800 protein-coding genes, 14 tRNA genes, 1 other RNA gene, 14 pseudogenes and 2 riboswitches (1 of these 831 cut by a window edge) are annotated in these 907,843 nt (G+C 71.3%); of the genes and pseudogenes, 393 read left to right on the top strand and 436 right to left on the bottom strand.

The genetic code is table 11. The annotated features are described in order from the left end of the window. Positions 1 to 1,234: the 5' portion of a type I glutamate--ammonia ligase gene (gene glnA / locus ACFZDE_RS09435; RefSeq protein ID WP_030837357.1), read on the bottom strand. 128 nt of this gene lie to the left of the window's left edge; the window shows 1,234 of its 1,362 coding nt (coding positions 1-1,234); the start codon lies at positions 1,232 to 1,234; its stop codon lies beyond the left edge, outside the window. A 300-nt stretch (positions 1,235 to 1,534) separates the two neighbouring features. Here glnA and ACFZDE_RS09430 point away from each other — a divergent pair, with 300 nt between their 5' ends. Beyond that, the gene (locus ACFZDE_RS09430) at positions 1,535 to 2,722 is read left to right on the top strand and encodes a globin domain-containing protein (RefSeq protein ID WP_391198842.1); all 1,188 of its coding nucleotides are present in this window, start codon (positions 1,535 to 1,537) and stop codon (positions 2,720 to 2,722) included. On the opposite strand, the gene ACFZDE_RS09425 is transcribed toward ACFZDE_RS09430, so the two are convergent. Continuing rightward, entirely contained in the window at positions 2,713 to 3,195 is a 483-nt protein-coding gene (locus ACFZDE_RS09425) for an Rrf2 family transcriptional regulator (RefSeq protein ID WP_391198839.1), read from the bottom strand. The two genes, ACFZDE_RS09430 and ACFZDE_RS09425, sit on opposite strands and share 10 nt — an antisense overlap. Positions 3,196 to 3,410: 215 nt before the next feature. Here ACFZDE_RS09425 and ACFZDE_RS09420 point away from each other — a divergent pair, with 215 nt between their 5' ends. The 8 genes from ACFZDE_RS09420 (at position 3,411) to ACFZDE_RS09385 (ending at position 11,463) form a co-directional block, all read left to right on the top strand. After that, on the top strand, positions 3,411 to 4,793 hold the full coding sequence (locus ACFZDE_RS09420; protein ID WP_391198836.1) for an RNA-guided endonuclease TnpB family protein: 1,383 nt from the start codon (positions 3,411 to 3,413) through the stop codon (positions 4,791 to 4,793). Further along, positions 4,717 to 5,385: a DUF3105 domain-containing protein gene (locus ACFZDE_RS09415; protein WP_391198833.1), complete on the top strand. Its 669-nt coding sequence runs from the start codon at positions 4,717 to 4,719 to the stop codon at positions 5,383 to 5,385. The genes ACFZDE_RS09420 and ACFZDE_RS09415 overlap by 77 nt, the downstream gene beginning before the upstream one ends. Then, positions 5,382 to 6,002: a DUF305 domain-containing protein gene (locus ACFZDE_RS09410; RefSeq protein ID WP_390997763.1), complete on the top strand. Its 621-nt coding sequence runs from the start codon at positions 5,382 to 5,384 to the stop codon at positions 6,000 to 6,002. The genes ACFZDE_RS09415 and ACFZDE_RS09410 overlap by 4 nt, the downstream gene beginning before the upstream one ends. A gap of 175 nt (positions 6,003 to 6,177) precedes the next feature. Beyond that, entirely contained in the window at positions 6,178 to 8,118 is a 1,941-nt protein-coding gene (locus ACFZDE_RS09405; protein ID WP_391198831.1) for a protease pro-enzyme activation domain-containing protein, read from the top strand. A 110-nt stretch (positions 8,119 to 8,228) separates the two neighbouring features. Next, a complete protein-coding gene (locus ACFZDE_RS09400; protein ID WP_391198828.1) occupies positions 8,229 to 9,983 on the top strand; it encodes an NAD+ synthase in 1,755 nt (584 codons plus the stop codon). Positions 9,984 to 10,039: 56 nt separating this feature from the next. Further along, positions 10,040 to 10,342, top strand: a complete 303-nt coding sequence (locus tag ACFZDE_RS09395; protein ID WP_391198825.1) for a metalloregulator ArsR/SmtB family transcription factor — start codon at positions 10,040 to 10,042, stop codon at positions 10,340 to 10,342. Next, complete coding sequence (locus ACFZDE_RS09390) at positions 10,339 to 10,737, top strand: VOC family protein (RefSeq protein ID WP_391198822.1); 399 nt, start codon at positions 10,339 to 10,341, stop codon at positions 10,735 to 10,737. Before ACFZDE_RS09395 ends, ACFZDE_RS09390 begins: the two co-directional genes overlap by 4 nt. Positions 10,738 to 10,890: 153 nt before the next feature. Next, positions 10,891 to 11,463 (top strand): class I SAM-dependent methyltransferase, encoded by a 573-nt coding sequence (locus ACFZDE_RS09385; RefSeq protein WP_391198946.1) that lies wholly within the window; start codon positions 10,891 to 10,893, stop codon positions 11,461 to 11,463. Positions 11,464 to 11,515: 52 nt separating this feature from the next. Here the strand turns inward: ACFZDE_RS09385 and ACFZDE_RS09380 are convergent, their stop codons facing one another. From ACFZDE_RS09380 to ACFZDE_RS09365, 4 genes are all read right to left on the bottom strand, one after another. After that, positions 11,516 to 12,733: an MFS transporter gene (locus ACFZDE_RS09380; protein WP_391198819.1), complete on the bottom strand. Its 1,218-nt coding sequence runs from the start codon at positions 12,731 to 12,733 to the stop codon at positions 11,516 to 11,518. Positions 12,734 to 12,869: 136 nt separating this feature from the next. Then, entirely contained in the window at positions 12,870 to 13,922 is a 1,053-nt protein-coding gene (locus ACFZDE_RS09375) for an endonuclease/exonuclease/phosphatase family protein (RefSeq protein ID WP_390997747.1), read from the bottom strand. Positions 13,923 to 14,101: 179 nt separating this feature from the next. Then, positions 14,102 to 14,740, bottom strand: coding sequence for a TetR/AcrR family transcriptional regulator C-terminal ligand-binding domain-containing protein (locus tag ACFZDE_RS09370; protein ID WP_390997744.1), 639 nt, complete (start codon positions 14,738 to 14,740; stop codon positions 14,102 to 14,104). Between the two features lie 70 nt (positions 14,741 to 14,810). Further along, the gene (locus ACFZDE_RS09365; protein ID WP_391198816.1) at positions 14,811 to 16,412 is read right to left on the bottom strand and encodes a DHA2 family efflux MFS transporter permease subunit; all 1,602 of its coding nucleotides are present in this window, start codon (positions 16,410 to 16,412) and stop codon (positions 14,811 to 14,813) included. 201 nt (positions 16,413 to 16,613) lie between these two features. Here ACFZDE_RS09365 and panB point away from each other — a divergent pair, with 201 nt between their 5' ends. From panB to ACFZDE_RS09350, 3 genes are all read left to right on the top strand, one after another. Further along, positions 16,614 to 17,489 carry a 3-methyl-2-oxobutanoate hydroxymethyltransferase gene (gene panB, locus ACFZDE_RS09360; RefSeq protein ID WP_391198813.1) on the top strand — a complete coding sequence of 292 codons (876 nt, stop codon included), beginning with the start codon at positions 16,614 to 16,616 and terminating at the stop codon, positions 17,487 to 17,489. A gap of 176 nt (positions 17,490 to 17,665) precedes the next feature. Further along, positions 17,666 to 18,685: an ATP-binding cassette domain-containing protein gene (locus ACFZDE_RS09355; protein WP_390997735.1), complete on the top strand. Its 1,020-nt coding sequence runs from the start codon at positions 17,666 to 17,668 to the stop codon at positions 18,683 to 18,685. After that, positions 18,682 to 19,503, top strand: a complete 822-nt coding sequence (locus ACFZDE_RS09350; protein WP_391198811.1) for an ABC transporter permease — start codon at positions 18,682 to 18,684, stop codon at positions 19,501 to 19,503. Before ACFZDE_RS09355 ends, ACFZDE_RS09350 begins: the two co-directional genes overlap by 4 nt. 20 nt (positions 19,504 to 19,523) lie before the next feature. On the opposite strand, the gene ACFZDE_RS09345 is transcribed toward ACFZDE_RS09350, so the two are convergent. Both ACFZDE_RS09345 and ACFZDE_RS09340 read right to left on the bottom strand, forming a co-directional pair. Then, positions 19,524 to 22,799, bottom strand: a complete 3,276-nt coding sequence (locus ACFZDE_RS09345) for a BTAD domain-containing putative transcriptional regulator (protein ID WP_391198808.1) — start codon at positions 22,797 to 22,799, stop codon at positions 19,524 to 19,526. Between the two features lie 95 nt (positions 22,800 to 22,894). Then, positions 22,895 to 23,623 (bottom strand): DUF6578 domain-containing protein, encoded by a 729-nt coding sequence (locus ACFZDE_RS09340; protein ID WP_391198805.1) that lies wholly within the window; start codon positions 23,621 to 23,623, stop codon positions 22,895 to 22,897. Positions 23,624 to 23,727: 104 nt separating this feature from the next. On the opposite strand from ACFZDE_RS09340, the gene ACFZDE_RS09335 reads away from it, so the two are divergent. Continuing rightward, complete coding sequence (locus tag ACFZDE_RS09335) at positions 23,728 to 24,540, top strand: site-2 protease family protein (protein WP_391198802.1); 813 nt, start codon at positions 23,728 to 23,730, stop codon at positions 24,538 to 24,540. A 224-nt stretch (positions 24,541 to 24,764) separates the two neighbouring features. Here ACFZDE_RS09335 and ACFZDE_RS09330 read toward each other — a convergent pair whose 3' ends face one another. From ACFZDE_RS09330 to ACFZDE_RS09310, 5 genes are all read right to left on the bottom strand, one after another. Then, positions 24,765 to 25,010, bottom strand: a complete 246-nt coding sequence (locus tag ACFZDE_RS09330) for a hypothetical protein (RefSeq protein WP_391198799.1) — start codon at positions 25,008 to 25,010, stop codon at positions 24,765 to 24,767. A 309-nt stretch (positions 25,011 to 25,319) separates the two neighbouring features. Continuing rightward, on the bottom strand, positions 25,320 to 26,174 hold the full coding sequence (locus tag ACFZDE_RS09325; RefSeq protein ID WP_391198797.1) for a Scr1 family TA system antitoxin-like transcriptional regulator: 855 nt from the start codon (positions 26,172 to 26,174) through the stop codon (positions 25,320 to 25,322). Between the two features lie 10 nt (positions 26,175 to 26,184). Continuing rightward, positions 26,185 to 26,709: a DUF6879 family protein gene (locus ACFZDE_RS09320; RefSeq protein ID WP_391198794.1), complete on the bottom strand. Its 525-nt coding sequence runs from the start codon at positions 26,707 to 26,709 to the stop codon at positions 26,185 to 26,187. A gap of 558 nt (positions 26,710 to 27,267) precedes the next feature. Continuing rightward, complete coding sequence (locus ACFZDE_RS09315) at positions 27,268 to 27,963, bottom strand: transglycosylase SLT domain-containing protein (RefSeq protein ID WP_391198791.1); 696 nt, start codon at positions 27,961 to 27,963, stop codon at positions 27,268 to 27,270. Between the two features lie 20 nt (positions 27,964 to 27,983). Beyond that, complete coding sequence (locus tag ACFZDE_RS09310; protein WP_391198789.1) at positions 27,984 to 28,556, bottom strand: hypothetical protein; 573 nt, start codon at positions 28,554 to 28,556, stop codon at positions 27,984 to 27,986. 1,060 nt (positions 28,557 to 29,616) lie between these two features. On the opposite strand from ACFZDE_RS09310, the gene ACFZDE_RS09305 reads away from it, so the two are divergent. Further along, a complete protein-coding gene (locus tag ACFZDE_RS09305; protein ID WP_391198787.1) occupies positions 29,617 to 29,799 on the top strand; it encodes a hypothetical protein in 183 nt (60 codons plus the stop codon). A 46-nt stretch (positions 29,800 to 29,845) separates the two neighbouring features. Here ACFZDE_RS09305 and ACFZDE_RS09300 read toward each other — a convergent pair whose 3' ends face one another. From ACFZDE_RS09300 to npdG, 3 genes are all read right to left on the bottom strand, one after another. Further along, positions 29,846 to 31,510, bottom strand: coding sequence for a recombinase family protein (locus ACFZDE_RS09300; protein WP_391198784.1), 1,665 nt, complete (start codon positions 31,508 to 31,510; stop codon positions 29,846 to 29,848). A 124-nt stretch (positions 31,511 to 31,634) separates the two neighbouring features. Beyond that, positions 31,635 to 31,814, bottom strand: coding sequence for a hypothetical protein (locus tag ACFZDE_RS09295; RefSeq protein ID WP_390997721.1), 180 nt, complete (start codon positions 31,812 to 31,814; stop codon positions 31,635 to 31,637). Between the two features lie 71 nt (positions 31,815 to 31,885). Then, positions 31,886 to 32,605 (bottom strand): NADPH-dependent F420 reductase, encoded by a 720-nt coding sequence (gene npdG / locus ACFZDE_RS09290; protein ID WP_390997718.1) that lies wholly within the window; start codon positions 32,603 to 32,605, stop codon positions 31,886 to 31,888. A gap of 145 nt (positions 32,606 to 32,750) precedes the next feature. Here npdG and ACFZDE_RS09285 point away from each other — a divergent pair, with 145 nt between their 5' ends. Continuing rightward, complete coding sequence (locus ACFZDE_RS09285) at positions 32,751 to 33,359, top strand: hypothetical protein (RefSeq protein ID WP_390997716.1); 609 nt, start codon at positions 32,751 to 32,753, stop codon at positions 33,357 to 33,359. A 782-nt stretch (positions 33,360 to 34,141) separates the two neighbouring features. On the opposite strand, the gene ACFZDE_RS09280 is transcribed toward ACFZDE_RS09285, so the two are convergent. Then, positions 34,142 to 34,375: a hypothetical protein gene (locus tag ACFZDE_RS09280; RefSeq protein ID WP_390997713.1), complete on the bottom strand. Its 234-nt coding sequence runs from the start codon at positions 34,373 to 34,375 to the stop codon at positions 34,142 to 34,144. Positions 34,376 to 34,432: 57 nt separating this feature from the next. Between ACFZDE_RS09280 and map the strand changes: the two genes are divergently transcribed. Then, the gene (map, locus tag ACFZDE_RS09275; protein ID WP_142164330.1) at positions 34,433 to 35,290 is read left to right on the top strand and encodes a type I methionyl aminopeptidase; all 858 of its coding nucleotides are present in this window, start codon (positions 34,433 to 34,435) and stop codon (positions 35,288 to 35,290) included. Positions 35,291 to 35,395: 105 nt separating this feature from the next. Further along, a complete protein-coding gene (locus ACFZDE_RS09270; protein WP_391198782.1) occupies positions 35,396 to 36,043 on the top strand; it encodes a biliverdin-producing heme oxygenase in 648 nt (215 codons plus the stop codon). Positions 36,044 to 36,128: 85 nt separating this feature from the next. Here the strand turns inward: ACFZDE_RS09270 and ACFZDE_RS09265 are convergent, their stop codons facing one another. Together ACFZDE_RS09265 and ACFZDE_RS09260 are read right to left on the bottom strand one after the other, a co-directional pair. Continuing rightward, positions 36,129 to 36,335 carry a hypothetical protein gene (locus ACFZDE_RS09265; RefSeq protein WP_390997707.1) on the bottom strand — a complete coding sequence of 69 codons (207 nt, stop codon included), beginning with the start codon at positions 36,333 to 36,335 and terminating at the stop codon, positions 36,129 to 36,131. A 98-nt stretch (positions 36,336 to 36,433) separates the two neighbouring features. Continuing rightward, positions 36,434 to 37,078, bottom strand: a complete 645-nt coding sequence (locus ACFZDE_RS09260) for a PhzF family phenazine biosynthesis protein (protein WP_391198779.1) — start codon at positions 37,076 to 37,078, stop codon at positions 36,434 to 36,436. Positions 37,079 to 37,241: 163 nt separating this feature from the next. On the opposite strand from ACFZDE_RS09260, the gene efeO reads away from it, so the two are divergent. The 4 genes from efeO to ACFZDE_RS09240 all read left to right on the top strand — a co-directional run bounded on the left by efeO (position 37,242) and on the right by ACFZDE_RS09240 (position 41,913). Next, positions 37,242 to 38,390: an iron uptake system protein EfeO gene (efeO, locus tag ACFZDE_RS09255; protein WP_391198776.1), complete on the top strand. Its 1,149-nt coding sequence runs from the start codon at positions 37,242 to 37,244 to the stop codon at positions 38,388 to 38,390. Between the two features lie 2 nt (positions 38,391 to 38,392). Continuing rightward, entirely contained in the window at positions 38,393 to 39,631 is a 1,239-nt protein-coding gene (gene efeB, locus ACFZDE_RS09250; RefSeq protein ID WP_391198773.1) for an iron uptake transporter deferrochelatase/peroxidase subunit, read from the top strand. Positions 39,632 to 39,635: 4 nt separating this feature from the next. Further along, entirely contained in the window at positions 39,636 to 40,469 is an 834-nt protein-coding gene (gene efeU / locus ACFZDE_RS09245) for an iron uptake transporter permease EfeU (protein WP_391198770.1), read from the top strand. A 451-nt stretch (positions 40,470 to 40,920) separates the two neighbouring features. Continuing rightward, the gene (locus ACFZDE_RS09240; protein WP_391198767.1) at positions 40,921 to 41,913 is read left to right on the top strand and encodes a hypothetical protein; all 993 of its coding nucleotides are present in this window, start codon (positions 40,921 to 40,923) and stop codon (positions 41,911 to 41,913) included. A 21-nt stretch (positions 41,914 to 41,934) separates the two neighbouring features. Here the strand turns inward: ACFZDE_RS09240 and ACFZDE_RS09235 are convergent, their stop codons facing one another. Next, positions 41,935 to 42,681 carry a bifunctional DNA primase/polymerase gene (locus ACFZDE_RS09235; protein ID WP_390997684.1) on the bottom strand — a complete coding sequence of 249 codons (747 nt, stop codon included), beginning with the start codon at positions 42,679 to 42,681 and terminating at the stop codon, positions 41,935 to 41,937. 207 nt (positions 42,682 to 42,888) lie between these two features. On the opposite strand from ACFZDE_RS09235, the gene ACFZDE_RS09230 reads away from it, so the two are divergent. Beyond that, positions 42,889 to 43,746, top strand: a complete 858-nt coding sequence (locus tag ACFZDE_RS09230; RefSeq protein WP_391198764.1) for a glycerophosphodiester phosphodiesterase family protein — start codon at positions 42,889 to 42,891, stop codon at positions 43,744 to 43,746. Here the strand turns inward: ACFZDE_RS09230 and ACFZDE_RS09225 are convergent. Further along, positions 43,725 to 44,366 (bottom strand): TetR/AcrR family transcriptional regulator C-terminal ligand-binding domain-containing protein, encoded by a 642-nt coding sequence (locus ACFZDE_RS09225; RefSeq protein WP_391198762.1) that lies wholly within the window; start codon positions 44,364 to 44,366, stop codon positions 43,725 to 43,727. The genes ACFZDE_RS09230 and ACFZDE_RS09225 overlap by 22 nt on opposite strands. 117 nt (positions 44,367 to 44,483) lie before the next feature. On the opposite strand from ACFZDE_RS09225, the gene ACFZDE_RS09220 reads away from it, so the two are divergent. Further along, on the top strand, positions 44,484 to 44,693 hold the full coding sequence (locus ACFZDE_RS09220) for a DUF6243 family protein (protein WP_390997677.1): 210 nt from the start codon (positions 44,484 to 44,486) through the stop codon (positions 44,691 to 44,693). A 131-nt stretch (positions 44,694 to 44,824) separates the two neighbouring features. Then, positions 44,825 to 46,201: a S28 family serine protease gene (locus ACFZDE_RS09215; protein WP_391198759.1), complete on the top strand. Its 1,377-nt coding sequence runs from the start codon at positions 44,825 to 44,827 to the stop codon at positions 46,199 to 46,201. On the opposite strand, the gene ACFZDE_RS09210 is transcribed toward ACFZDE_RS09215, so the two are convergent. The 4 genes from ACFZDE_RS09210 to ACFZDE_RS09195 all read right to left on the bottom strand — a co-directional run bounded on the left by ACFZDE_RS09210 (position 46,168) and on the right by ACFZDE_RS09195 (position 50,094). After that, positions 46,168 to 46,521: a hypothetical protein gene (locus ACFZDE_RS09210; RefSeq protein ID WP_390997671.1), complete on the bottom strand. Its 354-nt coding sequence runs from the start codon at positions 46,519 to 46,521 to the stop codon at positions 46,168 to 46,170. The genes ACFZDE_RS09215 and ACFZDE_RS09210 overlap by 34 nt on opposite strands. 78 nt (positions 46,522 to 46,599) lie before the next feature. Beyond that, complete coding sequence (locus ACFZDE_RS09205) at positions 46,600 to 47,583, bottom strand: small ribosomal subunit Rsm22 family protein (RefSeq protein WP_391198757.1); 984 nt, start codon at positions 47,581 to 47,583, stop codon at positions 46,600 to 46,602. Between the two features lie 46 nt (positions 47,584 to 47,629). Further along, entirely contained in the window at positions 47,630 to 48,808 is a 1,179-nt protein-coding gene (locus ACFZDE_RS09200; RefSeq protein WP_390997667.1) for a serine hydrolase, read from the bottom strand. Beyond that, on the bottom strand, positions 48,751 to 50,094 hold the full coding sequence (locus ACFZDE_RS09195; RefSeq protein WP_391198754.1) for a Bcr/CflA family efflux MFS transporter: 1,344 nt from the start codon (positions 50,092 to 50,094) through the stop codon (positions 48,751 to 48,753). Before ACFZDE_RS09195 ends, ACFZDE_RS09200 begins: the two co-directional genes overlap by 58 nt. Before the next feature lie 122 nt (positions 50,095 to 50,216). Between ACFZDE_RS09195 and ACFZDE_RS09190 the strand changes: the two genes are divergently transcribed. Further along, the gene (locus ACFZDE_RS09190) at positions 50,217 to 51,239 is read left to right on the top strand and encodes a Gfo/Idh/MocA family oxidoreductase (protein ID WP_391198751.1); all 1,023 of its coding nucleotides are present in this window, start codon (positions 50,217 to 50,219) and stop codon (positions 51,237 to 51,239) included. 75 nt (positions 51,240 to 51,314) lie between these two features. Beyond that, the gene (locus ACFZDE_RS09185; protein WP_390997660.1) at positions 51,315 to 52,073 is read left to right on the top strand and encodes an SDR family NAD(P)-dependent oxidoreductase; all 759 of its coding nucleotides are present in this window, start codon (positions 51,315 to 51,317) and stop codon (positions 52,071 to 52,073) included. Between the two features lie 271 nt (positions 52,074 to 52,344). Here ACFZDE_RS09185 and ACFZDE_RS09180 read toward each other — a convergent pair whose 3' ends face one another. Next, entirely contained in the window at positions 52,345 to 52,671 is a 327-nt protein-coding gene (locus tag ACFZDE_RS09180) for a hypothetical protein (protein ID WP_031105251.1), read from the bottom strand. 150 nt (positions 52,672 to 52,821) lie between these two features. Here ACFZDE_RS09180 and ACFZDE_RS09175 point away from each other — a divergent pair, with 150 nt between their 5' ends. Together ACFZDE_RS09175 and ACFZDE_RS09170 are read left to right on the top strand one after the other, a co-directional pair. Further along, positions 52,822 to 53,379: a DoxX family membrane protein gene (locus tag ACFZDE_RS09175; RefSeq protein WP_391198747.1), complete on the top strand. Its 558-nt coding sequence runs from the start codon at positions 52,822 to 52,824 to the stop codon at positions 53,377 to 53,379. A 40-nt stretch (positions 53,380 to 53,419) separates the two neighbouring features. Then, the gene (locus ACFZDE_RS09170) at positions 53,420 to 53,761 is read left to right on the top strand and encodes a MazG-like family protein (protein ID WP_390997650.1); all 342 of its coding nucleotides are present in this window, start codon (positions 53,420 to 53,422) and stop codon (positions 53,759 to 53,761) included. Between the two features lie 119 nt (positions 53,762 to 53,880). Here the strand turns inward: ACFZDE_RS09170 and ACFZDE_RS09165 are convergent, their stop codons facing one another. From ACFZDE_RS09165 to rfbA, 5 genes are all read right to left on the bottom strand, one after another. Next, entirely contained in the window at positions 53,881 to 55,401 is a 1,521-nt protein-coding gene (locus ACFZDE_RS09165) for an oligopeptide:H+ symporter (protein WP_391198745.1), read from the bottom strand. 38 nt (positions 55,402 to 55,439) lie between these two features. Next, positions 55,440 to 56,441 carry a Gfo/Idh/MocA family oxidoreductase gene (locus ACFZDE_RS09160; protein WP_391198742.1) on the bottom strand — a complete coding sequence of 334 codons (1,002 nt, stop codon included), beginning with the start codon at positions 56,439 to 56,441 and terminating at the stop codon, positions 55,440 to 55,442. Continuing rightward, positions 56,438 to 57,028, bottom strand: a complete 591-nt coding sequence (locus ACFZDE_RS09155; RefSeq protein ID WP_390997642.1) for a dTDP-4-dehydrorhamnose 3,5-epimerase family protein — start codon at positions 57,026 to 57,028, stop codon at positions 56,438 to 56,440. The genes ACFZDE_RS09160 and ACFZDE_RS09155 overlap by 4 nt, the downstream gene beginning before the upstream one ends. 100 nt (positions 57,029 to 57,128) lie before the next feature. Beyond that, complete coding sequence (locus ACFZDE_RS09150; RefSeq protein ID WP_391198740.1) at positions 57,129 to 58,466, bottom strand: NDP-hexose 2,3-dehydratase family protein; 1,338 nt, start codon at positions 58,464 to 58,466, stop codon at positions 57,129 to 57,131. Positions 58,467 to 58,475: 9 nt separating this feature from the next. After that, entirely contained in the window at positions 58,476 to 59,366 is an 891-nt protein-coding gene (rfbA, locus tag ACFZDE_RS09145) for a glucose-1-phosphate thymidylyltransferase RfbA (RefSeq protein ID WP_391198737.1), read from the bottom strand. 167 nt (positions 59,367 to 59,533) lie between these two features. Here rfbA and ACFZDE_RS09140 point away from each other — a divergent pair, with 167 nt between their 5' ends. After that, positions 59,534 to 60,790, top strand: a complete 1,257-nt coding sequence (locus ACFZDE_RS09140; RefSeq protein ID WP_391198734.1) for a nucleotide disphospho-sugar-binding domain-containing protein — start codon at positions 59,534 to 59,536, stop codon at positions 60,788 to 60,790. A gap of 79 nt (positions 60,791 to 60,869) precedes the next feature. Here the strand turns inward: ACFZDE_RS09140 and ACFZDE_RS09135 are convergent, their stop codons facing one another. The 15 genes and pseudogenes from ACFZDE_RS09135 to ACFZDE_RS09065 all read right to left on the bottom strand — a co-directional run bounded on the left by ACFZDE_RS09135 (position 60,870) and on the right by ACFZDE_RS09065 (position 73,551). After that, entirely contained in the window at positions 60,870 to 61,706 is an 837-nt protein-coding gene (locus tag ACFZDE_RS09135) for an NAD(P)H-binding protein (RefSeq protein ID WP_391198732.1), read from the bottom strand. Positions 61,707 to 61,749: 43 nt separating this feature from the next. Next, entirely contained in the window at positions 61,750 to 63,339 is a 1,590-nt protein-coding gene (locus ACFZDE_RS09130) for an MFS transporter (RefSeq protein ID WP_391198728.1), read from the bottom strand. 86 nt (positions 63,340 to 63,425) lie between these two features. Beyond that, positions 63,426 to 64,388: a dTDP-glucose 4,6-dehydratase gene (gene rfbB, locus ACFZDE_RS09125; RefSeq protein WP_391198725.1), complete on the bottom strand. Its 963-nt coding sequence runs from the start codon at positions 64,386 to 64,388 to the stop codon at positions 63,426 to 63,428. Positions 64,389 to 64,523: 135 nt separating this feature from the next. Beyond that, positions 64,524 to 64,832 (bottom strand): antibiotic biosynthesis monooxygenase, encoded by a 309-nt coding sequence (locus ACFZDE_RS09120; RefSeq protein WP_390997624.1) that lies wholly within the window; start codon positions 64,830 to 64,832, stop codon positions 64,524 to 64,526. Beyond that, entirely contained in the window at positions 64,829 to 65,152 is a 324-nt protein-coding gene (locus ACFZDE_RS09115) for an antibiotic biosynthesis monooxygenase (RefSeq protein WP_391198722.1), read from the bottom strand. The genes ACFZDE_RS09120 and ACFZDE_RS09115 overlap by 4 nt, the downstream gene beginning before the upstream one ends. 2 nt (positions 65,153 to 65,154) lie before the next feature. After that, complete coding sequence (locus tag ACFZDE_RS09110; protein ID WP_391198719.1) at positions 65,155 to 65,904, bottom strand: SDR family oxidoreductase; 750 nt, start codon at positions 65,902 to 65,904, stop codon at positions 65,155 to 65,157. A 32-nt stretch (positions 65,905 to 65,936) separates the two neighbouring features. Continuing rightward, a pseudogene (locus tag ACFZDE_RS09105) lies at positions 65,937 to 66,653 on the bottom strand (SDR family NAD(P)-dependent oxidoreductase); the annotation flags it as partial. A gap of 30 nt (positions 66,654 to 66,683) precedes the next feature. Continuing rightward, positions 66,684 to 67,145, bottom strand: a pseudogene (locus ACFZDE_RS09100) (SRPBCC family protein); the annotation flags it as partial. Between the two features lie 71 nt (positions 67,146 to 67,216). Beyond that, positions 67,217 to 68,476 carry a beta-ketoacyl synthase N-terminal-like domain-containing protein gene (locus ACFZDE_RS09095; RefSeq protein ID WP_391198716.1) on the bottom strand — a complete coding sequence of 420 codons (1,260 nt, stop codon included), beginning with the start codon at positions 68,474 to 68,476 and terminating at the stop codon, positions 67,217 to 67,219. Next, the gene (locus tag ACFZDE_RS09090) at positions 68,473 to 69,756 is read right to left on the bottom strand and encodes a beta-ketoacyl synthase N-terminal-like domain-containing protein (RefSeq protein WP_391198713.1); all 1,284 of its coding nucleotides are present in this window, start codon (positions 69,754 to 69,756) and stop codon (positions 68,473 to 68,475) included. Before ACFZDE_RS09090 ends, ACFZDE_RS09095 begins: the two co-directional genes overlap by 4 nt. Next, positions 69,753 to 70,184 carry a cupin domain-containing protein gene (locus ACFZDE_RS09085; RefSeq protein ID WP_391198712.1) on the bottom strand — a complete coding sequence of 144 codons (432 nt, stop codon included), beginning with the start codon at positions 70,182 to 70,184 and terminating at the stop codon, positions 69,753 to 69,755. Before ACFZDE_RS09085 ends, ACFZDE_RS09090 begins: the two co-directional genes overlap by 4 nt. Then, positions 70,181 to 70,552 (bottom strand): TcmI family type II polyketide cyclase, encoded by a 372-nt coding sequence (locus ACFZDE_RS09080; RefSeq protein WP_390997607.1) that lies wholly within the window; start codon positions 70,550 to 70,552, stop codon positions 70,181 to 70,183. Before ACFZDE_RS09080 ends, ACFZDE_RS09085 begins: the two co-directional genes overlap by 4 nt. 91 nt (positions 70,553 to 70,643) lie before the next feature. Continuing rightward, positions 70,644 to 72,521 carry an asparagine synthase (glutamine-hydrolyzing) gene (gene asnB, locus ACFZDE_RS09075; RefSeq protein WP_391198710.1) on the bottom strand — a complete coding sequence of 626 codons (1,878 nt, stop codon included), beginning with the start codon at positions 72,519 to 72,521 and terminating at the stop codon, positions 70,644 to 70,646. After that, the gene (locus tag ACFZDE_RS09070) at positions 72,518 to 73,069 is read right to left on the bottom strand and encodes a hypothetical protein (RefSeq protein WP_391198707.1); all 552 of its coding nucleotides are present in this window, start codon (positions 73,067 to 73,069) and stop codon (positions 72,518 to 72,520) included. Before ACFZDE_RS09070 ends, asnB begins: the two co-directional genes overlap by 4 nt. After that, positions 73,066 to 73,551, bottom strand: coding sequence for an anthrone oxygenase family protein (locus ACFZDE_RS09065; RefSeq protein WP_391198705.1), 486 nt, complete (start codon positions 73,549 to 73,551; stop codon positions 73,066 to 73,068). The genes ACFZDE_RS09070 and ACFZDE_RS09065 overlap by 4 nt, the downstream gene beginning before the upstream one ends. A gap of 194 nt (positions 73,552 to 73,745) precedes the next feature. On the opposite strand from ACFZDE_RS09065, the gene ACFZDE_RS09060 reads away from it, so the two are divergent. Further along, positions 73,746 to 75,335, top strand: coding sequence for an FAD-dependent monooxygenase (locus ACFZDE_RS09060; protein WP_391198702.1), 1,590 nt, complete (start codon positions 73,746 to 73,748; stop codon positions 75,333 to 75,335). 72 nt (positions 75,336 to 75,407) lie between these two features. Here the strand turns inward: ACFZDE_RS09060 and ACFZDE_RS09055 are convergent, their stop codons facing one another. The 5 genes from ACFZDE_RS09055 to ACFZDE_RS09035 all read right to left on the bottom strand — a co-directional run bounded on the left by ACFZDE_RS09055 (position 75,408) and on the right by ACFZDE_RS09035 (position 82,706). Continuing rightward, on the bottom strand, positions 75,408 to 77,012 hold the full coding sequence (locus ACFZDE_RS09055) for an FAD-dependent oxidoreductase (RefSeq protein WP_391198700.1): 1,605 nt from the start codon (positions 77,010 to 77,012) through the stop codon (positions 75,408 to 75,410). A 44-nt stretch (positions 77,013 to 77,056) separates the two neighbouring features. Continuing rightward, complete coding sequence (locus ACFZDE_RS09050; protein ID WP_391198698.1) at positions 77,057 to 78,088, bottom strand: methyltransferase; 1,032 nt, start codon at positions 78,086 to 78,088, stop codon at positions 77,057 to 77,059. Positions 78,089 to 78,273: 185 nt separating this feature from the next. Continuing rightward, the gene (locus tag ACFZDE_RS09045; protein ID WP_391198695.1) at positions 78,274 to 79,857 is read right to left on the bottom strand and encodes an MFS transporter; all 1,584 of its coding nucleotides are present in this window, start codon (positions 79,855 to 79,857) and stop codon (positions 78,274 to 78,276) included. Positions 79,858 to 80,023: 166 nt separating this feature from the next. Next, positions 80,024 to 81,001 (bottom strand): zinc-binding dehydrogenase, encoded by a 978-nt coding sequence (locus ACFZDE_RS09040; RefSeq protein WP_391198693.1) that lies wholly within the window; start codon positions 80,999 to 81,001, stop codon positions 80,024 to 80,026. A gap of 169 nt (positions 81,002 to 81,170) precedes the next feature. Further along, positions 81,171 to 82,706 carry an FAD-dependent monooxygenase gene (locus ACFZDE_RS09035; protein ID WP_390997580.1) on the bottom strand — a complete coding sequence of 512 codons (1,536 nt, stop codon included), beginning with the start codon at positions 82,704 to 82,706 and terminating at the stop codon, positions 81,171 to 81,173. A gap of 138 nt (positions 82,707 to 82,844) precedes the next feature. Here ACFZDE_RS09035 and ACFZDE_RS09030 point away from each other — a divergent pair, with 138 nt between their 5' ends. Further along, on the top strand, positions 82,845 to 83,366 hold the full coding sequence (locus ACFZDE_RS09030) for a MarR family transcriptional regulator (RefSeq protein ID WP_391198690.1): 522 nt from the start codon (positions 82,845 to 82,847) through the stop codon (positions 83,364 to 83,366). A gap of 21 nt (positions 83,367 to 83,387) precedes the next feature. On the opposite strand, the gene ACFZDE_RS09025 is transcribed toward ACFZDE_RS09030, so the two are convergent. The 16 genes from ACFZDE_RS09025 to ACFZDE_RS08950 all read right to left on the bottom strand — a co-directional run bounded on the left by ACFZDE_RS09025 (position 83,388) and on the right by ACFZDE_RS08950 (position 98,581). After that, entirely contained in the window at positions 83,388 to 84,995 is a 1,608-nt protein-coding gene (locus tag ACFZDE_RS09025) for an FAD-dependent monooxygenase (protein ID WP_391198687.1), read from the bottom strand. An 81-nt stretch (positions 84,996 to 85,076) separates the two neighbouring features. After that, positions 85,077 to 86,039, bottom strand: coding sequence for a GNAT family N-acetyltransferase (locus ACFZDE_RS09020; RefSeq protein WP_391198684.1), 963 nt, complete (start codon positions 86,037 to 86,039; stop codon positions 85,077 to 85,079). A gap of 116 nt (positions 86,040 to 86,155) precedes the next feature. Further along, positions 86,156 to 86,362 carry a ferredoxin gene (locus ACFZDE_RS09015; protein ID WP_391198682.1) on the bottom strand — a complete coding sequence of 69 codons (207 nt, stop codon included), beginning with the start codon at positions 86,360 to 86,362 and terminating at the stop codon, positions 86,156 to 86,158. 6 nt (positions 86,363 to 86,368) lie between these two features. Continuing rightward, the gene (locus tag ACFZDE_RS09010; RefSeq protein ID WP_391198679.1) at positions 86,369 to 87,622 is read right to left on the bottom strand and encodes a cytochrome P450; all 1,254 of its coding nucleotides are present in this window, start codon (positions 87,620 to 87,622) and stop codon (positions 86,369 to 86,371) included. Positions 87,623 to 87,686: 64 nt separating this feature from the next. After that, entirely contained in the window at positions 87,687 to 88,460 is a 774-nt protein-coding gene (locus tag ACFZDE_RS09005) for an SDR family oxidoreductase (RefSeq protein WP_391198677.1), read from the bottom strand. After that, the gene (locus ACFZDE_RS09000) at positions 88,457 to 89,899 is read right to left on the bottom strand and encodes an FAD-binding protein (protein WP_391198674.1); all 1,443 of its coding nucleotides are present in this window, start codon (positions 89,897 to 89,899) and stop codon (positions 88,457 to 88,459) included. Before ACFZDE_RS09000 ends, ACFZDE_RS09005 begins: the two co-directional genes overlap by 4 nt. Before the next feature lie 61 nt (positions 89,900 to 89,960). Beyond that, positions 89,961 to 90,329 carry a hypothetical protein gene (locus ACFZDE_RS08995; protein ID WP_390997559.1) on the bottom strand — a complete coding sequence of 123 codons (369 nt, stop codon included), beginning with the start codon at positions 90,327 to 90,329 and terminating at the stop codon, positions 89,961 to 89,963. Between the two features lie 122 nt (positions 90,330 to 90,451). Then, a complete protein-coding gene (locus tag ACFZDE_RS08990) occupies positions 90,452 to 90,646 on the bottom strand; it encodes an acyl-CoA carboxylase epsilon subunit (protein WP_391198671.1) in 195 nt (64 codons plus the stop codon). Between the two features lie 20 nt (positions 90,647 to 90,666). Next, a complete protein-coding gene (locus ACFZDE_RS08985) occupies positions 90,667 to 92,235 on the bottom strand; it encodes a carboxyl transferase domain-containing protein (RefSeq protein WP_391198670.1) in 1,569 nt (522 codons plus the stop codon). Beyond that, positions 92,232 to 92,390 (bottom strand): DUF6059 family protein, encoded by a 159-nt coding sequence (locus ACFZDE_RS08980; protein ID WP_391198943.1) that lies wholly within the window; start codon positions 92,388 to 92,390, stop codon positions 92,232 to 92,234. The genes ACFZDE_RS08985 and ACFZDE_RS08980 overlap by 4 nt, the downstream gene beginning before the upstream one ends. A gap of 203 nt (positions 92,391 to 92,593) precedes the next feature. Further along, positions 92,594 to 93,499: a 4'-phosphopantetheinyl transferase superfamily protein gene (locus ACFZDE_RS08975; RefSeq protein WP_391198667.1), complete on the bottom strand. Its 906-nt coding sequence runs from the start codon at positions 93,497 to 93,499 to the stop codon at positions 92,594 to 92,596. Then, positions 93,496 to 95,406, bottom strand: coding sequence for an acyl-CoA dehydrogenase (locus ACFZDE_RS08970; protein WP_391198664.1), 1,911 nt, complete (start codon positions 95,404 to 95,406; stop codon positions 93,496 to 93,498). The genes ACFZDE_RS08975 and ACFZDE_RS08970 overlap by 4 nt, the downstream gene beginning before the upstream one ends. Continuing rightward, positions 95,403 to 96,359 (bottom strand): SRPBCC family protein, encoded by a 957-nt coding sequence (locus ACFZDE_RS08965; protein ID WP_391198663.1) that lies wholly within the window; start codon positions 96,357 to 96,359, stop codon positions 95,403 to 95,405. The genes ACFZDE_RS08970 and ACFZDE_RS08965 overlap by 4 nt, the downstream gene beginning before the upstream one ends. A 167-nt stretch (positions 96,360 to 96,526) precedes the next feature. Then, positions 96,527 to 96,793 carry a phosphopantetheine-binding protein gene (locus tag ACFZDE_RS08960; RefSeq protein WP_127359016.1) on the bottom strand — a complete coding sequence of 89 codons (267 nt, stop codon included), beginning with the start codon at positions 96,791 to 96,793 and terminating at the stop codon, positions 96,527 to 96,529. A gap of 98 nt (positions 96,794 to 96,891) precedes the next feature. Further along, entirely contained in the window at positions 96,892 to 97,632 is a 741-nt protein-coding gene (locus ACFZDE_RS08955; protein WP_391198660.1) for an alpha/beta fold hydrolase, read from the bottom strand. 127 nt (positions 97,633 to 97,759) lie between these two features. Beyond that, positions 97,760 to 98,581, bottom strand: coding sequence for a BTAD domain-containing putative transcriptional regulator (locus ACFZDE_RS08950; protein WP_391198658.1), 822 nt, complete (start codon positions 98,579 to 98,581; stop codon positions 97,760 to 97,762). A gap of 654 nt (positions 98,582 to 99,235) precedes the next feature. Between ACFZDE_RS08950 and ACFZDE_RS08945 the strand changes: the two genes are divergently transcribed. Next, positions 99,236 to 100,219: a ScbA/BarX family gamma-butyrolactone biosynthesis protein gene (locus ACFZDE_RS08945; RefSeq protein WP_391198656.1), complete on the top strand. Its 984-nt coding sequence runs from the start codon at positions 99,236 to 99,238 to the stop codon at positions 100,217 to 100,219. Between the two features lie 200 nt (positions 100,220 to 100,419). Here ACFZDE_RS08945 and ACFZDE_RS08940 read toward each other — a convergent pair whose 3' ends face one another. From ACFZDE_RS08940 to ACFZDE_RS08920, 5 genes are all read right to left on the bottom strand, one after another. Beyond that, on the bottom strand, positions 100,420 to 101,283 hold the full coding sequence (locus ACFZDE_RS08940) for a BTAD domain-containing putative transcriptional regulator (protein ID WP_391198655.1): 864 nt from the start codon (positions 101,281 to 101,283) through the stop codon (positions 100,420 to 100,422). Positions 101,284 to 101,545: 262 nt separating this feature from the next. Further along, on the bottom strand, positions 101,546 to 102,136 hold the full coding sequence (locus ACFZDE_RS08935) for a ScbR family autoregulator-binding transcription factor (RefSeq protein WP_391198652.1): 591 nt from the start codon (positions 102,134 to 102,136) through the stop codon (positions 101,546 to 101,548). A gap of 199 nt (positions 102,137 to 102,335) precedes the next feature. Beyond that, entirely contained in the window at positions 102,336 to 103,004 is a 669-nt protein-coding gene (locus ACFZDE_RS08930) for a ScbR family autoregulator-binding transcription factor (protein ID WP_390997528.1), read from the bottom strand. 190 nt (positions 103,005 to 103,194) lie between these two features. Continuing rightward, positions 103,195 to 103,965, bottom strand: coding sequence for a glucose 1-dehydrogenase (locus ACFZDE_RS08925; protein WP_391198649.1), 771 nt, complete (start codon positions 103,963 to 103,965; stop codon positions 103,195 to 103,197). Beyond that, on the bottom strand, positions 103,955 to 104,704 hold the full coding sequence (locus ACFZDE_RS08920; protein WP_391198646.1) for an HAD family phosphatase: 750 nt from the start codon (positions 104,702 to 104,704) through the stop codon (positions 103,955 to 103,957). Before ACFZDE_RS08920 ends, ACFZDE_RS08925 begins: the two co-directional genes overlap by 11 nt. 430 nt (positions 104,705 to 105,134) lie before the next feature. On the opposite strand from ACFZDE_RS08920, the gene ACFZDE_RS08915 reads away from it, so the two are divergent. From ACFZDE_RS08915 to ACFZDE_RS08870, 10 genes are all read left to right on the top strand, one after another. Then, on the top strand, positions 105,135 to 105,704 hold the full coding sequence (locus ACFZDE_RS08915) for a hypothetical protein (RefSeq protein WP_391198644.1): 570 nt from the start codon (positions 105,135 to 105,137) through the stop codon (positions 105,702 to 105,704). Continuing rightward, positions 105,701 to 106,717: a hypothetical protein gene (locus tag ACFZDE_RS08910; RefSeq protein ID WP_391198643.1), complete on the top strand. Its 1,017-nt coding sequence runs from the start codon at positions 105,701 to 105,703 to the stop codon at positions 106,715 to 106,717. The genes ACFZDE_RS08915 and ACFZDE_RS08910 overlap by 4 nt, the downstream gene beginning before the upstream one ends. Before the next feature lie 62 nt (positions 106,718 to 106,779). Then, a complete protein-coding gene (locus ACFZDE_RS08905; RefSeq protein WP_391198640.1) occupies positions 106,780 to 107,436 on the top strand; it encodes a pentapeptide repeat-containing protein in 657 nt (218 codons plus the stop codon). Then, positions 107,433 to 110,021 (top strand): hypothetical protein, encoded by a 2,589-nt coding sequence (locus tag ACFZDE_RS08900; protein ID WP_391198639.1) that lies wholly within the window; start codon positions 107,433 to 107,435, stop codon positions 110,019 to 110,021. The genes ACFZDE_RS08905 and ACFZDE_RS08900 overlap by 4 nt, the downstream gene beginning before the upstream one ends. Positions 110,022 to 110,033: 12 nt before the next feature. Continuing rightward, on the top strand, positions 110,034 to 110,894 hold the full coding sequence (locus tag ACFZDE_RS08895; protein WP_390997511.1) for an Imm49 family immunity protein: 861 nt from the start codon (positions 110,034 to 110,036) through the stop codon (positions 110,892 to 110,894). Positions 110,895 to 110,948: 54 nt separating this feature from the next. After that, positions 110,949 to 111,239, top strand: a complete 291-nt coding sequence (locus tag ACFZDE_RS08890) for a hypothetical protein (protein ID WP_391198637.1) — start codon at positions 110,949 to 110,951, stop codon at positions 111,237 to 111,239. 16 nt (positions 111,240 to 111,255) lie between these two features. Continuing rightward, positions 111,256 to 112,638, top strand: a complete 1,383-nt coding sequence (gene eccD / locus ACFZDE_RS08885; protein WP_391198941.1) for a type VII secretion integral membrane protein EccD — start codon at positions 111,256 to 111,258, stop codon at positions 112,636 to 112,638. A gap of 15 nt (positions 112,639 to 112,653) precedes the next feature. Next, a complete protein-coding gene (locus tag ACFZDE_RS08880; RefSeq protein WP_391198634.1) occupies positions 112,654 to 113,745 on the top strand; it encodes a hypothetical protein in 1,092 nt (363 codons plus the stop codon). Continuing rightward, a complete protein-coding gene (gene eccCa / locus ACFZDE_RS08875; RefSeq protein WP_391198631.1) occupies positions 113,742 to 117,713 on the top strand; it encodes a type VII secretion protein EccCa in 3,972 nt (1,323 codons plus the stop codon). The genes ACFZDE_RS08880 and eccCa overlap by 4 nt, the downstream gene beginning before the upstream one ends. Next, positions 117,710 to 119,128 (top strand): DUF6177 family protein, encoded by a 1,419-nt coding sequence (locus ACFZDE_RS08870; RefSeq protein WP_391198628.1) that lies wholly within the window; start codon positions 117,710 to 117,712, stop codon positions 119,126 to 119,128. Before eccCa ends, ACFZDE_RS08870 begins: the two co-directional genes overlap by 4 nt. A 128-nt stretch (positions 119,129 to 119,256) precedes the next feature. Here the strand turns inward: ACFZDE_RS08870 and ACFZDE_RS08865 are convergent, their stop codons facing one another. Continuing rightward, positions 119,257 to 120,516: a tyrosine-type recombinase/integrase gene (locus ACFZDE_RS08865; RefSeq protein ID WP_391198625.1), complete on the bottom strand. Its 1,260-nt coding sequence runs from the start codon at positions 120,514 to 120,516 to the stop codon at positions 119,257 to 119,259. A 303-nt stretch (positions 120,517 to 120,819) separates the two neighbouring features. Between ACFZDE_RS08865 and ACFZDE_RS08860 the strand changes: the two genes are divergently transcribed. The 3 genes and pseudogenes from ACFZDE_RS08860 to ACFZDE_RS08850 form a co-directional block, all read left to right on the top strand. Further along, positions 120,820 to 121,698: an Imm49 family immunity protein gene (locus ACFZDE_RS08860; protein WP_391198623.1), complete on the top strand. Its 879-nt coding sequence runs from the start codon at positions 120,820 to 120,822 to the stop codon at positions 121,696 to 121,698. A 34-nt stretch (positions 121,699 to 121,732) separates the two neighbouring features. Next, positions 121,733 to 122,026, top strand: a complete 294-nt coding sequence (locus ACFZDE_RS08855) for a hypothetical protein (RefSeq protein WP_391198621.1) — start codon at positions 121,733 to 121,735, stop codon at positions 122,024 to 122,026. 12 nt (positions 122,027 to 122,038) lie between these two features. After that, a pseudogene (locus tag ACFZDE_RS08850) lies at positions 122,039 to 122,257 on the top strand (EsaB/YukD family protein); the annotation flags it as partial. Here the strand turns inward: ACFZDE_RS08850 and ACFZDE_RS08845 are convergent. Further along, positions 122,232 to 122,507, bottom strand: coding sequence for a hypothetical protein (locus tag ACFZDE_RS08845; protein WP_391198952.1), 276 nt, complete (start codon positions 122,505 to 122,507; stop codon positions 122,232 to 122,234). The pseudogene ACFZDE_RS08850 and the gene ACFZDE_RS08845 sit on opposite strands and share 26 nt — an antisense overlap. A gap of 72 nt (positions 122,508 to 122,579) precedes the next feature. Between ACFZDE_RS08845 and eccCb the strand changes: the two genes are divergently transcribed. Next, entirely contained in the window at positions 122,580 to 124,472 is a 1,893-nt protein-coding gene (eccCb, locus tag ACFZDE_RS08840) for a type VII secretion protein EccCb (protein WP_391198619.1), read from the top strand. Then, a pseudogene (locus ACFZDE_RS08835) lies at positions 124,469 to 125,810 on the top strand (DUF6177 family protein). The gene eccCb and the pseudogene ACFZDE_RS08835 overlap by 4 nt, the downstream one beginning before the upstream one ends. Positions 125,811 to 126,119: 309 nt before the next feature. Here the strand turns inward: ACFZDE_RS08835 and ACFZDE_RS08830 are convergent. Then, positions 126,120 to 126,371, bottom strand: coding sequence for a hypothetical protein (locus ACFZDE_RS08830; RefSeq protein ID WP_391198616.1), 252 nt, complete (start codon positions 126,369 to 126,371; stop codon positions 126,120 to 126,122). A 147-nt stretch (positions 126,372 to 126,518) separates the two neighbouring features. Between ACFZDE_RS08830 and ACFZDE_RS08825 the strand changes: the two genes are divergently transcribed. Next, on the top strand, positions 126,519 to 130,184 hold the full coding sequence (locus ACFZDE_RS08825) for a hypothetical protein (RefSeq protein ID WP_391198614.1): 3,666 nt from the start codon (positions 126,519 to 126,521) through the stop codon (positions 130,182 to 130,184). A gap of 170 nt (positions 130,185 to 130,354) precedes the next feature. On the opposite strand, the gene rnpB is transcribed toward ACFZDE_RS08825, so the two are convergent. From rnpB to ACFZDE_RS08805, 4 genes and pseudogenes are all read right to left on the bottom strand, one after another. Continuing rightward, positions 130,355 to 130,759: RNase P RNA component class A (gene rnpB / locus ACFZDE_RS08820), an RNA gene on the bottom strand. 124 nt (positions 130,760 to 130,883) lie between these two features. Further along, positions 130,884 to 131,600: pseudogene (locus ACFZDE_RS08815) on the bottom strand (DMT family transporter); the annotation flags it as partial. 81 nt (positions 131,601 to 131,681) lie between these two features. Beyond that, on the bottom strand, positions 131,682 to 132,503 hold the full coding sequence (locus ACFZDE_RS08810; RefSeq protein WP_391198612.1) for an AraC family ligand binding domain-containing protein: 822 nt from the start codon (positions 132,501 to 132,503) through the stop codon (positions 131,682 to 131,684). A gap of 29 nt (positions 132,504 to 132,532) precedes the next feature. Continuing rightward, a complete protein-coding gene (locus ACFZDE_RS08805) occupies positions 132,533 to 133,102 on the bottom strand; it encodes a Uma2 family endonuclease (protein WP_391198938.1) in 570 nt (189 codons plus the stop codon). Positions 133,103 to 133,274: 172 nt separating this feature from the next. On the opposite strand from ACFZDE_RS08805, the gene ACFZDE_RS08800 reads away from it, so the two are divergent. From ACFZDE_RS08800 to ACFZDE_RS08785, 4 genes are all read left to right on the top strand, one after another. Next, entirely contained in the window at positions 133,275 to 134,033 is a 759-nt protein-coding gene (locus ACFZDE_RS08800; protein WP_391198610.1) for a MerR family transcriptional regulator, read from the top strand. Continuing rightward, positions 134,030 to 134,620 carry a hypothetical protein gene (locus tag ACFZDE_RS08795; protein WP_391198607.1) on the top strand — a complete coding sequence of 197 codons (591 nt, stop codon included), beginning with the start codon at positions 134,030 to 134,032 and terminating at the stop codon, positions 134,618 to 134,620. Before ACFZDE_RS08800 ends, ACFZDE_RS08795 begins: the two co-directional genes overlap by 4 nt. 53 nt (positions 134,621 to 134,673) lie before the next feature. Next, on the top strand, positions 134,674 to 135,456 hold the full coding sequence (yaaA, locus tag ACFZDE_RS08790; RefSeq protein ID WP_391198604.1) for a peroxide stress protein YaaA: 783 nt from the start codon (positions 134,674 to 134,676) through the stop codon (positions 135,454 to 135,456). A gap of 61 nt (positions 135,457 to 135,517) precedes the next feature. After that, positions 135,518 to 136,168 carry a bifunctional 4-hydroxy-2-oxoglutarate aldolase/2-dehydro-3-deoxy-phosphogluconate aldolase gene (locus ACFZDE_RS08785; protein WP_391198602.1) on the top strand — a complete coding sequence of 217 codons (651 nt, stop codon included), beginning with the start codon at positions 135,518 to 135,520 and terminating at the stop codon, positions 136,166 to 136,168. Here ACFZDE_RS08785 and ACFZDE_RS08780 read toward each other — a convergent pair. The 4 genes and pseudogenes from ACFZDE_RS08780 to ACFZDE_RS08765 all read right to left on the bottom strand — a co-directional run bounded on the left by ACFZDE_RS08780 (position 136,143) and on the right by ACFZDE_RS08765 (position 139,746). After that, the gene (locus tag ACFZDE_RS08780; protein ID WP_391198936.1) at positions 136,143 to 137,546 is read right to left on the bottom strand and encodes a histidine phosphatase family protein; all 1,404 of its coding nucleotides are present in this window, start codon (positions 137,544 to 137,546) and stop codon (positions 136,143 to 136,145) included. The two genes, ACFZDE_RS08785 and ACFZDE_RS08780, sit on opposite strands and share 26 nt — an antisense overlap. Before the next feature lie 57 nt (positions 137,547 to 137,603). Continuing rightward, a pseudogene (locus tag ACFZDE_RS08775) lies at positions 137,604 to 137,867 on the bottom strand (reverse transcriptase-like protein); the annotation flags it as partial. A 275-nt stretch (positions 137,868 to 138,142) separates the two neighbouring features. Further along, positions 138,143 to 138,886: a C4-type zinc ribbon domain-containing protein gene (locus tag ACFZDE_RS08770; RefSeq protein ID WP_391198933.1), complete on the bottom strand. Its 744-nt coding sequence runs from the start codon at positions 138,884 to 138,886 to the stop codon at positions 138,143 to 138,145. After that, a complete protein-coding gene (locus ACFZDE_RS08765; RefSeq protein WP_391198599.1) occupies positions 138,883 to 139,746 on the bottom strand; it encodes a Nif3-like dinuclear metal center hexameric protein in 864 nt (287 codons plus the stop codon). Before ACFZDE_RS08765 ends, ACFZDE_RS08770 begins: the two co-directional genes overlap by 4 nt. A gap of 200 nt (positions 139,747 to 139,946) precedes the next feature. Here ACFZDE_RS08765 and ACFZDE_RS08760 point away from each other — a divergent pair, with 200 nt between their 5' ends. Beyond that, a complete protein-coding gene (locus ACFZDE_RS08760) occupies positions 139,947 to 141,272 on the top strand; it encodes a hypothetical protein (protein WP_391198596.1) in 1,326 nt (441 codons plus the stop codon). A 97-nt stretch (positions 141,273 to 141,369) separates the two neighbouring features. Beyond that, positions 141,370 to 141,537, top strand: a complete 168-nt coding sequence (locus ACFZDE_RS08755) for a hypothetical protein (protein ID WP_390997484.1) — start codon at positions 141,370 to 141,372, stop codon at positions 141,535 to 141,537. A 96-nt stretch (positions 141,538 to 141,633) separates the two neighbouring features. On the opposite strand, the gene ACFZDE_RS08750 is transcribed toward ACFZDE_RS08755, so the two are convergent. Genes ACFZDE_RS08750 through ACFZDE_RS08740 form a run of 3 tightly spaced genes read right to left on the bottom strand, consistent with a single transcriptional unit; the run spans position 141,634 to position 144,550 of the window. After that, the gene (locus tag ACFZDE_RS08750) at positions 141,634 to 142,572 is read right to left on the bottom strand and encodes a 3-oxoacyl-ACP reductase (protein ID WP_391198594.1); all 939 of its coding nucleotides are present in this window, start codon (positions 142,570 to 142,572) and stop codon (positions 141,634 to 141,636) included. An 11-nt stretch (positions 142,573 to 142,583) separates the two neighbouring features. Beyond that, a complete protein-coding gene (locus ACFZDE_RS08745) occupies positions 142,584 to 143,660 on the bottom strand; it encodes an alcohol dehydrogenase catalytic domain-containing protein (RefSeq protein ID WP_391198592.1) in 1,077 nt (358 codons plus the stop codon). Between the two features lie 32 nt (positions 143,661 to 143,692). Further along, positions 143,693 to 144,550 (bottom strand): MaoC/PaaZ C-terminal domain-containing protein, encoded by an 858-nt coding sequence (locus ACFZDE_RS08740; RefSeq protein WP_391198589.1) that lies wholly within the window; start codon positions 144,548 to 144,550, stop codon positions 143,693 to 143,695. Positions 144,551 to 144,854: 304 nt separating this feature from the next. Here ACFZDE_RS08740 and ACFZDE_RS08735 point away from each other — a divergent pair, with 304 nt between their 5' ends. After that, on the top strand, positions 144,855 to 146,072 hold the full coding sequence (locus ACFZDE_RS08735; protein WP_391198585.1) for a polysaccharide pyruvyl transferase family protein: 1,218 nt from the start codon (positions 144,855 to 144,857) through the stop codon (positions 146,070 to 146,072). A gap of 108 nt (positions 146,073 to 146,180) precedes the next feature. On the opposite strand, the gene ACFZDE_RS08730 is transcribed toward ACFZDE_RS08735, so the two are convergent. Both ACFZDE_RS08730 and ACFZDE_RS08725 read right to left on the bottom strand, forming a co-directional pair. Further along, the gene (locus ACFZDE_RS08730; RefSeq protein WP_391198583.1) at positions 146,181 to 146,921 is read right to left on the bottom strand and encodes a methyltransferase domain-containing protein; all 741 of its coding nucleotides are present in this window, start codon (positions 146,919 to 146,921) and stop codon (positions 146,181 to 146,183) included. Between the two features lie 316 nt (positions 146,922 to 147,237). After that, positions 147,238 to 148,674 (bottom strand): DHA2 family efflux MFS transporter permease subunit, encoded by a 1,437-nt coding sequence (locus ACFZDE_RS08725; RefSeq protein WP_391198580.1) that lies wholly within the window; start codon positions 148,672 to 148,674, stop codon positions 147,238 to 147,240. Between the two features lie 195 nt (positions 148,675 to 148,869). On the opposite strand from ACFZDE_RS08725, the gene ACFZDE_RS08720 reads away from it, so the two are divergent. The 7 genes from ACFZDE_RS08720 to ACFZDE_RS08690 all read left to right on the top strand — a co-directional run bounded on the left by ACFZDE_RS08720 (position 148,870) and on the right by ACFZDE_RS08690 (position 155,306). Further along, positions 148,870 to 150,609 carry an MFS transporter gene (locus ACFZDE_RS08720; RefSeq protein WP_390997467.1) on the top strand — a complete coding sequence of 580 codons (1,740 nt, stop codon included), beginning with the start codon at positions 148,870 to 148,872 and terminating at the stop codon, positions 150,607 to 150,609. 138 nt (positions 150,610 to 150,747) lie between these two features. After that, positions 150,748 to 151,398 carry a class I SAM-dependent methyltransferase gene (locus ACFZDE_RS08715; protein WP_391198579.1) on the top strand — a complete coding sequence of 217 codons (651 nt, stop codon included), beginning with the start codon at positions 150,748 to 150,750 and terminating at the stop codon, positions 151,396 to 151,398. Positions 151,399 to 151,518: 120 nt separating this feature from the next. Next, positions 151,519 to 151,806, top strand: a complete 288-nt coding sequence (locus ACFZDE_RS08710) for a hypothetical protein (RefSeq protein ID WP_390997461.1) — start codon at positions 151,519 to 151,521, stop codon at positions 151,804 to 151,806. A 96-nt stretch (positions 151,807 to 151,902) separates the two neighbouring features. Further along, positions 151,903 to 152,859, top strand: a complete 957-nt coding sequence (locus ACFZDE_RS08705) for an N-acetylmuramoyl-L-alanine amidase (protein WP_391198576.1) — start codon at positions 151,903 to 151,905, stop codon at positions 152,857 to 152,859. Positions 152,860 to 153,017: 158 nt separating this feature from the next. Beyond that, the gene (locus tag ACFZDE_RS08700) at positions 153,018 to 153,857 is read left to right on the top strand and encodes a hypothetical protein (RefSeq protein WP_391198573.1); all 840 of its coding nucleotides are present in this window, start codon (positions 153,018 to 153,020) and stop codon (positions 153,855 to 153,857) included. 98 nt (positions 153,858 to 153,955) lie between these two features. After that, positions 153,956 to 154,966 carry an LLM class F420-dependent oxidoreductase gene (locus ACFZDE_RS08695; RefSeq protein WP_390997453.1) on the top strand — a complete coding sequence of 337 codons (1,011 nt, stop codon included), beginning with the start codon at positions 153,956 to 153,958 and terminating at the stop codon, positions 154,964 to 154,966. 46 nt (positions 154,967 to 155,012) lie between these two features. Continuing rightward, the gene (locus tag ACFZDE_RS08690) at positions 155,013 to 155,306 is read left to right on the top strand and encodes a hypothetical protein (protein WP_391198570.1); all 294 of its coding nucleotides are present in this window, start codon (positions 155,013 to 155,015) and stop codon (positions 155,304 to 155,306) included. 97 nt (positions 155,307 to 155,403) lie between these two features. Here ACFZDE_RS08690 and ACFZDE_RS08685 read toward each other — a convergent pair whose 3' ends face one another. From ACFZDE_RS08685 to ACFZDE_RS08675, 3 genes are read right to left on the bottom strand one after another with little or no spacing between them, the layout of a single operon-like run. Beyond that, on the bottom strand, positions 155,404 to 156,474 hold the full coding sequence (locus ACFZDE_RS08685; RefSeq protein ID WP_391198567.1) for a prenyltransferase: 1,071 nt from the start codon (positions 156,472 to 156,474) through the stop codon (positions 155,404 to 155,406). Beyond that, positions 156,471 to 157,205: a methyltransferase domain-containing protein gene (locus ACFZDE_RS08680; protein ID WP_391198566.1), complete on the bottom strand. Its 735-nt coding sequence runs from the start codon at positions 157,203 to 157,205 to the stop codon at positions 156,471 to 156,473. Before ACFZDE_RS08680 ends, ACFZDE_RS08685 begins: the two co-directional genes overlap by 4 nt. After that, complete coding sequence (locus tag ACFZDE_RS08675) at positions 157,199 to 158,692, bottom strand: glycosyltransferase (RefSeq protein WP_391198564.1); 1,494 nt, start codon at positions 158,690 to 158,692, stop codon at positions 157,199 to 157,201. The genes ACFZDE_RS08680 and ACFZDE_RS08675 overlap by 7 nt, the downstream gene beginning before the upstream one ends. Positions 158,693 to 158,920: 228 nt before the next feature. Here ACFZDE_RS08675 and ACFZDE_RS08670 point away from each other — a divergent pair, with 228 nt between their 5' ends. After that, positions 158,921 to 159,565, top strand: a complete 645-nt coding sequence (locus tag ACFZDE_RS08670) for a TetR family transcriptional regulator (RefSeq protein ID WP_391198562.1) — start codon at positions 158,921 to 158,923, stop codon at positions 159,563 to 159,565. A 314-nt stretch (positions 159,566 to 159,879) separates the two neighbouring features. Here the strand turns inward: ACFZDE_RS08670 and ACFZDE_RS08665 are convergent, their stop codons facing one another. Then, entirely contained in the window at positions 159,880 to 160,113 is a 234-nt protein-coding gene (locus ACFZDE_RS08665; protein WP_390997437.1) for a 4Fe-4S domain-containing protein, read from the bottom strand. Positions 160,114 to 160,115: 2 nt separating this feature from the next. Continuing rightward, positions 160,116 to 161,567, bottom strand: a complete 1,452-nt coding sequence (locus ACFZDE_RS08660; RefSeq protein WP_391198559.1) for an aldehyde dehydrogenase family protein — start codon at positions 161,565 to 161,567, stop codon at positions 160,116 to 160,118. Positions 161,568 to 161,653: 86 nt separating this feature from the next. Here ACFZDE_RS08660 and ACFZDE_RS08655 point away from each other — a divergent pair, with 86 nt between their 5' ends. After that, entirely contained in the window at positions 161,654 to 162,745 is a 1,092-nt protein-coding gene (locus ACFZDE_RS08655) for an MBL fold metallo-hydrolase (RefSeq protein WP_391198556.1), read from the top strand. A 131-nt stretch (positions 162,746 to 162,876) separates the two neighbouring features. Next, the gene (locus ACFZDE_RS08650) at positions 162,877 to 163,782 is read left to right on the top strand and encodes a Scr1 family TA system antitoxin-like transcriptional regulator (protein ID WP_391198554.1); all 906 of its coding nucleotides are present in this window, start codon (positions 162,877 to 162,879) and stop codon (positions 163,780 to 163,782) included. Positions 163,783 to 163,785: 3 nt separating this feature from the next. Here the strand turns inward: ACFZDE_RS08650 and ACFZDE_RS08645 are convergent, their stop codons facing one another. Then, entirely contained in the window at positions 163,786 to 164,583 is a 798-nt protein-coding gene (locus tag ACFZDE_RS08645; protein ID WP_390997426.1) for an SAM-dependent methyltransferase, read from the bottom strand. Positions 164,584 to 164,796: 213 nt separating this feature from the next. Continuing rightward, positions 164,797 to 164,864, top strand: a riboswitch (cobalamin riboswitch). 137 nt (positions 164,865 to 165,001) lie between these two features. Between ACFZDE_RS08645 and ACFZDE_RS08640 the strand changes: the two genes are divergently transcribed. The 6 genes from ACFZDE_RS08640 to ACFZDE_RS08615 all read left to right on the top strand — a co-directional run bounded on the left by ACFZDE_RS08640 (position 165,002) and on the right by ACFZDE_RS08615 (position 171,053). Then, positions 165,002 to 166,213, top strand: coding sequence for a prenyltransferase/squalene oxidase repeat-containing protein (locus ACFZDE_RS08640; protein WP_391198553.1), 1,212 nt, complete (start codon positions 165,002 to 165,004; stop codon positions 166,211 to 166,213). Then, complete coding sequence (locus ACFZDE_RS08635; RefSeq protein ID WP_390997420.1) at positions 166,210 to 166,842, top strand: SCO2322 family protein; 633 nt, start codon at positions 166,210 to 166,212, stop codon at positions 166,840 to 166,842. The genes ACFZDE_RS08640 and ACFZDE_RS08635 overlap by 4 nt, the downstream gene beginning before the upstream one ends. Then, positions 166,835 to 167,953, top strand: a complete 1,119-nt coding sequence (locus ACFZDE_RS08630) for a CbiQ family ECF transporter T component (protein WP_391198551.1) — start codon at positions 166,835 to 166,837, stop codon at positions 167,951 to 167,953. Before ACFZDE_RS08635 ends, ACFZDE_RS08630 begins: the two co-directional genes overlap by 8 nt. Then, the gene (locus ACFZDE_RS08625) at positions 167,950 to 169,602 is read left to right on the top strand and encodes an ATP-binding cassette domain-containing protein (protein WP_391198549.1); all 1,653 of its coding nucleotides are present in this window, start codon (positions 167,950 to 167,952) and stop codon (positions 169,600 to 169,602) included. The genes ACFZDE_RS08630 and ACFZDE_RS08625 overlap by 4 nt, the downstream gene beginning before the upstream one ends. After that, positions 169,599 to 170,450: an ECF transporter S component gene (locus tag ACFZDE_RS08620; protein WP_391198547.1), complete on the top strand. Its 852-nt coding sequence runs from the start codon at positions 169,599 to 169,601 to the stop codon at positions 170,448 to 170,450. The genes ACFZDE_RS08625 and ACFZDE_RS08620 overlap by 4 nt, the downstream gene beginning before the upstream one ends. A gap of 171 nt (positions 170,451 to 170,621) precedes the next feature. Continuing rightward, positions 170,622 to 171,053, top strand: coding sequence for a transglycosylase SLT domain-containing protein (locus tag ACFZDE_RS08615; RefSeq protein WP_391198545.1), 432 nt, complete (start codon positions 170,622 to 170,624; stop codon positions 171,051 to 171,053). 102 nt (positions 171,054 to 171,155) lie between these two features. Here the strand turns inward: ACFZDE_RS08615 and ACFZDE_RS08610 are convergent, their stop codons facing one another. Next, positions 171,156 to 172,391 (bottom strand): cytochrome P450, encoded by a 1,236-nt coding sequence (locus ACFZDE_RS08610; protein WP_391198542.1) that lies wholly within the window; start codon positions 172,389 to 172,391, stop codon positions 171,156 to 171,158. A 218-nt stretch (positions 172,392 to 172,609) separates the two neighbouring features. Between ACFZDE_RS08610 and ACFZDE_RS08605 the strand changes: the two genes are divergently transcribed. Further along, entirely contained in the window at positions 172,610 to 173,779 is a 1,170-nt protein-coding gene (locus ACFZDE_RS08605; protein WP_391198539.1) for a steroid 3-ketoacyl-CoA thiolase, read from the top strand. Here ACFZDE_RS08605 and ACFZDE_RS08600 read toward each other — a convergent pair. Continuing rightward, positions 173,763 to 173,948: a DUF397 domain-containing protein gene (locus ACFZDE_RS08600; RefSeq protein ID WP_391198537.1), complete on the bottom strand. Its 186-nt coding sequence runs from the start codon at positions 173,946 to 173,948 to the stop codon at positions 173,763 to 173,765. The genes ACFZDE_RS08605 and ACFZDE_RS08600 overlap by 17 nt on opposite strands. Further along, positions 173,929 to 174,756, bottom strand: a complete 828-nt coding sequence (locus ACFZDE_RS08595; RefSeq protein ID WP_391198534.1) for a Scr1 family TA system antitoxin-like transcriptional regulator — start codon at positions 174,754 to 174,756, stop codon at positions 173,929 to 173,931. The genes ACFZDE_RS08600 and ACFZDE_RS08595 overlap by 20 nt, the downstream gene beginning before the upstream one ends. 93 nt (positions 174,757 to 174,849) lie before the next feature. Here ACFZDE_RS08595 and ACFZDE_RS08590 point away from each other — a divergent pair, with 93 nt between their 5' ends. Then, complete coding sequence (locus tag ACFZDE_RS08590; protein ID WP_391198532.1) at positions 174,850 to 175,245, top strand: ATP-binding protein; 396 nt, start codon at positions 174,850 to 174,852, stop codon at positions 175,243 to 175,245. Here ACFZDE_RS08590 and ACFZDE_RS08585 read toward each other — a convergent pair. Beyond that, positions 175,242 to 175,442, bottom strand: a complete 201-nt coding sequence (locus tag ACFZDE_RS08585; RefSeq protein WP_390997391.1) for a peptidoglycan-binding protein — start codon at positions 175,440 to 175,442, stop codon at positions 175,242 to 175,244. The genes ACFZDE_RS08590 and ACFZDE_RS08585 overlap by 4 nt on opposite strands. Before the next feature lie 304 nt (positions 175,443 to 175,746). Then, the gene (locus tag ACFZDE_RS08580; RefSeq protein ID WP_391198530.1) at positions 175,747 to 177,795 is read right to left on the bottom strand and encodes a phosphatase PAP2 family protein; all 2,049 of its coding nucleotides are present in this window, start codon (positions 177,793 to 177,795) and stop codon (positions 175,747 to 175,749) included. Between the two features lie 296 nt (positions 177,796 to 178,091). Between ACFZDE_RS08580 and proP the strand changes: the two genes are divergently transcribed. Both proP and ACFZDE_RS08570 read left to right on the top strand, forming a co-directional pair. After that, a complete protein-coding gene (gene proP, locus ACFZDE_RS08575) occupies positions 178,092 to 179,477 on the top strand; it encodes a glycine betaine/L-proline transporter ProP (RefSeq protein ID WP_391198527.1) in 1,386 nt (461 codons plus the stop codon). Between the two features lie 88 nt (positions 179,478 to 179,565). After that, the gene (locus tag ACFZDE_RS08570) at positions 179,566 to 180,237 is read left to right on the top strand and encodes a class I SAM-dependent methyltransferase (RefSeq protein ID WP_390997384.1); all 672 of its coding nucleotides are present in this window, start codon (positions 179,566 to 179,568) and stop codon (positions 180,235 to 180,237) included. 10 nt (positions 180,238 to 180,247) lie between these two features. Here ACFZDE_RS08570 and ACFZDE_RS08565 read toward each other — a convergent pair whose 3' ends face one another. Next, the gene (locus ACFZDE_RS08565) at positions 180,248 to 180,640 is read right to left on the bottom strand and encodes a hypothetical protein (protein WP_390997381.1); all 393 of its coding nucleotides are present in this window, start codon (positions 180,638 to 180,640) and stop codon (positions 180,248 to 180,250) included. Positions 180,641 to 180,731: 91 nt separating this feature from the next. Here ACFZDE_RS08565 and ACFZDE_RS08560 point away from each other — a divergent pair, with 91 nt between their 5' ends. Further along, complete coding sequence (locus ACFZDE_RS08560) at positions 180,732 to 181,139, top strand: DnaJ family domain-containing protein (protein WP_390997378.1); 408 nt, start codon at positions 180,732 to 180,734, stop codon at positions 181,137 to 181,139. Positions 181,140 to 181,161: 22 nt separating this feature from the next. Here ACFZDE_RS08560 and ACFZDE_RS08555 read toward each other — a convergent pair whose 3' ends face one another. Both ACFZDE_RS08555 and ACFZDE_RS08550 read right to left on the bottom strand, forming a co-directional pair. Then, positions 181,162 to 181,782 carry a hypothetical protein gene (locus tag ACFZDE_RS08555; protein WP_391198524.1) on the bottom strand — a complete coding sequence of 207 codons (621 nt, stop codon included), beginning with the start codon at positions 181,780 to 181,782 and terminating at the stop codon, positions 181,162 to 181,164. 4 nt (positions 181,783 to 181,786) lie between these two features. Next, on the bottom strand, positions 181,787 to 182,482 hold the full coding sequence (locus ACFZDE_RS08550) for a hypothetical protein (protein ID WP_391198521.1): 696 nt from the start codon (positions 182,480 to 182,482) through the stop codon (positions 181,787 to 181,789). A gap of 169 nt (positions 182,483 to 182,651) precedes the next feature. On the opposite strand from ACFZDE_RS08550, the gene ACFZDE_RS08545 reads away from it, so the two are divergent. Next, on the top strand, positions 182,652 to 183,179 hold the full coding sequence (locus ACFZDE_RS08545; RefSeq protein WP_391198518.1) for a GNAT family N-acetyltransferase: 528 nt from the start codon (positions 182,652 to 182,654) through the stop codon (positions 183,177 to 183,179). A 4-nt stretch (positions 183,180 to 183,183) separates the two neighbouring features. On the opposite strand, the gene ACFZDE_RS08540 is transcribed toward ACFZDE_RS08545, so the two are convergent. Then, entirely contained in the window at positions 183,184 to 185,235 is a 2,052-nt protein-coding gene (locus ACFZDE_RS08540; protein ID WP_390997367.1) for a DHA2 family efflux MFS transporter permease subunit, read from the bottom strand. Positions 185,236 to 185,935: 700 nt separating this feature from the next. Here ACFZDE_RS08540 and ACFZDE_RS08535 point away from each other — a divergent pair. After that, a complete protein-coding gene (locus ACFZDE_RS08535) occupies positions 185,936 to 186,778 on the top strand; it encodes a peptidoglycan-binding protein (RefSeq protein ID WP_391198515.1) in 843 nt (280 codons plus the stop codon). 97 nt (positions 186,779 to 186,875) lie between these two features. Here the strand turns inward: ACFZDE_RS08535 and ACFZDE_RS08530 are convergent, their stop codons facing one another. Both ACFZDE_RS08530 and ACFZDE_RS08525 read right to left on the bottom strand, forming a co-directional pair. Continuing rightward, on the bottom strand, positions 186,876 to 187,535 hold the full coding sequence (locus ACFZDE_RS08530; RefSeq protein ID WP_390997362.1) for an HAD-IA family hydrolase: 660 nt from the start codon (positions 187,533 to 187,535) through the stop codon (positions 186,876 to 186,878). Between the two features lie 248 nt (positions 187,536 to 187,783). Beyond that, positions 187,784 to 188,365 (bottom strand): TMEM165/GDT1 family protein, encoded by a 582-nt coding sequence (locus tag ACFZDE_RS08525; RefSeq protein ID WP_390997359.1) that lies wholly within the window; start codon positions 188,363 to 188,365, stop codon positions 187,784 to 187,786. Between the two features lie 394 nt (positions 188,366 to 188,759). Here ACFZDE_RS08525 and ACFZDE_RS08520 point away from each other — a divergent pair, with 394 nt between their 5' ends. From ACFZDE_RS08520 to ACFZDE_RS08500, 5 genes are all read left to right on the top strand, one after another. Then, on the top strand, positions 188,760 to 189,404 hold the full coding sequence (locus ACFZDE_RS08520; RefSeq protein WP_390997357.1) for a DUF1524 domain-containing protein: 645 nt from the start codon (positions 188,760 to 188,762) through the stop codon (positions 189,402 to 189,404). Positions 189,405 to 189,482: 78 nt separating this feature from the next. Further along, on the top strand, positions 189,483 to 191,120 hold the full coding sequence (locus ACFZDE_RS08515) for an alkaline phosphatase D family protein (RefSeq protein ID WP_391198512.1): 1,638 nt from the start codon (positions 189,483 to 189,485) through the stop codon (positions 191,118 to 191,120). 306 nt (positions 191,121 to 191,426) lie between these two features. After that, complete coding sequence (locus ACFZDE_RS08510) at positions 191,427 to 191,879, top strand: DoxX family membrane protein (RefSeq protein WP_391198509.1); 453 nt, start codon at positions 191,427 to 191,429, stop codon at positions 191,877 to 191,879. A 306-nt stretch (positions 191,880 to 192,185) separates the two neighbouring features. Further along, entirely contained in the window at positions 192,186 to 192,779 is a 594-nt protein-coding gene (locus ACFZDE_RS08505) for a VTT domain-containing protein (protein WP_391198506.1), read from the top strand. Between the two features lie 127 nt (positions 192,780 to 192,906). Beyond that, entirely contained in the window at positions 192,907 to 194,196 is a 1,290-nt protein-coding gene (locus ACFZDE_RS08500) for a DUF5933 domain-containing protein (protein WP_391198931.1), read from the top strand. Between the two features lie 28 nt (positions 194,197 to 194,224). Here ACFZDE_RS08500 and ACFZDE_RS08495 read toward each other — a convergent pair whose 3' ends face one another. Next, positions 194,225 to 194,455 carry a DUF2277 domain-containing protein gene (locus tag ACFZDE_RS08495; RefSeq protein ID WP_030836998.1) on the bottom strand — a complete coding sequence of 77 codons (231 nt, stop codon included), beginning with the start codon at positions 194,453 to 194,455 and terminating at the stop codon, positions 194,225 to 194,227. Between the two features lie 101 nt (positions 194,456 to 194,556). Here ACFZDE_RS08495 and ACFZDE_RS08490 point away from each other — a divergent pair, with 101 nt between their 5' ends. The 5 genes and pseudogenes from ACFZDE_RS08490 to ACFZDE_RS08470 all read left to right on the top strand — a co-directional run bounded on the left by ACFZDE_RS08490 (position 194,557) and on the right by ACFZDE_RS08470 (position 197,503). Beyond that, positions 194,557 to 195,504, top strand: a complete 948-nt coding sequence (locus ACFZDE_RS08490; RefSeq protein ID WP_391198503.1) for a 2-dehydropantoate 2-reductase — start codon at positions 194,557 to 194,559, stop codon at positions 195,502 to 195,504. Between the two features lie 51 nt (positions 195,505 to 195,555). Then, positions 195,556 to 195,879, top strand: a complete 324-nt coding sequence (locus ACFZDE_RS08485; RefSeq protein WP_390997344.1) for a hypothetical protein — start codon at positions 195,556 to 195,558, stop codon at positions 195,877 to 195,879. Between the two features lie 148 nt (positions 195,880 to 196,027). After that, positions 196,028 to 196,582, top strand: coding sequence for a hypothetical protein (locus ACFZDE_RS08480; protein ID WP_391198501.1), 555 nt, complete (start codon positions 196,028 to 196,030; stop codon positions 196,580 to 196,582). Positions 196,583 to 196,689: 107 nt separating this feature from the next. Further along, a pseudogene (locus tag ACFZDE_RS08475) lies at positions 196,690 to 196,803 on the top strand (HAD family hydrolase); the annotation flags it as partial. Between the two features lie 31 nt (positions 196,804 to 196,834). Then, positions 196,835 to 197,503, top strand: a complete 669-nt coding sequence (locus ACFZDE_RS08470) for a methyltransferase domain-containing protein (RefSeq protein ID WP_391198498.1) — start codon at positions 196,835 to 196,837, stop codon at positions 197,501 to 197,503. A 173-nt stretch (positions 197,504 to 197,676) separates the two neighbouring features. Here the strand turns inward: ACFZDE_RS08470 and ACFZDE_RS08465 are convergent. Next, positions 197,677 to 197,748 (bottom strand) — tRNA-Val (locus tag ACFZDE_RS08465). Positions 197,749 to 197,967: 219 nt separating this feature from the next. Between ACFZDE_RS08465 and ACFZDE_RS08460 the strand changes: the two genes are divergently transcribed. After that, entirely contained in the window at positions 197,968 to 198,753 is a 786-nt protein-coding gene (locus ACFZDE_RS08460; RefSeq protein ID WP_391198495.1) for a DUF4097 family beta strand repeat-containing protein, read from the top strand. Between the two features lie 140 nt (positions 198,754 to 198,893). Then, complete coding sequence (locus ACFZDE_RS08455) at positions 198,894 to 200,264, top strand: hypothetical protein (protein WP_391198928.1); 1,371 nt, start codon at positions 198,894 to 198,896, stop codon at positions 200,262 to 200,264. A gap of 19 nt (positions 200,265 to 200,283) precedes the next feature. Here ACFZDE_RS08455 and ACFZDE_RS08450 read toward each other — a convergent pair whose 3' ends face one another. The 3 genes from ACFZDE_RS08450 to ACFZDE_RS08440 all read right to left on the bottom strand — a co-directional run bounded on the left by ACFZDE_RS08450 (position 200,284) and on the right by ACFZDE_RS08440 (position 205,076). Next, a complete protein-coding gene (locus tag ACFZDE_RS08450; RefSeq protein WP_390997331.1) occupies positions 200,284 to 201,441 on the bottom strand; it encodes an amidase domain-containing protein in 1,158 nt (385 codons plus the stop codon). Between the two features lie 122 nt (positions 201,442 to 201,563). Then, positions 201,564 to 202,844: a hypothetical protein gene (locus ACFZDE_RS08445; RefSeq protein ID WP_391198492.1), complete on the bottom strand. Its 1,281-nt coding sequence runs from the start codon at positions 202,842 to 202,844 to the stop codon at positions 201,564 to 201,566. Positions 202,845 to 202,910: 66 nt separating this feature from the next. Continuing rightward, complete coding sequence (locus ACFZDE_RS08440; RefSeq protein WP_391198925.1) at positions 202,911 to 205,076, bottom strand: transglycosylase domain-containing protein; 2,166 nt, start codon at positions 205,074 to 205,076, stop codon at positions 202,911 to 202,913. Between the two features lie 251 nt (positions 205,077 to 205,327). Between ACFZDE_RS08440 and ACFZDE_RS08435 the strand changes: the two genes are divergently transcribed. Further along, a complete protein-coding gene (locus ACFZDE_RS08435) occupies positions 205,328 to 205,552 on the top strand; it encodes a zinc ribbon domain-containing protein (RefSeq protein ID WP_356661707.1) in 225 nt (74 codons plus the stop codon). 58 nt (positions 205,553 to 205,610) lie between these two features. Beyond that, the gene (locus tag ACFZDE_RS08430) at positions 205,611 to 206,366 is read left to right on the top strand and encodes a VTT domain-containing protein (protein WP_391198489.1); all 756 of its coding nucleotides are present in this window, start codon (positions 205,611 to 205,613) and stop codon (positions 206,364 to 206,366) included. On the opposite strand, the gene ACFZDE_RS08425 is transcribed toward ACFZDE_RS08430, so the two are convergent. Genes ACFZDE_RS08425 through ACFZDE_RS08415 form a run of 3 tightly spaced genes read right to left on the bottom strand, consistent with a single transcriptional unit; the run spans position 206,287 to position 210,856 of the window. After that, on the bottom strand, positions 206,287 to 207,096 hold the full coding sequence (locus tag ACFZDE_RS08425; RefSeq protein ID WP_390997321.1) for an HAD family hydrolase: 810 nt from the start codon (positions 207,094 to 207,096) through the stop codon (positions 206,287 to 206,289). The two genes, ACFZDE_RS08430 and ACFZDE_RS08425, sit on opposite strands and share 80 nt — an antisense overlap. Beyond that, on the bottom strand, positions 207,096 to 209,669 hold the full coding sequence (locus ACFZDE_RS08420; RefSeq protein ID WP_391198486.1) for a phosphoribosyltransferase domain-containing protein: 2,574 nt from the start codon (positions 209,667 to 209,669) through the stop codon (positions 207,096 to 207,098). Before ACFZDE_RS08420 ends, ACFZDE_RS08425 begins: the two co-directional genes overlap by 1 nt. Positions 209,670 to 209,689: 20 nt before the next feature. Then, positions 209,690 to 210,856: an HpcH/HpaI aldolase/citrate lyase family protein gene (locus ACFZDE_RS08415; RefSeq protein ID WP_390997315.1), complete on the bottom strand. Its 1,167-nt coding sequence runs from the start codon at positions 210,854 to 210,856 to the stop codon at positions 209,690 to 209,692. A gap of 228 nt (positions 210,857 to 211,084) precedes the next feature. Between ACFZDE_RS08415 and ACFZDE_RS08410 the strand changes: the two genes are divergently transcribed. Beyond that, positions 211,085 to 211,990, top strand: a complete 906-nt coding sequence (locus tag ACFZDE_RS08410) for a TerD family protein (RefSeq protein WP_390997313.1) — start codon at positions 211,085 to 211,087, stop codon at positions 211,988 to 211,990. Positions 211,991 to 212,018: 28 nt separating this feature from the next. Here the strand turns inward: ACFZDE_RS08410 and ACFZDE_RS08405 are convergent, their stop codons facing one another. The 6 genes from ACFZDE_RS08405 to ACFZDE_RS08380 form a co-directional block, all read right to left on the bottom strand. Beyond that, positions 212,019 to 212,753 (bottom strand): Tellurium resistance, encoded by a 735-nt coding sequence (locus tag ACFZDE_RS08405; protein ID WP_031104111.1) that lies wholly within the window; start codon positions 212,751 to 212,753, stop codon positions 212,019 to 212,021. A 130-nt stretch (positions 212,754 to 212,883) separates the two neighbouring features. Continuing rightward, positions 212,884 to 214,029 (bottom strand): DUF475 domain-containing protein, encoded by a 1,146-nt coding sequence (locus ACFZDE_RS08400; RefSeq protein WP_391198483.1) that lies wholly within the window; start codon positions 214,027 to 214,029, stop codon positions 212,884 to 212,886. Between the two features lie 125 nt (positions 214,030 to 214,154). Further along, positions 214,155 to 214,730 (bottom strand): TerD family protein, encoded by a 576-nt coding sequence (locus tag ACFZDE_RS08395; protein ID WP_390997306.1) that lies wholly within the window; start codon positions 214,728 to 214,730, stop codon positions 214,155 to 214,157. A gap of 137 nt (positions 214,731 to 214,867) precedes the next feature. After that, a complete protein-coding gene (locus ACFZDE_RS08390) occupies positions 214,868 to 215,443 on the bottom strand; it encodes a TerD family protein (protein ID WP_248500862.1) in 576 nt (191 codons plus the stop codon). 146 nt (positions 215,444 to 215,589) lie between these two features. Then, complete coding sequence (locus ACFZDE_RS08385) at positions 215,590 to 216,048, bottom strand: redoxin domain-containing protein (RefSeq protein WP_390997303.1); 459 nt, start codon at positions 216,046 to 216,048, stop codon at positions 215,590 to 215,592. Between the two features lie 292 nt (positions 216,049 to 216,340). Further along, positions 216,341 to 216,778, bottom strand: coding sequence for a DUF3052 domain-containing protein (locus ACFZDE_RS08380; RefSeq protein WP_031104104.1), 438 nt, complete (start codon positions 216,776 to 216,778; stop codon positions 216,341 to 216,343). Between the two features lie 428 nt (positions 216,779 to 217,206). Between ACFZDE_RS08380 and aceE the strand changes: the two genes are divergently transcribed. Further along, on the top strand, positions 217,207 to 219,954 hold the full coding sequence (aceE, locus tag ACFZDE_RS08375) for a pyruvate dehydrogenase (acetyl-transferring), homodimeric type (protein WP_390997299.1): 2,748 nt from the start codon (positions 217,207 to 217,209) through the stop codon (positions 219,952 to 219,954). A 99-nt stretch (positions 219,955 to 220,053) separates the two neighbouring features. Here the strand turns inward: aceE and ACFZDE_RS08370 are convergent, their stop codons facing one another. Both ACFZDE_RS08370 and ACFZDE_RS08365 read right to left on the bottom strand, forming a co-directional pair. Beyond that, positions 220,054 to 220,362 (bottom strand): small hydrophobic protein, encoded by a 309-nt coding sequence (locus ACFZDE_RS08370; protein WP_391198480.1) that lies wholly within the window; start codon positions 220,360 to 220,362, stop codon positions 220,054 to 220,056. A gap of 235 nt (positions 220,363 to 220,597) precedes the next feature. Then, positions 220,598 to 222,217: a DHA2 family efflux MFS transporter permease subunit gene (locus ACFZDE_RS08365; RefSeq protein WP_390997293.1), complete on the bottom strand. Its 1,620-nt coding sequence runs from the start codon at positions 222,215 to 222,217 to the stop codon at positions 220,598 to 220,600. Positions 222,218 to 222,332: 115 nt separating this feature from the next. Between ACFZDE_RS08365 and ACFZDE_RS08360 the strand changes: the two genes are divergently transcribed. The 3 genes from ACFZDE_RS08360 to ACFZDE_RS08350 all read left to right on the top strand — a co-directional run bounded on the left by ACFZDE_RS08360 (position 222,333) and on the right by ACFZDE_RS08350 (position 225,171). After that, complete coding sequence (locus ACFZDE_RS08360) at positions 222,333 to 222,965, top strand: TetR family transcriptional regulator (protein ID WP_390997290.1); 633 nt, start codon at positions 222,333 to 222,335, stop codon at positions 222,963 to 222,965. A 73-nt stretch (positions 222,966 to 223,038) separates the two neighbouring features. Further along, positions 223,039 to 224,247 (top strand): alpha/beta hydrolase, encoded by a 1,209-nt coding sequence (locus tag ACFZDE_RS08355; RefSeq protein ID WP_391198478.1) that lies wholly within the window; start codon positions 223,039 to 223,041, stop codon positions 224,245 to 224,247. 66 nt (positions 224,248 to 224,313) lie between these two features. Further along, positions 224,314 to 225,171 carry a DUF4429 domain-containing protein gene (locus ACFZDE_RS08350; RefSeq protein WP_390997980.1) on the top strand — a complete coding sequence of 286 codons (858 nt, stop codon included), beginning with the start codon at positions 224,314 to 224,316 and terminating at the stop codon, positions 225,169 to 225,171. 120 nt (positions 225,172 to 225,291) lie between these two features. Here ACFZDE_RS08350 and ACFZDE_RS08345 read toward each other — a convergent pair whose 3' ends face one another. Next, positions 225,292 to 226,308, bottom strand: coding sequence for an aldo/keto reductase (locus ACFZDE_RS08345; protein ID WP_391198475.1), 1,017 nt, complete (start codon positions 226,306 to 226,308; stop codon positions 225,292 to 225,294). Continuing rightward, positions 226,305 to 226,775 carry a MerR family transcriptional regulator gene (locus ACFZDE_RS08340; protein ID WP_390997282.1) on the bottom strand — a complete coding sequence of 157 codons (471 nt, stop codon included), beginning with the start codon at positions 226,773 to 226,775 and terminating at the stop codon, positions 226,305 to 226,307. Before ACFZDE_RS08340 ends, ACFZDE_RS08345 begins: the two co-directional genes overlap by 4 nt. A 98-nt stretch (positions 226,776 to 226,873) precedes the next feature. On the opposite strand from ACFZDE_RS08340, the gene ACFZDE_RS08335 reads away from it, so the two are divergent. Then, positions 226,874 to 227,344, top strand: a complete 471-nt coding sequence (locus ACFZDE_RS08335; protein WP_390997279.1) for a GNAT family N-acetyltransferase — start codon at positions 226,874 to 226,876, stop codon at positions 227,342 to 227,344. Between the two features lie 18 nt (positions 227,345 to 227,362). Beyond that, complete coding sequence (locus tag ACFZDE_RS08330; protein ID WP_391198473.1) at positions 227,363 to 228,178, top strand: serine hydrolase; 816 nt, start codon at positions 227,363 to 227,365, stop codon at positions 228,176 to 228,178. On the opposite strand, the gene ACFZDE_RS08325 is transcribed toward ACFZDE_RS08330, so the two are convergent. Continuing rightward, on the bottom strand, positions 228,175 to 228,828 hold the full coding sequence (locus ACFZDE_RS08325) for a pirin family protein (RefSeq protein WP_390997273.1): 654 nt from the start codon (positions 228,826 to 228,828) through the stop codon (positions 228,175 to 228,177). The genes ACFZDE_RS08330 and ACFZDE_RS08325 overlap by 4 nt on opposite strands. Before the next feature lie 59 nt (positions 228,829 to 228,887). On the opposite strand from ACFZDE_RS08325, the gene fasR reads away from it, so the two are divergent. The 5 genes from fasR to fabF all read left to right on the top strand — a co-directional run bounded on the left by fasR (position 228,888) and on the right by fabF (position 233,824). Beyond that, positions 228,888 to 230,093 carry a fatty acid biosynthesis transcriptional regulator FasR gene (gene fasR / locus ACFZDE_RS08320; RefSeq protein WP_390997271.1) on the top strand — a complete coding sequence of 402 codons (1,206 nt, stop codon included), beginning with the start codon at positions 228,888 to 228,890 and terminating at the stop codon, positions 230,091 to 230,093. Positions 230,094 to 230,182: 89 nt separating this feature from the next. Further along, on the top strand, positions 230,183 to 231,112 hold the full coding sequence (locus ACFZDE_RS08315; RefSeq protein ID WP_390997269.1) for an acyltransferase domain-containing protein: 930 nt from the start codon (positions 230,183 to 230,185) through the stop codon (positions 231,110 to 231,112). A gap of 24 nt (positions 231,113 to 231,136) precedes the next feature. Continuing rightward, positions 231,137 to 232,138: a beta-ketoacyl-ACP synthase 3 gene (locus ACFZDE_RS08310; RefSeq protein ID WP_390997267.1), complete on the top strand. Its 1,002-nt coding sequence runs from the start codon at positions 231,137 to 231,139 to the stop codon at positions 232,136 to 232,138. Positions 232,139 to 232,219: 81 nt separating this feature from the next. After that, positions 232,220 to 232,468 carry an acyl carrier protein gene (locus tag ACFZDE_RS08305; protein WP_103543242.1) on the top strand — a complete coding sequence of 83 codons (249 nt, stop codon included), beginning with the start codon at positions 232,220 to 232,222 and terminating at the stop codon, positions 232,466 to 232,468. A gap of 84 nt (positions 232,469 to 232,552) precedes the next feature. Beyond that, positions 232,553 to 233,824, top strand: a complete 1,272-nt coding sequence (gene fabF, locus ACFZDE_RS08300) for a beta-ketoacyl-ACP synthase II (protein WP_390997264.1) — start codon at positions 232,553 to 232,555, stop codon at positions 233,822 to 233,824. 166 nt (positions 233,825 to 233,990) lie between these two features. Here the strand turns inward: fabF and ACFZDE_RS08295 are convergent, their stop codons facing one another. Further along, positions 233,991 to 234,485 (bottom strand): DUF3145 domain-containing protein, encoded by a 495-nt coding sequence (locus ACFZDE_RS08295; protein ID WP_031131293.1) that lies wholly within the window; start codon positions 234,483 to 234,485, stop codon positions 233,991 to 233,993. A 256-nt stretch (positions 234,486 to 234,741) separates the two neighbouring features. On the opposite strand from ACFZDE_RS08295, the gene ACFZDE_RS08290 reads away from it, so the two are divergent. Together ACFZDE_RS08290 and ACFZDE_RS08285 are read left to right on the top strand one after the other, a co-directional pair. Continuing rightward, positions 234,742 to 235,635, top strand: a complete 894-nt coding sequence (locus ACFZDE_RS08290; protein WP_391198471.1) for an SGNH/GDSL hydrolase family protein — start codon at positions 234,742 to 234,744, stop codon at positions 235,633 to 235,635. Positions 235,636 to 235,645: 10 nt separating this feature from the next. After that, complete coding sequence (locus ACFZDE_RS08285) at positions 235,646 to 236,617, top strand: galactose-1-epimerase (RefSeq protein WP_391198469.1); 972 nt, start codon at positions 235,646 to 235,648, stop codon at positions 236,615 to 236,617. An 84-nt stretch (positions 236,618 to 236,701) separates the two neighbouring features. On the opposite strand, the pseudogene ACFZDE_RS08280 reads toward ACFZDE_RS08285, so the two are convergent. Beyond that, a pseudogene (locus ACFZDE_RS08280) lies at positions 236,702 to 236,845 on the bottom strand (fibronectin type III-like domain-contianing protein); the annotation flags it as partial. Positions 236,846 to 236,950: 105 nt separating this feature from the next. On the opposite strand from ACFZDE_RS08280, the gene ACFZDE_RS08275 reads away from it, so the two are divergent. Further along, positions 236,951 to 238,183: a pyroglutamyl peptidase gene (locus ACFZDE_RS08275; protein ID WP_391198468.1), complete on the top strand. Its 1,233-nt coding sequence runs from the start codon at positions 236,951 to 236,953 to the stop codon at positions 238,181 to 238,183. Here ACFZDE_RS08275 and ACFZDE_RS08270 read toward each other — a convergent pair. Next, the gene (locus tag ACFZDE_RS08270; protein ID WP_391198465.1) at positions 238,134 to 238,970 is read right to left on the bottom strand and encodes an EI24 domain-containing protein; all 837 of its coding nucleotides are present in this window, start codon (positions 238,968 to 238,970) and stop codon (positions 238,134 to 238,136) included. The two genes, ACFZDE_RS08275 and ACFZDE_RS08270, sit on opposite strands and share 50 nt — an antisense overlap. 389 nt (positions 238,971 to 239,359) lie before the next feature. On the opposite strand from ACFZDE_RS08270, the gene ACFZDE_RS08265 reads away from it, so the two are divergent. Beyond that, positions 239,360 to 240,505 carry a serine hydrolase gene (locus ACFZDE_RS08265; protein WP_390997248.1) on the top strand — a complete coding sequence of 382 codons (1,146 nt, stop codon included), beginning with the start codon at positions 239,360 to 239,362 and terminating at the stop codon, positions 240,503 to 240,505. 89 nt (positions 240,506 to 240,594) lie between these two features. On the opposite strand, the gene ACFZDE_RS08260 is transcribed toward ACFZDE_RS08265, so the two are convergent. Further along, positions 240,595 to 241,014 (bottom strand): Ohr family peroxiredoxin, encoded by a 420-nt coding sequence (locus tag ACFZDE_RS08260; RefSeq protein WP_390997245.1) that lies wholly within the window; start codon positions 241,012 to 241,014, stop codon positions 240,595 to 240,597. A gap of 111 nt (positions 241,015 to 241,125) precedes the next feature. Then, the gene (locus tag ACFZDE_RS08255; protein WP_391198464.1) at positions 241,126 to 242,148 is read right to left on the bottom strand and encodes a zinc-binding dehydrogenase; all 1,023 of its coding nucleotides are present in this window, start codon (positions 242,146 to 242,148) and stop codon (positions 241,126 to 241,128) included. Positions 242,149 to 242,250: 102 nt separating this feature from the next. Here ACFZDE_RS08255 and ACFZDE_RS08250 point away from each other — a divergent pair, with 102 nt between their 5' ends. Beyond that, on the top strand, positions 242,251 to 242,700 hold the full coding sequence (locus ACFZDE_RS08250) for a MarR family transcriptional regulator (protein ID WP_391198463.1): 450 nt from the start codon (positions 242,251 to 242,253) through the stop codon (positions 242,698 to 242,700). Between the two features lie 747 nt (positions 242,701 to 243,447). On the opposite strand, the gene ACFZDE_RS08245 is transcribed toward ACFZDE_RS08250, so the two are convergent. After that, on the bottom strand, positions 243,448 to 244,257 hold the full coding sequence (locus ACFZDE_RS08245) for a hypothetical protein (protein WP_391198461.1): 810 nt from the start codon (positions 244,255 to 244,257) through the stop codon (positions 243,448 to 243,450). Positions 244,258 to 244,525: 268 nt separating this feature from the next. Between ACFZDE_RS08245 and ACFZDE_RS08240 the strand changes: the two genes are divergently transcribed. The 8 genes from ACFZDE_RS08240 (at position 244,526) to ACFZDE_RS08205 (ending at position 255,038) form a co-directional block, all read left to right on the top strand. After that, complete coding sequence (locus ACFZDE_RS08240) at positions 244,526 to 245,689, top strand: enolase C-terminal domain-like protein (protein ID WP_390997233.1); 1,164 nt, start codon at positions 244,526 to 244,528, stop codon at positions 245,687 to 245,689. Further along, on the top strand, positions 245,686 to 246,690 hold the full coding sequence (locus ACFZDE_RS08235) for an alcohol dehydrogenase catalytic domain-containing protein (protein ID WP_390997231.1): 1,005 nt from the start codon (positions 245,686 to 245,688) through the stop codon (positions 246,688 to 246,690). Before ACFZDE_RS08240 ends, ACFZDE_RS08235 begins: the two co-directional genes overlap by 4 nt. Positions 246,691 to 246,801: 111 nt before the next feature. Continuing rightward, positions 246,802 to 247,770 carry a hypothetical protein gene (locus ACFZDE_RS08230; RefSeq protein ID WP_391198459.1) on the top strand — a complete coding sequence of 323 codons (969 nt, stop codon included), beginning with the start codon at positions 246,802 to 246,804 and terminating at the stop codon, positions 247,768 to 247,770. A 139-nt stretch (positions 247,771 to 247,909) separates the two neighbouring features. Further along, positions 247,910 to 249,022, top strand: coding sequence for a multiple monosaccharide ABC transporter substrate-binding protein (chvE, locus tag ACFZDE_RS08225; RefSeq protein ID WP_391198457.1), 1,113 nt, complete (start codon positions 247,910 to 247,912; stop codon positions 249,020 to 249,022). A 46-nt stretch (positions 249,023 to 249,068) separates the two neighbouring features. Then, positions 249,069 to 250,619: a multiple monosaccharide ABC transporter ATP-binding protein gene (gene mmsA / locus ACFZDE_RS08220; protein WP_390997222.1), complete on the top strand. Its 1,551-nt coding sequence runs from the start codon at positions 249,069 to 249,071 to the stop codon at positions 250,617 to 250,619. Next, positions 250,616 to 251,860 carry a multiple monosaccharide ABC transporter permease gene (gene mmsB / locus ACFZDE_RS08215; protein WP_391198454.1) on the top strand — a complete coding sequence of 415 codons (1,245 nt, stop codon included), beginning with the start codon at positions 250,616 to 250,618 and terminating at the stop codon, positions 251,858 to 251,860. The genes mmsA (ACFZDE_RS08220) and mmsB overlap by 4 nt, the downstream gene beginning before the upstream one ends. Before the next feature lie 58 nt (positions 251,861 to 251,918). Continuing rightward, positions 251,919 to 253,067, top strand: coding sequence for a galactose-1-epimerase (locus ACFZDE_RS08210; protein ID WP_391198452.1), 1,149 nt, complete (start codon positions 251,919 to 251,921; stop codon positions 253,065 to 253,067). A 171-nt stretch (positions 253,068 to 253,238) separates the two neighbouring features. Continuing rightward, positions 253,239 to 255,038, top strand: coding sequence for an aminotransferase class I/II-fold pyridoxal phosphate-dependent enzyme (locus tag ACFZDE_RS08205; protein ID WP_391198449.1), 1,800 nt, complete (start codon positions 253,239 to 253,241; stop codon positions 255,036 to 255,038). A gap of 12 nt (positions 255,039 to 255,050) precedes the next feature. Here ACFZDE_RS08205 and ACFZDE_RS08200 read toward each other — a convergent pair whose 3' ends face one another. The 3 genes from ACFZDE_RS08200 to ACFZDE_RS08190 form a co-directional block, all read right to left on the bottom strand. After that, positions 255,051 to 256,055 carry a family 43 glycosylhydrolase gene (locus ACFZDE_RS08200; RefSeq protein WP_391198447.1) on the bottom strand — a complete coding sequence of 335 codons (1,005 nt, stop codon included), beginning with the start codon at positions 256,053 to 256,055 and terminating at the stop codon, positions 255,051 to 255,053. A 178-nt stretch (positions 256,056 to 256,233) separates the two neighbouring features. Beyond that, positions 256,234 to 257,325, bottom strand: coding sequence for a hypothetical protein (locus ACFZDE_RS08195; protein WP_391198445.1), 1,092 nt, complete (start codon positions 257,323 to 257,325; stop codon positions 256,234 to 256,236). Positions 257,326 to 257,348: 23 nt separating this feature from the next. Then, entirely contained in the window at positions 257,349 to 257,819 is a 471-nt protein-coding gene (locus ACFZDE_RS08190; RefSeq protein WP_391198442.1) for an ATP-binding protein, read from the bottom strand. Between the two features lie 130 nt (positions 257,820 to 257,949). Between ACFZDE_RS08190 and ACFZDE_RS08185 the strand changes: the two genes are divergently transcribed. Together ACFZDE_RS08185 and ACFZDE_RS08180 are read left to right on the top strand one after the other, a co-directional pair. Further along, on the top strand, positions 257,950 to 258,792 hold the full coding sequence (locus ACFZDE_RS08185) for a Scr1 family TA system antitoxin-like transcriptional regulator (protein WP_391198440.1): 843 nt from the start codon (positions 257,950 to 257,952) through the stop codon (positions 258,790 to 258,792). Next, a complete protein-coding gene (locus tag ACFZDE_RS08180) occupies positions 258,789 to 258,977 on the top strand; it encodes a DUF397 domain-containing protein (RefSeq protein WP_390997202.1) in 189 nt (62 codons plus the stop codon). The genes ACFZDE_RS08185 and ACFZDE_RS08180 overlap by 4 nt, the downstream gene beginning before the upstream one ends. 45 nt (positions 258,978 to 259,022) lie before the next feature. On the opposite strand, the gene ACFZDE_RS08175 is transcribed toward ACFZDE_RS08180, so the two are convergent. After that, positions 259,023 to 259,574, bottom strand: coding sequence for a YciI family protein (locus ACFZDE_RS08175; RefSeq protein ID WP_391198437.1), 552 nt, complete (start codon positions 259,572 to 259,574; stop codon positions 259,023 to 259,025). Positions 259,575 to 259,638: 64 nt separating this feature from the next. On the opposite strand from ACFZDE_RS08175, the gene ACFZDE_RS08170 reads away from it, so the two are divergent. Next, a complete protein-coding gene (locus tag ACFZDE_RS08170; protein ID WP_391198923.1) occupies positions 259,639 to 260,415 on the top strand; it encodes an alpha/beta fold hydrolase in 777 nt (258 codons plus the stop codon). Positions 260,416 to 260,471: 56 nt separating this feature from the next. On the opposite strand, the gene ACFZDE_RS08165 is transcribed toward ACFZDE_RS08170, so the two are convergent. Beyond that, positions 260,472 to 261,128: a DUF4360 domain-containing protein gene (locus tag ACFZDE_RS08165; RefSeq protein WP_391198435.1), complete on the bottom strand. Its 657-nt coding sequence runs from the start codon at positions 261,126 to 261,128 to the stop codon at positions 260,472 to 260,474. 316 nt (positions 261,129 to 261,444) lie between these two features. Continuing rightward, positions 261,445 to 261,903: an Rrf2 family transcriptional regulator gene (locus ACFZDE_RS08160; protein WP_390997193.1), complete on the bottom strand. Its 459-nt coding sequence runs from the start codon at positions 261,901 to 261,903 to the stop codon at positions 261,445 to 261,447. A gap of 90 nt (positions 261,904 to 261,993) precedes the next feature. Here ACFZDE_RS08160 and ACFZDE_RS08155 point away from each other — a divergent pair, with 90 nt between their 5' ends. After that, positions 261,994 to 264,999, top strand: coding sequence for a beta-galactosidase (locus tag ACFZDE_RS08155; RefSeq protein ID WP_391198432.1), 3,006 nt, complete (start codon positions 261,994 to 261,996; stop codon positions 264,997 to 264,999). Between the two features lie 151 nt (positions 265,000 to 265,150). Next, positions 265,151 to 266,203 (top strand): hypothetical protein, encoded by a 1,053-nt coding sequence (locus ACFZDE_RS08150; protein ID WP_391198429.1) that lies wholly within the window; start codon positions 265,151 to 265,153, stop codon positions 266,201 to 266,203. Between the two features lie 9 nt (positions 266,204 to 266,212). Here the strand turns inward: ACFZDE_RS08150 and ACFZDE_RS08145 are convergent, their stop codons facing one another. The 4 genes from ACFZDE_RS08145 to ACFZDE_RS08130 form a co-directional block, all read right to left on the bottom strand. After that, the gene (locus ACFZDE_RS08145) at positions 266,213 to 267,724 is read right to left on the bottom strand and encodes an alpha-L-arabinofuranosidase C-terminal domain-containing protein (protein ID WP_391198427.1); all 1,512 of its coding nucleotides are present in this window, start codon (positions 267,722 to 267,724) and stop codon (positions 266,213 to 266,215) included. A gap of 117 nt (positions 267,725 to 267,841) precedes the next feature. Then, positions 267,842 to 268,675 (bottom strand): ABC transporter permease subunit, encoded by an 834-nt coding sequence (locus tag ACFZDE_RS08140; protein ID WP_391198425.1) that lies wholly within the window; start codon positions 268,673 to 268,675, stop codon positions 267,842 to 267,844. Further along, positions 268,672 to 269,610 carry an ABC transporter permease subunit gene (locus tag ACFZDE_RS08135; RefSeq protein WP_390997178.1) on the bottom strand — a complete coding sequence of 313 codons (939 nt, stop codon included), beginning with the start codon at positions 269,608 to 269,610 and terminating at the stop codon, positions 268,672 to 268,674. Before ACFZDE_RS08135 ends, ACFZDE_RS08140 begins: the two co-directional genes overlap by 4 nt. Further along, positions 269,610 to 270,965 (bottom strand): extracellular solute-binding protein, encoded by a 1,356-nt coding sequence (locus ACFZDE_RS08130; protein WP_391198422.1) that lies wholly within the window; start codon positions 270,963 to 270,965, stop codon positions 269,610 to 269,612. The genes ACFZDE_RS08135 and ACFZDE_RS08130 overlap by 1 nt, the downstream gene beginning before the upstream one ends. A 273-nt stretch (positions 270,966 to 271,238) precedes the next feature. On the opposite strand from ACFZDE_RS08130, the gene ACFZDE_RS08125 reads away from it, so the two are divergent. The 3 genes from ACFZDE_RS08125 to ACFZDE_RS08115 are packed head-to-tail and all read left to right on the top strand — an operon-like array spanning position 271,239 to position 274,472. Continuing rightward, positions 271,239 to 271,859, top strand: coding sequence for a toxin-antitoxin system, toxin component family protein (locus tag ACFZDE_RS08125; RefSeq protein WP_391198420.1), 621 nt, complete (start codon positions 271,239 to 271,241; stop codon positions 271,857 to 271,859). Beyond that, on the top strand, positions 271,856 to 273,076 hold the full coding sequence (locus tag ACFZDE_RS08120) for an MAB_1171c family putative transporter (protein ID WP_391198417.1): 1,221 nt from the start codon (positions 271,856 to 271,858) through the stop codon (positions 273,074 to 273,076). Before ACFZDE_RS08125 ends, ACFZDE_RS08120 begins: the two co-directional genes overlap by 4 nt. Continuing rightward, entirely contained in the window at positions 273,069 to 274,472 is a 1,404-nt protein-coding gene (locus ACFZDE_RS08115) for an NAD(P)/FAD-dependent oxidoreductase (RefSeq protein ID WP_391198415.1), read from the top strand. Before ACFZDE_RS08120 ends, ACFZDE_RS08115 begins: the two co-directional genes overlap by 8 nt. Before the next feature lie 53 nt (positions 274,473 to 274,525). Here the strand turns inward: ACFZDE_RS08115 and ACFZDE_RS08110 are convergent, their stop codons facing one another. Continuing rightward, positions 274,526 to 275,374, bottom strand: a complete 849-nt coding sequence (locus ACFZDE_RS08110; RefSeq protein ID WP_391198412.1) for an SMP-30/gluconolactonase/LRE family protein — start codon at positions 275,372 to 275,374, stop codon at positions 274,526 to 274,528. Beyond that, a complete protein-coding gene (locus tag ACFZDE_RS08105) occupies positions 275,371 to 276,144 on the bottom strand; it encodes an IclR family transcriptional regulator C-terminal domain-containing protein (protein WP_391198410.1) in 774 nt (257 codons plus the stop codon). The genes ACFZDE_RS08110 and ACFZDE_RS08105 overlap by 4 nt, the downstream gene beginning before the upstream one ends. A 224-nt stretch (positions 276,145 to 276,368) precedes the next feature. On the opposite strand from ACFZDE_RS08105, the gene ACFZDE_RS08100 reads away from it, so the two are divergent. Continuing rightward, positions 276,369 to 278,450, top strand: coding sequence for a TerD family protein (locus ACFZDE_RS08100; RefSeq protein ID WP_391198920.1), 2,082 nt, complete (start codon positions 276,369 to 276,371; stop codon positions 278,448 to 278,450). 60 nt (positions 278,451 to 278,510) lie between these two features. Here the strand turns inward: ACFZDE_RS08100 and ACFZDE_RS08095 are convergent, their stop codons facing one another. Both ACFZDE_RS08095 and ACFZDE_RS08090 read right to left on the bottom strand, forming a co-directional pair. Beyond that, positions 278,511 to 279,764 (bottom strand): helix-turn-helix domain-containing protein, encoded by a 1,254-nt coding sequence (locus ACFZDE_RS08095; RefSeq protein WP_390997160.1) that lies wholly within the window; start codon positions 279,762 to 279,764, stop codon positions 278,511 to 278,513. Positions 279,765 to 279,766: 2 nt separating this feature from the next. Beyond that, positions 279,767 to 279,919: a hypothetical protein gene (locus ACFZDE_RS08090; RefSeq protein ID WP_390997157.1), complete on the bottom strand. Its 153-nt coding sequence runs from the start codon at positions 279,917 to 279,919 to the stop codon at positions 279,767 to 279,769. A gap of 214 nt (positions 279,920 to 280,133) precedes the next feature. On the opposite strand from ACFZDE_RS08090, the gene ACFZDE_RS08085 reads away from it, so the two are divergent. The 10 genes from ACFZDE_RS08085 (at position 280,134) to ACFZDE_RS08040 (ending at position 292,046) form a co-directional block, all read left to right on the top strand. Then, positions 280,134 to 281,129 carry a porin PorA family protein gene (locus tag ACFZDE_RS08085; RefSeq protein ID WP_391198408.1) on the top strand — a complete coding sequence of 332 codons (996 nt, stop codon included), beginning with the start codon at positions 280,134 to 280,136 and terminating at the stop codon, positions 281,127 to 281,129. A 218-nt stretch (positions 281,130 to 281,347) separates the two neighbouring features. Then, a complete protein-coding gene (locus ACFZDE_RS08080) occupies positions 281,348 to 282,496 on the top strand; it encodes a glycosyltransferase (protein WP_391198405.1) in 1,149 nt (382 codons plus the stop codon). Positions 282,497 to 282,609: 113 nt separating this feature from the next. Continuing rightward, the gene (locus tag ACFZDE_RS08075; RefSeq protein WP_391198402.1) at positions 282,610 to 283,335 is read left to right on the top strand and encodes a methyltransferase domain-containing protein; all 726 of its coding nucleotides are present in this window, start codon (positions 282,610 to 282,612) and stop codon (positions 283,333 to 283,335) included. Beyond that, entirely contained in the window at positions 283,332 to 287,522 is a 4,191-nt protein-coding gene (locus ACFZDE_RS08070; RefSeq protein ID WP_391198400.1) for an alpha-(1->3)-arabinofuranosyltransferase family protein, read from the top strand. The genes ACFZDE_RS08075 and ACFZDE_RS08070 overlap by 4 nt, the downstream gene beginning before the upstream one ends. Next, entirely contained in the window at positions 287,519 to 288,766 is a 1,248-nt protein-coding gene (locus ACFZDE_RS08065) for a condensation protein (RefSeq protein WP_391198397.1), read from the top strand. Before ACFZDE_RS08070 ends, ACFZDE_RS08065 begins: the two co-directional genes overlap by 4 nt. Beyond that, complete coding sequence (locus ACFZDE_RS08060; RefSeq protein ID WP_391198394.1) at positions 288,763 to 289,509, top strand: methyltransferase domain-containing protein; 747 nt, start codon at positions 288,763 to 288,765, stop codon at positions 289,507 to 289,509. The genes ACFZDE_RS08065 and ACFZDE_RS08060 overlap by 4 nt, the downstream gene beginning before the upstream one ends. Positions 289,510 to 289,524: 15 nt before the next feature. Then, on the top strand, positions 289,525 to 290,430 hold the full coding sequence (locus ACFZDE_RS08055) for a hypothetical protein (protein WP_390997975.1): 906 nt from the start codon (positions 289,525 to 289,527) through the stop codon (positions 290,428 to 290,430). Then, positions 290,427 to 290,648, top strand: coding sequence for a Trm112 family protein (locus ACFZDE_RS08050; protein ID WP_175432374.1), 222 nt, complete (start codon positions 290,427 to 290,429; stop codon positions 290,646 to 290,648). Before ACFZDE_RS08055 ends, ACFZDE_RS08050 begins: the two co-directional genes overlap by 4 nt. Then, the gene (locus ACFZDE_RS08045) at positions 290,645 to 291,472 is read left to right on the top strand and encodes an FkbM family methyltransferase (RefSeq protein WP_391198393.1); all 828 of its coding nucleotides are present in this window, start codon (positions 290,645 to 290,647) and stop codon (positions 291,470 to 291,472) included. The genes ACFZDE_RS08050 and ACFZDE_RS08045 overlap by 4 nt, the downstream gene beginning before the upstream one ends. Continuing rightward, positions 291,438 to 292,046, top strand: coding sequence for a hypothetical protein (locus ACFZDE_RS08040; protein WP_391198391.1), 609 nt, complete (start codon positions 291,438 to 291,440; stop codon positions 292,044 to 292,046). The genes ACFZDE_RS08045 and ACFZDE_RS08040 overlap by 35 nt, the downstream gene beginning before the upstream one ends. Here the strand turns inward: ACFZDE_RS08040 and ACFZDE_RS08035 are convergent. Continuing rightward, positions 292,027 to 293,400 carry a DHA2 family efflux MFS transporter permease subunit gene (locus ACFZDE_RS08035; protein WP_391198389.1) on the bottom strand — a complete coding sequence of 458 codons (1,374 nt, stop codon included), beginning with the start codon at positions 293,398 to 293,400 and terminating at the stop codon, positions 292,027 to 292,029. The genes ACFZDE_RS08040 and ACFZDE_RS08035 overlap by 20 nt on opposite strands. A 56-nt stretch (positions 293,401 to 293,456) precedes the next feature. Next, positions 293,457 to 294,335 carry a RimK family alpha-L-glutamate ligase gene (locus ACFZDE_RS08030; protein WP_391198386.1) on the bottom strand — a complete coding sequence of 293 codons (879 nt, stop codon included), beginning with the start codon at positions 294,333 to 294,335 and terminating at the stop codon, positions 293,457 to 293,459. A gap of 263 nt (positions 294,336 to 294,598) precedes the next feature. Between ACFZDE_RS08030 and ACFZDE_RS08025 the strand changes: the two genes are divergently transcribed. From ACFZDE_RS08025 to ACFZDE_RS08000, 6 genes are all read left to right on the top strand, one after another. Then, positions 294,599 to 296,344 (top strand): AMP-binding protein, encoded by a 1,746-nt coding sequence (locus ACFZDE_RS08025; RefSeq protein ID WP_391198383.1) that lies wholly within the window; start codon positions 294,599 to 294,601, stop codon positions 296,342 to 296,344. 80 nt (positions 296,345 to 296,424) lie between these two features. Beyond that, positions 296,425 to 296,850 (top strand): CU044_2847 family protein, encoded by a 426-nt coding sequence (locus ACFZDE_RS08020; RefSeq protein ID WP_391198381.1) that lies wholly within the window; start codon positions 296,425 to 296,427, stop codon positions 296,848 to 296,850. Continuing rightward, positions 296,847 to 298,571, top strand: coding sequence for a trypsin-like peptidase domain-containing protein (locus ACFZDE_RS08015; RefSeq protein WP_390997121.1), 1,725 nt, complete (start codon positions 296,847 to 296,849; stop codon positions 298,569 to 298,571). The genes ACFZDE_RS08020 and ACFZDE_RS08015 overlap by 4 nt, the downstream gene beginning before the upstream one ends. A 129-nt stretch (positions 298,572 to 298,700) precedes the next feature. Further along, complete coding sequence (locus ACFZDE_RS08010) at positions 298,701 to 299,708, top strand: AAA family ATPase (RefSeq protein ID WP_391198918.1); 1,008 nt, start codon at positions 298,701 to 298,703, stop codon at positions 299,706 to 299,708. After that, complete coding sequence (locus tag ACFZDE_RS08005; RefSeq protein ID WP_391198378.1) at positions 299,698 to 303,135, top strand: SAV_2336 N-terminal domain-related protein; 3,438 nt, start codon at positions 299,698 to 299,700, stop codon at positions 303,133 to 303,135. The genes ACFZDE_RS08010 and ACFZDE_RS08005 overlap by 11 nt, the downstream gene beginning before the upstream one ends. A gap of 170 nt (positions 303,136 to 303,305) precedes the next feature. Next, complete coding sequence (locus ACFZDE_RS08000) at positions 303,306 to 304,343, top strand: rod shape-determining protein (RefSeq protein WP_390997113.1); 1,038 nt, start codon at positions 303,306 to 303,308, stop codon at positions 304,341 to 304,343. A gap of 29 nt (positions 304,344 to 304,372) precedes the next feature. Here ACFZDE_RS08000 and ACFZDE_RS07995 read toward each other — a convergent pair whose 3' ends face one another. Continuing rightward, positions 304,373 to 305,326 (bottom strand): anti-sigma factor RsbA family regulatory protein, encoded by a 954-nt coding sequence (locus ACFZDE_RS07995; protein WP_391198376.1) that lies wholly within the window; start codon positions 305,324 to 305,326, stop codon positions 304,373 to 304,375. Next, the gene (locus tag ACFZDE_RS07990; RefSeq protein WP_390997108.1) at positions 305,323 to 305,679 is read right to left on the bottom strand and encodes an STAS domain-containing protein; all 357 of its coding nucleotides are present in this window, start codon (positions 305,677 to 305,679) and stop codon (positions 305,323 to 305,325) included. The genes ACFZDE_RS07995 and ACFZDE_RS07990 overlap by 4 nt, the downstream gene beginning before the upstream one ends. 188 nt (positions 305,680 to 305,867) lie before the next feature. Here ACFZDE_RS07990 and ACFZDE_RS07985 point away from each other — a divergent pair, with 188 nt between their 5' ends. The 6 genes from ACFZDE_RS07985 (at position 305,868) to ACFZDE_RS07960 (ending at position 311,826) form a co-directional block, all read left to right on the top strand. Then, complete coding sequence (locus ACFZDE_RS07985; RefSeq protein ID WP_391198375.1) at positions 305,868 to 306,566, top strand: ANTAR domain-containing protein; 699 nt, start codon at positions 305,868 to 305,870, stop codon at positions 306,564 to 306,566. Positions 306,567 to 306,660: 94 nt separating this feature from the next. Next, positions 306,661 to 306,903 carry a DUF6411 family protein gene (locus ACFZDE_RS07980; RefSeq protein WP_184911576.1) on the top strand — a complete coding sequence of 81 codons (243 nt, stop codon included), beginning with the start codon at positions 306,661 to 306,663 and terminating at the stop codon, positions 306,901 to 306,903. A 69-nt stretch (positions 306,904 to 306,972) separates the two neighbouring features. Continuing rightward, positions 306,973 to 307,938, top strand: coding sequence for a YhjD/YihY/BrkB family envelope integrity protein (locus ACFZDE_RS07975; protein WP_391198372.1), 966 nt, complete (start codon positions 306,973 to 306,975; stop codon positions 307,936 to 307,938). Positions 307,939 to 308,005: 67 nt separating this feature from the next. Next, complete coding sequence (gene uppS / locus ACFZDE_RS07970) at positions 308,006 to 309,880, top strand: polyprenyl diphosphate synthase (RefSeq protein WP_391198371.1); 1,875 nt, start codon at positions 308,006 to 308,008, stop codon at positions 309,878 to 309,880. Between the two features lie 168 nt (positions 309,881 to 310,048). Then, complete coding sequence (locus tag ACFZDE_RS07965) at positions 310,049 to 310,720, top strand: response regulator (protein WP_391198368.1); 672 nt, start codon at positions 310,049 to 310,051, stop codon at positions 310,718 to 310,720. Further along, positions 310,717 to 311,826: a histidine kinase gene (locus ACFZDE_RS07960; protein ID WP_391198367.1), complete on the top strand. Its 1,110-nt coding sequence runs from the start codon at positions 310,717 to 310,719 to the stop codon at positions 311,824 to 311,826. The genes ACFZDE_RS07965 and ACFZDE_RS07960 overlap by 4 nt, the downstream gene beginning before the upstream one ends. A 60-nt stretch (positions 311,827 to 311,886) precedes the next feature. Here the strand turns inward: ACFZDE_RS07960 and ACFZDE_RS07955 are convergent, their stop codons facing one another. Further along, on the bottom strand, positions 311,887 to 313,683 hold the full coding sequence (locus ACFZDE_RS07955; protein ID WP_391198365.1) for an ABC transporter transmembrane domain-containing protein: 1,797 nt from the start codon (positions 313,681 to 313,683) through the stop codon (positions 311,887 to 311,889). Between the two features lie 197 nt (positions 313,684 to 313,880). Between ACFZDE_RS07955 and ACFZDE_RS07950 the strand changes: the two genes are divergently transcribed. Continuing rightward, the gene (locus ACFZDE_RS07950) at positions 313,881 to 315,149 is read left to right on the top strand and encodes a DUF418 domain-containing protein (RefSeq protein WP_391198363.1); all 1,269 of its coding nucleotides are present in this window, start codon (positions 313,881 to 313,883) and stop codon (positions 315,147 to 315,149) included. A gap of 69 nt (positions 315,150 to 315,218) precedes the next feature. On the opposite strand, the gene ACFZDE_RS07945 is transcribed toward ACFZDE_RS07950, so the two are convergent. From ACFZDE_RS07945 to ACFZDE_RS07935, 3 genes are all read right to left on the bottom strand, one after another. Further along, positions 315,219 to 315,292, bottom strand: a tRNA-Ile gene (locus ACFZDE_RS07945). A gap of 190 nt (positions 315,293 to 315,482) precedes the next feature. Further along, a tRNA-Asn gene (locus ACFZDE_RS07940) sits at positions 315,483 to 315,555 on the bottom strand. Positions 315,556 to 315,560: 5 nt separating this feature from the next. Further along, positions 315,561 to 315,633: transfer RNA gene (locus ACFZDE_RS07935), tRNA-Asn, on the bottom strand. A gap of 159 nt (positions 315,634 to 315,792) precedes the next feature. Between ACFZDE_RS07935 and ACFZDE_RS07930 the strand changes: the two genes are divergently transcribed. From ACFZDE_RS07930 to ACFZDE_RS07915, 4 genes are all read left to right on the top strand, one after another. Then, positions 315,793 to 316,098, top strand: a complete 306-nt coding sequence (locus tag ACFZDE_RS07930) for a YtxH domain-containing protein (protein ID WP_298567284.1) — start codon at positions 315,793 to 315,795, stop codon at positions 316,096 to 316,098. Positions 316,099 to 316,245: 147 nt separating this feature from the next. After that, the gene (locus ACFZDE_RS07925; protein ID WP_390997086.1) at positions 316,246 to 317,694 is read left to right on the top strand and encodes an FGGY family carbohydrate kinase; all 1,449 of its coding nucleotides are present in this window, start codon (positions 316,246 to 316,248) and stop codon (positions 317,692 to 317,694) included. A 110-nt stretch (positions 317,695 to 317,804) separates the two neighbouring features. Continuing rightward, positions 317,805 to 319,538 carry an ABC transporter transmembrane domain-containing protein gene (locus ACFZDE_RS07920; RefSeq protein WP_391198360.1) on the top strand — a complete coding sequence of 578 codons (1,734 nt, stop codon included), beginning with the start codon at positions 317,805 to 317,807 and terminating at the stop codon, positions 319,536 to 319,538. After that, positions 319,538 to 321,466 carry an ABC transporter transmembrane domain-containing protein gene (locus tag ACFZDE_RS07915; RefSeq protein ID WP_391198358.1) on the top strand — a complete coding sequence of 643 codons (1,929 nt, stop codon included), beginning with the start codon at positions 319,538 to 319,540 and terminating at the stop codon, positions 321,464 to 321,466. The genes ACFZDE_RS07920 and ACFZDE_RS07915 overlap by 1 nt, the downstream gene beginning before the upstream one ends. Before the next feature lie 90 nt (positions 321,467 to 321,556). On the opposite strand, the gene ACFZDE_RS07910 is transcribed toward ACFZDE_RS07915, so the two are convergent. The 5 genes from ACFZDE_RS07910 to ACFZDE_RS07890 form a co-directional block, all read right to left on the bottom strand. After that, positions 321,557 to 322,852: a sigma-70 family RNA polymerase sigma factor gene (locus ACFZDE_RS07910; protein ID WP_391198357.1), complete on the bottom strand. Its 1,296-nt coding sequence runs from the start codon at positions 322,850 to 322,852 to the stop codon at positions 321,557 to 321,559. A gap of 86 nt (positions 322,853 to 322,938) precedes the next feature. Continuing rightward, positions 322,939 to 324,858, bottom strand: coding sequence for a DNA primase (gene dnaG, locus ACFZDE_RS07905; protein ID WP_391198355.1), 1,920 nt, complete (start codon positions 324,856 to 324,858; stop codon positions 322,939 to 322,941). A gap of 47 nt (positions 324,859 to 324,905) precedes the next feature. Further along, a complete protein-coding gene (locus ACFZDE_RS07900; RefSeq protein ID WP_391198354.1) occupies positions 324,906 to 326,171 on the bottom strand; it encodes an FAD-dependent oxidoreductase in 1,266 nt (421 codons plus the stop codon). Positions 326,172 to 326,304: 133 nt separating this feature from the next. Next, complete coding sequence (locus ACFZDE_RS07895) at positions 326,305 to 327,582, bottom strand: deoxyguanosinetriphosphate triphosphohydrolase (protein WP_391198351.1); 1,278 nt, start codon at positions 327,580 to 327,582, stop codon at positions 326,305 to 326,307. Between the two features lie 133 nt (positions 327,583 to 327,715). Beyond that, positions 327,716 to 328,483: a CbiX/SirB N-terminal domain-containing protein gene (locus ACFZDE_RS07890; RefSeq protein ID WP_391198348.1), complete on the bottom strand. Its 768-nt coding sequence runs from the start codon at positions 328,481 to 328,483 to the stop codon at positions 327,716 to 327,718. 214 nt (positions 328,484 to 328,697) lie between these two features. On the opposite strand from ACFZDE_RS07890, the gene ACFZDE_RS07885 reads away from it, so the two are divergent. Continuing rightward, a complete protein-coding gene (locus ACFZDE_RS07885; protein ID WP_390997060.1) occupies positions 328,698 to 329,396 on the top strand; it encodes an ElyC/SanA/YdcF family protein in 699 nt (232 codons plus the stop codon). A 9-nt stretch (positions 329,397 to 329,405) separates the two neighbouring features. Here the strand turns inward: ACFZDE_RS07885 and ACFZDE_RS07880 are convergent, their stop codons facing one another. Genes ACFZDE_RS07880 through ACFZDE_RS07870 form a run of 3 tightly spaced genes read right to left on the bottom strand, consistent with a single transcriptional unit; the run spans position 329,406 to position 332,978 of the window. Next, positions 329,406 to 330,173 carry an enoyl-CoA hydratase-related protein gene (locus tag ACFZDE_RS07880; RefSeq protein WP_391198346.1) on the bottom strand — a complete coding sequence of 256 codons (768 nt, stop codon included), beginning with the start codon at positions 330,171 to 330,173 and terminating at the stop codon, positions 329,406 to 329,408. Between the two features lie 31 nt (positions 330,174 to 330,204). Then, a complete protein-coding gene (locus ACFZDE_RS07875; RefSeq protein ID WP_390997056.1) occupies positions 330,205 to 331,461 on the bottom strand; it encodes a hypothetical protein in 1,257 nt (418 codons plus the stop codon). Further along, the gene (locus ACFZDE_RS07870; RefSeq protein ID WP_391198344.1) at positions 331,458 to 332,978 is read right to left on the bottom strand and encodes an amino acid adenylation domain-containing protein; all 1,521 of its coding nucleotides are present in this window, start codon (positions 332,976 to 332,978) and stop codon (positions 331,458 to 331,460) included. Before ACFZDE_RS07870 ends, ACFZDE_RS07875 begins: the two co-directional genes overlap by 4 nt. Positions 332,979 to 333,373: 395 nt before the next feature. On the opposite strand from ACFZDE_RS07870, the gene ACFZDE_RS07865 reads away from it, so the two are divergent. After that, a complete protein-coding gene (locus tag ACFZDE_RS07865; protein WP_391198342.1) occupies positions 333,374 to 335,974 on the top strand; it encodes a molybdopterin-dependent oxidoreductase in 2,601 nt (866 codons plus the stop codon). A 3-nt stretch (positions 335,975 to 335,977) separates the two neighbouring features. Here ACFZDE_RS07865 and ACFZDE_RS07860 read toward each other — a convergent pair. Further along, positions 335,978 to 337,389 (bottom strand): annotated as a pseudogene (locus ACFZDE_RS07860) (M4 family metallopeptidase). A 139-nt stretch (positions 337,390 to 337,528) separates the two neighbouring features. Between ACFZDE_RS07860 and ACFZDE_RS07855 the strand changes: the two are divergent. Beyond that, positions 337,529 to 337,957 carry a gamma-glutamylcyclotransferase gene (locus ACFZDE_RS07855; protein ID WP_391198339.1) on the top strand — a complete coding sequence of 143 codons (429 nt, stop codon included), beginning with the start codon at positions 337,529 to 337,531 and terminating at the stop codon, positions 337,955 to 337,957. 66 nt (positions 337,958 to 338,023) lie between these two features. Here the strand turns inward: ACFZDE_RS07855 and ACFZDE_RS07850 are convergent, their stop codons facing one another. Continuing rightward, on the bottom strand, positions 338,024 to 338,626 hold the full coding sequence (locus ACFZDE_RS07850) for an NAD(P)H-dependent oxidoreductase (protein WP_391198336.1): 603 nt from the start codon (positions 338,624 to 338,626) through the stop codon (positions 338,024 to 338,026). 283 nt (positions 338,627 to 338,909) lie between these two features. Between ACFZDE_RS07850 and ACFZDE_RS07845 the strand changes: the two genes are divergently transcribed. Further along, on the top strand, positions 338,910 to 339,431 hold the full coding sequence (locus ACFZDE_RS07845) for a hypothetical protein (protein WP_391198333.1): 522 nt from the start codon (positions 338,910 to 338,912) through the stop codon (positions 339,429 to 339,431). A 170-nt stretch (positions 339,432 to 339,601) separates the two neighbouring features. Then, entirely contained in the window at positions 339,602 to 340,207 is a 606-nt protein-coding gene (locus tag ACFZDE_RS07840) for a class F sortase (protein WP_390997973.1), read from the top strand. 6 nt (positions 340,208 to 340,213) lie between these two features. Here ACFZDE_RS07840 and ACFZDE_RS07835 read toward each other — a convergent pair whose 3' ends face one another. Next, positions 340,214 to 340,996 carry a TSUP family transporter gene (locus ACFZDE_RS07835; RefSeq protein WP_390997041.1) on the bottom strand — a complete coding sequence of 261 codons (783 nt, stop codon included), beginning with the start codon at positions 340,994 to 340,996 and terminating at the stop codon, positions 340,214 to 340,216. A 594-nt stretch (positions 340,997 to 341,590) separates the two neighbouring features. On the opposite strand from ACFZDE_RS07835, the gene ACFZDE_RS07830 reads away from it, so the two are divergent. The 3 genes from ACFZDE_RS07830 to nirD are packed head-to-tail and all read left to right on the top strand — an operon-like array spanning position 341,591 to position 345,773. Next, the gene (locus tag ACFZDE_RS07830; RefSeq protein WP_391198332.1) at positions 341,591 to 342,808 is read left to right on the top strand and encodes an FAD-dependent oxidoreductase; all 1,218 of its coding nucleotides are present in this window, start codon (positions 341,591 to 341,593) and stop codon (positions 342,806 to 342,808) included. Further along, positions 342,808 to 345,426, top strand: coding sequence for a nitrite reductase large subunit NirB (gene nirB / locus ACFZDE_RS07825; protein WP_391198330.1), 2,619 nt, complete (start codon positions 342,808 to 342,810; stop codon positions 345,424 to 345,426). Before ACFZDE_RS07830 ends, nirB begins: the two co-directional genes overlap by 1 nt. Further along, positions 345,423 to 345,773, top strand: coding sequence for a nitrite reductase small subunit NirD (gene nirD / locus ACFZDE_RS07820; RefSeq protein ID WP_390997032.1), 351 nt, complete (start codon positions 345,423 to 345,425; stop codon positions 345,771 to 345,773). The genes nirB and nirD overlap by 4 nt, the downstream gene beginning before the upstream one ends. A 76-nt stretch (positions 345,774 to 345,849) precedes the next feature. On the opposite strand, the gene ACFZDE_RS07815 is transcribed toward nirD, so the two are convergent. Both ACFZDE_RS07815 and ACFZDE_RS07810 read right to left on the bottom strand, forming a co-directional pair. After that, entirely contained in the window at positions 345,850 to 347,661 is a 1,812-nt protein-coding gene (locus ACFZDE_RS07815; protein ID WP_391198328.1) for a SulP family inorganic anion transporter, read from the bottom strand. 473 nt (positions 347,662 to 348,134) lie between these two features. Further along, positions 348,135 to 348,740 carry a carbonic anhydrase gene (locus ACFZDE_RS07810; protein WP_390997027.1) on the bottom strand — a complete coding sequence of 202 codons (606 nt, stop codon included), beginning with the start codon at positions 348,738 to 348,740 and terminating at the stop codon, positions 348,135 to 348,137. A 218-nt stretch (positions 348,741 to 348,958) separates the two neighbouring features. On the opposite strand from ACFZDE_RS07810, the gene ACFZDE_RS07805 reads away from it, so the two are divergent. The 4 genes from ACFZDE_RS07805 to ACFZDE_RS07790 all read left to right on the top strand — a co-directional run bounded on the left by ACFZDE_RS07805 (position 348,959) and on the right by ACFZDE_RS07790 (position 352,652). Then, the gene (locus ACFZDE_RS07805) at positions 348,959 to 349,879 is read left to right on the top strand and encodes a winged helix-turn-helix domain-containing protein (RefSeq protein WP_391198325.1); all 921 of its coding nucleotides are present in this window, start codon (positions 348,959 to 348,961) and stop codon (positions 349,877 to 349,879) included. Further along, complete coding sequence (locus ACFZDE_RS07800) at positions 349,876 to 351,363, top strand: ATP-binding protein (RefSeq protein ID WP_391198322.1); 1,488 nt, start codon at positions 349,876 to 349,878, stop codon at positions 351,361 to 351,363. The genes ACFZDE_RS07805 and ACFZDE_RS07800 overlap by 4 nt, the downstream gene beginning before the upstream one ends. Positions 351,364 to 351,539: 176 nt before the next feature. Next, positions 351,540 to 352,040 carry an excalibur calcium-binding domain-containing protein gene (locus ACFZDE_RS07795; RefSeq protein WP_390997019.1) on the top strand — a complete coding sequence of 167 codons (501 nt, stop codon included), beginning with the start codon at positions 351,540 to 351,542 and terminating at the stop codon, positions 352,038 to 352,040. Positions 352,041 to 352,133: 93 nt separating this feature from the next. Then, complete coding sequence (locus tag ACFZDE_RS07790; RefSeq protein WP_390997017.1) at positions 352,134 to 352,652, top strand: NUDIX domain-containing protein; 519 nt, start codon at positions 352,134 to 352,136, stop codon at positions 352,650 to 352,652. A 125-nt stretch (positions 352,653 to 352,777) separates the two neighbouring features. Here ACFZDE_RS07790 and ppdK read toward each other — a convergent pair whose 3' ends face one another. Beyond that, positions 352,778 to 355,525 (bottom strand): pyruvate, phosphate dikinase, encoded by a 2,748-nt coding sequence (gene ppdK, locus ACFZDE_RS07785; RefSeq protein WP_390997014.1) that lies wholly within the window; start codon positions 355,523 to 355,525, stop codon positions 352,778 to 352,780. Positions 355,526 to 355,933: 408 nt separating this feature from the next. Beyond that, a complete protein-coding gene (locus ACFZDE_RS07780) occupies positions 355,934 to 357,160 on the bottom strand; it encodes an ROK family protein (RefSeq protein ID WP_391198321.1) in 1,227 nt (408 codons plus the stop codon). Between the two features lie 121 nt (positions 357,161 to 357,281). On the opposite strand from ACFZDE_RS07780, the gene ACFZDE_RS07775 reads away from it, so the two are divergent. From ACFZDE_RS07775 to ACFZDE_RS07765, 3 genes are all read left to right on the top strand, one after another. Beyond that, on the top strand, positions 357,282 to 358,694 hold the full coding sequence (locus tag ACFZDE_RS07775; protein ID WP_391198318.1) for a hypothetical protein: 1,413 nt from the start codon (positions 357,282 to 357,284) through the stop codon (positions 358,692 to 358,694). Beyond that, entirely contained in the window at positions 358,691 to 360,628 is a 1,938-nt protein-coding gene (locus ACFZDE_RS07770; protein WP_391198316.1) for a glycogen debranching N-terminal domain-containing protein, read from the top strand. The genes ACFZDE_RS07775 and ACFZDE_RS07770 overlap by 4 nt, the downstream gene beginning before the upstream one ends. 154 nt (positions 360,629 to 360,782) lie before the next feature. Next, positions 360,783 to 362,486 carry a sulfatase-like hydrolase/transferase gene (locus ACFZDE_RS07765; protein WP_391198314.1) on the top strand — a complete coding sequence of 568 codons (1,704 nt, stop codon included), beginning with the start codon at positions 360,783 to 360,785 and terminating at the stop codon, positions 362,484 to 362,486. Here the strand turns inward: ACFZDE_RS07765 and dusB are convergent, their stop codons facing one another. Continuing rightward, positions 362,487 to 363,647, bottom strand: coding sequence for a tRNA dihydrouridine synthase DusB (gene dusB / locus ACFZDE_RS07760; protein WP_391198311.1), 1,161 nt, complete (start codon positions 363,645 to 363,647; stop codon positions 362,487 to 362,489). It abuts the gene before it with no gap. 78 nt (positions 363,648 to 363,725) lie between these two features. Here dusB and ACFZDE_RS07755 point away from each other — a divergent pair, with 78 nt between their 5' ends. Beyond that, entirely contained in the window at positions 363,726 to 365,174 is a 1,449-nt protein-coding gene (locus ACFZDE_RS07755; RefSeq protein ID WP_391198309.1) for a DHA2 family efflux MFS transporter permease subunit, read from the top strand. Between the two features lie 23 nt (positions 365,175 to 365,197). Here the strand turns inward: ACFZDE_RS07755 and ACFZDE_RS07750 are convergent, their stop codons facing one another. Then, complete coding sequence (locus ACFZDE_RS07750; RefSeq protein WP_391198307.1) at positions 365,198 to 366,109, bottom strand: helix-turn-helix domain-containing protein; 912 nt, start codon at positions 366,107 to 366,109, stop codon at positions 365,198 to 365,200. Between the two features lie 102 nt (positions 366,110 to 366,211). Between ACFZDE_RS07750 and ACFZDE_RS07745 the strand changes: the two genes are divergently transcribed. Both ACFZDE_RS07745 and ACFZDE_RS07740 read left to right on the top strand, forming a co-directional pair. Further along, entirely contained in the window at positions 366,212 to 367,645 is a 1,434-nt protein-coding gene (locus ACFZDE_RS07745) for an MFS transporter (protein ID WP_391198304.1), read from the top strand. Between the two features lie 115 nt (positions 367,646 to 367,760). Beyond that, on the top strand, positions 367,761 to 367,967 hold the full coding sequence (locus ACFZDE_RS07740; RefSeq protein ID WP_390996993.1) for a hypothetical protein: 207 nt from the start codon (positions 367,761 to 367,763) through the stop codon (positions 367,965 to 367,967). Between the two features lie 186 nt (positions 367,968 to 368,153). Here ACFZDE_RS07740 and ACFZDE_RS07735 read toward each other — a convergent pair whose 3' ends face one another. Further along, the gene (locus ACFZDE_RS07735) at positions 368,154 to 369,536 is read right to left on the bottom strand and encodes a glycine--tRNA ligase (protein ID WP_390996990.1); all 1,383 of its coding nucleotides are present in this window, start codon (positions 369,534 to 369,536) and stop codon (positions 368,154 to 368,156) included. A 169-nt stretch (positions 369,537 to 369,705) separates the two neighbouring features. Here ACFZDE_RS07735 and ACFZDE_RS07730 point away from each other — a divergent pair, with 169 nt between their 5' ends. Genes ACFZDE_RS07730 through ACFZDE_RS07715 form a run of 4 tightly spaced genes read left to right on the top strand, consistent with a single transcriptional unit; the run spans position 369,706 to position 372,845 of the window. Continuing rightward, positions 369,706 to 370,668, top strand: a complete 963-nt coding sequence (locus ACFZDE_RS07730) for a metal ABC transporter solute-binding protein, Zn/Mn family (protein ID WP_391198301.1) — start codon at positions 369,706 to 369,708, stop codon at positions 370,666 to 370,668. Between the two features lie 20 nt (positions 370,669 to 370,688). Next, on the top strand, positions 370,689 to 371,456 hold the full coding sequence (locus tag ACFZDE_RS07725; RefSeq protein WP_391198299.1) for an ATP-binding cassette domain-containing protein: 768 nt from the start codon (positions 370,689 to 370,691) through the stop codon (positions 371,454 to 371,456). Further along, the gene (locus ACFZDE_RS07720) at positions 371,456 to 372,358 is read left to right on the top strand and encodes an iron chelate uptake ABC transporter family permease subunit (protein WP_390996981.1); all 903 of its coding nucleotides are present in this window, start codon (positions 371,456 to 371,458) and stop codon (positions 372,356 to 372,358) included. Before ACFZDE_RS07725 ends, ACFZDE_RS07720 begins: the two co-directional genes overlap by 1 nt. 58 nt (positions 372,359 to 372,416) lie before the next feature. Then, entirely contained in the window at positions 372,417 to 372,845 is a 429-nt protein-coding gene (locus ACFZDE_RS07715) for a transcriptional repressor (RefSeq protein ID WP_390996978.1), read from the top strand. Between the two features lie 86 nt (positions 372,846 to 372,931). On the opposite strand, the gene ACFZDE_RS07710 is transcribed toward ACFZDE_RS07715, so the two are convergent. The 4 genes from ACFZDE_RS07710 to ACFZDE_RS07695 form a co-directional block, all read right to left on the bottom strand. Then, complete coding sequence (locus ACFZDE_RS07710) at positions 372,932 to 374,314, bottom strand: MFS transporter (protein WP_391198296.1); 1,383 nt, start codon at positions 374,312 to 374,314, stop codon at positions 372,932 to 372,934. Between the two features lie 765 nt (positions 374,315 to 375,079). Beyond that, on the bottom strand, positions 375,080 to 375,913 hold the full coding sequence (locus ACFZDE_RS07705) for an isoprenyl transferase (protein ID WP_390996973.1): 834 nt from the start codon (positions 375,911 to 375,913) through the stop codon (positions 375,080 to 375,082). A gap of 66 nt (positions 375,914 to 375,979) precedes the next feature. Beyond that, entirely contained in the window at positions 375,980 to 376,726 is a 747-nt protein-coding gene (gene recO, locus ACFZDE_RS07700; RefSeq protein WP_031107514.1) for a DNA repair protein RecO, read from the bottom strand. A 26-nt stretch (positions 376,727 to 376,752) separates the two neighbouring features. Next, positions 376,753 to 376,968, bottom strand: coding sequence for a hypothetical protein (locus ACFZDE_RS07695; protein WP_030836519.1), 216 nt, complete (start codon positions 376,966 to 376,968; stop codon positions 376,753 to 376,755). Between the two features lie 427 nt (positions 376,969 to 377,395). Here ACFZDE_RS07695 and ACFZDE_RS07690 point away from each other — a divergent pair, with 427 nt between their 5' ends. Further along, entirely contained in the window at positions 377,396 to 378,613 is a 1,218-nt protein-coding gene (locus tag ACFZDE_RS07690) for a GNAT family N-acetyltransferase (protein WP_391198293.1), read from the top strand. Here the strand turns inward: ACFZDE_RS07690 and ACFZDE_RS07685 are convergent. Then, positions 378,603 to 379,565, bottom strand: a complete 963-nt coding sequence (locus tag ACFZDE_RS07685; RefSeq protein ID WP_391198290.1) for an FAD-dependent oxidoreductase — start codon at positions 379,563 to 379,565, stop codon at positions 378,603 to 378,605. The two genes, ACFZDE_RS07690 and ACFZDE_RS07685, sit on opposite strands and share 11 nt — an antisense overlap. A 145-nt stretch (positions 379,566 to 379,710) precedes the next feature. Here ACFZDE_RS07685 and ACFZDE_RS07680 point away from each other — a divergent pair, with 145 nt between their 5' ends. From ACFZDE_RS07680 to ACFZDE_RS07670, 3 genes and pseudogenes are all read left to right on the top strand, one after another. Next, complete coding sequence (locus ACFZDE_RS07680) at positions 379,711 to 380,193, top strand: GNAT family N-acetyltransferase (RefSeq protein ID WP_391198916.1); 483 nt, start codon at positions 379,711 to 379,713, stop codon at positions 380,191 to 380,193. Between the two features lie 92 nt (positions 380,194 to 380,285). Beyond that, positions 380,286 to 380,796: pseudogene (locus ACFZDE_RS07675) on the top strand (cupin domain-containing protein). A 66-nt stretch (positions 380,797 to 380,862) separates the two neighbouring features. After that, positions 380,863 to 382,338, top strand: a complete 1,476-nt coding sequence (locus ACFZDE_RS07670; RefSeq protein ID WP_391198288.1) for an alpha/beta fold hydrolase — start codon at positions 380,863 to 380,865, stop codon at positions 382,336 to 382,338. Positions 382,339 to 382,359: 21 nt separating this feature from the next. Here the strand turns inward: ACFZDE_RS07670 and ACFZDE_RS07665 are convergent, their stop codons facing one another. From ACFZDE_RS07665 to leuA, 6 genes are all read right to left on the bottom strand, one after another. Then, positions 382,360 to 382,797, bottom strand: a complete 438-nt coding sequence (locus tag ACFZDE_RS07665) for a protein-tyrosine phosphatase family protein (protein ID WP_390996957.1) — start codon at positions 382,795 to 382,797, stop codon at positions 382,360 to 382,362. A 15-nt stretch (positions 382,798 to 382,812) separates the two neighbouring features. Beyond that, on the bottom strand, positions 382,813 to 383,475 hold the full coding sequence (locus tag ACFZDE_RS07660) for a response regulator (RefSeq protein WP_391198286.1): 663 nt from the start codon (positions 383,473 to 383,475) through the stop codon (positions 382,813 to 382,815). Further along, the gene (locus tag ACFZDE_RS07655) at positions 383,472 to 384,710 is read right to left on the bottom strand and encodes a histidine kinase (protein WP_390996952.1); all 1,239 of its coding nucleotides are present in this window, start codon (positions 384,708 to 384,710) and stop codon (positions 383,472 to 383,474) included. Before ACFZDE_RS07655 ends, ACFZDE_RS07660 begins: the two co-directional genes overlap by 4 nt. A gap of 51 nt (positions 384,711 to 384,761) precedes the next feature. Next, on the bottom strand, positions 384,762 to 386,909 hold the full coding sequence (locus ACFZDE_RS07650; RefSeq protein ID WP_391198285.1) for an MMPL family transporter: 2,148 nt from the start codon (positions 386,907 to 386,909) through the stop codon (positions 384,762 to 384,764). 151 nt (positions 386,910 to 387,060) lie between these two features. Continuing rightward, positions 387,061 to 387,759, bottom strand: coding sequence for a TerB family tellurite resistance protein (locus ACFZDE_RS07645; protein ID WP_391198282.1), 699 nt, complete (start codon positions 387,757 to 387,759; stop codon positions 387,061 to 387,063). A gap of 211 nt (positions 387,760 to 387,970) precedes the next feature. Continuing rightward, complete coding sequence (leuA, locus tag ACFZDE_RS07640) at positions 387,971 to 389,692, bottom strand: 2-isopropylmalate synthase (protein WP_390996945.1); 1,722 nt, start codon at positions 389,690 to 389,692, stop codon at positions 387,971 to 387,973. Positions 389,693 to 390,025: 333 nt separating this feature from the next. On the opposite strand from leuA, the gene ACFZDE_RS07635 reads away from it, so the two are divergent. The 4 genes from ACFZDE_RS07635 (at position 390,026) to ACFZDE_RS07620 (ending at position 393,442) form a co-directional block, all read left to right on the top strand. Next, on the top strand, positions 390,026 to 391,087 hold the full coding sequence (locus ACFZDE_RS07635) for a M4 family metallopeptidase (protein WP_390996943.1): 1,062 nt from the start codon (positions 390,026 to 390,028) through the stop codon (positions 391,085 to 391,087). A gap of 20 nt (positions 391,088 to 391,107) precedes the next feature. After that, complete coding sequence (locus tag ACFZDE_RS07630; protein WP_390996941.1) at positions 391,108 to 391,374, top strand: protealysin inhibitor emfourin; 267 nt, start codon at positions 391,108 to 391,110, stop codon at positions 391,372 to 391,374. An 83-nt stretch (positions 391,375 to 391,457) separates the two neighbouring features. Beyond that, complete coding sequence (locus tag ACFZDE_RS07625) at positions 391,458 to 392,780, top strand: GH1 family beta-glucosidase (protein ID WP_391198279.1); 1,323 nt, start codon at positions 391,458 to 391,460, stop codon at positions 392,778 to 392,780. 212 nt (positions 392,781 to 392,992) lie between these two features. Continuing rightward, positions 392,993 to 393,442 (top strand): ATP-binding protein, encoded by a 450-nt coding sequence (locus ACFZDE_RS07620; RefSeq protein WP_390996937.1) that lies wholly within the window; start codon positions 392,993 to 392,995, stop codon positions 393,440 to 393,442. Between the two features lie 41 nt (positions 393,443 to 393,483). Here ACFZDE_RS07620 and era read toward each other — a convergent pair whose 3' ends face one another. Continuing rightward, on the bottom strand, positions 393,484 to 394,446 hold the full coding sequence (gene era, locus ACFZDE_RS07615) for a GTPase Era (RefSeq protein WP_097216527.1): 963 nt from the start codon (positions 394,444 to 394,446) through the stop codon (positions 393,484 to 393,486). A 153-nt stretch (positions 394,447 to 394,599) separates the two neighbouring features. Here era and ACFZDE_RS07610 point away from each other — a divergent pair, with 153 nt between their 5' ends. Both ACFZDE_RS07610 and ACFZDE_RS07605 read left to right on the top strand, forming a co-directional pair. Continuing rightward, the gene (locus tag ACFZDE_RS07610) at positions 394,600 to 395,910 is read left to right on the top strand and encodes an ammonium transporter (RefSeq protein ID WP_390996933.1); all 1,311 of its coding nucleotides are present in this window, start codon (positions 394,600 to 394,602) and stop codon (positions 395,908 to 395,910) included. After that, the gene (locus tag ACFZDE_RS07605) at positions 395,907 to 396,245 is read left to right on the top strand and encodes a P-II family nitrogen regulator (protein ID WP_391198276.1); all 339 of its coding nucleotides are present in this window, start codon (positions 395,907 to 395,909) and stop codon (positions 396,243 to 396,245) included. The genes ACFZDE_RS07610 and ACFZDE_RS07605 overlap by 4 nt, the downstream gene beginning before the upstream one ends. Before the next feature lie 23 nt (positions 396,246 to 396,268). Here ACFZDE_RS07605 and ACFZDE_RS07600 read toward each other — a convergent pair whose 3' ends face one another. The 9 genes from ACFZDE_RS07600 to ACFZDE_RS07560 form a co-directional block, all read right to left on the bottom strand. Next, a complete protein-coding gene (locus ACFZDE_RS07600; RefSeq protein WP_391198274.1) occupies positions 396,269 to 396,745 on the bottom strand; it encodes a hypothetical protein in 477 nt (158 codons plus the stop codon). A 171-nt stretch (positions 396,746 to 396,916) separates the two neighbouring features. Next, the gene (locus tag ACFZDE_RS07595) at positions 396,917 to 397,270 is read right to left on the bottom strand and encodes a cytidine deaminase (RefSeq protein WP_391198271.1); all 354 of its coding nucleotides are present in this window, start codon (positions 397,268 to 397,270) and stop codon (positions 396,917 to 396,919) included. Between the two features lie 36 nt (positions 397,271 to 397,306). Then, positions 397,307 to 397,666 carry an MmcQ/YjbR family DNA-binding protein gene (locus ACFZDE_RS07590; RefSeq protein ID WP_391198269.1) on the bottom strand — a complete coding sequence of 120 codons (360 nt, stop codon included), beginning with the start codon at positions 397,664 to 397,666 and terminating at the stop codon, positions 397,307 to 397,309. Then, positions 397,663 to 398,970 carry a CNNM domain-containing protein gene (locus tag ACFZDE_RS07585; protein ID WP_390996920.1) on the bottom strand — a complete coding sequence of 436 codons (1,308 nt, stop codon included), beginning with the start codon at positions 398,968 to 398,970 and terminating at the stop codon, positions 397,663 to 397,665. The genes ACFZDE_RS07590 and ACFZDE_RS07585 overlap by 4 nt, the downstream gene beginning before the upstream one ends. An 8-nt stretch (positions 398,971 to 398,978) precedes the next feature. Then, a complete protein-coding gene (gene ybeY / locus ACFZDE_RS07580; protein ID WP_190898580.1) occupies positions 398,979 to 399,476 on the bottom strand; it encodes an rRNA maturation RNase YbeY in 498 nt (165 codons plus the stop codon). Between the two features lie 14 nt (positions 399,477 to 399,490). Beyond that, on the bottom strand, positions 399,491 to 401,638 hold the full coding sequence (locus ACFZDE_RS07575; protein ID WP_391198267.1) for a PhoH family protein: 2,148 nt from the start codon (positions 401,636 to 401,638) through the stop codon (positions 399,491 to 399,493). 143 nt (positions 401,639 to 401,781) lie between these two features. Then, complete coding sequence (locus ACFZDE_RS07570; RefSeq protein WP_390996914.1) at positions 401,782 to 402,918, bottom strand: PfkB family carbohydrate kinase; 1,137 nt, start codon at positions 402,916 to 402,918, stop codon at positions 401,782 to 401,784. Positions 402,919 to 403,057: 139 nt separating this feature from the next. Continuing rightward, positions 403,058 to 404,347, bottom strand: a complete 1,290-nt coding sequence (locus ACFZDE_RS07565) for an enolase C-terminal domain-like protein (RefSeq protein ID WP_391198264.1) — start codon at positions 404,345 to 404,347, stop codon at positions 403,058 to 403,060. After that, positions 404,344 to 405,291 (bottom strand): 5-dehydro-4-deoxyglucarate dehydratase, encoded by a 948-nt coding sequence (locus ACFZDE_RS07560; protein WP_391198262.1) that lies wholly within the window; start codon positions 405,289 to 405,291, stop codon positions 404,344 to 404,346. Before ACFZDE_RS07560 ends, ACFZDE_RS07565 begins: the two co-directional genes overlap by 4 nt. A 99-nt stretch (positions 405,292 to 405,390) precedes the next feature. Between ACFZDE_RS07560 and ACFZDE_RS07555 the strand changes: the two genes are divergently transcribed. Both ACFZDE_RS07555 and ACFZDE_RS07550 read left to right on the top strand, forming a co-directional pair. Beyond that, positions 405,391 to 406,173 (top strand): IclR family transcriptional regulator C-terminal domain-containing protein, encoded by a 783-nt coding sequence (locus ACFZDE_RS07555; RefSeq protein ID WP_391198261.1) that lies wholly within the window; start codon positions 405,391 to 405,393, stop codon positions 406,171 to 406,173. Positions 406,174 to 406,376: 203 nt separating this feature from the next. Beyond that, positions 406,377 to 407,693: an MFS transporter gene (locus tag ACFZDE_RS07550; protein WP_391198260.1), complete on the top strand. Its 1,317-nt coding sequence runs from the start codon at positions 406,377 to 406,379 to the stop codon at positions 407,691 to 407,693. On the opposite strand, the gene ACFZDE_RS07545 is transcribed toward ACFZDE_RS07550, so the two are convergent. The 9 genes from ACFZDE_RS07545 to hrcA all read right to left on the bottom strand — a co-directional run bounded on the left by ACFZDE_RS07545 (position 407,663) and on the right by hrcA (position 418,236). Beyond that, positions 407,663 to 408,697: an adenosine deaminase gene (locus ACFZDE_RS07545; protein ID WP_391198258.1), complete on the bottom strand. Its 1,035-nt coding sequence runs from the start codon at positions 408,695 to 408,697 to the stop codon at positions 407,663 to 407,665. The two genes, ACFZDE_RS07550 and ACFZDE_RS07545, sit on opposite strands and share 31 nt — an antisense overlap. A 20-nt stretch (positions 408,698 to 408,717) precedes the next feature. Continuing rightward, positions 408,718 to 409,623, bottom strand: a complete 906-nt coding sequence (locus ACFZDE_RS07540; protein ID WP_391198255.1) for a ribonuclease Z — start codon at positions 409,621 to 409,623, stop codon at positions 408,718 to 408,720. Between the two features lie 6 nt (positions 409,624 to 409,629). Further along, positions 409,630 to 409,983, bottom strand: coding sequence for an HIT domain-containing protein (locus tag ACFZDE_RS07535; protein WP_390996895.1), 354 nt, complete (start codon positions 409,981 to 409,983; stop codon positions 409,630 to 409,632). Positions 409,984 to 410,107: 124 nt separating this feature from the next. Beyond that, positions 410,108 to 413,257, bottom strand: coding sequence for a S41 family peptidase (locus ACFZDE_RS07530; protein WP_391198914.1), 3,150 nt, complete (start codon positions 413,255 to 413,257; stop codon positions 410,108 to 410,110). A 90-nt stretch (positions 413,258 to 413,347) separates the two neighbouring features. Next, positions 413,348 to 413,893, bottom strand: a complete 546-nt coding sequence (locus ACFZDE_RS07525) for a hypothetical protein (RefSeq protein WP_391198253.1) — start codon at positions 413,891 to 413,893, stop codon at positions 413,348 to 413,350. Between the two features lie 143 nt (positions 413,894 to 414,036). Further along, positions 414,037 to 414,777 (bottom strand): 16S rRNA (uracil(1498)-N(3))-methyltransferase, encoded by a 741-nt coding sequence (locus ACFZDE_RS07520; protein ID WP_391198251.1) that lies wholly within the window; start codon positions 414,775 to 414,777, stop codon positions 414,037 to 414,039. Beyond that, entirely contained in the window at positions 414,774 to 415,892 is a 1,119-nt protein-coding gene (locus tag ACFZDE_RS07515) for a nitronate monooxygenase (protein WP_390996886.1), read from the bottom strand. Before ACFZDE_RS07515 ends, ACFZDE_RS07520 begins: the two co-directional genes overlap by 4 nt. Before the next feature lie 191 nt (positions 415,893 to 416,083). After that, the gene (dnaJ, locus tag ACFZDE_RS07510; protein ID WP_031103804.1) at positions 416,084 to 417,220 is read right to left on the bottom strand and encodes a molecular chaperone DnaJ; all 1,137 of its coding nucleotides are present in this window, start codon (positions 417,218 to 417,220) and stop codon (positions 416,084 to 416,086) included. Continuing rightward, entirely contained in the window at positions 417,220 to 418,236 is a 1,017-nt protein-coding gene (gene hrcA, locus ACFZDE_RS07505) for a heat-inducible transcriptional repressor HrcA (RefSeq protein WP_390996883.1), read from the bottom strand. Before hrcA ends, dnaJ begins: the two co-directional genes overlap by 1 nt. A gap of 171 nt (positions 418,237 to 418,407) precedes the next feature. Between hrcA and ACFZDE_RS07500 the strand changes: the two genes are divergently transcribed. Both ACFZDE_RS07500 and ACFZDE_RS07495 read left to right on the top strand, forming a co-directional pair. Next, a complete protein-coding gene (locus ACFZDE_RS07500; RefSeq protein WP_391198249.1) occupies positions 418,408 to 419,139 on the top strand; it encodes an MBL fold metallo-hydrolase in 732 nt (243 codons plus the stop codon). A 31-nt stretch (positions 419,140 to 419,170) separates the two neighbouring features. Further along, on the top strand, positions 419,171 to 419,971 hold the full coding sequence (locus ACFZDE_RS07495) for a DUF3097 family protein (RefSeq protein ID WP_390996877.1): 801 nt from the start codon (positions 419,171 to 419,173) through the stop codon (positions 419,969 to 419,971). A gap of 135 nt (positions 419,972 to 420,106) precedes the next feature. Here the strand turns inward: ACFZDE_RS07495 and hemW are convergent, their stop codons facing one another. Together hemW and ACFZDE_RS07485 are read right to left on the bottom strand one after the other, a co-directional pair. Then, positions 420,107 to 421,339, bottom strand: coding sequence for a radical SAM family heme chaperone HemW (hemW, locus tag ACFZDE_RS07490; protein WP_391198246.1), 1,233 nt, complete (start codon positions 421,337 to 421,339; stop codon positions 420,107 to 420,109). Between the two features lie 90 nt (positions 421,340 to 421,429). Then, positions 421,430 to 424,030: a SpoIIE family protein phosphatase gene (locus ACFZDE_RS07485; protein WP_391198243.1), complete on the bottom strand. Its 2,601-nt coding sequence runs from the start codon at positions 424,028 to 424,030 to the stop codon at positions 421,430 to 421,432. A 177-nt stretch (positions 424,031 to 424,207) separates the two neighbouring features. Here ACFZDE_RS07485 and ACFZDE_RS07480 point away from each other — a divergent pair, with 177 nt between their 5' ends. Further along, a complete protein-coding gene (locus ACFZDE_RS07480; protein WP_391198950.1) occupies positions 424,208 to 424,378 on the top strand; it encodes a hypothetical protein in 171 nt (56 codons plus the stop codon). A 52-nt stretch (positions 424,379 to 424,430) separates the two neighbouring features. Next, complete coding sequence (locus tag ACFZDE_RS07475; RefSeq protein WP_391198240.1) at positions 424,431 to 424,886, top strand: response regulator; 456 nt, start codon at positions 424,431 to 424,433, stop codon at positions 424,884 to 424,886. Positions 424,887 to 424,889: 3 nt separating this feature from the next. On the opposite strand, the gene ACFZDE_RS07470 is transcribed toward ACFZDE_RS07475, so the two are convergent. Beyond that, on the bottom strand, positions 424,890 to 426,764 hold the full coding sequence (locus ACFZDE_RS07470) for an AMP-binding protein (RefSeq protein WP_390996867.1): 1,875 nt from the start codon (positions 426,762 to 426,764) through the stop codon (positions 424,890 to 424,892). A 263-nt stretch (positions 426,765 to 427,027) separates the two neighbouring features. Continuing rightward, positions 427,028 to 428,896, bottom strand: a complete 1,869-nt coding sequence (lepA, locus tag ACFZDE_RS07465) for a translation elongation factor 4 (RefSeq protein WP_390996864.1) — start codon at positions 428,894 to 428,896, stop codon at positions 427,028 to 427,030. A gap of 240 nt (positions 428,897 to 429,136) precedes the next feature. Here lepA and rpsT point away from each other — a divergent pair, with 240 nt between their 5' ends. Beyond that, positions 429,137 to 429,403 carry a 30S ribosomal protein S20 gene (rpsT, locus tag ACFZDE_RS07460; protein ID WP_033306356.1) on the top strand — a complete coding sequence of 89 codons (267 nt, stop codon included), beginning with the start codon at positions 429,137 to 429,139 and terminating at the stop codon, positions 429,401 to 429,403. Positions 429,404 to 429,603: 200 nt separating this feature from the next. Here rpsT and ACFZDE_RS07455 read toward each other — a convergent pair whose 3' ends face one another. Then, entirely contained in the window at positions 429,604 to 429,999 is a 396-nt protein-coding gene (locus tag ACFZDE_RS07455; RefSeq protein ID WP_390996861.1) for a nuclear transport factor 2 family protein, read from the bottom strand. Positions 430,000 to 430,101: 102 nt separating this feature from the next. On the opposite strand from ACFZDE_RS07455, the gene ACFZDE_RS07450 reads away from it, so the two are divergent. Beyond that, positions 430,102 to 430,527: a VOC family protein gene (locus ACFZDE_RS07450; protein WP_391198237.1), complete on the top strand. Its 426-nt coding sequence runs from the start codon at positions 430,102 to 430,104 to the stop codon at positions 430,525 to 430,527. Positions 430,528 to 430,905: 378 nt separating this feature from the next. Here ACFZDE_RS07450 and holA read toward each other — a convergent pair whose 3' ends face one another. From holA to leuS, 9 genes are all read right to left on the bottom strand, one after another. Further along, entirely contained in the window at positions 430,906 to 431,895 is a 990-nt protein-coding gene (gene holA, locus ACFZDE_RS07445; protein ID WP_190898619.1) for a DNA polymerase III subunit delta, read from the bottom strand. A 77-nt stretch (positions 431,896 to 431,972) separates the two neighbouring features. After that, positions 431,973 to 432,218: a hypothetical protein gene (locus ACFZDE_RS07440; RefSeq protein ID WP_097222973.1), complete on the bottom strand. Its 246-nt coding sequence runs from the start codon at positions 432,216 to 432,218 to the stop codon at positions 431,973 to 431,975. Positions 432,219 to 432,256: 38 nt separating this feature from the next. Next, positions 432,257 to 433,138 carry a YceI family protein gene (locus ACFZDE_RS07435; protein ID WP_390996856.1) on the bottom strand — a complete coding sequence of 294 codons (882 nt, stop codon included), beginning with the start codon at positions 433,136 to 433,138 and terminating at the stop codon, positions 432,257 to 432,259. A 173-nt stretch (positions 433,139 to 433,311) separates the two neighbouring features. Further along, positions 433,312 to 434,142 (bottom strand): arylamine N-acetyltransferase, encoded by an 831-nt coding sequence (locus ACFZDE_RS07430; protein ID WP_391198234.1) that lies wholly within the window; start codon positions 434,140 to 434,142, stop codon positions 433,312 to 433,314. A gap of 4 nt (positions 434,143 to 434,146) precedes the next feature. Then, on the bottom strand, positions 434,147 to 436,816 hold the full coding sequence (locus ACFZDE_RS07425) for a ComEC/Rec2 family competence protein (RefSeq protein WP_391198231.1): 2,670 nt from the start codon (positions 436,814 to 436,816) through the stop codon (positions 434,147 to 434,149). Between the two features lie 176 nt (positions 436,817 to 436,992). Then, the gene (locus ACFZDE_RS07420; RefSeq protein ID WP_391198229.1) at positions 436,993 to 438,141 is read right to left on the bottom strand and encodes a helix-hairpin-helix domain-containing protein; all 1,149 of its coding nucleotides are present in this window, start codon (positions 438,139 to 438,141) and stop codon (positions 436,993 to 436,995) included. Positions 438,142 to 438,260: 119 nt separating this feature from the next. Further along, positions 438,261 to 439,106 (bottom strand): DegV family protein, encoded by an 846-nt coding sequence (locus ACFZDE_RS07415; protein WP_390996795.1) that lies wholly within the window; start codon positions 439,104 to 439,106, stop codon positions 438,261 to 438,263. A gap of 72 nt (positions 439,107 to 439,178) precedes the next feature. Then, positions 439,179 to 439,988, bottom strand: coding sequence for a hypothetical protein (locus tag ACFZDE_RS07410; protein ID WP_391198226.1), 810 nt, complete (start codon positions 439,986 to 439,988; stop codon positions 439,179 to 439,181). A 268-nt stretch (positions 439,989 to 440,256) separates the two neighbouring features. Further along, positions 440,257 to 443,130, bottom strand: a complete 2,874-nt coding sequence (gene leuS, locus ACFZDE_RS07405; RefSeq protein WP_391198223.1) for a leucine--tRNA ligase — start codon at positions 443,128 to 443,130, stop codon at positions 440,257 to 440,259. Positions 443,131 to 443,633: 503 nt separating this feature from the next. Between leuS and ACFZDE_RS07400 the strand changes: the two genes are divergently transcribed. Both ACFZDE_RS07400 and ACFZDE_RS07395 read left to right on the top strand, forming a co-directional pair. Beyond that, positions 443,634 to 444,908, top strand: a complete 1,275-nt coding sequence (locus tag ACFZDE_RS07400; RefSeq protein ID WP_391198220.1) for a cytochrome b/b6 domain-containing protein — start codon at positions 443,634 to 443,636, stop codon at positions 444,906 to 444,908. After that, the gene (locus ACFZDE_RS07395; RefSeq protein ID WP_390996785.1) at positions 444,905 to 446,512 is read left to right on the top strand and encodes an NADH-ubiquinone oxidoreductase-F iron-sulfur binding region domain-containing protein; all 1,608 of its coding nucleotides are present in this window, start codon (positions 444,905 to 444,907) and stop codon (positions 446,510 to 446,512) included. Before ACFZDE_RS07400 ends, ACFZDE_RS07395 begins: the two co-directional genes overlap by 4 nt. Positions 446,513 to 446,654: 142 nt before the next feature. On the opposite strand, the gene ACFZDE_RS07390 is transcribed toward ACFZDE_RS07395, so the two are convergent. From ACFZDE_RS07390 to ACFZDE_RS07345, 10 genes are all read right to left on the bottom strand, one after another. Continuing rightward, positions 446,655 to 446,727 (bottom strand) — tRNA-Ala (locus ACFZDE_RS07390). A gap of 97 nt (positions 446,728 to 446,824) precedes the next feature. Continuing rightward, complete coding sequence (locus tag ACFZDE_RS07385; protein ID WP_006136074.1) at positions 446,825 to 447,058, bottom strand: hypothetical protein; 234 nt, start codon at positions 447,056 to 447,058, stop codon at positions 446,825 to 446,827. A gap of 3 nt (positions 447,059 to 447,061) precedes the next feature. After that, positions 447,062 to 447,235 (bottom strand): hypothetical protein, encoded by a 174-nt coding sequence (locus ACFZDE_RS07380; RefSeq protein ID WP_390996782.1) that lies wholly within the window; start codon positions 447,233 to 447,235, stop codon positions 447,062 to 447,064. Between the two features lie 200 nt (positions 447,236 to 447,435). Further along, positions 447,436 to 447,508: transfer RNA gene (locus tag ACFZDE_RS07375), tRNA-Ala, on the bottom strand. 74 nt (positions 447,509 to 447,582) lie between these two features. Beyond that, the gene (locus tag ACFZDE_RS07370; protein WP_391198913.1) at positions 447,583 to 448,254 is read right to left on the bottom strand and encodes a histidine phosphatase family protein; all 672 of its coding nucleotides are present in this window, start codon (positions 448,252 to 448,254) and stop codon (positions 447,583 to 447,585) included. After that, positions 448,245 to 448,691 (bottom strand): ribosome silencing factor, encoded by a 447-nt coding sequence (rsfS, locus tag ACFZDE_RS07365; RefSeq protein WP_390996779.1) that lies wholly within the window; start codon positions 448,689 to 448,691, stop codon positions 448,245 to 448,247. The genes ACFZDE_RS07370 and rsfS overlap by 10 nt, the downstream gene beginning before the upstream one ends. 102 nt (positions 448,692 to 448,793) lie before the next feature. Beyond that, positions 448,794 to 450,545 (bottom strand): LytR C-terminal domain-containing protein, encoded by a 1,752-nt coding sequence (locus ACFZDE_RS07360; protein WP_391198217.1) that lies wholly within the window; start codon positions 450,543 to 450,545, stop codon positions 448,794 to 448,796. A gap of 16 nt (positions 450,546 to 450,561) precedes the next feature. Beyond that, positions 450,562 to 451,305, bottom strand: a complete 744-nt coding sequence (nadD, locus tag ACFZDE_RS07355; RefSeq protein ID WP_391198214.1) for a nicotinate-nucleotide adenylyltransferase — start codon at positions 451,303 to 451,305, stop codon at positions 450,562 to 450,564. An 85-nt stretch (positions 451,306 to 451,390) separates the two neighbouring features. Then, positions 451,391 to 451,555, bottom strand: coding sequence for a hypothetical protein (locus ACFZDE_RS07350; protein ID WP_003990192.1), 165 nt, complete (start codon positions 451,553 to 451,555; stop codon positions 451,391 to 451,393). Between the two features lie 164 nt (positions 451,556 to 451,719). Continuing rightward, entirely contained in the window at positions 451,720 to 451,878 is a 159-nt protein-coding gene (locus ACFZDE_RS07345; RefSeq protein WP_030836317.1) for a hypothetical protein, read from the bottom strand. 123 nt (positions 451,879 to 452,001) lie between these two features. Here ACFZDE_RS07345 and ACFZDE_RS07340 point away from each other — a divergent pair, with 123 nt between their 5' ends. Then, entirely contained in the window at positions 452,002 to 453,123 is a 1,122-nt protein-coding gene (locus tag ACFZDE_RS07340) for a M48 family metalloprotease (RefSeq protein ID WP_391198211.1), read from the top strand. A 16-nt stretch (positions 453,124 to 453,139) separates the two neighbouring features. On the opposite strand, the gene ACFZDE_RS07335 is transcribed toward ACFZDE_RS07340, so the two are convergent. From ACFZDE_RS07335 to proB, 5 genes are all read right to left on the bottom strand, one after another. Beyond that, on the bottom strand, positions 453,140 to 454,216 hold the full coding sequence (locus tag ACFZDE_RS07335; protein ID WP_390996768.1) for a hypothetical protein: 1,077 nt from the start codon (positions 454,214 to 454,216) through the stop codon (positions 453,140 to 453,142). A gap of 89 nt (positions 454,217 to 454,305) precedes the next feature. Then, positions 454,306 to 454,908 (bottom strand): hypothetical protein, encoded by a 603-nt coding sequence (locus ACFZDE_RS07330; RefSeq protein ID WP_391198209.1) that lies wholly within the window; start codon positions 454,906 to 454,908, stop codon positions 454,306 to 454,308. Between the two features lie 168 nt (positions 454,909 to 455,076). After that, entirely contained in the window at positions 455,077 to 456,363 is a 1,287-nt protein-coding gene (locus tag ACFZDE_RS07325; protein WP_390996765.1) for a glutamate-5-semialdehyde dehydrogenase, read from the bottom strand. Between the two features lie 72 nt (positions 456,364 to 456,435). After that, a complete protein-coding gene (locus ACFZDE_RS07320) occupies positions 456,436 to 456,903 on the bottom strand; it encodes a hypothetical protein (RefSeq protein ID WP_174569427.1) in 468 nt (155 codons plus the stop codon). A 124-nt stretch (positions 456,904 to 457,027) separates the two neighbouring features. After that, on the bottom strand, positions 457,028 to 458,134 hold the full coding sequence (gene proB, locus ACFZDE_RS07315) for a glutamate 5-kinase (protein ID WP_391198910.1): 1,107 nt from the start codon (positions 458,132 to 458,134) through the stop codon (positions 457,028 to 457,030). Positions 458,135 to 459,365: 1,231 nt separating this feature from the next. Between proB and ACFZDE_RS07310 the strand changes: the two genes are divergently transcribed. Continuing rightward, on the top strand, positions 459,366 to 461,408 hold the full coding sequence (locus ACFZDE_RS07310; RefSeq protein ID WP_391198207.1) for a hypothetical protein: 2,043 nt from the start codon (positions 459,366 to 459,368) through the stop codon (positions 461,406 to 461,408). 52 nt (positions 461,409 to 461,460) lie between these two features. Here ACFZDE_RS07310 and ACFZDE_RS07305 read toward each other — a convergent pair whose 3' ends face one another. The 12 genes from ACFZDE_RS07305 to ACFZDE_RS07250 form a co-directional block, all read right to left on the bottom strand. Continuing rightward, a complete protein-coding gene (locus ACFZDE_RS07305; protein ID WP_391198205.1) occupies positions 461,461 to 462,669 on the bottom strand; it encodes a glycosyltransferase in 1,209 nt (402 codons plus the stop codon). Between the two features lie 202 nt (positions 462,670 to 462,871). Then, on the bottom strand, positions 462,872 to 465,010 hold the full coding sequence (locus ACFZDE_RS07300) for a hypothetical protein (protein ID WP_391198204.1): 2,139 nt from the start codon (positions 465,008 to 465,010) through the stop codon (positions 462,872 to 462,874). A gap of 176 nt (positions 465,011 to 465,186) precedes the next feature. Further along, positions 465,187 to 466,683 (bottom strand): D-ribitol-5-phosphate cytidylyltransferase, encoded by a 1,497-nt coding sequence (locus ACFZDE_RS07295; RefSeq protein WP_390996751.1) that lies wholly within the window; start codon positions 466,681 to 466,683, stop codon positions 465,187 to 465,189. 572 nt (positions 466,684 to 467,255) lie between these two features. Further along, positions 467,256 to 468,806, bottom strand: a complete 1,551-nt coding sequence (locus ACFZDE_RS07290) for an alkaline phosphatase D family protein (RefSeq protein ID WP_391198202.1) — start codon at positions 468,804 to 468,806, stop codon at positions 467,256 to 467,258. 387 nt (positions 468,807 to 469,193) lie between these two features. Next, positions 469,194 to 470,630, bottom strand: coding sequence for a GTPase ObgE (obgE, locus tag ACFZDE_RS07285; RefSeq protein ID WP_391198201.1), 1,437 nt, complete (start codon positions 470,628 to 470,630; stop codon positions 469,194 to 469,196). Between the two features lie 133 nt (positions 470,631 to 470,763). Beyond that, a complete protein-coding gene (rpmA, locus tag ACFZDE_RS07280) occupies positions 470,764 to 471,018 on the bottom strand; it encodes a 50S ribosomal protein L27 (RefSeq protein WP_031107501.1) in 255 nt (84 codons plus the stop codon). A gap of 14 nt (positions 471,019 to 471,032) precedes the next feature. Continuing rightward, a complete protein-coding gene (gene rplU / locus ACFZDE_RS07275; RefSeq protein ID WP_030836278.1) occupies positions 471,033 to 471,353 on the bottom strand; it encodes a 50S ribosomal protein L21 in 321 nt (106 codons plus the stop codon). A gap of 231 nt (positions 471,354 to 471,584) precedes the next feature. Continuing rightward, a complete protein-coding gene (locus ACFZDE_RS07270) occupies positions 471,585 to 475,730 on the bottom strand; it encodes an Rne/Rng family ribonuclease (protein ID WP_391198199.1) in 4,146 nt (1,381 codons plus the stop codon). 261 nt (positions 475,731 to 475,991) lie between these two features. Beyond that, positions 475,992 to 476,774, bottom strand: coding sequence for a TIGR03936 family radical SAM-associated protein (locus ACFZDE_RS07265; protein WP_390996739.1), 783 nt, complete (start codon positions 476,772 to 476,774; stop codon positions 475,992 to 475,994). Positions 476,775 to 476,822: 48 nt separating this feature from the next. Continuing rightward, positions 476,823 to 478,028 (bottom strand): hypothetical protein, encoded by a 1,206-nt coding sequence (locus ACFZDE_RS07260; protein WP_391198907.1) that lies wholly within the window; start codon positions 478,026 to 478,028, stop codon positions 476,823 to 476,825. Between the two features lie 120 nt (positions 478,029 to 478,148). Further along, positions 478,149 to 478,427 carry a helix-turn-helix domain-containing protein gene (locus ACFZDE_RS07255; RefSeq protein WP_391198197.1) on the bottom strand — a complete coding sequence of 93 codons (279 nt, stop codon included), beginning with the start codon at positions 478,425 to 478,427 and terminating at the stop codon, positions 478,149 to 478,151. After that, complete coding sequence (locus tag ACFZDE_RS07250; protein WP_390996734.1) at positions 478,427 to 478,924, bottom strand: DUF2975 domain-containing protein; 498 nt, start codon at positions 478,922 to 478,924, stop codon at positions 478,427 to 478,429. The genes ACFZDE_RS07255 and ACFZDE_RS07250 overlap by 1 nt, the downstream gene beginning before the upstream one ends. A gap of 148 nt (positions 478,925 to 479,072) precedes the next feature. Here ACFZDE_RS07250 and ACFZDE_RS07245 point away from each other — a divergent pair, with 148 nt between their 5' ends. Then, positions 479,073 to 479,762: an ANTAR domain-containing protein gene (locus tag ACFZDE_RS07245; RefSeq protein ID WP_391198194.1), complete on the top strand. Its 690-nt coding sequence runs from the start codon at positions 479,073 to 479,075 to the stop codon at positions 479,760 to 479,762. Between the two features lie 148 nt (positions 479,763 to 479,910). On the opposite strand, the gene ACFZDE_RS07240 is transcribed toward ACFZDE_RS07245, so the two are convergent. The 11 genes from ACFZDE_RS07240 to ACFZDE_RS07190 form a co-directional block, all read right to left on the bottom strand. After that, positions 479,911 to 481,875, bottom strand: a complete 1,965-nt coding sequence (locus ACFZDE_RS07240) for a TIGR03960 family B12-binding radical SAM protein (protein ID WP_391198192.1) — start codon at positions 481,873 to 481,875, stop codon at positions 479,911 to 479,913. Positions 481,876 to 481,962: 87 nt separating this feature from the next. Further along, entirely contained in the window at positions 481,963 to 483,468 is a 1,506-nt protein-coding gene (locus ACFZDE_RS07235) for a CHAD domain-containing protein (RefSeq protein ID WP_391198189.1), read from the bottom strand. An 80-nt stretch (positions 483,469 to 483,548) separates the two neighbouring features. Further along, positions 483,549 to 484,751 carry a rod shape-determining protein RodA gene (rodA, locus tag ACFZDE_RS07230; RefSeq protein ID WP_388317994.1) on the bottom strand — a complete coding sequence of 401 codons (1,203 nt, stop codon included), beginning with the start codon at positions 484,749 to 484,751 and terminating at the stop codon, positions 483,549 to 483,551. Then, positions 484,748 to 486,991 (bottom strand): penicillin-binding protein 2, encoded by a 2,244-nt coding sequence (gene mrdA, locus ACFZDE_RS07225; RefSeq protein WP_391198187.1) that lies wholly within the window; start codon positions 486,989 to 486,991, stop codon positions 484,748 to 484,750. Before mrdA ends, rodA begins: the two co-directional genes overlap by 4 nt. 148 nt (positions 486,992 to 487,139) lie before the next feature. Then, entirely contained in the window at positions 487,140 to 487,814 is a 675-nt protein-coding gene (mreD, locus tag ACFZDE_RS07220) for a rod shape-determining protein MreD (protein ID WP_391006108.1), read from the bottom strand. 13 nt (positions 487,815 to 487,827) lie between these two features. After that, positions 487,828 to 488,775, bottom strand: a complete 948-nt coding sequence (gene mreC, locus ACFZDE_RS07215) for a rod shape-determining protein MreC (RefSeq protein ID WP_391006105.1) — start codon at positions 488,773 to 488,775, stop codon at positions 487,828 to 487,830. A 144-nt stretch (positions 488,776 to 488,919) separates the two neighbouring features. Next, the gene (locus ACFZDE_RS07210; RefSeq protein ID WP_004001297.1) at positions 488,920 to 489,939 is read right to left on the bottom strand and encodes a rod shape-determining protein; all 1,020 of its coding nucleotides are present in this window, start codon (positions 489,937 to 489,939) and stop codon (positions 488,920 to 488,922) included. A 275-nt stretch (positions 489,940 to 490,214) separates the two neighbouring features. Next, positions 490,215 to 490,628: a nucleoside-diphosphate kinase gene (gene ndk / locus ACFZDE_RS07205; protein ID WP_030836243.1), complete on the bottom strand. Its 414-nt coding sequence runs from the start codon at positions 490,626 to 490,628 to the stop codon at positions 490,215 to 490,217. Between the two features lie 65 nt (positions 490,629 to 490,693). After that, a complete protein-coding gene (locus tag ACFZDE_RS07200; RefSeq protein ID WP_391006100.1) occupies positions 490,694 to 491,062 on the bottom strand; it encodes a DUF4233 domain-containing protein in 369 nt (122 codons plus the stop codon). A gap of 5 nt (positions 491,063 to 491,067) precedes the next feature. After that, a complete protein-coding gene (locus tag ACFZDE_RS07195) occupies positions 491,068 to 492,591 on the bottom strand; it encodes a glutamate ligase domain-containing protein (RefSeq protein ID WP_391006098.1) in 1,524 nt (507 codons plus the stop codon). A gap of 168 nt (positions 492,592 to 492,759) precedes the next feature. Further along, a complete protein-coding gene (locus tag ACFZDE_RS07190) occupies positions 492,760 to 495,384 on the bottom strand; it encodes a valine--tRNA ligase (protein WP_391198185.1) in 2,625 nt (874 codons plus the stop codon). 138 nt (positions 495,385 to 495,522) lie between these two features. Between ACFZDE_RS07190 and ACFZDE_RS07185 the strand changes: the two genes are divergently transcribed. Beyond that, positions 495,523 to 496,494, top strand: a complete 972-nt coding sequence (locus tag ACFZDE_RS07185) for a hypothetical protein (RefSeq protein WP_391198182.1) — start codon at positions 495,523 to 495,525, stop codon at positions 496,492 to 496,494. A 784-nt stretch (positions 496,495 to 497,278) separates the two neighbouring features. Here the strand turns inward: ACFZDE_RS07185 and clpX are convergent. The 5 genes from clpX to ACFZDE_RS07160 form a co-directional block, all read right to left on the bottom strand. Continuing rightward, positions 497,279 to 498,565, bottom strand: coding sequence for an ATP-dependent Clp protease ATP-binding subunit ClpX (gene clpX, locus ACFZDE_RS07180; protein WP_031114127.1), 1,287 nt, complete (start codon positions 498,563 to 498,565; stop codon positions 497,279 to 497,281). Positions 498,566 to 498,745: 180 nt separating this feature from the next. After that, positions 498,746 to 499,453 (bottom strand): ATP-dependent Clp protease proteolytic subunit, encoded by a 708-nt coding sequence (locus ACFZDE_RS07175; protein WP_031107154.1) that lies wholly within the window; start codon positions 499,451 to 499,453, stop codon positions 498,746 to 498,748. Between the two features lie 109 nt (positions 499,454 to 499,562). After that, the gene (locus ACFZDE_RS07170; protein WP_030818448.1) at positions 499,563 to 500,168 is read right to left on the bottom strand and encodes an ATP-dependent Clp protease proteolytic subunit; all 606 of its coding nucleotides are present in this window, start codon (positions 500,166 to 500,168) and stop codon (positions 499,563 to 499,565) included. Between the two features lie 353 nt (positions 500,169 to 500,521). Then, on the bottom strand, positions 500,522 to 501,916 hold the full coding sequence (gene tig, locus ACFZDE_RS07165; protein WP_391198179.1) for a trigger factor: 1,395 nt from the start codon (positions 501,914 to 501,916) through the stop codon (positions 500,522 to 500,524). Positions 501,917 to 502,108: 192 nt separating this feature from the next. Further along, positions 502,109 to 502,185: transfer RNA gene (locus ACFZDE_RS07160), tRNA-Pro, on the bottom strand. Positions 502,186 to 502,349: 164 nt separating this feature from the next. Between ACFZDE_RS07160 and ACFZDE_RS07155 the strand changes: the two genes are divergently transcribed. Beyond that, positions 502,350 to 502,420: transfer RNA gene (locus ACFZDE_RS07155), tRNA-Gly, on the top strand. A gap of 95 nt (positions 502,421 to 502,515) precedes the next feature. On the opposite strand, the gene ACFZDE_RS07150 is transcribed toward ACFZDE_RS07155, so the two are convergent. Both ACFZDE_RS07150 and ACFZDE_RS07145 read right to left on the bottom strand, forming a co-directional pair. Then, positions 502,516 to 505,065: a PQQ-binding-like beta-propeller repeat protein gene (locus ACFZDE_RS07150; protein WP_391198177.1), complete on the bottom strand. Its 2,550-nt coding sequence runs from the start codon at positions 505,063 to 505,065 to the stop codon at positions 502,516 to 502,518. Between the two features lie 107 nt (positions 505,066 to 505,172). Further along, the gene (locus ACFZDE_RS07145; RefSeq protein WP_003990237.1) at positions 505,173 to 505,367 is read right to left on the bottom strand and encodes a hypothetical protein; all 195 of its coding nucleotides are present in this window, start codon (positions 505,365 to 505,367) and stop codon (positions 505,173 to 505,175) included. 751 nt (positions 505,368 to 506,118) lie between these two features. Here ACFZDE_RS07145 and ACFZDE_RS07140 point away from each other — a divergent pair. After that, positions 506,119 to 507,231: an acyltransferase family protein gene (locus tag ACFZDE_RS07140; protein WP_391006139.1), complete on the top strand. Its 1,113-nt coding sequence runs from the start codon at positions 506,119 to 506,121 to the stop codon at positions 507,229 to 507,231. Between the two features lie 15 nt (positions 507,232 to 507,246). On the opposite strand, the gene ACFZDE_RS07135 is transcribed toward ACFZDE_RS07140, so the two are convergent. From ACFZDE_RS07135 to ACFZDE_RS07120, 4 genes are all read right to left on the bottom strand, one after another. After that, positions 507,247 to 507,684 carry an HD domain-containing protein gene (locus ACFZDE_RS07135; protein ID WP_391006136.1) on the bottom strand — a complete coding sequence of 146 codons (438 nt, stop codon included), beginning with the start codon at positions 507,682 to 507,684 and terminating at the stop codon, positions 507,247 to 507,249. Positions 507,685 to 507,698: 14 nt separating this feature from the next. Beyond that, positions 507,699 to 510,125, bottom strand: a complete 2,427-nt coding sequence (locus tag ACFZDE_RS07130) for an FtsX-like permease family protein (RefSeq protein WP_391198175.1) — start codon at positions 510,123 to 510,125, stop codon at positions 507,699 to 507,701. Further along, positions 510,125 to 510,931 carry an ATP-binding cassette domain-containing protein gene (locus tag ACFZDE_RS07125; protein ID WP_391198173.1) on the bottom strand — a complete coding sequence of 269 codons (807 nt, stop codon included), beginning with the start codon at positions 510,929 to 510,931 and terminating at the stop codon, positions 510,125 to 510,127. The genes ACFZDE_RS07130 and ACFZDE_RS07125 overlap by 1 nt, the downstream gene beginning before the upstream one ends. Before the next feature lie 120 nt (positions 510,932 to 511,051). Beyond that, positions 511,052 to 512,230 (bottom strand): SpoIIE family protein phosphatase, encoded by a 1,179-nt coding sequence (locus ACFZDE_RS07120; protein ID WP_391198171.1) that lies wholly within the window; start codon positions 512,228 to 512,230, stop codon positions 511,052 to 511,054. Between the two features lie 162 nt (positions 512,231 to 512,392). Here ACFZDE_RS07120 and ACFZDE_RS07115 point away from each other — a divergent pair, with 162 nt between their 5' ends. Then, a complete protein-coding gene (locus ACFZDE_RS07115) occupies positions 512,393 to 513,643 on the top strand; it encodes a GNAT family N-acetyltransferase (protein ID WP_391006072.1) in 1,251 nt (416 codons plus the stop codon). Between the two features lie 16 nt (positions 513,644 to 513,659). Here ACFZDE_RS07115 and ACFZDE_RS07110 read toward each other — a convergent pair whose 3' ends face one another. The 3 genes from ACFZDE_RS07110 to ACFZDE_RS07100 form a co-directional block, all read right to left on the bottom strand. Further along, positions 513,660 to 514,469, bottom strand: a complete 810-nt coding sequence (locus ACFZDE_RS07110) for a DNA-formamidopyrimidine glycosylase family protein (protein ID WP_391198168.1) — start codon at positions 514,467 to 514,469, stop codon at positions 513,660 to 513,662. A gap of 265 nt (positions 514,470 to 514,734) precedes the next feature. Further along, the gene (locus ACFZDE_RS07105) at positions 514,735 to 514,866 is read right to left on the bottom strand and encodes a hypothetical protein (RefSeq protein WP_391198165.1); all 132 of its coding nucleotides are present in this window, start codon (positions 514,864 to 514,866) and stop codon (positions 514,735 to 514,737) included. Positions 514,867 to 514,982: 116 nt separating this feature from the next. Next, positions 514,983 to 515,468, bottom strand: coding sequence for a ribose-5-phosphate isomerase (locus ACFZDE_RS07100; RefSeq protein WP_391006066.1), 486 nt, complete (start codon positions 515,466 to 515,468; stop codon positions 514,983 to 514,985). 277 nt (positions 515,469 to 515,745) lie between these two features. On the opposite strand from ACFZDE_RS07100, the gene ACFZDE_RS07095 reads away from it, so the two are divergent. Next, complete coding sequence (locus tag ACFZDE_RS07095) at positions 515,746 to 517,248, top strand: amino acid permease (RefSeq protein ID WP_391198163.1); 1,503 nt, start codon at positions 515,746 to 515,748, stop codon at positions 517,246 to 517,248. A gap of 93 nt (positions 517,249 to 517,341) precedes the next feature. On the opposite strand, the gene ACFZDE_RS07090 is transcribed toward ACFZDE_RS07095, so the two are convergent. Next, a complete protein-coding gene (locus tag ACFZDE_RS07090) occupies positions 517,342 to 519,288 on the bottom strand; it encodes a protein kinase (protein ID WP_391198160.1) in 1,947 nt (648 codons plus the stop codon). Between the two features lie 196 nt (positions 519,289 to 519,484). Here ACFZDE_RS07090 and ACFZDE_RS07085 point away from each other — a divergent pair, with 196 nt between their 5' ends. Then, entirely contained in the window at positions 519,485 to 520,210 is a 726-nt protein-coding gene (locus ACFZDE_RS07085) for an LPXTG cell wall anchor domain-containing protein (protein WP_391198157.1), read from the top strand. A gap of 301 nt (positions 520,211 to 520,511) precedes the next feature. Here the strand turns inward: ACFZDE_RS07085 and ACFZDE_RS07080 are convergent, their stop codons facing one another. Continuing rightward, a complete protein-coding gene (locus ACFZDE_RS07080) occupies positions 520,512 to 521,093 on the bottom strand; it encodes a biotin transporter BioY (protein WP_391006057.1) in 582 nt (193 codons plus the stop codon). Between the two features lie 381 nt (positions 521,094 to 521,474). On the opposite strand from ACFZDE_RS07080, the gene ACFZDE_RS07075 reads away from it, so the two are divergent. Together ACFZDE_RS07075 and ACFZDE_RS07070 are read left to right on the top strand one after the other, a co-directional pair. After that, positions 521,475 to 522,857 carry an amino acid permease gene (locus ACFZDE_RS07075; protein ID WP_391198154.1) on the top strand — a complete coding sequence of 461 codons (1,383 nt, stop codon included), beginning with the start codon at positions 521,475 to 521,477 and terminating at the stop codon, positions 522,855 to 522,857. A 134-nt stretch (positions 522,858 to 522,991) separates the two neighbouring features. Then, on the top strand, positions 522,992 to 523,639 hold the full coding sequence (locus ACFZDE_RS07070; RefSeq protein ID WP_030836147.1) for a superoxide dismutase: 648 nt from the start codon (positions 522,992 to 522,994) through the stop codon (positions 523,637 to 523,639). A 118-nt stretch (positions 523,640 to 523,757) separates the two neighbouring features. Here the strand turns inward: ACFZDE_RS07070 and ACFZDE_RS07065 are convergent, their stop codons facing one another. Genes ACFZDE_RS07065 through ACFZDE_RS07055 form a run of 3 tightly spaced genes read right to left on the bottom strand, consistent with a single transcriptional unit; the run spans position 523,758 to position 526,648 of the window. Beyond that, positions 523,758 to 524,534 carry an SAM-dependent methyltransferase gene (locus ACFZDE_RS07065; protein WP_391198152.1) on the bottom strand — a complete coding sequence of 259 codons (777 nt, stop codon included), beginning with the start codon at positions 524,532 to 524,534 and terminating at the stop codon, positions 523,758 to 523,760. Positions 524,535 to 524,546: 12 nt separating this feature from the next. Further along, positions 524,547 to 525,170 carry a histidine phosphatase family protein gene (locus ACFZDE_RS07060; protein ID WP_391006049.1) on the bottom strand — a complete coding sequence of 208 codons (624 nt, stop codon included), beginning with the start codon at positions 525,168 to 525,170 and terminating at the stop codon, positions 524,547 to 524,549. Further along, entirely contained in the window at positions 525,167 to 526,648 is a 1,482-nt protein-coding gene (locus ACFZDE_RS07055; RefSeq protein ID WP_391198149.1) for an FGGY-family carbohydrate kinase, read from the bottom strand. The genes ACFZDE_RS07060 and ACFZDE_RS07055 overlap by 4 nt, the downstream gene beginning before the upstream one ends. Positions 526,649 to 526,804: 156 nt before the next feature. Between ACFZDE_RS07055 and ACFZDE_RS07050 the strand changes: the two genes are divergently transcribed. The 10 genes from ACFZDE_RS07050 to ACFZDE_RS07005 are packed head-to-tail and all read left to right on the top strand — an operon-like array spanning position 526,805 to position 536,690. Continuing rightward, positions 526,805 to 528,226 carry an extracellular solute-binding protein gene (locus tag ACFZDE_RS07050; protein WP_391198145.1) on the top strand — a complete coding sequence of 474 codons (1,422 nt, stop codon included), beginning with the start codon at positions 526,805 to 526,807 and terminating at the stop codon, positions 528,224 to 528,226. Positions 528,227 to 528,228: 2 nt separating this feature from the next. Continuing rightward, the gene (locus ACFZDE_RS07045) at positions 528,229 to 529,107 is read left to right on the top strand and encodes an ABC transporter permease subunit (RefSeq protein WP_391198143.1); all 879 of its coding nucleotides are present in this window, start codon (positions 528,229 to 528,231) and stop codon (positions 529,105 to 529,107) included. Next, positions 529,104 to 529,928 carry a carbohydrate ABC transporter permease gene (locus tag ACFZDE_RS07040; protein WP_361879197.1) on the top strand — a complete coding sequence of 275 codons (825 nt, stop codon included), beginning with the start codon at positions 529,104 to 529,106 and terminating at the stop codon, positions 529,926 to 529,928. The genes ACFZDE_RS07045 and ACFZDE_RS07040 overlap by 4 nt, the downstream gene beginning before the upstream one ends. Continuing rightward, the gene (locus ACFZDE_RS07035; RefSeq protein ID WP_391198140.1) at positions 529,925 to 531,019 is read left to right on the top strand and encodes an ATP-binding cassette domain-containing protein; all 1,095 of its coding nucleotides are present in this window, start codon (positions 529,925 to 529,927) and stop codon (positions 531,017 to 531,019) included. The genes ACFZDE_RS07040 and ACFZDE_RS07035 overlap by 4 nt, the downstream gene beginning before the upstream one ends. Then, positions 531,016 to 531,843, top strand: a complete 828-nt coding sequence (locus tag ACFZDE_RS07030; protein ID WP_391006032.1) for a DeoR family transcriptional regulator — start codon at positions 531,016 to 531,018, stop codon at positions 531,841 to 531,843. The genes ACFZDE_RS07035 and ACFZDE_RS07030 overlap by 4 nt, the downstream gene beginning before the upstream one ends. Beyond that, entirely contained in the window at positions 531,821 to 532,906 is a 1,086-nt protein-coding gene (locus ACFZDE_RS07025) for an ATP-binding cassette domain-containing protein (protein ID WP_391198138.1), read from the top strand. The genes ACFZDE_RS07030 and ACFZDE_RS07025 overlap by 23 nt, the downstream gene beginning before the upstream one ends. Next, positions 532,903 to 533,934 (top strand): NAD(P)-dependent oxidoreductase, encoded by a 1,032-nt coding sequence (locus ACFZDE_RS07020; protein WP_391198136.1) that lies wholly within the window; start codon positions 532,903 to 532,905, stop codon positions 533,932 to 533,934. Before ACFZDE_RS07025 ends, ACFZDE_RS07020 begins: the two co-directional genes overlap by 4 nt. Before the next feature lie 12 nt (positions 533,935 to 533,946). Beyond that, the gene (locus ACFZDE_RS07015; RefSeq protein ID WP_391198134.1) at positions 533,947 to 535,371 is read left to right on the top strand and encodes an FGGY family carbohydrate kinase; all 1,425 of its coding nucleotides are present in this window, start codon (positions 533,947 to 533,949) and stop codon (positions 535,369 to 535,371) included. 42 nt (positions 535,372 to 535,413) lie between these two features. Beyond that, positions 535,414 to 536,463, top strand: coding sequence for a glycerophosphodiester phosphodiesterase family protein (locus ACFZDE_RS07010; protein ID WP_391198132.1), 1,050 nt, complete (start codon positions 535,414 to 535,416; stop codon positions 536,461 to 536,463). Further along, positions 536,463 to 536,690 carry a hypothetical protein gene (locus ACFZDE_RS07005; RefSeq protein ID WP_391006017.1) on the top strand — a complete coding sequence of 76 codons (228 nt, stop codon included), beginning with the start codon at positions 536,463 to 536,465 and terminating at the stop codon, positions 536,688 to 536,690. Before ACFZDE_RS07010 ends, ACFZDE_RS07005 begins: the two co-directional genes overlap by 1 nt. 3 nt (positions 536,691 to 536,693) lie before the next feature. On the opposite strand, the gene ACFZDE_RS07000 is transcribed toward ACFZDE_RS07005, so the two are convergent. Then, positions 536,694 to 537,332, bottom strand: coding sequence for a DsbA family protein (locus ACFZDE_RS07000; protein ID WP_391198131.1), 639 nt, complete (start codon positions 537,330 to 537,332; stop codon positions 536,694 to 536,696). A gap of 137 nt (positions 537,333 to 537,469) precedes the next feature. Here ACFZDE_RS07000 and pepN (ACFZDE_RS06995) point away from each other — a divergent pair, with 137 nt between their 5' ends. Continuing rightward, positions 537,470 to 540,049, top strand: a complete 2,580-nt coding sequence (gene pepN / locus ACFZDE_RS06995; RefSeq protein WP_391198128.1) for an aminopeptidase N — start codon at positions 537,470 to 537,472, stop codon at positions 540,047 to 540,049. A 196-nt stretch (positions 540,050 to 540,245) separates the two neighbouring features. Further along, complete coding sequence (locus ACFZDE_RS06990) at positions 540,246 to 541,286, top strand: hypothetical protein (RefSeq protein WP_391198126.1); 1,041 nt, start codon at positions 540,246 to 540,248, stop codon at positions 541,284 to 541,286. A gap of 271 nt (positions 541,287 to 541,557) precedes the next feature. Here the strand turns inward: ACFZDE_RS06990 and ACFZDE_RS06985 are convergent, their stop codons facing one another. The 3 genes from ACFZDE_RS06985 to ACFZDE_RS06975 form a co-directional block, all read right to left on the bottom strand. Next, on the bottom strand, positions 541,558 to 542,700 hold the full coding sequence (locus ACFZDE_RS06985; RefSeq protein WP_391198123.1) for a serine hydrolase: 1,143 nt from the start codon (positions 542,698 to 542,700) through the stop codon (positions 541,558 to 541,560). A 101-nt stretch (positions 542,701 to 542,801) separates the two neighbouring features. Beyond that, complete coding sequence (locus tag ACFZDE_RS06980) at positions 542,802 to 544,559, bottom strand: TIGR03767 family metallophosphoesterase (protein WP_391198121.1); 1,758 nt, start codon at positions 544,557 to 544,559, stop codon at positions 542,802 to 542,804. Positions 544,560 to 544,813: 254 nt separating this feature from the next. Next, positions 544,814 to 545,272, bottom strand: a complete 459-nt coding sequence (locus ACFZDE_RS06975) for an NUDIX domain-containing protein (RefSeq protein WP_391198118.1) — start codon at positions 545,270 to 545,272, stop codon at positions 544,814 to 544,816. A gap of 224 nt (positions 545,273 to 545,496) precedes the next feature. Here ACFZDE_RS06975 and ACFZDE_RS06970 point away from each other — a divergent pair, with 224 nt between their 5' ends. Further along, the gene (locus ACFZDE_RS06970) at positions 545,497 to 548,808 is read left to right on the top strand and encodes a S8 family serine peptidase (protein ID WP_391198115.1); all 3,312 of its coding nucleotides are present in this window, start codon (positions 545,497 to 545,499) and stop codon (positions 548,806 to 548,808) included. 86 nt (positions 548,809 to 548,894) lie between these two features. Here the strand turns inward: ACFZDE_RS06970 and ACFZDE_RS06965 are convergent, their stop codons facing one another. Beyond that, positions 548,895 to 549,659, bottom strand: coding sequence for a hypothetical protein (locus ACFZDE_RS06965; protein ID WP_391198113.1), 765 nt, complete (start codon positions 549,657 to 549,659; stop codon positions 548,895 to 548,897). A gap of 1 nt (position 549,660) precedes the next feature. After that, entirely contained in the window at positions 549,661 to 550,236 is a 576-nt protein-coding gene (locus ACFZDE_RS06960; RefSeq protein WP_391198905.1) for a sigma-70 family RNA polymerase sigma factor, read from the bottom strand. Between the two features lie 358 nt (positions 550,237 to 550,594). Here ACFZDE_RS06960 and ACFZDE_RS06955 point away from each other — a divergent pair, with 358 nt between their 5' ends. Then, positions 550,595 to 551,611, top strand: a complete 1,017-nt coding sequence (locus ACFZDE_RS06955; protein WP_391005990.1) for an aspartate-semialdehyde dehydrogenase — start codon at positions 550,595 to 550,597, stop codon at positions 551,609 to 551,611. Here ACFZDE_RS06955 and ACFZDE_RS06950 read toward each other — a convergent pair. Further along, a complete protein-coding gene (locus tag ACFZDE_RS06950) occupies positions 551,608 to 552,111 on the bottom strand; it encodes a DUF1203 domain-containing protein (RefSeq protein ID WP_391198110.1) in 504 nt (167 codons plus the stop codon). The two genes, ACFZDE_RS06955 and ACFZDE_RS06950, sit on opposite strands and share 4 nt — an antisense overlap. A 180-nt stretch (positions 552,112 to 552,291) precedes the next feature. On the opposite strand from ACFZDE_RS06950, the gene pepN (ACFZDE_RS06945) reads away from it, so the two are divergent. Beyond that, positions 552,292 to 554,871: an aminopeptidase N gene (pepN, locus tag ACFZDE_RS06945; RefSeq protein ID WP_391198109.1), complete on the top strand. Its 2,580-nt coding sequence runs from the start codon at positions 552,292 to 552,294 to the stop codon at positions 554,869 to 554,871. 378 nt (positions 554,872 to 555,249) lie between these two features. On the opposite strand, the gene ACFZDE_RS06940 is transcribed toward pepN (ACFZDE_RS06945), so the two are convergent. Then, positions 555,250 to 556,185, bottom strand: a complete 936-nt coding sequence (locus ACFZDE_RS06940) for an EamA family transporter (protein WP_391005981.1) — start codon at positions 556,183 to 556,185, stop codon at positions 555,250 to 555,252. A 108-nt stretch (positions 556,186 to 556,293) separates the two neighbouring features. Between ACFZDE_RS06940 and ACFZDE_RS06935 the strand changes: the two genes are divergently transcribed. Beyond that, positions 556,294 to 556,806, top strand: a complete 513-nt coding sequence (locus ACFZDE_RS06935) for a MarR family transcriptional regulator (protein WP_391005978.1) — start codon at positions 556,294 to 556,296, stop codon at positions 556,804 to 556,806. 64 nt (positions 556,807 to 556,870) lie between these two features. Here the strand turns inward: ACFZDE_RS06935 and ACFZDE_RS06930 are convergent, their stop codons facing one another. The 3 genes from ACFZDE_RS06930 to ACFZDE_RS06920 all read right to left on the bottom strand — a co-directional run bounded on the left by ACFZDE_RS06930 (position 556,871) and on the right by ACFZDE_RS06920 (position 559,564). Continuing rightward, complete coding sequence (locus tag ACFZDE_RS06930; RefSeq protein ID WP_358319840.1) at positions 556,871 to 557,158, bottom strand: hypothetical protein; 288 nt, start codon at positions 557,156 to 557,158, stop codon at positions 556,871 to 556,873. Positions 557,159 to 557,221: 63 nt separating this feature from the next. Further along, positions 557,222 to 559,303 (bottom strand): 4-alpha-glucanotransferase, encoded by a 2,082-nt coding sequence (malQ, locus tag ACFZDE_RS06925; protein WP_391198105.1) that lies wholly within the window; start codon positions 559,301 to 559,303, stop codon positions 557,222 to 557,224. Next, positions 559,304 to 559,564 carry a hypothetical protein gene (locus ACFZDE_RS06920; protein WP_391005969.1) on the bottom strand — a complete coding sequence of 87 codons (261 nt, stop codon included), beginning with the start codon at positions 559,562 to 559,564 and terminating at the stop codon, positions 559,304 to 559,306. 224 nt (positions 559,565 to 559,788) lie between these two features. On the opposite strand from ACFZDE_RS06920, the gene ACFZDE_RS06915 reads away from it, so the two are divergent. The 4 genes from ACFZDE_RS06915 (at position 559,789) to ACFZDE_RS06900 (ending at position 565,296) form a co-directional block, all read left to right on the top strand. After that, a complete protein-coding gene (locus ACFZDE_RS06915) occupies positions 559,789 to 562,644 on the top strand; it encodes a beta-N-acetylglucosaminidase domain-containing protein (RefSeq protein ID WP_391198103.1) in 2,856 nt (951 codons plus the stop codon). An 80-nt stretch (positions 562,645 to 562,724) separates the two neighbouring features. After that, positions 562,725 to 563,258: a helix-turn-helix transcriptional regulator gene (locus tag ACFZDE_RS06910; protein ID WP_391005963.1), complete on the top strand. Its 534-nt coding sequence runs from the start codon at positions 562,725 to 562,727 to the stop codon at positions 563,256 to 563,258. After that, positions 563,255 to 563,941, top strand: coding sequence for an ATP-binding cassette domain-containing protein (locus tag ACFZDE_RS06905; RefSeq protein WP_391198101.1), 687 nt, complete (start codon positions 563,255 to 563,257; stop codon positions 563,939 to 563,941). Before ACFZDE_RS06910 ends, ACFZDE_RS06905 begins: the two co-directional genes overlap by 4 nt. Continuing rightward, complete coding sequence (locus ACFZDE_RS06900) at positions 563,938 to 565,296, top strand: FtsX-like permease family protein (protein ID WP_391198098.1); 1,359 nt, start codon at positions 563,938 to 563,940, stop codon at positions 565,294 to 565,296. Before ACFZDE_RS06905 ends, ACFZDE_RS06900 begins: the two co-directional genes overlap by 4 nt. Before the next feature lie 89 nt (positions 565,297 to 565,385). Here the strand turns inward: ACFZDE_RS06900 and ACFZDE_RS06895 are convergent, their stop codons facing one another. Then, positions 565,386 to 565,922, bottom strand: coding sequence for an HNH endonuclease (locus ACFZDE_RS06895; RefSeq protein WP_030836042.1), 537 nt, complete (start codon positions 565,920 to 565,922; stop codon positions 565,386 to 565,388). Between the two features lie 319 nt (positions 565,923 to 566,241). Here ACFZDE_RS06895 and ACFZDE_RS06890 point away from each other — a divergent pair, with 319 nt between their 5' ends. Then, positions 566,242 to 567,336, top strand: a complete 1,095-nt coding sequence (locus ACFZDE_RS06890; protein ID WP_391006127.1) for a mechanosensitive ion channel domain-containing protein — start codon at positions 566,242 to 566,244, stop codon at positions 567,334 to 567,336. Between the two features lie 48 nt (positions 567,337 to 567,384). Here the strand turns inward: ACFZDE_RS06890 and ACFZDE_RS06885 are convergent, their stop codons facing one another. Beyond that, positions 567,385 to 567,720 (bottom strand): hypothetical protein, encoded by a 336-nt coding sequence (locus ACFZDE_RS06885; protein ID WP_388243039.1) that lies wholly within the window; start codon positions 567,718 to 567,720, stop codon positions 567,385 to 567,387. A 415-nt stretch (positions 567,721 to 568,135) separates the two neighbouring features. Between ACFZDE_RS06885 and ACFZDE_RS06880 the strand changes: the two genes are divergently transcribed. The 13 genes from ACFZDE_RS06880 (at position 568,136) to ACFZDE_RS06820 (ending at position 586,097) form a co-directional block, all read left to right on the top strand. Beyond that, a complete protein-coding gene (locus ACFZDE_RS06880; RefSeq protein WP_391198096.1) occupies positions 568,136 to 569,347 on the top strand; it encodes an ROK family protein in 1,212 nt (403 codons plus the stop codon). Between the two features lie 144 nt (positions 569,348 to 569,491). Further along, entirely contained in the window at positions 569,492 to 570,829 is a 1,338-nt protein-coding gene (locus tag ACFZDE_RS06875) for an extracellular solute-binding protein (protein WP_391198094.1), read from the top strand. A gap of 3 nt (positions 570,830 to 570,832) precedes the next feature. Next, the gene (locus ACFZDE_RS06870) at positions 570,833 to 571,777 is read left to right on the top strand and encodes an ABC transporter permease subunit (protein WP_391198093.1); all 945 of its coding nucleotides are present in this window, start codon (positions 570,833 to 570,835) and stop codon (positions 571,775 to 571,777) included. Next, a complete protein-coding gene (locus ACFZDE_RS06865; protein WP_391005946.1) occupies positions 571,774 to 572,667 on the top strand; it encodes an ABC transporter permease subunit in 894 nt (297 codons plus the stop codon). Before ACFZDE_RS06870 ends, ACFZDE_RS06865 begins: the two co-directional genes overlap by 4 nt. Before the next feature lie 6 nt (positions 572,668 to 572,673). Then, the gene (locus tag ACFZDE_RS06860) at positions 572,674 to 573,939 is read left to right on the top strand and encodes a 6-phospho-beta-glucosidase (RefSeq protein ID WP_391198090.1); all 1,266 of its coding nucleotides are present in this window, start codon (positions 572,674 to 572,676) and stop codon (positions 573,937 to 573,939) included. Then, positions 573,930 to 574,952 (top strand): BadF/BadG/BcrA/BcrD ATPase family protein, encoded by a 1,023-nt coding sequence (locus tag ACFZDE_RS06855; RefSeq protein ID WP_391198087.1) that lies wholly within the window; start codon positions 573,930 to 573,932, stop codon positions 574,950 to 574,952. Before ACFZDE_RS06860 ends, ACFZDE_RS06855 begins: the two co-directional genes overlap by 10 nt. 310 nt (positions 574,953 to 575,262) lie before the next feature. Then, the gene (locus ACFZDE_RS06850; protein WP_391198084.1) at positions 575,263 to 576,690 is read left to right on the top strand and encodes a hypothetical protein; all 1,428 of its coding nucleotides are present in this window, start codon (positions 575,263 to 575,265) and stop codon (positions 576,688 to 576,690) included. After that, on the top strand, positions 576,687 to 577,769 hold the full coding sequence (locus tag ACFZDE_RS06845; RefSeq protein ID WP_391198082.1) for a transporter substrate-binding domain-containing protein: 1,083 nt from the start codon (positions 576,687 to 576,689) through the stop codon (positions 577,767 to 577,769). The genes ACFZDE_RS06850 and ACFZDE_RS06845 overlap by 4 nt, the downstream gene beginning before the upstream one ends. Positions 577,770 to 577,848: 79 nt before the next feature. Continuing rightward, entirely contained in the window at positions 577,849 to 579,186 is a 1,338-nt protein-coding gene (locus ACFZDE_RS06840) for a hypothetical protein (protein WP_391198080.1), read from the top strand. A 17-nt stretch (positions 579,187 to 579,203) separates the two neighbouring features. Beyond that, positions 579,204 to 581,744: a tetratricopeptide repeat protein gene (locus tag ACFZDE_RS06835; RefSeq protein ID WP_391198077.1), complete on the top strand. Its 2,541-nt coding sequence runs from the start codon at positions 579,204 to 579,206 to the stop codon at positions 581,742 to 581,744. 3 nt (positions 581,745 to 581,747) lie between these two features. Next, positions 581,748 to 583,157: a protein phosphatase 2C domain-containing protein gene (locus tag ACFZDE_RS06830; RefSeq protein WP_391198074.1), complete on the top strand. Its 1,410-nt coding sequence runs from the start codon at positions 581,748 to 581,750 to the stop codon at positions 583,155 to 583,157. A gap of 100 nt (positions 583,158 to 583,257) precedes the next feature. Next, positions 583,258 to 584,604 carry a VWA domain-containing protein gene (locus ACFZDE_RS06825; RefSeq protein ID WP_391198072.1) on the top strand — a complete coding sequence of 449 codons (1,347 nt, stop codon included), beginning with the start codon at positions 583,258 to 583,260 and terminating at the stop codon, positions 584,602 to 584,604. A 32-nt stretch (positions 584,605 to 584,636) separates the two neighbouring features. Continuing rightward, entirely contained in the window at positions 584,637 to 586,097 is a 1,461-nt protein-coding gene (locus tag ACFZDE_RS06820; protein WP_391198070.1) for an FHA domain-containing protein, read from the top strand. A 52-nt stretch (positions 586,098 to 586,149) separates the two neighbouring features. On the opposite strand, the gene ACFZDE_RS06815 is transcribed toward ACFZDE_RS06820, so the two are convergent. Continuing rightward, the gene (locus ACFZDE_RS06815) at positions 586,150 to 587,133 is read right to left on the bottom strand and encodes a methyltransferase domain-containing protein (protein ID WP_391198068.1); all 984 of its coding nucleotides are present in this window, start codon (positions 587,131 to 587,133) and stop codon (positions 586,150 to 586,152) included. Between the two features lie 79 nt (positions 587,134 to 587,212). Between ACFZDE_RS06815 and ACFZDE_RS06810 the strand changes: the two genes are divergently transcribed. Further along, positions 587,213 to 587,626 (top strand): globin, encoded by a 414-nt coding sequence (locus ACFZDE_RS06810; protein ID WP_189588835.1) that lies wholly within the window; start codon positions 587,213 to 587,215, stop codon positions 587,624 to 587,626. An 18-nt stretch (positions 587,627 to 587,644) separates the two neighbouring features. On the opposite strand, the gene ACFZDE_RS06805 is transcribed toward ACFZDE_RS06810, so the two are convergent. The 4 genes from ACFZDE_RS06805 to ACFZDE_RS06790 all read right to left on the bottom strand — a co-directional run bounded on the left by ACFZDE_RS06805 (position 587,645) and on the right by ACFZDE_RS06790 (position 591,485). Continuing rightward, complete coding sequence (locus ACFZDE_RS06805) at positions 587,645 to 588,313, bottom strand: hypothetical protein (RefSeq protein WP_391005913.1); 669 nt, start codon at positions 588,311 to 588,313, stop codon at positions 587,645 to 587,647. Continuing rightward, a complete protein-coding gene (locus ACFZDE_RS06800; RefSeq protein ID WP_391005910.1) occupies positions 588,310 to 588,723 on the bottom strand; it encodes a thioesterase family protein in 414 nt (137 codons plus the stop codon). Before ACFZDE_RS06800 ends, ACFZDE_RS06805 begins: the two co-directional genes overlap by 4 nt. Positions 588,724 to 588,729: 6 nt before the next feature. Then, the gene (gene ettA / locus ACFZDE_RS06795; RefSeq protein ID WP_391005907.1) at positions 588,730 to 590,394 is read right to left on the bottom strand and encodes an energy-dependent translational throttle protein EttA; all 1,665 of its coding nucleotides are present in this window, start codon (positions 590,392 to 590,394) and stop codon (positions 588,730 to 588,732) included. 335 nt (positions 590,395 to 590,729) lie between these two features. Beyond that, positions 590,730 to 591,485: a UTRA domain-containing protein gene (locus tag ACFZDE_RS06790; RefSeq protein WP_391198065.1), complete on the bottom strand. Its 756-nt coding sequence runs from the start codon at positions 591,483 to 591,485 to the stop codon at positions 590,730 to 590,732. A gap of 79 nt (positions 591,486 to 591,564) precedes the next feature. Between ACFZDE_RS06790 and ACFZDE_RS06785 the strand changes: the two genes are divergently transcribed. The 4 genes from ACFZDE_RS06785 (at position 591,565) to ACFZDE_RS06770 (ending at position 595,907) form a co-directional block, all read left to right on the top strand. After that, positions 591,565 to 591,843, top strand: coding sequence for a hypothetical protein (locus ACFZDE_RS06785; RefSeq protein WP_391198064.1), 279 nt, complete (start codon positions 591,565 to 591,567; stop codon positions 591,841 to 591,843). Positions 591,844 to 592,435: 592 nt separating this feature from the next. Beyond that, a complete protein-coding gene (locus ACFZDE_RS06780) occupies positions 592,436 to 592,732 on the top strand; it encodes a hypothetical protein (protein ID WP_391198062.1) in 297 nt (98 codons plus the stop codon). Between the two features lie 1,031 nt (positions 592,733 to 593,763). Then, positions 593,764 to 594,309, top strand: a complete 546-nt coding sequence (locus ACFZDE_RS06775) for an RICIN domain-containing protein (RefSeq protein WP_391198059.1) — start codon at positions 593,764 to 593,766, stop codon at positions 594,307 to 594,309. Positions 594,310 to 594,731: 422 nt separating this feature from the next. Then, positions 594,732 to 595,907: an acyltransferase family protein gene (locus tag ACFZDE_RS06770; RefSeq protein WP_391198058.1), complete on the top strand. Its 1,176-nt coding sequence runs from the start codon at positions 594,732 to 594,734 to the stop codon at positions 595,905 to 595,907. A gap of 168 nt (positions 595,908 to 596,075) precedes the next feature. Here ACFZDE_RS06770 and ACFZDE_RS06765 read toward each other — a convergent pair whose 3' ends face one another. Next, entirely contained in the window at positions 596,076 to 596,201 is a 126-nt protein-coding gene (locus ACFZDE_RS06765; protein WP_391198057.1) for an RICIN domain-containing protein, read from the bottom strand. Between the two features lie 166 nt (positions 596,202 to 596,367). Here ACFZDE_RS06765 and ACFZDE_RS06760 point away from each other — a divergent pair, with 166 nt between their 5' ends. Beyond that, entirely contained in the window at positions 596,368 to 597,690 is a 1,323-nt protein-coding gene (locus ACFZDE_RS06760) for a tyrosine-type recombinase/integrase (RefSeq protein WP_391198055.1), read from the top strand. 267 nt (positions 597,691 to 597,957) lie between these two features. Here ACFZDE_RS06760 and ACFZDE_RS06755 read toward each other — a convergent pair whose 3' ends face one another. The 6 genes from ACFZDE_RS06755 to ACFZDE_RS06730 form a co-directional block, all read right to left on the bottom strand. Further along, entirely contained in the window at positions 597,958 to 598,974 is a 1,017-nt protein-coding gene (locus ACFZDE_RS06755) for a zinc-binding dehydrogenase (RefSeq protein ID WP_391198053.1), read from the bottom strand. 46 nt (positions 598,975 to 599,020) lie between these two features. Next, a complete protein-coding gene (locus ACFZDE_RS06750) occupies positions 599,021 to 599,386 on the bottom strand; it encodes a MerR family transcriptional regulator (protein WP_391198050.1) in 366 nt (121 codons plus the stop codon). 285 nt (positions 599,387 to 599,671) lie between these two features. Beyond that, a complete protein-coding gene (locus tag ACFZDE_RS06745) occupies positions 599,672 to 601,156 on the bottom strand; it encodes a Cys-Gln thioester bond-forming surface protein (protein WP_391198048.1) in 1,485 nt (494 codons plus the stop codon). 277 nt (positions 601,157 to 601,433) lie between these two features. Further along, positions 601,434 to 601,919, bottom strand: a complete 486-nt coding sequence (locus tag ACFZDE_RS06740) for a single-stranded DNA-binding protein (RefSeq protein WP_391198046.1) — start codon at positions 601,917 to 601,919, stop codon at positions 601,434 to 601,436. A gap of 187 nt (positions 601,920 to 602,106) precedes the next feature. Further along, positions 602,107 to 604,206: a GTP-binding protein gene (locus ACFZDE_RS06735; protein WP_391198043.1), complete on the bottom strand. Its 2,100-nt coding sequence runs from the start codon at positions 604,204 to 604,206 to the stop codon at positions 602,107 to 602,109. Between the two features lie 3 nt (positions 604,207 to 604,209). After that, the gene (locus ACFZDE_RS06730; RefSeq protein ID WP_391006187.1) at positions 604,210 to 605,817 is read right to left on the bottom strand and encodes a dynamin family protein; all 1,608 of its coding nucleotides are present in this window, start codon (positions 605,815 to 605,817) and stop codon (positions 604,210 to 604,212) included. A gap of 321 nt (positions 605,818 to 606,138) precedes the next feature. Between ACFZDE_RS06730 and ACFZDE_RS06725 the strand changes: the two genes are divergently transcribed. Next, positions 606,139 to 606,214: transfer RNA gene (locus ACFZDE_RS06725), tRNA-Arg, on the top strand. Between the two features lie 88 nt (positions 606,215 to 606,302). Here the strand turns inward: ACFZDE_RS06725 and ACFZDE_RS06720 are convergent. The 10 genes from ACFZDE_RS06720 to ACFZDE_RS06675 all read right to left on the bottom strand — a co-directional run bounded on the left by ACFZDE_RS06720 (position 606,303) and on the right by ACFZDE_RS06675 (position 612,550). After that, a complete protein-coding gene (locus ACFZDE_RS06720; protein WP_391198040.1) occupies positions 606,303 to 607,526 on the bottom strand; it encodes a tyrosine-type recombinase/integrase in 1,224 nt (407 codons plus the stop codon). After that, positions 607,526 to 607,714, bottom strand: coding sequence for a helix-turn-helix domain-containing protein (locus tag ACFZDE_RS06715; protein ID WP_391198037.1), 189 nt, complete (start codon positions 607,712 to 607,714; stop codon positions 607,526 to 607,528). Before ACFZDE_RS06715 ends, ACFZDE_RS06720 begins: the two co-directional genes overlap by 1 nt. Then, positions 607,711 to 609,087 (bottom strand): replication initiator protein RepSA, encoded by a 1,377-nt coding sequence (gene repSA, locus ACFZDE_RS06710; RefSeq protein WP_391198035.1) that lies wholly within the window; start codon positions 609,085 to 609,087, stop codon positions 607,711 to 607,713. The genes ACFZDE_RS06715 and repSA overlap by 4 nt, the downstream gene beginning before the upstream one ends. Then, positions 609,080 to 609,268 (bottom strand): hypothetical protein, encoded by a 189-nt coding sequence (locus ACFZDE_RS06705; RefSeq protein WP_391198032.1) that lies wholly within the window; start codon positions 609,266 to 609,268, stop codon positions 609,080 to 609,082. Before ACFZDE_RS06705 ends, repSA begins: the two co-directional genes overlap by 8 nt. Before the next feature lie 88 nt (positions 609,269 to 609,356). After that, complete coding sequence (locus ACFZDE_RS06700; RefSeq protein WP_391198030.1) at positions 609,357 to 609,680, bottom strand: SpdD-like protein; 324 nt, start codon at positions 609,678 to 609,680, stop codon at positions 609,357 to 609,359. A gap of 16 nt (positions 609,681 to 609,696) precedes the next feature. Continuing rightward, positions 609,697 to 609,852 (bottom strand): hypothetical protein, encoded by a 156-nt coding sequence (locus tag ACFZDE_RS06695; protein WP_193505093.1) that lies wholly within the window; start codon positions 609,850 to 609,852, stop codon positions 609,697 to 609,699. Between the two features lie 9 nt (positions 609,853 to 609,861). After that, positions 609,862 to 610,053 (bottom strand): mobile element transfer protein, encoded by a 192-nt coding sequence (locus tag ACFZDE_RS06690; protein WP_391198027.1) that lies wholly within the window; start codon positions 610,051 to 610,053, stop codon positions 609,862 to 609,864. Between the two features lie 21 nt (positions 610,054 to 610,074). Further along, positions 610,075 to 610,755, bottom strand: a complete 681-nt coding sequence (locus ACFZDE_RS06685; RefSeq protein ID WP_391198024.1) for a DUF2637 domain-containing protein — start codon at positions 610,753 to 610,755, stop codon at positions 610,075 to 610,077. 83 nt (positions 610,756 to 610,838) lie between these two features. Further along, positions 610,839 to 612,194 carry an FtsK/SpoIIIE domain-containing protein gene (locus ACFZDE_RS06680; protein ID WP_391198021.1) on the bottom strand — a complete coding sequence of 452 codons (1,356 nt, stop codon included), beginning with the start codon at positions 612,192 to 612,194 and terminating at the stop codon, positions 610,839 to 610,841. Positions 612,195 to 612,196: 2 nt separating this feature from the next. Continuing rightward, a complete protein-coding gene (locus tag ACFZDE_RS06675; RefSeq protein ID WP_391198019.1) occupies positions 612,197 to 612,550 on the bottom strand; it encodes a hypothetical protein in 354 nt (117 codons plus the stop codon). Positions 612,551 to 612,881: 331 nt separating this feature from the next. Here ACFZDE_RS06675 and ACFZDE_RS06670 point away from each other — a divergent pair, with 331 nt between their 5' ends. After that, on the top strand, positions 612,882 to 614,015 hold the full coding sequence (locus tag ACFZDE_RS06670; RefSeq protein WP_391198017.1) for an XRE family transcriptional regulator: 1,134 nt from the start codon (positions 612,882 to 612,884) through the stop codon (positions 614,013 to 614,015). Here the strand turns inward: ACFZDE_RS06670 and ACFZDE_RS06665 are convergent. Continuing rightward, positions 613,999 to 614,793, bottom strand: a complete 795-nt coding sequence (locus ACFZDE_RS06665) for an NUDIX domain-containing protein (protein ID WP_391198015.1) — start codon at positions 614,791 to 614,793, stop codon at positions 613,999 to 614,001. The two genes, ACFZDE_RS06670 and ACFZDE_RS06665, sit on opposite strands and share 17 nt — an antisense overlap. A gap of 558 nt (positions 614,794 to 615,351) precedes the next feature. Between ACFZDE_RS06665 and ACFZDE_RS06660 the strand changes: the two genes are divergently transcribed. Continuing rightward, on the top strand, positions 615,352 to 616,533 hold the full coding sequence (locus tag ACFZDE_RS06660; protein ID WP_391198012.1) for an AAA family ATPase: 1,182 nt from the start codon (positions 615,352 to 615,354) through the stop codon (positions 616,531 to 616,533). Next, positions 616,530 to 617,126, top strand: a complete 597-nt coding sequence (locus ACFZDE_RS06655) for a DUF4276 family protein (RefSeq protein WP_391198010.1) — start codon at positions 616,530 to 616,532, stop codon at positions 617,124 to 617,126. The genes ACFZDE_RS06660 and ACFZDE_RS06655 overlap by 4 nt, the downstream gene beginning before the upstream one ends. Positions 617,127 to 617,290: 164 nt before the next feature. Here the strand turns inward: ACFZDE_RS06655 and ACFZDE_RS06650 are convergent, their stop codons facing one another. Continuing rightward, complete coding sequence (locus ACFZDE_RS06650) at positions 617,291 to 617,875, bottom strand: hypothetical protein (RefSeq protein WP_391198007.1); 585 nt, start codon at positions 617,873 to 617,875, stop codon at positions 617,291 to 617,293. 753 nt (positions 617,876 to 618,628) lie between these two features. Here ACFZDE_RS06650 and ACFZDE_RS06645 point away from each other — a divergent pair. Both ACFZDE_RS06645 and ACFZDE_RS06640 read left to right on the top strand, forming a co-directional pair. Next, positions 618,629 to 619,735 carry a hypothetical protein gene (locus tag ACFZDE_RS06645; protein ID WP_391198903.1) on the top strand — a complete coding sequence of 369 codons (1,107 nt, stop codon included), beginning with the start codon at positions 618,629 to 618,631 and terminating at the stop codon, positions 619,733 to 619,735. A 136-nt stretch (positions 619,736 to 619,871) separates the two neighbouring features. After that, a complete protein-coding gene (locus ACFZDE_RS06640) occupies positions 619,872 to 621,782 on the top strand; it encodes a TerD family protein (protein ID WP_391198005.1) in 1,911 nt (636 codons plus the stop codon). Positions 621,783 to 621,827: 45 nt separating this feature from the next. On the opposite strand, the gene ACFZDE_RS06635 is transcribed toward ACFZDE_RS06640, so the two are convergent. Continuing rightward, positions 621,828 to 622,085, bottom strand: coding sequence for a hypothetical protein (locus tag ACFZDE_RS06635; protein ID WP_391198003.1), 258 nt, complete (start codon positions 622,083 to 622,085; stop codon positions 621,828 to 621,830). A 195-nt stretch (positions 622,086 to 622,280) separates the two neighbouring features. Further along, entirely contained in the window at positions 622,281 to 622,772 is a 492-nt protein-coding gene (locus tag ACFZDE_RS06630; protein WP_391198001.1) for a hypothetical protein, read from the bottom strand. Between the two features lie 475 nt (positions 622,773 to 623,247). On the opposite strand from ACFZDE_RS06630, the gene ACFZDE_RS06625 reads away from it, so the two are divergent. Then, positions 623,248 to 624,309, top strand: a complete 1,062-nt coding sequence (locus tag ACFZDE_RS06625) for a hypothetical protein (protein ID WP_391197998.1) — start codon at positions 623,248 to 623,250, stop codon at positions 624,307 to 624,309. A gap of 3 nt (positions 624,310 to 624,312) precedes the next feature. Next, on the top strand, positions 624,313 to 625,323 hold the full coding sequence (locus ACFZDE_RS06620; RefSeq protein WP_391197996.1) for a P-loop NTPase fold protein: 1,011 nt from the start codon (positions 624,313 to 624,315) through the stop codon (positions 625,321 to 625,323). A gap of 851 nt (positions 625,324 to 626,174) precedes the next feature. Here the strand turns inward: ACFZDE_RS06620 and ACFZDE_RS06615 are convergent. Next, entirely contained in the window at positions 626,175 to 626,450 is a 276-nt protein-coding gene (locus ACFZDE_RS06615) for a hypothetical protein (protein ID WP_361880148.1), read from the bottom strand. Positions 626,451 to 626,775: 325 nt separating this feature from the next. On the opposite strand from ACFZDE_RS06615, the gene ACFZDE_RS06610 reads away from it, so the two are divergent. Further along, a complete protein-coding gene (locus ACFZDE_RS06610; protein ID WP_391006382.1) occupies positions 626,776 to 627,102 on the top strand; it encodes a GYD domain-containing protein in 327 nt (108 codons plus the stop codon). A gap of 194 nt (positions 627,103 to 627,296) precedes the next feature. Here the strand turns inward: ACFZDE_RS06610 and ACFZDE_RS06605 are convergent, their stop codons facing one another. Continuing rightward, positions 627,297 to 627,932, bottom strand: coding sequence for an ankyrin repeat domain-containing protein (locus ACFZDE_RS06605; protein WP_391197993.1), 636 nt, complete (start codon positions 627,930 to 627,932; stop codon positions 627,297 to 627,299). 183 nt (positions 627,933 to 628,115) lie between these two features. Here ACFZDE_RS06605 and ACFZDE_RS06600 point away from each other — a divergent pair, with 183 nt between their 5' ends. Both ACFZDE_RS06600 and ACFZDE_RS06595 read left to right on the top strand, forming a co-directional pair. Beyond that, positions 628,116 to 628,685, top strand: coding sequence for a hypothetical protein (locus ACFZDE_RS06600; protein ID WP_391197991.1), 570 nt, complete (start codon positions 628,116 to 628,118; stop codon positions 628,683 to 628,685). Positions 628,686 to 628,874: 189 nt separating this feature from the next. Next, positions 628,875 to 629,525 (top strand): response regulator, encoded by a 651-nt coding sequence (locus ACFZDE_RS06595; protein ID WP_391197988.1) that lies wholly within the window; start codon positions 628,875 to 628,877, stop codon positions 629,523 to 629,525. Here ACFZDE_RS06595 and ACFZDE_RS06590 read toward each other — a convergent pair. From ACFZDE_RS06590 to lanKC, 4 genes are all read right to left on the bottom strand, one after another. Continuing rightward, positions 629,494 to 631,308, bottom strand: a complete 1,815-nt coding sequence (locus ACFZDE_RS06590; RefSeq protein ID WP_391197986.1) for an ATP-binding cassette domain-containing protein — start codon at positions 631,306 to 631,308, stop codon at positions 629,494 to 629,496. The genes ACFZDE_RS06595 and ACFZDE_RS06590 overlap by 32 nt on opposite strands. A gap of 257 nt (positions 631,309 to 631,565) precedes the next feature. After that, a complete protein-coding gene (locus ACFZDE_RS06585; protein WP_391198901.1) occupies positions 631,566 to 633,389 on the bottom strand; it encodes an ATP-binding cassette domain-containing protein in 1,824 nt (607 codons plus the stop codon). 361 nt (positions 633,390 to 633,750) lie between these two features. Continuing rightward, the gene (locus ACFZDE_RS06580; RefSeq protein ID WP_248500420.1) at positions 633,751 to 633,864 is read right to left on the bottom strand and encodes a SapB/AmfS family lanthipeptide; all 114 of its coding nucleotides are present in this window, start codon (positions 633,862 to 633,864) and stop codon (positions 633,751 to 633,753) included. 89 nt (positions 633,865 to 633,953) lie between these two features. Next, positions 633,954 to 636,683, bottom strand: a complete 2,730-nt coding sequence (gene lanKC, locus ACFZDE_RS06575) for a class III lanthionine synthetase LanKC (RefSeq protein ID WP_391197982.1) — start codon at positions 636,681 to 636,683, stop codon at positions 633,954 to 633,956. Positions 636,684 to 636,998: 315 nt separating this feature from the next. Between lanKC and ACFZDE_RS06570 the strand changes: the two genes are divergently transcribed. Next, the gene (locus ACFZDE_RS06570) at positions 636,999 to 639,473 is read left to right on the top strand and encodes an ABC transporter permease (RefSeq protein ID WP_391197979.1); all 2,475 of its coding nucleotides are present in this window, start codon (positions 636,999 to 637,001) and stop codon (positions 639,471 to 639,473) included. A 398-nt stretch (positions 639,474 to 639,871) separates the two neighbouring features. Here ACFZDE_RS06570 and ACFZDE_RS06565 read toward each other — a convergent pair whose 3' ends face one another. Continuing rightward, positions 639,872 to 641,050, bottom strand: a complete 1,179-nt coding sequence (locus tag ACFZDE_RS06565; protein ID WP_391197978.1) for a histidine kinase — start codon at positions 641,048 to 641,050, stop codon at positions 639,872 to 639,874. A 174-nt stretch (positions 641,051 to 641,224) separates the two neighbouring features. Here ACFZDE_RS06565 and ACFZDE_RS06560 point away from each other — a divergent pair, with 174 nt between their 5' ends. Further along, complete coding sequence (locus tag ACFZDE_RS06560; protein ID WP_391197975.1) at positions 641,225 to 642,184, top strand: NAD(P)-dependent oxidoreductase; 960 nt, start codon at positions 641,225 to 641,227, stop codon at positions 642,182 to 642,184. A 162-nt stretch (positions 642,185 to 642,346) separates the two neighbouring features. After that, a complete protein-coding gene (locus ACFZDE_RS06555) occupies positions 642,347 to 642,628 on the top strand; it encodes a chaplin family protein (RefSeq protein ID WP_391006213.1) in 282 nt (93 codons plus the stop codon). A gap of 76 nt (positions 642,629 to 642,704) precedes the next feature. On the opposite strand, the gene ACFZDE_RS06550 is transcribed toward ACFZDE_RS06555, so the two are convergent. From ACFZDE_RS06550 to chpG, 7 genes are all read right to left on the bottom strand, one after another. Continuing rightward, on the bottom strand, positions 642,705 to 643,571 hold the full coding sequence (locus ACFZDE_RS06550; RefSeq protein WP_391197973.1) for a tyrosinase family protein: 867 nt from the start codon (positions 643,569 to 643,571) through the stop codon (positions 642,705 to 642,707). Continuing rightward, on the bottom strand, positions 643,555 to 644,034 hold the full coding sequence (locus ACFZDE_RS06545; protein ID WP_391197971.1) for a tyrosinase family oxidase copper chaperone: 480 nt from the start codon (positions 644,032 to 644,034) through the stop codon (positions 643,555 to 643,557). The genes ACFZDE_RS06550 and ACFZDE_RS06545 overlap by 17 nt, the downstream gene beginning before the upstream one ends. A 107-nt stretch (positions 644,035 to 644,141) precedes the next feature. Then, positions 644,142 to 644,660, bottom strand: coding sequence for a hypothetical protein (locus tag ACFZDE_RS06540; protein WP_391006222.1), 519 nt, complete (start codon positions 644,658 to 644,660; stop codon positions 644,142 to 644,144). Positions 644,661 to 644,794: 134 nt separating this feature from the next. Beyond that, positions 644,795 to 645,400: a vitamin K epoxide reductase family protein gene (locus tag ACFZDE_RS06535; RefSeq protein WP_391197969.1), complete on the bottom strand. Its 606-nt coding sequence runs from the start codon at positions 645,398 to 645,400 to the stop codon at positions 644,795 to 644,797. Further along, positions 645,397 to 645,681, bottom strand: a complete 285-nt coding sequence (locus ACFZDE_RS06530; RefSeq protein WP_391006228.1) for a hypothetical protein — start codon at positions 645,679 to 645,681, stop codon at positions 645,397 to 645,399. The genes ACFZDE_RS06535 and ACFZDE_RS06530 overlap by 4 nt, the downstream gene beginning before the upstream one ends. Positions 645,682 to 645,808: 127 nt before the next feature. Next, complete coding sequence (locus ACFZDE_RS06525) at positions 645,809 to 646,438, bottom strand: hypothetical protein (RefSeq protein ID WP_391197966.1); 630 nt, start codon at positions 646,436 to 646,438, stop codon at positions 645,809 to 645,811. Positions 646,439 to 646,685: 247 nt separating this feature from the next. After that, positions 646,686 to 646,925, bottom strand: a complete 240-nt coding sequence (gene chpG / locus ACFZDE_RS06520) for a chaplin ChpG (RefSeq protein ID WP_391006234.1) — start codon at positions 646,923 to 646,925, stop codon at positions 646,686 to 646,688. A gap of 405 nt (positions 646,926 to 647,330) precedes the next feature. Between chpG and ACFZDE_RS06515 the strand changes: the two genes are divergently transcribed. Genes ACFZDE_RS06515 through ACFZDE_RS06480 form a run of 8 tightly spaced genes read left to right on the top strand, consistent with a single transcriptional unit; the run spans position 647,331 to position 656,870 of the window. Continuing rightward, a complete protein-coding gene (locus ACFZDE_RS06515; RefSeq protein ID WP_391197963.1) occupies positions 647,331 to 648,494 on the top strand; it encodes a glycosyltransferase in 1,164 nt (387 codons plus the stop codon). Continuing rightward, complete coding sequence (locus ACFZDE_RS06510; protein WP_391197961.1) at positions 648,491 to 649,915, top strand: exopolysaccharide biosynthesis polyprenyl glycosylphosphotransferase; 1,425 nt, start codon at positions 648,491 to 648,493, stop codon at positions 649,913 to 649,915. The genes ACFZDE_RS06515 and ACFZDE_RS06510 overlap by 4 nt, the downstream gene beginning before the upstream one ends. A 4-nt stretch (positions 649,916 to 649,919) precedes the next feature. Continuing rightward, the gene (locus ACFZDE_RS06505; protein ID WP_391197958.1) at positions 649,920 to 651,263 is read left to right on the top strand and encodes an O-antigen ligase family protein; all 1,344 of its coding nucleotides are present in this window, start codon (positions 649,920 to 649,922) and stop codon (positions 651,261 to 651,263) included. Further along, positions 651,260 to 653,242, top strand: a complete 1,983-nt coding sequence (locus ACFZDE_RS06500) for a lipid II flippase MurJ (RefSeq protein ID WP_391197955.1) — start codon at positions 651,260 to 651,262, stop codon at positions 653,240 to 653,242. The genes ACFZDE_RS06505 and ACFZDE_RS06500 overlap by 4 nt, the downstream gene beginning before the upstream one ends. Next, on the top strand, positions 653,226 to 653,987 hold the full coding sequence (locus tag ACFZDE_RS06495; RefSeq protein WP_391197953.1) for a polysaccharide deacetylase family protein: 762 nt from the start codon (positions 653,226 to 653,228) through the stop codon (positions 653,985 to 653,987). Before ACFZDE_RS06500 ends, ACFZDE_RS06495 begins: the two co-directional genes overlap by 17 nt. After that, entirely contained in the window at positions 653,984 to 655,135 is a 1,152-nt protein-coding gene (locus ACFZDE_RS06490; RefSeq protein WP_391197951.1) for a glycosyltransferase, read from the top strand. Before ACFZDE_RS06495 ends, ACFZDE_RS06490 begins: the two co-directional genes overlap by 4 nt. Then, positions 655,132 to 655,782: a lipopolysaccharide biosynthesis protein gene (locus ACFZDE_RS06485; RefSeq protein ID WP_391006255.1), complete on the top strand. Its 651-nt coding sequence runs from the start codon at positions 655,132 to 655,134 to the stop codon at positions 655,780 to 655,782. The genes ACFZDE_RS06490 and ACFZDE_RS06485 overlap by 4 nt, the downstream gene beginning before the upstream one ends. Then, entirely contained in the window at positions 655,779 to 656,870 is a 1,092-nt protein-coding gene (locus ACFZDE_RS06480) for a GNAT family N-acetyltransferase (protein WP_391197949.1), read from the top strand. Before ACFZDE_RS06485 ends, ACFZDE_RS06480 begins: the two co-directional genes overlap by 4 nt. 36 nt (positions 656,871 to 656,906) lie before the next feature. Here the strand turns inward: ACFZDE_RS06480 and ACFZDE_RS06475 are convergent, their stop codons facing one another. Beyond that, complete coding sequence (locus ACFZDE_RS06475; protein ID WP_391197946.1) at positions 656,907 to 658,247, bottom strand: glycosyl hydrolase; 1,341 nt, start codon at positions 658,245 to 658,247, stop codon at positions 656,907 to 656,909. A gap of 173 nt (positions 658,248 to 658,420) precedes the next feature. On the opposite strand from ACFZDE_RS06475, the gene ACFZDE_RS06470 reads away from it, so the two are divergent. Next, on the top strand, positions 658,421 to 658,630 hold the full coding sequence (locus ACFZDE_RS06470; protein WP_391006264.1) for a hypothetical protein: 210 nt from the start codon (positions 658,421 to 658,423) through the stop codon (positions 658,628 to 658,630). Positions 658,631 to 658,679: 49 nt separating this feature from the next. Here ACFZDE_RS06470 and ACFZDE_RS06465 read toward each other — a convergent pair whose 3' ends face one another. The 3 genes from ACFZDE_RS06465 to ACFZDE_RS06455 form a co-directional block, all read right to left on the bottom strand. Beyond that, positions 658,680 to 659,258 carry a chaplin family protein gene (locus ACFZDE_RS06465; RefSeq protein WP_391006267.1) on the bottom strand — a complete coding sequence of 193 codons (579 nt, stop codon included), beginning with the start codon at positions 659,256 to 659,258 and terminating at the stop codon, positions 658,680 to 658,682. A 106-nt stretch (positions 659,259 to 659,364) separates the two neighbouring features. Beyond that, positions 659,365 to 659,616 carry a chaplin family protein gene (locus tag ACFZDE_RS06460; protein ID WP_391006270.1) on the bottom strand — a complete coding sequence of 84 codons (252 nt, stop codon included), beginning with the start codon at positions 659,614 to 659,616 and terminating at the stop codon, positions 659,365 to 659,367. Positions 659,617 to 659,783: 167 nt separating this feature from the next. Further along, on the bottom strand, positions 659,784 to 660,179 hold the full coding sequence (locus ACFZDE_RS06455) for a rodlin (RefSeq protein ID WP_107455060.1): 396 nt from the start codon (positions 660,177 to 660,179) through the stop codon (positions 659,784 to 659,786). A 244-nt stretch (positions 660,180 to 660,423) separates the two neighbouring features. Here ACFZDE_RS06455 and ACFZDE_RS06450 point away from each other — a divergent pair, with 244 nt between their 5' ends. Further along, positions 660,424 to 660,819 carry a rodlin gene (locus ACFZDE_RS06450; protein ID WP_381441188.1) on the top strand — a complete coding sequence of 132 codons (396 nt, stop codon included), beginning with the start codon at positions 660,424 to 660,426 and terminating at the stop codon, positions 660,817 to 660,819. A 69-nt stretch (positions 660,820 to 660,888) separates the two neighbouring features. Here the strand turns inward: ACFZDE_RS06450 and ACFZDE_RS06445 are convergent, their stop codons facing one another. The 4 genes from ACFZDE_RS06445 to ACFZDE_RS06430 form a co-directional block, all read right to left on the bottom strand. Further along, positions 660,889 to 662,814, bottom strand: coding sequence for an AMP-binding protein (locus tag ACFZDE_RS06445; protein WP_391197943.1), 1,926 nt, complete (start codon positions 662,812 to 662,814; stop codon positions 660,889 to 660,891). A gap of 96 nt (positions 662,815 to 662,910) precedes the next feature. Next, positions 662,911 to 664,410, bottom strand: coding sequence for a von Willebrand factor type A domain-containing protein (locus ACFZDE_RS06440; RefSeq protein WP_391197940.1), 1,500 nt, complete (start codon positions 664,408 to 664,410; stop codon positions 662,911 to 662,913). Between the two features lie 148 nt (positions 664,411 to 664,558). Further along, complete coding sequence (locus tag ACFZDE_RS06435) at positions 664,559 to 665,425, bottom strand: ABC transporter permease (protein WP_391006279.1); 867 nt, start codon at positions 665,423 to 665,425, stop codon at positions 664,559 to 664,561. Then, entirely contained in the window at positions 665,422 to 668,079 is a 2,658-nt protein-coding gene (locus ACFZDE_RS06430; protein WP_391197937.1) for a CocE/NonD family hydrolase, read from the bottom strand. The genes ACFZDE_RS06435 and ACFZDE_RS06430 overlap by 4 nt, the downstream gene beginning before the upstream one ends. A 258-nt stretch (positions 668,080 to 668,337) precedes the next feature. On the opposite strand from ACFZDE_RS06430, the gene ACFZDE_RS06425 reads away from it, so the two are divergent. The 3 genes from ACFZDE_RS06425 to ACFZDE_RS06415 all read left to right on the top strand — a co-directional run bounded on the left by ACFZDE_RS06425 (position 668,338) and on the right by ACFZDE_RS06415 (position 671,164). Beyond that, positions 668,338 to 669,066, top strand: a complete 729-nt coding sequence (locus tag ACFZDE_RS06425; RefSeq protein ID WP_391197934.1) for a hypothetical protein — start codon at positions 668,338 to 668,340, stop codon at positions 669,064 to 669,066. A gap of 74 nt (positions 669,067 to 669,140) precedes the next feature. Further along, positions 669,141 to 670,343: an FxsB family cyclophane-forming radical SAM/SPASM peptide maturase gene (locus ACFZDE_RS06420; protein WP_391197931.1), complete on the top strand. Its 1,203-nt coding sequence runs from the start codon at positions 669,141 to 669,143 to the stop codon at positions 670,341 to 670,343. Next, entirely contained in the window at positions 670,340 to 671,164 is an 825-nt protein-coding gene (locus tag ACFZDE_RS06415) for an AAC(3) family N-acetyltransferase (RefSeq protein WP_391197929.1), read from the top strand. The genes ACFZDE_RS06420 and ACFZDE_RS06415 overlap by 4 nt, the downstream gene beginning before the upstream one ends. A 24-nt stretch (positions 671,165 to 671,188) precedes the next feature. Here the strand turns inward: ACFZDE_RS06415 and ACFZDE_RS06410 are convergent. Beyond that, positions 671,189 to 672,589: pseudogene (locus tag ACFZDE_RS06410) on the bottom strand (APC family permease). 299 nt (positions 672,590 to 672,888) lie between these two features. On the opposite strand from ACFZDE_RS06410, the gene cutA reads away from it, so the two are divergent. Beyond that, positions 672,889 to 673,215, top strand: a complete 327-nt coding sequence (cutA, locus tag ACFZDE_RS06405; protein ID WP_391197926.1) for a divalent cation tolerance protein CutA — start codon at positions 672,889 to 672,891, stop codon at positions 673,213 to 673,215. A gap of 1 nt (position 673,216) precedes the next feature. Here cutA and ACFZDE_RS06400 read toward each other — a convergent pair whose 3' ends face one another. Continuing rightward, the gene (locus ACFZDE_RS06400) at positions 673,217 to 674,191 is read right to left on the bottom strand and encodes an XRE family transcriptional regulator (protein ID WP_391197924.1); all 975 of its coding nucleotides are present in this window, start codon (positions 674,189 to 674,191) and stop codon (positions 673,217 to 673,219) included. A gap of 526 nt (positions 674,192 to 674,717) precedes the next feature. On the opposite strand from ACFZDE_RS06400, the gene ACFZDE_RS06395 reads away from it, so the two are divergent. The 4 genes from ACFZDE_RS06395 (at position 674,718) to ACFZDE_RS06380 (ending at position 677,222) form a co-directional block, all read left to right on the top strand. Continuing rightward, positions 674,718 to 675,308 carry a DUF6415 family natural product biosynthesis protein gene (locus ACFZDE_RS06395; RefSeq protein ID WP_391197920.1) on the top strand — a complete coding sequence of 197 codons (591 nt, stop codon included), beginning with the start codon at positions 674,718 to 674,720 and terminating at the stop codon, positions 675,306 to 675,308. An 18-nt stretch (positions 675,309 to 675,326) separates the two neighbouring features. Continuing rightward, entirely contained in the window at positions 675,327 to 675,467 is a 141-nt protein-coding gene (locus tag ACFZDE_RS06390) for a hypothetical protein (protein WP_391197917.1), read from the top strand. Between the two features lie 74 nt (positions 675,468 to 675,541). Beyond that, complete coding sequence (locus ACFZDE_RS06385) at positions 675,542 to 676,081, top strand: CYTH domain-containing protein (protein WP_391197914.1); 540 nt, start codon at positions 675,542 to 675,544, stop codon at positions 676,079 to 676,081. Positions 676,082 to 676,142: 61 nt separating this feature from the next. Beyond that, the gene (locus ACFZDE_RS06380; protein ID WP_391197911.1) at positions 676,143 to 677,222 is read left to right on the top strand and encodes a radical SAM protein; all 1,080 of its coding nucleotides are present in this window, start codon (positions 676,143 to 676,145) and stop codon (positions 677,220 to 677,222) included. Positions 677,223 to 677,379: 157 nt separating this feature from the next. On the opposite strand, the gene mmsA (ACFZDE_RS06375) is transcribed toward ACFZDE_RS06380, so the two are convergent. The 5 genes and pseudogenes from mmsA (ACFZDE_RS06375) to iolC form a co-directional block, all read right to left on the bottom strand. After that, a complete protein-coding gene (gene mmsA, locus ACFZDE_RS06375; protein ID WP_391006287.1) occupies positions 677,380 to 678,882 on the bottom strand; it encodes a CoA-acylating methylmalonate-semialdehyde dehydrogenase in 1,503 nt (500 codons plus the stop codon). A 14-nt stretch (positions 678,883 to 678,896) separates the two neighbouring features. Continuing rightward, on the bottom strand, positions 678,897 to 680,780 hold the full coding sequence (iolD, locus tag ACFZDE_RS06370; RefSeq protein ID WP_391197909.1) for a 3D-(3,5/4)-trihydroxycyclohexane-1,2-dione acylhydrolase (decyclizing): 1,884 nt from the start codon (positions 680,778 to 680,780) through the stop codon (positions 678,897 to 678,899). 71 nt (positions 680,781 to 680,851) lie between these two features. Then, positions 680,852 to 680,959 (bottom strand): annotated as a pseudogene (locus ACFZDE_RS06365) (5-deoxy-glucuronate isomerase); the annotation flags it as partial. Between the two features lie 49 nt (positions 680,960 to 681,008). Then, the gene (locus ACFZDE_RS06360; RefSeq protein WP_391006293.1) at positions 681,009 to 681,890 is read right to left on the bottom strand and encodes a deoxyribose-phosphate aldolase; all 882 of its coding nucleotides are present in this window, start codon (positions 681,888 to 681,890) and stop codon (positions 681,009 to 681,011) included. Beyond that, entirely contained in the window at positions 681,887 to 682,837 is a 951-nt protein-coding gene (gene iolC / locus ACFZDE_RS06355) for a 5-dehydro-2-deoxygluconokinase (protein ID WP_391197907.1), read from the bottom strand. Before iolC ends, ACFZDE_RS06360 begins: the two co-directional genes overlap by 4 nt. Positions 682,838 to 683,199: 362 nt before the next feature. On the opposite strand from iolC, the gene ACFZDE_RS06350 reads away from it, so the two are divergent. From ACFZDE_RS06350 to ACFZDE_RS06340, 3 genes are all read left to right on the top strand, one after another. Further along, the gene (locus tag ACFZDE_RS06350) at positions 683,200 to 683,397 is read left to right on the top strand and encodes a MerR family transcriptional regulator (RefSeq protein ID WP_391197905.1); all 198 of its coding nucleotides are present in this window, start codon (positions 683,200 to 683,202) and stop codon (positions 683,395 to 683,397) included. A gap of 185 nt (positions 683,398 to 683,582) precedes the next feature. Next, entirely contained in the window at positions 683,583 to 683,822 is a 240-nt protein-coding gene (locus ACFZDE_RS06345) for a cation transporter (protein WP_391006299.1), read from the top strand. Between the two features lie 110 nt (positions 683,823 to 683,932). Next, positions 683,933 to 686,173, top strand: a complete 2,241-nt coding sequence (locus ACFZDE_RS06340; RefSeq protein WP_391197902.1) for a heavy metal translocating P-type ATPase — start codon at positions 683,933 to 683,935, stop codon at positions 686,171 to 686,173. A 690-nt stretch (positions 686,174 to 686,863) separates the two neighbouring features. Here the strand turns inward: ACFZDE_RS06340 and ACFZDE_RS06335 are convergent. Both ACFZDE_RS06335 and ACFZDE_RS06330 read right to left on the bottom strand, forming a co-directional pair. After that, a complete protein-coding gene (locus tag ACFZDE_RS06335) occupies positions 686,864 to 688,153 on the bottom strand; it encodes a citrate synthase (protein ID WP_391006303.1) in 1,290 nt (429 codons plus the stop codon). Between the two features lie 179 nt (positions 688,154 to 688,332). Next, positions 688,333 to 690,612, bottom strand: coding sequence for an ATP-dependent RecD-like DNA helicase (locus ACFZDE_RS06330; protein WP_391197900.1), 2,280 nt, complete (start codon positions 690,610 to 690,612; stop codon positions 688,333 to 688,335). Between the two features lie 535 nt (positions 690,613 to 691,147). Here ACFZDE_RS06330 and ACFZDE_RS06325 point away from each other — a divergent pair. Then, positions 691,148 to 691,318, top strand: a complete 171-nt coding sequence (locus ACFZDE_RS06325) for a hypothetical protein (RefSeq protein ID WP_158761778.1) — start codon at positions 691,148 to 691,150, stop codon at positions 691,316 to 691,318. 223 nt (positions 691,319 to 691,541) lie between these two features. Here ACFZDE_RS06325 and rbsD read toward each other — a convergent pair whose 3' ends face one another. The 5 genes from rbsD to ACFZDE_RS06300 form a co-directional block, all read right to left on the bottom strand. Next, positions 691,542 to 691,931 (bottom strand): D-ribose pyranase, encoded by a 390-nt coding sequence (gene rbsD / locus ACFZDE_RS06320; protein ID WP_391197898.1) that lies wholly within the window; start codon positions 691,929 to 691,931, stop codon positions 691,542 to 691,544. After that, positions 691,928 to 692,830 (bottom strand): PfkB family carbohydrate kinase, encoded by a 903-nt coding sequence (locus ACFZDE_RS06315; protein WP_391197896.1) that lies wholly within the window; start codon positions 692,828 to 692,830, stop codon positions 691,928 to 691,930. Before ACFZDE_RS06315 ends, rbsD begins: the two co-directional genes overlap by 4 nt. Before the next feature lie 76 nt (positions 692,831 to 692,906). Further along, positions 692,907 to 694,856: a substrate-binding domain-containing protein gene (locus ACFZDE_RS06310; RefSeq protein ID WP_391197893.1), complete on the bottom strand. Its 1,950-nt coding sequence runs from the start codon at positions 694,854 to 694,856 to the stop codon at positions 692,907 to 692,909. Further along, positions 694,846 to 696,420, bottom strand: coding sequence for an ATP-binding cassette domain-containing protein (locus ACFZDE_RS06305; RefSeq protein ID WP_391006317.1), 1,575 nt, complete (start codon positions 696,418 to 696,420; stop codon positions 694,846 to 694,848). The genes ACFZDE_RS06310 and ACFZDE_RS06305 overlap by 11 nt, the downstream gene beginning before the upstream one ends. Continuing rightward, the gene (locus ACFZDE_RS06300; RefSeq protein ID WP_391197891.1) at positions 696,417 to 697,454 is read right to left on the bottom strand and encodes a substrate-binding domain-containing protein; all 1,038 of its coding nucleotides are present in this window, start codon (positions 697,452 to 697,454) and stop codon (positions 696,417 to 696,419) included. The genes ACFZDE_RS06305 and ACFZDE_RS06300 overlap by 4 nt, the downstream gene beginning before the upstream one ends. Positions 697,455 to 697,656: 202 nt before the next feature. On the opposite strand from ACFZDE_RS06300, the gene ACFZDE_RS06295 reads away from it, so the two are divergent. Next, positions 697,657 to 698,022: a hypothetical protein gene (locus tag ACFZDE_RS06295; RefSeq protein ID WP_391006323.1), complete on the top strand. Its 366-nt coding sequence runs from the start codon at positions 697,657 to 697,659 to the stop codon at positions 698,020 to 698,022. 95 nt (positions 698,023 to 698,117) lie between these two features. Continuing rightward, positions 698,118 to 698,765, top strand: a complete 648-nt coding sequence (locus ACFZDE_RS06290) for a dihydrofolate reductase family protein (RefSeq protein ID WP_391006326.1) — start codon at positions 698,118 to 698,120, stop codon at positions 698,763 to 698,765. A gap of 49 nt (positions 698,766 to 698,814) precedes the next feature. On the opposite strand, the gene ACFZDE_RS06285 is transcribed toward ACFZDE_RS06290, so the two are convergent. After that, a complete protein-coding gene (locus ACFZDE_RS06285) occupies positions 698,815 to 699,615 on the bottom strand; it encodes an MBL fold metallo-hydrolase (RefSeq protein ID WP_391197888.1) in 801 nt (266 codons plus the stop codon). Between the two features lie 86 nt (positions 699,616 to 699,701). Between ACFZDE_RS06285 and ACFZDE_RS06280 the strand changes: the two genes are divergently transcribed. Continuing rightward, on the top strand, positions 699,702 to 700,295 hold the full coding sequence (locus ACFZDE_RS06280; protein ID WP_391197884.1) for an ABATE domain-containing protein: 594 nt from the start codon (positions 699,702 to 699,704) through the stop codon (positions 700,293 to 700,295). Between the two features lie 11 nt (positions 700,296 to 700,306). On the opposite strand, the gene ACFZDE_RS06275 is transcribed toward ACFZDE_RS06280, so the two are convergent. Further along, positions 700,307 to 700,615 carry a hypothetical protein gene (locus tag ACFZDE_RS06275; RefSeq protein ID WP_391197881.1) on the bottom strand — a complete coding sequence of 103 codons (309 nt, stop codon included), beginning with the start codon at positions 700,613 to 700,615 and terminating at the stop codon, positions 700,307 to 700,309. A 329-nt stretch (positions 700,616 to 700,944) separates the two neighbouring features. Between ACFZDE_RS06275 and ACFZDE_RS06270 the strand changes: the two genes are divergently transcribed. After that, positions 700,945 to 701,769: a Scr1 family TA system antitoxin-like transcriptional regulator gene (locus ACFZDE_RS06270; protein WP_391198899.1), complete on the top strand. Its 825-nt coding sequence runs from the start codon at positions 700,945 to 700,947 to the stop codon at positions 701,767 to 701,769. Continuing rightward, a complete protein-coding gene (locus ACFZDE_RS06265; RefSeq protein WP_391197879.1) occupies positions 701,756 to 701,965 on the top strand; it encodes a DUF397 domain-containing protein in 210 nt (69 codons plus the stop codon). The genes ACFZDE_RS06270 and ACFZDE_RS06265 overlap by 14 nt, the downstream gene beginning before the upstream one ends. Before the next feature lie 282 nt (positions 701,966 to 702,247). Here ACFZDE_RS06265 and ACFZDE_RS06260 read toward each other — a convergent pair whose 3' ends face one another. The 5 genes from ACFZDE_RS06260 to ACFZDE_RS06240 form a co-directional block, all read right to left on the bottom strand. After that, on the bottom strand, positions 702,248 to 703,051 hold the full coding sequence (locus ACFZDE_RS06260) for a TIM barrel protein (protein WP_391006338.1): 804 nt from the start codon (positions 703,049 to 703,051) through the stop codon (positions 702,248 to 702,250). A 44-nt stretch (positions 703,052 to 703,095) separates the two neighbouring features. Then, positions 703,096 to 704,136, bottom strand: coding sequence for a GNAT family N-acetyltransferase (locus ACFZDE_RS06255; RefSeq protein ID WP_391197878.1), 1,041 nt, complete (start codon positions 704,134 to 704,136; stop codon positions 703,096 to 703,098). A 74-nt stretch (positions 704,137 to 704,210) separates the two neighbouring features. Then, positions 704,211 to 704,804, bottom strand: coding sequence for a dihydrofolate reductase family protein (locus ACFZDE_RS06250; RefSeq protein ID WP_391006344.1), 594 nt, complete (start codon positions 704,802 to 704,804; stop codon positions 704,211 to 704,213). 176 nt (positions 704,805 to 704,980) lie between these two features. After that, the gene (locus ACFZDE_RS06245) at positions 704,981 to 705,631 is read right to left on the bottom strand and encodes a hypothetical protein (protein WP_391197876.1); all 651 of its coding nucleotides are present in this window, start codon (positions 705,629 to 705,631) and stop codon (positions 704,981 to 704,983) included. Positions 705,632 to 705,879: 248 nt separating this feature from the next. Then, complete coding sequence (locus ACFZDE_RS06240) at positions 705,880 to 706,929, bottom strand: substrate-binding domain-containing protein (protein ID WP_391006350.1); 1,050 nt, start codon at positions 706,927 to 706,929, stop codon at positions 705,880 to 705,882. 337 nt (positions 706,930 to 707,266) lie between these two features. Here ACFZDE_RS06240 and ACFZDE_RS06235 point away from each other — a divergent pair, with 337 nt between their 5' ends. From ACFZDE_RS06235 to ACFZDE_RS06205, 7 genes and pseudogenes are all read left to right on the top strand, one after another. Further along, positions 707,267 to 708,418: a Gfo/Idh/MocA family oxidoreductase gene (locus tag ACFZDE_RS06235; protein WP_391197874.1), complete on the top strand. Its 1,152-nt coding sequence runs from the start codon at positions 707,267 to 707,269 to the stop codon at positions 708,416 to 708,418. Continuing rightward, on the top strand, positions 708,415 to 709,566 hold the full coding sequence (locus ACFZDE_RS06230) for a DUF993 family protein (protein WP_391197871.1): 1,152 nt from the start codon (positions 708,415 to 708,417) through the stop codon (positions 709,564 to 709,566). Before ACFZDE_RS06235 ends, ACFZDE_RS06230 begins: the two co-directional genes overlap by 4 nt. Positions 709,567 to 709,598: 32 nt before the next feature. After that, positions 709,599 to 710,396, top strand: a complete 798-nt coding sequence (locus tag ACFZDE_RS06225; RefSeq protein ID WP_391198897.1) for a TIM barrel protein — start codon at positions 709,599 to 709,601, stop codon at positions 710,394 to 710,396. Positions 710,397 to 710,568: 172 nt separating this feature from the next. Continuing rightward, positions 710,569 to 711,753, top strand: a complete 1,185-nt coding sequence (locus tag ACFZDE_RS06220) for a hypothetical protein (protein ID WP_391006359.1) — start codon at positions 710,569 to 710,571, stop codon at positions 711,751 to 711,753. A gap of 285 nt (positions 711,754 to 712,038) precedes the next feature. Beyond that, positions 712,039 to 712,250 (top strand): annotated as a pseudogene (locus ACFZDE_RS06215) (LysR family transcriptional regulator); the annotation flags it as partial. A 331-nt stretch (positions 712,251 to 712,581) separates the two neighbouring features. Beyond that, entirely contained in the window at positions 712,582 to 714,414 is a 1,833-nt protein-coding gene (locus ACFZDE_RS06210) for a glycoside hydrolase family 3 N-terminal domain-containing protein (RefSeq protein ID WP_391197869.1), read from the top strand. Between the two features lie 114 nt (positions 714,415 to 714,528). After that, positions 714,529 to 715,194, top strand: a complete 666-nt coding sequence (locus tag ACFZDE_RS06205) for a hypothetical protein (RefSeq protein ID WP_391006365.1) — start codon at positions 714,529 to 714,531, stop codon at positions 715,192 to 715,194. 25 nt (positions 715,195 to 715,219) lie between these two features. On the opposite strand, the gene ACFZDE_RS06200 is transcribed toward ACFZDE_RS06205, so the two are convergent. From ACFZDE_RS06200 to ACFZDE_RS06185, 4 genes are all read right to left on the bottom strand, one after another. Further along, on the bottom strand, positions 715,220 to 716,647 hold the full coding sequence (locus tag ACFZDE_RS06200; protein WP_391197867.1) for a S28 family serine protease: 1,428 nt from the start codon (positions 716,645 to 716,647) through the stop codon (positions 715,220 to 715,222). Between the two features lie 115 nt (positions 716,648 to 716,762). After that, the gene (locus tag ACFZDE_RS06195) at positions 716,763 to 717,152 is read right to left on the bottom strand and encodes a hypothetical protein (protein ID WP_391197864.1); all 390 of its coding nucleotides are present in this window, start codon (positions 717,150 to 717,152) and stop codon (positions 716,763 to 716,765) included. Between the two features lie 112 nt (positions 717,153 to 717,264). Continuing rightward, complete coding sequence (locus tag ACFZDE_RS06190; protein WP_391197862.1) at positions 717,265 to 720,993, bottom strand: ABC transporter transmembrane domain-containing protein; 3,729 nt, start codon at positions 720,991 to 720,993, stop codon at positions 717,265 to 717,267. A 299-nt stretch (positions 720,994 to 721,292) separates the two neighbouring features. Beyond that, complete coding sequence (locus ACFZDE_RS06185; RefSeq protein WP_391006376.1) at positions 721,293 to 722,144, bottom strand: serine hydrolase; 852 nt, start codon at positions 722,142 to 722,144, stop codon at positions 721,293 to 721,295. A gap of 357 nt (positions 722,145 to 722,501) precedes the next feature. On the opposite strand from ACFZDE_RS06185, the gene ACFZDE_RS06180 reads away from it, so the two are divergent. Then, the gene (locus ACFZDE_RS06180; RefSeq protein WP_391197860.1) at positions 722,502 to 723,104 is read left to right on the top strand and encodes a hypothetical protein; all 603 of its coding nucleotides are present in this window, start codon (positions 722,502 to 722,504) and stop codon (positions 723,102 to 723,104) included. Positions 723,105 to 723,291: 187 nt separating this feature from the next. Beyond that, positions 723,292 to 723,909 (top strand): hypothetical protein, encoded by a 618-nt coding sequence (locus ACFZDE_RS06175; protein ID WP_391197858.1) that lies wholly within the window; start codon positions 723,292 to 723,294, stop codon positions 723,907 to 723,909. Between the two features lie 18 nt (positions 723,910 to 723,927). Here ACFZDE_RS06175 and ACFZDE_RS06170 read toward each other — a convergent pair whose 3' ends face one another. After that, on the bottom strand, positions 723,928 to 725,613 hold the full coding sequence (locus tag ACFZDE_RS06170; protein WP_391197856.1) for a thiamine pyrophosphate-dependent enzyme: 1,686 nt from the start codon (positions 725,611 to 725,613) through the stop codon (positions 723,928 to 723,930). Continuing rightward, the gene (gene speB, locus ACFZDE_RS06165; RefSeq protein WP_030838119.1) at positions 725,610 to 726,590 is read right to left on the bottom strand and encodes an agmatinase; all 981 of its coding nucleotides are present in this window, start codon (positions 726,588 to 726,590) and stop codon (positions 725,610 to 725,612) included. Before speB ends, ACFZDE_RS06170 begins: the two co-directional genes overlap by 4 nt. A 259-nt stretch (positions 726,591 to 726,849) precedes the next feature. On the opposite strand from speB, the gene ACFZDE_RS06160 reads away from it, so the two are divergent. Together ACFZDE_RS06160 and ACFZDE_RS06155 are read left to right on the top strand one after the other, a co-directional pair. After that, on the top strand, positions 726,850 to 728,337 hold the full coding sequence (locus ACFZDE_RS06160; RefSeq protein WP_391197854.1) for a PucR family transcriptional regulator ligand-binding domain-containing protein: 1,488 nt from the start codon (positions 726,850 to 726,852) through the stop codon (positions 728,335 to 728,337). A 93-nt stretch (positions 728,338 to 728,430) separates the two neighbouring features. Continuing rightward, entirely contained in the window at positions 728,431 to 729,222 is a 792-nt protein-coding gene (locus ACFZDE_RS06155) for a phosphatase (RefSeq protein WP_391197851.1), read from the top strand. 7 nt (positions 729,223 to 729,229) lie between these two features. Here ACFZDE_RS06155 and ACFZDE_RS06150 read toward each other — a convergent pair whose 3' ends face one another. The 3 genes from ACFZDE_RS06150 to ACFZDE_RS06140 form a co-directional block, all read right to left on the bottom strand. Beyond that, positions 729,230 to 730,111, bottom strand: a complete 882-nt coding sequence (locus tag ACFZDE_RS06150) for an acyl-CoA thioesterase domain-containing protein (RefSeq protein WP_391197849.1) — start codon at positions 730,109 to 730,111, stop codon at positions 729,230 to 729,232. Between the two features lie 36 nt (positions 730,112 to 730,147). Next, entirely contained in the window at positions 730,148 to 731,305 is a 1,158-nt protein-coding gene (locus ACFZDE_RS06145; protein ID WP_365252846.1) for an acyl-CoA dehydrogenase family protein, read from the bottom strand. A 165-nt stretch (positions 731,306 to 731,470) separates the two neighbouring features. Beyond that, complete coding sequence (locus ACFZDE_RS06140) at positions 731,471 to 732,064, bottom strand: TetR family transcriptional regulator (protein WP_391003357.1); 594 nt, start codon at positions 732,062 to 732,064, stop codon at positions 731,471 to 731,473. 87 nt (positions 732,065 to 732,151) lie between these two features. Here ACFZDE_RS06140 and ACFZDE_RS06135 point away from each other — a divergent pair, with 87 nt between their 5' ends. The 10 genes from ACFZDE_RS06135 (at position 732,152) to ACFZDE_RS06090 (ending at position 745,218) form a co-directional block, all read left to right on the top strand. Then, positions 732,152 to 733,768, top strand: a complete 1,617-nt coding sequence (locus tag ACFZDE_RS06135; protein ID WP_391003355.1) for a carboxyl transferase domain-containing protein — start codon at positions 732,152 to 732,154, stop codon at positions 733,766 to 733,768. A 14-nt stretch (positions 733,769 to 733,782) separates the two neighbouring features. Then, positions 733,783 to 735,699 (top strand): biotin carboxylase N-terminal domain-containing protein, encoded by a 1,917-nt coding sequence (locus tag ACFZDE_RS06130; protein WP_391197847.1) that lies wholly within the window; start codon positions 733,783 to 733,785, stop codon positions 735,697 to 735,699. Then, positions 735,696 to 736,646 (top strand): hydroxymethylglutaryl-CoA lyase, encoded by a 951-nt coding sequence (locus ACFZDE_RS06125; protein ID WP_391197844.1) that lies wholly within the window; start codon positions 735,696 to 735,698, stop codon positions 736,644 to 736,646. Before ACFZDE_RS06130 ends, ACFZDE_RS06125 begins: the two co-directional genes overlap by 4 nt. A gap of 5 nt (positions 736,647 to 736,651) precedes the next feature. Continuing rightward, positions 736,652 to 737,812 carry an acyl-CoA dehydrogenase family protein gene (locus tag ACFZDE_RS06120; protein ID WP_391197842.1) on the top strand — a complete coding sequence of 387 codons (1,161 nt, stop codon included), beginning with the start codon at positions 736,652 to 736,654 and terminating at the stop codon, positions 737,810 to 737,812. Between the two features lie 208 nt (positions 737,813 to 738,020). Then, positions 738,021 to 739,064: an ABC transporter substrate-binding protein gene (locus ACFZDE_RS06115; protein ID WP_391197840.1), complete on the top strand. Its 1,044-nt coding sequence runs from the start codon at positions 738,021 to 738,023 to the stop codon at positions 739,062 to 739,064. A gap of 91 nt (positions 739,065 to 739,155) precedes the next feature. Next, positions 739,156 to 740,013, top strand: a complete 858-nt coding sequence (locus ACFZDE_RS06110; protein WP_391003345.1) for an SIP domain-containing protein — start codon at positions 739,156 to 739,158, stop codon at positions 740,011 to 740,013. Between the two features lie 193 nt (positions 740,014 to 740,206). Continuing rightward, entirely contained in the window at positions 740,207 to 741,649 is a 1,443-nt protein-coding gene (desA, locus tag ACFZDE_RS06105) for a lysine decarboxylase DesA (protein ID WP_391197837.1), read from the top strand. Next, on the top strand, positions 741,633 to 742,910 hold the full coding sequence (locus ACFZDE_RS06100; protein WP_391197836.1) for a SidA/IucD/PvdA family monooxygenase: 1,278 nt from the start codon (positions 741,633 to 741,635) through the stop codon (positions 742,908 to 742,910). Before desA ends, ACFZDE_RS06100 begins: the two co-directional genes overlap by 17 nt. Then, positions 742,907 to 743,452: a GNAT family N-acetyltransferase gene (locus ACFZDE_RS06095; protein ID WP_391197834.1), complete on the top strand. Its 546-nt coding sequence runs from the start codon at positions 742,907 to 742,909 to the stop codon at positions 743,450 to 743,452. The genes ACFZDE_RS06100 and ACFZDE_RS06095 overlap by 4 nt, the downstream gene beginning before the upstream one ends. After that, complete coding sequence (locus ACFZDE_RS06090) at positions 743,449 to 745,218, top strand: IucA/IucC family protein (protein ID WP_391197832.1); 1,770 nt, start codon at positions 743,449 to 743,451, stop codon at positions 745,216 to 745,218. The genes ACFZDE_RS06095 and ACFZDE_RS06090 overlap by 4 nt, the downstream gene beginning before the upstream one ends. A gap of 78 nt (positions 745,219 to 745,296) precedes the next feature. On the opposite strand, the gene ACFZDE_RS06085 is transcribed toward ACFZDE_RS06090, so the two are convergent. Further along, complete coding sequence (locus ACFZDE_RS06085) at positions 745,297 to 746,886, bottom strand: family 20 glycosylhydrolase (RefSeq protein WP_391197830.1); 1,590 nt, start codon at positions 746,884 to 746,886, stop codon at positions 745,297 to 745,299. A 95-nt stretch (positions 746,887 to 746,981) separates the two neighbouring features. Here ACFZDE_RS06085 and ACFZDE_RS06080 point away from each other — a divergent pair, with 95 nt between their 5' ends. Beyond that, complete coding sequence (locus tag ACFZDE_RS06080) at positions 746,982 to 747,866, top strand: DUF4429 domain-containing protein (protein ID WP_391197828.1); 885 nt, start codon at positions 746,982 to 746,984, stop codon at positions 747,864 to 747,866. 23 nt (positions 747,867 to 747,889) lie between these two features. On the opposite strand, the gene ACFZDE_RS06075 is transcribed toward ACFZDE_RS06080, so the two are convergent. Then, on the bottom strand, positions 747,890 to 749,449 hold the full coding sequence (locus tag ACFZDE_RS06075) for a fibronectin type III domain-containing protein (protein WP_391197826.1): 1,560 nt from the start codon (positions 749,447 to 749,449) through the stop codon (positions 747,890 to 747,892). 211 nt (positions 749,450 to 749,660) lie between these two features. Between ACFZDE_RS06075 and ACFZDE_RS06070 the strand changes: the two genes are divergently transcribed. Next, complete coding sequence (locus ACFZDE_RS06070; RefSeq protein WP_391003329.1) at positions 749,661 to 749,918, top strand: hypothetical protein; 258 nt, start codon at positions 749,661 to 749,663, stop codon at positions 749,916 to 749,918. Between the two features lie 12 nt (positions 749,919 to 749,930). After that, a complete protein-coding gene (gene glmS / locus ACFZDE_RS06065; protein ID WP_350703698.1) occupies positions 749,931 to 751,748 on the top strand; it encodes a glutamine--fructose-6-phosphate transaminase (isomerizing) in 1,818 nt (605 codons plus the stop codon). Positions 751,749 to 751,976: 228 nt separating this feature from the next. Here the strand turns inward: glmS and ACFZDE_RS06060 are convergent, their stop codons facing one another. Together ACFZDE_RS06060 and ACFZDE_RS06055 are read right to left on the bottom strand one after the other, a co-directional pair. Continuing rightward, positions 751,977 to 752,537 (bottom strand): GPR1/FUN34/YaaH family transporter, encoded by a 561-nt coding sequence (locus tag ACFZDE_RS06060; RefSeq protein ID WP_391003326.1) that lies wholly within the window; start codon positions 752,535 to 752,537, stop codon positions 751,977 to 751,979. Between the two features lie 158 nt (positions 752,538 to 752,695). Continuing rightward, a complete protein-coding gene (locus tag ACFZDE_RS06055; protein WP_391003324.1) occupies positions 752,696 to 753,223 on the bottom strand; it encodes a universal stress protein in 528 nt (175 codons plus the stop codon). 313 nt (positions 753,224 to 753,536) lie between these two features. Between ACFZDE_RS06055 and ACFZDE_RS06050 the strand changes: the two genes are divergently transcribed. The 4 genes from ACFZDE_RS06050 (at position 753,537) to ACFZDE_RS06035 (ending at position 756,403) form a co-directional block, all read left to right on the top strand. Beyond that, on the top strand, positions 753,537 to 753,869 hold the full coding sequence (locus tag ACFZDE_RS06050; RefSeq protein WP_031102628.1) for a hypothetical protein: 333 nt from the start codon (positions 753,537 to 753,539) through the stop codon (positions 753,867 to 753,869). Between the two features lie 377 nt (positions 753,870 to 754,246). Beyond that, a complete protein-coding gene (locus ACFZDE_RS06045; protein WP_391003321.1) occupies positions 754,247 to 755,494 on the top strand; it encodes a helix-turn-helix domain-containing protein in 1,248 nt (415 codons plus the stop codon). A 118-nt stretch (positions 755,495 to 755,612) separates the two neighbouring features. After that, positions 755,613 to 756,215 (top strand): oligoribonuclease, encoded by a 603-nt coding sequence (gene orn, locus ACFZDE_RS06040; protein WP_391197823.1) that lies wholly within the window; start codon positions 755,613 to 755,615, stop codon positions 756,213 to 756,215. 115 nt (positions 756,216 to 756,330) lie between these two features. Further along, positions 756,331 to 756,403 (top strand) — tRNA-His (locus ACFZDE_RS06035). Positions 756,404 to 756,468: 65 nt separating this feature from the next. Here ACFZDE_RS06035 and ACFZDE_RS06030 read toward each other — a convergent pair. Both ACFZDE_RS06030 and ACFZDE_RS06025 read right to left on the bottom strand, forming a co-directional pair. Further along, entirely contained in the window at positions 756,469 to 757,323 is an 855-nt protein-coding gene (locus ACFZDE_RS06030; RefSeq protein WP_391003317.1) for a Scr1 family TA system antitoxin-like transcriptional regulator, read from the bottom strand. Between the two features lie 10 nt (positions 757,324 to 757,333). Further along, positions 757,334 to 758,083: a DUF6879 family protein gene (locus ACFZDE_RS06025; protein ID WP_391197821.1), complete on the bottom strand. Its 750-nt coding sequence runs from the start codon at positions 758,081 to 758,083 to the stop codon at positions 757,334 to 757,336. Between the two features lie 416 nt (positions 758,084 to 758,499). On the opposite strand from ACFZDE_RS06025, the gene ACFZDE_RS06020 reads away from it, so the two are divergent. The 4 genes from ACFZDE_RS06020 to ACFZDE_RS06005 all read left to right on the top strand — a co-directional run bounded on the left by ACFZDE_RS06020 (position 758,500) and on the right by ACFZDE_RS06005 (position 760,916). After that, the gene (locus ACFZDE_RS06020) at positions 758,500 to 758,955 is read left to right on the top strand and encodes a glycine-rich domain-containing protein (RefSeq protein WP_391003391.1); all 456 of its coding nucleotides are present in this window, start codon (positions 758,500 to 758,502) and stop codon (positions 758,953 to 758,955) included. A 24-nt stretch (positions 758,956 to 758,979) separates the two neighbouring features. Next, the gene (locus ACFZDE_RS06015; RefSeq protein ID WP_391003313.1) at positions 758,980 to 759,114 is read left to right on the top strand and encodes a hypothetical protein; all 135 of its coding nucleotides are present in this window, start codon (positions 758,980 to 758,982) and stop codon (positions 759,112 to 759,114) included. A 96-nt stretch (positions 759,115 to 759,210) separates the two neighbouring features. Next, complete coding sequence (locus ACFZDE_RS06010) at positions 759,211 to 760,401, top strand: MFS transporter (protein WP_391003311.1); 1,191 nt, start codon at positions 759,211 to 759,213, stop codon at positions 760,399 to 760,401. 5 nt (positions 760,402 to 760,406) lie between these two features. Beyond that, a complete protein-coding gene (locus tag ACFZDE_RS06005) occupies positions 760,407 to 760,916 on the top strand; it encodes an NUDIX domain-containing protein (RefSeq protein WP_391197818.1) in 510 nt (169 codons plus the stop codon). Between the two features lie 30 nt (positions 760,917 to 760,946). On the opposite strand, the gene ACFZDE_RS06000 is transcribed toward ACFZDE_RS06005, so the two are convergent. Further along, complete coding sequence (locus ACFZDE_RS06000) at positions 760,947 to 762,002, bottom strand: substrate-binding domain-containing protein (RefSeq protein WP_391003307.1); 1,056 nt, start codon at positions 762,000 to 762,002, stop codon at positions 760,947 to 760,949. Between the two features lie 408 nt (positions 762,003 to 762,410). Here ACFZDE_RS06000 and ACFZDE_RS05995 point away from each other — a divergent pair, with 408 nt between their 5' ends. The 4 genes from ACFZDE_RS05995 (at position 762,411) to ACFZDE_RS05980 (ending at position 767,220) form a co-directional block, all read left to right on the top strand. After that, complete coding sequence (locus ACFZDE_RS05995) at positions 762,411 to 763,733, top strand: extracellular solute-binding protein (RefSeq protein ID WP_391197815.1); 1,323 nt, start codon at positions 762,411 to 762,413, stop codon at positions 763,731 to 763,733. Next, positions 763,730 to 764,758: an ABC transporter permease subunit gene (locus ACFZDE_RS05990; RefSeq protein ID WP_391197812.1), complete on the top strand. Its 1,029-nt coding sequence runs from the start codon at positions 763,730 to 763,732 to the stop codon at positions 764,756 to 764,758. The genes ACFZDE_RS05995 and ACFZDE_RS05990 overlap by 4 nt, the downstream gene beginning before the upstream one ends. Further along, positions 764,755 to 765,681 carry an ABC transporter permease subunit gene (locus ACFZDE_RS05985; RefSeq protein ID WP_391197811.1) on the top strand — a complete coding sequence of 309 codons (927 nt, stop codon included), beginning with the start codon at positions 764,755 to 764,757 and terminating at the stop codon, positions 765,679 to 765,681. Before ACFZDE_RS05990 ends, ACFZDE_RS05985 begins: the two co-directional genes overlap by 4 nt. A 102-nt stretch (positions 765,682 to 765,783) precedes the next feature. Next, a complete protein-coding gene (locus ACFZDE_RS05980; protein ID WP_391197808.1) occupies positions 765,784 to 767,220 on the top strand; it encodes a GH1 family beta-glucosidase in 1,437 nt (478 codons plus the stop codon). A gap of 69 nt (positions 767,221 to 767,289) precedes the next feature. On the opposite strand, the gene ACFZDE_RS05975 is transcribed toward ACFZDE_RS05980, so the two are convergent. From ACFZDE_RS05975 to ACFZDE_RS05945, 7 genes are all read right to left on the bottom strand, one after another. Then, complete coding sequence (locus ACFZDE_RS05975) at positions 767,290 to 767,709, bottom strand: PIN domain-containing protein (RefSeq protein WP_391197805.1); 420 nt, start codon at positions 767,707 to 767,709, stop codon at positions 767,290 to 767,292. Next, on the bottom strand, positions 767,706 to 767,915 hold the full coding sequence (locus ACFZDE_RS05970; RefSeq protein ID WP_391197802.1) for a type II toxin-antitoxin system VapB family antitoxin: 210 nt from the start codon (positions 767,913 to 767,915) through the stop codon (positions 767,706 to 767,708). Before ACFZDE_RS05970 ends, ACFZDE_RS05975 begins: the two co-directional genes overlap by 4 nt. Before the next feature lie 81 nt (positions 767,916 to 767,996). Then, positions 767,997 to 768,884 carry an ABC transporter permease subunit gene (locus ACFZDE_RS05965; RefSeq protein ID WP_391197799.1) on the bottom strand — a complete coding sequence of 296 codons (888 nt, stop codon included), beginning with the start codon at positions 768,882 to 768,884 and terminating at the stop codon, positions 767,997 to 767,999. Next, positions 768,881 to 769,864 (bottom strand): ABC transporter permease subunit, encoded by a 984-nt coding sequence (locus ACFZDE_RS05960; protein WP_391003293.1) that lies wholly within the window; start codon positions 769,862 to 769,864, stop codon positions 768,881 to 768,883. Before ACFZDE_RS05960 ends, ACFZDE_RS05965 begins: the two co-directional genes overlap by 4 nt. A 41-nt stretch (positions 769,865 to 769,905) precedes the next feature. Next, entirely contained in the window at positions 769,906 to 771,219 is a 1,314-nt protein-coding gene (locus ACFZDE_RS05955) for an extracellular solute-binding protein (RefSeq protein ID WP_391003291.1), read from the bottom strand. A gap of 186 nt (positions 771,220 to 771,405) precedes the next feature. Next, on the bottom strand, positions 771,406 to 772,803 hold the full coding sequence (locus ACFZDE_RS05950) for an ATP-binding protein (RefSeq protein ID WP_391197798.1): 1,398 nt from the start codon (positions 772,801 to 772,803) through the stop codon (positions 771,406 to 771,408). Next, positions 772,800 to 773,498, bottom strand: coding sequence for a response regulator (locus tag ACFZDE_RS05945; RefSeq protein ID WP_391003287.1), 699 nt, complete (start codon positions 773,496 to 773,498; stop codon positions 772,800 to 772,802). The genes ACFZDE_RS05950 and ACFZDE_RS05945 overlap by 4 nt, the downstream gene beginning before the upstream one ends. A 126-nt stretch (positions 773,499 to 773,624) precedes the next feature. On the opposite strand from ACFZDE_RS05945, the gene ACFZDE_RS05940 reads away from it, so the two are divergent. After that, a complete protein-coding gene (locus ACFZDE_RS05940) occupies positions 773,625 to 774,146 on the top strand; it encodes a hypothetical protein (RefSeq protein ID WP_391003285.1) in 522 nt (173 codons plus the stop codon). 167 nt (positions 774,147 to 774,313) lie between these two features. Here ACFZDE_RS05940 and ACFZDE_RS05935 read toward each other — a convergent pair whose 3' ends face one another. Together ACFZDE_RS05935 and ACFZDE_RS05930 are read right to left on the bottom strand one after the other, a co-directional pair. After that, positions 774,314 to 775,183, bottom strand: coding sequence for a fused MFS/spermidine synthase (locus tag ACFZDE_RS05935; protein ID WP_391197797.1), 870 nt, complete (start codon positions 775,181 to 775,183; stop codon positions 774,314 to 774,316). A 70-nt stretch (positions 775,184 to 775,253) separates the two neighbouring features. Beyond that, positions 775,254 to 775,649, bottom strand: coding sequence for a hypothetical protein (locus ACFZDE_RS05930; RefSeq protein ID WP_391003281.1), 396 nt, complete (start codon positions 775,647 to 775,649; stop codon positions 775,254 to 775,256). Between the two features lie 298 nt (positions 775,650 to 775,947). Between ACFZDE_RS05930 and ACFZDE_RS05925 the strand changes: the two genes are divergently transcribed. Continuing rightward, positions 775,948 to 777,399, top strand: coding sequence for a hypothetical protein (locus ACFZDE_RS05925; RefSeq protein ID WP_391197794.1), 1,452 nt, complete (start codon positions 775,948 to 775,950; stop codon positions 777,397 to 777,399). Between the two features lie 16 nt (positions 777,400 to 777,415). Here ACFZDE_RS05925 and ACFZDE_RS05920 read toward each other — a convergent pair whose 3' ends face one another. After that, positions 777,416 to 778,015, bottom strand: coding sequence for a histidine phosphatase family protein (locus ACFZDE_RS05920; RefSeq protein WP_391197791.1), 600 nt, complete (start codon positions 778,013 to 778,015; stop codon positions 777,416 to 777,418). Positions 778,016 to 778,217: 202 nt separating this feature from the next. Between ACFZDE_RS05920 and ACFZDE_RS05915 the strand changes: the two genes are divergently transcribed. The 7 genes from ACFZDE_RS05915 (at position 778,218) to ACFZDE_RS05885 (ending at position 784,620) form a co-directional block, all read left to right on the top strand. Further along, positions 778,218 to 779,210 (top strand): phosphatase PAP2 family protein, encoded by a 993-nt coding sequence (locus ACFZDE_RS05915; RefSeq protein WP_391197790.1) that lies wholly within the window; start codon positions 778,218 to 778,220, stop codon positions 779,208 to 779,210. Continuing rightward, positions 779,161 to 780,294 (top strand): hypothetical protein, encoded by a 1,134-nt coding sequence (locus tag ACFZDE_RS05910; protein ID WP_391197789.1) that lies wholly within the window; start codon positions 779,161 to 779,163, stop codon positions 780,292 to 780,294. Before ACFZDE_RS05915 ends, ACFZDE_RS05910 begins: the two co-directional genes overlap by 50 nt. Then, positions 780,285 to 781,877, top strand: a complete 1,593-nt coding sequence (locus ACFZDE_RS05905) for a hypothetical protein (RefSeq protein WP_391197787.1) — start codon at positions 780,285 to 780,287, stop codon at positions 781,875 to 781,877. Before ACFZDE_RS05910 ends, ACFZDE_RS05905 begins: the two co-directional genes overlap by 10 nt. Then, positions 781,874 to 783,208, top strand: coding sequence for an AAA domain-containing protein (locus tag ACFZDE_RS05900; RefSeq protein ID WP_391197784.1), 1,335 nt, complete (start codon positions 781,874 to 781,876; stop codon positions 783,206 to 783,208). Before ACFZDE_RS05905 ends, ACFZDE_RS05900 begins: the two co-directional genes overlap by 4 nt. Positions 783,209 to 783,365: 157 nt before the next feature. Next, positions 783,366 to 783,734: a hypothetical protein gene (locus tag ACFZDE_RS05895; RefSeq protein WP_391003267.1), complete on the top strand. Its 369-nt coding sequence runs from the start codon at positions 783,366 to 783,368 to the stop codon at positions 783,732 to 783,734. 132 nt (positions 783,735 to 783,866) lie between these two features. Next, the gene (locus tag ACFZDE_RS05890) at positions 783,867 to 784,556 is read left to right on the top strand and encodes a bifunctional DNA primase/polymerase (RefSeq protein WP_391197782.1); all 690 of its coding nucleotides are present in this window, start codon (positions 783,867 to 783,869) and stop codon (positions 784,554 to 784,556) included. Beyond that, positions 784,547 to 784,620: transfer RNA gene (locus tag ACFZDE_RS05885), tRNA-Lys, on the top strand. Before ACFZDE_RS05890 ends, ACFZDE_RS05885 begins: the two co-directional genes overlap by 10 nt. A gap of 74 nt (positions 784,621 to 784,694) precedes the next feature. Here the strand turns inward: ACFZDE_RS05885 and ACFZDE_RS05880 are convergent. Beyond that, on the bottom strand, positions 784,695 to 785,960 hold the full coding sequence (locus tag ACFZDE_RS05880; protein ID WP_391197779.1) for a M6 family metalloprotease domain-containing protein: 1,266 nt from the start codon (positions 785,958 to 785,960) through the stop codon (positions 784,695 to 784,697). Positions 785,961 to 786,267: 307 nt separating this feature from the next. Between ACFZDE_RS05880 and ACFZDE_RS05875 the strand changes: the two genes are divergently transcribed. Then, entirely contained in the window at positions 786,268 to 788,124 is a 1,857-nt protein-coding gene (locus ACFZDE_RS05875; RefSeq protein WP_391003261.1) for an EAL domain-containing protein, read from the top strand. Here the strand turns inward: ACFZDE_RS05875 and ACFZDE_RS05870 are convergent. The 4 genes from ACFZDE_RS05870 to ACFZDE_RS05855 form a co-directional block, all read right to left on the bottom strand. Beyond that, positions 788,100 to 789,176 (bottom strand): MsnO8 family LLM class oxidoreductase, encoded by a 1,077-nt coding sequence (locus ACFZDE_RS05870; protein WP_391198895.1) that lies wholly within the window; start codon positions 789,174 to 789,176, stop codon positions 788,100 to 788,102. The genes ACFZDE_RS05875 and ACFZDE_RS05870 overlap by 25 nt on opposite strands. Before the next feature lie 230 nt (positions 789,177 to 789,406). Next, positions 789,407 to 789,679 carry a hypothetical protein gene (locus tag ACFZDE_RS05865; RefSeq protein ID WP_391197777.1) on the bottom strand — a complete coding sequence of 91 codons (273 nt, stop codon included), beginning with the start codon at positions 789,677 to 789,679 and terminating at the stop codon, positions 789,407 to 789,409. Between the two features lie 248 nt (positions 789,680 to 789,927). Further along, complete coding sequence (locus ACFZDE_RS05860) at positions 789,928 to 790,659, bottom strand: decarboxylase (protein WP_391003255.1); 732 nt, start codon at positions 790,657 to 790,659, stop codon at positions 789,928 to 789,930. Then, on the bottom strand, positions 790,656 to 791,471 hold the full coding sequence (locus ACFZDE_RS05855) for an aspartate/glutamate racemase family protein (RefSeq protein ID WP_391197776.1): 816 nt from the start codon (positions 791,469 to 791,471) through the stop codon (positions 790,656 to 790,658). The genes ACFZDE_RS05860 and ACFZDE_RS05855 overlap by 4 nt, the downstream gene beginning before the upstream one ends. 197 nt (positions 791,472 to 791,668) lie before the next feature. Here ACFZDE_RS05855 and ACFZDE_RS05850 point away from each other — a divergent pair, with 197 nt between their 5' ends. Together ACFZDE_RS05850 and ACFZDE_RS05845 are read left to right on the top strand one after the other, a co-directional pair. Next, positions 791,669 to 792,616 (top strand): NAD(P)-dependent oxidoreductase, encoded by a 948-nt coding sequence (locus ACFZDE_RS05850; RefSeq protein WP_391197774.1) that lies wholly within the window; start codon positions 791,669 to 791,671, stop codon positions 792,614 to 792,616. Positions 792,617 to 792,633: 17 nt separating this feature from the next. After that, entirely contained in the window at positions 792,634 to 794,043 is a 1,410-nt protein-coding gene (locus ACFZDE_RS05845; RefSeq protein ID WP_391197771.1) for an amidase, read from the top strand. Here ACFZDE_RS05845 and ACFZDE_RS05840 read toward each other — a convergent pair. After that, positions 794,024 to 794,518, bottom strand: coding sequence for a DUF3830 family protein (locus ACFZDE_RS05840; protein WP_391003247.1), 495 nt, complete (start codon positions 794,516 to 794,518; stop codon positions 794,024 to 794,026). The genes ACFZDE_RS05845 and ACFZDE_RS05840 overlap by 20 nt on opposite strands. Before the next feature lie 106 nt (positions 794,519 to 794,624). On the opposite strand from ACFZDE_RS05840, the gene ehuB reads away from it, so the two are divergent. The 6 genes from ehuB (at position 794,625) to ACFZDE_RS05810 (ending at position 798,864) form a co-directional block, all read left to right on the top strand. Beyond that, positions 794,625 to 795,566 carry an ectoine/hydroxyectoine ABC transporter substrate-binding protein EhuB gene (ehuB, locus tag ACFZDE_RS05835; protein WP_391197768.1) on the top strand — a complete coding sequence of 314 codons (942 nt, stop codon included), beginning with the start codon at positions 794,625 to 794,627 and terminating at the stop codon, positions 795,564 to 795,566. Beyond that, positions 795,563 to 796,279, top strand: coding sequence for an ectoine/hydroxyectoine ABC transporter permease subunit EhuC (gene ehuC, locus ACFZDE_RS05830; protein ID WP_391003243.1), 717 nt, complete (start codon positions 795,563 to 795,565; stop codon positions 796,277 to 796,279). Before ehuB ends, ehuC begins: the two co-directional genes overlap by 4 nt. Further along, positions 796,276 to 796,926: an ectoine/hydroxyectoine ABC transporter permease subunit EhuD gene (gene ehuD, locus ACFZDE_RS05825; RefSeq protein ID WP_391003241.1), complete on the top strand. Its 651-nt coding sequence runs from the start codon at positions 796,276 to 796,278 to the stop codon at positions 796,924 to 796,926. The genes ehuC and ehuD overlap by 4 nt, the downstream gene beginning before the upstream one ends. Continuing rightward, positions 796,916 to 797,713, top strand: coding sequence for an ectoine/hydroxyectoine ABC transporter ATP-binding protein EhuA (ehuA, locus tag ACFZDE_RS05820; RefSeq protein WP_391003239.1), 798 nt, complete (start codon positions 796,916 to 796,918; stop codon positions 797,711 to 797,713). Before ehuD ends, ehuA begins: the two co-directional genes overlap by 11 nt. Positions 797,714 to 797,921: 208 nt before the next feature. After that, positions 797,922 to 798,680: an IclR family transcriptional regulator C-terminal domain-containing protein gene (locus ACFZDE_RS05815; protein ID WP_391197765.1), complete on the top strand. Its 759-nt coding sequence runs from the start codon at positions 797,922 to 797,924 to the stop codon at positions 798,678 to 798,680. 110 nt (positions 798,681 to 798,790) lie between these two features. After that, positions 798,791 to 798,864 (top strand) — tRNA-Lys (locus ACFZDE_RS05810). Here the strand turns inward: ACFZDE_RS05810 and ACFZDE_RS05805 are convergent. The 4 genes from ACFZDE_RS05805 to ACFZDE_RS05790 all read right to left on the bottom strand — a co-directional run bounded on the left by ACFZDE_RS05805 (position 798,830) and on the right by ACFZDE_RS05790 (position 803,780). Beyond that, positions 798,830 to 800,494: an AMP-binding protein gene (locus ACFZDE_RS05805; RefSeq protein WP_391197762.1), complete on the bottom strand. Its 1,665-nt coding sequence runs from the start codon at positions 800,492 to 800,494 to the stop codon at positions 798,830 to 798,832. The genes ACFZDE_RS05810 and ACFZDE_RS05805 overlap by 35 nt on opposite strands. A 56-nt stretch (positions 800,495 to 800,550) precedes the next feature. After that, positions 800,551 to 801,156: a lytic polysaccharide monooxygenase gene (locus ACFZDE_RS05800; RefSeq protein WP_391003233.1), complete on the bottom strand. Its 606-nt coding sequence runs from the start codon at positions 801,154 to 801,156 to the stop codon at positions 800,551 to 800,553. Positions 801,157 to 801,257: 101 nt separating this feature from the next. Next, entirely contained in the window at positions 801,258 to 802,382 is a 1,125-nt protein-coding gene (locus ACFZDE_RS05795) for an SPFH domain-containing protein (RefSeq protein ID WP_391003231.1), read from the bottom strand. Positions 802,383 to 802,466: 84 nt separating this feature from the next. Beyond that, entirely contained in the window at positions 802,467 to 803,780 is a 1,314-nt protein-coding gene (locus ACFZDE_RS05790) for a peptidoglycan-binding protein (protein ID WP_391197760.1), read from the bottom strand. Between the two features lie 199 nt (positions 803,781 to 803,979). Between ACFZDE_RS05790 and ACFZDE_RS05785 the strand changes: the two genes are divergently transcribed. The 3 genes from ACFZDE_RS05785 to ACFZDE_RS05775 all read left to right on the top strand — a co-directional run bounded on the left by ACFZDE_RS05785 (position 803,980) and on the right by ACFZDE_RS05775 (position 808,537). Beyond that, positions 803,980 to 804,053, top strand: a tRNA-Lys gene (locus ACFZDE_RS05785). 546 nt (positions 804,054 to 804,599) lie between these two features. Then, positions 804,600 to 806,600, top strand: a complete 2,001-nt coding sequence (locus tag ACFZDE_RS05780; RefSeq protein WP_391197758.1) for a glycosyltransferase family 2 protein — start codon at positions 804,600 to 804,602, stop codon at positions 806,598 to 806,600. Then, on the top strand, positions 806,597 to 808,537 hold the full coding sequence (locus tag ACFZDE_RS05775; RefSeq protein ID WP_391197755.1) for a galactose oxidase-like domain-containing protein: 1,941 nt from the start codon (positions 806,597 to 806,599) through the stop codon (positions 808,535 to 808,537). The genes ACFZDE_RS05780 and ACFZDE_RS05775 overlap by 4 nt, the downstream gene beginning before the upstream one ends. Before the next feature lie 63 nt (positions 808,538 to 808,600). On the opposite strand, the gene ACFZDE_RS05770 is transcribed toward ACFZDE_RS05775, so the two are convergent. From ACFZDE_RS05770 to ACFZDE_RS05745, 6 genes are all read right to left on the bottom strand, one after another. Beyond that, positions 808,601 to 809,638 carry a glycoside hydrolase family 6 protein gene (locus ACFZDE_RS05770; protein ID WP_391197752.1) on the bottom strand — a complete coding sequence of 346 codons (1,038 nt, stop codon included), beginning with the start codon at positions 809,636 to 809,638 and terminating at the stop codon, positions 808,601 to 808,603. Between the two features lie 198 nt (positions 809,639 to 809,836). Beyond that, entirely contained in the window at positions 809,837 to 810,520 is a 684-nt protein-coding gene (locus ACFZDE_RS05765) for a class F sortase (protein WP_391197749.1), read from the bottom strand. 2 nt (positions 810,521 to 810,522) lie between these two features. Next, complete coding sequence (locus ACFZDE_RS05760; protein WP_391197747.1) at positions 810,523 to 811,179, bottom strand: hypothetical protein; 657 nt, start codon at positions 811,177 to 811,179, stop codon at positions 810,523 to 810,525. Between the two features lie 151 nt (positions 811,180 to 811,330). Further along, positions 811,331 to 812,110 carry an HAD-IIA family hydrolase gene (locus ACFZDE_RS05755; RefSeq protein WP_184846782.1) on the bottom strand — a complete coding sequence of 260 codons (780 nt, stop codon included), beginning with the start codon at positions 812,108 to 812,110 and terminating at the stop codon, positions 811,331 to 811,333. 107 nt (positions 812,111 to 812,217) lie between these two features. Then, positions 812,218 to 813,027: an LPXTG cell wall anchor domain-containing protein gene (locus ACFZDE_RS05750; RefSeq protein WP_391197744.1), complete on the bottom strand. Its 810-nt coding sequence runs from the start codon at positions 813,025 to 813,027 to the stop codon at positions 812,218 to 812,220. Positions 813,028 to 813,291: 264 nt separating this feature from the next. Beyond that, positions 813,292 to 814,470 (bottom strand): ROK family protein, encoded by a 1,179-nt coding sequence (locus ACFZDE_RS05745; RefSeq protein WP_391198894.1) that lies wholly within the window; start codon positions 814,468 to 814,470, stop codon positions 813,292 to 813,294. Positions 814,471 to 814,565: 95 nt separating this feature from the next. Here ACFZDE_RS05745 and ACFZDE_RS05740 point away from each other — a divergent pair, with 95 nt between their 5' ends. The 3 genes from ACFZDE_RS05740 (at position 814,566) to ACFZDE_RS05730 (ending at position 817,107) form a co-directional block, all read left to right on the top strand. Beyond that, the gene (locus ACFZDE_RS05740; protein WP_391197742.1) at positions 814,566 to 815,633 is read left to right on the top strand and encodes a Gfo/Idh/MocA family oxidoreductase; all 1,068 of its coding nucleotides are present in this window, start codon (positions 814,566 to 814,568) and stop codon (positions 815,631 to 815,633) included. Next, positions 815,630 to 816,151: a heme-degrading domain-containing protein gene (locus tag ACFZDE_RS05735; RefSeq protein ID WP_391003211.1), complete on the top strand. Its 522-nt coding sequence runs from the start codon at positions 815,630 to 815,632 to the stop codon at positions 816,149 to 816,151. The genes ACFZDE_RS05740 and ACFZDE_RS05735 overlap by 4 nt, the downstream gene beginning before the upstream one ends. An 89-nt stretch (positions 816,152 to 816,240) precedes the next feature. Next, positions 816,241 to 817,107 carry a TIGR03620 family F420-dependent LLM class oxidoreductase gene (locus tag ACFZDE_RS05730; protein ID WP_391197740.1) on the top strand — a complete coding sequence of 289 codons (867 nt, stop codon included), beginning with the start codon at positions 816,241 to 816,243 and terminating at the stop codon, positions 817,105 to 817,107. A gap of 127 nt (positions 817,108 to 817,234) precedes the next feature. Here ACFZDE_RS05730 and ACFZDE_RS05725 read toward each other — a convergent pair whose 3' ends face one another. The 3 genes from ACFZDE_RS05725 to ACFZDE_RS05715 form a co-directional block, all read right to left on the bottom strand. Beyond that, positions 817,235 to 818,092, bottom strand: coding sequence for a fumarylacetoacetate hydrolase family protein (locus ACFZDE_RS05725; RefSeq protein WP_391197738.1), 858 nt, complete (start codon positions 818,090 to 818,092; stop codon positions 817,235 to 817,237). A 143-nt stretch (positions 818,093 to 818,235) separates the two neighbouring features. After that, on the bottom strand, positions 818,236 to 818,949 hold the full coding sequence (locus ACFZDE_RS05720) for a membrane protein insertase YidC (RefSeq protein ID WP_391197735.1): 714 nt from the start codon (positions 818,947 to 818,949) through the stop codon (positions 818,236 to 818,238). Between the two features lie 89 nt (positions 818,950 to 819,038). Next, positions 819,039 to 819,350: a DUF6412 domain-containing protein gene (locus tag ACFZDE_RS05715; protein WP_391003203.1), complete on the bottom strand. Its 312-nt coding sequence runs from the start codon at positions 819,348 to 819,350 to the stop codon at positions 819,039 to 819,041. 226 nt (positions 819,351 to 819,576) lie between these two features. Here ACFZDE_RS05715 and ACFZDE_RS05710 point away from each other — a divergent pair, with 226 nt between their 5' ends. The 5 genes from ACFZDE_RS05710 to ACFZDE_RS05690 all read left to right on the top strand — a co-directional run bounded on the left by ACFZDE_RS05710 (position 819,577) and on the right by ACFZDE_RS05690 (position 825,303). Then, entirely contained in the window at positions 819,577 to 821,052 is a 1,476-nt protein-coding gene (locus ACFZDE_RS05710) for a beta-1,6-galactanase (protein WP_391197732.1), read from the top strand. 137 nt (positions 821,053 to 821,189) lie between these two features. Beyond that, positions 821,190 to 822,206, top strand: coding sequence for an SEC-C metal-binding domain-containing protein (locus ACFZDE_RS05705; RefSeq protein ID WP_391197730.1), 1,017 nt, complete (start codon positions 821,190 to 821,192; stop codon positions 822,204 to 822,206). A gap of 330 nt (positions 822,207 to 822,536) precedes the next feature. After that, positions 822,537 to 822,938, top strand: coding sequence for a DNA mismatch endonuclease Vsr (locus tag ACFZDE_RS05700; protein WP_391198891.1), 402 nt, complete (start codon positions 822,537 to 822,539; stop codon positions 822,936 to 822,938). Then, positions 822,935 to 823,930 carry a DNA cytosine methyltransferase gene (locus ACFZDE_RS05695; RefSeq protein ID WP_391197727.1) on the top strand — a complete coding sequence of 332 codons (996 nt, stop codon included), beginning with the start codon at positions 822,935 to 822,937 and terminating at the stop codon, positions 823,928 to 823,930. Before ACFZDE_RS05700 ends, ACFZDE_RS05695 begins: the two co-directional genes overlap by 4 nt. 11 nt (positions 823,931 to 823,941) lie before the next feature. Next, positions 823,942 to 825,303, top strand: a complete 1,362-nt coding sequence (locus tag ACFZDE_RS05690; protein WP_391197725.1) for a DNA cytosine methyltransferase — start codon at positions 823,942 to 823,944, stop codon at positions 825,301 to 825,303. 33 nt (positions 825,304 to 825,336) lie between these two features. On the opposite strand, the gene ACFZDE_RS05685 is transcribed toward ACFZDE_RS05690, so the two are convergent. From ACFZDE_RS05685 to ACFZDE_RS05675, 3 genes are read right to left on the bottom strand one after another with little or no spacing between them, the layout of a single operon-like run. Then, a complete protein-coding gene (locus ACFZDE_RS05685) occupies positions 825,337 to 826,215 on the bottom strand; it encodes a DUF6339 family protein (RefSeq protein ID WP_391197722.1) in 879 nt (292 codons plus the stop codon). Next, entirely contained in the window at positions 826,212 to 827,207 is a 996-nt protein-coding gene (locus ACFZDE_RS05680) for a hypothetical protein (RefSeq protein WP_391197719.1), read from the bottom strand. The genes ACFZDE_RS05685 and ACFZDE_RS05680 overlap by 4 nt, the downstream gene beginning before the upstream one ends. A 2-nt stretch (positions 827,208 to 827,209) precedes the next feature. Continuing rightward, positions 827,210 to 829,351, bottom strand: coding sequence for a helix-turn-helix domain-containing protein (locus tag ACFZDE_RS05675; protein WP_391197716.1), 2,142 nt, complete (start codon positions 829,349 to 829,351; stop codon positions 827,210 to 827,212). Between the two features lie 490 nt (positions 829,352 to 829,841). On the opposite strand from ACFZDE_RS05675, the gene ACFZDE_RS05670 reads away from it, so the two are divergent. The 5 genes from ACFZDE_RS05670 (at position 829,842) to drmB (ending at position 841,930) form a co-directional block, all read left to right on the top strand. Continuing rightward, the gene (locus tag ACFZDE_RS05670) at positions 829,842 to 830,048 is read left to right on the top strand and encodes a hypothetical protein (protein ID WP_391197713.1); all 207 of its coding nucleotides are present in this window, start codon (positions 829,842 to 829,844) and stop codon (positions 830,046 to 830,048) included. Between the two features lie 107 nt (positions 830,049 to 830,155). Then, a complete protein-coding gene (locus ACFZDE_RS05665) occupies positions 830,156 to 834,919 on the top strand; it encodes a sacsin N-terminal ATP-binding-like domain-containing protein (protein ID WP_391197710.1) in 4,764 nt (1,587 codons plus the stop codon). Continuing rightward, complete coding sequence (locus tag ACFZDE_RS05660; RefSeq protein ID WP_391197707.1) at positions 834,916 to 836,817, top strand: UvrD-helicase domain-containing protein; 1,902 nt, start codon at positions 834,916 to 834,918, stop codon at positions 836,815 to 836,817. The genes ACFZDE_RS05665 and ACFZDE_RS05660 overlap by 4 nt, the downstream gene beginning before the upstream one ends. Then, entirely contained in the window at positions 836,814 to 840,071 is a 3,258-nt protein-coding gene (locus tag ACFZDE_RS05655) for a helicase-related protein (protein WP_391197704.1), read from the top strand. The genes ACFZDE_RS05660 and ACFZDE_RS05655 overlap by 4 nt, the downstream gene beginning before the upstream one ends. Continuing rightward, complete coding sequence (gene drmB, locus ACFZDE_RS05650; RefSeq protein ID WP_391197701.1) at positions 840,068 to 841,930, top strand: DrmB family protein; 1,863 nt, start codon at positions 840,068 to 840,070, stop codon at positions 841,928 to 841,930. Before ACFZDE_RS05655 ends, drmB begins: the two co-directional genes overlap by 4 nt. Positions 841,931 to 841,949: 19 nt before the next feature. Here the strand turns inward: drmB and ACFZDE_RS05645 are convergent, their stop codons facing one another. After that, complete coding sequence (locus ACFZDE_RS05645) at positions 841,950 to 842,597, bottom strand: ATP-binding protein (protein ID WP_391197698.1); 648 nt, start codon at positions 842,595 to 842,597, stop codon at positions 841,950 to 841,952. Between the two features lie 216 nt (positions 842,598 to 842,813). Between ACFZDE_RS05645 and ACFZDE_RS05640 the strand changes: the two genes are divergently transcribed. From ACFZDE_RS05640 to ACFZDE_RS05620, 5 genes and pseudogenes are all read left to right on the top strand, one after another. Next, positions 842,814 to 843,659: a Scr1 family TA system antitoxin-like transcriptional regulator gene (locus tag ACFZDE_RS05640; RefSeq protein ID WP_391197695.1), complete on the top strand. Its 846-nt coding sequence runs from the start codon at positions 842,814 to 842,816 to the stop codon at positions 843,657 to 843,659. Continuing rightward, positions 843,659 to 843,898: a DUF397 domain-containing protein gene (locus tag ACFZDE_RS05635; protein WP_391197693.1), complete on the top strand. Its 240-nt coding sequence runs from the start codon at positions 843,659 to 843,661 to the stop codon at positions 843,896 to 843,898. Before ACFZDE_RS05640 ends, ACFZDE_RS05635 begins: the two co-directional genes overlap by 1 nt. Before the next feature lie 14 nt (positions 843,899 to 843,912). Beyond that, positions 843,913 to 844,380 carry an NUDIX domain-containing protein gene (locus tag ACFZDE_RS05630; protein ID WP_391197690.1) on the top strand — a complete coding sequence of 156 codons (468 nt, stop codon included), beginning with the start codon at positions 843,913 to 843,915 and terminating at the stop codon, positions 844,378 to 844,380. A gap of 31 nt (positions 844,381 to 844,411) precedes the next feature. Further along, positions 844,412 to 844,740 (top strand): annotated as a pseudogene (locus ACFZDE_RS05625) (hypothetical protein); the annotation flags it as partial. Between the two features lie 205 nt (positions 844,741 to 844,945). Next, on the top strand, positions 844,946 to 845,086 hold the full coding sequence (locus tag ACFZDE_RS05620) for a hypothetical protein (protein WP_391197687.1): 141 nt from the start codon (positions 844,946 to 844,948) through the stop codon (positions 845,084 to 845,086). Positions 845,087 to 845,160: 74 nt separating this feature from the next. Here the strand turns inward: ACFZDE_RS05620 and ACFZDE_RS05615 are convergent, their stop codons facing one another. Continuing rightward, positions 845,161 to 845,643 (bottom strand): NUDIX domain-containing protein, encoded by a 483-nt coding sequence (locus tag ACFZDE_RS05615; RefSeq protein WP_391197685.1) that lies wholly within the window; start codon positions 845,641 to 845,643, stop codon positions 845,161 to 845,163. A 10-nt stretch (positions 845,644 to 845,653) separates the two neighbouring features. Further along, positions 845,654 to 846,874, bottom strand: a complete 1,221-nt coding sequence (locus ACFZDE_RS05610; RefSeq protein WP_391197682.1) for a helix-turn-helix domain-containing protein — start codon at positions 846,872 to 846,874, stop codon at positions 845,654 to 845,656. 215 nt (positions 846,875 to 847,089) lie between these two features. Here ACFZDE_RS05610 and ACFZDE_RS05605 point away from each other — a divergent pair, with 215 nt between their 5' ends. The 8 genes from ACFZDE_RS05605 (at position 847,090) to ACFZDE_RS05570 (ending at position 854,255) form a co-directional block, all read left to right on the top strand. After that, a complete protein-coding gene (locus tag ACFZDE_RS05605; RefSeq protein ID WP_391197679.1) occupies positions 847,090 to 847,983 on the top strand; it encodes a phosphotransferase in 894 nt (297 codons plus the stop codon). A gap of 81 nt (positions 847,984 to 848,064) precedes the next feature. Beyond that, on the top strand, positions 848,065 to 849,315 hold the full coding sequence (locus ACFZDE_RS05600) for a methionine adenosyltransferase (RefSeq protein WP_391197676.1): 1,251 nt from the start codon (positions 848,065 to 848,067) through the stop codon (positions 849,313 to 849,315). Next, complete coding sequence (locus ACFZDE_RS05595) at positions 849,315 to 850,241, top strand: phosphotransferase (RefSeq protein WP_391197673.1); 927 nt, start codon at positions 849,315 to 849,317, stop codon at positions 850,239 to 850,241. The genes ACFZDE_RS05600 and ACFZDE_RS05595 overlap by 1 nt, the downstream gene beginning before the upstream one ends. Continuing rightward, on the top strand, positions 850,238 to 850,537 hold the full coding sequence (locus ACFZDE_RS05590) for a histidine phosphatase family protein (RefSeq protein ID WP_391197672.1): 300 nt from the start codon (positions 850,238 to 850,240) through the stop codon (positions 850,535 to 850,537). Before ACFZDE_RS05595 ends, ACFZDE_RS05590 begins: the two co-directional genes overlap by 4 nt. Before the next feature lie 183 nt (positions 850,538 to 850,720). Beyond that, complete coding sequence (locus tag ACFZDE_RS05585) at positions 850,721 to 850,948, top strand: hypothetical protein (RefSeq protein WP_391197670.1); 228 nt, start codon at positions 850,721 to 850,723, stop codon at positions 850,946 to 850,948. Continuing rightward, positions 850,941 to 852,233, top strand: a complete 1,293-nt coding sequence (gene serS / locus ACFZDE_RS05580) for a serine--tRNA ligase (RefSeq protein WP_391197668.1) — start codon at positions 850,941 to 850,943, stop codon at positions 852,231 to 852,233. Before ACFZDE_RS05585 ends, serS begins: the two co-directional genes overlap by 8 nt. Position 852,234: 1 nt before the next feature. Continuing rightward, complete coding sequence (locus tag ACFZDE_RS05575; protein ID WP_391197666.1) at positions 852,235 to 853,257, top strand: glycosyltransferase; 1,023 nt, start codon at positions 852,235 to 852,237, stop codon at positions 853,255 to 853,257. A 188-nt stretch (positions 853,258 to 853,445) separates the two neighbouring features. Beyond that, positions 853,446 to 854,255 (top strand): hypothetical protein, encoded by an 810-nt coding sequence (locus ACFZDE_RS05570; RefSeq protein ID WP_391197664.1) that lies wholly within the window; start codon positions 853,446 to 853,448, stop codon positions 854,253 to 854,255. Between the two features lie 508 nt (positions 854,256 to 854,763). Here the strand turns inward: ACFZDE_RS05570 and ACFZDE_RS05565 are convergent. From ACFZDE_RS05565 to ACFZDE_RS05550, 4 genes are all read right to left on the bottom strand, one after another. Continuing rightward, positions 854,764 to 855,150, bottom strand: a complete 387-nt coding sequence (locus ACFZDE_RS05565; RefSeq protein WP_391197662.1) for a VOC family protein — start codon at positions 855,148 to 855,150, stop codon at positions 854,764 to 854,766. 81 nt (positions 855,151 to 855,231) lie between these two features. Next, positions 855,232 to 857,850, bottom strand: a complete 2,619-nt coding sequence (locus ACFZDE_RS05560) for a beta-galactosidase (RefSeq protein ID WP_391197659.1) — start codon at positions 857,848 to 857,850, stop codon at positions 855,232 to 855,234. A 215-nt stretch (positions 857,851 to 858,065) separates the two neighbouring features. Continuing rightward, positions 858,066 to 858,533: a DUF2267 domain-containing protein gene (locus ACFZDE_RS05555; RefSeq protein WP_391197656.1), complete on the bottom strand. Its 468-nt coding sequence runs from the start codon at positions 858,531 to 858,533 to the stop codon at positions 858,066 to 858,068. A gap of 97 nt (positions 858,534 to 858,630) precedes the next feature. Then, the gene (locus ACFZDE_RS05550) at positions 858,631 to 859,053 is read right to left on the bottom strand and encodes an Hsp20 family protein (RefSeq protein ID WP_391003169.1); all 423 of its coding nucleotides are present in this window, start codon (positions 859,051 to 859,053) and stop codon (positions 858,631 to 858,633) included. Positions 859,054 to 859,224: 171 nt separating this feature from the next. On the opposite strand from ACFZDE_RS05550, the gene ACFZDE_RS05545 reads away from it, so the two are divergent. Next, on the top strand, positions 859,225 to 859,527 hold the full coding sequence (locus ACFZDE_RS05545; RefSeq protein WP_104779710.1) for a hypothetical protein: 303 nt from the start codon (positions 859,225 to 859,227) through the stop codon (positions 859,525 to 859,527). A gap of 434 nt (positions 859,528 to 859,961) precedes the next feature. Next, positions 859,962 to 861,416, top strand: coding sequence for an alginate lyase family protein (locus ACFZDE_RS05540; protein ID WP_391198889.1), 1,455 nt, complete (start codon positions 859,962 to 859,964; stop codon positions 861,414 to 861,416). Positions 861,417 to 861,630: 214 nt separating this feature from the next. On the opposite strand, the gene ACFZDE_RS05535 is transcribed toward ACFZDE_RS05540, so the two are convergent. Together ACFZDE_RS05535 and ACFZDE_RS05530 are read right to left on the bottom strand one after the other, a co-directional pair. Continuing rightward, the gene (locus ACFZDE_RS05535; protein WP_391003161.1) at positions 861,631 to 863,133 is read right to left on the bottom strand and encodes an MFS transporter; all 1,503 of its coding nucleotides are present in this window, start codon (positions 863,131 to 863,133) and stop codon (positions 861,631 to 861,633) included. Between the two features lie 74 nt (positions 863,134 to 863,207). After that, positions 863,208 to 864,551 carry a DUF445 family protein gene (locus ACFZDE_RS05530; protein WP_391198886.1) on the bottom strand — a complete coding sequence of 448 codons (1,344 nt, stop codon included), beginning with the start codon at positions 864,549 to 864,551 and terminating at the stop codon, positions 863,208 to 863,210. A gap of 195 nt (positions 864,552 to 864,746) precedes the next feature. On the opposite strand from ACFZDE_RS05530, the gene ACFZDE_RS05525 reads away from it, so the two are divergent. After that, positions 864,747 to 866,135 carry a GDSL-type esterase/lipase family protein gene (locus ACFZDE_RS05525; RefSeq protein ID WP_391197654.1) on the top strand — a complete coding sequence of 463 codons (1,389 nt, stop codon included), beginning with the start codon at positions 864,747 to 864,749 and terminating at the stop codon, positions 866,133 to 866,135. 184 nt (positions 866,136 to 866,319) lie between these two features. Here ACFZDE_RS05525 and ACFZDE_RS05520 read toward each other — a convergent pair whose 3' ends face one another. From ACFZDE_RS05520 to ACFZDE_RS05505, 4 genes are read right to left on the bottom strand one after another with little or no spacing between them, the layout of a single operon-like run. Continuing rightward, positions 866,320 to 867,021 carry a DUF1707 domain-containing protein gene (locus ACFZDE_RS05520; protein WP_391003157.1) on the bottom strand — a complete coding sequence of 234 codons (702 nt, stop codon included), beginning with the start codon at positions 867,019 to 867,021 and terminating at the stop codon, positions 866,320 to 866,322. A gap of 33 nt (positions 867,022 to 867,054) precedes the next feature. Continuing rightward, positions 867,055 to 868,041 (bottom strand): ATP-binding cassette domain-containing protein, encoded by a 987-nt coding sequence (locus tag ACFZDE_RS05515; RefSeq protein WP_391003155.1) that lies wholly within the window; start codon positions 868,039 to 868,041, stop codon positions 867,055 to 867,057. Between the two features lies 1 nt (position 868,042). Then, positions 868,043 to 868,864: an ABC-2 family transporter protein gene (locus ACFZDE_RS05510; protein ID WP_391197652.1), complete on the bottom strand. Its 822-nt coding sequence runs from the start codon at positions 868,862 to 868,864 to the stop codon at positions 868,043 to 868,045. Next, positions 868,857 to 869,657, bottom strand: a complete 801-nt coding sequence (locus ACFZDE_RS05505; RefSeq protein ID WP_391003385.1) for an ABC-2 family transporter protein — start codon at positions 869,655 to 869,657, stop codon at positions 868,857 to 868,859. Before ACFZDE_RS05505 ends, ACFZDE_RS05510 begins: the two co-directional genes overlap by 8 nt. A gap of 503 nt (positions 869,658 to 870,160) precedes the next feature. Here ACFZDE_RS05505 and ACFZDE_RS05500 point away from each other — a divergent pair. Beyond that, the gene (locus tag ACFZDE_RS05500; RefSeq protein ID WP_391197650.1) at positions 870,161 to 872,578 is read left to right on the top strand and encodes a transglycosylase domain-containing protein; all 2,418 of its coding nucleotides are present in this window, start codon (positions 870,161 to 870,163) and stop codon (positions 872,576 to 872,578) included. A 12-nt stretch (positions 872,579 to 872,590) separates the two neighbouring features. Here ACFZDE_RS05500 and ACFZDE_RS05495 read toward each other — a convergent pair whose 3' ends face one another. The 3 genes from ACFZDE_RS05495 to ACFZDE_RS05485 all read right to left on the bottom strand — a co-directional run bounded on the left by ACFZDE_RS05495 (position 872,591) and on the right by ACFZDE_RS05485 (position 873,798). Next, positions 872,591 to 872,911, bottom strand: a complete 321-nt coding sequence (locus tag ACFZDE_RS05495; RefSeq protein WP_031140108.1) for a multidrug efflux SMR transporter — start codon at positions 872,909 to 872,911, stop codon at positions 872,591 to 872,593. Positions 872,912 to 872,945: 34 nt separating this feature from the next. Then, positions 872,946 to 873,013: riboswitch (guanidine-III (ykkC-III) riboswitch) on the bottom strand. Between the two features lie 54 nt (positions 873,014 to 873,067). Continuing rightward, positions 873,068 to 873,424 (bottom strand): GroES family chaperonin, encoded by a 357-nt coding sequence (locus ACFZDE_RS05490; RefSeq protein WP_387841428.1) that lies wholly within the window; start codon positions 873,422 to 873,424, stop codon positions 873,068 to 873,070. Between the two features lie 44 nt (positions 873,425 to 873,468). Beyond that, positions 873,469 to 873,798, bottom strand: a complete 330-nt coding sequence (locus ACFZDE_RS05485; protein WP_391003383.1) for a DUF3618 domain-containing protein — start codon at positions 873,796 to 873,798, stop codon at positions 873,469 to 873,471. A gap of 94 nt (positions 873,799 to 873,892) precedes the next feature. Here ACFZDE_RS05485 and bcp point away from each other — a divergent pair, with 94 nt between their 5' ends. The 4 genes from bcp to ACFZDE_RS05465 all read left to right on the top strand — a co-directional run bounded on the left by bcp (position 873,893) and on the right by ACFZDE_RS05465 (position 876,061). Beyond that, positions 873,893 to 874,360, top strand: coding sequence for a thioredoxin-dependent thiol peroxidase (bcp, locus tag ACFZDE_RS05480; protein WP_391003148.1), 468 nt, complete (start codon positions 873,893 to 873,895; stop codon positions 874,358 to 874,360). Positions 874,361 to 874,497: 137 nt separating this feature from the next. Then, the gene (locus tag ACFZDE_RS05475) at positions 874,498 to 875,121 is read left to right on the top strand and encodes an HNH endonuclease (protein WP_391197648.1); all 624 of its coding nucleotides are present in this window, start codon (positions 874,498 to 874,500) and stop codon (positions 875,119 to 875,121) included. 56 nt (positions 875,122 to 875,177) lie between these two features. Then, positions 875,178 to 875,978, top strand: coding sequence for an HNH endonuclease (locus tag ACFZDE_RS05470; protein ID WP_391198884.1), 801 nt, complete (start codon positions 875,178 to 875,180; stop codon positions 875,976 to 875,978). Between the two features lie 7 nt (positions 875,979 to 875,985). Continuing rightward, positions 875,986 to 876,061, top strand: a tRNA-Leu gene (locus ACFZDE_RS05465). 62 nt (positions 876,062 to 876,123) lie between these two features. On the opposite strand, the gene rdgB is transcribed toward ACFZDE_RS05465, so the two are convergent. The 4 genes from rdgB to ACFZDE_RS05445 all read right to left on the bottom strand — a co-directional run bounded on the left by rdgB (position 876,124) and on the right by ACFZDE_RS05445 (position 878,466). After that, positions 876,124 to 876,726, bottom strand: a complete 603-nt coding sequence (gene rdgB / locus ACFZDE_RS05460; protein WP_391197646.1) for an RdgB/HAM1 family non-canonical purine NTP pyrophosphatase — start codon at positions 876,724 to 876,726, stop codon at positions 876,124 to 876,126. A 110-nt stretch (positions 876,727 to 876,836) separates the two neighbouring features. Continuing rightward, complete coding sequence (locus ACFZDE_RS05455; protein ID WP_391197644.1) at positions 876,837 to 877,235, bottom strand: hypothetical protein; 399 nt, start codon at positions 877,233 to 877,235, stop codon at positions 876,837 to 876,839. A gap of 145 nt (positions 877,236 to 877,380) precedes the next feature. After that, positions 877,381 to 878,118, bottom strand: coding sequence for a ribonuclease PH (gene rph / locus ACFZDE_RS05450; protein WP_391003141.1), 738 nt, complete (start codon positions 878,116 to 878,118; stop codon positions 877,381 to 877,383). A gap of 114 nt (positions 878,119 to 878,232) precedes the next feature. Further along, positions 878,233 to 878,466 carry a glucose PTS transporter subunit EIIB gene (locus tag ACFZDE_RS05445; RefSeq protein ID WP_033308152.1) on the bottom strand — a complete coding sequence of 78 codons (234 nt, stop codon included), beginning with the start codon at positions 878,464 to 878,466 and terminating at the stop codon, positions 878,233 to 878,235. A 162-nt stretch (positions 878,467 to 878,628) separates the two neighbouring features. Here ACFZDE_RS05445 and ACFZDE_RS05440 point away from each other — a divergent pair, with 162 nt between their 5' ends. Both ACFZDE_RS05440 and ACFZDE_RS05435 read left to right on the top strand, forming a co-directional pair. Further along, positions 878,629 to 879,942, top strand: a complete 1,314-nt coding sequence (locus tag ACFZDE_RS05440; protein ID WP_391197641.1) for a PTS transporter subunit EIIC — start codon at positions 878,629 to 878,631, stop codon at positions 879,940 to 879,942. Positions 879,943 to 880,118: 176 nt separating this feature from the next. Further along, positions 880,119 to 881,381 (top strand): PTS transporter subunit EIIC, encoded by a 1,263-nt coding sequence (locus tag ACFZDE_RS05435; protein ID WP_391003136.1) that lies wholly within the window; start codon positions 880,119 to 880,121, stop codon positions 881,379 to 881,381. Between the two features lie 63 nt (positions 881,382 to 881,444). Here the strand turns inward: ACFZDE_RS05435 and ACFZDE_RS05430 are convergent, their stop codons facing one another. Next, on the bottom strand, positions 881,445 to 882,197 hold the full coding sequence (locus ACFZDE_RS05430; protein WP_391003134.1) for an MBL fold metallo-hydrolase: 753 nt from the start codon (positions 882,195 to 882,197) through the stop codon (positions 881,445 to 881,447). Between the two features lie 211 nt (positions 882,198 to 882,408). Here ACFZDE_RS05430 and ACFZDE_RS05425 point away from each other — a divergent pair, with 211 nt between their 5' ends. Next, positions 882,409 to 882,915, top strand: a complete 507-nt coding sequence (locus ACFZDE_RS05425; RefSeq protein WP_391197638.1) for a type II toxin-antitoxin system PemK/MazF family toxin — start codon at positions 882,409 to 882,411, stop codon at positions 882,913 to 882,915. 63 nt (positions 882,916 to 882,978) lie between these two features. Here ACFZDE_RS05425 and ACFZDE_RS05420 read toward each other — a convergent pair whose 3' ends face one another. The 7 genes from ACFZDE_RS05420 to clpS all read right to left on the bottom strand — a co-directional run bounded on the left by ACFZDE_RS05420 (position 882,979) and on the right by clpS (position 887,868). Beyond that, positions 882,979 to 883,929, bottom strand: a complete 951-nt coding sequence (locus ACFZDE_RS05420; RefSeq protein WP_391003130.1) for a cysteine synthase — start codon at positions 883,927 to 883,929, stop codon at positions 882,979 to 882,981. Positions 883,930 to 883,935: 6 nt separating this feature from the next. Further along, the gene (locus ACFZDE_RS05415) at positions 883,936 to 884,214 is read right to left on the bottom strand and encodes a MoaD/ThiS family protein (protein ID WP_030837819.1); all 279 of its coding nucleotides are present in this window, start codon (positions 884,212 to 884,214) and stop codon (positions 883,936 to 883,938) included. Positions 884,215 to 884,330: 116 nt separating this feature from the next. Further along, positions 884,331 to 884,426 (bottom strand): putative leader peptide, encoded by a 96-nt coding sequence (locus ACFZDE_RS05410; protein WP_311688247.1) that lies wholly within the window; start codon positions 884,424 to 884,426, stop codon positions 884,331 to 884,333. Positions 884,427 to 884,525: 99 nt separating this feature from the next. After that, positions 884,526 to 884,948, bottom strand: a complete 423-nt coding sequence (locus ACFZDE_RS05405; protein WP_190899287.1) for a Mov34/MPN/PAD-1 family protein — start codon at positions 884,946 to 884,948, stop codon at positions 884,526 to 884,528. Positions 884,949 to 885,117: 169 nt separating this feature from the next. Then, positions 885,118 to 886,545 (bottom strand): amino acid permease, encoded by a 1,428-nt coding sequence (locus tag ACFZDE_RS05400; RefSeq protein WP_391197637.1) that lies wholly within the window; start codon positions 886,543 to 886,545, stop codon positions 885,118 to 885,120. 364 nt (positions 886,546 to 886,909) lie between these two features. Then, positions 886,910 to 887,518: a DUF2017 family protein gene (locus ACFZDE_RS05395; RefSeq protein WP_391197635.1), complete on the bottom strand. Its 609-nt coding sequence runs from the start codon at positions 887,516 to 887,518 to the stop codon at positions 886,910 to 886,912. A gap of 32 nt (positions 887,519 to 887,550) precedes the next feature. Further along, positions 887,551 to 887,868: an ATP-dependent Clp protease adapter ClpS gene (gene clpS / locus ACFZDE_RS05390; protein WP_031102986.1), complete on the bottom strand. Its 318-nt coding sequence runs from the start codon at positions 887,866 to 887,868 to the stop codon at positions 887,551 to 887,553. A 107-nt stretch (positions 887,869 to 887,975) separates the two neighbouring features. On the opposite strand from clpS, the gene ACFZDE_RS05385 reads away from it, so the two are divergent. After that, positions 887,976 to 889,373: a nicotinate phosphoribosyltransferase gene (locus tag ACFZDE_RS05385; protein ID WP_391197632.1), complete on the top strand. Its 1,398-nt coding sequence runs from the start codon at positions 887,976 to 887,978 to the stop codon at positions 889,371 to 889,373. Between the two features lie 145 nt (positions 889,374 to 889,518). Next, on the top strand, positions 889,519 to 890,109 hold the full coding sequence (locus tag ACFZDE_RS05380) for an isochorismatase family protein (protein WP_391003120.1): 591 nt from the start codon (positions 889,519 to 889,521) through the stop codon (positions 890,107 to 890,109). Positions 890,110 to 890,143: 34 nt separating this feature from the next. Here ACFZDE_RS05380 and ACFZDE_RS05375 read toward each other — a convergent pair whose 3' ends face one another. Then, positions 890,144 to 890,488, bottom strand: a complete 345-nt coding sequence (locus ACFZDE_RS05375; RefSeq protein ID WP_391003118.1) for a hypothetical protein — start codon at positions 890,486 to 890,488, stop codon at positions 890,144 to 890,146. A gap of 122 nt (positions 890,489 to 890,610) precedes the next feature. Beyond that, entirely contained in the window at positions 890,611 to 892,959 is a 2,349-nt protein-coding gene (locus tag ACFZDE_RS05370) for an immune inhibitor A domain-containing protein (RefSeq protein ID WP_391003116.1), read from the bottom strand. A gap of 431 nt (positions 892,960 to 893,390) precedes the next feature. Here ACFZDE_RS05370 and ACFZDE_RS05365 point away from each other — a divergent pair, with 431 nt between their 5' ends. Next, positions 893,391 to 893,675 carry a hypothetical protein gene (locus tag ACFZDE_RS05365; RefSeq protein ID WP_391003114.1) on the top strand — a complete coding sequence of 95 codons (285 nt, stop codon included), beginning with the start codon at positions 893,391 to 893,393 and terminating at the stop codon, positions 893,673 to 893,675. Positions 893,676 to 893,729: 54 nt separating this feature from the next. Here ACFZDE_RS05365 and ACFZDE_RS05360 read toward each other — a convergent pair whose 3' ends face one another. Together ACFZDE_RS05360 and ACFZDE_RS05355 are read right to left on the bottom strand one after the other, a co-directional pair. Further along, a complete protein-coding gene (locus ACFZDE_RS05360) occupies positions 893,730 to 894,386 on the bottom strand; it encodes an RDD family protein (RefSeq protein WP_391197630.1) in 657 nt (218 codons plus the stop codon). Positions 894,387 to 894,514: 128 nt separating this feature from the next. Next, on the bottom strand, positions 894,515 to 896,344 hold the full coding sequence (locus tag ACFZDE_RS05355; RefSeq protein ID WP_391197628.1) for an RDD family protein: 1,830 nt from the start codon (positions 896,342 to 896,344) through the stop codon (positions 894,515 to 894,517). A gap of 245 nt (positions 896,345 to 896,589) precedes the next feature. On the opposite strand from ACFZDE_RS05355, the gene ACFZDE_RS05350 reads away from it, so the two are divergent. Continuing rightward, positions 896,590 to 897,000 (top strand): SsgA family sporulation/cell division regulator, encoded by a 411-nt coding sequence (locus ACFZDE_RS05350; RefSeq protein WP_391197626.1) that lies wholly within the window; start codon positions 896,590 to 896,592, stop codon positions 896,998 to 897,000. A gap of 176 nt (positions 897,001 to 897,176) precedes the next feature. Here ACFZDE_RS05350 and ACFZDE_RS05345 read toward each other — a convergent pair whose 3' ends face one another. Further along, positions 897,177 to 898,592: an FAD-linked oxidase C-terminal domain-containing protein gene (locus ACFZDE_RS05345; RefSeq protein ID WP_391003106.1), complete on the bottom strand. Its 1,416-nt coding sequence runs from the start codon at positions 898,590 to 898,592 to the stop codon at positions 897,177 to 897,179. A gap of 92 nt (positions 898,593 to 898,684) precedes the next feature. Between ACFZDE_RS05345 and ACFZDE_RS05340 the strand changes: the two genes are divergently transcribed. Further along, a complete protein-coding gene (locus tag ACFZDE_RS05340) occupies positions 898,685 to 900,109 on the top strand; it encodes a tetratricopeptide repeat protein (protein WP_391197624.1) in 1,425 nt (474 codons plus the stop codon). Positions 900,110 to 900,365: 256 nt separating this feature from the next. On the opposite strand, the gene hppD is transcribed toward ACFZDE_RS05340, so the two are convergent. Further along, the gene (gene hppD / locus ACFZDE_RS05335) at positions 900,366 to 901,511 is read right to left on the bottom strand and encodes a 4-hydroxyphenylpyruvate dioxygenase (RefSeq protein ID WP_391003102.1); all 1,146 of its coding nucleotides are present in this window, start codon (positions 901,509 to 901,511) and stop codon (positions 900,366 to 900,368) included. Positions 901,512 to 901,634: 123 nt separating this feature from the next. Between hppD and ACFZDE_RS05330 the strand changes: the two genes are divergently transcribed. Genes ACFZDE_RS05330 through ACFZDE_RS05300 form a run of 7 tightly spaced genes read left to right on the top strand, consistent with a single transcriptional unit; the run spans position 901,635 to position 906,600 of the window. Next, positions 901,635 to 902,105 carry an Lrp/AsnC family transcriptional regulator gene (locus ACFZDE_RS05330; RefSeq protein WP_031106719.1) on the top strand — a complete coding sequence of 157 codons (471 nt, stop codon included), beginning with the start codon at positions 901,635 to 901,637 and terminating at the stop codon, positions 902,103 to 902,105. Positions 902,106 to 902,124: 19 nt separating this feature from the next. After that, complete coding sequence (locus tag ACFZDE_RS05325) at positions 902,125 to 902,772, top strand: ABC transporter permease subunit (protein WP_391003099.1); 648 nt, start codon at positions 902,125 to 902,127, stop codon at positions 902,770 to 902,772. Further along, positions 902,765 to 904,024: a betaine/proline/choline family ABC transporter ATP-binding protein gene (locus ACFZDE_RS05320; RefSeq protein WP_391003097.1), complete on the top strand. Its 1,260-nt coding sequence runs from the start codon at positions 902,765 to 902,767 to the stop codon at positions 904,022 to 904,024. The genes ACFZDE_RS05325 and ACFZDE_RS05320 overlap by 8 nt, the downstream gene beginning before the upstream one ends. Further along, positions 904,021 to 904,827, top strand: coding sequence for an ABC transporter permease subunit (locus ACFZDE_RS05315; protein ID WP_391003094.1), 807 nt, complete (start codon positions 904,021 to 904,023; stop codon positions 904,825 to 904,827). The genes ACFZDE_RS05320 and ACFZDE_RS05315 overlap by 4 nt, the downstream gene beginning before the upstream one ends. After that, complete coding sequence (locus ACFZDE_RS05310; protein WP_391003092.1) at positions 904,824 to 905,786, top strand: glycine betaine ABC transporter substrate-binding protein; 963 nt, start codon at positions 904,824 to 904,826, stop codon at positions 905,784 to 905,786. The genes ACFZDE_RS05315 and ACFZDE_RS05310 overlap by 4 nt, the downstream gene beginning before the upstream one ends. A gap of 51 nt (positions 905,787 to 905,837) precedes the next feature. Beyond that, positions 905,838 to 906,413: a helix-turn-helix domain-containing protein gene (locus tag ACFZDE_RS05305; RefSeq protein ID WP_391197621.1), complete on the top strand. Its 576-nt coding sequence runs from the start codon at positions 905,838 to 905,840 to the stop codon at positions 906,411 to 906,413. A 13-nt stretch (positions 906,414 to 906,426) separates the two neighbouring features. Then, complete coding sequence (locus ACFZDE_RS05300; RefSeq protein ID WP_391197619.1) at positions 906,427 to 906,600, top strand: hypothetical protein; 174 nt, start codon at positions 906,427 to 906,429, stop codon at positions 906,598 to 906,600. Here the strand turns inward: ACFZDE_RS05300 and ACFZDE_RS05295 are convergent. After that, on the bottom strand, positions 906,597 to 907,388 hold the full coding sequence (locus ACFZDE_RS05295) for a S16 family serine protease (protein WP_391197616.1): 792 nt from the start codon (positions 907,386 to 907,388) through the stop codon (positions 906,597 to 906,599). The genes ACFZDE_RS05300 and ACFZDE_RS05295 overlap by 4 nt on opposite strands. Between the last annotated feature and the right edge of the window lie 455 nt (positions 907,389 to 907,843).

Below are 907,843 nucleotides of genomic sequence, written 5' to 3'. Positions count from 1 at the left end.
CGCTGCGTTCCATGAGGGTCAGGGCCTCGCCCAGGTTCTGGGGGAGCGGCTCGATGCCCATCGCGCGGCGTTCCGCGTCGGACAGGGCCCAGACGTCGTCCTCGGCGCCGGGCGGGAGCTCGTAGCCCTCCTCGATGCCCTTGAGGCCGGCGGCGAGGAGGAGCGCGTAGGCCAGGTACGGGTTCGCGCCCGAGTCCAGGGAGCGGACCTCGACCCTCGCCGAGCCCGTCTTGCCGGGCTTGTACATGGGGACGCGGACCAGGGCCGAGCGGTTGTTGTGGCCCCAGCAGATGTAGGAGGGGGCCTCGCCGCCCGCGCCGGCGGTGCGCTCCGCGCCGCCCCAGATGCGCTTGTAGGAGTTCACCCACTGGTTGGTGACCGCGGAGATCTCCGCCGCGTGCCGCAGCAGGCCCGCGATGAAGGAGCGGCCCACCTTGGACAGCTGGTACTCCGAGCCCGACTCGTAGAACGCGTTGCGGTCGCCCTCGAAGAGGGAGAGGTGGGTGTGCATGCCGCTGCCGGGGTGCTCGGAGAACGGCTTCGGCATGAACGTGGCGTGCACGCCCTGCTCCAGGGCCACCTGCTTCATGACGAGGCGGAACGTCATGATGTTGTCGGCGGTGGAGAGCGCGTCGGCGTAGCGGAGGTCGATCTCCTGCTGGCCGGGGGCGCCCTCGTGGTGGGAGAACTCCACCGAGATGCCCATCGACTCCAGCATGGTGATCGCCTGGCGGCGGAAGTCCATGCCGACGTTGGTCGGGGTGTGGTCGAAGTAGCCGGAGTTGTCGGCCGGGGTGGGCCGGGAGCCGTCCAGCGGGCGGTCCTTCAGCAGGAAGAACTCGATCTCCGGGTGGGTGTAGAAGGTGAAGCCCAGGTCGGAGGTGCGGGCGAGGGCGCGCTTCAGCACGTAGCGCGGGTCGGCGAAGGACGGGGAGCCGTCCGGCATGAGGATGTCGCAGAACATCCGGGCCGTGCCCGGGGCCTCCGCCCGCCAGGGCAGGATCTGGAAGGTCGACGGGTCCGGCTTGGCGATCATGTCGGACTCGTAGACCCGGGCGAAGCCCTCGATCGCGGAGCCGTCGAAGCCGATGCCCTCGTCGAAGGCCTGCTCCAGCTCGGCCGGGGCCACGGCGACCGACTTGAGGAAGCCCAGCACGTCGGTGAACCACAGGCGTACGAACCGGATGTCGCGCTCCTCCAACGTCCGGAGCACGAACTCCTGCTGCTTGTCCATCTTCCGCTTCCCCATCCTTGCTGGTCAGGCCGCCTTCTCTTCCGTACCACGGGAGGCGGTCGGGCACCTGAGCATCCCACCACACCACCATTTCGTACGCGTTGCGGACCATGATCGCCCGGGCGGCCCGGGGTCGAACGCCTCGCCTACGGCAGGTGAACTGCTCCTGCGCCCATAGTGCCTGCTCGCAGCGGCATCCGTAACGGCCGGTTCCTTTCGCCGCCCGGGCCTCTTAATTTGCATCTCATATGCAACTTTAAATAGCGTGCCCCCAGTCGAGCCCTGACCTGAGGAGCCCAGATGCTGTCCCAGCAGTCCGCCGCCACCGTCCGCGCCACACTCCCCGCCGTCGGCGCGGCCCTCGGCACGATCACCGAGCGCTTCTACGCCGGGCTGTTCGAAGCCCACCCGGAGCTGCTGCGGGACCTGTTCAACCGGGGCAACCAGGCCGCCGGCACCCAGCGCCAGGCCCTGGCCGGTTCCATCGCCGCGTTCGCGACGCACCTGCTGGACCGTCCGGAGCAGCGGCCCGACGCGATGCTGGAGCGCATCGCCCACAAGCACGCCTCCCTGGGCGTCACGCCGGAGCAGTACGGCGTCGTCCACGAGCACCTGTTCGCCGCCATCGCCGAGGTGCTCGGCGACGCGGTCACTCCGGAGGTCGCGGCCGCCTGGGACGAGGTGTACTGGCTGATGGCGAACGCGCTCATCGCCGTGGAGCGGCGGCTGCGCGAGGAGCGCGGCGGGCCGGCCTGGCGGTCCTGGGAGGTCGTGGAGCGGGTCACCGAGACCGAGGACGTCGCGACCTTCCGGCTGCGGCCCGTCGACGGCGGTCCGGTGCGGGAGTTCCTCGCGGGCCAGTACGTCTCCGTCCGCGTCGCCCTCGTTGACGGTGCCCGGCAGATACGGCAGTACAGCCTGTCCGGGGCGCCCGGCCCGGACCTGCGGCAGATCAGCGTGAAGCGCGTGCGTACGGCCGGCGCCCCCGACGGCGAGGTCTCGAACCACCTCCACGCGCGCGTGCGGGTCGGTGACGTCCTGGAGCTGTCCGAGCCGTACGGCGACCTGGTCCTCGACGCCGGCTCCGGCACGCCGCTGCTGCTGGCCTCGGCGGGCATCGGTGTGACCCCGATGACCGCGATGCTGGCGTACCTCGCCGACTCGGGGCACCACGCCCCGGTCACCGTCGTGCACGCCGACCGCTCCCCCGCGACGCACGCCCTGCGCACCGACCACGAGGCCTACGCGGCCAAGCTCCCGGACGTGGCCGTCCACCTCTGGTATGAGCAGGACGCCCCCGGGGGCACCCGCCAGGGCCTGGTCGACCTCACCGGAGTCCCGCTGGCCTCGGGCACGCGCGCGTACCTGTGCGGACCGCTGCCCTTCATGCGGGCGGTGCGGACCCAGCTGATCGCGAAGGGTGTGGCCCCCGCCGACATCCACTACGAGGTGTTCGGGCCGGACCTGTGGCTGGCGGGTCAGGCCTGATCGGGCCCGCGGGCGGAGCCCGGCTGGTCCTCACGGGGGTCGACGCCCCGCGAGATCCCCAGGAGCAGTACCCCGGTCGGCTCCGCCACGATGTCCTGGACCGTGAGCGGGTCCAGTGAGGCGAAGAACGCCTCCTGGGCCCGGCGCAGGGCGCCGCGCAGGCGGCAGGCGGAGTTGAGGGGGCAGGGGGTGGGGCCCTCGCAGTCGACGACGTCGCCGCCGCCCTCGAAGGCACGCACCACGGCGCCGACCGAGGCCGTGCGGCCCCGCTCGGTGAGGGTGAGGCCGCCGCCCCGGCCGCGGCGGGCCTCGATCAGGCCCATGTGCTGGAGCTCGGCGACGACCTTCGCCAGGTGGGTGTACGGCACGTCCATGCCGTCCGCGACGTCCCGGGTGGTCGGAGTCGCTCCACCCGCGACGGCGAGCCGCATCAGGACCCGCAGAGCGAGGTCGGTGAAACGCAGCAGCCGCATGCAGGCAGCGTAGGTAATAGGAATCCGCTGTTCAAATTATTCGGTACCCCCGAAGGTCAGCGGCTGACGGCCGCCTCTCAGACGTGATCGCGTTAGCCGCCCTCCTTCACCTGCACTTCCATCCAATCGAACGAAGTTGCCTACATCGTGCACAATTCCGATGAGATGTGATCTTTCGCAGCGAGCGACCGCGAAGCGTCTATACGGTGATCGTCATGCAGCTCCGCTACAACTACCGGGCCTATCCGGATGCCTCTCAGTGCGGTGCGCTGGCGCGGGCGTTCGGGTGTGCCCGTGTGGTGTGGAACGATTGCCTGCGTGATCGGAAAGAAGCGCACGCTGTGGGGTTGCCCTACGTGAAATCGGCGGATCTTTCCCGGCTACGGATCACCCAGGCCAAGCGCACTGAGGAGCGTGCCTGGCTCGCCGAGGTGTCGGCGGTGGTCCTGCAGCAGTCCCTGCGGGACCTGGACACCGCTTACAAGAACTTCTTCGACAGCGTCAACGGCAAGCGGAGGGGCCGGAGGCTGGGCCCGCCCCGCTACAAGTCGAAGAAGGACGCCCGGCAGTCGATCCGCCTCAACACCAATGCTTTCTCCTTGCGCAGCAACGGCACGGTGTACGTGGCGAAGGTCGGCAACCTCAGGGTCAAGTGGTCGCGCCGGCTTCCGGCCGCGCCGACGTCCCTGACGGTCACCAAGGACAGTTCTGGCCGGTACTTCCTGAGCTTCGTGGTGGACACCGAGCCCGAGATCCTCCCGCAGACGGAGGCGGAAGCCGGTATCGATCTGGGCCTGTCCGCCTTCGCGGTCCTGTCCGACGGCCGGAAGATCGACAGCCCCCGCTTCCTCCGCCGGGCGGAGAAGAAGCTCAAGCGTCTTGGCCGGGAGCTGTCCCGCAAGGTCAAGGGATCGAAGAACCGGGCCAAGGCCCGTATCAAGGTCGCACGCCAGCACGCCAAGGTGGCCGATCGGCGTCGGGACTTTCACCACAAGGCATCCACGCAGATCATCCGCGACAACCAAGCGGTGTACGTGGAAGACCTCGCGGTGGCCGGTCTCGGCCGGACCAGGCTCGCCAAGTCCGTGCACGACGCGGGATGGTCCGCGTTCATCGGCATGCTGGAGTACAAGGCGGACAGAGACGGCCGCACCTTCGCCAAAGTGGATCGTGCCTTCCCGTCCTCCCAGATCTGCTCCGCATGCGGATACCGGGACGGCCCCAAACCGCTGCACATCAGACAGTGGACGTGCCGCGGATGCGGCACCGTGCACGACCGCGACCACAACGCAACCCGCAACGTCCTGTTCGAAGGACGCCGTATCGTCGCCGCCGGACGGGTGGAGACGCAAAACGCCTGTGGAGCGCCGGTAAGACGGGCACACGTGCCCGCACAGCGCGGTGAAGCAGGAAGCCCCCGGAAGGGCTCAGACGGCCCAGGCCGGGCCCCCTGGACATCAGGCCGGGAAGCACGTCAAGATCAGCCCACCCGACTGTCACTTTTCCCACGAAGGACACCTCATGGGCTCCGCCAACAAGAGCAACACGGACCGCAGGGCGCGAATAGAGGAGATGCGGCGGGCCGAGCAGTCCCGTGAGCGTCGTAACCGGATCCTCACCATCGCGGCCAGTGTCGTGGTCGTCGCCGGACTCGTGGTCGGCGGCGTCGTGCTCGTGCGGTCCCAGGACGACAAGGGCAGTGACACCGCGGCGGCGAAGGACTCCTCGGGCAAGGGCAAGTTCGTGACGGGCGAGGACGGCGTGAAGACCTGGGAGGGGAAGCTGTCCCGCAACCACGTCGACAAGGCCGTGAAGTACGCGTCCGAGCCGCCGGTCGGCGGTGACCACAACCAGGTCTGGATGAACTGCGACGGCGACGTCTACACCGAGCAGCTGAACAACACCAACGCCGTGCACTCGCTGGAGCACGGGGCGGTGTGGGTGACGTACAACGCCGACGCGAAGAAGGCCGACGTCGACGCGCTCGCGGCGAAGGTGAAGAAGACGCCGTACACGCTGATGAGCCCGATGGACGACCAGAAGGACCCGATCATGCTCTCGGCGTGGGGCCACCAGCGCACGGTGACGGGCGCGAAGGACCCGAACGTGGACAAGTTCTTCGAGAAGTTCGTCCAGGGCGAGCAGACCCCCGAGCCGGGCGCCGCCTGCACGAACGGCCTGTCGAAGTGAGGCAGGCCGGACTGATCGCCGGGGCGGCGACCGCGGCGCTCGTCGCCGCCGGTGCGATCACCTACGCGGTCGCCGGGGACGACGGCGGCGGCCGGACACCGTCCGCCGAGTCCGCGGACGCCGGGTTCGCCCGGGACATGGCGGTGCACCACCAGCAGGCCGTGGAGATGTCGTACATCGTGCGCGACCGCACGAAGGACGAGGAGGTCCGGCGCCTGGCGTACGACATCGCCCAGACGCAGGCCAACCAGCGCGGCATGATGCTCGGCTGGCTCGACCTGTGGAGCCTGCCCAAGGTGTCCTCCGAGCCGCCGATGACCTGGATGGACATGGGCGGCATGGCCTCCGGCGAGGACGGCGCGCTGATGCCGGGCATGGCGACCGACTCCGAGATGAAGAAGCTCGGCGAGCTCGACGGCAAGCAGGCGGAGGTCTACTACCTCCAGCTGATGACGGACCATCACAAAGGCGGCGTCCACATGGCCGAGGGTTGTGTGGCCAAGTGTCAGGTCGGCGTGGAGAAGCGCCTCGCCCAGGGCATGGTCGACGCCCAGCAGTCGGAGATCTCCCTGATGGCCGACCTGCTCAAGGAGCGGGGCGCGAGGCCGCGGTCGTAAACAGCCCCAAATCGCCCTCGCAGACCGCCTCTTGGGCTTCTCTTGGTCCGCGTAGGGCTCTTCTTGGCCCGCACAGGGCGCTTCTTGGGCTGCGCCATTCCCTGGCATGAACGGTTCATCGCGAGAGTGGCGACCGTCGAGTGATCCACTCGCGTCGAACCGCACAGGGGGTTCCATGAGATCCAACCGCGCCAAGGTGCGCGCCGTGAGCGTGGCGGCGACACTGCCGATGCTCGCCGGTGCGCTGGCGCTCGGCATACCCGCGGCGCACGCCGCCGACCACCCGCTCCGCGACCTGCTGGCCGGGACCCGGCCCGCGTGGGCCACCGCCAAGGCGGACCAGGGCGCCACCTCCGACGGCGCCCGGGTCTCGGCCCGGGTCTATCTGGCCGGCCGGGACGCCGCGGGGCTCGCCGCCTACGCGAAGGCCGTCTCCGACCCGGACTCGGCCTCGTACGGCAGGTATCTGACGGCCGAGCAGGCGCAGGCCCGCTTCGGTGCCACGAAGGCCCAGGTGGCGGCCGTGAGGTCCTGGCTGACGGCGGCCGGTCTGAAGGTCACCGGCGTCACGCGGCACTATGTGTCCGTCAGCGGTGACGTGGCCGCCGCTGAGAAGGCTTTCGGCACGCAGCTGCACAACTTCGCCAAGGGCTCGAAGACCTATCGCGCCCCGGCGAGCGCCGCCTCCGTGCCGCAGGGCCTGGCCGACGCCGTCCTGACCGTGACCGGGCTGGACAACGCGCCGCACATGGCCACGCACGAGGACCAACTGCCGCCGCCGGACACCGTGTTCCGCAACGCCGGGCCGTTCTCCTCGTACTACGGCTCGAAGACCGCGAGCACCCTCCCGAGCGCGTACGGCAAGAAGATCCCGTACGCGGTGAAGGGCTACACGGGCAAGCAGCTGCGGGCCGCCTACGGCGCGGGCGAGCGCACCGGTAAGGGCGTCCGGGTCGCCATCACGGACGCCTACGCCTCCCCGACGATCGCCTACGACGCCGGCACCTACGCCAAGCGCAACGGTGACGCGGCGTGGAAGACGGGCCAGCTGCACCAGTCGCTGCCCGCGGGGTACACCGACACCGAGGACTGCGGGGCGGCCGGCTGGTACGGCGAGGAGACCCTGGACGTCGAGGCGGTGCACGCGGTCGCACCGGCCGCGGACGTCACCTACGTCGGCGCCGCCTCCTGCACGGACGGCGATCTGCTCGACGCGCTCGGCAAGGTCGTCGATCACCACCTGGCCGACATCGTCTCCAACTCCTGGGGCGAGGTGGAGGCCGCGCAGACGCCCGACCTCGCGGCCGCCTACGACCAGGTGTTCCAGCTGGGCGCGGTCGAGGGCATCGGCTTCTACTTCTCCTCCGGCGACGACGGCGACGAGGTCGCGAGTTCCGGCACGAAGCAGGTCGACTCCCCGGCCAACTCGGCGTGGGTGACCGCCGTCGGCGGCACCTCGCTGGCCGTCGGCAAGAACGACACCTACCTCTGGGAGACCGGCTGGGGCACCGACAAGGCGGACCTGTCGGCCGACGGCAAGAGCTGGACGGACTTCCCCGGCGCCTTCACCTCCGGCGCGGGCGGCGGCACCAGCAAGACGGTCACCGAGCCCGGCTACCAGCAGGGTGTCGTGCCGGACGCGCTGGCCAAGGCCAACAGCGCGGCCGGCAACCGGGTCGTCCCGGACATCGCGGCGATCGCCGACCCGAACACCGGCTTCCTGGTCGGGCAGACGCAGAGCTCGCCGGACGGGAAGAAGCAGGCGTACGGCGAGTACCGCATCGGCGGCACCTCGCTCGCCGCGCCGACCATCGCGGCGATCCAGGCCCTGGCCCAGGAGGCCCGCGGCGGCAAGGCGATCGGCTTCGCCAACCCGGCGATCTACGCGAAGTACGGCTCGAAGGTCTACCACGACGTGACCGACGACCCGACGGGCCAGGGGCTCGCCGTGGCCCGGGTCGACTTCGTGAACGGCTACGACGCCACCGGCGGTCTGGCCACGTCCGTGCGCAGCCTCGGCAAGGACAGCTCGCTGTCCGCCGTGAAGGGCTACGACGACGTCACCGGCGTGGGCACGCCCGCGAGCGGTTACGTCGAGTCGTACCGGCGGCACTGACCTCCGCAGTCGAGTCGTACCGGCGGCACTGACCTCCGCAAGGGGATCGGGGTGGTGTGGGATGACCCACACCACCCCATTGCGTCGCACTGACGATTACACTGGGCGGCGTGCCTCAACTACGTCTCGCCCTGAACCAGATCGACGCCGGCGTCGGCGACCTCGCCGGTAACACCGAGTCGATCGTCCGCTGGATCCGGCACTCCGCCGAACAGGGAGCGCATCTCGTGGCGTTCCCGGAGATGGTGCTGACCGGGTACCCCGTCGAGGACCTGGCGCTCAGGTCGTCCTTCGTGGAGGCCTCCCGGGCCGCGCTGCGCGCGCTCGCGGCGCGCCTGGCCGACGAGGGCTTCGGAGAGCTGCCGGTGATCGTCGGCTACCTCGACCGCTCCGCGACGGCCCAGCCGAAGTACGGCCAGCCGGCCGGCGCGCCGCAGAACGCGGGCGCGGTGCTGTACGGCGGCGAGGTGGTCCTGAACTACGCCAAGCACCACCTGCCGAACTACGGCGTCTTCGACGAGTTCCGCTACTTCGTGCCCGGCGACAGCATGCCGGTGCTGCGGGTGCACGGGGTGGACGTCGCCCTGGCCATCTGCGAGGACCTCTGGCAGGACGGCGGGCGGGTCCCCGCCGCCCGTTCGGCGCGGGCGGGCCTGCTGGTGTCGATCAACGCCTCGCCCTATGAGCGCAACAAGGACGACACGCGTCTGGAGCTGGTCCGCAAGCGGGCTCAGGAGGCCGGCTGCACCACGGCGTACCTGGCCATGATCGGCGGTCAGGACGAGCTGGTCTTCGACGGCGACTCGATCGTGGTCGACAAGGACGGCGAGGTGGTGGCGCGGGCGCCGCAGTTCTCCGAGGGCTGCGTGGTCCTGGACCTGGACCTGCCGGCCGCGGCGGCGGACGCGCCGACGGGCGTGGTCGACGACGGTCTGCGCATCGACCGGGTGGTCCTGTCGGAGGAGCCGCTCGCCCCGTACGAGCCCGAGCTCACCGGCGGCTACGCGGACCGTCTGGAGGACGACGAGGAGGTGTACTCGGCGCTGGTCGTGGGCCTGCGGGCGTACGTCGCGAAGAACGGCTTCTCCTCGGTCCTGATCGGCCTGTCGGGCGGTATCGACTCGGCGCTGGTCGCGGCGATCGCCTGTGACGCGGTGGGCGCGCAGAACGTGTACGGCGTGTCGATGCCGTCGAAGTACTCCTCGGACCACTCCAAGGACGACGCGGCCGAGCTGGCCCGCCGTACGGGGCTGAACTACCGCACGGTCGCGATCGAGCCGATGTTCGACGCCTACATGGGCTCGCTGGGACTCTCGGGCCTGGCGGAGGAGAACCTCCAGTCGCGCCTGCGCGGCACGATGCTCATGGCGATCTCCAACCAGGAGGGCCACATCGTGCTGGCGCCCGGCAACAAGTCGGAGCTGGCGGTCGGCTACTCGACGCTCTACGGCGACTCGGTCGGGGCGTACGGCCCCATCAAGGACGTCTACAAGACGTCGGTCTTCCGGCTCGCCGAGTGGCGCAACCGGGCCGCCCGGGAGCGTGGCCAGACCCCGCCGATCCCGGAGAACTCCATCAGCAAGCCCCCGAGCGCGGAGCTGCGCCCGGGCCAGGTGGACACGGACTCGCTGCCGGACTACCCGGTGCTGGACGCGATCCTGGAGCTGTACGTCGACCGGGACCGGGGCGCGGACGAGATCGTGGCGGCCGGGTTCGACGCGGCGCTGGTCGCGAAGACGCTGCGCATGGTGGACACGGCGGAGTACAAGCGCCGCCAGTACCCGCCGGGCACGAAGATCTCCCCGAAGGGCTTCGGCAAGGACCGTCGCCTGCCGATCACGAACGGGTGGCGGGAGTCGCTCTGAGGGACATGCCGGGAGGGACCTTGATAGGCAAGTGAACACTTGCCTATCCTGGGGTCGTGGCCGATGACCTTTTCAAAGCCTTGGCCGACCCCACCCGTCGCACCATCCTCGATGAACTCGCGGAGCAGTCCGGGCAGACGCTGTTCGAGATCTGCTCGCGGCTGAGCATGAAGCACCGGCTCGGCATCTCGCGCCAGGCGGTCTCCCAGCACCTCGCGGTGCTGGAGGCCGCCGGGCTCGTCGAGACCAGGCGGGAGGGGCGCTGCAAGTTCCACGACCTCAACACCGCCCCGCTGCGCCACATCACCGAGCGATGGCTCGTCCGCGAGGCACCTGGACCGGAAGAGAGCACCCCATGAAGATCCGTCTCACCAGCGTCTTCGTCGACGACCAGGCCAAGGCCCTGCGCTTCTACACCGAGGTCCTCGGCTTCGTGAAGAAGCACGACGTCCCCGTGGGCGAGACGGACCGGTGGCTGACGGTCGTCTCCCCCCAGGACCCCGACGGCCCGGAACTGCTCCTGGAGCCCTCCGGCCACCCGGCCGTCAAGCCCTACCGTGACGCCCTCACCGCCGACGGCATCCCGCTCGCCCAGTTCACCGTCGACGACGTCCGCGCCGAGCACGAGCGCCTGACCGCCCTCGGCGTCCGCTTCACCCAGGAGCCCCTGGACATGGGCCCGGTCACCGCTGCCGTCCTCGACGACACCTGCGGCAACCTGATCCAGATCGTGAGCCAGCCGCAGGACCAGTGACGTGAGCCGGAGATTCGTCGGCAGTAGCCCGTCGGACGCCGCCGACTTCGACGGGTGGGCCGCCGAACCCGGCCAACTGATCGGCGCGCCGCCGGACGGCCGGGTAGCGTCGGGCCCGTCCTGAAGGGGGGTCCGGTCGTGACGGGTCCGGTCATGCGTGAGCGCGCCGTTCCGGCGCGGGTTCTGGCCGCCGAACGCCTCGCCGCCGAGGCGGGCTTCGTGAAGAGCTGTATCCCGCAGGTCGGCAGGCTGCTGAGGACGGCCGCCGCCGCCAAGCCCGGTGGGGTCGTCGCCGAGAGCGGCACCGGGTCGGGGGTGGGAACCGCCTGGTTGCACAGCGGACTCGGCGACGGTGCGCGGCTCGTCACCGTGGAGCGGGACGAGGAGTTGGCCCGGCGGGCGGCCGGGGTCTTCGTCGACGACGGCCGCGTCAGCGTCCTCACCGACTGGCGACTGCTCGAAGAGCACGCCCCGTTCGACGTGTTCTTCTGCGACGGCGGCGGCAAGCGGGACGATCCGGAGAGGGTCGTCGAGTTGCTCGCTCCCGGGGGGATTCTCGTGCTGGACGACTTCACTCCGTCGGCCCAGTGGCCGCCCCGGTTCGACGGCGAGGTGGACGAACTGCGCCTGTTCTACCTGACCCATCCCGAGCTGGACGCCGCCGAAGTCCTCACCACGCCCACCAGTTCGGCGGTGGTCGCGGCGCGGCGCGGGACGCCCCGGTAGACGCGGCGGCCCGCGGGAGGTGATCCCACGGGCCGCCGCGTAAAGGAATCGGTCAGTGACGCACCGCTTCGGCCTCCTGCGGGACATGGCTCGCCACGATCCGCTCGCGCCCGGCGACCGGGGCCCGGCGCCGGTCCACCGCGTAGGCCAGGGACGCCACGGCCAGGCCGAGGACGGCGAGGGCCACGCCGGCCAGGGCCGGGGAGGTGACGCCGAAGCCCGCGGCCAGGGCGAGGCCGCCGATCCAGGCGCCGCCGGCGTTGGCCAGGTTGAAGGCGGCCTGGTTGGCGGAGGAGGCCAGGGACGGGGCCGAGGAGGCCTTCTCCATGACCATCAGCTGGAGCGGGGAGCCGGTGGCGAAGGCCGCCATGCCGAGCAGGATCACGGCCACGGCGGCCGTGAGCTCCGTGCGCATCAGCAGCGGGAACAGCGCCAGCACCGCCACCAGTGAGGTCAGGCCGCCGAACAGCGTGCCGCGCAGCGAGTGGTCGGCCAGCCGGCCGCCCAGCAGGTTGCCGGCGGTCGCGCCGACGCCGAACAGCGCCAGCAGCAGGGTGACGCTGGCGTCCGCGTAACCGGCGGCGTCCGTGAGCATCGGGGTGATGTAGCTGTAGGCCGCGAAGAGGGCACCGAAGCCCGCGACGGTGGTGCCGAGCGACAGCCAGACCGGGACGGAGCGCAGGGCGGCGAGTTCGCCGCGCAGGCCCTGGGCGGTGGTGTGCTCGTGGTCGTGCGGGATGAGGAAGGCGAGCGCGGCGATCGCCGCCAGGCCGATGGCGCTGACGCCGAGGAAGGTCGCCCTCCAGCCGAGGTGCTGCCCCATCAGGGTCGCGACCGGCACACCCGCGACGTTCGCGACCGTCAGGCCGAGGAACATCAGCGAGACCGAGCGCGCCTTGCGTTCCGGGGCGACCAGGTTCGTCGCGACGACGGCGCCCACGCCGAAGAAGGCGCCGTGCGGCAGACCGCTCAGGAAGCGGGCGGCCAGCAGCCAGCCGTTGTCCGGCGCGAGGGCGGAAAGGGCGTTGCCCACGACGAACAGTCCCATCAGGCCGATCAGGACCGTGCGCCGGGACATCCTGGCGGTGACGGCGGCCAGCAGCGGGGCGCCGATGACCACGCCCAGCGCGTACGCCGACACCAGGTGGCCGGCGCTGGGTATCGAGATGTTCAGGTCGTCCGCGACGTCGGGCAGCAGCCCCATCATCACGAACTCGGTCGTACCGATGCCGAAGGCGCCCACGGCGAGGGCGAGCAGGGCCAGTGGCATGAAGGAGCCTTTCGAGACTTGCTTGGAGATCCGTACGCGTATGTTCAAGTACGGAACAAAGTCTCTCAGGCGTGCTGTTCCACGCGGCGACGCCTCAGCTGCCGATTTCTGACGGAACTGCTCTGACCAGCGGGTTTCAGGAGCCGCTTGTGGTGACCCTCACACGGGCCGCGACCGGCAGATGGTCGCTGCCGGTCTCCGGAAGGGTCCACGAGCTCTCCGGCTTCAGGCCCCGGACCATGATCTGGTCGATACGCGCCATCGGGAACGACGCGGGCCAGCTGAAGCCGAACCCGCTGCCCGCCGCGCCCTGCGTCGAGCGCATCTGCGAGGTGACGGCGTTGAGCGCGCGGTCGTTCATCGTGCCGTTGAGGTCACCGAGCAGGACGACGTTCTTCAGCGGCTCGTCGGCGATGGCCTCGCCCAGGTAGTCGGCGCTGCGGTCACGCTGGCGGGCGGTGAAGCCGGCCTCCATCTTCACGCGCACGGACGGCAGATGGGCGACGTAGACGGCCAGTTGCCCGGACGGGGCGGTCACGGTGGCGCGCATCGCACGCGTCCAGCCCATGTCGAGGTCGACGTCCCGCACCCCGCTGAGCGGGTACTTGCTCCACACCCCGACCGTGCCCTGCACCGAGTGGTAGCGGTAGGCCGACGCCAGCGCCTTCTCGTACGTCGGGACGGCGGCCGGCGTCAGCTCCTCCAGGGCGAGCACGTCCGCGCCGGAGGCGGCCACGTCACGGGCGGTGCCGGCCGGGTCGGGGTTGTCGGCGTTGACGTTGTGCGTGACCACCGTGAGGTCGCCGCCGGTCGCGGTCTTGTCGCTGAGCTGGCCGCCGAAGAGGTTCAGCCAGACCACGGACGGCAGCACCAGCGCGATCAGCGCGGTCGCGGATTTACGGACCAGGGCGAGGACCAGCAGCACCGGGACGAGCAGCCCCAGCCAGGGCAGGAACGTCTCGGTGAGGCTGCCCAGGTTGCCGACGGCGTTCGGGATGCGCGAGTGCAGCACCATGACCAGGGCCAGCAGCACCGCGCACGCGGCGACGACCAGTCCGCGCCGCCAGATCCGAGGGTCGCCCCGCCAGGGCGCCGTCAGCCGGTCGAACAGGCGCCGAAGCCGGGTTCCCCGGTGCTCGGGCCCCGAGCCGCCGTTGTCCGTCTCCGTCATGTACGCCTGCTGCGCCATACCGTCGCCTCACTGCCTGCCGTGCACACCATCGCCCCCGTGTCCTTACGACCCTAGGGGATGATCCGTTCCGTTCCCGCCGTCCTGTGACGGCCGTACGGGGGCGATGACGTCCGAGTCCCCGCGGGGAGTTCCGGCCGGGCCGGGGGAAAGCGCGCACTGTGACAGAACGCGCACACTCAGCCGGGCTGGTGGGGGTCGGAACTGACGGGGCGTAGCCCTTCGAGCAGGGTGTCGACGACCTGCTCGGCGAGGTCGTCGGGCAGATCGGAGTCGGGCCGCAGCACGGCCCGCACGAGCACGGGGCCGACGAACAGGTCGTTGAGCAGTTCGAGGTCGAGGTCCGTGCGCAGCTCGCCGTTCTCCCGGCCGCGGCGCAGCACCTCCAGGCCGAGCCGGCGGCGCGGGGCGACGACGGTGGCCTGGTACGCCGCCCAGAGCTTGGGACTGCTCTTCATCTGGGCCTGCACGCTGTGCAGGATCGCCGAGGAGCGGTTGGCCAGGCCCCGCCGGCGCACCTGCTCCAGCAGGACCACGAGGTCGTCGCGCATGGAGGTGCCGGGCAGCGGCGGGTCCGGGGGCTCCGCGGCGCGCACGACGTCGACGAAGAGCTCCTCCTTGCCGCTCCAGCGGCGGTAGATGGTGGCCTTGCCGACGCCGGCGGTGCGGGCGATGCGCTCGATGGACAGCTCCGCGAGGGGCACGCCCTCCTCCAGGAGCTTCATCACGCCCTCGATGATGGCGCGCTCGACGGCCTCGCTTCTGGGGCGGCCCCTCGCGGGTGCGCCGTGCGGAGAGCGCCGTTCGGCGAGGCTCACGTCGCTGTGTCCTTTCCTGACCGGGTGGAGACCGTTCCTGTCGGTACGGACGGTGAATTCTCCCGCAGGCTTACGCCCGCGTGTGCGACAACTCCTTTTCCCCCTCGCCCTGCTGGGGCGCGGGAGGCTTGCCGGGCAGGAACAGCGCCACGACGACCGCGCCGATCAGGGCGACGCCCGCACCCCACAGGGCGGTGGTGTGCATGGCGTGCAGGAACGCGTCGTAGGCCGGGGCGACGAGTGCGTCGCCGCGCGGGCCGAGCTTGTCCGCGACGCCGAGCGTGGCCTCGATGGACTCCCCCGCGGTGTGCCGCAGGGCCGGGGGCAGCACGCCGAGCTTGTCCTCGATGCCCGTGCGGTACGCCGTGGACAGCACCGAGCCGAGGACGGCGATGCCGAGGGCGCCGCCGACCTGCCGGAAGGTGTTGCTGAGCGCGGAGGCGGAGCCGGCCTTCTCCCGGGGCAGGGCCTGCATGATGACGACGCTGACCGGCGTCATGATGTGCGCCATGCCGGCCCCCATGAGAAAGAAGATCACTTCCAGGATCCAGATGGGGGTGTCCGCGTCCAGGGTGGCGAAGGCGGCGAGCATGGCGGCGATGACGACCATGCCGGCCGTGGTCGTGACCCGGTTGCCGAAGCGGTCGACCACCAGCCGGGCGCGCGGCGCGAAGATCAGCTGGGCGGCGGCCAGCGGCAGCATCAGCAGACCGGTCTGCAGCGGCGAGTAGCCGCGCACGCTCTGGGTGTAGAAGACGGCGAAGAACGTCACGCCCATCAGCGCGAAGAAGACCAGCGCGATCGCGGCGATGGCGGACGAGAAGACCTTGTCCTTGAAGTAGGTGACGTCTATCGACGGGTGGTCGCTGCGCTTCTCGAACACCACGAAGGCGACGAGCACGGCGATCCCGGCGGCGATGGTCGCCAGCACGGTCGCGTCGGTGAAGTCGGCGAGCTGGCCGCCCTTGATGATGCCGTAGACGAGCAGCACCAGGCCGACGACGGAGAGCACGACGCCGACCGGGTCGATCCGGCCCGGGCGCGGATCGCGCGAGTCGGGCACCAGCCAGAGCATCAGCACGAGCCCGAGCACCACGATCGGCACGTTGACCAGGAAGACCGAGCCCCACCAGAAGTGGTCGAGCAGGAGACCGCCGGTGATCGGGCCGATGGCGACGGCGAGGCCGACGCCGCCCGCCCAGATGCCGATGGCCTTGGGCTGCTCCTCGCGCTCGAAGACGTTCATGAGGACGGCGAGGGTGGCGGGCATGACGAACGCCGCGCCCAGGCCCATCACGGCCCGGAAGGTGATCAGCTCGCCCGGCGAGCCGGAGAACGCGGCGAGCGCGGATCCCAGGCCGAACACGGCGAGCCCGCCGAGCAGCACCTTCTTGCGGCCCAGCCGGTCACCGAGCAGGCCGGCGGTGAACAGCAGGCCGGCGAAGACGAGGGTGTAGGCGTTGATCGCCCACTCCAGCTGGCTCTGGGTGGCACCCAGGCCGGTGGGGGGCGGGGTGGAGATGGTCTTGATGGCGACGTTCAGGATCGAGTTGTCGAGCACCACGATGAGCAGGCTGAGCATCAGCACGCCGAGGATCGCCCAGCGGCGCCGGTGCACCGCTTCCGGTACGCGTGGGCCGGTGGGGGCGGCCGGGTCGGCAGGAGTAGTCATGGGTCCGAGCCTAGAGCCATTTCGATACGAGACCGTCTCGTATTGGAATACTCTTACCCGGAATTTACGCAACTCCCGCATCCGGCCCCGGGGCGGAACTCACAGGGCCTCCCCTAGCCCTCGATGGCACGAGGTGCCACCATGGACGTGGTCCGGGGACGCCGTCAGGGCGCCTCGAGATGACGTGTTAGGAGCCGTGCCATGACGCAGCTTCCGGCTGCCCAGACTGCTCAGACCAGGCCCTCCGACAGCGGCAAGGCGCTGTACGGGGGCAAGGGCACCCGCCGTATCACCGTGCGGGACATCGCCGTCGCCAAGGAGCGCGGCGAGAAGTGGCCGATGCTCACCGCGTACGACGCGATGACCGCGTCCGTCTTCGACGAGGCCGGCATCCCGGTGATGCTCGTCGGCGACTCCGCGGGCAACTGCCACCTCGGGTACGAGACGACCGTGCCCGTCACCCTCGACGAGATGACGATGCTGTCGGCGGCGGTCGTACGGGGCACCTCCCGCGCGCTGATCGTCGGCGACCTGCCCTTCGGCTCCTACCAGGAGGGTCCGGTGCAGGCGCTGCGCTCGGCGACCCGGCTGGTGAAGGAGGCCGGGGTGCAGGCGGTGAAGCTGGAGGGAGGCGAGCGGTCGTACGACCAGATCCGGCTGCTCGTCGAGTCCGGCATCCCGGTCATGGCGCACATCGGCCTGACCCCGCAGTCGGTCAACGCGATGGGCTACCGCGTGCAGGGCCGGGGCGAGGAGGCGGCCCAGCAGCTGCTGCGGGACGCGAAGGCCGTGCAGGACGCGGGCGCGTTCGCGGTGGTGCTGGAGCTGGTCCCCGCGGAGCTGGCCGCCGAGGTGACGCGGGTGCTGCACATCCCGACGGTGGGGATCGGGGCGGGCCCCGAGACCGACGCGCAGGTGCTGGTGTGGACGGACATGCTGGGCCTGACCGGCGGGCGGGTGCCGAAGTTCGTCAAGCAGTACGCCAACCTGCGTGAGGTGATGGGCGACGCGGTGAAGGCGTTCGCCGACGAGGTCGTCGGCGGAACGTTCCCGCAGGAGGAGAACTCCGTCCACTAGGAAGCCACAGCGGTACCACGAACAGCCCGTCGGCCCTCCCCCAGCCGACGGGCTGTTCCCCTTCCGGCAGGAGCACCCACTTTTCCGGCAAGAGCACCCACTGCGTCGGGAGCGCCGACAAGGGGTGTCGGCGGCTTGTCGGTGATTTGTCGGTGGGCCCTGAGACCGTCTGTGCCATGACGCGAATCGACACACGAACCGGCGGCGCCGCTGTGACCGTGCGGGGGCTGGTGAAGCACTACGGGGAGACCAAGGCTCTGGACGGGGTCGACCTGGAGGTGCGGGAGGGCACCGTGATGGGGGTGCTCGGGCCGAACGGGGCCGGGAAGACCACCCTGGTGCGGATCCTGTCCACCCTGCTGAAGGCCGACTCGGGACAGGCGACCGTGGCCGGCTACGACGTGGCACGGCAGCCGCGGCAGCTGCGGCGGGTGATAGGCCTCACCGGCCAGTACGCGTCCGTCGACGAGAAGCTCCCCGGCTGGGAGAACCTGTACATGATCGGCCGGCTGCTCGACCTGCCGCGCAAGGAGGCCCGTGCCCGGGCGGACGAGCTGCTGGAGCGGTTCTCGCTGACCGAGGCGGCCAAGCGGCCCGCGAGCACCTACTCCGGCGGTATGCGGCGGCGGCTCGACCTGGCGGCCTCGATGATCGGCCGGCCCGCCGTCCTGTTCCTCGACGAACCGACCACCGGCCTCGACCCGCGCACCCGCAACGAGGTGTGGGACGAGGTCAAGACCATGGTCGGCGACGGGGTGACCGTGCTGCTGACCACGCAGTACATGGAGGAGGCCGAGCAGCTCGCCTCCGAGCTGACGGTCGTGGACAAGGGCCGGGTCGTCGCGGGCGGGGGCATCGAGGAGCTCAAGGCCAAGGTCGGCGGGCGGACCCTGCGGATCAGGCCGGCCGACGCCCTGCACCTGCGGCCGCTCGCCGCGCACCTGGACGGGCTCGGCATCACCGGACTCGCGACCACCACCGTGGACGCCGCCTCCGGGACCCTGCTGGTCCCGATCCTCAGCGACGAGCAGCTCACCGCCGTCGTGGGCGCCGTCACCTCCCGCGGCATCACACTCGCCGCCGTCACCACCGAACTGCCCAGCCTGGACGAGGTGTTCCTGTCCCTCACCGGCCACCGTGCCAGTGCCCCGCAGGACGCCCCGCCCGCCGAGGACCGCGAAGAGGTCGCCGTATGAGTGCCGCCACCCTGACCAGCCCCGCGTCGAAGGACGACGCCCGTATCTCGCTGCGCGGGCATGTGCGGCACACCAGTGCCCTCGTCCGCCGAAATCTGCTGTGGATCCGCCAGGACCCGGAGTCGATGGCCGACGCGCTGCTGATGCCGGTCATCTTCACCCTGCTGTTCGTGTTCGTGTTCGGCGGCTCGATCGGGCAGGCGCTCGGCGGCGGGCAGGACCAGTACGTGCAGTACGTGATCCCCGGCATGATCGCGATGATGAGCATGACGCTCTCCCAGGGCGTCGGCACCGGCTTCAGCCAGGACTTCAACTCCGGTGTCATGGACCGCTTCCGGTCACTGCCCATCGGGCGCGGCTCGGTGCTGTTCGCGAAGATCTCCGTGGAGCTGCTGCGGATGCTGTTCGCGACCGCCGTCCTCATGGTCGTCTCCGTGGCGGTCGGGTTCGAGATCACCAACTGGCCCGGGCTGTTCGCGGCGGTCGCGCTGTCGACAGCGTTCGCCTCGTCGATCATGTGGGTGTTCCTCACCCTGGGCGTGATCATGAAGAGTGCGCAGTCCGTGCAGGCGATGGGCTTCCTGGTGCTGTTCCCGCTCCAGTTCGGCTCGTCGATCTTCGCCCCGACCACGTCCATGCCGGGCTGGCTCCAGGCCTTCACCGACTACAACCCGCTGTCCACGCTCGCGGACGCCGCGCGCGGTCTGATGGTGGGCGGGCCGGTCGCCCACGACCTGTGGGTGACACTCGGCTGGTCGGTGCTGATCACGGCCGTGATGGCGCCCGTCGCGATCCACAAGTTCCGCACCAAGAGCTGACCGGGCGCGCCCGATGCGCGTCACAGCAGGGCGGCGGCCTCCTCCAGGGAGAGGCGGCCGCCTTCGGCGTACGCGCTCTCGTACGCCTGGTCCCCGAGCAGCGCCCTGGCCTGGCGCTCCGTTCGCTCGCGGGTCTCGCGCTCCTGCCGCTGGGCGACGTGCCGGGGCGGCAACAGGGCGTCGAAGGCACCCAGGCAGCGGGCCGCGTCCCCGGCGCGTCCTCCGCCGTCCATGGCGGCCAGGGCCCGGGCGCCGATGATCAGATACCCCGAGCGCAGATGGGGCGTGATGGCCTCGGACAGCGGATCGGCGGCCCGCTTCATCCCCTTGCGGATCAGGCGCAGGCACTCCTCGTACCTCCCCTCCGTGACGTCCAGCCACGCCTCCGCGCCGAGGATGTAGGCGTCGAAGACGATGAAGTGGGCGATACGGAAGTCCTGCCGCAGCCGCCGCAGCTGTTCGCGCGCCTCGGGAACGCGGTCCGTCATGCCCAGCCGGCCGGCCAGGAAGAGACGCGCGGCGGGCATGGCCTCGCTGTGCGAGTCCTCGTGCTGGGCGATCACCTCGCGCAGCAACCGCTCACCGCGTTCGTCCTCGCCCGCCTCCAGCAGCGCGTTGCCCAGCCGGGCGCTCAGGACCGCCGCCTGGGCCCGGGCGCCGAGGCGTTCGGCATGCCCGATGGCCGCTTCGTAGTCGGCGGCGGCCACAGCGTAGGCGCCCTTGCGTTCCTGGGCCTCGGCGCGGGCGGAGAGGGCCTCGGCGGTGCCCCAGTCGTCGCCCAGGCGGCGGAAGACCTCCAGTGCCTCGTCGGCGTCGCGGGCGGCGTCCCCGGCCCAGTCGGTGCGGTTGGCGCGGAAGTTGGCCCGCATCTGGAGGCCGGAGGCGAGCTCCCAGTCGAAGCCCGGGGTCTGCCGGCAGGTGCGGATGGAGGCGTCGATGATGACGCGCAGCCGGTCCATGTCTCCGGTCAGCATCACGGCGAAGAACCAGAGCAGGCCGGGCATACGGCAGTTCTGCGGAAGGCCGGGCTCGTAGGTGGCGGCGATGGCGCGCAGCTTCCGCTGGGAATCCGGGTTCTGCCAGGCGTCCAGCTCGGTGTCCATGCAGGCCAGATGGGCGAGGTGGATACCGCGCCGGGCCTCCGCGAGGACCTCGCCGGTCATCGGGGGCGGGGCGTCGGTGCAGCGCTCCCACACCGCGGCGGCCGGACGGACGGGCTCGGCGAAGGGGTCGGGGCCGAGCGCCATGACTTCGCGGCACCAGTTGCGCGCCTCGATGCGCAGGTCGCGCATCTGCCAGTACCAGACGAGGGACAGCGCCAGGCACAGCGCCTCCTGCTCGTCGCGCAGGGCGACGGCGTGGCGCAGCGCGGTGCGCAGGTTCTCGTACTCGCGCTCCAGCCGGTGGATGGCGGTGAGCTGCTCCCGGCCGCGCAGCAACGGGTCGGTACGGCGGGCCAGTTCACGGAAGTACGTCAGGTGGGCGCGCTCGGCCTCGGCGCGCTGCCCCGACTCGTCCAGCCGTTCGCCGGCGTACTCGGCGACCGTCTCCAGGAGCCGGTAGCGCATCTCCCCGTCGGCCGAGCCGTCCGGCGGGGCGGCCACGACCAGCGAGCGGTCGACGAGGGAGCCGAGCGCCTCCAGGGCGGCCGGTCCGCACACCGCCTCCGCGGCGGGCAGGTCGCAACCGCCGGCGAACACCGACAGCCGCCGCAGGACGTCACGTTCGTCCTCGTCGAGCAGGTCCCAGGACCAGTCGACGACGGCGCGCAGGGTCTGCTGGCGGGGCAGGACGGTACGGCTGCCGGAGGTGAGGAGACGGAAGCGGTCGTCGAGGCGGTCGGCGATCTGGCGGGGCGTGAGCATCCGCAGCCGGGCGGCGGCCAGTTCGATGGCCAGCGGCAGGCCGTCGAGACGCCGGCAGATCTCGGCGCACGCTTCGGGATCGTCCTCGATCCGGAAGCCGGGCCGGGCGGCCGCACCCCGGTCGGCGAGCAGCCGCAGCGCGACCGGCTCGGGCAGCGGCTCCACCGGCCGCAGCAACTCCCCCGGTACACCGAGGGGTTCGCGGCTGGTGGCGAGCACAGCGAGGTCGGGGCAGCGGGCCAGCAGCTCCTCGGTGAGCCGGGCGGCGGCGTCGGCGACGTGCTCGCAGTTGTCGAGGATGAGCAGCATGCGGGGCCGGGAGCAGTGTTCGGCGAGGCGCTCGACGGGGTCGTCCGGCCGCTCGGTGACGGCGCGGATGCCCTCGGCGCCGCCGCCGTACAGCACGGTCTCGCGGGCCCCGACGGCGGTGAGCACGGCCTCCGGTACGGCGTCGGGGTCGTCGACGGGGGCGAGTTCGGCGAACCACACCCCGCCGGGCATGGTCTCGCGCACGGCCTCGGCGGCCTCCTGCGACAGCCGGGTCTTCCCCGCGCCGCCCGGGCCGAGCAGGGTGACAAGACGGGCCGCCGCGAGGTCCCCGCGGATGGTGTCGATGTCGGATTCCCGGCCGATGAAGGAGGTGAGCCGGGCGCGCAGGTTGCCGACGGACGCGCCCTGCTCCCGTGCGGCGGGCGCGGCGCCGGGCAGCTCCCCGAGGCTCAGCAACTCGGCGTGCAGCGAGCGCAGTTCCGGTCCCGGGTCGGTACCGAGGCGGTCGGCGAGGAGGCGCCGGACGTCGTCGTAGGCGTCCAGGGCCTCCGCCGCGCGGCCGGCGTCCCGCAGGGCGCGCAGCCGCAGCGCCTGGAGGGGCTCGTCCAGGGGGTGGCCGTCGCAGAGGGCGGTCAGTTCCGGCAGCGACTGCTCGGCCTGGCCGAGGGCGAGGGCGGCGGTGTGGCGGGCGCGCAGCACGTCCAGGCGGCGGGTGTCCCGGCGGGCCGCCTCGGCGGTGCGGTCGGGCAGGTCGGCGAGGGCCGGGCCGCGCCACAGGGCGAGGGCGTCGTCGAGGACCACGAGGGCCTTGGCGGGGTCGCCGTCGGCCAGCGCCCGCAGCCCCTCACCGGCCAGCCGCTCGAACCGGTGCAGGTCGACGTCGTCAGGGGCGGCGGTGAGGCGGTACCCGCCCTCGACGGAGGCGATCGCGGCAGCGCCGAGCGCCCGCCGCAACCGCCCGACCAGCGCCTGGAGCGCGCCGGGCGCGTCGGCGGGCGGCTGCCCGCCCCACACCTCGTCGACGAGCAGCCCGGCGGGCACGGTCCGTCCGGCCCGCAGCGCGAGCACGGTCAGCAGCGCACGCAACCGCGCCCCGCCGACCGAAACGGTTGTCCCGTCACTGCGGAGCGCCTGTGTGGTGCCGAGGATGCGGTAGTGCACGGGCTCATTGTCTCCGGTGTACGGGGGGCGGGTCACGGCGATCGCCGGTGCGGCGGGCCGGTCGGGGGCGGGGGTGGGGGCGGGTGTGGGGGCGTTCACGTGCCCGCGTGGCGGCGTCGGGTGCGGTCGGCCGGTTGCCGTGGGGGTGTCGTCGTGCTCAGGGTCTCCAGCAGGGCCGTCAGGTCCGCCGCCCCGATGCCCCGGGTCTCCGCGCCGGGCTCGGTGTGCTGCTCGGGTAGGCCCCGGGCCCGGCGGACGGCGTGGGAGAGGCGGGAGTTCGTGCCCGGCACGTCCAGGGTCACGACCACGCCCGACTCCCGGGAACTGCGTGCCCGCCCGTCGGCGGCCCGGTCTCCGCCGGTCTCGGTGAACCGGCGCGGGCAGCGCTCCACCGTCCGTAACGCGCGCTTGCCCGCGACCGGCTCGTAGGAGCGGGAGCCGGGCGCGGTCTCGGTCCAGGTCTGGGTCAGGACCTGGACGGCCCGCACCCGCCCGCTGGCCTCGGGCCACCTCGCGCCGTGCCGTTCGACGCACAGCAGCCCCGCCGTCCGGGTCCGGCTCCCCGGCCGCGGGCGCCGGTCCTCCTCGGCGCCGGGGTCCGCCCCCAGCGCCACCGGCAGGCCCGTCGCCTCCCGGACCAGCCGCACCCCGCCCAGGTCCGTCACGGGCCCGGCGACCTCGGTGAGCTGGTCGCGCCAGCCGCCGCCCAGCACGGTGTCCGCGTCCAGGAGCAGCAGCGGCCAGCTCACCTCGTCCCCGACCGAGAACGGCGTGCCGCAGCACTCCATCTGCCAGTCCTCGTAGAACACGTGCCACAGCCCCATGGGCCCACCCTCCCCGGAACCGACCGCCCCGCGCGAGACGTTTTTCACCCGGGCCCGGTACCGTCGGGCCGTTCCACCCCGTGTCGACGAGTGCAGGGAGCCCCATGACCACCGCCACCACCCGCCACAGCGAGCGACGGATCAGTCCCGTGTTCGTCGGGATCGTCGCCGTGACGGCGGTCACGGGCTGGGCGACCTGGACCGGGTTCGCCGAGCAGCCCGGCGTCGCCGTGTTCCTGTTCGTGACGGCGGCGTGGATCGTCTCGCTGTGCCTGCACGAGTACGCGCACGCGCGCACCGCCCTGCACAGCGGCGACATCTCCATCGGCGCGAAGGGCTATCTGACCCTCAACCCGCTGAAGTACACCCACGCCCTGCTCAGCATCGTCCTGCCGGTGATCTTCGTGATCATGGGCGGCATCGGTCTGCCCGGCGGTGCCGTGTTCATCGAGCGGGGCCGGATCCAGGGGCGCTGGAAGCACAGCCTGATCTCGGCGGCGGGCCCGCTGACGAACGTGCTGTTCGCCGTCGTCTGCACCGCCCCGTTCTGGCTGGACGCGCTGGACGGCGTGCCGAGCGACTTCCGGTTCGCGCTGGCCTTCCTCGCGCTGCTCCAGGTGACGGCCGCGCTGCTGAACTTCCTGCCGGTGCCGGGCCTGGACGGCTACGGCGTGCTCGAACCGTGGCTGTCCTACGGCATCCGGCGTCAGGTGGAGCCGTTCGCGCCGTTCGGCCTGCTGTTCGTGTTCGCGCTGCTGTGGCTGCCGGCGGTCAACGGCGTCTTCTTCGACGTGATCGACACGATCCTGAAGTCGCTCGGGATCAGCGACTTCGAGACGTACTGCGGTCAATACCTATACGACTATGTATTCAGCTTCCTACGGGACACCGGGCCTAACGTGGGCTGTACAGCCTGACGACCGGCGGAAACACAAAAGCCCCGCTCACCTCCCCAGGGCTCGGGAGATGAACGGGGCTCGTCCGCCCCAGCGCCCGCCATGATCGGGCGCTGTCGTCGTCGAGCGGCACCTCGTCCCGCGAAGATCCAGAGGAACGGGACGAGGAGTCAGGACGCGGGCGGGGCCGGGTATGCCGGCCTCAGACCCCGCCGCGCCCTCCGCGGGACGTCTGCTCGGGGCAGTCAGCGCGCGGAGTCAGGTGTAGGCGACAGGACGGAAGCGATGCTGAAGTTCTTCAGGGTGACGACGCGGAATCGGTTGTGATGCGGCAGCATCGCCACGTGATCCCGGGCCCACCTGAGCGGGTCATCGCCGTCGCGCAACGTCCTGTTGTCTCCAAGACAGTCCGCGCACTCGACGAAAGCTCCGGTCGGTGCCTGCTCCAGCTCCTCTTTCGTCACCACCCACGGGAACGGCCCGTTGTTCATCGCGCCGTCTTCTTCCACTCGTGCGGGTGGCGCTTGATCTCGATCGCCAGATCCGTTGCGTGCGACGGATCGTAAGCAGTGCTCCGCGGGTTAGAGGCTTCTTGCCACTGCCCGAACCTCGATTCACACATGTCGCAACCCCTGACGGGGTGGGGCGGTTCCGCCGTAAGTGGGTCCGTCAGATGGATCGGTTCTCTGAGCGTTGTCTCAAGCGCCATCCCTGCACCTCCGCCGCGCGGGTTCTGTTCGTCGAAGGTAGGTGTGATGTGAATGGGAATTCCACGAGGTTCTATGAAGTTCTACGGCTCTTCAGTCGAGCGAATCAATCGCGGCTGAGATACGCGACCGCGCTTCCGCGCCGTACACAGCTAGACCCGCCATCTCCTCGAAGGCGTGGGCATACTGCGTGATCTCTCCGGGCGTCGTCACCGTTATGGCTGCCGTAAGCAGTTCAACATGGACACGGTTCTCGTCGAAGACCGTGAACGTCTCCAACGTCCACATCCCCCGGGGGCGCCCGGTGGGGACGATGCCGACGGAGACGGAGGGGAGCGCCATGGCGGACAGCAGGTAACCCAACTGACCGGCCATCGTCGCGGCGTCGCCCACGACGTGGCGAAGGACGGACTCCTCCAGGACGATGGCGAACCGATGCCCACCCTCACGGATGATGTGCGACCGCTCCACCCGGGCCTCTGCTGCGTCAGCGACGTCGCCAGGGGCTCCGTGGAAGTTCGCGATGGTGCCGAGCAGCGCGGCGGCGTACTCGTAGGTCTGGAGGAACCCGGGGATCACACTGGAGCTGTACACGCGGAAGGTTCGCGTGCGCTCGTACAGCGGGATGCGGGACTCTTGCAGCCGTCGCAGGCCGGTGCGCTGGACACGCTTCCACTCCAGATACATGGAGTCGGCCGTGCGGTTGGCTGCGAGGAGATCCGGGATCTTGTCCTCTGCGTCGCACGCGCGGCAGAAAACCCGGATGTCGTCGTCTGTCGGAGGGGTCGTTGCGCTCTGGAGCCGCGACACCTTCGAGGGCTGCCAACCTGCGCGGGCAGCGACCTCCCTACCCGTCAGACCCGCATCACGCCGGATCTCGCGGAGTTGTTCCGCGATGGCTCGACGTGCGGCGTCAAGGGCCGTTGAAGGGTAGGGAGGTTGCGTCACTGGGCGTCGCTCAGATCCGGTAGTCCTCGTGCGGGATGGCGCGCTCCCACACGGCTTCGAACGTTTCCGCATGGCGCTTCACGACGTCGGCCGCGTCGCACATGAAGTCCTCGACGAACCGTCCGTCGCCTGCGAACAGACTGAAGCGGATGAGCCGGTCATCGAAGATCCAGAGGTCGTTTCCGGGGAGGAGCAAGTCCGACGCGAGGCGGCGAGGCAGCCACCGGACGTCTTCGCCGGCCGCAAGGTTCTGCGGCGTGCATGAGTGCTCGTACCGGATGTACTCACTGACGGGCTCCGAGACGATCCGGGCTCGACGCAAGCTGACGCCACGACTCACAGCGTCGGCCACGGAGTCGTGAAAGCCGTTCCACCACGACGACCGGTCGTCGAGGTCGTACTCCCACCCGTCGCGCCATGCGGCAAAGTCGGCGTCCTCCTCCACAACTCCGTAGACGTCCCGCGTCTCCAGGTGGACCGCGGAGCGCTGACAGCCGGCGAGGAGCTCAGCGAACGGGGGCACGTTCTGCGGCATCGAGCGCCTCCCTGATCTGCTGCGCCATGCGGACGGGCAGTCGGACGACTGCCTCCGTGTCGGGGATAGGCCCCGTCTTCAGGCATTCTGCCTGGAGTGCCTCGTCCGCCTTCCATCCTTGGAAGACGAACTCCTGCCTCTCCTTGTCCAGGAACACCGTAGGGCAGTGATCCCCATTCGTTTCCGGGTCCTTGCCGAAGCTAGTGAGCGCCATAGTGGCCTCCGTCGTCACGCGGGTTGCGCAATGTTCTACGACCATCCCGCCGGAGGGTGGTGTTGCGCAAGAGCGCCTAGAGCCAACCCGCGTGGCGCATGCGACGTTGCCAGGCCCGGCCGTGCTCCGGCGCGCAGTAGAGCTTGACGCGTCCCGCGCCAGGCTGCTGCTCGACGTCTGCCTTGCAGTGCGGGCAAGTGATGCTCTGGTTCTTCGCCGACTGTCCAAGGATGGTGCTCCTCCTGAAGTCATAGGAACGCCCCACGGACCATGTCGGCCCGCGGGGTGTGGGTAGGGAGTGTGCGAACCGCCCCGTCCATGGCGGAGGGGCGGCTAGGTGTTCGTCAGACGTTGCGGCCGTAGTGCATGTCGCGCGCAAGGGCGTCGTCGTGGACGACCATGCGTTCGTCAACGATGTCAGTCAGCTCACGGGCGCCCACGTAAACGTGGTTTTCGATGACTGGGGAGAGCGTCGTCGCACCGCCGCTCTTCGCGCCGCGGATGTCCGCCCACTGCTGAGCAGTGAAGACTGGCTCCGGGCGTCCCGTCCCGTTCGCGACGAGGTGCAAGCCGGGGTCGATCATGCCCCCGTCGTCGAACCACGTTGGCTCGACACGGCCACCCATCGCGTAGCCGGCAGGCGGCATGTTCGCGTTGGCCTGCTGGACGTTCGTGATGTTGCCGTACCGGGCGACGATGTAGCGAATGGACGCCGCCACATTCGCCACCGGGTCCAGGATCCCGCGGGAGCGCAGGGACGCCGGGACGTAGGAGTTGAACGTGGGCGGGATCGTCTGGGCGAGCCCCTGAGACGGGACGCCGTTCTTGGCGTTGATGTCCCAGTTGTTGCGGGCGTTCGGATTCCAGCCGGACTCACGCATGATCAGCGTATTCATGCCGCGGAGCCACTGCTCGACAGTGCCCGGTGGGGGCACGTGCGCGGCAGCCATGGCAGCGCGGATGATGCCTGCCCGCTCACCCGTCGGGATCGTCCCGCCGATGTTGCCGCCTCCGCCTCCACTGCTGCCCAGGGAGGTCACGGCGTCGACGATCTTGTCCTTCAGCCACCGACCATCTTCACGGGGAACTTCGCGAGCGTGGCGCCCAGTCCCCCGACGTCGAGGTTCGACTTCACCTTGTCGAGGATCGGCTTTATGAGCTTCGCCCAAACCTTCGACGGATTGGCGATCAGATCAGCGCCCGTCTTCGCCCAGTCGATTCCCTTGGAGACTGCACCGCTGACCTTGTCGCGAGTCCAGTCCCAGGCGTCGCCCAGGGCTCCGACGATGCCTCCGTCGGCGAATCGCTGAACGCCCGGGATTTCACCCGTGGCGTTCATATAGGCGAGCTTATCGAACCCGATCTTCTCAGCGCTCTCACGGCGAATAATGAACTCGTTTTCCATCGCCAAGATCGGGATCGAGTCCACCCCAGGGATGCCGCCTCGCGTTCTTCCGCCCCGGGCAAACCTCTGCGGGGCTTCGAGGAGCTTCGGAGCATTCGAGAGCGGGTCAAGGCCGACGAAGTCAGCTACTTTGTCCCCCGGGAGATCCTGAGCTCCGTCACGGCGTCGACGAGGCGACCTCTTGAATGTGCCCGGTCGCTTGCACTCGGGCATGTCGCGATAAGGCATGTTGAATCCTCCTATGGAACGCAAAGAGCCCCGGGCAAGCCACTCCTCCACCAGGCGGGCAGGGCACGGGTAGTCGGGTAGCTGACCCGTGCGTGTGTCCACGCCTCGTGCCTCGTCGCGCATGCGCTGTGCGCGCTGCTCTCGACGTCCCATCAGTCGGGCCTCACTGTGTGGGGTGGCTCACCGATGACCCAGCGCATGCGCTCCATCGAAGCGGGTGTGAGACCCAGGTCGTTCATCAGGGCGCGTTGCTCGCCGATCAGTTGGGCACTCACGCGGCCCGACCCAAGGATGGTCGACGTCGCCACTACAAGGGCAGCGACGGCAGGGAAGACACCGTCGTCCCACGCGTGTGCGGCCGGCGTCCTCCACAGCTCCCGCCAGTGCTGCTCTTCGGCGCCCGTCCACGTCCGCCCTGGCGGCATCGGTGGCGGGTCGTCCTGACAACCGTCAGGCGGGAGGTAGGTGACGACGCGTTCGTCGGCACGGTGCCGCGAGTGGCGTGCGGCGGGGTTGGGCTTCGGCCCGGGCCTTCCGCGGGATGCGCACCCCGGGCACACCGACACGGTCCAGCCGTCGACGGACCGCACCGGAGCGGCCTCCGGGTCGTCCTCCCCACAGTGCCCGCAGGTGGTGTTGACGTCGTACTCGTAGACGTCATCCAATACGGCGTGCACATGTCGGCGAGGAGTGCCTCACAGCCCAGCGCGGCCGACTCGAACGTCTCCGACCACCCATCGGCGAGCACAACCGCCTCGTACTCCGTCGGGTCGTACTCGCGACCGGTGGCGACGACGGTGGGGAAGCGGAGACGGTCGCTGACGTCGCAGGCGAAGGCAGTGAGGTCGGCCAGAGCGTCAGCGGTGCTCGTGTTGCCGACGACGAGGACGAAGGGGGTCTTCTGCGTCAGATGGAAGCTCCTCTATAGAGGACGAGCGCCCCGTGTGTGATCTGCCAGGATGCCTCAGGGCCTTCGTCCGGATAGGTGGTTAACCACCTTCGACGCCTCGATAGCGGCATAGGGTCGACAGGTGGTCAACCACCCTGGCAGACTGCCGTTATGGCCAACGTCCACAAGCACAAGCTGCGCGGCATCCGCGGTATCGATGACGAGACATGGGACGCCTTCGACGAGGCGACCAAAGAGGCAGGAACGGACCGCTCAGCGGTCGTGCGCGCATGGGTGGACTACTACCTAGACCGCTCCGATAGGCTCCCTGAGCGACCGTCGGCCCGCGCATGATCAAAGCCCCTCCGGCCAGGCTGGAGGGGCTTTGTTGTGTGCTCCGTCAGTTGGCCAACTCAGCTGCTAGACCGTCGAGTTCCGCAGCAGCGTCAGCGAAGAACCCCGCCGTCACGTCGAACGACACCCGTGACTCGTCGAGCTTCCGCCACCCGCCCCGAGTGCCGCGCTTGACGCGGACCACGACACCACAGTCCAGCAGCAGCGCCCGGCGTTCAAGATCATCGCTCGCCTCCCACATCTGCGCGTAGGTGGCGGTTTGCTCCTTGACGATGGTCTGCGCCTCCGTCTTCGGGCGCGCCTCCAGCTCCGCCAGGCGGGCGTCTAGGGCGTCGTGGAGCTCCTGCCATGCCGCAATCGCCGCGCGGGACTTCTGCTTACCGCGCTCCGCCAAGTGCGCCTTAAAGTCTGCCTCCGTCTCCTCGATTTCCGGCGCAGGGTCGTAACCCGGAATCGTGACGTGCTCCAGCACGCGCACACCCCCGAGCTTCCGCAGGAACTCCCGCTCCGTGTACTCCTCCGCCCAAGACTGCTTGATGGATGACGGGGCGGGGCACTGGAAGCCGGGGCTGAAGGCCTGGCAGACGTAGTTCTGCACCTTCGTCCGGCGTTGGAGGTACATGCGTCCGCCGCATCCGTCACACGTGAGCACACCCAAGAGGGGTGCGTTCGTGTCCTTACGCTCGACGGGCTGACGAGCTCGTGACGCGAAGAGCGCCGACACGTGATCGAACTCCTCGCGGGTAAGGATCGGCTCGTCTGTGAACGGGACAGGTACCCCGGTCTGCGTCTTACGGACGACCTGACCGTTGTAGGTCTTCCACCCGAGCATGGCGTGATCGGTGAGCATCCCCTTGATGATCGCGCCAGTCCACCCGCGCCGACTCTGCGCCGGCTCCTCCGCTTCGGCCTCAGCCTCGACTTCGTCGCTCAGTTCCGCGTCGGCCGACGTGGCAGTCTGAGCCTGGCGGAGTTCCTGCCGCTTCTTCGCCCAATACCGCCGGGGAGTGAGAACACCTTCCGACGTGAGCTCGATAGCGATTGCAGTCGGGGACTTCCCCTTTCCCGTGACGCTGCCTTCGCCTTTCAGGTCGCGGATGATTCGCTGTATGACCGACACGGCGTACTCGTCGGGCTTCAGCGTCCACCCTCCGCTTTCTAGACGCTGAGGCTCGTAACCGTACGGCGGTCGCCCGCCTTTCCACCGGTTCTCCATCTGCCGAATGGCAGCGTGCGCGCCGGTGACCCGTTCCTTGGTGCTCACGCGCTCCACTTGGGCCGCAAAGGCGAAGAGCATCATCATGAGCTCTGCCATGGGGTCCATGGGGTTTCGGAAATCGAAGATGAGTCGGCCGGCGTTGCCTACGCCCTCGTCGAAGACGAGCATCTTCCGATGCTCTTTCGCCCACTTGGCTAGGTCATGCATGTCCGACATCGACGCGATGGCGCGGTCGAAGCGCCACCAGACGATGGCGTCGTACTCGTCAGGGCGCGCAAGCCACTTACCCAACTGTGGGCGGGCGAACGGGCTGAACTTCAGCGCGGAGACGTCGAGGTCGACGGCTTCACGGAGGCCGTCCCCCTCCCCGAAGTCGATGTTCAGCGCTGCCGCGGACTTGTCGCCCGCCTCTCTCTGGCGCTCCACGCTGGTGGAGGAGTCAGTGAGCACGGGCAGACGGATAGCGCGCAGGCCGCGCAGTGGCTTTGCCATGAGGCCCCCTCTTGAGGACAGCATGGTACTGCACAGAGTGCACAGTCGTGCGTGTACTGCGGTCAGGAGCTGTACCGCTTCTGGCAGGGCTCGAACGAGTTCTGCTCGGTGGCTCCGTGAGGGGTCAGCCGGTGGCGGACTTCTGCTGCTTGGCGCGCTTGACGTAGTACCAGCACATGTTGGACGACAGGCCCGCCAGCAGCACCCACACGATCCCCAGGAAGCTGCCCCGGGTGAAGGAGACGACGGCGGCGGCCACGGAGAGGACGCAGACGATCAGGGCGTAGAGGCCGAGGCGGGGCATGGGGTGACTCCTGTCGGGGGACACTGCGGTACTGCTGGTGCCGTCCAGTGTCCCCCATGCGCCCCGACGGCTCACACGTCGGTGACGCGGAGCCCGGCGTGCGCCTTGTAGCGGCGGTTGACGGAGATCAGGTTCGCGACCAGGGACTCCACCTGGTGGGCGTTGCGCAGCCGCCCGGCGAAGATGCCGCGCATGCCCGGGATGCGTCCGGCCAGGGCCTGGACGATCTCCACATCCGCGCGGGCCTCTCCGAGCACCATCACGTCGGTGTCGATCTCGTCGATCTCCGGGTCCTGGAGCAGTACGGCCGACAGGTGGTGGAAGGCGGCGGTGACCCGGGAGTCCGGGAGCAGGGCGGCGGCCTGCTCGGCGGCGCTGCCCTCCTCGGGCTTGAGGGCGTAGGCGCCCTTCTTGTCGAAGCCGAGCGGGTTGACGCAGTCGACGACGAGCTTGCCGGAGAGTTCCTCGCGCAGGGATTCCAGGGTCTTGCCGTGGCCGTCCCACGGCACGGCGACGATCACGATGTCGCTGCGGCGCGCGGTCTCGGCGTTGTCGGCGCCCTCGACGCCGTGGCCGAGTTCCCCGGCGGCCGCCTGGGCGCGATCGGCCGCCCGCGAGCCGATGATCACCTTCTGGCCGGCCTTGGCGAGCCGGTAGGCCAGGCCCTTGCCCTGCGGCCCGGTTCCGCCGAGCACGCCGACCACGAGTCCGGAGACGTCGGGCAGGTCCCAGGGGTCCTTGGCGGGCGCCTTCTGGGCGTTGTCGGCGGCAGCACTGTCGGTAGAGGTCATGGCCCCGACTCTACGGCCGCGCCGCCGCCCCGGACGGGCCAGGTCGTTCGAGGGCGGTACGGATGACCGGTACGCCTCCCCAGCCCGGGCGAATGCGGGGTGAACTCCACGTCACGGGCGACCACTCGGGGCAGGATGCGGTCCCATGGATGCGGTACGGGTCGCGCTGCTGCGGGAAGTGCTCGCCGGGACGGAGTGGCTGGGGGCCACCCGGCGGTTCGCCGGGGCGCTGCGCGGCTCGGTGGTGTCGCACGGCGGCGGGCTGCTGCTGGTCGGCACGCCGGAGTACGAGCCGTGGCACCTCGCCGCGCACCTGGTGGACGAGGCGGCCTGGTCGGGCACGCCGGAGCTGGCCCCGACGCTGGTACGGCACCACGCCCGCCCCTCGGATCCGGCGCACCTGGCGGTCGGGCCGGGGCGGCTGGAGGCGGCCCGGCGGGGTGAGACGCTGCTGGTGGTCGCGCCCGAGGGGCCCGGGCCCGCCGCACCGCTTCTGGAACGGGTGTCCGACGCCCGCCGCGCCGGAGTGACGATCCTGGCCCTCGGCCCCGGCCGGGGCGAGCTTCCGTCCCTGGCGCACGAGACGCTGGCCGTCCCGGACGGTTCGGAACTGGACCTCGACACGGTGCAGCACCTGGTCAGCGCGGCAGCCGGGGAGAACGCCCTGCCGACCCCACGGGGCCGACGCCGGCTACGCGACCGGGTGGCCCGCCTGGCAGAACACCTGACAGCCCCACCACCCGCCCGCTGGTGACACCGACCGCCCCACTACCGGCACCGGGGCGCCCCGGACATCACGCCACCGAGACCGCGCCCCCAACCGGCCGCCAGGGGACCTGACAGCTCGGACATCACACCGCCAAGGCCACGCACCCCGGCCCCACACCGCCGGGGCGAGGACACCCCGGCATCGCACCGCCGGGGCGGGGCACCCCGGGCATCGCACCGCCGGGGCGGGGGGCACCCAGGATGTGGCACCGCCGGGGCGGGGCACCCCGGGCATCGCACCGCCGGGACGGGGCACCCAGGACGTCGCACCGCCGGGGCGGGGCACCCCGGCATCGCACCGCCGGGGCCACACAGCCCGGGCTTCCCACCGCCGGAGCCGGGGCAGCCAGGACGTCGCACCGCTGGGACGGGACACCCCGGGCATCGCGCCGCCGAACCCGAAACAACCCGAGCCTCCCGCCGAGGCCCACGCACCCCGGGCCCACCGCAGCCGGGGCCGGGACACCCCCGGGCCCTGCCACCGAGGCCGGAACGCCCCGGGCCTTATGCCGCCGAGGCCGGCGCAGCCCGGGTCTCCCGGCCCGGAGGCCGCTGCAACCCGGGCACACCGCAGCTGGGGCCAATGCACCCCGGTATCACGCCGTCGAGGCCGCGGCGGCCCGGGTAGCGTGCCGACTGGGCCGGGTCAGCCCGAATCTCTTACCGTCGCAGCCGCAGCATCGCTCACATCGCGAACGTCCGAGGGCGGGGCGCGCCGGGGGCCGGGTGTCGTGAACGCCCGGGCCGTCGGGGCCCGGGCGTTGGGGGTCAGCTCTCGGCGTCCCTCGTGCCTGTCGGGGCGTCGTGCCAGTTGGGGTCGTTCTCCCACTGGAGGTTGCGCTCGCGGGCGGTCTCCATCGCGTGTTCGGCCTCCGTGCGGGAGGCGTACGGCCCGAACCGGTCCTTGCCGGGGCACTCCGGCCCCTCTTCGACCTTCTTGTGCTCCAGGCAGTAGTACCACTCGCCCGGCTTGCCGACCGTGCGCTTCTTGAACAGGGCCATGACCAGCTCCTCTCGCCATCGACATGTTCCCCCATCCCCGCTGGTTAGACTCGCTGCATGTCTGGCCAGTCGCTGCTCGTCCCGGGGGAGCTGTCCCCCACCCGTTCCGTGCCCGGAAACATCCGTCGCCCCGAGTACGTCGGCAAGCCCGCGCCGACGCCGTACACCGGACCGGAGGTGCAGACGCCCGAGACGATCGAGGCGATGCGCGTGGCCGGCCGGATCGCGGCCCGGGCGATGGCGGAGGCCGCGAAGCTGATCTCCCCAGGGGTGACCACGGACGAGTTGGACCGGGTCGCGCACGAGTACATGTGCGACCACGGCGCCTACCCCTCGACGCTGGGCTACCGCGGCTTCCCGAAGTCGCTGTGCACCAGCGTCAACGAGGTCATCTGCCACGGCATCCCGGACTCGACGGTCCTGCGCGACGGCGACATCGTCAACCTCGACGTGACGGCGTACATCGGCGGTGTGCACGGCGACAACAACGCCACCTATCTGGTGGGGGACGTCGACGAGGAGTCGCGGCTGCTGGTGGAGCGGACCCGGGAGTCCCTGGAGCGGGCGATCAAGGCGGTCAAGCCGGGTCGCCAGATCAACATCATCGGCCGGGTCATCGAGTCGTACGCCAAGCGCTTCGGCTACGGGGTGGTCCGGGACTTCACCGGGCACGGCATCAACTCGTCGTTCCACTCGGGCCTGATCATCCCGCACTACGACAGCCCGCACGCGACGACGGTCATCCAGCCCGGCATGACGTTCACGATCGAGCCGATGCTGACTCTCGGCACGCACGAGTACGACATGTGGGACGACGGCTGGACGGTCGTCACGAAGGACCGCAAGCGCACGGCCCAGTTCGAGCACACGCTGGTGGTGACGGACTCGGGCGCGGAGATCCTGACCCTGCCGTAACCCCGCCGCCCGCACGCCACCGCACGGCCCGTCCTCCCCCCGGGGGGCGGGCCGCGCCTTTCCGCACGCATGTTTTACCGACAGCACGTCGGGAAAAGTGTGCGCATGGAATCCTTCTCGACGCTCCTTCGGGCCGCTTCTCGCGAGCAGCACGAGGAGGCCAGGGGCTCGGCCTTCATCGGGGACCTGCTGGGGCACCGGCTGGAGGTCGAGGCGTTCGCGCGCTACACGGAGCAGCTGTGGTTCGTGTACGGCGCGCTGGAGTCCGGCGCCCGGCGGCTGGCCGCGGACCCGGTGGCCGGGCCCTTCATCCGTCCGGAGCTGTTCCGTCTGGCGGCGCTGGAGCGGGACCTGGAGCATCTGCGCGGCCCCGGATGGCGGAAGCAGGCCACCGCACTGCCGGCCACCCTGGAGTACGCGGAGCGGATCGCGGCGTGCGCCCGCACCTGGCCGGGCGGCTACATCGCCCACCACTACACCCGCTACCTGGGCGACCTCTCCGGCGGGCAGATCATCCGCGACACGGCCGAGAAGACATGGGGCTTTTCGAAGAGGGGCGACGGAGTCCGCTTCTACGTCTTCGAGGAGATCCCCAACCCGGCCGCCTTCAAGCGGACTTACTGCGAGCTGCTGGACGCGGTGCCCGGTGACGAGCTGGAGCGGCAGCGGATCGTGGCCGAGTGCAAGCGGGCGTACGGGCTGAACAACGCGATGTTCGAGGCGCTGAGCGAGGAGTTCCCGCTGACGGCGTGAACGGGCGGGGCCCCGCTCGCACGTGGCGAGGGGGCCCCGGTGCCGGCTCGGGAGAGAGCCGTGCCCGTCCTGCTCAGAGGTCGGATCAGATGTCGAACGGACCGTTGTGGCAGACGGCCCCGCCCCACTCGATCTCGGCGGTCTCGGCCTCGAGCTCACCGAAGTACGGGCTGCACGCGACGTGGTGGTCGTCGCGGTACTCCGCGTCGTCGTTGGCGAAGGCCGCGGCCGCGCCGGAGGCGGACAGGGCGGCGGTCAGGGCGACGACGGCCAGAGCGGATCGAATGCGCATGAGATTCCTCTCGCGGTGGTGCTTGGTCACGCCCACTGGTCCCCGTTCACCACCGCCCACACACGCTGTTCCACCCGTACGGGCGCGCTCCGTCCGGGTCAGCGTTCGAGGTGGACCCGGCCGCCGACCTCGGTCCATCCGCCCGGCTGGGGCGCGGTGAGGATCTGGGAGCCCGCGCCCTGGGTGATGTTGAGGGCCCGGCCCAGCCGGTCGGTGAGCAGCAGGGCCGCGGCCCCGGTCGCCTCGTCCTCGTCGATGCCGTCGTCCCGGCCGGGGAAGGCCCGGGCCCGGATCCGCCCGGCGGGCTCGTCCTCCCATGCCCAGGCGTACACCCACTCCCCCGGCGGCGGCACGACCAGGTCGTCGACCTCGGCGGCGCTGGCGTACCGGCGCAGGGTCCGTGGCGGCACCCACTCCGCCCGGGCCTCGATCCAGCAGAACTCCCCGTCCTGGCGGGCCCCGACCACTCCGGCGGGCGTGCGAAGCTCGGGCACGTCGAGCAGCCACGCCGTCCCGACGCAGGGGTGCCCGGCGAAGGGCAGCCGCAGCGTGGGCGTGTAGATGTCGATCACTCCGCGCTCGGGGTCGTCGACGAACACGGTCTCGCTGAACCCGGTCTTCGCGGCGAACGCCTGCCGCTCGTCCGGCTCGGGCATCACGGACCCCTCGCGCACGACCCCGAGCTCGTTGCCGTAGCCACCGTTCGGCCCGCAGAAGACGCGGAGCACGTCGTAGTCAGTCACGGGAGGCATTCTTGCCGGTCAGGGACGTGCGACGGTGCGGCAGGGGGCGTGATGCCACCTTTGACCCTCCCTTGACCCAACCATGACGGCGATTTTGAGCCACTTAAGCCATTCTTATGTGCTGCCTTAGGTGAGCCTCACCTACCTCTTCCCTGGAGCCCTCATGCGACCCGCTCGTCCCGCTTACGCCGTCATCGCCGCCGCGGCGGCCCTGGCCGCCGTCACCGGCTGCACCGAGAAGAGCGACGCCAAGGACGGCGACCACGTCATCAACGTGACGGCGACGGACGACAAGTGCCAGGTGTCGAAGAAGGAGTTCCCGGCCGGGCACGTCGAGCTGGCCATCGAGAACAAGGGCTCCAAGGTCACCGAGGTCTACGTCCTCTTCCCCGACGACCGGGTCGTCACCGAGCGGGAGAACATAGGCCCCGGCACCAAGCAGCGGGTCACCGCCGAGGTGAAGGCCGGCGACTACCAGATCGCGTGCAAGCCCGGCATGAAGGGCGACGGCATCCGGCAGGCCGTCAAGGCCACCGGCGGCAAGGCCGTCAAGCGCGACCCGCGCCTGGACAAGGCCGTCGCCGACTACCGCGCCTACGTCCAGCAGCAGGCCGACGAGACCCTGCCGCTCGCCGAGACCTTCGCCAAGGCCGTCAAGGCCGGTGACGTCGAGGCCGCGAAGAAGGCCTACGCCCCCTCCCGGATCGGCTGGGAGCGCACCGAGCCGGTCGCCGAGTCCTTCGGCGACATCGACCCCAAGGTCGACGTCCGCGAGGACGGTCTGGAGGACGGCCAGGACCCGGCCACCGACTGGACGGGCTGGCACCGCCTGGAGAAGGCCCTCTGGCAGGACAAGAAGATCGGCGCCCGCGAGAAGGACCTCGCCGACCTGCTGATCAAGGACCTGAAGGACTGGCAGAACCGGGTCGGCAAGGCGGAGATCACCCCCACCTCCATGGCCAACGGCGCCAAGGAACTCCTCGACGAGGTCGCCACCGGCAAGGTCACCGGCGAGGAGGAGCGCTACTCGCACACCGACCTGGTCGACTTCAAGGCCAACGTCGAGGGCGCGCAGAAGTCCTACGACCTGCTGAAGCCGGTCGCCAAGGAGAACGACGCGGCCCTCGTCACCGAACTCGACGAGCAGTTCGCGGCCCTGGACAAGCTGCTCGACCAGTACCGCCCGAGCACCACGTCGTACGACTTCACCTCCTACGACAAGGTCGGCAAGGCCGACCGCAAGGAGCTCTCGGACGCGGTCAACGCCCTGGCTGAGCCGCTGTCCCAGCTCGCCGCGGCCGTGGTGAAGTAACCATGACGGACACCAACTCCCCCTCCCCCAGCCGCCGTTCCCTGCTCGGCTGGGGCGGCGCGGGCCTGGCGCTCGGCGCGGCCGCGACAGGCGGAGCGGTGGCGATGGCCCGCACCGGGGACGACACCGCACCGGCGGCCGGCTCGGCGATCGCCTTCCACGGCCCCCACCAGGCGGGCATCGCCACCCCGGTCCAGGACCGTCTGCACTTCGCCGCGTTCGACGTGACGACCGACGACCGCGAGGCCTTCGTCCAGCTGCTGAAGGACTGGACGGCGGCGGCCCGGCGCATGACGGCCGGACACGCGGTCGGCGAGGGCGCGTTCGGCGGCCTGGCCGAGGCGCCCCCGGACGACACCGGCGAGGCGCTCGGCCTGAAGCCCTCCCGCCTGACCCTCACGATCGGCTTCGGCCCGTCCCTGTTCGGGAAGTTCGGCCTCGCGGACCGCCGCCCGGAGGCCCTGGTCGACCTGCCGAGGTTCGCGGGCGACAACCTCGACAAGAACCGCAGCGGCGGCGACCTGTGCGTCCAGGCCTGCGCCGACGACCCCCAGGTCGCGGTCCACGCCGTCCGCAACCTGGCCCGCATCGGCTTCGGCAAGGTCGTCGTCAAGTGGTCGCAGCTCGGCTTCGGCAAGACCTCCTCCACCACGCCCGAGGCCCAGACCCCGCGCAACCTGATGGGCTTCAAGGACGGCACCCGCAACATCGCGGGCACCGAGACGGACCGCCTGAAGAAGTTCGTCTGGGTGGACGGCACGGACGGCCCGCCCTGGATGGTGGGCGGCAGCTACCTGGTGGCCCGCCGCATCCGCATGCACATCGAGACCTGGGACCGCACCTCGCTGCAGGAGCAGGAGGACATCTTCGGCCGTGACAAGGGCGAGGGCGCCCCGGTCGGCAAGGCCAAGGAGCGCGACGAGCCGTTCCTGAAGGCGATGAAGCCCGACGCGCATGTGCGGCTGGCGCACCCCGACACCAACCACGGGGCGACGATCCTGCGCCGCGGCTACTCCTTCACCGACGGCACGGACGGCCTCGGCCGCCTGGACGCGGGCCTGTTCTTCCTGGCCTACCAGCGTGACGTGCGCGAGGGTTTCATCCCCATCCAGCGCAGCCTGGCCGCGGACGCGCTCAACGAGTACATCCAGCACGTGGGTTCGGCGCTGTTCGCCGTGCCGCCGGGCGTCCGCGACAAGGACGACTGGTGGGGCCGGACGCTGTTCTCGAAGGAGGCCTGAGCCGGTGTTCTCCAACTACCTGATCGGTCTGCGCGAGGGCCTGGAGGCGAGCCTCGTCGTCTGCATCCTCATCGCCTACCTGGTCAAGACGGGCCGCAGGGACGCCCTGAAGCCGATCTGGGCCGGGATCGCCGTCGCCGTCGCCCTCGCGTTCGGCTTCGGCTGCGCCCTCGAATTCGGCTCGCAGGAACTGACGTTCCAGGCGCAGGAGGCGCTGGGCGGATCTCTCTCCATCCTCGCGGTCGGCCTGGTGACGTGGATGGTGTTCTGGATGCGCCGTACGGCCCGCCACCTCAAGTCGGAACTGCACGGCCGGCTCGACGCGGCCCTCGCGATGGGCACCGGGGCGCTGGTCGCGACGGCGTTCCTCGCGGTGGGCCGGGAGGGGCTGGAGACGGCCCTGTTCGTCTGGGCGTCGGTCCACGCGGCGAGCGACGGCACGCCCCGCCCGCTGCTCGGCGTGGCCCTGGGCCTCCTCACGGCGGTCCTGCTGGGCTGGCTGTTCTACCGCGGCGCGCTGCGCATCAATCTGGCGAAGTTCTTCACGTGGACCGGCGGCATGCTGGTGGTCGTGGCGGCGGGTGTCCTCGCGTACGGCGTCCACGACCTCCAGGAGGCCGACTTCCTGCCGGGCCTGACGGCGAAGGCGTTCGACATCTCCGACACGATCCCCCCGGACAGCTGGTACGGCACCCTCCTCAAGGGCGTCCTCAACTTCCAGCCCGACCCCACGACCCTCCAAGTAGCGGTCTGGCTCCTGTACTTGATCCCCACCCTGGCCCTGTTCCTGGCCCCGACCAGGACCGCGACCCCAACCCCCGTACGCGACAAGGCGTAACAACGCACCGCCGCTGACACTGAGACCGGGTGAGTCCGCAGCCCGGCGGAGCGGGGTGCCGCTGCGCCCACCCGTGCCGCCCTTAGCGGCACGCATGCCCGCAGCTGGGCGGCTGCGCGCGCCCGCCGCCAGGCGCAGCCGGGGCCGCTGCGGACGACGCGCAGCGAAGCGCGCCCGCAGCCGCCGTCGGACGTAAGGGGTCGTGTCGGGGGGTGTCCGCCCGCAGCGGTTGGCGCGTCAACGGACAGTGAGTCGGTACGCAACCCCATCGCGCCGTTCCGAGGACGGACACCCCCCGGCGCGGCCCCGACCCACCACCGGCGTCAGGCACGGGGCGCGCCCCACCCAGCGCGTCAGCCGATGAGAACGCGCACCCCCACCCCACCCCCGCCCAACCGCCGGAGGCACCCGGTAGGGTTCGCCTCCGGAAAGGGGAAGGTGAAGGTACCCGATGAGCAGGGATCGCGACCCTCGAACGCTCCGCAGGCCCGCCCGGAGCGCCCTCATAGCGGCCTCGGCGACCGCTTTGTCGCTGGCGGCCAGTGGATGCGTCGTCGTGCACGGCGAACGGGAGATCCTCCCGTCCACGACCCGCGCCGAAGCCGCCAAGGCCCTGCAGGAGTTCACGGCCGCGTACAACGCGGCCGACAAGGCCTACGACGGCAGCCTGGACGCCGATCACACCACCGGCGCCCTCGCCGACATCGACTCGGCCCGTCTGAAGGCCGGCCGGGCCAACAACCCGGACGGCAACCCCAGCCACACCCCGCTGACGCTGACGGACGCGAAGTTCACCATCCCCAAGAAGGCCGGCTGGCCCCGCTGGTTCGTCGTGGACGCCGCCGGCAACAAGGGCGGCACCGCCCGCTGGCTCCTGGTGTTCACCCGCAGCAGCCTGGACGACCCGTTCCAGGTGGCGTACCTGACGCTCGTCGCCCCGGGCAAGGTCCCGCGGTTCAAGAAGGACGCCGACGGTTGGGCCGAGTCTGTCCCGGTCAAGTCGACCGACCTGGCCACCGACCCCGGCGACCTGAGCAGCTCGTACGCGACGTATCTGAAGAGCGGCGGCGAGACATTCGCGGACGGCGCTCACACCAGCCAGTGGCGTGCCCTGCGCGAGAAGAACGGCAAAAGGCCGGGCATGGTCACCCAGTACATCGACGAGCCGCTGACGAACGGCGACTACGCTCCGCTGGCGCTGCGCACGACCGACGGCGGGGCGCTGGTGTTCTTCACCACGCGCCACTACGAGAAGCAGACCGCCTACGCGGGTACGTCCGTGCCCACCCCGAACAAGGACGTCCTCGCCCTGACGAAGGGCGAGATCAAGCAGTCCCTCACGATGGAGTTCGTCTCCAACGAGGTGGCGCTGGACCCCAAGGGCCCGGGCAAGGTGACGATCCTGGGGCGGATCCAGGGCATGACCTCGGCGGAAGGCTCGTAACCCGGAGACCGCCTGCCGGCATCAGTGCCGCAGCGGCCAGCCCGCCCCCGCGGCGTGATCGTCGGCGCCGCCCTCGTCGACATACCGTCCGCACACCTCCGTGAGCACCTCCAGCAGGCTCAGCGGATCCGGCAGCGCGTGCTCCGGCCCCCGCACCCACCGCACGGCCTGGCCCTCACCGGGCAGCATCGCCGGCGGCACGAGGACGTAGGAGCCCCGGCAGTGCCAGCGCAGCCCGGGGTGCTCGTCCGCCGTCTCGGGGTGACAGTCCAGTTCGCACGGCCACCACTCGTCCTCGTCCTCGGGCGTACCGCGGGTGAGGGTGAAGAACAGCAGGCGCCCGTCGTCACTCTCGGCGACCGGTCCGACCTCGACACCGGCGGCGAGCAGCCGCTCCAACGCGTCGCGACCGGCGTCGAGGGGCACGTCGAGGACGTCGTGCACCATGCCGGTCGCGGTGATGAAGTTGGCCTGCGGCTGATGGCGGGCCCAGCGCTCGATCTGGGCGTGGTCGGTGGTCGACTGCGTCTGCCAGGCGAAGGACACCGGGTGCCGGGCGGGGGTGGGACAGCCGACCCGGTCGCAGGAGCAGCGGTACCCGGCCGCCGGGTGGGCCGCGGGCGCCAGCGGCAGTCCCGCGTCGGCGGCGGCGAGCAGCAGGGCCTCACGGCCGCCGTCCCCGGCGGTCTCCTTGGGCCGGCGCCCGGCGCGCAGCCACTGGGTGAGTCTGCCCTGCAGGCCGCTCCGGCCGCCGAACTCCGCGCTCATCTATCCCCTCGCCTCGCCGTCGTGCGCACCAGCATGCCTCATCGTCCCATCTTTGCGCGCACCGGGGGGCCAGTGCCCACATCCAGGACAGGAGGGACGCAACGTACAGGGGGCGCCCGATGGGAGGAGAAACGGCGATCCCCGCTGTCGGCATGATCGGGTGTCATTGCCCGCTTTGACATGACATGGCGTCCTACCGTGGTCGCCATGGTCACAAGGATCGCGCTGACGGGTCTGGCCTCCATGGCTTCCGTGGTCTCGCTGACCCTCACGGGCCCCGGCGGCCGCTCCCCGGCGCCGCTGGAGTGGGGCGCGGGCCCGCTGACGGTGGCGGCCCTGCCGAGGATCACGTACGTGGCGCACCGCGGCGGCGCCCGCGAGGTCCCCGAGAACAGCATGGCGGGGCTGACGACCGCCTATGAGCGGGGGACGGCGCAGGTGCTGGACTTCGACACCCGGCTGCTGCGCGACGGCACGCCGGTGGTGTTCCACGACGAGACCCTGAACCGCACCACCTACCTCGGCGGCGCGGTGGCGGGCCTGGACGCCCGGGAGTGGCAGGGCGTACGGCTGCGCCCGAAGGACCGGCTCCCGGGGAGCTGGCGCTCGGAGCGGCCGCCGACGGTCGCCGAGGTGCTGGATCGTTTCGGCGGGCGGATCGTGCTGATGCTGGAAGCCAAGGACCCGCGGAGCCTGGACCGGCTGGCCGAGCTGATCCGGGCCCGCGGCCTGACCCGCTCGGTGTTCGTGAACACCAACGACCCGGAGGTGGCCCGGCGCGTCCACCGCCTCGGGCTGCTGACGCAGTTGTGGCGCTCGGCGGAGCAGCTGCGCACCGACCGCCCGGAGCGCTGGCGGTCGTTCGTGGACCTGCTGGACGTGGACCACCGGGCGCACGACGCGGATCTGGTGCGGGCGGTGAACTCGGGGATCGCGCGGGTGTGGGCGCACACCGTGCTGACGGACGCGCAGCGGGACCGGGTGCTGGCGCTGGGCTGCGGCGGCGTGATCACGGACGCGCCGGGGCGGCTGGCCCGGGCCGCTCAGCGCGGGGCGAGGCCGTGAAGGGCGTAGTCGACGAGGGTGTCGGTGTACTCGTGGGAGATGGGGCCGGTGTGCTGGAGCCAGCGCTGGGCGAGCGGGGAGATGAAGAACTCCAGGGCGATGCGCGGGTCGATCTCGGGGCGCACCTGTCCGGCGGCCTGCGCGGCGCGCAGCCGGTCGATGTAGAGGTCGAGTGAGGGCTGCATCAGCTTGGCGACGAGCTCGCGCCCGAGCTGCTCGTTGACGACGCCTTCGGCGGCCAGCGCCCGCGAGGGCGCCTCGAACCTCGGGTCGCGCAGTTCGTCGACGGTGGCGCGCAGGACGGCCTTGATGTCGGCGGCGAGGTCGCCGGTGTCCGGGAAGGCGTACGGCACCGACCCCGCCTCCTCCACGGACTGCTCGGCCAGGTCGAGGAACGCCTCCATCAGGACGTCCGCCTTGGACGACCACCACCGGTAGATCGTCTGCTTGCCGACACCGGCGCGGGCGGCGATGCCCTCGATGGTGGTCTTGGGGTAGCCCACCTCGACGACGAGCGCGAGGGCAGCGTCGTAGATGGCTCGGCGGGACTTCTCGCTGCGCCGGGTGGAGTCGGGGGCGGGCTTGGCGGGGGCGGGCTGGGTGGATTTCTGGACGGCCATGGGCCGAATTTATCAGGTTGACAAGACGGAACGTCTCGCGGACAGTGGAGCGACAAGCACGAGACGAACCGTCTCGTTGCGATAAGCGGTAGCGAGTGACCACGGAAGGAGCCCGAGATGACCCGAGGCGGAGCCGGAAACATGCTGGGCGTCGGCGGATCGCGTAAGAACCTCGGCCGCAGGGAGTTGCGCGGCGGCGGCCGGGGCGGCCGGATCGGCGGCGGCCTCGACCCCCAGGCCCAGAAGCGCGAACTGCTGCGCAAGCTCCAGGAGAGCCGGCGGCAGCAGGACGTACGGGAGGAGGGCACGGCGGGCGAGACGTCGTGAGACTCCCCCGTGCGAGGGAGGGCCCACCCCCGCGCGCGGGATCCTCCCGGGCGGTGGGACGGATGTACTGAGGCGGTCGCGGCCCGCGACCGGCGGACATCCGCCCCACGGACACCCGGGAGGCTCGGCTCATGAGCGCATGGACCAGACGACGGCTGCTCAGCTCGGCGGCCACGGCCCTGCCGGCGGCCGGTCTCGCCGTCACGCCCGCGCCGCCCGCGCGGGCGGCGCGGGCGGCGGCGACGGGCCGTCCCGGTGCCGCCGATGTGGCGGACGCCCTGCGCGCGCTGCCCGGGCTGCGCCTGATCGAGGAGCGGCACGACGCCGAACCGGGCTACCGGCACTTCGTGTTGGGCCTGCGCCAGCCGGTCGACCACACCGATCCCGCCGCCGGTACCTTCGAGCAGCGCCTCACCCTGCTGCACAGCGCCGCCGACCGCCCCACCGTGCTGTTCAGCACCGGCTACCACGCGGTCCTCACCCCCCGGCGGAGCGAACCGGCGGTCCTGCTCGGCGCCAATCAACTCCAGGTCGAGCACCGCTACTTCGGGACCTCGCGCCCGGCGGGCTCCGGCTACGCGCACCTCACCGTCCGGCAGGCGGCCGACGACCACCACCGCGTCGTACGGCTCTTCCGGCGGCTCTACCCCGGCGCGTGGATCTCCACCGGCGGCAGCAAGGGCGGCATGGCGAGCGTCTACCACCGCCGGTTCCATCCGCGGGACGTGGCGGGCACGGTGGTCTACTCGGCGCCGAACAACGTCGACGACCGCGACGACTCGGCGTACTTGCGTTTCCTTCGGACGGTCGGCACCCCCGCCGCCCGGAAGGCCCTGGAAGCGGTCCAGCGGGCGATCCTGCTGCGCCGGGCCGGCCTGGTCGCCCGCTACGGGGCCTGGGCGGCCGCCACCGGCGACACCTTCCGGCTCGTGGGCAGCGCCGACAAGGCCCTCGAAATCGCCGTCCTGCGCGTGCCGTTCATGTTCTGGCAGCGCGGCACACCGGCCGACGTCGCCGCGATCCCCGGCCCGGAGGCCACGCCCGAGGAGTTGTACGCCTGGCTGGACGACACGGCGGGGCTGGCGCTGTACGCCGACACGACCGCCCGGAACTACATCCCGTACTGGTACCAGATCGGCACGCAGTTGGGGTACGTGGGCTTCCCCACCGCCCACCTCGCCGACCTGCTCCGCCACCCCGGCGCCGCCGAGCCGCGCAGTTTCGTGCCCCGGGACGTCCCGCTGCGCTTCGACCCGGAGGCCATGCCCGACATCGACCGCTGGGTCCGCCGCCGGGGCAGTGGGCTGCTGTTCGTCAACGGCACCCAGGACCCCGCCGTCGCCGAGCACTTCCGGCCCGGGGGCCGGGACTCACGTGTGCTGTGGGTGCCGGGCGGGAACCACGGGGTCGGCCTCGCGGACCTGTCCCCCGCCGACCGGGCGTCGGCGGAGGACGCGTTGGTCCGCTGGGCGGGTCAGGAGTACTTCACGCACACGTTGGGCACGTAGCCCACGGTGCCGCGGTAGTTGACCTTGCGCCAGTAGTGGTAGCTGGCTATGCCGCAGGTGTTCTTGTACGAGCCGCCGTCGACGCCCTTGATGTCACAGCCCTTGGTGCCCTTGTACCAGAGGCGCAGGCTGGTGGACTTGGTGGTGGCCGACTTGCGGACGTGAACGGTCGACAGGGCCGTGAGGCTCTTGCACTTCGCCGTCGCCGCGACGGTGGTGAGGTCGTCGTTCCCGGTCGTCGCCGTGCCGTTGGCGCTCGGCACGAGGCCGGTCAGGGCCAGGGCCGCCACCGCCAGCGGAGCGATCAGCAGTTTCTTCACAGGTTCCTCCCGTTTTCAGTGGTACGCGTGGTGCACGCCCGAGGGCGCGGGTTGATCTTATGCGTACCTGACAGAAGCTCAGGAGGGTGGCCAGGGGTCTCCCCAGTCGGCGTCCCGGGCGGCCTTGTACAGGTCGCCGTGGCGCTTGGTGACGGTGGTGCGGCGCAGGGACGGTTCACTCTCGCACAGGTCGAGCAGGACCTGGCCCTTGCGGATCTGGGGGCGCCGGACGACCCGGTTGGCGGCCGGATCGACGGGGAAGCGGGCGGCGGCGACGTAGGCGAACTTCTCGTCCTCGTAGGCGAGGGAGCCGCCCTTGACCTGACGGTGCAGGGAGGAGCGGCTGACCCGGGCGGAGAAGTGGCACCAGTCGGTGCCGGGGACGATCGGGCAGGCGGCGCTGTGCGGGCAGGGGGCGGCGATCCGGAAGCCGGCTTCGATCAGCCGGTCCCGGGCCTCGATGAGGCGGCTGTAGCCGTCAGGGGTGCCGGGTTCGACGATCACGACGGCCTGGGCCGCGGCCGCGGCGGCGTCGACGAGGGCGGTGCGGTCGGCGGCGGTCAGCTCGTTGAGGACGTAGGAGACGGTGACGAGGTCCGTGCTCTCCAGGGTGAGTGCCCCGGTGATGCGGGCGCGCTGCCAGCGGACGTCCCTCAGCCCGGGGTCGGCCGCGGCGATCTCGCGCCCCAGGGCGAGCGCGGGCTCGGCCCAGTCGAGCACGGTGACGGGCCGCCGTCCGCCCCAGACGGCGCTCACGGCCCAGGCCGCGGCGCCGGTGCCCCCGCCGAGGTCGGTGTGCCCGCCGGGCACCCACTCCGGGGCGGCGTCCGCGAACGCCTCCAGCGCGCCGCGCACGGCCTCGAAGGTCGCGGGCATCCGGTAGGCGGCGTACGCGACGACATCGGCCCGGTCCCGCAGGATGGGCGCGTCGGTGGGGGTGTCCCCCCGATAGCTGGCGATCAGCCGCTCCACGGCCCGCGAGGCCTGCCGAGGCGGCAGCCCGTCAAGCAGACCGGCAAGAGCGGCCCGGAGGTTCTCGGCCGGGGATGCGGGGTCGTTCACCCGGCGATTCTACGAGGCGCCCGGGGGGCGACAGCTCCCGGCAGCGTCACCGGACGGCTCGGGCCAGGCGGGAGGCCGCGGCTGCTCTCGGGGCGTTGTCGGGGTGGCGGCGGCGGGGGTGGACCGCGTTGGTGAGGAGGACGAGGAAGGTGTCCGTGGCCGGGTCGAGGACGAGGGACGTGCCGGTGAAGCCGGTGTGGCCCGCCGCGCCGCGACCCGCCAGGTCGCCCATGAACCACGGCTGGTCGAGGGAGAAGCCGAGGCCCGGTGGGGTGAAGAGGAGCTCGACGAAGTCGGGGCCGAGGATACGGGCGGGTCCGTGGGAGCCGCCGGCGAGGAGGGTGCGGCAGAACACCGCGAGGTCCCGGCCGGTGGAGAACAGGCCCGCGTGCCCGGCCACTCCCCCGAGCGCCCAGGCGTTCTCGTCGTGCACCTCGCCCCGCAGCATCCCCCGGTCCACCTTGGCCCACGGGCGGCGCTGGTCCTCCGTCGCCGCCGCGCCCGGGCACGGCCCGAAGTCCGTCGACGTCATGCCCAGCGGCCGGGTGATGCCGTCGTGGACGAGGACGTCGAGCGTGCGCCCGGTGACGCGCTCCAGGACATGCTGGAGGAGCAGCATGTTCAGGTCGGAGTAACAGTACGTGCCCGGCACCCCGACCGGCGCCTCCGCCTGGAGCGCCGCAAGCCGCGCCGCGTCGTCGGCGCAGTCGTACAGCGGGAGTTCGGGCCGCAGCCCGGAGGTGTGGGTGAGCAGCTGCCGCACGGTGATGCCGTGCCGGGCGGCGGCGGTGAAGTCGGGCAGGTACGCCCCGGCCCGCGCGTCGATGCCGAGCGTGCCGCGCTCGATCTGCTGCACGGCGGCCACGGACGTGAACAGTTTCGTCAGGGACGCCAGGTCGAACGGCGTCTCGACGGTCATCGGGACGCGGTCCTGCGGCGGCAGCTCCACCCCGGTGTCGGTCTCGGGGTCGTAGGCCGCGTAACGCACGGCCCAGCCCACCGCCTCCTCGACGGCGATCACCGGGCCGCGTCCGACGACCAGGACGGCGCCGGGCGCCCAGGGGCGCTGCCCGGTGGTGAGGACATGGACCTCCCGGACGAGCTGACGCAGCTCCGCCGGGTCGAGCCCGGCCCGTTCCGGCGTGCCGTCGCGCAGTCTGGGTGCGCTCAGCTGACTGCCTCCTCCACGCTCGCGCGGCCGCTCTCCTTCTTCCAGGGTCGGCACATTCCCATGAAGCAGCCCAGTGCCACCAGTGCGGCGGCCAGTTGGACGACGGCCATCGGGAGGGCGGTGTCCTCCCCGGCGACGCCGACCAGCGGGGAGGCGACCGCGCCGATGAGGAAGGACGTGGTGCCGAGCAGGGCGGAGGCGGAGCCAGCCGCGTGCTTGGTGCGCATCAGGGCGAGGGCCTGCGTGTTGGGCAGGGCGATGCCCATCGCGGACATGAGCACGAACAGCGCGGCGGCGACCGGCACCAGACCGACCTCGCCGAAGACGCCCAGGGACATCAGCAGCAGCGCGGTCGCGGCGGTGATGACGATCGCCAGGCCGATGCCCAGGACCCGGTCGAGACTGACCCGGCCGACGAGGATCCTGCCGTTGATCTGGCCGACGACGACCAGCCCGACGGAGTTGACGCCGAACAGCAGGCTGAACGTCTGCGGGGAGGCGCCGTAGATCTCCTGGATGACGAAGGGCGAGGCCGAGATGTAGGCGAAGAGGGCGGCGAACGCGAAGCCGCCGGTGAGCATGTAGCCGGTGAAGGAGCGGTCGGCGAGCAGGCCGCGCATCGAGCGCAGGGCCTCACCGACCCCGCCGCCGTGCCGCTCGGCGGGCGCCAGGGTCTCGGGCAGCCGCGTCCAGACCAGCACGCCGATCAGCACGCCGATGACGGTGAGGACCGCGAACACGCCCCGCCAGTCCGTGACGCGCAGGATCTGCCCGCCGATCAGCGGCGCCACGATCGGGGCGACCCCGGAGATCAGCATGAGGGTGGAGAAGAAGCGGGCCATGGCCATGCCGTCGTAGAGGTCGCGGACGACGGCCCGGGCGATGACGATGGCGGCGGCGCCGGCCAGGCCCTGGGCCAGCCGGAGGGCCACCAGCAGCTCGACGGTGGGCGCGAGCGCGCACAGCACGGTGGCGACGACGAAGACGGCGAGCCCGGCGAGCAGCGGGCGGCGGCGGCCCCACCGGTCGCTCATCGGCCCGACCACGAGCTGCCCGAGCGCCATGCCGGCCAGGCAGGCGGTGAGCGTGAGCTGGACGGTGGCGGCCGGCGCGTGCAGGGAGCGGGTGACCTCCGGCAGGGACGGGAGGTACATGTCCATCGCCAGCGGGGGCACGGCGGTCAGGCTTCCCAGGAGGAAGGTGACCAGGAGCCCGGTGCGGCGCTGCGCCGTGCGGTCGGGCCGCTCCGCCCCGGCCGCGGCCTCCCGCGCGGTGTCCGGTTCCCCCTGCGCCGGCCCCTCCGGCGCGCTCTTCGATATGGACGCCCCACCCTCGGGCATGAGTCCCTCCCTCTCAAAGTCGATCGCCACCTATGCTCTCAGCTCGTACGGAATGCTCGTACAGCGGCTCGTACGACTGTTCGTACGGACGGCTCGGGGTCACGAGGTGGAGGCGGGGCGCGATGACGGCGGACACGGTGCGGTGGGGGATCCTGGCGACCGGCGGGATAGCGGGCGCGTTCACCGCTGACCTGATCGACCTGCCGGACGCGGAGGTCGTGGCGGTGGCATCACGCTCCGAGGCGTCGGCGAAGGCGTTCGCGGAGCGGTTCGGGATCCCCCGGGCCTACGGCGACTGGAACACCCTCGCGCAGGACGCGGACATCGATGTCGTCTACGTCGCCACCCCGCACACCGCGCACCGGTCGGCCGCCGGGCTGTGTCTCGCGGCCGGGCGGCACGTGCTGTGCGAGAAGCCCTTCACGCTGAACGTGGGCGAGGCGGAGGAACTTCTCGCGCTGGCGCGGGAGCACGGGCGCTTCCTGATGGAGGCGATGTGGATGTACTGCAACCCGCTGGTCCGGCGGCTGAAGGCGCTGGTCGACGACGGGGCGATCGGCGAGGTGCGCAGCGTCCAGGCCGACTTCGGGCTGGCCGGTCCGTTCCCGCCCTCGCACCGGCTGCGCGACCCGGAGCTGGGCGGCGGCGCGCTGCTGGATCTGGGCGTGTACCCGGTGTCGTTCGCGCAGTTGCTGCTCGGTGAGCCGTCGGACGTCGCCGCGCGTGGGGTGCTCTCCGAGGAGGGCGTGGACCTCCAGACGGCGGCGGTGCTCTCCTACGACAGCGGCGCGCTCGCCTCGGTGCACTGCTCCATCGTGGGCGGTACGGCGACCTCGGCCTCGGTGACCGGCTCCAAGGGCCGGATCGACATTCCGCACGGGTTCTTCTTCCCGGACCGTTTCGTCCTGCACCGGGACGGCCGTGACGCCGAGGAGTTCACGGCCGACCCGGCGGACGGGCCGCGCAACAGCATGCGCCACGAGGCGCTGGAGGTGATGCGGGCGGTGCGCGCGGGTGAGACCGAGTCGCCGCTGGTGCCGCTCGACGGCACGCTCGCGGTGATGCGGACGCTCGACGCGATCCGCGGCCGGGTCGGCGTCCGCTATCCCCACGAGACGGGCGAGCCGGACCTCACGCCCGCCTGACGCCTGGTCCCGATCGGGCGCCGGGGGGCTCCGTACGCCGTCGGGCGCGGGGGCGCTCCCGTACGCTGCGGGCCCATGAATGCCAAGGACAATGCGATCGCGGTGGTGACCGGGGCGGGTTCCGGTATCGGCCGGGCGGTCGCCGTGGAACTGCTGCGTACGGGCTGGTCGGTGGCGCTGGCGGGCCGGCGCCCGGAGGCCCTGGAGGAGACGGCGGCCCTGGCGCCCGGAGCCGCGTCCCTGGCGGTACGGACGGACGTCTCACGTCCCGAGGACGTGAGCGCCCTGTTCGCCGCCACCGTCGAGCGCTTCGGCCGGGTCGACCTGCTGTTCAACAACGCGGGCACGTTCGGCCCCGGCGGGGTGCCGGTGGAGGAACTGCCCTACGAGGCCTGGCGGCACGTGGTGGACACCAACCTCAACGGGGCGTTCCTGTGCGCGCAGGCGGCGTACCGGCAGATGAAGGAGCAGGATCCGCAGGGCGGCCGGATCATCAACAACGGCTCGATCTCCGCGCACACGCCCCGCCCGCTGTCGGTGGCCTACACGGCGACCAAGCACGCGCTGACCGGCCTGACCAAGTCCCTGTCCCTGGACGGGCGGCCGTACCGGATCGCGGTGGGTCAGATCGACATCGGCAACGCGGCCACCGACATGACGTCCCGTATGCAGACGGGAGCCCTCCAGGCAAACGGGGAGGTCGCCCCGGAACCGGTGATGGACGTCGCGGACGTGGCCCGCACGGTGCGGCACATGGCGGAGTTGCCGCTGGAGGCGAATGTGCAGTTCGCGACCGTACTGGCCACGGCGATGCCGTACGTCGGACGCGGCTGAGCGGGCGGCCGAGTTCGTCAACTCGTCAACCTGCACAATCGGAATAGGAACGTCCGCCCCATTGCGGCCGGTAGGGAGCCTATGCTCAACTCTCCTACACCAAAGCTTCACAGTTGGAGCAGAGCGCTTCCGTAGACCACATCCAGGGGGGGGTGCGGCAGCCGTTCCACGGCACCGGGTGGGGGTGGACTCCGCCAGGACCCGCGAGGGACCGCGGAGTACGCACCGGTGCGCGTGGAACGGCTGCCGCACACATCGCCCGGCGCCGGGGTCAGGCCTGGCCGGTCTCGAAGCGCGTGATACGGCCGTCGTCGTCCACCTGGAAACTCCACCGGGTGCGCATCTCGCCCCAGGTGTCGTTGCTGTAGCGGGCGAGCAGGGAACGGCCGCCGTTGGACTCGTTGTCGACCTCCATGTGGCCGTGGGAGGAGAAGATCTCCCGGTCCACCCAGTCGTCGAGGTCGCGGTCCGAGCCGTCGTCGGTCATGGTCGCGCCCGGCGCGAGGACCTTCATGAAGCTCTCGCGGTCGTGGTTGTTCACGGCGGTCACGAAGGCCCGCACGGCCGGATCGCTCAGGCGCGTGGTCTGAATCGTCATGCTGGCCAGCCTCGTACCGGCCACGGCCCCCCGCCACCGGTGCCACCCGAACGGCGTCCCGGGGCGGTCGGTGGGGTGTCGCGATGCGACGGTGGAGTCGCGACGAGTGGTCCTGTTCCTTGTTGATTGCTGCCTGCTCCGGGAGACGACGTGAGGCGTAACGACCGACGTGATCTGGGTCTGCTGCTGCTCCGGCTGGGGGTGGGCGGCACGCTCGCCGCCCACGGCGCGCAGAAGCTGTTCGGCTGGTTCGGCGGGCACGGCATCGAGGGGACCGGCCAGTTCATGGAGTCCGTCGGCTACGTCCCCGGCAGGACGAGCGCGACGGCGGCGGGCCTCGCGGAGACCGGCGGCGGCACGCTGCTGGCCCTGGGCCTGGCCACCCCGGCGGCGGGCGCGGCGGCGGCCGGTGCGATGGCCGGAGCGGCTGCGGTGCACGCCCCGAACGGCTTCTTCAACCAGGGCGGCGGCTACGAGTACGCGGCGACGCTGGGTCTGACGGCCGCGGGCCTGGCCATCACCGGCCCGGGCCGCCTCTCGATCGACCACCTGCTCGGCCACGCGGTGAACCGCGGCTGGATGATCCCGGCGGCCTTCGCGGCGACGGCGGCGGGCACGGCGGCGGTGGTGGGGGCCCGGGCGAGGCGGCTGCGCAAGGCGAAGGAGGGGGAGCAGGAGGCGTTGTTCGAGGAGGAGTACATGGAGTAGAGGCGGGGGCGTTGTCACACCCTCGTGCCAGGCTGCGCACATGAGTGACCGGACAACGCCCGAGCCCGACCTGTGGACCACCGTCGACACCCTGACGCGGTGGCTCGACACCAACCGCCCCGCCGAGGGCCGCGAGGGCGTACTGCTGCGCATGATGAAACTGACCGAGGAGGTCGGCGAGGTCTCGCAGGCGGTGATCGGGGTGACGGGGCAGAACCCACGCAAGGGCGTCACGCACACGTGGGACGACGTGCAGGCGGAGTTGTGCGATGTCGTCATCACGGCGCTGGTGGCGCTGCGGACGCTGACGCCCCAGGCGCGGGAGGTGTTTGAGGGGCATATGGCGCGGGTGCGGGAACGGTCGCTGAGAACGCCGGGCTGACGCCCTCCAGGGGCTCCTGCTCAGGCGGGTGAGGGCTTTCGCGCGGGCGGGTGGGGGCTGTTGCGCGGGCAGGGGGGCTGTTTCGCGGGCAGGGGGGCTGTTACGCGGGCAAGGGGCTGTTACGCAGGCAGGTGGGGGCGCAGGCGGTGGGCGGCGGTGGCCACCGCCGCGCCGGCCGCCAGGGCGATCCCGGCCAGCGCCAGGAAGTAGCAGGGCAGCGGCAGGACGGCGGTCAGGCGGAAGAACTGGCCGCCGAGGACCACCCCGACGGCGGCGAACATGCCGTTCAGCGCAAGGAAGCGGTTGAGGTAGCCGGGTGGCGCGGTCGCCGCGGCCAGTGCCAGACCGGCCGGGGCGAGGACGACCTCCCCCAGGGAGTACAGCAGGTAGACCGCGATCAGCCAGGCCACCGAGACGTCGCCGGTACCGGCCAGCAGGGCTGCCGCCGCCATGACGACGAAGCTCAACCCGGCCGCGGTCAGGGCTCCGGCGAACTTGGTGGTCGTCCGGGCGCGCAGCCGGCCGGCGAAGGGCGCCAGGAGCAGGATGAACAGCGGGTGCACGGACTGCAGCCAGCTCGCCGGGACCGTGAAGCCGAGGATGTCGCGGTCGGTGTGGTGCGCGGCGAACAGGGACAGGACGGAACCGCTCTGCGCGAAGATCATCCAGAAGGCGGCCGAAGCGCCCATCATCGCGGCGAAGGCGGTCAGCCTGCCCCGGCCGACCGCACTGCGGCGGCCCAGGGCGCGCAGATAGAGGAACGGCAGGCACACCGTGGCCAGGCCCAGCAGGGCCAGCACCGCGAGCAGCGGCAGCAGGCCGAGGACGACGGCGGTCGCGGCGACGGTGCCGACGAGGGCGACCAGGGTGGCGCGCCGGGCGGCGGTACGTGTCTCCGCGCGGGTCAGGGGGGAGGTGGGGGCGCTGCCGACGCCGTCGAGGACGCGCAGGCCGAGGCGGAACTGGGCCAGGCCCGCCACCATGCCGAAGGCGGCCGCCGCGAAGCCCAGGTGCCAGGTGACCTTCTCGGCGAGCCATCCCGTGACGAGCGGGGCGAGCAGGGCGGAGATCTGGATGCACATGTAGAAGCGGGAGTAGGCCTCCTCCCGCCCGGCCGTGCCGCTGACCGCGGACACCATGGCGGCCAGGGACGGTTTGACCAGGCCGGTGCCGGCGACGACCAGTGCCAGACCGGTGTACAGGGCCGGGGCGGCCGCGATCGCGAGTACGGCATGGCCGCAGGCGATGAGCGCGCCGCCCGCCAGTACGGCCCGGCGGGCCCCGAGGACCCGGTCCGCGAGCCAGCCCCCGGGCAGTCCGGCCATGAAGTTGAGGGACATGTAGGTCGCGAAGAGGGCGGTGGCCGTCTGCTGGGACATGCCGAGGCCGCCGTCGGCGGGGGCGGCGGTGAGGTAGAGAACGAGGATCGCCGCCATACCGAAGAAGCTGAAGCGCTCCCACAGATCGACGCCGAGCAGCGTGAGGAAGCCACGGCGCTCCCCGGGGGCCGGGCCCGGGTCGCGCGGCACACCGAGGCCACGGGCCAACCCCGCACCCTGCGGCGGGCCCGACGAACCGCCGTCGGGCTCGGGGTGTGGTGGCGTGGGGTGGGTGAGGTGGTGCGGTCTGCTTCCGCTCACCGTGGGTGTCTCCTTCGTTCGGTCCTCGGACGAGGGCGTCAGATGTACTGGCGGTGAGCCCGGGAGTTCACCTCCTCGACCAGTTGCGCGTGCCGCTCGGCTGCCTGGGCCTGCTCGGAGAGGGGGTCACCGGTGAGGACCGCCGCGGCGAAGGCGCGCACCACGTTGCCGAACTGCCGGTCGGCGGGCAGGGTCAGCTCTTCGCGGTGGTCCTGCCGCTCCACGTACAGCACCGGCTGGTAGGAGTCCGGCGGGGTGAACACCCGGTCCAGCCACAGCCTGCCGAGTGATCCGGAGAGTTCGTAGTGCGTGCGGTAGGCGTGCTCCATGCCGAAGCGCAGCTGGGCGGTGACCCCGTCCTGCCGGAACAGCTGCACCGAGCCGGAGACGACGACGCCACGCTGCCGGTCCACGCGCAGCACCGCTCCCGACAGGCGCAGGTCGGGGCCGAGGAAACGCGCCGCGGCGCGCAGCGGGTAGACCCCGATGTCGAACAGGGCGCCGCCCCCGACGGCCGGGGCGTTGCGGATGTCGTCCGAGGGCTTGGGCGGGATGGTGAACACGCCGGAGAAGTGGCGCAGTTCGCCGATCGCGCCGTCGGCCAGCCGCCGGTCCACGGCGGCGTGCTGGGCGTGGTGGAGGAACATGAAGTTCTCCAGGAGGACCAGACCGCGCTGGGCCGCGAGGCCCAGCAGCCGCCGCGTCGCCCCGGCGTCGGTCGTCAGCGGCTTCTCCGCCAGGACGTGCTTGCCGGCGTCCAGGGCTCGTTCGATCCACTCGACGTGCAGCATCGCGGGCAGCGGGATGTACACGGCGTCCACGTCGTCGCGTTCGAGCAGGGCCCGGTAGCCCTCGACCGGCTCGCCGCCGAACCGGTCCGCGAACCGCTTCGCCCGCCGCCCGTCCCGGCTCGCTAGGGCGACGACGTCGATCGTCGGCTCGTCGAGCATCGCGGGCAGGGTCCGCCGCCAGGCGATGTCGGCGCAGCCGATGACGCCCGTCCGCACCACCGGAAGGCCGGTGTCCCCCCTGCCCGTCATCGCCGGGCCTCCCCCACGAGCTGGTCGTAGTGCGGCAGCAGTCCCCGCTCCGCGGCTTCGGCCAGGGTGGGTGCCGCGGCGTCCTTGTCCGACCGGATCGGTGGTTCGGTCAGGCCCCAGGGGATGGCCAGTTCCGGGTCGAGCGCCTGAATGTCGATCATGGTGCCGGGGACGTACTCCTCGGAGCACAGGTAGTTCATGCAGGTGTCGTCGGTCAGCGCGAGGAAGGCGTGGCCGAGTCCGTCGGCGAGGAAGACGCCGATGCCGGAGCCCGCTTCCTGAAGGGTGACGTCGTGCATGCCGAACGTGGGCGACCCGATCCGCAGATCGACCACCACGTCCAGCGCGGCACCGCGTACGCAGGTGACCAGCTTGGCCTGGCCGGGCGGGACTGTCGTGCCGTGGATGCCGCGCAGCGTGTTGCGCGCCGACACCGAGTAGTTCACCTGGGAGACGGTGAACTCGTGCCCCAGCGCCCGAGTCAGCGCACCGGCGCGCCACGCCTCGAAGAACAGGCCGCGCCGGTCGGGCAGTTGCTGCGGCGTGATCCGGTACGCGTCCCGCACCGCCATCTCGCTGATCTCCATCACTTTCGCTCCTGTTCGCCGTCGAGTGCCGTCGAGTGGTGCGGGTGGTGCGGGTGGTGCGGGAGACCGGGTCGTCGGCCGCCGCTGAGGGCCCGCGCCGTCATCCGACCGTCACCGGCGCGGTGACGGCCGCGAGGCAGGTGAGCAGGCAGCGGGCGGCGACGTCGACGTGGTTGCCGTACCTGAGCAGCGCGGTCAGCTGGCCGACCGTCATCCAGCGGAAGTCCTCCGGGACGTCCGGCGCGAAGTCCTCCCCGGCGTCGACCACGAGGTAGCGGTTCTCCGCGTGCAGGAACCGGCCTCCCTCCTCCGAGTGCACGACGTCGACCAGGGCCCCGGTGGCGGCGGCCCGTTCGAGGTCGTCCAGGTAGCGGGGCCGCAGTTCGGGCGACAGGGCGGCGTAGTTGGCCGCGTTGCAGCTCACCGTCGGTGCCAGTTCGAGCACGTCGTGGGTGCCGGCCTCGGTCTTCGCGCGGACCAGCAGATGGAAGACCCCGCCGATCGTCCGGCCCAGGAAGCCGATCACCCCGCGCCCGGCCGGTTTCAGCATCGGCTGCGACCACTGCGCCACCTCGCGGTTGGTCGCCTGTACGTCCACGCCGACCACGGAGAAGTAGCGGCTCTCCTCGTGCACGATCTCGCCACCCGTGCGTTTCCACCGCTCCAGCCGCGCCAGTGGCACGGTGCGCCGGTGCAGGACGTACGTCGACTTCATCTCGGAGAGCCAGCCCAGCAGTTCGCCGTACGTGTGGAGGGCCCCTGCCGGGTTCTCCTCGTGCCGTGGCGCGCGGCCGTGCCGCGCGAGGAGGAACGGCAGGCCGGACAGCACCGTACGGGTGTCCATGTTGACCAGGTTGGGCTCCTTGAGCAGCGCGGCGATCTGCTCCAGGTCGAGCCAGCAGTAGTCGTCGCGCACCGGGACGTCGCCCGTCACCTCGACGATCATGTTGCGGTTGCGTTTGCCGAGGAACCACGAGCCCTGCTCGGACTGCAGGGCGTCGAAGACGACCCTCCCGCCGCGCGGGGAGATGAAGTGCTCGAGGTACGGCACCGCGCTCCCCCGGTGCACCCGGGTGTAGTTGCTGCGGGTCGCCTGTACCGTCGGTGACAGCTGGAGCAGGTTGACGTTGCCCGGCTCCATCTTGGCCTGCAGCAGGCAGTGCGGCCGGCCGTCGATCATCTTGACGAGAATGCCCAGGACCCCGATCTCGGGCTGCACGATGATCGGCTGGGACCAGCTCGCCACCTCGCGGTGGTCGGTACGGACCTCCAGCCCGCGGACCGAGAAGAATCTGCCGCTGTCGTGGACGAGGTTCTCGGTGCCGGGTTCGAGGGCCCAGCCGGGCATCGACTCCAGCGGCGTCCTGGTGACGCGGTAGTCGTTGGCCCGGGTTCGCTCGGCCCACCAGGCGTGGAAGTCCGACAGTTCGCGGAACACTGCTCCCCCTCAGTCGATCGCGCGCAGCAGCGGGCGCGGCGCCGCCAGCTCGCGCACGTACTGTCCGTAGCGGGTGTTGCCCATCCCCTGTCCCAGCTCCCAGCACGCTTCGCGGTCGATGTAACCCATCCGCAGGGCGACCTCTTCGAGGCAGGCGATCCGCACGCCCTGGCGGTGTTCGAGGGTCTGGATGTACTGGCCGGCCGTGAGCAGCGCGTCATGGGTGCCGGTGTCCAGCCAGGCGAAGCCGCGGCCGAGGTCGACCATCCGGGCCGCGCCGCGCTCCAGGTAGACCCGGTTGACGTCGGTGATCTCCAGCTCGCCTCGGGGTGAGGGCCGGATGTCGCGCGCGATGTCGAGGACGTCGTTGTCGTAGAAGTAGAGCCCGGTGACGGCCCGGTTGGACCGGGGGCGCTGGGGCTTCTCCTCCAGCGAGACCAGCCTGCCCAGCTCGTCGACCTCGCCGATGCCGTAGCGGTGCGGGTCGGTCACCTCGTACCCGAACAGCACGCAGCCGTGCGGGTCGCGCGCGGTGCGCTGCAACAGGCGGGCGAAGCCGGGGCCGTGGAAGATGTTGTCCCCGAGCACCAGGGCGACGGAGTCCTTCCCCACGTGCTCGCCGCCGATCCGGAACGCCTCGGCGATGCCCCGTGGGCTCTTCTGCTCGGCGTAGCTGATGGACAGGCCGAGGGAGCTGCCGTCTCCGAAGAGCCGGCGGAATCCCGGCAGGTCCCTGGGTGTGGAGATGATCAGAATGTCCTGGATGCCTGCCAGCATCAGCACCGACATCGGGTAGTAGATCATCGGCTTGTCGTAGACCGGCAGGAGCTGCTTCGACACCCCGACGGTGATCGGATGCAGTCGGGTGCCGCTTCCACCCGCGAGAACGATCCCTTTCACTTTTCCCTCTTTCGACATGGGCGAGGGCGGACGGCCCCATGCTGGCGGTCCCTGCTCGAGCCCCGCTCGTGCGTTCACCCCGCTTCCAGCCGGGATCGAGTGGCCTGCCGGAGACTTCCGAGCGTTGCCCGCGCGTACGCGCCCCGTTCTCTCCGGGAGGAGATCCGTTGACGGACTTCCTGTTCTGCACCAAGCCCATCTCCGGTCACATCACACCGGGTCTGCCCGTCGCGTCCGAGCTGGTGCGGCGAGGTCACCGGGTGCGATGGATCGTCGAGGACGACTTCGCCGGGATGGTGGAGGGCGCGGGCGCGCGGCATGTGACGCCGGCGCACACGCCCACCCTGGCGAACCTGATCGAGGCGGGCAGCGACCCGCTCAACGCCCAGTTCGTCGACCTCATCCCCGGCCAGCTCGCCGACTACCGGGCCTGTCTGGAGGAGTTCGCGGCGTCGGCCGTCATCACCGACTCCACGTCCGGGCTGGGGGCGATGATCCTGCACGAACTGGGCGGGCCGCCCTGGGCGACGCTCGGCGTCAGCCCGCTGGCGCTGCCGAGTCCGGAGACGCCGCCGTGGCGGTCCGGACTGCCGCCGGCCATCACGGCCGAGGACCGTGAGCGCTACCGCGAGATGCACCGGGAGCACGCTCAGGTCCGGACGCCGGGGATGACGCGGGGGTTCAACGCGCTGCGGACCGGGCTCGGGCTCGCCCCCCTGGAGCCGGAGGTGTCGATCTGGGACATCCTGTGCTCGTCGTTCCTGCATCTGCAGTGCGGCACCCGGTCGCTGGACTATCCGCGTCCCGGGCTGACTCCGGCGATCCGCTATGTCGGTGCGACCGTGGCGACCGAGCCCGTCGCCGACGCCGATCTGCCGCCGTGGTGGGAGGAGTTGCGGGGCGACCGGCCGGTGGTCTTCGTCTCGCAGGGGACGCTGGCCACCGACCCCGGTGATCTCGTCCTGCCCACGATCGACGCCCTGGCCGGACAGGATGTCCTGCTGGTGGTCTCGACGCCCGACCCCCGGGGCCTGGGCCCGCTGCCGGAGAACGTACGGGCCGCGGCGTACGTCCCCTACCAGAACGTGCTGCCGCTCGCCCGGGTCATGGTCACCAACGGCGGCTTCAACGGGGTGCAGATCGCCCTGAGCCACGGTGTGCCGCTGGTCGTGGCCGGTGACACCGACGACAAGCCGGAGGTGGCCAACCGGGTCCGGCTGGCGGGTGTCGGGATCGACCTGCACACCGGTCGGCCGAAGCCCGATCAGCTGGGCCGGGCCGTCGCGGAGGTCCTCTCGGACCCCTCGTACCGGGACCGGGCGGCGCGGGTGCGGGCCGACTTCGCCGGTCACGGAGGGGCCGCCGAGGCCGCGGACCTGCTCGTCGAGCTGGCGGCCGGCCGCGTGCCCCGGCAGGGGGTGTAACGCGGCATCGGGTCCGGACCGTGTGGTCCGGACCCGATGGTCCTCCATGAGCGGCGCCGCCGGAGCGGGCGCCGCGGGCTCAGCGGAACGAGTCGGCGTTCTCCGCGACCCAGGTCGCGAACGGGAGCGGGGCCCGGCCGGTGATCCGCTCGACCGTGTCGAAGACCTCGGCGTCGTAGGGCGCGGACTGGCGCTTGAGTTCGAAGACGGCTGCCAGGTCCTCGGCGGAGACCCAGGCGGCGAACCGCTCGACGGTCTGCTCCTCGGTCTCCTCCACCAGCTTCAGGGGCCGTCCCAGGGCCTCGGCGAGGATCTGGAGGGACTCCGCGGGGGTGAGCGGCTCGGGGCCCGACAGCGGGTACGCCTTGCCCTGGTGTCCGTCGGTGGTGAGCACGACCGCCGCGACCGAGGCGATGTCACGCGGGTGGATGAGCGCCGACACCGGGTCGCCCACGGTCACGTACGCGATGCCCTCCGACGGCACCGACGCCCGCCAGGCGCCCCGGTTGGACATGAAGGTGCCCGGGCGCAGCATCGTCCACGGCACGCCGGACTCCATGACGGCCTGCTCACCGGCGCGGTGCATGCGGGTGATGGGGTCGTCCAGGCCGAAGTGGACGCCGTTGGTGGACAGTTTGACGAGGTGCCGGACTCCGGCCTCGGCGGCGGCGGTGGCGAGGTTGCGTTCCAGGACGCCGTCGTCGCTCGACGCGAGGGTGAAGACCCGGTCGGCTCCGGCGACGGCCGGCCGCAGGGTCTCCGGCTCGGAGAGGTCGCCCTTGACGACCTCGACGGCGGGGTCGAAGGCGGCCCGCTCCGGGTTCCGGGTGAGGGCCCGGACCTGCTCGCCCTTGGCGACCAGCAGACGCACGAGTTCGCTGCCGACGGTGCCGGTGGCGCCGGTTACCAGAATCATGATGCGGAGATCTCCGTTCGAGGGGGGGAGGGGCCGGTCCTGCTCAGGCCGGCTGGTCGTTCGTGGTGCCGGCGGCCGGTTCGCCGTCTTCCCGGGCGTCCTCGTCCCTGCCGCGCAGGGGGATGTCCTTGAGGAAGAGCGCGCAGACCAGTCCGCCGGTCAGCACGACGGCGGCGAGCAGGAAGACCGGGCTGAGGGAGTCGGCGTAGGCCTGGGCCAGTCCGTGCCGTACGTCGGCGGGCAGGTGCCGGACCTGGTCGGCGTCGGCGGCGCGGTCCAGGTCGAAGGTGCGCAGCGCGGCGGCCGGCAGGCGATCGGTCAGGTGGTCGTGCAGCGGGCCGTAGAAGACGGCCGCGAAGATCGAGATGCCCAGTGAGGTGCCGATCGCGCGGCTGAAGGTGATGGTCGCCGAGACCGCGCCGATGTCCTCGGGCGAGGCGGTGTTCTGCGCGGCCATGGTGAGGACCTGCATGTTCAGACCGGCGGCCACGCCCAGCACGAACATGTAGACGGCGGCGAGGGATCGCGAGGTGTCGGCGTTCATGGTGGCCATGGCGGCTGTGGCGAGGATGCCGAGGGCCATGCTGAGCACCGGGTACCAGCGGTAGGAGCCGGTCTGCGAGATGCGTTTGGAGCTGACGATCGACGAGGCGACCAGGCCGGCCATCATCGGCAGCAGCAGCAGACCCGAGACCATCGGGCCGGCGCCGGTGACCGCCTGGGTGAACAGGGCCAGGAAGTTCACCGCACCGAGGAAGACGAACCCGGCGGCGAAGCTGACCAGAGCGCACACCGTGAACGTGGGGTTGCGGAAGAGGTGGGGCGGGATGACCGGTTCCTCGGCCCTGCGCTGCACGGGTACGAAGGCCGCGGTGGCGAGCAGGGCGAGGGCGATCAGCGCGACGATGACCGGCGAGGACCACGCGTACGTGGTGCCCGCCCAGGTGGTGACGAGGGAGGCCGCCACGACGGCGGTGCTGAGCAGCAGCACGCCCGCGTAGTCGATGCGGACCGGGCGTACCGTCCGGGGCAGCTTGAGGTGGCGGCCGACCAGCAGCAGCGCGCCCACGCCGATGGGCACGTTGACCAGGAAGACCCAGCGCCAGCCCACGAGATCGGTGAGCAGCCCGCCGAGCGGCGGGCCCGCGAGCGCGGAGGCCGCGAAGGCGAGCGAGAAGTAGCCGTAGTACTTCGCCGCCGCACGCGGGCTCATCATGCCGCCGATGATCGACAGCACGGACACGAAGAGGCCGCCCGCGCCGATGCCCTGCACGACGCGGAAGGTGATGAACTGCCCCATGCTCTGGGCCGCGCCGCTGGCCGCCGAGCCCACGACGAAGAGCAGGATCGCCAGCAGGAAGACCTCTTTGCGGCCGAACAGGTCGCTGAGCTTGCCGTAGATGGGCGTCATGACCGTGGAGGAGATGACGTAGGCCGTGGTGATCCAGGCCAGCTGGTTCAGTCCGCCGAGGTCCGCGACGAGGCGCGGGATGGCGGTGGCGACGATCTGCGCGTCGAGCATGGCGAGGAACACGGACAGCAGCAGGCCGGTCATGACGAGGCCGATCCGCTGCGTGGGCCGTGGCGGATCGTCGGGTGAGACGCGGCTCGCGCGCGCCTTGGAGGGTTTCACGGCTCTCCTTGCGGACTGAGCGAGGACGAGTTGCATACTAGCACGCACTTAATTGCAGGACTGCATGCATTTGTGGAGCGACATGATTATGTCCAGTACGAGGGGTTGTCCCGGTACCAGGCCACGGTCTCGGCCAGGCCCTGGGCGAAGTCCCGGCTCGGGGCGTACCCCAGCTCCTCGTGCGCCTTGGACCAGTCCACGCGGTAGCGGCGGTCGTGCCCCTTGCGGTCCGTGACGTGACGGACCCGGCTCCACTCGGCGCCGCAGGCCGCCAGGAGCCGCCCGGTCAGCTCACGGTTCGTCAGTTCCATGCCGCCGCCGATGTTGTAGATCTCGCCGGGCCGGCCCAGGGCGCGCACCGCCTCGATGCCGCGCACATGGTCGTCCACGTGCAGCCAGTCCCGGACGTGCAGCCCGTCGCCGTAGAGCGGCACGTGCCCGCCCTCCATGAGCGTGGTGACGAACCGCGGGATCAGCTTCTCGGGCAGCTGGCGCGGCCCGTAGTTGTTGGAGCATCGGGTGATGCGCACATCCAGGCCGTGGGTGCGGTGCTGGGCCAGCGCCAGCAGGTCGGAGGCGGCCTTGGACGCGGCGTAGGGCGAGTTGGGGGCGAGCGGGGCGTCCTCCTTCGACGCGCCGTGCTCGACCGAGCCGTACACCTCGTCGGTGGAGATGTGCAGGAAGGTGCGCACCCCGGTGGCCAGGGCGGCGTCCAGCAGCGTCTGGGTGCCCAGGACATTGGTGCGTACGAACGCGTCGGCCGACTCGATGGAGCGGTCCACGTGCGTCTCCGCGGCGAAGTGCACGACCTGGTCGTGCCCGGGGAGCAACCGGCGAACCAGGGCGGCGTCCGCGATGTCGCCCCGCACCACCCGCAGCGAGGGGTGCCCGCGCACCGGATCGAGGTGGGCGGGGTGTCCCGCGTACGTGAACTTGTCGAGGACGGTCAGCAGCGGACCGCCGCCGCGCCCCCCGCCGAGCAGGTGCCGCACGTAGTGGGACCCGATGAATCCGGCTCCGCCGGTGACCAGGATGCGTTGCTGCGCCACGGGGTTGTCTCCTCCTGAACGTCACGGCTCCTGAACGGCACGGCGACCGGGGCCGCGGGTTTTGCACGTCACGGCGACCGGGGGCCGCGGGTCCTGCACGGCACGGCGCCCGCGGCGCCCCGGCTCCGTGTGATCTCAATAGCGGGCGAGGACCCGGTAGATCTCGAACGGGCGGGCCCGCTCGGTGTCGCGGAACTCGCGCAGCGGGGCCGTCTGGTCCTTGTGCGCCGCGCCGCGCTCCCAGGTCTCGAAGGACTCCCAGCTGTCCCAGTGGCTGACCACCACGTAACTGTCGGGGCGCCCCTGCTCGTTCATGAGCTGGTTGCCCAGCAGACCGGGGGTCCCGGCCATGCGGCGACTGGCCTCGTGGTAGGCCGCCAGGACGTCCTCGCCCCGGTCGGACAGGTGGTACAGCACCACCTCCACGGCTGGTGCGCTCGTCATGCCGCGGCCCCCGCCAGGCTCGCCACGATCCGCATCGTTGCCATGGACCCGCCGCTGCGGAAGGGGTGCAGCCTGGTGCGGTGCCGCAGGTGGGTGTCGCTCGTCTCGAACTGGCGGAACCGCGGCTCGTCGACCCAGTCGCTGACGATGTAGTAGACGCCCTCCTCGTCCTCGGTGGTGCTCTTGGCCAGCCACTGGCCGCGGTTGGCGGGATGGCCGGTGACCGAGTCGCCGACCTCCTGCCACACCCGCTCGAAGTCGGTTTCCATACCGGGCTTGATCTGCATGCGCAGCATGACCCGGAACGTCGCGTCGGTCATGGTCAGATGCCTCCGTCCACGTTGAGGGTCTCGCCGGTGACATAGGCCGACAGGTCGCTGAGGAGGAACAGCACCGGGGCGGCCAGTTCGTCGACGCGGCCGAGGCGGGCCAGGGCGGTCTTCTGCGAGTAGGTGGCGCGCAGCCCCTCGGCGCGTTCGGCCGGAAGGGTGTCGAACGCCTCCGTCTCGATGACGCCGGGGGCCACCACGTTGACCCGGATGCCCTTGCCGCCCAGCTCCTTGGAGAGCGAGCGGGTCAGGCCGATCATGGCCGCCTTGGCGGCGGTGTAGTGGGCGCGCAGCGGGATGCCGGCGGCGGCGCCGCGGGAGCCGATGTTGACGACGGAGGCGCCCTCGCCGAGCAGTGGCAGCGCCTGCTGGATGACGCGGTACGTCGCCGTCAGGTTGGTGTCCAGCACGCGCGACCACTCCTCCGCGGCCAGCTCCGCGAACGGGATGTGGCTGATGACACCGGCGTTGTTGACGATGCCGTCGAGCGTGCCGTACTTCTCCTTCACGGTCTCGACCAGCGCGTCGACCTGGGCCAGGTCGCCGACGTCGGCGCGTACGACGTGGTGGTCGCCGCCGGTCTCCTTGAGCTCGCGGCGCAGGCTCTCGACGTACTCGCTCTCCTGCACGTAGCAGGTGACGACGTCGGCGCCGGCCCGGGCGGCGGCGAGCACGATGCCCCGCCCTATCCCCCGGGAGCCGCCGGTGACCAGGATCTTCTTGCCCTGCAGTCCGAGTTCCACCTGGGATGTCCTTCCGTGGAGCGACGGGCGGTTCACACGCAACCGTCGACGTGGATGTTCTGTCCGGTGATGTAGGAGGCCTGGTCGCTGATGAGGAACAGCGCGACGGCGGCGATCTCCTGCGGGGTGCCGAGGCGGCCGAGGGCGGCGAACCTGGAGAAGATCGCGCGCTGCTGGGCCGCCGCCTCGGCCGGCAGCTCGTCCAGGGCCTCGGTGGCGATGCGGCCGGGCGAGAGGGTGTTGACGCGAATGCCCCGGGGGCCGAGCTCGCGGGCCAGGGAGCGGGTCAGACCGACCAGGCCCTGTTTGACGGCCGTGTAGTGGGCGCCACCGGCCATGCCGATACGGGCCACGGTCGAGCCGAGGTTGACGATGGCGGCGCCGTCGCCGAGCAGCGGCAGCGCGGCCTGGGTGACCTGGTGGGTGCCGGTCAGGTTGGACTGCACACTGACGGCCCAAGCGGCGTCGGTGAGTTCGGCGTACGGGGCGGGCGAGAAGTCGCCCGCGTTGTTGACGACCGCGTCGAGCCCGCCGAACAGGTCCCGGGCCCGCTCGGCCAGCAGGCGGGCGCCGTCGGCGTCGCTCGCGTCGGCGCGCACCAGGTGCCCGGTGCCGGGCAGCCCGGCGAGTTCCTTGCCGAGCGAGGCGACGTGGTCGTTCTCCTGCCGGTAGCAGGTGAGGACGTCGGCGCCGGCGCGGGCGGCGGCGAGCACGATGCCCCGCCCGATGCCCCGGGAGCCGCCGGTGACCAGGATGCGCTTGCCCGCCAGGTCGGCGAACGGGGTCCGCAGGGCCTGCGCCGCCGTCTCTAGCTTCCGCTTGATGATGCCCATCTGGACGACGCTGTTGCGGTTGATGCGGTCGGTCATGCCTGCGTCGTCCAGCGGGGCCCCTTCCTTCATGTGGAAGTCCTGGGTCCACCGCATGAGGACGCCGTTGTCCGTCTGGGTGTACTCCCAGGCGATGTTCATGTACTCGAAAGGCCCGGTCTCCACCCGCTGCGCGCGGACCGTCCGGGTGGCGGCGTCGGTGGTGCGCCGGGAGACCCAGCTCCACACCGTGCCGTTCTCGTCGGGGTGGAGGGCGAGCCGGAAGGTGACGGTCGGCCCGTCCTGTTCGAGGATCTCGGCGAGGGAGTACTCGTTGAACAGCTCCGGCCATGACGCCACGTCGTTGGTGCGTTCCCAGACGAAGTCCATGGGGGCGTCGATGACGACGGAGTTGCTGGTGTGCCCGGCCATCAGCGTCCGCCCTCCCCGATCCGTACGTTCAGTGGTGCGCGCATGACGTCCTGCCTTTCGGTCTCGGGGGGTCAGGTGAGGTGGTCGGTGCGGTCACCGGCGCCCAGCACGAGCGCGGAGGTGAAGCCGCCGTGGCCGCGGGCGAGCACCACGGCGGTGCGCAGCGGGAGGTGCCGGGGGCGTTCGACGACGAGGTCGAGGCCCAGGTGTCCGGCTCCGCCGCTGCCCGCGGTGTGCGGGACGACTCCGGCGGCCAGGCTCAGCAGCGCGGTCGCCACGTCCAGGGCCGCACCGCCCGCGTACAGCCGGCCGGTGAGGGTCTTGGGCGCGGTGACCGGCACCCGGCCCGCTCCGAACACCTCGTTGATCGCGGCGGCTTCGGCCCGGTCGAGGTCCACGACGCCGGCGGCGTCGGCGAAGACGACGTCCACGTCACCGGCGTCGGTCCCGGCGTCCGCGAGGGCGCGCCGGAGCACCGCGGCGAGCACGGGCGGGCGCCCGGATCCGGCGGGCGGGTCGAACCCGGCGGCGTGACCGAGGATCCGCCCGTAGTGGGGGGCGCCCCGCTCGCGGGCACCCTCCTCCGTCTCCACGACCAGGATGGCGCCGCCCTCGCCGGGTACGTAGCCGCGGGCGGCCTCGTCGAAGGGCAGGTAGGCGCGGGTCGGGTCGTCCTCGGTGGACAGGGCGCCGGTGGACAGCTGGGCGGTCAGGCCGTACGGGCACAGCGAGGCGTCCGTGCCGCCGGACAGGACCAGCCGGGAGCCGGTGTCCAGCAGCCGCCGGGACTGGCCCAGCGCGTCCAGTCCCCCGGCCTGCTCGGCGCAGATGACCCCGCAGGGGCCGCGCATGCCGTGCCGGATGGACACCTGGCCGGTGGTGGCCGCGTAGAACCAGGCGATCGACTGGTACGCGCCGACCCAGGCCGGTCCCCGCTGGTAGAGGTTCTTCATCTCGTGCTGGCCGAACTCGGTACCGCCGGACGAGCTCGCGGTGACCACGGCCATCTCGTACTCGGGCAGTTGCGCGGGGTCGGCGCCCGCGTCGGCGAGCGCGGCCTCCGCCGCCGCGAGGGCGACGTGCGTGTAGCGGTCGGTCTGCATGATGAGGCGGCTGGGCACGTGGTCGCGGGCGTCGAAGCCCGGTACCTCCCCCGCCACCTTCACCGGGTACGAGGACGGGTCGAAGCGGGTGATGCGCCCCAGTCCGCTCTTGCCGGACAGCACGGACTCCCAGTGCCGGCGGGCGCCGATGCCGGTGGGGGCGATGACGCCGAGGCCGGTGACGACCGCGGGACGGCGCCGCCCTTCGGGTATGCCGAGCGCGCTCATGCCGCCGCCTTTCCGGTCCCGGCGCCGGGGCGGCCGAGGATCATGGCGCTCTGGAAGCCGCCGAATCCGCTGCCGACGCTGAGCACGTGGTCCATCCGGTGCTCCCGGGCGGTCACCGGCACGTAGTCGAGGTCGCACTTGGGGTCCGGGACCGACAGGTTCGCCGTCGGCGGTACCACCTGGTGCCGCAGGGCCAGGGCGCAGGCGGCCACCTCCAGGGAGCCGATCGCGCCCAGGGAGTGCCCGATCATCGACTTGATGGAGCTGACCGGCACCTCGTACGCGCGCTGCCCGAGGCTCCGCTTGAACGCGGCGGTCTCGTGCCGGTCGTTCTGCTTGGTGCCGGAGCCGTGCGCGTTGATGTAGCCGATGTCCTCCGGGTCGAGGCGGGCGCGGTCCAGGGCGACGCGGATGGCCTCGGCCATCTCGCGCCCCTCGGGCTTGAGTCCGGTCATGTGGAAGGCGTTGGAGCGGCTGGCGAAGCCGGCCACCTCGGCGTAGCCGGTGACGCCGCGGCGGCGGGCCGACGCGGCGTCCTCGATGACCATGACCGCGGCGCCCTCACCGAGGACGAACCCGTCGCGGCGGCCGTCGAAGGGCCGGGAGGCCGCGGCGGCGTCTCCGCCGGTGTTGGGCGTGGTCGCCTTAATGGCGTCGAAGCAGGCGGAGGTGATGGGCGACAGCGGGGCGTCGGTGGCGCCCGCGATGACGATGTCGGCGGTGCCCTCCTCGATGAGCTGGACGCCGTGGGCGACCGCGTCCAGGCCGGAGGTGCAGCCGGTGGAGATCAGCGCGACCGGCCCCTCCGCCCCGGTCTGCCGGGCGACTTCGGCCGCCAGGGTGCTGGGGACCATGTAGCCGTACAGGTGCGGGACGCCGTAGGTGTGGTCGACGAGCCAGTTCCGGCCGCCGTCGGAGAGGACCGCGTACTCGTCCTCCAGGCCTATGGTGCAGCCGACGGCGCTGCCGATGCTGACGGCGATCCGGCCCGGGTCGCCGGCCGTGAGGTCGATGCCGCTGTCCTCGACGGCCTCGCGGGCGGCGACGACCGCGAACTGGGCGGCCCGGTCCATCCGGCGGACCTCCTGCTCGCTCAGGCCCGCGGCCACCGGGTCGAAGTCGCACTCGGCGGCGACCCGGGAGCGGAAGTCCGAGGCGTCGAACAGGGTGATGTCGCGGGTGGCCGTGCGGCCGTTGGACAGCAGGTCCCAGTAGGCGTCCCGGCCGATGCCGCCGGGGGCGACGGCTCCGACCCCGGTGATGACGGCACGACGGCTCATCGGGCGCCTCCGACGTCCGGGTTGGCGCCGCCCTCGACGAGCGGGGTCTCGGTGTCGACGTGACCGAGCTCCGGGCGCGGCGCCAGCGGCGACAGGTGGAACACCACGTGGGCCGGCTCCTGCCCGGCGTTGACCAGGCGGTGGCGCACCCCGATCGGGACGAGCAGGGAGTCGCCCGGGCCGATGCGCACGCGCTGTCCGTCGAGGCTGATCTCCAGGTCACCGGAGACGACGTGCAGGAACTCCTCGGAGTACGGGTGCAGGTGCTCGGTGACGTACTCCCCCGGGGCCAGCTTCAGTGTTCCGCCGAAGCCCGAGGTGCAGCCGACGGTGCGCGGGCTGAGGGTGATGCGGATGTCGCCGCCGCGCTTGCGGTTGGAGGCGACGTCCTCGACGTGGACCTTGGTGCGGTGCGCCGCTGTGGTCATCGGGCACCGCCCAGGGTCGGGCCGGACGGCCTGGTGGTGACGGGGCCGTCCTGCGGGGTCCAGGTGTAGAACGGCACGGCCATCGCGTCGCGCGGTTCACGCCAGTTCGGGTCGTAGGGGGAGATGAACTCCTGCAGCCGGGTGTTGATGTCGTCGTACAGCGGGTGGCTGCGCGCCTTGTACAGGTTCGGGCCGATGTCCTGCTCGGCCTCGACGAGGTGGAAGTACAGGTCGTGGAAGGCGAACAGGGTCCGCCTGGAGACGCCCACCATGTGCGGCAGGTCGGTGCTGTCCGAGTCCGCGAAGACCTTGGCGACGCCCTCGGCGTCGGCGAGATTCATCCGCGCCACGATCAGTGTGCGGTGCACGTTGCCCTCCTGGCTTCTTCGGTCGTGACCCCACCCTCGCGGGGGGCTCTCGAAGCTGTCTCGAACCGGTCTGGAACGGCCGACCGGGCGGTCAGAGCCGCAGGTCGATGCGGTATTCGGTCAGCCAGGTCTCGAGCTGGAGCACCATTTCCATGCCGGCCCGCTCGACCCAGGCGAAGGCGCCCCGCGGGGAGGCGCCGGCGGTCAGCACGCCGGCGGTCGCCGAGGTGTCGAGCAGCGGCGCGACGGCGGCGTCGCGGTCGGCGGCCAGTTCGGTGAACCGGCGTCGCACGAAGTCCCCGTAGGCCGCCTCCTGGGTGGTGGGGTAGGCGCTCTTCTTGCGCCGCAGTACGGCATCGGGCAGCAGGTCGGCCACCGCGGAGCGCAGCAGGCTCTTCTCGACCCCGTCCACGCGTTTCATGGCGGCGGGCACGTTGTACACGTACTCGACGAGTGCCCGGTCGCAGAACGGCGGCCGCAGTTGCACGCCGTGGGCCATGCTCATGCGGTCGGCGCGGTCGAGGTGGGTGGGTGCCCACCGGGTGAGGGCGAGGTAGGTGACCTCGCGGGCCCGGCGTTCGGCGGGGGTGTCCCCGTCGATGTGCGGGACCTCGGTGAGGGCGTCGCGGTAGTGCTGGTCGGCGTAGCCGATGAAGTCGAGGTCCTTGCGCAGCCGACGGTCGATCATGGAGGTGCCCAGGCCGCCGGCGGCGGCGTCGTGGCCGCGTTCGAAGGAGACCCAGGGGAACGTCCGGGAGTTGCTGTGCTGCGGGTCGTAGGCCCAGAAGTAGCCGTTGAAGACCTCGTCGGCGGTCTCGCCGGAGAGCACGGCGGCGAAGCCCTCCGCGCGCAGCCGGGCGAAGAACCGGATGAGGGAGACGTCCATGTCGCCGAGCGGGGAGGGGGCGTCCTGCACGCGCAGCGAGGCCGCGTGCACCTCGGGGTCGGTGAGCGCGGCCGTGTCGAGGAGGATCTCGGTGTGCCGCGAGCCGATGTGCCGCGAGGCGAGGGCCGCGAAGGGCGCGTCGGGTGTGGAGCGCATGGTGGGGTGCGGTTCGAAGTTCTCGGTGTAGCCGGTGAAGTTCACCGAGAAGCTGCGCAGCGGTCCGGCGCCCTCGGCGGTGAGTGTGCGGTGGGCGAGGGCGGTCAGGGCGCTGGAGTCGATGCCGCCGGAGAGCATCGCGCCGACCGGCACGTCGGCGCGCAGATGGGAGGCGACCGCGTCGGCGAGCAGGCCGCGGACGGTGGCGACGGTGTCGTCGAGGCTGTCGGTGTGCTCCCGTGCGGGCAGCGACCAGTAGCGCCTTTCGTGGCTGCCCGGCCGCCGTACGACCAGGACGTGGCCGGGGACGACCTCGCGCATGCCGCGGTAGACGGCCGTGCCGGGTTTGCGGCTGTGCGCGAACAGTTCGCGCAGGCCGTCGGCGTCCACGACCGGCTCGACGTCGGGGTGGGCGAGGATCGCCTTGGCCTCGGAGGCGAAGACGACGCCGTCGGGGGTCGGGTGGTAGCTGAGCGGCTTGACGCCGAGGCGGTCGCGGGCCAGCAGGAGCTCCTGGCTGCGCACGTCCCACACGGCGATCGCGAAGAGGCCCTCCAGGTGGGTGAGGAAGTCGGCGCCCCACTCCAGGTAGGCGCGCAGGGCGGTCTCGCCGTCGCCGCCGCCGGTGAACCGGTGTCCCTTGGCGGCCAGTTCGGCGCGCAGCTCGGTGTGGTTGGTGAGGGCCCCGTCGAGGGTGAGGACCGCGACGGTGGTGCCGCCCTCGGTGGTGTGGGCGACGGGCTGCGCCCCGGTCTCGCTCACGTCGAGCAGCGCCAGGCGGCGGTGGGCGAGGGCGGCGTGGCCCTCGGCCCAGGTGCCCCGGCCGTCCGGGCCGCGGTGGCTGAGGGTGGCGGCCATGGCTTCGACGACGTCGGCCCGCGGGGACAGGTCCCGCTCGAAGTCGACCCAGCCGGCGATTGCGCTCATCGGGAGGTCCTCTCGTTCACGGCGAGTTCGGTGGGGTCGCCGGGCTCGGTGGCGAGCGTGACGGCGACGAGGGTGAGCGGGATGCCGGTGACGGCGGCGCGGAAGTCGTCCAGGCCGGGCGCGGGCCCGTCGCTCACGCTGATGCCGAGGCGGCGCTGCGCGGCTTCGGCCCCGTAGCGCTCGTACAGCTCCAGGTATCCGCGGGCGGTCGCCTCGGGGTCGGTGACCAGTGCGAAGCGGGCCGCCGTGCGCTTGCCGTTCCAGGTGAGTTCACCGGCGGTCTCGGTCCGGAAGTTGTGGCGCCAGGCGCTGCCGGTGGCGATGTACAGGGCGCCGTCGACGCGGTGGACGCCGGCGGGCACGGTGTAGGCGCGTCCGGTGCGGCGGCCGGTGAAGTGCAGCAGCGCGAGGTGGGCGGCGACGGGCCCGGGGTCGGGGCCGGACAGCAGCGCGGTCATCCGGGCGTTGGCGGCGGCGCGGTCCTCGCCGCCGGTCGGCGGCCGGGTGATGCGGGCGCCGGGTGAGGCGGTCCGCGGGCTCGCCGTCATGACAGCACCACCGCCGCGGCGGTCAGGGCGCAGCCGGCGACGGCGAAGCAGGTGCGCAGCAGGTGCCAGTCGCGCCACTGGATCCGCGGATCGTCCCACTCGGGGCCGATGTCCTCGGGCCGGGTCTTCTTGACCCGGTTGTTGATGGGGACGTTCCTCGTCTGGGAGACGACGGCGACGCCGGTCATGGCGAGGGCCGCGGCGATGAACAGCCCGCGCGGCGCGGCCTGTTCGGCGCGCACGGCGAACGCCGCGTCGACGACGACGCTGCCGGACACGATGAACGGCATGATCCGGTCGTAGCGCCTACCGAGCAGCTTGTGCGTGTCGACATAGCGGTCGGGCGTCATCGCGATCAGGGCGGGCATGACGCTGATCGCCACGGCGAACAGCACCCCCGCCACCAGTCCGGTGCCCAGCAGCACCAGCACACTCAGGGTTTCCACCACGGCCCAGGGCCTCCCGTCCTCACGGATCGTCATCAGCGGTGAGGGCGACGGTTCCAGCGGGGTCTCGTGTGCCGCTCGAAGCGGTCTTGACGGGAGGGCGGGGGCCCGGCGGCGGCACGGGGCGCGTGCGCAGCCCGAGCGGCCCTCTAGCCGGGCCCTGTTCGCTGGCCGGGAGTCCCGAACCGCACGAGGACCTGAAACGGCATCGAGACAAGGGAGCACATCCGGTGGCGGAGCGAACCGACGTACTGATCGTGGGCGGCAGCATGGTGGGCCTCGCCCAGGCCCTGTTCCTCGCGCAGCAGGGCATCCGGCCGGTGCTCGTCGAGCGGCACACGCACATCTCGGCGCACCCGCGGGCGCAGGCGGCCAGTCCCCGCACGATGGAGCTGATGCGTGCGCTGGGCCTGGAGCGGAAGGTGCGCGCACAGGAGAACCCGCACGCGCAGTACGGCGACATCCTCCAGGTGGAGTCGCTCACGGGCGCCGAACTGGGCCGCTTCGACGGGCCGTTCCGGCACGACCCGAACGAGGTCAGCACCACCGGGTGGACGCTGATCGGCCAGGACCGGTTCGAGCCGGTCCTGCGCGCGAAGGCCGAGGAGCTGGGCGCGGACATCCTCTTCGGCACCGAGCTGGTGGGCTACGAGCAGGACGCCGACGGGGTCACCGCGGTGCTGCGGGACCTGCGGCACGACACCGAGACGACGGTGCGGGCGAAGTACCTCATCGCCGCGGACGGGTTCCGCAGCCCGATCCGTGAGGGCCTGGGCATCGGCACGCACGGCCAGGGCGTGTTCGGGCGCCAGATGAACGTCATCTTCCATGCCGCGCTCGACGAGTACGTCGCGGGCCGTGAGTTCTTCCTGTGCTTCGTCAGCAACGCCGAGGTCAAGGGGGTGCTGGGCCGGCTCGACGACGCGGACCGCTGGGTGCTGGCGCCGAGCCTGCCGCCGCAGGAGACCCACGCCGAGTACTCCGAGGAGGACTGTGTCGCCATGGTGCGGGCGGCGGTGGGTGTGCCGGACCTGGATGTGGCGGTGGAGTCGAGCAGCAGCTGGGAGATCGCGGCCCGGATCGCCGACCGCTTCCGCTCCGGGCGGGTGCTGCTCGCCGGTGACGCCGCCCATGTGATGCCGCCCACCGGCGGGTTCGGCGGCAACATGGGGGTGCAGGACGCCCACAACCTGGCGTGGAAGCTGGCGCTGGTGCTGCGCGGGCAGGCGGGCGAGGAACTCCTTGACTCCTACGAGGAGGAGCGTCTCCCGGTCGCCGAGTTCACGGTCGAGCAGGGGGTGATCCGCTATCTGCAGCGCAGTGGCCTGGACGAGGAGGTGGCGGCCCGGCACCGGCCGGAGACCACCGTGCTGTTCGGCCATGTCTACCGTTCGGGCGCGGTGGCGGCCGAGTCCGGCGGGGACGACGGCGCCCCGGTGGAGGACCCCACCCAGCCGTCGGGCCGGCCGGGCACCCGGGCCCCGCATCTCGTGCTGCGCACGGCCGGCGTGGACACGCCCCTGCACGACACGCTGACGGGCGGCTGGTCCCTGCTGACCGGGCCGGACGACGGGCTGTGGGAGCGGGCGGCGTCCGGAGTGTCCCGGCTGACGGGCGCCCTCATCACCGTCCACCGGGTGGGCGGTGAGGAACCGGCGCCGGTGGTGGAGGAGTTCCTCAAGAAGTACGGCATCACCGCCTCCGGCGCGGCGCTCGTCCGCCCGGACGGGTTCCTGGCCTGGCGGTCGGCCGAGCAGCCCGCGGACCCGGCGGCCGAACTGTCGTCGGTCGTGCACCGGTTGCTGTCCCGCACGCTCTGAACGACCCGCGCTCCCCGAAGACGACTGGGCGCGTCTCCCGTTCGGGAGACGCGCCCAGTCGCATGGGGCCGGTCAGTTCAGGCAGAGGATACGGCGCAGCACCGTGGTCAGGGTCTCGGCGACGTCCCCCTCGGGGCCGCCGGGCGAGCGCCAGGCGACGAAGCCGTCGGGGCGGACCAGTACGGCGCCGCCCGGGGCGATGCCGTAGCGGTCGGTGAAGGTGCCCTCGGTGTCGGTGTAGTCGCCGCCGTCGCCGATGCCGCGCACGGACAGCACCAGGCCGAGGTCCCGGCCGGCCCGGGCGGCGGCGGCCCACGGGCCGGTGGCCCCGGCGGTCAGCAGGGTGAAGCCGACCGGGAAGAGGTCCACGGTGGAGAACGGCCCGTGGGCTCCTTCGACACTCACGTGCGGGGCGCGGGTGCCGGGCCGGCCGCTGGGCTTGTCGGGGTTCTCGGTGACGGTCCACAGCTGGGGGTCCTCACCGGCGAACGCGCCGTCGGGGTAGGCGTATCCGAAGGTCATCGTGGTCTCGTCGACCAGGTCCGCGGCGACGTCCTGGAACTGCTTGCCCTCGCGGACGGCGAAGCGCAGCATCGCCTGGCGCACCGTCTCCTCGGCGACCGGGCGGCGCTCGGCGTCGTAGGTGGCCGGCAGGTCGCGCCCGGCCTTGCCGTCCAGTACCAGGGCCAGTTTCCAGGCCAGGTTGTAGGCGTCCTGGATGCCGGTGCTGGCGCCGAAGGCACCGGTGGGCGGCATCACGTGGGCGGCGTCGCCGGCGACGAGGAAACGGCCGGCGGTGAAGGTGTCGGCGACCCGGGCGGAGATGTCCCAGGCCGGCATGTCGACCGACTCTATGGTCAGCGGCAGGTCGGGGACACCGACGGCCGCCCGGACCAGTTCGACGCAGCGCTCCTCGGTGAAGTCCCCGGCGCTCTGCCCCCGCTCCGGGAAGAAGGAGACGTTGATGACCCACTTGCGGTCGTTGTCGAGCGGGATGATCGTGCCGCGCACGGCGGGATTGTTGACGTAGGCGGCGATGATCTTGCGGCCGCGCAGGGCCTCGGTCAGGTCGGCGTCGAAGAAGAAGCTGACGAGGTTGGTGAGGGTGCCGCGGCCGTGGGCCCCGATGCCCAGCAGTTCCCGCAGCGGGCTGCGGCTGCCGTCGGCGGCGACGACGTACGCGGCGCGCAGCCGGGAGCTCTCGCCGGTGCCGACGTCGGTGAGGGTGGCGGTGACCCCGTCGGCGTCCTCGGCGACGGCGTCGAGCCGGGTGTGGAAGCGCAGGTCGACGCCGACCTCCTCGGCGCGCTCGCGCAGGATCGGCTCAAGCTGGTTCTGGTCGATCAGCGTCCACTGGGTGGGGCTGATCCGGCTGATGTCCTCGATGGAGGCATTGGGCATACGGACCCGCTCGTTGCCGGCGAGGGTCTCGACGTGCACCAGGTCGGTGTTGCCGGAGATGGGCGAGCGGCCGGCCCTGACCCGCTCCTCCATGCCGACGGCGCGGTACAGCTCCATGGTGCGCGGGTTGATGGCCCGGGCCTTGGGGTGGACCGAGGTGCCCGGGTGGCGTTCGACCAGCGTGGCGCGCACGCCGTGGTGGGCGAGGAAGAGCGCGGCGGACAGTCCGGTGAGGCCGCCGCCGACGATGAGAACGGGCACCTGCTCCTGGCTCATGCTGACTCCTTGGGTGGTCGGGGCGGCCGTGCCGTCCGCGTCGGTCATCGGGTGGCCGTCACCAGCGTGTGGGTGCCGAGCAGCGGCTGGGCGACGGTGTCGGTGAATCCGGCCTCGCGCAGCCAGGCGTCCAGGTCCCCGACGCGGTACTCGGAGCCGTCGGGGCTGACCAGGCGCATGTGCAGGCTGGAGAGCAGGCGTTCGGCGTCGCGGCGCTCGTCGTCGATCATCCGGTCGTACACGAGGATCCGTCCGCCGGGGTTGACGGCCGCGTGGACCCGGCGCAGCAGCTCGCGGCGCCGGTCGGTGTCGAAGCCGTGCAGGATGTGGCCGAGCACCAGGACGTCGGCCCGGGGGATGTCGTCGGTGAAGAAGTCACCGCCGGTGAACTCGATGCGGTCGGCGTGTCCGAGGCGGCCGGTGTGCTCGGTGAACAGCGGCCGGGTGCGCTCCAGGTCGAAGACGCCCGCCTTGAGGTGGGGGTGCTCCTTGACCAGGACGGAGGCGAGGTTGCCGCGTGCGCCGCCGAGGTCGACGAAGGAGGAGTGGCGGGAGAAGTCGACGCGTGCGGCGATCTCCACGCCCATCCGGTCGCTGTAGGCGTCGAGACCGGCGAAGAAGCGCTTCATCTTCTCCGGGTCCTTGTGCTTGTCCCCGACGAATCCGCCCTTGTCGGGGTCGAGGTGCTGCGGGGTGCCGGTGGTCAGCGCCTCGGTGAGCCGCCCCCAGGTGCCGTACAGGGTCTCGTTGGTGAGCTCCACGAAACCGCCGAGGTAGGTGGAGGTGCCCGGTACGAGGTAGGCCTTGGCCAGCGGGCCGTTGGTGTACTGGTCGCCGGTCCGCTCCAGCAGGCTGAGGCCGGCGAGTGCGTCGAGGAAGTCGCCGGCCATCCGCGGGTGCAGACCGGTGGCGGCGGCGATCCGCTCGGCGTCGGCGGGCCCTTCGGCGAGCGCGCCGAATACACCGAGCGTCACGGCGCTGTGCAGCACCTTGGCCGCGCAGTCCGCGATGGTCAGCTTGATCAGCGGTCCGGGGTCGACCGCCGCGGCCGTCGTACGGTCATCGGTCGTTGTCACGCAAGCCTCCTAGCGAGCCATGGGGGCCGCCACGGCCCCGTTCCCGACAATGGCCGGTGGGCGTGGAGTCCCGCTCGAACCGCCCTGAAGCGGGCCCCGGGCGCGGCAAAGGGCTGTCCCCGCACCGTGGTTCGCGGTGGGAGGACAGCCCTTCGGCCATGGATCACACGTGGGGGAACGTGCGATCAGGCCGTTTCGGGGGACGTGCCGGCCGCTGCGCGGTCGTCGGCGGGTTCGGTCCGCTCGCTGTCGTGGTGGCCGGAGCGGAGCGTGACGTTCTTGAGGGACAGGGCGAGGACGAGGCCGAGCACCAGGACGGGCACGGCGGTGAGGAACACCGGGCTGAGCGCGGCGGCGTAGGACTCCTCTACGGCGTGCCGCACCGAGGGGGCCAGCGAGTTCAGGACCGTGTGCGAGGACAGCGCGTCCTGGTCGACGCCCCCCAGGGCACCGGCCGGGACGCGGGCGGCGAGTTCGTCGGTGAGCCGGCCGTAGAAGATCGCGGCGGACAGCGAGATGCCGATCGAGGTGCCGAAGGAGCGTCCGAAGGTCACGGTGCCGGAGACGGCGCCCATGTCCTGCCGGGGCGCGGTGTTCTGCGCGGCCTGGGTGAAGACCTGGGCGGACAGGCCCGAGGCGAGACCGAAGAGGGCCATGTAGAGGACGGCCACGGTGCGCGGGGTGCCGGCGTCCATGGTGGACAGCAGCAGGGCGCCGACGATACCGAGGGCCATGCTCAGCACGGTGAAGATCTTGTACTTGCCGGTCCGGCCGATGATCCTGCCGGTGACGACGGAGGAGAGCACGAGGCCGAGCATCATCGGCAGCAGCGCGAACCCGGAGGTGGTGGGCCCGGCCCCGGTGACCACCTGGATGTACAGGGCGAGGAAGTTGACGGACCCGACGAACGCGATGCCGCAGACCATGGTGGCGAGCACCGAGAGGGTCAGTGTGGAGTCCCTGAACAGGCGCAGCGGCACGATCGGCGCGGCGGCGCCGGACTCGGCCCTGATGAACAGGGCGAGGCACACCAGCGCGCCGAGGCCGAGCCCGAGGATCTGCGGGGAGGTCCAGGCGTACTCGACGCCGCCCCAGGAGGTGAGCAGCGTCAGCGCGACGATGCCGCCGGAGAGGGTGACGATGCCGGCGTAGTCGAGCTGGGACTCGCGGACGGTGTGCGGCAGATGCAGGTACCGGGCGAACAGCACGACGATGGCGCCGCCCAGGGGGAGGTTGACGAGGAAGACCCAGTGCCAGCTGAGCACGTCGGTGAGGACGCCGCCGATGGCGGGGCCGAGCAGCGAGGCACCGGCGAAGATCATGCTGAGCATGCCGTAGTACTTGGCGCCTTCGCGCGGCGGGTACAGCTCACCGATGACGGCGAGGACGGAGACGAAGATGCCTCCGGCGCCCAGGCCCTGGACGGCGCGGAAGGCGATCAGCTGCTCCATGGAGCCTGCCATGCCCGAGAGGGCGGAGCCGGCCAGGAAGAGGGCCAGCGCGGACAGGAGGGCGGCCTTGCGGCCGAAGAGGTCGCCGAGCTTGCCGTAGACGGGTGTGGTCACGCTGCTGGCGATGACGTAGGCGATGGTCACCCAGGCGAAGAGCCCGATGCCGTGGAGGTCGCCCGCGATACGGGGCAGGGCGGTGGTGACGATCTGCATGTCGAGCATGGCCAGGAACGCGGAGAGCATGCACGCGATCAGGACCGGAGTGGTTCTCAGGCCGGTGGAGGGAAGTCCTCCGGCCTGGGCGGTGGGAGCGGACACGGAGGGGCCGCCTTTCAGGGTCGGTGTGCGATCCCCCCTTGCACCGACCGCCGGCGGGCGGGCGATGGCACTCTTCTTCCGGGCCCGGACCGGGCTTAGGGGATGGTCACTTCTGGTGTGGGAGAGCGGCGGGCCCGGCCGGGCCCGCCGTCCGCTCAGCGGGCCGTCAGGGAACGAGGACGACCTTGCCGAGCTGGGCTCGCGCCTCCATCAACTCGTGCGCCTTGACGGCGTCCTCGAGCGCGAGACGCTGGTGGACGACCGGCTTGACCTGGCCGGAGTCGACGAGCTCCAGCAGGTGGCGCAGGCCCTCGGCCACGGCGTCCGGCTTGTTGTAGAGCATCGCGTAGAGGCTGAAGCCCGCGACGTTCTTCATACGGGCCAGGGCCAGGGTCGGGATCGGCGGGATGTCGCCGGAGGCCGAGCCGTAGAAGACGAGGGTGCCGAACGTGGCCGTGATGTCCAGGGACTTGAGCAGCACCTCGCCGCCGACGGTCTCCAGGACCACGTCGGCGCCGCGGCCGTCGGTGGCGGCGAGGACCTGGTCGGTCCAGTCGTCGTCGGTGTAGTCGATGGCGACGTCGGCACCGAGCTCGCGCACGAAGTCGAGCTTGGCCCGGCTGCCGGCGGTCGCGATGACCTTCCCCGCGCCGAGCGCCTTGGCGATCTGGACGGCGAGGTGCCCGACGCCACCGGAGGCGGCGTCGATCACGATGGTCTGGCCGGGCTTCAGGCGGCCGGCCTCCCGGATCGCGTGGTAGGCGGTCTGGGCCGGACTGGGCAGGAGGGTCGCCTCGGCGGCGTCCAGGCCCTGCGGCAGCTTGATGAGCCAGTCGGTGCCGGTGACCACGTGGTCGGCGTAGGCGCTGTGGTCGATGTCGCCGACGACTCGGTCGCCGACGGCGAAGCCGGTGACCCCTTCGCCGACGGCCTCGATGGTGCCGGCGACGTCGCCGCCGGGGGCGCCGGGGAGAGCGGCGTGGCCGCCGATCGGGATGCCCTGGCGGCGCTGTACCTCGGCGAAGGTGACGCCGATGGCCTCGGCGCGGATCAGCACCTGGCCGGGGCCGGGTTGCGGCTTCTCCGCCTCTTCGAGGCGCAGTACCGAAGGATCGCCGTGCTCGTAGTGGCGGATGATGCGCATGGTTGTCTCCAAACAGGGGGTTCCGTCGAGCCGCCGGGTCGCCGTGGTGCCTTTACTCGTTCAGGTACTCGCTCGGGAGTATGCATGTTGTCATGTATTTGCATGCATGTCCACATGGAATGACGAGTGTTCGTTGCCTTCTTCACCGGGTGACGTGAAGACCGGCCCGTCACTTGAAGACCGGCCGGGCGGGGTCCCCGGTCCCGGCCCATGCGGCCAGCGCCGCACGCAGGCCGTCGGCTACCTCGGCGGGCGAGGCGTCCTTGTCGGCGGCCCATGCGACATAGCCGTCGGGGCGGACCAGCACACCGGCGAGGTCCGGCTCCTGCGCGCAGCGGGCGACGACGTGCCGCACCCGTCCGGCCCAGCCGAGCTTCGCCCCCCATTCCTCGTACACCTCGGTGATCTCCGGGCCGCCGCCCAGGTCCAGCAGGGCGAAGGTGCCGCGGCGCAGGAGCTTGGGGAGGGTGACGGTACCGTCGCCGGTCTCCAGCGTCAGGTCGCGGGCGAAGTCGCCGAGCAGCCGGTGCTCGGGGCCCTCCAGCTCGTAGCGGACCGCGACACCGCTGAGCATCTCCGCGACGTGCCGGTTGACCTGCTCCTTGGTCATGAGCGTCTCGAAGAGCTCGCGCAGCTGCGTGACGTACGGGTCGGGGTTCATCAGCGCGATCTGCGCACGGGTGTTGGCCAGCACGTTGCGGGCGGGCGCCTGGCGCTCCTTGTCGTACGTGTCGAGCAGGCCTTCCGGGGCCCAGCCGTTGATCTCCGCGGCCAGCTTCCAGCCGAGGTTGAGGGCGTCCTGGAGGCCGAGGTTGACGCCCTGGCCGCCGACGGGGAAGTGCGTGTGCGCGGCGTCGCCGGCCAGGAAGATCCGGCCCTCGCGGTACCGCTCGGCCTGGCAGGCGGAGTCGGTGAACCACGACAGCCAGCGCGGCTCGCTCGCGCCGAGGTCGTCGCCCCAGATCTCCCGCAGGCTCTCGGTGAACTCCTCCATCGTCAGCTCGGAGCCCGCCTCCTTGCCCTGCTGGAAGTCGAAGGTGGCGACGCGGTGGTACGTCTCGTCGAGCGGGACGCAGAAGAGCAGGCCGCGCTCGGTGCGCTCCATGCCCATCGGCGCCTTCTCGCCGTCGGCCAGGACGACGTCGGCCAGCCGGGCGGTGACGCGCCCGCCGGTGCCGGGGAAGCCGATGCCGGCGGACTTGCGGACCAGGCTGCGGCCCCCGTCGGTGCCGATGACATAGCGGCCGCGCAGCGTGTAGGCGCCCTCGGGGCCGGTGACGTCGACCTCGGCGCCGTCGGCGTCCTGCCGGACGGCGGTGACCTCGTGGCCGCGGCGGACCGGGACGCCGAGCTCCACCGCCCGCTCCTCCAGCAGCCGCTCGGTGCGGGTCTGCTCGGACAGCAGCGCGTAGTTGTGGGCGCTGTCGAGGAGGGAGAAGTCGACCCAGACGTCGAGTCCGGCGAAGTGGCCGTTGCTCCACGAGCGGGCGCCGTCCCGGAAGCGTTCGACCAGGCCGCGCCGGTCCAGCGACTCCAGTGAACGGGCGTGCAGGCCGAAGGCCTTGGAGTGGGGGGTCCGCTCGGTGAGGCGCTCCAGGACCACCGGCTTGACGCGGGAGATGCGGAGTTCGGAGGCGAGCAGCATGCCCACCGGGCCTCCTCCGACGATGAGGACGTCGAAGTCGAAGTCCTTGGTGTTCGGCATTGCGGTCCTTCCAGGGGAATGGGTCGTTGACGGGTGAGCGTGGCTTCATTGACCTGTCAGCATATGCATGTAATCATGCAACAAGTTGTAAGCATACACATGCCGCTTGCCGATAATCGCGCGCCTAGGATGTTTGCCATGAAGACTTCGACCACCGGGCAGAAGAGCGTGCCGCCGCCGTCCGAGCGGGGATCCCTCGACGCCGCGGACCCGCTGGACGCGGTGGGACCGGCGTTCTCGCGGCTGCGCCGCGCCTCCGCGCTGGCCGTGGGGAAGCCGGTGTCCCGCAAGGACATGAGCCGGACCCTGGTGCTCAACATCGTGGAAGAGGGACCGGAGCACGACGGCCAGGAGATCACCGTCGGAGTCGTCGCGGAGCGGCTGGCCGTGGACCCCTCCGTGGCCAGCCGCATGGTCACCGACTGCATCTCCGCCGGCTATCTGATCCGCGCCGCCTCCCAGCAGGACGGACGGCGCACCATCCTGCAGATGACCGACGAGGGACTGGAGATGCTGGCCGCCTTCCGGCGCCACCAGCGGGCCGCCTTCGAGTTCATCACCCGGGAGTGGCCCGAGGACGACCGCCTCCAGTTCGCCCGGCTGCTGATCAGGTACGTCGACTCCGTCGCCGAGGCGCGCGAGACGCCGACCGACGGCTGAGGGCCGGCGGCCGGCGGTCCCTCAGAGGTCCAGGATCCGGCGCAGCGCCGCGACGAGCGCCGCGCGCCGGCCCTCGGCCGGTCCACCGCCGGCGCTCCGCCAGGCGACGATCCCGTCCGGGCGCACCAGGACCGCGCCGTCGGCGCGCACCCCGTACGCGGCGGCCCAGCGGCCCCCGGAACCAGCCGGCGTGCCGGCCTCGGCGGTCGCGCCGACGTGGTGGAAGGCGAGTGCGACGCCGGCCTCCGTGGCCGCCTGCGCGGCCGCCTCGGCCCAGGCACCGCCGTCCGGCCCGGCCAACAGCACGAACCCGCGGCCGAACAGGTCGAGGGTGGCCACGCCGTCCGGCTCCAGCACCACGTACGGGGCGCGGGTGCCGGGCTCGCCGCGCAGCGCGCGCGGGTCGGAGGTCAGCGGCGGCCGTGCCGCCCCGGTGTCGGGGACGAACGCGCCCGAGCGATAGGCCTGACCCATCGTCACGGTCATCGCGTCGTCGGTGGCGGCCCGCTGCTCCTCGGTCGCGGTGCCCGAGCGCATGGCCAGTTGCAGTGAGCCCTGCCCGGCGGTGTACACGCCCACCGGCCGGCGCTCCTCGTCATAGGTCTTCAGCAGGCCGGGGCCCGCGCTCCCGTCGAGCACCAGGGCCAGCTTCCAGGCCAGGTTGAAGGCGTCCGCGATACCGGTGTTGGCCCCGTACCCGCCGGTGGGCGGGATCTGGTGGGCGGCGTCGCCGGCGATCAGCACCCGCCCCTGGACGAAGGTCCCGGCCACCAGCTCGGCCATGTCCCAGGGGAAGCGGGAGCGGACGGTGACCTCGACCTCGTCCGAGCCGATCGCCGCGGAGACCAGCTCGGCGCAGCGCGCGTCGGTGAAGTCCTCCAGGCTCTCGCCCTCGCCGGGGTCGTAGCCGACGATCAGGGTGCCCTCGGTGAGGGTGTCGTCGTGCACCAGGATGCCGGTGACCGTGTCGTTCTTGACGTGGACGACGCTGTAGCGGCGGTCGCCGAGCACCGCCCGGAAGTCTGCGCCGAAGGCGATGCTGACGTGCCGGGAGAGCACGCCCCGGCCCTCGCGCTCGATGCCGAGGGACTCGCGCACCGTGCTGCGCGGCCCGTCGGCGGCCACCAGATAGCGGGCCCGCAGGGTGCTCTCGGCGCCCTCGATGTCCCTGAGGACGGCGGTGACCCCGTCGCCGTCCTGCTCGAAGGAGACCAACTCGGTGCCGAACCGCAGATCGGCGCCGAGCTTCTCGGCCCGGGCGCGCAGGATCGGCTCCAGCCGGTCCTGCGGCAGCAGCAGCAACGAGGAGGGGGTCAGGTCGGACAGCTCGTCCCCGCCCTCCAGCTCCTCCTTGCTGAAGAGGACCTCGCCGGCGAGCGAGACGACCCCGGCGCGGGTCTTGTGCTTCTCGAATCCGGACGCGGCCTCCTTGGCGGCCCCCTCGACCCCGACCGTGCGCAGGAGTTCGGCGGTGCGCGGGTAGTAGCCGACCGCGCGGGGGTGGATCGAGGTGCCCGGGTGCCGCTCGACGACGGTGCAGGGCACGTTGTGATGTGCGAGGAACACCGCGGTGGACAGGCCGACGAGGCTGCCGCCGACGATCAGTACAGGTGTGTCGCTGGTAGTCACAAAGAACCCCTCTCGCGGTTGCCATCTGCCGCGGATCGTGGCAGTGGCCGGTGGATCCGAACTCGAACGCGGCTGGTGTGCTCAGACCTTCAGGGAGTACGTGGACCAGGAGCTGTCGGCCCTGAACCCCAGGCGCCGGTTGAGGGCGGTGGCGGCGTCGTCGCGCACGTCGTTCCAGGCCTGCACCAGAGCCAGTTCGCGGTTCTCGCGGGCGGCCCGGGCCAGCAGGTCCGCCTTGAGCCAGGTGCCCAGTCCCCGGCGGCGCCGGGAGGCGAGCACCAGCGTCTCGCCCGCGTCCGCCATCGGGCTGTCGCGGACGAAGAGCGTGGCGTACCCGGCGACCTCGCCGGAGTCGTCGTCCACGACGGCGGTCACGTACTGCCGGTGTCCGGCCCGCCCCGCCTCGGCCTCGCGCGCCCGTACGTCGTCGCCGGTGGGGGCCCGCATCCGTGCCTGGCCGTTGGCCGGGGTGTCGAGGGTGCTCCAGGCGCGGGCGTAGGAGGCGAGGAGCGCGTCCGGGCAGCGGTCGGTCCACCGCACCAGGTGGTGGCCGGGCACGGCGCGGGCGGCGAGTTCGTCGAGTGCGGTGCGGGCGGGGCCCCTGAGGAAGAGGCGGTTGCGCAGGCTGGTGCCGCGCAGCCGGGCACCGCGGGTGGCGGCGAACGCCTCGGCGGCGGGGGTGTGCGGGGCGTCGACCACGAGGTGGCTGCGTCCCCTGCCGCGCAGTTCGGCGCGGGCGGCGTCGACCAGGGCGGTGCCGGCGCCGCGGCCGCGGAACGAGGGGAAGACCCACAGCGAGCCGTGTCCGGGGCCGCCGGGGTCGCCGAGGTCGAGGCCCAGCTTGGCGCAGGCCACGGGCCGGTCGCCGTCGAAGACCGCCAGGACGATCCGGTCGGCGCCGTGCCGGCGCTGCATCAGCCGGGCCAGCAGGGCCTGTGACACCGGCGGGTCATCGGGCAGTGCGTGGCTCATCGTCTCCTGAAAGCCCGGAAGGAGCAGGGCGATCGTCGCCGGGTCGTCGCCGTCGAGGCTGCGAATGTCCATGGCTTCCTTCTGGTGGGGCCGGTGGATGAGAAAGGGCGGGTCCGGGCAGGGCGCCGCACCGCCTCTGCCCGGACCCGCCGGGGGCCCGGCGGGAGCGCGCGCTCCCGCCGGGGCGCTTACGCCTCTCCCGCCTCGGTGAGTGTGATGGCCTGCACCGGGCAGGCCCGTACGGCCTCGCGCAGACCCGGGGGCTCGCCGTCGGCGGTCTCGCTGCCCGGGATCACGGTGGAGAAGCCGTCCTCGTCCTGCTCGAACACGGAGGGCACGGCGACGGCGCACTGGGCGGAGCCGATGCACCGGCCGGTGTCGATGGAGATACGCACGGCGGACTACCAGGTGACGGGGAGTTCGGAGACTCCCTGAAGGACGAACGGGGCGTTGACGGGCACCTGGTCGGCGGGGATCGCCAGCCGCAGCGTGGGCACCCGGCGCAAGAGGGTGGCCAGGGCGATCTCCATCTCGGCGCGGGCCAGGTTCTGGCCGATGCACTGGTGGATGCCGTAGCCGAAGCCGACGTGGCGGCCGGCCGGCCGGAAGATGTCCAGGTCGTCGGGGCGGCCGAAGGACTCCGGGTCACGGTTCATCAGCATCGTCGACAGGATCACCCCGTCACCGGCCTCGATGAGGTGCCCCTCGATCTCGATGGGCTCCTTGGCCACCCGCATCAGCATGTCGCCGATGGAGGCGAAGCGCATCAGCTCGTCCACGGCCCGGGGCATCAGGGACTCGTCGGCGCGCAGCGCCGCCAACTGCTCCGGGTGGGCCAGCAGCGCCATCGTGGACAGCGCGATCATGTTCGACGTGGTCTCGTGCCCGGAGACCAGCAGGACGGTGGCGAGCATCGCCAGCTCCTGCCGGTCGACCTTGCCCTCCTCCATCTGACGTGCGATCAGCTCGTCGAGCAGGGTGTCGCCCGGCTCGGCCTGCTTGCGGCTGATCAGGTCGTCCAGATAGGCGAGGATCTCGGTGAACGCCTGCTGCGCCTGGGCGGCCTGCTCGGGGCCGGAGGAGGACAGCACGTGCCGGGAGCGCTCGTCGAAGTAGCTGTGGTCCTCGTAGGGGACGCCCAGCAGTTCGCAGATGACGGCGGACGGCATCGGCAGCGCGTACTCCGTCAGCAGGTCGACCGTGGTGCCCGGGCCCTTGGCCAGCATCGTGTCGAGGAGATCGTCGGCGTACCGCTGGATGGCCGGGCGCAGCGCGTTGATCTGCCGGACGCCGAAGCTGGGCAGCACCATGCGGCGCTGGCGGGCGTGCACCGGGTCGTCGACGCCGACCAGCGGGGGCGCGGCGGCCTGCCGGCGCTGGGCCTCGATCCGAGGCGCGAGCAGCGGGAAGTCGGGGTCCAGGACGTCCGAGGAGAGCCGGGGGTCCGGGAACAGCTTGCGGCCGAGTTCGTTGCCGGTCACCAGCCAGACGACCCGGCCGTTCCAGAGGGTGACCCGGGAGATCGGGCCCTTCTCCCGCAACTGCTCGTACCCGGGTGGCATCTGGTACGGGCAGCCCCGCTTGATCGGGTAGGCGGGGGCGTCCTCGTTCCCGTCCTTGAGCGTCTTCGGCGGCGTGTCGAGTGTGTCGGTCATGGGTTCTCCCGGGTCGGCGGCCGGTGGGCGGCGAGGGGGTGACGGTCGGAGGGTGGGGCGGCTCTCACAGGCCGCCGGTGACGCGCAGCGCCTCGCCGTGGACGTTGCCGTTGGCGGCGGAGCCCAGGAAGACGATGGTGCGCGCCACGTCGTCGGGGGTGTTCATCCGGCCCGACGGCAGGGACGCGGCCTTGTTCTCCAGGAAGGCGGGCGAGGCGTGGGCGAGGACGTTCTCGGTGAGGGACTGGCCCGGGACGACGAGGTTCACCAGGATCCCGGCGGGCCCCAGTTCCCAGGCGAGGCTGCGGACCAGCCCGTACAGACCGGCCTTGGCCGCGCCGTAGGCGCCCGCGCCGATCATGCCGGTGTCCGCGAGGCCGGCGCCGACCAGCACGACGCGACCCCAGTCACGGTCGCGCATATGAGGCAGGGCGGCCTGCACGGTGTGGAAGACGGCGTCCAGGCCGGTGCGCAGGACGCGCTGCCACTGCTGCGCCGGGACGTCCTCGAAGGCGGGCATCCGCCGGCCGGGGCGCGGGATCGCATCCCCCCACTCGACGGCGTTGGCGACCAGGACGTCGATGCCACCCCACTCGGCGACGACCGCGGCGACGGCAGTGCGGGCGGAGTCCTCGTCGGCGAGGTCGTAGCGCACCACGAGGGGGGTGCCCCCGGCGGCGGCGACCTGGTCGGCCGTCTCCTTCGCACCCGCCTCGTCGCGGTGGTAGGTGATCGCGGCGCGCGCTCCCTCCGCCGCGTACGCGAGGGCCGTGGCCCGGCCGATGCCCCGGGAGGCGCCGGTGACGAGCACTGCCTTGTCCGTGAGTCCGGTCTTCATCGTCCTGCCTTCGTCGTCCGGTGGGCACCGTCCGCTGCGGTGCCGATGCTCTGGCCGTGCCGGAAGAAGCCGTCGGGGTCGTAGGCCCGCTTGACGGTGCGCAGCCGGGCGGCGTTCTCCGCGTAGTGGTCGCTCTCCCACCGCTCCGGCACCCGGGAGCTGGGGAAGTTGATGTACGAGCCGGTGGCGAGCGGGGCGAGGGCGGCGCCGCACCGGTCGGCCCAGGCGTCGAGTTCAGCCGGGCGCCGGACCGCCGCATCCTCGTCGCGGCTGGCGATCTGGAAGCCCGTCAGGAACTGGGCGTCGCGGTGCGGGTACGCGGTCTCGGTGCGGTCCACGCGGTTGGCGGCGCCGCCGAGCGCGATGCACAGCAGATAGCGCTCGTGGTCCAGGTCCGGGTTCCAGGCCCGCAGCAGGCCGTCCGCCTCGGCACGGGTGGCGGGCCGGCCGGTGAGCCGGTAGGCCTGACGGGTGTAGGGGTGGCGGTGTCCGACGGCGTCGGGGTGGGTGCCGGTGCGGTGGCACTGCTGGACGGTCTTGGAGCCGCACAACGCCTCGTGCATGACGTCGGCGTACCGCCCGGGCCTGCCGACCTCGCGGTGCAGGGGTGTGCCGCCGGTGCGCTCGGTCAGCTCGTCCAGGGCCCGTTCGAGGTCCTCGGGCGCGCCGTGGTGCACGCCCCAGATCTTGATGACCGGCTTGCCCCCGGGGCCGAAGACGCCGGGCAGTACGACGAGGGAGGTGCCGAGGTCGTCGGACGCCTCGGCGGCCCAGGCCTGCCAGGCGACCAGCACGTCGGTGGCGTCCTCGTACGGCCACAGCGTCTCGAAGCCGGTCAGCCGCGGGGCGTCCACCGGGAGCAGCTCGAATTCGGTGACGATCCCGAAGTTGCCGCCGCCACCGCCGCGCAGCGCCCAGTACAGGTCGGGGTGCTCGTCCGCGGAGGCGCGTACGGTCCGGCCGTCGGCGAGCACGACGTGGGCGGAGACGATCCGGTCGCTGCCGACGCCGAACCTGCGGGTCTGCCAGCCGAGTCCGCCGCCCGTCAGGAAGCCGCCCTGGCTGACGGTGGGGAAGGTACCGGTGATGATCTGGCGGCCCAGCGGCGCCAGGATGTCGAGGGCGTCGAGCGACTGGACGCCGGCGCCGATGCGGACGGTGGGGCCGTCGGTGACGGCGTGGTTCATCCGGGACAGGTCGATGACCAGGCCGGTTCCGGTCGACCAGCCGTTGAAGCTGTGCCCGGCGCCGCGGATGTGCGCCGCGAGGCCGCTCTCCCGGGCGTGGCGTACGCAGGTGACGACGTCGTCGACGGACTCGCAGTAGGCGATGGCGTGCGGGGTGACGGTGTCGTACTCGGTGTTCTGGAGCTGTCGGGCGAGCGGGTACCCCGGATCCGACGGGAGAACGAGTTCACCCTTGAGTTCGACGCTTGGCATGGGGCTTCTTCCTCCGTGACGTCCCGATCCGGGGCACCGGCGTAGGCGCTCGACGGCCGGTCTACTTGTCGATGCCGAACTTGCGGGCGATGACGCGGTTGCCTTCGTGGCCGCGCAGCAACTCCCCCGTCGGCGAGTAGAAGTTGCCGCCGCCGACGCCCTCCCAGTGGTCGTCGGAGAGGAACTCGCCGGTCACGTGGACATGGGCCTCGCCGACGTGCTCGCCCTCGGGGCTCACGGCGAGGATGTGGAAGTTGTAGGTGAAGGAGTCCGGCCCGGTGGACTCCCAGTTGCCCAGGCCGATGTTCTTGGCGTTGACCTGGTAGCAGGTGACGCCGCCGTCACCCGAGAAGGACGCCAGTCCGAACACGGACCTGCCGTCGTCCACCAGCTCCGTGGTCCAGGTTCCGACAAGCCTTGCGTCGGTCATGGCGATACTCCAGACGTGGTTTTCGTGTGTGTCGTGTGTCGTCATCACGGTGCCGCCCCCTGCTGGAGCGGCGCTTGAACAGCCCTGCACCGCGCGTGGGGGCAGCACGGCATGGGCCCGGGTCATCTGGCGCGCCAAGTCCCGGCCGCGACATAGGGGTTGGGATGGTCACGACGCGGCCAGCCGGTGCCGGCGTTCGCCCGCTGCGCCGGTTCCCCGGCGTCGGCCTGCCGTGCCAGCAGGGCCGTCAGGACCACGGTGAGGGCGGCGGTCTCCTCGGCCGAGGGGCTGCCGCCGGTGATCTGCCAGGCGCTCATCTCTGTCGTCCCCCCGCCCGTCACACCGGCGGGTTGCCGTGCTTGCGGGCCGGGGTGTCCGCGTACTTGGTACGCAGCATCGCGAGCGCACCGATCAGAGCCGAGCGGGTCTCGGCGGGGGCGATGACGTCGTCCACCAGACCACGCTCGGCGGCGTAGTAGGGGTGCATCAGCTCGGACTGGTATTCCTTGATCTTCCGCGCCCGTACGGCGTCGGGGTCGTCCGCGGCGGCGATCTCCCTGCGGAAGATGACGTTGGCGGCGCCCTCGGCCCCCATGACGGCGATCTCATTGCCGGGCCAGGCCAGCGACACGTCCGCGCCGATGGACCGCGAGTCCATGACGATGTACGCGCCGCCGTACGCCTTGCGCAGGATCAGCTGGACCCGCGGAACCGTCGCGTTGCAGTAGGCGTACAGCAGTTTGGCGCCGTGCCGGATGATCCCGCCGTGCTCCTGGTCCACGCCCGGCAGGAAGCCGGGTACGTCCACCAGGGTCACCAGGGGGATGCAGAAGGCGTCGCAGAACTGCACGAAGCGCGCGGCCTTTTCGCTGGCGTGGATGTCGAGGACCCCGGCGAAGGCGGACGGCTGGTTGGCCACCACGCCCGTGACATGCCCGTCGAGACGCACCAGCGCGCACACCACGTTGGTCGCCCAGCCGGGCTGCACCTCGAAGTACTCCCCGTCGTCGACGATCTCCTCGATGACCGCGCGGATGTCGTACGCCTGGTTGGGGTTGGCCGGGACGATCTCACGCAGGCTCTCGGTCGGCCGGCCGGCCGGGTCCCGCGACGGGTGACTCGGCGCCGTCTCACGGTTGTTGGACGGCAGCAGGGACAGCAGATACCGCACGTCCTCCAGGCAGGCGGCCTCGTCGTCGTAGGCGAACGCCGCGACGCCGGAGACGGTGGCGTGGACGTCGGCACCGCCGAGCCCGTTCTGGGTGATCTCCTCGCCGGTGACGGCCTTGACCACGTCCGGCCCGGTGATGAACATCTGCGAGGTCTCGCGCACCATGAACACGAAGTCCGTCAGCGCCGGAGAGTAGGCGGCGCCGCCCGCGCAGGGGCCGAGCATCACGGAGATCTGCGGGATGACGCCCGAGGCCTTCGTGTTGCGCTGGAAGATGCCCCCGTAGCCGGCCAGTGCCGTGACGCCCTCCTGGATACGGGCACCGGCGCCGTCGTTGAGGGAGACCAGGGGGGCACCGGCCGCCAGCGCCAGATCCATCACCTTGTGGATCTTGGCCGCGTGGGCCTCGCCGAGGGCGCCGCCGAAGATACGGAAGTCGTGCGCGTAGACGAAGACGGTACGGCCGTGCACGGTGCCCCAGCCGGTGATCACACCGTCGGTGTAGGGCCGCTTGGCCTCCAGCCCGAACCCGGTCGCGCGGTGCCGCCGCAACGCCTCGATCTCCTGGAACGAGCCCTCGTCCAGCAGGAGGCCGACGCGTTCGCGGGCGGTCAGCTTGCCCTTGGCGTGCTGCCGTGCGGTGGCCTGTTCGCCGGGGCCGGCGGCCGCCCGCGCCTTGATCTCGGCGAGTTCGGTCAGCCGGTCAGGTACCGGACCCTCGGTGGCGATGCTCATTCGGTGTCCTCCGGGTGCGACAGCGAGCGTGCAAGGTTCCGTTCGACGGCGCTGAGCGGGATGTCGGGGCGCAGGCGCTCGGGGTGTCCCGGCGGGGGTGTATGCAGGGGCGCTTCCTGCCCCGGCTCCTCAGGAGGGGGGATGTGGACCCACATGGCGCCCGCCGCCACCAGCGACCGGAAGACGGCTCGCGCCAACGCGGTGGTTATCGACCAGGCATCCACGAGTCCCCCGTCACCGAGGACGTCCCTGTCAGCAACGGCATGACCGTCCTCCTCACTTCCCGATACGCGTGTCGAACTCGCCCACCTTCACAGGAGGGCCTCAACGGCACTTGGAGGTGCGCTCGAGAACCGGTTCACTCCCCGGGCAGCAACTGCGCGACGAGGTTCAGGGAGCTCTCGTACGCCATGGCCCGCTCGGCCTCCCCGGGCGTCGCGCCCCGGGGCCGGTCGTAGTGGGCGACGGCGACCCGATAGCGCTCCAGGGCCCGGTACGTGCCGAACGTCCAGGCTCCGGGTTCCGCGAGGCCGCCCTCCGGTGTGAGCAGCCCGTCGCCCGGGCCGGGGAACTCGCCCCCGGCGCCCGGGGGGAATCCGAACTCGTCGAACCTCAGCCGCAGTCCCTGCCCGAGCGCCTTGGTGTACGCCTCCTTCAGCGTCCACAGACGCAGCAGGGCCGCGGTCTGCCGCGGGACGTCCAGACCGTTCAGGAGGGCCCGTTCGGCGGGGGTGCACATCCGTCGGCGCAGCACGTCCACGCTCAGTGCGCGCGAGAGCGGTTCGGCGTCGACACCGATGCGCCCTTCGCGGCTGATGCCGACGACGATGAGCTCTCCGGTGTGGGACAGCCCCACGTCGACGTGCCCGAGCCCACGCAGATGGGGCCGCCCGCCGGTCTTGTAGGCGAGGTCGAATTCGGCGGGGTCGAGTTCGGTGGGGTCGAGTTCGGTGGGGTCGAGTTCGGTGGGGTCGAGTTCGGTGGGGTAGGTGCCCAGCGCGGCCGCCGCCGTGTGCTTGAGCACCAGCCGCGCGGCGGCGAACCGGTCGCGCGCCCGGGGGTCGGCGGTACGCCGGTATCGCGGCCAGTCACGGCCGAGCAGCAGGCACAGCCGGGCCCCGGTGCCGACGGCGTCCAGCCACGGCGCCCGGGTGGTGACCACCACCGCGTTGCCGCGGCGGCGCATCCCCTCCCGCACCTCGTCCCACGGTCCGGCCGGTCCCGCCACGTGCACGGGCGGGGTGATGCGCGGCCCCGGCGTCATCTGTACGGCTCCTGCCGGGCGCCCGGCGCGAGCGCGATGCCGTCCAGGTCGAGGCCACGCCCGGTGCGGTGGCGGCGCAGCAGTTCGTCGAGGACGCCGGTCACACAGTCCCGGGGCAGGTCCGGCAGCGCGAGCCCCAGCCGGTGGCCGAGCCGGGACAGGGCGAGAACGGCCCAGTCGTCGCCGGCGAGGAAGGGGTCGTCGCCCTCCTGCCCTTCCCGGACGGCGAGAACGGCGGCGGCCGCGACGACGAGCCCATACCGGTCACTCAGACCCCGGGCCACGGGCCCGGCCAGGAGTTGCCCGGGCTTGCGGGGCAGGGCTTCGCCGGGCCCGTGGGGCGGGGCTTGGCCGGGCGGGGCTTGGTCGGGGCCGTCAGGCGCGCCGGGGTCGTCGCCCGGCAGCCGGGCGCACTGGTCGCGCAGTAGTCGTAGTTCCGAGCTGAAGGCCTGTGCCATCCGTGCGAGCAGCGTGGTGCGGCCACCGCCGCGGCCCGGTCGGCTGAGCCTTTCGGCGGCCCCGGGCAGGGAGGCCGCGAGGAAGTCCCCACCGCCGGGGAACGTGAGCGCCCGGTGGTCCAGCGGCGGCAGTTGAGCGTGGGCGCGGAACAGCGCGGTGGGCGGTTCCTCCTCGGCGAACCAGGAGTGTCGTGCGAGGCCGCGCAGTTGAGGCACGATGACCGCCTGACAGGCGGCGGCGCCCTCGCGGCCGAGGCCCGCGGCCGGCAGGTCCCGCACCAGTTTCGCCAGGATGCCGTGCAGCGGGTCGTCAGCGGGCCGACGGTGCGAGCCGAGCACGGCGGACAGTTCCTCCAGGCCGTCCTGGAGCAGGGTGGACACCGCGTAGGTCGCGGCGGCCGTCGGCGCGGAGGCCCGGCCGGGCAGCGCTCCGGCCGCGCGCAGGCAGGTGGTGGTCACGGCGTCGCAGACGAGCAGGTCGGCGAAGACTCCGGCCAGCGGCCGGTGCCAGCGGTCGGCCGGGTGCCCGCGCCGTCCGTCGGTGGCCGCGTCCACCGCGGACCGCAGCACCGGGTCGAGGGCCGCCGTCATGGCACCGGCGACCAGGCAGCGGTTGACCTGGGTGACACGCAGCGCCAGGGCGGCCCCCTCCCCATGGGCGCCCACGAGGGTGTCGTCGGGGACCGGGCACTCCGCGAACGCGAGACCCGAGAAGAGTGCTCCGCGCATCCCCTCGGTCGCCACGCGCGGCAGCCGGTGGACCCGCCCGGCGGGCAGTCGCGCGGGGTCCACCAGCAGCGCGGAGTGGGTGCGGGCGCCGGTGTCGGCGGTGCGGGCGTGGACCAGGAAGACGTCCGCTCGGGCCGCGTCCGGGACGACGGCCTCGCCGCCGCCGAGGAGCAGACCCCGGCCGTCGGCGCGGCGCCGGGCGGTGATCTGCCCGCGTCGCGCCCCGCCCTCCGGGGCGAGCCCCGGACGCACCACGGTGGCGCGTCCGCCGCTCAACAACAACCGGGACATGGCGCGTTGCTGCTCGGCGCTTCCGGCGGCCCAGACCGCGGACGCGGCGAACAGCGAGGTGAGGCCGGCGGCGAAACCGAGCGCCACGTCGCGCCGGAACACCGGCCGCAGGACCTTCAGGAGCAGGTCGGCCCGGGTCAGGGTGCCGCCGTGCCCGGAGGGGACGAACTCGGCTGCGAACCCGGCCTCGGCGAGGAGCCGTTCGGTGGCCCACGCGGGCCTGCGATCCAGCGCGGCACCGACGAACGCCGCGAAGCCGTGCGCGTTGGCCGGGTCGTACGGGTCTCCGAGCAGGGCGTCCAGACGAGCGGCACGGCGCAGGGCGTCGGTGACCGCCGCGTCGACGTCAAGAGCGAGCGTGCTCCGGTCGGCGGCACGCGACTGGGCGGCACGCGAGTGGGCGGCATGCGGCTGGGCAGTAGTGGTCATGACATTCCTGGAACCGGCAGCCCCAGTGCGTCGGCCGCGTCCTCCGCGTGCCTACGGGCGAGTCCGAGCAGCGCGGCGCTGTCCCGGGCGATGGTCTCGCGGACATGGCGGCGGGCGTCGGACAGATCGGCGCCCTCCCCCAGGACCCGGGCCACATCCCGTTCGTCCAGCACCACTTGGTGCCGGACGCGCACGCTCACTCCCGTCGGGTCGGGCTCCACCGACCATTCGCCGGTCTGCCCGGCGATCAGAGCGGGCGACTCGGTCAGGCTGTAGACGATGAGACCGGCAGCGGGGAAGCACAGGCGTACGGCGAGGCCCCGCTCGGCGTCCGCGGCGGCGGTGCGCACCAGCTGGACGCCGGGCACCTCCTCGTCCAGCCGGACCTCCCTCAGCCCCGGAATGCCGCCGGGCCAGGCGCCTGCCCGGTGCAGAAAGCCGTAGACCAGTTCGGCGGGTCCGTCGACGCGTACGGCGTGCTCGACGGTCACGACCAGTTCGTCGAGGACGGTCCAGCTCTCCGCGAGGCGCTTCAGGCCGGCCAATTGCCCACGGATCAGGGCGTCGTCGAGAGGGTCCGCCGGGAGGGGACCGTCCACCGCCGCGAACTCGCGCACCAGCGTCAGCGCCGAGGAACCGCCGGGCAACTGCTCGACGCTCCAGACGCCGAGCATCCCGTCCACGGCCCCCGGGCCCGCCTCGACGCGGAACTCGACACGGCGCGAGGCCGGATCGAGGGTGCGCCGGGTGACCCAGGACGTCATGCCGTCACGGTGCAGTGCCCAGATGCGCAGGCGCTGTTCGAGGCCTTTCAGGTCGAGTTGCTCCACGTACACGTCCGGGGCGCAGAACAGCGGCCAGCGCTGGGCGTCGGCGAGGAACCCGTAGACGACCCCGGCGGGTGCGGCCACCTCGATCCGATGCGATGTGCGGTGCACGACCGGTGCGGGCATCGGCGGTCTCCCCTTCTCGTTGCGGGCGACGACCGTATGCGCCACCCCTCGAGCGCCGCTTGAGCGGGAGTCGAGAGCGGTGCGCCCGGTCCGTTCGCACGCGCGCGAGGGGGCGGCTCGGGGGACGCCCCCACGCGTGCGAACGGGTACCCGGGGCGCACCATCGCTCAGGCGGCGCGGGAAGCGTCCGCGAGCACCTGGTTGACGACGTCGAGGTACTGGCGCGGGGTCTCCGCCTCCTCCAGGGCCTCCTCGTCGAGGGCGACGCCGTTGTCGCGCTCGATGGCGCCCGTGACCTGGAGCAGGGCCAGCGAGTCATAGTTGAGGTCGGAGAACGGAACGTCCAGGACATCGCCGTCCAGGTCGTAGGTGTCGCTGTCACCGGCGTTGGTGCGCAGCAGGACGACCAGATCCTTGATGTCGAGCGGTTGCATGGGCGACTCTCCCTTTTCTCTCGTGTCTCTCGTGCTTCTCGGGGCTCTCGTGCTTCCCGTGGTTCCCGGGTCTCTCGTGGTCGTCAGCGGCGCCCCGCTCACCCGGCAAGGCGCCGCACGACACGGATCGCACGCCCCAACAGGCGGGGCAGCGCGTCGTCCCGTACGAAGAAGTGGTCGCCGGCGACCGTGCGGGTCACCACCGGACCGGCGTTCCATCGGCGCCAGCCGTCGACCACGGAGGCCGGGGCCAGCGGGTCGCGGTCCCCGGAGACCGCGAGCAGCGGCACCGGCACCCGGCCGTCGAGGGCCGCGGTGCGCCGGGCCGCCACGCGCAGCGCGTGCGCCAGGCGCAGATCGTCGCGCAGCACGGGCAGCGACGCCCGGTGCCAGTAGTCACCCGGCACCGCGCCCTCGGGCACGGCCCCCATGGTGCGGAGCCGGTCCATCAGCGTGGCGTCGACGGTGTGACAGTCGTCGGACAGTTCGCTGGCCTGGTCCGGTGGCGGGCAGGCCCCGACCGCCAGCAGGGCCGGGAGCGGCAGGCCCCGCTCCCGCAGGGCCTGGGTGAGGGTGTGGGCCACCATGGCGCCCAGGCTGTGCCCGTACAGCACATACGTCCGGTCCGGCTCGGGCCTGACGCGTTCCAGCAGGTCGGCGACGAGTGCCGCCCGGTCCGTCAGACGCGGTTCACGCCGTCGGCCCTCCCGGCCCGGCAGCAGCACCGGCACCGTCTCGACGCCGGGACCCAGTGGGCGCGTCCACCCGCGGAAGGCGGAGACTCCGGCCCCTGCGTGTGCGAAGCAGTACAGCCGTACGGGTGCCGCTCGGTCCGCCATTGTCCGCCCCTCCTCGGCCCTGGTTCAGCGGGCACCGTCAGCCTCGCCGACGGTGCTAGAGGCGAGCTCGAAGCGGTCAGGACGAGGGACGGAGCCGGGTCGGAGCGGGGTCGGAGTCAGGTCGGAGTCAGGTCGTGTAGAGGTCGAAGGTCGAGGCCCGGCGGGGTCCCGCGGGGACGTCCAGGGCGGGGTCCACGCTCAGCATGGCCTGGTGCAGGCGCTGCAGTTGAGGCGACGGTTCCACACCGAGTTCCTCTATGAGACGCACCCGCAGCCTCCGGTAGACGTCGAGCGCCGCCGCCTGCCGGCCCGACCGGTACAGCGCCAGCATGGCCTGCGAATGCAGCCCCTCGTGCTGAGGGTGACGCGCGATGAGGTCCCTGAGCTCGGCGATCAGTTCGGTGTGCCGACCCAGCCGCAGTTCCGCGTCGATCCGCCGTTCCAGCACACCGAGTCTGCTCTCCTCCAGGCGGACGGTCTCGATCGACAGCAGCGATCCGACGCGTACGTCGACCAGGGCCGGGCCCTGCCAGAGGTCCAGCGCCTGGCGGAGGGTGTCCGCAGCGCGCGCGTCGTCACCGGCCTCGAACGCCGCCCGCCCCCCGGCCACGAGCTGCTCGTAGGCGTGCACGTCCACGCTCTCGGGCGGGATCTGCAGCACGTAGCCACCGTGCCGGGTGGCCAGGACGTCCTTGGCGTTGCGCGGGGAGTCGGGCCCCATGGCCGTGCCGAGCCGCCGGCGCAGCTGGAGGATGTAGGTCTGCAAAGTGGTCAGGGCACTGACCGGTGATTCGCCGCCCCAGATCTCCTCCATCAGCGTCGGTACCGGCATCACACGGCCCGGGTACAGCGCGAGCAGCGCCAGGATCTGCCGTGGCTTGCTCGCTGTCGGCGCGATCGGCACCCCACCGATCTCGGCACTGAGTGGACCCAGTATCTGAATCCTCATGTATCCGATCCCCCTTCGCGTCTACGTCTCCCCGAGCAAGTGTTCGAAGAGCGGGCGTACTGCTGAACCGTAACGGCCGGGGGGCGGCCGGGCGCGGTTCCTTGAGCCCTCGTCAAGCGGACTTCCGGCCGCTTCGGAACCGGCGGCAGGGTGGCGGTATAGCGTCCCGCGAGCGGCGCCGCCGCCCGGGCTGCCATGCGGAGCGGGGGACGACCCCGGCGCGGCGGGGGTCCGGGAACCTGAATGCCCACCCCTATCCACCCGCCGCCACAGAGCCGGCCGTTCGAGTTCCTCGCCCTCACGGCAGGTGACGCCGATTACAAACGAACCGTGCGGTTTTTACTTGCCTCGCCGATCGACGTGTTCGCCCCCTTCACCCCCGGGATTCCCTGCGCCGCCTGTGACCGGTTGGCCCCCGCTTTCCCCCAGGCCTCGGGAGGATCCTCAACATCCAGTGCGCCGCGCGGACCAACTGGGCGCCGAATAAGCGCACTTCACTCGACGTCAGAGCCGTACCTCTGGAGGTGCCGCATACCGAACCCGGAAACCGAACGCTTGACCGTACTTTTGCCAGGCTGCAATTGAGAACCAAACCGGTAGGTCCGTAACTTATGCGTTCGGACACGCATTCAGCGCAACCAACGGGGGATCGAGATGGCTTCGCTGCATACCCATGTTCCGGCGTCCGACGTTCCGGCGTCCGACGCTTCGCCGGTCGTTCCGGCGTCCGACGTTTCCGGGCTGACGACCACGGTCCCGAAGGAGTACGTCCACCGCGCGAGCCTGGCCGAGGTGTTCCTGACCCGGTGCACGAGGCAGAGCGAGAGTCACTTCGCGCTCCTCGGCCAGTGGCCCCGGGCGCACACCTTCTTCCAGGCCGCGGGCGGCGGCCGACACGACCCGCTGCTGACGGCCGAGACGTTCCGCCAGGCGGGCCTGTTCCTGGCCCACGCCGAACTCGGGGTGCCGCTGGGCCATCACTTCGTCATGTCGGACCTCTGGTTCAGCACCGAGCCCGACCGGCTGCGCATCGGCTCCACACCCACCGACATCGAGCTGAGCGCCGTATGCACGGACGTCACCCTGCGGGGCGGCCGGGCCGGCGGATTCCGCATGGAGCTGTCCATACGTCGCGACGGCACCGTCGTCGCCGTCGGCGGCGGCCGGTTCACCTGCGTCTCGTCCGCCGTCTACCGGCGACTGCGCGGCGATCGCCTCGGTTGCGACCTGAACGGCCGGCGTGGCCTGCCGCGCGCCACGATGCCACCGGCCACGGTCGGACGCGACCGGCCGGAGGACGTGGTCCTCTCCCCCACCGACCGGCCCAACCGCTGGCTGCTGGAACCGGATCCGGACCATCCGGTCCTGTTCGACCACGAGGGCGACCACTACCCGGGGATGGTCCTCCTGGAAGCCGCCCGGCAGGCCGCGTGCGGGCTCATGCGCCCCTACACGATCACCCCGTCCGCGATCTCCACCGTGTTCCACCGCTACGCGGAATTCGACGAGGCCTGCGTCATCGAGGCGACACCCGCCGATTCTCAAGAACCGGGCCTGATCGCCGTAGAGGTGACAGGCCATCAGGAAGGAAGGCAGATCTTCACGTCCCTGCTGACCGGCCCACTCGACTGCGCGTGACACCCGGCCGGATACGGGGATGCGGGGATGCCCGTATGCGGGGATGCGGGGATGCGGGGATGTAGGTGGGCGGGGATGTAGGTGGGCGGGAATGTAGGTATGCGGGGATGCGGGAATGACGAAGGCCCCTGCCGACGGAGTCGTCCGGCAGGGGCCAAGGGCCACTCACCCGGCGCCAGCGCGCCGGGGTCCTCCACGGTCTAGCAGGCCGTGCTGAGCCGCACACTCTGGCGGTCCTCGGCCGGTATGGCCGGGTTGCCGTTCTCACCGGCCGACAGGATGGAACGCTGCAACTTGCGCAGCCAGGCGGAGGGCTCAAGTCCCTTGCTCCGCACCAGGGTGTTGCGCAGCCGCTGATAAGCGTCGAGCGCCTCACCCCGGCGGCCGGACCGGTGCAGGGCAAGCATGTACTGGCCGCAGAGCGTCTCGTGCGTGGGGTAGCGCCTGATCAGCACAGTCAGCTCGGCGAGCAGGGACCGGTGCTGCCCCAGGCGCAGTTCGGCTTCGATGCGCTGGTCGAGCGCACACAGCCGGGTCTCCTCCAGCCGCTTGATCTCCGTGTCCAGCTGCTTGCCGGCCTGTACGTCGACCAGTGCGGGGCCGCTCCACAGCGCGAGCGCCTCCCGCAGGTTCCGTGCCGCCTCGGTGAAGTCACCGGCCTCCATGGCCCGGTATCCCACCTCGGAGAGCCGCTCGAAGTCCCTGATGTCGCTGGTGCCTTCGCAGCCGCCGGCGCCGTCGCCGTCGCCGTCGCCGCTGCGCAGGAGATAGCCGCCCGGGAGGGTCACCAGCACGTCCTTGGCGGTGCGCCCCTCGCCCTCCCCCGGCTTCTCCAGTGCCGCCGTGATCAGCTCGCGCAGCTGGAGGACGTACGTCTGGACGGTGGTCCGGGCGCTGCGCGGGGGGACCGCGTCCCACAGCTCTTCGATCAACGCGTCCACGGGGACCACTTGGTCCGCACGCACGGCCAGGAGAGCGAGAACCTGCCGGGCCTTGGGTGCGGTTGGCGTGATCGAGACCCCGTTCACCGAAACCGTCAATGTCCCCAGAATTCCAATGTGCACCGCCATGTCCCCCTGTCGCTGCCGGCTGTGCGGTCACCCGTCGAACCACGGGTCCCCAGTGACCGGCTCATCAAAAAACATTCCGGACGGTTTGTCAACGGAAGATCACGGGGACCGCATTCACGGGGCGAAGCCAGGTGGATCGCGGCTCTGACCTACCTAAATACGGAGAAACACCCCCATGAATGAGGCCGAAGAACGGCAGCAATGACTTGGCAAAGATAAATTTGCCCACCCATTAAAAACCAAACGGATGGGTTTCTCAGGCACACGGACATGCTTCGAGCTGAGGCAGCAGTACTTCCCAGAGCAGATTCAAGTGTTCCGGAGCCATCCACTCCGCATTCTTCGACGCCAGCACTTCCATTCCGGCCACCGCGATCACGATCACCGCCCCCGCCGCGCTCCGCGAGACCCCGGGCGCGAGTTCGGCCGACTCCTCGGCCCGCGCCAGCATGGCGTGCACCCACGCCTGCCAGCGGCCCCACAGATCGACACCGCTCTCCCGGGCGACCTCCGTGCCCAGCCGGAATCCCGCGCGCACGACCGCGTCGGTCGCGACGCTCCTCATCAGGGCGTAGGTGGCGTCGACGACGGTCTGCAACGACGTCACGCCCTGCCGCTCCTGGAGGCGCCGCAGGATGAGTTCGACCCGCGCCTCGGCCTCTTCCTCGATCGCCGTGGCGAGGTCGTCCTTGCTGTGGAAGTGAAAGTAGAGGGCCCCCTTGCTCACCCCGGCCGCATGGCTGATCGAGGGCAGCGAGGCGCGCGGAAAGCCCTCTCGCGTGAAGATCTCCGCTGCGGCCTGCCGCAGTGCCTCCCGGGTCTGGATCGCCCGCTCCTGCTTGGTCATCCACGCCTCCCCTGACATCTGACGACGACGGCCGGCGCGACCACCTCGTCCACCCCTCAGCTCACCTGCTGCTCGCGGTCAAGTTAGCAAACCGTTGCGACGGTTTTGAAAGTGCTTCAGCGAAACTGGACAGGGGATTGAACAGAGATGAGTTGGTGAATGAGTTTGGTGAATGAGCTGGTGAATGAACCGGCGGACGTCAGACGCCGGCGCCGGTCTCCGCCGTCACCGACAGGGCCGCCTTGGCCTCCGCCATGACACGGGCCCCCCGGTCGGGGGCGGTGTCGAGCCGGACCAGCACGGCGGGGGCGGTGATGGCCGGAAGGATGTGGTCGAACAGCTCGGACATGCGCAGGCTCAGATCGGCCCAGTCGGAAGCGGCCTGCGAGACGAACTGGACGCCGATCCAGGCACCGAGGAAGACCCTGGCCGTATTCTCCGGGACCACGTGCGGGAGGACCTCGCCACGGGTCTTGGCCTCGGCGAGGAACTGCGTCGTGAGGTCGGTCCAGGCGGGCCAGGCACTGCCGAAGACGTCACGGCCCTGGAGGTCGGCGGAGAGCCTCACACCGGCGAGGAGCAGGGGCTCGCGCGGCAGCCGCGCGGCGAGCGTCAGCCCGGCGTCCACCCACTCCTGCAGCTTGAGCTCACGGGGCAGGTGGTACTCACTGCTGATCTGCGCCTCGAGCACGCCCTGGGCGAGAGCCGCCTTGGAATCGAAGTGGAAGTACAGGGCGCCCTTGGTCACGTTGGCACGACTGTGGATCTCATTGATCGTGGCCGCCGCGTAACCGCGCTCGGCGAAGACGGACGCTGCTGCCTCGAGGACGGCACGGCGGGTCCGTAGACCGCGCTCCTGCTGAGCCACGGAACCCTCCAGAGAGACCGAACCAACCGAGACAGAACCAAACCGAACGGCACGTACTTTAGCGCACGACTACTCTCTCCCGGGCGGGATCGCCCCAGCCCCTGCCGGTGCCCTGCGCGGCGGCCCCTGCGCGGCGCCTGTGGAGGCGCCGCCCGCCTCACCGGAGTACGAACGCGGGAGTACGGAACTTCTACCAAGCGGTGCGCCCGCCGTCCACAGGAAGGCAGGATCCGGTGACGAACGAGGCACGGTCGCTGCACAGCCACGCCGCCGCCTCGGCCACCTCCTCGGGATCCGCCGCGCGTTGCTGCGGAGCGGAGCGGAAGGCTCGCTGCTCGGCCTCGGGATGCAGCGTGAACCACTGGTCCACCAGCTCGGAGCGGGTCAGGCCCGGGGCGATCGCGTTGACCCGGATCCCGTGCTGCGCGTACTCGACGGCGGCGGCCTTGGTCAGCCCGACGACGGCGTGCTTCGAGGCGATGTACGGGGCCGCGACCGACGTGGCGACGAGCCCCCCGACACTGCTGGTGTTGACGATGGAGCCGCCCCCGGTGGGCAGCATGGCCGCGATCTCGTGCCGCAGACAGTTCCAGACACCGGTCACATTGACGTCCATGACCCGCTGGTAGGCCTCGTCGTCGGTGAGGTGCAGCGGGGTCTTCTCGATACCGGTGCCCGCGTTGTTGAAGGCGGCGTCCAGCCGGCCGTGCCTGGAGACCGCGAAATCGACCATGGCCCGGACCTCGCCGGGGTCCGCCACATCGGCGGTGCAGAAGCTCGCCGTGGCGCCCTTGTCCCGCAGCTCGTCGACGAGGTCGCGCAGGCGGGCTTCGCGGCGGGCCGCGAGGACCACACCGGCTCCCTGCCGGGTGAAGACACGGGCCGCCGCGGCGCCGATGCCGCTGCTGGCTCCGGTGATGAGGATGATCTTCCCGGCCAGCGGCTCCCGTTCATCGCTCATCGCCGGCTCCTTCCCGTCGGGTCCCGGTGTGCACGGGAGACTCGGTGGTGTCCCACACGGCGCCGGTCGATGCCTCGTGGTCCAGGGTGCGCAGGAGGTCCTCGTCGATGTCGCCCAGCGCGCGGACCATGTGCCGTACGCCCGCCCTGGTCATGAGGCTGCGCTGGTACTCGGCCTCGGTGTCGGGATGCCCGATGAACGGCACGCCCAGGGACCGGGCGACCTCGGCCACCTTCGCCACGTCGTCGATGAAGACCGCTTGGTCGTACGCGAGTCCGAAGACGTCGCGGATGATCTCGTGGACGCCCGGCCGGAAACCGTCCGTGCACACATACCCGGGAGGGTCGAAGAGGCCTTCGAACCGACCGAGATGGCGATCGAAGTGGGTTCGCTCCAGCCCGCCGTAGCACACCACTTGGAGGCCCAAACCGCGCAGGAGCCGCAGCAGATCGCCCGCGCCGTCCAACACCCGCACCGGATGCCGTGCCAGGTACGCGTCCCGCCGGGCGAGGTAGTCGGCCACCAGTTGACGGGGCGTCACCTCCGTACCGGTCGCCTCGGCGAAGACTGCCGCGGCGGCGAGTTGAGGCTGGGAGAAGAGGGAGTACTCAACTTCTGCGGTGTACTCACCGCCGTGCTCGATCACCATCTCGCGGATCACCGGGCTGAAGGTGTCGTTGAGCAGGACGCCGTCGATGTTGACGGCTGCGAGACGCAGGTGCTTCAAGGCGGTGGACACGTCCATCCCCCACTTTCATTCTGCTCGGCGGACTCGGGGAGTGGACGAACACGTCAGGAGCGAGGTCGTCGCTACGACTACGACTACGAGACCAAGCCTTCGAGCATCACGGGAGCGCCCGCAAGACGCATCACCATTTCCCCATATCCGGAATGCCGGACTCCAAGCATTTTGGCGTACTTTGACCCACCCTTGACCGGAAACAAAACCGGTAGGTACGTATTCTGCCCTACGGTATGGGACCCACCGTTGACGTCAAACGTCACGCCGGTGAGACAGCCGGGATTCAGGCAGGGCGGCATGGCGAGGTGGGGCCACGTACGCCTACCGCTGCTGCCTCTGCGGCTGCCGCTGCCGCGGCGAGGGTGCGCCGACACCCGAGGCGGCCGGAACCTCCGAGCCTGCGGCGGGTCGCACGCGGGGGGGCATCGTGACGACCGTGTTCACGGCCATCCACCCCGACGGTCAACGGATCGCCGAGATCATCGGCTCTGGGCAGTTCAATCTGAGCGACGAGTACGGGCAGGTCGTATCGTCTCTGGGGGCAAACAGGGCGCAGATGTTCCGGCCAGGGGCCGACCAGCTCATCTTCGCGGATGACCTGGTAAAGAGCGGCGTTCCTGCGCATACCATCGACTTCGAGCAGAAGTACCCGCCCGGCGCCGATATGGACATTCGCATCGCCGACGAGTCCGGGGACGTCTATGCCTATCAGATGAAGCGCCTGAACAACCCTCAGGATCCAGTGGGTGAAATCACCAGAAACAAGTACTTGCTACAACTGGCGAAATCCGAAGCCGACCATCAGATAATGCTCGTGGACGGAGCTCGGGGGACACGTGCGGACTGGATGTCCAACGGCTCCTACGATGCCCTCATGGACATCCACCGTGGCGGGCAGGGGCCGAAAGGCGAGGGCATCACGTTCGTCATTCGTCTTGAGGACGGAACCCTCGTCGTCCCGCCCGGAAGCAAACTCGACCCCAAGGACATGCTGTGATCACCTGCCAACCAATCGGCGACTGGACTTGGGAAGTCACACCGGAAACCGGCGTTCTCCGGCCCGTGCGCGCCGCGGAGACCGCTCTTTCGGTCTGGCATGTCCTGGCCGGGTACGAGCTGGCGACTCCCGTGGGCAGAATCGTCGTTTCGGTCCGGTCGCTGAAAGACACGCGGGACGTGCGTGTCCACTTCGATGGTCTGAACCTGGAACCCGAGCCGCTGTCCCCCGGAACGGCTTTGTCGCGTGCGATGGCAGAGGCCGATTCCGTCCAAGGAGATTCGGTTGTCGGGGTTCGGATCGAATGCCCCGGTTACTGGCTCGAAGCAGGAACCAAACTTCGAGCGGAGAAGATCTTCACCATCGAGGTGGACATCTGGAAGGGCAGTCTGCTCGTAGTGACCCTGGAAACCTACAGCGATGCGTGGTTGACGGTGGATACTCGTGATCGTGAGCAACCCTCGGTCCACGCGGAGAACGCACCCCGGCTCGCCGCCGCGCTGGACGGCATTTCAAGCCTGCTGGGCACTGCTCCGACCCCGGGTGATCCGAACCGCCACGCGACTCCCACGGAAACGGGCTTCGAGGATCCGAGGATCGAAGGTCCCGCTTACGACGATTCCTGGGGCACGTTCGAGGTCCCGGCACGGTCACGTCTGCTCCGGTCCAGGATCCCGGCCTCCGAGGACGAGTACCAGGAGATCACGGAACACCCGGTGCGCTACTTCTCGGTCCAACGCGACGGACGGACCATGGGATATGTCTGGGCCTCTGTGGGGGACGAGGCTGCTGGCTTCGAGCCGCGGACCGCTGCCGGAGACGGGGCATTCGAGGTGGGTGCCGAATGGCTGCTACGCCTGCGGGCCGCTCACGGGCAGGGGCTCAGCGCTCTCGCAGCGTTGACTTGGGTAGCGCGGCGCGGACCGCGTCCGGAGGTCGGACTTGTTCTTGAGGAAACCCCCCAAGTAGCACCGTCCTTGGACGCCCTCGAAGAACTCTCAGGCCGGTACTGACCCCATGCCGGTGACATCGCATGGTGCGGCCCACAAGTAGGGACATGAAACATCACTTGGACATGAAGCGAAACGTCCGCACGATGCCGCCCAATACGGAAGCCGCTGCCGTCCTGCGGGAGTGGGTCAAGGAAGAGGACTCCCTCCTTGACGCCTCGGCCCTCGATCTGTCCCGGGCGGATCTGTCAGGTGCGGACCTCGCCATGGCACTTCTGAGCCAAACGGTTTTCCGAAGCACCAGACTCGTCGGCACCGACTTCTATCGGGCCCATCTGGAGGGCGCTGTCCTTGATGAGGCCGATCTCTCCAGCGCTTCGCTGGTCAAGGCTGAACTCGATGACGCCTCCCTGCGCGGCGCCACCTTGGACGACGCCAACCTGGGAAGCAGCAGCCTCTACGGAGTCGATGCCCGGTCGGCTCGCTTCCGGGCGGCGAAGCTCCATGGCGCTTCTCTGGTCGACGTCAGGCTTGAAGGTGCTGATCTCACCGCCGCGTCGGTGCGTGAGACGTCTTTGAAGGCAGTACTCGACGAACGAACCGTCGTACGAGGGCTCTCCGGCACGATCTTCGGCCCTGTGGTCATCAACCACGCAGGCAGGCACCGCGAACTCAGCGGACCGGACCTCGGTCAATGGCTGAACAGCCGCGGAGCGAAGATACGGGTCCTCGACTCCCGCTCGGGTGACATCACCTCGCTACGAAAGGCGGGCCGCCTGTGATCAAGCCGGATTCCATTCCGCTGTTCACCGGTGATCTCGGTCAGCTGGAACAGCACACAGACGCTCTGCGCAAAGAAGCGGACGGCATCCGCCAGGCCGGTGGCGAGGCGCATCGGCAGTTCCAGGGCCTGTCGGCCTTCTACCAGGCACCGGAAGCGGAGGATCTCTTCGCGTCCACCAAACCGGTGAGCGATGCCGCCGACCGGTTCGGGGACAAGGTCGCCACGGTGGCCGACGCGCTGCGGACGTACGCGGCCGACGTCGCCCCGATCGCCAAACGGCTGGAGCAGCTGCAAAGCCAGGCGGCCACGTTCGTCGCGGGCCTGAGGACCGATGACGGCGCCTTCGACGAGAACTGGACCGACGACGCCGACAAGGTCTCGAAGCACCAGGCCCTGATGCATGACGTGCACGTCGCGCAGGAGCAGTTCGCCGCCGCCGAGATCGCCTGCAACAACAAAATCACCGCCCTGGTCGGCGGCACCCAGTACGTGATGAACACCGGCGCCAAGCAGCTCATCCCCCGCGGCGCGCAACTCTACGGCTACAGCGCGGAGGTGCTGGATCAGGCCAAACAACTCCCCTGGGGCACACCGGTCACCCAGACCCACGACTGGTGGGACCCGGACGACCTCGGCTACTACGCCAAGAGCTTCTTCTGGGACGGCATCATCGTCGACAACGTCTGGGGCACCATCGACGGCCTCGCGACCCTGGCCGGCTTCCACGGCTCGGACCGTGCCGGCCAGGCCTGGGAGGGCCTGGTCCGCGCCATCGTCGGAGCAGAGACCTACCTCATGGAATCCGGCGGCCAGAAACCCACCGGGATCTTCGCCACCGACTTCGCCCAGGACAGCAAGGGCTACGCCAAAGAGTTCGCCAAGGGCTTCGTCGCCTGGGACATGTGGGAGGAAAACCCCTCCCGCGCAGCAGCCACCGTCGTCTTCAACGGCCTCACCCTCGGCGTCGGCCCCCTCAAAGCCGCCTCAGCGGGCAAAGCAGGCGCGGCAGCCAAGGTCGCCACCACGGTCGCGAAGGTCGGCGACGTGATCGACCCGGTCAGCGCCGCAGTCAAGGTGACGGGCCACGCCATACCCAGGATCGCTCAGGTCACAGAGAACCTGCGGGGCGTGAACAACGTCCCCGACCTGCGCGCTCCACACAGCGTCCTGGAGTTCTCGGACGCCACGGGGCGCTCCGTGCTGATCGTCGAGGACGGCAGGTTCCTGGTCCTCAAGGACGGCAAAGTCGTCAGCGACACTCCACTGCGGGAACGTTCCCTCGCAGCAGATGCCAAGCCGGGCCAGGCGGCGATGCAGGACCGGGAACTCGCCGGTGTCGGTGCGGCGTCGCGGGCGCCGGAGGCCAGTGCCGGCTATGGGGACAGTCATCCGCCGGGGGCGCGGCACGAGCGCCCTGTCGGGGGCAGTGGCGGGAGTACGCCGCATGGGGCCGGGGAGGCTAGCCACAGTGGTGAAGTTCCGCATGCCGGCGATTCCGGAGCGTCCGCTCCGGAGGCAGGGACGGTCGGCACCGGCCACACCGGCGGTGGCCCCGGTGGACTCGCGGGCGTGGGCCCTGACGACCTTGCCCGGAGCGGAGGTTCAGGAGGTACGTCCGCCTCGGATAATGCCGTCTCGGCCCAGGGCCCGGATGTCCCAGCTCGCCCGAGCTTCATGCGAGACGGAGACAACCCGTACGGACCCAGGGGTTCACTCACTCCGAGGCAGATCATGGAGATCCAGGTCTACCGCGCCAACCATGAGCCCGGATACCTCAAGCAGTATTACTACGAAAAGGACGGGCGGCGCCTCGACGTCGACCTGCCTGACGAGAGCGGATTCCCGCCGCCCCAGTTGGTGAAGGATCCCAAAAATCCGAGAGTCTGGATTTCGAAGGGAGATTCCCCGGCTCCGCTTCCGCCAAAGTATGTGCCCGGCGGAGACGTGACGCGCGGGCCGGGAACGGTCACAACGCCTGAGGCTGCACGTACGCTGGCCGACGCCGCCCAAAGGCGCCACGGCTCGGTCACAGCCGACACTCCCTGGCACGATAGAATCAAAGAGGTCAAGGCACGTTACAAGCTGGCCGCAACTCCGGAGAACCTTGAGGCGCTGAACAAGGTCAAGGCCGATCACGCTCCATTCCACAACCGGATGAGGCTGGACGCCGAGGCATATGGCGAGGCCATAGCCAAGCATCACGTAATCCCGGAGCACTATCCGGGGGCCACGTGGGAGAAGCTCGACGGCCCCAAGAACGGCAATGACCAGTTCGATCAGCTCTGGCGAAGAAAAGACGGCGGATTTGTCGTGGTCGAGGCCAAGAGCAACGTGGGCACGGAAATAGGCAAGAGGGACTTGCCAAATGGGGTCAGTGTCGCACAAGGATCGAAGGAATACTTCCTTGACATCTTGAACGAAATGCAGAAGCGCGGGCTCAATGGAAACCGCAACGAGGCCAAGCTGTACAAGGAACTGAAGACCGCCCTCAAACAGGGGAAGGTCGACTACATCCTCGTCAAGGGGAGGTCCAACGGTGGCGAGTACGCTGGTTACTACATGCGCCGGTTCGATTTGGGGTGACGGGAGACTTTGGTGACCGTGACGGTGGAACGGCACAGCAGGCCGCAGCAGTTGGACGATGCCGCTGTGCAGGACCTCGCCGACGAGCTGAAGGACAGCATCCAGGACCTGGGTCAGTCGCCAGCGCTGTTCGGTATGGCTCTGAACGAGGCGCTCCTGCTGGTCCAAGCGCGGGCTGAGACCAACCCGCGGGCCAACCTCCTCGAGACGTGGGAGGCCACGGTCAGCGCCATGCAGGTCGGTGAAGCGGCATTCGCTGCGGCAGCAGCCACAGAGGGAACCATTGAGCGCCGCATCGTCGACGAGGTACGCACGATCCCGGCAACCGGACCTCAGCCCTACGCCAACGCGGGCAACTGGTTGACGTCGCTGTGGTTCGTGATCGTATGCCGCGACCAGGAACGCATGACACGGATGTGCCGGGTTCCCATTGAGGCCCTACGCGCTTCTGGCGCCCAGGGCGACGAGTTCGCCTACCACTGGGTCGACGCATTGCAGACCTACTGGCTCGAAGAGCCGGGGCTCCTCGAGAAGTTGACGGCCGCCATCGAGTCGTCCCACCCGGAAGTGGCGACGATCGCCGCCAGGGATCTGCTCCAGAACGTCCTCTACCCGCCGATGAACCTGTTCCACCTCTTCCTGCGTAAGGACCACGACGGATTCAATGCGGGGTTGGCCGAGGCTTTGGAGTTGCATAAGGCCTACTGGACCGCTACCGAGGATCGGGCGGCCGATCTCGCCGGTTCTCTCGCCCTCGGTCCGCTTGCCATGGCTTGCCTCGCCTACGATGCGGGCTTCCCCATCGAGGTCGAGTCCGAGTACCTGCCCCATCACCTGCTGCGGCGGACCTGGGTGGGCGAGTTCCCCGTCTGAGACGTAGGCGAGCTCGGATGCTGAATCCCCCGTAAGAACAGGTGACCGAAGACCGTGACAGCCCAGGACTACGACAGCCAGCTCCTCGAATCGGTCTCCGTCCGCCGCCGTCGCCTTCGCGACGCACTTCTTTTCGGGGCGCAGCGGCAACGGCGGTCTCTCGATGAGCGGGTGGGGAAGGTATTCGCCGGCCTGGTGATCGCAGCGGTGATGTGCGCCGGGTGTGTGGGCTGGTCGTTCGTGTCGCACAGGGTCATCGGGAAAAGCCCGTACGGGGCGTCTGTGCCGTCCTCGGGTCACAACTCCCCCAGCCCTGCCGCCCCCTCCGCCTCTTCTTCTCGGTGATAGGTTCGAACGCGTGATGTCCACGGGGTCCTTGAGTCGTTCGGCGGCCAACAGCCGTACGGCGCTCAGCCGGGTCACCCTGGTCGGGGAGCGGCGTCGGGTCGATCTCGTGCTGCCTTCGCGGGAGCCCGTCGGGGTTCTGCTGCCGGAGGTCATGCGGCTTCTGGACGACCGTGTCGGGGGCCGACCCGAGTTGCGGCATCTGGTCACACCGGACGGCTCCGCGCTCGCGCACGACAGCACCCTGGAGTCGGCGGGCGTGGCCGACGGGGCCGTGTTGCGGCTCGTGCGGGCGGAGGACGCCCCCTCCGCGCCCGTCGTCCATGACGTCACCGACGAAGTCGCCGACGACCTCGGCGTGCGGCCGTGGCGGTGGCAGCCCTCGGCGCGGCGTGTCGTCGCCGGGTGCGCGACGGTCCTGTGGGCCTTGGCCGCCGGGTTCCTGGCCCGCGGCTCCTTCGCCCTGTCCTCGGTAGGCACTGGGGCTCTCGTCATTGCCGCGGCATGTGCCTTGGCCGGTGCCCTCCTTGGGCGGGCCCGGCGGCAGGCGCTCGCTGCCACCCTCATCGTCACGGCCGCGTCCCTGGCCGTGCTGGGCGCCTGGAGCTGCGCCGACGCCCACCACTGGGGCGGCGCGGTGCGACTGGCCTGCGTCGCGGGTGCCGTCACGCTCGCCCTGCTGCTCGCCGGGTGGTTCACACCCCTCGGACGCGGGGCGCTGATCGGTGCCGGGGCCGTCGCCGGTTGTCTTGTCGCGTGGGAGGCAGCTCTCGGGCTGCAGGGCGGGGCAGGCACAGTAGCAGAGCAAACCCGGGTGGGCGCGCTCCTCGCCGTCGTCTCCGTCGTCACCCTCGGGGTGCTGCCGCGGCTCGCGCTGATGGCGTCGGGGCTGACCGGACTGGACGACCGGCGTACGGGCGGGGCGTCCGTCAGCCGATACCGAGTGGGCACCGCACTCGCGGCCACCCACCGCGGCCTGGTGCTGGCCACCGTTGCTCTCGCCGCCTCCGCCGGTGCGGCCGGTGTGCTCGTGCTGGGCACCGTGTCGGTGTGGAGCGTGCCGCTCGGCATCACCGTCATGGTGGTGCTCGCCTTGCGGGCTCGGGCCTATCCGCTCACCGCCGAGGTCGTGGTGCTGCTCGCCGCGGCGGCCGTGGTCGCTGTGCGGCTCGCCGTGGTGTGGGGTGACCATGCCTCGGCACCGGCAGGGCCTGTCGCCGTGCTCGGGTTGCTCGCCGTCGTGCCTCTGGGAGTGCTGGCCGTGGAGCCGGCCGAGCATGTGCGGGTGCGGCTGCGGCGCGCCGGTGACCTGCTGGAGTCCGTGGCCGTGATCGCCCTGTTCCCGTTGGTGATCGGTGTGTTCGGGGTGTACGGGCGGCTGCTCGGCACCTTCGCGTAGGACAGGGTGACCGGAGTGACAGGAGGCGGGGACTGGCAGCACGACGTGCTGCGCGAACTCACCGGCCCGGAGCCGATCTCCGTGCCCGAGCACCCGGCAGTCCAGGCTGCCGTCTCCGACACACCTGACTCCACGCCTCCCCCGGCACCGGCCTCCCCCCGGACGCCCGCTCCTCAACTCCCGGTCCCGGCCCCCGAATCCCACCCCACCGTCGACCCGCGCCTCGCCATCGCTCTCGGCAACCCGCAGCACGGTGACTCGGCTGCTCGCCGGGCCGGTGCGTCACTGCGACGCCTCACCGCCTCGGCCGGACAGGAGGTCGCCGAACAGACGCGGTTCGCCGAGGAGTTGCAGCACCCTGTCACCACCGGACGCGTCATCGCCGTCACCTCGATCCGCGGCGGCGTCGGCAAGTCCACCATCTCGGCGCTGCTGGGCCGGACCTTCAACCACTACCGGCACGATCCGGTGCTCACCCTCGAGGCCGACGCGGCCCTCGGCACGCTCCCGGTGCGGATGGGTGCGGACACGGTGCGCTGGTGCTGCGCCGACCTCGCCAGGATCCTGACGCCGTCGATGCAGCTCACGGACATCACGGGCTACCTGGTGCCGGTGGCCGACGGCGGCTGGCTGCTGCCCGCGAGTCAGGGACGGGTCGGCGCGCCCATGGACATGCGCACGTACCGGACGGTGACGCTGGCCCTGCGCCGGTACTTCGCGGTGACGGTGGTGGACTGCGAGACCTTGCCCGGCGAGGTGGCGCGCACGGCGATGGACACCGCCCACGCACGTGTCGTCGTCGCCCCCATGACCGCCGAGGGCATCCACGGCACCCGCCAGGTCCTGGACTGGCTGGGTCAGTTGCCGCACTCCGCGCTCGCCACCACCGTGGTCGCCCTCAGCGCGAGCTCTCCCGACACCACCCTCGACCCGAAGTCGGCCGCCGCGCACCTGCGCGAGCCCGGCGTTCCCGTCGTCCTGCTCCCCTACGACCGCCATCTCGCCCAAGGAGGCCCCATCCACACCGCCATGCTGGGCCGGAGCACCCGGGACGCGGCCGTCCGCCTGGCGGCCGAGGTGATGCGGCGGGCGGTGAGGGTGCGATGACCCAGCAGGTGATCCACCGGCCCGCCCGCAGCACCCGCCCCCTCGATCCCGCCGCACCCCGCACCATCGAGGCACCTCCGAACCTCCCGGAGGGCAAGGTCGGCAACGCCGCCACCGCTCTGCTGCCCATGGCCGGTGTCGTCAGTTCGGTCGTGCTGATGACCGTCATCCGCAACAGCCAGTTCGCGGCGATCGGCGCGCTCGTGCTGGTCGTCGCCCTGCTCGGAGCGGTGGCGCTGTTCCTGTCCCAGCGTGGCAAGGCGCAGCGCACCCGGCGCGTGCAGCGTGAACGCTATCTGGAGTACCTGGAGGAGCTGCGCGAGGAACTGGGCGCCGCGGAGCGGGAAAGGCGGCAGGCGGCACGCGAGCTGAACCCGCCGCCCGAGGCTCTGTACGACGTCGTCCGGGATCCCGCCAGGCTGTGGGAGCGGCGGCGGCCGGACGCCGACTTCCTCTCGGTCAGGGCCGGAACCGGTGACGTACCGGCGCATGAGCTGACCATCGCCCAGAACAGCACCGGCGGCGTCCTCACCCCACCGGACCCGTTCATGCTGAACGAGGCCCGCGCCCTGCAGGGTCGATTCGGAACGGCGACGGACTTCCCGCTCACCGTGCCGCTGGACCGGGCCGGGAACGTCAGCATCATCGGTGACCGGGACGGCGTCCTCCGGGTCGCCCGGGCGCTGCTTCTGCAGACGGTCGTGACGCACGCGCCGGAGGACCTGGCCGTCGCCCTCGGCACCGGCGACGAGCCGGAGTGGGCCTGGACCAAATGGCTGCCCCACGTTCTCGATCCACATACGTACGACGGCCCGGTCGCCGCCCGACGCATCGCCTCCGGCCTCGCGGAGTTGGCCCGGCTGTGCGGCCCCGACCTGCGGCAGCGCGCCGCCTACGCGGCCGAGGTACGCCGCGGACTCTCCGGCAGGACCAAGGACGCGTTGCGCCTGGCCTCCCGCATGCTCGTGATCAGCGACTCCTACGGCGGCAACGCGGCAGAACTCCCGCGCCCCGACTCGGCGATCGGGCTGCCGGCGATGGGTGTCACCGTGCTGCACCTGCTCCAGCAGCAGGTGCACGAGCCCGATCAGGTCAGCGTGCGCATCACCGTCGACGGCGACCGAGTCACCGTGGACGACCTGCGCGGGAACACCGGACGGGGAACGGTCGACGCGGTCACGACCGCGGGCGCGGAGGGGATCGCCCGCATGCTGGCGCCCCTGCGACTGTCGGCCGAGTCGGTGGCCGAGGGAACGCCGGTGTCCGGCCCGGTCGACTTCCCCGCGCTCCTCGGCATCGACGACCCGGCCGACCTCGACCTGCGCCGCCTGTGGGGGCCACGCGGCGAGCGGGACTTTCTGCGTGTCCCCCTCGGTCTCACCGACCGCCACGAGCCGGTGCTGCTGGACCTGAAGGAGTCCTCGCAGCTCGGCATGGGCCCGCACGGACTGTGCGTGGGCGCCACCGGCTCCGGCAAGAGCGAACTGCTGCGCACCCTCGTCCTCGCCCTCGCGGCCACGCATTCACCCGAGGACCTCTCGCTGGTGCTGGTCGACTACAAGGGCGGCGCGACCTTCGCCCCCTTCTCCGAGCTCCCCCATGTGGCCGGTGTGATCACCAACCTGGAGAACCAGGCCGGGCTCGTCGAACGCGTTCACTCCAGCCTGGCCGGCGAGGTCAAGCGCCGCCAGCAGGTCCTCAAGGACGCCGGGAACATCGCGGACATCGGTCACTACGCCGCTCTGCGCACCACAACCCGCCCCGACCTGGAACCTCTCCCCCACCTCTTCGTCGTGATCGACGAGTTCGGTGAACTCATCACCGCCAAGCCGGACTTCATCGACCTGTTCCTGTCCATCGGCCGCATCGGCCGCTCCATCGGCGTCCATCTGCTGCTGTCGAGTCAGCGGATCGAGGGCGGCAAGCTGAAGGGTCTGGACACCTACCTCTCCTACCGGCTCGGCCTGCGTACCTTCTCCGCCGACGAGTCCCGCACCGTCCTCGACACCACTGACGCCTTCCACCTCCCGCCCCTGCCTGGCTTCGGCTACCTCAAGGTCGACACCTCCACCTACGAGCGCTTCAAGGCCGGGTACGTCTCGGGCCCCTACCGCGGACCTGCCCAGCGCGATCAACAGGACGACAGGCCGCTCGCCCACCTCTACCCGGCGTACAACGCCCCTCGTGAGACCGAGGCGGTGGAGGAAGCCGTCGCCACCCGTCGGGAATCCGGCCCGACCGTCCTGTCCGTCATGGTCGGCCAACTGGCCACCGCGGCGCCGCCGGTACGGCGCATCTGGCTGCCCCCGCTGCCGGACGCCATCACTCTCGACAGGGCGGCCGGCCCCCTGCGAGCCGGCACCGACGGCGTGCGCCTCACCCGCACGAGCGGGCCGATGAACGTTCCGCTCGGCATCCTGGACGATCCCGCCCGGCAATGGCAGCAGCCGTGGCAGCTGGACCTGACCGTCGCCGGCGGGCACGCGGCCGTCATCGGCGGGCCGCAGTCCGGCAAGACCACTCTCCTGCGCACCCTCGCCCTCTCCCTGGCCCTCACTCACACCCCGTACGACGTCGTCGTGTACGGCCTCGACCTGTCCGGCGGCGGCCTGTCCGCCCTGGCCGGACTGCCGCACGTCGGCGGTATCGCCTCCCGCGCCGACCACGAACGGGCCGCCCGCACGGTTGCCGAAGTGCACGGCATGCTGGCGACACGCGAGGAGATCTTCCGCGAGCACGGCATCGACTCCGTCGACCACCTGCGCCATCTGCGCTCCGCGGGGCGATTGCCCGAGCTGGCCGCCACCGACATCGTGCTGGTCGTCGACGGCTTCGGGGCACTGCGCGAAGAGTTCGCCGACCTCGACGACGCGGTGGCCGATCTGCTCAAGCGCGGCGGCGGCTACGGTATCCACGTCGTCGCCGGGATGCTGCGCTGGAACGACGTCCGCATAGCGACCCAGTCGATGTTCGGCACCCGCGTCGAACTCCGTCTGAACGACCCGGCCGACTCCTCCATCGACCGCAAACTGTCCGAGACGCTCGCTCCCGACGCCCCCGGCCGCGTCCTCACCGACGGGAAGCTGTTCGCGCAGGTCGCACTGCCCCGCATCGACAACCGGCCGGAGACCGGCGGCCTGGGACCGGTTCTCGAACGCGCCGCCCGCACCATCCGCGCTTCCTGGCACGGCGAACTCGCCCCGCCCGTACGGGTGCTGCCCACCCGCCTGCCCGCGGCCAAGCTGCCGTCACCGGCCGCCGAACCGACGACGATCCCCGTGGGCGTCGACCAGGAGACCCTCGCACCGGTCCTGCTCGACCTGTTCGGAACGGACCAGCACCTGTTGGTCCTCGGCGACAACGAGTGCGGCAAGACCAACCTGCTCAAGCACATCGCCACCCAGCTCGTCGAACGGTACGGCGACAAGGAACTCGTCTTCGGCGTCTACGACCCCCGACGCGGCCTGCGCGGTGTGGTCCCCGAGCCCTACCGCGGCGGTTACGCCCACAACTCCAAGCTCGCCCACGCACTGTCCACGGGCATCGTCACAGAGCTGGAGAAGCGCCTGCCGGAGACGGCGGACCCCGACGCTCCCGAGACCGGCGAGCCCGCTTTCACCGGGCCTCGCATCGTCATCCTGGTCGACGACTACGACATCCTCACCACGGCGGGCCAGCAGCCCCTGGCACCCTTCCTGCCGTACGTCTCCTCCGCGCAGGACATCGGTCTGCACTTCGTCATCGCCCGCCGCACGGCCGGCTCCTCGCGCGCCCTCTACGAACCCCTCCTGACCACGCTGCGCGAAACCGGGACCACCGCCCTCGTCATGACCGGTGATCGCACCGAAGGCCAGCTCTTTCCCGGCCTGTACGCGTCCCAGCAGCCGCCCGGCCGGGGCACGCTCGTCCGCCGCGGACGCCCCCACCAGCTCATCCAGACCGCTCTCGCAGACGAAGAAGGCCCGTGACCAAGGACGTCATCGCTCTCACCCCCCAGATGCCGGACCTGCCCACCCTGCTCGCGGGCCTGTATGCCGGCGGCCCCGACCTCGGAGTGAACACCACGGCCGAGGGCGCGGTCGTACAGCTCTGCGCCCCCGACGGCCGCCCCCTGGTCTCGGTCGAGGCACCCGTCCTCGTCCAGGTCCCTGGCGAGACCACGCGTCTGCTGGACCACGTGGTCGCGGACGGGCCGGTGTGGTGGACCGAGGCCCGCGCCTCCACCGCCGTTGCCGAAGCCGAACGGCTCGCGGGTTCCTTCGCCGGACGACTGGCCACCGTGCTGGGCGGGACGGTATGGCCGCCGGAGGCCGCCACCACCGATGTCGTCCCCCTCACCACCGAGATCTCCGCGATCCCGGCCCCGGCCACCGGCAGCCCCGCCGTGGACGTGCTCACGGCCTCCACCGCCGTGGTCATCCAGGACCGCCCCCTGATCGCCATGACCAGCTGGCTCTCCGACGCCCTGCGCACCGCGGCCGGCACCGACCGCGCCCTGCAGATCGTCACCCCGCCCACAGCGCGCCTCACCCTCCCCACCCGCACAGCGCTACGCGGCCGGCCCAACCGCTGGGTCGTCCAGGACCCCGAGCAGGGCTACTACGACGGCTTGTCCGGCGCCGTACTCCACTGGAAGGACGGCACCTTCACCCCCGTACACGACGGGCAGGGCGCCACCAGAGTCGCCGAGGCCTTCGCGCCCCTTCCCGACACCGGTGAGCGCCAGCTGATCCTCACCCTGCGCACCCGCCATGCCGCCGACGAGACCCTGGTCCTCGGCCACGCCGTCGAGACCGCCTTTCGCCGGCTGACCGGCGCACCGCCCGCGGGCTGGAGCACCGCCGAACCGGTCAACCTTCCGTGGTCCACCCGCCAGTTGACCGACCTGGCCCGCTCGCGCGCTCCTCGACCCACCTGGCTCGTCGTCGTCGGTCAACCCGACCGGCCCGCCTTGGCAACCGTCCGCGTGCTGCGCACACCGGCCGGGGTCGAGGAGGACATCACCCTTGCCATCGGTTACGGCGAAGATGAGCAGCCGCCCTTGGACGCCGTCGAGGAACTCGCGACCGCACTCGGCACCGGGCACCGCCTCGTCACCCTGCTCACTTCACTGCGCGCGGCCCGCCGCGACCTCACGGTGCCGCCGGCCCTGGAGGCCCCGCCCGTACCTGTCGCATTCACGCTCGGCAGCGACGAGACCGAGGCCATCGATCGTGCCCGTACCGGGCATCGGCCTCGGTGCCCCACACCTACCCGCGTCGGCCTGGAGAGCAGGCCGGCTCTTCACTACTCATGGGGCGACGGAACCGACCCCGACGCCTGGAGCACGCTCCAGCGCCTCATCCGCCACCTGTTCACCCCACGGCAGACTGAACGGAAGTGACCGTCAGGCCTTCCTTCAGCAGCAGACGAGTCGGGCTGTACGCCGGGTTATGTTCCGCTCAGGGAGCGATCACGCCTGACCTGCGTGTTTGCGGGGATCCGGCGGCTGATCCAGCCCTCTGGGACTTCTCAGGGACTTTCGGCCGAGTCCGTGAACCACGCCTCGATGGCGGACAGTCCCCGGGCGCCGGCCTGCGGCATGAAGTGCGTGTACGTCCGGAGCGTAAACGCTGGGTCGGAGTGCCCCAGCCACTTCGCGAGCGAGACGATCGACTCACCGGCTTCGAGCATCACCGTGGCGTACGTATGGCGCAAGACGTGGAAGCCGTGCTCGCGACTCGGCTCCCACACACGCGACGGCTTCTCGCCCGGCTGCCGCTCAGGCAGCGGCGGGATTATTCCCACGGCCAGCGCGGGCTTCCACGCCTTGGTGTTCCGGGTGGTGCGGTTGATCGCGCCGCGCCGGCCGGTGTACACGAGCAACGGGACGGTGACCTTCCGCCGGTCCTCGCGCGCAAAGTCAGGCTCCTCGGGGTCTAGCCACGGCAGGGTGACGTCGATTGGTTCGAAGCGTTCTTGGTGAGTGAGGAGTCGCTTCGCGAGCGTCTTCGGCAGCGGCACATCGCGTTCCTTACCGCCTTTGGGCGGACCGAAATACAGCCGTGACTTGTACATGAGAATCCGCCGCTCCACGTGGACGAAATCGCCACGGATATCACCTGGGCTGAAGCCGAACGTCTCACCCTGTCGAAGTCCGCATCCGACGCCGAGGTCGAGCGCGATCTGGTAGCGGGCGGCCAACGCCTCCCGCACCCCGTCGACACGGTCCTGCTCCCAGGCACGAGCCTTGCGCTCCGGCTTCTTCGGCGGCTTGATCGAGCTGTTGCCCTTGCACGGGTTGAGGTACAGCCGCTTGTCCTCGACCGCGGCCTGCATGATCGCCTTGAGGTACACCCACGCAACATAGGCAGTGCTCGATGCCACCGCCCTCTGCACGTCGGCCGACCACTTGCGCAGCTCCGCGACGCCGGTGTCCCTGAGCGCCAGATCTCCAAGCTGCGGCAGCACCTGCCCCCAGATCCTGTGCCTCATGCTTTCCAGCGTCTGGGCGGGGTGCACCTGTGAGGGCCACCAGTGCTTATCGACGTACTCAGGAAGGCTGATCGCACCGTCGCGCGCGTCGACGAAATCCCCACGACGTGTGTCGGTCTGTACCTCGGCCAGCCACGCCTTGGCGTCCGCGACCGTATCGAAGGACCGGTCACGGACCCCCGGCATCCCTTTGACGCGGTAACGCGTGCACTTGCCCCAGAGCGCAGTGCGTTCGCGCTTGCCCGACTCCTTGTTCGGCCGCTTCTTGAGCCATCGGTCCTCGATGTAGCCCGCCATGCGCGTCTTCTCCTTGGCCTTCCCGGCGGTACATGACCCTCCCACCGGGCCCATCCTGAAACTGGGCGGCCCCTGCCGGCGGTGACGCCAAACGTAGAGGGTGTTCACCGAGATGCCCATGTACTTCGCAGTGTCCTGAAGATGTGGGCGCGAGGCGGGAAAGACACCGAGATCGCCAACGCGCTCGAAGACGCCCTGAAAGACGGAAAGCTGCAGTACGTCCTGGTGAAGGCGAATGAGAACGCAGCGTCCTACGCTGGTGCTGTGATGGAATACTTCAAGATCGGTTAGAGGAGGGGTTCAGTGGTCACGAGCGTTCCGCGCCATGGCTTCCGCACGGACAACACGGCCGAAGCCATGGCGCCGCTCATCGATGGGACGCATCGGGTTCTCGACCGAATGGAACGGTCGGAGATGTCCCGCCACCGGGCGCTGAGCAGCACGCTGACCATGGCGAAGTGGTACTGCCTGACGGATCCCGAAGCAGCGAAGCTTGAGACGTGGGAGGCCTGGGTCACAGCGATGCAGGTCGGCTGTGCTCTGTTCGACACGGCTACTGCCGCCGAGGGACCCGTACCATGCCGGATCGGGAGCACGGGCGGGGTGAAGAACCTGCCTGCGACGGGGCCGACGCCTTATACGCATGCAGGGGCATGGCTCACCTCGGTCTATCTGGCGACGATCTGCCGCGAGAACGACCGTCTCGATCGACTGATGCGGGTACCTGTGTCGTTTCTGCGTGAGTCTGTTCCCGAGGGCGCGGTGTTCGATGACTACGTCTACGACTGGGTAGAGGCTCTCCAGGGCTACTGGGCCGGTCGAGCGACGGAGATGTGGGACAAGCTGGTAGCAGCGGTCAAAGGCACCGACCCCGAGCGGGAGGGCGTCGTTGACAAGGAAATGATGCTGAAGGTCCTTTATCCGCCACTCGAACTCTTCCATCGCTTCGAGCTGCGGGAAACCGAGCAGTTCAACAGCGCACTGGTTGACGCCGTCACCGGGCACAAGCAGTACTGGGCCGGCGACGAGGCGCGTGCCTTGAGCGGTGACGGCCTAGTGGCCCTCGGTCCCCTCGCTTTGGCCTGTATGGCTTACGACAACGAATTCCCGATCGAGGTCGAGTCCGAGTACTTGCCCAAGCATCTGCTGAGGCGTTCATGGGTCGGCGAGTTCAAGACGTGATCCGCGTTCTCCGCGAAACAGGCGGCCGAAATCCGTGACAGCCCAGGACTACGACAAGCAGTTGCTGGAGTCGGTGTCAGTGCGCCGCCGTCGTTTGCGGGATGCCCTGTTGTTCGGTGCGCTGCGGCAACGGCGATCGCTCGATGAGCGGTTGGGGAAAGTGCTCGCCGGCGTGGTGATGGAGGCGGTGGTGTGCGCGGGGTGTGTGAGGTGGTCGTTCGTGTCGCATCGGGTCATCGGCAAGAGCCCGTACGGGGCTTCCGTACCGTCGTCCCAGCCCTCCGAATCGCCGTCGCCGTCGCCTTCCGTCGCCCCTTCTACCCGGTGATAGTTCGAACGCGTGATACCCACGGGGACTTTGAGCCGCTCAGCGACCGGCAACCGTACGGTGCTCAGCCGGGTCACCTTGATCGGCGAGCGGCGCCGGGTCGACTTGGTGCTGCCCTCTCAGGAGCCGATCGGCGTTCTCCTGCCCGAGATCATGCGGCTGCTGGACGACCGCGTGGGCTCGCGCCCCGAGTTGCGGCATCTGGTCACCGCGGACGGTTCCGCGCTGGCCCCTGCCCCACCTGTTTGTCGTCATCGACGAGTTCGGTGAACTCATCACCGCCAAGCCGGACTTCATCGACCTGTTCCTGTCCATCGGCCACATCGGCCGCTCCATCGGTGTACACCTGCTGCTGTCCAGCCAGCGCATCGAGGGCGGCAAACTGAAGGGCCTGGACACCTACCTGTCGTACCGGCTCGGCCTGCGCACGTTCTCCGCCGACGAGTCCCGCACCGTCCTGGACACCACCGACGCCTTCCACCTGCCACCGCTGCCCGGCTTCGGCTACCTCAAGGTCGACACCTCCACGTACGAGCGCTTCAAGGCCGGCTACGTGTCCGGCGCCTGCCGCGGCCCCACGCTGCGCGAAGAGCGGACCGACGAGCCGCTCGTACGCCCCTACCCTGCGTACAGCACCCCGCAGGAGCCCAGGGCCGACGCCGTGGAGGAACCGGCCACGACCAAGCGCGAGACGGGCCCGACCGTGCTGTCCGTCATGGTCGACCAGCTCGCCACCGCCGCACCCCCGGTACGGCGGATCTGGCTGCCCCCGCTGCCCGACGCCACCACCCTGGACACGGCCGCAGGCCCCCTCCAGGCCGGTACGGACGGTCTCCGACTCATCCACGGCGAGGGCCCGATGCGCGTCCCGCTCGGCATCCTCGACGACCCGGCACGCCAGTGGCAGCAGCCGTGGCTGCTGGACCTGACCGTCGCCGGAGGCCACGTGGCGGTCAGGTCCGGCCCGCAGTCCGGCAAGACCACCCTGCTGCGCACCCTCGCCCTGTCACTGGCCCTCACCCACACCCCGTACGACGTCGCCGTGTACGGCCTCGACCTAGTCGGCGGCGGCCTGTCCGCGCTGGCCGGCCTGCCGCACGTCGGTGGCATCGCCGGGCGCGCCGACCATGAACGCGCCGCCCGCACCGTCGCCGAGATGCGCGCCATGCTCGCCCAGCGCGAGCAGGCCTACCGCGAGTTGGGCATCGACTCCGTCGACCAGCTGCGCCACCTGCGCGCCCAGGGCAAGCTCCGGCATCTCGGCGCCACCGACATCGTGCTGCTCATCGACGGATTCGGCGCTCTGCGCGAGGAGTTCGCCGACCTCGACGACGCCATCGCCGACCTCTTCAAACGCGGCGGCGGCTACGGCATCCATGTCGTCGCCGGCATGCTGCGCTGGAACGACGTCCGCATCGCCACCCAGTCGATGTTCGGCACCCGCATCGAGCTGCGGCTGAACGACCCGGCCGACTCCTCCATCGACCGCAAGCTCTCCGAGACCCTCTTCCCCGACACGCCCGGCCGAGCGCTGACCGACGGCAAGCTGTTCGCCCAGGTGGCCCTGCCCCGTATCGACAACCATCCCGCCACGGACGACCTGGGCCCGGCCCTGGAACGCGCCGCCCGGACCATCCGCGCCTCCTGGCACGGTGAACTCGCCCCACCTGTACGGGTCCTGCCCACCCGTCTGTCGGCCGCCAAGCTGCCCACCCAGGCAGCGGAGCCGACGCGGATACCTGTCGGCGTCGACCAGGACACTCTCTCGCCCGTCATGCTCGATCTCTTCGGCACCGACCAGCACCTGCTGATCCTCGGCGACAACGAATGTGGCAAGACCAACCTGCTCAAGCTGATCGCCACCCAGCTCGTAGAGCGCCACACAGACAAGGAACTCGTCTTCGGCATCTACGACCCCCGCCGGGGCCTGCGCGGCGTGATCCCCGAGCCCTACCGCGGCGGCTACGCCCACAACGCCAAGCTAGCCGCCGCCCTGTCCACCGGTATCGCCACCGAACTGGAAAAGCGCCTCCCGGAGACCGCCGACCCCGACGCACCGCTGACCACCGGCCCCACCCTCACCGGGCCGCGGATCGTCATCCTGATCGACGACTACGACATCCTCACCACGGCCGGCCAGCAGCCGTTGACGCCCTTCCTGCCGTACCTCTCCTCCGCCCAGGACATCGGCCTGCACGTCGTCCTCGCCCGCCGCACCGCCGGCGCCTCCCGCGCCCTGTACGAACCGCTGCTGACCGCCCTACGCGAAACCGGCGCCACCACCCTCCTCATGACCGGCGAGCGCACCGAGGGCCAGCTCTTCCCCGGCCTGTACGCCTCCCAGCAGCCGCCCGGCCGCGGCACCCTCGTCCGCCGGGGCCGCCCCCACCAGCTCATCCAGACCGCCCTCACCGACGAATCCACCGAAGAGGCCCCTCAAGCGTGACCAAGGAGGTCATCGCCCTCACCCCCAAGATGCCGGACCTGCCCACCCTCCTTGCAGGCCTCTACGCCGGCGGCCCCGACCTCGGTATGAACACCACCGCCGACGGCGCCGTCGTCCAGCTCTGCACCCCCGACGGCCGCCCCCTGGTCTCGGTGGAGGCGCCCATCCTCATCCAGGTCCCGGGCGAGACCGCCCGCCTGCTGGGCCACGCGGCCGAGGAAGGGCCGGTGTGGTGGACCGAGGCCCGCGCCTCCACCGCCGTCGCCGAGGCCGGACGTCTGGCCGGCTCCTTCGCCGGACGGCTGGCGACTGTGCTGGGCGGCACGGTCTGGCCGCCGGAGGCCGCCACCACGGACGTGGTCCCCCTCACCACCGACATCTCGGCGATCCCCGTCCCTGCCACTGGCACCCCCGCCGTGGACGTCCTCACCGCCACGACGGCCGTAGTCCTCCAGGACCGCCCCCTGGTAGCCATGACCAGCTGGCTCTCCGATGCCCTGCGGACCGCGACCGCCTCCGACCGGGCCCTGCAGATCGTCACCCCGCCCACAGCCCGCCTCACCCTGCCCGACCCGCACCGCCCTACGCGGCGTACCCAATCGCTGGGTCGTCCAAGACCCCGAGCACGGCTACTACGACGGCCTGTCCGGCGCCGTACTCCACTGGAAGAACAGCACCTTCACCCCCGTACGCGACGAGAAAGGTGCTTCCCGGGTCGCCGAGGCATTTACCGCTACGAAGGACAATGGCGAGCGCCAGCTAATCCTCACCCTGCGTACCCGCCTCCCGGCCGACAACGACCTGGTCATCGGCCACGCTCTGGAAACCGCCTTCCAGCACCTCACCGGCGTCCCGCCTGCCGGCTGGAGCACCGCCGAACCGATCAACCTCCCCTGGTCCACCCGCCAGCTCACCGATCTCGCCCGCTCCCGCGCGCCGCAGCCCACCTGGCTGATCGCCGTCGGCAGCCCTGACCGCCCCGCCCTCTCACTCCGCACCGCCGGCCGCGACCTCACCGTGCCTCCGCGCCTCGAAGCCCCGCCCATCCCTGTCGCATTCACCCTCGGTCGCAATGAAGTCGAGCGTGTCGGCCGTGCCCGAGCCGAACGCCCACCTCTCGGCCCCACCCCCACCCGACTCGGCCACCCGGCCGAACCTGCCCTCCACTACACCCTGGGCGACGGAACCGACCCCCACGCCTGGACCGCGTTCCAGCAACTCACCCAGCACATGAAGCAGAGACAACCGTGGAGAGAAGCGGCTGAATCCCGACCCGCGAGCGGGTTCAAGGCGTCACACGTCCAGGATTCCGCGAACCCGCGCGCTTTTGTGTCGTAGTTACGGGCTTCGAGGAGCTGGCACAGCGGCATCTACGTCAGGTCCGTGCAATGCCCCGTTCTCCCAACAGATCACAGAGATACCGAAGGCGCCTTCGGCGGCACGACTAGCCCTTGATTGCGGCTCATGCCCAGGCCTCAAACCGTTACTGAGGCTTTCGGTTCAGGTGTGGTGTAGCAACGCTCTGGCCGTTGTGCTGGCCAGCGCGGGGGCTGGTAGACGTGGAGAGCAGTCAACTCGGCGGCGGAGCGCGATCGACTGCGTGCGAGGGGCCCGCAGGCGCGGAACCGCCTGCGGGCCCCTCCGCTTTCAGAGGAGGACGCGCAGTTGATCGAGCAGGAAGCGGACAAGGGCTGAGACGGCGGCGCCCAGAGCCAGGTTACGCACTTCGTTGAGGCGCGAATGCTGGCGTTTCGGTCGGTGGTTGCGCGACATGGTTGTGTCCTGACGTTGTAGGAGATTGGACAGCTGGCCGGCCTGCTCACCATGTTCAGCAGCGTTGGATGCCCTACGCTGAAGTGCGATGACGCCCACATCCTGGTTACAGATAGCCCAGTTCAAGGGCACGTCGTATTTGCTTCTGGACTCGATGCTGCGATGAAACGCGATGGGGTGAGGGCGGGGCACCGCCAGGAGAAGGCTGCAAGACCCGGGAGCGGCAAGCGGCTCATCTCACGGCCTGCTGTGGCACCCGGCCCCCTGCGCACCTTGAAGAACCTGATTTACGGGGCGTACGTGGCGGCTGGCGCACCCACCCTCGACGACATGGCGCTGAGCGTGGCCGAGGACGAAGCGTTGCGCGCCTGCCCGTCCCGAGACACGATCAACCGTCTGATCGGCGAGGCTACGACGGCCGGGAAGCAGGCGGACGTCATAGCACTCGTCACGGTGCTGACACAGATGGCCGGAGGCGACACGGAGCAAGCCGTCGGCGAAGCGGCCTCGTTGTGGACCCGAGCACAACTCGCCGAGCCGCTCGGCCGCCCCATCACCGACATCGACCCATACGATCTCGAAGTTCATCGAGCGATCACTCTGCGGGGCACCAGCGGCCTGACCACCTATGTCGAACGCGACCATGACACCGAGCTGCGCCGATTGGTCGCTGAAGCTGCTCAAGGTGTCAGTCGACTCGCCATGCTCGTGGGTACGTCGTCAGCGGGCAAGACCAGGGCGTGCTTCGAAGCCCTCCGACACCTGCCTCAGGACTGGAGGTTGTGGCACCCCATAGATCCGGAACGGCCCAAGGCCGCGCTGACCGCGCTCGACCAAGTGGGCCCCAAGACCGTGGTCTGGCTCAACGAAGCCCACCACTACTTGCTGCACCACGAGCACGGCGAGTCCATTGCCGCCGGCCTGCGCACACTCCTGTCGGATGCCACGAGGGCTCCGGTCCTTGTCCTTGGCACCATCTGGCCCGGTCCTGGCTACTTCAACGACTTGCGCACCACACCGTCTCCCGGGCTCCCGGACCCGCACACCCAAGCACGTGTCCTCCTCGCCGGACGAGCCATCCACGTCCCGTCGGCCTTCTCCCCTTCCGAGGTCGACGAACTCAGACAGTCACCTGACCCACGTCTTGCGGCGGCGGCTGCCTCAGCTCAAGACGGGATGATCACCCAGTATCTGGCTGCCGCGTTCGAACTGATCGACATCTACACCGCCGCACCCCCTGGCGCCAGGGCTCTCCTCGATGCCGCGATCGACGCTCGCAGGCTCGGCCACCCGATCAGCCTCCCGCTGCCCTTCCTCGCCGCCGCGGCCGAGGGATACCTGACCGACAGCGAGTGGGAGCTTCTGCCGGATAACTGGCTCGAGCAGGCACTGAACCAGCTCACCAATCCGATCAAGGGAGCACGCGGCCCCCTGCACCCGCAAAGGCGCCCGCGCGGCTCCACTAGGTCGATGAGTCCCGCGCACGGACAGACGTATCGACTCGCTGACTTTCTCGAAGACCACGGTCGAGCTGAACGCCGCCTGGAACGTGTGCCCCCGCTGTTCTGGCAAGCAGCCTTGCACCACTGCGACACCGAAGGCGCCCGCGCCCTCGGATCAGCTGCGGCGGCTCGAGGTTTCGCAGAGAGTGCTTGCCACTTGTGGGTCAAAGCCGGCGCCTACGGGGAATTGGCCCAGGCGCTGACAGAGATGGAGCGACTGGACGAGGCTTTGCCTTGGTACGAGCGTGCCACGGCTGAAGGGAACGCTTTTGCTCTCCGCGTCGCGGGCCACCGTCTGGCAGAGGCGGGGCGCCCCGACGAGGCCCTGAGCTGGTACGAACGTGCCGCTGCTGCCGGTGACGCAGAGGCTCTCCTGGATGCGGGCGACCAGCTTGCGGAGGCAGGGCGTCTGGACGAGGCACTGGTGCGGTTCGAAAGCGCGGCGGCAGGAGGAGTTGACTACGCACTCCTGACGGCTGGTGGCCACCTTCTGGCTGCGGGGCGTCCGGAGGAGGCACTGACGTGGTACGAGCGAGCTGCCGCAGATGGGCGTTCCAAGCCGCTTCGATGGGCGGCAACAGACCTGGCCAGGGCCGGGTATCGTGACGAAGCCGTGGTCTGGTACGCCCGGACCGCCGCAGCACAACGGACACCGAGCGCGTACCGCTGGGCGGCCGACCGCATGGTCGAAGCGGATCATCTGGATCAGGCTCTCGTCCGCTACCAGTGTGCGGCCGATGCTGGCGACAGCGATGCGCTGCTGGTGGCGGGCGACCGTCTAGTGGACGCCAACCGTCTGGACGAGGCTCTGCTGTGGTATGAGCGTGCAGCCCACGCCGGTGACTCAGGAGCTCTTCGCTGGGCAGCGCACCAATTGGTGACGACAGGCCGAGCAGACGAGGCCCTGGCCTGGCTGGAACGGGCAGCCGGTCTCGGCGATGAGGAGGCCATGCGTCGTGTGGGCGATCAACTCGCCGAGGCTGGACTCCTGGACGAGGCGCTGGTCTGGTACGAGCGGGCAGCCGACGCAGGTGATGTCGCGGCACTTCACGCAGCAGGTGATCGGCTGGCTGACGCTGGGCGTCTGAGTGACGCCCTTTCTTGGTATGACCGCGCCGCCACTCGATCGGGGCCGCGTCATCTCCGCCTGGCCGGAGACCGGCTGGCCGACGCGGCACGTTGGGATGAAGCGCTGGTGTGCTTCGAGCGGGCCGCCGAGTGCGGCGACGCGGAGGCTCTGCGCTGGGCCGGCAACCGGTTAGCGAGGGAGGGACGCCTGGAAGAGGCTCTGGTGTGGTTCCAACGCGCCGCCGATCACGGCGACGCACGGGCACTCCTTCCGGCGGGTGATCGACTGGCGGACGAGGGACGTCTTGATGAGGCCCTCGCCTGGTACGGGCGTGCAGCCGAAGCGGGCGAGACCCGCGCGAGCGATGGCCATGCCCTGTCCGCGCTCGCCGACCAGCTGGTCGACGATGGCCGTCTCGACGAAGCACTCCCCTGGTACGAGCGGGCAGCTGAATTCGGCGACGAAGATGCGCTTCTCATGGCGGGCGACCAACTGGTAGAGGCCGGTCGTCTGGACGAGGCGCTGCCGTGGTTCGAACGCGCAGCAGCAGCCGGAGACGCCGACGCTCTCCGCTGGGCAGCCGCCCGGCTGTTCGAGGCGGGCCATCTGAACCAGGCGTTGGCGTGGTTCGAACGCGCAACCGAGGGCGGTGACGACGCCGCGCTCCACTGGGCAGCCAGTGCGCTCGCGTCCGTGGGCCGTTGGAAGGCAGCTGAGAACTGGTTGGAGCGCGCATCCGCAACCTGCGGACCGGATGCATTGGAATCAGCGGCAAGACTGCTCGCCGCGGCCGGCCGTCTGGACGAGGCTCTTACCTGGGCGAATCTGGCAGCCGACAACGGGAACACCGCGGCGCTCCGTTGGGCGGCCGACCAGTTGGTGATGGCAGATCGTCTGGACGACGCCCTCCCCTGGTACGAACGAGCAGCCACCCATGGGGACAGCAATGCGGTACGGAAGGCCGCGCACGAACTATGGCACGCGGCACGCTTCCTCGAAGCGCAGCTGTGGTTCGAGCGTGCAGCAGCCGATGGGAGCGATGCGGTGCTTCGATGGGCGGCCGACCGGCTGGTGATGGCGGATCGTCTGGACGATGCGCTCCCCTGGTACGAACGAGCAGCCGTCAAGGGCGATACCGACGCGCTCCAGGTGGCAGCCGGTCAATTGGCCATCGCAGGTCGAAAGGAGGAAGCACTTGCCTGGTTCTGGCGTGCTGCCGATGCCGGCGTCAGCTTGCGCAGTGGTTGGTTCCCTGCCCTGAGGCTCGGACTCCTCGGCGATGAAGCCGACGTGCTCCTGCGCTACGGGCGGGACCCCGCCGGGCGCCTTGCCGATAAATGGCAGTTGGAACCTGAATCAGAGGAGTAGTGCCGAACGTGCGAGGCACATTGCCCGGACATCCGCTCCAGGGACTTTCAGCCCTGTCTGAGGGACTTCCGAGGGACTTTCCGCCGCGTAACGCGGCAAGCCCCCGAAGACCGGAAAGGGCCTCCGTCCCAGATCAGAGGCCCTTTCCCAGGCAAAGCCGCAGGTAGCGGCAGACGAGCCGAGCTGTACGCCGGGTTCTGTACCCCGGGACCTCGCGGTCGTCGGGGTGACGGCCATCCATCTAGGACCGGCGTTGCCACCGGCCTCGTGCGGTCTACCCGCGGACTCGGGCGGGCAGCCCTCGATCGTCCGCGCAGAGACACCGAGGTGTCTCCTCTTGACCTTGCTCCGGGTGGGGTTTACCTAGCTGCCTGAGTCACCTCAGGCACTGGTGGTCTCTTACACCACCGTTTCACCCTTACCGAAGACCGAGATCTTCGGCGGTTTGTTTTCTGTGGCACTGTCCCGCGGGTCACCCCGGGTGGCCGTTAGCCACCACCCTGCCCTGTGGAGCCCGGACGTTCCTCGGGAAGCTCCCCGTCAGGGGGACTCCACGCGGCCGTCCGCCCGGCTCGTCTGCCGTGTCGACCATGGTACCCGTACCCGGCGGACGTCCCGCTTCGGCGCCGCGGCCGCCGTGGCCAGCACCGAGCCCGCCAGGATCAGGGTGAAGGCGACGCCGATGCCGAGGGTCAGCTTCTCGTCCAGGAACAGCGCGCCCGCGGCGACCGCCACCGCCGGGTTGACGTACGTGATCACGCCGGCCCTGGTCGGGCCGACCTCCTTGATCAGCTCCAGGAAGGCCACGAACGCGATCGCCGTGCAGACGACGCCGAGGCCGGCGAGAGCGGCCAGGACCTCCCCCGACGGCATGGTGGCGGGCCTGGTCAGGAAGGCCGCGGGGGCGTAGACCACGGCGGCGAGCGTGAGGCACGGGGTGATCAGCTGCAGCGTCGGGACGTCCTTGAGGTACCGGGCCGCTATCAGCGGGGCCGTGGCATAGCCGACGACCGTCACCAGCACCTCGGCCATCGACAGGGCGTCGCCGCCGGTGAGGTGCGGCAGGGTCAGGACGGTGACTCCCGCGAGGCCGAGGGCCAGGCCCGCGACGCGGCGGGCGCCAACCCGCTCCTGCGCGCCGAAGAAGCGGGCCAGGAGTACGGCGACGATCGGCACTCCCGCGATCAAGAGTCCCGCGGTCGAGCTGGACAGACGGCGTTCGGCGTCGGTCAGCGTCCACCAGGGGCCGACGATCTCGATGACGGCGAAGGCCAGCATCGGCTTCCAGTGGGCCTGGACGGTACGGCCGAAACCGCCCTGGCGCAGGGCGAAGGGAAGCAGCAGCGCGGCGCCGAGCGCGCAGCGTGCGAACACCACCATGGACGGGGACAGTTCGTCCACCGCCACCTTGATCATCAAGTAGGGGACGCCCCAGATCACTCCCATGAGGGAGAACAGAAACCAGCCGCGTGCAGTCATGCGACGAGTCTGGCCGGGTCACCCCGTGGTGTCTTGAACGCTGTTGCGGTACGCCGCCGGGGTCACCCCCAGCACCCGGCGGAACCAGCGGGTGAGGTGCGCCTGGTCGGCGAAACCGACGAGCCCGGCGACCTCGGCGGGGCGCAGTCCGGCTTCCAGCAGGCCGCGGGCCCTGGCCACCCGGTGCTGGGCCAGCCAGGCGTACGGCGGTACGCCCATCGTCGTGCGGAAGGCGCGGAGCAGTTGGTAGCGGGACAGGCCCAGGTCCGTGGCGAGGGCGGCCAGGGACGGGGGGTCCAGCAGTTCGTCGGCGAGGCGGTCGCGTACGGACCTGGCGATGTGACCGGCGCCGGGGACGATGTCGTTCGCCGCCCGGGCCGTGGAGTGCCGGCGGGCCAGTGCCGTGAGCAGCCAGGGCAGCCGGGACTCGGCCTCCAGCGGGTCGGGGCAGGCACTGATGTCGGTGTGGGCGGCGCGCAGGGCCGCCGCCAGTTCCGGGTCGTCGAGGACGGGGTCGCGGAAGTGCGGGAGGCCGCCGAGGGTGCCGTCGGCGAGCAGGGCCGGGCCGGCGTAGAGGGCCTGGTAGGCGTAGCCGTCGCAGGCGGCCGGGCCGCCGGTGTGCATCTCGCCGGGCTCCAGGACGACGATCGAGCCCGGGTAGGAGTGGATGTGCCCGCCCCGGTAGGCGATGACCTCCGACCCGCCGACCGTGACGCCGACGGTGAACTCGTCATGGGCGTGGGGCGCGTAGACGTGGCTGTCGAAGTGAGCGGTGAGCAGATCCAGCTGCGGCCCGCAACGCCCCAGTCGCGCTCTGGTCCAGCTGGTCCGTTCTCTCATCCCCATATCGCACCCCCGCTCACAGGGGATCAGAGGAGGTCGGCCGTGTCCAGGTCGAAGGCGAACGGTTCCGGAAGAGCGATGGGCTTGCCGACGGGCCGGGCGCAGTGCTCGCGGTAGTCGTCGTCCTTCGGCTCGCTGAACACCGTGACCTGCGCCGTGTCCCGGTCGACGAGCAGGTAGAGCGGGATGCCCGCGCGGGCATAGCAACGGCGTTTGGCCTCGCGGTCGGCCTGAGGCTTGCTGGAGGTCACCTCCATGACCATGGCGACGCCGTCGCAGGGCATCCAGGGGTCGGCCCCCCGGTACAGGCGCAGTTCCATGGGAGCGAACGTGCCGTCAGGGATCACATGGTTCTTCGGGCAGCCGCCTCCGCTGCGCAGTTTCAACCCCTTGTTGCCTGAGAACTGCATGGCGGTCCGGGAACGTCTGATCACCTGGTTCACGATCAGTCCGATGTAGTCCTCGTGATCCCCGTCCGGCGGCGGCGTCACAACGATCTCCCCCTCGATCAGCTCTGCCCGGAAACCCTCCGGCGTGTCCAGGGCGAGGAAGCCCTCCAGCAGGACGTCTGCCTGCGAGAGCGGCTCGTGGGCCATGGCAGTCATGTCACGCCCCTCCTTCTGTCGCTCGCCAGATTGGGACATCGGCTGATCACCTGTCCGTGAGATCGGGATCGCTTCCCTCGATCGTGGCACACGATCAACGCCGCCGTCAGGCACCGAGCCGCTCGCTTGACCTTGCCGCAGCGTCAACGTCTTCACTGGTCGTATGCGGATCGGAGAACTCGCCGCCGTCGTGGGCGTCACCACGCGGGCCGTGCGGCATTACCACCATCTGGGGCTGTTGCCCGAGCCCGAGCGGCGGGCCAACGGGTATCGGGAGTACGGGTTGCGGCACGCCGTCGTGCTGGCGCGGATCCGGCGGCTGACCGAGCTGGGGCTGGGGCTCGCCGAGGTGCGGGACGTGCTCGCGGACGATGCGGGGAAGGACCTCGTCGAGGTGCTGACCGAGCTGGACGACGATCTGGCGCGTCAGGAGGCGGCGCTGCGCGAGCGGCGGGCGCGGCTGCGGGCCCTGCTGGACGCGGAGGGCGGGGTGCCCGCCGAGGGGCCGGTGTCGCCGGAGCTGGCCGCGTTGTTCGCCGGGACCTCGCATCTGTCGGACTCGCCCATGGCCGTGAAGGACCGCGAGATCATCGCCTTTCTGGAGACCGCCATGCCGGCCGGGGACCGGGAGCGGCTGGTGGCGTCGATGGGTGAGGCGCTGGGCAGTCCGGGGGCCGTGGCGCGGGCCGGGGAGGCGTACGCGCTGCTCGACGCGCTCATCGGTGCCGAGCCCGGTGACCCGCGCGTCGAGGAGGCCGCCGTGGCGCTCGCCGGCTGCATTCCGCCGGGGCTGTTCCCGGAGGCGGCCGGGGAGCTCGACCCGGACGACGGTTTCCTGCGGGCCTTCTACGACGATCTCGCCCCGGCCCAGGCGGAGGCCGTCCGCCGCGCGCTGCGGATCCTCGCCGAGGAGCGGCGATGAAGGGCGCGTGGCTGCCGATGTGGCTGCTGATCCGGCACGAGGTGCGGGTGCTGGTGAGTCTTGTTCTCTGGGTGGCGCGGCGGACGCACGGGACAAAAGGCGGACGGGCCTTCGGGTACGCGCGCGGGCAGGGCGCGATGATGGCCGGGTTCGCGTTCGTGTGTGTCGTCGAGACGGTCGCGCTGTCCGTGCTGCTGTGGAACTGGCCGGCCGTGCACGCGGTGTTCCTGTTTCTGGACGTGTACGGCGTCGTCATAGTCGTCGGGCTGCACGCCTCGTCCGTCGTGCGTCCGCATGTGCTGGATGCGGACGGCGGCTCGCTGCGGATACGGCGGTACGTCCACGTCGACCTGCTGGTGCCGCTGGAGCGGATCGCCTCGGTGCGGCGTGAGCTGCGGATGGCGCACGAGCGGGCCGACGGGGAGCTGGATGTGGAGGTCGGCTCGCAGACCAGCGTGACACTGGAGCTGTCGGAACCCGTCACGCACGTCGGCTTCCTCGGGCGGAGCCGGGAGGTGCGGGTCGTGCGCTTCCACGCCGACGACCCCGACGGTCTGGTCCGTGCTGTCGGTCGGGCGCGCTGCTGAGGGGCTTGGTCGGCGCCGTACGCTGTCGGCGGAGTTCGATCGAAGGAGTTCGCGTGCTTGTGCTGCTGCCGCCGTCCGAAGGCAAGGCCTCTTCCGGGCGCGGTGCCCCGCTGAAGGTGGAGTCGCTTTCGCTGCCGGGGCTGACCGCTGCCCGGGAGGCCGTTCTCAGCGAGTTGGCCGAGCTGTGCGCCGGGGACGAGGACAAGGCGCGTGAGGTGCTGGGGCTGAGCGAGGGGCTGCGGGGCGAGGTCGGGAAGAACGCGGAGCTGCGGACTGCGGGGGCGCGGCCGGCCGGGGAGATCTACACCGGTGTGCTCTACGACTCCCTGGGGCTGGCGTCGCTGGACACGGCCGCCAAGCGGCGGGCCGCGCGGTCGCTGCTGGTGTTCTCCGGGCTGTGGGGTGCCGTGCGGGTGACGGACCGGATTCCGTCCTACCGGTGCTCGATGGGTGTGAAGCTGCCGGGGCTCGGGGCGCTGGGCGCGCATTGGCGTACGCCGATGGCGGCGGTGCTGCCGGAGGTGGCCGGGAGGGGGCTGGTGCTGGATCTGCGGTCCGCCGCGTATGCCACCGCCTGGAAGCCGAAGGGTGAGGTCGCGGGGCGTACGGCGTCGGTGCGGGTGCTGCACGCGCCCACGCGGAAGGTGGTCAGCCACTTCAACAAGGCGACCAAGGGGCGGATCGTACGCAGCCTGCTGACCTCGGGGGCCGAGCCGAAGGGGCCGGCCGAGCTGGTGGAGGCGCTCGGGGATCTCGGATACGTCGTGGAGGCGCAGGCGCCCGCGAAGGCGGGGCAGAGCTGGTCGCTCGACGTGCTGGTGGACGAGGTTCACTAGCGGCGTTGCGGAGTGCGCAATGCCCTTTGCGCACTCCGCACGCCGACGGCAGGATGACGCCATGGTCTCCCCTGCCCCGCCCGCCTCCGTGCTGGACCTCGCGCCCGTCGTCCCGGTCGTCGTCATCGAGGATGCCGCCGACGCCGTACCGCTGGCGCGGGCGCTGGTCGCGGGCGGGCTGCCCGCGATCGAGGTGACGTTGCGGACGCCCGCGGCCCTGGAGGCGATCCGGGAGATCGCCCGGGAGGTGCCCGGGGCGGTGGTCGGGGCGGGGACGGTGATCCGTCCCGGGCAGGTCGCGGAGGCGGTGGCCGCGGGTTCCCGTTTCCTGGTCAGTCCGGGCTGGACGGACGTGCTGCTGGAGGCGATGCGGGGCTCCGGTGTGCCGTTCCTGCCGGGGGTGTCGACGGCGTCCGAGGTCGTGGCGCTGCTGGAGCGCGGGGTGCGGGAGATGAAGTTCTTCCCCGCGCAGGCGGCGGGCGGCACGGCGTATCTGAAGTCGCTGTCGGGGCCGTTGCCGCAGGCCCGTTTCTGCCCGACGGGCGGGATCGGCCCGGACTCCGCGCCGGACTATCTGGCCCTGCCCAACGTCGGTTGCGTGGGCGGGAGCTGGATGCTGCCGCCGGACGCGGTCGCCGCTCGCGACTGGGGGCGGGTCGAGGAGCTGGCCCGGGCGGCGGCGGGGCTCAGCGCAGGTGGGACGTGTCGTTGAGGAGGCGGACGCTGGCGTTGCCGTCGGCGTAGTACGCGACGACCGACAGGGACGCGGCCGACAGTTCCATGCGGAACAGAGACTCCGGCGGGGCGCCCAGGGCGAGCCGGACCAGCGTCTTGATCGGGGTCACGTGGGTGACGAGCAGGACCGTGCGACCGGCGTGGGCCGCGACCAGTTCGTCGCGGGTGGCGGCGAGCCGGGCGGCCGTCGCCGCGAAGCTCTCGCCGCCGCCGGTGGGTTCGGCGTCGGGTGAGGACAGCCAGGCGTTCAGGTCGTCGGGGTGGCGCTCGCGCACCTCGGCGAAGGTGAGTCCCTCCCAGGCGCCGAAGTCGGTCTCGCGCAGCCCGTCGTCGATGCCGACGTCCAGTCCGAGCCGGGCGGCGACGATCCCGGCGGTCTCGCGCGTACGGGCCAGCGGCGACGACACGACGGCCTGGATCGTCCCCCGCCGGGCCAGCATCACGGCGGCCCGCTCGGCCTGCTCCCGCCCCACGTCGGACAGCGAGGGGTCGGTGCCACCACTCCCCGAGAACCGCTTCTGCGGCGTCAACGGCGTCTCACCGTGCCGCAGCAACACGAAGGTGACGGGTGCGCCCATGTCGGCGGGGGCCCACCCGGGAGCGGAGACGGTTCTGGCGGCCCGGGCGTCGGAGTCGGCTTTGACGGTGAGGGCGTCGCCGTCGGCCTCCGCGGCTTGCGTGACATGGGCGTCGGCACCGCCCTTCGCAGCTTGAGCGGCACGAGTGTCCCCGCCGCCCTTCGCGGCTTGAGCGGCACGAGTGCCCCCGCTGCCCTTCGCGGCTTGAGCGGCACGAGTGCCCCCGCCGCCCTTCGCGGCTTGAGCGGCACGGGTGTCGGCTCCGACCTCGGCGGCCTGGGCATCGGTGTCAGCCCCGGCCTCGGCGGCCCGGGCATCGGTGTCAGCCCCGGCCTCGGCGGCCTGGGCGTCTGTGTTGGCCTTCGCGGCACGGGTGTCGTCATCGGCGTCGGTCTGCGTGACCTCCCGGCCCGAGCCGGCCGCCGCGGCACGCGTGTCGTCGTCGGCGTCGACCTGCGGGGCACGCGCACCCTCGACGGCCCGCGCGGCACGCGCATCGGCGGCGTCCGTCGCGGAGCCGGAGCCCGCCGCGGCCGGGACGCCCCGGCCGGATTCCGTCGAGGCCCGCGCTACATCCGGGCCCGAGCCAACCGCCGCCGCGGCCTGCGCGCGGCCTTCCGCCAGGGCTCCGCGCACCCGAGCCGCACCCGCCGCCGCGTCACCGGGCGGCTCCGGCGGGACAACACCCCCACCGCCCCCGACGCCCCCGGCCGACGCGTCCACCTCCGCCGTGGACTCCGCTTCCGACCACCGCTCGCCCCGGGCCCCCGCGTCCATCGCCTCGTTGGCCAGGCGGTCCGCGTGTTTGTTCTGGGCCCTCGGGATCCACTCGTAGGTGACGCGGCCGGGTGGGAAGATCCGGGTCGCCTCGGTGGCCAGGGGCTTCATGTCGGGGTGCTTGATCTTCCAGCGGCCCGACATCTGCTCGACGACGAGCTTGGAGTCCATCCGGACGTGGACCGTGGCGTCCGGGTCCAGTTCACGCGCGGCGCGCAGCCCGGCGAGCAGGCCGCGGTACTCGGCGACGTTGTTCGTGGCGACGCCGATGTACTCGGCGGTCTCCCGCAGCGTCTCCCCCGTCGCCGCGTCGCTGACCACGGCCCCGTAGCCGGCGGGCCCGGGGTTGCCCCGCGAGCCGCCGTCGGCCTCGACGATGAACTCCCGCACCGGATGGGCTCCTTGAAGGGCTAGGGCCTGTCGTTTGGATCAGCCCGCGGACGCGGGGCCTGGCACGCGCATCTGCCGCGTTGTCGTCACTCGCCGATGCTCCGCATCGACTCCCTCCTCCGCCTTGCAGCTACCCGCACCAGGCCCCGCTCACCGGCGTTGACCAGCACCGCCGACTCCCTGCGACCTGATCCAAACAACAGGCCCTAGAGGCCGGACTCGGACGTACGCACCAGGATGCGCCGGCAGTTCTCGCAGCGGATCACCGTGTCGGGCGCGGCCTTGCGGATCTCGGCCAGCTCGGTGATGGCCAGCTCCTGCCGGCAGCCCTGGCAGCTGCGCGCGTACAGCTTCGCCGCGCCGACGCCGCCCTGCTGCCCGCGCAGCTTGTCGTAGAGCTTCAGCAGGTCGGCCGGGATGGAGGCGGCGACGACCTCGCGCTCCTTGGTGACCGTGGCGACCTCACCGTCGATCTGCTCGAACGCGGCGTCGCGGCGCGCGGTCGCGTCGTCGATCTTCGACTGGACGGAGGTGACGCGCTCGGTCAGCTCGGCGACCCGCTCCTGCGCGGACTCGCGGCGCTCCATGACCTCCAGCACCACGTCCTCCAGATCGCCCTGCCGCTTGGCGAGGGAGGCGATCTCGCGCTGGAGGTTCTCCAGGTCCTTGGGGGAGGTGACGGCGCCGGAGTCGAGGCGCTGCTGGTCGCGGGTGGCGCGCTGGCGCACCTGGTCCACGTCCTGCTCGGCCTTGGTCTGCTCGCGGGCGGTGTCGCTCTCCTCGGTCTGCGCGGCCACGAGCAGGTCGCGCAGCTGGGTGTGGTCCTTGGTCAGCGACTCGATCTCGGCGTGCTCGGGCAGCGACTTGCGCTTGTGCGCGAGCTGCTGGAGGCGGACATCGAGATCCTGGACGTCGAGGAGTCGGATCTGGTCGGCGGGCGCGGCGTTCAGTTCGGGGCTCCAAGGGGTTCAGAAGGGGGCGAGGCCGCGTGCGCGGTCCAGGGGTCGGTGACCGTCTTCGAGACGTGGACGCGCAGGTCCCATCCGTGCCGGTCGGAGATCTCGTCGAGCTGGCTCGCGGCCAGCTCGCACCAGGGCCACTCGGTGGCCCAGTGCGCCGCGTCGAGCAGCGCGAGGGGGCGGGGGGCGACAGCCGCCGTGAACTCCGACGCCGGGTGGTGGCGCAGGTCGGCCGTGAGGAACGCGTCGACCCCGGCCGCGCGGACCTGGTCGAAGAGGCTGTCGCCGGAGCCGCCGCTGACGGCGACCGTGCGCACGAGCGCCTCGGGGTCGCCGGCGACGCGGATGCCCTGCGCGGTGGCGGGCAGCCGCTCGGCGGCGCGGGCGGCGAACTCGCGCACGGTCACCGGGTGGTCCAGCGCGCAGAGGCGGCCGAGGCCCCGGCGGCCCGCGGGGTCGGTGGGGTCGGGCACCAGCGGCCCGGTGACCCGCAGGTCCAGCGCGCCCGCGAGGGCGTCGGAGACACCCGGGTCGGCGGTGTCGGCGTTGGTGTGGGCGACGTGCAGGGCGATGTCGTTCTTGATGAGGGTGTGCACGACACGGCCCTTGAAGTGCGTCGCCGCGACCGTGGTCGTGCCGCGCAGGTAAAGCGGGTGGTGGGTGACGAGCAGGTCGGCGCCCAGTTTCACCGCCTCGTCGACGATCTCCTGGACCGGGTCGACGGCGAACAGGACCCGTGTGACCTGCTGGTCCGGGTCGCCCGCGACCGTGCCGACCGCGTCCCAGGACTCGGCCCGCTCGGCGGGCCACAGGGTCTCCAGCGCGGCGATGACTTCAGACAGACGGGGCACGGGAGCAAGGCTACCCGCCTGATCTGTGGCGTTGCACCGCCACCGCCCGCTCCCGGCACCCATGGCCCCGCTCAGCACAATCGCCCCCTTTTCCTCAGGCGAATCGTTCCTGGAACACCCTTATGTGTGAAGCCTGCGCCCAGGGAATTCCCCGTCCGCGCGTGCGATACCTAGCGTTCGTCACTGGAGGTGACCGAACGATGACGGCCTGTGTGATCGAACCGTCGACGGGACACGTCGAACCTTCGGCGGGACACGAGGACGAGGACGTGTCCGCGCCGACAGGCTGCACGCTCACCGCGGACGGTGCCTACGGTGCCCGCCTCGCGTCGGCCGGCGACTCCTGGTTCCCGGAGCGCTGGACCCTGGACGGCCCCGAGCCCTACGCGGTGCCGTTGCCCCGCAACCAGCCGGAGGAGCCCGGCACCGAGGTGCAGCCGATGGCCGACGGGCGGGTCCTCATCCACCGGGTGGTGGCCGGGCGGCACGCCTTCTCGCTGCTCTACCCGACCGGACCGGGCACCGGCGAACTGCCGCTGGGCGCGGTCGAGTGCCCGGACAGGGCCGCCCGGCTGCGGCTGCTGCCACCCGCCCCGGGCGGGGAGCGGGCCTACGCCCTGGCCGTCGGGCCGCGTACGACGTCGGTCTGGCTGGTGGCGGGCGGCGCCTTCGGCCCCGAGCGACTGGCGGAACTGCCCGGCCGCTGCTCGGGCGGGGTCTGGCTGGACCGGTCGGCGCGGCTGCTGGCCCTGGACCGGGAGGCCGGCGGTCGTACCAAGGCCGTCGTGGTGGACCTGGAGGGCGGTGGCGAGGTGTCGCCGCTGCTGCAGATCACCGCCGAGAGCGACGACCGGCTGCTGCTCGCCGACCACGACAGCGGGCTGCTGATCGTCCGCTCGGACGCGCCCTCGCCGGGGCGGGGCCGGCTGGGCTGGGGCGTCCTGGGCAGCTCGCTGCCGGTGCGCTTCCCGGAGTGCCTGCGGGTGCCGGACTGCTCGGTCACGCCGTTCGCGATCCAGCCGGGGCAGGTGCTGACGCCGGAGAGCTGTGCGGTGGCGCTGCGGGTGGACGGACCGGCGGGCAGCTGGGTCGGCGTCTGGCGGCCCGCCGAGCGGCGGGTGCACCATCTGCGGGCGCCGGAGGGGTGGTTGGCGGGTGCGGGGCTGTGGACGCCGGAGGGTGTGCTGCGGCTGCCGTACGCGACGGAGGCCGTGCCGTGCGGAGTGGCACAGGTGGCCCCACCACCGGCCGCCGAACCGGAGCCGACGACGGGGACGGCAACGGCGACGGCGACGGCAGCGACTTCGACGCTTACCGCTTCGGCTTCGGCTACGGCGACAGCGCCGCTCCCCCAGCCCGACCCCCAGACCGAGCCCGCGCCCCAGCCCGCGCCCGCACTCCCGGCCGCTGAACACCCCGTACACCCCGCGGAACCAACCGTTCAGCCCGCCGGGCCTCCGGCCCCTACCGCTCCCCGCCCCGTGCCCCTCCAGGAAGCGCCGTTGGGACGCCTTGTAACGAACTAGTGCCGGTCGGCGTGGCTGTCTGGATCCGGGGTCAGGGGTGCCGGTTAGACTCACCCGGCTGAAAAAAAGATCATGTTGACGGGGTGAATTCCATCCGATGAGCGACGCCAGCACGCACCAGCCGCGTACCGCCGACGTCCCGCAGTCCTCCACCGGCCATGGCCGGCACCGTGGTGAGGTCTCCACGCAGGACGGCGAGACGGCTCCGCGCGGACGTCACCGCAAGCCGGTGGCGGAGACCGAGCAGGCCGTGACCGCGGCCTGACGGCACGCCGGTCACCAGACGGCGAACGGCCCTTCCCGCCACAAGCGGGGAGGGCCGTTCCGTGCTTCCGGCGGCCCTCACCGTCCACGACATCGCTCACCCGCGTTTCAGGCCCAGCACCTCCGCCGCCGCGAACGTCTGTCCGCCCGGCCGCTCCGCGTAGTACGGGCCGAGGACGGCCTCCAGTTCGTCGTACGTGAAGGCGTCCTGCTTGCTGTCGAACTTGGCGGCGACCCGCGGGCGTTCGACGACGGCGACCATCCCGCCGTGCACCACGAGGAGCTGCCCGTTGACGTGGGCGGCCGCGGGGGAGGCCAGATAGCCGACGAGCGGGGCGACGTGCTCGGGGGCGAGCGGGTCGAGGCCGCTGCCGGGGGGCTGGACGCCCGCGAAGACGTCCTCGGTCATCCGGGTCCGGGCGCGGGGGCAGATGGCGTTGGCCGTGACGCCGTAGCGGGCCAGGGCGAGGGCGGTGGAGGTGGTGAGGCCGACGATCCCGCCCTTGGCGGCGGCGTAGTTGGGCTGCCCGGCGGAACCGGCGAGGAAGGCCTCCGAGGAGGTGTTCACGATCCGCCCGAACACCGGCTCCCCGGCCCGCTTGGACCGCTCCCGCCAGTGCGCGGCGGCGAACCGGGTGGTGTTGAAGTGGCCCTTCAGGTGCACGCGCAGGACGGAGTCCCACTCCTCCTCGGCCATGGAGAACACCATGCGGTCGCGCAGGATGCCCGCGTTGTTGACGAGGATGTCGAGCCTGCCGAACGCGTCGACGGCCGACTCCACGAGCGTGCGCGCCTGGTCGAAGCCGGAGACGTCGCCGGTGTGCGCGAGCGCGGTGCCGCCCGCGGCCCGGATCTCGGCGGCGACCTCCTCGGCGGGGCCCGCGGACGCCTCGCCGGAGCCGTCGCGGCCGGGCTGTCCGTAGTCGTTGACGACGACGGCGGCGCCGAGCCGGGCGAGTTCCAGCGCCTCGGCCCGGCCGAGCCCGCGGCCCGCGCCCGTGACGATCGCGGACAGCCCCTGGAGCGGCAGCGGCATGGCGGGTGTCCTCACAGCTCGATGCACGTGCGCAGGGCGGTCCCGGTGCGCATCTGGTCCAGGGCCTCGTTGATCTCGGTGAGCGGCACCCGGTGGGTGATCAGGCCCGCGAGGTCGATCCGGCCGGCCCGCCACAGGGCTATGGTCCGCTCGTAGGAGGTCAGCACGTCACCGCCGCCGTACATCGACGGCAGGACGCGCTTCTCGTCGAAGAACAGCTCGAACATGTTGAGCTGGAGGAAGTCGTCCATGGCGCCCGCACCGACGACGACGAGGGTGCCGCCGCGGCGGGTGCTGTCGTAGGCGGTGCGGGCGGTGGCGGACCTGCCGACGACCTCGAAGACGTAGTCGAAGCCCTCGCCGCCGGTCACCTGCTGCTTGGCGTCGGGCAGTTCCTCCGGGGAGACGGCGCGCGACGCGCCGAACCTCAGTGCCGCCTCGCGGCGCGAGGCCACCGGGTCGACGGCGACGATCTCCGCGGCGCCCTTCAGCCGGGCCCCCTGTATCGCGGAGATGCCGACGCCTCCGCAGCCGATGACGGCCACCGACGAACCGGCCCGCACATCGGCGGTGTTGAGCGCGGCACCGAGGCCGGTCGTCACCCCGCAGCCGATGAGGGCGGCGATGTCGAAGGGCACGTCGTCGGGTATCGGCACCGCGCAGCCGGCGTCGACGACGACCTCCTCGGTGAAGGTGCCGGTGCCGGCGAAGCCGAAGACGTCCCCGCCGGGGCGCTTGAAGTTGGGGGTGCCCGCGTTCATGAACCCGGCCAGGCACAGCTGGGTCTGGCCGCGTTTGCAGGCGGGGCAGGCGCCGCAGGCGGGCAGCCAGCACACCACGACCCGGTCCCCGGTCTTCACGTGGCGTACGCCCTCGCCGACTTCGAGGATCTCGCCCGCGCCCTCGTGCCCGGGCACGAACGGCGCGGGCTGCGGCAGCACCCCGCTCATCGCGGACAGGTCCGAGTGGCACAGCCCCGTGGCGCGCACCCGGATCCGCACCTTTCCGGGTCCGAACCCCACCGCCTCGACGTCGTCGAGGACCTCCAGCTTGTCCTGGCCGATCTCGTGCAGTACGGCTGCGCGCATGGTGCGGGCTCCCCTCGTACGGCGTTCGGGACTCAGGTGTGTTCGACGATGGTGTCGGCGAGGACGGGCGCGTCCGAGCGTTCGGCGGCGCTGACGGCGACCCGGGTGGACTCCGGCTCGTGCCACATGCGGATCCGCAGGGTCTCCCCCGGGTACACGACCCCGGCGAACCGGGTGGCGTAGGACCGCACGCGGGTGACGTCACCGCCGAGGAGCGTGTCGACGACCGCCTTGAGCGTGATGCCGTAGGTGCACAGGCCGTGCAGGATGGGCCGCTCGAATCCGGCGAGCTTGGCGAACTCCGGGTCGGCGTGCAGCGGGTTCCAGTCGCCGGAGAGGCGGTACAGCAGGGCCTGGTCGTCGCGGACCGGTCGCTCGACGGTGCGGTCGGGTTCGCCGGTGGGCGGTTCGAGGCGGGTGGAGGGGCCGCGGTCGCCGCCCCAGCCGCCCTCGCCGCGGATGAAGATCTGGGCGTCGTTGGTCCACAGCGGGCCGTCGGCGTCGGCGACGTCGGTGCGCAGTACGAGGACGGCGGCCGAGCCCTTGTCGTAGACGGCCGCGAGCCGGTTGGTCGCGGTGGCGGTGCCGGCCGCCGGGAGGGGCCGGTGGATGACGAGGCTCTGGCCGCCGTGCAGGACGCGGGCCAGTTCGACCTCGATGCCGGGCATGGACAGGCCGCTGGTCACGCCGGGCTTTCCGCCGCCCGCGACGGTGGCGAAGCTCGGCAGGACGTGCAGCCGGGACTCCAGGGTGTAGCGCAGTTCGTCGGGGTCGGTGGCGGGGCTGCCCGCGCCGATGCCGAGGTGGTAGAGCTGCACGTCCCTGTGGTCCCAGGAGATCTCGCCGGTCCGGGGTCCGGCGGCGAGCGCCGTGGCTGCGTCGATGGGCATGGGGCTCCTGATCGCCGGAGGAAGGACCTCGGTACGGCCGTCCGCACCGTCGGCCGCACCGAGGCCGTCTGCTGCCGGACCGGGACGCGAACTGAAACGCGTTCCAGTCCTGCGCCCTCTGTATAGCCGAGGCCCCGGCACTTGTGAAGGCTCCTGACACTGTGTCAGATCGGTTGTTCCCGATCGGCCCGGCGACCTCTTCCAGGGCCGCACGGCGAACCCTTGGACGCGGACGTGTACGTTGGCCGGTGATCCGCGCGACCTACACGTAGAGGACCGGCAACGGCCGGGGGAACGGGAGCACATGGGACGCGTCGCCGTCATCACCGCGCCGAACATCGGGTACCGCAACACGGGCATGCTGACCGTGGACCTGGCGTTCGAGTCCCTGCGGCGGCGGACGGACACCGCGTTCGACGCCACCTGGTACACCCTGCACACGCCGGACACCGTGCCGCTGCGCGAGGGTGCGCGCGGCATCGAGTTCCCGTTCCGCTTCCACCCGCTGGCCGAGCATCTCGACACGCTCCGGGACCATGACGCGGTCGTCTTCTGGGGCGACTTCCTGCACACCCGCCACTACCTCGCGCAGGACGCGACGAACCGCCTGCTCGACTTCGGCTTCGCCACGGACCGGGACGACGCCCGGGCGCAGCTGAACCGCGCCCTGCTGTTCGCGGACCAGCCGGACGAGCTGCTCGCGCGGACCGTCAGCTACGGCGGCACGATCCTGCACAACACCCAGTCCGACTACGAGGACAAGGAGTACGGCCCGCTGTTCTCCCGCCTGGTGACCCGCAGTCACCGGATGTGGGTGCGCGATCCGCTCTCGGCGGCGAAGATCGCGAATCTGCGCGGGGACCGTACGACCGACCACTTCGGTTCGGACGCGGCGCTGCTCTCCCGCCCCGGCGACCTCGACCACCTCCCGGTCACCGACTGGTCCCGGTCGGTCCCCGACGGCGGTGCGATCGGCGTCTTCCTGGGGGCCCGCACGCCGATCCCCGACTGGCTGCCCGGCTTCTGCCAGAGCCTGTCCGACCGTCTGGGCGTACCGCTGGAGTGGCTGCCGTGGTTCGACCGTGAGGTGCCCGAGGCGGTGCGGCACATCGCGGCCCGCCCGGGCAGCCCCACCGTCGGCGACCTGGTCGGGGTCCTGCCCCGCTACCGGCTGGTCGTCACGGACACCTACCACCTGGCGGTCAACTCCTGGGGCGCGGGCACCCCGGCGGTGTGCGTGGGTGCGCCCGAGCCGACGCCCAAGACGCACGACGACTACCTGACGCTGAGCGATGTGAAGAAGCACGTCTTCCACATGGCGTACGACGCGACGGACTTCTACCTGACCACCCAGGAGGGCCACGGGCAGGACCTCGACCGGCTGGTACGGCTCCTGGAGGGCGGCGGCGCCGAGACGGTCGCGGCGCGCATCCGCGACCACGCGGACCACTCGGCGGCGTCCTTCGTCCGGACCCTGACCTCGTTGCTGGACGACCCGGCCCGCCCCACCCCGGTCCCATGACCGCCCGCACCGTCCGCGTGCCGCTCGCGGAGGACCAGGGGATGATGCGCGGCGCGCCGGCGCTGCTGCTGGGGATGGAGGACGACATCCGCGAGAGCGATGTCCTCGTCACGCCCGCCGGAACAGCGCCGTCCAGAGGAAGGACTTCCCGAAGCGCTCGGAGTCTTCCGGCTCGTCGCGCATCCGTCGCAGCTCCAGTTCGGTCAGGCCGGAGAAGATCCCGCGCAACGCCTCGGGCGGGTAGGCGAGTCCGCCCCGCAGTCCGGCCCCCTCGCGGTAGAAGTCGGTGTCGGACAGCTCCGACCCCACGCCTCCGTCCCCGGCGGCGAAGCACGTGAGGCCGAAGTGGCCGCCAGATGCCAGGAGTTGCTCCAGGAGGGCGAGGTAGCTGACCCGGCGGTGCGGCGGCAGGTGGTGGAAGCAGCCGGAGTCGTAGACGAGGTCGTACGGGCCGGTGAGGGCGCTGCCGGCGAGCGCGAAGGCGTCCCCGCGAAGGAACCGCACGTTCTCGGTCCCCGTCGCGCGGGCCCGTTCCCGGGCCCAGTCGACGGCTGTCGCGGAGAGGTCGACCGCGTCGACGTCGAAGCCCCGCTCCGCCAGGTACAGCGCGTTGCGCCCGGGCCCGCAGCCCAGGTCGAGGGCCCGTCCGCCGCCGAGCAGCCCCCGCTCCACGGCGGACACGAGGTTTTCGTCCGGCCGTGCCACGAAGAACGGCACCGGCCGGGAGCGGTCGGTGTAGAAGTCGTCCCACCAGTCGGCACCGCGCCCGGTCCAGCGATCGGCCTCGGGTGCGAACAGGCCGTCGAGCAGGGTGAGTACGTCGTCGACGGTGCGTATGTCCCGGTCCATCCGGTCCCCCTTCCGCGTCCGTCGACGGTAGGCCGAGAGGGGCTGAAAGACCAGGTCAGGGCAGCTTTCCGGGGTTCGGCGAAGAGCCGCGGGCGGGCCGCCGCGGGACGGGTAGGCGCCCTGGTACGGGTGGACCCGTCCCCGGCCCGAAAGGACGGCGGAGCACCCCTGCCGGCCCGTCAGAACCCATTCCCGGGCCACGCGTACCGCACTTTCTCAGACGGCCCGCCGCTCCCGCCCACCCACCACGCCGCACCACCGTCAGACGGCCCGCCGTACCGACGCACGCTCAGGCGGCCCGCCCTGCCGAAGCCTCTCAGGCGGCCCGCCGCTCCCCCGCCGTCCTCGGCAGCCACACCCACATCAGCACCGCTCCGGCCACCAGCACCCCCGCACCCACCCGGAACGCGAGGGCGTAGCCCTCCGTCAGGGCCCGCGGTGTCGTGCTGCCCGCCGAGGCGGAGGCCGCGAGGGTGGACAGGACGGCGAGGCCGAGGGAACCGCCCATCGTGCGGGACGTGTTGACGAGGCCGGAGACCAGGCCCGCCTCCTCGGGGGCCGCCCCGGAGGTGGCCACGGAGGCCAGGGGGGTCGCCGCCAGGCCCGCGCCGAGCATCATGAGGACGCCGGGGACGAGGATCGCCATGGCGTAGGAGCCGTCGGCGGTCATCGTGGACTGCCAGGCGAAGCCGGTCACGGCGACCAGGGTGCCCAGCACGGCGACGCCCCGCGCGCCGACCGGTCGCATCAGGCGGGGTGCGAGCTTGGAGCCGAGGATGACGGCGAGGGAGCTCGGCACCAGGGCGAGGCCGGCGTCGAGCGGGGTGTAGCCGAGGACGTTCTGCGCGTAGAGGGTCATGAAGAACCACATGCAGAACATCGCCGACCCGCTCAGCAGCATCGAGACGTTGGCCGAGGAGACCGAGCGCACGCGCAGCAGGCCGAGCGGCATCAGCGGGCTGGCCGTGCGGGCCTCGACCGCGAGGAACGCCCCGAGCAGCACCAGCCCGGCGAGCAGCGGGAGCAGCGTGGCCCGTGCCGTCCAGCCCGCCGCCTCGGTCTGGGAGATGCCGTAGGCGAGCGTGCCGAGGCCGGAGGTCACGAGCAGCGCGCCCGGCAGGTCGAGGCGGCGGCCGTCCCCGGCCCGGCCCTCGGTGAGGTACCAGGCGGCGGCGCACAGCACCACGGCGCCGACGGGCACGTTGATGAGCAGCACCCAGCGCCAGGAGAGCGTCTCCACCAGCAGTCCGCCGACCAGGCCGCCCGCCGCACCGCCGCCGGCCCCGACGGCAGTCCAGGTCCCTATGGCCCGGGCTCTCGCGGCGCCCTCCGGCACCGACGCCGTGAGGATCGTCAGCGTCGAGGGCGCCAGCACCGCCGCGCCCAGTCCCTGCACGGCCCGCGCCACGAGCAGCTGCCAGTCGTCCTGTGCCAGCCCGCCGGCCGCCGAGGCCAGGGTGAACAGGCCGAGCCCGACGAGGAACATCCGCTTGCGGCCGTAGAGGTCCCCGGCGCGTCCGCCGAGCAGCATGAACCCGGCGAAGGCGATGGTGTAGGCGTTGACGACCCACTGGAGGCCCTGTTCGCCGAGTTCCAGCCCGGTCCGCATCGAGGGCAGCGCCACGTTGACGACGGAGACGTCCAGGACGACGAGGAACTGACCGGCGCAGGTGAGCGCCACGACGAGCCAGGTGGGAGGCGCGGTGCGGCGGGGTGTGCGGGTGGTTTCGGCGGCTTCGAGCATGGGTGTCATGCTCTCAACCACCCCGAGCTCCTGGCATCGGGATTTCGGCCTAGGGCTTCGGGGCCCTGCGCCGTGAGTCCGGGGCCCTTCACCAAGAGAAGGTCAAGTTTTCGTTAGGGTGCCAAAGCAACGGAATAGTTGCCTGGACGTACGAGGTTCAGGTCCCACGTAACCCGACGCACCCCGGCCCGGAGGCCTTCCTCAATGACGCAGACGACGACAGACCGCCCCGCCGGAAGAGCGAGCGGGGCCGTGGTCCCGGTGCTCGCCTTCGCGGGCATCGTTGTCGCGGTGATGCAGACCCTGCTCGTTCCGGTGATCAAGGATCTGCCGCAACTGCTGGACACCGCCCCCAGCAACGCCACCTGGGTCCTCACCTCGACCCTCCTCTCGGGCGCGGTGGCCACCCCGATCATGGGCCGCCTGGGCGACCTCTACGGCAAGCGCCGCATGCTGATCCTGAGCCTGGCCGTGATGGTCGTCGGCGCCCTGGTCAGCGCGCTCACCAGCGATCTGCTGCTGATGATCGCCGGTCGTACGCTCCAGGGTTTCGCGATGGGCGCCATCCCGCTCGGCATCGGCCTGATGCGCGACATGCTGCCCCGCGAGAAGCTCGGCTCGGCGATGGCCCTGATGAGCTCCTCCATAGGCGTCGGCGGCGGCCTGGCCCTGCCCGCCGCCGCCCTGGTCGCCCAGCACAGCGACTGGCACGCCCTCTACTACGGCGCCGCCGGCCTCGGACTGCTCGCGATCGCCCTCACCCTGCTCGTCGTGCCGGAGTCCCCGATGCGCGCCGAGGGCACCTTCGACCTGCCGGGCGCGATCGGCCTCTCCGCCGGGCTCGTGCTGTTCCTGCTGCCCATCACCAAGGGCAGCGACTGGGGCTGGGCCTCCGGCACCACCCTCGGCCTGTTCGCCGCCTCGGCGGTCGTGCTCGTGCTGTGGGGCGTGATGGAGCTGCGCGTGAAGGCCCCGCTGGTCGACCTGCGCACCACGGCCCGCCCGGCCGTCCTCTTCACCAACCTCGCCTCGATCATGGTCGGCGTCTCCTTCTACGTCGTCTCCCTGGTCCTGCCCCAGCTGCTCCAGCTGCCGACGTCCACCGGCTACGGCCTCGGCCAGTCGATGGTCGTCGCGGGTCTGCTCGTCGCACCGCTCGGCCTGACGATGATGTTCACGGCGCCCGTCTACGCCCGGCTGTCCGCGAAGTACGGCCCCAAGGTCACCCTGATCCTCGGCCTGCTGATCATCGCCATCGGCTACGGCGCCGGACTCGGCCTGATGAGCGCCGCCTGGCAGAGCCTGGTCATCTCGGTGCTGCTGGGCGCGGGCATCGGCCTGGCCTACTCCTCGCTGCCCGCGCTGATCGTGGGCGCGGTCCCGGCGTCGGAGACGGGCGCGGCCAACGGCCTCAACACCCTGATGCGCTCCATCGGCACCTCGGTCTCCAGCGCCGTGATCGGCATGGTGCTGGCGAACACCGCCGACAACGTCGGCGGCGTCGAGATCCCGACCATGCACGGCTTCCGGGTCTCCTTCCTGATCGCGACGGGCGCGGTGGCCGTGGGCCTGCTCCTGGCGCTGTTCCTGCCGGGACGGCGCCCCTCGGACAAGCCGCAACTGCGCGCGAGCAGCGAGGAGGACGCGGCGCTGGAGCGCGCCGAGCGGGTGCTGCGCGGCTTCCGCGGCCGGGTGCTGGGCGCCGACGGCTCCCCGGTCGCCCGCGCCAAGGTCACCCTGATCGACCGACGCGGTCGCCAGGCCGGTGCGACGCTCTCCGCCGAGGACGGCAGCTACGCGCTCACCGTCCCCGCCCGGGGCTCCTACGTCGTGGCCGCCCGGGCCCAGGGCCACGGACCGCTCGCCTCGTCCGCGACCCACACGGGCGACGAGCGCCCGGTCGACCTGGACCTGTCACTGCCGGGCGAGACGGTCCCCGCCTGATCGCCCGACCGCCCGACCGCCTGATCGCCCGACCGCCTGATCGCCCGACCCGGCTACTCACTGGTACCCCCTGTCGTCCGCGCGGCAGGGGGTGCGGCACGATGGCGCCCTGACCGTCGTACGACCGAGAGGAACCCCATGGCCGCGGCGCCGAAGCCCGAGATCCTGGCCGCGTTCGAGGCGGCGAAGGGGTTCATGCCCACCGGCGAGGGCCTGGCGCTGTACGCGGCGGCCGTGGAGGCCGGGCGGCTCGGGCTGCCGCTGCTGGAGGTCGGCACGTACTGCGGCCGCTCGACGATCCTGCTCGCCGACGCGGCCCGCGAGGCCGGGGTCGACGCGCTCACCGTCGACCACCACCGCGGCAGCGAGGAGCAGCAGCCGGGCTGGGAGTACCACGACCCGGAGACGGTCGACCCCGAGATCGGCCTGATGGACACACTGCCCACGTTCCGCCGCACCCTGCACCGGGCGGGCCTGGAGGAGCACGTGGTGGCGCTGGTCGGCCGCTCCCCGCGGATCGCCGCGTTCTGGCGGACGCCGCTGGGGTTCGTCTTCATCGACGGCGGCCACACCGACGAGCACGCCACGGCCGACTACGAGGGCTGGGCGCCGCACGTCGCCGAGGGCGGGCTGCTGCTCATCCACGACGTCTTCCCCGACCCGCAGGACGAGTTCACCGGCCAGGCCCCCTACCGGATCTACCTCCGGGCGCTCGCCTCCGGCGCGTTCACCGAGGTCTCGGCGACGGACTCGCTGCGGGTCCTGCGGCGCACCGGCCCGGGCATCTGACGCACCGGCACGCGCCGGGCGGCTGGCCGGGTGAAAGGCGCCCCGGCGCCCCTTCCCGGTCGGCCCACGGGCGGCGTGGCGAGTCGGCGGGCGCGAGCCACTGCCCAAGGATCCGGGCGCGTGGCCCACACCTTCGAAGAGCTCGTCGAGAAGCAGCGCGCGGCGGACGAGGCGTACGCCCGCGTGCGTCACCTCCAGGACACGTACGGACCGCCCACCCGCACCAAGTGGAGCGACCAGCAGACCACCACCTGGGAGACGGCCTGGCGCGCCTGGCGCGACCTCGCCCGGGACGTCCAGGCGGCGGTCACCGGCTACGCCAAGCAGGAGGGCACACCGCGCCAGGAGGTGGAGGCGCGCGTGAAGGAGGCGGTACGGCACGGGGACGGCGACGGGAACGCGTCTTAGCCCCCCGTGCCCCCGGGCCGTCCTCGGGGCGTAGTCGCCACCCGTAGGGCCGTCCTCGGGCCGCCGGGCTCGCGTGCGGCCGCTAGGGTGGCTGGCGTGTCGTACGTAGGCCCGGACTTCGAACCTCCCCAGCCCCGCCGCCGTCGCGGCCCCCTGACCGTCGCGCTCGCCGCGCTGGTGCCGGGGGCGCTGCTCGGCTGGCTCGTGTACGAGACGGTGGGCGGCTCCGGAGACGACGGGGGCTCGGGCCGGGCGGACGTGCGGTCCTCCTCGCCCGCCGTGTCGAGCGCGCCCTCCGACGACGCCAAGGAGCCGAGCGCCTCACCGAAACCGGAGCCGAAGCCGACGGCCACGCCCTCGGCCTCCGCGCCCGCCGCCTCCGGCCCGCTCAAGGGCAAGGTCGTCGTCATCGACCCGGGGCACAACCCGGGCAACTTCCAGCACGCCTCCGACATCAACCGCCAGGTGGACATCGGGACGAACCGGAAGGAGTGCGACACCACGGGCACCTCCACCAACGACGGTTACACCGAGGCGAAGTTCACCCTGGACGTCGCGCACCGGATGCGCGCTCTCCTCCAGGAGCAGGGCGCCACCGTGAAGCTGACGCAGGACGGCGACCGGCCGTTCGGGCCGTGCGTGGACGAGCGGGCCCGGATCGGCAACCAGGCGAAGGCCGATGCCGTGGTGTCGATCCACGCGGACGGCTCGGGCGCCGGCAACCGCGGCTTCCATGTGATCCTGCCCGGCGCGGTCCACGCGGGCGCCGCGGACACCCGGGCGATCGTCGGCCCCTCCCGCGACCTCGGCGAGCGCGTCGCGGGCCGCTTCGTGGCCGTGACCGGCAGCGCGCCCTCCAACTACATCGGCGACGGCGGACTCATCACGCGTAAGGACCTCGGCGGTCTCAATCTGTCAACGGTTCCCAAGGTGTTCATCGAGTGCGGCAACATGCGCGATAGCAAGGACGCGGCGTTGCTCACCAGCGGCGCGTGGCGACAGAAGGCGGCGCAAGGGATCTCTGAGGGAATCGTGAGTTTCCTGCGCGGGTAGGTGTGGACCGGCAGATCCCGGCGGACACCCTGACCTGGCGGACGATAGGGTCCTCCTTACGATGAGGGGCCACCCCCGCGCTTCACACCGAGTCCGGACGGCGGCATGGTGACAGCAACGCCTCTACCGACGATGAGACGACTTACGAAGGACCTGAAGTGAATATCCGCTCCCTCACTCGGGGCGACGGCGTGGTGATCGGAGCAGCGGTGTTGCTGTTGATCGCGTCGTTCCTCGACCTCTACTCGTTCGACAATGTCCCCGACAGCGTCGACCTCCCCATGCTGTGGGGCAGCGGCCCGGTCGTGTTCAGCGTCGTGCTGGCGGGGATCATCGGCGCCGCGCTCGTCGTCGTCTCCCGGGGCCTGCCGCAGGCCCCGAAGATCGCGGGGATCGAGCTGGGCCAGTTCGGTGCCGCCTTCACGGTGTTCGCCGCGTGGAGTGCGCTGGGCAACATCTTCGACGTGCCCGGCGGCTTCGACAACATCGGTGAGAACAGCAGCGAGGGCGCACCGAGCCCCGGCATCGGCATGATCCTCGCTCTTATCGCGACGCTGCTGATGGCCGCCGCCGCCATCGCCACCCCGCTCGTCCCGGCCCTCAAGGCCGCCCTCCTCCCGACACCCCGCCCGGCCGCCCCGCAGCCCTACGGCGCCCAGCCCCCCGGTGGTTACGGCTACCCGGGCGCGCAGCAGCCCGGCGGTTACGGCCAGCCGCAGCCGGGGCAGCCCGGGCAGCCGTACGGCGGTCAGCCGCAGCCCCAGCAGGCGCAGGCCCAGGCTCCGCAGCCGCCGGCCGGGGACTTCTCCCCGTTCTGGTTCGCGGTGCCGGTGCCGCGGCCGCTGTTCGCGGAGGACGGCTCGCCGACGCCGATCGCCGAACTCGCCCCGGGTACCTGGTACCTGGCGGTCGAGCAGCGTGGCGCGACCCTGGTCGCCCAGACGCAGGACGGCCGCCGCGGTGTCCTCCAGGACACGTCGGGCATCCAGCGCGGCTGAGCCCCACGGCCACCCACGGCCCCTCGCCCTTCCGGGTGGGGGGCCGTTGCCGTACAGTCGGCCCATCCCGTCAACTGACACACCGTCAGGAGTCAGGCATGCGGCTCGGTCTCGCGCTCGGCTACTGGGGCCGCGGCCCCTCCCCCGACCAGGTGCGCCTCGCGCGGGAGGCGGAGCGGCTCGGGTACGACTCGGTCTGGACGGCGGAGTCCTGGGGTTCGGACGCGTTCACCCCGCTCACCTGGATCGCGGCGCACACCTCCCGCATCCGGCTCGGCACCGCGGTCGCGCAGATGGCGGCCCGCTCACCGGCCACGACCGCGATGCACGCGCTCACCCTGGACCACCTCTCCGGCGGCCGGATGATGCTGGGCCTCGGCCTCTCCGGCCCACAGGTCGTCGAGGGCTGGTACGGCCGCCCGTTCCCCGCCTCGCCGCTCACCGCCACCCGCGAGTACGTCGACGTCGTACGGCAGGTGCTGCGCCGCGAAGCCCCCGTCGAACTGGCCGGCCGCTTCCACTCCCACCCCTACCGCGGCCCGGACGCCACGGGCCTCGGCAAACCCCTCAAGCCGATCACCCACCCGCTGCGCGCCGATCTGCCCGTGCTGCTGGGGGCGGAGGGGCCGAAGAACGTCGCCCAGACGACCCGGATCGCCGACGGCTGGCTGCCGCTGTACTGGTCGCCGACCCGGCCGGAGGTCTACGGCCCGGCCCTGGCGGAGCTGCCCGAGGGGTTCATGGTGGCGCCGATGACACAGGTCCGGGTCTGCGAGGACGTCGCCGAGGGCCTGCTGCCCGTCAAGGCGATGCTCGGCTTCTACATCGGCGGCATGGGCCACGCGGCCCGCAACTTCCACGCCGACCTGATGGCCCGCATGGGCTACGAGGAGGAGGCTCGCCGCATCCAGGAGTTGTTCCTGTCCGGCCGCCGGGAGGAGGCCGTGCTCGCCGTCCCCGACGCCTTCGCCGACGAGATCTCCCTGGTCGGGCCGCGTGAACGCATCGCCGAGCGGCTGGAGTCGTGGCGCAAGGGCCCGGTGACGGACCTCCTGGCCCTCAGCCCCGACCCGCACACCCTGCGGATACTCGCCGAGTTGAACTCCTGAGCGAATCCCCTGGTTTCATCCGGAGTTCAAGGGCAATCCGGAGAACATGTCCCCTCGATATCGCAACGGCGCGAGTCAGGCCGGCACGATCGTCGCGGTCGTGGCCGACATCATGGCCCTGATCCTGGGTCTCTGGATCCTGATGTACCTGCTGGATGCCAACCCCGGCAATTCGTTCGTCCAGTTCATCCACGACGCGGCCCGCTGGCTCGCCGGCTGGTCGCACGACCTGTTCACCTTCGACGAGGCATGGGCCCGAGTGGTCTGCGGCTACGGCCTGGCGGCGGTGGTCTACCTGTTCATAGGCCACGCGATAGCCAACCGCGCCCACCGGCACTGACAACGCCCTCAGGGGCCTCGCCTTCAGGGGCGCGGGGAACTGCGCGATCAACCACGCACGACCCGCGCCCGCACACCAGGCGAAACCCCCCGAGCTCCTAGGCGCAGCACTCCGACTCAAGCCCCACAGGCAACTCCGCCCCACCGAACACCTGGCACGTGGCCTCGTGTCCCCCGAGCGCGGCGACGGCCAGCAGCAACGACCCCGCGGTCCACGTCGTCAGCTCCCGAGGCCATATCGCCTGGTCGTCGAAGACGTACCCCGTCCAGTACAGCCCACTGTCCTCGTCCCGCAGATGCTGGATCGACTGCAGGATCTCCAGCGCCCGGTCGGACTCCCCCATCGCCCACAGCGCGAGGGCGAGTTCGGCCGATTCCCCACCCGTCACCCACGGGTTGGGCACGACACAGCGCACCCCCAGCCCGGGGACGACGAACCGGTCCCAGTCCTCCTCGATCCGGGCCTTGGCCTCCGCACCGGTCAGCGCACCGCCGAGCACCGGGTAGTACCAGTCCATCGAGTACCGGTTCTTGTCGAGGAACCGCTCCGGATGCCGCCGTATCGCATGCCGCAGCGCCCCGGTCGCCAACTCCCAGTCCGGTTGCGCCTCGTCCCGCTGCTCGGCGATGGCCAGGGCGCAGCGCAGGGCGTGGTGGATGGAGGAACTGCCGGTCAGCAGGGCGTCCGTCGTCTCCGTGCCGTCGTCGTCGCGGCGCCAGCCGATCTGCCCGCCGGGCTGCTGGAGGCGCAGCACGAACTCCACCGCCGCGTACACCGTCGGCCACATGCGGTCCAGGAACGCGTCGTCTCCGGTGGAGAGATGGTGGTGCCAGACGCCGACGGCCATGTAGGCGACGAAGTTGGTCTCGCGGCCCCGGTCGGTGACCGTGTCGGCCTCGCCGTCGGTGTACGCGGCGTACCAGGAGCCGTCCTCGTTCTGGTGCCGGGCCAGCCACAGGTAGGCCCGCTCGGCGGCCTCGTGCTCACCTGCCGTGTCCAGGGCCATGGCCGCCTCGACGTGGTCCCACGGGTCGAGGTGGTGTCCCCGGAACCACGGGATCGCGCCGTCCTCGCGCTGCACGGCGAGGATGCCGGCGACGGTCGCGGCGGCCTGCCCGGCGGTGAGGACCCCGGGCAGGACGAGGTGTTCCGTCCGGGGAGTGGTCACTTGGCGTCCACCCGGGGCAGGTGCGGCTTGGTCGCGTACGCCACGAAGCTCTTGCCGATCAGCGGGTTGAGCGCCTGCTCGGCGACCCGGGTGGCCAGCGGCTTCTTCATGATGTCCCAGACGAGCAGCTTGTGGTACGCCCGCACCGGCAGCGCCTTGTCGTTGTCGACGCCGAACGCGCACTTCAGCCACCAGTACGGCGAGTGCAGCGCGTGCGCGTGGTGGGTGCCGTACGGCCGCAGCCCCGCCTCGCGGATCTTCGCCAGCAGTTCGTCCGCCTTGTAGATGCGGATGTGGCCGCCCTCGACCTCGTGGTAGGCGTCGGACAGGCTCCAGCAGACCTTCTCGGGACCGTAGCGCGGGACGGTGACGGCGATGCGCCCGCCGGGCTTGAGCACCCGCACCATCTCGGCGAGGACGCCCTTGTCGTCGGGGATGTGCTCCATCACCTCGGAGATGATCACCACGTCGAAGGACTCGTCGGGGAAGGGCAGCGCGAGGGCGTCGCCCTCCATCGCCGTGGCGGTGGCGCCCTCGGGGGCCTCACCGGCTTCCTTCATCGCCGCGAACCACTTGGCGACCTCGCGGATTTCCTCGGCGTTCTGGTCCAGCGCCACGACCTGTGCGCCACGCCGGTAGCACTCGAAGGCGTGCCGTCCGGCGCCGCAGCCGAGGTCCAGGACACGATCACCCGGGGCGAGCTGGAACCGGGAGAAGTCGACGGTCAGCACGTGGCCCTGCTTTCGGAGTTGACGCCTTCTACATCTGCCGGCGCTGCGGAGACAGCACCCGCTGTGCCTGCGGGGGCAGCGCCTGCGGGGGCTACGGGGGCAGCGCCTGCCGTGCCCGTGAGGACGGTGGGTACGGCACCCGCCGAGGCGGCCGGACGGCCGGTACCGCGCGGCACGGCGTGCGCCCCGGCCCGGTCGATCTCCTCGCGGTAGCGGGCCACCGTGCCCTCCGCGGCCCTGGCCCAGGTGAAGTGGCGCAGCACCCGCTCGCGCCCGGCCGCGCCGAGGCGGGCGCGCAGGTCCGGGTCGGCCAGCAGGCGGCCCAGGCCGGCGGCCAGCGCGCCCGCGTCGCCGGGCGGTACCGCCAGGCACGTCTCGCCGTCGCGGCCGGCGACCTCGGGTATGGCGCCGCCGGTCGTGGCGAGCAGGGGCGTGCCCGTCGCCATGGCCTCGGCGGCCGGGAGCGAGAAGCCCTCGTAGAGCGACGGCACGCACGCGACCTGCGCCGAGCGCACGAGGTCGACGAGCTCCGCGTCGGAGATGCCCTTGACGAACTCGACGGCACCGGCGAGGCCGTAGCGCTCCATCGCCTGGGCGACGGGCCCTTCGGCGGGCCGTTTGCCGACGACGACGAGATGGGCGCCGGGGTGCTCGGTCCGGACCTTGGCGAGCGCCTCGACGAGGTGCACCAGGCCCTTCAGCGGCACGTCCGCGCTGGAGGTCGTCACGATCCGGCCCGGCACGACGGGCACGGACGGATCCGGCGAGAACAGGTCGGTGTCGGCGCCGATGTGGACCACGTGGATGCGGTCCCGCCGGACGCCGAGGTGGTCGACGATCTCCTGCTGCGAGGTGCCGGACACGGTGAGCACGGACGGCAGGCGGCGCGCGACGCGCTTCTGCATGCGGGTGAAGGCGTACCAGCGGCGCACCGAGGCGCGTCGCTTCCAGCCGTCCGCGGCGTCCAGCTCCAGCTGCCGGTCGACGGTGATGGGGTGGTGGATGGTCGTCACCAGGGGCGCGCCGACATCGCCCAGCAGGCCGTAGCCGAGGGTCTGGTTGTCGTGCACGACGTCGAACTCGCCGCGGCGGGCACGCAGATGACGGCGGGCGCGCAGCGAGAACGTCAGCGGTTCCGGGAAGCCGCCCGTCCACATCGTCGCGACCTCCAGCACGTCGATCCAGTCGCGGTACTCGGCGCGCCCGGGCGTGCGGAAGGGGTCCGGCTGGCGGTACAGGTCGAGGCTGGGCAGCTCGGTGAGGCTCAGCCCGTCGTAGCCCTCGTCGAGGACGGGATACGGCTGGGAACCGATGACCTCGACCCGGTGGCCGAGGCGGGCCAGTTCGCGCGAGAGGTGCCGGACGTAGACGCCCTGTCCGCCGCAGAACGGGTTCCCTTTGTAGGTGAGGAGCGCGATGTGGAGCGGTCGCAAGCCGTCGGCGGCGGGGCCCTCCGTAGCCCCGGCCTGACTGGCCTCAGCGGTCACTCTGGGCCCCCTTCTCCCTGCACGGTCCCGCGAGATTACGCCGGGACGCTAACCTAGAACAAGTTTCAGACTTGATCGTCCGGAGGCTCTGAATCTACCGGCAGGTAAGGGTGCTGTGAGCAGTGGATCAGGTGATTCACGCCACGACCGGCACCGTGCCATGCTGTGTGATCACCCGTCCTCACGGACGGTCACGGAACGGGACCGACCAGCCCCGCGGAAGCCAAGGTGAGCGCCAAGGTGAACAAGCCGGCCAAGGTGGAAGCCAGCGCGGCAGTGCCCGCCTCCCCGCCCCTCACGGAGCGGCAGGAGGCCCGCCGCCGCCGGATCCTGCACACGAGTGCCCAGCTGGCCAGCCGGGGCGGCTTCGACGCCGTGCAGATGCGCGAGGTCGCGGAGTCCTCCCAGGTGGCGCTCGGCACGCTGTACCGCTACTTCCCGTCCAAGATCCATCTGCTGGTCGCCACCATGCAGGACCAGCTGGAGCACATGCACGGCACGCTGCGGAAGAAGCCCCCGCAGGGCGAGACGGCCGCCGAGCGGGTCGCGGAGACGCTGATGCGGGCCTTCCGGGCGTTGCAGCGCGAGCCGCACCTGGCCGACGCGATGGTCAGGGCGCTGACGTTCGCCGACCGCAGTGTGAGCCCGGAGGTCGACCAGGTCTCCCGGCAGACGACGGCGATCATCCTGGACGCGATGGGCCAGGAGAACCCGACCCCGCAGCAGCTCTCGGCGGTCCGGGTCATCGAGCACACCTGGCACTCGGCGCTGATCACCTGGCTCTCGGGGCGCGCCTCGATCGCCCAGGTGAAGATCGACATCGAGACGGTCTGCCGCCTGATCGACCTGACGGCGCCGACCACCCCCGCATAGCCCCCGGGCACGAGAAGGACCTACGAGACGGGTTCCCTTCGCCGGTATGGTCCGGATCAGGTTCTGGGGGTCGCCTTCCGGTCGTCCGGCCTCTCGGCCTCGCGCCCTTCCGGCCTCTCAGCCCTACCGTCGCAGTCGGCACCAGCGGAAGCCGAACTTCACTTCCCGCCGACGTCGGCTACTCCGGTCGGACTCCCTCACTCGTCTCGTAGGCCGACTTCCAGCATAGAACGCCCAAAGCGGAATGAAACCCCCCTCATCGTGATTCTTCGGGCGCCACTCCTCGGATCGGGCGTCACTCCTCGGATCGGGCACTACTCCTCGGGCGGGAAGACCGCCTCCCCGCTGTCCGCCAGCGTGATGGTGATCGCCTCCGTCGGACAGCTCTCCGCCGCCTCCAGCACCCGCTCGTTGGCGTCCATGTCGGGAGCGGCGGGGCGGGACTGCCGGGCGGCGTCCAGACGGAAGCCGTCCGGCGCGTGGTGGAGGCACTGCGCGGAGCCGATGCACAGGGAGCGGTCGACCTCGACGTGCCAGCGGTCGCCCATGGCTACGCGTCCGCCGGGAGGTGGATCATCTTGTGCTCCAGGTACGCGCCGTACCCCTCGGGCCCGAACTCCCGCCCCAGACCCGAGTTCTTGTAGCCGCCGAAGGGGCCGAGCATGTCCAGGCTGAAGGTGTTGACGGAGTAGGTGCCGGTGCGGACCTGCCGGGCGATGTCGATGCCGTGCTCGACGTCCGCGGTCCAGACGCTGCCGCTCAGCCCGTAGTCGGAGTCGTTGGCGATCTTCACGGCGTCGGACTCGTCGTCGTAGGGCAGCAGGCAGATGACGGGGCCGAAGATCTCCTCGCGGGCGATGCGCATGGAGTTGTGGACGTGGCCGAAGAGGGTCGGTTCGACGTACCAGCCGCGTTCCAGACCGGCCGGGCGTCCACCGCCGGTCAGGATCTTGGCGCCCTCCTCCTGCCCGATGCGGATGTAGTCGAGGCTGCGCCGCTGCTGGCGCCGGGCGACCAGCGGGCCGACCTGGGTGGCCGAGTCCAGCGGGTCGCCGACCGTCAGGGCGCCCGCGGCGGCGGCGAGGGCGTCGGCGAACTCGTCGTAGCGGGAGCGCGGCAGGAGGACGCGGGTCTGGGCGACGCAGGCCTGGCCGTTGTTCATCCAGGCCGCGGGGGCGATGCCCGCGACGGCAGTCTCCAGGTCCGCGTCGGGCAGGACGACGGCCGCGGACTTGCCGCCCAGCTCCAGCGTCACGCGGGTGAGGTTGCGGGCGGCGACCTCCATCACGCGCTTGCCGGCCGCGACCGACCCGGTGAAGGAGACCTTGTCGACGCCGGGGTGCCCGACCAGGTACTCGCTGACCTCCCGGTCGGCGGGCAGGATCGACAGCACCCCCTCGGGCAGCCCGGCCTCGCGGGCGATCTCGCCGAGCAGGTAGGCGTCGAGCGGGGACTCGGGCGACGGCTTGAGGACGACCGTGCAGCCGGTGAGCAGCGCGGGGGCGAGTTTGGCGGCGGCGACGAACTGCGGGACGTTCCAGGGGACCACGGCGGCCACGACCCCGACGGGCTCGCGCCGCACCAGGATCCGGCCCAGGACGCCGTCGCGCCGCTCCTCGTGGGTGAAGTTCCGGGCGACGGTGATCGCCGAGTCCCAGACCATCACCGCGCCGAGGGCCTGGGCGAGGACGCTCCAGGAGTACGGCGAGCCGTTCTGGGCGGAGATCACACGGGCGATCTCGTCGTGCCGGACCGCGATGGCGTCCTTGATCCGGCTCACGACCTCGATGCGCTCGTCGAGGCTCATGCGCGGCCAGGGCCCCTCGTCGAACGCTCGGCGGGCCGCCGCCACGGCCCGGTCCACGTCCGCCGTCGAGGCGTGCGGGACGCGCCCGATGACCTCCTCGGTGTGCGGTGAGATCACCTCGATGACGTCCTGGCCCAGGGGATCCATCAACTCCCCGCCGATGAACAGCTGTCCGTGTTCCACGAGCTCGGTCATGGCCGACTGCCTTCGCATCTGACGGTGTTTCAGAAACTGATACCAGTTCTCGCTATAGTGGGCAATGGCCGTGGGACGGAGGGCAGATGACAGACAGCCAGGGCCGCGAGCCCGCACCGGCGGTGTGCGACCACGGCGGCGGCGTGCGCTCCCTGCGCGTACCCATCCCGGACAACCCGCTCGGCCACACCCTGGTCTATGTCGTCGACACCGACCGCGGCCCGGTGCTGGTCGACACCGGCTGGGACGACCCGGAGTCCTGGGACACCCTCACCGAGGGCCTCACCGCCTGCGGCACCTCCGTCGCCGAGATCCACGGCGTGGTCATCACCCACCACCATCCGGACCACCACGGCCTGTCCGGCCGGGTCCGGGAGGCGTCGGGCGCCTGGATCGCCATGCACGCGGCGGACACCGCGGTCGTACGGCGGACCCGGGAGGCCCGTCCCGAGCGCTGGTTCACGTACATGGCGGCCAAGCTCACCGCCGCCGGTGCGCCCGAGGAGCACCTCGCGCCCCTGCGGCAGCCCTCCCGCCGCACCCTGCCCGGCTTCTCCCCGGCCCTGCCCGACCGCGACATCGTCCCCGGCGACCTCCTGCCCCTGCCCGGCCGCAGACTGCGCGCGATCTGGACCCCGGGGCACACCCCGGGCCACGTCTGCCTGCACCTGGAGGAGGACCATCCGGCCGGGCTCCCCGGCCGGGGCCGTCTGTTCTCCGGCGACCACCTGCTGCCCGGGATCACCCCGCACATCGGCCTCTACGAGGACCCCGACGCCCATGGGGGTGCCCCCTATTCGGGCGAAGCCGAGAGCTCGGGGGAGGTCACCGACCCCCTCGGCGACTACCTCGACTCCCTGGAGCGCGTCGGCCGGCTGGCCCCCGCCGAGGTCCTCCCGGCCCACCAGCACCCCTTCTCCGGCACCGCCGCCCGCGTACGGGAGTTGCTCACCCACCACGAGTCCCGACTGACCGGCCTGCTGGCCCTGCTCGCCGAGCCCCTCACCCCCTGGCAGCTCGCCGAGCGCATGGAGTGGAACCGCCCCTGGGCCGAGATCCCCTACGGCTCGCGCACCATCGCCGTCTCGGAGGCCGAGGCGCATCTGCGGCGCCTGGTGAAGCTGGGCCGGGCGGAGGCGGTGCCGGGCAGCGAGCCGGTGACGTACCTGGCGGTGTGAGAGGACCACGGGTGCTGACCCGACCGGGCACTGCGAGGACCCGGCCGAATGTGCCCGCGGCATCGGGCTCTTGACGCCGCCGAGCGCCCCTAGGATGGTCGGAAGCAACGCTCGCACCGGGAGAGATGCCCATGGGCACCGAAGAGGCCGCACGCACGACGACCGGCAGCGGGGCCCTGGACGGCGGGTGCGCCGGGCCCATGGTGCCGCGCCTCGCCCTGGGGGCCCGGCTGCGCGCACTGCGGGAGGAACGGGGCATCACCCGGGCGGACGCGGGGCACGTCATCCGCGCCTCCTCCTCCAAGATCAGCCGCATGGAGGCCGGCCGCCACGGCTTCAAACTGCGCGACGTCGCCGATCTGCTCACCCTCTACGGCCTCACGGACGAGGCCGAGCGCGCCACCCTGATGGCGCTGGCCGCACAGGCCAACACCCCCGCCTGGTGGCGCTCCTACAACGATGTCGTGCCCGCCTGGACGCAGACGTATCTCGGCGCCGAGCAGGCGGCGAGCCTCATCCGCTGCTTCCGGGTGCAGCGCGTGCCCGGGCTGTTGCAGACCGCCGACTACGCCCGGGCCGCCGTGCGGCTCGTGCACCCGGACGCCGGTGCGGCCGAGCTCGACCGCCGGGTCGCCCTGCGGATGGCCCGCCAGCGGATCCTGCACCGGCAACCGGCGACCCGGTTGTGGGCGGTGATCGACGAGGCGGCGCTGCGCCGCCCGGTGGGCGGCATCGCCGTCATGCGGGACCAGCTCAGGCATCTCATCGAGGTCTGCGGGCTCCCGAACGTGACCGTGCAGATCCTGCCGTTCGCCGCCGGTGCGCACGCCGCGGAGGGCGGTCCGGTCACCATTCTGCGGCTGCCCGGCGGGCAGTTGCCCGACGTGGTCTACCTGGAGCAGCTCACCGGAGCCCTCTACCCCGACCGGCCTGCCGAGATCGAGTGCTACTGGGACGCCATGAACCGGCTGGTGGTCGAAGCCGAGTCGCCGGACGAGACTCCGACCATCCTGCACCGCATCCTTCAGGAGACCTGAGGGTCAGCTCTTGCGGGCGACGCCGCCGTACTGGTGCACCTCCGCGGGCAGGCCCAGGGCGGCGGCGTCGGGGCGCCAGCGCGAGCAGGAGGCCACGCCCGGGTCGAGCAGCTCCAGGCCGTCGAAGTAGCGCGCGAGCTGCTCGGGGCTGCGCAGGATGTACGGGACCGAGCCGCCGTCGTTGTACTGCTGGATGGCCCGGACGTAGTCCTCGCTGGTGTCGGTGGAGTCGTACTGCACGAGGTAGCTGCCCGAGGGCAGGGCGTCCACCAGCTGCCGCACGATCGAGCGGGCCTCGTCGTGGTCCTCGATGTGCCCGAGGATGCCCATCAGCATGAGGGCGACGGGCCGGTCGAAGTCGAGCGTCCTGCCGGCCTCCCGGACGATGGCGGCGGGGTCGCGCAGGTCGGCGTCGACGTAGTTGGTGACGCCCTCCGGGGTGCTGGTGAGCAGGGCGCGGGCGTGGGCCAGCACCAGCGGGTCGTTGTCGACGTAGACGATCCGGCTGTCCGGGGCCACCCGCTGGGCGATCTGGTGGGTGTTGTCCACGTTGGGCAGGCCGGTGCCGATGTCCAGGAACTGGCGGATGCCCTCCTCGGCGGCGAGGTGGCGCACGGCGCGGGCGAGGAAGTAGCGGGCGGCACGGGCACCGGTCTCGATCCCGGGGAAGGCCTCACGGAACGCGTCACCGGCCACCCGGTCGACCTCGTAGTTGTCCTTCCCGCCCAGCCAGTAGTTCCAGATCCGGGCCGAGTGCGGCACCGAGGTGTCGATCTTGGGGAACGGCTCCTGCTCGGTCATGGACACTCCTGCGGTGTGTGGTCGAGGAGACCCCACGTTAGCCGGTCGGCGCCCCGAAGAGGATCAACTCCGGTACGGCACCCGGGAGTTCCTCAGAACTGCCGCGGTCGCCTCTCTCGCCGGACCGGCGGCCTCGCACCGTGGGGCGCCGGTGCCCTCGGCCCGATTCCTACGGGCGGGTACAGTGAGCGGGTCGTCATCACACCGTACGGGGGGAAGCCGGTGCAATTCCGGCGCTGACCCGCAACCGTGAACCGTCCAGCGAGGCGGTGAGCCGGATCGCTTCGTACGGTTTCGTGACCGGCTCACGTGCCCGGCAGCCTGCCGGTGCGCGGCACCGTCGAGGTATACGGAGCCGAGCCGCCGGGGGGTGCCCCGTGCTGCCCGGCTCCCCCACAGGGAGAGGCACCCGCCGATCATGAACGTCCGCCGCAGCGCAGCGGTCCTGGCCGCCGTCGCCGTGATCGGCGCCGCCACCCCGGCCGCCGCCGACCCGTCCCCGTCGCCCTCCCAGGCGTTCCCGTCCGCCCTGTACGGCGACTCGGACCCGAAGTACGACGGCGTCTGGCGCCAGTCGCTCGCCCTGCTCGCCCAGGACACCGTGGGCGTGAAGCCGGCGGAGAAGTCCGTGCGGTGGCTGACGCGGCAGCAGTGCGCGGACGGCGGCTTCGCCTCCTACCGCGCCGACCCCACGGCCGCGTGCGACGCCAAGACCATGCTCGACACCAACGCCACGTCGGCCGCCGTGCAGGCGCTCAGCGCGCTCGGCGGGCACGACGACGTCACCGGCAAGGCCGTCGGCTGGCTGAAGTCCGTGCAGAACAAGGACGGCGGCTGGGGCTACTCGCCCGGCGGGGCCAGCGACACCAACTCGACGTCGGTCGTCGTGGGCGCGCTCGCCGCCGCGGGCGAGAAGCCGGACCAGGTCGTCAAGGACGGCAAGTCCCCCTACGACGCGCTGCTGAAGCTCGCCCTGCCCTGCGGCGGGGACGACGACGGCGCCTTCGCGTACCAGCCGGACAAGAAGGGCGAGCTCACCGCCAACGCGGACGCCACGGCGGCCGGTGTGCTGGGCTCCCTGGGCCGCGGCCTGGTCGTCGAGCCCGGCAAGACGTCCGACGCGACCTGCGCGAAGGCCCAGACGCCCGAGCAGGCCGCGGCCAACGGGGCCGCCTACCTCACCGCCGCGCTCGCCAAGGACGACGGGCATCTCATGTCCGCCCTGGCCGGTGCCGAGCCGCAGCCCGACTACGGCAACACCGCCGACGCGGTCGTCGCGCTCGCCGCGCAGGGCGCCACCGCGCAGGCGGAGAAGTCCGTGCGCTGGCTGGAGAAGAACTCCGCGGCCTGGGCCGAGCAGAACGGTCCGGCCGCCTACGCCCAGCTGATCTTCGCCGCCCACGCCACGGGCACGAACCCGCGCGACTTCGGCGGCGCGGACCTCGTCAAGCAGCTGGGCGCCACGGGCCCGGCCCCGCAGGCGGCGGAGAAGACCAAGGCCGCGGACGAGAAGAAGGAGGACTCCGGCTCGGACTTCTTCGGCGTCTGGTGGTACGTCGGCGTCTGCCTCGTCGCCGGTATCGGCATCGGCTTCCTGTTCACCGGCCGCAAGAGGAAGCAGCAGCCGTGATCCGCCGGGCCCTTCTCCTGCTCCTGGCCTCGCTCCTGCTGTGCGCGGGCGCGGGCCAGGCGCAGGCCGCCGGTTACCGGTACTGGTCGTTCTGGGAGCGCGACAGCGGACGCTGGGTCTACGCCACCCAGGGCCCGTCCCTGGTCCGCCCCTCGGACGGTGACGTCCAGGGCTTCCGTTTCGCGGTGAGCGAGGACTCCGGGGACGCGGCCCGGCCGCGCGGCGAGGCAGACTTCGCGGCGATCTGCGCGAAGACGCCGGCGCAGGACGGCCGCAAGCGGGTGGCCCTGGTCCTGGACTTCGGCACCGCCTCGGACGCCCCCGAGGGCGAGACCCCGCCCGCCGCCCGCACGGCCTGCGCCCGGGTCTCCCCCGACGCGACGACGGCCGAGGCCCTGGCAGCGGTGGCCAAGCCGCTGCGCTACGACACCAACGCCCTGCTGTGCGCGATCGCGGGCTATCCGCGGCAGGGCTGTGGCGAACAGATCTCCCGGAAGCAGCAGGAGAAGCCGGCGGCGGGGAAGAACTCCGCTTCGGACGACGGCCCGTCCCTGGGCCTGGTCACGGGCATCGCCGTGGTGGTGCTCCTGGGCGGCGCGGCGATCTGGCAGGTACGGCGGCGTGGCTAGGGCCACCCGACACGACGGCGTGGCCGGTCCCACCCGACGCGGCCGCCGGGCCCAACTGCACCCCGGGGCCTGGTGGCTCTGGGCGCTGGGGCTCGGCACGGCGGCCACCCGCACCACCAACCCCCTGCTCCTCGCCCTGCTCATCACGGTCTCCGCCTACGTCGTGGCCACCCGCCGCCCCGACACCCCGTGGTCCCGCTCCTACGGCGCCTTCGTGAAGCTCGCCCTCGCGGTGATCGTCATCCGGCTGCTCTTCGCGATCGTCCTGGGCTCCCCGATCCCGGGCACGCACACCCTGCTCACCCTGCCCGAAGTCCCGCTCCCCGCCTGGGCCCAGGGCATCCGGCTCGGCGGCGCGGTGACCGCGGAGGCCCTCACCTTCGCCCTGTACGACGGTCTGCGGCTGGCCACCCTGCTGATCTGCGTCGGCGCCGCGAACGCCCTCGCCAACCCCTCCCGTCTCCTGAAGTCCCTGCCGGGCGCCCTGTACGAGATGGGCGTCGCGGTTGTCGTCGCCCTCACCTTCGCCCCGAACCTCATCGCCGACGTCCAGCGGCTGCGCGCCGCCCGCAGGCTGCGCGGCCGTCCGGACAAGGGCCTGAGGGGCCTGCTGCAGGTGGGACTCCCGGTCCTGGAGGGCGCGCTGGAGCGTTCGGTGTCCCTCGCCGCCGCGATGGACGCCCGCGGCTACGGCCGTACCGCCGAGGTCCCGCCCGCCGTACGGCGGACCACCGCCGCGCTCACCCTCGGCGGTCTGCTCGGTGTCTGCGCGGGAACGTACGGCCTGCTCACGGCCGAGGGCGCCACCTACGGCTTTCCGCTGCTGCTCGCGGGTCTGGCCGCCGCCCTGGCGGGTCTCAAACTCGGCGGACGCCGCTCGCCGCGCACCCGGTACCGCCCGGACCGCTGGGACGTGCGCGCCTGGCTGGTCGTCGCCTCGGGCGTCGCGGTCGCGGCCCTGCTCGCCCTCGCCGCGGCCCGCGACCCCGCTGCCCTGCACCCCGGCGTGGTCCCCCTGGTCGCCCCCACCCTCCCCCTCTGGCCGGCCGCTGCCGTACTGCTCGGCCTGCTGCCCGCGTTCGTGGCCCCCGATCCCAAGGAGCCGTCGTGATCCGCTTCGAGGATGTCTCCGTGACGTACGACGGGGCTCCCGGACCCACCGTCCAGGGCATCGACTTCGAGGTCCCGGAGGGCGAACTCGTCCTGCTGGCCGGTCCGTCCGGTGTCGGCAAGTCCACGGTCCTGGGCGCGGTCAGCGGGCTCGTGCCGCACTTCACCGGCGGCACCCTGCGCGGCCGGGTCACGGTCGCGGGCCGCGACACCCGCACCCACAAGCCGCGCGAGCTGGCCGACGTGGTGGGCACGGTCGGCCAGGACCCGCTGTCCCACTTCGTCACCGACACCGTCGAGGACGAGCTGGCCTACGGCATGGAGTCGCTGGGCCTCGCCCCGGACGTGATGCGCCGCCGCGTCGAGGAGACGCTGGACCTGCTGGGTCTGGCCGGTCTGCGCGACCGGCCGATCGCCACGCTCTCCGGCGGCCAGCAGCAGCGCGTCGCGATCGGCTCGGTCCTCACCCCGCACCCGAGCGTGCTCGTCCTGGACGAGCCGACCTCGGCGCTCGACCCGGCAGCCGCCGAGGAGGTGCTGGCGGTCCTCCAGCGGCTCGTCCACGACCTCGGCACGACCGTCCTCATGGCCGAACACCGTCTGGAACGCGTCATCCAGTACGCCGACCAGGTCGTCCTGCTCCCGTCCCCGGGGGCGCCCCCGGTCCTGGGTGACCCGGCCGAGGTGATGGCCGTGTCCCCGGTGTACCCCCCGGTGGTGGCCCTGGGCCGCCTGGCGGGCTGGTCCCCCCTGCCCCTGACGGTCCGCGACGCCCGCCGCAGGGCAGCGCATCTCAAGCAACAGCTGGAGCACCCGCCTCAGGGGCGCGGGGAACCGCGCGATCAGCCACCGACAACCCGCACCCGCGAACGCCCCGCACAGCCCACCCCCGTAGGCGAAGTACAGACCCTCTCGGTCACCCGCGCCCGCGTCCAGGCCCTGCACGACGTCACCCTCACCATCACCCCCGGCGAGACGATCGCCCTCATGGGCAGAAACGGCGCCGGAAAGTCCACCCTCCTCAACTCCCTGGTAGGCCTGGTCAAACCCACCTCCGGAACCGTGCGAGCCGGCGGCGAGACCCCCCACCGCACCACCCCGAAAGACCTCGTCCGCAAGGTCGGCCTCGTCCCGCAGGAGCCCCGCGACCTGCTCTACGCCGACACCGTCGCCGCCGAGTGCGCCGCGGCCGACCAGGACGCCGGAGCCGACCCCGGCACCTGCCGGGCCCTGGTCACCGAGCTGCTGCCCGGCGTCACCGACGACACCCACCCCCGGGACCTGTCGGAGGGGCAGCGGCTCGCGCTCGCCCTGGCCGTGGTGCTGACGGCCCGCCCCCCGCTGCTCCTGCTGGACGAGCCGACCCGGGGCCTGGACTACGCGGCGAAGGCCCGGCTGGTGACGGTGCTGCGCGCGCTGGCCGCCGAGGGGCACGCCATCGTCCTGGCCACGCACGACGTGGAACTCGCCGCCGAGCTGGCGCACCGGGTGGTGCTGCTGGCCGAGGGCGAGGTGATCGCGGACGGCCCGACGGCGGACGTCGTCGTGTCCTCACCCTCCTTCGCCCCGCAGGTCACCAAGATCCTGGCGCCCCAGCACTGGCTCACGGTCGCCCAGGTCCGCGCGGCGCTGGAGGGGACCGGCCGATGAGTCTCCAGGCGACCACCACCCGCCCGACCGCGCAGCGCCAGGCCCGGGCCGTACGGCTCGGCCCCCGCTCCATCGCCGCGCTGGCCCTGGTCAGCGCGGTGGGCGTGGCGGGCTTCGGCTGGCCCTTCCTCGCCCCGCCCACCTCGCGGATCAGTGCGCACGCGCAGGACGCGCCCTGGCTCTTCGCGGGCGTGCTGGTGCTGCTGGTGGCGGTCGTGGCAGCGGCGATCTCGGAGTCCGGTCTGGGCCCGAAGGCGGTCGCGATGCTCGGCGTGCTGGCCGCGACCGGAGCGGCGCTGCGGCCGATCGGCGCCGGTACGGCCGGGATCGAGCCGATGTTCTTCCTGATGGTGCTGAGCGGCCGGGTGCTGGGCCCGGGCTTCGGGTTCGTGCTCGGCTCGGTGACGATGTTCGCGTCGGCGCTGCTCACGGGCGGGGTGGGGCCGTGGCTGCCGTTCCAGATGCTGGCGATGGGCTGGTTCGCGATGGGCGCGGGGCTGCTGCCGGGCCCGGACCGGCTGCGCGGCGGGGGCGAGCGCGTGCTGCTCGCCTGTTACGGCTTCCTCGCCGCGTTCGCCTACGGCACGGTGATGAACATGGCGGGCTGGCCGTTCATGAGCGCCCTCGCCTCGACCGTGGCCTTCGACCCGCAGGCCACGGTCGGCGCGAACCTGGCCCGCTTCGTCGCGTACTGCCTGGCCACGTCGCTGGGCTGGGACCTGGGCCGGGCCGTCGTCACGGTCGTCCTGACCCTCACCCTAGGTCCGGCGGTGCTCAGGGCGCTGCGCCGGGCCACGCGCCGGGCGGCCTTCGAGACGCCGGTCACGTTCGACGTCGCCGAGAAGTGAGGCCGCCCACGTGACTCAGGTCACATACGAAGCGGGGCCGTAGGGGCAAGCCCCCGGTCACCGCCGTCACCTCACCCCACACGTGCGGCCATACCTAGTAAAAGGGGGCATTGCACGCATCCGGTGTGCCTGTTTTCGTGGACGGCTGCTGCCCCCTACGAAAGGTCGCCTGTGCCCGCCGCTACCGTTCTCCGCCATGTCACCACCCCGCGGAAGGCCCTCGCCGGTGCCGCCCTGGCCGCGACTGCCTGCGGCACCGTGATCGCCGCCGGACCCGCGCAGGCCACCCCGGCACAGGCGCCCTCGGTGAAGGCCTCCTCCGCGCAGGCCGTCGCGAAGAAGATGATCGGCGACGACGCGCAGTACGAGTGCTTCTCCAAGATCGTCGAGCACGAGAGCGACTGGAACGTCAACGCGAAGAACAGCTCCAGCGGCGCCTACGGCCTGGTCCAGGCCCTGCCGGGCGAAAAGATGGCCTCGGCCGGCTCCGACTGGAAGACCAACGCGGCCACGCAGATCGAGTGGGGCCTGGACTACATGAAGGACCGCTACGGCAGTGCCTGCGGCGCCTGGGACTTCTGGCAGGCCAACGGCTCCTACTGAGCCGGTCGCGGTGGGCAGGCTCCACCCCCACAGACCGAAGGCGGCGGCCCCCTGATCCCCGGGGCCGTCGCCTTCGTCCTGCCGCTTTCCCTCGGGAGGGCTTCAGCCCGTGCTCACCGGAAGTTCCTTCACCCCGTTGATCCAGGCCGAGCGCAGCCGGCGCGGGTCCCCGACCAGCCTCAGCCCGGGCATGGCGTCGGCGATCGCGTGGAAGATGAGGTTGATCTCCAGCACGGCGAGGGACTTGCCCAGGCAGTAGTGCGGGCCGCCGCCGCCGAACCCGAGGTGCGGGTTGGGGTCGCGGGTGACGTCGAAGGTGTCCGGGTCGTCGAAGACCTCGGGGTCGTGGTTGGCGGAGGCGTAGAACAGGCCCAGCCGGTCGCCCTCGCGGATGCGCTTGCCGCCGAGTTCGGTGTCCTGGGTGGCGGTGCGCTGGAAGGCGGCGACCGGGGTGGCCCAGCGCACGATCTCCTCCGCCGCCGTCTGCGGGCGCTCGCTCTTGTACAGCTCCCACTGTTCCGGATGGGTGAGGAAGGCGTGCATGCCGTGGGTGATGGCGTTGCGGGTGGTCTCGTTGCCCGCGACGGCCAGCATCAGCACGAAGAAGCCGAACTCGTCGGAGCTGAGGTTGCCCTCGTCCTCCGCGGCGACGAGCTGCGTGACGATGTCGTGGGCCGGGCACTGCTTGCGGTCGGCGGCCATGTTCATCGCGTAGGCGATGATCTCCGTCGCCGACTCGGCACCGACCTCCTCGGTGATGGCGTACTCGGGATCGTCGTAGGCGATCATCTTGTTGGACCAGTCGAAGATCTTGTCCCGGTCCTCCTGGGGGACGCCCATCAGCTCGGCGATGGCCTGGAGGGGCAGTTCGCAGGCGACCTGGGTGACGAAGTCGAACGGCCCGGTGTGCGCGCGGGCGTTCTCGACGATGGAGTGGGCCCGGGCCCGCAGTCGGTCCTCCAATGCCCGGATCGACCGGGGCGTGAAGCCGCGCTGCACGATCTGCCGGACCCGGGTGTGCTCCGGCGGGTCCATGTTCAGCAGGATCAGCCGCTGTGCGTCGATGGCGTCGCGTTCGATGTGCTCGTTGAAGCGGATGATCGCCGTGTTGAGGGACGACGAGAACAACTCCGGGTGCGTGGAGACGTACTTGACGTCGGCGTGCCGGGTGACCGCCCAGTAGCCGTCGTCCTGGAAGCCGGCTAGACCGGTCGGCTGCGCCACCCAGCAGACCGGTTCGGCCCGGCGCAGCTCCGCGAACTCCGGCAGGGGCACTCGGTGGTGCAGCAGGTCGGGGTCGGTGAAGTCGAACCCGTCGGGCAGCGCGGGACAGGGCATGGGCGGCTCCCACCACTCGTACCGACTCATCGGCCTGACGGCCCATCAGCTGTGCGGAGTTGCGGTGACGGTAGTAACGGGTTCTACAAGTAGCAAGAGGCACGGACCCGCCAATTGCCCGCACGACCCTTGCGGTCACCGAGCGGCCCTCAGCACACTACCCACAGAACTAGAACGCGTACTAGTTCCGCTGAGCCTCCCGGAGAGGACCCGCACCCATGGCTGCCGAACCCGTGATCGTCGAAGCCGTACGCACCCCCATCGGCAAGCGCGGCGGCGCGCTCGCCCATCTGCACCCCGCCTACCTCCTGGGCGAGACCTACCGCGAACTCCTCGGCCGCACCGGCATCCCCGCCGACTGCGTCGAGCAGATCGTCGGCGGCACGGTCACCCACGCCGGCGAGCAGTCCATGAACCCCGCGCGCACGGCCTGGCTGACCATGGGCCTCCCCTACGAGACCGCCGCGACGACCGTGGACGCGCAGTGCGGGTCCTCCCAGCAGGCCTCGCACATGGTGGCCAACATGGTCGCGGCCGGGGTGATCGACGTCGGCATCTCCTGCGGGGTGGAGTCGATGTCGCGGGTGCCGCTGGGGTCGGGCTCGAAGCACGGGCCGGGCAAGCCGTTCCCCGACGAGTGGAACGTGGACCTGCCCAACCAGTTCGAGGCGGCCGAGCGCATCGCCCGCCACCGGGGCCTGACCCGCGAGGACGTCGACGCGCTGGGCCTGTCCTCCCAGCAGCGAGCCGCCCACGCCTGGGCGGAGGAGCGCTTCAAACGAGAGACGTTCGCGGTCCAGGTCCCCACGACCGAGGAGGAGCAGCACGCCGGGCAGGGCATGTGGCGCCTGGTCGACAAGGACGAGGGGCTGCGCGACACGACGGCGGAGGCGCTGGCCGCGCTGAAGCCGATCATGCCGACGGCCGTGCACACGGCCGGGAACTCGTCGCAGATCTCCGACGGGGCGTCGGCCGTCATGTGGGCGTCGAAACGAATGACCCGGGCGCTGAAGCTGCGCCCCCGGGCCCGGATCGTGGCCCAGGCCCTGGTGGGCTCCGACCCCCACTTCCACCTCGACGGCCCGATCGACGCGACGAAGGCGGTGCTGGGCAAGGCGGGGATGCCCCTGAAGGACATCGACGTGGTCGAGATCAACGAGGCGTTCGCGTCCGTGGTGCTGAGCTGGGCGCGGGTCTTCGACCAGGACCTGTCGAAGGTGAACGTCAACGGCGGCGCGATCGCGCTCGGGCACCCGGTGGGAGCGACCGGGGCCCGGCTCATCACGACGGCGCTTCACGAACTGGAGCGCACGGACAGGGAGTTCGCGCTGATCACCATGTGCGCGGGCGGCGGCTTGGCCACCGGCACGATCATTCAGCGGTTGTAGACGTCCAGTTGATGAAGCTGGCGAAGGCGGCGGGATCGAGGGTGAGCATCGGTCCCGCCGGGTTCTTGGAGTCGCGTATGGCGACGGTGGCGTGCGGGGTTTCGGCGACTTCGAGGCACTGGCCGCCTTGGTCACTGCTGTAGGACGACTTACGCCACTGCATCTCCATAGCGTTCCTCCATCGCGCGCCGGATGAGCCTTGCCGAGTCCTCGAGAGAGAGCGCGGCAGCTCGGAGATGATCGTAACGGAGCGAACAGTTCTTGACGGTTTCCGGATTGGCCGTCGTGAGTCCGCTGCCGTAACTCTCCGTGTAGACGATGGTGGGGTCGCTCGCAAAGTGGTAGACGTCGAATGAGCCTGTCAGCCCCGCATGCGCCCCTGCCGAGAGCGGCAAAACCTGAATGTTGATCCGAGGGTTGCCCTGGAACGACAACAGGTGAACGAGTTGCTCCCGCATCACGTCCGGACCGCCGATCTGTAGATACAGAGCAGCTTCGCTGAGGACAGCCCAAAAGACCGGCGGCTCCGTCCTCTCGAACACACGTCGACGGGCCAGGCGTACTGCCGTGCGGTCCTCCAGGTCGGTCTGGTCCAAGGCACCCAGCACCGCCCCCGCGTACCCCGACGTCTGAAGCAGTCCGAGCACCATGTGCGTCTGGAAGGAGCAGACCTCCGTGGCCCTCATCTCCAGCTCGGCCACCTGCTGGAACCACGCCGGAAGCCGACTGCGCAGCACCAGTTCCACGAGTCGCGAGAACATACCGTCCGTGCCCAGCGCCGCGTCGGCCCGTTCACTGAACTCCGGCGTCGGGATTTTGCGGGCCGTCTCGATCTGGCCCACCAAGGAGCCGGTGTAGTTGAGGATGTCCCCCAACTGCTTCTGCGTCAGCCCGGCGGCCTCCCGATGCCGGCGCAGCTCGAAGCCGTAGTAGTCGAGCGGGGACGCACCCGGGTCGAGGGCGTTGATGTGGGTCACGGCGAAAGCCCCTCTCACGCAACTCGGCCCACAACGGGACCGGTTGTATCCGTTCCGTAGCCGAGGGTAGTCACCGCACGTCAGCCTCGTCTCGTGAACGAATACATTCCCGCCCAGTACGCGATGCGCCTCACCGTCGGTGCGCACGCCCCTCGGCACATCCGCCGTATCGTCCGCTCGTTCCTCGGCGAGTGGGACATGCCCGAGCTGTCGGACGCCGTGGAGCTGGGCGTGACCGAACCGCTCGCCAACGTCGTACGGCACGTCCCGGACCGCCGCTGCGCGCTGCTGTTGCTGCGGCAGCGCACGGGCGTACGCGTGGAGGTCACGGACGGCAGCGATGAACTGCCGCGCCTGCCCGACACGCTGGACGCGGAGTCCGAGAGCGGCCGGGGGCTTCTCCTGCTGGACGCGATGACCGACAAGTGGGGCGTGTCACTGCGGTCCGGCGGCGGGAAGACCGTGTGGTTCGAATGCGGGGGCCGTTAACAGAAGGGCGCGTCCGGCGCGTTGGCCCAGAAAGACAGGAACGACCAGGTCTGCGCTCCGATGCGGCCGTCCACGACGATCCCGGCACACTCCTGGAAGTCCCTGGTCGCGGACTGCGTGAGTCGGCCGAAGTCCCCGTCCACGTCAAGGCCCGCCCCGATGGCCTGGTTCAGGTAGCACTGGGCTTGCTGGACCACCGCCCCGGATGATCCCAGACTGAGGTTCGGTCGGTTGATGGTGAAATCACATACGTCGTCCGGCCCCTGGGCCACAAGGGCTGTTGGACCGTTCAACTTGTCCGCGGCCGGGGCTTGTTTCACCACGGCGGTCGAGGGAGTTCCCGGTGATGCCGCTACAGCCGGTGCTCCCGCGAGGCAGACGGGGAGAGCCAGCGCCGCTACGGCGGTGAGCGCACGTCGCATGCCGATCACCTTCCAGAGAGGGTGCCCCCCTCTCATCGTGCGCGGCCGTGCACCGGCTTGCATCTCGGGCGCCAACCACTCACCTGCGTACGGGCTTTCGTGACGACGACGCGGGTTCGCGCCCGGCCGCCGCGGCCACGGCGGCCCGGGGACCGGACAGCAGGTACGTCAGGCCGAAACCGGCCGCGATCACCACCGCTCCCCCCGCCGCGTCCAGCACCCAGTGGTTCGCCGTCGCCACGATCGACGCCAGGGTGAGCAGTGGATGCAGCACGGCCAGTGCCTTCAGCCACCACCGGGACGCCAGGATCGCGATCACGACGCCGCACCACAGGGACCAGCCGAAGTGCAGGGACGGCATCGCCGCGTACTGGTTGGTGAGGGCCGTGAGCGTGCCGTAGTCCGGCTTGGAGAAGTCCTGGACGCCGTGCACGGTGTCGATGAAGCCGAGCCCCGGCATCAGGCGGGGCGGAGCCAGGGGGTAGAGCCAGAAGCCGGCCAGGGCCAGCAGTGTGGCGAAGCCCAGCGCGGAGCGGGACCAGCGGTAGTCGCCGGGGCGGCGCCAGTAGAGGATCGCGAGGACAGCCAGCGGGACCAGGAAGTGGAATGACGTGTAGTACTGGTCGAGGACGTCCCGCAGCCAGTCGATCCCGGCGACGGTGTGGTTGGCCCAGCGCTCGACGTCGAGGTGCAGGGCGCGTTCGAGGTCGTAGATCTGCCTGCCGTGCTCCTCCGCCTCCGCGCGCCCGGCGGAGTTGCTGCCGCCGCCCGCGGCGAGCCGGACCTGGGAGTAGGCGGCGTAGGTGACGCGCAGGAGGAGCAGTTCCAGCAGGAGGTTCGGCCGGGTGAGGGTCCGGCGCAGGTACGGCAGCAGCGGCACGTGCCGGAAGCGGGCCGGGGCGGCGGGGGCGTACACGGCCGGTTGCGGCGACCGGTAGAAGGGCGAGTCGCGGGACAGGAACGGCACGGCCACGGCGGCGGCGAGCGCGGCGGGCAGGACGATGTTGTCCCGCAGCGGGTGAAGGGCGGCCATGTCCGGCAGGAGCATGCCCGCGGGCAGCGTCATGACCAGGACCACGACGACCGGCCACACATAGCGGTCACCGGCGCGGGTCCCGGCCCGGCCGACGACCGCGAGCAGCACCCACAGCAGCTGGTGCTGCCAGGCGGTGGGCGACACGACGAGGGCGGCGCAGCCGGTGATCGCGACGGCGAGCAGCAGCTGGCCGTCGTCGAAGTACCGCACGGCCCGGCGCAGGGCCAGGACGGCGACGGCAGCGCCGAGTGTCAGGAAGAGCGCGATCTCCAGGGGGCCGCTCAGGCCGAGTCGGAGCAGGGCGCCGTGCAGGGACTGGTTGGCGAGGTCGTCGGCCGGTCCGCCGAGTCCGGCGCCCGCCATGTGGTGGACCCAGTAGCGGTGGGAGTCGTGCGGCATCGTCGCCCAGGCGAGCCCGGTGCCGGCTGCGAAGGTGACGCCGGTGGCGAGCGCGGCGCGTCTGCGGCCGGTGCACCACAGCAGGGGCGCGAACAGCAGCAGGGTCGGCTGGAGCGCCGCCGCGAGGCCGATGAGCAGGCCGCTGGTGCGCTGGCCGCGGGCGGTGAAGCAGCCGAGCAGGACGAGCAGGACCGGGATGATGCTGGTCTGGCCGAGCGAGAGGGTGCTGCGCACGGGCAGGGACAGCATCAGCAGGCTGACGGCGACCGGCGCGGCCAGCTGGGCGGTGCGGCGGCTGACCGGCTGGGGCAGGGCGCGGGCGGCGATCACCCCGAGGGCGACGACGAGCAGCAGCGTGCCGAAGGTCCAGCCCCAGCCGAGGGCCTGTTCGGCCGCACGGGTGAGGGGCTTGAGGACGAGGCCGCCGAAGGGTGTGCCCGTGAAGCGGGTCGAGTCGTACAGCGAGCCGTTCACATGCAGGACGCCGTTCGGCCCGACCCAGGTCTCCAGGTCGGTCAGCCGCTCACCGCGGGGGGCGGCGAGGACGACGGCCACCTGCCGGGCGGCGAGGACGGCGGCGATCAGCCACAGGCCGACGCGGGCGACGCGCAGACCTGCGCGGGCCTCACCGGCGGCCGTCGCTCCGGGGCCTTCCACCGGCCGTACGCCGCGCTCCGCATCCGCATCCGCCACGTGCCGTCGGCCTTCCGCAGTAGCTTTCACCCCACATGTCCAGAATGCGGGGATTCCTCCTGCGAACCCTATGGGGAGTGCGGCGAAAGCGAGAAGGGTCACATGAAGATCACGTGAGAACCGCCCGGGCGGGGGCAGAAGCGCCAGCACAGCGACGATTTACGTGCAGTATGCAGCCAACTCCGTACCGCCCGTAAGCGGAGCAAATCCGCCTATCGTCGCTCTTTCGGCCCGTACGACAGCGCCGCCGCGCGGGACCGCGCCCCTGTCCCCGTCGAAAGGTAGGCGAGCGAGTCTTGTCGACTGCCTCAGTCGTCGCCCCCGCGTCCCTCGTGAAGACCCGCAAGGCGAAGGCCCCCGACCCCACCGTCACCGACCCCGCGCTCGTCAAGCGCGCCGTGAAGGCGGCCGCGCTCGGCAACGCGATGGAGTGGTTCGACTTCGGCGTCTACAGCTACCTCGCGGTCACGCTGGGCAAGGTCTTCTTCCCCTCGGGCAACCCCACCGCCCAGTTGCTCTCCACCTTCGGCGCCTTCGCCGCGGCCTTCCTGGTCCGCCCCCTCGGCGGCATGGTCTTCGGCCCGCTCGGCGACCGCGTCGGCCGCCAGAAGGTCCTCGCCCTCACCATGATCATGATGGCCGCGGGCACCTTCGCGATCGGTCTGATCCCGTCGTACGCGACGATCGGTGTCGGCGCGCCGATCCTGCTCCTGGTGGCCCGGCTCGTGCAGGGCTTCTCCACCGGCGGCGAGTACGCGGGCGCCTCCACCTTCATCGCCGAGTACGCCCCCGACAAGCGGCGCGGATTCCTCGGCAGCTGGCTGGAGTTCGGCACACTGGCCGGCTACATCGGCGGCGCGGGCCTGGTCACGATCATGACCGCGCTGCTCTCCGCCGGCGACCTGACCTCCTGGGGCTGGCGCATCCCGTTCCTGATCGCGGGCCCGATGGGCATCATCGGCCTCTACCTGCGCATGCGCCTGGAGGAGACCCCGGCGTTCGCGGCCGAGGCGGCGAAGGCCGAGCACGACCGTCCCAAGACGCCGCTGCGCGAGATGGTCACCGGCCAGTGGCGCGCGCTGCTGCTCTGCGTCGGCCTGGTGCTGGTCTTCAACGTCACCGACTACATGCTGCTGTCGTACATGCCGAGCTACCTGACCGGCCAGCTCCACTACGACGAGACGCACGGCCTGCTGGTCGTCCTCGGGGTGATGGCCGCGATGATGATCGCCCAGCCGTTCGTCGGCGCCCTGACCGACCGCGTCGGCCGCCGCCCGGTGATCGCCACCGGCTGCGCGGGCTTCCTGCTGCTGTCCGTCCCGGCCCTGCTGCTGATCCGCGAGGGCAGCCTGCTCGCGGTCGCGCTCGGCATGGGCGCCCTCGGCCTGCTGCTGGTCTGCTTCACCGCGTCGATGCCCTCCGCGCTGCCCGCGCTGTTCCCGACAAAGGTCCGCTACGGCTCGCTGTCGATCGGCTTCAACGTCTCGGTGTCGCTGTTCGGCGGCACGACCCCGCTGGTGGTCACGGCCCTGATCGGCGCGACCGGGGACATGATGATGCCCGCGTACTACATGATGGCCGCGGCCGTGATCGGCGGCTTCGCCGTCTGGCGGATGGCGGAGTCGGCGGGACGTCCGCTGCCGGGCTCGGCCCCCTCGGTGGCGGGCCGACACGCCGAGTGAGATCCCGCTGACAGCGCCCCGCGCACCAACTATCTTCGTCAGCGCCAGTAGTTAGGGATGCTAACTATGCTGACGAAAGGTAGTGCGCATGAGCGAGTCGCACGTCTGGGACGAGGTCGACGCCTACTTCACCGCCCACCTCGCCCCGGACGACGAAGCCCTGGCGGCCGCCCTGCGCGACAGCGACGCCGCCGGGCTTCCGCACATCAACGTCGCGGGGAACCAGGGCAAGCTCCTCCAGCTCCTCGCCCAGATCCAGGGCGCCCGCCACATCCTGGAGATCGGCACGCTCGGCGGCTACAGCACCATCTGGCTGGGCCGCGCGCTGCCCGCCGACGGGCGGCTGGTCTCCCTGGAGTACGACCCGCTGCACGCCGAGGTCGCCGTCCGCAACCTCGCCCGCGCCGGCCTGGACAGGCAGGTCGAGGTGCGGGTGGGCCCGGCCCTGGAGTCGCTGCCCAAGCTGGCCGACGAGAACCCGCCCCCGTTCGACCTGGTCTTCATCGACGCCGACAAGGCCAACAACCCGCACTACGTGGAGTGGGCGATCCGGCTCACCAGCACGGGCAGCCTCATCGTCCTCGACAACGTCGTACGGGGCGGCCGGGTCGTCGACGCGGACAGCACCGCACCGGACGTCACAGGCACCCGCACCGCGATCGAGCTGATCGCCGCCCACCCGAGGCTGAGCGGCACGGCGATCCAGACGGTGGGAATGAAGGGCTACGACGGGTTCGCCCTGGCGCGCGTACTGGCGTGAGGCCTCTGGGTCACACCTCGTGGTAGAAGCCCACGTTGACGCTGCGCGGGGCGGTGCGGTCCTGGATGATGATCTCGCCACTGCCGCCCCGGGGCAGCGGGACGGTGCCGCCGTAGCCGAGGGGCTGGACGTACTCCCCCATGGTCAGCCGCACTTCGGAGGACGGGTCGGGCTGGGAGCCGCGCAGCCAGGTGAGCTGCCAGGTGCCCTCCGGCCCGCACAGGAACTCCAGGTGGACGCGGGAGACGAACAGCCAGTCGTCCGGCGTGCTCAGCCGGCACACGGACTTGTCGCGGCCCACCCGCAGCACCGCACCCGGCTCGCTCGGCGCGTCGGCCATGAGCATGCCGGCCGTGGCTCCCGCCTCCGCCTCCGCGACGGTGGCCATGGTGAGTTCGAGCACGTGCGCTCCTTGTCCGAGACGTCCTGGGTGGGCCTGCGGGCCCGCCGAATGATAGAACGCCTGGCCGCGCGGTGTCCGGCACAATGGCCTCATGACCGAGCGAAAGCCACCGGGCGTCGACTTCGAGTCCTGGGTCGACAAGCAGATCCGTGACGCGGAGCGGCGTGGGGAGTTCGAACGGCTGCCGGGCGCGGGCGAGCCCCTCCCCCACGACATCGAGAGCACCTACGACGAACTGTGGTGGGTCAAGCGGAAGATGGCCCGGGAGGGCTACTCCGTCCTCCCGCCCACGCTGGCGCTGCGCAAGGAGGCGGAGGACGCGCTGGAGGCCGCGCTCGCGGCCCCCTCGGAGCGGATCGTCCGGAAGATCATCGGCGAGATCAACGACAAGGTCCGCGAGATGATGTTCAAGCCGCCGCCCGGCCCCCCGCTGGGAAAGAAGCCGTACGACGTCGAGGACGTCGTACGGCAGTGGCGGGAGCGCCGGGCGGAGCACTGACGACCGGGGCAGGCGCCCCGGATCACACGTGCAGCAGCCGTTCGGCCAGCTCGCGGTAGTCCTTCAGGGCCAGTCGCAGCTGCTCGGTGTCGGCCGACGAGACGGACCTGGCGTCCCGGCCCTCCCCGCCCTCGACGGACTGCCAGGAGTGGCGCAGGGTGCGGCGGCGCTGCGTCACGGCCTCGGTGAAGCGGGCCGCGATCTCCTCCAGCACATGGTCGGCCTCCTCGACGGCGGCCCGGGGCCCGTCGACGAACCCGGCGACGGCGTGGTGCAACTGGGCACCGAGCTTGTCGAGATCGTCGTGGGCGAGCAGATGGGCCCGGTTCTTGGCGGGGCCGGCCTTGTCGGGGGTGGTGCGGTGGTCGTCGCGGGGTGCTTCGGCGGCGAGCCGGTCGGTGTCGTGCCGGTCCGTGCCGGGCAGATCGGTGCCGTGCGCCGCGGCGCGGTCCGCGTCGGTGCCGTGCGCGGCGCCGCGGTCGGTCTCGATGCCGTGCGTGGTGCCGCGGCCGGTGTCCGCGTCCCGGGCCGTGTCGTGGTCCGTGCCCTGTGTGGTGCGGTGGCCGGTGCCCAGGGCGCTCTCGCCGCGGGCGTCCGGCGCGGCCGGCGTGTGGTCGCCGGGCGGGCGGGTCATGTCGGTCATTGCCTCAACTCTCCTTCGCCTGACGTCGGTTCATCGCCCACGGCAGGTGGCCGCCGCGGCTCGGAGCCTTGCGGCCGCCGTTCAGAGCGGCGCGCTCGCGACCGCTGTCGTGGCGTCCGCCGGTGTGGCGGGCGCCGTCGTGGCGGACCGGCCGCACCAGCTCCTCGAACAGGGCGCGGGCCGCCACGAAGGCCTCACGCATGTCCTCCGTGCCCTGGCCGCCCTCCCGGGCGTCCTCCGCGCGCAGTTGCGCCGCGCGGTGCACACGCCGGTAGCCGTCCACGTGGTGGGCGTGGTGCACGGACAGCGCCGCCACCTGTTCCTCGTACTGCCCGCCGTCCGGGAAGCCCCGGGCACCGGCGACCTCGGCGAGCAGCCGGTCCGCCTCGGCGACGGCCTCGCGCGGCGAGTCGACGAACCGCTCCTGCGCGGCCGTCCAGCGCGCCTCGTACTGCTCGCGCCGCGCCGGGTCCAGCGACCGCTCGCGCAGGTCGCCGTGGCGCTGCACGCGCTCGGTCAGTTCACGCTCGGCGGCCTTGGTGTCGCCGTCGTGCCGGGCCACGGCCCGGTCGTACTCGGGTCCGAAGCGCCGCTTCAGGCTCGGGCCACGCCGAGGCCCGCGGGCGCGCAGGGTCATGACGGCCGCGATGATGACGACCGCCGCTATCACGATCAGAGCAATGATCAGGCCAGTGGACATGAATGCCTTCCGGGTTCTCGGCCCAACCGGCTCTCCTCGCGAGCCGGTTCGCCCGTCGGGTGTCCGCAAAGCCCGTACCCAAACGGCCCCGGGCGCGAAAGGGGCGTGAACCGGTGGCCGGGATTATTCGCTTGCGTGTCCGGTGTGGCGGCTGCGCACCATGCGTTCCATGACCTGGACCGTGACCCCGGAACCGTACGACTCCCCCGTCGCCGCCGCGCTGTGGCGGGCGTTCTACACCGAGGTCAGCGACCGCTGGTACCTGCTGCACGAGGGACGCCGGACCGACCCGGACGAGCTGGAGCGGGAGATCGCCGCGCAGTCGGGTGCCGATCTCGCCGCGCCCGGCGGGCAATTGCTCGTCGCCCGGTACGACGGTGAGCCGGCCGGCAGCGCGGGCGTACGGCTGCTGGACGGCGCGACCGCCGAGCTCACGCGGGTGTTCGTGCGCGAGCCGATGCGCGGCCGGGGCGGGGCCCCGCTCCTGGTCCGGGCCGCCGAGGACGCCGCCCGCGCGCTCGGTGCCGCCCGGATGATCCTCGACACCCGCGGCGACCTCGTCGAGGCCCGTGGCCTCTACGCCCGCCTCGGCTACACCGAGACCGCACCCCACAACGACGGCCCGTACGCGGAGCACTGGTTCAGCAAGGAACTGGGCACGGAGCTGGGCACGGAGCCGGGCAAGCAGCCGGGCTGAGGCGTCAGGGCTTCTCCCGCGCGGAGCGCACGCTGTACGGCCGCTCGCGCCGCGACCCGCACAGCTCGCCCGTCAGCTCGCGCACGAGATGCTGGAGGTCGGTCGGCCGGTCCGGCCCCCACCAGTCGCCGAGCAGCTCGGCGAGGGACTCCTCCCGGGCCTCGGCCAGCCGGTCGGCGACCTCGCGCCCCTGGTCGGTCAGGACCATGTCGACACCGCGCCGCACGGCGAGGCGGCGCTCCTCGGCCTGCCGCGCGGCCTCCATGACCACGGTCAGCGGCACGGGCATCGCGTCGGCGAGCACGCCCGGCTCCACCGAGCCGTGCCGCCGCATCCGCAGCAGCAGCCAACTCGTGGCGGGCAGCAGGTCGTAGCCCGCCCGGTCGGTGATCTTCCGGTAGATCTCGCGCCGGCCCTCGCGGGTGCCGAGCACCGACAGCGCCCGGCACACCTCGTCGTAGGAGGACCGCTCGACGGGGTTGCTGGCGAGGGTCTCGGTGCCGTCGGGCGCGGTGACCGAGCCGCGCAGCCGGTCCTCCTTCAGGAACCAGGCCAGGGCGAAGCCGAACAGCGCGACGGGGGCGGCGTACAGGAAGACGTCCGTGATGGAGACGGCGTAGGCGTGCAGGGCGGGCGGGCGCAGGCCGGACGGCAGGGCGGCGATGCCGCGCGGGTCGGCCTCCAGGCTGTCCACGGAGATGCCGGGCGGGAGCGGGACGCCCCGGAAGGCGTCGGTGAGCTGGTCGCCGAGCCGCCCCGCGAAGACGGTGCCGAAGACGGCGACGCCGAACGAGGCGCCGATGGAGCGGAAGAAGGTCGCGCCGGAGGTGGCGACGCCCAGGTCCTCGTAGGCGACGGCGTTCTGCACGATGAGCACCAGGACCTGCATCACCAGGCCGAGTCCGAGTCCGAAGAGGAAGAAGAAGCCGCTCAGCTCGGCGGTGGAGCTGTGCTCGTCGAGCTGGTGGAGCAGGAGGAGCCCGAGCGCGGTGATGCCGGTACCGGCGATCGGGAACACCTTCCAGCGGCCGGTGCGGCTGACGATCTGCCCGGAGGCGGTCGAGGCCAGCAGCAGGCCCAGCACCATCGGCAGCATGTGCACACCGGACATGGTCGGGCTGACGCCCTGCACGACCTGGAGGAACGTCGGCAGGTACGTCATGGCGCCGAACATGGCGAAGCCGACGACGAAACTGATCAGGGCGGCGAGCGTGAAGGTGCGGACGCGGAACAGCTTGAGCGGCAGCACGGGTTCGGCGGCCCGCCGTTCGACCGCCACGAAGGCGACAGCGAGGACGACGCCCAGGACCGCCAGGCCGACGATCTGCCAGGATCCCCACGCCCAGGTGGTACCGCCGAGCGAGGCGACCAGCACCAGGCAAGTGGCGACGGCGGCGATGAGGAAGGTTCCGAGGTAGTCGATGACGTGCCGTCGTGCCGTACGCGGGATGTGCAGGACGGCGGCGATCACGGCGAGCGCGACGACGCCGACGGGCAGGTTGACGTAGAACACCCAGCGCCAGCTCAGGTGCTCGGTGAACAGCCCGCCGAGCAGCGGTCCGAGCACGCTGGTCGCGCCGAACACCGCCCCGAACAGGCCCTGGTACCGGCCGCGTTCACGGGGCGGCACCAGATCCCCGACGATCGCCATCGACAGCACGATCAGCCCGCCGCCGCCGAGGCCCTGCAGTGCCCGGAACGCGATCAGCTGGGCCATGTCCTGCGCGGCGCCGCACAGCGCGGACCCGATCAGGAAGATCACGATCGCCGTCTGGAACAGCCGCTTGCGGCCGTACTGGTCGCCGAGCTTGCCCCACAGGGGGGTGGCCGCGGTCGCGGCCAGCAGATAGGCGGTGACCACCCAGGACAGGTGGTCCAGGCCGCCGAGGTCGCTGACGATCGTGGGCAGCGCGGTCGACACGATGGTCTGGTCGAGGGCGGCCAGCAGCATGCCGAGGAGCAGGGCGCCGATGGAGACCAGGACGTTTCCCGGCACCTGCTCCCGGGGGACCGCGCCGGGGGGCTTCAGCGTGCTGGCGTTCGCGTCCCCGGCCATACGACCTCCCGAGCTCCTGCGTTCCCAAGTCTCCTGTGACATTTTCCATCGTGACCGCTGTGACCGGTTATGGCCCGCCAGGCCCTTTTGGAAGCTGTGGTTCCGGGGGCTCCTCGACCGTGCTGTGGAGAAGATCTGGATAATCTCTGGAGTTCGCGAGGGGAGGGAGGAACGCGTGGAACCGCCCAACGGTCACCCGTGCCCGGAGTGCGGCGCGCCCAGACAGCGGGACAACACCCCCGCCTGCGCCTGCACGCACCGCGCCGCCGAGGCCCTCCGCGACACCCGCACGGCGGAGGCTGCGGCAGCGGAGGACTTCGACCCGCTGCGGATCCGCCCGTACGTGGAGATCGAGGGGGGTGCGCTCGGCGGTCCGGGTGGTGCTACGCCACCCTCGGCCGAGCCGACCCGGGCCCAGGACGACACGACCGACCTCACGGGGCTTGCCCCGGGCACGCAGGGGCCGGCCGCGACGGACAACAGCGCCGCACGCCCGTACGGAGACGAACCCAGACCGCCAGGAAACGGTTCTGCCCGAGCGCCGCAGGGCCCGAACCACCCGGCGGCGGCCCAAGGCACACAGGGCCCGGCTGTGACGAGCCACCCCGGAGCGCCGCGAAACGGTTCTGCGGAGGCGCCCCGGCCCGAAGACCCCCGGCCCGCGGCCGAAGGCGCGCCGGGCCGCCCCGCTGAGGCCACCATGCCTCTGCGCCCCGTCGACCCGGACGCGACCGCCGTACTGCCGACGACCCCGGCGGCCCAGGCGGCCCAGGCGACCCCGGCGACCTCCACCACCTCGGCGCTTCCGGCTCCACTGGCGCCCGCCGGGACCGAGCCGAGCGTCACCGACCTGCGCCTTTTCGACGGCTATGCGAGGGACGAGCGCGGTGCGGGGGACGTGGACGGGCCGGGTGCGCGCAGGTCCGGGCGACGGCGCCGTAGCCTCCTCGTCGCCGCGACCGGCGCCTGCGTGGCCGTCGTGGCGGCGGCCGGGTACGCGAGCGGGCTGTTCTCCTACGAGAGCCCCAGCCGGGACACCGCCCTGCCGGACGACATCCGCGCGAGCGTGCCGGACGCGCCGTCGAGCAGCCCGGCGTCCGCCTCCCCGCGGGGCAGCGCCTCGGCGGCTCCCGCGGCCCCGGCCGCACCGTCGCCGTCGCCGTCGCGCGACGGCAGCCCGTCCGCCTCGCCGTCGCCGTCCGCGCCGAGCGCGTCGGCGAGCCCGTCGCAGTCGCCCTCGCCGTCGGCCCCGCAGCCGTCCGGTTCGGTGACCAGCGCGGAGCAGGCACCTCCGGACAACGGCCGTCGGAAGGCGGGCCCCACCGTGCTGCGCCTCGGCGACCGCGGCCCGGAGGTCACCGAACTCCAGCTCCGCCTGCGCCAGTTGTACCTCTACGACGACGACACCGACGGCATCTATGACGACCGCGTGGCCGACGCGGTCCGCACCTACCAGTGGTCACGCGGCGTCCAGAGCGACGAGCTCGGCGTCTACGACCGGGCGACCCGGGAGAAGCTGGAGTCGGAAACCCGCGAGCCCTGATGGGCCCGCCGCGCGGCGCGCACGCCCGTCGCCCTGGTGACGGGCACCGTCGCGGCTGCCGCCGCGCCGAGCCGGGCGGCGAGGTGGCGGCCGTGCCTCAGCCGACGTGCAGGCGGAGCGTGCCGTCGCCCGCGGACTCCACCCGGATCTTCGTGAGGTCCTCCACCACCACGTCCGGCTCGTGGATCGCGGCGCGGGGGCCGATGCCGATGACCGTCATCCCGGCGGCGCGGCCCGCCGCTATCCCCGCTCCGGAGTCCTCGAACACCACGCAGTCCGCGGGGGCGACGCCCAGTTCCGCGGCGCCCTTCAGGAAGCCCTCCGGGTCGGGCTTGCTCGCGCCGACGGACTCCGCTGTCACCCGTACGTCGGGCAGGTCGAGACCGGCCGCCGCCATCCGTGCCGTGGAGAGCGGCACATCCGCGGAGGTCACCAGGGCGTGCGGCAACCCGCGCAGCGAGGCGAGGAACTCCGGTGCGCCGGGGATCGCGACGACGCCGTCCGTGTCGGCGGTCTCCTCGGCGAGCATCCGGGCGTTGTCGGCGTGGTTCTGCTCCATCGGCCGCTCGGGGAGCAGCAGGGCCATGGAGGCGTAGCCCTGCCGGCCGTGGACGACCTTCATGACCTCGTCCCCGTCGAGCCCGTGGCGCTCGGCCCAGCGCCGCCAGACGCGTTCGACGGAGGCGTCCGAGTTGACGAGGGTGCCGTCCATGTCCAGCAGGAGGGCGCGGGCGGTGAGCACGGCGGTGGCCGTCATGGGGCAGCTCCAAGGCTCGGGGCGCGTTCTGACGCGAGAGGGGGGCGCGGACGACGGATCGCGACCGGCACGCCCCGGAGGGACAAGGCGGCCCCGCCCGCCGGTCAGGGAAAACGAGCGGAGGCCACTTTGTTCCTCCACGGTACAAAACAGAACCGCCTTCGCGCCAGGGGCCCCCTCGAACGCTCACCCACCGCTCACCGCGGCCCGGGTCCGCCCCGGTCCACCCCGGTCCGCCCCGGCCGGGCTCAGCCGGTCACCGCCTCCCACAGGCTCCACAGCCCGAGCGCCAGCATGACCAGCGCCGCGATCTGCGTGATCAGCCGCAGCGGCACCTTCTTCATCAGCGCCTTGCCGCCGACGATGCCGAGCCCCGCCACGGCCCACAGCGCGAGCACCGCACCGAGGCCGACGGAGAGCGGGTCGTCGTAGCGGGCGGCCAGGTTGGCGGTCATGATCTGCGTCAGATCACCGAACTCGGCGACCAGAATGAGCATGAAACCGGCGCCGGAGACCTTCCAGAAGGACTGGTTCTCCGGCTTGCGGACCTCCTCCTCGTCCTCGCTCTTCTTCAGCAGCAGCACCGCGGCCCCGCCCAGGAACAGCACACCGGTGAGGGCCTGCACGATCTGCTGCGGCAACAGCGTCAGCACACTGCCGGCCGCGACGGCGAGCACGACGTGCAGCGCGAAGGCGGCGGCGACACCGGCGAAGACGTAGGAGGCGCGGTAGCGGGTGCCGAGGACGAGGCCGGCGAGCGCGGTCTTGTCCGGCAGTTCCGCGAGGAAGACGACGCCGAAGACGACGGCCGTCACGGTCAGGCTGATCAAGGGTTCCTCAATCGGTCGGGGCTGCCCCACCGAGAGTGCTGGACCTTCGCACACGACACCTCGGCACGACAGCACATCGGTACCCGTGCCGGGGAGCGGCACGGGAGTGCACTGCGTTGCCGAAGGTCTCGCTGGCAGGTCCTGGGATGAGGACCGGCCTCCGGGCGCCGGCTCAGACGAGCTGAGCAGTATGTCGACGGTCCGGCGAAGAGCTACTCCCCTTCTGCGCCGTCCATGGTACGGGACGCGCCCGAGGTGAAAAGTTCCGTCTCGAACCTTGTCATGTCATGGCCTCGTCACTAGCTTCTCACCGGGCGCACATCTGTGCGCAACACGGCACCGCGAGCATTCCCCTGCTCGCAAGCCAACGCCCCCACCTCCCCAGGGAGTTCGCATGCCCAGGTTCTACGCGCGTCGACGGCTCAGCGTGGCCGCGGCGGCCACCGCGCTCATATCCTCCGTGGCCCTCTTCAACGCCCCCACGGCCTCCGCCGCCCTCCCCACCCCGGTGAGCGCCTCCACCGCCCGCACCTACCTCGCCTCACTCACCGTGAAGACCGAGAACCGCACCGGCTACGACCGCGACCTCTTCCCGCACTGGATCACCCAGTCCGGCGCCTGCAACACCCGCGAGGTCGTCCTCGAGCGCGACGGCACCGACGTCGAGCAGAACTCCTCCTGCGCCGCCACCAGCGGCAGCTGGTACTCCGTCTACGACGGCGCCACCTGGACCGCCGCCTCCGACCTGGACATCGACCACCTGGTCCCGCTGGCCGAGGCCTGGGACTCCGGCGCCGGTTCCTGGACGACGTCCCGCCGCCAGTCGTTCGCCAACGACCTGACCCGCCCGCAGCTCATCGCGGTCACCGACAACGTCAACCAGTCCAAGGGCGACCAGGACCCCGCCACCTGGATGCCGTCGCGGACGGCATACCGCTGCACCTACGTCCGCGCCTGGGTGCAGGTGAAGTACTACTACGGCCTCTCCGTCGACTCGGCCGAGAAGTCCGCGCTGCAGAACTACCTCGCGAGCTGCTGACACGCTGATTTCGCGCCGGGTCCTCCCCGCCGCCCTCCGTCGCTGCGTACCGTACGGGGCGACGGAGAGGGGAACGCCATGAGCGCACTGCGCCTCGGACCGCTGCTGAGGTACACCGACGGCTCGTCCGCGACCGTGTGGGTCGAGACGAGCCGTCCGTGCTCCGCCGAGGTGCGCTGCGCCGACGGCTCCGGCGGCACGGCCCGCAGTTTCCAGATCGCGGGCCACCACTACGCGCTGGTCCCGGTGACGGGCCTGACGGCCGGTACGACCACGACGTACGAGGTGCTCCTCGACGGCACGCGCGTGTGGCCGCTGCCCGGCTCCCCCTTCCCGCCCTCGGCGATCCACGCCCCGGGCCCGGACGGCGAACTCGACGTCGCCTTCGGCTCCTGCCGCTGGGCCTCCCCGCCCGCGGGCGGCCACGACCCCGTCGGCCCGGACGCCCTGGACGCCCTCGCCACCCGCCTCGCCGCCGACCCGGAAGGCAAGCGGCCGCACGTCCTGCTGCTGCTCGGCGACCAGGTGTACGCCGACGAGACCTCCGATTCCACGCAGCGCTGGCTGGCGGCCCGCCGCGACATCGAGGAGGGCCCGGGCAGCGGCGTCGCGGACTACGAGGAATACACGCACCTCTACTACGAGTCCTGGCTCGACCCGCGCATCCGCTGGCTGCTGTCCACCGTGCCCAGTTTCATGATCTTCGACGACCATGACGTCATCGACGACTGGAACACCTCCGCCGCCTGGCTGGAGGACATGCGCGCCACCGGCTGGTGGCAGGAGAGGCTGCTGAGCGGCCTGATGTCGTACTGGGTCCACCAGCACCTCGGCAACCTGTCCCTGGAGGAACTCGCGGCCGACCCGGTGTACGAGGCGGTCCGCGCCACCCCCGACGGCACCGACGCGCTGCGCGCCTTCGCCGCCAAGGCCGACGCCGACGCGACCGCGGCCCGCTGGAGCTACCGGCGCGACTTCGGCCGGGTCCGTCTGGTGATGGTGGACAGCAGGGCCGCCCGGGTCCTCGCCGAGAACGAGCGCGCGATGCTCGACCCGGGCGAGGAGGCCTGGCTGCGCGAGCAGGTGCTGGACGGGCGCGAGAGCTACGACCACCTCCTCATCGGCACCTCGCTGCCCTGGCTGCTGCCGCACCTGGTGCACGACGCCGAGGGGTGGAACGCGGCCCTGTGCGGCGGTGAACGGGGCGAGCGCTGGGCGCGGTTCGGGGAGAAGGTGCGGCGCGCCGCCGATCTGGAGCACTGGTCGGCGTTCCCCGACTCCTTCGCGGGGCTGGCGGAGCTGATCGCCGAGGCGGGCTCGGGGCGGGACGCGCCGGCGACGGTGTGCGTGCTGTCCGGGGACGTGCACCACGCCTACATCGCCGAGCCCTCCTGGCCCGGTGCGGGCCCGGACGCCCGGGTACTGCAACTGGTCTGCTCCCCGGTCCACAACTCGGTGCCGCTGTCGATGCGGCTGGCCTTCCGCATCGGCTGGAGCGCGATGGCCCGGGGTATCGGCCGCGGCCTGGCCCGGCACGGCCGCCTCGCGCGTCCGCCGGTCGGCTGGCGCAAGACGGGCGGCCCGTGGTTCGGCAACCAGCTGATGACCCTGACCCTGCGCGGCCGTTCGGCCCGGCTGCGGCTGGAGCACGCCAAGACCCGCGAGGGGACGGGCCCACGCCTGACGACCCTGCTGGACTCCGACCTCACCCTGTGAGAACCGTCAAGGAGTTGTACACACACGGCGGTTGGCGTTCGGTATGCCGACAGAAGGCGAGCGCGGGACGAGGGCGGCGCGAGGCCGCCCAGGGGCGCTTTCGGTCACACTTTCGGTGGTGACAGCGGTGGCGAGAACCGCCCTACGTGCGACTGCGCCGGGAACAGGGCGCCAAAGGGTGGCAAAGGCGTGGCCAAATGTTGAACTTGCAAGCATCTATTAGGCACACCTAACGTGGACTACTCCGCGGTATCCGTCCCCGACCGGCCTCCCCAGGGCCGGCCAACCGAAGGAGTGACCCCCCACATGACCGCTCGCCTCAACGGCGCTCAGCCGTACGCGCTCGGCCTGTTCCGGATCGTCGTCGGCCTGCTGTTCGCCTGCCACGGCGCCGTCTCACTCTTCGGCGTCCTCGGCGGCGTGGACGGCAAGGGCGGCACCGCCTCGACCGGCGCCTGGCCGAACTGGTACGCGGCCGTCATCGAGCTCGTCGGCGGCACCCTGGTACTGCTCGGCCTCGGCACCCGCATAGCGGCGTTCATCTCCTCCGGGGCGATGGCGTACGCCTACTTCAAGGTCCACCAGCCACAGGCGCTGTGGCCGATCCAGAACAGCGGCGAGGGCGCGGCGATGTACTGCTGGGCCATGTTCCTGCTGATCTTCACGGGCTCCGGCGCGTTCGGCGTGGACCGGCTGCTGTCCAAGCGCACCTCGACCCAGGAGCGGCGCCCGGCGGAGCAGACACCGGTGGCCGCCTGAGCCGCCCGTACCGCCGCCCGTACCGCCGCCCGTACCGCCTGTAGCGCCTGTACCGCCGAAGACGGCGCCTTCCCCGCGGGGGAGGCGTCGTTCCGTCTGTCTGCGCATATACGACAGTGCCGGACGATTCATGACGAGGGCGGACGATCCGCTACGAGATGAACAGTCGGCACCGAACGTATGAGCCCCCGTGAACCGCCCGTCACACCCCCGGCGTACGCTCTATGGCTGTCATGGCCACCCCTGCCGCTCCCCCGCGCCACCGCGGCACGGTCTGGCCCACGGGGGAGTCCACGGGGAGTTGCGGTGCTGGAGCAAGTGGGGCTGCCGATCGGCAGCCCATGGATATACGCGGTGGTGGCCCTGTCCGTGCTGCTCGACGTGTTCCTGCCGGTGCTGCCCAGCGGCGTCCTGGTGATCACGGCGGCCACGGCGGCGGCAGCGGGCACGGCGACCGACGTGCCCGACATCCTCGCCCTGATCCTCTGCGCGGCCACCGCCTCCGTCCTGGGCGACCTGGCCGCCTACCGCCTCGCCTGGCGCGGCGGCGCCCGTCTGAACCGGGCGATCTCCCGCTCCCGGCGGCTGACCCGCGCCCAGCAGCGACTCGGGGCGGCCCTCGCGCGCGGCGGCGCCCTCGTCGTCCTGGCCCGTTTCGCTCCCGCCGGCCGCTCGGTGGTCTCCCTCGGCGCGGGCGCCGCGCACCGCCGCGCCCGTGACTTCCTGCCCTGGTCGGCCCTGGCCGGCTTCACCTGGGCCGTGTACAGCGTCGCCCTCGGCTACTTCGGCGCCCACTGGCTGGGCGCGACCTGGCTCGCGACGGCGGTGTCGGTGGGGGCGCTGTTCGCTGCCGGGGCGGGGGCGGCGTTCCTGATGCGGCGCGAGCCGCGGACGTCGTAGCCCGGGCTCCGGCTCCCCACCACGACCACCCCGACCTGGAAGCGGCACAGACATGACCACCACCGAGTCGCCGAAAGCCTCCCGGACGCGGCACCTCGCGCTCGCGGCACGGCGGCACCCCCGGGCCCTGCTGTGGGCCGTGGCGGGCGTGGTCACGCTCGGGTTCCTCGTCGCGCTCCAGATCGCCGCGCACCGCTTCGGCGCCCAGGGGCCGATCACCGCGCAGGCACGCGAGGTGGTGTACGCCCCCAAGTCCGGGTTCCTGCTCTACGCCAGCCTGGCGCTGACGATGGTGGTGCTCACCTGGCGGCAGCGGCTCATCGCCCTCGGCGCCGCGGTGGGGATAGACGTCGTGTTCCTGCTGGTGCGGTGGCTGGCGGGGGCCTACCCCGAGGAGGGCCACCCGTTCGGCAACGGCGCGCTGTGGGTGATCCTGGGGCTCGCGGTCGTCGCCCTGACGCGGCGCACCGGCGCGGAGCGCGTCCTGCTGCTGAAGGGCGTAGGACTGGGCCTGCTGCTGGTGGCCGGGCGCAAGACCGGTGACACCTGGCTGCTGATCACCTCGAAGACCCGCCCGACGGTGCTCGACCCGTACGTGGCGATGGCCGACCACGCGCTGGGCAACCCGTCGTGGCTTGCGGGCCGGCTCCTGCGGGCGAGCGGCCCGGTCGGCGAGCACGCCCTCGACTACGTCTACGCCCAGCTCGCCGTGGCCGCGGTCTGCGTGGCGCTGTACCAGCTGCGCAACGTGGCGGCCGAGCGCCGCTTCCCGCGCCACCACCTGGTGCGCACGTTCCTGCTGATCGGGCTGCTCGGACCGGCCTTCTACATGGTCTACCCCGTGGTCGGGCCGATGTTCGCCTACGGCCCCGAGGGCGGGCACTGGGCGACGGCCGACCTGTGGCCGGACACCCTGCCGCCGGTCATCACCCCGTACGCGATGCCGTTCGACGGGATCACCCCGCGCAACTGCATGCCCAGCCTGCACACGGCCTGGGCGACCACGATCTTCATCCACTCCCGCAAGGGGCCGCGCGCCCTGCGTTACGCCGGCACGTTCTGGCTGGTCGCCACGCTCGCCGCCACGCTGGGCTTCGGCTGGCACTACGGCGTGGACCTCATCGCCGGTGTGGTGTTCGCGTACACGGTGGAGGCGGGGCTGCGCACCTACGACCGCGGCTGGGACCGGGCGGGGCTGCGGCTGATCGGCTACGGGACGGTCGTCTTCGCCGTGCTGCTGGCGTCCTACCGCTTCGTGCCGCTGGAGATGGCCGCGTACCCGTGGATATCCGGGCCGCTCCTGCTGCTGGCGATGGGCTCGGTGGTGTACGGCTACCGGCGGACGACGAGGCTGTGGGACGAGGCGGAGCCGGTGCCGGCCGCAGGTCCCAAGACGCAGCCGGAACCGGCGGTCTGAGCGGCCTGGAGGGTGGGGCGCCGGTCCTCTAGCTCGCCTTCCGGGCCCCGGCCCCCCGCACCTCCAGACCGTCCAGCAACTCGGCCGTGGCCTGCGCGACGGCTTCCACGGCGCGGTCGAACACCTCCTGGTTGTGAGCGGCGGGGGCGCGGAACCCCGACACCTTCCGCACGTACTGCAGGGCGGCTGCGCGCACGTCGGCCTCGGTGGCCTCTTCGGGCATCGCGGGCGGACGCAACGTCTTGATACTCCGGCACATGCCCCCAGTCTCACCCGTACGGCCCCCGTACGACAGCGTCACCTGTCATGATCGCTGCGAGGCGGCCACCGTCCCGGGGCCGACCGACGAGAGGAAACCTCGTGGCGAACGAACTCAGCGTGGCCGTCCTGGGCCCCGGCGGTGTGGGCGGTCTGCTCGCCGCCCTGCTCTCCCGAGCCGGCCACCGTGTGATCTGCCTGTCCGGCGAGAAGACCGCCGAGGCGCTGCGCACCGACGGCATCCGGGTCCGCAGCGGCCGTTTCGGCGACTTCACGGCCCGCGTCGAGGCCGGCACCGAGCTGCGGGAGCCGGTCGACGCGTGCCTGGTGACCGTGAAGCACACCGCGCTCGACGCCGCCCTGGCGCGGGTTCCGGCCCGGGTGCTGTCCGACGGACTGCTGGTGCCGTTCCTGAACGGTGTCGAACATCCCGCGGCCCTGCGCGCCCGCTACCGGCCCGACCGGGTGGCCCCGGCCGTGATCCGCGTCGAGTCCACCCGGGTCGCGCCGGGCGTCGTCGAACACTGCAGCCCCTTCGCGGAGATCGACCTGACCGGCACGGATGTGCCCCGGCCCCGTCTGGACGCCCTCGCCGACGCCTTCGCGGCGGCCGGTCCGGCCACCCGCGTCCTGGAGGACGAGACGGCGGCCCTGTGGGCGAAGATGTCGTTCCTGGCGCCCTTCGCCCTGCTGACCACCCTCCCCCGAGCTCTCGACTTCGCTCGACCAGGGGGGACCCCCATCGGCCTCCCCCTCGGCGACGTCCGCACCCGCCACCGCGACGAGCTGACCGCCCTGGTGGAGGAGACGGCGGCGATCAGCCGCGCGTGCGGCGGCCCGGCGGACCCGGCCGAGGCCCTCGCCCGCTACGACGCGTTCCCGCCGTCGACGAAGTCCTCGATGCAGCGCGACGCCGAGGCCGGCCGGCCCCTCGAACTGGACGCCATCGGGGGCGCGTTGCTCCGCGCGGCCGAGCGGCACGGGGTGCCGGCTCCGGTGACGGCCCGGGTGGTGGCGGAGGTGGTGGCGGAGGTACACCCGTTCGACTGAACCACAGGAAGGAACTCGCCTGCCAAATTCGAACAGGCGTATCATTGGGGCGTGGCGACGACCTATGACTTTCCGAGTGACCTCCTGGCCGGTCAGGAGGAACTCCATCAGGTCCGGGCCGAGCTGTCGGCCCTGCTGAAGCGGCTGCCCTGGTCGGTGGAGCCACTGGACGGCTTCAGCGACGAGGGCGGCTGGCGCAAGGTGGAGCGCCCCGCCTCCCCCGGCTGGACCGCCGACGAACAGGCCGAGGTGGAGAAGCTCCGCCGGCGGGAGCACGAGCTCGCGGTGTTCGTGAGCACGCACCGCTACTGGTCCGAGCTGACCGGCTCCGAGCGGGTGGCGGCCCGCTCGGCGCTGAAGCACACGCGAGACTGACGACCGGCCCGGGGGGCACGCGCGTACGGATGCCCTCTGGGCGTGCGACGGGCGGTGCCCCCATCAGGTGAACTCGCTCGGCCCTCTACAACCGCAAGGCTCCCTCGGCAGGTCGTACGCACGACACGCAAGATCCCGAGGGGGACCCATGAGCCAGCAGTACCCGCAGCAGCCGCCCCAGCCCCACCCGCCGCAGCCCGGTTACGGCGCTCCGGCGCCCCAGCCGCCCAAGAAGCGCGGCGTGGGCAAGATCGCGGGCCTCGGCTGCGCGGGCATCCTCGCCCTCTTCGTCGTAGCCGCCGTGGCCACGGGCGGCGGGGGAGGCGAGGACAGCACCGACACCTCGAACAAGGACAAGGCCGTCGCGGCCGACGCCGGGCGCGGGGACGACAGCGCCGAAAAGCCGGGACCGGCCGAGGACAAGCCACAGGCCGAACAGTTCAAGGACTGCGTCGCCAAGAGCGGCACGGCGACGGAGAAGGCCGCGGTCGAGCACGTCACGAAGGTGACCGGCGCGGACAAACGCAACGACATCCTCGACGCGCCGGAGGTCTTCACCGACTACACCGGCGGCCTGATGGGCCCCCACCAGGGCGAAGGCAAACTCATCGCCTCCGCGTTCACCTCCTGCTACGAGTCGAAGAACGGCCTCGTCACGGTCTACGACAAGAACGGCGAACTCCTGGCCAACGCGAACTACTGACCGGGCCCAACAACCCCGACAACAAAGGCCCTCCAGAAACTCCTGGAGGGCCTCCGCGCCGGAACTCCGCGACGTAGGCACGGACGGCTCCGAACACTTGGGGGACCATGGCCGCCGACTGGCTCCACATCCCCCGGCACACCCCGTCCGCCCTCGTCGGTGCTGTCGTCGCCCAAGGCCGTGACAACGCCGACGCCCTGCGCCTCGCCCACCCGGAGATCACCGGCGGCCGGCCCGAAGAGCGGAGCTTGAGTGACGGACACGGCGATCGCTTGGGACACGTACTCGCGGCAGCGGCCCGAACGCAGGCCGGTGAACGCCCGCGGCGAGACCCCCTGGTTCAACTGGACCCAGTACCCCGACCACGGGCCTGGAGCTGAGCTCCTGCGTCTGCCGCCCGGGGGCCTCTCCTTGGACCTCGGCTGCGGCAAGGGCGGCAACGCTGCGCACTTGGCCGCGATCGGCATGCGCGCCGTCGGAATCGACGTCTCGCCGGCACAGCTGCACGCAGCCGATGAGCGCTGGGGGTACCTGCGCGGCCTGGACCTCCAGCAGGTCGACGCTGTCAGCTACCTACGGGAATCTGCGGAGACCTTCGACGCGGTGTACTCGGTGTACGGCGCGGTCTGGTTCACCGACCCGGCGCGGCTGCTGCCTGCTGTGCGTGAGCGGCTGCGCCCCGGCGGCCGACTGGTGTTCTCACAGCGGCCTCCCGTGGAGGGCTGCTACGGCTGCCAGGCCTCGTACATCCCGCGCGGCGACAACGAGGACCCGCTCGTCGTGAAGCGATGGGACTACGAGCCCGACACGTGGGAGCAGCTGCTGGCGGAGCAGGGCTACATGGACGTGCGCGCGACGGTCATGCCGGCACCTCCGGGGCCTCGAACACTGGGAACCCTCCTCGTTCAGGCCCGTGTGTGACTCAGTCCGGCGTGGCGGCGGACGACGTGCATCATGGCGGGATGTCTCGTCCCCCAAACGGGTGGTACAGGGAACATGATCGTTTGGCGTTGTGGATTCTACGTGGCCTTGCATCACGAGGAAGGCCCTCCAGGACCATCCCTGGAGGGCCTCTCACCTGCTGACCAATCCCGTGGGCGCGGACGGTTTCGAACCGCCGACATCCTGCTTGTAAGGCAGGCGCTCTACCCCTGAGCTACGCACCCGGTTCCCGGGCCTTGGACCCAGGTCGAGTCGACAGCCTACATGGCCCGGGGCGCCGTCCCGCAAACCCGTTTCGCGGGGCCCTGGCGGGTTCCGCGGCTGGGGATAACCCCACCACGGATCCGGGAGTGGCCCGGATCCCCCGGCGGGCCCCGGATCCATACGGTCGTAGAGCGCCCCAGGGCGCTCGCCGTCCGTCGTCCGTCCAGGGGGAGACCGTCATGACCGCACGCACCGCCACCGGCCGCGCCACCGCCCGCAGCGTCGCCCTCGCCGGTGCCGTCGTGGTGCTCGCCGCCGGGCTCAGCGCCTGTGGGGCGTCCGCCGGGGACGACACGGACCCCGACCACCGGTCCTTCGGCCTCCAGGGCCGCACCCTCACCGTCGACTCCGACGACTCCGCCCTGGAGATCGTCGCCGCCGACGGCAACCCGGCGGGCGAGATCGGGGTCACCCGGTGGTTCAAGGGGTCGGTCGTCGTCGGCAACGAACCCGAGGTCACCTGGGCCCTGCGGGACGACCGGCTGGTGCTGCGCCTGAAGTGCTCCGGCGTCATCGCCGACTGCTCGGCCAAGCACCGTATCGAGGTGCCCCGCGGCATCACCGTGAAGGTCGAGGACGGCGACGGCAGCGTCCACGCCCGGGGCTTCCGGGACCCCCTCAGCATCCGCACGGGCGACGGCTCCGTCCGCGTCAGCGACACCACCGGCCCCCTCCGGCTGCGCACCGGCGACGGATCCATCCGGGCGGACGTCTCCTCCCACGACGTCCGCACCCACACCGGCGACGGCTCCGTCCGCCTCGAATTCGGGGTCGTACCGGACCGGGTCGAGTCCCGCAGCGGCGACGGCTCCGTGACCATCGCGGTGCCCCGGGCCGGCTACCGCGTGACGGCCCGGACCGGCGACGGCGGCGTCGATGTGTCCGTGCCCCGCGACGAGACCAGCCCCCATGTGGTGTCCGCCCACACCGGCGACGGCAAAGTGACGGTCCGAACGGTGAACTGACCGGCCCGTGTGTTCGTCCTCTACCGGTGGGAGAATGACACCGGGCAGGGCGGACCACAGCACGGGAGAGGGATGTGACGGCGACACCAGGACAGCCGGACTCGCCGTCGGTGCCGCGCGCACATCATGCGCGCGGCCGTATCCCCAGCGCCCCCGGCCCGCTCCGGAGGCCCAGCCCACTCCGAAGGCCCAGCCCGCTCCGTGACACGCTCGCCCTCGTCGGGCTCCCGTTGCTCGCCGTGCTGGTGCTGCCCGCCGCCTTCGCGGGCGGCGGGACCCGGCGCTGGTTCGGCGGCCGGGCCGAGAATCAGCGGGCCGAGGCCCAGGCCGCCAAGGACGCCGCCGCCGCGGCCTTCTACGAGCTGGACACCGCCCAGCGCGACCTGCGTATCTCCATCGAGACGATCACCGCCGTCGACGACTCCCCCGCGGCCCGGCGCGCCGTCGCCGACTTCGACGCCCTCGGCCGGCGGATCGACGAGGCCAGTCACCGGTACATCAACGCCGTAGACGCCCACGACCTCGACCGTGACGATCTGGAGGCCTCCGCCGCCTCCCGCGCCCGCGGCGAGCTGACCGCCGCCAAGGAGGAACTCGGCCGGGTCAAGCAGGAGCTCGACCGGTTCACCGAGGGCCTCGGCCCGCTCCTCGGCAAGGCCGAGACCCAGCTGGCCCGGCTGGCCCCTGCGGTCGAGCGCGCCCGCCAGGCCCTGCTCGCCGCTTCCAACGCCCTCGACTCCGTGCGGGCGTCCGGGCTGAAGGCGGACGACCTCGCCGCCCGGCTCGCCGCGCTCTCCCCGGAGCTGACCAAGCTGAACCAGGGCGCCGGGCAGCACGGCGTCCCGCAGACCCTGGAGCGCGCCGAGCGGGTCACCCGCGAGGCGGAGGCGGTCCGGGTGGAGGCGGAGCGGCTGCCGGACCGCGCCGCCGAGATCGACCACCGTCTGGTCTCCCTGCGCACCCGCGCCCAGGCCCTCACCACCCGCTCCGAGCAGGTCGAACCGACCCTGAGCGAGCTGCGCCGCCGCTTCACCGCGGCCTGCTGGCAGGACCTCCAACACGTCCCCGACGCGGCCGCCGAGAACGTCCGCCAGGCCGAGGCGAAACTGGCCGAGGCCCGCACCGCCCGGGGCGAGCAGCGCTGGGCCGACGCCACGGCCCTGCTGTCGACCGTGCGGGCCCTGCTGAACAACACCGACGAGGCCGTCTCGGCCGCCGGTGACCGTCTGCACCGGCTGAACGCGGTGCAGAAGGACCCCGAGCAGGAGATCGAACGCACGCGCTTCGCCATCCGCGACGCCCAGCGCCTGGCGATGGCCGGGCGCAACACCCCCGACCCGCGCCACGCCCGTCCCCTGGACGACGCCGTGGCCCGTCTGGACCGTGCCGTGGCCGGCCTGGAGGGCCGCCACCCCGACTACTGGCACTTCCTCACGGAGACGGAAGCGGTCCGCCGGGCCGTGGCGGACGTGGTCTCGGGGATCCGCGAGGAGCGCGGGGCCGGACACTGAGCCCGGCCCCGGACCGTTCTCAGGTGCGGTAGGCGTAGTAGTACGCGTTCGGGTACGACGCGACGAGGCTCGCCACCGACCTGCGCAGGGTGTTGTTGGAGTGGTAGGTCACGTACGGCACACCGCGGCTCTTGTACGTGACGATCATGGTGTGGTCCTTGGACCCGTCCCGGTCGAAGTCCATCTGGAGGACGTCGCCGACCTCCAGCTGGTAGACGTTGGCGAGCGGCGTGGTCCGCTTGGAGTTCTGGGCATACCAGGACCACTCGTTGACGCCGATGAACGAGTGCGACTGGATCTCGGCGTTGCCGAACCACTTGGTGTAGTCGTACACGTAGCCGGGGGCGTGCTTCCAGCCGCCGGCCTTCAGGGCCTGGCTGACGAAGTTGGTGCAGTCGCCGCCGGCGCCGCGGCCGCTGAAGTCCGGGTAGTCCTTGTTGTAGACGTTCCAGTGCTTCTCGGCGTAGGCCGCCATGGCCTTGTAGTCGTACGTGGTGCCGGTCTTGGGGGCGGCGGCCGGGTTGCGGGTGGTCGCCGCGCGCGGGGCGTTCGGCGTGGTGTTGTCGGCGGCGGTGGTGGCCTTGACGGGGGCGGGCTTGGAGAGCGTGTTCACCGCGAGACCGCCCTGGTCGGTGTCGCGGATGCCGGTCAGCCGCCAGTCGCCCCGCCGGTCGGCCCTGAAGGTCAGCTCGTGCCGGGCCTGGAATCCGGTGGTCTTCGGCGCGTTGCCGCGGGCCCCGGCGTAGGTCAGGGTCGTGGTCTCGGTGACGTCCGCCTTGGCCGTACGGCCCGTCACCCGGGTGGCGTTCAGGGTGACCTTGGTGCTGGCCTTGCCGTACGTCTCGCCGGCCCTGGCCAGCCGCTCCTTGCGCTGCCCCAGTCCGGAGAGGGTGGCGTCCTCGGTGCGGGCGGTGCCGGCGGACAGGGCGACGTCGCCGGAGAAGCCGTCGGTCAGCGGCTTGCCCTTCGCGGTACGCCCGCCGTCCACCAGGGCGTTGGTGCGGTCGGTGAAGACCGCGTCTGCCAGCCGCTGGAAGGTGGCCTTGGTGCGCGCGTCCACCGTCGGGTCGTCGGTGACCGCGGCGCCCGCGCTCCAGTTGGGCAGCAGGGCCACTCCGGCGACGACCGAGGTCGCCGCGGCCCCGAGTATCGTGACGCGCCGTCGCGTCCCGCTCAATTTCCGTGATTTCACTGGTGTTTCCCCTCTTGCCCCGGCCAAAGGGTTGCCGGGGTAGGAGATCTTTGCATGGAATGTGTGGCCGTTGTGAAGGGTGTTGCGCCGGTTACTTTCGGACCTGATCACTTCACGACGGTGGACCAGTCCGGCGACTGCGCCGGGTCCAGTCCGCGCAGCCGCTGGAGGGTCGCGGGCTTCTGCACGTCGAGCCAGTCGGCCAGTTCTCGGAAGGACACGCACTTGACGTCCTTCTTCGTGCACATCGTCTTGACGACCTGGTCGACGGCCCGCATGTAGATGCCGCCGTTCCAGTCCTCGAAGTGGTTGCCGATGAACAGCGGGGCCCTGCTGCCGTAGTACACGCGGTTGAAGCCGGACATGTAGGAGGCGACGGTCTCCTGCTCCCATTCGGGATACTTCGCCGGGTCGCCCTCGGTCTCACCCTCGGACTGGTTGTAGAGGAAGTTGAAGTCCATCGACAGGCCCTGGTACTTGCCGCCCTCGTACGGGAGCATCTGGAGCGGGAAGTCCCAGATGCCGTCCTTCTTGACGGGCCATATCTGGAAGTCGCCGGCGGAGCTGGCGTCGTAGCGCCACTTGTAGTCCTTGGCGGCCTTCAGCAGGTTCTTCTGGCCCTCCAGGCAGGGCGCGCGGCCGCCGGTGACCTCCTTCCTGATGTCGAACGGCAGCGGGGCGATGTCCTGGAAGCCGGTGTTGGTCTTCCACTTCTCGGTGAAGGCGTAGAACTGGTCGATCTCGCTCTTCCACTCCGCGACGCTCCAGTCGCCGCCGCCCTTCTCGCCGCAGAAGTGGCCGTTGAAGTGGGTGCCGATCTCGTTGCCGCCCTGCCAGGCCTTGCCGAGTTGTTCCAGGGTGGTGCGGATGTGGTCGTCGGTGGCGAAGCTGATCGCCGCCGAGCCCTTGGCGTGCTGGGGCGGGGCGTAGAGCTCCTTCTTGCTCTTGGGCAGCAGGTAGATGCCGGTGAGGAAGAAGGTCATGTGGGCGTCGTACTGCGCGGCCAGTTCCCGGTAGTGCGAGAAGAGCGCGTCGTCGCCCTGCAACGCGCCGTCCCAGGAGAACACCACGAACTGGGGCGGCTTCTCGCCCGGCTTGAGCGGCACCGGCTTCAGCTGCCCCTTCTGGGGGCCGGTGTAGGAGGTGGAGCCGTCTCCGAGGACCTTCGTCCTGCCGTCCCACCGGGGCTCCTCCTGGTCCGGCTTCGGAGCGGCCGTTCTGCGGGCACCGGAGGAGGCGGTCGGGGTGGTGGGCTCCGAGCGGTTCAGGGCCAGATAGCCCCCGACCAGGGACGCGACGACGAGGAGCGCCGCGAGGGTCAGTATTCCGGGGGGCGGCGCGGTGCGGCGGGGTGCGCGGGCTCGGCGGCGGCCGGACGGTTGTTTCATGCGCGGCTCATTCTGCGAGGGAGTGGGGGGGGGACGAAGGCCCGGGTGCGGGCCCCTGGGCGGCGGTCAGCCGATGCCGCGGGCACCGGACCAGATGCGGTACGGGACGCTGTTCCCGGGGGATCCCGCGATCCCCTTCAGCGGCAGGGGTTCGAGGCTCTTGCCGAGGTCGATGCGGTAGGCGACCACGGCCGTCGACACCGAGTTGGCCGTGCCGACGTACCAGGCGGCGGTGTCGTTCTGCGTGGTGCCGGCCTTCCCGGCCACCGGGGCGTTCGTGACCGCCCCCGGATGGGCGGTGCGGAAGGCGTCCGTGAGGGCGGACTGGACCGTCTCGGCCACGCTCGTGCGCACCGCACGGCGGGTGGCGGGCTTGGCGAGGGCGACCCGGGAGCCGTTGCGGGTGATCCGGGCCACCGAGTACGGCTCGACGTGCTTGCCCCCGGCGGCGAACGTGGCGTATCCGCTCGCCATGCGGATCGCGCTGGGCGTGGCACTGCCCAGGGACATCGCGGGCACCTGCGGGCCGAAACTGGAGGAGAGCAGGCCCGCCCGCTGGGCGGTGTCGCGCACCGTGTCCAGGCCGGTGTCCATGCCGAGCTGCATGAACGGCGTGTTCACCGACAGGGCGAGCGCGCGGCCCAGGCCGATCCGCCCGTAGGACTTCCCGCCGTCGTTGTGGGAGGTGACCTGTTTGCCGCCGCGGTCCCAGTAGGGGCCCTCGGGGGTCCGGACGGCGATGCCGTCGTCCCCGTCGTACAGCGTCTGCGGGGTGACCTCGACCGCGGCGCCGCCGCGGGTCGTGTGCACACCGTGCTCCAGCGCGGCGGCGTAGACGAAGGGCAGGAAGGCCGAACCGGCGGGCACGGTGGTGGCGTTCGACTCGTTGTAGCCCTGCTTGCGGTGGTCGGGGCCGCCGTGGACGGCGAGGATGCGCCCGTCGGTGGCCACCGAGGAGGCGCCGAAGTGCAGGGACTTGGCCTTGGCCGGGTCGTCCTTGCGGGCCTGCTTGCGGGCCTTGCTCACGGCGTCGATGAGCGCGCTCTCCTGCTTGCGGTCGAAGGTCGTGTAGATCTGGTAGCCGCCGAGGTCGAACTCCCGGTCCGAGAGGCGCGCCGCCTTCTTGGTGTACTGGGCGGCCAGTTCGACGAGGTAGTCGCTCTGCCTGCCGGTGTCGAACCCGGGTGCCCGCTTCAGGGGCTCGGGGAACTGCGTGTAGCGGGCCCGCTCGGCCTTCGTCAGTGTGCCGGTGTCGACCATGCGGTCGAGGATCCAGGACCAGCGCTCCACGGCCCGGTCGTGGTTGGCCCCGCTCAGGGACGGGTCGTAGAGCGCGGCGCCCTTGAGGAGGGAGGCGAGGAAGGCGGCCTCCGAGGCGTCGAGTTCGCCGACGTCCTTGCCGTAGTAGGCCTGGGCGGCGCGCTGGATGCCGTAGGTGCCGCGGCCGAACCAGCTGGTGTTGAGGTAGCCCTGGAGGATGTCGTCCTTGCTCATCTGGTTGTCGAGCTTGAGGGCGAGCATCGCCTCGGTGAACTTGCGGCCGACCGAGCGGTCCTGGTTGAGGTAGACGTTCTTGACGTACTGCTGCGTGATGGTGGAGCCGCCCTGGGTCTCCCCCTGCCCGAGGGTGCGCCACACGGCGCGGCCGAGGCCGCTGAGGGATATGCCGGGGTCGCTGTAGAAGCTCGCGTTCTCCGCCGCCAGCACGGCACCGCGGACGTCCTCAGGTATGTCCTTCAGGGGCATCGCCTGCCGCCGCACCCAGCCGGTGCGGGCCATGGGCGTGCCGTCGGACCAGAAGTAGACGTTGTCCTGCTGGGTGGCGTACGAGTTGAGGTTCTCCGGTATGTCGGTGGCTGCGTAGGCGGAGCCCAGGAGGACGAAGGTCAGGCCGGTGAACGTCAGCGCGGCACCGAGCCATTGCCGCCCCGAGGGCACCCAGCGACGCCAGCCGGTGCGGTCGGCGTGCGGGTAGCGGGGCCGCAGGCGGCGGGCGCCGGAGGCGGCACGGGCGACGAGCCGGGCCGGTCCCGGGGCCACGGCGCCGAGACGGGCCAGTGGGGAGGGCCGGGGGGCTCTGCGTCTGCGGCGCGAACCACCGGGGCCGTCCTCGTCCGGGCCGCCCGGGGCGGTACCGGCGGATGAGGCCGCCTTACCGGTCGCGGCCACGTCGACGATGCGCAACAGCACGGTCTCGTCCGCCTTCATGGCATCGGGGACCTTCAACTGCATGGTCTCGTCCGGTTCCCGCCCAGCCTTGGACACGGCTGCGTCTCCCTCCGCTCACGGTGGTGCTCGCGCGGAAGGACAGGGCTGCCGTGGTCGACGGCAGCTGGCCCTCACGTTCCCCCGCCCTTACGGCTCCTCGCGACGCATCGAAACTATCAGCGGCTTTTACAGATCCTCCACACTGGGGACGGCAGGAGCGGTCAAAAGGAATGCAGAAAGGCGGTACTTCCTCCGATGCGCATTAATCTGTCCCCATGCCTCGCTACGAGTACCGCTGCCGGACCTGCGGCGACACCTTCGAACTGAGCCGTCCCATGGCCGAGTCGTCCGACCCCGCTGCCTGCCCCTCGGGTCATGACGACACGGTGAAGCTCCTCTCCACGGTCGCGGTCGGCGGCTCCGCCTCCGCCCCGGCCTCCGCGCCCCGCCCGAGCGGCGGCGGTGGGGGCGGCTGCTGCGGAGGCGGCTGCTGCGGCTGACGCCCTGCGCACGGGCTTCCTCAGGAACCCTTCAGGTTCGGTTTCCTAGCGTGGTGGCATGACAGCCATCGCAGCGGACGCCGGACCGCAGTGGGTCAACGACCTGATGGACGCGCTGGGCGCGCCGGGAGCCGGTCTCGCCATCGCCCTGGAGAACCTGTTCCCGCCGCTGCCCAGCGAGGTGATCCTGCCGCTGGCCGGGTTCGCCGCGAGCAGCGGCCGGATGAGCCTGCTCGCCGTCCTGCTGTGGACGACGGCCGGCTCGGTGATCGGCGCGCTCGCGCTGTACGGCGTCGGCGCGCTGCTCGGCCGTGACCGGACGGTGGCGATCGCGGCCCGGCTGCCGCTGGTGAAGGTCTCGGACATCGAGAAGACCGAGGCGTGGTTCCTCAAGCACGGCACCAAGGCGGTGTTCTTCGGCCGGATGATCCCGATCTTCCGCAGCCTGATCTCCGTCCCGGCGGGCGTCGAACGCATGCGCCTGCCGGTCTTCCTGGGCCTGACCACACTGGGCAGCGCGATCTGGAACACGGTGTTCGTCCTGGCGGGCTACTTCCTGGGCGCGAACTGGCACCAGGTCTCGGACATCGTGTCGACGTACTCGAAGGTGGTCCTGGCCGTGGCGGCGGTCGCGGTGGTGGCGTTCATCGCCGTACGACTGCTGCGACGCCCTGACGGGGCGCGAACGGCCACGACGGCGCCGCAGGCGCAGGACGACCAGGACACCCGAGTTCTCAGGCGCCCCGCACTGCCCCCAGAAACTCCCGCAGGATCCGCTCCCCGGCGAGGACACCCCGGTCGGGAAGCACTCTGAGCGAGGGAGCCGTGAAGCCGGTGTCGGCCAGCTCCCCGTGGCCCGGCCGCCAGCCCTGGTCCGCCGCGAGGAGCAGGTCGGTGTCGAGCAGCGAGTCACCCGCGGCGAGCGTGAGACCGGCCCCGGTCCGCCGCGCGACCTCCCGCATCGCCGCACTCTTCGTGAGCGGTTTCGGAACGGCGTAGATCTTGCGCCCCTGGAGGGACACGGTCCAGCCGCGGTTCTCCGCCCACACCGCGAGTTCCTTCACCCAGTCCTCGTCGAGCAGCTCGCGCTCGACGACGAGATAGGCGAAGAGGTCGTCGGCGACGCGGTGCTTGCGCACCCAGACCGGGTCGGCGGCCCTCAGCAGGTGCTCCCGCACCTCGGACAGCGGCGCGCACTCGTCGGCCAGCCGCGCGGTGACCCGCGCGTGCCAGTCGGGGTCGGAGACGCCGTCGACCAGGAGATGGCCGCCGTTGGCGCAGATCGCGTACGTGGGCTCCGGGCCCGGCAGGTTGATGCGCTGGTACTGCTTGCGCGTCCGGGTCGTCGTGGGCACGAACACCGCCTCGTCACCGAGTTCGGTGAGCAGCCGCGCGGCCGTCTCCGTCAGGTAGGACAGCGGCTTGCTCTCGTGCACCTCCACGCACAGCAGCCGGGGCGCCCGCGCGTCCGGCATGGTCAGCGCGAGGGCGGCGGCGGAGTAGATCAGGGTGCGGTCGAGGTCACTGGCGACGAGTACGGGCATCAGACCGACACCGCCTTGCCGTCGGCGCCGGTCGCGCCCCGGGTGTACTGGGGGTGGATCAGGCCGACGCAGGTGTAGGGCAGTGCGTCGACCTCCTCCACGGGCACGCCGCGTTGCTCGGCCAGCAGTCGTACATGGTCGAGGTCGCGGCCGGCCCCGGCGCGTGCCAGGACCTTCCAGGGCACGCGGCGCAGCATGACCCGGGTGGTCTCGCCGACGCCGGGCTTGACGAGGTTCACGTCGTGGATGCCGTACTCCTCGCTGATGCGCTCGACGGCGGCCCAGCCCTCCCAGGTGGGTGAGCGGTCGGTGGCGAGCAGTTCCTTGGCCTGGGCGCAGGCGGCGTCCGTGACCTCGGGGAAGCGGGCGGCGACGGTGTCCAGGAAGGCCACCGAGACGTCCGTGCCGGCGAGTTCGCGGTAGAACTTCGCGCCGTGGAAGTCGTCGGGGCCGACCAGGTCCGCGCGCAGCACGGTCCGTGAGATCAGGCCGGAGACGGTGGAGTTGAGGCAGGCGGAGGGGATGAGGAAGTCCTCGCGGGTGCCGTAGGTGCGGACGCAGGAGCCCGGGTCGGCCAGCACGGCGATCTCGGGGTCGAAGCCGGTGACGCCGTCGGACTTCTCGAACTCCTCCAGGGCCTGGGCGAGTTCGCGGGTGATGGCGCCCTTGCCGGTCCAGCCGTCGACGAAGACGACGTCCCGGGGGTCGTGGTGCCGGGCGAGCCAGCGCAGCGCGTTGGCGTCGATGCCCCGGCCGCGGACGATCGACACGGCGTAGTGCGGCAGGTCGAGGCCGTGCCGGTGCTGAGCCCAGCGGCGCATGAGGATGCCGACCGGAGTGCCCGCGCGGGCCAGGGAGACCAGCACGGGGCGCGGGGACCGCTCGGCGAGGACCGTCTCGGTGACGACGCCGACGGCCTGGGCGATACGGGCCGCCGAGTCCGTCAGCGCGGCGTGGAACAGCTCCTGGTACCGCTCGCTGGGCTGGTACTCCACGGGCAGCGACTCGGCGTAGTGGGCGCCGCCGCTCTGGATGGCCTCCTCGCGCTCCTCGGTCGGTGCCTCCAGCGTCACGTCCGAGAGGTCCTGGAGCAGCCAGCCGACCTCCTCGGGCGCGTACGAGGAGAAGGCGGGGCCGCGGAGGGGCTCGGGCAGCATGGAGGGCCTTTCGGGGGCGTACGACGGTATGACGGCGAGCAGGACCCTCGGGGTGTGCGCGGCGAGGCGGGCCAGCAGACCGTCGGGCGCGTGCAGGGCGGGGGTGTCCCCGGCCGAGTCGACCACCGCGACGACGGCGTCGAATCCGGCGCCGGCGACGTTGTAGGCGTAGCGCTCGCCGGGGCCGTCGGCGGGGTCGTCGTGGGCGGGGAAGGCGAGGCGGGTGCGTATCGCGTAGCCGGGGTCGTCGACGGCCAGGACGGGTGAGCGGGTGGTGGTGGAGTAGCGGACCTCGACGTCGGCGCTCCGCTCCAGCTCCCGGGCGAGCCGGAGCGGCGCGTACATCAGCTCCTCGAAGCCGAGGATGTGCACGCGGCGGGCGTTGTGCGGCAGGGCCTCGGCGATCCTGGCCGCCATCGCGGGGAGGGCGTCTTCCAGGAGCTTCCGATGCGCGGGGGTGAACCCGTGCCGGCCCCCGTCGGGCAGGCCGGCGGGCCAGTGCAGGTCTATCCGGCAGTCGTCCGGGTGGCCGGTGGGGGCTGATCGCGCAGTTCCCCGCGCCCCCAGGGGGGCGGTGCCGCCGTTTGGGGGCGCGGGGAACTGCGCGACCGGCCACGACGGCGCCGCACCCGCCGACGAACCCTCCGCCGCACTCTCGGACTCGTACCGCGCCACCAGCTCCTGCCCCTTCTCCAGCACCCCCTCGGGCAGCCGAACGGTCCCCGAAGCCGCCGCCACGAGATCCACCCGCGCACCGATCTCCCGCGCGAACTCCTCCAGCCGCCCCGCGTCGGCAGCGGACCGCATGTCCACCAGCGCCACCACGACATACCTCCGCCGCGGATACCGGGCATGAAGGTCGCGCACGGTGTTCAGCACCGTGTTCCCCGTGGAGAACTCGTCGTCGACCAGGACCAGCGGCCCGTCCCCCGCGAGCAGCGCCGGATCCTCCGGCAGCAGCAGATGCGACGTCGCGTGGGAGTGGGCCTCCTCGAAGCCGCCGGCCGTCGCGACACCGGCGACCGGGCGGCGGGTGGAGTGCAGGTAGGGGGCCAGACCCAGCCCGTCGGCTACGGAGTGACCGAGGCCCGTCGCGGTCTCCGCGTAGCCGAGCACGACGGCCCTGCCCGCCTCCTCGGCGCCCAGCAGCTCTCGCACCCGGCGGCCGAGCTCGACGCCGTAGCCGTAGACGACGGACGGCGACTGCGGCACATGCTTGCCGAGCACGTTCGACACCAGCAGATGGGCCCGCTTGGGGTTGCGGCGCAGCGCCAGCCCCAGCAGGCCGGTCAGCGGGTCGTCGCCGACGAGCTCGACGCCGAGCCGCTCGGCGACCCAGCTGCCGGACCAGACGCGGTCACCCTCGTCGCACACCTGATGCTCCCCCTCGTTCACTGCCTTCTCAGCCTTCTCCATGGGTCCCTTGCGTCGAGCCGTCAGCCCGGCAGACCCGCCGCCAGCAGTTCCACGAAGCCGATGTCCTGGTTGGCCACACCGAAAACCTCGGCGCGCAGCAGGGTCCGCTCGGCCCAGGCCCGGTGCGGTTTCACCTCGTTCATCTTGTTCGTGTACGCCGATCTCAGCACACCCCCGCCACCGCGCTCGGGCCGCAGGATGTCCTGGGCGTCGGTGAACTCCTCGTGACTGACGACCGACAGGGCGTGCACCGGCAGTACGTGCGAGGGGTGGATGCAGGTCTTGCCCAGCAGGCCGTTGGCATGGTCCAGGGAGATCTCCCTCAGCAGGCCGTCCATGGCGTGCTCAATCAGCTTCTCGCGCAGTTCGGCGGCCTGCACCTCAAGGAAGGGACTCTGCCGCAGCTGGGGCTTGAACATGCGCTCCTGGACCCGGAAGTACTCCCACACGGGCCCGGTCACGGTGAAGCCGGTGCCGTCGGCGCGGCCCAGCATGTTCACCACGTCGGCGATCACGGAGGCGACGATCTGCACGTCGTAGGCCGTCATGTCGGGGCCGCGGCGCAGCCCGTAGGAGGAGCAGAAGTCCGTCACGCCGAGCCGCAGGGCGAGGACGCGGTCGCGGTACTTGTCGATCGTGCGGGAGATGCCCTCCAGGGTCTCCACGCGGGACTCGCGGTAGAGCAGCTCCGGGGACTCCAGCACGGGCATGGCGAATAGGCGGCGTCCGCTTTCGGCCTCGGCGGTGGCCATGGCTTCCAGGAAGGGGATGCCGCGTTCCTCGGTGAACTTGGGCAGTACGAATCCGGACAGCTGCCGTACGGCGGGGCCGAGGCGGCGCACCAGGTCGGGTATCTGCTCGGGGGTGCGGACCCGGATGAACAGCAGTGGCAGATCGGCGTCCGGGAGGTCGTCGAGGGCCGTGAGCTGGCGGACGAGGTTCTCCTCGCCGGGGCCGACGTCCGCGTCGTCGATCGAGTCCTCCAGGCACAGCACCATCGACACCACACCGCGTCCGGCCTGCTTGAGGACGTCGTCGGCGAGGCGCTGCCTGGTGGCCGGGCTGTACAGCGTGGCGCCCAGGGCGACCGCGAGCAGCCGGGCCGGGGAGTCCGGGGTGAACACGCCCGGCTCGCGGTGGAAGAGACGCTTCCGCACCTCAGGGGCGACGTGCCCGAAATGACGCATGGAACTCCCCCGTGGTGGTGGTGCGGCCTGCGAATCGATGAAAGCTGGCCGGTAATAGTACGTAGAAGTCCATGTCTGAGGTTCCCGTCGGGCATGAATTTCAGGTAACGCGGGCAAGCACAGCGAGGCCCGGCCATGACGACGGTAGTCCCCGACGGCCGTCGGCGCCGCTCGTGACCGTGGCCCCCCGCGTTGTCGTGAGCAGGACCGAGCAGGCAGGATGACCGCATGACGCACGCGATGCTGAAGGGGTCGAACGTCCCGCTGGAAGCCACCACGGTGCGCGCCGTGCTGCGCTGGACGCCCGGGCAGGGGGTTCCGGACGTCGACGCCTCCGCGCTGCTCCTCGGCCCCGGCGGCCGCGTGCGCTCCGACGAGGACTTCGTCTTCTACAACCAGCCCCGGCACCCGGCCGGAAAGGTGTGGCGGCTCGGCAAGAAGCGGGTCGCCGAGGGCCTGACCGACACGATCCAGACAGAGCTCACCGGTGTCGAGTCGGAGGTCGGCCGTATTCTGCTCGTCGCGTCGGCGGACGGTGTGACGTTCGACCGTGTGCAGGACCTGCGCATCCTGCTGTACGACGCCGCGGACACGGGCGCGGAGGCGCTGGCGTACTTCGACGTCAAGCCGGAGACGGGCGAGGAGACCGCGCTGATCTGCGGCGAGCTGTACCGGCGCGGGGAGGGCTGGAAGTTCCGGGCGCTCGGCGAGGGCTACTCGAACGGGCTGAAGGGGCTGGCCACGGACTTCGGCATCTCGGTCGACGAGTCGGAGACGCTGGACGAGGCGGCGACCACCACGGTCCCCGCTCCTCCCACCACGAACACGCCCGCGCAGCCGACGACCGCCGGCCCCGCGCAGCAGTCCCCCGAGGTCTCCCTGCCGCTGCCCCCGGAGCAGCCCGCCACGGCGGCCCAGGCCGGGTACGGCTACCCGCAGCAGCCGCCGACGACGCAGCCGGCCTACGGCTACCCGCAGCCCACCGGACGGCCCGCGTACGGCTACCCGCAGGCACCGGCCGCTGCGGGCGCCGCGGGCGCGCAGAGCGGCTACGGCTACCCGCCGCCCCTCACGGCAGCCCCCGACTCCGACTTCCAGCTGCCCCCGCAGGGCCCGCAGTTCATCGGACGCTAGGCGCTGACCTTCACCCAGGGCGGCGTGATCAGCGGTCGACCTTGGACTTGTAGCCGCGCCCCCACTGCAGACCCCACCCGTACAGCCGGTCGAGCTCGGCCTGGAAGCCGTAGACGAACTTCGCCTCCCGGCGGACGACGATCTCGTCCTTCACCTTCTCGATCATGACGACGGCACAGGACCGGGCCTGCGGCTGGCGTTCGTCGAGGTGGACCTCGATACGAGGGCCGCTGCTCGGGTAGAGGGTGACGCTGGCGTGCGTGCGGTCGAAGGCGGGCGTCTGGTCGTAGATGTAGACGAAGACCAGCAGCCGCTTGATGCTGTCGCGGTGGTCGAGGTTGATGTACATCGTCTCGCCGGACCCGGAGCCGAACCGGTCGTCACCGCTGAGCTTGACGTACGGCGCGGCGTTGACGTCGCCGTAGTAGCCGCCCAGGGGCTGGACGACACCCTTGCTGCCGTCCTGGAGTTCGTAGAGGCAGCCGAGGTCGAGGTCGACGTTGACCATGCTCTGGCTGTGGCCGACGACCTCGGGTGGCTTCAGCGCCCGGAAGGGATGGCGCAGCAGGCTCTCGCGCTGGGAGCCGCCGATGTCGGAGGTGCGCATCCGCCAGCTCAGGTTGACGCGCAGGTGGCCGGTGGCCGCGCCCTGCTTGGTGAGTGATATCTGCGCCCGCCGCTTGGTCAGTTCGATCGCGTTGGTCGACGCGTCGCCCGAGTCGAACTGCACATCGCCGCGCCGGAGTCCGTCGAACAGGCCCATTCCGCCCCCACGTTCACTTGGAGACCGCGGGTCATCGCCCGTACCCACGGCCCATGACGACCGAACGGGGCGGCCGCCGAGGAGTCCTCGGTAACCGCCCCGCACAGAGCGTTCCTCACTGGGAGGGGTGTCACACCCCGGACGAGACCTCAGTCTTCTCGTCCGAGCCGGTCTTGCCCTCGGCCGCCGCCAGCGCCTTGTTGCGGCGGACGGAGGACCAGAAGGAGGCGGCGATCAGAACGACGCCGATGAGGCCGGTGATGATCTCGTTGATCTGGTACTGGATGGTGACCAGCAGGATCATGGCGAGGGCGCCGATGGCGTAGTGCGCGCCGTGCTCCAGGTAGACGTAGTCGTCCAGGGTGCCCTGGCGGACCAGGTAGACCGTCAGCGAACGGACGTACATGGCGCCGATACCGAGGCCGAGGGCCATCAGGACGATGTCGTTGGTGATGGCGAAGGCACCGATCACACCGTCGAAGGAGAACGACGCGTCCAGGACCTCTAGGTAGAGGAACATGAAGAACGCGGCCTTGCCGGCCAGCGCGACGGCGGAACGGGGCTTGCCGGTGCGCTCGGCCTCTTCCTCGGCCTCGTGCTCGCGCTCCTCCTCCTCTTCGAGCTTGTCCTCGAAGTAACCGGAGAGCCCCCCGACGATCATGTAGGTGATCAGACCGGCGATGCCGGCGAGCAGAACCGTCTCCGCCTTGTCGACGTGGGTGCCGCCGTGCTGGTGGGCGTGGGTGGCGAAGGTCATCGCCGAGATCAGCAGGATGATCAGCGCGATGCAGACCGACAGCATGTCGACCTTGCCGAGCTTGGCCAGCGGGCGCTCCAGCCAGCCGAGCCACTTGATGTCCCGGTCCTCGAAGATGAAGTCCAGGAAGATCATCAGCAGGAACATGCCACCGAAGGCGGCGATCGACGGGTGAGCGTCGGTCACCAGCTGCTGGTAGCGGTCCTTGTCGTTCAGGGCGAGCTCGACGGCCTTGATCGGGCCCAGCTGGGCGCTGACCGCGACGATCACGACGGGGAAGACCAGTCGCATACCGAAGACGGCGATCAGGATGCCGATGGTGAGGAAGATCTTCTGCCAGAAGGCATTCATCTTCTTCAGGATCCCGGCGTTGACCACCGCGTTGTCGAAGGACAGCGAGATCTCGAGGACGGAGAGGATCGCGACGATGCCGAGCGCGGTCCACCCGCCGAACAGGACCGCCGCGACCAGGCCGAGCGCGGTGACCGCGAACGACCACCCGAAGGTTTTCAGAACCACTGGCTACCCAATCGTGTGTGTACGGGGCTCCCCCGCGCCGTACCCGGCTTTACGAACTTTTGAAGCCGAAGTCTAGTCGTCCCCCCTGGGCACCCCACTGGGCCCCGGATTTTGCTCATAACGCGTTATGAGACGTTGACCCCGAAGTCCAGCGCGATGCCCCGCAGCCCCGACGCGTACCCCTGTCCCACGGCCCTGAACTTCCACTCGCCCTGGTAGCGATAGAGCTCGCCGAAGATCATCGCGGTCTCCGTGGAGGCGTCCTCGCTGAGGTCGTAGCGGGCGAGCTCCTGGCCGTCGGCCTGATTGACCACGCGGATGAAGGCGTTGCTGACCTGGCCGAACGTCTGGCCGCGCTCGTCGGCCATGTGGATCGAGACGGGGAAGACGATCTTGTCGCACTGCTGCGGCACCTTGGGGAGGTCGATCAGCAGCGACTCGTCGTCGCCGTCGCCCTCGCCGGTGAGGTTGTCGCCGGTGTGCTCGACCGAGCCGTCGGGGCTCGTGAGCTGGTTGTAGAAGACGAACCACTCGTCCCCGAGCACGCGCCCGCTGCTGCACATCAGGGCGCTGGCGTCGAGGTCGAAGGGTGCTCCGGTGGTGGAGCGCGCGTCCCAGCCGAGCCCGACCATCACCTGAGTGAGGTTCGGCGCGGCCTTGGACAAGGAGACATTGCCCCCTTTGGCGAGCGTGACGCCCATGATGCTGTCCCTCCCCTTGGGGCCACAGGCCCGGTGGTGTCACTGAGGTGGTCCTGCACGTCCGGCGCCGCACGTAAACCGTGCGGCGCCGGACGAGAAGACCTTTCGGGCCCCGTCGCCGGGGCCCTTCGGGTGGTTCAGACGTTCACGCCGAAGTCCTGCGCGATGCCGCGCAGGCCCGAGGCGTAGCCCTGGCCGATGGCGCGGAACTTCCACTCCGCGCCGTGCCGGTAGAGCTCACCGAAGACCATGGCGGTCTCGGTGGAGGCGTCCTCGCTCAGGTCGTACCGGGCGATCTCGGCGCCGCCCGCCTGGTTCACGACGCGGATGAACGCGTTGCGCACCTGGCCGAAGGACTGCTGGCGGGTCTCGGCGTCGTAGATCGAGACCGGGAAGACGATCTTTTCCACGTCGGCCGGGACGGTGGCGAGGTTGACCTTGATCTGCTCGTCGTCGCCCTCGCCCTCACCGGTGAGGTTGTCACCGGTGTGCTCCACGGAGCCGTCCGGGGTCTTGAGGTTGTTGAAGAAGATGAAGTGCTGGTCGTTGCCGACCTTGCCGGAGTTGTTCAGCAGCAGCGCGCTGGCGTCCAGGTCGAAGTCCGTGCCGGTCGTGGTGCGGACGTCCCACCCCAGACCGATGATGACCGCGGTCAGGCCCGGCGCCTCCTTGCTCAGCGATACGTTGCCGCCCTTGCTGAGGCTGACTCCCACGAGTCCTCCATTGGTGTCCAGGGGCGGATGCCCCGTTGTGCTCGGATGTCGGATCAACGAGTCGATCCTAGTAACGGGTTCCCGCCCCTCGCAGGCCCTGGAGCCCAGATTTCAGCGGGTGTCGGGCGTATGCCGCCCGACCGGCGTCACAGGGAGTCGAGCGCCTTCACGTAGTCGTTCAGGTCGCGCGCGTCCGGCAGGCCGTTGACGACGGTCCACCGCACGACGCCCTCCTTGTCGATGACGAAGGTGCCGCGCACGGCGCAGCCCTTGTCCTCGTCGAAGACGCCGTAGGCGCGCGAGACGTTGCCGTGCGGCCAGAAGTCGGACAGCAGCGGGTACTCCAGGCCCTCCTGCTCGCCGAAGACGCGCAGGGTGTGGATGGAGTCGTTGGAGACGGCGAGCAGCTCGGTGTCGCGGTCGGAGAACTGCGGCAGGTTGTCGCGCAGCTCGCACAGCTCGCCGGTGCACACGCCGGTGAAGGCGAAGGGGTAGAAGAGCAGCACCACGTTCTTGTGGCCCCGGAACTCGGACAGCCGTACGGTCCGGCCGTGATTGTCCTTGAGCTCGAAGTCGGGGGCCTTCTCGCCGACCTGGATCGCCATCGCTGTGGGTGTCCCTTCGTGGGGCTTTTCGGGTGGGACCACCCTACGCAGCCACCGGGGCAGGCCGATGGGCGGGCCGACGACGCCGGCCCGCCCGCCGTACGGCCAGGGCCTGCCGTTTGGATCATGTCGGCGTCGCGGGGCGTGGCACGCACATCTGCGGCGTTGTCGTCGGTTGTCAACGCTCCGCGTTGCCGCCCTCCTCCGCCTTGCAGCTGCACGCACCACGCCCCGCTCGGGGTCGGCCGACAGGCACAGTCACTCATGGCCGATCTGATCCAAACGACAGACCCTAGCGCTTGGACTTGGCGGCCTTCGGCGTCGCCAGCCGGCTGCCGCTCCAGTCCTTGCCGACGCTGACGCTCTTGGACGCCGTGAGGCCTGCCGTGGTGGCGGCTTCCGAGATGTCACTCGGCTCCACGTACCCCGAACGGCCGGTCTTCGGCGTGAGGAGCAGGATCGCGCCGCCCTCTTCGATGTACGTGGTGGCATCGACCAGCGAGTCCGTCAGGTCGCCGTCGTCGTCACGGAACCACAGCACAACGGCATCGGCCACGTCGTCGTAGTCCTCGTCCACCAGGTCGGCCTCGATGATGCCTTCGATGGCCTTGCGGAGCTCCTGGTCCACGTCGTCGTCGTAGCCGATCTCCTGGACCACCTGCCCGGGCTGGAACCCCAGCCTGGCGGCAGGGTTCGTCCGCTCCTCCGCGTGGTCCGCGGTCGCGCTCACGGGTTGCCTCCTGATCATGTCTTGGGAATAACTCAGCCACGCGCGTGCGCGAAGCATTGGCCGTAGTCCACACGGGCGGGACGGATCGCGCAAGTACCCGGCCGTTCAGACCGCCGAAACGGTGACGATCCTGGCGGTGTCACCGCAACTTCAGGCACACCATCATGGTCCGAGGTGACGCACACCACACCTTTCTGCCCTGTTTGGGCGTTTGGGAATCGTCTGTGGGTACGAGACTCGAAGGTATTCGCCCCGTACGTCCCCCACACGTCGAGGAGTCGATCTCACGTCTGGGTTACCGCCGGGTAGAGATGACGTTTCCCGGCCCCGAGGTGGACCATGGGAGCGGCGCGCCCCCCAGCGACGACGCCCCGGCGACGACAGCGAAACAGCGGCCCTCGCAGGCCCTCTGACAGGTAAGGAACAGCGTGGCTTCCGCATCCGATCGCAACCCGATCATCATTGGCGGCCTTCCGAGTCAGGTTCCTGACTTCGATCCCGAAGAGACGCAGGAGTGGCTCGACTCCCTGGACGCCGCCGTCGACGAGCGCGGCCGGGAGCGGGCCCGCTATCTGATGCTGCGGCTGATCGAGCGGGCCCGCGAGAAGCGCGTGGCCGTGCCGGAGATGCGCAGCACGGACTACGTCAACACCATCCCCACCAAGAGCGAGCCGTTCTTTCCGGGCAACGAGGAGATCGAGCGCAAGGTCCTCAACGCCACCCGCTGGAACGCGGCGGTGATGGTCTCCCGGGCCCAGCGCCCCGGCATCGGCGTCGGCGGCCACATCGCCACGTTCGCGTCCTCCGCCTCCCTCTACGACGTCGGCTTCAACCACTTCTTCCGCGGCAAGGACGACGGCCTGGGCGGTGACCAGGTCTTCTTCCAGGGGCACGCCTCGCCGGGCATCTACGCCCGCGCCTTTCTGCTGGACCGGCTCAGCGAGCAGCACCTGGACGGCTTCCGTCAGGAGAAGTCGAAGGCCCCGCACGCGCTGTCGTCGTACCCGCACCCGCGGTCGATGCCGGACTTCTGGGAGTTCCCGACGGTGTCGATGGGGCTCGGCCCGATCGGCGCGATCTACCAGGCGCGGATGAACCGCTACATGGAAGCGCGCGGGATCGCCGACACCTCGAAGTCGCAGGTCTGGGCGTTCCTGGGCGACGGCGAGATGGACGAGCCGGAGTCGCTGGGCCAGCTGTCCATCGCCGCCCGCGAGGGCCTGGACAACCTCACCTTCGTCGTCAACTGCAACCTCCAGCGCCTCGACGGCCCGGTGCGGGGCAACGGCAAGATCATCCAGGAGCTGGAGTCGATCTTCCGCGGGGCCGGCTGGAACGTGATCAAGCTGGTCTGGGACCGCAGCTGGGACCCGCTGCTCGCCCAGGACCGCGACGGCGTGCTGGTCAACCGGATGAACACCACGCCGGACGGACAGTTCCAGACGTACGCCACGGAGACCGGCGCGTACATCCGGGACCACTTCTTCGGCGACGACCACCGGCTGCGGGCGATGGTCGAGGGCATGACCGACGACCAGATCCTGCACCTGGGGCGCGGCGGCCACGACCACCGGAAGATCTTCGCGGCGTACAAGGCGGCCGTGGAGCACAAGGGCCAGCCGACGGTGATCCTCGCCAAGACGATCAAGGGCTGGACGCTGGGCCCGAACTTCGAGGGCCGCAACGCCACGCACCAGATGAAGAAGCTGACGGTCGACGACCTCAAGCGCTTCCGCGACCGTCTGCACCTGCCGATCCCGGACAAGGAGCTGGAGTCCGGTGTGCCGCCGTACTACCACCCGGGCCGGGACTCGGAGGAGATCCAGTACATGCACGACCGCCGCAAGGGGCTAGGCGGTTACGTCCCCACGCGCGTGGTCCGCTCCAAGCCGCTGGCGCTGCCCGAGGACAAGACGTACGCGACCGTGAAGAAGGGCTCGGGCCAGCAGTCCATCGCGACGACCATGGCCTTTGTGCGGCTCCTGAAGGACCTCATGCGGGACAAGGAGATCGGCAAGCGGTTCGTGCTGATCGCGCCGGACGAGTACCGCACGTTCGGCATGGACTCGTTCTTCCCGAGCGCGAAGATCTACAACCCGCTCGGCCAGCAGTACGAGTCCGTCGACCGGGACCTGCTGCTCGCCTACAAGGAGGCGCCGAACGGCCAGATGCTGCACGACGGCATCTCGGAGGCGGGCTGCACGGCGTCGCTGATCGCGGCCGGTTCCGCCTACGCGACCCACGGCGAGCCGCTCATCCCGGTCTACGTCTTCTACTCGATGTTCGGTTTCCAGCGCACCGGCGACCAGTTCTGGCAGATGGCCGACCAGCTGGCGCGCGGTTTCGTCCTGGGCGCGACCGCGGGCCGTACGACGCTGACCGGTGAGGGCCTCCAGCACGCCGACGGCCACTCGCAGCTGCTGGCGTCCACGAACCCGGGCTGCGTCGCCTACGACCCGGCGTTCGGCTTCGAGATCGCGCACATCGTGCAGGACGGCCTGCGCCGGATGTACGGCAGCTCCGAGGAGCACCCGCACGGCGAGGACGTCTTCTACTACCTGACCGTCTACAACGAGCCCATCCAGCACCCCGCCGAGCCGGACAACGTCGACGTCGACGGCATCCTCAAGGGCCTGCACCGGTTCAGCGAGGGCACGGCCGGCTCGATCCCGGCGCAGATCCTGGCGTCCGGTGTCGCGGTCCCCTGGGCGGTCGAGGCGCAGAAGATCCTGGCCGAGGAGTGGAACGTCAAGGCCGACGTCTGGTCTGCGACCTCCTGGAACGAGCTGCGGCGCGAGGCCGTGGCGTGCGAGGAGCACAACCTGCTGCACCCGGAGGAGGAGCAGCGGGTGCCGTACGTGACGCGGAAGCTGGCGGGTGCGCAGGGGCCGGTCGTGGCCGTGTCCGACTGGATGCGGGCCGTCCCGGACCAGATCGCGCGCTGGGTGCCGCAGACGTACCAGTCGCTCGGCGCGGACGGCTTCGGCTTCGCCGACACCCGAGGTGCGGCGCGGCGCTTCTTCCACATCGACGCGCAGTCGATCGTGGTGGGGGTGCTGACCGAGCTGGCCCGTGAGGGCAAGGTCGACCGGTCGGTGCTCAAGCAGGCCATCGACCGCTACCAGTTGCTCGACGTGTCGGCCGCCGACCCGGGGGCCGCGGGCGGCGACGCGTAGCGGCCGCTGTTCAGCGCTTCGTATCTCCGTACACAAAGGCCGTACACAAAGGTGGGCCTCCGGTCGTGGCGCCGGAGGCCCTTCCCTTGTCACGCCGGGTCAGAACATGCCCACGCCCGGGGTGGCCGCTCCGGACAGCCACAGGACGGCCAGGAGCGTGTCGATGGCGCCCAGGACCAGGGCGATCACGGCCGCGGTGGGGCGGGAGCCCGACCAGGTGCGGCCCATGGCGAGCCAGCCGCAGACCATCGCCGCGGGACCGAGCACGATCCCCAGCACGAAGAAGCCCGCTACGGCGCAGATGACTCCGATGAGTCCGAGTGTCGCGCGATCCGTCCCGGCCCGTGACCACGTCCGGCCACGTGAGCGGGGGTGCCTGCGCGTACCGTGTCCGAAGCTCGCCATCATCAACTCCCGTAAACCCTCGATCGGTTGGGGTTCTTTTCGGGTACGACATGGCGAGTACCCCGTCGGTACGCGGTCATTCCGCTGCCTGCGCGCCACCCCCCTCCGGCAGCGCGCCGCAGCGTCCTTCCTCCGTGCCCTGCGGAGGACTTGACTTACTGTGACCTGCGGTGGGTGCCGAAGGGGAGGGTTCGGCGGCCGCGTTCACCCTGATGAGCGAACGGGCCGCCGGGGACCGTCAGATGTGCGCCGCGCCCGCGCCGGCCTCGGCGTTCTCACCGCGCTTGGTGAGGAAGGCGACGAAGATGGCGACGGCCGCCACGCCCGCGGCGGTCAGGGAGGCCAGGCTCATACCGTCGATGAACGTGGTGTGCGCGACCTCGGCGATCTTCGCGGCGATCTGCTCGGGCGTGCCCTCGGGCACCGGGGCGGCGCCCTGCTGAACGGCCAGCGTGGCCTGCTCCGACTGGGCCGGGGTGAGTGGCGGCAGCCCCGCTTCCGCCCAGTTGCCGGCGAACTCGCTGTCGACCTTGGAGGCCATGACCGCGCCCAGCACGGCCGTACCGAGGCTGCCGCCGATCTGCATGGCGGCCTGCTGGAGACCGCCCGCGACGCCCGACAGCTCCATCGGGGCGTTGCCGACGATGACTTCGGTCGCGCCGACCATGACCGGTGCGAGGCCGAGGCCCAGCAGGGCGAACCAGACGGACATCACGCCGCTGCCCGTGTGCGCGTCCAGCGTGGACATGCCGTACATGGCGATCGCGGTGAACGCCATGCCTCCGGCCAGCGGGATACGGGGGCCGAACTTGGTGATCATCACGCCGGCGAGCGGGGAGCCGACGATCATCATGCCGGTCAGGGGCAGCAGGTGCAGGCCGGCGTCGATCGGGCTCATGCCGTGCACGTTCTGGAGGTAGAACGTCACGAAGAACAGACCGCCCATGAAGGCGATGGCCATCAGGACCATCAGGACGACGCCCGCCGACAGCGGGACGGAGCGGAACAGCGCCAGCGGGATCAGCGGCTCCTTCACCTTCGTCTCCCAGACGGCGAAGAGCCCGAAGCCGACCAGCGAGCCGACGATGAACGCCCAGGTCTTCAGGTCGCCCCAGCCCCACTCGGGGGCCTTGATCAGAGCCCAGACGAGACAGAACATCGCGCCGGACAGCAGGAAGATGCCGAGCAGGTCGAAGGAGCGCGGGGCGTTCTCGGCGCGGTGGTCGAGCAGGATGAGCCCGCCGAGGACCAACGCGAGGACACCGACCGGCACGTTGATGAAGAACACCGACTGCCAGTTGACGTGCTCGACGAGCACACCGCCGAGGATCGGGCCGCCCGCGGTGGACGCGCCGATGACCATGCCCCAGATGCCGATGGCCATGTTCAGCTTCTCGGCCGGGAAGGTGGCCCGCAGCAGGCCGAGCGCGGCCGGCATCAGCAGCGCGCCGAACAGGCCCTGGAAGACACGGAAGACGATGACCGCCGTGATGCCCTTCGACAGCCCGATGGCGGCCGAGGACGCGGCGAAGCCCGCGACGCCGATGAGGAACGTCTGCCGGTGACCGAAGCGGTCACCGAGCTTGCCGGCGGTGATCAGGGAGACGGCGAGGGCGAGGAAGTAGGCGTTGGTGATCCACTGGAGATCCGACCAGGAGGCGCCCAGGTCCTTGCCGATCGCCGGGTTGGCGATGGCCACGATGGTGCCGTCGAGGGCCACCATCATGACCCCCACTGCGACGGTGATGAGGGTGAGCCACGGGTGCCCGCGCAGCCCCTTGCCCGGCGTGGCGTCCGACGGATCCGCCGGTGCCCCGCCCCCCGGCCCCGTCGTGTCGATGGTGGTCTGACTAGTCATACCGCGAGGCTAATGACAGCCACTGACAATTGACAAACCAATTCACTAGCCGGTAACTGACACGACATCCCCGTATAGCCTGAACTGCGAGAACACTTCGGACGAGAGGCATGTCTTGAACCTGCGCGAACGCAAGAAGCGGCGCACCCGGGACGCACTGCTGCGGGCCGCGCTGGAACTGTTCGCCACGCGCGGGTACGAGGAAACGACCGTCGACGACATCGCCGCCGCCGTGGACGTCTCGCAGCGCACCTTCTTCCGCTACTTCGCCGGCAAGGAGGAGACGGCGTTCTTCGTGCCGCGGCTGGCGGAGACGCTCGTCGTCGAGGCCCTGCGCACCCGCCCGCCGCACGAGGTGCCGCTGGAGGCGCTGCGCCGGGCCGTGCTGGAGAGCTGGGACGCGATCAACGAGGCCGTCGAGGAGCTCGTGCCGATCGACCTCCACATGCGCGTCTACCGGGTGATCGAGTCCACGCCCGCACTGCTCGCCGCCCATCTGCGGCGGTCGGCGGAGCTGGAGGAGCAGCTCGCCGCGATCATCGCCGAGCGCGAGGGGCTCGACGTGGACGCGGACCCCCGGCCGAGGATCGTCGTGGCCCTCTTCGGCGGGGTGATTCGTGTCACCGAACGGTTGTGGTCCGCGGGAGACGACGTCACCCTCGACGGAATGCGTGAACTCACCACGACATACCTGGATCAAGTGGGACCCGCACTGGCCGGGAACTGGCGTGCGGAGCAGTCCCCTTAGCCCCTCCACCGAAACGTGATCCCGGTCACTTGGTTAACGCGAGACCCTCCCGTTCTCCTAGTGTGTCCTTTCAGTGACTTCCTTCGACACCTCCCCGCAACTGAACGTCTGGCGCGCACTGCTCGCTCTGGCCGTGGTGTTCGTGATGCTGGCGACCACCGGCTGGACGGCCCTGCGCAACCAGCGGGGCGCCTCGCCGCTCCAGGCCTCGCTCTCCGCCTGGGAGCACGGCCGCATCGGCGGGCACAAGCTGCCCGACCCGCAGTCGGAGCCGACGAAGCTCGCCCGGTTCTTCTCCTCGCTCTCCGAGCGGGACCGTTCGACGCTGATCCGCAAGTATTCGCTCGCGGTGGGCAATATGAACGGCGCGCCGGTCGAGGTGCGCTACCGCGCCAACCATCTCGCGCTCGCCAAGGCGCGCAAGGTCGAGCGGGAGCGCATGCACGACGAGCGCCTCACCCCCGCCGGGCAGCACGAGGCGAGCCGCAGGATGCACCGCTACGAGGACCTCATGGAGCCGGGCCGTCACATCCTGGCGTTCGACCCGGAGGGCTCGGGCCGGGTGGCGGAGGTGTTCGGCAACCTGCGCAAGGCGAAGCGGGTCTCGGTCGTCGTCCCCGGCGTCGACACGAACCTGCTCACCTTTCAGCGCACGAACCGCAAGTACTCCGCGCCCGTCGGCATGGCCAAGTCCCTGTACGCGGCCGAGCGGCAGGTGAGCCCCTCGACCCGGACGGCCGTGATCGCCTGGGCCGACTACACGGCACCCAGCGGGCTCGGCATCGACTCGGCCACCGCGATGCGCGCCGAGGAAGGTGCCGTACGGCTGAACAAGCTCGTGCGGGCCCTGCCGGGCGACAAGCCCGTCTCGCTGTTCTGCCACAGCTACGGCTCCGTGGTGTGCGGGGTCGCCGCGCACACGCTGCCCGAGAGGGTGTCCGACATCGCGGTGGCGGGCAGCCCCGGCATGCGGGTCGAGAAGGCCGCCCAGCTGAACACCGGTGCCCGGGTGTGGGCGATGCGGGACTCCGACGACTGGATCCAGGACGTGCCCTATCTGGAGGTCGGCGGGCTCGGTCACGGCGCCGACCCGGTGTCCGCCGGGTTCGGGGCGCGGGTGCTGTCGGCGGCGGGTGCGAAGGGCCACGCGGGCTACTTCGTGCCGGGCACGGCAAGTCTGTTCAATTTCGCAGAGATTGGCGTTGGCGCATACCGCTCGGTGCACTGCGCGCACGAAGACGGCGTCTGCCGTACCGGTTTGTCCGGCACGGCAGCGGCCTGACGCGCGTAGAGGCGAAGGAATTGCGGTCTGCTCGGAAGGGGGACGGAGGAGCTCGTGCCGCATACGATGAGCCGCATGGGTGACGTACTGGCCGGATTTCATGCCGCCTGGGAGTTCGAGTCCGACTCCGTGCTCATCCGCTACGAACGGGGGATTCGAGCACCCAAGCTCTTCCAGGCCCTCGGGGAGCGCCGTGTGCCCCTGGAGGCGGTCGCCGGGGTGACGCTGTCCCGCGGGAAACGCGGCACGGTCGTCCTGCGCCTGGAGACGCGCCCCGGCGCGGACCCCTTGATGGAGGCGGCCGCCGGGCAGCTGAAGGAGAGCGGCGACCCGTATCGGCTGGTGCTGCCCGCCGACCGGGAGGTCCTCGCGGAGTACTACGCCGACGAACTGCGGTCGCTGCTGACGGAGACGGAGTCCGGGCCCACGGACCGGTTCCTCGTGAAGCCGCCTGAGGGGCCACGGTCGTTCAAGGCCTACGACGGCAAGGCGACGTTCGACGGACGCACCGTGAACTTCCGGTGGTTCTGGACGGGGGCGTCGTCGGCGAAGTGGAAGGCCGGCGACCAGAGCTTCTCCGTCGGGGAGCTGAGCGGTGTGGAGTGGCGGTCACCGGAGGTCTTCGAGGGGCATTTGCGGCTTTTGCGCCGAGATGCGGAGGCGTCGGCCGCCCAGGCCGATCAGGATCCCGCGGCGGTGGTGTTCGGGCTGGGGTACGGGCCCGTGCATGAGTCACTGCCGTTCGCCGCGGCAGTGTTGGCGGCGGTGCGGACGTCCAGCCCGGTGGCTGCGGTGCCCGCGCCTCGGCGCGATCCCGCGGACATCGCCGAGCGGATTCGGCACCTGGGTGAGCTGCATCAGGCCGGGTTGGTGACGGATGAGGAGTTTTCGGTCAAAAAGGCCGAGTTGCTCTCTGAGCTTTAGCGTCTGCCGGGATCTCACCGTGGGCGGGCGCGGGTGCGTGCGTGGTTGTTCGCGCCCACGCGGCGGAGCCGCACATCGACACAGCCCCGCGCCCCCGAGGGCGCGCCCCTAAGGGCCTTGCTACTCGCGGCCCGCTGACGTGAACCGCATGTCCGCGTACCTCGGGCCCGCCACCTGGGCCGCTATGCCGTTCAGGAGGTCCAGTTGCTCGTCGGTGAGGGTGATCCCGGTCGCTGCCGCGTTCTCCTCGACCCTGGTGGGCTTGCGGGTGCCGGGGATCGGGATGACCGGGAGGTCGTGGACCGTCGCCTGCTGCTGGGCCCAGGCCAGGGCGATCTGGCCGAGGGTCGCGTCATGGGCCTTGGCCACCGAGCGGATCAACTCCAGCAGGGTCGCGTTCGCCATGGCGTTCTCGCCGGTGAAGCGAGGCTGCTGGCGGCGGAAGTCACCGGCGCTCAGGTCCTGGTCGGCGTCGGTGAAGGAGCCGGTGAGGAAGCCGCGGCCGAGGGGTGAGTACGCGACGAGGGCCACGCCCAGCTCGCGGGCCGCGGGCACGACGTGCGTCTCGATGTCCCGGCTGAACAGCGACCACTCCGACTGCACGGCGGCGATGGGGTGGACGGCGTGGGCGGCGCGCAGTTCGCCCGCCGTGACCTCGCTCAGGCCCAGATGCTTGACCTTGCCCTCGCGGACCAGGTCGGCCATGGTGCCGACGCTCTCCTCGATCGGCACGTTCACATCGCGCCGGTGCATGTAGTAGAGGTCGATGGCCTCGACGTCCAGGCGCTTCAGGCTCGCCTCGACGGCCTGGCGGATGTAGGGCGGGTCGTTGCGGATGATCCGGCGCGTCGGGTCGTCCGGGGGTATCGACAGGGCGAACTTGGTCGCGATGACGACCTCGTCGCGGTGGGCCTTGACGAAGGGCGCAAGGAACCGTTCGTTCTCGCCGGCGCCGTACGCGTCGGCCGTGTCGTAGAGCGTGACGCCCAGTTCGAGGGCCCGCTCCAGGGTGGCGCGGGAGGCATCCGCGTCCGAGGGGCCGTAGGCGAAGCTCATGCCCATGCAGCCGAGGCCCTGGACACCCACCTCGGGGCCGTTGTCGCCGAGCCTGGCCGTCGTGATCCTGCCGTCCGTCATCGGGACCTCTCCGACGCCAGGGCACGCCCGGCGTCCGCGTAGAAACTGATCTTGCGGTCGAGCACGGCGAGGGTGCCCCGGAGTTCGTCGATCCGGGCCAGGACGTCCTCACGGGTCGTCTTGAGCAGTTCGAAGCGCTCGCCGTAGGTGTGGTCGCCCTCGCGCACCAGTTCCGCGTACCGGACCATGTCCGCGACCGGCATGCCCGTCAGGCGGAGCTTGCCGACGAGGTCGAGCCAGTCGAGGTCGCGGTTGGTGTAGCGGCGCTGGCCGGTGTGGGACCGGTCGATGTGCGGCATCAGGCCGATGCGCTCATACCAGCGCAGGGTGTGTGCCGTCAGGCCGGTGAAGGCGACGACCTCACTGATCGTGTAGTGGTCCTCGCCGTCCGGGCGCCGGTCCTGGTGCCGCGTCGGGCCGGCGCAGGTGTCGGCGGTCCTGGTCCCCGTGGTCTCCATCACCGTCATGGCCCCAACGCTAGAACCTTGGAGTGCGCTCCAAGCAAGCGCTGACGGTAAGAAATCGGCAGGACGCGTCTTGATCCGGATGGTTAGCGTACGGACTCATGAGTGTTGTACGTCGCGCCCTGCCCGAGGACGCCGAGGAAGTCCTGCGGCTGCGCCAAGTCATGATCGACTCCATGTTCGCCGCCGATCCCTCCATCGCCTGGCACGGGGAGTCGCTCCCCACCCTGAGGGCCAAACTCGGCGATCCGGAAGGGGATTTCACGGCGTTCGTCGTCGACCACCCGGAGCGGCCGGGGGCGCTGGCCTGCCTGGTGGCCGGGACGATCGACTACCGCATCGGCAAGGCGGGCGATCCGCAGGGCATGGTGGGCTTCGTGTTCAGCGTCGCCACCGACCCGGACGCTCGGCGCCGCGGATATGCGCGGGCCTGCATGAACACGCTGCTGGAGTGGTTTCGCGAGCGCGGCGCCCGGCGGGTGCAGCTGACCGCCTCCTCGGAGGCGGAGCCGCTGTACGTCTCCCTCGGTTTCCGCCCCAAGCCCGACCCTTTGCTGGAGCTCGCGCTCTGAGCGCATAGGCTCGAACGCATGTCGATGAAGAGCCTCGCCCTGATCGAGAACTGGCCGGTTCCCGCCGCTGCGGCGGGTGTCGTACGGGCGGACGGCACCGTCCTCGGAACCCATGGACCGGCCGGGCAGCGGTTTCCGCTCGCGTCGGTGACCAAGCCTCTGGCCGCCTACGCGGTGCTCGTCGCGTACGAGGAGGGGGCCATCGAGTTCGATGAACCGGCGGGGCCCTCCGGGTCGACGGTCCGGCACCTGCTCGCGCACACCTCGGGCCTCGCCTTCGACGAGCACAGGGTCACGGCCCCGCCCGGGGAGCGGCGGCTGTACTCCAACGCCGGTTTCGAGCAGTTGGGCGACCATGTGGCGAAGGCCACCGACATCCCGTTCGGGGAGTACCTGCGGCAGGCCGTGCTGGAGCCGCTGGGCATGACCTCGACGACCCTGGAGGGCTCCCCGGCCAAGGACGGGGTGTCGACGGTGGAGGACCTGCTGCGGTTCGCGGCCGAGGTGCAGGCGCCGCGGCTGCTGGATCCGCGTACGGTCGCCTCGGCGATGACCGTGCACTACCCGGGCACCAAGGGCGTCCTGCCGGGGTACGGCCACCAGAACCCCAACGACTGGGGGCTCGGCTTCGAGATCCGCGACTCCAAGTCGCCGCACTGGACGGGCTCCTCGTCCTCACCGCGCACGTTCGGGCATTTCGGGCAGTCCGGTACGTTCCTGTGGATCGACCCGGACGTGGGCGCGGCCTGCGTGGCCCTGACGGACCGGGCGTTCGGGCCGTGGGCGGTCGAGGCGTGGCCGGCGTTCACGGACGCGGTCCTCGCAGAGCTCTAGGTCATCTCCCAGATCAGCAGCTCCGCGTCGGTGACGCCCTCGGCCTCCAGGCCCTTGGCGTCCGTGATCCGGGCGGCGTCCCCGGCGCCCAGTTCCTCGCCGTCCAGGCGGACGTCCCCGCGTACGACGTGCACGTACGCGTACGGCCCGTCCGGCACCGCCGTGCGCTCCCCCGCCGCCAGGCGCCGCACGTGCAGCATCGCGCCGGACTCCGGGACCGCGTAGGGCGTGGAGTCGGCGATGCCGCGGACGACCTCGTAGAAGGGGTCGCCGCCGGGCCGCAGGGGGGCCAGCCACATCTGGACGAAGGTCAGGGGCTGCGGGCCGTCGTTGCGCTCCACGTGCCGCACCCCGCCCGCCGAGCTGAGCCGCTGCACGTCCCCGGGGCGCACCACCGACTCGTGCCCGGTGGAGTCCCGGTGGGTCAGCTCGCCCTCCACCACCCACGTCACGATCTCGGTGTGGCTGTGCGGGTGCTCGTCGAACCCGGCGCCGGGCGCCAGCCGCTCCTCGTTGCAGGCGAGCACCGCGCCGAACCGGAGGTTGTCCGGGTCGTAGTGCGCACCGAAGGAGAAGGCGTGCCACGACTCGATCCCTGCGGCGGGATCCCCTCCCGGATAGCGCCCGTCCGCGCGCCTGACGTCCATCACACGGTCCACGGTAGACCCGGCGGACCACCTTCCCGTCCGGATAAGGCAGTCTTGTCCCCGTGCCCGAACCCGAAACCAGCAAGAACGAAGCCGCAGCCCGAGACGTCCATCCCCATGCCGCGACGCTGAAGCGGCTGGAGAAGTCGTCCGGATCGCTCGCCGCGCAGGCCATCGCGCGGATGGACGAGACGCTGCCCTGGTACCGGGCCATGCCCCCGGAGAACCGTTCCTGGATCGGTCTGGTCGCGCAGGCGGGCATCGCCGCGTTCACCGAGTGGTTCCGGCGTCCGGACGCCCCGCAGGCCATCTCCACCGACGTGTTCGGCACCGCGCCGCGCGAGCTGACCCGGGCGATCACCCTGCGCCAGACCGTGGAGATGGTGCGCACCACCATCGAGGTCATGGAGAGCGCGATCGACGAGGTCGCGGCGCCGGGCGACGAGCGGGTGCTGCGCGAGGCGCTGCTCGTCTACGCCCGGGAGATCGCCTTCGCCACGGCCCAGGTCTACGCCCAGGCCGCCGAGGCCCGCGGCGCCTGGGACGCCCGGCTGGAGTCCCTGGTCGTGAACGCCGTGCTCAGCGGCGAGGCCGACGAGGGTGCCGTGTCCCGGGCCGCCGCGCTGGGCTGGAACTCCCCCGAGCATGTGTGCGTGGTGCTCGGCACGGCGCCCGACGGGGACTCCGAACTGACCGTGGAGGCGATCCGGCGGGCCGCCCGGCACGCCAAGCTCCAGGTGCTCACCGGGGTGCTCGGCGACCGGCTGGTCGTCATCGCCGGCGGCAGCGACAACCCGCTGGCCGTCGCCAAGTCGCTCATCGGCCCGTTCGCCGCCGGGCCGGTCGTGGCGGGCCCGGTGGTGCCGGACCTGCTGGCCGCGACCCGGTCCGCGCAGGCCGCCGCGGCGGGGCTGAAGGCGTGTTCCGCCTGGCAGGACGCCCCGCGCCCGGTCCTGGCCGACGATCTGCTGCCGGAGCGCGCGATGGCCGGGGACCCCTCGGCCCGTGAGCAGTTGGTGGAGGAGATCTACAGACCGCTGGAGGAGGCCGGGGCCGCGCTCCTGGAGACCCTCAGTGTCTATCTCGAACAGGCGAGCAGCCTCGAGGGCGCCGCACGGATGCTGTTCGTCCATCCCAACACCGTCCGCTACCGGCTTCGACGTGTGACTGACGTCACCGGATGGTCACCCTCCGATGTACGCTCTGCGTTCACCCTGCGGATCGCGTTGATCCTGGGGCGTCTGGTCGATGGAGATCTCCAGCCCTAAGGTTTTGTCGGGGCCCGACAAAACCCCTCCGTGTTCTTCGTCCCTGTCCCCACGGGCGGCCGTGCCCGTACCCAAGAGAGAGTGTGAGAGTGCTCGTACTCGTCGCTCCCGGCCAGGGCGCTCAGACGCCCGGCTTCCTGACCGAATGGCTCGACTTCCCCGGTGTTCGCGGTGCCCTCGAGGCCTGGTCCGACGCCGCGGGACTCGACCTGATCCGCTACGGCACCGAGGCCGACGCGGAGGAGATCCGCGACACCGCGGTGGCGCAGCCGCTGCTGGTCGCGGCCGGACTGGCGTCCGCGTACCTGCTCTTCGACGACCCGGCCGAACTCCCGCAGAAGGTCGGCGCGATCGCCGGTCACAGCGTCGGTGAGTTCACCGCCGCCTCGCTCGCCGGGGTGCTCCCCCACGAGGAGGCGCTGCGCCTGGTCCGCACCCGCGGGCTCGGCATGGCGGAGGCCGCCGCCGTCACCGAGACCGGCATGGCCGCGCTGCTGGGCGGCGACCCGGCGGTGACGGTCCCGCACCTGGAGAAGCTGGGCCTGACCCCGGCGAACATCAACGGCGCGGGCCAGATCGTCGCGGCCGGCACCAAGGAGCAGCTCGCCGCGCTGGAGGCGGACAAGCCCGAGGGCGTGCGCAAGGTCGTCGCGCTGAAGGTCGCCGGCGCGTTCCACACGCACCACATGGCGCCGGCCGTCGACACGCTGGCCAAGGCCGCCGAGGCGCTCGCGCCCGGCGACCCGAAGGTCACCTACGTCTCGAACAAGGACGGGCGGACCGTCGCCGGCGGCGGCGAGGTGCTGGAGCGTCTGGTCGGCCAGGTCGCCAACCCGGTCCGCTGGGACCTGTGCATGGAGACCTTCAAGGAGCTCGGCGTCACGGCCCTGATCGAGGTGTGCCCCGGTGGCACCCTCACCGGCCTCGCCAAGCGGGCCCTGCCCGGCGTGCAGACGCTGGCCCTGAAGTCCCCCGCCGACCTCGACGCCGCTCGCGCGCTCATCGCCGAGCACGCCTGACCGCCGCCCCAAGGAGCCGACCGCATGGCGAAGATCAAGCCCAGCAAGGGCGCCCCGTACGCGCGCATCCTCGGCGTCGGTGGCTACCGCCCGACCCGGGTCGTGCCGAACGAGGTGATCCTCGAGACGATCGACTCGTCCGACGAGTGGATCCGCTCGCGCTCCGGGATCCAGACGCGGCACTGGGCGAACGACGAGGAGACCGTCGCCGCGATGTCGATCGAGGCGTCCGGCAAGGCGATCGCCGACGCGGGGATCTCCGCCGAGCAGATCGGCGGCGTGATCGTCTCGACCGTCTCGCACTTCAAGCAGACCCCGGCCGTCGCCACCGAGATCGCCGACAAGCTCGGCACGGGCAAGGCCGCCGCGTTCGACATCTCGGCGGGCTGCGCGGGCTTCGGCTACGGCCTGACCCTCGCCAAGGGCATGATCGTCGAGGGCTCGGCCGAGTACGTCCTGGTGATCGGTGTCGAGCGGCTGAGCGACCTGACCGACCTGGAGGACCGCGCGACGGCCTTCCTGTTCGGTGACGGGGCCGGCGCGGTAGTGGTCGGTCCGGCGAAGGAGCCCGCGATCGGCCCCACCGTGTGGGGCTCCGAGGGCGACAAGTCCGAGACCATCAAGCAGACCGTGCCGTGGACGGACTACCGTTCCGGCGAGGTCGCCAAGTTCCCGGCCATCACGCAGGAGGGCCAGGCGGTGTTCCGCTGGGCCGTCTTCGAGATGGCGAAGGTCGCCAAGGAGGCGCTGGACGCCGCCGGCATCACCGCGGACGACCTGGACGTCTTCATCCCGCACCAGGCCAACGAGCGGATCATCGACTCGATGGTGAAGACACTCAAGCTGCCGGAGTCCGTCACGGTCGCCCGTGACGTACGCACCACCGGCAACACCTCGGCCGCCTCGATCCCGCTCGCGATGGAGCGGCTCCTGGCGACCGGAGAGGCGAAGAGCGGCGACACCGCGCTCGTCATCGGCTTCGGGGCGGGTCTCGTCTACGCCGCGACTGTCGTTACCCTCCCCTAGGCACTCCGTGCCGGATCATGCGATCCGGCACGGGAGGAAACACCTGCCACACCCTCTGGATATCTACGAAGGAGCGCCAACATGGCCGCCACTCAGGAAGAGATCGTCGCCGGTCTCGCCGAGATCGTGAACGAGATCGCCGGCATCCCGGTTGAGGACGTCCAGCTGGACAAGTCCTTCACCGACGACCTGGACGTCGACTCGCTGTCCATGGTCGAGGTCGTCGTCGCCGCCGAAGAGCGCTTCGACGTCAAGATCCCGGACGACGACGTCAAGAACCTCAAGACGGTCGGCGACGCGACCGACTACATCCTCAAGCACCAGGGCTGATCGACCGATCACGCCTGGGCTGACTGCCCCGCCACCCGGCGGTGGCGCCGCTTAATCCTCGTAACCGTTGGAGAAAGAATTCCCGTGAGCCCGACCAATCGCACCGTGGTCGTCACCGGTATCGGCGCAACCACACCGCTGGGTGGCGACGCAGCCTCTACCTGGGAGGGCCTGATCGCCGGCAAGTCCGGCGTCAAGCCCCTGGAGCAGGACTGGGCGGCCGACCAGGCCGTCAAGATCGCGGCCCCGGTCGCCGTGGAGCCCAGCGAGGTCATCCCGCGGCCGCAGGCCCGCCGACTGGACCGCTCGGCGCAGTTCGCGCTGGTCGCGGCCAAGGAGGCCTGGGCCGACGCCGGTTTCGAAGCGAAGGCCGGTGAGGACCCGAGCATCGACCCCGACCGGCTGGGCGCGGTCATCGCCTCCGGCATCGGCGGCGTGACGACGCTGCTCGACCAGTACGACGTGCTGAAGGAGAAGGGCGTCCGCCGCGTCTCCCCGCACACCGTGCCCATGCTGATGCCCAACAGCCCCTCGGCCAACGTGGGTCTGGCCGTGGGCGCCCGCGCGGGTGTGCACACGCCGGTCTCCGCCTGCGCCTCGGGCGCCGAGGCCATCGGCTACGCCATCGAGATGATCCGCACCGGCCGCGCCGACGTCGTCGTCGCGGGTGGCACGGAGGCGGCGATCCACCCGCTGCCCATCGCCGCGTTCGGCAACATGATGGCGATGTCCAAGAACAACGACGACCCGCAGGGCGCGTCGCGTCCCTACGACACCGCCCGCGACGGGTTCGTCCTCGGTGAGGGCGCCGGTGTCGTGGTGCTGGAGTCCGCCGAGCACGCCGCCAAGCGCGGTGCCCGGGTGTACGCGGAGGCGGTCGGGCAGGGCATCTCCGCCGACGCGCACGACATCGTGCAGCCGGAGCCGGAGGGGCGGGGCATCTCGCACGCCCTGCAGAACCTGATGGACCGCAACGACCTGGACCCGGCGGAGATCGTGCACGTCAACGCGCACGCGACGTCCACGCCGGCGGGTGACATCGCCGAGCTGAAGGCGCTGCGGAAGGTGTTCGGTGACGACGCCGACCACTTCGCGGTGTCCGCGACGAAGTCGATGACCGGACATCTGCTGGGTGGTGCGGGGGGTGTCGAGACGGTGGCGACCGTGCTCGCGCTGTACCACCGGGTGGCTCCGCCGACGATCAACGTGGAGAACCTCGACCCCGAGGCCGAGGCGAACGCGGATGTTGTCCGGGGTGAGGCTCGGAAGCTTCCGGTCGAGGGGCGGATCGCCGCGTTGAACGACTCGTTCGGGTTCGGTGGGCACAACGTGGTGCTGGCGTTCCGGACGGTTTGATCCTGAGCGTTGAATGGCCCGAACTCCTTGGGTGGGGTTCGGGCCATCGCCGTTTTGTGTCGCGTTGCCTGCCGGGTGCGGGCGGGTGGGGGCTTGTCGCGCCCACGCGGCGGAGCCGCACATCGAAACAGCCCCGCGCCCCTGAGGCCGCCCCCCTCAAGTACGTCTACACCACCTGGTGCAACCAGCGGACCGGGGCGCCTTCGCCTGCGTAGCGGAAGGGTTCGAGTTCGTCGTCCCAGGGCTTGCCGAGCAGCTTGTTGAGTTCGGCCTCCAGGTCGGTCTCCCCCTGCCGGCTGCGCTGGAGGGCTGCTCTGAGGCGGTCCTCGGGGATGAGGATGTCGCCGTGGATGCCGGTGACGGCGTGGTAGATGCCCAGGTCGGGGGTGCAGCTGTAGCGCTCGCCCTCGGCCGTTGCGCAGGGCTCGGCGGTGACTTCGAAGCGCAGCAGGTGCCAGCCGCGGAGCGCGGAGGCGAGTTTGGACGCCGTACCGGCCTGGCCCTGCCAGGAGAACTCCGAGCGCCAGGTGCCCGGGGCGGCCGGCTGACGGATCCAGTCCAGGCTGACGCGTGTGCCGAGCACCCCGGCGACGGCCCACTCGACGTGCGGGCACAGCGCGCGCGGCGCGGAGTGCACGTACAGAACTCCACGTGTCGTCACCGGAACCTCCGGGCAGAGCGGGACATGGTGCAAGGGCGGAACGGCTGTGACCGGGCGGGTCACGTTGATGGCGAGGCTACCGTGCGGGGGCGCAAGGAGTGTGACGTACGGTCGGTCCAGGTGCCGGGAAACGCCTGCCATTCACCCAGGGGGACGCTTGTACGGGTGTGAGCCGTTGCACCTGATCGGGCGGGAACCCTCGTGCGTTGTTATGGGTTGGGGAGACAGACACGGCGTGGCGAGGGGATGGACCAGGATGCGGGAGCGAGGCCGTCGTACCCGGGGCGTTGTGGCCGTGGTCGCGGCGGCCGTGCTGGGGGTCGCGGGGTGTGATGCCGTGGGGGGTGATTCCGCGGCCCCGTCCGAGAGTGCGAAGCCGTCGCCGAAGCCGACGCCTCTGTGGGACCGCAGCCCGGGTTCCGTCGCGGCCGTCGGGGACTCCATCACGCGGGCGTTCGACGCCTGTGACGTGCTGTCGGACTGTCCGGAGGCGTCCTGGGCGACCGGTGCCAGCCCCGAGGTCGACTCGCTCGCGGTGCGGTTACTGGGCAGGGAGGGCGCCGCTCGGCGCAGCTGGAACTACGCGGTGACCGGGGCGCGGATGGCCGACCTGCCCGGGCAGATGGCGCAGGCGGTGCGGCGCGAGCCGCAGTTGGTGACGGTGATGGTGGGGGCCAACGACGCCTGCCGGCGTACGACGTCGACGATGACCCCGGTCTCCGCCTTCCGCGCCGACTTCGAGGACTCGCTGCGCTCCCTGCGCAAGGCCCTGCCGAAGGCACAGGTGTTCGTGGCGAGCGTGCCCAATCTGAAGCGGCTGTGGTCCGAGGGCCGCGGCAGCCCGATGGGCAAGCAGGTGTGGAAGCTGGGCATCTGCCCGTCGATGCTGGGCGACGCGGACGCCCTGGATGCGGCGGCGACCCTGCGGCGGAACACCGTGCAGCAGCGGGTGGAGGACTACAACAAGGTCCTGGAGGAGGTCTGCGCCGAGGACGAGCGGTGCCGCTACGACGGGGGCGCGGTGTACGACTACCGCTTCGGCACCGGCCAGTTGAGCCGCTGGGACTACTTCCACCCCAGCGTGAACGGACAGGCCCGGTTGGCGGAGATCGCGTACCGCACCGTCACCGCGAAGGAGCCCCTCACCTAGAGTTCCGCACATGAACGAACTCTTCGGAACACTTTCCGACGGGACCCCGGTGCACCGCTGGACCCTGGAGCGGGCGGGCGTACGCGTGCGGGTCCTGTCGTACGGCGGGATCGTGCAGTCCGTGGAGGTGCCGGACCGGGAAGGCCGGGCCGGGGGCGTGGTGCTGGGGTTCCCGGATCTCGACGGGTATCTCGCCCATCCGGAGCCCTACCTCGGTGCCCTGGTCGGGCGGTACGCCAACCGGATCGCCGGCGCCCGGTTCACCCTGGACGGCCGGACGTACGCGCTGGAGCCGAACAACGGGCCGAACTCACTGCACGGCGGGGCGCGCGGTTTCGACAAGCGGGTCTGGGACGCGGAACCGGCCGGGCACGGGGTGCGGCTGACGCGGATCAGCGCGCACGGCGAGGAGGGGTTCCCGGGGCGGCTGGAGGTGTCGGCGACGTACTCGCTCGACGGGTCGGGCGCGCTGCGGATCGCCTATGAGGCGGTCACGGACGCGCCGACCGTGGTGAATCCGACGAACCACAGCTACTTCAACCTGGCCGGTTCCGGGGACGCCGGTGGTCATGAACTGCGGCTGGCCGCCTCCCGGTACACACCGGTCGACGCCGATCTGATCCCGGACGGTGACCCGCAGGACGTGACCGGCACGCGCTTCGACTTCCGCGAGGCCCGCAAGACCGGCTCCGGCTACGACCACAACTTCGTGCTGGACAAGGGTGTGACGGACACTCCGGTGGAGGTCGCCGAGCTGCACGACCCGGCGTCCGGGCGGGTGCTGACGGTGGCGACGACCGAGCCCGGCCTCCAGCTGTACACCGCCGACCACCTGTCCGGCCCGTTCGCGCCCGGCGACGGCATCGCGCTGGAGACCCAGCACTTCCCCGACTCGCCGAACCGTCCGGACTTCCCGACGACCGTGCTGCGGCCGGGCGAGGTGTTCCGCTCGGAGACGGTGTACGGGTTCGGCGTGCGCTGACCGGCGGGCCCCTGACAGACCATGAGCCCCGGTCCGGAGGTCAGGTCCCGGACCGGGGCTGCTCGATGGGGAACTTGTCCCGGATCAGACGTTAATCGTCGCGGTGATCCTGCGGTCCGTGATCGAGCGTCCGAGCTGGATCTCGTACGAACCCTTCACATACGACCACGAGCCGGTCGCCTCGTCCCAGATTTCGAAAGCTCGGCGTGGCCTTTCGACGGCGGCCTCGACGATCCCCGTCTGAACCCCGCCCATGGCGTGGACCACACCCGTCACGCGATACTGCGGCCGTCCGGCACCGACCCCCCACCGCGACGGAAGGCCTGAACACCCTTGAACTCCATACGCGTTCGCCTCGGCGTCCTCGGTCTCGCCCTGCTGACCGGCTTCACCACCCCGACCGCGGCGAACGCCGCCCCGGCGGCCCCCTCCCCCACCGTCGAGGAGCAGCGGCTCGGCGGTGCCGCCCCCCAGGAGATCCTGCGCCGCTCCGGGTTCGACACCGCGGCCCCGCGGCTGGCCCGGGCGCTGGAGGGGGCCCGCGGCTACGGCGAGGCACGCCGGGCCGTCGCACGCGAGGGCGCGCGGCTGTGGCAGCGTGCGGTCGACCGGGCGCAGGGCCGCGGGCCGGCCGGCGGGGACCTCAGCCGGGATGACGACCGGCCGCTGTACTGGGCGCGGCTCGGCATGACGCGTGAGGTACGCACCTGGCAGCCGGAGTTCGGCCTGACGGACGGGCGACGGGCCGCGCTGCTCGACGAGCTGGAGCGCACCTCACGGGGCCAGGACGCCATCCGGTATCCGCACCGCAAGGGCCTGAAGCGGATCCTGCTCACCGGCTTCGACCCGTTCACGCTGGACCGCGACATCCGTATCTCCAACCCCTCCGGCGCCACCGCGCTGGCCCTGGACGGCACGGTGATCGAGACGGCGGACGGACCGGCCCGGGTCGAGACGGCCGTGTTCCCGGTGCGCTGGCAGGACTTCACGGAAGGCACGGTGGAGCGGACCCTGCGGCCGCAGCTGCCGAAGGTCGACCTGTTCACGACGGTGAGCCAGGGCCGGGTCGGGCGGTTCGACATCGAGCGGACCAACGGCGCCTGGCGGGGCGGCTTCGGGGACAACGAGAACATCGGCCGCACCGAGACCGTGCCGGTGAGCGACCCGGCCTCGCAGCCGCAGTGGACGACGACCACCCTGCCGTACGCGGCGATCAGCGCCGCGCAGACCGGCCGTTTCCCGGTGTACGACAACACGAGCGTCACCGAGATCCCGGCCGGCGGCACCGAGCCGGTGGTACGCCCGGCCGGGCCGACGCCCGGCTCGGTCGCACGCGCGGGCGGGGGCGGGGACTACCTGTCCAACGAGATCGCCTACCGGGCGACGCTGCTGCGGGACCGGCTGGGGCTGCACGGCACGCTGCCGGGCGGGCATGTGCACACGCCCGTGCTGCAGTTCGCCGCCGGGAACACCACCGAGGTCACCGACCCGGAGTTCGTGCGCAACCGGCTGGACATCATCGCCCAGGTGCGGGCGATCCTGACGGTGGCTGCGGAAACGTCGTAGCGGCCCGGTCGCCCGTCTCGCCGCCGTCGCCGTCCTCGTCGATCTCCTCGCCCAGGAGGTCACGCGCCATGAGGGTGGCGCCCGCGACCGCGCCCGGCATCAGGAACACCGCGACGAACGGCACCAGGAAGGACACGGCGAGCGGTGTGCCGAAGCCCCAGACGAGCGTCTTGCGGGAGCGCAGCAGCGCGAGGCGGTCGCGCAGTTCGACGCTGCGGCGCTGGAGGGCGACGGCGGTCAGTTCCTCGGCGAGGAAGAACCCGGTGACGAAGAACCCGATCACCGGGACGACCGTCTGCCCGACCACCGGGATGAAGCCGCACCCGAACAGCAGCACACCCCACAGGGCGGCCCGCACCACGATCCGCAGACTGTCCCGGGCGGAGATCCACAGCTCGCGCCAGAGCGGCAGCCCCGACTCGGGGGCGTGCCCGTCCGGGGACACGTCCCGGTCGACCTTCTCGGAGAGGTTCTCGTAGAAGGGCTGCCCGATCAGCAGGGTCACGGCGGTGAAGGTCACGACGGACAGGAGCAGTCCGAGGGCGAACAGCACGGCGGTCAGGAAGCCGCGGAAGAGCCCGAGCCAGGGGCTGGACCAGTCGTCCGCGAAGGGCGTCGCCCAGCCCACGAGGTCCTCGCCCCACAGCGCCAGCGCGACGAGCGCCCCCGCGTACAGGACGAGGGTGATCAGGCCGGGGAGCAGCCCGAAGCCGTACTGCCTGCCGTGCCGGGCCACCCATCGCTGGCCCTTCAGGAGGTACCGGAAACCCACCCCTAGATCGCGCATGGACAAACCCTATCCGGGCAGGCCCGGCCGCTGCCCTACGGGGCCGTACGGGGCTCCGGTGACACCAAGGCGACCTTGTCGCCGTTGAGTCGAAGCGGCACACCTCGCCGTACCGATCTCAGGAAGCCCCGGAGGAGGCACGCGTGCGCACCACGAGAAGCGTTCCCGCGAGACCTGTACGGATCGCCGCCCTGGCCCTGGCCACGGCGGGTGATCGGGTACGGCCTCTTCCTGAAGCCGGTGGAGGGCAAGGCCTCGGTCGTCAGCGGGGACGGCACGGTCCTCTTCGGCGCCGAACCACTCTTCCGGGACCACCCCGAGGGGGAATTCCCGCAGGTGGCGAGGGCATTGTTCACAGTGGCACACAGCGCTTCAGTCAAGGAGAGCGGATGACGCAAGAGATCCACGGCAGCGTGGCGGACGGCTTCGAGGCGGTGCGCGAGGAGTTCACTGCGTTCGTCGCCGGGGAGCGAGCCGACTACGAGGGGCAGCTGTGCGCCTATGTCCGCGGCCGGAAGGTCGTCGACCTGTGGGCGGGGACCGACGCCGACGCCCTCTACGGTGTGTTCTCGTCCACGAAGGGCGCCGCCTGCCTGGTCGTGGCTCTGCTCGTCCAGGACGGCACGCTCGAACTGGACCGCAAGGTGACGTACTACTGGCCGGAGTTCGCAGCCGAGGGCAAGGGCGCGCTGACCCTGCGGGACCTGCTGGCGCACCGGGCGGGCGTGGTCGGCACGGACACCGGCTTCACGCTCGCGGAGCTGGCCGACGACCGCCAGCTCGCCGAACGCCTCGCCGACCAGCGGCCGTTCTGGCGCCCCGGGACGGCGTTCGGCTATCACGCGCTGGTCGCCGGCGCCCTGGCCGGCGAGGTCGTACGCCGCGCGACGGGCCGCACGCTCCAGGACGTCTACCAGGAGCGGATCAGGACGCCGTACGGGCTGGACTTCCACCTGGGGCTGCCCGCGCCCGCGGAACCGCGCTTCCGCACCACCCAGCCGATGGATCCGACGCCCGAGCAGCAGGCCGTCCTCGACGCCGCGGCCACGGGCCCGCACTCACTGGCGTCGATCGCGTTCAACCGCAACGCGGCCGAGCCGACCGACCTCGTCTCCCTGCCGAACATGCCGCTGATCCGCGCCAAGGGCCCGGCGTCGGTGGGCGGGGTGGCGTCCGCGCGGGGTCTGGCGGGGCTGTACGCGGCGGCGATCAGCGAGGTGGGCGACCAGCCGGCGCTGCTGAAGCCGGACACGGTGGCGGAGTTCGGCCAGCTCCACTCGGCCGGTTACGACCTGGTGGCCCGGGATCACAAATCGTTCGGGCTCGGCTTCCAGACGACGGCTGACACGTGGCACCCGTTCCTCGGTGCCGGGACGATCGGGCACAGCGGGGCGGGCGGCTCCCAGGCGTTCGCGGACCCGTGGAGCGGTCTCGCGTACGGCTACACGCGCCGCCGGTTCGCCTTCCCGGGCGGGGCGGCCCCGGAGAACGACCGGCTGGCGCGGGCGGTGCACACGGCGGCGCTCGCCTCCTGAGCGCCTGCCCTACCGCCCCGGGCCCGGACACGGGCGGAGGCCGCACCCCACGTCCAAGGGTGCGGCCTCCGCCTACGCAACGACCGGAGTCAGACCAGCGTCACGGTGATGTTGCCGCGGGTCGCCTTCGAGTACGGGCAGACCTCGTGCGCCTTCTCGATCAGCGACCGCGCGGTGCCCCGGTCGGCCTTCGGGATGTCGGCCGAGATCTCGACGATGATCCCGAAGCCGTCCCCGTTCTTGCCGAGGCCGACCTTCGCGGTCACGGTCGAACCGGTGAGGTCGGCCCCCTCCTGGCGGGCGACGACACCGAGAGCGCCCTGGAAGCAGGCGCTGTACCCGGCGGCGAAGAGCTGCTCGGGGTTGGTGCCGGTGCCGCTCCCGCCCATCTCCTTCGGCGGGTTGACGACGACGTCGAGCCTGCCGTCGTCGGTGGCGACCCGGCCGTCGCGCCCGTTCTCTGCGGTGGCGACGGCGGTGTACAGGACGTCGGACTGCTGGATCGGCATGCGGTTGTGTTCCTTAGGTCGTCCGCCGCGGCTCGCGCCCGGGCCGGGACGGATTCGGAAACAAGTTACCGCATGCCGGAATCCTGAAGGAAGGTGTCGAAGCTCCCGGGGTCAGAGCTTGACGATCATCTTCCCGGTGTTGTCTCCGCGCAGCACGCCCAGGAACGCCTCCAGGTTGTTCTCGATGCCCTCGACGACGGTCTCGCGGTACTTCAGCTCGCCGGAGGCGACCCAGGGGGCGACCTCCCGCACGAACTCCGGCTGGAGGTCGTAGTGGTCACCGACCAGGAAGCCCTCGATGCGGCCGCGGGTCGCGATCAGCCGGGCGAGGTTCTTCGGGCCCGGGGCGGGCTCGGTGTTGTTGTAGACGGAGATCATGCCGCAGACGGCGATCCGGCCACCCTGGTTGAGGGAGCCGATGGCCGCTTCCAGGTGGTCACCGCCGACGTTGTCGAAGTAGACGTCGATCCCGTCCGGGGCGGCGGCGCGCAGCTGCTCGGCGACGGGCCCGTCCTTGTAGTTGAAGGCGGCGTCGAAGCCGTACTCCTCCTTGAGGAGCTTCACCTTCTCGTCCGACCCGGCGGAGCCGATGACCCGCGCGGCGCCCTTCAGCCGCGCGATCTGCCCGACCTGGCCGCCCACGGCTCCGGCGGCGCCGGACACGAAGACGGTGTCGCCCTCCTTGAAGGCGGCGGTGCGCAGCAGACCCGCGTAGGCGGTGAGGCCGGTCATGCCCAGCACACCGAGGTACGTCGACAGCGGCGCGGCGTCCGGGTCCACCTTGACGGCGTTCTTCGCGCCGACGACCGCGTACTCGCGCCACCCGAAGAAGTGCAGGACGTGGTCCCCGACGGACAGCCCCTCGGCGTTCGAGGCCACGACCTCGCCGACGGCGCCGCCCTGCATGACCTTGCCGAGCTCGAACGGGGCGACGTAGGACTTGGCGTCGCTCATCCGGCCACGCATGTACGGGTCCACGGAGAGGTACTTGTTCCGGACGAGGACCTCTCCCTCACCCGGCTGCGGGACCTCCACCTCGACGAAGGCGAAGTCCTCGGGCTTGGGCCAGCCGACGGGACGGCTCGCCAGGTGCCACTCGCGGCTCACGGCGGGGAGGGTGGGGGTGTCGGTCATGGTGCGTCGTACCTCACTGGCTCGATGCGAATACTTCAGTACCTGAAACAACCATGCTCCTGAAAATTTCAGGTTGTCAAATAAACGGGTACCCTCGATGGCATGGCCTCCACCACACCGACGCCCGAAGAGACGACCAACCGCCCCGATCCGCTGACCCTTGAGGTCGTCGAACTGATCGGGGAGGTCGTGGCGCGGTTCCACGAGGACTACGAGTCGGGGGCGGCCGAGCACGCCCTGACCGGTGCGCAGGCGCGACTGCTCAGCCTGCTGTGCCTCGAACCGCTGCCGATGCGCCGGCTGGCCCAGCAGCTGAAGTGCGAGCCGTCCAACGTCACGGGGATCGTGGACCGGCTGGAGGCACGGGGTCTGGTCGAACGCCGCCCGGACCCGGCGGACCGCCGCGTGAAGGTGGCGGCGGCGACGGAGGAGGGACGCCGGGTGGCCCGAAGCCTGCGCGAATCCCTCCGCTTCGCCCGGGAACCCCTGGCGGGGCTCTCCGAGGGTGAACGGGTGGCACTGCGGGACACGCTGCGGCGGATGCTGACCTGATCCACGACGACCCGCCCCACCCCACCGTGATCGGCCCCGGCCGCCGTGCCCCGAGCGGGGCCCGGGTGACGGCGGTGGGCGCAGGACCCGCACACGGGTCGCAGCGGAGGCGACGGGGCCTTCCGGCCGCTTGTTCCGGAACGACTCGTGCGGTCCGGCTCCTCGCCGGGGCGGGGCCGAGCAGCGCGAGGGCCCGGGCCAGGTCGACGGGATCAGCCCGGCTGTTGCTGGGCGCGGGGTGCAGGGTGCACACCACGGCTCGGCGGCATGAGGCCGATTTCGGGGCGGGGGCCGCCGGAGCGGCATCCTCGCCGGGGACACGGGCCGAACAGCGTGACGGCCCCGGACCAGGTCCGGGAGATCAGCCCGGCTGTTGCTGGGCTCAGGGCGCCGGGTGTACACCACGGCTCGGATGTAGCGGCGGGGGGCGGCCGCCGGAGCGCGCTCTTGCCGGGGCGGGGCCGGGCAGCGTGACGGACCCGGACCAGGTCCGTGTGATCGTCCGAGGTGTCGCCGTGTGTGCCACGGCTCGTACGGCCAGGGGGCCGATTTCGGGCGGGCGGGGGCGAGCGGCGCGACGTCCCGATGGAGTCCGTGGCATCGGCCGAGCCGCCGTTGTGCGCAACACAGCCATGGCGACGCCTCCGGGCCGAGTCGTCGCCGTGTGCGTCACGGTTCCGACGGGGGCGGGGGTGCCGCGTAGCGCGACGGCTCCGGGTCAAGTTCGGGACGTCGGCTGGGCCGAGGCTACGTGCACCACCACAGGAAGCGTTTGCACGGCTCCGACGGGGAGGGGTCCGGGTCCGGGGGTGGGGTGGTGGGGTTCGAGGTCGGGGCGGGGTCCGGGGCCGGTGGGGCTGCCGTGGGGGCGGACGACGGGCGTCCGGCGGTGTCTCCCGCTGTCGCCTCCTTCGTCGGTTCGTCGTCCTTCGGGGACTCCGACTTCTCGTCCTTCGGGGTCTTCGAAGCGGATGGGTCATCAGACACGCTGGGCGAGGCGGAGGTTGAGGTGCCGCCACTCTCCGGCGTCTTTCCGCGGTCCTTCTCGCCCGCCTCCACCGACGCGTCCCCGTCCGGCGACTCACCCCCGGCCGCGGCCGGCTTCGGCGTCGGCTTCGGGGCGTCCATCCCGAGTTCCGCGAGGCTCAGGCCACCGGCCGCCAGCACGAACCCGGCCGCCACGAACAGCGTCCGGCGCCGCCGTCGGCGGTGTGCCGCGGCCTTGCGGTCCCGTCGGCTCGACCCGCCCGGGCCGTCGGCGGCCGGACCGCTTCCGCGCCCGCGCCCACGCCGCCGGGCGGCCCGCCCGAGGTGCTCGCCGTCGCCATCACCGTCGCCATCACCGTAGTCATCACCGTCGTCAGCGGCGTCGGCATCGGCATCCGCATCGCTTCCGGCGTTCCCGGTGCCGTCGTCACCCGCACGGGGGGCGTCGTAGGTGCCGTCATACCCGGCGGGCTCCAGCCCGCGCCCGCGCAGTGTTTCGGCCGAGGTGCCGCACCCCGGGCAGGCAAGGGCGCCGTTGAGGTGCCGTCGGCACGGGTCGCAGTAGTCCATGACGCGGGAAGATTAAGTTCCGCGCAGGTCACGTTCCTAGAGGCCACTGTGAAGGTTCTGTAGGGACACGAGGCACCCGTGGTTTCGAAACTGTCGAAACCGTTATGCGCGCGACCCATTGACACTCCTACCGCCCGATCCTTACTGTCACGCCAGCATTTCGAACGTGTGACGAAATCTCGAACAGACCGAGACGCCGGAGCGCGAGCGGGACGCTGACGAAAGACAATGACGAACTGAGCCGACGAAGCTGCGAGGGACAACCGCCGTGCGCATCACCGGAATCAGCACACACGTGGTCGGGACGCCTTGGCGCAACCTGACGTACGTCCAGGTGCACACCGACGAAGGGATCACCGGAGTCGGCGAGACCCGGATGCTGGGACACACCGACGCCCTTCTCGGATACCTGAGGGAGGCCGAGGCCAATCACATTCTCGGTTCCGACCCCTTCGCCGTCGAGGACCTCGTCAAGCGCATGAAGTACGGCGACTACGGCCGTGCGGGCGAGATCGTCATGTCCGGTATCGCCGTGATCGAGATGGCCTGCTGGGACATCAAGGGCAAGGCCCTGGGCGTCCCCGTCTGGCAGCTGCTGGGCGGCAAGGTCACCGACAAGGTCAAGGCGTACGCCAACGGCTGGTACACCACCGAGCGCACCCCGGAGGCCTACCACAAGGCCGCCCAGGGCGTGATGGAGCGCGGTTATCGGGCGCTCAAGATCGACCCCTTCGGCACCGGCCACTTCGAACTGGACCACCAGCAGACCCTCTACGCGGTCTCCCTGATCGAGGCGGTCCGGGACGCCATCGGCCCCGAGGCCGAGCTGATGCTGGAGATGCACGGCCGCTTCTCCCCGGCCACGGCCGTGCGCCTGGCCAAGGAGCTGGCGCCGTTCAAGCCGGCGTGGCTGGAGGAGCCGGTCCCGCCGGAGAACCTCAAAGCGCTGGAGAAGGTCGCCGCCAAGGTCGACATGCCGGTCGCCACCGGTGAGCGCATCCACGACCGGATCGAGTTCCGGGAACTGTTCGAGAGCCAGGCCGTCGACATCATCCAGCCGGACGTCGGCCATATCGGTGGAATCTGGGAGACCAGGAAGCTCGCCGCGACCGCGGAGACCCACTACATGCTGGTGGCTCCCCACAACGTCGGCGGCCCGGTCCTGACCGCCGCCTCCCTCCAGGTCGGTTTCACCTCTCCGAACTTCAAGATCCTGGAGCACTTCAACGACTTCGCCGACGCGGAGATCAAGAAGGTGGTCAAGGGCGCCCCGCAGGTGAACCCGGAGGACGGCTGCTTCCACCTCTCCGACGCCCCGGGCCTGGGCGTGGAGCTGGACGTCGACGCCGCCGCCGAGTTCCCCCAGCAGCAGGCCCGTTTCGACCTCTGGGCGGAGGGCTGGGAACAGCGCAAGCCGAAGGGCGCGCAGTGAGCACCGCCGTCGTCATCGACGCCCCGGGCGAGCACCGCCTGGTGCCGCACGAGCCCCGGCGCCCCGAGGCCGGGGAGGCGCTGGTCCGGGTGCACGCCTCCGGGATCTGCGGCAGCGACCGCGAGGTCTACCAGGGCAACCGCCCCGAGGGCTACGTCCGTTACCCGCTCACCCCGGGCCACGAGTGGTCCGGGACCGTCCAGGCCGTGGGCGCCGGTGTTCCGGAGTCCCTCGTGGGCCGCAAGGTCGTCGGTGAGGGCTTTCGGAACTGCCAGGTCTGCGACCGCTGCCACGCGGGCGACACGACCCTGTGCACGGCCGGCTACGAGGAGACCGGGTTCACCCAGCCGGGCGCGATGGCGGCCACGCTGACCCTCCCGGCCCGTCTGCTGCACGCGCTCCCGGACGACTGCGACCTCACGGCCGCGGCCCTCCTGGAGCCCGCCGCGTGCATCGCGGCCGCCGCGCTGAAGGGCAACGCCCAGCCCGGCGAGCGCGTCGCCGTGGTCGGCACCGGCACCCTCGGCATGTTCGCCGTGCAGTTCCTCAAGGCGAACTCGCCGTCCGAGCTGCTGGTCGTCGGCACCCGCCGGGACCGTGAGGCGCTCTCGCGCCAGTACGGTGCGACCGACTTCAGGACGAAGGACCAGCAACTCCCGGACGACTTCGACGTGGTGATCGAGACGGCCGGGTCCGCGGACGCCGCCCGGATCTCGGCCGGCCTGCTCCGGCGGGGCGGCCGGCTGGTCCTGACCGGCATCCCGGCACCGGGCGCCGAGGGGCTCGACCCGACCGACCTCGTCGTGAAGCAGCTGGAGGTGCACACCGTCTTCGGTGCGCCGCCGGACGCCTGGGCCCACACGGTGCGGGTGTTCGCCGCCGGTCTGCTCGACCCGCTGCCGCTGGTGACGCACGAGCTGCCGCTCACCGAGTTCTCCCAGGCCATCGAGTTGGTCGGAGCCGGTGATCCGAAGGTGGGCAAGGTCCTGCTCCGCCCCTAGACGTACGCCGGTACGGGGGCAACCTGACGGCTCCCGTACCGGCGTACCCCAGCCTTGCGCTACCCAGAGCCGCGAACCTCGTCCGAAATTTCGAACCAGAAGGACATTGCCGTGACCGACGCTCCCGCCCCGGCCGCCCGCAGGCCCGGGGAACAGGCGCTCAGCGCACTGGGCCTGAGCGCGCCCGCCCCCGATCCCGCCGACGCCTCCGCGCACTCCTTCCCCGGCGGCGGCCGCTGGCGCACCGAGATCCCCTCCTGCGAGGGCCCCGAGGCGCTCGCGGTGGTGCTGAAGGAGGCCTCGCGGCTGGACGTGCCGATCCACCGGATCAGCCAGGGCAGCGGCGTGTGGATGCTGACCGACGCCGAGATCACCGAGATGGTCGAGTCGACGGCCGAGCGCGACATCGAGCTGTGCCTGTTCACCGGCCCGCGCGGCACCTGGGACATCGGCGGGTCCACGCGCACCGACTCGCGGGGGGCCGGGCTGCGCGCCCGCGGCCACGACGCCGTCGCCGGCTGCGTCGAAGACGCCGTCCGGGCCACGGAGTTGGGCGTCAAGTGCCTGCTGATCGCCGACGAGGGCGTGCTGTGGACGCTGCACCGGGCACGGGCCGCCGGGATCATCCCGGCCGACACCACGCTCAAGGTCTCCGCGCTCATCGGCCCGGTCAACCCGGCGGCGTACGCGGTCTACGAGCGTCTCGGCGCCGACTCGGTCAATGTGCCGAGCGACCTGACGCTCGATCACCTCACCGAGATCCGGCGGGTGTCGGGCGCCCCGATGGACATGTACATCGAGGCCCCGGACGACCTCGGCGGCTATGTGCGGATGTACGAGGTCGCCGAGCTGATCCGGCGCGGTGCCCCGCTGTATCTGAAGTTCGGCCTCTCCAAGGCGCCCGGGATCTACCCGTACGGGCACCACATGCGGGAGCTGACGCTGGCCACCGCCAAGGAACGCGTGCGGCGCGGCCGGCTCGCCCTGGACCTGCTGGCCCGCCATGGAGCGGACGGCGACATGGCGCCGCTCGGCTCCCGGCTGCCCGGCGATCTGCAACGGTTCGAAATCTCGTCATAACGTTCCGGCTACTCGCCTTACAAAAGAAGACACAGCCGCGCACAATCCCACACAACTCTTCTCGGTCTTTCCGGCACGACCAACCGGAGCGACTTCGCGCCCCAGACCGAGCCCTGCACACACATCAAGGATGATGATCATGCGTAACCGCAGAGCTGCCCTGACCGCCATAGCCGGAGCCGCTTCCCTCGCCCTCACCCTGTCCGCCTGCGGCCAGAGCGGTGAGGGGGGCAGCAAGGAGAGCGACGGCGACAGCAAGGGCGCCACGATCGGCATCGCGATGCCGACGAAGTCCTCCGAGCGCTGGATCGCCGACGGCAAGAACGTCGTGACGGAGCTGGAGTCCAAGGGCTACAAGACCAGGCTGGTCTACGGCGAGGACGACCCGGACCAGCAGGTCTCCCAGGTCGAGAACCTGATCACGCAGGGCGTCAAGGCGCTGATCATCGCCGCGATCGACAACAAGTCGATGAACAACGTGCTCCAGCAGGCCAAGGACGCCGACATCCCGGTCATCTCCTACGACCGCCTGATCCTCGGCTCGCAGAACGTCGACTACTACGCGTCGTTCGACAACGAGAAGGTCGGCGAGCTCCAGGGCACCTACATCGCCGAGAAGCTCGGCCTGAAGGACGGCTCCAAGAAGGGCCCCTTCAACATCGAGCTGTTCGCCGGCTCCAACGACGACAACAACACCCGCTACTTCTTCGGCGGCGCGATGAAGGTCCTCCAGCCCTACATCGACAAGAAGCAGCTCGTCGTCCGCTCCGGCCAGACCAAGCTCAACCAGGTCACCACCCTGCGCTGGGACGGCGGCACCGCCCAGAAGCGCATGGACGACATCCTGACGTCGGCCTACAAGAGCGAGCGCGTCGACGCCGTGCTCTCCCCCTACGACGGCATCTCCATCGGCATCCTGTCGGCGCTGAAGTCCGACGACTACGGCTCCAAGAGCAAGCCGCTGCCGATCGTCACCGGCCAGGACGCCGAGGTCGCCTCGGTGAAGTCGATCATCGCCGGCCAGCAGTCGATGACCGTCTACAAGGACCTCCGCAAGCTCGCCAAGGTGTCCTCGAACATGGTCGACGCGCTGCTGAACGACAAGAAGCCCGAGGTCAACGACACCAAGACCTACGACAACGGCTCGAAGGTCGTCCCGGCCTACCTGCTGGAGCCGGTCGCCGTCGACAAGAGCAACTACCAGAAGGAGCTCATCGACTCCGGCTACCTCAAGGAGAGCGACGTCAAGTAGTCCCCGCCGCCCACCGACGATTCACCACTGATTGGAAGGCACGACCATGGCGGGACCCGTCCTGGAAATGCGCTCGATCGTCAAGACCTTTCCCGGCGTCAAGGCGCTGTCGGACGTCACGCTGACCGTCCGGCAGGGCGAGGTCCACGCCATCTGCGGGGAGAACGGCGCCGGCAAGTCGACCTTGATGAAGGTCCTCTCCGGCGTCCACCCGCACGGCACGTACGAGGGCGACATCCTCTTCGAGGGAGAGGTCTGCCAGTTCAAGGACATCCGGGCCAGCGAAGAGCGCGGCATCGTGATCATCCACCAGGAACTGGCCCTGGTGCCCTACCTCTCCCTCGCGGAGAACATCTTCCTCGGCAACGAGCACGCCAGCCGGGGGATCATCAGCTGGACCGAGACGCTCCGGCACGCCACCGAACTGCTGCGCCGGGTCGGCCTGTCCGACCACCCGGACACCCGCGTCGCCGACATCGGCGTGGGCAAGCAGCAGCTCGTGGAGATCGCCAAGGCCCTGTCGAAGAAGGTCAAGCTGCTCATCCTGGATGAGCCGACCGCCGCGCTGAACGACGAGGACAGCGGCAAACTCCTGGATCTCATCCTGGAGTTGAAGAAGCAGGGCATCACCTCGATCATCATCTCCCACAAGCTCAACGAGATCCGCAAGGTCGCCGACTCGGTGACGATCCTGCGCGACGGCAAGACCATCGAGACCCTCGACGTGAAGGCCGCGGAGACCACCGAGGACCGGATCATCAGCGGGATGGTCGGCCGCGACCTGGAGAACCGCTTCCCGGAGCGCTCCCCGCACGAGCCCGAGGAGGGCGCGGCCCCGGCCCTGGAGATCCGGGGCTGGACCGTGCACCACCCGATCGACCAGCAGCGCAAGGTGTGCGACGACGTCTCGCTCCATGTGCGGCGCGGGGAGATCGTCGGCATCGCGGGCCTGATGGGCGCCGGCCGCACCGAACTCGCGATGAGCGTCTTCGGCCGGACCTACGGCCGGTACGCCGAGGGCACGGTCCTCAAGGACGGCAAGGAGATCCGTACGAAGTCCGTCCCCGAGGCGGTCAAGCACGGCATCGCGTACGTCACCGAGGACCGCAAGCACTACGGCCTCAACCTCATCGACACCATCAACCGCAACATCTCGCTGAGCGCCCTGGGCAAGGTCGCCAAGCGCGGTGTCGTCGACGAGCACGAGGAGCGGCAGGTCGCCGAGGGCTTCCGCAAGTCCATGAACATCAAGGCGCCGACGGTGTTCGAGCCGGTGGGCAAGCTGTCCGGCGGCAACCAGCAGAAGGTCGTCCTCAGCAAGTGGATCTTCTCGGGTCCGGACGTGCTGATCCTGGACGAGCCGACGCGCGGTATCGACGTCGGTGCCAAGTACGAGATCTACACGGTCATCGACCAGCTGGCCGCCCAGGGCAAGGCGGTCGTCTTCATCTCCTCCGAGCTGCCCGAGCTGCTCGGCATGTGCGACCGCATCTACACGATGGCCGCGGGGCGGCTGACGGGTGAGTTCTCGCGGGCCGAGGCCTCCCAGGAATCGCTGATGCGTCAGATGACGAAGGACAAAGAGGTAACCCGATGAGCACGGACGTGACCGCCAAGAGCCCGGCCCCCGCGCCGCCGGGCAAGAGCGGAGGGGCCGCGGGCGACGGCCTGTTGCAGCTGGTGATGGAGGGCCTGCGCCGCAACATGCGGCAGTACGGCATGCTCATCGCGCTGGGCCTGATCGTGGTCCTGTTCGCCGTCTGGACCGACGGCGACCTGCTGCTGCCGCGCAACGTCTCCAACCTGGTGCTGCAGAACAGCTACATCCTGATCCTCGCGATCGGCATGATGCTGGTCATCATCGCCGGCCACATCGACCTCTCGGTCGGCTCGCTGACGGCGTTCGTCGGGTCGATGGCCGCCGTGTTCATGGTCAAACACGACCTGCCGTGGCCGCTCGCCGTGGTGCTGTGCCTGGCCGTGGGCGCGGTCGCCGGTGCCGTCCAGGGCTTCTTCATCGCGTACGGCGGGATACCGTCGTTCATCGTGACCCTGGCGGGCATGCTGATCTTCCGCGGTCTGACGGAGATCTTCCTTGAGGGCCAGACCCTCGGCCCCTTCCCGAACGGGCTGCAGAAGGTCGCCAACGGGTTCCTGCCCGAGGTCGGCCCCAACACGAACTACCACAACCTCACACTGTTGCTCGGCTTCGCGATGATCGCCTTCGTGATCTTCCAGGAGGTCCGTGACCGCAAGCGGCAGCAGGAGTTCGACCTGGACGTCCCGCCCACCAAGCTGTTCCTGCTGAAGCTGGTCGCGATCGGCGCCGCGGTGCTGACCCTCACCATGCTGCTGGCCAGCTACAAGGGCGCCCCGATCGTGCTGCTCATCCTGGGCGTGCTGCTCGTCGGCTTCGGCTACGTGATGCGCAACGCGATCATCGGCCGCCACATCTACGCCATCGGCGGCAACCTCCCGGCGGCCAAGCTGTCGGGTGTGAAGGACAAGAAGGTCACCTTCCTGGTCTTCCTGAACATGGGCATGCTCGCGGCCCTGGCGGGTCTGGTCTTCGCCGCCCGCTTCAACGCGGCCTCTCCCAAGGCCGGCCTCAACTTCGAGCTGGAGGCGATCGCCGCCTCCTTCATCGGCGGCGCGTCGATGAGCGGCGGTGTCGGCACCGTCCTCGGCGCGATCATCGGTGGCCTGGTCCTGGGCGTGCTGAACAACGGTATGAACCTCGTCGGCATCGGCACCGACTGGCAGCAGGTCATCAAGGGCCTGGTGCTGCTGGCGGCGGTCGGGTTCGACGTGTGGAACAAGCGCAAGGTCGGTTCGTAAGTCAGATCGGGGCCCCGCCACCACGGCGGGGCCCTCTCCTTATACGGGAGCCGCACACATGGAACTGAACAGACGCACGGTCATCGCGGGAGCGGCGGCGGCGGGCATGGCCGCCACCACGCTCGGCGGCACGGCGCACGCCACGGGAGGCAGGAAGCCGGTGAAGACGCTCTTCGGCAAGCTGGCCGACGGCACCAAGGTCTACAGCTGGTCGCTGGAGAACGGCGGCACCCGGCTGAAGGTGCTCTCCTGGGGCGGAGTCGTCCAGTCCCTGGAGATCCCCGACCGGCGCGGCCGCTACGCCAACGTCTCGGCGGGCTTCGACAACCTCGCGGACTACGTCGCCAAGACGCCCTACTTCGGCGCCCTGATCGGCCGGTACGGCAACCGCATCGGCAAGGGCAAGTTCACCCTGGACGGCAAGGACTACCAGCTGTCCGTGAACGACGGTGAGCAGAGTCTGCACGGCGGCGCTCAGGGCTTCGACAAGCGCGTGTGGGACGTCGAGCCGTTCGTGAAGGGCTCCGACGTCGGTCTGCACCTGTACTACACGTCCGTCGACGGTGAGATGGGCTACCCGGGCACGCTCAAGACGAAGGTGACGTACACGCTCACCCGGCACGGCGACTGGCGCATCGACTACGAGGCCACCACGGACAAGGCCACCGTCGTCAACCTCACCAGCCACGTCTACTGGAACCTGGCCGGTGAGGGCAGCGGCACGATCGAGGACCACGAGCTGCACATCGCCGCGTCCCGCTACACGCCCACCGACGCGGGTCTGATCCCCACGGGCGAGCTGGCCAAGGTCGCGGGCACGCCGTTCGACTTCAGCCGGGCCAAGCCGATCGGCCGGGACATCCGCGTCTCGCACCCGCAGTTGGTCACCGCCAAGGGCTTCGACCACAACTGGGTGCTCGACAAGGGCATCACCGCCCGGCCCGAGCACGTCGCGACCCTGCGTGACCCGTCCTCCGGCCGCACCCTGAAGATCGCCACGAACGAGCCGGGCCTGCAGTTCTACTCCGGCAACTTCCTCGACGGCACGCTGACCGGCCCGTCCGGCCGCACCTACCGGCAGGGCGACGCGCTCTGCCTGGAGACGCAGCACTTCCCGGACTCGCCGAACAAGCCGAAGTTCCCGTCGACGGTGCTGCGCCCGGGGCAGACGTACCGGACGACGACGATCCACACGTTCGGCTGCTGAGGCCACTGACAGGCCTTCACGAAATGGGCACATGTTCTGACCGTTTTCCCGACGGTTGAACGGCGCCTCCGTGGTCTCCGTATGAAAGGGCGGCCCGCGCTCCCCCGCGCGGGCCGCCCTTAAACGTCGGGTCCGTCCGTCCCCAACGGACCCGCCCCATACGGAGGTTCCATGGCCGACAACGTCACGTCGCTGTTCCGCAGTACCGCGGCACACAGCCCGTCGATGGCGGCTCTGACACGTGAGGGCGGCGAGGGAGCCGGCCCCGTGGACTTCTGTATCCCCTGCAACCCGTACTTCCCGACCCCGGCCATGTTCGAGGACATGGCGAGCCGGCTGCGCGACATCATCACCTACTACCCGAGCAGCGCCGACACGATCACCGCCGAGCTGTGCAGCCTGCTCCAGCTGCCTCCGCAGTGCGTCGCCATGGGCAACGGCTCGACCGAGCTGATCACCTGGATCGACCACCTGCTGGTCCGTGAGTCCCTCGCCGTCCCCGTCCCCACCTTCGGCCGCTGGACCGACCAGCCCATGGAGACCGGCAAGCGGGTCGACATGTTCCCGCTCCAGGAGTCCAGCGGCTTCGCCCTCGACCTCGCGCAGTACGCCGAGTTCATACGGGCCCGGGGCACCCGTGTCGCGGTGATCTGCAACCCCAACAACCCCGACGGCGGCTTCCTGCACAAGCACGCCATCGTGCAGTTCATGGACGCCATGGCCGACCTCGACCTGATCGTCGTCGACGAGTCGTTCCTGGAGTTCGCGGACGCCGAGGCCGAACCGTCCGTCGTCCAGGAGGCGATGCTGCGGCCCAACGTCGTCGTGCTGCGCAGCCTCGGCAAGAACTTCGGCCTGCACGGCATCCGCTTCGGCTACCTCGTCGCCAACCCCGCGCTCGCGGGCCGGGTCCGCTCGATGCTCCCCAAGTGGAACCTCAACTCCTTCGCCGAGCACGTGGTCTTCATGCTCAAGGAGCACGGCGCCGAGTACGCCCAGAGCCTGACGCAGGTGCGCCGCGACCGCCTCGACATGGCCGGTCAGCTCTCCGCCCTGCCCGGGCTCACGGTCTACCCCTCACAGGGCAACTTCCTCTTCGTGCGCCTCCCTGTGGGCGCCGAGGGCACCGTGGTCAGGGACCGGATGCTCACCGAGCACCGGATCCTGGTCCGCGAGTGCGGCAACAAGATCGGTTCGTCCAGCCGCTTCCTGCGTCTCGTGGTGCGCCCCCAGGTGGACGTGCGTCGCCTGGTGTCCGGCCTGGAACAGGTGCTCTACGGGACGTCCAGGAGGGGAGCCGCCGTACCCGAGCTGGGCAACGGGACCAGCTACAGCTCGGGTACGGCGGCCGTGGACCGGCTGGTGAGCGAGACGAACGGGGCGGGCGTGCGGGGGCTCGCGGCGCAGGCGGTGGGGATGACCGCCGCGCCGGTCGCTCCCGCGGCCACGGGGGCCGGGGGGCCGGGGCTCGCCCCGGCGGCCGCGAGCACGGGAGGGGCGGGGTTCGCCCCCGCCGCGGCGGCCCCCGCCCCGGCTCCCGCTCCGGCCACCGGCATCGGCATGCCGCTCCCCGCCGCCGCGTCCGCCGTACCGGCGGGCACGAGCGGCGGGATGCCGATGCCGGCCGCGGCCCAGATGCCGCAGCCGCAGCCCCAGCCGCAACCGCAGATACCCCAGCCGCGGATGCCGCAGCCCCAGATGCAGCCGGTGCCCCAGCCCACGCCCCAGCCGGTCGCGGCGCAGGCGCCGCCGTTGGCACCCGTGGCACCGGTTCCCGCTCCGGCACCGGCCCCCGCGCCGTCCCCCATGGCCGCTCCCTTCTCCGGCCCCACACCGCCCGGCGTCCCGGCCCGTGGAGGCCTCACGGCGGCCCAGGTACGAGGCACGAACGGCCTGACCCCCGCACCGGCCACGGGCTGGCCCGCAGCCCAGAGCTGGCCCAACGCGGCGGGGATGGGGCAGGCGGGGTAGTCGTCGACGGGGTCAGTAGGCGACGGGCCAGCCGGTGTTCCAGTTCAGGAGGTTGATGCCGAGTTTGGGGGTGCCGTTGTCGTTGGCGTCGTAGTAGTGGTAGACGATCAGGTCCCCGTCGGTGTCCTTCAGGATCGACTGGCCGCCGGGGCCGATGACGTTGCCGTGCGACTCCAGGACGGGCGTGCCGCCGTTGTTCATGAGGTCGACGCCGTTCTTGTCCCGGTACGGCCCGGTGACGCTGGAGGCGCGTCCGACCTTCACCTTGTACGTGGAGCTGGTGCCGGCGCAGCAGGTGTCGTACGAGGCGAAGAGGTAGTAGTAGCCGCCCCGCTTGACGATGAAGGGCGCCTCGACGGCCTTGGTCCCGGTGGGGCGGGAGGCGAGCGAGTAGCGGGTGGTGTTGGAGGAGAGCTGTTTCCCGGTGGCGGGGTTGATCTGGATCATCTTGATCCCCGTCCACCAACTGCCGAACGACAGCCACCACTTGCCGTCGTCGTTCACGAAGAGGTTCGGGTCGATGGCGTTGAAGTCGGCGGAGGAGTTCGAGATGTAGACGGTGCCCTGGTCGGTCCAGCTGCCCGGCCGGCCAGTACTGGAGGTGGCGAGGCCGATGGCGGAGGTGTTCGAGCCGAACTTCGAGACGGAGTAGTACATCAGGTACTTGCCGCCGTGGTACGAGATGTCCGGCGCCCAGGCCTCCGGAACGGAGGAGTAGTTCCGCCACCAGCCGGGCCTGCTCGCGAAGGCGTCGCTTCCGTTGCGGAAGGCGGTGCGGTCGCCGGAGGTCTTGCTCGCGATGCCGCCGCCGGTGGCGTACAGCTGGTACTGCCCGGACGAGGTACGGATCATCGAGGGGTCGTGGGTGACGATGTCGCCGGTGACCCGGCCGGGGTTGGGGTAGGCGGACGCCGTGCTCGGGAGCAGTGCGAGGAGGGCGGCGGCGGGGAGGGCGAGCAGGGTGGTTCGCCTGCGGAGGGTGCGGGGGCTGCGGGAGGTACGGGGGCTGCGGCTCATGGGAGGCCTCTTCCTTGCGGTGGGGGTGGAGTGCTGCTCGACATTTCGAACGGCGATCGCAAGTTCGAACGGACCGTAGAATCGAACCCTTTGCGCGTCAATGGTCCGCGCAGCAACAACCGCGCGGACCATGGGAGACGGCAGTGAGCCGAGGGCTTCCGGCCGGGGCCGTGATGGGTCAGCCGGTGGGCAGGCCCAGGCCGTAGTACCTGACGTGGTAGGCGTCCACGTACTCGGCCTCGCCCCCGACGATCAGGCCGGTCGGCTCCCCGACTCCGACCGCCCTGGCCGTCGCCACGAGCATCTCCGCGAGGGCGCGGCCCTTGGGCTCGCCGGGGCCTCCGGCGTGCACGCGCCACACCGGGTCGTCGTCCCTCCAGACCGAGGCCGTGCCCGGGTGTTCGGCGACGGTGCCCCAGCCGAGCGCGGCCGCGTCGACGCCGTCCGGGACAAAACAGCCGATCGAGAGCCCGTCGCTGTCGCACGTCACGTCGAAGAGCAGGGGCGCTCCCTCGCTGGTCCTCCCGTAGAACGGCATCCCGAACCCGATGCCGAGGGCGACGGCCTCCGCAGGCAGGGTTTCCAGGAAGTCGCCCAGCGACCGGGTGACGGTCTCCCAGCTGCGGGCTCGCCAGCCACCGGGGAATCCGAGACCGGCGTTGGCGGGGTCGTTGCTGCTGCCGAAGAAGCCGCTGATCGCGTGTTCCTCGCCGCTGCCCTGCCGCCAGAACCAGTTCTCGGCCGGGTCGGTGGGTTGCAGGACCAGCTCGGGCCCCGACTTCCCGGCACGCAGTTCGAGCGTGTTCGGCATGCCCCGCCAGCGCACGAAGGGCGCGCCCCACAGGGGGCCGCTGTCGTAGAAGGGGCCCATGTCGCCGTGCGAGCCCAGCACCGAGGGGCGGCCCAGAGCCGACGTCAGTTCCTCACGCGCTGCCCGGAAGGCGGCGGCCTGCGCGGCGGCGTCGGGTGCGGCGGTCGCCACCGGCACCGAGAGCTCGACGTACGACTCGCCGCCGACGTACCGCTGCTCGTAGGTGCCGACGGGACGGAGCCGGGCGTCGCCCGAGGAATGGCCGGTGACGAGGACGGGCCGGTCCGCGCTGCCCCCCTGCTCCCAACCGAGCCCCCGCGAGAGGGCCTCGACGACGTCCGGCCTCCACCCACCGGTGTCCACGGCGAGAAGCCGCCTGGCGAGATCCGGGAGTGCGGGCAGGTCGGTGATCGGTGCTTCAGCCAACGGCTGGTCAGTGCTGCCCCGTTGTTCGTTCATGCGCTCATCGTGCCGCAGTTCCCTCAGCCGATGTCCAGCGCGGTCCACTCCGGCAGCTGGATCTCCGCACGCACGGTCTTGCCGGGCGGTTCGCGATCGATCACCTCCCAGCGGTCGGCGAGGGCGTCGACCAGGACGAACCCCCGGCCGTGCTCGTCGAAGGGCCGAGGCGGGCGTACGGCACCCGGGGCGGGCGGATACGGGGGCCCACTGCGGGTGTCGGTCACCTCCACCCGGACGCTGCCCGTGACGATCGCCAGCCGCAGTTCGAAGTCCCGGCCCGGAACGCGCCCGTGCGTCACGGCGTTGGCCGCCAACTCGGCCACGATCGCCCCGGCCGCGCAGGAGACGTCCGAGCCGTAGGGGATGCCCCAGGAGTGCAACTGGTTCAGCGTGAGGTTGCGGGCGAGGCGGGCACCGCGCGGGGTGGAGCTGAGGCGCTGCCTGAACACACGTACGGTAACCGGGTTCTGGGAGGTGGACTGTGGCGTCATGCCCCCAATCTGGCGGCCTAGAAGGGCGATTCTCCAGGCTGCCGCCGCGTACGCCGCGACAGCGTACGCGGTGACCGACTGGACAGTACCGGTGACTACGCGTGACGATCTCTCCGGGAGGTGACCGACGGTGGTCGATGGCGTGGTGGGGACGGGCACGGGTGGCGAGCCGGAGTCGTCCGACAGTCTGCGGACGTTCGGAGCGGTGGTCCAGGGCTTGCGTGAGCACGCGGGGCTGAGCCGGGAGGAGTTCGGGGAGCTGGTGCGGTTCTCCAAACACACGGTGGCTTCGGTGGAGTTGGGAAGAAGGATGCCGGACGCGGAATTCGTGCAGCGGGCGGAGGAGGTGTTCGGAAGAACGGGGGCGTTGCGGAGGGCGGCGGGTTGCCTGGAGCGACAGCCGGGGCTGGCGGCGTGGTTTCGGCGGTGGGCTGCGCTGGAACAGGCGGCGATCACGTTGTACACGTACGAGTGCCGCATGGTCCCAGGCCTGTTGCAGACCGAGGCATACGCGCGAGCGCTCTTCGCCAATCAGTTGCCGCCGCTGGACGACGGACAGATCGAGGAACGGTGGGCCGCTCGGGCCGAGCGGCAGAAGCTGCTGAAGGGGCGACCGAACACCGCGTTCAGCTTCATCCTGGAGGAGCACCTGTTCCTGCGAGGCCTGGGTGGGGCTGGAGTCACCCTGGAGCTCGTCGATCATCTGCGGGAGATCGCGGAACTGCGGAACGTCGAGGTCCAGATCATGCCGGTGGCGCAAGGGGCACACGCAGGGCTGGCGGGTCCCATGCAGTTGCTGGAAACACCCGAGAACCGGTGGCTCGCCTACAACGAAGGCCAGCGTGGAGGTCAGTTCATCTCTGACCCGAAAGAGATCAGCGTGCTTCACAGGCGGTATGCCAGGATGCGTTCGCAGGCTCTCTCCCTCGAAGACTCCTCGAGCCTGTTGCAGCGGATGCGAGGAAACCTATGAGCACCGTCGAACTGGCCTGGTTCACGTCCAGCTACAGCAGCAGTGGCGACGGCGATTGCGTCGAAGTAGCCGTAACCCCTCACCTCGACACCGTCCACATCCGGGACTCCAAGAACCGGCGGGGCCCCACCCTCCGTCTCTCCCCCACCGCCTGGACCGCCTTCCTCACGCACGCCGCTCGGTGACCGCCGGGGCCCGTCGGCGCGCTGCCGACGAACGTGCCCCGTGCCTCACCGTCGCCCGCCGAACTCCCAGTCATGCACCTCGATCGCGGCGTACCGCTGCGCTGTCAGCACCGCACGCGCCGCCTCCGCATCCGCGGCCCGCACCAGTGCCGCCGTGCCCACCCACACGGCACCGTCGTCGGACAGCAGCGGCCCGTAGGCGATCAGTTCGTCCTGCCGGGCGCCCGGCACGTCGAGGTCGGCGCCGTCCCCAGAGCCGAGCCCGAGAACGAGGTACCGCTTCCCGCCCGTCCGGCCACCGGGGAACTCCCACATGGTGCGGCGCAGCAGGTTCCGCCACCGTCGCACCAACACGTCCCGGTACGCACCGGCCTGGTAGTTGGGCTCCTCGAAGGCGAACGCCCGCGCGGCGGCGGCATCCGGCAGGTCGACGATGTGCACACTGCCGGTGGGCGTCTCCCCGTCCTCGGCGAAGGTCGGGCCCCGGGCGATCAACTCGGCCTCGTAGCCGTCCATGTAGGCCCAGTGCGCCTCCCCCAGCTCCTCCCGCAGCGGCAGGGAGCCGGGCCGGTCACGGTGGTAGCAGAAGAATTCCATGGCTCATCCAACCTCAGTGGCTACTCTCGTCTCTCCCACCGTCGTGACCACAGGAGAGCAGACCGTGCGCAGCGCCGCCGTAACGCCCGAGGGCGACCAGATCCGCTGGGTCGAACTGCCGGGGCAGGAGCCGCCGCGCGTCTATCTGCACGGGCTGGGCGCCACCTCGCCCGCCTACTTCACCGAGGTCGCGGTCCATCCGCTGCTCGCCGGGCATCGGTCGCTGCTGGTCGACCTGCTGGGTCACGGCCTCAGCGACCGTCCCACGGCCTTCGGCTACACCCTCGAATCGCACGCCGACGCGCTGGCCGGCGCCCTGTCCGCCGCCGGCGTGTCCGGTGCCGAGGTGATCGCGCACAGCATGGGCGGCTCGGTGGCGATCGTCCTGGCGGCCCGCCATCCCCGGTTGGTGTCCCGGCTGGTGCTCATCGACGCCAACCTCGACCCGATTCCGCGTACGCCCGGCTCCTTGGGCAGCAGCGGCATCGCCGCCTACTCCGAGGAGGAGTTCGTCACCGGCGGGGGGTGGGAGGAGGTGCGTGACCGGGTCGGCGCGCACTGGTGGTCCACGATGCGTCTGGCCGGACGCGAGGCCCTGCACCGCAGCGCGTTCCATCTGACGCGCGGCACCGTACCCACGATGCGGGAGCTGTTGCTGGACCTGAGGATTCCGCGCACCTTCCTGCTCCCCGAGGCGGACGGGCCGCTCCCCGGCTCCGGCGCCCTCGGCGAGGCGGGCGTGTCCGTCGTCGCGATTCCCGACTGCGGTCACAACATCATGCTGGACAACCCGGAGGCGTTCGTGCGGGCCACCGCCGCTGCGCTGACGCCCCGGGGCTGACCCGCGTGCGAGAGGGGCGGCTCGTCGGCGTGGTGAAGCCGCCCCCCGTCACACCGTCACGACTTCTTCGGGCACTCCTTCCACGCCAGGTGGTACACCGTGCTGATGTCCCCGTCCGTGGAGTCCATCGTCATGAAGCTGACCTTGTCGGCCGACTGGGAGCCGGCGTTGACGCGGAGCTCGGTGTTGATGTTGAAGTTGCGCTGGACTCCGCAGGGTGCGTAGACCAGCTGGGCCCAGTCGGTCTCGTCGGTGGCCTGCCAGTTGTCGTTGAGGGGGCCGCTGAAGGGGTGGTTCCTGTACACCGTGCTGGGTGAGCCCTGGAAGTAGTACGAGGCCCGCTGCGTGGCGCTCGCGCCGCGCTGGAGAGAGGCGAATCCACGGTAGTCCGCGCTCGCGATGGCGTAGGTGAAGCCGCCGGGGACGTGAACCTTGAGGTTGAGCTGGCAGTTCCTGCGGAACGCGGTCGGGTCGGAGTTTCCGCCGGCCTGGGCCAGATAGTCGCTGTAGGTCACCGTGAAGGCGGTGTTGTCCTCGGAGACGGCGACCGCTGCCGTGCCCTGCGGGCAGCCGGAGCCGTTCACCGTGGCGACCTGGATGATGATCTTGTCCGGGGGCGGGTCGTCGAACCCTCCGGAGGACGGGGTTTGTGCGGGAAGTGCGCTGGTGAGGAGCGCGGCTACCGCACCGCTCAGGAGCAGGCCACCGGCCATGGTTCTCCCATCCGTACGTGGGGGGTGGATCGTGACAGTGGTTGAACAAGTGATTGAACATGCACATGTCAAAATGACAGGCGCACGCGCCCCCGACCTGTGACCATTCCATGAAGGGGATGTGAAGAGCGGGAGCGGTCGCATCGTACGCAGCACGGCAGGGGTGGGCCAGGTCGCTCTCCGGCCATTCACACTGGCGGGAATTCAACAGGGACACCGGCAGGCGCATAGGGTGCGTTGCACCAGTGCGTCAGACCGAGGACATCCCGAGGACGGAATGAGGATCACGCACAGCGCCGCGCACGGCCGCAGCCCCTCAGGGGTTCTCCCAGGCCGCCGGTTCCGCCGCCAGCCGCTCCACCGGCTCCGGCAGCGCCCCCGCCGCGAGGTCGGCGATCGTCACGCCCTCCAGGATCCTGCGCACATTGGCCCGCAGGGCGATCCACAGCGGCAGCAGCGGCTCGGCGGTGCCGGAGTAGGCGAGACCGGTCGGCCGTTCACCGCGTACCGAGACGATCGGCCCGTCAACGGCCCGGATCACGTCCGCGACCGTGATCTGCGCGGCCTCCCGGGCCAGCCGGTAGCCGCCGCCCCCGCCGCGCCGGCTGTCGACGACCCCGCCGCGCCGCAGGTCCCCGAGGATCCCCTCCAGGAACTTGTGGGGGATGTCCTGCGCGGTGGCGACGACCTCCGCCTTGACCGGCCCCTCCCCCTGCCGGACGGCCAGCTCCACGACCGCTCGTACCGCGTAGTCCGCTCGTGCCGAGATCCTCATAGGACCATTGTCGCCGTGACCCTGTAGACATTGAGCACACGCACCACGGATCGCATGCACGTATCGCATGGCACAACAGGAGGCGCTCCCTTGGAGCTCAGCAGGCGTACCTTCCACGCTCTGGCCGGCACGGCGGCGCTCGGCTTCGCGCTGACCGGCAGCGGGTCGCCGACCTCCGCCAACCCGGCACGCACCGCGCCCACCGGCCCGCCGCCCCCGGTGCCGAGCGCGGACGGCAGACCGCACGAGATCGGCTTCGACCACTACTCGCTGCTGGTCGACGGCCGCCGCCTGGTGCTCTGGTCGGGCGAGATGCACCCCTTCCGGCTGCCGAGCCCGTCGCTGTGGCGGGACATGCTGGAGAAGATGCGGGCCCACGGCTACAACGCCGTCAGCGCGTACGTCGCCTGGAACCACCACTCCCCCGCCCCCGGCCGCTACGACTTCACCGGCGTGCGCGACCTGGACCTGTTCCTGCGGACGGCCGCCGAGGTGGGGCTGTACGTGATCCTGCGGCCCGGGCCCTACATCAACGCGGAGGTCGACGCGGGCGGCTTCCCCGGCTGGCTGACCGCCACCGAGGGCCGGGCCCGGACCTCCGACCCGACCTATCTGCGCTACGTCGACGAGTGGCTGACGGCCGTCAACGCCATCGTCGCGGGGCGCCTGTTCACCCGCGGCACGGGCACCGTCCTGCTCTACCAGATCGAGAACGAGTACGACGTGTACGCCGACGAGCCGTCCGGGCGCGCCTACATGTCGTACCTGTACGAGAAGGTCCGCGCCGACGGCATCGACGTACCGCTGTTCCACAACGACAAGGGGCCGGGCGGGCACTGGACCCCGGGGTCGTTCGGCACCGGCGGGGAGAAGGGTCGCTGGCTCTACGGGTTCGACGCGTACCCGGAGCCGGACCAGGAGCCGTCCGACTGGGGGCTGTTCGGAGCCGGCGGGGCGAAGGGCGGGGCGTCGGCCAGTCCGAGGACGCCCGGGTTCGTGCCCGAGTTCGGCGGGGGCTGGTTCGACCCGTGGGGCGGTTCGGCGTTCGACGGCAAGGGATACGCCGAGGCGCGCCGGACCCGGGACGCGGCGTACGAGCGGCGCTTCCACCTCACCAGCCTCGCCAACGGCATCACCCTGCACAACGTCTACATGACGTTCGGCGGCACCTCCTGGGGCTGGCTGCCCGCGCCGGTCGTCTACACCTCCTACGACTACGGCGCCGCCTTCGACGAGGCCCGCAACGCCACCCCGAAGCTCGCGCCGATGCACCAGACCGGGCAGTTGCTGCGGTTCGTGCCCGACCTGGCCAAGCTGCGCCGGGCGAAGACCGTGCGGGCCACCGACGAGCGGATCAAGGTCTACCACCTGACCAACCCCGACACCGGGGCCCACTTCTACGTCCTGCGCAACGACACCGGCGAGGCCGTCTCCGTGACGCTGCCGGACGCCGGGATCGGTGTGCCGGTCATGGTCCCCGCACGGGACGCCAAGCTGATCGCCGCCGATCTGAGGCTCGGGAAGCGGACGCTGGTGCACTCCACCGTGCAGCCGATGCTGAGCCTGACCGGGGGACGGCAGGACATCGCCGTGTTCGCGGGCCGGCGGGGCGATCTCGCGCAGGTCGTGCTGGAGTGCGTCGACGAGCCGACTCCGATGCGGCTGGACGCGGAGCCCGCCTGGTCCTGGAACCTCAACAAGCTGAACATCACCGCCCCGCTCGGCGCCGGCGGGCTGAGCCGGGTGCGGGTCGAGGGCGACGGGGTGGACCAGCCGATGCTGGTGCTGTTCGCGGACGACGCCACCGCGCTGCGGCTGTGGCCCTACGAGACGCCGTCCGGCCCACTCCTCGTCTACGGCCCCGCCCTGCTGCGCTCCGCGGAGCTGCGCGACTCCACGGTCCACCTCACCGGCGACACCATCGGGCAGACCGGTCTGGAGGTGTGGGGGCCGCGCGGGATCACCCACGTCACCTGGAACGGGCGCCCGGTCGCGACCCGGATCAGCGCCTCGGGCAGCCTGCTGGCGCTGCGGCCGCTGCCCGGGGTGACCCGGCCGGCGCTGCCCGCCCTGGAGGGCTGGCGGCGCCGGGCCGGGAACCCCGAGTCCGAGCCGGACTTCGACGACGCGGACTGGACGACGGCCGACAAGGAGACGACGTTCAGCACCACGCCCGTGCCGGACGGGCGGCCCGTCCTGTTCGCGGACGACTACGGCTTCCACTACGGCGACGTCTGGTACCGGGGCGAGTGGACCGGCGCGCCCGGCGTCGAGTCCGTCTCCCTCGCCTACAGCACGGGCACGCAGGGCCTGCTGATGGCCTGGCTGGACGGCGAGCCGCTGGGCACGCACCGTATGCCGGTCCCGGACAAGGAGCGGGCGCGGCAGGGGACGTGGACCGCGAAGGCCGCCTTCGACCTGCCCCAGGAGCTGCGCGAGAGGTTCCGCGAGGAGCGGGAGAAGCAGCGGGAGCAGGGTGAGAAGGGTGCGAAGGGTGAGCGGCATGTGCTGTCGGTGCTCGTGCGGCCGATGGGGCACGATCTGGACGGCGAGGCCCGCGACACGCACAAGGCCGCGCGGGGTCTGACCGCCGTCACCTTCGAGGGCGGTTCCCCCGAGGTGACGTGGCGGATCCAGGGCGCCGCCACGCCCGATCCGGTGCGCGGGCCGATGAACACCGGTGGGCTGCACGGGGAGCGCGAGGGCTGGCATCTGCCCGAGTTCGACGACGGGGACTGGAAGGACACCGAACTCCCCCGGTCCGAGCGGCGGCAGGGCGTCACCTGGTACCGGACGGACTTCCGGCTGGACGTCCCAGCGGGGGTCGACGCCTCGGTCGGGCTCGTCCTCGACGACGACCCGGGCCGGGCCTATCGCGTGCAGGTCTTCCTCAACGGCTGGAACATGGGCCAGTACATCAACGACGTGGGCCCGCAGCACACCTTCGTGCTGCCCAACGGGGTCCTGCGCACACGGGGTGCCAACACACTGGCGCTGGCGGTGTTGTCCGACGGGACCACACCGGCCGGGCCCGGAGAGGTGCGGCTGACGCTGCTGGGCGCGGCGGCCGGAGGCGTGCCGGTGAAGCCGGTGTGACCGGATCGGGCCGTCCGCGCGCCTTGCCTTCTTCGCCGGGCTGGTTCACCGTGTTGTGCCTTCGGGCCGCGACAGGGAGGGGACTTCTGTGCGAAGACGGCGATTCATCGGCGGATTAGCCGGTGCGGGGGCGGGTCTGGGACTTGCCCCGGTGGGCACCGGGCGGGCCGTGGCGGTGCCGGCCCGGGCCGCCGGGGCGCCCCGGGAGTGGCAGGCCGTGCCGGTGCCGGACGGCGCACCGGCCGCCCAGCTGCGGGACGTCGCCGCCGCGGGGCCCGGTCTGGCGTGGGCGGTGGGCGAGGAGGGCCGCGGCGCAGGCGCCCTCGGCTCGCCCCTGGCTCTGGTGTGGGACGGCACGGCATGGGCCCGCACGGACCTCGCCCACCTGGGCTTCCGTGGCTATCTGCACTCCGTCGCCGCGACGTGCGCCCGCTCGGCGTGGGCGATCGGCACCGACACCTCCGGTCTCACGCATCTGCTCGCGTGGGACGGCGGAACCTGGCGGGAGTCCGACTTCCCCGACCGAGGCGGGTCCGGCACCTCCCTCACCGGCGTCGCGGTCGACCCGGGCGGCGGATCCTGGTTCTCCGGGCGCACCTCCGACGGCCGATTGCTCCTGCACCACGAGCGGGGCGTCTGGACCTGGCTCCCCGCACCGCCGAGCGCGCCCACGGTCACGCCCTCGGGTGTCCGGCTCACCCCGCGCGGCGACGTCTGGCTGTACGGCGTCGGCATCGTGGCCCGCTGGAACGGCTCGGCCTGGACCGAGCTGCCCGGCTACCGGGGCCTGCGCGCGAGCATCACGGGGCTGTTGCCGGTCGCCGACGACGACCTGTGGCTCGTCGGCCACGACTACGGTGCGGGCGGCCCGGTCGGCAAGCCCCCGGGCGTGCTGCTCCTGCACGGCGACGGCAGCACCTGGCGGGGCGTGAGCGGGCCGTTCGGTGTCGGCATGCTGAGCGGGATCACCGCCGACGCGCGGGGGCGGCCCGACCGGATCGCAGGCTGGGACTTCTGGGACCAGACCCGGGCCCACTACCTGCGCTGGGACGGCACGGCCTGGGTGAGCGAGCGGGGGCCCGTGGCCACGACCCCCGTCGTCATGAACGCCCTGGCGAAGGTGCCGCGTTCGGGCGGCTACTGGGCGGTCGGGACGACCGCGACCTCGGTGTCGTCGGCCGCCCTGCCACGGGTCGAGCGCTGACCGGGGCCGTCACGCCAGCCGGATCACGTTCCAGGACAGCGGCTCCAGGACGGCGCTGAGCGTGCCGTCCCGGAGGGCCGTGCCGTCGGCCGGGTGCGGGGCGACCCGCTCGGGGTCGTCGAGGGTGTTGCGGGCGTCGGGGTCGGCGTCGGCGAGGACGCTGTGCTCGACGACGTCCGTCAGCTCCAGTCCGTTCAGCGCGACCTCGATCGGCAGCGCCTCGGTGCGGCTGCGGTTGACCGCGAACACCGTGACCGAGCCGTCCTCGGCGCGGACCGCGGTGGCGTGCAGCAGGTCGGCCTCGCCGTACTTCCGCGTCTCGTACGTCGGCGAGTCGACCCGGACGTCGAGGACCTCGCCGCGGCCGTACCGGGAGGCCTGGGCGAAGGGGAAGAACGTCGTCTGGCGCCAGGCCGGGCCGCCGGGCTCGGTCATGATCGGGGCGATGACGTTGACGAGCTGGGCGAGGCAGGCGACCGTGACGCGGTCGGCGTGCCGGAGGAGGGCGATGAGGAGCGAGCCGAAGACGACCGCGTCCATGACGCTGTAGTTGTCCTCCAGCAGGCGGGGGGCCTCCGCCCAGTCCCGCGCGCCGGAGTTCTCGATCTCGTGCCACTGCGAGATGTACCAGACGTTCCACTCGTCGAAGGAGAGGTTGATCTTCTTCTTGGACTTCAGCTTCGCGCCGATGTGGTCGGCGGTGGCGACCACGTTCTCGATGAAGGACTCCATGTCGACGGCGGAGGCCAGGAAGGAGTCGACGTCGCCGTTCTCGGGCTGGTAGTAGGCGTGCAGGGAGATGTGGTCGACGAGGTCGTACGTCTCCTCCAGGACCGTCGCCTCCCAGGCGGCGAAGGTCGGCATGGACTGGCTGGAGGAGCCGCAGGCGACGAGTTCGACGCCGGGGTCGATCTGGCGCATCGCGCGGGCCGTCTCGGCGGCGATCCGGCCGTACTCCGTCGCCGTCTTGTGGCCGGTCTGCCAGGGGCCGTCCATCTCGTTGCCCAGGCACCACAGCTTGATGCCGAAGGGGTCCTTGTCGCCGTGGGAGACGCGCAGGTCGGAGAGCGCGGTGCCCTCCGGGTGGTTGGCGTACTCCTGGAGTTCGAGGGCCTCGGCGACGCCGCGGGTGCCGAGGTTGAGGGCCATCATGGGCTCGGCCTGGGGGCCGACCTTCCTCAGGAAGGCGATGTACTCGGACAGGCCGAAGCGGTTGGTCTCGGTGGAGCGCCAGGCCAGGTCGAGGCGGCGGGGGCGGTCCTCGACGGGGCCGACGGAGTCCTCCCACTTGTAGCCGGAGACGAAGTTGCCGCCGGGGTAGCGGATGGCGGTGACGCCGAGTTCCCTGACGAGGTCCAGGACGTCCTGGCGGATGCCTTCGGCGTCCGCGGTGGGGTGGCCGGGTTCGAAGATGCCGGTGTAGACGCAGCGGCCGAGGTGTTCCACGAAGCTGCCGAAGAGGCGAGGGTTGACCTCGCCGACCGTGAAAGCGGGGTCGAGGGTGAAGCGGGCGGTGTGCATGTGCGCCTTTCGGGGTGGGTGGTTCTGTTCTGTGGCGGCTGCGGGTGGTGCGTGGCTTGTCGCGCCCACGCGGCGGAGCCGCACATCGAGCACAGCCCCGCGCCCCTTTCGGGGCCGTTACTGCCCTGCCAAGCCGGTGTGGGCCACACCCGCCACGATCTGCCTCTGGAAGAACACGAAGACGATGATCAGGGGCAGGCCCGCCATCAGGCCGCCGGCCATGAGCTGGGCCCACTGGATGCCGTAGGAGTTCATGACGGTCGCGATGCCGTTCGGCATGGTCATCAGGTCGGGGTTGTTGGTCACCATGTAGGGCCAGAGGAAGTTGTTCCACGACGCGATGAAGGTGAAGATGCCGACCGCGGCGAGGGAGGGGCGGGAGAGCGGGAGGACGATGGTGAAGAAGACCCGCCAGCGGCCCGCGCCGTCGATGAACGCGGCCTCCTCCAGTTCGCGCGGGATGCCCTGGAAGAACTTGTAGAGGATGTAGACCATCGCGGCGGGCGCGCACTGCGGCAGGATCATGCCCCAGTACGTGTCGACCATCCCCATCTGCTGGACCGTGGTGAACAGCGGCACGCCGAGGACGGCGGGCGAGATCATCAGGCCCGCCATGACCAGGCCCATCAGGACGTTCCTGCCGCGGAACTCGGTGCGGGCGAAGCCGTAGCCGGCGAGGGCGCTGACGAGGAGCACCACGGACGTCACACAGACCGAGACGACCAGGGAGTTCACGAACCAGTTGGTGATGTTGCCGGACTCGAACAGGGCCTTCCAGGCCTGGCCCGTCCAGTCCTTCGGGAGCCAGTGCGCCGGGACCTCCACCGCCTCGGTCTCGGACTTGAGGGAGGTGAACAGGCCCCAGGCGAAGGGGGCGAGGAAGACGACGGAGACGGCCGTGCCGAGGAGGGTGAGCAGGATCTGGCTGGGGGTCCACGCCTTGGTGGTCATCGGGCGGTCTCCTCTCGGGTGCGCAGCAGCCACATCCGCGCGAGGGCGACGGCCGCGATGATCACGAAGAAGACGACGGAGATCGCGGAGGCGTAGCCCACGCGGTAGCTGGTGAAGCCCTCTTCGAGGGTGTACTGCACGAAGGTGCGGGTCGATCCCTCGGGTCCGGGGAGGAAGTCCATCATCACCACGGCCTGGTCGAAGACCTGGAGCGAGGCGAGGACCTGGAGGGCGACGACCAGGCCGGTGATGTTGCGCAGCATCGGCAGGGTGATGTGGACCGTGCGGTGCCAGGCGTTCGCGCCGTCCAGCCGCGCGGCCTCGTAGAGGTGGTCCGGGATGCCCTGGAGGGCGGCGAGGTAGAGCAGGAAGCTGAAGCCGACGGTCCACCACAGGGTGGTGATGACGATGGCGAGCATCGCGTAGGACTTGTCGGTCAGCCAGGGCGTGTCGAGGCCGAAGACGTGGTCGATCATGCCGGTGCCGGGGTTGAACAGCCACTGCCACAGGTTGGCCGCGACGGTGGACGGCAGCAGGAACGGGGCGAAGAAGCAGAGCCGCCACAGCCACTTCCCGCGTTCGATGTGGTGGGCGAGCATCGCGAGGAGGAAGGCGAGGACGGTGATGCAGGGGACGACCAGGAGCGTGAAGTACGCGCTGTGGCCGAGGGAGTCCCACACCAGGGGGTCGTCGAGGGCCTCGCGGTAGTTGTCGAGGCCGACGAAGCTCGCGCCCTCGCCCGTGATGTTGGCGTCGGTGAAGCTGAGGTAGACGCCGCGCAGCAGCGGCCAGATCACGAACAGGGCGAAGAGGAGGAGGAACGGGGCGACGAACCAGCCGCCGTGCTGGAAGCCCTGTCCGCGGCGGAGGGTGGCGCCGCCGGTGGCGGTCCTCGCGCGTGCGGGTGCGGCGATGGGGTGGGCGCTGGTCGCCATCAGGCGGCACCTCCTTGCGCGGCGGTCTTCCCGTCCATGGGGTTCTTGGTGGCGAGGAGCTGGGTGAGTGCTCTCTTCATGCGGTTCGCCGCGGTACCGGGCTCGGCGGAGCCCATCGTGGAGGAGACGACGATCGGGCCGACGCGCTGGGCGAGGATGCCGGTGGAGCCCGCGAACCACACCTTGGGTTCGGTGGCCTGGTGGTCCATGGCGGAGACGTACTCGCTCTGCGGGTTCAGCTTCTTGTACGCCGCCGTGGACAGGGTGGGGGTGTACGCCGGGATGTGGCCGCCGGCCGCCCACTGCCGGGCGTGCCGGACGACGTAGGCGGCGAGCCGGTGGGCGGCCTCGTTGGTGGGGCCGCCGCGGTCGGACTGGTGCGGCAGGACGAAGGAGTGGGACTCGGCGTGGGTGGCCTGCCTGCCGAAGACGGGCGGCAGGGGCATCGCGCCGTAGTCGACTCCGGCTCCGGAGTAGACCGGGACGGACCAGTTGCCCTCCCAGACGAAGGGGGAGCCGTTGAGGAACTGCTCGGCGCTCGCGAGGCCGCCGAAGCCCGGGTCGGAGTATCCGTCGGTGACGTGCCGGCGCAGGAACTCCAGGACCTGGACGGCCTTGTCGGTGTCGAAGGTGACCTCGGTGTCGTCGCGGTCGAACCAGGTGCCGCCGAGCTGGGTGTAGAAGGCGACGAAGAACCACCACTGGAAGTTCTGGTCGGCGTTCCACATGCCGATGGTCTGGAGGCCCTTCTTCGTGGCCCGCTTGGCCTCCTTGAGGACGTCGAACCACTCGTCGGTGGAGGTGACGGGCACGATCCGGCCGTCGTCGCCGAGCAGCCCGGCCTTCTTCAGGACGTCCTTGCGGTAGAAGCAGAGCTGGACGTGGATGTCGAGCGGGAGGGCGTAGAGCTCGCCGTCGATGACGCCGCGTTTCCACAGGGTGGGGTTGTAGTCCTGTTCACGGACGCCGTACTCGGCGAGCAGGTCGATGTCCCAGGGGTCGAGGAGGCGGCCGGGTGCGAAGCCGGTGACGCGGCCGAGGTGCATGACGCCGAGGTCGGGGGCGCGGTTGCCCGCGGCGGCCATGGCGAGTTTGGTGTAGAAGGGGCTGCCCCACTGGAGGGTGGAGTCCTTGACGGCGATGTCCGGGTTGGCTGCCCGGAAGGCGTCCAGCATGGCGATCATGTTGGAGCCGTCGCCGCCGCTGAAGAGGTTCCAGTAGCGCACCCGGGTGTCGGCGCCGGAGGCGAGTGCGTCGGCGCCGGTGCCGAGGGCGGCGAAGCCGAAGCTGCTCGCGACGAAGAGGCCGCCGAGCCCGCCGAGGAGCTGCCTGCGGTTCAGGTCAGGTCGTCCCATGCCCTGCCCTTGCGGTCGGTGATCAGAAACCGTTCAGTATGTTCAGCATGCATACGTTCGACATTTCGGATGGCGCTCGTTACTTCGAACGGGACCGTAAGTTCGAAGCGCTTGCGCGTCAATGGTCCGACCGCATTTCGGCCGGGACCTTCCGGGCGGGAACGGTCGTTCTCGGTTGAACATCGGACGTCGGATCGCATGACGCGCACACTTTCGGGCGCGTAGTCTCGTCACGGTCGGCAGGCCGTACGCCGGCGGTGAGAAGGGGGAGCGATGGACATCGCGGGCGCGCGGACCAGGGCCGCCCGAGTCGCCGCCGCGCTGAGGCGCTCACGCAGTGGCTCCGCCATGCGCGGCCTGGCCGCCGAACTCGCCACCGCGGTCCGGGAAAGACCCCGATACCCCACCGACGTACGGTCGTTGTGCCGGGCGCTGTGCGAGGAGATGAGCACCCGGCGCGGCGGACGGCCCGTCGAGCTGCGCTTCGAGCGCTTCCCGGACGAGATCGAAGTGACCGGCCTGTGGGTGGAGTTCACGGACTTCGACCTGGTCATCGTCGAGGAACGGGCCGAGGCCGTACAGCAGTTGGTCATCCTCGGTCATGAACTGTGGCACCTGCACGCGGGGCACGGCCATCACCATGTCGTCGGCACGGCGGCGGCCCGGGCGCTGGACCACGAGCCCGGCTGGACTTCGGTGCCGCTGACCGTGGCGGCGCGGAACGGCTCGCGCCGGCGGGACGAGGCCGAGGCCGACGCGTTCGGGCACCGGCTGGCCGCCGCGTTCCGCTCGATCGCCGACGGCTCCGCCGCCGGTGGACACGAGAGGGAACCGGCCCTCGATCCCGTGCGGCGGTCGATGGGCTACCGGGGACGCGGAGACGGTGCGCGATGACCTCCGCACGGGAGGCCCTCGACTCCTTCTCCGTCTCCTTCTGGCTGCCCATCGGGGCACTGACCGTCGCCCTGGTCATCAAGCTGCCCAGCCTGGTGAAGATGTGGCGGGATCCGATGCTGCGGGCCGTCGGCGGGCTGCTGCTGTTCGCCTGCGCCGTGTTCGTCTTCGCGTCCCCCTCGGTCATCGGCTGGACCAACCGCGTCACCGGCGTGCCCAACATCGCGGCGCCGCTGGTGTACTCCCTGCTCACCGCGTTGTGCGCGTCATGGCTGCTGCTGATCGTCGCCTGGCGCAACGGCCTGTCCGACCGCTCGGCCTCGACCCGCCGCGCCGCGCGCCGGGTGGTCCTCGCCTACGCCGGTGTGGTCCTCGCCCTGTGGGTGCTCTTCTGGCTCGCGGACGTCCCCGTGGAACGCCGCCGGGACCTCGACACGTACTACGCGAACACGCCCTTCATGCGCGAGGAGATCCTGCTCTATCTGCTCGCGCACACCGTGGCCTGCTCGGTGACGGCCCGGCTGATCTGGAACTGGGTACGCACCGACGGCCTGGACGCCTGGCTGCGCTGGGGCCTGCGGTTCCTCGGTGTCGGCTACGCCACCAACCTGCTCTTCGACGCGGCCAAACTCACCGCCGTCACCGCCCGGCTGACCGGTCATGACCTGGACTGGCTCAGCACCTATCTGGCCCCGTCCGCCGCCTGTGTGTCGGCCACCTTGGTCGCGACGGGCTTCATCATCCCGCACGGCGGACAGTATCTGCACGAGCGCTGGCGCATCCGGCTCGCCCACTGGCGGCTGCGCCCCCTCTACCTCCTGCTGCGCAAGGTCAACGGCGGTGCTCCCTTCACCCCGCGCGCCACCGGCGAACTGCGCCTGATCCGCCGCGAGACCTACATCCGCGACGTGCTCCTCCAACTCGCCCGGCACCTCGACGAACAGCTGCGGGAACGGTCCTACGACGCTGCCCTGGCGCTCGGCTTCGAGCCCGGCCGGGCCAAGGCCCTGGCCGCGGCCGTGACGATCCTCGACGGTGTCGCCGCCCGGGAGCGGTCCCCGCAGAGCGACAGCGTCGCCTCCCCGTCCGGCCCCGACACCACCTATCTGCTGCAGGAGATCCAGGCCGTGTCCCTTGCCCTGCGCCACCGCCACCACATCGAGGCGGTACGCTCGCGCGCCGCCGCCCCCGGAGAGAGAACGCCCGCGCATGACTGACAGCACCACCCCCGCCAGAACCGCCGTCGTCCTGGGGGGATCCCACAGCGGCATGCTCGTGGCCCGCGCCCTGGCCGACGTCGCCGACCGGGTCGTCGTCGTCGAGCGCGACACCCTGCCCACCGCCCCCGTCCCGCGCAAGGGGCTGCCGCAGGCCCGGCACGCCCACATGCTCTGGTCGGGCGGGGTGCGCGCCATGGAGGACCTGCTGCCCGGCATCACCGGGCTGCTCCGGGAGGCCGGGGCGAACCGGCGGCCCGTCACGACCGACGTCGTCGCCCTGGGGACACGGGGCTGGTTCCGGCGCTGGGCCGAGTCCCACCACGTGATCCTGGCCGGGCGGGACCTGCTCGACGCGACGGTCCGCGCGCGGGTCCTGGCCGACGAGCGGATCGAACTCGCCGAACGGGCCGAGGCGGTGGGCCTGACCGGCTCGGGCACCGCGGTCACGGGCGTCCGGATCCGGCCGTACGACGGCCCGGAACGGGTCCTTGCGGCGGACCTGGTCGTCGACGCCTCGGGCCGGGGCTCCCAGGCCGCGCACTGGCTGACCGGCCTCGGACTGCCCCCCGTGGAGCGGCGCGAGGTGGACGCCGGCCTCGCCTACGCCAGCCGCCTCTACCTCGCACCACCCGCGGCCCGCGACGGCTTCCCCGTCGTCAACATCCAGCCGGACCGGCGCGAGGGCGGGCCCGGGCGGGCGGGCTTCCTGCTGCCCATCGAGGACGGCCGGTGGATCGTCACCCTGTGCGGCACACGCGGCGGCCGGCCGTCCCCGGAGAACGACGACTTCGTGCGCTTCGCCCGCGAGGACCTGCGCCACCCGCTCATCGGCGACCTGCTCGAACAGGCCGAGCCGCTCTCCGACGTGTCCTTCACCCGCACCACCGTAAACCGCCGGTACTTCTACGAACGCGTCCCCGCGTGGCCCTCCGGCTTCGCCGTCCTGGGCGACGCCCTCGCCGCGTTCAACCCGGTCTACGGGCACGGCCTGGCCGTCGCCGCACAGAGCGCCCTGCTCCTGCGCGACACGGTGCGGCGGCACGGCTGGGGCGCCCCCGGCCTGTCCCGGCGGATCCAGAAGGCGGTCTCCCGGCCGGTCGGCGCGGCCTGGGACCTGGCCATCGGCCAGGACGTGTTCTACCCCGGCGCGACGGAGCAGGGCCCGACACCGCGGGACCGGCTCGTGACGTCGTACGTGGACCGGCTGATGCACACGGCGACGGGCAACGGGCGGATCGCCCGCCGCGTGACGGATGTGACGTCGCTGGAGCGCGGGGCGGGGGTGCTGCTGACGCCGTCGGTGTTGCTGGCCGCGGCGGTGGGCCCGCTGAAGCCGGGCTTGAGCGGACCCCCGCTGACCCCCGGGGAACGGAAGGCGGCCGGGCTCGCCTAGGGTCTGTCGTTCGGATCAGGTCGCAGGGAATCGGCGGTGCTGGTCAACGCGGATCAGCCCGCGAACGGCGGCTGTGGCAGGCCCTTGCCCGCTCCCGGTACCACGAACAGGGAGCCCGCCAGGGCGGGTGGGTCGGTGAGGCCGACGCGGGCCGTGGTGATGTACAGGTCGCTCAGGTCGGGCCCGCCGAAGGCGCAGGCCGTGACCAGGGGGACCGGCAGCTCGACCACCCGGTCCAGGTCACCGTCGGGGGTGTACCGCCGTACCGCCGAGCCTTGCCACAGGGCGACCCACACGCACCCCTCGGCGTCCACGGTCAGCCCGTCCGGGAAGCCCGCGCCCTCCTCGATCTCGGTGAGGGTCCGCCGCCCGGTGATCCGCCCGTCCTCGTGGTCGAAGACGTCGACCCGCCGGGTCGGGGAGTCGATGTAGTACATGCGGCGCCCGTCGGGGCTCCACCCCGTGCCGTTGCTGACGGCCACGTCGTCGAGAACGACCACGACCGAGCCGTCCCCGGTGACACGGGACAGCGTGCCGCCCCCCGGCGCCTCGTCGTAGCGCATCGTGCCCGCCCACAGCGCGCCGTCGGGCGCTACGGCGGCGTCGTTGGCGCGGCGGCCGGGGACCGGCTCGTGGTGGAGCCAGCGGAACCCGCCGTCGGGGTCGAGGAGGCCGATCCCGTCGCGCAGGTTCAGCACCAGCCCGCCGCCGGCCCGGGGCTTGACGGCGCCGATGTGCTGTTCCGTGCGGCGCACGGTGCGGCGTCCGGTGGCCGGGTCGTAGGTGTGCAGCCGGGAGCCGAGGATGTCGATCCACAGCAGCCGGCCGTTCGCCGCGTCCCAGGTGGGCCCCTCGCCCAGCTCGGCCTCGGCCCGCACCGCGACCTCGTACGGCGCCGTCACGCCATGCCCCGGTGCCCGAGGTGCTCGGACAGCTCGGCGGCGCCCTTGGCGGCGAGCTGCTCCAGCTCGCCCCGGCGCTCCTCGCTCCAGCGGATCATCGGCACGGAGATCGACAGGGCGGCGACGACCTGCCCGGTGCGGTCGCGGACCGGTGCGGCGACGCAGGACACGTCCGGGTTGGACTCGCGGTTCTCCACGGCCAGGCCCCGCTCACGGATCTCGGCCAGGGCCTCGCGCAGGGCGGCCGGGTCGGTGATGCTGTTGGGGGTCATCGCGACCAGCTCGGCGCCGTCGGGGATGCGCGCGGTGAGCTCCGCCTCGGGGAGGGAGGCCAGCAGCATCTTGCCGACGGACGTGCAGTGCGCGGGCAGCCTGCGGCCGGCCGCCGACACCATGCGCACGGCGTGCGTGGAGTCGACCTTGGCGATGTAGATGACGTCCGTGTCCTCCAGGATCGCCACGTGCACGGTCTCGTCGCAGGTCTCGGCGACGGTCCGGGCGACCTGCTGGCCCTCGGCCGCGAGGTCGAGCTGCTCGGAGTAGCGCGCACCGAGCTGGTAGGGCCGCACGCCGAGCCGGTAGCGTCCGGGCTGGCCCGGCATCGGAACGATGTACTTCCGGGCGGCGAGCGTGGTCACCAGCTCGTGCACGGTGGTGCGCGGCAGCTGGAGCCGGCGCACGATGTCGGGGGCGGAGAGCGTCCCGTCCCCGTCGAGAAAGAGCTCGAGAATGTCGAGAGCCCGGGTCACAGCTGGTACGAGGCGTCCCACGACCGGCACCCTCCCTATCGGTCTCAGGCGCCTGTGTTCGATATTTCAACAGGCGATCGGCATGACGAACACAGGCTAGCCATAGAGGAATGCCCGGGCAATGGGCAGAGGCCCCGCACACGGAAACCCGCGAGCGGCCCCCGACCGCGTGGTGTGCCCATTAAAGTGCCCGGTGTGCGACACGTCACAGGTGTCGCAGAGGTGGGGGGATTTCTGTGCGTGACATGACCATGGGCTCGAACGTGTCCCTGACGGCCCTGAGCGAGAACATCGGCTCCGCGATCGTCAGCCTGGGCTGGTCCAGCCCGACCGGAGAGGGCGACGCCGACGTGTCCGTCCTGCTGCTGGACGGACACGGCAAGGTACGCAGCGATGCCGACTTCTACTTCTACAACAACCCCGTTGCCGCCGACGGCAGCGTGCAGCTGCTCGGCAAGGAGCCGGCGGGAGACGGCAGCGAGGACCGGATCAGCTTCGACCTGACCGCGGTCCCGGCCGAGGTGGAACGGATCGTCGTGGCCGCGAGCCGCTACGAGGGGGCCCGCTTCGGCGAACTGGACGATCTGCGGGTGACCCTGACCGACGCCGTGGGCGAGAGCCTCCTGCGGTTCGTCATCGAGGACGGCGGCCAGGTGAGCGCGATCATCTTCGGCGAGCTGTACCGGCGGGGCGAGGAGTGGAAGTTCCGGGCCGTCGGACAGGGGTACGAGAGCGGGCTGGCCGGGCTGGCGACGGACTTCGGCGTCGACATCGAGGACGACGAGGCGGAGCCCGAGGCCGACCCCGAGGCGGAGGCCGCGCGGGAGAACCCCGTGAGCAGCCCCGGTACCGCGCCGCAGACCATGCCGGAGACGGTGCCGGACGCGGTGCGTACGGCTGTGCCGGAGGCGGTGCTGGACGCGGTCCCCGCGCCGCGTACGCCGGCCGAGGAGGAGGCCGCGCCGAAGAAGCGGGCCGCTCGGCCCCGCACCGCGAAGAAGAAGGCCGCCCCGCCCAGGGCTCCCGTGAAGAGCCTGGCGGAGAACGAGTCCTGGCGGCAGGCCCGGCTCTTCCCGGTGTCGGCGCTCAAGAACGACCGGGACCGCGAGACGCGGGCCACCTCGGTGCTGCTGTCGGTGATGGCCCAGGTGCCGCGGTTCGGGCGGCGCATCACCGCTCCCTTCGGCGCACCGTCGGGCCGTATGGAGACGTTCACCGAGGTCTCCCTGCCGCACGGGGACACGCCCCGGCGCCCCGACGGAGTGATCCGCGTCGAGCGCGCGGGCAAGCTGTGGACCGCCCTGGTCGAGACCAAGACCAACGGCAACCCCCTGAAGTCCGACCAGGTGCAGGCCTACATGGACATCGCGGCCCGGCGCGGCTACGAGGCTGTGATCACCCTGTCGAACGACGTGGCACTGGAGGGCCGCCCGCTGGTCGACGTGAAGATCGACCGGCGCCGCAAGCACCAGGTGGCGCTCTGGCACCTGTCCTGGGCCGAAGTCGCCCACCAGGCCCAGATGCTGATCCGGCACGAGGGCGTCGGCAACGCGGCGCGCACCTGGCTGCTCCAGGATCTGCTCCACTACCTCCAGCACGACAACTCGGGCTGCCACGGCTTCCAGAACATGGGCGCGGCCTGGGTGCCGGTGCGCAACGGCATCAACGACGAGACCCTCTGCCAGGGCGATCCCCGTGCCCTGGAGGTCGTGGAGAACTGGGAGCGGCTCGTCCGGCAGGTGTGTCTGCGGCTCGGGGGCGAGCTCGGTCAGAAGGTGCTGCCCGCCCAGCGTTCCCGGCGCGGCACCGACCCCGGGGCCCGTCGCGCCCGTCTGGCGGACCAGTTGTGCCTGGAGGGCAGGCTCCAGGCGGAGTTGCGGGTGGAGGGGGCGCCCGGGCTGCTCACCCTCAGCGCCGATCTGCGCACCGCACGGCTGCGCACGTCCGTGGAGATCCCGGCGCCCGAGCAGGGCTATCCGCTGACCTGGGTCAAGCGGCTGCTCCGGCGGCTGGCCGAGGCCCCGGCGGACCTGCATGTGGAGACCCTGGTGGAGGGCGGGGCGGGCGGCCCACGGGGCACGCTGGAGCGGTTGCGTCCCGAACCGGGGGATCTGCTTCCGAAGGACGGCTCGGCCCGGATCACCGGTTTCCGGCTGTCCCTGTTCAAGGGCATGGGAAGCGGCCGCGGCAGCGCGGAGTCCGGATTCATCCGGAGCGTCGACGACGCCGTGCACCGCTTCCACACCTCGGTGATGGCCCACCTGGACGCTCCCACCACCGGGCGGACGGCGATGACGGTGGCAGCGCGGGAGCGGGCCGCGGTGTGACGCCGAGCGACGGCGCCGTTCGCCGCCGGGCCTCGCCGAGATGCCCTGGTACGGCGCCGTTCACCGCCTCTTCCGCTCCCGCATCACCCCCAGTTCCCCCCGCAACCGCTGGGCCCGCAGCACCAGTTCCAGTTCGAAGCGGCGGTCCGGGTCGTCGATCTCGTCGCCCCACAGTTCGCGGATCTGGCGCAGGCGGTAGCGGACGGTCTGGGGGTGGACGCCGAGGCGGGTGGCGACCTCGGGGGCGCCGCCGCGGGTCTCCAGCCAGGCCAGGAGGGTTTCGGCGAGGCGGCGGCCGTGGGTGGGGCCGCAGTGGGTGAGGGGGGCCAGGCACCTCAGGGCGAGGTCGTCGATGAGTTCCTCGGGCTGGAGGAGGACCAGGGCCTCGGTGTGCTCCGTGCAGTAGAGGACCTCACCCGACGGGAGGAGGCCGCGTTCCATCAGGCGCACCGCCGCCTCCGCCCAGCGCAGGGACTTCGCCGCGTCGGTGAGCGGCACCGGCGGGCCGATCGCGCCGGACCAGCCGGCCAGGGCCCGGTAGACGAGCTCGGGCCGGCCCGCCGCGTCCGGCTCGGGCACGACCATGCGGGGCTGCTCGTACTCCATGTCGAGCAGCACGCCCTGGCCGACCGCGGGGGCCATCGCCTCCCGGGCCGGGCGGAGCAGCACGCCCACCGCGACCTTCGCCGGTAAGGGCCAGCCGATGCGGGCGGCACGCTCGGTCAGGGCCTCGGCGGGGTCACCGCGGTGGTGCTCGGCGAGGAGCAGTTCCATCAGGCGGCGTTGCAGGCGCAGCCGCTCCCCGGCCTGGCGGGCGGCGGCCTCGGCGTAGCCGCGTACGGACTGGTCGACCAGGCCGTCCAGGTACTCGTAGCCCGCGTCGACGAGTTCGTACATCGCCGGGGGCGGGATCTCCACGCGCTGGCCGATGTCGGCGAAGCGGCGCCAGGCCAGGCGTACGCCCATGCGGTAGATGGCCTGGAGGGAGTCGAGGGAGCGGCCGTTGAGACCCTCGCCGCGGCCGAAGTCCTGGAAGACGCCGGGCGGGACGGTCGGGCGTCCCTCCGAGTGCTCCAGGTGCTGCACGAAGACCTCGATGGCACGGCGGATGCCGACCAGGGCCATCGGCTCGCCGGAGTCGTCGAGGACGACGGGCAGATGAGGGTATTCGCGCTGTATCTCGCGCAGGATCTCCTCGGCGAGCGCGGGCGCCTCCGCCATGGCGATCGCGGCGAACCGGCGCACCTGGAAGCGCGGTACGTCGTGCCAGGCCGAGCGCGTCGAGAGGGCGGCTGCGGTGCGGGCGGCCGTCACGCTCAACTCCCCTGGCCTTCTTGTTCGTACGTGATCAGGGGGGTGTTCGGCTGGTCGGGTGTGGCGTCGAGCAGCGCGACCACGCCGAGGGCGGCGCCCACGGCGAGGGCGGCGCCGAGCGCGACGGTCAGCGCGGCAGCGAGCAGTCTGGACATCGCAGGGTCAGCCTCTCTGTCCGGATTCGTCCGGAGAACAACCGGAGGTTTCCCCACCCCGGCTTCCCGTCCCTGCCTGTCGCGCCCAGTCTCGACAAGCATTGACACCCCGTCAAGAGCGGCCTACGGTTCCCGGCCCAACCGCACGCGCCGTTTCCCGAGCCGTGCCGGCCCTCTCGTACGTCGAGCCGCCCCAAGCCACTGGAGTGCCCGGATGCGCCGTACAACCTCCCCCTTTTCCCTGGTCCTGCTGGGTCTCGGCACGTTCCTGCTGGTGCTGGCGCCCCTGCTCGCCTGGTACGTGGAGCCGCGTGCCGCGGTGAACCCGATCGACATCGACACCACCGCCGTCTACACCGGCCGGGGCAGCGTCTTCGACACTGACCGGATCGAGACGGTGCCCGACCGGAAAATCACCGTGACCCAGCGGGTGCGGGGCAACGTCGAGGACAGCGAACGCAGTGGCAACGCCGTCTGGGACGTGACGACCACGGTCGACACCGACAAGTCGCTGCCGGCCGCCGATCCGCACGACGCGCTGGACTTCGTGCCGCACCGCTGGGTGATGGACCGCGAGACGACGCGGCCGGTGCACTGCTGCGGGGAGAAGCCGTACATCGAGGGCGAGGCGTATCTGAAGTTCCCCTTCGCTGTGCAGAAACGCTCCTACCAGTGGTGGGACAACACCCTCGGCGACACGGTGGTGCTGCGCTACCGGGGCACCGCGAAGGTCCAGGGTTACACCGGCTACAAGTTCACCGGCTCGGTGCCGCCGACCAGGACCGGTACGCGCATGGTCCCCGGCAGCCTCGTCGACCAGCCGGACCGGCCGCAGGTGCTGGCCGAGGAGTGGTACTCCAACCACGGCTTCGAGCTGGTCGTGGACCAGGCGACGGGTCGCGTGATCTACGCGCAGACGGGTCCGAAGCGGACCCTGCGGGCCCCCGGCGGGAAGGAGGACGCGGCGGTGCTGCTGGACAGCCGGAAGGTCTCGTTCACCACCGCGACCCAGAAGGAGGCCGTGCGGCAGGCGAAGCGGGACAGCGGGCAGCTGCGGATGGTGGGCACGACGCTGCCGATCGGGGCGGCGGTGGGCGGCTTCGTGCTCGCGCTGGTGGGCGCAGTTCTCGTGGCGCGCGGGCGGAAGGAGCCGGAGAGCAACGTTCCGGCCGATACGCCCGAAACGCCCCAGCCGACGCTTACGAAGTGATGTGGCGTCAGCTTCAACAAAGCCCGAAATTGTCACGCCGGTGAGTAGCCGTGGCGAACGTCCGGGCGAAAACTGTCCAACCCCACCCGAGCACATCCCGTCCACACTCCCCTCCCAGGAAGAGCTCAGGCTCCCCACGAGCCGACCCCTCCGTGACGACCACACCCCCCACGTTTCCCCACGCTGAGTTCCGCACCCCGAGACGAGTTGGAGCACCCATGCCCCAGCACGTACCGTCCAGGCTGCGCGCCTCGTCCCCCGGCGCGCAGCACCCCCCGGCGCTCCCCCCACATCCGCGCCGGATCGTCTTCCTCGCCCATCGTGATCTGGACAACCCGTCCGCCGGCGGCTCCGAGCTGCTGGTCGACAAGCTCGCCGACGGCCTGACCCGCCTGGGCCACCAGGTGACCCTGCTGTGCGGGGGGCCCGCGGCCTTCCGTGACTACCGGGTCGTGTCGGCGGGCGGCCCGTACGGGCACTACCTGCGCGCACGCTCGACGTTCACCCGCCAGGTCGGCGACTGCGACCTGCTGGTCGAGGTGTGCAACGGCATGCCGTACCTGGCGCCGCTGTGGCATCAGGGACCCACGCTGACGCTGGTCAACCATGTCCACACCGACCTGTGGCGGATGCGCTTCGGCGGACCGCTGGCACCGGCGGCCCGGATCGGCCGAAGACTGGAGCACTGGGCGCTGACCGGGGCGCAGCGGCGGAACCTGCTCGTCGCGGTGTCGTCCTCGACCGCCCACGCGTTACGGGCGATCGGAGTGGAGCGGGACCGGATCCGGGTCGTGCACAACGGGGTCGAGGAGCCGGGCCCGCGGGCCGACCGCTCGGCCGAGCCGCTGTTCGTCGCCGTCGGGCGGCTGGTGGAGTACAAGCGCATCGATCTGCTGCTGCGGCTGTGGGAGCGGGTGCGGCCGGTGACCGGCGGCCGGCTGGTGATCGTCGGTGACGGGCCCGAGCGGGAGCGTCTGGAGCGGCTCGCCGGGCCCGGTGTGGAGTTCACCGGGTATGTGACGGAGGCCGAGAAGCACCGGCTGCTGTGCGTGGCCTGGCTGTTGCTGCACCCTTCCGCGGTGGAGGGGTGGGGCCTGGTCGTGACGGAGGCCGCGGCCCGGGAGACGCCGAGTGTCGCCTTCGACGTGCCGGGACTGAAGGACTCCGTGGTGGACGGGGAGACCGGCGTGCTCGCGCGCGGTGAGTCGTCGTTCGCCGCGGCCTGGTGTGCGCTGGCCCTGGCCGGGCCGGAGCGGGAGTTGATGGGCAAGGCGGCGCGCGAGCGGGCGGCGCAGTTCCGGTGGGACCGGACGGTGCGGGCGTTCCGGGTGGTGGCCGCCGAGGCGGTGAGGGGCGGGGGGACGTGACGCTGCGCCTGCACCGTGTCGGTGCTGTCGTGTCGCGTGTGCGGGTGCCGCGTGGCTGGTCGCGCCCACGCGGCGCGGCCGCACCTGTCGCGGCCCCGCGTCCCCCGACCGCGTTGAAGGACCCCTCGTTCCGGCGCTCCCTCGCCCTGTTCCGTGCCTTCCTCCACGAGCAGGACGATCCCGAGGCCTGTTACTCGTTGCTGGCCCACGACGCCGTCGACCAGGTCGAGTCCTACGACGGGCCGGTGGCCGGGCGTACCGTCCTGGACGTCGGCGGTGGCAGCGGGTACTTCACCGAGGAGTTCCGGCGGCGCGGGGCGCACGCGTTCCTCTTCGAGCCGGACATGGCCGAACTCGGCGCGAAACCCCCCGACTCGGCCGTTGTCGCCGACGGGTATCTGCTGCCCCTGCGGGACGGCGTCGCCGACGTCACGTTCTCCTCCAACGTGCTGGAGCACGTGGCCGATCCGGAGACGTTCCTCAGTGAGCTGGCCCGGGTGACGCGGCCCGGCGGGCTGATCTACGTGTCGTTCACCAACTGGCTGTCGCCGTGGGGCGGGCACGAGTGGGCCCCCTGGCACTACTTCGGTGCGCGGCGGGCCCGGGCCCGCCATCAGCGGCGTACCGGCAGGCCCGCCAAGCACACGCTCGGCGAGAACCTGTTCGCGGTGCACATCGGCTCCACCCTGCGGCAGGTGCGTGCCCGGGACGACGTCACGGTCGTCTCGGCGCGCTCCCGCTACTGGCCCTTCCTCGCGGAGACCGTCGTCAAGGCGCCGGGCCTGCGCGAGTTCGCCACCTGGAACCTCCTTCTCATCTTGCGGCGGTGTCCCCCATGACGACCACGGTCCAGGCTCCTCCCCCGGCAGCCGTTCCCACCTCCGCGACCACCGCGGGCCCGCCCGACGGCCCGCGGTCGCGGCGCTGGCTGCTCGGCTTCTGGGCTGTGGTGTTCGTGTTGTTCCTCGCGGTGCGGCCGGGGCGGCAGACCTTCGACACCAAGCTCGGGGTCACGGTCGATCCGGGGCAGTTCCTCGCCGATCTGGGCCAGTTGTGGCACGACCGGGCCGGGTTCGGCGGGATCCAGGACCAGTACGTCGGCTATCTGTGGCCGATGCTGCCGTTCTACTGGGTGTGCGACCTGGTGCGGCTGCCGGTGTGGCTGGCGGAGCGGCTGTGGATGTCGCTGATCGTGTCCGTCGCCTTCTGGGGGGCGTTGCGGCTGGCGGAGCGGCTGCGGGTGGGCAGCGGGGCGTCCCGGCTGCTCGGCGCGGTGGCGTACGCGCTGTGGCCGGTGTTCACGACCGTCATCGGGTCGACGTCGGCCGCGGCGCTGCCGGGGGCGTTCCTGCCGTGGGTGCTGCTGCCGCTGACGAACGAGCGGTACGCCGCCCGGGTCGCGGCCCTGCGGTCGGCGCTGCTCGTGCCGTTCATGGGCGGGGTGAACGCGTCGGCGACGCTGGCCTCGCTGCTGCCGGTCGGGCTGTATCTGCTGTCCCGGCCGCCGGGGCCGCGGCAGCGCAAGCTGATCGCGTGGTGGGCCCCGGCCGTGCTCGTGGTGACGGCCTGGTGGTGGGTGCCGCTGCTGCTGCTCGGGATCTACGGCGAGAACTTCCTCCCTTATATAGAGACGGCGCGGACGACCACGGACACCATGTCGGCGACCGAGGCGCTGCGCGGCGCCGGGAACTGGGTGGCCTATCTGCACCTCGGTGAGGCGTGGCTGCCGGCCGGCTGGGCCGTGGCCTCCTCCGTGCTCGTGATCCTCTGCTCGGCCCTCGCGGCCGGACTGGGGCTCGCCGGACTGGCCCGGCGGGACATGCCCGAGCGGCGGTGGCTGGTGCTGACGGTGCTGGTGGCGGCGCTGGTGCTGCTCGCCGGGTACGGCGGGGCGTTCGGGGCGCCGTTCCACGGGGTGGTGCAGGGCTGGCTGGACGGGTGGCTGTCGCCGTTCCGGAACATCTACAAGTTCCAGACGGGTGTGGCGCTGGCGCTCGTGCTGGGGCTGGCGCATCTGGTGGGGGTGGCCGCCGAGCCGCGCGGGGCCCGGCGGGTGCGCGGGCGGCGCTTCGCCCCGCTGGTCGCGGCCGTGCTGATCGTGCCCGGACTGCTGTGGCCGTACCTCAACGGCTCGATCCTGAACCCGGGTTCGTTCCAGAAGCTCCCCACCTACTGGCAGGCCACGGCCGACTGGCTGGAGAAGTACTCGCCCGACTCGCGTGCCCTGGTCGTCCCGGCGACCGCGCACGGCGTCTACTCCTGGGGCTCCCCGATCGACCAGCCGCTCGATGTGCTGGCCGAGTCGCGGTGGGCGCAGCGCGACTACGTGCCGTTCGGCACGCCCGGCAACCGGCGCGCGATGGACGCCGTCGAGCAGGCGCTGCTGTCCGGCTCCCAAGTGCCGGGTCTGGCCGACTACTTGAGCCGGGCGGGGCTGTACTACGTCGTCGTCCGCAACGACCTCGACCCCGACCAGATCGGCTATGTGCCCACCGCCACCGTCAAGCGCACCCTGGAGCAGTCGGGGTACGAGCGGGTGACGGGCCTCGGGCCGGTGATGACCGGCGGCCGGATCGCGCAGGACGCGCCGCTCCAGGTGGAGGGGCTGTACCCGCGGCAGCGGGCCGTGGAGATCTACCGGCCGACCGGGCCGGACGTGGTACGGCCCGGGCAGGCCGGCCTCGCCCCGGTCGCCGACACGGCCGTGGTGTCGGGCGGTCCGGAGGCGCTGCTGCCGCTGGCGGAGCGGCTGCGCGGGCGGGCGAGTGTGCTGACCGGCGACCACCACCCGGGGCTCGGCACGCCCGCCGTGCAGGTGCTGGGCGACGGGCTGCGGCGGGCGGACACCCGCTTCGGGCTGGTCAACGCCGGTACGTCGTACACGTACACGCGCGACGAGCGCAACGCGCCGGACGCGCTCCAGGAGCCGGGCGAGAAGCCGCGCCAGATCCTGCCCACCGAGGGCACGGATCATCAGACGGTGGCCGAACTGCGCGGCGCCCGCTCGGTGTCGGCGTCCTCCTACGGCAACTGGCTGTTCCACCTGCCGCAGTACGACCCGGTGAACGCCTTCGACGGCAACCCGCACACCGCGTGGGCGGAGGGCGCACCGGACACACCGGACGGACAGTGGCTGCGCATCGGCTTCACCGGCTCCTACGACATGCCGTCCTCGTTCAAGGTCACGCCGCTGCCGCAGCAGAGCGTGCGCGCCGCCGCGACGAAGGTGCGGGTGGAGACCGAGAAGGGTACGAAGACCAGCTTCCTGCGGCCGAACGGCACGACCCAGCGGATCAAGGCGCCCGCGGGCGCGACAGGGTGGATGAAGCTGACGATCGTGGACTCCGTGGCGCGCCGGACCGGTCTCACCGGCGCCGGCTTCTCCGAGATCGACCTGCCGGACGTGCAGGTGACCCGTCTGCTGCGGCTCCCGTCGGACGCCGAGAACGCCACGTCGGACGCGACCGTCGTCTCCCTGCACCGCGCCTCCGACCCGACGGGCCTGTCCGCGACCGGCACCGAGGCCGGGCTGCACCGCCGCTTCACGACCCCGGCCGCCGGGACGTACGAGGTGACGGCGCGCGCGGTGCCGGTGCCGGGTGAGGAATTCGACGAGCTGCTGTACGAGGTGGCGCCCGAGCAGCAGGCCCGGATCGTCGCCACCGCCGACTCGACGGCACGTCTCGGCGCGGGCCTCACGGCACGCAACCTCACCGACGGCGACCTGACGACGGCGTGGGTCGCGGGCGACCGGCCGGTGATCCATCTGCGCTGGCAGGGCAAGCAGCCGGTCGGCGAACTGGTCCTGGCCCCGGCGGGCGGGCTGTCCGCCCGGGCCTCCGAGGTGCACATCAGCTCCCCGGACGGCGCGGCCATCGCCGGCGTCGACGAGAACGGCTGGGTCCGCTTCCCGCCGATCACCACCGACCGGCTCGACATCACGATCACCGAGACCGCGCCGCTGACCCTGCACAACCCGGTCGCCGACGAGGACCTGCGCCTGCCCGTGGGCCTCACGGAGGCGTACCTGCCCTCCCTCGACCAGTACCGCACCCCGCAGCCGGACGGCACCCGGACGTTCTCCCTGCCGTGCGGCAAGGGCCCGGACGTGGCGCTGGACGGGGAGCTGTACCAGACCAGCGCGAAGGGCACCGTGCGGGACCTGGTGGAGCGGCGGGGCGTTGAGGTGACGCTCTGTCAGGACGGCCGGAGCGACGCCGAGGTGCGGCTCTCCTCCGGCGACCACCGGCTGGAGGGCGGGGACGCCGGCCCGCTCGCGCTGACGGACGTGACCCTGACCCGCGGCTCGGTGCCCGAGGCCGCGGCGGCCGGACGGGACCTGCGGATCCGGGACTGGCTGGGCGACCGGCGCGCGGTGACGGTCGGCTCGGGCGCGGCCTCGTACCTGACGACGTACGAGAACTTCAACGACGGCTGGAAGGCCACCCTGAACGGCAAGGAGCTGAACCCGGTGCGGCTGGACGGCTGGCAGCAGGGCTGGCGGGTCCCGGCCGGGGCGGGCGGCGAGGTGAAGCTGTCCTACGAGCCGGCCACGACGTACGACGCCGCCCTGATCGGCAGCGGCGTCGGCTTCGCGGTCCTGCTGGGTCTGGCGCTGTGGCGCCGCCGCTCCCCCAACCCCGACGCGCCGCAGCCGGTCGCGCCGCTGCCCGGGCTGTGGCTGGGCACGGTGGCGCTGACCCTGGTCGGGGTGGTGATCGCGGGCTGGTTCGCGCTGCTGGTCCCGGCGCTGGCGCTGCTCGCCGCGCGACGGCACGCCCTGCTGGTGCCGATCGCCTTCGCCGCCCTGGCCGGTGCCGGGATCGTCGCGGCGTTCGGGGCCGGGGAGCCGGTGGGCGCGGGCGAGGGAGCGTACGGGCACCTGGCCCAGCTGCTGGCGCTGATCGGCCTGTTCGCGGGGCTGGTGAGCCTGCGTGAGGAGCCGCCGCCGTCGGAGGGACCGCCGCCGGAGGCGCCGACGCAACGGCTGCCGAGGACCGAGACGGGGGAGGGCAAACCCGTATGACCGCACCGGTACGGATCCCGTTCCCGGTGGTGGACGAGGTCTCCCGGCACTGCCTCCAGGAGGCGGAACCCGAGACGGTCCACATCGAGGTCCACCTCCCGGGCCCCCTCGACCACGCGCGGCTGCGCAAGGCGTTCCTGGCGGCCCTGCACCGGCATCCGCGGATCCTGATGCGGGAGGCGCGGGGGCCCTGGTACCGGCGCAGTTATGAGTGGGAGCTGACACCGGAGCCCGATGTGGAGGTGGTGAGCTTCGCCCCGCCGGGCCCGCGCGCCCTGCACGACGCCCGGACGCGGGCGCTGGCCGAGGCCCCGCCGCTGTCGACGTCCCCGCCGGTGCGGCTGGAGGTGGTGGACTCGGTGCTGCTGCTCACCATCAACCACACCGCCCTGGACGGCCCGGCGTGCCTGCGCGTGCTGGCCACGGCCGCCGAGCTGTACGGGGGCCGGGACAACGCCCCGGCGGCGCCCCCGACCCGCGCCGCCGAGCCCCGGCAGGACCCCCCGGACGCCCCGGCCGGCTGGACACCCCCCGCGCGGGTGGCGCACGGCACCCCCGAGCCCTCCCCCGGCAACGGCCTGCTCGTCACCGAACTGCCCCTGCCGCACCGCCCCAAGGGCTCCCCGTACACCGTCAACGACCAGCTCATGGTCACCACGGCCCTGACCATCGCCCACTGGAACCGGGAGCACGGCGCCCGCCCCCGCCCGCTGCGCATCACGATGCCGGTGGACGACCGCCCCCGCGACACCACGATGCCCATCGGCAACGGCACCCGCCTGGTGGAGGTCCCGTTCGCGCCGCGCGAGCTGGACGTCACCGGGATGCCGGCCCTGCTGCGCCGCACCGCGGAGCGCACCCGCGCCCTGAAGTCCCTGCCCCGACCCCAGCTCGGCCACGGCGCGGCCCTCCTGACCTCCCCCTGGGCACCGGTCGCCGCCCGCGCCGCCCTCACCCGCACCCTGCGCCGGGCCGCCGCGCCCTGGACGTCGACGACCCTGCTCAGCAACATCGGCCGCATCCCCTACCCCCTGGACTTCGGCGAGGAGGCGGGCCGCGCGCACGCGGTCTGGTTCTCGGCACCGGCCCGGATGCCCCGCGGCCTGACGGTCACCACCGCCTCCACCGCCGGGCGTCTGCATCTGGCCCTGCGCTGGTCGAAGTCCCTGCTCAGCCATGGTGACGGCGCCCACCTCCGCGACCTCTTCGAGCACTATCTGCACACCACGGAGGTGACGCCGTGACCGCGTCGACGACCACCGGGTCCCCGCCCCACGATCTGCGCGACTTCTACGAGAACCCGGCCGTGCCGGTCGCCTCCGGCACCCCGCGCAGCCTCCGCCAGGCCCGCATGCTGGCCCGCGCCCTGGGCGGCCCGGCGGGCGCGGGCCCGCGGACGATCATCGACATCGGCTGCGGGGACGGCACCGCCGCCGCCACCGCCGCCCCGCTCCTGCCCGGCCACCGCGTCATCGGCGTCGACTGGTCCCAGGACGCCCTGCGCCGCGCCCGCACCCGCATCCCCTACGCCGTACGCGGTGAACTCACCGGTGGCGGGCTGCCGTTCGCCTCCGGGTCGGCCGACGCCGTGCTGTTCAGCGAGGTCGTCGAGCATCTCGTCGACCCGGACGCCGCGCTCGACGAGATCCGGCGGATCCTGCGCCCCGGCGGCCATCTGATGCTGTCCACGCCGAACCTGGCCGCCTGGTACAACCGCGGTCTGCTGCTGGCCGGGGTGCAGCCGGTGTTCTCGGAGGTCAGCCTGCGCGGCATCCACGGCCGCCCGGGCTCGGAGGTCGTGGGGCATCTGCGGCTGTACACCGCACGCGCGCTGAAGGAGTTCGTCGCCGCGTCCGGGTTCACGGTCGTGGGGCTGGAGGGGGCTCCCTTCCACGGCGTGCCGCGTCCGCTGCGCCCGCTGGACCGGCTGGCCTGCGCCCGGCCGCAGCTCGCGTCGATCCTGCTGCTGCACGCCAGGAGGACGTAGCCCATGTGGTGGGGAGTGGCCGCGGCCCTGCTGGCGAACACCCTCTACAGCCTGGGCTTCGTCCTGGAGAAACGTGCCCTCACCTCGCTTCCCGAGGTGACGATCCGGCAACCGGCGCGGCTGCTGCGCCTCGTCATCGGCAGCCCTCTGTGGATCGGCGGGTCCCTCGCCCTCGCGGCCGGTTTCGCCGCACAGCTCGTCGTCTACCGCACCCTGCCGATCGCCGCCGCCCAGGGCATCTTCGTCTCCGGTCTCGTGCTGCTGGTGCTGCTGTCGGCGCGGCTGCTCGGGGAGGAGACCTCCGGCCGGGAGCGGTACGCGCTGGGCGCGATCCTGCTGGCCCTGCTGATGGTGGTGCTGTCGCTGCGGGAAGGTACGGACACCGTCGGCCGGGACGCGCCCTACCAGCTGATCCTGCTGGTGTGCGTGCCATCGCTGGCGGCCGGGGTGTGGCTGTACGTCTCTGCCGAGCGGCGCACCCGCAACCGGCACCGACGGCCGACGACCGGCGTCGAGTACGGCGTGGCCGTGGGCCTGCTGTACGGGGTCAGCTCGCTGGCCATCAAGGGCGTCTCCAGCCGCCTGACGACCGGCGGGATCGGCGGTGCGGTGCCGGCCCTGCTGGGCTCCCCCTATCCGTATCTGCTGCTGTTCACCGGCGCGTTCGGCCTGGTGATGTCGCAGGCGGCGCTGCAGCGCTGCCGGGCCTCGCTGATCGTGCCGGTGTGCACGACCGTGACGAGTCTGTTCACGGCGGTGCTCGGCACGCTGTCGTTCGGCGAGGCCCTGCCGGACGAACCGCTGCGGCTCGCGCTGCGGGTGGCGGGCACGGCCCTGGCGGTCGCCGTGCTGCTGACCATGCCCAAGCACGACACCGCTCCCCGACCCTCCCCACCCGCCAAGGAGCTGGCATCCCCATGAAGCCCGACGACCCGCTGCTGAAGATCCTGGCGTGCCCGCTCGACAAGGGGCCGCTCCATCTGCTGGCCGAGGAGGCCGGGCGGGAGGAGGCGCTGTACAACCCGCGTCTGCACCGCCGTTACCCGATCACCGACGGCATTCCGCAGCTGCTGCCGTCCTCGGGTGAGCAGGTGCCGGACGACGAGCACGAGGAACTCCTGAAGAGGATGGCGCCGTGACCAGCCTGGCGGCCCGGGTCGCCCCCCTGCTGCCGACCCGGCTGGTGGCCGCGACGGCCCGGGCGCTGTACCCCCGCTTCGAGCCGGAGCTGGCCCGGCTCGCCGAGCTGTGCCCGCCGGGCTGCGGTACGGCGGTGGACGTCGGCGGCTGGTACGGGCCGTGGACGCACCGCCTGTCCGGTCTCGCCGAGCGGGTCGTGACGGTGGAGCCGGTGCCCCATCTGGCCCGGCTGCTGCGCGCCGCCGCCCCGCCGAACGTCCGGGTGGTCCGGGCGGCGGCCTCGGACCGGCCGGGCATCGCCCGCCTGTGGCTGCCGCCGGACGACGCGGGCGACCGGGGCGTGTCCTCGCTGGTGCGGCGCGACATCCACGGCCGGGCGCTGGACGTCCCCTGTGTCACGCTGGACGAACTGGGCCTGCGCGACGTCGGCTTCGTCAAGATCGACGTGGACGGCAACGAGTCGGCGGTGCTGCGCGGGGCGACGGGCCTGCTGGCCCGTGACCGGCCCGCCCTGTTCGTGGAACTGGAGTCCCGCATCCAGCCGATCGCGCCGGTGGTGACCTACCTGTCGCTGCTGGGCTACGACGGCTGGGTGCTGCCCGGCGACACCTGGGTGCCGCTGGCGAAGTTCCCGCTGGCCGACCACCAGGCGCGCGCGTCCTACGTCGTCTCCCACGGCCTGCTCCGCCGCGTCCTGCCCGCCCCGCTCCGGCGCGGCCCGCGCTACGTCAACTCCGTGCTGTTCCTGCCCGACGGCCGCCGCCCCGGCAAGGACCCGGTGGGCGACCATGGGTCCCATGCCTTCCGCGAAGCACCCCGCTAGCCCCTTCACCCCGCTCGACTTCCAGCTGGTGCTGCTGCGCCGCATGGCCGACCACAACCCCGGGCTGGTGGAGGACGCCCGCCATGAGCTGGGGGTGTCGATCGCGGACCTGCGCGAGGCGAACCGGCGCTGGCAGGCGATGGTCCGCTCCCCGCGCTCCCGGGCGCCCCTCTCCCGCTATCGCCAGGTGCTGGGCGACCCGGAGTTCCGTACGCCGCGCCGGATCGGCGACCTGGACTGCGAGGCCTGGCTGTGGCCGGTGCCGCTGTGGCCCACCCTGCGCTTCGAGGTGCTGACCGCGCCGAACCGCGCGGTGTGGAACGAGTGGCTGGTGCGCGCCCCGGGCGCGAAGGGCCCCGCCTTGCGCACCCTGGACGACCTCACCCCCTGGTCCTGCACCGTCGACGAGGCGGCCCGGGCCTTCGCCCCGGCGCGTCCTCTGGAGGGCACGGCCCCGACCCGGTGGGGCCTTGCGTTCACTGCGCCGGACGCCGGGGGCGTGCGGCGGGAGGTCGTCGCGGAGTTCACCTGGGGGCTGTTGCAGCGGGTGTCGGTCACCGGCCGTCAGGACTGAGGGGGGTCTTCGCCGGGACGCACCACCACGCGAGGACCGCCGCCGTGAGATACGCGAGCGCGCCGATGCCCATGCTGATCCGGATCCCGGTGCCGTAGTTCGCGGCCGAGGCGAGCAGGCTGCCGCCGAGCGCGACGCCGGTGGCGCTGCCGACCTGGCGGGTGGTGTTGAACAGAGCGGAGGCGGCGCCCGAGTAGGCCGGGGGCGCGGCGCCCATCACGGTGGCGGTGGAGCCGGTGAGGGCGAAGGACGTGCCGAATCCAGCGGCCATCATCGGGAGCACCAGCAGCGCGTAGGCGGGGTCGGCGCCCGCCGCGGCCCAGCCGGCCAGCCCCAGGGCGGCCAGGAGCATGCCCGAGATCACCAGCGGCCGGTGGCCGGTGCGGCGGGACAGCCGGCCGGACAGCACCGAGGCGAACATGGTCATCGCCACCGCCGGGAACAGCGCGAGGCCGGTGCCGAGGGCGCTGTAGCCGCGCTGGTGCTGGAACTCCAGGCTGGCGGTGAACACCATGCCGTAGAAGCCGAAGTTGAACAGCAGGCCGATGACGGCGCCGCCGCCCATGGCGCGCGAGCGCAGCAGCTCCAGCGGGAGGGCCGGGGAGCGGGCCAGCCGCTCGCGCAGGGCGAAGGCGGCGGCGGACAGCACGGCCAGGCCCAGACCGGCGAGCACGGCCGGGTCGGACCAGCCGCGCCGCCCGGCCTCGTTGAGCGCCGCGGTCAGCAGGGCCACGGCGGCGACGACGGCGATCTGCGCGGGCACGTCCAGGGCCCGGTCGGCGCGCCGGGGCGAGCGGGCGACGTGCCGCAGGGTGAGCGCGAGGCAGACCGCGCCGACGGGCAGGTTGACGAGGAACACCCAGCGCCAGCCGACGGTGGAGACGAGCAGCCCGCCGAGCAGCGGCCCGGCGGAGGCGGCGATGCCCGCCATCGAACCCCACAGCCCGAAGGCCCGCGCGCGTGCCTCGGGCTCCGGGTAGGCCTGCTGGAGCAGGGCCAGCGAGCCGGGCACGATCAGTGCCGCACCGAGCCCCTCGACCAGCCGGGCCACGACGAGGAAGGCGGTGCCGGGCGCGAGTGCGCAGGCCGCGGAGGCCGCGGTGAACACCGACACGCCCGCGCAGAAGACCCGCCGGTTGCCCAGCCGGTCCCCCAGCGCCCCGCCCGTGAGCAGGAACCCGGCGAAGACCAGGGTGTAGCCGTCGGTGATCCACTGGATGCCGGTGAGCGAGGCCGACAGCTCCCGCCCGACGACCGGTACGGCGACGTTGATGACCGTGACGTCCAGGATCACCATGAAGTACCCGGCGCACACCGCCAGCAGCGGTGCCCAGGTCCGTTGTTCGGGGGGCATGCCGGTACCACTACACCAAAAGCCTCATCCGGTGGCGTATGCCCCGCGCGTGGGGCTCAGCGGGCGGCGGCCAGCACCGCCTCCACCACCCGGGGCAGGGAGTCCGGGTGCAGTCCGAGGAACAGGTTCGGCTCGATCAGCTCCAGCTCCATCACGCACGGCTCGCCGCCGGGCCCGGTCGCCAGGTCCACGCGCGCGTAGAGCAGCTCGGCGTCGCCGGGCACGGCGGCCAGCGCCCGCTCGGCGACGGCCAGTTCGGCGCGGGTCGGCTCCCAGCGGCGCAGGTCGGGGTGGGCGACCTTGTCGGCGTCGTACGGGGTGCCCGGGGCGAGGACGGCGCCCTTGACACTGGCGTGCAGCAGGCGTCCGCCGAAGAACTGCAAGGCCCGCTCGCCGTGCGTGTCGATGCCGCTCAGATAGGGCTGCACCATGGCGGTGAACCCCTCGGCGTGCATGCGCTCGACCTGCGCCACAGCGGCGTCCCGCTCCCCCGCCGGATACCGGGCGGCATACCGGGCACCGGCCCCCGAGGCGGGCTTGACGACGAACTCGCGGTCGGCGGGCAGCTCCACGACGTCGCCGGGCGCGAAGTACCGGGTGGGCACGGTGGGCACCCCGGCCTCGGCGAGCTGCCCGAGGTAGCGCTTGTCCGCGTTCCACCGCACGACCCCGACCGGGTTGGCCAGCCGCGTCGCCTTGCCGCACCGCTCGGCCCACGCCGTGAACTCCGCGGCGCGCCAGCTGTAGTCCCAGGTGGAGCGGATCAGGGCAAGGCCGAAGGCGGCCCAGTCGACGTCCGGGTCGTCCCAGGGGACGTCGACGGCATCGGCCCCGGCCTCCCGCAACGCCGACACCAGCACCGGCAGGTCCCGGTCCTTGTGCTCCTCGCCGCGGGGGTCGTAGGTGACGACGGCGATACGCGGGGTGCCGGCCACGGCGACTCCATCCTCGTACGGGCGATCGATTCGATATCCGTCGCAGGCTAACAATCGGGTCCGGAACGGCGACACCCTGCTCGATCTCCACCTCGCCGACCCGGACGTCGACCGCGAGCGTTTCTTCCGCCAGTTGATGGTGTACGGAGGGATTGTGGTCGCGGTCGTCCCCGCGGCGGCGTGGCCGGTGACGGCCGCCCCCGGCTGGGGGCAGCCCACCCGCCGACCAGTGGTGCAGGCGAACAGCTAAGGAGATACGACGCGTGACCTCCCTCTTCCCGACCCTGACCGGCGCCCCGGCCGACCGGCCCGCCCTGCGGTTCGGCGAGCGCTCACTGACGTACGGAGAACTCGCCGCCGCGGCCGGAGCGCTCACGGGCCGCATCGGCGGAGCCACGCGGGTCGCCGTCTGGGCCACCCCGACCATGGAGACGGCCGTCGCGGTGGTCGCCGCGCTGCTCGCCGGAGTCCCGGCGGTGCCGCTCAACCCCAGGTCCGGTGAGAAGGAACTCGGGCACATCCTGTCCGACAGCGCCCCCGCACTCGTCCTCACCGCTCCCGACGACGTCCTCCCCGCACCCCTGCGGGACCTGACCCGCGTGGACGTCGACGTGCACGCCACCGGCCCGGTCCCCGAGGACCGCGCCGCGGACGAGGACCCGGCCCTGGTCGTCTACACCTCCGGCACCACCGGCCCGCCCAAGGGCGCCGTCGTCCCGCGCCGGGCGATCGCCGGCACCCTCGACGCCCTGGCCGACGCCTGGCGGTGGACCGGCGACGACGTCCTCGTCCACGCACTGCCCCTGTTCCACGTGCACGGCCTGGTCCTGGGCACCCTCGGCCCGCTGCGGCGCGGCGGATCCGTGCGGCACCTGGGCCGCTTCAGCACCCAGGGCGTCGCCCGCGAGCTGAACGGCGGCGCGACCATGCTGTTCGGCGTGCCGACGATGTACCACCGCATCGCCGAGGCCGTGACGAGCGACCCGGACCTGGTGAAGGCGCTGACCGGGGCCCGGCTGCTGGTCTCCGGCTCGGCGGCGCTGCCCGTGCACGACCACGGCCGGATCGCGGCCGCGACCGGACGGCGGGTGATCGAGCGGTACGGCATGACGGAGACGCTGATGAACACCAGCGTCCGTGCCGACGGCGAGGCCCGCCCGGGCACGGTCGGCGTGCCCCTGCCCGGAGTGGAACTGCGGCTGGTCGAGGAGGACGACTCGGAGGTCACCGCGTACGACGGGGAGACGGTCGGCGAGATCCAGGTGCGCGGGACGAACCTGTTTGTCGTACGGCCCCAGGAGCTGCGGGAGACGCTCGGGCGCTGGCTGCGGCTGCTGACCTGCCCGTCCACCACGCCCGCCCCGCCGCCCGAGCCGCTCGGAGGGTCCGCGGTCCTGCCCGTCACCGGCTGGGACGCCGTCCGCCGGGCCCGCTCCCCGCAACGGCCGCGCGCCGCGGCCTACTTGGACGCCTACTTCACCGACCGGCTCGCGATCGGCGGCGACCGCTGCGGCGGCACCGACCCGGACGGCATGCTGTGCGGCTTCGGTACCCACGAGGGCCGTACGGTCGCGTACGCCGCGCAGACCGGGACCGCGACCCGCCCCGCCGGCTACCGCACCGCCGCCCGGCTGATCCGCCTCGCGGACCGGCTCGGCGTCCCGGTGCTGACCCTCGTGGACACGCCGGGCGCGGCCAACGACGCGCAGGCGGAACGGCAGGGCGCGGGCGCGGCGATCGCCGATCTGTTCGGCGCGGTCGCGAGCGCCCGCACCCCGGTGACGACGCTGGTGATCGGCGAGGGGGGCTCGGGCGGCGCCCTGGCCCTGGCCGCCCCCGGCAACACCTGGGCCACACCCGACAGCTACTTCTCGGTGATCGCGCCGGAACTGGCCGCGGCCATCCTCAAACGCCCCCCGCGCGAGGTCGAGTCGACGGCGGACCAACTGCGCATCAGACCACAGGATCTGGTGGAGCTGGGGGTGATCCGGGGGACCGTCGGTGGGTGAGTTCCGTGAATGCCCTCGGCGTCCTCGCGCACCTTCCGTCACAATGGTGCTGCCCAGCGCAATCGGACGACGGGGGTGTCGTGGACGGGTTGGTCGAGTTCAAGACCGGTGACGGGGCCGTGGTGGCGGTCGAGGCGGTTTCGGAGCGGTCCGGCTCCCGGCTGGTCTCCCGCGACGGCACGGTCCAGGCGGCCCGCACCTTCGAGGGCGCCCTGGACGGTGTGCGGGCGGCGGCCGAGTCCGCGCTGCGCGTCTTCCGGGACGGCACGCTCAGGCCCGACGGGGTGGAGATCGAGTTCGGGGTGAAACTGGCCGCCGAGACAGGGGCGTTCATCGCCAAGGGCACCGCCGAGGGGCACCTGGTGGTCAAGCTGACCTGGTCCCCGTCCGCGACGGACGCTCCGGCCACGCCGGGTGCCCCGCCCCTGCCGGAGGCCGCCTCAACTCCGCGGGTACCGCCCCCGTCGGATGCCGCCCGGGCCCCGGGGGCCGGCGCCGCCTCATGAACAGCGCCGTGGACGGCACAGCGACGAGCGCGCTGAACAGCGCCGAGTGGCACGCCCGGATCGAGTTACGGGGCCGGGTGGCCGGAGCGGGTTTCCTGGTCACCCCGAGCCTGGTGCTGACGTGCGCTCATGTCGTGGGCGACGGCGAGGATCTGGCGGTGACCTTCACCGAACGGCCCGGCACCCCGGCCGTTCCCGCCCGGGTCGTCGCGCACGGCGGCTGGAGCGGCGGTGTCACCGACCCGGGCGACCTGGCCGTGCTGGAGCTGGACCGGGAGATGCCGATGGCCCCGGCCGCCCTGGCCCCGGTCGACGCGGCGCACGGCCCGACGGCCCGACGGCTCGTCGTCTACGGCTTCCCGGCCGGCTGGGAGGAGGGCACGCTCGCCGAATGCCGGGTCACCGCACCCCAGTTGATCAGACGCGAGTGGTTCCAGCTGGAGGCCTGGCACCGCAGCGGGCAGCCCCTGGCCCCCGGCTTCAGCGGGGCCGCCGTCACCCTGGCCGACACCGGCGAGGTCGTCGGCATGGTCACGGCCGACTCCGGCAGCGGCGAGGTGCGCACCGGCCGGATGATGCCGACCCAGGTCATGGCCCGGTACTGGCCGGACCTGGAGAGCCTGGTCCCGACCTCGGACCACACCAGCGCCGACCGTGCCCGGCTGCGCGCCCTGGTCGAGAAGGCGGCCCGGGCCGGTGTCGACTGCGACCCGGCGCGGCTGTACACGGCGGCGGCCGGTCCGTTCGACCCCGCGCCGCCCGAGGAGGGGTTCGACTCGCTGTGGTCGGCGGCCCTGTTCGTGCTGTGCGAACTCGACGGCCCGGGCGCCGCGGCGACCGTCGCCCGGTTCGCCGACCGGCTCCAGGATCTGCTGCACACCCCGGCCGTGGAGCCGTCGGCGCCCGACTGGTCACCGATCCTGGTGGAGCTCGGGCACAGCGGGGCGGGCGACGGGTTGGTCCGGGTCGAGGTGTCGGCGTACAGCGGGGGGCGGCGGCATCCCGTCGAGTCCGGCACGGTCGAGCGGCACCGGCTGCACGCGTACGTGCAGGAGGGGATCGAGGCGGCCTTCCGCTATCTGACGCCCGGCGCCGACGAGTTGGTGGCGTTCGCGCTGCCCCGGGACTGGCTGGACTGGCCCGTCGACCGCTGGGAGAGCGCCCCGGACGACGACACTCCGCTCGGCTGTGTCTACCCGCTGGTGGTCACCGACCACTCCCGTCGCAAGGCCAGCACCCGGCATGTGCTGACCCGGGCGTGGAAGCGCCTGGACGCGCTGCCGGGAGCGCGGGTGCACCGGGTGGAGTGCGGCGGGCCGGAGGAGCCCGGGCGGCTGCGGTTGCGGCTGCGCCAGCGCGACGCGTGCCTCGCCGGGTTCGGCACCGCCCCGGCCGCCGCCCGTACCCGGCCGCAGTTCGACGTCTCGCTCGCCGCTCCGGCCCCGGTGATCGTGTGGTCGCGGGGTGGCTGCGGCTCCGGGCAGGAGGAGTGCGCCGGGACGGACGGCTGCACCGGCAAGGCGTTCCTCGACGCGCTCGACGCCCAGGTCAGGGCCGTACCGCCCGCCGAACTCCCGCGTCATGTCCTCGCCCTGCGCGAGGAGGCGCTCGCCGAGGAGGACCACTGGGCGCACGGCATCCAGCTGCTCTGGGACGACCCGCGGCTCTTCGCCGACCCGCATGCCGTCGCCGCGGCGCACGCGAGGTCGCCGGTGGCCTGACCCACCCGCACGCACCGGGCCTCGACCTTGAGCAGCACCGCACGCGACGCGCTCGACCTCAAGCAGTCCCCGCACGCGCCGCGCCCCGAGAACCACCCGCACGAAAACGGAGAGCGGAGACCACTCCCCATGCCGCACTGGTCCGTCTACACCGGCCGCGACGAGCCGCACGACGGCATCGACGACCTGCCCGCCCCGCCGCCCTGGCGTGCCTTCGACGGCGGGCCGGCCCTGCCGCCGCCGCACGACGGCGACGACGCGACGGCCGTCTCCCCCGACCGGGTGCACCGGGCGAAGTCGTACGTCGCCGGCGAGGAGAGCGTCCGGCTCGTCAACGCCGCGCTGTGCCTGCGCCGCCCCCTGCTCGTCACCGGCCCGCCCGGCACCGGCAAGTCGTCCCTCGCCTACGCGGTGGCGCGCGAGCTGCGGCTCGGCCCGGTGCTGCGCTGGAACATCACCAGCCGCAGCTCGCTGGCGGACGGCCTCTACCAGTACGACCCGCTGTCCCGGCTGTACGCGGCCCGGGAGGGGCAGCAGGGGCCCGGCGGCGTCGAGGACCATCTGCGGCTCGGCCCGCTCGGCACCGCCCTGCTCCCCTACGAACGGCCCCGCGCGCTGCTCGTCGACGAGATCGACAAGAGCGACCTCGACCTGCCGAACGACCTGCTGAACGTCCTGGAGGAGGGCCAGTACGAGATCCCGGAACTGGTCCGTGCCGCCCGGCACTCCGGCGACGGCACCGCCGAGGTCCTCGCCGACGGCACGGACACGCCGGTCTCCGTCCAGCGCGGCCGGGTCCGCTGCCGGGCCTTTCCGTTCGTGGTGCTGACCAGCAACGGGGAGCGCGAGTTCCCGCCCGCGTTCCTGCGCCGCTGCGTCCGGCTGAAGCTGCGCCGCCCCGACCGGGACCAGCTGACCCACATCGTCCGGGCCCATCTGGACCCGCCGGGCGGGGACGCGGACCGTCTGATCAGCCGCTTCCTGGAGCGTGCCGCCGGTGGCGAACTGGCCACCGACCAGCTGCTGAACGCCCTGTACCTCACGGGAGTGGCGGGCCTGGACGCCGAGTCCCGCGACGACCTCGCCGAGCAGTTGATGCCGTACCTCAGCGCGGCGGCGGACGGCGATGGCTTCTGAGGCCGGTTCCGGGCCGTCCCCGGTCGCCCGGCTGGCGGCGGCCCTCTCGGCGGCGGGCGCCGCGCCGACGCCCCGGGAGATCGCGGAACTGCTCTGGCTGGCCGCCCGGTTGGAGCAACCGGCAGCGGGTTCTCCCGTCGGGGAGGACCCGCCCGGACGGCCCGGGACCGGCCGCCCGGGCCACTCCGAAGCCCCCGGCGCTCCCGCCACCGCCGAAGACCCGTCCGGCCCCGCCGAGCAGACCCCCGCCTCGCCCCCACCCGCGCACACCACCACCGAGCCCCCGGCCCGGGCCGCCTCCGACCGGGTTCCCCTCCGCCTGCCCTCCCCGCGCTCCCCGGACGGCCCGCAGCACCAGCCCGGCGGCGGTGGATCGCCGCTCCTCGCGCCCGCGCCCCCGATGCTCCCCCACCCCCTCGCGCTCCAGCGCGCCCTGCGCCCGCTCCAGCGCAAGGTGCCCTCCCCGCACGCGCGCCTGCTGGACGAGCGCGCGACGGCCGACCGGATCGCGCGGCTCGGCGCCCACCCGGACGTATGGCTCCCGGTGCTGCGCCCGGCCCCCGACCGCTGGCTGCGCCTGAACCTCGTGCACGACACCGGCCCCACCATGCCGGTCTGGCGCCCCCTGGTGAGCGAACTGCACACGGCGCTCGCCCAGTCGGGCATCTTCCGCACGGTCACCCTGCACCCGGCCACGCCCGAGGGCCGGGCCCGCCAGGTCCCCGTCCTCGACGACGGCCGCACCGCCACCCTCGTCGTCAGCGACTGCATGGGCCCGCAGTGGCGCCCGGGCGAAGCGGGTGACCGCTGGTACCGCACCCTGCGGAAGTGGGCCCACCGCATGCCGCTCGCCGTGGTTCAGCCGCTCCCCGAACACCTGTGGCCGACCACGGCGTTGCCCGCCGAGCCGGGGCTGCTCACGGCCCCGGCCCCCGCGGCCCCCACGGCTACCGTCGCGTTCACCCCGTACGACGCCTCACCGCCGCCGGCCGGTGCCCTCCCGCTGCCGGTCCTGGAGCCGGGCGCCCCCTGGCTCGCCCACTGGGCCGCCCTGCTCGCCGACCCCGGCGGCGCCCGTACCCCCGGCGCGGCGGCCTGGCTGCCGCCCGCTCCCGCACCCCCCGCCGAGCCCGCCCCCGACCTCACCACGGCCTCCCCGGAGGAACTGGTCCTGCGCTTTCGCGCGACCGCGTCCCCCGAGGCCTTCCGGCTGGCCGGGCATCTCGCGCTGGCGGACCCCTCGGTCCCGGTGATGCGCCTGGTCCAGCGCACCCTGGACCGCGATCCGCGCCCCCAGCACCTGGCCGAGGTGATCCTCAGCGGCATGCTCACCTCCGTCCCCGGCCCACCCGGCTCCTACGCGTTCCGGCCCGGGGTACGGGAGTTGCTGCTGCGCTCCCTGCCCCGCACGGCCCGCGGCCGGACCCGGGAGTTCCTCGCCCGGGTCGGGGGCCTGATCGACGAGCGCGCGGGTCTCGCGGCAGGACAGTTCCGGGCCGAGGCGGGCGGGAGACACCACGAGGCGGGCCCGGCGTTCGCGACGGTCAGCGAGGAGACGGTGCGACGGCTGGCCGGGACGGAGCCGCTCCCCGGGGCGGACCCGCTCCCCGGGGCCGACCCGCACGCAGGCACGGACCAGCCCCCCGGGGCGGACCCGCACACAGGCACGGACCAGCCCCCCGGGCCCGACCCGCTTACCGCCACGAACCCGCACCCCCGCGCTGACCCGCACCCCGGCAATGACCCGCACCCCGGCGAGGAAGCCGACGCCCCCGCGATCCGGTTCGCGTCCGACGACCTCACCGGCCACCCCGAGGCCCGCATCACCCTCGAATACGCGGTGCACGAGATGCTCTCCCGCGGCGCGCTCGCCCCCCACCGGTTCGACGTGCGCGTCCGCGACAGCGGCTACGACGTCCACACCGAACCCGGCACCTACCTCCTGCCCGTACTGGTAGCCGTCCTGCGCGGCCTGCCCGAGGTGCTCACCGGGCTGGTGGACCCACCACCGCTGACCGTCACCTTCTGGGACCGGCCCGTCCCGCCGCCCGAGCCGCCACCCGTGCCCGCCGACATCCAGGTGATCGTCTCCCCGGCCGTCTACGAGCAGTTCGCCGCCAGCTCCGCCGCCCAGGGCCCCCAGCGCTTCCAGCCGCTCTACCAGGACGGCGCCACCGACACCCCGCCCGTCGCCTGGTACTGCCCGCTGTCCCCCGCCGCCACCCCCGAGCCCGAGGCCCGCGACCTCGTACAGGGCCCCTTCATCACGCGTGACCTGCGACTGCTCGGCATACCGGCCCCGGGCCGCACGGCCGTCGTCCACACCCGGCCCGACGGCCCGCTGACCCTCCTCAACCCCGCCCGGCCGCACGGCGACGGCCCGCCGCGGCTCGTGACGTACTACGAGGTCGACCTCACCACGCACCAGGCCCACCACCGGGTCTCCCTGCCGAGTTCCGGCAAGGGCGCCTTCGCCGCGGCGGTCGAGCTGTCCTGGCACGTGGAGGACCCGGTGGCCTTCGTACGGGCCGAGGTCTCCCGGGTGTCCGAACCCCTGCTCGGGCACCTGCTGGAGGAGGCGGCCCGCATCACCCGCCGGCATCCGCTGCGCCGGGCCGGTGCCGCCCAGCGCGCGGTCAACGCCGGGCTGCGCCGCTGGCCGGTGCCCGGTCTTTCGGTGACGGCATCGGTGCAGCTGGACCGGGAGAGCGCGGCCCTGCCCGAACCGCAGGGGGCCGCACCCGCACGGCTGCCGCTGCCGCGGCTGCTCGGCGAGACCGAGACGGTCCTGGTCGGCTTCGACGGTCCGATGGCCCGGCTGTTCTCGGCGAGCACCGCGCGCGAGGCCGTGCTCGGCCTGCTCGCCCTCGTCGACGAGCACCGCGACTCGCGGCACGCCCTGCCCGCTGCGGTGCGGGAGACGTTCGCGCATCCGCTGGACGTGCTCCGGGCCTTCGCGCAGGACCCGCTCGGGCCACTGCTGCGCGAACGCCTGGACGAGATCGAACTGCGGGCGGTGCCGCACGCCCCGGCCACGCACAACTCCGCGCCCCTGGTGCGCACCCTGTACGCCGCCGGCCGCCGCGTCTGCGTCGTCACGGACGTCTGCGCCGAGGCCGTACCCCGCTATCTGCGGCCCTACGGCACCCTGCCGCTGGCCGGGGTGCACGGACGCGCCGAGGACCTCACGCTGCTCACCCCGCACCCGGACTGCATGCTGCGCGCCCTCGACACCTGCGCCGGGTCGGCCGCGACGGGCCTGGTCATCGGGTCCACGGTCGCCGAGCTCGCCGCCGCCCAGCGGGCCGGGCTGCGCTTCGTCGGCCTCGCCCGCAACGCCACCTCCGACCGGGAGCTGCGCAAGGCCGGCTGCGAGACCACCGTGACCTCCCTCGCGCCGCTGCTGGAGGCCGCGCGCTCCCTGTGACCGGGCGGCGAACCCCCCGTTCGGCGGCACCCCGCCCGGCCCCCCACGAAAGGCGGCCCGGCCCCCTGCCGCGCACGATGCGAAAGAGGCCCGCCGATCCGGCGGACCCACGTCTGCGAGGCCCGCCACCTGGCGGCCCCCCACGGTCTGTGCTCTCGGGAGGACCTGCCATGACCGCCAGTCTGGAGCAGTTGCGCCGCTGCCACTTCGCCGTCGACCTGGGGGCGGCCCGCACACGCGTCTACGTCAAGGGCGCCGGGCTCGTCGTCGACCAGCCGTCCGCCGCCGCCGTGAACACCCGCACCGGCGCGCTGATCGCGGTTGGTGAGCTCGCCGAGAAGATGACGGGCCGCACCCCGCACTACATCCGGGTGGTGCGGCCGGTCTCCGGCGGCACGGTCGTCGACATCGAGATGGCGCAGCGCATGCTGCGGCACCTGCTCGGCGACAAGATGCGCCGCGGCCTGCGCCGCAAGCCGATCCTGCGCGCCGCCGCCTGCACCCCGCACGACGCCGACCCGCTGGCCCAGCGCGCCGCGATCGAGACGCTCGTCGGACTCGGCGCGCGCCGCGTGGAGCTGGTCGACACGCTCATCGCGGCCGCCGTCGGCTGCGGGCTGCCCGTGGAGCAGCCCGAGGCGACCATGATCATGGTGTGCGGTGCGGCGGCCACCCAGGTGGCCGTGCTCTCGCTCGGCTCGATCGTCACCGCCGAGCGCATCCCGGTGGGCGGCGAGGCCGTCGACCACGCGATCGTGCAGCACCTGCGCCACGAGCACGAGCTGATGCTGCCGAGCCAGTCGGTACGGCCGTTGCAGCTGGCCCTGTCCGGCAACGGCCTCACCGCGCAGGGCCCGGCCTCCACGGAGATCCACGGCCGGGACGTCGCCACCGGCCTGGCCCGCTCCGTCCAGGTCGACACCGCTGCCGTCCGGGACGCCATCCAGACACCGCTCACCGCGGTCCTGGACGGTATCGGCAAGGTGCTGCGGGTCTGCCCGCCCGACCTGGTCGCCGACCTGGCCGACCGGGGGATCATGATGGTCGGCGGCAGCGCCCTGCTGCCGGGCCTGGACCAGATGCTGCGGCAGGCCACGGGCATGCCGGTGCACATCGCGGAGCGGCCGGACGTGTGCGCCGTGCAGGGGCTCGGGGCGATGCTGGAGGGCCGTATCGCGCCGCTCGCGCTGGACCCGCTGAGCACCTGAGTACCTGACACCTGGCCGTCAGGCGACGGTCAGCGGGCGAACCAGCAGCGCACGGTCGTGCCGGTGTCGCCGCGGTGCACCCGCACCAGGTCGGCGATCAGGTTGACCAGCAGGATCCCGCGTCCGCCGCGCTGGTCGCGGGGCACGGGCCGGCGTCCGGCCAGCGGGTCCACGAGCCGCCCCTCGTCACGGACCTCGCACACCACGTACCCGTCCTCGGCCCACACCCGCAGCACGCCCGAACCCCCGCCGTGCACCACACTGTTGGTGGTGAGTTCGGCCGTGGCGAGGGCCAGGTCGTCCAGCTTCACACCGGTCAGGCCGAGCCGCGCGCCCTCCCCGACGGCCACGTGCCGGGCCTGGGAGAGCGACTCGGAGACGAAGGGGAACGTCAGCGCGCCGGGCACGGGCGCCAGCGGCTCGTTGTAGCGGCTGACGACGTCCTCGGGGGCGTACGCCTCGTTGCCCCGCGGCGTGCTGGAGCCGGGGTGGATGACGGTGGGGTGGGTGGCGTAGGCGTCGGTGACCATGTGCTCGGGCAGCCGCGCCACGTCGTACGGGCACATGATCGTCGCCGTACGGCCCTGGAAGACGGCGTTGATGAGCGCCTCGTGCTGGGCGCAGGCGGGGTACTCGATGTCGGAGCGGCCCGCCCAGACGGGCTCGCCGATGATCCGCACCCGGCGGCCCTCGGGCTGGGCGTCGGCGAAGGCGCGCAGCACGCCGGGGATGATCCGCCCGGGGTTGCGTCCGGCCTCGCGCATGTCCAGCAGCCGCACGGCGTCGGCGGCGGCGCCCAGCGCGTCCCTGATCAGGGCGAGGTTCTTGCCGGGCACGGCGACGGCGACCGGCTCCCCGGCGTCCAGGCCGTCGTGCACGAACGGCAGGGTGCCGGCCAGGTACTCCTGCTCGTCCCGGTAGAAGAGCGCCGGGTGGGCGAAGGGGTCGAGCGGCCCGACGGGCTCGGTGACGGCTGCGGTCATGACGTGGACACCTCGATTCCGCTCTGGCCCGGCCACAGCAGGTCCAGCGTGCGCCGCAGGGCGGGCGGCGGCCTGCGCACCACGAACCGCCGGCCGTCCCGGAGCCGCCCGGCGGCGGCCGCGAGCGCGCCCGCTCCCGCGACGTCCACGAACGTCACGCCGGACAGCTCCAGGTAGTACACGTCATCGTCCTCGCGAACAGCCTCTTCCAGTACGCCTTCCCAGATCGCACGGGTCGTCAGACCCACCTCACCGGCCGCCCGGACGCCCTGCTGCCCGGCCAGCGGGAAGACCGCCAGGCCCGGCACGGTACCGCGAGGGCCGGTCTGCGACATCTGTTGCCGAGTGTTCAAGGCCCTCTCCCGATGTTCCGGACCACAGCGCACGTACCCGTACGACAAGAGCTCATTCCCCCGAAGGGGGTGTAGTACGCCGTACGGCGGGCAGGCGCACCTCACATCGACGTCCACGGGGGCGAGTGACGTCGCGCAGTCCGGCGAGCGAGACGAACCCGACCGAAGAGGACCGACAAGGCGGTGACATGACCTCAGCGGCATCACCACATCTCACAGGAGGGCTGGACACCCTGGTCATCAGTGGCCGCGTCGACGCGGACCGCGCCCGGCTCACCCCTCGCGGTGAGCTCGTTCACGGCTGCGCGGACATCCTGGCCCGGGCCCTGGCCGGTCTGCCGGCCACCGTCACCCGGGTCGACCTGGACATGGCGGGCGTGCACTTCATGGACACGGCCGGTCTGCAGTTCCTGGACGTGCTGGCCGACCACGGCCGGCAGCGGTCGCTGACGGTGACGGCGACGAACTGGAACGGCCAGCCGCGCCGGATCCTGGAGCTGGCGGGCCTGGACACGACCGACCCGCTGACCGGTCTGGCCGCCGCGGGCCCGGTTCCCGCGGGGCCGCCGACCGCCCCCGTCTCCTCGGCGGTCGCCCTGGAGCGTGCGGAGTGCCTGCACGGGCTGCGCGAGGAGGTCGAGCAGCTGCGCCAGGCCATCGCCTCCCGCCCGGTCATCGACCAGGCCCGGGGCATCCTCATGGCCACGCACGGCTGCACCTCCGACGAGGCGTGGCACATCCTGCGGGAGACGTCCCAGCTGGCGAACACCAAGCTGCGCGAGGTCGCGGCGGCCGTGACGGCGAGCGCGGAGGCGGACGGCCCCCCGCCGCCCCCCGAGCTGCGCACGGCACTGCAACGGGCCGTCGCACGACGCCGCCGGGTCTGACGGACGGCCGAGGGGCCGGCCGGAGACGAACAGGCCACATGGAGGCGGCGCGACGGGGCACCTGTATCTCCCCGACCAGTCAGAGGAGTTACTCGTGATCGTCGCGGTCGTCATCGCCGGGTGCGTGCTCCTGGCCGTCCTCGCCTTCCTCGTCCCCCGCCTGTCGCGTCACCCCGAGCGCGGCACCCAGCGTTCGCTCGGCGCGGGCGCCCGCGCCGGCGGCAAGGCACCCGGAGTCCTGGGCAGGCTCTTCAGCAAGCCCTTCCACACGAGTTCCCGCGCGGTGAGCCGCAGCGGCTCGGCCGGTCGCCGCACGCGTGGCCGTATGCCCTTCTGACCCGTCGGCCGGACGGGGCGCCGGGCATGCTGGTCCGGTACACAGGGCGGGCAGAAGGAGACCTTCTCGATGGGTACCGCTGTGCATGTCCCGCAGACGCGGGACATGATCGGGGAGGAACTCTCCGGAGACGAGGCGTTCACCGCGCTGCGGCGCTACGGGGGCCGCCGGCTGCTCGTCGACGCCTTCACCCGCTTCCGCTACGCCGACGGCTTCAGCAACTCCCGCTCCCTGGCCTTCCAGGTGGTCCTGGGCATGGTGCCGTTCACCATCGCCCTGGTCGGCGTGGCCACCACGGTGCACACCGAGAGCGTGGGGCGGATCATCGAGCTGACCCTCGGCCGGATCGTGCCGGGCGCCAGCGCGGAGCTGATCGAGGACGCCCTCGACGGCACCGAGCGCAGTGCCGTCTCCGGCGTCTGGGGCGCTGTCGCGATGTGGACGGGCCTCGGCTTCGCCGTGCTCAACCTGGCCTCGGCGATGGCCCAGGTCGAGCGGGGCGCCAACCGTATCTACGGCATCGAGCGCGACCGGCCCTTCCTGGCCAAGTACGGCCGTTCCCTGCTTCTGGCCCTCGCCGCGGGCATGCCGATGGTCCTGGGGTTCGTCGTGCTCGTGGCGGGTGACGCGGTGGGCGACGCGGTGGTGGAGACCCTCGGCTGGTCCGGCACCTGGCTCGACTGGTGGGGCGCCCTCGACGTGCCCCTGGGCGTGCTGCTCGCCTGGGTCGCGTCGGCGGCGATCTTCCGCTGGGCGCCCCGCCGGGACCAACCGGGCTACACCTGGCTGGCGTTCGGCTCGGCGGTCCATCTGGTGCTGTGGGTCACGGCCACCTGGCTGCTGGCCCTCTACGTCGCCGAGAGCGGTTCCTTCGGCGCGGTGTACGGGCCGCTGACGGCGTTCGTCGCCCTGCTGCTGTGGGCCAACCTGACCGGGGTGGTGCTGTTCCTCGGCATCGCGTTCGCCGCCCAGCTGGAGGCGGCCCGGGCCGGTATCACCGAGGCGGTGCACCCGGACCCGGGGCCGGGCCCGTGACGCCCCCCGCTGACGCGCGCCCGGCCCCTGTGATCACCGCGCAGAACCAGGACGTATCGTCCTCGGTGTGAGCGACGTGCCCCCCGCGACCACAGCACCGGCAGCCCCCGAAGCGACCCCCGCACCCCCCGGACCTGACGGCCCCCCGCCGGCCGGCGACGACCCGGCCCTGCGGGCGGCCTACCGGTTGTGCCGGCGCCGGACGAAGGCCGAGGACCCGGCGGAGTACGCGCTGATCCAGCTGGTGCCCGCGGCCCTGCGCCCGGCGCTGCACGCCCTGTGGGCCGCCGCCAACGCCCTGGACGACCTCGGCGACGACCGCACCGCGCCCGCCGCCGAGCGGGCCGCCCGGGTCGGGGCGTGGATCACCGCCCTGCACCGTGAACTGCCCACCGGTTCCAGCCCGGACCCGGTCCGCCGCGCCCTGGTGGACACCGCGAACCGCTGGCGCCTGGACCTGTCGGAGCTGCGGGACGCCATGGCCCAGGTCCAGGAGGACACCGGCGGCAGGCACTTCGCCGACTGGGCGGAGTGGCGCACCTGGGGCCGGGACAACCTGCTGCCCTGGTTCGGCCTGGTCCGCACGGTCTTCGACCGGGCCGGAGTCCCGGTGGCCCTGCGTCTGGACACCCGGGAGGCCTACGAGGAGTTCCTCGACGGCGTCCGGCTCACCGACATCCTCACCGACCTGGCCGCCGACCTCGCCCAGGGCGACCTGCTGCTGCCCGCCGAGGCCCTCGACCTCCACCCCGGGTCGGCGGCCGACCTGGCGCGGCGCCGCTGGAGCCCCGCCGTCGCCGCCCTGGTCACACGGCTGACCGGGCTGGCCCGCCAGTGGGTGAGCCAGGAGTCCCTCACCCGCGGCATGCACCCCGGCCCCGCCACGGTCCTGCACACCATGGCCGCCCTGCTGCGCGCCCAGCTCGACGCGATCGACGCCGCCGGTCCGGCCCTGCTCCGCTCCCCGCCCCGGCCCGCGCTGCGCACCCGGGCCCGCATCCTCGCCCCGGCCCGGACCCGCGCGGCCCTGGCCTGGCGCCTGACCCCGCTGACGGTGCCGGCGCCGCAGCATCCCGACGCGCACCGGCCCCCGGCGCCGGTCCGGCCGGCCACCGCCCCCGGCACCTTCCGGCTGCCGCCGCCCCACCCGAGCGGCGCGCAGCCCCCCGGGATCCCGCCCGGGGATCTGCCCGCCCACGTCGCCGTGATCATGGACGGCAACGGCCGCTGGGCCCAGCAGCGCGGCCTGCCCCGGCACGAGGGCCACCGGGCCGGTGCCGCCGCGGTCCGCGAGGTGGTGCACGGCGCCCTGGACGTCGGACTGCGCCATCTGACGCTCTACACCTTCTCCACCGAGAACTGGCACCGGGACGCGGAGGAGGTCGACGCGATCCTCGACCTGCTGCGGCGCGAGATGACCGACAACCCCTTCCGGGACCTCGACGTCCGGCTGCGCTGGCACGGCCGCGCCGGCCGGCTGCCCCCCGACCTGGCCGACCTGCTGCACCTGAGGGAGCGCACCACGCGGGCCCGCACCGGTCTGACGCTGACGATGTGCATCGACTACGGCGGCCGGGACGAGCTCACCCGCGCGGCCGCCGCCCTGGCCCGCCGGGCCCGGGAGGGCCGTGTGGAGCCCGGCCTGATCGCCGAGGAGGACTTCGCGCGGCACCTGCCGCTGGCGGACCTGCCGGACGTGGACCTGCTCTGGCGCACGGGCGGCGAGCAGCGCGTCTCCAATTTCCTGCCCTGGCACGCGGCGTACGCGGAGCTGCACTTCACGCCCGGCCTCTGGCCCGACACCGACCGCCGCGACCTCTGGCAGGCGCTCACCGCGTACACCCACCGCCAGCGCCACCACGGCGCGACCCCGGACCCGGCGGGTGCGGACGGACCGTCAGCGGCCCACCGTTCGACGGCTGCCGCGAGACCCGGCGGGTGACCCGGATCTCACCGGATGCCGGGCGGCGGCCCGGTCGCCCTGCCGACCGGGGGGCGATACCCCGCCGTGTGGCGGGAGCTGCCGCCCGTCGGGCGGCAGGGGCTCCGGGCCGCTTTAGGGTCGAGGCGGCATGGGTGGCAGAGCCTGGGTGAAGGTGAGGCGTAGCGCGTGATCCGGGTAGTGGTGGTGGACGACGAGGCACTGGTCCGCTCGGGGTTCGGGCTCATCCTGGGCGCGGCCGAGGACATCGAGGTGGTGGCGACCGCGAACGGGGGCGACGCCGTCGAGACCGTCCGCCGGGAGCGGCCCGACGTGGTCCTGCTGGACATCCGGATGCCGGACGTCGACGGACTCACCGTCCTGCGCGAGCTGCGGACGAGGCCGGACGCTCCGGTGGTGGCGATGCTGACCACGTTCGACGCCGACGCGTACATCCTGACCGCGCTCCACTCCGGCGCGGCCGGTTTCCTGCTCAAGGACACCGAGCCGGAGCAGCTCGCCCACCTGGTGCGCACCCTCGCCGCGGGCGGTGTGGTGCTGTCGCCCAAGGCGTCGCGGGCCCTGCTGCACAGCCACCCGGGCACCGGGGCGGCCGTCGACGAGGAAGCGGCCCGCGTCCGGCTGCTCACCGCCCGCGAGCGCGACGTCCTCGTCCTGGTGGCCGAGGGGCTGACGAACGCCGACATCGGGACCCGCGTCCACCTGAGCGCCGGCACGGTCAAGGACCACGTCAGCGCGATCCTCACCAAGCTGCGGGTGTCCAGCCGGGTGCAGGCCGCACTGCTGGCGCAGCGGGCCGGTCTGCTCGACGAGCGCCCGCGGTCGGAGGCCGGCCGATGAGCCGTGCTCGCGCCGTGTGGCAGCGGGTCCCCGCACCGGTCGTCGACGTCGCCCTGGTGGCGGTGGCGGCCTTGGACGTGTGGCTGAGCACGTGGGAGAACACGGGCCTCGACATCGCGCCGGCAGCGGTCGGCTGCGCCGCGTTGCTGTTCCGTCGCAGGTTCCCGGTCTGCGTGTTCCTGCTCACCCTGCCCATCGCGTTGATACAGGACGTCGCCGTCGCCGTGCTCGTGGCGCTGTTCACCCTGGCAGCACACTCCCGCGACCGCCGTCTCCTCGCGGCGTGCGTCGCTCTGACCGCCGTCGCGGGCAGCATCCCCTCGCCCCTGACGGAGATCGACCGGACCATGACGCTGGTCTTCTTCGTCTACGGCCTGGCGACGGCCGCGGCGCCGGTCCTGTTCGGTCAGCTCCTCCAGGCGCAACGGGACCTGGCGCGACGGCTGGCCGAGATCGAGGAGGCCAGGGAGCACGAGCGGACCCTGCACGCCCAGGCGGTGCTGGCCCGCGAGCGCGCCCAGCTGGCCCGCGAGATGCACGACGTGGTGTCCCACCAGGTCAGCCTGATCGCCGTACGGGCCGGGGCCCTTCAGGTCGCCACCAAGGACGCGGACGCCGAGGAGGCCGCCCGCACGATCCGTTCGCTGAGCGTCACCACGCTCGACGAGCTGCGCACCATGGTCACGCTGCTGCGCGCCTCCGGCGGCCACGCCACCGAGCTGACGCCCCAGCCCACTCTGGCCGACCTGCACAGGCTCGTGGAATCGAGCGGCACGCACGCGGAGTTGTCGGGCGAGCTGCCGCCCGCCGTGGGCACCCCCGCCCAACGGGCCCTCTACCGCACGGTCCAGGAGGCGTTGACCAATGTCCGCAAGCACGCACCCGGCGCCCGGGCGCGCGTCGAGCTGTGGCAGGACCGTGATGACGTCGGAGTGACCGTCACCAACACCCCGCCCACCCGCCCCTCGCTGTCCCTGCCCGGTTCGCAGCAGGGTCTGGTCGGCCTGCGGGAACGGGCCGAGATCCTGCACGGCACGCTGGACGCGAGCCCGACCCCGGAGGGCGGTTACCGGGTGCGGCTGCGGATTCCCCTCGGCGCGGACTGACCGACCGGGCCGGAGCGGAGGGCAACGCGGTTGCCCTACCCCAGGCCCGCTGGGGGTGGGTCACCGGGCGGGGGTCAGGAGCTGGGTGGCCGCCAGCCGCGCGTACAGCCGGTCCTGGTCCACCAGTTCCTCGTGGGTGCCGACGGCCCGGACCTGGCCGCCGTCCATGACGACGATCCGGTCGGCGCCGGTCACCGTCGACAGGCGGTGGGCCACCACCAGGACGGTGGTCTCACGGGCCACCTCGGCGATGACGTCCCGCAGCGCCAGCTCGTTGACGGCGTCGAGCTGTGAGGTCGCCTCGTCCAGGAGCAGCAGTCGCGGTGCGCGGAGCAGGGCGCGGGCGATGGCGACGCGCTGCCGCTCGCCGCCCGACAGCTTCGAACCGCGGTGTCCGACGGGGGTGTCCAGGCCGTGGGGCAGGCGCTCGACGAGGGTGTCGAGCTTCGTCCGGGCCAGGACCTCGCGGACGTCGCCGTCCGTCGCGCCGGGGGCCGCGAACAACAGGTTCTCCCGCAGCGTGCCGGCCAGCACCGGAGCGTCCTGCTCCACGTACCCGACGGCGGAGCGCAGTGCGGACAGGGACCAGTCCTGTACGTCCTTGCCGTCGACCAGGATCCGGCCGCCGGTGACCTCGTGGAACCGCTCGACGAGCGCGAACACCGTCGACTTGCCCGCGCCCGAGGGACCGACGAAGGCCGTCATCCCGGTGCCCGGCACCTCGAAGGTCACCTGCCGGTGGACGTACGGCAGGCCCGGACGGTAGCGGAACGACACGTCCTCGAAGCGGACCGACGCCGGACCCGGCGCCGCTGCCCCGCGCCGCGGCAGGGAGTCGGTCTGCCGGTCGGCGGGCTCCGTCGCCAGCCGTTCCACCTGCGCGATCCGGGAGAGCGCGGCCGCCCCCTCCTGATAGGAGGTCACGGCGTCGATCAGCGTGGACACCGGCTCGATCAGGTAGAAGAGGTAGAGCAGGAAGGCGATGAGGGTGGACACGGGGATCTCCCCGGACGCCACGCGCGCCCCGCCGACCGCGAGGACGGCGAGGAAGGCCAGCTGGACGGCGAGTTCGTCGGCCGAGCCCGCCGCGGCCTCCCACTTCGCGCTCTTCACGCCGTGCCGCCAGGCCCGCCGCGCCGCCGCCTCCACCCGGGCGGTCTCCCGCGCCTCGGCACCGGAGGCCTTGACCGTGCGGAACGCCCCGAGGGACCGCTCCAGCGCGACGGAGATCTCCCCGACCGCCTCCTGCGCCCGCTCGGTGGCCCGAGCGATCCTCGGCATCACCAGCGCGACGGCCCCACCGACCAGCACGACCACCCCGAGCGTCACACCCAGCAGCACGACGTCGAGGAACGCCATCATCACGATCGCCGCGACGAAGGCCACCGCTCCGGAGGCCGCGGAGACGACCGCCTGGGTGCTGACCGCCCGCAGCATCGTCGTGTCCGACGTGACCCGGGACATCAGGTCACCCGGCGGGATCCGCTCCCACTCCGCGAGCCTCAGCCGCAACAGCCGCCCGACGAGGGTGCGCCGCGCGGCCAGGACCACCGACTCCGCCGTCCGCTCCAGCACGTACGCGCCGAACGCCTCGACCGCCGTGCCCACCACCACCAGGACGGTGAGGGCGGTCAGGATCCCGGTGACGGTCTCACCGGAGGCGAGCCGGTCCACCAGCGCCTTGGTGGCCAACGGCTGCAGGAGTCCCCCGGCGGCCCCGGCCAGGGCGCACAGCAGGCCCAGGGCGACGGCCCACCGGTGCGGCCGGACGTATGCGCAGAGGGCCTTGACCGTCTCTCGGGCGGGCAGGGACGCCTCGTGGGACTCATCCGTCGCCGGGGCGGATGCGGTGTTCACGGAATTCCTCTCTCGGACCAGGACGTGAGCCGGTGTCAGCTCAGTGCCTCAACCCTGGCCGCCCGGCCGCCCCGCGCCCATCCGGCAGCCGTCGGGAGCACCCCCGCCGATCGGCGGTGGACGGCCGCCGACCGGCGGGGCCGTCGCCGAAGACTGCCGGATGGTCCGCCCCCTGAGCTCCCGGCGAGGTTGGCCGTATGACACAGACACAGCCGCCACAGGAGACATCGGCGCCGCAGGAGAACTCGCCTCCGCCGCCCCGAACCTCCCCCGAGTCCGCCGTACCGGCCGCGCCCGGCCCCTCGATGGGACGCCTCGTCGGGGTGGACCTGGCCCGCGCGCTGGCGGTGTTCGGCATGTACGTCGTGCACATCGGCCCCCCGCTGTCCGCCACGACCGGTGTGGCGAGCTGGGTCCGCTACATGGCGGACGGCCACTCTTCGGTCCTGTTCGCCACTCTTGCCGGGTTCTCACTGATGCTGATCGCCGGCCGCCGCGAGCCCAGGACGGGCCTGGCCGGCCGGCAGGCGAGGGCCCGGATCGCGATCCGGGCCGTGGTCCTGCTGGTGCTGGGCACGGTGCTGGCGATGGAGTACGGAGGAGTGATCATCCTCGGCTTCTACGGGGTCTACTTCCTCCTCGCCCTGCCCCTGGTGCGACTGCGTGCCAGGACACTCGCGATCATCGCGGTCGCGTCCGCCCTCGTCACACCGCAGCTCGCGTTCGCCCTGAACGCACTGCTGAGCCCCGCCGTCCAGCAGAGCGTCAACGCCTACGACCCGCTTCGCCGCCTCAGCGAGGTGGGAGTGCTCGATCTGCTGCTCACCGGCTTCTACCCGGCGCTCACCTGGATGTCGTTCGTGATCGCGGGCATGGCGCTGGGGCGCCTCGACCTGAACTCCGGCACCGTCCAGCGGCGCCTGGCCGCGCTCGGCGCCGCCCTCACCGTGACCGCGTACGGCATGTCCCTGCTGCTCGCCGGGAGGGACGCGTTGAAGAGCCTCGCGGAAGGCGGATCGTCGTCCTCCGGCTCCGGCTCGATGCCTCCCGGCAGCGGGTCGATGCCCCCCGACGGCGGCTCGTTCCCCGATATGCCCGCGTCCTCGCTCCTGGCGGCCGGGCCGCACAGCGGCACCACGTTCGACATCATCGGCAGCGTCGGCGTCGCGATCCTGGTGATCGTGGGCGCGACGGTGGCGATGAACCGCCTGCCGCGACTGCGCCGCCTGGCGAAACCGGTCATCGCGGTGGGCACCATGTCCCTGACCGCCTACGTCGGTCACTTCCTCGCCCAGTCCGCGCTGTCCGTGTCCGCCGGGACCAGCAGCCAGACGTCCTGGGTGCCGCTGCTCATGTTCGTCCTCGGGGCGATCGTGTTCGCCGCGATCTGGTCCCGCTTCTTCCGCCGCGGACCGCTGGAACATCTCCTCAACGCCGCCACGAAACCGGCGAAGCGCATCCGCTGAACCGGAAGGGTGCCCCGGCGCTGAGATGCGGGAGCCTCGACTAATCGATTCTCCTCGCGTAGCGCAGAGTGGGGCGGGTGGGACTCGAACCCACGGCCGACGGATTATGAGTCCGCTGCTCTAACCGGCTGAGCTACCGCCCCATAGCGGCGTGTCGCGTACATGTGTGCGCGCCGTCTGCCGCAGCATAGCCGCTCATACGATCTCCTGCTTCGGCTGGGCGGCTACGCACGGCCTACGTGACCATGAGGACTGCGCCGGGTGCCGCGCGGTTCCCGGGACAGCGAATCGGACATGAAAAAGGACCCCTGAGAGGGGTCCTCGTTCGTCCTGCTCCCCCGACTGGACTCGAACCAGTAACCTGCCGGTTAACAGCCGGCTGCTCTGCCAATTGAGCTACGGAGGACCGAGCTCCCCGGACTGGACTCGAACCAGTAACCTGCCGGTTAACAGCCGGCTGCTCTGCCAATTGAGCTACCGAGGAAGGTCTCGTTTGCATCGAACGTACCTACCTGGGTATCCGCCAGGGGGCGCGCGTTCGCTGCGACACATACATTAGCGCAAGCAGGGGGGTGCTCCGCCAATCGGTACTCCCCGGCACCGACGCCGCACCGGAGACCTACGCAAGAGAAGGGTGGCCGCCATGCGTTACCGGCTCACGTTCGTCGCCGGAGTCGTCCTGGGTTACGTGCTGGGCACGAGGGCCGGACGCGAGCGCTACGAGCAGCTGAAGAAGTCAGCGAGGCAGTTCGCTCAGAATCCCGCCGTCCGCAACACCGCGGAGACGGCGGCCCACCAGGGCCGCGAGTTCGCGGGCAAGGCGTACCACGTGGTGAGCGACAAGGTCGGCGACCGGATGCCCGAGTCCGTCGCGGACCGAGTCCGTCACCTCCGCGACCGAGCCACCCACAACGGCGGCGAGGACGACTGGGGCACGAGCAACACGTGACCCTCTGATGTCGAGCATGGCAGCGCCCCGAAAGGGGCGCGGGGAACGGCGCGACCAGCCACGACGAAGCCTGAACTCGAAACCCGGCACAAGCCCCCACGGCGCCCACGGCTCCAGCCAGCGCAGCGGTACGGCAGAATTTTGGCCATGGGGATAGTCGCCGGGTTGGACAGTTCACCCGATTTCACTCGTATCGTCGTCTGTGACACGGACTCCGGAGCCGTGCTCAGGCAGGGATATGCACCGCATCCGGTGGAGAGCCCCGAGGGCGGCGGCCGGCCGTCGGACGTCGATCCGCAGGCCTGGCTGCTCTCCCTGGGCGAGGCCGCGGGCGGCGGGCTGCTGGAGGGCGTGCAGGCGATCGGCGTCTCGGCGCAGCAGAACGCCGTCGTGCCGCTGGACGCGCAGGGCAACACCGTGCGCCCGGCAATGGTCGGCGGCGACAAACGCACGCAGGTGGCCGCGGCCGATCTGGTCGACGCGCTCGGCGGGCGCGAGGCGTGGGCGCAGGCGGTGGGCTGTGTGCCGCAGGCCGCGCAGCCGATCACCAAGCTGCGCTGGCTGGCCCGGACCGAGCCGGAGAACGCCCAGCGCACCGCGATCCTCCTCCAGGCGCACGACTGGCTGGTGTGGCAGCTGCTGGGCCGGCCGGTGCGCAGGACCACCGACCGGGGCGGGGCGTCCGGCACCGGCTACTGGTCGGCGGCGAGCGGCGGCTACCGGCCCGACCTCGTGGAGCTGGCGCTCGGGCACCAGGTGATGCTGCCGGAGGTGATCGGTCCGGCGGACGCCGCCGGTACGACGCCGGAGGGGCTGCTGATCTCCGTGGGCACCGGCGAGACCATGGCGGCGGCGTTCGGGCTCGGCATCGGCCTCGGTGACGCGGTGGTGTCGCTGGGCGCGTCCGGGTCCGTGATGGCCGTACACCCCGAGGCGCTGGTCGACGGGTCCGGGATGATCACCGCGCTCGCGGACGCGACCGGCATGCACCTGCCCGTCGTCACCACGCTGAACGCCGTACGGACGCTGCGCGGGGCCGCCGAGCTGCTGGGGCTGCCCGATCTGGAGAGCCTGTCGGACCTCGCGATGAAGTCGACGCCCGGGTCGCACGGGCTGGTGCTGCTGCCCTATCTGGAGGGTGAGCGGACGCCGAACCTGCCGCACACCGCCGGGACGCTGGCCGGGCTGAGACGGGAGTCGATGAAGGCGGAGCATCTGGCGCGGGCGGCGTTCGAGGGGATGCTGTGCGGGCTCGCGGACGCGCTGGACGTGCTGCGCGGCCGGGGGGTGGAGGTGCGGCGGGTGTTCCTGCTCGGGCCGGCCGCCGAACTGCCCGCCGTGCAGGCCGCGGCGCCCGCGCTGTTCGGGACGCAGGTCGTGGTGCCGCAGCCCGCCGACTACGCGGCGATCGGCGCGGCCCGCCAGGCGGCCTGGGCGCTCGGGGCGTCGCAGGGCACGCTCGACGTGCGCAACCCGCCGGCCTGGCAGGGCCCGGTGGCGCAGGTGCTGGAGCCCGGGGACGAACTGGCCGTGGGGCAGGCGGTGCGGCAGCAGTTCGTGGCGGTACGGGAGCAGACGCACCCCGGGGCCCTCTGAGGGTTTGACCGCCTGTTGGGTTAATTCGCTTGAGGTAACGCCGGTGGAGTGTTCGACGATAGGGGCCAGGGGCAACCACTCGCCCCGTCGTCCACTCCGAGAGAAGCAGCGTGCTCATACGACTCCTGCGGACCTGCCTCAGGCCCTACAAGAGACCCATCGCCCTGCTGGTGCTGCTGCAGTTCCTGCAGACCTGCGCCACGCTCTACCTGCCCACGCTGAACGCGGACATCATCGACCAGGGTGTGGTGAACGGCGACACCGGCTACATCCTGGGCTACGGCGGCCTGATGATCGCCATCTCGCTGGTCCAGGTGGTGTGCAACATCGGCGCCGTGTACTACGGGGCCCGTACGGCGTCGGCGCTGGGGCGGGACCTGCGGGCGTCGGTGTTCGACCGGGTGCAGTCGTTCTCCGCGCGTGAGGTCGGTCACTTCGGGGCGCCGTCGCTGATCACGCGGACGACGAACGACGTCCAGCAGGTGCAGATGCTGGCGCTGATGACGTTCACGCTGCTGGTGTCGGCGCCGATCATGTGCGTGGGCGGCATCGTGCTCGCGCTCGGTCTCGATGTGCCGCTGTCCGGGGTGCTGGTGGCGGTCGTGCCGGTGCTGGGCATCTGCGTGACGCTGATCGTGCGGCGGCTGCGGCCGCTGTTCCGGTCGATGCAGGAGCGGCTGGACTCGGTGAACCGGGTGCTGCGCGAGCAGATCACCGGCAACCGCGTGATCCGCGCCTTCGTCCGCGACGAGTACGAGCAGCAGCGCTTCCGCAGGGCCAACACCGACCTCACCGACTTCGCGCTGGGCACCGGCAACCTGCTCGCGCTGATGTTCCCGATCGTCATGACGGTGGTGAACCTGTCGTCGATCGCCGTGGTGTGGTTCGGCGCGCACCGCATCGACAGCGGCGGGATGCAGATCGGTGATCTGACGGCGTTCCTGGCCTATCTGATGCAGATCGTGATGTCCGTGATGATGGCCACCTTCATGTTCATGATGGTGCCGCGCGCGGAGGTGTGCGCCGAGCGCATCCAGGAGGTGCTGGACACCTCCTCCAGCGTCGTGTCGCCGTCGGCGCCGGTGCGGGAGCTGCGCCGGCACGGGCATCTGGAGATCCGCGGGGCGGGCTTCCGCTACCCGGGCGCCGAGGAGCCGGTGCTGCGGGCGGTCGACCTGGTGGCCAGGCCCGGTGAGACGACCGCCGTCATCGGCTCGACCGGCAGCGGCAAGTCCACGCTGCTCGGGCTGGTCCCGCGGCTGTTCGACGCGACCGGGGGGCAGGTGCTCGTCGACGGGGTCGAGGTGACGGAGATCGATCCGCGGCTGCTCGCGAAGACCGTCGGGATGGTGCCGCAGAAGCCGTATCTGTTCGCGGGGACGGTGGCGACCAACCTGCGCTACGGCAATCCGGACGCCACCGACGAGGAGCTGTGGCACGCGCTGGAGGTGGCGCAGGCCAGGGACTTCGTGGAGGGACTGGAGGGCGGGCTCGACGCGCCGATCGCGCAGGGCGGCACGAACGTCTCCGGTGGTCAGCGGCAGCGGCTCGCGATCGCCCGGACGCTGGTGCAGCGGCCCGAGATCTACCTGTTCGACGACTCCTTCTCCGCGCTCGACTACGCCACCGACGCCGCGCTGCGGGCCGCGCTGGGGCGGGAGACCGCCGAGGCGACCGTGGTGATCGTCGCGCAGCGGGTGGCGACCATCCGGGACGCCGACCGGATCGTCGTCCTCGACGAGGGCCGGGTCGTCGGCGCCGGGCGGCACCACGAGCTGATGGCGGACAACGAGACCTACCGGGAGATCGTGCTCTCCCAGCTGACGGAAGCGGAGGCTGCCTGATGGCGGGGCCCATGGGGCGGATGATGGCCGGAGGCGGTCCCGACTCCCGCTCGCTCGACTTCAAGGGATCGGGCAAACGACTCGTCGCGCAGTTCCGGCCGGAGCGGGTCACCCTCTACGTGCTGCTGCTGTGCGTGGTGCTCAGCGTCGGCCTCAGCGTCGTCGGGCCGAAGATTCTCGGCAAGGCGACCGACCTGGTCTTCGCGGGCATCGTCGGGCGGGGCATGCCCGAGGGGGCGAGCAAGGAGCAGGTGCTCGACTCGATGCGGCAGCGCGGCGACGGCGAGGTCGCCGACATGCTGCGCAGCACCGACTTCACCCCGGGCGAGGGCATCGACTTCACCGCCGTCGGGCATGTGCTGGTGCTGGCGCTGGGTGTGTTCACGGTGGCCGGGCTGCTGATGGCGGTGGCGACGCGGCTGGTGAACCGGGCCGTGAACCGGACCATGTTCCGGATGCGCGAGGACGTCCAGACGAAGCTGTCGCGGCTGCCGCTGTCGTACTTCGACCAGCGTCAGCGCGGTGAGGTGCTGTCGCGGGCGACCAACGACATCGACAACATCGGGCAGACCCTCCAGCAGTCGATGGGGCAGCTGATCAACTCGGTGCTGACCATCATCGGCGTGCTCGCCATGATGTTCTGGGTCTCCTGGATCCTGGCGCTGGTCGCGCTGGTGACCGTGCCGCTGTCGTTCGTGGTGGCCACCCGTGTGGGCAAGCGGTCGCAGCCGCACTTCGTGCAGCAGTGGCGCTCGACGGGGCAGCTGAACGCGCACATCGAGGAGATGTACACCGGTCACACCCTGGTGAAGGTGTTCGGGCGGCAGGAGGAGTCGGCGCGGCAGTTCGCCGAGCAGAACGACGCGCTGTACGAGGCGGGGTTCAAGGCGCAGTTCAACAGCGGGGTCATGCAGCCGCTGATGATGTTCGTGTCGAACCTGAACTATGTGCTGGTGGCGGTGGTCGGGGGGCTGCGGGTCGCCTCGGGCTCGCTGTCGATCGGTGATGTGCAGGCGTTCATCCAGTACTCGCGGCAGTTCTCGATGCCGCTGACACAGGTCGCGTCGATGGCGAACCTGGTGCAGTCGGGTGTCGCCTCGGCCGAGCGGGTCTTCGAGCTGCTCGACGCGGAGGAGCAGAGCGCCGACCCGGTGCCCGCGCTGCGGCCCGAGGAGCTGCGCGGGCAGGTGGCGCTGGAGCACGTGTCGTTCCGCTACGACCCCGCCAAGCCGCTCATCGAGGACCTGTCGCTGAAGGTCGAGCCGGGGCACACGGTCGCCATCGTCGGCCCCACGGGTGCCGGCAAGACGACCCTGGTGAACCTGCTGATGCGGTTCTACGACGTCACCGGCGGGCGCATCACCCTCGACGGCGTCGACATCGCGCGGATGTCCCGGGACGAACTGCGGTCCGGGATCGGCATGGTGCTCCAGGACACCTGGCTGTTCGGCGGCACGATCGCGGAGAACATCGCGTACGGGGCGTCCCGGGAGGTCACCCGCGGGGAGATCGAGGAGGCGGCCCGGGCGGCGCACGCGGACCGGTTCGTGCGGACGCTGCCGGACGGGTACGACACGGTGATCGACGACGAGGGCACCGGGGTCAGCGCGGGTGAGAAGCAGCTGATCACGATCGCGCGGGCGTTCCTGTCCGACCCGGTGATCCTGGTGCTGGACGAGGCGACCAGCTCGGTCGACACCCGGACCGAGGTTCTCATTCAGAAGGCCATGGCGAAACTCGCGCACGGGCGGACCTCGTTCGTCATCGCGCACCGGTTGTCGACGATCCGGGACGCGGACGCGATCCTCGTCATGGAGAACGGGTCGATCGTCGAGCAGGGCACGCACGAGGAGCTGCTGGCCGGGGGTGGTGCCTATGCGCGGCTGTACAAGGCGCAGTTCGCGCAGGCGGTGGCGGAGGTCGACTGAGGGCCCGTCGTGGCTGGTCGCGCAGTTCCCCGCGCCCCTTCAGGGGCGCGGGGAACTGCGCGAATCACCCCCACCGGCCCGCAGCCGGAATCAGTCCAGATAGCCCCTCAGTTGGTCCGCGAAGGCGTGATCCCTCAGCTTGTTCAGCGTCTTGGACTCGATCTGCCGTATCCGTTCGCGCGTCACACCGAAGATCCTGCCGATCTCCTCCAGCGTGCGGGGGCGGCCGTCCGCGAGGCCGTAGCGGAGTTGGACCACCTTCCGCTCCCGCTCCCCCAGCGTCGACAGCACCGCTTCCAGGTGCTCCCGGAGCAGCAGGAACGCCGCCGACTCCACGGGGGACGTCGCGTCGCCGTCCTCGATCAGGTCGCCGAGGGCGACGTCGTCCTCCTCGCCCACCGGCGCGTGCAGCGACACCGGCTCCTGGGCGAGGCGCAGGACCTCGCTGACCCGCTCCGGAGCCAGCTCCAGGTGGGCCGCGACCTCCTCGGGCGTCGGCTCGTAGCCGCGCTCCTGGAGCATGCGGCGCTGGACGCGGACGACCCGGTTGATGAGCTCCACGACATGGACCGGGACCCTTATCGTGCGGGCCTGGTCGGCCAGGGCGCGGGACATGGCCTGCCGGATCCACCAGGTCGCGTACGTGGAGAACTTGTAGCCGCGGGCGTAGTCGAACTTCTCGACCGCCCTGATCAGGCCGAGGTTGCCCTCCTGGACGAGGTCGAGCATCGTCAGGCCGCGGCCGACGTAGCGTTTGGCGACCGAGACGACCAGGCGCAGGTTCGCCTCGATCAGGCGGCGCTTGGCCATGCGGCCCATGACGACGAGCCGGTCCAGGTCGAGTGCGAGCTGGCTGTCCAGGTCGGGGGTGAGCCGCAGCTTCTCCTCCGCGAACAGGCCGGCCTCGACGCGGCGGGCGAGTTCGACCTCCTCGGCGGCGGTCAGCAGGGGGATGCGGCCGATCTCCCGCAGGTACTGGCGGAACAGGTCCGAGGAGGGGCTGCCGGAGTCGGTGCGGGCCGGGGTCGGTACCACGACCTCAAGGGGCTCGGCCGTCTCGACGGCCTCGGCGGGCGGCTCCTCCGGCTCCGGTTCCGGCTCCGGGTGCTGCGGGGCGCGGCTCTGCGCCGGGACCGCGGAGAGGGCGTCGGCCTCCGCGTCCGGCGCGGTGCCGTCGGCACCGGGCGCGGCACCGGCGTCGGTCTGGGTGAGGGTCTGGGTCTGCACGGGGGCGACCTCCAGGATGATCGCTGCCGAGGAGGGCGGCAGCGGTACTTCGGGGGCGGAGTCGGCCTCGCCGCTTTCCGTCCCGTACGCGATGAGCGGAACCGCGGGGGTCTGGGACCCGTGGGTGACGGATCGGCCGCGCTCCGAGGACTCAGGCACCGGAACCCAGTGTGGGGTAAGACACATCGTCGCCACGAGGGGCGTGCGATGACTTTTTGCTTCCGGTCCGTGACCGCGTGGTGACCTCAGAGCGCGGCGGCGCCGTGTTCCCGGAGGGTCTGGTCGTACTGCTGGAGGACCCACAGTTCGTTCTGCACGGCGGCGAGCTCGGCCGGGTCGCCGTGGGTGCCGAGGCGGGTGAGCCGGCCGGTGATCTCGCGGATCCGGCGCTCGACGGCCCGGCGGCGGACCGTCACCAACTGGGCGCCCGCGTACACCTCGTCGGCGCCCTTGACGCCCTTGTGCAGCATGATCGCCTCGACGGCCAGCTCCGTGACCATCGCGCGGACCGCGTCGTCGGGGGCGGCCTCGCGGACCCTGACCAGGTAGTCCTGGGGGTCGGCGACGCCCGGTTCGGCGCCGCCCGCGTCGTGGATGGCCTGGCGGACGGCGGCGTAGGGCGGGGCGGTGAACTCGTCCACGCCGTACGCGTCGAAGGCCGGAGAGACCAACTCGGGGCGCTGGAGGGCGAGTTTGAGTAGTTCCCGTTCGGTGGCGAAGACCGGGTTGCGGAGGTTGAGGGCCGGGCCGCGGGGGGCGGCGTTCTGGGGTGGGCCGGAGTACTGCTGCCCCGGGTGGTGCCGCTGCGGGGCGGGGCCCTTGCCGCCGCGGTCGCGGGCCCAGCGGGCCAGCTGGGCGACGCGCTTGACCACGAACTGGGTGTCGAGGATGCCGAGCATGCCGGCGAGCTGGACGGCGACCTCGTGCTGGGCGCCGCTGTTCTTGATACGGGCGACGATCGGGGCGGCCTCGTCCAGGGCGGAGGCGCGGCCGGCCGGGGTGTCGAGGTCGTAGCGGCTCACGATCTGGCGCAGGGCGAACTCGAAGAGCGGGGTACGGGGTTCGACGAGGTCGGCGACGGCCTCGTCGCCCTTGGCGAGGCGCAGGTCGCAGGGGTCCATGCCGTCGGGCGCGATGGCGATGTAGGTCTCGGCGGCGAACTTCTGGTCGTCCTCGAAGGCGCGCAGGGCGGCCTTCTGCCCGGCGGCGTCGCCGTCGAAGGTGAAGATGACGCGGGCCGAGCCGTTGTCCATGAGCAGCCGGCGCAGGATCTTGATGTGGTCACCACCGAAGGCGGTGCCGCAGGTGGCGATGGCGGTCGTCACACCGGCGAGGTGGCAGGCCATGACGTCCGTGTAGCCCTCGACGACGACCGCGCGGGACGCCTTGGCGATGTCCTTCTTCGCCAGGTCGATGCCGTAGAGGACCTGGGACTTCTTGTAGATCGCGGTCTCGGGCGTGTTCAGGTACTTCGGGCCGTTGTCCGCCTCGTAGAGCTTGCGGGCGCCGAAGCCGACGACGTCGCCGCCGATGTCCCGGATGGGCCACATCAGACGGCCGCGGAAGCGGTCGATGGGGCCGCGGCGGCCCTCCTGGGAGAGGCCGGAGAGGATCAGCTCCTTGTCGGTGAAGCCCTTGCCGCGCAGGAAGCGGGTGAGATGGTCCCAGCCCTGAGGGCTGTAACCGACGGAGAAGTGCTGCGCGGCGGCCTGGTCGAAGCCGCGCTCGGCGAGGAACTGGCGGCCGGTGTCGGCCTCCGGGCTGATCGCGAGCTGCTCCATGTACCAGTCGGCGGCGATCTTGTGGGCCTCGACCAGGCGGATCCGCTCACCGCGCTGGTGGGAGGGGTTGTAGCCGCCCTCCTCATAGCGCAGGGTGATGCCCGCCTGACCGGCCAGGCGCTCGACCGCCTCCGAGAAGGTGAGGTGGTCGATCTTCATCACGAACGTGATGGTGTCGCCGCCCTCCTGGCAGCCGAAGCAGTGGAAGAACCCCTTGCTCGGGCTGACCTGGAAGGACGGCGACTTCTCGTCGTGGAACGGGCAGAGTCCCTTGAGGTTGCCACCGCCCGCGTTGCGCAGCTGGAGGTACTCGGACACCACGGCGTCGATCGGGACCGCGTCCCGTACCGCCTTCACGTCCTCGTCGTTGATCCTTCCGGCCACGCGTGAAGTCTACGGGGGCGGACCGACACTCCTGACAGCCCCGGCGGCTATGAGGCGAGGCTTTCCAGCGGGACGTGCGGGTCCGCCAGCGCCTCCGTGTTCACCCTCTCCTTGGAGCGGATCAGGCGCTGGATCTTGTCCGTGACGTCCCACACGTTCACGTTCATCCCGGCCAGCACCCGGCCGTCCTTCACCCAGAACGCGATGAACTCGCGCTTGCCCGCGTCCCCGCGGATCACCACCTGGTCGTAGGAGCCCGCGGGCGCCCAGCCGGAGTACTCCATGCCCAGGTCGTACTGGTCGGAGAAGAAGTACGGCACCCGGTCGTACGTCACCTCGCGGCCCAGCATGGCGCGTGCCGCCGCCGGGCCGCCGTTGAGGGCGTTGGCCCAGTGCTCGACGCGCAGCCGCGTGCCGAACAGGGGGTGCGGGAAGGAGACGACGTCGCCGGCCGCGTAGATGTCCGGGTCGGAGGTGCGCAGCCGCTCGTCGACGACGATGCCGCCGCCGTGGGCCCGGTCGGCGATCTCCAGGCCGGCCGCCTCCGCCAGGTGGGTGCGCGGGGCGGCGCCGATCGCCGCGAGCACGTCGTGCGCCGGGTGCTCCTCGCCGTCGTCGGTGCGGGCCGCGAGGACCATGCCGTCCTGGCCGACGATCTCGGTGAGCCGCCTGCCGAAGTGGAAGCGCACCCCGTGCTCGCGGTGCAGGTCGGCGAAGAGCCCGCCGAGCTCGGGGCCCAGCACGCCGTGCAGCGGGGTCGGGCCGTGTTCGACGACCGTGACCTCCGCGCCGTACTCGCGGGCCGCCGCGGCGACCTCCAGGCCGATCCAGCCGGCTCCGGCGATGACGAGGTGGCCGTTGTCCCGGCCGAGGTTGGTCAGGACGTGTTTGAGGCGCTCGGCGTGGGCGAGGCGGCGCAGGTGGTGCACACCGGCCAGGTCCGTGCCCGGGACGTCCAGGCGGCGGGGCTCGGCGCCGGTCGCCAGGAGCAGCTTGTCGTAGCGTACGAGGGTGCCGTCCTCGCCGAAGCGGACCGTCTTCGCCGCACGGTCGACGGCGTCGACGGTCTGGCCGAGGTGCAGCTCGATGTCGTGGGCCGCGTACCAGGCGGGTTCGTGCACGAAGACGCTGTCGCGCTCCTCCTTGCCGAGGAGGTAGCCCTTGGACAGCGGCGGGCGCTCGTAGGGGTGGTCGCGTTCGTCGCAGATCAGTATCACGCGGCCGGTGAAGCCCTCCGCGCGGAGCGTCTCGGCCGCCTTCGCGCCGGCCAGTCCGCCTCCGACGATGACGAATGTCTGATCCGCGTCGACCACTTGATGCCTCCTCGTCAGGATGTCGCCACTTGCGAGCGTCCCGCACGGAGCGTGATGCGGGAAGAGGGAGTGACCCGATCAGGCCACGGAGGGTCACATTCGGGGGTCTCGCGTCCCGCCCGTCGCGCCAGTCTCACCCCTGCCCCGTCAGACGGGCGTGAAGCGAACGGGCGGACGCGTCGGTGAGGGAGGCGATCTGGTCCACGATCACCCGCTTGCGTGCCCTGTCGTCCGCCGCCCGGTCGAACAGGGCGCGGAACTGCGGGTCCAGTCCGTCCGGGGCGCGGGCGGTGAGCGCCTCGGCCAGTTCGGCGACGACGATCCGCTGGTCGGCGCGGAGCCGCTCCTGCTCGGCGCGCTGCATGACGTAGAGGTCGGCGACGGCCTTGAGGACGGCGCACTCCAGCCGGGTCTCGCGCGGGACGACCAGCTCGGCGGCGTACCGGGTGAGCCGCCCGGCGCCGTAGGCGGTACGGGTCGCGCTCTCGGCGGCCAGGCAGAAGCGTCCGATGAGCTGGCTGGTGGCGTCCTTCAGGCGGGCCTGGGCGACGGCGGTGCCGTCGTAGCCGTGCGGCCACCACTCCTGGGCGAGGAGCCGGTCCAGGGCCTCGGCGAGCTCGGCGGGGTCGGTGTCGGCGGGCACGTACCGGCCGCGGGCGACCTCGAAGACGTCCCGGCGTTCGGGGTCGGCCTGGAGGCAGTTCGGGTCGATGTGACCGGCGTGCAGGCCGTCCTCCACGTCGTGCACCGAGTAGGCCACGTCGTCGGACCAGTCCATGACCTGCGCCTCGAAGCAGGTGCGGGTGCCGGGGGCGTCCTTGCGGAGCCAGTCGAAGACGGGGCGGTCGTCCTCGTAGACGCCGAACTTGTTCGAGGCCGGGTCGGTGGGGTGGGCGCCGCGGGGCCAGGGGTACTTGGTGGCGGCGTCGAGGGCGGCGCGGGTGAGGTTGAGGCCGACGGAGCCCTCCGGGGTGAACCGTTTGGGCTCGATGCGGGTGAGGAGTCTGAGGGACTGGGCGTTTCCCTCGAAGCCGCCGCAGTCCGCGGCGAACTCGTTGAGGGCCTGTTCGCCGTTGTGTCCGAAGGGCGGGTGGCCGAGGTCGTGGGAGAGGCAGGCGGCTTCCACGAGGTCGGGGTCGCAGCCGAGGGCCGCGCCCAGTTCGCGGCCGACCTGGGCGCATTCGAGGCTGTGGGTGAGGCGGGTGCGGGGGCTGGCGTCCCAGGCGGGGCCCATGGTGCCCGGCGTCACCACTTGGGTCTTGCCGGCGAGGCGTCGCAGGGCGGCGGAGTGCAGGACCCTTGCCCTGTCGCGTTGGAAGGCTGTGCGGCCGGGGCGTTTGTCGGGTTCCGGGGCCCAGCGGTCGACTGACGTCGGGTCGTAGGCCGGGGGGTTCTGTGCGGTGCCTGCCATGTGACGACAGTACGGGCACCGGTGCGCCGTGCGCCTTCGCGTGTGCCGAGTCCGGTGGTGTGGCGTCTGCGGGCTCGTCGTGGCTTGTCGCGCAGTTCCCCGCGCCCCTCAGGACGCGACCCCACGCCTGGTTTCAGGCCGAGGCCAGTGCCGGTTCGGCAGCCGTCGCAAGGGCTTCCTCGTAGCGGTGGAGGACGAGGTCGGCCATCGTCGGGTGGGTGCCGAGGGGGGCGGCCGCTATCCAGGGGGCCTGCTGGGCGCACTCCGTGGCGAAGCGGCCGGGGGCTGTGAAGTAGGACGCGAGGGCGATGTGGCGGCGCCCCCTCGCCAGGAGCGTGCGGACCGCGGTCGGGACCGTGGGGGTGGCGGCCGAGGCGTAGGCCGGGACGACCGGGACGCCGAGGCGGGCCGCGAGGAGGTGGGCCGTGCGGGCGGTGTCCGTCTTCGCGTCCGGGTCGCGGGAGCCCGCCGCGGCGAGGACCACCGCGCTGGTGCGGTGGGGTGTCCCGCCCCAGCCGGCTTCCGTGAGGCGGGCCTGGAGGGCGTCGACGAGGAGGGGGTGGGGGCCGAGGGGGGCCGCCAGGTGGGTGCGGGCTCGGGAGGCCGCCGCCATTTCGGGGATGTCCCGCTTGACGTGGTAGCCGCGGCTGAGGAGGAGGGGGACGAGGACCGCCTCGCTGTCTCCCAGGGCGGCGAGCGTGTCGGGGAGCAGGGGGGCGTTGAGCTCGATGTGGCCCAGGTGCACCGGCACGTCGGGGCGCAGGGCGCGGACCCGGTCGAGGAGTGCGCTCACGGTGCTCAGCGCGCGGGGGTCGCGGCTGCCGTGCGCCACGACCACGAGGGCGGGCGCGGTGGGGCGACGCGGGGCGGGCGGCGGGACGAGGCTGAGCTGACTGGGCATGCACCGATGGTCGCGGCGCCACGTTGCCTTCCCGTTGCCTGGGCGTCACGGGTGTTTTCCAGCGGTTCACGATGAAGGACAGGGGGAGTGTGAGGTGGTTTGAGCTGCGGTTTCCATGAAGTGAGTGAAGCTGGTCACGTGCGGGGGGATGAACCGGGCGGGCCGCCGGGACGTCCCTGACTGTCGAGGGGCCGACCTGGGGAGGGAGCGTCCGATGCGCCGTATGACGTTGCGCCGGCCGCGGCTGCCGCGTACCCGGCGGGGGCAGCGGCGGCTGGTGCAGGCCGTGATGGCCGGGTGCGTGCTCGCGCTGCTTCCGGCGACGTGGATGTACACCGTGGCGGGTGACCGGCTGCGTACGACGGCCGATGTGCCGCGTACCGATGTGGCCGTGGTGTTCGGTGCCGGGCTGTGGGACGGCGAGCCCTCGCCGTATCTCGCGCACCGGCTGGACGCGGCGGCGAAGCTGTACCGGCAGGGGCGGGTGGAGGTGGTGCTCGTCACCGGGGACAACAGCCGCGAGGACTACGACGAGCCGGACGCGATGCGCGCCTATCTGACCCGGCACGGGGTCCCCGACGGGCGGATCGTCAGCGACTACGCGGGGTTCGACACCTGGGACTCGTGCGTGCGTGCGAAGAAGATCTTCGGGGTGGACGAGGCCGTGCTGATCAGCCAGGGCTTCCACATCCGGCGGGCGGTGGCGCTGTGCGAGGCGGCGGGGGTCGCGTCGTACGGGGTCGGGGTGGACGCCGTGCACGACGCGACCTGGTACTACGGGGGCACCCGGGAGATCTTCGCCGCCGGGAAGGCCGCGCTGGACGCGGTGTTCCGGCCGGACCCGCGGTTCCTCGGGCCGCGGGAGCCGGGTGTGGAGAGGGCCCTGGCGGCGGCCGAGGGCCCTCTCCGTTAGGGCCTTCCGTCAGCGTCCGTCAAAGCGCGGGGGGCGCTTCTCCAGGAACGCCGTCATCCCCTCCTTCTGGTCGTCGGTGGCGAACAGGGCGTGGAAGACGCGGCGTTCGAAGCGGATGCCGTCGCGCAGGCCGGTTTCCAGGGCCCGGTCGACGCACTCGCGGGCGGCCCTGACCGCAGCGCGGCCGTAGGAGGCGATCGCCGCCGCCGCTTCGAGGGCCTCGGGCAGGACCCGGTCGTCCGGGACCACACGGGAGACGAGACCGCAGCGTCCAGCCTCCCGTGCGTCCATGGTGCGGCCGGTGAGGACCAGGTCCATGGCGGTGGCCCGGCCCACCAGCCGGGTCAGCCGCTGGGTGCCGCCGATGCCGGGGATCACACCCAGTTTGATCTCGGGCTGCCCGAAGACCGCCGACTCCCCCGCGACGACCAGGTCGCACATCATCGCGAGCTCGCAACCACCGCCGAGGGCATGGCCGTTGACGGCGGCGATCTTCGGGGTGCGGAGGTCGGCGAACTCCTCCCAGGCGCCGAAGTAGTCCTCGGCCGCCATGCCCGCGGCCGACTTCCCGGCCATCTCCTTGATGTCGGCGCCGGCCGCGAAGACCGTTTCCGAGCCGGTGACGACGAAGCATCCGACCTCGGGGTCCGCGTCCAACGGACGGAGTGCGTCGAGGAGTTCGGTCAGCAGCGCCGAGCTGAGCGCGTTGCGTACGTGCGGGCGGTGCAGGCGTACGGTCACGACCCGGCCGTCCCGCTCCAGCTTCAGGTGGTTCATCGGTATCCCTTCTACGAGTCCCAGATCGCGTCTACGAGTCCCAGATCGCGCCGTACGCCGGGACGCCCCGCCGTTCCAGGCCGTGGACCACCTGCCAGGTCAGCTTCTTGTTGGAGATGCAGATGACCGCCTCGGCGCCGAAGTCCCGGCAGGCCTGGTGGGCGAGGTGCACCATGTCGGGCTTGCCGTGCCGGGAGGTGTCCCAGATCAGGGCGTGCGGCTGGACGGCGAGGATCTCGTCGACCAGGGCGTCGCCGTAGGTCGCGCGGGGGTCGCGGGTCGCCCAGACGAGCCGGGAGGGCACCTGGGCGGCGAGCAGATGGGGCAGGCAGGGGCCGATGCCGCTGCCGGTGGCGACGTAGACCACCTTGGTGAACAGGACTTCGATGTTGGCGACGCCGGCGGTGGTGATGCCCTTGACCCACACCTGCCGGGGCAGGTCGTCGATGAAGGAGCCGGTCCAGTCGCCGGCCCGGGAGATCGTGAGCCGGAAGCCGGATTCGCCGGGGGCGGGGACGTTGGCGAAGGAGTGCCACTCCTTCAGCGGGCTGCGGCTGATCGCGGTGGAGGAGCCCGCGAAGGGGGTCTCACCGTGGTCGAAGCGGGCCAGGACGACATGCGAGGAGGGTCGTTCGAGGTGGACGTCGACCTTGCGCAGCCGCAGCCAGGGCAGGGCGACGCTGAAGGTGACCACGGCGAGGGTGCCGACCTCCCAGGGGCCCGGTGAGGCCAGCAGGGTGTGCGTCCAGAACAGGGCCAGCGCGCTCCAGCCGCCGAAGCGGTGGATCTTCTCGAACCGGTCGTGATGGCGGGAGCGGAAGGGCGGCAGGGCGGTGGCGATGATCAGGGCGAGGAGGCCGATCAGGGTCCAGCCGACGGCCCTGAGGGTGCCGCTGGGTGTCGTGATCGTCAGGGCCAGGAACCAGGCCGTGCCCGCCAGCGCCCCGCCGACGTGCAGGCCGCCGAAGTGGTACACCTTGCCCAGCGTCCAGCGGACCCGCAGCGGCCAGCTGGTGGGGGCCGAGGTCGCCAGCCGGAACAGCCAGTTGATGACGTACTGCTGGCGTACGACGACGGCGAGGGCGAGGTTGGCGAGGGCCGCGTGCCCGAGGGTGGCGGTGTCCAGCGGCCAACGGGCCCCGGCGAAGGCGACGTTGCCGAGGAGCACCAAGGCGGCCAGCCGGTTGTAGTGCATCAGACGGGGGTGTTTGAGCAGGCGGCGCGGGGCGGGCAGGAGTGGTGGGAGTCCGCCGTCGGTCTGCCGGTTCCGGGGTGGGGACGTGGTCATCGGGCCACCGCCACGCGCTGCTCGATCATGTGCAGCAGTGCCTGTTTGTCGACCTTGCCGCGGTCGGTCTCGGGGAGGAAGGCCAGCGGCACGACCTGCTCGGGGACGCAGTAGTAGGGCAGGGCGTCCCCGACCGCGCGGCGGGCCGCGTCCGGGTCGACGTCCGCCGGGCAGACGAAGGAGACGAGCGTCCGGGCGTCGCGTCTGAGGGTGACGGCCCGGGTGCAGCCGACGGCCGACTCCAGGACCGAGGAGACGGAGTCCAGCTCGACGCGGAAGCCGCGCACCTTGACCTGGTCGTCGGTGCGGCCCAGGTGCTCCAGTTCGCCTCCGGGGGTCCAGCGGCCGAGGTCGCGGGTGCGGAACATGCGGTTCCCGCCGCCGAGGAACGGGTCGGGGGCGTAGCGCTCGGCGTTGAGGGCGTCGTCGCCGAGGTAGCCGGCCGAGACGCAGGCGCCGCCGGCCCACATCTCGCCCACCTCGCCGATCGGCAGGGGGCGGCGGTCGGCGTCCAGGACGTAGACGGTGTTGTTGGGGGTGGGGCGGCCGATGGTGAGCAGCGGGGCGGCCGGGTCGTGGCGGCTCATGGTGTTGACGATGGTCGTCTCGGTCGGTCCGCAGCAGTTGAAGAAGGCGGCCTGCCGGGCCCATCGGTCGGCCAGTGGGCGCGGGCAGGGCTCCCCCGCGACGGCGACCGTGCGCACCCGGGGGCAGGCGGCCGGGTCGAGGCCGGACAGCACGGTCGGGGTCGCGATCAGCACGTCGGCGGTGCGGGCCGCGGCGGTGAGGTCCTTGCCCCGGACGACGAGGGTGCCGCCGTGGGTGAGGCAGCCGAGGATCTCCCAGGCGGCCATGTCGAAGGCGATGTTGAGGAGCTGGGCGACCCGGTCGCCGGGCCGGATGCCGAGGCCGCCGGGTTCGGTGAGCAGAAGGCTCGCGATGTTGTGGTGGGTGACCTTCACGCCGTTGGGGCGGCCGGTGGTGCCGGAGGTGAACAGGACGTAGGCGCCGTCGTCGCCGGTGACGCGGACGCTCGGGGCGGGGGCGTGGGGCAGCGGCTCGTCGAGCGGGAGCAGCAGATGGCCGTCCGGGAGGGGCACGCGGTGGGCGTGCTCGGTGACGGTGAGGACGACGCGGGTGCGGGCGGTGCGGATGACGTGGGTGAGCTGGGCCGGGGGCGCGAGGCCGATGTCCTGCGGGACGTAGGCGGCGCCGGCCTTCAGGACGCCGAGCAGGCCGACCAGCATCGGGATCGAGCGGCGGACGAACAGGCCGACGTGGTCGCCGGGGCGTACGCCCTCGCGGACCAGGCGGGCGGCGAGGGCACCGGCGTACCGGTCGAGCTCTCCGTAGGTGATGCGAGCGCCCTGGTGTTCGGCGGCCACGGCGTGCGGGGTGGCCCGGGCGTGCCGGGCGATGGCGTGGTGCAGGAGCGGGTCGGGGACGGGGACGGTCGGGCCGTGGCCGTACTGCCAAAAGAGTCGCTGGTCATGGGGGGTCAAGTGGCGCAGAGGCATGATCGGGTGGCCTCCTGGCTGTTTCGAGGTCGGATTGCCACCCGCGGGTCTGCCGCGGGTGGATGCAGCCGTGATCGGCGGGCATGCCCGGGTGTCGAACGCCGTGCGGAGTCGTGCGAGCGCTGCGCGTAGCGAGAGCGTAATGCGGCTGCTTCAACTCTCAACGAGGTCGGACCGGCCAAGAAAGGAACGCAATGAGCCACATGTGGCGTTTTTCGTCCCACAGGCAACGTCCGTGGCGGTCGGTGACGACCTCAAGGAGTGCGGGACTGTGTCCGGCCAGGGCGGCACGCCGTTGCCTCACGCGGCCGGGTCCGTGGCGGGGAGGTTGCCGTCCCGGCCGCGTAACAGGGGACCGGCCCCGGGCGTAACACGGCCGACGCAGGCTGAACGGTATGCAGAGCACCGTGACGCCCACGCACTGCCCGTACTGCGCCCTGCAGTGCGGGATGAACCTGACGCCCGTGCCGGACGGGACCGTCGAGGTGAGCGAGCGTGCGGACTTCCCGGTGAACCGGGGCGCGCTGTGCGGCAAGGGCCGGACGGCCGCGGCGGTGCTCGCGCCGGGCGTGCGGCTGACCTCGCCGCTGGTGCGGGACGAGGGCGGCACACTGGTGCCCGCCTCCTGGGAGGAGGCCCTGGACCGGATCGCGGCGGAGCTGGGCCGCACGCGCGCGCGGTACGGGCCGGACGCGCTCGGGGTGTTCGGCGGGGGCGGGCTGACGAACGAGAAGGCGTACGCGCTCGGCAAGTTCGCGCGGGTCGTGCTCGGCACCTCGCAGATCGACTACAACGGCCGGTTCTGCATGTCGTCGGCGGCGGCCGCCGGCATCAAGGCGTTCGGCCTGGACCGGGGGCTGCCGTTCCCGCTGGAGGACATCCCGAAGTCCGGCTGCGTGATCCTCGTCGGGTCGAACCTCGCGGAGACCATGCCGCCGTCGCTGCGGTTCTTCACCGAGCTGAAGGAGAACGGCGGCACGCTGATCGTCATCGACCCGCGCCGCACGAAGACCGCCGAGCAGGCGGACCTGCACCTCGCGCCCCGGCCGGGCACGGACCTGGCCCTCGCCCTGGGCCTGTTGCACCTGGTGATCGCCGAGGGGCGGGTGGACGAGGAGTACGTCGACGAGCGGACCGTGGGCTGGGAGGACGCCCGGGCCGCCGCGATGGCGCACTGGCCGGAGTACGTGGAGCGGATCACGGGGGTGTCCGTTCCGCAACTGCGGGAGACCGTACGGCTGTTCTGCGAGCCGGAGTCGGCGATGGTGCTCACCGCGCGCGGGCCCGAGCAGCAGTCCAAGGGCACGGACACGGTGGGCGCGTGGATCAACCTGTGCCTGGCGACCGGCCGGGCGGGCCGCCCGCTGTCCGGGTACGGCTGCCTGACCGGGCAGGGGAACGGACAGGGCGGACGCGAACACGGGCAGAAGGCCGACCAGTTGCCGGGCTACCGCAAGCTCGACGACCCGGCCGCGCGGGCGCATGTCGCCGAGGTGTGGGGCGTCGACCCGGACAGCCTGCCCGGGCCGGGGCGCAGCGCCTACGAGCTGCTGGACGCGCTCGGCACGGACATCAAGTCCCTGCTGCTGATGGCCTCCAACCCCGTGGTCTCGGCGCCGCGTGCCGCACACGTCGAGGAGCGCATCAGGTCCCTGGACTTCCTGGCGGTCTGCGACGTGGTGCTGTCCGAGACGGCGGCACTCGCGGACGTGGTCCTGCCGGTCACCCAGTGGGCCGAGGAAACCGGCACGACGACCAACCTGGAAGGCAGGGTGCTGCTGCGCCGCCGCGCGCTCACCCCACCGGACGGCATCCGCAGCGACCTGGAGGTGCTGCACGAACTGGCCGGCCGCCTGGGCGTGGAGAAGGGCTTCCCGACCGACCCGGAGGAGGTCTTCGAGGAACTGCGCCGGGCATCGGCGGGCGGGGCCGCGGACTACTCGGGGATCACCTACCGGAGGCTGGTGGAGGAGAACGGGGTGTTCTGGCCCTGTCCGGCGGAAGAGGCGGAAGAGCCGCGGGGCCCTGAGGACCGCCGTTCCTCCGTGAGGACAGGGTCGGGGATCCCCGCGCCCGGCCCGCACGGGCGGCCCGCGCCGAAAGAACCGGCCGGGTCCGACGACGTGACGGGCGGCCCCGACGCGGACGGTGCGGCGAGCGGCCCCGGCGCGGACGGTGCGGCGGGCAGCCCCGAGGCCGACAGTGCGGCGAGCGGCCCCGGCCCCGGCAGTGCGGCGGGCGGCCCCGGCGCCGACAGCGCGGCGAGCAGCCCCGGCGCGGACGGTGCGGCGGGCAGCCCCGACACCGACAGCGCGGCGAGCGGCCCCGGCAGTGCGGCGGGCAGCCCCGACGCCGACAGCGCGGCGAGCGGCCCCGGCAGTGCGGCGGGCAGCCCCGACGCCGACAGCGCGGCGAGCGGCCCCGGCAGTGCGGCGGGCGGCCCCGACGCCGACAGCGCGGCGGGCGGCCCCGGCGCGCAAGGGGGCGCGGCGGGCCGTCCGGCCGTCACGGGCGACGCACCGGTGCGGGTCCACCCCGGCACGCCCCGCCTCTTCCTCGACCGTTTCGCCACTCCCGACGGCCGGGCCCGGTTCGTGCCCGTGTCGCACCGGGCGATCGCCGAGGAGCCGGACGACGAGTACCCCGTACTGCTCACCACCGGGCGGGTCGTGGCGCAGTACCAGTCCGGGGCGCAGACGCGGCGGGTGGCGGAGCTGAACGCCGCCGCGCCCGGGCCGTTCGTGGAGCTGCACCCGAGGCTGGCCGCCCGGCTGGGGGCGGCCGAGGGGGACCCGGTGGCCGTCGTGTCGCGGCGGGGCCGGGCCGTGGCGCCCGCGAGGATCACGGACGCCATCCGGCCCGACACCGTCTTCATGCCGTTCCACTGGCCGGGCGAGGGCCGCGCCAACACCCTCACCAACCCCGCGCTCGACCCGACCTCCCGGATGCCGGAGTTCAAGGCGTGCGCGGTGCGGCTGGAGACCGTCGAGCGGTAGGGGTCAGCTCACCGCCACGGCCTTCCAGGCCGCGGCGACCGTCTTCTGCTCGGTGCTGTCGGCGCCGTAGAGGTCCTTCGCCGCGCTCAGGGTCGCCTTGCGGGCGTCCGCGTAGTCCGTCGAGGACGTCATGTAGACCGTCAGGGCGCGGTACCAGATCTTGCCGAGCTTGGCCCGGCCGATGCCGGTCACCGTGGAGCCGTCACAGGTCGGGGAGTTGTAGGTGACGCCGTTGAGGGACTTGGCGCCGCTGCCCTCCGCGAGGAGGTAGGCGAAGTGGTTGCCGACGCCGGAGGAGTAGTGCACGTCGAGGTCGCCGAGCTTGGCGTCCCAGCAGTCCGCCGACTTGCCGTCCTTGGACGGCTTGTCCATGAAGCGCAGGGCCTCGCGGCCGAGCCCGGAGCGGACGACCTTCTCGCCGATGAGCCAGTCGCCCCGGTCCTCGGCGTTGGCGGCGTGGAACTCCACCAGGGTCCCGAAGACGTCCGAGGTGGCCTCGTTCAGGCCGCCGGACTCGCCCGAGTAGGTCAGTGCCGCCGTCTTCGACGTCACGCCGTGGGACATCTCGTGCCCGGCGACGTCCAGCGACACCAGCGGGCCCATGAGCTTGCCGTCGCCGTCGCCGTACGTCATGCAGAAGCAGGTGTCGTCCCAGAAGGCGTTGTTGTAGTCCTTGCCGTAGTGGACGCGGTTGAAGGAGCCCTTGCCGTCGCCGGCGATGCCGTCACGGCCGTGGACCTTTGAAGCGGGACCGTGCCGCCGTAGAGGGACCTGCCCTCGCCCGACGCCGACTCCATGGTGTCCCAGGCGTCGATCCGGGCGCCGGTCGTCGCGTCGGTCAGGACCGTCCGCCCGACGGGGTTGCCCAGCTCGTCGTGGGCCACCGCGTCGGTCTGCCAGGCCAGCTTCGGGGCGCCGTGCAGGGCGTCGACGACCAGCCGCGGCTTGGCGGTCAGCCGCTTCAGGGTCTCGCCCAGATGGGCCGCGCGCAGCAGGTTCGCCGCGAGGTCGGCGGCCTTGGGCGCGGCCACCTTCGGCGTGACGCTCGCCAGGGACAGCGCGGACTTCGTCGCCCGGCTCGTGCCGCGGTACGTGCCGTCGGGGTTCAGATGAAGGACGAAGTCGCCGCCGAGGACCGGGAGCCGGTGGTAGGTGCGGTCGTAGCGGACGTGCCGGGTGCCGTCGTCGTCGACGACGACGTCCCGGACCTTCGTCTCCTGCGCCGAGGTGAGACCCAGGGCTCCGGCCCGGTCCGCGAGCACCGCCTCCGCGTCCTCGATCGCGGCCGACCTGGTCGGCCGGTCCGCCGCGCCGGCGGCCGGGGAGAGAACGGCGGCCAGCAGGGCGGTGGTGCCGGTGACGGCCACACCGGCGAGGGCGAGACGGGAACCGCGGACATGACGTATCCGACTCATCGGTCTCCTCATACGGGCGCACCCGGTCGCGTGGGGTCGACCGGGTGCGGCGTTGATGTTGACCGCGAGTTAAGGCGGCGCCGACATGGCATGTCCATAGCGCCGCTGTGGAGGTGTGTGAGGGTGCAGAATCGTTCCTGTGACCCTCCCCTCGCCCCTCCCCTTCTTCGTCTACGGCACCCTGCGCCCCGGGGAGGTCAACCACGCCCACTTCCTGCGCGGCCGCACCCGCTCCGAGGAGCCGGGCCGGCTCACGGACGCGGTGCTGTACGCGGGGCCGGGCTACCCGTACGCGGTCGAGGAGCCGGGCGGCGGCACGGTCGGCGGGGAGCTGGTCACCGCACTGCCGGAGGCGTACGAGGGGCTGCTCGCCGAGCTGGACCGGCTGGAGGAGTACGTGCCGGGGGATCCGCGCAGTCTCTACGTGCGCGTCGAGCGGCAGGTCGTACGGGAGGCCGACGGGGTGGCCGTGCCGGCCTGGGTGTACCTGGCCGCGCCCGCCGTCGCCGCCCGGCTGCGGGCCCGGGGGCGGGCGATCGCGGGCGGGGACTGGCGGGCGCGGGTGTGAGAGGCGAGGGGTGAGCCTCCGGCCGCTTCACGCGTGCCGAAGCGGGTTCAGACCCCGTACGTCGGGTCAGCCCCCGTACGGCCGGGTCGCCCGGGCCTCCCGCAACGCCCGGCCCCACCACACCAGTTGGTCCAGCATGGTCTTGGCCGCCGCGTCCGGGCCGGACGGGTCGCGCAGGGCGCCCCGGTCGTCGAAGGAGGCACCGGCGTTGTGGAAGGAGACGGTGTCGCGGACCGTCACGGCGTGGAGCTCCGCGAAGACCTGACGCAGGTGCTCCACCGCACGCAGGCCGCCGGCCAGACCGCCGTAGGAGACCAGGCCGACGGGCTTGGCCTGCCATTCGGTGAAGTGCCAGTCGACGAGGTTCTTCAGGCCCGCCGGGAACGAGTGGTTGTACTCGGGGGTGAGCACCACGAAGGCGTCCGCGCGAGCCAGCTTCGGGGTGACGCCGGACAGCGCGGCCGTCGCCTCCGGGGTCGGTTCGAGGGACATGGGCAGTGCGACCTCGGCGACGTCCACGACGTCGACGAGAAGGTCGTCACGGTCCCGGACGCGGCCGAGGAGCCAGTCCGCGACGACGGGGCCGAATCGGCCGTGCCGGTTGCTGCCCACGACGAGGGTCAGACGGAGGGGCGCGGCGGCGGAGGGTGCGGTGGTGGTTGTGGTCATGCCGCACAGCCTCATACCTCAACCTTCCTTTAGGTCAAGCGGAGGGCGGCGGCCATGGCGTACGCACCCGGGTCACCCGTTCACACGCGCACCCCGCGCATTTCCGCACCCCACCGCCCGAACGCCCGTGACCTGCCGAAACGGCAGCGAGCAGCCCCTGGCTCGCCTCCCCCTGACACCCATTCACCCCAATTCTGACGCTCCCTCAGGGGGCGCGGCCGCCCCGCTGCCCGTTACCTCGGAAGGGCAGCGCACGACCGACCCGCTCGAAGGGGGAGCACCGATGCGACGTACCGCCCGGCCGCTGACCGGCATCGCGCTCGCGGTCACCGCCGCGGCTCTCGCCGCCGCCCCCGCGTACGGCGCGTCCGACGGTGGTCTGGAGGTGTCCCCCGCCTCGGTCGTGCCGGGCGGTCAGGTCACGGTGCTCACGGCGGCCTGCGGCGACGGCGGCGCGGCGACGGGTGACGCGAGCGCGGTGGGGGCCGGCTCCCTGAGCCTGGCGCCGGACGCGCACGGGCAGGACGCGACCGGGCGGTTCCGGGTGCCGCCGAGTGCGCAGCCGGGGACGTACGAGATCACCGCGACCTGCGACGGCAGCGGCCGGCGGACCACCGGGGACCTGGTGGTCACACTGACGTCGATGCGCGGGCAGGTGCATCCACGGGGGAGCGTGAAGACGGGGGTCGGCGGCGCACTGGGCCCCGACCCCGTGCAGACCGCGGCCGGCGTGGCGGCTCTCGCCGTCGCCGCCGCGGGCGGTACCTGGCTCCTGCATCGCCGGGCGAGAGGCGACGGGATCTGACGGACACCCTCCGCTGTCCGTCGCCGGTACCGCATGTCCCCTCCCCCTCCGGGTCCGACGCCCCTCGCGGCCCGGAGGGGGGTACGGGGCCGAAGCCCGGAAAGGGGTGGGTGGGTGTGCGCGGCTCCACCAGGTTCGGCAGCGGCCCTCGCCGCCCCGCGAACGCGGCCATGGCGGCCGTCACGGTGTTCGCCCTGTGCTCCGGGGTGTGGCTGCTGCGCGACGGCGCCGTCACCCACGCACCGCCCCAGCCGTCCGCCGCGCAGGCCCGGGCCGGGCTGGACGGCCGTGCCGGGGAGCGGCCCGCCGTGCCCGCGCTTCCGCCCTCGCCGCCCGACCGCGTCCGCATCCCGGCGATCGGGGTCGACGCCCCGCTGACCGGGCTCGGTCTGACGAGGACCGGCAGCCTCGACGTACCGCCCGCGGCGGACGAGAACCTCGCCGGCTGGTACGAGGCCGGCACCACCCCCGGGGAGCTGGGCACGGCGATCGTCGCCGGGCACGTGGACAACGCCGACGGCCCCGCCGTCTTCTACGACCTCGGCGCCCTGGCCCGGGGCAGCGCCATCGAGGTGGACCGGCGGGACGGCGGTGTCGCGGTGTTCACCGTGGACGCCGTGGAGGTGTACGCCGCGAAGGACTTCCCCGACGAGAAGGTCTACGGCGCCGCCCACCGCCCCGAACTGCGGGTCATCACCTGCGGCGGCGGCTACTCACGCGACACCGGCTACCAGGGCAACGTCGTCGTCTTCGCCCACCTGACCGGCAGCCGGTGACCCGGCCTAGGCGATCCACTGCTCGTACGCCAGGTTCCCCACCAGGGCGAAGACGACCGTCAGCAGGACGACGCGGACGAAGCCGCTGCCCTGCTTGAGGGCGGTGTGGGCGCCGAGGGTGCCGCCCGCCAGGTTGAAGACGGCCATCAGCGCGGCCAGTTGCCACAGGACCGCGCCCTGCCAGGCGAAGGTGGCGAGGGCGCCCGCGTTGGTACAGCAGTTGACGATCTTGGCGGTGGCGGAGGCCGTGACGAGGTCGAGGTGGAGGATCGCGGTGAGCGCGAGGACCAGGAACGTGCCGGTGCCGGGGCCGATGAGTCCGTCGTAGAAGCCGATGCCGAGGCCCGCGAGGCCGATCGCGGCGAGGACGCGGCGGGGTCCGGCCGGGCCGGTCGCGGGGGCCGTGCCGAAGGTGGGCCGCAGGATCACGAAGGCGGCGACGCCGAGCAGCACCACCATGATCACCGGCTTGAGGACGTCAGTGCTCATCCCCGCCGCGAAGAACGCCCCGGCCGAGGACCCGGCGAGGGCGGCCAGCCCGATGCGGACGGCGGTGCGGACGTCCACGGGCGCCTTGCGGGCGTACGTCACGGCCGCGCCGGTGGTGCCGACGATGGCGACGGCCTTGTTGGTGCCGAGCGCGTGCGCGGCGGGCGTCCCGGCCGGCAGCCCCAGCAGCAGCACCGGCAGCAGGAGCAGCCCGCCGCCCCCGACCACGGCGTCGATCCACCCGGCGGCGAGGGCCGCGAGGCAGAGCAGGGCGATCATGGTCAGGGATATGTCGGGCATGATCGAGACCCTATGCGAGGCCGCTGCGAGCCCCTCGCATCCCGGCATCGCCGGGCTGCGACAACCGCCACGGACGCCCCTGGCCCCGGCAGCCCGCCGTACCCACGCCCCGCGAACCGCCGCGGCCGCGCCACGGACCGCCCGTGCCCGCGCTACGGCAACCGCCGCGGACCGCCATGGCCGCGTCGCGGGAACCGCCGCAGACCGGTGTCGCCGCGACACGAGAAGCGCCGCCGACCGGCGCCGCCGCGCCACGCGAACCGTCGCGGAGCGCCGGGGCCGCGCTACGGGTGTCGCAGTCCACCGTGGCCGCAACGACCGGCCTCGCAGCGCCACGGGACCGCCGCAGACGGCCGTGACCGCGTCGCGCGAACCGCCACCGACCACCGTGGCCGCGCCACGACACCCACCGCAGACCAGCCTCGAAGCGCGTCGCGGGGTGCGCGGAGTTTCGTGGCGCGGAACCTCTCACAACCCCGTTCCTCGCACCTCAGGAAGCCTCACACTCCGTGCCGTCGTCCGCTGAGGGCAGCGTTCCTCGGGGGAAACAGAGGTGATGCTGCCGGGTAACACCGGCACCGCACGCTCAAGGGCATGACCTCGAATGAGCGTGTGGTGGTGATCGGCACCGGCCTCGCGGGCGTACGGCTCGCCCGGCGGCTCGGTGAGCTCGGCACGCCCGCGCTGCTGATCGGCGAGGAGGAGCACCGGCCCTACAACCGCGTGCTGCTCGCCGAGGTGCTGGCCGGACGGTACAGCCCCGAGGTGATCGCCCTGCCGGCGCCCGCGGCGCTGACCCGCGGCCGGGTCACGGACATCGACCGCGCCGCGCGTACCGTGCGGTGCGCGGACGGCTCGGTGATCGCATACGACACACTCGTGCTGGCCACCGGATCCAACCCCGTGCTACCGCCCCTGCGCGGCCTGTTCACCGAGAACCGCCAACTCCCCGAGGGCGTACACGCGTTCCGCACCATGGACGACTGCCTGGGCCTGTCCAAGGCGGTCCGGCCGGGCACCAAGGCCGTCGTCATCGGCGGCGGGCTCCTCGGCGTCTCCGCCGCCCGCGCCCTCGCGCTGCGCGGCGCCCAGGTCGTACTCGCCCAGCAGTCCGAGCGGCTGATGGAGCGCCAGCTCGACCCGGCCGCCTCGACGCTGGTCCGGCGTCACCTCGCCGACCTCGGCGTCGAGGTGCACACCGACCTGCGCGTCCGCGACGTGCGCTGCGTCGGCGGCGCGGTCCGCTCGGTGGAAATGGCCGACGGATACGCCCTCGACGCCGACCTCGTGGTCCTGGCCTGCGGGGTCCACCCGCGAGTGGGCCTGGCACAGGCGGCCGGCCTGGAGGTGCGCAAGGGCATCGTCGTCGACGACGAGCTGCGCACCTCCGACCCGCGCATCCACGCCCTCGGGGACTGCGTCCAGCACCACGGCACGGTGTACGGCCTCGCCACCCCGGCGCTCGAACAGGCCGACGCGCTGGCCGAGTTGCTGGCCGGTGACGCCACCGCCCGCTACACCGGCACGCGTTCTCTGACCCGGCTCACGCTCAACGGGCACGACAGCCCCTTCGACCTCGCCGCGTTCGGCGAGACCGAGGCCCTCCCGGGCGACGACGTCGTCCAGCTCGCCGACGCCACCCGCGGCACCTACCGCAAGGTCGTCGTCCGCGACGACCGCCTGGTCGGCGGGGTCCTCGTCGGCGAACTCGGCACCGTCGGCGCGCTCGCCCGCGCCTGGGAGGGAGCAGAGCCGCTCCCCTCCGACGGCGGCCCGCTGCTCCACCTGCTCACCAACGATGGAGGCTCCTGATGACCGCCACCCCGGAGGCCACGGAGGCCACCCCCACGATCGTGCTCGTCGGCCACGGCATGGTCGGCCAGCGCTTCCTGGAAGCGCTCGCCGAGCGCGGCCTGACCGCCACGCACCGCGTGGTCGTGCTCTGCGAGGAGCCGCGCCCGGCCTACGACCGCGTGGCCCTCACCTCGTACTTCTCGGGCAGGACGGCCGAAGACCTGTCCATGACCGACCCCGAGTTCATCGCCGCGCACGGCATCGAGCTGCGCGTCGGCGACCCGGCGGTCTCCGTCGACCGTGCCGCGCGGAAGGTCACCGCCCGGTCCGGTGAGGTCTTCGAGTACGACACGCTCGTCCTCGCCACCGGCTCCTACCCCTTCGTCCCGCCGGTGCCGAACAAGGACGCCGAGGGCTGCTTCGTCTACCGCACGATCGAGGACCTGCTCGCGATCGAGGAGTACGCGAAGTCGAAGGCCACCACGGGTGCCGTGGTCGGCGGCGGGCTGCTGGGCCTGGAGGCCGCGGGCGCGCTGAAGGGCCTGGGTGTCGAGTCGCACATCGTGGAGTTCGCGCCCCGGCTGATGCCCGTCCAGGTGGACGACGGCGGCGGCGCCGCGCTGCTGCGCACCATCGAGGAGATGGGCCTGAGCGTCCACACGGGCGTGGGCACGCAGGAGATCCTGGTCGACGCCGAGGGCGCCGTCACCGGTATGAAGCTCTCCGACGGCTCCGAACTCGCCACCGACATGGTGGTGTTCTCCGCCGGTGTCCGCCCCCGTGACCAGCTGGCCCGCGACTGCGGTCTGACGGTCGGGGAGCGCGGCGGCATCACCGTCGACGAGCAGTGCCGTACGGTCGCCGACCCGCACGTCTTCGCGATCGGCGAGTGCGCCCTGGCCTCCGACGGCCGGGTGTACGGCCTGGTGGCCCCGGGTTACGAGCAGGCCGAGACAGCCGCGGCCACGATCGCCGCGGACGAGGCGTCCTTCACCGGCGCCGACCTCTCCACCAAGCTGAAGCTGCTCGGCGTGGACGTGGCGTCCTTCGGTGACGCGCACGGCACCGCCGAGGACTGCCTGGACGTCGTCTACTCCGACTCCCGCGCGGGCCTGTACAAGAAGCTGGTCATCGGCCGGGACGGCACGCTGCTCGGCGGCATCCTGGTCGGCGACGCGGAGGCCTACGGCACGCTGAAGGCCTTCACCGGCTCGGTCCCGCCGGTCTCGCCCGAGTCGCTGGTGCTGCCCGCCGGGGCCGGGGAGTCCGTGCAGCTCGGCCCGTCCGCGCTGCCCGACGAGGCGATCGTCTGCTCCTGCCACAACGTCTCCAAGGGCACGATCCGCGGCGCGGTCACCGACCACCGGTGCACGACGGTGCCCGAGGTGAAGAAGTGCACCAAGGCCGGCACCGGCTGCGGCTCCTGCGTCAAGGTCCTCGGCCAGCTCGTCAACGCCGAGCTGGAGGCGAGCGGCGTCGAGGTCGACAAGGGCCTGTGCGGCTGCTTCGGGCAGACCCGCGAGGAGCTCTACGAGATCGTCCACGCCCTGCGCATCACCACCTACCAGGACCTGCTGGACCGGCACGGCCGCGAGGAGGCCCGGGGCGGCGACGGCTGCGAGGTCTGCAAGCCGGCCGTCGGCTCGATCATCGCCTCCCTCGCCCCGGCGATCGGCGTGAGCGGCTACGTCCTGGACGGCGAGCAGGCCTCCCTCCAGGACACCAACGACCACTTCCTGGCCAACCTCCAGAAGAACGGCTCGTACTCGGTCGTACCGCGCATCCCCGGCGGCGAGATCGCCGCGGAGAAGCTGATCGTGATCGGCGAGATCGCCCGCGACTTCGGCCTCTACACGAAGATCACCGGCGGGCAGCGGATCGACATGTTCGGCGCACGCGTCGAGCAACTACCGCTGATCTGGGCCCGGCTGGTGGACGCCGGCTTCGAGTCCGGCCACGCCTACGGCAAGTCGCTGCGCACGGTGAAGTCCTGCGTCGGCCAGACCTGGTGCCGCTACGGCGTCCAGGACTCCGTGCGGATGGCGATCGACCTGGAGCTGCGCTACCGGGGGCTGCGCTCCCCGCACAAGCTGAAGTCGGCGGTCTCCGGCTGCCAGCGCGAGTGCGCCGAGGCCCAGTCGAAGGACTTCGGCGTGATCGCCACGGCCAACGGCTGGAACCTCTACGTCGGCGGCAACGGCGGGGCGACCCCGCGCCACGCGGACCTGCTCGCGCAGGACCTGTCGGACGCCGAACTGGTCCGCCTGATCGACCGGTTCCTGATGTTCTACATCCGCACCGCCGACCGGCTGGAGCGCACCTCCACCTGGCTGGAGCGGATCCCGGGCGGCCTCGACCACGTGCGGGACGTCGTCGTCCACGACTCGCTCGGCATCTGCGACGAGCTGGAGCAGCTGATGCGGGCGCATGTCGCGCACTACCGCGACGAGTGGGCCGAGACGGTCAACGACCCCGAGAAGCTCGCCCGGTTCGTGTCCTTCGTGAACGCGCCGGACACCCCGGACCCGGTCGTCGCCTTCGTGCCCGAGCGCGACCAGATGAAGCCCGACCTGCCGCTGCTGTCCATCGGCATGCGACCCGCCGCCGACGTACTGGAAGGAAGCGCCCAGCGATGACCCTGGCCCCCGAGACCACCGACCTCAAGATCGAAATCGCCCTGGACGACGAGTGGTTCACGGTCTGCGACCTGACGGCGCTGCTGCCGGGCCGTGGGGTGGCCGCGCTGCTGCCGGACGGCCGGCAGGCCGCGATCTTCCGCGACCGCTCCGGTGACCTGTTCGCCATCGACAACCGCGACCCCTTCACCGGCGCGGCGGTCCTCTCCCGAGGCCTCACGGGCACCCACCAGGGCCGCCCCTTCGTCGCCTCCCCCCTGCTGAAGCAGCGCTTCGACCTGACGACGGGCGAGTGCCTGGACGACGAGGCGGTCCGGGTGACGGCGTACAAGGTGCGCGTCGCATAGCCAGGTCCCTGACCGATCGCGGTGGCGTGCACGCCTGCTCGGGCGGGCACGCCACCGCGTCATGTCCCACCGGCGGTCAGCACACGAAGGGTGAGCGCGCGTGCTCCTCCGGGAGGGGCCGCGTGTCGAGGTAGAACCACTCGGCGTCCGCGGGCGGCCAGGGGCGCGGTTCCGCCATGGCCTCCTCGGGGGCGGCGACCGGACGCCTGGGCAGCGGCGCCGCGGCCGGAGCCTCGAAGGCGGACGGCGGCGCGGCGGCGGCCCGCTTCGCCTCCCCCGGCATCAGCAGCTCCACCCGCAGCCCCAGTTTCCGCTGCTGGGCGGTGAACTCCTCGACCTGCTGGCGGCAGGCGTGGTCCAGGTGGGTCACGCCGGTCAGGTCGAGCCGGATCCGGGGCTTCCCGGACGCGGCGGCCGCCTCCAGCGCGTCGATCACCTTGGGCAGCCGCAGGAACGTGGCGTTGCCCGCCATGACGACCTTCGCCGTGTCCTGCTCCACGTGCTGGCGGATCACGGTCTGCGACATGCGCAGCGCGGCCAGCACGATCCCCGCGGCGAGACCGAACAGCACGCCCTCCAGTAGCGCCGTCGCCACGATGACCAGCATCGTCAACGTCATCACCGCGAACTCGCCCCGGTCCTGCCGCCACATCTTCGGGAACTCGGCGGGCCCGAAGAGCTTCCAGCCGCTGTGCACGAGGACACCGGCGAGCACGGAGATCGGGATCAGCGCGAGCACCTGCGGCAGCAGCAGCGCGAACAGCAGCAGCCACAGGCCGTGCAGGGTGCGCGAGAGCCGGGTCTTGGCCCCGGCCTGGACGTTCGCCGAACTGCGCGCCACCACCGCGGTGATGGGCAGCGCGCCGACGAGGCCCGCGAGGGTGTTGCCCGCCCCCTGTGCGATCAGCTCGGTGTTGTAGCGGGTGCGCGGACCGCTGTGCATCCGGTCCACGGCGGCGGCCGTGAACAGGCTCTCCGCGGACGCGATGACCGTGAAGGTGAGGATCGCGGTGATGATCGTCCCGTCGGCGAGCCCGGCGAACTGCGTGGCTCCCGGCAGTTGCACGGAGTTGAGCAGGTTGCCCACCTGGAGCGTCTTCACGTCCACGCCGGGCAGCGCGGCGACCACCATGCCGATGGCGACCGCGACCAGGGCCGCGGGGATCTTCCCGGCCTGGCCGGGCACCTTCTTCCACACGAAGCTCAGCACGATCGTGACGACGCCGAGCAGGGTGGCGATCATCGCCTGCGGGTTCGTCACGATGTCGGCCAGCAGCCCGGGTATGCCGGCCATGTTCTCCAGCGCGGCGCCGGGGGCCTTGGCGTCGGCCATCGGATAGGCCTGGCTGAACATCAGCGGCACACCGATGCCCGCGAGCATGCCCTGCACCACCGCGACCGAGATGGCCTGGAACATCCGGCCCAGCCGGACCAGCCCCAGGACGATCTGGAGGATGCCGGAGAACAGCACGATCACGCCGAGCATGGCCACCCCGACCTCGGCGACGGTCTCCGCGACCAGCGCGGCGAGCCCGGCGGCCGGGCCGCTGACCTGGAGCGTGCTGCCCCGGACCGCGCCCACGACCAGACCGCCGATCACCCCGGAGATGATCCCCAGTTCGGCCGGCACGCCGGAGGCGACGGCGACACCGATGCACAGCGGCAGGGCGACGAGGAAGACGACGAAGGAGGCGGTGATGTCGGTGGCGAGATCTCCCCTGGCCCCCACGCCGCCGCCGAGTCCCTTGCCACCAGGTTCCTTGCCGCGGGTGCCCCTGCCGCCGGGCACCTCGTCACGGAGATCCGTGCCGCCGCCGACGCCCTTGCCTCCCAGGCCCTTGGCGCCGCCGACACCCTTGCCCCCCAGACGGCCCCTGGCGCCGCTCATCGCCCCGCGGATCAGCCCGCCCAGGGCGCCACCACCGCCGGGGGGAGGGTCACCGGCCGTCGCGCGGGTCGACCGCCCCCCTTCTGCCGACCCGCCCCTCCCCCAGGCGTCCGCCGACCCGCCGGTCCCCCAGCCGAGCCCCGACCCGCCGGTCCCCCGGCCGTCTCCCCCACCGGCCATGCCTCCCCCGAGGCCCCCCGGCGCACCCCCCGGCCCCCAGGCTCCCGCGCCCCCGATCCCGATGCCCCCGTTGCCCCCGTTGCCCCCGCTGCCTCCGGCTGTTCCGGCCGCTCCGGACGTCCCCCACCCCCCGGCCCCCTCCAAGGGCTCCGTCGGTGCCCAGCCCGCGGTGTCGCCGGCATCCCAGCCCGCGGCATCCCACCCCGCGCCGGCGTGGGTCCCCCGATCCGCCGCGCCCCCCGCCGGATGGGCGGCCCGGCCACCCCGTGCCCGCCCCCGCGCGTGCGCCCCGCTCACGCGGCGTGCACCCGGAAGTCGCCCTCGTCGCCGAGTTCGTAGACGAAACCGGTGTCGACCTCGTAGTACCAGCCGTGCAGCCGGAGCCGGCCCTCGTCGAGGCGCTGCCGCACCACGGGGTAACTCCGTAGCGCCGCCAGCTGGTTGACGACGTTGCCCTGGGAGACCTCCGGCAGGGACGGGTCGTCCGGCGCGGCCTCCAGTACGGAGGTCAGCTCCGGGCGGGCGAGGCGGAGCCAGGCGTCCACGCCGGGCAGGGACGAGAGGTCGTCGCCGGACTTCAGCGCGCCCATCGCACCGCAGTGTGAGTGACCGCACACCACGATGTCCTGAACCCCGAGCACCTCCAGCGCGTACTCGATGGTGGCCGCCTCGCCGCAGGCCCCGGGCCGTCCGTAGGGCGGCACGATATTGCCCGCGTTCCGTAGCTCGAATATCTCACCGGGCTGTGCACCCGTGATCATCGCGGGTATGACACGAGAGTCCGAGCAGGTAATGAACAGCGCCTCCGGATATTGCCCTTCGGCCAGTTTCCGGTAGGCGACGCTGTCGAAATCGACGCGCGTCCTGAATGTGCGGGCACGATCCAGCAAAGCCTTCAAGGCAACCTCCTGAGCTGGGGGTTCATCTTGTGCACCCCACCGTAGACCGCCGACCTACAGCAGAAGGTTAAGTAAACTCCAGAGCCCGGGCAGAAATTGAACATTCTTTGCCCTGATTCCCCAGACGCAGCGTCTTCTTGTAGCGTGTGAACTCCATGGCGGGGAATGCGAATTCGCCCTGTCCGGATTCATGCCGGTTTCACGGAGAGACGGGACGTATGGGCCTACGAGTGCTGCTCATCGAAGACGACGAGACGATCGCCGAGCCGCTCATGGAAGGGCTCGGCCACTTCGGACTGGCGGTCGACCACGTCGCCACCGGCACGGACGGCCTGAGAGGCCCGTACCACGACGTCGTCCTGCTCGACCTGGGCCTGCCGGACATGGACGGCATCGACGTCTGCCGCGGCATCCGGCAGGTCTCGGACGTGCCGATCGTCATCCTCAGCGCGCGCGGCGAGGAGGCCGACCGTGTGCTGGGCCTGGAACTGGGCGCCGACGACTACCTGGCGAAACCATTCAGCGTGCGGGAGCTGGTCGCCCGGGTCCGCGCGGTGACGCGCCGCACCCAACGCGCCCACCAGCCGTTCCCCGAGGCCCCGGGCGCCCGGAACCTGCCCGGGCCGCCGCCGTACGAACCGGCTGCGGCCCAGGCGTACGAGCCCCCTCCTGGCGTCCTCGCCCACGGCCCGGCTCCCGCTCCGGGCGTCTCAGTCCACGACCCGGCCCCCACTCCCGCTCACGCCCCCGCGTCCGAGCCGGCCCCGGCCCTGTCCTACGAGCCCCCCGTACCCGCCGCGCACGACCCCACCCCCGGGTCGCCGCCCGACCCGGGCCCGCTCGTCGTGGACCGCCGGACCCGCCAGGTCTGGGTCGGCGACACCCCCGTCCCGCTCACGCCCAAGGAGTTCGACCTGCTGGCGCTGCTCAGCGAGGACCCGGGCGCGGTCTACTCGCGGCAGCAGATCCTCGACCGGGTCTGGGACCCGCACTACGACGGCCCGACCAAGACCCTGGACGTCCATGTGGCCGCGCTGCGCCGCAAGTTGGGGCACCCGGCGTGGATCAGGACGCTGCGGGGCGTCGGGTTCCGGCTGGCGGTGCACACGGGGCCGACGGCGCAGGTGGCCGCTCCGTGACCCGCAGGCTGCTGCTCAGCTACCTCAGCCTCGCGGCGCTGGTGCTGCTCTGCCTGGAGATCCCGCTGGGGTTCGTGTACTCGCGCGGCGAGCGGGAGCGGGTCGTCAACGCGGCGAAGGACGAGGCCGAGTCGGTGGCCGCGTACGCCGCGCTGTCCCTCGCGGCGGGGCGGGCCGAGCGGGACCTGCCGGGGCGGGTGGCGCACTGTGCGCAGCGCATCGGGGGCAAGGTCGTGATCGTCGACGCGGCGGGCACGCTGCTGGCCGCCTCGCACCGGCTGGACCCCGGGATGTCCGGCACCCTGGCCGCCCGGCCGGGTATCGCGGCGGCGCTGCGCGGCACGTCGACGGTGGACGTCCGGACCTCCACGATCGGCGGGGTCGAGTATCTGTCGGTGGCCGCGCCGGTGGGCCAGGAGGCGCGGCCGGTGGGGGCGGTGTGGCTGACGGTGCCGACGAGGACGGTCCATGAGCGGGTGCACCACGTCTGGCTGCTGTTGGCGCTGGGCGGGTTCGCCGTGCTGACGGCGGTCGCCGTGGTCGGGTTCGCCTTCGCCCGCTGGGCGGGCCGTCCCATCCGCGAACTGGAGCAGGCCACGCACGATCTGGCCGACGGCGGCCGGTTCGCGCCGGTGACCATCACCAAGGGCCCGCCGGAAGTACGCAGTCTGGCCGCCGCGTTCAACCACACGGCGGCCCGGCTCGCCCATCTGCTGGCGTCCCAGCGGGCGTTCGCGGGCGAGGCCTCGCACCAGCTGAAGACCCCGCTGGCGGCGCTGCGGCTGCGCCTGGAGAACCTGGAGCCGGACATCGGTGCCCGGGCCCGGGGCAGCCTCACCGCCGCCGTCACCGAGACGGACCGGCTGGCCCGTATGGTCGAGCACCTGCTGGCCATGGCCCGGCTGGAGGAGCACGCGGCCACCCCCACCACCGTCGACCTGGGCGCGGTCTGCGCCGAGCGGCACCGCACCTGGCATCCCCTGTTCGCCCGGGAGGACGTCTCCCTGGTGCTCTTCGCGGGGAGCGTGGGCCCGGTGCTCGCGGTGCCGGGGGCTGTCGAGCAGATCGTGGACAACCTGCTGTCCAACGCCCTGCGGGCGTCCCCGCCGGGCAGCACCGTCACGATCGAACCGCGGTTGCAGGCCCCGTCCCGGCGGGCGTTGCGCGACAGCCGGCCGCGCTGGGTCGACCTGCACGTCACCGACGAGGGGCCGGGTATGACGGAGGAGCAGCGGGCCCGCGCCTTCGACCGCTTCTGGCGCGCCCCGGGTGCCCCCAAGGGCGGTACCGGTCTCGGCCTCGCCCTGGTGCAGCGTCTCGCCCACGCCAGCGGCGGCGAGGCGGCCCTGCGCGCGGCGGCGACCGGCGGCCTGGACGTGGTGATCCGCCTGCCGTCCGCCCGCCCTCCGGCCGAGAACACCCCCACCCCGCACGACGACCGCCCGAGGCGCCCGAGACGCCAGGCCCCGGCGCTCCCGGCGTAGTCAGCCGGCACCAGAAGCCCGGCACTTCTCGGCGCGGGCAGGCACAGGAAGCCCGTTCCGCTCGGAGCCGACGAGCCTGACTTCACACAACCATCACAACTTGGCCACTTCCCCCTCACCCCGCCCGACCCGGCCCTACGGTCATCCCCTCACGTATCAGCCCTGGGGGGATGACCATGACCAATCCGTACACCGGCCCGCACAACACCCCGTACCCCGCACCGCCCGTGCCCGGGCCCGGCCGGCCGGCGCCCCGCTGGGCCCGGAAGCGCTATGCGCTCCCCGCGCTGGGTCTGGCCCTGTTCATGGGCGCCGCCATCGGCGCGGCAGGCGGCGGGGAGAACACCGCGGACGCCAAGCCCGCCTCCGCCGAGCCGCGGCCGACGGTCACGGTCACCGCGACGACCACCGCCACCGCGACGCCGCCCGCGAAGAAGCCGGAGCCCGCTCCCACCGTCACCGCCACCAAGACCGTCAAGGTCACCACCACGGTCACCGCACAACCGGCCGCGGCGGGCGGCGGGTCCGACGACGGCGGCTCGGGAGGCGGCGGGGACGTGTACTACGCCAACTGCACCGCCGTCCGTGCCGCCGGGGCCGCCCCCATCCACCGGGGTGAGCCCGGCTACGCCTCCCACCTGGACCGAGACGGCGACGGGGTCGCCTGCGACACCTGAGCCGCACCTGCCGGTGACCATCCGCCGGTCCGGCCGTTCCACCGTTCGGGGCAGTTCGTTCCGGGCTGTCCAGACGACGGAAGGAACACCACCGTGGACACGACCGTGCCCGTCCCGAAGGCGCCAGGTGTGCTGCCCCGTGCCGAGTGGGTCAAGACACTGCCGCAGACCATCGTCGCGGCGTGCGTCCTGCTGCTCGACGCCGAGGACCGGATCCTGCTGCTGCGCTACGCCGCGGGCCAGCCCGCCGCGGGCCTGTGGGGGCTGCCGGGCGGCATGCTCGACCACGGTGAGGACCCGGTCGGCGCCGCACGCCGGGAGCTGCACGAGGAGACCGGCATCGTCCTGGCAGAGGACCCGCGGTTCATCGGCTACGACCACCGGGCCGATGTACTGGGTACGGGACCGGTGATCGACTTCTACTTCCACGGCGGCCGGCTTCCGGCCGCGCAGCCCGTCCGACGCAGCCCGGAGCACGACCACCACGGCCTGTTCGCCCTCTCCGAGTCGGAGTCCGTGCCGCTGGCGACCGGGCTTCCCATGCTCACGGCCCTGCTGACCGCGGCCCGCACCGGCACCGTCGTATGCCTGCGGGACGGCCTCCCCGGATAGGGACGGACGCCGACGGGGCGGCACCTCCGCACAGGTGCCGCCCCGCTCTTCTCCGTGCACCGGAGCCGCCGCGATCGGTGAGGGTCGGGGACCGCCGACGGCTCCGGATTCTCTGCGCGCTCCGGTCAGCGGTGGTCGCTGCCCGTGGAGCGGACCGCCGCCCGGCCCGCTTCCAGGCGGGCCACCGGGATGCGGAACGGGGAGCAGGAGACGTAGTCGAGTCCGACCTCGTGGAAGAAGTGGACCGACTCGGGGTCCCCGCCGTGCTCGCCGCAGACGCCGAGCTTGAGGTCGGGGCGGGTCTCGCGGCCGGCCTTGGCGGCCAGCTTCACCAGCGAGCCGACACCGTCCTTGTCGATCGTCTCGAACGGGGAGACACCGAAGATGCCCTTCTCCAGGTACGCCGTGAAGAAGCTCGCCTCCACGTCGTCCCGGGAGAAGCCCCACACCGTCTGGGTGAGGTCGTTCGTGCCGAAGGAGAAGAACTGCGCGGCCTCGGCGATCTGACCGGCGGTCAGCGCGGCGCGCGGCAGCTCGATCATCGTGCCGATGGACAGCTTCAGCTGCGTGCCCGAGGCGGCCTCGACCTCGGCGATGACCGCGTCGGCCTCCTCGCGCACGATCTCCAGCTCCTGGACCGTGCCCACCAGCGGGATCATGATCTCGGCGCGCGGGTCGCCCTTGGCGGCCTTGCGCTCGGCCGCGGCCTCGGCGATCGCCCGGACCTGCATGGTGAACAGGCCGGGGATGACCAGGCCGAGACGGACGCCGCGCAGACCCAGCATCGGGTTCTGCTCGTGCAGGCGGTGGACCGCCTGGAGCAGGCGCAGTTCGTTCTCGTGCGGCTCCTGGCGGGACTCGGCGAGGGCCACGCGGACCGAGAGTTCCGTGATGTCGGGCAGGAACTCGTGCAGCGGCGGGTCCAGCAGGCGGACGGTGACCGGCAGGCCGTCCATCGACTCGAAGAGCTGCACGAAGTCCTGCTTCTGGAGCGGGAGCAGCTGCTTGAGGGACTCCTCGCGCTCGGTGTCCGTGTCGGCCAGGATCAGCCGCTCCACCAGCTCGCGCCGGTCGCCGAGGAACATGTGCTCGGTGCGGCACAGGCCGATGCCCTGGGCGCCGAAGCGGCGGGCGCGCAGCGCGTCCTCGGCGTTGTCGGCGTTGGCGCGCACCCGCAGGCGGCGCTTGCGGTCGGCGAAGGCCATCATCCGGTGGACGGCCTCGACCAGCTCGTCGGCGTCGTCGGCGCCCGGGTGCATCCGGCCCTCGAAGTACTCCACGACCGGGGAGGGCACGACCGGTACCTCACCGAGGTAGACCTTGCCGGAGGAGCCGTCGATGGAGACGACGTCGCCCTCCTCGACGACGTGCCCGCCGGGCACGGTCATCCGGCGGCGCTTGGTGTCGACCTCCAGCTCCTCGGCGCCGCAGACACAGGTCTTGCCCATGCCGCGCGCGACGACGGCCGCGTGGGAGGTCTTGCCGCCGCGGGAGGTGAGGATGCCCTCGGCGGCGATCATGCCGTCCAGGTCGTCGGGGTTGGTCTCACGGCGGATCAGGATGACCTTCTCGCCGGAACGCGACCACTTGACGGCCGTGTAGGAGTCGAAGACGGCCTTGCCGACGGCGGCGCCCGGGGAGGCGGCGATGCCGCGCCCGACCTGGGAGACCTTCGCGTCCTCGTCGAAGCGCGGGAACATCAGCTGCGCGAGCTGGGCGCCGTTGACGCGGGTGAGCGCCTCGGCCTCGTCGATCAGGCCCTGGTCCACCAACTGGGTGGCGATACGGAAGGCCGCGCCCGCGGTGCGCTTGCCGACACGGGTCTGGAGCATCCACAGCACACCGCGCTCGATGGTGAACTCGATGTCGCAGAGGTCCTTGTAGTGGTTCTCCAGCGTCTCCATGATCTGCATCAGCTGGTCGTACGACTTCTTGTCGATCTGCTCCAGCTCGGCGAGCGGCACGGTGTTGCGGATGCCCGCGACGACGTCCTCGCCCTGCGCGTTCTGGAGGTAGTCGCCGTAGACGCCCTGGTGGCCGGAGGCGGGGTCACGGGTGAACGCCACGCCCGTACCCGAGTCGGGGCCGAGGTTGCCGAAGACCATGGAGCAGACGTTGACCGCGGTGCCCAGGTCGTGCGGGATGCGCTCCTGACGGCGGTAGAGCTTGGCCCGGTCGGTGTTCCAGGAGTCGAAGACCGCGTGGATGGCGAGGTCCATCTGCTCGCGCGGGTCCTGCGGGAAGTCCCGGCCGGCCTCGGTCTTGACGATCTTCTTGAACTTGGTGACGAGCTTCTTGAGGTCGGCGGCCTCCAGCTCGGTGTCGACCGTGACCTTCTTGGCCGCCTTGGCCGCGTCCAGCGCGTCCTCGAACAGCTCGCCGTCCACGCCCAGGACGGTCTTGCCGAACATCTGGATGAGGCGGCGGTAGGAGTCCCACGCGAACCGGTCGTCGCCGGCCTGCTTGGCCAGGCCCTGCACCGACTTGTCGGAGAGGCCGATGTTGAGGACGGTGTCCATCATGCCGGGCATGGAGAACTTGGCGCCCGAGCGTACGGACACGAGCAGCGGGTCGTCGGCCTGGCCGAGCTTCTTGCCCATGCGGGCCTGAAGCGCGTCGAGGTGTGCACTCACCTCGTCACGCAGTGCCGCGGGCTCCTCGCCGCTGTCCAGGTAGACCTTGCAGGCCTCGGTGGTGATGGTGAAGCCGGGAGGAACCGGCAGGCCCAGGTTGGTCATCTCCGCGAGGTTCGCGCCCTTGCCACCGAGGAGGTCCTTGAGGTCCTTGTTGCCCTCGGTGAAGTCGTAGACGAACTTCACGCCCTCAACGCTGGTGCCGTGCTCAGCTACCTGAAGATCTTTGTTTTCCGACACGGGTCTCGACTCCTCGAGGACGCGGTGGCTGCCCTGACGGGCAGGAACATACCCAGATCAAAGGCGTCTGGGTACGTCCACTCGTGCGTCATGCGCCCGCAACCGTTCCTCCGCCAGCGGATCGAAAGTCAAGGCTGAGCAAGCGATCTCGGCCGCATGTTTTCACTTCTTGAACGCAAGAGCCTTCCTGAGGCCCTCAGGTCGCTCATCTGAGCAGAGTTTCCGCACATTTGATTTCGCTCGATGAACGATCAAAGGGTGGCACTCAGTGCCACCCTTTGGAGAAGTGCAGTCGCTCAAGATCCGCTCATCTGAGCGCAACCCTTATCAGGGGTGGCGAGAATCACGCTGCCACAGCCGCCGGGATTTCACCATGCGGACGTCTCCCGGACCCGGAAAACGCCGCCGTCACACCCCGAGCGCGCGCAGCCGCTCCTCGACCCGTTCGGGCGCGTAGAGGTGCTCCACGACCATCGCACCGGCTCCCACCAGCGCGGCCCGCTCACCCAGCCGCGCGGTGACCACCTCCAGGTGGGCGGTGGAACGGGGCAGGGCGCGCTGGTACAGCAGTTCCCGCACCCCTGTCAGGAAGGGAGTTCCGGCCAGATCCCCGGCGATCATCAACACGCCGGGGTTCAGCAGCGTCACCACCGTCGCGAGGACGTCCCCGACCCGCCGCCCCGCCTCCCGGGCGAGTCCGACCGCCTCCGGGTGCCCGGACGCCAGCAGGTCCCGGACGTCCGAGCCGGACGCCGCCGGCACGCCGGTCTCCGCCAGCCGCCGCGCCACCGCGCCACCGCTCGCCACGGCGGCCAGACAGCCGTAGGAGCCGCACCGGCACAGCGCCCCGGCGCCCTCCGGCACCCGGATGTGCCCGATGTCGCCGGCGCCGCCGTCGATGCCCCGGAACAGCGCGCCGTCCACCACGACCCCGGCGCCGATGCCGGTGGAGACCTTCACCAGCACGAAGGCGGAGCAGCCCGGGTAGCCGGTGCGCTGCTCGCCGTAGGCCATCAGGTTGGCGTCGTTGTCCACCAGCACCGGCACCCCGGCGGCGCCCGCGTGCTCGGTGAGCGCCCGGGCCAGCCGGCTCCTTATGTCGTAGCCGTCCCAGCCGGGCATGATCGGCGGCTGGACCACGCGGCCGGTCCCGGTGTCGACCGGGCCGGGCACCGCCAGCCCGGCCCCGCAGACCACCTCGGCCCCGTGCCCGGTCTTGGTCAGCAACTCGGCGAACCAGCGGCCGAGTTCGCCGAGCACGGCGTCCGGCCCGTCCTCGATGACGAGGGTGCCCGCGTGCTCGGCGAGGAGCTCGCCGCTCAGCGACAGCACGGCCGCCCGGGCGTGCCGGGTGTCGAGGTCGGCGGCCAGGACCACCGCGTGCTCGTCGTCGAACTCCAGGGTGATGGAGGGCCGCCCGCCCAGCGGGGAGCCGACCGGCCCCCCGGCGCCCTCGCGCAGCCAGCCCGCGCGGAACAGCCGCTCCAGCCGCTGCCCGACGGTGGCCCGGGACAGTCCGGTCGCCTGTTGCAGGGCACCCCGGGTCACGGCGCGGCGACTGCGCACCAGTTCGAGCAGATCGCCGGCGCTCGCCTGGCCCGCGCCGCGTCCGGTTCTTCCGGGCTGTCCGGTCATGCACACCCCCTTGTGTTTCCCAACCTTGCCTTACATAGTGGGTTTTGCGTGTTAAATAGACGTAACCCCACGGTAGCCGCAGCCGAACCGGCCGGCCGGACGTCTTTTCGGAGAGCCCCGAGTGGACCGCACCGCCCAACGCGCCCCGCGTCCCCCAGGACGCACCACCGCATACGATCCGGCCCGCGCCGCGCCTCCCCTGCACGTGCGGGCCGCCGCCGTGCTGGAGGCCGGCTGGACGGGGACGTCGACGGTGCCCTCGCGCCGCCTGTACCCGCACCAGTGGTCGTGGGACTCGGCGTTCATCGCGATCGGCCTCAGGCACCTGTCACCGTTACGGGCCCAGACGGAGCTGGAGACGCTGCTGGCGGCCCAGTGGGCGGACGGGCGGATCCCGCACATCGTCTTCAACCCCTCCGTCCCCCTCGACGCCTACTTCCCGAGCCCCGACTTCTGGCGTTCGTCGACCGCCGGGCGCACCGCGGGGGCCCCGCGCACCGTACAGACCTCCGGGATCGTGCAGCCACCGGTGCACGCCCTGGCCGCGTGGCTGGTGCACCTCGCCGACCCGGGCCTGTCCAGGGCGCGCGGCTTCCTCGGCCGGGCGTACCCCCGGCTGGCCGCCTGGCACGGCTACCTCCTGCACCGGCGCGACCTCGGCGGGGGCGGGCTGGTGTCCGTGGTGCACCCCTGGGAACAGGGTATGGACAACAGCCCCTGCTGGGACCGCCCGTTGTCCCGGGTCACCCCCGCCCCGGCCCGCTCCTTCCGCCGCGCCGACCTCGACCACGGCGCCCCCGAGGACCGGCCGACGGATCTGGACTACGGGCGGTACGTACGGCTGGCGGCCGACTACCGGGACCGCGGTTACGCCGACGGCCCCGGCGAGTTCGCCGTGGAGGACCCGGCGTTCAACGCGCTGCTCGCCGCCTCCGAGGACGCCCTGGACCGGATCGCCCACGAGCTCGGCGAGACCGGCTCGGGCCGGCGGGACCGCGCCGAGCGGCTGACGGCGGCCCTGGTGGAGCGGCTGTGGGAACCGGCGGCGGGCATGTTCCTGTGCCGGGACGTGCGCGCCGGGGAACTGGTCCCCGAGCGCGGTGTCTCCGGGCTGATCCCCCTGTTGCTGCCTGACCTGCCCCGCGACCTCGCGGCCACCCTGGTCCGTACGATGTGCGGCCCGCACTTCGGCCTGGGCGGCAGCACCCGTCTGGTCCCGAGCTACGACCTGCTCGGCGCGGCCTTCGACCCGCACCGCTACTGGCGCGGCCCGGCCTGGTTCAACACCAACTGGCTGCTGGAGCGCGGACTGCGGCGGCACGGCGAGAGCGGCCGGGCCGACGCCCTGCGCAAGGGCATGCTGCACACCGCCGGTGCCTCCGGCTTCACGGAGTACGTCGACCCCTACACGGCACAGGCCTGCGGCGTCACCGGCTTCGGCTGGACCGCCGCGCTCACGCTCGACCTTCTGCACGACCGGCCCGCACGGGGCAGGAACGGCCTCACGGCGATCAAGGGAGAGGACCGGGCATGACCGACCGGCATCATCTGCTCGTGCACGGCCGGACGTTCGCCGCCGTCGGCGATCGCGGCGACATCAGCGGCTACCGCGGCGGCAGCGCCCCGGACGGCATGTTCGTACGGGACGCCCGGCACTTGAGCCGGTGGCAGCTCACCGTCGACGGGGCGGTGCCCGACACGCTGACCCCGGTGGCCGACGGCGACACCGCGCGCTGTGTACTCGTGCCGCGCGGCGGCCGGGACGAGCCGCCCGCGTACACGCTCTTCCGTGAACAGGCCGTCGGGGACTCCTCGTTCGTGGAGTCGCTGCGCGTCACCAGCAATCGCCCGGTGCCGACGACGGTCCACCTCGCGGTCACCGCCGACGCCGACTTCACCGACCAGTTCGAGCTGCGCTCCGACCACCGCACCTACACCAAGGCCGGAGCGGTCCGCTCCCGTCACACCCTCACCCACGGCGTGGAGTTCGCCTACCGGCGCGGCGACTGGCACTCCGTCACGACCGTGACGGCCGACCCCCGGCCCGACACCGTCGAGGAGACCGGCACCGGTGCCCGCCGCATGGCGTGGACCCTGGACCTCGCACCGCACGGCACCGCCGAGCTGACCCTGCGGGTCATGGCCCGCCCGCACGGCGACCGGCGCGCCCTGCGTGTGCCCCGCTCCCCCGCCGCCGTACGAGGTCAACTGCGCTCCCGGGAAGACGAGTTCGTCCAGGGGGTGGCCTTCCCCCAGGGGTGGCCCGAGCTGGCCGCCGCCTGTTCCCGGGGGCTCGCCGACCTCGCCGCCCTCCAGGTCCCGGCGACCGGGCCGGACGGCGAGGACCTGCGCGTCCCGGCCGCCGGTGCCCCCTGGTTCCTGACACTGCTGGGCCGGGACGCCCTGCTGACCTCGCTGTTCGCCCTGCCCTACCGGCCGGGGCTCGCCGCCGCCACCCTGCCCGCGCTCGCCGCGACCCAGGCCACCGGGACCGGCCCCGACGGGATCGCCCAGCCCGGCAAGATCGTCCACGAGGTGCGCCACGGCGAGCTGGCCCACTTCGGCCAGGTCCCCTACGGCCGCTACTACGGCTCGGTCGACGCCACCCCGCTGTTCCTCGTCCTGCTCGGCGCGTACACCGAGCACACCGGCGACACCGGCCCGGCCCGCCGCCTCGAACCGCACGCCCGGGCCGCCGTCACCTGGATGCTCGACCACGGCGGCCTCACCTCGCGCGGCTACCTCGTCTACCGCGCCGACCAGGGCGGCCTCGCCAACCAGAACTGGAAGGACTCCCCCGGCGCCATCTGCTCCGCCGACGGCACCCGCCCGCACGGCCCGGTGACGGCCGCGGGCGCCCAGGGCTACGCCTACGACGCCCTGCGCCGCACGGCGGGCCTCGCCCGCACGGTGTGGCAGGACACCACGTACGCCCATCTGCTGGAGCAGACGGCCGGTGACCTGCGCGACCGGTTCCAGCAGGACTTCTGGATGCCGGAGCGCTCCTTCCCCGCCCTCGCGCTGGACGGCCGGGGCCGGCAGGTCGACGCGCTGGCCTCCGACGCCGGGCACCTGCTCTGGTCGGGGCTGCTGGACAAGGAGTACGGCGAACTCGCCGGACGGCGGCTCCTCGAACCCGACTTCTTCTCCGGCTGGGGCGTGCGCACGCTGGCCGCCGGGCAGCCGGCCTACCATCCGCTCTCCTACCACCGCGGCTCGGTCTGGCCGCACGACAACGCGCTGATCGCGCTGGGCCTGGCCCGCTACGGGCTGCACGACGAGGCTCGCGCGATCGCCGGCGGCCTGGTCGACGCGGCGGGCGCGACCGGCCACCGGCTCCCGGAGGTCCTGGCGGGCTACGGCCGCGACACGCACCCGGAGCCGGTGCCGTACCCGTACGCGTGCGTGCGTGAATCCCGTTCCGCGTCCGCCCCGTTGGCGCTGCTCACGGCGGTCGGTGTGGGCTGAGGGGCCGGTTGGCCCGCCGTTTGCCGGGTGTTTGCCGAGCACTGGCCCGGCGGGCTGAACACACCTGGTGGACGCGCCGTAGGGAACAGTGGCGGACCCGTACCCCCACCCGGGTCCGCCACCTCAACGGTTCCGTACGGGAAAGGACCTCCGGGTGCCTGGCTTCACACGACCCCTGCTCGGGCACCGTTGGACCCACCTGCGCGCCTGGCGCACCCGCCATCCCCGTACCGCTCGCGCCCTCCGGCTGATCACCACCGCCGTCGCCGCCGCCCTGGTCCTCGGGGCGCTGCTCCTCCCCAACACGCTCCCCGCCCTCAGGGCCGTCAGCTTCGCGCGGATCCCGGCCGAGGCGGTCGCGGGGGCCGTGGTCGTACTGGCGCTTCCACGTCGGCCCCGGCTGGTGGCCGCGGTGCTGTACGGGCTCGGCCTCACCGCTCTGACCACGGTGAACCTGCTCGACATGGGGTTCAACGCATACCTCGGCCGGGGCTTCAACGCCGCGCTCGACTGGGACCTGCTGCCCGACGCGCAGGGTTATGTCCGGGACACGCTGGGCGGGGGCGTGGCGACGGCCGCCGCGGTCGGAGCGGTGGTGCTCGTGCTGCTGGTGGCGGCCGTGATGGTGGCGGCGGCGATCCGGCTCGCGTCCGTGCTGGCCCGCCATCGGGTGCGGGCGACCCAGGGCGCCCTGATCGCCGGCACGGTCTGGGTCACCTGTGCCGCCCTCGGCCTGACCCTGTTCGGCGGGCCGATCGCCTCCGAGCGCGGGGCCGGTGCCCTCCGGGTGCACGCGCAGCGGACGGTGGAGTCGCTGCGGGACGAGGCCGCGTTCGCGGAGCAGGCGAAGGCCGACACCTTCGGCAACACCCCGCCCGGCGAACTGCTCCCGGACCTGCGCGGCAAGGACGTGATCTTCACGTTCATCGAGAGCTACGGCCGCAGCGCCATCGAGGACCCGGTCATGGCACCCGGTGTCGAGCGCACCCTGGACACGAGCACCGAGGCGCTGCAGAAGGCCGGATTCGCCGCCCGCAGCGGCTGGCTGACCTCGGCGACGTACGGCGGCAGCAGCTGGCTCGGTCACTCCACGACCATGTCCGGCCTGTGGATCGACAACCAGCGGCGCTACCGCACGGTCAGCGCGGGCGACCACCTCACCCTCACCAAGGCCTTCCAGAAGACCGGCGCCTGGGACACGGTCGGCGTCATGCCGGGCGTGCAGAAGGGCTGGCCGGAGCAGAAGTGGTACGGCCTGGACAAGCTGTACGACGCGTTCGACCTGGGCTACCGGGGGCCGAAGTTCAGCTGGTCGACCATGCCCGACCAGTACGCGCTGGAGGAGTTCCAGCGGCGGGTGCACGGCAAGAAACGGGACAAGCCGCTGATGTCGTTCGTCATCCTGACCTCCAGCCACCAGCCCTGGGCGCCCATCCCGAAGATGGTCGGCTGGGACGAACTCGGCGACGGCTCGGTCTTCGAGGCGATCCAGAAGGCCGGCAACAAGGCCTCGGACGTCATCACCGACACCACCAAGTCCCGCGAGGAGTACGGCAGGTCCGTCCAGTACTCGGTGACCGCCCTCACCCAGTGGCTGGAGCGCTACGGCACCGACGACACCGTGCTGGTCTTCCTCGGCGACCACCAGCCGATCGCCCGGGTCAGCGGGAACCACGCCTCCCGGGACGTGCCGGTGTCGATCGTCGCGAAGGACCCGAAGGTCCTGGACAAGGTCGACGGCTGGAACTGGACGGAGGGCCTCAGGCCCGGCCGCGACGCGCCCGTGTGGAAGATGAGCTCCTTCCGGGACCGCTTCCTGACGGCGTTCGGCTCCACGCCCCGCCCCTCGAAGGGCTGATCAGCCGCCCGAGGTGTCGAGCTCGGCGTCCTCGCCGACCCCGGCGCAGTCGTAGGGGTCCTTCAGCCAGCCGTCCGGCAGCACCACGCGGTTGTTGCCGGACGTGCGGCCACGCGGCCCGTCGGCGCCGGTGGGCCAGGGCTGGTCGAGGTCCAGCTCGTCCAGGCCGGAGCGCAGTTCCTCCAGGGACGAGGTGATCGCGAGGCGCTTACGCATCTCGGAGCCGACCGCGAAGCCCTTGAGGTACCAGGCGACGTGCTTGCGGAAGTCGATCACACCCCGGGCCTCGTCGCCGATCCACTCCCCGAGGAGGGTGGCGTGCCGGACCATGACGTCGGCGACCTCGCGCAGGGCGGGGCGGGCGATGTCCTCGGTGCGGCCCTCGAAGGCGGCGACCAGGTCGGCGAAGAGCCAGGGCCGCCCCAGGCAGCCGCGGCCCACGACCACGCCGTCGCAGCCGGTCTCGCGCACCATCCGCAGGGCGTCCTCGGCCGACCAGATGTCGCCGTTGCCGAGCACCGGGATCTCCGGGACGTGCTCCTTGAGCCGGGCGATGGCGTCCCAGTCGGCGGTGCCGCCGTAGTGCTGGGCGGCGGTGCGGCCGTGCAGGGCGATGGCGGTGACGCCCTCCTCGACGGCGATCCGGCCGGCGTCGAGGAAGGTGATGTGGTCGTCGTCGATGCCCTTGCGCATCTTCATCGTCACGGGCAGGTCGCCGGCGCCCCTGACGGCCTCGCGCAGGATGGCCCGCAGCAGGTTCCGCTTGTACGGCAGCGCGGAGCCGCCGCCCTTGCGGGTGACCTTGGGCACGGGGCAGCCGAAGTTCAGGTCGATGTGGTCGGCGAGGTCCTCCTCCGCGATCATGCGGACGGCCTTGCCGACGGTCGCGGGGTCCACGCCGTACAGCTGGATGGAGCGGGGGCGCTCACTCGCGTCGAAGTGAATGAGCTGCATGGTCTTCTCGTTGCGCTCGACCAGCGCCCTGGTGGTGATCATCTCGCTGACGAACAGGCCCTTGCCGCCACTGACTCCACCCTCTGGTTCGCCTTCGGCGAAGTGCCTGCACAGGGTGCGGAAGGGCGCGTTGGTGATCCCGGCCATGGGGGCCAGGACGACGGGGGGCTGGACGCGGTGCGGGCCGATCAGGAGGGGCGTGGACATGCCTCCATTGTGCCGTGCAATGAGATGGCAAAATTCATTAGTTAGCCACACTATCGAAATGGGCGTACGATCGGGCGCATGCCCGAGCTCAGTCACCGCCGCCGCATGCTGGTGCTCGCGATCTGCTGTATGAGCCTGCTGATCGTGAGCCTGGACAACACGGTCCTGAACGTGGCCCTGCCGTCGATGCAGCAGGATCTGCACGCCAGTACGTCGGGCCTGCAGTGGACGATCGACGCGTACACCCTGGTCCTCGCCTCGCTGCTGATGCTCGCGGGCTCCACCGCCGACCGGATCGGCCGCAAGCGGGTCTTCATGGCGGGGCTGGTCGTCTTCACGATCGGCTCGGTGCTGTGCTCCCTCGCACCGAACCTGGAGGCGCTGATCGCGTTCCGGATGGTGCAGGCGGTGGGCGGCTCGATGCTGAACCCGGTCGCCATGTCGATCATCACCAACACCTTCACCGACCCCCGCGAGCGGGCCCGGGCGATCGGCGTCTGGGGCGCGGTCGTCGGCATATCGATGGCCGCCGGGCCGCTGGTCGGCGGACTGCTGGTCGACTCCGTCGGCTGGCGCTCCATCTTCTGGATCAACCTGCCGGTGGGCCTGGCGGCCCTGCTGCTCACCCTGCGCTTCGTCCCCGAGTCCCGCGCCCCGCACGCCCGCCGCCCCGACCCCGTCGGGCAGGTGCTGGTGATCGCGCTGTTCGGCTCGCTCACGTACGCGATCATCGAGGCGCCGAGCACCCCGTTCGGGTCGATCGCGCCGCTGGCCGCCGTCGTCCTCGCCGCCCTGGTGGGACTGCTCCTCCACGAGCCGCGCCGCGAGGAGCCGCTGATCGACCTGCGGTTCTTCCGGTCGGCGCCGTTCAGCGGGGCCACCGTCATCGCGATCAGCGCGTTCGCCGCGCTCGGCGGCTTCCTGTTCCTGTCGACGCTGTACCTCCAGAACGTCCGTGGTCTGACCGCCCTGGAGGCGGGCCTGTGGATGCTGCCGATGGCGGTCCCGACGTTCCTGTGCGCGCCGCTGTCGGGCCGCCTGGTGGGCTCGCGCGGCCCGCGCCTGCCGCTGCTGATCGCGGGCTTCGCGATGACGACCAGCGGTGTCCTGTTCGCCGCGTTCAAGGCCGAGACCTCCGACGTCACGCTCTTCGCCGGCTACGTCCTGTTCGGCGTCGGCTTCGGTTTCGTCAACGCGCCCATCACCAACACGGCCGTGTCCGGCATGCCGCGCGCCCAGGCGGGGGTGGCGGCGGCGGTCGCCTCCACGAGCCGGCAGCTCGGACAGACGCTGGGGGTGGCCGTGGTGGGCGCGGTCCTCGCCTCGGGCGTCGGCGCGTCCGCGTACCGGGAGGCGTTCGTGTCCGCGGCCCGGCCCGGGTGGTGGATCCTCGCCGCGTGCGGGTTCGCGGTGCTGGCGCTGGGGGCGGTCACGAACGGACGGTGGGCCCGGGGCACCGCCGAGCGGGCCGCACGGCGCCTGGAGTCGGCGCCGGTGCGGGAGGTGGCGGTGACGGCGGACCGCTGATCGCCGGTGCCGTGCTCCGTGACCTACCGCGACAGCGGCTGAGGGCTCGTCTCCCTGCTCAGTGCCATCGCCTGGAGCGTGTCCAGCCGCTCCCGGGACTCCTCGTCCGCCGGGACGTAGGTGACGATCCGCGGCCCCGTCCCCGGCGTCAGCCACAGGTCCGTGTGGTCGACGGTGATCCGGCCGACGTGGCGGTTGCGGAACTCCTTGCGCTTGGTGCGGTGGGCCACGACCTCGTGGCGGTCCCAGGCCGTTCGGAACGCGGGGGACTCCGCGTACAGCCGGTCCAGGAGCATCTTCCAGGCGGGCTCGGCGAGATGGCCGGCCATCGTGGCGCGGAAACGGGCGGCCATGAGGCGCTGGGTCTCCTCCAGGTGCACGATCGAGGACTGCCACTCGGCGTGGGTGTAGGACAGCAGGATGCAGTTGCGGTCCTCGGGCGGGACGGCGTCCAGGTCGCACAGCAGCAGCCCGTAGGTGCGGTTGTGGGCGAGGATGTCGTACCGGCTGTTCTGCAGGCACGCCGGGAACGGCTCGACCTGCTCCAGCACCGCGCGCATGGCCGGGGTGACCGACGGGCAGCTGGTCGCCGGTGTCGGGTCGGCGGCCCCGGCCAGCCGGAAGAGGTGGGCGCGCTCGCTGGGGTCGAGCAGCAGGGCGCGGGCGAGCGCGTCGAGGACCTGTACGGAGACCTGGATGTCGCGGGCCTGTTCCAGCCACGTGTACCAGGTGACGCCCACCGCCGAGAGCTGGGCGACCTCCTCGCGGCGCAGCCCCGGTGTGCGGCGCCGGCGGCCCCGGGGCAGGCCGACCTGCTCGGGGGTGATCCGCTCGCGGCGGCTGCGCAGGAACGCCGCCAGTTCGTGCCGGCGGACGTCCGCGTCACGGGGCGCCCCGGGGGTGCGCGGCGTCGTCTCTCGCGCCATGGTCGTCATGGTCTCCAGCCTGCCGCCGTCCGGACCCTGTTTCCAGGTGCTGCCACTACCAGGATAAGGACACTCTGGTACCAGCCTGAGTGACGTCGCAGGCTCGGGAGCGTGACCACCGAATCCCTCGCCCCCAGTCCCGTACGTTCCCCCGCCGCGCCGTCGCCCGCGCTCGGCGGTCTCGGGCTGTTCGCCGTGCTGCTGGCCGCGGCCCTGCCCCTCGTCGACTTCTTCATCGTCAACGTCGCCCTGCCCACCATCGGCACCGACCTCGCCGCGAGCGAGTCGGTCCTCGAACTCGTCGTCGCCGGGTACGGGGTGGCCTACGCCGTCCTGCTGGTCCTCGGGGGCCGGCTCGGCGACCTGTTCGGCCGGCGGCGGCTGTTCCTGGCCGGCATGGCCGCCTTCGGGCTGACGTCGCTGGCCTGCGGACTGGCGCCGGACGCCTGGTCGCTGGTCGCCGCCCGGGTCGCGCAGGGCGCGTCGGCCGCCGCGATGCTGCCGCAGGTGCTCGCCACGATCCAGGCGACCACGACCGGCCCCCGGCGTGCCACGGCCATGGGCCTCTACGGCGCGACCGCCGGGCTGTCGATGGTGGCCGGGCAGATCCTCGGCGGGGTGCTGGTGGCCGCCGACATCGCGGGGACCGGCTGGCGTTCGGTGTTCCTCGTCAATGTGCCGGTCGTGCTCGCCGGGCTGGTGCTGGCCTTCCGGGTGGTCCCCGAGACCCGGTCGGCGCGGCCCGAGCCGGTCGACGTCCCGGGCACGTTCCTCCTGGCGGCCTCGCTCCTGACCCTGCTCGTGCCGCTCACCGAGGGCCGGGCGGCGGGCTGGCCGCTGTGGACGTGGCTGTCGCTGGCGGCGTTCCCGTTCGTGGCGGCGGCGTTCTACGCGGTGGAGCGCCGGGCCGACCGCGAGGGCCGTACGCCGCTGGTGCCGCCGAGCCTGTTCGCGCTTCTCTCGCTGCGGCGCGGGCTGCTGCTGGTGCTGCCGTTCTCGATCGGCTTCAGCGGCTTCATGTTCGTGATCGCGGTGGCGTTGCAGCAGGGCGCCGGGCTCGGCCCGGTGGCGGCTGGGCTGGCGCTCCTGCCCCTGGCGGTGGTGTTCTTCGTGTTCTCGCTGCTGGGCCCGCGCCTTGTCGCCCGGTACGGCACCCGCGTGGTGACGGCCGGCGCCGCCCTCCAGGGTGTGGGGCTGGCCCTGATGGCGCTGGCCGCCTGGCGGTTCTGGCCGCACCTCGGCTTCGTCGAGCTGCTCCCGGGCGCGGCCGTCGCGGGCGCGGGCCAGGCGCTGCAACTCCCCGTCGTCTACCGGGTGATCCTCTCCGAGGTGCCGCCCGCCCGGGCCGGTGTCGGCAGCGGCGTGATGATCACCACCCAGCAGTCCGCGCTGGCCCTCGGGGTGGCGACCCTGGGCACGCTGTTCCTGTCCCTGGTTCCGGGGATGGGCATGCGGGACGCCCTGGTCACGACCCTGCTGGTGCAGCTGGGCGGCGTCGTGCTGACCGGCCTGCTGAGCCTGCGGCTGCCCCGCAGCGTCGACTGAGGTCCCTCACGGCCTGATAACTCATCTCCGGGGAAACCCTGTTGCTGTCGGTCTTGCTGCACACTCCTTGCTGCGAGCAGACCGGAACGCCGGATTTCTCTACGCGGGAGGGGCCATGACGCAGATCGACACGAGCAAGGTCAGCCGGTGGGACCAGCACGGCCGGGAGCACGTGGTGCGGGTACACCGCACGGGCGTCCAGCGCACGATCAGCTGCGACACCTGCGGCTGGCGCAGAGGCGCCCAGTTCCTGCCGTGGCTGAAGGCCCAGGAGCACCTGGCGGAGGCCCACCAGGCCACGGTGGACCCGACGGCGGCGTAGGGAGCGCGCGGCTGGCGTGCCGGCGCGGCCCGCGCGGAGTGCGGTTCCCCGGGGCTCACGAACTGCGGCAGGAACGCGAAGAGAGATCGCGGCGCTGGAGGCCACTCCCCCCGTGGGACACCGTGAACGCGGCGGTGCCGGGTCCCTCCGAGGAGGAACCCGGCACCGTGGCACGGCGACCGGCGGTCAGCAGCCGATCAGGCGGGAGGCCAGGTAGCCCTCGATCTGGTCGAGGGAGACGCGCTCCTGCTTCATCGTGTCGCGCTCGCGGACGGTCACCGCGTTGTCGTCGAGCGTGTCGAAGTCGACGGTCACGCAGAACGGCGTGCCGATCTCGTCCTGGCGGCGGTAGCGGCGGCCGATGGCGCCGGCGTCGTCGAACTCGATGTTCCAGTTCTGCCGGAGCGCCTGGGCGAGACCCTTGGCCTTCGGGGACAGCTCGGGGTTGCGGGACAGCGGCAGCACCGCGACCTTCACCGGGGCGAGGCGGTGGTCGAGGCGCAGCACGGTGCGCTTCTCCATCTTGCCCTTGGCGTTGGGGGCCTCGTCCTCGATGTAGGCGTCCAGCAGGAACGCCAGCATGGCGCGGCCGACACCGGCCGCGGGCTCGATGACGTACGGGGTCCAGCGCTCGCCGGCCTCCTGGTCGAAGTAGGTGAGGTCCTGGCCGGAGGCCTTGGAGTGGGCGCCGAGGTCGTAGTCGGTGCGGTTGGCCACACCCTCCAGCTCGCCCCACTCACTGCCGCCGAAGGAGAACCGGTACTCGATGTCGGCGGTGCGCTTGGAGTAGTGGGAGAGCTTCTCCTTCGGGTGCTCGTACCACCGCATGTTCTCCTCGCGCAGGCCCAGGCCGGTGTACCAGTTCCAGCGCTGCTCCATCCAGTACTCCTGCCACTTCTCGTCCTCGCCCGGCTTGACGAAGAACTCCATCTCCATCTGCTCGAACTCGCGGGTGCGGAAGATGAAGTTGCCGGGCGTGATCTCGTTGCGGAAGGACTTGCCCATCTGGGCGATGCCGAACGGCGGCTTGCGGCGCGAGGTGGTCTGCACCTGGGAGAAGTTGGTGAAGATGCCCTGCGCGGTCTCGGGCCGCAGGTAGGCGACGGAGCCGGAGTCCTGGGTCGGGCCGAGGTGCGTGGACAGCAGGCCCGAGAACTGCTTGGGCTCGGTGAACTGGCCCTTGTTGCCGCAGTTGGGGCAGTTGACGTCGAGGAGGCCGTTCTCCGGGGCGCGGCCCTTCTTCTCCTCGTAGGCCTCCTCCAGGTGGTCCGCGCGGAACCGCTTGTGGCAGGAGGTGCACTCGGTCAGCGGGTCCGTGAAGGTGGCGACGTGACCGGAGGCGACCCAGACCTCGGGGGCCAGGATCACGGACGAGTCGATACCCACGACGTCCTCGCGCGACGTCACCATGTAGCGCCACCACTGGCGCTTGAGGTTCTCCTTGAGCTCGACACCCAGGGGGCCGTAGTCCCAAGCGGCGCGCTGACCGCCGTAGATCTCACTGCAGGGGAATACGAAGCCACGGCGCTTGCTCAGGCTGACGATGGTGTCGATCTTGTCGGCGGCCACGGTGCTCTCTTCATTACGACGACGGGCGACGGGGGGTTGCTTCCAGCGAATGCTTCAGGTTACCGGCGGGGGCGCCCCCACAATCAAATCGCTCCCCCCGCGGCGCCCTCAAGGCCCCGGTCAGGACGTTTGTTGACAACGGTTTCCATATTTGTTGAAAATGAGTGTCATGAACGTACGACGACGCCTCATACCCGCCGCCGCGGCCGCCTCTCTCGGCCTCGGTGCCCTGACCGCCTGCTCCAGCGACAGCGTGGCCTCGGGCAACACGGACAAGTTCGACGTCGTCGCGTCGTTCTACCCGATGGCGTTCCTCGCCGAGCAGATCGGCGGCGCCCACGCGAACGTCACCACTCTGACCGAGCCCGGCCAGGAGCCGCACGACCTGGAGATCAGCACCAAGCAGCGCGCGCGGCTGGAGGAGGCCGACGCGGCGCTCTACCTCAAGGGCCTCCAGCCGGCCGTCGACGAGGCCGTCGGCCAGACCGGCATCAAGACCAAGATCGACGCGGCCACGCTGACCCACCTCGAGGACCACGGCACCGGCGGCCACAGCCACGAGGGCGAGGAGGGCCACTCCGAGGAAGGCCACTCCGAGGAGGACGAGCACGGCCGCGATCCGCACGTCTGGCTCGACCCGGTGAAGTACGCCGAGATCGCCCAGGGCGTCGGCAAGGCCTTCGAGAAGGCCGACCCGGACCACGCGGCCGACTACAAGAAGAACACCGAAGCCCTGGTCACCAAGCTCAAGGGTCTCGACGGCGAATTCGAGAACGGCCTGAAGAACACCCGGTCCAAGGTCTTCTTCACCAACCACGCCGCCTTCGGCTACCTCGCCGAGCGCTACGGCCTCACCCAGGAGGCCATCTCCGGCGTCGACCCCGAGAGCGAGCCCAGCGGCGCCCGCGTCCGGGAGCTCCAGCAGGAGGCGAAGGCCGACGGCGTCACCACCGTCTTCTACGAGACACTGGTCTCCGACAAGACCGCGAAGACCCTGGCCCGGGACGCGAATCTGAAGACCGACGTCCTCGACCCGATCGAGGGCATCACCGGCAAGTCCCGCGGCGACGACTACTTCCAGGTCATGGAAGCAAACCTCAAGGCCCTCAAGACGGCCCTGGGAGCCAAGTGATCGACCCATCGGAGGACGGCATGACCGAGCCCGTCGTATCCCTGCGCGGCGTCCGCGCGGACCTGGGCTCGCGCCCCGTGCTGCGCGGCATCGACCTCACCGTGCACCGCGGCGAGGTCGTCGCGCTGCTCGGCGCGAACGGCTCGGGCAAGTCCACGGCCGTGCGCAGCGTCATCGGCCAGGTGCAGACCGGCGCCGGGACCATCGAGCTGTTCGGCACACCCCGCGCGCGGTTCCGCGACTGGCACCGCGTGGGCTACGTCCCGCAGCGCACCACGGCCGCCGGCGGCGTGCCCGCCACGGTCACCGAGGTGGTCTCCTCCGGCCGCCTGTCCCGGGCCCGCTTCGGCGTCCTGCGCAAGGCCGACCACACGGCCGTACGGCGCGCCCTGGACCTCGTCGGCATGGCCGACCGGGCCAAGGACTCCGTCGACGCCCTCTCCGGCGGCCAGCACCAGCGCGTGCTGATCGCCCGCGCGCTCGCCTCCGAACCCGAGCTGCTGATCATGGACGAGCCGATGGCCGGTGTCGACCTGGCCAGCCAGGAGGTCCTCGCCCACACCCTCACCGAGCAGGTCTCCCAGGGCACCACCGTGCTGCTCGTGCTGCACGAACTGGGCCCCCTGGAGCCGCTGATCGACCGGGCGGTCGTGCTGCGCGACGGCTGCGTCGTCCACGACGGGCCGCCCCCGAAGGCCGTCGGCCAGCACGCCCTGCCCGGCCACGACCACGTACACCCGCACGCACCCGCAGGCGCCGAACCGATCCGCACGGGACTGCTGAGCTGATGGACTTCCTCGACTACGCCTTCATGCAGCGGGCCCTGCTCGCCGCCGTCCTGGTCGGCATCACCGCCCCCGCGGTCGGCATCTACCTGGTCCAGCGCCGCCAGGCCCTGATGGGCGACGGCATCGGCCACGTCGCCATGACCGGCGTCGGCCTCGGCTTCCTGCTGAGCTGGTCCCCGGTGTGGATGGCGACCCTGGTCTCCGTCCTCGGCGCGGTCCTCATGGAGCTGATCCGCTGGTACGGCAAGACCCGCGGCGACATCGCCCTCGCGATGCTGTTCTACGGCGGCATGGCCGGCGGTGTGATGTTCATCAACCTCGCGCCGACGGGCTCCAACGCCAGCCTGACGTCGTACCTGTTCGGCTCCCTGTCGACGGTGTCCCAGTCGGACGTCACCGCGATCTGCGTGCTGGCCGCGTTCGTCGTCCTGGTCACCCTCGGTCTGCGGCGGCAGCTGTTCGCGGTCAGCCAGGACGAGGAGTTCGCCCGGGTGACGGGTCTGCCGGTGCGGGTCCTGAACCTGCTGACGGCGGTCACCGCGGCCGTCACGGTGACGGTGGCGATGCGGGTGGTCGGGCTGCTGCTGGTCAGTGCGCTGATGGTGGTGCCGGTCGCGGCCGCCCAGCAGATCTCCCGCAGCTTCGCCGCCACCTTCGCTATCGCGGTGGCCATCGGGGTCAGCGTGACCATCGGCGGCACGGTCACCTCCTACTACCAGGACGTGCCGCCCGGCGCGACGATCGTGCTGCTGACCATCGGCGCGTTCATCGCCCTGACGGCGCTGGCGGCCCCGCTGGCCCGGCGCCGCGCCCGCGCGGCGGCCGCCTCGGACGCGGCGGGCGACCCCGCCGAGTGCGCGATCCCGGGCAGCCGGACGGCGTCCGACGAAGTCGGCGTCTGACCGCCCCCACCCCGGGCTGGCACAATGGCCCGGGCAAGGCAGACGTGAGGAGGCAACGGTGACGACCGCTGGACCGTCCGTGAAGGGCCGCGCCACCAAGCAGCGGGCCGCTGTGGCGGCGGCCCTGCAGGAGGTCGACGAGTTCCGCAGCGCGCAGGAACTGCACGACATGCTCAAGCACAAGGGCGACTCGGTCGGGCTCACCACGGTCTACCGCACCCTGCAGTCCCTCGCCGACGCCGGTGAGGTCGATGTCCTGCGCACGGCCGACGGTGAGTCGGTGTACCGGCGCTGCTCCACGGACGACCATCACCACCACCTGGTGTGCCGCGGGTGCGGCAAGGCCGTCGAGGTGGAGGGGCCGGCGGTGGAGAAGTGGGCGGAGTCCATCGCCGCGGAGCACGGGTATGTGAACGTGGCTCATACGGTGGAGATCTTCGGGACCTGTGCGGATTGCGCGGCTGCCTCGGGCGGTTCAGCGCCGTAGGGGTGACCGGGCGTTGCCGGGTGCGGGTGAGGTGTGGCTTGTCGGGCAGTTCCCCGCGCCCCTGAGGTCGGTGCCCCTGGGCCGGTCTAAGCGGCCCGGGCGCCCAGTGCGCGGCGGGCCAGCAGGGAGAGGGCCGAGGAGGCCAGGATGATGGCGCCGCCCACACGCAGGATGAGGTCGTAGGCGCGTTCCGGGCCGGTCTCGGGGGTCAGTGAGGTGATGGCCGCCGCTACGGCCGCCAGGCCGATGGCGCCGAGGATGACGAGCGCGGTGAGGACGACGCCCGAGGCCTCTCCGGCGCGGGCGGGCGACACGACCTGCTGGGTGGCGACGCTGGCGAAGGTCCAGCCGAGGCCCAGCCCCAGCGCACACCAGGTGAACACGGGCAGATAGGCCCACCAGGACCAGGCGAAGCTCAGCCCGATCATGCCGGTGCCGGCGATGGTCCCGGCCAGCGCCATCACACTGGTGGCCCGCATCCGGCCGGACAGCCAGGCGCCGATGGGCCCCGAGCAGGCCACCAGCACCGCCGGGGCGAGGAAGACCGTGCCGGACAGGATCGCCGACAGACCACGCACCTGCTGCAACTGGAGCGTGGCGAGGAACACGGTGACGGCGTAGCCCATGTTGGCGACCGAGCCCATCACGGTGACCAGGTCGAAGCGGACGTTGCGGAAGAGCCGGAAGTCGACCAGCGGATGCCGGCAGGTCCGCTCCCGCAGCACGAAGAGGGCGCCGGCCACCACGGCGATCCCGAACAGGGTGAGCGTGCGGGCGTGGTCCCAGCCCCAGGCGCTCCCCCGCTCCACGGCCAGGGTCAGTGCGGCCAGACTCGTCACGACGGCCAGGCAGCCCGGCAGGTCGATCTGACGCGGGGCGCTCTCGTCCCGGGAGTCGGGGACGTACCGCAGGGCGACCAGCAGGGAGAGGGCGCTGAGCGGGGCCAGCAGCCAGAAGATCCAGCGCCAGCCGGGCCCGTCGGTGAAGCCGCCGCCGACGAAGGGGCCGAGGGCGGTGCCGACGTTGGCGATCCCGAACATCGCCCCGAGCGCCCTGGCCCGGGTCTCCTCGGGAAAGGCGTTGGTGATGACGGAGACCGACATCGGGAAGATCAGCGCCGCGCCCGCGCCCTGCACGATCCGGGCCGTGACCAGCACACCGAGGCTCGGCGCGAGGGCGCAGCCGACGGATGCGGCGGCGAACAGCCCGGTCCCGGCCAGCAGGACGGGACGCCGGCCGAGAAGATCGCCCAGCCGCCCGCCGACGATGAACAGACAGCCGATGGCGAGCATGTACGCCGACAGCGTCCACTGCGCCGCGGAGACACTCGTGCCCAGTTCGTCGGCGATCCCGGGGATGGCGAGATTGAGCGCGAAGAAGTCCAGCTGAATACAGAGCAACGCCAGCGAGGCCGCGACGAACACCCCGGCCTGCCGCGCACTCCCCCGCGCCACACCAACAGCAGTCACACCCATCCCACCAGCACACCGCCGGTACAGCCGAACTGCCACCGGAGAGACGCCGGGACCCTGGTGACGACTGCGGGCCGGGGGGCGGGGGGGCCACGGGGGGGCGGCTGTGGGCCGGGGGTGCGGCGGGGCCACGGGGGCGGTTGCGGGCCGAGGGGGCGGTGGGGCCACGAGGGGGGCGGCTGCGGGCCGGGTACGGCGGAAACACGGACGCGGCTGCGGGCCGGGGGTGCGGTGGGGCCCACGAGGGTGGCTGCGGGCCGGGGGTGCGGCGGAACCACGGGGGGCGGCTGCGGGCCGAGGGTGCGGTGGGGCCCACGGGGACGGCTGCGAGCCGAGGGTATGGCGGAACCACAGGCGCGACGCGCGGCTACGAGCCGAGGGCCGACGGGGCCACAGGCGCGGCTGCGCGACCGAGGGTGCGGCGGGGCCGGGGGCCCGGGGCCCAGACGCCGCCCCGGCACGAGGGCCTGCCGAGCCGTGTGCGCGGCGGTGACGCCAGCCCACCGGGCCGCAGGGCCTGCGATGGCGCGAGGGCCCGCCGTGCCTCGGCGGCGGCTGCGATCGATCGGAGGCTGCCAGGCACCGCAGGCCCGGCAGCGACGACAGAGCCCACCGGGGCGCAGGCCCGGCAGCGACGGCAAGGTCCGCCGCGCCTCGGCGGTGGCTGCGACGGAGCAGGGGGTCGGACCGAAGACCCCGTGGCGACGCGACGACCCGCTGGGCCGCAGGCGCAGCGGTGGCCCGGCGGCCACGGGGCGACGGCTACTGCTGGTTGCCCTCTGTGGCCAGGAGCTGTTCGTTCGGGATGGCGCCGCCGAAGCGGCGGTCCCGGGAGGCGTACTCCAGGCAGGCACGCCAGAGGTCGCGGCGGTCGAAGTCCGGCCACAGGACGTCCTGGAAGACCATCTCGGCGTAGGCGCTCTGCCAGATCAGGTAGTTGGAGGTGCGCTGCTCGCCGCTGGGGCGCAGGAACAGGTCCACGTCCGGCATGTCCGGGTAGTACATGTACTTCGCGAAGGTCTTCTCGCTGACCTTGGCGGGGTCGAGCCTCCCGCTCTTGACGTCCTCCGCCAGCGCCTTGGCCGCGTCGGCGATCTCGGCCCGGCCCCCGTAGTTCATGCAGAAGTACAGGGTCAGCCGGTCGTTGTCCTTGGTCTGCTCCTGGGCGATCTGGAGCTCCTTGGCGACCGAGCGCCACAGCTTGGGCATCCGGCCGACCCAGCGCACCCGGATGCCCAGCTCGTCGAGCTGGTCACGGGTCTTGCGGATGAAGTCGCGGTTGAAGTTCATCAGGAAGCGGACCTCGTCCGGCGAGCGCTTCCAGTTCTCGGTGGAGAAGGCGTACAGCGAGATGGCGCCCACGCCCATCTCGACGGCGCCCTGGAGCACGTCCAGCACCCGCTCGGCGCCGACCTTGTGCCCCTCGGTGCGCGGCAGCCCCCGGTCCTTGGCCCACCGGCCGTTGCCGTCCATGACGATCGCCACATGCTGCGGTACGAACTCCCCGGGGATCTTCGGGGGCCGCGCGCCGGACGGGTGCGGCTCCGGCGTCCTGTACTCCCGGCGCTGGCGCCCCAGGATCCCGCGTACGGCCATGTGTCTCTCGTCTCCTCGTGCTCGCTTGCTCTGTACTTCCGCTGCTCGCGTTCTTCGCCGCTCGCGCTACTTCTCGACGTAGCGCAGGGAGCGCAGCCCGCGCTCCATGTGCCAGTGCAGATACGCGGACACCAGCCCGCTGCCCTCCCGGACGTAGCGCGCCTCGCACGCGTCCGCGGTCTCCCAGTCTCCCGTAAGCAGGGCGCCGAGGAGTTCCAGGGCCTGAGGCGAGGGTACGACGCTGCCGGGTACGCGGCAGTCCACGCAGACGGATCCGCCCGAGGCGACCGAGAAGAACCGGTTGGGCCCGGGCATCCCGCACTTCGCGCAGTCGGTGAAGCTCGGGGCGTACCCGTTGACGGCGAGGGAGCGGAGCAGGAACGCGTCGAGCACGAGGTGCGGCGCGTGCTCGCCCCGGGCGAGGGTCCGCAGCCCGCCGACCAGCAGCAGGTACTGCTGCACGGCCGGCTCCCCCTCGTGGTCGGTGAACCGCTCGGCGGTCTCCAGCATGACGGTGCCGGCCGTGTACCGGGCGTAGTCGGTGACGATCCCGCCGCCGTACGGCGCGATCGTCTCGCTCTGGGTGCACAGCGGCAGCCCGCGCCCGACCAGCTCGCTGCCCTTGGCGAAGAACTGCACGTCGACATGGGAGAACGGCTCAAGGCGCGCACCGAACTTCGACTTCGTCCGGCGCACGCCCCGGGCCACCGCGCGTACCCGTCCGTGACCGCGCGTGAGCAGCGTGATGATCCGGTCCGCCTCACCCAGCTTCTGGGTGCGCAGCACGATGCCGTCGTCGCGGAACAGACTCATGGAGCCATTCTGGCAGGGCCGTCACGTCAAGGGACCTCGCCCCTGCTGCGGGCGTTGGCGTACGCGGTGGCCGCGCGCAGCCGCTCGGCGGGGGTGGCGTGCCGGACGGCCCCGGGGTCGGCGTCCCACTCCCTGCCGCCCCCGTACGGCCGCAACTGCACGTAGGGCCCCTCATGCCCCATGACGATGCCGATGCGGCCGCTGCGGGTGTCCACGACGTAGGCGCCGACGGGAGGCTTCATCGCCGCACCGCCGCGAGGCGCCGGGCGGCCCCCGAGGGAAGCCGGGTCGATTCGACGAGCGGGCAGGGCGCTTCCCGCACAAGACTCACCGGGTCAAGTCCCGGTGAGGGCAGGATAATTCCGGCCTTGGCGAGTTCTGCCCGCAATTCTTTCACCGTGTCCTCCGCTTCTTCGACGCAGAGCGCCGAGTGTCGTGCCTCCACCGTGCTCCCCTTCCTTTCGCGTTTTCACTCTTCGCGTCCCCCTGGTGACGCTCCGCGACTACACTTCGGAGGGTTCTGTGTCCTACAACTGCGCGGTGACACAAAGGGGTTCGGCGCGCCATGCCGCAAATCAGGGGCATTTTCGGGCGGTTGAGCAGGCAACCGATTGACGGAATACGGTATCATGGCGAGGCCCTGCCAGGAACCGAGGGAAATGGACGCATATGGCTGCATGGTCCACCCGGACGGCACTCCTCTCCGACTTGGATCACCTCCGCTCACTTCTGGCCGATTCCTGCGATTCGGAGATCATTCCGCCCTCCGACGTCCTCGCGAGCAGCGTCGAGCGCGAGCTGGTCCGGGTTGCCGAGGCCGAAGGCGTGCTGGTGGGGTGCGTCGTCGCGGAACTGCCGTCACCGGCTCATGCGCGCCTGTCGTTGATAGCGGTCCGGGACGGCATGCGGCGCCGGGGAGTGGCCCGGCGGCTGCTGGACGAGACGGTGCGGGAACTGCCCGGGAGGTCGAGCGAGCCCCCGCTGATCTCCGCGGTGGCCCGGACGGCGGAACTGACCGTGGCGCGTCTCCTGCTGACCGGCGGCTTCCTTGGGACCCGGTTGATACGGACCGGCCCGTCGGGCCGCGCCGACCACCTCTACTTCCAGTACAAGTCGCGGGTCGAGTACATCGATCCGGACGCGCGGCATCTCGTCCCCGCCACCGCACGCGAGCAGCTCGCGGAGTCCCTCGGGCCGTCCGACCACGCGGTCACGGCGCTGCTGAGCCTGGGCGGTGAACCCGCCTTCGAGATCGCCCGGTTCGAGCAGGACGACCCCGCGACTCTCCAGTCGGGAGAGGCAGCGGCCGGAATCGCCTTCTCCGGTTCGATCCTGGCGGCCATCACCTTCCTGCTGGGTTTCGCCTTCTCGTCGAGCCGGTTTCCCGACGATGTGCGGCTGCTGCTCATCGGGGCGACGTTCAGCACCGTGCTGTCCCTGATCGTCTATGCGAGTGCCTCGGGCGAACTGGCCCGAATCCGCTCGAACTCGTTCGGACGGATAATGAAGTGGGGAAACGTGCTGTCCGAGTACGGGGGCGTGTTTCCCTTTCTCATTTCACTGCCCGTCACCTATGCACAGGTGAGCGACAATCCCTGGACGACCATGGTGCTGGCCGTGCTGCTCAGTTCCGCGGTGGCGTGGTACGAGCGGTCGGAATTCTCCATCGCGCACCGGTTCCGCAGAAGCAGGACCGAGATCACGCTGATGGCCCTCACGGCCGCCGCACCGACGATCGGCGCGGCACTGGTGGCGGCCAACGCCGTCAGCTGGCCCTGGACCACCGTCCTGACCTTCACCCTCGTGGCCCGGACCTGGCTGTATCTGTTCCGCAGAGGCCCGGAGGCCGACATCGCCGAGCGCCGGCAGTGGCAGATCAGGAACTAGTACCCACTGCCGCGCGGACTCGCTCGGCCACCTCGCGGGCGCACCCCCAGGACAGGGTGAGGCCGGCTCCGCCATGGCCGTAGTTGTGCATCAGCAGGGTGTCCGCGTGCCGTTCCCCGGCCAGGCGGACGCTGCTGCGGGCCGGTCGCAGTCCCACCCGGTGCGCGACGATCCGGGCCCCGGCGAGCGACGGTTCGACCGTGGCGCAGCGGCGGACGATCGCCTCGGCCTCGGCCCGGTCCGGGCTCAGGTCCCAGTTGCCACGCTCGGACGTCCCGCCCAGGACGACGACGTCGGGGTGCGGATAGATGTAGGTGAGGTCCACCGCGCCGGGGGTGTCGTCGCAGAAGAACCGCCGGACACCGGGGTTCTCCACGACGACGAGCTGACCGCGGACCGCCTCGACCTCGGCGTCGGCGGCCAGGGACCGGGCCCCGGACCCCGAGCAGTTCACGACCACCGGTGCCTCGGGCAGCGCGGCGTCGAGCGAGTCGTAGTGGTGTTCGCGGATGCGCCCGCCGGCCTCGGTGAGCCGGTCCACGAGGTACTGGAGGTAGCGGGGCATGTCCACGAGGGGGGCGCGATAGTGCCAGCCGGCCACGAAGCCGTCGCGGAGTTCGTCCGGCGGGCACGAGCGCGCTCCGACCAGGGGGCCCCAGGTGGGCAGCTCACACGGAACCCTGGATTCCTGCGTCCCGTCCAGCAGCCGGACACCGGTGCCGGCGACGCCGCTCAGCTCGGTCAGCACCGGCAGGGTCTCCCGGCTCCAGCGCTCCACCCGGTCGCGGGGCTCGACCAGATAGGGGTCCCACATGGCGCCCGCGGCCGCCGAGGTCGTCGCGCCGGGCGGCCGGTCGGTGTCCACCCGGACCTCCATCCCGGCCTCGGCCAGGCACACCGCCGTGGTGAGCCCCGACACTCCGGCGCCGATCACCACCGCACCGACCGACACAGCTCACTCGCCTCCTCGTCCGACGGCCCCGGACCCGCCGACGTCACCCGGCCCGGGCTGCCGAGCCTAGCCCGAGGTGTCCCGCAGCCGTTGAAACAATCCGTCCGTGGACACAGCAGAGGGTCACCCTGAACCGGAATGGGACATCCGCCCCGCGCGGCCGGCGGACGTCGAGGCGATAGCGGAGCTGCGGGCGGTGGTGATGCGCCCGGACCTGGAGCGGCTGGGCATCTACGACGAGCACCGGGTCAGGCAGCGCCTGCGGGACGGCTTCTCCCCGCGGCACACGTCGATCATCGTCTCCGACGGCACCTTCGCGGGCAGCGTCACCCTGCGCCCGTCCGACAACGGCCACTGGCTGGAGCACTTCTACCTCACCCCGGCGCTCCAGGGCCGGGGCCTGGGGTCGGCGGTCCTGCGGGCTCTGCTGACCGGGACGGACGCCTCCGGCGACCTCGTCCGGCTGAACGTCCTCGCGGGCAGCCCGGCCCGCCGGCTCTACGAGCGCCACGGCTTCACGGTGGAGGCGCGGGACGCGATCGACGTCTTCATGCTGCGCCGCCCGGAGACCGGCCGACCCACCGAGGCGACAGCGGCCCGATCCGCGTCCGTCCGCAGTACGCCCTAGGTCCACGGCCCCACCGGCCTCCGCTTCGAGCCCGATGTCCGGCGCGGGCCGGCGTGGCAGAGTCCCCGGTGTCGCCATGCGAAGGGATCACCATGTCGTACCCAGAACCCCGCTACCTCGGTGAGAACGGGGAGATCAACGCCGTCTTCAGGTCCGTCGAGACCCCGCCCGACCTCGTCTCCCCGGGCGGCACCCGGACCCACTACCTCGCCTCTCACGCCACCACCGGGGGCGAGTTCGGGCTGTACAAGGTGGACATGGGGCCGAAGGCACCGGGGCGCGACGACACACTTCCACCGGACCATCTCCGAGTCCTTCTACGTGCTGTCCGGCGAGCTCCGGCTCTTCGACGGGGAGAACTGGGTGACCGGGCGGCAGGGGGACTTCCTGTACGTGCCCGTGGGCGGACTGCACGCGTTCCGCAACGACAGCGACGACCCCGTGTCCATGCTGATGCTGTTCTCCCCGGGCGCGCCGCGCGAGGAGTACTTCGAGCGGGTCGCGGAGTTCGCGCAGCGCGGCGGCGAGGAGCTGCGGGAGTTCCAGGTGCGGCACGACAGTTACTTCACGCAGAGCCCCGAAGCGCCGGAGGGGCGGGGGTAATCCCCCTGCCGCACAAGGCAGTTACCCGGATGGGGTCCGCTCACCGAGTCGGTCACGCTGCTGGGTATGAAACGGATCACGAAATGTGCGGCGCTGGTCGCCGCTGTCGGTGCGGTGCTCGGGTTCGCCGGGCCCGGCGAGGCGTCCGGAACCGGGCCCGGCTCCCTCGACTGGGGCGAGTGCGCCGGGCCCGGTCTCGACCCCCGGCAGCAGTGCGCCACCCTCGACGTCCCCATGGACTACTCCCACCCCGGCAGCCGGACGATCCGGATCGCCGTGTCCCGGATCCCGAGCGAGAACCCGGACGCACGCCGGGGTGCGCTGTTACTGATCCCGGGCGGCCCCGGCGGGGACAGCCTCGCCGACCCCTCCGGCAAGGGGCAGAAGCTGCCGCAGAGCGTGCGCGACGCCTACGACCTCATCGGGTTCGCGCCGCGTGGCATGGCCCCGTCCACCGCCGTGGACTGCGCACTCGACCCCGCCGACCTCGGCATGACCAAGCGCCTGCCCTGGCCCGCCCCGGACGGTTCCCTCGACGAGAACATGGCCACCGCCCGGCGTACGGCCGCGGCCTGTGTCCGCAACGGCGGTGAGCTGATCCGGCACATCAGCACCGCCAACGAGGCCCGCGATCTGGACCGGCTGCGGGCCGCGCTCGGCGAGGAGAAGATCTCCGCGTGGGGCGTCTCCTACGGCACCTACGTCGGAGCGGTCTACAGCCAGCTGTTCCCGCACCGCACCGACCGCATCGTGCTGGACAGCAACAACAACCCCGACCACACCCGCGTGACCCGCAACTGGCTCGCCGCCTTCGAGGTCGGTGTCGAGGACAACTTCCCCGAGTTCGCCAAGTGGGCCGCACGCCCCGGCAATCCGTACCGGGTCGCCCGTACGCCCGCCGAGGTGCGGTCCGGGTTCCTGCGCCTGGCCGCCCGGCTGGACCGCGCGCCCCTGCCCTGGCCCGGCGCCAACCCACCGCGGCTCGACGGCAACGCGCTGCGTCAGACCATGCTGTCCAGCCTCTACGACCCCGACGACTACCCGACCCTGGCCAAGACCATCCGGGCCGCCCGCGAGGGCACCGCGCCACCGGCGCCCGAGTCCCCGCCCGAGTCGGTCCTGCAGAACGTCGCCGCGGTCGGCGTCGGCACCATCTGCAACGACGTCGACTGGCCCGACTCGGCCTCCGCGTACCAGAAGGGCGTCGCGGAGAGCCGGGCCGCGTACCCGCTGACCGCGGGCATGCCGCGCGGGCCGATGGTGTGCGCGGCCTGGCCGTACGCGCCGAGGGAACCTGCCGTGCGGATCACCGACCGCGGGCCCTCCACCCTCCTGCTCGTGCAGAACCGGCGGGACGTCGCCACCCCGCTCGCCGGAGCCCTGAAGCTGCGCCGGGCCCTGGGCGACCGGGCCGTCATGTTCACGGTCGATTCCACCGGCCATGACGCCTACCTGGCCAACGGCAACGCCTGCGGCGACCGGGCCGTCTCCCGTTTCCTGGCCACCGGCGAACGGCCCGCCTCCGACCTCCACTGCGGCTGAACGGTGCCGGCCGGAGGAGGCTCAGCCCTGCCCGAACCGGCGTACGTACCGTCGCTGCCAGGGCGTTTCCACGGCGTGTCGGTCGTAGTGCCGCCGGACGTACGCCACCGCCTCCTCCCCCGGCACCCCGTCCAGCACCGCCAGGCAGGCCAGTGCCGTGCCCGTACGGCCGCGCCCTCCGCCACAGGCGATCTCCACCCGCTCCCCGGCGGCCCGCTCCCGTACGGCGGCCAGCTGCGCGCGGGCGGCCGCCGGGTCCGCCGGGAGGCGGAAATCGGGCCAGCGGATCCAGCCCGACTCCCAGGGGACCTCGGGCGGTTGCCGGCCGAGCAGGTAGACACCGTAGGAGGGCAGGGGCGCGGCGGGGTCCAGGGGGTGGCGCAGCCCCCGGCCCCGGATCAGCAGTCCGGAGGGCAGCTTCAGGACACCGGTGTCGCTCTCACTCCACAGCTCGCTCACGCCCCCATCATGGGGTCAGGCGCTCCCGGGCGTCACCAGCCCCGACTCGTAGGCGACGATGACCAGTTGCGCCCGGTCGCGGGCTGACAGTTTGCCCATGATGCGGCTGACGTGGGTCTTCGCGGTGAGCGGGCTCAGGCCCAGCGCCTCGGCGATCTCCGTGTTGGTCAGGCCGCGCGCGACCAGCGCGAGCACCTCGCGCTCCCGGCCGGACAGGCACTCGGGCCCGCCGGTCGGGGGCGCGGAGGGGCTGCGCAGGAACCGCTCGATCAGCCGTGCCGTGGGACCGGGTGACAGCAGGGCCTCGCCGGCCGCGACCGTGCGGATGGCGTCGAGGAGTTCGGCCGGCCGGGTGTCCTTCACCAGGAACCCGGAGGCCCCGGCGCGCAGGGCCTGAACGATGTGCTCGTCGGTGTCGTACGTGGTGAGGACGAGCACCCGTACGTCCGCGAGGGCCTCATCGGACGCGATGAGCCGGGTCGCCTCGATGCCGTCCAGGTCGGGCATGCGGATGTCCATCACCACGAGGTCGGGGCGGGCGGCGCGGGACAGTTCGACGGCCTGCCGGCCGGTGGCGGCCCGGCCGACGACCTCCATGTCGCGGGCCGACTCCACGAGCATCGCGAACGCCTCCCGTACCAGCGTCTGGTCGTCCGCGAGCAGCACGCGTACGGTCATCCGGTCCTCTCCCCCGTCGTGGCCAGCGGCAGGACCGCGGTGACCTCGAAGCCGCCCCCGGTGCGCGGTCCGGCGTCGAGTGTGCCACCGACGCTGCGGGCCCGCTCGCGCATCCCCACGAGCCCGAAGCCCGGGGTGCCGCCCGGGGTCGGTCCGGTGCCGTCGTCGCGGACCGACACGTGCAGGGCGCCGTCCCTCTCGTCCAGTTCGACGTGGACTCCCGGTTCGGGTCCCGCGTGCCGTACCGCGTTGGTCAGGGCCTCCTGGACGATCCGGTAGGCGGCGGCGCCGACGGCGGGCGGTGCCTGCGCCACGCGTACGGTCTGCTCGACCCGGGCACCGGCCAGCCGCGCGGCCTGGGCCAGGTCGGGCAGCCCGTCGAGGCCGGGCAGCGGGCCGCGCACGTCCGGCGGGCCGTCGCGCAGCACCTCCAGGGTCGTACGGAGTTCGCCGCGGGCGCTGCGGCAGGTCCCGGCGATGTCGTCGAGGGCCTTGGCCACCGTCTCCCGGTCGAGCCGCTCGGGGTCGGCGGCCAGCACATGGGCGGCGACGGAGGTCTGCACGCCGATGAGGGTGATGCTGTGGGCGAGCAGGTCGTGCAGGTCCCGGGCGATGCGCAGCCGCTCCTCGGCGACCCGCCGCCGGGCCTCCTCCTCCCGGGTGCGTTCGGCCCGTTCCGCGCGTTCCACGATGGAGGCGACGTACTGGCGGTAGAACCGCACGTCGATGCCGCAGAAGAGGAACGCGAGGACCCAGCCGGAGATCCGCACGAGCTCCAGCGTCCCGCCGGGGTTGGTGAGGGCGTTGAGGAACAGGGTCACGCCGAGGACGGCGGCGCCGGTGAGCAGTGTGCGGCGCACCGTGCCGGTCGCCGCGACCGTGTACAGCACGACCATGGTCGCGAAGAGAGGCGCGGCGTGATTGTTCTCCAGGGCGTGGTACGGCGTGATGCAGGCCATCACGGCGAGCAGGACCAGCAGCGGGCGGTGGCGGCGCCAGGCCAGGGGGACATGGGCGGCGAGCAGCAGCGTCCAGCCCAGCGCGTCGGGCCGTGCCTCACGGTCGCCGAGCAGGGCCAGGGCGGTGGCGAGGGCGGCCCAGGCCACGGCCAGCAGCGCGTCGTTGCGGGTGCGGTGCGGGGCGGTCAGCGGGTCACGGTTGATCGCGGCCATGACCCGCTCGGCCGACCGCGACCAGGTTGTCCGGGGGGTGATGGGTGCCTGCACGATCCTCATCCTCGACCAGGAAGGCGCCCCTCCGTGAGGGAGGGGCACCACACAATGCCCTCAGCTGCGGGCACGCGTGCCGCCGGGGACGGCTCCCGTCCCACCGAGAGCGGCACCCCGCTCCGCCGGGTCGCGCAACCCCCCGCCCGCAGACTCAACGGGCGGTTCCGGTACCCGGGAGAGCCTTCCCGGCCACCACACCCACCGCCCCAGCAGCACACTCACCGTCGTCACCAGATACGTCCGCACCAGGAACGTGTCCAGCAACACCCCCACCGCGATGACGAACCCGAGCTCCACCAACCCCACGATCGGCAGCGTCGTCAGTACCGCGAACGTCGCCGCCAGCACCACCCCCGCCGAGGCGATCACGCCACCGGTGGTCCGCAGCGCGGTGAGCGCCGCCGCCCCCGGCTCGGCCCCCCGCACGGACTCCTCCCGCATCCGGTGCATCAGGAAGATCCCGTAGTCGACGCCGAGGGCGACCAGGAACACGAAGGACAGCAGCCCGAGCCCAGGATCACTCCCGGCGAACCCGAACACCGGCTCGAAGACCAGCCCGCCGATCCCGAGCGCGGCCCCCCAGACCGCCACCACCGCCGCCAGCAACAGCAGCGGCGCGACGAGAGAGCGCAACAGCCCGACCAGGATGACGAACACGGCGGCCAGGACCAGCGGCACGATGACCTTCCGGTCCCGTGACTCACTGTCGGCCAGGTCGATCTGCTGGGCGCTGGGCCCGCCGACGTACGCGCCGACCGGGTCGAGCCCGGCCCGCAGCGCCTCGATGGTCCGGGTCTCGCCCGGCGTCTCGGGCGCCGAGGTGGTGAACACGGCGATCTCGGTCCATCCCGACCCGCTGCGCCCGGGGGCCACCTCGGCGACGCCCTCGGTCGTCCGGGCCCGGTCGGCGACCGTCTCGGCCCGCTCCTCGGGCGCGATGACCGTCACGGGCCGGCTGCTGCGCTCGGGGTACTCCTGGGCGAGCGTCCGCATCGCCGTGATGGACTCGGGCCGCTCGGTGAAGGAGTCCTCCTGCTTGAGGCTGCCGGACAGGTTGAGCGTGCCGAGCGCGAGGGCGCCGAGCAGCGCGGCCCCGCCGACGAGGACGGTGACGGGCCGCCGGGTCGCCGAGGTGCCCATCGCGGCGATCAGCGACCGCCGGGCCTTCGGCTCGCTGCCGAAGGCGGGGATCAGCGGCCAGAAGACCCGCCGCCCCAGCAGCACCAGGACCGCCGGCAGCAGGGTCGTCATGGCGACCAGCGCCGCGAGCACCCCGACCATGCCGACCGGCCCCATGCCCCTGCTGCTGTTGAGGTCGGCGGCGAGCAGGCACAGCAGTCCGGCCGCGACGGTCCCCGAGGAGGCGAGGACGGCCGGGCCGCAGCCGCGCAGCGCGGCGCGCATGGCGTCGTACGGCCGCTCGTGGCGCCGCAGTTCCTCGCGGTAGCGGGAGACGATCAGCAGCGCGTAGTCGGTGCCGGCGCCAAGGACCAGCACGGTCATCACGCCGCCGCTCTGGCCGGTGACGGTGACGTCGAACAGTTCGTGCAGCCCGTACCCGGCGGCCATCGACACGGTGGCGGCGACGCCCGCCACGGCGAGCGGCACCAGCCACAGGAAGGGGCTGCGGTAGATGAGGATGAGCAGGACGGTGACGACGCCGAGCGTGGCGAGCAGCAAGGTGGCGTCGAGCGTGCCGAACACCTTGTTCATGTCGGTGTTGAGGGCGCCGGGCCCGCCGACCTCGGCGCTCAGCCCGCCGCCGCCCTCGACGATGTCGCGCACCCCGTCGACGAAGGCGTTGCGGGCCTCCTCGTCCTGGCCGGGCTGGGTGCTGGAGACCGGGTACATCAGAGTGGAGCCGTCCTTCGACGGGATGCCCTTGGGCTGCCCGGCCAGGTCGTAGGCGCCGCTCACCTCGGTGATCTGCCGGCCGGCGGTGCGCCGGTCGGCGTCGGTGAGTCCACCGCCGCGGTGGTAGACGAGCACCAGATCGGTCGCCTCACCACCCGGCAACTCGTCCTGGACGCGCGCCACCTGCGTCGAGTCGGCGCTGTCGGGCAGGTAGTCGACCGCGCGGTTCTGCTGGACGTCGGCGAACTTGCCGGCGAGCGGCCCGACCAGCACGAGCGCGGCGAGCCACAGCCCCACCACCACCCAGGGCACGGCCCGCCTGCGCCCGGTACGCGTCCTTACGGCCCCCATGGGTCCGGCTCCCTCCGGTCGGTGTCTGGATCGGTCTCCAGACTCCCGCCGGACGGGCGCCGGTTCGTCGGGCGTGAGGGCGAGCCGGGGGGTACTGCGAGGGGCGGTCCGGGCCGCGCGTTACTCCCCGGGGAGTACGCGAAGGCGGGTCCTACGAGGGGGTGCGGGCCGCCTCGGCCAGCAGGCGGGTCACGTCGTCGGAGCAGATCGTGAGCGCGGCGCCGACCGTGGCCAGCGCGTCGCGCTCGGCCGGGGTGTACGGCCCGTCCGCCAGGGCGATGCGGGCGCCCTGGAGCAGGATCGATTCGCGGCCGACGGTGGCGAGGTGCGGGGCGAGCGGATCCAGGGCCTCGTGCAGCTCTATGGCCAGCCCCGCGCCGCAGGGTTCGCCGGCGATCCGGCCGGTGTCGGCCTCCAGCGCCTCGACGAGGGCGGCCAGCTGCTCCTCGGTGCAGTCGTCGAAGCCGGCCGCGCGCACGGCGAGCACGGCGGACTCCAGGGCCGAACGGGAACCGGCGCCACCGGCGGCGAGCACCGCGAGGGCGACCGTGTGCACGGCGTCGCGGAGCATCGCGGAGAAGCGGGTGGTGGTCGGATGGTCGAGGACGTCCGTGCCGAAGTGGCGGCGGCAGGCGGCGCACTCCACGACCGGGCCGGTCTCGCCGCGCGGCAGCACGGGCAGGCCGAGCAGGGTGAAGCGGCGCTGTCCCGTCAGCCGCTGGTAGTTGCGGTCGCCACCGCAGCCGGGGCAGAAGAACTCCCCGTCACCGGCGGCCGTCCACGCCGTCCGGGTGCCCAGGACGCGAGAAAGCCTGGCGGCATGGCCGTTTCGTCCCCGTCCTGGCAGCACGTCGCACCTCCGTCACGCCGCACGGCAACGTCGCCGCGCTTGCGTGATGTTAGCCACATCCGAGACGAGGAGTCAGCACCCCGGAGGAGACCTTTCCGTGACCTCCACAGCAAATGGCCGGTAACCGACGGGGCTCCGCCCGCCGGACATCGGCGGACGGAGCCTCTGTGGCACCGGTGAGCGGCCGGTGGCCGCGAACCCGTACGGTCGATCAGCGAGCCGCGCGGTTGACGGCCGAGACGACCGCCTTCAGCGAGGCCCGCGTGGTGTTGGCGTCGATCCCGATGCCCCACAGGACCTTGTCGCCGATGGCGCATTCGATGTAGGAGGCGGCCTGGGCGGAGGCGCCCTCGCTCATCGTGTGCTCCTGGTAGTCCAGCAGGCGTACGTCGATGCCGACGGACTGCAGGGCGTCGAAGAAGGCCGAGATCGGACCGTTGCCCGTGCCGGTCAGGACGGTGTCCTGCCCGTCGACCGTGGCCTCCACCTTCAGGGTGTCCACGCCGTCGGTGTCGGTCGTCGACTGGTTGTTCTTGACCTGGATCCGGCCCCACGGGTTCTCGGGGTTCGGCAGGTACTCGTCCTGGAAGACCGCCCAGATGTCCTTCGGCGTGACCTCGCCGCCCTCGGCGTCCGTCTTGGCCTGGATGACCTTGGAGAACTCGACCTGCATACGGCGCGGCAGGTCCAGGCTGTGGCCGTCCTTCAGGACGTACGCGATACCGCCCTTGCCGGACTGCGAGTTGACCCGGATGACCGCCTCGTAGGAGCGGCCGACGTCCTTGGGGTCGATCGGCAGGTAGGGGACGGCCCACTCGATGTCGTCGACGGTGACGCCCTTGGCGGCGGCGTCGGCCTCCATGGCGTCGAAGCCCTTCTTGATGGCGTCCTGGTGGGAGCCGGAGAAGGACGTGTAGACCAGGTCGCCCACGTACGGGTGGCGCGGGTGGACCTCCATCTGGTTGCAGTACTCCCACGTGCGACGGATCTCGTCGATGTCGGAGAAGTCGATCTGCGGGTCGACGCCCTGGGAGAAGAGGTTCATGCCCAGGGTGACCAGGTCGACGTTGCCGGTGCGCTCGCCCTGCCCGAACAGACAGCCCTCGACGCGGTCGGCGCCGGCCATCAGGGCCAGCTCGGCGGCGGCGACGGCGGTGCCCCGGTCGTTGTGCGGGTGGATCGACAGGCAGACGTGCTCGCGGCGGGAGAGGTTGCGGCCCATCCACTCGAAGCGGTCGGCGTGCGTGGAGGGCGTGGAGCGCTCCACGGTGGCCGGCAGGTTCAGGATGATCTCGCGGCCCGGGCCGGGCTGCCAGACGTCCATGACCGCCTCGCAGACCTCCAGCGCGAAGTCCAGCTCGGTGTCGGTGAAGATCTCGGGGCTGTACTGGTACCCGAACTCGGTCTCGGGGCCCAGCAGCTTCTCCGCGTACTCCATGACCAGGCGGGTGCCGTCGACGGCGATCTGCTTGATGTCGTCCTTGGAGCCACGGAAGACGACCCGGCGGAAGACCGGCGCGGTGGCGTTGTACAGGTGGACCGTGGCGCGCTTGGCGCCCTTCAGGGACTCCACCGTGCGCTCGATCAGGTCCTCGCGGGCCTGGGTCAGTACGGAGATGGTGACGTCGTCGGGGATGGCCCCGGGCTCCTCGACGATGGAGCGCACGAAGTCGAAGTCGGTCTGGCCGGAGGCCGGGAAGCCGACCTCGATCTCCTTGTAGCCCATCTTGACCAGCAGGTCGAACATGGCGCGCTTGCGGGCCGGCGACATGGGGTCGATCAGGGCCTGGTTGCCGTCGCGCAGGTCGGTGGAGAGCCAGCGGGGGGCGGTGGTGATGCGCTGCTCCGGCCAGGTGCGGTCCGGGATGTCGACCTGCTCGTAGCGGCCGTACTTGTGGATCGGCATGGAACTGGGCTGCTGGCGGTTCGCCATGATGCTCTGGGCTCCTCAGAGGGTGTCCGGAAGGACGGCCGACGACGCAGCACCAAGCTCCGCGGGGAGGGGGTCGGCCTCGACTACAGGCCCTCGCCGCGGCAGCTAAGGAGAAGCAGCCCGAAACGCATGATGCGCAGCATGCTAGCCGAGCCTCTACCGGTGCGCGGGGTCGTATCAGTATGCGGGACCCGGCGCACATTCGGGACAAAAAGTGCGCTATCCCACTTCGCCATAGCACTCGCCACGGAGCGTGAGGGTCGTTGTCCCGGTATTTCACCAATCATGGTGGCGACTAGTGACAGTCTCGTCACGCAGTGCAAGGGTGCGGGCATGACGACTCACGGGGGCTTCGAGCCCGTCTTCTGCACCATCGTTCCGCCCCATGTCCTCGACAAGCTCGCCCAGGCCGAGGACTCCTCGCTCGCCCGTCCCGCCCGCCGCACCCTGCAGCGCGACGCCTACGAGCGCACCCAGCGCCGCCTGACCACGGTCATCGGCGCGAGCGCCGTCGCCGCGATCGCCGACGGCAAGCCGCAGCGCACGATCCACGACGCCCGGCACGGCACCGACCTGCCCGGCCACAAGGTCCGCGGCGAGGGCGACAAGCCCGGCAAGGACGCCACCGTCAACCGCGCCTTCGCCGGTCTCGGCGCCACCTTCGAGCTGTTCCTCCAGGCCTTCGGGCGCGACTCGATCGACGGCAACGGCCTCCCGCTGAACGCGACGGTGCACTACGACCGCGACTACAACAACGCGTTCTGGAACGGTGAGCAGATGGTCTTCGGTGACGGGGACGGGGAGATCTTCCTGGACTTCACCATCCCGATCGACGTCATCGGCCACGAACTCGCGCACGGCGTCACCCAGTACACGGCCAACCTCACCTACTTCGGCCAGCCGGGCGCGCTCAACGAGTCCCTGTCGGATGTCTTCGGCGCCCTGATCAAGCAGTACACACTCGGCCAGACCGCCGCCGAGGCCGACTGGCTGATCGGCGCGGGCCTGCTCGCCCCCCGGGTGACGGGTGTGGCGCTGCGCTCCATGAAGGAGCCGGGCACGGCGTACGACGACGACGTCCTCGGCAAGGACCCGCAGCCGGGCACGATGGACGACTTCGTGCGCACCGGCCGCGACAACGGCGGTGTCCACATCAACTCTGGCATCCCGAACCACGCCTTCTACCTCGCGGCCACGGCCCTGGGCGGCCACGCCTGGGAGCGGGCCGGACAGGTCTGGTACGACGTCCTGACCGGCGGCGAGCTGAAGCAGCAGGCCATGTTCGCCGACTTCGCGACACTCACCGTGAAGGCCGCCCGGGAGCGCTTCGGCGACGGGGAGGAACTGGACGCGGTGTCCAAGGCCTGGGAGCAGGTCGGGGTGCGGACCCTGTAGTTCCGTACTAGACAGGTGTCATGCGTATTCAGGTGCGGCGCACGGGTGGGTTCGCGGGCATCGAGCGGTTCGCCGAGGTGGACACCTCGGACCGGCCCGATGCCTCCGAGTGGCACGCCCTCGCCGATCAGGCCCTGGCCGCCGGCCGGAGCACACCGCCGGTCGGCGTCCCGGACGGGTTCACCTACCAGCTCACCGTGGACGGGAAGACCGTGTACTGCGCGGATCCCCGGCTGACGGACGAGCAGCGGAGGCTGATCTCGCGGGTGCTGAAGGAAGGGGCGTGACGGGTCCGCGTCACCGGCCGGGCAACAGCTCCTTCCCGCCCGGCCGTTGACTTCCGTTACCGCCGGTACGGATGATCCACCGCATGGCGACTGACGCAGGCAACCCGATCCCCCGTTTCCCGGCCGGCTTCCTCTGGGGCGTCTCCACCTCGGCGCACCAGATCGAGGGCGCCGCCGACGAACGCGAGCCGTCCGTGTGGGACGCCTTCACCGCCGAGCCGGGACGGGTGAAGGACGGCTCGACGGCGGCGACGGCCTGCGACCACGTCCACCGCCACCGCGAGGACGTGGCCCTCCTGGCCGGCCTGGGCGTGAACGCCTACCGCTTCTCCCTCTCCTGGCCGCGGGTGCGCTCCCCGAAGGGCCTGGACTTCTACGACCGGCTGGTCGACGACCTGTGCGCGGCGGGGATCCGCCCCGTCCCGACCCTGTTCCACTGGGACCTGCCCGTGGACCTGGACTGGCTGGAGCGGGACACGGCCGAGCGCTTCGCCGAGCACGTGGCGCTGGTCGCGGACCGCCTCGGCGACCGCGTGACGAAGTGGATCACCCTGAACGAGCCCGCCGAGCACACCCTGCTGGGCCACGCCCTGGGCGTGCACGCGCCGGGCAGGCGGCTGCTCTTCGACGCGCTGCCGGCCGCCCACCACCAGCTGCTCGCCCACGGCCTGGCCGTCCGGGCCCTGCGCGCCGCGGGCGCGGGGGACATCGGCATCGCCAACTCGCACGGCCCGACCTGGGCGGCGTCCACGGAGGCCGCGGACATGGAGGCGGCGGACTTCTACGACCTGCTGCTGAACCGCCTGTTCGCGGACCCGCTGCTGCTGGGCCGCTACCCGGACGGCATCGGCGAACTGATGCCGGGGGACGTGGACGCGGACCTGAAGGTGATCGCCGAGCCGATCGACTTCTACGGGATCAACTACTACGCCCCGACCCGGGTGGGAGCCCCGCAGGGCGCGGAGATCGAGTTCGGCGGGATCAGCATGCCCGCCGAACTGCCCTTCTCCGTGCGCGAGATCGAGGGCCACCCGGTCACCGACTTCGGCTGGCCCGTCGTCCCCGAGGGGCTCACCGAAGTCCTCACCACCTTCCGCGACCGCTACGGCGACCGGCTCCCGCCCGTCGTCATCACCGAGAACGGCTGCTCCTACCCGGGCGTCGACGACCAGGACCGCATCACCTACCTGGACGGCCACGTCCGGGCTCTGCACCGGGCGGTGGAGGCGGGCGTCGAGGTGCGCGGCTACTTCGTGTGGTCCCTGCTCGACAACTTCGAGTGGGCGGAGGGCTACGCGCGCCGCTTCGGCCTGGTCCACGTCGACTTCGACACCCAGGAGCGCACCCCCAAGGCGTCCTACGCCTGGTACCGGGAGCTGCTGAGGGCGCAGGCGCCTACGGCCTGATGCCCACCCCGGTCCACGGGCCGACCTCGGCGTCCGTCTTCCTCGCGAGATTCCGGTGAAATTGTCAGGCAGATAGTTGCAGCGTGAACTGCCCTACGAGCATGATTACTTGGCTGACCAGGGTTCCGGAAGCACCAACTCCACCGTCGGGCCGGTCCGTTGTCCGCTCGTCCCTTCCTTGACGCCCCCACCCCCCACGGAAGGCGATCGCCGTGTCCCCCCACACGACATCCACCCCCCGGTTCCTGGACGCGGTGCGCCCGGACCGCACCGACTGGCTGGAGCTGCCCCCACAACGGACCAGCGTCAGAGTCGCCCGCCATGCCATGCGCGCCCGGCTGGCCTCGTGGCAGGTGCCCGAGGAGGTGTGCGCGAACGCCGTGCTGCTCGTGTCCGAGCTGGTCACCAACGCCGTGCTGCACACACTGAGCGAACGGATCCTGTGCGGCGTGCAGCTGATGACGGACGCGCGTTTCCGGCTGGAGGTCCACGACGGCGACCTCACGGGCCGCGGCATCCCCGACCGCTGCCCCGGCCCCGACGACGAGGGCGGCCGCGGCCTGCTCCTCGTCCGCGAGATGGCCGACCACTGGGGCATCACCCGCTCGACCCTCACGGGCGGAAACGCGGTGTGGGCGAGCCTGGGAACGACGGCGCCATAGCGCGCGGCGGAAGCGTCACGAGGCGAAGGCCTCGCGCAACCTCAGAACCCCAGCTTGCGCAACTGCCGCGGATCCCGCTGCCAGTCCTTCGCGACCTTCACATGGAGGTCGAGGAAGACCGGTGTGCCGAGCAGCGCCTCGATCTGCTTGCGGGACTTGATGCCGACCTCCTTCAGGCGCTTGCCCTTGGGGCCGATGATGATGCCCTTCTGGCTGGGGCGCTCGATGTAGACGAAGGCGTGGATGTCGAGGAGGGGCTTGTCGGCGGGGCGGTCCTCGCGGGGGAGCATCTCCTCGACGACGACGGCGATGGAGTGCGGCAGCTCGTCGCGCACGCCCTCCAGCGCGGCCTCGCGGATCAGCTCCGCGATCATGACCTGCTCGGGCTCGTCGGTCAGGTCGCCCTCGGGGTAGAGCGCCGGGCCCTCGGGCAGCAGCGGCACGATCAGGTCGGCCAGCAGACCCACCTGCTGGTCACCGACCGCCGACACCGGCACGATCTCGGCCCACTCGAAGCCCAGCTCCTTGCCGAGCTGGTCGATGGCGATCAGCTGCTCGGCGAGCGTCTTGCTGTCCACGAGGTCGGTCTTGGTGACGATCGCGATCTTCGGCGTCTTCTTGATGGACGCCAGTTCCTTGGCGATGAAGCGGTCACCGGGGCCGAGCTTCTCGTTCGCCGGCAGACAGAAGCCGATCACGTCGACCTCGGCCCACGTCGTGCGCACGACGTCGTTGAGCCGCTCGCCCAGCAGCGTGCGCGGCTTGTGCAGCCCCGGGGTGTCGACCAGGATCAGCTGGGCGTCCGGGCGGTGCACGATGCCCCGCACGGTGTGCCGCGTGGTCTGCGGCTGGTTCGCCGTGATCGCCACCTTCTGGCCGACCAGAGCATTCGTGAGAGTGGACTTGCCCGCGTTGGGACGGCCCACGAAGCAGGCGAAACCGGCCCTGTGGACAGCTCCGGCCGGCTCTTCGGATGACTGGGTACGAACGCTCATGCCGCCCATTCTCCCTGATCCCCGGAGCCGCCCCGTACCGGACGCCCTCGGTGAGCCTCCAGAAACCCGCGCGCAACGAAACGTCACCGAAACACACCCGTACGCAACAGGAAACGAGGGGCGGTGAATCTCTGACGAGCCCCCGCACCGTTGGAGACGACCGTGACCCTCGCCGCCGCAAGCGCCGACACCGGTGACACCGCCTGGCTGCTCGCCGCCACCGCCCTCGTCCTGCTGATGACCCCGGGCCTGGCCCTCTTCTACGGCGGCATGGTCCGTACGAAGAGCGTGCTCAACATGCTGATGATGAGCTTCGTGTCGATCGCCCTGGTGACGGTGGTGTGGCTGGCGGCCGGCTACTCCCTGGTCTTCGGCGAGGACGCGGCGGGCGGGCTGATCGGCGGGCTCGAACACGCCGGTATGAGCGGCCTCGGCCCCGACAGCGTCCAGGGCACGGTCCCCACCGTCCTGTTCGCCACCTTCCAGCTCACCTTCGCGATCATCACGGCCGCGCTGGTCAGCGGCGCGGTCGCCGACCGGGCGAAGTTCGCCGCGTGGCTGGTCTTCGTGCCGGTGTGGGCGCTGCTCGTATACGTTCCGGTCGCGCACTGGGTGTGGGGGCCGGGTGGCTGGATCCTGGAGCGGCTGGGGGCCCTGGACTTCGCGGGCGGACTGACCGTGGAGATCGTCTCCGGCGCCTCGGGGCTGGCGTTGTGCCTGGTCCTCGGCCCGCGGATGGGCTTCAAGAAGGACGCCATGCGCCCGCACAACCTGCCCATGGTGATGCTGGGCGCCGGTCTGCTCTGGTTCGGCTGGTTCGGCTTCAACGCGGGCTCCGCGCTCGGCGCCAACGGCCTCGCGGCCGCCGCGTTCCTCAACACCCTGGCCGCGGGCTGCACGGGCCTGCTCGGCTGGCTCTTCGTGGAGCAGAAGCGCGACGGCCACCCCACGACCCTGGGCGCCGCGTCCGGCGCGGTAGCGGGCCTGGTCGCCATCACCCCGTCCTGCGGGTCGGTCTCCCTGCTCGGCGCCCTGGTCGTCGGCCTCGCCGCCGGCACGGTCTGCTCCTACGCCGTGAGCTGGAAGTTCAAGCTGAACTACGACGACTCCCTGGACGTCGTCGGAGTCCACCTGGTCGGCGGGGTCATCGGCACGCTCCTCATCGGCGTCTTCGCCGTGGAGTCGATGACGGGCGGCGCCGAGGGCCTGCTCTACGGCGGCGGCCTCGCCCAGCTCGGCAAGCAGCTGCTGGCCGTGGTCGTGGTGGCGGTGTACGCGTTCGGTGTGACGTACGGGATCGGCAGGCTGATCGACGCCACGATGGGCCTGCGCGCCACCGAGGAGCAGGAGCAGACCGGCCTGGACCTTACGGTGCACGCCGAGACGGCCTACGATCACGGGGTCCTGGGCCACGGCGCCCCGGTCTCCTCCTCCGTCGTCTCCCCCGCCCAGAAGGTCACCCCCCAGGCATGAAGCTCATCACCGCGATCGTCAAGCCGTACCGTCTCGACGAGGTCAAGACCGCCCTGCGGGAACTCGGCGTGCACGGCCTGACCGTGAGCGAGGCCAGCGGCTACGGCCGGCAGCGCGGTCACACCGAGGTGTACCGCGGCGCCGAGTACCAGGTCGATCTGGTGCCGAAGGTCCGTATCGAGGTGGTCGTCGAGGACGCGGTGGCCGAGGACGTCATCGACGCGGTCGTGAAGGCCGCGCACACCGGCAAGATCGGCGACGGCAAGGTGTGGGCGCTGCCCGTCGAGACGGTCGTGCGGGTGCGGACGGGCGAGCGCGGCCCCGACGCGCTCTGACACCGGGGCCGCGCCGCTCGTTCTCAGTCGAACACGAACGGGCCGGGTGACTGCGGGCCGCTCGCCGTGCAGGTGATGGTGATGCCGAAGACGGTCATCCTCAGCGAGCCGCCGAAGGCCTCCAGGCTGTCGCCGGAGGCCACGGTGCCGCTGAGCGGGCCGACCTCGACGGGGGCGCCGGCCGCCATCGCCGGGTTCTTCGTACCGGTGAAGTCGACGGTGCCGCCGCCGGCCTTCACCAGGGTGAGGGTGGACGAGATCGAGTCCTCTCCCAGCGCGATGGGCGCCGTGATCGCGGAGGACTTGACGGTGAGTGTGGCGGCGGTGCCGTCCTGCGTGGCCGTGAGGGTGGCCTCGCCACCGCCGAAGGTGCCGCAGTCGGCGCTGATCGTCGCGGTCTGTGGGGTGACGGCGAGGGCCGCGGGGGCGAAGGCCAGTCCGGTGACCGCGAGGGCCCCGGCCGCCAGTGCCGCGCCTGCTCCGATTCGCTTGCGTCTCATGGGATTCCGGCTCCGTTTCCGTGGGGGGCGGACCGCTCGGCGCAGGGATGCGGGCACTCTGCCGAGAGTCGAACCTGACGGTCCGTCGGAATGGACGGTTCCATTGATGCGTGTGGGGCAGGCGGCGGCAAGGTTGAAAACTGGCCTAATTACCGCCGGTTACACCGAAGTTCAGCCGGCGGTGACGATGGTCCGGACCGTTCCGTCGGGACCGGCCACCAGCACCGGCGTCTGCGCGCCGCCGAGGTCCCGTACGGCCGCCCGGTCCGCGTCGGAGACACCCTCCGCCTGCGTGACGACCGCCGCCGCCTCCAGGGACGTCGCGCCCGAGGCCACCGCCATCGCCACCGCCGTCCGCAGGGCACTGAGCTTCAGGGAGTCGAGGGCGACGGTGCCCGCGACATAGGTGCGTCCGGTCTCGTCGCGTACGGCCGCGCCCTCCGGCACGCCGTTGCGGGCCCGCGCGGAGCGGGCCAGGGTGACGATCTTGCGGTCCTCGGGGTCGAGCGCGCTGCTGTCGGTCATGATCCGAGCATACGGAGCGAGTGCCCCGGGCCCGTCTCAGGGCCGGTCGAAGCGGAGGCGGTCCGCTCGGGGCAGACCTGCGACGACCAGGTCGTAGGAGTCCTCGATGAGCTCGCGGACCAGCCGGTCGGGGAGGTCGCCGTCGGCCGTGACGGTGTTCCAGTGACGCTTGTTCATGTGCCAGCCGGGGACGACGAGCCCCTCGTGCTCGCGGCGCAGCCGGATCGCGTCGTCCGGGTCGCACTTGAGGTTGACCTTCAACGGGCGATCGTCGAGGTGCGACAGGGCGAAGAGCTTGCCCTGGACCTTGAAGACCGAGATCTCCGGGCTGAACGGGAAGTCCTCCACGGCCGCGTTGAAGGACAGGCAGAACGCGCGCAGTTCCTGCGGGGTCACTCCGGCTTCTCCTCCTGGGCAGGCGGGTCCGCCGGGCCCACCGGCTCCGCGAGCACCGTCACGATCTTGTTCCGGCGACCGGCCGCGGCCTCCGCGGTCAGCCGCAGGGTGCGGCCGTCGGGAAGCTCCACCACGGACGAGGCGCCCGCGATGGGGACCCGCCCCAGCGCCTTGGCGAGCAGGCCTCCGACCGTCTCGACGTCCTCGTCGTCGTACTCCTCAAGCCCGTACAGCTCGCCCAGGTCGCCGATGTCGAGGCGGGCGGTGACGCGGAAGCGGTCGTCGCCGAGCTCCTCGACGGGCGGCAGTTCACGGTCGTACTCGTCGGTGATCTCGCCGACGATCTCCTCCAGGATGTCCTCGATGGTGACGATGCCGGCGGTGCCGCCGTACTCGTCGATGACGACGGCGACGTGGTTGCGTTCCTTCTGCATCTCGCGCAGCAGGTCGCCGGCGTTCTTGGTGTCGGGGACGAAGAACGCCGGGCGCATCGCCGTGGACACCTGCTCGGACTCGGCGTCGCGGCTGATGTGCGTCTTGCGGACCAGGTCCTTCAGATACACGATGCCGACGATGTCGTCCTCGCTCTCCCCGGTCACCGGGATGCGCGAGAAGCCCGAGCGCAGGGCGAGGGTGAGGGCCTGGCGGATCGTCTTGAAGCGCTCGATGACGACCAGGTCCGTGCGCGGCACCATGACCTCGCGGACCAGGGTGTCGCCCAGTTCGAAGACGGAGTGCACCATGCGGCGCTCCTCGTCCTCGATGAGGGACTCCTTCTCGGCGAGGTCGACCAGGGCGCGCAGCTCCGCCTCGGAGGCGAAGGGGCCGCGGCGGAAGCCCTTGCCGGGGGTGAGCGCGTTGCCGATGAGGATCAGCAGCGACGGGATCGGGCCCATGATCCGGGCCAGCGGCACCAGGACGTACGCCGAGACCGTCGCCGTGTTCAGCGGGTGCTGGCGGCCGATGGTGCGCGGGGAGACGCCGACGGCGACGTACGACACGAGGACCATGACCGCGATGGCCACCAGCAGCGCCTCGGTGGTGCCGTCGAACGCCTTCAGGCAGCCGTAGGTGATCAGCGCGGCGGCGGCCATCTCGCAGGCGACGCGGACCAGCAGCGCCACGTTCAGGTAGCGGGTGGGGTCGGCGGCGACCTGGGAGAGCTTGGCGCTGCCGCGGCGGCCGGAGCGCACCGCCTCCTCGGCGCGGAAGCTGGAGACCCGGGCGAGGCCCGCCTCCGCGCAGGCGGCGAGCCAGGCCACGACGACCAGGGCGATGGCGCCCAGGGCGAGTTGCGGACTCATCGGCGGCGTTACGAGACGGTCGGCGCCGGGGACGGGCCGGTCAGGCCACGCTCCGCGCGCCAGCCGTCCACGATGGCCGCCTGGAGGCCGAACATCTCGGCCTTCTCGTCCGGTTCCTCGTGGTCGTAGCCCAGCAGGTGCAGCACCCCGTGGACGGTGAGCAGTTGGAGCTCCTCGTCCATGGAGTGCTGCGTCTCCGCGTCCTTGCCCTGCTTCTCGGCGACCTCGGGGCACAGCACGATGTCGCCGAGCAGGCCCTGCGGCGGCTCGTCGTCGTCCTTGGAGGGCGGGCGCAGCTCGTCCATCGGGAAGGACATGACATCCGTCGGGCCGGGGAGGTCCATCCACTGGATGTGGAGCTGCTCCATGGCGTCGGCGTCCACGACGATCACCGAGAGCTCGGAGAGCGGGTGGATGCGCATCCGCGCGAGTGCGTAGCGGGCGATGTCGAGGATCGCCTGCTCGTCGACCTCGGTTCCGGACTCGTTGTTGACGTCGATCGACATGGTGCTGTGTGTGTCTACTTCCCCTTGTGCCCGGACTTGCCGCGGCTCTTGTGCGCGCCGTTCTGGGTGCCGTGCGTGGTGTCGTACTTCTCGTACGCGTCGACGATACGGCCCACCAGCCGGTGCCGGACGACGTCCTGGGACGACAGCCGGGAGAAGTGGACGTCCTCGACGCCGTCCAGGATGTCCTGCACCTGGCGCAGGCCGCTCTTCGTGCCGTCCGGCAGGTCGACCTGGGTCACATCACCGGTGATCACGATCTTCGAGTCGAAGCCGAGGCGGGTGAGGAACATCTTCATCTGCTCGGGGCTCGTGTTCTGGGCCTCGTCCAGGATGATGAAGGCGTCGTTGAGGGTGTTGTGCGTCAGCAGGTAGTCCTGCGTGACGTACAGCGAGTCCTCGGCCGCCACCTGGATGCAGACGGTCTCCTCCCTGCCCGCGGGCTCGATGCTGTCGATGAAGCGCATCGGACGTCCGCCGCCTCCGGCCGCGTGGTACTTGTCGCGCTTGCGGGCGAGACGGAAGGGTTCGATGCCTTCGGGGAGGCGGATGTCGATGACGTGGGCGTCGTGACGGTAAGCGACCTCCCGCCCGTTCGCGAGGCCGGGCTTGCGGCCCTCCGCAGCCCTGCGGCGGGTGTAGGCGACGCCACCCAGCGACCGGACGAGAGCGATCACATCGTCACGGAGCAGGATCGACGTCGTCGTGTACTGGATCCGGCAGGTGCGGTCCTGCTGCGTGACCGGTCCGCCATCGGAGTCGAGGAGGCCCTGCAACAGGCTCAGCCGGACCTCAGCGGAGTTGTGCAGGTAATCGTCCGGGACGAACTTGGAGTGGGAGCGCGTGCGCAGGAGGTCCAGCTCTCGCAGGACGCGGGTGACAGGGTTCTCCAGCGTGATCACGTCGCCCGGCGACTTGACCCGGTTGAGCACGTAGTTCGGGCCACCGCGATGCCGTACCGCGATGCCGGGGAGAGCGGCCTCCAGCGCCTCGGCCAGCTCGGGGTCGTCCGAGGCGAAGGAGGGCGTGGTGGAACCGGTCAGGCATCCGTCACCGAGCAGCAGTCCCAGCGCATACGGGTCCATCGGGACCTCACGCTCGGGCATCTGCACAGGCGCTGTGAGTAGTGGCAGCTCGTACCGGCGAGCATGGGCTGCTCGCAGGTTGCCGATCATCTCCTGGGTCTCGAGGACCCGCCACGGCTTGTCGCGGCGCTTGTCGTCGCGTGTCCTGACCGTCCACAGGTGCTCACCACAGCACAGGGTCCAGGAGCCGTCCTGGGCTGTGACGCGGTAGATGTCCTTCTCGCCCTGCGGGTAGACGCCCAGGACCGGAGTCGGCTCGCCGTTGGAGCCGATGACGAGGTCACCGACCTGGAGGTCGCCGATGGGGCGCCAACCGTCGGGCGTCAGGACATTGGTGAAAACAGGCTGCGCCCGGCCCCTCATATATGCCAGCGGCGCCACCTCGATGGTGCCCGCCGCCATCAGCCGCGGGATGGAGTCCGGGTCGAGCATGTCGTGCAGCGCGTCGTAGAGCGGGCGCAGATACGGGTCGATCTTCTCGTAGAGCGTGCCCGGCAGGAAGCCGAGCCGCTCTCCGGCCTCGACCGCGGGGCGGGTCAGGATGATGCGGTTGACCTGCTTGGACTGCAGGGCCTGCACCGCCTTGGCCATCGCCAGGTAGGTCTTGCCGGTGCCCGCGGGGCCGATGCCGAAGACGATCGTGTGCTTGTCGATGGCGTCGACGTAGCGCTTCTGGTTGAGCGTCTTGGGGCGGATGGTGCGGCCGCGTGAGGACAGGATGTTCTGCGTGAGCACCTGGGCCGGGGTCTCCTGGCCGTCGCTCTCGCCGTTGTCGCTCGCCTTCAGCATGGCGATCGAGCGTTCCACTGCGTCCTCCGTCATCGGCTGCCCGGTGCGGAGCACCAGCATCATCTCGTCGAACACGCGCGAAATGAGGGCGACGTCCGTCGGGTCGCCGACCGCGCTGATCTCATTGCCCCGGACGTGGATGTCGGCCGCCGGGAAGGCCTTCTCGATCACGCGCAGGAGGGAATCGCCGGACCCCAGCACGGTCACCATGGGGTGCTGGGCGGGGACGGTGAGCTGCGCTCTCGCCTGCTCCTGCGCGGGGGTGTGAGCTGTCGATGATTGAGTCATGGGCCGGCGCTTAAGGCCTGCGGTTCCTCCTCGTCACGGCCGCACAGCTGAGGGCGGCCTCGCGATTCCCAGGGTACGACGGGGGAGTGACAACGCCGTAGGGGTTTTGGGGCCCGGGTTGTCACCCGGGCCCCGTGAGAGTCTCACGCCGAGCGCCGGAAGCCGATCGTCGGTACGGCCCTGCGCAGCGGCCAGGGCCGCACCAGCTCCTCCGAGACCAGCTCCGCGAGGAACCCGTACCTCTCCAGCGCCACCGGTGACTGCCCCTCGACCGACTGGACCCTGCGCCACCACGCCGCGATCTCCGACCAGCCCGGCGCCGACAGTGATCCGCCGAACTCCTGCACCGACAGCGCAGCGGTCAGCCCGGCGAAGGCCAGCCGGTCCGCGAGCGGCCAGTCCGCCAGCGTGCCGGCGACGAACCCGGCGACGAACACGTCACCGGCCCCGGTCGGATCGAGCGCCTCGACGGCGATGGCCGGCACCTCCGCCGTCTCCCCGGTGCGCCGGTCCACCGCGTAGGCCCCGTCGGCGCCGAGGGTGACCACCGCGATCGGCACGTACTCGGTCAGGGCGTGCGCGGCGGTCCGGGGGCAGTCCGTGCCCGTGTACCGCATCGCCTCCTGCGCGTTGGGCAGGAACGCCTCGCAGTGCCGCAGGTCGGGCAGCAGCGCCAGGTCCCACGCCCCGGTGTCGTCCCAGCCGACGTCGCCGAAGACCCGGGTGCCGTTGCTCGCGGCCTGGGCGATCCAGGGCGCGCTGACGCCAGGGGCGAGGGAGGCGACGGCGGCACGCGCGCGTGGGGGGCAGACGGGCGCGGGTTCCTCGGGGGGCGGCTCGTGGCCGTGCGAGACCATGGTGCGCTCGCCCTCGTAGGCCATGGAGACGGTCACCGGGGAGTGCCAGCCGGGCACCGTGCGCGACGGGGAGAGGTCGATGCCCTCGCCGTGCTCCAGGGCGTCCCAGCAGTAGTCGCCGTAGTGGTCGTCGCCGAAGGCCGCCGCGAGGGACGTGCGCAGACCGAGGCGGGCCAGGGCGGTGGCCATGTTGGCGACGCCGCCGGGGCTGGAGCCCATGCCCCGCGCCCAGGACTCGGTCCCGCGCACCGGGGCGGAGTCGAGGCCGGTGAAGATGATGTCCAGGAAGACCGTGCCCGTGAGGTAGACGTCCCAGGGCGGGTCGTCCGGTGTGCGCAGCGGGGCGAGGGGATCGACCTGGCTCTGGCGGTGCGATCCGTTTCCGGCCGGGCCCTTACCGGCCGGGGCGGTGGACGCGGTCACTGTGCGCTCCCTGACGTGGTGCGGATCAGGCCAGTCTGCACCACATCACCGCCGAGGTGACGCCGATCACGCCGGACCCACCCGCCCCGTCAGCTCGCGCCGGGCCCCCGCGCGCCCCCCGCCGCGGCCGCGGCGGGCCTCACCAGCGGGGCATCGCGGGCGTCACCCACTCCGGGTCGGTGATCCGCATCGCCGCCGCGTCGTCGCGGTCGCGCAGGGCTCCGTCGTCGTCCAGCCATCGCTGGTGCAGTGCGGCCAGCCGCGCGCGGTCGAGTTCCACGCCGAGCCCGGGTGTGTCGGACACGGCGACCTTGCCGCCCTCGAAGGTGAGCCGCTCGGTGAGGACGTCCTCGGACTGCCAGGGGTAGTGGGAGTCGCAGGCGTGGTGGAGGTCGGGGACGGTGGCCGCCACGTGGGTCATCGCGGCGAGCGAGATGCCGAGGTGGGTGTTGGAGTGCATCGACACGCCGACGCCGAAGGTGCGGCAGACGGCGGCGAGCTGCTGGGTGTTGCGCAGTCCGCCCCAGTAGTGGTGGTCGGAGAGCACGACCTGGACGGCGCCCTTCGTGAACGCCTCCTGGATCTCGGCGAACGTCGTCACGCACATGTTGGTGGCGAGCGGCACCCCGGTGCGCTCGGCGACCTCGGCCATGGCGGGTGTGCCGAGCGCCGGATCCTCCAGGTACTCCAGGACCTCGCCGAGCTCCTGGGCCACCTTCACCGACGTCTCCACCGACCAGGCGCCGTTGGGGTCGAGGCGCAGCGGGTGTCCCGGGAACGCCTCGGCCAGGGCCCTGATCGCGGCGATCTCCTCGTCGGGCGGGAAGACACCGCCCTTGAGCTTGAAGGAGGTGAAGCCGTACCGCTCCGTGAAGCGGCGGGCCTGCTCCACGACGCCCGCCGGGTCGACGGCGGCGCCCCAGTCGTCCTTCTCGGCGGGTACGCCCTCGGGGTGGGCGGCCCACTTGTAGAACAGGTAGGCGCTGTACTCGACGGCGTCGCGCACCTTGCCGCCGAGCAGCGCGTGTACGGGCAGTCCGAGCGCCTTGCCGAGGGCGTCCAGGCAGGCGACCTCGAAGCCGGAGACGACGGACAGCCGGAGTTTGCCGGCGGTCTGGACGCCGCGCAGCCCGCCGACGTCGACGGCGTTGTCGACGCGGGAGGCGTCCACGGCGACCTGGTCCGCGAGGGTGAACAGGCCGTTGAGGTCGCTGACCCGGCGTCCCTTGAGTCGTTCGGCGAAGGGCCGGGCCAGCTCCAGGTACTTGGCGTCGCCGTAGGTCTCCCCCACGCCGGTGATCCCGTCGGCGGTGACGACCTCGACGATCAGCCGGGGCGTGTACGGCTGGTGGACGCCCTGGGTGTTCAGCAGCGGCGGGTCCGCGACCAGGATCGGTGTGAGCGTCACGTCGGTGATGGTGAGGTTCACAGGGTTGCTCCCACGAGGTCGAGTCCGGTGGTGAGGAGGGCGGTGAGGGCGGCCAGGTCGGCGGGCGAGGGGTCGGTGAGCGGGGCGCGGACCGGGCCGACCCGGTGGCCGCGGATCCGGGCCGCGGCCTTCACCAGGGACACGGCGTATCCGGGGACGCGGTCGCGCAGTTCGACGAGCGGGACGTAGAAGTCGCGCAGCAGTGTGCCGACGGTGCCGTGGTCGTCGTCGCGCAGGGCGGTGAAGAAGGCGCCGGCGATCTCGGGGGCGAAGGCGTGGACGGCGGAGGAGTAGGCGGGGACGCCGACGGTGGCGTAGGCGCGGGCCTGGATCTCGGCGGTGGAGGCGCCGTTGAAGAACAGGAAGTCGTCGGGGGCGGCCAGGGTGAGGCGCTGGAGCCGGTCGAGGTCGCTGTGGCCGTCTTTCAGGCCGATGACGTTGGGCAGGGCGGCGATGCGCCGCAGGGTGTCGGCGGTGTAGACGACCTGGCCGCGCTGGTAGGCGATCAGGGGCAGCGGGGTGCGGGCGGTGATCTGCTCCAGCTGGGCGAGCAGGCCGTCCTGCGGGGCGGCGACCAGGTAGTGCGGCAGCACCAGGAGCGCGTCGGCTCCGGCGTCCTCGGCGATGCGCGCGAACCGGACGGCCTGCGCCCAGCCGTAGCCGGTGCCGGCGACGACGGGGACGCGGCCGGCGGCCTCCTCGACGGTGATGGTGACGACCTGCCGGTACTCGTCCTCGTCGAGCGAGAAGAACTCGCCGGTGCCGCAGGCCGGGAAGACGGCGCCGGGGGCGGCGGCGAGCCGCTCGGCGACGTAGGCGCGGTAGCCGTCCGGGTCGAGGGTGCCGTCGTCGTGGAAGGCGGTCAGCGGGAACGACAGCACGCCGCCCGCCATGCCCTCCCGCAGCCGCTGCGCGACCGCCACCGGTCCAGCGCTCACGGTCATCGCACAGTCATCTCCTCATATAGACACCATCCATGTATGAGAATGAGGGCTGTGTATGCGAACGTCAACCGCCCGGGCGGGTCCGTCTACCATCGGCACATGTCAGACACAGGGGGCGTCCGCGAGGTCAAGTCCGCGGCCCGCACGGTCGAGCTGCTGGAACTCCTCGCCGCACGCGGCGACCGCCCGGCCCGGCTCCAGGAGCTGGCCGACGAACTCGGCGTGCCGCGCAGCTCGATGTACGCGCTGCTCCAGACGCTGATCTCGCGCGGCTGGGTCCGCACCGACGTCACCGGCTCCCTGTACGGCATCGGCATCCACGCCCTGCTCACCGGCACCAGCTACCTCGACTCCGACCCCCGGGTCCGGGCGGTGCGGCCCTACCTCGACGAGGCGTCCGAGGCGCTCGGCGAGACCATCCACATGGGCCGGCTGGACGGCCTGGACGTGGCGTACCTGGCCACCCGGGAGTCCCACGAGTACCTGCGCACCATCAGCCGGGTCGGGCGGCGCCTGCCCGCGCACGCCGGAGCCCTGGGCAAGGCCCTGCTGGCCCAGCGCCCGGACGACGAGCTGCCCGAGGGCCCCTACGAGGCACTGACCCCGAACACCCACACCACCCGGGAATCCCTGCTGGCCGACCTCGCCGAGACCCGCTCGCGCGGCTGGTCCGTCGACCGCGAGGAGGGCGTGACGGGCATCGTCGGCTTCGGGTTCGCGCTGCGCTGCGACAGCCCGGCACTGGACGCGATCAGCTGCTCGGTGCCCGTCGCCCGGCTCACGCCCGCGCACGAGGAGCGGATCGTCGCGGTGATGCGGGAGATCCGGATCAAGGCCGAGGCGACCGTGCCGTCGGGGTCCGGATCGGTGCACTGGCGTTAGCGAGAACACCACCAGCACCTGACGAAAGGCGCTCGTCTACCCGGGCTTCACCACCCCAAACACAACGTGCCCCAGATCACACGCCCCGGGCTCCCGTGGGCGACTACGTGCTTGATACAAATTGCTCGCGCGTTCCTGTCCGTCGACGGTCGTCGCCCAATCCCCCCTTTCCCCCGCTCCTTTCGCATGCCCTGGGAACGCCCGTGTTCGCCCCCCGCACCACTCCCTGGCCCCTCGTCGCCCTTTTCACGGCCGGGTACCTCGCTCCGTATCTGCTGCCCACCACCGTCGGCAGGCTCGACTCGGACCTTCCGCTCTCCGCCACCCAGGCGGGCGCCGTCGGCAGTGCCCTGCTGCTGAGCTCGGCAGCCGCCGGATTCGCCCTGGCCTCCCGGGTCGAACGGATCGGGGCCCGCGCGCTCGCCCGGCTCGGCCTCGCCCTGGCCCTGCTCGGCTACGGCGGCGCTGCCCTGACCACCGCGATCCCCGCCGTCGTCGCCGGCGCGATCGTCGGCGGGTTCGGCTCCGGCACGGCCACCACCGTCGCCGCGACTCTCATCGCCGGTCAGCGGGATCCGCACCGGGCCTCGACGGCCGGACTGCTCACCGTCTCCGCCCTCGCGGGCGCCGTGTACCTGACGGTGCCGCACCTCGGCCCGGGGCACGGCCTGCCGCTGGCCGCCATCGCCCTCACGGCCCTGGCCGTATGGCCGCTCACCGGCGGCCTGCCCACCGGTGTACCCGCCACGCCCACCGCCCGGCACGACAACGCCCGGCTGCCGCACGCCCGTTCGGGGCTGCTGCTGGCCGCCGCCATGGTCTGCTGGTCGCTCGCCCAGAACTCCCTGTGGGGCGTGAGCGGACGCATCGGCCTGGAGCAGGCACACCTCGGCGAGGCCACCGTCGGTGCCGTCTTCGCCGTCGGCCTCGGCGCCGGACTGACCGGGGTCCTCGCGGCGGGCGCTCTCGGGGCCCGGCTCGGACGCGCGATACCCATCGGCGGCGGCACCGTCCTCATCGCCGTCTGCATCGCGCTCAGCGCCTCCGCGACCGGCCTCGGGAGCTTCGCGGCCGGCGAGATCGCCTGGAACACGCTCTACCCGGTGGTGCTGTCGTACCTCATCGGGCTCGCCGCCTCGCTCGATGCGCGCGGGCGCTGGGCGGTGCTGGTGGGCTCGGCGTCCTCGCTGGGCACCGCCGCCGGGCCGCTGACCGGCAGCGTGCTGTCGGCGCAGGCCGGGTTCCCGGCCATGGGCGCGGCCCTCGGCGCCGGGCTGCTGGTGATCGCCCTGCCGATGACCGCCGTCGCCCTGCACACCGGCGGACGCCCGCTGCTGCCCGGCGCGATCCGCCGTCGCGGCGGGCACCCGGCCGCCCTGGTCGCCGCCGCCACGGGCACGCCCAGCGGCGCGATCCCGGAGATCGGCGCCCCGGAGCAGCCGGTGGTGGAGATCCCGGTGGAGACCCCGGCCGTCCCCGCCCAGCGTGCCTACGGCAAGGCGGGGTCGGAGGTCTTCTGAGACCCCCGCGGCTGACCGAAGGTGTAGGCCTCCACCTCGGCGAGATACCGCGCCCGCAGCTCCTCGTCGTCCTCCAGGAAGGAGGCGAGGAAGGAGTTGCGGGCCAGCTCGCGCAGCCGCTCCTCGGTGAGATCGAGGGTGGCGCGCACGGCGTCGAAGTTGTCGCCCGCGTAGCCGCCGAAGTAGGCCGGGTCGTCGGAGTTGACCGTGCACATCAGGCCCGCGTCGAGCATGGCGGGCAGCGGGTGGTCGGCGAGGGTGTCGACCGTGCGCAGCCGGACGTTCGACAGCGGGCACAGCGTCAGCGGCACCCTCTCGCGCACCAGTCGCTCCACCAGCGCGGGGTCCTCCACACAGCGCAGCCCGTGGTCGACCCGCTCCACACCGAGGACGTCCAGCGCCTCGGTGATGTACTGCGGCGGGCCCTCCTCACCGGCGTGGGCGACCCGTCGCAGACCGAGCGCGGCGGCCCTGTCGTAGACCTCGCGGAACTTCACCGGCGGGTGCCCGACCTCCGCGGAGTCCAGGCCGACGCCGGTGATGCGGTCCAGGAACGGCTCGGCCGCCGCCAGGGTGGCCAGGGCCGACTCGGCGGACTCGTCGCGCAGGAAGCACAGGATCAGCCGGGTCGAGACACCGTGGTTGGCCTCGCTGCTCCCCAGCGCCCGCCACAGCCCCTCGACGACCGTGCCGATCTCCAGACCGCGGGCGGTGTGGGCCTGCGGGTCGAAGAAGATCTCCGCGTGCCGCACGCCCTGCGCGGCGGCCCGGGCGAGATAGGCGTTCGCCAGGTCCTCGAAGTCCCGCTCGGTGCGCAGGACGGCCATGAGCTCGTAGTACAGGTTCAGGAACGACTGCAGGTCCTCGAACCGGTAGGCCTCGCGCAGCGCGTCGGTGTCGGCGTACGGCAGGGTGACGCCGTTGCGCGCGGCGAGCTCGAAGGCCAGCTCCGGTTCCAGGGTGCCTTCGATGTGAAGGTGCAGTTCGGCTTTGGGGAGGGACATCAATTCATCGTACGGCCGTTTCACCGACGCTTCGGAACCGGTACCCGGAGTAGATCATGGGCCACGGTCAGCTCACCCTCGTACCCGGCGGCGCGGGCTTGGCGCTCGAACGCGTCCGGGTCGGTGTAGCGCTGGCTGAAGTGGGTCAGCACGAGGTGCCGCACGCCGCCGTCCCGGGCCACCCGGGCCGCCTGGCCCGCCGTCAGATGCCCGTGCTCGACGGCGAGTTCCTCGTCGTCGTCGAGGAACGTCGACTCGATGACGAGCATGTCGCAGCCCTCGGCGAGCGCGTGCACACCGTCGCAGAGCCGGGTGTCCATGACGAACGCGAAGCGCTGCCCGCGCCGCGTCTCGCTGACGTCGTCGAGTGAGACTCCGCCGAGCGAGCCCTCGCGCTGGAGCCGTCCGACGTCCGGGCCCTTGATGCCGTGCGCGGCGAGCCGCTCGGGCAGCATGCGGCGGCCGTCGGGCTCGACGATCCGGTACCCGTACGACTCCACCGGGTGCCACAGCTTCCGGGCCTCCAGGGTGTAGCCGCCCGTGCGGGCCAGCGGCCCGTCGGCGTCGACCGGGGCCTCGGTGATGCCGACGGTCTCACGGTAGGCGGTGGCGTACCGGAGCCGGTCGAAGAAGCGCTGCCCGGAGCGCGGGTAGTGGGCGGTGATCTGGTGCGGGACCCGGTCGAGGTTGATGCGCTGGATCACTCCGGCGAGACCGAGGGAGTGGTCACCGTGGAAGTGCGTGACGCAGATCCGGTTCAGGTCGTGCGCGGCGACCCCGGCACGCAGCATCTGGCGCTGCGTGCCCTCGCCGGGGTCGAAGAGAATGCCCTCGCCGTCCCAGCGGAGCAGATAGCCGTTGTGGTTGCGGTGCCGGGTGGGGACCTGGGAGGCGGTGCCGAGCACCACGAGTTCGCGTACGGACAAGGCGGATCACCCCGGGGGCCAGTCGAGGCCCCGGCCGCCGAGCACGTGGCCGTGCACGTGCCACACCGTCTGGCCGGCGCCGCTGCCGGTGTTGAAGACGAGGCGGTAGCTGTCGAGCTTCTCCTCGTCCGCGACGGCCTGGGCCTCGCGGACCACGTCGGCGGTGAGGGCCGGGTCGGCGGCGGCGAGGGCGGCGGCGTTCTCGTAGTGCGCCTTGGGGATGATCAGGACGTGAGTGGGGGCCTGGGGGTTGATGTCGCGGAACGCGATCGTCGTCTGTGTCTGGCGGACGATGGTCGCCGGGATGGTGCCTGCGACGATCTTGCAGAACAGGCAGTCTTCCTGGGGCTCCCCTGCCATTTTCCCTCCGGGGGTTGGCCGAATGTGGTCCGTCGTGGGCATCGTATCGTCGTCGGGTGCGGGGCCGGTCGTGGCTGGTCGCGCCCACGCGGCGGAGCCGCACATCGACCCAGCCCCGCGCCCCTTAAAGGGTCGGTACGGCGGGGGGCGTTTTCGCCGGACTGGTCTCCAGTGCCTCCAGTGCCAGCCTGATCGCCTCGTCCAGTTGGGTGTCCCTCCCCGCCGCGTAGTCCTGGGGGCGCTGGACGATCTCCACGTCCGGGTCCACCCCGTGGTTCTCCACGCCCCACTCGTAGCCCTCCAGCCAGAAGGCGTACTTGGGCTGGGTGACCAGGGTGCCGTCGACCAGGCGGTAGCGGCTGTCGATGCCGATGACGCCGCCCCAGGTGCGGGTGCCGACGACCGGGCCGAGACCGAGGGCCTTGATCGCCGCGTTGACGATGTCGCCGTCGGAGCCGGAGAACTCGTTGGCGACGGCGACGACGGGGCCGCGCGGGGCGTCCTCCGGGTAGCTGTAGGGGCGCATGCCCCGCGGGACGGCCCAGCCGACGATACGGCGGGCCAGCTTCTCGACGACCAGCTGCGAGGTGTGGCCGCCGCGGTTCTCGCGGACGTCGACGACCAGGCCCTCGCGGGCGACCTCGACGCGCAGGTCGCGGTGGATCTGCGCCCAGCCGGGGGCCTGCATGTCCGGGACGTGGAGGTAGCCGAGACGGCCGCCGGACTTCTCGTGGACGTAGGCGCGGCGGTCGGCGACCCAGGCGTGGTAGCGCAGGGGTTCCTCGTCGGCTACGGGCACGACGACGGCGTGCCTCGGGTCGCCGCCGCCGGACGGGGAGATGGTCAGCTCCACCGGCTTGTTCGCCGTGCCGATCAGCAGCGGGCCGGGGCCGAGCACGGGGTCGACCGGCTGACCGGCGATCGCGGCGATGGCGTCGCCGGGGCGCACCGCGACGCCGGGGGCGGCCAGCGGGGAGCGGGCGTCCGGGTCGGAGGTCTCGGAGGGCAGGATGCGGTCGACGCGCCAACTGCCGTCCTCGTGGCGGGAGATGTCGGCACCGAGCAGACCCTGGCGGGGCCCGCCGCCGGAGCCGCCGCGCGGGGTGACGTAGGCGTGCGAGGTGCCGAGTTCCCCCTGCACCTCCCACAGCAGGTCGACGAGGTCGTCGTGGGTGGCGCAGCGGTCCACGACGGGCCGGTAGCGGTCGAGGACGCCGTCCCAGTCGACGCCGCTCATGTCGGGCCGCCAGAAGTGGTCGCGCATGATGCGGCCGTTCTCGTCGAACATCTGGCGCCACTCGGCCGCCGGGTCGACGAACTGGCGTACCCGGCCCAGGTCGACGGTGATGTTGGAGTCGCTGTCGTCGTCGCCTGAGGCACGCCGGTCGCTGGGGACGACCTTCAGCCGCCCGTCGGTCCACAGCAGCACCCGCTTGCCGTCGCCGCTGACGGCGAAGTGGTCGGCGTCGACGGCGAGGTGCTCGACGCGCTGCTGGGCGAGGTCGTAGCGCTCCAGCTCGGACTTGGGCTCGGGGTCGTCCGGGGTGGCCCGGGACGCGCCGAGCACACCGGTGACCGGGTGGCGCAGCCACAGCACACCGTCCTTGGCGGCGCGCAGGTTGGTGTAGCGGGCGGCCTCGACCGGGAAGGGCACGATGCGGTCGGCGAGGCCTTCGAGGTCGATGCGGGTGGTGGGGGTGCCCTCGCTGTCGGGGGTCTCCTCCCGGTCGGGCGTCTCGAAGGACCTGCCGTGCCGCTGCGGCCCGAACGGGGAGGGCGTGGTGGCGGCGAGGGTGATCAGATGCGGCCGGGCGCCCACCACGAAGGCCAGGTCGAAGACATGCTCGTCGTAGACCGGGTCGAAGGAGCGGGTCGACAGGAACGCGAGGTGCTTGCCGTCCATGGTGAAGGCGGGCGCGTAGTCCTGGAAGCGCAGTGGGGTGGCCTCGGTGACCGACAGGTCGGTGGTGTTGGCGAGCTTCAGCTGGCACAGCGGCCGGGGGCCGGGGTGGGACCAGGCCAGCCAGGTCGAGTCGGGTGAGAAGACGAGGCCCGACACGTCGCCGTCCTCGCTGCGGTCGACCTCCCGCACCTCGCCCGTCTCCCGCTCCACGAGCAGCAGCCGCCCGTCGTGGCAGGACACGGCGGCCCGGCTGCCGTCGGGCGCCATGGCGAGGTCCAGCACCCGGCCGAGCTGACCGGCGGCGAGCCGGCGGGGTGTCACCCCGGGGGCGAGTCCGGTGGCGGGCGCGAACTCCAGGGCGTCGTCGCCCTCGGCGTCCGTCACCCACACCACCCACTGCTCGCCGTCCGCGCGGAAGGTGCGCGGCAGCCGGGCCCGCACGCCGGGGGCCGAGGCCAGCGCGCGGGCCGGTCCGGCGCGGTGGGTGACCCAGTGCACGGAGCCGCGTACGGCGACCGCGCTGCCGCGCGCGGTGTGGTCGGGGGAGGCCGAGCCGAACCACCGGGAGGCGTTCACCGGGAACGGCTGGAGATCGACGCGCTGCCCGCCCAGCCGCACCTCCAGCCGCCGCGGTTCGGCCCCGTCCAGGTCGTCCAGCACCCACAGTTCACCGGCGCTGGAGTAGACGACCCGGGTGCCGTCGGTCGCGGCGTGCCGGGCGTAGAAGCCGTCGAGGAGGGTGTGGCGGCGCAGGTCGGAGCCGTCGGCGAGGGAGGAGTAGAGCGCTCCGGTGCCCTCGTGGTCGGAGAGGAAGCCGATCCGGTCCCCCACCCAGAAGGGGTACTCGAGGTTGCCGTCGAGGTCCTCGTGCAGCCGCGTGAACTGGCCGTCGTCCTCGCGGTCGATCCACAACTTGCCCGCCGTACCGCCGCGGTAGCGCTTCCACCAGGCGGCCTCGCGGCCCATCGGCGCGGACAGCAGCACCGTGTGGGGGCCGTGGGCGACGTCGCCGACGGGGCCGTAGGGCAGGGTGGTGGCCGGGCCGCCGTCGAGCGGGACGGCGCGTGCCCAGGTGCGGCGCAGGCTCGCCTGCCCCTGGGTGCTGATCGCCAGCACCTCGCCGTCCGGGGTCCAGCCGCGCACCTGTGTCTTGAGGCTGCCCCAGTACGTCAGCCGCTTGGCCGGGCCGCCGTCGACCGGGGCGACGAACACCTCGGGGGCACCGTCGCGGGTGGAGGTCCAGGCGACGGTGGTGCCGTCGGGCGAGATGCGGGGCTGGGTCACCGGCATGTTGTCGGCGCTGACCCGCCAGGCCCGGCCGCCGTCGAGCGGGGCGAGCCACACGTCGTCCTCGGCGGTGAAGGCGACCAGGTCACCGTGCACATGGGGGAACCGGAGGTAAGCAGACGATGTCACCTGATCACCCTATGCAGGGACCACGCCGCGCGGACAGGGTTCGGATCACTTGCCCTCGACGGGACGGCAGTCCGGGTACCGGTCGCACCAGACGGTCTGGGTCACGGTCACGGTGACGGTCGGCCCGGGCCCGCCGCCGCCGGGCCCGCCGACGGGGGGCGGGGTGGTGGAGTCGCAGTCGCCGAGGCCGTCGACCTGGAACCACACCTTGCCGTCCACCTTGGCGGTGATGTTCCCGCGTACGCAGGCGCCGTTCACCGCGTGGGTGACCTTGCCGTCGACGGTGATGTCCTTGCCGTCCTTGGTCTCGCCCTGGCAGTCGACTTCTGCGACGGTCCGCTCACGCGCCGAGGGTGACGACTTCCCGCCGCTGTCCCCGTAGGAGGCGGTGCAGGTGAGCCAACGCACGCCCGCCTTCTGCCGGTTGAGCTCCTTGGTCACCGTCTCGTCGGTGGTGTACGCGACGGACGCGGAGCTGATGGCGCCGGGCTCACAGGCGACGGCGCCGCCCACCGCCAGCACGGCGAACGCCGCCGCGACCGCCACCCGCCGCCCGCGCCGCCCGGGTCGAATCCTCGTCGAAACCCCCATGGAGGGAGCCTGCCACTGACGGGGGTCGCGCGGTAGGGCGCAAAGGCGTCAGCGGCGCGACATCAGCCACTCCTGACGCCCCGGCAGGTCGCTCTCGGGGCCCTTGAGACGCGCCGGCCCTTCACGTCCACGGTCCGAGGGGGTCAGGACCAGCGTCCGGTGCGTGCCAGGAGTACGGCCGCGGCGGCCGTCCCGGCGGTCGAGGTGCGCAGCACACTGCGCCCGAGGCGGTACGGCTTGGCCCTCGCTTCCTCGAACAGCGCCAGTTCCTCCGGCGCGACGCCTCCCTCGGGCCCTACCACCAGCACGATGTCACCCGTGGCCGGCAGTTCGGCAGTGGCCAACGGCCTGTCCCCGCTCTCGTGCAGCACGGCGGCGAAGTCCGCCCCGGCCAGCAGGGCGGCTACCTGCTTGGTGGTCGCCGCCTGGGCGACCTCGGGGAAGCGCACCCGGCGGGACTGCTTGCCGGCCTCCCGGGCCGTCGCCCGCCACTTGCCCAGCGCCTTGACCCCGCGCTCGCCCTTCCACTGTGTGATGCAGCGCGCCGCCGCCCACGGCACGATCGCGTCGACGCCGACCTCGGTCATCGTCTCGACGGCGAGCTCGCCCCGGTCGCCCTTGGGCAGCGCCTGGACGACGGTGACCCGGGGCTGCTCCGCGGGCTCCTCGGACACCGAGTCCAGCTGGACGATCAGCCGGTCCTTGCCCTCCGTGTCGAGCACCACGCAGTCCGCCCAGCGGCCCGCCCCGTCCGTGAGGACGACGTCCTCACCGGCGCGCAGCCGCTTCACGGAGACGGCGTGCCGCCCCTCCGGCCCGTCGAGGACGTACCGGCCGCCGCCGCCCGCGTCGAAGTGCTCGACCACGAACACCGGCGCGGTCACAGCGCACCCCCGCCCGCCAACGCGGCGCGGGCTGCGGCCAGTTCCCCGGCCAGCACCTCGACCAGCTGCCCGGCGGGCAGCTCCCGCGCCATCCGGTGCCCCTGCCCGGCCCACAGCGCCATGCCCTGCGCGTCACCGGCCTTGGCGGCGGCCTTGCGCAGCGGCGCGGTGAGGTGGTGGATCTCCGGGTAGGCGGCGGGCGCGTACGGGCCGTGCTCGCGCAGGAACCGGTTGACGAGGCCGCGCGCGGGCCGCCCGGAGAACGCCCGGGTCAGTTCCGTGCGGACGAACAGCGGGTTGGTCAGCGCCTGCTTGTGCAGGGCGTTCGCGCCCGACTCGTGCGTGGCGAGGAAGGCGGTGCCCAACTGGGCCGCGCTCGCGCCCGCCGCGAGGACCCCGGCGATCTGCCCGCCGCGCATGATGCCCCCGGCGGCGACGATCGGGATGCCGACGGCCTCACGGACCTGGGCGACCAGCGACAGCAGCCCGATGCCGGACCCGTCCGTCTCGGGGATGTCCCGGTGGGTGCCCTGGTGGCCGCCCGCCTCGATGCCCTGGACGATGACCGCGTCCGCACCGGCCCCTTCGACGGCCCGCGCCTCGTCGGGGGTGGTCGCGGCGGCCAGGACGAAGGTGCCGACGCGGTGCAGGGTGTCGACGACCTCGCGGCCCGGGACGCCGAAGTGGAACGACACCACCGGCACGGGGTTGTCGCGCAGCACCACGAGTTTGGCCTCGAAGCCGTCGTCACGTCCGCTGTCCGGATCGCCCAGCTCGGCCTCGTACCAGGTGGCCTCGCCGGCCAGTTGGTGGGCGTAGACGTCGACGGCGGCCGCGGAGGGGAGCGCGGCGCCGGCCGCTCCGGTGGAGCCGCTGCTCGCAGCCGGGTACTCCGGCTGCGGCATGAAGACGTTGACGCCGAAGGGCCTGGTGGTGAGGCTCCGGAGCTGCTTGATCTCCTGGTACATCCCGTCGGCGGTCTTGTACCCGGCGGCGAGGAACCCGAGCCCGCCCGCCTCGCACACGGCCGCCGCGAGCTGCGGTACGGAGACGCCGCCCGCCATGGGGGCCTGCACGATCGGGAGGGGGAAGAGATCGGTCAGTGCGGAGGACATGACCGCATGTTGTCACGTCCTCCGAACAACCCCGAAACCGGCCTGCCGACTGGCATAGACCAGAAGCACGGGCGGTCTCAGCGCCCGTTGAAGGCATCCTTCAACCGAGAGAACAACCCTTGCTGCCCCGGCCGACTGTGCCCGCCCGGGGGACAACCCCCGGACCCCCGGCAACGACCCGACCGCTCGCGTCAGCGCCCGTTGAAGGCATCCTTCAACCGCGAGAACAACCCCTGCTGCCCCGGCTGGAACTGCCCCGTGGGGCGTTCCTCTCCGCGGAGTTTGGAGAGCTCTCGCAGGAGGCGCTCCTGCTCGGGGTCGAGCTTGGTCGGGGTCTGGACCTCGACGTGGACGATGAGGTCGCCGCGTCCGCCGCCGCGCAGGTGCGTGACGCCCCGGCCGTGCAGCGGGATCGACTGGCCGGACTGGGTGCCCGGGCGGATGTCGACCTCCTCCATGCCGTCGAGCGTCTCCAGCGGCACCTTCGTGCCGAGGGACGCCGCCGTCATGGGGATCGTCACCGTGCAGTGCAGATCGTCGCCGCGCCGCTGGAACGTGCTGTGCGGCAGCTCGTGGATCTCGACGTAGAGGTCACCGGCCGGACCACCGCCGGGGCCGACTTCGCCCTCACCGGCGAGCTGGATCCGCGTGCCGTTGTCGACACCGGCCGGGATCTTGACCGTGAGCGTACGGCGGGAGCGGACCCGGCCGTCGCCCGCGCACTCCGGGCACGGGGTCGGCACGACGGTGCCGAAGCCCTGGCACTGGGGGCAGGGGCGGGACGTCATGACCTGGCCCAGGAAGGACCGGGTGACCTGCGAGACCTCACCGCGGCCGCGGCACATGTCACAGGTCTGCGCGGAGGTGCCCGGGGCCGCGCCCTCGCCGTTGCAGGTGTTGCAGACGACGGCCGTGTCGACCTGGATGTCCTTCGTCGTGCCGAAGGCCGCCTCGTCGAGCTCGACCTCGATACGGATCATGGCGTCCTGGCCGCGGCGAGTGCGCGAGCGCGGTCCGCGCTGCGACGCCGTGCCGAAGAACGCGTCCATGATGTCCGAGAAGTTTCCGAAACCACCGGCTCCGAAGCCGCCCGCGCCGCCGCCACCGGCCTGCGAGAGCGGGTCGCCGCCGAGGTCGTAGACCTGCTTCTTCTGCGGGTCCGACAGCACCTCGTAAGCGGCGTTGATCTCCTTGAACCGCTCCTGGGTCTTCGGATCGGGGTTGACGTCCGGGTGCAGCTCGCGCGCGAGCCGCCGGAAGGCCTTCTTGATCTCTTCCTGCGACGCGTCGCGGCGCACGCCGAGTACGGCGTAGTAGTCCGTGGCCACTACGACTCCGCCAGGATCTGTCCGACGTACCGTGCCACTGCGCGTACCGCTCCCATCGTTCCCGGGTAGTCCATGCGGGTCGGTCCGACCACGCCGAGCTTGGCGACTGCCTCGCCGCCCGAACCGTAGCCGACCGACACGACGGACGTGGAGTTGAGTCCTTCGTGGGCGTTCTCATGACCGATCCGTACGGTCACGCCCGGATCCTGCGCCTCGCCGAGCAGCTTGAGGAGCACGACCTGCTCCTCCAGCGCCTCCAGCACCGGCCGGATCGTGAGAGGGAAGTCATGCCCGAAGCGGGTCAGATTGGCGGTGCCGCCGATCATCAGCCGCTCCTCGTTCTCCTCGACGAGCGTCTCCAGGAGTGTGGAGAGCACCGTGGAGACCGTACCCCGGTCCTCGTGCTCGAACGCCTCCGGGAGATCCTCCACCAGACCCGGCACATCCGCGAAACGGCGGTTCGCCACACGGCTGTTGAGCCGGGCGCGCAGATCCGCCAGCGAGGCCTCGCCGAAGGGCGCCGGGCAGTCGACCACCCGCTGCTCGACCCGCCCGGTGTCCGTGATCAGCACGAGCATCACCCGCGCGGGGGCGAGGGAGAGCAACTCCACATGCCGCACGGTCGAACGGGTCAGCGAGGGGTACTGCACGACGGCGACCTGACGCGTGAGCTGCGCGAGCAGCCGCACCGTGCGCGCCACGACGTCGTCGAGGTCGACCGCGCCTTCGAGGAAGTTCTGGATCGCACGCCGCTCGGGCGCGGTCATCGGCTTGACACCGGCGAGCTTGTCGACGAACAGCCGGTAGCCCTTGTCGGTGGGGATGCGCCCGGCACTGGTGTGCGGCTGGGCGATGTACCCCTCGTCCTCCAGGGCCGCCATGTCGTTGCGGACGGTCGCCGGGGAGACGCCGAGGCTGTGCCGCTCGGTGAGGGCCTTGGAACCCACCGGCTCCTCGGTGCCGACGTAGTCCTGGACGATGGCGCGCAGCACCTGGAGCCTGCGTTCACTGAGCATCGCGCACACCTCCAGAAGTCGTCCGCCCGTGGTCCTGCCCGTTGAGCCTGGCACTCTGCGCGTGCGAGTGCCAGCATTCCCCGGCCCAGTGTACGGCGGTGGGGTACACCCCCGGCAAGGCTGGTCGTGCGGCGCCGTGCCCCGAGCGGGGCGCACCGCTAGCGTCGCCGTATGACGGTGACTTGGGAAGACCTCGGATGGGAGCGCCTGGCCGCCGGTGTGGGGCGGTGCCGGCTGCCGGTGTGGGACTGCACGATCGGGCTGGTGGCCGGGGAGGGCGCGGTCCTCATGATCGACGCGGGGTCGAGCCTCGCCGAGGGCGCGAAACTGGGCGCGCAGGCGCGGGCGCTCACCGGTCACCGTGTGACACATCTCGCGCTGACCCACCCGCACTTCGATCATGTCCTCGGCGCCGCCGCCCTCCCGGACACCGAGGTGTTCGGAGCGGTGGGCGTGGACGCGGTGCTGTCGCGGGCGCGGGACCGCGAGGAGTTGCGCGAGGACGCGGTGCGCCAGGGCCTCGCGGCGCCCACGGCGCGGGAGGCGGCGGAGCGGCTGGCCCCGCCCGGCCACCTGGTCTCCGGCGAGTGGACCCTCGACCTGGGCGGCGGGCGGCAGGTGCTGCTGGCGAACGTCGGCCCCGGGCACACCGCGCACGATCTGGCGGTGCTGGTGCCGGGTGATCCGGAGGTGGTGTTCTGCGGCGACCTGGTCGAGGAGTCGGGCGAGCCGCAGGCGGGCCCCGACGCGGTGCCGTCGCGCTGGCCGGCCGCCCTGGACCGGCTGCTGGACCTGGGCGGTGAGGACGCGGTGTACGTGCCCGGTCACGGAGCGGTGGTGGACGCGGCGTTCGTACGGGCGCAACGGGACGCGCTGGCGGCGCGTTTCGGCGTGTCGCGGTGATCACCGGTCGCCTTCTCCTATCGTCATCCGAATGCGCCAGTACTCCGCCGATCTGACCCCGCCGTGGAAGAAGCCCCAGCCGGTGCCGGAGGTCGCGGCGGAGCCCGGCCTGGTGGTGGAGGAGCCGGGGACCGGCTTCTGCGGTGCGGTGATCCGCTGCGAGGCGGGCACGGTGACGCTGGAGGACCGCTTCGGCAAGCACCGGGTGTTCCCGATGGAGCCGCGCGGCTTCCTGCTGGAGGGCAGGGTGGTGACCCTGGTCCGCCCCGCGCCGGGCGGACCGGCACGTCCCACCCGCACGGCCTCGGGCTCGGTGGCCGTCCCCGGCGCCCGCGCACGGGTGGCCCGCGCCGGCCGCATCTACGTCGAGGGCCGGCACGACGCCGAGCTGGTCGAGAAGGTGTGGGGCGACGACCTGCGCATCGAGGGCGTGGTCGTGGAGTACCTGGAGGGCGTCGACGACCTGCCGTCGATCGTCTCCGAGTTCGCCCCAGGCCCGGACGCACGGCTGGGCGTCCTGGTGGACCACCTCGTGCCGGGCTCGAAGGAGTGGCGCATCGCCCAGTCGGTGACGAGCGAGCACGCGCTGGTCGTGGGCCACCCCTACATCGACATCTGGGAGGCGGTGAAACCGTCGTCCCTGGGCATCGAGGCGTGGCCCCGGGTCCCGCGCGGCCAGGACTGGAAGACCGGCGTGTGCCGGGCGCTGGGCTGGCCGGAGAACACGGGCGCGGCCTGGCAACGAATCCTGTCGGGCGTCCGCACGTACAAGGACCTGGAGCCGGAACTGCTGGGCAGGGTGGAAGAACTGATCGACTTCGTGACGACGTAGCACCCTCGCTGCGGGCATGCGTGCCGCCCCCGCTGCGGGCATGCGTGCCGCTAAGGGCGGCACGGGTGGGCGCAGCGGCACCTCGTCGCGCCGAGCCGCGCATCGCCCCGCCCCCAGCACCAACGCACCGGCACCTCAGTCAACGAGGTCCCGAACAACCCCGTCCGCCAGCAACCGCCCGCGCAAGGTCAGCACAGCCCGCCCCTCCCCGTACGGCTCTTCCTGAAGCAGCCCGTCGGACAAGGCCCTGCGTGCGGCGGCCAACCCCTGCGCCCGCAGCAGCGACAACGGCACACCCTCCCGCAGCCGCAACTCCAGCAGAACCCTCTCGACCCGCCGATCCTCCTCCGACAGCACCTCCCGCCCGGCCCCCGGCGACCTCCCCGAAGCCAGCGCCCCCGCGTACGCCCCCGGGTGCTTGACGTTCCACCACCGCACCCCGCCCACATGGCTGTGCGCCCCGGGCCCGGCCCCCCACCAGTCGGCTCCCCGCCAGTACAGCTCGTTGTGCAGACACCGCCCGGCCCGAGAGGTCGCCCAGTTCGACACCTCGTACCACTCGAACCCGGCGCCCGAGAGCACCTCGTCAGCGATCAGATAGCGGTCGGCATGCACGTCGTCGTCGGTCATCGGCACCTCACCGCGCCGGATCCGCCGCGCGAGCTGCGTCCCCTCCTCGACGATCAGGGCGTACGCGCTGACATGGTCCGGTCCGGCCCCCAGCACCGCGTCCAGCGACGCCCGCCAGTCGTCGTCGGACTCCCCCGGCGTGCCGTAGATCAGGTCGAGGTTCACATGCTCGAACCCGGCCGCCCGGGCCTCCGCCACACACGCCTCGGGCCGCCCGGGGGTGTGCGTGCGGTCCAGCACCTTCAGGACATGCTGCCGCGCACTCTGCATGCCGAAGGAGATCCGGTTGAAGCCCCCCTCGCGCAGGGCGGCCAGGTACCCGGGGTCCACCGACTCCGGGTTCGCCTCGGTCGTGACCTCGGCGTCCTCCGCCAGCCCGAACTCGTCCCGCACGGCCTTGAGCATCCGCACCAGGTCCCCGGCGTCCAGCAGCGTGGGCGTGCCCCCGCCCACGAACACCGTGCGCACGGGACGTGGATCGTCACCCAGCACCTTGCGCGCCAGGCGGATCTCGTCGGCCAGCGTCTCGGCGTAGTTGTCGCGGGACGCCAGCACCCCACCGGTGCCGCGCAGCTCGGTCGCGGTGTAGGTGTTGAAGTCGCAGTAGCCGCAGCGGGTCGCGCAGTACGGGACGTGCAGGTAGAACCCGAGCGGGCGGTCGGCGGCCCCGGCGAGCGCGGACGCGGGCAGCGCGCCGTCGTCGGGGACGGGCTCACCGTCGGGGAGTGCGGAAGGCATGCCTTCCATTGTCCAGCACCGGCGCGCGCCCCTGCGCCCGGAGGACCAGCAGAGCGCCGGTCGGTCCGCCGGGAGCCGGCAGAGCGCCGGTCAGTCCGCCTGGAGGACCAGCAGCGCGAGATCGTCCGCGGGCGGCCGGGCCCCGAAGTCGTGCACCAGCCGCTTGATCCGCTCGGCTATCAGATCCGCGTCCAGCCCGGCGCACCCGGCCAGGGCGGTCGCGAGCCCGTCCCCGTCGTCGAACTGGCGGGAGCCCGAGCGGCGCTCGGTCACGCCGTCGGTTACGCACAGCAGCGTGTCGCCGGAGCGCAGCTCGAAGGTCTCGCTGGTGTAGGTGGCGTCCTCCACGACCCCGAGGAGGGTCTGGGGCTGCGCGGCCGTGTGGACCTCGCCGCCCGCCCCGAGCAGCAGCGGCAGCGGGTGCCCGGCGGAGGCGACGGTGCAGCGGACGCCGCCGTCGAAGGGCACGAGTTCGCCGTACAGCAGGGACAGGAAGCGCGTCTGGGGCCCGTCACCGGGCGGGGTGGGACGCGCGCCCGCGGCCACCAGCGCCCGGGCCGCGGCGTCGGCGGCCTCCGTGGCGTCGTCGAGGAGCAGTTGGTTGAGACGGTCGAGGACGTCGGCGACCCGGTAGCCCTCGCGGGCCAGCAGCCGCAGCCAGGGCCGGGCCAGGCCGATCACGACGGCCGCCTCCGGCCCCTTGCCCTGGACGTCGCCGACGGCGAAGCACCAGCGGCCGGCACCGGCGGGGAACAGGTCGTAGAAGTCGCCGCTCGGGCCGCCCTTGTCGCACGGCTCGTAGACGAGGGCGCTGCGCATGCCGGGGATCTCGGCCACGGCGCCGGGCAGCAGGCCGCGCTGCAGGACGGCGCTGATGGTGGCCTGGCGGGCGTACTGGCGGGCGGCGCCGATGGCGAGGGCGACCCGGCGGCTGAGGTCCTCCGCGAGGCCGGTGATCTCGTCGGGGAAGCCGGCCTTCCCGGAGCGCCCGATGACCAGGGTGCCCAGCGGTCGTCCCCCGGCGACCAGCCGGTACGCCAGCGCCGAGCCGGACTCGCCCTCGCCGAGCGCCTCCCCGGGCCAGGGGTAGTCGACGGGCCCGGACCCGCCCCCCTCCCGGCCGCGTTCGAACGGGGACGACGACCCCGTCGGGTCGAGCGGCTGCGGCGGGTCCTTCTCCAGGACGCGGCGCAGTTCCTCGATGCGGTTCTCGCTGCCGTGCCAGACCCGGGCGAGGCGCGGTCCGCCCGCTCCCGCCCCGCCGCTCCAGCCGCCGCCGGTGGCCTCGTCCTCCAGCCACACCGCGCACCAGTCGGCCAGCCGGGGCACGATCAGCTGTCCGGCGAGCGCCGCGACCAGGTCCTCGTCGAGCTGCCCGGCAAGCAGGTCGGAGGCCTCGGCGAGGAAGGACAGGGCACCACGGCCGAGCCAGGCACCATCGGGGCCGTTGCGTCCGTCGCGGTTCTCGTGCCGGTCCCGCCAGTCCCGCAGGTCGTTCCAGTCACGCAGGTCATGAGCCTCCCGTGAGGCGGGCCGGACCCGTGACTCACCGCCCTCCCGCGAGTCCCACACCTCTCCGCCTCCCGGCGAGTCCCAGGCCTCTCCCCGCGAGTCCCACGCCCCTCCGCCGTCACGCAGGCCCCACGGGTCGCCTCCGGTACGCCGACCCCACTTCTCCCCTCCGTCACACGAGCCCCACAGGCCCCAGGCCTCTCCCCCTGCACGCAGATCCCACGCCTCTCCCTCGGCACGCAGATCCAACGTCTCTCCCTCGGCACGCCAGGCCCGCACGGCCTCGACCGCCTCGTCGCCCCGCGGCAGTGCAGCCGCGCAGCTCTCCCCCGCCCCCTCAGCCCGCGGCAGCTCAGCCGCCCGAACCTCCCCCACCCCGTCACCTTGACGCGGCTCGGACACCCGGGACGCCCGGTTCGCCCCTGCCCCGTCCCCCTGGCACGGCTCGGCCGCCCAGGCCTCCCGCGGCCCCTCACCCCGGCGTGGCTCGGACACCGGGTCCTCCGCCGGGTCTTCCGCCGGTGCCTCCGCCGGTTCCTCCGCCGCTTCCTCTGCCGGCTCCGCGCCCCGGCGCGGCTCGGGCGCAAGGATCTCCGCCACCCGGAGGCCGCGCGCCAGCGCGTGCTCCCCGGCGTACGCCTCGATCTGCTCCCCCGCCGCGCACCCCGCGGCGGGCAGCCGCGCCCAGACGGTCTTGCGGCCCGTGCGGTACGTGATCCCCCACGCCTCGGAGAGGGCACCGACGAGCCGCAGGCCGCGCCCGTACTCGGGGGTGTCGTGCGCCGTCTCCGGCTCGCTGCCGCGCGGGGCGCGTGAGGGGTGGTGGTCGCAAACCTCGACGACGACCGCGGCCGTGTCCGGGGTGTCGCCCTCCAGGCGGCACTCCGTCTCGACGTCGGTGCCCGCGTGCACGACGGCGTTGGTGACGAGTTCGCTGACGACGAGCGTGGCGTCGTCGGCGAGGCGGTCGGTGAGGTGCTCGGCGCCGGGCAGGCCGAGCGCGGTCCACTCGGCGAGCGCCGCGCGCACCAGGGCGCGTGCCGCGCCCGGCGCGAGGGAACTGTTGGACAGGGTCGCGTGCGCCCGCGTGCGCTCCGGTCCGGGCGCCGCGGCGGACGGTGTGATCACCTCCGCGGACGGTGCGGGCTCGTCGGCGACGGGCCCTTCCTGGACGGGCACGGGCGTCTCCCACGCGTGTGCAGGCGCCTCTGAGGCACGGGAGGCGGTCTCCCGTTGCGTCGGAATGGCCCCCATGGACAGCTCCCCGGGCAGTTCGTACGAATACGCCACAGTCGATGCCGACAGAGTGACAGACTGGCCCCGCCCATAAGCGCCGAGTTACCGAAGTGGGCCGCCATGAGTGAGAACAGTGCTACTCGTGTGGTCGAAGACCGTCACGAAGACGGTCAGATTCGTGCATCCGATCTGCACCGCATGGGCCGGGCCGCCACCACGATGGCGTCCCGGCTGATGACCCAGGTGCGGGACATCGCCGCGGTGACGACGGCGGCGGCCCGGGGTGGCTGACGGTCGTGTGCGAACTGCTGGCCCCCGAGGGCAACGAGGAGCCCCACCCGTCATGAGTACCGATCGCGCCGGCATACTCCTGGTCGACGACATGGAGGACAATCTGACGGCCCTGGAGGCCGTCCTGGCCTCCCTCAACGAACCGCTGGTCCGGGCCCGTTCCGGCGAGGAGGCCCTGCAGGCCCTCCTGCACCGTCCGATCGCCCTGGTCCTGCTGGACATCCGCATGCCGGGCATGGACGGCTTCGAGACGGCGTCCCAGATCAAACGCCTCGACCAGACCCGCGACGTCCCGATCATCTTCCTCACGGGCACCGACGACGACTCCGGCTACGCCTTCCGCGGCTACGCGACCGGCGCCGCGGACTACGTGACCAAGCCGTTCGACCCGTGGGTCCTGAGGGCGAAGGTCAGCGTCTTCCTGGACCTCTACCGAAAAGGCAGAGAGGTGGAACGCCTCAGGACGGAGGTCCAGGACTTGCGACGCCGGGTGGGTGATGCCCCTTAGGGCCTACGCCTCGCGAGAGCCCTCGTACATCTCCTCGATCAGATGCTTGTACTCCCGCTCCACCACCGGCCGCTTCAGCTTCAGGCTCGGCGTGATCTCCCCGTGCTCCACATCGAGGTCACGCGGCAGCAGCCGGAACTTCTTGATGGTCTGCCACCGCTGAAGCCCCTCGTTGAGCTGCTTCACATACCCGTCGACCATCTCGACGGTCACCGGCGAGGAGACGATCTCCGCGTACGGCTTGCCCTCCAGACCGTTCTCCTTGGCCCAGTCGGTGATCGCCGCCTCGTCGAGCGCGATCAGCGCCGTGCAGAAGTTCCGGTCGGCCCCGTGCACCAGGATGTTCGACACGTACGGGCACACCGCCTTGAACTGCCCCTCGACCTCCGCCGGGGCGATGTACTTGCCGCCCGAGGTCTTGATGAGGTCCTTCTTGCGGTCGGTGATCCGCAGGTAGCCGTCGGGAGACAGCTCCCCGATGTCCCCGGTGTGGAACCAGCCGTCCGGCTCCAGCACCTCGGCGGTCTTCTCGGGCAGCTTGTGGTAGCCCTCCATGATGCCCGGGCCGCGCAGCAGGATCTCCCCGTCGTCGGCGATCCGTACCTCCGTGCCGGGCAGCGGCTTGCCGACCGTGCCGGTGCGGTAGGCCTCGCCGGGGTTCACGAAGGACGCGGCCGAGGACTCGGTCAGGCCGTAGCCCTCCAGGATGTGGATGCCGGCGCCCGCGAAGAAGTAGCCGATCTCCGGCGACAGCGCGGCGGAACCCGAGACGCACGCCCGCAGGTTGCCGCCGAAGGCCTCGCGGATCTTGGCGAAGACCAGCGCGTCGGCGGCCTTGTGCTTGGCGCCCAGGCCGAACGGCACCGACGCGGTCCCGGTCCGCCGGAAGTTGTCCTGGGAGACCTTGGCGTACTCGCGGGCCACCTCGGCCGCCCACTGGAAGATCTTGTACTTGGCACCGCCGCCGGCCCGGGCCTTCGCGGCCACGCCGTTGTAGACCTTCTCGAAGATGCGCGGCACGGCCGCCATGTACGTCGGCTGCACCACCGGCAGATTCTCGATGATCTTGTCGACCCGGCCGTCCACGGCGGTGACGTGCCCGACCTCGATCTGCCCGGAGGTCAGCACCTTGCCGAAGACGTGCGCGAGCGGCAGCCAGAGGTACTGAACGTCCTCGGCGCCGACCAGCCCGGTCGCGGCGATCGCCTTCGCCATGTACGACCAGTTGTCGTGCGGCAGGCGCACGCCCTTGGGGCGGCCGGTCGTGCCGGAGGTGTAGATGAGGGTGGCCAGCTGGTCCTTGGTGATCGCGCCGACCCGCTCCTTGATCAGGTCGGGGTCCTTCTCCAGCCGGGCCGCGCCGCGCTTCTCCAGCTCGTCCAGGGTGAGGATCCAGTCGGCGGTCTCCACACCGGCCGCGTCGATCACCACGACGTGCGTCAGCTCGGGCAGCTCGGCGCGCTTCTCCACGGCCTTGGCCAGCTGCTCGGCGTTCTCCGCGATCAGCACCCGGCTCTCGGAGTCCGACAGGATGTACGCGGATTCCTCGGCGTTGGTCTGCGGGTACACCGTGGTCGTGGCCGCGCCGGCGCACATGATGCCGAGGTCGGCGAGGATCCACTCGAGCCGGGTGGAGGCGGCGAGGGCGACGCGCTGCTCGGCACGCACGCCCAGCTCGATGAGTCCCGCCGCGATGGCGTAGACCCGCTCGGCTGCCTTCGCCCAGGTCAGCGACTTCCACTCGTCCGGCCCCTGGCCCGCGGACGAGGGGACCGGATACCGATAGGCCTCGGCGTCCGGCGTGGCCGCGACGCGCTCCAGGAAGAGGCCCGCCACGGACGGCGGACGGTTCTCGATCAGGGTCTGTGTGTCGCTCACGACATCCTCCGGGCCCGCGACGATGCGGCTGGCTCAGGTGCGGCTGGGTGGCACTCACGAGGTGCAGGTCACGCCCGTTGTTTAACTCGTGAGTAACTAACGAGCAGGGATCAGAGTAAAGGGCGACCGGCCCCTGCGTAAGGGTCCGCGGCCTGTCACTTCGTACAGAGAGCTACCCCGCGCACGCACAGGGGCCCGCCGCACTTTCGCACGGCGAGCCCCTGTTCAACCCGGATTGCGGTGTAACCCACGGTAATCCGTGACTACTTCTTGCCCTTGCCCGACCCCGCGCTGTCATCACTGGACAGAACCGCGATGAAGGCCTCCTGCGGAACCTCTACGGAACCCACCATCTTCATTCGCTTCTTGCCCTCCTTCTGCTTCTCCAGCAGCTTGCGCTTACGCGAGATGTCACCGCCGTAGCACTTGGCGAGGACGTCCTTGCGGATGGCGCGGATGGTCTCGCGGGCGATGACCCGGGAGCCGATGGCGGCCTGGATGGGCACCTCGAAGGCCTGCCGCGGGATGAGTTCGCGCAGCTTGGCGACGAGCCGCACACCGTAGGCGTACGCGGCGTCCTTGTGGGTGATCGCCGAGAAGGCGTCGACCTTGTCGCCGTGCAGCAGGATGTCGACCTTGACCAGGCTGGAGGTCTGCTCGCCGGTGGGCTCGTAGTCGAGCGAGGCGTAGCCGCGGGTCTTGGACTTCAGCTGGTCGAAGAAGTCGAAGACGATCTCCGCGAGCGGCAGGGTGTAGCGGATCTCGACGCGGTCCTCGGAGAGGTAGTCCATGCCGAGCAGGGTGCCGCGCCGGGTCTGGCACAGCTCCATGATCGAGCCGATGAACTCGCTGGGCGCGAGGATGGTGGCCCGCACGACCGGCTCGTAGACCTCCGAGATCTTGCCCTCGGGGAACTCGCTGGGGTTGGTGACGGTGTGCTCGGTGCCGTCCTCCATGAGGACCCGGTAGACCACGTTCGGTGCGGTGGCGATGAGGTCGAGGCCGAACTCGCGCTCCAGCCGCTCGCGGATCACGTCGAGGTGCAGCAGGCCGAGGAAGCCGACGCGGAAGCCGAAGCCGAGCGCGGCGGAGGTCTCCGGCTCGTAGACCAGCGCGGCGTCGTTGAGCTGGAGCTTGTCCAGGGCCTCGCGCAGCTCCGGGTAGTCGGAGCCGTCCAGCGGATACAGACCCGAGAAGACCATGGGCTTGGGGTCTTTGTAACCGCCGAGCGCCTCCTCGGCGCCCTTGTGCTGGCTGGTGACGGTGTCACCGACCTTGGACTGGCGGACGTCCTTCACACCGGTGATGAGGTAGCCCACCTCGCCCACGCCGAGGCCGTCGGCCGACAGCATCTCCGGCGAGTTGGTGCCGATCTCCAGCAGCTCGTGCGTGGCGTTGGTGGACATCATCCGGATGCGCTCGCGCTTGTTGAGCTGGCCGTCGATGACACGGACGTACGTCACGACACCGCGGTAGGAGTCGTAGACCGAGTCGAAGATCATCGCGCGGGCGGGCGCGTCGGCGACACCGACCGGCGGGGGGATCTCGGCGACGACCTTGTCGAGCAGCGCCTCAACGCCCAGGCCGGTCTTGGCCGACACCTTGAGCACGTCGTCGGGGTCGCACCCGACCAGGTTGGCGAGCTCCTCGGAGAACTTCTCGGGCTGCGCGGCCGGCAGGTCGATCTTGTTCAGCACGGGGATGATCTTGAGGTCGTTCTCCATCGCCAGGTAGAGGTTGGCGAGGGTCTGCGCCTCGATGCCCTGGGCGGCGTCGACCAGGAGGATGGTCCCCTCGCACGCGGCGAGCGACCGGGAGACCTCGTAGGTGAAGTCGACGTGCCCGGGGGTGTCGATCATGTTCAGGATGTGCGTGTCGTTCTTGTCGTGGGTGGGAGCCCACGGCAGACGCACCGCCTGTGACTTGATCGTGATGCCACGCTCGCGCTCGATGTCCATACGGTCGAGGTACTGGGCGCGCATCTGCCGTTGCTCGACCACTCCGGTCAGCTGGAGCATCCGGTCGGCGAGCGTGGACTTGCCGTGGTCGATGTGCGCGATGATGCAGAAGTTGCGGATCAGAGCCGGGTCGGTACGGCTCGGCTCGGGCACGTGGCTGGGGATCGCGGGCACGCAGGGTCCTGATTCTTGAGGCGTCCGCAGTGTCTGCGGTCTCGGGTCGGATCGATACGTAGCCTCCATGGTCCCATGGGTGGGGACCACGGACGGGTTTGGGCCGCGGATGGGGCCGCTGGTAGCCTGGGTGGCTGTGCCTCATGCCCTCTCGCAGGAGGCGCGACCTCAAGAAATCACCCGGTGCGGGAATCGTGCGGTGTCGTGCGGCCTCGTGCCAGAACCTGAGAAGGCTCATTCGTGGCGAACATCAAGTCCCAGATCAAGCGGATCAAGACCAACGAGAAGGCGCGGCTGCGCAACAAGGCCGTCAAGTCCTCCCTCAAGACCGCGATCCGCAAGGCCCGTGAGGCTGCTGCCGCGGGTGACGTCGAGAAGGCCACCGAGTACCAGCGCGTCGCCGCGCGTCAGCTCGACAAGGCCGTCTCGAAGGGCGTCATCCACAAGAACCAGGCTGCCAACAAGAAGTCGGCGCTGGCTCAGAAGGTCGCCGCGCTCAAGGGCTGACATCTGATGTGACGCCGGAGGGAATCGAGCGGGCCCTCTCTCATCCGCTCCCGTCCGGCACCCCTGGATCCGCGCGCGGCCTGCGTTCGCCACGCGGGCGCGGATCCCGCAGCTTGAACCGAGGCCCCGCCTCCCGCCCTTCCCCAGGGCGGGCGGCGGGGCCTTCGGCCTGTTCAGGCCCGCCATTACCGTCAGGACCGTCAGGACCAGAACTCGTTGTTCTTGTCGATGTCCTCGACGCATTCGTCGAGGTCGGTGACCTTGTCGCCGACGATCCGGAAGACGATGCAGCCGGTGTCCTCCAGCCTCCGGCCCTGCCGTTCGGCGGTGAACTTGCAGATGCCGACCGCGTGCCCCCGGCCGTCGACCGCGACGCCGAGCAGATCCAGACGCATCGACCCGGCGGTCTCCTCGCCGAGTCGCCGGTACATGTCCATGATCGCGTCCTGGCCCTTGAAGTCACCCGAAAGCGGGTGGCTGCCGGGGACGTGATGCGTCGCGTCCTTGGCGATCAGCTCCCGCAGGGTGTCCAGGTCACCGCGCGAGAAGGCCTCGAATCCCTTGCGGACCAGCGTTGCGTGCGGGTGTTCAGCCATGACCCCTCGCCACCTCTCCGTTCGCTCGGCGACGTACGGCTGATACACCCGATTCTCCTCCTCGGCAGGTGGAGAGCGACTCGATCACCGCACAGTGGAGACATGGACACAGACGACAGGAGCGCGCCGGCCCTGGTCCGCGCGGCGACCCGGCTCCCCGCCCAGGACCTGGAACGGGCCCGGCGCTTCTACTCGGAGAAACTCGGTCTCGACCCCGCCGACGAACGCCCCGGCGGGCTGCTCTACCGCTGCGGCGGCGCGGAGTTCGTGCTGTTCCGCTCGACGGGGACCTCGCCCGGCACGTTCACGCAGATGGCGCTGGAGGTGGAGGACATCGAGGCGGCGGTGGCCGAGCTGAAGCGGCGCGGCGTGGTCTTCGAAGAGGTCGACACCCCCGGCTTCCGCACCCGCGGCGGTATCGCCGAGATCGAGGGCAACTACCCGAGCAAGGGCGCCCGTGGCGAACGCGGCGCCTGGTTCCACGACAGCGAGGGCAACTTGCTGGGGGTGGGGGAGCCGGTGTTCTGAGGCGCGTGCGCCCCGCCGCACGAGCGGGGTCGGACGGGCGTGGCACGAACGGGGTCGGACGGGTGCGGCACGAACGGGGTCGGGCGGGTGTGTGGGGCGCGTGGGGGGCGCGCCGTTGGGGCGGGCGGGCCGTGCGGAAGTGGGCCGCGAGGTCCGGGGCCCGAGGCCCGGGACACACCCCGAGGCCCGAGATGTGGACCGAGGCCGATGGGCCCCGGGCCCGCAGCCCCTGGCCTGTGGCCGAACAGCCCGGAGGTCCGCCGCCGCAGCCCCTGACCTGCGGCTGACTCGGCCCGGGGCCCGCAGCCCCTGGCCTGCGGCCGACTCGGCCCGGCGGTCCGCAGCCCCTGGCCTGTGGCCGACTCGGCAGGGATCCCGCTAGCCGCGGCCCCTGCTGCGGGCTGCCCTGGCGATGGTGACCACCGCCTTCTCCAAGGCGTACTCCGGGTCGTCGCCGCCGCCCTTCACTCCCGCGTCCGCCTCGGCGACGGCGCGCAGCGCGATCGACACTCCGTCGGGGGTCCAGCCGCGCATCTGCTGCCGCACCCGGTCGATCTTCCACGGCGGCATGCCCAGCTCCCGGGCGAGGTCGGCCGGGCGGCCCCCGCGGGCCGAGGACAGCTTGCCGATCGCCCGGACGCCCTGCGCGAGCGCGCTCGTGATCAGCACGGGCGCGACCCCGGTCGCCAGCGACCAGCGCAGCGCCTCCAGGGCCTCTGCCGCCCGCCCTTCGACCGCCCGGTCGGCGACGGTGAAGCTCGACGCCTCGGCACGCCCGGTGTAGTACCGCCCGACGACCGCCTCGTCGATCGTCCCCTCGACGTCCGCGACCAGCTGCGACACCGCCGAGGCCAGCTCCCGCAGATCGCTTCCGATCGCGTCGACGAGCGTCTGGCACGCCTCCGGTGTGGCGGATCTGCCCGTCGCCCTGAACTCGCCCCGCACGAACGCCAGCCGGTCCGCCGGCTTCGTCATCTTCGGGCAGGCCACCTCACGCGCCCCGGCCTTGCGCGCGGCGTCGAGCAGCCCCTTGCCCTTGGCCCCGCCGGCATGCAGCAGCACCAGCGTGATCTCCTCGGCGGGGGCCCCGAGGTACGCCTTCACGTCCTTGATCGTGTCGGCCGACAGATCCTGCGCGTTGCGTACGACCACGACCTTGCGCTCCGCGAAGAGCGACGGGCTCGTCAGCTCGGCGAGCGTGCCGGGCTGCAACTGGTCCGGGGTCAGGTCCCGTACGTCCGTGTCGGCGTCGGCGGCCTTCGCGGCGGCCACCACCTCCTGCACGGCACGGTCGAGGAGCAGGTCCTCCTGGCCCACGGCGAGCGTCACCGGGGCGAGGGGGTCGTCATTCGCAGTCTTCCTGGCCATCGCGCCAAGCATCCCACGCGCCACTGACAACGACTCCCGGCGGCCGGGGCCGTGCGCGCACACGGGACCGGGAGCCGCTACGGCTCCTCCCGCCAGCCCTCCCACTCGCCGGCCAGCCCGTCCAGCTCCGCGGGATCCAGCCGCTCGTCCTCGTCCCGCAGGACGACCAGCCACTGCGCGTCCTCGGCGTCGTCCTCACCGGCCAGCGCGTCCCGCACCAGCTGCGGCTCCTCGACGACCCCGAACCGCTCCCGCAGCGCCTCCACCACCTCTTCCGCGGCGTCACGGTCGGGCAGCACCAGCACATGTCGCACATCACTCACGCCGGACATTGTCCGACACCGCCTCGCGGCCCGGCCGCTCAGCCCTTGCGGACGACCTGCACATCGAGGTCGACCTTGATGCTCGGCCCGACCACCGCGATGCCCCGCGCCAGCATGGTCTGCCAGTTCACGGTGAAGTCGTCCCGGTGCAGCTCGGTCGTGGCCCGGCAGGCCGCCCGCACCTCGCCCTCCATGCCGTTGCCCAGCCCCAGGTACTCCGTGTCCAGCGTGACCGTCCGCGTCACGCCGTGCAGCGACAGCGCCCCGGTCACGGCCCAGCGGTTCCCGCCCTTGTGCACGAACCGTTCGCTGTAGAACTCCAGCGTCGGGAAGTTCGCCACGTCCAGGAAGTCCGCCGAGCGCAGATGGTCGTCACGCATCCTCATGTCGGTGTCGATGGACGCCGCGTCGATCACCACGTGCATCGCCGACCGCTCCACCGGATCGGCCACGCGGATGACCCCCGCGAACGACTTGAACCGCCCGTGGATCCGGGCCAGCCCGATGTGCCGCGCGGTGAAGCCGATCGAGGAGTGCGCCGACTCGATCTCCCAGTCCCCGGCGTCGGGAAGCTCCGGCGGCCTGGCCACCTGCAGTGTCACGTCCCCGAGCGACGCGAGCGCGTTCTCGGCGACCTGCGCGGTCGCACGGTACGGCGTGTACCCCTCCGCCGACACCGCGAGCCGGTACTCCCCGGCGGGCACGGTCGTCATGAACGACCCGTACGGATCCACTCCCCCGCTGACCACCGGCCGCCCGGCGGTGTCCGTGACCGCGAACTCCGCGTGTCTGACCGGCTCGTTGACCGGGTCCAGCACCCGGCAGACCAGCACCCCCGCGTCGGGCGGCGTCGGCACCGCCGCCAGGGGGCCCGTTCGTTGCACCCGGTCGGTGCGGCTTCCTCGCCGGCGGCCGATCATCCACGACTCCCTGAGTGGCCCGAAAGCGGCTGTTGATCACTGTTGATCACACCTTGCCGAAGAAGCATTCGACCATCGGTGAGGCTTTCGGGGCAACACGGGACCACATCACGGGAATCCAGCACATGTGCTGGTACTACGCATGAGTAGCACCATCTGGCCGGAATGGACGCCTATACGCCGTTTCGCAGTGTCGGCACCTGGTCGAGCACGATCCCGAACCGCTCCCGGTACACCCCAAGAACCTCCTCGTTCGTCTTCAGTTCCCGCTCCTCCCGCGCCCCGTCGGCCGCCGTCGTGGTGAGCCTGCGCCCGCTGAGCGTGATCCGCCCTCCCTCCTCCGTCACCCGCGAACAGACCAGCGACCGCGTGAAATGCGACACCGGCGAGGTGCTGTGCCACCACGCCCCGGCCACGAAGTCACCGAGCACCCGCGGTCGTGTGTCCAGGCGGTACTGCGCTCTGCCGTCCCGGAGCACGTCCAGGTCCGCCGCCTCCACCGTGCCGTGCCCGCCGCGCACCCCGGCCGCGTCCGGCCCCGCCTCGACGATCCGGAACGAGCCCCCGGGGTCCTTCTGCTCCCCCCGGTCCCCGAACGCCAGCGGCCAGTGGCTGTGCGCCCCGAACCCGACGTCCGCCAGCCAGTCGCCCCCGTCCACCGTCCGTACCCGCAGCGCGAGATGGTCGTACGGGATCCCGAGCCGCCCCTCCTCCCCGTACACCCGCCCCGCCAGCAGCGCCACGTCGTACCCCAGCGCGGCGAGCAACGCCCCGAAGGCGCCGTTGAGTTCGTAGCAGAACCCGCCCCGCCGCGCGGCCACCACCTTGTCCAGCAGCCGCTTCTCCTCCAGCACGATCTCCTCGCCCAGATGGATCGAGAGGTTCTCGAACGGCACGGTCCGCAGGTGACGCAGGTGCAGTTCGCGCAGGGCGTCGACGGTGGGCCACGCCGGGGGCTCGGCTCCCAGTCGGCGGAGATAGGCATCGACCTGTGCTGAGTTCATGCCCTCAGTTTCGCGCCACCCTCAGCTCTTCGCCCCCTCCCGCGACCGCGAGCGCGCCGTCCCGGTCGGTCCGCAGCACCGCCGCACCCCCGGCACGCAGCGCCGCCACCGTCCCGGGCGCCGGGTGCCCGTACGAGTTGCCCGCGCCGCAGGAGATGAGGGCCAGCCGCGGGGCCGCCCTGCGTATGAGCCCCGGGTCCTGGTAGGCCGAGCCGTGGTGGGCGACCTTCAGCACGTCCACGCCCTCCAGCGCCTCGGCCGCGGGCGATCTCGCCAGCGCCCGCTGCGCCGGGGGCTCCAGGTCTCCGAGGAGCAGCAGACGCAGTCCGGCCGTGCGGACCAGCATGGCGACACTGGCGTCGTTCGGCCCCTCCGGCTCCGGCGGGTGGAAGGGAACACCTCCTCGAGGCATCCCCGGCGGTGTCCAGGGAGGCGGGCTCGAGGGCGAGTGCGGCGGCGGGCTGGGAGGCCGGTCCGGCAGCCGGCTCGGGAGCCGGTCCGGCGGCGGGCTCGGGGGCGGCCACACCACCTGCCAGGACACCTCCCCCGTGCGCCGCCGCTCCCCGGTCGCCGCCCGCGTCACGGGGATCCGCCGCTGCGCCGCCAGCCTCCGCACGAACGCCGCCTGGTCGGCGGGCTCTTCGAACCCCGTCGTCTCGATCGCGCCCACGGCCCGGCCACGCAGCACCCCCGGCAGGCCAGCCACGTGATCGGCGTGGAAGTGGGTCAGCACGATCAGCGGGATCCTGCTGATGCCCAGTGAGCGCAGACAGCGGTCGACGAGCCGCGGATCGGGCCCGGCGTCCACCACCACACCGGTCCCCTCGCCCGCCGCGAGCACCAGGGCGTCGCCCTGCCCCACGTCACACATCACCAACCGCCAGCCGGGCGGCGGCCAGCCCGTGACTGCCCGGGTCAGCGGCGGCGGCTGCACCACCACCAGCGCGAGCAGCACCGCGAAGGCCGCGCACCACCAGGGATGCCCGAGCAGCCGCCGTCCGACGAGCACCACGACCAGGGTCGCGGCCAGCAGCAGCGCCGCGCCCGCCCAACTGCCGGGCCAGTCCACGCCCCCGCCCGGCAGCGCCGCCCCGGCCCGGGCGATCCGCGCGATCCACCCGGCGGGCCAGTGGGCGCACCACGCGAGGAACTCCGCCACCGGCATCGCCACCGGCGCCGTGGCCAGCGCCGCGAACCCCAGCACGGTCGCCGGAGCGATCGCGAACTCCGCGAGCAGATTGCACGGCACCGCCACCAGGCTCACCCGCGCCGACAGCACGGCGACGATCGGCGCGCACAGGGCCTGCGCGGCCGCCGCGGCCCCCAGCGCCTCGGCCAGTCGCGGCGGTACTCCGCGCCGCCGCAGCCCGGCACTCCAGCGCGGCGCGAGCGTGAGCAGGGCACCGGTCGCCACGACGGACAGCAGGAACCCGTAACTGCGCGCCAGCCACGGGTCGTACAGCACCAGCAGCAGGACCGCAGTCGCCAGCGCCGGGATCATCGATCGCCTGCGGCCGGTCGCCAGGGCGAGCAACGCCACGGCTCCACAGGCCGCCGCGCGCACCACACTCGGATCCGGTCGGCACACGATGACGAACCCGAGCGAGAGCACACCCCCGAGCACCGCCGTACCGCGCAGGGAGATACCGAGCCGGGGCGCGAGACCCCGCCGCTCGACGTGCTGCGCCAGGCCGGGCGGGCCGAGCAGCAGCGCGAGCAGGATCGTGAAGTTGGCCCCGGACACGGCCAGCGTGTGGGTGAGGTCGGTCTCCTTGAACGCCTCCTCCAGCTCCGGAGTGATCCGCGAGGCGTCCCCGACCACCAGGCCGGGCAGCAACGCCCGGGGGTCCGCCGGCAGCCCGTCGGTCGCCTCCCGCAGCCCGGCGCGCAGCCGCCCGGCCAGCCGCTGCGGCGCCGAGGGCTCCGCCACCACGTCCGGTGCACCCTGGTCCCGCACTCGCAGCACGGCCGCGACCCGGTCGCCGCCCGTCATCGCGGGCGCCAGCCCGGCATTGACCCGCAGCCGCGTGGACGGCAGCAGGCCGAGCCACGGTGACCGCAACCGCCCGCCGTCGACCCGGCCGGGTGGCTTCGCGTCCGCATCCACGATCAGCAGCACCGGCGCCCGGGTCGTCACCGCCGTGCCGCCCGCCACCTGGACGCGCCGCACATCGGCGTCGATGAGCACGGCCGTCGGAGCCACGTGGGCGCCCCGGACCCTCGGCCGGGTGAGCCGTGGGTCGGAGGTGAGCTCGACCTCCGCCGTCACCGTCGCGTACTCCCGTGCCAGGCCGGGCACGGGCCCCCGGCGCAGATCCGCCCCGTGCAACCCGGCCGAGGCGGCTGCCGCCGCGACGCACAGCAGCAGTGCGGCGGCCGAGGCACGCGGCCAGGATCCGCCCCGGCGCCGCCGGGCCAACGGCAGCAGTCCGACGGCCACCAGGCAGCCGATCACCAGGCCGGAGATCCACGCCGCGGACGCGTTCAGCATCAGCGCAGCCGTGCCCCAGGCGGCGAGGGCGGGTGGTACGAGCCGCAGGTCCGTCGGCCCCTCCTGGCGTGGCCGGGCGGTGCCGAGACGGGTGCCGGAGGAGGCGTGCACGGGCGACCGGGCGAGGTGGAGCCCCGACGGCCCCGGCTCCCCCGACGGCTCCATCGGCCCCGGCTGCCTCATCGGCCCGACCGACCCGACCGACCCGACGGGCTCGACCGGCCCGACCGGCCCAACCGGCCCAACCGGCCCAACCGGCCCAACCGGCCCAACCGGCCCAACCGGCCCCGAGGGTCCCGAGGGTCCCGAGGGTCCCGACTCGGCCTCGTCCCGCCGCGCCGGAGGGCCGGAGGGGCTCCTCATGGCCGTACGAGGTCGCGCAGGTCGGCGAAGCGGCGGTCGCCGATGCCGTTCACCTCGCGCAACTCGTCCACGGACCGGAAACCGCCGTGCTGCGTGCGGTAGTCGATGATGTGCTGCGCCAGCACCGGGCCGACCCCCGGCAGGGTGTCGAGCTGGTCCACGGTGGCCGTGTTCAGGGGGATGGGGGCCGTCGGCGCGGCGACCCCGCCGGCCGGGCCGCCCGGAGCCGCGCCACCGACCCCGGAAGCCGGGGCGGCAGCCGGTCCGCCGACGATCACCTGCTCTCCGTCGACGAGGAACCGGGCGCGGTTGAGCCCGTCGGTGTCGGTGCCGGGCTTCACCCCGCCCGCCGCGTGCAGCGCGTCCGCGACCCGCGAGCCGGCCGGCAGCCGGTGGATCCCCGGCTCGCGCACCTTGCCGCCCACATCGACGACGATCTCGGGCGCCCCCGCCTTCACGGACCCGGCGGAAACCCCCGAGGCGGCACCGGTGGGCACCTTCGCGGCGCCCGGGTCGTCCTTCCCCTCGGCCTGCCCGCTCTCCTGCCCCTCCCCGTACGGCACCGCCGCCCGCACCACCTCCGGCGGCCGCACGGACTGGGTCCGGCCGGCCCAGAAGTGCTGCACGGCGAAGGCCGCGGCGACGACGAGCACCACCGTCAGCGCCAGCACGCTCCGCCGCTCCAGACCGCACCTGGTCTGCAACCACAGCGGCATGCGCTCCCGCAGCGCCGCCCCGGCCCGCTCCCGCCAGGCTCCCTCACTCGGGCGAGCGCCCTCGCCCGCCAGGCCAGGTGAACCGCCCCTGGACTCCGCGACCGCCGGACGGGCACCGTGCCCTCGCGGCGTCTCCGTGAAGTCGACGGACCCCGGCGGCCCCTGCCCCGACTCCCGCCGCTCCCCGGCCGGTTCGACCGGCTCGGCCCACCCGGAAGGCCCGACCGACCCTGCGTGCCCTGCCCGCTCGCCCTCGCCGAACAACACCCCCGCCCGCCGCCGCAGTTCCTCCGCTGAGGCATGTCGCTGCCAGGCCCGCCCGCGCGCGGCAGGCCGACGTCGGTGATGACGGACGCGCCCGTCGGACGCCGGACGACGGCCCGGCCCACTGGTAGCGGTCGCTGTGCGTGAACGTGATCGAAGTGCCATGCGACGAGGATCGGCCACTCCGGCCCATCCGCGATGATCTTGGTCAATTCCCGGGGACAGTCCCCCGGTTGTGGACAACTCCGTCACTCACACGGGCGGCCGGAGTCGCACAGCAACGTTCACCGGGGCGAAACCACGACCCCCAGCAGCCCGGGGCCCGTGTGCGCCCCGATCACCGCCCCGACCTCGCTGACATGCAGATCGGCCAGCCCGGACACTCGGGTCCGCAACCGGTCGGCGAGCGCCGACGCGCGGTCCGGGGCGGCGAGATGATGGACGGCGACATCCACCTGGGCGCCGCCCGCACGGTCGGCCGCGATCTCCTCGAGGCGGGCGATGGCCTTGGACGCGGTCCGCACCTTCTCCAGTGGCTCGATGCGGCCGTCGGCCAGTTGCAGCAACGGCTTCACCGCCAGCGCCGAGCCCAGCAAGGCCTGCGCGGCGCCGATCCGCCCGCCGCGCCGCAGGTAGTCGAGGGTGTCGACGTAGAAATAGGCGGAGGTGCCCGCGGCCCTCTTCTCGGCGGCCGCGACAGCCTCGTCGACCGTCCCGCCCGACTCCGCGGCCTCCGCCGCGGCGAGCGCGCAGAAGCCGAGTGCCATCGCGATCATGCCGGTGTCCACCACCCGCACCGGCACCGGCGCCTGCCGTGCGGCCACGACGGCCGCGTCGTAGGTCCCGGAGAGCTCGGCGGAGAGATGGAGGGAGACGATGCCGGTCGCGCCGGACTCGGCGACCTTGCGGTAGGTCTCCTCGAAGACCGCGGGACCGGGCCGCGAGGTCGTCACGGGGCGCCGCTTCTGCAAAGCCTGGGCGAGGGCGCGCGTCGAGATCTCGGTGCCCTCCTCCAGCGCCCGGTCTCCCAGGACCACGGTCAGAGGGACCGCGGTGATGCCGTGACGCTCCATCGTCCGGGTCGGCAGGTAGGCCGTTGAATCGGTGACGATCGCGACATGGCGGGACATGAGCTGGAGGTTACCTGCCGTAGCGTCCGTGCGGCAGCCCGGCCCCCGCGCCCTGCGGGGCCACTGGCCGGATCAAGTGGTGCTCTCGGGGCGGGGCTTCTTCTGCCAGGGGTAGACCGGGCGCGCCGCGGGCGGTGTGATGGCGGGTCGCGTCGGCTCCTGCTCGGGGCTCGGCTGCTCGCTGTCCGGCCAGGTCTGCCCGACCCGGGTGGCATCGGCGGCGGGCGCCTCGGGCCAGGGCGGCGGCGCGGCGGACCGCGACGGCGAGCCCGGCGGCGAGGCCGACGTGGGCCGGCCGGAGGGCGCGGACTGCTGCGAGGAAGCGGGCTGCGGCTCGGGCGATGTCCAGTGCCGCAGGGCCCCGGACTCCAGGTCGATCTGGGCGCTGAGCGAGTCCAGGTCGTCGTCCGCGAAGCGCCGGGCCCGGTCGCGGGCCGCCCAGCGCAGCGAGTCCGCCGCGTGTGTGATGCGCTCGGCGCGCTCGCGCAGGCCGGGAAGCCGCTCGCCGAGCGCGCCGCGGTCCGGCTCGGACTCCAGCCGCTTGAGCTCGTCGTCCAGCTCATGGCCGTGCGCACTGAGCCGCTCGAAGAGGCCGAGGGACTCCTTCAGGGACTCGTCCTCGGCGACGGCCGCGTGCAGGGCCTCCTGCGTGGCCCGCATCGAGGTGCGCAGCTTCAGCCGGAGCTGGGCGAGTTCGCCCGCGGCGCCGGGCTGGGCGAAGGACTTGGCGCGCAGTGTGTGGTCCTCGACCGTGCGGCGGGCCTGGGTGATGCCGCGGTCCACGCCGCGCTTGGCGGCGCCGACCACCTTCACCGTGGCGTACACCCCGAGCGCGACGAAGAGCACGAAAAGCAGGGCGAAGACTGCGATCACTGCTTCCACAAGGGCTCCTCCTCAGGACGTCGCGGCGCCTCACGTCGCTCTTCAACGGTAAACGCAACGGGCAGGTCCGGAGTTCCAGAAAAACCCCGAACCTGCCCGTAGGGGACCACCCCGAGAGCGCCCGACCACCCCGCGCCCCCCGCGCCCCGCACCCCGCACCCCGCACCCCGCACCCAAAGCCGGAGCCGGAGCCGGACCCTGAGCCGAAACCGAAACCGAAACCGAAACCGAAGCCGGTGCGGTTGCGGAGCCGAGGGCGGCCGATGACCTACGCCGGAACGATGTTCACCAGCTTCGGCGCGCGCACGATCACCTTCCGGATCCCGGCACCACCCAGCGCGGCGACGACCTTCTCGTCGGCCAGGGCGACCTTCTCCAGCTCGTCGTCGGAGATCGACGGCGAGACCTCCAGGCGGGCCTTGACCTTGCCCTTGACCTGCACGACACAGGTCACGGTCTCGTCCACCACGTACGCCGGGTCGGCCACCGGGAAGTCCTGGTGCACCACCGAGTCCGTGTGCCCCAGCCTGCGCCACAGCTCCTCGGCGATGTGCGGGGCCAGCGGCGCGGCCATCAGCACCAGGGCCTCGGCGACTGGCCGGGCCACCGGGCCGCCCACCTTGGTCAGGTGGTTGTTCAGCTCGGTGACCTTGGCGATGGCGGTGTTGAACCGCATGCCCTCCAGGTCGCCGCGCACCCCGTCGATGGCCTTGTGCAGGGCGCGCAGCGTGTCCTCGTCCGGCTCGGCGTCCACCACCGTCACGGCGCCGGTCGCCTCGTCGACGATGTTGCGCCACAGCCGCTGCAGCAGCCTGAACTGCCCCACCACCGCGCGCGTGTCCCACGGCCGGGAGACGTCCAGCGGGCCCATCGCCATCTCGTACAGGCGCAGCGTGTCGGCCCCGTACTCGGCGCAGATCTCGTCCGGAGTGACCGCGTTCTTCAGGGACTTGCCCATCTTGCCGAGCAGCCGGGAGACCTTCTCGCCCTGGTACCAGTAGGCGCCGTCGCGCTCCTCCACCTCGGCGGCGGGCACCGCGATGCCACGGCTGTCGCGGTAGACGTAGGCCTGGATCATGCCCTGGTTGAACAGCTTGTGGAACGGCTCGGCGGAGGAGACGTGGCCCAGGTCGTACAGGACCTTGGACCAGAAGCGCGCGTACAGCAGGTGCAGCACGGCGTGCTCGGCGCCGCCGACGTACAGGTCGACACCGCCGTGCGGCTGCCCCTCGCGCGGGCCCATCCAGTACTGCTCGATCTCGGGATCGACCAGCTTCTCGGAGTTGTGCGGGTCCAGGTAGCGCAGCTCGTACCAGCAGGAACCGGCCCAGTTGGGCATGGTGTTGGTCTCGCGCCGGTAGCGCTTGGGGCCGTCGCCCAGGTCCAGCGTGACGTTGACCCAGTCCTCGTTGCGCGACAGCGGCGTCTCGGGCTGCGTGTCGGCGTCGTCCGGGTCGAAGGTGCGCGGCGAGTAGTCCTCGACCTCGGGCAGCTCCAGGGGCAGCATCGACTCGGGCAGCGCGTGGGCGATGCCGTCCTCGTCGTAGACGATCGGGAAGGGCTCGCCCCAGTAGCGCTGACGGCTGAACAGCCAGTCGCGCAGCCGGAAGTTGACGGTGCCCTCGCCGACGCCGGACCGCTCCAGCCACTCGGTGATGCGGGCCTTGGCCTCGGCGACGTCCAGGCCGTCCAGCGAGACCTCGCCGTTGGAGGAGTTGATGATCTTCGCGTCGTACGACGAGAAGGCGTTCTCCCAGGTGGAGGTGTCCGTGCCCCGCCCGTCCGTGGGCTCGACGATGCAGTGGATCGGCAGCTCGAAGGCGCGCGCGAACTCGAAGTCGCGCTGGTCGCCGGCCGGGACGGCCATGATCGCGCCGGTGCCGTAGCCCATCAGGACGTAGTCGGCGATGAAGACCGGGACCTGCTCGCCGTTGACCGGGTTGGTGGCGTACGCGCCGATGAAGACGCCGGTCTTGTCCTTGGCCTCGGCCTGGCGCTCCACGTCGGACTTCGAGGCGGCCTGGGCGCGGTAGGCGGCGACGGCCTCGGCGGGGGTGGCGTGACCGCCGGTCCACACCTGGTGGGTGCCCTCCGGCCAGGCGGCCGGGGTGAACTTCTCGACCAGCGGGTGCTCGGGCGCCAGCACCATGTAGGTGGCGCCGAACAGGGTGTCGGGGCGGGTGGTGAAGACGGTGATGCGCTCGCCGTCGATGGGGAAGTCGACTCGGGCGCCCTCGGAGCGGCCGATCCAGTTGCGCTGCTGCAGCTTGATGGCCTCGGGCCAGTCCAGCTCGGTCAGGTCGTCCAGCAGGCGGTCGGCGTAGGCCGTGATGCGCATGTTCCACTGGCGCAGCTTGGCCTTGAAGACAGGGAAGTTGCCGCGCTCGGAGCGGCCCTCGGCGGTGACCTCCTCGTTGGCCAGCACGGTGCCCAGCCCGGGGCACCAGTTGACCGGCGCGTCGGAGGCGTAGGCCAGCCGGAACCCGCCCAGGACGTCGGCCTTCTCGGCGGCGCTCAGTTCACTCCACGCGCGCGTGTGGCCCGGAACGGGACGCTCACCGGACTCGAACTCGGCGACCAGCTCGGCGATCGGGCGGGCTCGGCGGGCGTCGTGGTCATACCAGGAGTTGAAGATCTGCAGGAAGATCCACTGGGTCCACTTGTAGTAGTCCGGGTCGATCGTCGCGAACGAGCGGCGCTTGTCGTGGCCCAGGCCCAGCCGGCGCAGCTGGGACTTCATGTTCTCCATGTTGGCCTCGGTGGACACGCGCGGGTGCGTGCCGGTCTGCACCGCGTACTGCTCGGCGGGCAGTCCGAAGGCGTCGAAGCCCAGGGTGTGCAGGACGTTGTGGCCGGTCATCCGCTGGAAGCGCGCGAAGACGTCGGTGGCGATGTAGCCCAGGGGGTGGCCGACGTGCAGGCCCGCACCGGAGGGGTACGGGAACATGTCCATGATGAACTTCTTGGGGCGGGCGGCGAGCTGCGGGTCACCGGCCAGGTCGCCCTTGGGGTTGGGCGCGGCGTAGGTGCCCTCGGCGTCCCAGAAGTCCTGCCAGCGTGCCTCGATCTCGGCAGCCATGGCGGCCGTGTAGCGGTGCGGCGCCGCCACCTCGGAGGTGACGGCGGGGTTCGTCTCGCTCATGATCCTCAAAGCTCCATCGATCGTCTCTGCCTGCGGCTTCTGGTTCGAGAAACGAAAAATCCCCTCACACAGGAGGGGACGCCGCGCCGATGCCGGCCACTCGACTCGTCCGGTGGCCGGGACTGATCAGCGCGGCCCGCTAAGCAGAAGGCGTACGGCACGCATGGCGCTAGGGTACCGCAGGCCCTCAGCGCCCCGCGACGCACTTCCGCGGCGGTCCCGGCGACCCGCTCGGCGGCCGTTCCGGCGATCGGTTCGGCACCAAAAACCTGAACCAAGGTCAAAGGTTACTTCGCGTAACAGCAACTATGGGGACATCGCAACAAGCACATTGTCCTTTGATAACAACGCAATAACTCAAACCTCGTACTCATCGGTATGGCTCCGCTTAGAGTTCGGCAGCGGGACCGCTGCTTTCCCGAACCGCTCGGAGTTGCCCCCATGAACCCTCATCGCAGTAACACCTCCCTACCCCCGGCCGCCGGGACGCGGGGAGGCCGGCCGTGACCTACGACTCCACGGCCGACGACACGTTGGCCGATTTCCTCAACTTCGGCGCGGGCGTGCTGTCCCTGGTGTGCCTCACCTGCTCGGTGATCTGGGGCCTGGTCGCACAGGACCGGGTCCTGCTGGACACCCGCAGGCGCATCCTGGCGCAGGCCGTGCACCGGATCACGGCCGTCGCCTCGATCGTCTTCCTGCTGGTGCACATCGGGGTCAAGCTGGCGCTCGCCCACACCACGTGGGTCGCGGTGTTCATCCCCTTCGGGCTCCTCCTGACCGGCGGCAACGACGAGATCATGGGCCGCTCGTTCCTCGTCGGCCTGGGCACCCTGGCCAGCCTGCTCATGATCTTCGTGGGCGTCACCGGCGTGCTGCGCAACCGCTTCGCGTCCCCCGCGCCCGTCGCCGCCCGCTGGCGGGCGATGCACATGCTGGCCTACCCGGCCTGGTGCGCCGCCCTGGTCCACGGCCTCTACGCGGGTCGCTCGGCCAAGCCGATCTTCGTCATCCTGTACTGCCTGTCCCTGGTCGGCGTGGCCGGCGCGCTCGCCCTGCGCGCGGCTCCGCGCCCGGTCAAGCGCAAGATCTCCGACAAGATCGCCTCGCTGATCGGGCCCGGCGAGGGCCAGGGCCGCAGGGACGAGCTGGAGGAGAGCCGCTCCCGGGTCGCAAGCGGCGGCGGCTCCGCGCTGCCCGGCTACGAGGGCCGCGAGGCCCCCGCGCGCGCCGCGGGGTCCCCCTCGGGACCGCTGTACGAGAAGGCGGAACGCGCCTCGGCCAAGGAACCGGCGAACGGCTTCGCCGCCGCCTACCGGGCCGTCTCTGGCCCTCCCCAGGGCGGGCAGGCCTTCGCGCCCGGGCCGACGACCAGCATGCAGTTGCCGCTGGACTTGCAGCCCACCGAGACCATCCCGACCGTGGACGGCCCCTCCAGCACCTCGGGCAACTGGCCGATCCCGTCGCCGCCCCCGGTCGGCGAGGCGCCGCCGTCGGCCTACGACCCGCTCCAGGACACGGGCTTCAACATCCCGCCCTACGACCCCCTGCAGGACACCGGACAAAGCATCCCGACCTATGGCAATCCAGGCGCCGCCGGCTACGGATCGAGTGACGTGTACGACACGGGTGAGACGAATGCCGTCTACGACACGTACTACCCGAACGACACGTACAACAGCGGTCCCGCCAATGAAACAAACCCCGGTGCGTCCTACGACTTCGACGCTCCGGGCTCGGGCGAACCTTGGAACACGCCTTCCGGAGGCTTTAAGTGAACGAGGCCCTGCCCGACGTCCCCGAAGTCCGCGTGGTCGGCCTTCCCCAGCTCACGTCGGGCTTCGACCTTGTCGATCGGCTCGATCTGCCCATGCACCTCAAGGTGCACGGGCCGCTCGAGCCGATGGGCGGCGAGCAGCTCGCGCAACTCGCCGAACGCATCAACCTGAAGGGCCGCGGCGGCGCGGGCTTCCCCTTCCACAAGAAGCTGCGCTCGGTCGCCGACGCGGCGATCAAGCGCGGCGTCCGGCCGGTCGTCGTCGTGAACGGCAGCGAGGACGAGCCGGCCTGCCGCAAGGACACGGTGCTGATCAACCGTGCCCCGCACCTGATCCTGGACGGCGCGCTGCTGTGCGCCGAGGCCCTGGGTGCCCGCACGCTCGTGGTGGGGGTCACCCGTGAGTCGACCCAGCGCTCCATGGAGGCCGCACTCGCCGAACGCGGCCTGAGCAACGGCCGCCGGTCGGCGCTGCGCGCGCGTGTCCAGCGCAACCCGGTCCGCATGGTCACCGGCGCCGCCGCGTCGCTGATCCGCTCGATCGACGGCGGCCCGGCCGTCCCCCCCGGCCGCAAGGTCAGTGCCTCGCAGAACGGCGTCGGCGGCGCCCCCACCCTGCTCTCCAACGCCGAGACCTTCGCCCAGCTCGCGATCGCCGCGCGCATCGGCCCGGAGCGCTACGGCAACACCGGCCTGTACGACGAGCCCGGCACCGTCATGCTCACGGTCTCCGGCGCGGTCGCCCGCCCCATGGTGATCGAGGTCCCCACGGGTGTGCCGCTGCGGTACGTCCTGCAGCTCGCGGGCGCGCCGCCGGTGCCGCAGGGCGTGCTCACCGGCGGCTACCACGGCAAGTGGATCGACGCGGCGACGGTCAACGAGGCGGTCGTCTCCCGCAACTCCCTGGACGCGGTGGGCGGCGCGCTCGGCGCCGGCGCGATCCTGCCGATCACTCAGGAGACCTGCCCACTGGGCGAGTCGCTGCGGGTGGCGCAGTGGCTGGCCGAGGAGAGCGCGGGCCAGTGCGGCCCCTGCTACCTCGGTCTGCCGGCCGCCGCGCGCGGCCTTGAGGACATCCTCAACGGCGGCGGCCCTGCCGCCCTGGAGGCCCTCAAGCAGGTCGCCAAGAACGTGAAGCGGCGCGGCGCGTGCTCGCACCCGGACGGCTCCGCGATGTTCATCGAGTCGACCATCAAGGCCTTCACCGACGACCTGGCCGCCCATGTCCTCGGCAACGGCTGCGGACGGCCCGTGGAGGGCGTTCTGCCGCTCTTCGAGGGGGGCAGGGCCCCCACGGGCATCCCGGGCGGCGGAGAGTCCGAGAACGGCCCCAGCCGCCAGAAGATCTACGTGGACTGGACGCTGTGCCGGGGCCACGGGCTGTGCGCGGACATCCTCCCCGAGGTGTTCCAGCTGGGCGCCGACGGCTTCCCCACCGTGGCGCAGGCGCAGGTACCGCGGTACGCCGAGGCCAAGGCTCTACGCGCGGTGCGCCGCTGCCCCGCCCTGGCGCTGCGCCTGGAGGAGGCGAGCGAGCGGGGAGCGCCCTCCCGCAACCTCCCGGTCCTCTCCCAGGGCCGCGGGCGCCGCGCTCTCGGCCGCTGAGCACCTCCACGGCGGGCTCCACGGGGAGCCCGCCGTAAGCGCGCCCGGGCGACGCATTGCGGGATCACGGGCGACGCATTGCGGGATCACACACGAAGAAGGCGGGCCATCCGAATCGGATGGCCCGCCTTCTCATCTGCTGTGGAGCTAAGGAGAATTGAACTCCTGACCTCCTGCATGCCATGCAGGCGCTCTACCAACTGAGCTATAGCCCCTTGCCAGTGCTCCTCCGGGTTTCCCCGGCGGCGACGCCAACATTACTGGCCCATCAGGCCCAACACCAAATCCGTTTCACTATGCCCGAAATGCCCGTTATGCCGTGACGAACGAGTAGAACCTCTTGAGTGTGCAGTGCTCCTCCAGAAGCCGGCCGTAGATCGGCTCGCCCTCCAACTCGCGGTACGTCTCGATCGGGTCGCCCTTTATGATCAGCGCCCGCGCGCATTCCTCGCACCAGTACTGGTAGTCGGGATTGATCGGCTCCATGTCGCGGACGATCGGAGTCCCGCTGCCGCACCAGTCGCACTTCCGCCTGTGTGCACCCATCGATCAGCTCCAGCTGTGGCCGCAGGCCGTGCACACGTAGGAAATCCCGCCGTTGTCGCCGAGCATCTGGGCCACGTGCGCGGAACCACAGGAAGGGCAGCTGAGGCGGGTGGACATCTCCCGTGTGGCCGCTGCTTCGAGGAGGTGGTCGACCTCCTCGCGGATGCTCGCAGGCATCGCTACTCCTCCCGTCGGGCCGCGCCCCCTTCCGGCCGTTTGATTCTGCCACGGCCGGACCAATACGGTCAGCGACGCCTCAGTACCAGTCCGGACACGGCACCCGGCGGGGCCGTAGAGGTATACGCCTCAGCAAGCCCGAGTGACTCAAGCCGGAGCACGAAAAATCCCGCCCCCTGAGAGGGAACGGGATCTTGACGTGGAGCTAAGGAGAATTGAACTCCTGACCTCCTGCATGCCATGCAGGCGCTCTACCAACTGAGCTATAGCCCCTGGTGCTCCCCCCGCTCAGCGGGGCGAACAAGAAGAACTTTAGCCTGCGACCTGCCGGAAAGTGAAATCCGGGGTCAGTCGTCGTCGCCGAGCACCGGCTCCGGCAGGGTGCCGGCGTTGTGCTCCAGCAGACGCCAGCCGCGGGCGCCTTCGCCGAGCACGGACCAGCAGCAGTTGGAGAGTCCGCCGAGGCTCTCCCAGTGATGGGGATCGAGACCCAGCAGGCGGCCGATGGTGGTGCGGATCGTGCCGCCGTGGCTGACCACCACGAGCGTGCCGTCCTCGGGGAGCTTCTCGGCGTGCCGGAGCACCACGGGGGCGGCGCGGTCGGCGACCTCGGTCTCCAGTTCGCCACCACCGCGGCGGACGGGCTCACCGCGCTTCCACGCGGCGTACTCCTCGCCGTACCGGGCGATGATCTCCTCGTGCGTCAGGCCCTGCCAGACGCCCGCGTAGGTCTCACGCAGCCCCTCGTCGTGGGTGACGTCGAGACCGGTCAGGGCGGCCAGCTCGGCGGCCGTGGCCGCGGCGCGCCGGAGGTCGGAGGCGACCATCGCGTCCGGCTTCAGGGAGGCAAGCAGCCGGGCGGCGCGACGGGCCTGGGCGAGACCGGTCTCGGTCAGCTCGACGTCCGTGCTGCCCTGAAAGCGGCGCTCCACGTTCCACGAGGTCTGGCCGTGCCGCCACAGGATGACGCGACGGCCCCGGCCCCTGGCGGACGCCTCGGCGAAGGAGGTCACCGCCAGTCACCTTCCAGCTCCGCCGCCTCCTCCTCCGCCCGCAGCTTGGCGTGCTCCTCGGCCTTCCCACGGGTGGCCTTGGCCTCCTCGGGCAGCTCGACCTCGGGGCAGTCCTTCCACAGCCGCTCCAGGGCGTAGAAGACGCGCTCCTCGCTGTGCTGGACGTGGACGACGATGTCGACGTAGTCGAGCAGGACCCAGCGGGCCTCGCGGTCGCCCTCGCGGCGCACCGGCTTGGCGCCGAGCTCCTTGGAGAGGCGCTCCTCGATCTCGTCGACGATCGCCTTGACCTGGCGGTCGTTGGGTGCCGAGGCCAGCAGGAAGGCGTCCGTGATGGACAGCACGTCACTGACGTCGTAGGCGACGATGTCGTGTGCCAGCTTGTCGGCGGCCGCCTGGGCGGCGGTGTTGATCAGCTCGTGAGAGCGGTCGGTCAGGGTCACTGCATGGCTTTCGGTCGGCGGTCAGGTGACACCAAGGGTCTCACGGACCGCGCCGAGCCCCCCACGCGATTACGGGGATCACGTGGGGAGCCGGCCCGTCGTCTAGCCGGCGGACGGCTTGTAGTCCTGGCCGAGGACCACGGAGACGTCCGCGCTCCCCGAGGTCTTGCCCTTGGTGACCGAGCCCGCCGGCAGGCCGAGGGTCTTGGCGACCTCGGCGGCGTTCGCCTTGTCGGCGGCCTCGGCGTAGAGGACCTGGGAAGTGGCCAGGGCGGTGCCGGTGCCGGCCTCCAGGAAGGTGAAGCCGCCGTTGAGGAGTACGACGCGGGCCTTCTCGGTGTTGTCCTTGACGCCGGTGGCGTTCCGCACCGAGACGCTGACGGCGGCGTCCTTGTCGGGGCTCTTGGCGGTACCGCCGAGGACGTTCTTGACGACCCGCGCGCTCGCCTGGGCACTGAGCGTGCCGTCGTTCTGGACGGGTAGCAGATCGGTCTTGACGTCGCCGCCCTTGGCGAGGTCGGAGAGCCCGGCGAGGAAGGTGCCGAGGTCCTTGTCGGTGAGGGACGGGTCGAGGATCTGCGCGAGGGTCTGGATGGTGGTCGTCGCGGCCTGCGGGTCGGAGGACATCTTGCGCAGGACGCCCTGCATGACCTGGCCGAAGCGCTCCAGCTGGGCGTTCTGGGCCTCGCCGGGGGCGCGGTAGGTGGCGTAGGCGACCGCCATCTTGCCGCTCAGCGTCTGGTCCCGGCCCTTGTTGACCAGCGGCGCCTCGCCCTTCTTCTTGGCGGCGGGGTCGGGCACCTCGGCGTTGGTGTCGACGTCGATGTTGCCGACGAGGTCGACGAGGTTCTGCAGGTAGGGGGTGTCCAGGCGCCAGGTGCCCTCGATGTCGGTGCCGAGGACCGTGTCGAGCGCCTCGCGAGTGCCGTCGGAGCCGTCGTCCTCGACCGACTTGGCGAGCGTCGTCGTGGTGCCGTCGTCGCTGGTCAGGGCGAGGGAGTTGGGCACCAGGACGGTGGTGCCCCGCTCGGTGGTGGTGTTGTCGACGAGGAGGGCGGTGGAGGTGCCGCCGCCCTTGGTGTCGTGCAGGTGGACGACGATCACGTCGCGCTTCTGGGCGCCGGCGGCCGTCGCGGTGCCCGTCTTGGAGTCCTCCGGGGACAGACCGGGCAGCTTGCCCGCGTACCAGAGGTAGCCCACGCCGCCGGTCACGACGAGCGCGAGGACGACGACCAGGGCCACGATCCTGCCGCGGGCCCGGCGCCGGGCCTCCTCGCGGCGCTCGGTGCGGTTCTCGGTGAACTTCAGCCAGTCGATGACGTCTTCGGAGTTGCCGTCCGGTTCCTCGACGAAGGCGAACTGCTCGGTGTGGTACTCCCGTTGCGGCTCGGCGGGGGCTTCCCGGTCGTGGCCGGGACCGGCCTGCTGCGGGATGTGGGCCGTCTGTTCGGCGACCCGGGGCTGCCGGCCGGTGGTACCGGCGGCGGTCTGGCCGTACGGGTCGTACGGGGCGCCCGGTACGGCTCCGCCCTGCTGCGTGGCGGTGCCGTACGGGTCGTAGGAGCCGTGGTCGGGGGCGGGCTGGACGCCGGTGCCGTAGTCGTAGGCGGGCGGGGGCTGCTGGTGCTGCTGCTGCCCCTGCTGCTGCCCCTGCTGCGCGTACGGGTCGTAGCCGTAGCCCTGCTGGTGCTGCTGGTGCTGCTGGTGCTGCTGGGCATACGGGTCGTAGGTCTGCTGCTGGGTCTGCTGCGCCGGGACCTGCCGGTAGACAGGCCGGCCGTACTCGTCGTAGCCGACGATCTCGTACTGATCGGCGCCGTATCCCGCGGACCCCGCGTCGTATCGGTCGTTCACCGGTGCCCCTCTCGGCTCACTCGCCGCGGTACAGCTCGCGCTTGTCGATATAGCGCACGACGCCGTCCGGCACCAGGTACCAGATGGGATCGCCCTTGGCGACTCTCGCACGGCAGTCCGTGGAGGAGATGGCCAGAGCCGGGACCTCCACGAGCGAGACACCGCCCTCCGGGAGTCCGGAGTCGTCCAGGTGGTGGCCCGGCCGGGTGGCCCCGATGAAGTGCGCCAGGGAGAACAGCTCCTCGCTGTCGCGCCAGGTGAGGATCTGGGCGAGGGCGTCGGCGCCGGTGATGAAGAACAGGTCCGTGTCGGGATTGAGCGCGCGCAGGTCGCGCAGCGTGTCCACGGTGTAGGTGGGGCCGCCGCGGTCGATGTCGATGCGGCTCACGGAGAACTGCGGGTTCTCGGCGGTCGCGATGACCGTCATCAGATAGCGGTCCTCGGCCGGGGAGACGCTGCGGTGGGTCTTCTGCCAGGGCTGCCCGGTCGGCACGAAGACCACCTCGTCGAGGTGGAACGCCGCGGCGACCTCGCTGGCCGCCACCAGGTGGCCGTGGTGGATCGGGTCGAAGGTGCCGCCCATGACGCCGAGGCGGCGCTTGCCCGGCGTGGACGGGCTCTTTCCGGGGCCGTCGGTCCGGCCGGCCACCGCGGAGGCACGGCGGGGCTCCGAGGGTCGCTCGGTTCCGCTCGCCGTGTCCCGTGCCGGGTCGTGCGGCGTCTCGTTCGCCGGACCGGTAGGCATGTCCTGCTCTCCCATGCGTGCAGACCCTACCGGCCCTGCCTGAGGGCTCCGGCCGCCCCCGTGGTCCCCCGGGCATCCTTCGCGGGATGCCCTGCCGGTCTCAGCGGTCGCGGTTGAAGCGGGTGGTGATCCACAGCAGGAGCAGCAGGATGAAGAGGGCGCCGCCACCGGTGAGGTAGGGGCTGAGGCTCTCGTGGTTTCCGCCGTGCTCTTCGCCCTCGGCGGCGAGGGTGACCAACTGGGCAGCGGTGCTGTGGAAGCTCATCTTCGGCAGGACCTATCGCGTGAGGGCGGGTTAAAGACGTCGGCTCATCGTAAGCGGGCGCCCGTCGCGCGATCACCCCGACTCCGCCTGTGCGCGCCGCGGGAGCGCGGGCGGGCCGCCGCCGGGTCCGGTCCCAGGTCCCGGCGGGGAACCTTCGGGTGGCCTCAGTCGTCCTTCCGTCTGTAGCCACGCAGCAGGAACCACGCGGTCAGCGCACAGCCCAGGATCATCACGATCAGCACGATCCGCAGCATCCCCGGACCCTGCCCCTCGGCGGCGTTCGCGGCCCCGGCGAGCCAGGCGGATGCGGGGTGGTGCTCCATAGCGGTGGTCTCCTTCGCTGTACTGCCCGACCACCGTAACTCCGCCTAGGCTGGGCTCTGCCTCGGGGAAGCAAAAGGCCGCACAAAGGGCCGCAAAGGTCACACCAGACGCTGGGGGAAGACATGTCCGACGGCCACGAGCACACCGGGCACGAGCACGTGCCGAGCAGGCAGCGCAGGCGCTTCCCCGGGATCTCCTCGCGCACCTACGAGCACCCGGCCGACCGCTCCGCCCTGGTGGCGCTGCGCAAGCTGAGCGGTTTCGACACGGTGTTCAAGGCGCTCAGCGGCCTGCTGCCCGAGCGCAGTCTGCGGCTGCTGTTCCTGTCCGACTCGGTGCGGGTCTCGGACCAGCAGTTCGCCCATCTGAACGTGATGCTGAGGGACGCCTGCTACATCCTGGACCTGGAGAAGGTCCCACCGATGTACGTGAACCAGGACCCGGTGCCGAACGCGATGTGCATCGGTCTGGACGAGCCGATCATCGTCGTCACGACCGGCCTCGTGGAGCTTCTCGACGAGGAGGAGATGCGTGCGGTCGTCGGGCACGAGGTGGGGCACGCGCTGTCCGGTCACTCGGTCTACCGGACGATCCTGCTGTTCCTGACCAGCCTCGCCGTCCGGGTCGCCTGGATCCCCCTGGGCAACCTCGCGATCATGGCGATCGTGACCGGCCTGCGCGAGTGGTTCCGCAAGTCGGAGCTCTCCGCGGACCGGGCCGGGCTGCTGGTCGGGCAGGATCTCCAGGCCTCCATGCGGGGTCTGATGAAGATCGCGGGCGGCAACCACCTGCACGAGATGAACGTGGACGCCTTCCTCGCCCAGGCCGAGGAGTACGAGGCGGGCGGCGACCTGCGCGACTCGGTGCTGAAGATCCTCAACGTGCTGCCCCGCTCCCACCCCTTCACCACCGTGCGGGCGGCCGAGCTGAAGAAGTGGGCCGAGTCGCGGGACTACCAGCGGATCATGGACGGCCACTACCCGCGGCGCGACGAGGACAAGGACACCTCGGTCCGGGACTCCTGGCGCGAGTCAGCGAACCACTACAGCAGCCATGTGAAGAGCTCCAAGGACCCGCTGATGAAGCTGGTCACCGACCTCGCGGGCGGTGCGGGCGACCTGGGCGACCGGGTCCGCCGCGGCTTCGGCGGCTTCACGAACTCGCCCCCGAAGCCGCCCCAGGGGCCGGAGGCGGGCCCGTCGGACTCCTCCGACGACGACCGGCCGCCGCGCGACGACGGCTAGCCCCCCCGGTGGGCCTTCAGACCTTCGGCTGCGCGCTCGTCGCCAGCGTGCCGCACAGGGCCGTCGCGCTGCCCGTGGCGTAGGGGTCGGTGCCCGCGGGGCCGCCCTCCTTGGCCGTCTGGCCGGCCAGGAGGGGCCGCAGATGGTTCGTGGAGTCCTCGGCGCAGGACAGCGGTCCCGCCTGGACGTAGGAGACGACGAGCTGGGTCTGGTGCAGCCGCAGGTCGTCGCGGTCGAAGCGGAAGTGCAGCTCGCGGCGGAGGGTGAACAGGGACACCTCGTCCGGGTCACCCGAGCGGGACCCGGCCGCCCGCAGCGCGTACACGAACGTGTGGTCGGCGGTGACCTCAAGGGTGGAGGCGTCGGCCTCGGCGGCCTGCAGCGTGCCCTGGACCCGGACCTTGTGGTCGGCGAGCTGGGCGCGCGAGGGGTCGAAGCGGACCAGCCAGCCCGTCGGCGCGTGGCGTCCGTCGGCGGTGGGGCGGGTGAAGCTCTGGTCGAACTGGTCCAGTTGCTCGGGGTCGAGGAGCACCCGGACGGCCCTGACCTCTCCGCCCGTGAGCACCTCGGGGTCGAGCGCCGAGCGCACGATGTAGTCCTTGGCAGTGCTCAGGGCGCTCACGACCTGGCTGTCCGAGAAGTGCGCGGTGCGTCGCGAGGGGGGCAGCGGCACGCCCTCCGCGCCGGTGCGGAACTGGGCGGCGGGGCTGTGCTCGTACAGGTTGGCCAGGTCGGCCGTGCCGGGCACCTTGCCCTCGGGGGCGAGCGGGATGACGGTCATCCGCAGCGGCTCGATGGGCTCGCGGGCGGCGGGGGCCTGGTAGGGGTGCCGTACGCCCATGTAGATCGCGGTGCCGAAGGCGACGGCGATCAGCAGGACCAGGACCAGGGCCTGTCGCGACAGGCCCCGGCGCAGGGGCGGGCGGCGGCGCACGGCGGGCGCGTGGTCGGCGATGCGCTCCTGCGCGGAGAACTCCTGGAGGCGGGCAGCACGGACGAACGACTCGTCGAAGACGACGGATCGGTACTCGTCCTCTCCACCTCCGGGGCCGCCCTCGGGACTCCCCTCAGGTGGGTTTCCAGGCCCGCCCATATCTTCAGGGTAGGTCGCCGGAAGCCCGGGTAAACGCCCGGTTGCTCCACAAGTTCTGACAGGTTCTCACCACAATGGGCGGGTTCCGGTCAGGGGCTGCGGGGGATCACCGAGACGGCCGGCTGGGAGTAGTCCGCGGAGGCCGAGGGGGCGGCTCCGGGGGCCTGTTCCAGGCCGGTGGTGGCGGGCGGTGGCGCGGGCTCGTCCCGGTTGGAGGACGCGCCCCGGTAGACCGCCGTGAAGGCCAGGGCGACCATGCCGATGCCCATCACGAGGGCGAGCACCCAGGCGACGGGGCGGTGCCAGCGGACCTGTTTGGAGTACGGCCCGGTGCCGCCGTAGTGCCCTTCGACGACATCGGGGTCGTCGAAGTCGTCGAGGTCGGGATCATGGCCGAAATCTCCGCGCCCGTCCGGGCCGTACCGGTCGTCGAAGCGCTCGCCTCTGGTGTGGGCGCGGCGCGACTCCGCCTCGGAGGCCTCGGCTCTCGCCTGGGCGGCGGCCAGGAGGCGCTCCACCGCTGTCGGCTCGTGCACCACGGCCGCGCGTACGAAGGCCTCGTCGAAGACCACGGAGGCGAACTCTTCGTCCGACACCCCGCGGTCGTGGTCGTCGTCGGGCTCCCGGCCGTCCGGAAACGGCGTGCCCCCCACGTCCTCCGGCACGCATCCAGAGTAGACCTGGGGGGTCAATTTGGGCAGACGGTACGGAAATTCATCCACCGGTTGAGACGGCTCGCGCGGTGCCGCCACGGGCGCACGGCCGCCCGGGCACTCCGGTCGCGCGCGACTGCGCCATCCGGGTGACCTCGCACGGTCATGCGGCGGCCCGTATACCCCCGCACCGCGGTCGGGCGCGGTTCAGCGCCGTACGTGCCCGTCGCCGGTGACGATGTACTTCGTGCTGGTCAGCTCCGGCAGGCCCATGGGGCCGCGGGCGTGCAGCTTCTGCGTGGAGATGCCGATCTCGGCGCCGAAGCCGAACTGGCCGCCGTCGGTGAAGCGGGTGGAGGCGTTCACGGCGACGGTGGTGGAGTCGACCAGCTGGGTGAACCGGCGGGCGGCCTGCTGGGAGGTGGTCACGATGGCCTCGGTGTGGCCGGAGGTCCACAGCCGGATGTGCTCGACGGCCTTGTCCAGGGAGTCCACGACCGCGGCGGCGATGTCGTACGACAGGTACTCGGTCTCCCAGTCCTCGGCCGTCGCCTCGACGACGGTGGCCTTGGAGTCCGCGGCGTAGGCCTGCACCCGCTCATCGGCGTGCACGGTGACGCCGGCCTCCGCGAGGGCGTCCAGGGCGCGGGGCAGGAACGCGGCGGCGATGTCCTGGTGGACCAGGAGGGTCTCGGCGGCGTTGCAGACGCCGACCCGCTGGGCCTTGGAGTTGATCAGGATCTCGACGGCCATGTCGAGGTCGGCCTGCGCGTCGACGTAGACGTGGCAGTTGCCGGTGCCGGTCTCGATGACCGGGACGACGGACTCCTGGACGACCGTGTTGATCAGGGAGGCGCCGCCGCGCGGGATGAGCACGTCGACCAGGCCGCGGGCGCGCATCAGCTCGCGCACGCTGTCGCGGCTCTCGCCGGGGACGAGCTGGATGGCGTCGGCGGGCAGTCCGGCCCCGCCGACGGCGTCGCGCAGGACGCGCACCAGGGCGGTGTTCGACTGGTAGGCCGAGGAGGAGCCGCGCAGCAGAACCGCGTTGCCGGACTTCAGGCAGAGGGCGGCGGCGTCGACCGTGACGTTCGGGCGGCCCTCGTAGATGATGCCGACGACGCCGAGCGGCACCCGGACCTGGCGCAGGTCGATGCCGTTGGGCAGCGTGGAGCCGCGGACGACCTCGCCGACGGGGTCGGGCAGGGCGGCGACGTCGCGCACGTCGGAGGCGATGGCGCGGATCCGCTCGGGGGTGAGCGTGAGCCGGTCGATCATGCCCTCGCTGATGCCGGCCTCGCGGGCCTTGGCGACGTCCTTGGCGTTGGCCTCGACGATCTCGCTCGTACGGACCTCCAGGGCGTCCGCGATGGCGAGCAGCGCGTCGTCCTTCTCGGCCCGGGGCAGCGGCGCGAGGGTCGCGGCGGCGGCCTTGGCGCGGTAGGCGGCCTCGGTGACCGGGGACATGGAGTCGTACGGAGAGAGCGTGGTCATGAGGGAAGGGTAGTGCGCCGGGCCGATCCGTTCATCGCGCGTTTCACACCCCGAGACACTTCCCGGACCGGATCAAAACGGGTGAACTCCGACGGGCGAGGCCGGGGGCGGTCCGTAGCCCTCGGCGATCCGCTGGTGGTAGGTGGCCCGGTCGATGACTTCCAGGCCGACGATCTCCCAGGGCGGCAGGCCGGCGGTCTGCCGGTGCTCGCCCCACAGGCGCAGGGCGACGGCGGCCGCGTCGTGCAGGTCGCGGGCCTCCTCCCAGTAGCGGATCTCCGCGTGGTCGACGGCGTAGCGGCTGGTGAGGAAGAAGGGGTGGTCGTGGGCGAGCTGCTCCAGGGCGCGCCGGACCTCCGGGAGCGGGGCCTCCTTGCCGGAGACGCTGAGGGTGACGTGCCACAGGCGCGGGGTGTCGCCGGGTTCCTCGCCCTGGAACCGGTCCCCGGCCGCCACGCTGGTCAGGGCGCGCTCCTCACCGGCCGCACGGGAGCCGGCACCACCGCGGGACGCCTGAGTCCCAGGGCGCACTCGTCTCACGACGGCCTCCTTTGCCAGTGGCGCTGCTGCGGAACAGTTCCCTGGGTCAAAGTTGAGCAGGCCGCAAGGGATCGCGTGGCGGTTTTGCGGAACGTCCACCACCGGGGGCGGACGTTTCGACCCATTACGGGTGCAGGACCACCAGGTCGTCCCTGTGTACGACCTCGCGTTCGTACGCGGGCCCGAGATCGCGGGCCAGTTCCCGGGTGGAGCGGCCGATGAGCCGGGGGATCTCCTTGGCGTCGAAGTTGACCAGCCCGCGGGCCACCGCGCGCCCCGTGCCGTCCCGCAGTTCGACGGGGTCACCGGCGCTGAACTCGCCCTCGACGGCGGCGATCCCGGCCGGCAGCAGCGACTTGCGGCGGTCCACGACGGCCTGGACCGCGCCGTCGTCCAGGGTCAGCGCGCCCTGCGGGGTGGAGGCGTGCTGGAGCCACAGCAACCGGCCGGCGGAGCGCTTGCCGGTGGGGTGGAAGAACGTACCGGTGTCCTGGCCGGTCAGGGCGTCGGCGGCGTGGACGGCGCTGGTGAGGACGACGGGGACACCGGCGGCCGCGGCGATCCGGGCCGCTTCGACCTTGGTGACCATGCCGCCGGTGCCGACACCGGCCTTGCCGGTGCTGCCGATCTCCACGTCCGCGAGGTCGGCGGGGTCGCGGACCTCGCCGATGCGGGAGGTGCCGGGCTTGGCGGGGTCGCCGTCGTAGACGCCGTCCACGTCGGACAGCAGGACCAGCAGGTCGGCGTGGACGAGGTGGGCGACCAGGGCGGCCAGGCGGTCGTTGTCGCCGAAGCGGATCTCGTCCGTGGCGACGGTGTCGTTCTCGTTGACGATCGGGAAGGCGCCCATCGCGAGGAGCTTGTCGAGGGTGCGCGAGGCATTGCGGTGGTGCGCGCGGCGGCTCATGTCGTCGCTGGTCAGCAGCACCTGACCGACGCGGACGCCGTAGCGGGCGAACGAGGCGGCGTAGCGGGCGACCAGCAGGCCCTGGCCGACGCTGGCGGCGGCCTGCTGCCGGGCCAGGTCCCTGGGGCGGCGGCGCAGGCCCAGCGGGGCGAGACCGGCGGCGATGGCACCCGAGGAGACCAGGACGATCTCGCGTTCCCCGCCGCTGCGGACCTTGGCGAGGACGTCGACCAGCGCGTCCACGCGGTCCGCGTCCAGTCCGCCCGAGGCGGTGGTCAGCGAGGAGGACCCGACCTTGACGACGATCCTGCGGGCCTCGCCCACGGCCTGCCTTGCCCCTGCCACGTCGCCGTCCGTCCCCTCGCGTCGATTCGCTCGCTCACCAGGAAATCTACGGGACGCCAGGACGCGACGCGGCACGCGTCCACGCTGCGGACGGTGCCGCGGACGTCACGGGAACACCCCCACCCCTCTCCCACCCGCCGCCCTGCCGTGCGGGGGCGGGGCGGGCGTGGTCGTGGGGGGGTGGGGCTGTGGCCGCGAGGGGCGCTGGGGCTGCGGCCGCGAGAGGCGTGTGGCTGTGGCCGCGAGAGGCGTGTGGCTGTGGCCGCGAAGCCGCCGCTACGGGGCGCGGCGGTCGTCAAGGGGCGCGGGCGCTGTGGCTGCCCGCGAGAGGGCGGGGCTGTGGCCGCGGGCGCGAAGGCGCCGCTACGGGGCGCGGCCACCGTCACGGGGCGCGGGCGCTGCGGCTGTGGCTGTGGCCGCGAGGTGAGGCTGGGGCTGTGGCCGCAGGCGCGAAGCCGCCGCTATGGAGCGCGACCGCCGTCACGGGGCGCGGCCGCCGCCGTCCGGGGGCGGCCGCTGGCGCTGGGGCTGTGGCCGCGAGAGCCGCTGGCGCTGTGGCCGCAGGCGCGAAGGCGCCGCTACGGGGCGCGGCCACCGTCACGGGGCGCGGGCGCTGTGGCTGCGGCTGTGGCCGCGAGGTGAGGCTGGGGCTGTGGCGGCAGGCGCGAAGCCGCCGCTATGGAGCGCGGCGGTCGTCACGGGGCGCGGCCGCCGCCGTCACAGGAACGCCGCCGTCGTCGCCAGCGGCGCGAAGTCCCGCCGCCATGAGACTGCCGCCGCGTGATCGCGGAGGCCCTGTCGTCGTCGCCAGGTGACGTCGTCGTCACGGGCGCGAGGCTCCGTCGCCGCGGGAGCGCCGCGGCCGTCGCACCACAGGCGCGCGGCCACCCCCGCCACAGCGGCCTCAGAAGCGCCCCCGCCCCCACGGGGCGCGAAGCCACCGTCGCCCCAGGTCCGTCGCCGCAGGCGCGCAGCCACCCCGCCGCGGGAGCTCTGCCGCCCGCCCTGCCCACTCACCCGACCTTCCGCCCTTCTCGGGCATCACCACCACCATCCCCGACCCCACACGCGACAGGAACACGATGTTCCGCTACGGTCCGACGACACGTGAGACGGCACCGCCCCCACGCCCTGCGACACGCGCGTGTCGTAGAGAGGTCGCCGCGCGTTAACCCGGACGGCCGACCTGCGCCGACCCGACGCTCCTGGAGTGACCGCAGTGCCCGTACCTCTGCCCCGCCCGCAGGCCCTTCTCAAGGGGCTGGCCACCGTCGTCCTGGCCGCCGCGTTCGCCGCACAGGCGGTCGCGGCGCTGCTGCCCCATGTCCCGCTGCTGATCGCCGCGACGGCCCTCTCCCTGGCCACCGAGGGCGTGCTGTACCGGTGGCAGCGCGGGGTGCTGGCGCTGTTCGCCAAGTCGCACGCGGACATCACCGTGCGGCACGTCATGCGGGACCTGCTGCTGGTCGTGGCCCTGCTGCGGCTCGGCGAGCAGGACCGGGAGACGGTGTACGCCCCGCTGGTGGCCGGGCTGCTCGTCTTCTACGTGCTGCACTGCGCGATCCAGGCCGTCTCCGTGCTGGTCCGCCGCACCCGCACGCTGCCCGTGGTGACCCGGAACATCGACGCCTCCGCGCTGCGGCTGTCCCCGGCCCCGTCCGTGCTGCTGCGCCGTCCCGGCGACCGGCTGCTGGTGTTCGGCCTCCCGGCGACGGCCGGGCTGCTGGCCAGCGCGCCGGGCGACCGGCCGGTCTACGCGGCGGTGGGCATCGCGCTCTCCCTCGCCCTCGGGCTGGCCGGCCTCGGCGCGCTGCTGCTGCGGCTGCTGCCGGGGCGCCGTCCGGCGGGCGAGCAGGAGGTGCTCGACTGGTTCGACGCGTGGCTGGCCTCGTACCGGCCGACTGCGGGCCTGTACTTCTCCGGCGGCGCCGCCTCGGCCTACCAGGCGAACATGTGGCTGGAGCCGATCGCCGGGCTGGACGGCCGGCCAGTGATCATTCTGCGTGAGCGCTTCATGGTGCAGAAGATCGCGGCGACGGACATCCCGATCGTCTGCCTGCCGAAGGTGTCGACGCTGATGCGCCTGGAGCACTCCACGCTCCAGGTCCTCATCCACCCGTCGAACTCCGGCAAGACCTCCCAGGTGCTGCGCATCCCCACGATCAAGCACACCTTCGTCAACCACGGCGAGAGCGACAAGCTGTCCTCCTGCAACCCGTACGCGAAGGCGTACGACGAGGTCTGGGTCGCCGGGCCCGCCGCGCGCGAGCGCTACGCCCTGGCCGAGGTCGGGGTCGAGGACAAGGACGTGGTGGAGACGGGCCGCCCGCAGCTGGACGGCGTGCTGCCCTACGCGGGCCCCCCGGCCGGGCCGCGTACGACCGTGCTGTACGCGCCGACCTGGGAGGGCTGGGACGGCAACCCCGGCAACACCTCGGTGATCGCAGCCGGCGAGAACCTGGTGCGGGCGCTGCTCGCGGACCCGGGCGTACGGCTGCTGTACAAGCCGCACCCGCTGACGGGCTCGGTGGACCCGCGCGCGGGCGCGGCCGATCTGCGGATCCGGGAGCTGATCCGGGCGGCCAACCGGGAGCGGCCGGGCGCGCGCGCCTCGGACGACGCGGAACTCACCCTCCGTACCGCCGAGCTGGACCGGCTCACCACGTCGGTGTTCCGGGCGGGGGCCGACACCGTGGAGCGGATGCTGGTGCAGTCGGCGCCGGAGCCGGGCCGCGCCGAGGCGGTGGCGCAGGCGACGGCCGCGTGGGAGAAGGCGTACTGGGCCTCGCTGCCGGAGGGTGAGCACCAGATCATCACGGACGCCCGGCCCACGCTGTACTCCTGCTTCAACGTGGCCGACCTGCTGATCAGCGATGTGTCGAGCGTGATCAGCGACTTCCTCGCGAGTGCCAAGCCGTACGCCGTGGCCAACACCAGCGGACTGTCCGAGGACGCTTTCCGCGCCGCGTTCCCGACGGTGGTGGCGGCGACGGTGCTCACGCCGGACGCCGCCGGGGTGCCGGACCTGCTGGACACCGTCCGGCACCCGGAGCGCGACGAACTGGCCGAGGCACGGGCCGAGTTGAAGCTGCGGCTGCTCGGCCCGGCGGAGCCGTCGTCACAGGAGCGCTTCAACGACGCCGTCCGGGCGCTGTGCGGGGCGGCCCGGGACCACAGGGCACGGGTGGCGGAGCGGCTGGCCGCGGTACCCGGCCAGCGCACCCCGACCGAGATCCCGACCGCGCCCCGCTGAGCGACGGCACGCACGCCACGGGCGTACGTCGGCGCGGTCGGGAAGGGCGTGCTCACGCCGCGGGCCGCACCTCGCGGGACGTCAGCACCCGGCGCGCCTTGCGCACCGCCCGGCGCATGAACGTGTCGACTCCGCCCTCGCGGTAGCCCGGGAAGGCCCGGGCCTCCCGGGGCTCGGCGAGGTAGACCGCGTCGGGAACCCCGGCGGCGCGGTCCCGGAAGTGCGGGTAGGCCAGGTACACCCGGCGGCCCTTCCGCTCCAGGAGGGCCGCCGCCTGCTTCTTGGCCTTGACGAACTTGACCACCTCCGGCAGCAGTTCGGGACGCTGCTCGGCGACCAGGTGCAGCCGCAGCCGCTCGTGGACCTTCAGGCGCTGGGCGACGCCCTCGGTCCAGTAGGTGTCCATCAGCGGCTTGGCGAGCTCGAACTTGTGCCGGCGGATCTCCTCGCTGTCCGTCAGGTACTTGGGTCCGAACTGCGGCAGCAGGGTGACGACGAAGGGCCGGACCATCAGCTGGTCGCGCCGGCCGCCCGCGGGGACGAGTTCGGCGATGAGCTCCATCAGGGCCCGCGCGGAGTCGAACCGCAGCGTGTAACCGCCGCTCTTGGTCACGTGCTTGCCGTCGTCGCGGCCGACCAGGTAGTAGCAGGTGTGGTCGGCGACCACGGAGACGCCGTCCGCCCGCAGATACGCCTCCATGGTGAACAGCGCGTCCTCGCCGGTGAACAGCGACTCGTCGAACCGCATGCCGTGCCGGTCCAGCAGGGCGCGGCGGAACAGCTTCTGCGCGCTGAGCGTGAACTTGATGTTGGAGGAGAAGACGTCCGTCCGCTCCACCGTCCTGCCCCACATGGACTTCGGTGCCGAGCGGTTGACGCCCTCGACCTTGCCGAGCACCACGTCCGTGCCGGCGCGGTCGGCCATGCCGACCATCCGCTCCAGGGCCTCGGGGCCCAGCCGGTCGTCCGCGTCGAGAAAGAACACATAGCGCCCACTGGCCTTGCCCAGGCCCACGTTGCGCGGGCCGCTGGGGCCGCCGGAGTTCTCCTGCCGGATCACCGTCACGTGCATGGGAGCCCGCTCGGCGAACTCCTCCAGGTACTCCCCCGTCCCGTCCGTCGAACCGTCGTCCACCGCGATGACCTCGACGCGCATCGGATCGATGGTCTGTGCCTCGACGGACGAGAGGCACTCGATCAGATACGGCATCGCTTCGTACGCCCCGATGATCACACTCACATCAGGCTGCGCAACGGTCACGTTTCCCCCTAGTCAATGGGATATTCCCCCCGTATCGCCTCATTCGCTACCTAGAAGACGGGTGATCGAGGCAAGCGGTTGCCTCGGACACACGTGTTAGTGGTTCAGGTCACAAAGCGAACGAACAGGAAACGGGGAAACGAAAGGGTTCGGCCCCGAGGAATACTCCTCGGGGCCGAACCCTGTTCGGTGCGGGGGCAGTTCAGCCCGTGCCGACTCCGTCCGTGTCACCGGCGGCGGGTATCCGCTGCCCGGGCACGGCGTTCGCCAGCTCGGCCTCGGCCTCGGCCATGGCGGCCGCGTCCCGTGACTGCTGGCCGACGTTGCGGGTCTCGGCCTTGAGCGCGAGGTTCGCGACGGCGGTGTTGAACTGCTCCAGCGAGGTCGGCTCGTCCGGGCCCAGCAGATACTGCTTGAGCTCCTTGCGGTCCTCGGCCAGCCGGTCGGCCTTCGGGTCGCGGACCGCGCCGAGCAGCTCGCCCAGTTCGGCGGCGCTGTTGGAGAGGATCACCGCGGCGCGCACCGCAGTGTTGTTCCGCTTGAACTCCTCGACGCCCACCTCGGCGGAGTCGGTGACCGCGTACGGCTTGCCGCTCGCGATGAAGTCGGACACCACGCTGGAGATGTCGGAGACCATCGCGTCGGAGACGTTGAAGCAGTCGTACAGCCGCGGCTCGGGGCCGGTGATGACGCGGTGCTCCCAGGACGGGAAGGAGCGCCAGTAGGCGTCGTTCCACTCGGCGCGCAGCCGGGCGGCCTCCTCGTGGCGGGCGACGTCGACGAGCCCGTCACGGGTGGCCTCGGCCTCGTCGCCGCGGTCGCCGCCGGTGCCGGACAGCTGCGCGAGCCGGGCCTCGATCCGCTCCAGCTCGGCCTTGGCCTGCGCCTGGGCGGCGGTGTCGGCGATGAAGCGCGGGTTGATGGCCCGCTCCGCTGCGGCCTTCTGCACCAGGGCGGTGATCCGCCGGTGAGCGGCGCCGGCCTCCTTGCTGACGTTGCCGGTGAACGGGTGCGGCTTGTACAGGACGCGGACCGGCGGGTCGGCCTGCACGAGCCGCTTCACGATGTTCTCGCCAGCCAGCACGACCGAGGTGTTGCCCGGGTTGCCGTCCCAGCCCTCCCAGGTGGGGGCGTACAGCACGGTCGGGCAGCGTCCATCAGCGGCTCCGCCGCGGGCACCCTCGGGCACGCCCTGCCAGGTCTGGATCGGGGCCAGCTGCGGGCGGCCGACCTCGACGATGTCGTCGTCGCGGACGCCGACGTCGGCGATGGCGTAGCGGTCGCGGCCCGCGCGGCCGGCCGTCCACACCTCGTCGTAGACCTTGCTGTACGGGTTGACGCTGGCGAGCTTGTCGCTGTCGCCGTGGCCGATGAAGACGTGTTTGATGGTGGGCACGCGCAGCAGGTGGATGTTCTTGCCGACGTTGGCCGCGTAGAGCGCGACGCGCACCGTGGAGAGGTCCAGGTTCATCAGGTGCACCCCTCCGGGCACGCAGATGACGGGGACCGTGGTGGGCGCCAGATTGTTCAGGATGGCCCGCTCACGCAGGATGATCAGCGGCTTGGAGTCCAGCTTCTCCATGGTGTCGAGCCACATGTTGACCTGGTAGGCGGAGTCCTTCGAACCCGAGAAGTACAGGACCGTCTCCGGCTTGTACTCGGCCAGCCAGTCGTCGACGGCGGCCAGGACCTTCTCCGCGTTCGGCGGGATCTTCCGGCCGCGCACGTACGGCACGAGCCCGAGGACGTACAGGGTGGCCAGGGCCACGGTGACGCCGATGCCGATGAAGCCGATCAGGGCCGACTTGACCTGCGCGGCGACCAGGATGCCGACGACCGCGAAGAGGTCGAGGTGGAGCATCTTCTCGGCGGAGCGGTGCAGCAGCCCGCGCGGCGGGGCGTCCGGGATGCGGATGCGCGAGGCCAGGTCGACGTTGCGGGTGGCGACCGGCATGCGGCGGCGGTTGCGGATCAGCTGGACCAGCGCGCCGTGCGGGGCCTGGAGACCGTAGAAGGCGATGAAGCAGGCGATCGCCCCGTAGTAGATCAGGTTGTCCGCGAGGGACAGCCGGGCCAGCAGCAGGACGAGCAGCAGCTGCCTTATCAGGAAGCGGATCGACAGGCCGGCCCGCACCTTGCTGAGGCGGTTGATCAGGTAGCTGCCCTTGCGGTGCAGATAGTGGTCCGCCAGGTACGTCACGGCGGCCGCTGCCGCGAAGGCGGGAACGCTCGGGACGAGCGCGGCCAGCATGAGGGCGGGGAAGCCCGCCACCATGAGGATCGCCGCGGCCAGCTCGGCCGCGCTGCCCACCCGGGCGACGCGAATAGCGGTGGATATCACGGAGAAACCTGCTCTTGGGAGGGGTGTGCCGGTCTTGGTTCTAGAATGCGGCTGGTCTGTGAATATTCGCGGGACGGTATGGATTCAGGCCCCTGCGAACACTCCGGTCAACGACAAAAGCCGTTGACAGGAGGGCGCAGAGGCCTGAATTACCGAAGTCTATTTGGCGCCAATTATTACACGCCGTCCTGCCGGTCCAGCACCGTGGCCAGTGCCTGCTCGAAGCCGGAGGCCCGGGCCGCGCCGGCCGTCGGGTCCTGCTGGCGGACGTCGATGACGTGGCCGGTGAGCTCGGAGAGCAGCACGTCGAGCGAGGTGCGCGCCACGGCCTCGGAGGACAGCAGCGAGCCCGCGGGCTCCTGGCCGAAGGCCTTGGTGCGCATGGGCGTGGCGGTGCGCTCGGGGTTGATGCAGTTGACGCGGACACCGTCGCCGGCCCACTCGTCGGACAGGGCCTGGGTGAGGTTCACCATGGCGGCCTTGGTGGAGGAGTAGAGGCTGTACTCGGCGCGGCCGCGGGTGTAGCTGCTGGAGGTGTAGAGGAGCAGCTGGCCCTTGGTCTCGGACAGGTACTTGTACGAGGACCGGGCGATCTGCACCGGGGCCAGGTAGTTGACCTTCAGCGCCTCCTCGATGGTGGCGTTGTCGGTCTCGGCGAGCTTGCCTATGCGCAGCACGCCGGCGGTGTTGACCACGTAGTCGATGCGGCCGGTCTCGGCGTACGCCTTGGACAGGGCGTCGTCGACCTCCTCCGGGTTCTCCACGTGGGTGCCGGTGGTGGAGCGGCCGAGCGCGTAGACCTTGGCGCCGTAGGACTCGGCGAGCTCGGCGATGTCCTTGCCGATGCCGTAGCTGCCGCCGAAGACGACCATGGTCTTGCCGGTCAGCAGCTCGCGGTAGGCCTCCTCGGAGACCTGCTCGGGGGCGGCGGTGGAGGCCAGCTGGAAGAGCTTGTCGGCGATGAAGACGTCGACGGGCTGGGTGACCTTCATGTTGTACTCGTCACCCGCGACGACGTGGATCGGCACGTCCGGGAGGTACTTGAGCACGACGGAGCAGTCGTCGGTCGCCTGGAAGTTGGGGTCACCGGCGGCGACCTCGTAGGCCCGCCGAATCGTGGACAGCTTGAACGCCTGCGGCGTCTGGCCGCGGCGCAGCCGGGCGCGGTCCGGGATCTCGGTGATGAACTCGCCGTCCTCGCCGTGCGTGCGCGTGACGATGATGGTGTCGGCGGACGGGATGGCCACGTCGACGGCCTGGTAGCGCTCCAGGGCGACGACGCAGTCGTCGATGACGCGCTGCGAGAGCAGGGGGCGCACGGCGTCGTGGAAGAGGACGTTGGCGTCCTCGCCCTCGGCCAGGCCCTCGCCCAGCGCGGCGATGGCGCGCTCGGTGGTCTCGTTCCGCGTGGAGCCGCCCTCGATGACCTTCGAGACCTTCTTGAATCCGGCCTTCGCGACGATCTTCTCGATGTCGGGCACGTAACCCGGGGCCATCAGCACGATGATGTCGTCGATCGAGTCGGCGTTCTCGAACGTGGTCAACGTGTGCTCGATGACTGCCTTGCCGGCGATCTTCAGCAGCTGCTTGGGGATCGACAGACCCACGCGCTGACCGGTGCCACCGGCCAGGATCACTGCGGTGGTACGGGGCTTGGCTATGTGCTGGGACACAGGTGACCTACCTTGGGGCGACAGGGAACTTGGAAATGGTCCCACTTGTGGTTACCGCAATGCAAGGTGAGCGACCTCCACCCCATATGTGCGCGCAACCTCTCATTCACCTGGAGACGCCACCGATTGTGAGACGGCTGCGCGAACCCGGGGAAATGCGCTGTGAGTAACTGCACAGAAGCCCAGGGAGAGCGGAGCCGTTCGGGGCGGCGGTGACCGAGGGGCCCTCGTGGGCTCCTTGGGACGATGTCCTGTGCACGGTACGCGGTTTGCCGACGCCCCGTGCACCACGGCCGCCGCCCGCCGGGGCGGTCAGGGGGGCCGCGGTGTGCGGATCCGCACAGCCCGGGGCGCGCGGCGGAACGCGTTCTTCGTGCGGGCCGAGCGCGAATACCTCTCTCCCGGCCGTTCATTGCGGCGGAATTTCTTGTTGCGATGAGGTGGCATTTCGGTCTCGGTGAGACCGATACACCGGGAGACCGGGTCGGACTTCTCACACATCTCACACGTCCCGTACGGCGAAGAGCCCGGAACTGTAAGAAGTTCCGGGCTCGCGCGTCTCACGGGACGGGTCAGACGATCTCGACGCCCGGGCGGCCCGCCTCGACCCGCAGCCTCGCCAGTGTGCTCGGCGTCGCGGTCGGCCGCCGTACGGTGTCGACCACCCTCACCTGGGCGTCGATGCCGTCCCGGCGGACGTCGAAGAGGTGGTAGCCGCGGTGCGCGTCGAGCAGCTTCCAGTGCGGGTTGTCCGGGCGTCGCGGGTCCCACTCCCGGTGGAAGGCGTCCTGGTCCTGATCGCCGTTGCTGGAGATGGACGTGCCGACGAACTCTGCGCCGACGACATCGGAGTCCGGGTCGGCGTAGTCCTCCTTGAGGTCGCTGATCATCGTCAGATGCCGGTCGCCGGAGAGCACCACCGGGTTGCGGACCTGCTTGAACTCCTCCATGAACTGGTCGCGTTCGGCCTGGTAGCCGTCCCAGGCGTCGTAGAACCAGAGCTTGCCCTCGCCGACCTTGAGGTCCGTCTCGGCCATCATGATCTGGGAGGCGATGAGGTTCCAGCGGGTGGGCGAGTCCCGCAGCCCGTTCAGCAGCCACCGCTTCTGCCGGGGGCCGAGCATGGTCAGCGACGGGTCCTGGGCACCGGCCTGGCTGGTGGCCTGGTCGCTGCGGTACTGGCGGGTGTCCAGGACGTTGAGCCGGGCCAGGCGGCCGAAGTCCAGGCGGCGGTGCATGCGGATGTGCGGGCCGTCGGGGACGGCAGTGGCACGCACCGGCATGTGCTCGTAGAACGCCTGGTAGGCCGCGGTCAGCCGGGCCACGAACGCGTCGTGCGGCTGCTTGTCCGGGTCCTGCGGGATCTCCCCGGCGAAGTCGTTGTCCACCTCGTGGTCGTCGAAGGTCACCACGAAGGGCGCGTTCGCCTGCATCGCCGCGAGGTCCGGGTCGGTGCGGTACTGCGCGTAGCGGTTGCGGTACTGGACGAGGCTGAACGGCTCACCGGTGCCCTCGTGCCGCCGAACGCCGGTCGCCGAGGGCGTGGACTCGTAGATGTAGTCGCCGACGAACAATACGACGTCCGGGTCCTGGTCGAGCATGTCTGCGTATGGCGTGAAATAGCCGTGCTGCCAGTTCTGGCAGGAGGCGAGGGCCATGCGCAGGGTGCCACCGGAGCTGTGGGGGTGGGGCGCGGTACGGGTGCGGCCGACGGGAGAGAGCTGCCCGCCGGTGCGGAAGCGATACCAGTAGGTACGGTCCGGGCGCAGTCCGCGTACGTCCACGTGAACGCTGTGCCCGTACTCGGGCCGGGCCTGTGCGGTGCCCCCTCGGACGAGCTGTCTGAACCGCGCGTCCCGGGCGACCTGCCACTCGACCGGCACCGGCCGGTCGGGCATGCCGCCGCCGTTCAGCGGGTCGGGGGCGAGTCTGGTCCACAGCACGATGCCGTCGGGCAGCGGGTCGCCCGAGGAGACACCGAGGCTGAACACACCGTCGGGCAACGGCGTCTCGGTCGCTCGGGCGGCGGCCGGGAGCCACAGCTGGGTGGCTGCCGCGGCGCCGAGCACCGCGGCGCCCACGGTCAGAAAGCGGCGTCGGTCGGGGGATACTGCTCCGGTCATCGGCTGACTCCCTTACCTCGCTGGCCACTTGGACACGGGGAAGCTTCACGCTCGCGGGCGGTCCGCCCGCTGAACGCAGGGGTTCACGTACATGACAACTAAGAGACAAAGAGGGACTCGCCGCCAGCGTCGGAACAAGCCGTTGCCGGGGCGAGTCTGACAGGTGGTCAGATAGGGGTGAGCGAGCGAAACCCCTGCCGAGTCGTCGACGTCCCCGGCCGCCACGTCGTCGGTGACGTACGCGGGCTCGATGGCCAGGGTTGCCCGAACGACGACTACGGCGACGGTCTCGACGGCGACGGCTACGTCGGCATGGTCGTGTTACGGCCCGGTGGGGATCAGGATCCCCACCGGGCCGTAACGGCGTTGATTTGCGACGGCGTCGGCTCAGAACGGTTCGAAGTCGTCGAACTCCTGCTGCGCCTCGTCCCGCTCGGCCTGCCGGTCCTTGCGGCGCTGCGCGGCCGGGCGCTCCCCCTCGAAGCGGTGGTCCTCACCGCGCCGGCCGAGCATCTCGGCACCGGCCGTCATGGACGGCTCCCAGTCGAAGACGACCGCGTTGTCCTCGGGTCCGATGGCGACGCCGTCGCCGCCCCGGGCGCCCGCCTTCACCAGCTCCTGCTCGACACCGAGCCGGTTGAGCCGGTCGGCGAGGTAGCCGACGGCCTCGTCGTTGTTGAAGTCGGTCTGGCGCACCCAGCGTTCGGGCTTCTCACCCCGCACCCGGAACAGGCCGTCGGCCTCCTGCGTCACGGTGAAGCCGGTGTCGTCCACGGCCTTGGGCCGGATCACGATCCGGGTGGCCTCCTCCTTCGGCTTCGCGGCCCGCGACTGCGCGACGAGCTCGGCGAGCGCGAAGGACAGTTCCTTCAGGCCCATGTGCGCCACTGCCGAGACCTCGAACACGCGGTAGCCGCGCGCCTCCAGGTCGGGCCGCACCATCTCGGCCAGATCCTTGCCGTCGGGAACGTCGATCTTGTTCAGGACGACGATCCGCGGCCGGTTGTCCAGCCCGCCGTACTGCCGCAGCTCCTCCTCGATGATGTCGAGGTCGGAGACGGGGTCGCGCTCGGACTCCAGCGTCGCGGTGTCGAGGACGTGCACCAGCACACTGCACCGCTCCACGTGCCGCAGGAACTCAAGCCCCAGGCCCTTGCCCTGGCTGGCCCCGGGGATCAGCCCGGGCACGTCGGCGATCGTGTAGACCGTCGAACCGGCCGTGACGACACCGAGGTTGGGCACGAGGGTGGTGAAGGGGTAGTCGGCGATCTTCGGCTTGGCCGCGCTCAGCACCGAGATCAGCGACGACTTGCCGGCGCTCGGGTACCCGACCAGGGCCACGTCGGCGACGGTCTTCAGCTCCAGGACGACGTCCCGCAGATCTCCCGGCTCACCGAGCAGCGCGAACCCGGGCGCCTTGCGCCGCGCGGAGGCCAGCGCCGCGTTGCCGAGCCCGCCCCGGCCGCCCTGCGCGGCGACGTACGACGTGCCGTGCCCGACCAGGTCGGCGAGGACGTTGCCCGCCTTGTCCAGCACGACCGTGCCGTCCGGCACCGGCAGGACGAGGTCCTGGCCGTCCTTGCCGGAGCGGTTGCCGCCCTCGCCGGGCTTGCCGTTGGTGGCCTTGCGGTGCGGGGAGTGGTGGTAGTCGAGCAGCGTGGTGATCGACTGGTCGACGGTGAGGATCACGTCCCCGCCGCGCCCGCCGTTACCGCCGTCCGGCCCGCCGAGGGGCTTGAACTTCTCACGGTGGACGGAGGCACAGCCGTGGCCTCCGCTACCCGCGGCGACGTGCAGCTCGACGCGGTCCACGAAGGTGGTCATGGTGTGTGCCTCCAGGTGCGTACGTATGTGTACGGGGTTTTACGAGGTTGTACGGGTTGTTCTCTGCGTAACACGCGAAAGGCGGACCCGCTTCCCGTGAGGGAAGTGAGGTCCGCCTCGCGAAAGTTTCCGATCAGGCGACCGGAACGATGTTCACGACCTTGCGGCCACGGTGGGTGCCGAACTGCACCGAACCGGCCTCGAGGGCGAACAGCGTGTCGTCGCCGCCACGGCCGACGCCGGAGCCCGGGTGGAAGTGGGTGCCACGCTGACGGACCAGGATCTCACCCGCGTTGACGACCTGACCGCCGAAGCGCTTCACGCCGAGCCGCTGGGCATTGGAGTCGCGACCGTTCCGGGTGGACGATGCGCCCTTCTTGTGTGCCATTTCTCCTCAGTCCCTTACTTCGCAGCCGTGGGGATCTCAGTGACCTTGATCGCCGTGTACTGCTGGCGGTGGCCCTGGCGACGGCGGTAACCGGTCTTGTTCTTGTAGCGCAGAATGTCGATCTTCTGGCCCTTGTGGTGGTCCACGACCTCGGCCTGGACCTTGATGCCGGCCAGCACCCACGGGTCGCTGGTCACGGCGTCGCCGTCGACAACGAGCAGGGTCGAGAGCTCGACCGAGTCGCCAACCTTGGCAGTGGAAATCTTGTCAACCTCAACGATGTCGCCGACAGCAACCTTGTGCTGGCGACCACCGCTGCGCACGATGGCGTACACGCGGAACTCACTCTCTCGCTCGGGAAACGGCACCCCCGCAGGCCAGCCGCCCGACTCAGCGAGCAGCCTCTCCTGGCGCCCGGCGCCCGGAGGATGAGGTTTACGGGGATGTAGGCGTGTCAGTCGACACGCCGACGGTCAAGGTTACGGGCCCGCGGCCGAAGGGGTCAAACCGAGCCGGGCCCGCCGCCTGTGCGACCGGTCACCCCGGTCGCACAGGCGCAGTGGATCTCAGCCCTCGTCGGTGGAGGCCGTGACGGTGGGCGCGGACGAGGCCGACTGCTCCGCCGCCACGGTCTTCTTCGACGCGGTCTTCTTGGCGGCCGTCTTGGTGGTCTTCGCCGCCTTCTTGGCCGTCGTCTTCTTGGCGGCGGTCTTCTTGGCCGCCGTCTTCTTGGTGGTGGCGGCCTTCTTCGCCGTGGCCTTCTTGGCCGTCTTGCGGGCCGTCTTCTTGGCCGGCGCCGACTCCTCGGCGGCCTCCTCGGTGACGGCACCGTCGGAGGCGGGCGCCTCGGCGGCCTTCTCGGGCGCGGACGCCTCCGGAGCCTCCTCGGACACGGCCGACGGGACGACCACGACGGCCGTCTCCTCGGACGCCGTGGACGCCGTGGGCTTGCGCACGGCGCGGCGGCGCGGACGGGCCGGGGCGGCGCTCTCCGCGGGCGGCTCGGCGGCCTCGGCCTGCTCGGCGACCTCCGTGGCCGCGGGCGCGGTCTCGGCGACCGTCACCACGGCCGCCTCGGCCCCCGCCGGGGAACCGGCCGGAGCGGACACCTTGCGGGTGGCCCGCCGCCGGGTACGGCCCTTGGGCGCGGCCTCCTCGACCGGAGTGGCCTCGGCGACCGGCGCGGCCTGCGCGGCCTCGACCACCGGGTCCTCCATGGCCATCGGCTCGGCCTGCGCCTCGGCGGCCGGCTCCGGCTGCACCGGACGGGCGACCTCCTGCTCGGCGGTCACGTCCTGCGCCGTCGGCGCCTCGGCCTCGGCCTGCTCGGCCCGGCCCCTGCCGCGCCGGCCCTTGTCCCTGCCCTGCTCGGCCTTCGGCTCGGCGGCCTCACCGCGCGGGGCGCCCGCCGGAGCCGACGCCCGCCGGCTCGCCCGGCGACGCGACCGCCCACGACCCGCCGCGGCCTCCGCCTCGGCGGCGCTGCTGTACAGCTCCTCGTCGGGCTCGAAGGACGGCTCGGGCAGCGCGATCGGCTCGGCGGCCTCGGCGACGACCTCGGCCTCGGTCTCGGCCTCCTCCTCGGCGGTCTCGACGGCCGCCTCGTGCACATGCGGCTGCTCGGCGGCGCCGGCCCGGGCGCGCTTCTTGCGCTTGCCACCGCCACCGGAGGCCGTCGGCTGCTCCATGTGCACGATGACACCGCGTCCGTTGCAGTGGACGCAGGTCTCGGAGAAGGACTCCAGCAGGCCCTGCCCGACCCGCTTGCGGGTCATCTGCACGAGCCCCAGCGAGGTCACCTCGGCGACCTGGTGCTTCGTACGGTCCCGGCCCAGGCACTCCAGCAGGCGCCGCAGCACCAGGTCCCGGTTGGACTCCAGCACCATGTCGATGAAGTCGATGACGATGATGCCGCCGAGGTCGCGCAGCCGCAGCTGACGCACGATCTCCTCGGCCGCCTCCAGGTTGTTCCTGGTGACGGTCTCTTCCAGGTTGCCGCCCTGGCCGGTGAACTTGCCGGTGTTGACGTCGACGACGACCATCGCCTCGGTCCGGTCGATCACCAGCGAACCGCCGCTGGGCAGCCACACCTTGCGGTCGAGGGCCTTGGCGAGCTGCTCGTCGATCCGGTAGGTGGCGAAGACGTCGACCTCGGAGGTCCACTTCGACAGCCGCTCGGCGAGGTCCGGCGCGACGTGCGAGACGTAGCCGTGGATGGTCGACCAGGCCTCGTCGCCGCTGACGACGACCTTGGAGAAGTCCTCGTTGAAGATGTCGCGCACGACCCGGACGGTCATGTCCGGCTCGCCGTACAGCAGCGTCGGGGCGTTGCCGCTCTTGGCCTTCTTCTGGATGTCCTCCCACTGCTGCTGCAGCCGCTCGACGTCCCGGCGCAGCTCGTCCTCGCTCGCGCCCTCGGCGGCGGTGCGCACGATGACGCCCGCGTCCTCGGGGACGATCTTCTTGAGGATCGTCTTCAGCCGGGCCCGCTCGGTGTCGGGCAGCTTGCGGCTGATGCCGGTCATGGAGCCCTCGGGCACGTACACGAGGTAGCGGCCCGGGAGGGAGACCTGGCTGGTCAGGCGGGCGCCCTTGTGACCGATCGGGTCCTTGGTCACCTGCACGAGCACGGACTGCCCGGACTTCAGGGCGGACTCGATGCGGCGCGGCCCGTGGGCCATGCCGAGCGCCTCGAAGTTGACCTCACCGGCGTAGAGCACGGCGTTGCGGCCCTTGCCGATGTCGATGAAGGCGGCCTCCATCGACGGCAGCACGTTCTGCACCTTGCCGAGGTAGACGTTGCCGACGTACGAGGTGGCCTGCTCCTTGTTGACGTAGTGCTCGACGAGCACGTCGTCCTCGAGTACGCCGATCTGTGTGCGGTCGCCGTGCTGCCGGACGACCATGACGCGCTCGACGGCCTCGCGGCGGGCCAGGAACTCGGCCTCGGTGATGATCGGCACGCGCCTGCGGCCCTGCTCGCGGCCTTCGCGGCGGCGCTGCTTCTTGGCCTCCAGACGGGTCGAGCCCTTGATGGACTGCACCTCGTCGGACGGCTCGGCCTTGGGGCGGGGCTCGCGGACCTTGACGACCGTGCGCTCGGGGTCGTCCTCGGAGGGCTCGGACTCGGTGCCGGAGTCACCGGCGCGGCGACGGCGGCGACGGCGTCGGCGGCTGCTGCTGGAGCCGCCTGAGCCGGACTCGTCGCGGTCGGTGGCGTCGTCGGAGTCCTCGTCGTCCTCCTCGGCACTGTCCTCGGCGTCCTGCCCGGCGGCGGTCTGCTCGGACTCGGCGTCCGCGGCCTCGCCGCCCTCGCCGTCGGAGTCGGCGGACTCGCCACGTCGGCGGCGGCGACCGCCCCGGCGACGGCGGCGGCGCGAACCGGTGCCCTCGGACTCGTCCTGGTCGTCGCCGTCGGCCTGGTCCTCGGCGGACTCGTCGGCCTCCTCCGCCTCATCGGCGGCGGTGTCGGCGGCGGCGGTCTCGGGGGCCTGGGCCTCGGGCTCGTCCGCGGCACCCCGGCGGCGGCGACGGCGGCGCGAACCGCCGGTCTGCTCCTCGCGCTGGGCCTCGGCGGGCACGGTCTCCTCGGGCTCCTCGGGCTCCACGGCCCCGGCCGCCTCGGCGGCGGCTGCGGCAGCGGCCCGCTCCGGGGTCTGGAACTGCGGCTCGGTGAAGACGGGCGCCTGGAACAGCGCCACGGCGGGCCGCCTCGGACGCGACGGCGTCTCGCTCTCGGCGTCGGCCGCACCCGCGCTCGCCCGGGCGGCGGCCTTCGAGGCCTTCGCGCCCTTGGCGGGCTGAGCGGGCTCGGCGAAGCCACCGGCGGCGCGGCGCACGACACGGCGGCGACGGCGCGGTCCGGCCTCTTCGGCCGCCTCGGCGGTCTCGTCGGCCGCGGTCTCGGCGGGGGCGGGCTCGACGGCAGTGGTCTCGGCGGCAGCGGTCTCGGAGGCGGTCGCCTCGGACGCGCGGGCGGGCTCGGCGGGGTTCTCGGTCACGGGTGCCTTCGCCTCCTCGGCGTTGCCCTCCACCGCGTCCGCGGCGGAAGGCGCCCCGGCGGGCGCGGACGCCCGGCGCGAGGCACGTCGGCGAGTCCGACGCGGAGCAGCCTCTTCAGCGGTCTCGGCGGCCTGGGCGTCTTCGACGGCACCGTCGGCCACGGCCGGGGCGGCGGCGGTCTCGGCGGACCCGGTCGCCTCGGCGGTCTCCGCCGGAGCGGCGGTGGGGGAGGTCACGGTGCGGGTGGCGCGACGCCGGGAGCGCTTGGGAGCGGCGTCCTCGGTCACCTCGGCGGGCACGGCGGCCTCGGCGGGCTCGGACGCGGCAGGTGTGGAGGCGGTCGCCGTCACCACGGTCTCGGCGGCTTGGGCCGCCTCCGGAGCACCGGCGGGCGCGGAGGCCCGGCGTACGGCGCGACGCCGCTTGGGCGGGGCGGGCGCGGCAGCCTCATCGCTCACGACGGCCTCGGGAGCCTGCTCCGCCTCGGCGGTGGCTTCCTCGACCTCGTCGGTCTCCACGACCTCGGCCGCGAGATCCTCGGCCTCGGCGGCCGGTATGGCCGGCGCGACGGTCTCCACCGGCGCGTCGGAGGCGGCACCGGTGGGGGGACCCGCCGGGCGGGACGCGGCACGCCGCCGCCTGCGGGGCGGCAGGGTGTCGCTGGGGGTGTTCTGTTCGGAACCCTCGGTGGGTTCGGTCGGTTCGAGCATGCGGGCTTATCTCCCGTCAGGCTCCCGGGCGCCGCGCCTGGTCCGGCGATGCCGGTGACGTCCGCGGCGTCGCGCTGTGCGCGTTCGCCGCCGTCCGGGGCGCGGGCGCCGCACGGGAGCTCTCTGTGTCCTGTCTCGCCGGTTCCGTACGCCGAATGCGTACGGCCTGGCGAAAGTCTTGTGGTCGGTGCGCTGCCCGACCCAGGTGGCTCCCGAGTCCGAGGGCGGCGCTACGACGTACGTCCCTACGCGGGACCTTCCTTACGCCGACGCCGTCGCGGCGGCAGTCGGTTCGGCCGTTGAGTGGGCCTCGACTGCCTCGCGGTCGGGCGCGAGCGGGTCGGTCACCGTGCCGGTCTCTTCATCGAACAGCCCCTGCGCCAGCCTGGTCACCGCAGCGGGGACCGGCGGCGCCAGGTCGGCCACGGCGCGGAGACCGGACAGGACGTCGTCGGGTCGTACGGCAGGCGTCACGTGCCGAACAACCAGCCGCAGTATCGCACAGGGCTGGTCGGTCGGCCTATCAGCCTGCGAACTGTGCGTTTCCTGCGGACCGCGGACCTCCAGGCTCGCGACCGCGGAACGGGCGTCGAACGTACGAACGCCGTTCTTGGCGAGGCGCTGGACCTCGACGGTCTCGGCCGCGTTGAAGGCGTCCGCCGCGCGGCGGGCCTCCTCGAGCGGCACTCCGTCCAGCCGGAGCTCCCAGACGGAAGCCGTCAGCCGGTCGGCGAGCCCCGAGGTGCGGGCCTCGACCGCCTCGGTGATGTCGAGCCCGGTGGGCAGCGACTCGTCGAGGAGGGCCCTGAGCTGCTCCGGGTCGCGTGGTGCGGTGAGCGCGATCTCCAGGTACTCCGCCTCGCTGCCGGTGCCGGTGGGTGCGGCATTGGCGTACGACACCTTCGGATGCGGTGTGAAGCCCGCCGAGTAGGCCATCGGCACCTCGGCACGGCGCAACGCACGCTCGAAGGCGCGCTGGAAGTCACGGTGGCTGGTGAACCGGAGGCGGCCGCGCTTGGTGTAGCGCAGTCGGATGCGCTGCACCGCGGGTGCGGGCGGCGGGCCTTCGGGCTGTCGCTTGCCCAGTGTCGTTCAGTCCTTCGTGAGAGCGGTCGTACTGCTACCAAGAGTACGTGCCTCGCGCCCCGATGGTTCCCTCCGGCCGACCGGCTCCGGCTCACGCGGCCCGCCGAAGAGCATCCGCCGGAACTCGGCGCGGGCCTGACGTACGGACTCACCCGCGGCGGCCAGCGCCTGCCGGGTGGCCCGTCCCACGCTGCGGGCGGCCTCGGCGGCGGGCCGCAGGACGGTGTCCCGCACGACGTGCCCGACGGGCGTCAGCACGCTGCGGTACACCCACCGCACCGGTTCGACGAAGATCCACCGCAGGAGGGTGCCGAGGAAGCGCCCCACGGTGAGCGAGATGTGCCCGGCGACGCGCCAGGCGTGGCCCAGGGCGTCCCACACCTCCCGGCCGATGACGGCGAGGACGCGTCCGACCGGCGCGAGGATCCAGCGCCAGAGGACGAGCACGGGCAGGACCAGCAGGATGCGGGCGATCCAGTAGAGGGCCGTGCCGATGCCGGTGGCGATCATGCGCACCAGCCACACCAGGCCCTTGCCGCACCGGGCGACCGCACGGCCGACGGGCGCGAGCACCCAGGTGTACAGCCGGACGGCCGGTACGACGACGAGGTACCTGGCGAGCCAGGCCACGGCCGTCCAGACGCCGATGCCGAGCGCGGCGAGCCCGGCCCCGATGCCCTTCAGGACCCACGCCACCGCGTGCCCGACAGGGGTGAGCAACTGGGCGTACACCCAGCCGAGCGCTGCCGCGACGCCCCCCGCGATCCAGGCGCCGGCCGACCCGATGCCCCGGGCGATCCAGGCGAGGCCGTGCCCCACCGGTGTCAGGACGCGGCGGTAGAGCCAGACCACAGGCACGACGAGCAGGACGTTCCCGAGCCATCCGAGGGCCTTGCCCACCGGGACGACGACGTAGCGCCACAGCCCCACGAACGGCCAGACGAACACCGCCCGGCCGAGCCACAGCAGCGCCCGGCCGAGCGGCCGCAGCAGTGCGTCGTTCAGGAACCGCCCGGTGACGACGAGCACGTCCCACAGCATGCGCGCGGGGACGACGAGGACGAGCACGACGATCCGCACGGGAATGCGGATCGCGACGGCGAGGCACCCCTCGGCCGCCTCCGGCTCCCGCCGGGCCCGCGGCTCGGGGGGTTGGTCGCCCGGATGGACCCGGGGCTCGAAGGTGCCGCGGGGACGTTTCTCCAGATCCATGTCGTCGTAGACGCCCTCAGGGGCCCGTCCGGATCCCGCACCGCACAACCCCGCCCCGTTCTCCCGCGATTCCTTCATCTGCGGCAAGATCATACGACCGGCGAATGGTGACGATCCGCATCAGGACAGGGCAGGATCCGCCGCCCCGTCCGCGACACCGTCCGCCGCCCCATCCGTCACACCGTCCGTCACGCCGTCCGCCTCCCAGCGCAGCAGATCCCCCGGCTGGCACTCCAGCACCTCGCACAGCGCGGCGAGGGTGGAGAAGCGGACCGCCTTGGCGCGGCCGTTCTTGAGGACGGCCAGGTTGGCGGGGGTGATGCCGACACGTTCCGCCAGTTCGCCCACGGACATCTTGCGCTTGGCCAGCATCACGTCGATGTCGACGGCGATCGGCATCAGATGACCTCTTCCAGCTCGGCCCGCATCCGGGCCGCCTCGACGTCGCGAGCGACGGCCTGCGCGAGCAGCATCCGCAGCACGAGCACGACCAGCGCGACGCCCAGCACGGCCACCACGACCCCGCACAGCAGGAGGACCACCCCGGGGGCGACGGCCTCGCCCGGCGCGAGGACGACCGCGAGCGCGAAGACCAGCAGGGCGGCCGCCACGAACGCGCCGATCACGATGTGCACGTAGCGGAAGGCGGCGGTGGAGAACACCGTCCCGCGACGCACCATCGTCACCAGTCGCCACACGCAGACCACGACGACCTGGGCCGTCGCGACGCCCAGGACCGAGATCACGAGGATCGGGGTGCGCAGATACGCGTACTCCGGCTTGAGCCCGTTCATGTCGACGGCCAGCAGCGGCACCATCACCCCCTGCACGAACAGCGACCCGGCGATCAACACCACCAGCACCCCGCGCAACGCCGCCACGGCCAGCTTCCCCATCACCACTCCTTCGATCGAGCCACGATGGAAATCTATCGAGTTTCGATAGGTTACGCAACAACGGGACGCTCGGCCGGTGTGTACGACACGTGACACCGTGGCAGGAGACAGACATGCCCGGCGCTCGGACGCAGGAGGGAGGACGGCAGTGGACTGGCGCGTGTTCGCACGGGACATGGCCTCCATGGCCCGTGACCTGCTGGCCCAGGACTCCGTCGGCGCCACGCTGGAGCACATCACCCGGGCGGCGACGCAGCGCGTGGCGGGGTGCGACGCGGCCGGCATCCTCCTGCTGCACGGCAAGCGCGTGGAGACACTCGCGCCCACCCACGACCTGGTCGTCGAGAGCGACCAGCTCCAGGAGCGCCTCATGGAGGGCCCCTGCTTCGACGCGGCCCGCAGCAGCACCGGGGAGCGCGTGTTCCGCATCGCCGACTTCACCGCCGAGCAGCCCCGCTGGCCCGCCTACGCCACCCGCGCTCTCGACCTGGGCGTGGGCAGCATGATGGGCTTCCTGCTCTACACCGACGACGAGGATCTCGGCGCACTCAACCTCTACTCGCACCGGCCGGGGTCCTTCACCGACGACAGCGAGACCGCCGGCTGGCTGCTGGCCTCGCACGCGGCCGTGGCCTTCTCCAGCGCCCGCAGCCACGCCCAGATGGAAGAGGCCATCGCCACCCGCCACGTCATCGGCGAGGCCATGGGCATCATCATGGGCAGCCACCGGGTCACCGAGGAGCAGGCCTTCGACGTGCTGCGCCGCTACTCGCAGCGCAAGAACGTCAAGCTGCGCGAGGTCGCCCGGCGGGTGTGCGAGGAGGGCCGCCTGACCTGACGGCTCCCCCAGCACACATTCTGAACTGGGGGAACCTGACCGAGCCGGCCCCCCAGGGGAGCGTCACCAACCCGGCGTGCCGACCGGGTCCCCCACAGAACGGACCTCTCACCTCCCGGCCTGCCGACCAGGACCTGCCCGGCTCCGCTCAGTGCGCGTGCCCGCTCGGCGCCGGCGCAGCGTTCTTGACCGTGAGAGGCAGCAGCTTCTTCCCGGTCGGACCGATTTGTATGGCCGTGTCCATCTGCGGGCACACCCCGCAGTCGAAGCACGGCGTCCAGCGGCAGTCCTCGACCTCGGTCTCGTCGAGGGAGTCCTGCCAGTCCTCCCAGAGCCAGTCCTTGTCCAGCCCGGAGTCGAGGTGGTCCCAGGGGAGGACCTCCTCGTAGGTGCGCTCGCGGGTGGTGTACCAGTCGACGTCGACGCCGAAGGGGGCCAGCGCCTTGTCCGCGCAGGCCATCCAGCGGTCGTACGAGAAGTGCTCGCGCCAGCCGTCGAAGCGGCCGCCGTCGTCGTAGACCGCGCGGATGACCGCGCCGATGCGGCGGTCGCCGCGGGACAGCAGGCCCTCGACGATGCCGGGCTTGCCGTCGTGGTAGCGGAAGCCGATGGAGCGGCCGTACTTCTTGTCGCCGCGGATCTTGTCCCGCAGCTTCTGCAGACGGGCGTCCGTCTCCTCGGCGGAGAGCTGCGGGGCCCACTGGAAGGGCGTGTGCGGCTTGGGGACGAAGCCGCCGATCGAGACCGTGCAGCGGATGTCGTTGGAGCGGGAGACCTCACGGCCCTTGGCGATGACCTTGGTCGCCATGTCGGCGATCTGCAGGACGTCGTCGTCGGTCTCGGTGGGCAGGCCGCACATGAAGTACAGCTTCACCTGGCGCCAGCCGTTGCCGTACGCCGTCGAGACCGTGCGGATCAGGTCCTCTTCCGAGACCATCTTGTTGATGACCTTGCGGATGCGCTCCGAGCCGCCCTCGGGGGCGAAGGTCAGGCCGGAGCGACGGCCGTTCCTGGTGAGCTCGTTGGCCAGGTCGATGTTGAAGGCGTCCACGCGGGTGGAGGGGAGCGACAGGCCGATCTTGTCGTCCTCGTAGCGGTCGGCGAGGCCCTTGGCGATGTCGCCGATCTCCGTGTGGTCGGCGGAGGAGAGGGACAGCAGGCCGACCTCTTCGAAGCCCGTGGCCTTCAGGCCCTTCTCGACCATGTCGCCGATGCCCGTGATGGAGCGCTCGCGCACCGGGCGGGTGATCATGCCGGCCTGGCAGAAGCGGCAGCCTCGGGTGCAGCCGCGGAAGATCTCCACCGACATGCGCTCATGGACCGTCTCGGCCAGCGGAACCAGCGGCTGCTTCGGGTACGGCCACTCGTCGAGGTCCATGACGGTGTGCTTGGAGACCCGCCACGGCACCCCGCTGCGCTTCGGCACGACACGGGCGATCCGGCCGTCCGGCAGGTACTCGACGTCGTAGAAGCCGGGGACGTACACCCCGCCCGTCCGCGCCAGGCGGAACAGCAGCTCCTCGCGGCCGCCGGGGCGGCCCTCGGCCTTCCAGGCGCGGACGATCGCGGTGATCTCCAGGACGGCCTGCTCGCCGTCGCCGATCACGGCGCAGTCGATGAAGTCGGCGATCGGCTCGGGGTTGAACGCCGCGTGGCCGCCGGCCAGGACGATCGGGTCGTCGACGGTCCGGTCCTTGGACTCCAGCGGGATGCCGGCCAGGTCGAGGGCGGCGAGCATGTTGGTGTAGCCCAGCTCCGTGGAGAAGGACAGGCCGAACACGTCGAAGGCCTTCACCGGCCGGTGGCTGTCCACCGTGAACTGCGGGACGTGGTGCTCCCGCATGAGCTCCTCGAGGTCCGGCCACACGCTGTAGGTGCGCTCGGCGAGGACGCCCTGCTGCTCGTTGAGCACCTCGTAGAGGATCATGACGCCCTGGTTGGGCAGACCGACCTCGTAGGCGTCCGGGTACATGAGCGCCCAGCGGACGTCACAGGAGTCCCAGTCCTTGACCGTGGAGTTGAGCTCTCCGCCGACGTACTGGATCGGCTTCTGCACATGCGGGAGCAGAGCTTCGAGCTGCGGGAAGACCGACGCAGCGACTTCGGCAGGCATGTCGCGCACCTTCGTGAGCTGGACTGAACTGACAGGGGTGACCATCCAGACTAACGCGATCGCGGGGAGCCTCCGTACGCCGGAAGGTCACAGGGCCGCCGCACCGTCCTTGATCCCGTCCCAGAAGCCGGGCAGTTCCGCCTCCACACGCAGGGCTCGCTGCTCCTCGCGCTCGTGCAGGAGGCCGTAGGTGAAGGTGTTCTCCCCCGCCGCGTGGGCGACCGCGGACAGCTCGCGCAGGGCCTGGCGGGCCATGACGCTGTCCTGGTGCTCGCCGAGCAGGTTCTGCAGTGCCTTCATGGACGCGACCATGGTCTTGGCGGGCTTGCCGAGGACGGGCTGGGCGGCCTCCGCCGCGTAGCGGGTGCGCTTGGCCTTCTTGCGGGCCTCGTGCAGTGCGATGTCGCGGTCGGTGCCGGGCTGAAGGTCCGCCGCCCGTCCGATCAGCCGGGACACCTTGCGGAAGTCCTTGCGCACGGCCTTGGCGATCGGCTTGCGGGGCGCCTTGCCGCCCGCCTCCAGCAGCGGTGGGTCGGCGATCAGCGCGTCGAGGGTGTCGAGCAGGGCCAGGTAGCGGCGGGAGTCCAGAACACCGAGCAGACGGCCGCGGGCCCCGCTGTGGGCGGCGCTGGACCAGGAGTGCAGGCGTGCGGAGACCGGGCCGCGGACCAGGCTCTCGGGCACCTCGTCGACGGCCGCGGCCAGCCGCTCGGTCAGCACCTCGCGGTCCCGGTCCAGGCCCAGCTCGCCGGCCAGCCACTTCAGCTCGGCGGCGACGGGGTCGGTGACGGCCCGGTCGAGGATGGTGCCGAACGTCTTGAAGGTGCTGCGCATCCGGCGGGTGGCCACACGCATGCTGTGCACGGAGTCCTCGGCGTCCCGGCGTACGGCGGAGTCGAGTTCGACGATCGCGTCCCGCTGGGTGCGCACATAGGCCAGCACATGGTCTGCGGCGGTCACCGGTCGGCGCACGTGCCGGGACTTGCGCCGCTTGCCCGGTGCCGTCTCCTCCAGGGCGCGGGCCAGCTTCGACGACGACGCCGACGGCCTTGTGCCCGCCTTACGCAGTCGCTTCTCCACCTTGTCGAGCAGGGCCGGGTCTCCCCCGTCGGCGAGTTCCACCTCGATCTCGGTCCACCGTGCTTCGCCGCCGCGTCCGGTGAGCCGCTCGGCGTGCACGGTGTCCACGCTCACCTCGGCGAGCAGCCGGCCGCCGGCGTCCAGCAGGTGACGTACGTCGCGGGCGGAGCGCAGCCGGACCACCGGGAGCAGCTCGCTGTCGCGGACGCGGGAGCGGACCAGCGCGGCGAGTTCGTCGGGGAGGGTGTCGGAGAGCGGGGCGCTGATCTCGTCACGGACGTCGGGCGCGATCGGGAACTTGAGGTGCCAGCCGGCGTCGGAGCCGCCGGTGCGGCGGCGCAGGGTGACCGAGGACGCGGCGAGGCGCTCGTCTCCGGTGTCGTAGTAGGTGGCGTCGAGGTGGGCCACGCCCTCGTCGGCCACGGTGGCGATCCCGCCGGTTCCGGTCAGGTCGGGCAGGCCGCTCTCGTCGGATTCGTACTTGCGCTCGATCTCGCGTTTCGTCTCCGCCATGAACCAAATCTAGTGGCTGACCGGCCGGGACAGCAGTCGCCCGGCCGGTCGGCCGCCCGTGCGAGGAGCCGGCTCGCCCGCTACGCCGACATCGGCCGTTGCACCCGGATCGACTGCAACAACCCCACCGCTATCCACACGGCGAACATCGACGAGCCTCCGTAGGACACGAACGGCAGCGGCAGGCCCGTGACGGGCATGATGCCGAGGGTCATGCCGACGTTCTCGAACGTCTGGAAGGCGAACCAGGCGACGATGCCCGCGGCCACGATCGTGCCGTACAGGTCCGTGGTCTCCCGCGCGATGCGGCAGGCCCGCCACAGGACGATGCCGAGGAGCACGATGATCAGGCCGCCGCCGAGGAAGCCCAGCTCCTCCCCCGCCACGGTGAAGACGAAGTCGGTCTGCTGCTCGGGCACGAACTGGCCGGTGGTCTGCGAGCCGTGGAAGAGGCCGGAGCCGGTCAGGCCGCCGGAGCCGATGGCGATGCGGGCCTGGTTGGTGTTGTAGCCGACGCCGGCCGGGTCGAGCTCGGGGTTGGCGAACGCGGCGAAGCGGTTGATCTGGTACTCGTCGAGGATCCCGATCTGCCAGACGGTGACCGCGCCCAGGGTGCCCGCTCCGAGCAGCCCGAACACCCACCGGTTGGACGCCCCAGAGGCCAGCAGCACGCCGAGCACGATGATGACCATCACCATGACCGACCCGAGGTCGGGCATCAGCATCACGATGAGCATCGGCACGGTGGCCAGGCCGAGCGCCTGCACGACCGTGCGGTGGTCGGGGTACTGCTTGTCACCGGCGTCGACCCGGGCCGCCAGCAGCATCGCCATGCCCAGGATGATCGTGACCTTGACGAACTCCGAGGGCTGGAGCGAGAAACCGCCGGGCAGCTTGATCCAGGAGTGGGCGCCGTTGATCGTGGAGCCGAGCGGGGTGAGCACCAGCAGGATCAGCAGCAGCGAGAAGCCGTACAGGACCGGGACGGCCGTGCGCAGGGCGCGGTGGCCGAGCCAGATCGTGCCGGCCATCAGGACGAGGCCGATGCCGGTGTTCAGCAGGTGGCGGACGAGGAAGTAGTACGGGTCGCCCTGGTTCAGTTCGGTGCGGTTGCGGGTCGCCGAGTAGACCAGGAGCGTGCCGAGCAGCGACAGGGCCACCGCGGACAGCAGGATGGGCCAGTCGAGCCGCCGCGCCACCGAGTCACGGGCCAGCAGCCGTGTCCAGCCGGAGCGCTCGGGCCCGTACCCGGAGACCTGGAAGCTGTTCACTCCGCCGGTCATGCCGCGCACCTCCGGCTTCCCCGGCGGCGCCGCCTTCGGGTGTCACGGTTCTCGGGTGACGGCGGGGCCGATGTGGCCGGCTGGAGTGGGTCCGCCGGGGCGTTCGGGTCCTTCTTGTCGGCCTTCTGGTCCTTGGCCGGGTCCTTGGGGACCTTCGGGGAGGTGATGGTGCCGTCCGTCTTGACCTTCGGCAGGGTCTTCTGCGGGGTGGGCAGCAGGGCCTTCTTCTGGTCGATGGCGCCGTCCTCGGAGACGCCGTACAGCGCGTTGTAGATGTTGCGGACGGCGGGGCCCGAGGCGCCGGAGCCCGTACCACCCTGGGAGATCGTCATGACGATCGAGTAGTCCTTGGTGTACGTGGCGAACCAGGAGGTCGTCTGCTTGCCGTAGACCTCCGCCGTACCCGTCTTGGCGTGCATCGGGATCTTGTCCTGCGGCCAGCCGCCGAACCTCCAGGCGGCCGTACCGCGGGTGGCGACTCCCGCGAGGGCTTCGTCTATCTCGTCGCGCGTCTTCTGCGTCATCGGCAGCTTGCCGTGCGACTTGGGCTTGATCGGCGTGACCGTCTTGCCGTCGGCGCTGATGACGGCCTTGCCCACGGAGGGGTCGTAGAGGGTGCCGCCGTTGGAGATGGCGGCGTAGATGGTGGCCATCTGGATGGGCGTGACGAGCGTGTCGCCCTGGCCGATGGAGTAGTTGACGGAGTCACCGGCGCGCATGCGGTTGCCTTCGAGGCAGTTCTCGTAGGCGATCTTCTCGGCGTAGCTGCCGCCCCGCTTGCCGGTGCGGCACCAGGCGTCCTTGTTGGCCTTCCAGTAGTCCAGCTTCCACTGGCGGTCGGGGACGCGGCCGGTGACCTCGTTGGGGAGGTCGATGCCGGTCTCCTTGCCGAGGCCGAACTGGTGGGCGGTCTTGTAGAACCAGTCGTTGGGCTTCTTCTTCGGCTTGGTGCCGCCGTCGCGCTTCCACTCCTCGTGGGAGAGGGCGTAGAAGACGGTGTCGCAGGAGACTTCCAGGGCGCGGCCGAGGCTGATGGGGCCGTGGCTCTGGGACTCGAAGTTCTTGAAGACCTGGCCGCCGATCGAGTACGAGCTGGAGCAGTTGTAGGGGCCGTCGAAGGAGTACCCGGCGTTGACTGCGGCTGCCGTCGGGATGACCTTGAAGATGGAGCCGGGGGCCGACTGGCCCTGGATGGCGCGGTTGAGCAGCGGGTAGTTGGAGCTCTTGCCGGTGAGGCGGTTGTAGTCCTTGGCGGAGATGCCGCCCACCCAGGCGTTGGGGTCGTAGGTGGGGTTCGAGGCCATGGCGACGACGCGGCCGGTCTTGGCCTCCATCACCACGACGGCCCCGGAGTCGGCCTTGTAGTTGGTGCCGGTGTTGCGGTCGTGCTGCTTGCGGGCTTCCTTCATCGCCTCGTTGAGCTGGTACTCGGCGATGCGCTGGACCCGGGAGTCGATGCTGGTGACGAGGTTGTCACCGGGGTGGGCCGGGTCGGCCTCGGCCTGGCCGATGACCCGGCCGAGGTTGTCCACCTCGTAGCGGGTGACGCCGGCCTTGCCGCGCAGGGCCTTGTCGTACTGGCGCTCCAGGCCCGAGCGGCCGACCTGGTCGGAGCGCAGATAGGGCGAGTTGGTGTTCTGCGCCTTCTTGATCTCCTCGTCGGTGACCGGGGAGAGGTAGCCGAGGACCTGGGCGGTGTTGGCCTTGCCCGGGCTCGGGTAGCGGCGCACGGCTTCCGGCTCGGCGGTGATGCCGGGGAAGTCCTCGGCGCGCTCGCGGATCTGCAGGGCCTGCTTGGGGGTGGCCTCGTCGGTGATGGGGATGGGCTGGTACGGCGAGCCGTTCCAGCAGGGCTGCGGGGTCTCGGCGTCGCACAGCCGGACCTTCATCTGGACTTCCTTGGGCGTCATGCCCAGGACCCCGGCGAGCTTGGTGAGGACTTCCTTGCCGTCGTCCTTCATCTTCAGCAGGTCGGTGCGGGAGGCGGAGACCACCAGCCGGGTCTCGTTGTCCGCGATGGCCACGCCCCGCGCGTCGAGGATCGAGCCTCGGACGGCCGGCTGGACGACCTGCTGGACGTGGTTGCCCGAGGCCTCCTTGGCGTAGGCGGCGCCCTCACGGATCTGGAGATACCACAGGCGTCCGCCGAGGGTGAGCAGGAGGGAGAGGACGAGGACCTGGATGACGACGAGCCGGATCTGGACCCGTGAGTTCCTGCCGGTCTCGGGAATGTTGGTCACTGCGGCTGCCTCCTCCTCTCGGTGCGCGTACGGGTGTGCGGGTGCGGCCGTGCCTGCGGGCACGGATGTGCGGGTACGAGTGATGAACGACGGGCCCCCGAGCCGGCGTTCCTACCGGACCGGCCCGTTCGGGTGAACTTCCCTGAGCTCACAGCCGCTTGACCCCCTTGATGCGCCCCGCGCGTGCCATGCGCGCCCGGGCCGCCTTCACCCGCAGTCCGTTGCGCTGGCTGCCGATCTTCAGTCCGGTGCCGCCGGAGAGCCAGCCCGTGGAGATGTCCGTGGCCTTCGCGGCGGCCGAGGTCGACTCGGCGAGCGGATCGTTCTCGGCGCGCCGGGCCAGGGCCATCACCCCCGGCACGACGAACGGGGCGAGCAGCAGGTCGTACAGCGCGGCCGTGAACAGCAGGCTGCCGAGGCCGACGTGGCGGGCGGCGGTGTCGCCGACGAGGGCGCCGACCCCGGCGTACAGCAGGGTGGAGCCGACCGCGGCGGCGACCACCACGACCATGGGGCCGGTGGCGGACTTCAGCTGGCCGGTCTCGGGCTTCACCAGGCCCGCGAGGTAGCCGATGACGCACAGCACGAGGGCGTAGCGCCCGGCGGCGTGGTCGGCGGGCGGGGCCAGGTCGGCGAGCAGGCCCGCGCCGAACCCGACGAGCGCCCCGCCCACGTGCCCGTACACCAGCGCGAGGCCCAGCACGGTGAGCAGCAGCAGGTCGGGCACGGCGCCCGGCAGATGGAGGCGGGCGAGGACGCTCACCTGGATCACCAGGGCGACGACGACCAGGGCGGAGGAGAGCAGGATCCGGTTGACGCGCATGGGGTGACAGCTCCTACTGCTCTTGCTGGTTCTGGCCGTCCACGGGTGCCTCGGCGGACGGCGTCACGGTCACCGTCACCGTCGGCCTGGGGGTCGGCTTGGGTTTGGGCGGGAGGACGGTGTCACGCGGGTCCTTCTTCGGGGCCTCGACGACGATTCCGACGATGTCGAGCTTGGTGAAGCCGACGTACGGCGTGACGTAGAGGGTGCGGGTCAGGCCGCCGCCGGAGGGGTCGACGCGGGAGACCACGCCGACGGGCACGCCGGGCACGAACGGCCGGTCGGCCTGCGAGCCGAAGGTGACCAGGCGGTCGCCCTTCTTCACCTCGGCCTTGCCGTTGAGGAGTTCGACGCGCAGCGGGCGGTCGCCCTGACCGGAGGCGAAGCCGAGCTCGTCGCCGGACTCCATCCGGGTGCCGACCGTGAAGTCGGGGTCGCTGGCGAGCAGGACGGTGGCGGTGTTGGGGCCGACGGTGGTGACCCGGCCGACGAGCCCCTCCCCGTTCAGGACGGTCATGTCGCGTTTGATGCCGTCGTTGGCGCCGACGTCGACGGTGATGGTCCAGGAGAAGCCCTGCGCGGCTCCGATGGCGATGACCTGGGCGCCCTTGATGCCGTACTGGCCCTGACCGGCGATCTTCAGCATCTTGTCGAGCTGCTTGAGTCGGCTGCGGCTGCGGTCGTCGCTGCCCAGGCGCGCCTTCAGGGCCGCGTTCTCCGTCTCCAGCACGGCGAGCCGGTCGTGCCGTTCACCGGAGTCGCGGATGGCGGAGACCGCGTTGCCGACCGGGTCGACCGCGGCCGAGACGCCGCTCTCGATCGGGCCGAAGACCGCCGCGGCACCCTGCCGGGCACCGTCGACGGGCGAGTCCTCCCCGCCACGGATGTCCACCGTGATCAACGCGAACGCGATGGCGATCAGCAGCACCAGGAGCAGCCGGCTCTCTCGTGTGTCCCTCACGTGCGGCGGCCGTGCCCTTCCTCATAGGAATTCGGGAAGCCCCAGGGAAACCCGAGGGGCTGCTTTGTGGGAGCTTATGCCTCTATATCAACGATCCGCCGCACGAGAGGAGATCGTCCCGTACGGCGGAATCGAAGAGTTATGTCATCTGCGCGGCTGGGCGTCCAGCACCTGCTGGAGCGCCTCGAACTCCTCGACGCACTTTCCGGATCCGAGCGCCACGCTGTCCAGCGGGTCCTCGGCGATGTGGATCGGCATACCGGTCTCCCGGCGCAACCGCTCGTCCAGGCCCCTGAGCAGCGCCCCACCGCCGGTCAGAACGATTCCCCGGTCCATGATGTCGCCGGACAGCTCCGGCGGGCACTTGTCGAGGGTCGTCTTGACGGCGTCGACGATCGCGTTGACCGGCTCCTCGATCGCCTTGCGGACTTCGGCGGCGGAGATGACGACGGTCTTCGGCAGGCCGGAGACGAGGTCCCGGCCGCGGATTTCGGTGTGCTCGTCGGAGTCGAGGTCGTACGCCGAACCGATCGTGATCTTGATCTGCTCGGCCGTGCGCTCACCCAGCAGGAGGGAGTACTCCTTCTTGATGTGCTGGATGATCGCGTTGTCCAGTTCGTCGCCCGCGACACGGATGGACTGTGCGGTGACGATGCCGCCGAGGGAGATGACCGCGACCTCCGTGGTGCCGCCGCCGATGTCGACCACCATGTTGCCCGTGGCCTCGTGGACCGGCAGGCCGGAGCCGATGGCCGCGGCCATGGGCTCCTCGATGATGTGCACCTGACGGGCGCCGGCCTGGGACGACGCCTCGATGACGGCGCGGCGCTCGACGCCGGTGATGCCCGAGGGCACACAGACGACGACCCGCGGACGAGCCAGATACCGCCGCTTGTGGATCTTCAGGATGAAGTAGCGGAGCATCCGCTCGGTGATCTCGAAGTCGGCGATCACGCCGTCCTTCAGCGGACGCACGGCAACGATGTTGCCGGGCGTGCGCCCGATCATCTTCTTCGCTTCGGCGCCGACCGCGAGGATGCCACCGGTGTTGGTGTTGATCGCGACGACGGACGGCTCGTTGAGTACGATCCCGCGACCCCTGACGTACACCAGCGTGTTGGCGGTCCCGAGGTCGACAGCCATGTCACGGCCGATGAACGACATTGAGTTCCCCATCAGGATTCGTCTGGCCTTCCCACTGGCTTTTGAGGGCTTTTCAGGTAGGCAAAGGTGGGTGCTGTGACGTGAAGGCTTCCATCGTAGACGCGCCTTCGCGAACACTGCGGGAGGGTCTCCGCCATTGTCAGCAGATGCCGTCCGCATTCGCTTCTGGAGACGGGCGTTCGGGGACCATCGTTCCCTCGATCGCCACGCATATGCCGCAAAGTCCGGGGGCCGCGGCCCCCGGACCCGCGGTATGTGCTGGTGAGGTGCGGACGCTACGCCCGGCCGGGGAAGAAAATCTTCACCTCGCGCTCGGCGGACTCCTCGGAGTCGGAGGCGTGGATCAGGTTCTCCCGGACGATGACGCCGTAGTCACCGCGGATGGAGCCGGGCGCCGCGGCGATCGGGTCGGTGGGGCCGGCGAGCGCGCGCACGCCCTCGATGACCCGCTCACCCTCGACGATCAGCGCCACGACCGGGCCGGAGGCCATGAAGTCCACCAGCGGCTCGTAGAAGGGCTTGCCCTTGTGCTCGCCGTAGTGCTGCTCCAGCGTGTCCTGGTCCAGGGTGCGCAGCTCCAGCGCGGTGATCGTCCAGCCCGCCTTGCGCTCGATGCGGCTGATGATCTCGCCGGTCAGGCCTCGACGGACGGCGTCGGGCTTGAGGAGGACGAGGGTGCGCTGGCTCACTACGGGCTCCTAGTACGTAAAGGTTTAGCGGTGGGACGAGATTACCCGGCGTGTCGGGGCGACTGTCACGCAGCGTCAGGTGTGGAGGAACCCGCCCGGGAGTCCGCCTGGGCGGCGAATCTCGCCTTCGCCTCGTCGACCTTCCGGCCGTAGTGCACCGACGCCCACCACAGGGCCGCGAAGATCGCCCCCAGGAAGTACATGGTCGGCACGATGAACCCCGACGCGATGAGCGCGATCTGCAGCGCCCAGCCGAGGGCCACTCCGCCCGGGCGCGTCACCAGGCCGCACAGCACCAGGCACAGGAACATCGCGACGCCGCTGACCGTCCACACGGTCGTCATGGACAGGTCGGGGTCCTTCATGGCGACCAGACCGGCGAACCCGATGACGAAGAACTCGCCGATCAGGGTCGAAGAACAGAGCGTGCGCACGGGACTCAGCCTCTCCCCAGGAGCAGTCGGGCCTCGCCGACGGTGATGACGGAACCGGTGACGAGCACACCGCCGCCGGAGAACTCGCCCTCCTCCTCGGCCAGCGTGATGGCGGCCTCAAGGGCGTCGGGCAGCCGCGGCTCGACCTGGACGCGCTCCTCGCCGAACACCTCCACGGCGATAGCGGCGAGCTCGTCGGCGTCCATCGCGCGGTGGCTGGAGTTCTGCGTGATCACGACCTCGGCGAACACCGGCTCGAAGGCCTCCAGCAGCCCCCGGACGTTCTTGTCGCCGCTCGCGCCGACCACGCCGATGAGACGGCTGAACTGGAACGCCTCCCCGATCGCCTCGGCGGCCGCCCGGGCACCGGCCGGGTTGTGGGCGGCGTCCAGCACCACCGTCGGCGACCGGCGCACGACCTCCAGCCGGCCCGGCGAGGCGACGGCGGCGAAGGCCTTGCGGACCGTGTCCAGGTCCAGCGCGTCGGCCCGCTGGGCGCCGACACCGAAGAACGCCTCGACGGCGGCGAGCGCGACGGCCGCGTTGTGCGCCTGGTGCGCGCCGTGCAGCGGCAGATACACCTCGGGGTACTCGCCGCCCAGCCCGCGCAGCGTCACCAGCTGTCCGCCGACGGCCACCTGCCGCTCGACGACGCCGAACTCCAGCCCCTCCCGGGCCACGGTCGCGTCCACCTCGACGGCCTTCTTCAGCAGCACCTGCGCCGCGTCGACCGGCTGCTGCGCCATGATGACCGTCGCACCCTGCTTGATGATGCCGGCCTTCTCCGTGGCGATCTCGGCGTGCGTGGTGCCGAGCCGGTCGGTGTGGTCGAGGTCTATGGGCGTGACGACGGCGACGTCCCCGTCGATCACGTTCGTCGCGTCCCAGGAGCCGCCCATGCCGACCTCGACGACGGCCACGTCGGCGGGGGCGTCGGCGAACGCCGCGTACGCCATGCCGGTGAGCACCTCGAAGAAGGACAGCCGGTACTCCTGGGAGGCGTCGACCATCTCCACGTACGGCTTGATGTCCTGGTACGTCTCGATGAACCGCTCGGGCGCGATGGGAGCCCCGTCGAGGCTGATGCGCTCGGTGATCGACTGCACGTGGGGCGAGGTGTAGCGGCCGGTGCGCAGCTCGAAGGCGCCGAGCAGGGCCTCGATCATGCGCGCGGTGGAGGTCTTGCCGTTCGTCCCCGTGAGGTGGATCGACGGGTACGACCGCTGCGGCTCCCCCAGTACGTCCATCAGCGCGGCGATACGGCTGACGGAGGGCTCCAGCTTGGTCTCGCCCCACCGGGTGGCGAGCTCGGTCTCGACCTCGCGCAGGGCCTTGTCGACCTCGGGGTCGGCGGGGCGCGTGGGGATGTCGGCGTCGGGCGGGCCGCCCTGGGTGCGCAGGGTGCGGCTGCCGGCTTCGATGACGGCGAGGTCGGGGTCGCGGGTGGTTTCCTCCGCGATGATCTCGTCGAAGGGGTCGAGGGGGTCGGGCTGGTCGTCGGCGTTGTGGTCTGGAGGGAGCTCGCTCACGGGGCCCAGTCTACGGAGCGGGGGTGACATCGGTCGGGGGTGGCTTGTGTCGTCGTGTGTGTGCCGGTTCGTCGTGGCTTGTCGCGCAGTTCCCCCCGCCCCTGAAATGCAGGTACGTGGAGGCCCCGGTGCCTGACAGCACCGGGGCCTCCACGACCGTACGAACCCTTACGCCTGCGGCAGGCGCTCCAGCTGGGTCTGGATGCGGGTGATGTCCTCCTCCGCCTTGGCGAGGCGGGTGCGGATCTTGTCGACGACGTGGTCGGGGGCCTTCGCGAGGAACGCTTCGTTGCCGAGCTTGGCGTTGGCCTGGGCCTTCTCCTTCTCGGCAGCGGCGAGGTCCTTCGCGAGGCGCTTGCGCTCGGCCGCCACGTCGATCGTGCCGGACAGGTCGAGAGCGACCTCGGCGCCCGCGACCGGGAGGGTGGCCGTGGCGGTGAAGGCGTCCCCCTCGGGCTGGAGGCGGAGCAGCTGGCGGATGGCGGCTTCGTGGGGGGCCAGGGCGGTGCCGGTCAGCTCCAGGCGGGCCGGAACCTTCTGGCCGTCCTTCAGGCCCTGGTCCTTGCGGAACCGGCGGACCTCCGTGATGACCCGCTGGACCAGCTCGATCTCCTGCTCGGCGGCCTTGTCACGGAACCCGGAGTCCTTGGGCCAGTCGCCGATCACCAGGGATTCGCCGCCGGTCAGCGTGGTCCACAGGGCGTCCGTGACGAACGGGATGACCGGGTGGAGCAGCCGCAGCATCACGTCCAGGACCTCGCCGAGGACCCGCCCGGAGACCCTGGCCGGCTCGCCGCCCGCGAAGAACGTGGTCTTGGACAGCTCGACGTACCAGTCGAAGACCTCGTCCCACGCGAAGTGGTAGAGCGCGTCGGCGAGCTTCGCGAACTGGTAGTCGTCGTAGAACGCGTCGACCTGGGCGACCGTGGTGTTCAGGCGCGAGAGAATCCAGCGGTCCACCGCGGACATCTCGGAGGTGTCCGGCAGCGGGCCCTCGATCGTGGCGCCGTTCATCAGGGCGAAGCGGGTGGCGTTCCAGATCTTGTTGGTGAAGTTCCGGGAGGCCTTGACCCAGTCCTCGCCGATCGGCACGTCCGCGCCCGGGTTGGCGCCGTTGGCGAGGGTGAAGCGGACGGCGTCGGAGCCGTAGGCGTCCATCCAGACCAGCGGGTCCACGGCGTTGGGGTTCGACTTCGACATCTTCTTGCCGAACTCGTCGCGGACCAGGCCGGTCAGCGCGATGGTGTGGAAGGGTGCTTCGCCGTCCATGGCGTAGAGGCCGAACATCATCATCCGGGCGACCCAGAAGAAGATGATGTCGTGGCCCGTGAGCAGGACGTCGGTCGCGTAGAACTTTTCGAGGTCCGGGGTCTGCTCCGGCCAGCCGAGCGTGGAGAACGGCCACAGGCCGGAGGAGAACCAGGTGTCCAGGACGTCCGAGTCCTGGGTCCAGCCCTCGCCGGTGGGCGGCTCGTCGTCGGGGCCGACGCAGACGACCTCGCCGTCCGGGCCGTACCAGATCGGGATGCGGTGGCCCCACCACAGCTGGCGCGAGATGCACCAGTCGTGCATGTTGTCGACCCAGTCGAAGTAGCGCTTCGACATGTCCTCGGGGTGGATCTTGACGCGCCCGTCGCGGACCGCGTCACCGGCCGCCTTGGCCAGCGGGCCGACCTTGACCCACCACTGCATGGAAAGGCGCGGCTCCACCGTGGTCTTGCAGCGCGAGCAGTGACCGACGGAGTGCATGTACGGGCGCTTCTCGGCGACGATGCGGCCCTGCTCCTTGAGGGCGCCGACGACGGCCGAGCGGGCCTCGAAGCGGTCCAGACCGATGAAGGGACCGTGCACCGTGATCACGCCGTGCTCGTCCATGATCGTCAGGGACGGCAGGTCGTGGCGGCGACCGATCTCGAAGTCGTTCGGGTCGTGCGCCGGGGTCACCTTGACGGCTCCGGTGCCGAACGCGGGGTCGACGTGGGCGTCCGCGACGACCGGGATGGTGCGGTCGGTCAGCGGAAGCTTGATCTGCCTGCCGATGAGGTGCCGGTACCGCTCGTCGTCGGGATGGACGGCGACGGCCGTGTCACCGAGCATCGTCTCCGCGCGCGTGGTCGCGACGACGACGCTGTCCTCGCCCTCGCCGTAGCGGATGGAGACCAACTCGCCCGCGTCCTCCTGGTACTCCACCTCGATGTCCGAGATGGCCGTCAGACAGCGGGGGCACCAGTTGATGATGCGCTCGGCGCGGTAGATCAGCTCGTCGTCGTAGAGCCGCTTGAAGATGGTGAGGACGGCCTTGGAGAGGCCTTCGTCCATCGTGAAGCGCTCACGGCTCCAGTCGACGCCGTCACCGAGGCGGCGCATCTGGCCGAGGATCCGGCCGCCGTACTCCTCCTTCCACTGCCAGACGCGCTCGACGAACTCCTCGCGCCCCAGGTCGTGTCGGGACTTGCCCTCCTCGGCGAGCTGCTGCTCGACCTTGTTCTGCGTCGCGATACCGGCGTGGTCCATGCCGGGCAGCCACAGCGCCTCGTACCCCTGCATGCGCTTGCGGCGCGTGAGGGCGTCCATGAGGGTGTGCTGGAAAGCGTGCCCCAGGTGCAGGCTGCCCGTGACGTTCGGCGGCGGGATGACGATGGTGTACGGCGGCTTGTCGCTCTTGGCGTCCGCCTCGAAGTAACCCCGCTCTACCCAGCGCTCGTACAGCGGCCCCTCTACGTCGGCCGGCGCGTACTGGGTCGGCAGGTCGGTGCTGGGCGCTGGTGGCTGCTGCTGAGCGTTCTCGGTCACGGGGGTCAGTTTAGAGGTGTCACCGACCGGTCCCGAAACGCGTTTCGTTTGTAACGGTGGGGCCCCCGATGCCATGCACACGGCGGGTCTGCGCCAGGATGTCCGGAACACATAAGCATCTGGAGGGGAACCCAGAACATGAGTTACAACCAGCCGGGCCCGTACGGCGGGCAGCCCCAGCAGCCCGGTCCGTACGGCCAGCCGGGCCCGTACGGCCAGCCGCCGCAGGCGCCCCAGCCCGGCTACGGCTACCCCCAGCAGGCCCCTCCGCCCCAGCCCGGCTACGGCTACCCGCAGCAGCCCCCGCAGGGCGTCGTCCCGCCCCAGCAGGCGCCCTACGGCCAGCAGCCCCCGTACGGCCAGCAGCCGCAGCCGCCCTACGGCCAGGCCCCGTACGGCGTGCCCCAGCCGCCCGCGCCGGGCGGCGGCAAGAAGAAGACCGGCATCGTCATCGGCGCGGTCGCGGTCGTGGCGGCGATCGGCGTCGGCGCGTACTTCGTAATCGGCGGGGGCGGCGGCGCGGGCGCCCTGGAGGACGACGGTCCGCACAAGCTGGCGACTCCGGCGAAGGTGATGAGCGAGTACAACCGCATCACCAAGGACGGGGCGACCGCCGGCGACGACTCCACCAAGGAGCTGGAGAAGAGCGGCGTCAAGGACGGCACGTCGGTGCTGGCCACCTACTCGACGGTGGATCCCACCAAGTACGACCCCACGGACCCGTCGTCCGCAGCCCAGATGGCGACGGCCAAGAGCGCCTCCTATTTCGGCGTCTACGGCGAGATCTCCGACCCCGAGGCGGCCTTGGACACGTTCTTCGCCAACTTCAAGAAGTCGGCCGAGAAGGACTCCGCCGGCAGCAGCGGCAACAAGACCGAGCTGCTCGGCGATCCGGAGGAGGCGGACCTCGACGGCGCGGTCATGAAGTGCCAAGCGACCAAGGGGCCGGACCCTGTGACCAAGAAGGAGCAGACCAACTGGTTCTGCGCCTGGGCCGACTACAGCACGATCGCCGTGGTCTCGTCGCGTGAAGCCACTCATGAGACCAGCAAGGACACCGCGATCGACATAACCACCAAGATCCGCCCGGAGATCCGCGTCAAGGCTTGAACCGCGCCATTGATCAGCCCCGGCCATACAGCCGGGGCTTTGTCATATCAGGCCGCCCGGGCCTGTCGAAGCACAACAGCGCGACCTGCGGTACGGCCCACGATAGATCCCCCATTAATATCAGCCCTGTCGGCATGACCACACCAATCCAGGTAACGAAGTGGGGGAATCATGCACAAGCGTTATTCCTTGCTCATAGCTGCATCCGTAGCATCACTTGTCATACCCGTCGCAGCGAGTCCCGCAGCAGCCGCCAACTACGAGGACGCCTGCTGGACCGGCGGCGCCCTAGCTGGGGCGAGCGGGTCAGGAAAGTGGAATTACGCGAGTAGGACCAAACTCGATCCACTGACTCTGCAGGTCCAAGACCTCAGAGCAGATGGGCACCACGTAGCGGTAAGGCTGGTCACTCGGAGGAGCAACGGAACGGACCACGCCTGGCCCTGGCGGCACCTCTACGCTGGTTCCGGGACCTCTGAAAGCTGGGGAAGCTCGGCGACGGACTCAGGAGGCATCCGAAAGGCCCGGGTCCAGGTGGCGGTGTTCGAGGGCGACACCATGGTCGAGGGTTGCGTGACATCCCAAGGAGAGAATCAGTGGTGGAGCTAGCGGGCCGGACAACGGGCTAACCATCCGTTGCATCCAAACGGACACGGCGTAAACAGAGGGGATGTCTGACCGGGTATCAACCGGTCAGACATCCCCTCTGCTTACGCCGTCCTGGCGGCCCTCGCCAAGGCGGCTGTGGCGCCAATCCGAGCCCACCAGGCAGCAGACGCAGGTACTACGCCGTCTTCTGCTCCCCCGGCCCCCGCCCCCGCGCGTCCCGCGGGATAAGGGTCGGGTTGACGTTGGACTGGACGACGTCCGCCGTGATGACGACCCGGGCCACGTCCTTGCGGGACGGGACCTCGTACATCACGCCCTGGAGGACCTCCTCCATGATGGCGCGCAGGCCTCGGGCGCCGGTCTGGCGGAGGATGGCCTGGTCGGCGATGGCTTCCAGGGCCTCGCGCTCGAAGTCCAGCTCGACGCCGTCGAGTTCGAAGAGGCGCTGGTACTGCTTGACGAGCGCGTTGCGCGGCTCGACGAGGATCTGGAGCAGGGCCTCGCGGTCGAGGTTGTGGACCGAGGTGATGACCGGGAGGCGGCCGATGAACTCGGGGATCATGCCGAACTTGACCAGGTCCTCCGGCATGACCTCCTGGAACTGGTCCTTGGACTCCATCTCGCGCTTGGAGCGGATCTGCGCGCCGAAGCCGATGCCCTTGGCACCCGCGCGGGCTTCGATGATCTTCTCGAGACCGGCGAAGGCACCGCCCACGATGAACAGCACGTTCGTCGTGTCGATCTGGATGAACTCCTGGTGGGGGTGCTTACGGCCACCCTGCGGCGGGACCGAGGCCGTGGTGCCCTCCAGGATCTTCAGCAGGGCCTGCTGGACACCCTCGCCCGAGACGTCGCGCGTGATCGAGGGGTTCTCACTCTTCCTCGCGACCTTGTCGATCTCGTCGATGTAGATGATCCCGGTCTCGGCCTTCTTGACGTCGTAGTCGGCCGCCTGGATCAGCTTGAGCAGGATGTTCTCGACGTCCTCGCCGACGTAACCGGCCTCCGTGAGCGCCGTGGCGTCGGCGATCGCGAAGGGGACGTTCAGCATGCGCGCGAGGGTCTGCGCGAGGAGGGTCTTGCCGGAGCCCGTGGGGCCGAGGAGCAGGATGTTGGACTTCGCCAACTCGATGGCGTCGTCACGGCCGTTCGCCCCGCCGTTCTCGCCGGCCTGGACTCGCTTGTAGTGGTTGTACACCGCTACGGAGAGGGCCTTCTTGGCGGCCTCCTGGCCGACCACGTAGCCCTCGAGGAACTCGTAGATCTCGCGGGGCTTCGGGAGTTCCTCCCAGCGGACCTCGCTGGTCTCCGCGAGCTCTTCCTCGATGATCTCGTTGCAGAGGTCGATGCACTCGTCGCAGATGTACACACCGGGCCCTGCGATGAGCTTCTTGACCTGCTTCTGGCTCTTGCCGCAGAACGAGCACTTGAGCAGATCGCCGCCGTCACCGATGCGTGCCACGGTGTGCTTCCCCTTCGCCTGGGAGACTCCTGGACGTCGCGTCCAGCGGACTCCTGGTGCTGCCTTATGTCCGACGGTACCTTGCCGGGCCCCCCGTTCGGGCCCCCCTTGGCGCGGTTCGCTTTGACGTGAACCGAGCCAAACCGTGCCAAGGGGCGGCAGACGTTACAGCCTCTCGCCTCAGCGCAGGCTCGAGTTGTCCATCTTCCGGGTGGTGATGATCTGGTCGATCAGGCCGTAGCTCAGCGCGTCCTCGGCCGTGAGGATCTTGTCGCGCTCGATGTCCTCGCGGATCTTCTCGACCGGCGTGGTGGAGTGCTTGGCCAGCATCTCCTCCAGCTGCGAGCGCATCCGGAGGATCTCGTTCGCGGCGATCTCCAGGTCGGAGACCTGACCGCGGCCGGTCTCGCTGTACGGCTGGTGGATCAGCACGCGCGCGTTCGGCAGGGCCATGCGCTTGCCCGGCGTACCGGCGGCCAGCAGGACGGCGGCGGCGGAGGCGGCCTGGCCCATGCAGACCGTCTGGATGTCCGGCTTCACGTACTGCATCGTGTCGTAGATCGCGGTGAGCGCCGTGAAGGAACCGCCGGGGCTGTTGATGTAGACCGAGATGTCACGGTCGGGGTCCATCGACTCCAGGCACAGCAGCTGCGCCATGACGTCGTTGGCGGAGGCGTCGTCGATCTGGACGCCGAGGAAGATCACGCGCTCCTCGAAGAGCTTCGCGTACGGGTCGTACTCGCGGATGCCCTGGGAGGTGCGCTCGACGAAGCGCGGAATGACGTAGCGGGACTCGGCCTGCGGGCCGGTGTAGCGGCCCTGCGAGGCGCTCATGTCCTGCACGGCGTGCATACGGTCGTAGATCCCACTGCCGGGGAACTGGTTCACGGTGTCTCCTGAAAAGGGCTGAGGCGGTCGGCTGGGGCTGTCTGGGGTCGCTGGGGCCACGAAGGGCTCCGTGGGCCTCACGGGGCGCCACAGGCCCCGTGGGGACCGCTCAGGCCCCGGTGCCGCCGCCGCCCGGCATGCCGGCGGCCGTGGGGATGACGTCGTCGATGAGGCCGTACTCCTTGGCCTCGAAGGCGTCGAACCAGCGGTCGCGGTCCGAGTCGCGGGTGATCTGCTCGACCGACTGGCCGGTGTGCTGCGAGGTCAGCTCGGCCATGCGCTTCTTGGTGTGCAGCAGCCGCTCGGCGTGGATCTTGATGTCCGAGGCCGAACCGGCGAGGCCGGCGGAGGGCTGGTGGATCAGGATCTCGGCGTTCGGCAGCGCGAAGCGCTTGCCAGGGGTGCCGGCGCTGAGCAGGAACTGGCCCATCGAGGCGGCGAGGCCCATGGCGATGGTGACCACGTCGTTCTTGATGAACTGCATGGTGTCGTAGATCGCCATGCCGGCCGTGATGGAACCGCCGGGGCTGTTGATGTACAGGTAGATGTCCTTGTCCGGATCGGCGGCAAGGAGCAGCAGCTGCGCGGTGATCTTGTTCGCGATGTCGTCGTCGACCGGCTGGCCGAGGAAGATGATCCGCTCGTTGAGCAGCCGGTTGTAGACCTGGTCGCCAAGGCCACCACCGATGGAAGGCTCGCCGGCGGCTGAGGGCATCAGATTCGTCACGTATCCACCTGCTCGTCTTACGACGGCGCCGGGCCGTCTCACGTTTCCCTAGGGGCTAGGAGCCGTTCGGGGACTCCACTGCCCTCGTATTCATGGACCCTAACGCGCGGGTCCCTTCGGGGAATCCCGGAGATGGGAGTGTTCGCCGGGGGCGTAGCGCGGTGGGCTCCGCCAGGGGGGCCGTGCGGTCTCGTCGTGGGTGGTGCGGGAATCGCCGGGCTGCGAGCCGGTGGGGGCTTGGCGCGCAGTTCCCCGCGCCCCTGAGGGGCGCTGCCCCCAGGGTGGCAAGAAGGCCCTGGGGCGTGCCCCAGGGCCTTCTCACGAACTCACGCGACCGGGGCTCAGCCCTCGGTCTTCTCCTCGGCGGGGGCCTCCGTGGCCTCGGCCTCGGCGGACGCCGTCTCGGCGGACTCGGTCTCGTCGTCCTCGTCGTCGAGGTCGACGATCTCGCCGTTGGTGTCCTTGACGGTGGCCTTCTCGACCACGACGGCCAGGGCCTTGCCGCGGGCGACCTCGCCGACCAGGAGCGGAACCTGACCGCCCTCGACGACCGCCTGGGCGAACTGGTCGGGGGACATGCCGGAGGAGGCCGCACGGCGCATGAGGTGCTCGGTGAGCTCCTCCTGGTTGACGTTCAGCTTCTCCTGCTTGACGAGCTCGTCGAGGACGAACTGCGTCTTGATGCCCTTGACCGCGGCTTCCTTGGTCTCGGCGTCGAACTCCTCCTCGGTCTTGCCCTGGATCTCCAGGTACTTCGCGAGGTCGAGGCCCATCTGGCCGAGCTGGTGGTGCTCGAGGTTGTGCTTGCGGGTGTTGATCTCGTCCTCGAGCAGCTTCTCGGGGACCGGGACCTCGACCAGCTCGAGCAGCTTCTCCAGGACGCGCTCCTGGGCCTGCGTGGCCTGGTCGTACTGCTTCATGTTCTCGAGGCGCTTGCGGCTGTCCGCGCGGAGCTCCTCGATGGTGTCGAACTCGGAGGCGAGCTGCGCGAACTCGTCGTCCAGCTCGGGCAGTTCACGCTTGGCGACCTGGGTGACCTTGACGGTGACCTCGGCCTCCTTGCCGGCCGCGGAGCCGCCCTTGAGCTCGGAGGTGAAGGTGGCCTCGCCACCGGCCTCCACGCCCTTCACGGCGTCGTCGATGCCGTCGAGCAGCTCGCCGGAGCCGATGGTGTAGGAGACGCCGTCGGCGACCCCGTCCTCCAGGACCTCACCCTCGACCTTGGCCTGCAGGTCGATCGTCACGACGTCGCCGTCCTCGGCGGCACGCTCGACCGGGGCGGTGGAGGCGAAGCGCTCGCGCAGCTCCTCGACGGCCTTGTCGACGTCCTCGTCGGTGACCTCGACCGCGTCGACCTCGACCTCGATGCCGGAGAAGTCCGGGATCTCGATGGAGGGACGGATGTCGACCTCGGCGGTGAAGTTCAGCGTCTCGCCGTCCTTCAGCTCCGTGATGTCGACCTCGGGCTGGCCCAGCACGCTGAGCTCGGCCTCGTTGACCGCGTCGGTGTAGAACTTCGGGAGCGCGTCGTTGACCGCCTCCTCCAGGACCGCACCGCGGCCGAACCGCTGGTCGATGACACGGGCAGGGATCTTGCCCTTGCGGAAGCCCTTCACCGTGACCTGCTGGTTGATCTTCTTGTACGCCGCGTCGAGGCTGTCCTTGAGCTCCTCGAAGGGCACCTCGACAGTCAGCCGAACCCGGGTCGGGTTCAGGGTCTCCACGGCGCTCTTCACGGTTCGGTCTCCTTGTGGCTGACTTCTTGGTTTCTGCGGGGCCAGAACGGCCCGGCGGATTTCGCCGCCCGGAGACTTCAGACGCTGAGACACACGGGCGTGCAGCTTGCATAGTAACGGCAGCGCCTACACCGCCCAAAAGGCGATCACGCGAGTGATCGGATGGGCGATCACGCGAGATGATCGGGTGGCTGGTCGGGGTGGCGGGATTTGAACCCACGGCCTTCCGCTCCCAAAGCGGACGCGCTACCAAGCTGCGCCACACCCCGTCTGGTGCGAGACGTAGGGTACATGCCGACCGGCGGTGTGGCCGACGCATTTCCACGGGGTCCGCGCCGCGTCCGCTCCGGTGGGAACGGGGTGTGCGACGAGGGGGATCCACCCGCTACGATGCCTTCAGTGCCGCGGTCACCCGACCTGCGGCGCCTGCTGTGCGGGCGTAGCTCAATGGTAGAGCCCTAGTCTTCCAAACTAGCTACGCGGGTTCGATTCCCGTCGCCCGCTCTCAATGGCTCAGGGCCAGGTCAGAGGATCATTCCTCCGCCTGGCCCTGAGTGTTGTTTTCGGGGGCTGCGTCCCGGGAATCCGCGGCTGCGCGGTCAGAGGTCGCGTACGTCGACGGTGTAGACGGAGCGGACGCCGTAGGGGATGTACAGGGCGTCGCCGACGAGGAGGAGCCTGGCTCCGGAGGTGACGAGCAGGCTGCCGACGCGGCCGCCGTCGTCGCGGCCGTCGCGGGTGTCCTCGACCTTGCCGGTGCGTGCGTTCAGGGCGGCCAGGCGGCCGCTGGGTGACGCGAAGTACACGTGGGTGGCGGAGGCGGTCGGCGGTCCCTGTCGTTCCAGGGTGGTGTTGGACTCCCACAGCGTGCGCCCGGTGCGCGGCGAGACGGCGCGGACGCCGCCGCTGCTGCGGGTGAAGTAGACGGTGCCGCGCGCCAGGTACGCCCTCGACTCCTCGGGCCGGGGCTGCGCCAGCCGCCGCACGGTGAGCCGGTGCGAGGCGGTGTCGATCAGCGTGAGGCCGCGGGTCATGGACACGCCGTCCGTGAAGACCAGCTGCCCGTCCTGCCGGCCGAGCATCTGCAGGGAGCCTTCGGCCTCGACGGTCCAGCGGGGCTTGCCGGTGGCCGGGTCGATCTCCGAGACGCTGGTCTCGGTGGTCGTGCCGCCCTGCGGTTCGGCCGTGCAGATCAGGTAGGCACGGTCGGCCGCCGCGTCCAGTACGCATGCGCCCTGCGCGCCCGGGTCCGGCTGCCGCCAGCGGACCTCGCCGGTCTCCGCGTCGAGCAGGGCGTACTGGTCGCCCCGGGAGCCGTAGAAGGTGATGACGCCCTCGGGCACGGATGTGGCGGCGCCCTCGGAGCCGTCGGGGACGACCGCCGTCTCGCCGCTGCCGGTCGGGGTGCGCCAGAGCTCCTTGCCGGTTCCGGCGGCCAGGGCATAGACCGTGTAGCTGGACCCCACTCCGCTCGTGCCCTCGGCGTCCTCGGCGCCGTAGCCGTAGACACGGCCGTCGCCGGTGCCGATGAGGGCGCCCTCGTCGCCGGAGGCGCCGTCGGGGGTGGAGTCGACGGGCCGGCTCCAGGTGTTGCGGCCGTCGGCGAGGCCGAAGCGGGTCGCCATGAGGTCGGAGCCGGCGCACACCAGGGAGGTGTCGACGACGGAGCAGCCCTTGAAGGACATGTCGACGCCGGTCGGGCGGCCCTCGCTCTGTCCGGGGGCCTCCGCCGTGGCGACCCACGGTTTCCAGCCCTTGGGGAGGGCCCCCTCGGTGGCGGGCTTGCCCGGGCGGTCGCCGGCGGCCGGGCGGTCCTTGTCGCCGATCAGGGTGACGGTGGTGGTGACGACCGCCATGAGAGCGACGGCCGCGGCGGCCGCGGTCAGGAGCAGGGCGGGTCGGCGCCGGCGGCTTCGGGGGCGGCTCCGGGGGCGCTCTGCGCCGGGTGGGGTTCCCGTCGGGTCGGGGAGCTCGGCGGCAGAGGGGCTGCCGGGCGGGCCGGGACGCTCGGCGCCAGGTGAGGTTCCAGCAGGGTCGGCATGCTCGGCGGCGGATGGTGTCCCCGTCCGGTCCACCTGCTCGGTGGCGGATGGTGTTCTGGCCGGGGCTGCCGGGCGGCGGGAGGGTTCCGTCGGGGTTCTGTCGGTGCGGGGTCTGCCGGTGCGGGGGTGGTGGGCGTCGTCGCGGCCGGTGTTGGCCTCCTCGGGCGGGCCGTGGGGCGTTGCGCCACGCTCGGTGCGGGCGGCGTCGGGCCAGGCGGTGACGGCCGGTTCGGTCGGCCGGGCGCCGGGCCACGGACGTACCGGGTGCGCCGCCCGCGCGGGGCTCGGGCCGGGCGTGCCGCCCTCGCGCAGCAGCGTGAACAGTTCGTCCGCGGCGGGGCGGGACTTCTGGTGCTTCTCCAGGCAGAGCCGGACGAAGGGCAGCAGTTCGTCCGGGACGCCGGTGAGGTCGGGTTCGCCCTCGACGACCCGCAGGGCCGTCTCGTACGGGCTCGGGCTGTCGAAGGGGCCGCGGCAGGTGGCGGCGTAGGTGAGGACCGAGCCGAGGGAGAACATGTCGGCGGCCGGGCCGACGTCCTGCGGAGAGGCGAACTGCTCCGGGGACATGAAGGGCGGCGTGCCCATGACGCGGCCGGTCTGGGTGAGGACGTCGGAGGCGGCGAACTCGGCGGCGCGGGAGATGCCGAAGTCGATGACGCGGGGGCCGTCCTCGGCGAGCATCACGTTGGCCGGTTTCAGGTCGCGGTGGACGACTCCGGCGCGATGGATGTCGCGCAGGGCCTCCGCGAGGCCGGCGGCGAGGCCACGCAGCCGGGGCAGCGGGAGCGGGCCGTGCTCGCGGACGTGGGTGCCGAGGTCGGCGCCCGGGATGTAGAGGGTGGCCATCCAGGGGTGCGCGGCGTCGGCGTCGGCGTCCACGACGGGGGCCGTGAAGGCGCCGCTGACCTGGCGGGCGGCGGCCACCTCGCGGCGGAAGCGGGTGCGGAACTCGTCGTCGTCGGCGTACTGACTGTGCACGACCTTGATCGCGAGGCGGCGGCCCGAGGCGGAGCGGGCCAGGTAGACCACACCCATGCCGCCGGAGCCAAGGCGGTCCTCGATGCGGTAGCCGCCCACCTCCGCCGGGTCAGAATCGCGCAGCGCCATCCCCGTACGTTCCCCCCGTCACGCACCGTCCTGTGGTCGGGGCGAGCGTAACCCGCCCCCGCACCGGGGCCGCAGCGCGGGGCTCGGCGGGGGCGCTCCCGGACCGGTCAGAAGCTGATGGAGTTGATGGTCTCCGCTATCGAGTTGAGGAACCGCTGGATGTCGTCGGCCATGCCGGTCGAGGCGAGGAAGAAGCCGAACAGGACCGCCACGATCGCTGGTCCCGCCTTGATGGATCCGCCTCTCAGCAACACCACCAGGATGATCGCCAACAGCAGCACCACAGACAGTGAAATGGCCACAACTGATCACACCCTCGGTCGGTCCGCTCTCCCGGCCCGGGGACGCGACCCCGCGCACCCCGCCAGAACCATCGTGCCACCAACGCGCCCGGCCTATGCGGCCGGTGAGGCATCGACCCCACGCGTGTCGCCGCCGTACCGCCGTCGGGTCGCCGCCGCGCCGTCGTCGTGCCGTCGCCGCGTCCCCGCCGCGCCGTGTGCGCCGCCCGGGCGCGGGGACCCAACGGGTGTGAGTCGCACGACAATTCGACGGGCCACCCGCACAGGGAATTCGGCCGTATCGTTTCCGTCTCCACACAACGCGTTCGCAGCTAATTCGAATTGCCGCCACAGGGGCGGCAACAGCCCCGCAAACCAAGGGGCGAAGGCGAGCGAAGCGGACATTCCGCTGGAGTCGCCTGCTGGTCTTATGCGTCGCTTAGTCCGGAAGTATCACGACAAGCAAGGCTCAGTCGACGCACACAATCCGCCATCCGACGATGTGTCGGCCATCACTCCGCCAGTGCTGTCGACTGCCCGAAATCCGGGGTACCCGCAGCGAATAGACAGGAATCACTTCCGGCGTTTTACGAATAGCCGCAGGGAACGCTAGGGTGCCTCAGATGTTCCACGCTGCCTCGTCCCCCGCACGCGCAGCGAGGTCCCGGATCGTCTCCCCGAGCTCCTGGTGGGAGGGTCTGTGACGAACTCGCTGCGACCGAACGGCGACCGCAGGGCGCCACTTCCCCCGGCACAGTCGCCGGCGGACGGAGTGCCGAGCCCCCGCTCGCCGCAGAGCACGCAGAAGAAGCAGAACGGCAAGCAGCGCGACGCGTTCTTCGACAACGCGAAGTACCTCGCGATCGTGCTGGTGGCCATGGGCCACGCCTGGGAGCCGCTCAAGGGCGACAGCCGGATACTCGAGGCGGCGTACCAGGTCGTCTACGCGTTCCACATGCCGGCGTTCATCATCATCTCCGGCTACTTCTCGCGCAGTTTCGACATGCGGCCCGACCGGCTGAAGCGCCTGATCACCGGCGTCGCCGTGCCGTACATCATCTTCGAGACGGCCTACCCCCTCTTCAAGCGGGTCATCGACAACGACCCGCAGCAGGAGATCAGCCTCCTCGACCCCTGGTACCTGACCTGGTTCCTGGTCGCCCTGTTCGTCTGGCGGCTGACCACCCCCATCTGGAACCTGGTCCGCTGGCCCCTGCCGCTCGCACTGGGGCTCGCCATGCTGGCCACCGTCACCCCGGAGATCGGCGACGACCTGGACCTCCAGCGCGTCCTGCAGTTCCTGCCGTTCTTCGTGCTGGGCCTGGTCATGAAGCCCGAGCACTTCCACATGGTGCGCACCCGCGCGGTGCGGATCGCCTCCGTGCCGGTGTTCGCCGTCGCCTTCGCGTTCAGCTGGTGGGCGGTGCCTCGCATGAACACCGCGTGGTTCTACCACCGGGACGCCGCGCAGGAACTGGGCGCGCCGTGGTGGGCCGGCCCGGTCATGGTGCTCGCCCTGTTCGGCTGCTCCCTGGTGCTCACCGCCTGCTTCTTCGCCTGGGTGCCGCGCCGCCACATGTGGTTCACCGCTCTCGGCGCCGGCACGCTCTACGGCTACCTGCTGCACGGCTTCCTGGTGAAGGCCGGCGACTACCGGGGCTGGTTCGAGGCGTCCTGGCTGCACCACCCGGCTGGTGAGGTCCTGGTGACCGTCTTCGCGGCCGCCGTCGTGACGGTGCTGTGCACCAAGCCGGTGCAGCGCGTCTTCCGCTTCGCGATGGAGCCGAAGATGGCCTGGGCCTTCAAGCCGGACGCGGCCGAGCTGGCCCGTGAACGCCAGAACGCCGAGCGCCGCGAACGCGAACGCGAGAAGGTCAACGCCTGATCTGACGGGCGGAGTTCATCCGACGAGACCGAGAAGTGCGCGCATCCTGGCGTACTTCTCGGTCAGTCGTTTCCGGGTCTCCTCGTCGAGGACCGCGAGCCGGGCCGGGTCGGCGTTGTGCGCCAGGTCCGACTCCTTCACCAGCAGCGCTCCGGGCGTGGCGAGGATCCGCGCCGCGTACGCCTCCGGCGGCTCACCGGCCCGCTTGGTGACCGCGAGGACGATGTCCTTGGTACGGCCGCTCAGCGCGGCCCCGCGCAGCCACTGGGCGGACAGGGCGTCGTCCTCGACCGCGTCGTGCAGCCAGGCCGCCGCGATCTGCTCCTCGTCGCCGCCCCGGGCCCGTACGCCCTCCGCCACCGCCCGCAGGTGCTCGGCGTAGGGCCGCCCCGCCTTGTCGGTCTGGCCGGTGTGCGCGGCGCGGGCGGTGGCCTCGACCTGGGCCAGGGTCATCCGGGATGTGTGGGTCACCTCTCCAGTGTCTCCCCGCGCAGCGCCGCCCGGGCCGACAGAGTGACCGCGGCCGTGCCGACGACGAGGATCGCGGCGGCGAACGAGCCGTAGACGAGCGGCGGGATGTACGGTCCCTGACCTGTCAGGCCCCTCATCATCGGGACGAGGGTGGCCAGGGCGATGGCCGTGCCGAGCCCGATCCCCGCGACGGCGGCCAGCAGGGCCTCCCAGCGGACCATGCGCAGGACCTGGCGGCGGGTGGAGCCGAGCAGGCGCAGTGTGCCGAGCTCGCCCCGCCGGTCCAGCACCGTCATCACCAGGGTGTTGACGGCGGCGACGGTCGCGAAGCCGCCGAGGACGGCCGCCATGACGGTGTTCGCCCAGGCGTTGAGCTCACGGTCGAGGGACTGGGCGGCGGTGTGGTCGGCGCGGTCCATGACCCGGCCGAGGGGGGTGAGGGCCTTCGCCGTGCCGCCCTTGACCCACAGTTCGGTGTCGAAGGGCGAACTGACGTGGCGGGCCAGGTCGGTGCGGTGGAAGGTGACCTGGGACAGGCCCATGCCGCGGCGGTACGTCGCCACCACCCGGGGTGTGGCCCGGGTGCCGTCGGGCAGGTGGACGCGGATCCGCTCGCCGACCTCCGCGCCCGTGCTCCGGGCGACGGACGCGTCGAGGGCGATCTCGCCCGGCTTCAGCGACAGCCGGCCCCGCTCGACGTCCAGGTCCTGTACGGCGGCCAGGTCGCGGGCCGAGCCGGTGACGCCCTGGGCGGAGACCGGGGTCAGCACGCCCGAGGTCCGGACCAGGACCGATGTCCTCAGCAGGCCCACGGCCGCGGTGACATCGGGAGTACGCGCGGCACGTCGTACCGCGTCCGGGGGCAGGGCGCCCTCGTCGGACGTGACGATGTGGTCGGCGACGACGCCCGCCCGCTGCTGCTCGGCGGTGACCCGGTCCTCGCTGGTGTGCAGGAAGACCAGCACGGAGGAGAAGGCCATGGCGAGCACGATCGGGGTGATCGCGGAGGCCAGTCGCCGGGCGTTGGTACGGGAGTTGGCCGCGGCCAGGACGGCCGGAGCGCCGGCGCCGCGCAGCGGGAGCCCGAGCAGGGACGCGCAGGCGCGGGCGATCAGCGGGCCCAGCAGGGCGACGGCCAGCATGAACAGCATGACGACCCCGAGGGCGGCGTTGGCCGCGTCCTCGCCCGTCTCCGAGGCGGCCAGCCCCGCGCAGACGAAACCGCCGGCCGCGGCCGCCACCCCGAGCGGGGTGCGGATCCAGCCCGGGCGCAGCCGTTCCACGGACGCCTCGCTGAGCGCCTGGCCCGGCTTGATGCGTGAACTGCGGTGCGCGGCCATGTAGCCGGCGAGCAGGGCGGTGACCAGGACCGTCCCGGTCGTGACAGTGAGGGGGATCCAGGAGACGGCGAGTTCGACGGGCTGGGGGACGGCGCCCTTGTCCTTCAGCCGGCCGAACCACCAGGCGGCCAGGGCGATTCCGGGCAGGCAGCCGAGGGCGCCCGCGACGGGTGCGACGAGCAACGCCTCGGTGGCGATGGTGCGGCGGATCTGGCGCGGGGTGGTGCCGATGGCGCGCAGCAGGGCGAACTCGCGGGCGCGGCGGCCGATCGCGAGGGCGACGGTGCCGGCCGCGGTGAAGACAGCGACCATGGTGGCGACACCGCCGAAGGAGCCGCCGATTCCGATCAGCACCTCCCGGGATCCGGAGAGGGCGGGGTCCTCCACGGTGCCCCGGTCGTCGCCGGTGTGCAGCTCGGCCCGGCCGCCCAGGGCGTGGGCGAGGCGGGACTTCAGGGTGGCCGTGCCGACACCGGGGTCCGGGAGGACGGCGAGGGCGTCGACGCGGTGGGGGTGGCCGGAGACACGGACGGCTTCGGCGTCGCTGAACCACACGGTGCCCCGCGCGCCGGCGGTGGTTCCGGAGACGCGGTAGGTGCGGGGGCCGTCGGGCAGGGTGAGGGTGACGGTGCCGCCGTCCGGGCGGGGTGCGCCGGGGGCGAGGACGACCTCGCCGGGGCCGGGGGCGCGGCCGCCGGTGAGGCGCTCGCCGGTGAAGGCGGTGGAGCCCCAGCCGTGTGCGGTGAGCTTCCCCTCGGACGTGAGCACCGGGAAGGTGACGTCGGGGATCGCCGCGCGCACCCCCGGCACGGCGGCGGCCTTCGCGACCAGGGAGTCCTCGATGCGGGCCCGGTCGGGCACCATGTCGCTCTCGTCGGGGTTCCCGGCCCGCTGCGCGGCCGCGGCCACCACGGGGGCGTGCGCGTAGCGCTCGGGCGGGACCGTGGCGCGTACGCCCGTCTCCAGGAGGATGCCGCAGGCCGACACGATCGTGGCGGCCAGGACGAGGGCGACGAAGGTGCCGGCGAACGCTGCGGGCCTGAACCGCAGGGCCGCGCGGGCCAGGCCGTTGGGGGCGAGCATCAGGCAGCCGCCTCGGTGCGGGCGCGCGGGACAGCCAGGGAGGTCATCCGGGCGGCGATGCGGTCGGCGTGGGCACGGCGGTCGTGGACGGGGTCGAGAGCGTGGCGGTGCGGCGTGCCGTCGCGGTCGAGGTGGTCGACGATCTCGCCGTCCGACAGGAACAGCACGCGGTCGGCCCAGGCCGCGGCCGCCGGGTCGTGGGTGACCATGACGACCGTGGCGCGGTGGGTGTCGACGGCCGTGCGCAGGAGGGTGAGGACCTCCGTGGCCGTGGTGGTGTCCAGGGCACCCGTGGGTTCGTCCGCGAAGACGACGTCGGGGCGGGTGACCAGGGCCCGGGCGATGGCCACCCGCTGCTGCTGGCCGCCGGACAACTGGCCCGGGCGGCGGCGGGCCTTGTCGGCGAGGCCGACCTGGTCCAGCACCTCGGCGGCGCGGCGGCGGTCGGGGCGGTGACCGGCCAGGCGCAGGGGGAGGACGACGTTCTGCTCGACCGTGAGGGACGGAAGCAGGTTGAAGGCCTGGAAGACGAAGCCGATGCGGGTGCGGCGCAGCGCGGTGAGCTTGTTCTCCTTCATGCCGGTGATCTCCGTGCCGCCGAGCCGGACCGTGCCGGCGCTGGGGCGGTCGAGGCCCGCCGCACACTGGAGGAACGTGGACTTGCCGGAGCCCGAGGGGCCCATCACCGCGGTGTAGCTGCCGTGCCGGAGGGTGAGGTCGATGCCGCGCAGGGCGTGAACGGCGGTGCCGCCGCGGCCGTAGCGCTTGCGGACGCCGTGCAGTTCCACGGCCCAGTCGCCTGACATGTGTGTCCTTCCGGATCCGAGTCGTTCGCACCGGTGCGCCGGTGTGTCTCGAACGTACGGAGCCGGAGGGGGGCCGGGTAATGAGGACGGCCGCCGAACCCACCGGGGGGAAACCCCACCTCAGCGGGTGGCGGCGGCCGTCGGGCCCTCCCGGCAGATCAGCAGCAGGGCCCGGTCGTCGTTGACGTCCTTGGCCACGGCCTCGATGAGGTGCCAGGCGGCGCCGTGGAAGCCGCCGGCCACATAGCGGTCGGCCTCGCCGGTGAGCCGGTCGATGCCCTCGACGATGTCGCGGTCGGCGGTCTCCACCAGGCCGTCCGTGAACAGCATCAGCACGTCCCCGGGCCGCAGGGAGCCCTTCACCGGGTCGAACTGGGCACCGTCGTACACCCCGAGCAGCGGGCCCTCGGCGGTCTTCTCCTCCCAGCGGCCGCTGCCTGCGCTGAGCTGGAGGCCCGGTGGGTGGCCCGCGGAGTAGAGCTCGTAGTCGCCGGAGTCCAGGTCGAGGACGAGGTGGATGGAGGTGGCGAAGCCCTCGTCCCAGTCCTGGCGCAGCAGGTAGCCGTTGGCGGCGGGGAGGAAGGCGTGCGGGGGGAGGGAGCCGAGCAGGCCGCCGAACGCGCCGGACAGCAGCAGGGCGCGGGAGCCCGCGTCCATGCCCTTGCCGGAGACGTCGGTGAGGACGACTTCGAGCGTACGGCCGCCGTTGGTGCGTGCCGCGACCACGAAGTCGCCCGAGAAGGACTGGCCGCCCGCCGGGCGCAGCGCCATCTCCCGGTGCCAGCCGTCCGGCAGGTCGGGCAGCTTGCTCTGCACCCGGATGCGCTCGCGCAGGTCGAAGAGCATGGTGCCGCCGCGCCGCCAGGGCACCCCGACCCGGCTGCGGAACTGGGCCAGCAGCAGTCCGAAGAAGCCGCAGGCCGCGACCACGAGCACCACGCCCGGGGTGACCCTGGAGGGGCCCTCCGTGTACGGGCCGAGTCGCACCGACTCGACGATCAGCGCGGTGGCCGCCGCCGCGTACAGGCCGAGCAGGCTGGCCGGGCGCAGCAGCAGGCCGCCCACGACGACGGGCAGGACCAGGGCGGCCGGTGAGAACCACACCGAGTTCGCCAGGGTCGCCGACGCGATCACGGGAATGAGCAGGAGCAGACCGGCCAGGGCGATCCAGTCCGAGCCGTTGCCGCGGAAGTAGTCCACGGCGGCGCGGCGCACGCCGACGCGGGCCCGGTGCCACTGCTTCTTCAACCGGGCCGTGAACGTCTCGGCTTCCGCGCGCCGCTCTCGTCCTGATGCCATTAGTTCGGGACCCTATCCATCGGACCAGCCGCTTGGCACGGGAGGTCCCACTTGTCCCCCGTCCGAGGGCCGAGTTCACAGTGAACTTCACCGCGCGCGCCCTCGCCGCGGCCTGGGAGAAATTCCCTCGCTCGCCCCGCATTGCCCTGGTAGGCATGGCTCATGGGAACTGACGCGAACGGTCTTTCGTCTGACTTGCGAGTCCTTCGGAAGGACGATTGGGACAAGTGGTACGGCAATCTGATCCGGAGCTTCGGAGGGGTGCCGGAGTCCGACGAGGAGCGGGAGTTGTGGAACTCGCTGACCGAGTTCGACCGTTCACTCGGCGTCTGGGACGGGGACGAGTGCGTGGGGACGGCCGGGGCGTTCAGCTTCCGGCTGACCGTGCCGGGCGGGGCGTCCCTGCCGGTCGCGGGCGTCACGATGGTCAGCGTGGCCGCCACGCACCGCCGGCGCGGGCTGCTGACGTCGATGATGCGGCGGCAGCTGGACGACGTACGGGCCTGGGGTGAGCCGTTGGCCGTGCTCACCGCGTCCGAGCCGGCCATCTACGGGCGTTTCGGCTACGGCAACGCGACCGTGTCGCTGACCGCCGAGATCGACACGAACCGGGTGGGTCTCTCGCTGCCGGACGGTACGGATGACGTACGGGTGCGGTACGCGGCGCCGGCCGATGCGCTCGACGTGTGCGAGGCGGTGTACGCCCGGCTGGTTCCGGCGCGGCCCGGGATGCTGGCGCGGCAGCCCGGCTGGGAGCGGGTCGGGGTGCTCGATCCGGCGGGCGACCGGGAGGGGGCGTCGCCGCTGCAGTGCGTGCTCGCCGAGCGGGACGGGGAGACGGTGGGGTACGCGCGCTACCGCGTCAAGCCCGAGTGGGAGCTGTCCGGGGCCAACGGCACGGTGGTCGTGGAGGAGTTGGCGGGGCTGGAGCCCGCGGCGGACGCGGCGTTGTGGCGGTTCCTGTTCGGGATCGACCTGACGTCGAAGGTGACCGTGCGGGGGCGTCCGGTGGACGACGCGTGGCAGTACCTGGTGACCGACGTGCGGCGGTGCCATCCGCGGGTGCGGGATTCGCTGTACGTGCGGCCGGTCGAGGTGGGGGCCGCGCTTTCGGCGCGGACGTATCAGACGCCGGTGGATGTGGTGTTCGAGGTGGCGGACTCCTTCTGCCCCTGGAACGCCGGGCGTTGGCGGCTGAGCGGGGACGCGGACGGCGCGGTCTGCGAGCGTACGACGGATGCGGCGGATGTCGCTCTGTCGGTACGGGAGTTGGGTGCGGCGTATCTGGGGGGTGTGCCGCTGGCCTCGCTGGGGGCGGCGGGGCGGGTGCGGGAGCTGCGGGCCGGGGCGCTGGCGGAGGCGTCGCTGGGGTTCGGGGCGGGCGTGCCGCCGTGGCTGCCGCACGGGTTCTGAGGGACGCGCGCCCGTTTCAGGGGCGTTGGCAGGCCGGGCACCAGAAGAGGTTGCGGGCGGCCAGGTCGGCGGTGCGGATCTGGCCGCCGCAGATGTGGCAGGGCAGGTTGGCCCTGCGGTAGACGTACACCTCGCCGCCGTGGTCGTCCACGCGGGGCGGGCGGCCCATCGCCTCCGGTGTGTGTTCCGGGCGGACGGTGTCGATGCGGTTGTTGCGGACGCCCTCGTGCATGAGGTCGACGAGGTCGGTCCAGATCGTGTGCCACTCGGTGGAGGTGATGTCCTTGCCGGCGCGGTACGGGTCGATGCGGTGCCGGAAGAGGACCTCCGCGCGGTAGACGTTTCCGACCCCGGCGATGACCTTCTGGTCCATGAGGAGCGCGGCGATCGTCGTACGGCTGCGGGTGATGCGGCGGTACGCGGTGTCCGGGTCGGCGTCGTCGCGGAGAGGGTCGGGGCCCAGGCGGTCGTGTATCGCCTGCTTCTCCGGGGGTGTGATGAGGGCGCAGGTGGTGGGGCCCCGGAGGTCCACGTAGGTCGTGTCGTTCGCCACGCGGAGGCGGACGGTGTCGGTGGGGGGTGGTTCGGGGGCCGGGCCGAAGGTGACCTTGCCGAAGAGGCCGAGGTGGATGTGGATCCAGTGGGTGCCGGTGAAGCCGAGGAAGAGGTGCTTGCCGTGGGCTTCGGTGTGGGTCAGTTCCGTGCCGGTGAGGATGGTGGCGGCTTGGGTGAACTTGCCCTGGGGGCTGGTGGTGCGGGGGTTTGTGCCGAGGAAGGCGGTGGCGTAGTCCTGGGCGAGACGGTGGATGGTGTGGCCTTCTGGCACGGTTCTCCTTGTGATCGTCGCCGCGGTGTGTCACGGGGCCGGTCGAAAGGATCCGTGGGTTCCACCCCTGGCAGGGCCTTTCCCGCCCACCCGCCCGAAGCTGCGTGTCACGAGGCCGGGGTCGAAAAGATCTGTGGGTTCCACCCCAGGCAGGACCTTTCCCGCCCACCCGCCCGAAGCCGCGTGTCACGAGGCCGGGGTCGAAAAGATCTGTGGGTTCCACCCCAGGCAGGACCTTTCCCGCCTACCCGCCCGAAGCGGTAGCTCACGACGTTGAGGTCGAAAGGCCGTCGGCTTCGGCCTCGGGCGCCGGTGCGTCTTGCTCGTCCACCCGCCCGAAGCAGCAGTTCGCGAGGCCGAGGTCGAAAAGACCGTCGGCTTCGCGCTGGCCGCTCATTCCCGCCCGCCCGAAGCGGTAGTTCGCGAGGTTGCGATTCTTCGGCCTCTGTCTCTTGGCCGGCCGCTTCGGGTGAGTGGGTGGGTGGGTGGGAAAGGCTCCCGTTCCCCGGAGGGTTACTGCTGGGGGTGGTGCGGGGGGATCTCCGGGAGGTCGCCGGTGGTTTCGTAGGCCGACAGCATGTCGATCCGGCGGATGTGACGCTCGTCACCGGAGAACGGCGTGGCGAGGAACGTCTCGACGAACTTCGTCGCCTCGTCCCGCGCGTGCATGCGCGCCCCGACCGCGACGACGTTCGCGTTGTTGTGCTGGCGCCCCAGGGACGCCGTCTCCTCGCTCCACGCGAGGGCCGCACGGACGCCCTTGACCTTGTTCGCGGCGATCTGCTCGCCGTTGCCCGAGCCGCCGATGACGACGCCGAGGGCCTCGGGGTCCGCAGCCGTGCGCTCCGCGGCACGGAGGCAGAAGGGCGGGTAGTCGTCCTGGGCGTCGTAGATGTGCGGGCCGCAGTCGACCGGGTCGTGACCCGCCGCCTTCAGCCACTCGACGAGGTGGTTCTTGAGTTCGTAGCCCGCATGGTCCGAGCCGAGGTACACGCGCATGGGACGAGTGTGACACGGGTGATTCAGGGCATGCGCGCGGGGTGGCGCTCATGAAAACCCTGGGCGAATGTGAGCCGCATTACTGAACCTCAGGAAAACCTCAAGTAACAATCTGGATTCAAAGGTTCTCCTCATCGTTCGCCTCCGATTCACTGGACCGGCTCGTACACCGCTCGTACGAGCTCCCCGTACCCCGGCATGCCGCGAAACACCCCGTTCGTGCGGCTCGCACGGCCCCGTACGGAAGTACAGCTCCCGGCGCAAAGGAAATCCGTCCATGACCTCGCAGCCGACCATGAACAAGACCGGAAACGACCCCGGAGGGCCCGGAGAACCCGGAGTCGAGGGCTCCGGGCTCCAGGCCGGGCTCAAGGACCGGCACCTCTCGATGATCGCCATCGGCGGTGTCATCGGCGCCGGACTCTTCGTGGGTTCCAGCTCCGGTATCGCCACCGCCGGCCCCGGCATCCTGCTGTCGTACGCCCTCGTCGGCACGCTCGTGGTGCTGGTGATGCGGATGCTCGGTGAGATGTCGGCCGCCAACCCGACCTCGGGTTCCTTCTCCGCGCACGCCGACCGGGCCCTCGGGTCCTGGGCCGGCTTCTCCATCGGCTGGCTGTACTGGTTCTTCTGGGTCGTCGTGCTCGCGGTCGAGGCGACCGCCGGCGCCGTGATCCTCGAGGGGTGGATACCGGCCGTGCCCCAGTGGGGCTGGGCCCTGATCGTGATGCTGGTGCTGACGGCCACCAACCTGGTCTCCGTCGGCTCCTACGGCGAGTTCGAATTCTGGTTCGCGGGCATCAAGGTCGTCGCCATCGCCGCGTTCATCATCGTCGGCGGGCTGGCCGTGTTCGGGCTGCTGCCGGGTGTGGACAGCGACCAGGCCGGACTGAGCAACCTCACCGCGCACGGCGGCTTCCTGCCGAACGGGGCCGGCGCCATCCTCACCGGTGTGCTGCTCGTCGTCTTCTCCTTCATGGGCAGCGAGATCGCCACCCTGGCCGCCGGTGAGTCCGAGAACCCGCGGAAGGCCGTCACCAAGGCCACCAACAGCATCATCTGGCGTGTCGCCGTCTTCTACCTCGGCTCGATCGCCGTCGTGGTGTCCCTGCTCCCGTGGGACAGCAAGTCCATCGCCAAGGACGGCTCCTACGTCGCCGCGCTCGACTCCCTCGGCATCGCGCACGCCGGTCAGATCATGAACTTCATCGTGCTGACCTCGGTGCTGTCCTGCCTCAACTCCGGCCTCTACACCGCCTCCCGCATGGCCTTCTCCCTCGGCCAGCGCGGCGACGCGCCGAAGTCCTTCGCCCGCACGACCTCCAACGGCGTGCCGCGCACGGCGATCCTGGCCTCCGTCGCCTTCGGCTTCGTGGCCGTGTTCTTCAACTACAAGTTCCCGGACTCCGTCTTCCTCTTCCTCGTGAACTCCAGCGGCGCGGTCGCCCTGTTCGTGTGGCTGGTGATCTGCTTCTCCCAGCTGCGCATGCGGAAGATCATCAAGGCCGAGGCGCCCGAGAAGCTCGTCGTGAAGATGTGGCTGTACCCGTACCTGACCTATGCGACTGCCGCGCTGATCGTGTTCATCCTCGGCTACATGCTCACCGACACCGAGCACGACGGCCGTCAGACCATCCTGCTGTCGCTGCTCGTCGCCGCCGTGGTGCTCGTCATCGCCTTCGTGAAGAAGGGCTTCCGTGGTGGGCGTCCGGCCGCCACGGAAGCGGCGGACGCCGGGCAGGTCCAGGGTGAGGAGCGCAGCGAGGTGTCGGCGGGCTGATCCCGCGGCCGTCCGTCGTGAACGTGTGAAAGGGGCCTGTGGTGCGTGCGTCGGCACGTGCCGCAGGCCCCTTTCCGTTGTCCGCCGCCGCTCCTACAGCACCGTGAAGCTGTCCTTGACCTTCTCGTAGGTGGCGAGGGCCTCCTGTTCGGTCTCCTCCTGGTACCACGTGTTGACCTGGTACGACTTGCCGGTCACGTTGAAGCCGAGCAGCCGGGCGTGCCAGTGGACGCCCTTCAGCGTGAACGTGTACTCCCAGACCACCGCCGGGTGGCCGCGGAACGTCGTCTCCTCCAGACGGATCTTGCGGTAGTCCTGGCCCTGGTGGGCGTTGCGCTCCGAGGTCCGCCAGGTCTCCAGCAGGTCGCCGCGGGCCAGGGAGGACTTGCCGACGAGTTCCTGCGCCCCGTCCGGGGAGGTGTAGTGCACCTCCGCCCCCGTCTTCACGTCCCGCCGCCATCCGTCGGGCGTCGCCCAGGCGAACCCGCCGGCCTCCCGGTGCGTGCCGGGCGGCAGCGTCTGCGGCCTGGTGGTGCCCTCGACGGTGGGCGAGGGGGTGGTGTCGCCGATGGTGCCGCCGGTGGCGTCCGCGGGGGTGGCCGGGGCGGACGCCGAGGAGCCCGCGCGGGGCGTGTCGTCGCCGCCCGGCGATCCCGAGGTCGTGGCCAGCAGGATGCCCACGGCCGTGCCTGCCGTGGCGAGGGTGGCCGCCGCGGCGGTGAGCAGCATGCGGCGCCGGGGGCGGGGCGGCCGGGCTGCGGCCGGGGCGGGCGGCCCGGGGAGTTCGCCGGGCGGCATGGGCGGGGCTGCGGGGTGGGGGCGGCGTTCGGTCTCCGCCTGGGCGCGGGTGAGGGAGACGGGGGTGGGGGCGGAGGTGGGGGCAGGGGCCTTGGCGGGCGGGGTCGTGGGGGTCGGGTCCACGGGGTGGTGGTGCGGCTCCGGGACGGGTGCGGGCCGCCGGGGGTCACGGGGTGCCGGGAGGTACGCGGGGGTGGGTGATTCCTGCGGGGGTGCGAGGAGAGGTGCTCGCGACTGTGCCTGCGGGGAGGGTTGCTGTCCTCCGAGGGTGGTTTCCGGACCGGGGCCGGGCTCGGGCTCCGGCTCGGACCTCGGCTCCGGGGTGGTCACCGCCACCGCCGCCGTCGGCGTCGGCGCCGGTGCCGGATACGCCACCGGCTCCAGCGCCGTCTCCAGCGCCGCCAGGTCCGGGCGGGCCGACGGTTCCTTTGTCAGCAGGGACGTCAGAATGTCCCGCAACGGGCCCGCCGCGGACGGGAGTTCGGGCTCCTCGTACAGGACCGCGTGCAGGGTCGCCAGCGTGGTGTCGCGGGCGAACGGGGAGCGGCCGCCCAGGGCCGCGCAGAGGGTCGCGCCGAGCGACCAGATGTCGGACGGCGGGCCCTGGGGGCGGCCGGAGATGCGCTCGGGCGCCATGTAGTCGGGCGAGCCGACCAGCATGCCGACCATCGTGAGCGCCTTGGCGTCCTGGATCGCGGCGATGCCGAAGTCGGTGAGCACGACACGCCGCCCACGGCCGGCACCGTTGCTCCGGCCAACACCGGCGCCTTGGCCGGAACGGGTGTCATCGCCTCGTACAGATCCGGCCACCCCGTCCACGTTCTCCACGAGCACGTTCCCAGGCTTGATGTCGCGGTGCAGTACGCCGCACTCATGCACCTGTCGTAGCGCCGCGACCAGACCGAGGCCGATGCGGGCCGTCTCGCCGGGGTTCAGCGGGCCCGACTCCGCGAGGATCCGTTCGAGGGAGCGGCCCGCGACCAACTCCATGACGATCCACAGGCGTTCGCCCTCGTCGACCACGTCGTAGACCCGGACGACGTTGGGGTGGTCGATCCTGGCCGTGGCCCTGGCCTCGCGCAGGGTCCGTTCGCGGCGGGTCCCGCTGTCCTCCGCGTCGAGACCGTCGATCCGCATTTCCTTGACGGCGACCTGCCGGTCGAGTATTTCGTCGGCGGCTCGCCACACCCGCCCCATTCCCCCCTGGCCGATACTTTCGACCAACCGATAGCGCCCCGTCACCAATATCCCTGGAACACCGCCACTGTTCGTATTCCCCGGCAATTCGCTGCACCCCCTCCACGACGCCGCGACCGACTCCAGTGAAACACAACGGTCACACTTCGCGCCGTACCAGGATAGTGCGGCGAAATCTTGTGGTACCTCTTTCAGTGCTGCGAATTCAGGCGCAGTGCAGGGGGACGCAAGGGGGGCGAACATGAGTTCTCGTCATACGGCAGCGGTCGCCGGATCGCTGGTCATGGCATCTTTCTCGGCGGTGTTGATCCTTTCCGGCACAGCCGGGGCGCAGGACGAGGGACCCGCGAGTGGCAAGGGGGGAAAGGCGGTTGACGCGGCACCGACCGGGGTGAAACTCACCACGACGCTGCCCGGGAAGATCTCGGTCGACAACGATTCCGAAAAGACGGCGATTACCGCCACGGTGAAGAACGAGGGGAGCAAGGACAGCGGAAAGATCAGGCTGTTGGTCGTCGGATTCGACGGATTGGTCGTCAAGGGTGTCGAGGGGTGTTCGGCGATACCCGAGAAGGGACTCCCGGAGGGTTCGAACAGCGGATTCGCATGCCCGATCGACCATCTCGCGGCGGGTGAGTCGAAGTCGTACGCCGTCGACGCGACGTTCGCCCTCGGCAAGACCGGGAAGATCTGTCTGCCCGTGCAGACGGGCGACGGGAAGAAGACCTTCTGGCAGCAGGGCCCGGTGCCGTTCGGCACGAGCAACCCGTCACCGAACGCCCCGGCCACCCCCCTGCTGCTCGGCACCGACAACGAACCGGCGGGCCCGGGCGGGAAGGAACTGCCGAAGACCGGCCCGGCCCGCGACCTGCTGCCACTGGGTGCGGCCGGCATGTCACTGCTCGCGGCGGGCGCGGCCGGAATGTGGTGGTCACAGCGGCGACGTCCGGCGGCTCAGGAGGGCTGATCAGGCCACCGCAGGACGCGCACACGGAGAGGCCCGCCGAGATGTGACGTCCCGGCGGGCCTCTCGGCACCCTTGGTTGATGGGACGGCTCGCCAGGAACAGCTGGTGGTCGACATGGGGGGCCAGCATGGCGGCCGTCGCCCGGCTGACGCGGCTGTTCATCCCGCGCGGAGCGGGCGCTCCGGGCTTCCGTTGCACTCCGATACCAGCTTCTTCCACTTCAAGCCGCTGAGCTGCTGGAAGGGTGTTCGGACGAAGTGCGCCTCGTAGACAGGCGAGTTCGCGTCGGTCTTCAGGAACCTCAGCGCTTGTTGGCGAACTTCCAAGCCGTCGGCAGGGCGCCCATGGCCAGGGCGGCCTTCAGGGCGTCGCCGATGAGGAACGGGGTGAGGCCGGCGGCGATCGCGGCGGTGGCGGACATGCCGGTGGCCAGGGCCAGGTAGGGCACGCCGACGGCGTAGATGATCGCCTCGCCCACCAGCATCGTGCCGGCCGTGCGCAGTACCGAGCGGTCGGCGCCGCGGCGGGCCAGGGCGCCGACGACGGTGGAGGCGAGGATCATGCCGAGGATGTAGCCGAAGGAGGGGGCGACGCCCGAGGTGCCCTGCGCGAACCACGGCACGCCCGCGATGCCCGCGACGGCGTACAGCGCGAGTGCCAGGAAACCGCGGCCGGCGCCGAGGGACGTGCCGACGAGCAGCGCGGCGAAGGTCTGGCCGGTCACCGGCACCGGGGAGCCCGGCACGGGCACGGAGATCTGGGCGGCGAGGCCGGTGAGCGCGGCTCCGCCGAGCACGAGGGCCGCGTCCCGGACTCGGGAGGCCGGGAGCAGGTCGGCGAGGACCTGTCCGGTGCGGACGGGGGTGGCGGCAGCGGTGCTCATGAGGGACTCCGCGAGGGTGAGGGCCAGTGGGACACGGTGACGCTATCCCAGCGCCCTCGCCGTGATCACCGTCAGCCGTCCACAAAGGCCGGGAGCGGCTGTTGGTCGGCTTCGGACAAAGGGTGTGGGTGACAGCGAGTCAGGCGTGATGCTGGTCACGGTGGTGGGGTGCCGTGCGACACGGGAGGGGGCGAGTGGGGCTCTGTAGGTTTCCACCAAAGGCGCTGCGGCCACCGTCTCGCCCGTCGGTCGCCGCCCGGCCACACAGAGCGACGCGACTGTCCGGATAGTGGGATGCCTCTCCGTGTGAGCGGAGAGGCATCCGAGACTGGCGGCGTTTTTGCCCTCGTACGCCTCTCACGCACAGGACGAGCCGCGCCCATGCCCAGCAGCACCACCACGGGGACCCCGCCCAGCACGGACGGCACCTCCCTGTCCCACGGCCTGAAGCAGCGCCATCTGTCGATGATCGCCCTCGGCGGGGTGATCGGAGCCGGTCTGTTCGTCGGCTCCGGTGCCGGTATCGCCGCGGCCGGTCCCTCGATCGTCGTCGCCTACGCCCTCTCCGGTGTCCTCGTGATGCTGGTGATGCGGATGCTCGGCGAGATGTCGGCCGCGTATCCGTCGTCGGGGTCGTTCTCGGCGCACGCGGAGCGGGCGATCGGCCCCTGGGCCGGATTCACCGCCGGCTGGTCGTTCTGGGTGCTGCTGTGCACGGCCGTCGGCCTGGAGGGCATCGGCGCCGCGAAGATCGTCAGCGGCTGGCTGCCAGGCACGCCCGAGTGGGCCTGGGTCGCGCTGTTCATGGTCGTCTTCTGCGGCACGAACCTCGCGGCCGTGAAGAACTTCGGCGAGTTCGAGTTCTGGTTCGCGGCGCTGAAGGTCGGTGCGATCACCCTGTTCCTGGTGCTCGGCGTCCTGGCGATCCTCGGGATCCTGCCCGGCACGGACTCCCCCGGCGCGAGCCACCTCACGGACTTCCTGCCCAACGGTGGCGAGGGCCTGGTCATCGGCCTGCTGGCGTCGGTCTTCGCCTACGGTGGCCTGGAGACGGTCACCATCGCGGCGGCCGAGTCGGAGAACCCGGTCAAGGGCGTCGCGAGCGCGGTCCGCACCGCGATGTGGCGCATCGCGCTGTTCTACATCGGCTCGATGGCCGTCATCGTCACGCTGGTGCCGTGGGACTCCAAGGCGGTCGTGGAGAAGGGCCCGTACGTCGCCGCCCTCGACGAGCTCGGCATCCCGGGCGCCGGACAGCTGATGAACGTGGTCGTCCTGGTCGCCCTGTTGTCCGCGATGAACGCCAACATCTACGGCGCCTCCCGCATCGCCTACTCCCTGGTGGACCGCGGTCAGGGCCCGAAGGGTCTGGGCCGGGTCTCGGGCGGCGTGCCGCGGATCGCCGTGCTGGCGTCCTCCGTCTTCGGGTTCCTCTGTGTGCTGCTGAGCTACTGGCGGCCCGACGACGTCTTCGCCTGGCTGCTGAACATGATCGGCGCGGTGATCCTGGTGGTCTGGATCTTCATCGCCGTCTCGCAGCTGCGCCTGCGCCGCCGTCTGGAGCGCGAGGCGCCCGAGAAGCTGGCCGTGCGCATGTGGGCGTTCCCCTGGCTGACCTGGGTCGCCCTGGCCGGCATGGCAGCGATCTTCGTCCTGATGGCCCGGGAGCCGGACACGCGGGTGCAGCTGTACTCGACGGGCGGGATGACCCTCGCCCTGGCGGCCGTCGGCTACGGGTGGCAGAAGGCCCGCGCCAGGCAGTAGGAGATCCACCGCCGAAGGCCCCCGCGACACACGCGGGGGCCTTTTGCGTGCCCGGGCCACCCGTCGGCTCCTTCTTGCTGCTAGCGTGCAGTTGCAAGGCTGTTGCAATAAGAGGTCCGGAGGGGATCCCGCCCATGCCCGTCTACACGCTGCCTGAACTGCCCTACGACTACTCCGCGCTCGCCCCCGTGATCAGCCCCGAGATCATCGAGCTGCACCACGACAAGCACCACGCCGCCTATGTGAAGGGCGCCAACGACACCCTGGAGCAGCTCGCCGAGGCGCGGGACAAGGAGACCTGGGGGGCGGTCAACGGGCTGGAGAAGAACCTGGCCTTCCATCTGTCCGGGCACATCCTGCACAGCATCTACTGGCAGAACATGACCGGCCCGAAGGACGGTGGCGGTGAGCCGCTGGCCGCCGACGGGGTGGGGGAGCTCGCCGACGCCCTCGTCGAGTCGTTCGGGTCGTTCGCCGGGTTCAAGGCGCAGCTGACCAAGGCGTCCGCGACCACGCAGGGTTCGGGCTGGGGCGTGCTCGCCTACGAGCCGCTGAGCGGGCGGCTGATCGTGGAGCAGGTCTACGACCACCAGGGCAACGTCGGCCAGGGCGCCACCCCGATCCTGGTCTTCGACGCCTGGGAGCACGCCTTCTACCTCCAGTACAAGAACCAGAAGGTCGACTTCATCGAGGCGATGTGGCAGGTCGTCAACTGGCAGGACGTGGCGCGCCGTTACGAGGCCGCCAAGTCCCGGGCGGACGTGCTGCTGCTAGCCCCCTGAGGACCTGAAGCGTCCTGCCTCGTGATCGTCTTCTCACCTTTCACGCACGGCAGGCGGAAGAAGGGAAACCCCCGCGAGGACAGGACTCGCGGGGGTTTCCTGTGGCCCGTACGACGCGCTACGGCTTGCGGCCCAGCCCGCCGTGCTGGCCGATCGGCTCGGTCGGCGCACCCGGCTCGGGATGCCACAACGGCACCGAGACCACGCCCGGTTCCACCAGCTCCAGGCCCTCGAAGAACGCCTCGATCTGCTCGACCGGCCGCAGGAAGTACGGGACCGCGCCCGTCTCGTTGTAGGCGTCCTGGGCCCGCTCGTAGGCGGGATCCGTGCCGCGTGAGCCCTCGTTGAGGCAGAGGTGGCTGCCCGGGGGCAGACCGGCCATGAGACGGCGGACCAGGTCACAGGCCTGCTCGTGGTCGGCCACGTGCCCCAGGATGCCGCTGAGGATCAGGGCCGTGGGCCGGGTGAGGTCGAGGGTTCTCGCCGCGGCCTGAAGGATCAGCTCGGGCTCGAAGAGGCTGATGGGCTCGTACGCCGTCGCCCCCTCGGGGGTGGAGGTGAGCAGGGCGCGGGCGTGCGTCAGGACCAGCGGGTCGTTGTCGACGTAGACGACCCTCGACTCCGGGGCGAGGCGCTGGGCGACCTCGTGGGTGTTGTCGACCGTCGGCAGGCCGGTGCCGACGTCGAGGAACTGCCGTACGCCGGTCTCCTGGACGAGGTACCGGATGCCGCGGCCCAGGAAGGCGCGGCTGCCGCGGGCGATGGTCACGATGCCGGGGAAGACGGCGGTGTAGGCGTCACCCGCCGCCTCGTCCACCGGGTAGTTGTCCTTGCCGCCCAGCCAGTAGTTCCAGATCCGGGCCGAGTGCGGCACCGAGGTGTCGATCTGCGTCATGTGCCCATCGTGCTACGGAAGTTCGGCCTCGCAGGGCACATTGAGTGAGAGGAGTGCGGCGGAACCGTCGGGGTTCATGCGCAGTTCGCTGATCGCCGCGTTGCGCAGCCTGGGGAGCACTCTGCGGTACTCGCCGACCGGGATCGACAGCAGGGTGCACAGCACCAGCCGCAGCAGGGTGTTGTGGGCGACGACCAGGACGCGTTCGCCGGGGTGGGCGGCGGCGATGTCCCGCAGGGCGCGCACGCCTCTGGCAGCCGCCGCCAGCGGGTCCTCGGCGCCGGGGAAGGAGTGCGCCACCGGGTCGGCCCGGTAGGCCGCGGCCCACTCGGGGTCCTCCGCCCCGAACTCGGCGAGCGTCCGGCCTTCGAGCACGCCGAAGTCGCATTCGCGCAGGTGGGGTTCGCTCTGGGAGGTGAGGCCGAGGGCCTGGCAGGCGGGCTCGGCGGTGGCGACGGCGCGGGACAGCGGGGACGTCCAGATCGCGTCGACGGGATGGGCCCGGGCCCAGCGGCCGAGGGCCTCGGCCTGGGCGCGGCCGGTGTCGGTGAGGTCGATGTCGCTGATGCCGGCGTAGCGGTTCTCCGCGTGCCAGACGGTCTGTCCGTGGCGGACCAGCAGGAGGGTCGTACTCATGATGCGGAAGTATCCCGGCTCAGGCGGCTGTGTGCGTGCGCGGCGACCGGCGCGGGCAGCCAGCCGCGGTCCCGCAGGGCGTCGACGAGCCGCGCGTAGGGCTCGGCGAAGGCGGCCGTGCGGCCGGGGCGTGGTTCGACGACGGTCCGGACGCGGACCATGCGCTCGGCGACGTCCGCGAGCGCCCCGGCCCCCGACGCCCCGTAGGCGGCGAGCGCCGCCATGCCCAGGGCCGGTTCCGTCTGCTCCGGGACCCGGGCCGGGCGGCCCAGGATGTCGGCGCGCAGCTGGTTCCAGTAGGGGCTGCGGGCGCCGCCGCCCGTGAAGGTGAGCGGGCCGTCGAGGGGGGCGCCGAGGTGGTGCAGATAGTCCAGGCACAGACGTTCGGCGAGGCCGACGCCCTGGAGGAGCGCGGCCCACAGCTCGGCGTCCTCCGCGGGGTCGCCCAGGATCAGCGCGCTCGCCTCCGGTGCCCGGAAGGGGAACCGCTCCCCCGGTGACACCAGCGGGTAGGCGACCGCACGGGACGGCTCGTAGGCGGCCGCCCGCGCGTCCATGGCGGCCGGGTCGGCGTCGGGGAAGCGCGCCGTGAGCGCCCCGGCCCCGACGCTCGACGCCCCGCCGGGCAGCCAGGTGCCGTCCGGGGCGCGGTGGTTGTAGACCACGCCGGTGGGATCGCGGACCGGGTCGCGGGCGGCGCCCTTCAGCACGAGCGTGGTGCCAAGCACGGAGTTCCAGGAGCCGGGCCGCAGCGCTCCCGACGCGATCTGGGCCGCGCAGCCGTCGGTCATCCCGGCGAACACCGGGGTGCCGGCGGGGATGCCGGTGGCGTCGGCGGCGGCCGGGGTGACCTCGCCGAGGCGGGTCCCGGGGCGGACGACGTCCGGCAACAGGCCCTCGGGCACGTCCAGTCGGTCCAGGGCGGCTCGCGGCCAGCGGTCGGCGTCGAGGTCGTAGCCCGTCTTCAGGGCGTGGCTGGAATCGGCCGGGGGCGGTTCGCCGGTGAGGCGGGAGACGATCAGGTCGGGCTGGTGCGCCAGGCGCAGCGCGCCGCCGTACTCGCCGAGCAGCCACAGCGCCTTCGGCAGCGCCCAGGTGTCCTGGACGGCGAGCCCCGCCCGCCGGGCCCGCGCGGCCTCGGCCTCGGCCCGCCCGTCGTCGTACATCAGCGCGGGGCTCACCGGGCGGCCGGACGCGTCGGTCAGCAGGACCGTGCCGGAGGTGCCGCACACCGCGAGTCCGCCGACCGGCAGGTCCGGGGGCGCGGAGGCGAGGGCCGCCCGGGACGCCGTGCACAGCGCCGCCCACCACCGCAGCGGGTCCTGCTCGTGGCGCACCCCGTCCCGCCGGCCCGTCAGCGGGGCCGAGCCGCTGCCGAGGGCCGTGCCGTCGGCGGTGACGAGCAGCACGCGGACGCTCTGCGTGCCGAGGTCGACGCCCAGCCAGCCCGCGTCCTGGTCCGCACCGTCGTGCACCATCCGGAACCTCCCGTGCCGTCGCAGCCGGATCTGTGAACTTCTCACTGTGCCCCGATATTTTCCCGTGCGCGAGGGATTGACGCCCAACTTCAGCCGTTCCACCCTCTGTTAACGAGTCGACTCGACGTGTTAACCAGGCTCCACGCGGAGGTACGGATGGACACGCACGTGCACGACCGCCGGCGCTTCCTCGCCCTCGCCGCCGGGGCGGCGGCGGCCCCGATGCTCACGGCCTGCGGCGCCGGTTTCGGCGGGAACGACGACAAGAGCGACGGTTCGGCTGCGGACGACGTCACCGGATCCTTCGACTGGAAGCGGGAGCGGGGCACCACCGTCAAGGCCCTGCTCAACAAGCACCCGTACACCGACGCCCTGATCGCCGACCTGAAGTCGTTCACCGAGAAGACCGGCATCGAGGTCGAGTACGACGTCTTCCCCGAGGACAACTACTTCGACAAGCTCACCGTGGACCTGTCCAGCGGGCGTGCCTCCTACGACGTGTTCATGCTCGGCGCGTACATGGTGTGGCAGTACGGGCCGCCGAACTGGCTGGAGGACCTCGGCCCCTGGATGCGCAACTCCTCGGCGACGGGCGCCGAGTGGGACCAGGCGGACTTCTTCCCGAACCTGCTCCAGGCCGACCAGTGGTCCCTGAAGGCGGGCGCGCCGCTCGGCCAGGGCGGGCAGTACGCGCTGCCGTGGGGCTGGGAGACCAACGTCGTCGCCTACAACACCGAGCTGTTCGGAAAGCTGGGGGTGAAGCCCGCCGAGACCTTCGAGGAGCTGGCCGAACTCGCCGGGACCATCAAGCGCAAGGCGCCGGGGGCCGGTTTCGACGGCATGTACGGGATCGCCGTACGCGGCTCGCGGAGCTGGGCCACCATCCACCCGGGCTTCATGACGATGTACGCCCGCAACGGGCTGAAGGACTTCACGGTCGACGGCGGGAAGCTCACCCCCGCCATGAACAGCCCGGAGGCCGTCGCCTTCACCGAGGACTGGGCCCGTATGGTCAAGCGGGGCGGGCCGCCGTCCTGGACGTCGTACACCTGGTACCAGTGCTCCAGCGATCTGGGCGCGAAGAAGGCCGGGATGCTGTTCGACGCCGACACGGCCGCCTACTTCCAGGCGGTGAAGGGCGCCAGCCCCGCCTCCGGGAAGATCGCCTTCCACCCGGGCCCGAAGGGGCCCGGCGGGTCGCTGGCCACCAACATGTGGATCTGGTCGCTCGGCATGAACGCCAAGAGCAGGAAGAAGAGCGCCAGTTGGCTGTTCCTGCAGTGGGCGACCGGCAAGGAGCACCTGCGCAAGGGCGCGATCAGGCACAACCACATCGACCCGGTGCGCAAGTCCGTCGCCGACGACGCCGCCTACAAGGACAAGATGCGGCATCTGCCGGGCTTCCTGGAGACCTTCGAGACGGTCGTCGACCAGACGAAGATCCAGTTCACCCCGCAGGCGCAGTTCTTCGACGCGACGACCAGCTGGGCGGCGGCCCTCCAGGAGATCTACGGCGGCAAGGGCGCGCGGTCCGTCCTGGACGGGCTGGCGGACGATCTCGCCGGCAAGGTGGGCTAGCCATGCGGCTCGCGCTGCGGCCGTACCTCCTGATCGTCCCGGCTCTGCTGCTGACCTGCGGGATCCTCTACCCGTTCGGGCTCGGGCTGTACTACACGCTGTTCGACTTCTCGGCGAGCAAACCGCAGCCGGACATGGTGCGCTTCGAGAACTACAGCGCCGTCTTCACTCAGGAGGCGTTCTGGAACTCGGCCTGGGTGACGGTGCTGTACGCGGTCGGGGCGGCCCTGACGGAGACCGTGCTCGGGGTGGCCGTCGCCCTGCTCCTGCACCGCTCGTCCCTGCTGGGCCGGGTCCTGGAGAAGATCCTGATCCTGCCGCTGATGATCGCCCCGGTGATCGCGGCGATCATCTGGAAGCTGATGCTCCAGCCGTCCGTCGGGGTGATCAACCACCTGTTGCGGCCCTTCGGGCTCGGCGGGGTGCAGTGGACCGACACCCCGACGGGCGCCCTGCTGTCGTCGATCGCCGTGGACGTCTGGGTCTACACCCCGTTCGTGGCGATCCTCGCCCTCGCCGGTCTGCGGTCGCTGCCCACCTCCCCGTTCGAGGCGGCGGCCGTGGACGGCGCGGGGTGGTGGTACACCTTCCGGCGCCTGACGCTGCCGATGCTGTGGCCGTACGTCCTGGTCGCGGTGATCTTCCGGTTCATGGACTCGCTGAAGGTGTTCGACATCATTTACGCGCTCACCGAAGGCGGGCCGGGCGACTCGACCGTCGTGCTCCAGATCCGGGCGTACCTGGAGGCCATCCGCTTCCAGCGCTACTCCTTCGGGATCAGCTACACGATCGTGCTGTGGGCCGTGGTGTACCTGGCCGCGATGGTGCTGGTGAAACACCTGGGGAAGATCCAGCGGAAGGCCGCGGAGGTGTCCTCGTGAGAAAACGCCTGGTGGGGTGGGTCTGCGACGCCGCCCTCGTCCTCTACTTCGTCTTCGCGCTGTTCCCGATCGCCTGGATGGTGATCCTCTCGCTGAAACCGGCCGACCAGCTCTTCTCCACCTACTTCTCCTTCTCCCCCACCCTCGACGGCTACCGGACGGTCCTCGGCGACAGCGAGGGCATCCCGTTCGTGCGGTTCTTCGTCAACAGCCTGGTGGTGTCGGTCGGGGCGGTCGTGCTGTCGCTGGTCGTGGGGCTGCCGGCGGCGTACGCCTCCGCGCGGTGGCGGTTCAAGGGCTCCGAGAACCTGATGTTCACCCTGCTGTCGTTCCGTTTCGCACCCGAACTCACCGTGATCATCCCGCTGTTCGTGCTCTACCAGAAGCTCGGACTGTTCGACACCTACGTCGGCATGGTGTGGGTGCTGCAACTGGTCACGCTGCCGCTGATCGTGTGGATCATGCGGTCCTACTTCGCCGATCTGACACCGGAGCTGGAGCAGGCGGCCCTGCTGGACGGCTACACCCGCAAGCAGGCGTTCTTCAAGGTGGCGCTGCCGCTGGTCAAGCCGGGCATCGCGGCCGTGTCGCTGCTGGCGTTCATCTTCGCGTGGAACAACTTCGTCTTCCCGCTGATCCTCACCTCCAACGAGGCGCAGACGGTGACCGTGGGCGCCCTGTCCTTCCTCGGCGGGGACCGGCCCAAGTACAACCTCACCGCCGCCGCCGCGCTGGTGTCCGTCGTACCGCCGCTGCTGCTGGCGCTGACGATCCAGCGCTATCTGGTGCGGGGCCTGTCGTTCGGGGCGGTGAAGTCATGATCCGGCTGAGCGGCATACACAAGGCGTACGGGAGGACCCTCGCGCTCGACGCACTCGAACTGGGGGTGCCAGAAGGCGAGTTCTTCTGCCTGCTGGGCCCCTCGGGAGCGGGCAAGACCACCACCCTGAAGACCGTCGCCGGGCTCGAACAGCCCGACTCCGGCACGGTCGTGCTCGACGGCGAGGACATGCGGGGCGTCGAACCCTACGACCGGGGCGTGGCGATGTGCTTCGAGAGCTACGCCCTCTACCCGCACCGCTCGGCCTACGACAACCTCGCCTCGCCGCTGCGCTCGCCCCGGCACCGGCTGCCCGCCGACCAGGCCCGGCAGCGGATCGGCGCGATCGCCGAACTGCTCGGTATCTCCGGGCTGCTGGACCGGCCCGTGGGCCAGCTGTCCAACGGCCAGCGGCAGCGGGTCGCCCTCGGCCGGGTGCTGGTCCGCCCCGCCCGGGCCTTCCTGCTCGACGAGCCGCTCTCCCACCTCGACGCCAAGCTCCGCCAGCAGATGCGGGCCGAGCTGAAGGCCATCGGGGCCGTGCAGCACACCACCACCCTCTACGTCACCCACGACTCGGTGGAGGCGCTCGCGCTCGGCGACCGGATCGGGGTCATCCGCCAGGGGCGGATCGTGCAGACGGGCACGCGCGAGGAGATCTGGTACCGGCCCCACGACACCGAGGTCGCCCGGGCCTTCGGCCGGCCCCGGATCAACCTGCTGCCGGGAGTGGTCACGGAGAGCGGCGTGCGCTCCGACGGCGGTGTGGAACTGCCGGTGCGCTCCCGGGCGGCGCCGGGCACGGAGGTGCTGGTGGGGCTGCGTCCCCGGGACATCGCCCTGCACGGCGGCGAGGGCCACGCACTGACCGGGACCGTCTACGTCACGGAGGTGCTCGGCCGGTCCGTCGAGGTCACCGTGCGGCTCGGGTCCGGCGAGCAGCGGGTGTCGCTGGTGGCGCCCCGGGCGGACGCGGCACGCCTTCGTGCGGACGATCCGGTACGGCTCGTGGTCCGGCCTGAGAACCTGCTGCTGTTCGAGGCCGACCGGCCGGAGCGACCAGGACGACGGATAGAGACGGCACAGCCATGAGCGGCAACAGCAGTGGTGGACAGCAGGGACCCGCGGCGCGGCAGGCCGCCATGGCCGAGCAGGTGCTGGCCGACGGCTCGGCGACGGCGGCGGAGCTCGCCGAGCGGTTCGGGGTGAGCCTGATGACCATCCACCGGGACCTCGACGAGCTGGAACGGCAGGGCATCGTACGGAAGTTCCGGGGCGGGGTGACCGCGCAGCCGTCCGGGGTCTTCGAGTCGAACGTGCAGTACCGGCTGAAGAGCATGCGGGCCGAGAAGGCGGCCGTCGCCGAGCACGCGCTGCGGATGGTGGAGCCCGGGATGGCGATCCTGCTGGACGACTCCACGTCCACGCTGGAGATAGCCAGGCGGCTGCGCACGGCCGAGGTGACGCCGCTGACGGTGGTCACCAACTTCCTGGAGGCCATCAACCTCCTGAGCGACCAGCGCGGCATCCACCTGATGGCGCTGGGCGGCGACTACGACCCGCTGCACTCCTCGTTCCTCGGGGTGTCCTGCGTGGAGGCGGTCCAGCAGCTCCGGGTGGACGTGTGCTTCGCGTCGACCTCGGCGGTGCACGGCGGATACGCCTACCACCAGGAGCAGCACATCGTGTCGGTGAAGCGGGCGATGCTCGACGCGGCGGCACGCAACGTCCTGCTGATCGACCACACCAAGCTCGGCCGGGTCGCCCTGCACCGGGTCGTCCCGCTGTCCCGCTTCGACACCCTTCTCGTGGACGACGGGGCGTCACCGGAGGCACTGCGGGATCTGGACGAACACAAGGTCCGTTACGAGGTTTGCGCGATGAAGGGCGAACATGACGGGACTGGAGCTGCGTGAGCTGCGAAAGACCTACCGGTCGCGGGGGCGGCCCTGCGTGGACGCCGTCCGCGGGATCGACCTGACCCTGCGGTCCGGGGAGCTGCTCGGGCTGCTCGGGCCGTCGGGGTGCGGCAAGTCGACCACCCTGCGGATGATCGCCGGTCTTGAGTCCGTCACCGGCGGGGACATCCTGGTCGGCGGGACCTCGGTCGTCGAACGGCCCGCCCAGCGGCGGAACATCGGGGTCGCGTTCGAGAACTACGCGCTGTATCCGCCGCTGTCGGTCGCGGAGAACCTGACGTTCGGGCTGAAGGCCAGGCGCGGCGCCGGCCGCGGTTCCCGGGGAGACGTCGAGCGCAAGGTGAAGGACATCGCCGAGCGAGTCGGCCTGACCGAGCTGCTCGGCGCCCGCCCGGCCGGTCTCTCCAGCGGCCAGAAGCAGCGCGTCTCGCTGGCCCGGGCCCTGATCCGGGAACCGGACGTCCTGCTCCTGGACGAGCCCCTCTCCCATCTGGACGCGGCCCAGCGCGACTCCACCCGCCGGGAACTCAAGCGCATCCAGAAGGACCTGGGGCACACCACGATCCTGGTCACCCACGACCAGGAGGAGGCCCTCTCCCTCGCCGACCGGATCGCCGTGATGAAGGACGGCGTCATCCAGCAGCTCGGCACCCCCTACGAGATCTACGACAGTCCGGCCAACGTGTTCGTGGCGGACTTCGTCGGCGAACCGGCGATCACCCTGCTGCCCGGCATCGCCGCCGACGGCCACGCCCGGCTCTCCGATACGGTCCGCATCGCCCTGCCCGTGCCGGTGGACGAGGGCCGCGAGGTGGTGGTCGGGATCCGGCCCGAGGACGTCCGCCTCACCGCCGAGGGCACTCTGCCCGCCCGGGTCGTCGCCCATGAGCCACTCCTGGAGTCGGGCCTGGCGACCCTCGCCCTGGACGGGGTCGAACGGCATCTGGTCGTCCTCACCGAACCCGAGGTGCGGCTCGCGCACGACGAGCGGGTCCGGGTCGCCGCCGACCCCCGGCACACCCATGTCTTCGACGCCGAGACAGGAGCTTTACTGCGATGACTGACGGAAACAGCGTGCGTGTCGTGGCCGCCGGCGACCACTTCGTCCTGCCGTCGCTGATCACACGGGCGGTGGAGCACGAGGTGGCGCGGGTGGACGTCCGGGAGCTGACACTGGGCTGGCCGCTGGAGCCGTTCGGGCCGGTCGCCGAGGTGCGGGAGGCCAGTGACGCCGAGGACGCGGTGATCGAGGCGCTGGCCGGGGCGGAGGTCCTGGTCACGCAGATGGGCCCGGTCACGGAGAAGGTCCTCGCCGCCTGCCCGGATCTGAAGCTGGTCGTGGTCTGCCGGGGCGGGCCGGTCAACGTCAACCTGGACGCGGCCAAGGACCACGACGTGCGGGTGTGCTTCGCGCCGGGCCGCAACGCCGCCGCCACCGCCGAGTTCACCGTGGGGATGATGCTGGCCGCCCTGCGCCGTATCCCCCAGGCCCACGAGCCGCTCGCCCGGCGGGGCAGCTGGGAGGGCGCGACGTACTACACCTACGAGCGCGGCGGACTGGAGCTGGAGGACCTGCCCGTCGGCCTGGTCGGGTACGGGGCCGTCGGCAGCCGGGTGGCGCGGGTGCTGTGCGCGTTCGGGGCCCGGGTGATGGTGTACGACCCGTATGTGCACGGCGAGATCCACGGCCTGCGCGTGTCCTCGCTCGACGACCTGCTGCGCCGCTCGCAGGTGATCACCCTGCACGCCCGGCTCACGCCCGAGACGCGGGGGCTGATCGGCGCCCGGGAGCTGGGGCTGCTGCCGCCGGGCGCGGTGGTGGTGAACGTGGCCCGGGGCCCGCTGCTGGACGAGGCCGCACTGTGTGACGCGCTGGAGAGCGGGCGGCTGTCGGCGGCGGCTCTGGACACCTTCGAGCGGGAGCCGCTGCCGGTGGAGTCCCGGCTGACGGGGCTGGCCGAACGCGTGGTCCTCACGCCCCACTTGGGCGGGGCGTCGCGGGCGGTCGCGGAGAAGGCCGCCCGGATCGCCGCCGAAGAGGTGGGCCGCTGGGTGCGCGGGGAGCCGCTCGCGCACTGTCTGACCTAGGAGGAGAGCCGCATGTACGTCGGTATCGATGTGGGCACGTCCATGGTCAAGGCGGCGGCCTTCGACGCCACGGGCCGTGAACTCGCCGTGGCGTCCCGCCCGGTGGAGCTCTCCCTGCGCGGCGGGGTCGTCGAGCAGGACATGGAGGAGGTGTACGGGGCGGTCGTCGCCGTGCTCGGGGAGGTCACCGAACGGGTCCCGGAGCCGGTGGAGCTGGCCGGTCTCACCGGGCAGGGCGACGGGGTGTGGCTGGTCGACGGCGAGGGCCGGCCGGTGCGGCCCGCCGCCTCCTGGATGGACGGGCGGGCGCACGAACTGGTCGACCGGTGGCTGGCCGACGGCACCTTCGAGACGGTGTTCCGGCGCACGGGCAGCGCGATGTTCCCGGGCTGCCCGGGTCCGCTGCTGGCGTGGCTGGACGGGCACGAGCCGAAGGCGCTGGACGCCGCGCAGGCGGCCCTGTACTGCAAGGACATGGTGTTCCAGCGGCTGACGGGGGCGGGCCCGGCGACGGATGTGTCGGACGCGTCGATGCCGTTCCTGGACCCGCGGACCCGGACGTACGACAACCGGGTCGTCGAACTGCTGGGGCTGGCGCACCGCCGGGGTCTGCTCGCCCCGGTCAGCGACCCGGTCGCCACCGCCGGGGCACGGGGCGAGGGCCTGCCGCCGGGGACCCGGATCGCCAACGGGCCCTACGATCTGCCGGCCTGCGCGCTGGGCGCCGGGGTGACGTCCCCGGGCGACGGTCTGCTGATCGTCGGCACCTGTCTGGCCAGCCTCGTCGCCACCACCGAACTCGATCTGACCGGCGAACCGGCCGGTCTGTACATCTCCACCGACCGGCCCGGGCACTGGCTGCGCGCCATGCCCGCGATGGTCGGCACGGCGGCGCTGGACTGGGTGCTGTCGACGACCGGAGTGCGGCACGACGAGGTGGACGGCCTGCTGGCCGGGACGCCGCCGGGCGCGCACGGCGTCCGGGTGCTGCCGTACTTCGCGCCCTCCGGGGAGCGCGCGCCCTTCGTGGAACCGCGGCTGCGCGCCGAACTGACCGGTGTCTCCCTGGAGTCGACCCGGGGCGATCTGGTCCGCGCCACCTGTGAGGGCATCGGGTACGCGGCCCGGCACTGCCTGGAGGCGGCGGGCCTGACCGGGAGCCTGGCCGTCTGCGGCGGCGGCACCCGCAGCTCGGCCTGGATGCGGCTGCTGGCCGATGTGCTCGGGCGGCCGCTGCGGGTCGTGGAGGGCGAGGTCGGCGCCCGGGGCGCGGTCCTGGCGGCGGCCGAGCGGTACGGGGTCGGGCTGGACGCGCGGGCGTGGACGACACCGACGGCGGTCGTCGAGCCGGACCCGGAGCGGGCCGCGTTCTACACCGGCGGCTATGCGGAGCACCTGGACCGGCTGGCGCAGGCCCGGGACCGGGCCCGCAAGTGAACGTGCCTTAGACCAAACGTGTTCTCGACCAAGGGGAGTCGCATGCAGCTCGGACGGAGATCCCTCCTGCTCGCGGCGGCCGCGTCCACGGCCGCCACCACGGTCGCCACGGCCGCCCCGGCGGGCGCCGCGCCCCGCACGGGCGGCGGCCCGGTCGTCATCGGCCACCGCGGCGCGGCCGGCTGGCGCCCGGAGCACACGGCGGCGTCGTACACGTACGCCGTGCAGACCGGGGCCGACTGGATCGAACCGGATCTGGTGCCCACGAAGGACCATGTGCTGGTGGTGCGGCACGAGAACGAGATCTCCCAGACGACCGACGTGACCCGCAGGCCGGAGTTCGCGGACCGCCGTACGACGAAGACGGTCGACGGGCGGGCCGTCACCGGCTGGTTCACGGAGGACTTCACGCTGGCCGAACTGAAGACGCTGCGGGCGGTGGAGCGGCTGCCCGCGGTCCGCAACCGCAACACCGTCTTCGACGGGCGGGAGGAGGTCATGACCTTCCAGGAGGTCGTGGATCTGGCGCGGCGGCTGTCTCGGGAGCACGGGCGGACGATCGCGGTCTTCCCGGAGACGAAGCACCCCACGTACTTCCGTTCGATCGGCCTGCCTCTGGAGCCGAAGCTGGCGGCCGTGATCCGCCGTTCCCGGCTCGGCCGGCGCGAGTGCGTCGTGCAGTCCTTCGAGCCGACGAGCCTGAAGCGGATCGCGGCCGCGCGGCTGGGCGTGCCGCTGTGGCAGGCGCTGGGGACGACGGGCGGGCCGTACGACACGCCCTCGGTGACCTACCGGGACATGATGACGCCGGCGGGGCTGGCGGACATCGCGGGGTACGCGGACTGGATCGGGCCGGACAAGTCCTCGGTCGCGGGCACGTCCCTCGTCGCGGACGCGCACGCGGCGGGGCTGAAGATCGGGCCGTACACCTTCCGCGCGGAGAACCAGTTCCTGCCCGAGCGGTTCCGGCGCGGGAGCGGACCGAACGATTTCGGGGACGCGTTCGCGGAATACGCGCTGTACTACCGCATGGGGGTCGATGCGGTCGTCACCGACTTCCCGGACCTGGCGGTGATCGCGAGGAGGAGCTGATGACGGTGAGCCGGGCGTGCCGGACCTGCGGCACCATGCAGGAGTTCCGGATGTTCAACGCCGCCGAGCGGGCGGCGGTCCGCGCGGAGAAGGGGGCCGGGCACTTCGTGGACGACTACTGGCGCTGCACGGCCGCGGGCTGCCGGTGGTACCAGCGCTATCTCAACCGGCGCGAGGACGGGCTGCTCCCCGAGGAGCTGAGGATCCAGCCCGCCCCCGCCGGGTGAGGCCTACAGGTTGGAGAAGTCCGGGCCCTTGGTGCGGGTGCGCTTGATCTCGTAGAAGCCGGGGACCGAGGCCACGGCGAGGGTGCCGTCCCACAGGCGGCCGGCCTCCTCGCCCTGCGGGGCCGGGGTGACGACCGGGCCGAAGAAGGCGATCTGCTCGCCGTCGGGGCCGGGCACGGCGATGACCGGGGTGCCGACGTCCTGGCCGACCTTGTCGATGCCCTCCTGGTGGGAGGCGCGCAGCTGAGGCTCGTACGGGGTGGAGTCCCAGTGGTCGATGAGGGAGTCGGGCAGGCCGGCGTCCTTCAGCGCGGCGGCGACCGTCTTCTTCCCGGGGCCCTCGTCCTGGTTGTGGATGCGGGTGCCGAGCGCGGTGTAGAAGTCGCCGAGGACCTCGGGACCCTTCTCCTGCTGGGCGGCGATGACGACCCGGACGGGGCCCCACGCCTTGTTCTCCAGCATGTCGCGGTATTCCTCGGGCAGCTCGTCCAGCCGGTTCTCGTTCAGCACGGCGAGGCTCATGACGTGCCAGCGCACCTCGATGTCCCTGACCTTCTCCACCTCCAGCACCCAGCGGGAGGTCATCCAGGCCCAGGGGCACAGGGGGTCGAACCAGAAGTCGACGGGGGTCTTGTCCGACATGTCTCTCCTCACGAGGAAACCGTTTCTCCGGCAACGCCGGTACGCGCTCCCGTCATTCCCGGCTGCCCCGCGTCAGGGGCACATGGCAGGATCGGTCCTGTTCAGCCGTATCCCACGACACTTGAGGAGTGCCGCCCGTGCCCGGTGAGAATCTGTCCCGCGACGAGGCCCGGGAGCGGGCCGCCCTGCTGAGCGTCGACGGGTACGAGGTGTCCCTCGACCTGCGGTCCGCGGTCGGTGAGGACCCCGGGGACGGGCCCCGCACCTTCCGCTCCGTCACGACGGTCCGCTTCCGCTGCAACGAGCCCGGCGCGAGCAGCTTCGCGGACCTGATCGCCCCGAGTGTGACGGCCGTCTCACTCAACGGCCGTGATCTGGACCCCGGAGAGGTCTTCGACGGCTGCCGGATCGCCCTGGAGGACCTGGCCGCGGACAACGAGCTGGTGGTCGACGCCCAGTGCGCCTACTCCCGCACCGGCGAGGGCATGCACCGCTTCGTCGACCCCGAGGACGGCGAGGTGTACCTGTACACCCAGTACGAGCCGGCCGACGCGCGCCGGGTCTTCGCGAACTTCGAGCAGCCCGACCTGAAGGCCCCCTACCGCTTCGAGGTGCGGGCGCCCGAGGGCTGGACGGTGTGGAGCAACGGCGCCGGTGAACAGACCGACGGGGTGTGGCGGTTCGCCGAGACCAAGCCGATCTCGACGTACATCACCTGCGTGGCGGCGGGCCCGTACCACTATGTGACGGACTCCTACACGCGGACGTTCGCCGACGGCACGACGCTGGAGATCCCGCTCGGCGCCCTGTGCCGCAAGGGCCTCGCGCCCTACTTCGACGCCGACGACGTGTTCCTGGTCACCAAGCAGGGGCTGGACTTCTTCCACGACCACTTCGACTACCCGTACCCGTTCGGGAAGTACGACCAGGCGTTCGTGCCCGAGTACAACCTGGGGGCGATGGAGAACCCGGGCCTGGTGACGTTCCGCGAGGAGTTCATCTTCCGTGGGAAGGTGACACAGGCGTCCTACGAGGGCCGGGCCAACGTCGTGCTGCACGAGATGGCGCACATGTGGTTCGGCGACCTGGTCACCATGGAGTGGTGGGACGACCTGTGGCTGAAGGAGTCCTTCGCGGACTTCATGGGCGAGTTCGCCCTGGTCGGCTCGACCCGCTTCGTCAACGGCTGGATCACCTTCGCCAACCGCCGCAAGGCCTGGGCCTACCGCGCCGACCAGCTGCCCTCCACGCACCCGATCACGGCGGACATCCGCGACCTCCAGGACGCCAAGCTCAACTTCGACGGCATCACGTACGCCAAGGGCGCGTCGGTGCTCAAGCAGCTCGTGGCGTACGTCGGCGAGGAGGCGTTCCTGGAGGGTGCCCGGCGCTACTTCAAGCGGCACGCCTACGGCAACACGCGCCTCGGTGACCTGCTGTCGGTGCTGGAGGAGACCAGCGGGCGGGACATGAGCGCCTGGTCGCGGTCCTGGCTCCAGACGGCCGGGGTGAACGCGCTGACGCCGCAGGTGCTGCTGGCCGCCGACGGCCGGATCGAGGAGCTGGCGGTGGTGCAGGAGGCCGCCGAGTCCTACCCCGAGCTGCGCCCGCACCGGGTGGCGGTGGGCCTGTACCGGGTGACGGACGGCGGCGCGCTGGAGCGGTACGCACGGGTGGAGACCGACGTCGACGGTGCCCGCACGGTCGTGGCGGAACTGGCCGGCGCCGACGCCCCCGACCTGGTCCTGGTCAACGACGACGACCTGACCTACTGCAAGATCCGCTTCGACGCGACCTCGCTGGCTACGCTGCGCGAGCACCTGGGCGCGATCACCGACCCGCTGGCGCGTGCCCTGTGCTGGTCGGCGCTGTGGAACATGACGCGCGACGCGCTGCTCCCGGCCCGGGACTTCGTGGACCTGGTGCTGCGCTTCGGCGGGCGCGAGTCCGAGATCGGCGTGGTGCAGATGCTGCACGCGTGGGCCGATTCGGCCGTCACCCACTACACGGCGTCCGCCCGGCGCGAGAGCGCCGCCCGGCTGCTCGCCGAGGGCGCCCGGCGCGAGCTGTACGCGGCCGGGCCGGGCAGCGAGCACCAGCTGGCCTGGGCGCGCTTCTTCGCCCGGACGGCCGCCGCCGAGGCCGACTTCGAGCTGCTGCGGGACCTGCTCGCGGGCACGGCGGCGGTCGAGGGCCTCGAACTGGACCAGGAGCTGCGCTGGGTCTTCCTGGAGCCGCTGGCCGCGCACGGGGCCGTGGACGAGAAGGCGCTCGCCGAGGAGCTGACCCGGGACGACACCGCCTCCGGCAAGCGCCACCAGGTGCGCTGTCTGGCCGCCCGCCCGTCCGAGGCGGTCAAAGCACAGGCGTGGGCGCAGGTCGTGGAGTCGGACGCGCTGTCCAACGCCATGGTCGAGGCGACCATCTCCGGCTTCTCCCAGGGCTCGCAGCGGGAGTTGATCGCGCCGTACGCGGAAAAGTACTTCGCGGCGATCGAGCGGGTGTGGGCCGAGCGGTCGATCCAGATCGGCATGCACGTGGTGCAGGGCCTGTTCCCCTCGCTCCAGCAGTCGCGGGAGACGCTGGACGCCACGGACGCCTGGCTGGACGCCCACAAGGAGGCGGCCCCGGCGCTGCGCCGGCTGGTGCTGGAGTCCCGTGACGACCTGGCACGGGCGTTGCGTGGACAGGCGTGCGACGAGGCCGCTGACCAGTAGCTTTGGCCTGAGATTCGGGCGTTCCGCCTTCGTTACGAGACGAACGCCCGATGAGCCGTAACCCCTGGCCCGCACCCGAACGGACCAGGGGCTTTCGGCATCCGAACACCCGTCCTTTAGTGCTGGATTGTCCGTATGTGTCGACGGACCTGTAACAGCGGTTCAAGAAGGCCCGAAGCGCGGGAAATTGCGGGTCATGACCCACAACACCCCGCTCTCCCCCCGCCCCCTGCACGACCTGTCCGGCGGTGGCCGCCCTCGTGTGATGACGGCCGCCCAGCTCCGCTCGCACGGCGTCTCCACGGCCGAGACGAACGAGCAGTGCCGCGCGGGAGGCCCCTGGCAGCAGCTCCTGCCCGGCGTCGTCCTGCTCCACCCGGGGCCGCCGACCAGTGAGGAGAGGCTGCACGCGGTGCTGATGTACGCGGCGCGGGAACGCGGCACCGGAGTGCCCGCCCAGCCCGGCGCGGGCCGTCCGCAGCCTCCCGCCTACCCCGAGGTGATGATCACGGGCCTGGCCGCGCTCACCCTGCACGGCTTCTCCTCCACTCCCCCGCTGCCGTCCCTGGACGCCATCGACGTCCTGGTCCCCCGGCTGCGGCGGCTGCGCTCCACGGGCTGTGTGCGCATCGTCCGCACGCCGGTGATGCCCGAACCCGAGCAGGTCACGGGGGTGCCGGTGGCGCCGGTGGCCCGGGCGCTGGCCGACGCGGTGGCCGGGCTCGAGGACGCCGGCATCGTCCGCCGGCTGCTCACGGAGGCGGTCCGCGGCTCCCACTGCGACCCGACCGCGGTGGTCCGCGAGCTGAACCAGGCCCGGCTGCTGAGCCGCCCGCACGTGGTGGACGCGGTGGAGTCCCTGCTCGCCGAGGGCCGCGCCCGCGCGGAGGACCGCCTGTATCGGATGGTCCACCAGTACGGCCTGCCCGACCCGGTCTGGAACGTCGACCTGCGCCTGCCCGGCGGCCCCTACCTCGGCGGCCTGGACGCGTACTGGCCCGACCAGGCGGTGGCCCTGGAACTGGACACCCGGGCCCCCCGCCAGGACGACGACGCCCTGTGGTCCGAGTACGCCCGCAAGCGCGAGCACCTGGAACGACTCGGCATCACGGTCGTCCACATCACACCGCGCAAGCTCCGCGACTCCCCGGAGCAACAGGCGACGGTGCTCCGCACGGCCCTGATGGCCTCGGCCGACCGGGAACCGGCGGCGTACGTGGTGGTGCTGCCCCGCTAGGGGGTGTCTGACAAATGAGCGCGGGAGAAGGAGCGGCGTCCGGTGCGTGCGATCGCAAGGCGCCGGAGCGTCCTCGTGGCGGAGCCACGTGGACGGTTCGGCAACGCGGCGAGCGTGCGTGCCGGGCGTCGCGACGCCGCGGGCATTTGTCAGACACCCCCTAGGACCGCAGCCCGGCGGGCGGCAGCGCCCATCGGCCACAACGAGAGCCGTGGACCATGCCCACGCATCCCACCGCCCACGAACTCGCCCCCGAGCACTCCTGGTTGGCCTACCCGTCGCAGAACTCCGCCTCCAGGACGGCCTCGGGAGGTCCCGACCAGTCGCCGTTGAAGTTGACGGCCAGGGCGTGGCGGCCGTTCTCGGTCGTCACCGCGCTGGACCTGGAGCCGGTGATGCCGCCGTCGTGGCCCCAGACGTGGACGCCGCAGCTGAGTTCACGGTCGGCGAGTCCCAGGCCGTAGCGCCGGCCGGCGCCGGATGCGACCGTCGTCTTCATCTCCTTCAGCTGCTCGGGCGGGAGCAGTCGGCCGCCGAGCAGGGCCGAGTAGAAGCGGGTCAGGTCGGCCGAGCTGGAGACCATCTGGCCGGAGCCGTAGGCCAGGCGCGGGTTCAGTTCCGTGACGTCGTAGGTCGGGCCGGTGGCCGTCAGGGCCAGTTTGGAGTAGGCGCGGCTGCTGGGCCGGGGCAGGGTGACGCGGGTGGTGGGGACCGACGTGGAGGACAGGTGCAGGGGGGCGATGATCCGGCGGTCGATCTCGTCGCCGTAGTCGTTGCCGGTGGCCTTCTCGATCACCCGCGCGGCCAGCAGGTAGTTGGTGTTGGAGTACGCGAACGACGCCCCGGGCTCGAAGTACGGCCGGTTCCCCATCGCGATGGCGAGCATGTCCTCGGGGGCCGCCTCGTCGAAGCGGTGCTTCATGAAGCCGTCCGCGGTCATGTACGTCTGCTGGAAGCCGGGGTCCTCCAGGTAGTCGAAGATGCCACTGGTGTGGTTCAGGAGCTGCCGGATCGTGATGCGGCGGCCGTCGTGGCCGTTGCCCCGGACCAGGCCCGGCAGCCAGTCCTCCACCGTGTCGTCCAGCGACAGCCGTCCCTCCGCCTCCAGTTGGAGGACGACCGTGGCGACGAACGTCTTGGTGATGCTGGCGATGCGGTAGTGGTCCCGGGCCGAACGCGGCTTGCCCGTCTCGAGGTTGCCGGCACCGGCCGTGGCCGCCCAGGTGCCGTGGCCCCGCCGTACCGTCACCGTCACGCCCGGGACGCCGTCGGCGACGGCGGCCCGCATCGCCTCGCGGGTCGCATCATGTCCGTCGCCGGACGCACCGGCCGGGGCCGCTGCCACCAACGCCGTCGCCAGCGCCGCCGCCACTGCCGTCGTAGCCGTCACGGTCGTACGTGCTCGTCTCGCCATGCTCCCTCTCTCCCCGTGTCACGTCATATCGAGTTGTGTCGGGAGAGGGGACTCCGGCCGCCCTGCCGGGGGTTGACCGGGGTCTGGCGGTTGAGCTGCTTTCAGCCCTTCTTCAGCACCAGTTCGGTGTTGCGGTCCTCCGGGTCGCCGCCGAGGGTCGTGCTCGCGCCGGGGGCGTTGAGGGACAGTTCGCGGTAGAGGGCCGCCAGGCCGGTCTGGGAGAGGTCGGAGAAGTCCGTGCGGTGCGGGGCGGAGGACTCCACCAGCGTGGTGAACAGGGAGAGCGTGCCGTCCTTGTTGTCCGTCAGCTCGATGATCCTCGCGAGCTGCGGGAAGTCGACGTGGGACGCCGTGGAGATCTCCCAGAAGGACCCGCCGCCGGACATGCCGTGCGGGGTGACGACGTTCTTGTGGATGTGGCCGTTCACCCACGCGAGCACGTTGCGGTGGCCGCCGAGCAGGGCGAGGAGCTCTTGGCCGTCGTGGCGGCGTTCGTCGGGCCGGGCCGGGTCGCTGCGCGGGTTCGTCATGGTGGTGCTCGTGTGATGGCTGAAGATCACCGCATAGGAGTCCTTGTTGTCCCGCAGGGTCCGGTCCAGCCACTTCAGCTGGGCCGTGCCGATGGACCCCTCGTAGTGGCCGCCCGCGTCGGTGGTGTCCAGGCTGATGCCGATGACGTCGTCGGAGACGCGGAAGGAGTAGTACTGGGTGCCCGCGTCCAGGTTGGCGGCGGAGTAGCCGTGACCGGCCGGGCCGAGGCCGCGGTGGGCCGGGTCCAGGTGGGCCCGGAGGTACTCGGCGGGAGTGAAGGGGGCGCGGCTCTCGTCGGGGGTGACCGAGCGCATCGAGCGGGCGTGGGACTTGAGGAAGTCGTGGTAGCGCACGCCCTCGGGGTCCCGGGCCTTCTTGATCTGCGCCTGGAGCTGCTGGGCCTCGGCAGCGGTCACGTTCATCAGCTTCTTGCCGCCGACGGCCAGTTCGGTGAGGTAGGAGTCGCCGTGCGAGGCGTAGCAGCCCATCGGCAGGGAGTCGTGGTTGCCGACGGTGGAGTACCAGGGCAGGTTGAGGCCGGGGCTGCGGACCTCCCGGACGGCGGCCTTCAGGAAGCCGTCGAGGTGCGGGAATCCGGCCTGCTTGTCGGTGTCGCGGACGGCGGCGTCGGGCTGCCAGTACTGCGTGAGGCCGCTGTTCTGGACGCCTTCGTAGGTGCGCGGGTCACCCGAGTTGGGCGTGATGCGCCCGCCGCTCATGATCTTCAGGAACCAGTCCAGCTCGGACTTGGCGTTGTTGTCCGTGTTGTCGCCGGTGGTCATGGCGAAGTGCAGCGGGGCACCGGTGACGGGGGCGCCGCGCAACGCGTTGATCCGCTCCACCAGCGCGATCGCGCCCTGCACCGTGAGCGCCTCGTGCGGCCGCCAGGCGTGGATGTCGGCCGCGCGCAGGTACTCCAGGCGCAGCGGGTGCTGGGCGTCGATGATGTGCAGGTCGGTGAGCTGTACGAACGCGGCGAGCGCGGTACGGCGTCCGGCGCGGCCGGACTTGGGTGCGGCCAGGTCGGAGCGGACGATCCGCTGCCAGCCGGGCCCGTCGCCCAGGCGCCGGTAGCCGGAGGCGCCGCGCGGGACGGCGACGGACGCCAGGGTGGTGCCCTTGGTGTAGGGGGCCAGGGGTGCGGCCGGGGCCCGGCGCGACGAGACGGCCACGGCCTGCGTGGTTTCCGATGCCGTGGCGGCCTGGCTGTCACTGGGCCGCAGGGCGTGGCCGACGCCCGCGGAGAGGGCGACCGCGCCGGTGGCGGCGAGGACGGAACGACGGTGGATGCCCTGGCCGGAGCCGGCGGCTGAGCGTGTGCGCGACATGCGCTTCTCTCCCCGAGTGCGAACGCGTCGGCAGTGGTCGCGGGGCGCTCACGACGTGAACGCCCCGCTCGTACTGGATCGTTGGCACCGGGCATGACCTGCGCGTGAACGAGGCGGCAACGGGCGGCGCAGATCACCGTACGTGGATCTTGGACTGCCCTGCGCGTCGTCGCCCGCTCCGGGTCCGGCCGGGAACCGGTCACGCGGCGTTCATCTTCCGGGGTACCGCACCTGGATCCGGCGTACGGCCGGGCCTAGTCCAGGGCGTCGGCCAGCCGTCCGGTGGCCGGGCGCTCGCGCCACATCCGCAGTGCGATGTCGACCATCGAGATCCGCACCAGCCCGGACACGGCGTCCAGGTCCTGCCAGGCGGCGAGGTCGGTGGAGCCGTTGACCTCGTTGCGCAGTTCGCCACCGATGATCCGGGCCTCGTAGACGAACCGGACGCCGTGGTGGTCGACGGGGGGTCCGAAGCCGTTGCGGAAGACGCGGTGGGCGGAGTCCACGCCGAGCAGTCCGGTCACCTCGATGAGGTATCCGGTCTCCTCCTCCACCTCCCGCCGGACGGTGTCGTAGGGATCCTCGCCGTGCTCCATTCCGCCGCCCGGCAGCACCCACTCGGGCGTGCCGTCCTGGGCGGGGGAGCGGGCGAGGAGGATCTGTCCGTCCCGGACGCATATGGCGTAGGCCGCCACCCTCAACTTCTGCCTCACTTGGGGACGTTAACCGATTTCTTCCCCACCTTCGGGACTGATGCTCACAAATCCCATCGCGGGTTTTCCCCATACATCGATTTCGTTTCGGTCAACCCTCCCCAAAGAAGTTCCCCTTGCGCAAGGCTGTGCGATCGTCCGGGCTTGCCGTTCGGACCGTGTGCGACCAGGGCCGATCGGCCCCGGCCGCTTCCCGCTCGTTCCTTTACCTACAAGGGATGCCGATGACCCCTCCCACCCCGCGCGATCAGATATCGGGCGCGAGACGTGTGGCCCGCATCGCCGTGGCCGCCGGTCTCGTGGCCGCGCTCTCGGCGGCCGGGCCGATCCCGATGGCCTTCTCCGCCGACGGGCCGGGCACGGACGCCCCGGCCGAGCCGAGCGTCAAGTCCGCGCACGCCAAGCTCGGTTCGGACGACGCTGACCTGCTCGCGGAGGCCAAGGCCGACGGCGACAAGACCGTCACGATGATGATCGCCACCGCGCCCGGCAAGACCGAGCAGGTCGCCGGGCAGCTGGACGCGGTCAAGGGCGGCTCGGTGGGCCGGGCCGACGACAAGCTGGGCTACGTCCGCGCCACCGTCCCGACGGCCAAGGCGGACTCGGCGATCGCCGCCGCCGCCAAGCTGTCCTCCGTGCACGGCATCGACCTGCGCGAGGAGATCCCCCTCGACGACCCGACGCCGAGCGCGGACACCGTCAAGGGCGCCAAGGCCGCGAAGGGGACCTACCCCGCGCCGGGGAAGAAGACCCCGGCGGAGAACCCGTACAACCCGTCCTTCGAGACGGGCGCGGTCGACTTCGTCGAGGACCACCCGAAGGCGGACGGCCGCGGCGTCACCATCGGCATCCTCGACTCCGGCGTGGACCTCGGCCACCCGGCTCTGCAGAAGACCACGACCGGTGAGCGCAAGATCGTCGACTGGGTGACGGCGACCGACCCGATCATCGACAACGACAGCACCTGGCGCCCGATGGTCACGGCCGTGTCCGGCCCGGCCTTCACCTACCAGGGCCAGTCGTTCAGGGCACCGGCGGGCTCGTACGCCGTCAGCCTCTTCAAGGAGTCGTACACCACCGGCGGCGACGCCAAGGGCGACGCCAACCGCGACGGCGACACCACCGACGTCTGGGGCGTGCTGTACGACGCCAAGACGGGCACGGTCCGGGTCGACCTGAACAACAACAACGACTTCGGCGACGACGCCCCGATGAAGCCGTACAAGGACGGCCACCAGGTCGGGTACTTCGGCACCGACGACCCGAAGACCGACATCGCCGAGCGGCAGCCGTTCGTCGTGGAGATCCGCAAGGACGTCCCGATGGACCCGCTGGGCGGCTCCTGGGTCGGCAAGAAGTCCGACTTCGTGAACATCGGTGTCATCGAGTCCGAGCACGGCACCCACGTCGCCGGCATCACCGCCGCCAACGGCCTGTTCGGCGGCAGGATGGACGGCGCCGCCCCCGGCGCCAAGCTGGTCTCCTCGCGCGCCTGCACCTGGTCCGGCGGCTGCACCAACGTCGCGCTGACCGAGGGCATGATCGACCTCGTCACCAAGCGCGGCGTCGACATCGTCAACATGTCGATCGGCGGCCTGCCCGCGCTGAACGACGGCAACAACGCGCGCAGCGAGCTGTACACGCGCCTCATCGACGACTACGGCGTCCAGCTGGTGATCTCCGCGGGCAACTCCGGCCCCGGCGCCAACACCATCGGCGACCCGTCCCTGGCCGACAAGGTCATCTCGGTCGGCGCGTCCGTCTCCAAGGAGACCTGGGCCGCCAACTACGGCTCCGTCGTGAAGAAGAAGTACGCGATGATGCCGTTCTCCTCGCGCGGCCCGCGTGAGGACGGCGGCTTCACGCCGACCCTGGTCGCCCCCGGTGCGGCGATCAACACCACGCAGACCTGGCTGCCGGGCGGCCCGGTCGCCGAGGCGGGCTACACCCTGCCGGCCGGCTACTCGATGCTCCAGGGCACCTCGATGGCCTCCCCGCAGGCCACCGGCGCCGCGGCGCTGCTGATCTCGGCCGCCAAGCAGAAGAAGATCGACCTCACGCCGGCGACCCTGCGCACGGCCCTCACCTCGACCGCCGACCACATCAAGGGTGTGCAGGCGTACGAGGAGGGCGCGGGCCTGATGAACATCCCCGACGCCTGGGACGCCATCCGCGACGACGCCACCGCCCACACCTACTCGGTCAAGGCGCCGGTCGACACCGCGATCGACCAGTTCCTGAAGACCCCGGGCTTCGGCACGGGCCTCTACGACCGTGAGGGCGGCCTGAAGGCCGGCCAGAAGAAGACGTACGAGATCACCCTGACCCGTACGTCCGGCGCCGACAAGGCGATCCGGCACGAGCTGCACTTCGAGAACAACGCGGGCGGCACGTTCCGCATCGTCGGCTCCGACGAGGTGAAGCTGCCGCTGAACCAGCCGGTGACCGTCAAGGTCCAGGCCGCACCGAAGTCCGCGGGCCTCAAGAGCGCGATCCTGGAGGTCGACGACCCGCGGACCGAGGGCATCGACCGCCAGGTCCTGAGCACGGTCGTGGTTTCCGCGCCGCTGAAGCACACCTTCTCCGCGAAGAGCTCGGTGCAGCGCAACAGCACCCAGCACTACTTCGTCACCGTCCCCGAGGGCGCGAAGACCCTCGAGGTCGCGATGAGCGGGCTGAAGGACAAGAGCCAGACGCGGTTCATCTCCATCCACCCCTACGGTGTTCCGGCGGACCCGACGTCGACGATCAACTGCTACCCGAACTACGACAACCCGGCCAACACCTGCCGCCCGGACGTGCGTTCCTACGCCGACCCGCAGGCCGGTGTCTGGGAGATCGAGGTCGAGTCGCGCCGCACGTCGCCGCTGCTGGACAACCCGTACAAGCTGGACGTCGCCGTGCTCGGCGCGGCCTTCGACCCGGAGACCGTGACCGTGCCCGAGGCGAAGGTCGGCACCCCGGCCGCCGCCTCCTGGAAGGTGACGAACGGCTTCGCCGCGCTCGACGGCAAGCTCGTCGGCGGCCCGCTCGGCTCGGCCAAGGTGAACCGCCCCTCGATCAAGCAGGGCGAGACGCAGACCACCACGGTCGAGGTGCCCGCGGGCGCCACGTCGCTTGACGTCGCCATCGGCGGTGTCTCGGACAACGCCGCTGACCTGGACCTGGTCGTGTTCGACGCGTCCGGGGCCGAGGTCGGCCGCTCCGCCGACGGCGACTCGGAGGAGTCGGTGTCCGTGCCGTCCCCCGCCGCCGGGACGTACACCATCGAGGTCGACGGGTACTCGGTGCCCGCCGGCACCACGGAGTACGACTACCAGGACGTGTTCTTCTCCACCTCCCTCGGCAGCGTCACCGTCGACGGGTCGGCCCCGGTGAAGCTCGGCACGGGCGACTCCGCCACGGTCTCGGGCAGCGCCACCGCCGCGGCGGCCGCTCCCGAGGGGCGTGAGTTCTTCGGCCAGGTCCAGCTGGTCAACGCGCGCGGCACGGTCGCGGGCGTGGGCAGCGTGAAGATCGAGAAGGTCCTGCCGTAACGGCAACGCGGCATCGGTGGGGCGGGCGTCCGTAAGGGCGCCCGCCCTTTCCTACTGGCGGGGACGCCCGCCCTTCCTGCTGCTCCTCACGGGCACGGGATGGTGCGCGAGGCGGGCAGCGCGTCGGTGATCCACGCCCGGTCGCGGGCGATCTCCTTGTCCCCCGTCGCCCACATGTCCGGGTGGGCCTGATCGCCGGAGACACCGACGAGCACGTGGTCACCGGCTCGGACCGAAGGCACGGCGCCGGTTTCCAGGGGGAAGGTGATCCGCGCCCGGCCCTTGTCCGGCTTGTAGTAACGCGTGACGTCCAGGGTGATGCGGTCCTGGCCGGCGCCGGGAACGGTCTCGACCTCGGCGACGGTGCCCTCGACGACGAACCGGGCGCAGGCGAGATACCCGGCGCCAGAGAGCTTGGCGTCCCCTTCGGCGTGCGGCCGCCCGGCGGTGCTGTCGGCGGCGGACGACCCGCCCTGATCACTCCCGGCGCTCATGTCGCCGCTCTGGACGACGAGCCAGCCCATGCCGATCACGAGACTGGCCCCGACGGCGGCGACCAGGCCCTTCAACGCCACGGCCAAGGGCTCGGGCCGCTTACGGCGCGCCGACAGCGGCATCACGGAGGCACCGCCGCCGGTCTCGGGTCCGGGTTCCGCCGGGGGCTCTGCGAGGGCGTGGCCGATGAGGCCCAGCTGCACGCGCAGCACCCCCACGTCGGCGGTCGCGGCCCGGTACTCGGCCATGAAGGCCTCGCTCGCACGGGCCTCGGGCGGTGGCGCCTCGCCGGTGATCGCCGCCAGCAGCGCATCGGCCGCCTCGTCGCGCCCGGCCTGGTCCTGTTGGGCGGTCATGTCACACCACCTCGTCCTCGTGCAGGCGGGCGCGCAGGGCCCGTACCGCTGTGTGCAGCCGGCTCTTGACCGTGCCCTCCGGGATGCCGAGCTGCTCGGCGATGGACCGGACCGGCAGATCGGCGTAGAAGCGCAGGACGACGACCTGCCGCTGGGCGTCGGGCAGCTCGTCCAGGCCCTGGGCGACGGCGACGGACAGCACGCTGCTGTCCTCGCCGGAGGGCTGCTCCGTCGGCTGGCGCAGGGCGGTCAGCCGCTCCCCGAGCCGCTCCTGGCGGCGCTTGGCCCGGTGCCAGTCCATCGCGAGGTTGGAGGCGACGACCGCCGCCCAGGCCGAGACGTCCCGCGGCGCCTCCCGGCCGCTCGCGGCCCGCTCCAGCAGCCGCAGGCGGACCTGCTGTACCCCGTCCGGCAGGTCCGCCTGCGGCACCCCGCCGAGCGCGAGCACCGCCCGCACCCGGCGCTCCTGTGCCGCGTCCAGCGGATCGGTCTCCCTCCGGCGATCGCCCTTTCTCAGCGGAACGTCGCCGGACCCGGCGTGCGCCTCCCGGGCGCGCCGGGCCCTCCCGCGCAACAGCACAAGCCACCCCCCTAGCCGTGTTTCTCCTACGACGCCGGGACGGCCCGGAACGTTCGGTGGTCTTTCGCGCGGATCCGGGTCGCGGTCGGCCGAGGCGTACATCACACTTCCGTGTGGCCGAGAACCACATGGGCAGGCGAGCTTGCGGCGCACGACCCCTGGTGGACGAATTCCTCCAGCTCAGCGGGGTCGACACCGCAGGTCCGCAACCATGGAGCGGGACAGTCCGTCCCACTCTCCGGGCAGACCGGGGAAAGAAGTGGACAGGCGGACCGTGGTCGGCCGCATGATGGAAAAGCCTCGGCCAAGCAACGAGCACGCCAAGAGACGAAGAGACGCAGGAGAGGGAGTCACCGTGAGGGTCGGAATCGTCGGAGCCACCGGACAGGTGGGCACGGTCATGCGCAGGATCCTCAAGGAGCGGAACTTCCCGGTCACCGAGCTGCGCCTGTTCGCCTCGGCCCGCTCCGCCGGGTCGCAGCTGGACGGCGTGACGGTGGAGGACGCGGCGACCGCGGACTACACCGGCCTGGACATCGTCCTGTTCTCCGCGGGCGGTGCCACCTCCAAGGCGCTGGCCGAAAAGGTCGCCTCCCAGGGCGCCGTGGTGATCGACAACTCCTCCGCGTGGCGCAAGCACCCGGAGGTCCCCCTGGTCGTCTCCGAGGTCAACCCGCACGCGATCAAGGACCGCCCCAAGGGCATCATCGCGAACCCGAACTGCACGACCATGGCCGCGATGCCGGTCCTGCGTCCGCTGCACGACGAGGCGGGCCTGGAGGCCCTGGTCGTCGCCACGTACCAGGCGGTCTCCGGCTCCGGTCTCGCGGGCGTCGCCGAGCTGTACGGCCAGACGCAGAAGGTGGTCGCCGACGCCGAGAAGCTCACCCACGACGGTGCGGCGGTCGACTTCCCCGAGCCGGGCGTCTACAAGCGCCCCATCGCGTTCAACGTGCTGCCGCTCGCGGGCAGCATCGTCGACGACGGCCTGAACGAGACCGACGAGGAGCAGAAGCTCCGCAACGAGTCGCGCAAGATCCTGGAGATCCCCGAGCTGAAGGTCTCCGGCACCTGCGTGCGCGTCCCGGTCTTCTCCGGCCACTCCCTCCAGGTCAACGCCCGCTTCGCCCGCCCGATCTCCCCGGAGCGCGCGGCGGAGCTGCTGGCGGACGCCCCGGGCGTCGAGCTCTCCGACATCCCCACCCCCCTCCAGGCCGCCGGCAACGACCCGTCCTACGTCGGCCGCATCCGCCGCGACGAGACGGTGGACAACGGCCTGGCCCTCTTCGTCTCCAACGACAACCTCCGCAAGGGCGCGGCCCTGAACGCCGTACAGATCGCGGAGCTGGTGGCCGCGGAGCTGAAGGGCTAGCCGCGCCCCTCCGCGGGAGCCCCGCGCACCTCGTAGAGGAAGCAGCCGTACTCGACGGCCCGGACGTGGACCAGTGCCACGGCCGGGTCGTCGAATGCTTCCCGGAGGGCGTGCGAGAAGGCGGCGGTGGTGCCTTCGACCAGCCGTCCGCCCAGGATGTGCCCCTGAGCGGAGTAGCGGCGGAGCGTGCGGTGGCTGTCGGTGAAGGGGAGGGCGTCGGTGTCCGGCCCCCCACAGTCCTCGGCGTGGATGAAGACGGGGCCCTGTTCGTCGTACGCCCCGGGTTCGGCGCCCGTGCGGACCGCCCAGCGGCGCAGGGGCGCGTAGGAGACCAGGGCGATGCGTTCGCCCGGTGCGCTGCGGCGCAGGCAGCAGCGGAGCGGGGCGCCGCCCTCGCGGTCGGTGACCGGGGCCGCCGGACGGCCGGCGTCGTCCGCCGTGCGGAGTTCCTCCAGAGTGCCCGGGGCGATGGGGCGTGCGGTGTACGGGGTCGTCGTCATGCCCGTCAGGCTCGCTCGCGCGGCGCCGGGGCACCGGCGGATTCCGGACGTCGCACTCCCTCCGGACTCCGGGACCCTCACCCCCCCGAGGGGTATCCCTACCAGCCGCTCAGGTCGTCGCCTCACGCCCGGCCTCCGTGGAAAGATGGCGCAACCCACCCATAACGAGGAGATGACCGCGTGCCTGGCACAAACCTGACCCGCGAAGAGGCGCAGCGGCGGGCGCAGCTGCTCACCGTCGAGTCGTACGCGATCGAGCTCGATCTCTCGGGCGCGCAGGAGGGCGGCACCTACCGGTCCGTGACCACGGTGCGCTTCGACGTGTCGGCCGAGAACGGCGCGGAGTCGTTCATCGACCTGGTGGCGCCGGCCGTGCACGAGGTGACCCTGAACGGCGACTCGCTCGACCCGGCCGAGGTCTTCGCGGACTCCCGGATCGCGCTGCCCGGTCTGCTGAAGGGGCGCAACATCCTCCGGGTCGTCGCCGACTGCGCGTACACCAACACCGGCGAGGGTCTGCACCGGTTCGTGGACCCGGTCGACGACCAGGCCTACCTCTACACCCAGTTCGAGGTCCCGGACGCCCGCCGGGTGTTCGCGAGCTTCGAGCAGCCGGACCTCAAGGCGACCTTCCAGTTCACCGTGACGGCGCCCGAGGGCTGGACGGTCATCTCCAACTCCCCGACGCCCGAGCCCAAGGACAACGTCTGGGCCTTCGCGCCGACGCCGCGCATCTCGACGTACATCACGGCGCTGATCGTCGGCCCGTACCACTCGGTGCACAGCGTGTACGAGAAGGACGGCCAGTCCGTCCCGCTCGGCATCTACTGCCGGCCCTCCCTCGCCGAGTACCTCGACTCGGACGCCATCTTCGAGGTGACCCGGCAGGGCTTCGAGTGGTTCCAGGAGAAGTTCGACTACGCGTGCCCGTTCGAGAAGTACGACCAGCTGTTCGTGCCGGAGTTCAACGCGGGCGCGATGGAGAACGCGGGCGCGGTGACCATCCGCGACCAGTACGTGTTCCGCTCGAAGGTGACGGACGCGGCGTACGAGGTGCGCGCGGAGACCATCCTGCACGAGCTGGCCCACATGTGGTTCGGCGACCTCGTGACCATGGAGTGGTGGAACGACCTGTGGCTGAACGAGTCGTTCGCCACGTACACGTCCATCGCCTGCCAGGCGGCCCACCCGGAGTCGCGCTGGCCGCACTCCTGGACCACGTTCGCCAACTCCATGAAGACGTGGGCGTACCGCCAGGACCAGCTGCCGTCGACGCACCCGATCATGGCCGAGATCAACGACCTCGACGACGTGCTCGTCAACTTCGACGGCATCACGTACGCCAAGGGCGCGAGCGTGCTCAAGCAGCTCGTCGCGTACGTCGGTGAGGACGAGTTCTTCCGGGGCGTGCAGGCGTACTTCAGGGCGCACGCGTTCGGCAACACGCGCCTGTCTGACCTGCTGGGCGCCCTGGAGGAGACCTCGGGGCGTGATCTGAAGTCGTGGTCGAAGGCGTGGCTGGAGACGGCCGGTATCAACGTCCTGCGCCCGCGGATCGAGACCGGCTCCGACGGCGTCGTCACGGCCTTCGCCGTCCACCAGGAGGCCCCGGCCCTGCCCGCCGGTGCCAAGGGCGAGCCGACGCTGCGCCCGCACCGGATCGCCGTCGGCCTGTACGACCTCGACGAGGCGAGCGGCAAGCTGGTCCGCCGCGAGCGCGTCGAGCTGGACGTGGACGGTGAGCTGACGGCCGTGCCGCAGCTGGTCGGTCAGCGCCGCCCGGCCGTGATCCTGCTCAACGACGACGACCTGTCGTACGCGAAGGTCCGGCTCGACGAGCAGTCGCTGGCCTTCGTCACGGAGCACCTCGGTGACTTCGCGTCGTCCCTGCCGCGCGCCCTGTGCTGGGCGTCCGCCTGGGACATGACGCGCGACGCCGAGCTGGCGGCCCGCGACTACCTGTCGCTGGTGCTGTCGGGCATCGGCAAGGAGTCGGACATCGGTGTCGTGCAGTCGCTGCACCGCCAGGTGAAGCTGGCGATCGACCTGTACGCGGACCCGGCCGCCCGTGAGGCGCTGCTGGCCCGCTGGACCGACGCGACGCTGGCGCACCTGCGGGCGGCGGCGCCGGGCAGCGACCACCAGCTGGCGTGGGCGCGCGCGTTCGCGGCGACGGCCCGCACGCCGGAGCAGCTCGATCTGCTGGACGCGCTGCTGGACGGTTCGCAGACGATCGAGGGCCTGGCCGTCGACACGGAGCTGCGGTGGACGTTCGTGCAGCGGCTCGCCGCGGTCGGCCGGTTCGACGAGGCGGAGATCGCGGGCGAGTACGAGCGTGACCGTACGGCCGCGGGTGAGCGTCACGCGGCCACGGCCCGGGCGGCCCGTCCGACGGCGGAGGCCAAGGCGGAGGCGTGGGCGTCGGTCGTGGACTCCGACAAGCTGCCGAACGCCGTGCAGGAGGCGGTCATCGGTGGCTTCGTCCAGACCGACCAGCGTGAGGTGCTCGCGCCGTACGCGGAGCGGTACTTCGAGGTGGTCAAGGACATCTGGGGGTCCCGCTCCCACGAGATGGCCCAGCAGATCGCGGTCGGCCTCTACCCGACCGTGCAGGTCTCCCAGGAGACCCTGGACCGCACGGACGCCTGGCTGACCTCCGCCGAGCCGACCGCGGCCCTGCGGCGGCTGGTCTCGGAGTCCCGCGCGGGCGTGGAGCGCGCCCTGCGGGCCCAGCGGGCGGACGCGGCGGCCGGACAGTAGCGAACGGTCCACCACCCCCGAAGGGGCGCCCGTCCCCACCGGCCGCCCCTTCGACCGCCCCGGCCCCGCGCCCCTTCGACCACCCTCGGCACGTCCCCGTCGCCCGCCCCGTCCCGGCACGCCCCCAACCCTGCGACCTGTCGCCCGCCCCCGTCGACCACCCTCGACGCGCCCCCGGCCCCGCGCCCCATCGCGCCCCTCGGCCCGCGCCCTCCCCGCGGCCCCATCCACCGCCCTCGGCCTGTCCCGCCCCCGCAGCCCCATCGTCCGCCCCCGGCCGCGCCCATCGACCACCCCCAGCGCGTCCCCGGCCCCGCGCCCCTTCGACCGCCCCGGCCCGCCCCCCCCCCACCCACACACACGCCCGCTGAGCCGCCGCTATCGGCGCGGTGCCCCGTCTCGTACGTCCATCGGCTCGGTCGGGACGTTCTTTGCCGTGATGCCGGCGGTTCGCGGCGGGTTGCTGATGAACTGGCCCGCCACCGTCGCCCCGAACGCCAGCCCCATGCCGGCCAGTTGCAGCGGTGTCAGCGACTGCCCGAGCGCCGCCCAGCCGACGACGGCCGCGGTCAGCGGGGAGAGCGGCCCGAGGAACGTGACCTGCGTGGCGGTCATGCGGCCGATGCCGCGGAACCACAGCCAGTACGCGACGGCGGTGTTCGCGAGGGCGAGGTAGAGGTAGCCGCCGGCCGCCCGGCCGTCCAGGGCCGGTGGCGCGCCCTCGATCAGGAAGGCGAGCGGCGCGATGAGCAGGCCGCCCGCGGTGAGCTGCCAGCCGGTCAGGGCCAGCGGCCCGACCCCCTCGGGGCGGCCCCAGCGCTGGGTGAGCACGGTGCCGGTGGACATCGACGCCGTGGAGGCCACGGCAGCCAGCAGGCCCACCGGGTCCAGCGCCCCGGCCGCCCGCAGCACGACGAGGCTGACGCCGAACGCGGCCACGGCCCCGGTCACCAGCGTGCGCGCCGAGGGCCGCTGCCCGAGCAGCAGCGCCGAGAGGCCGGCCACGAACAGCGGACCGGCGGAGCCGACGACCGCCGCGAGACCGCCGGGCAGCCGGTACGCGGAGAGGAACAGCAGCGGGAAGAAGGCGCCGATGTTCAGCGCGCCGAGCACCGCCGCCTTCCACCACCAGGCGCCGCGCGGTAGCACCCGGGCGAGGGCGAGCAGCAGCAGCCCGGCGGGCAGGGCACGCACCAGGGCGGTGAACAGGGGGCGGTCGGGCGGGAGGAACTCGGTGGTGACCGCGTAGGTCGTGCCCCAGGACACGGGCGCGAGGGCGGTGAGGGTGATGAGGGCCGGGCGGGAGAGGGCCATGGGAGACACACCCTTCGAAGTAGGTCAGCAGAAAGTAGCTTACCTCTAAGCAACTTTCCGTCAAGCTACTTTCTTGCGGGTGACCGAGCCTCGGCCGATACTCGTGCCATGAGCGAACGCCCGGAGCAGCGCAAGGACCCCGTCGACGCGATCATCGACCAGTGGGCGACGGTCCGGCCCGACCTCGACACCGCCGCCATGGAGGTCTTCGGCCGCATCAACCGGCTCTCCCACGCGATCGGCGAGCGGGTCGGGCAGGTCTACGCGAGGTTCGGCATCTCCCGCGGGGAGTTCGACGTGCTGGCGACCCTGCGCCGCTCAGGCGAGCCCTACACGCTCTCCCCGCGGCAGCTCTCCGCGACGCTGATGCTCACCACCGGCGGTATGACGGGACGCCTGGACAAGCTGGAGCGGGCGGGCCTGCTGCGCCGCTCCCCCGATCCGCACGACCGGCGCGCCCTGCACGTCACGCTCACCGACGAGGGCCGCGCCCTGGTCGACGAGGCGGTCGGCGCCGGGCTCGCGGTGCAGACGGAGGCCCTGTCCGCCCTGGGCGCGCGGCGGGCCGGGCAGCTCGCCGATCTGCTGCGGGACCTGCTGGCGGGCGCGGACCGGTCCTGACACGTCGAGGGCGCCGCCGCGGTGATCGCGACGGCGCCCTCGACGAGCAGCGGGAAACGCGGATTCAGGCCTTGACCTCGCTCTTCGCCTCGGCCTTGGTGGTGATGTTGGAGCTGGTCGGGTCCTTCTTCTTGTGCGTCTTGTCCGCGATCGTCACCAGACCGTGGATGACCAAATAGAGCACGATGGGGGCCGCGACGAAGAGGCCCAGCGTCTCGATGACGCTCAGGCCCTGACCGGGGTCGTCACCGTCGTCGCGGGTGAGCGCGCTCGCGGGGGACGACATGAGCAGCATCATCAGCGTCGTACCGGCTGCCAGGGCGCCGGCGCGCAGGGCGTTCTTCTTGTCCACGGTGTCAAAATATCCAACGCCGACCGGGGGCGCGCGCCCGGGGTGCCGTAAGGGACGCCCGCCTCACGCGCCGCCCTCTCCGAAGACGTCCATCAGCGCGTGCAGCCGCGGTGAGGACGCGAGGTCCTCCAGGGTCACCGGCCGCCCCTGCGGGTCCGCGATCGGCAGCCGCCAGTTCGGATACTGGTCCCAGGTCCCCGGGAGGTTCTGCGGGCGGCGGTCGCCGACGCCGTCCGGGAGCCAGACGCCGATCATGCGGGCCGGGGTGCGCAGCAGGAAGCGGTGGACGGCCTGGATCCGGGCCTCCTCCGAGGAGCTGTCGCCGCCGCCCGTACCGTGCAGCAGCCCCAGCCGGGAGAGCAGGGCGAGCCACTCCCCGGTGTCGGCGGCGGCCTCGGCGCGCTCCTCCTCAAGGGGGCGGGTGAGCAGACCCAGGCTGTCGCGGAGCTCGACGTGCTCGCCGGTGAGACGGGCGGCGGTGGAGGGCAGGTCGTGGGTGGTGGCGGTGGCCAGGCAGTCGGCGCGCCAGCCCTCGGGGGGCAGGGGGCGGCCGTCGCCGTCCCAGTCGCGTTCGAACCACAGCACGGACGTGCCGAGCACCCCGCGCTCGCGCAGCGCCTCGCGCACGCCGGGCTCCACGGTGCCGAGGTCCTCGCCGATGACCAGCGCCCCGGCCCGGGAGGCCTCCAGGACGAGCACGGCGAGCATGGCCTCGGCGTCGTAGCGGACGTAGGTGCCCTCGGTGGGCGGGTGGCCCTGTGGGACCCACCAGAGGCGGAACAGGCCCATGACGTGGTCGATGCGCAGGGCTCCCGCGTAGCGGAACAGGGCGCGCAGCAGGTCGCGGAAGGGGGCGTAGCCGGACTCGGCGAGGCGGTCGGGGCGCCAGGGCGGCAGGCCCCAGTCCTGACCCCGGGCGTTGAAGGCGTCCGGCGGGGCGCCGACCGACATGCCGGCGGCGAAGTGCTCCTGCTGCGCCCAGGCGTCGGCGCCGCCGGGGTGCACGCCGACCGCGAGGTCGTGCACGATCCCGACGGGCATCCCGGCCTCGACCCCGGCGCGCTGCGCGGCGCTGAGCTGGGTGTCGGTGAGCCAGGCCAGCCGGGACCAGAAGTCGACCCGGTCCATGAGGCCGTTGCGCGCCCGGGCGGTCTCGGCGGAGCGCGGGTCGCGCAGTCCGGTCGGCCAGCGGTGCCAGTCCGAGCCGTGCACCTCGGCGAGGGCGCACCAGGTGGCGTGGTCCTCCAGGGCCCGGCCCTGCGCGGCGAGGAAGTCGCAGTAGGCGGCGCGCCGGCCGGGGCCGAGGGGCACCTCGGCGACCAGCTCCAGCGCCTCCCGCTTGAGCTCCCACACGGCGTCCCGGTCGATCAACGCGCCCTTGTGCAGCACCGCTTCACGCAGCCGGCCCGCCCGCTCCAGCAGGGCGCGCAGGCGTGCGGGGTCGTCGACGTACGCGGCCTCGGGGACGTCCTCGACCCGCAGGTGCACGGGGTCGGGGAAGCGGCGCGAGGAGGGGCGGTACGGGGAGGGGTCGGTGGGCGCTCCGGGCACGGCCGCGTGCAGCGGGTTGACCTGGACGAACCCGGCGCCGAGCGACCGCCCGGCCCAGCCGGCCAGCTCGGCGAGGTCGCCGAGGTCACCCATGCCCCAGGAGCGGCGGGACAGCAGGGAGTAGAGCTGGACGAGGAGTCCGTGGGAGCGTCCCGTGGGCGTGGGCAGGCGGGGTGGGGCGATGATCAGGTGGGCGGCGGCGGTGCGGCCGTCGGGGGTGGTGACGGTCAGCCGGTGCACTCCGGGTGGGAGGCCGTCGGCGTCGGCGCGGCTCTCGCCCCGCTCGGTGTCGATCCGCAGCCGGGTCCCCTCGGGGAGCGCGGCCAGGGCGGCCGGGGGGCTGCCGCTCCAGCCGACGACGGTCGGGGGCAGCAGCCGTTCGCCCAGTTCCCGCTCGCGGGCCGCGAGCGCGGCGCGCACGGCGCCGGGCGTGCTCGCGGCCACGCCGAGGGCGGCCAGGGTCAGGGTGACCGCGGTGGCCGAGGCCGCGACCGAGCGGTCCGGGGACGGACTGTAGGACGTCGCGACGCCGTGCAGGGCGGCGAGGCGGGACAGGTCCTCGGAGGGCGGGTCGGCCGGCCGGGGTGCGGTCATCTACATCCTCGAGTAGTCCGGGACGAAGGCCGAGGGTTCGCTGGTCAGGGGAGCGGCCTCGGCGAGCGGCGGCTCACTGGTGAGGGGCTCGGCGTCGGGCAGCGGGGGCTCGCTGGTCAGCGGCAGTTCGGTGTGGGTGCTCTCGGAGCTGAAGACGCAGTAGCGGGGATCGGCGTGATGGGGGTGGTCGTCGAGGTCGGCGGACTGGTCCGCCACGGGTTTGGACTGGGCCGGGAGCGGAAGGAAAGTCATCGCAGCCACGGGGGCCTCCTGTTCGGGTACGGCTTTCAACGGGTCATCGCAGCCCTACCCAGTCGACGCGAAGGCAGACGCCCCGGGCCCAACATCGTGCTTCTGGTCACATTCCGCTCCGCTCCACACCCTCCAGATTCCGGCATTTCACTCACAATGGCCACTCTCGTTGACACCCTCACCGGGTGGGTGGTGGGCTCGTCGTGCCGGTCGGACACATCTGGAGGGGGCCTGTGGGACTGCGGCGCGGGAAGCGGGCGGCGGCCCTCGCGGTCGCCGTCGTCGCCGGGAGCCTCGCGGCCCCGCTCGTCGCGATGGCGGCTCCGTCTCCCCCGGGCACGGCCGCGACCAGTCCGACCCCCGACAGCGCTGCAGCGGACCTCTCCGTCTGGCCGCGCCCCCAGTCGCTGCGCGCGAACGGCGCCCCCGTCGCCGTACCCGACGAGGTCGCCCTGATCAGCGACGCGCGGGCGGACCACGCCGCCGTCGACGCCCTGCGCGAGCTGCTGCGGCAGGCCGGTGCCCGCCGGATCACGGACACGGCCGGGCCGGGCGCCCTGGTCGTGCGCGCACGGACGGAACCGGTCCGCCCAGGCGACCGCCGCGCCCTGCCCGCCGGGGGGTACGAGCTGTCCGTCGGGGCGGGCGGCGTCCTGCTCACCGGCACCGGCGAGGACGGCCTCTTCCACGCCGTGCAGACGCTGCGGCAGCTCCTGCGCCCCGACGGCCGGATCGCGGCGGCCGTCGTCCGCGACTGGCCCGGCACCGCCGTACGCGGCATCACCGAGGGCTTCTACGGCACCGCCTGGACGCACCCGCAGCGGCTGGCGCAGCTGGACTTCATGGGGCGCACCAAGCAGAACCGCTATCTGTACGCCCCCGGCGACGACCTCTACCGGCAGGCCCGCTGGCGTGAGCCCTACCCGGCGGGGGCCCGGGCCCGCTTCCGGGAGCTGGCCGAGCGGGCGCGGGCCAACCATGTCTCGCTGGGCTGGGCGGTGGCCCCGGGCCAGGCGATGTGCTTCGCCTCCGACGACGACGTGCGGGCCCTGACACGCAAGCTGGACGCGATGTGGGCGCTGGGTTTCCGGGCGTTCCAGCTCCAGTTCCAGGACGTCAGCTACAGCGAGTGGCACTGCGGTGCGGACGCCGAGCGGTTCGGCTCCGGTCCCGAGGCGGCGGCGCGGGCCCAGGCCCGGGTGGCGAACGCGGTGGCCCGCCACCTGGCGGCGCGGCATCCCGGCGCCGCCGGTCTTTCCCTGATGCCCACCGAGTACTACGAGGAGGGCACGACCGACTACCGGCGGGCGCTGGCGAGCGAGCTGGCCGACGGTGTCGAGGTGGCGTGGACGGGCGTGGGCGTGGTGCCGCGCACCATCACGGGCGGCGAACTGGCCGACGCGCGGCGGGCGTTCGGGCACCCGCTGGTCACCATGGACAACTACCCGGTCAACGACTACGAACCGGGCCGCATCTTCCTCGGCCCCTACCAGGGCCGCGAACCGGCCGTCGCGACCGGCTCGGCCGCGCTGCTGGCCAACGCGATGCAGCAGCCGGAGGCGTCCCGCATCCCGCTGTTCACCGCCGCCGACTACGCCTGGAACCCGCGCGCCTACCGGCCCGGGGAGTCCTGGCGGGCCGCGATCGCCGACCTCGCGGGCGGGGACCGGCGCCGTGAGCAGGCACTGGCGGCGCTGGCCGGCAACGACGCCTCGTCGGTGCTGGACGACGAGGAGTCGGCGTATCTGCGCCCGCTGACCGAGGCGTACTGGGCGTCCCGCACGGCGGGCGGCGCGGGCTTTGACGGGGACGCCGAGCGGCGGCTGCGCGAGGCCTTCACCGTGCTGCGCGAGCTGCCCCGGCGCCTGTCGGGAACGGGCCTCGGCTCCGAGGTGGCCCCGTGGGCGGAGCAGCTGTCGTCGTACGGCGAGGCGGGCACGGCCGCGCTCGGCATGCTGGACGCCCAGCGCGCCGGGGACGCGGCGGCGGCCTGGTCGGCGTACCGCAGGCTGGGCGCGCTGCGGGCCGGGCTGGAGTCGGCACCCGTCGAGGTCGGCACGGACGTGCTGGACCCCTTCCTGCGGCGGGCGCAGAAGTCGTACGCCGCCTGGTCGGGCATCGAGCACGAGCCGCCCCGCAATCCCGGCGACGGCCGCACCCTGCGCCTGCCGGGGCCCCGGACGCTGACCGCCGTGACGGCCCTGACCGAGCCGGGCACCGAGGGCGGTGTCGAGGTGCACGAGCCGGGGCGGGGCTGGCGCGAGGCGGGCCGGCTGGACCGCTCCGGGGCGACGGAGGTGCGGCTCGGGACCCGCGGCGACGCCCTGCGGGTCACCGGCGCCGCGCCCTCCCGCGTGCACCACCTCGTCCCCTGGTTCGGCGACGCGCCCGCCGTCTCCCTGGGCCTGCCCCGCGACCGGGCGGACGTCGAGACCGGCCGGAGCGAACGGCTGACCGTCCGGCTCGGATCGCTGCGCCCCGCCGACGCCCGCGGCCGGCTGACCGTCGAGGCGCCCGGGGGCGTCCGGGTCCGGGTGCCGAAGGGCGAGCTGACCGTGCGGCGCGGCACCACGGTGGAGGTCCCGGTCGAGGTGACGGCGGCGCGCGGCGCCCCGATGCGGTCGTACGAGGTCCGGCTGGGGTTCGCGGGGGCGGAACGCACGCTCACCGTCCGGGCCGTGCCGCCCACCGGCGGCCCCGACCTGGCCCGGACCGGCACCGCTCGCTCCTCGGGCGACGAGACGCCCGACTTCCCCGCGTCGGCGGCGAACGACGGCGACCCGCACACCCGCTGGTCCTCCCCGGTCGACGACGGCGCCTGGTGGCAGGTGGAGCTGGCCCGCCCGGCGCGGCTCGGCCGGGTCGCGCTGCACTGGCAGGACGCGCACCCCTCCGCCTACCGCGTCCAGGTCTCCCCGGACGGCCGCCGCTGGCGCACCGCCGCCGTCGTCCGGGACAGCCGGGGCGGCCGGGAGAACGTCCCCATGGACCAACGGGACGTGCGGTTCGTGCGCGTCCAGGGCGACGAACGGGCCACGGTGTACGGGTATTCGCTGTGGTCGGCCGAGGCGTACGCCGTCTCCGGCTGACCCATCCCTCCAGGCAAGGCGGGCATCTCCCCACCGCCCACTATTCACTCAGTACATGTACTCAGTGCATAATGATCGGCATGAGCACCCGTCACATCCTGCTGGGCCTGCTCGCGACGGGTCCGAGCCATGGCTACGACCTCAAGCGACGCCACGACGAACGCTTCCCGCAGGCCCGCCCGCTGGCCTACGGGCAGGTCTACACGACCCTCCAGCGTCTGGTGCGGGACGGCCTCGCCGAGGTCGACGGCACCGACTCGGATGGCGGCCCGGAGCGCACGACGTACCGCTCGACCGACGAGGGGACGCGCGAACTGGCCCGCTGGGCAGGGGAGATCGCCCCGCCCGCGCCGTTCGTGGCGAACGAGATCTTCGCCAAGGTCGTGGTCGCGATCCTCTCGGGCGGCGACCCGGACGGCTATCTGAGTGCCCAGCGCGCCGCGCACATGGGACGGATGCGGGAGCTCACGGCGGTCAAGGCCGCCCAGGGAGCCGATCTCTCGACCGTGCTCTCGGCCGACTACGCCCTCAACCACCTCGACGCCGACCTCCGCTGGATGAGCACCACGGCGGCCCGGCTCACCACCCTGACCGCGGAGGTCGACGCGACATGAGCAGACCCGTGCCCCTTCTCACGGCCGCCGGCCTCGTCAAGTCGCACGGCCGGACAACGGCCCTGCGCGGCGCGTCGGTCGAGCTGCACGCCGGCGAGATCCTCGCCGTGACCGGCGCGAGCGGCAGCGGGAAGTCGACGCTGCTGCACTGCCTGGCCGGCATCGTCCGCCCGGACGCGGGCTCGGTGACGTACGACGGCCGTCGGCTGGAGGACCTGCCCGAGAAGCGGCTGAGCGAGCTGCGGCGCACCGAGTTCGGCGTGGTGTTCCAGTTCGGGCAGCTCATCCCCGAGCTGACGGTCCTGGACAACGTCGCCCTGCCCCTGCTGCTGGCCGGCACCGACCGGGCCGGGGCCCGGGACCTGGCCGGTCAGTGGCTGGAGCGGTTCGGGGTGCGCGGCCAGGAGGACCTGCGGCCGGGCGAGCTGAGCGGCGGCCAGGCGCAACGGGCCGCACTGGCCCGGGCCCTGGTCACCGGACCGAGGGTGGTCTTCGCCGACGAGCCGACGGGCGCGCTGGACTCACTGGCGGGCGAGCAGGTCATGACGGCCCTGGTCCACACCGCCCGCGAGTCGGGCACCGCCGTCCTGCTGATCACGCACGACGCCCAGGTGGCGGCGTACGCGGACCGCGAAGTCCGGCTGCGGGACGGGGCCGTGGCGGCGCTGGGGGTGACGGCGTGACGTCGCTGCGGACCGATCTGCGCCTCGCCTGGGAACTCACCCGGGGCTCCGACCGCGGCGAATGGTGGCGGGTCGCGCTGACCGCGGCGGGGGCGGCGCTCGCGACGGGGTTCGCGCTGGCCGCCGTCACCCTGGCGTCCCTGCGCGGCAGCTACCGCGTGCCCGTCGCCTCGGGCCTGCTGGACCAGCCGGGCACGCGCTCCGGTGTGATCGCCGGGCTGCTGCTCCTGCTCGTGCCGGTGCTCGGGTTCCTCGGCCAGTGCGCCCGCATCGGGGCGGTGCACCGCGACCGGCGGCTGGCCGCGCTGCGACTGGCCGGGGCGACGCCCGGGCAGGTGCGGCGGATCGCGGCGCTGGAGACGGGCCTTGCCTGTCTGCTGGGCTCGGCGGCCGCCACCGCCCTTGGCGTGCCGCTGCTGCTGCGCCTGTGGTCCGAGCCGCCCGCCGCGGCCTGGGCGGGGATCGCCGTGGTCGCGGCCGGGGTGCCGCTGCTGGGCGCGGCGGCCGGTGCGCTGGCGCTGCGCCGGGTGGTGGCCTCGCCGCTCGGCCGGGTGCGCAGGGTCGGCCCGCCGCGCACCGGACGGGGGCCGGGGCTGCTGTTCCTCGCGGGGCTGCTGCTGGTCGGCGTGGCGACGTTGTTCGCCGTGCTCGGCACGTCCTCGGCCGCGTCCAACCGGCCGAGCACCGGGCTGCCGCTGACGATGGTCGGCGTGGTCCTCGCGGTCGGCGCGGGCTCGGTGTGGCTCTCCGGGGCCGTGGCCGGGGCCGTGGGGCGGATCCTGGCCGCCCGGGCCCGGTCGGCGCCGGTGCTGATCGCGGCGGAGCGGCTGCGCGACGACCCCTGGGCCGCGGCCCGTACGCACGCCGCCGTGCTGCTGGTGACGGTCGCCGGGACCGGCTTCCTGGGCATCCGGGAGGTCTTCCTCGACGTGGTGCACTCCCGCGAGAACCTCGCCGAGGGCCCGGGCTACTACACCCTGGGCGTCAACCTCGCCGGCGCCGCCGTCGCCGTCGCCCTCGCGATCACGCTGTCCGGTCTCGCCGTCGGCACCGCGGAGTCGCTCGCCACCCGCCGCCGGGGCCTGGCCGCGCAGAGCGCCGCCGGGGTGCCGCGCGCGGTGCTCGGCCGGTCCCTGCTGCTGGAGACCGCGCTGCCGCTGGCACCGGCGGTGCTGCTCGCGGGCCTGGGCGGGACGGCCATCGGCGCCTGGTACGCCCTGCTCACCGACCGGCCGGTCCCCTGGGCGATCGCCCTGGTCCCCCTCGGGATCTACGCCGCCTGCCTACTCGCCGCGGCGACCTCACTGCCGCTGCTGGGCCGCGCGGTACGCCCCGGGGAGCTGCGCTATGTGTGAGCGGCCCCGCCCATGACTGGCCGGCCCGGGGAACGGGGGTTCCCGGGCCGGTCCGGCCGCGCGCGGCAATACGAAGGCCCGGATCGTCGTCAGGCGGAAATGCCGTCGATCCGGGCCATGGCGTCGTCCGCGCCGAACGGCTGCAAGTACGGCAGCCAGCGCGGATCCCTATGGCCGGTCCCGATGATGCGCCAGGCCAGGCCGGACGGCGGGGCGGGTTTGTGGCGCAGCCGCCAGCCGATCTCGAAGAGGTGCCGATCCGCCTTCACGTGGTTGCAGCGGCGGCAGGACGCCACCACGTTGTCCCAGACGTGCTTGCCCCCGCGGCTGCGCGGGATGACGTGGTCGACGCTGGTTGCGACGCCACCGCAGTACATGCACCGGCCCCCGTCGCGGGCGAACAGCGCCCGGCGGGTCAGTGGAACGGGCCCTCGATAAGGGACCCGGACGAATCGCTTGAGCCGGACCACGCTGGGTGCGGGGACTGTGACGGTCGCGCTGTGCAGATAGGCGCCGGACTCCTCGAGGCAGACTGCCTTGTTCTCGAGGACGAGGACGAGCGCGCGGCGGAGCGGTACGACACCTAGCGGCTCGTACGACGCGTTGAGGACCAGGACATGCGGCACGGATGCCTCCTTGGACGCCGGCGGCGCGTGGCTCGCGCCGGGACGATTCGTAGTCAGTCTCCCCTCATGCCTGGTGGAAGCGCCACCATGTCCCGGTAACGGGCTGGGAGTGTTTTCGACCACATCCCATTCATCCCCCGGATCATGGCCTGTTCAAGCCCAGGTGAGCACGGTCTCTCCTTCACACATCCGGCAAGCGCACACACAATGCCCCGTTAGTGTGGTGGTTCTGCCCCTTCGGTGACCCAGCCGTGACCTTGGCCCCCCAGAACCACCGCGCCGGGGCAGACCGCTGCACCTGGAGGTACCTGCCGTGTTCCTGTCCCTCGCGGACTCCGTCCTGTCGGCCGCCGACCCGTCACCGTCGCCGACCCCCTCGGAGACCCAGTCCCCGAGAGTGCCGTCGCTCCAGGACGCCCAGGAGAGCGCGACGAACGCCGCCGGATGGGTCGAGCAGAACTGGTCGACATGGCTCGCGATAGGACTGCAGGTCCTGCTGATCGTGGTGATAGCGGTGGTGCTGCGCGTCGCCGTACGCCGGGCGATCACCAAGCTCATCGACAGGATGAGCCGCACCGAGCAGACGGTGGACGGCCCGCCCCTGGGCGGTCTGCTGGTCAATCTGGAACGCCGCCGTCAGCGCTCCCAGGCCATCGGGTCGGTGCTGCGCTCGGTCGCCAGCTTCCTGATCGTGGGCACCGCGGCCCTGATGATCCTCTCCGCGTTCAACATCAACCTCGCCCCGCTGCTGGCCTCGGCCGGTGTCGCCGGTGTGGCGATCGGCTTCGGTGCCCGCAACCTCGTGACGGACTTCCTGTCCGGCGTCTTCATGATCCTGGAGGACCAGTACGGCGTCGGCGACACGATCGACGCGGGGGTCGCCTCCGGCGAGGTGATCGAGGTGGGCCTGCGGGTGACCAAGCTGCGCGGCGACGGCGGTGAGATCTGGTACGTCCGCAACGGCGAGGTGAAGCGCATCGGCAACCTCTCCCAGGGCTGGGCCACGGCCAACGTCGACGTCACGGTCGCCGCCTCGGAGGACCTGGACCATGTGAAGGCCACCCTGGACGAGGTCGCCGAGAAGATGAGCGCCGAGGAGCCCTGGAACGAGCTGCTGTGGGGCCCGATCGAGGTCCTCGGCCTGGACAGCGTGCTGCTGGACTCGATGGTCGTGCGCGTCACGGCCAAGACCATGCCGGGCAAGTCCCTGACGGTGGAGCGCGAACTGCGCTGGCGCGTGAAGCGGGCCTTCGACGCGGCGGACATCCGCATCGTCGGCGGCGCCACGGCCCCGCTGGAGGAGCAGCCCGCGGACCCGACGGCGGGGATGGCCGCGCCGTCGGCCTACTCCAACACCGCGTCGCCACAGTCCCAGGCCGCGACGCCGCTGACCCCGCCGAGCGTGACCAAGTAGGGCCGCCACCCACGGCAAAGGGCTCCCGGACGGGAGCCCTTTGTGCGTTCAGCAGCTCTTCTTGTGCGCGAACTTGATCGGCGGCGTATAGAAGACGTGCGACCCCTTCTTACCTCCAGCCACCCATATGCACTCGTGCGAGAGCCCGGCATTGGTGGTCACATAAAGGCCGTGACTTCCCGCACAGGTGTTGTGGTAGTAGACGGTGTAGCTGGCAATGCCGTCGTCACCCCATGAATAGTTGAAGCAGGTGACACTTCCCCGCTTCACCTTCTTCACGGAGATCCCGCCGTCACCGGCAGCGGCACTCGCCGGAGCGGTCGCCAGCGCCCCCACCGCGAGAGCGGCCCCCACCAGCGAGCCGAGCACCTTGAGCTTGCGCACGATGATGCGCCCTCCTTCGTTCTTCGCATCAGAACTCGCCACCGAAATGCGCGGCGGCAAGTGATCACTTTGCCATTCCGTCCACGGCAATTCAAACCGATAGATGTAGATGACAAGTGGATTACGCCGGGATCACTGGACGAAAAAAGAGGGAACCGCGGAAGCCGAAATACCGTCCCGGTCCGGACGAGCACACGGACGCCGAGCGCACCAGGCGCCGGAGGCAACCCCGGCGCCGGAGTCGCCCTCCCGCCCGGCTCCCCCTTGACGTCACCTCCCCCGCGCTCTACGTTCCTCCCACCGATAGGAAAGTTTCCTAACAGTGACTGGCAGTGGTCGGGGAACCGGCGTCCGATGGACTTCCCCGCGTGGTCACTGAGAAGCTGAGCAGCCGAAGGGCAGGTGTTGAAGACGCATGGGTGGAATCGCCGGTACGCCGGGCACACCGCGCGTCCTGCGCGCCATGAACGACCGGGCCGCCCTGGACCTGCTGCTGGAGCACGGGCCGCTGTCCCGCACCCGGATCGGCAAGCTCACCGGGCTGTCCAAGCCGACCGCCTCACAGCTCCTGGCCCGTCTGGAGGCGGCGGGGCTCGTCCTGGCCACCGGCACCACCGAGGGCCGCCCCGGCCCCAGCGCCCAGCTCTACGAGGTCAACCCGGCGGCCGGTCACGCCGCCGGACTCGACGTCACCCCCCAGCGGATCCTCGCCGCGGTCGCCGACATCACCGGCCGCACCGTCGGACGCCACGAGCTGCCCACCCCCGGCAGACGCACCGGCACCCCGGTCGTCCAGCACGTCACCGACGCCCTGGACGGCGCGGTGAAGGCGGCCGGTCTCGCCCGGGACGACATCCACCGCCTCGTCATCGGCACACCCGGCGCCTTCGACCCCACCACGGGCCGGCTGCGCTACGCCTCCCACCTCCCGGGCTGGCACTCCCCCACCCTGCTGGACGAACTCGCCGCCGCCCTGCCGATGCCGTTCGAGTACGAGAACGACGTCAACCTGGTCGCGCTCGCCGAACAGCGTCTGGGCGCGGCCCGGGGCCACGCGGACTTCGTGCTGCTGTGGAACCAGGAGGGCCTCGGCGCCGCCCTGGTCCTCGGCGGACGGCTGCACCGCGGCTGGACCGGCGGCGCCGGCGAGGTCGGCTTCCTGCCGGTGCCGGGCACACCCCTGGTCCGCCAGGTCACCAAGGCCAACAGCGGCGGCTACCAGGAGCTGGCCGGCTCCCAGGCCGTCCCGCGCCTGGCCCGCGAACTCGGCATCGAGGACGTCCCGCCGGGCCCGTACGCCGACTCCGCCGCCGAGCTGGTGGCCAGGGCGGCCGAAGCCGGTGACGACGCCCACCGGCAGTTCCTGCGGACGTACGCGACCCGGCTGGCCACCGGTCTGGCCTCGCTGGTCTCGGTCCTCGACCCCGAGCTCGTCGTGCTGAGCGGCGCGTCCCTCACCTCGGGCGGCGAGCCGCTGCGCGCCCTCGTCCAGGCCGAACTGGAAGAGCTGGCCGCGTCCCGCCCCCGCCTGGTGGTGGGTGACGTACGTGAACACCCCGTGCTGCGCGGCGCGTTGGAGAGCGCGCTAGCGACCACACGCGACGAGGTCTTCGACACCTCCCGCTGAACCCGCTCGACCCGCTCGCCCTTCCCAGCTCGACCGCCTCAAGTCGCCCTCGCCCCCTCCGGCTCGATCGCCTCAAGCCACCCCCCTCCCAACCCTTCACGCCCGCCCCCTCCGTCCTTCCCCCTTGCCTCAGGGAGCCCCGCCATGCCCGGAACCTCCAGAAAAGCGACGTTCGCACTCGCCGCCTCCGCCGCCCTCGCCCTCCTCGCCACCGCCTGCACCGGCCAGTCGGACGCCGGCGCGAGTGACGACGCGTCCAAGGAGACGACCCTCACCTTCTGGCACGCCTGGAGCGCGCCGGCGGAGGTGAAGGCCGTCAAGGAACTGGTCGCCGGATTCGAGAAGGCGCACCCCAACATCCACGTCGCCGTGGTCGGCAACATGACGGACGACAAGATGAACCAGGCCCTGCGCGCCGGCGGCGCCAAGGCCCCGGACGTAATCTCGTCGTTCACCACGAACAGCGTCGGGAAGTTCTGCTCCTCGGGCGCCCTGGTGGACCTCGACCCGTTCTTCGAGAAGTCCGGCGTCGACCCGGAGAAGACCTTCCCCAAGGCGATGAACGAGTACACCCGGTTCGAGGGCAACCGCTGCGCGGTCCCGCTCCTCGGCGACGCCTACGGCCTCTACTACAACAAGACCGCGTTCAAGAAGGCCGGTGTCACCGCCCCGCCGAAGACCTGGTCGGAGTTCGAGCGCGTCGCGAAGAAGCTGACGATCCCCCAGGGCGACTCGTACAGGCAGCTCGGCTTCATGCCGAACTACCACGGCTGGGAGACCACCACCGAGCACTACCTCGGCCAGTTCTCCCCCACGTACTTCGACAAGGAGGGCAAGTCGAACGTCGGCAAGGACCCGGCGTTCGCCCAGGCCTTCACGGTCCAGAAGAAGCTCGTCGACGCCCTCGGCGGCTACCGCAGGCTGGAGACCTACCGCTCGAAGCTCGGCGACGAGTGGGGTCCCAAGCACCCCTTCCACACCGGCCAGGTCGCCATGCAGCTCGACGGCGAGTGGCGCCTGGGCATGGCCCTGGACACCAAGCCGGCGTTCGACATCGGCGTCGCCCCGCTGCCCGTCCCCGACGACCAGGCCGACCAGTACGGCAAGGGTTACATCACCGGCACCATCGCCGGGATCGCCGCGACGAGCCGGAAGCAGAACGCGGCCTGGGAGCTGGTGAAGTACATGACCACGGACACGGACGCGGTGGTGAACTTCTCCAACGCCATCCACAACGTGCCCTCGACACTCGCGGCGCTGAAGTCCCCGAAGCTGACGTACGACCCGCGCTTCAAGACGTTCCTGGAGATCGCGGCCAACCCCGACTCCACCACCGCCCCGGCCTCCGTCAACGGCGGTGTCTACCTCACCACGATCCAGGAGTTCGGCTACGCCTACGAGAGCGGCAAGGCGACCGACCTCAAGGCGGGCCTGAAGAAGGCGGCCGCGCAGATCGACACGGACATCGCACAGGCGAAGTAACCCATGAGCACCCACACACTGCGCTCAAAACACCGCCGCTCGACCCTGCGCACCCTCGCCTTCCTCTCCCCCTGGCTGATCGGCTTCACGGTCTTCTTCGCCTACCCGCTGATCTCCACCGTCTACTTCTCCTTCATGCGCTACGACGGCTTCCAGCCGCCGACCTGGAGCGGCACGAAGAACTGGGTGTACGTCTTCGAGCACTACCCCCTCTTCTGGCCCGCCCTGCGCAACACCCTGTGGCTGGTGGCCGTCATGGTCACGCTCCGAGTCGCCTTCGGCCTGGGCGTGGGCCTGCTGATCACCAAGGTCAAGACGGCCACGGGGGCCTTCCGCACCCTCTTCTACCTGCCCTACCTGGCCCCGCCCGTGGCGGCCACGATGGCCTTCGCGTTCCTCCTCAACCCCGGCACGGGCCCGGTCAACTCGATCCTGGAGAAGACCGGGCTGCCAGCCCCGGGCTGGTTCAACGACCCCACCTGGTCCAAGCCGGCCCTCACCCTGCTGGCCCTGTGGGGCATCGGCGACCTGATGGTCATCTTCATGGCCGCCCTGCTCGACGTACCGAAGGAGCAGTACGAGGCGGCGGAGCTGGACGGCGCGACCCCGTGGCAGCGCTTCCGCTACGTGACGCTGCCCAACATCTCGCCGATCGTCATGTTCGCGGTGGTCACCGGCGTCATCCAGACGATGCAGTACTACACACAGCCCCTGATCGCCGGGAAGGTCGCCTCGGGCGTGATCCAAGGGGCAGGCACCCTGTTCGAGCCCGGCTACCCGGACAAATCGACCCTCACCCTCCCCCAACTCGTCTACAACCTGGGCTTCCAGCGCTTCGACTACGGCTCGGCCTGTGTGGTCGCCCTGGTCCTCTTCGCCCTCTCCATGGCCTTCACGGCCCTCCTGATGCGCCGCCGGGGCGGCCTGATCCAGGCAGGTGAACGATGACGCAGGTGCTCGGCAAGCCCGTGGAGCTGAAGGCGCCCCCGTCGCCGGCGGCACGCACGGCCCACCGCAAGGCGCTGCTCGAATGGATCGCGGTCCACTCCCTCTCCCTCGCGGCGGCCCTCTTCTTCACGCTCCCGTTCGTCTTCGTCCTCCTCACCTCCCTGATGAGCGACAGCCAGGCGCTCAGCCGCGACCTGATCCCGCGCACCTGGGAGTGGGGCAACTACGCCACGGTGTTCGACACCCCCGGCTTCCTCACCTGGTGGCGGAACACCCTGATCTACGCGGGCCTGGGCACGGTCCTCACGGTCGTCTCCTCGATCCCCGTGGCCTACGCCCTGGCCAAGTTCCGCTTCCGCGGCCGCAATCCGGTCCTGATGCTGGTCATCTCGATGATGATGCTGCCGCCGCAGGTGGTCGTCATCCCGATGTACCTGTTCTGGGCGAAGCAGCTGGACCTGTCCGGCACGCTCTGGCCGCTGATCATCCCCATGGCGTTCGGCGACGCGTTCTCGATCTTCCTGCTGCGTCAGTTCCTCACCACGATCCCCGACGAGTACGTGGACGCGGCGAAGGTGGACGGCTGCGGCGATCTGCGCACCCTCCTGAAGGTCGTACTGCCGATGGCCAAGCCGGGCATCGCCGCGGTGGCCCTCTTCCAGTTCTTCTACGCGTGGAACGACTACTTCGGACCGCAGATCTACGCCTCGGAGAACCCGGGCGCCTGGACGCTCTCCTACGGCCTGGAGTCGTTCAAGGGCGCCCACCACACCGACTGGAACCTCACCATGGCCGCCACCGTGCTGGTCATGGCCCCCGTGATCCTCGTGTTCTTCTTCGCGCAGAAGGCGTTCGTGGAGGGTGTCACGCTCACCGGAGTAAAGGGTTAGACGTATATGAAACTCACCGTGGTCGGCGGAGGCTCGACCTACACCCCCGAACTCGTGGACGGCTTCGCCCGCCTGAGGGACACCCTGCCCGTCGAGGAACTGGTCCTGATGGACCCCGCCCAGGACCGTCTCGACCTGGTCGGCGGCCTGGCCCGCCGCATCTTCGCCCGCCAGGACCACGCGGGCCGCGTCACCACGACGACCGACCTCGACGAGGCGGTGGACGGCGCGGACGCGGTCCTCCTCCAACTGCGCGTCGGCGGCCAGGCGGCCCGCGAGCAGGACGAGACCTGGCCCCTGGAATGCGGCTGCGTGGGCCAGGAGACCACCGGCGCCGGCGGCCTGGCCAAGGCGCTGCGCACGGTCCCGCTCGTCCTGGACATCGCGGACCGCGTCCGCCGTACCAACCCCCGGGCCTGGATCATCGACTTCACCAACCCGGTCGGCATCGTGACCCGCGCCCTGCTCCAGGCGGGCCACAAGGCGGTGGGCCTGTGCAACGTGGCGATCGGCCTGCAACGCAGGTTCGCGGCCCTGCTGTCCATGGAGCCCTCCGCGCTCCACCTGGACCACGTCGGCCTCAACCACCTTACCTGGGAGACAGCCGTACGTCTCGGCGGCCCCGAGGGCGAGGACGTCCTGCCCGGACTCCTGGGCGAACACGGCGACAGAATCGCGGCCGACCTCCACCTCCCCCGCCCCCTGCTCGACACGCTCGGCGTAGTCCCCTCGTACTACCTGCGCTACTACTACGCGCACGACGAAGTGGTCGCCGAACAGCGGACGAAGCCGTCCCGCGCGGCCGAAGTGGCGGCGATGGAACGGCAACTGCTCACGATGTACGCCGATCCGGCCCTCGACGAGAAGCCGGAGCTGCTCGCCAAGCGGGGCGGCGCCTTCTACTCGGAGGCCGCGGTGGACCTGGCGGCGGCCCTGCTGGGCGGCGGCGGTTCGCCGTACCAGGTGGTGAACACGTACAACCGGGGCACCTTGCCCTTCCTCCCCGACGACGCGGTGATCGAGGTCCAGGCGGCCGTGGGGACCAAGGGCGCGTCCCCCCTCACCGTCCAACCCATGGACCCGCTCCACGCGGGCCTGATGGCCGCCGTCACGGCCTACGAGGACCTGGCCCTCCAGGCAGCCCTGCACGGCGGCAGGGACCGCGTCTTCCGCGCCCTCCTCGCCCACCCCCTCGTAGGCCAGTACGCGTACGCCGAGACGCTCACCGACCGGCTGATCGCACACAACCGGGAGCACCTCGCGTGGGCGTGACCGCACGTGTCCTCGCCATCGACGCGGGCAACAGCAAGACGGACGTCGCGATCGTCACGGCCGACGGGGACGTCCTGGCCACGGCACGCGGGGGCGGCTTCCGTCCCCCGGCCGTGGGCGTGGACACGGCGATGAACGCCCTGGCCGCGACGGTGAACGAGGCCCTCACCGCCGCCGGTCTCACCTCGGTCACCCACGTCTCGGCCTGCCTCGCCAACGCCGACTTCCCCGTCGAGGAGGAGCAACTGGCCGCGGCACTACGCGCCCGCGCCTGGGGCCGGACGGCGACGGTACGCAACGACACCTTCGCGATCCTGCGGGCCGGGGCCCGCGAACCCCGGGGGGTGGCGGTCGTCTGCGGCGCGGGCATCAACTGCGTGGGCATGCGCCCCGACGGCCGCACCGCCCGCTTCCCGGCGCTCGGCCGTATCTCCGGCGACTGGGGCGGCGGCTGGGGCCTGTCCGAGGAGGCCCTGTGGCACGCCTCCCGCGCGGAGGACGGCCGCGGCGCCGCCACCGCCCTGTCCCGCACCCTCCCCGCCCACTTCGGCCTGCCCACCATGTACGCCCTCGTCGAGGCACTGCACCTGGAACGCGTCCCGGCGCTCCGGCGCCACGAACTGACCCCGGTCCTCTTCGCCACGGCCGCCGACGGCGACCCGGTCGCCCGGGCGATCGTGGAACGCCAGGCCGATGAGGTGGTCTCCATGGCGGTGGTCGCCCTGACCCGCCTGGACCTCCTGGCCGAGGAAACCCCGGTACTCCTGGGCGGCGGCGTCCTGGCCGCCCGCCACCCCCAACTGAACGACCACATCACCCACTCGCTGACCATCCACGCCCCGAAGGCGGTCCCCCGCGTGGTGACATCCCCTCCAGTACTGGGCGCGGCCCTGCTGGGCCTGGACGAGATCGGAGCAACCGAGGGAGCACAGGGGAAACTGCGTACGCACTACGTACGCAACCCGGCGCAGCTGGACGCGCCACGACGCTCCCGCAGCCGCCGTCGTACGTAAGGGGTCGTGTCGGGGGGTGTCCGCCCGCAGCGGTTGGCGCGTCAACGGACAGTGAGTCGGTATCCAACCCCATCGCGCCGTTCCGAGGACGGACACCCCCCGGCGCGACCCCGACCCACCACCCGGCGCCACGCGAACCGAACGCGCACCCCCACCCCACGGAACCCCCGGGAACCGAACCACCTCCCCCCACGTGTACCTGAACGGGGCGCCACACGCTGCGATCCGATCAAGATCGGGCCAAGGCCGGTGCGGATGTCAGCCCCGGCAGCGATACTTGCGGCGACGGATGACCACGGGGGAGGTCACAGTGACGTACACGCCGAAGAGCAGCCCGCCACCACCGGGCCCCGTCCTGCCGGCCGTACCGGCCCAGACGGCACCCCCCGCCCCCGCCACACCCCCCACAGCCCCCACACCCCTCCGCCGCACCGCCTTCGCCGAGGGACTCGACCAACTGCGCTCCGCGGCCACGACGGAACCCGGCCGCCTCCGCATCATCGGCGCCCTGCTGGCCCTGCTCGTCGTCGCCTTCGGCGCCGTCACCGCCTGGCAGATGACCGACCGCGCCGCCGCCGCCGACGACGTCCTCACCCGCAGCCAGCCCCTCAGCTCGGACGCCGCCGACATCTACCGCTCCCTCGCGGACGCCAACACCGCCGCCTCCAGCGGCTTCCTGGCCGGCGGCCAGGAGTCGGCCGCCACCCGCGACCGCTACGAGCGGGACATCCGCACGGCCGCGGAGAAGCTCGTCAACGCCGCCGCCAACGCCGAACCGGGCTCCCCGTCCACGGCGACGATCGCCAAGCTGAACAAGCTCCTGCCGGAGTACAAGGGCCTGGTGGAGCGCGCCCGCACCTACAACCGCCAGGGCTTCCCCGTCGGCGGCGCCTACCTCCGCTACGCCAACGAGAAGATGCAGCAGCAGATGCTCCCGGCGGCGGAGGACCTCTACACCAAGGAGAACCAGCGCCTCAGCGCGGACTACGCGGACGCCACGCCCTACCCCTGGGCGGCGATCGCCCTCGGCGTCGCCGCCCTGGCGGCCCTCGCCTGGGCGCAGCACCGCAACTACCGGCGGACGAACCGGGTCCTGAACCACGGCCTGGTGGCCGCCACCGCCACGGCGACGGTCGTCCTGCTCTGGCTGGTCGTCGGCCACACCCTCGCCCGCGCGGGCCTGAACGACTCCTACGACCACGGCGTCCGCTCCCTGAACGTCCTGCACGACGCACGCATCGCCTCCCTCAAGGCCAGGGGCAACGAGAACCTCACCCTGGTGGCGCGCGGCGCGGAGACGAAGAAGGTCGGCAAGAAGACGTACGACGCCTACGACTACGACTTCGGCAGGGAGATCAAGGCCCTCGCCTCGAAGCTGGCCGCCGCCGAGAAGCTCGCCGACGACACCTCGGGCGAGCGCCCCGTCACCGCGGCCGTGGGCAACATGACGGAGTGGAAGAAGCGCCACACCGCCGCCCGCGCGCAGGACGAGAACGGCAACTACCAGCAGGCGCTGGACCGGGTCATCGGCCCCGAGGGCGCCACCGGCGAGTGCTTCGACAGCGTCGACGACAACCTGCGCACGGCACTCGCGCACGAGGAGACGGAGTTCAAGCGCGCGGCGGGCGACGGCCGCGACGCGCTGACGGGCATGCCGGCGGGCGTGGCCGTCCTCGCGGTGCTGGGCGCCGCGGGCGCGGTCCTGGGCATCGGCCGCAGGCTGTCGGAGTACCGATGAACGGGCCGGAGGCGAAGGGAGGAACGACCGTGCGAGACGCGCTCAGGGGCTGGGGCGGGGTGACCGCGATGGCTGTCGTCTGCGCCCTGGTGGCGCTGGTGGCCCTCTGCCTGCCGCCGCTCACCACGACCACCCGGAACACCACCGCGACCACCGCGAACACCGCGAACACCGCGAACACCGCGAACACCGACACCACGGGGACCGTGGTGGAAGAGGACTGCGAGGCCCCCGAGAAGCAGACGCTCTCCCCCTCCTCGGCCGACGGCGACACCATCCGGGCGATCAAGAGCCGCGAGGGCGAGAAGCGCAAGCTGGTCGTCGGCGTCGACCAGAACAGCTACCGCTGGGGCTACCGCAACCCCAACAGCGGCAAGACCGCGGAGCTCGAAGGCTTCGACATCGATCTGGTCCACCGCATCGCGAAGGACATCCTCGGCGACGCGGACGCCGTCCAGTTCAAGGCGATCCCCACCGACCAGCGCATCCCGGCGATCGAGGACGGCCGGGTGGACATGGTCGTCCGCACGATGACGATCAACTGCGACCGCATCGGCGACGTGGCGTTCTCCGCGCCCTACTTCAAGACGGGCCAGCAGGTCCTGGCCCCGAAGTCCTCCCCCGTCAAGGGCTACGACGACACGCTCGCGGACCGCAGGATCTGCACGGCGGCCGGTTCCACGGCGTACGCCGCGCTGGAGGCGGACCAGAAGGCCGGCAAGCTCCCCGCGGGCACGGACATCTCCACCACCGTGCCGAACCAACTCGACTGCCTGGTGCGGCTCCAGCTCGGCGAGGTCGACGCCGTGGTCACCGACGGCGCCCTCGCGGCGAGCCAGGCGGCACAGGACCCGACGGTCCAGCTCAAGGGCGAGGCCTTCACTGCCGAGTACTACGGCGTGGCGATGAAGAAGGACGCGGACGACCTGGTACGCCGGGTCAACCAGATCCTGGTGGACTGGCGCAAGGACACCGCGAACGGCTGGCAGTGGTCGTACGAGAAATGGCTGTCGGCGACACTGGGCAAGGATGCGAAGAACTCGGAACCACCGGCACCGCAGTACCTGCGCACCACCTGACATCCTGCCGAACCCGCGAACACCCGCACCAGAAGACGACAGACGACACGCGACACACGACCGCAGCGAGAGGTGATCGATGGGCGTCACGGGATCCACCGGGCCGGTGATGGACCGGGACGAGGTGGACCGTGCGCTGGCGCGGCTCGGCGCGGAGCACGAGGCGATCGAGACCTCGCTCCTCGCCCTCCAGGACCACGCGGGCCGCAGACTCCTGGAGGGCGCCGAGCTCACCGGCGTCACCCGGGAGCGCTGGACGTCCACGGAGGCGTCGATCACGCTGCTGTGGACGTACTTCGACGCCTACACCGACGCGCTGCGCTCCGCCCGCGACATCCGCTCGCGCCGCCGCTGGTCCAGCCGCGAGGACCTGGTGGAGTTGACCGAGCTGCTGAGCGGCGAGTCGGTGACGGTCGCGGGCAGCGCCTCGGCGACGGCCAACGCCCCCACCCTGCACGGCAGTCCGACCAAGCTCAGCGAACGCTACTCACTGGACACGCTCGTCGACCGGATGAACGAGCTGTACGCGACGAGCCTGGACATGGTGGTCGCCGCGGACGCGGTCTGGTCGGCCCTGCCGGCCCGGATCGACCTGCTCGCGGCGGAACTCCAGCGCACCCGGCGGCTCGCGCACTCGGTCGGGGTGCGCCCCGGCGAGCACCCGGCGGGCGACGACCTGGAGCGCATCACCCGGATACTGGCCAAGCTGCGCGAGCAGGTGGTCTCGGACCCGCTGGCGTTCTGGCAGGCCGCCGAGGGCAGTTCGGCCCCGGGCGGCGGCCGGCCGGACACCACGGTGTACGACCGTGAGGCGCGCGCCCTGGAGGAGGTGCGCCGGGAGATCGACGCCGTACTGACCGTGCGGCAGGACGCCGAGAAGCGCATCGTGAAGCTGCGGGACATCCTCAGCCGCGCGGACCGCACGCTCGCCGAGGCGCGCACGGCACGCGGCGAGGTCCTCGCGAAGATCGCGGCGACGGAGGTGCCGGTGGTCGGCGGGCCGCCGACGGTGCTCCAGGAGCAGCTGGCGGCGGCGGCCGAGTACCGCAGGCAGGCGCAGTGGCACCGGCTGTCCCCGCTGCTGGAGCAGCTGGAGCAGAAGGCCGAGGACGAACTGCTGCGCGCCCGTGAGTCGTTGACGGCGGTCACCGCGCCGCTGGCGGTCCGCGCCGAGCTGCGCGGCCGTCTCGACGCCTACCGGGCGAAGGTCGCCCGGCACGGTCTGGCCGAGGACGCGCTGCTGGTGGAGCGGTACGAGAAGGCGCGCCGCATGCTGTGGAGCGCGCCCTGCGACCTGCGCGCCGCCGAGCAGGCGGTGCTGCGCTACCAGCACGCGGCGGTGGAGCTGTTCGGCGGGGGCCCGCGGGTGCCGGGGCAGGGTGTGCCCGAGGACGACCGGAGGGGGCCGGGCGCGTGAGCGACGAGGGGGAGTCCATGAGTCAGGCACCGCACGAGCCGGCGGGCGGCCCCGCGCGCACCTGCCAGCGCCCGACGTGCGAGGGCAGCTACGAGGACGTGGGCGGCGGCGAGCTGTACTGCGACACCTGCGGTCTGGCCCCGGTCGTCGCAGCCGACGGCAAGGTCGGTTCGCCTCCCACCGGCATCACCGCCGGGGGCGGGGGCGGCTCCGGCGGGTCGGCCGGCAGCGCGAGTTCCCGTTCCAGCGGCCGCAGTTCGCGGACGTCGTCCCAGTCGTCGAAGTCCCGGCGGTCGGTGTCGGGGCGCCTGTCCCGGTCGCTGTCGGGCAAGTCGACGGGCCGCTCGGTGTCGGTGCGCAGCTCCGGCTCGGCCTCCGGTTCCGGGTCACGGGGCCGGCTGGGCGCCGGTCTGGTGCAGGTGCCGCCGATCCCGCGGCCCGACCCGCGCGCGATGGTCCTGGACCATCCCGAGGTGCCCGAGCGGAAGCGGTTCTGCTCGCGCTCCGACTGCGGCGCCCAGGTGGGCCGGGCGCGCGGTGACCGGCCGGGCCGTACGGAGGGTTTCTGCACCAAGTGCGGTCATCCGTACTCCTTCGTGCCGAAGCTGAAGGCCGGGGACGTGGTGCACGGCCAGTACGAGGTGGTCGGCTGTCTGGCGCACGGCGGTCTCGGCTGGATCTATCTCGCCGTCGACCGGGCGGTCTCGGACCGCTGGGTGGTCCTCAAGGGCCTGCTGGACACGGGCGATCAGGACGCGATGGCGGCGGCGATCTCCGAGCGGCGCTTCCTCGCGGAGATCGAGCACGCCAACATCGTGCGGATCTACAACTTCGTGGAGCACCTGGACCAGCGCACCGGTTCGCTCGACGGCTACATCGTCATGGAGTACGTCGGCGGCAAATCCCTCAAGGAGATCGCCAACGCCCGCCGCACCTCCCAGGGCAGACGCGACCCGTTGCCGGTGGAGCAGGCCTGCGCGTACGGCATCGAGGCGCTGGAGGCGCTCGCGCACCTGCACAGCCGGAACCTCCTGTACTGCGACTTCAAGGTCGACAACGCGATCCAGGCCGAGGACCAGCTGAAGCTGATCGACATGGGCGCGGTGCGCAGGATGGACGACGAGGAGTCGGCCATCTACGGCACGGTCGGCTACCAGGCTCCCGAGGTGGCCGAGGTGGGCCCGTCGGTGGCGAGCGACCTGTACACCGTCGCCCGCACCCTCGCCGTCATGACGTTCGACTTCCAGGGCTACACCAACGTCTACGCGGACTCCCTGCCCGACCCGGACCACATCGAGGTGTTCCGGCAGTACGAGTCGTTCTACCGGCTCCTGGTCCGGGCCACGGATCCCGACCCGGCGCGCCGGTTCGCCTCCGCGCAGGAGATGACCGAGCAGCTGACGGGCGTCCTGAGGGAGGTCGTCTCCCTGCAGACGGGCCGCGCCCGCCCCGCCCTGTCCACGCTGTTCGGACCGGAACTGCGGGTCACGGACACGGAGTTGTTCCCGCTGCTGGACGGCGAGGTGTCCCGCCTGGGAGCGCGCGAGGTGCGTGCCCGGGCCGGCGCGCCCGCCGCTGTGCCCCCTCCGTGGCGCCCCGGGTCCGCGCAGAGCCTGGTCAAGCCCGTCGACACCCCCGCCGCCGCCTTCGCCCTGCCCGTCCCGCGTGTCGACCCGGCCGACCCCAACGCGGGTTTCCTGGCGGGCCTGATGACCTCCGCCCCCGCGGAGCTGCTCGGCGCCCTGGCAGCCGCCCCCGCCCCGTCGATCGAGACCCGGCTGCGGCAGATCCGGGCCTGGCTGGAGACCGGTGAGCCGGACGCCGCGCTGCGGACGCTGGTCGCGCTGGAGGGCGAGCGGCCCGACGACTGGCGGGTGGTCTGGTACCGGGGTCTGGCCGCGCTGGTGACCGGCGACGACGAGGGCGCGGCCCTGGCCTTCGACGCGATCTACGACGCCTTCCCGGGCGAGATCGCGCCCAAGCTGGCGCTCGGCCTGTGCGCGGAGGTGCTGGGTCAGCTGGACAACGCCGCCGAGTACTACCGGCTGGTGTGGGCGACCGACCCGAGTCATGTGAGCGCCGCGTTCGGGCTGGCCCGCGTCCAGTTGGCGACCGGGGACCGGCGCGGGGCCGTACGGACGCTGGAGTCGGTCCCGGAGTCCTCCATCCACTACACGGCCGCCCGGGTGGCGGCGGTGCGGGCGCGGTTGCGGCAGCGCACGGCGAGCGCCTCCGACGCGCCGTTCCTGGAGGACCTGACGGCCGCGGCGGCGCAGGTCGAGGCGCTGGAGGCGTACGGTCTGGATCCGGCGCGGCGGGAGCGGTTGTCGGCCGAAGTCCTCGGTTGCGCCCTCGACTGGGTACTCTCCGGGGGCCAGGGTGCCGCCCCTCCCGCCGCCGGGGGACGGACACTGCTCGGCAGTGGCCTGGACGAGCGGGGCCTGCGTTTCGGTCTGGAACGCTCGTACCGCATGCTGGCCCGGCTGGCGCGGGGCGGCGAGGAGAGGATCGACCTGGTGGAACGTGCCAATCGTTACCGCCCCCGGACGTGGGTGTAGTTGATGTCGCAGATGCCCCAGTTGTCCGCCTGCCCGAGCTGCGAGGAACCCCTCGAGTCGGGTGACCGTTTCTGCGGCGCGTGCGGATACGACCTGTCCGCCGTGCCGATACGGCCGGAGGACAACCCGACCATCACCATGAACGGCTCGGTGCCCGCCCAGGGCGCGCAGGCCGGTGCGTACCCCGAGCCCCCGCCGGCGCCCGCCGCCGGCGCGGCCTGGCCCGCTCCCGGGCCCGGCGGCGCGGGCTCCTCCGAGGCGGCGCACCTGCCGACGGACCTGCCGGGCACGGACTCGGGCGGCTCCATGCTGCCGCCCGGGACACCCCCGCCGCCGAGCGCCCCGCCGGGTGCGGGCGTGCGGTTCGACCGGCCGCCGCAGCCCGACGGGGCCGCCGCGTCGCCGGAGATCTACCAGACACAGCCCGACGAGTACCTCCTCCAGGCACCGGACCCACGGGTGTCCGCCGAGCCGGCGGCCCAGGCCGCGGGCACCGGCGGCAAGGTCTGCGTCGCCTGCCGGGCCGGCCGCGTGGACGACGACGGCTACTGCGAGAACTGCGGCCACGCCCAGCCGCGCGAACGGGACCACATGGAGCAGGAGTCCGGCCCGGTGGCAGCGGTCAGCGACCGCGGCCTGCGCCACCACCGCAACGAGGACGCGTTCGCCATCGGCACCACCACGCTGCCCGACGGCTCCCCCGCCTCCGTCGCGATCGTCTGCGACGGCGTCTCCTCGGCGACCCGCCCCGACGACGCCTCCGCCGCGGCGGCCAAGGCGGCGGGCGAGACGCTGCTGGCGGCCCTGCCGCGCGGCACGCACCCGCAGCAGGCGATGCACGACGCGATCCTCGCCGCCTCGCGCGCCGTCAACTCACTCGCCGCGGAACCCGCCACGGCCCGCGAACAGGCGCCCCACCAGAACGCCCCCGCGTGCACCATCGTCGGCGCCGTGGTGACGTCGGGCCTGCTGATCGTCGGCTGGGTCGGCGACAGCCGCGCCTACTGGGTGCCGGTCGACCGCGGCGCTCCCCCCGCCCGGCTCACCGAGGACGACTCGTGGGCCGCGCAGATGGTCGCCGCGGGCCTGATGAACGAGGCCGAGGCCTACGCCGACGAGCGCGCCCACGCGATCACCGGCTGGCTCGGCGCGGACGCCTACGAACTGGAACCGCACACCGCCGCGTTCAAGCCGGACCGCCCCGGCGTGGTGGTGGTCTGCACCGACGGCCTGTGGAACTACGCGGAGGCGGCCGAGGAGATGGCCAGGGTCGTCCCGCTCGACGCGGCGGTGCACCCCCTGCACAGCGCCCGGGTGCTCCTCGGCCACGCTCTGGACGGCGGGGGCCACGACAACGTAACAGTGGCGCTCGTGCCGTTCCCGGCCGTGCCCCAGGGGGCAGGATCGGCCTGAGGCCACGCACGCCGGACGCCTCGGCGGACCGGAGGGGACCGGTCCGCCCACCGTCATCACCCCGCCGCGGCGGGGGCTTTGGAGGGGGATCGAAGCAGGCATGGCCAATTTCTCGAAGTCGAACGTGCCCCAGTTCTCGGTGGACGTCTACCAGAACGAGTACCTGCCGGAGGGCGCCGGCGAGGTCAACGCCATCGTCACGGTGACGGCGACCGGTGGCGGCACGATCGGCAGCGCGGTCGCGGCGCCCCACCTCTACTCGCCCGGCCAGGGCCCGTCCGCGGCCGTGGCGATCATGGTCGACTGCTCGGGTTCGATGGACTACCCGCCGACCAAGATGCGCAACGCCCGCGACGCCACGGCAGCGGCGATCGACACCCTGCGCGACGGCGTGCACTTCGCCGTGATCGGCGGGACGCACGTGGCGAAGGAGGTCTACCCGGGCGGCGGGCAAGTCGCGGTCGCCGACGCCACCACCCGCGGGCAGGCCAAGCAGGCACTGCGCTCGCTGAGCGCGGGCGGCGGCACGGCCATCGGCACCTGGCTGAAACTGGCCGACCGCCTGCTGTCGTCCGCGGACGTCGCGATCCGGCACGGCATCCTGCTCACCGACGGCCGCAACGAGCACGAGTCACCCGAGGACCTCAAGGCCGCGCTCGACGCGTGCGCCGGGCGCTTCACCTGTGACGCGCGCGGCGTGGGCACGGACTGGGAAGTGAAAGAAGTCACAGCGATCGCTTCCGCCCTGCTCGGCACCGCCGACATCGTCGCCGATCCGGCCGGACTCGCCGCCGACTTCACGCGGATGATGGAGACGGCGATGGGCAAGGAGGTCGCGGACGTCTCCCTGCGGCTGTGGACCCCGGTCGACACGACCGTGAGATTCGTCAAGCAGGTCGCCCCCACGGTGGAGGACCTGACCGGCCGGCGCACCGAGGCGGGTCCGCGCGCCGGCGACTACCCCCTTGGTTCCTGGGGAGACGAGTCCCGTGACTACCACGTCTGCGTCGAGGTCCCGGTGGCGAACATCGGGCAGGAGATGCTGGCCGGCCGGATCTCCCTGGTCATTCCGCAGCCCGACGGCAGCGTCCAGAACCTCGGCGCGCAGGGTCTGGTGCGGGCCGTATGGACGGACGACATGGTCGCCTCGACATCGATCAACCCTCAGGTCGCCCACTACACCGGGCAAGCCGAACTGGCACAAGTCATCCAACAGGGGCTGGATCTTCGCAAGTCGGGCGATATGGATGGAGCGACGGCCAAACTGGGCCGGGCCGTTCAGCTCGCGAGTGCCTCCGGCAACGCCGATACTGCGAAACTGCTTGCGAAGGTGGTGGACGTGGTCGACGCCGCGACCGGTACTGTGCGACTGAAGGCGAAGGTCGCGGAGGCTGACGAGATGACGCTCGAAACTCGTTCCACCAAGACCGTTCGCGTCAAGAAGTGACCTGGAAGAGATCGAAGGAGGGACGCGCCGACATGCCGACCTGCCCGAACGGACACCAGTCGGGTTCCGACGACTGGTGCGAGGTCTGCGGTCACCGCATGGCGGGTGCCGTGCCTCCGCCTCCTCCCCCGCCGCCCCCCGGCGGCTACGGCTTCCCGCCCCCCGCCGGCCAGGGTGGCCCCGGCCCGCAGGGCCCCGGCGGCCAGCCCGGCGGACGCCCGCCGCACCTGTCCGCCGTGCCGAACGCCGAGCCGGAGCTCTGCCCGCAGTGCCGTACGCCGCGTGAGGGCGGCGCGCCGTTCTGCGAGGAGTGCCGGTGGAACTTCCTCACGAACACGGCGACGTCGTACACCCCCGCGGCCCCGCCGCCCGGCCCGGGCGGGCGTTTCCAGCCACCGGGAGGGCAGGGCGGCCCGCCTCCCGGCCCGTCGTACGGCGGCGGTGACTCGTACGAGTACCAGGGGTCCCGTCCGTCACAGATGAACCGTCCGGCGGAGCCGATCCCGCCGTTCGGCGGCGACCCGTCCGGCCGCCCCGGCCCGGGAGGTCCCGGCGGCCCCGGTGGCCCGCAGGGTGGCGGCTACGGCTACCCGCAGTCCGGCCCGGCCCCGACCTCGCCCGGGCCCGGCGGCCCTGGTGGCCCTGGTGGCCCCGGTGGCTTCGGCGGACCTGCCGGCCCGGGAGGTCCCGGCGGTCCCGGTGGCCCCGGCGGCTTCGGTGCCGACCCCTCGCGGCCGGTCCCGCCCCCGCCCGGCCCCGGTGGGCACGGTGGCCCGGGGGGTCCTGGAGGCCCCGGTGGCCCCGGTGGTCCCGGCGGTCCCGGTGCTCCGCAGGCCTTCCACCAGTCCGGCCCGCCCGCCCCGCCCGGGTTCCCGCAGGAGACCCAGCGGCCTCCGCAGCAGGGCGGCCCGTCCTTCGGCGGCGGTGACGACGACTGGGTGATCTCCCCGCCGACGTCCGGCCCCGGCGGCCACGGTGGCCCCGGCGGTCCCGGTCAGGGCGGTTACGGCTACCCGCAGCCGGGCGCGACCCAGGCCCCGCCCGGCCCCGGCGGCTTCCCCCAGCAGCCCCAGGCGCCGCAGGGACCCGCGACGTGGACCGCGACCATCGGCCCGGACCGCGACTACTTCATGGCGATGATGCACCGCTCCGGCCCCGAGGCCGCGGGGCTGAACCTGCCCGCGTACTCGCCCGAGCAGCAGCGCACGCTCACCGGCAACCAGCTCACCATCGGCCGCCGCCGGCACTCCACCGGCGACACCCCCGACATCGACCTGTCGACGCCGCCGGAGGACCCGGGCGTCTCGCACCAGCACGCCGTGCTGGTCCAGCAGCCGGACGGCAGCTGGGCGGTCGTCGACCAGAACTCGACGAACGGCACGACGGTCAACGGCTCGGAGGAACCGATCCAGCCGTTCGTGCCCGTACCGCTCCAGGACGGCGACCGGGTGCACGTGGGCGCCTGGACGACGATCACGATCCACCGCGGCTGACCCGCCTCGACGGAGGGCCCTTCACGACAACAGGAGACCGCCGGGGGGCCATTCACGACGGGAGGGGCCAGGCGTACGGCCCCTCCGGGTCGTCCAGCCACGCCCACGCCCTGTCCCCGCTGACGGTGATGCCGTAGCGCTCGCGCCGCGGCCTGCCCTCCTGCTCCCAGAGCGCGTGCGCCTCCTGCGGGTCGAGGCCTCCGCGGGTGAGGGCCAGCAGGAACCGGAACTGGTCGTCCTCCCGCGCCCGGTGCGGCACCCCGCCCAGCTGGACCGGCTCACCGCCGGGCCGGCCCGCGCCGCGCAGCGGCACGAAGTAGGCGGGCGTGTGCAGGAACCGTCCCTCGGCCTGTCCGGCCCCGGTCACCGTGAGCACGATCAGGCCGGTGGCGAGCGGCATGAGGATCCGGCCGCCCGGACGGACCTGGGCGACCCAGGCGTGCGGGACGCCGCCCAGCGCGCAGGTGGCGATGATCCGGTCGAACGGCGCCCGCCGCGGCACACCCCGGGCACCGTCACCGGTCACCACCACCGGGTGGTACCCGGCCGCGGCCAGGTGCCGGCGGGCCGACTCGGTGATCTCCGGGTCGAGATCGACGGTGGTGACCTTGTCGTCGCCCAGCCGGTGGGCCAGCAGCGCCGCGTTGTAGCCGGTGCCGGCGCCGATCTCCAGGACCGTGTGGCCCTCCGTGACGTCCAGCGCGGCCAGCATGTCCGCCATCAGGGAGGGCTGGCTGCTGGAGGACAGCAGCTCGCCGTCGCGCAGCCGGGTGGCCAGCGGGGTGTCCTCGTAGGCGCCCCGCAGCCACCGCTCCCGCGCCTCGGGGCCGGTGCTCTCGCCCCAGCGCCGCTCATAGCCACCGGCGACGCCGACGTAGTAGTACGGCACGAAGAGGTGCCGCGGGACCGTCGCGAAGGCCTCCCGCCAGCCCGGATCGGCGTCCAGGGCTCCGCTCGCCTCGATCCGCCGCACCAGTTCCGCCCGCGCGGCGGCGGCGAGACCGTCGAGCTCCTTGCCGGGTGCGTCACCGCCCATGTCTCCACAGTAGGGGCAGGACCCTGTCAACAGCGGCGGGGTCCTAGGTCTTGAGTCCTATGCCGGGGCGTCTGAGACCATGGATCGCGTGAATGAGATTCGGCGCGGCACGCTTCAGGAGCAGACCTTCTACGAGCAGGTCGGCGGGGAGGAGACCTTCCGTCGGCTCGTCCACCGTTTCTACGAGGGAGTCGCCGAGGATCCGCTGCTGCGGCCCATGTACCCCGAGGAGGACCTGGGCCCGGCCGAGGAGCGCCTCGTGCTGTTCCTCATCCAGTACTGGGGCGGCCCCACGACGTACAGCGACAACCGCGGCCACCCCCGGCTGCGGATGCGGCACGCGCCCTTCGCGGTCGATCGCGCGGCGCACGACGCGTGGCTGAAGCACATGCGGGTCGCCGTCGACGAACTCGGACTGTCCGAGGAGCACGAGCACACGCTGTGGAAGTACCTGACGTACGCGGCGGCCTCGATGGTCAACACCGAGGGCTGAGGGCCGTCGAGGGCCAGGTCAGCGCACGCTGACGTCCAGCGCCCCGAGCCCGGCACGTCGTACGGCGATGGATCCGTACGGCGTGCGCAGCCGCAGCCACGGGCCCGACGAGAGCAGCCCCAGCGGCACCCCGGGCCGCAGGAAGCCAAGGGACTGCGCCGCGTGCACGGCCCGGACGGGCAGCCGGGTGTCCCCGACCGTGCGGGACCAGATGTCCGCGCCGATCCGGTCCAGCTCGGCCCGGGTCCGCCGCTCGGCGGGCAACTCCTGCGTACGGGACCGGAATTCGGTGACGACGGCCGCGACCAGCGACCGCAGGGCGTCCGGCGCGGGAAGCCCCGGCTCGGAGCGCCAGCCCCCGCGGGGCGGCAGCACACCCGCCCACGGCGGCCCGGTCACCGCGCCCGGCACGAGCGCCGTGCCGGCCTTCTCGTCCACCGTCTCCAGGAACTCACCGGCGGACACGGTCACGTCCAGCGTGGCCTCAAGACCCTTCTCGTACGGCTTCGCCAGCCGCACCGCCCGCACGGCGAGCACCTCGAAGGAGGGCGGCCGCCCGAAGACGGCGAGTGCGGTGCCGGCGGCCTGAAGACGCACGGCCGCCCCACGGTCGTAGTGGAGCAGCCGGGAGAGGAAGGCCGCGAGATCCGCCGCCTCCCCCTCGTCGGCGAGGTGGAGCACCGTCATGCGGCGACGGCCTCCTCCTCGGCGTCATCCGTGTACGCGCTGAGGAACTCCCGCTCCTCCGCGGTGATCCGGCGCGGGCGCTGCGCCTCGAAGTCGAACGGCACGATCACCGTCGAGGCCCGCACATAGACCTGGTCGTCGTCCTTCACCTCGTAGGTGAGGGTGAAGGACGCGGCCCTTATCTCGGTGACCCACAGCTCGATGTCCACCGGATGGTGCCGGTGGACGAGCTGGCGCTTGTAGTCGATCTCATGGCGTGCCACCACGGACCCCTGCTTGAAGTCCTTCTCCGGGCGGAACAGGAAGTCGATACGGGCTTCCTCCAGGTAGCGGAGGAACACCACGTTGTTGACGTGGCCGTACGCGTCCATGTCCGCCCAGCGCAGTGGGCAGCGGTAGAGGTGCCGCAAGATCGATCAGCCCCGGGTCAGCTTCTTGTAGGTGGCGCGGTGCGGACGGGCGGCGTCCGCACCGAGCCGCTCGATCTTGTTCTTCTCGTACGACTCGAAGTTGCCCTCGAACCAGAACCACCTGGACTCGCCCTCGTAGGCGAGGATGTGCGTGGCGACCCGGTCCAGGAACCACCGGTCGTGGGAGACGACCACGGCGCAGCCGGGGAACTCCAGCAGCGCGTTCTCCAGGCTGGAGAGGGTCTCGACGTCGAGGTCATTGGTCGGCTCGTCGAGGAGCAGCAGGTTGCCGCCCTGCTTGAGGGTGAGCGCGAGGTTCAGCCGGTTGCGCTCACCGCCGGAGAGCACGCCGGCCGGCTTCTGCTGGTCCGGGCCCTTGAACCCGAAGGCCGAGACGTACGCCCGGCTCGGCATCTCGACCTGGCCGACGTTGATGTAGTCGAGCTCGTCGCTCACGACGGCCCACAGCGTCTTCTTCGGGTCGATGTTCTCGCGGCTCTGGTCGACGTAGGAGATCTTGACGGTGTCGCCGACCTTGATGGCGCCGGAGTCCGGCTCCTCGATGCCCTGGATCATCTTGAACAGGGTGGTCTTGCCTGCGCCGTTCGGGCCGATGATCCCGACGATGCCGTTGCGCGGCAGCGTGAAGCTGAGGTCGTCGATGAGCAGCTTCTCGCCGAAGCCCTTGGTGAGGTTGCTGACCTCGACGACGACGTTGCCCAGGCGCGGGCCCGGCGGGATCTGGATCTCCTCGAAGTCCAGCTTCCGCATCTTGTCGGCCTCGGCGGCCATCTCCTCGTAGCGGGCCAGACGCGCCTTGGACTTGGCCTGGCGCCCCTTGGCGTTGGAGCGCACCCACTCCAGCTCGTCCTTGAGCCGCTTCTGCCGCTTGGCGTCCTTCTGGCCCTCGACCTTGAGGCGGGCGGCCTTGGTCTCGAGGTACTTGGAGTAGTTGCCCTCGTAGGGGTAGAGGCGACCGCGGTCGACCTCGCAGATCCACTGGGCGACGTTGTCGAGGAAGTACCGGTCGTGGGTGACCGCGACGACGGTGCCCGGGTACTTCGCCAGGTGCTGCTCCAGCCAGTTCACCGACTCGGCGTCGAGGTGGTTGGTGGGCTCGTCGAGCAGCAGCAGGTCGGGCTGCTCCAGCAGCAGCTTGCACAGCGCGACGCGGCGGCGCTCACCACCGGAGAGGTTGGTGACGGGCCAGTCGCCGGGCGGGCAGCCCAGGGCGTCCATGGCCTGCTCCAGCTGGGCGTCCAGGTCCCACGCGTTGGCGTGGTCCAGGTCCTCCTGGAGCTTGCCCATCTCCTCCATGAGCTCGTCGGTGTAGTCGGTCGCCATCTGCTCGGCGATCTCGTTGAACCGGTCGAGCTTGCCCTTGATCCCGGCGACACCCTCCTGGACGTTCTCCAGGACGGTCTTGTCCTCGGTCAGCGGGGGCTCCTGGAGCAGGATGCCGACCGTGTAACCGGGCGTGAGGAAGGCGTCACCGTTGGACGGCTGCTCGATGCCGGCCATGATCTTCAGGATCGTCGACTTGCCGGCGCCGTTCGGGCCGACGACGCCGATCTTCGCCCCCGGCAGGAAGCTGGTCGTCACGTCGTCGAGGATCACCTTGTCGCCGTGCGCTTTGCGCGCCTTGCGCATGGTGTAAATGAACTCAGCCAAGAGAAACCGTCCGGCAGCTTGAAACTGGCAGTGGGCAGATACACCCCATCTTGCCGTACCGCCAGGGCTGGGTGGAAACGCGTATGAGTAGGGGGCTGTGACCTGGGGGTTCGTGGTGGGCGGCTTGGACTCGCCTGTCACTGTCGGTCGCCGTTGGTCGGCCTCGGGCGCCCTCGCACGGCCCAGAGACGGCCCAAGGATGATCACTCAATGGCAGCGCTGTACGGGATTGGGCCACCGTCACGACGCGAACGGCAGGGCTGACCGCCCTCACCGCTTGCAAGAGGTGGACGCATCGAAGCAGCGGCACAGCCCGCCCGCGCGAAAGCCTGCGCCTACCGGTTGATCGGGATCTCGTAGACGATCTCGCAGTGAGCGGCGGGCACGACGATGTCCGCTGTCTCGACGGGTCGCCCCTGGTCGCTGTAGTACGTCCGCCGGATGTGTGTGACGAGTGCGGCCTTCTGGATGCCCAGAAGAGAGGCCTCCTCGGCGGTCGCCTGTCGCGGCTCCGGCTGTTCCACGGCGTGGCTGACGGTGACACCGATCGCGGCCATGCGGTTCACGACACCGGCCCCGGCGTGGGGGCCTCCCTCGGGGAGAACGACGAGAGTGCCTGCGGTGAGGTCGTACGGCTCCCAACTCGTCGACAGCTGCACCGGCCTGCCGTCGGCCAGGAACTCGTACGACGTCCTGACGCAGAGATCGCCCTCCGCGATGCCCAGCCGCGTAGCGATGTCGGCCGGAGCTGGCACCTTGGCGTCGGTCCTGCTCTCCCAGTCGCCCTGCTTGCCCAGGGCCTTCATGTCCGCACGGAAGGGCGACTTCTCAGGCTGCTCGCGCGCAGACGACCGGACGACCCGCACCCGTTGCCGGGGCTCGGCGACATAGGTCCCCGATCCGGCGCGACCTTCCAGCACGCCCTGGGAGATCAGCAGCTCCTGCGCCCGGCGAACCACGTTCTCGCCCACGCCGCACTCCTGACCGATCTGGGCACGGGAGGGCAGCCGGTCCCCCGGCTCCCACACGTGCTCCGCGATCCGCCGCCGGAGTTCGTCGGCGATGCGGAGGTAGGGCGGCTGCTCAGGCATATGGAAAATCTAGTCCACTAGCTCTAATCTAGTTAACTAGCTTTACTCAAAGTGATCGCTGGTTAACGGAGGCCGCCCTGTGCCCGCTTCGGGAGTTCGTGCGGCAGCCATCGCTGCCCGGCTGTCCGGCCTCGGGCTTCCCGCGCGTGTGGAGGAGCACGACCGGCACACGTCGATCGAGGCGGAGGTACCGGAATCACTCACCGCCGACTTATGGCGGGAGGCCCTGGAGGCGGTGGCTGAAGCCGATCGGTTCGGACTCCTCGCCACCAGCCTGAACGACCGCACCCTCTGGGCGGTCGTACACAAAGCGGTCCCCACGACGGGCGATGTCGGGGGACCGAGCCATCAGCGATAGGAGCTGACCAGCGTGCTCAACCGTATCCGCCGTGCCGCCTCGCTCACCAGAGCGCGGTACTTCCCCAAGGGCAGGCATCGTCGCTCCTTACGGCCTTCCCGGCCGAGGTCCGTCCGCGCTTCCTCTGCATCCGCTGACGAGGCGACGGTCGTCCTGGGCCAGACCCTCGACAAGGCGAGTCAATGGCCGTTACTCAGAGGCGAGGACACCGCATTGGTCCGTCCGTACGTACTGGCGCACGAAGAACGCGCACGACGACACCCGACGGTCGTCATCGCTCCCCAACTGCCGACCGACGCCTGGTCGACTCTCCTGGGGGTTCACTGATGCCCTCGCAGCGGCAGACTCTTGGCCGGGATACCTCGGCCACCTCGTACCGCTCGACCGCTTGCCAGATCGGCACGCACCAAGCTTGTGCGGAGTCCTCTCCGGAGTCGGCGCCAGTCGACCTGCCCTTGATCTACGAGGCCTGCGACTGTCTGTGCCACTCGGCACCCGGTCAGCCCAGGCCCGGGAGTAAGGCGGTGAGCGACTCGGCATCCACCGACACGCCCGCACCGAACGTCGAGATCACCGAAAGGCGCACGCAGGGATGACGACGCAGGACGAATTGCGGCTTCTCCCGTGGGCAGGGCCGAACGGCAAGCCGTGCTACCTGAGCACCGATGACCAAGGCGGCTACGTCTCCCGCCTGGCGGACCACATCGAGGCGTTCCAACTCGGCATGGCGTCCCAACTGCTGGAGCACTCGCGCCAGGTACTCGACGACGAGACCGAAGACCCGGAGGAGCTGAACCTTCTTGCGGCTCAGTTGACCAGCGCACTGCGAGACGTGCTACGTGTGGCGACGAGCCGCGGACGGGGTCACGTCGCGCCTGGGTGCCCCTGAGATGGCCTGTGCTGCTGTACAGCCACAACTGATCATCGGCGGCCGTGACCTGTGGCCGTCTTATCGGTCGACGTCTTGACCTGCTGCCGAACTGTCAACACCTGTCGACGTTGGTGACCATTGAGCGCCCTTCCACGGCCCGAGGACGGCCTGGGAGGGCGCTCGTGCGTGAGCACCGCATTGCGAGTTCGAGCCGGGCCCGCTCCGGCTACTGCCATCGACTGGTGCGACGGCCGGACGGAGTCGCTGGTGTGCGCCCCCGTCCGGCGGCGTTGATGTCAGCCGTGGATGTCAGCAACATTCTGACTCCGTAGCTCTATGTGGATCGGTCGCTGGCGGTCATACCGGTTGCGCTACGGCCCTATGAGTCGAACCCGCTGGCGCGAACTACCTGTGGCGCCTCGGTTCCAGATTGGCAGTGGCTCACGCCTGACCCAGTTCACGCATCGTTGAGAACGTGACGACACGCCCTGGAGCGGCCGGCTGCTGGGCGATCGAGGCTGTGAGGCGCATCCTCGAGGCCCAGTTTGGCTTGGGAGATCCGGGGTTTTGCGTTCGGCGGCGAGGGGTCACCGTCAGCCACCCGATGTACCGCCCCCGCTGCCCGCGAGCAGAGCACATGGCAGATCAAAGGGTTGAGAATCAGACAGTGATGATGCTCCTAGTGCACGTGCACGTCGAACCCGCTATCGAGTAAACGTTTTCAGCCAAATTGTTCGAACACGTAGCGAACTCTGTGGTGGCCCTGCTTGAGTACTCCGGGCAACATCAAGATCATCAAAGGTGAGGAGACCTAGTTCTAGCGTACGCATGGTGGGTACGAGAGATGCCGTCGCGGCGGTTTCGGCGGGGCACTGATGGTGCTGGGCGTCTCGCGGCCAATCGCGCTACGTAAGGGATCAGGTACGGATTCTCGTCAAATTCGACATGGCAGGCATGCGTCGTCAAGTCAGCGTTTTTTCGAGCGCCCTTCGACGGCCCGCTGAGCACTCACCTCGTAGCACGTGAAACACGAAACTGGAGTTCATTTCATGCGCGCAACACTTGGCAGGAATACCGTCGCAGCCATGCTGGCCGGAGCGCTGCTGGCGGTAGCCAGCCCAGCGATCGCTCAGGCTTCGCCGCAGAGCAGTGACCCGAAGGCGCCCAGCGCCGCGGCCGGCGCCACTGTTCGGCTCAAGAACTACAAGTCTGGAAAGTACCTGCAGGCCGTAAGCTCTGCCAACGGCGCCAGAGTTGTCCAGCAGTCCAAGAACGACAATTACCTGCAATTTTGGAGCACCATCCTGAACACGGGTGGCACCCTCTATGGCTGGGAGAACTGGGAGTCGAAGAAGAATCTCGGTATCAACGGTGCCAGCAGCTCGTCCGGCGCGGCGGCTATTACGGCAAATCCGTCCAGTGACGCGAACCAGGACTGGACAAAGATTTGGTACGGGGAATGGTTTGCATTGAAGAATCGCAAGAGTGGCCTGTGCCTGGGAATTTCAGGCGCAAGTGAGGCTAACGGCGCTCAGGCTGCCCAGTTCCCCTGCGACGGGTCGGCCAACCAGAAGTGGGACACTGTGCCCGTGTAATCACTGAGCGGTCATGGAAGATTCCGGCCCGCGCGCACGTCGCCTGCGTTCCGGTTTCTCCCGTTAGCCTGGGCAGTTCCCGCCACATCTGCTGTCGGTGCGTCCCGGACCCTGTCCGTCTGGGACGCACTGCGCTCCGGGCGGATCTTCCGCATGCGATGCCACGGCAGGTCAGCAGGAGCAGGATAGTTGCACGGTATGATCCGCCGCGTCGCACTAGGAGTGCGCCGCTCAGGGCTGCCTCACCAGCGCGACTGCTGCTATCCGAGGCCTACCGACCCATGGTTGGTGTGCAGTTGAACACCGATGACGAATGGCACGTGAGAATGGGTATGGAGCCCCCAGTTTCCGTCTCTCCGCCGCTCGAGCGGCTACCCTCAGCGCCAACAAAGCCATCTGCGGCGCCAGTCGGTCCGTTGCGGATGGGCTGGCTGGACGCGTTGCGTGGTCTCGCGGCACTCGTCGTGGTCTTCGACCACTCGTCGTACTCGTTCCTGGCGGAGTTCCGGCAGGAGCTGATGCCGGAGTTCAACACCAGCCGATACGGCATCATGGTGTTCTTTCTCGTGAGCGGCTACATCATCCCCGCGTCGTTGGAACGTCGGGGCTGCATCCGGACGTTCTGGATCGGACGTGTGTTTCGCATCTACCCGCTGTGGACGGCTGTCGTAACCGCGATCCTTGCCGCTGGCCTGCTGGGGTTTGCAGAAATTCGCGACTTCGATGGGCAGAGTGTTGCTACGGTCGCCGTCGCCCATGTAACCCTGCTCCAGGAGCTGTTGGGGACGCCTAATCTTCTTCTCGTCCTGTGGACGCTTTCGTATGAGATGGCCTTCTACTTGCTGGTCGTCGGTCTTTTCACTGTCCGCCTGCATAAACGGTCGGCGGCGGTCGCCGCGACATTGGCGATGCTCGCCGCCGTGAGCGTGACAGCGGGGGTTATGTTGCCGGAATCCGCCCTCTCAGGCGTGATCGGCACCGGCCCGCTCATCGCGCTCGCCTCGATCGCCATGGTGGTCAGCATCTGCTGCGCGAGCGCCACGGCACCTGTGCTTCGCGTGTTCGGAGGCCTATTGGGTGGGGTGCTGGCGCTCGTCTTGGTCCCTCTCAACGGCACGGTCCCTATATGGGAGGGCTTGGTTATCCTCGCCGTGATGTTCCTCGGCACCGCCGTTTACCGGGCCGAGCATGGTCAGAGCACCTGGCGGTACGCAGCCTGCACAGCCATCGTGGTGGTGGCCTGCGCCGTGGCGAGCGCGTACTGGCACGGCGACGGAAACCATTTCACACGGCGGGGCTGGATCGTTGCGTTCCTGCTCGCCATGCTTACCTTCGGGGTCGGACTGGCGTTGCGTCGCCGACAGCTACCAGGCTGGCTGGTGGGACTGGGGACGATCAGTTACTCGGTCTACCTCGTGCATCCAGTGCTGCTGGCGGTGAGCGATGGAACAGTCGGTCGGCGGCCGCAGGATAATCTGGTCCTCGAAGTGACATTTTACGTCGTGCTGTTGCCGCTGTGCATACTGACTTACCGTTACATCGAAGCGCCCAGCCAGAGATGGGGATGGAAGCTTGCACGACGCATGAATCCGCCGTGACGAGCGTTGTTCTGCGGCATGCCGAATTCTGCTGTAACAAGTCACAATGCCCCGGGCGAAGGTTCGGGGCGTTGTGACGGCGGCTTCTGATGGCCAAAGACGGCCAACTTTAGGGCTCGGACCACGCCCGCCGGGAAAGGTAAGTCGGAACCGTCAATGTCCACTCAGTCAACGGTCGATGATCCTCCAGAGCTGGTCCTGTGAGTCACCGTAGTTGCGTTGGGCGGGCTGCGTGCCGTTCGCGATACTCGCGCCCGAAATGCTTAGGCACTTCCCGCTGTTGTGGTTCTTCAACGCGTACTACCCGTCGAGGTGCGAAGAGTTGGTGATGAACTGCCAGTCCTGATTTACGTGTTCAGCGGGATTCGCCTGGATGGCTGCCGCGCCGGCTGCCGTGCTGGCGCCGTCGATCCGAGACTCTTGCGTGAGCCTATATTCTCGAGGTTGGTGAAGCTGCCGCATGAACCGGAATGAGGTCGGCCCGGACGGCAAGACACGCAAGGTCAAGACAGACCGCCACGGTACGGGCATGCGCTACCGCGCCCGCTACATCGGCCCGGACGGCACAGAGAAGTCGAAGAGCTTCCCGGACAAGCAGAAGCGCTTGGCGGACACCTGGCTGACCAACGTAGAAGCCGACATGGCCCGTGGGCAGTACATCGACCCGAGGGCCGCTCGCACCACCTTCCGCGAGTACACCGACCGTTGGCTGGCCGCCCTCACGACCGATCTGACCAGCCGGGCCGCCGTGGAAGGCAGGCTCCGCCTTCACGCCCTGCCCTACCTCGGAACCCGCCCTATCGGATCCTTCCAGCCCGAGCACATCCGCGACTGGAACCGCCAGCTCGAAGACGCCGTAGCGTCCGCCCAGTACCGGCGCCTCATCTTCGACGCGGTCTCTTCGGTGCTCAACGCGGCCGTGGATGACCGTCTCCTGGCTTCGAACCCCTGCCGGGCTCGATCGGTCAAGGCACCTCGCCCAGTGCCGTCACGCGTGCATCCATGGTCCGCTGGTCAGGTCTTCGGCGTACGCGCCGGACTACCCGAGCGCTACAGGGCCATGGTCGACCTCGGCGCCGGGTGCGGCCTGCGACAGGGCGAGATCTTCGGCCTGGCCGTCAACAACATCGGAGATCTCGGCTGGCTCTACGTTCGCCAGCAGATCAAGAAGGTTCGCGGCACGCTGGTCTTCGCCCCGCCCAAGCGTGGCAAGCTGCGTGATGTCCCGCTCGACCCGGAAGTGTCGGCCGCGCTCCGCGAGCACATGGAGCGCTTCCCGCCGGTCGAGGTGACCTTGCCTTGGCTGACCCCGACCGGCCCCAAGGTCACGCACCGGCTCGTCTTCACGAGCGGCATCGGCGCAGCCATCTGGAGCCAGGCCTTCAACGACCAGGCATGGAAACCCGCCCTCGCATCCGCCGGCATCATCCCGGCCCCCGAACAGGGCGAGCGCTACGCACCGGCCCGCGAGCACGGCATGCACGCCCTACGCCACTTCTACGCCTCGGTTCTCCTGGACGCCGGAGAGAGCATCAAGGCCCTGAGCCTCTACCTCGGCCACAGCGATCCGGGCTTCACCCTCCGCGTCTACACGCACCTCATGCCGTCCAGCGAGACCCGCACCCGGAAAGCCATCTCCGCGATGTACCGGGCTGCCGGTCACGCTCATGACGGCCCGGAGACGCCCGACGGCCCAGAGACGGCCCAAGCTGCCAGACACGGCCCCTCATCGGCGAGAAAACCGCTGGTGAGTGGCACTTTCATGCCCTCTCGCGGCAAGTAACACCCCATCTTGCCGTACCGCCAGGGCTGGGTGGAAACGCGTATAGCTGCGCGGGCCTGACCTGGGTCTTTGTGGTGGACGGCTGAGACTCGCCTGTCACTGTCGGTCGCCGTCGGTCGGACCCGGGCGCCCTCGCACGGCCGGGGAGCCCAGGGGTGATCACTTGGGTCGGCCGCCACGTGGGCGATCGGGCGGTTCTGACGACGCTGCACGAGCCGAAGTCCCCCTCGGGGGACAGCGGAGCATTCCGATGAAGCACAGGCGTTCCTAGCGCCAGGGATCGAGGGCAAGCTTGCCCCGGGTCTGGCCCGCTTCGAGTTGCCGCAGCACCGCCGGTCCCTCGGCCAAGGGACGCACGTGGGGGGTACCGGGTGGGTACACGCCGTCGGCGATAAGGGCCTCGATCTCGACGAGCAACGACTGGTAGAGGGACGGGGCCGCGACCGCCAGTGCGCCGATGTGCAGACCCTTGACTTGGACCTGGTGGGTGAACACCAGGTCGTGGGTGGTGAGAGTGGCGTCGCCGGAGGCGGCGCCGAACACGACGATGCGTCCGGTGAAGGGCTTGGCGACGGAGAGGCTGGTCTCGAACGTGGCCTGTCCCACTGATTCCAGGACCAGGTCGACACCGTCGGTCAGGCGGGTGATCTCCTCGGCCAGGTCGGGGCGTCGGCTGTCCAGGACCTCGTCGGCGCCGAGCCCTTTGACTGTGTGATGCTTCCCCGGTGAGGCCGTGGCGATCACGCGTGCACCGTAATGGCGGGCGAGGCGGACGGCGGCCTGCCCGACGCCTCCGGCCGCGGCATGTATGAGGACTACCTCACCCGCCTTGGTCTCGCCCAGCGGCTTCAGTGCCGCCAAGGCGGTGGCCCAGTTCAGCACCAGGCCGAGGGCTTCGGCGTCGCTCCAGCCGGAGGGCACGGGAAGCACACCCGCGGCCGGCATCGTCATGTACTGCGCGAAGGCGCCCGGTCCGGCTCCGACGACGTGGGTGCCGAGCTGCAACGGAGTCTCGACGTCCGGGCCGACCCCCACGATCTCGCCGGCGGCCTCGAAGCCCGCCACGTAGGGTGCCTGCGGGCCTCCTCCGTAGGTGCCGTGGGTCTGCATGACATCGGCGAAGTTGACCCCGGCTACCCCGACGCGGATCAGGTACTCGCCGGGCCCCGGGGTGGGGCGGCGGTGATCGGTCGTGAGAGTCAGGTCCTCCGGTCCTCGGTGTGAGTGCTGGACCAGTGCTCGCACGGTCTGCTCGACGGTGTTCTGCTGCTTGTTGATCTCCATGCACCGAACGTAGGAGCCTGACACTTACGTCAAGGTCAAGCCGCTGTCAGAGATCGGTACGGCGGGCCTCTCGCAGGTAGACGTCGAGCGCCGCCTGCTGATCGCTGAGCACGGCGATGCGGGCCGCGAGCCGATCGCGATGGCTCTGCACCTCGCGAAGGAACTCCGCGCACACCACATCGGTACCGGCACCAGACCCGTCGGTGAGGCCGGGCAGGACTTCCCTGATCAGCCGCACGGGCAGCCCAGACTCCAGCAGCGAGCGGATGACGAGCACCCGGTCGATGGTGGACTGGCAGTAGTCACGGAACCCGTTGCTGAATCGGCCAGGGACGATCAAGCCCTCGTCCTCGTAGTGCCGCAACGACCGCGCACTCACGCCACTGACCCTGGACGCATCGCTGATCTTCATACATGCATCCAACGCCCAAGGGCACGGCAAACTTCCGGCACACGCTGCGACGAGTTGAAGGCCTGCTCAGGCGTCAACAACCGCATGTCCCGCAACACCTAGCCGTGGGTACTGCTGGCGAGCTCCACACCCTCTTCAGGCGCAGGTCAGTGCCGGGAATGGGGCGAGGGCGCTGACCTGGGGGTTCGTGGTGGGGGCTGGGGTCGGGCTCGGGCGGGCTCAAGGGCCGGCGGGTGCAGGCCTCCGTCGGCGCCCCGGTCGACGACGGTGTGCACACCGAGCCGGTCACTTCCCCGTTGCCGCCTCCCTGCGTCGCAGCACGATCAGGGTCGTTCCGCCGATCAGGACCAGGCCGATGGCGACGCCCGCGATCAGCGGGGTGATGCCGGAGCTGCCCGTTTCGGCGAGGTTGGTGTCGGGGGACGTACCGCCCACGGTCGCCGGGCTCGGTTCGCTGAGGGTCTGGGTGGTGGTGCCGGTGTCGCTGCCGCGGGTCTGGCAGTCCAGCACGCCGGTGAAGCGCTTCTTGAGGCCGCCCGGGCCCTGGATCGTGAAGTCGTAGGCCTGGTCCTCCTGGATCGGGACCGTCACCGTGCGGGACTCGCCCGCGGCGATGGTGTGCTCCAGACCGGCCAGTTCGAAGGTGAACGGCTCGTCGCCCTTGTTGGAGGCGATGATGTCGACGCCGCCCTCGGCGCAGTTCTTCGCCGCTGTCAGCGCGGGGACCGGGCCCTGCTTCGCCCAGGTCGCCCCGGCTGTCGCGGACACCGTCGACTCGCTGGAGCCGGCCAGGATCTGTGTCTGGCTGCGGCTCTCGGAGGCGAAGGCCCGGCCTACGGGCACGGTCGTCGAGGCCTGCACGGTCAGTTCCGCCGTACCGGCCGCCGCGTCCGCGGGGACGTCGAAGAACACCTGCCCGCCGTCGGCCGTGGAGGTCACGGACTTGCCCTGCTCGTCGACGACCCGTACTCCGCTCGTGGCGGCGTCCGCGGGCGGGGTGACCGTCGCGCTGCCGGCGTTGGTGCGCACCGTCACGGGTCCGATCCGTTCCCCCGGCCGCCCGGAGACCGCGGAGGGCTCCAGGGTGAGCGAGGCACGGGGCTCGGGCAGGTTGCGGGCGTGCTTCTCCAGGTAGTCGGCGAGCTGCTCGGCCTGGGGGTCGAGGGCGTCGACGGCGATGTCGTCCGAGTAGCGCCAGATCGCCACCTGCGTCCCGGCCGCGGCGTCCTGCTCGGTCAGCGCTCCGCGCACACCCGCTTTGCGCGCGAGCGTCGTGAGGTCGTTGACCTGCGGGTAGGAGTTCTGCAGGATCCAGCGGATCTTGCCGGCGTCCTTGTTGGCCCCCAGGGACGTGCTGCTCCAGGAGGTCTCGTGGTAGCGGGCGTCCCGCTGTGTGGGGTTGTGGAGGTCGACGCAGTACGTCTGGAGCATGCCGCCGCCGTCGACGGACATCTCGAACAGGCCCGCGGAGATCTCCTGCTCGCCGGTGCCGGAGTCGGCGCCGCTGTCCGCGCCAGTGCCAGTGCCGGTGCCAGTGCCGGTGCCAGTGCCGGTGCCAGTGCCGGTGTGTATGACGGCCGCGCCGTACGTCTTGAGGCCGCCTATCGTCGCGGCCGCTCCGCCCTGGCTCCGCGTCGTGTCGTCGTCGGCGGCGGCCGGGCCGGCAGCGGCCAGCCCGCCCGCGGCGACGAGCCCGGCCAGCACGGTCGCGGTGGCGAGGCGGGCCGCCACTCGCCTGCGTACGAACAGCTCAGAGAACGAAGCAAGCACCAAATTCCCCTTCGAGCAGGACCGTTGACGTGGGGGGACGGTCCCACCAGCAGAATCAGAGGACTCACCGGACACAAGAGTCCCGAGAGCCATGTCCGGCATCCTAGGGACGCGGGCGAGCCCGCCCGGCGGTCGGACGGTCGGACAAGTGATCCGAATCGGAATCGTTATCGCCAAGATCCCTGGTGAGCAGGGCGTATCGACAAATCCACCCCGACTCGTTCGGTGCGCACTCGTTGATATGCCACAGTTCGGGCAGACGAGCCGGTGAGTGACGTCATGTCAGTACCGGTGCCTCCCGCGGGTGTTGCGCGCGAACCTCTCCCGGATCCGCGGAACCATCCGGCGGGGTTTCCCAGTTGGGTTCGGGTTGCGTCGACGAGGGCGGTGCCGGCGCCGCCTCCGCCTTGCTCGCGCGCCTGAAGGCCGAGGTGCCCCAGGCCAGGTCGTGGCCGATCGCCACCGCGTCGATGTCCGCCGACGTCCAGCTCTGTCCCTCGCGCACGTCGGTCCGCACCTTCAGCCTGCCCTGCACGATCACGGGGTCGCCGACCGTGAGCGACGCCGCCGTGTTCGTGGCGAGCTGGCGGTTGGCCCACACCGTGAAGAAGTTGGTGTGCCCGTCCGTCCACGTGTTCTTCTCGCGGTCCCAGTAGCGCGCGGTCACCGCCATCCTGAACCGCGCCGAGGGGCCGGACGCCACCTCCCGGTACACCGGCTGCGTCGCCACCCTGCCGACCGCGCACACCATCGTCTCGTTCATCGCGCACCCTCCCTCGCCCGGAGCACGGCACCCGCGCCGGGCCGACACGCGTACGGGCCCGTCCCGTACGGCTGTGTCTGCCAGACTGCCGCCTCCGAGCCGGGCCCGCTGAGCGCTGTGGACCACCGACCGACCTGTGGACAACGCCGTCACCCACAGGGGTGCGGAGCCCCTGCCAGGACGGCCGTCAGCGCCCCGTGCCGACCACCCTCCCGTACTGCTCCCGGACTTCCCGGTACCGCAGCAGCTCCGCCGCCACCGGGTCCAGGACCCGTGCCCTGCCGCATCCCGCCGCCGCCTCCCGCAACCGGCGTTCCGCCTCCAGGCCGTAGCGCCGGGCCGGGCCGCGGGCGGCCATCTTGCAGCTCCACTCGATGAGCGGGCCGCCGACGATCCCGATCACCATCAGCAACACCGGCACCCCCAGGTTCGGCGCCACGACCCCGATGATCTGCCCCAGCAGCCACAGCCCGCCCAGGAACTGCAGGATCGTCATGGCCGCCTGGACGAGGACGGCCACCGGCCACCAGCCCGGGCGCGGCGGCCGCCCCGCCGGCACGCCCGCGCGCGCGGTCAGCTCGTCCAGCGCCTCCGGCAACCCCTGCGAGCCGCGGACGGCCGCCTCGCGCACCGCTTGCGCCCAGGGCGCCGGCAGCCCGGCCGACGCCCTGTCGGCCACGGTCCGTACCGCCTGCTCGACCCGCTGGCGGGCCGTCGCCTCCTCGTCGGACTGGGTGCGTCCGGGGAGCCGGCCCGTGGTGGGTTCGCCGCGGTCCTGATACCAGCGCCACAGCCGCAACCAGGGCGTACCGCAGGCGCGGTTGGCGTTGCGCAGCCACGCGCGTTCCGCCGCCTCACCCGCCGCCGTCGCGCCCACCGCGTCCGCGAGCCGGTCGGAGAACTCCTCCCTGGCCTGTTCGCTGAGTCCGGTCCGGCGCCGCGTGGCGTAGACGGGCCAGAGCCGGGCAGCGGCGATGTCCACGTCGGCAGAGATACGGCGGTTCGGTGCCCCGCGCTCCGATACGAACTGGCCGAGTGCCTCGCGCAGTTCGCCGACGCCGTCCCCGGTGAGCGCGGACAGCGCCAGCACGGTCGTACCCGGTTCGCCGTACTCGCCGAGCGCGATGCCGTCCTCGTCGAGGAGCCGCCGCAGATCGTCCAGGACCTGCTCGGCGGCCTCCCCGGGCAGCCGGTCGACCTGGTTGAGGACGACGAACATGACCTCGGCGTGCGCCGCCATCGGCCGCAGATAGCGCTCGTGGAGGACGGCGTCGGCGTACTTCTCCGGGTCGACGACCCAGATGACGGCGTCGACGAGCGCCAGGATGCGGTCCACGTGCCGGCGGTGCTGTACGGCCGCGGAGTCGTGGTCGGGCAGGTCGATGAGGACGAGTCCGCGCAGCGGCGACTCGCCGTCCCCGGTCGGCAGCGGCCGGCGGCGCAGCCGGGGCGGGATGCCGAGCCGTTCGATGAGGCCGGCTCCCCCGTCGCTCCAACTGCACGCGATGGGCGCGGCGGTGGTGGGGCGGCGTACGCCCGTCTCCGAGATGGTCACCCCGGCGAGCGCGTTGAACAGCTGCGACTTGCCGCTGCCGGTGGCGCCCGCGATGGCGACGACGGTGTGCTGCCCGGAGAGCCTGCGCCGCGCCGACGCCTCGTCGAGCACCCGGCCTGCCTCCGACAGCGTCCGGCTGTCGAGCCGGGTGCGGGAGAGCCCGACGAGTTCGCGCAGGGCCTCGAGCCGGGAGCGCAGTGACCCGTCGTGGACGAGGGGGGTGATCGTCTGCGGGGCGGCGGAGCGGTTGTCCGTCATGGGGAACCGGTCTCCTTCGGCTGTCTCGTTGACCCGGCGTGCGATGAGTCCGTCGTCCCAGGGGTCGGGAGCGGGGCGGGCGTCCGGCTTGTGGGCGTCCGGGTGCTGGACGTCGGGCCTACGGGCGTCGGGGGCCTGGGCGTCCGGCCTACGGGTGTCCGGGTGCCGGGCGTCCGGCTTACGGGCATCGGGGTGCTGGGCGTTTGCCTCGCGGGCGCCCGTGGTGCGTGCGAAGGCCCGACGGGCTCTACGGGTGTCCGACTTGGAGGCGTCGGATCTGGGAGAGTCCGATCCGGGGGCGCCCGGTCTGGGGGCGTCCGATCCGGGGGCGCCCGGTCTGGGGGCGTCCGATCCGGGGGCGCCCGATCTGGGGGCGTGCGATCTGGGAGCGTCCTTACGCGTGTCCGGCCTGCGGGTGTCGTCGTCCGGCTGATCGGTGTGCTCGGTGGGGTCCTGGTCAGTGACGGCGGTCACCGGTCACCTCTCCTTCTGCAGTACGGACAGCGCGGCGATGAGCTCGGCCTGGGGTTCGGGGTGGACGTCGAGCGCGTCGAGCGGGGCGAGCCTGCGCTCGCGCTCGGCGTGCAGGACGCGGTCCACATGCTCGGTGAGCAGCCGCCCGGCCCGGTCGCGCAGCCGCAGGGCGCCATGGGCGCCGATCCGCTCGGCGAGCCCCTCCCCGGCCATCCGGCCCCGGCGGCCGCCCAGCAGGGAGGTGGCGACCAGGGCGGCGACCAGCTCGGGGTCGGGTGCGAGGGTGCGGTCGAGTTCGCGGACCTCGTCCTCGGCGTGCTCCTCGAGCTCCCGCCGCCACCGCCGTACGGCGAGTCCGATGCGGTGCTCGGCGTTGTCCGCGCCGGTCTCGCGTGCGGCGAGTTCCGGGGCGGCGGAGGCCGGTTCGCGCCGCCAGGCGTCGTCGATGCGCTCGTCGGCGGCGGTGACGGAGCACAGCAGCAGTGCGCTGAGGCTCTCCACGAGCGCGTCGAGGAGTTCGGCGGCGGTGCAGTCCAGGGGGAAGGCGCGCCAGCGCTTGAGCGCGTCGCCGGCGAGGACCGCGCCGCTCTGCAACCGGCCCCGCACGCGCGCGTGCTCGCTGTCGTACGCCCCTTCGACGGCGGTGGTGAGCCGGAGGGCGGCGGCGTACTGCGCGGCGGCGGCACCGGCCAGCTCAGGCATGCGTGACTTGAGGGAGTCGAGGACGCCGTACGCCGTACGGGCGAGGACGTGCTGACGGGCCGCGGGGTCCTGGGCCTGGTGGATCAGCCAGGTGCGCAGCTGGGCGACCGCGGAGGCGGGCAGGAGGCCGCCACCCCAGGCGGACTCGGGCAGTTCGGGCACGGTGAAGCGCGGCACCTCGCCGAGTCCGGCCTTGGTGAGCAGGGCCCCGTACTGCCGTGACACCTCGTTCACCACCTGGTGGGGCACGCGATCGAGCACGGTCACGAGGGTGACGTCGTACTCCTTGGCGGTGCGCAGCATGTGCCAGGGGACGGCGTCGGCGTAGCGGGCTGCGGTGGTGACCATCACCCAGATGTCGGCGGCGCAGATGAGCTCGGCGGCCAGGACGCGGTTGTCGGCGACCAGGGAGTCGATGTCGGGCGCGTCGAGGAGGGCGAGGCCGGGCGGGAGGGTCTCGGCGGTCTCGACGCGCAGCACGCGCGCGGGGTTCTCGCCGGGGAGCAGCAGGTCGTCGGTGGAGTCGTGCTGGGGTACCCAGACGCGGGTGAGATCGGGCAGCACTCTCATGCCGCTGAACCAGTGGTGGTCCTCCGGATGGCAGACCAGCACGGGGGTGCGTGTCGTCGGCCGCAGCACGCCCGCCTCGCTGACCCGCCGACCCACGAGGGAGTTCACGAGCGTCGATTTTCCGGCTCCGGTCGACCCGCCCACGACGGCCAGAAGCGGCGCTTCGGGCTCCCGCAAGCGGGGCACCAAGTAGTCGTCGAGCTGCGCGAGGAGTTCGTCGCGGTTGGCACGCGCGCGTGGGGCCCCCGCCAGGGGCAGCGGGAAGCGTGCGGCGGCGACACGGTCGCGCAGGGCGGAGAGTGCGTCGAGCAGCTGAGGCCGTACGTCCAAGGTCACCACATGTGAAGAATGCCCAATTTTAGGGGAATTCTGAAGCATATGAGCATGTCTGCGCGCCGACAGAACACAAGGGATGGAAGGGACGACTGGGACACGGGCACACTCCAGGCATAACGAGTGCACAACACCCGATGCGTGGGACGCCAAAAGCGGTGCACGATTCGTACCTGCCTGCGATTATCAGGACCGCTTCACTGAACCTCCACATCGAGCCACGGAGGCGAAGCAACAGGGACACGGACGCGGGAGCCCTATCCTTGTCCCCGGCAACGTCACGGATCGGCCCCCACCAGGGCACCAGGACAGAGGCCACCACACCCGGCCCCCGTAGCTCAGTGGATAGAGCAGGCGCCTTCTAAGCGCTTGGCCGCAGGTTCGAGTCCTGCCGGGGGCGCCACCTCCTACCAGCAAAAACGCCCCAGAGGGGATCCCCCTCCAGGGCGTTTCGTGTCTCTGACGGCAACGCTGACGGCAACGAAACCCCGTCACTCGTCGGACAGCAGGTCCCCCAGCTTGTCCAGAGCGGCCCGCTTCTCCGTCATGTCGGCGTGCGCGTAGATGTTCATCGTCACGTCCAGGGCGCTATGCCCGACGATGTCCCGGACGATGTGCGGCGGGATCCCGAGGCCCAGCAGCAAGGTCACACAGGTGTGGCGCAGGTCATGGAAGCGGACGTCTAGGCCGAGCCGCTCGCGGATCGGGTAGAAGTGCCGGTTCAGATTCCGGGGCTCGATCGGAGTCCCCCGCCGGGTGGTGAAGACCAGGCCGGTTTCCCGCCACTGCTCCCCCGCGGCTTCGCGCTCTTCCGCCTGGCGCTCAAAGTGCCGGCGGAGCGCGTCGACACACACGGCCGGGAGCGGTACGGGGCGCTCTGAGCGACGCGTCTTGGGCGCGGTGAGCGTCAGCTCTCCGTTAACTCGCTGCAGGGCCGTACGGATCTCCAGCGATCCCCCATCCAGGTCAACGTCCGACCAGTGGAGCCCAAGCAGTTCGCCACGCCGAAGCCCCAGGTACAGCGCGAGCACGTACGCCGCACTCAACCGGTCGTCACGCACGTCGTCCAGGAGCTTCTTCCCCTCCGCGACGGACAGGCCGCGACCAACCCGGTATCGAGGAGTCTGGACCTGCACGAGCTTGGCGACGTTGCGCTGCACCAGCTCCTCACGGACCGCGTGCTGGAGGGCGTTACGCAGCACCGCGTGCAGGTACTGGACCATGCGCGGCGACAGCCGACGCTCGCAGCACCGCTTGGGGGTGGCGGCACAGCAGCGACGCGCACCGGTCGGACGAGCGGCATCACGTCCCTGAGCGCAGCACTGGCAGGCCTGCCGGGCCCAGTCGAGGAAGAGGCGTACGTCTTTGGCTGAGAGCCGGGCGAGCTTCTTCTTTCCAAGTCGGGGCACGATGTACGCGTTCACGCACTTGCTGTAGCTGTAGACCGTCGAAGGCCGCACCTTGTGGTTCACGACGTGCTCGAGCCAGTACGGGAGATAGGTACCGAGACTCTCGGTCGTGTCCGCCGCGGGAATGCCCTGGTCGCTCTTGGAGAGCAGCTCGGTGAGCTTCTTCCGAGCCTCCTCCCAGGTGTGGCCGTAGACCCGTCGGCGCTTGTACGTGCCGTCCGGCATCAGGACATAGCCCGCTCCCTCGTACCGGCCGTCCTTGCGACGGTAGATGGTGCCTTCGCCATTGGGATTGCGCTTAGCCATCAGGCAGCCTCCTCGAGTTCGCGGGTTATGAAGTCGCTCAGGGCATCGGCGGGAATGCGGCGGCAACGGCCGACCGTGATGGAGACCAGACGGCGGGAGCGGATCAGGTCGTAGACGGTGGAACGGCCGAGCCGGAGCCGCGCCATGACTTCGGGCACGGTCAGCAGCTCGGGAGTGGCGGTGGTCATGCTGCGGCTCCTTCCAGGGCGAGTTGATCGCGTAGGGCTTCGCGGGCGGTTTCGCGGTTGAGTTGGAGGTCGCGGGCGATGGTGGCGGCGAGGACGGATTCGCCGGGGGTGTGGCCGTGTCCGGCGTACTGCCAGTCGGCCAGGACCAGGACGGTGTCCGGCTCGCGGTCGTCCAGGCCGAGGGCGGCGTGTTCCTCGGCGGCGCGGTAGTCGGCGCGGGCCTGGCGGAGGGCGCCGAGGGTGGTGGAGTAGCGGCGGGACTTGGAGGAGAAGTGGCCGCGGAAGCCGAGCATGTGAGCCCAGGCCCACAGGCGCCGTGCCGGGTAGAGCGGGTCGAGCTGCTTGCAGGCCTCGATGAGGCGGCGGGCGTGGTCCGGGACGCCGTGGCGGTCGAGTTCGGAGAGTTCGCCGATACGGCGGTCCAGGGTGCCGGTGTTCTCGGCGGCCTTGGTGGCGTACTTGGCGACGTACGAGGCGACGGCCTGTTCGGTGATGTCGGAGCCGTCGCCGAAGGCCTTCACGGGCCGGACGTCGAGCTGGGTGCCCCAGCGGAAGGTGCGGGCCGGTTGGTCGGCGGCGGCCGGGACCGAGACCGAGGTGTAGGAGTGCGCGGCAGCTGCTCGGATCGCGTCGGCGAGGAGGTCGACGGTCGCCCAGGGCGGCGGGACCGTCTCGGGCCCGTCGGGGCCGTCGATGCGGATCACGGCATGGAAGTGCAGAGCGCCGCGCTTTTGGAATTCGGCGACCTTGCCGTAGGAGAGGCGGGCGCACTCCTTCAGCTCCCGCTGGGTGATGCCGGCGCGGGCGGCGATCTCGCGGCGGAGGCGGTTGGTGAAGCGCTGCCAGAGCTGCCCGGCATGGTTGTTGAACAGCACGGCGCCCGCGTAGTCGTACGTCGCCGGGGCGAGGGCCGTGCCGAGGGCAGGGTCGTCGGCGGCGTGGCGGGTGCCGCAGCGGCAGACGCCCCGGTCGGGCCGGTTGTGGACCGGGCCGAACGAGGGAGCGGTGAGGGTGGCGAAGACCCGAGGGTGATCCCGGACGGTGGCGGGGATATCGCGGCGGTCATCACCAGCGAGACCCGCGCGGATGAGGTGGTAGGTGTCGCCCGCGTAGGTCCAGGCGCAGGACGGGCAGCGGGAGGCGCGGCGGTTTCCGCAGGCGACACGGAGGCGTCCGCCCGGTTCGTTGGTGGTGGAGTAGTGGTGCAGGGTCTCGCCGGTGGTCTTGTCCTTCTGGAGGACCCAGCCGGTGAGGTGGATGGGGTCGGAGCAGCCGCCGGTGCGGCGGATCTGGTCTTCCCAGCGGTCATAGTCAGAGGCCGAAGCCACCCTCAGCAGGTCGCCGAGGGTGGTCGGGTCGAGCAGGTCAGGCACGCGCAGCCTCCCGGACGCGGTTGGCGGGGACGGTGCCGTGGCCCTGGCAGGCCGGGCAGTTGGCGGTGATGGTGTGCCGGTGGCCGTGCTGGTCGCGGCTGCCGGTGGTGATGGCGGCGGTGGCGAAGCCGTCGCAGTTCGGGCAGATGCGGGGCGTCGGCGTGGCGGCGGGGTGCGTCATGCTGGGTGTTCCTTCCGGTTGTGAGATCGGACAGGGACGGCGCCCGGGCGGCGGATGCTTGGCGGTATCGGAGCCGCCCGGGGGCCGGTCAGCGGCGCTTCGTCTCCGAGGCGAGCAGGGAGCGCAGGACAACGGCGCAGACGGCAACCGAGGCGCCGGTGATGGCGACCGCCAGGAGCATGGAGACCAGCACGGCGCCGACGACCAGGACCACGGCGGTACCGCCGCCGACGAGGGCGAGCGCGGTGCCGGGAGTGATCTGCACCGTCGGCCGAGAGGGCGCGGGGGCCGGGGCCACCGGGGCAGGAGGCGAGACCTGAGCGGCCGGGACGATGGTGGTCGGCTCGACCACGGCAGGCGGTGTGACCTGGCCGGTCGGCGTGGGCATGGTCGGGATCTTCGGACGGAACATGAGCGGTCTCCTTCCGCTACTTGATGAACGTGTCGATGGCGGGGGCCAGGACGCTGTCGGCGAGAAGGAAGCCGCCGAGCAGCAGAACGGCGATGAGCCAGGCGGGCGGGCGGATGAGCTTGACGCCGAGGTAGCCGACGACGAGCAGCGCGAGCCAGAGCGGAACCTGCATGGCGGCCTCCTAGCGGACGCGGCAGCGGTGGGTGCGAGCGGCGAGCTGGGCAGCGGACTGGCTGGAGTAGTCGGAGGACCAGCCGCAGCGGTCGGCGGTGCACACGGCGGCGTACTTGGTCTGGCCGTTGCGGTCGCGGTGGGTGCCGATCTGCACCGGGCCGATCCGCATCACGGAGTGGAAGTGGTCACGAGCGGGCATGACGGTGTCTCTCCCTTCGGGTCAGGCGAGTTGGGCGGCGATGGCGTCGGCGAGCTGGGGCGGGACGCCGAGGCGGGCGCGCAGGGTGTCGGTGTCGATCGGCGAGCCGGTGCGGGCGTGGTGGTCGTCGGCGACCTTGCGGGCGTGGTCGACCAGCGCGGCCGGGACCGGCACAGCAGGAGCGGGCTCGGCCGGGGCGGGCTCCGCAGCCGGGAGTGCGGGAGTGTCGTCGACCGCCGGGGCCAGCTCGGGCTCACTCTCTGGTTCGGTCTCGGTGACCGGCTCGGGGTGCGGCTCGGTGGCCGGGGCTGCGGGTGCCGGCGGATCCGGCACCGGGTCTGTGGCGGAGTGGGCGAGGAGGGTGCCGCCCATGAAGGCCAGGGCGGGCCAGGCGGCGACGAGGATGCGCAGCCAGGCCGGGACGTTGGTCAGGTCGAGGAGTCCGGCGGTGGCGACGTTTGCGCCGAGGGAGGCGACCAGGGCGATCACGAACCAGCACCAGGCCAGCCGCGACGGACCATCGACACGGAGCCGCCGCCAGGCAGCGACCAGGAGCAGGTCCACGCTGATCGGGTAGGCCCAGGCTTTCCAGCCGTCCTGTCCGGCAGCGGCGGCCAGGTCGTGAAGGTGGGCGAAGGACAGCGCCCCGGCGATGACGGCCTGGACCAGGACGGCGTCGACGCGGAGAGCGGGGCGGGCCATCACGGCTCCTTCCGGTGATGTGGCATGGGAGGGGTAGGGACCTGGCGCGATGCGGTCACGCCGACCGGTGGAGCAGGGGAAGGTCAGGCGGTGGCGGGGGCTGTCTTGGACAGCGGCACCCGGGCCGAGGGCAACGGGCCAGTCGCAGGCCGGTAGGCGGCCAGGGCGGGCACGTCGGGGGTGCGGTCGGCGTACTTGTTGCAGGTGTTCACGGCCTGGCGCAGCGAGGTGTGCGGGGCGCGGATGCGGTGCCAGCCCCCGGTGGAGTCCCCGGCGATCGCGATGCCGCGGGTCTCGGCGGGGATTTGGATGGCGGCCAGGACGGCGTCCGGGGAGATGTCGCCGAAGGCCATGTTCGCGCTCGTTTCGTCGTTGACGCGGTGGGCGGTCCGGCCGGTGAGCTGGGCGCGGAGCATGGTGATTCCCTTGCCGAGTTCGGAGCCGAAGCGCTGGCCGCAGATCTCCAGGTAGATGCCGGCCGCGCGGCCGAGCTGGGCGAGACGCACCAGGGCGGTGATGATCCGGTCCCGGCGCTTCTCCTCGTCCTTGCTGGCGAACAGGGCGAGTTCGGCGACCTCGTCGACCAGGACCACGACCGGGACGGGGCGGATGTCGGCGGGCAGGTCCCAGATGTCGGCGGCTATCTCCGCATCCGGCACGGCGACGCTGATGCGCTGCTCGGCCCGGATCAGTTGGTAGACCTCCCCCATGTGGGACACCAGCGCTTCCAGGAGTTCCAGGGCGGTGTCGGGGTTGTCGGCCAGCGCCGAGAAGCGCCGTGCCAGCGGGAACAGCTCGACACCTTGCTTGCAGTCGATGCCGACCAGGGCGACGTCCATCGGGGCCAGTCCGGCCACAAGGTTGCGCTGGTAGACGGACTTGCCGGACTCCGTGGCACCGAGGGTCAGGCCGTGCGGCACGGCACGGTAGTCGCGGTAGTGCACTGATCCGTCCTCCCGCAGCGCGACCGGAACCCGCATCGGAGCAGAGTCGACCTTCGCGGGCATCTGGACCTGCTTGAGCACGTCGTAGCCGGTCATCCGCACCTCAACGATGCCGGAGCGGACTTCGCGTGAGGTCACGCCGTACATCCCGAAGGAGTGGCGCAGCCGGTCCGTCGCGGCAGAGACGTCGAAGGCGTCCTGTCCCGGTCGGAGCTTGAGACGCAGGACCAGTCCGGTCCGGGTTGGCCGTAACCGCAGGATGCGCGGGACACGGGACTCCGACACCGGCCGGTTGGCCACCCGGGCCAGCGCCAGCCGCCAGCGCGAGGGCGGAACCGTCAGTCCGCAGGCGTCCATGACCGAGGCATAGCGGACCAGGACCCGCACGATAGCGGCAAGGATCCCGAAGGTCAGCCAGTACCAGGCGGGGCACCGCCACCGCAGGAGACCCGCAGCGGCGACGACCACAACCACAGCGACCATGAACCAGGTCATGATCAGGCCGCCTCAGATGCCGCACCGGTGGCGGCCAGCGAGGTGACCGCGACCGCGCGGAAGGCGATGCCGTGGCGCTTCTGGCCGTTGAACTCGTTCTCCCACGGCCGGGCGATCAACCCCGTCAGCGCGACCGGGGTGCCCATGGCCAGGTCGCTGGAGATGCCGGGCTCCGGGACGGTGATGGACAGGATCTCGACTTCGTCGTTGGCCGCGAACATCACGTCCACGGTCATCAGCTTGACGCCGTCGGCGTCGAGTGCGATCTCGCCGGTGCGACGGTCACGCACCTTGGGCTGCGGTGCCTTGGCGACCATCACGGTCGCGCCGGACGTCTCGACGGGGATCTGACGCATGCTGGAACTCCCTTGAGAGGGGCGGGAGCGGCGTACTTGCTTGGCGGTGGGTCGCCGCTCCCGTGCGTTGACAGATGAGTGCAGCAAAGCTGCGAGGTCGCGCCCCAACTGGTGCGCACCAAAAGGTTGCATCTGGTGCGCACCAGATGTCAAGCGCTGTCGCCGCTTTGGCTTCTCAACTCGCCTTGCTGCGATGGTTCTAGGGAACCGTTTCTGCCAACGCCCCGGTAGCCAACAGGGGTTAACACTTATCCCGTTAACCCCTGCCGACCTGCGGAGATATGAGGCATGCTGCTATTAGGTCCCCGGAACACGAGCAGGATGGCGTGACGTGACGAACGGACTCAGGGCGGCGAGGAACGCACGCGAGTGGTCGCAAGAGCGGCTCGTTCGGGAGATTGAACGACACGCGCGTCAGCACCTCTTGGACGTCGCATCAACGGCCAGCTTGCGCGTGTACGTCTCCGAGTGGGAGAACGGCCGACGCCAGATCTCGGCTCGCTACGCGAAGATTCTTCGGACGCTTCTCGGCGTTACAGACGCCGAACTGACCGGAGTGCCGGCGGAGTCGGGCCAGCCGGTCGCCGCAGATGGGTACGACGAGCTGATGGGCCGGATCGATGCGGCCCGCAGCCTAAGCCTGACCATGGTCGGCACGTTCATGGAACAGACGGAGTTGCTCCGAACCATGGACCGGCAGATGGGCGCAGCCGGATTGGTCGACGAGATGACGGCACACCTTGCGAGGCTGGAAGAGGCCCTGACCTTCGCGGTCCTTCCCGAAACCCGGCGTCCGGTTGCGCGAGCCCTGGCCGGAGCGGCGACGCTGGCCGCATGGCAGGCACTAGACGTGGGTGCGGTCGAACGAGCCTGGCGGCACTACGAGCTGGGGAAGCGGGCCGCCAAGGAAGCCGAAGAGCCGATGTACCTCGCACACGCCACAGCCGAGCAGGCGTACGTCCTCTGTGATGCGGGGCGAGCATCCATGGCCGTCCAACTGATACGGGATGCGCAGCGCCTCGGAGGAACAACCATGTCCCCGCGGCTAACGGCTTGGCTGCACGCGGCCGAAGCCGAGATCTGCGCTCGCGCAGGGTTGCCGGAGGACTGCCAACGGGCACTCGATCGGGCTGCACGCAGCCTGCCCGCAGGAGATGCGGCCCGCGACCCGGACATGTTGAGCATTTTCCTGAACGAGGGACACCTCACCCGGTGGCGCGGAAGCGCTCTCGCCCTGATAGGTGACGACGAGGCAGTAGAGAGCCTCTACACGGCACTCGACACGGCAGACCCGACCTTCATACGGGCATCCGCCGGACTGCGCTGCGACCTAGCCCAGGCACACATGGCTCGTGGCGAGCACGACCAGGCGCACGAGCACCTACGCCAGGCCCGCTTGATAGCCAGCCGTACGGGATCAGTGCGTCATCGGCGGAGGGTCGAGCAGCTCACGCAGCGGATGTAGGGGAAGTGCCGGCGGACCGCGAGGACAGCACGTGCAGCAGGGCAACCAGCGTGCCCGACCCCATGAGTTCACCCCGGGCCATGAGACCAGGAATGTCTGAGAGCGGCACCCACGCGATGTGTCCGGCCTCTTCCAGGTCCGTCGGCTCTCCCACGAGCTTGGCGCCCGCGCCAACGAAGATGTCGTGTGGTGAGTCGACCATGCCAACCATCGGCTGATACGTGACCACGTGCTCCAGGGAATCCGGCCGCCAGCCAGTCTCTTCCTCGACCTCACGCAGCGCCGTCTGCAGGGGCTCCTCCCCCGCGTCGACGATGCCTCCCGGGAGCTCCCACCCGAACGACTGTGGCACGAAGCGATAGCGCCACATCATCAAGACGCGGTCCTGGTCGTCGATCACGGCCGCAATGGCGACGTGGTGCAGCTTCACTACGTGGTGCTCGAAGCGGTCGACTCCCGGCGGCTCAACGTCGACGAGGCTCAGCTTCACCCAACGGTTGTCGTACAGAGTCCGCTCACCATGGATCTGCCACGGCTCGACATCAGTCGGCGCATGGGTAGTCACGGACCGATCAGGCACGCGGTAGGAGCTACGACCGTGCACCTCGATGGCACCTTCAGCCACGAGCCTGGCCAGCACCTGGCGGAGAGCCGTACGGCCGATGCCCAGCTCTTCGGACAGAGTGCGTTCCGATGGGATCTTGGAGCCAGGCAGGTACTTCCCCGTCGAGATCCACTCGCGGATCGTGCGGTAGACCCGCTCTGACTTCGGTCCCATCCGGTGAGCTCTCCTCCGTCACTCGTTAGACGTTGCAATGCAATGCCCAAGCTTAGGGGGCGAGAGCGACAGCCGTCAGGGGTGATCAGCGGAGCGTGCGGTAGAACTTTCCCTACTTCATCAAGGCCCGCGCGCGGCGCGGGCGCGCGCCGCCTCTGCGGCGCGGCCTGCCTCCTGTCTGCGCCCCGGCTGGCCGCGCCCGGCGGCGCGCTCGGCGGCTGCGGGCAGATGTGGGGAGACACCCTCTGTGGCTGGGGCGGTCGGCTCCACGGCTTTAGGCAGCCACTTTGGGGCGAGCCTCTAAGATCATGGCCCCAACGTCGTGCTTTAACGAGCAGGTCCACAGACTGCCCGACTCGCCGGAAGCTTACGGGGCCATGATCACTCGCCCCAAAGCAGCTCCAGCCCAAAGCCGCTCCGCCGACCTGCGTCGCTGGCACTAGCACGTACGCACAAAAGCGGATGAAACGCCCGGCGTTCTTGTTGCTCAAGGCATGATCTCTGCGCACATCGACCGGATGCTCGTATCCGTTGCCTAGCCGATGCCAGACTGATCGCATGCAGGACAACTACTTCTCGCTCACCCGTGTCCGGCTGCGGCACTACAGGAGCATCGCCGCAGCCAACGTTGAGTTGGGGCGCCTCCTACTGCTCGTTGGCCCTAACGGCTCAGGAAAGAGCAACTTTCTGGACGCCCTAAGGCTCGTATCTGAGTCCCTGCAGACTTCCTTGGACCAAGCACTGCGCACGCGCGGGGGAGTCTCTGAGGTTAGGCGCCGCTCCACAGGTCACCCCACCCACTTCTCGATCGATCTATCCTTCGAGTCCCCTGATTTTTCAGGCGAGTACGGCTTCGAGGTGGGCGCCGTAAAGGGCCTTGGATATCGAATCTCCAAAGAATACTGCAATGTTTGGAGTGAACCTCGAGACGAGGATGGGCCACTCCCTGCGCGTGCTCATTTCCGGGTTGAGAGTGGAAAACTAACCGAACACAGCGAGCCCGTGATGCCGCCAGCGACCGAACAGCGCCTTTATCTGGTCTCCGCAGCCGGACTGGAAGTGTTTCGCCCAGTTTTTGATGGACTTGCCGGCATGAGTGTATTTAGCTTGAACCCTGACGTGATACGACAGCCACAAACCCCGGACGCTGGAGACTTCCTCCACCGCGACGGATCCAATATCGCCAGTGTGCTGCACCGCCTAGAACGCAGTCAGCGCGGTCGGCAAGATAAGGCGCGAATTGAAAGCTACCTGCAGAATATCGTGCCAGGGATGCATGGGGTTTCGCGCTCTGAACTTGGAAACTGGGAAACCTTGGTATTCAATCAAGATGTCCCGGGTTCAAAGAATCCGTGGCGGTTCCAAGCTCAATCTGTTTCCGATGGCACCTTGCGTGCGCTCGGTGTCCTGGTTTCCCTATTTGCAGGCACGGGATCTACTCTCAGTACAGTCGGAATCGAAGAACCGGAAAGTGCATTGCACCCAGCGGCGGCCGGTGTCTTGCTTGATGCGCTGCGTGACGCAAGTGAACGTCGCCAGGTGATCGTCACCAGCCACAGTCCTGATCTGCTAGATCGAGACGACTTCAACCTGAAGGAAATCCGTGCAGTTCGCTCCATCGCCGGAGAAACGCGAATCGGCGAGTTGGATGAAGCCGGGGCATTGGCCCTTCGTGAGCACCTATACACGCCAGGAGAGCTCCTTCGTAACGACCAGCTTCTTCCCGGAGTCGCATCGTGACCCAAGCTCCAATCCTGGCTCCCATCGTCGAAGGACATGGTGAAGTTACAGCCGTACGACAGCTGATCAGTTTGATCGGAGAGAAACACGGCGTTTGGATCGAAGTGGCCCAACCGTTCAGGCTCGACTCAGGGAAAATGAGGAAGCCTGAGGAGCTGGAAAAGGCAATCCGCCTGCAAGAGGCTAGGGTTAGAGCTCGAAAAGGTGGAGTTCTGATTTTGCGTGACGGTGACGACAGCGACATTCGCTGCCCGGTGGAGCTGGCTAAGCTGATAGCTCCAGATGCGGGGAGATTCGCAGTGTCCGTGGAGGTCGTGATCGCTTATCACGAGTATGAAACGTGGTTTCTTGCCTCCATGGAATCCGTTCGGGAGCATCCATCTGTCCGTGACGATGCGACCACTCCATCAAATCCGGAGAAAAGAAGAAGCGCCAAGGGCCAGTTGGAGTCCATGATGCATGAATCCTATAGGGAGACCTTGCATCAAGCGAAATTCTCATCACTGATTGACTTGGCCGCGGCATCTGAAAAGAGTCGCTCGTTTCGAAGAATGGTCCATGCTGTCGAGAAGCTGAGCGGATTGGCCCCCTAGGCCCCGAGGTGGGGAGCCAGGCACTCGATCGGTCCGCGGCGTGGCGAGCGTGGCAGGGTTCGGGGTGGGAGGTGACCACCTCGGGCCGCCTTTGGGCCGTCCTAGGCCGCTCAGTAGTGACCTACGGCGACCGGTTACGCAGGTCCTTAAGCGACGCTCCCAGGTCAACCTGCGATGGGGAGCGGCTCGTGACGGTGCCAGAGCAGATACCGATCCTCGCGGCGCAGTTCCGCAGAACCCCACTCAATGCGCATGACACCCTGCTCCATAGAGCAGGCGTAAGCGACGAGGACGAGTTGCACGTCTTCGGGGAGCAGCTCCAGGTCTGGGTGTATCTCGGAGTCGTCAAGTTCTCCCCAGTCCAGGTCGAATGCTGGCTGTAGGGGAGTCGGGCCGTGGCGTCGGATCAGGTCCGCTCGGAAGCCTGTGGCCCGACGGAGGCGTGCAGCCGTGACGGGCACGTCCTTCTTCGCGTAGCGGAGGGGGTAAATCAGGTGGTTGCGGACGAGCATCATCGTGCGTCCTTGCAGACGCACTGGTTCCCCGAGTCCGGAGATGCCGGCAGCCAGTTCCTCGTATTGCACCGCGTAGAGCCCGTGTCCGTAGGCTTCGAGCGTCTGGGTGTGCACACCCTCCTGCCCGGTGCGTGCTCGATCATGGGCCCGGACCAGGCAGGCTGGGATGACATCGGCCAGTTCGCTGGCTATGTCCCCTAAGGTCTCGCGTGCCCACTGACTGGCTGAACCCACAACGTACCGCCCTTCCCTGGTGGTCTTGCAGGCACCGAGCAGCGTCCACCTAAACCGTGCTGCGTCCAGGCGAGTCACACAAGGTCGCAACCAGCGCACAAAGGGAGCGCACACCACCTGACGAGGGTTCACCGCACTTACCCGCTCGCGTTCCAACAGCAGCGGACGTCCTCCCGGCCCGATCGCTCGCGGTGACGGCAATCCTGACGGCAACGACTGCGGACGACAGCAGCATCCAGCAGTCCAGCACGGTGCCTGCGTAGGCCCATAAGGTCGTCCTACCGGGACTTGCCCGCATCTTCTAAGCGCTTGGCCGCAGGTTCGAGTCCTGCCGGGGGCGCCCTCTTTCCGCCCTCCTTCGGGAGGGCGTTTTTGCTGTTCAGAGGCCGTTTATCGGGCCCGGCGGAGCAGCTTCGCGAGTGCGGGTGGCCCCTCGGGCGGAGTCGGCTGGTGTCCGGCTGGGGACGATTTCGTCCGGCCCTCGGCGGGTGTTCTTCCCGAAGATTTCCCGGAAGTTTCAGTGCGGTCTCTTGCCATCGAACCGCTCACCAACGCCACGGTCTGTGGTCGGTCACAAGCATCGCCCTCGGCCGCGCAGACGGCGGCCGCCGTCATGGACGGCGGCTGGCACTTACCCACGCTGCGTTGACGCTCCCTGACGGTGGCAGGTGCCATTGCCCGACAGATGAAAACACGTTGGCGGGCCACCTCTGAGCTGCGACCATGCAGCTGTTTCCCTTACGGAGGGTGGCTTTGTTCGTTTTCAGTTGTGCGCGCTGCGGTGCCGAGCTGACAGCCCCTTTGTCCCAGGTTTCCCTCCCGCCCCATGCCCGTCAGAAGTACGGGAATGGGGTCCAACTGCCGGTGCTCATGGAGTCAGGGACGTTTGCCGTGGACCCAGACCCATGGGGAGGACCGTGGCGGATGTGGGACGAGATCGATCCGGGCGAGGCGGAGGCACGCGGCATCTACGCGCCGGTCTACGCCCTGTCCGACAGTACGCCCGGGGCGATCGTCATCGCTCCCGGTGATCTCCGCGGAACCCGGCTGATTCCCGAGAAACGCGGCGGCGCCTGCTGTGGCCTCGACGGGGCCGATGGGCCCAACATGGTCTGCGAGGCGTGCGACCTGCCCGTGGCAACAAGGGTGGACGACTGCTCGCTGTGGCAGGCAGTGCGGCTCAGCTCAGACGCCGTGCGCCGCGACCTCATCGACGGTGTCCACACGGCGCCGTTCTCCTGGACGGAATTGGCAGAGAGAGGGGAGAGCACACCCCCGTTCGAACCGATCGGCACGTGGGGAGGACGGTCTGGGTCGAGCCACTACTGGTCGTGGAGTCCTCAATGGGAGGCGGCAGCCGGCCAGGCGCTCGCCCATCTGTTGGTGGCCTCCAAAGGGCAGCCGGTGAAGGTCCCAGGCGGTCTGACCGCGGACGTGTTCCAACGCGCGCTCGACGCCTTGCTGCCCGCAGGCCCGCCAACGCGGCACGCCGTCCTGGCCGGACCGGGAGAACCCTCCGCCAGTGCGGACGTCGACATCCTCCTCGTACCGGTCCATCCCCAGACGGGTCAGACCTGGACCCCCGCCGACCCTGCAGTATCGGCATACCCGGTGCCCCTGCCGCTGGGGGTGTGGCTGTGGCTGGTCTCCCCCGAGCCGTACTTGCCTGTTCCTGCGTCGGGCGGCATACCCCAGGACGTGCTCCGCGACGACCCGCTCCCGCCGCGCCCCAACTACCTGTTCCGGGCCGACCGTGGCGAGTTCGAGCACACCTTGGTCCGGCTACCAGCCGTTCGTAGCCCATGGATACGCACGATCCTCGAGAACCTCACGCAGGATGCATCGGTCGACATCTTCTAGCCGTACGGCAATCGAACAGCGTCACCCGCCGGTTCAGCGGTCGACGTCGTAGGACCGCCTCGTTGGCGCCTCCCAAACAATGGCAAATCGGCATACTGGTTGAAGGGGCGCTTGATATCCGATCATCCTTGCCGTCATGAGTCTCGTCTCCACCTCCTTCGACGTACCCGACATGGGCGACTACGCACACGACTGGGCCTTGGTTGATGTGGAGACATCGGGCCTCATGGCCCGACGAGATCGCGTGCTGTCCGTCGCGGTGATCACGATCGGTCCGGACGGCGAGCAGACCGGGGAGTTCTCGACGCTGCTCAATCCGGGCTGCGATCCAGGACCCGTGGAGGTGCACGGGCTGACCGTCGAGCGACTGCTGGGTGCGCCGACCTTCGACCAGGTCGCCGGGCGGATCGGGGCGATGCTTCAGGACCGGGTCCTGGTCGCCCACAACGCCCAGTTCGACTACGACTTCCTGGCCTACGAGTTCGCCCGTGCGCGGATGTGGCTGCCGGTGTCGCAGCGGTTGTGCACCCTAGCTCTGAATCGCCAGGTGGATCCGCCGACGGACGACATGAAGCTCGGCACCCTCGCCGCCCATTACGGCGTCCCCCAGCAGCGTGCTCACGATGCGCTGGACGACACCCGTGTACTGGCCGGGATCCTGCGAGCCTCACTGCGAGAGGCGGCGCGGCTCGATCTGCCCCTGCCGCTGGTGACCTGCCCGCCCCGGGCGGAATCGCAGTTCACGCCGAAGCCACCGAAGACACCCTGCGCCTACCGCAATCCGGGACGGCTGACTCCCGGCGAACCTCTCCAGCAGGGCATGAAGGTCGCGATCACCGGTGAGACCGCCCATGCCCGGGCGGAGTTGGTCGGGCGGGCAGTTGCCGCGGGGCTGAACATGATGACCTCCGTCAGCCGGCACACCAGCGTGCTGGTCACCAATGAACCGACGTCCGGTTCGGCAAAGGCCCGACGCGCACTCGCCGATGGCGTGCCGGTCATCGACGAGCACACCTTCCTGCGGCTGCTGGCCGACGTACGACCGGGGACAGCACACGAGGCCACGGCCGTCGCTGTCGCCCCGGTGGCCGAGCCGAAAGCAGAACCCGTCGTCGGGCCCGTGGAGGTGGCGCCCACCACAACCTCTGCCGCATCCGTCCCGGAAGCCGCAGCCCTCCCCACGGCCGCCCCCGGTCCGGGAGTACCCGCTCCGCGCCGACCGGAGCCCTCCGTCAGCATGTTGGACAAGCCTCTGGCGGGGCGTCGCGTGCTGGTGCTCGGTGGTGTCCATGCCGATGCCGCGGCGGCCCGTACCCGCGTCGTCGAGCTGGGCGGGTCCGCGGCGGTCAACCTGTCCGCCAGCGTCACCGACGTCGTACTCCTGGAGGGAGGGCAGGGCGACCGGCGCATGAGCCGCATCACCGCCCTCGAACTCCCCGTGCACGACCTCCACTGGCTCACCGCTCCGACCGCCACCGCACCGGCCGCGGCGGCCCTCCGGCCCCAGGAGCCGTATGTGATGCCGAGAGGCGGTGTCATCGACCTGCCCATGCCGCACGGCAGACCCGCGCCGGAGTGGTACGTCACCGCCGGCTGGGCCCCGCAGTCCGGCTACGAGATCGACGTCGTCGCCTTCCTCCTCGACGAGGAGGAACAGGTCACCTTCGACGAGGACTTCATCTTCTACGGCGCTCCCGAGAGCCCAGCCGGAACCGTGCGGCTGCTGACCGGCGGCCCTGCCGAACAGACCATCGCCCTCAACCTGGCCTCCCTGCCACCCGCGACGCGCAAGGTTGTCGTCGCCGCGGCCATCGACGGCACCGCCACCTTCGGGACGGTCGGTGCGATCCAGATCGGTGCCGCCCCCGGTAGTAGCGGGGCACCGCTCGCCCGGGCCACCCTGGACGCCGCCACCACCGAACGCACCATGCTGCTCGCGGAGATCTACCGCAGAGGCCCGGTGTGGCGCCTACGCGCCGTCGGCCAGGGCTACGACCACGGCCTCGACGCCCTCGCACGCGGATACGGCGTCGACATCGCCGACTGAACGCCGGCGCCGGAGACGAGGGTCCGCGCCTCTCCCGGATCTGGGTCAGGCCCAGCGACGAGGTGAGGTCGTGGATCCAGGCTTGGGCACTGGCATGCTCGGGGCCGGACCGGCGGGCAGTCGCTGGGGGCCTTCGATGCGCTGCTGGAGCTCGGCGAGCTGGCCCGTGATACAGCGGGCGTAGGTGGCGAGCAGGACAGGGACACTGTTGCCGGCCCACTCAGCGACCTGGGCGGGTGGGATGCCGTTGTTGAGCCAGGTGGTCAGGCAGGTGTGGCGCAGGTCGTAGAGGCGCTTGCCCACCGGTGACTCGTATTCGTGCTCCGGCAGGACCGCCTTGCGGGCCTTGTTCCAGGCACGGCGGAAGACCGATCCGGCCAGCAGCCCACCCTTCTCGCCGGGGAAGAAGAGGTCGCCCGGCTGGAGGCCGTCCCTTTTGACAGGTCACGGAGGACAGCGACGAGTGCCGGGGGGGCGGGGACGGGGCGGGTGTCGCCCTCAGCGCGGCCCTTGAGGTCGCGGGTCTCGTGGACGCGGCCGTCGTCGGTCCACTGACTGCCGACCAGGCTCGGCGGTGTGGACGAGCAGTTCGCCCCAGCCCTCGGCGGGCAGTGTGGTGGCGCTGACGCGGAGCGCTACGGCCTCCTCCGGCCGCAGACCGGCGTAGTACAGGGTGGCGAAGAAGGCGTGGAGGCGGTGGCCGGTGCGGGGGCGGTCGGCGATCCAGGCCAGGAGGCCGGCGACCTGACCCGGGTTGAGCAGCGACCGCTTGTCGACGGCCTCGGCCACCTTGGGGACGGCGCCCTCCTCCCTGCCCTTGGGGAGCGGGTTGGCGGTGAGGATCTTCTGCCGGACGGCGTACTTCATCGCCACGTTGAGGATCCGATGCTCCCGCTTGACGGAGCTGGCGGCGGCCGGGCTGCCGTCCAGAAGTGTGTCGAGCGCTTGCAGGACGGCGTCGACGCGTTTGGTGTCCTCCCAGGCCGTCATCGGCAGGGAGTTGCGGGCTATCCACGACAGGACGGTACGGACCTCGGGCGGCGCCTCGTCGCGTCGGAGCTTGTTGAAAGCGTACTCGCGCAGGCCCGGCGTACGTCGATCGGGTCGAAGCGGTCCGGGAGTTCGGTACGCAGCAATGCGAGGGTGACCTTGGTAAGGGCCTTGGCGGCGCCCACAAGCCGGGTGAGCCTGACGCCATGAGCCGGTCTCCCTCGCGACCTGCGCGAATTCGGACAGACGTGGCTGCCCAGGTTTGCACGCCGTGTCTGCGCGGACAGGGCAAGCACGTTGGGGTGCAGGGCAATCGGGGGTGAGCGTGTTCCATCACTTGGGGCCGGAACAGTCGCGGTGGACGTGGGACCACAACGGCGACGAGAAATTATACGGCGCCGCTGTACGCGCCTGTATGGCAACGCCGGAGATCAGCAAGCACTACGGGGCACGGGAGCCTGTAACTCGAGACGCTGTGCGAGCAGCCGCATACCAGCCGGAGTTCATAGCAGAAGCCTTCGACTTCACCCGCACGCTGTACGTCGCCTATCGCCGCGCAGCACGCACAGCCGAACAGGTAGAGGCAGAATACGAGGCCGCCCGAGCCCAGCTAGTAATCGACTGGCCGCTACGGCTCTTCGTTGGCTCATTGCTCGCCATCCCCGCATGGGTCTTCATTGATGTCGTCTTCACGGCTGGGTGGCTCACCAACTGGGCGTTGGTGGCCTTTCTGACGATGGCCTCCGTGGCCGGCCTCGTCCTCCTCGCTGATCAGCCCTCGAACCAGCGCGCACGCCACGCCGCGGAGGTAGCGCGGTTACGCCTGTGGGTGACCGCGCACCGCAAGGACCGCATCGATGCACGCACGACGTGGAGCACGGCTCTCAAGCAGCACGCGGTCCTGCCGCAACTGCGGATCGCCGTGCACCATCTCATGGGTGACGACCAGGACTCCTTGCTGCGCGTCGGTGATCACGACGGACTCAAGGACGCCCATGACCGCCGCTACGTTGTCGCCACACAGGCCGAGCGGCAGCTGCGGCAGAAGATGGCCCAGATCGACGGCGGCACGATCGCTGTCTGCGGCTCACGCGGAGCGGGAAAGTCCACGCTGTTGCGCTCGTGCACGGACCGGCAGAGCACCAGAACCTTCGACCTTTCGGTCTTCATCCAGGCACCTGCCGAGTACGCGCCGCAGGAATTCCTGCTGACGCTGTTCGGTGATGTGTGCGAGATGTACCTCAAGCGGTTCAGCTTTGACCCCGCCGAGACAGGGGTCTTCGTGGCGATCCGAAAGCGCCGGATCGCCCGAACCTTCGTGCAAGCCGTCAGGTGGCTCGTGGCCCTGGTGCTCGCATTGGCTGCACTGACAGCCGCACTTGGGCGGGCCGCGCAATGGCTCTACGAGCGCTATGCCACCCCCGAGATGGTGGACCGCGTCCGCCAATGGTCCCAGCAAGGACTGGACATCGTCGTCGGCCTTTGGCGTGACCATCCCTGGATCTCTGGAATCGTGCTGACGTTCATCGGCTGGTGACTGTTGCCCCGGTTCCGCCGCCGCCTCGCCGGACCGACGCTCGCCCAGGAATGCCAGCGCTATCTGTACCGGCTGCGCACCGTGCAGAGCTCCAGCACCGCTGTGAACTTCGGTCTGCCGCCCGTGCAAGGCGTCGGCCTCGGGTCCGCGCGGACAACATCCGTATCATCCGTTCCCTTCACCTTCCCCGAACTGGTCAGCGACTTCCGCGAGTTGCTGGAGAGGATCTCTCGCCAGCTGGACGATGCCTTCGGCAGCCGGGTGGTCATCGCCATCGACGAGCTGGACCGCCTCGGGGATGCCGCGACGGCCCGCAAGTTCCTCGGGCAGATCAAGGCCATCTTCGGCATCAAAGGCGTCTACTACCTGATCTCTGTGGCGGAGGACGTCGGTGCCGCCTTCGTGCGTCGCGGCCTGCCGCATCGGGATGTCACTGACAGTTCACTGGACGACCTGCTCTACCTGCAGCCCCGCACCGTCTCCGAGTCCAGGAGCCTCCTCGCCGTCCGCGCCCCCAGCCTCACCCAGCCCTACGTACTGCTGCTGCACGCCCTCTCCGGCGGAATTCCACGGGACCTGATCCGCTACGCGCGGCGCCTGATCGAGGTACACCACTGGACCGACCGTAAGGAACTCAAGGACCTTGCACCCAGCATGATCCTTGAAGAACTGGCAGAAACCCTGGAGGGGTTCAGGACGCTGTTGGCGATGCAGGACTGGACGGCCGACGGAGGCCCGCTGTTGAACCGGCTCTACGTCCTCGTGCGTCTACTGCGTTCACCTCATGAGCGCCTGGAGATGGAGGCCCGGACCCGCATCCAGTACCTGGCCGACAACCCCGTCCCGATGCTTCCGCATACCGCCACTGGCACGGAGGGCGATCCGCTGGACGGCGTCACCCTGACCCTGTGGCAAGAGGCATCGGCCTGCGCGTACTTTCCTGGACTCTTCTGCAGATCTTCGGAGCACCGGACTTCGACAACCGCTTCGAGCAGGCCCAAAGCGATGCCATGAACGGGGATCCGCAGCGGCTCGCGGAGGCCCGCCAAGAGCTGGCCGTCTCCCCCTTCAGCGCCCGCATCCTGCTCGATGACATCCGCGCGGCTTGGGGACTCACGCCGTCGAACCCTTGGATCGACCCGCGCTGACCGACCACCAGCCAGCCGAGTTCAAGCGCAGACAGGGTGGGGCGCGCTCGCAGGAGCGCGACGGCTCGGTCGCACTTCGTCGTCCAAAGCCACCGCTGGGGCTGGCGATGTGCGACCGCAACGCCACATCGAATAGCGGCGTGTGCCCTCAGCTCCCCACTCCGAAGATCCTTTGCAAGAACGCAGAGCGAACCGAGCTCGTCTCCGGCAGCATCGGCCCATCGGTACGGGGGAGAGACGGCGTGAGCCTGGTACGTACGACAACGGAACAGATAACCCCGCATGTCTCACAGGCATGGTCGGCGCTTGGAGCTTGGCGCCTTCGAGTCAACCAACGGGCGATCAGCAGGCGGCTCCGCAAGCTCGGAGCATCACTCCAGACCCTCGAAGTGACAGACAAGGCTCTCCCTCACACCCGCAAGGCACTACGCCAGACCCGAACAACTCTAGAAACAGTGCCCTATGGCTCGATCGCCGCGGCCTATTTCGCGTTGTGGTTCGGCGTGAGGGTGCTCAAGTTGTCGGCCATCATCCTCCATGACGTGGCGGTTGCCCTTGATTCCGAGGCCATAGCAAAGTCGACACAATACTTCCTGTGGTCGATTCGCCCCGGAAACGGGAATCGTCCCTTGCATGGCTGGGACGGCGTCATCTTCGTGGTCTCCTCGCGTAAGCAGCGCAGCGTCGGGCGGGCCGGGCGCAGCGGGCTGGATTCGCTCATTCCTCGATTCCCCCGACCGCGTCGATCTCCTCCGCGGTCAGCCCAGTCAGCAGCATCACATCCGATTTCAGCGATCCATCCAGCACACTGAGCGCCTCCACCATGCCGGACCGCAGATCCTCACGGCGCTGCTCCAGATACGCCCGGACCGCCTCGGCCACCAGGTCCTTCTTCGTCAGCCCCAGGAAATGAGCGCCCTGGCTGATCAACTTGTCCGTCGCCGGGTCCACCTTCAGCGGGGACTGGCGTACCGGCTTCGCCGCCGTCGTCATCGATAGCACACCTCCGCCGCCATGGTACCCAAATACCTCACGGTGTAGCTGTTGCCAGCGTCACCGGGGTCGAACGCGCCGTTGCTCCGGCCGACGGAATGCGCCCTCGCTACCGGAGACGCCCATCGAGCAGGGATCCGGAATCGACAGCAAGCGCTTTGACGAGGGCGCAAGTCTCCGCCCTCGCCTTGGGGAGGGCTTTTTGCTGGTCAGGGTGGGTGTCAGCTGGCGGTCATCATCCCGGCCGATCGGGGGATACGCGGGCGGCCTCAGAGACGTATCCCATCCTTCGGGGGATCCCTTGCTGGGACGAAAGGGAGACATGATGCCGCTCTATCTATCGAGATTCAGCTACACGCCGGAGACCTGGGCGAGACTCATCGGCCACCCCGAGGACCGCGCGAAGGCCGCTCAGTCGTACATCGAGTCCGTCGGCGGCAGGCTCCACGGCTTCTGGTACGCGTTCGGCACCCGCGACGGGTACAACCTGTGGGAGGCCCCCGACAACGTCTCCATGGCCGCCGTCGCCCTGGCGATCAGCGGAGGCGGCGCACTCAGCTCGTTCGAGACGACCGTTCTCCTGACCGTCGACGAAACCATGGATGCCCTGCGCAAAGCCGGGCAAGTCCAGTACCGGGCTCCCGGCGCGTAGTGGTGGTCCAGACGGAAGGCTCGGACATCTCCGGCTGACATCGACGACACCGGACGGGGACACGGACCCACAACCCCGTCCGGCCGTCGCCGTCGCATCAGTCGCCGTGGGGAGGGGCGCACGCTGGCGTCGGAGTCGTCAGGGGGCAGTGGCGCTGTCCTGTCGCACGGCCTTGTCGCTCGGCGGACAGGGTGCTACGCCCGTCGGACCTTCCCGGTCCGGTCTCTCTGCAGGTGCCGGTGCAGTAGGCGGATCGCAAGGGCGTGGTTGTAGCGCTCGGCGATCTGAAGGGGCGTGTCGCCGGTTGCGTCGGGCAGGTTCGGGTCTGCGCCGTAGGCGAGGAGTACGGCCGTTGTTGCCACGGTGACTGGGGCGCCGCTCTGCAGCGCCGCGTCGCCTTCCGCGTCCAGCGCGTGCGTCAGTGGAGTTCCGCCATTGCCCTCGTCGGGGTCCGCGCCGGCATCGAGCAGCCTTGCCAGCAGTTCTGCGTCCTGGTGCTCCGCCGCGAAGAGTGTCGGAGGCCACCACCCGCTCCCGTCGATGATCGTGCGTTGGCTCGGCGGCAGGGAGGTGAACGCCGCGATGCGTCGGTGGGTGCGCTCCACCGCAGCGCTGATCGTGGGCTGCGGGTTGGACGGCCCGGCGGGGTCGGTGGTCATGACCGCGAAGATCAGGGCGTCCAGGACGGGGGAGTCTTCCCGCTCGTAGGCGGCCAGTTCTGCCGTCAGCCCGCGCAGCTCTGCTTCGTATACCGCACCGGAGTGGTGGGCGACCAGCCGCACCAGGCGGGCCGACGCACCCAGTGTTTCGAGGTACCGGGCGCCCTGCACCGGACTCGCCGCAAGCAGCGGCCGAACTCGCCGAGTCCTTGCTCGTTCGGCTGGGGAACCGATGGCCACACACGCATGTGCGGGAACCTTCGTCAAGGCCCGCGCGTGGCGGGGTGGTTGGCTGACACGATGTTGGTCGAGGCAGTATGCACTGCCTCAACGGGCCACGGCGGAGATTCATACATGGACAATGCATTGACGGCGACCGTCGTGGCCGCCTGCGTATCCGTCATCGGGTGGGCAGTCAACTACGTGCTCGGCCAGGCGTCCGAGCGGAACCGGCAGAAGCGTGAAGCTCGTCTCCAGCACATCGAGAAACAGTTGGAGCAGCTGTACGGGCCGCTCTATTTCTTGCTTCATGAAGGCACTTCATCCTTCCGCGACTTCTGCGAGACCCTCGGGCGGCCCTACATCTTCGGGCCGGGCAACGAGATCAGCCCGGCTGACTTGGAGACCTGGCTCTTCTGGGTCGACAACGACCTCATGCCACGTAACACATCGATCCAGGAACTGCTCGCATCGAATTCTCACCTGATCGAGGGCTCTCGAATGCCCGCGTCCTATCTGGAGTTCATCGATCATCACAACTCGTGGCGGGTAAGTCATCTTCGCTGGAAGGAAGAAGGTGTTCCCTACCGGTGGCGTGCCAGGACGGAATGGCCCCACGCCTTTGAACGGGACGTCATCGCAACCTACGAGGAGTTGAAGAGGCGCCAAGCCGAGCTGAGTGGCCTTCTCGCCGGTTTCCGTTGACAAGCGCCGCAGCGCTTCGTACCGAAGCGCAGGTCTCTCCCCTCCCCCAAGGAGGGCGATTTCGGGGCGGTGGTTGCGTGTTGTTCGGTCGTTCTTGGGGCGGCCTTGTGGCCGGTTTGCTCCTTGCTCGCCTGTTCGACGTCACATGTCATTGGTTCGAACGTGACGCGACCAACGGGGGGTCTCAACGTGCTGCAGGAGAGAACGAGCGACGATCTAACCGGAGGCACCGGCCGTATTCGTGTGCTGCTGGCCGAGGACGCTCCGCTGATTCGTCAGGCGCTGACCGCGTTGTTGTCCCAGGAACCCGACCTGGAGGTCGTCGCGGCGGTCGACCACGGTGACCTCATCGTCCCCACCGCCCTGCGCACCCCGCCGGACGTGGCGGTCCTCGACATCGACCTGCCCGGCACCGACGGGATCACGGCCGCCGTGGAGTTGCAGGCCCGCCTTCCCTCCTGTCGCACCCTGCTGCTGACCAGCGTCGCGCGGCCCGAGCACGTACGCCGTGCGCTGTCGGCCCGGGTCGTCGGGTTCGTCCGCAAGGACGCGCCGACCGCGCGGCTCGCGGAGGACATCAGGCAGGTGGCGCAAGGCCGTCGGGTGGTCGATCCCGAATTGGCGCTCGCCGCGGCCACGGCGACCGAGAACCCTCTGACGCCGCGTGAGGTGTCGGTGCTGCGGCTGACCGCGCAGGGGGCGTCGACCCGGGACGTGGCAGCGCAGCTGTACATCTCCGTCGGGACCGTACGCAACCATCTGTCCTCCGCCGTGGCGAAGACCCAGGCTCGCAGCCGTGTGGACGCGATCAGGATCGCGACCGAGGCCGGGTGGCTCTGACGGACGTGACTTCGGTCCTTCGGTCGTGGGCGGGCGCGGGTCCGTCGTCGGGCTCCTCCCGGCCCTGTCCGCCGTCGCTCCAGTGGCCCACCAAGTCCCGGTAGAGCTCCGACCGTTCGAGGACCTCCTCGTGTGTGCCGCTCACCACCCGGTCGCCGTCCAGGACCAGCACCCGCTTCGCGCGCAGGGCGGAGCTGATGCGGTGGGCGATGACGAGCAGGGTGCCGGGGCGGCGGGCGAACGCCTCCTCCGCACGGGCCTCGGCGGCGGGGTCCAGGTGGCAGGTCGCCTCGTCCAGGAGGACCACCGGCGCCGGGGACAGGTACGCGCGGACCAGGGCGATCTGCTGGCGCTCGCCCGCCGAGAGCGCGGCGGGGTCGATCATCGCGCCGATCCCACCGAGCCGTGCCACGAGCGGCCCGGCTCCTACGGCGTCGACCGCCGCCGCCACGTCCTCGTCGGACGCGTCGGGCCGTAGGTAGCGCAGGTTCTCGACCAGGGCGCCCGTATGGACGTATGCCTCCTGGGGGACGAGGACGCGCAGGGCGGAGAGGTGGGCTGAGGGAAGGGCGGTGGGTGGCCGGCCGCCGAGCCGGACCAGGCCCGTGCCGGGTTCCAGGGTGCCGCCGATCAGACCGGCCAGCGTCGACTTGCCGATGCCGCTGGGGCCTACGACCGCCAGATGCCCGCCTTCCGGCAGCGTGAGGTCGAGGTCCCTGAACACCGGGTCCGCCTGGGGGCCGTAGGCGAAGGTGACCCCGGACAGCTCGACGCCGTGGGGGGACGATCCATCCGGCGTGGGCGGGGAGGCGGCAGGGGCCTCACTCACCACTCCCTTCGACGCCGACTGCGGACCCGGCCGCGGACCTGATCGCGGATTCGATCCCGGATCTGATCGCAGCCCCGATCCCAGACCCGGCCGCGGACCTGATCCCAGACCCTGTCCTACACCCGGCTCCGGATACGCCTCGCAAATCCGCCGCAACGCCACCACTAGCCGGAGCCCACTCCCACCCAGCCCCTGGATGAGGGTCCTGACCGCCGGTTGCAGCCCGCCCGTCACATACGTCGCAGCCCCCAGCACCGCACCGGCCGACAACCCTCCCGCGCGCAGCCCGGGGGCGGCGACCAGCAGCAGGAGCAGCGGAAGCCAGCCGGCGACGGCCAGGCACAGCACCCGGGCCGGCATCAGGGCGGCGAGGCGGCGGGCGGCGGCAGCCTGGGCGTCGATGTGGGCCCCGAGGTCCTCCCTTACGCCGTCCTCCGCGCCGCAGGCCACGATGTCCCGGGCGGCCGCGCTCGCGGCACCGGCGGCTTCGGCGACCCGTTCGTCCGCGACGATAGCGTCCCGCTGCGCGCCGGCCATCCGGCGCAGCAGGACCAGGAACAGCCCGAGCCCCGCCAGCAGCGGCGGCAGGACCAGCAGCAGGATCAGCGGCGCGAGGAAGAGCATGCCGAGGAGCGCCCCGCCGACGGTGAGGAGGAACCCGCGGACGACCATCAGCACGCCCGCGTACGCCTCGCGCACCATCTCCACCTGGAGCGTCAGCCGGGACACGCCCGACGCGTCGACGGGCCCGCCCGCCACGGCCCGCCGCAGGGAGCCCCCGGCGACCGTGCGCACGAGGTCGTCCCTGAAGGGCTCGACCACCGCCGCGAGCAGCGGATAGGCCTGCCGGGTCGCCCACGCCCCGGCGAACACGCCCAGGCCCATCAGGGCGAGCCAGGCCAGTCCGGTGAGCGGCTCGCCGGCCGCGAAGCCGTGGTCGACCGCCCGGGCCACGAGCTGCCCGGCGAGCAGGGCGGGGACGGCCTCGACCAGGGACCACAGGATCAGTGCGAGCAGACGCCCGGGACGTGCCCGGAGGGGGGCGACGAGCAGGGGGAGCAGCCGGGGTTCGGACCTATCAGGCCTCCCAAATTTCTCGGACCCCTGGGATTCCTCGGACCCCTCGGATTTCTCGGACCCCACGGGCCCCATGGACCCCAGCGACCTCTCAGACCCCACGGACCCCACGGACCTCCCGGACCTCCCGGACCTCACGGCAGCTCCTTCTCACGAACATCGGCCTGCGAGCCCGCAGCCCCGTCGCCGAGCGCCTCCCCGGCGCGAGACCCCGCCGCGCGAAACACCCGCCGGTACTCCGGCTCGCTGCGCCACAGTTCGTCGTGAGGGCCGACCCGCCGCACCCGTCCGCCGTCGAGCCATACGACACCGTCCGCACGGGCCGCCGTCGCCGCGCGGTGGGCGACGATGATGCGGGTGCGGTCGCGCAGGGCGCCGGTGAGGACCTGGCTGATGCGGTGCTCGGTGACCGTGTCCAGGCTGGACGTGGCGTCGTCGAGGATCAGCAGCCGGCCGGTGTGGGCGAATGCTCGGGCCAGGCCGATGCGTTGCACCTCCCCGCCGGACAGGGCCGCCTCGGCGAGCGGCGTCCGGTACTCGGCGGGGAGCCTGCGGACGAACCCGTCGACGTCGGCGGCGCGCGCCGCCCGCACGATGTGCTCGGCCGGTACGTGCCCGGCCGCCCGGCCGGTGCCCCGGGCGACCGCGTCGCCGAGGGTCTCGCCGAAGAGCACCGGCCGTTCGAAGGCATGGGCGACGGCGGAACGGAGGTCGTGGTGGGCCAGCCGCCGCAGGGGCGTGCCGTCGAGGGCGACCTCCCCGGCGTCGGGGTCGGTCAGCCGCCCGGCGACGGCGGCCAGGAGCGACTTGCCACTGCCCGACGCGCCCACGAGCGCCACGCACGCGCCTCCGGGAACCGTCAGGTCGACGCCGTCGAGGACGCGTTCGCCCCCGGCGGCGACCCGGACGCCACGCAGTTCGAGCCGACCCGGCCCGAGTGGCAGCCGATGCGTGCCGTACTCCAGGGCGGGCTGGGTCAGGGCCCCGCGGACCCGTTCGGCACCCGCCCGTGCCCGGGCCAGCCGGCCCAGCAGCATCGTCGTCATCCCGAGGCCGCTGCCGATGGCGACGTACTGGGCGGCGGCCAGCATCTCGCCCACGGTGATACGGCCGTCCGCAAGGGCAAAACCCGCCACGGACAGCACCGCGATCTCCAGGAGCGGGGTGATCAGGGCGGCCCGGCCCGCGGCCTGCGTCTGCGCCCGCCACATGCCGTGTCCCAGGCGGTTGAGCTCGGGCAGTTCGCGCAGGATCCGCCGGACCTCGGCGTCGGCGGTGCCCGCGGCGGCGATCGTACGGCGCCCGGAGAGGGCCTCCAGCAGGGCGGACGCGAGGCGGCCCTGGGTCTCCTGGTAGCGGGTGGACACGTCGGAGATGCGGCGGGTGAACGCGCGCAGCAGGAGGGCGACGGCCGGGAGGCCGAGCAGAAAGGTCCCGGCGAGCCAGGGGTCGATGAGCCACAGGGCGACGACGCTGCCCGCGGCCGGTACGACCGACAGTGCCGCGCGGACCAGTACGGCCGCCACTCCCCCGGCCTCGGCGGCGGCTCCGACCAGGCGGCTCACCAGGTCACCGGTGGTGGTGCGCGGGGTGCCCGGGCCGGTCCAGGAGACCAGGGGCCCGAGCATGGAGCGGCGCAACGTCGCGGTGCCGCGGGCCGCACTCGCCCCGGCGGCGAGTTCGAAGAGGGCGTCCGCCGCGGCCATCGCGACGACGATCACCAGGCAGCCGATGACGGCGCCGCTCAGGCCGGTTCCGCTCACACCGGTACCGCCGTCGAGGGCCGAGTCGAGGGCCTTGCCGAGGAAGGCGGGGAACAGGATCTGGGCCGCCGTCGAGAAGAGGGCCGTGATGACCAGTACGGCTGTCCAGGCGCCGCCCTCCCGCGTGGTACACAGAAGTATCCGGTCCGCCGCACGGCCCGGGAGCCGGGCCACGCTCTCCAGCGGCTGACGCACGGTCAATGGACTGCTCCCTGCACGAGGTCCGAACGGGCGGCCGGGACGAAAGACGGACCGGCCGGCGGGTGATTGCCGCACCCGCCGACCGGGTCCGTTCACGGCGTGGACGCCGTGTCAGGCGACTTCAGCCCGCTGTTTCCGCGCGGGCCAGGAGCGCTGGGCTCAGCAGAACGCTGGGCTCAGCAGAACACCCAGCTGGCGTCGGAGCAGTGCTGGCTCCGACCGCTGCCGAGCACCGTCTCCTCCGAGGACTCGGTGGGCAGGTCCATCTCCTGGAGTTCGAGCAGAGACATGCTGTTTCCTCTCGTCGATGTGAACAGGCCATGCGGTCAGGGCCGGTTCGCCGGCCCGGAGCGGGTCAGCAGAAGACCCAGCTGGCGTCGGAGCAGTGCTGGCTCCGACCGCTGCCGAGCACCGTCTCCTCCGAGGACTCGGTGGGCAGCTCCATCTCCTGAAGTTCGAGCAGAGACATGGGAATCACCTCCTTCGGGCGCGGATGCGCGTGCCCGCGGTGCGGGCGCCCGCCGTGGTCGGCGGACAGGTTCATGGGGTCCCGGGCGCTCAGCGGCCCAGGAAGGGCAGGTGCACCGGTTCGGTGTGCAGGGCGGATCCGAGTGCCAGCAGGACACCCGCCGACCCGGTCGCCAGGTCCATCGAGAGCCTCAGCAACTGCTCGCCCGGGAAGGCGAGATGCCCTTGGTACTCCAGGGCGTGCCAGGACAGGGCGTCGATCTGCGCGGCGACGAGCGGGTCCTTGGACGGTGTTCGTTCGGGCGAGACGGCGGCGAGGTGGCTGATGATGCCCGCCCGTCCGTTGAACAGCCCGGACTGCACGTAGAACTGGGAGCTCGACGAGATCAGGGCGCCGGCCGCGGCCGTCTCCAGACGGTCGTCGTCGCGGTACCTGCGGAGCAGGTCGAGCACGATCGCCACACCCGCGCTGCCCTCGGAGAGGTACGGCAGCGAACGCCAGCCCTCGTTGACGTGCAGGGCCCCGTCGTCGCGGGTGACGCAGCGGCGCAGGTCCTGGCGCAGGGCGGTGTCGGCGAGGTCGAGGAAGACCTCGTCGCCGGTGGCCTCGTAGCAGCGGATGAAGAGCAGGGCCGGGCCCGAGGAACCGTGCAGGAGGCCGGCCCGGGGGTGGGGGCCGCCGCTCAGTTCGGGTACGTCGGTCTCGGTGCCGAGCCGCTGCGCGACGGTGCCGGCCACGTCCAGGGCCGCGACGCGCAGGACGCTGTCGCCGGTCGTGTCCGCGAAGTGCAGCAGGTTGAGGCCGACTCCGGCGAGACCGCTGTACAGGTCCGTGCCGAGGCGCTGCCACTGCTCGCCCGTGCAGCGGTCGAGGATCTGCCGGGCGGCGTCGTGGTGCCCCAGGTGGCCGAGGGCGTACGCCACCCCGTGCAGTCCGTCGTAGAAGCCGAGGCGGGCCCGCTGTTCCCGGCGTGACGCCCGTTCCAGCAGCCACTGTTCGTAGGGCGGGAAGCGGCCCGCGCCCGTGACGTCCAGGGCGTACAGGACGCCCGCGGCGCCGTGGGCGAGGTTGAGCGCGCCGGTGCTGAACTGGGCGATGTCCCCGGGGAACAGCCGGTCGTCGCGGTCGGGTGTCGCGCTGGCGAGGATCCCGCCGGCCAGCGAGTCCCGCAGGGCGGGCCATGCGTGCGGGTCGGCCCGGGGGCGGGGCGGCCGGCCGTCCCGCCCCCGGAGACTGTCGGGGACACCCGGGCTCCGCTCGGCCCGCGCCCGGAGCCGGTCCTGGACGTCCGAGTTCCCGTCGGCCCGCTCCGGTGGCCCGTCTTGGGCGTCCGGGTTCGGGTCGGTCTGCCCCGGTGACCCCTCCTGGGCGTCCAGGTTCCCGTCGGCCCGCTCCAGAAGTCCATCCAGGGCGCCCGGGATCCCGACGATCTCCCGTACCGCCGAGTCCAGGAACTCTCGGGGCACCGGGAAGCGGGTGGCGATCTCGTCGGCCAGTTCCGCCGCCTTGTGGAGGTCCAGCCGGAGCAGCGCGGTGAGCGGCAGGAACACCGCGAGCTTGATGCAGGCGAGGGCATACGTGTCGGCGGCGAAGCCCACGCGGTCGCGGGGTGCGGCGTAGGCGGGATGGCCCAGCATCCGTGTCGCGCCGGAGTCGGCCGGTGCCGCGACCTCGAAGTCGATGAGCCCGACCCGGCCGTCGTCGGCGACCAGGATGTTGTAGGGGTGCAGGTCGCCGAAGACGATCCCGCGGGCGTGCACCGAGGCGACCGCGTCCTCGACGGCCCGGCAGACACCCATCGCCCATTCCGTGTAGTCGGCGATCTCGTCCGGATCGGCCCTGGGGCCGGTCTCGGGGTATTTGAGGCCGAAGAACTTGCTGAGCGGCTTTCCCTCGACGAGTTCCTGGGCGAGGAAGTGGTGGTCTCCGACGGTGAAGTAGCCGAGGACCGCGGGAACCGCGTCGACACCCGCGAGCCGTTCGAGCACGTCCCGCTCCCACTCCAGGCGGCTGACCGCGTCTCTGCCGTCGGCCGTCAGTCCCGCGTACGGGCGGGCCTCCTTGAGGATGACCTCCTTGCCGGTGCGGGTGTCCTCGGCGACGTACACACCCCCGCCGTTGGAGAAGTGCACCGGGCGGCGGACGGTGTAGGGAAGGTCGGCCAGCGACTCGGCGCGGCGCGCCTCGGCGTGCGGCTGGAGGAACTCCGGCAGGGTCACCCAGTCGGGGACGTGGAATCCGGGCAGCCGGCGGTCGGGGACGAGGGTGCCGTCGGGCCGCTCGATGGCGGGTTCCAGCACCCCCTTCTCCGAGACGACGTGCCGCTCGACGAAGCCGCCGTAGCGCACGTACAACGGTCCCTGGCCGAAGCGCAGGTCGCTGAGGATGTAGGGGCCGGGCTCGCCGCCGACGAGGGCGTCGACGCCTTCGAGCACCTCGCGCAGCTCCCGCTCGTCCGCCGGGTAGACGGTGACGAGTTTGCCGCTGGCGCCCCGGGAGGCGTACTTCATGTTCCGCAGTTGCAGGATGTGCTGGCCGCGCAGGAACTTGAACGGGATTCCCCGCGGGACGCAGAAGTTGTGGATCGCGTCGAGGATCTTCTCGGCGTTGTCCTGGCACCCGGAGGCGTGGACCTTCCAGCCCTGGGCCGGCCGGCGGGTGCCCTCGGGGGTGCAGACCAGCCAGTCGTCCTGGCGGACCTTGCGCCATCCCCCGGGCAGTTCCCGGTCGGTGGCGGCGAAGGCGTACTCCTCGTCCTGCGCCTCTCCCGGTGCGTCGAAGAACGTTCGATCGACCATGCAATACGCGTCGTACCGCATCCCTGCGTCCCCCCGCTTTTCGGCACTCTCTCGTTCGATTCGCTCGAACTGATGGAAACCTTTCACACGCCGGAAGAAGGGCACCAGTACACAACACACGAGTCGACCCGTGAAAAACACACGGTTGCGGGTATTCAAATCGGCCAAATCCCTTGCCTGACCCGGGATTTGATGCTGTCGGGTTCCTGTTTCGATAGTCTTTCCGTCCGCATCGCACAGCAATTTCGCCCGCTCGGAAAGGCACCCGTGTTACGACTCGCATGGCGGACCCTTTCGGACCGCAGAGCCAGCTGGGCGGCCAGTTTCGTGGCGCTCGTGCTCGCGCTCGTCATGACGACGGCGTGTGCCGTCCTGCTGGAGTCGAGCACCCGTGCCGGCTCTGCCGCCGAGCGCTACGCGGGGGCGGACGTGGTCGTGGGCGGGCAGCCGTTCGTGCCGCGGGCGGAGGAACTCCGGGCGGCGCTCGGCCGGTTGCCGTCCGTCGAGCGGGCCGTGCCCGAACTGTCCTTTCCCACCATGGCGGTCGACGCCTCGGGCCGGGCCGTGGAGGCACCCTGGGACGGGCCGTCCCTGGGGCACGCGTGGGACAGTGCCGTCCTCGGGCCGTTCACGCTGCGCTCGGGCCGCTCCCCCGCCGGCGACCGGGAGGTCGTGCTGGACAGCGCCCTGGCCGAACGCCTCGACGCCGGGGTGGGCGGCACCGTACGGCTGAGCGGGGCGGACGGGCTGCGCCCCTACCGGGTCTCCGGCATCGCCGACCCGCCCCGCGAGCCCGCGCGCCAGTACGCCGTGTTCCACACCTCGCGGGAGGCGCGGCGGCTCGCGGACTCGGCGCAGCCGGTGCGGGCGCTGGGTGTGCGGGCCGAGGACGGGGCCGATGTCGCCGCGCTGCGGCGGCAGGTGGAGAAGGCCGTCGACGACCTGTACGGCGACGACTCCGGGACCGTCGTGGTCGCCTCCGGCGCCGGGCGGGCGGACGCGGAGTTCTGGGACGTGCCGTCGCCCGCGTCGGTGCTCTCCTCGCTCGTCGGGACGTTCGGGGCGCTGTCGCTGTTCGTGGCCGGTTTCGTCGTCTCCGGCACGCTGACGCTGGCGGTCGCGGGGCGGCTGACCGAGATCGGCCTGCTGCGGGCGGTCGCGGCCACCAAGGGGCAGATCCGCCGGATGATCGCGGTGGAGGTCCTGCTGGTGACCGTCGCCGCGGCGCTCCTCGGGGTGCCGGGCGGCATCGGGGTGGCGGCGCTGCTGCACCGGGTGCTGGTGGACGGTGAGGTGCTGCCGCCGTCGTTCCCGCTGGCGGTGGGGCCGGTCGCGCCGTGGGCGACGGTCGGGCTGGCCGCGGTGGTGGCGCAGCTCGCGGCGTTCGCCGCCGCGCGGCGGGCGTCACGGGTGCGGCCGGTGGAGGTGCTGCGCGAGTCGGCCGCCCCGGTGCCGAGGCTGGGGTGGCGGCGCGTCCTGTTCGGGGTGTGTGTGCTGGCCGGGGCGGGTGCCTGTCTCGGCGCGGTGGCGGCGGGCCGGCTGGACGGCGGTGGCGGTACGGCCGAGAGCATGGTGCTGGTCCTGATGGTCGGGGTGGCGCTGCTGGCGCCGCTGATCTGCCGGGTCGCGGGCGCTGTGCTGCTGGTGCCGGTGCGGCCGCTGCTGCCCCGCGACGGCGCCCTGGCGGTCCGCAACCTCCTGCGCCAGAACGTACGGCTGGCCGCCACCGTGACCCCGCTCGTGCTGTCCGTCTCCCTCACCGGCACGCTGCTGTGCGTTCCGCTGGTCACCTCCCAGGGCGCGGAACGGGCGGAGCGGGAGCGGCTGGTCGCCGACCACGTGGTGTCCGCGGCCGGGCCTGGCATCGGCGCGGGGTACGCGGAGCGGGCCGCCCGGCTGCCGGGGGTTGCGGCGGCCTCGGGGCAGCTGTCCCTGGGCGGCGAGCTGAGCCGCGCGGACTCCGGGGACGGCGACGCGGCGGCCCTCGTCGGCGGCAGTCTGGTCGCGATGCGGGCCGAGGCGGTCCCTCGCCTGCTCGACCTGGGCGTCCGTCAGGGCTCGCTCGGCCGTCTCGACGGCACGTCCGTGGCGCTCGGCGCCGGCGCGGCGGCCGACCTGGGGGTTTCCGTCGGTGATCGGGTGCGGGTCGACTGGGACGACGGCGGCCGGGACACCTACCGCGTCGCGGCCGTCTACTCCCGCGACAGCGGTTTCGCCGACGCGCTGCTGCCCCGCGCCCCGGCGGCCCGGCACGCGGCCGCTCCACTCGACGACCGCGTCCTGGTGCGGACCGCTCCGGGAGCCGACCGGGCCGCGGTCGAGCGGGAACTCCGGGCCCTGGCCGCGGACTTCCCGGGTGCCCGGGTCGGTGACGGTGGCGCCGGGGACACCTCGGGGTCCGGCGCCGCGGCCGGGCTGTTCGTCCTGCTGCTCCTGACGATGATCAACCTGTTCACCGCCGTCTCCGTCGTCAACACCCTGAGCATGGCGACGGCCGCCCGCCGCCGGGAGTTCGCACTGCTGCGGCTGGCCGGCGCACAGTCCGCGCAGGTCCTGCGCATGCTGGCCTGGGAGGCCGTGCTGACCTGCGCGGTCGCGCTGCTGCTGGCCGTCGCGGTCTGCGGCGCGGTCCTGGTCCCGCTCAGCATCGCCCTCACCGGCTCCGCCGTACCGGCCCTGGCGGCAGGCCCGTTGACCGCCCTGGCCGCCGGTGCCCCCGTCCTCACGGTCACCACCGTCACCCTCGCGGGCCTCCTGGCCCTACGCAGCTCGGCGGCCACACCAGGGGGCCTGGCAAAGGCCGTCTCATGACCCCGAGACCACCGACCCGCCCTCACCCCCCGCCCGACACCCTGTCGCGCCTCGCGCCCGCCGGCCCCACGAGGCACCACCGCCACGCACCCGGGACCCGGCAAGGGCCACCTCACAACCGCCCGAGGCCCCCAGCCCCCGACCACCCGCCGCCACCCCTCAAACCCGCCCCGGCGCACCCCCGACACCCTGTCGCGCCTCGCACCCGGCGGCCTCACCGCGAACCACCCCCGCCCCCGCACGCCCGCCGACCCCACGAGGCACCACCGCCACGCGCCCAGGGCCCGGCAAGGGCCGCCTCACAACCGCCCGAGGCCCCCAGCCCCCGACCGCCCGAGGTCCACCCCAGCCCCCGACCGCCCGCCGCCACAGCAGCCGCCCCGACCGAACGCCACCCCTCAAACCCGCCCCGGCGCACCGTCCGGCACCGTGTCCCGGCTCGCGCACGGCAGGGCGACCGACAGGCGGAAGCCGCTCTCTCCGTCCGACCCCGCGGTCAGCACCCCGCCCCGTTCCGCGACCCGTTCGCGCAGGTTGCGCAGGCCGCTGCCGCCCGGGCCCTCCACCAGGCGCGAGTCGATGGGCTCCTCGCCGGGGGCGACACCGTCGTTGGAGACCTCCAGGTGTGCCCATACGCCGTCGTCGTGCCCGGCGTCCACGGTGAGGCGGATGGCGCAGTGGCGGGCCTTGCTGTGCCGCAGCGCGTTGGTGACGCCCTCCCGGACCACGATGGCCAGCGTCTCGTCGACCGGCCCCGGCAGCACGCCCTCGGCCAGCTCGACGTCGGCGGTCACCCCGAGGGAGCCGAGCAGTCCGGCCGCCGCGCGCGCCTCCCGCTCCAGGGACAGCACGCGGTACCCGGCGGACACCGCCCGCACCTCGGACAGCGCGTGCCGGGCGAGGGCCTGGGTGCGTGCCAGCTCCTCCTCGGCGCGCTGCGGATCGCTGCGAACGAGCCACCGGATCTGCTCGCTCTGCAACGCCACCGCGGTCAGCGAGTATCCGCACAGGTCGTGCAGGTCTCGGGCGAAGCGCAGCCGTTCACGGTCGACCGCCTGCCGCGCCAGTTCCGTCCGGGCCGCGTGCAGTTCCTCCGCGAGGTCCGCGAGCCGCACCACGCCGAACAGGGCGAGACCGCCCACGACATGGGAGACCGCCGAGTTGAGGCCCTGCCATGTCGTCTCGCCCAGGGCGATGACGAGCGGCACCTGAAGGGCGGACAGTGCGGCGAACGCCACCCAGGCGTGCGGCACGGGTGTCGTCAGCAGCAGCGCCGCGGCGAAGGACCCAGGGATGCCGACCCAGGTGTCCTGGAAGAAGCAGTACGGCGCGTACGTCACCGCCCCGTGCGCGACCAGTGACCAGGGCCACCACGGCTTGCGGCGGCGCACCGCGGCACGGGTGGAGTGCAGCAGATGAAGGCCCAGCGTCACCGCCAGCACGGCCGTCGCCGCGACCAGATGACCGACCCCGTCGCGGTTGGCCCGCGTCGCCACGACCGAGGCGACGAAGAAGCCGACCGGCACCAGACACACGATGGCCCGCGCGACGCGCGGACTCCCCCCGTCCCGCCCCATGTCCCCCTGCCCCCTCGTGAACGTGCAGTGAAGCGCTCACGCATTCGCCCACTCGTGAGGATACGCCGGGGCCGACCGATTGGTCGGGGTGCCGGGAAGGAGGCTTCCCGCGCCGCCGCCGAAGCGCGATCATGGCCCGGGGAACCGATCCACAGGCCGTGAAAGGGGCACGACGTGCGGCTGCGATGCGCTGTACTGGACGACTACCAGCAGGTGGCGACGGAGGCCGCCGACTGGTCGGTGGTCGCGGACGACGTGGAGGTCGTGTCCTTCGACCGGCACATCGAGGGCGAGGACGAGCTGGCCGCGGCCCTGGCCGGATTCGACATCGTGGTGACGTTGCGCGAACGCGTGCCGTTCCCCGGCGCGTTGATCGCCCGGTTGCCCCGGCTGAAACTGCTCGTCGCCTCCGGCATGCGCAACTCCGTGATCGACTACGCGGCCGCCGAGGCGCACGGCGTCACCGTGTGCGGCACGGCCAGTTCCTCCACCCCGCCGGTCGAGCTGACCTGGGCCCTGCTGCTGGGCCTGGCCCGCGGCATCGTGGAGGAGAGCGACGCGCTGCGCTCGGGCGGCCCCTGGCAGCACACCCTCGGCGCCGACCTGCACGGACAACGGCTCGGCCTGCTGGGCCTGGGGAAGATCGGCGGCCGTGTCGCCCAGGTCGGTCTCGCCTTCGGCATGCGGGTGAGCGCCTGGAGCCAGAACCTCACCCGGGAGCGCGCCGACGAGGTGGGCGTGGAACTCGCCGCCTCCAAGGAGGAACTGCTCGCGGACAGTGACTTCGTGTCCGTGCACCTCGCCCTCGGCGACCGTACCCGAGGCCTGCTCGGCCGGCCCGAGCTCGCCCTGCTGAAGCCGACCGCCTATCTGATCAACACCTCACGCGCGGCGATCGTCGACCAGGACGCCCTCCTGGACGCCCTGCACACGGGCCGTATCGCGGGCGCGGGCGTGGACGTGTTCGACGTCGAGCCCCTTCCCGCGGACCACCCGATGCGCACGGCGCCCCGCCTCCTCGCCACCCCGCACCTCGGTTACGTCTCCCGCGCCAACTACGCGACCTACTACGGGCACGCCGTCGAGGACATCCGCGCGTTCCTCGACGGCGCGCCCGTGCGACGGCTCCCCTGACGCGTCCCGTCCCCTCTTCCGGCGGCCGGGACGGCGTGGTGCGGCTGTCCAGGACGGGTGATCCGGCCATGATCGCCGTGACCACCCGTGGACGGGCGCGTTGAACGGGAAGCACGGCGGCGCCACCTGCCGCCGGGCTCACCGAGTCAGAAGGAGAACGTGATGTCTCGCATCGCGAAGGCAGCCGGTGTCGCGCTCGGCACGGGTGCCGTGGTCCTCAGCGGGGCCGGCCTGGCCGCGGCCGACGCGGGCGCCCAGGGCAAGGCCGTCGGGTCGCCGGGCGTCCTCTCGGGCAACGTCGTCCAGGTCCCGGTCCACATCCCGGTCAACGTGTGCGGCAACACCGTCGATGTCATCGGCTTGCTCAACCCGGCGTTCGGCAACGAGTGCGAGAACGAGAGCGAGCCCAAGGGCCACCCGGGTGGCTACGGGTACGGTCACTGACCGCACGCGACACCCCGTGCACGCACGGAGAGCCCCGGCACCTCGAGCGCCGGGGCTCTCCTCGTGTCCGCGCGGCTCACGCGTACCGGTAGATCCGTCCGTGGTCCTCCAGCTGGTCCGGCGTCACGTCCCACGGCGGCAGCTTCTCGTGCCGGGCCACGACCCGCCGGTACTGCGCACTGCCCGGCGCGGGCGGCTTCGCCGGCAGATACCGGTGCTCGCGGTGGCGGCGCTGCCAGCGGGACCACACCAGGTCGACGAAGGCGTGGTGCATCCAGAACACCGGGTCGTTGACGGAGGCGCCGCCGACCATGGCCCCGCCGACCCAGCGGTGCACCCGGTTGTGGTTCTGCCAGGAGGCGCTGCCCCGCCCGCTCCCCCAGCCCTCCAGCTTGTTGCGGAAGCCCTTGCGCACCGTCGAGTCCCAGGGGGAGGCGTCGTAGACCGGGTCCTTCAGGGCCCGTTCCAGCTCGGCCTTGGTCGGCAGCTGGATGGGGTCGCGGGCCCGGCCCAGGTCCCGGGTGAGGAACTCCTCGTCGCTCACGCGCTCCTTGATCCTCCAGTTGCCCTCCGCGTAGGCGAACGGCCCGGTCATCACCTGGCGGTCGGAGCGCCGCCCGGTGCCGCCGAGGAGGTCCGCGGTCCAGGGCGTGGACGTGGTCGTGCGGTCGCGCGTCCAGTCCCAGTACGGCACCGTCACGGACGCGTCGACCCGGCGCAGCGCCTTCTCCAGGTCCAGCAGGAACTGCCGGTGCCAGGGCAGGAAGGAGGGCGCCATATGGGCGGTGCGCAGGCGGTCCTCGCCGTCGGAGGTGTAGTACTCGATGTGGGTGCGGACGAACTCGTCGTATTCTCCGCGCCGTTTCACCTCCAGCAGCGCGTTCACGAAGCGGCGCTTCTCGGTGCGGGTGAGGGTGCTGACGTCCTTACGCGTGTACGCCATGGGCTCCCCCCTCCAGGTGGCCCGGGGCGTGGCCAGGCAGGTCGCGCAGGTGCCGGCCCGGGCCCAGTTCGTCGACGGCGGCGCGGGTCGCCGCGAGGGGGGTGGGGTAGGAACGGTAGTGGTCGACCATGCTCAGCCAGCTGCCGTCCGCGCGGCGCATCAGGTGCAGCGGCCGGCCGTCCACGGTGACGTGCCAGTCCTCCTCCCCGGCCCGCTGCCGCGGGTCGGGGATCGGCACGCCGCGGATGAGGCGACCCCGGTAGGTCTCCTCGAACATGCCGTCACCGGCCCGCAGACCGGTGTGCTTGCCGTCGGTCTCCTCGGGCCAGGCGGCCAGGGCGAGGGGGATGAGCGCGGCGCCCGCCGCGGCGGCCATCAGCCCGCGCAGCACGCCCCGCCGGGTGTCTCTGACGCCCCCGTCTCCCGCCGCTCCCACCGGTACTCCACCGACGCCTACGACCATGTCGCGCTCCTCGTTCCGCTCGGGTTGTCACTGCGGTAACAGCCCGAAGGCCCCCGCGGTCACCACCGCGGGGGCCACACGAGAACACCCGGTCGCGCTGCGGCGTCCTACAGGCCGGGGCCGATGCCCAGGTCCGCGGTCGGGACCGTCTGCACCAGCGGGGCCAGCACGCCCACCTGCGGGAGCTTGGCCTCGGGCAGCCCGAAGCCGTCGGCGTTGGGCGAGGTGAGCGGGGCGTCGACGGAGACGCCCGGGGCCAGCGTCCGCAGGTCGGAGGCGGGCGCGTCGACGCCGACGTGGTCGAAGCCGGTGCCGAGGATGTGCGGCAGGGGTGCGCGCAGGTCCGCGCCGGGCAGTCCGCCGTGGACGGGCAACTGCGGGACGGCCCGTTCGGGGATGAGCCGGCCCTCGACGTAGCGGGGGCCCTCGGGCGAGCCCGGCACCGGCACGGGGAGCTGCCCGGTGGCTTCGGGCAGCTCCACGTTGAGCGCCTTCTCGGCGCCGCCCAGCGGCAGGGGGACGGGGACCGTGCCGACCGCGGCGGCGGGGGTCGCGGCGGCGGCGCCGGCCGCGGCCGCCACACACGTGATCACTGCGGCGAGGGTTCCTCGGGTGGTCGACTTCATCTGGGGTACGGTCCCTTTCGCGTGTCGGGGGCTCAGCGTGCGTACCGAGTAACGAGCCGGGGAACCGCACCAGCGCACAATTCCCCCGACTGCCGCAGTAATACGACGGACCGGCCCGGCTCGGCCGGTGCGTGTCAGCTCGTCCAGAAGTCCCACCAGCGCATCAGGACGAGCATGCCGACGACGCCGAGGTGCAGGACCGGGAGCACCCAGGTGAACTCGTCGAGGAACCGGCGCACCGCCCCGGGCGCGGGCAGGAACCCCTGGCGCACGGCGTACGACGTCACGTACCAGAACAGGGGGATCGTCGCGGCCCAGGCCAGACAGCACCACAGGCACAGCGCGTTGATCCGGTACAGGGACTCGAACTGCAGCCATGTCACGAAGCCGACGCCGAACAGGCATCCGGCGTCGAAGGTGAGCCAGTACCAGCGGGGGAAGCGGGCACCGGCCAGCAGGCTCGCGCCGACGCAGATCACGACGCCGTAGGCGACCAGTCCCAGCATCGGGTTGGGGAATCCGAAGACCTCGGCCTGGTCGCTCTCCAGGACGCTGCCGCAGGACACCACCGGGTTCAGGCTGCAGCCGGGCGTGAAGTCCGGGTCCTGGAGCAGCTTGAACTTGTCGAGGGTGATGATCCAGGACGCCAGCAGCCCGGCCGCGCCGGTGACGACGAGCAGCAGGGCGAACGCCCGGCCGGCGCCCGCCGTGCGCGCCCCGGCGGGCGCGGGCGGGGTCACTTCGGCAGCGGAAGACCGCCGAGGAGCCCGCCGTTCGAGTTGAGCTGGGTGGTCGCCTGCTTGACGGTGCTGAGCACCGAGTCCTCGTTCTCGGTGTCGAGCGCGTTGGACTGGTGCTTGAGCGGCATCGGGTCGATGGGCTCCCTGGTGAGCGAGTTGAAGGCGCCGTTGAGGCTGGTGGGGGTGACGGTGGAGGGGTCGTAGGCGGCGTGCGCGGGTGCGGCGGCACCGGCGACGACGAGGGAACCGGCGACGACGGCGGCGGCCTTCAGGGACTTCATCGTGAATCCTTTCTTCGGCGACGGATGTCACCGGCGGGGAATTCGGACGCCGTGCCTAACGATGCCCGTGCGCGGCGGAAACCCCGTCGCCGGAACCTCATATGAGTCGCTGAATAGGAGTCACCGCTCAGGGGGCCTTCGGCAGGGAGGGCAGTCCGGCCAGGTCGGGGGCGGGGAGTTCGCTGCCGACGAGGGTCGCGGCGACGGCGTTGACGAGCCCGGCGACGACCGCGTGGACGGCCGGGGTGACCTGGGCGGTGTCCTCGGAGGTGGCGGCCGCGACCAGCTCGCCGGTCGCCGTCTCCAGCGCCGCCAGCGCCTCGCCCGTCAGGCCCTCGGGCACCTCGGCCCGGTCGTCGACAGGGGCGGGCAGTGTGCTGGCCTGCGGCAACGGGCTGCTCTGGGCGGGGGTGCCCGGTGTGGCCGCCGGGGCCGGGGCGTCCGCGGTCGCCTGGTCGATGGCGTCCTGCACCGAGGTGTTCAGCTTGGCCGCCTGCGAGTGCGGCAGCCGGCCTTCGTCGGCCTTGAGCACGGCGGTCAGCAGGTCGGTGACCGGGACGACGACGCCGCCGAGGTCGCCCAGGCTCTCGACCTGGCCGAGCAGCGCGTCCGCGTCGGGGACGGGGGCCCGGGTGGCCGCGCTGGTGCGCTCCGGGGCGGACGCGCTGCCGGCGGCCACGGCCGCGGACCCGGTGATCCCGAGCAGCAGCGTGGCGCAGAGCGCGGAGGTCGCGATTCGCCGTGCGGGCAGACGCATGGGGGTTCCTTTCGGTGGTGCGTCGGATCTTGTGCCCACCGTGCGAGCGGCCGGAACGCTCCGCAACCGAGCGAACGCCCCAGGTCAGCGCCCCTGCTCCCGGGTCCGCCGCGTCCCCCCTGGTGAGGCGGCGTGCGCGTGGCCCGTTCGCCGGGCGGCGCGCCCGCCCCCGTTCGGGGCAACGCGAACCGGCCGCCCTCCCACGTGGTCCCGCGGGAGAACGGCCGGTCAGGGTTTCGAGGCGACGTCAGTCGTTCTCGCACTCGTTGCCGAACGCCGGGTTCAGCAGGCCGATGATGTCGACCGTGTTGCCGCAGACGTTGACCGGGACGTGAACCGGAACCTGGACGACGTTGCCGGACAGCACGCCCGGGGAGTGGGCGGCGGCGGCCTGCGCGCCGCTGTCGGCGGCGGCGATGCCGGTGCTGCCCGCGACAGCGGCAGCGGCAGCGGAGGTCAGGACCAGGCCCTTCGCGATACGCGACATGGAGAGGTGCTCCTTGGGGGTTGACACAAACATCCGGGCGGATGCCCGGCGCTGTGTCAACGCGTGGCGCGCACGCGAGTTGTGCCGCCAAAGGAGTGATCTCGCCGGAGGGGCCGTCTTCACCGTTCCGACACACACGCCCGGTTTTCTCTGAAAAGTACGGATAGCGTCTAGAGTCGCAAACCTCTCAACACACCCCTACAGCAAGCAAATCGCACTCAGGGACGAGGGGGGACACCACGGTCCGCGAAGCCCTCCGGTGCGGTGGTGACCAGGTGGCCGTCCGGCTCGTTTCCCAGCGGGACGCGGCGTGCGCCGGGCGTGCTCTTCGGCGCTGTCGGCACCGGGCAGTTCAGGCGCGTTCCCGCCGTCCCGAGCGCCATCCGTGAGCGAGGAATACCGCGCATGCACCTGTCACCGACCGCCCCTTGGCCACGCGTCCTCCACATCACGCAACCCGTGGACGGCGGGGTCGCCCGCGTCGTGACGGACCTGGCCGGGGCGCAGCTCGCCGCGGGCCTGCGCGTCACGGTCGCCTGCCCCGAAAGCCCCCTCGCGGCCCGGCTCGCGGACCTCGGCGCGGAGGTGCGGCACTGGGCGGCGACGCGCGCGCCGGGGCCGTCCCTGGCGGACGAGACCCGGCGGCTCGCCCGGATCGTCGCGGACGTACGGCCCCGTCTCGTGCACGCGCACAGCGCGAAGGCCGGGCTGGCCGGGCGGCTCGCCGTGCGGGGCCGGATCCCGACCGTGTTCCAGCCGCACGCCTGGTCGTTCGAGGCCGTGGACGGCGTCACCGCGGCCCTCGCCCGCGGCTGGGAGCGGTGGGGGGCCGCGTGGACCGCACGGGTGGTGTGCGTGAGCGAGGCGGAGCGCCGGCGCGGGGTGGAGGCCGGGGTGCGGGGGCGGTGGAGCGTCGTCCCCAACGGGATCGACACCGGGCGCTTCCGGCCGGCCGACCCGGCCGCCGTACGGGCGCGGCTGCTGCCGGACGGTGACCCGGGCGGGCCGCTCGTGGTGTGTGTCGGACGGCTGTGCCGGCAGAAGGGGCAGGACGTCCTGCTCACCGCGTGGGAGTCGGTGCTGCGGCGGGTGCCCGGGGCGCGGCTGGTGCTGGTCGGCGACGGACCGGACCACGATCGGCTGCGGGCCACGGCCCCCGGCTCCGTGCTGTTCGCGGGGGACGTCGCCGACGTCGTGCCCTGGTACCAGGCGGCCGACCTGGTCGTCCTGCCCTCACGCTGGGAGGGCATGGCGCTGGCCCCGCTGGAGGCCATGGCGTGCGGGCGGCCGGTGGTGGTGACGGACGTCGGCGGGGCCCGGGAGAGCCTGCCGCCGGAGCTCCTGCCGCACTGCCTGGTCCCCGCCCGGGCCCCGGCGGCACTGGCCGCGGCCGTCACCGGGCTGCTGCTCGACCGGCCGCTGCGCACCGCGCTCGGCGACCGGGGGCGTCGGCACGTCCTGTCCACGCACGACGTGCGCCGCACGGCTCAGGCGGTCGCGGACGTGTACCGCGAACTCCTGGACGCGCACGCCGTGTCCACCGAGCGCAGGGAGTCTGTCGCCTCGTGACCGCGGAAAGCACCGTTCCCACTCCCACCGGGCCGTCGCGGGATCCCGGACGTCCGCCCGTGTCGGTCCTGCCGCCGCGCGGCGCGGCGGCGGGCTTCCGCTTCCCCGACCGGCGCCCGCCGGTGCGGCCCGTGTCGCGGCTGCCGCTGCTCGCCGCGGACGGCACCGCGGCGGTGCTGGGCGGGCTGGCGCTCTCCGGTGCCCAGCGCCATCCGCTGCTGCTCGCGGTGCTGGTCACCGCCTCGCTGCTGCTGCGCCCGCCCCGGCCCGGGCGGGTGCCGGCCGTGCTGGACGAACTGCCCGCGGTGAGCGGCCGGGTGGCGGTGGCCTGGCTGGCGCTCGCGGCGTTCGTGGCGGCGTACACCCCGCAGCATGTGCTCTCCGCTTCGACGCTGCTCGCCGGGGTCGCGCTCCAGACGGCGGCGAGCTGCGCCGGACGCGGCGCGGTGCACGCGTGCCGACGGGCCGAGCTGTTGCACCGGCCGCAGGCCGCGCTGGTGGTCGGGCCGGCCGCGACCGCGCAGCGGGTGGCCGCGGCCGTGCTGCGCCATCCGCGCGACGGAGTACGGCCGGTGGGCGTCGTCACCGACGAGCCGGACGGCGGCCCGGGGCTGCCCGTGCTGACCACCGGCGAGGAGGTGCAGCGGGCGCTCATCCAGAACGGGGTGCGCGAGGTGCTGGCCGTGCGTCCCTCCGTGCGGGCCGGGCAGGGGCCGCTGCTGCGGGCGCTGGCGGAGTCGGGCTGCACGGTGTGGGAGGTCGACCCGGATGTGCCGTCGTTCCGGACGGGCGAGCGGCTCGCCGGGTTCTCCTGCCGCCGGCTGGACCTCGGGACGGGGCGGCGCGGCAGAACCGGCAAACGGGTGCTGGACGTCGTGGTGTCGGGGACGCTGCTGCTGATGGTCAGCCCGTGGCTGCTGCTGTGCGCGGTGACGCTGCGGGTGAGCGAGGGGCCCGGGGTCGTCTTCCGGCAGGAGCGGATCGGCAAGGACGGGCGCCCCTTCACGCTGCTGAAGTTCCGCACCCACCGCCCGGTCGACGCGCACGAATCGGCGACGCGCTGGAGCGTGGCGAACGACCGCCAGATGTCGTGGTTCTGCCGCTTCCTGCGCCGCACCTCGCTGGACGAGCTGCTCCAGCTGTGGAACGTCCTGCGCGGCGACATGAGCCTGGTCGGGCCGCGCCCCGAACGGCCCTACTTCGTCGCGAAGTTCGGCCAGACCCACCCCGGTTACGCCGCCCGGCACCGGGTGCGCACCGGCATCACCGGGCTCGCCCAGGTGCACGGGCTGCGCGGGGACACCTCGATCGAGGACCGGGCCCGGTTCGACAACGCCTACATCGACGACTGGTCGCTGTGGCAGGACGTCTGCATCGTCCTGCGTACGGCGGCCGCGCTCGTGCGTCCGACGGGGAGCTGAGCGGATGACCCGGCTCGGGGCCCAGGCACCCGTTCTCGCGCTGCCGGCCGTCGTGGTCCTGCTCGCCCTGCCGCTCGCGCCGGGCGAGGAGGGCGGCGCCGGTCCGGCCGACGCGGTGTCCGCGCTGGTCGTGCTGTTCTGCGCGGTGCGTCTGGTACGGGAGCGGCGGCGGCCCCTGTCCCGTACGGCCGCCGTGGTGCTGGGACTTCCGGTGCTCGGCGTCGCCGTCGCCGCGATGGGGGCGGTGTCGCCCGGCGAGGGGCTCGCCGGTCTCGGCCGCTATCTCCAGATCTTCGTGCTGGTCCCGGCCGCCGTGCTGCTGCTGCTCCGGGACCGGGCCGACTTCCGGCTGCTGGCCTGGTCGTTCGTGGGGCTCGCGGTGTGGCAGGGGGCGGTCGGCGTGCACCAGTACGTGACCGGGACGGGTGCCTCGTACCAGGGGCGTCCGGTGCGGGCCGTGGGCACGTTCGGGGCGCAGGACGTGATGGGGATGGCCACGGTCGTCTCCCTCGGGCTGGTGTGCGCGGTGGGTCTTGCGCTGGGCAGGGCGCCGGTGCGGCAGCGGGTCGTCGCCCTCCTCTGCGTGCTGCTTCTGCTGCCGCCGCTCGCGCTGTCGTTCAGCCGCGGGGCGTGGATCGCGACGGCGGTGACCTGCGCGGTGCAGTTGCTGCTGGGCGGGATGCGGCGGGCGCTGGCCACCGGGGCCGTGGTGGCCGCGGCGAGCGTGATCCTGGTGGGCGGCTTCGGCGTCGGTACGGCGATGCTGCAGGAGCGGATCAGCAGCATCACCCAGGTCGCCGACGCGCCCGACCAGTCGGTGACCGACCGGTACACCATGTGGGCGGCTGCGACCGGGATGTGGGGCGAGCACCCGCTGACCGGCGTGGGCCTGAAGGGCTTTCCCGAACACCGCGACTCGCACGCCTCGTTGGCGCTCTCGGCGGGCAGCGACACGGAGGGCGCGGGCGCGGCCTTCCGCAAGCAGCCGCTGCTCTCCCCGCACAACATGTACCTGCTGATCCTGGCCGAGCAGGGGCTGCTCGGGCTCCTGGCCCTGGCCGGCAGCTGGCTGGCCCTCCTGCTGTGCGCGGTGCGCGCCCTGTGGCGGACCCGGCGGTCCCGCGCACCGGGCCTCGACTGCGGCCTGGTCGCCTGCGGGCTGCTGGTCTGGCAGTTGACGGACTTCGCCTACGCGGACATCGGCGGCCCGTCCACGGTCCTGACGGCGATGGGCTTCGGCCTGACGGCTTGGTGGGGCCTGGCGGCCACGCCCGCCCCGGCGTCCACCGGTCCCATGGGCCCCGGCCCGACCGCCCGGGACCTGCCGAAGGGGGCCCGGACCCGATGACGGTGACACCGAATCACCCGAACACGGACAGCGGCGCGACACTCCCCCGCCCCACACCCGAGCCTGCGCCCGAGACGGCGGTTCCGCCCGCCACCAGCACCCCGACGACCGCCCCGACCACACCTCCCACGGCGCCCCCGGCCCCGGCCCGCACCGGGGCCCCGACCACCGGACCCGCCGCGCCTACCACGGCCACGCACAAGCCCCCGGCCCCGCAGCCAGTCCCGGCCCGCACCAGCACCCCGGCCACCGAACCCACCACACCGCCCGCAGGCCCGCACAAGCCTCCGGCCGCGCCAGCGGTCCCGGTGGGCCCCGCCACCCCGGCCGCGCCAGCGGTCCCGGTGGGCTCCGGCGACCCGGCCGCGCCCCCCGACACCCCCCACCCCGCCCCCACCCCCGCCGACGCCGACACCGACGCCCCCCGAGGGTTCCTCGCGAAGGCCGCGCTGCTCACCGCTGGGCTTTCCTTCGCCGGGGCTCTGCTCGGGCTGGTGCGGGATCAGGCGCTGGCGCGGATGTTCGGGGCCGGGAGTGCGACGGACGCGTTTCTCGTGGCGTGGACCGTGCCGGAGTTCGCCGCGACGCTGCTCATCGAGGACGGGCTGGCCATCGCGCTGATCCCGGCGTTCGCCCTGGCGCTGGCCCGGCGGGCGCAGGGGGCACCCGGCGACCCGGTCCGGGCGCTGGTCGCCAGTACGCTGCCCCGGCTCGCGCTGGCCTTCGCCGGTGTCGCCGCGCTGCTGGCCGCGTTCGCCCCGCGGGTCGTGCGCGTCCTGGCGCCGGGCCTGCCCGACCCGGCGCTCGCGGTGGACTGCACCCGGCTCACCGCCACCTGCGTGCTGACCTTCGGCCTCGCCGGGTACTGCAGCGCGGCCCTGCGCGCCCACCGCAGGTTCCTCGCCCCGGCGGCGATCTACGTCGTGTACAACGCCGGCATCATCACCGTCGTCCTCACCCTCGGCGCCCGGTGGGGCGTGCGCGCGGCGGCGGCCGGGGTGGCGATCGGCGGCTGTCTGATGGTCATGGCGCAACTGCCCGTGCTGGGGCGCCTGCTGCGGGTGCGGCCGGTGGCCGAGACCACCGGCGAGGAGAGCGACGGCCGCCGCGTCGGCGTCGCGCTCCTCGCGGCCGTACTGCTGTTCGCGCTGTGCCGGCAGGCCCAGGTGCTGATCGAGCGGTTCCTCGGCTCCACACTGCCCTCCGGCGCCATCTCGCACCTGAACTACGCGCAGAAGATCGCCCAGATCCCCATGACCCTGTCGCTGATGCTGTGCACGGTCACCTTCCCGGTGGTCGCGCGCGCCCTGGCCGACGGGGACGGCGAGCGGGCCCGGGACCGGGTGGAGCGGGACCTGGCCCTGGTCGCGTGCATGGTGCTGGCCGGTGCGTCGCTGGTCGTGGCCTGCGCCCCGCAGATCGTCGAACTGCTCTTCCAGCGCGGCGCGTTCACCGGCGAGGACACGGCGTCGACGGTCGGCGTGATGCGTGTGTACGCCTTCGGGCTGCTCGCGCACACCCTGGTCGGCGCACTGATCCGCTCGTACTTCTCGGCGGGGCGCGTCACCTGGTACCCGCTCGGCGCGATGACCGTGGGGCTCGCCGCCACCGCCGGGATCGGCGTGTGGGCGGTGGGCCCCTGGGGCGCCATGGGCATCGCCGCCGCCAACGCCGTCGGCATCACCGTCACGGCCGCCCTGCTGCTCGCCGGCATGGGCCCGCGCGGCATCCCGATCCGCACCCGCCGGGTACTGACCCAGCTGTCCAGGCCGTTGGCCGCGGCGGCCGTCGCCACCCCCGCGGGCGCCTGGGCCGCGGCCCGGGCGGACACCCCCCTGCCCTCCCTTCTCACCGGCGGGCTCACCATCGCCGCCGTCTTCCTCCTGCTCGGCCGCGCCCTGGGCGACCAGGGCTGCGTCACCGCGCTGGCATCCCTCCGTTCCGTCTCACGAAGGCACCCTCATGGCCGCTCCCGTTGACTCCCCGGACACCGGCACCCTCACCAGACCCGGTCCGGCCCTGTTCGTCACGATGTACCACTCCGTCGGCGACCCCACGGACGACCCCTACCGCATCACGGTCGCGCCCGAGCGGCTGGACCGGCAGCTGGCCTGGTTCCGGCGGCGCGGGCTGCGGGGCGTGTCCATGGCCGAGCTGCTCGCCGCCCGGGCCCGGGGCGGGGGCCGTGACCTGGTCGGGCTGACCTTCGACGACGGCTACGCCGACTTCGTCTCCGAGGCCCTGCCCGTCCTGCGCCGGCACGGCTGCGGCGCGACCCTGTTCGTGCTGCCGGGCCGGCTCGGCGGTGACAACGCCTGGGACCCGCTGGGCCCGCGCAAGCGCCTGCTGACCGCCGACGGTGTCCGGCAGGCCGCGGCCGAGGGCATCGAGATCGGCTCGCACGGCCTCACCCACGTCGACCTGACCCAGGCGGACGACGTCACCCTGAAGTCGGAAACCGAGGGCAGCAGGACCGTGCTCGCGGAACTGACGGGCGTGGCACCCGCCGGGTTCTGCTACCCGTACGGCACCCTCGACCAGCGGGCCGTGGACGCCGTGCGGGAGGCCGGGTACGCCTACGGCTGCGCCATCGACCCCGGCCCGCTCGGCGGCCCGCACGCCCTGCCCCGGGTGCACATCGGCCAGAACGACACCGCCGTACGGCTGTTCCTGAAGTACCGGCTGCACCGGCTGCGCCGCCGACCCGTCGTGGAGCCGCGGTGAAGGCCCTGCACATCATCACCGGTCTGGGCGTGGGCGGGGCCGAGCAGCAACTGCGGCTGCTGCTGCGGCATCTGCCGCTCGACTGCGACGTGGTGACCCTGACCAACCCGGGGGCCGTGGCCGCCGGGCTCACCGCCGACGGGGTGCGGGTCCTGGACCTCGGCATGGCCGGCAACCGCGACCTGGCGGCGCTGCCCCGGCTGGTGCGGGTCATCCGCTCGGGCGGCTACCAGCTCGTGCACACCCACCTCTACCGGGCCTGTCTCTACGGCCGCCTCGCCGCGCGCCTCGCGGGGGTCCGGGCGGTCGTGGCCACCGAGCACTCCCTCGGCGACTCGCAGATGGAGGGCCGCCCGCTGAACGCCGGGGTGCGTGCCCTGTATCTGGCGGGCGAGCGGCTGGGCCGTACGACGGTCGCGGTCTCCCCCACGGTCGCCGAGCGGCTCAAGCGCTGGGGCGTGCCCGGGCCGCGGATCGAGGTCGTGCCCAACGGCATCGACGTGGCCCGCTTCCGCTTCGACGCGGTCCGCCGCCACGACACCCGCCGCCGGCTCGGCCTGCCCGACGACGCCTATGTCATCGGCGCCGTGGGGCGGCTCGCCCCGGGCAAGCGCTTCGGCGCGCTGATCCGCGCCCTCGCGCAACTCCCCGGTGACACCCGGCTGCTGCTGGTCGGCGGCGGCCCGGAGGAGGACGTGCTGCGCCGCACCGCCCGCGCGGCCGGGGTCGCCGACCGGGTGCTGTTCACCGGTGAGCGCCCCTGCGTCCCGGACGGCACCCCCGGCCCCGATCTGCCGTCGCTGACCTGCGCGATGGACGTCCTGGCCTCGCCGTCGCCCGAGGAGGCCTTCGGCCTGGCGATCGTGGAGGCCCTGGCCTGCGGCCTGCCGGTGCTCTACGCCTCCTGCCCGGCCCTGGAGGACCTGCCGCCGTCCGCCGCGCCCGCCGCCCGGCGCGTCACCGGCGGCCCCGACGCCTACGCCCGTGCCGTGACGGAGGTACGCCGCCGGGGCCCGGCACCGCGCACGGTGCCCGAGGCCGCCCGCCACTACTGCATCACCCGCAGCGCCGCCCGGCTCATGGACGTGTACACCGCCGCGCTCTCCCGTCCCCCGTCCCCCACCCTCCAGGAAGCCCGCACCTCATGACCGACACCCCAGCACGGCAGCACCGCCAGGTCACCGCCCTCTCCAGGGCCCTGCCCCCCTGGTCCCTGCTCGCGGCCGGGGCCGTGGCAGGCGGTCTGCTGGGTGGCACGTACGGCCTGGTCAGGACACCGGCGTACACGGCGACCAGCTATGTCGTCGCCGTACCGACGAAAGGGTCCGACACCGCCACCGCCCTCGGTTTCGCCCAGGCGTACGGCCGGGTCGCCCCGCAGCTCGCGGTGCTCGGCGACGCCCAGGTGTGGGCGGGTGTGCCCGTGCAGACGCTGCGGGAGAACGTGCGGACGGCGACCTCGCCGGACGCGCCGATGGTGGCGGTCACGGCCACCTCCGCCCGCCCCGACACCGCCGCCGACATGGCCAACGCCGTGGCCCGCGCGCTGACCCGCCACGCGGGCGACACCGAGCAGTCCACCCACGTCGAGCTCCAGCAGTTCGCCCGGGCCGTGCCGCCCGCCGAGCCGTCCTCTGCCCCGGCGACGGTGACCGGGCTGGTGGGCGCGAGCGCGGGCGGTCTGCTGGGCGGTCTGGCGCTGCTGGTCAGGCCGCGGCGGGCCGCCGACCGCGGTGGGCGGCCCGCCGCCGTGCCCGGTCCGGCCTTCGCCGCCGACACCCACCGCCAGCTGTGACCTACACGGCGGAACTGGTCACCGACGAGCGGGCCTTCGCGGGCCTGGCCGCCGACTGGGACCGGCTGTACCGGCGGTGCGCGTCCGCCACCCCGTTCCAGAGCCACGCCTGGCTGCACTCGTGGTGGCGGTCGTACGGCGGACGGGGACGGCTGCGGCTGGTGCTGGTGCGGCACGGCGGCGACCTCGTCGCGGCGGCCCCGCTGATGCGCGTACGGCGTCCGCTCCCGGCCCTGGTGCCGCTCGGCGGGGCGATCTCCGACTACATGGACGTGCTGCTGGACGACGAGCACGGCGAGGGGGCGCTGGCCGCGCTCACCGGTGCGCTCGCGGCCGCGGCCCGAGCGGCGCTGATCGACCTGCGCGAGGTGCGGCCGGGCGGCGCGGCCGAGCAGGTCTACGAGCGGTGGTCCGGGCCCCGCGGGCGGGTGAGCGACTCGGTGTGCCTGGAGCTGCCGGCCGGGCCGATGGGCGACCTGCTGGCCCGGCTTCCGGCCAAGACCCACCAGCGGCTGCGCGCCAAACTGCGCAAGCTGGACGCGCTCGGCATCCAGCGGCGGGTCGTCTCCCCCGGGGAGGTGGAGACGGCACTGCTGCGGCTGCTGGAGCTGCACCGGTTGCAGTGGCAGGGCCGGAAGGTGACGTCGGAGCACCTGCGGGCGCGGTTCCGTGAGCATCTGGTGCGCTCGGTCGGGCCGATGGTGCGGGCCGGGGACGCGGTGGTCACCGAGTTCCGGCTGGACGACGAGGTCGTGGCGGTGGACGTGACCCTGCTCTCGCCCCTGCTCGCGGGCGGCTATCTGTACGGCGCGCATCCAGGGCTGCGCGAGCGCAAGGCCGACGTGGCGGCGATGCTGCTCGACTCGACGGCGACCCACACCAAGGACGGCACACCCGGCACGCTGAGTCTGCTGCGCGGCGACGAGCCCTACAAGCACCACTGGCGCCCGCGGGTGGTGGTGAACCAGCGGCTGCTGCTGGCCCGGCGGCGTACGGCGCCGCTGCTGAGGGCGGCGCTGTGCGACGTGGCCCTCCGCAGCCGGGGCAAGGAGCTGCTGCGGCGTCTGCGCGGGCGCGGCGGCCCGTGACCGGGTCCGCCGCCGATTGCCGCGTGCCCGTCCCGGTCAGCCCTTGCGCGACCACCAGTCGAGGCGCAGGCACAGCTTGCCGCCGATCCAGTACTCGACCCAGTCGCCGAGGTCCAGCGGCGAGCAGTTCGCCGGGCGCTCGGGGGTGGGCGTGCTCGGCCGCGGTGTGGGGGTGGGCGCCGGGGGCTGGGAGGGCGTGGGGGTGGTGGGGGCCGGGTCCGGCCGGTGGTCGCGCCCGAAGAGGAAGGACCGGTAGACCTGGGAGGCCCGGGGGTTGTCGTCGCACTGCCACACGCCGTGCGGGCAGTAGTCCGTCAGCGTCTGGTACAGCGGTTTGTGCTCGTCCATCCAGGCGAGCATGCGCTTCATGTACTCGGAGTTGTCGCCGTTGCGGTACAGGCCCCACTCCGGGAAGGAGATGGCCTTGCCGTGGGCCTTGGCGAACTCCACGTGGTGCCGGAGTCCGTAGGGTTCGGTGACCTGTTCGTCGAAGGACATGCCGCGCGGCTGGTCGTAGGCGTCCATGCCGATGATGTCGACGGTGTCGTCACCGGGGTAGCACTGCGTCCAGGGCACGGCGTCCCGGCCGCGGCTCGGGGTGAAGTCGAACCGGAACTTCTGGCCCGGCACCGAGCGCATCGTGGTGACGATCCGGTTCCAGTACGTCTTCCAGGCCTCCGGGTCCGGCCCGCAGCGGTGGGTGTAGGTGATGCCGTTCATCTCCCAGCCGAGCACGAGGACCGTGTCCGGCACCCCCAGCTCGACCAGCCGCTCGGCGAGTCTGCGGAAGTGGTGGTCGAAGCTGCCTTCCGCGGCCCGGCGCAGCAGCCGGCGCACCTCCCAGTCGGACAGGCCCTCCTCGTTGCGCTCCATCATGGGCACGTTGAGGACGAGCAGCCGGTCGGCCCGCTCGCGCCGCCAGTTCGCCCAGACGTCGAGGAAGCCGGGCAGGCCCTCGATGTTGCTCCAGCGGTCGCCCGGCAGATAGGTGTGGCCGACGCGCAGTTCGGCACCGCCGAGCCAGGTGCTGAGCTGGGCCATCCGGGCCACGCCGCGGGGACCGTAGTCGAGGTAGGCGCCGAAGGCGGGGACGTGCGCGGCGGGAGCGGGAGAGGCGGACGCCGAGGGCGAGGGCGCGGCGGTTGCCGTGCCGGGTGCGGTGTCGCCCTTGCCGGGTGCCGGGGCGGGTGGGTCGGCCGGGACGGCCGGGGCCGCCGGTGTGGCCGCCGGTGCCGGTCCGGGTGGTGGCTCGGCGTATCGCGCCGATCCCGTACCCGCGGCGACCATGTGACCCGACGTCAGCACGGTCGCCGCGGCGACCGCCGCCGCGACGCATGCCAGCCGCCGGGACCGTGCGCGTCGCTGCTGTGTGGCCATGGCAGCCCCTCTCGCTCTTCTCCGCTTACTGACACCCAGTCATATGAATCGCACGGGTGCCACCTTCGCTGGAGCTTTCGAGTGGTTCGCTGCGCCGCACCGGTGACCCGGTGTCACTCGGCCGGCTCTACAGAAATACGCGGTCTTTACTAAGAAATGTCTAATTTGTTCCTATGACTCACATGAAGCGCACCGCCACGGTGCTTTCCAGCCTGGCCCTCGGTGTCGCCGTTCTCGGCGGCACCGCGGCGGCCGCCGACACGGACCTCCTCCCCGAGGCCACCACCCAGTCGACCTCCCGGGAGTGCGACGAGCACGACAGCCTGGGACTGACCCTGCTGGGCATCCCGCTGCTCAGCTTCTTCTTCCCGGACCAGTGCTGATCCCCCACGCCTCACGGGTGCCGGGCGCATGCGTCCGGCACCCGCCGTGTCAGCGGTGGGCCGCGGCCCGGCCCCGCCGGTAGAGCACGACCCCGCCCACGATCAGCGCGGCACTCGCGCCCGCGGCACCGAACAGGTCCTCCGCGCCGGTCTCGGGGAGACTGGGCGGCTGCTCCTGGCCACCGGGGGGCGGCGGCGTGTACCGGTCACCCGGGGGCGTCGCCGGAGGCGTCGACTGGTGTCCGCCCGGCGGGGGTGTGTGCGGGGGTTTGGTCGGAGGGGTGTGCGGGGGCTTCGTCGGGGGTGTGTGCGGAGGCTTGGTCGGCGGGGTGTCGCCGTACCCGTAGCCGCCGTCGTCGTCCCCGTAACCGCCGCCGGGACCGTCGGCCTCGTCCGCACAGGAGTTGCCGAAGGCCGGGTTGAGCGCCGCGATCACGTCGACGGTGTTGCCGCAGGCGTTCACCGGTACGTCGATCGGGGCCTGGACGGTGTTGCCGGACGCGGCGCCCGGCGAGTCCGTGGTCACTCCGTCCGCCGCGGTGTCGGCGAGAGCGGCCCCGCCGCACAGGGACAGGATGCCCGTCGCGGCCGCCGCCGCGACCACTCCCCTGCTCAGGGTCTGTCGCAATCTCGTGGTCTTCCTGCTCGTAGAAGTGGGAAAGCCGGCCCCGGAACGAGCGGTGCTGTCCCGGGGCCGGCCAGGTCGCAGCCGGCGCTGCGCACGCGTTACCGCGTCAGCGGTTCACACACGCGTTGCCGAACGCCGGGTTCAGCAGGCCGATGATGTTCACGGTGTTGCCGCACAGGTTGATCGGGATGTGCACGGGAACCTGGATGACGTTGCCGGAGAGGACACCGGGGGAACCGACGGCGGCACCCTGGGCACCCGAGTCGGCCATGGCCGGAGCGGCCATGCCCAGAGCCATGATCGCGCCCGCGGCGACAGCAGCGCTCTTCTTCATGAACTTTCCCTTCTCTGCGGTCATGCCCACCATGACCTGCAGCCTGCAAACGAGGAATTGACTGCCGAAGAAACTGAGCAACGTACGGGGCGGGGGAATTCACTCGATTGCCCCGCGAAAAGTTGACAAAACACGGCCGGGCGGCCCGCCATGAAACTCGGCGGGCCGCCCGGACTGCGTACTGGTACGGCTCAGTCGCCGTTCGCCGAGAGGACCGACAGGTCCTCCAGGATGTGGTTGAGCGCACCGTCCCGCTTGCTGTTCGTGGAGTTGTCCGCGCACTGCTGCTGGACGTGGTCCGACAGGACGGGGATGTCCTGGACCACCACGCCGATGAGGGCGGCGACGCCGACGTCGAGGTCCTGAACGGCGAGACAGGGCTTGTTGAGCGTGCCGTCCACGAGCGAGAGCTGGGGGCTCATGTCGCCCTTGGTCGCCGAGTTGCCGAACGACGACGAGGCGCCGTTCCCGTTGGCGACAGACGGTCCGGAGTCGTCCCCGACGGCAAGAGCCTGGGGAGCAGCCGCCACCGACATTCCGATGACAGAAGCGGCGGCAGCCGCGGCGACCATTGCCTTCTTGAGCACTTCGCGTTCCTTTCCTCGTAGCGACGCATGTCCTACGGCCTCATCAACCGGGCTCCGGATGAATGGTTGCGGGTGTTCACCCGGTTGGCCCGCAGCTCTGCAAAGCCCTGATAATCACCGGGAACTAAGAACACACAAACTGTCCTGGCGTGGGCCGACAGGGTGATGGGGAGAAACCATGCACCGCCCGGGCAGTTGACCAGAACGCTCCGGAGGACGGGGTTTCCTCAGAAAGGACTGGTCAGTGATCAAGAAGGTTATTGCCACCGCGGCGATCGCCGCTTCCGTCATGGGAGCCTCCGCTGCCGCGGCCCCGCAGGCGCTGGCTGTCGGCGACGACAGCGGTCCCACGGCCGTGAACGGCAACGGGGCGATGCAGAGCTTCGGCAACTCGTCGACCTACGGCAACATGAGCCCCCAGATGGCGCTCATCCAGGGCTCGTTCAACAAGCCCTGCATCGCCGTGAACGACCTGCCCATCGGCGTCGGCGCGCTCATCGGCGTCCCGATCCAGGACATCCCGATCCTGTCGGACCACCAGCAGCAGCAGTGTGCCGAGAACTCCACCAACGCCAAGCGCGACGGTGCACTGGCGCACCTGCTGGAGGACGTGTCGATCCTGTCGGCGAACGGCGACTGACGCGAGCGGCAGCACCGGGACCAGGGGCGGGCCGTCGAGCGGGTGCTCGGCGGCCCGTCCTCGTCGTGTTCAGCGCCCGTCGGCGTACAGCGCCTCGATCTGCTCGGCGTACGCGGCCGTCGCCGCCTTGCGCTTGACCTTCAGGGACGGGGTCAGCAGCCCGTTCTCCTCGGTGAAGTCGCCCTCGACGAGGGTGAAGGCGCGGATCGACTCGGCGCGCGAGACGGCCTCGTTGGCGTGGTCCACGGCCCTTTGGACGTCGGCGCGCAGGCGTTCGTCGCGGACGAGATCGGACATCGGGGTGTCGGCGGGGAGTTTGCGGACCGCGAGCCAGTGGGCGAGGGCCTCGGGGTCCAGGGTGATGAGGGCGGCGACGTAGGGGCGGTTGTCGCCGACGACGAGGCACTGGCCGACGGGCGGGCGGCTGCGCAGGCGGTCCTCCAGGACGGCCGGGGAGACGTTCTTGCCGCCGGTGGTGACGAGGATGTCCTTCTTGCGGCCGGTGATGGTGAGGTAGCCGTCCTCGTCGAGGGAACCGAGGTCGCCGGTGGCGAACCAGCCGTCGTCCAGGACCTCTCCGGTCGCGTCCGGGTTGTTCCAGTAGGAGCCGAAGACGATGCCGCCCCGGATGAGGACCTCGCCGTCGTCGGCGATACGGACGGCGGTGCCGGGGACCGGCAGGCCGACCGTGCCGGGGCGGGGGTCCAGGGGCGGGACGATGGTGGCGGCGGCGGTCGTCTCGGTGAGGCCGTAGCCCTCGTAGATCAGGATGCCGGCGGCGTAGAAGAAGAGGTTGAGGTCGCGGTCGAGGGGGCTGCCGCCGCTGATGGCATAGCGCGTGCGGCCGCCGAGTTCCTTGCGGATGCGGCGGTAGACCAGCAGGTCGTACAGGGCCCACGCGGCCCACAGGCCCGGGCCGGGGCCCTTGCCCTTCCCCAGGAACCTGTCCATGTGGGCCGCGCCGAAGCGGACGGCGATGCGGTGGGCGCGCTCGAAGGAGGCGCCGCGGCCGAGCTTCTCGGCGGTGGCGCGGCCGGTGTCGTGGATCTTCTCGAAGAGGTACGGGACGCCGACCAGGAAGGTCGGGCGGAACGCCTTGAGGGCCGGGCGGAGTTCGTCGGGCTTGATGCTCGGGCAGTGGCCGATCTCGATCCGGGCCATCAGACAGGCGATCTGGAGGGTGCGGCCGAGGATGTGGGCGAGCGGCAGGAACAGCAGGGTGGAGGCGGTCTCACCGGTGACCTCCTTGAACAGGGGGTGCAGCAGTTCGACGGTGTTGCCGGCCTCGGCGTGCAGGTTGGCGTGGGTGAGGACGCAGCCCTTGGGGCGTCCGGTGGTGCCGGAGGTGTAGCAGAGGGTCGCCGTCGCGGCGGGGGTCAGGGCCGTGCGGCGCTTGGTGACCTCCTCGTCGGTGACGTCCCGGCCGAGGACGGTGAGTTCGTCGAGGGCGTCGTCGTCGAGCTGCCAGATCCGCGGGGGTTCGGGGTGGGCCGCCGTGCCGGTGCGGACCGTGGCGGCGTTCTCCGCGGTCTCGGTGACGACGTGGCGGGCGCCCGAGTCGCGGACGATCCACTCCACCTGGTCGGCGGAGGAGGTGGCGTAGACGGGGACGGTCTGGCCGCCGGCGGACCAGATCGCGAAGTCCAGGACCGTCCACTCGTAGCGGGTGCGGGACATCACCGCGACGCGGCCGCCCGGTTCGAGGCCGGCGGCTATCAGCCCCTTGGCCACGGCGGTGACCTCGCGAGCGAAGGCCGCCGCCGTGACGGGGTGCCAGGTGCCGTGCCGTTCACGGCGCAGGACCACGGCGCCGGGAGCCTCGGCCGCGTTGGTGAACGGGATGTCGGCGATGCTGCCGGTCGTCGGGCGGGGTGCGAGGGGAGCCACGCGGGCCTCGCGGACGATGCCCCGCTCGTCCTTCACGGTCTCGGCTCTCGTGCGCATCGCCAGGTCGGCGCGCTGCTTCGCCCGTTGCAGATCCTTGCGTACGCCCATGACGGCTCCCGGTCGCGGATGAGGCTGACGTGCTGCCGTACTTACTTACTCCGGAGTAAACTTACCCGGAAGTAGGCACAGGTCAATGGCCGCGGATCACATCAGGCGCTTCGCGGTGGCGATCGCCTCGGCGAGCCCGCGGATCTCCTCGCTCTCCGTACTGTCGGCCAAGTCGTCCGCGTGGTCGGCGAGTTCACCGAGCCGAGGGGTGTCGGGCAGGCCGCTCGCGCCGCGGCCGAGGGCGTCGGCGAAGTAGGCGGCGGTGGCGGCGGTCCGCAGACCGCGGCCCGCGCTCCACACGGAGTCGCCGAGAGCGTCGGCCTCCAGGTCGCCGGTCTCCTCGTGCGGGTCGCGGGTCTCGGGGTCGAGCCAGCGGACCGTGGCGGTGGCGAGGTGGCCCTCGGCGCCGGGCGCGGTGCGTACGGCGTACAGGGCGGTGACGGTGTGGCCGGGGCCCACCTCGCCGCCGTCGACGCGGTCGTCGCGGAAGTCCTCGTCGGCGACCCGGCGGTTGTCGTAGCCGACGAGGTGGAACTCCTCGACCGTCTCGGGGTCGAAGGCGACCTGGGCCTTGGCGTCGCGGGCGGTGAGGTCGACGTTGCGCGGGAGCTGCTGGGAGAAGACCTTGCGGGCCTCGTCGGAGTCGGACACGTAGACGGTGTGGCCGTCGCCCTTGTCGGCGAGCCGCTCCATGAGGGCGTCGCCGTAGTCGCTGCCGACGCCCACGCCGAAGAGCGTGATGCCGTGCTCGCGGCGCTCGCCGGAGACGCGCTCCAGGATGCTGTCGGCGTCGGTGTCACCGGTGTTGGCGAGGGCGTCGGAGATGAGCACGACCCGGTTGGTGGCGCCCTCGCGCAGGCCCTCGACGGCTGTCTCGTAGCCGGTCTCGACACCGGCGCCGAGGTTGGTGGAGTCCTGGGTGTCCAGGTCGGAGATGGCGTCCTGGATGTCGTCGCGGTTGCCGTCGAGACGGGTCATCGGCAGGACGGTCTCGGCCTCGTCGCTGAAGGTGACCAGCGCGACCGAGTCGTCGTCGCGCAGCCGGTCCGTCATCACGGAGAGGGACTCCTGGGCGAGGTCGAGGCGGCCCGGCTCGGCCATGGAACCCGAGACGTCGATGACGAAGGTGAGGGCGGCGGGCGGGCGTTCGCCGGTGGGCCCGGTGGTGCGGGTGGCGAGGCCGACACGGACCAGGGACCAGTCCTCGTCGTCGGTGCGGGCACCGTCCACGGTGACGGAGAAGCCGTCGCCGTCGGGGCGGTCGTAGTCCTGGCGGAAGCTGTTGACGAACTCCTCGGGGCGGATCGTCGACGGGTCGGGCAACCGGCCGTCGGCGAGGGAGCGGCGGGCGTAGTCGTAGGAGGCGGTGTCGACGTCGAGGGCGAAGGTGGAGAGGTGGTCGGGGTCCTCCCGGCGCTCGTACCGCTCGTCGCCGTCCTGGCTCTCGGCGGGGGCGGGCTGGCCCGCGCTGTAGTCATGGCGGCCGGCCGTCTTGCCGCCGTCGCTCGTGTCGGCGCTCCCGCTGCACGCCGTGAGCAGCAGCCCGCTCGTCGCCGTGAGCGCGAGCAGCGCCGTTCGTGCCCGGAACCTCTGCATCGTCCGTACCCCCTGTATCCGTTGACGCCGGCTTCTTGTGACTGTGACGGCGCGGGAGGTGAGAACGTGCGGTACGAAGCGTTGCGGAAGTGTCTCGAAGCGGCCACGGGGACCGCCCTTCGAGACCGGTGGGTGATCTTCCGTTGACCTAGGAGACGACGTCCTTGCGGGCGAAACCGCGGAAGGCCAGGGCGAACAGCACGAGTGCGTACGTTACGGAGACGGACGTGCCCTGGATCATGTCCGACCACTCCAGCTGGGGCCGGACGGCGTCGAGCCAGGCGTACTGCCAGTGCGCGGGCAGGAAGTCACGCCAGTCGCCGAGGGCCGTCACCTCGTCGAGGACGCTGCCGATGATGGTCAGGAACACCGCGCCGCCGACCGCGCCGAGCGGGGCGTCCGTCCGGGTCGACAGCCAGAACGCGAGGGCGGCGGTGACCAGCTGGGACACCATGATGTACGCGACGACGATCAGGATGCGCTGGGCCGCGGTGCCGGTGGACAGGCTGCCGCCGGTGGGGAGTTCGAGCGGGCCCCAGCCGTAGGCGGCCGTGCCGACGGCGAGGGCGACGACCGGGAGCAGCACCATCGCCGCGAAGCTCAGGGTGAGTCCGACGGCGAGCTTGGACCACAGCAGCCGGGCCCGGGGCACCGGGGCCGCGAGCAGATAGCGCAGCGAGGACCAGCCGGCCTCGGAGGCGACGGTGTCGCCGCAGAACAGGGCGACGGGGATGACGAGCAGGAATCCGGCCGCGGAGAAGAGGTTGACCGCCGCGAAGTTGGCCCCGGAGGCGGTCGCCGTGTCCATGAGGTTGACGCGGTTGTTGTTGCCGCCCGGGTCGCCGCCGACCTGGAAGGCGATGAGCAGGATGAGCGGCAGGGCGACCAGCACACCGCCCATGACCATGGTGCGGCGCCGCTTCAGCTGCCGGACCAGCTCGACGCGGAAGGGCAGGGTGCGGCCCGCGCGGTAGCCGTCGGCGACCTCGACGGGCGGCTCGGCGAGCGTGCTCATGCTTCGGCTCCGATCAGGGTGAGGAAGGCGTCCTCCAGGCGGCGGTGCGGGCCGACCGAGCTGACGGCCACGTCCAGCCGTACGAGGTCGGCGACCAGGCGCTGCGGGGTGCCGTCGGCGTCGAGCCGGACCAGGAGGCCCTCGTCGGTGCGCACGGCGGAGGCGACGCCGGGCAGGGCGGTGACCTTCTCCAGGACCGGCTCGTCCACCGGTGTGGCGGTGCCGACGAGAAGGGTGTCGCCCGAGCCCACGATGTCCGCGACCGGGCCCGCCTGGACGAGCTGCCCGTGGTCCATCACGACCAGGTGGGTGCAGGTCTGCTCCACCTCCGCGAGGAGGTGGCTGGAGACGATGACCGTACGGCCGGCGGCGGCGTAGCGGATCATCACCTCGCGCATCTCGCGGATCTGGGGCGGGTCGAGTCCGTTGGTCGGCTCGTCGAGGATGAGCAGGTCCGGCAGGCCGAGCATGGCCTGGGCGATGGCGAGGCGCTGGCGCATGCCCTGGGAGTAGGTGCGCACCGCGCGGGCGAGGGCGTCGCCCAGGCCCGCGATCTCCAGGGCCTCCTCCAGATGCGCGTCCTCGGCGGGGCGGCCGGTGGCGCGCCAGTACAGCTCCAGGTTCTCCCGGCCGGACAGGTGGGGCAGGAAGCCCGCGCCCTCGACGAAGGCACCGACGCGGGACAGGACCGGGGCGCCCGGGCTGATGGCGTGACCGAAGACGCGGACCTCGCCGCCGTCGGGGCTGATCAGGCCCATCAGCATGCGCAGGGTGGTGGTCTTGCCCGCTCCGTTGGGGCCGAGCAGGCCGAGGACCTGGCCCTTCTCCACGCGGAAGGAGAGGTCCTTGACGGCGTACCGGTCGGTGGACTTCGCGTACCGCTTGGTGAGGTCGGTGATCTGGAGCGGGACGTCGGCGAGCGCGGGGTCGGGCGGGGCGGGGGCGGCGGTGCGGCGGCGGCCCGTGACGATCAGGGCCGCGGCGATCACGGCGCCGGCGAGCGGCAGCCACCACACCCAGGCGGGCAGTCCGCCCTGGGTGTCGCGCTGTCCGAGGGCCGACGGGACCGACAGGTCGCCCTTGAGGGAGACGGTGTACGTGGCCGGGGTGACCGGAGAGGCGTAGCCGAGGTCCGTCGAGGCGAGGACCAGGCGCAGCCGGTGGCCGTCGTCGACCTCGTGGTCGATCGCCGGGAGGGTGAGGGTGACGTCCTTGCCGGCCTTGGCGCCCTCGACCCTCAGGGGGGTGACGAGCTGGGAGGGCAGCACCTGCCGCATGCCGCCGCCGGGGCCGACGTCGTAGAGCTTGGCGAAGAGCACGGCGTCGTCGCTGGTGGACTTCACATGGACGGTGGCGGTGGGCGAGCCGGTGATCTGGACGTCGTCCCGGAAGGGCTTCGACTCGAACGCGGCGAACTGGCCGGGGAAGTCCAGGGAGACGCCGATGCCGAGCGTGGACAGCTGGCTGAGGCCGCCCGCGCCGCCGAGGCCGGGCAGGGCGGAGATGCCGGGCGGGCTGGCGCCGGGCGGATTGTCGAAGCGCTGCTCGCGGCCGGCCAGGGCGATCGAGCGCTGGTCGGCCTCCAGGCCGGGGTAGCGGTCCGAGGTGACGCCGGTCAGGCGGGGTTCGCCGTCGCCGGAGCCCTGGCCGAGGGTGCGGGTGACGCGGAAGGCCGGGCCGGTGTCGGCGCTCTTGTCGTCCTTCAGGTAGCGGTCGAACCAGGAGGTGACGCGGGCTTCGACCCGGCCGGTCTCCATGTCGCCGCCGTCGTGGCCGCCGGCGATCCAGTCGACGTCGACGGGGGCGCCGTTGGCGCGGATCACCTTCGCGGCCCGGTCGGCCTGGCCGAGCGGGAAGAGGGAGTCGGACTGGCCCTGCATCAGCAGGGTCGGCACCTTGATGTTCTCGCCGACGGCGGACGGGGAGCGCTCCTCCAGCAGCTTGCGCGCCTCGGCGTCGGGCTCGCCCGACTCGGCGACCCGCTCGTACATCCGGCACAGCGCGGGCTCGAACTTCTCGCAGCCGCCGCCGGAGTTGACGAAGATGCCGGCCCAGAGCTTCTTGAACACGCCGTTCGGGAAGAGGGCGTCGGCGAGGTTCCAGTACGTGATCGCCGGGGCGATGGCGTCGACTCGGCCGTCGTGGCCCGCCGCGAGCAGGGCTATCGCGCCGCCGTAGGAGCCGCCGGCCATGCCGACGCGGGGGTCGCCCTTCTTGTCGAGCTGGACCTGGGGCCGCTCGGCCAGCCAGTCGATGAGCCGGGAGACGTCGGCGACCTCGCCCTCGGGGTCGTTGAGGCCGATCTTGCCGTTGGACTTCCCGAAGCCGCGGGCGGACCAGGTCAGTACGGCGTAGCCGTCCCGGGCGAGGTCCTCGGCCTGCTGCCGTACGTCCTTCTTGCTGCCGCCGAAGCCGTGTCCGAGCAGGACGGCGGGGCGGCGGCGGTCCGCGCCGGAGGTGAAGAAGGAGGTGTCGATGCGGATGCCGTCGCCGGTGGGCAGGATCCGGTCCTCGCGGTGGACCCGGGGCGGCTCGTCGTCCGCGACGGCGGTCCAGGTGCCCGCGCCCGCGAGGACGACGACGGCGGCCCCGGCGGCGAGGAGCCTCCGGGGCCTCCGAAGCAGCCCGTTCAGTGCGGGCAGTCGAAGATCCATGCGTCAACGGTACGGGGTGAAGCTGTCGATGAGTTGTCGACCGGAGGCCGAATCCCAGGCCATCCCAGGGGAGTACGAGGGGCCGTCGGCGTACCGCATCCGCAGTACGGAGATCACAGCCGCCTTTACGACAATGATCCCGGCAGCCACATAGGCACCGACGCAAGAATGTCCGGAAAATACCCTGGGAGAGTCATTTCCTCACTGCCATGCTGTGCGGCACCCGAGTGCCCGTTGAGCGAAAGCGGGAAAATCCATATGCCAGGTGGCAGCTCCCTGCCGGGTTCAGGACATCTCGACGACCGCCAGCACCGGATACATCGAAGCCCGCTGCTCTTCACGGCACCTGTCGTACTGCTCACCGCACTTGTTTTCATGACCGTCTGGGCGATGGTCATGGGCAACCTGCCTCAGGCAGTCAGGCAGGAGTGGCCCTGGAGGCTCGCCCTGCTCGATCAGGAGGCTCTGGGAAGCCTCCTCGCCGTGGCACTCGGCTGCGTCTTCGCCCGTGCTCAGTATGCACAGACGGTAAGGCCGGTCATCGGCTGGAGAGGCAAGGTGAGCAGTAACAGGACCGGCATGAGCAGCAAGCTCGTCTGGGTCGTCGAGATTCGCAGCGGTGGCACACACAACGCTGTGGCCGCAAGCGTCGAGTACTACGTCCAACCACGGGGTGCGGAAACCCTTCCCGCTGATGTGCCGTGGCACGGCTACCAGGCGGCCATCGAGGAATTTGAGTCGCTGGGGCTGCAGATCGGCAAGGACTTTGACATCAACCCACTGGGCTCCGGATTCCCCCTCAGCGCTGCCACCGACAAAGGCCTGTATGCAGCCTGTCTTTCCATCGGCGCGATTTCCGTGCTCGACAATCTGTACATCCGGTTACGGGTGACTGACGGCGTAGGTGATACTCATGAGCGAATCCTCCACTGTCTCCGTGGAGCCGAAGTCGAAATACGCAGCGCCCTGGCCACTGACGAGTCCTGAGCAGAACTCCCCGCACAGGCCGCGGGGCTTTCTCCAAGACGTGCGCCCCTCACTGGGTTCGGAGGTGAGTGACCGTGACCCAGGCTGGACCGTCACGTTCGATTCCTGTATCTGAACCTGGCGTCGGTTCCCCCGAGCCGGCCTTTCGGCAGTTCGTCGTCAAGGTGCACAGCCGTTGCGATCTCGCCTGCGACCACTGCTATGTCTACGAGCACGCTGACCACAGCTGGCGCGATCGCCCCCGGGTCATGGCGCGCGACGTCGTCGCCAGAACCGCTGGGAGAATTGTCGAGCACGCAGCCACCCACCGCCTGGACACCGTGCACGTGATCCTGCACGGCGGCGAACCCCTTCTGGCTGGGCATGTGCGACTGCGCTGGATGGCGGAGGAGTTCCGCTCCGCGCTCGACGGTCACTGCCGCCTGGATCTTCGGATCCAGACGAACGGCGTGCGTCTGGACGAACACTTCTGTGAACTTTTCCGGGAGTACGGCATCAGGGTAGGTGTGTCCGTCGACGGCGATAGGACGGCGCACGACCGCCATCGGCGCTTCGCGGACGGGCGCGGCAGCCACGACCGTGCCCTGAGGGCCGTCCGGCTCCTGCAACAACCCGGCCACCGCGGCTTGCTCGCAGGGCTTCTGTGCACGATCGACCCGGAGAACGACCCCCTGCGAACCTACTCGGCCCTGCTCGAGCTGGATCCCCCAAGGATCGACTTTCTGCTGCCGCACGCCACCTGGGACACACCACCCGCTCGCCTCGAGGCGAGCGCAACGCCGTACGCGGACTGGCTGATCGCCATCGCCGACTACTGGTTCGCCACCGAGTGTCCCGTTCCGGTGCGGCTCTTCGATTCCTTACTCAGTCTCATGGCCGGTAGCCCCTCGCTCGTGGAGTCGACAGGAATCACTTCGGCCGATCACGTGGTGATCGAGACGGATGGTGCGTTCGAGCAGACGGATTCTCTCAAGACGGCGTACCACAGAGCAGCCGCAACAGGCATGACCGTCTTCTCACACAGCCTGGACGAAGTGGCCGACCACCCCGGACTGCGAAAGCGCCGGCGTGGCCTTGCGGATCTGTGCTCCACCTGCCGGTCGTGTCCGGAGGTGAAAGTGTGCGGCGGAGGACTGTACGCCCACCGATTCCGAAGGCAGAGCGGATTCGACAACCCCTCCGTCTACTGCCGTGACCTGATGAAACTGACCTCCTATTTCCGAGACCGGTTCCGGCTCCTGAAGCAATCCCAGCACGCCGGCCGAAAAGGGGCATGATGCGGACACTCCACAGCCGCCCACAGCCGCCCGTCATCGATGAGGCCACCCTCACTCAGGAGTTTCGCGCCCTGGGCATCGGCCCGGGGGAAATCCTGCTGACCCACTCCTCGCTGCGAAGCGTGGGCCCCGTGCGAGGCGAGAGCCGAGCGGTGGTACGTGCACTCCGTGCGGCGCTCGGTCCTGACGGCACACTCGTCGTTCCGGCCTTCACGCCGGAGAATTCCGATACATCGCGCGCCTACCGGCAACGCATCGAGGGGTGCACCGAAGAACAGGTCGAGGAACTGCGCAGGAGCATGCCGCCGTACGACCCTCGACGCACGCCGGCCCCGTCGATGGGCAGGCTCGCCGAAGAGGTGAGGACACTTCCGGGGTCGCTGCGCAGCGACCACCCTCAGACTTCTTTCGCGGCCGTCGGTCCGCTCGCCCGTGCGATCGTGGCCGGCCACTCCCCCGACTGCCACCTCGGCGAACGGTCCCCGCTGGCACGCCTCTACGAAGAGAAAGCCAAGGTGCTGTTCCTCGGGGTGGGATTCGCCTCCTGCACCGCATTTCACCTGGCCGAATACCGTGTTTCAGACCGGCCGATGCAGGAGTACCACTGCGTCGTGCGGGTCCGGGGCGAACGCACCTGGTGGAGCTACACGGATGTGGCGCTCGACGACACCGACTTCGCCCTGCTGGGCTCGTCGTTCGAGCGAAGCGCGACGTCTGTCACAGCCGGCGCGGTCGGAAGAGCCGCAGCCAGGCTCTTCCCCCTCAGGGACGCCGTCGATTACGCGGTGGCATGGATGACCGCTCACCGGCCGAACCGGTGACCACAAGCCTGATCGCCGAGACCGTCAGTCCTGTGTGTCCTCCGGTACCGACACCAGCCAGCGCGTCTTCCTGCGCGGGCGCAGGTACAGGGCCCAGTACAGGGTCGCCGCCGCTGTGATGCCGCCGGTCCAGAGCAGGTACGTCGTCTCCTGCTCGCTCAGGATGTAGAGCAGGACCACGATCAGCAGGAGCGGGGCCGCCGGCCACAGGGGCATGCGCCAGGCGGCTGTGTGCTTGTGGTGACCCCGGCGGGACAGCAGCGCGGCGATGGCGACCAGCAGGTACATGCCCGTCACCGAGACGCCCGTGACGCCGTAGAGGGTGTCCAGGTTCACGAAGCACAGGACCGCGCCGGGGACGCCCACGGCGAGGGTGGAGACCCAGGGGGAGCCGAAGCGGCCGAGGCGGGAGAAGAGGGCGTTGACCGGCTCTGGCCAGGCCTTGTCGCGGGCCGAGGCGAACAGGACGCGGGAGTTCTGGATGACCATGACGATCCCGGCGTTGATGATCGCGAGGGCCACGCAGAGGCTGACGAACGTACCGACGGCCGAGTTGGACCAGGCGGTGACCATGGTGGAGATGTCCCCGCCGGTCAGGGCGGCGAGGTCCGGGGCGCCCAGGGTGATGGCGGCGACCGGGACCAGGATGATCACGGTGGAGATGGCGAGGGTGGCGAGGACGGTACGGGCCACCGAGCGGCGCGGGTTCTCCAGCTCCTCGGAGAGGTAGACCGCGGTGGAGAAGCCCTGGGTGACGAAGAGGGCGATCGCGAGGCCGGAGACGACCAGGAGGGCGGTGACGGTGTCGGGGGCGCCGCTCGGGGCGGCCACCTACATCGACACCAGGCTGCCGGGGCCGCGCTCGGCGTGGCTGAAGCCCAGGACCGCGACCACGGCCGCCGCGATGACCTCGAGGACCAGGAAGACTCCGGTGATCCAGGCGTTGGCGCGCAGGTCGAGCAGACCGGCCAGGGTCGCGAGGAGCATCACGGAGGCGCCGGTCCAGGACGGGTCGAGGTGGCCGAGGGGGGCGAGGTAGTCGGCGGTGCCCATCGCGATGACCGGCGGGACGATCATCACGACCAGCAGGGAGAGCACGAACACCAGCCAGCCCGCGAGACGTCCGGCCATCGTGGAGACCATGGCGTACTCGCCGCCGGCGCTGGGGATGAGGGTGCCCAGTTCCGAGTAGCAGAACGCCACCGCGACGCAGAGCAGCGAGCCGATGGCGATGGTGAGGGCGGTGGCGGTGCCGAGCGAGCCGAAGAGATCGGGGACCACCACGAACAGCGTGGAGGCGGGGGTCACGCAGGAGAGGGTGAGGAGGGTGCCGCCGACGACTCCGATGGAGCGCTTGAGCTTGTCGGGGTGATGGTCCGGCGCCTGCGCGACGTCTGTCTCGACGGGGCGGAGCGTGTCGGTCATGCGGCGGTTCCCATCGGCTCGGCGGTGAACTGCGCAGCATCACACCCCGACGAAAGCAGCACGTCAATGGCTGTCCACCTACGAAATCCGCAGCAGGAGCACGCTTTCGCTGCGGTTTTCGGCAGCGAAGGTCGATGGGGACAAGGCGGGGGCTCCCTGCGGTAACCGCAGGGAGCCCCCGAAAAACTCTGCCCGCTCCCGCTTCCCCGCAGCAGGAGACCGCCAACGGACAGCAGCTGGTCGTGCTCCGACACGACGCCCCGGTGCGGGTGCCGGGGGTCGTCACTAGGCTCCGGCGCATGACTGACTTCGTGCAGGTATCCACAGCGACGGAGACCCGTGAACAGGCGGTCGAGCTGGCCCGATCGGTCGTACAGGGCAGGCTCGCCGCAGGTGCGCAGATCATCGGTCCCGTGACGTCCGCGTTCTGGCACGACGGCGAGTTCGGCACCGGCGAGGAGTGGCAGCTGCTGCTCAAGACCCAGCAGAGCCGGTATGCCGAACTTGAGGCGCACCTGCTCAAGCATCACCCGTGGCAGACCCCGGAGATCGCGGCCGTGCCGATCGTCGCGGGGTCTCAGGCCTGCCTGCGGTGGCTCGCCGCGAATACCACGCCGGCCGAGTAGCTCAGCCGCGCGCGCTGTCCAAGACGTCGACGACCGCGGGAAGTGCCTTGTGGTCGCTGAGCCGCTGGAGGAGGGGCGCGAGTCGCTGTCGTGGGCGCACGGATGCCACGCCGGAGGCAAGGTCGAGCGCGCGGCCTGTGACCGCGGCCGCCTGCTCGACCTCCCCGGCCGTCAGGTAGGAGGCGGCGAGCCACGAGAGGTAGAGGCTCTTGTCCCGGGCGTGGGTGTCGTCGTACCGGGCGAGCGCGGCCTCAAGCACGGGAACCGCCCGGAGGGGCCGGTGCAGTTCCGTCCAGCACCTGCCCGTCATGATCTCCAGTTCGGTCTGGTCCACCCACGTCACCCAGTCCGGTTGCTGGGCGCCGTCGACCTCGGAGAGCGCCAACTGAGCCGCTGCAAGGGCGCGCTCGGTCTCGCTGTCGTTGCCCGCCACAGCGTGCGCCCAAGCGAGGCGCTCGTACAGCAGCGCACGCACTCCGGGAGCGGCGCCGGGGCCTGCCGTGTCCACGGAGCGGGAGGCGATGGCGATGCTGGCCTTCCGATCGCCATGGGTGGTCTGGTAGGCGAGGAAAGCGAGGGCGTTGCCCGCCAGTTCGGCGTCCCCTGCGTCGACCGCGGCCTTGTGACTCGCCTCGTACAGCCCGGTCGCGTCCCGGTGCTGACCGCCGTCGAAGGCTGCCCAACCGGCCTGCTGCGCCTGCTCGGCGAGCACGGACAGCAGGGCCCGGCCGGTGGGCTCGGTGTACGTGGCATCGCGCAGGAGCGCCTTCGTGGACTCGTACTCGCCGAGGTAGACCTTGTACGTGTCGCCGCCGCCGAGGACGTCATCAAGGCGACGCAGCCGCGCCGTCCTCGCCCGCAGCCTGCCGGGGCAGTCCCTCCCGATCCGGCTGCCCGCGGTGGGGCGCATCAGCTCCGGCAGACCAACGGCGAGCCCAGCCGCGGCCGAGGCTTTGAAGAACCTCCTGCGCTGCACTTCCCCTCCATCTGCGTCGATGCCATGGCCATATGTGGATGGTGCACGGCGCCGTGAGGCCGCTTCCCACGGGCGAGGGGCCAGGCCGAGCATCTGCCCCGGGATCCGTAGGGCATCAGCGATCTGCGCGATCTTTTCGAACGTTGTCACGCTTCCCTGGCCGCGCGCCAGGAGGCCGACGCGGTCCGGCTTGATGTCGCACTCAGCAGCGATCCTCGAGAAGCTGAGCCCAGCCTCGGAACGCGCCAGACGGAACACCGTGCCGAAGTCGTGCGCCGTCAGCGCGGATTGCATGTCCGCCCGCTCAAGAAGTGGGCGCGGCAGTGCGGTTGGTGGTTCGTAACCCGTCATCAGAGGCCCCGTCACACCGTGTGTCTCGCTGCAGGAGGAGCAGCCTACCCATCATGGGGATACCCCCGGGCGGGAAGCGAGCAGCGGAAACGGGCTGGCAGGTTGAGGTGCTCAGACCCCGGCGGCCTGGCAGGGCCCCGGGGCGTGATCAACGCCGCTGAGGAGCGCCGACGCCATGCGAGCTACAGCCCGAACGCCCGATGCCGAAGAGCGGCCGGACGTACCGTCGATGCGCGAGGCCACGCACCGCGTCCTCGGCCGTGACAACGCCCCGGAGGCCGTACCGCCTGCCGGGGATGAGCTGGACGCCCTCACCACCGCTCTACGCGGCCACATCGAGCGGCTGGCCCCCGAGGTCGAGCACGCAGCCGCTCGGCTGCCGGAGAACAGCCCCACCCGCTACGCGGCCCGTGCCTGCGGCAGCGAGGCCGGCGGCGAGCTCCGCGCCCCGGAGCTCGGCTCTTCCGCCCCGGCCGGCGACATCATGTACGCCCGGAGGCTCGCCCGGGTCCTGGCCGCTCTGTGCGACGAGTACGAGACCGTCAGCGCAGGGATCGAGGAGACGCCGGAGCAGCGGGCGTTCGTGCAACTGGCGGAGCACTGCCTACGGTGCTCGACGTGCCGGGCAGTCGACGGGCAAGGCGCGCACGCCGGACTCCCCTGCGAGGAGGAGAGCAGGCTGTACGAGGAGTACCGGGCTGCTCGGGCCCGCACTGCTGCCGCCCGCCTCAGCCGGCCCGGATGCGGTACGGAGGTCACACCGTGACCGGTAACCAGCCGCGGCGTGAAGGTCGGCTTCGAGGGGTTGCCGCAGCGTCAGTACGGCCTCGGCCTGAACGGGCAGCAGCTCTCGTTCCTCGGCTTGGTTCTGTCGATGTTCGGCATTAGGCATGTTCGGCAGACGATCGCCGTCGGGACCGCCTGAGCGGCTGCGTCCCCGCTGCGGCCCCTACGCTGCACCGTCGTTGGACACCAACAGCACCAGCGATCGGAGACCCTATGGCAGGCATCGAGTTCGAAGCGAAGGCCCTCCACGTCGACCCGACGAAGATCGCCCGGCTCATCACCGAGGCCGGCGGCACCTGCACGACCGACACCCGCCTCATGCGGCGATACGTGTACGACACCATCCCGGCCGTCCTCGGCCGGTGGGTGCGGCTACGCGACACCGGAACCGACGTCACCCTGTGCGTAAAGCAGATCAGCACGGACGCCGTCGACGGGACCCACGAGACCGAGGTGACCGTCGACAGCTTCGAGGAAGCCGCCGCGCTGCTCCAGCTCACTGGCCTGACACCGCGCAGCTACCAAGAGAATCGGCGCACCTCGTACACCCTCGGCGCCGTCCGCCTGGAGGTCGACGAGTGGCCGCGCATCCCTCCCTACCTGGAGATCGAGGCCGACAACGAAGCACAGGTGTGGGCGGCCGCCACCGCGCTGGGCATCGAACGTGACCAGCTCACATCGATCAACACCACGAAGGTCTACGGCCTGTACGGCATCGACCTGGACTCCATCGCCGACCTGCGCTTCGAGTAGGCCGGCGCCTGCGACACCGGCCGGGGTACCGCGCCCCGGCAGGCCCGGAGAAGGGGGCACCATGCACGACCTGAGCGACGTGCCGGTTGAAGTGAAACCGGATCGCACCCTGCGCGTGAAGATCATCGACGCGTGTGGTCTCGCCTGCTCGTTCTGCCACAACGAAGGAACACCCGTCGCCGCACCGGGCAGCACTGGACGCGTCTCCCTCTACCTCCGCTCCAACGGCGCCGACTTCCTGCCCGCCCGGATCGCCGCCGACACGGACTTCGCTACGGCCCTCGCCGCTGTGCGCGGCAGCCTCCCGACGAACGAGGTGCACTTCACCGGGGGTGAGCCGACACTGCATCCGGACCTGCCCGGCCTGATCACCATCGCCCGGCGCCTCGGCCTCACCGTCGGGCTCACCTCGAACGGCGAGAACGGCGCCGCGGTCCTGCCCGCGGCAGCGGCAGCCGGCCTCGACCGCATCAACCTGTCGGTGTTCGGCACCACCCCAGCCGAGCTCGCCGCCGTCCAGGCCCCGCGCCTTGCCTCACCGAAGCTCGCCGAGCGCAAGCTGACAGCCCTCGACGCCACGATCGAGACTGCGACCGCGCACGGCATCAAGGTCTCCGCCAACATCGTGATCCCGGGCCGAGACCACGTAGACCGCGTGCTCCGCATCATCGAGCGGCACGGCTGCTCCGTCGTGGTCCGGATGCTCGTATCGCTGGAGGACGGAGGCGCCTCCCTGGCCGCCATGCAGGACGTCGTCGACCACCTGGGCGCCGTCCCGGTCCGCCGCATCATCACGGCAGGGGCGTCCGATCAGCGGGTGCGATACCGCCTGCCCGACGGGCGCACGCTGTACGCGAAGAGCATCCGGGCCGTGCGTCTTCCCGAAACGTGCGCCAACTGCCGATTCAACAACCCCGACGACTGCCAGGAGGGGTACTACGGGGTCCGGCTTTACCGCGCTGTGGACGGCCCGTTCATGGTCGGCGTGTGCATCCAGCGCATGGACCTCTGCCTGTCGCTCGGCGAGTTCGTGATGAGCCAGCGCTGCCGCGAGGTGGCGGCCTTCCGTGACGACGAGGCGGCGCGGCTGTCCCGGCTGCACGCCACGCCGGCAGCAACCGGCGGACCGCACCCCGGCTGACCACCTCACGGGGCCACTTCATGGTGCGGCCGACGAACGGCATCCCGCTGCCGGACGTGGTGCTGCACGCCTTCGTGCGTATCTGAAGGTGTTCCGGGCGGACCGCGACGCCCTCTGACCGTTGATCCGCAGGTCAGAGGGCGCGTAAAGGGGATGCTCAGTGGTTGCGCGGGAAGCCCAGGTCCACGCCCGCCGGGGCGTCGGCCGGGTCGGGCCAGCGGGTGGTGACGACCTTGCCGCGGGTGTAGAAGTGCGTGCCGTCGTTGCCGTAGATGTGGTGGTCGCCGAAGAGCGAGTCCTTCCAGCCGCCGAAGGAGTGGTAGCCCACCGGGACCGGGATCGGGACGTTCACGCCGACCATGCCGGCCTCGACCTCCAGCTGGAAGCGGCGGGCCGCGCCGCCGTCCCGGGTGAAGATCGCGGTGCCGTTGCCGAACGGCGAGGCGTTGATGAGGTCCAGCGCCTCTTCGTAGGTCTCGGTGCGCAGCACGGTCAGCACCGGGCCGAAGATCTCGTCCTGGTAGGCCTTGGCGGACGTGGGCACCTTGTCGAGCAGCGAGATGCCGATCCAGTGGCCGTCCTCGTGGCCGTCGACGGTGAAGCCGGTGCCGTCCAGGACGACCTCGCAGCCCTCGGCCGCGGCGCCCTCGACGTAGGAGGCGACCTTGTCGCGGTGGACCTTGGTGATCAGCGGGCCCATCTCGGACGTCGGGTCGTTGCCCGGGCCGATCTTGATCTTCTCGGCGCGCTCGCGGATCTTCTCCACCAGCTCGTCGCCGATCGAGCCGACCGCGACGACCGCGGAGATGGCCATGCAGCGCTCGCCGGCGGAGCCGTAGGCGGCCGAGACGGCGGCGTCGGCGGCCGCGTCCAGGTCGGCGTCGGGCAGGACCAGCATGTGGTTCTTGGCGCCGCCGAGGGCCTGCACGCGCTTGCCGTTGGCGGAGGCGGTGGTGTGGATGTAGCGCGCGATCGGGGTCGAGCCGACGAAGGAGACGGCCTTGACGTCCGGGTGCTCCAGCAGGCGGTCCACGGCCACCTTGTCGCCGTGGACGACGTTGAAGACGCCGTCGGGCAGACCCGCCTCGGACAGCAGCTCGGCGATCTTGATCGAGGCCGACGGGTCCTTCTCGGACGGCTTCAGCACGAAGGTGTTGCCGCACGCGATGGCGAGGGGGAACATCCACATCGGCACCATGGCCGGGAAGTTGAACGGGGTGATGCCCGCGACGACACCGAGCGGCTGGCGGATCGAGGAGACGTCGACGCGGCTGGCGACCTGCGTGGACAGCTCGCCCTTCAGCTGCACGTTGATGCCGCAGGCCAGGTCCACGATCTCCAGGCCGCGGGCGACCTCGCCGAGGGCGTCGGAGTGCACCTTGCCGTGCTCGGCGGTGATCAGCTCGGCGATCGCGTCCCGGTTGGCGTCCAGCAGGGCCCGGAACTTGAACAGGATCGAGGTGCGCTGGGCCAGCGAGGACTGGCCCCAGGTCAGGTAGGCCTCCTTGGCGGCGGCGACCGCGGCGTCCACCTCGTCGACCGAGGCGAACGCGACCTTCGTCGTCACCTCGCCGGTCGCCGGATCCGTCACCGGCCCGTGCGTGCCCGAGGCGCCTTCGACGGTCTTGCCGCCGATCCAGTGGTTGACGATCTTCGTCATGGCCCAGAACTCCTTCACAGATGGCGGCGTCGGGTGGAGACGTGCCGTTCGTACAGCTCACGTGCCTTGACCGCGGACGGCCGTGTCGCGGTCTCGGCCACGGGTACATCCCACCAGGCCTGGGCCGGAGGCGCGCCCGACACTGTGTCTGCCGTTTGGGTCTCGACGTAGACACATGTGGGAGTGTCGGCCGCCCGGGCCTCGGCGAGGGCCTCGCGCAGGTCCCGTACGGTCTTGGCGCGCAGCACGCGCATGCCGAGGCTGGCCGCGTTGGCGGCGAGGTCCACGGGCAGCGGCCGACCGGTGTACGAGCCGTCCTCGGCGGGGTAGCGGTAGGCGGTGCCGAAGCGCTCGCCGCCCACCGACTCCGACAGGCCGCCGATGGAGGCGTAGCCGTGGTTCTGGATGATCAGGACCTTGATCGCGACACCCTCCTGCACGGCCGTGACGATCTCCGTCGGCATCATCAGGTACGTGCCGTCGCCGACCAGCGCCCACACCGGCCGGTCGGGAGCGGCCAGCTTCACGCCGATGGCGGCCGGGATCTCGTAGCCCATGCAGGAGTAGCCGTACTCCAGGTGGTACTGGTCGCGGGACCGGGTCCGCCAGAGTTTGTGCAGGTCGCCGGGGAGGGAACCGGCCGCGTTGATCAGGATGTCCGAGGCGTCGGCGATCTCGTCGAGGGCGCCGAGGACCTGCGGCTGGGTCGGGCGGGTGTCCGGTTCGTCCACCTCGTAGCAGGCGTCGACGCGCTGCTCCCAGCGCTCCTTGTCCTCGGTGTACTCGGTGGCGTAGCTGTCGGCGACCCGGTGCTCGTGCGTCCGGAGGGCGCCGGTGAGCTCATCGAGGCCGCTGCGGGCGTCGGCGACCAGGGGCTGCCCGGCCAGCTTGTGGCCGTCGTAGGGCGCGATGTTGAGGTTGAGGAACCGGACGTCCGGGTTGCTGAACAGCGTGCCGGAGGCGGTGGTGAAGTCGGTGTAGCGGGTGCCGACGCCGATCACCAGGTCGGCGGTGCGGGCGAGTTCGTCCGCGGTGGCGGTGCCGGTGTGGCCGACGCCGCCGACGTCCTGGGGGTGGTCGTGGCACAGGGAGCCCTTGCCGGCCTGGGTGGAGGCGACCGGTATGCCGGTGGTCTCGGCGAACTCGGCGAGGGCCTCCTCGGCGCGGCTGTGGTGGACGCCGCCGCCCGCGACGACCAGGGGCCGCTTCGCCGCGCGGACGATCCGTACCGCCTCGGCCAGCTCCGCCGGGTCGGCGCCGGGCCGCCGTACGGTCCAGACGCGCTCGGCGAAGAACTCCTCGGGCCAGTCGTACGCCTCGGCCTGCACGTCCTGGGGCAGGGCGAGGGTGACGGCGCCGGTCTCGACGGGGTCGGTGAGGACGCGCATCGCGTTCAGCGCCGAGGGGATCAGGGCCTCGGGCCGGGTGACGCGGTCGAAGTACCGGGACACCGGGCGCAGGCAGTCGTTGACCGACACATCGCCCGCGTACGGCACTTCGAGCTGCTGGAGGACCGGGTCGGCGGGGCGGGTCGCGAAGATGTCGCCGGGCAGCAGCAGCACCGGCAGGTGGTTGACGGTCGCGAGGGCGGCGCCGGTGACGAGGTTGGTGGCGCCCGGGCCGATGGACGTCGTGACCGCGTGCGTGGACAGGCGGTTCGACTGCCGGGCGTAGCCGACCGCCGCGTGCACCATGGCCTGTTCGTTGCGGCCCTGGTGGTAGGGCATCTCCTCGGCGTACTCCAGGAGCGCCTGGCCGATCCCGGCGACGTTGCCGTGGCCGAAGATGCCCCAGGTGGCGCCGATGAGCCGCTGCCGGACGCCGTCGCGTTCGGTGTACTGGGCCGCCAGGAAGCGCACGAGCGCCTGGGCGAGGGTCAGTCTCGTCGTCGCGGTCATCGGTGTCCCTCCCTCTGGGTGGTCACGGATACGCACCGGCCACGACGGACGTTCACGAGGCGGGGCCGCGTACGGCTCGGGTGGGGAACCTCCGGCGCGGGGCCGTAGCGGGCGGGGAGTTGTCGCTCGCTCTTCGCTCCTGCCAAAGCAAAGCGGCCTCCCGCGCCGGAGGCGATCTGGGGGTGGAACTCCTGGTCCGGGGTGCGCACACAGGTCATGAGGCGGCCCTCACAGCAGTCCGACGGCGGTGTCCACGGCGGCGGCCACGTCGCCGTCCGCCGGGTACAGCAGTGACCGTCCCACGACCAGCCCGCGCACGGTGGGCAGTTGGAGGGCGCCGCGCCATTTCTCGTACGCCCCGTCCTGGTCGTCGCCCACCTCGCCGCCGAGCAGCACGGCGGGCAGTGTGGAGGCCGCCATGACCTCGGCCATGTCGTCGGGGCTGTCGGTGACCGGGACCTTGAGCCAGGTGTAGGCGGAGCTGCCGCCGAGGCCCGAGGCGATGGCGATCGACGTGGTCACGGCCCGCGCGGACAGGTCGTTGCGCAGCCGGCCCCGCTCGTCGCGGTAGCTGATGAACGGCTCGACGAAGACGGGGAGCCTCCGGGCGGCCATGGCGTCGACGGCCCGGGCGGTGGCCTCCAGGGTGGTGAGCGAGCCCGGGTCGTCGTAGTCGATGCGCAGCAGCAGCTTGCCCGCGTCGAAGCCGAGGCGCTCGATGTCCTCGGGGCGGTGGCCGGTGAAGCGGTCGTCGAGTTCGAAGCGGGCGCCCTGGAGGCCGCCGCGGTTCATCGAGCCGACGACGACCTTGCCGTCGAGGGCGCCGAGCAGCAGCAGGTCGTCGAGGATGTCGGCGGTGGCGAGGACGCCGTCCACGCCCGGGCGGGACAGGGCGAGGCAGAGGCGTTCGAGGAGGTCGGCGCGGTTGGCCATGGCCAGGGCGCGGCCGCCGACGCCGAGGGCGCCGCGGGCCGGGTGGTCGGCGGCGACGATCATCAGGCGGCCGTCGCCGTTCAGCAGCGGCCGGCGGGGGCGGCGGGCGGCGGCCTCGGCGATCGCCTCCGGGCGGTGGCTGCGCAGGCGGACGAGTTCGGAGATGTCGACGGTCATCGGACGGCCCCCGCGGTGACGGCCGCCTCGATCTCTTCCGGCGTGGGCATCGCGGAGGAGCACTCCAGGCGGGAGGCGACGATGGCACCGGCGGCGTTGGCGTGCCGCATGGTCTTCTCCAGGTCCCAGCCCGCGAGGAGGCCGTGGACCAGGGAGCCGCCGAAGGCGTCACCGGCGCCGAGGCCGTTGAGGACGTTCACCGGCAGCGGCGGGACCTCGGCGCTCTCGCCGGCGCTGTTCACCGCGAGGACGCCCTTGGGGCCCTGCTTGACGACGGCCAGTTCGACACCGGCGTCCAGGAGGGCGCGGGCGGCGGCGTGGGGTTCGCGCACTCCGGTGGCGACCTCCACCTCGTCGAGGTTGCCGACGGCGACGGTGGTGTGGCGCAGGGCCTCGGTGTAGAAGGGGCGGGCCGCGTCGGGGTCGGTCCAGAACATCGGGCGCCAGTCCAGGTCGAAGACGGTGGCGCCGGACCTGGCCCGGTGGGCGAGGGCCGCGAGGGTCGCCGTACGGCTGGGCTCCTCGCTCAGGCCGGTGCCGGTGACCCAGAAGATGCGGGCGTCGCGGATGGCGTCGAGGTCCAGCTCGTGGGCGTCGATCTCCAGGTCGGGGGCCTTGGGCCGGCGGTAGAAGTAGAGCGGGAAGTCGTCCGGCGGGAAGACCTCGCAGAAGGTGACCGGCGTGGGCAGGCCGGGCACCGGGGTGACCCAGCGGTCGTCCACGCCGAAGCCGCGCAGGGCCTCGTGGAGGTAGGTGCCGAAGGGGTCGTCGCCGGTGCGGGTGATCAGCGCCGTGCGCCGTCCCAGGCGGGCCGCGGCGACCGCGACGTTGCTCGCCGAGCCGCCGAGGAACTTGCCGAAGGACGTGACCTGCGGCAGCGGGACGCCGGTCTGGAGCGGATACAGATCCACTCCGATCCGCCCCATGGTGATCAGGTCGTACGCCATCGGTGTCCCCTCGATGCTCGGCTCTCCCCGGTGTTGTAGCCCCCTCTCGAAGCCCTGTCAATGTTTTGTCCGGACATTCGGACCAGATCATGACAGCGCTTTCCGTCCCTCCGGGGCCGTGTCAAGGCACCCCGCCGATCCCCGGGCCCGCCTCTTTGCGGCGGCTGTGTCACAAACACCTCCCTCGTGTCACGCGTGTCGCGAGTACGCGGGCCTTCCGTCACACCCGGCGCACAGGCCCTGCCGCATATGACCGGGCGTCGTTGACCAGGCACAGGCTTGCTGATCGCCAGCGCAGCACCCGGCTCCCCTCGACGGCCGTCCCCGGCCGCCGCCGCGGTGCGCGCGGGGAGGTACACGTCATGACCGACCGAAGGCTCTGGTCCTACAAGGAGATCGCGGCACACATCCGGGTGCAGCCCGACACCGTGCGGTCCTACCGCAAACACGGACTGCTGCCCCCGCCCGACCACGTCGAGAGCGGCAAGCCCTACTGGTACGCCGACACGGTCCGGGCCTGGGTCGCCTCCAGGCCCGGCAACCGCCGACGAACGGACTGACCCGCCCTTCCGCGTCCGGATCCGGCGCCCTGCCGCCGGGTGGGGCGAGCGGGCCGTGGGAGTCGCCGGGCCGGGTACCCCGCCGGGGAGCGGCTTCGTGATCCGATACCCCCTAGGGGTACAGTGGGGTGTGCGGGTCCCCAGCGGGCCCCACAGCCCCACATGCCTCGACGAGGAGTAACGACATGACCGCCCAGACCGACACCACGGGTTCCGTCACCACCGTCTTCACGGTGACCGGCATGAGCTGCGGCCACTGCGAGGGCGCGGTCTCCGGGGAGATCTCCCGGATCCCCGGCGTGAGCTCGGTGACGGCTGTCGCCAAGACCGGCGAGGTCACCGTCGTCTCCGCGGCCCCGCTCGACGACAAGGCCGTGCGCGACGCCGTCGACGAGGCCGGTTTCGAGCTGGCCGGCCGGGCCTGAGACACGGCGGACCTGGAACTCGTACCCGTGTACGGGCCGTACGGCCGCCGCCCCGGCCCGTGCGGCCCGTTCCGTCTTCCCGGGCGCACCGCATCTCCTGGAGTGAGGACATGACCAGCACCACCACCCGGGCACCGGCCGGTCACGAGCCGGCCCTCGCCGAGGTCGAGCTGCTCATCGGCGGGATGACCTGCGCCTCCTGCGCGGCCCGCGTCGAGAAGAAGCTCAACCGGATGGACGGCGTCACGGCCTCGGTGAACTACGCGACGGAGAAGGCCCGGATCACCTGCCCCGAGGGCACCGAGGTGGCCGATCTGATCGCCACCGTCGTGAGGACCGGGTACACCGCCGAGGAGCCCGCGCCCCCGCGCGAGGAGACGCCCGCCGACGGTGACGAGGACCCCGAGCTGTTCGCCCTGCGCCGCCGGCTGGTCGTCTCGGCCGCCCTCGCCCTGCCCGTGATCCTCCTGGCGATGGTCCCGGCGCTCCAGTTCGACAACTGGCAGTGGCTCTCGCTGACCCTGGCCGCGCCGGTCGTCGTCTGGGGCGGGCTGCCCTTCCACCGGGCCGCCTGGACCAACGCCCGGCACGGCGCGGCCACCATGGACACCCTGGTCAGTCTCGGCACCCTGGCCGCGTTCGGCTGGTCCCTGTGGGCGCTGTTCCTCGGCGACGCGGGCATGCCGGGCATGCGGCACCCCTTCGAGTTCACGGTCTCGCGCGGCGACGGCGCCTCCTCGATCTACCTGGAGGTCGCCTCCGGCGTCACCGCCTTCATCCTGCTGGGCCGCTGGCTGGAGGCCCGCTCCAAGCGCCGTGCCGGAGCGGCGCTGAGGGCGCTGATGGAGCTGGGCGCCAAGGACGTGGCCGTGCTGCGCGACGGGCGCGAGGTGCGGATCCCGGCGCAGCGGCTGGCCGTCGGCGACCGGTTCGTCGTACGGCCGGGCGAGAAGATCGCCACCGACGGCACGGTCGTCGAGGGCGCCTCGGCCGTGGACGCCTCGATGCTGACCGGCGAGTCGGTGCCGGTGGACGTGGCGGCCGGGGACCCGGTCACCGGCGCGACGGTCAACACGGCCGGGAGGCTGGTCGTCGAGGCCACCCGGGTCGGCGCCGACACCCGGCTCGCGCGGATGGCGAAGCTGGTGGAGGACGCCCAGCACGGCAAGGCCGAGGTGCAGCGGCTCGCCGACCGGATCGCCGGGGTCTTCGTACCCGTGGTGCTGCTGATCGCCGTCGCCACGGCCGGGACATGGCTCGGGCTGACCGGCGACGGCGTCGCGGCGTTCACCGCGGCGGTCGGGGTGCTGATCATCGCCTGCCCCTGCGCGCTGGGTCTCGCCACACCGACCGCGCTCATGGTCGGCACCGGCCGCGGCGCCCAGCTCGGCATCCTCATCAAGGGCCCGGAGGTGCTGGAGTCCACGCGCCGCGTCGACACGGTCGTCCTGGACAAGACCGGCACCGTCACCACCGGCCGGATGACCCTCCAGGGCGTCCACACGGTCGCGGGCACCGACGAGAAGGAGGTGCTGCGGCTCGCCGGCGCTGTCGAGCACGCCTCCGAGCATCCCGTCGCCCGTGCGATCGCGCGGGGCGCCGAGGAGCGGGCCGGTCGGCTCCCGGAGGTCGACGGGTTCGAGAACGTCCCCGGGCGGGGCGTACGCGGGCGCGTGGAGGGCCGGGAGGTCGCCGTCGGGCGGCTCTTCGACGACGTACCGGCGGAGCTGGCCCGTGCGCGGGACGAGGCCGAACGGGCCGGGCGCACGGCCGTCCTGGCCGGGTGGGACGGGACGGCGCGGGCCGTTCTGGCCGTGGCCGACGCGGTCAAGGAGACCAGCGCCGAGGCGGTGCGCGAGCTGCGGGCCCTCGGGCTCACGCCGGTGCTGCTGACCGGGGACAACCGTGCGGTGGCCGAGTCGGTGGCCGCGGCCGTGGGGATCGAGCAGGTGGTGGCCGAGGTCCTCCCCGAGGACAAGGTCGACGCGGTACGGCGGTTGCAGGCCGAGGGGCGGGTCGTCGCGATGGTCGGTGACGGCGTCAACGACGCGGCCGCGCTCGCCGCCGCCGATCTGGGCCTGGCCCTGGGCACCGGTACGGACGCGGCGATCGAGGCGGGCGATCTGACCCTGGTCCGCGGCGATCTGCGGGTGGCCGCGGACGCGATCCGGCTCTCGCGCCGGACCCTGGCCACGATCAAGGGCAATCTGGTGTGGGCCTTCGGCTACAACGTGGCGGCGCTGCCGCTGGCCGCCGCGGGCCTGCTGAACCCCATGATCGCGGGGGCGGCGATGGCGTTCTCGTCGGTCTTCGTCGTCACGAACAGTCTGCGACTGCGGACATTCCGGTGAAGTCCCCCGAATTCGGCCTAAGTTCACGGCGAACGTGATTTGAGCCCCTCTGGAGTCCGGAGCCGGGCTCACATAAGCTCTTCACAAGGCTCGCGCATCTTCCTTACGCTTGGGTCCCGGTGGTCGGCATATCCGGGCTCTTGCGCAGCTAAGGGACATATGCAAGAGACGCAGATCACAGTGATGTGAACGTAACCATCGAAGGGGTTCGAAGGTCTAAGTTGACGATGTCAGAGAGCGTCTTGGGGGGCGCGGTCTGACATCTGGGGATGTCTTGGGGGACTTCTCCAGCTGGGGATACCTCCCTGCTCGAACGGAGTTGAGAGCTTGGGGGAGCGTTGCCGGGGCACGTACGCCGGGAAGCTTTGAGCGGCCCTCCCGGGCGTGCGATGTCCCGGCACAGCGCACACCACCGCGGTAGCGCGTCATCACCGCGGTACGACGAGTTCTGCTCGTTCTGCTCAACAGCGATTCAGGCGCTGTCCTCACAGACGCCCGGCCGGATCCCGTGGGGGGAATCCGTACCGGGACTGGGAAGGCGCCCTGGACGTCGGCCCGTGGGGGGACCGACGCCGGGGCGCCTTCTTCATTGCGTAAGAAATCACGTGAGGGATCACGCGCAGCGCGCCCGCCCACGCGAGAGCCCCCGCACCCGGCAAGCGGATACGGGGGCCGAAGCGGTGCGGTGGCTCAGCGCTGCTCGACGGGCACGAAGTCACGCTCGACCACGCCGGTGTAGATCTGGCGCGGGCGGCCGATGCGGGAACCCGGCTCCTTGATCATCTCGTGCCACTGGGCGATCCAGCCCGGCAGCCGGCCGAGGGCGAACAGGACCGTGAACATCTCGGTCGGGAAGCCCATGGCCCGGTAGATCAGGCCGGTGTAGAAGTCGACGTTCGGGTAGAGGCTGCGCTCGACGAAGTAGTCGTCGGAGAGCGCGTGCTCCTCCAGCTTCAGCGCGATGTCCAGCAGCTCGTCGGACTTGCCGAGGGCGGACAGCACGTCGTGCGCGGCGGCCTTGATGATCTTGGCGCGCGGGTCGAAGTTCTTGTAGACCCGGTGGCCGAAGCCCATCAGGCGGACGCCGTCCTCCTTGTTCTTCACCTTGCGGATGAAGGAGTCGACGTCGCCGCCGGAGTCGCGGATGCCCTCCAGCATCTCCAGCACCGACTGGTTGGCGCCGCCGTGCAGCGGGCCCCACAGGGCGTTGATGCCGGCGGAGATCGAAGCGAACATGTTCGCCTGCGAGGAGCCGACCAGACGGACCGTGGAGGTCGAGCAGTTCTGCTCGTGGTCCGCGTGCAGGATCAGCAGCTTGTCGAGCGCGGAGACCACGGTCGGGTCGAGCTCGTACTCCTGCGCCGGGACCGAGAAGGTCATGCGCAGGAAGTTCTCGACGTAGCCGAGGTCGTTGCGCGGGTAGACGAACGGGTGACCGATCGACTTCTTGTACGCGTACGCGGCGATCGTCGGGAGCTTGGCGAGCAGACGGATCGTGGAGAGGTTGCGCTGGCGCTCGTCGAACGGGTTGTGGCTGTCCTGGTAGAACGTGGACAGCGCCGAGACGACCGAGGACAGCATGGCCATCGGGTGGGCGTCGCGCGGGAAGCCCTTGTAGAAGTTCTTGACGTCCTCGTGCAGCAGGGTGTGCTGCGTGATGTCGTTCTTGAACACCGAGAGCTCGTCGACGGTCGGCAGCTCACCGTTGATCAGCAGGTAGGCCACCTCCAGGAAGGTGGAGCGCTCGGCCAGCTGCTCGATCGGGTAGCCGCGGTACCGCAGGATGCCCGATTCGCCGTCCAGGTACGTGACGGCGGATTTATACGCGGCCGTGTTGCCGTAACCGCTGTCCAGTGTCACCAGACCGGTCTGGGCACGGAGCTTTCCGATGTCGAAGCCCTTGTCACCGACGGTGCTGTCGATCACCGGGTAGGTGTACTCGCCGTCGCCGTACCGCAGTACTACAGAGTTGTCGCTCACGTCTTCCCTCACCGACGTTGTGCCTCATCTTCGAGGTTGCCCTGACTGTCTCTACCATCCCCCACTTGGCTCAGGAGAGTGCACTCGGGGTCGACCATCGGGCCTATTGACGGCACTGAGTGCCGCCAACTTGCTCATCCTGCCCCCTGTGTTCCCCTTCCGGAAGTGTCTTGTGACCTTCACGACTCGTTTGATCGATCATTTTTCGTTGAACCGAGCCGGAAGTCGAGTGCCGTGCACCGCCGGCCCGCCGAAACCGTGCGCACCGCCTGGCCGATCGCCTTGCGCGAACCGACGAGGACGACCAGCTGTTTGGCCCGGGTGACGGCCGTGTAGAGCAGGTTGCGCTGGAGCATCATCCAGGCGCTCGTGGTGACCGGGATGACGACCGCCGGGTACTCGCTGCCCTGGGAGCGGTGGATCGTCACGGCGTACGCGTGGGCGAGCTCGTCGAGCTCGTCGAACTCGTAGGGCACCTCCTCGTCCTCGTCGGTGCGCACCGTCAGGCGCTGGTCGACGGGGTCGAGCGAGGTGACCACGCCGACGGTGCCGTTGAAGACCCCGTTCTCGCCCTTCTCGTAATTGTTGCGAATCTGGGTGACCTTGTCGCCGACGCGGAACACCCGTCCGCCGAACCTCTTCTCGGGCAGGTCGGGGCGGCCCGGGGTGACGGCCTGTTGCAGCAGGCCGTTGAGCGTGCCCGCGCCGGCCGGGCCGCGGTGCATGGGGGCGAGGACCTGGACGTCCCGGCGCGGGTCCAGCCCGAACTTGGCCGGAATGCGGCGGGCGGCCACATCGACGGTGAGCCGCCCGACCTCCTCGGTGTCGTCCTCGACGAAGAGGAAGAAGTCCTTCATGCCGTCCGTGACCGGATGCTGTCCGGCGTTGATCCGGTGGGCGTTCGTCACCACACCGGACTGCTGGGCCTGCCGGAAGACCCGCGTGAGACGGACCGCGGGGATCGGGCCGCCGTCGGCCAGGAGGTCGCGGAGCACCTCCCCCGCCCCGACGCTGGGCAGCTGGTCGACGTCCCCGACGAACAGCAGGTGCGCTCCCGGCGGGACGGCCTTCACCAGCTTGTTGGCGAGCAGCAGGTCCAGCATGGACGCCTCGTCGACCACGACCAGGTCGGCGTCCAGCGGGCGGTCCCGGTCGTAGGCCGCGTCACCGCCGGGTTTGAGCTCCAGCAGGCGGTGGACGGTGGAAGCCTCGGCGCCGGTGAGCTCGGACAGGCGCTTGGCGGCCCGGCCGGTGGGGGCGGCGAGCACGACCTTCGCCTTCCTGGCGCGGGCCAGCTCCACGATCGAGCGGACCGTGAAGGACTTGCCGCAGCCCGGGCCGCCGGTGAGGACGGCGACCTTCTCGGTGAGCGCCAGCTTGACGGCGGCCTCCTGCTCGGGCGCGAGGTCGGTGCCGGTGCGCCCCTTCAGCCAGCCCAGCGCCTTGTCCCAGGCCACGGTCCGAAAGCCCGGCATGCGGTCCTCGCCGGTGCGCAACAGACGCAGCAGCTGGGCGGAGAGGGAGAGTTCGGCACGGTGGAAGGGGACGAGGTAGATCGCGGTGACCGTCTCGCCGCCGTCGGGGCCGGGCACCTTCTCCCGTACGACGCCGGGGTCCTCGCCGTCCTCGGGGGGCTCGGCGAGTTCGGCCAGGCACTCGATGACCAGGCCGGTGTCGACCTGGAGGAGTTTGACCGCGTCCTTGATCAGCTGTTCCTCCGGGAGGAAGCAGTGGCCCTGGTCGGTGGACTGGGACAGGGCGTACTGCAGGCCCGCCTTGACGCGCTCGGGGCTGTCGTGCGGGATGCCGACGGACTGCGCGATCTTGTCGGCGGTGAGGAAGCCGATGCCCCAGACGTCGGAGGCGAGCCGGTAGGGCTGGTTCTTCACCACGGAGATGGAGGCGTCGCCGTACTTCTTGTAGATGCGCACGGCGATGGACGTGGACACCTCGACGGTCTGGAGGAAGAGCATGACCTCCTTGATGGCCTTCTGCTCCTCCCAGGCGTCGGCGATCTTCCTGGTGCGCTTGGGGCCGAGGCCGGGGACCTCGATGAGCCGCTTGGGCTCCTCCTCGATGATCTTCAGGGTGTCCATGCCGAAGTGCTGGGTGATGCGGTCGGCGAAGACCGGGCCGATGCCCTTGACCAGGCCCGAGCCGAGGTAGCGGCGGATGCCCTGGACGGTGGCGGGCAGGACGGTCGTGTAGTTCTCGACGTGGAACTGCTTGCCGTACTGCGGGTGGGAGCCCCAGCGGCCCTCCATGCGCACCGACTCGCCGACCTGCGCGCCGAGCAGGGCACCGACGACCGTGAGCAGGTCGCCGCCGCCTCTGCCGGTGTCGACCCGGGCGACCGTGTAGCCGTTCTCCTCGTTGGCGTACGTGATGCGTTCGAGTACGCCTTCCAGCGTGGCCAGTCGCCGCTCGCCCGTCTGGGCGGCCCCCGCCTGATCGGTCATGATCCGACGGTACCGCCCGGGTACGACAACCCGCGGCCCGAAAGAGCCGAAGGCCCCCTCTCATAAAGCGACCGTTCAGTATGGGCTCAACGGCTCGACTTTCACGGTGAATTCACAGAAGAGACCGAAGCTTTACAGTTCAAGCATCCGGCGCGCCCCTTTTGTGATCCTTTCCCGTGGAAGAATTCAGGGGTTCGTCAAACCGGGGGGCGGACTCGATTCCGGAGCGACCGTGATGCCGATGCGTCCCCCAGACCCGAGCGCCCCGCAGCGCGCGTACACGGTGGGCACGCTCCTCGTCGCCCTGTGCGCTGTCAGCACGTTGACGCTGCTCGTGGTGGCCCCGGCCGTCGCCGGGGAACACGCGGTGGTCGCTCCGGGGCTGTCCGTGCCGACCGGGAAAACCCCCGGCTCTCCCCCGCTGAACCGGACACCCGCGCCGGAATTGCGTCCGCTCCCCAGCCCGGGACCGGGGTGATTCCGGCCCGGCGCCTTTCCTTCCCCCCCACCCCGCCCCGAATGACGACGAGGAACGATGTCACCCCAGGCCCAGAGCGTCGCCCTGTGGATCTTGTCCCTGGCCATCAACATCACGGCGGCGTGCGCGGGGATCGTCTGGGGCTGGGAGGCCTTCGCCCAGTTCCTCCTCCCGGCGTTCGGATCGGTGGTGGGGGCGTCGATGGTGAGCTACAGCCTGCGCCGGTAGGGGGCCGGGTTGGCCCGGTGCGGAGGCGCTGGACCGGGTTCCGCGGGGTCGCTCAAGGATTCGGCAAGATTTTCTTACGTCGCCGTGCAACCCTTTCGGTCCCATGGCGGTCGTACTACGCGTCAGGACTTCTGGAGGGGGATCTGGGGGGATCGCGGGGGTTCTGACGGGAGGGGAAAAGCCGAGGGGGCCCGGTCGACGGACCGGGCCCCCTCGAAACCGTTCAGAAGAAGACGCCGCACCTCAGCAGGACGTTCGCGTACGGCCGTGCCTCGCCCGTGCGGACGACGAGCCGGGCACCCGCCGACAGCTCCTTGAGGCGCTCGTGCGAGACGAGGTCCAGCCGGGGGAAGTGCCCCTCCAGCAGCGCCGACGCCTCCGGGTTGGTCTCCCGGACCTCGCGCGCCGCCGTCGCCCCCTCGATCACCAGCTCGGCCAGCAGCCCGTCCAGCACCTCGGCGAACGACGGCACCCCGGCGCGGAACGCCAGGTCCACCACCCGGGGGCCGTCGGGGATGGGCATGCCCGCGTCGCACACCAGCACCCCGTCGCCGTGGCCCAGTTCGGCCATCGCACCCGCGAGGTGACGGTTCAGTATTCCGGTCCTCTTCACGGCGCGGCGACCTCCGCCGCCGTCGGGAAGGACGCCTGCGCGCCCTCCTTCGTCACGGTCGCGGCACCCACCCGCGCCGCGTACGCCGCCGCCTGAGCCAGCGACTCCCCCGCGCCCAGCCGCCAGGCCAGCGCGGCGGTGAAGGAGTCGCCCGCTCCGGTCGTGTCCACCGCGTCCACGGTCACGGCCGGCACCCGCGCGACCCCCTCCGCCGACGCCACCAGCGCGCCGTGCGCGCCCAGCGTCACCACCACCGACCTCGGGCCCTTGGCCAGCAGGATCCGCGCCCAGTCCTCGGGGCTGTCCCCGACGGCCGCGTCGCCCAGGATGACCTTCGCCTCGTGCTCGTTCACGATCAGTGGGTCGCAGGCCGCCAGCACCTCCCGGGGAAGGGGCCGCGGCGGGGACGGGTTCAGCACGAAACGGCTCTCGGACGACAGGCTCCGCACGGCCTCCACCACCGTCTCCAGCGGGATCTCCAGCTGCGCCGACACCACCCGGGAGCTCTGGAAGAGGCACCCTGCGGCGCTCACGTCCTCAGGGGTCAGACGGCTGTTCGCGCCGGGCGAGACCACGATGCTGTTGTCCCCTGAGGGGTCGACCGTGATCAGCGCGACGCCGGTCGGCGCGCCGCCCACCAGGACCCCGACCGTGTCGACGCCCGCCGCGCGCTGCGACTCCAGCAGCAGCCGCCCGTGCGCGTCGTCGCCGACCCGGGCCAGCAGCGCCGTACGGGCACCGAGCCGGGCGGCGGCGACCGCCTGGTTCGCGCCCTTGCCGCCCGGGTGGACGGCCAGGTCGGAGCCGAGCACGGTCTCGCCGGCACCGGGCCGGCGCTCCACTCCGATCACCAGGTCGGCGTTGGCCGACCCCACGACCAGGAGGTCGTAGTCGTACATGCGTTGTCTCCCCATGTGAGTGACATGGGCGGGCGGTCACGCACACCGTGCGCGAGCCGCCCGCCGCTCCCCGATGTCAGCCGCTGAAGCCGGCCACGTTCTCCTTGGTGACCACCTTCACCGGCACCTTCACCGTCTCCTGGACCTTCTCGCCCTTCAGGGCCCGCAGGGCGTTGTCCACGGCGATCTTCCCGAGCTGGGACGGCTGCTGCGCCACGGACGCGTACAGCGTGCCGCCCTCGACCGCCTTCAGTCCGTCAGGCGTGCCGTCGAAGCCCACGACCGAGACCGACGTGCCGGCCTTGGAACCCAGCGCCTTGATCGCGCCGAGCGCCATCTCGTCGTTGGCGGCGATGACGCCCTGGACGTCCGGGTGGGCCTGGAGCAGGTTCGACATGACGTCGAGTCCCTTGGTGCGGTCGAAGTCGGCGGGCTGCTGGGCGACGACCTCGATGCCCGGGAAGGCCTTGAGGCCGTTGGCGAAGCCCTGCGCGCGCTCCCGGGCCGCGGACGTGCCGGCCTGGCCCTGGAGGATCACGATCTTGCCCTTACCGCCCAGCTTGTCGGCGACGGTCTTGGCGGCGAGTTCACCGCCGGCGACGTTGTCGGAGGCGACCAGGGCGTCCACCGACGCCTTGTTGACGCCCCGGTCGACCGCGATGACCGGGATCTTCGCCTTGTCGGCGGCCTTGACGGAGTTGCTCGCGGCGTCCGAGTCCACCGGGTTGACGATGATCGCGCCGAGGCCGGAACTGGTGAAGTTCTGGAGCTGGTTGGCCTGCTGGGAGGCGTCGTTCTGGGCGTCGGTGACGGTCAGGTCCACGCCGCGCTTCTCGGCCTCGGCCTGGGCGCCCGCCCGGATCTGCACGAAGAAGGGGTTGTTGAGGGTGGACAGCGACAGCCCCAGCTTCGGGGTGCTCGTGGCGGAGGAGCCGTTGTGCAGGAAGGACGTGGCTCCGACGATCGCGACGGTGACCACGGCCGCGAGCCCGTACGTCGCCGCCTGCTTGCCCCTGCCTCCTCCCGAGGCACCGGCCACCGGGGTCGCCCCCGCCTTGCGCCGCAGCGTGTCGAACAGCACCGCGAGCGCGATGACGACACCGATGACGACCTGCTGCCAGAACGCGGAGACGTTCAGCAGGTTGAGGCCGTTGCGCAGCACGGCCAGGATCAGCGCGCCGATGAGCGTGCCGGACGCCTTGCCGGTGCCGCCCGCGAGGGAGGCACCGCCGATGACGACGGCGGCGATCGCGTCCAGCTCGTAGCCGTCGGCGGCCTGGGGCTGCGCGGAGGAGAGCCGGGCGGCGAGGACGACACCGGCGACGGCGGCGAACACGCCCGAGAAGGCGTAGATCGCGAGCTTCTGCTTCTTCACGCGCAGGCCGGACAGCCGCGCGGCCTCCTCGTTGCCGCCGATGGCGTACATCGAGCGGCCGATGTAGGTCCGGCCGAGGACGAAGGCCGCGATCAGGCCCATGACGATCATCACCAGGACCGGCACCGGCAGCCAGCCGCCGAGCGTGTCACCGAGGTGGGAGACCGAGTCGGGGAAGGCGATCGGGGAGCCCTCGGAGATGACGAGGGACAGGCCTCGGGCCACGGACAGCATGGCCAGGGTGGCGATGAACGGCGGGAGCTTGCCGTAGGAGATCAGGATGCCGTTGACCAGGCCGCAGACGATGCCCGTCGCTATGGCGAGCAGCACGGCGAGGAAGACCGGGACACCCGCGGAGGTGGCGCTCCAGGCGAGGACCGTGGCGGACAGCGCGGCGACCGAGCCGACCGACAGGTCGATGCCCGCGGAGACGATCACGAAGGTCACACCGAAGGCGAGGATGGCCGTCACGGCCGCCTGCACACCGACGTTGAGGAGGTTGTCCGTCGTCAGGAAGTCGCCGGACAGGGCCGACATCGCGATGACGAGGACGATGAGCGCGGTGAGCGCGCCGTTGTCCAGCAGGAGGCGGCGCAGGCCTCCCGAGGCGCCGCCCGCGCCCGTCGTGCTCTTGAGCGTGTCAGTGGCCACGGGAGGCCTCCGTTCCGTTCGTGGTCGTGCTCGTGTTCGTGGTCGTGCTGGTGCTCGTGGGGGTGCTCGTGCTCGTGGGGGTGCTGACGGCGAGTGCCATCACGGCGTCCTGGGTCGCCTCGTCGGCGGAGAGTTCACCGGCGATCCGGCCCTGCGCCATCACCAGCACCCGGTCGCTCATGCCGAGTACCTCGGGCAGATCGCTGGAGATCATCAGCACGGCCGCTCCGGCGGCGGTGAGTTCGTTGATCAGCTGGTAGATCTCGACCTTGGCGCCGACGTCGATGCCGCGCGTCGGCTCGTCGAGGATCAGCACCTTGGTGTCGGCGAGCAGCCACTTGCCGATGACGACCTTCTGCTGGTTGCCGCCGGACAGCGTGCGCACGTGCTGGCCGAGCCCGGCCATCCGCACGCCGAGCTGCTTCGCGATCCGCTCGGCGGACTCGCGCTGCCCCTTGAGGTCGACGAGCCCGGCGCGGGTGGCCGACCGCAGGGTCACCAGGCCGAGGTTCTCCTCGACGGAGGCGTCCAGCACCAGACCCTGGCCCTTGCGGTCCTCGGGCACGAGTCCGATGCCCGCGGTCATCGCCGCGTTGACGTCGGACCTGGCGATCGGGGCGCCGGAGACCTTCACGGTGCCCTTGTCGTACGCGTCGGCCCCGAAGACCGCCCGTACGACCTCGGTACGGCCCGCGCCGACCAGCCCGGCGATGCCGACGACCTCACCGGCGTGCACCTCGAAGCCGACGTCGTGGAAGACGCCGTCCCGGGTGAGTCCCTCGACGGACAGCAGCGCGGCACCGCGGTCGGCGCGTTCCCTCGGGTACTGCTGCTCGATGGAGCGCCCGACCATGAGCCGTACGAGCTCGTCCTCGGGCGTGGAAGCCGGGACCTGGCCGACGCTCCGGCCGTCCCGGATGACCGTGACGCGGTCGCCGAGCGCGGCGATCTCCTCCAGGTGGTGGGTGATGAAGACGATCCCGACGCCGTCCTCGCGCAGCGTGCGCACGATCGCGAAGAGCTTGTCGACCTCCTCGGAGGTGAGCACGGCGGTCGGCTCGTCCATGATCAGCACCCGGGCGTCCAGGCTGAGCGCCTTGGCGATCTCGACCATCTGCAGGCGGGCGATGCCCAGCTCGCGGACCCGCGCGCGGGGCGACACGTTCACACCGACCCGCTTCAGCAGGACCTCGGCGTCGGCCTCCATCCTCTTCCGGTCGATCATCCCGAACCGGCGTGGCTGGCGCCCCAGGAAGATGTTCTCGGCGACCGTCAGATCGGGCACCAGGTTGAACTCCTGGTAGATCGTGGCGATCCCGAGCCGCTCGGAGTCCTGCGCACCGTGGATGCGGGTCTGCTCGCCACCGACCAGGATCCGCCCGGCGTCGGGGGTGTAGGCGCCGGAGAGCATCTTGATGAGGGTGCTCTTTCCGGCACCGTTCTCACCGAGCAGCACATGCACCTCGCCCCGGCGCAGGTCGAAGTCGACGCCGTCCAGCGCGACCACGCCCGGGAAGGTCTTCCGTATGCCCTCGATGCGCAGCAACTCGTCCGCGTTGCTCACGTCGTGCTCCTTTGCACTGGGGTGGGGTTCTGCACGGGGGTGGGGTTCTCGCCGCAGGAGCGGCGTACGACGAGCCGGGCGGGGAGCGTGACGGACTCGCCGGGCCGCCCCTCGATGCGGTCGACCAGGGCCCGTACGGCGGCCCGGCCCAGCTCGCCCGTGGGCTGAGCGATCGCGGTGATCGGCGGATCGGTGTGCACGAACCACCGGATGTCGTCGAACGCGGCCAGCGCGAGGTCGTCCGGTACGCGCAGACCACGCGCGCGTACGGCGTCCAGCGCGCCGAGCGCCATCAGGTTGTCGGCCGCGAAGACGACCTCGGGCGGGTCGGCCAGGTCGAGGAAGCCCTCGGTGACCCGGCGCCCGCTCTCGGCCTGGAAGTCGCCCTGCCCTCTGTAGGCGTCGGGGAGTTCGAGACCGAACACGGCGAGTGCCTCCCGGAAGGCCTCCACGCGCTCGCGGCCGGTCGTGGTCGCCGCCGGGCCGGCGATGATCGCGAGCCGCCGGTGTCCGAGCCGGTGCAGATGCGCCACGAGGTCTCGCACGGCGGCTCGCCCGTCCGACCGCACCACCGGCACGTCCACGCCCGGGATCCACCGGTCCACGAAGACCATGGGCGTCCCGGCCCGCGCGGCGTCCAGCATCAGCGGCGAGCCGCCGTCCGTCGGGGAGACGAGCAGGCCGTCGATCCGGCGGTCGAGCAGGGTGCGTACGTGGTGGTCCTGGAGGTCCGGCCGCTCGTCGGCGTTGCCGATGATGACGCTGTAGCCGAGCGCGCGGGCCTCTTCCTCGACGGAGCGGGCCAGTTCGGTGAAGTAGGGGTTCATCACGTCGCTGATGACCAGGCCGAGGGTGTGGGTCTGGTCGGTGCGCAGGGAGCGGGCGACGGCGTTCGGGCGGTAGCCCAGGGTCTCGACGGCGGCCAGCACGCGAGTGCGTGCGTCGGCGCTGACCGACGGGTGGTCGTTCAGGACGCGCGAGACCGTGGCGACGGAGACGCCGGCCTCGGCAGCGACGTCCTTGATGCTGGCCACCGCCGCTCCACCTCCTTGTGGATCAGTCGTGGGAGCGCCGTGCGGCACTCATGGAATCGATTACACGCATCCGAATCAAGCCCCCGGCGGTACCTCTTGACCGGATCGTGATGTCGCGGAGGGCGGCCCGGCGGGCCAGGCTGGAGGTACGGGGGTTTCCTGTGGGGCGCTGGAGGTCCTGATGGGCCGGAGCGGAGGAACCATGACGGCGGCGACCCGGAACGACGTACCTGTCGCCCTCGAAGGCGACGGCGTGGAACTGCGCCTGATGCCGATCGGCGGCGGCATGTCGGTCGGCTACATCACGCTCCCCCGGGGCACGGACATGGGCCCGGCCCTCAAGGGCCTGCCCGACGACGCGTGCCCGTGCCCGCACTGGGGCTACCTGCTCAAGGGCCGGATCAGGATGCGCACGGCCACGGGCGAGGAGGAGTACGAGGCGGGGCAGGCGTACTACTGGGGGCCCGGGCATGTGCCGGTGGCGCTGGAGGACAGCGAACTGGTGGAGTTCTCGCCCAGTGAGGACTTCCAGCAGGTGATCGACCACGTGGTGGCGCAGGCCGGGTGAGACCGGAACCCTTGGACGCGCCCGGCCCGCACCGATGAGTTCTGCCGGTCCGGGCGGTCACTCTTGCGTCGACCACCGATCACAGGAGGAGCGCTGTGCCCCAACTGCTGCGCGTGCAGAATTTCAACGTCTCGAGTGACGGTTTCGGTGCCGGTGAGGGACAGAGCCTGGAGAGGCCGTTCGGGCATGCCGATCCCGGCACGATGTTCGCCTGGGCGTTGGCCACGGCCAGCTGGCCCAACCGCACCGACCCGGGCGGGAGCCGCGGCCTCGACGACTACCTGGTGCGCGACTTCCACCATGGCATCGGCGCCGAGATCATGGGCCGCAACAAGTTCAGCCCCCACCGCGGCCCCTGGGAGAACGAGGACTGGAAGGGCTGGTGGGGTGACGAGCCGCCGTTCCACACACCGGTGTTCGTGATGACCCACCACGAGCGCCCCTCGTTCACGCTCTCCGACACGACGTTCCACTTCGTCGGCGGGGATCCGGCCGAGGTCCTCGCCCAGGCGCGCGAGGCGGCCGGGGACAAGGACGTACGGCTCGGGGGCGGGGCGTCGACGGTCCGGCAGTTCCTGGACGCCGACCTGGTCGACACGCTGCACGTGACGGTCTCGCCCGGTGTGGTGCTCGGGTCCGGGTCACGGCTGTGGGAGTCGCCCGAGGAGCTGCTCGACCGCTTCCACCACGACGTCGTACCGAGCCCGAGCGGGGTGGTCCATCACCTGTTCTGGAGGAAGTAGCGGCAGGTCGGGGGGATATCGCGGCAGGCCGGGCGGATGCGGCGGCAGGTCAGGCGTCCTTGCCCCAGTCGAGCCGGTCGGCGAGCCCGGCGGTGGTGAAGGCGGCTTCCAGCTGCTCGCGGCCCTCGGTGAAGTGGGACCAGCTGTCGTAGTGGACGGGGACGACACGCCGGGCGCCGAGGATCCGCGCGGCCTCGGCGGCCATCGCGCTGTCCAGGACGACGACCTGGTTGTCGAAGAGCACGGGGAAGCGGGGAGCGCCGGCGAAGAGCAGGGCGGTGTCGACGGGGCCGAAGCGGCCGGCGATCTCGCGGACGGCGTCGAGTGAGGCGTTGTCGCCGCTGACGTAGACGGTGGGCAGGCCCTCGCCGGTCAGGACGAAGCCGACGACCTGGCCGGTGAACGCCTCGACCTGCTCGCGCGGGCCGGGGCCGTGCAGGGCCAGGACGCCGGTCACGGTGAGGGTGCCGCCGCCGGGCCGGTCCAGCTCGACGGACTCCCAGTCGGCCAGGCCCCTGACCTTGTCCCCCAGGCTCTCGCGCAGGCGCTCACCGCCGCCGGGCGTGGTCAGGGTCAGGGGTATGCCGGGGAGCAGGGCCCGGCCGGAGGTGTCGAGGTTGTCGGCGTGCTCGTCGTGGGAGAGCAGCACCACGTCGACGCTGCCGAGGTCGGCGGGGCTGCTGGCGGAGGCCGCGGTCTTGGTCAGGAGCGGACCTCCGGGCCGGGCGTAGTCGCCGGGGGCGTCGAAGGTCGGGTCGGTCAGGAAGCGCAGGCCGCCGTACTCGAAGAACGCGGTCGGGCCGCCGAGGGCGCGGACGGGAAAGCCGGTGGCCATGGGGACGGAAGACATACAGCACCTCACGGATAGACGCGATCGAACCGTGAGACAAACGTATCCGCTTCTCACGGATGCTGGCAAGCCGTACCATGAGAATCATGGAGGAGCACGTGACCGACCAGCCCGCCCCGCCGCCCGCCCAGGGCGAGGAGGAACATGCCTCGCTGGCCCTCGCCAACACCGCGATCGCCCTGTCCGGCGGGCGCACGCTCGACCTCCTGGGCACCCCCGCGCAGGCGAACCACTGGCTGACCCAGCGCGGCCTCGCCCCGGTCGACGCCGGTATGCGGGAGATGTGCGCGGCCCAACTGCGTTCCCTGCGCGAGCAGATCAGGTCCCTGTTCGCCGCCCGCGTCGACGGCGTACCCGCCCTGCCCGCGGCGGTGTCGGCCGTCAACGACGCGATGACCAGGGTTCCGACAGCCCCGCTGCTGCGGTGGGACGACAGCACCGGCCCCTACCGCACCGCCCCGCACCCGACCACCGCGATCGTCGACCTCGCCCTGGCGACCCTCGCCGCCGACGCCGCGGACCTGCTCACGTCCCCCGCCGCCGAACGCCTCACGGCCTGCGGCTCCCCGCCCTGCAACCGCTACCTGCTCCGCCACGGCCGCCGCCACTGGTGCTCCACCCGCTGCGGCGACCGCGCCCGAGCGGCCCGGGCGTACGCCCGCCGCACGGAGCAGCGCTGACACCGTCACCGTCAGGGCCCGGACCTGTCGGCGAGCCGCGCCCCTCTGCTCTCGGCAACCCTTGTGACGTCCCGCAGGGACTCGCTGAGCCGCCGGGCAAGGTAGTGCAGCTCGCCGCTCGTCACCCGGCGCTCCGCGAGGAGTTCGTCGGCATGCCCGAGCAGGGCGTCCGCCATGTCGAGCTGTACGTCCTCGATCTCGTCGGCGAGCCGCGCGACGTAGCCGGTTCCGTCGCCCACGAGGTAACACGGTCTGCCTTCGACACCCGTCCACGGCAGCAACCGCCCGGTCACGGCACGGTCGTGCTTCCCGCCGGTCATGCGCCCGCCTCCGCCATGAGATACGGACGCACCAGTCGGTTGTCCTCTCCCCGCAGCGGACGCTCCCCGGGGTGGCAGCAGGCCGCCGGGCACACGTACGGGCGCAGGGGAGGCGCCGCCGATCGCCGTCGCCTCCCCCGGGGAGGGAAGAGGAAGCGGAGAAACGGTTCCAGGAGCCGGGCCGTGAGGTCTACCACGTCAATCTTCCTACCTTCTCACCTGCGGTGACTGCGTTCTGTTCCAGATCACTCACAGAGTGGGGTCGGCGCTCGCTACCCTGCCAGGGGGTGGAACTTGACATCGCGCTTGTCAAGAAAGGGAGTTGGCCGATGGACGAACGCCGCATGCTTCGAACACCACGTCAGAAGTACGGGGAGGAGATGCGGCTGAGGCGGACCGCCGCCCGCCTCACCCAGGAGGAACTGGGCGACCAGGTGGTGTGCTCGCCCACGCTGATCAGTCATTTCGAGGCCGGCCGACGCCTCCCCAAGCCGGATGACGCGCGGCGGATCGACCGGGCGCTGGGGACGGACGGGTTCTTCGCGCGGTGGTTGGAAGACCTGGAGTCCCACTACACCGACCACTTCGCAGCGGTGGCCGAGCTGGAGCAACTGGCCACTCACATGCAGCAGTTCGCACTTTCCCTGGTTCCGGGAGTGCTTCAGACCGACGACTACGCACGTGCCCTGTTCCGGGCCTACCGCCCGAACCATACGACCGAGAAACTTGACGAGCTCGTTGTCATTCGAACGCAACGCCGCCGAATCCTCGACGGGCCGGGGCAGCCTGTCGTCTGGACACTGCTCGACGAGGCAGTCCTCCGCCGTCGCGTCGGCGGACCACAGGTCATGACGGAGCAGTTGCACAAAGTCGCGGACATGGCCGAGTCGGGACGGCTGCGCCTCCACGTGCTTCCCTACGGCGTAGGGGCGCACGCACTCATGCAGAGTCTGCTCACGCTCATGACCTTCGAGGACTCGGCACCGGTGGCCTACGTGGAGGGCTTCCAGACCGGCAACCTGATGGACGAGCCCGCTCTGGTGGGCGCCTGCCAGACCGCATACGCTCTGGCGCTGAGCGACGCGTTGTCGCAGCAGGAGTCCCTGGCCCTCGTCAGGGCGGCAGCGGAGGAGCATGCGCGTGATCGACAGTGAGCACATCGCCCTCACCGACTGGTACAAGTCCAGCTACAGCGGCGGCGATCAGGGCGAGTGCCTCGAAGTCGCCCCCGGCCGCCCCGACGTCCCGGTACGGGACAGCAAGACCGCCCTCGGCCCCACCCTGGTCTTCTCGCGGAGCGGCTGGGCGGTGTTCGTCGGCGCCGTCAAGGACGGGCACATAGGGGCCTAGGAAGACAGCGCGAGGCCGAGCGGCGGGTAGCTCTCGCCGCCCACGCGTTCGGCCGCCTAGATGTAGTCGGCGAGGGCGTCACGGGACTGCGCGACGCTCGCCAGCTGGTCGTCCAGCCGCCGCAGCCGTGACCGCATCGCGGCCAGCAGCTCGGGACACCCGAGCAACGTCGGGGCCTCCTCCCCCGTCGCAAGCCGCCCGCGGTCATGCTGCTCGACGGGTGCGTCGCCCTGCTCGCGGTCCTGGTCCTGGTGGCCGCTCCGGCCGCCGAGGGCTGACGCGTCACGCCGACTCGTTCAGCAGCCTGCTCAGGTGCTCACGCCCGGACTCCAGGAGCTCGGGCAGCGGCGCGGCCTGCTCGTACCAGCGCTTCTCGTACTCCCAGCAGAGCCAGCCGTCCCAGTTGTGGCGGGAGAGGACCTCGACGCACTCGGCCAGCGGGAGGACGCCCTGGCCGAGGGCCAGGGGGGTGGTGTCCTCGACGGAGGCGATGTCCTTGACCTGGACGTAGCCGAGGTGAGGGGAGAGGGCCGCGTAGGTGTCGGAGGGCTGTTCGCCGCCGAGCCAGGTGTGCATCACGTCCCAGAGGGCGCCGACCTGGCGGTGCCCGACGAGGCCGAGGATCCGCATCGCGTCGGCGGCGGTGCGGTGCGAGTCGTGGGTTTCGAGGAGGATGCGAACGCCCAGGTCGCCCGCGTGTTCGGCGGCCGTGCCCAGGCGGCGGGCGGCCGTCGCGTCGGCCTCCTCCGGGGTCTGGACGTCGAGATCGCCGCCGGGGAAGACGCGGATGTACGGGGCGCCGAGGTCGTGGGCCAGGTCCAGGAGGGCGCGGATCTCGGCCAGGACGGGCTCGTCGTCGCCGGGCGCGGCGACCCGTGCGTAACCCGCCAGGCCCAGGAGCTCTACGCCCGCTCCCTTGAACTCGGCCGCGACGTCGGCCCGTTCGGCCGGGCCGAGGCCGGTGTGGACCGGTTCCTCGGGGTGGGTGCGCAGTTCCACGCCGTGATAGCCGTGGGTGGTGGCCAGCCGCAGGACGTCGGGCAGGGGCAGGCCGGGGACACCGAGGGTGGAGAACGCCAGCTTCATGTCGACGGACCCTACCCGGCACCCCCGCCTCCGACTCCCCTTCGTCACTCGGGTGTTGCGTAAAGATCCAATCGCCAGTCCTGGCCGGTCAGGTCCTGACCGAAGGAGTGGTGCGGCTTCTCCGCGACCAGGACGAAACCGTGGCGCTGGTAGATGCGGCGGGCCGCGCCGAGGATGTCGTTGGTCCACAGGACGACCTCGCGGTAGCCGGCCTCGCGGGCGAAGTCGACGAGCGCCCCGACCAGGCGGTCGCCGATGCGCAGGCCGCGCGCGTCCGGCTCGACGAGCAGGAGCCGCAGGCGGGCCGCGCCGGGGGTGTCGTCCCGTACGCACATCACGCACCCCACCGGTCGGCCGTCCAGCTCGGCGATCCAGGTCCGCTCGCGGTGCGGGTCGTGGTGCTCGGCGTAGTCGGCGACGATCCTCGCCACCAGTGCCTCGTAGTCGGCGTCGAAGCCGTACTCGGCGGCGTAGAGCGCGGCGTTGCGCTGCACGATCCAGCCGAGGTCGCCGGGGGCGGGGTCGCGCAGGACTACGTCCTCGGGGCGAGGGCCGCGGCCCTCGCCCGCGCCTTCGCCTTCACCGCCGCCATCGCCTTCACCGCCGCCTTCGCCTTCACCGCCGCCTTCGCCTTCGCCGCCGCCTTCGCCACTGGCTTCGGCGTCGCCGTCCCCCAGGATCGTCCGTACGGTCCGCATGGCCTGCGCCAGGCGCGGGCGGTCCTGGGTCCGGACGGTGGCCAGCATCGCCCCGACCGTCTCCCGTGCCCGCTCGTCGAGCAGCGCGGCGGCCTCCCGGCCGGGTGCCGTGAGCGTGACGCGGCGGCGGCGCGGGTCGGTGTCGGACGGGCCGCGCTCGACCAGGCCGTCCTCCTCGAACCTGTTCAGGATGCGGCTGAGGTACCCGGCGTCCAGATGCAGCTGGGCCCGCAGGTCGGCGGCGTCCGTGCGGGGCGCGTGGGCCAGCTCGTAGAGCACGCGGGACTCGGTGAGGGTGTACGGGGCGTAGAGCCGGCGGCCGTAGTCGAGGGCGCCGATGACGTTCGTGTAGAAGCGGTTGAAGGAGCGGATGTCCTGGACGGTCATGGCCTTCGCCCCCGGGTCTTTGACTCAGTCAGAGATACCGACGGGTCGAGCCTATGCCGCCCAGGACCGCTGTACTAGCCCTCGGCGGCGCGGTACACGCACACCTGGGCGCCGGTCTTGGCGGTGGTGGTGGAGATCAGCTGCATCGGGCGCTTGGTGCCGTCCGTCGGGAAGATCGACTTGCCGCCGCCGAGGATCACCGGCATCACGACGAGCTGGAGTTCGTCGACCAGACCCTCCGACAGCAGCGTCCGCACCAGGGTCGGACTGCCCATCATGGCGATCTCGCCGCCCTCGGCCTCGTGCAGCTCCCGGATGCGGGCGACGGCCCGGTCGCCGGGGATGAGGGAGGAGTTGTTCCAGGTCAGGTCGCTCTCGCCGAGGGTGCTGGAGACGACGTACTTCTTCAGGGCGTTCATCCGGTCGGCGAAGGGGTCGCCCGCGCGCTCGGGCCAGGCACCGGCCATGGTCTGGTACGTCCGCCGCCCGAACAGCAGCGCCTCGGCTCTGGCCAGCCCGGCGTCGAAGGCGCCGCCCAGCACCTCCTCGTCGAAGTAGGGGTGCGACCAGCCACCGTGCGCGAAGCCGCCGTCCGGGTCCTCCTGGGGCCCGCCCGGGGCCTGTACGACGCCGTCCAGGCTGATGAACTCGGTGATGACGATGCGCATGGGACTCACTCCGCTTTCTCGTTCGGGAGAGGTGGCCTCGGTGACGGCACTACAGACCGGTGTACGGCACGGAACTCATCGCCGGACCGGTGTAACGCACGGAACTCATCGCCGGAGGCGACATACGCCGAACGGCCCGGCCGGCTGACGGCGCCGGCCACCTCCTCCGAAGACCGTCAGGAGGCGTTGGCCTCCTGATGGCTGGTGTTGCTCGCGCCGGGGCTGTCCTCGTTCTTGTTCAGCGTGATGTTGTTGAAGAACGGGATGATGCCGTCCAGGTTGATGGGCAGGATCGACCCGAGCCCGCCGCCGTTGCCGCCGTTGCCACCACCGCCGTTGTCGCAGTCACCGCCGGAGACGGTGGTGAGGTCGGTGGACGTGACCGCGGGGCTGCCCGCTCCCGAGACGGTGACCGAGTTGCTCAGGGTGCACGGGGCGTCCTCGGCGACCCGCACCGAGAGTTCCAGGATCGGGTAGGACTGGAACGGCTGTACCACGGTGTCGTTGGTGCAGGTGACGGAGGTCGCTGTGGGGTCGCAGTCCCAGGAGATGTGCCCCGACACGAAGTTCACGGTGAGGCCTTCCGGCAGCGTGTCCGTGAGCGTCAGCGTGCCCGAGGTCGGGTCCGACACACTGCGGTTGGTCACCTGGAAGCGGTAGGTCGCGACCTCGCCACGGACGAAGTCCCCCGTGTGGAACTTCGCCACGTCGAGCTGCGGCGCGGCGTGCGCGGGCGCCGCGCCCACCGCGAGGGGGAGTACGACTCCCGTCGCGAACACCGTGGCCAGGGCAGCCAGTTTCCGCGCCGACCGGGACATCACCGTCATGGACACTCCTGATGTGAGAGGTTCCGCGCGGCTCGCCGGTGCGGTGGGCAACGGGGCCTGACGCGGGAGACGCGTCCATGGAACGCACTGCCGCGAACCCGGCCGACGGTGACACGTCCTCCGTTCACCCCATCACCCCCGGCAATGGCGCCACTCAGACCAACCGGGCCGGGCCGTCCGCCGGGCCGGGGACCCATCGGGGACCCACCGGGGACCAGTCCACCGGGTGACGGGGCGATCCCGGGGGTTCAGGAGGTCCGCGGCACCCCGGAGGACCCGCGCACCATCAACTCCCCCCGCACCGACGCGATCCCCCCGGGCGGGGCCTCCTCGCGGCCCATCGCGATGCGGCCGGCCCGGGCGCCGGCCTCCGCCAGTGGCAGTCGTACCGTCGTCAGCGCGGGCACCGCGTCGATGCTGAAGGGCAGGTCGTCGAAGCCCGCCACCGACACGTCCTCCGGGATGCGCAGGCCGGAGTCGCGCAGGGCGGCGCACGCGCCCAGGGCGACGGAGTCGTTCGCCGCGACGACCGCCGTCAGCGACGGGTCACGGCGCAGCAGCTCCAGCGTCGCCTCGTAGCCGGACCGTCGGTCGTAGCGCCCGTGCACCGTCCAGCGGGGGTCCTCCTCGATGCCGTGCGCGGCCAGCGCGGCCCGGTGGCCTTCCAGCCGGTGCCGGGTGGTCGTGCGCTCCTCGGGGCCCCCGATGTAGCCGAGCCGCCGGTGCCCGAGCCCGATGAGGTGCTCGGTCAGTTCCTGCCCGCCGCCGCGGTTGTCGAAGGTCAGCGCGATAGCCCCGGTCTCGGGGGCCGGCGGGCGTCCGCACAGCACGACCCGCGTCCCGGCTTCCACCAGCTTGCGCACCTTCGCGTCCATGGCCGCCTGGTGCACCGCGTCCTCGATCGCCCCGCCGGTCAGCACCACGGCCGCGGCCCGCTGCCGCTGGAGCAGCGTGAGGTACGTCAGCTCCCGCTCCGGAGAGCCGCCGGTGTTGCAGACCACAGCGAGTCGTTCCCCGCCCGCCCGGCCGCCCGGGCCGCCGATCTCGGCCTGGATCGCGCTCGCCATGATCCCGAAGAACGGGTCGGCGATGTCGTTCACCAGGATCCCGACCAGGTCGGAGGTGGCGGCGGCCAGGGCGCTGGCAGGCCCGTTGAGCACGTAGTCCAGCTCGTCCACGGCCTTCAGCACCCGCTCCCGGGTGGACGCGGCCACGGGGTAGTTCCCGTTCAGCACGCGCGACACCGTCGCGGGCGAGACCTGCGCGCGGGCCGCCACGTCCGCCAGGGTCACCGTCATCTCGTCGTCCTCCGGTCGTGCATCTCGTCTCGCTTCCGCCCTCGTACACACCTGGACCACGCGCCATGGTTCCGGACGGAACAGCAGGTCGACCGCCTGCGCCCCGATGAACCCATGGCCAAGGTTCCGTGCAGACCTTAAGCCCCCGACCCCGGGTTGTTCGCCCCCTCGAACAACTCGTCCTGGTCACGGTCTTGTCCGGACCGCGGTTCAGAGGCTAGCTTCTTGGAATGTAGAAAGCGCTTGCTGCAACGCTCACCAGTCCACAGGCATCCAGAGGGTCGCCTGGGAAGGGTGGGGCGTACGCGGCGCGACGACCGCGTACGAAGGGAAAGACGTGACACGCAAGACGGTGCGTATCGCCATGAACGGCGTGACCGGGCGCATGGGCTACCGCCAGCACCTGGTCCGCTCCATCCTCGCCCTGCGCGAGCAGGGCGGCCTCGACCTCGGCGACGGCACGGTGCTGTGGCCCGAGCCGATCCTGATCGGCCGCCGGGAGCACGCGCTGAGGGCGATGGCGGAGCAGCACGGGCTGGAGCACGTCTCGACGGACCTGGACGCGGTCCTCGCCGACGACACGGTGGACATCTACTTCGACGCCCAGGTCACCTCCGCCCGTGAGGAGGCGCTGAAGAAGGCCATCGCTGCGGGCAAGCACATCTACACCGAGAAGCCGACCGCCACCGGCCTCGACGGCGCCCTGGACCTCGCCCGGCTGGCGAACGAGGCCGGCATCAAGCACGGCGTCGTCCAGGACAAGCTCTTCCTGCCGGGGCTGCTGAAGCTGAAGCGCCTGATCGACGGCGGCTTCTTCGGGCGGATCCTCTCGGTGCGCGGCGAGTTCGGCTACTGGGTCTTCGAGGGCGACTGGCAGAGCGCCCAGCGCCCGTCCTGGAACTACCGCAGCGAGGACGGCGGCGGCATCGTCGTCGACATGTTCCCGCACTGGGAGTACGTGCTGCACGAGCTGTTCGGCCGGGTGAAGTCCGTCCAGGCGCTCACCGCCACGCACATCCCGCAGCGCTGGGACGAGAACGGCAAGCCCTACGACGCCACCGCCGACGACGCCGCCTACGGCGTCTTCGAGCTGGACGGCGGCGCGATCGCCCAGATCAACTCCTCCTGGGCCGTGCGCGTCAACCGCGACGAACTGGTGGAGTTCCAGGTCGACGGCACCGAGGGCTCCGCGGTCGCGGGCCTGCGCAACTGCCGCGTCCAGCACCGCAGCGCCACCCCCAAGCCGGTCTGGAACCCGGACATCCCGGCCACGGAGGTCTTCCGCGACCAGTGGCAGGAGGTGCCGGACAACACCGAGTTCGACAACGGCTTCAAGGCCCAGTGGGAGCTGTTCCTGCGGCACGTCTACGCCGACGCCCCCTACCACTGGGACCTGCTGGCCGGTGCCCGTGGTGTCCAGCTCGCCGAGCTGGGCCTGAGGTCCTCCGCGGAGGGTCGCCGTCTCGACGTACCGGAGATCTCGCTGTGACGATCCGACTCCCCGGCGCCGACGGGGCGTTGCGGACCTACGAACCCCGCACCGAGCCCCTGGCCGTGACCTCCGGCACGCCCTTCACCTCCCGCACGGTGTTCTCGGCGGCACATGTCGTCGCCGACCCGTTCGCCGACGTCTCCCCCGACTCGCCCGCCGCCGTCGACTGGGACGCCACCCTCGCCTTCCGCCGCCACCTGTGGTCGCACGGGCTGGGTGTCGCCGAGGCCATGGACACCGCTCAGCGCGGCATGGGCCTGGACTGGGCGGGCGCGGCGGAGCTGATCCGCCGGTCGGCGGCGGAGGCGAAGTCGGTCGGCGGCCTGATCGCCTGCGGTGTGGGCACCGACCAGATCGCCTCCGGTTCACTCGCGGAGGTCCGCGCGGCCTACGAGGAGCAGCTCGCGCTCGTCGAGGAGTCCGGCGCGCAGGCCATCCTGATGGCGTCCCGGGCGCTCGCGGCGGCGGCCTCCGGCCCCGAGGACTATCTGGAGGTCTACGGCCATCTGCTGCGCCAGGCGGCCGAGCCGGTGGTCCTGCACTGGCTGGGCCCGATGTTCGACCCGGCCCTGGAGGGCTACTGGGGCTCATCCGACCTGGACACGGCGACGGACACGTTCCTGGATGTCATCGCCGCCCATCCGGACAAGGTCGACGGCATCAAGGTGTCGCTGCTGGACGCACAGCGCGAGATCGACATCCGGCGCCGGCTTCCGAAGGGCGTGCGCTGCTACACGGGCGACGACTTCAACTACCCCGAGCTGATCGCGGGTGACGAGCAGGGCTTCAGTCACGCGCTGCTCGGCATCTTCGACCCGCTCGGTCCGCTGGCGGCGCAGGCGGTCCGGGTCCTGGACACGGGCGACGTGCGGGGCTTCCGCGCTCTGCTCGACCCCACGGTCGGGCTCTCCCGGCACCTGTTCCAGACGCCGACCCGCTTCTACAAGACGGGCGTGGTCTTCCTGGCCTGGCTGGCCGGTCACCAGTCGCACTTCTCGATGGTCGGCGGCCTGCAGTCGGCCCGCTCGCTGCCACACTTCTCGACGGCGTACGAACTGGCCGACGGGCTGGGGCTGTTCCCCGACCCGAAGCTGGCGGAAGAGCGGATGAAGACGCTGCTGAGCGTGTACGGGGTGAACCAGTGAGCGGGTCCTTGGAGCGCTTCTCCATCAACCAGATGACGGTGAAGCAGCTGTCGCTGCCGGAACTGGCCGACGGCTGCGCCCGGCTGGGCATCCGCAACGTGGGGCTGTGGCGCGAGCCGGTGCGGGCGTTCGGCCTGGAGGCCACGGCCAAGCTGGTCCGGGACGCCGGGCTGACGGTGACGACGTTGTGCCGGGGCGGGTTCTTCACCGCGATCGACCCGCGGGAGCGGGCCGAGGCCCTGGCCGACAACCGGCGCGCGATCGACGAGGCGGCGGTACTGGGCACGGACACGCTGGTCCTGGTCTCGGGCGGGCTGCCCGCGGGCTCGAAGGACCTGCACGGCGCCCGGGAGCGCATCGCGGACGCCCTGGCGGAACTGGGCCCGTACGCGGAGCGGCACGGGGTGCGGCTCGCGATCGAGCCGCTGCATCCCATGTACGCCGCCGACCGCTGTGTGGTGTCGACGCTGGCCCAGGCCCTGGACCTGGCGGAACGCTTCCCGGCGCAGCAGGTCGGCGTCACGGTCGACACGTACCACATCTGGTGGGACGACACCGCGCCCGCGCAGATCGCCCGGGCGGGTGCGGGTGGGCGTATCCACACCTTCCAGCTCGCCGACTGGACGACGCCCCTGCCGGAGGGCGTCCTGACCGGGCGCGGGCAGATCGGCGACGGGTCGATCGACATGCGCGAGTGGCAGGACCACGTGGAGGCGGCCGGTTACACCGGCGCGATCGAGGTGGAGCTGTTCAACGACGTCCTCTGGGCCCGGGACGGCCAGGATGTCCTGACCGAAACGGCCCAGAGGTTCACGGAACACACCCGCTGACCCCGTCACCACACCCACTGCCCCGCCCCACTTGCCGGGGGCGGGGCCCCCTCCACCCGGGGTTTTCCACCCCTCCAGATGCACCCACCCCCCAGCCATGACACGCTTTTCTCAAGGACTCGGCCGGTCGTATCGCTCTCGCTTCTCCTCGCCCTGATTCGAAAGAGCTGCCATGGCTGACTTCCTCGTCAACAGCACCACGTCCGGTGACCAGCTTCAGCCCGCCGTCGACGCTCTGTTCGGTACGCAGTTCCTGGAGTTGTGGTCGGACGAGAGCGACTTCGTCATCAAGGGGCAGTTCCTCGCGGACGACGGCGACAAGCTCGGGGACGAGTTCGCGGTCAGTACGCAGCCCTCGGACGGGCCGGGGGTGCGGCCGTTGTGGCCGTCCGTGCTGTCCGCCGGGATCAGCGGCCAGTTCGCCGTATGGCTGGAGACGCCGTTCGGCACGCCGGGGCCCAGTCCCTGTGTGAAGCTCCAGCGGTTCACCGAGGGCCGTAAGTCCGGCCCGGAGACGCTCGTCACGGCGGACGCGGACCCGAAGGTCCGGCCGTGTCTGGCGTTCATGATCGACGGTGGTGTGCTGGTCACCTGGGCGAGCCGGCGGCCCGACCAGCGCATCCGGGCGCGGCGCTTCCACGCGGACGGCGGCGCGGCGACACCGGAGTTCACGGTCAGCACCACCGAGGGCTTCCACGAGAAGCCCGCCGCCTCGATCCTCACCAACGGCAACGTGGTCGTCGCCTGGTCCACGGACCCCTCGGCGATCGGCGGCGGGCGGCTCACCCTGCGGTTCTTCGACTTCGAGGGCAATCCGCTGGGCGGGGAGATCCAGCCCAACGTCGGCGGTTTCACCGGGGTCAACGCGATCACCCTGCTGGACAGCGGACGTTTCGTCGTCGCGCACATCGAGGGCATCCAGCCCAGCGACCTGGGCAAGCCGCAGACCACCATCGCGGCGAGCGTCTTCCAGCCCGACGGCACCGAGACCTTCGACATCACGGCCGGCAACCCCCGGGGCGTCACCCGGAGTTCGCCGTCCCTGTCCCGGCTGCCGGGCGGGCGCTTCCTGATGGCGTGGGTGGAGGAGAGCGCGGACACGCACGACACCGTGCCGACGGTGATGGCCAAGATCTGCTCGGACAGCCAGGGTTCACTCGGCGACCCGGTGCGGGTCAGCACCGCGGATCCGGGGCGGCGCTCCCACCTGTGCACCGCGACGGCCTTCGGCAACGGACCGGAGAGCGTGATCGTCACCTGGGACGACGACAGCCACCTGGACGGCGACACGGGCTTCGGCGTGCGGGCCCGCACGTTCCACGTCAGCCCGCCCGGGATGCTGGTCGAGGCGTCCTAGCCGACGTCGACGGGGCCCGGGCAGCGCCGCCGCGCACCACCGCAGCGGCTCACCGGCGCGCCCGGGAACAGGAACGGGGTGGTGGCGCGGAAGGAAACCCCAGGCGCCGAAGCCGGAGACGGTGGTGATCCAGGCGACGTGGACGACCGTGCCCGCGCCCTGCCGGTCCAGGGCCGCAGGGCCGCCCGGTCGCGCGAGGGGCCGTCCAGGGCGCGCAGGGCCGCCCGGTCACGCGAGGGCCGTCGGTGAGGAGGGAGAGGGCCCGGCAGGGGGAGGACCGGCCCTGTGGCGGCCGGGCTCGGGGTGGCGCTCATCACGCGGCTGGGTCGCGGGCCGCCGCCCGCCGGGGTGGTGGAGGGTGCCGCTCGCTTCCGATGCCGGTGCGGCGGCCGTACGCGCTGTGGCGGTCGGGGGCCGCCCGGCGTCCGGCCATCGCTGAGTGCGTGCGGGTGCTCGGCGGGCAGTGGCCGAAGGTGGCGGCTCATCCACCCCGTTGAGCCCCTGGTTCCTCCCGCGTACCGACTTCCCGGAAATCGGGGCCGGATCGGGAACCCGCACCGGACCCCGCCCGTCCCATCGCAGGCCGCCGGAGAGTCACCACGGTGCGGTGTCGGCCCTCGCCACTGGCTGCGATCGCTGACCACCCTCTCCGCCGTACCGCGGCGTGCGGCCCCACCGCCATCGGCGCGTCCCCCTCCAACCGCGCCGGTGGCGGCCTTTCGCGGTTGCTGCGCGCTGTCTTGACTGGCAGAAACTTCCCGGATATTGGTGACCTCCTGGAAGTTTCCTTCAGTGGATCCGAGCGGATCACCTCCGGAAGGAGCGCACGTGCACGACACCGGCACGGGAAGCACGGGAAACACCGCACGACCCTCCAGACGCGCCGTCCTCGCCGCCACGGCCGGCGTCACCGCCGCCCTCGCGGCCGCCGGGCCCGCGCACGCCGCCGCCCCGGACGAGCGCCGACTGCGGGCCCTCGTCGCCCGCATGACCCTGGAGGAGAAGGTCGGCCAGCTCTTCGTGATGCGGGTCTACGGCCACTCCGCCACCGCGCCCGACCAGGCCGACATCGACGCCAACATCGAGGAGATCGGGGTCCGCACGGCAGCCGAGCTGGTGGCGAAGTACCGGGTCGGCGGCATCATCTACTTCGCCTGGGCACACAACACCCGCGAACCGCACCAGATCGCCGACCTCTCCAACGGCATCCAGAAGGCCTCCCTGGACCTGCCGCGCGGGCTGCCGGTGCTCATCTCCACCGACCAGGAGCACGGCATCGTCGCCCGGGTGGGCAAGCCCGCGACGCTCTTCCCGGGGGCCATGGCCGTCGGCGCGGGCGGGTCGCGGTCCGACGCCCGGGCGCTCGGCCGGATCGCGGGCGCCGAGCTGCGGGCGATGGGCATCCGGCAGAACTACTCCCCCGTGGCCGACGTGAACGTCAACCCGGCCAACCCGGTCATCGGCGTACGGTCCTTCGGCGCCGACCCGCGGGCGGTGTCCGCGCTGGTGGCCGCGGAGGTCGCCGGGTACCAGGGGTCCGGGGTCGCCGCGACCGCCAAGCACTTCCCCGGGCACGGGGACACCAACGTCGACAGCCACACCGGCTTCCCCACCATCACGCACAGCCGGGAGCTGTGGGAGAAGCTGGACGCACCGCCGTTCCGGGCGGCGATCGCCGCGGGCATCGACTCGATCATGACCGCGCACCTGATGGTCCCGGCCCTCGACGACTCCGGCGACCCGGCGACCCTCTCCCGCCCGATCCTCACCGGCATCCTGCGCGAGCACCTCGGCTACGACGGGGTCGTGGTCACCGACTCCCTCGGCATGGAGGGCGTACGCACCAAGTACGGCGACGACCGGGTGCCGGTGCTCGCCCTGAAGGCGGGCGTGGACCAGCTGCTCAACCCGCCCGACCTCGACCTCGCCTGGAACGCCGTCCTGACCGCCGTGCGCGAGGGCGAGCTCACCGAGGCCCGGCTCGACGCATCGATCCTGCGGGTGCTGCGGCTGAAGTCGAAGCTGGGACTGTTCCGTTCGCCGTACGTCTCCCAGCGCGGGGTGGACCGCACGGTCGGGACCCGGGCGCATCTGGCGGCGGCCGACCGGATCGCCGAGCGGACGACCACACTGCTCGTCAACGAGGGACGGCTGCTGCCGCTCTCGCGTCGCCGGTACCCCCGGGTGCTGGTCGTCGGCGCGGACCCGGCCTCGCCGTCCGGCACCACGGGACCGCCCACCGGCGTGCTCGCGGGCACGCTGAACGGCCTGGGCTTCACCGCCACGGCCCTGTCCACCGGCACGGCCCCCTCGGCGGCGACCATCGCCAAGGCGGTCGCGGCGGCGCGGGAGGCGGACGCGGTGGTGGCCGCCACGTACAACGTCACGGCGGGCAGCAGCCAGAAGACCCTGGTGGAGCAGCTCGTGGCGACCGGGAGGCCGGTCGTGGCGGTGGCGATCCGCAACCCCTACGACGTGGCGCACCTGCCCTCCGCACCGGCCTGTCTGGCCGCCTGCTCCTGGACCGACGTCGAACTGCGGTCCGCCGCACGGGTGATCGCCGGGCGGGTGACGCCCCGCGGGAAGCTGCCGGTGCCGGTGCAGCGCGCGGATGATCCGGAGCAGGTGCTGTACCCCGTCGGCTACGGGCTGTCGTACTAGACGTACGCCACGGCCCGGGCGCACCACCCCCAACGTGCGCAAACCGCCCCGTCTGCCTGGCGTGCGCCCGCTACGGCGGGTCACGCTGGGCGAGCACACTCGGGGGGAACGGCAATGCGTGAGCGAAGTGGTGTGGGGGTGGTCTGCGGGCTCCTGGCCCTGCTCGGCGCGATGCTGACCGGCTGCCAGAGTCCGTCGGGAGGCGTGGCGCAGGACGGCCGGCTGGGCACGTCGACGGCCGGCGGGGTCGGCCGGAGCGCCACGGTGTCACCGGCGCCTACCCGGCCGTCGGGGTACGGGGCGGTGTTCCTCGGGGTCGGCGAGTGCAGTTCGTTCGGCACGACCAGCTTCACCGAGGTGCCGTGCGCCGGTGAGCGGGCGGCGGCCCGGGTCGCGGCGCGGCACGACGGCACGGTGCGGGACGGGCCGCGCTGCCCGCCGACCACCGATTTCGTGCTGCACATCAGCGAGCAGCGGCCCGCGTCCGACGAGGACGGCGACGGGGCGGTCCCGCAGGGCTACGCCTGTATGCGCAACCTCCAGCCGCCGCACCCGGGCGATCCGGGCGGCGGGGGCGGGCCGCGCACGATCGTCGGCGACTGCGTCTACGACTCCGGTGACGGACAGGTCCGCGAGACCGCCTGCGACGGCACGGGCGAGCGGCGGCCGCAGTACGAGGTGGTCCGGGCGGTCGCCGAACGGGCCGACTGCCCCGCCCCGACCGCGCTGTACGTCCGGCTGGGCGGGAAGCGGCCCGTGGGGTGCGCCCGGCCGCTGTGACCACGGCCGGGCGCACCGACGTGCCCTACGGGCGCAGCGTCATCTCACGCTGCTGGTCGCGCTTGTCGAGCTTGGCGTCGAACTTCGCCAGCGGCTTCGCCGCCTGCGGGTCGGCCCGCACCGCGCTGGGGGCGACATCGGCCCAGTCGAGGATGCGGGCGGTGGCCAGCGCCTTCTGCTCGGGCACCAGGCCCGCGACGTTGGCGCCGTGGTTCATGCCGGGGGCGGTGAAGACGTAGGAGTCCTTGGCGCCCTTGCCGACGCGGAAGGGCTCCGCGCCCCACGGGTCGTTCTGGCCGTAGACGAACAGCATGTGGCGGGCGTTGTGCCGGACCCAGGTGTCCACGTCGCGCATCGCCGACGGCTGGAACTTCATGGGGATGTCCCGGGGGACGAAGTTGCGCGGCGGCTGGTAGCCGTAGCGGATGTACCGCTTCTCGACGTGCGGGAAGTGGATGGTCGGCGCGCCGAGCTGGGTGCCGGCCTGGTAGTAGTACGGCGTGTAGGTCGACAGGCCCTGGTCGGCGTAGGCGGAGAAGCCGGAGATCGAGTCGACGGAGTCCCAGATGGCCTCGTCGGTGGCGTTCTTGGCGTCGGCCGGGATCTGGTCGCAGTCGGCCAGCAGGCTGTACTGCCAGAAGCCCCACACGTAGTCCAGGACGGTCGCCTCGTAGGCCTTGTCCAGGGAGCCGATGGTGGTGAAGGTGAGGCCGTTGTCCTTGGCGAAGGCCGCGTACTTCTTCTCCAGCGGCTCCCGGCGCACCAGCGCCTCGCGCTGCACGGCGTTCAGCCTGTCGCGGCACTCCTTGGTGCCGACGCGGGCGAAGAACCGGTCGTAGGCCGAGTCCTCCTTGTTCACCACGTCGTTGGGGGCGACGTAGGCGACGACGCCGTCCATGTCCTTCGGGTAGAAGCGCTCGTAGTAGGTGGCGGTCATGCCGCCCTTGGAACCGCCCGTGGAGATCCAGTTCTTGGAGTAGATGCCCTTCAGCGCCTTGAAGACGCGGTGCTGGTCGCTGGCGGCCTGCCAGATGTCCAGCTTGGACCAGTCGGCCGGGGCGGGCCGGGACGGGGTGAAGAAGCGGTACTCCAGGGAGACCTGGTTGCCGTCCACGATCTGGGTGGGCTCACTGCGGCGGGGCGTCGTGGAGACGTTGTAGCCGCTGGTGAAGAACACCGTCGGGCGCGCGACGTCCTTGTGCAGCACGGTGATGCGCTGCTGGAACGTGCCCTTGGAGGGCTTGCGGTGGTCGACCGGCTGTGTGTAGTTCAGGACGAAGAAGCGGTAGCCGGTGTACGGCTTCTCCTCCACCAGGCTCATGCCCGGTATGGAGAGCAGCCTCTCCTTGATGTCGGTGGTGCCGGCGGCGTCGGCGGCGGTGGCCGCTCCCGCCGTGCCCAGTGTGCCTATGAGCACCGTGAGCGCCAGCAGCCATCTGAGCGCCTTGCGCATGCGCACTCCCCTGTGAGACAGATGTGCGCCGGAAGCTAGCGGACCAACTCCCCGGAGCACCAGGGGACATAGGGAAAACCCTGTGCGCCGGGGCGTGTTGCGGGGAGGCGCGGCGTCAGCAGAGGATCCAGCCGGAGCTGAACTTCCCCCTGCCGACCTGTCCCTTGAGCCAGACGCAGCGGCGCCCGGCGTGCACGGTCACCGGGCCCGCGTGATGGGAGTACTTGCCCGTGTCGGCGACGGGGCGGTTGCCGCGCGCCTGCACGCTCACCGTCATCTTGCGCTTCACGCCGGGCTTCTTGGTGAGGGTCACGGCGCAGACGTAACCGCCGCGCTTGTAGACGAGGACGGTCCCGGTGGAGAACGGCAGGGTGCGGACCTTGCGGCCGGGGCAGAGCGCGGTGGCGGCCTGGGCGTCGCCCGGCGCCGCGACGGCGAGCAGTCCGGACGCGGTCAGCACGGCCAGCCCGAGCCCGAGCCGCCGGCGTATCGCTCCACTGTGCACTGTCGTCCTCCCGTACCGCGTCGTGCGCGACCATCGGCGTACGCAGGTACGGACGCATGACGCATGTCGGACGGTTGCGCGAGCGTCACGAAAGCGCCGCCGGGCGGCCGCGTCAGCGGGACACGCCGACCGGCTCCTCCGGCTCGGGCGCGCCGATGAAGGTGCGCCACAGCTGCGCGTACCGTCCCTCGCGCGCGAGGAGCTCGTCGTGCGTGCCGTCCTCGACGACCCGGCCGTGGTCCATGACGACGACCCGGTCGGCGCGGGCGGCGGTGGTGAGGCGGTGGGCGACCACGAGCGTGGTGCGGCGGCCGGCCAGCCGGTCGGTGGCCTGGTTGACCTGGGCCTCCGTGGCCAGGTCGAGGGCCGCGGTGGCCTCGTCCAGCAGCAGCACGTCCGGGTCGACCAGTTCGGCGCGGGCCAGCGCGATCAGCTGGCGCTGCCCGGCGGACAGGTTGCGCCCACGCTCGGCGACCTCGTGGAGGTAGCCGCCGTCAAGGGTGGCGATCATGTCGTGCGCGCCGACCGCCCGGGCGGCCGCCTCGACCTCGGCGTCGGTGGCGTCCGGGCGGCCGTAGGCGATGGCGTCTCGGACGGTGCCCTGGAAGAGGTACGCCTCCTGCGGCACGACCCCCAGACGGTGCCGGTACGCGGTGAGGTCCAGGTCCCGCAGATCGGTGCCGTCGACGGTGACCCGGCCGCCGGTGGGGTCGTAGAAGCGGGCCACGAGCTTGACCAGGGTCGACTTGCCCGCGCCGGTCTCGCCGACGAAGGCGACGGTCTGCCCGGCGGGGATGCGCAGGTCGACTCCGCCGAGCGCTGCCTCGCCCTCACCGGCGGCGCCGTACTCGAAGCGCACGTCCTCGAAGGCGATCTCCCCGCGCAGGGACGGCACCTGCCCGGGCCGGTCGGCGTTCTTTGTCGACGTCGGCTCCCGGAGCAGTTCCTGGATGCGGCCCAGCGAGACCGTCGCCTGCTGGTAGCCGTCGAAGACCTGGGAGAGCTGCTGCACGGGCGCGAAGAACAGGTCGATGTAGAGCAGGTACGCCACCAGCGAGCCGATGGCGAGGGTTCCGTCGTCGACCCGGGCCCCGCCCACGATCAGCACGGCCGCCGCGGCCACCGACGACAGGAACTGCACGAACGGGAAGTACACCGAGATCAGCCACTGGCCCCGGATGCGGGCCTCGCGGTAGCTGTGGCTGCGTTCGGTGAAGCGCCGCCCGCCGTCCCGCTCGCGCCGGAAGGCCTGCACGATCCGCAGCCCGGACACCGACTCCTGGAGGTCGGCGTTGACCGCCGACACCCGCTCGCGGGCCAGCTCGTACGCCTTCACGCTGGCCCGGCGGAAGAAGAACGTGGCGATGATCAGCGGCGGCAGCGTCGCGAAGACGACCAGCGCCAGCTGCACGTCGATCACCAGCAGGGCGACCATGATCCCGAAGAAGGTGACGACCGAGACGAAGGCCGTGACCAGGCCGGTCTGGAGGAACGTCGACAGCGCGTCCACGTCGGTCGTCATCCGGGTCATGATCCGCCCGGTCAGCTCGCGCTCGTAGTAGTCGAGCCCGAGGCGCTGGAGCTGGGAGAAGATCTTCAGCCGCAGCGCGTACAGGACCCGCTCGCCGGTCCGGCCGGTCATCCGGGTCTCGCCGATCTGGGCCGCCCACTGCACGGCCACCGTCAGCAGCCCGAGCAGGGCCGCCGCCCACACCGCGCCGAGGGCGGCCTGGGTGACGCCCGAGTCGATGCCGTGCCGGATCAGCACGGGCAGCAGCAGGCCCATGCCCGCGTCGGTGGCGACCAGGGCGAGGCTGACCAGCAGCGGCAGCCCGAAGCCGCGCAGCAGCCGGCGCAGGCCGTAGGACTCCTCCGGCTGGACGGCCTTCGCCTCGTCGACGTCCGGTACGTCGGTGGCCGGGGGCAGCGCCTCGACCTGGGCGAGCAGCTCGGGGGTGGCGGGGCTCTCCGCCAGGGCGGTGTCCTTGCGCTCGCGGTCTCCGGTCCACAGCCGCGGGGTGACCCCGCGCTCGGCGTCGAACTCGGCGTCCAGCTCGTCCCGGACGGAGGTGTCCTCCCGCGGGCAGGCCGGCTGGATGTGCCCCGGGGAGACCGCGCCCAGCTCGTCCGGGTCGGTGAGCAGCCGCCGGTACAGGGCGGAGCGGCGCTGGAGCTCCTCGTGGGTGCCGATGTCGGCGAGACGTCCGCCGTCCAGGACGGCGATGCGGTCGGCGAGGTTCAGGGTGGAGCGGCGGTGGGCGATCAGCAGGGTCGTACGGCCCCGCATGACGCCCTTCAGGGCTTCGTGGATCTCGTGCTCGACCCTCGCGTCCACGGCGGAGGTGGCGTCGTCCAGGACCAGCAGGCGGGGGTCGCTGAGGATGGCGCGGGCCAGGGCGACGCGCTGGCGCTGGCCGCCGGAGAGGGTGAGGCCGTGCTCGCCGACGGTGGTGTCGTAGCCGTCGGGCAGCTCGGCGATGAAGCGGTCCGCCTGGGCGGCGCGGGCGGCCTTCTCGATCTCCTCCTGGGTGGCGTCGGGGCGGCCGTAGGCGATGTTGTTGCGGACGGTGTCGGAGAAGAGGAAGGAGTCCTCGGGGACGAGGCCGATCGCGGCGCGCAGCGACTCGGTGGTCAGCTCGCGCACGTCGTGCCCGCCGACCAGGACGGCACCGCGGGTGACGTCGTAGAAGCGCGGCAGCAGCAGGGAGACCGTGGACTTGCCGGAGCCGGAGGAGCCGACCACGGCGAGGGTCTCGCCGGGCTGGATCTCGAAGCTCAGCCCGTCGAGGACGGGGCGGTCCTCGTCGTAGCCGAAGGAGACGTCGTCGAACTCGACCGTCGCCGGGGCGTCGGCGGGCAGGTCCTTGTGGCCGTCCTCGATCGACGGCTCGGTGTCGATCAGCTCCAGGACCCGCTCGGTGCCGGCGCGGGCCTGCTGGCCGACGGTGAGGACCATCGCGAGCATGCGGACCGGGCCGACCAGCTGGGCGAGGTAGGTGGAGAAGGCGACGAACGTGCCGAGCGTGATGTGGCCGCGCACCGCCAGCCAGCCGCCGAGCGCGAGCATGGCGACCTGGCCGAGGGCGGGGACGGCCTGGAGGGCGGGGGTGTAGACGGAGTTCAGGCGGATGGTGCGCAGCCGGCCCGCGAACAGCCGGCGGCCGACCTCCCGGAGCTTGCCGGTCTCCTGCTCCTCCTGTCCGAAGCCCTTCACCACGCGTACGCCGCTGACGGCGCCGTCGACCACGCCCGCGACGGCGGCGGCCTGGGCCTGGGCGTACCAGGTGGAGGGGTGCAGCCGGGTGCGGCTGCGCTTGGCGATCCACCAGATGGCGGGCGCCACCGCCAGGGCGACGAGGGTGAGCGGCACGGACAGCCACGCCATGATCACCAGGGAGATCAGGAAGAGCATGAAGTTCCCGATGGTCATCGGGAGCATGAAGAGCAGGCCCTGGATCAGCTGGAGGTCGCTGGTGGCGCGGCCGACGACCTGGCCGGTGGACAGTTCGTCCTGGCGGCGGCCGTCGAGCCGGGTGATGGTGCCGTACATCTCGGTCCGCAGGTCGTGCTGGACGTCGAGGGCGAGACGTCCGCCGTAGTAGCGGCGGACGTAGGTGAGCACGTACACGACCAGCGCGGCGGCGACGAGCAGGCCGGCCCAGGTGGTCATGTCCCTGGTGTGATCGCTGATGACGTCGTCGATGATCACCTTGGTGATCAGCGGGACGAGCGCCATCACGGCCATGCCGGCCAGCGAGGATCCGAGGGCGAGCACGACGTCCTTCGGGTGGCGCCACGCATAGGCCCACAGCCGCCGGGCCCATCCCCGTTCCGTTGTCACACCACTGCCTTCCATCCGTCCTGAGCTGCCGGAAGGCGTCAACATGCGCGAAGGCGGATTTCATCCCGCCGTAACGGTTCCTCCTCGCGGAAGGTCGGCCGTTCCGGTGAGCCGACCACATGGAGAGCCACTCATCCGCCTTGTGGTCGTTTGCCCGGATATGGAAAACATTCTCCCCATCGCGCTCTACACCATCCTCGCCGTCGTCAGGAGGCTCCTGGACGTCCTCGGCTAGTGCCTGTCGTTTGGATCAGCTCGCAGGGAACCGGCGGTGCTGGTCAACGCCGGTGAGCGGGGCGTCAGCTCGCTGCCAGGTCTTTGTGGATCACCTTGGCCACGGCCTGGATGGTGGCGATGCCGTAGTTCATCGTGCTGTTGCCGTGGGACAGCACGGTCATCACATAGTCGTGGCCGCGGCCCTTGAACGCGCCGACGCTGTGCACCCGCCAGCCGTTGGTGGAGCGCTGCAGCCAGCCGTTCTTGACGGCCACCGTGACGCCCGAGGGCACTCCGTACGGGGTGCCCCAGCGCTGGGACGAGACGACCTGGCCCATCAGCTTGACGATGTAGGCGCGGGAGTTGTCGCTGAGGACCGCGTTCTTGGCGGTGAGGAGCTTCAGCAGCTTCTGCTCGTCGGTGACGGTGATCTGCGTCAGACCCCAGTAGCCGTTGGCGCCGGGCTTGGTCTGCGTCATGCCGGCGGCCTTGAGGAAGTTCTTGATCTTCGTCATGCCGAGCTGCTTCCACAGGGTGGAGGTCGCCGCGTTGTCCGACTTGGTGATCATCGCCTTGGCGAGGGTGCTCTCGCGGTCGGTGAGGTACCGGTTCGTCTTCTTCGCGTCCCACAGCAGCGTGGCGAGGACGGTGACCTTGACGACACTGGCCGAGTCGTAGGCGGAACTCGCGCGCAGGGTGCAGGTCGTGCTGGTGCTGCGGTCGTAGAGGCCGACGGCGACCGTGCCCTTGCGGTTGGCCAGCGCGGCGGTGATGTCCTTCTTCAGCTTGGCGGCGAGCCCGGCCTTGGCGGACGTGCAGGTCACGGCCGGCGGGGCGGCGGCGGCAGGCGTGGCGGCGGCGACGAGCGGCACGAGCACGCCCGTACCCACAGCCGCCGCGAGCAGTCGCGCGCGGCCGGATATCCCAGAAGTCATGCCCCCCTTGACTCCCGGACGCGGGCGAATGGTTGTAGGGGTGACGAAGGCTTGTACGAGTCGTTATCGGAGGCCGCCCGGTTTCACAGGCTGCGGCCGGTTCCCTCACAGCGGCCTGACATCGACTACAGCAACAGTACGAGCACGGCCTCCGGCAACGGCTCCGAATCCTCCTCGCAGTCCGGCCAGTCGGCCGTCTACCGCCTGGACGCGTCCGACGTCAGCCGACCCGACGCACCCGCACACCGTCGAACGGCCCCGCCCCTGGGTCCGGGGCCGTTCCCGTGTCCCCGATCATGTACACGGGTGTCCGGCGAACGGGTGAAGGGAAACGCAGCGGTGGGCTACTGCCTCGAGATGAGCACCGGCGACATGAGAACGGTGGTGCGGCTCCTGACGGCGGTGGAGCGGAGCGAGCAGCAGGAGCGCACCCTCGCCCGGGTGCGCACGGAGTGCGAGCGGACCGACGCCCGCTTCCGGGAGGAGGGCATCGACCTCGACGTCTCCATCAGCCGGGCCCTGGACGAGCTGATCGACGGCACCCCGAGCACCGACCTCTGCCCCGCGTACAGCTACGCCTTCTACCAGGCCGTCGCGGCGCACTTCTCCGACCCCACCGACCTCGGCGCCTGGCGCCGCCCGGCGTGGTTCCACGCCATGGACGACGAACTGGCCCGGCACGGTGTGCCGTCCGATCTGCTCCCGGGCACGTTCCTGTTCAGCGGACCGCCGCTGCGGCTGCCCCACCCCGGCGACGCGGTGCCCGCGATCGGCACGCTGCCGACCCGGCGGGCCGCCGATCTCGCCGGCGCCTACACGCGCGTACTCGACCGCCTCGACCCCGAATTCCGTGGCGCGGCGCGCCGGTTCGTCGACGCGATGCGGTTCGAGGCGCAGGAGTGGGAGAGCGCGCGGCAGCGCGGGACGAACCCTGACACGCTGCTCTTCTGGTTCCACTGACCTCTGCCGACCTCTGCCGGAACTCTTGACTCCGCCTTTCCCGCCCGGATACTTGCGGTCGACAGCGCGCCAACTACCGCGTCGAACAAGGCATTTGAGTGGTCGATGACGTCGTCTGTCCGAGATCCCGAACGTCGTGCGAAGTTTCGCAAGCTCCGTGACGACCACCCCCACCGGAGGATCCGCAATGAGCCCACGCAAGGCATCCCGCACGGTACTCACGGCCGCCCTGGCCGCCGTTCTGCTTGCCGGCCCCGGCGTCGCCGCCCAGGCCGCCACCCCGCAGGCTCCGCCCGCCCCCGCCCGGGACCGTGCCGCCGCGGCCACCATCACCTGGTCCCTGGTCCGCGCGAGCAACCCCACGGCGGACCAGCGTTCGGCCTACGACCTCATCACCAAGGCCATGAACGCCGCGGTGGCGCGCTACAACAACCTCAGCGACCTGGGCAAGACCCTCACCGTCCGCTACGAGCCGGGCGTCCCCACCGCCGACGGCAACATCAACGGCACGATCCGCTTCGGCAGCAACCGCAGCTACATGAACGAGCGGACGGCCCTGCACGAGATCGCCCACACCATCGGCGTGGGCACCAGCTCGGGCTGGGCCCGGCTCGGCGGCAGCGGCACCTGGACCGGCGGCCAGGCCACCGCCCTCGTCAAGCAGTACGACGGCTCGGGCGCCAAGATCTCCACCGGCGGCGGCCACTTCTGGCCTTACGGCCTGAACTTCGACAGCGAGTGGTCGGGCACGGCCGCCGACCGCCATGTCCACATCGTCGCCGCGATGGTCCGCGACGGCCTGTAGGACCTGTCCGGCCGGCGCTCACCCCAGGTGCGTCGGCGCGAACATCCGCAGTACGGCCGGGAGCAGGACCACCGAGGGCCCGGGCGCCGCGAGCGCCTTGGCGAGGTCCTGCTCCAGGCTCTCCGGGGTGGTCCGCACCCCGGGGACGCCGAAGGACTCCGCCAGGGCCACGTAGTCGGGCCGGGTCAGCTCCGTCGCGGTCGCCTCACCGAACGCGTCGTTCATGTACTCGCGCAGGATGCCGTAGCCGCCGTCGTCCACGATCAGCCAGGTGACGTTCAGGTCGTACTGGCGGGCCGTCGCCAGCTCGGCGATGGAGTACAGGGCTCCGCCGTCACCGGAGACGGCGAGGACCGGGCGGGTCGGATCGGCCGCCGCCGCGCCGAGCGCCGCCGGGAAGGCGTAGCCGAGGCCGCCCGCGCCCTGGGCGGAGTGCATGTGGTTGGGGCCCTTGGCGTCGAAGGCCGACCACGCCCAGTAGGCCAGGATCGTCATGTCCCAGAAGGACGGGGAGCTCGCGGGCAGCGCCCTGCGGACGGACGCCAGCACGTCCTGCTCCAGGGTGAGTGCCTGGGACCCGATTCGGTCGGCGACCTTCGCGAGGACCTCCCGTACACGCTCCGGGGCTGCCGGGTCCTGTCGTTCGGACACCGTCTCCAGCAGCGCCTGCAACGCGAGCCGGGCGTCCGCGTGGATGCCCAGCGCAGGGTGGTTGGACTCCAGCTTGCCGAGGTCGGCCTCGATCTGGACGATCCGGCCGCGCGGCTCGAACGTGTGGTAGTTCGAGGAGAGTTCACCGAGGCCGGAGCCGACGACGAGCAGCACGTCGGCGTCCTCCAGGAAGTCGGTGGTGTGCCGGTCCTCGATCCAGGACTGGAGCGACAGGGGGTGCGTCCAGGGGAACGCGCCCTTGCCGCCGGGGGTCGTGACGACCGGGGCCTGGATCAGCTCGGCCAGCTGCCTCAGCTTGCCCGAGGCGTCCGCGCGTACCACTCCCCCGCCCGCGATGATCGCCGGGCGGGCGGCCCTCGACAGCAGGTCGGCGGCCACGGCGGTCAGTTCGGGGCGCGGCGGCAGTTCCTCGGGGAAGGCGTCGCCGCCCGTGACGACCGGGATCGCCGTCTCGGCCAGCAGCACGTCCTGCGGGATCTCCACCCACACGGGGCCGTGCGGGGCGGTCAGCGCCGACGTCCAGGCCGCCTCGATCGCGGAGGGGATCTGCGACTGGGTGCGGACGGTGTGGACGGACTTGACCACGCCCCGGAACGAGGCGGCCTGGTCGGGCAGTTCGTGGAGGTAGCCGTGCCGTCCGCCGCCCAGGCCCGCCGTCGGGACCTGGCTGCTGATCGCCAGCACGGGCGCGGAGGCCGCCGCCGCCTCCTGGAGAGCGGCCAGGGAGGTCAGGGCACCCGGGCCGGTCGACAGCAGCAGCGGCGCGGCCTCGCCGGTGATCCGGCCGTAGGCGTCCGCCGCGAACCCGGCGTTGTTCTCCACCCGCAGGCCGATGTAGCGCAGGTCCGAGCGGCGCAGCGCGTCGAACACGCCGAGGGCGTGCTGGCCGGGCAGACCGAACACGGTCGTCGCGCCGAGAGCGGCCAGCGTCTCCACGACCAGGTCTCCGCCTTTGCGGCCGTCAGGAGGGTTGAGGGCGGCCTCCGTCTGGGCGGGCGTGGGGCGGAGCACCAGGTCGTGGTCGTGGGTCACTTCGCTTCCGAGTCCTTCCGGGCCGCGGCGATCTGGCGCGACATGATCGTGGTCAGTTCGTAGGCGGTGTGGGATGCCGCCACCGACGTGATCTCCGCGTGGTCGTACGCGGGGGCCACCTCGACGACGTCGGCCGACACCAGGTTGCAGGATGCCAGGCCGCGCAGGATCTCCAGCAGTTCGCGCGAGGTCATGCCGCCGGCCTCGGGGGTGCCGGTGCCGGGGGCGTGGGCCGGGTCGAGGCAGTCGATGTCGATGGAGATGTACAGCGGGCGGTCGCCGATGCGCTGGCGGAGCTGGTCGGCGACCTCGTCGGCGCCGCGCCGGTAGACGTCGGCGGAGGTGACGATGCCGAAGCCCATCTTCTCGTCGTCGGTCAGGTCCTGCTTGCCGTAGAGCGGGCCGCGGGTGCCGACGTGGGACAGGGCGGAGGTGTCGAGGATGCCCTCCTCCACCGCGCGGCGGAACGGGGTGCCGTGGGTGTACTCGGCGCCGAAGTAGGTGTCCCAGGTGTCGAGGTGGGCGTCGAAGTGCAGCAGGGCGACCGGGCCGTGCTTCTTGGCGACCGAGCGCAGCAGGGGCAGGGCGATGGTGTGGTCGCCGCCGAGGGTCATCAGCCGGGCGCCGGTGCCGAGCAGGTCGTCGGCGGCCGCCTCGACGGTCTCGACGGCCTCGTTGATGTTGAACGGGTTCACGGCGATGTCGCCGCCGTCCGCGACCTGGGCGAGGGCGAACGGGGAGGCGTCCTGCGCCGGGTTGTACGGGCGCAGCAGCCGGGACGCCTCACGGATCGCGTTGCCGCCGAAGCGGGCACCCGGCCGGTACGAGACGCCCGAGTCGAACGGCACGCCCACCACCGCGACATCGGCCCGGCCGACCTCGTCCAGCCGGGGCAGCCGGGCGAAGGTCGCCGGCCCCGCGTACCGGGGGACGCGGGAGGAGTCGACGGGCCCGCGCGGAGTCTCGTTGCTGCTCATCAAGAAATGCTCTCTTTCCTACGCTTCATCGCGTGTGTACTGCTATGCCCTGCTTGTTCTACGACTCTACTGGGAAGCCGGATCCCCTTCGGACGCGAGTTCGAGTGATCGCCCGGCGAGCCGGGGAGACGGCCATGGGGCCTCCTCCGATCGGTGTCGCGCGGCGGCTGACGAGCACTGACCCTAGGTGGCAGGAAAGCGACTGCGAAGTGTACGTTTCATCCACTGAGCCTGGTCCCGGATGGAGGAAACGCACACCATGCCGGATCCGTCGGTCCCGCCCACCCCGCCCGTCCCGCTCACCGCGCTGCTGGCCCGCGAGGACCTGGCACTGCGGCAGATCGCCGGGCCGTCCGCCGAGGGCGTCATCGTCCACTGGGTGCACACCTCGGAGATGGCGGACCCCTATCCGTATCTGCTCGGCGGTGAGCTGCTGCTCAGCGCCGGCGTGCACATCCCGGCAGCGGGCTCGCGCACCTCGTACTTCGACGACTACGTCTCCCGGATCGTGGCCGCGGGCGGCGCGGCCCTCGGCTTCGGGCTGGCCCCGGTGCACGACACGGTGCCCGAGGGGCTGGTCGCGGCCTGCGCCGGGCACGGCCTGCCGCTGCTGGAGGTGCCGCCCCGCACCACCTTCTCGGGCGTGGCCCGCGCGGTCTGGCAGCTGATGGCCCGGGCCCGTCTCGCCGAACTCCGCCACGTCACAGAGGCCCAGCAGAGCCTCGCCAGCGCCGCGTCCCGCCCCGACCCGGTCCCCTCCGTCCTGCGCCGACTCGCCCAGCGGCTGAGCGGCTGGGCGGTGCTGTACGGCCCGGAGGGGACGCGGATCGCGGCGGCGGGACGGGAGCCCGGGGAGGAGGCGCGGGGAGCGCTGGGGCGGCTCGCGGGGGTGGTACGGCCCGCCGACGGCCCGGCCGGGCGCCCCGACCCCGCCCCCGCCTCCGCCACCGACTCCCTCGCCGGACTGCACCTCGCCGCCTACGGTCTGGGCGCCGGGCACGGGTTCGTGCTCGGTGTCGCCGCGCCGGGGCGGACCGCCGGGGACCACACCGTCGCCTCCGTCGCGGCCGTGCTGCTGTCGCTGCTCACCGGGGAGCAGCAGAGCGGCACCGGGGCCGCCCGTTCCTCCGCGCTGGTGCGGCTGCTGCTGGGCGTACCGCCCGAGGAGGTCGCGCCCCTGCTCGGCGACGGACCCTGGGCCGTCGTACGGGCCCGGCCGGACGGGGATGACGCCCCCGGCCCCGTCGCGGCCTCAGCGCTCGGCGCCGCGCTCGGGTCCGCGCTGGTCGACCCCGCCGGGGACGTCGTACGGGTCCTGGTCCCGGCCGGCCGGGCACCGGACGCCCCGCTGCCCGGCTGGACCCTGGGCGTCAGCGCCGCCGTACGGCCGGAGGACTGGCCCACCGCCGACACCCAGGCCGCCCGCGCCCTGGCCCGGGCCCGCGCCACCCGCGTTCCGCTGCTCCGGCACGGCGCCCGCCCGGCCCTGGCCGACCTGCTCCCGCCCGACGAGGCGGCGGCGCACGCCCGCGCCCTGCTCGCCCCCCTCACGGCCCACCCCGCGCTCACCGAGACCCTGCGCACCTGGCTCTCCCTGCACGGCAGCTGGGACCGCACGGCCGTCGCCCTGTCCGTGCACCGCAATACCGTGCGCCAGCGCATCGCCCGCTGCGCGACCCTGCTCGCGACGGACCTCGACGACCCGGACGTACGGATGGAACTGTGGTTCGCGCTGCGGCACGTCTGAGTACGTGAGCGGTGTCCCGCTGAGTACGTGACGCACGTCCCAGCGTGCGATACGCCAGGGACGCCCACAGTCGGCTGCCTCACAATGGTTGTCATGCCGATATCCGGGACACCCAGCCGCGCCGAACTCGTCGAACACCTCGTCAGGACGCGCATCGCGGGCGACGTCGCCACCCCCCGCGAGAACAACCTCTCCCACTACCGCAAGCTCGCGAACAGCGACCGCCACTACTGGCTCGGGCTGGAACTCGGCGACCGCTGGAGCGACGAGCAGGACGTCCTCGCGGTGATGGCGGAGCGGGTCGGCGTCAACGACGACCCCGAACACCGGTACGGCCAGGACACCATCGACCCGGAGCTGACCGTCGACGGCCTGGAGCGGCTGGCCGGGCGGCTGCGCAAGGCGGCGGACGGGCAGCAGCGCGTCCTGTTCGCCACCGGCCACCCCGGCGGCCTCCTCGATGTGCACCGCGCGACCGCGGCGGCGCTGCGCGCGGCCGGCTGCGAGATCGTCGTCATCCCGGAAGGGCTGACGACCGAGGAGGGCTACGTGATGCAGTTCGCGGACGTGGCTGTCCTGGAGCACGGCGCGACCCTGTGGCACACCCACTCGGGCGAACCCATGAAGGCGATCCTGAAGGGCCTGGAGCGCGAGGGCCGCCCGCTGCCCGACCTGGTCGTCGCCGACCACGGCTGGGCGGGCTACGCCGGACAGCACGGCGTCGACTCCGTCGGCTACGCGGACTGCAACGACCCGGCCCTGTTCATCGCCGAGGCCGAGGGCACCGTGCAGGTGACGGTGCCCCTGGACGACCACGTGATCAGCCCCCGCCACTACGACCCGATGACGGCGTACCTGCTGGAGGCGGCGGGGCTGGACGCCTGAGCCGGGCTCAGTCCGCGCGCGGGACGCGGACGACGCCCTCCTGGATGACCGACACGGCGAGCCGGCCGTCCTGGGTGTAGATGCGGGCCTGGCCGAGGCCGCGGCCGCCGGACGCCGAGGGCGACTCCTGGTCGTACAGCAGCCATTCGTCGGCGCGGAACGGCCGGTGGAACCACATCGCGTGATCCAGCGACGCCCCCACGACGTCCCCGACGGCCCAGCCGCCGCGCCCGTGCGCGAGCAGGACCGAGTCGAGCAGGGTCATGTCGGAGACGTAGGTGGCGAGGACGATGTGCAGCAGGGCACTGTCGAGCGGCCCGTCGAGCTTGCCGTTGGTGCGGAACCACACCTGGGAGTGCGGCTCGCGCGGCTCCCCGTACTGCCCGTAGGGCGGCTCCTCGACATAGCGCAGGTCGATGGCCTCACGGGCGGCGAGGAAGTGCTCGACGACCTTGGGGTCGAGGTGGTCGTAGCCGCGGAACCGGTCCTGCGAGGTGGGCAGGGCGGCCGGGTCCGGGGCGGGCGGCATGGGCGCCTGGTGGTCCATGCCCTCCTCGTGCTCCTGGAAGGACGCGGACAGCGAGAAGATCGGCCGGCCGTGCTGGACCGCCACCACGCGCCGGGTGGTGAAGGACCGGCCGTCGCGGATGCGCTCGACGTCGTAGACGATGGGCGCGCCGGGGTCGCCCATGCGCAGGAAGTACGCGTGGAGCGAGTGGGGCGGCCGGTCCGCCGGGACGGTACGCCCGGCGGCGACCAGCGCCTGGGCCGCGACCTGGCCGCCGAAGACCCGGGGGACGACGGCGGACCGGGACTGGCCGCGGAAGATGTTCTCCTCGATCTGCTCCAGGTCGAGCAGATCGAGGAGATCCTGGAGTGCCTGGCTCATGAAGTCAGTTGTATATGCCAGTGGTTGCCGGGGGCCTTACAGGCCCATGTTCTTGGCGATGATGGACTTCATGATCTCGCTCGTGCCGCCGTAGATGCGGTTGACGCGGTTGTCCGCGTACAGGCGGGCGATCGGGTACTCGTTCATGAAGCCGTAGCCGCCGTGCAGCTGGAGGCAGCGGTCGATGACGCGGTGGGCGACCTCGGTGCAGAACAGCTTGGCGCTGGCGGCCTCGGCGGGGGTGAGCTCACCGGCGTCCAGGGCCTCGGTCGCGCGGTCGGCGACGGCCTCGGCGGCGTCCACCTCGGCCTGGCAGGCGGCCAGCTCGAACTTGGTGTTCTGGAAGGACGCGACGGTCTTGCCGAAGACGGTGCGGTCCTGGACGTACTGCTTGGCGAACCGCACGGCGGCCTTGGCCTGGGCGTAGGCGCCGAAGGCGATGCCCCAGCGCTCGGAGGCCAGGTTGTGGCCGAGGTAGTAGAAGCCCTTGTTCTCCTCGCCGAGCAGGTCCTCGACGGGCACCTTGACGTCGACGAACGCCAGCTCGGCGGTGTCGGAGGTCTTCAGGCCGAGCTTGTCGAGCTTGCGGCCGACGGAGTAGCCCTCGGACTTGGTGTCGACGGCGAACAGGGAGATGCCGTGGCGGCGGTCCTCGGCGGTCGGCGCGGAGGTGCGGGCGCAGACGATCATGCGGTCGGCGTGCACGCCGCCGGTGATGAAGGTCTTGGCGCCGTTGAGGACGTAGTGCGTGCCGTCCTCGCTCAGCTTGGCGGTGGACTTCATGCCCGCGAGGTCGGAACCGGTGCCCGGCTCCGTCATGGCGATGGCCCACATCTCCTCGCCGGAGACGAACTTCGGCAGGAACCGCTTCTTCTGCTCGTCGGTGGCGAGCATCTTGAGGTAGGGCAGGGCGAGCAGCACGTGCACGCCGGAGCCGCCGAACGCGACGCCCGCGCGAGCGGTCTCCTCGTACAGCACGGCCTCGAACTTGTGGCTGTCCAGGCCCGCGCCGCCGAACTCCTCGGGCACGTTGATGCCGAAGATGCCCAGCTCACCGAGCTTGTAGTAGAAGTCGCGGGGCGCCTGACCGGCGGCAAACCACTCGTCGTACACGGGTACGACCTCGGCCTCGATGAAGGCGCGGATGGTCTCCCGGAACGCCTCGTGATCCTCGTTGAACACCGTACGGCGCACGCCGCCACCTCCACGACTTCGCATGTCTAAGCGCTTGCTCAGCCCAAGATACCGGCGGGTATCGAGGGCCGTCCAGGGTGGAGAGGGGGTAACGCTCGTCACGCCACCCCCAGGCGAGCCGACCTCCTGGCCGACAGCTCCGGGCGGATGGTTGGGCGAAGGCCCCTAATCCGCCGCCGCCGCGAACGCCCCCCGGGCCATGCGGTGCAGCAACTCCGCCGTAGCCCCCCGCCCGGGCAGCGACCCCGCCCTTCCCAGATGCGGCGTCGAGTTCAGCAACCCGAACACCGAGTGCACAGCGGACCGAGCCGCCGGTTCCCCCAACCCCTCGTACACCTCCCGCACCACCCCCACCCACAGCTCCACATACTGCCGCTGCAACTGCCGCACCATCTTCCGGTCGGTGTCCCGGAGGCGATCCAGCTCACGGTCGTGCAGGGTGATCAGAGGCCGGTCGTCGAGCGCGAAGTCGATGTGCCCCTCGATCAGCGAGTCGAGGACCGCCTCCGCCCCACCCCCGTCCGCCTCCGCCAGCCTCCGCTTCGCCCCGGTCAGCAACTGCCCGCTGATCCCCACCAGCAGCTCCGCGAGCATCGCGTCCTTGCCCGCGAAGTGCCGGTACAGCCCGGGCCCGCTGATCCCGACCGCGGCGCCTATCTCGTCGACTCCGACCCCATGGAACCCCCGCTCGGCGAACAGCCGGGCGGCCTCCTTGAGGATCTGCTCACGCCGGGTGGGGGCGTCGGTTCTGGTGGCCATGAAATCAATTCTAGACAGGGAGGTTAGCGGTCGTTAACCTGAAGGAAATGCGTTAACGCTCATTAACAAGGTGAGGGGACCCGCAGGATGCACGAGGCACCGGAGCTCACGAGCGCGGCAGACCCCGCGTCGGAGGCCTTTCGGGCCAACGAGGAGGCGCACCACGCCCTCGTCGAGGAGCTGCGCACCAAGCTCGCCGCGGCCGCACAGGGCGGCGGCGAGAGGGCCCGCGCCCGCCACACGGCCCGCGGCAAGCTGCTCCCCCGCGACCGCGTGGACACCCTCCTCGACCCGGGCTCGCCCTTCCTGGAGCTGGCCCCGCTCGCGGCCGACGGGATGTACGAGGGGCAGGCCCCGGCCGCCGGCGTCATCGCCGGCATCGGCCGGGTCAGCGGCCGCGAGACGGTGGTCATCGCCAACGACGCCACGGTCAAGGGCGGCACGTACTACCCGATGACGGTCAAGAAGCACCTCCGCGCCCAGGAGGTCGCCCTCGACAACCGCCTCCCCTGCGTCTACCTGGTGGACTCGGGCGGCGCCTTCCTCCCCATGCAGGACGAGGTCTTCCCGGACCGCGACCACTTCGGCCGCATCTTCTACAACCAGGCCCGCATGTCCGGCGCCGGCATCCCCCAGATCGCCGCCGTCCTCGGCTCGTGCACGGCCGGCGGGGCGTACGTCCCGGCGATGAGCGACGAGGCGGTGATCGTCCGCGACCAGGGCACCATCTTCCTGGGCGGCCCGCCCCTGGTGAAGGCGGCCACCGGCGAGGTCGTCACGGCGGAGGAGCTCGGCGGCGGCGAGGTCCACTCCCGCACCTCGGGCGTCACCGACCACCTCGCGGAGAACGACGCGCACGCGCTGCGCATCGTCCGCACCATCGTCTCCACGCTCCCCTCCCGAGGACCGCTCCCCTGGCAGGTCCAGGAGGCGACGGAACCCAAGGTCGACCCGCAGGGCCTCTACGGCGCCGTCCCCGTCGACTCCCGCACCCCCTACGACGTGCGCGAGATCATCGCCCGGGTCGTCGACGGCTCCCGCTTCGCCGAGTTCAAGTCCGAGTTCGGCCAGACCCTGGTCACCGGCTTCGCCCGGATCCACGGCCACCCGGTGGGCATCGTCGCCAACAACGGCATCCTGTTCTCCGAGTCCGCCCAGAAGGGCGCCCACTTCATCGAGCTGTGCGACCAGCGCGGCATCCCCCTGGTCTTCCTGCAGAACATCTCGGGCTTCATGGTCGGCAAGGACTACGAGGCGGGCGGCATCGCCAAGCACGGCGCCAAGATGGTCACGGCGGTGGCCTGCACGCGCGTACCGAAGCTGACGGTGGTGGTCGGCGGCTCGTACGGCGCGGGCAACTACTCGATGTGCGGCAGGGCGTACTCCCCCCGCTTCCTGTGGATGTGGCCGAACGCCAAGATCTCGGTGATGGGCGGCGAGCAGGCCGCCTCGGTCCTCGCGACCGTCAAGCGGGACCAGCTGGAGGGCCGCGGCGAGACCTGGCCGGCCGAGGAGGAGGACGCCTTCAAGGCCCCGATCCGCGCCCAGTACGAGCGCCAGGGCAACGCCTACTACGCCTCGGCCCGCCTGTGGGACGACGGTGTGATCGACCCGCTGGACACCCGTCAGGTCCTGGGCCTGGCCCTGACCGCGTGCGCCAACGCGCCCCTGGGTGACCCCCAGTTCGGCGTCTTCCGGATGTGAGGGGACGGACGACGATGTTCGAGACAGTACTGGTGGCCAACCGCGGCGAGATCGCCGTACGGGTGATCCGTACGCTGCGTTCGCTGGGCGTGCGCTCGGTGGCCGTCTTCTCCGACGCGGACGCCGACGCCCGGCATGTCCGCGAGGCCGACACGGCGGTGCGCATCGGCCCGCCGTCCGCCTCCGAGAGCTACCTCTCGGTGGAGCGCCTGCTGGAGGCCGCCGCCCGCACGGGCGCGCAGGCCGTCCACCCGGGCTACGGCTTCCTCGCCGAGAACGCCGCCTTCGCGCGGGCCTGCGCCGAGGCCGGCCTGGTCTTCATCGGCCCCCCGGCGGACGCGATCGCGCTGATGGGCGACAAGATCCGCGCCAAGGAGACGGTCCAGGAGGCCGGGGTTCCGGTCGTGCCCGGCGGGCGGGACCCGGAGCTCGCCGAGGCGGCCCGCGCGCTGGGCGCGCCCGTGCTGCTGAAGCCCAGCGCGGGCGGCGGCGGCAAGGGCATGCGCCTGGTGCGGGACCTGACCCGGCTTGAGGAGGAGATCGCCTCGGCCCGCCGCGAGGCCCGCGCCTCCTTCGGCGACGACACGCTCCTCGTGGAGCGCTGGATCGACCGCCCCCGCCACATCGAGATCCAGGTCCTGGCGGACGGCCACGGCAACGTGGTCCACCTCGGGGAGCGCGAGTGCTCCCTCCAGCGCCGTCACCAGAAGATCATCGAGGAGGCGCCGAGCGTCCTCCTCGACGAGGAGACGCGTTCCGCGATGGGCGAGGCGGCGGTCCAGGCGGCCCGCTCCTGCGGCTACCGGGGCGCGGGCACGGTGGAGTTCATCGTCCCCGGCAACGACCCGTCGTCGTACTACTTCATGGAGATGAACACCCGCCTCCAGGTGGAGCACCCGGTCACGGAGCTGATCACGGGCCTGGACCTGGTCGAGTGGCAGCTGCGGGTGGCGGCCGGGGAGCCTCTCGGTTTCGCCCAGGAGGACGTACGCCTGACCGGTCACGCCGTGGAGGCCCGCGTCTGCGCCGAGGACCCGGCCCGCGGCTTCCTCCCCTCCGGCGGCACCGTGCTGAAGCTGCGCGAGCCGCAGGGCGACGGGGTGCGCACCGACTCGGGCCTCACCGAGGGCACGGAGGTCGGCAGCCTCTACGACCCGATGCTCTCCAAGGTCATCGCGTACGGCCCCGACCGCGCGAGTGCCCTGCGCAAACTCCGGGCGGCCCTGGCGGAGACGGTCACGCTCGGCGTGCAGACGAACGCCGGGTTCCTGCGCCGCCTCCTCGCCCACCCGGCGGTCGTCTCCGGCGACATGGACACGGGCCTGGTAGAGCGCGAGGTCGAGGGGCTGATCCCCACGGACGTACCGGAGGAGGTGTACGAGGCGGCGGCGGCCGTACGCCTGGAGGCCCTGAAGCCGGAGCCGGGCGGCTGGACGGACCCCTTCTCGGTGCCGAGCGGCTGGCGCCTGGGCGGCGTACCGAAGCCGCCGGTCTTCCCCCTGCGGGTGCAGGAGCCCCTGGAGTACACCCCGCGCGGCACGGCCACGGTCGCCGGCGACCGGGTCTCCGTCACGCTGGACGGCGTCCGCCACACCTTCCACCGCGCCGCCGACTGGCTCGGCCGCGACGGCGACGCCTGGCACGTGCGCGACCACGACCCGGTGGCCGCGTCCCTGACCCTGTCGGCGCACGCGGGCGCCGATTCGCTCACCGCCCCCATGCCGGGCACGGTGACGGTGGTGAAGGTCGCCGTCGGCGACGAGGTGAGCGCCGGTCAGAGCCTGCTGGTGGTGGAGGCGATGAAGATGGAGCACGTCATCTCCGCCCCGCACGCGGGCCAGGTCACCGAGCTCGACGTGGCACCGGGCAGCACGGTCGCCATGGATCAGGTGCTGGCGGTCATCGCACCGCATGAGGAGGCGGCGGAATGACAGTCCCAGGGCTCCCGATGGCCGTCCCCAGCAGTGACCTGCCCACCCGCGTCCGCATCCACGAGGTCGGCGCGCGCGACGGCCTGCAGAACGAGAAGGCGACGGTCCCGACCGAGGTCAAGGCGGAGTTCATCCGCCGCCTGGCCGACGCGGGCCTCACGACGATCGAGGCGACGAGCTTCGTCCACCCCAAGTGGGTCCCCCAACTGGCGGACGCGGAGCAGCTGTTCCCGATGGTCGCCGACCTGCCCGTCGCGCTCCCGGTCCTGGTCCCGAACGAACGGGGCCTGGACCGCGCCCTGGCGCTGGGCGCCCGGCGGGTCGCGGTCTTCGCCAGCGCGACGGAGTCCTTCGCCAAGGCCAACCTCAACCGCACGGTGGACGAGGCGCTGGCGATGTTCGAGCCGGTGGTGGCCCGCGCGAAGGCCGCCGACGTCCATGTCCGCGGCTACCTCTCCATGTGCTTCGGCGACCCGTGGGAGGGCGCGGTCCCCGTCCCCCAGGTGGTGAAGGTCTGCCGGGCCCTGCTGGACATGGGCTGCGACGAGCTGAGCCTGGGCGACACGATCGGCGTGGCCACCCCGGGCCATGTGGTCGCGCTCCTCGCCGCCCTGGACGAGGCAGGAGTCCCGCCCACCGCCCTCGGCGTCCACTTCCACGACACCTACGGCCAGGCCCTCGCCAACACCCTCGCGGCGCTCCAGCAGGGCGTCACCACGGTCGACGCCTCGGCGGGCGGTCTGGGCGGCTGCCCGTACGCGAAGTCGGCCACGGGCAACCTCGCCACCGAAGACCTGGTGTGGATGCTGCGGGGCCTCGGCATCGACACCGGAATCGACCTCGGCCGCCTCGTCGCCACGAGCACGTGGATGGCCACCCACCTGGGCCGACCCAGCCCGTCCCGCACCGTCCGAGCCCTGTCCCACGAGGACACCGAGGAGCACTGATCACCATGGACTACCGTCTCTCCCCCGAGCTGGAGGAACTCCGCCGTACGGTCGAGGAGTTCGCGCACGAGGTGGTGGCGCCGAAGATCGGCGACTTCTACGAGCGGCACGAGTTCCCGTACGAGATCGTCCGGGAGATGGGCCGCATGGGCCTGTTCGGCCTGCCGTTCCCCGAGGAGTACGGCGGCATGGGCGGCGACTACCTGGCCCTCGGCGTGGCCCTGGAGGAACTGGCGCGGGTCGACTCCTCGGTGGCGATCACCCTGGAGGCCGGCGTCTCCCTCGGCGCGATGCCGATCCACCTCTACGGCACCGAGGCGCAGAAGCGGGAGTGGCTCCCCCGTCTGTGCTCGGGCGAGATCCTGGGCGCGTTCGGCCTGACGGAGCCGGACGGCGGCAGCGACGCGGGCGCGACCCGAACGACGGCCCGCCTTGACTCGTCCACGAACGAATGGGTCATCAACGGCACGAAGTGCTTCATCACCAACTCGGGCACGGACATCACGGGCCTGGTGACGGTCACCGCGGTCACGGGCCGCAAGCCCGACGGCAAGCCGCAGATCTCCTCGATCATCGTCCCCTCGGGCACCCCCGGCTTCACGGTCGCGGCCCCCTACTCCAAGGTCGGCTGGAACGCCTCGGACACCCGCGAGCTGTCCTTCACGGACGTCCGCGTCCCGGCGGCCAACCTCCTGGGCGACGAGGGCCGCGGCTACGCCCAGTTCCTGCGCATCCTCGACGAGGGCCGCATCGCGATCGCGGCCCTGGCGACGGGCCTGGCGCAGGGCTGCGTGGACGAATCGGTCAAGTACGCGAAGGAACGCCACGCCTTCGGCAAGCCGATCGGCGCCAACCAGGCCATCCAGTTCAAGATCGCGGACATGGAGATGAAGGCCCACACGGCCCGCCTCGCCTGGCGTGACGCAGCGGCCCGCCTGGTCACCGGCGCCTCCTTCAAGAAGGAGGCGGCCCTGGCCAAGCTCCACTCCTCCACGGTCGCGGTGGACAACGCCCGAGAGGCGACCCAGATCCACGGCGGCTACGGCTTCATGAACGAATACCCGGTCGCCCGCATGTGGCGAGACTCCAAGATCCTCGAAATCGGCGAGGGCACCAGCGAGGTGCAGCGCATGCTGATCGCGCGGGAGTTGGGGCTGGTGGGCTGAGCGACGGAACCGGGGACCCAGGTCCCGAGCCGACGGGCGCAGTGACTCGGATCACTGCGCCCGTTCGCATCTCCACGCCCGCTCCCGGGCACACACCCCCCGACCCCCTGGACAAGATCTCAGGTTAGGCTAACCTAAGCCTCGTTCCAGCCAAGCGGCTGTCAGCCGTGCCCGCAGTGGCTCCGTACGCACGAAAGCAGATCCCGTCATGTCGAACGCCAGAACCGCCCGTTACTCCCGCCGCGGCCTTCTCGCCGCCGGTGGTGCTCTCGGGCTCGGCGCCCTCGTGACCGCCTGTGGCAGTGAGGACGCCAAGGACGGCGGCTCGGACGCGAAGGGCGCCACCAAGTCCGGCCCCTGGTCCTTCAAGGACGACCGCGGCAAGACCGTGAGCCTGGACCACGTGCCCACGAAGATCGTCGCGTTCACCGGTGTCGCCGCCGCCCTGTACGACTACGGCATCGAGGTCAAGGGCGTCTTCGGCCCGACCAAGACCAAGGACGGCAAGGCCGACGTCCAGGCCGGCGACATGGACGTCAGCAAGCTGACGATCTTCGGCAACCGGTTCGACCAGTTCAACGTCGAGCAGTACGCGGCCTTCCAGCCCGAGGTGCTCATCACCACCACCTTCGACGCCGCCGGCAGCCTCTGGTACGTCCCGCTGGCGTCCAAGGACAAGATCGCCAAGCTCGCCCCGAGCGTCGCGATCTCGGTGTTCGACCGTCAGATGCCGAAGCCGCTGCAGCGCATGGCCGAACTCGCCGAGTCGCTCGGCGCCGACCTGAAGGCCGCGAAGGTCGTCGAGGCGAAGAAGCGCTTCGAGGCCGCCTCCGAGCGGCTGCGCAAGGCCGCCAAGTCCCGCCCCGAGATCAAGGTGCTGGCCGGTTCCGCCTCGGACTCCATCTTCTACGTCTCCGGCTCCAACTTCTCCATCGACCTGGAGTACTTCAAGGCCCTCGGCGTGAACTTCGTCGAGCCCCCGAAGAAGGCCATGGAGGCCAACGGCGGCTGGTTCGAGAACCTCAGCTGGGAGAACGTCGACAAGTACCCGGCGGACGTCATCATGATGGACGACCGCGCCTCGACCATCCAGCCGGCCGACATCACCGAGGCGACCTGGAAGAAGCTCCCCGCGGTCAAGGCCGGTCAGGTCATCTCGCGTTCCCCCGAGCCGATCCTGTCGTACGACAAGTGCACGCCGCTGGTGGAGAACCTCGCGAAGGCCATCGAGTCGGCCAAGAAGGTCGCCTGACCCGCCCGGGGCCCGGCCGGGGTCTGCGCCACCCCGGCTCGAACCGCCCAGGGCCTGACCCCGTCCCCTTCCTGACGTCCAGGAGCCGTACGTGACCACCGCCGTAGCCGCCCCGTTCCGCTTCTTCTCCCTCCAGGTCGTGCGGACGAGGCGGCTCGGGCCGTCTCTGGTCCGGGTCACCTTCGGGGGACCCGATCTGCACGCCTTCCACTCCGACGGGCGGGACCAGTCCCTGTCGCTGTTCCTGCCGCACCCCGGGCAGCCCGAGCCGGTCGTCCCGCTCGAACTCGGCGACAGCTGGTGGCAGGGCTGGCGTGAACTCCCGGACGACGTACGGGCCGTGATGCGGTCGTACTCCCTGCGCGCCCTGCGCCGCGACCCGGACGAGATCGACATCGACTTCGCCCTGCACGGCATCGAGCCGGGCGCCGCGGTCCAGGCCGGTCCCGCTTCCCGCTGGGCCGCCCGGGCCGCCGCCGGTGACCGGGTCCTGCTGCTGGGGCCGGCCGTCGCCGACAACCGGGCGATCCGGTTCCGGCCGCCCGAGGACACCGACCTCGTCGTCGTCTGGGGCGACGAGACCGCCGTACCGGCCGCCTCGGCCATCGTCGAGGCGCTGCCCGCCGGCACCCGCGCCCGGGTCTGGCTGGAGGTCCCGCACGCCGGCGACATCCAGGACCTGGCGACCGAGGCCGACGCCGAGATCACCTGGCTGGTCCGCGACGAGCGGGACACCGAGGGGTCCCCCATGGCCCTCGACGCCCTCCGTGCCGCCCGCCTCCCCGCGGCCGAGCGGCCGTACGTCTGGATCGCCGGCGAGTCCGGGTGCGTCAAGGAGCTGCGCCGGCACTTCGTGCGTGAACGCGGGCTCGACCGCCGCAGGGTGACGTTCGTCGGCTACTGGCGGCACGGCGTGAGCGAGGAGCAACTGCGGGCGGAGGCGGCGTAGCCGCACATCCCCCAGTGCTGAGCGGAAGCGGCCCGACCGCACCTGCCCGGCTTGGAAGTGACACGAGTGACCACTGTCACGGCAGGCCCTTCTCCCCCCTCGATCAAGTTAGGTTAGGCTTACCTAAGTTCTGGACGCCGGAGACCCGCCCATCCCGTCCCACACCGGACCGTCCCAACCGGAGGACCCCCACATGCGCTCGCACCTGCTCAACGACACCACCGCGGAGCAGTACCGCCGCTCCGTGACCGAAGGAGTCGAGCGGGTGGCCGCCAAACTCGCCGCCACCGACCGGCCGTTCACCGGCATCACCGTCGACGCGCTCGCCCCGCGCATCGACGGGATCGACCTCGACCAGCCGCTGCACGACACCGGCGCGGTGCTCGACGAACTGGAGGACGTCTACCTCCGGGACGCCATCTACTTCCACCACCCCCGCTACCTGGCCCACCTCAACTGCCCGGTCGTCATCCCGGCCGTGCTCGGCGAGGCCGTCCTGTCCGCCGTCAACTCCTCCCTGGACACCTGGGACCAGTCGGCCGGTGGCACCCTCATAGAGCGGAAACTGATCGACTGGACCACCGCCCGCATCGGCCTCGGCCCGGCCGCCGACGGCGTGTTCACCTCCGGCGGCACCCAGTCCAACCTCCAGGCCCTGCTGCTGGCGCGCGAGGAGGCCAAGAGCGACGACCTCGCCAAGCTGCGCGTCTTCGCCTCCGAGGTCAGCCACTTCAGCGTGAAGAAGTCCGCGAAGCTGCTCGGGCTCGGCCAGGACGCCGTGGTCTCGGTCCCCGTCGACCACGACAAGCGCATGCAGACCGTCGCCCTCGCCCGCGAGCTGGAGCGCTGCAAGGAAGCCGGCCTCGTCCCCATGGCCGTCGTCGCCACCGCGGGCACCACCGACTTCGGCTCCATCGACCCGCTGCCCGAGATCGCCGAGCTGTGCGAGCAGTTCGGCACCTGGATGCACGTCGACGCCGCCTACGGCTGCGGCCTGCTCGCCTCCCTGAAGCACCGGGACCGCATCAACGGCATCGAGCGCGCCGACTCCGTCACCGTCGACTACCACAAGTCCTTCTTCCAGCCGGTCAGTTCCTCGGCCGTGCTGGTCCGGGACGCGGCGACACTGCGCCACGCCACCTATCACGCCGAGTACCTCAACCCGCGCCGCATGGTGGAGGAGCGCATCCCCAACCAGGTGGACAAGTCGCTGCAGACCACCCGCCGCTTCGACGCGCTCAAGCTGTGGATGACCCTGCGGACCATGGGCGCCGACGGTATCGGGCAGCTCTTCGACGAGGTGTGCGAGCTGGCCCGTCAGGGCTGGAGGCTGATCGCCGCCGACCCGCGCTTCGACGTCGTCGTCGAGCCGAGCCTGTCCACCCTGGTCTTCCGCTACATCCCGGCGGCCGTCACCGACCCCGCCGAGATCGACCGCGCCAACCTCTACGCCCGCAAGGCCCTGTTCGCCTCCGGTGACGCCATCGTCGCGGGCACCAAGGTCGGCGGCCGCCACTACCTGAAGTTCACCCTGCTCAACCCCGAGACGCGGGCGTCCGACATCGCCGCCGTCCTCGATCTGATCGCCGGCCACGCCGAGCAGTACCTGGGAGAGTCCCTTGACCGCGCGTCCTGACAACCCGACCAGAACCCGAGACTTCGTGGGGATCGGGCTCGGCCCCTTCAACCTCGGTCTGGCCTGCCTGACCGAGCCGATCGACGCACTCGACGGCGTCTTCCTGGAGTCGAAGCCCGACTTCGAGTGGCACGCGGGCATGTTCCTGGACGGCGCCCACCTCCAGACGCCGTTCATGTCGGACCTGGTCACCCTCGCCGACCCGACCTCCCCGTACTCCTTCCTGAACTACCTGAAGGAGAAGGGCCGCCTCTACTCGTTCTACATCCGCGAGAACTTCTACCCGCTGCGCGTCGAGTACGACGACTACTGCCGCTGGGCCGCGGGCAAACTGAGCAGCATCCGCTTCGGCACGACGGTCGCCGAGGTGACGTACGAGGACGAGCTGTACGTCGTACGGACCACCGCCGGGGTCACCTACCGGGCCCGTCACCTGGTCCTCGGCACCGGCACCCCGCCCCACATACCCGAGGCCTGCCAGGGCCTGGGCGGCGACTTCATCCACAACTCCCGCTACCTGGAGAGCAAGGCGGAGTTGCAGAAGAAGGACTCGATCACCCTGGTCGGCTCGGGCCAGTCCGCCGCCGAGATCTACTACGACCTGCTCAGCGAGATCGACGTCCACGGCTACCGGCTGAACTGGGTCACCCGCTCCCCGCGCTTCTTCCCGCTGGAGTACACCAAGCTCACGCTGGAGATGACGTCCCCCGAGTACGTCGACTACTTCCGCGAGCTGCCCGAGGCGACCCGCTACCGCCTCACGGCCGAGCAGAAGGGCCTGTTCAAGGGCATCGACGGCGACCTCATCAACGAGATCTTCGACCTGCTCTACCAGAAGAACCTCGGCGGCCCGGTCCCCACCCGGCTGCTCACCAACTCCGCGCTGCACAGCGCGCGGTACGACAACGGCACGTACACCCTCGGCTTCCGCCAGGAGGAGCAGGGCAAGGACTTCGAGCTGGACTCGCAGGGTCTGATTCTGGCGACCGGGTACAAGTACGCGGAGCCCGAGTTCCTGGCCCCCGTCAAGGACCGCCTGGTCTACGACTCCCACGGCAACTTCGACGTCGCCCGCAACTACGCGATCGACGTCACCGGCCGGGGGATCTTCCTGCAGAACGCCGGTGTCCACACGCACAGCATCACCAGCCCGGACCTCGGCATGGGCCCCTACCGGAACGCGTACATCATCCGCGAACTGCTCGGCAGCGAGTACTACCCGGTCGAGAAGACCATCGCGTTCCAGGAGTTCGCCGTATGAGCGCCGGCATCGGAACCCTCACCGTCCGCCCGCTCGACCCCCTCGGGGACGCCGAGCTGCTGCACTCCTGGGTCACCCACCCCAAGGCGGCCTACTGGATGATGCAGGACGCGAAACTCCAGGACGTGGAGCGCGAGTACATGCGGATCGCCGCGCACGAGCACCACGACGCCTACCTCGGCCTGCACGAGGGCCGCCCGGCGTTCCTGATGGAGAGGTACGACCCCCGGTACGTCGAGCTGGAAGGGCTGTACGACCCGGAGCCCGGCGACGTCGGCATGCACTTCCTGGTCGCGCCGACCGACCGGCCGATCCACGGCTTCACCAGGGCCGTCATCACCGCCGTGATGGACGAGCTGTTCGCCGACCCGCGCACCCGCCGGGTCGTGGTGGAGCCCGACGTGCGCAACAAGGCAGTACATGCGCTCAACGAGGCCGTGGGCTTCGTGGCCGAGCGCGAGATCGACAAGCCGGAGAAGCGCGCGCTGCTCAGCTTCTGCACGCGCGCGCAGTACCTGGCTGCCCGAGGAGTGGCGATATGACCCTGTCCGACGCCGTGGCCCACCTGTCCCCCGAGCGCTGGGACCAGGCGGGCCGCCTGCTGGTCCGCAAAGCGCTCGCCGAGTTCGCGCACGAGCGGCTGATCACGCCCGAGCGGGACGGCGACGGCTGGGTCGTCCGCTCCGACGACGGCCTGACGAGCTACCGCTTCTCGGCGACCCGCCGCGCCCTGGACCACTGGCAGGTCGACGCCGCCTCGATCACCCGTCACCGGGACGGCACCGAACTCCCCCTCGCCGCACTGGACTTCTTCATCGAGCTCCAGAAGTCCCTGGGCCTGAGCGACGACATCCTGCCGGTCTACCTGGAGGAGATCTCCTCCACCCTCTCCGGCACCTGCTACAAGCTCACCAAGCCGAGGACCACGGCGGCCGAGCTGGCACGCGGCGACTTCCAGGCCATCGAGACCGGCATGACCGAGGGCCACCCCTGCTTCGTCGCCAACAACGGCCGGCTCGGCTTCGGCATCCACGAGTACCTGTCGTACGCGCCGGAGACCGCGAACCCGGTCCGCCTCGTCTGGCTGGCCGCCCATCGCTCGCGTGCGGCGTTCACGGCCGGGGTCGGCATCGAGTACGAGTCGTTCCTGCGCGAGGAACTGGGCACGGAGACCGTCGACCGCTTCCACGGCGTCCTGCGCGAGCGGGACCTGGACCCCGGCGACTACCTGCTGATCCCGGTCCACCCCTGGCAGTGGTGGAACAAGCTCAGCGTCACCTTCGCCGCCGAGGTCGCCCGGGGGCACCTGGTGTGCGTGGGCGAAGGCGACGACGAGTACCTCGCCCAGCAGTCCATCCGGACCTTCTTCAACAGGACCAGCCCCGAGAAGCACTACGTCAAGACCGCCCTGTCGGTCATCAACATGGGCTTCATGCGCGGCCTGTCGGCGGCGTACATGGAGGCCACCCCGGCGATCAACGACTGGCTGGCCCAGCTCATCGAGGGCGACCCGGTGCTGAGGTCGACGGGCCTGTCGATCATCCGGGAGCGCGCGGCGGTCGGCTACCGGCACCTGGAGTACGAGCGGGCCACGGACCGCTACTCGCCGTACCGCAAGATGCTCGCCGCGCTGTGGCGGGAGAGCCCGGTGCCGTCCCTGAAGGAGGGCGAGTCCCTGGCGACCATGGCGTCCCTGGTCCATGTCGACCACGAGGGCGCGTCGGTCGCGGGCGCCCTGATCGAGCGGTCGGGCCTCACCCCCACGCAGTGGCTGCGCCGCTACCTCCAGGCCTACTACACGCCCCTCCTGCACAGCTTCTACGCCTACGACCTCGTCTTCATGCCGCACGGCGAGAACGTCATCCTGGTGCTGAAGGACGGGGTCGTGCAGCGCGCGATCTACAAGGACATCGCCGAGGAGATCGCGGTCATGGACCCCGACGCGGTGCTGCCGCCGACGGTCGAGCGACTGCGCGTGGAGGTCCCGGAGGACAAGAAGCTCCTGTCGATCTTCACGGACGTCTTCGACTGCTTCTTCCGCTTCCTCGCGGCGAACCTCGCCACGGAGGGAATCCTGGAGGAGAACGACTTCTGGCACACGGTCGCGGACGTCACCCGCGCCTACCAGGAGTCGAAGCCCGAACTCGCCGACAAGTTCAAGCAGTACGACATGTTCGCCCCCGAGTTCGCCCTCTCCTGCCTCAACCGCCTCCAACTCCGCGACAACGCCCAGATGGTCGACCTGTCGGACCCGTCGGGCGCCCTCCAGCTGGTGGGCAACCTGAGGAATCCGATCGCGGATCTCTGACCCCCCAGACAGACGAGCACCCCGGAGTACGGTCCTCCGGGGTGCTCGTCATCGTGCCTTCAGGGGCGCGGGGCTGTATCACCGCCCCCCGCCCCCCCACGGAACCTGCGGCGACCGATACCACTCCATCCCCAGCGCATCCCACCGCTCGGCCTGCGCAGCAAGCCGCCCCTTGTACCGCTCCCAGTCATGGGAAGCCGCCGACGACCACCCCAACTCGGCAACACCCGGCAGCCGCGGAAACGCCATGAACTCCACCTGCCCGGACTCCTCCAGCGTCTCCGACCACATCGGCGCCTCGACCCCCCGCACCGCGCCCTCCGGCACTCCCGGCAAATACGCCCCGGGATCCCAGTCGTAGGACCGCTTCACCTCGACATACCCCGCCCAGGACAGCCCCAGCGGCGTCTCCTTGGTGTACTTCATGTCGAGATACACCCGGTCCGCCGGAGACAGGATCAGCCCGGTCCCGTTCTGCGCGGCCTTCACCACCCGCGCCTTCTCCTCGGCACCGGTGCCGTCCAGCCCCCAGTACTGCGCCAGAGCCCCCTTCGCCGGGGTCGCCCCGGTCAACTGGTGCCAGCCGACCACCGTCTTGCCGTACTTCGCGACGATCGGCTGCACCCGGTCCATGAACGTCACGTAGTCCTCATGGCTGGTGGAGTGCGCCTCGTCGCCCCCGATGTGGAGGTAGCGGCCGGGCGTGAGCGCGGCGAGCTCCCGGATCACGTCGTCCACGAAGTCGTACGTGATGTCCTTGCCGACGCACAGGGAGCTGAAGCCGACCTCGGTGCCGGTGTAGAGCGGCGGCGCCACGCCGTCGCAGTTCAGCTCGGCGTACGAGGCCAGCGCCGCGTTGGTGTGGCCGGGCAGGTCGATCTCGGGCACGACTTCGAGGTGGCGGGAGCCGGCGTACCGCACGATCTCCTTGTAGTCGGCCTTCGTGTAGAAGCCACCGGGCCCGCCGCCGACCTCCGTGGAACCGCCGTAGGTCGCCAGTCGTGGCCAGGAGTCGATGGCGATGCGCCAGCCCTGGTCGTCGCTGAGGTGCAGATGCAGTTTGTTGATCTTGTACAGGGCGAGCTGGTCGACGTACCGCTTGACCTGCTCGACGGTGAAGAAGTGGCGGGAGACGTCGAGCATGGCGCCGCGCCAGCCGTAGCGCGGGGTGTCCTTGATCGTGCCGCCGGCGACCAGCCAGGGGCCGGGCTGGACGGAGTCCTTCTCGACGGCCGCGGGCAGGAGCTGGCGCAGGGTCTGCACACCGTGGAAGAGCCCGGCGGGGCGGGCGGCGGTGATGGTGACGCCGCCGCGGCCGCTGTCGAGCCGGTAGCCCTCGGCGCCGAACGGCCCGTCGGCCAGGCGCAGCCGGATGCCCCCGGCGCCCTGGGCAGTGACGGGGAGGCGGTAGCCGGTCGAGGGGCGCAGGATCTTGGCGAGGTACTCGCCGACGCCGCGGGTCTCCCGTGATCCGTCGACGCGGATATGGGTGCCGCGGGTGATCCGGTACGGGGTTCCGCCCGGGTCGACCGAGGTGGGCGCGGGGATCACCCGGTCGAGGGGGGTCGGTGTCGCCGCCGGTGCGGGAGCGGCCCCGGTCACCGAGGCGGCCGTCGCGACCAGGAGCAGGGAACCGAGCAGGCGGAGCGTTCTGCGGTGCTGTCTCACACGGCCATCTCTCACAAGCGTGTCCCTTCCACGAGCCGTTGAGCTCCAAGAGGTCTGGACCACTCTCTCGTGAGACGGGTGGAACAATCCAGACCATGGCGGAAATCATCCAGAAGGACGGCACATGGGCCTTCGACGGGGACGCGCTGCGACTGACTCCCGGGCGGGACAAGAACGTCAGTCTGCTGCGCAAGGAGCTGGGTGAACTGAACGTCCCGCTGGGGGCGTTGGCGGGCATCTCCTTGGAGCAGGGCAAGAAGTCGGGGCGGCTCAGGCTCCGGCTGCGCGACGGCGCCGACCCTCTCCTGCACGCCACCGGCGGCAGGCTCGCCGAGCCCCACGACCCGTACCAGCTGATCGTGGAGTCCGACCGCTACGGCGTCGCGGAGTACTTCGTGGACGAGGTCCGCAACGCCCTGCTCCTGGACCAGGTCCCGGCCGGGCCGGTCGACACGTATCTGCTGCCGGGTCCCTCCGTTCCCCTGTCGGTGTCCGCCGGGGACGGCACCGCCGGTTTCGACGGCGAGCGCATACGCCTGGAGTGGAACTGGAAGACGGAGGACGCCAAGGCCGCCGCCGGTGCCCGTTCGCTCGCGCTCGCGGACATCACGGCCGTGGAGTGGCATCCGGCGGCCGGCCTGGAGAACGGCCATCTGCGCTTCACCGTGCGGAACGCAGCCACCAAGGCGCCGCCCAAGTACGACCCCAACGCCGTGGAGCTGTGGGGGTTCAAGAAGGACCCGCTGATGGCGCTGGTCGCGGCTGCGGTCCAGGCCAGGCTTCCGCACCCGGCCCGGGCCGCCGCCCCGCCCGAGGCGCGGGCGCGACCGGAGCTGCCTTCTGACGCGGTCGCGCCCGCCGAGGACGACCACGACGCCCTGCTGCGCCGCCTGCGCGAGCTCGGGGAGCTGCACCGCGCGGGCGTGCTGACGGACGACGAGTTCGCGCTGGCCAAGCAGGCGGTGCTCAAGCGGATGTAGGAGGCCGGATGCAGGAGGGGGCGCTACTTCGCCCGGCGGGCGACGGTGAAGTGGTCGACCTGGTCCCCGCTCTCGGCGATGCCGCGCACCGTGAGCGTGGCCAGGCGTCCCTTCGGCGCGGGGGTGACGTCCACGCGCAGGAAGGAGTAGTCGAGGTAGCGCACCCGGGACCAGGCGACGGTCTCGTTCCGCTTGCCGCCCTTGACGTTGACGAACGAGGCCACGGACTCCACGTCGTGCTCGTTGCCCTCGTACGACAGTGGGGCGCTGAACGCGTAGAGGCCGCGGCCCGCCGCACCGGCCGTCACATAGACCACGCCGTCGGTCTCGGGGTAGGCCGTGCCGCCGATGGGGAGCTTCTTGGCGACCTTGTCCCCCTTGATCACGTCGGTGCGCTCGTACTGGTGGTTGTGGCCGTTGATGACCAGGTCCACGGTGTACTTCTCGAACAGCGGCACCCACTCCTGCCGGACCCCGCCCTCGGAGGCGTGGGAGGTGGAGGTGCAGTAGGCGCAGTGGTGGAAGAACACGACGATGAAGTCGATGTCGTGGGAGGCCCGGTACTTCTTGAGCTGCGTCTCCAGCCACGTGGTCTGGGTGCCGCCTGAGATGCCGAGGTTGGCGGGGATCTCGAAGGAGATGTCGTTGGCGTCGAGGGCGATGATCGCGGTGTTGCCGTGGACGAAGGAGTAGACGCCCGGCAGCTTCCTCTTGTCGGGGCCGTTGTCCGGGAGGGTCCATCGGGCCTGCTCGCCGCCGTAGCCGTTGGGTGAGTACCAGGCCTCCATGTCGTGGTTGCCGTAGGCGGGCATCCACGGCACGGACTTGGCGACGGACTCGGTCTGGGCGAGGAACTGGTCCCAGACGCGCGCGTCGAAGCCGGTGTCGGAGGTCTGGCCGGAGCCGGACGGGTCGGCGTAGGCGATGTCGCCGGCGTGCAGGTGGAAGGCGGGGTTCTGGCCGAGGAGCAGGCTGTTGTTGGCCAGGCCGTGGTAGCCGACGCCCTCGTCGCCGAAGGCCGTGAAGGTGAACGGCGCCTTGTGCGCGGGGGCGGTGGTGAAGGTGCCGAGGGTGCCCAGCAGGTGCGGTTCGGCGGGGTCGAAGCCCTGGTGGCCGACGCCGTAGTAGTACGTCCGGCCCGGCTTGAGGTGGCCCAGCTCGGCGTGGACGTAGTACTGGGTGTGGTTGCCGCTCGCGCCGACACCGGCCGGTGTGAAGAGGGTGCGGACCTCGGCGTCGATCTTGCGGGAGAGGTCCGTGGGGTGGGCGCCGATCCGGATAAAGGGCTTCTTCACAGCGACCGGGACCTGCCAGGAGACGGTCATCTCGGTACGCGGGTCGGTGCCGTAGGCGAGGTGGCGGCCGAAGGGTGCCACCCGGGCGCCGTCGAAGGTCTCGGGTGCGGGGCGGCCGCTCGGGACCGCGCCCCGGGCGGTGGCGCCGGGCACGAACGCGCCCCCCGCGACGGCGCCGAGCGTGACGGCGCCGCCTCGGATCATGGTGCGCCGGGAGAACCTGGCGCGCAGGTATTCGTACTGCTCGGCCATGGTCATGCGGGCGGCGAACCGCTCGGGTACGCCCATACGAGGAGTGTCCATGGCGTCCAAAAATCGACGCCTCGGGCAACGGGATGCCGGACGCCCGGTGGACGCGACACGAACAAGCCCTCATGACACGTTCAACGTTTCCCCCAAAGGCCCTCCTCGGAGGCCCGCCCGGAGTCCACCGAGGGCGCTTGCCCGAAATCGGGCAGAATTCTTGCGAAAGCGTCGCCGGTACCCCAAGATCTAGCGAGTGCACGACGAACTCGTTGATCATCTGACGCGGTCCACCGCCCTCGGGCGGGGCGAGGCGCTGCGTGTGATCCAGGACGTGCTCGCCTACTTCGACGAGACGACCGAGGACTACGTCCGTCGCCGCCACCGCGAGCTCCAGGCCCAGGGCCTGGTCAACGCGGCGATCTTCGAGCGGATCGAGGCGGATCTCAAATATCGCGCGGTGGCCCCGCCGGAGCTCTCGCTCCGGCAGCTGCGGCGCATCGTCTACGGCTAGGAATACGTATATATGTGCGGAATCGTCGGTTACATCGGGAAGCGTGACGTCGCGCCCCTGCTCCTGGAAGGCCTCCAGCGCCTGGAGTACCGCGGCTACGACTCCGCGGGCATCGTCGTCACGTCCCCGAAGACGTCCGGCCTGAAGATGGTCAAGGCCAAGGGCCGCGTCCGCGACCTGGAGGCCAAGGTCCCGGCCCGCTTCAAGGGCACCACCGGCATCGCCCACACCCGCTGGGCCACCCACGGCGCCCCCTCCGACGTCAACGCCCACCCGCACATGTCGGCCGACAACAAGGTCGCGGTCGTGCACAACGGCATCATCGACAACGCCTCCGACCTGCGCCGCAAGCTGGAGGCGGACGGCGTCGAGTTCCTCTCCGAGACCGACACCGAGGTCCTCACCCACCTCATCGCCCGCGCGCAGGCGCCCAAGCTGGAGGACAAGGTCCGCGAGACCCTCCGGCTCGTCGAGGGCACGTACGGCATCGCCGTCATGCACGCCGACTTCCCCGACCGGATCGTCGTCGCCCGCAACGGCTCCCCCGTCGTCCTCGGCATCGGCGAGAAGGAGATGTTCGTCGCCTCGGACATCGCCGCGCTGGTCGCCCACACCCGCCAGATCGTCACCCTCGACGACGGCGAGATGGCCACCCTGAAGGCCGACGACTTCCGCACCTACACCACGGAGGGCACCCGTACCACGGCCGAGCCCACCACCGTGGAGTGGGAGGCCGCCTCCTACGACATGGGCGGCCACGACACCTACATGCACAAGGAGATCCACGAGCAGGCCGACGCCGTGGACCGCGTGCTGCGCGGCCGCATCGACGACCGCTTCTCCACCGTGCACCTGGGCGGCCTGAACCTGGACGCCCGCGAGGCCCGGCGGATCCGCCGCGTGAAGATCCTCGGCTGCGGCACCTCGTACCACGCGGGCATGATCGGCGCCCAGATGATCGAGGAGCTGGCCCGCATCCCCGCCGACGCCGAGCCCGCCTCGGAGTTCCGCTACCGCAACGCGGTCGTCGACCCCGACACCCTCTACGTCGCCGTCTCCCAGTCCGGTGAGACCTACGACGTGCTGGCCGCCGTGCAGGAGCTCAAGCGCAAGGGCGCCCGCGTCCTCGGCGTGGTGAACGTGGTCGGCTCGGCGATCGCCCGCGAGGCGGACGGCGGCATCTACGTGCACGCCGGGCCGGAGGTCTGCGTCGTCTCCACCAAGTGCTTCACCAACACCACGGTGGCCTTCGCGCTGCTCGCCCTGCACCTGGGCCGCACGCGTGACCTCTCGGTCCGGGACGGCAAGCGGATCATCGAGGGCCTGCGCAAGCTGCCCGCCCAGATCGCCGAGATCATGGAGCAGGAGGAGGACGTCAAGAAGCTGGCCCAGCAGTTCGCCGAGGCCCGCTCGATGCTCTTCATCGGCCGTGTCCGGGGCTACCCCGTGGCCCGCGAGGCCTCCCTGAAGCTCAAGGAGGTCTCGTACATCCACGCCGAGGCCTACCCCGCCTCGGAGCTCAAGCACGGCCCGCTGGCCCTGATCGAGCCGGCCCTCCCGACGGTGGCGATCGTCCCCGACGACGACCTGCTGGAGAAGAACCGCGCCGCCATGGAGGAGATCAAGGCCCGCAGCGGCAGGATCCTCGCGGTGGCCCACCAGCCCCAGGAGAAGGCCGACGAGACGATCGTCGTCCCGAAGAACGAGGACGAACTCGACCCCATCCTGATGGGCATCCCCCTCCAACTCCTCGCCTACCACACGGCGCTGGCACTCGGCCGCGACATCGACAAGCCGAGGAACCTGGCAAAGTCGGTGACGGTGGAGTAGAGACCCACCCTGCGGCTCCGCCGCGGAGGCGCTTCAGGGGCGCGGGGCCGTATCGATCTGCGGCTCCGCCGCGTGGGCGCTCTTTTTGGGGGCGCGGGGAACTGCGCGACAAGCCCCCACGATCCCGCACAGGCCGATGAGCGCAAACGGACCCCCACGTGCTGCCACCAAAGCACAGGGGGTCCGTTCTCATCGCCGGGAAGCCGCCCAACTCCCCAGCCTGCGCAGCTAACCGGTGGCCGTCACGCCCCGGCCCGCAGCGCGTCGCGGAATCGCCGTGGGCCAGTGCGCCAGCGCCGCGGTCGCCGCATACCAGGCCACCGCCCCCGCCGCGACGGCGAACCAGCCGCCCACCTTCACGAGCCCGTCGTTGCCGGCGAAACTCGCGATCGCCATGAGCAACAGGGCGACGAAGAACAGCCCGTACACGCCCTGACCGAGCTGATCCCCGCCCGCGAGCGTCAGGGACAGCGCGACGAGGGCGAACAACAGCAGGAACAACCCCGCCGCGTTGCCGGACGCGGTGTCGGACACGGCCCAGGTGAACCACAGCGCCCCGAGTACCGAGAACGCCGTACCACCGGCGGCGTCACCCTCCCGCAGGGCCACCAGCCCCGCGACGAAGAGCGCAATGCCGCCCACGTACTGGGCGATTGACGCGGCGTCGGCCGCCGTCACGCCGTCGATCAGAGCGGTATGCCCCAGCCCGAAGGCCAACAGGGTGATTCCCAGGGCGAGTCGACCGGCCACGGTCGTGATTCCGCTTCCCGCGGAGACGTCTTTGTCCACGGCGGGGCTCCCTTCGTGCATGTGCAGTTGTGCGGTGCCCCGTATATGCCCTTCACAAGGGCACAAACACCTCTACGCGCGAGTAGTTTTACGGAACGCACAGGGGATTCGCGCAGTGCACAAGGGAGTTGCCGTAGGAGACCGCTCCCGCGCGAGCCTCAGGGAATGACGATGACGGGCCGCTGCGCCCGCTTGGCGAGCCGCCCGGCGACCGAGCCGAAGAGGCGCCCGACGAGGCCGTGGGTGGAGCCGACAACGATCGCGTCCGCCTCGTACTCCCGGCCGACCTCTTCGAGTTCGTGGCAGATGTCGCCGCCGCGCTCGACGAGGATCCAGGGCACCTCGGAGAGGTAGTCCGCACAGGCCAGCTCAAGACCCAGCACCTCGGTGCGGTGGTCCGGCACGTCCACGAAGACGGGCGGCTCGCAGCCCGCCCACACCGTGGTCGGCAGCCGGTTGGCGACGTGCACGATGATCAGGCCCGATCCGGAGCGATGGGCCATGCCGATCGCGTACGCCAGGGCGCGCTCACTGGACGTGGAGCCGTCGAAGCCGACGACGACCCCGTGCTTGAAGGCGGGATCGCAGGAATGGCGTGGCTCTTCCGCCGCCAGGGGCTCGGCCGCCGTGGGATCGGCGACGGGCCGCTTGCGGTCCGCGGGTTCGAAGAATTCGTGACCGGCCATGGCTGTCTCGGCGTTGTGATCCTTATACGGGAGGGACAACAGTGTGCGGCGGAGCTGTGTCCGGGAATGGTCTTCCCAACCCCATACCCCCAAGGGTACGGCGGCACGCCTCCTTAGCCCAGATCCCGCTCACGGTGCGTGCGGGTTCCAGGGAGCATGCACGAGGCACCGCCCGTAACGCAATGGTTGCTGTGGCGTACAGGCGGTTTGCACGGGATTCACTCACCCGTGGCACGTGGGCCGATCCGGGGCGCCAGTGACCGACGCCCCGGCCACGCGTTGAACCGCGTGAGTCACGCCACAGGGAGCTCCCATGTCCGCACCACACCCCGCCGCCGAGGCGGATCGCGCGACCCCGCCGCCGCGGGACACCGCGACGGATGTGGTTCGCTGGGCCGCCTTCAGCTGCCTGCTCGTCCCGGTGGTGCTCCTCGGCTACGGCGCCTCCCTGGCCGGTGCCGCCGGCACCGCCCTCGGGCTCGCGGCTGTCACGGGTGCCTGCCGGGTGCTGCTGCGCCAGTCCGAGCGCGGCGCGGCCCGGCTCGCGGCCGAGGACCGGGCACCCCACCGGGGCCGGCGCCACCGCACCGGAACGGGGTCTCACCGTGGCGGACGGCACACCGGAGGGGATACACCGGTCGGCTGACCGGTTTCCGTGCACGCGCGCGTCGGTTTTCAGCCAACTTCTCGCCCCGGCGTGTCCCCCTGTCCGACCACCCCCCAACCCCCGTTCGACCTGCACGGAAAGGACCTCAGGGGGTCTGCGCACCCTACGTGGATTGGCCACCGCGACAAGGCGCACTTCCCTGCACGCCCCACGAGTGCAACGCTTCGTGATCGAATGCTTCACGCCAAGTTGCCAAGTCGACAATGTGCCGAGTGCCTAACCGGCCACTTCGGCACGACGGCACACAGTAGATTCGATCTTGACTGTCTACGGCGGGGGACTCGTGCAGGACCGAGGGGAAACGTGCAGGAGCGACACAACCGAGGAGCCGCGACCACCGAGGGGGGCTTAGCAGTATGAGCCACGACTCCACCGCCGCGCCGGAAGCCGCGGCCCGGAAACTCTCCGGGCGACGCCGCAAGGAGATCGTCGCGGTGCTGCTGTTCAGCGGCGGCCCCATCTTCGAGAGTTCCATACCGCTGTCGGTGTTCGGGGTTGACCGCCAGGACGCCGGCGTACCGCGCTACCGACTATTGGTGTGCGGGGGCGAGGACGGCCCGCTGCGGACCACAGGGGGCCTCGAACTCACCGCACCACATGGCCTGGAAGCGATCTCACGCGCGGGCACGGTCGTCGTACCGGCCTGGCGTTCGATCACTTCTCCGCCACCGGAGGAGGCGCTCGACGCGCTGCGCCGTGCCCACGAGGAGGGTGCCCGCATCGTCGGGCTGTGCACCGGCGCCTTCGTCCTCGCTGCGGCCGGCCTGCTGGACGGCCGCCCCGCGACCACCCACTGGATGTACGCACCGACGCTGGCCAAGCGCTATCCGTCGGTGCACGTGGACCCGCGTGAGCTGTTCGTCGACGACGGCGACGTGCTGACGTCGGCGGGCACGGCCGCGGGCATCGACCTGTGCCTGCACATCGTGCGCACGGACCACGGCAACGAGGCGGCCGGGGCCCTGGCGAGGCGGCTCGTCGTGCCGCCGCGCCGCAGCGGCGGGCAGGAGCGCTACCTCGACAGGTCTTTACCAGAGGAGATCGGCGCCGACCCGCTCGCCGAGGTCGTCGCCTGGGCGCTGGAGCACCTCCACGAACAGTTCGACGTGGAGACGCTGGCGGCACGCGCGTACATGAGCAGGCGTACGTTCGACCGCCGCTTCCGCTCGCTGACCGGGAGCGCTCCGCTGCAGTGGCTGATCACGCAGCGGGTCCTCCAGGCGCAGCGCCTGCTGGAGACGTCGGACTACTCGGTGGACGAGGTGGCGGGGCGCTGCGGCTTCCGGTCGCCGGTGGCCCTGCGCGGGCACTTCCGCCGTCAGCTGGGCTCGTCCCCGGCCGCGTACCGGGCCGCCTACCGTGCCCGGCGTCCGCAGGGCGAGCGGCCACAGGACACCGAGAGCGCGCCCGGCGGTCCCGGGCCCGGGATGCAGGGCCACCCCGGCCACCCGGGGCACCATCCCGGCCCGCCCGGCCAGGGGCCCGCCCCGCTGCACCCCGAGCACCCGGTCCCGATGCAGTCCCGCCGTACCGCGGCGGCGAGTGCGGTCGGCCAGTCGCCGGCCCTGTCGGCCAGCCTGCCCGGGCAGCGCAGCGCACCGTGATCGGGTAGCGCCGTGATCAGGTAGCCGGGGCCCGCGGGGAGCATGTCCGCCCGCGGGCCCTTCGGCTTTCCCGGTACGGGCGGCCCGGCCGGGGGCGGCGGGCCGTAAGGTTAGACACATGAACGATCGCATGGTGTGGATCGACTGCGAGATGACCGGCCTCTCGCTGTCGGACGACGCGCTCATCGAGGTGGCCGCCCTCGTGACCGACTCCGAGCTGAACGTGCTCGGCGAGGGCGTGGACATCGTCATCCGGCCGCCGGACCAGGCGCTGGAGACGATGCCGGACGTGGTGCGTCAGATGCACACCGCCTCCGGGCTGCTCGAGGAGCTCCCCGGCGGCACGACGCTGAAGGACGCCGAGGACCAGGTCCTCGCGTACGTGAGGGAGTTCGTCAAGGAGCCCGGCAAGGCCCCGCTGTGCGGGAACTCCGTCGGCACCGACCGCGGCTTCCTGCTGCGCGACATGGCGACGCTGGAGAGCTACCTCCACTACCGGATCGTCGACGTCTCCTCGATCAAGGAGCTGGCGCGCCGCTGGTACCCGCGGGCGTACTTCAACAGCCCGCAGAAGAACGGCAACCACCGGGCCCTCGCCGACATCCGCGAGTCGATCGCGGAGCTGCGCTACTACCGCGAGGCCGTCTTCGTCCCCCAGCCCGGCCCCGACTCCGACACCGCGCGGACGATCGCCGCGAAGCACGTCCTGCCTGCTCAGTAGGCAGGACGGGGGCCCGTCGACGGGCCCGGAGAAAGCCGGGCGCGAGCACCCCTTCGGACCCTGTACACTTTTTCTCGGCCGGTCGGGGACATCACTGATCTCCAAGCCGGTCATGGTGGGTGTAGCTCAGCTGGTAGAGCACCTGGTTGTGGTCCAGGATGCCGCGGGTTCGAGTCCCGTCACTCACCCTGAATGATCAAGGGCTGACCTGGTAAAACAGGTCAGCCCTTGATCTTTGTAGAGGGCCTCTTCCTCATGTCCGGACGTTCAGTCCTCGCCGGACACGATGGATCACCTCCTGGGCGTCGGCCCCGTACACCGCGGACTCCTGAAGTGTCCGCCACACCCGCAGATAGGACGCCACGGACTCCGCGTCGTCGAGCCATATCTCCGCGTGCCAGTCCTCCGCGATCACCAGCCGCTCGTCGAGGACCCAGAAGCCGTTCGCCGTGGGGATGCGCAGCGACGCGCCGAGCGGGACGACGCCCAGTTCCACCGTGTCCAGCCCGATGGTCCCCATGAGCCGGTCCAGTTGGGCGGCGAGCACCGCGGGTGTGCAGACGAGCGCGTGCAGGGCCGCCTCCCACACCAGAGCATGGAAGCGGCGACCCCGCTCGTACAGCCACGCCTGGCGCCGCATGCGGGAGCGCACTGCAGCGTCGGTGTCGCGCACGGTGCCCTGAAGGTCGGCGTAGCGCAGGAAGATGGCCCGCGCGTAGTCGGCTGTTTGCAGCATGCCGGGGACGACGGCCTCCTCCCAGGCGTAGATGGCCCGGGAGCGGTCGACCTCGATGTTCCAGCTGTCCTGCACGGGCCGGTGCCCGGCGGCGAGCTGCCGCCGCCAGGATCGGATATGTGACTCGAAGCCCTGGAGTCTGGCGGCGAGTTCCGGGAAGGTGTCGGGCCGGCCGACAGCATCGGCCCAGGCCCGCAGGTCGTCGCTCGTCGCGGTCTGCCGACCGCCCTCCAGCTTGTAGACCTTGGAGTGCGGCCAGCCGAGCCGCTCGGCAAGCACGGTACCGGTGAGGCGCCCGTCAGGCGTGGCCAGGCGCAGCTCACGCAGGCGCATGCCGAGCGCCTCACGGGCCTGCTGATAGTCCGTGCTCACCGGCGCTGGGTCAGCCCTTCGTGTCGAGCTGGGACGCGAACTCGTCATAGGGGACGGAGGCGTGCACGGCCGCGTCGCGTACCTGGCAGTAGCGCAGCACCTCGGCCGGTTCGGTGATGATCTCGACGTCGTGAAAGACGTCCTCGTCATCGAAGCGCAGGATGGCCACCAGGCGCGAGTCGAAGATCCAGAAGTCCTCGCCGGGCAGGTGCGCCCGCTCGGCGTCCTCTCGCCACAGGTTCCGAACGTTCTCGCCGGTGGCCGCGTTGCACCGGGCGTAGGACAGCAGGAACAACTGCCCCTCGGTCGGCGGGTTGTCCACGACGCGCACCCGCCCGACGTGCTTGCCCGCCTCGGTCTGCCGACGGATGTTCCGGCACCAGTCGCTGTCGAGGTCCTGCGGGGCCTGCCCGGTCTTGAGGAACTCGGCGTATCCCTGGTCATCGCGGTCGGAGGCGTAGCCGCGCCGGGTCTCCAGGTGCCAGGCCGAGTGCTCGAAGTGGTGGAACAGCCGGCCGAACTCCTCCAGGCTGATCAGCTTGGGCACGCGGTTCATCTCCTTGGGGCCGTGGTTGACGAGCAGCTCGCGAGGGACGACCACCGCGGCGTCGCCGGGGCCGAAGTGCCTGAGCTGCGCGACATCTTCGGGCTCGGTGAGGGGGCGCCCTTGCACGATGATCTCGCCGCTGTCGAGGTCCTCGTGTACGGCGGGACAACCGCCGTTCTTGCTGTCGGTGCCGTTGAACCGCAGTCGCCGCATGACTTCTCCCTGCCGCTGATGGGTGTCGTCTTCAGCATCGCCACGCCTCGGGCGCCGCACTACTCGGCACAGCCCGCTTCGTGAGACCACACGAGAACATTCGAGCAGCCCCCGAGAACATTCGAGAACATCGCATGGCGCACGTCAACACCGCCTCCGTACGGTCCGGTTCATGACCGAAGCACGCGCGACGGACCTCGCCCCGTTCACCGCCATGGAGTCCCTCGGAGCCGCTCGGTACGGAGTCGGCGTCCGCCGGTGATACAGCTCTCCGCCCGCCCGGTGAGTCCCGCGAAGAACCCCGGCCCGGGTGGAGCCTTCCCCAACCGCCACCAGCGAAGGAGATCACTGTGAGCGTACCTCCGAACCCCGGCCCCGGCCCGACGCCTCCAGACGCCCTGCCGGAGCTCGCGCGCATGCTCATCACCGACGTGCGCTTCACCAGCTGCCGCAGCACGGTGATGGACGCCAACCCGGACATGGCAGAGGAGATGGCCGGCCGCATCGTCGACGAGGCCCTCAAGTTCGTCGCGGCCTGCTCGCGCAACCCTGGCGTCGGCCTGGCCCCGTCGCGGATCGTGGACGAGGGCTGGCACGCCCTGATCCTGCACACCGCGATGTACGCCGAGCTGTGCGAGCAGCTCGGTGGCCGGTTCGTGCACCACTTCCCGGGCTACGACCCCACCAGCTACGACCCGCCGATCCTCGACCGGACCCGCGAGAAGATCGCGGAACTCGGGTGGGAGACGGACGCCGAACTGTGGGGGCCGCCGTCCGACCAGACCGTGGCGTCGGTGGCGGCGAAGTGCCAGCACGCCCCGGAGTGCACGATCGTCGTGCAGCCGAAGCCGAAGAAGCCGGGCGTGGCGTAGCCTGCCCGCGTGAAGGGAGGTGCCGTGTCCGAGTCCGAATGGATCGACCCGCGCTACGCGGAGTTGGTAGCCGCGTGGCAGCGCACTCAGCAGCCGACCACGCGTGACCCCCAGGAGCCGCGACCTGTACGGGGATTCGTCATCCCCCGCAAGCCCTGACCCGATCCGCACCGCGCGCAGTCTGACCCTGACGCACCAACAATGATCAGCGCGCCGGTCGAGGGCGTGTCGGGCGGTCGGGGCTACCGTCGTGGCATGGACGGTTCACGCCCGGGATGGGCCGCGTGTGTGCTCAGCGGGGCGGTGTTCGCCGTCTGCATGGCCGGTACCACGCTGCCCACTCCCCTCTATCCCCTCTACCAGGACAAGTTCGGCTTCTCCGAGCTGACGGTCACCGTGGTCTACGCCCTGTACGCCTTCGCCGTGATCGGGGTGCTGCTGCTGGTCGGCAACGCCTCGGACGCCGTGGGCAGGCGCCCGGTGCTGCTGTGCGGCCTGGGCTTCGCCGCGCTGAGCGCCGTCTGCTTCCTGAGTGCCACCGGGCTCGGCTGGCTCTACGCGGGACGGCTGCTGTCGGGCCTGTCCGCCGGGCTGTTCACCGGGGCCGCCACGGCGTACGTGATGGAGCTGGCGCCCGAGGGCGGTGCCTCCCGGGCCACGTTCGTGGCGACGGCGGCCAACATGGGCGGGCTCGGCTGCGGCCCGCTGCTCTCCGGGCTCCTCGCCCAGTACGCCTCCTGGCCGCTGTACCTGCCGTTCGTCACCCACCTGGCGCTCGTGGCCGTCTCGGCCGCCGTCCTGCTGCGGCTCGCGGAGACGGTACGGGAGCGGCAGCCGCTGCGCGCCGTACGACCGCAGCGTCCTGTCCTGCCGCCGCAGGTGCGCGCGGTGTTCGGGCCCGCCGCCACCGCCTCCTTCGTCGGGTTCGCACTGTTCGGGGTGTTCACCTCCGTCAGCCCCGCCTTCCTCGTGGAGTCCCTGGACGTCGACGACCACGCCGTGAGCGGTCTGATCGTCGCGCTCGCGTTCTTCGCCTCGACCGCCGGGCAACTCGCGGTCGGCCGGGTCGGTGTACGGCGCTCCCTGCCGCTGGGGTGCGCCGGGCTCCTCGCCGGGCTCGCTCTGCTCGCCGGCGCGCTGCGGTGGGACCAGATGGCCCTGCTCGTCGCCAGCGCGCTCGTCGGCGGCATCGGGCAGGGCCTGGCCTTCCGCGGCGCCCTGTCCGACGTGGCCGCGGCCTCGCCCGAGCACCAGCGGGCGGCGGTGATCTCGACGCTGTTCGTCGTGGCGTACACGGGCATCTCCGTCCCCGTCATCGGCGTCGGCCTGCTGACCGAGCCGATCGGGCTGGAGGGCGCGGGGCTGGTGTTCATCGCCTGCATGGCCGTCCTGGTGGTGACGGCGGCGGTGTACCTCCTGCGACGACCGGCACCGGCCCGGGTGTGAGGGCCATGGCTGAGCTGGTGGAACGGGTCGACGAGCGGGACCGGGTCATCGGGGTCGTCGACCGGGACGAGGCGATCCGCGAGGGCTGGGCGCACCGGGTCGCGACCACGGTGTGCCGTGATCCGCGGGGGCGCGTCCTGGTGTGTCGCAGGCCGGATCACGTGTCGCGGTTCCCGGGGCACCACGACTGGCTGATCGGCGGGGCCGTAGACGTCGGCGAGTCCTACGAGGAGGCGGCGGCCCGGGAGCTGGCGGAGGAGCTGGGCGTCCGGGCGCGGGTGCGGTTCGTCTTCAAGTTCCTCTGTCCAGGGGCCATCAGCCCCTACTGGCTCGGCGTGCACGAGGCCGTCGTGACGCAGCCCCTCGCCCCTGACCCGTCCGAGATCGCCTGGCACGGCTGGTTCGGCGAGGCGGAGTTCCAAAAGGTGATACGGGAGCGGCTGTTCGTGCCCGACGGGCTGGAGGTGCTGCGGCGCCGCCCCGGTCTCGGTCCGCGGAGCGGCGTCACGTCGTAGCCGACTCCCCCTCCCCCGGGGGTCGTTGACTCATGACGACGACCGGGACACCAGCTCCGTGGCCAGGACCATCTGGCGGCGCTCCAGGCCCCGGGACGCCAGCGGGCGGCGGTCGGCGACCTCGGTGAGCAGGAGGTCTATCATCCGGCGGCCCATCTCCTCGATGGGCTGGCGGACGCTGGTCAGCGGGGGTTCCATGTGGCGGGCGATGGCGGAGTCGTCGTAGCCGACGAGCGCCACGTCCTGGGGGATGCGGCGGCCCGCGTCGAGCAGGGCCCGGCGGGCGCCGGCCGCGGTGACGTCGGAGGCGGCGAAGACCGCGTCGATGTCGGGGTGGCGCTCCAGCAGGGCCGCCATGGCCCGGTGCCCGCCCTCCTCGGTGAAGTCCCCCGCCTCGATCAGCCCCTCGTCCACCCCGAGGCCGGCGTCGCTCATGGCCTCGCGGTAGCCGTCGACCCGGCGCTGGGCACCGTAGACGTCGAGGCGGCCGGTGATGTGGGCCACCCGGCTCCGGCCCCGGGACAGCAGGTGCTCGACGGCCTGGCGGGCACCGCCGTAGTTGTCCGAGTCGACCGACGGCAGCGTCTCCGCCGACGAGCGCGGGCCGCTGATCACCGCCGGGATCTCCAGCTGGGCCAGCAGGTCGGGCAGCGGGTCGTCCGCGTGCACGGAGACCAGCAGCACGCCGTCCACGCGGTGGGCCGCCAGGTACTGGGCGAGCCGGGCGCGCTCCCGGTCGCTGCCCGCGAAGATCAGCAGCAGCTGCATCTCCGTGTCGGACAGCGCCGATCCGACGCCCTTCAGCATGTCCGAGAAGTACGGTTCCGCGAAGAACCGGGTCTCCGGCTCGGGGACGACCAGCGCGATCGCGTCCGTACGGTTGGCCGCGAGGGCGCGGGCCGCGGTGTTGGGGACGTAGCCGAGCTCCGCGACCGCCGCCTCGACGGCCGCGCGGGTCGCGTCGCTGACCCGGGGCGAGCCGTTGATCACCCGCGAGACGGTGCCGCGTCCGACACCGGCGCGCGCCGCCACCTCTTCGAGGGTGGGCCGGCCACCACTTCGGCCCCGCGCTCCGTGGGTTGCCATGGGCTCCGCCTTCCCGTCCACTCCCGCACACTGCGACTGGCCTGGAATTTAACAGGCTCGTCAGCTGTGACGACCTTCGCCGAGGGCTCGTCGCCCCGGCCCCTCCGCTTCGCCGGCGGAACCGGCGCGTCCGGCACCCCGACTGGCTTGATACCTCCGGTCCGGGCTCCAATCGGTCCCGGTCCGGGTCCAGTTAACAGCCCGATAACTGAACGCATCTCTCCCTGTCCGGTCCCTTGACACCCTCGCCGCGACCGGGGACTCTTCAACACATCACTGGTGGGAGCGCTCCCACACTACCTGACACATACACAACCCGCACGTTCCCCGCCCGAGCCTTAAGCGCGTGAAACGGTCCGACATGCAGTTGGCCGGGGGGTCGGCACGTCAGGGCAACAGGAGGACGACATGCGCACGAGTACCCGCCGGTCCCGCCGGCTGATGGCCCTCGCGGCCGCGGCCGCGCTGACGACAGGGCTGCTCGCCGGCTGCGCCGAGGACTCGGACGACAGCTCATCCGACGAGGGCGGGGGCAACGGCGGTGGCAAGACCACCCTCACCGTCGGCACCTTCGGCACCTTCGGCTACAAGCAGGCCGGTCTCTACGACGAGTACATGAAGCTCCACCCCGACATCACCATCAAGGAGAATGTCACCACCCGTACCGACGTCTACTGGCCGAAGGTCCTCACCCGTCTGCAGGCCGGCTCCGGTGCCGACGACATCCAGGCCATCGAGGTCATGAACATCACCGAGGCCGTGGAGACCCAGGCCGACAAGTTCGTCGACCTCGGCAAGGAGGTCGACAAGTCGCAGTGGCTGGACTGGAAGAACGCCCAGGCCACCACCAAGGACGACAAGCTGATCGGGCTCGGCACCGACGTCGGCCCGATGGCGATCTGCTACCGCAAGGACCTGTTCGCCAAGGCCGGCCTCGAGACCGACCGCACCAAGCTCGCCGAGCAGTGGAAGGGCGACTGGGGCAAGTACGTCGACCTGGGCAAGCAGTACATGAAGAAGGCGCCGAGCGGCACCAAGTTCGTGGACTCGGCGTCCTCGGTCTACAACGCGGCCCTCGGTGGCGAGCCCGAGCGCTACTACCAGACGGACGGCACCGTCACCTGGGACAAGTCGGCCAGCGTCAAGAAGGCCTGGAACGTCGCCATGGACGTGGCGTCCAGCGACATGTCGGCGAAGCTGAAGCAGTTCGACAAGCCGTGGGACCAGGGCTACGCGAACGGCTCCTTCGCCACGGTGGCCTGCCCGGCCTGGATGATCGGCTACATCCTGGAGAAGTCCGGTGACTCCGGCAAGGGCAAGTGGGACGTGGCGGCCGCGCCGACCGCGGCCAACTGGGGCGGCTCGTTCATCGGTGTGCCGACGTCGGGCAAGCACCAGAAGGAGGCCATCGCGCTGGCGAAGTGGCTGACCGCGCCCGAGCAGCAGGCGAAGGTGTTCGCCAAGCAGGCGAGCTTCCCGTCGACCCCGTCGGCGTACTCGGCCCTGAAGCCGGCGGCCGCCACCACGGAGTACTTCTCGAACGCGCCGATCACGCAGATCTTCTCCGACTCGGCGAAGACCATCCCGTCGCAATACTTCGGGATCAAGGACCAGGCGATCAACACGGCGCTGACCGACATCGGCATCCTTCAGGTCGAGCAGAAGGGCAAGAGCCCTGAGGAGGGCTGGGACGCGGCGTCCGAGGAGATCAAGGACGTGCTCGGCCAGTGACCAGGTCCAAGCAGGCTCTCGCGCATCACGCGTCGAGCGCCGAAGCCGCGCCCGGTGACCAGCCGGGCGCGGCCGGCCGCGCTCAGGGTCGTGGTACACCCCCGCCGGGGAAGGACTCCTGGCGCAGCCGGCTGTACCGCTGGGACATGAAGGCGTCGCCGTACGCGTTCATCGCGCCCTTCTTCATCGTCTTCGGGGCGTTCTCCCTCGTCCCGCTGCTCTACACGGCCTGGTACTCGCTGCACAACGTGCAGCTGTCCAACCTGGACGGCCAGACCTGGACCGGCCTGGACAACTACCAGAACCTGCTGTCCTCGGACTTCTTCTGGAACGCGCTGGGGAACACCTTCACCATCGGTGTGATCTCCACGGTGCCGCAGTTGCTGATCGCGATCGGGATGGCGCATCTGCTCAACTACAAGCTACGCGGCTCGACCGTGTGGCGGGTCGTGATGCTCACCCCGTACGCCACCTCGGTGGCGGCGGCGACGCTGGTGTTCGTCCTGCTGTACTCGTGGGACGGCGGCATGATCAACTGGGTGCTGGAGTTCGTCGGCGTGGACCCGGTGAACTGGCGTGAGTCCGACTGGGGTTCGCAGTTCGCGGTCTCGTCGATCGTGATCTGGCGCTGGACGGGCTACAACGCGCTGATCTACCTCGCCGCAATGCAGGCCATCCCGGCCGACCTCTACGAGTCGGCGGCGATCGACGGCGCCAACCGCTGGCAGCAGTTCCTGCACGTGACGATCCCGCAGTTGCGGCCGACGATCCTGTTCACGGTGGTCGTCTCCACGATCGGCGCGACCCAGCTCTTCGGTGAGCCGCTGCTGTTCGGCGGGGTGTCCGGCTCCAAGGGCGGCTCCGAGCACCAGTACCAGACGCTCGGTCTGTACATGTACGACCAGGGCTGGATCATCGGCAACCTCGGCAAGGCGTCCGCCATCGCCTGGACGATGTTCCTGCTCCTGCTGATCGTCGCCGTGATCCAACTGCTGGTGACCCGACGGCTGAGGAAGTCCCAATGAGTACAAGCGAACTGGCCTCCCCTCAGACACCGAAGGCCGCTGGGACCGCCGCGTCCAAAGCCTCCGGGCCGCGACGCGAACGCCCCCGGGTGATGGGCGCCGGCAAGCAGCTGCACGCCGGCCCGCTCACCTATCTCGTACTGACCGTGTTCGCGCTGGTGTCGCTGGCCCCGCTGGTGTGGACGGCGATCGCGGCCTCGCGCACGGACCGGCGGCTCGCGGAGACCCCGCCGCCGTTGTGGTTCGGCGGCAATCTGTTCAAGAACATGGAGCGGGCGTGGGAGGAGGGCGGGCTCGGCACCGCGATGTTCAACACCACGTTCGTCGCGGCCACGATCACCATCAGCACGGTGCTCTTCGCCACGCTCGCCGGTTTCGCCTTCGCCAAGCTGCGGTTCCGTTTCTCCGGTGTGCTGCTGATGCTGACGATCGGCACCATGATGATCCCGCCGCAGCTGGCGGTCGTACCCCTCTATCTCTGGATGGCGGACCTCGGCTGGTCGAACCAGCTCCAGACGGTCATCCTGCCGACCCTGTGCACGGCCTTCGGTACGTTCTTCATGCGTCAGTACCTGCTCCAGGCGCTGCCGACCGAGCTGATCGAGGCGGCGCGGGTGGACGGCGCGAGCAGTCTGCGGGTCGTCTGGCACGTGGTCTTCCCGGCGGCGCGGCCCGCGATGGCCGTGCTCGGTCTGCTGACCTTCGTGTTCGCCTGGAACGACTTCCTGTGGCCGATCATCGCGCTGAACCAGGAGAACCCGACCGTCCAGGTCGCCCTCAACTCCCTCGGCACCGGCTACGTCCCCGACCAGGCGGTGATCATGGCGGGCGCCCTGCTCGGCACACTGCCGCTGCTGATCGCCTTCCTGCTGTTCGGCAAGCAGATCGTGGGCGGCATCATGCAGGGCGCCGTCAAGGGCTGATCCTTCCCCGGGGGCCGGGTCAGCGCCGCTCCGGCCCCTCTTCTCTCCTCCCCTTCCCCCCCTCCATGTCCGGTCTCCTCGACCCCCTTTGGGAGCGCTTCCATGCCTGACTCCGAGTACCCGGCCACTCCGGTGACCTTTCCCCCCGCCTTCCTGTGGGGCGCGGCGACGTCCGCGTACCAGATCGAGGGTGCGGCGCGGGAGGACGGCCGTACGCCGTCGATCTGGGACACCTTCAGCCATACGCCGGGCAAGACGGCCGGTGGCGAGACCGGTGACATCGCTGTCGACCACTACCACCGCTACCGCGACGACGTGGCGCTGATGGCGGAGCTGGGCCTGGGTGCCTACCGCTTCTCCATCTCGTGGTCGCGGGTGCAGCCGACCGGGCGGGGCCCGGCCGTGCAGAAGGGCCTGGACTTCTACCGGCGGCTGGTGGACGAGCTGCTGGCCAAGAGCATCAAGCCGGCCGTGACGCTCTATCACTGGGACCTGCCGCAGGAGCTGGAGGACGCGGGCGGCTGGCCGGAGCGCGACACGGCGTACCGGTTCGCGGAGTACGCGCAGATCGTCGGCGAGGCGCTGGGCGACCGGGTGGAGCAGTGGATCACGCTCAACGAGCCGTGGTGCAGTGCGTTCCTGGGGTATGCCTCCGGGGTGCACGCCCCGGGCCGTACGGATCCGGTGGCCTCGCTGCGTGCGGCGCACCATCTGAACCTGGCGCACGGGCTGGGCGCGTCCGCGCTGCGCTCGGTGATGCCGGCCCGCAACACCGTCGCCGTCAGCCTCAACTCCTCGGTGGTGCGGCCGCTTTCGCAGGACCCGGCGGATCTGGCGGCGGCCCGCAGGATCGACGACCTGGCCAACGGCGTGTTCCACGGGCCGATGCTGCACGGCGCCTACCCGGAGTCGCTGTACGTGGCGACGGCGGGCCTCACGGACTGGGACTTCGTGCTGGACGGCGACCTGGAGCTGATCAACCAGCCGCTGGACGCGCTGGGCCTCAACTACTACACGCCCTCGCTGGTCTCGGCGGCGGACGCGTCGGCTCGGACGCCGCGTGCCGACGGCCACGGGGCGAGCAGCCACTCCCCGTGGCCGGCGGCGGACGACGTCGCCTTCCACCAGACGCCCGGCGACCGTACGGAGATGGGCTGGACGATCGACCCGACCGGTCTGCACGAGCTGATCATGCGTTACACCCGGGAGGCGCCGGGCCTGCCGCTGTACATCACGGAGAACGGCGCGGCCTACGACGACAAGATGGACTCCGACGGCCGGGTGCACGACCCGGAGCGGGTGGCGTATCTGCGGGGCCATCTGTCGGCGGTCCGCCGGGCGATCGCGGACGGCGCGGACGTGCGCGGCTACTTCCTGTGGTCCCTGATGGACAACTTCGAGTGGTCGTACGGCTACGGCAAGCGCTTCGGCGCGGTCTATGTGGACTACGCGACGCTGGAGCGCACGCCGAAGACGAGCGCCCTGTGGTACGGCCTGGCGGCGCGGACCGGGAAGCTCCCCGAGGCGGACGCGGTCTGACCGACGGGGGAACCGGGGGTGGGGCGCGGCACGATTAGGGGAGTGCCGCGCCCCTCGGGTCTGCCGTGCTCAGAGGGTGCCAGGCGCGGCGAGCCACTGAGTCGACTGCCCGGTGACCGACGCGATGGTCTCGAAGTCGTTGTCGTAGTGCAGGAGGGTGAGTCCCTGAAGCTCGGCGGTCGCGGCGACGAGCAGGTCCACGGCGCCGGCGGAACGATGCTTTCCCTTCTCGGTGAGTTCTCGCTGCACATCCCACCCGCGTGTCATCGCCCGATCATCGAGGGGAGCCCAGCCGAACAGCGCGTCCAGGTCATGGACGATCTGGGCCCGGTCCTCGGCGTTCCTGGCGCTGTACAGAAACTCGACCTCGGTCAGCGGACACCGCGCGATCACCCCTTCCTTCAGGGGCTTCTCCCAGAGTCCCCGGGCGGGCTGCTTCAGGATGCGGACCAGGGCGCTGGTGTCGATGAGGTAGGTCGCCGCGCTCATCGGCGATAGCTCTCTTTCTCCAGCAGCTCGTCAAAGTCACCGGCGTCCGCCCGTGCCGCGAGTCTGGCCAGCGCGAGGGCTCGCTTCTTGCGCTCGACGCCTTCTCTGAGAGCAGCGTTGACCGTGTCCTTCTTGGTCTTGGTCCCGAAGACTATGGCCGCTTCGGCCAGCAATTCCTCGTCGATGTCGATCAACGTCTTGGTCATGACGAACCTCCAGGATATCCGATCAGGAATTCAGTATATCCACAGGACGTCAGTACCCTCGGGATGCCGCCGGGGCCGGGCTCAGCCCTTGTTGGCGCCCAGGGTGAGGCCGCTGACGAACTGGCGCTGGAGCACGAAGTACACGATCAGGGTCGGGATCGCGGTGAGCAGGGCTCCGGCGGCGACCAGGTTGGGGTCGGTGAAGTACTGACCGGAGAGGTTGTTCAGCGCTGACGTGATCGGCATGTTCTCGCCGGTGGAGATGAGGACGATGGCCCAGAAGAAGTCGTTGTAGATCCAGATGGAGAGCAGGGTGGCCAGGGCGGCCATCGCGGGCTTGCACAGGGGCAGCACGATCTGCCAGTACAGGCGCCAGACGGAGGCGCCGTCGACCAGTGCGGCCTCGGTGAGTTCGTGCGGCAGGGAGCGCATGTAGTTGCTCAGCACGAAGGCGCAGAAGCCGGACTGGAACGCCACGTGGATCAGCACCAAGCCGAGCGCGGAGTCGTAGAGCTTGCCGCTCATGGTGATGCCGGGCAGGTCGATGAGCAGGTACAGGCGGTACAGCGGGGTGATGATGACCTGCTGGGGCAGCAGGTTGCCGGCCGTGAACACCAGCAGGAGGAACAGGTTGACCCGGAAGTCGAAGCGGCTGACGTAGAAGGCGACCATCGACGACAGCAGCAGCGTCAGCAGTACGGCCGGGACGGCGATCAGCAGGGTGTTGCCGAAGTAGTGCACCATGTCCGACTGCTGGAAGGCGTCGGTGAAGTTGTCGAAGGTGAGCTTGTCCGGCCAGGAGACATAGCCCTTGGTGCTGGTCTCCGCGTACGGCCGCATCGCCGCGAGCAGCGCCCACAGCAGGGGGGCGAGCCAGGCCAGGGCGGTGACGACGAGGAAGGTGTGCAGCAGGATCCGGGCGGGGCGGATCGGGGTGCGCTGCCCCCGCGGGCCGCTCAGGGTGCTCATGCGCGCCGCTCCTTCCGGAAGGTGGCGATCAGATACGGGATGATCACCGCGAGCGAGATCACCAGCAGGACGACGGCGATCGCGGAGCCGTAGCCGATGCGGCTGGACTCGCCGATGATGTTGTTGGTGACCAGGATCGACAGCAGTTCGGTGCCCTGGGCGCCCTTGTTGAAGACGAAGACCAGGTCGAACGCGCGCAGGGCTTCGATGATCGTGACGACCAGGACGACGGTGTTGGTGGGCCGCAGGGTGGGGAAGACGACGTTCTTGAACGTCTGCCACTCGTTGGCGCCGTCCAGGGCGGACGCCTCGCGCAGGGCGGGGTCGACGCTCTTCAGGCCTGCCAGGTAGAGGATCATCATGTAGCCGGCGTGCCGCCAGGACGCGGCGATGAGGATCGCCCAGAGGTTGAGGTCCGGATCGCCGATCCAGTCGATGTAGTGGCCGGGCTTGTTGGCGCCGATGACGCTGTTGATCAGGCCGGTGTCCGGGTTGTAGATCAGCTGCCAGACGAACCCGATGACCGCGAGCGACATCACGACCGGCAGGAAGAACGCGGTCTGGTAGACGCGGCTGAAGCGGATCCTCTTGTCCAGTTGCACGGCGAGGAACAGGCCGAAGGGCGTGGGCAGCACGATGAGCACCACGAACCAGATCACGTTGTGCTCGACGGCGGGCCAGAACTGCGGGTTGCTGGTGAACAGTTCACGGAAGTTCCGCAGGCCGACCCATTCGATGGAGTCGAAGCCGATGCCGTCCCAGGTGGTGAAGGCCAGCGCGATGGAGGCCAGCGCTGTCAGCCACACCAGGGCGACGTGCAGGATCGTGGGCACGCCCGCCATGAGGCCGAGCGTGAGGCGGTCGCGGCGGGTGAGCAGCCGTCGGTGCCCGTGGGGCGTCGTGGCGGGCGGGTGCGTGGGGGCGGGCCCCGGGGCCGGCGGGGTGGCCGGCTCCGGAGCCTTCGCGGGGGTGGCGGTCATGTGGGGATCCGAGTCGTCGAGTCTCCGTTTCCGGTGAGCGGTCAGGAGGAGGCGAAGATCGTCTTCTTCTGGCGTTCGATCGACGAGAGGATGCTGTCGACGTTCTTCGGGTTGCGGACGAAGTTCTGCAGGGCGGGCTGCATCACCGTGGAGGTGAAGTCCGGGCGGGAGTCGCGGTCCATGAACTGCGTCAGGCTCTTCGCGCCGGAGATCATCTCGTAGGACTTCTTCTGCAGCGCCGTGTAGGAGGAGGTGTCGGCCTTGGTGGAGGCGGCCACCACGCTGGAGTCGGCCTTGAGGTAGATCTGCTCGGCCTCGGGCGTGCCCAGGTACTCCAGGAGCTTGACGGCGCCGGCGCGGTTCTTCGGCGCCTTGGAGAGCATGAAGCCGTCGGTGGGTGCCTCGACGGTGTCCTGCCCGAACTGCGGGTCGATCTCCGGGAAGGCGAAGAAGTCCAGGTCGTCGAGGTCGGCCGGGTCGGTGAACTGCTGGCCGACGAACGTGCCCAGGAGGTACATGCCGGCCTTCTTGGCCACCAGCGTCTGCGCCGCGTCCTGCCAGGTGCGGCCGACCGCGCCCTCCTGGTGGTAGGGCAGGATCTCCGTCCAGTGGTCGAAGACCTTGCGCACCTTGGGGTCGGTCCAGGAGGCCTTGCCGGCCATCAGCTCGACGTGGAAGTCGTAGCCGTTGGTGCGGAAGTTGATCTGGTCGAAGGTGCCCATCGCGGGCCAGGCGTCCTTGTCGCCGAAGGCGATCGGGACGAGCCCGTCCTTTTGCATCCGCTTGCACAGGGACACGAAGTCGTCCCAGGTGGTGGGGACCTTGTAGCCGCGCTGGGCGAAGACGCTCTTGCGGTAGAACACCGCCCACGGGTACGTGTACAGCGGCACGAAGTAGTACTTGCCGTCCTCGCCCTTGCTGAGCTTGTGCATCGCCTCGGGGAAGTTGCCGCCGATCTTCTGCCACACGTCGTCGATGGGCGTGGCCAGCTTCTTCGAGGCGAAGAACTGCATGCGGTAGCCGGCGAACCAGGTGAACACGTCGTCCGGGGTGCCCTGGAGGTAGGAGTTGATCTGCTCCTGGAACGTGTTGTGGTCCTTGGTGTTCACGTCGACCTTGATGCCGGACTTCTTGGTGAAGGCGGCGTAGATCTCGGCGAACGCCTTCTTCGGCACGGCGTCGGACGAGTTGGAGCCGAGACCGACCGTCTTCGGGTCGGCGGACGAGCCGCTGCCGCCGCAGGCGCTCAGCAGGGGTATGCCGGCGCCGAGCAGGGCCGCGCCGCCCATTCCGCGCAGCAGGGTGCGGCGGCTGGGAGCGGTGAGGGAGAGGCCGGAGAGGGAGAGGTCGTGCATGGACGGCTCCTGAGGGCAGGGTTCGGCCACGAGGGTGTGGCGTGAAATCCAGCCGTAATCGACCAGAAATCAACTCGACCGAACACGGTGGCGCAATGACAGCCCCATGTCCGCTCATGCGTCAAGAGCAGTTCCCTTCATTTGTCGAAACGTGACCGTCCCGTGAAGGCCACCCGCGCGGGGGCGTCAGCGGGACCGGGAGCGGCGGTACGCGGCGCCCGGCCTGCTGCGGCGGCGCCGCCGCAGCTGCCGGTGCCCTCCGCTCGCGGGGGCGCGGCCGTCCAGCTGGATCCAGACCCGCACCTCGGTGCCGCCGAGCACCGAGGATCCGAGCCGTACGTCCCCGCCGGTGGACTCCGCGAGCCGGCGCACGATGTCCAGGCCGAGCCCGGTGGAGCCGTCGCTGCCGGAGCCGCGGCCCCGCGCCATCGCGGCCTCGGGGTCGGGTATGCCGGCGCCCGCGTCGGAGACGAGGACGATCACCGCGTCCTCGCCGTTGTGCACGTCGACCGCGAAGGCGGTGCCCTCGGGGGTGTGCCGGAAGACGTTCCCCAGCAGCGCGTCGAGCGCGGCGGCCAGATCGGCGCGGGCCACGGGTATGCGCACCGGCCGGTCGGCCCCGGCCACCCGCCACTTACGGCCCTCGTCCTCGGCGAGCGCCGACCAGAACGCCATCCGCTCCCGGACCACCTCGGCCGCGTCGCACCCGGCGCCCGGACCGGCCGCGGCCGTCTGCGGTTTCGCCTCCCGGGCCGTACGGATGATGGTGTCGACCTCGCGCTCCAGCTGCTCCACCGCCGTACGGGTCTGGTCCGCGGCCTGGCCCTCCCCCAGCGAGGCGGTGTTGAGCCGCAGCACGGTCAGGGGCGTGCGCAGCCGGTGGGACAGGTCGGCCGCCAGCTCCCGCTCGTTCGCCAGGAGCTGGACGACCTGGTCGGCCATCGAGTTGAACGCGACCGCCGCGAGCCGCAGTTCGCTCGGGCCCTCCTCGGGCACGCGGGCACCGAGCCGGCCCTCCCCCAGCTCGTGCGCCCCCTCCACCAGGCGCCGCGCGGGCCGGACCATGCGCACGCCCAGCCGGTCGGCGACCGCGACCGAACCGAGGATCAGCGCCACCCCGACCCCGGCGAGCACCGCCCAGGCGGTCCCCACGCCGTTGGTGACGTCGGACTCCGGCACGTACACCTCCACGACCGCGATCCTGCCGGTGCTGAGGGCGACCGGCTGGAGCAGCGTCCAGCCGCCGGTGACACCGGTGGTGGAAGCGCGGCCCAGCTTCCGCACGGCCGCGATGTCCTCGACGGGGGCGCGCCGCCGTCCCAGATCGAGGGCCTTGCGGCCGTCACCCGCCGGGAGGTGCACGGCGATCTCGGCGTCGGAGCCGGCCGCGGCGACGACCCGCTCCAGCTGGTCACGGTCGGTGGTGATGGACAGGGCGGGGGCCACGGCCGCGGCCTCCCGCTCGGCGCCCGAGAAGGCACGGTCGCGGGCCAGTTCGCGGATGACGAGTCCGAGCGGCACGGCAAAGGCCAGCACGACCATGGTGGTCACCGCCAGCGACACCTTGACCAGGGCCCACCTCATCGCGGCGCACCCGGTGGTTCGAGCTTCACGCCGACGCCCCGCAGGGTGTGCAGATAGCGGGGGCTGGCCGCCGTCTCACCCAGCTTCCGGCGCAGCCAGGACAGATGGACGTCGATGGTCTGGTCGTCGCCGTAGGACTGCTGCCACACCTCGGCGAGCAGTTCCTTGCGGGGGACGACGACGCCTGGCCGGCCGGCCAGGAAGGCGAGCAGGTCGAACTCGCGGCGGGTGAGGTCGAGTCGGCTGCCGTCCAGCTCGGCCTGGCGGCGCAGCGGGTCGACCGTCAGGCCGCCGACCCGGAGCACGGGGGACGCCTCCCCCTCCGCGGCGCCGGAGCGGGCGCGGCGCAGCACGGCCGCCATCCGGGCCGACAGGTGCTCGACGGAGAAGGGCTTGGTGAGGTAGTCGTCCGCCCCCGCGTTCAGCAGCCGTACGATCTCCGTCTCGTCGTCGCGGGCCGTGGCGACGATCACCGGAACGTCCGTGATCCCACGTAGCATCTTCAGGGCCTCGGACCCGTCGAGATCGGGCAGTCCGAGGTCCAGGATCACCACGTCGAAGCGGAAATGGGCGACCTCGCGCAGCGCCTCCAGCGCCGTCCCCACGCTGCGCACGGTGTGCGAGGCGTCGGTCAGGTGCCGGATCAGCGCCGAGCGTACGAACTGGTCGTCCTCGACCACGAGCACACTTGCCATGCGCCGCACCGTACGCCATCTCGAACAGCCGGGTGCGGGCCTGTGGACAACTGCTGGGGAGAACCTGGGGGCCGGTGGGCGCCGTTCGCGGGCCACACCCGGGACGCGTAGGGCAGTATGGCCGCGATGCGCAGAGGACTCCTCCACCTACTGGCTTGGCTGCTCGCCACGGGCGCGGCGGTCACGCTGTCCTGGTGGGGTGTCCACACGGTGATGACGGGAACGGCGTACGAACCGCCGCGCGCCCTGCCCGTCAAGGCCGCCGACGCGTCCACGCGGGAGCCGGCGGCGACGGCCACGCCGGGTCCGGAACGCACCCCTCCACCGAAGCGGCGGCAGCCTGGCACGCCCTCGGCATCCGCGTCCGGGAAACCGAGCCCCTCGCCCACGCCCTCGCGCTCGCCGGGCTCCACCCCTGCCGCCTCGGGCCGGGTGAAGAGCTATGACACCGACGGCGGCCGGGCGGTGTTCGATCTCGGGAAGACGTCCGCCTCGCTGGTCTCGGCGACGCCGGGGGCGGGCTGGTCGATGCAGGTGTGGAAGACGGAGTCGTGGATCCGGGTGGAGTTCACCTCGGGCGCGGACCGGGTGTCGGTCTTCTGCACCTGGCACGACGGACCACCGCGGGTGGAGATCGGCACGTACTGAGCGCCCGAGGCGGCCGTCGGCGTCTGCCGAGCGCACGGAGTGGCCGTCGGATTCTGCCGAACACCCGGAGTGGCCATCGGCGTCTGCAGAGCACCCGGAGCGGCCGTCGGCGTCTGCCGAGCACCCGGAGCGGCCGTCGGTGCCTCTTGAACGCCGTGGCCCGGGGGTCATCTGAACACCGAGGCCGGTGGTGCCGGTGACGCCACCGCCGCGAGGTCCGTGACGGGCGCGGCCCCGCCCGTGAAGTCCGTGAGGGTCCTGCCGTGCTCGACCCGGGCGGGATGCGGATCGGAGGCGGCGAGGCGGGTCAGCTCGGCGACGGGCAGCGGATGGCCGGAGGCGACCAGGACCGCGTTCCCGAAGCGCTTGCCGCGCAGCACCGCCGGGTCCGCCACCAGCGCGAGCTCCTCGAACCGGGCGGCGGCGGTGGCGATCTGGCCCCGCAGGTGGGCGAGCGGCGGCCCGTCGGCGAGGTTGGCGGCGTAGACGCCGCCGGGCTTGAGGGCCCTGCGCACGTCGTCCAGGAACTCGGTGGAGGTCAGGTGGGCCGGTGTCCGGGCTCCGCTGAAGACGTCGGTGATGACGAGGTCGGCCCAGCCGTCGGGCACCTTGGCGAGGCCCTCGCGGGCGTCGGTGGAGCGCACCCGTATGCGTGCGTTCGGATCCAACGGCAGCTCGCGGCGGACCAGTTGGACGAGAGGCGCGTCCCGCTCGACGACCTGCTGGGTGGAGCGGGGGCGGGTGGCGGCGACGTAGCGGGCGAGGGTGAGGGCGCCGCCGCCGAGGTGCACGGCGTGCAGGGGCCGGCCGGGCGGGGCGACGAGGTCGATCACGTGCCCGAGGCGGCGCTGGTACTCGAAGGACAGGTACGCCGGGTCGTCCAGGTCGACGTGCGACTGCGGGGCCCCGTCGATCACCAGGGTCCAGGCCCGGGCCCGCTCACGGTCGGGAATCAGCTCGGCGAGCCCGCCGTCGACGCTCTCGACGACGGCCTCCGCACCGGCCTGCCGGCGTCGGCCGCCCTTGGACTTTCCCATGGGGTCATTATCGCGGCGGCCTGCCGAGTGGGGTGTACGCACCCTCTCCGCCCTCCCGGCAGGGGGCGTCTCAGCGGCAGCTGTCGGCCGCCCTGATCATCCGGGCGGCCTCCCCCAGCGCCTCGCGCAGCACCGCCGGATCGGTGGCGAGGTCGGCCTCACCGGGCGGCAGCAGCCAGTCCGAGCCCGCCACGGGAGGTTCGGGCGCCAGGACCTCTCCGCGCCCGTCGGTCTCCGTGCAGGTGCTGCCCGGCACGTCCCACCCGGCTGCCGTTCCCGGCGGCACCAGGAAGCCCAGGGTGTCACCGCCGTCGTCGTGCAGCACGGGTCCCACCGCCTCCCCCGGCCCGCGCCGCAGGATGTCGACCGCCTCCAGCCCCTGCCGCGCCGGCACCGTCACCACATCGCAGCCGGCCGCCGGCGCGCACGGCGGCGTACGAGGATCGCTGCTCCGGCTGGTCTTCATCCCGGCCTCCACCACGAAAAACCCTGCTTGGACGAGCGGTCGGGAGTCGGGGGCCTCCCGGTCCGCGAGGTTCAACGCGTCCGGACGTCAACGGCAACGCCGGAAGTCAGCCGCAAAGGATGGCACTTCATGGCAGATCACGGATGAGATATCCGGTTTGTAGCCAAACCCAGCGTGGTGGCTCCATCACAGCAGGTACGTTCTTGCCCGCCGGACACGGGGCCGCCCATGCGGACAACTCGCAACAAGTCGCCCTGCGTCCGGCATGGTTCGACGGTTCGCACGGGAGGACCCGGCCATGGCGTCGTCAACGGTGACCTCGTCTCAACCCCACCGGCCACCACGGCCGAACCTCGTCTTCCGGCGACTGCGCGGACAGCGCTCGCCGGCCGAGTTCGCCGCGGTGATCCGCCGGGCCGGGCTCGAGATCGGCGAGCAGGTCAGCTGTGACGCGCGGTACATCGGCCGGGTCGAGGCGGGCGAGATCCGCTGCCCCAACTACGCGTACGAACGGGTGTTCCTGCACATGTACCCAGGCCGCACACTCACCGACCTCGGGTTCGCGCCCCGCTCGTCGGTACGCGGACGCCGGGCGCGCGACCTTGAGGACGCGCCCCCGCCACGCACCGCGAACCCGGCGAACGCCACGAGTGAGACCAGCGGGACGTGCGAGCCGTATGTACCGCAGAACCCGTACGACCCGTACCACCCGCACGACACCTACGAGGAGAGCGACGTGCTACGTCGCGCGTTCATGACCGGCGGGGGCGCCACAGTGGCCGCCGCCTCACTGGGGCCTGTCGGCCTCGCCCGCGACGCCTCGGCGGCACAGCGCCCCGTGCACCGCGCCGGGGCGAGCGAGGCGGGCGCCCTGGAAGAAGCCGTCCGCCGGATCCGGCTGCTCGACGACCGGCACGGGGCGGACGGCCTCTACCGTCGCGCCGCCGCCCCGCTGCGCGCCGCCTACGCCCTGCTGGACGCCGGGGCGACCCGGCAGACCACGGCGGACCGGCTCTACTCCGGCGCCGGTGAACTGGCCATCTCGGTGGGCTGGCTGGCCCACGACTCGGGGCGCTTCGACGACGCCCGCTCGCACTACGCGGAGGCCCTCGCGACCGCCCGGATGACCGGCGACCCGGGCCTTGAGGCGCACGCCTTCTGCAACACGGCGTTCCTCGCGCGTGACGCGGGCCGGCCCCGCGAGGCGGTCCGGGCGGCCCAGGCCGCGCAGCGCGTCGCCCGGCCCGTGGGCTCCGCCCGGCTGATGTCGCTGCTCGCCCTGCGCGAGGCGGGCGGCTGGGCCGGGCTGGCCGACCGCGTCGGCTGCGAGCAGGCCCTGGCCCGGGCGCAGGCCTTCTTCGAGCGGGGCACCTCGGACGCCGACCCCGAGTGGATGAGCTTCTACGGGGAGGCCGAACTGGAGGCCCTGGAGGCGCAGTGCTGGTCCACGCTCGGCGACTGGCCCCGGGCGGCACGGCACGCGCGGCGCGCCGCCGGGCTGCAGGATCCGCACTTCACCCGGAACATCGCCCTCTACACGGCGGAGCTGGCGGACGACCTCGCGCGCGGGGGCCGACCGGACGAGGCGGCGGTGGCGGGGATGCGGGTGCTGGACCTGCTGGAGGAGGTCCAGTCGTCCCGCGTGCAGACCATGCTGGCGGCGACCGCGCGGGTGCTGCTGCCGCACCGCAGGGCCTCCGGGGTGTCGGCCTTCCTGGAGCGGCACGCCTCAACGCCGCGCACGGCCTGAGCGACTGTCGCGGACCTCACACCTGGGCGAGGTGCCCCTGGTCGTTCCAGCTCTCGATCGCGGGCTCCCCGTAGGCCCAGCCCAGCACCGAGAGCGACGTCGGGTTCAGACGGATCCGGGCCGCGAAGTCGATCGGCAGACCGAGCCACCGCGCCCCGATGGAGCGCAGGATGTGCCCGTGGGCGAAGACCAGGACGTCGCGGTGCTCGGAGCGGGCCCAGGAGACCACCTCGTCGGCCCGGGCGGTGACCTCGGCGAGCGACTCCCCGCCCGGGACACCGTCGCGCCAGATCAGCCAGCCGGGCCGGACGGCCTGGATGTCCGCGGGGGTCATGCCCTCGTACGCCCCGTAGTCCCACTCCAGCAGCGCGTCCCAGGTACGCGCGCGGTCACCGAAGCCCGCCAGGTCACAGGTCTCACGCGCGCGTGCCAGCGGGCTGGTGCGCACCTCGACCCCGGGCAGGCCCTCGTACGGGGCGCGGTGCAGGCGCTCGCCGAGCAGCTTCGCGCCGCGCCGGCCCTCCTCCAGGAGCGGCACGTCGGTCCTGCCCGTGTGCTTGCCGGACAGGGACCACTCGGTCTGTCCGTGGCGGGCCAGCAGGATGCGCGCGGCCATGGGTCACCTTTCCGGAGGAACAACGCGAGAAGTGCAACGCGAGGGGAACCTCTCCATCATCGCGCACGTCCTCCGGGGGCAACCCGGGGGGCGATCTCTGCGTCTTTGAGGGCCGGAGGCGCCCCCCGGGGCGAACGCGCACACCGTAAAGTGGCACGGCCGAACGGGCTACGCATGACGAATGAAGGGGGAGGACGATCGGATGCAGCACACCGAGACACCGGGCACCGAGGCGGCGGCCCCCGCGCCCAGGCTGCGCTGGTGGACGGAGCTGCCGCTGATCCTGCTGGTGTACGCGTGCTATTCGGCCGGCCGGCTCCTCGCCCGCGGTGACGTCTCCGGCGCCGTCGACCAAGGTCTGACGATCCTGCGCTTCGAGAAGGCCCTGTACCTCGACTTCGAGAGCCCGCTCAACCGCCTCTTCACGCGCGAGGCCTGGATAGGCATACCCGCCGACTTCTGGTACGCGTCGCTGCACTACCTGGTCACTCCGGCCGTCCTGGTGTGGCTCTTCCGCTCCCGGGCCGTGCGGTACCGCGCCGCGCGGACCTGGCTGATGACGTCCACCCTGATCGGGCTGATCGGCTTCACCCTGCTGCCGACCTGCCCGCCCCGGCTCCTCGACGCGAGCCACGGCTTCGTGGACACGATGGCGCAGTACAGCTCGTACGGCTGGTGGGGCGGTGCGGCGAGCGCGCCGCGCGGCATGGGGGACATGACCAACCAGTACGCGGCCATGCCGAGTCTGCACGTGGGCTGGGCCCTGTGGTGCGGCGTGATGCTGTGGCGCTTCGGCGGTTCGCGGCTGACGAGGACGGCCGCGGTGGCCTATCCGCTGATCACGACGATCGTGGTCATGGGCACCGCCAACCACTACTTCCTCGACGCGGTCGCGGGCGCGGCCGTCATGGGCGTCGGACTGCTGCTGGCCCCGTTCGTGATGCGCGCCGCGGACCGGGTCAAGGCCCGGTTCGTGTCACCGGCCCCGGTCGTCGCGGCGGCTTCCCCGGCCCCGGATTCCGCACCGGTCGCGGCGGACTCCTCCGCCTCGGGTTCCTCGATTGTCAGTGCCGGATGCCAGACTTCCGCGGGTGAGCGAATTCCACGGCAGCGCGAGTCGCGGTTCGAAGACGGAGCCGAGCCGGGTGCCTCTCCCCAGGACGCGGGGGACGGCGCTCCGGCAGCAGCTCGCTGAGCTGCGCGGGCGCGACGTACCCGCGAAGGCGCTGGACGCGCGGGCCCTGGCGGCGCTGGCCGCCAACCCCGGTTGTGCGCGGCGCGCGATCCTCGACGGCGCCGGGGTGAACAAAGCGGCGCTGGCGAGCGCCCTGGGCTCGCCGTCGGCCTTCGGGCAATCGCAGTTCGCGCTCACCCGGGGCAACGCCTTCGAGGCGAAGGTCAAGGCCGACGGCGGCGCGGAGCTGCTGCGGCTGGTGCACGACAAGCTCGACCGGTCCGCCGAGCCACCGGCCGGGGCGCGCGTGCCCGACCTGACGGCGGCCGGACCCCGGGGGCGCACGGCCCGTACGGAGCTGGAGCTGCGGGAGGCCGCCGCACACCCGGGCGCGTGGACGCTGCTGGACCATCCGATGCTCGCGCTGGACGTCGCGGGCTCCCCCGCCTTCCTGGAGCCGGACGCGGTGGTGGTGCATCCGGACGGCAGCTGGACGGTCGTGGAGATCAAGTCCTTCCCCCTGCTGGACGGTTCGGCGGACCCGGCGAAGGTCGGCGCCGCGGCCCGGCAGGCCGCGGTGTACGTGCTGGCGCTTGAGGAGGTCGCGGCCCGGCTCGGCGCGGAGGAGGCCCCGGCCCCGCGGGTGCGGCACCGGGTGCTGCTCGTGTGCCCCAGGGACTTCTCCAACCTGCCCGCCGCGTCCGCCGTCGACATCCGCAAGCAGCGGGCGGTGACGGCCCGCCAGCTGGCCCGGCTGACCCGCATCGAGGACATCGCCGGCGCGCTGCCCGAGGGCACGTGCTTCTCGCCCGAGCTGCCCGCCGAGGAGCTGACGGCGGCCGTGGAGTCGGTCCCGGCGACCTACGCGCCCGAGTGCCTGTCCGCGTGCGAGCTGGCCTTCCACTGCCGGGCCCGGTCCCGCCAGGAGGGCGCGGTGACCTCGCTGGGGCGTCCCCTGCGGGCGGAGCTGGGCGGTCTCACGACGGTCGAGGAGGTCCTCGCGGCCGCGCGCGGCGAGGCGGGCGATCCCGACGACCCGGCCGTGGCGGCCCTGCGGCGCGCCGCCGCCCTGCGCGCCGAGGCCCTGGGGGCGGCGTGTCGCTGATCTCCACCCTGGCCCGTCTGGAAGCCGTCAGCACGGGACGGGCCCAGCCCGCCGCGACCGTCCGGCACCGGCATCTCGGCGACCGTCCCCTGGTCTTCGTGCCGCTGATCACCGCCGGTGAGGCCGGTGCCCCGCTGGGCGCGCTGGTCGGCACCGACCGGGACGCGCCGCGGCTGCTGGCCGTCCCACAGCCCCGCGACCGCGACCTCAGGTTCGGATTCCTGGCCGAACTGGCCGACGTCGTGCTGCCGTACGTCGACTCCTGCGCCGAGGCCGTGGAGGCCGCCGAGCGCACCGAGACCGACCCGGAGACCGGCAAGCGCGTCAAGGTCGAGGTCGACCTGTGCGCGGACGCGCCGCAGCTGATCGTGCCGAGCCGCGCGGGCATCGACCTGGTGCGGCTGCTCGGACGCTCCACGCGGTTCCGGCGTACGGCGGAGCAGGACCCGGAGGCTCCCTACCCGGCGCCGCCCCGGGTGCCGCTGCTCGGGCGGTGGCTGACGCACTTCGGGGAGCGGGCCCGGGTGCCCGGCTCCTCGCTGTTGCTGGCGATGACCGACGTCCTGGGCCGGCACTGGGTGACGGGGCAGTCCACCCTGGAGGACCAGCATCTGGGCGCGCTGCTCGCCTGGATCGACCCGCCGCAGGGCGTCACCGGCGCCGAGGCCGCGCTGCGCGCCGAGCTGGAGCGGGACGCGCAGGGGCAGCTGACGTGCCCGCCGGCCGGTCCGGCGACCGACCCGGCGTTCGACAACAAGCTGCTCGCCCCGGCCATCGAGCGCTACGACCGGGCCCGCACCGCCCTGGCCGCCGCCGAGGACGGGCTGGAGGCCGACGACCGGCTGGGTGCGCTGAGCGCCGCCGAGCGGGAGATCCGCGAGCTGGTGCTCAGCCGTACCCGGCCCACCTGGGACGCCCTCTGGCGCGGCCTGGACCTGCTGCGGGAGCTGCCGGAGGGGGCGCGGGTCGAGGAGCGGTGGACCCGTGACCGCTGGTCGTTCACCGGGCACCGCGACCGGGTGCTGGCCGGGGAGCCCCCGCAGCCGCGCCGCGACGACGCGGTCACCGCGGCGAACAAGCTCGCCACGCGCGAGCGCGAACAGGCCCGGCTGGAGGCACAGGAGGCCCTCGACGACCCGCTGGTGATGGCGGGGCGGCGGCTGTCCGGGGAGGCGTTCGCGGGTGAGGTCACCGATGTGGTGATGGCGTACAGCGAGGGCAAGCGGCCCAGCCCGCGCCCGTTGGTCACGGTGCGCACGGACGACCGGCCGCATCTCGGCGAGCGGACGAAGGTGTACCGCTCGCTGGGCGGGAAGCCGCAGTCGGCCGAGTTCGTCGCGGAGGAGGAGGACGGCGCTCTGGTCGTCCTGCGGATCCTCGACAAGATGGGCCGCGGCAAGGAGCCCGAGCCGGGTTCGGTGCCGGAGAAGGGTGACCGGGTCTGCTTCACGCTCTTCGAGCACGAGCAGCGGGGCGGCGCGAAGCTGCCCGACCCGGAGGAGACACCGTGGACGCACGGCGGGCCGCCCGGCGAGGCGGCCCTGGAGCCGGCCGATCCGGTGACCGAGGAGGATGTGCTGTGACCACGGTGTTCGACCCCTCGGCCGCCGCGGCCCGGGCCACCGACGCGATCCTGCACGACACGCTGCACGGCACCGCGCGCGGTGTCGTCGTGGACTCACCGCCCGGCGCGGGCAAGTCCACGCTGGTGGTCCGCGCGGCCCTGGAACTGGCCGAGGCCGGACATCCGCTGATGGTGGTCGCGCAGACCAACGCCCAGGTCGACGACCTGGTCCTGCGGCTCGCCGAGAAGAACCCCGAGCTACAGGTGGGCCGGCTGCACAGCAGCGACTCCGATCCGTACGACAAGGCGCTCGACGAGCTGCCGAGCGTGCGCAAGTCCGCCAAGGCGGGTGACCTGGCCGGGCAGGCCGTGGTGATCTCGACGGCGGCGAAGTGGGCGCATGTGAAGGTCGACGAGCCGTGGCGGCACGCGATCGTCGACGAGGCGTACCAGATGCGCTCGGACGCGCTGCTCGCCGTGGCCGGGCTGTTCGAGCGGGCGCTGTTCGTGGGCGACCCGGGGCAGCTGGACCCGTTCGCGATCGTCGGCAGCGAGCAGTGGGCGGGCCTCACGTACGACCCGTCGGGCTCGGCGGTGACGACCCTGCTCGCGCACAATCCGGACCTGCCCCAGCACCGGCTGCCGGTCTCCTGGCGGCTCCCGGCCTCGGCGGCGCCCCTGGTCTCGGACGCGTTCTACCCGTACACGCCGTTCCGCAGCGGCACCGGGCCCGGTGACCGGGCGCTGGCCTTCGGCGTGCCGTCGGACGGCTCGGGCCCCGACCGGGTGATCGACGAGGCGGCCGAGTCGGGCTGGGGCCTGCTGGAGCTGCCCGCCCGGCACACCCCGCGCACGGACCCGGAGGCGGTCCTGGCGGTGGCGACGGTGGTACGGCGCCTGCTGGACCGTGCGGGCGCGGCGACGTCGGAGCGCTCCCCGGTTCCCTCGCCCCTCACCGCCGACCGGGTCGCCGTCGGCACGGCCCACCGGGACCAGGCGGCCGCGGTGCGCTCGGCGCTGGCCGGCCTCGGCGTCACCGACGTGGTCGTGGACACGGCGAACCGGCTTCAGGGGCGTGAGTACGACGTCACGGTGGTCCTCCACCCCCTCTCCGGCCGCCCCGACGCCACGGCCTTCCACCTGGAGACGGGCCGCCTCTGCGTCCTGGCCTCCCGCCACCGGCACGCCTGCATCGTGGTCTGCCGAGCGGGGGTGACCGACCTGCTGGACGACTATCCGTCCACGGAACCGGTGCAGCTGGGGACGGTGGTGAAGTTCCCGGACGGCTGGGAGGCCAACCACGCGGTCCTCGCACACCTGGCGGAACACCGGGTGCAGTGGCGGCCGTGATCTGGCTGGAACACCCCGGGTCCCGAGGGGTGTGACGAACGGGGGGTGGTGTGGGGGCCGTACCCACTACCGCGATGCCCACTTGCGCGCCCGCGAGACAATGGACGGTGGCCCGCTCCACCGGGCGGGCCAGCGCGATGTACGAGGAGGAGAAGACATGGCGGAGCCCACGCCGCGTCGGAACGAACCGCGGCTACGCCCCGCGCCCCTGCTCTTCGAGCCCGCCGAGGCGGCCTCCGACCCTGAGCACTTCTTCGACCTCGAGTCGATCGACGATCCCCGGGCCCTGCTGGCCCGGGCGACGGAGCTGACGCTGGCGTTCCGGGCCGCGGCGGACCGGGCGGTGGAGTTCCAGGCGATGGCGGCGGCGCAGCTGGCCGATCCGCGCAGGTTCGACCGGCTGACGGCCGCGGACATCGCCGAGCGGGCCGAGTGGACCGAGGACTACGCCAAGAAGATGGTCGAGTTCGGGCGGGACCTGATGCGGGGCGACGCCGAGGGCCGGGGACCCGGCGAGTCCGTCTGACACGGCACTGCACGCCCTTCCCGATCATCTGGCATATGCCAGGCGGGCAAGATACCCCCTCCCACCCCCTCCTGTCCCGGTTTCCCGCAACCCTCGGAAACCGCGCGCTCACGGCGGGTACACCTGGATCCCATGAGCAGCGCATGGAACGCCTCCGAAGTCACCCCGGACGGGGCCGCCTGGCTCGCCTCGGCAGGAACGTATCCGCGAAGCACGCTCGCCCTCTGGGAGGAGCGGCCGGACGCACCGGTCGTGCTGCCCTGCGGGTCGGTCTTCGACGTGGTCGGCGCGCCCGCGATGTTCGGCCGGCGGATGCTCGACCGGCTGTGGGACGACGGCCCCGGCTCGGGCCCGGTCGCGCAGTTCCGGGGCCGGATGCTGCTGTTCGCCGCCCCGGGCACGGCGCAGCGGCTCCCCGCACTGCTGGAGTGGGAGGAGTGGGGCGGCCGCGACGGCCGGGAAGCCAGCCGTACGGACGCGGTGCCGCCGCTGCTGTGCCACGGCATCGGAGACGCGGTGACCGTCCCGGCGCCGTCACGGAGCACAGCCCCCACCACCATCGCGCCGTCCGCCGGGAACACCGCCCCCACGACCGCGCCGCCCACCATCGAGCCGCCCGCCGGGAGCACCGCGGCCGCAGCCGTACCCGCCCGTTCCGCTTCCCGCTGGCTCGTCGCCCCCGACACCCGTCAGCCCTGGCTTCCGGGCCCCGAGGTCTTGCTCTGGGCGGCGGTCCGAGCGGCCCGCTCAGCGGTGCGGATTTCGATTTTTCCTCCCGCCGACCAGGATGCTAAGGTCTACGACGTCAGCAGGCGCCGCTAGCTCAGTTGGTTAGAGCAGCTGACTCTTAATCAGCGGGTCCGGGGTTCGAGTCCCTGGCGGCGCACCGACAGTGAAGGCCCTTCGCGAGAGCGAGGGGCCTTTCGCGTACCCCGGAAAAGCCCCCGCCCGCGAACCCCGTCAGTGCCCCACCGCGATCTTCACGTTCCACGCCCCCGAAGCCGTCCGCCCCTCCACTTCGATGCGCACCCCCTCCCCCGGCACCGTGAAGCTCTCCCCGATGCCGATCGGCGCGTCCGCGAGGGGCGGGTAGACGGAGTCCTCCCAGCACGCGTCGGTGCGCGGATGGGCGTCGATCACCTCGATGGGCCCGCCCCCGGACTGCGCCGCCCCGCCCCGCACCCGGTACACCAGCACCCCCTGCCGGCACGCGGCCACGTCGTTGCCCACCGGCCCCCGCACCTCCAGGGCGAGCACACTGTCCGGCCCCGTCCGCACCACCGCGAGCTTGGCGCCCCGCCCGAGTCCGAAGGGCTGCGCCCCCGCCGCCCCCACCGGCGTCCCCGGGCCCGCCGCCAGCGGCTCCAGGGTCAGCCGGGCCGGGCCGGCGTCCTGCACACATCTGACCTGCCGCGGAGACAGCCAGCCCAGCTTCCACTTGTGCCAGGCGAAGAGGTCGGGGGCGAGTCCGAACTGGCTGCCCATCAGGTCCCAGTCGCCGACGTGCGTGTCCCAGTCGCCCTTGCCGTCCGCGGGCCGGTGGTAGAGATCGGGCAGGTCGAACACGTGCCCGGTCTCGTGGGCGAGGACAAGCCGGTCCGGCGGGTGCTGTTCGAACACCGTGACGATGCGGCGCAGATCGGTGCCGTCGGCCCGCAGCGGGCTCGTCAGGTTCACCACCTTGGTCGCGTCGGAGTCCACGCCCGGCGCGTCCGGATCGGCGACGAAGTACACGACGTCGTAAGCCGAGAAGTCCACCTGCGGGTCGGCCACGGAGAGCGCGTCCCGCAGGTACGCGGCCCGGTGCCCGGGCTTCCAGTCGCGCTGTATGGCGTACGCGGTGGACGGCTTGGGCATCTGGATCCAGTGCCGCAGGGCGTGCGGGCGCAGGGTGAAACGGCCGTAGGACGCGCGTTCGAAGAAGCGGGTGGTGGCCGGGAAGTGGTCCGCGGTCAGCTCCTGCGGCGTGGTCAGCGGGTGGGCGTCGGGGAACGACAGGAAGACCATGACCGCGTTCAGGGACTCGGCCGGGCGCGGATAGGCGGCGTTCCAGGTGTCCAGGCCCTCCGAGTGGTGGGCGTCGGTCCGGGTCAGGGCGCAGGGCGCGGCGGAGTCGAGCCCGGCCGCCGAGGGACTGGCCCCGAGGGAGGTGGCGGCGAGCGCGGACATGGTGGTGAACACGGCCGCGGTGCTGCGCAGTCGGGCGCGCGGAAACGGACGCGGCACGGGTACCTCCGGGTACGGTTCGCGGGACACCGCACCCAGCCTGTGATGATTTGTCGTACCGCGTCCTGTTTGCCTGCACCAGTCGGGTGAAGGGGCCGAAAAATCCCGGAAGACGACACCCCCGAAGCACTCACAGAACGTCACAACTGGTCGGGGGCCTGAAGAAGCCGTCCAGGTGCGCGCAGAAACGATCTGGCAGAAGGGCCGGTTGGCCGGGGAGACTGGACACCGGCTGGAAGGCCCATGGGCCAGCCTCTATGATCGGCACACTTTCCTGACCTTTCCTGCACGGACAGAGATCGAATACATGCGGGAGCGAGCGGTGAGCGGAACCTCCGAAGGGCCGGCGCCCGCGGCAGACCTGGACCGGCCGGTCGTCACAGAGAGTGAGATCGACACGTCTCCCCGTACCGAGCCCCCGACCCGGCAGCCCTACCGCTCCGTCTTCACGGCCGCCCCGCTCGCCATGGCCGTCGTCGACCGCGAGGGCCTGGTCGTCAGCGCCAACGACGCGCTCGCCACGCTGCTCGGCGGCAGCCCGGAGTCGCTGGCCGGATCCGTCGCCGCCGATCTGGCCGACCTCACCTCCGACGCCCGCACCTGGCACGCCTACCGCGAGGTGCTGCGCGGACGGCAGTCCCGGCTGCGCTGCACGCGCCGGCTCAAGCACCCGGACGGGCACTCGCTGTGGGTGCAGGTGACGGTCGCCCCGCTGCCCGCCGACGACGGTGTGCTGCTGTCGGTCTCCGACATCGGCGACCGCCGCGAACTCCAGGCCCGGCTGCGGCACTTGCAGATGCACGACCCGGTGACGCGGCTGCCCAACCGCACCCTGTTCTTCGAGCGGCTGTCGGCGGCGCTGGAGGCGGAGTCGTACGAGCGCAGCGGCACCGGCCGGATCGGGCTGTGCTACCTGGACCTGGACGGCTTCAAGGCCATCAACGACACCCTCGGCCACCGGGTCGGGGACCGGCTGCTGGCCGCCGTCGCCGAGCGCCTCACACGCTGCGCGGACGAGGCCGGTCACGCGCGGACCAGCGTCCCGCTGGTGGCGCGGCTCGGCGGTGACGAGTTCGCGCTGCTCGTCGAGGACTCCACCGGCACCGAACAGCTCGCCGAACTGGCCGAGTCGGCGCTGCGGGCGGTCCAGGACCCGTTCGACATCTCCGGCCGGCGGCTGTCGGTCTCGGCGTCGATCGGCGTCGTGGAGCGGCACGCGGCCGGCACCTCCCCCACCGCGTTGATGCAGGCCGCCGACACCACGCTGTACTGGGCGAAGGCCGACGGCAAGGCCCGCTGGACGCTGTTCGACCCTGAGCGCAACGCCCACCGCATGACCCGCCAGGCCCTCGCCTCCACGCTCCGGCCGGCCATCGACCGGGGCGAGTTCCGGCTGGAGTACCAGCCGCTGGTCGGCATGGAGGACGACCGGCTGCACGGGGTCGAGGCCCTGGTCCGCTGGAACCACCCGCAGTTCGGCGTGCTGACGCCGAATCGGTTCATCGGACTCGCGGAGGAGGACGGCTCGATCGTCCCGCTGGGCCGCTGGGTGCTCCGTACGGCCTGCGAGCAGGCCCGCCGGTGGCAGCTGGACCACCCGGACGAGCCGCCGATCTTCGTCAGCGTGAACGTGGCGGTACGGCAGGTCTGGGACTCGGACCTGGTGGCGGACGTGGCCGAGACCCTGGCCGACACCGGGCTCGCCCCGCACCTGCTCCAGCTGGAGCTGACCGAGTCGGCCGTGATGGGCTCGGCGGGGCGTCCGCTCCAGACCCTGAAGGCGCTCAGCGACATGGGCGTGCGGATCGCCATCGACGACTTCGGCACCGGCTACTCGAACCTGGCCTATCTGAGCCGGCTGCCGGTGTCGGTGCTGAAGCTCGACGGGTCCTTCGTACGCGGCTTCCAGTACGACGACCGGGAGGCGGCCGCACGGGCCAACCCGGCCGACGAGGTGGTCGTCGAGGCGATGATCCAGCTCGCGCACCGGCTCGGGCTGACCGTCACCGCCGAGTGCGTGGAGACCTCGGCGCAGGCGACGCGGCTGCGGAGCATCGGCTGCGACACCGGACAGGGCTGGCTGTACTCCCGCCCGGTGTCACCGGACCGCATCTCCGAGCTGCTGGGCACGCCGGACGTTCAGGCGGGCGTGGGCAACCCGTAGGCGTCGGCGATGAGTTCGTAGGAACGCAGCCGGACGTCCCCGCCGTGCGCGTTGGCCGTGATCATCAGCTCGTCGGCGCCGGTGCGCTTGGCGAGGTCGTCCAGGCCCGAGCGGACCTCGTCGGGGGTGCCGTGCACGACGTTGGCGTTCCAGGAGTCGACGAAGTCGCGCTCCATGGGGCTGAACTCGTAGGCCTCCGCCTCCTGTGGGCTGGGCACGAGGCCGGGGCGGCCGGTGCGCAGCCGGACCATGCTGAGGGCGGCGGCCAGCACCTGGCGGCGGGCCTCCTTCTCCTCGTCGGCGGCGAGCGCGGAGACGCCGATGAGGGCGTACGGCTCGTCGAGCACGGCGGAGGGCTGGAAGGACTCCCGGTACAGGTCGAGCGCCGGGACGGTGTTCTGCGCGGAGAAGTGGTGGGCGAAGGCGAAGGGCAGCCCGAGGGCACCGGCGAGGCGGGCGCTGAAGCCGGAGGAGCCGAGCAGCCAGAGCGGCGGGCGGTGCGGGGACTGGACGCCGCCGGGCGACGTGGCCTGCACCGGGCCGGGGACCGCGTGGATACGGCGGTAGGGATGCCCGTCGGGGAAGTCGTCGTCGAGGAAGCGGGTCAGCTCGGCGAGCTGCTGGGGGAAATCGTCGGCGCCCTCGTTCAGCCGTTCCGTGCGGCGCAGGGCGGCGGCCGTGGCGCCGTCCGTGCCGGGGGCGCGGCCGAGGCCGAGGTCGATCCGGCCCGGGGCCATGGCCTCCAGCGTGCCGAACTGCTCGGCGATCACGAGCGGGGCGTGGTTGGGCAGCATCACACCGCCCGAGCCGAGCCGGATGCGGTCGGTGTGGGCGGCGAGGTGGGCCAGGATCACGGCCGGGGACGAGGAGGCCACGCCCGGCATGGAGTGGTGCTCGGCGACCCAGTACCGGTGGAAGCCGCGGTTCTCCGCGAGACGGACCAGGTCGACGCTGGTGCGCAGGGCATCGGAGGCGGTGCGGCCGGCCCCTACGGTGACCAGGTCCAGTACGGAGAGGGGGACGGGGGCGCTGCCCCGGACCGCGCCGCGTATCTCGTCGCCGGGCGACTTGTCACCGGGTGTCGCGTCGCCGGGCGTCTTGTCACCGGGTGTCGCGTCGCCAGGTGTCGCGTCGCCGCGTGTCTCGTCTGCCGCCACGGTGGGGTGCCTCCTGCTGTGGGCCGGGTGCTGTTCTTCCGGCTGCGTGCGCCGGTGCTGTCCTTCCGGCCCTAACAGGGGACTGTCTCCGGTTATTCCCCGGCGGCCCACCGCGTCCGGGTCTCTCAGGCGGCCTGCTCCCAGTCGCCCCGGGCGGCGCCGTCCTGCGGGGGCGTACGGTCCCCCTTCTCGCGGGCCCGCAGAACGGCCCACGTGAGGACGGCCAGGCAGGCGGACCACCACGGCAGCGGCCACACGGCACCCCACCAGCGCAGATGGGGGTGGAGCCAGGCGTCCGCGGCGGCGGAGGCCATGGCCGCGGCCAGGCTCCAGCACAGCAGGCGCGCGGACAGCTGGACAGCGCTTGCAGAGGATCTGAACGGGCCCGATTCGGCCATCGGAGCATCCTTCACGGCATGACTGGCTGCGGATGTGGCCAGTGTGCACGGGAGGGACGGCGAAAGGGAACGCGCTTTCGGTCATCCGAAGTCTCCTGCGATCTGCCGGAGTTGAACACGCCTCGCCGCCCGCGACAGCGCCACGGACCACGGGCGGGCCCCGGACGACGGACGGGCGGCGGGTAACGGGCGACGGACGGCAGACGGCAGACGGCAGACGGCAGACGGCGAGGATCAGGCGCCGTCTGTCACACCTGCACGATCGGCTCCCGGGTGAACAGCGCCCCCAGTTCCGGCGCGTTCACCCGCCGGTCGGCCAGGCGCAGGCCCTCCCAGACCGTGACCTGGTTGGCGGTGAGGACCGGTTTGCCGAGTTCCTTCTCCAGGGCCGGGATGTGGGCCGCCGTGTGCAGGGCGGTGTCGGGCAGCAGGAGAACCTCGGCGTCGGGGTGGTCGGAGTCACGGGCCAGGGCGAGGAGTTCGGCCTCGCCCCAGGTGCCGACCTCGGCGGCCGTGATGATGCCGGAGCTGTTGACCGCCACGACCTCCACACCGGCCGCCCCGAGGAACTCGGCGAAGAGCCGCGCCACGTCCTCCGGGTACGTCGCCCCGATCGCGACCCTGCGCACCCCCAGCTCCCGCACCGCGTGCGCGAACGCGAAGGACGTGGACGAGGCGGGCATGCCGGCCGTCTGGGCCAGGGCGCGGACCTGCTCCTGGGCGCCGTCCCAGCCGTAGACGAAGCTGCCGCTGGTGCAGGCCCACACCACCGCGTCCGCGCCGGCGTGCCGCAGTTCCTGGACGCCCGCCGCCAGCCGCCCGGCGGAGCCCATCTCGAGCAGCGCGTCCACCCGGTGCGCGTCCTCACCGATGTCGGTGTGCACCAGGTCCACCCGGATGTCGCTGCCCAGCAACTGCTCGATGCGCGGATAGTCGTCCTCGGCGGAGTGGCCCGGGTAGAGAAATCCCAGTGCTGTCATGTCCAGCCTTCCTGCTGCTGCTCTTTGTCCGGCAGTACGGGACCGGGGTCCGCCCCCGGCGTTGCGGGACCGGACCGCGCCGCCGGATTGATCAGCGCTTGGTACGGCCCCACCGCACGGGTACCCAGTCGGCGCAGTGCCGCCCACATCGTCACTTGGTTGGCCGAGATCACGGGGATGCGCAGTTCGGCCTCCAGCTGGGGGATCACGTCGTAGGTGGGCAGGTTGGTGCAGCTGATGAACAGCGCGTCGGCGTCGTCGTGGACGGCCTGCCGGGCCATGTCCACCACTTCCCGGTAGGGGACCTTCCAGATGTGCCGGGTCAGTCCCATGAAGGCGCAGCCGGAGATCGTGACGCCGGCCTGGGCGACGTAGGCCTCCAGCGACCGCGTCACCGAGACCGTGTAGGGCGTCACCAGCGCGACCCGGCGTACGTCCAGCTCGACCAGGGCCTCCAGCAGCGCGCCGGAGGTGGTGATCGCCGGTACGGCACCGGCCCGGCTCATCGCCTCGCACATCGCCCGCTCGCCCATCATGCCGCCGACGAAGCTGCCCGACGTACAGGCGTAGGCCACGACCTCGGGGGCGATCGCGTTGAGCGTGCGGACCGCCTCGCTCAGCGTCTCGTGCTCGCTGACCAGGCGGGCCAGGTCGAGACTCACCTCGACCGGCACGTACGGGGTACGGGTCATATGGAGCGAGACCTCGTCCGGCACCCAGCGCCACAGCTCGCGATCCAGTGCGAAATCGAAGGGGGCGACGACGCCGACCCCGCGCTGCGGGCTGGGCCCGCCGAGAAATGAGACGTCCATGGCAGGCACCGGCCTCACGCTGGGCAACTAGTGTGCAACGGATCGTGGGAACGCCCGTGTTGACGACGGTAGGTTCGGGTGCGAGCGTGGTCAATCCGCCCGGATCACTCCTTGGTCAGCACCGGGTGAAATCGTCGTCACCGACCGGTGCCCCGGGGCCGGCCGGCCCCGCCGAACGGCTGGAGAAACGGCTGCTCATGCCCACCCCCACCCTCCTCGTCCTGGACGCCGAACCCCTCCCCCGCCTCGGCCGGCTCACCGGCCGGGCCCGCATCGAACACACGGACGCGGCGGGGCTCGCCGAGCGCCTCCCGCGCGCGGACGCACTCCTGGTGTGGGACTTCACCTCGCGCGCCGTGCGGGACGCGTGGCCCGGCGAGGGCCCGCGGCCCCGCTGGGTGCACACGGCGAGCGCCGGTGTGGACCATCTGATGTGTCCGGAACTCGCCGCTTCGGACACGGTGGTGACGAACGCGCGCGGCATCTTCGACCAGCCGATCGCGGAGTACGTCGCCGCACTCGTGCTGGCCATGGCCAAGGACCTGCCGAGGACGCTGGAGTTGCAGCGGGAGCGGACCTGGCGGCACCGCGAGTCGCTCAAGATCGCCGGTAATCGGGCCGTGGTGGTCGGTTCGGGGCCGATCGGCCGGGCGATCGCGCGCACCCTGGGGGCGCTGGACATCAGGACCGCGCTCGTGGGCCGTGCCGCGCGCTCCGGCGTGCACGGCCCGGAGGACCTGGACCGGCTGCTGGCCCGCGCCGACTGGGTGATCGCCGCGGCGCCGCTCACCGACGAGACGCACGGGATGTTCGACGCCCGCCGCTTCGGCCTGATGCAGCCCTCCGCCCGGTTCGTCAACATCGGCCGCGGCCAGCTCGTCGTCGAGGACGCGCTCGCCGATGCCCTGTCCAGGCGCTGGATCGCGGGCGCCGCCCTGGACGTCTTCGAAGCCGAACCGCTGCCCGCCGAGCACCCGTTGTGGCGGGCGCCGGGCCTCATCGTGTCCCCGCACATGAGCGGCGACACCATCGGCTGGCGCGATGAACTGGGCGCCCAGTTCGTGGAGTTGTTCGAACAGTGGGCGGCCGGGGAGCCGTTGAAGAACGTGGTCGACAAGCAGCGTGGGTACGTACCGGGTCACTGACGTTCCTGGAGGGTGAATTGACCGAGCTCACCGAGCTGTCCGCCGTACGGCTCCTCGACGGGTACCGCAAGGGCGAGTGGGGTCCCGTGGAGGCGACGCGGGCCGCGCTGGAGCGGGCCGAGGCGATCCAGCCGGAGGTGAACGCCTTCGTCCGGCTGACCGCCGAGGACGCGCTGGAGCGGGCCCGGGAGTCCGAGGAGCGATGGCGGCGCGGTGAGCCACGCGGGCTGCTCGACGGGGTGCCGGTCACCGTCAAGGACATCCTGTTGCAGCGCGGGGCGCCGACCCTGCGTGGGTCGAGGGCGGTGGATCCGGCGGGGCGGTGGGACGAGGACGCGCCGTCCGTGGCCCGGCTGCGGGAGCACGGGGCGGTGTTCATCGGCAAGACGACGACGCCCGAGTTCGGCTGGAAGGGCGTGACGGACTCACCTCTCAGCGGGATCACCCGCAACCCGCACGACCCCTCGCGCACCGCGGGCGGGTCGAGCGGCGGCAGCGCCGCGGCCGTGGCGCTCGGCGCGGGACCGCTGTCGCTGGGCACGGACGGCGGCGGCAGTGTGCGCATCCCGGCCTCGTTCTGCGGGATCTTCGCGCTGAAGCCGACGTACGGGCGGGTGCCGCTCTACCCGGCGAGCGCGTTCGGCACGCTGGCGCACGTCGGGCCGATGACCCGGGACGCGGCCGACGCCGCGCTGCTGATGGACGTGATCGGGCATCCGGACTCGCGCGACTGGTCGGCGCTGGCCGCCCCGGCCGGTCCGTACACCGACGCTCTGGCGGGCGGGGTGCGCGGGCTGCGGGTGGCGTACTCGCCGTCGCTGGGCGGGCAGGTGGCGGTGCGGCCGGCGGTCGCGCGGGCGGTGCGGCGGGCGGTGGAGCGCCTCGCGGAGCTGGGCGCGTACGTCACGGAGACGGACCCGGACCTGACCGACCCGGTGGAGGCCTTCCACACCCTGTGGTTCAGCGGGGCGGCCCGGGTGACGCAGCGCCTGGGCCCGCAGCAGCGGGAGTCGCTGGACCCGGGCCTGCGGGAGATCTGCGCGCGGGGCGCCCGCTACTCGGCGCTGGAGTATCTGGCCGCGGTGGACGTGCGGATGGACCTGGGCCGCCGGATGGGCCGCTTCCACGACACCTACGACCTGCTCGTGACGCCGACCATGCCGCTCACGGCGTTCGAGGCCGGCGCCGAGGTGCCCAAGGGATCCGGCCATCGGCGGTGGACGGGCTGGACCCCGTTCACCTACCCGTTCAACATGACGCAGCAGCCCGCGGCGAGCGTGCCGGTCGGCGCCGACGCGGACGGTCTGCCGATCGGGCTCCAGCTCGTGGCCGCCCGGCACCGGGACGATCTGGTGCTGCGGGCGGCCCACGCGCTGTTCGGGGCCGGGGTGGCGTCCTCCGGCCGGGTCAGGCCCGCCGGAAGCTGAGCGACTCCCCCGCCGCTCCCGACCTCCACAGGTCGTTGCACGCCTCGGCCATGGTCTCCAGGCCGTCGACGACCTGGCCCCAGACGATGCCGGGGACCCAGCCGACGTCGCCGTTCAGCAGCAGGTTGTTGCGTTCGTAGAACAGGGCCAGGTCGACGAGCGTGGTCCCGGCGCGGACCTCGCGGTCGTAGCCGTAGGCCTTGGTCCCCAACTCCGCCCCGGCGAAGGTGAAATAGCACAGATCGCCGGGGATGGGGGTGATGGTCGGGTTCTCCAGGGGTGGCTCGGTATGGGCGAAGGGCGGGAAAAGGGCGTAGATCTCGTTGCGTGCGTACTTCGCGTGGTAGACGTCGCCGGCCAGCGGAAGGGAATCCCAGACGGCCGCGCAGGTGATCGGCGCGCGGTCGTCCAGCAGCCTGGCCGTGCAGGTCACGTCGCGCTTGACCAGCGAGACTTCGATGTAGCGATCAGCCATGCCTCCATGGGAGTGCCCCCCGCCGCTCGGGTCAAGGGCGCACGGGGAGAGTGCGGGGCTTGAAAAGACCGGAATAACTCGGATGCGGTCGGGTAGCCGCGCGCCCATGGCTCCACCACAGAGAAGCCCACACAGAAGCAGACCGCGAAGTCCCGAACCCATATCCGGGCCCGCCTCCGGGCCCACCCGCCGGTCGCTGCTCGCGGGGGTCGCGGCGCTCGGCGCGCTGGGCGCCGCCGGATGCAGCAAGGTCGCCACCGCCTCGGACGTCGAGGGCGGTGACCTGCTCGACCGGCTCCGGGCGGCGGGCGTCGTCCGCCTCGGCATCGCCGGCGAGATCCCGTTCGGCTTCATCGACAGAGACGGCGAGCTGACCGGCGAGGCTCCGGAACTGGCCAAGGTGATCTTCAAGCGACTCGGCGTCGACCGGGTGCAGCCCGTGCCGACCGAGTTCGGCTCGCTCATCCCGGGCCTGAACTCCCAGCAGTTCGACGTCGTGGCCGCCGGGATGTACGTCAACCCCGAGCGCTGCGAGCAGGTCATCTTCGCCGACCCCGACTACCAGATGCTCGACGCGTTCATCGTGCGCAAGGGCAACCCCAAGGGGCTGCACAGCTACCAGGACGTCGTCGAAAAGAAAGCGAAGTTCGCCACCGGGACCGGCTACGCCGAGATCCAGTACGCCGTCGAGGCGGGGTACAAGGAGAGCGAGATCCTCATCGTCCCGGACCAGGTCGCCGGCCTGAACGCGGTCGAGGCGGGACGCGTGGACGTGTTCGCCGGTACGGCGCTCACCGTGCGCGAGGTGGTGAAGAAGTCCGCCAAGGCGGAGGCCACCGATCCGTTCAAGCCGATCGTCGGCGGCAAGCCGCACGTCGACGGAGGCGCCTTCGCGTTCCGGCCGACCGAGTCGAACCTGCGCGACGCCTTCAACGTGGAGCTGCGCCGGCTCAAGAAGAGCGGCGAACTGCTCCGCATCCTCAAGCCGTTCGGTTTCACCGAGGCCGAGATGACGGATCTGACCGCGAAGGAGCTCTGCGGCGGATGACCTCGGGACTCTGGGAACTCGTACTCAAGGGCGTCTGGGTCACGATCCAGCTGCTCGTCTGCAGCGCCCTGCTGGGCGCCGCGGTGGCCTTCGTCGTCGGCGTGGCGCGCACCCACCGGTTGTGGATCGTCCGCTTCCTCGCGGGCGTCTACACCGAGGTGTTCCGCGGCACGTCGGCGCTGGTGATGATCTTCTGGGTGTACTTCGTGCTGCCCATCGCCTTCGGCTGGCAGCTGGTGCCGCTGTGGGCGGGCACCCTCGCGCTCGGCCTGACCTACGGGGCGTACGGCTCCGAGATCGTGCGCGGCGCGCTCAACGCGGTCGACCCGGCGCAGCAGGAGGGCGGCATCGCGCTCAGCTTCACGCCCTGGCAGCGGCTGCGGCTGATCCTGCTGCCGCAGGCCGTGCCGGAGATGATCCCGCCCTTCTCCAACCTGCTGGTCGAACTGCTCAAGGGCACCGCCCTGGTGTCGATCATGGGCATGGGTGACCTGGCGTTCAGCGGCAACCTGGTGCGCCTGGCGCTCCAGGAGAGCGCGGAGATCTACACGATCGTGCTGCTGATCTACTTCGTGATCGCCTTCGTCCTGACCCGGGGCATGCGCGGCCTGGAGCGCAAGCTCAAGGCCGGCACGGGCAAGCCGGTCGGCAGCACGCCCGACCAGGAGCTCGACCGCCCGAAGACGTCCGGCGTGGAAGGTGTGGTCGCATGAAGTGGGACTGGAGCGCGGTCAGCGGCTTCATGCCGCACCTCTGGGACGGTCTGCTGGTCACCGTGCAGATCCTGGCCCTCGGTTCGCTGATGTCGTTCGTGCTGGGTCTGGTGTGGGCGCTGCTGATGCGGGTGCCCTCGCGCTGGGTGACCTGGCCGGTCGGCGTGGTCACGGAGTTCGTCCGCAACACCCCGCTGCTGGTGCAGCTGTTCTTCCTCTTCTACGTGCTGCCCGAGTGGGGCCTGACCTTCTCGGCGCTGACCACCGGCGTCTTCGCGATCGGGCTGCACTACTCGACGTACACGATGCAGGTCTACCGGGCCGGTATCGAGGCCGTGCCGGTCGGCCAGTGGGAGGCGGCTACGGCGCTGAACCTGCCGCTGCACCGGACGTGGTCCGCGGTGATCCTGCCGCAGGCCGTGCGCCGGGTCGTGCCCGCGCTCGGGAACTACGTCATCTCCATGCTCAAGGACACGCCGATGGTCATGGCGATCACGGTGCTGGAGATGCTCGGCCAGGCGCGCCTGTACTCGCAGGAGCACTTCCAGTTCACCGAGCCCCTGACGGTGATCGGCGTGGCCTTCATCGTCATTTCCTACCTGGCCTCCCTTGCCCTGCGAGCCCTGGAGCGACGCCTTGCCCACTGACACTCTCCCCAATCCCGGGACCAACCCCGAGAAGAACCCCGTCGGGAGCACCGGCGAGCTGATCCGGCTGGAGCAGGTCACCAAGCGGTTCGGGAGCAACACGGTCCTGGACCACCTGGACTTCTCCGTCGACGCCGGCAAGCACGTCACCCTGATCGGGCCGTCCGGGTCCGGCAAGACGACGATCCTGCGGCTGCTGATGACCCTGCTCAAGCCCGACGAGGGCACGATCACGGTCGACGGGCAGCAGCTGTTCCCGGCCTCCGACAAGCAGGTCCGCGAGGTCCGCAAGAAGATCGGGATGGTCTTCCAGCAGTTCAACCTGTTCCCGAACATGACGGTGCTGCGGAACATCACCGAGGCGCCGGTGACGGTCCTCGGCCTGTCGAAGGACGAGGCGGTGGAGCGGGCCAAGGGTCTGCTGGACCTGGTGGGCCTGGCCGACAAGTGCGACGCGCACCCGGCCCAGCTCTCCGGTGGCCAGCAGCAGCGGGTGGCGATCGCCCGGGCCCTGGCGATGCGCCCGCAGGTGCTGCTCCTGGACGAGGTGACCTCCGCGCTCGACCCCGAGCTGGTCGCGGGAGTCCTCGACGTCCTCAGGGACATCGCCCGCTCCACGGACATCACGATGCTCTGTGTGACCCACGAGATGAATTTCGCCCGGGACATCTCCGACCAGGTGCTGATGTTCGATTCGGGCCGGATCATCGAGTCGGGAACGCCGGAGAAGATCTTCAGCGACCCGGAGCTGGACCGGACACGGGAGTTCCTCAGCGCAGTGCTCTGACTACGCCCCGTGAGCAGGCACAACGCCCGGCCCCTCGCACGAGGGCGGACTGGGGCATGCTTCTGGCATATGCCAGAGTGTCATTGCCCCAGTCCGGAGCCCCGGGAATCTTGTCAACCCCCGCTCCCCGCAAGCCCTTTGCCGGTTAACCTGGAAGAGGTTCACTGACCGGATTACGGCCCTACAGCAAGCGCAGGGGGAGACCACCGTGGCGCTGAAGCACGAGCCGACCACCCCGTACCGATCGGCCCAGGAAGCCCTGCGCGTCCTGGAGACGGTCGCGCGGGGTACCAACGGCGTCACCGACGCCGAGATAGCCCGGCACACCGGCATCACCCCGGAGCGACTGACCACGCTCCTGCGGATGCTGCGCCGCGAGGGCTATGTGGAGCAGATCACCGACGGCGCGTACGTCACGGGCGAGTCCCTGACCCGCCTGGGCTCCGCCCGCCATCATGAGCAGGCCCTGCGCGACAAGCTCCAGCGCACCCTCGACCGGCTGCGCGACTCGGTGGGCGCCGCCGTCTACATGAGCCGGTACGTCGACGGCGAGATCAGCATCACCCAGTACGCCGACAGCCCGGCCGCGCCCAAGGTCAACGAGTGGGTCGACTTCCGCTCCTCGGCCCACGCCACCGCCATCGGCAAGAGCCTGCTCACCCAGCTCGACCACGCCGGGCGGCGCGACCACCTGGCCCGGCACAAGATGGCCCGCCTCACCTCGCGCACCATCACCAGCGACCGGCTCCTGCTCTCCCGCCTGGAGGCGCAGCCGCCCACCGTGCCCGTCCTGGACCTCCAGGAGTACGCGGTCGGCACGGTCTGCGCGGCCGTCCCGATCACGGCCGGCTCCTCCGTCGGCTGCCTCGCCCTGTCCCTCCCGCTGGAGCACGCCCACCGCCTGCGCCAGGCCGCCGACGCCCTCAACCGCCACGCGGCACCGGTGCTGCTCTCCATGGCGATCTAGAGGCAGGCCCCGACCCCGTGCCGGGTGGTCCGGAGCACCCCCCGGCATTGGGTAGTATTTTCTCCGTCGCCCGCCGCGGAACACGGTTCCGGGGGCCGGGCGTGAGTCATGCGCCGCTAGCTCAGTTGGTTAGAGCAGCTGACTCTTAATCAGCGGGTCCGGGGTTCGAGTCCCTGGCGGCGCACCGATGAAGGGCCTCTCGTGGGAGCGAGGGGCCTTTCAGCGTGCTCCCGATCGGCATCGGTCAGCCGCCGGTACGCCCGCTCCCCCGGCGGCCGCCACCACACCGGGCCCGCACACCGCAGGCCCTCCCGGCGCAGCTCCGCCCGGCGGATCTTGTGCGTCGCCGTCACCGGCATCCGCCGCACGACCCGCACGAACCGGGGCGCCATCTTCGTCCCCAGATCGGGCTGGGCGTCGAGGAACGCCGCGAAGCGCCCCGGGTCGAACGACCCGGCGATCGCGGCCATCACCTGGTCCCCGGTCACCGGGTCGGGCACGGCGTACACACAGACCGCCTCCGCCCCCTCGTACCGCGCGAGGATGTTCTCGATCATCGCCGCCGCCAGGTTCTCCCCGTCGACGCGGATGCGGTCGTCGGTGCGGCCTGCGAAGTAGAGGTAACCGCCGGTGTCGTGGTAGAAGAGGTCGCCCGTCCAGTACCCGCCGTCCCTGCGGCGTTCCGCCTCCGCCCGGGGATTGCGCCAGTAGCCCTCGAAGGGGCTGGGACCGCGGTTGACCAGTTCGCCGATCGCCTCGTCGCCGTTGAGCAGCCGCCCCGCCCGGTCGAAGACACCCGCCGGGCACTCGGCCCCGGTCTCCCGGTCGAGCACGACGAGCCCGGGTGCCGCCCGGCCGACCGCGCCCGGCGGTGTCCCCGGGGTCCACGCGATCGCCGCCCCGCCCTCCGACGAGCCGTAGCCCTCCACCAGCCGCACCCCGAACCGCCGCTCGAAGGCCGCGGCGTCCACCGCGCCCGCCTCCGTGCCGAAGCCCAGGCGCAGGCGGTGATCGCGGTCGTCCGGTCGCGGCGCGGTGGCGAGGACGTACTGGATCGCCCGGCCCACGTACGTGAAGTACGTCGCCCCGTGGCGGCGCACGTCCGGCAGGAACCCGGTGGCCGAGAAGCGGCGGCGCAGCGCCACCGTCGCACCCGTCACCAGCGCGGGTGCCCAGTCGGCGATCACCGCGTTGCCGTGGAACATCGGCATGCAGACGTAGTGGACGTCGCCGTCGGACAGGGCGAACTGCTCCGCCAGCGAGTGCCCGGCGGCGGCCAGGCGGCCCTGGGAGCAGAGCGCGGCCTTGGGGGCGCCGGTCGAGCCGGAGGTGAAGCAGAGCAGGAAGCGGTCGCGCGGGGTGGCGCGGGAGGGGTCCGGGCGGGCGCCGGCGTACGGGGTGAGGAGTTCGGCGTACTCCGCCGTGTCGGTGACCAGCAGGCGTACGCCCGGCAGGTCCAGGTCCGCCAGCAGCGGCAGGTGGGTCCGCTCGGTGATCAGGACGCGGCACTCGGTGTGGAGGATGTCGCGGGCGAGTTCGGCGCCGCGCCGGGTGGGGTTGACTCCGGCGACCGCCGCTCCGGCCAGGGCCGCGGCGCCCAGCCACAGCGGGAACTCGGGGGTGTTGTCGAGCAGCACGCCGAGGTGGGGTACGCCGTCCGGGGGGAGGAGGTGGGTGAGGAGTTCCGCCCGGGCCGCGGCGCCCGCCGCCACCTCGTGGTGTGTCAGGGTCAGGTCATCGCAGCGCAGGCCGGGGCGGTGGTCGCCCCAGCGGGCGGCGATGAGCTCCGCGACCGTGCTCGCCCGTGAGTCCATGGGCGAGCACGGTAGTTGACGTACCGTCAGATGTGGAGGGACGGGAACTCAGCGCTTCAGAAGGTGACGTCCGAGCAGGCGTAGAACGCGTTGGCCGTGTCGGCGATCGTCCAGACCGCCACGATGACGTGCCGCCCACTGAGCCCGCTCGGCAGCCTGCCGCTGTGGGAGAGCGTCATGGGCGGGCGCTGCCCGTTGTACGGCACCGTGAAGAACGGGGTGAGGTTGAGGTCGGAGCGGGCCAGGTTGTGGTTCTGGTTCCAGCCGGGCTTGGTGACGTAGTACTTGAAGTCGGTCGTGGCGTGATTGGCCGTGAACTGCCAGCGGAAGGTGTAGCTCTGGCCGCCCGTCACCTTGGTGGCGGGCCAGGCGCCGCCGGAGGGGGTGCGCGGTGCGCTGAGCTGGCTGAAGTGGCCGAGCCCGGCGTTGCAGATCTGCCCGTCGGCCGGGCCGGAGCCCGGGAAGCCCTTCGGGCCCTCGACGCTCTGCGGCTCCCACTGGATCGAGCCGCAGTTGGTCACGGTGCCGTTCTGGCAGAGCTTCTGCCTGCTGATGGGGAGGTCGGTGTAGCCGTGGCCGCTGGCACCGCCGGAGGAGAGCACGAGGGCTCCGGTCGTGGCCAGTCCCACCGCGGCTGCGGACAACTTGGTCCTTGTACGCATGCTGCCGCTCCTGGTGAACGTGGGGGAAGTTCGGTGAGCTGTGCGTGTAGGTCTAGACCAAGTTCGAGATTATGGGCGGTTGTTGAACATGTCCATACCAATCACGGAGCTGTTTCGCCCCGGCCCGCGCAGAACGCCACCGTCAGGTCCTTCACCAGCACCTTCCGCTCGTAGTCGTCGAGTTCCACCAGGCCCCGCATGGTCAGCCGGGTCACCGTGTCCTCCACCGAGTCCACGACCGAGGTGAGCACGCTCGCCCGGTGCTGGGCGTCCAGCGCGGCGATCCGGCGGCGGTGCATCGCGGCGGCGACCTCGGGGGCGTACTCCACCCGCACCGGCTGCACCGAGAACACCTCCAGGCCGACCGGGGCCGCGTCCGCCGCCACCAGCCGGGTCAGCGCCTCGCCCGCCGCGTCCCCGGCCCCCCGCGGCCCGCCCGGCATCTCCACCGGCACCCGGGCCAGCCCCGCCTCGACACACTCGCGCAGATACGTCTCGTGGTCCTCGACGCCCAGCACCGCCCGGGCGGTGTCCCGCACCCGCCACACCACCAGGACGACCACCCGCAGCGCGACCCCGCTCCCGTCGGCCGCGTGCACCGGCTCACTGCGCCAGTGCCGCAGCCGGACATCCACCCGGCGGCGCAGCAGCAGCGGATTCACCCACAGCAGACCGGAGCGCCGCACGGTCCCCCGGTAGCGGCCGAACAGGTCCAGCACCCAGGCCCGCCCGGTACGGCCCCGGGCCAGCCCCCCGAACCCGAACAGCCCCAGCGCCCCGGCCCCGGCGAGCGCCGCCCACTGCGCGAGACCGAGCCCGGCCCCGGCGTGGGCGGGCAGCCGTAGCGCCTCCACCGCGAGCGGCGGCAGCACCCCGGCCCACCAGGAGGCCGCCACGCACCCGGCGGCGCCACCGGCCCCGGCCAGTACGCCCACCGCGCCGGGCAGCACCCGCGCGGGCCGCTCCGCCAGCTCGGGATCGACCTGCGGCACCGGGCGCTTCGGGGCGCCGACCACCGGGCGCCGCAGCCGCGGCTGCTCCCCCGTGCCCTGCCTGCGCCCGACGACCGCCGGCTTCAGCGGCACCGGCGCCGGGTCCGGGTCGTCGCGGAACAGCAGGTGGACGGGGATCTCGGTGGTGGCCTCGTTCTGGATGAGCCGGGCGGGCCGGACCGGTCCGTCGGCCGGTCCGTCGGGCTCGGACGGGTGGGAAGTGGTCGTACTCATGCGTGCCTCCAGCCTCCGCGCCAGATGCGTCACAACAGGGGTGGGTGAGGGGCCGCCCGCACGGGCCGGGGGCGGGTCGAGCGGCTACGAGAAGAGGCGCCGCCAGGTCTCCGGCCCCGGGTAGCCGTCGGCCGCGCCGCCCCGCCAGCCCTGGGTGCGCTGGAAGGCCTCGACGGCACGCCGGTCCGCCTCGCTCCAGATCGGCCCCGGCCCCACCCGGTAGAACCTGCCGAACCCCTTCCGCACCAGCTGCGTGCCCAGCTGGGTGACGTAGGTGTTGTTCGCGCCGGGGCGGAACATCGCCCGCCCCGGGTATCCGGGGACGCCATGGGAGGCGGGCGGCGGGCCGACCGCCCCGTCCTTCACGTCCTTGCCCTTGCCGGTGACCAGCAGCTCCCAGGTGTGCGGGCCGGGCAGCCCGTCGGCCTCCGCGCCCGTCCAGCCCTGCGCCGCCTGGAACGCCCGGGTCGCCCTGCGGTCGGCGTCGGTCCAGCGCGGCCCCGGGCCCGACGCGTACGAGCCGCCTGCTCCGCGCGCGAGGAGCATGCGCCCGAGCTGGGTGACGTACTTGTTGTTGGCGCCGGGGCCGAAGTAGGCCGCTCCCGGGTACACCGTGACGGCCGGGGCGCCCGGCAGGCCGCCGTCCTTTCCGGGCACCGGCTCCTCCGCGATGACGCCCTTGTAGCGGTAGGGGACGTACCGGTCGGAGTTGTCCCAGTAGGCGTACGGGGTCGATTGCCGGCGGGTGTGCGGGCGGGTCTGCTCATAGGCGGTGTAAGAGGTGTGCGAGGCGTCCGTCCAGCCGCCGAAAAGGGTGACGTGCGAGCCCTTCTCGGGGTCGGCCACATTGTGGAACAGCAGAATGTCGCCGGGCTGGAGTTCCTCTTTGGAAATCTTCTCCCCGTACTGCGCGAGGCTGCCCGTCCATTCGTTTCCGGGCAGCTTCCAGGCCATCGAGACATAGCCGGAGCAGTCCTGCCGGTAACCGTCGGACCAATAGGCGCTCATGCTGTACGGCACCTTCGCCGCGATCCAGGTCTTGGCCCGGTTGATGATCTCCGTGCGGGTGATGGCGGTGGGCTTGGGGGCGACCTGCGGCGTGGCCGGACGGCCCGCGGGGCCGTGCAGCGGGGCCGTGGCGCCCTGGGGAGTGTCAGGCTCTTCACCTGCGGGGATGCCCGGGCGGTGGGGTGCGTGCGGGGCGGCGGCGGCCGGGAGGGCGTGGCCCGCGCCGAGTGCGGCCGAGGCCACGGCGGCCAGCGCGAGCGCCCGGTGCGCGGCCGGGTGGGCACCGGCCCGGCCCGCCCAGGAATGCGGCAGGGCGCGTCGCCAGTGGACGCAGCCGGGGCAGTCGCAGTCGCTCGCGGGGTCGATTTCCTCGAATACCGGAGACTCCATGCGATTCCCCTCACACTTCCGGCGGAAAGGCGGCGCCCGTGCTCCGCTGGGCGCGCGTCGTCAGTTTCGCAACTGTCTTCCGCACGCGCATGCTGACGGTCCGAATGATGTACAAGGCGGCCCCATGGACCCCCTCCAGCGGCCCGGCGGGGTGGTCCGGAGCACCTCCGGACGTCCTGTAGAGTTACGACGTCAGCAGGCGCCGCTAGCTCAGTTGGTTAGAGCAGCTGACTCTTAATCAGCGGGTCCGGGGTTCGAGTCCCTGGCGGCGCACCGACCGGGAAGGCCTCTCGCGGAAGCGAGGGGCCTTCTTGCGTACCCCCCGGGGCACCGGAGGGCGGACCTCGTTGAACCGGACGAGCCCGCCGGCCGTATGGAACGACAGGCCACGCGGAAGCCGGCCCCACGGAAGAGAACACTTCTGCAACATCCGCGCTCACCCCGTCCACATCGGCTCCACAGGGCCCCCACACCCGTCACAATGGACGCGTTTGACCGGTAACCACCGTGTTTCGCGTCTTGCGATCATGATGGACGCCGTAGAACTCTGGTTTTCCGGTTGTACAAGGTGCTGCGTGTTCGCGGCAGTTGGGGGGACTCGGAACCGGTTGCGGCGTGGACGGGGGTAGGGGCCCGTTCATGAACGGATGCCAAGGGGGGCATCATGCAACCGGAAGGTCGCGTTGCCGTGTCTATAGGGTGTGGATGACGTGGTGACCGCGATCCACCACTGATACGTCTGTGAAGGTCGAGGGGGACCTGGAGCAGACGGTAAGAAGCTACGAAACACGCGGCTGTCCGCGTGTGGGGGGATGACTCATGACGTCGAGGCCCACGGGTGCCCGGCAGGAAAACGACCCGTCCCAGACCACCCAGCTCAGGGTGCCTTCGCACCGCATGAGCACCACGGGGACGTTCCGGCGGATCAAGAAAACACTGCCGAGATACGACTACGAGCACTACAGCCGGCTCGCGGGTCCCCTCACCCAGCCGGATCCGAACAAGCCGTACAAGGTGCAGTACCGCTCGCTCATCTCGCAGGAGCCGCACCGCATCCGCGTCGCCCTGATGCTGGCCGCCGCCCCGGTGCTGTCCCTGGTGCTGCTGTTCTGGCTGCTCCAGCCCGAGCACTGGACCGAGCGCGACTACCCGGCCTTCGACTGGCTGCCCGCGCTGGACATGGTCATGCTCGTCTCGATCGGTCTGATCGAGTTCTTCCGCTGTATGAACGTGCTGTCCAACGCGCACGCCACGCTGGTGGCCCGCGACCCGATCCCGGTGGTGCCCGAGACCGGCACCAGAGTGGCCTTCCTCACCTCCTTCGTGCCCGGCAAGGAGCCGCTGGAGATGGTGACGAAGACCCTGGAGGCGGCCGTCAAGATCCGCCACCGGGGCCTGATGCACGTGTGGCTGCTCGACGAGGGCGACGACCCCGACGTGAAGGCGGTCTGCGAGCGCCTCGGCGTGCACCACTTCTCCCGCAAGGGCGTCGCGAAGTGGAACCAGGCCAAGGGCCCGCACCGCGCCAAGACCAAGCACGGCAACTACAACGCCTGGCTCGAGGCGCACGGCGACAACTACGACTTCTTCGCCTCCGTCGACACCGACCACGTGCCGCTGCCCAACTACCTGGAGCGGATGCTCGGCTTCTTCCGCGACCCGGACGTCGGCTTCGTCATCGGCCCGCAGGTCTACGGCAACTACGACAACCCCATCACCAAGGCCGCCGAGTCGCAGCAGTTCCTCTTCCACGCGCTGATCCAGCGCGCCGGCAACCGCTACGGCTCCCCCATGTTCGTCGGCACGTCCAACGCGGTGCGCATCAAGGCGCTCAAGCAGATCGGCGGTCTGTACGACTCGATCACCGAGGACATGGCGACCGGCTTCGAGATGCACCGCCACAAGAACCCGGCGACGGGCCGCAAGTGGCGCTCGGTGTACACGCCGGACGTGCTCGCCGTCGGTGAGGGCCCGAGCGCCTGGACGGACTTCTTCACCCAGCAGATGCGCTGGTCGCGAGGGACGTACGAGACGATCATCGGGCAGTACTGGAAGGGCTGGTACTCGCTGCCGCCGAGCAAGCTCTTCAACTACACGATGATGATCATCTTCTACCCGATGTCGGCCCTCAACTGGATCCTGGCCGCGCTGAGCTGCTGCCTGTTCCTGGGCCTGGGCGCCTCGGGCGTGAACATCGACCCGGCGGTCTGGCTGATGCTCTACGGCAACGCCTCCGCCCTGCAGATCGGCCTGTACGTCTGGAACCGCCGGCACAACGTCTCGCCGCACGAGCCGGAGGGCTCCGGTGGTGTGGCCGGCATGGTGATGTCCGCGCTGTCGGCGCCGCTGTACGCGAAGGCGCTGATCGACTCCGTGCTGCGGCGCAAGAGCAAGTTCGTCGTCACGCCCAAGGGCGACTCGGCGAGCCCGGACCGCTGGTTCGCCACGTTCCGCTACCACTGGTACTTCGTCGCGATCTTCGGTGGCTCGATCGCCGCCGGCTTCGTCTACGGCCACTCCCACCCCGCGATGATCATCTGGGCGACGTTCGCGCTGCTGATCACCGCCTCGCCGGTGTTCGCCTGGCGCTACCAGCTGCGGCAGGACGCGAAGAAGCCCGCCGCCCACGCCGCGAACCGGCCGCAGGACCCTGCGGAGGCACCCCGGACCCAGCCGCTGCCCATCCCGCAGCAGCCGACCGGGCACACCCCGCAGCACAAGCCCACGTGGGCCGCATCCCCGGGCGCACACGGGGAGGTCGGGGGATCCGACCAGACCATGCAGATCGCCCTTGGTGGACTTGGGGGACGTAAGGAATGAAGGACCGTGCAGGCCGCCGCCGGGCCCGTCGACTCGCGATCGGCACGGCGGTGGTACTCGCGCTGGCCGGGATGAACGGGCCGTGGCTCTACCGCTTCAGCACCGAGAAATACCACCAGTACAAGATCAACAAGCCGGAGTACAAGGCCGCGAACGGCAAGTGGGAGATCGTCGACTTCCCCGAGGAGTACCGGCAGAACACCATCCACGCGGCGCTGCTGCGCACCGGCAAGGTGCTGCTCGTCGCGGGGTCGGGCAACGACCAGGACAACTTCGACGCGAAGAAGTTCGACACCCGGATATGGGACCCGGTCAAGGGCACCATCAAGAAGGTGCCCACACCGGCCGACCTGTTCTGCACCGGTCACACCCAGCTCGCCAACGGCAATCTGCTGATCGCCGGCGGCACCAAGCGCTACGAGAAGCTCAAGGGTGACGTCACCAAGGCCGGCGGCCTGATGATCGTCCACAACGAGAACCCGGACGAGCCGATCACCCTGCCCGCGGGCACCACGTTCACCGGCAAGAAGAACGGCAAGACCTTCGTCTCCAAGGACCCGGTGCTCGTGCCGCGCGCCAAGAAGGTCTTCGACAAGGCGACCGGCAGGTTCCTGCGCAACGACCCCGGTCTCGGCCGGATCTACGTCGAGGCGCAGAAGCGGGGCAAGAAGTACGAGACGGGCACGCAGGACAACTACCGCGTGCACGGCCTGAAGGGCGCCGACGCCGAGAACACCTACGGCATCGCCCAGAAGCTCGCCCTGGACAAGAAGGACTTCCAGGGCATCCGGGACGCCTTCGAGTTCGACCCGGTGGCCGAGAAGTACATCAAGGTCGACCCGATGAAGGAGGCCCGCTGGTACCCGACGCTCACCACCCTGAGCGACGGGAAGATCCTCAGCGTCTCCGGCCTCGACGACATCGGCCAGCTGGTCCCGGGCAAGAACGAGGTGTTCGACCCGAAGACCAAGAAGTGGACCTACACCGACAAGGTCCGGCAGTTCCCGACCTACCCGGCGCTGTTCCTCATGCAGAACGGCAAGATCTTCTACTCCGGGTCCAACGCGGGCTACGGACCGGACAACGTCGGCCGTGAGCCGGGCGTGTGGGACGTCGACACCAACAAGTTCTCGAAGATCCCGGGCCTGAGCGACCCCACGCTGATGGAGACGTCCGGCACGGTCCTGCTGCCTCCGGCGCAGGACGAGAGGTACATGGTGGTCGGCGGTGGCGGCGTCGGCGAGTCCGAGCGGTCCAGCGAGAAGACCCGGATCGTCGACCTGAAGAAGCCGGACCCGCGCTTCGTGGACGGCCCGTCCCTGGACAAGGGCACGCGCTACCCGAGCGCCTCGGTCCTGCCCGACGACAGCGTGCTGATCTCCGGCGGTTCGGAGGACTACCGCGGCCGCGGCGACTCCAACATCTTCGAGGCGCGGCTGTACGACACGGAGAAGAACGAGCTCAAGCGCGTCGCCGACCCGCTCGTGGGCCGCAACTACCACTCCGGTTCGATCCTGCTGCCCGACGGCCGTGTGATGTTCTTCGGCTCCGACTCGCTCTACGCCGACAAGGCCAACACCAAGCCGGGCGAGTTCGAGCAGCGCATCGAGATCTACACGCCGCCCTATCTGTACGGCGACGGGGACCGGCCCTCGCTGTCGGGCGGGCCGCAGACCATCGAGCGCGGCTCCACGGGGACGTTCACCTCGTCGGACGCCTCCCGCGTCAAGAAGGTCCGGCTGATCCGGCCGAGTGCCGCCACACACGTCACGGACGTCGACCAGCGCTCGATCGCCCTGGACTTCAAGGCGTCCGGCGACAAGCTGACGGTGACCGTGCCGGAGAACCGGAACCTGGTCCAGGCGGGCTGGTACATGATGTTCGTGACGGACGCGGACGGGACGCCCAGCAAGGCGCAGTGGGTCAAGGTGCCCTGACGGGCAACCGGAAAGGGGCGCTCTCCGCGAGGAGAGCGCCCCTTCTTCGTGTGGGCCCGTGCGTCAGCCGGTGGCCTTCGCCAGCTTCAGGGCGTAGTCCGCCCACCACTGGCCCGCCTTGGGCCCGCCCTTGCACTCCCCGTCCGACTCGCCCGGCCGCTTCACCCACAGGTAGGCGTCGACCAGCGGGTCCGCCGTCTTCGTCGTCGGGGTCTCGCCCAGTGAGCGGCCCGGCGGGTTGCACCAGCGCTCGCCGGGGTCGCCGGCGCCGTAGGGACCCTTGCCGTTGCGGCTGGTGTCGATGACGAAGTGCTTGCCGCCCACCTTGGCGGAGAGCTGCTTGCCGTAGGCGATGGAGTCCTCGGTGGAGTAGAAGTTGGAGACGTTCACCGAGAAGCCGTCGGCCTGGGCGATGCCCGCGCGGTTCAGGGACTCGAAGATCTGGTCGGGCTTCTGCCAGCCGGCGTTGCCCGCGTCCAGGTAGACCTTGGTGTTCTTCAGCGACTTCAGCTTGGCGACGGCACCCTTGAGGAGGTCGTAGCGCTCCTCGTGGAACTGCTCCGGGGTGCAGCCGTCGACCAGGTGCAGCAGCGCGTCCGGCTCCAGGACGACGGTGGCGGCCCGGTCGCCGATGCCCGCGGCGACGCCGTCCAGCCACTCGCGGTAGGCGTTGCCGTCGGCGGCGCCGCCCTGCGAGTACTGGCCGCAGTCGCGGTGCGGGATGTTGTAGAGGACGAGCAGTGCCGTCCGGCCGGCCTTGTCGGCGGCCTCGGTGAAGCCCCGCGTCTGCTCCTGCGGCTCGTCCGGGCCGATCCACTCCGCGACCGGCTGCTCGGCGATCTTGCGGATCTGCTCGGCGTCCTGCTTCTTGCCGGACTTCTCCAGGGCTGCGACCTGCTGGGCCGCGGTTCCGTCCGGATTGACCCAGAACGGTGCTTTTTCCTTGGGCTGTTGGGTGATCCCGGCGCCCGCGTCGGCGCCCTTGTCCGATCCGTCTCCTCCGTCGGAGGAGGAACACCCCGTCACCAGCAGTGCCGCCCCCAGCACCGCTGCGGACATCCGCCTCCCGGCGAACACCCCCGCCCCCCTGCTGCCGTACATCCAACTCCCCCTTGGGTGCAGCGTTCGAAGTCTCAATCCTGGCATACGTCCCACGACACCCACGAGGCGAACCCCACCTGCGTGGATGACGCAGCGCCACGATGTCGGAACGTGGCGTCATCCAGCCTCGGGGCCCGGGTGGCCCTTCGGTTCTGGAGTCTTCACCGCACATGCCCGGCCCCCGGCCGGAGATTCATCTCAGAGTCCGGTGCCCGTCAGATACGCCGAGACGACCACGTTCGCCGTGTAGCTGCGCGTCGTACGGTCGAAGCTGCCGCCGCAGGTGACCAGCCGCAGTTCGGCCCGCCCCGACTCGCGCGGCCCGTACGCCTGGTGGGCGTCGAAGCGGTCGCGGGTGAGGACCTGGACGGACTCGACGGTGAACTCCGCGACCTTGGCGTCGGCCCGGAGCACCCGGATCGTCTGCCCCGGGCGCATGGCGCTGACCTTGTAGAACACGGCGGGCCGGGAGCCGGTGTCGACATGCCCGACCAGCAGCGCGGTGCCGGGCGACCCGGGCGCGACGCCACCGGAGTACCAGCCGACCACGTCCGGCCGGTCGTACGGCGGTGGATCGGGCGCCCCGCGTGCGTCGAGGCCGCGTGCCACCACCGGGGCCTGGATCCCGAGCCCGGGGATGTCGACGCGCTGCGGCAGCGCGTCGCCCAGCGGCCGGTGCTCGGGCGGCAGTTTGATGTCCGGGGGGCGTCCGGCCGCCGCCATGTCACCGGTCGCGGGGGCCGAGATGCCGTGCCGCACCTCGGTGACCTCGCGGCCCCACAGCCACAGGCCGAGCAGCAGCACGACCCAGGCCATGCCGGTCAGCAGCCGCCCGGCGCCCGAGAAGCGCCTCTGTACGTGATCGCGATCGTGATCGTGCATGGTCAGTCCGTTCCGCGGCCCCGGCGCAGACCGCGCAGCGCGACGACCACCGCGGCCACACCGGCGAGCACCAGCCCGGTCACCCCCTGCGCGGTACCGGGCCCGGCGCCGCGCTCCTCGGCCGCCACGAGCTCGGCGGCACCGCCGCCGCCGGCCCGGACGGGGGCGACGGGGGAGGCCGGTGCACCGGGCCGGTGGGACGGTGCCGTGTCCTCGTCGGCGTCGGGGGCGGACGACGGCTGTCCACCCTTCCCCGGAGCGGGCGGCCGGCCACCGGCCCCGGGTGCGGGCGCGCGTACGGGCGTGGCACCGGGCCGCGCCGCCTCGCCGTCCCGGACGGTGAGGATGCCGGTCTGTCGCGTGGCGCCGCAGCTGATCCGCACGGCGTACGAACCCGGCTCGGCGGTGGAGCGGACGCGGCTCTCGCCGGTGAGCCGGCGTGCGCCGGTGACGGTGAGCCGGGCGTCCGCGACGAGCGCCGCCGAGACGGCGACGGCCGTACGCCGCTCGCAGCCGGTGACGCGGAGTGTGATGTCACTGCCGGGGGCGGGGGCCGCCGGGGTCACCGAGACGCTTCCCGTGTCCGCCGCGTACGCCGCCGGGGCGAGCGCGACGGCGGCCAGGACGCCGGTACAGACAGTGACGCTCAGGGAACCCATCGTGAACCTCCAGATGCCTGGAGCCTCCCCCGCGCGGTGGGCCGCCGCATCCTCAAGGAAGCGGCGGCTGCTCCGGACGGGTGACGACGGGTTTGGCGGCGGTGCGGACGGCGGGTCGGGCAGCCGGTTCGGCGACGGGTCGGACGACGGTTCAGACCCGGTCGACGAGGTCCGCGATCGAGTCCACGACCTGCGACGGCCGGTACGGGAAGTCCTCGACCTGCTCGGGCCGGGTCAGGCCGGTGAGCACCAGGAACGTCTGCATCCCGGCCTCCATGCCCGCCAGCACGTCGGTGTCCATGCGGTCGCCGATCATCGCGCTGGTCTCGGAGTGCGCCCCGATGGCGTTCAGCCCGGTGCGCATCATCAGCGGGTTCGGCTTGCCCGCGAAGTACGGCTTCTTGCCGGTCGCCTGGGTGATCAGCGCGGCCACCGCGCCGGTCGCGGGCAGCGGGCCCTCGGTGGAGGGGCCCGTCTCGTCGGGGTTGGTGCAGATGAACCGGGCGCCGCCGAGGATGAGCCGCACCGCCTTCGTCATGGCCTCGAAGGAGTACGTGCGGGTCTCGCCGAGGACGACGTAGTCCGGCTCGTGGTCGGTCAGGATGTAGCCGATGTCGTGCAGCGCGGTGGTCAGCCCGGCCTCGCCGATCACGTACGCCGAGCCGCCCGGCCGCTGGTCGTCCAGGAACTGCGCGGTGGCCAGGGCCGAGGTCCAGATGGACTCGATCGGCACCTCCAGGCCCATGCGGCGCAGCCGGGCGTGCAGGTCGCGCGGGGTGTACATCGAGTTGTTGGTGAGGACCAGGAAGGGCTTCCCGGATTCGGTGAGCTTCTTCAGGAAGGCGTCGGCTCCGGGGATCGGTACGCCCTCGTGGATCAGCACCCCGTCCATGTCGGTGAGCCACGACTCGATGGGCTTGCGGTCTGCCATGTGCGGGATCTCCTGCCGTACGCGGTCCTGCGTGCGCCCCAGCCTAAACAGTGGCGGGATCTTGCGGAATGGCCCGTGTGCGGCGTCCCGACTGGCGGACGTCCTGCTCAGCGGCGGCGGCGTGCGACGAGCAGGACCCCGCCGGCGGTGAGCAGCAGGGCGGCGGCCGCCGCGGCGACCTGGGTGCCGGTTCCGGTGCGGGCCAGTTCCTCGGCGAAGGGGAACCGGTCCTCGCGGGGCGGGACGGAGGCGGTGGAGTCGGGGCGGGGTTCTTCACCCGTGCCGGTGCCGGTGTCGCTGTCGGTGTCGCTGTCGGGGTCCGTGCCGGTGTCGGTCCCCGGCTCGCCGTCGTCGATCCCGAACCGGTAGTCGTTGGACTGCCCGACCCAGTCGCCGTCGTCGTCGTGCCGCTGCACGACCGCTGCGTTGGCCGTCACGGCGTTGGGCACGGCGTCCGAGGTGAGGCTGAGCCGCACCTTCACGGTGACGGTTCCGCCCGGCTCGACGGTGAACCCGGCGAACCGGTCCTCCTCGTCGGCGAACGCCCCGACGAGTTCGTCCTCGCCGGTCTCCTCGAACCGCACGGGGTGGGCTCGCCCGCCCTCGAAGAACTCCAGGTGCGGCTGGGAGGGTTCCAGGGCCCGCTTGTCGTCGGTGAGCACGACGACGGGGTGGATCCCGGTGCAGGTCCGGTCGGTGGTGTTGGTCAGGTCGACGTACCAGGTCCCGAACCCGCCCCCGGCCGTGTAGGTGTCCGGCCCGCCGTGGATGCGGGTGGTGAGCGGGAAGGTGTGGTCGTCGGGCGCGGCACAGGAGGGCGCCGGGGCGTCCGCGCTCGCCGGATGAGCCCCGGGGAGCAGGACGGCGGCCGCCGCTGCCGCCGCCAGGCAGAGATGTGCGGGCGTGCAGAGTCGCATGATGATGTGACATTCCGACCGGCAAGGGCGACGACACGACCCGGACCCGAACCGCCCCCGAACGGCGGCGCGGATCCGCCCGGTCGGCGGACAGACCTACCTGCGCCCCAGGGCCTTGGCGCGCGTGTGGGCCCAGCCCGTGAGGACGAGACCCACCGCGGTGAGGACCGCGTAGGTCACCAGCAGCGGGACGAAGCCACCGGGCAGCCCGCCCAGCAGTCCCCGCTCGTCGTCGATGAGGAGCCGGGCGAGCCCCTCCGCGATTCAGCCGCCCCCACGCCCGAACACCGCCCCCAGCACCAACTCGGCCGCCCCCACCGCCACGGCCCCGCCGCCCCCGGCGGCGACGCACACCGGTACCGCGTCCTGGCCCGTGCGCCGGGCCCAGGCCGTCAGCACCGCGCCGACACCGTCCGTGAAGGCCTCCGGGGCCGCCGCCACCGTCCGGCCGCCGAGCAGGACGACGTCGATGTCGAGCAGCCCGACGAGGTTCGCCGCCCCGGCTCCCAGGACCCGTGCCGCCTCCCGCAGATCACCGCGCTCCACCGCACCGAGGCACAGGGCTTCGACACAGCCCCGGTTCCCGCAGGAGCAGGGCGGGCCGTCGAGCTGGATCACCTGGTGGCCGAACTCCCCGGCCCCGGTCCTGGCACCCCGGTGCACGCTGCCGCCGATGACCAGCCCTGCCCCCAGTCCGGTGCCGAGGTGCAGGTAGGCGAAGGAGCCGTCCTGGCCCGCGGCGGCGAGGCCCAGCGCCGCCGCGTTCGTGTCCTTGTCGACCACGACCGGCACGCCGAGCCGCTCCCTCAGCGCCTCCCGCAGCGGAAAGCCGTCCCACTCGGGAAACCCGGTCACCCGGTGCAGCACCCCCCGGACATGGTCAAGCGGCCCGGGCAACGCGACACCCACGCCGAGCAGGGCGGGACCGTGCCGGGCCGGGACGGGCCGGGAACCGCCCTCGACCGTCCCCGGCCGGGAATCCCCGCCCACCGCCGCCACCGTCTCCCGCACCGCCCCCAGCACGGCCTCCGCCCCCGCCCCCAGGTCGAGTGCGGCCCGCCGTTCCCTCGCCACGATGCCCCGCAGGTCCACGAGTACGGCCCGCACCTCGTCCCGGTCCAGGTGGACCCCGACCGCGTGTCCGGCCTCCGGCACCAGCCGGAGTACCGTGCGCGGCTTGCCTCCGGTGGAGGCCCGGCGGCCGGCCTCCGCCACGAGGCCGTTCTCCCGCAGCCGGGCCGTGATCTTGCTGACGGCCTGCGGGGTGAGGCCGGTCCGCTCGGCGAGTTCGAGGCGGCTGATGCCCTCGTCACCGGCCGTCCGCAGCAGATCGAGCACCAGCGCGGCGTTGTGGCTGCGCAGGGCGAGCAGGTTCACCCCGCCGCCGCCCGGCCCGGCCGGGCCGGGCGTGCCGGTCGGCCCCGGCCCTCGTGCCCCGCGCATGCCGCCCACTGCGCCCGTACGGTCGTCCGCCCTGTTCACACCCCCATTGTCCCCGGCGCTTGCACTTTGGCAACAGCGTTGCGAAAGTAGCCGGCATGACTGGCACACCCCTCCGCGTCGGCCTCGTCGGCTACGGCCTCGCCGGCTCCGTCTTCCACGCCCCGCTGATCGCCGCCACGGAGGGCCTCGCCCTCGACACGGTGGTCACCTCGAACCCGGACCGGCAGCGGCAGGCCCGTGCCGAGTTCCCGGACGTCCGCCTCGCCGCCACCCCGGACGAGCTGTTCGCCCGGTCCGCCGAGCTGGACCTGATCGTCGTAGCGTCCCCGAACAAGACGCACGTGCCGCTCGCGAGGACCGCGCTGGAGGCCGGCCTGCCGGTCGTGGTCGACAAGCCCGTCGCGGGCACCGCGGCCGAGGCCCGTGAGCTCGCCACCCTCGCCGAGGAACGCGAGCTGCTCCTCTCCGTCTTCCAGAACCGCCGCTGGGACAACGACTTCCTCACCCTGCGCAAGCTCCTGAACGAGGGCGAGTTGGGCGACGTATGGCGATTCGAGTCCCGCTTCGAGCGCTGGCGTCCGAAGCCGAAGGGCGGCTGGCGGGAGTCCGGCGACCCCGCAGAGATCGGAGGTCTGCTCTACGACCTCGGCAGTCATGTCGTCGACCAGGCCCTGGTCCTGTTCGGCCCGGCGGCCTCCGTCTACGCGGAGACGGACATCCGCCGCCCGGGCGCCGAGACGGACGACGACACGTTCATCGCGATCACCCACACCGGCGGCGTCCGATCCCACCTCTACGTCTCCGCGACGACCGCCCAACTCGGCCCCCGCTTCCGCGTCCTGGGCTCGGCCGCCGGTTACGTCAAGTACGGCCTCGACCCCCAGGAGGCGGCGCTCCGGGACGGCCTGCGCCCCGGCCCCGACTGGGGTGCGGAGCCCGAGTCGCTGTGGGGCCGCGTGGGCTCCGGCGAGTCCCCGGTGACCGGCGGCGGTCGCGCCGAACCCACCCTCCCCGGCGACTACCCGGCTTACTATGCCGCCGTGGCGAAGGCCCTGCTGGAGGGCGCCCCGAACCCGGTGACCGCACGGGAGGCGGCCGCCGCCCTGGACGTACTGGAGGCCGCCCGTCGTTCGGCCCGCGAGAAGGTGACGGTGACCCTGTGACCCACAAGAGCAACCCCTCGCACAGCCAGGGGCTCACCCCGAAGTTCCACCCGGAGCTCACCCCGAGCATCGAGGAACTGGAGAAGCAGGAACGCCTGCTGGTGTTCCGCCAGTTCACCCACGACGACGCCTGGGCGCTCGGCTCGCTCCTCGTCGAGCTGGCCCGGGAGCGGCAGGCCCCGGTCGCCATCGACATCCACCGCTCCGGCCAGCAGCTCTTCCACGCGGCGCTGCCCGGCTCCACCCCGGACAACGACGCCTGGATCGCCCGCAAGCGCCGGGTCGTCGAGCGCTACGGCTCCGCCTCCTACCTGGTCGGCGCCCGCTTCCGCGCCAAGGGCAGCACCTTCGAGGAGTCCTCGCGCCTCGACCCCGACACCTACGCGGCCCACGGCGGTTCCTTCCCGATCACCGTCGAGGGCGTGGGCGTGATCGGCGCGGTGACGGTGTCCGGCCTGCCGCAACTCGACGATCACCGGATGGTGGTGGAGGCACTTGAGCAGTTCCTGGAAGGCTAGGCCCCTCACGGAATGAGCGGAGACTCCCTCCGGTTGGCACCCGTGCACGCGCGATCAGGCACGGCGCCCCAACCGGAGGGACCCCACCGATGACCACCCCCCTGAAGGAGACGCTCGGCCGGTACGGCATCTGGAGCGTGGGCCTGCGCTCCGAGGACCCGGACCGCCGTGGCGAACTCGCCGAGGCCGCCGCCGAACTGGAGGAACTCGGCTACGGCGCCCTCTGGCTGGGCGGCAACAGCTCCGCCGCCAACGCCGCCCCGCTCATCGAGGCGACCTCGAAGATCCAGGTCGGCACCAGCATCCAGAGCATCTGGCAGCACGAGCCGGAGGCCTCCGCATCGGCCTTCGCGGACCTGGAGTCGTCTCACCCCGGGCGTTTCCTGCTGGGCCTCGGAGTGAGCCACGCCAAGCGGGTGGAGCAGTACGCCCGCCCCTACTCGGCCCTGGTCGCCCACCTCGACGGCCTGGACGCCGCCGGACTGCCGGAGGACCGCCGGCTGCTGGCCGCCCTGGGCCCGAAGTCGCTGCGGCTGGCCCGCGACCGGGCGACGGGCTCGATCCCGTACCTGGTCACCCCCGAGCACACCGCGCACGCCCGCGAGATCCTGGGCGAAGGCCCCCTGCTCGCCCCCGAGCTGGGCGTGATCCCGGAGACGGACCCGGCCCGCGCCCGCGCCCTGGCCCGCGAGTTCCTCGGCATCTACCTTCCGCTGCCGAACTACACCAACAACTTCCTCCGGCACGGCTTCACCGAGGAGGACCTGGCGGACGGCGGCAGCGACCGCCTGGTCGACGCACTGTTCGCCTGGGGCGACGACGAGGCGATCCGCGCCAAGATCGACAGCTACTTCACGGCGGGCGCGGACCACCTCGCCCTCCAGGTGGTGAACGACGAGCCCCGCGACGCCCTCCCGAGGAAGACGTGGCGTGACCTGGCATCTCTACTGACCTGAGGTTCACCAGCCCCAGGGGCGCGGGGAACTGCGCGAACGACCACGACGCACCCGCGGCCGCCGACGTTCCGCAGTTCCCCACCCGTCACGCGTCAGGCGTCAGGCCTCAGGCGTCACGCGTCAGGCGTCACGCATCCTTGAACTCCTGGCGCTGCCGTCCCAGCCCCTCGATCTCCAGTTCCACGACGTCCCCGGCCCGCAGGAAGGGCTTCGGCTCAGGCGCCCCCAGCGCAACCCCCGCAGGCGTCCCGGTATTGATGACATCCCCCGGGTACAGCGTCATGAACTGGCTGAGGTACCGCACGACCTCCCCTACCGGGAAGATCTGCTCAGCAGTCGTGCCGTCCTGCTTCAGCTCCCCGTTGACCCAGAGCCTGAGGGACAGGTTCTGCGGGTCCGGCACCTCGTCCGCCGTCACCAGCCACGGCCCGAGCGGATTGAACGTCTCGCAGTTTTTCCCCTTGTCCCAGGTCCCGCCCCGCTCGATCTGGAACTCCCGCTCGGACACGTCGTGCGCCACGGCGTACCCGGCGACATGCGCGAGCGCCTCCTCCGCGGACTCCAGGTACCGGGCCGTACGCCCGATGACGACGGCCAGCTCGACCTCCCAGTCGGTCTTGAGGGACCGGCGCGGCACGAGGACCGTGTCGTGCGGGCCGACCACGGTGTCGGGCGCCTTCATGAAGACGACCGGCTCGGCGGGCGGCTCGGCGCCGGTCTCGCGCGCGTGGTCGTGGTAGTTCAGCCCGATGCAGACGATCTTGCCGATCCGCGCCAGCGGCGGCCCGACGCGCAGCCCGGTGGCGTCAAGGACGGGCAGGTCACCGGCGTCGGCGGCGGCCCGGATCCGGCCGAGCGCCTCCTCGTCGGCGAGCAGCGCACCGTCGATGTCCGCCACGACGCCCGACAGGTCGCGCAGGGCCCCGTCGGCGTCGAGCAGCGCGGGCCGCTCCGCCCCGGCCGTACCGACTCGCAGCAGCTTCATGATCAGTCTCCCTCGATCGCGGGCGCCCGACCGATGCGCGCGGCCCTGGTGCGGAGGGACAGCCATCGGAGGACTGGTCGATCCTCCAAGCTGGGAGTGCGCTCCGCAATACCCCGTTCACGTACTGGACCGAACCCGCCGGGTCACCGGTACAGCACGGCCCGCTCGACGACACTCCACGTCGTGCTGGTGACGACGTACAGCGCGGCGGCCAGCGGTACGACGGCCACGGTGACCAGCGTGAAGAACGACATGAACGGCATCACCCGGCTCACCGCCGCCAACCCGGGCAGCTGCTCCCCGCCACCGGCGACCTGGGCGGGCGGATTGGCGGCCATGGTGCGCTTGCTGAGCCGGTAGCCGAACGCGGCGACGCATCCGACGATCACGAACAGCACGGCGTAGACGAGCCCCGCGCCCCCGAGGACACCGTCCTGGAGCGCGTCCGTCCACCGCCCCCCGAGGGGCGCGGCGAGCAGCCGGTGACCGAGCAGCGCGTTGGCCTCGCCGCCGATCGTGTCGCTGGAGAACAGGTGGTAGAGCAGGAAGAACGCGGGGATCTGGAGCATCCCGGGCAGACAGCCGGCCAGCGGTGACACCTTCTCCTCGGCGTGCAGCTCCAGCACGGCCTTCTGGAGCTTCTCGGGGTCCTTGCCGTGCCGCTTCCGCAGCTCGGCGATCTTCGGCTGGAGCGCGGTCCGGGCCTTCTGGCCGCGCGCGGCGGCCCGGGAGAGGGGGTGGACGAGGAGGCGTACGAGCGCGGTGAACAGGACGATCGCGGCGGCGGCGGCCGAGGCGCCGAACAGCGGCTGGAGCAGGTCGGCGAGATGCTCGACCAAGGTGGCGAAGACGGACATGGGTGAGCCCTCCGGGGGTCTCGTCGTGCCGGAATCAGGTCATGGCGGCATGACGACCCGCGCGGGGTCACCGAGGTGTGGATACGCCCCTACGCGACGGTCGCCCGGAGGGCGTGACCGGGTGCCCGGGGCCGGGTGCGCCCCCGGGCGTCGGGATCGCGCTGCGGCAGGAAGGCCGTACGCCGGTCCCGGTCGCGGATGGCCGTACGCACCCGGGTGCGCGGCACGGCGGGCGCACAGCGCGCGGCGACGACGGCGCAGAGCGCGAGGGCGGACGAGGCCGCGGCGGTGGCGGCGAGGGCGACGGTGGCGGAGAGGCTGCCGGTGTCGAGCAGCGCCACCTGGAGGAGCAGGAAGAGCAGCACGAGGGCGGGACGCAGGATCGCCCGGCTCCGGTGCATCGGCTGCCCCTCCCCTCGCATGTGCGTTCGTTCGCCCTGCCGTCCGTTATACAGGACCACCCTCCCGCCCGGGTCCGCGACTTCGTACACGGGTTTGAGAAAGGTTCGTCAGAACTCTCGACAACCCACCCGCCACACCCGATGCTTCTCGTCACCCGACAACGGGCTCCCTCGCGACGCCGGGCCGGGGACCGGCGTGCGCCCTGAACTCCCTTACGGAGGAGCCGTGATCCGACGCAGAAGTCTGCTGGCCGCAGCAGGCGGAACGTTTCTCGGCAGTGCCCTGGCGACGGGCACCGCGCGCGCGGACGCCACGATCGCCGTCAACCCGTCCACGACATACGGCACATGGGAGGGCTGGGGCACCTCCCTCGCCTGGTGGGCCAACGTCTTCGGCGCCCGGGACGACTTCGCCGACCTGTTCTTCACCACCAAGTCCGTCACGTACAACGGCCGTTCCCTGCCCGGCCTCGGCCTCAACATCGCCCGCTACAACCTCGGCGCGTGCAGCTGGAACAGCGTCGACGGCGAGACGATGGTGAAGTCGCCCAACATCCCCGCCTTCAAGCAGATCGAGGGCTTCTGGCAGGACTGGAACAACGAGGACCCCACCTCCTCGGCGTGGAAGTGGACGGCGGACGCCAACCAGCGCGCGATGCTGGTGAAGGCGACCCAGCGCGGCGCGATCACCGAACTGTTCGCCAACTCCCCCATGTGGTGGATGTGCTCCAACCACAACCCCTCGGGCGCGGCGGGCGGCGGCAACAACCTCCAGACCTGGAACTACCGCCAGCACGCGAGCCACTTGGCGGCGACGGCCCTGTACGCGAAGAACAACTGGGGCGTGAACTTCGCGACGGTCGACCCCTTCAACGAGCCGGCCTCCACCTGGTGGACCGCGACCGGCACCCAGGAGGGCTGCCACATGGACCCGGCGGTCCAGGCGGCCGTACTCCCCCACATGCGCAGCGAGCTGGACAAACGCGGCCTCACGGGGCTGCGCATCGCGGCCTCGGACGAGACGAACTACGACACGGCCCGCTCCACCTGGGGATCTTTCGGTACGTCGACGAAGGCCCTGGTCTCCCAGGTCAACGTGCACGGCTACCAGGGCTCGGGGGGCCGCCGCGACCTCCTCCACACGGACGTGGTCACCACCTCCCGCAAGAAGCTGTGGAACTCCGAGACGGGCGACAGCGACGGCTCGGGCCTGACGATGGCGTCGAACCTCTGCCTCGACTTCCGCTGGCTGCACCCCACGGCCTGGTGCTACTGGCAGGTCATGGACCCGTCGACGGGCTGGGCGATGATCGCCTACGACGCGAACACCCTCCAGCCGACCACCGTCCAGACCAAGCACTATGTGATGGCCCAGTTCAGCCGCCACATCCGCCCCGGCATGACGATCCTGGACACGGGCGTGGGCTACGCGGTGGCGGCGTACGACGCGACGGCCCGCCGCCTGGTGATCGTCGCGGTGAACACCTCCACCTCCGCCCAGACCCTCACCTTCGACCTCTCCCGCTTCGCGACGGTGACGGGCGGCTCGGGCGGCCTGGTCCCCCGCTGGAACACGGTCACGACGGGCGGCGGCGACCTCTACACGGCCCGCTCGGACATCCGCCTGTCCGGCAAGTCCGTAGCCGTTCCATTCGCTGCAAAATCGGTCCAAACCCTCCAAATAGACGGCGTTACGCTCTAGATCGACGCCGGCCGGTGGTTCGGGACGAACCGTGCACCCCGGACGACGAGCGCGAGAGAAGCCCTGGCTGCCCCCGATATCGGGTCTGGCCTGCACATCTCTCACGCTCGTCACCTCCCGGCAGTACGGTGTCCCCCATGCGCCCCGACACGCCTGCCGAAAACGTCGACCACACCGCCGAGGCGGCACGCCTGGAGCGGACCGCCGGCCTGTATCCCGAGGACGCCGAGGCCCTGCTGCTGCGGGCGGCGGCCCATCTGGAACTCTCCGGCGACCGCCCCACCGCGACCACGCTCTACGACCGCCTGCTGTCCTCCCCCGACGGCCTGGAGAACCCCCATCTGGTGCGGGCGCTCAAGGCCTCGAACCTCTGGGAGTACGGCCACGAGGCCGAGGCCCGCGCGATCATCGAGGGCGTCCGGGTGGCGGCCCCGAAGGACCCGGCCCCCTGGGTGATCGTCGCGGAGTCCCTGGAATCCCACGACGAACTGGAAGCGGCCCACGAGACGTTCACGGAGGCCGTACGCCGCCTCCTGACGGACGTCGAGGAGCCCCCGCAGCCGACCCACCCCCTCCTCTTCGGCCGCCACCGGGTCCGCCGCATGCTGGGCCGCTCCCACGACGAGTGGGACGCCCTCGCGGACTCGGTCCACTCCCTCCCGATCACCCTGGACGAGCTCCACGACCCCAAGCGCGTCTGGTCCCTGGGCTCGGAGAACCCGGCGGAACTGGAAGCGGAGATCCTCCGCCTCCGAGCGGAACTGGGCGCGTACCGGGCGGCCCTCTCCCGCCCCTTCCCGGTGGCGATCCTGCACTGGCCGGCGACGGAGCTCACGGAACTCCTGGAGGCGTACCCGACCCTCGCGTCGGAGTACCCGACCCACGCCGAGCACCTGGCCTCGATAGAGCAGTCCCTGCGCGAACTCGCCGCCTCCGGCACCCCGAACCTGGGCATCGTCACAGGTACGGTCCCGTCCTACGAGGCCTTCGCAGCCTCGGAACTCTCCTCCCCGACCGACCCGACCCTCCTCCCCCAGTACGCGACGACACTGGCGGCCCGCGGCCGAGCAGTGGCATGGCCACCACAGTCGGGAGCGACCTGCTGGTGCGGCTCGGGCCGGACATACGGCCAGTGCCACGGCACCACGGCCTGACACGGGGAGATCCACCGACCGGTCGCCGCTGACCCAACCCGGCGTGCGCGACGCCACCGCCGCGCCCGCCACGCCGGGCACCCCCAGCACACACCACCGCCACCGCCCCGGTCTCCCACGCCCCCGGGCGCCGCCCTCTGAAGCGATCAGCTTGCGGCAAAAGCCCTTCGCGTGTCAGTGGCTACTGCTAGAACTGACCGGATCGCCATGAGTGATCAGGTGGATACCGGCTCAGACCATGAAACAGCGATGACCGACCATGACGACACACAGGTGTGAGGCCCGACGGTGAACGGCATGACGCCTTCGTCTCCCGGTGTCTCGGCCCGCATGAGCAGACAGGCGAGCAAGGACACCGCTGTCGAGTTGGCGGTACGCAGGCTGCTGCACGCGGCCGGTCTGCGGTACCGCGTGGAGTACCCGGTGCCGGGCCTGCCCCGACGCCGTATCGACGTGGCATTCCCACGAGCGAAGGTGGCCGTCCTCATCGACGGGTGCTTCTGGCACGGCTGCCCTCAGCACGCCACGCACCCGAAGGCGAACGCGGACTGGTGGCGGACCAAGCTCGAACGCAACATGGCGCGGGACAGGGAGACGACCGAGCATCTGACCGCGGCAGGATGGGCCGTGCTGCGGTTCTGGGAGCACGAGGCTCCCGAGGATGTGGCGGTACGAGTGGCGGCAGCGGTGCACAGACGTCGGTCGGGACCGAACAGGGGGGAAGAAGAGTGAGCGGCCTCACTTTCGTGGATGTGTGCTCCGGGGCGGGCGGGCTTGCCCTCGGTCTTGAGCGGGCGGGGTTCGAACCGCGTCTCCTGTTGGACGACGACGATTCATCCGTCGCGACCCTGCGGGCCAACCGGCCACAGTGGAACGTGCTGCACACCGATCTGCTGGACTTCGACCCGGCCGAGCACCCGGTGAGTCACGACGTGGACCTCCTGGCGGCGGGCCTGCCGCGGGTGAAGTCGAGTGCGACCGTCGGACGGGCCGACTCGGACGTGGAGGAGCGGCTGCTGGAAGCCGCCGTCTATCTCGTCCATGCGATCAGGCCTCGGGCAGTGCTCATCGAGAACGTCCCCGGCCTCGCCCACGCGGACGAGTACCAGCCGTTCCGCGACTTCGCCCGGGCCGAACTCGCTCACTTGGGGTATGAATTCAGCTGGTTCGTCATGAATGCTGTCGATTTCGGGGTGCCGCAGAGTCGTAAGCAGGGCGTCCTGGTCGCCGTGGAGCGCAACCGCGCCCAGGCGTTCCGACCGCCGACGCCGACCGTGCTGGAGCCGACGACGGTCGGCGCCGCCCTCGGCCCGTCCATGGCCGCTCGCGGTTGGCAGGACGCCGTCCGTTGGGCCGCCCAGGCCGACCAACCGGCTCCCACACTGGTCGGAGGATCGAAGAACCGAGGCGGGGCCGACCTGGGCCCGACCGGAGCCAAACGCAAGTGGGCGACCATGGGTGTCAACGCGCACTCGCTGGGCGACATGGTTCCTGGCCCGGAGTTCGTCTATGACCCCGAACTCGGCAGGGACAACATGGTGAAGATCACGGTCGAACAGGCGGCCCTGCTGCAGGCGTTTCCCGAGTCGTGGGAAATCACCGGGCTCAAGACCGCCCGCTACCGCCAGATCGGACATGCCACCCCACCGCCCGTCGCGGAGGCGCTGGGACGGGCCTTCGCGGAAGCGCTCGACGGCGAGCCGGCAGTCCCCTCGGCCGGCTAGACTTCCGCCACATGACCAGCACGGCGCCACACCAGTCCGTCCTCGACAAGCCATTTGTCCTGGATCTCTTCGCGGGTCCTGGAGGGCTGGACGTCGCCGGGCACGCACTCGACATCCCGAGCCTCGGCATCGAGTGGGACAGGAGTGCGTGCCTGACGAGATACGCGGCGGGGCTGGACACCCTCCACGCGGACGTGAGCGCGGTACGCCGGGATGCCTTCGAGTCGCTGCCGCCGGAGATCAACGTGCTCGCCGGTGGCCCCCCGTGCCAGACGTACTCCGTCGCCGGCAAGGGCGCAGGCCGCAAGGCGCTGGAAGAGGTCAAGGAGTACATCGAGCGGCTGATGGCCGGGCACTCCGACGAGGCGATCGACAGGAGCTTGAAGAAGCTCAGCGATCCGCGCACCGCGATGGTCCTGGAACCCCTCAGGTACGCCATCCAGGCCACCAGGAGCCCGAACAGGCAGAAGCGCCCCTACGACGTCATCGTCCTGGAACAGGTCCCCGCGGTCGAGGCTCTCTGGAACCACTACGCCAAGGTGTTGGAGCAGACCGGCCTCCCCGACGGCACCACGTACAAGGTCGTCGTCGACGTCCTCGACACCGAGACCTACGGGGTGCCGCAGACGCGATCCCGCGCAGTGTTGATCGCTCGCCGTGAAGGACTCGGTCAGCCGTCGCTTCCCGCGCCGACGCACCGGGCGTACGAGGCGAAGGAATGGAATCGCAGGGCCGAACTGTCGGCGAGCGGAGTCCATCAACCCACCCTCGACGACAAGGACACCGAAGACGAGGTGAGGGAGTCCCGGGCAACCGACGACAGTGCTTTGAAGCCCTGGAAGTCGATGGGTGAGGTGCTTGCCCGTCCGGTGGGCACGCACCCGGGTCGGCGCACTCCGTTCCTGGTCCGCTCGAACTACGGCAGCTCCGGCGTCCCGGGGCGACGTGGGGTACGGACCGATCTGCAGCCCGCCGCCACCGTGACCGGTCGCATCTCCCGCTTCGTGGTCTTCGAGCACCTCGACGAGCAGGTCGTGCGCGAGGGCGCGCGATTCAGCATGAACGAGGCGGGCATGCTGCAGAGTTTCCCACCGGACTATCCCTGGTCCGGTACGGCACAGGCGCAGCAGGTGGGCAACGCCGTGCCGCCCGTGTTCGGTGCCCACCTGCTGAGCGCCGCGCTCGGTCTTCCCGTTCCGGACCTGGATGTCCTCAGGAAGCCGTGGGTGCCGGCCACGGAGGAACAGCGGGCCAAGCTGCGCAGTCACGGCTGCGGGACCGCGGACGCCTGTACCGCCAGTTGCCCGCGCCCCGAGGATCAGGCGCCGGCCCGCTCCGCCGCACACTCCCGGACCGATACGTCGAAGAAGTAGTGGGCGGAGCCGGAAGCACGTCACCGCGACGGATCAGTCGACGCCCTTCCTGCCTCTGACCGGCGCTGTCTCGAACAGCTCCGTGAAGTACGTGGTGAGCGCGGCCACGGAGTCCTCCGGAACGGGGTCCTCGTCGGGCCCCTCCGGGAGGTTGTGCCGCCCCACCGGCAGCGCCGATCCCGCCTCGGCGATCCAGTCCCGTAGACGAGTCGGGTCCTTGGGCGCGTCCGGGGCCAGGACGTCGTAGATCAGCGTCGCCCCGGCCGCGTTGATCGCGACACTGAGCCCGTTGACCTCTCGTCCGCCGGTGACTTGTCCGTTCCGCAGGAGACGGACCAGGGCCTGAGCGGTGGGGCGATGATCGACCAGGCCGCTTCTCAGAACTGTGTGGATGAGGTCCTGGTTCCCGCAGGCGACCTCGACGGGCGCGTAGTCCGGTCCGTTCCGAAAGAGTTCGGCCGCCCACCACAGGCGGGAGAAGCACTGGCGGTCCGCGGGGCCCCGGAAGCGCTCCGGGGCGATTCGCCTCTCGGGCCTTTTCGCTGTCGGCTCCGACAAGTGACGCCAGGCCACGTAGTCGGGAGCCACCGCCAGGGCGATGTGGTTCCACAGCCTCTTGTCCGCCGCCTCCCGCCGTGTCAGGCGCAACGTGGCGTGGAGCCGTGGAGCGAGCCAGGCGTCGGCTCTGGTCCGGTCCTCCCGGAACTCGAACATGGCGTCTTCCACCAGGCTGCGGATCGGCTCGACCGACCATCTGGCGTCGTCGTCGGGAAGCGACTCGACGACCTTGGCGAGATCGATACCGCCATGCACCTGTTCGCCTTTGAGCAACTCCTCGGTGAGGAACGGATCGACGGCCGAGGCGGAGAGCAGCGCGAGCCGCTCCGGTACGTGGTTGGGTTGCGTGATCACGTCTCGCTCTCCCGGTTCATCTGTTCCAGACTGCGGATGGCGTAGGCGAGCACCTTGCCGGCATCGGCACGACGGGCCGCCGCGTACTGGATACGGGTCTGCAGCTCCACCCAGCCCGAGTCGCCCGTTCGCCTGCGATGGACCTGCCGTAGAGCCTCTTCGACGTGCACGCCGGGAACGACGTCCGGGAGCATCTCCCGCAGGACCTCACCCTGCCAGTCGTCCGGGAAGACCGGCCCACCACCCGCCTCCACCTCCAGCTCGCCGATGGCACCTTGGAAGACCGCGGTCCAGACGTCGGTGGCCATCTGAGCGACCAGGAGGTCACGCACCTTGCCCTCCACGCCGGAGCCGCTGCCGTCCAACAGCGCGATGATCCCGTCCACGTCGGTGTTCACGAACACGGTCGGGACTCTGGCCGAGACGTCCACGATCCAGGGCACGTCGGCGTAGGGGTGCAGCCACTCCCTGGAGCTCTTGCTGAACGAGGCTTTCTGGACATCCAGTTGGAGGCCGCGTACCGGCTCTTCGGAGACCGTGTCGACGACCCAGCTCCGATCGGTCTCGGCGATCGACCGGCCCTCCACCCCGTCTACCGTTCCGACGGCGTGCACGGCGAGGGAGGCTCGACCCAGGTGATCGTCACGGAGCACCTCCAGTGAACCCGACCAGTCCCGACCGTCCTCGGCGTCACGGGTGAGAGCGGTGGAGGTGCGCACATTCGTCTCGCCGTCCGTCAACACGGCGAGAACGCGCAGGTCCGACCAGGCAGCGTCCGGCGCGTTCGCGCCGGGTGGCAGTGTCGCCGAGAGGCCGATCGTGGCGCTCACCCAGTCGGTGTGACCCGCGATGCCCAGCGCCACGGCTTGTTGCTGAGTCGAGTACGCCGTGGTCTCCAACTGGTCCCTGGTGCCGTCGGAGAGCTTGAGGGATACGGAGGTCACCCTGAGTGCGACCGGTCGGTTGAGTCGCTTGTACGGGTAGATCTTCACCGTCACTCCCCCTTGCCGGCACGGAGTTCGACCACGAGGCGGGTGAGTGTGGTCCTGACGGGGTGGCTGGTGACGTCGGTGGAACCGCGGAACCTCGCGCGACGCGCGCCCGGTGTGAAGCGCAAGGCTCCGTTGTCCACCTCGCATCCCTCGACGGCCACGAGTTCCGCCCAGTCCAGCTTCGGGCGGCCGCCGGAGCGTACGTCCATCTGGGCGACCGGCACCATCGGCACGATCTCGTCGCCACGCGGGATACTCACTTCCGCGGTGATCTGCCACTCCCCACCGTCGCCGATGGACGCGTCGAGTCCGTCCAGGACCGGGACCACGGGCCCGGAGGGCGCCTTGGCCTTGGGCCTCGTCTTCACGGTCAACGCCTTGCGCAGCGCCTCACCGCCTTCGCGGTTGCCGCGCTTGGGTCGTGCGACGAGTTCCCGCACCGCTGTGTTGACCTCGGTGGTCAACGCGTTGATCCGCCGGTACGCGGAAGGCGACCAGCGCAGGGTCAACTCCTCCGTCTGTCCCCAGCGGTCGTGCTCGGGCGGTTCCGCCGCGCGCAGGAACTCCTCCGCCTCCTTGGCGAAGGGGGCCGATTCTCCGGCAGCCTCCCCCACCAGAAGCACGGCCTGGAAAGGGTTGGTCCCGATCGGCAGGTTCGGAACACCCGCCCTTTTCACGGTCATGCGGTTGCCACGCAGCGAGTGCACCTGGTTCTTGGGGGTGTCCTTGTCGTTGTCGGCGTCCGTCACCAACAGGACGGCCTGGTGCGTGCCGAGAGACCCATGGGCCCCTCCGGAGAGCGGCAGCTTCAACGGCACGCTTCGCGCGGCCACCTGCCCGGCCTCGGTGAGCCGATCCACAGTGGCTCCCTCGTAGTGCGCCCGCAACGCACGGGTTCGAGACGGTTGCTCGGCGGACGGGTCCACCTGCTCCTCCGCCACGACGACATCACCGTTGCGCAGAGTACGGACCGAGGCCTCCAGGAGGGGAAGCCTGTTGCCTCCGCCGGTCATCGCCGCCCAGAAGTCACGCCCCAGCGCCGTGACCAGACGTCGGTGCATCTTGCGGATGTCGCGAGTGTCGCCGCCGTCCTCGTCCAGGTTCTCCTCGTCGGCGTCGGACGAATCGTCCTCAAGGCTGGCCACGTCGTGCGCACCGACGATGAGGAAGGACGTACCGGGTTCGTCGCTGTCCCGGGTCAGGTGCAGACGAGCCACGGTCTCCTCGTCCGCCCACCAGGAACGGGCGACCATGGCGCCGGGCGAGTCGGGATCCGGGCGCCCGAACCAGGCGGGTCCCGCGTAGGGCTCGCCGTCGACCTCACGCCACGGCAGTTCGAGACGGCCGATGACCCGCCGCTCGGTACGCCCTTCGTGGGGCTCGGACAGAGTGGAGTTGATGAGTACGAGTCCGAGCGCGCTGGTGGCCCACAACGTGGCCTTGCCCAGGCCGTAGGAACCACCCGCGCCGTGACCGGACTTGAGGCTCTCCAGCTGGCGCCTGACCACGGCCGCGAACTTGCCGTCCGCGTAGTCGTCTCCGATCAGCCCCGAAGCGTTGTAGTCGTCGACCCGGAGCAGGACCAAGCGGCCATTCTCGTACATGTCGCGTACTCCGGCGTCCACGACCCGGCCGACCTTCTGGTTCCCGGCGATCTCCGAGACGGCGGAGTAGTGCGGGAACAGGTCGTTCCAGAGAATCGCCTCGCGGAAGGCCTCCAGGGCCTCACCGGTCAGCTCGTGAAGGGTGTAACGGACCCGGACGGGACGACCGTTCTCCGTCTGTCGCTCGTCGAGGCTGTTCTGGCAGGTCTCGCGTGCGAGCACCTGAACATCGGCGTCGAACGCGAAGGCCGCGGCATTGCCCAGGTCACGGCCACCGTCGGGGTAGCCGGGTCGGTGGTACCAGGTGACCGGCAGGCCGGCTTGGGTGTCGGTGGTGCGGGTGTGCACTGTGCCGAGATCGGTGCCGAGCGCCTTGGCGATGTCCGACATGACCGTCGGACGCGGAGTCGATCTGCCGGTGATCCATGCGGAGACGGCGGCTCTGGTCAGCTTCAACTCCTCGGCCAGTTCGGCCTGGGTCTTGCCCGCGAGCTTGAGCTGACGGGCCAGCCACGGCCCGAACTCCTCACCTGTCTCCACGCGCCACCTGCTCTTCCTCGAGTGTCGTGAGGAGAGGCTAATTTGACGAGATGGAGCCCGTCAACCAACAGTTAACTACCCTGGATCACCTCAGGACCATAAGATCGGTGCCCGAACTGTCCGAATAGAGGCAAGTTACCCCGATTTGCACACCTCCAGAGAACGGAACGACCAACTCCCCTTGAGGGAACGGAAGTTCGGGGTTGCACATTCGAGTGACCCCCGATAACTTCGGTGACGGTGGAGAATCCACCTCGCTCGAAGGACCGAAATTGATTTCGGGCGGCCGTGGAACCCGTATGCCAAGAATCAGCGTCACAACGCACGGAAGCATTTCCCAAAAAGCGCTGGCGAGGGGAAACGTTCAACCGCTAGCGTCTTTCTCGGGGGGAGAAGCCACCCCTTGAGATGAAACTCGTTCCACGGGGACGTGTACCCAAATACACCCCTGTAGGACCATCAGGACACGACTATCAGGGGTGTGCACTCAATGGACGAGCAGGACTGTGGTGACTTCCTGGTTTCGAGCCGGGAATTAGCCTCGTTCGAGGCGGCGATCAAGACGGCAAGAAACAAGGCCGAGGTGGCGAGGGTTCTCCAGGCGCACGATCTGGCCGAGGACGACTTCACCCGCAGCTTCCCCTACCTGGCCAAGGCGGCTCGAGACCTGCCGGACAGCGACGCTCCGGAGGCCTGACCACAGCACACCGCATGAATCACGGGCCGGCGACTTCGTCGAATCCGGTAGCCGGCCCGTCATTCACGATCCAGCCCGGCCATCGCTACCTCAGGAGCGCAGAAGCAATGCCGTCTTCGGCCCATCCCGTGATCCAAACAGTTCTCGAACAGTCCTCCCGCGTCCTGCAGACCTACGCCGTGGACCCCGGGCTTGTGGCTGAACATGCCAATGGCGAGCGCCGCATCACCAAGGGCGGATATGGCGACCGTCAGCTTTCCGAGCTCGTCCAGAATGCCGCCGACGAAATCGCCGACCAGCCCGGCGGTCGCATCCAAGTCGTCCTCACGGAAAATCATCTGTACTGCGCGAACGAGGGAAATCCGGTCACCGCAGAAGGTGCTGAGACGATCCTCCGAATGAGCATGTCGAAGAAGCGCGGAGGCCAGATCGGTCGGTTCGGTGTCGGTGTCAAATCGGTCCTCGTGGTGACGGACGCTCCTGAATTCTTCAGCAGTTCAGGAAGCTTCGGATTCGACCGTGCCTGGTCGTACGAGCAGATCAGGGCCGTCCCCGGCGTAGCGGCACGCTATGGTCCCGAGTTCGACGCCCCAGTGCTGCGCATGGCCCGTCCTCTCGACCTCCAGGCCGAGAGGACGTCCGACCCCGTCCTGAACGAGTTGCTGACCTGGGCGACCACTGTCGTGCGTCTCCCCTTGCTTCCGAAGGCCGATGACCGGCTGGGCCGGGACATGCACGGAGGCCGTGCCAAGGACCATGGCGAGCCCCGTGAAGAGTTCCCGTTGGGCTTTCAGCTCTTCTCCCCGCATGTCGCGAAGGTCGTGCTGGAAGACCGCAGGCCCCGGCCCGTGGCCCGACGCGTACTCAGCGCCCAGCAGTCCGGCGACCTGCGCACCGTGGTCGAGGAACGCACCGGAAAGGCCGTCGCCACCGAGCGGTGGCGGGTGTTCACGACCTCACACGCTCCCGGCCCGGCGGCTCGCGACGACGCCGGAGAGCTGCACGACCGGGTCTCCCTCGAACTCGCCTGGGGCGTGCCCGCCCTGGAGAAGGACGCGGAGAGCGGCCTGTACATCAGTCCCCGCTCCCGCGGTCGTGGCAAGTTCTGGTCCTTCTTCCCCACCAAGTACGAGATGTCCCTGAGCGGCATCCTCAACGGAGCTTGGAAGACCAATGAGGACCGTCAGAACCTGCTCGATTCATCCCCGTTCAACCAGGAGATGATCAGGGTCTCGGCCCAGTTGGTCGTCAGCGCCCTCCCGGCCCTTGCCCCCGCCGAGGATCCGGCCGCCTACCTCCCTCTGCTTCCCGGACGCGTCAAGGAAGCGATCAGTTGGGCCGACGAGTTCCTGACCCGGGAGATCTGGGCCCGCGCCGCGGAGAGTCCCTCCCTGCCCGACCAGGACGGCGTCCTGCGCGTCCCGACGGAGCTGCGGATCCATCCTCGCCTCGACAGAGACCTGAAGAGGCTCTCCGGTTGGCTCCGCATGTGGCACGAGTGCCCTGGTCGCCCCACCGACTGGCTGCACCCGAGCGTCGAGGCCGACTCCCTGCGCTCGGGAAAGGTCGAGCACGTTCTCGCCGCGGCCGGGCACGGACGGACCGATGTCCGTGAATGGCTGGAGGCGCTGGTCGAGAGCGGCAGTCCCGAAGCGTCGGCCGTGGCCATCCGCATCCTGGCGGACATGATCGAGGTCCGCTCCCCGTACGCGGACGAGGCGCGCAGGGCCCGTGTCGTACTGACGGAGGAGCACGGCCTCGTCGCCCCGGTGCGCGGCAAAGTGTTCCGCCGGGCCGACCAGGGCGGACTGCGCGAGTCGCTGGTCTACGTCGTCGACCGGCTCGCCCAGGACCCGTCGCTGATGCACGCGCTCAACGTCCTGGGCATCCGGGAGGCCGATGTCGAGGGCCGGTTCTTCAGCGTTCTCGACCAGGGCTTCGACCACTACAGCGAGTCGGACTGGCAGCGGTTCTGGGAACTGTTCCGCCAGGCCGGGGCACATCGCGTGACCCACAAGCTCTTGGAGCGCGTGCACACGCCTCGCTCGACGCTCCGTGTGCGAACCGCGGACGGACGGTTCCGGCCCATCGAGGACTGCATGCTGCCTGGTGTCGTGGTCGACGCGAAGCGGGATCCGAGCGTCGCCGTCGACATGACGTTCCACTCCGACGACACTCCCTTCTTCTCGCAGATCGGGCTGCGGGAACGACCGTCCGGCGGGGTGCAGCCCAGGACGGACGAGGCCTGGTTCGAGGAGTACCGCGAAGCCGTTCACGCCGCCTACTTGCGCAGTCTGGACACCCGCGCCCCGCGCCCGGCGCTGAACCGGATGAAGGTCGAGGGCGCCGCGATCGGTGGCCCGCTCCACCTCTTCCGCGCCCTGTCCGAGGAGTCGCGCGCGGCCTTTCTGAAAGTGCTGCCCGACGACGCCGTGGTGGACAACTGGACGCGCCAGATCGGCGCGCAGACCAGCACACGCCAGGCCGTGGCCTCGCCGATCCGATGGATGGTGCGAAAGTACGGCACGGTCTCCACCTCCCAGGGGATCAAGCCCCTCAGGGAGGCCGTCGGCCCACAACTGGCCGCCTACCGCGACGTGCTGCCGGTCGCCGACATCACCCCCGAGAAGGCCCGCAAGCTGCGCCTTCCGACCACCGTCGACGAGGTTCCGGCCGACCGCTGGGACGCGCTCCTCGACGAGGTGTCCCGCAGCGAGGACGACTCGTTCGTCGGCGCCACCTACGTGATGCTGACCCGCTTCGGCGCCGACTTCCCGGAGGACTCCCTGACCCGCTGCCGGGTCGGCGACACCTGGGACACCCGTCCCGACGACGAGATCACCCTCGCTGTCGGTGCGGCCGAGTACCGGGCCCTTCGCGCCGAGCAGCTACCGGCGCTGCTCGTCCAGACCGTCGACGATGCGGCACTGATGGTCGAGAAGTGGGGCATGCTCCGCTACGCCGACGTGATCAGCCTGGAGACCCGAGAGGTGCCGGAGGGCGATCCCGTTCCCCTGGTCGAGCTCTTTCCCGCCCTGCGCCAACGTCTGAACAGCGGGAACCGGAACGCCATGGTGCAACGCTGCACCGAGCTGGAGGAGGTCGTCCGCAGTCCCAAGGGCACGAAGCCCTCCGTTCTGGACGCCGTTCGCCAGGACGGCGTCGTCAAGGTCCGGGTGCCCTTGGAGCAGGAGCCGATGTTGCGGTTGATCGACCGCGAACTCGGCCTCGGCCTGGGTGCAGCCGGTTGCCGTGCGGTGCTGGAGCACCAGGACCGGATGGCTCGGGACAGTGAACTCAAAGCGGCGCAGAAGGCGGTCCGCGAGGCCGAGGACGTCGTGTCCAAGATCGAGCTGCTGATCGGTGCGGACGCGCTCCGGAGCGGCCTGCCCGAGGGACTGATGGAGGCCGAGTTGCAGGCGGCCGACGGTGCGGAGCCCTCCGGGCGACGCATCGCGCAGATGGCGTTCAACGCGCACGGGGACGGCGTGCTCCAGCAGCACGCTCGGGACATCCAGGCCCGTTTCCCCAACGCGCCTGTCTCCTACGGTGGGTCGTCGGCGGCCGTCGCGTTCGTCTCGGAACTGAAGCTGCCTGTCGCGTTCGCCGGTTCGAGAACTCCGTCGCCGCCTCCGTTCGAGACCGTGGAGGGTCCTCAGGACTTCCCGAGCCTCCACGACTACCAGGAGGACCTTGTCCGGAACATCTCCACCATGCTCGACCGGCTGGCTCCGCAGCGTGGCATGCTCTCCCTGCCCACCGGCGCCGGCAAGACCCGGGTCACCGCCGAGGCGGTCATCCGCTGGGTGAAGCGGGTCGGAGACCTCAGGGGCCCCCTGCTGTGGATCGCGCAGACCGAGGAACTGTGCGAACAGGCGGTACAGAGCTGGAAGTTCGTGTGGTCCAAGGTCGGCGCCGAGAGCCCGCTCACCATCAGCCGGCTGTGGAGCACCAACGAGGTGGGAGACGTCGTCGATCACCCCCACCTGGTGGTCGCCACGGACGCCAAGCTGGAGCGCTGCCTGGGCACCGACCAGTACGCCTGGCTGCGACAGTCCGCGTTGGTGATAGTCGACGAGGCGCACACCGCGATCTCCAAGCGGTACACCGAGATCCTGGGGCGGTTGCAACTCACCCAGTACGAGACCGGTCGCCATCTGCTCGGCCTGACGGCGACTCCGTTCCGCAACACCAACGAGGAGGAGACCCGCCGCCTGGTCAACCGCTTCGGCAACCGCCGACTGGACGAAGGAGTCTTCCCCTCCGGGGACCCCTACCGGGATCTCCAGGAGTGGGGGATGCTCGCTCAGGTCGAGCATCGCACGCTCAGGGGCGGCAAGATCGAGCTGACCCGGGACGAGAGAACACACGCGGACCGCATGGCGATGCTCTCCCGCTCCGCCGAGCAACGGCTCGCCGACGACCACGAGCGCAGCCGACGCATCGTCGACGAGGTCGCCGGCCTGGCGGACGAAGGGCCGACGCTGCTCTTCGCCACCTCCGTGGACCACGCCAAGTATCTGGCGGCCATGCTCAACGACCGTGGCGTCCGCTCGGCCGCGGTCGACTCGACCACCAGCACGCAGGACCGTCGCACCCGTATCGAGAATTTCCGAAACGGCCGCATTCGTGTGCTCACCAACTACGGTGTTCTCACCCAGGGCTTCGACGCGCCTGCCACCCGCGCCGTGGTCGTGGCCAGGCCGGTATACAGCACCAACGTGTACCAGCAGATGATCGGTCGCGGCCTGCGTGGACCTCGGAACGGCGGCAAGGACTGCTGCCTGATCCTCAACGTCAGCGACAACATCGAGAACTTCGACACTCAGCTCGCCTTCACCCAGTTCGAGCACCTCTGGAGCCGTTCGTGACCGACGCCTACCTCGACAGTCCGCCGCTCACCGAGGAGCAGCGGACCGTCGTGGAACAGCCCTGGGACGCCCGCGTCCTGGTGACTGCCGGTGCGGGGGCCGGCAAGACCCACACACTGGTGCGCCGACTGGACGCGCTGTGCGGGAACACGGACTCCGAGGAGGCGCTGGAAGCCTCCGAGATTCTGGTGCTGACCTTCTCCAGGGCGGCGGCCCGGGAGTTGCGGGAGCGGATCAGCCGGCACGGCGAGCAAGCCCGCCGGGTGCGAGCTCAGACCTTCGACGCCTGGGCACTCGGGGTGCTGCGGCAGGCGTACCCGGACGAGGACTGGACGGCGACCCCCTTCCTGGAACGGATCGAGGCGGCAGCCCGCGCGGTCGAGAAGGGGGCCATGGAAGCCGGGGACTCCGTGCCCCCCGCGCACGTGGTCATCGACGAGGTGCAGGACCTGATGGGCGACCGCCGGGATCTCGTGGAAACCCTGCTCGACCGCTATCAGGACAGCTGCGGTTTCACCGTGGTCGGTGATGCCGCACAGTCCGTCTACGGCTTCCAGATCACGGACCCCACCGAGCGCGCCGACGAGACCGGCCGCTTCTTCGACTGGCTGCGAGCCTCGTACCCCGACGACCTCGTCGAACTTCGACTGACCGAGAATTTCCGGGCGACCACGCCGGAGGCCGAGATCGCGCTGGCGCACGGGGAGCGCCTGCAACACCTCACGGATGCGGAAGAGGCCGCGACTCTTTACGAAGAGATGCGCGAACTGCTTCTCGATCCGACGAACGGCATGGGAGCCCTGACGGACTCGTTCACCCTGGAGGGGCTGCGGGACTTCCCCGACACCTGCGCGATCCTCGCCCGCGACAACCACCAGGCCCTCGTGATCTCGGAGCTGCTTCACGGGCATGGTGTGGAGCATCGGCTGAGGCGGCCTCTGGAGGACCGCCCGACCCCGTACTGGGTGGCCGAGTTGTTGCGTCGAACGGAGTCCGCGACGCTTTCCGAGGAGCGGTTCCGGTCGTTGCTGGCGGAGGTGCCCCTGCCGTACGAGCCGGCCCCGGAGACGATGTGGCCCGTGCTGCGCCGGGCGGCGCGCGGCCCGGGGCGAGGCGTACTCGACCTGGAGCGGCTGCGTCGCCTGGTCGCCGACGGTCGCTTCCCGGACGAGCTGGCGGATCCGGAGACAGCGCGCATCGTGGTCTCGACGGTGCACCGGGCCAAGGGCCTGGAGTTCGACCGGGTGATCGTCCTGGCTCCGCCGACCGTGGCGGAGTTGCGCCGGCGTTACAAGGAAGAGCTGGACCTTCCGGCCGAAGCACGTGCCCTGTACGTGGCGCTGACCCGCGCTCGTCAGGATCTGTACCACCTGGACCCGCCGCAATTGCCGATCGTCAAGCGCGCCGGTGGCAGGGCGAACGGCCGCAGGTTCCTGGGGGGCTGGAAGGCGTACGACCGGTACGGGATCGTCGGCGAGCCCGGAGACGTGTGCGCTGACGCCCCTCCCGGCCATCAGGCCGACGCCGTGGCGATCCAGGCCTACCTCCTGGAGCACGTCTCCCCGGGCGACGAGGTCTTGCTCCGCCGACTTCACGACCTGCCGCTCGGTGAATGGCAGAGCCCGCCGTACGTTCTGTTGCACGACGGACGGGAGATCGGCGAGGTCTCGGAGCGATTCCGGCTCGATCTCTTCCAGGTGCAGAAGGTCAACCGTACGTGGGACCCCTGGTGGCCCGACGAGATTCACGGGTTGCGGGTGGACACCCTGGAGACGTTGGCGGGCAGTACCGCCGCCGGTGCCAACGCCGGCCTCGGCGACCGGGGTGTGTGGATCGCGCCCCGGATCACAGGAATCGGAAGGTACCGCCGGGCGGACGACGAGGAGCAGCGCGCATGAGCGACATGGACCACCGGCACGCCGAGCACTACCGGGTCCGGGACGAGGAACTGCTGGTGGGTCTCCGCCGCGAGCTCCTCGGACCTGCACCGGACGCCGCTCCGACGGACCGGGAGGAAGTCCTGGCCCAGGACGCCCCGATCGACCGCTATCTCACCGGTGTGCTGTACCCGCGGTCGGCGGATGCGGAAGCCGAGCAGCGGATGCTCGAAGACGAGGCGGAACACGAAGGGCTGGACGACTCACCCCTGCGGACCCGAGACAACCTGGAGGAGTCCGGGACAGCGCAGGAGGTCGGTGCCGCCGGCTCCCGCCGTCCCTCCTCCATGGGTCTCACCTTCGCGATCGACCCGGCCATAAGCGGCTCCGTCGTGATCCGTGCGCGAGCCGCCGCGTACCGGCCCACGGACGCGGACGGCAGGCCTGTTCCCGCCCGCCGTGCCGAGGCTCGTACCATCGCCGATCAGCACGAACAGTGGCGACGCGAGGAACTCGCGCTGCCCGACACCACGGTGGACGTCACCACGCCCGCCCCGGACCTTCGCTTCGAACTCGCCGAAGGCGTCGAGCTGCGCGCCAACGTCCGACGTCCCGACCGGGTCTGGGGCACAGTGACCGTCACCGTGACGCTGGTCAACACGCACAAGGTCGGCGAGCGTGAACTGCAGGACGCGTTCTCCCTGTTCCAGTGCGGCCTCGTGATCCGCGCGGCCGACGGATCCAGCGCCTTCGTCGAGCGTCCCGCCCCCGACCTCGCGCACGACCTGGAGCTCGCCACCAGCCGACTGCTGCACCGCCATGCCCCGACCTTCGCCGTCGGGCACGGCTGCGCCGCCGAATGGGACTGGACACCGCCACCGATCGGCATGACCGATTCGAGGCGGGCGGGTGTGCCCGAGGTGCGCAGCGAGTTCGTGCCGAGCGTCGAGGTGTTGCTCACCGACTCCAATCCGGAGATCGACAGCTCCGCCCTGTCCATGCTCGGTCTCGCCTCGAACCCGGACGCAGAGGTCCTCGCCGCCCTCGAAGAGCTGGCCACGGGTTACGAACGGTGGATCGACCGCAAGCAGGCCGAGGCCGACGCCCTGATCGGCGGCCCGCACGAGAAGGCCGCGCGGAAGCAGGTCGACGCGTGCCGCGAGGCACTGGGCCGGATCCGGGAGGGCATCGACCTCCTGCGCGGCAAGCCCGACCTGATGACGGCGTTCAGACTCGCCAACCAGGCAATGGCCGACCAGCGGGCCCGCAGCGACTGGGTGAAGAGCGGCCGCCAGGGCTCCCCGGAGCCCGCGAAGGGCTCCTGGCGACCGTTCCAGATCGCCTTCGTCCTGCTCTGCTTGGCAGGCATCGACGACCCCGAGCACAGGGACCGCGAGATCTCCGACCTTCTGTGGTTCCCTACCGGCGGTGGCAAGACGGAGGCGTACCTGGGCCTGATCGCGCTCACCTCCTTCCTGCGCCGGATCCGGCTCGGGGTGAACGGCAGTGGAGTCACCGTTCTCATGCGATACACCCTGCGTCTGCTGACCCTTCAGCAGTTCGAGCGCGCCACGATCCTGCTCTGCGCCATGGAACGAATGCGTCGCGACAAGGAGTCCGAACTCGGCCGCGAACCGTTCTCGCTCGGTATGTGGGTCGGCGAATCGGCCACTCCCAACAGGCTCAAGGACGCGAATGACCAACTGGCGCAACTGCGCAAGGACCTCGACAAGCGACTGGCGACCAAGAACCCCGTCCAGTTGCACGCCTGCCCCTGGTGCGGCACGCGCCTGGACGCCCGCGCGTACGAGGTCGTCGAGGAGGCCAAACGCATGCACGTCCGCTGCCCCGGCGCGGACTGCGACTTCGCGGACGGTCTGCCCGTCCACCTGATCGACGAGGCGGTGTACGACGCCCGTCCCACACTGGTCATCGCCACCGTCGACAAGTTCGCGTCGATGCCCTGGCGACCCGCCACCGCGGCGCTCTTCAACCGGGACGACCCGAGCGACCGGACCCCACCGCCCGAGCTGATCGTCCAGGACGAGCTTCACCTCATCTCGGGCCCGTTGGGCACGCTCACCGGTCTCTACGAGACAGCCGTCGACGAGCTCGCCGGACGCCCCAAGGTGATCGCCTCGACGGCCACGATCCGCCGCGCCGCCGATCAGGGCCGTAGCCTCTTCGACCGCGAGGTCCGTCAGTTCCCGCCCGCGGGCCTGGACTCCCGGGACTCCTGGTTCGCCGTGGAGACGCCGCGAGAGGAAAAGGCCAGTCGCCGCTACGTCGGTCTCCTCGCTCCGGGCACCAGCCAGTCGACCCTCCTCATCCGCACGTACGCGACCTTGCTGCACCGGGCGAAGCAGGCGCAGACCTCGGACCAGGTGCGCGACGCCTACTGGAGCCTGGTCGGCTACTTCAACAGCCTCCGGCTGCTGTCAGCAGCGGAACTCCAGGTCCACGACGACGTGGTGGCGTATCTGGAGCTGCTGGCCGCGCGTGAGGAGAGCACCGTGCGTACGGTCGAGAACTACTCGGAGCTGACCAGCCGCGTCGACGCGAGCGAGATCCCGGCCCGCCTCAAGGGCATCGAGCGTGAGTACCCCGACCGGGATGTCGTAGACGTCCTCCTGGCCACCAACATGATCGCTGTCGGCGTCGACGTGAACCGGCTCGGTCTGATGGCGGTGATGGGTCAGCCGCAGACCACCGCCGAGTACATCCAGGCCACCAGCCGCGTCGGCCGGGCCCATCCCGGACTGGTCACCGTGATGCTCAACGCGATCAGGTCGCGCGACCGCTCCCACTACGAGAACTTCCTGTACTTCCACTCCGCGCTGTATCGCGAGGTCGAGTCCACCTCCGTCACCCCCTTCTCGGCCCGGGCCCGCGAGCGGGGACTGCACGCCGTCATCGTCGCCCTGACGCGGATCATGCTCCCGGAGGCTCGGCCCAACGAGGCCGCGGGCAAGGTGGATGCGTACGCGCACCGCATCCGGGACGAGATCAAGCCCGTCCTCCTGGACCGTGTCCGTGCCGTGACGCCTGAGGAATCCGAAGCTGTCTCCAGGGCCTTCGACGAGTTCCTCGACTGGTGGTGCGACGAGGCCGACATCCATGGCGGCCTGCTCTTCGAACCGAAGAAGGGCAACCGCACCCCCTCGCTTCTGCAGCCCTACGACGACGAGGCGGAGAACGCCGAGGCCTGGCCCACCCTCTGGAGCCTGCGCGACGTCGATGCCGAGTCCGCCCTGTTCATGGAGGCCACCCGATGACTCCGCCCCCCGCACGCAGGCGTCGTTCCGGCGCCGACGGCTCGGCGCCCGCCCACCACCTTCCGCGTCGTGGTGCGATCCGTCGCGCCCAAGCGATCACCACATACGGCGTCGGCTCACTGATCGCGGTCGACCACGAGTCCTTCGTCGTCTCCGGTCTGGACGGGGCCGACGAGCAGTGGCGCGCCGACGAGGCGCCACGCATCCATGAACGTCGACTCGCGCGCATTCTGAACGTGGAGCACTTCCGGCTGCCACCGGCGTCCGACGAGAGCAGCAAGGACGGCCTCCGGGTCCGCCGCTTCCCGCTCATGCACTCCTGTCCCGAGTGCAACGAGCTGCGCCGCCATCGGGACTTCAACCCGCCGCCCGGCAGAAGCGTCTGCGGTACGTGTGAGGCGGATCTGGTCCCCTCCCGCTTCGTGATCGCCTGCGAGGCGGGCCACCTCGACGAGTTCCCGTACTGGCACTGGCTCCACAGGGCCGCGGGGCGCGGCGCTACGACCGCGGGTCAATGCGGCGGCACTCTCACGCTGCGCACCTCCGGACGCAGCGCCTCGCTCCGATCGATCCGCGTCTCGTGCAGCTGTGGAGTGCCCGAGGTGTCGATGGAAGGCTCCTTCCGCAAGAGCGCCCTGAAGGATCTGGGCCTGCGCTGTCGGGGCACCCGACCGTGGCTCGGCACCTCGGTCCCGGCGGAGGGCTGCAGTCTCACCCCTCGAACCCTCCAGCGTGGTTCCTCCGCCGTCTGGCAACCGGTGCTGAAGTCCGCGCTGTCCATCCCGCCGTGGAGCGACGGACGTGCGGATCCGCTGGCGCCTTACTGGAATCGACTGCGCGAACTCGACAGCCGGGCGGAAGTCGAGGATCGCCTCAAGTTCGTCTTCGGAGACGACCTCCCCGTCCCCGTCGACGAGGTGATGGCACTCCTCGCCGCGGAACGCGAGGAGGATCTCACGGGGGACGAGGCACCCTCCTTCGACCATCGCTACCGCGCCTTGCGCAACAAGGAGTACGAGCGCCTCCGCGCCGGCAACGACGAGCGCGAGCGCTCCCGCGAGGAACAGTTCATCTGCGAGACTCCGCTCGGCGACACGAACGTTCTCGAGGGCATCGGGGTCACCGGCCCCATGCTGGTCAAGAAGCTCCGCGAGGTCCGCGCGCTCAAGGCCTTCACCAGGGTCGCCGATCCCGACTCCGTCTCCGAGGCCAACGAGGCCGAACTCTCCTCGACCGCCCTGAGTTGGCTGCCCGCCATGGAGGTTCGAGGCGAGGGCGTCTTCCTCCGGCTGGCCGAGGGCCGGCTCGCCGAGTGGGAGAGCGTCACCGAGGTGGCCGAGCGGGCCAGGCGCATCCGTACCGCACACCGCCGCGTGCTGGAGCGCAGGGCCTCCGACCCCACCCAGGTCCAGCCTTCTCCGGCCACCCCTCGCATGGTGCTGTTGCACACCCTCGCTCACGTACTGATCAACGAGTGGAGCCTGGACGCCGGTTATCCGGCTGCCGCACTTCGCGAACGCCTCTACGCCGATGAGGAAATGGCGGGGTTGCTCGTCTACACCGCCACCAGTGACTCCGCGGGCAGCCTCGGCGGACTGGTCGCCCAGGGCGAGCCGGATCGGCTGGCGAGCACGATCCGCTCCGCGATCCGACGGGCCTCCTGGTGCTCCGCCGACCCCTTGTGCGTCGAGGCCGAGGCGTCCGGCACCGGCGGCACGAACATGGCCGCCTGCCACGCGTGCGTGATGCTCCCCGAGACCAGCTGTGAGCACAACAACACCCTGCTCGACCGCGCGCTGCTCGTCGGCACCCCGGAGAATCCCGAGCTCGGCTACTTCGCCGGCATCCTGCGGCAATGACTGTCCGGCCGGTGCGGCTTCATCCCTGCCGGCCCAGGACACCGCTCTCCGCCTCGAAGCGCATCTGTGCTCGGTCGAGCATGTCGTCCGCGTCTCGGCCGTGGGCTCGGAACCAGTGGAGGAAGTCGGTGATCGCCGCGATCACCGTCTCTTCCGCCACGGTTGATGTCAGTCTGTTCGCCTCCGTCCTGGGCTGGGGCTGTGCTGCGGCAGCGTAGTGGCGCACCAGGGCCTCGGCTCGCACCACGCTGGAGGCTTCCACGTACCCGTGGGCCGTGGCGAGCCGTGTCGCCAGCTCACACCACGTGATCTTGTGATCCGGGGCCAGCTGCACGCCCCAGCGGTCGGCGACCGCGTCCACGAGAGCCATCCCTCGCCCCGCTTCGGCGTCCGTGTCCGCGGCACGGAGAGTGGGAAAGGCACGGGTGTCGGGGTCGTGCACCTCGATGCGCAGGCGCTTGTTCTTCATGGAGACGGCCAGTGTCGCGGGGGTGCCGGGTCCCACGTGCGTGATGACGTTGGAGACCAGCTCACTGACGCACAGTTGGGCTTCGTCGGCCAGGTGGCTCAGCCCCCAGGTCTCCAGTTGCAGCAGCGTGATCCGACGCAGGGTCGCCACCTCCGAGGGTTCGGCGGTGAAGGCGATGTCCCATGGCTTGCGTGGCATGCGGGTTTCCTGACTCACGCGGACCCCTTTCCTCGCGGATGACACCGCGTCGACAGCGCAACGTCACGGGCGTTCACGGTGAGTTGCGTGGGTCACCAGAGTGCGGGGAACGCATCCCGTTCTGCAATGTGCAGGAAGGGATTCCCACTTCCGAGTGATTGGCAAGCACACCCCTTGGCGCGAGACTGAACGCTCGCTACCGGAAAGAGGGTTGAGATGGCCGGATCACCCACGGCACGCCGACGGCGCCTCTCGATCGAGTTGAAGAAGCTCCGGGAGAAGAGCGCACTGACCTGCGCTCAGGTCGGCGAAGCCCTGGATTGGAGCGGCTCCAAGGTCAACCGGATGGAGACGGGCAGCGGACGCGTCCAGCCCTCGGACATCGACGCCCTGTGCCGCTTCTACGACACGAGCGACGAGCTGCGCGAATTCCTCAAGTCACTGGCCCGACAAGCGAAAGTGCGCGGCTGGTGGCAGGTCCACGGCGCCGGAGTGCCCGAGTGGTTCAACATCTACATCGGGCTGGAGCAGGACGCCTCGACCTTCCGTCAGTACCAGTGCGAGCTGGTACCTGGCCTCATGCAGACCGAGGTGTACGCGTCCGAGCTTCACAAGGCCGGCGCACACATGTCAGTGGAGGACATCGCGAAGGCGGTGCGCGTGCGCATGGAACGCCAAGCCATGCTGCGACAGGCGCAAGCCCCGGATGCCTGGTTCATCCTGAACGAGGGCGCCCTGCGTCACGTCATCGGCGATGGCGCTCTGATGCGGGAGCAGTTGGAACGCGTGCTGGAGACGGCGGATCTGCCGACCGTGACGCTCCAGGTCCTCCCCTTCGACTCGGGGACCCGTCCGACGACTGGTTCGTTCACCATGCTGGGCTTTCCGGCCCCTGAGGATCCCGACATCGTGTACCGGGACGGCATCACGGATGCCGTGTACCTGGAGGGGGAGCATCATGTACGTGAGTACACGAGGGCGTTCGACGGCCTGCGAGCGGCAGCCTTGAGCCCTCAGCGCTCGGCCTTGTTGATCAAGTCGATCTTGAAGGAGTACACGTAGTGATATCGCCTGAGTCCGACGCCGACAGCGGCCTCCTGTGGTTCCGGTCGTCCTACAGCAACGGTGCCGGGGGCGAGTGCGTCGAGTGCGCGCTGACCGACGGCGGCGCTCTCGTTCGCGACTCGAAGCAGACGGAGACGCACCGGATCTCGGTGAGCGGCGATGCGTGGAGTTCGTTCGTCCGCACCGTGAAGCGCACCGGTGCGAAGTGGTCTTCGACGTCGGTGAGCGCCTTCTAGGAGAGAGGAACGCGATGGGTAGGCGCGACTACGAGGACGTCCCGGATGCCCCGGCTGCGAACAGTCTGGTTCCGGCCGCTTCCGCCGTCGTTGTCGACGACGCCGGGCGCATCCTGCTTCAGCGGCGACGCGACAACGGCATGTGGGCGCTCCCTGGTGGCGTGATGCACATCGGCGAGTCATTGCCGGAGTGCGCGGTACGAGAGACCCGTGAGGAGACCGGCTTCGAGGTCGAGGTCATCGGCATCGTCGGGACCTACACGAACCCCCGTCACGTCTTCGCCTACGACGACGGTGAAGTGCGCCAGGAGTTCTCCATCTGCTTCCTCGCTCGTCCCGTGGCCGGGCAGTTGGCGGTGTCGGAGGAGTCCATCGACGTCCGCTGGTTCGATCCCGCAGAAGTCGACGGGCTTTCCATGGTCGCCGGCGTACGCAAGCGCGTGACCGACTGGCGCGACGGCAACATGCCCGCGGCGCGATGACCGGCCCACACATGACGCCCTCGGTCTCCACACTGTGGAGCGATGGGTACCGGCCCATGCCGATCTGAGTTGGGCCAACATGACCGCACCAACGTTCCAGATCTTCGACTGGGAGGACTGGGGCAATGCCCCATTCGGGCTGGACTCCGCCTCCTTGTGGGCAAGCTCCCTCGCTGTCCCTGCACTGGCCGAACGCGTACGGCATGAGCGGAGAGCCGACTTTGGAAGCCGGGACGGGAAGTTGATGACGTTGTTCGTCTGCTCGAAGATTCTCGGGCCCTACGCTCACCCTGAGGGCCCCGGTTGAAGCCTGCGCGTAGTACAGCTGAGGGGATCATCAATTGGTTTCAGGCCGGTTGACCGCGCGAAGTGCCGACCAGAAAGCGGCCGGGTAAGTCCTCGGCGATGGCTGGCGGCACCTGGTGTCCCACGTCGGTGGAGTGCTGGTTGGCCAGAAGGTTCACGGCCGCCCGGTTCACATGACGATGGCGGCTCTGGGGCGAGTGTCAAGAGCGCCCTTCAACTACGGCCCGCGTCCCGCCCGCGAGCGTGCTTGGCCACCTGTGTGACCCGATCGCTGGACGCGACGCAGGTCGACGTGGAGCTCGTCTCCACACACCTGACCATCACTGAGGTTGCGATGAACACGCAGATCTTCGCCGAGTTGGCGGACCTGGCCGCCTACAGGGCTGCCGCACGGTCCTGATCACAGCGACGATCAACTCTCTCGAGTGACCACGTGCAAGCCGCACACGTTCGTAGAGACTGATTCGTTCCCGCTCAAGCCCCAGTTTCCGGCGGCACCCCTTGTTCGAGGTAAGCGGTCAAGCCGACTGCGCGGGCCTGGATCCCGGCGGTGATCCGGCGTACTAGGCGGGGGATGGTGAGCTCTGGCAGTTGCTCGGCATGATGGAAGTCGTAGCTGCGGAGCTCGTCGGCTTGCAGTGCGATCTTCTGGCGCTGATCCGCGCTGAGACGGCCGCCGTCGAAGAGGTAGAGGACTTTGTCTCCCTCTCCTGAACTTGGTGCCCAGTCCACGACGAGCAGACGGCCGATGTGAGGCTCGATGCCCAGTTCCTCGTGGACCTCGCGCAGACAGGCTTGTCGGGGAGACTCTCCCTGCTCGACGTATCCGCCGGGGATGTCGCGGTAGTCCTTGTATGAGGGTTCGACGAGCAGGACTCGGTCGGCGTCGTCGAAGAAGAGGGCACCAGCCGCCATGCGGGGGTGGGCCATCTTCGCCTCGTGCTCGTTCTCGCTCACAGGATCGACTCTAGCTGCCGACGACGCGAAGCCTCCGGGCCAGGTCAACTACAGGCTGGGACGGTCGGCGGCGGGTACCGCGGATCCAGCCGATGACCAGCTCGCGGCTCAGGTAGTGGTGGCGCACCTGTTCCGGTGCAGCCTGCTCGGCGTCCAGCAGGATGGCCAGAGCTTCGTCGGTTCGGTTCCAGGCGCTGAGTGCCCGGGCGACTTCCAGGCTATGCCTCACACGTCGTTCCACAGGCAGGTCGCTGGTGTCGATGCGTTGCCCAAGGTCAGCGGCTATCTGGATGTCTCCGAGCTCTCCGGCGGTGGTGACGCGATGAATGGCCACGTTGGTCGGGCCGAAGGCCGTCCACAGGTGATTGGCGTCGGTGCCCAACCGCTGCGCGGCTTCGTCCGCTTCTCGGAGGAAGCTCCGAGTTGTCGCCCGGTCCTCCGCTCGGGAGGCCGCCATAGCGCCGGCGAGGAAGAGAGTGCCGTAGACCGAGAGGTATTCGTCGTTCGCGGTGCCCAAGCCGGGCTGCATCACGGCCGCCGCATCGTTCACCAGCTTGACCGCCGGGGTGAAGCGCCCGGTGGCCAGCAGGCAGTGTGTGACCGCCCGGAAGAGCGAGCCCGTCACCGCACTCTGGCCGCTGTACTGCGCGGCCGCCAGGCCGCGGTCGGCGGCGATCCACGCCAGCTCCGACTCCCCGACCTTGCCCAGCACCATGGCCGCGCCTTGATAGGTCAGGGCGAGCAGGGCATGAGCCTCCTCCCTCCCGTGTCCCGAATACGCTCGGGATGCGGCGAGGGCATCGGCCAGTACGAGGGGAAGGCGTCGCGTGGCGAAGCCGTAGCGAGACGCCTGATAGGCGTCGAGGATCTCCTTCACGTTGGCCCGAAGGTCCTTCAGGGCGGGTGGTTCGTCATCGGGCGGAGGCCCGAGCAATGGCGTGACCTGCTTGTAGTCCATGAGAGCTTCGCGCAGGGCGGGGACCGTGCGACGGCCGCTGTCGTTCGACCACTCCATGAGGGTCGGTTCGGCGAGCAGGTCTCCGAGGGAGAGGTCGAGGGCCTCGGCGAGTGAGGTGATCACCGAGAGCCGGTCGAGCTCGATCCGATTGTTCTCCGCTTTGCTCAGCCAGTCCGTGGTTCGTCCGACAAGACCGGCCAGGACTTCTTGGGAAAGGCCGCGTCGACGCCGGTACCAGGCGACGCGCTCGCCGATGGTCAGGTTCTCTGTCATCCCTCGCATGTCCTGAGCATCACCTCGTGGCCGGAATCGACCCCGGAAGGATTTTCCGGGGTGCTGCGGGGTGCCATACCTACTGTCGCAGTAGATCGAAAGGGCCGCCGGGCGATGTGGTCATCTCCCTCCGCTTCGGCTGGCGTTGGCGATCGGCCCTGCTTCTCAGATGGGAACAGGGCACGGCTCACTGATACGGACTGGAGGTGTGGAGGGTGCGTAGCACGAAGACGGTGGAGCCGTGGACCGAGCAAGGCCTCGGCCCCTTCGGCCCGGCAGCTCTCAAGCCGTACTCCAGAACGCGATTCGCCACGGACGGCAGTGCCTTGCTGAAGATCTACGTCGGCATCGACCCCGAAGGCCGGCGTCAGCGTGAGGTCGCGACGGTTGAGCGCGCTGCCCTGTGGGGTATCTCGGTCCCGTCGGTCCTGGCCACGGGAAACAATGAGCCCGGGTCTTGGACGGCATTCCGGACGGTGGGTGGGTCGCCGTGCTCGGTGAGCACGCACTCAGCGATTGAGGAGTACATCGGTCACGTCGCCGCTGTGAGCGGCAGGCTGCACCGGCCCGTCGCCGGCGTCCGTCCCGGCTCCGGCTGGGAAGCACGGCAAGCAAGTGTCGTTTCCTCGCACCAGTTCCTGCTCGATCAGTTCTCTCATCGCTGCCGGTCGCTGCCCTGGTGGGCGGTGCTGAGCGAGGCCCTCCAGGCGATCGATTCCCATCCGGTCGTTCGCCTGCATGGCGACCTCAAGCCCGAGCACCTCCTCGTGGACGGCGAGCGCCTGCACGTCGTCGACTGGGAGGCGAGCGCCTGCGGACCGGCCGTACTCGACTACGCCGACGTGGTGTTCCACCTCGTACGCGACCTGCTGTACCAGGGCGTGCCGCCCGGACGCATCCCGGTCGATCTCCTGACCCGGTTGCCGTTCAGCGGGCCGGTCCTGACCTGGCGCCTCCTCCTCTGGCTCGATCGCCGTCGGACGCGGGACATCGACCTCATCACCGCCCACGACGTCTATCGACTCGCTGCCCAGGAACAGGCTGCCTTCGCGTACCGGTCACTTGCTGAGTCGGTCGCGCTCCTCCGCGCTGCCGACGTCCCCCGCTGAATTCCCCCGCTCCACCGCTCGTCCAGGCGTGCTGACGCCTGCGCTCATCCCCTTCTACCCACCCCTGAATGGGAGTTCGTGATGCCTCGTACGAGCACGACCATCGACAACAGCCACATCGTCATCGACACCGGCATGGCCCAGCCGGACGCGACGACCATCGTGGAACGCAAGGGCCTCGGCCATCCGGACACCCTGGCCGACCATCTCGCCGAGCGATTGTCCCGCGCCTACAGCCGGTACACCGTTCAGAACTTCGGCGCCGTACTGCACCACAACTTCGACAAGCTCGCCCTCCTCGGCGGAGCCAGCGAGGTGCGATACGGCGCCGGCCGGATGACGTCACCAGTGCGGGTCCTGGTCAACGGGCGCGCCGCGCCGATATGCGGCGGCCAGCTGATACCGGTCGAGGACATAGTGGAAGCTGAAGTCCGGTCGTTCTTCACCGAGCGGCTGCCCGAGGTCTCGGCCCACCTGGACATCGTCTTCAACATCACCAGCAATTCGAGCCCGGGCGCTGTCCTCACCGGCGACGGGGTGCCCGACCGCACCCGCTGGTTCAACCCGCGCTCCGTCGAAGATCTCCGCGAGCGGCGGGTGCGGCTCTCCAACGACACGTCTCTCGGCACCGGCTGGGCGCCGGAGAACCCGTTCGAGTCGTTCGTACGGGAACTGGTGGACCACTTCTCCGGGCAGAGCGAGTTCACGCTCGCCCACGCCTGGTGCGGCTCGGACGTCAAACTCATGGGCTACTGGGACGGAGCCCAGGCCGACATCGTGTTGTGCGTCCCCCAGAAGTCGCGTCACGTCGCCAGCCGAGCGGAATACGTCCGCAACGCGGAGACCGTCCTCGCCGAGTGCCACCGCCTCGCCGGCCTCCGGCTGCCTGGAGCGGAGGCGCGTTTCCGGCTGAATGCTCGCGACGTTCCGGGGAAGGACGAGCTGTACCTCACCTACACCGGCAGTTCGATCGAGTCCGGTGACGAAGGCGTTGTGGGGCGAGGAAATCGGGTCAACGGGCTGATCACACCCTTGAGGCCTATGAACCTGGAGGGCGCCAACGGCAAGAACCCCGTCTACCACGTCGGCAAGCTGTACAACGTCGCCGCGCAGCGACTCGCCACCCGGCTCCACGAGGCGACCGAGGGGCATGCCGAGGTTCACCTGGTGAGCACGACCGGGCAGCGACTCGATCAACCCTGGCGCGTCCTCGTCCGCCTGTCCTCTCCCGACGTCGAGGTGGACAAGGTGCAGGCCCTGGTATCCGAGGCGCTCGGCGAGTTCCCGGCCCTGACGGACGAGCTGGTTTCCGACGGGATCGTGCTGAGCTGATGGTGACGCGGACGCTCGGAGAGGTTCCCGCAGGGTGCCAGCGGCGGTTACTCGCGCACTACGGGCCGGAAGCCCAGGCGTGGCTGGACACAGCACCGGACCTGCTGGAACAGGCCGCCGAACGCTGGACGTTTTCCCTCGGCGACTACCACGACGCCGGACACGCCTCGGTGATCGCGACAGCGACCGCCCTCGACGGGCGTCCGCTACTCCTCAAGGCATGGACCGACCCCACCCGGTATCGCCACGAAGTGGGTGCACTGCGGCTGTGGGCCGACGGGCCGACGGCGGACGTCATCGAGGCCGCTGACGACCTGGCGGTGGCCGCCCTGGAGCTGGTGGGAGGGCGCGCTGGTGGCGCCGAGCGGCCAGAGCGCGAGGTTCAGATGGTGGCGGCTGCCCTTCAGGGGCTGCACACCCTCGGCCGGCGCCGAAGGCGACCGAACAGCTTCCCGCTGCTCACCGACCACCTCGGCACGGAGATGCTGCCGCGGATCCGGCGACGGATGGAGACGCTCGACCTCGACGCATGGCATCTCCTCGTCGACGCCGCGCTCCCGGCGCTCGCCGGACTGCAGGAAGACCCAGGCAGGACGACTGTCCTGCACGCGGACTTGTATCGGGAGAACGTGCCATTCGACTGGCTGGGGCACCCGCGCCTGCTCGATCCGCTACCCATGCTGGGCGACGCGGCATACGACTGGGCCTTCTGGACCGTCTATTACGACCTTGGGCACGGGACCGACGGGCGGCTCGCCGCTGCCGCCCGTATCTCCCGGATCCCCGTTCCCGTACTCGCGCCGTGGTGCAGAGCGCTGGCCCTCGACGGACTCCTCTACTACCTGGAGGCCGGGGATCCGAGAGCACCGCAGATGGCGGAAGTGCTCGCCGACCTTTCCGCGTCGACCCCGAGGAGGGGCTCGTGACCACCTACGTTCTCCGCCACGGACAGACGGACTACAGCAAGCGGTACCTCGTCAACGGCGACCCATCCCAACCCATCCACCTGGCCGAGGAGGGAAGACAATCGCTGAGCCTGGGCTGGCCCACCCTCCCCCTCCACACCGTGCGGACATGGCTGACCAGCGAGTTCCCGCGTGCCCAGCAGACGGCTTCTCTGCTGATGGGTGTGCCGGCGGCGGAACTGGCCATCGAACCTCGCCTGAATGAACTCGACTACGGAGAGTTCGAGGGCCGCCCTTTCCTGGAGTACGCGGTCTGACTCGACGGCCAGGGTCCGAACGAGCGGCCTGCGGGCGGCACCGAGTCCCAGCGCGACGGCATCCGGAGGATGCTCACCGGATTGCTCGCCACCCTGGAGCGACCCGGACCCCGCGTTCTCGTAGGCCACGGCCTTTTGGCCTCCGTCCTCCTCTGGCATCAGAACCGATCTCCGAAGGAGGCCATGCCGCTCTTCTTCCCGGAGGCGCCGTACGTCGTGCCGATCGCCATACCCGACGACGAGCTGCCGGACTGGATCACGGCGCTGATGAGCGATCTCGACAGGGACGTTCCCGGAGATCGTGCTGACCGCGGTGGCGCGGACATATTCCGGATCGGTGAGGGCTCGGCGGTTGCTACGGTCGATTCCGTATCCCATCAGCCGGATCAAAAGGATCTTCCTCATGCATGATGCCCGCGCCCTAATCGAAATGGGTGCCGAAGCGGTTCGTCGGCTCGCTCGTCGCGGCTACTTTCTGGACCTGTCCGAGCTGGAGTCCCTCCAGTCTCAGCGCAACCAGAACATCCGCTCGGCCGACGAGCTGCGGGCTGAGTCCAAGCGGGTGGCGAGTGAGGTCCAGCAGACGGCCAAGCAGGGCGGCGACATCTCCAAGCTGAAGGAGCGCGCCCGCGAGCTGAAGGACCAGATCCGGGACATCGAGGCCGGACAGGTGCAGGTCGAGGAGCAGCTCCGCGACCTCCTCCTCAGCATCCCGAACCTGCCGGATGACGCGGCCCCGGACGGCGACTCCGAGGACTTCGCGGTCGAGATCCGGCGGGTCGGCGCTCCGCCGGCCTTCCCGTTCGAGCCGAAGGACCACGTCGACCTCGGTGAAGCCATCGGCATCCTCGACTTCGCTCGGGCGACGAAGCTGTCCGGCCCGCGCTTCGCGGTCTCGCGCGGCGCCGGAGCAGCGCTGGAGCGTGCCCTGGCCACACTCTTCCTCGACCTGCACACCCGTCGGCACGGGTACGTCGAGCACGCGGTCCCGTACCTGGTCACCCGCAAGACGATGACCGGCACGGGGCAGCTGCCGAAGTTCGAGGAGGACCTGTTCCAGACCGGCGTCGCCGACCGCGAGCTGTTCCTGATCCCGACGGCCGAGGTGCCGCTGACCAACCTCTACGCCGACGAGATCATCCCTCCGGCCGAGCTGCCGCTGGCACTCACCGCGCACACGCCGTGCTTCCGGTCCGAAGCCGGGTCGTACGGCCGCGACACCCGAGGCCTGATCCGCCAGCACCAGTTCGCCAAGGTCGAGATCGTCCAGATGGTCGACCCGGCGGACGCGGACGCCACGCTGGAGACGATGGTCGGCCACGCCGAGGCATGCCTGAAGGAACTCGGCCTCGCCTACCGCGTCGTCAAGCTGGCCGCCGGCGACACGGGCTTCTCCGCCCAGCTCACCTACGACATCGAGGTCTGGATCCCGAGCCAGAACACGTACCGAGAGATCTCCTCGGTCTCCAACTTCGGCACCTTCCAGGCCCGCCGGGCCAACATCCGGACCCGCGGCGATGACGGCAAGCCCAAGCTCGTCGCCACCCTCAACGGCTCCGGCCTGCCCGTCGGCCGCACCCTGGCCGCTCTCCTTGAGCAGTGCCAGCAACAGGACGGCTCCATCGTCCTGCCCGAATCACTCGTCCCGTACCTCGGCTTCCGCCGTATCTCGGCGGACGGAACACCGGAGGCATAACGTGCTCGTCGGCGTCTGCGACTTCCCTGGTAGCTACGCCTTTCCACCCGCCGGCTACGGCGGGATCGAACGATGGCTGTGGGCGGTCGCCGTAGGCGCCCGAGCCGCAGGCGCCGACGTACACCTTCTAGGGCCGGACTGGCTCACGGACCTGGAGAACGACTGGGTCCGTCGGCCGGTCCGCCTGGAGGACATCACCGCCGGATCGCTCGCCGAGCGGGAGCTTCGCGACACGGGATACGACCTCCTGGTCGTGGGGCACGAATATCCGTCCCTGCCGGCCTGGACACGCACATGGAGCGAGCTGGACTGCGACGTCGCCACCTTCCAGCACTCCCCCGTCTTCCACCACGCCGATGCGGCTTTCGACGGCAAGCGGTCACGGCTCTACTGCTATTCATCTGAGATGATCGAGCGGTACGCGGAGCACCAGCCGATCACCGAACTCGCCGTCCACCTGGGCCTGGACGAGGCGGAGCCTTCGGCCGTCGCCGGCAGCGACCTCGTGTGGCTTGGTCGAATAGACGAGGAGAAGGCGCCGCACCTCGCCGTCCGAGCAGCCCAGATCCTCGGCCGCCGGATACAGGTAGTCGGCCCGGTCTTCGACGAGGCATACGTACAGCGCCATGAACGTCTCTTCAGCGCGGACCATGTGAAGTGGCTCGGCGAACTCGGCGGCCCTTCCAAGACAGCCGCCATCCGTGACGCATCCGTCTTCGTCTACACATACGCCCGTACGTACGTGGAAGCCGGCGCAGCCGTCTTCGGTGAGTCCCTCCGCGCCGGCACCCCCATAGCCGCGCTCACTTGGCGCGAAGGGACCTGCGCCGAGGCGGCCCTATGCGATCGGACGGGCGTGGTCACGGTGGCTGATCCCGCAGAGGACGACGAGACAGCGGCGAAGCTTCTCGCCCTCGCGATCGAGCAGGCCGAGGACCTCGACCACACAGAGGTCCAGGAGACCGGGATGCATCGCTTCGATCCAGCCCGCCACTTCGCGGCGATGTCGACCCGGTCATGGTGAGTAGCCCCGGGGAACTCGTGCTCAGGGCGTCGTCCCATTCGGAAGCCCGCTTACTCGCAGTCCTCCGTCAAGCCATCGGACCCCACTGGGAGTTCACTGTTTCCGAGGGGAGGATCGCGATCGAGCATCCCCGCAGGGGATCGCCGTACTGTCCGCCTCGTCGGTCCCCGTCCTGGGAGGAACTACTGGTGGGGCTCAAGGCGGGTTTCGCGGCCCAAGGCGTCCCGCAGCAGGCCTGCCTGCCAGTTCGGTGGGGCCGTGAGACTGAGCTGACGATCTCGGCCGTCCAAGCCCTTGACCCCTTCCTCAAGGACGGGCGTCCAGTGACCTACCGCAGTGGCTTCCTGCCCCAGCCCGTAGTCCGTTTCACCGGGCAGCGTGACGCATCGGGCGATCTCCGGGAAGGGTTTCTGACCTCGTTCGTCAACGTCTCCCGCGTCCAGCCCATTCAGTGCATCGACGACTACGGGGGGATCCTGGACGGCTGGCTCAGCGTGCTGTCGCGATTGGGTTTCCACGCGCGTCACATCGGCATCAACGGCAAGCTGGCAGTATGGCGGCGGCGCCAAGTCGAAGGCATTACCCTTCGCTTCAACCACCTCGATTTGCCTCTCGGTGACATCGTCCTCCTTTGGAACGCTGACAACCCCGCGCGGATGGCCGTAGACCTCGGCACCGGGCTGGAACGGCTGGCCTGGGCGAGGACGAGGCTGAGGTGGAGGGACCTCGTCTTCGGCCGGTTCGTGGCCCTTGCGTCCCCGCCGACCCTGGACGCCGTCCGCACCGCCACTCTCCTCCTTGCACACGGCGTTCGTCCGGCCGCGCGTGGAGCCGGCGGGATCACTCGCCGGGTGATCGGAACGATCGACCCGGGTGCTGTGAAGCTGGGCGTCAGTTCCCTGGTTCGCGCGTCGTATCGCTATTGGCGGCTTTTCGGTGAACCGAAGGTCCCATGGCCAGCCGTGACTACGGCGATCGAGGAGAACTGGGGCATCTGAAGGAAAACTCACTTGAGATCCCTGGCCGACAAAGGTGGGCACGGTCCTGAAGATTCAACTCAGAGCTCTGGACAGCTGGTTGGCCAGGACGTACTCACGGCCGCCCGGTTTTCTGAGGTTGGCGGCTCCGGGGCGAGTGTCAAGAGCGCCCTTCGGGCGTCGGCTGGCGCCGATTGCGCTTCGCTTCACTCTTGACACTCGCCCCTCCACCGCAGGGTGTTCCATGGCCGGGCGGCCCGAGGTGGGGCGGCGGGGTCCGTGGGTGGGGGTACGGAGTCGTGCCGGGTGGCCGCTCGGAGGGGTGGGGGGCGGCTGGGGCCCGTTTGCAGGGGGTGCGGAGGCGTGCCGAGTGGCGGGCTCGGATGGGGCAGGGTGGGCATCCGGGCGGACTGCCGGGCTCGCGGTGGTGGGTGTCGGGGGCTACGGCGTAGCCGGGAACCCATGAGGACGACGAACGGGCTGCGGACCAGCGGCCGGAAGAAGGCGTCGCTGGTCGGACCGGCGCGGTCTAGTCGGCCACCTTGTCCAGTTCACCGCGTTCGACGCAGAACTCGTTGCCCTCCGGGTCCGCCATCACGATCCAGCCTCTGCCGTTGGGGAGGGTGCGGTCCGTGAGGATCTGGGCGCCCAGGGACACGGCTCGTTCGGCCTCCTCGGCACGGGTACGGCCGGTCGGGCCCAGGTCGAAGTGGATGCGGTTCTTCGCCGTCTTGCCTTCCTCCACCCTGACGAAGAGGAGGCCCGGCGTGCCGGACGGGAGTTCCAGCAGGACCTCGTCGTCCCCGGGCTTGTCCACGTCCGATATGGGGTGCCCCAGGAACTCGCTCCAGAAACGGGCCAGTTCGTAGGGCTCGCCCGTGCAGTCGAAGGTGATGTGGCGGATGATGGGGTTCAACGGGATGCTCCCTCAAAGGCGTTCGGCGACTCGTCCTCACCGCAGAGTTCTTGAGGCAGCGCGTGCTGTCGAACCAATTCCTCAGTCCGCGGTTTCCAGTCTCAGCCCGCGAAGCTCCGGAACCTCCGGTCCGGCCGTGCCCCGCACCAGCAGGGTCAGGCCCGACCAGCCCGGTGGGATCCACAGGACATCCGCGTCGCCGCCCGAGAAGTCCGGGCGGTCGCCGGTCCAGACCCTGCCCACGCACTCGCCGCCCGCCCAGCCGGTCACCCGGATCCGGGTGCCGTCCGGGCGCAGGAGGAGGCCGTCGTGGGAGGGCGGCAGGTCGAGGTCGAGCCATGCCTCCTCCCCCGGCGCGAGGGCCAGCGGCAGCCGGACCTCCTGCCCGGGCGTGGCTTCGGTGGCGAAGGCCGTCAGCTGGTCGTCGTCCTGCGCGGTGCACGTCCAGTCCGTCACCGGGTCCAGGGCGAGGAGTTCGGCGCGGAGGCCGCCGCCGCTGGGGTGGTGGGGCAGCGTGATCGAGATGCGGTGGGTGCCCGCGGGGAGCGGGATCCACGGGTCCTCGGCATGGACGGTGCGGGGCGTTTCGGTGCTGTGGGCGGTGGTCGGGCCGCCGTCGGTCAGCGTCATCCGTAGCGGCTCGACCAGCCCCTTGAGGTGCAGGGCCGCCGCGGTGTGCGTGTGGAGCTCGCGGGTGTAGGTGACGGGGACGCCGACGCGGGTGCTGCTCCAGCCGCCCAGCTCGCGCAGGGGTGCCGGGTGGCCCGCCCAGTGGCCGTGCACCGACCAGAGCGCCGATACGTCCTCCGTCTTCCGGACCCTCCACAGCGTGCCGAGGCCGCGCGGTGCGCCGAGGCGGAGGGCCGGCAGGCGGGCGTCGTCGAAGTTCGCGTGGCCCCAGATCTCGACCACGGCCTCGATGTCGACGGCACCGGTAGCTTCGCGTACGTCGATCCGCCGGGTGGCCCCGAAGTCGGCGATCGTCGGGCGTGCCCGGCCAGCGACCGACAGGTCGACGATGTCCGCCGCCCCGGCGAGCAGCAGTTCGTCGACGTCCGTGAGGTCGGTCGTGGTCCGGTAGGTGCCGCGCCCCCGGTACACGCCGAGGGACTCCAGTGTCGGCGGCAGTTCGTGGTGGCCCGCCGCGCGCTCGGGGGCGGGGGATGATCGGCGCCGCGTGCGACGTACCTCGGCGGAGGGCGGTGTGGGCCGGGTGGGTGCCGGTGGGTCGAGATGCACGGTGCCGTCGCGGTCCGTAGCGCGCAGGCGTACGGCGTCCGCCGGGGTCAGCGCTACGAGGGTCAGCCCCTCGGCCGTCTGCCGCCGCGGCGTTCCGGGCGCGGGTGCCGGTAGGTCGACCCGGGTGTCCCCGAGTACGACGGTGACCGGCACCTCGGAGGAGAAGACCAGGACGCCCTGCCCCGTCGCGACCAGGTCCGCCGAGGCCAGGGTGAGCGTCCCCTCGTGGCCCCACGGGCCCAGGGGCACGTCCACCGGCATCAACGGGCACGAGTCCGCCGCGACGGCGACCGGCACCCCGTTCACGACGGCGGTTCCCGGCCCGGTCCCCGTCCCGAGGTGCGGTACGGCGAGGAGTTGGCCGCCCCCGTCGAGTCGCAGGGCCGACAGTGCCGAGCTGGTCGGGAAGTCGGTGGTGAGGGGGGTGTGCGGGTCGGTCGGGGTGGCGAGGGCCAGGCGGGGGCCCAGGGTGCCGATGACGCGGGCGAGGATCTGGGCCTCGGCGTACTCGGGGCGTTCGGTTCCGGTGGAGGAGACGTAGCCGCCGAAGTCGTAGCCGTGGCTCATGAGGTTGCCGGGCCTGCCCCAGTTCCCGGCGGACGGGGTGTATCCGAAGTTCCAGCCGGAGGACTGGAGGTAGGGGCCGATCAGCGAGGCGCCGCCGGCGAGGAGGCGGCGCAGGGTGCGGTGGCGGCGGTTGGTCTCGGTGATGAGCAGGGGCAGTCCGCGTTCCGCCAGCAGCTCGGCGTAGCGCCGTACTTCGGGTTCGATGTGCGGGGAGTCGTCGTCCGGGTAGAAGTTGCGCGCCGGTACGACGCCGGGGACGTCGCCGGTGGCTCCCTGGAGGTCGCCCTGCCCGGAGCAGGCGATGAGCGGCACGGTGATGCCGTGCCGTACGGCCTGGTCGCGCAGGGCGGTCACATAGCCTGTGCGGTCCTCGCAGTCGAAGAAGTCCAGTTCGTTCTCCAGCTGCACCATGATGACGGTGCCGCCGGTCGGGTACTGCCGCTCGGCGAGCAGGGGCAGCACCTGGTCGAACCAGGCGGTGACCCGGTCGAGGAAGCGCGGCTCGTTCTGCCGGACCCTGAGCTCCGGGTCCGAGCCCAGCCAGGCGGGCAGGGCGCCGCCGTCCCACTCGGAGCAGATGTACGGGCCCGGCCGTGCGATGACGTACAGGCCCTCCTCCCGCGCGAGGTCGAGGAAGGCGGCCACGTCGCGCCGGCCATCGAAGGACCAGCGGCCGGGTGCCGTCTCGTGGAAGTTCCACGGCAGGTAGACGTCCACGCAGGTGTAGCCGGAGGCCCGGACCTGGGCGAGCCGGGCGCGCCACTGCTCTCGGGGCAGGCGGAAGTAGAACAGGGACGCGCACAGCACGAGCTGCGGATCACCCTCGATGCGGATGCCTCGGGCGTCGAGCTCGATGACGCTGTCGACCACTGTCGCCGGACTGCTGCTGCTCACTTGACTCCCGCGCTTCCGCCGCTGATGTCCAGTTCGTGACCCCCGCCGCGACTCCCAGCCCTCGCCCGGATGATCAGCCGGACTTCGAATGACGATTAAAATAACCATCGTTCAAAGCCCGGGCAAGACCGCCTTGTGTCGTGCGGGTTCGGTTGGAGCCGGGGTCCGTGGCAGTGCACGAGGGGGGCATCGGCGGGGTTGTCACACTTCGGGGCCTACGACGCCGGGGTCATCTCGGCCCGGAGCTCCGCCCGGCCGAACAGGAGGGCGTAGCCCGGGGGGAGTTGGGCCAGGATGCGGGTGATCAGGGCGTCGCCGACCAGGGGCGGTAGCGCGCTGAGCACCGAGCTGACGTCCCAGCGGGCCGTGGCGGACGTGGCTCCGGGGGTGCGGGACGCGACCTCGTCGACGAACCGCGCGGCCGTCAGCCGGTGGGTGTCCGGGATCTGGGCGGCGATCAGCCGGGCGGCCTCCTCGGGCAGGGCGCGGGCGAGATCGACCCGCTCGTCGCCGGTGACGTGGGTGCCGAGGGCGGAGAGGACGGTACGGGTGACCCGCTCGGCCTCCGGCAGGGTGGCGTACCGGCCCGACAGCCGGACGGCTTCGATCAGTTGGGTCCAGGTGACGTCGTCGACCTGGACGTGGGGCTTCGTGGTCACACGTGGCACTGTCGCCGTGCTCATGTGCGGGATGTTCCTCCGGGTGCGTGCGATCTGGTCCCGGGCCGCGCCGCCGGGGCTCGTACCGGCGGCGCGACACGGTGCGGGCGGTGCGGTGCGGTCAGCCGCTGATCTGCTTGCGCGTGTCGCCGCCCGAGATCTCGATGCGGCGCGGCTTGGCCTGTTCGGCCACGGGGATGCGCAGGGTCAGGACGCCCGACTCGTAGGAGGCGTCGATGCGCTCCGTGTCCAGGGTGTCGCCGAGGAACAGCTGGCGGGTGAAGGTACCGGTGGGGCGTTCGGCGACGAGGGTTTCCGCGCCCTCGGGGGCGGGCGACTTGCGCTCGACTCGGACGTTCAGGACGTTGCGCTCCACGTCCAGCTCGATCGTCTCCGGGTCGATGCCGGGGAGGTCGAAGTGGACGAAGAAGTCGTCCCCGGAACGGTAGGCGTCCATCGCCATCGCCGATGTGCGGGCGGTGGGGCCGAACACCTGCTGGGTCAGTCGGTCGAGCTCACGGAAGGGGTCCGTGCGCATGAGCATCACTGGTCACTCCTCTCTTCGGACGCAGTCGGTGCGATGCCCTACGGTCTGCGTCTTCTTATATAGCTCGGAGGAGGAAAGTTGACAAGCCCGGGCTCAGGTTCGGGTCCCGGAAGCTCGCGGGCTAGCCTCAAGATCCCGAGCAGGGCGCGTAGGACGCAGGAGGCAGACATGGCGAAGGTTCCCAGCGCGGTGGTCGCCGCGAGCGGGCTCGTGGGCGGCTACGGCGTGGCCCGCTGGACCAGGCAGCGGCCGCTCGGCGGGGTCGTACTGGCCGTGGCCGGGGTGGCGGCCGCCCGGCAGTGGCGGCAGCAGGCCGGTGGGGTGGCGGCCGGGGCGTTGTCGGCCGCGTATGTCGCCGCCTTCGCGGGCTCGCACCCGCTGGCGAAGAAGGTGGGCGCCTGGCCTGCCGTGTTCGGGGTGGCGGGGGCCGTGGGGCTGGCGTCGTGGGCGGTGGCGGACCGGCGGGGCTGAGCCGTCGACTGGTTCGCTCCGGTGGCTGGTTGTTCCGCTGACCGACTGTTCCGCTGACCGGTTGCTCCGGTGACCGGCTGGTCGGCCGGCTGTCGACGTACGGCGGGTCGGCGGGGCGGGCTGGTCCGCGGGTCGGGCTGGGGCGGCTGGTCGGCACAGCGAAGAACCCGGCCCTGGATCCCAGGGCCGGGTTCTTGTCTGGAGCGCCGGGCAGGCCTTGCACCTGCATCTCCCCACAGGAAGTGGGGCGTCTTTCCTTGGACCACCAACGCACTGTCCGCCGACCGGAGTTCCGGCGACCGGACGCAGATCAACTATAACGCAGTTTCTGTTATCCCCTTCACCATCAGGCCGTCTCCTCACCGTCCCCCGCAGGTACCCGACCTACGACGCTGAGGTACGACGACGTGACACCACAGATCAGCCGCCGGAGCATGCTGAAGGCGACGGGCATCGGCCTCGGCGCCGGACTCGGCACGACCGCGCTCACCACCCCGGCCGCCCTCGCCGCCCCCGCCGACGCCCCTCTCCGCCACCCCGGGCTGCTGCACACCCGCGCCGATCTGGACCGTATGGCGGCCAAGGTGAAGGCGGGTGCCCGGCCGTACACCGCCGGGTTCGCCAAGCTCACCGCCAACCGGCACGCGCGGAGCGGGTGGCGGGCGAATCCGCAGGCCGTCGTGTACCGGGGGTCGGGTACGCCCGAGAACTACCGGATCCTCTACAACGACATCCACGCCGCCTACCAGAACGCCCTGCGCTTTCACGTCAGCGGCGAGCAGGAGTACGCCGACACCGCCGTGGCGATCCTCAACGCCTGGTCGGGGAAGCTGACCCGGCTGGAGGGCAGTGCCGACCGGTTCCTGGCGGCGGGGCTGTACGGCTACCAGTTCGCGAACGCCGCTGAACTGGTGCGGGGACACGGGGACTTCGACCTGGAGCGGGCACGGGAACTGCTCCTGAACGTCTTCCATCCGCTCAGCGACAGCTTCCTGAGCCACCACAACAACGCCGTCGTCACCAACTACTGGCCCAACTGGGACCTGGCGGCCCTCGCGTGCGTGCTCGCGACCGGGATCTTCTGCGACCAACGGGCCGTGGTCGAGCGGGCCGTGGAGTACTTCGAGCACGGCGCCGGGATGGGCTCGGTCAAGCACGCGATACCCGTCGTCCACGAGGACGGGCTCGGCGAGTGGGTCGAGGCCGGACGGGACCAGGGGCACGCGCTGCTCGGGGTCGGGCTGATGGGCACGGTGTGCGAGATGGCGTGGAACCAGGGGATCGACCTGTACGGCTACGACGACAGCCGGTTCCTCAAGGGGGCGCAGTACGTGGCCAAGTGGAGTCTGGGCGGCGATGTGCCGTACACGGCGAACACGCGCAGGAAAGGGGCGATCGGGGGGTGGTCGGGCAGTGAGACCGCGTCCGATGCGGCGAGGGTGGACCCGGGGATGACCCGGCCCATCTGGGCGATGATCGCCAACCACTACACCAAGCGGCGGGGGTTGCCGGCGTCGTACCTGACGCGGGCGGCCGCCAAGGCCGCGCCGGAGGGCGGGGGCGGGGACTACGGGCCCAACAGCGGGGGGTTCGACCAGCTGGGGTTCGGGACGCTGGCGTTCACCCGGGACCGGGTGGAGGAGAGGGCTGCCGGGGGCAGCCCGGCGCCGGGTCCGGGGTCGGCGTCCGGTGGGTCGCGGGGTGGTGCGGATCTCCGGCCCCAGGCCTCGGCGTCCCCGTCACCGGTCGGCGGGCAGGACCTCGCCGCGACCGGCTCCGGAGACACGGCGGCGTGGGCCGCCACGGCGGGGATCGGTGCGGTGGCGGGCGGCCTGCTGTTGCTGCGCAGGCGCGACCGGCTGCGCCGAGGGGTAGGGGTGGCGGAGTAGCGCGACGTGGGCGGTGGGCAGGCGCCGCCCGCCCCCCCACCAGACGCAGGTCCCGCCCACGCGAGTGGAGCGTATGGGCCACTTCCGCCCTTGCCACCCCGGCTTTCCTTGCCGTGCGTGACCCATACGCTCCCCTCGCGCCCTCGCGCCCTCGCGCCCTCGCGCCCTCGCGCCCCGGGCAGCGGGCCCCCGGCAGCGGGCAGCGGGCCTACGCCTACGTCGGCTGCGCCCCTTCCGTGCCGGGGGTGCTGTCCTTCGGGCCGGTCCCCGCCGCTGTCAGTGGCTTGGCGATGTCCTCCAGGGAGCGGCGTTCCGCCTTCACCGCGAGGAGGGCGGCGACCAGGCCCGCCAGGCACATCAGGGTCGCGCCGATCGAGAAGGCGAGGACCGTGTCGCCGACGACGCCGGTTTCCGTGAGCTTGGCGAACAGCAGCGGGCCGCTGATTCCGCCGGCCGCCGTGCCGATGGCGTAGAAGAACGCGATGGACATGGCGCGGGTCTCCATCGGGAAGACCTCGGAGACGGTCAGATAGGCGCTGGACGCGCCGGCCGAGGCGAAGAAGAGGACCGCGCACCAGCAGGCCGTCATGGTGGCCGCGCTCAGCGAGCCCTGGTCGAAGAGCCAGGCCGTGCCGAAGAGGAGCAGGCCGGACAGGATGTACGTGCCGGAGATCATGATGCGGCGGCCGACCGTGTCGAAGAGCTTGCCGAGGAGCAGCGGGCCGCAGAAGTTGCCGATGGCGATGACGGCGAAGTAGTAGCCGGTGTTGCCGCTCGGGACGTCGAAGAACGTGGTCAGGATCGCGCCGAAGCCGAAGGTGATCGCGTTGTAGAGGAACGCCTGGCCGATGAAGAGGGAGAAGCCGAGGATCGCGCGGCGGCGGTAGTCGGAGAAGACCGTGCGGCCGATCTCGATGAAGGAGACGCTGCGGCGCTGGTGGATGGTGATCTCGCCCTCGGGGCGCGGCAGCGGATCGTCCCGTTCCTCCTCGACCTTGCGTTCGATGGAGGAGACGATGCGTTCGGCTTCGTCGTCGCGGCCGTGGATCAGCAGCCACCGTGGGCTCTCGGGGACGTGCCGGCGGACCAGGAGGATCACCAGGGCGAGGACCGCGCCGAGGGCGAAGGTGAGACGCCAGCCGACGTTCGCCGCGAAGATGTCGGTGTCCAGGGCGACGATCGACAGCAGCGAGCCGAAGACCGCGCCGAGCCAGAAGCTGCCGTTGATCATCAGGTCGGTGCGGCCGCGGTACTCCTTGGGGATCAGCTCGTCGATCGCGGAGTTGATGGCCGCGTACTCACCGCCGATGCCGAAGCCGGTGAGGAAGCGGAAGAGGAAGAACCACCAGGTGTCGAAGGAGATCGCGGTGAGGGCGGTGGCCGCGAGGTACACGGCCAGCGTGATCATGAAGAGCTTTTTGCGCCCCCACTTGTCGGTCAGGCGGCCCCAGAAGAGGGCGCCCAGACAGGCACCCGCCACATACAGGGCGGCCGCCATACCGGTGACCTCGCCGGACGTGATGGGCAGGCCGCTGCCGGGTTCGGACAGGCGGCTGGCGATGTTTCCCACGACGGTGACTTCGAGACCGTCGAGGATCCACACGGTGCCGAGGCCGATGACGATCGTCCAGTGCCAGCGCGACCACGGGAGGCGGTCGAGGCGTGCTGGGATGTCGGTGGTGATGGTGCGGCCGGTCCCGGCCTGCGCGGTGGCCATGGGCTCCCTCCTCATCGAGCGGAACCCCGTTCGGGTGCCCTGAGGGGGTTCTCTTACGCCCGAAGGAAGCCAGGTCACGCCCCCAGGGCGTGCGAGACCGTGTAGATCAGCAGGCCGGCCAGGGAGCCGACGACCGTGCCGTTGATCCGGATGAACTGCAGGTCGCGGCCGATGTTGGCCTCGATCTTGCGGGTGGTGTGCTCGGCGTCCCAGCTCGCCACGGTGTCCGTGATCAGGGAGGTGATCTCCTTGCGGTAGGTGGTGACGACGTAGACGGCCGCGTCCTCCACCCACCGGTCGACCTTGTCCTGGACCTTGCGCTCGGCCGCCATCCGCGAGCCCAGCGACAGCAGGGACGCCCGCACCCGCAGCCGCAGCTCGCTGCGCTCGTCCTCCGCCGCCGCGACGATCATGGACCGTACGGCCGTCCAGGCGCTGGCGATGAGGTCCTGGACCTCGTCGCGGCTCAGTACGTCGCCCTTGAGCCGCTCGATACGGGCCCGGGTGTCGGTGTCGGACTGGAGGTCGGAGGCGAAGTCGGTGAGGAACCGGTCGAGGGCGCCGCGCGCGGGGTGGCCGGGCATGTCGCGCATCTCGGTGACGAAGCGCAGCAGTTCCCTGTAGACGCGCTCGCCGACCTTCTTGTCGACGAACTTCGGCGTCCAGCCGGGGGCGCCGCCCTGCACGGCGTCCATCACGGAGTCGCCGTGCAGCACGAGCCAGTCGTGGGCGCGGGTCACGACGAGGTCGACGACGCGTTTGTGGCCGCCGTCGGCGACGACCTTCTCCAGCATCTTGCCGATGCCGGGCCCGATCTCCTGGGCGTTCGCGCGGCGGGTGATCGCCTCGCCGACCACGGCCTGGACGTCGGAGTCGCGCAGGACCGTCAGGGCGCCGCGCAGGGCGGTGGACAGCTCGGCGGTGACCCGGTCGGCGTGTTCGGGTACGGCGAGCCAGGCGCCGAGGCGGCTGCCGATGCCGACGGCGCGCAGCCGCTGCCGTACGACGTCCTCGGAGAGGAAGTTCTCGCCGACGAACTCGCCCAGGGAGACGCCCAGCTGGTCCTTCTTGGTGGGGATGATCGCGGTGTGCGGGATGGGGATGCCGAGGGGGTGCCGGAAGAGGGCGGTGACGGCGAACCAGTCGGCGAGCGCGCCGACCATGCCGGCCTCGGAGGCGGCGGCGACGTAGGCCGCCCAGGTCCCGGCGCCGGAGTTGTGCGCCCAGGTGGACAGGACGTAGACCAGCGCCACGAAGACCAGGAGTCCGGTGGCGGTGAGTTTCATCCGGCGTACGCCGCGCTGTTTCTCCTCGTCCGCGGGGCTGAACGTCGTCATCGCGCGGTTCACGGCGCCGCCGGGGCGGGCATGCTGCCCACCGGTACCGACACCCTTTTCTGCTGCTTTCGCCTGTTCCATCCGCTCCACCCGCTCGGTGATCCCGCACACACATTGTCCCTTCCTGACCGACTCCTGGAACGGAACAGGAGTTCCCGGCGTCTGTCGGGAGGGGGGATTGCACAGGGTGCTGTGAGCTTCCCCCGGCCCATGCCGCATCATGGGCACATCAGATCGGAGCCTTGGGCTCCCATCGCCCGAGGAGAACAACACAGCATGACCCGAGGACGTGCCGGGGGTGTGAGGCCCGCTGCGCAGCAGCAGATGTCGACCGGCCCCACTAAGTACCGCGCCCTCCTGGCCATGGTCGTCGCAGCGATCGTGGCCCTTTCCACTGCCATATACGTCGGCGTGGGTGCCGACGACAGCCTGCGCGACCGCAACGCCCTCGGCGACGGCCGCGCCCCGCACAACTCCGCCGCACCCGCCTCCACCGGCACCTGGGTCGGCACCTGGTCCGCCTCCCCCTCCGCCGCCGAACCCGGCACCGAGGCCACGGGCATGGCGGACCGTTCGGTCCGCAACGTCGTCCACACCAGTGTCGGCGGTACGAGTGCCCGCGTGACGCTGTCCAATCTCTACGGCCAGTCGCCGCTGAGCATCACGCGGGCGACGATCGCCGTCTCCGCGGGCAGCGGTACGGCGGCGGCACTCGCGGACACCATGCGGCAGCTGACCTTCAGCGGCGGCCCCACGGTCGTCATCCCGCCCGGCCGGCAGGTCATGAGCGACGCCGTCCGGATCGTCGTCCCGCAGGACTCCGACGTCCTGATCACCACCTACACGCCGACCACCTCCGGCCCGGTCACCTACCACCGCCACGCCCGCCAGATCTCCTACCTCGCCCAGGGCGACCACGCGCAGGACACCACGGGCACGCCGTACACCGAGCGCACCGGGTCCTGGCGGTATCTGACCGCGCTGGACCTGCTGAGCAACGAGTCCGACGGCACGGTCGTCGTCCTCGGCGACTCGCTCACGGACGGCATCACCTCCACGCCGGACACCAACAGTCGCTGGACCGACGTGCTCTCCGACCGGCTGCGCGCGGAGATCGCGGCGGGCCGGGACCTGCCCCGCTACAGCGTCGTCAACCAGGGCATCAGCGGCAACCAGGTCCTCGCCGACGGACTCGGCCGCCCCGCGGACAACCCCAGCGGGCTGAACCGCTTCGGGCGGGACGTGCTGGAGCGGACGAACGTCAAGGTCGTCGTCATCGACCTCGGCGTCAACGACATCCTGCGCAACCCGCGCCTCGCCGACCCGAACGCGATCCTCGCCGGGCTGCGCACGATGGTGGACCAGGCCCACGCCCGCGGCCTGAAGGTGGTCGGAGCGACACTGATGCCGTTCTACGGGCACCGGGGGTACACGGACGCGCGGGAGGCGGTCCGCCGCACGATCAACGCCGAGATCCGCGCCGGGCGGGTGTACGACGCCGTGGCCGACTTCGACGAGGCGCTGCGCGACCCGTACGACCCGCGGCGGCTGCGGTCCGACTACGACTCGGGCGACCATCTGCACCCCAGCGACAAGGGATACGCGCGCATGGCGGAGTCCTTCGACCTCCGGACGCTGAAGGGGTCGGCGCCGGCGGAGCTGTAGTCGCCTCCCGCACTGCCCCGTCCCGTGCCCGTCGCCTCACCCAGGCGGCGGGCACACGGCTGCCAGGGCCCGGAGCCGACCGCGCCCCGGGGCTCAGGGGGGCTCAGCGGTCCTGCCCCGGGGCCAAGCGGTCCTGCGCGGGGCTCAGCGGACCGGCGCGGGGCTCAGCGGGCCGCCCCGGGGCTCAGCGGTCCCCGTCCAGCTCCCGCCGGGCCGACCTGCGCTCCAGCTTCTCCTGGCGCCGCTCCTCGCGGATGCGCAGCTTCTCCGCCCGGGTCAGCTTCCGCTGGACCCCGACGCCGCCCCACAGCGCGAACCCCGTCACGATCACCCGCGGCGCGCCCGGCTCCCCCGGCACGCCCTCCTCGCGGTGGTCGAAGCCGCCCATGATGCCGATGCCGCGGACGACGACCTCGACGCCGGGCGGCACGATCACATCCACCCCGCCCATGATCGCCACGGCGTTGATCTCGACCTCGCGGTCCGCGAAGTTCGCCTCGCGCAGGTCGATCTCCCCGCCACCCCAGAAGGCGAAGCAGGTGAACCGCCGGGGCATCGTCCAGTGCCCCTTGCGCTGGAAGCCGGACATCACGGCGACGGCCCACGAGGAGGTGCCCTCGCCTCCGGTGATCCGCCCGGACCAGTCCGGGCCGGTGGCCGGGTCCTTCGTCAGGGACACCGCCGGCACCGTCACGCCGGCGGCCGGCAGGTCCCGGGTGATCGGCGCCAGCTCCCCGTACGTCCTGGCCTTGTACGTCGCGTCGAGCCGCTCCTCGAACTCCTCCATGTCGAGGCGCCCCTCGGCGAGGGCGTCCCGCAGGACTTCTGCGACCTTTTCACGGTCGGCATCGGAGGCGCGGAGGTCCGGGACGGCGTCGTCGGTCATACACAGCAGCCTACGAGTTCACCCCGCCGGGGGCTATGAGATCGCCCGCTCGGCCTGTTCCCCGTACATGGTGGCGATGACCGCCTCGATGTCCGGTTCCCGCACCGACAGGTCCACCAGCGGGTACTCGGCCGCGATCCGCGCCACCAGCGGCGCCGCCGACTCCCCCGCCGGGAACGCCAGCCACTGGCGCGGGCCCTCCACGCGGACGACCCGCGCGGGCGCCGGTGCGTCGATCGGCGGCAGTTCCCGCTCCAGGTCCACCACCAGGGTCCGCTCGCTCTCCCCCACCTCGTGCAGCCCGGCGAGCGGACCGTCGTACATCAGACGGCCCTGGTCGATGACCATCACCCGCTTGCACAACTGCTCGATGTCCTGAAGGTCGTGCGTGGTCAGCAGCACCGTGGTGCCGCGCTCGGTGTTCAACTCCCGCAGGAACTCCCGCACCTTCGACTTGGAGACGACGTCTAGGCCGATCGTCGGCTCGTCCAGGTACAGCACCTCCGGGTCGTGCAGCAGGGCCGCCGCGATGTCGCCGCGCATCCGCTGGCCGAGGGAGAGTTGCCGTACCGGAACGTCCAGCAGGGCGCCCAGGTCCAGGAGTTCGACCAGACGGTCGAGGTTCTGGCGGTAACGGGCGTCCGGGATCCGGTACATGCGGTGCATCAGCCGGTAGGAGTCCAGCAACGGCAGGTCCCACCACAGCGTGGTGCGCTGCCCGAACACCACGCCGATGCGGTGCGCGAGACGTGTCCGCTCCCGGGACGGGTCGATGCCCGCCACCCGCAGCCGTCCCCCGCTGGGCGTGAGGATGCCGGTCAGCATCTTGATCGTGGTGGACTTCCCGGCACCGTTGGGGCCGATGTAGCCGACCATCTCGCCGCGCTCCACCCGGAAGGAGATCGAGTCGACGGCCCGCACCCGCCGTCGTTCCCGCTTCATGAAGCCGGTCTTCTTACGCACCTCGAAGACCTTCTCCACACCGTCGAGTTCGATGAAGCCGCCGTCCACCTCGATCACCTCAGCTCCCTGTACTCCGGTACGAACGAAGTCCCGCCCGCCACGCCAGCCCGGCCAGGACACAACAGGCAACCGCCACCAGCGGCGAGGCGAAGGCCGTCCACCCGGGCAGCCCGACCGGGTACGGCCGCCCCAGCACATGGGCGGCCGGCACCCAGTTGACGAAGGCCAGCGGCAGCATGAAGGTCACGCCCCGCACCAGGTCCTTGCCGAACACCGACGGCGGATACTGCAACAGCGTCGTGCCCCCGTAGGTGAAGGCGTTCTGCACCTCGGCCGCGTCCTGCGCGTAGATCTGGAAGGCCGCGCCCGCCACGAACACCGCCGAGAAGATCACCGCGCCACTGACCACCATCACCGGCACCAGCAGCACCTTCGCCGCGCTCCACTCGACGTCCACCGACACCAGCGCCCACCCCAGCACCACCGCGCCCTGGGTGATCCGGCCCAGGCGGCGCAGCGCGAAGTGGTCGGCGCCGACCTGGGCGAGCACCGGCGCGGGCCGCACGAGCAGGATGTCGAAGGAGCCGTCGCGCATCCGGCCGCCCAGGACGTCCATCGAGCCCAGCGCCAGATCGGCGATCCCGAACGACGTCACGGACAGCCCGTACAGGAACGCGACCTCGGGCAGCGTCCAGCCGCCCAGCGAGTCCACCTGCGAGAACATCAGCAGGATCGCCACGAAGTCCAGGCCGGTCACCGTCAGATTGCCGCACACCGTGACGACGAAGGAGGTCCGGTAGGTCATGCTGGAGCGCACCCACATCCCGGCGATCAGCCGGTAGGCCCGCAGCCCCTCCCGCACGGCACCGCGCTCAGCCACCCTGCACCACCACCCGCCGCGTCGCCGCCGACTGCATCAGCCGCCCCGCGGCCAGCAGGGCCACGGCCCACGCCGCCTGGAAGGCGAACGCCCGCAGCGGATCCGTCTCCCCCATCAGCACGTCCGCAGGCATCTGGATCTGCGCCGCCCACGGCAGCACCCGCACGATCTCCCCGAAGACCCCCGGGAAGGCGTTCAGCGGCAGCACCATGCCCGAGAAGAAGATCCCCGTGACCATCAGCACCTGGTTGACGCCCATGCCGTCCAGCAGCCAGAACACGCTGAGGGCCGCCAGATAGCGGATCGCGAAACTCACGACCGTAGCCAGCAGCAGCGTGACCACGAACGCCGCCCACGGGGCGACCTCCGTCGGCAGCGCCATCGGGAAGAAGACCGCACCGAACAGGAACGGGATCACGCCCCGGCCCAGCATCTGGAACGACGCCCGCCCCACGTCGCCCGCCAGCCACCACAGCTGAAGATCGGCCGGCCGGTAGAGGTCGACGGCGATCTCACCGGTGCGGATGCGGTCCATCAGGTCCTTCTCCGCGCCGCCGCCCTGGATCGCCAGCGTCGCGTAGAGGCACTGCCCCAGCCACACATAGGTCACCGCCTGCGCCTGGTCGTACCCCCCGAGATGCGGCCTCTCGTCCCACAGCGCCAGATACGTGTAGACGAGGATGACGCCGAAGACCGTGTTGGTGAACACCCCGGCCACCGTGGCCGCCCGATACGTCGCGTACCGCCGGAAGCCACCCGCCGCGACCGCCACGTACAACCGCCCCGAGCCCACATCCAACGCCCTCTTCACCGCCCTCCACGCCGCCCTTCCCGCCGCCCGGCACCGAAGCGCAGGAGCCTAGTGCTCCGGCGAACGGGCGCGCCACGCGATTTCGGGCGCCCGCGAGGGCGCCGCCGGGCGGGCGCGCACCGGCCCAGACGGTACGATCCGTTGCGTCCGCGTGGGCCGAGGCGCCCGTGGCCAGGGCGAGCAGCGTGGCGGCGGTACCGGCCGGGCGGAGCGCAGGCACCGTCACGATCCACGGCCGTGTCCCCCTTCGGGCGAATGTCGCGCAGGCGAGATCACGATTCGGGCAGGCGTACGCGACAGCGCGTTTGACCCCGTGCCCGCCCGCGCACCCACTCGCACACGGCCCGCCCCACCACACGCCGCACGACCCGGCCCTCGATCAGGGAACTGATCAACGGATGGGACAGTCTTCATCACAGGGGCGCAAGAGCGAGCAGAGACGTACGGGAACGACGTACGACGCGAAACAGGAGTCCGTGCACGACATGAGTGACGAGCCTCAGCCGCAGCAGCCGAATCCGGGCTGGGCATCGAGAGAGCCGCAGGCGCACGCCGACGGCGACCCCGGCACGCCCGAGACCAAGGCCTCCGGGAAGCCGAAGCGGACCGGCTGGCGCCGCGCCGTCCCGACCTGGCGCATGACGCTCGGCGCCTTCGTCATCGTCGTGCTGCTGCTGGCCGGCGGCTTCTTCCTGGGCTACTCGCTGGTGAAGATCCCCCCTGCCAACGCGCTCGCCACCAAGCAGGCCAACGTCTACCTCTACGCGGACGGCTCCGTGATCGCCCGCGACGGCGAGGTCAACCGCGAGAACGTCACGCTCGCGCACATCTCCAAGGACGCCCAGCACGCGATCCTGGCCGCCGAGGACCGCGACTTCTACACCGAGTCCGCCGTCGACCCCAAGGCCATGGTCCGCGCCGCCTGGAACACCGCCCTCGGCAAGGGCAAACAGTCCGGCTCCACGATCACCCAGCAGTACGTGAAGAACTACTACCTGCGCCAGGAACAGACCGTCACGCGCAAGGCCAAGGAGTTCTTCATCGCGATCAAGCTGGACCGCGAGGTCAGCAAGGACCACATCCTCGAGGGCTACCTCAACACCAGCTACTTCGGCCGCAACGCCTACGGCATCCAGGCCGCCGCCCAGGCCTACTACGGCAAGGACGCCAAGGACCTCGACCCGGCCCGCGCCGCCTACCTCGCCGCGCTCGTCAACGCGCCCAGCCAGTACGACGTCGTCGCCCACCCGGAGAACCGCAAGGCCGCCGAGTCCCGCTGGAACTACGTCCTGGACGGCATGGTCAAGAAGGGCTGGCTCGACGAGTCGAAGCGCACCGGCATGAAGTTCCCCGTGCCGAAGGAGTCCACCCTCTCCACCGGCATGTCCGGGCAGCGCGGCTACATCGTCCGGATCGTCAAGGACTACCTCGTCCAGAACAAGATCGTCGACGAGCGGCAGCTCGACGCCGGCGGCTACCGCATCACGACGACCCTGCAGAAGGGCAAGCAGGACGCGTTCGTGAAGGCCGTCAACGACAAGCTGATGTCCAAGCTCGACAAGAAGAGCAACAAGGTCGACACCTACGTCCGCGCCGGTGGCGCCTCCGTCGACCCCAAGACCGGCAAGGTCGTGGCGATGTACAACGGCATCGACTACGTCAAGCAGTACACCCCCAACGCCACCCGCAGGGACTTCCAGGTCGGCTCCACCTTCAAGCCGTTCGTGTTCACCTCGGCCGTCGAGAACCACTCCGAGACCCAGGACGGCCGCGTCATCACCCCCAACACCATCTACGACGGCACCAACAAGCGCACCGTGCAGGGCTGGACCGGCGACCCCTACGCCCCCGAGAACGAGGACCAGCGCTCCTACGGCGACATCACCGTCACCGAGGCCACCGACAGCTCCGTGAACTCGGTGTACGCGCAGATGGCCGCCGACGTCGGCCCCGCGAAGGTCAAGCAGACCGCGATCGACCTCGGCGTCCCCGAGACCACCCCCGACCTCGCCGACGGCCCCGCCATCGCGCTCGGCACCGCCACCGCCAGCGTCCTCGACATGGCGGAGGCCTACGCCACCCTCGCCAACCACGGCCGGCACGGCACGTACACGATGGTCGAGAAGGTCACCAAGCAGGGCACACCGATCGACCTGCCCGAGCGGCGCACCCGGCAGGCCGTCAGCCGCGAGGCCGCCGACACCACCACCTCGATGCTGCGCAGCGTCGTCCAGAACGGCACGGCCTCCGCCGCGCAGGCCGCGGGACGCCCCGTCGCCGGCAAGACCGGCACCGCCGAGGAGGACACCGCCGCCTGGTTCGCGGGCTACACCCCCGACCTCGCCACCGTCGTCTCCGTCATGGGCCAGGACCCGGAAACCGCCGCCCACAAGTCGCTGTACGGCGCCATGGGCCTGCCGCGCATCAACGGCGGCGGCGCGCCCGCCGAGATCTGGACGCAGTTCACCCAGGACGCCCTCAAGGGCAAGCCCGCCAAGGAGTTCGACCTCAGGCTCCAGCCCGGCGCCGACGTCTCGCAGGCCCCCAGCAGCCAGGCCCCCACCGACCCGACCACCGGCGCCACCACCGACGGCTCCACGACCACCGGCGGCGACGACGGCGCCACCGAGACGCCGCCCGACCAGAGCCCCAGCGCCCCCGAGGGGCAGACCGAGGGCCAGACCTCCGGTGGCACCACCGACGGCGGCACCGGCGGCGAGTCCCCCACCGGCGGCACCACGGACGGCGGCACCGCCGACGGCGGGACGACGGACGGCGGCACCGCCGACGGTGGCACCACGCAGGGCGGTGGCGGCGGCGACACGAGCGACGGCGGCACGACGGAGGGCGGCACGGCCGGCCCCGGCTGGGGCGTCGTCCCGCAGGGCACCCGCCGCGAGTAGCCCGGCCGCGGATCAGTGGCCGCTGGTCGCCTTCAGCCCCACCACGGCGACCAGCAGCAGGCACACGAAGAAGATCCGGGCGGCGGTCGCCGGTTCACCGAGCACCGCCATGCCGAACACCGCCGCCCCGGCCGCGCCGATCCCCACCCACACGCCGTAGGCGGTACCGATCGGCAACGTCTTGGCGGCCTGCGACAGCAACAGCATGCTGGCGACGATGCCGGCGCCCGTGAGCACACTGGGCAGCGGGCGGGTGAAGCCGTCGGTGTACTTCATGCCGACCGACCACCCCACCTCGAGCAGACCGGCGACGACGAGCAGAACCCAGGCCATGACGGGCACCTCCGGGAAACGGGCTGACGGTGTCGGTGCGTCGTCTTTGCCTTGATCCCGGTACGGCGCGTCTCGTCGGGGGTGCCTCCAACGTAGCAAAGGACATGACGAGGGGGCCGGTGACGGTGGTCACCGGCCCCCTCGTACCACCCGGGCCTACAGGTACAGGCCCGTCGAGTCCTCGGCGCCCTCGAACCGGTCCGCGGCGACGGCGTGCAGATCACGCTCGCGCATGAGCACGTACGCGACGCCCCGCACCTCGACCTCGGCACGGTCCTCCGGGTCGTACAGCACCCGGTCGCCGGTCTCCACCGTCCGCACGTTCTGTCCCACCGCGACGACCTCGGCCCACGCCAGCCGCCGGCCGACCGCGGCCGTGGCGGGGATCAGGATGCCGCCGCCGGAACGCCGCTCGCCCTCGCTGGTGTCCTGCCGCACCAGTACGCGGTCGTGCAGCATCCGGATGGGCAGCTTGTCCGGATGGGTACTGTGCTCGTTCTTCTTGGCGCTCACGCCCAGAAACCTACCTGTCTTCACCATGCCCGCACGCGGTCGGGTCAGCCCTTGCGGCGCCGTGTGCTGACCGCGAGCAGCCCGACCACGCCCACGACGACGAGCGCGACGGGCACGACCCGCTCCAGCCGGGGCGCGCCGTCCTCGTCCACGAACCGGGCGCGTACGTCCGTGACGGCCCGGTTGACCCCCACGTAGGCCCGGCCGAGGGTGTGGTCGATGTTGGCAGCGACCTTGGCCTTGGCATCCCCGACGATCGTCTTCGGGTGTACCCGCACCCCGATCTCGTCGAGGGTCTCGGCCAGGTTCGCGCGGCGGCGCCTGATGTCCGCCTCGATCTGCGCCGGGGTCCTGGTGTCCGCCGTGTCCGCCACCGTGTCGCCTCCGAAGTCGGTGTGAGCCTGTGCCGGACAGTCTGTCAGCTCCACGGCTCATCGCACTGCCTCGACCCCCGGTTACCCTGGCCTGATGAGCGAGCGACTCCAGCCGGGGGACGTGGCCCCCGCCTTCACCCTGCCCGACGCCGACGGCACCGAGGTGTCCCTGGCGGACCACAAGGGCCGCAAGGTCATCGTGTACTTCTACCCGGCCGCCCTCACGCCCGGCTGCACCAAGCAGGCCTGCGACTTCACGGACAACCTGGAGCTGCTCGCGGGCGCGGGCTACGACGTCATCGGCATCTCCCCCGACAAGCCGGAGAAGCTGGCCAAGTTCCGCGACAAGGAGTCCTTGAAGGTCACCCTCCTCGCCGACCCTGACAAGCAGGTCCTGGAGTCCTACGGCGCCTTCGGCGAGAAGAAGCTCTACGGCAAGACGGTGACCGGCGTCATCCGCTCCACGATCGTCGTGGACGAGGAGGGCAAGGTCGAACGCGCCCTCTACAACGTCAAGGCGACGGGCCACGTCGCCAAGATCATCAAGGACCTGGGAGTCTGAGACCCACCTGTTCCTTTCACGAGCGGCCCGTACCGATGACCTCCGGCACGGGCCGCTCCACACTTCGGGCGTGACTGTCCGATAAACGGTTCGTTACTCCGTGCGAGACCACGAACGGGTGGTCGAGAGCGGAGGCGATGATGGGGGCCAGGTATACCCGCGAGCTGCTCGCAGAAGCAGCACGGGTGACAGCGAATTGGGACGACGCCGTTCGATGGTGCGGGGGAACACCCACACCTGGCAGCAGACGCTATCTGCGCCAGAAGATGGCCGAGGCCGGAGTGGACGTCTCCCACTTCCCGACCCGGTGGGCGCGCCACACCGAGCAGACGCTCCGCGAGGTGGTGGCGGTGTCCTCCAGCGTCAAGGAGGTGCTCCGCCGTCTGGACATCAGCCCGGTCGGCGGCAACCACACGCACATCAGCCGCCGTATCGCGGCCCTGGGCATCGACACGTCACACTTCGTGACACCACCGCGGAGGTCAAGATCCCGCGGCGATCTGCTGAGCCTCGGGACACCGCAGGCCGGCAGGATCCCGGGGAATCGGCTGCTCCGGCAGTTGCTCTGCATCGGAGTCCCGGAGAGGTGCGCCCTGTGCGGCACCGGGCCCAGGTGGAACGGCAAGCCTCTCCGGCTGGAGGTCGACCACATCAACGGCGACTGGTGGGACAACCGCCCGGGAAACCTCCAGTTGCTCTGCCCCAACTGCCATGCGGCCACGGACACATACCGGGGACGCAGGCGGAGGACGGCCTCGTGAGCACGCCGAGGTACACACGAGAGCTGCTCACCCGTACCGCCGCCGAGGCCACCAGCATGGTCGACTTGATGCGCAGACTGCGGGCCCCGCTGGGGAGCGGCCCCCGCGGTTACCTCAGCAAGCGGCTGCGGCACTACGGCATCGACATCTCGCACTTCCGCGAGGAGCCTCTGCCGGAGCGCGAACGACGCAGCTACCCGGAACAACTCCTGCGAGAAGCCGCCGCCCAGTCGACCAGCATCAGGGAGATGGTGCAGTACATGGGGCTCTCTCCACGCGACAGCCCGTACGGCTACATCAGAAAGCAGCTGGATGCCTTCGGTATTGACACCTCGCACTTCACCGGAGGGCGCAACAACCGCTCAGGGGCCATCTTCCCGCGTGAGGACGTCACACGAGCCGTCGCCGCGTCACACAGCTTGTCCGGAGTGCTGCGCATGCTCGGTCTCTCCACACTAGGTGGATCCGGGCGGGCGAAGGCCAGACGCAGTATCGAGTTCTACGGCCTGTCGATCGACCACTTCACCGGGCAGGGCCACTTCCGGGGCACGTCCTCCCCTCGTCGCAGGTCCGCGGACCAGATCCTGGTGAGACGGCCTCCTGGTTCTCCACGCACGCAGACAGTCCTCTTGAGGCGGGCACTCGACGACCTGGGCGTACCCCGTATGTGCAGCGAGTGCGGCACCGGGGAGAGCTGGCAGGGCAGGAGACTCGTGCTGGAGATCGACCACATCGACGGCGATCGGCTGAACAACCGGATCGAAAACCTGCGATACCTCTGCCCCTGCTGCCACAGTCAGACGCAGACCCACTCACGACCTCGCCGCCCCGGCACCGCTCTCGGCCCAGTACAGTAACCGCAACGGGTCCGTACCCCAGCTGGCCAAGAGGGCGCCGGTTTAGGTCCGGTGTGTCGTGGGTTCGAGTCCCACCGGGCCCACCGCCAACTGGGGCGCAGCACCTCCACGGTGCCGCGCCCCTCGGCTCAGCTGATCACCGTTCTCAGCTCACCAACTCCCCCACCACCGGCACCAACGCCCGGAACGCCTTCCCCCGGTGGCTGATCGTGTTCTTCTCCTGGGGGGTCAGTTCCGCGCAGGTTCGCGACTCGTTCTCCGGCTGGAGGATCGGGTCGTAGCCGAAGCCGCCGGAGCCCGTGGGGGCGTGGCGGAGGGTGCCGCGGAGTTGGCCCTCCACCACCCGCTCCGTGCCGTCGGGCAGGGCGAGGGCCGCCGCGCAGGCGAAGTGGGCGCCTCGGTGGTCGTCGGCGATGTCGGAGAGCTGGGCGAGGAGGAGGTCGAGGTTGGCCTTGTCGTCGCCGTGGCGGCCGGCCCAGCGGGCGGAGAAGATGCCGGGCGCGCCGCCCAGGACGTCGACGCAGAGGCCGGAGTCGTCGGCGACGGCGGGGAGGCCCGTGGCCCGGGCCAGGGCGTGGGCCTTGAGGAGGGCGTTCTCGGCGAAGGTGACGCCCGTTTCCTTGACGTCGGGGATGTCCGGGTAGGCGTCGGCGCCGACGAGTTCGTGGGGCAGCCCGGCTTCGGCGAGGATGGCGCGAAGTTCGGTGATCTTTCCGGCGTTGCGGGTGGCGAGGATCAGGCGGGTCATGGCCACAACAGTATTGCCCCGGGTGACCAGCGGTCCCGCGCCCCTTCAGGGGCGCGGGGAACTGCGCGAGTGACCACGACGGGCCCGCAGCCGGGCACCGGCCCGCGGGGTTACGGCGTACAGACCTTCGTCAGTTCGCCCGCCGCGTCCGTGACGGGGCTGATGTCGGGCGTCTCGTCGCCGTTCTTGATCGAGGTGCGGACGTTGTCGACGGCCTTGTTCAGGTCGTCGACGGCCTTGCTGACGTCCGCGTTGTCGGTCTTGTCGCCGATCTCGCCGAGGTTCTGGTCGATGGAGTCGAGGGACTCGTCGAGCTGTGCCGGGTCGTCGGCCGCGCTGTCGACCGCCTGCTGGAGTTCGGTGACGCTGTCGGCGATGGCGTCGGCGGTCTGGACGCAGTCCAGCGCCTTGTCGACGGCGGCGCAGCCGGTGGTGAGTCCGGCGGTCAGCGCGACGGCCGCCAGGGTGGCGGCGACGGCTGCGGTGCGGCGTCGGCGGCTCGCGGCCATGGAGCGGTCCCTCTCGTTCGGTCGGGCCGGTCGGGCCCGAGCGGCTGGCCGGGCGCACAGGGATGAGCCGTGCGCCCGTACTCCTTCAGACGCGAGTGTGCTCGGCTCGGTTGCCCGCGGTCGAGCACCTGTCTTGGTGTGCCCTTTACTTTCCGAGGACGGCGTCGAGCGCGGCGCGCTGGTGGGCGGCGAGTTCGTCGCAGCCGCTGACGGCGAGGTCGAGGAGGGCGTTGAGCTCGTCGCGGGCGAAGGGCTCGGCCTCGGCGGTGCCCTGGACCTCGACGAAGCGGCCGTCGCCGGTGCAGACGACGTTCATGTCGGTGTCGGCCTTGACGTCCTCTTCGTAGCAGAGGTCGAGGAGGGGGACGCCGCCGACGATGCCGACGGAGACGGCGGAGACGGTGCCGGTGAGGGGCTGCCGGTTGGCCTTGATCAGCTTCTTGCGCTGGGCCCAGGCGATCGCGTCGGCCAGTGCCACGTACGCGCCGGTGATGGCCGCGGTACGCGTGCCGCCGTCGGCCTGGAGGACGTCGCAGTCGAGGACGATGGTGTTCTCGCCGAGGGCCTTGTAGTCGATGACGGCGCGCAGGGAGCGGCCGATGAGGCGGCTGATCTCGTGGGTGCGGCCGCCGATGCGGCCCCTGACGGACTCGCGGTCGCCGCGGGTGTTGGTGGCGCGGGGCAGCATGGAGTATTCGGCGGTGACCCAGCCTTCGCCGCTGCCCTTGCGCCAGCGCGGGACGCCTTCGGTGACGGAGGCGGTGCAGAAGACCTTGGTGTCGCCGAAGGAGACGAGGACGGAGCCTTCGGCGTGCTTGCTCCAGCCGCGCTCGATGGTGATGGGGCGGAGCTGCTGGGGGGTGCGGCCGTCGATTCGAGACATGCGGCTGAGCCTATCCGTACGTGCGTGGGGGCCCGTCCCGGTGGGGAGGGGCCCGCGCGCGGTGCCGGTCTCAGGGGTGCGTCAGGGGGTGAAGCCCGGGACGATCCCCGCTCTTCACATCATGTCCTCGATGTCCGCCGCGATGGGGTCGGCGTCGGTGCCGATGACGACCTGGATGGCGGTGCCCATCTTGACGACGCCGTGGGCGCCGGCGGCCTTCAGGGCGGCTTCGTCGACCTTGGCGGGGTCGACGACCTCGGTGCGCAGGCGGGTGATGCAGCCTTCGACCTCTTCGATGTTGTCGATGCCGCCGAGCCCGGCAACGATCTTCTCAGCCTTGCTGGCCATGTTCGTTCTCCCTGATCCGAACCGCTTTGTCGCAGTAACCCACAGTTGGCCCCTCTTGGCGAGCGGTCCTGTGGTGTGTGCCGAAGGATGGCGTCACATCAGCGCGACCGTCGACCGACTGGTCTACACCACGAGTATGCCTCCCGACAAAGGGGGTCCGGGATGAGTGCCGACAGCCCGGCCGGTGCGGCGTCGGCCGCCGGCCCCGCGCGGGCCCGCTGGAACCGGGTGTTCCAGGGGTTGCAGAAGATGGGCCGCAGCCTTCAGCTGCCGATCGCGGTGCTGCCGGCGGCGGGGATCCTCAACCGGCTGGGGCAGCCGGATGTGTTCGGGGACGAGGGGCTGGGCTGGACGAACGTCTCGAAGGTGATGGTGGGGGCGGGCGGGGCGCTGCTGGACGGTTCGCTGGGGCTGCCGCTGCTGTTCTGTGTGGGCGTTGCGATCGGGATGGCGAAGAAGGCGGACGGTTCGACGGCGCTGGCGGCGGTGGCCGGGTTCCTCGTCTACTTCTCGGTGCTGCGGCAGTTTCCGGACGGCTGTCCCGAGGGGTCGGTCGCGGTGCCGAACGTGGGGTGCCAGGTGACCGACGGGGACCGGGAGGTGACGGCGTTCGCGTTCCAGAATCCGGGGGTGTTCGGGGGGATCGTGATGGGGTTGCTGACGGCGTTCTTCTGGGCGCGGTTTCATCGCACGCGGCTGGTGGACTGGCTGGGGTTCTTCAACGGGCGGCGGCTGGTGCCGATCATCATGGCGTTCGTGGCGATCGTGTTCGCGGCGCTGTGTCTGTGGGTGTGGCCGCCGGTGGGTGGGGCGCTGGAGAGCTTCAGCGACTGGATGGACGGTCTGGACGCGTGGGGCGCGGGTGTGTTCGGGGTGGCGAACCGGGCGTTGCTGGTGGTGGGGCTGCACCAGTTCCTGAACGTGCCCATCTGGTTCCAGTTCGGCTCGTTCACGAAGCCGGACGGGTCGGTGGTGCACGGTGACATCAACATGTTCCTGGCGGGGGATCCGGATGCCGGGCAGTTCACCTCGGGGTTCTTCCCGATCATGATGTTCGCGCTGCCGGCGGCGGCGCTGGCGATCACGCACTGTGCGCGGCCGGAGCGGCGCAAGGAGGTCGGTGGCCTGATGCTGTCGGTGGCGCTGACGTCGTTCGTCACGGGGATCACGGAGCCGATCGAGTACTCGTTCCTGTTCGTCGCGCCGGTGCTGTACGGGGTGCACGCGCTGCTGACGGGGGTGTCGATGGCGGTGACGTGGGGGCTGGGGGTGCATGACGGGTTCAGCTTCTCGGCGGGGCTGATCGACTACGTCATCAACTGGAATCTGGCGACGCGGCCGTGGCTGATCGTCCCGATCGGGCTGGGGTTCGCGCTGGTCTACTACGTGATCTTCCGGTTCGCGATCACGAGGTTCGACCTGAGGACTCCGGGGCGTGAGCCCGCCGAAGAGGTCGAGGACAGCGCCAAGGCGTGATCGTCACAGCGGGTGGAATTGGCGGGTTCCACTCGTTCGGCCTACCGTGCTACAACTGGTCTACACCACTCACTGGTGGAGGTCGCGCGGCGATGACCGCGTTCCCCTTTCTTTGAGACGCCGCCGTCCCCCGCTGAACTCTCCCTGGGCGGCGCCGTGCCCCCTGGAGGAAGTTCATGTCCACAGACACCGCCGCGCCCGCGAGCCCGAAGAAGGGCTCGGCCGTGATGGCCGTCATGCAGCGCATCGGCCGCAGCCTGATGCTGCCGGTCGCCGTGCTGCCCGCCGCCGCGCTGCTGGTCCGGCTCGGCAACGACGACATGCTGGGCCGTCCCGAGTTCCCCGCGTTCCTGACGAAGATCGCCGGTTTCATGGCCGCGGGCGGCAACGCCATCCTCGACAACATGGCGCTGCTGTTCGCCGTGGGCATCGCGATCGGTTTCGCCAAGAAGTCGGACGGCTCCACGGCGCTGGCCGCCGTCACCGGTTACCTGGTCTTCCAGCGGGTGCTCGCCACCTTCACCGACCCGAACCAGCCCAAGGTGGAGACCGCCGTCGAGGGCAAGGTCGTCATGGTGGAGAAGGCGGTCAACGCCGGTGTCCTCGGCGGCGTGGTCATGGGCATCGTCGTCGCCCTGCTCTACCAGCGCTTCTACCGCACCAAGCTGCCCGACTGGGCGGGCTTCTTCGGCGGCCGGCGGCTGGTCCCGATCCTGTCGGCCTTCGCGGGTCTGATCATCGGCGTCGTCTTCGGATACATCTGGCCGGTCCTGGGCGCGGGCCTGCACAATTTGGGTGAGTGGCTGGTCGGTTCCGGCGCCGTGGGCGCGGGCATCTTCGGTGTGGCCAACCGTGCGCTGATCCCGGTCGGCATGCACCACCTGCTGAACTCCTTCCCGTGGCTCCAGGCCGGCGAGTACGAGGGCAAGCACGGTGACATCTCCCGCTTCCTCGCCGGCGACCCGACCGCCGGGCAGTTCATGACCGGCTTCTTCCCGATCATGATGTTCGCCCTGCCCGCCGCGTGCCTGGCGATCGTGCACTGCGCCCGGCCCGAGCGCCGCAAGGTCGTCGGCGGCATGATGTTCTCCCTCGCGCTGACCTCGTTCGTCACGGGCGTGACCGAGCCGATCGAGTTCACCTTCATGTTCATCGCCCCGGTGCTGTACGCGATCCACGCGGTGCTGACCGGTGTCTCGATGGCGCTGACCTGGGCCCTGGGGATGAAGGACGGCTTCGGCTTCTCGGCCGGTGCGATCGACTTCGCCCTGAACCTCGGTATCGCGACCAACCCGTGGGGTCTGGCCCTGGTCGGCCTGTGCTTCGCGGCGGTCTACTACGTGGTGTTCCGCTTCGCGATCACCAGGTTCAACCTGCCGACGCCGGGCCGCGAGTCCGACGAGGAACTCGCCGAGCTGCAGAAGGCGGAGGCGAAGTAGTCCACGGAAGCCGAAGGCCCCGGAACCCGCTCGGGTTCCGGGGCCTTCACGTGTGCCGGGCGCTCAGATCTCGTACGTCTGGCGGGGCGCGGCGAGGTCCACCGGACCGTCGTACACCGCGCGGGCGTCGGCGAGGTTGACCTGGGGGTCCGTCCACGGCGGGATGTGGGTGAGGACCAGGCGGCGGGCACCGGCCCGGGCCGCCGTCTCACCCGCCTCGCGGCCGTTGAGGTGCAGGTCGGGGATGTTCTCCTTGCCGTGCGTGAACGCGGCCTCGCACAGGAACAGGTCGGTGTCCCGGGCGAGTTCGTCCAGCGCGGGGCTCACTCCGGTGTCGCCGGAGTACGTCAGGGCCTTGCCGCCGTGCTCGATGCGGATGCCGTAGGCCTCCACGGGGTGGGCCACCCGCTCGGTGTGCACCGTGAACGGGCCGATCTCGAACGTGGACGGCTTGACCGTGTGGAAGTCGAACACCTCGCTCATGGAGGAGGCGGAGGGGGTGTCCGCGTAGGCGGTGGTCAGCCGGTGTTCCGTGCCTTCGGGGCCGAAGACGGGGAGCGGATCGCAGCGGCCGCCGTCGTGGCGGTAGTAGCGCGCGACGAAGTACGCGCACATGTCGATGCAGTGGTCGGCGTGCAGATGGCTGAGGAAGATCGCGTCGAGGTCGTAGAGACCGCAGTGGCGCTGCAGCTCGCCCAGGGCACCGTTGCCCATGTCGAGAAGCAGCCGGAAGCCGTCGGCCTCGACGAGGTAGCTCGAGCAGGCCGATTCCGCGGAAGGGAACGACCCCGAGCAGCCGACGACGGTGAGCTTCATGAAGCAGAAACCTCCGCTGGCGGGAATGTCTGAGAGGGGCGTCGGGGGTCGTGCGGTCCGTCGAGCGTAAGGCGCAAAACCTCCGGTAGCTCCTCCGCCAAGGCCTGTTGTGGGCGAACTCACCTGTGGTGTCACCGGTTCGGCTGGCAGGGCCGGGGGTGATCCTTGTGAGGGGGGCGCGCGGCAGGGACCGCGCCGGTAACGTCTCAGTATGGACACGTCCTGGTGGCTGGCGCTCGCCGCGGTGGTGCTGCTCGCGCTCATCGCCACGCTCGTCGACGGCTGGGGCCGGGGGCGCCGCCCGTCGGCCCGGCGGCCGCGGACCGCGGCACCGGCCGCGACGCCGGAGGGCCGGCCGCAGCCGGCGGAGATCTGGTGGGCGGACGTGCCCTACGAGGACGAGGCGGAATCAGAGGGGGCCGGGCGAAGCGCGTCAGGCAGGGCGGTGGTGGGCGACGGGCGGCGGGCGAAGGACCGGCCCTGCCTGGTGCTGGCGGTGCGCGGCGAGCGGGCCACGGTCGCGAAGATCACCACCCGGTTCCGCGGCGAGCGCGCCGGGGTGATCCCGCTGCCGCCGGGCTCGGTCGGTGACGCCCAGGGCCGCGCGAGTTTCCTGGAGACGGACGAGCTGCGGGAGGTCCCGGTGTGGGGCTTCCGGCGGCGGGTCGGCGTGGTGGACCCGGCCCTGTGGGACCAGGTGCGGTACCTGGCGGGCTGAGCGACCGGAAAAGGGCTGGAGTCGCCCGACTCCAGCCCTCTGTCTGCGGTTTCCCCGCGTCGGCTACGCCCAGAGCTGGCCCTGGAGCGTGTCGATGGCTTCCTCGGTGGTGGCCGCCGTGTAGACGCCCGTCGAGAGGTACTTCCAGCCGCCGTCGGCGACGACGAAGGCGATGTCGGCGGGCTCGCCCGCCTTGACGGCCTTCCTTCCGACGCCGATCGCGGCGTGCAGCGCGGCGCCCGTGGAGACCCCGGCGAAGATGCCCTCCTGCTGGAGCAGCTCGCGGGTGCGGGTGACCGCGTCCGCCGAGCCGACGGAGAAGCGGCTGGTGAGGACGGAGGCGTCGTACAGCTCGGGGACGAAGCCCTCGTCGAGGTTGCGCAGGCCGTAGACCAGGTCGTCGTAGCGCGGTTCGGCCGCGACGATCTGGACGCCGGGCTTGTGCTCGCGCAGGAAGCGGCCGACGCCCATGAGGGTGCCGGTGGTGCCGAGGCCGGCCACGAAGTGCGTGATCGACGGCAGGTCGGCGAGGATCTCGGGGCCGGTCGTGGCGTAGTGGGCGCCCGCGTTGTCCGGGTTGCCGTACTGGTAGAGCATCACCCAGTCGGGGTGCTCGGCCGAGAGCTCCTTGGCGACGCGCACGGCGGTGTTGGAGCCGCCCGCCGCCGGGGAGGAGATGATCTCCGCGCCCCACATGCCCAGCAGGTCCCGGCGTTCCTGCGAGGTGTTCTCCGGCATCACGCAGACGATGCGGTAGCCCTTGAGCTTCGCCGCCATGGCCAGGGAGATGCCGGTGTTGCCCGACGTCGGCTCGAGGATGGTGCAGCCCGGGGTCAGCCGGCCGTCCTTCTCCGCCTGCTCGATCATGTGCAGGGCCGGACGGTCCTTGACCGATCCCGTCGGGTTGCGGTCCTCCAGCTTCGCCCAGATGCGGACGTCGGCGGACGGCGACAGCCGCGGCAGGCGCACCAGGGGGGTGTTGCCGACCGCGGCCAGGGGGGAGTCGTAGCGCATGGTCGATCAGACCATGCCGCCGGCCACGGCCGGCAGGATCGTGACGTTGTCGCCGTCCGAGAGCTTGGTGTTGATGCCGTCGAGGAAGCGGACGTCCTCGTCGTTGAGGTAGACGTTGACGAAGCGGCGCAGGCTGTCGCCGTCCACGATGCGGGCCTGGATGCCGGCGTGCCGGGTCTCGAGGTCGGTGAAGAGCTCGGCGAGGGTGTCCCCCTTGCCCTCCACCGCCTTCTGACCGTCGGTGTAGGTGCGGAGGATGGTCGGGATGCGGACCTCGATGGCCATGGCTTCAGGGCTCCTGTCGGGAGTAGTCGGTCGGGGCGCGCGGCAGCGCAGGAACAGCGGGGTGGTGCGGGTGTGCGGCGCCGCGGCTCACGGCCGTACGGCGGCAGGGACCGGCGTCAACAGATGGCGCTGGCGAGCCTGCACAGGTCGACGTGCAGCCGCGCCACGAGCAGATCGCCCGGCGTCTTTTCGCTCACGTCATGGAAAACCATGGGCTCATCGTATCGATTCCCGGTCCGGGTCCTGGAATGTGATCCCACATGGCGGACGCTTTCGGGCCGGGGAGTGAGACCGCCCTGCTCAGAACGGCTTCAGTAGGCCTCGACCACCCGGACCTCCTCCTCGGTGACCTCGCCCTCGACGATACGGAAGGAGCGGAACTGGAACTCGCCGGCGCCGTCGGTGTCGGCGGTGGAGACGAGGACGTAGTGCGCGCCGGGCTCGTTGGCGTAGGAGATGTCGGTGCGCGAGGGGTAGGCCTCGGTCGCGGTGTGCGAGTGGTAGATGACCACCGGCTCCTCGTCGCGGTCGTCCATCTCGCGGTAGAGCTTGAGCAGGTCACCGGAGTCGAACTCGTAGAACGTGGGCGACATGGCCGCGTTCAGCATCGGGATGAAGCGCTCGGGGCGGTCCGAGCCCGCCGGTCCGGCGACGACGCCGCACGCCTCGTCGGGGTGGTCCTTGCGCGCGTGGGCGACGATCTGGTCGACGAGTGCCTGGGTGATGGTCAGCATGCGGGCAAGGATAAGCAGAAGGGCCGTTCCGTACCGAGGAATGGTACGGAACGGCCCATATGCCGGACGCCCTGAGCGGCAGCGGCGGGGAGTGCCACGAGTACTCCCCACCGCTGGGCGTCCTGGGAGAGGCTGCTCGGCAGCGCGGCAGGCCCTTTCAGCGAAGCGTCTAGCCGACCTTCTCGAACTCCGCGTCGCCGCGGCGCTCGGAGATCTGCGGGTTGCGGCTCTTGAGGACCTGCCAGCCGACGCCGAGGGCGACCGCCCAGCCGGCGGCGACGTACAGGCAGACCCGGGCGTCCTTGTCGTACGCGATCATGCAGGTCACGCCGATGAGGAAGAGGAGCGCGACCCAGCTGAAGAGCGCGCCGCCGGGGGCGGGGAAGGACGAGGCGCGCAGCCGGCCCGCGTCGACCGCCGCGCGGTAGCGGATGTGACTGACGAGGATCATCATCCAGGTCCAGATGCCGGCCGCGGTGGCGACGGAGGTGACGTAGAGGAACGCCTTCTCCGGGACCACGTAGTTCAGCACCACGCCGATGCCCATGAGCGCCACGGAGACCGTGATGCCGACGGCGGGCGTCTTGCGGGCGTTGAGCCTGCCGAAGGCGCTCGGCGCCTCGCTGTTGGCGGCCAGGTCGCGCAGCATGCGGCCGGTGGAGTACATGCCGGAGTTGCAGGACGACAGGGCCGCGGTGAGCACCACGAAGTTGACGATGCCCGCGGCGAGCGGGATGCCGATCTTGCCGAAGGCGTGCACGAAGGGGCTCTCACCGGCGGAGAACTCGGTCCACTTGACGACGGACAGGATCACCAGCAGGGCGCCGACGTAGAAGACGATGATGCGCCAGGGCAGCGTGTTGATGGCCTTGGGCAGGGTCTTCTCGGGGTTCTCGGACTCGCCCGCGGTGACGCCGACCAGCTCGACGGCGAGGTAGGCGAACATGACGCCCTGGAGCGTCATCAGGCTGGAGCCGATGCCGTTGGGGAAGAAGCCGTCGTGCGCCCAGAGGTTGGAGACGGCGGCGGTGTCACCGGCGTCGGAGAAGCCGAGGGTGAGCACGCCGAGTCCGATGACGATCATGCCGATGATGGCCGTGACCTTGATCATCGAGAACCAGAACTCGACCTCGCCGAAGATCTTGACGGAGATCAGGTTCACCCCGAAGAGCACCACCAGGAAGACCAGGGCGCTGACCCATTGCGGGATCTCGGGGAACCAGAAGTGGATGTAGATCGCGGCGGCGGTGAGCTCGGCCATGCCGGTCACCACCCACATGAGCCAGTACGTCCAGCCCGTGACGAACCCGAAGAACGGGCCGAGGAATTCCCGGGCGTACTCGGCGAAGGAGCCGGAGACGGGCCGGTAGAGGAGCAGCTCGCCCAGGGCCCGCATGATGAAGAAGATCACGACGCCGGCGAGGGCGTACATGAGGATGATGCTGGGGCCGGCCTTGGCGATGTTCGCACCGGCGCCCATGAACAGGCCGACGCCGATGGCGCCGCCGATCGCGATCATCTGGACCTGGCGGCTGCCGAGTCCGCGCTCGTACCCCTCTTCGGAGACGTTTTCCGATTCGACCTGCACAGAGGTCATGTGTGGTGCGCCTTTCTCCATGCCGACCCGGGCCCTCGTCGGCCTCGGATCGGGTTTCGATCCCCCCGGAATGATGGAGCTGAGCGGACCCGGAAGCCCGCTCGTGCCTGGCCGGCGGTCGCCGGCTCGGTGGCGCACCCGGCCGAACATTCGGGTGGTGTTCTGCCGGGCGGTCGTGAAGATTTATCACGGCCGCAACACTGATCACAGGGGTGGGATGTGGCACACCGCACAGGGAGAAGCGGACAAAACGCTTTCGAGGGGGCCATAGGAGGCGGGTGCGGTGACGCGATCGTTATCCGGATTTGAGTGTCCTCTGAGCGAACACCGATCGGTCACCCGCCGGTCACGAAACCTGCACTGATCAGGCCATAAGGGTTCCGACCAGCGTCTCCTGGAGTCCACCCAGCCAGAGGTAGGCCATCACCATCGGCTTGCGGGGGTCGTCGTCCGGGAGGCGGTAGAGGAGGTCGGTGTCCTCGTCCTCGGTGATCTCCAGCCGCGAGCCGATCGCGAGCCGCAGGTCGTTCAGCGCGCCGAGCCACTGCTGGGACTCCGCCGGCGACAGCTTCAGCACCGCGCCGCCCTCGCCGGCCGACGCCGAGGAGAGCGCGTCGAGGGAGCGGATCACCGCGAGGGCGCTGTCCCGCTTGCCGGCCCGCAGGTCGTTCTCGGTGTACCGGCGGAACTCCGCCGAATGCGCTCGCTGCTCCTCGGCATCCCGGGCGGAGGCGGGCTGCTCGGGGTCGCTGTAGGCGTCCGGGAAGAGCCGCCGCAGGACCGGGTCGGTGGGCGGTTCGCTCGGGCCCTCGGCGAACAGCTCGGCGAGCGGGTCGTCGGTGGCGTCCTCGGCGGGGCCGGGGCCGATGAGCTCCAGGAGCTGGACGGCCAGCGACCGGATGATGGAGATCTCGACGTCGTCGAGGGCGACGGCCGCGCCGCCGCCGGGGAGCGGTTCGAAGGTTCCGGGCATGAAAGCCTTTTCGCTGCTGGGCGGGGAGTCGGCTACTTGCGGTCCTGCTGGAGGGTGGCCCACAGGCCGTAACCGTGCATGGCCTGCACGTCGCGTTCCATCTCCTCGCGGCTGCCGCTGGAGACGACCGCCCGGCCCTTGTGGTGGACGTCGAGCATGAGCTTGGTGGCCTTGTCCTTGGAGTAGCCGAAGTACGACTGGAAGACGTACGTCACGTAGCTCATGAGGTTGACCGGGTCGTTGTGGACGATGGTGACCCACGGGACGTCCGGCTCGGGTACGGCGAAGACCTCCTCCGCCGACTCGGTGCGTTCGATCTCCAGGGGCGCGGGTGACGTCACACTGCCCATGCTGCCACCCGAGGGGGGCAGACGCACAAACGGGCCTGGCCGCAAGGCGATCGCGTCACCCGGGACCGCAATCGTCAGATTGACGAAATGGGGGTACGATCACGGCTATGAACACAGCGGACCTTGGGCTGCCGAAAGAAGAAGGGCGCGAAGCGCTTCCTCAGGAGGGTGGTGGTGGGCGACGGGTGGGCGTTCCCTCGACGGCGCTCTTCACGGACCAGTACGAGCTGACGATGCTGCGGGCCGCCCTGGAGGCCGGCACGGCCGAGCGGCGGAGCGTGTTCGAGGTCTTCACCCGGCGGCTGCCGAACGGGCGCCGCTACGGCGTCGTGGGCGGCACCGGACGCGTGCTGGACGCGGTGGAGAACTTCCGCTTCGACACGGCCGTGCTGGACTTCCTGCGCGAGCGGGAGATCGTCGACGAGGCGACGCTTCAGTGGCTGGCGGGCTACCGCTTCCGCGGCGACATCTGGGGCTACCCCGAGGGCGAGGTGTACTTCCCGGGCTCGCCGATCATGCGGGTCGAGGGCACCTTCGCGGAGTGCGTGCTGCTGGAGACCGTGATCCTGTCGATCCTCAACCACGACTCGGCCATCGCCGCGGCCGCCTCGCGCATGTCGGCCGCCGCCGGGGAGCGGCCGCTGATCGAAATGGGCGCCCGGCGCACCCACGAGCTGGCGGCGGTGGCGGCCTCCCGGGCCGCGTACGTCGGCGGCTTCGCGACCACCTCCGACCTGGCGGCGGGCTTCCGCTACGGCATCCCGACCGTCGGCACCTCCGCGCACGCCTTCACCCTGCTGCACGACAGCGAGCGGGACGCCTTCCAGGCGCAGGTGAACACGCTGGGCCGGGGCACCACCCTGCTGGTGGACACCTACGACGTCGCCGAGGCGGTCCGCACGGCCGTCGAGGTCGCCGGGACCGAGCTGGGCGCGGTGCGGATCGACTCCGGCGACCTGCTGCTGGTGGCGCACCGGGTACGCCAGCAGCTGGACGAGCTGGGCGCGACCGGCACGAAGATCGTCGTGACCTCCGACCTCGACGAGTACGCGATCGCCTCACTGGCGGCGGCGCCGGTGGACGCGTACGGCGTCGGTACGCAGCTGGTGACGGGCTCCGGCCACCCGACCTCCTCGATGGTCTACAAGCTGGTCGCGCGGGCCGAGTCCGCCGACCCGAAGGCGCCGCTGGTGCCGGTGGCGAAGAGGTCCACCGGCGGCAAGACGTCGGTGGGAGGACGCAAGTGGGCCGCGCGGCGGCTGGACTCCTACGGGGTCGCCGAGGCGGAGGTGCTCGGAACCGGGCCGGTGCCGGCCGGCCTCGCGGACCGGCAGCTGCTGGTGGAGCTGGTCAAGGGCGGCGAGGTGGTGGCGCGTGAACCCCTGGACGCGGCACGCGAGCGGCACGCCAGGGCGCGCGCGGGCCTGCCGATGTCGGCCACCCAGCTCTCGCGCGGGGAGCCGGTCCTTCCCACGGAGTACCTGCACGACAGCTCGGGTAGCTAGAAGCGGTATGCCGTGACGCGCCGACCCGGGACCCCTCCCGTTCGCTCCTCTCCGTCAATAGGCTCGGTGGCTCACCGGCCGGGCTCGCCGACCCCCTAGCCGCCGACCTCGTAGCCGCCGACCTCATAGCCGAAGGACACCGACCATGCGCCGCGCCTTGATCGTCGTCGATGTGCAGAACGACTTCTGCGAGGGGGGCAGCCTCGCGGTGTCCGGCGGCGCCGATGTGGCCGCCGCCGTCACGGAGCTGATCGGGCAGGCGGCCGGGTCCGGCTACCAGCACGTCGTGGCCACCCGCGACCACCACATCGCCCCCGGCGGCCACTTCTCCACGAACCCGGACTACGCCCGCTCCTGGCCCGCGCACTGCGTGGCCGGCACCGAGGGCGTCGGCTTCCACCCGAACTTCGCCCCCGCCGTCGCCTCCGGCTCGGTCGACGCGGTGTTCGACAAGGGGGCGTACTCGGCGGCGTACAGCGGCTTCGAGGGCACGGACGAGAACGGCACGCCGCTGGCCGACTGGCTGCGCTCCCGCGATGTCACCGAGGTCGACGTGGTCGGCATCGCCACCGACCACTGCGTACGCGCCACGGCGCTGGACGCCGCCCGGGAGGGCTTCCGTACGCAGGTCCTGCTGGACCTGACGGCCGGGGTGGCCCGGGAGAGCACCGAGCGGGCCCTGGAGGAGCTGCGCGAGGCGGGTGTGGAGCTGTCGGGCAAGCCGGTCGTGCAGTAGCCGTGACCGCGCCGCTCCCGGCGGGCGGTGCGGGTCAGGTCTGGGCCGTCGGGCGCCTGAGGAGGGCCCGGATCGGGCGCCACAGCTCCTGGACCAGCTCCGGGCCGGGGGCGACAGCGTTGTCGGGGGCGGTACGCCATATCAGGCCGTCGGGGTGGTGCAGGACCGCGGTGATCTCGTCGGGGGTCGGCGGGGCCGCGTTGCCGCGCAGGTAGACCGACCGCAGACCGAGGTTGCGGAGCCTGGTCAGGGCCCGGGCGCGGTTCACGGAGTGGACGAGCACGCGCACGGCGCCGGGGCTGTCGACGGCGGGGCTGGGCAGGTTCAGCGCCACCACCACGGTGCCGTTCGGCAGCTTGCAGAAGCCTCCTGCGGCCATGCGCTCATCCCCCCGTGTCGGTCGGTGTCAATAAGAGAGCCACAGGACGCACCTAAACACGGATCGGCGGTGACCCGCCAGTGGGTCACCGCCGATCATGCTCTGACCTGCAAGGATGCGGATTACCTACCCGCGGGGCCGACCTCCAGCTCGATCGTCGAGCCGTCCTTGGCCTCCTTGAGGATCTTGATCTTCGTGTTGGTGTCAGTGATCTTGACACCCCCGGTCGGGTTCGACTCGTCGTAGTAGTCGTTCTTCCGGTCGTTGAAGACCGAGACGCCCTTCGAGCCCGGGATGTACTTCGCCACGTCCGCCTTGTGCAGCGTCATGCCGTCGGTGCGGTAGAGGCTGAACGGCGAGTCGTAGGCCTGGATGCGGTTGCGCATCAGGGTGCCGTCGGCCCACTTCAGCGCGTCCGGGTGCGAGTCGATCGGCAGGACCAGACCGGTGCCCTTGTGCTGGCTGGTGTTGTTGTCGACCTGGGAGGTGTCCCACTTCCAGATCAACAGGCCGTTCTGGTACGCGTAGTGCTCCACCCAGTCCGGGCGCGCCGTGAAGCCGAAGTTGTACGGGCCGGTCTTCAGCGTCTTGTCGTACGACACGTACTGCCGGTTCTCGGCGATGTAGTACTGCGCGTAGTCCTTGGTGAAGGACGCGCCGATGCGGGAGAAGCCGGTGGCCTTCCACGCGCCGTCCGCGGTCTCGGCGTTGTCGGAGAAGACGGGCGCGCCGTCGGCCGTCACCGTGATCGCGTCGGCCGCGAAGCCCTTCTGGGCCACGCCGCCGTCGGTCTGGTAGCGGAAGCGGAGCTCGATCTTCTTGCCGGCGTAGGCGTCGAGCGGGAAGGCGAGCTTCTTGTAGGCGTCGACCGTGCCGGTCAGGACCGGCTTGTCGCTGGCGTCGCGCTGGAGCGGCTGGCCGTCCACCGTGCCGTCGACGGCCGTCCAGTTGGCGCCGCCGTCGGTCGAGACCTCGGTGTAGAGGAAGTCGTAGTTGGCCTCGATGTCGTACCAGCCGTCGAGGGTCAGCTGCGCCTTCGACTTGCCGGTCAGGTCGACCGAACGCGTCAGGGTGTTCTTGAGGTTGTCACCGCTGCCGCTCCACCACTGGGTCTTGCCCTCGGCGGGGGTGACGACCTCGGTGGTGACCGCCTTCTTGGGGAGGTCGACGACCAGGGCCTGCTTGTGCTTGGTGTTGTACTCCGCGAGGCCCAGCTTGTGCCAGGAGTTGACCCCGGCCTTGGCCTTGTCGAAGTTCAGCCAGCCCAGCTGCATCTTGTCCCAGGCGGTCATGTCGCCGGGCAGGTCGCCGATCTCCTTCTTTCCGGCGCCGAGCCAGGAACCGGACGACATCAGCGTCCAGAAGCCGGTGGAGTTCTCGCCGCCGGCGGTGTCGTAGTGGTCCGGCAGACCGAGGTCGTGGCCGTACTCGTGGGCGTAGACGCCGAGTCCGCCGTTCTCGGGCTGGACGGTGTAGTCGCCGACCCAGATGCCGGTGGAGCCGATCTGCGCGCCGCCGAGCTTGTTCTGCTCGGGGCCGCTGGCGCCGGCGTCGGTGCCGAAGGCGTACCAGCGGTGGGCCCAGATCGCGTCGGTGCCCTGGGCGCCGCCGCCCGCGGACTCGTCCTCGCCGGCGTGCACGATCTGGAAGTGGTCGATGTAGCCGTCGGGCTCGTTGAAGTCGCCGTCGCCGTCGAAGTCGTAGCGGTCCCACTCGTCGAACCGGGCGACGTCGGCCTTGATCTGGGCGTCGGTGCGGCCGGCCGCCTTCTGCTGCGCGACCCAGGCGTTCAGACCGTCGCTGACGACGTTCCACACGCTGGAGCAGTTGGTGTCACCGCAGGCGTTGTTGCCGTAACGGGCCTCGTTGTAGGGGACCTTGACCCAGTCGGAGACCTCACCGTCGACGGAGTAGCGGCCCGAGGACTGCTTCTCGTAGTACGTCTTGACCGAGTCGACGCCCTTGCCGTGACCGAAGTACAGGTCCTGGAAGTACTCCTGGTCGTAGTCGGCCCGCCATGCCGTGGAGTTGTCCTTCTTGCGGTCCGGCTTGGCTATGGTGTTGTGCAGGGGGCCGGGGGTGCCGCCGTAACGGCTGTCGACCTTGTCGCCGAACTCGACCAGGATCGTGAAGATCTTGTCGGTCTTCTCGCGGCCGAGCTCGACGTACTTGCTGTCGCCCTTCTTGCTCTTGAGCTGGACGACCTTCGAGCCCTCGCGGTTCTTGACCTTGCTCTTGCCCGATATGACCTGCTTGAGGGCTTCCTGGCGCTGAGCGTCCTGCGTCTTGCTCAGCGGGCCCTCGAGGTCGTGCTCGTCGTGGTGACGATCCGCCGGGTCGTTCCGGTCCACTGTGGTGGACCGGGGGGCCGAGGCGTCGTCGGCCACCGCGTACGTCGATGCGGTGGCGGTGGCCGCCGCGAGCGCCACGCCGATGGCGGCCGCTCTGAACGTCCAGGGTCTACTGGTCACTTGAGATCCTCCCCCGCGTTCGGGCGCGCGGCAGGCAGGGTCCCCATCATGGAATCCGCGCGCACGTGATCAACGCGTGTAGTCAAGTGACGACATTTGACTAGAGGTTTAGAAGAAAAGACAGACCTTGACTTGGACAGGTCAAGTGCACTATGCGGAGACGAGGTTCGTTTTGCGGACAACCAAACGGTTGTCCGTCGGCCACCTCCGCCATGCCCCACCGGCCGTGCGGGCGCGTGCATATGTCCACCTGGTGGACGTCATGACTCCGTGCGCCCCCTGTGCACCGCCCTTGTTGATTAGGTCACGCTTACTGCCGGTTCCGGTCGGGCACCCTGCCGGTGAGAATGTCTGTTGACGGAACGCCCGGAAGCCGGCGTAAAGCCAGGCCGACACCCCCGTGGACCCCCACTTTCGAGGACATGATGGCCATGCCCCGTCCGACTGCCGCACAGCTCGCCTACGGTTCGTGCACCGTGATCTTCTCGACCCTCGCCATGCTGCTGCTGTCTCAGACGAGTTCGGGTGCGGGGATCGCGGTCATCTCCGTCGCGGCGCTCGCCCTCGGACTGCTGGTCGCCATGACGGTGCCACTGCCCGGGAAGCGCCCGGCCGCGGTGGAACAACCGGCACCCCAGGAGCCGCTCCGGGCCTCGGTCCCGGCACCGGTACCGGCACCGGCCCCCGAGCCGGTGCGCGAACGGGCGGCCTCCTGACCGCCCGTCACACCCCGGCCGAGTCCGTCACGCCCCGGCCGGGTCCTTCCCGTCTCACTTCGTGCTGACCACAACCGTTTTGGCCGCCTTGTCGTGCAGGCCCTGCTTGTAGGGGCGGTCGAAGTAGCTCCAGCCGCCGCAGACCGCGGTCCAGACGCAGGCGCAGCAGAAGGCGAACGGGATCCACAGCACCGCGGCACGCGCCAGCGCGTTCTGCACGGAGGGCGTCGCCCCGTTGTCCAGGTTGGCCACCCGCATGTGCAGCAGCTTCTTGCCGAGGGTCTGGCCGGTCCGCGCGGTCAGGACGGTGTCGTAGGCGATGTAGAGGACGGCGGCGATCGCCGACTGCCAGAACGACTTGCTGATCTCGATGCGGTCGCTGTCCACGTCGTACTCGTTGACGTTGAAGCCCCAGGTGATCAGCCAGACGACGGCACCCACCAGGATCATGTCGATGATGCGCGCGAGCGTGCGCATGACGCTGTCGCCGAGCGGGGGCATGCCGGAGAGAGGGTCGGTGGGGTAGGGGCCGCCACCGTACGGGTCGCTGCCGTAGGGGCCGCCGCCGGGACCGCCCGGACCGCCCGGACCGCCCGGGCCGCCGCCCCCGTACGGCGGGGGCTCGCCGGGTGGCTCGTCCGGGGGGCGTTTCCGGAACGGGTCGTCGTCCGGGGGCTGCTGACCGGAGCCGGGTGGCGGTTCACTGCTCATGGCCCGAGTCGACCGCGAACCCCCGCTCTCCGCATCCGGCAGACAGCCGTCCGAGGGAGCGGAGCCCGTTGTGCCGGTTCCGGTTCCGCCTGCCCGCCCGCTCAGCCCGCTCAGCCCGCTCAGCCCGCTCAGCCCGCCACGAAGGTGTGGGCCGCCTTGTCGTGCCAGCACTGGCGCCACGGCCGGTCGAACAGGCACCAGGCGACGCCGACGATCCCGACGACGAGCAGCCCGGGCACGCTGTAGACCAGCCAGCGGCGCAGGGCCGCGCCGAACTCCGGTGTGTCGTGGGCCTCGATGTCCCGCACTTCCAGGCCCATCAGCTTCTTGCCGAGGGTGCGGCCCCACTTGGCGGTGGGCAGCACCTCGCACAGCACCCCGGCCAGCAGCAGGACGGCCAGGATGATGCCGAGGTAGAGCGAGGTCGTGCCGTCGAGCAGCCAGACCGTGACGGTCTCGCCGGAGAGTCTGGCCGCGTCGATCTTCTCGTTGACGTGGTCGACGGCCTTGGTGCCGAGCGGCACGGCGGCCGTGGCGGTGAGGGCGGCGAGGACGACGGTGTCCAGCAGCCGGGCGGCCAGCCGCTTGCCCAGTCCCGCGGGGCGGGCCTCGGCCTGGCGCCGGGCTGCGGCCTGGAACACGTCCTCGACCGGCGGCTTCCAGGGCGCCACCGGCTGCTCGTCACCTCCACCGCCTTCGGCGAGCCGGTGCACCTGCTGCGCCCAGGAGGACTGACCACCGCCCGGGCCCGCGCTGAGGGGGGCGCCGGAGGAGGACGCGGCGGCACCCGGCTGGACGCTGCCGGGTCCCGCGGACTGCGGAGGGACCGTGGGAGCCACCTGGGGGCCGGACGGCGCGCTCGGCGCGGCGCCGGAGGCCGGCGCGGCGGCACTCCCGGCTCCCGCCTGCGCGGCGGAGGCGCGGGCGGCTGCGGCCTTCCCGGCGCCGAAGCCGGGCCCCGCGGAGCCGCCTCCGGCACCGGGCGGCCCGGCCTGCGGGCCGAAGGCGGGTCCCGACGGAGCCGGACCGAAGCCGGACGCCGCCGCCCCGCTGCCCGAGCCGCCCGGCCCGAAGCCGGATCCGGCCGCGGCGCCCTGCCCGCCGAGGGGAGCCGCCGCCGAGTCGGCACCGGACCCCGCCGGCCCGAAACCGGAGCCCGCGGCCCCGCCTTGAGCACCTTGAGCCCCTTGACCGCCCTGCGCCCCTTGCACGCCCTGAAGGCTCTGCGCACCCTGCGCGCCGAAGCCGGACGCGGCCGGGCCGCTGCCCTGGCCGCCCTGTCCCCCCGCCGGTCGCGCACCAGCACCGGCCGAGCCCGGGCGCGCGGACACCGCGCGGAACGTCATCGTGCCGTCGTCGGGAGCGTCGGCCGGGGCCCCTCCCCCGGGCTGCCCCGTCGGACGGCGGAACACGAACGTGCCGCCCTCCGCCGCGCCGTTCGCCTCCTGGCCGGCCGGTGCGCTGTTCGCCGTGCTCCCTGTGCTCGCCGTGCCGTCGCCGGGGTCGGCCTCCCCCTCGGGCCGCCGGTCGGCGCGCGCCACCCTCGGGTCGCCGCCCTGCGCACCCTGCGGCGCGCCCCACGAGACCCGGCGGTCCTGGTCGCCGCCGAAGCCGGACTGGCGGGAGCGGTCCGCGCCCCAGGCGGAGGCCGGTTCGGGTCGGCTGCCGTGCTGCGCGTCGGCGGCGGACGGCGCCTCGGACGGCTCCTCGACGGGATCCTCGTCGAAGAAGTGCGGGCCGGTCTCCTCGACCGAAGCGGCGGCGCCGGACTGCCCCGCGCCGGACTGCCCCGCTCCGGGCGGCGGCGCGAGGGTCTCGCCGTCCCTGGGCGCCGGACGGCTGGTGCCCGGCACCCAGGACGCGCCGTTCCAGTACCGGACATATCCAGGAATGGACGGGTCCGGGTAATACCCTTCGCGGGGCCTGTCGTCACCGGGGGCCGGGGTTGGGGCGCTCATGTCCGTCGTCCCGTATCTGCTCGGGGGTCAAATGGGGGCCTCCACATCTATCAGACGAGCGGGAGCCCCACCGCCGCTCCCACCGGACCCACCCCTTTCGAGCACTGATGTGCTACGCACCGCGCCGCTCCGGTGGATCCCCCTGCGAAAAAACTTCCGGCAAGTCGCGTAATGCCGGGGCCGGGGCCCGCTCCCTCCTTCCGACCGGCCCTCGCGGGCAGCCGTCTGGAGAAGGGAACACCGCCATGCACACCGTGGTGGAGCGGGAACTGGAGCTGAAACTCGTCCTGTCGCCGGAGCGCAGGGTCCCGGTGCCGGCCCGGCTCGGGTACCTCACCGACGACCCCTACGCCGTCCACGTCACCTTCCACGTGGACACCGAGCACCCCGTGTACTGGACGTTCGCCCGGGACCTGCTGGTGGAGGGCGTGTTCCGGCCGTGCGGGAAGGGGGACGTGCGGGTGTGGCCGACGAAGACCGAGGGGCGCAGCGTGGTGCTGATGGCGCTGAGTTCACCCGACGGGGACGCCCTGCTGGAGGCCCCGGCGGCGGCGGTGTCGGCCTGGCTGGAGCGGACGCTGCGGGTGGTGCCGCCGGGGAGCGAGGGCGAACAGCTGGGCCTGGACGACGAACTGGCCCAGTTGCTCGCCCAGTGAGGGCCCGGGGCTCAGGGGTCCTTTCACTATGAGCGTCCGATCAGGTCGCGTGGTCTGGTGCCGTGCATCGCAAGGCGCCGGAAGGTCCTCGTAGCGGAGCTACTAGGGCCTTTCGGCAACGCGGCGAGGTGCGGTGCCAGGCCGCGCGACCCGGACGGGCATAGTGAAAGGACCCCTCAGAAGAGCTTGCCGGGGTTCAGGATGTTCAGCGGGTCGAAGGTCTGCTTGACGGCCCGCTGCATCTCCATACCGACGGGGCCGATCTCGCGCGCCAGCCACTCCTTCTTCAGGACTCCGACGCCGTGCTCGCCGGTGATGGTGCCGCCGAGTTCCAGGCCGAGGGCCATGATCTCGTCGAAGGACTCGCGGGCACGCCGGGACTCGTCGGGGTCCGCCGGGTCGAAGCAGACGGTCGGGTGGGTGTTGCCGTCGCCCGCGTGGGCGACGACGCCGATGGTGAGCTGGTACTTCCCGGCGATCCGGTCGACCCCTTCGAGCATCTCGGCGAGCCGGGAGCGGGGCACGCACACGTCGTCGATCATCGTCACGCCCTTGACCGCCTCCAGTGCGGTGAGCGACAACCGCCGTGCCTGGAGGAGCAGTTCGGATTCCGCCACGTCGTCGGCGGGGACGACCTGGGTGGCTCCGGACGCCTCGCACAGGGCACCGACCGCGGCGAGGTCGGCGGCGGGGGCGGTGGTGTCGAACGCGGCCAGGAGCAGTGCCTCGGTGCTCTCGGGGAGGCCCATCTGCGCCATGTCGTTGACGGCCTTGACCGTCGTACGGTCCATGAGTTCGAGGAGTGACGGCACATGGCCGCCCTCCATGATCCGGCAGACGGCGTCGCAGGCCGCGGCGGCGGAGGCGAACTCGGCGGCCAGCACCAGCTGCTCGGGCGGCTTGGGGCGCAGTCCGAGGACGGCCCGTACGACGATGCCGAGTGAGCCCTCGGAGCCGACGAACAGCCGGGTCAGGTCGTAGCCGGCGACGCCCTTGGCGGTGCGGCGGCCGGTGGACATCAGGCGTCCGTCGGCGAGGACGACGTCGAGGCCGAGCACGTACTCGGCGGTGACCCCGTACTTGACGCAGCACAGGCCGCCGGAGGCCGTGCCGATGTTGCCGCCGATGGTGCACATCTCCCAGCTGGAGGGGTCCGGCGGGTAGTAGAGGCCGTGTTCGCCGACGGCCCGGGACAGGGCGGCGTTGATCACTCCGGGTTCGCAGACGGCGATGCGGTCGACCGGGTTGATCTCCAGGATCCGGTCCATCTTCGTCAGGGACAGCACGATGCAGCCGTCGGAGGCGTTGGCGGCGCCGGACAGTCCGGTGCGGGCGCCCTGCGGGACGACGGGGACGCGCAGGGCGGTGGCGGTGCGCATCACGTGCTGGACCTGTTCGGTCGTGCGGGGCAGTACGACCACGGCGGGGGCGCCTGCCGGGCAGAAGCTCGCCATGTCGTTGGCATAGGAGGCCGTGACGTCGGGGTCGGTGAGGACCGCTTCGGCCGGGAGGCCGCTGAGCAGCAGGTCCACCAGGTCGCCGGTCGCTGCGGTGTCCGCGGAGCTGGGCGCTTCGATACGGCTCATGATCACAGGTTCGCACCCGGGGCCATCGGTGTGAACCCCGTCGGCGGCACCCTTCGCCTGGCCGGGTGGGGTCGTCGTACTGACGCACAGTGAGCGCCATGGAGAAGCAGGAGGAAGGCCGGGTGCGGCGGGAGAGGGGGCTGGGGCGGCGCCGGGTGCTGATCGCCTCCGTCGCGGGGTGTGCGGTGCTGGGCGGGGTGCTGGTGCTGCTGCCGCGGGAGCGGTCCGCGCAGCCCGCCGCGCCGTCGCCGGGGGCGCTGGCCCTGGAGGCGGTCGGCAGCGGGGTGCCGGCCACGCTGCCCGGTCTGGCGGAGCTGATCGAGGAGCGGCGCGAGGCCGTGCGGGCGCGCCCGCGGGACGCGACGTCCTGGGCGGTGCTCGGGGCGGCCTATGTGGAGCGGGGGCGGCGCCTGGCGGATCCGGCGTACTACCCGCGGGCGGAGAAGGCGCTGCGGACGTCGCTGTCGGTGCGGCCGGAGCGCAACACCCGGGCGCTGGCGGGGCTTGCCGCGCTGTCGAACGCCCGCCGGGACTTCCGTGCGGCGCGCCGGTGGGGTGAGGCGGCGCTGAAGCTGGAGCCCCGGCGGTGGGCGACGTATCCGCTGCTCATCGACGCCTACGGCGGGCTCGGCGAGTACAAGGCGGCCAAGCGGACGCTGGACCGGCTGACCGGGCTGCGCTCCGGTCCCGCGGTGCTGGCGCGGGCCGCGGGCGTGTACCGGGACCGGGGCTGGCAGGAGGACGCGGCGGCCTCGCTGACGGACGCGGCGGCGGGCGCGCGGGCCCCCGTCGAGCGGGCCGCCTATCTGGAGCGGGCCGGGCAGCTGGCCTTCGACCGCGGGGACCTCGACGTCGCGCTGCGGCACTTCCGGGAGGCGGTCCGCCTCGACCCCGACCAGGGGGCGGCGCGGGCCGGGCAGGGCCGCACCCTGGCGGCCCTCGGCCGGACGGCGCAGGCCCAGCAGGCCTACCGGGCGGCCCTCGCCGTGCAGCCGTGCCCGCGGTACGCCCTTGAGCTGGGCGAGTTGCATGAGTCGCTCGGCATGCCGGAAGCGGCCCGGGAGCCGTACGGCCTGCTGCGGGAGCGGGTGCGGCGCGCCGCGGCGGCCGGCGCCGACGAGGGGCTGGTGCTGGGCCGCTTCGAGGCCGACCACGGCGATCCGAAGGCGGCGGTACGGCGGTTGCGGGCGGAGTGGAAACTCCGGCCCGCGACGGAGGTCGCCGACGCGCTGGCCTGGGCCCTGCACCGGGCCGGGGACCACGAGGAGGCGCTGCGGTACGCGCTGACGGCGACGAGACCCGAGCCCGGCGGCGGAGCGCTCGACGCGATGTTCATGTACCACCGCGGCATGATCGAGCAAGCCCTGAACCGCCCCGGCGCGGCCCGCCGGCACCTCACGACGGCCCTGCGCCTCAACCCCCGCTTCTCCCCCCTCCACGCCCCCGCGGCCCGCGCGGCACTCGACGCCCTGGGCGATCCCCCGGACGAAGGGGTACCGGAGATGGACAGCGGGGCGGGGTAGCCGGACCTACGACCGGGACCACATCGCCCCGGGACGCGGGCCCGGGGTGGCCCAGGGCCGGGCGGCGTCCGCACGCCGCTCCGGCGGGCGCGAGGTCGCCGACCGCCCCGCGGCAACAACCCCCGGAGTGCCGGGGCGCCGTCGTCGGCGTGTGCCGGTGCCGTGAAGGCGGGACCGACGCCGCACGGGGGCGCGCGGGTGCCCCGTGACACCCGCACGGCCCCGTGACATCCGGCCGAGCCGCGACCGCCGGCGGCTACAGGTTGCCGCGGCGCTCCTGTTCGCGCTCGATCGCTTCGAAGAGGGCCTTGAAGTTGCCCTTGCCGAAGCCCATCGAGCCGTGGCGTTCGATGATCTCGAAGAAGACGGTCGGACGGTCCTGGACCGGCTTGGTGAAGATCTGCAGCAGGTAGCCGTCCTCGTCGCGGTCGGCGAGGATCTTCAGTTCGCGCAGGGTGTCGATCGGGACCCGGGTCTCGCCGACCCACTCCCCCAGCGTGTCGTAGTAGGAGTCGGGCGTGTTGAGGAACTCGACGCCGGCCGCGCGCATCGTGCGGACCGTCTGCACGATGTCGCCCGTGTTCAGGGCGATGTGCTGCACGCCCGCGCCGCCGTAGAACTCCAGGTACTCGTCGATCTGGGACTTCTTCTTGGCGATGGCCGGCTCGTTGATCGGGAACTTGACCTTGAGCGTGCCGTCGGCGACGACCTTGGACATCAGCGCGCTGTACTCGGTGGCGATGTCGTCGCCCACGAACTCCTTCATGTTCGTGAAGCCCATGACCTTGTTGTAGAAGCCGACCCACTCGTTCATCTTGCCGAGCTCGACGTTGCCGACGCAGTGGTCGATCGCCTGGAAGGTGCGCTGCGCGGGCGGTTCGACCATCGGCTTGGCGGCGACGAAGCCGGGCAGGTACGGGCCGTCGTAGCCGGAGCGCTCCACCAGGGTGTGGCGGGTCTCGCCGTAGGTGGCGATGGCGGCCAGGACGACGGTGCCGTGCTCGTCCTTGCGCTCGTACGGCTCGGCGACCGAGCGGGCACCGTGCTCCAGGGCGTAGGCGTAGGCGGCGCGCGCGTCCGGGACCTCGATGGCGAGGTCGACGACACCGTCGCCGTGCTCGGCGACGTGCTTCGCGAGGAAGTGGCCCCACTCGGTGCTGGGCTTGATGACCGAGGTGAGGACGAACCGGGCGGAGCCGTTCTCCAGGACGTACGCGGCGGTCTCGCGGCTGCCGTTCTCCGGTCCGGAGTACGCGACCAGCTTCATGCCGAAGGCGGTGGAGTAGTAGTGCGCCGCCTGCTTGGCGTTGCCCACGGCGAAGACGACCGCGTCCATTCCCTTGACCGGGAAGGGGTCGGCCTGCCGGGCGGTGTCGGGAGTGTGGTGTGTGGTCTGCGTCATAGCCGCAGGGTCTCCCCGCCCGGCAAGGTGCGCAATAGTTTGCGTTCTGAGTGGGCAATCTGTTCAGCAAGACGGCCGAGCGGACGGCCTTTCTGTACAGGATGACCATGCCGGGAGGCTGCTGTGGCGATCGATCATCTGGACGGCCGGATCATCCTGCTGCTCGCCCGCGAGCCGCGGATCGGGGTGCTGGAGATGTCCCGGCGGCTGGGCGTGGCCCGGGGCACCGCGCAGGCGCGGCTGGACCGGCTTCAGTCGAACGGAGTCATCCGCGGATTCGGCCCCGAGGTCGATCCGGCCGCCCTCGGCTACCCCGTCACGGCGTTCGCCACGCTGCAGATCCGGCAGGGCCAAGGACCCGACGTACGGGCCCACTTGGCGAGCGTGCCGGAGGTGCTGGAGCTGCACACCACCACCGGCACCGGCGACATGATGTGCCGGCTCGTGGCCCGCTCCAACGCCGATCTCCAGCGTGTGATCGACCGGGTCGTCGGTTTTGATGGCATCGTCCGGGCCTCGACGGCGATCGTCATGGAGAACCCCGTTCCGCTGCGGATCATCCCGCTCGTGGAGCAGGCCGCGGAGGAGACCTGACGGGTAGGGGTGAGCGCGTGTGAACTTCTGGGAGTACCTGGTCAACCGGCACCAGCAACTGCTCACGGACGCCTACCAGCATGCGAGCGCCGTCTTCCAGTGCATGGTGGTGGCGACCGTGCTGGGCGTGCTGATCGCCGTCGCCAGCTACCGCAGCGAGTGGGCCGCGAACCTCGCGACCACCACCACCGCCACGATCCTGACCGTGCCGGCGCTCGCCCTGATCGGTCTGCTCATCCCGATCGTGGGCCTCGGCGTGCCGCCCACGGTGGTCGCGCTGACGCTGTACGGGCTGCTGCCGGTGGTGCGCAACGCGATCGTCGGGCTGCGCGGGGTCGACCCGACGCTGGTGGACGCGGCCACGGGCATCGGGATGTCCCGCCCGGCCCGGCTGCTGCGGGTCGAGCTGCCGCTGGCCTGGCCGCCGATCCTCACCGGGATCCGGGTCTCCACCCAGATGCTGATGGGCATCGCGGCCATCGCGGCCTACGCCTCGGGCCCCGGCCTCGGCAACGTCATCTTCCGCGGCCTCGCCTCGCTGGGCAGCGCCAACGCGCTCAACCAGGTCCTCGCGGGCACGCTCGGCATCATCGTCCTGGCCCTGCTGTTCGACGCCGCGTACGTCCTGATCGGACGGCTGACCATCCCCAGGGGGATCCGTGCCTGAGACCGGTGACCACGGCGCCTCCATCGAGCTGGAGAGCCTGACCAAGCGCTACCCGGGCAGTGCGCAGCCGGCCGTGGACAACGTGAGCATGGAGATCAAGGCGGGCGAGGTCGTCGTCTTCGTCGGCCCCTCCGGCTGCGGCAAGTCGACCACGCTCAAGATGATCAACCGGCTGATCGAGCCGACCGGCGGCCGTATCCGCATCGGCGGCGAGGACGTCACCGACATGGACCCGGTGAAGCTGCGCCGCAAGGTCGGCTACGCGATCCAGTCCGCCGGGCTCTTCCCGCACATGACGGTCGCGCAGAACATCGGGATCGTCCCCAAGATGATCGGCTGGTCCAAGCCGCGGATCCGGGAGCGTACCGAGGAACTCCTCGACCTGGTCGGTCTCGACGCCGCGGAGTTCCGCGGCCGCTATCCGCGCCAGCTCTCCGGCGGGCAGCAGCAGCGCGTGGGCGTGGCCCGGGCCCTGGCCGCCGATCCGCCGGTGCTGCTGATGGACGAGCCGTTCGGGGCGGTGGACCCGATCACCCGGGACCACCTCCAGGACGAGCTGATCCGCCTCCAGCACGAGCTGCACAAGACGATCGTCTTCGTCACCCACGACTTCGACGAGGCGATCAAGATCGGCGACCGGATCGCCGTGCTGCGCGAGCGGTCCCACATCGCGCAGTTCGACACCCCGGAGGCGATCCTGACCAACCCGGCGGACGACTTCGTGTCCGGTTTCGTCGGCGCGGGCGCGGCGCTGAAGCGGCTGAATCTGACGCGCGTACGGGACGTGGAGATCACCGACTATCCGACGGTCACGGTCGACGACCCGCTGCAGCAGATCTTCAACCTGCTGCGCACCAGCGGCAGCAACGAGATCCTGCTGCTCGACCGGCGCCGCCGCCCCTACAAGTGGCTGCGGCGCGGCGATCTGATGCGGGCCCGGGGCTCGCTGGCCCGCGCCGGGACCCTGGTGAGCGACACCGTCACCCGGGACGCGACGCTGCGGGACGCGCTGGAGGCGGTGCTCACCGACAACGCGGGGCGGGTGGCGGTGACCGGACGGCGCGGGGAGTACACGGGCGTCGTCGACATGGAGACCCTCATCAACTCCGTGCACGAGATGCTGGAGGCGGACCGGCTCGACGCGATGGAGCACCAGCACGAACTGGAGTCGCTGCGGGCCGCGCAGACGCACGCGGAGCAGGAGGGGGCCGGTGGCCCGGCGGGCGTGAGCGGCCCGGGAGGGCAGCTGTGAGCGCCACGGAGGTCGAGGAGACGTCCGAGCGCGAGGAGGAGGCCGGGGCGCCCCGGCCCGAGCGCCGGCCGTCGCGCCTCACCTGGCAGAAGCTGACGTTCCTGCCGGTGGCCCTGATCGCCGTGCTGCTCGCCACCTGGCTCTGGTTCCAGCAGGCCGACCTGGACGCGCTGACCCGCAACGCCCTGTCGGGCGGCCAGGTCACCAAGGCGCTCTGGCAGCACATCCAGCTGACCGTGATCTCCACGTTCTTCGTGCTGATCATCGCGATCCCGCTGGGCATCCTGCTAACCCGCGGAGTGATGAGCCGGGCCACGCCGGTGGCGATGGCGTTCGCCAACATGGGCCAGGCGACGCCGGCGATCGGCCTGCTCGCCCTGCTGGTGATCTGGCTGGGCATCGGTCGCCGGGCCGCCCTGATCGGCATCATCATCTACGCCATCCTGCCGGTGCTCTCCAACACGATCACGGGCCTGAAGGCCAACGACCCGACCCTGCTGGAGGCCGCCCGCGGCATCGGCATGTCCCCGACGGGGGTGCTGACCCGGGTCGAACTCCCGCTGGCGGTCCCGCTGATCCTGGCGGGCGTGCGCACGGCCCTCGTCCTCAACGTCGGTACGGCGACCCTGGCGGTCTTCGGCGGGGGCGGCGGTCTCGGCGTGCTGATCACGACCGGCATCACCAACCAGCGGATGCCGGTGCTGGTGCTGGGGTCGATCCTCACGGTGGTGCTGGCGCTGCTGGTGGACTGGCTGGCCTCGCTCGCCGAACTGCTGCTGCGGCCACGGGGGTTGCAGCCATGAGGCGGCGTACGTGCCTGCCGGTGGCGGCTCTGCTCCTCGCGGCGGCCGGCTGCGGGCTGACCAGCGGCTCCCCGCTGACCGACGACGTGGAGCCGGGGTCGATCGGCCGGGGTGAGCCGCTGAAGGGCGCACAGCTGACGGTGACGTCGAAGTCGTTCACCGAGCAGCTGATCCTCGGCTCGATCATGGGCATCGCGTTCGAGGCGGCCGGGGCGGACGTCATCGACCGTACCGGCATCCAGGGCTCCATCGGCAGCCGCGAGGCGGTCCGCAAGGGCGACGCGGACGCCGGGTACGAGTACACGGGCACGGCCTGGATCACGTACCTCGGGCACAGCAAGCCGATCACCGACCCGCAGGAGCAGTGGGAGGCGGTGAGGAAGGAGGACACCGGCAACGGGCTGGTCTGGCTGCCGCCGTCGAAACTCGACAACACGTACGCGCTGGCGATGAACCAGCAGAACGCGAAGAAGTACGGCACGAAGACCATGTCGGACGTGGCGAAGCTGGCGAAGTCCGACCCGGGGGCCGTGAAGCTGTGCGTGGAGGTCGAGTTCGCCAACCGGGCGGACGGGCTGCCGGGCATGCAGAAGGCCTACGGCATGAACGTGCCGGCGGGGAACATCACGCAGATGGACACCGGGATCATCTACACGCAGACCGCGAAGGGGAACTGCACGTACGGGGAGGTGTTCACCACCGACGGGCGGATCAAGTCCATGAACCTGGTGGTGATGGACGACGACAAGAAGTTCTTCCCCAACTACAACGCCGCGCCGATGATCAACGCGAAGACCCTGAAGGAGTGGCCGGCGATCGCGGAGGTCCTGAACCCGGTGACGGCGAAGCTGAACAACTCCGTGGCGCAGACGCTGAACGCGAAGGTGGACGTGGACGGGGAGGATCCCCACCAGGTGGCGCTGGACTGGCTGGTGGAGGAGGGGTTCGTCAAGGACTGACTTACAAAGGAACAGTTGCAAAGGAGGCTTTGCAAGGATACCTTTGCATGCATGCCCGACGAACCGGCTCCCCGTCTGCTCGATGCCCGCTCCCTGCGTGGCCTGGCCCACCCCCTGAGGATGCAGCTGCTGGTCGCACTGCGACACGGCGGACCGGCCACCGCCTCCCAACTGGCCGAGAAGCTGGGCGAGTCCAGCGGCGCGACCAGCTACCACCTACGGCAACTCGCGGCGCACGGCTTCGTCGCCGACGACCCGGAACGCGGCAAGGGCCGGGAGCGCTGGTGGAAGGCTGTGGACCAGGGCATCCGGATCGACGAGACCCTGATCAAGGACCCGGATCCGACCGTGCGGGGAGCCGTGGCCCTGCTCCGGTACGAGATGGCCAACGTGCACACTCGGGAGCTCGCGACCTGGCTCGGCACCACCGGCGACTGGGGCGAGGACTGGGACGGCGCCACGGACCTCAGCGACTTCGCGCTGCGGCTCACTCCCGAACTCGCCCGTGAGCTGGTCGAAAAGATGCACGAACTCATCCAGAGCTACCGCCCCCTGCCCGAGGACACCCCGGGCGCCGAGACCGTACGCGTCCACACGCACGTCTTCCCCAGCCAGATGACCCTGTGAAAGGCCATCACCCATGCACCCGGACATCCACCTCGCCCTGCACCATGCCCGCGCCGCCGAACTCCGTGCCGAGACCGACCCTCGTCCCGCACTGCGCCCCGGTCTCCGTACGCGGGTGGGCTGGACCCTCATAGAAGTGGGCCTGAAGCTCGCCACCCGGCCCGGGCACCCGGTCCCCGCGCACTAGCAGCTGGGGACGGAGCCCTTCCCCGTCTCCAGGGCCACCAGTGAACTCACCGTGCTCTTCAGCGTCGTCACCGGAATCAGCCGCAGGCCCTTCGGCAGCTCGGCGCGGGCGTCCCCGCACTCCGCCTTGGGAACCAGGAACACCGTCGCCCCGTCGCGCTTGGCGGCCTGGGTCTTGAGGGCGACGCCCCCCACCGCACCGACCCGTCCGGCCGCGTCGATCGTGCCGGTACCGGCGATGACCCTGCCGCCGGTGAGATCCCCGCCGGTGCCGTCGCCGTCGAGCTTGTCGACGATCCCGAGGGAGAACAGCAGCCCCGCACTGGGCCCGCCCACGTCCGCGAGCTTCAGACTGACCTCGATGTCCTTGTCGTCGAGCCCGAGGTACCCCAGCGCGGCCTGCGTCGCCGCGTCCTGGGACTCCTTCATCTGCTCCTCGTTGTGCCGCTCGATCTCCTTGACGTCGCCCCCGCTCGGGTAGACGGAGTCGCGCGGCATGACCGCCTGGTCGGTGCGGAACCAGCTGTCGATGACGTCGGGCAGCGTGACCCGGGTGTCCGGGGAGGTCGCCTCGATGGTGGTCATCCGCAGTTGCCCCCGGGTGTCCCGGACCGGCGCACCGGAGATGGTGATCACCTGCGTGCCCTTGTTCTCGCCGAGCACGTTCGCCGTCAGCCCCGGCTGCGCCACCGAGAACGGCAACGGCGCCAGCACCGCCGTCGCGAGCAGGGCCACGACGGGCAGGGCGCAGACGGCGATGGCCTGGGGGCGCGTGAGGCGAGAGAACACGGGATCAATCTAACGCGGAAGGAGAAACCGGCCGGGACCAGGGCGGTGGGGGGTGGGACCAGGGCGTCGGGGGACGGAGGCCAGGGCGACCCGGGGGCCGGGGCCGGGGCCGGGGCGACCCGGAGGCCGGGGCCTGAGCGGCCCGGGGCCCAGGCCGGGCATCGCAGGGCGAAGCCAGGCAGCCCGGGGCCGGGACCAGAGCGGGCAGCGGGCGGAGGCCAAGGCGTCCCGGGAGCCGAGGCCAGGGCGACCCGGGGGCAGGGGCCCGAGCGACCCGAGGCCCAGGCCGGGGCACCGCAGGGCGAAGCCAGGCAGCCCGGGGCCGAGACCAGAGCGGGCAGCGGGCGGAGGCCAAGGCGCCCCGGGAGCCGAGGCCAGGGCGACCCGGGGGCAGGGGCCCGAGCGACCCGAGGCCCAGGCCGGGGCACCGCAGGGCGAAGCCAGGCAGCCCGGGG

Origin of the sequence: Streptomyces sp. NPDC007929 (assembly GCF_042959065.1) — a bacterium.
Lineage (GTDB): Bacteria > Actinomycetota > Actinomycetes > Streptomycetales > Streptomycetaceae > Streptomyces.
This window is presented reverse-complemented; position numbering and strand designations above follow the sequence as displayed.

Coding starts and splice junctions, on each gene's coding strand:
- ACFZDE_RS09430 (WP_391198842.1), top strand. CDS start 1,535: ATGCTGTCCCAGCAGTCCGCCGCCACCGTCCGCGCCACACTCCCCGCC.
- ACFZDE_RS09425 (WP_391198839.1), bottom strand. CDS start 3,195: ATGCGGCTGCTGCGTTTCACCGACCTCGCTCTGCGGGTCCTGATGCGG.
- ACFZDE_RS09420 (WP_391198836.1), top strand. CDS start 3,411: ATGCAGCTCCGCTACAACTACCGGGCCTATCCGGATGCCTCTCAGTGC.
- ACFZDE_RS09415 (WP_391198833.1), top strand. CDS start 4,717: ATGGGCTCCGCCAACAAGAGCAACACGGACCGCAGGGCGCGAATAGAG.
- ACFZDE_RS09405 (WP_391198831.1), top strand. CDS start 6,178: ATGAGATCCAACCGCGCCAAGGTGCGCGCCGTGAGCGTGGCGGCGACA.
- ACFZDE_RS09390 (WP_391198822.1), top strand. CDS start 10,339: ATGAAGATCCGTCTCACCAGCGTCTTCGTCGACGACCAGGCCAAGGCC.
- ACFZDE_RS09385 (WP_391198946.1), top strand. CDS start 10,891: ATGCGTGAGCGCGCCGTTCCGGCGCGGGTTCTGGCCGCCGAACGCCTC.
- ACFZDE_RS09380 (WP_391198819.1), bottom strand. CDS start 12,733: ATGCCACTGGCCCTGCTCGCCCTCGCCGTGGGCGCCTTCGGCATCGGT.
- ACFZDE_RS09375 (WP_390997747.1), bottom strand. CDS start 13,922: ATGGCGCAGCAGGCGTACATGACGGAGACGGACAACGGCGGCTCGGGG.
- ACFZDE_RS09365 (WP_391198816.1), bottom strand. CDS start 16,412: ATGACTACTCCTGCCGACCCGGCCGCCCCCACCGGCCCACGCGTACCG.
- panB (WP_391198813.1), top strand. CDS start 16,614: ATGACGCAGCTTCCGGCTGCCCAGACTGCTCAGACCAGGCCCTCCGAC.
- ACFZDE_RS09355 (WP_390997735.1), top strand. CDS start 17,666: ATGACGCGAATCGACACACGAACCGGCGGCGCCGCTGTGACCGTGCGG.
- ACFZDE_RS09350 (WP_391198811.1), top strand. CDS start 18,682: ATGAGTGCCGCCACCCTGACCAGCCCCGCGTCGAAGGACGACGCCCGT.
- ACFZDE_RS09340 (WP_391198805.1), bottom strand. CDS start 23,623: ATGGGGCTGTGGCACGTGTTCTACGAGGACTGGCAGATGGAGTGCTGC.
- ACFZDE_RS09335 (WP_391198802.1), top strand. CDS start 23,728: ATGACCACCGCCACCACCCGCCACAGCGAGCGACGGATCAGTCCCGTG.
- ACFZDE_RS09330 (WP_391198799.1), bottom strand. CDS start 25,010: ATGAACAACGGGCCGTTCCCGTGGGTGGTGACGAAAGAGGAGCTGGAG.
- ACFZDE_RS09320 (WP_391198794.1), bottom strand. CDS start 26,709: ATGCCGCAGAACGTGCCCCCGTTCGCTGAGCTCCTCGCCGGCTGTCAG.
- ACFZDE_RS09310 (WP_391198789.1), bottom strand. CDS start 28,556: ATGCCTTATCGCGACATGCCCGAGTGCAAGCGACCGGGCACATTCAAG.
- ACFZDE_RS09305 (WP_391198787.1), top strand. CDS start 29,617: ATGGCCAACGTCCACAAGCACAAGCTGCGCGGCATCCGCGGTATCGAT.
- ACFZDE_RS09300 (WP_391198784.1), bottom strand. CDS start 31,510: ATGGCAAAGCCACTGCGCGGCCTGCGCGCTATCCGTCTGCCCGTGCTC.
- ACFZDE_RS09295 (WP_390997721.1), bottom strand. CDS start 31,814: ATGCCCCGCCTCGGCCTCTACGCCCTGATCGTCTGCGTCCTCTCCGTG.
- npdG (WP_390997718.1), bottom strand. CDS start 32,605: ATGACCTCTACCGACAGTGCTGCCGCCGACAACGCCCAGAAGGCGCCC.
- ACFZDE_RS09285 (WP_390997716.1), top strand. CDS start 32,751: ATGGATGCGGTACGGGTCGCGCTGCTGCGGGAAGTGCTCGCCGGGACG.
- ACFZDE_RS09280 (WP_390997713.1), bottom strand. CDS start 34,375: ATGGCCCTGTTCAAGAAGCGCACGGTCGGCAAGCCGGGCGAGTGGTAC.
- map (WP_142164330.1), top strand. CDS start 34,433: ATGTCTGGCCAGTCGCTGCTCGTCCCGGGGGAGCTGTCCCCCACCCGT.
- ACFZDE_RS09270 (WP_391198782.1), top strand. CDS start 35,396: ATGGAATCCTTCTCGACGCTCCTTCGGGCCGCTTCTCGCGAGCAGCAC.
- ACFZDE_RS09265 (WP_390997707.1), bottom strand. CDS start 36,335: ATGCGCATTCGATCCGCTCTGGCCGTCGTCGCCCTGACCGCCGCCCTG.
- efeO (WP_391198776.1), top strand. CDS start 37,242: ATGCGACCCGCTCGTCCCGCTTACGCCGTCATCGCCGCCGCGGCGGCC.
- efeB (WP_391198773.1), top strand. CDS start 38,393: ATGACGGACACCAACTCCCCCTCCCCCAGCCGCCGTTCCCTGCTCGGC.
- ACFZDE_RS09240 (WP_391198767.1), top strand. CDS start 40,921: ATGAGCAGGGATCGCGACCCTCGAACGCTCCGCAGGCCCGCCCGGAGC.
- ACFZDE_RS09235 (WP_390997684.1), bottom strand. CDS start 42,681: ATGAGCGCGGAGTTCGGCGGCCGGAGCGGCCTGCAGGGCAGACTCACC.
- ACFZDE_RS09230 (WP_391198764.1), top strand. CDS start 42,889: ATGGTCACAAGGATCGCGCTGACGGGTCTGGCCTCCATGGCTTCCGTG.
- ACFZDE_RS09225 (WP_391198762.1), bottom strand. CDS start 44,366: ATGGCCGTCCAGAAATCCACCCAGCCCGCCCCCGCCAAGCCCGCCCCC.
- ACFZDE_RS09220 (WP_390997677.1), top strand. CDS start 44,484: ATGACCCGAGGCGGAGCCGGAAACATGCTGGGCGTCGGCGGATCGCGT.
- ACFZDE_RS09215 (WP_391198759.1), top strand. CDS start 44,825: ATGAGCGCATGGACCAGACGACGGCTGCTCAGCTCGGCGGCCACGGCC.
- ACFZDE_RS09195 (WP_391198754.1), bottom strand. CDS start 50,094: ATGCCCGAGGGTGGGGCGTCCATATCGAAGAGCGCGCCGGAGGGGCCG.
- ACFZDE_RS09190 (WP_391198751.1), top strand. CDS start 50,217: ATGACGGCGGACACGGTGCGGTGGGGGATCCTGGCGACCGGCGGGATA.
- ACFZDE_RS09185 (WP_390997660.1), top strand. CDS start 51,315: ATGAATGCCAAGGACAATGCGATCGCGGTGGTGACCGGGGCGGGTTCC.
- ACFZDE_RS09180 (WP_031105251.1), bottom strand. CDS start 52,671: ATGACGATTCAGACCACGCGCCTGAGCGATCCGGCCGTGCGGGCCTTC.
- ACFZDE_RS09170 (WP_390997650.1), top strand. CDS start 53,420: ATGAGTGACCGGACAACGCCCGAGCCCGACCTGTGGACCACCGTCGAC.
- ACFZDE_RS09160 (WP_391198742.1), bottom strand. CDS start 56,441: ATGACGGGCAGGGGGGACACCGGCCTTCCGGTGGTGCGGACGGGCGTC.
- ACFZDE_RS09155 (WP_390997642.1), bottom strand. CDS start 57,028: ATGGAGATCAGCGAGATGGCGGTGCGGGACGCGTACCGGATCACGCCG.
- ACFZDE_RS09135 (WP_391198732.1), bottom strand. CDS start 61,706: ATGATTCTGGTAACCGGCGCCACCGGCACCGTCGGCAGCGAACTCGTG.
- ACFZDE_RS09120 (WP_390997624.1), bottom strand. CDS start 64,832: ATGACGAGCGCACCAGCCGTGGAGGTGGTGCTGTACCACCTGTCCGAC.
- ACFZDE_RS09115 (WP_391198722.1), bottom strand. CDS start 65,152: ATGACCGACGCGACGTTCCGGGTCATGCTGCGCATGCAGATCAAGCCC.
- ACFZDE_RS09095 (WP_391198716.1), bottom strand. CDS start 68,476: ATGAGCGCGCTCGGCATACCCGAAGGGCGGCGCCGTCCCGCGGTCGTC.
- ACFZDE_RS09090 (WP_391198713.1), bottom strand. CDS start 69,756: ATGAGCCGTCGTGCCGTCATCACCGGGGTCGGAGCCGTCGCCCCCGGC.
- ACFZDE_RS09085 (WP_391198712.1), bottom strand. CDS start 70,184: ATGACCACAGCGGCGCACCGCACCAAGGTCCACGTCGAGGACGTCGCC.
- asnB (WP_391198710.1), bottom strand. CDS start 72,521: ATGAGCGCAATCGCCGGCTGGGTCGACTTCGAGCGGGACCTGTCCCCG.
- ACFZDE_RS09070 (WP_391198707.1), bottom strand. CDS start 73,069: ATGACGGCGAGCCCGCGGACCGCCTCACCCGGCGCCCGCATCACCCGG.
- ACFZDE_RS09065 (WP_391198705.1), bottom strand. CDS start 73,551: ATGACGATCCGTGAGGACGGGAGGCCCTGGGCCGTGGTGGAAACCCTG.
- ACFZDE_RS09055 (WP_391198700.1), bottom strand. CDS start 77,012: ATGAGCCAGGAGCAGGTGCCCGTTCTCATCGTCGGCGGCGGCCTCACC.
- ACFZDE_RS09040 (WP_391198693.1), bottom strand. CDS start 81,001: ATGCGCATCATCCGCCACTACGAGCACGGCGATCCTTCGGTACTGCGC.
- ACFZDE_RS09035 (WP_390997580.1), bottom strand. CDS start 82,706: ATGCCGAACACCAAGGACTTCGACTTCGACGTCCTCATCGTCGGAGGA.
- ACFZDE_RS09030 (WP_391198690.1), top strand. CDS start 82,845: ATGAAGACTTCGACCACCGGGCAGAAGAGCGTGCCGCCGCCGTCCGAG.
- ACFZDE_RS09020 (WP_391198684.1), bottom strand. CDS start 86,039: ATGGACATTCGCAGCCTCGACGGCGACGACCCGGCGACGATCGCCCTG.
- ACFZDE_RS09010 (WP_391198679.1), bottom strand. CDS start 87,622: ATGACCGACACACTCGACACGCCGCCGAAGACGCTCAAGGACGGGAAC.
- ACFZDE_RS09005 (WP_391198677.1), bottom strand. CDS start 88,460: ATGAAGACCGGACTCACGGACAAGGCAGTGCTCGTCACCGGCGCCTCC.
- ACFZDE_RS09000 (WP_391198674.1), bottom strand. CDS start 89,899: ATGCCAAGCGTCGAACTCAAGGGTGAACTCGTTCTCCCGTCGGATCCG.
- ACFZDE_RS08995 (WP_390997559.1), bottom strand. CDS start 90,329: ATGACCGACGCAAGGCTTGTCGGAACCTGGACCACGGAGCTGGTGGAC.
- ACFZDE_RS08990 (WP_391198671.1), bottom strand. CDS start 90,646: ATGAGCGCCTGGCAGATCACCGGCGGCAGCCCCTCGGCCGAGGAGACC.
- ACFZDE_RS08985 (WP_391198670.1), bottom strand. CDS start 92,235: ATGAGCATCGCCACCGAGGGTCCGGTACCTGACCGGCTGACCGAACTC.
- ACFZDE_RS08980 (WP_391198943.1), bottom strand. CDS start 92,390: ATGTGGGTCCACATCCCCCCTCCTGAGGAGCCGGGGCAGGAAGCGCCC.
- ACFZDE_RS08975 (WP_391198667.1), bottom strand. CDS start 93,499: ATGACGCCGGGGCCGCGCATCACCCCGCCCGTGCACGTGGCGGGACCG.
- ACFZDE_RS08970 (WP_391198664.1), bottom strand. CDS start 95,406: ATGACCACTACTGCCCAGCCGCATGCCGCCCACTCGCGTGCCGCCCAG.
- ACFZDE_RS08965 (WP_391198663.1), bottom strand. CDS start 96,359: ATGCCCGCACCGGTCGTGCACCGCACATCGCATCGGATCGAGGTGGCC.
- ACFZDE_RS08960 (WP_127359016.1), bottom strand. CDS start 96,793: ATGCAACCGCTCGACATCAAGGATCTGGTCGTCCTGCTGCGCACCAAC.
- ACFZDE_RS08955 (WP_391198660.1), bottom strand. CDS start 97,632: ATGGCGGACCGAGCGGCACCCGTACGGCTGTACTGCTTCGCACACGCA.
- ACFZDE_RS08950 (WP_391198658.1), bottom strand. CDS start 98,581: ATGAGGATTCAGATACTGGGTCCACTCAGTGCCGAGATCGGTGGGGTG.
- ACFZDE_RS08945 (WP_391198656.1), top strand. CDS start 99,236: ATGGCTTCGCTGCATACCCATGTTCCGGCGTCCGACGTTCCGGCGTCC.
- ACFZDE_RS08935 (WP_391198652.1), bottom strand. CDS start 102,136: ATGACCAAGCAGGAGCGGGCGATCCAGACCCGGGAGGCACTGCGGCAG.
- ACFZDE_RS08925 (WP_391198649.1), bottom strand. CDS start 103,965: ATGAGCGATGAACGGGAGCCGCTGGCCGGGAAGATCATCCTCATCACC.
- ACFZDE_RS08905 (WP_391198640.1), top strand. CDS start 106,780: ATGAAGCGAAACGTCCGCACGATGCCGCCCAATACGGAAGCCGCTGCC.
- eccD (WP_391198941.1), top strand. CDS start 111,256: ATGTCCACGGGGTCCTTGAGTCGTTCGGCGGCCAACAGCCGTACGGCG.
- eccCa (WP_391198631.1), top strand. CDS start 113,742: ATGACCCAGCAGGTGATCCACCGGCCCGCCCGCAGCACCCGCCCCCTC.
- ACFZDE_RS08865 (WP_391198625.1), bottom strand. CDS start 120,516: ATGGCGGGCTACATCGAGGACCGATGGCTCAAGAAGCGGCCGAACAAG.
- ACFZDE_RS08810 (WP_391198612.1), bottom strand. CDS start 132,503: ATGAGAGAACGGACCAGCTGGACCAGAGCGCGACTGGGGCGTTGCGGG.
- ACFZDE_RS08805 (WP_391198938.1), bottom strand. CDS start 133,102: ATGGCCCACGAGCCGCTCTCGCAGGCAGACGTCCTGCTGGAGGGCTTC.
- ACFZDE_RS08800 (WP_391198610.1), top strand. CDS start 133,275: ATGCGGATCGGAGAACTCGCCGCCGTCGTGGGCGTCACCACGCGGGCC.
- ACFZDE_RS08795 (WP_391198607.1), top strand. CDS start 134,030: ATGAAGGGCGCGTGGCTGCCGATGTGGCTGCTGATCCGGCACGAGGTG.
- ACFZDE_RS08785 (WP_391198602.1), top strand. CDS start 135,518: ATGGTCTCCCCTGCCCCGCCCGCCTCCGTGCTGGACCTCGCGCCCGTC.
- ACFZDE_RS08780 (WP_391198936.1), bottom strand. CDS start 137,546: ATGGACGCGGGGGCCCGGGGCGAGCGGTGGTCGGAAGCGGAGTCCACG.
- ACFZDE_RS08760 (WP_391198596.1), top strand. CDS start 139,947: ATGACGGCCTGTGTGATCGAACCGTCGACGGGACACGTCGAACCTTCG.
- ACFZDE_RS08755 (WP_390997484.1), top strand. CDS start 141,370: ATGAGCGACGCCAGCACGCACCAGCCGCGTACCGCCGACGTCCCGCAG.
- ACFZDE_RS08750 (WP_391198594.1), bottom strand. CDS start 142,572: ATGCCGCTGCCGCTCCAGGGGCTGTCCGCGATCGTCACGGGCGCGGGC.
- ACFZDE_RS08745 (WP_391198592.1), bottom strand. CDS start 143,660: ATGCGCGCAGCCGTACTGCACGAGATCGGCCAGGACAAGCTGGAGGTC.
- ACFZDE_RS08740 (WP_391198589.1), bottom strand. CDS start 144,550: ATGCCCATCGACGCAGCCACGGCGCTCGCCGCCGGACCCCGGACCGGC.
- ACFZDE_RS08735 (WP_391198585.1), top strand. CDS start 144,855: ATGGGACGCGTCGCCGTCATCACCGCGCCGAACATCGGGTACCGCAAC.
- ACFZDE_RS08730 (WP_391198583.1), bottom strand. CDS start 146,921: ATGGACCGGGACATACGCACCGTCGACGACGTACTCACCCTGCTCGAC.
- ACFZDE_RS08725 (WP_391198580.1), bottom strand. CDS start 148,674: ATGACACCCATGCTCGAAGCCGCCGAAACCACCCGCACACCCCGCCGC.
- ACFZDE_RS08720 (WP_390997467.1), top strand. CDS start 148,870: ATGACGCAGACGACGACAGACCGCCCCGCCGGAAGAGCGAGCGGGGCC.
- ACFZDE_RS08715 (WP_391198579.1), top strand. CDS start 150,748: ATGGCCGCGGCGCCGAAGCCCGAGATCCTGGCCGCGTTCGAGGCGGCG.
- ACFZDE_RS08695 (WP_390997453.1), top strand. CDS start 153,956: ATGCGGCTCGGTCTCGCGCTCGGCTACTGGGGCCGCGGCCCCTCCCCC.
- ACFZDE_RS08690 (WP_391198570.1), top strand. CDS start 155,013: ATGTCCCCTCGATATCGCAACGGCGCGAGTCAGGCCGGCACGATCGTC.
- ACFZDE_RS08665 (WP_390997437.1), bottom strand. CDS start 160,113: ATGGGCGACCGCTGGCACGTCGAGGTCGACCGCTCCCTGTGCATCGGC.
- ACFZDE_RS08660 (WP_391198559.1), bottom strand. CDS start 161,567: ATGACCGAGCTCGTGGAACACGGACAGCTGTTCATCGGCGGGGAGTTG.
- ACFZDE_RS08655 (WP_391198556.1), top strand. CDS start 161,654: ATGACAGACAGCCAGGGCCGCGAGCCCGCACCGGCGGTGTGCGACCAC.
- ACFZDE_RS08650 (WP_391198554.1), top strand. CDS start 162,877: ATGGGCACCGAAGAGGCCGCACGCACGACGACCGGCAGCGGGGCCCTG.
- ACFZDE_RS08645 (WP_390997426.1), bottom strand. CDS start 164,583: ATGACCGAGCAGGAGCCGTTCCCCAAGATCGACACCTCGGTGCCGCAC.
- ACFZDE_RS08640 (WP_391198553.1), top strand. CDS start 165,002: ATGAACGTCCGCCGCAGCGCAGCGGTCCTGGCCGCCGTCGCCGTGATC.
- ACFZDE_RS08620 (WP_391198547.1), top strand. CDS start 169,599: ATGAGTCTCCAGGCGACCACCACCCGCCCGACCGCGCAGCGCCAGGCC.
- ACFZDE_RS08610 (WP_391198542.1), bottom strand. CDS start 172,391: ATGCCCTGTCCCGCGCTGCCCGACGGGTTCGACTTCACCGACCCCGAC.
- ACFZDE_RS08605 (WP_391198539.1), top strand. CDS start 172,610: ATGGCTGCCGAACCCGTGATCGTCGAAGCCGTACGCACCCCCATCGGC.
- ACFZDE_RS08600 (WP_391198537.1), bottom strand. CDS start 173,948: ATGGAGATGCAGTGGCGTAAGTCGTCCTACAGCAGTGACCAAGGCGGC.
- ACFZDE_RS08570 (WP_390997384.1), top strand. CDS start 179,566: ATGAGCGAGTCGCACGTCTGGGACGAGGTCGACGCCTACTTCACCGCC.
- ACFZDE_RS08560 (WP_390997378.1), top strand. CDS start 180,732: ATGACCGAGCGAAAGCCACCGGGCGTCGACTTCGAGTCCTGGGTCGAC.
- ACFZDE_RS08555 (WP_391198524.1), bottom strand. CDS start 181,782: ATGACCGACATGACCCGCCCGCCCGGCGACCACACGCCGGCCGCGCCG.
- ACFZDE_RS08550 (WP_391198521.1), bottom strand. CDS start 182,482: ATGTCCACTGGCCTGATCATTGCTCTGATCGTGATAGCGGCGGTCGTC.
- ACFZDE_RS08545 (WP_391198518.1), top strand. CDS start 182,652: ATGACCTGGACCGTGACCCCGGAACCGTACGACTCCCCCGTCGCCGCC.
- ACFZDE_RS08540 (WP_390997367.1), bottom strand. CDS start 185,235: ATGGCCGGGGACGCGAACGCCAGCACGCTGAAGCCCCCCGGCGCGGTC.
- ACFZDE_RS08535 (WP_391198515.1), top strand. CDS start 185,936: ATGCCTCTGCGCCCCGTCGACCCGGACGCGACCGCCGTACTGCCGACG.
- ACFZDE_RS08530 (WP_390997362.1), bottom strand. CDS start 187,535: ATGACGGCCACCGCCGTGCTCACCGCCCGCGCCCTCCTGCTGGACATG.
- ACFZDE_RS08520 (WP_390997357.1), top strand. CDS start 188,760: ATGCCCAGGTTCTACGCGCGTCGACGGCTCAGCGTGGCCGCGGCGGCC.
- ACFZDE_RS08515 (WP_391198512.1), top strand. CDS start 189,483: ATGAGCGCACTGCGCCTCGGACCGCTGCTGAGGTACACCGACGGCTCG.
- ACFZDE_RS08510 (WP_391198509.1), top strand. CDS start 191,427: ATGACCGCTCGCCTCAACGGCGCTCAGCCGTACGCGCTCGGCCTGTTC.
- ACFZDE_RS08495 (WP_030836998.1), bottom strand. CDS start 194,455: ATGTGCCGGAGTATCAAGACGTTGCGTCCGCCCGCGATGCCCGAAGAG.
- ACFZDE_RS08480 (WP_391198501.1), top strand. CDS start 196,028: ATGAGCCAGCAGTACCCGCAGCAGCCGCCCCAGCCCCACCCGCCGCAG.
- ACFZDE_RS08460 (WP_391198495.1), top strand. CDS start 197,968: ATGACCGCACGCACCGCCACCGGCCGCGCCACCGCCCGCAGCGTCGCC.
- ACFZDE_RS08445 (WP_391198492.1), bottom strand. CDS start 202,844: ATGAAACAACCGTCCGGCCGCCGCCGAGCCCGCGCACCCCGCCGCACC.
- ACFZDE_RS08440 (WP_391198925.1), bottom strand. CDS start 205,076: ATGCAGTTGAAGGTCCCCGATGCCATGAAGGCGGACGAGACCGTGCTG.
- ACFZDE_RS08435 (WP_356661707.1), top strand. CDS start 205,328: ATGCCTCGCTACGAGTACCGCTGCCGGACCTGCGGCGACACCTTCGAA.
- ACFZDE_RS08430 (WP_391198489.1), top strand. CDS start 205,611: ATGACAGCCATCGCAGCGGACGCCGGACCGCAGTGGGTCAACGACCTG.
- ACFZDE_RS08425 (WP_390997321.1), bottom strand. CDS start 207,096: ATGCCCGTACTCGTCGCCAGTGACCTCGACCGCACCCTGATCTACTCC.
- ACFZDE_RS08420 (WP_391198486.1), bottom strand. CDS start 209,669: ATGGAGAAGGCTGAGAAGGCAGTGAACGAGGGGGAGCATCAGGTGTGC.
- ACFZDE_RS08415 (WP_390997315.1), bottom strand. CDS start 210,856: ATGCGTCATTTCGGGCACGTCGCCCCTGAGGTGCGGAAGCGTCTCTTC.
- ACFZDE_RS08410 (WP_390997313.1), top strand. CDS start 211,085: ATGACGCACGCGATGCTGAAGGGGTCGAACGTCCCGCTGGAAGCCACC.
- ACFZDE_RS08405 (WP_031104111.1), bottom strand. CDS start 212,753: ATGGGCCTGTTCGACGGACTCCGGCGCGGCGATGTGCAGTTCGACTCG.
- ACFZDE_RS08395 (WP_390997306.1), bottom strand. CDS start 214,730: ATGGGCGTCACGCTCGCCAAAGGGGGCAATGTCTCCTTGTCCAAGGCC.
- ACFZDE_RS08385 (WP_390997303.1), bottom strand. CDS start 216,048: ATGGCGATCCAGGTCGGCGAGAAGGCCCCCGACTTCGAGCTCAAGGAC.
- ACFZDE_RS08370 (WP_391198480.1), bottom strand. CDS start 220,362: ATGATGGCGAGCTTCGGACACGGTACGCGCAGGCACCCCCGCTCACGT.
- ACFZDE_RS08365 (WP_390997293.1), bottom strand. CDS start 222,217: ATGACTAGTCAGACCACCATCGACACGACGGGGCCGGGGGGCGGGGCA.
- ACFZDE_RS08350 (WP_390997980.1), top strand. CDS start 224,314: ATGAGCCGCATGGGTGACGTACTGGCCGGATTTCATGCCGCCTGGGAG.
- ACFZDE_RS08345 (WP_391198475.1), bottom strand. CDS start 226,308: ATGACGGACGGCAGGATCACGACGGCCAGGCTCGGCGACAACGGCCCC.
- ACFZDE_RS08340 (WP_390997282.1), bottom strand. CDS start 226,775: ATGACGGTGATGGAGACCACGGGGACCAGGACCGCCGACACCTGCGCC.
- ACFZDE_RS08335 (WP_390997279.1), top strand. CDS start 226,874: ATGAGTGTTGTACGTCGCGCCCTGCCCGAGGACGCCGAGGAAGTCCTG.
- ACFZDE_RS08330 (WP_391198473.1), top strand. CDS start 227,363: ATGTCGATGAAGAGCCTCGCCCTGATCGAGAACTGGCCGGTTCCCGCC.
- ACFZDE_RS08310 (WP_390997267.1), top strand. CDS start 231,137: ATGGCGAAGATCAAGCCCAGCAAGGGCGCCCCGTACGCGCGCATCCTC.
- ACFZDE_RS08305 (WP_103543242.1), top strand. CDS start 232,220: ATGGCCGCCACTCAGGAAGAGATCGTCGCCGGTCTCGCCGAGATCGTG.
- ACFZDE_RS08290 (WP_391198471.1), top strand. CDS start 234,742: ATGCGGGAGCGAGGCCGTCGTACCCGGGGCGTTGTGGCCGTGGTCGCG.
- ACFZDE_RS08285 (WP_391198469.1), top strand. CDS start 235,646: ATGAACGAACTCTTCGGAACACTTTCCGACGGGACCCCGGTGCACCGC.
- ACFZDE_RS08270 (WP_391198465.1), bottom strand. CDS start 238,970: ATGCGCGATCTAGGGGTGGGTTTCCGGTACCTCCTGAAGGGCCAGCGA.
- ACFZDE_RS08265 (WP_390997248.1), top strand. CDS start 239,360: ATGACGCAAGAGATCCACGGCAGCGTGGCGGACGGCTTCGAGGCGGTG.
- ACFZDE_RS08260 (WP_390997245.1), bottom strand. CDS start 241,014: ATGCCGATCCAGCAGTCCGACGTCCTGTACACCGCCGTCGCCACCGCA.
- ACFZDE_RS08255 (WP_391198464.1), bottom strand. CDS start 242,148: ATGACCGACACCCCCACCCTCCCCGCCGTGAGCCGCGAGTGGCACCTG.
- ACFZDE_RS08250 (WP_391198463.1), top strand. CDS start 242,251: ATGGCCTCCACCACACCGACGCCCGAAGAGACGACCAACCGCCCCGAT.
- ACFZDE_RS08245 (WP_391198461.1), bottom strand. CDS start 244,257: ATGGACTACTGCGACCCGTGCCGACGGCACCTCAACGGCGCCCTTGCC.
- chvE (WP_391198457.1), top strand. CDS start 247,910: ATGCGTAACCGCAGAGCTGCCCTGACCGCCATAGCCGGAGCCGCTTCC.
- mmsA (WP_390997222.1), top strand. CDS start 249,069: ATGGCGGGACCCGTCCTGGAAATGCGCTCGATCGTCAAGACCTTTCCC.
- mmsB (WP_391198454.1), top strand. CDS start 250,616: ATGAGCACGGACGTGACCGCCAAGAGCCCGGCCCCCGCGCCGCCGGGC.
- ACFZDE_RS08210 (WP_391198452.1), top strand. CDS start 251,919: ATGGAACTGAACAGACGCACGGTCATCGCGGGAGCGGCGGCGGCGGGC.
- ACFZDE_RS08205 (WP_391198449.1), top strand. CDS start 253,239: ATGGCCGACAACGTCACGTCGCTGTTCCGCAGTACCGCGGCACACAGC.
- ACFZDE_RS08200 (WP_391198447.1), bottom strand. CDS start 256,055: ATGAGCCGCAGCCCCCGTACCTCCCGCAGCCCCCGCACCCTCCGCAGG.
- ACFZDE_RS08195 (WP_391198445.1), bottom strand. CDS start 257,325: ATGAACGAACAACGGGGCAGCACTGACCAGCCGTTGGCTGAAGCACCG.
- ACFZDE_RS08190 (WP_391198442.1), bottom strand. CDS start 257,819: ATGACGCCACAGTCCACCTCCCAGAACCCGGTTACCGTACGTGTGTTC.
- ACFZDE_RS08180 (WP_390997202.1), top strand. CDS start 258,789: ATGAGCACCGTCGAACTGGCCTGGTTCACGTCCAGCTACAGCAGCAGT.
- ACFZDE_RS08175 (WP_391198437.1), bottom strand. CDS start 259,574: ATGGAATTCTTCTGCTACCACCGTGACCGGCCCGGCTCCCTGCCGCTG.
- ACFZDE_RS08165 (WP_391198435.1), bottom strand. CDS start 261,128: ATGGCCGGTGGCCTGCTCCTGAGCGGTGCGGTAGCCGCGCTCCTCACC.
- ACFZDE_RS08160 (WP_390997193.1), bottom strand. CDS start 261,903: ATGAGGATCTCGGCACGAGCGGACTACGCGGTACGAGCGGTCGTGGAG.
- ACFZDE_RS08145 (WP_391198427.1), bottom strand. CDS start 267,724: ATGCACACCGCCCGCTTCACCCTCGACCCCGCTTTCACGGTCGGCGAG.
- ACFZDE_RS08140 (WP_391198425.1), bottom strand. CDS start 268,675: ATGACCACCAAGGCGTGGACCCCCAGCCAGATCCTGCTCACCCTCCTC.
- ACFZDE_RS08135 (WP_390997178.1), bottom strand. CDS start 269,610: ATGGCGACCAGCGCCCACCCCATCGCCGCACCCGCACGCGCGAGGACC.
- ACFZDE_RS08130 (WP_391198422.1), bottom strand. CDS start 270,965: ATGGGACGACCTGACCTGAACCGCAGGCAGCTCCTCGGCGGGCTCGGC.
- ACFZDE_RS08125 (WP_391198420.1), top strand. CDS start 271,239: ATGGACATCGCGGGCGCGCGGACCAGGGCCGCCCGAGTCGCCGCCGCG.
- ACFZDE_RS08120 (WP_391198417.1), top strand. CDS start 271,856: ATGACCTCCGCACGGGAGGCCCTCGACTCCTTCTCCGTCTCCTTCTGG.
- ACFZDE_RS08115 (WP_391198415.1), top strand. CDS start 273,069: ATGACTGACAGCACCACCCCCGCCAGAACCGCCGTCGTCCTGGGGGGA.
- ACFZDE_RS08100 (WP_391198920.1), top strand. CDS start 276,369: ATGACCATGGGCTCGAACGTGTCCCTGACGGCCCTGAGCGAGAACATC.
- ACFZDE_RS08090 (WP_390997157.1), bottom strand. CDS start 279,919: ATGTCCAGACTGCTCGCTGCCGCGCTGACCGTCGCGCTCGGCGCCGCC.
- ACFZDE_RS08085 (WP_391198408.1), top strand. CDS start 280,134: ATGCGCCGTACAACCTCCCCCTTTTCCCTGGTCCTGCTGGGTCTCGGC.
- ACFZDE_RS08080 (WP_391198405.1), top strand. CDS start 281,348: ATGCCCCAGCACGTACCGTCCAGGCTGCGCGCCTCGTCCCCCGGCGCG.
- ACFZDE_RS08070 (WP_391198400.1), top strand. CDS start 283,332: ATGACGACCACGGTCCAGGCTCCTCCCCCGGCAGCCGTTCCCACCTCC.
- ACFZDE_RS08065 (WP_391198397.1), top strand. CDS start 287,519: ATGACCGCACCGGTACGGATCCCGTTCCCGGTGGTGGACGAGGTCTCC.
- ACFZDE_RS08050 (WP_175432374.1), top strand. CDS start 290,427: ATGAAGCCCGACGACCCGCTGCTGAAGATCCTGGCGTGCCCGCTCGAC.
- ACFZDE_RS08040 (WP_391198391.1), top strand. CDS start 291,438: ATGGGTCCCATGCCTTCCGCGAAGCACCCCGCTAGCCCCTTCACCCCG.
- ACFZDE_RS08035 (WP_391198389.1), bottom strand. CDS start 293,400: ATGCCCCCCGAACAACGGACCTGGGCACCGCTGCTGGCGGTGTGCGCC.
- ACFZDE_RS08015 (WP_390997121.1), top strand. CDS start 296,847: ATGAACAGCGCCGTGGACGGCACAGCGACGAGCGCGCTGAACAGCGCC.
- ACFZDE_RS08010 (WP_391198918.1), top strand. CDS start 298,701: ATGCCGCACTGGTCCGTCTACACCGGCCGCGACGAGCCGCACGACGGC.
- ACFZDE_RS08005 (WP_391198378.1), top strand. CDS start 299,698: ATGGCTTCTGAGGCCGGTTCCGGGCCGTCCCCGGTCGCCCGGCTGGCG.
- ACFZDE_RS08000 (WP_390997113.1), top strand. CDS start 303,306: ATGACCGCCAGTCTGGAGCAGTTGCGCCGCTGCCACTTCGCCGTCGAC.
- ACFZDE_RS07995 (WP_391198376.1), bottom strand. CDS start 305,326: ATGACCGCAGCCGTCACCGAGCCCGTCGGGCCGCTCGACCCCTTCGCC.
- ACFZDE_RS07985 (WP_391198375.1), top strand. CDS start 305,868: ATGACCTCAGCGGCATCACCACATCTCACAGGAGGGCTGGACACCCTG.
- ACFZDE_RS07975 (WP_391198372.1), top strand. CDS start 306,973: ATGGGTACCGCTGTGCATGTCCCGCAGACGCGGGACATGATCGGGGAG.
- ACFZDE_RS07960 (WP_391198367.1), top strand. CDS start 310,717: ATGAGCCGTGCTCGCGCCGTGTGGCAGCGGGTCCCCGCACCGGTCGTC.
- ACFZDE_RS07950 (WP_391198363.1), top strand. CDS start 313,881: ATGACACAGACACAGCCGCCACAGGAGACATCGGCGCCGCAGGAGAAC.
- ACFZDE_RS07930 (WP_298567284.1), top strand. CDS start 315,793: ATGCGTTACCGGCTCACGTTCGTCGCCGGAGTCGTCCTGGGTTACGTG.
- ACFZDE_RS07925 (WP_390997086.1), top strand. CDS start 316,246: ATGGGGATAGTCGCCGGGTTGGACAGTTCACCCGATTTCACTCGTATC.
- ACFZDE_RS07915 (WP_391198358.1), top strand. CDS start 319,538: ATGGCGGGGCCCATGGGGCGGATGATGGCCGGAGGCGGTCCCGACTCC.
- ACFZDE_RS07895 (WP_391198351.1), bottom strand. CDS start 327,582: ATGGCAGGCACCGCACAGAACCCCCCGGCCTACGACCCGACGTCAGTC.
- ACFZDE_RS07890 (WP_391198348.1), bottom strand. CDS start 328,483: ATGCCCAGTCAGCTCAGCCTCGTCCCGCCGCCCGCCCCGCGTCGCCCC.
- ACFZDE_RS07885 (WP_390997060.1), top strand. CDS start 328,698: ATGCGCCGTATGACGTTGCGCCGGCCGCGGCTGCCGCGTACCCGGCGG.
- ACFZDE_RS07880 (WP_391198346.1), bottom strand. CDS start 330,173: ATGAACCACCTGAAGCTGGAGCGGGACGGCCGGGTCGTGACCGTACGC.
- ACFZDE_RS07875 (WP_390997056.1), bottom strand. CDS start 331,461: ATGACCACGTCCCCACCCCGGAACCGGCAGACCGACGGCGGACTCCCA.
- ACFZDE_RS07870 (WP_391198344.1), bottom strand. CDS start 332,978: ATGCCTCTGCGCCACTTGACCCCCCATGACCAGCGACTCTTTTGGCAG.
- ACFZDE_RS07865 (WP_391198342.1), top strand. CDS start 333,374: ATGCAGAGCACCGTGACGCCCACGCACTGCCCGTACTGCGCCCTGCAG.
- ACFZDE_RS07850 (WP_391198336.1), bottom strand. CDS start 338,626: ATGACCACAACCACCACCGCACCCTCCGCCGCCGCGCCCCTCCGTCTG.
- ACFZDE_RS07845 (WP_391198333.1), top strand. CDS start 338,910: ATGCGACGTACCGCCCGGCCGCTGACCGGCATCGCGCTCGCGGTCACC.
- ACFZDE_RS07840 (WP_390997973.1), top strand. CDS start 339,602: ATGGCGGCCGTCACGGTGTTCGCCCTGTGCTCCGGGGTGTGGCTGCTG.
- ACFZDE_RS07835 (WP_390997041.1), bottom strand. CDS start 340,996: ATGCCCGACATATCCCTGACCATGATCGCCCTGCTCTGCCTCGCGGCC.
- ACFZDE_RS07830 (WP_391198332.1), top strand. CDS start 341,591: ATGACCTCGAATGAGCGTGTGGTGGTGATCGGCACCGGCCTCGCGGGC.
- nirB (WP_391198330.1), top strand. CDS start 342,808: ATGACCGCCACCCCGGAGGCCACGGAGGCCACCCCCACGATCGTGCTC.
- nirD (WP_390997032.1), top strand. CDS start 345,423: ATGACCCTGGCCCCCGAGACCACCGACCTCAAGATCGAAATCGCCCTG.
- ACFZDE_RS07815 (WP_391198328.1), bottom strand. CDS start 347,661: ATGAGCGGCGCCAGGGGCCGTCTGGGGGGCAAGGGTGTCGGCGGCGCC.
- ACFZDE_RS07805 (WP_391198325.1), top strand. CDS start 348,959: ATGGGCCTACGAGTGCTGCTCATCGAAGACGACGAGACGATCGCCGAG.
- ACFZDE_RS07795 (WP_390997019.1), top strand. CDS start 351,540: ATGACCAATCCGTACACCGGCCCGCACAACACCCCGTACCCCGCACCG.
- ACFZDE_RS07780 (WP_391198321.1), bottom strand. CDS start 357,160: ATGACCGGACAGCCCGGAAGAACCGGACGCGGCGCGGGCCAGGCGAGC.
- ACFZDE_RS07770 (WP_391198316.1), top strand. CDS start 358,691: ATGACCGACCGGCATCATCTGCTCGTGCACGGCCGGACGTTCGCCGCC.
- dusB (WP_391198311.1), bottom strand. CDS start 363,647: ATGTCCACGCCCCTCCTGATCGGCCCGCACCGCGTCCAGCCCCCCGTC.
- ACFZDE_RS07755 (WP_391198309.1), top strand. CDS start 363,726: ATGCCCGAGCTCAGTCACCGCCGCCGCATGCTGGTGCTCGCGATCTGC.
- ACFZDE_RS07750 (WP_391198307.1), bottom strand. CDS start 366,109: ATGACGACCATGGCGCGAGAGACGACGCCGCGCACCCCCGGGGCGCCC.
- ACFZDE_RS07740 (WP_390996993.1), top strand. CDS start 367,761: ATGACGCAGATCGACACGAGCAAGGTCAGCCGGTGGGACCAGCACGGC.
- ACFZDE_RS07730 (WP_391198301.1), top strand. CDS start 369,706: ATGAACGTACGACGACGCCTCATACCCGCCGCCGCGGCCGCCTCTCTC.
- ACFZDE_RS07725 (WP_391198299.1), top strand. CDS start 370,689: ATGACCGAGCCCGTCGTATCCCTGCGCGGCGTCCGCGCGGACCTGGGC.
- ACFZDE_RS07720 (WP_390996981.1), top strand. CDS start 371,456: ATGGACTTCCTCGACTACGCCTTCATGCAGCGGGCCCTGCTCGCCGCC.
- ACFZDE_RS07705 (WP_390996973.1), bottom strand. CDS start 375,913: ATGGCCGTACGCGGGATCCTGGGGCGCCAGCGCCGGGAGTACAGGACG.
- recO (WP_031107514.1), bottom strand. CDS start 376,726: ATGAGTCTGTTCCGCGACGACGGCATCGTGCTGCGCACCCAGAAGCTG.
- ACFZDE_RS07695 (WP_030836519.1), bottom strand. CDS start 376,968: ATGAAGCCTCCCGTCGGCGCCTACGTCGTGGACACCCGCAGCGGCCGC.
- ACFZDE_RS07690 (WP_391198293.1), top strand. CDS start 377,396: ATGGCTGCATGGTCCACCCGGACGGCACTCCTCTCCGACTTGGATCAC.
- ACFZDE_RS07670 (WP_391198288.1), top strand. CDS start 380,863: ATGAAACGGATCACGAAATGTGCGGCGCTGGTCGCCGCTGTCGGTGCG.
- ACFZDE_RS07660 (WP_391198286.1), bottom strand. CDS start 383,475: ATGACCGTACGCGTGCTGCTCGCGGACGACCAGACGCTGGTACGGGAG.
- ACFZDE_RS07655 (WP_390996952.1), bottom strand. CDS start 384,710: ATGAGGATCGTGCAGGCACCCATCACCCCCCGGACAACCTGGTCGCGG.
- ACFZDE_RS07650 (WP_391198285.1), bottom strand. CDS start 386,909: ATGGGGGCCGTAAGGACGCGTACCGGGCGCAGGCGGGCCGTGCCCTGG.
- leuA (WP_390996945.1), bottom strand. CDS start 389,692: ATGGCGAACCGCCAGCAGCCCAGTTCCATGCCGATCCACAAGTACGGC.
- ACFZDE_RS07635 (WP_390996943.1), top strand. CDS start 390,026: ATGACGACTCACGGGGGCTTCGAGCCCGTCTTCTGCACCATCGTTCCG.
- ACFZDE_RS07630 (WP_390996941.1), top strand. CDS start 391,108: ATGCGTATTCAGGTGCGGCGCACGGGTGGGTTCGCGGGCATCGAGCGG.
- ACFZDE_RS07625 (WP_391198279.1), top strand. CDS start 391,458: ATGGCGACTGACGCAGGCAACCCGATCCCCCGTTTCCCGGCCGGCTTC.
- era (WP_097216527.1), bottom strand. CDS start 394,446: ATGGGCGGCATGAGCGTTCGTACCCAGTCATCCGAAGAGCCGGCCGGA.
- ACFZDE_RS07605 (WP_391198276.1), top strand. CDS start 395,907: ATGAAGCTCATCACCGCGATCGTCAAGCCGTACCGTCTCGACGAGGTC.
- ACFZDE_RS07600 (WP_391198274.1), bottom strand. CDS start 396,745: ATGAGACGCAAGCGAATCGGAGCAGGCGCGGCACTGGCGGCCGGGGCC.
- ACFZDE_RS07595 (WP_391198271.1), bottom strand. CDS start 397,270: ATGACCGACAGCAGCGCGCTCGACCCCGAGGACCGCAAGATCGTCACC.
- ACFZDE_RS07585 (WP_390996920.1), bottom strand. CDS start 398,970: ATGAGTCCGCAACTCGCCCTGGGCGCCATCGCCCTGGTCGTCGTGGCC.
- ybeY (WP_190898580.1), bottom strand. CDS start 399,476: ATGTCGATCGACGTCAACAACGAGTCCGGAACCGAGGTCGACGAGCAG.
- ACFZDE_RS07575 (WP_391198267.1), bottom strand. CDS start 401,638: ATGACTCAATCATCGACAGCTCACACCCCCGCGCAGGAGCAGGCGAGA.
- ACFZDE_RS07560 (WP_391198262.1), bottom strand. CDS start 405,291: ATGACCGTGAGCGCTGGACCGGTGGCGGTCGCGCAGCGGCTGCGGGAG.
- ACFZDE_RS07555 (WP_391198261.1), top strand. CDS start 405,391: ATGTCAGACACAGGGGGCGTCCGCGAGGTCAAGTCCGCGGCCCGCACG.
- ACFZDE_RS07545 (WP_391198258.1), bottom strand. CDS start 408,697: ATGTCCCTCCCCAAAGCCGAACTGCACCTTCACATCGAAGGCACCCTG.
- ACFZDE_RS07535 (WP_390996895.1), bottom strand. CDS start 409,983: ATGGCAGGGGAGCCCCAGGAAGACTGCCTGTTCTGCAAGATCGTCGCA.
- ACFZDE_RS07525 (WP_391198253.1), bottom strand. CDS start 413,893: ATGGGGGTTTCGACGAGGATTCGACCCGGGCGGCGCGGGCGGCGGGTG.
- ACFZDE_RS07515 (WP_390996886.1), bottom strand. CDS start 415,892: ATGTCCTCCGCACTGACCGATCTCTTCCCCCTCCCGATCGTGCAGGCC.
- hrcA (WP_390996883.1), bottom strand. CDS start 418,236: ATGCTCAGTGAACGCAGGCTCCAGGTGCTGCGCGCCATCGTCCAGGAC.
- ACFZDE_RS07500 (WP_391198249.1), top strand. CDS start 418,408: ATGACGGTGACTTGGGAAGACCTCGGATGGGAGCGCCTGGCCGCCGGT.
- ACFZDE_RS07495 (WP_390996877.1), top strand. CDS start 419,171: ATGCGCCAGTACTCCGCCGATCTGACCCCGCCGTGGAAGAAGCCCCAG.
- hemW (WP_391198246.1), bottom strand. CDS start 421,339: ATGCCTTCCGCACTCCCCGACGGTGAGCCCGTCCCCGACGACGGCGCG.
- ACFZDE_RS07480 (WP_391198950.1), top strand. CDS start 424,208: ATGAGTGAGAACAGTGCTACTCGTGTGGTCGAAGACCGTCACGAAGAC.
- ACFZDE_RS07475 (WP_391198240.1), top strand. CDS start 424,431: ATGAGTACCGATCGCGCCGGCATACTCCTGGTCGACGACATGGAGGAC.
- ACFZDE_RS07455 (WP_390996861.1), bottom strand. CDS start 429,999: ATGGCTGAACACCCGCACGCAACGCTGGTCCGCAAGGGATTCGAGGCC.
- ACFZDE_RS07450 (WP_391198237.1), top strand. CDS start 430,102: ATGGACACAGACGACAGGAGCGCGCCGGCCCTGGTCCGCGCGGCGACC.
- holA (WP_190898619.1), bottom strand. CDS start 431,895: ATGGCCAGGAAGACTGCGAATGACGACCCCCTCGCCCCGGTGACGCTC.
- ACFZDE_RS07435 (WP_390996856.1), bottom strand. CDS start 433,138: ATGATCGGCCGCCGGCGAGGAAGCCGCACCGACCGGGTGCAACGAACG.
- ACFZDE_RS07430 (WP_391198234.1), bottom strand. CDS start 434,142: ATGAACTCAGCACAGGTCGATGCCTATCTCCGCCGACTGGGAGCCGAG.
- ACFZDE_RS07425 (WP_391198231.1), bottom strand. CDS start 436,816: ATGAGGCAGCCGGGGCCGATGGAGCCGTCGGGGGAGCCGGGGCCGTCG.
- ACFZDE_RS07420 (WP_391198229.1), bottom strand. CDS start 438,141: ATGGCACTTCGATCACGTTCACGCACAGCGACCGCTACCAGTGGGCCG.
- ACFZDE_RS07415 (WP_390996795.1), bottom strand. CDS start 439,106: ATGTCCCGCCATGTCGCGATCGTCACCGATTCAACGGCCTACCTGCCG.
- leuS (WP_391198223.1), bottom strand. CDS start 443,130: ATGAGCGAGACGAACCCCGCCGTCACCTCCGAGGTGGCGGCGCCGCAC.
- ACFZDE_RS07385 (WP_006136074.1), bottom strand. CDS start 447,058: ATGGGTGCACACAGGCGGAAGTGCGACTGGTGCGGCAGCGGGACTCCG.
- ACFZDE_RS07380 (WP_390996782.1), bottom strand. CDS start 447,235: ATGCCTGCGAGCATCCGCGAGGAGGTCGACCACCTCCTCGAAGCAGCG.
- nadD (WP_391198214.1), bottom strand. CDS start 451,305: ATGGGAGAGCAGGACATGCCTACCGGTCCGGCGAACGAGACGCCGCAC.
- ACFZDE_RS07350 (WP_003990192.1), bottom strand. CDS start 451,555: ATGAGCTTCCACAGCACCGCTGCCCAGTTGGTCACCCTCGCCGCCGAG.
- ACFZDE_RS07345 (WP_030836317.1), bottom strand. CDS start 451,878: ATGGAGCACCACCCCGCATCCGCCTGGCTCGCCGGGGCCGCGAACGCC.
- ACFZDE_RS07340 (WP_391198211.1), top strand. CDS start 452,002: ATGTCCGACGGCCACGAGCACACCGGGCACGAGCACGTGCCGAGCAGG.
- ACFZDE_RS07335 (WP_390996768.1), bottom strand. CDS start 454,216: ATGGGCGGGCCTGGAAACCCACCTGAGGGGAGTCCCGAGGGCGGCCCC.
- ACFZDE_RS07325 (WP_390996765.1), bottom strand. CDS start 456,363: ATGACCACGCTCTCTCCGTACGACTCCATGTCCCCGGTCACCGAGGCC.
- ACFZDE_RS07290 (WP_391198202.1), bottom strand. CDS start 468,806: ATGACCGGAGCAGTATCCCCCGACCGACGCCGCTTTCTGACCGTGGGC.
- obgE (WP_391198201.1), bottom strand. CDS start 470,630: ATGACCACCTTCGTGGACCGCGTCGAGCTGCACGTCGCCGCGGGTAGC.
- rpmA (WP_031107501.1), bottom strand. CDS start 471,018: ATGGCACACAAGAAGGGCGCATCGTCCACCCGGAACGGTCGCGACTCC.
- ACFZDE_RS07270 (WP_391198199.1), bottom strand. CDS start 475,730: ATGCTCGAACCGACCGAACCCACCGAGGGTTCCGAACAGAACACCCCC.
- ACFZDE_RS07260 (WP_391198907.1), bottom strand. CDS start 478,028: ATGGATCTGGAGAAACGTCCCCGCGGCACCTTCGAGCCCCGGGTCCAT.
- ACFZDE_RS07255 (WP_391198197.1), bottom strand. CDS start 478,427: ATGCCGATCGCCGTCGACATCGACGTGATGCTGGCCAAGCGCAAGATG.
- ACFZDE_RS07250 (WP_390996734.1), bottom strand. CDS start 478,924: ATGGGGAAGCTGGCCGTGGCGGCGTTGCGCGGGGTGCTGGTGGTGTTG.
- ACFZDE_RS07240 (WP_391198192.1), bottom strand. CDS start 481,875: ATGCCTGCCGAAGTCGCTGCGTCGGTCTTCCCGCAGCTCGAAGCTCTG.
- ACFZDE_RS07235 (WP_391198189.1), bottom strand. CDS start 483,468: ATGGCGGAGACGAAACGCGAGATCGAGCGCAAGTACGAATCCGACGAG.
- rodA (WP_388317994.1), bottom strand. CDS start 484,751: ATGACCGGCGGAGTGAACAGCTTCCAGGTCTCCGGGTACGGGCCCGAG.
- mreD (WP_391006108.1), bottom strand. CDS start 487,814: ATGCGCGTCAACCGGATCCTGCTCTCCTCCGCCCTGGTCGTCGTCGCC.
- ACFZDE_RS07210 (WP_004001297.1), bottom strand. CDS start 489,939: ATGTCGTTCATCGGCCGTGACATGGCTGTCGACCTCGGGACCGCCAAC.
- ACFZDE_RS07185 (WP_391198182.1), top strand. CDS start 495,523: ATGAGTTACAACCAGCCGGGCCCGTACGGCGGGCAGCCCCAGCAGCCC.
- ACFZDE_RS07170 (WP_030818448.1), bottom strand. CDS start 500,168: ATGCCCTCAGCCGCCGGCGAGCCTTCCATCGGTGGTGGCCTTGGCGAC.
- ACFZDE_RS07150 (WP_391198177.1), bottom strand. CDS start 505,065: ATGGCGCTGCGCGATTCTGACCCGGCGGAGGTGGGCGGCTACCGCATC.
- ACFZDE_RS07135 (WP_391006136.1), bottom strand. CDS start 507,684: ATGACCCTGGCCCAGGTCGAGGCCACCGCCCGCGCCGCGCACACCGGC.
- ACFZDE_RS07130 (WP_391198175.1), bottom strand. CDS start 510,125: ATGCTCGCCCCCAACGGCCTGGCCCGCGCGGCCCTGCGGTTCAGGCCC.
- ACFZDE_RS07125 (WP_391198173.1), bottom strand. CDS start 510,931: ATGTCAGGCGACTGGGCCGTGGAACTGCACGGCGTCCGCAAGCGCTAC.
- ACFZDE_RS07120 (WP_391198171.1), bottom strand. CDS start 512,230: ATGGCATCAGGACGAGAGCGGCGCGCGGAAGCCGAGACGTTCACGGCC.
- ACFZDE_RS07115 (WP_391006072.1), top strand. CDS start 512,393: ATGGGAACTGACGCGAACGGTCTTTCGTCTGACTTGCGAGTCCTTCGG.
- ACFZDE_RS07105 (WP_391198165.1), bottom strand. CDS start 514,866: ATGAGCGGCCAGCGCGAAGCCGACGGTCTTTTCGACCTCGGCCTCGCG.
- ACFZDE_RS07100 (WP_391006066.1), bottom strand. CDS start 515,468: ATGCGCGTGTACCTCGGCTCGGACCATGCGGGCTACGAACTCAAGAAC.
- ACFZDE_RS07095 (WP_391198163.1), top strand. CDS start 515,746: ATGACCTCGCAGCCGACCATGAACAAGACCGGAAACGACCCCGGAGGG.
- ACFZDE_RS07085 (WP_391198157.1), top strand. CDS start 519,485: ATGAGTTCTCGTCATACGGCAGCGGTCGCCGGATCGCTGGTCATGGCA.
- ACFZDE_RS07080 (WP_391006057.1), bottom strand. CDS start 521,093: ATGAGCACCGCTGCCGCCACCCCCGTCCGCACCGGACAGGTCCTCGCC.
- ACFZDE_RS07075 (WP_391198154.1), top strand. CDS start 521,475: ATGCCCAGCAGCACCACCACGGGGACCCCGCCCAGCACGGACGGCACC.
- ACFZDE_RS07070 (WP_030836147.1), top strand. CDS start 522,992: ATGCCCGTCTACACGCTGCCTGAACTGCCCTACGACTACTCCGCGCTC.
- ACFZDE_RS07065 (WP_391198152.1), bottom strand. CDS start 524,534: ATGACGCAGATCGACACCTCGGTGCCGCACTCGGCCCGGATCTGGAAC.
- ACFZDE_RS07060 (WP_391006049.1), bottom strand. CDS start 525,170: ATGAGTACGACCCTCCTGCTGGTCCGCCACGGACAGACCGTCTGGCAC.
- ACFZDE_RS07055 (WP_391198149.1), bottom strand. CDS start 526,648: ATGGTGCACGACGGTGCGGACCAGGACGCGGGCTGGCTGGGCGTCGAC.
- ACFZDE_RS07050 (WP_391198145.1), top strand. CDS start 526,805: ATGGACACGCACGTGCACGACCGCCGGCGCTTCCTCGCCCTCGCCGCC.
- ACFZDE_RS07045 (WP_391198143.1), top strand. CDS start 528,229: ATGCGGCTCGCGCTGCGGCCGTACCTCCTGATCGTCCCGGCTCTGCTG.
- ACFZDE_RS07035 (WP_391198140.1), top strand. CDS start 529,925: ATGATCCGGCTGAGCGGCATACACAAGGCGTACGGGAGGACCCTCGCG.
- ACFZDE_RS07030 (WP_391006032.1), top strand. CDS start 531,016: ATGAGCGGCAACAGCAGTGGTGGACAGCAGGGACCCGCGGCGCGGCAG.
- ACFZDE_RS07025 (WP_391198138.1), top strand. CDS start 531,821: ATGACGGGACTGGAGCTGCGTGAGCTGCGAAAGACCTACCGGTCGCGG.
- ACFZDE_RS07020 (WP_391198136.1), top strand. CDS start 532,903: ATGACTGACGGAAACAGCGTGCGTGTCGTGGCCGCCGGCGACCACTTC.
- ACFZDE_RS07015 (WP_391198134.1), top strand. CDS start 533,947: ATGTACGTCGGTATCGATGTGGGCACGTCCATGGTCAAGGCGGCGGCC.
- ACFZDE_RS07010 (WP_391198132.1), top strand. CDS start 535,414: ATGCAGCTCGGACGGAGATCCCTCCTGCTCGCGGCGGCCGCGTCCACG.
- ACFZDE_RS07005 (WP_391006017.1), top strand. CDS start 536,463: ATGACGGTGAGCCGGGCGTGCCGGACCTGCGGCACCATGCAGGAGTTC.
- ACFZDE_RS07000 (WP_391198131.1), bottom strand. CDS start 537,332: ATGTCGGACAAGACCCCCGTCGACTTCTGGTTCGACCCCCTGTGCCCC.
- ACFZDE_RS06990 (WP_391198126.1), top strand. CDS start 540,246: ATGACCCACAACACCCCGCTCTCCCCCCGCCCCCTGCACGACCTGTCC.
- ACFZDE_RS06985 (WP_391198123.1), bottom strand. CDS start 542,700: ATGGCGAGACGAGCACGTACGACCGTGACGGCTACGACGGCAGTGGCG.
- ACFZDE_RS06980 (WP_391198121.1), bottom strand. CDS start 544,559: ATGTCGCGCACACGCTCAGCCGCCGGCTCCGGCCAGGGCATCCACCGT.
- ACFZDE_RS06970 (WP_391198115.1), top strand. CDS start 545,497: ATGACCCCTCCCACCCCGCGCGATCAGATATCGGGCGCGAGACGTGTG.
- ACFZDE_RS06965 (WP_391198113.1), bottom strand. CDS start 549,659: ATGACCGCCCAACAGGACCAGGCCGGGCGCGACGAGGCGGCCGATGCG.
- ACFZDE_RS06950 (WP_391198110.1), bottom strand. CDS start 552,111: ATGACGACGACCCCGTACACCGCACGCCCCATCGCCCCGGGCACTCTG.
- ACFZDE_RS06940 (WP_391005981.1), bottom strand. CDS start 556,185: ATGGCCCTCTCCCGCCCGGCCCTCATCACCCTCACCGCCCTCGCGCCC.
- ACFZDE_RS06935 (WP_391005978.1), top strand. CDS start 556,294: ATGAGCGAACGCCCGGAGCAGCGCAAGGACCCCGTCGACGCGATCATC.
- malQ (WP_391198105.1), bottom strand. CDS start 559,303: ATGACCGCACCCCGGCCGGCCGACCCGCCCTCCGAGGACCTGTCCCGC.
- ACFZDE_RS06910 (WP_391005963.1), top strand. CDS start 562,725: ATGAGCACCCGTCACATCCTGCTGGGCCTGCTCGCGACGGGTCCGAGC.
- ACFZDE_RS06905 (WP_391198101.1), top strand. CDS start 563,255: ATGAGCAGACCCGTGCCCCTTCTCACGGCCGCCGGCCTCGTCAAGTCG.
- ACFZDE_RS06880 (WP_391198096.1), top strand. CDS start 568,136: ATGGGTGGAATCGCCGGTACGCCGGGCACACCGCGCGTCCTGCGCGCC.
- ACFZDE_RS06875 (WP_391198094.1), top strand. CDS start 569,492: ATGCCCGGAACCTCCAGAAAAGCGACGTTCGCACTCGCCGCCTCCGCC.
- ACFZDE_RS06870 (WP_391198093.1), top strand. CDS start 570,833: ATGAGCACCCACACACTGCGCTCAAAACACCGCCGCTCGACCCTGCGC.
- ACFZDE_RS06865 (WP_391005946.1), top strand. CDS start 571,774: ATGACGCAGGTGCTCGGCAAGCCCGTGGAGCTGAAGGCGCCCCCGTCG.
- ACFZDE_RS06860 (WP_391198090.1), top strand. CDS start 572,674: ATGAAACTCACCGTGGTCGGCGGAGGCTCGACCTACACCCCCGAACTC.
- ACFZDE_RS06845 (WP_391198082.1), top strand. CDS start 576,687: ATGAACGGGCCGGAGGCGAAGGGAGGAACGACCGTGCGAGACGCGCTC.
- ACFZDE_RS06840 (WP_391198080.1), top strand. CDS start 577,849: ATGGGCGTCACGGGATCCACCGGGCCGGTGATGGACCGGGACGAGGTG.
- ACFZDE_RS06835 (WP_391198077.1), top strand. CDS start 579,204: ATGAGTCAGGCACCGCACGAGCCGGCGGGCGGCCCCGCGCGCACCTGC.
- ACFZDE_RS06830 (WP_391198074.1), top strand. CDS start 581,748: ATGTCGCAGATGCCCCAGTTGTCCGCCTGCCCGAGCTGCGAGGAACCC.
- ACFZDE_RS06825 (WP_391198072.1), top strand. CDS start 583,258: ATGGCCAATTTCTCGAAGTCGAACGTGCCCCAGTTCTCGGTGGACGTC.
- ACFZDE_RS06820 (WP_391198070.1), top strand. CDS start 584,637: ATGCCGACCTGCCCGAACGGACACCAGTCGGGTTCCGACGACTGGTGC.
- ACFZDE_RS06815 (WP_391198068.1), bottom strand. CDS start 587,133: ATGGGCGGTGACGCACCCGGCAAGGAGCTCGACGGTCTCGCCGCCGCC.
- ACFZDE_RS06810 (WP_189588835.1), top strand. CDS start 587,213: ATGGATCGCGTGAATGAGATTCGGCGCGGCACGCTTCAGGAGCAGACC.
- ACFZDE_RS06805 (WP_391005913.1), bottom strand. CDS start 588,313: ATGACGGTGCTCCACCTCGCCGACGAGGGGGAGGCGGCGGATCTCGCG.
- ACFZDE_RS06790 (WP_391198065.1), bottom strand. CDS start 591,485: ATGCCTGAGCAGCCGCCCTACCTCCGCATCGCCGACGAACTCCGGCGG.
- ACFZDE_RS06780 (WP_391198062.1), top strand. CDS start 592,436: ATGACGACGCAGGACGAATTGCGGCTTCTCCCGTGGGCAGGGCCGAAC.
- ACFZDE_RS06775 (WP_391198059.1), top strand. CDS start 593,764: ATGCGCGCAACACTTGGCAGGAATACCGTCGCAGCCATGCTGGCCGGA.
- ACFZDE_RS06770 (WP_391198058.1), top strand. CDS start 594,732: ATGGGCTGGCTGGACGCGTTGCGTGGTCTCGCGGCACTCGTCGTGGTC.
- ACFZDE_RS06760 (WP_391198055.1), top strand. CDS start 596,368: ATGAACCGGAATGAGGTCGGCCCGGACGGCAAGACACGCAAGGTCAAG.
- ACFZDE_RS06755 (WP_391198053.1), bottom strand. CDS start 598,974: ATGGAGATCAACAAGCAGCAGAACACCGTCGAGCAGACCGTGCGAGCA.
- ACFZDE_RS06750 (WP_391198050.1), bottom strand. CDS start 599,386: ATGAAGATCAGCGATGCGTCCAGGGTCAGTGGCGTGAGTGCGCGGTCG.
- ACFZDE_RS06740 (WP_391198046.1), bottom strand. CDS start 601,919: ATGAACGAGACGATGGTGTGCGCGGTCGGCAGGGTGGCGACGCAGCCG.
- ACFZDE_RS06720 (WP_391198040.1), bottom strand. CDS start 607,526: ATGGCTAAGCGCAATCCCAATGGCGAAGGCACCATCTACCGTCGCAAG.
- ACFZDE_RS06715 (WP_391198037.1), bottom strand. CDS start 607,714: ATGACCACCGCCACTCCCGAGCTGCTGACCGTGCCCGAAGTCATGGCG.
- ACFZDE_RS06705 (WP_391198032.1), bottom strand. CDS start 609,268: ATGACGCACCCCGCCGCCACGCCGACGCCCCGCATCTGCCCGAACTGC.
- ACFZDE_RS06700 (WP_391198030.1), bottom strand. CDS start 609,680: ATGTTCCGTCCGAAGATCCCGACCATGCCCACGCCGACCGGCCAGGTC.
- ACFZDE_RS06695 (WP_193505093.1), bottom strand. CDS start 609,852: ATGCAGGTTCCGCTCTGGCTCGCGCTGCTCGTCGTCGGCTACCTCGGC.
- ACFZDE_RS06690 (WP_391198027.1), bottom strand. CDS start 610,053: ATGCCCGCTCGTGACCACTTCCACTCCGTGATGCGGATCGGCCCGGTG.
- ACFZDE_RS06685 (WP_391198024.1), bottom strand. CDS start 610,755: ATGGCCCGCCCCGCTCTCCGCGTCGACGCCGTCCTGGTCCAGGCCGTC.
- ACFZDE_RS06680 (WP_391198021.1), bottom strand. CDS start 612,194: ATGACCTGGTTCATGGTCGCTGTGGTTGTGGTCGTCGCCGCTGCGGGT.
- ACFZDE_RS06675 (WP_391198019.1), bottom strand. CDS start 612,550: ATGCGTCAGATCCCCGTCGAGACGTCCGGCGCGACCGTGATGGTCGCC.
- ACFZDE_RS06665 (WP_391198015.1), bottom strand. CDS start 614,793: ATGGGACCGAAGTCAGAGCGGGTCTACCGCACGATCCGCGAGTGGATC.
- ACFZDE_RS06660 (WP_391198012.1), top strand. CDS start 615,352: ATGCAGGACAACTACTTCTCGCTCACCCGTGTCCGGCTGCGGCACTAC.
- ACFZDE_RS06640 (WP_391198005.1), top strand. CDS start 619,872: ATGAGTCTCGTCTCCACCTCCTTCGACGTACCCGACATGGGCGACTAC.
- ACFZDE_RS06630 (WP_391198001.1), bottom strand. CDS start 622,772: ATGACGGCCTGGGAGGACACCAAACGCGTCGACGCCGTCCTGCAAGCG.
- ACFZDE_RS06615 (WP_361880148.1), bottom strand. CDS start 626,450: ATGACGACGGCGGCGAAGCCGGTACGCCAGTCCCCGCTGAAGGTGGAC.
- ACFZDE_RS06610 (WP_391006382.1), top strand. CDS start 626,776: ATGCCGCTCTATCTATCGAGATTCAGCTACACGCCGGAGACCTGGGCG.
- ACFZDE_RS06600 (WP_391197991.1), top strand. CDS start 628,116: ATGGACAATGCATTGACGGCGACCGTCGTGGCCGCCTGCGTATCCGTC.
- ACFZDE_RS06580 (WP_248500420.1), bottom strand. CDS start 633,864: ATGTCTCTGCTCGAACTTCAGGAGATGGAGCTGCCCACCGAGTCCTCG.
- lanKC (WP_391197982.1), bottom strand. CDS start 636,683: ATGCGGTACGACGCGTATTGCATGGTCGATCGAACGTTCTTCGACGCA.
- ACFZDE_RS06565 (WP_391197978.1), bottom strand. CDS start 641,050: ATGGGGCGGGACGGGGGGAGTCCGCGCGTCGCGCGGGCCATCGTGTGT.
- ACFZDE_RS06555 (WP_391006213.1), top strand. CDS start 642,347: ATGTCTCGCATCGCGAAGGCAGCCGGTGTCGCGCTCGGCACGGGTGCC.
- ACFZDE_RS06550 (WP_391197973.1), bottom strand. CDS start 643,571: ATGGCGTACACGCGTAAGGACGTCAGCACCCTCACCCGCACCGAGAAG.
- ACFZDE_RS06545 (WP_391197971.1), bottom strand. CDS start 644,034: ATGGTCGTAGGCGTCGGTGGAGTACCGGTGGGAGCGGCGGGAGACGGG.
- ACFZDE_RS06540 (WP_391006222.1), bottom strand. CDS start 644,660: ATGAAGTCGACCACCCGAGGAACCCTCGCCGCAGTGATCACGTGTGTG.
- ACFZDE_RS06530 (WP_391006228.1), bottom strand. CDS start 645,681: ATGAAGTCCCTGAAGGCCGCCGCCGTCGTCGCCGGTTCCCTCGTCGTC.
- ACFZDE_RS06525 (WP_391197966.1), bottom strand. CDS start 646,438: ATGCGTCTGCCCGCACGGCGAATCGCGACCTCCGCGCTCTGCGCCACG.
- chpG (WP_391006234.1), bottom strand. CDS start 646,925: ATGTCGCGTATCGCGAAGGGCCTGGTCCTGACCTCCGCTGCCGCTGCC.
- ACFZDE_RS06515 (WP_391197963.1), top strand. CDS start 647,331: ATGCACCTGTCACCGACCGCCCCTTGGCCACGCGTCCTCCACATCACG.
- ACFZDE_RS06505 (WP_391197958.1), top strand. CDS start 649,920: ATGACCCGGCTCGGGGCCCAGGCACCCGTTCTCGCGCTGCCGGCCGTC.
- ACFZDE_RS06500 (WP_391197955.1), top strand. CDS start 651,260: ATGACGGTGACACCGAATCACCCGAACACGGACAGCGGCGCGACACTC.
- ACFZDE_RS06495 (WP_391197953.1), top strand. CDS start 653,226: ATGGCCGCTCCCGTTGACTCCCCGGACACCGGCACCCTCACCAGACCC.
- ACFZDE_RS06485 (WP_391006255.1), top strand. CDS start 655,132: ATGACCGACACCCCAGCACGGCAGCACCGCCAGGTCACCGCCCTCTCC.
- ACFZDE_RS06475 (WP_391197946.1), bottom strand. CDS start 658,247: ATGGCCACACAGCAGCGACGCGCACGGTCCCGGCGGCTGGCATGCGTC.
- ACFZDE_RS06470 (WP_391006264.1), top strand. CDS start 658,421: ATGACTCACATGAAGCGCACCGCCACGGTGCTTTCCAGCCTGGCCCTC.
- ACFZDE_RS06460 (WP_391006270.1), bottom strand. CDS start 659,616: ATGACCGCAGAGAAGGGAAAGTTCATGAAGAAGAGCGCTGCTGTCGCC.
- ACFZDE_RS06445 (WP_391197943.1), bottom strand. CDS start 662,814: ATGGGCGTACGCAAGGATCTGCAACGGGCGAAGCAGCGCGCCGACCTG.
- ACFZDE_RS06440 (WP_391197940.1), bottom strand. CDS start 664,410: ATGCAGAGGTTCCGGGCACGAACGGCGCTGCTCGCGCTCACGGCGACG.
- ACFZDE_RS06435 (WP_391006279.1), bottom strand. CDS start 665,425: ATGAGCACGCTCGCCGAGCCGCCCGTCGAGGTCGCCGACGGCTACCGC.
- ACFZDE_RS06430 (WP_391197937.1), bottom strand. CDS start 668,079: ATGGATCTTCGACTGCCCGCACTGAACGGGCTGCTTCGGAGGCCCCGG.
- ACFZDE_RS06425 (WP_391197934.1), top strand. CDS start 668,338: ATGCCAGGTGGCAGCTCCCTGCCGGGTTCAGGACATCTCGACGACCGC.
- ACFZDE_RS06415 (WP_391197929.1), top strand. CDS start 670,340: ATGATGCGGACACTCCACAGCCGCCCACAGCCGCCCGTCATCGATGAG.
- cutA (WP_391197926.1), top strand. CDS start 672,889: ATGACTGACTTCGTGCAGGTATCCACAGCGACGGAGACCCGTGAACAG.
- ACFZDE_RS06395 (WP_391197920.1), top strand. CDS start 674,718: ATGCGAGCTACAGCCCGAACGCCCGATGCCGAAGAGCGGCCGGACGTA.
- ACFZDE_RS06385 (WP_391197914.1), top strand. CDS start 675,542: ATGGCAGGCATCGAGTTCGAAGCGAAGGCCCTCCACGTCGACCCGACG.
- ACFZDE_RS06380 (WP_391197911.1), top strand. CDS start 676,143: ATGCACGACCTGAGCGACGTGCCGGTTGAAGTGAAACCGGATCGCACC.
- mmsA (WP_391006287.1), bottom strand. CDS start 678,882: ATGACGAAGATCGTCAACCACTGGATCGGCGGCAAGACCGTCGAAGGC.
- iolD (WP_391197909.1), bottom strand. CDS start 680,780: ATGACCGCGACGACGAGACTGACCCTCGCCCAGGCGCTCGTGCGCTTC.
- ACFZDE_RS06360 (WP_391006293.1), bottom strand. CDS start 681,890: ATGACCGTCGACATCTCCGAACTCGTCCGCCTGCGCAGCCACCGCCCG.
- iolC (WP_391197907.1), bottom strand. CDS start 682,837: ATGGCGTACGACCTGATCACCATGGGGCGGATCGGAGTGGATCTGTAT.
- ACFZDE_RS06350 (WP_391197905.1), top strand. CDS start 683,200: ATGACCGACCGAAGGCTCTGGTCCTACAAGGAGATCGCGGCACACATC.
- ACFZDE_RS06345 (WP_391006299.1), top strand. CDS start 683,583: ATGACCGCCCAGACCGACACCACGGGTTCCGTCACCACCGTCTTCACG.
- ACFZDE_RS06340 (WP_391197902.1), top strand. CDS start 683,933: ATGACCAGCACCACCACCCGGGCACCGGCCGGTCACGAGCCGGCCCTC.
- ACFZDE_RS06330 (WP_391197900.1), bottom strand. CDS start 690,612: ATGACCGATCAGGCGGGGGCCGCCCAGACGGGCGAGCGGCGACTGGCC.
- ACFZDE_RS06325 (WP_158761778.1), top strand. CDS start 691,148: ATGTCACCCCAGGCCCAGAGCGTCGCCCTGTGGATCTTGTCCCTGGCC.
- ACFZDE_RS06315 (WP_391197896.1), bottom strand. CDS start 692,830: ATGTACGACTACGACCTCCTGGTCGTGGGGTCGGCCAACGCCGACCTG.
- ACFZDE_RS06295 (WP_391006323.1), top strand. CDS start 697,657: ATGACGGCGGCGACCCGGAACGACGTACCTGTCGCCCTCGAAGGCGAC.
- ACFZDE_RS06285 (WP_391197888.1), bottom strand. CDS start 699,615: ATGTCTTCCGTCCCCATGGCCACCGGCTTTCCCGTCCGCGCCCTCGGC.
- ACFZDE_RS06280 (WP_391197884.1), top strand. CDS start 699,702: ATGGAGGAGCACGTGACCGACCAGCCCGCCCCGCCGCCCGCCCAGGGC.
- ACFZDE_RS06275 (WP_391197881.1), bottom strand. CDS start 700,615: ATGACCGGCGGGAAGCACGACCGTGCCGTGACCGGGCGGTTGCTGCCG.
- ACFZDE_RS06270 (WP_391198899.1), top strand. CDS start 700,945: ATGGACGAACGCCGCATGCTTCGAACACCACGTCAGAAGTACGGGGAG.
- ACFZDE_RS06260 (WP_391006338.1), bottom strand. CDS start 703,051: ATGAAGCTGGCGTTCTCCACCCTCGGTGTCCCCGGCCTGCCCCTGCCC.
- ACFZDE_RS06255 (WP_391197878.1), bottom strand. CDS start 704,136: ATGACCGTCCAGGACATCCGCTCCTTCAACCGCTTCTACACGAACGTC.
- ACFZDE_RS06250 (WP_391006344.1), bottom strand. CDS start 704,804: ATGCGCATCGTCATCACCGAGTTCATCAGCCTGGACGGCGTCGTACAG.
- ACFZDE_RS06245 (WP_391197876.1), bottom strand. CDS start 705,631: ATGACGGTGATGTCCCGGTCGGCGCGGAAACTGGCTGCCCTGGCCACG.
- ACFZDE_RS06240 (WP_391006350.1), bottom strand. CDS start 706,929: ATGACGGTGACCCTGGCGGACGTGGCGGCCCGCGCGCAGGTCTCGCCC.
- ACFZDE_RS06225 (WP_391198897.1), top strand. CDS start 709,599: ATGACGGTGAAGCAGCTGTCGCTGCCGGAACTGGCCGACGGCTGCGCC.
- ACFZDE_RS06220 (WP_391006359.1), top strand. CDS start 710,569: ATGGCTGACTTCCTCGTCAACAGCACCACGTCCGGTGACCAGCTTCAG.
- ACFZDE_RS06205 (WP_391006365.1), top strand. CDS start 714,529: ATGCGTGAGCGAAGTGGTGTGGGGGTGGTCTGCGGGCTCCTGGCCCTG.
- ACFZDE_RS06200 (WP_391197867.1), bottom strand. CDS start 716,647: ATGCGCAAGGCGCTCAGATGGCTGCTGGCGCTCACGGTGCTCATAGGC.
- ACFZDE_RS06185 (WP_391006376.1), bottom strand. CDS start 722,144: ATGACTTCTGGGATATCCGGCCGCGCGCGACTGCTCGCGGCGGCTGTG.
- ACFZDE_RS06180 (WP_391197860.1), top strand. CDS start 722,502: ATGAGCACCGGCGACATGAGAACGGTGGTGCGGCTCCTGACGGCGGTG.
- ACFZDE_RS06175 (WP_391197858.1), top strand. CDS start 723,292: ATGAGCCCACGCAAGGCATCCCGCACGGTACTCACGGCCGCCCTGGCC.
- speB (WP_030838119.1), bottom strand. CDS start 726,590: ATGAGCAGCAACGAGACTCCGCGCGGGCCCGTCGACTCCTCCCGCGTC.
- ACFZDE_RS06160 (WP_391197854.1), top strand. CDS start 726,850: ATGCCGGATCCGTCGGTCCCGCCCACCCCGCCCGTCCCGCTCACCGCG.
- ACFZDE_RS06155 (WP_391197851.1), top strand. CDS start 728,431: ATGCCGATATCCGGGACACCCAGCCGCGCCGAACTCGTCGAACACCTC.
- ACFZDE_RS06150 (WP_391197849.1), bottom strand. CDS start 730,111: ATGAGCCAGGCACTCCAGGATCTCCTCGATCTGCTCGACCTGGAGCAG.
- ACFZDE_RS06140 (WP_391003357.1), bottom strand. CDS start 732,064: ATGGCCACCAGAACCGACGCCCCCACCCGGCGTGAGCAGATCCTCAAG.
- ACFZDE_RS06135 (WP_391003355.1), top strand. CDS start 732,152: ATGCACGAGGCACCGGAGCTCACGAGCGCGGCAGACCCCGCGTCGGAG.
- ACFZDE_RS06130 (WP_391197847.1), top strand. CDS start 733,783: ATGTTCGAGACAGTACTGGTGGCCAACCGCGGCGAGATCGCCGTACGG.
- ACFZDE_RS06125 (WP_391197844.1), top strand. CDS start 735,696: ATGACAGTCCCAGGGCTCCCGATGGCCGTCCCCAGCAGTGACCTGCCC.
- ACFZDE_RS06120 (WP_391197842.1), top strand. CDS start 736,652: ATGGACTACCGTCTCTCCCCCGAGCTGGAGGAACTCCGCCGTACGGTC.
- ACFZDE_RS06115 (WP_391197840.1), top strand. CDS start 738,021: ATGTCGAACGCCAGAACCGCCCGTTACTCCCGCCGCGGCCTTCTCGCC.
- desA (WP_391197837.1), top strand. CDS start 740,207: ATGCGCTCGCACCTGCTCAACGACACCACCGCGGAGCAGTACCGCCGC.
- ACFZDE_RS06095 (WP_391197834.1), top strand. CDS start 742,907: ATGAGCGCCGGCATCGGAACCCTCACCGTCCGCCCGCTCGACCCCCTC.
- ACFZDE_RS06090 (WP_391197832.1), top strand. CDS start 743,449: ATGACCCTGTCCGACGCCGTGGCCCACCTGTCCCCCGAGCGCTGGGAC.
- ACFZDE_RS06080 (WP_391197828.1), top strand. CDS start 746,982: ATGGCGGAAATCATCCAGAAGGACGGCACATGGGCCTTCGACGGGGAC.
- ACFZDE_RS06075 (WP_391197826.1), bottom strand. CDS start 749,449: ATGGGCGTACCCGAGCGGTTCGCCGCCCGCATGACCATGGCCGAGCAG.
- glmS (WP_350703698.1), top strand. CDS start 749,931: ATGTGCGGAATCGTCGGTTACATCGGGAAGCGTGACGTCGCGCCCCTG.
- ACFZDE_RS06055 (WP_391003324.1), bottom strand. CDS start 753,223: ATGGCCGGTCACGAATTCTTCGAACCCGCGGACCGCAAGCGGCCCGTC.
- ACFZDE_RS06050 (WP_031102628.1), top strand. CDS start 753,537: ATGTCCGCACCACACCCCGCCGCCGAGGCGGATCGCGCGACCCCGCCG.
- ACFZDE_RS06045 (WP_391003321.1), top strand. CDS start 754,247: ATGAGCCACGACTCCACCGCCGCGCCGGAAGCCGCGGCCCGGAAACTC.
- orn (WP_391197823.1), top strand. CDS start 755,613: ATGAACGATCGCATGGTGTGGATCGACTGCGAGATGACCGGCCTCTCG.
- ACFZDE_RS06025 (WP_391197821.1), bottom strand. CDS start 758,083: ATGCGGCGACTGCGGTTCAACGGCACCGACAGCAAGAACGGCGGTTGT.
- ACFZDE_RS06020 (WP_391003391.1), top strand. CDS start 758,500: ATGCTCATCACCGACGTGCGCTTCACCAGCTGCCGCAGCACGGTGATG.
- ACFZDE_RS06010 (WP_391003311.1), top strand. CDS start 759,211: ATGGACGGTTCACGCCCGGGATGGGCCGCGTGTGTGCTCAGCGGGGCG.
- ACFZDE_RS06005 (WP_391197818.1), top strand. CDS start 760,407: ATGGCTGAGCTGGTGGAACGGGTCGACGAGCGGGACCGGGTCATCGGG.
- ACFZDE_RS06000 (WP_391003307.1), bottom strand. CDS start 762,002: ATGGCAACCCACGGAGCGCGGGGCCGAAGTGGTGGCCGGCCCACCCTC.
- ACFZDE_RS05995 (WP_391197815.1), top strand. CDS start 762,411: ATGCGCACGAGTACCCGCCGGTCCCGCCGGCTGATGGCCCTCGCGGCC.
- ACFZDE_RS05985 (WP_391197811.1), top strand. CDS start 764,755: ATGAGTACAAGCGAACTGGCCTCCCCTCAGACACCGAAGGCCGCTGGG.
- ACFZDE_RS05980 (WP_391197808.1), top strand. CDS start 765,784: ATGCCTGACTCCGAGTACCCGGCCACTCCGGTGACCTTTCCCCCCGCC.
- ACFZDE_RS05975 (WP_391197805.1), bottom strand. CDS start 767,709: ATGAGCGCGGCGACCTACCTCATCGACACCAGCGCCCTGGTCCGCATC.
- ACFZDE_RS05970 (WP_391197802.1), bottom strand. CDS start 767,915: ATGACCAAGACGTTGATCGACATCGACGAGGAATTGCTGGCCGAAGCG.
- ACFZDE_RS05965 (WP_391197799.1), bottom strand. CDS start 768,884: ATGAGCACCCTGAGCGGCCCGCGGGGGCAGCGCACCCCGATCCGCCCC.
- ACFZDE_RS05960 (WP_391003293.1), bottom strand. CDS start 769,864: ATGACCGCCACCCCCGCGAAGGCTCCGGAGCCGGCCACCCCGCCGGCC.
- ACFZDE_RS05955 (WP_391003291.1), bottom strand. CDS start 771,219: ATGCACGACCTCTCCCTCTCCGGCCTCTCCCTCACCGCTCCCAGCCGC.
- ACFZDE_RS05950 (WP_391197798.1), bottom strand. CDS start 772,803: ATGAGGTGGGCCCTGGTCAAGGTGTCGCTGGCGGTGACCACCATGGTC.
- ACFZDE_RS05945 (WP_391003287.1), bottom strand. CDS start 773,498: ATGGCAAGTGTGCTCGTGGTCGAGGACGACCAGTTCGTACGCTCGGCG.
- ACFZDE_RS05940 (WP_391003285.1), top strand. CDS start 773,625: ATGCGCAGAGGACTCCTCCACCTACTGGCTTGGCTGCTCGCCACGGGC.
- ACFZDE_RS05935 (WP_391197797.1), bottom strand. CDS start 775,183: ATGGGAAAGTCCAAGGGCGGCCGACGCCGGCAGGCCGGTGCGGAGGCC.
- ACFZDE_RS05930 (WP_391003281.1), bottom strand. CDS start 775,649: ATGAAGACCAGCCGGAGCAGCGATCCTCGTACGCCGCCGTGCGCGCCG.
- ACFZDE_RS05925 (WP_391197794.1), top strand. CDS start 775,948: ATGGCGTCGTCAACGGTGACCTCGTCTCAACCCCACCGGCCACCACGG.
- ACFZDE_RS05920 (WP_391197791.1), bottom strand. CDS start 778,015: ATGGCCGCGCGCATCCTGCTGGCCCGCCACGGACAGACCGAGTGGTCC.
- ACFZDE_RS05915 (WP_391197790.1), top strand. CDS start 778,218: ATGCAGCACACCGAGACACCGGGCACCGAGGCGGCGGCCCCCGCGCCC.
- ACFZDE_RS05895 (WP_391003267.1), top strand. CDS start 783,366: ATGGCGGAGCCCACGCCGCGTCGGAACGAACCGCGGCTACGCCCCGCG.
- ACFZDE_RS05890 (WP_391197782.1), top strand. CDS start 783,867: ATGAGCAGCGCATGGAACGCCTCCGAAGTCACCCCGGACGGGGCCGCC.
- ACFZDE_RS05875 (WP_391003261.1), top strand. CDS start 786,268: ATGCGGGAGCGAGCGGTGAGCGGAACCTCCGAAGGGCCGGCGCCCGCG.
- ACFZDE_RS05865 (WP_391197777.1), bottom strand. CDS start 789,679: ATGGCCGAATCGGGCCCGTTCAGATCCTCTGCAAGCGCTGTCCAGCTG.
- ACFZDE_RS05860 (WP_391003255.1), bottom strand. CDS start 790,659: ATGACAGCACTGGGATTTCTCTACCCGGGCCACTCCGCCGAGGACGAC.
- ACFZDE_RS05855 (WP_391197776.1), bottom strand. CDS start 791,471: ATGGACGTCTCATTTCTCGGCGGGCCCAGCCCGCAGCGCGGGGTCGGC.
- ACFZDE_RS05850 (WP_391197774.1), top strand. CDS start 791,669: ATGCCCACCCCCACCCTCCTCGTCCTGGACGCCGAACCCCTCCCCCGC.
- ACFZDE_RS05840 (WP_391003247.1), bottom strand. CDS start 794,518: ATGGCTGATCGCTACATCGAAGTCTCGCTGGTCAAGCGCGACGTGACC.
- ehuB (WP_391197768.1), top strand. CDS start 794,625: ATGGCTCCACCACAGAGAAGCCCACACAGAAGCAGACCGCGAAGTCCC.
- ehuC (WP_391003243.1), top strand. CDS start 795,563: ATGACCTCGGGACTCTGGGAACTCGTACTCAAGGGCGTCTGGGTCACG.
- ehuD (WP_391003241.1), top strand. CDS start 796,276: ATGAAGTGGGACTGGAGCGCGGTCAGCGGCTTCATGCCGCACCTCTGG.
- ACFZDE_RS05805 (WP_391197762.1), bottom strand. CDS start 800,494: ATGGACTCACGGGCGAGCACGGTCGCGGAGCTCATCGCCGCCCGCTGG.
- ACFZDE_RS05800 (WP_391003233.1), bottom strand. CDS start 801,156: ATGCGTACAAGGACCAAGTTGTCCGCAGCCGCGGTGGGACTGGCCACG.
- ACFZDE_RS05795 (WP_391003231.1), bottom strand. CDS start 802,382: ATGAGTACGACCACTTCCCACCCGTCCGAGCCCGACGGACCGGCCGAC.
- ACFZDE_RS05790 (WP_391197760.1), bottom strand. CDS start 803,780: ATGGAGTCTCCGGTATTCGAGGAAATCGACCCCGCGAGCGACTGCGAC.
- ACFZDE_RS05780 (WP_391197758.1), top strand. CDS start 804,600: ATGACGTCGAGGCCCACGGGTGCCCGGCAGGAAAACGACCCGTCCCAG.
- ACFZDE_RS05775 (WP_391197755.1), top strand. CDS start 806,597: ATGAAGGACCGTGCAGGCCGCCGCCGGGCCCGTCGACTCGCGATCGGC.
- ACFZDE_RS05770 (WP_391197752.1), bottom strand. CDS start 809,638: ATGTACGGCAGCAGGGGGGCGGGGGTGTTCGCCGGGAGGCGGATGTCC.
- ACFZDE_RS05765 (WP_391197749.1), bottom strand. CDS start 810,520: ATGCACGATCACGATCGCGATCACGTACAGAGGCGCTTCTCGGGCGCC.
- ACFZDE_RS05760 (WP_391197747.1), bottom strand. CDS start 811,179: ATGGGTTCCCTGAGCGTCACTGTCTGTACCGGCGTCCTGGCCGCCGTC.
- ACFZDE_RS05755 (WP_184846782.1), bottom strand. CDS start 812,110: ATGGCAGACCGCAAGCCCATCGAGTCGTGGCTCACCGACATGGACGGG.
- ACFZDE_RS05750 (WP_391197744.1), bottom strand. CDS start 813,027: ATGCGACTCTGCACGCCCGCACATCTCTGCCTGGCGGCGGCAGCGGCG.
- ACFZDE_RS05745 (WP_391198894.1), bottom strand. CDS start 814,470: ATGCGCGGGGCACGAGGGCCGGGGCCGACCGGCACGCCCGGCCCGGCC.
- ACFZDE_RS05740 (WP_391197742.1), top strand. CDS start 814,566: ATGACTGGCACACCCCTCCGCGTCGGCCTCGTCGGCTACGGCCTCGCC.
- ACFZDE_RS05730 (WP_391197740.1), top strand. CDS start 816,241: ATGACCACCCCCCTGAAGGAGACGCTCGGCCGGTACGGCATCTGGAGC.
- ACFZDE_RS05725 (WP_391197738.1), bottom strand. CDS start 818,092: ATGAAGCTGCTGCGAGTCGGTACGGCCGGGGCGGAGCGGCCCGCGCTG.
- ACFZDE_RS05720 (WP_391197735.1), bottom strand. CDS start 818,949: ATGTCCGTCTTCGCCACCTTGGTCGAGCATCTCGCCGACCTGCTCCAG.
- ACFZDE_RS05715 (WP_391003203.1), bottom strand. CDS start 819,350: ATGCACCGGAGCCGGGCGATCCTGCGTCCCGCCCTCGTGCTGCTCTTC.
- ACFZDE_RS05705 (WP_391197730.1), top strand. CDS start 821,190: ATGCGCCCCGACACGCCTGCCGAAAACGTCGACCACACCGCCGAGGCG.
- ACFZDE_RS05700 (WP_391198891.1), top strand. CDS start 822,537: ATGAGCAGACAGGCGAGCAAGGACACCGCTGTCGAGTTGGCGGTACGC.
- ACFZDE_RS05690 (WP_391197725.1), top strand. CDS start 823,942: ATGACCAGCACGGCGCCACACCAGTCCGTCCTCGACAAGCCATTTGTC.
- ACFZDE_RS05670 (WP_391197713.1), top strand. CDS start 829,842: ATGGACGAGCAGGACTGTGGTGACTTCCTGGTTTCGAGCCGGGAATTA.
- ACFZDE_RS05665 (WP_391197710.1), top strand. CDS start 830,156: ATGCCGTCTTCGGCCCATCCCGTGATCCAAACAGTTCTCGAACAGTCC.
- ACFZDE_RS05655 (WP_391197704.1), top strand. CDS start 836,814: ATGAGCGACATGGACCACCGGCACGCCGAGCACTACCGGGTCCGGGAC.
- drmB (WP_391197701.1), top strand. CDS start 840,068: ATGACTCCGCCCCCCGCACGCAGGCGTCGTTCCGGCGCCGACGGCTCG.
- ACFZDE_RS05645 (WP_391197698.1), bottom strand. CDS start 842,597: ATGCCACGCAAGCCATGGGACATCGCCTTCACCGCCGAACCCTCGGAG.
- ACFZDE_RS05640 (WP_391197695.1), top strand. CDS start 842,814: ATGGCCGGATCACCCACGGCACGCCGACGGCGCCTCTCGATCGAGTTG.
- ACFZDE_RS05630 (WP_391197690.1), top strand. CDS start 843,913: ATGGGTAGGCGCGACTACGAGGACGTCCCGGATGCCCCGGCTGCGAAC.
- ACFZDE_RS05610 (WP_391197682.1), bottom strand. CDS start 846,874: ATGACAGAGAACCTGACCATCGGCGAGCGCGTCGCCTGGTACCGGCGT.
- ACFZDE_RS05600 (WP_391197676.1), top strand. CDS start 848,065: ATGCCTCGTACGAGCACGACCATCGACAACAGCCACATCGTCATCGAC.
- ACFZDE_RS05595 (WP_391197673.1), top strand. CDS start 849,315: ATGGTGACGCGGACGCTCGGAGAGGTTCCCGCAGGGTGCCAGCGGCGG.
- ACFZDE_RS05585 (WP_391197670.1), top strand. CDS start 850,721: ATGCCGCTCTTCTTCCCGGAGGCGCCGTACGTCGTGCCGATCGCCATA.
- serS (WP_391197668.1), top strand. CDS start 850,941: ATGCATGATGCCCGCGCCCTAATCGAAATGGGTGCCGAAGCGGTTCGT.
- ACFZDE_RS05555 (WP_391197656.1), bottom strand. CDS start 858,533: ATGAGCACGGCGACAGTGCCACGTGTGACCACGAAGCCCCACGTCCAG.
- ACFZDE_RS05550 (WP_391003169.1), bottom strand. CDS start 859,053: ATGCTCATGCGCACGGACCCCTTCCGTGAGCTCGACCGACTGACCCAG.
- ACFZDE_RS05545 (WP_104779710.1), top strand. CDS start 859,225: ATGGCGAAGGTTCCCAGCGCGGTGGTCGCCGCGAGCGGGCTCGTGGGC.
- ACFZDE_RS05540 (WP_391198889.1), top strand. CDS start 859,962: ATGCTGAAGGCGACGGGCATCGGCCTCGGCGCCGGACTCGGCACGACC.
- ACFZDE_RS05535 (WP_391003161.1), bottom strand. CDS start 863,133: ATGGCCACCGCGCAGGCCGGGACCGGCCGCACCATCACCACCGACATC.
- ACFZDE_RS05530 (WP_391198886.1), bottom strand. CDS start 864,551: ATGGAACAGGCGAAAGCAGCAGAAAAGGGTGTCGGTACCGGTGGGCAG.
- ACFZDE_RS05525 (WP_391197654.1), top strand. CDS start 864,747: ATGACCCGAGGACGTGCCGGGGGTGTGAGGCCCGCTGCGCAGCAGCAG.
- ACFZDE_RS05520 (WP_391003157.1), bottom strand. CDS start 867,021: ATGACCGACGACGCCGTCCCGGACCTCCGCGCCTCCGATGCCGACCGT.
- ACFZDE_RS05500 (WP_391197650.1), top strand. CDS start 870,161: ATGAGTGACGAGCCTCAGCCGCAGCAGCCGAATCCGGGCTGGGCATCG.
- ACFZDE_RS05495 (WP_031140108.1), bottom strand. CDS start 872,911: ATGGCCTGGGTTCTGCTCGTCGTCGCCGGTCTGCTCGAGGTGGGGTGG.
- bcp (WP_391003148.1), top strand. CDS start 873,893: ATGAGCGAGCGACTCCAGCCGGGGGACGTGGCCCCCGCCTTCACCCTG.
- ACFZDE_RS05475 (WP_391197648.1), top strand. CDS start 874,498: ATGATGGGGGCCAGGTATACCCGCGAGCTGCTCGCAGAAGCAGCACGG.
- ACFZDE_RS05470 (WP_391198884.1), top strand. CDS start 875,178: ATGGTCGACTTGATGCGCAGACTGCGGGCCCCGCTGGGGAGCGGCCCC.
- rdgB (WP_391197646.1), bottom strand. CDS start 876,726: ATGACCCGCCTGATCCTCGCCACCCGCAACGCCGGAAAGATCACCGAA.
- ACFZDE_RS05455 (WP_391197644.1), bottom strand. CDS start 877,235: ATGGCCGCGAGCCGCCGACGCCGCACCGCAGCCGTCGCCGCCACCCTG.
- rph (WP_391003141.1), bottom strand. CDS start 878,118: ATGTCTCGAATCGACGGCCGCACCCCCCAGCAGCTCCGCCCCATCACC.
- ACFZDE_RS05445 (WP_033308152.1), bottom strand. CDS start 878,466: ATGGCCAGCAAGGCTGAGAAGATCGTTGCCGGGCTCGGCGGCATCGAC.
- ACFZDE_RS05440 (WP_391197641.1), top strand. CDS start 878,629: ATGAGTGCCGACAGCCCGGCCGGTGCGGCGTCGGCCGCCGGCCCCGCG.
- ACFZDE_RS05435 (WP_391003136.1), top strand. CDS start 880,119: ATGTCCACAGACACCGCCGCGCCCGCGAGCCCGAAGAAGGGCTCGGCC.
- ACFZDE_RS05430 (WP_391003134.1), bottom strand. CDS start 882,197: ATGAAGCTCACCGTCGTCGGCTGCTCGGGGTCGTTCCCTTCCGCGGAA.
- ACFZDE_RS05425 (WP_391197638.1), top strand. CDS start 882,409: ATGGACACGTCCTGGTGGCTGGCGCTCGCCGCGGTGGTGCTGCTCGCG.
- ACFZDE_RS05420 (WP_391003130.1), bottom strand. CDS start 883,929: ATGCGCTACGACTCCCCCCTGGCCGCGGTCGGCAACACCCCCCTGGTG.
- ACFZDE_RS05415 (WP_030837819.1), bottom strand. CDS start 884,214: ATGGCCATCGAGGTCCGCATCCCGACCATCCTCCGCACCTACACCGAC.
- ACFZDE_RS05410 (WP_311688247.1), bottom strand. CDS start 884,426: ATGGTTTTCCATGACGTGAGCGAAAAGACGCCGGGCGATCTGCTCGTG.
- ACFZDE_RS05405 (WP_190899287.1), bottom strand. CDS start 884,948: ATGCTGACCATCACCCAGGCACTCGTCGACCAGATCGTCGCCCACGCG.
- ACFZDE_RS05400 (WP_391197637.1), bottom strand. CDS start 886,545: ATGACCTCTGTGCAGGTCGAATCGGAAAACGTCTCCGAAGAGGGGTAC.
- ACFZDE_RS05395 (WP_391197635.1), bottom strand. CDS start 887,518: ATGCCCGGAACCTTCGAACCGCTCCCCGGCGGCGGCGCGGCCGTCGCC.
- clpS (WP_031102986.1), bottom strand. CDS start 887,868: ATGGGCAGTGTGACGTCACCCGCGCCCCTGGAGATCGAACGCACCGAG.
- ACFZDE_RS05385 (WP_391197632.1), top strand. CDS start 887,976: ATGAACACAGCGGACCTTGGGCTGCCGAAAGAAGAAGGGCGCGAAGCG.
- ACFZDE_RS05380 (WP_391003120.1), top strand. CDS start 889,519: ATGCGCCGCGCCTTGATCGTCGTCGATGTGCAGAACGACTTCTGCGAG.
- ACFZDE_RS05375 (WP_391003118.1), bottom strand. CDS start 890,488: ATGGCCGCAGGAGGCTTCTGCAAGCTGCCGAACGGCACCGTGGTGGTG.
- ACFZDE_RS05365 (WP_391003114.1), top strand. CDS start 893,391: ATGCCCCGTCCGACTGCCGCACAGCTCGCCTACGGTTCGTGCACCGTG.
- ACFZDE_RS05360 (WP_391197630.1), bottom strand. CDS start 894,386: ATGAGCAGTGAACCGCCACCCGGCTCCGGTCAGCAGCCCCCGGACGAC.
- ACFZDE_RS05355 (WP_391197628.1), bottom strand. CDS start 896,344: ATGAGCGCCCCAACCCCGGCCCCCGGTGACGACAGGCCCCGCGAAGGG.
- ACFZDE_RS05350 (WP_391197626.1), top strand. CDS start 896,590: ATGCACACCGTGGTGGAGCGGGAACTGGAGCTGAAACTCGTCCTGTCG.
- ACFZDE_RS05340 (WP_391197624.1), top strand. CDS start 898,685: ATGGAGAAGCAGGAGGAAGGCCGGGTGCGGCGGGAGAGGGGGCTGGGG.
- hppD (WP_391003102.1), bottom strand. CDS start 901,511: ATGACGCAGACCACACACCACACTCCCGACACCGCCCGGCAGGCCGAC.
- ACFZDE_RS05310 (WP_391003092.1), top strand. CDS start 904,824: ATGAGGCGGCGTACGTGCCTGCCGGTGGCGGCTCTGCTCCTCGCGGCG.
- ACFZDE_RS05305 (WP_391197621.1), top strand. CDS start 905,838: ATGCCCGACGAACCGGCTCCCCGTCTGCTCGATGCCCGCTCCCTGCGT.
- ACFZDE_RS05300 (WP_391197619.1), top strand. CDS start 906,427: ATGCACCCGGACATCCACCTCGCCCTGCACCATGCCCGCGCCGCCGAA.